Origin of the sequence: Microbacterium sp. PA5 (assembly GCF_049860775.1) — a bacterium.
Classification (GTDB): Bacteria; Actinomycetota; Actinomycetes; order Actinomycetales; family Microbacteriaceae; genus Microbacterium.
The window spans coordinates 1,699,065-2,602,647 of the sequence record NZ_CP187567.1; the positions used below are offsets into that span (position 1 = coordinate 1,699,065).

The window sequence follows — 903,583 nt, forward strand, 5'->3', positions numbered from 1 at the left end:
GCGCCGGGCGCGCGTCCACGGGGGCCCGGACCCTCGCTGACGGCGCCGCCACGCTCACCGAGGGCGCCGCATCGGCCGCCGCAGGTGCCGGCCGGCTGAGCGCCGGCGCCGGATCGGCGGCCGCCGGGGCCGACCGCCTCGCCGCGGGCGCCGCCTCCGCGGCATCCGGCGCGGTGCGGGTGCGCAGCGGCGCGGCCGACATCGCCGCGGGCGCGGGCAAGGTGTCCGACGGCGCCTCGGCCGCGGCCGCGGGCGCCGCCCGCGTCAGCGGTGGCGCGACCCAGCTCGCGGCGGGAGCGGGCACGCTCTCCGCCGGCGCGGTGCGCGCCGCCGCCGGGGCCGAGAGCCTCGCCGCCGGCGCCGCCGCTGCGGTCGCGGGAGCGGAGACGCTCGCGCAGAAGACCGCAGCGCTCGCCACCGGGGTGGTCGGAGCCGACACCTACGCCCGCGGTGTCTACAGCGGCGCGAGCGACTTCGCCGCCCTGCTGTCGAGCACGGTGACCGCCGACGTGCAGACCCTCGCGGGCTCGCAGACCGCGATCTCCGGCCTCGCCGACGGTGCGGCCGGCAACGCGCAGACCCTTGCGGACGCGCTGGCGGGACTCGCGCAGTCCGACCCCTCGCTCGAGCCGCTCGCACAGCTCGCCGCCGGCCTCGACCAGCAGGTCGATGCGCTGGGCGCACCCGCGAAGAGCGCTCCCGCGCTCGCTCACGGACTCATGCAGGCCTCCGGCGGTGCCGCACAGGTCAAGGCGGGCGTGAGCGCGCTCATCAACGGCGACTCCTCCCGCGGATGGCCCGGGACCGTCGCTCTGGCCGACGCGGACCGCGGCGCTCCCGCACTCGCACAGGGAGCCGCCGACCTGGCCGAGGGCGTGTCCGCGCTGAGCACCGGCGCACGCGCGCTCTCCGACGGCACGAAGGAGCTCTCGGGCGGAGCGGCGGCGCTCGCCGCCGGGACGACCACCCTCGCCGACGGCGCCGGCGACCTCGCGAGCGGGACCCGCAGCCTCGCGGGCGGCGCGGGCGCGCTCGCGGACGGCAGCGATACGCTCGCCGGCGGCGCCGCCTCGCTGGCGGACGGCACCCGCACCCTCTCCGCGGGCGCCGGCAGCCTGGCCTCGGGCACGCGCACGCTGGCCGAAGGCGCGACCTCGCTGAGTGCGGGAACCTCCGCCCTGAGCGCGGGGGCGACGCGTCTCTCGACAGGCGCATCGGAACTGGCAGACGGCACGGTCGCCCTGTCGGAGGGTGCGTCGTCCCTCGCCGACGGCGTCTCCCGCCTCTCCTCCGGCGCAGCCGCCGTGGCCGACGGATCAACCCAGCTGGCAGACGGCTCGGGTGAGCTCGCGACAGGCAGCGCCTCCCTCGCCGACGGCAACGGTCAGATCGCCGCGGGCACCGGGGAGCTCGCCTCGGCGACCACCGGCGCTGCACCGACGCTGATGCCCTGGCTCCTCGGCGTCCTCCTGGCGGCGCTCATCGCCGCCGGTTTCTGGATCGGTCACCGGATCGCACACCGCGGTCGGGTCGCCGCGCTCGCGACGGCGTGATCCGCCCCTAGAGGCAGACCCCCGCAACAGCGAAGGCCCCGACCGTGAGGTCGGGGCCTTCGTCCGGTGGATCGAGGCTCAGGCCTCGCTCATCACCGTCACTTCCTTCTGACCGCGGGCGGCGAGGGCCGCCGCACGGGCTGCGAGACGGCGCGCCTGCTCGGCCTGACCGGCGTCCAGCGTCTCCTGGTCGACCGGGAAGCTCTCGACGCGGTTCACGCCGTTGTACTTCTCGATGTACGCGTCGAGCTCCGGACCGCTCGTCCACGACGTGATGAGGCAGTAGCGCGGCGAGTCGCCGTAGTGCGTGGCGGCGTGCCACAGGCGCTGCGTGTCGATGATGAGCTGCGCGCCGGCCGGGAGGGCGATGCGCGTCTCCTCGCTCGGATCGGTGCGGTTCTCACGCAGGACGAAGAAGCTGTCCTTGTCGTCGGTGAGGTTGAAGAAGCTGCGGACCACCCAGCCCGTGCCGTCGGGGTTGAGGCGGTTGTTGTCGTCCTGGTGCAGGTTGTACAGGCAGTCGGCGTACGTGTTCGGCTGGAGCTCGATGATGCGGCAGCGGCCGACGTTCGCGCCGGGCTCGAGGGCGCGCTCGGTGAGCGTCGGCGCGATCGCAGTCTGCGAGTCGATCCACACGCCGTCCTTGTCGGTGCGCGGCGGCTTGTGGTTCCAGAAGCCGTTGCACTCGATCTCGCCCTTGGCCGAGGCCAGCGGCGCGAAGCGCGTGTCACCCGAGGACTTCCAGTCGACGTACTCGACGTCGAGCCACTCCTTGGGGTCGATCTGCTTGTTGTAGCGGTCGAGGACGACGTATCCCGTCTCCTCCAGAGCAGCGCTCTTGATGTAACCCATGACGAATCATGCCCTTTCCGCGGACCAGCGAAGTTTTTACAGGTCCGACTTAGGCAAGCCTACAGAGGCGATCTGAGCGGCCGATTAGACTCGTCGGGGGTTCCGAGGAGCGATACGGAGAACATGAGCACTGCCACGAATGTCGATGCGACCGCCGTCAACACGATCGGCTGGCTCTCGGCATCCGACACCACCATCGTCGTGCCCGTGTACCAGCGCCAGTACCGGTGGGACATCGGCGGGTGCGAGCAGCTGCTGGGCGACATCCGCGCCGTCGCCGACACCGACGACGGGCACACCCACTTCATCGGCTCCATCCTCTCCACGGCCTCGACCGCCGATGCCGAGGATGCCCATCTCGTGCTCATCGACGGTCAGCAGCGCATCACGACCCTGATGCTGCTGGTCGCCGCCCTGCACCACACCCTGGCCGCCTCCGACCCGGAGCTCGCGGCGGAGCTCGCCCGCGTGCTCGTGCGCGCCGACGACCCGGCCCGCACGAAGCTCCGGCCGCACCGCGCCTGGGCGGACGTGTTCGAGAGCGTGGTGCTCGACCGGCGGTCGGCGGGTGACGAGACCCGCGAGTCGCGGTTCGACGACAACTACGCGTTCTTCCGCAGTCAGATCCGCCCCGACGAGGCCGCGCACATCTGGCGGGGTCTGCAGAAGCTCGAGCACGTCTCGATCACGCTCGGCGGCGAGGCGAACGCGCAGCAGATCTTCGAGAGCCTGAACTCCACGGGCGAGCCGCTGCGCGACCACGAGCTCATCCACAACTACGTGCTGATGGGGCTCTCGCACGCCGAGCAGACCGAGATCGAGAACGAGTACTGGCTGCCGATCGAGCAGAACACCGGCGAGCAGATCGGCTCGTTCTGGCGGCACTACCTCGTGATGCTGACAGGTCGGGAGGTGACCGTCGTCGGGGAGCGGGGCGTCTACGACGCCTTCCGGCACGAGTTCCCCCGGCTCGGGATCGAGACGCTGCGCGCGCACGCCGCGCAGTGGCGCGAGCTGTCGGAGATCTACCGCACGCTGCTGGACCCGGCGCGCACGCCCGACCCCGCGATCGGCCGGCAGATCGCCTACCTCAACACCTTCGGCCGCGGCATGTATCCCCTCGTCATGCGCCTGTACCGCGATCACCTGCACGGGGCGCTGGGCGTCGACGAGCTCATCGCCTCCCTCGAGCACCTGCAGTCCCTCCTCCTGCGCCGCAAGGTGGTGGGCCTGCCCAACGACCGCCTCGTCGCACGCCTGTGCCGCGCTGCCGACGAGGGGCGTGACGCGCTCGTCCTGGCCATCGCCCGCATCACCCCGTCGGACGAGCGCGCGCGAGTGGGCCTGAAGTACGGCGACCTCCCCCACGCGTCCTACGTGCTCGGGCGCCTCGCGGGGGTGGATGCGCACGACGGCCTCGATCTCGAGCACGTCGTGCCGCTCGCTCCCGGCGACGACTGGAGCGGCGACGGAGTCCGCCGCTGGGCGGAGTACTCCGACGACGAGCAGAACGCCCACCGCGCGCTCGCACAGACGCTCGGCAACCTCACGCTGCTGGAGGCCGAACTGGCGGACCGCGCCTTCGACGCCCCGTTCCCCGCGAAGCGGCCGATCTACGCCGAGAGCGCCATCGTCCCCACCCGGGAGCTGGCCGACGCCCAGGCCTGGGGAACGGCGGACATCGCCGCACGCACCGAGCGGCTCACGGCACGGTTCGTCGAGGTGTGGGAGCGCCCCGCCGTCGTGGGCATCGACGACGACAACCTCACCCCCATCCTCGACGCCAAGAAGCGGCGCGGCTGGCCGAGAGGATGGCAGCGCGAGTTCGACTACGTCGAGTTCCGCGGCGAGCACTGGGAGGTCAAGGACGTCCGCTACCTCTTCAACCGCGTGTTCAAGCGCCTGTGGGCAGACTCGCGCCAGAGCGTGATCGACTTCAGCGCACGCCGCGGCGGGCCGCTGTATCCCGCGATGGCGTGGAACGGGCAGTGGGACGAGATCGCCGAGGGCCAGTACCTCTACATGGGCTGGGACTCGAAGTACATGATGACCGCCGTGCAGGGCGTGCTCGACGAAGCCGGCTGGGCATCCGAGGTGTTCCTCAAGTACTCCTACATCGGCGACGCGATGTCCTGACGCTCGCGCCGCGAAACGCCGGGTCCCCGAGGGGCACCGACCGCAATGCAAAACCCCCGCCTGAGCGGGGGTTTTCCTTGCTGGGGTACCTGGACTCGAACCAAGAACAACTGAACCAGAATCAGCCGTGTTGCCAATTACACCATACCCCAAGGGCTTTACGACCGGAGTCGCACCGAGGATCGAGTCTACCTGACGCGGAGGGCCTCTCCAAACCAGCCGGGCTCCGGGCGTGGCGCGCCTGCCCGCGCCGCGGACTCAGGCGAGTCGCTCGCGCAGGGCGTCCAGGCGGCGGAGGGATTCGGCACGACCGAGGAGCTCCATCGACTCGAACAGCGGCGGCGACACCCGCCGGCCGCTGACCGCGACACGGAGCGGACCGTAGGCGACGCGCGGCTTCAATCCCAGGCCGTCGATCAGGGCGGCCGACAGCGCGTCCTGCACGGAGGCCGCCGTGAACGACTCCTCCGGCAGCGCCTCGAGTGCGGCGACCGAGGCCGTGAGCACCTCGCCGGCGTTCGCGGGGAGGCTCTTGAGCGCGTCCTCGTCGTACACGACCTCATCGCGGAAGAGGAAGCCGAGGAGCCCCGGGGCCTCCCCCAGCAGCTGCATGCGCTCCTGCACGAGCGGCGCGGCGGCATCCAGGATCTGCTGCTGCTGCGCCGTCGGCGGCTCGGAAACCAGCCCGGCGGCGGCGAGGTACGGCACCAGACGGGCGGCGAAGTCGCCGGGCTCGAGCATCCGGATGTGGTCGCCGTTGATCGACTCGGCCTTCTTCTGGTCGAAGCGGGCCGGGTTCGGGTTGACGTCGGCGATGTCGAAGGCGGCGATGAACTCGTCGAGCGAGAACACGTCGCGGTCGGCCGCGATCGACCAGCCGAGAAGGGCGAGGTAGTTCAGCAGTCCCTCGTGGATGAAGCCCTTCTCGCGCTGCAGGAAGAGATCGGCCTGCGGGTCGCGCTTGGAGAGCTTCTTGTTGCCGGTCTCGCCGAGCACGAGCGGCATGTGGCCGAAGCGCGGCACGAACGGCGTGACGCCGGCGTCGATGAGCGCCGCGTAGAGGGCGAGCTGGCGCGCGGTGGACGGCATCAGGTCCTCGCCGCGGATGACGTGCGTGATGCCCATGAGGGCGTCGTCGACCGGGTTGGTGAAGGTGTACAGCGCCTGACCGCCCGCGCGCACGACCACGAAGTCGGGGAACGAGCCGGCGGGGAAGGTCACTTCGCCGCGGATCAGGTCGACATAGGTGAGGTCGTGGTCCGGAACGCGCAGACGCCAGGCAGGCTCGCGTCCCTCCGCGCGGAACGCCGCCTTCTCCTCGTCGGTCAGGTGCCGGTCGTGGTTGTCGTAGCCGAGCTGCGTGGCGCGACCGTTCGCCGTGTTGCGGGCGTCGATCTCCTCGGCGGTCGAGTAGGACTCGTAGACCGCTCCGCTGTCGATCAGGCGCTGCAGCACGTCCGCGTAGATGTCCGAGCGCTGCGACTGCCGGTACGGCCCGTGCGGTCCGCCCTTCTCCACACCCTCGTCCCAGTCGATCTTCAGCCAGGTGAGCGCATCGACCAGCTGGCGATAGCTCTCCTCGCTGTCCCGCGCGGCGTCGGTGTCCTCCACGCGGAAGATCAGCTTGCCGCCCGTGTGGCGGGCGTACGCCCAATTGTAGAGCGCCGTGCGGACCATGCCGACGTGCGGCAGACCCGTCGGCGACGGGCAGAACCGGACGCGGACGTCGGTTCCGGAGGCGGTGGTGGTGCGGGGATCGATCGCGGCAGACATCCTGCCCAGTCTAGTTCGCGGCGGCGGTCGACTTCGTGGCGGCGGCCGTCTCCTTCGTGGCGGCGGCCGTCGACTCGGCGACGGCGCGCTCGAGCATCGCGAGCACAGCGGCCACGGCAGGGATCCGCTCGGCGCCGCGCGCGGTCACCAGGTGGATGGCCCGCTCCTCCCCGCGCGGCAGGCGGCGGGTGACCACCCCCGGCAGCACGGGGAACGATGCGACGCCCAGCGACGGGAGCATCGCCACCCCGATCCCCTGGGCGACCAGGCCCTCCACCGCCACGACGTTGTCGGTCTCGAAACCGATGCGCGGGGTGAACCCGGCGCGCTCGCAGAGCTCCAGGAGGTGGCCGCGGCACCGCGGACATCCCGCGATCCAGTTCTCGTCGGCCAGAGCGGCCGCATCGACGACCGCTCCCCCGGCGGCGGGGTGACCGGCGGGGAGCACGACGAGCAGATCGTCCCGCCCCACCCGGCGGACGGCGAGACCGCGGGCGCTCTCGCGATGGGGGTCGGCGCGGTCGCCGGGGTAGGCGAAGGTGAGCGCGATGTCCGCGCGGTCCTCGCGGACGGCGGCGACCGCCTCGGGCGGCTCGGCCTCGACATAGGTGACCGTGATCCCGGGCTCGGCCTCCGCGATCCGCGCGAGCACCCGGGGCAGGATCGTCGGCGTGGCGGACGGGAACCCGACCAGCCGCACCGTTGCGGCGCGCAGGCCGCGCAGCGCGGCGAGCTCCCCCGCGGCCGCATCGAGCGCGGTCGTCACCGCCGGCGCGTGGCGGGCGAGGACGCGGCCCGCCTGCGTCAGGCGCACGCGCCTGCCGACCCGCTCCACGATCGGGAGCCCGAGGCGGGCCTCGAGGCGGCGCACCTGCTGGCTGATGGCGGGCTGGCTGTATCCGAGGAGCTTCGCTGCGCCTGTCAGCGACCCCGCGTCGGCCACCGCCTTGGCGATGCGCACTGCGTGGATGTCGAAGTCGGCTGCGTCGTCGGTCACCGAGACACATAACCATTCCTCATGTGAATGATGCAATACCTGCCGTAGACGAATGAGTGCTCGCCCGCGAAAGTGGATGCCATGCCCGCCACCCTGCTCGGCACCACCCCGTCCGCCTCGGCCGCCCTTCGCGCCGAGTTCACCGACGGCGCGGGCTATCTGGCTGCGTGCACCGCGGGACTGCCCATGGTCTCGACCCGGGCGGCGGTCGCCGCCGACCTCGTCCGGTGGCCCGACCTCGGGAGGTACACGCGCGCCGCCGAGGCGAGCCGGTCGTACGCGGCGCGGCTGCTCGGAGTGGCGGCGGAACGCGTCGCGATCGGATCGCAGACCTCGGTCATGGCCGGCCTGCTCGCCGCGTCGCTCCCCGACGGGGCCGAGGTGCTCTGCGCGGCCGACGAGTTCTCCTCGATCGTGCTGCCGTTCATGCACGCCGGCCGAGGGATCACCGTGCGCACCGCCCCGCTGTCCGACCTGGCGGACGCCGTCGGGCCGAAGACGGATCTGGTCGTCTTCTCGCTCGTGCAGTCCGCCTGCGGGACCGTCGCCGACGGAGCGGCGATCGCCGCCGCGGCCCGGGCGCACGGTGCGCGCACGCTCTGCGACGTCACGCAGGCCGCGGGATGGATGCCGGTGGCCGGCGAGCTCTTCGACGCCGTCGTCTGCCACGCCTACAAGTGGCTCTGCGCCCCGCGCGGCGTGGCGTTCCTCGCGATCTCGGCGGAGTACGCACAGACCGTCCGGCCGATCCACGCGGGCTGGTATGCAGGCCATGACCCGTGGGCATCGTGCTACGGCGGAAACGCTGTGCTCGCGGAGGACGCGCGGCGCTTCGACGTGTCCCCCGCGTGGCAGGCGTTCCTCGGTGCGGAGCCCGCACTCCGGGCCTTCGCCGACGCGCACATGCCGGCGATCGCGTCGCACACGACGGCCCTCGCCGCCGCCTTCCGTGAGCGCTGCGACCGTCCCGCCGCGCCGTCGGCCCGCCCGAGCGCGATCGTGAGCTGGCCGGACGCCGACGGAGACGATCTCGCGCGACTGACGGCCGCCGGGATCGCGGCCTCGGGCCGAAACGGCCGTGCCCGCCTCGCCTTCCACATCTTCAACGACGAGGACGACGTCGATCGCGCGGCCCGCGCTCTCGGCCGCTGACGGCCGGTCAGCGCCGGGCGAACGGCGACAGCACCGTCACCGCGACGACGATCGCGAGCGCCGTCAGCGCCAGGCCGCCGTAGCCGATCCAGCTCAGCACCACGCCGGCGAGCACCGCGCCCGCAGCGGCGCTGAGCGTCATGATCGTGTCGCTGAGCCCCTGGCGGCGAGGTCGGCGCGCCGTCTCGGTGCTCTCGGTGAGCAGGGCCGCGCCGGCGACCGTCGCCGCGCTCCAGCCGAGGCCGAGGAGGAGCAGCGCCACGAGCACGGCCCACTGATCCTCCGGCGACACGGCCGCGACGACGAGCGCGGCGGCGAGGAGCGCCTGACCGAGCAGGATCACCCGGATGCGCCCGGTCCGGTCGGCGAGGAAGCCGAACACCGGAGAGAGGCCGTACATGCCGAAGACGTGGAGCGCGATGGTGACCCCGACGACGAGCGTCACCTCTCCGGGGGCGAGATGGGCGAGGTGCACCGGGGTCATGGCCATGACGGAGGCCATCACCACGTGCGAGCCCGTCACCGCGAAAACGGCGTACCGGGCGACGCGCGGGCGGTCGACGTCGATCAGGGTCCCCGCCGCCGCTCCGCCGCCCCGCGCCACCCGCTGCGCCGTGAGGAGCGGGTCGGGCCGGAGCGCGACGACGTAGAGCACGAACGCGCACAGCTGCGCCACGATCGAGAACGCGTACGCACCCGTCAGCGGAGGCATCCCGATCGCCTGCCCGACCGCCTCTCCGGGGGTCAGGAGCAACGGGCCGACCACGCCTCCGACCGTGGTCGCCCACACGACCGTGCCGAGGTCGCGCGCCCGCCGCGTGGTCGGGGCGAGGTCGGTCGCGGCGAAGCGCGACTGCAGGTTGCCCGCGTTGCCGGCGCCGATGAGGATCACGCCGAGCAGCAGCAGCGGGAACACGCGCGCCGCGGCGGCGGCGATGACCACCGCGATTCCGACGAGCGCGAACAGGTTCCCGAGGGTGAGGGCGCGACGGCGGCCGGTGCGTGCCGCCAGACGCGCGAGCGGGATCGCGCACAGCGCGGCGCCGAGCGTCACCGAGGCGGTCGCGAGTCCCGACAGCGAGGCCTGCCCCGAGATGTCCGCGGCCAGGAGCGCACCGAGGGACACCGTGGCGCCGAAGGCGATGCCGCCGAGCACCTGTCCGGCCGCGAGCACGCGGACCGTCCGGCGCTGGATGGCGGCGACGTCGTCGGGCGAGAGCGCGACGAGCTCGTCGGTCCGCGCCTCAGGCATCGCGCGCAGTGTTGCGCAGCACGCCGATGCCCGTGATCTCGACCTCGACGGTGTCGCCGGCGACGAACGGCCCGATGCCGGCGGGTGTGCCGGTGAGGATCACGTCGCCCGGAAGGAGCGTGAAGGCCGCCGACGCGTAGGCGACGATGTCGGCGACGGAGTGGACCATGTCGCTGATCGGGCCGTCCTGACGCACCTCGCCGTTGACGCGCGAGACGATCCTCGCCCCGCCGTCGAGGTCGAACTCGGTCTCGATGACCGGGCCGAGCGGGCAGAACGTGTCGAAGCCCTTCGCCCGCGACCACTGCCCGTCGGAGCGCTGCAGGTCGCGCGCGGTGACGTCGTTGGCCACCGTGTAGCCGAAGACGTACTCGTCGGCCTTCTCCGCGGAAACGTCCTTCGCGACCCGGCCGATGACGACGGCGAGCTCTCCCTCGAAGTCGGTGCGCTCGGACTGGCGGGGACGCACGATGACATCGCCCGGCCCGATCACGGACGTGTTGGGCTTGAGGAACAGCAGCGGCTCGGCCGGTGCCTCGCCCCCCATCTCCGCGGCGTGGTCGCGATAGTTCTTGCCTACGCAGACGACCTTGGAGCGAGGGATCACGGGGGCAAGCAGCACGGCGTCGGCGAGCGGCACCCGCTCTCCCGTCGTGTCGAACCCGGCGAACAGCGGATCACCGGCGAGCACCACGAGGTCCGCGCCGTCGACGATCCCGAAGCGGATGACCTCGTCGTGACGGAAGCGCGCGACCTTCATCGGGCGGACTCGGCGTCGTCGAGGCGGAGGAGCCAGCCGTGCGTGTCCTCTGCCCGGCCGTACTGGATGTCGGTGAGGTGCTGACGCAGCTCCAGCGCGAGCGAGCCCACGGGCTGCGTGTCCTCGAAGCCCTGGGCCTTCAGCGTCCCGATCGGGGCGACGACGGCGGCGGTGCCGCACGCGAAGACCTCGACGATGTCGCCGGAGGCGACGCCGTCGCGCCACTCCTGCAGCGACACGCTCCGCTGCTCCACGGTGTGCCCGCGGTCACGCGCCAGCTGCAGGAGAGAGTCGCGGGTGATCCCCTCGAGGATCGAGTCCGACTGCGGGGTGACGATGGTGCCGTCCTTGTAGACGAACACGATGTTCATGCCGCCGAGCTCCTCGACGTTGCCGTCCTGATCGAGGAAGACCACCTGGTCGCAGCCCTGCTCGTACGCCTGGGCCTGCGGCAGGAGGCTGGCCGCGTAGTTGCCGCCGGTCTTGGCGGCTCCCGTACCGCCCTTGCCGGCGCGCGAGTAGTCCTCGCTCAGCCAGATCGACACCGGCTTGGCGCCGCCCTTGAAGTACGCGGCGACGGGGCTGGCGATGAGGTAGTAGGCGACCTTGGCGGCCGGTCGCACGCCGAGGAAGGCCTCTTTGGCGAACATGAACGGACGCAGGTAGAGGCTCTGGTCCGCGCCGGAGGGCACCCAGTCGCCGTCGACGGCGATGAGCTCGCGGATCGACTGGATGAAGTACTCGACCGGAAGCTCCGGAAGGGCCAGCCGGCGCGCGCTGCGCTGGAGTCGGGCGCCGTTCTGGTCGGGCCGGAAGGTGTGGATCGAGCCGTCGGCGTGACGATAGGCCTTGATGCCCTCGAAGATCTCCTGGCCGTAGTGGAGCACGGCGGCTGCCGGGTCGAGCGAGATCGGGCCGTACGGCTGCACGCGCGGCCGGTGCCAGCCGCCTCGCGCCGACCAGCAGATGTCGACCATGTGGTCGGTGAAGGTCGTGCCGAAGACCGGATCGCGCAGGAGCTCCTCGCGCTCGGCGGCCGACTTGGCGGCGAGGTTGCGGGTGACGGCGAACGCCAGCGGGGCGGTCGTGGTCTCGGGGTCGATGAGGGTCATGATCTGTCCTGTTCCATGCGCGGCGTCGACGGATGCGGGGCGCGACTCCAGGTTACGCCTGGAGTCGTGCGACGATCGCGTCGCCGATCTGCGCGGTCGTGCGGGCGGTGGCGCCCCGCGCGGCGATGTCCTCCTCGACCGCGCGGGTGACGCGCCGGGCCTGGTCGCCGAGCCCGAGGTGATCGAGCAGCAGCGCCGTGGAGAGGATGGCCGCCGTGGGGTCGGCCTTCTGCTGGCCTGCGATGTCCGGCGCCGAGCCGTGCACGGGCTCGAACATCGAGGGGAACGCGCCGTCGGGGTTGATGTTCCCCGATGCGGCGAGACCGATGCCTCCGGTGACGGCGCCGGCCAAGTCGGTGAGGATGTCGCCGAAGAGGTTGTCGGTGACGATCACGTCGAAGCGGCCCGGGTTCGTGACCAGGAAGATCGTCGCCGCGTCGACGTGCAGATAGTCTACGGCGACGTCGGGGTGCTCCGATGCCACGGCATCGACGATCCGCTTCCACATCCCGCCCGCATGGACGAGGACGTTGGTCTTGTGCACGAGGGTGAGCCTGCCGCGGCGGCGCTGCGCCTGGGAGAAGGCGAACCGGACGACGCGCTCGATGCCGTAGGCGGTGTTGACGCTCGTCTCGTTGGCGACCTCGTGAGGGGTGCCGGTGCGGATCGAGCCGCCGTTGCCGACGTACGGGCCCTCGGTGCCCTCTCGCACCACCACGAAGTCGATGTCGCCCGGGGCGCTCAGCGGCCCGGGGACACCCGGGTACAGCTTCGACGGCCGCAGGTTGACGTAGTGGTCCAGCGCGAAGCGGAGCTTCAGCAGGAGACCGCGCTCGATGTTCGCGTGCGCGAGACGCGGGTCGCCCGGCACCCCGCCGACCGCGCCGAGCAGGATCGCATCGTGACCCGCGATGGCCGCCAGGTCTTCGTCGGTCAGCGTGTCGCCGGTCTCGAGGTAGCGAGCGGCGCCGAGCGAGAACCGTGTCTTCTCGAAGGCGATCCCCGCCGTGGCCGTGACGGCATCGAGCACCTTCTCCGCCTCGGCGATGACCTCGGGGCCGATCCCGTCGCCCGGGATCACGGCCAGGCGGTAGGTCCGATCGGTGGTCGCGCGCGACATTGCTCTCCTCGTGCTGGGCGATCCCGCCGGGAGGCGCTCAGTGCAGGGCCGGCGCGGTGCGGGTGCCTCCCAGCGTAGTGGCCGCGATCACCGCCGCGACGCCGACGAGCACGGCCCCGATCACGGCGGTGATGCCGACGCCCGCGTCGAAGGCGTGCGCCGCGGCGAGACGCAGCGCCTCGCCGGTGGCCGGATCGAGCGTCGCCGAGGCGGCCACGGCGCCCGCGAGGGTCTCGCGGGCCGCGGCGGCCGCCGCCGCGTCCACGCCGGCGGGGATCACGATGCCCGCACGGTAGGCGGCCGTCAGGATCCCGCCGAGGACAGCGGTGCCGAGCACGGCGCCGAGCTCATAGGCCGTCTCGGACACCGCGCTGGCGGCGCCCGCCTTGGCGGGCGGTGCGCTCGCGAGGATGAGGTCGTTGGAGACGGTCTCCGCCGCACCGATGCCGACGCCGAGGAGGGTGAAGGCGCCGACGAGCATCCCCAGCGCGCCGTCGCCCACGGCGATCGGCACCAGCAGGTAGGCGGTGACGGAGAATCCCAGCGCCACCGGCACCACGATCCGCGGCGCGGCACGGCGGGCGACCGGCACGACGAGCAGCCCGGCCACGATCATCGCCAGCATCCCGGGCACGAGCGCGAGGCCCGCCTGCATCGGCGCGAGTCCCACGATCAGCTGCAGGTGCTGGGCGACGAAGTAGAGAAAGCCCACGAGTGCGATCACGCTGAGGAGGTTCACCAGCAGCGCACCGCTGAAGGTCCCCCGCGCGAAGAGGCGCATGTCGAGCATCGGCGCCGGAGCGGCGAGCTGACGCCGGACGAACAGCACGCCGAACGCCGCTCCGAGCGCGGTGAGCCCCACCGGCAGCCAGCCCGGCCCGTGCACCGCGAGCTCCTTGATCGCGTAGACGACCGGGACCATCGTCAGCATCGAGTAGGCGATGCTCAGCGGATCGATGCGGCCCGGGTCGGGGTCGCGGCTCTCGGGGACGAGGATCGGCGCGAGGATCAGCAGCGGCACGAGCACGGGCACCGACATCAGGAAGACCGAGCCCCAGGCGAAGTGCTCGAGCAGGATCCCGCCGACGATCGGCCCGAGGGCGGCGCCGGCGGAGAACATCGACGCCCAGACGGCGATCGCGAGGCGCCGCTGGTCGCGGTGGGTGAAGATGCTGCGCAGCAGCGAGAGCGTCGACGGCATGAGCATCGCGCCGAACACGCCCATCCCCGCCCGGGCGGCGATCAGCAGCGCGGCCGACGGCGCGAACGCGGCGAGGACCGAGACCGCCGCGAAGCCGACCGCCCCGATGAGGAGCATCCGTCGCCGGCCGAACCGGTCGCCGAGCGTGCCCATGGTGACCAGCAGCCCGGCGAGCACGAGGGGGTACGCGTCGATGATCCACAGCTGCTGGGTGCTCGTGGGGGCCAGATCGAGGGCGATGTCGGGCAGGGCGAAGCTCAGCACGGTGTTGTCGACCGAGACGAGCAGCACGGGGAGCATGAGGACGACCAGGGCCGCCCAGCCGCGCCAGCCGACCCGTCGTCCCGCCGCGTCGGCCAGGGTGATCTCTTCTGTCAGTGTCATTTTCTATACCGTCCAGCCGGTATAGTATCAGGTCACGTCCTGTCGCGTCGATACGATCGGAACCATGAGCCGCCCGCCCCGCGCCCGAGAGAGCGTCCTCGACGCCTTCGAGGCGCTCCTCATCGCCGAGGGCGAGCGCGCGGCCACGATGGATGCCACCGCGCGCGCCGCCGGAGTCTCCAAGGGCGGTCTCCTCTATCACTACGCCTCGAAGGAGGCACTGGAGTCCGCGCTGCTGGAGCGCATGGAGGCGCTCGTCCGCGACGACGTCGAGGAGATGCGGGCCGATCCCGCGGGCCTCGTCGCGGCGTTCGTGCGGACGTCGGTGATGAACGACTCCCCCGTCGACCGCGCGCTCATCGCCGGGTCGAAGCTGGCGCAGGGCGGCAGCGTCGACGCCGCCCACGCGCTCCGGCGCGTCCGCCAGCAGTGGGAGGACGCGCTGCGGCCGCACACCCGCGACGAGACCGCGCTCCAGCTCGTGCTGCTCGTCAGCGACGGCCTCTACTTCAACAACAGCCTCGACCAGGGCGCGGTCCCCGGCCCGGTCCCCCAGGGCGCCGACATGGACGCCCTCATCGCACTCGTCGAACGCGCGACACGCGCCTGACGCACGCGCCGGCGGCACGCCGGCGGGGGTCAGGACTCGGTGATCTCGATCTGCCGGAAGAGGTCGGCGTGGATCGCCGAGCGCACCTCGTCGAGGAGCTCGTCGGCCACGGGCGAGTCGACCGTGAGCACCGAGAGCGCCTGGCCGCCCGCCTGCGTGCGCGCGATCTGCATCCCCGCGATGTTGATGCCCGCCTCGCCGAACTTCTGGCCGTACACGGCCACGATGCCCGGGCGATCGGTGTAGAGCATCACGATGTGATGCTTCTCGATCGGCAGCTCGAGCGCGTAGCCGTTGATGCCGACGAGCTTCTCGGTCTGCTTCGTGCCCGTCAGCGTGCCCGAAACCGACAGCTGCGACCCGTCGGAGAGCGCACCGCGCAGCGTGATGACGTTGCGGTACTCCTCGGACTGGTCGTCGACGAGCAGGCGCGCCTCGATGCCGCGCTGCTCGGCGAGCAGCGGCGCGTTGACGTACGAGACCGTCTCGCTGACGACGTTCGTGAAGACGCCCTTGAGCGCGGCGAGCTTGAGCACCTTCACGTCGTACTGGCTGAGCTCGCCGTGCACCTCGACGTCGAGGCTGGTGAGGGGCGAGTGCGCGAGCGCGGAGAAGATCTGGCCGAGCTTCTCGACGAGCGGGATGCCCGGGCGCACGTAGGGGTCGATGATGCCGCCGGCGACGTTCACCGCGTCGGGCACGAGCTCTCCGCCCAGGGCGAGTCGCACCGACTTGGCGACCGAGACGCCGGCCTTCTCCTGCGCCTCATCGGTCGAGGCGCCCAGGTGCGGGGTGACGAGCACGTTCGGGAGTTCCAGCAGCGGGAAGGCCGGCCCGTCCTGCGCCGGCGGCTCCGAGCTGAAGACGTCGAGGCCGGCGCCGGCGATCTCACCGGTCGTCAGGGCGGCGTGCAGCGCGACCTCGTCGATGAGGCCGCCGCGGGCGACGTTGACCACGTACGCCGACGGCTTCATGCGACGGAACTGGTCGGTGGAGATCATCCCGGTGGTCTCGGGTGTCTTGGGCATGTGGATCGTGACGAAGTCGCTCTGCTCGAGGAGCTCGTCGAGGGTGAGCAGCTGCACGCCGAGCTGCTGGGCGCGTGCGCTTGTGACATAGGGGTCGTACGCGACGACGTTCATGCCGAAGGCCTGGAGGCGGGCGGCGATCAGCGCGCCGATCCGGCCGAGGCCGATGATGCCGAGCGTCTTCTCGAACAGCTCGACGCCGGTGTAGGCGCTGCGCTTCCACTGTCCGGCCGACAGCGACGCGTGCGCCGCGGGGATGCGGCGGGCAAGGCCGAGGATGTGCGCGACGGTGAGCTCGGCCGCCGAGATGATGTTCGACGTCGGGGCGTTCACCACCATGACACCGGCGGTGGTCGCGGCCTTGATGTCGACGTTGTCGAGGCCGACGCCCGCGCGGGCGATGACCTTCAGCACCGGAGCGGCCGCGATGGCTTCGGCGTCCATCTTCGTCGCCGAGCGGATGAGCACCGCGTGCGCGTCGGCCAGCGCCGGAAGGAGCGCTGCGCGGTCTGCACCGTCGACGTGGCGGATCTCGAAGTCCGGGCCGAGGGCGTCGATCGTGGCGGGTGAGAGTTCTTCGGCGATGAGCACGACGGGCTTGGACACGCTGGGCAACCTTCAGGGGCGTCGCGGGAGCGAGGAGCGGTGATGGAATGCCTCGCCGCACACCGTCGGGGCGTGGCCTGACCAGCCTAGCGCTCGCGGCGGGGGGCCACCGACCGCATGACGTCAGCTTCCGAGGAGCGTTCCCCCGCTGGACAGCGCATAGGCCACCACGTTGAGCCAGAAGACGGCCACGAGCGCGATCCCGGCGAGCAGCAGCAGGGCGAACTCCCCCACTCGGCGCCGCATCCCCAGCGCCAGCGCACCGGCGAAGACGAGGATCGGGAACACGGCGGCGAACAACAGGAGTCCCCACCCCAGCCCGTTGAGGCCGAGCGGTCCCGACGCCTGCTGGACCAGGAAGGAGACCGCGTTCCACACCGCGTAGGCGTAGAACAGGCCGAAGGCCCCCGCGACGGTGGCGACGAGCCACGTCGGCATCGCTCGGGAGGCAGAAGCGGAGGAGGCGCTCATTGTCCGACCACTCCGATCATGATGAACGGCCAGGGCACGAGGAGCACCGCGCCGGCGGCGAGCCACGCGAACCGGTGCCACGTCGGACGACCCCGCGTGAGCAGGAGGGTCGTCGAGAACCAGAGGAACGGAGCGAGCACGGCGAGCCAGAAGGCGGGTACGTAGGCGACGGGGCTCACCAGCAGGGCCGGAGCGATGACCTGGAGGCGCAGGCCGCCGATGATCCAGCCGATCGTGTAGAGCAGGTACACCCCGCCCAGGATGCCGAGGGCGACCAGCGCGACGTTCCCGATCTGCGCCGCGTCGGCCTGGGCGTCGTCGGCGGCGGCCTCTTCGGGTCGGACGACCTCGCTGCTCCCCCGGCCCACGGCGGTGTAGCCGTCGGGGAGCACCGGGGCGGCGGGGTCGGGTGCGACGCGCTCCGGCGCGCGCCGGGCGGTTCCCACGTCGAGCGTCGGGTCCTCGTCGCCCTCCCAGGAGAGGGCATCGTCGTCGCGGCTCACGCCTTCAGCGTACCGGGCGTGTCCGCGGCCGCGACGGCTGCCGCAGCGGCACGCACCGCGGCGCCGACCACCGCGAGATCGGTGATGTCGTGACCGTCGGCTCCGCCTCCGGGCCCGGACGGCGCACCTGCCCCGCCCACCGCGCGCGCCGAGAGGTGCACCGCGTCGACGCCGCACGCGACGAGAGCGCCGATGTCGGCGGGGCGCACGCCGCCACCGGCCATGATCTCGATCCCGTCCGACGCGGCGACCAGTGAGGCGAGCGCCGCCACGCCGTCGACCGAGCGCGCGGCACCGCCGGAGGTGAGAACGCGGTCCACGCCGGCCCCGCGGAGGTCGCTCAGCACGGCCAGCGGATCATCTGCCGCATCGATCGCCCGATGGAAGACGAGCGCGGCCTCGCCGGCCGCCTCGCGCCAGCGTGCCAGCGCGGACGCATCGGCGCGCCCTCCCGGCGTGAGCGCCCCGACGACCACGCCGCCCGCCCCGCGGGAGACGCACGCGCGGATGTCGGCGGCGACCAGTCCGATCTCCTCGTCCGAGTACACGAAGCCGCCGCCGCGCGGTCGCACGAGGACGTTCACCGCCGCGGGGTCCACCGCCTCCAGCACCGCCTCGAGGAGTCCGAGCGACGGGGTGAGACCCCCGACGGCCAGCGCCTGGCAGAGCTCCAGCCGGGTGGCACCGGACGCCAGGGCGCCGCGCGCCCCGGCCACGTCCTGAACGGCGATCTCGACGGCGACGGAGCGGCTCATGCTCCCACGATAGTGAAGGCGAAGAGCCCGACCCCTCGTAGGGGCCGGGCTCTCCTGGCTTGCGTGAAGCCGGCTCGGCGGGTGCGCCGAGTGCCTGATGCGCGCCGTCGTCGCGACGCGCCGTCCGTCAGCGGGCGGCCGAGCCCTCGACGTAGTCGGCGTCCTGCTGCTTCCACGCGAACAGCGCGCGCAGCTCCTTGCCGACCGCCTCGATCGGGTGCGCGGCGCCCTTGGCGCGGAGCTCCTGGAACTCGGGCGCCCCGGCGTCCTGGTCGGAGATGAAGCGCTCCGCGAAGGCCCCCGACTGGATGTCGGCCAGCACGCCCTGCATGTTCTCCTTGACGTGGGGATCGATCACGCGGGGACCCGACACGTAGTCGCCGTACTCGGCGGTGTCGGACACCGACCAGCGCTGCTTGGCGATGCCGCCCTCCCACATGAGGTCGACGATGAGCTTGAGCTCGTGCAGCACCTCGAAGTAGGCGATCTGCGGCTGGTAGCCCGCCTCGGTGAGGGTCTCGAAGCCGTACTGGACCAGCTGCGAGACGCCGCCGCACAGCACCGCCTGCTCGCCGAACAGATCGGTCTCGGTCTCCTCCGTGAAGGTGGTCTTGATGACGCCCGCGCGGGTGCCGCCGATCGCCTTCGCGTACGAGAGGGCCGTCTGCCAGGCCGTGCCCGACGCGTCCTTCTCGACGGCGATGATGTCGGGGATGCCGCGGCCGGCGACGAACTCGCGGCGCACGGTGTGGCCGGGAGCCTTGGGCGCGACGAGGATCACGTCGACGCCGTCGGGGGTCTCGATGTAGCCGAAGCGGACGTTGAAGCCGTGCGCGAAGGCGAGGGTCTTGCCGGCGGTGAGGTTCGGCGCGATGCTCTCGCTGAAGATCCCCCGCTGGTGCTGATCGGGCGCGAGGATCATGATGAGGTCGGCCCACTGGGTCGCGTCGGCGACGGACTTGACCTCGAAGCCCTCCTCCTGCGCCTTCGGCGCGGACTTCGAGCCCTCCTTCAGGGCGATGGCGACCTCGACACCGGAGTCGCGGAGGTTCAGCGCGTGCGCGTGGCCCTGCGAGCCGTAGCCGACGATGGCCACCTTCTTGCCCTGGATGATCGAGAGGTCGGCGTCCGAGTCGTAGAAGATCTCAGCCATGGATTCTTTCTCCTTGATAGGTCGGTCGTTGCGTTTCGTCTCGCTTCGCCCGCTCAACGACCGGTGAGCGCGAAGCGAAAGGGTCTAGCCGCGTAGGACGCGCTCGGTGATGGACTTGCCGCCGCGGCCGATGGCGAGGAGACCGGACTGGGCCAGCTCCTTGATGCCGAACGGCTCGAGCGCGCGCAGGATCGCCTCGATCTTGCCGCGATCGCCGGTGACCTCGACCACCAGGGCATCGGTCGCGTAGTCGACGATCGACGCGCGGAAGAGGTTCACCACCTCGATCACGTTCGACCGGGTCTGATTGTCGGCGCGCACCTTGATGAGCATGTGCTCGCGCTGCACCGACGCGCTCGGGTCGAGCTCGACGATCTTGATGACGTTGATGAGCTTGTTCAGCTGCTTGGTCACCTGCTCCAGCGGCAGCTCCTCGACGTCGACGACCACCGTGATGCGGGACAGGCCCGGCACTTCGGTGACGCCCACCGCGAGCGACTCGATGTTGAAGCCGCGGCGCGCGAACAGGCCGGCGACGCGCGTGAGCAGACCCGGCTTGTTCTCCACGAGGAGACTCAGGACATGACGACTCATCTCAGGCCTCCTCGTCGAACTTCGGCGCGTGATCGCGGGCGTACTGGATGTAGCTGTTGCTCACGCCCTGCGGGACCATCGGCCACACCATGGCGTCGGCGCTGACGACGAAGTCGATGACCACGGGGCGGTCGTTCGTCTCCAGCGCCGTGCGGATCGCGGCGTCCACGTCCTCTTCCTTCTCCACGCGCAGCGCCATGCAGCCGTAGGCCTCGGCGAGCTTGACGAAGTCGGGGATGCGGATGGTGTCGTGCCCCGTGTTGAGGTCGGTGTTGGAGTAGCGCCCGTTGTAGAACAGGGTCTGCCACTGCCGCACCATGCCCAGCGACGAGTTGTTGATGATCGCGACCTTGATCGGGATGTTGTTGATGACGCAGGTGGCGAGCTCCTGATTGGTCATCTGGAAGCAGCCGTCGCCGTCGATCGCCCACACCACCCGGTCGGGTTCGGCGACCTTCGCGCCCATCGCGGCGGGGACCGAGTAGCCCATCGTGCCGGCGCCGCCCGAGTTCAGCCAGGCGTTGGGACGCTCGTACTTGATGAACTGCGCCGCCCACATCTGGTGCTGTCCGACCCCGGCGGCGTAGACGCCCTCCGGGCCGGTGAGCTCGCCGATGCGGGAGATCACGTACTGGGGCGACAGCAGTCCGTCGGTGGGCTGGGCGTAGCCGAGCGGGAACTCGTCGCGGAGTCCGTCGAGGAACGCCCACCAGTCCGTGATGTCGGGCCGCGCGCCGCCGGTGACCGCCTGGAACGCGGCGCCGAGGTCGACGAGCACGTCGCGCAGGTCGCCCACGATCGGGACGTCGGCGCTGCGGATCTTGGAGATCTCCGCGGGGTCGATGTCGACGTGCACCACCTTGGCGTTCGGCGCGAACAGCGCCGCCTTGCCGGTCACCCGATCGTCGAACCGCGCGCCGAGCGACACCAGGAGGTCGGCCTCCTGCAGGGCCAGCACCGCGGGCACGGTGCCGTGCATGCCCGGCATGCCCAGGTGCTGGGCGTGGGAGTCGGGGAAGGCGCCGCGTGCCATGAGCGTCGTCACGACGGGCGCCCCGGTCGCCTCGGCCAGCGCCAGCAGCTCGGCCGACGCCTGGGAGCGGATGACGCCGCCGCCGACGTAAAGCACGGGCTTGCTCGCGCCCGCCAGCAGCTGGGCTGCGGCCTGGATCTGCTTGCCGTGGGCCTTGGTCACGGGCCGGTAGCCGGGGAGGTCGATCTTCGGCGGCCAGACGAAGGGCGCTTCGGCCTGCTGCGCGTCCTTCGTGATGTCCACGAGGACCGGGCCCGGGCGCCCCGTGCCGGCGATCTCATAGGCCGCCGCGATGGCGCCCGGGATGTCGGCGGCGTCCTTGACCAGGAACGAGTGCTTCGTGATCGGCATCGTGATGCCCACGATGTCCGCCTCCTGGAACGCGTCCGTTCCCATGAGGTTCGAGAAGACCTGTCCGGTGATGCAGACGATCGGCACGGAGTCCATGTACGCGTCGGCGATCGCCGTCACCAGGTTGGTGGCACCGGGGCCGCTCGTGGCGATCGCGACGCCCACCTTGTTCGATGCGGCGGCATAGCCCTCGGCCGCATGACCGGCGCCCTGCTCGTGGCGCACCAGCACGTGACGCAGCGCCGAGGAGTCCATGAGCGGGTCGTAGACGGGGAGGATCGCGCCGCCGGGAAGACCGAAGACGTCGGTCACCCCCAGCAGCTCGAGCGAACGGACGACGGCCTCTGCTCCCGTCAGCACGGGGGCGGAGGATCCGCGGGCGGGCGGCCGGGGAACGGCCGCAGATGTGTCGGATGACATGAGTGGACCTCGAATGGTGGAGATGACGCAGTCGGGAAGGCCTCAGCCTGTCGTCGCGCCCTCCGCAGCGGAGCGCACGAGCTTCGAGTACTTGGCCAGGACGCCACGGGTATAGCGCGGAGGAAGGGGCTCCCAGCCGTCCCGGCGGGAGCTCAGCTCAGCCTCGTCGACGAGTAGGTCGAGAGTGCGAGCCGCGATATCGACCCGTATCAGATCACCATCGCGCACGAAGGCGATGGGACCAGCGTCCACCGCTTCGGGTGCTATGTGGCCGATGCACAGGCCGGTTGTGCCGCCTGAGAATCTGCCGTCCGTCAAGAGTAGTACATCTTTTCCGAGCCCCGCGCCCTTGATGGCGGCGGTGATGGCGAGCATCTCGCGCATGCCGGGTCCGCCCTTGGGGCCCTCGTAGCGGATGACCACGACGTCGCCCGCGACGATCTCTCCGGCTTCGAGGGCGTCCATCGCGGCGCGCTCGCGCTCGAACACGCGGGCCGGGCCCTCGAACACCGCGGCGTCGAAGCCGGCCGTCTTCACGACCGCGCCCTCGGGCGCCATGGTGCCGTGGAGGATCGTGATGCCGCCCGTTGCGTGGATCGGATCGTCGAACGTGTGGATGACGGTGCCGTCGATCGGGTCGGGATCGAGTTCGGCGAGGTTCTCGGCGAGCGTTTTGCCGGTCACGGTGAGCGCGTCGCCGTGGAGCAGGCCCTCGTCGAGCATCGCCTTCATGATGACCGGGATCCCGCCGTGACGGTCGACGTCGTTCATGACGTACTTGCCGAACGGCTTCATGTCGGCCACGTGCGGCACCTTGTCGCCGATGCGGTTGAAGTCGTGGAGGCTGAGCTCGACCTCGGCCTCGCGTGCGATCGCGAGGAGGTGGAGCACGACGTTGGTGGAGCCGCCGAGGGCCATCGCCAGCGCGATCGCGTTCTCGAAGGCCTCCTTCGTGAGGATGTCGCGGGTCGTGATGCCCTGGCGCAGCAGGTTCACGACCGCCTCGCCGGAGCGGTGGGCGTAGTAGTCGCGGCGGCGGTCGGCCGACGGCGGCGCCGCCGATCCGGGCAGGCTGAGCCCGAGGGCCTCGGCGACGGAGGCCATCGTGTTCGCGGTGTACATGCCGCCGCAGGCACCCTCGCCGGGCGCGATGGCGCACTCGATCCGCTTGAGGTCGGCCTCGCTCATCTTGCCGGCCAGGCATGCCCCGACCGCCTCGAAGGAGTCGATGATGGTGACGTCCTTCTCGGTGCCGTCGGACAGCTTGACCCAGCCGGGAGCGATCGATCCGGCGTAGAGGAAGACGCTCGACAGGTCCAGCCGCGCCGAGGCCATGAGCATGCCGGGGATCGACTTGTCGCAGCCGGCCAGGAGCACCGATCCGTCGAGGCGCTCGGCCATGATCACCGTCTCGACGGAGTCGGCGATCACTTCGCGCGAGACGAGCGAGAAGTGCATGCCCTCGTGCCCCATCGAGATGCCGTCGGAGACCGAGATCGTGCCGAACTGGAGCGGGTACCCGCCGCCGGCGTGGACGCCTTCCTTGGCGCCCTGCGCGAGCCGGTCGAGGCTCAGGTTGCACGGGGTGATCTCGTTCCAGCTCGAGGCGATGCCGATCTGGGGCTTGTCCCAGTCCTCGTCGCCCATGCCGACGGCGCGCAGCATGCCGCGGGAGGTCGTCGCCTCGATGCCGTCGGTGACGACGCGGCTCCGGGGTTTGATGTCGATGGTGTTGTCGGGCGAAGGCATTCTCGAAGTCTATTCCCGCGCGGCCGCGCGTCGGCGCGCCAGTCCGAGCAGCACGGCGGCCAGTTCGGCCTCGTCGGCCACCCGCATCGTCGCAGCCGTCTCGCCCGCGCCGACGCGGATCCCGACGTCGCCCGGGCCGAGGCTGCGCAGGGCGTCCTCGTCGGTCACGTCGTCGCCCGCGAACAGGACGCCGGTCGCCTCGGTGAGCGCGCGCAGGCGCGCGACGGCGGAGTCCTTCCCCTCGTCGCGGAAGGCGTACTCGGTGATCGAATGACCGACGCGGCGACGCCAGCGCGGCGCACGGGCGGCGACCAGCGCGTCCACGCGCTCGTGCACCTCCCCGGCGCGGCCGGGATCTGCGAGGCGCGTGTGCACCCCGAACCCGAACTCCTTGCGCTCGATCCATGCGCCCTCGACCTCGCCGGCGACGTCCTCGGCGGCCGCACGGAGCTCGTCGCGCAGCGCGATGTCGGCGGCGTCGGAGTCGCGGCGGTCGGCGGCGACCGCACCGGACGGATCCCACCACTGCGCCCCGTGGGACGCCGCCAGCAGGATCGGCGACCGGTCGTCGTGCTCGGCGATCACGCGGAGGTCGTCGAGCGTGCGGCCCGAGACGAAGGCGACCGTCGTCCGCGGCGCCGCGACGAGCGCGGCGACCGCTTCGGCGGCTGCGGGGACCATGCGGGCGGTCATGGGCTCATCGACCAGCGGAGCGAGCGTCCCGTCGAAGTCGAGCGCCACCAGCAGCCGCGGCGTGAGCGCCAGCTCGTCGATGCTCACGCGCGACCCTCCCGCACGGCGCGCAGGTCGCCGAGGAACCGGGCCGACCACGCCGCCACGTCGTTGTCGCGGACGCGACGTCGCAGCGCGCGCATGCGGCGACGACGCTCCTCGGCGGGCATCTCGATGGCGGTCATGACGGCGTCCTTGAGCCCTTCGATGTCGTGGGGGTTCACGCGGACCGCCTGCGTCAGCTCGTCCGCGGCGCCCGCGAACTCGCTCAGCACGAGCACGCCGCCGCCGTCGACGCGACTGGCCACGTACTCCTTCGCGACGAGGTTCATGCCGTCGCGAAGCGCCGTGACCAGCATGACGTCGGCCGCGAGGTAGAGCGCCACCATCTCCTCGCGAGGGTAGGAGTGATGGAGGTAGCGCACCGCGGTGAACCCCATGGTGTCGTGGTCGCCGTTGATGCGCCCCACCGCGAGCTCGATCTCGTCGCGCAGCTGCATGTAGGCCGCGACCCGCTCGCGGCTGGGGCTCGCCACCTGCACGAGCGTCGCGTCGCCGGCGCCGAGGCGCTCCTCGTCGAACAGCTCGCCGACCGCCTTCAGCCGGTGACGGATCCCCTTGGTGTAGTCGAGGCGGTCCACGCCGAGCAGCACGGCGCCGGGGTTGCCGAGCTCCTCTCGGATCTCCGCCGCGCGCGCCTGGATCTCGGGCCTGCGGGCGAGCTCCTCGTAGGAAGCGGTGTCGATCGAGATCGGATACGCCTTGGCGACCGCGGTGCGATGTCCCCCGTCGGTGGGCACGCGGATCGATCCCGCCCGGGTCTCGTAGCCGAAACGGCGACGCACGGCGCGCGCGAAGTTCCCGGCGTCGGCGACGCGCTGGAAGCCGATGACGTCCGCGCCGAGAAGGCCGTCGAGCACCTGGGTGCGCCACGGCAGCTGCGAGAAGATCCCGTATGCGGGGAACGGAATGTGGTGGAAGTAGCCGATGACGAGGTCCGGCCGCAGCTCACGGAGCATCCGGGGCACGAGCTGCAGCTGGTAGTCGTGCACCCACACCGTCGCCCCGTCGCCCGCGGCCGCCGCGGCCGCCTCGGCGAATCGGCGATTGACCCGCACGTACGCCTCCCACCAGGTCCGGTGGTACGTGGGCGCCGCGATGACGTCGTGGTAGAGCGGCCAGATGGTGTCGTTCGAGAACCCCTCGTAGTACTGGGCGATGTCCTCGGCCGACAGCGCGACCGGCACCAGGTGCACGCCGTCGAACTCGAACGGCTCGATCTCGAGACCCGGCTGCCCGGCCCAGCCCACCCACGCACCGCCGGTGCTGCGCACCACGGGCTCGAGCGCGGTCACGAGCCCGCCCGGAGACCGGCGCCACGGGTCCGCGTCGTCGTCTCCGCGATCGACGGGGAGACGGTTGGCGACGACCACGAAATCGGCAGCTGCGGACACAGGGTTCCTTTCGGGGGGCGTATAGCCAGGCTAACAACCGCCTGGCAACCCCCTGCCGGTGCTTGTCACGCCCGGTAGCGTGGTGCTATGCGCAAGTACCTGTTCGGAACCGGCATCATCTCCGCCGTCACCGGTGGCCTCACCCTGCTGCGTTCTGCGCGCGACGACGCGCCCTTCAACTGGCGCACCGCGCTGGCGTGGCTCAGCTGGGCGATCACCTTCGCCCTCGCCATCGGGACGATCGTCGACACGTACCGCGCGTCGCGCGGCGGACTCATCGCCCCGGACTCGCCGGTGGCCGGCGACGAGAAGGACCTCCTGCGGCGACGCGTGCGCGGCCGCTGAGCATCAGCGCGGGAGGGCGTCGCCCGTCAGCGCGCGCAGGTGCAGCGGTCGGCGGCGGCGACGCCCGCGAGAGCCTCGTCGACGTGCAGTCCGCAGCCCTGCCACGTCGTCTTGCCGCAGTTCTGGCACCGTACCGGTGAGCACACGATCTGGATTCCTCTCGTCCACGAAGGCGCGACTGCGCGTGGGACCAGGGTAACGCGACCGCGCGCCGCGAGGGCGCGCCGCGTCAGCGGACGAGGATGAGCGCCTCGCCCTGACCGCCGCCGCCGCACAGACCGACGGCCGCCGTGCCCGACCCGCGCCGGACGAGCTCGTGCACCGCATGCACGACCAGCCGGCACCCGCTCGCGCCGATCGGGTGCCCCAGGGCGATACCGCCGCCGTCGGGATTGACCACGTCGTCCGACAGGCCCAGCTCGGCCTGGGAGCGGGCGACGACGGCGCCGAAGGCCTCGTTGATCTCGACGAGGTCGAGGTCCTCCACTCCGATGCCCTGCTTGTGCAGGGCCCGCTCGATCGCACGCGCCGGCTGCGCGTGCAGCGAGTTGTCCGGCCCCGCCACCTGTCCCGACGCCCCGATCACGGCCAGCACCGGCCAGCCGTTCTCATCTGCGTGAGCGCGATGCGTGATGACGACGGCGGCCGCGCCGTCGGAGATCTGCGACGAGTTGCCCGCGGTGATGGTCCCGTCGGCGCTGAACGCCGGTCGGAGCGCGGCCAGCGCGGCCATCGTCGTCCCCGGCCGGACTCCCTCGTCGGCGGACACGGTGAGCGGGTCGCCCCGTCGCTGCGGGACGACCACCGGCACGAGTTCGGCACGGAACCGTCCCTCGGCCTGCGCCGCCGCCGCGCGCTGGTGCGACCGCACGGCCACGGCGTCCTGCGCCTCGCGCGTCACCTCGAAGCGCGGATTGAGCCGCTCGGTCGACGCGCCCATGCTCTCGTGGTCGTAGGCGTCGGTCAGACCGTCGAACGCCATGTGGTCGAGCACCTCGACCGAGCCGTACGTCCAGCCGTCGCGCGATCCCATGAGCAGGTGCGGCGCCCGGGTCATCGACTCCATGCCGCCGGCGACCACCACCGCGGCGTCGCCCAGCGCGACCATCCTGGCCGCGTCGATGATCGCCGTCAGCCCGGACAGGCACACCTTGTTCACGGCGGAGGCGGGCACGTCCCACCCGATGCCCGCCGCGAGGGCGGCCTGACGCGCGGGGTTCTGTCCCGACCCCGCCGGCAGCACCTGGCCGAGCACGACCGCGTCCACTGCGCCGGCCGGGATGCCCCCGCGGTCGAGGGCGCCCGCGATCGCGAACCCGCCGAGCTGGGGCGCGGTGAACGAGGCGAGCTGCCCCTTGAGTCGGCCCTGCGGCGTGCGCGCGGCGGCGACGATGACGACGTCGTCTCTGCTCATGAGGCGTTCTCCTCCTCGATGCGGACGATGAGCGGTGGGTCGGTGGCGGAGACGACGTCGGCGACGCTCACGCCGGGCGCCGTCTCGACGAGCACGAGTCCTTCGTCGGTGACGTCGATGACGGCGAGGTCGGTGATGATGCGGTCGACCACGCCCCGCCCGGTCAGCGGCAGCGTGCAGGCCTCGACGATCTTGGGCGATCCGTCACGGGCGACGTGCTCCATCAGCACGATCACCCGTGCGGCGCCGTGGACGAGGTCCATCGCCCCGCCCGGGCCCTTCACCATCTTGCCCGGGATCATCCAGTTGGCGAGGTCTCCCCCGGCCGACACCTGCATCGCCCCGAGGATCGCGGCATCGATCTTGCCGCCCCGGATCATCCCGAAGCTGAGCGCCGAGTCGAAGAAGGACGCGCCCGGGCGCACCGTCACCGTCTCCTTCCCCGCGTTGATGAGATCGGGGTCGACCTCGGACTCGACCGGATAGGGACCCACTCCCAGGATGCCGTTCTCGGACTGGAGGACGACCGTCACCCCCTCGGGCACGTGGTTCGGCACGAGCGTGGGCAGACCGATCCCGAGGTTCACCGAAGATCCGTCTGCGAGCTCGCGAGCGGCACGGGCCGCCATCTCCTCCCGGGTGCGCGCCATGTCAGGCCCCCTCTCCCGGCCGCGGCTCGCGGACGGTGCGACGTTCGATGCGCTTCTCGATCCCCGTGCCCACGGCGACGATGCGGTGCACGTAGACCCCGGGCAGGTGCACGCGATCCGGGTCGATCGCCCCCGCGGGCAGGAGCTCCTCGACCTGCGCGACGCAGATGCGTCCGGCCATGGCGGCGAGCGGATTGAAGTTGCGCGCGGCGCGGCGGAAGACGAGATTGCCGTGCGTGTCGCCGGCGGCGGCGTGGACGAGCGCGAAGTCCGTGACGATCGCCTCCTCGAGGACGTAGTCGCGCACCTCGCCGTCCTGCTCGAAGGCGCGCACGTCCTTCGGCGGGGACGCCACGGCGACACCGCCGGCGCCGTCGTACCGGCGGGGCAGGCCGCCCTCGGCCACCTGCGTGCCGATGCCCGTCTGCGTGTAGAACCCGGCGATCCCCGAGCCCCCGGCGCGCAGCTTCTCCGCCAGGGTGCCCTGCGGGGTGAGCTCCAGCTCGAGCTCGCCGGAGAGGAACTGCCGTTCGAACTCGCGGTTCTCCCCGACGTACGACGACGTCATCCGCGCGATGCGCCGGTCGGCCAGCAGGATGCCGAGCCCCCAGTCGTCCACGCCGCAGTTGTTGCTGACGATGCGCAGGTCGCGGGTGCCCTGCCGGTGCAGCGCCTCGATCAGCACCATGGGGTTGCCGGACAGCCCGAAGCCGCCGACCGCGATCGACGCGCCGTCGGGGATGTCGGCGACCGCCTCCGCCGCCGTGGGCCAGGTCTTGTCGATCACGTGCACTCCTTCGTCCGCGCTCCCTCCATCGTCGGTCCCCGGGCGCGTCCGCGCACCCTGTTGTTTGCCATGTGGATGCGCGTCGACGTATTGTCCACATCATGGACGGCATCGACGCGGAGACCTCCGGTTCGCGCGCCGCCGGCCCGACCGTGCCGGGCACGCAGTCGGTCGCCCGGGCCGCCGTCCTGCTGCGTCTGGTGACACAGGCGGGCGACGACGGCGCCACCGTCGCCGATCTGGCCCGGCGCGCGGAGCTCACCCGCCCGACGGCGCACCGGCTGCTGGCCGCGCTCGGACGCGAGGGACTCCTCGACCAGGACGAGGTCACCGGGCGCTGGCTGCCGGGACCCGAGCTCTACCTCATGGGGACCGTCGCGGCGACGCGGTACGACATCACCGCGATCGCGCGCGACATCGTGCGCTCGCTCGCCGTCCGCACCGAGGAGAGCGCGTTCCTCTCGGTGCGCCGGGGAGACGAGACCGTCTGCCTCATCCGCGAGGAGGGCAGCTTCCCGATCCGCTCGTTCGTGCTGTCCGAGGGCGTGCGCTTCCCCCTGGGCGTCGCGAGCGCCGGGCTGGCGATCCTCGCGTTCCTGCCCTCCCACGATGTGGACGCCTACTTCGAGCGGCATCCCGATCTCGCGTCCCGCTGGGGCGCCGCCCACGGGGAGCAGCGGCTGCGCGCGCGGCTGCGCGAGACGCACAGCACGGGCTATGCGGTCAATCCGGGCCTCATCGTGGAGGGAAGCTACGGGTTGGGTGCCGCCGTGTTCACGCGGGCGGGTCACCCGCAGTGGGCGCTGAGCCTCACCGGTGTCGAGTTCCGGTTCGGGCCCGAGCGGCAAGCGGAGCTCGGGCGGACGCTGCTGGCCCATGCGCACCAGCTGACCACGCGCATCGCTGCCAGCGCGCGCTGAGTCCGCGCGCCCCTAGCGCGCGGTCCACCCGCCGTCCATCGTGTAGCTCGCCCCCGTCACCATGCCGGCGCCGTCCGACGCCAGCCACGCGGCGAGCGAGGCCACCTCGCCCGGTTCGATGAGACGCTTGATCGACGATTCGGTCAGCATGATCCGCTCCACGACCTCGCCCGGCGCGATCCCGTGCACGGCCGCCTGATCCGCGATCTGCTTCTCGACCAGCGGTGTGCGCACGTAGGCAGGGTTGATGCAGTTGCTGGTCACCCCGTGGGGGCCGCCCTCGAGCGCGGTCGTCTTCGACAGGCCCTCCAGCGCGTGCTTGGCCGCCACGTAGGCCGACTTGAAGGGGCTCGCGCGCAGCCCGTGGGCGCTGGAGATGTTGATGATGCGCCCACGCCCCCGCGCGTACATCCCGGGGAGGGCGGCCCGGATGAGGAGGAACGGGGCCTCGACCATGAGCCGGTGCATGAACCGCCACCGCTCGGGATCGAACTCGTGGATGGGGGCGACGGTCTGCACCCCGGCGTTGTTCACGAGGATGTCGACGTCGAGGGAGAGGTCATCGAGGCGGCTGGTCGCCGAGAGGTCGACGATCCATGCCTCACCGCCGATCTCGTCCGCCGCCGCGCGGGTCGTCGGCTCGTGGACGTCGGCGATCGTCACCCGTGCGCCGCGTGCGGCGAACTCCCGCGCGCAGGCCAGGCCGATACCACTGGCACCTCCGGTCACCAGCGCGTGCCGGCCCGCGAACTCCGCCTCTGGCATCCAGGCCCTCCCTCTCTCCGCACCCACGGTCGATGCCCATCGTCCGCGGTCCGGCGCCCCGCGTCAATCCCATTGCATACACACGGTATATACTTTTGGTATGCATTACTCCGATGACCTGATCCGGCTGCTCATGGGCGCCCACGCCCTGACGCGCATCGCTTCGCTGGAGACACGGAGCGAGGCGCCGTCGGCGCAGTGGCGCACGCTCGCCCTCCTGCGCGATCACGGCCCGCAGCGGCTGGGCGATCTCGCGACCCTCAGTCGCGTCACGCAGCCGGGCATGACGCGCCTCACCGCCCAGATGGTCGATGCCGGGCTGATCTCCCGATCCGCGGATCCCACCGACTCGCGCGCGAGCATCCTGTCGCTGACCGCCGCGGGGGCCGTCGCGCTCGAGGAGTGGCTGACCCTGCTCGCCGACACGCTCGCCCCGCGCTTCGCCCATCTCGACGACGACGACCTCGCCGCGCTCCGGCGCGCGGCCGACATCCTGGCCGCGGTCGCCGCGCCGGTGGAGCCGGCACGATGACGGGGGCGCGTGCCACGAGCAGCGTCTGGCGCCAGCCCGCCCAGGTGTGGGCGGTCGCGTTCGCCAGCGTGGTGGCGTTCATGGGCATCGGGCTGGTCGATCCGATCCTCCCCGCCATCGCCGAGTCGCTGGCGGCGAGTCCGGTCGAGACCGAGCTCCTCTTCACGAGCTATCTGGTCGTCACCGGCCTCGCCATGCTCGTGACGAGCTGGGTCTCGAGCCGCATCGGCGCAAAGGCGACCATGCTGGCCGGTCTCGGCCTCATCGTCGTGTTCGCGCTCCTGTGCGCCCTCTCGGGCTCGGTCGACGCCGTCATCGGCTTCCGCGCGGGATGGGGCCTCGGCAACGCGCTGTTCATCTCGACCGCGCTGGCCACGATCGTCGGCGCGGCCTCGGGCGGAAGCGCGGCGGCGATCGTGCTGTACGAGGCGGCCCTCGGGCTCGGCATCGCGATCGGGCCGCTGCTCGGCGGCTTCCTCGGCGAGATCAGCTGGCGCGGGCCTTTCTTCGGCGTCGTGGCCCTCATGGCGATCGCCTTCGTCGCGGTGCTGGTGCTCCTGCGCAGCCCGGACCGGGCTCGCACGCCGATCCCCCTCGCGGCGCCGCTGCGCGCCCTGCGCGTGCCCTCGCTGGCCGTGCTGGCCGCTGCCGCCCTCTTCTACAACATCGGCTTCTTCGTGCTGCTGGCGTTCTCGCCGTTCCCGCTCGGCTTCGGTGCGATGGGCATCGGGCTGACCTTCTTCGGATGGGGCGTCGCGCTCGCGATCACCAGCGTGTGGATCGCCCCGCTCCTGCTGCGCCGGCTCGCACGGACGACCGCCATGCTCATCGTCCTGCCCCTGCTCGCCGCCGATCTCCTGGCCGCCGCGCTGATGGTCGAGGAGCCCGCCGGCCTGGTCGTCTGCATCGTCGTGGGCGGGCTGCTGCTCGGCCTCATGAACACGATCCTCACGGAGTCGGTGATGGAGGCGACAGACCTGCCGCGCTCCGTCGCGAGCTCCGCGTACTCGGCCGTGCGCTTCCTCGGCGGCGCGGCAGCACCGCCCGTCGCGGCGCTGCTGTGGCACGCGTTCGGCGCCGCCGTGCCGTTCGTCTTCGCCGCGGCCTCGGTGCTGGTGTCGGCCGCCGTCCTCGCCCTCGGGCGGAGGGCGCTCTCCCGCATCGACGCGCGCGAGGCGGATGCCGGCGATGAGGCCGCAGCGGTCCTCGTCGGCGACGCGGTGTGAGGAGTCGGCCAAGCCACGACTCCGCGGTCGGTGGCAGGGCGCCGACGCGTCAGGGGATGGGCCAGCTGAGGCCCTTGACCGAGACGTCCGTCAACGTGACCCCGGACACTTCGCTCAACATCTGCAGGCGGAGCCGATGGTTGGTGCTGCCGAGGCTGGCGACGGTCGAAACCTGACCTGACGTCGAGCCCGACGTGCCGATGACTTCGATCGTGCCGAGCGACAGGACGTTGGCGGTATCGGTGTTGTACTTCACGAAACGGAACTTGGCGATTTGGCCGGCGCCGAGTCCCTCGATGACGAAGTGGGCCGAGACGGATACGAGACTCGTCCCCTTCTCGACCGACAGGGTGTCCGGATCCGGGCGCACCCAGGTCCAGTCGGAGGTGGGGAAGTTCTGAGTCGTGCCATAGTCCTGCTCGATGTAGCTGGGCATTTCTTCTCCGATGGGTTGAGGAATCGAGTCGGGATAGGGGGCGGCGCGCACGATCTGCTCGGGATCGATTCGATTGCCCCCCGGCGAGGGGACGTGACGACTGAACCCGCCCTGATACATCTCGAGATGCAGGTGGACAGGCCAACTGCCCCCCGTCTGACCCATGGTGCCGAGCACCTGGCCAGCCACAACCTGGTCGCCGACGCCGACGACCGGCGTCGACTCCAGGTGCGCGTACAAGGTGTAGTAGTCACCCGCGTGAGCAATGACCGCGCAGAATCCGAGATAGTCGATCCATTCGCTCCGGATGACTTCGCCCGCCGCCATCGAGTACACCGGGGAGTCGGTGTACCCGACCCGCTGCATGTCCAGCGCGCGGTGCAGACCGTCGGGCTCGTACGGGTAGTTGCCGTTGCCTTCCCAGTCCTGGGTGTACGTGATCGGACCATCGAGAGGCTTCACCCAGGCCGGAGCATCGGCCCTCGCGACGAGCGGGACGAGCCCTTCGCCTGCCAAGTACACGAGCGACCCCAGGGCGCCGCCGATCATGACTTGCCTACGTGTCAGCATCCACCGGGGTTCTGCATCGTATCCGTCAGCGCACATGCAGCGACGCTAGCGCACGCTTGTCGCTGAGGGCACGTCCCGTCCCGAAAAAAGCGCCCCCACGCACTCGCGGGCTGTCGCTCACCACGTCCCTCCGCACGAGCAGAAGGCCCCGGTCACTGGCGAGAGTGACCGGGGCCTTCTGTGGTGCACCCCCTGGGACTCGAACCCAGAACCCACTGATTAAGAGTCAGTTGCTCTGCCGATTGAGCTAGAGGTGCAGGCTGTTCGCTGCGAGGCGAACCGAGGGTCAACGTTATCATCCCGATGCCGTCTCCCGCCAATCGAGGCGACCACCCCGCGTATCCTGGAGCACGTGACCACCCCCGCCGCCACGCCCTCCTGGAACGCGCCGTTCGACGGGGATCTCTCGGGCGATCTCGCGCTGGCGCTGCGGCTGGCCGACGCGGCGGACGCGGTGGCCATGGCGCGGTTCGACGCATCCGACCTCGAGGTCCGCACGAAGGCCGACGCGACCCACGTGACGGAGGCGGACCTCGCCACCGAGAGAGCGATCCGCACGATCCTCGCCGAAGAGCGCCCCGAGGACAGCATCCTGGGCGAGGAGTTCGGCACCGGAGGAGCCAGCGACCGCCGGTGGGTGATCGACCCGATCGACGGCACCGCCAACTACCTCAAGGGCATCCCCCTGTGGACGACGCTGATCGCCCTCGCGATCGACGGTGTGCCGCGGGTGGGCGTCGCCAGCCAGCCCGCGATCGGACGGCGCTGGTGGGCGGCAGCCGGCATGGGCGCGTGGACGAACAGCGCGTCCGGTGCGCCTCGCCGCCTGCGCGTGTCGACGGTCTCCGACGTGGGCGCCGCGAGCATCAGCTTCCAGAGCATCGGCCAGTGGGAGGGCGCGGGGCGCATAGACGCACTCCTGCGGGTGAGTCGTGCGGTCTGGCGCGACCGCGGGTACGGCGACGCCTGGCCGTACATGCTGCTCGCGGAGGGACGGCTGGAGTTCGTCGCGGAGTTCGACGTCAAGGAGTACGACATCGCCGCGCTCGTTCCCATCGTGACCGAGGCCGGCGGCCGGTTCACCGACATCGACGGCGTCGACACCATCTCGACGCGGTCGTCGCTGGCCACGAACGGCGTCCTGCACGACGAGTTCCTCTCCCTCATCCACGCTGCTCGCTGAACCGGAGCCCCCGCCGCATGATCGCTCGCGTCCCCTCTCGCCTCGCCCTCACCGTGCTCCTGGCCGCGGGCATCGCGGTCGCGGCCTCCGCGTGCGCGCCGTCCCCGGCGCCCGCGCCGACGATGCCGGGCGACGGAGGCACGACGGAGACCGTCGCACCCGTCGACCCGAGCGCCTCCCCCGGCCCGGAGGAGACGGGGAACGCGGTCGACCCCGCGACCGTGACGTGCGAGAACCTCATCGGCCCCGATCTGGTCACCGAGCTCACCGACCAGGGGTGGACCGCGAGGAAGGACCCGTTCGTCATCGGCGACACCGAGCTCCCCGACGGGACGGCGTGCACGTGGGGCGACTTCGACAACACGACCGGCGACGACCTGCTGCTGTTCGGCTGGTCCCCCATCACCGCGGAGGAGGCCGCCACCGTGCAGACCTCGCTGGAGGCGGAGGGGTGGATCGCCGAGGACGGATCCGAGGGGCTGTACGTCACCGAGGACCCGGCACAGGCGATCGCCGTCGACGAGGACGGCTACGGCATGACGTACCTGTTCGGGGACGGCTGGGTCATGGTGTCCGACACCAAGCAGGGACTCATCCTGATCGAGCGCCCCGGCGCATAGCCGGCTCGTCTCCCGCGGTCCTCTGCCCGGCCGGGCAGCGATGCCGGGCGGTGATGGTCGCGCGGCGGCCTCCGAAGTAGAGTCGGGGCGGAAGCGTCGGAGGGCGCGAGGAGCCGAGCGCGGAGGGCACCGATGGCACACGTCGACACGATCGTGGTCGGAGCGGGCGTCGCCGGACTCACCGCCGCCGGACTCCTCACCGACGCGGGGCGCCGCGTCGTGGTCCTGGAGGCACGCGATCGCGTCGGAGGACGCGTCTGGAGCGATGACGACGGGGGCGTCGTCACCGACCGCGGCGCGTCCTGGATCCACGGCATCACCGACAGCCCCGTCGCCGCCGCTGCTTCGGCCTTCGGCATGCGGATGGTCGAGTTCACCGTCGGCGGCTACCAGCCCGACAGCCGGCCGATCGCCTACTACGGGCCCGACGGGCGCCGGCTGTCGGATGCCGACGCGCAGCAGCACATCGATGACATCCACGCGGTCGACGCCGCGCTGGTCGAGATCATCGAGGCGTCGGCTGCCGACGCCTCGTACCGCGACGTCACGGAGCGCGCCCTCGCGGCGCAGGAGTGGGAACCCGACCGCGCCCAGCGCGTGCGGGAGTACCTCGAGCACCGCAGCGAGGAGCAGTACGGCGCCTGGATCGAGGACCTGGCCGCCCACGGCCTCGACGACGACGCGATCGACGGGGACGAGGTCGTCTTCCCGGAGGGGTACGCCCGACTCCCGGAGGGACTCGCCCGCGGTCTCGACGTACGGCTCGGGCACCTCGTCACGCGGGTGGCCTGGTCGGCCGACGGCGTGACCGTGCACGTGGGCGACGAGGCGTTCACGGCCGACACGGCGGTCGTCACCGTCCCCGTGGGCGTGCTGCAGTCCGGCGCCTTCGAGATCGAGCCTCCGCTTCCTCCCGAGGTGGCCGCGCCGCTGTCGCGTCTGCGGATGAACGCCTTCGAGAAGGTCTTCCTGCGCTTCCCCACCCGGTTCTGGGACGAGGGCGTCTACGCGATCCGGCAGCAGGGACCGGAGAGCCGGTGGTGGCACTCCTGGTACGACCTGACCCCGCTGCACGGCGTCCCCACACTCCTCACCTTCGCCGCCGGTCCCGCCGCCGTGCAGACCCGCGACTGGACCGACCGGGAGATCGTCGACGCGGTCCTGGCCCAGCTGCACCGCCTGTACGGCGAGCGGGTCGAGCAGCCGACGCACGTGACCGTGACCGACTGGCAGGACGACCCGTTCAGCCACGGCTCCTACGCCTACATGACGGTCGGTTCCACGACGGACGACCACGATGCGCTCGCCATGCCCGTCGGCGGCGTCCTCCATCTCGCCGGCGAGGCGACCTGGACCGAGGACCCCGCCACGGTCACCGCGGCGATGATGTCGGGTCACCGCGCCGCCTCGCGGATCCTGCAGCGCGACGTCGCCATCGATCGGGCCTGGCTGAGGGACTGACCCCGCGCGGCGCCCGCCGGGCGGACTACATCTCGGGTCCGCGCCGTCTCGCCGCCCGCTCCCTCTCCCGGTCTCGCAGGCACGCCACCACCTGGGTGCCGATCCGCCGGCCCCATCGCGCGTAGGTCCGGGCGGTGAGATCGTTCGCCGCGTCGAGGGCGATCATCGGCGTGCCCGAGGCGGCGCAGATCCGCCGCGTCTCGGCGTCCAGCAGCCGGGCGTGGCGCCCGGTCAGGCGACGCGCGAACGGCGAGAGGGTGCGGGTCAGCTGCATGCTGGCGGTGCTCGTGACGACGATCGATGCGGAACTGCCGACCGTCAGGGTGAGCAGCGTCGAGGTGTTGTACAGGCGCGATCTCTCGCGAGCGGCGGCGGACCCGTCCTCGGGGCGGTCCCACAGCTCGCCGTCGATGATGATCCACGCGATGACGATGGCGATCGAGGCGATCGAGGCGGCGCCCAGACGCCAGCCCGACAGGGATGCCGCCAGCAGCCACACCGTCGGCTCGATGGTCGCGACCGCGCCGGTGGCCAGCGCGGCGACGAGGGCCGACTTGAGCCCCGCGGCGAGGAGCCACGGCCGGTTCGCGAGCACCATGCCCAGGAGAACCCGACCCCGCCCGCTCAGACCCGGGAGCGTCACCCGCTCCTCGTGCGGCGGCGAGGACCCCGCCATGTCGGTGACGAGTCCGCGCACCGTGCGACGTGCGCGGGAGCGGACGCGGAGGCCTCCCAGAGCGGGCAGCGACAGCACGGCGGCTTTGCGTCGCGTGTCGAGCGCCGCGACGAGGTAGCGCCCGTCGTCGTCGCGGAGCGGGAGCTCCGTCACACCGATCACGAGGTCCCACTGATGGGCCAGGGCCCGCGCCCGCAGCCGCGCCAAGGCGATGTCGACATCCTCGGAGCCCAGCGTGAAGGGCTCGCTCACGAACTCGACCTCCCACACCTCGACGCTCGCCTCCGCGGACGGGGTGAGGTCCGTCATGCGGCGCGCCACGTCGGTGGGCGATGCGGGATCGGCCACCAGTCCTACCCGGATCGGCTCCATGCCCGCACCGTACACCCCGCCTTCGGGCCGGACGACGGCCGTCACGACGAAGGGCCCGGGATCCGCGTGGCGACGCGGCTCTCGGGCCCTTCTTCGTGTGACAGCGGCATCGTGGAGATGGGGGGAATCGAACCCCCGTCCATCGCTGAAAAGCGGCGTCTTCTCCGGGCGCAGTCTGTGTAAGTCGTTCTGCTCGGCCCCAACCCTTGGTCACAGACACCCGAGTTGACGAGCCCAGTCCGGGAGAAGTCCCACGCGACGTCCGGACGCCGTCGCGCAGCAAGATCCCTTAGATGACGCCAGGGAACGTGACGGGATCAGTCACGCACTGACGGACTCGGGCTCGCTGCTCAGGCAGCGAGGGCGAAGTCGGACTGCTTCTTTTCGGCAGTTATTGTTTCGCAGAGATCGTTAACGAGATAACCCTGCATCCTCGGCCCGCTTCCCGCAGCAACGCAGGCGATGTCGAAACCGATCATCCCCGAGGCGCCGTTGAGGCAGAGGCCACTGTCACACTGTGGAGTTGTCATCCCTCACGGGAATCGAGTTCCCGGATGCGTGCACCCGAGCATTACAGCTTACAACACATGCCCACCTCCCACCATTCCACGTAGAGTCGCGGCATGAGCGAAGTCATCATCACCGTCCGCGGCGAGAACGAGGCGCGCGTCGCCCCCGAGCGCGCGGTCGCGCACGTCTCCGTCACCGCCGACGGTCCCGAGCGGGGCGCCGTGGTGGAGCGGATCGCCGCGCTGGCGACTCCCGTCCGCGACGACCTCGCGGCCCGCAAGGCCGCCGGGGCGCTGACGGACTGGTCCAGCCAGCGCGTCTCGGTCTGGTCGGAACGGCCCTGGAACAACGAAGGCCGCCAGCTCGCCCTCGTCCATCACGCCTCGGTCGAGCTGACCGCCACCTTCACCGACTTCATGGTGCTCTCGGACTGGCTGAACGGGCTCGCCGAGCGCGACGGCCTGCAGGTCGGCGCCGTCGAGTGGCTCCTCTCCCCCGAGACCCGGTCCCGCGTGGAGCGCGACGTGGCCACGGCGGCGGTCGCGGTGGCCGTCGACCGCGCCACGGCCTACGCGGGCGCCCTCGGGCTGACGGCGGTGACGCCGCTGGAGATCGCCGACCTGGGGCTGCTTACCGGCGGGCAGGAGGGCGCGCCGTCGCCGAGGATGTTCGCGAAGGCGGCGATGGACTCCGCGGGAGCTCCGGCGGTGGACTTCCAGCCCGACGACATCGTGGTCTCCGCCGCGGTCGAGGCCCGCTTCCGCGCTGCCTGACGGTCGTGGCCGCAGGCGTCAGTCGCCGAGTCGGTTGCGCGTGCGCATCGCCCGCTCGGCTTCGCGCTTGTCCTCGCGCTCGCGGATCGTCTGGCGCTTCTCGTACTCGCGCTTTCCCTTCGCGACCGCGATCTCGACCTTGGCACGACCGTCGCTGAAGTAGAGCTTGAGCGGCACCAGCGTGTAGCCGCCGGCGCTAACCGCGTGAGAGAGCTTGATGATCTCGTCCTTGTGGAGGAGCAGCTTCCGGGTGCGCTTGGCCGAATGGTTCGTCCAGTGGCCCTGCGAGTACTCGGGGATGTTCACGGCGTCGAGGTAGGCCTGACCGCCGTCGATGTACGCGTAGCCGTCGCTGAGGTTCGCCCGTCCCTGACGCAGCGACTTCACCTCGGTGCCGGTGAGCACCAGGCCCGCCTCGTACGTCTTCTCGATGGCGTACTCGTGGTGCGCGCGACGGTTGGTCGCGATGACCTTCTCCCCGCGTTCCCTGGGCATGATGACTCCTCGTGGTTCGCCGTCCGGACGGGTCGAGGGGACGGCAGCCGTCCAGCCTACCTCAGGCGCGGAGCCACCGTCGGATCGCGAACCCGGCCGACGCCGCCGCCAGGACCAGCCCGATGACGATGAGCGCCGGGATCACGACCGCAGCGTCCCTCATGCCCACCCAGGAGGTGATGAAGTCCACACGGTCACGCAGGTAGCCGTTCACGCCGAACTGGATGCCGGCGACGATGGCGATGCTCGCCAGTACCGATCCGATGAGCGCCGCGAACATGCCCTCGAGGATGAAGGGGGTCTGGATGAACCGGTTCGACGCGCCCACGAGTCGCATGATCCCCAGCTCCCGTCGCCGCGCGAACGCCGAGAGGCGGATCGTGGTGGCGATGAGGAGCACGGCGGCGATGAGCATCAGCACGGCGATGCCGACCGCGATGTAGGTGGCGACGGTGAGCGCGGAGAACAGCGGATCCAGGTACTGCATCTGGTTCTGCACGCCGTCGACGCCCGCCATGCTGCGGAACGCCTCTTCGATCACGTCCGCGCGCGTGGGGTCGACGAGGTTGATCCGGAAGGCCTCGTTCATCTGATCCTCGGTCACGAACTCGGCGTAGTCCTCGCCGTAGAGGTCGAGCACCGCCTGGTACGCCTCTTCCCGCGACTCGAAGTCGTAGTCGCTGACCACCGACTGCAGCGCGGGACTGTCGAGCTTCTCCTGCACGGCGAGGATCTGATCGTCGCTGGCCACCCCGTCGGTGCAGTTCGGTCCCGACGAGATGGAGCTGCACAGGAACACCGCCACCTGCGCGCGATCGACCCAGAAGTCGTGCATCTTGGCGATCTGCATCTGCATGAGCATCGCGGCGCCGACGAAGGTGAGCGAGACGAAGGTGACGAGGATGACCGAGATCACCATCGACGCGTTGCGACGGAGCCCCAGGAGCGCCTCGCCCAGGATCAGGCCGATTCTCACGAGGTCGGCCCCACTTCGTCGTCGTCCTCGTCGGCCAGGCCCAGGCGGTCGGCGGCGCCGAGCCCACCGAGTCCGAGCTCCTGCAGGTCGACCGCGGGCGCGGCGATCTGGATGGGCCGGGTCGAGGGCTCCGGCTCCGCCGGGGCGGGTGGTGTCGTCACCTCGGGCGTCACCGGCGCCTTATCGGCGGCAGGAGACGCCGCCACCGCCGCGGCCGCCGCGGAGGCCGCCGCCGCAGCAGCCGCTGCCGCCGCCGATGCGGGCTGGGCGGCGATCTCCCGCTGCAGCTGGAGCACCGCCGTGAGCGCCGCCGTGGCCGCCGCGCCCCTCTCCTCCTGCGGCGCGAGACTCGGGATTGCGGAGGTGTCGCCGTAACCGCCGTGGCGGTCGTCGCGCACCAGCACGCCGCCGCGCAGCTCGATCACGCGCCGCTGCATCTCGTTCACGAATCCGGCCTCGTGGGTGGCCATCACCACCGTCGTACCGCCGGCGTTGATGCGGCTGAGTAGCTGCATGATGTCGACCGAGGTCGCGGGGTCGAGGTTTCCGGTCGGCTCGTCGGCGAGGAGGATCTGCGGGCGGTTGACGAGCGCGCGGGCGATGGCCACGCGCTGCTGCTCACCGCCGGAGAGCTCATGCGGCAGCCGCTTGTCCTTGCCCTCGAGGCCGACGAGCGCCAGCACCTCGGGGACCGCCTGCTGGATGAACGCGCGCGACGAGCCGATGACCTGCAGTGTGAAGGCGACGTTCTGGAACACGGTCTTCCCCGGCAGCAGCCGGAAGTCCTGGAAGACCGACCCGATGTGGCGCCGGAAGTACGGCACCTTGCGCGTGGACAGCGTCCGCAGGTCGCGGCCGAGCACGACCACGCGGCCGTCGCTCGGGCTGTCCTCCCGCAGGATCAGGCGCAGGCACGACGACTTGCCGGAGCCGGAGGCGCCGACGAGGAACACGAATTCTCCGCGCTGCACCTCGAAGCCGACGTCGTGCAGCGCCGGCTTGCTCGTCCCGCGGTAGCGCTTGGTGACGTTCTCGAACCGGATCATGACCCGTCGAGCCTAAGCGCGGCCGTTGCGGATGCCGGACGCGACACCCGCAACGCGTCAGGAAGGCTCGAGCACGCCGCGCACGATCGAGTCGCCGGAGTGCGCCTCGTCGCCGTCGTCGGGCTCCTGGGAGATGTCGACGACGCGGAACACCGCGGTGTCCACGTCGGCGGGGATCTCGAAGGTGCCGCTCCGGCCGTCGAGCACGCCGAGGCTCACGAGGTCGCTGCCGTCCTCGGTCAGCAGCCACACCTCACGGTGGCCGTCGGCGGGGACGTCGGCGTCGAGCTCGACCACGACCCGCTCGGCTCCGGTCGGCTCGCGCTCGAGCGCCGCCGATCCCGAGGCTCCGGGGTGCGAGGGGAACGCGTCGAGCACGGCGGTGGCCACATCTACGGGCCGCGGCACGACGAGGAGGGCGACGATCAGCACGACGGCGGCGGCGCCCACCAGCCCCGAGACGAGCAGGGCGGGGCGCAGGCGCCCCCGGCGCCGGCCGCGTGCGACGCGGTGGGCGCGACGCGGCGAGGAGCCCTCGATCGACGGGTTCTGCGCGGCAGGGGAAGCCGGCACCGAATCGGGCGACGGAGCGGAGTCCGGCGCGGGGGCCGAGTCCGGCGCGGCGTCGTCGCGGATCTCCGCCGCGATGGCGTCCCACACCCGCGGGGCGGGAGACACCATCTCCGAGACGGGGGCGCGCCGCGCCGTCTGCACCGTGCGCTCCAGCGCGGCGAGCTCGTCGCGGCACACGCTGCAGTCCCGCAGGTGCTCGGCCTGCGCGGCGTCGAGCGCGAGCTCGCCGAGGGCGACCATGGCCAGGTCGTCGGGGTCAGTGTGCGACATGGCTGCCCTCCAATCTCGTTCTCATGCGCTGCAGACTTCGTCTCAGGTGACTCTTCACGGTACCCAGTGGCATCCCGAGTCTCTCGGCGATCTGGGTGTGGGTCAGGTCGTCGTAGAAGGCCAGCCGGATGACGACCTGGGCGTCCGGCTCCAGTCTGTCGATCTCGTGGGCGACCATCACCGCCTCGGTGGGATCGGCGGCCTCCTGCACCGCAGGCTCGACGCTGCCCTTCAGCGCGTCGATGACCCGGTGCTCCTTGGCACGGGCCCGGTGCGCGTCGGCGATGCGGCGACGGGCGATCGCGACCAGCCACGTGGCCAGCGACGCCTTGGACGGATCGAAGCCGGCCCGGGATCGCCACGCCGACACGAAGGTCCACTGCGTGACGTCCTCCGCCTCGCTCACATCGCCCAACGACCGCAGCGCGATCGTGTACACCAGTCGCGACCAACGGTCGTAGACCGCCTTGAGCACCGCCTCGTCCGCCTGCGCGAACGCCAGATCGAGGTGCCTCTCCTCCGCGTCGTCGATGACGCACTCCTCTCCGAGCTGCGGGATCGCGATGGTCATCGGACTCACCCCGCCGGGTGGGCGACCGCGACCACATTGTCACTGTACGACCTCGTGGCCTCGTCGAACGACCCGCCGCACGTGATGATGACGAGCGCCGGTTCGCCGGTCCGCGCGAAGAACTCGTCGACGGGGAGCTTCGCCCGCGGGATGTAGTCCACGGTGGCCACCACGAACCGCGAGGTCTCGCCCTCGGCGTCGCGCACCGTGATCTCGTCGCCCGCTTCGAGCTCGCGCAGCCGCGCGAGCGGGCCGATGCCCCGCACGCGCGAGTCCACGTGCGCCGCGACCACCGCCGACCCCTCCGGCGCTCCGGGAACCGGGCCGTAGCGGTACCAGCCCGCCACCGCCGGGTTCTCCGGGATCTCCATCGAGCCGTCGCGCTGCACCCCCACGGGGTCCACCGGGAGAGTCGCGTCGATCGCGGGGATGGCGATCCGCACGGGCTCCGGATCGGGAGCCGCCACCGGGGGCGGCGTCGCCTTCGTCACCGGCACGTCGACGACGGCCGTCGGGGCCGGCGCCGCGGTGGCGGGGGGCGTGGCGCGCTCCCCCTCGGCCATCCCGTCTCCGGGAGCCGAGGGGGAGCACGCGGTCAGCAGCGACGCGGTCACGACGGCCCAGACGGCGGCCGCCACGGATGTGCCGCGCCGCATCATCAGCTGCGCTGCGCGGCGACGCGACGGACGACGAGGACCGAGGCGAGACCGAGGAGCAGGAGGCCGCCGGCCACCACGCCGATCGGCGCCCACGATCCGCGGTCCTCCGCAGCGAGACCGGCTGAGCCGGTGTTCACGCCGTCGGGGTCGGAGTGCAGGCCCTCGACGGTCTGCACGGCGAGGGCGAGGTTCTCGTCCTCGGCGCTGCCCCACGCGTACACGATCGTGAGCGTGCCGTCGGCGATCTCCACGTCTGTCGGTCCGAGCACCGGGTCGGTCGTTCCCGCCAGCGCGACCGCGGCCGACACGGTGCCGGCGGCGAGGTCGAGCGTCGCCTCGTCGGGGTTCTCCAGCCCCTCGACGACGGCGTCGCCACCCGCGAGGATGTCGACGGCGGGGGCGGCCGCCACGTGACGGACGGTCAGTCGTCCCTCGCCGGCGGCGGTCTCGGAGGTGTCGTTCGTGAAGAGCGTCGCCGTGGGCTCGCCGGCGTCGGTGAGGTGCGCGGCCGCGGTGTACGACATGCCGCCCTCGAGCGTGAGGCTGACCGGTCCCAGCACCGGGTCGGAGTCGTCGGCGGCGTCCGTGGCCGTCAGGGCGACGTCGTAGTCGCCGGCCGGGAGCTCGAGGGGTCCGGCGAGGTCCCCGGGCTGGAAGTCGTCGAGAGTGAGATCCCCGTTGACATAGACGTCGACGGGGGTGTCGGGGATGCCGTGCAGCACCGACAGGGTGGCGTCTTCAGAGGTCGCGGCGTTCGCCGGTCCCGCGACGGTGACCGCCGCGAGCCCCGCGATGGCGAGGCCGACCAAGATCCTGGATCGCATGTCGTTCTCCTTCCGTGCGGCGCGCGTATCGCGCCGTCATGGAGGTATTCGCACGAATGCGCGCAGGCGGATGCAGCGGTGGGGAGAACTTTTCCGGGGTGGTCCGGCAGCGCGACTCAGTCGTCGTCTTTGCGCTTGCGCCAGCGGATGCCGGCCGCGATGAGGCCGTCGAGGTCGCCGTCGAAGACCGAGGCGGGGTTGCCGACCTCGTAGCCGGTGCGGAGGTCCTTGACGAGCTGCTGGCCGTAGAGGAAGTACGAGCGCATCTGGTCGCCCCAGCTGGCGGTGATCACACCGGCCAGCTCCTTCTTCTTGGCGGCCTCCTCTTCCTTCTGCAGAAGCATGAGGCGCGTCTGGAGCACCCGCATCGCGGCGGCGCGGTTCTGGATCTGGCTCTTCTCGTTCTGCATCGAGACGACGATCCCCGTCGGGATGTGCGTGATGCGGACCGCCGAGTCGGTGGTGTTGACCGACTGGCCGCCGGGCCCCGAGGAGCGGAAGACGTCGACGCGGATGTCGCCTTCGGGGACCTCCACCTCCTGGGCCTCCTCCATGACGGGGATGACCTCGACGGCGGCGAAGCTCGTCTGCCGCTTGTCGGCCGAGCCGAACGGGCTGATGCGGGCGAGACGGTGCGTGCCGGCCTCGACCGACAGCGTGCCGTAGGCGTAGGGGGCGTCGACCTCGAAGGTGGCCGACTTGATGCCGGCGCCCTCCGCGTACGACGTGTCCATGACCTTCACGGGGTACTTGTGGCGCTCGGCCCAGCGCAGGTACATGCGCAGGAGCATGTCGGCGAAGTCGGTGGCGTCGTCGCCGCCGGCGCCGGAGCGGATCGTGACGACGGCGGAGCGCGCGTCGTACTCGCCGTCGAGGAGGGTCTGCACCTCGAGCTGCCCGATGGCATCCTGGAGGTTGGCGAGCTCGGTGCGCGCCTCGGCGGCGGAGTCCTCGTCCTCCATCTCGTTGGCGAGCTCGATGAGCACCTCGAGGTCGTCGAGCCGCTGCCCGATGTCGTTCACGCGCTTGAGCTCCGACTGACGGTGGCTGAGCGCGCTCGTCACCTTCTGCGCCTTCTCGGGGTCGTCCCACAGGTCGGGGGCGCCGGCCTCGTCGGAGAGTCGCTCGATCTCCGTGCGGAGGCCGTCGACGTCGACCACCGCCTGGATGTCGGCGAAGGTGGAGCGGAGGGCCTGGATGTCGGCGGACAGATCGAGTTCGAGCATGGCACCCCCAGACTAACGTGGAAGGGTGACCCCCGATGCCTCCTCCGCGCCCGCCGAGGAGCCGATCGGGCGGATCCTGTGGCGGCTCGCCCCCATGATCTACGGGCCGACGGTCCTCTTCGCCCTCGGCGAGGGCGCCGTCATCCCGCTCCTGCCCGTGCTGGCCTCCGCCCTCGGCGCCGACGTCCCGACCGCCGCGCTCGTGGCGGCCGCGCTCGTCGTCGGGCAGCTCTGCGGCAACCTGCCCGCCGGCTGGGCGGTCGCCCGGATCGGCGAGCGCGTCACCATGGCGATCGGCGGCGGGGTCGCCCTCGCCGGCACCGCCGGACTCGTCTGGGCGCCGAGCCTCGGCGTGCTCGCGGCCTCCGTCTTCGTCATCGGGCTGAGCGCCGCGGCCTTCGGGCTGGCGCGGCACTCGTTCATGACCACGCGAGTGCCTCTCGCCTTCCGCGCGCGGTCGCTGTCGCTGCTGGGCGGCACGTTCCGACTCGGCATGTTCGTCGGTCCGTTCGTCGCCGCCGCACTCATCGGACTGTTCGGGGACCCGCACGCCACGATCTGGTTCTTCGGGTTGTGTCTCGTCGCCGCCGTGCTGCTCGTGCTCCTGGGTCCCGATCCCGAGGTCGAGGCGGCGGTCGCCACGACGCGCGCCGCCGGCCGCCGCGGCCGCGATGGCTCCGGCGAGGACGTGGAGGACACCGGCGAGGCCGTCACCGGATCGGTGCCCACGCGTCGCGATCCCGGCACCGGCGTCATCCGCACGATGTGGCGCCACCGCGGGGTGCTGGCGCGCCTCGGCGTCGCCGCCGCGTCGCTGTCGGCCGTGCGCTCGGCCCGACAGGTCGTGCTGCCGCTGTGGGGTGTGTCGATCGGGCTCGACGCACAGACCATCGCCCTCGTCGTCGGCGTGTCGGGGGCCATTGATTTCGCCCTGTTCTATGCGAGCGGGCAGGTGATGGACCGGTTCGGGCGCCTGTGGGCGGCTCTTCCCGCCATGCTCCTCATGGGGCTCGGATTCGTCGCGCTGTCGTTCACGCACGACGGCGATCAGGCGGCCATGTGGTTCGCCCTCTTCGCCGCGGTGCTCGGTGTCGGCAACGGCCTGTCGAGCGGCATCCTGCTGACGCTCGGCGCCGACGCCGCCCCCCAGTCCGACCCGGCCGCCTTCCTCGGCTCGTGGCGAACGCTGACGGATGCCGGTGGGGCCATCGCCCCGCTGATGGTGTCGGCCGTCGCCGCCGCCTTCTCGCTGTCGATCGCGACGGGGCTGATGGGCGCGGTCGGACTGCTGGGCGCCGCCGCGTTCGCACGGTGGGTGCCGCGGTTCGTGCCACGTCGGTGAGCAGCGGCGGTCAGCCGAGCGCGGTGCGCGTCGTGGCGGTCGCATCGATGGTGACGCCGTCGGGCACGAAGAGGCTCAACACCGGCGGGCGCCATCGCAGCCTCACCGTCACGCGCGCGGAGGTGCCGTCCGGCGCGGACGCCGAGACGAGCTCCACTCCCCCGAACTCGTTGAGCAGTGCGGCGGCCTGACGTCGCACCTCCGCGTCGGTCAGCCGAGCGGCGGCGGTGCCGTCTACCACTTCGACCTCGAATCCGTCCGCTCCCGCCAGCGCCGCCGCATCGGCCGCGGCGTCCGCGCGCTTGTGCGCGAGATAGAGGCTCGTGGCGTCGGCGCAGACGAGGATGAGCGCCAGCGCGAGGACCGCGAAGCCGATGGTGAGAAGCATCGCCGTGCCGCTGTCGTCGGTGGCCCCCGCCGACCTCGGCTTCGCCGCTCTCGACCGCGCGGACGGGACGTTCACTGCCCGCCCCATCCGCGTGACACCCGCTGCACTCCAGTGGCCTCCACGGTCACCCTCGCGCGATCCTCGAGGTCGAGGACGGCGGGCACGAGCGGGAGCGCGACGTCGACCGTCACCGTCACGCGGATGAGAGCGCCCGCCGCAGGACACGGCGTCACGGGTTCACAGCGCACATCCACGTCGACCGACTCCGCCTCCCAGCCGTTCTGGGTGATGAGGCTCCCGAGGATGTCGTCGATGCGTCCCTCTGCCTCCGCATCGTCGTTGGCCGTCGCGATGGCGCGCGCCACATGCCGTGACGCGCCGTCAGCCGCCATCGCCCCGCTCTGGATCTGTCCGAGGGCAATCACCAGGTAGACGAGCGGCACCAGGAGCACCAGCCCGACGAGGAGGAACTCGATCGCTGCGGAACCGTCATCGTCACTCCAGACTCTCGAGCGGTGCACGTGCCGTCACCTCCCATCCCTCGGGTATCCCGAAGAGTCCGATGATCGGAAGGCGGGTGGTGACGCGGACCTCCACGACAGCGGTGTCTCCGCGGCCCACCAGGCGCGCCGTCGCAGAGTCGACGAATCCGTCGCCGACGGCACGCTCGAGGATCGCGCGTGCACGTGCGGCTCCTTCGGCGGTCTCGACGTCGGCGAGCGCGGCGAAGTACGCGCCCTCGACCGCGGCATCCTGCGTGAGGTTTCGCAGATAGACCGCCAGCGCGAGCTGAACCACCCCCAGCGTCAGCGCTGTGAGCACGATGCTCACGAGCAGGAACTCGACAGCGCTCGAACCGCGGTCGTCTCTCAGCAGACCGCGCACCAGTGGTTCAGAACCCCGACACGCGACTGATCGCCTGCTCGAACAGCTGCGCGAGCGCCGGTCCCGCCAGAGCCCAGATCGCGACGACGAGCCCCGCCGTCATGAGCGTCACGAGCACCCAGCCCGGCACGTCGCCGCGCTCGTCGTCCCTCAGCCTCCCCCATGCGTTCCGACACTTCTGACTGACATCGAGCTGTTTCACGCCATCTCCTTCTTCCTGTGAACGTCTTCTGGCCGGTTGTCGCCGGTGGTCCGGTACGGCGCCATCACTGCACTCCCAGCCGCAGCATGACGACCCCGGGGAACACGGCGAACAGGACCGACAGCGGCAGCAGGAGGAATACGAGCGGCAGGAGCATCGCGATCTCCTTGCGCCCCGCGAGTTCGATCAATGCGCGTTTCGCGTCGTCGCGAGCGTCGATCGCCTGATCCTGGAGCACCTGCGCGAGAGGCGCGCCGCGGTCGATCGCCGCGACCAGGTGGTCGACGGCGCGACTGAGGGACGCGACATCCAGACGCTGGGCGACCGCGCGCAGCGCGTCGGCGAGGCTCGAGCCGGTCCCCGTGTCGAGAACGGCACGGCGCAGCTCGCGGGTGAGTTCTCCGGTACCCACCTCGCCCACCCGGTGGAGGGCATCGCGAAGCCCTTCACCCGCGGACAGACAGAGGGAGAGGAACTCCAGCACCGTCGGCAGCTCCTCTTCGATCCGCGCCTTGCGCCGTGCCGCCGCGCGCCCGAGTCGCGAGTCATAGCCGACGGCCGCGCCGACTCCGAGCAACGGAGCGAGAAGTGCAGCCCCGGCACCGCCGCCATTCGCCACCGCGGCGACGACCGCGACCACCGCGCCGCCCACGACCCCGGCGATCGTCCACCCCAACTGGCGCGCCCGGAACGACACCGCGCTCAGCGGCGAGCCGGCCTGCGCGAGACGTCGCGCCAGCCCATCCGTGCCCCGCGCGAGCAACGCGGCCATGCGTGCCCGAAGACCGGCACCGGGCGGCATCGCCGCCACCGGCGTGAGTCCGCGCGGGTCGCCGATGTCCCGCAGGTAGGGAGCGATCCGTTGCACGAGCGACGACGCACCCCAGCGCGGGACGCGGGAGACCGTCAGGAGCAGGCCCGCGGCGAGTGCGCCGCCCAGCACGATGGCCGTCGCCAGCTCGCTGAGCCCGGTCATCCGAACCACCGCTGAGGCTCCGGCAGCCGCCCGAGCCTCATCATCAGCCGATAGGCGACGACCGACACACCCGCACCGCCGAGGATGAGAATCACGCCTTCGACGGAGGCGTAGGCGCGCGCGCCCTCGGGCCGCGTCGCGAGGAGCGCCAGCACGACCCACGGTGCCACGACGCCGAGGACGGCGGCTCCGCGAATCCACGACTGACGGGCTTCGACCTCACCGCGAAGCGCCGCATCGGCCCGCACCGATGCCGCCAGGGAGCGCAGGACTGTCGTGAGCTCGGTCCCGCCGACCTGCCGCGCCATGCGCAGCGTCTCGATGATCCTGTCTCCGACGGGATCGCCGATGGCGGCCTTGGCTCGCAGTGCGGCCGAATCGAAGTGCCCCGAGGCGGACAGATCGGCGGCGAACTGGACGAATGCGGGCCGCAGCGCGGGCGGTCCCGACGACGCGAGGGCGGCGACGGAGTCCGGCAGCGGCATCCCCGCACGTACGGACGCGACGAGCAGTTCGCACACGTCCGGCCACAGGACCCGGCGCGACCGTCGCAGCCGCCGGGCGCGGGCACGCAACCACGCGAACGGCGCCATCACCCCGGCCGTTCCCGCGAGGACGGCCAGCACGACCACCCCGGTGCCCAGCCATCCGATCGCGGCAGCCGTCGCGCCGGTCGCCGTGGACACGACCGGCAGCCGAGCCGACGGGGCATGGGCGAACCCTGCGGCGTCAAGAAGCCGTCGGAGGCGGCCGTCGGAGGACTCCGCCGGCCGACCTTCTTCGACCGGCCACAGCCACGGGGCCAGCGAGAGGAGGATGCCGGCCGCGAGGAGCCCTCCGAGGACGACGATCACTGCAGCCCGCCTCGGTACAGCGTGCGCGTCGCGACGCTGCCGGCGGCGAGCTCCCCGGTGACCTCGACCACCTCGGCCACGACGCGCCGGCCGTCGTGCCGTCGTCCGCAGTGCACGACCAGATCCACCGCAGCGGCGATGGCGGGAAGAACGAAGTCCGACGTGATGTTGCGGCCGGCCAGGAGCGGCAGCGCGGCGAGCTTCCGCAGCGCTTCGGACGCGGAGCTGGCGTGGATCGTGGCCGCACCCGGCACGCCGGTGTTGAGCGCCAGGAGGAGGTCCAGGGCCTCCGCGTCGCGCACCTCGCCGATCACCAGCCGATCGGGTCGCATGCGGAGCGCCTCTTTCACGAGACGGCGGAGCGTGACCTCTCCTGTCCCCTCGAGACTCGGCTGGCGCCCCTGCAGCGCCACGACATCCGCAGCCCGCACCGCGAGTTCGAACGTCTCCTCGACGGTGACGATGCGCTGATGCGCGGGGCATGTCCCGATGAGCGCCGCCAGCAACGTCGTCTTGCCGGCGTGGGTGGCGCCCGACACGAGCACGCTGCGACCGTCACCCATCGCCGTCGCCAGCAAGTCCGCAACTGTCGCGGGGAGCGCCCCGCCGTCGACCAGATCATCCAGCGTTCGACGATGCGGCACGAACTTGCGGATGTTGACGGCCCAGTGGCGCCGCGTGATGTCGGGGATGACGACGTGGAGCCGCGAGCCGTCCGGCAGCGACGCGTCGACGAACGGCTGCGAGAGGTCGACGCGGCGACCGGTCGCGTGGAGCATCCGCTCGACGAGGTCGCGGACGGCGGTGTCGGTCAGCGCGACGGCGACATGCTGGGTGCGGCCGTCGCGGGCGCAGAACACCCGGTCGGGAGCATTGATCCAGATCTCCTCGACCGTCGGGTCGTCGAGGAGCGCCTGCAGCGGCCCGTACCCCGACACGCGCGCGAGCACATCGCGCACGAGCGCGCCCTCGTCCTCGACGAGCGCCGCACCACGCGCGAGGGCGTAGTCGTTGTGGGTGCGCACCTCGACGGCGGCGATCTGCGCCGCCCGCTCGGGATGCAGTGACGGATCGGTCTGCTCAGCGCGCAACCGGTCCCGCACTCTCTCGGCCACCGTCCGCGTAACGGCATCGACGGCATCGAGAGAGAGGTGCATGGCTGGCATCCTGCCCGTCTCCGGCCACGACCCGCCGGAGTTCTCCACAGCCCGAATGCGAGCCCGCACGCCCGTGATCGTCTGCGCGACCGTCGTGGTCGGGCGGTGCTCCGGTCGGCCACATTACGATCGCCGGGTGGTTCGGTCAGACCCTCGACGCCGCCCGGAGCCGCCGAACTGCGCGACATGCCAGCGACGGGCGCACTGCATCTGGTCGCCGGTCAAGTTGCGCATGGACAGACGGCGAACCCGTCGACCTCGCTCGACAAGCACCTCGCGAGCCTCACGGGGCTGCTTACTCGGTCTCACCCGTCGCCTTCTGCACCTCGCGGAAGCGATCAGTCGGCGGGAGTGAGAACAGTTCCTTCGCGGCCGCGTCCGGCGAGGTCGACGCCAGCGACCGGGCTACTTCGTCGCGACCCAGACCCCATAGGGTTCGGACCGCTTGCGAAAGTTCTTCTTGCGCTGCTTCGGTGCCGGTCTCGTCAAAGAGAACTTCGCCCTGCCCGACGACGGCGTCATCGAAGGGCAAGACGGCCGTGATCGATAGTGCTTGCCAGGCCGGGTCGAAAGCGTCGTCGTGAACGAGCGGAACCAGATAGGCCCGCCCGACCTCCATGCGAGCTGCCTCGGCGAAGACGAGCAAGCGATCTTCCCCTGCGCTGACGACCCACGCGTTTGGAGAGAGCGTGATCTCACCCGCGGGTGCCAGGCCACGCGGTCCGACCCAGACCGTGTCGACAACCTCGAGGGTTACGTAGCGAAGCTCCAACCCCTCGCCAGCTTGCTCCTCGTCGCGCGTCAACTCCCCGCGCGACTCTCCGGTGACGCGCACGACGACCACAGTGTCGGCGTAGCTCACCCAGTCGGTGAGTGTCTCAGACGGAAGAGCATCCAAGCCTTCCGACATCACTGTCTCGTATCCCGCCAAGGACGAGACCGCCGGGGTTGCGCTTGCAGTACTCAGCCCGGCCGGAACAACCGCACACCCGGTCAGCGCAAGAGCGATCACGGTGGTGGTGACTATGGAGGTGATCCTTGAGTGAGCGTTCAATTCAGTAGGTGTCCTTCAGCTGCGTGACGATGTTCAGGCCGAGGGAACGATTCTCTTCGTCGAAGGGAGTCCTCAAGCACCCGATCTTGCCCGCGCCGCGCGCGAGCTCATGCTCACGCCTGTTCAGAAGGTGTGGCGAGTCACGGTTCGCGGATCAGACTCTCGATCTCACTGATGGTGAGGGTTCGCTTCGTGATGGAGTTGAAGAAGCCTTCCGAAGTCTTCTCGAAGACGCCGTAACCGTCGGCCGCGACCACGAAGTAGTTCGGCTCTGCGGGATGGCGGAGCATGAAGAGGTACTCCTCGCCGGTCACGAGTCGGACCGGTTCCTCGGAGACGTACTGGACGGTCGTCGCACGGCGTTCCATTTCCGACTTCGCGGCGATGCCGTTCTTCTCGGTGCTGTCCGCGAAGTCGGACTCGAACACTTGCTGCAGCGTCACTGTGCCGCCAGGAACGAAGAGTCGGTCGCCAGTCGGGGCCTCGCCTTTCAGGACGCTGCTGGTTTCGACCGTCACGCCTGTTTTGGGTGTGCCACCCTTGGCGAAATCGAATGTGGCCATCGCATCGATGGCGGTGACGCGCGCGACAAGCACGACGTCCGCGTCCCTGACGACCTCGCCCGCGTCGGACACATCGAACGACCACGATCCTTGAACGGTCGCCATCTCCGCATCGGGAGCGAACGTTTCCTGTGTGGTCGGCGATTCGGCCGCTGGCCCGATCGAGGAAGTGGGTTCGGAGGTCGCCTGAACGGTCGCGGCACATCCCGCGAGCACGATGCTCGCGCCCAGTACGGCGAGGAAAGTAAATGAAGCTCGCATCGGATACTCCCTAGTACTTTGCAACCAGGACCGCGTTCTCCGCAGCCGTAAGTCCTGTCGCAGTCCAGCCCGACCTGAACTGGTACATGACCCGAGGCTTGTTGGCGGGGGTGACGAGATCACGTAGCCCGTAGCCGTGCAGCATCTCGTGCAGGACCACGAGCTTGCGCTTAGAGGTGCTCATCGGGTCAAGCATCGCGTCGTTCATCCGCACCTCGGCGTAGCGCCAGTTGTACCAATCCATCGGGATCGGCGCCAGCTTCATGTCGTCCTCGCCGTTTCGGTTCGAATCCTTCAACCACACATTGGGAGAACTTGCCTGGCATCCTGCCGGTCCCCGGCCACGACCCGCCGGAGTTTTCCACAGCCCGAATGCGAGCCCGGACGCCCGTGGTCCCGCTAGATTCGCCTCGGCGGACGTCGTTCCGCGGAAGGAGCGGGTGCGATGCTCAGCATCCCCGAGGCACTCGAGGCGCAAGCCGATGCGGCGATCCACAAGACCGAGGCGGTGCGCTCCCCCGGCCGCTTCCTCGTGTCGGGCATGCTGGCCGGCGCCTACATCGGCATCGGCGTCGTCCTCATGGTCGCGACCGCCGGCCCGCTCATCGAGGCGGGCACCGGACTCGGCAAGCTCGTCAGCGGACTCGTCTTCGGCGTCGCGCTGACCCTCGTCGTGTTCGCCGGCGGCGACCTGGCCACCTCGGCGATGATGGTGCTCCCCCAGGGCGCGCTCATGCGGGCGATCCGCCCCTGGCCTGCGGCCGGCACCCTCCTCGCGACGGTCGCGGCGAACCTCGTCGGGGCCTTGGTGTTCGCGGCGCTCATCGTCGCCTCGGGTGTGCTGCACAGCAACGCGCCGGCGGGCGCGATGCTCCAGGACATGCTGACGGCGAAGGCCCACGAGGCGCCGCTGGAGCTCTTCGTCCGCGGCATCCTCTGCAACCTGCTCGTCTGCCTCGCGGTGTGGATGGCGTCGCGCGTCGCCTCGGACGTGGCCAAGATCCTCCTCATCTTCGCGGCGATCCTCGCCTTCATCAGCTCGGGCTTCGAACACGTCGTCGCGAACATGACCACCTACGGCATCGGCCTCTTCGGCGGCTACGCGGATGCCACGTGGTCGCTGTTCGCCGCCAACGTGCTCTGGGTGGGGCTCGGCAACCTCGTCGGCGGCGGACTGTTCGTCGGCGTCGCCTACTGGATCATCGGGGGCTCGCCGCGCCGCGATCGCGCCGGCGCCGAGTCCCCCGCAACGGCACGCCTGCACGCCTGACGCACCCGGCGGATTCGCAGGCCCGGCACGTCACGCGCAGCCGGTGCCCGTCGGTAGAATGAGCACCCTGCGGGAGTGGTGGAATGGCAGACACGCAGGATTTAGGTTCCTGTGCCGAAAGGCGTGTGGGTTCAAGTCCCACCTTCCGCACGGCCGACGGTCCTGAGACCTGCACTTCCTTTCACAGCACCGCGGAATAGGCCGCCGACCGACGCACGACCGACGGGACCCCTGTGCACTCCATCGCCCTCATCCCCTGGCTCGACCCGACCACGATCATCGAGGCGGCCGGCCCCTGGGCACTGCTCGTGGTCTGCTTCATCGTGTTCGCCGAGACCGGCCTGCTCGTGGGCTTCCTGCTGCCCGGCGACACCCTGCTGATCATCTCGGGCCTGCTGACGCACACGAACGAGATCTTCGGCGTCAACATCTGGGTCGTCTCGCTCCTCATCGCCCTGGCCGCCTTCCTCGGCGGCGAGGTCGGCTACTTCATCGGCCACAAGGGCGGGCCGGCGGTGTTCGAGCGCAAGGAATCGGGACTCTTCAGCAAGAAGAACGTCGAGCGGACGAACATGTTCTTCGAGCGCTACGGCGGCCTGACCGTCATCCTCGCCCGGTTCGTGCCCATCGTCCGCACGTTCGCCCCCGTCGCCGCGGGCGTCGGTCACATGCCGTGGAAGCGCTACAGCCTCTACAACTTCATCGGCGCCATGATCTGGGGCTTCGGGCTCACCATGGTCGGCTTCCTCGTCGGGTACATCCCGTGGGTGGCGCACCTCGTCACCGAGTACATCGACGTCATCCTCCTCGTCGCAGTCGGCGGAACGGCGCTGTTCACGCTCTGGCACTACTTCAGCGAGCGCCGCAAGGTGCGCAAGGAGGCCGAGGCCGGCGGCGACGTCGTGATCGACGCGGAAGAGGCAGAGGAACTCGTCCTCGACCCCGAGGTGTTCGAGCGCGAGCCCGACCTCGGCGGGCACGGCGAGACCGAGCCGCCGCGCGTCTGACGCGACCCGCGACGCCTGGAGGCACCCCTGCGTGTCAGGAGGCCTTGCTGGCCTTCTTCGCCGGCTTCTTGTCGGAGGCCGAGGCCTTCTTCGCGCCGCCGGACTTCTTCGTGGGCTTCTCGGCCTTCGACGACGACGCGCTGCTCTCGCCGCGCGCAGCGCGGCTGCGCTCGACGCTGGCGCGAAGGGCCGCCATCAGGTCGATGACCTCGCCGCCGGAGTCCGCCTCCTCCGAGGCGCCGAACGTCTCGGAGGTGTCGAGCGCGTCGCCCTTCTCGAGCTTGGCGTCGATGAGGGTCCGCAGCTCCTGCTGGTACTCGTCGGTGAACGCGGTCGGGTCGAAGTCGCTCGAGAAGCTCTCGACGAGCGACGCGGACAGCTCCAGCTCCTTCGCGGAGATCTTCACCGGCTCGTCGAGGCCGGCGAACGAGGCCTCGCGCACCTCGTCGGCCCACAGCAGCGTCTGCAGCACGAGCACGTCGCCGCGCACGCGGAGCGCGGCCAGTCGCGTCTTCTGCCGCAGCGAGAAGCGGACGATGGCCGTGCGATCGGTCTGCTCGAGAGTCTTCCGCAGCAGGACGTAGGCCTTCGGCGACTTCGAGTCGGGCTCGAGGTAGTAGGCCCGGTCGAGGGTGAGGAGGTCGATCTGATCGGACGGCACGAACTCCACGACGTCGATCTCGCGACTGCGCTCGGCGGGCAGCGACGCGATTTCGTCCTTGGTCAGCACCACCGTCCGCTCGCCGTCGTCGTACGCCTTGTCGATGTCGGCGAAGGGCACGACCTCGCCGTCGATCTCGCAGATCCGCTGGTACCGGATGCGGCCGCCGTCAGCCGCGTGCACCTGGTGCAGGGGCACGTCGTGGTCCTCGGTGGCGGAGTACACCTTCACCGGCACGTTCACGAGGCCGAACGTCAGGGCGCCCTTCCAGATGGATCTCATTCCCCCAGTACACACCGCGCGCGGCCTCCCCTGCCAGGGGTTGCACATTAGCCTTGCGGCATGGCATCCGCAGCGCAGACGGTCGAGATCGGCGGTCGGCGGCTGCGCGTGAGCAATCTCGACAAGGTGCTCTATCCCGCCACGGGCACCACCAAGGGCGAGGTGATCGACTACTACGTGCGCATCGCGCCGCACCTTCTGCCGGTGCTCGCCGGTCGGCCCGTGACCCGCAAGCGCTGGCCCGAGGGCGTCGATCAGCCGCCCTTCTTCGCCAAGGCGCTGGAACAGGGGGCGCCCGGTTGGCTCCGACGGCACCCGATCGAGCACTCCTCGGGCGCGAAGGAGTACCCGGTCGTCGAGGAGACGGCGGCCCTCGCCTACCTCGCACAGGTGGCGAGCCTGGAACTCCACGTGCCGCAGTGGCGTTTCGATCGCACCGGCGACCGCCTGCCGCCCGATCGCGTGGTGCTCGACCTGGACCCTGGCCCGGGCGTCGGCCTGGTGGAGTGCGCCGAGGTCGCCCGCTGGTGCCGGCTCGTGCTGAGCGACCTCGGGATGGATCCCGTGCCGGTGACCAGCGGCAGCAAGGGAATCCATCTGTACGCGCGACTGGAGGGATCCCGCTCCAGCGACGAGATCTCCGCCTTCGCCAAGGAGCTCGCGCGCGCGCTGGAGGCCGACCACCCCGACCTCGTCGTCAGTCAGATGAGCAAGAGCGCGCGTCCGGGCAAGGTCTTCCTCGACTGGAGCCAGAACAACGGGTCGAAGACGACGATCTCGCCCTACTCGCTGCGTGGCCGCGACGAGCCGACGGTCGCCGCGCCGCGCACCTGGGAGGAGCTCGACGACCCGGATCTGCGACAGCTCCGCTTCGACGAGGTGCTCGCTCGCGCGGCGGAGATCGCCGCCGGGGCCGTCGATCCGCTCGCCGCACTGGTGCCCCATCGCGTGCCCGCGCTCGATCCCTATCTGGCCAAGCGGTCCGCCGACCGCACACCGGAGCCCATGCCCAGTGCTCCGCCCGCGCTGCTCGGGGCGGGCGACTCGCCCCGGTTCGTCATCCAGGAGCACCACGCGACCCGGCTGCACCATGACCTGCGGCTGGAGCGCGAGGGCGTGCTCGTCAGCTGGGCGGTGCCCCGCGGCGTTCCCGACTCCCCCGACACCAACCACCTGGCCGTCATGACCGAGCCCCACCCGCTCGAGTACCTGACCTTCCACGGCGAGATCCCCCGCGGCGAGTACGGCGCCGGGACGATGACCATCTGGGACACCGGCACCTACGAGCTGGAGAAGTGGCGCGACGACGAGCTGATCTTCACGCTCGTCGGCGCTCCGGGCGGTCCGCTCGGCAGCGTCCGCCTCGCCCTCATCCGCACGTCCGGCGACGGCGAGAAGTCCCAGTGGCTGCTGCACCGGATGAAGGATCCCGCCTCCCGCGCCCCGGCCGGACGGCACCGCCCGGGGCGTGCCCACGCTGCGGCGCCCGCCGCATCCACCGGCGACGCGCCGATGCTCGCCACCCTCTCCACCCCGGGGCAGGCCACGGCCGCCGCCCGGCGCTGGGCCGAACGCAGCGGCGAGGTCTGGGCGGAGTTCAAGTGGGACGGCGTGCGCGCGATCGGCACGTGGGACGGCGACCGGCTGCGGCTGCGTGCACGCAGCGGCACCGACATCACGGCCCGCTACCCCGAGCTCACCGACCTCGATGCCGGACTCGGCAGCGAGCCGTGCGTGATCGACGGCGAGATCGTCGCCCTCGACAGCGCCGGCAGGCCCAACTTCACCCGCCTGCAGAACCGCATGCATCTGACCAAGCCGCACGAGATCCAGCGGGAGACCGCGCGCACCCCGGTCGCCTACTTCCTCTTCGATCTGCTCGCCCACGGCGGTACCGATGCTTCGGCGCTCCCGCTGACCGACCGCCGCGCACTCCTCGAACAGGTGGCCGCCGACGCGGTGGACACGATCGCGGTCCCGCCCGTGTCGCACGACGTCGACGCCGCCCTGGCCACCGCGCGCGAGCTCGCGCTGGAGGGCATCGTCGTCAAGGACCCGCGCTCTCGCTACCGCCGCGGGGTGCGGAGCGAGGAATGGCTGAAGGTCAAGCTCACGCAGACGCAGGAGGTCGTCATCGGCGGCATCCGCCCGGGCAAGGGCGGCCGGACCGGTCAGATCGGCTCCCTGCTGCTCGGCATCCCGGGCGACGACGGCCTGTCGTATGTGGGGCGGGTCGGCTCGGGGTTCAGCGAGGCCACGCTCGCCCGCCTGGAAGACCTCCTCACCCCGCTGCGGACCGATGTGAACCCGTTCGTCGGGGTGCCGGCCGCAGACGCGTCGGATGCGCTGTGGGTGCGGCCCGAGACCGTCGGCGAGGTGGAGTTCGCCGAGTTCACCCCCGGCGGCACGCTGCGACACGCACGGTGGCGGGGGCTGCGCTCCGACGTCGCCCCGGGCGACGTCACGCGCTGACGCAGGGTCAGTGCGCGTGGTGCTCGACGTGCCCGTCGGGTTCGAACTGGAAGGTCGAGTGCTCGACGTCGAAGTGCTCCGACAGACACGACTGGAGGCTCGAGAGAAGCTCCGGGGCGCGCCCGTCGGCGAGCACGGCTGCTTCGACCACGACGTGCGCGGTGAAGACCGGCGCGCCGCGGGTGAGCTGCCAGACGTGGACGTCGTGGACCGCCGTCACCCCCGGCTTGCTCAGCAGGTGCGCACGGATCTCCTGCACCTGCGTCCCCTCCGGCACGGACTCGGCGAGCACGGAGACGACCTCCCGCAGCAGCGCGATCGCGCGGGGGACGATCATCGCGGCGATCAGGAGCGAGGCGATCGCGTCGGCCGGGAGCCAGCCCGTCGTCACGATGACGACTGCGGCGACGATCACCGCGACCGAACCCAGCAGGTCGCCCAGGACCTCCAGGTAGGCCCCCCGCACGTTGATGCTGCGCTTCTGCGCGCTGGAGAGCAGCCACATCGCGACGGCATTGGCGAGGAGGCCGACCACCGCCACGACCAGCATGAGGCCGCCCGCGACCTCCGCGTCGGCGGGCTCCGCGAGGCGGCGGACGCCCTCGAACGCGATGGCCGTCGCCAGGACGAGGAGGATGATCGCGTTGATCAGGGCCCCGAAGACCTCCGCGCGCTGATAGCCGTAGGTGCGCCGATCGTTCGCCGGTCGCGCTGCGACGGCACTCGCGACCAGGGCAATGATCAGTCCCGACGCGTCGGTGAGCATGTGGGCGGAGTCGGCCAGGAGCGCGAGCGATCCCGACAGGAGCGCACCGACCACCTGCACGAGGAAGACCACGCCGGTGAGTCCGAGCGAGATCGTCAGGAGGCGGCGGTTGCTCGCTCCTCGAAGCCCCGTGCCAGGCGCGTGATCGTGCATGCCACCAGGCTAGAGCCGCCCCCGGCACGCGGCGGCGCGGAACGCCTAGACGGGAATGAGAACGGTTATAGGTCGCGCAGGAGCGGCGCCAGCGCCACGAAGGCTCGGGCCCGGTGCGACTGCGCGTTCTTCTCCTCGGGCGACAGCTCGGCCGCTGTGCGCTCCGGACCGGTCTGGTCGTCGGGGATGAAGATCGGGTCATAGCCGAAGCCGCCGCCGCCGGCGGCTGCGGTCGCGAGGCGGCCCGGCCAGATGCCCTCGACGACGTGCTCCGCCCCCTCCGGTGTCACGAGCGCGATGACCGAGGTGAAGTGGGCGGTGCGGCGCGGATCGGCGATGTCGGCCAGCTGATCGAGGAGGAGCTCGACGTTGGCGGCGGCGTCCTTGCGGTGCCCCGCCCAGTACGCCGAGAAGGCCCCCGGCGCCCCGCCGAGGGCGTCGACGCAGATGCCCGAGTCATCGGCGAGGGCGGCCAGGCCCGTGTGCGCCGCTGCCGCCCGGGCCTTGATGAGCGCGTTCTCGGCGAACGTCACGCCGTCCTCGACCGGTTCGGGACCGTCGTAGGCGACGACCTCCAGGTCGGGACGGGTCGCTGCGACGATGTGACCGAACTCCTCCACCTTGTGGGGGTTGTGGGTGGCCAGGACGACGCGCGGCACGTCACGCCTCCGCGACGTCGCTCGCCAGCGCGCTGGACTGGAGGTCGCGCAGCGACGCGCAGCCTGCGAGCCCGAGCTCGAGGAGCGCGTCGAGCTCGCGCTTGTCGAACGGCGCGCCCTCGGCGGTGCCCTGCACCTCGACGAACAGGCCGCGCCCGGTGACGACGAGGTTCATGTCGGTCTCGGCGCGCACGTCCTCGACGTAGGCGAGGTCGAGCATGGGGGCGCCGTCGATGATGCCCACCGACACCGCCGCGACCGAGTCGACCAGCACCTGCGCCTTCTTGGCCACGAGACCCTTCGCGCGACCCCACTCGACGGCGTCGGCCAGCGCCACATACGCCCCCGTGATCGCCGCGGTCCGCGTGCCGCCGTCGGCCTGCAGCACATCGCAGTCGATGACGATCGTGTTCTCGCCCAGCGCCTTGGTGTCGACCACGGCGCGCAGGGACCGCCCGATCAGCCGGGAGATCTCGTGCGTGCGGCCGCCGATGCGCCCCTTGACCGACTCGCGGTCGTTGCGCGAGTTGGTCGCCCGCGGGAGCATCGCGTACTCGGCGGTGACCCAGCCCTTGCCCTTGCCGGTGAGCCAGCGGGGCACGCCGCCGGTGAAGGACGCGGTGCACAGCACCTTCGTGTCGCCGAACGAGACCAGCGCGGACCCCTCGGCGTGGGCGCTCCAGCCGCGTTCGATGACGACCGGTCGCAGCTGGTCGGTGGTGCGGCCGTCGGCGCGGACGATGTCGGTCATGGGGTCCCCTTCGGAAGGTCGATGGCGCCGGTCTGCACGAGGCGGACGCTCGAGACGCCGCGCCCCATCAGCCGGTGGGCGAGGCTCAGGAACTCATCGGCGGAGTCGCCGGTGGCTTCGTACACGTGGGTGGCGGTGGCATCGGGTCCGGCGAGGAGGTCGCGCGACACCAGCTGGCGGTACACGTCCTTCGCGGTCTCGGTGTCGCTCGAGACGAGCGACACGTCCGGTCCCATGACGTAGCTGATCGCGCCCTCGAGGAACGGGTAGTGGGTGCAGCCCAGCACGAGGGTGTCGACGCCGGCATGACGCAGCGGCGCCAGGTAGTCCTCGGCCACCGCGAGCACGTCGGGCGAGTCGGTGACACCCGCCTCGACGAACTCCACGAAGCGCGGGCAGGCCTGCGCGAAGACGGTCAGGTTCTCGTTCACCCCGAGCATGTCCTGGTAGACCCCCGAGCCGACGGTCCCGGCGGTCCCGATGACCCCCACCCGCCCGTTGCGCGTGGTCGACATCGCGGTGCGCACCGCGGGCCCGATCACCTCGACGACGGGCACGTCGTAGCGCTCGCGCGCGTCGCGGAGCATGGCAGCCGACGCGGTGTTGCAGGCGATGACGAGCATCTTCACGCCCTGATCCACGAGCGTGTCGAGCACCTCGAGCGCATAGCGGCGGACGTCGGCGATGGGCTTGGGGCCGTACGGCGAGTGAGCGGTGTCGCCGATGTAGAGCACGGATTCCCGGGGCAGCAGCTGCGAGACCGCGCGCGCCACCGTGAGTCCCCCGACGCCTGAATCGAAGATCCCGATCGGCGCGTCATTCACGATCCCAGCCTACCCGGCGCAGCCGGGCCGGATGCCGGCGGCGCGTCGATAGAGTGACCGCATGAGCGTCGCGCCGAGCGAGTCCCCGCACCCCTCTCCGAACCACTCCCCGAGCACCGCCCTCCTCACCGACCGGTACGAGCTGACCATGCTCGACGCCGCGCTGCGCGACGGCACCGCGGCGCGGCACTGCGTGTTCGAGCTGTTCGCGCGCCGGCTCCCCGGTGCGCGCCGCTTCGGCGTCGTCGCGGGCACGGGGCGCCTCCTAGCCGCCCTGCAGGACTTCCGCTTCGGCGAGGACGAGCTGCGCTTCCTGCGCGACGAGCGCGTCGTGAGCGCCGAGACCCTCGCCTTCCTGGAGTCGTACCGCTTCTCCGGCTCGATCACCGGCTATGCCGAGGGCGAACTGTACTTCCCGGGCTCCCCCATCCTCACGATCGAGGGGTCCTTCGCCGAATCGGTCGTGCTCGAGACGCTCGCCCTCAGCGTGCTCAACCACGACTCCGCCGTCGCCAACGCCGCCGCCCGCATGAGCATCGCCGCCGGCGACCGGCCGCTCGCGGAGATGGGCTCCCGCCGCGCGGCCGAGCAGTCCGCCGTGGCCGCCGCGCGCGCCGCCTACATCACCGGTTTCGGCGCGACGAGCAACCTCGAGGCGGGCCGCCGCTGGGGCATCCCGACGATGGGCACCGCCGCGCACGCCTGGACGCTGCTGCACGACAGCGAGGAGGCGGCCTTCCGCAGCCAGATCGAGGCGCTCGGCACCGACACCACCCTCCTGATCGACACCTACGACATCCGCGAAGGCGTCGCCGCGGCCATCCGCGTCGCCGGCACGTCACTCGGCGGTGTCCGCATCGACTCGGGCGACCTCCCGACGGTGGCGGCCGAGGTGCGCGCCCAGCTCGACGAGCTCGGGGCCACGTCGACGCGGATCACCGTCACCAGCGACCTCGACGAGTTCGCGATCGCGGCGCTCGCGGCGTCTCCCGTGGACGCGTACGGCGTGGGCACCTCCGTCGTCACCGGCTCGGGCGCACCCACGGCCGGGATGGTCTACAAGCTGGTCGCGCGTCAGGCCGCCGACGGCTCCTGGGTGGGGGTCGCGAAGAACTCCACCGACAAGGGCTCCCGCGGCGGACGCAAGGCCGCCTTCCGCGAGCTCGAGCGCGGGAAGGCGGTCACCGAGCTCGTGACCGTCTCGGACGGGTTCGAACCGGTGCCCACACCCGCCGACCACCCCGACGCACGGGCGCTGCAGGTGCTGCTGGTCGATCACGGCGACACGGATGCCGCTCATCTCGGCCCGGAGGGCGTCGCCGCTGCCCGGGCGCACCACCTGCGGGTACGCGAGGAACTGCCGGTGCGGGCGCTCGCGCTCAGCCGCTCTGATCCCGCCCTGCCGACGGTCTTCCGCGACGTGGAGTGACGCTCAGCCCATCAGGGACTCGTAGATCTCCTTGCACGTCGGGCACACGGGGAACTTCTCGGGATCCCTCCCCGGCGTCCACTTCTTGCCGCACAGCGCACGGACCGGCTTGCCCGTGAGCGCCGACTCGAGGATCTTCTCCTTCTTGACGTAATGGGAGAAGCGCTCGTGGTCGCCCGGCTCGACGTTCTCCTCGCGGATGAGCTCTTCGAGCTCGCGATCGAGGGTGGCGAGGCCTCCCTGGTCGGGACTGTCCAGTGGCGTGCTCATGGACAGCGAGTCTACTGGCGCACGGTCGCCGGCGGACGGTTCACGCCGATTCGACGAACTCCATCAGTCGCCCGCCGCGGCGCTCGAAGAACCAGCCGCCCAGGAGCACCCCGGCCGTCAGGACCGAGGCGCCGATCGCCAGCCCGCCCCAGAACGCCGACCATGCGGCCTCGTCGTCACCGCCGAGCGTGAGCCAGCCCCACCACAGGGCGGGGGCGCTCACGACGAGCGTGCCGACGAGCACGGCGCCCTGGGCCAGCGCTCCCCCGGTGCGCTGCGGCTGCTGGAAAGGCCCGTCGCCCGGGCGCGAGGCCGGGTAGGGGGCGAGCACCGACGAGAGCGAGGAGAGGCCGAGGCCCGAGAGGAACAGGCTGGCGCAGACGCCCACCATCGCGGGAAGCAGTGCCCACCGGCCGTGCATGCCGACGGTCACGGGGACGGCGATCGCCAGCAGCGGCACCGCGATCAGGGTCACCGGCACGAGCCGGCCCAGACGGTCCGCCGCACCGCGGACCGCTGAGGCGACATGCATCCACAGCGCCGTCGAGTCGTAGGCGAGGTCGTTGTGCGCGAGCCAGCCGAAGAAGAGCGCGATGAAGGGTGCCGGCAGCAGCGCGGCGAGCGACAGGGGCACCCCGACCACGACCAGCGGCACCATCGTGAGGATCGCGGAGATCGGGACGACGAGGAAGTTCATGATGTAGCGCGGGTCGCGGAGCCAGTAGATGAGGCTCCGGGCAGCGATCGCGCCGGACGGGGTGCCGGGGGTCACCGCGAACCATCCGAGCCCGCGCTGGGCGCGGGAGCTCAGCGGTCGCTCGGTCGTGGTGAGGAGCCAGTGGACCAGAGCCCACCACGTCGCAGCGAGCAGCAGGACGGTCCCGACGGCGACCAGCGCGGGCAGGAGCGCCGCATCGTCGAGAGCCCGCCACGGGAGCGCCCACGCGGCCCCGACGGGGGTGACCGCGAGGATGTCGACCGCTTCGGTGAGCTGGGTGGGGACGCGGCCCCGCCACTGCAGCGACGCCAGGAAGACGACGACCGGCACGACGACCACGAGCAGCCCCACCAGGAGCAGTCCGGTGAGCTCCCGGGAACGGCGGTGGCGGAGCACGCGTGCCGCGAGCGCGGCGGCCACCTTGCCCCCCAGCACGCAGGTCAGGATGCCGAGGACGACCGAGATCACGCCGACTGCCGGGGCGGCCCCGTGCGCGCCCCACAGCGCGACGAGTGCGACGCCGAGGGCCATCAGGGAGAGGACGGGCACGCTCGCCACGCTCGCCAGGAGCACCGAGCCGGCCAGAGCCGTCGGAGAGACGCCGAAGACCGCGAACCGCCGGGGATCGAGCGGATCCTCCGGCCCGCCGAGGAGCGGGGTGACGAAAAACCCGACCGTGACGCCCGCGCCGCCGACGATCGTCACCGTCTGCGCCACCTCGTCCGGCGCGTCCCGCAGCCGGAGAAGACCCCAGACGACGGCGCCCAGTCCCACCACGAGCGCGGCGAGGACGGCGACCGACCGCGTCACCTGACGGGCATCGCCGCGGAGCGCACCGACGAGGAGAGCGAGCCTCAGCCGGAGAACGTGTGCAGCCACTCGAGGCCCTCCACGTCGCTCAGTCCGCCCGCCAGCTCGATGAACCTCTGCTCGAGCGTCAGCTCGCCGCGGACCTCCTCGACAGTGCCCTCGGCGAGCACCTGTCCGGCCACGACGACGGCCACGCCCGAGCACACGCGCTCGACCAGATCCATGCCGTGGGAGGAGAGGACGACCGTTCCCCCGTGGGCGACGTACGCCTTCAGGATGTCGAGGATGATCGCGCTGGAGACGGGGTCGACGGCTTCGAACGGCTCGTCGAGCACCAGCACTCGCGGCGAGTGGATCATCGCGCCCGCGAGCATGACCTTCTTGGTCATTCCCGCGGAGTAGTCGGCGACGGTGCGCCCCAGATCGCCGGCGAGATCGAACGCACGGGCGAGGTCGGCGGCGCGGCTCTCGACGACTGCCGGCGCCAATCCTCGCAGCACCCCGTAGTAGTGCAGGAGCTGCCGACCGGTGAGCCGGTCGAACGTGCGCAGCCGGTCGGGGAGGATGCCCATCATGCGCTTCGCGCGAGTCGGCTCGGCGGCGAGGTCGAGGCCGGCGATCTCGATCGTGCCGCGGTCGGGACGCAGCAGCCCCGCGATCATCGAGAGGGTCGTCGTCTTGCCGGCGCCGTTCGGGCCGACCACGCCGTAGAAGGTCCCCGCCGGGATGGACAGGTCGATCGCATCGACCGCACGGGTCTCGCCGAACGACTTGGCCACACCGCGCAGCCGCACGGCGGGGACGTCGGTCTCCGTGACGTCCTCCGACCCGGAAGCGACGTCGGCCAGGACCGTCTGCCCGGGCGAGGGCTTCTCGCCGCCCGTTCCGACGTCGGCGACATCGAGGGGGTCGGCGACGACCTCCGCGGTCTCGGTGAGCGCCGGATCGACGGGCGACGCGACGTCGACCGGTTCGGAGGCACCAGCCGCCGAGGTCTCCGGCTCGGGCTCCGTCGGCTCGGGCTCCGTAGGCTCAGGCTCGACGGGCTCGGCGAGCTCTTCCTCGGGTTCGGGTTCGGGTTCGGGCTCAGGCTCCGGCTCCGGCTCCGGCTCAGGCTCAGGCTCAGGCTCAGGCTCGACGATCCCCGAGGCTGCTTCCTCGGCCTCGTCGATCTCCGGCGCTGCCGCCTCGGGCTCGACGATCTCGGGCGCTGCCGCTTCGGGTGCGGCCACCTCGGCCTGCGGAACGTCGGCCTCGGGCTCGGCCGGCGCGACCGGACCTGCAGGGGTCCTCGGCGACTTCCGTGCGGGCGTCCTCTTCTTCTTCGGCGTCGGTCGGGCCACGGGCGCCGCAACCTCGTCAACCGTCGCGGAGGCGTCCGGCTCCGGCGCGGGCGGCACCCCGGCCGGTCGCTCGATCGACGCCTCGTCGCGGTACTGCGCGGCCACGGCGGCAGCCGACACCTGCGGCTTCGGCGGCGTGGCCGGCGGCTGCTCCGTCGCGGAGTCGTCGACGGCGGCCCTCTTGGGCCGAGGGGCGGCCTTCGTCCCCGATGCCGAGGACGTCGCCCGCGCCGACGATGATCGCGCCGGAGTGGGGCGCGGCGGGCGGGGCGGGCGGGGCGATGCAGCGGGTGCGGGAACCGTGCTCTCCGCCGCCTCGGCCGCAGAGATCCCCGGAAGCGGAGGGGCGGCCGAAGAGGAGTCCGTGATGTCCAAAGGATCTTCCTGCGACGGCGAGAGGGAGGCTGTCACCCGACCAACCTAGCAAGACCTCGCCGGGAGTCCGCCGGGTGCGTCACGGTGCGCCACGGAGCGCCGCAGGTCACGAAAGGGCAACGAGCCGCGGGCATTCTGCGGGTTCCCAGGCGTCTTCGGTAGCATCGGATGCGGCACGAAGGCGTGTCTCTTTGTCTAACAGACAGTGAACACCTTCAGGAGCATCATCGTGACTCTTCAGATCGTCATCCTCGCAGCGGGCATGGGCTCGCGGCTCGGGCGCAGCCTGCCCAAGCCGCTCACCGAGCTCGCCGACGGTCGCACGATCATGCAGCAGCAGCACGACAACATCCGCGCCGCCTTCGGGCGCGATGCGCGCATCATGACCGTCGTCGGCTACCGCGCCGAGACGATCGTCGAGGCGTTCCCCGAGGTCGACTACGTCTACAACGACCGCTACGACCAGACCAACACGTCCAAGAGCCTGCTGCGCGCCCTCAAGGCGACGGGCAAGGGCGGCGTGCTGTGGATGAACGGCGACGTCGTCTTCGACCCGCGGGTGCTCGGACGCGCCATCGCGCACATCGAGCGCGGCCAGTCCTTCGTCACCGTGAACACGGCGAAGGTGAGCGACGAAGAGGTCAAGTACACCGTCACGCCCGAGGGATACATCGACGAGCTCTCCAAGGTGGTCGTCGGCGGGATCGGCGAGGCGGTCGGCATCAACTTCATCTCCGCGGAGGACAAGCGCACGCTCATCGCGCACCTCGGCCACGTCGACGACCAGGACTACTTCGAGCGCGGTCTCGAGAAGGCCATCGCCGAGAACGGCCTGCGCATCGAGCCGCTCGACATCTCCGACCTCTACGCGGTGGAGGTCGACTTCGCCGAAGACCTCGAGCGCGCCAATCAGTTCGTCTGACCTCGCGCCCCGGGCTCGGCGGCGCGCCCGCGGCCATCAGCACTCGCCCAGCGAGTGCTCCTACGATCGTGGCTGATATGGCCGAGGTCCCCCGCATCCACTCCCTGCCTCCCGACGCGCCGTGGGCCGGCGGCATCCCACCCGAGGGATCGCCGGAGCATCCGCGCGTGATCCGCATGCTCGACCGGGTCCTCGCCGTCCAGCGACCGGTCGTGGTGGCCCACCTGCGCAGCATCCGGCTGCGCCACCCCGGCGCCGACACCGCGCAGGTCGTGCGGATGCTCGAGCGGCGCTACCTCGCCGCCGTCACCACCGGAGGCGCCGCCGTCGGGGCGACCGCCGTGGTCCCCGGCATCGGCACCGGGATGACCCTCGCCCTGAGCGGCGTCGAGACGGTCGGCTTCCTCGACGCGACGGCGCTGTTCGCCCAGTCCCTGGCAGAACTCCACGGCATCCGCGTCGAGAACCCCGACCGCGCGCGCGCCCTCGTCCTCACCCTGATGCTCGGATCCGAAGGCGTCGACCTCGTGTCGCAGTGGGCTCGGCAGGCGTCCGGCAAGGGCGCCCCGCGGGAGAAGTACTGGGGTGAGCTCATCACGAAGTCTCTCCCCCGCGCCGCCGTCGGCCCGCTCGTCGACCGTCTCAAGACGGCGTTCGTCCATCAGTTCGCGGCCAAGGGCGGTGCCTCGATCCTCGGCAAGGCGCTGCCGTTCGGCATCGGCGCAGCCGTCGGCGGCACCGGCAACCACCTGCTCGGCCGCCGCGTGCTCGCCAACTCCCGGCGCGCTTTCGGAGCGCCGCCGCTCACCTACCCGGTCGAGCTCGAGCCCAAGCCCGGGGCCGTCCGCGTGGAGCACTCGCTGGTGCGCGCCGCCCGGCGCGCCGGCGGCGCGGTCGCGGGCGCCGGCAGGAGCGTCACCGACGCGGTGGGCCGTGCCGCCTCCGCTCCGCGCGCTGCGCTGACCCGACGCACGGACGCGGCCCCGACGGCCGACCCGGACGACCTCGGCGACGACTGACCCCCCTGACAGCGGCGCCGCCCGGGCGGTAGCCTCCGGGCGGGACCATTCGACGGTCCCGGACCTGGGCGAGACCACTGTGCGGGCAGGAGGGGATCGTGACGTCGTCGGAGCGGGACGGGCGGCCGGCGCTGCCGCGCGAGTTCGGGGTGTCGGGCACGGTGCCCGCGGTGGACGGGACGGAGCCGGCACCTCCCGGGCCGCCTCCGGCGTTCCCGCTGCCGGGGATGCCGTCGACGGTGTCCCTGGTGACGGACTCGGTGATCACCCGCCCGCTGGCGGAGCGCATGGCGGGCTCCGGCGACGGCGAGCGCATCGGCATCGTCCTGGAGGTGCGCAGCGACGGCGGGCTCGCGACCGACGAGGCGATGTCGCAGCTGCGGGTGCTGATCACCCTCACGGCTCCCGACGCCCCCGTGTGGGAGACCCGGTCGTACGTCCTGGCGGCCCTCACCCGCGAGGAGATCCTCGAGCTCGTCGAGCGCGACGCCGCGGCGGTCGACGGGGGTCGCGCGCCCTCACGGCACTCCCAGCGCAACGCGCCGCGCCGGTTCATCTCCCGCATCTGGCCGAACTTCGAGGTCCGCGCGACGATCCACCGCTCCGCTCTCACGGTGAAGGCCGATGCGGCGGTGCGATCCTTCGAGGCGACGGGCGCCGGGATCGTCTGGGCCGTGCTCGACACCGGCGTCGACGCGCGCCATCCGCACTTCCAGACCTACGACACCCTGGACCTGCCCGGCCGGCTCGCCCACCGGAGCTTCGTGGCGGGCAGTGACCGCCCTCTGGCCGACGAGAACGGTCACGGCACGCACGTCGCGGGCATCATCGCCGGCGGGAGGACGGCGACCGCGCGCAAGCCGATCGTCGCGGCCACCTGGTACCGCACGCCCGACGGCGGCGCCGGCGTCGAGCGCGTCGAGCTGGAGCGCATCAGCGGGATGGCGCCGCAGACGAAGATCCTGTCGCTGCAGGTGCTGCGGGAAGACCGCACCGGGGACGTGGCGGCGCTGCTCGAAGCGCTCGAATACGTCCAAGAGCTCAATCGCGGCGGTCGTGAGCTCAACGTCCACGGGGTGAACCTGTCGCTGGGCTATCCGTTCGACCCGTCCTGGTTCGGCACCGGGCTCTCCCCCGTGTGCCGCGAGGTCGACCGCCTCGTCGCGATGGGCGTGTGCGTCGTCGCGTCGGCAGGCAACACGGGCTACGGCGCAGCGCGCGACACGGCCGGGCGCGAGATGCGGCTCGGCTTCGGCATGACGATCAACGACCCGGGGAACGCCGCACGGGCCATCACCGTCGGATCGACCTCCCTCAAGCCGTATCAGACCGGCGTCTCGTACTTCTCGTCCAAGGGACCCACCGGCGACGGGCGGTCCAAGCCCGATCTGGTCGCCCCCGGCGAGCGCGTCGTCAGCGCCGGCGCCGGATCGATGCTCGCCCGGGCGCGGGAGCACGTGAAGGACGCCGGATACGTGGAGGATTCCGGGACGTCGATGTCGGCACCGCATGTATCAGGAGTGGCGGCCGCGTTCCTCTCTGTCCACAAGGAGTTCGTCGGCAGACCCGACGACGTCAAGCGCATCCTCATGGATTCCGCCGGCGACCTCGGCCGCGAGCGGACCTTCCAGGGCGCGGGGATCGTCGATGCCATGCGGGCGATCCAGTCCGTGTGAGGAGCGAGGAGGACGCGATGAAGCTTCCGTACGCCGAGGTGCGGATCGACGGGAAGGGCGCCTGGGTGGAGCCCGACGACGTGGACGGCGCCTCCGATCTGCTCGCCACCCACGCCGCGACCGATGTGCTGATCCTCTGCCACGGCTGGAACAACACCCCCGGCGACGCCCGTGCACTGTACGAGCGGCTCGTGACGTCGATCGTCGCGGTGCGGGACGCCGTGCCCGGGAGTCGCCGCCGGCAGTTCGCCGTGGTCGGTGCGATCTGGCCGTCCATCCAGTGGGCACCGCCGGAGAACTCCGGCGCGGGCGCGGGGGCGGACGGCCCCGCGGAGGCCCTCCGATCCGAGATCGAGACCATGGTGACAGGTGCCGCCGCGCGTCGGAGGCTGCTGGCGCTCGTGGACCGGCTGGAGCACGACCCGGACGCGGCGGTGCAGTTCGTCGAGGTGCTGCGGACCACCCTGCCCCGCTCGACGAAGGGCGAGGACGCCGCGGCGTTCCGGATCTTCCGCAGCGCGCCGGCCCTGGAGGTGATCGAGGCCGTGCGCGGCGGCGCCGACGAGACCGCACCCGCCGCCGTCGGCGGAGCGGCCGTGCTGGACCTCGCGGCACCGCCCGAGCCGGTGGGCGGCGGCGCAGGGCTCTTCTCCTCGCTGATCGACGCTGCGCGCAACGCGCTCAACATCGCCACGTATTACACGATGAAGGAGCGCGCCGGAGTCGTGGGGAGGAAGGGGATCGCACGGCTGCTCGAGCGCCTCCACGCGGATCATCCGCAGGCGCGCCTGCATCTCGTGGGTCACTCCTTCGGGGGCCGCGCGGTGACGGCGGCCGCCGACGCCGCGAGGGCTCCGGTGTCGTCGCTCACGCTTCTGCAGGCGGCGTTCAGCCACTTCGGGATGGCGCGGAACTGGGACGGGGCGGGGACCGACGGGCTGTTCGCCGGCGCGCCGGCCAAGGTGGAGGGCCCCATCCTCGTCACGTTCACGCGCAACGACACCGCGGTCGGTCTGGCCTACGCGATCGCCTCGCGCCTCGCCCGTCAGATCGGCGCCGCCATCGGCGACGAGAACGATCCGTACGGCGGAATCGGACGAAACGGCGCGCTGAAGACGCCGGCGTCCCTCCCGCCCGGGAAGCTGCGCGCCGTCGGCGGCGCCTACGACTTCCCGCCGGGACGGGTCGCCTCCCTCAACGCCGACTCCTACATCACCGGGCATTCCGACGTCACCGGCCGACAGGTCGCGTACGCGCTGCTGCGCGCCGTGGACGCCCCCGGCTGAGCGCGGGACGGTGGAGGGCTGCGGCGCTCAGGTGAGACGCTGGCTCCTCCCCAGGTCGCTCTGCGTCGCCGCCATCCACCGCGGACCGGCGCCGAGGGTCGTACGCGCCCTCGGGCGTCGGACGCCGTACCTACGGTGGGGGCCATGCTGCACCTCCGGGAACCCGATCCGACGCCGGCCTACCGCGTCCCGTGGCGGGTCGAACGCCCCAACGAGACCCACCCGCTCATCGTGAACGACGGGGACGCGCCGGTCGACTTCGTGCGGGTCTTCCGCTCAGACGGGACGACCGAGCAGTGGGGCCGGCTGCACCCGGGGGAGACGATCGATCTCTGTCTCTGCGACACCGATCTCGATGCGGTCGTCGTGACCGTGTGCTGGTTCCGATCCGGTACGGGAGTGGAGTACGCGTGGCGATTCGTCATGTGACCCGGCGCTGGCCGCGACGCCTCGAACGGAGGACAATGGCGGCATGGGACTGTTCCAGCAGCGACCGGAAGAGCCGTCCGAGTGGGCAGGGCTTCCCGCCGAGCCGTGGGAGCCGCGGGAGCCCACCGAGATGCTCGCCGAGCGCACGGCGGCCTTCGAGCTGCCGCTGTTCGGCGACGCGCCGCCGCGCGAGACGATCGCCTACACGATCCACACCGCTGAGCCCGCGTCGCAGGCGACGGGCGGCGATCACGTCGACGGGGACGACGCCGACTGAGTCGCGGCGCTCAGCCGATGGACTCGCGCCGCCGCAGCTCCCGGCGGAAATCGGCCTCGGAGTACGGGGTCAGGTCCTCCGGCAGGTCGGCCGCACCGAGTCCGGCGACGAACTCCTCCGGCCGGACGTCGAGCGCCGTGGCGAGCTGGATCAGCACGTAGAGCGTGGGGTTGCCCTGGCCGTTCTCGATCCGCGCGAGGTGCGACACATCGAGGTCGGCACGCTCGGCCAGCGTCTTCCGGCTGATGGTCTGTCGGTCCCGCAGCGCGCGCACGAGCTGGCCCACATGGGCGGATGCTCTCGAGCGGGGTTCAGCCATGCCTACAGCCTGCGGGCGGCGTGCGCGATGTCAGGGGGCTTTCATGAGTGGGCTTTCCTGCCTATGCTGTGCCTCGCGGCGGAGTGAAGCTCCGCGCGGCGCCTCGACGCGGGCATGGCTCCGCACCGCGCGGCGCGCTCGACATGACCCGGGGGCGGCAATACGCTCGCGTCATGGACAGCACGCTGGCGTGCCTCGTCGACTGGATGCCGCGCCAGCGCTGGTACACGTCGAAGGGCCACTCCCCTCGCCTGCGCCTCCTCGGGGCGCTCGACCTCACCTCGCCCGACCCTTCGGCGCGCGTGCGGGTCCTCGTCGTCGCGGACGACGCCGTGGTCCCGGTGGTGGTCTACCAGGTCCCGGTGGTCCTGCGCGCGGGCGCGCCCACCGGCGCGGCGCTGATCGGCCGCACCCCCGACGGGCTCGCGCTCGTCGACGGACCGCACGACCCCGCCTTCACGACCGCGCTGCTGGCGGAGGTGTCGGACCACGCCGCGGCGGCGTCGGGGATGACCGCGCGCGTGCTCTCGGGAGAGCAGTCCAACACCTCGATCATCTTCGAAGGCGCGGGGGCGCCCGTCATCTGCAAGGTGTTCCGGCAGCTGAATCCCGGGGTCAATCCCGACATCGAGCTCCAGACGGCGCTGACCGACGGGGGCTCTCAGCACGTGCCGCGTGCGATCGGCCAGCTGGCCGCCTCGTGGACGGACCCGGCCGAGCCCGGACGGGAGACCACCGGATCGCTCGCCTTCGCGCAGGAGTTCCTGCCCGGGGTCGAAGACGCCTGGCGGGTGGCGCTGCGCGCCGCGGCCGCCGCCGAGTCCTTCACGTCCGCCGCGCACGCGCTGGGGGCCGCCACCGCCGACGTCCACCTCTCCCTCGCACGCCTGCTGCCGACGGCGGCCGCCGACGACGACGCCCGTGCGGCGGTGACACTCGCGTGGCAGCGCCGCCTGGACATCGCCATCGCCGAGGTGCCGCCGCTGGCGCGGCATCGCGATGCGGTGTCCGCCGTCTACGAGCGCGCGCTCCGCACGCGGTGGCAGCCCCTGCAGCGCATCCACGGGGATCTCCATCTGGGACAGGTCCTGCACGCACCCGCCCGCGGCTGGGTGCTGGTCGACTTCGAGGGCGAACCCATGCGCCCGATCTCCGAGCGACGGCGGCCCGATTCGGTCCTGCGCGATCTGGCCGGCATGCTCCGCTCCTTCGACTACGTGGCCGGCTCGCTCGGTCGTGACGGAGCGACCGCCCCGCCGGCGTGGGCGCCCGACGCGCGCCGCGCCTTCCTGGGCGGGTACGAGGGCCGGACCGGACACCCCGCCACCGGTCCGCTGCTGGACGCGTTCGAGCTCGACAAGGCCGTCTACGAGGCGATCTACGAGAGCCGCAACCGCCCCGACTGGCTGGCGATCCCGCTCGCCGCGATCGACCGCCTCGTCGGCACGGGCTAGCGCGTCCGGCATACGTCCAGCGGCGTAGTCGATACCCTGGGTCCAATGTCCAGTCCTTCGCCTCGGGTCGACGGCCGAATCCCGAGCCTCGACGGTCTTCGCGGTCTCGCCGCGACGATCGTGCTGCTGCACCACTGGCTCCTCATCGCCCGGCCGCTGCTCGAGGGGTCGCTGAGCTGGGCGATCATCTCCCAGTCGCCCGTGAAGCTGCTCACCGCGGGCAACGAGGCGGTGCTGGTCTTCTTCGTGCTCTCCGGGCTGGTCGTCGTGCTCCCGGTGTTCCGTCCCGGGTTCTCCTGGATGGGCTTCCTCTCGGCCCGCATCGTCCGCCTGTACGGCCCGGTCATCGCCGCCCTCGCTCTGAGCGCCCTGCTGATCGTCCTCGTCCCGCGAGACCGCTCGACGATGCCCCCGGGATCGTGGATGGCGGAGACCCACGCCGACACCGTGACCTGGCAGGCCTTCCTGTCGCAGGCCTCCCTGGTCCCCCGCCAGTACTCGCTCAACAACCCGCTGTGGTCGCTGCACTGGGAGCTCCTGTACTCGATCCTTCTCCCGTTCGCCACGGCCCTCGCGCTGCTGGTCCGCCGCTGGGCGCTCACGGCGGTCATCGTCTGCTGCGTTCTCAGCCTGATCGGTCGCGTGTTCGAGCAGAGCGAACTGCTCTACTTCCCGATCTTCCTCATGGGCACGATCATGGCCGCGCGGATGCCGGATCTCCTCGCCTGGGTCGAGCGGCCCCGCGCCCGATGGTTCATGCCCGCGTTCGCGACCGCGAGCGTGCTCATGCTCATCGCCAGCTGGCTCGCGCGCCCGATCGCGCCGAGCGGGAGCGAGCTGAGCCACGTGCTCTGGGCCCTCGCCGCGCCGGGGGCCGCCGGCATCGTCGTCGTGAGCCTCGCCTGGGCGCCCGCCATCCGCTTCTTCTCGACGCGCGTGCTGCAGTGGCTCGGCAAGATCTCGTTCAGCCTGTACCTCGTGCACGTGCCCGTGCTCGCCACCCTCGCGTTCGCGCTGGGCTCGGACCAGTGGCCGCTCGTCGGACTCATCGGCATCCCGCTGAGCTTCCTCGTCGCCTGGGTGTTCTATCAGGCGGTCGAAGCTAGAATCCATCAGGCTGCACGCCGCGTGCACCGAGCCGTCGCAGCCCGCGCGCATCGGCGTGCCGGCGAGATCGCGCCCTGAACGCCTCCGAACGAGAGCCCCACACCGTCATGCCCATCCGTCTGCCCTCCGCCGCGCGCTCCCTCCCTTCGCGCGCGCGCCGGATCGTCGCCGCCGAGCAGATCGCGGCGGCGCGGATGCTTCCGCTGCGACCGCGGACCGTCGTCTACGAGTCGTTCGCCGGCAACGGCGCCCTGTGCAATCCCGAGGCCATCTTCCGCGCACTCCTGGCCGACCCGGAGTTCGCCGATCTGGAGCACGTGTGGGCGATCAGCGAGCCGGGTGCGGCGGCGGCGCTGAAGCGCGAGTTCCGCGGCGTCAGGAATGTGCGCGTGGTCCGTCGCGGCGGCGCCGCGTACTGGCGCGCCGTGTCGACGGCGGGATACCTCGTCAACAACGCGACCTTCCCGCCCGCGTTCGGCAAGCGCACCGGTCAGGTCTACCTCAACACGTGGCACGGCACCCCCCTCAAGCTGATGGGCTTCGACATGCCCGGCGGTGCGATGGAGTCCGCCAACACGCTGCGGAACCTGCTCGCCGCCGACTACCTGCTGGCCGCCAATCCCTTCATGACCGAGGTCATGTACGAGGGCGCCTATCAGCTGCGCAACGTCTACCGCGGCGAGATCATCGAAGAGGGCTACCCGCGCATCGACCGCCAGCGGCTGAGCGACGCGGACGCGGCGCGGCTGCGGGCCGAACTCGCCGGATCCGTCGAGGCCGCACTCGACGGCCGGCGCCTGGTGCTGTTCGCGCCCACCTGGCGCGGCTCGTCCTTCCAGTCCCCCGATGCCGACCTCGCCCACCTCGCCTCCCAGGCTCAGCGCCTGCAGGAGGAGATCGGCCCCGACGCGGTCGTGCTCGTCAAGACCCACCAGGTCGTCCACGGCCTCGCGCGCCGCATCCCGGCGCTGGCGCGCCTGCTCGTGCCGAACACGATCCCCACCAACGCGCTCCTGGGCCTGGCCGACGCGCTCGTCACCGACTACTCGTCGATCTTCTTCGACTACCTCGCGACGGGGCGCCCCATCGGCTTCCTCGTTCCCGACGGCGACGCCTACGCCGCCGAGCGCGGCACCTACGTGCCCCTGGACGAGCTTCCCGGCCCGGTGCGCACCGACCCGGCGGCGCTCGGACGCGACCTCGCCGCTCTGCTCGCTCCCGGCGCCGAGCAGCACCCGCAGTACGCGACGTGGGCGGAACGGTTCACCCCCTACGAGGACGGTCACGCCACCGAGCGCGTCGTGGACGTCGTGTTCCGCGGCCGGACCGAGGGGCGTCGCGTGCGCCGGCCCGCGCGCGACGGCCGGGTCCGCCTGCTGTTCTACCTCGGCGGCATCCGCATGAACGGCATCACGACCTCGGCGGTCAACCTGCTGAACTCCCTGGATCCCGAGCGGTACGACGTCACCGCGCTCATGGCCCTCCCCCGCGGCGAGACCACCCGTCGCAATCAGCAGCGCCTGAACCCCGGCATCCGGCAGGTCTTCCGCATCGGCGGGATGAACGGCCTCAAGATCCGGCAGGTGCTGCGTCGCGTCGCCGACGTCAGCACCGATCCCCTGCGCGCGCACCGCCGCCTGGGTCACCGGACCCTCTGGCACGACGAGTGGACGCGCATCTTCGGATCGGCCAAGTTCGACTGGGTCGCCGACTTCAGCGGGTACAGCCCGTTCTGGGCCCACCTCATGCTGCATTCGCCCCGCGCGGTGCGGGCGATCTGGCTGCACAACGAGATGGCCGCCGACCGGGAGCGCACCGTCGCGGGACGCCAGCCCTTCCGCCACTCGCTCGGCCGGGTGTTCGCGATGTACCGGGCGTACGACCAGCTCGTCTCGGTGTCGCCCGCGCTCACCGAGCTCAACCGGGTGGAACTGGCGGCCTATGCCCCCGCCGACCGCTTCCGCACCCTGCGCAACCTGCCCGACGCGGTGAACGCGTCCGCGGCCGCCGCGCCGCCGGCGGACGCAGACATCGACGTCGATCCGGACGAGCCGTGGCGCGTGGCCCTGCGCGCGCCGGGTGCTCGCCGTTTCGTCACGGTCGGCCGTCTCTCCACCGAGAAGAACCACGCCCGCCTCGTCCGCGCCTTCGCACAGGTGCACGCCGACGCACCCGACACGCAGCTGTTCATCGTCGGCGGCGGTCCCCTGGCCGCCGCGCTGCGCGAACAGGTGGCCGCCGCGGGGCTCGAGGAGAGCGTCTTCCTGACGGGCCCGCAGGCGGACCCGATCTCGATCATGCGCGCGAGCGACTGCTTCGTCCTCTCCAGCGACTACGAGGGGCAGCCGATGGTGCTCATCGAAGCCGCGCAGCTCGGCCTGCCCATCGTCTCCACGGCGTTCGGCTCCGCCGAGGGCGCCCTGCCCGGCGATGCCATGCTCATCGTCGAGCGCGACGACGCCGCGCTGGCGGAGGGCATGCGCGCGTTCCTCGGGGGCGGCGTGCCCCCGACGACACTGGACGTCGCCGAGTACACCGCCGAGGTGCTCGCCCAGTTCGACGTGCTGGTCCCCGATCCGGAATGATCGACGGCATGACCCGTGACGCCGCCGTCCCTCCCGCCGGAGCGGGCGTCACCTTCGTCATGCCGGTGCTGAACGAGGCCGACTACCTCGAGCGCGCGGTGCAGACGGTGCTCGCACAGGAGTTCGACGGCCCGGCGGAGATCGTGCTCGCGCTCGGCCCGTCGACCGACGGGACCACCGAGGTCGCCGAGCGGCTGGCTGCCGCCGATCCCCGCATCCGGCTCGTGCACAATCCCGAGGCCGACATCCCCGTCGGGCTGAACCTCGCGATCGCGGCGGGCTCCTATCCGACCATCGTCCGCGTCGACGCCCACTCCGAGCTCGCGCCGGGCTATACGGCCCGGGCGCTGGCCACCCTCGCGCTGGTGCGCGCCGCCAACGTGGGAGGCGTCATGCGGGCGCGGGGCCGCACGCCCTTCCAGCGCGCGGTCGCCTTCGCCTACAACTCGCCGATCGGCCTCGGCGGCGGCGCCTACCACAGCGGCGGCGCGGCCGGAGAAGCGGAGTCGGCGTATCTCGGCGTGATGCGGCGTGCGGTCGTCGCGGAGGTCGGCGGGTTCGACGAGTCGATCCGCCGCGGCGAGGACTGGGAGCTGAACCTGCGGATCCGCAACGCCGGCTACCGCGTGTGGTTCGAGCCGGCGCTCGCCGTCACCTACTGGCCGCGCGAGAGCTGGGTGCGCCTCGTGCGCCAGTTCCGGGCGACCGGGACGTGGCGGGGCGAGCTGGTGCGCCGCTTCGGCCGGCGCAACTCCGTGCGCTTCTTCGCGCCGCCCCTGCTCGTGCTGCTTCTCGTAGTGGCCCTCGGCGTCGCCGTCGCCCAGCTGACGAAGGTCCTGCCGGCAGCCTGGTCGCTCCTGGCCGCCGTCGTGTATGCACCGCTCGGGGCCTACGTGCTCCTCATCGCGGCGGTGTCGCTCTTCGGTCGCGGCCCGGACGGGCGCGCCTCCTGGCATGAACGCCTGTGGCGCCTGGCCGTGATCCCGTCGATGCACGTGGCCTGGGGCCTCGGATTCCTCGTCGGCCTCGCCCGCGGGGCGCGCGACACGGTCGACACGTCGCGCCTGGCACGCAACACCCCGCTTCCCTGAGCGCGGCTGCGCGGGCCTCGGCGCACCTCCCCGGGGCGGCCGGAGCGCGCGTCAGCGGTCGATGAACCCCTGATCGAGGATCCGCGCCACGACGCGCTCGGCGGCCCCGCCGTCGTCGCGCGCGTTGAAGCGCGCCCGCCATGCGGCGTACCGATCGGCGTGACGGGCGGTGAGCGTGTCGTCGGCCAGGGCCTCCTCCAGCTCGGCCTGCGTGCTCACCAGCGGACCCGGCGCCGTCGCAGCCAGGTCGAAGTAGAAGCCGCGCAGCTCGCCGCGGTAATGCGCGAGGTCGGGGACGAAGAAGTAGACCGGCCGCCCCGTCACGGTGAAGTCGAACATGACCGACGAGTAGTCGGTGATGAGGGCGTCCGCGGCGAGCAGGAGTCGGGCCACGTCGGGGTAGGCGGTGACGTCGACGACCCGTGTCCCGCGGGCGTCGGCGCCGGGAAGCAGAGTGCGCGAGTGCCCTCGCACGAGCACTACGGCACCCGCGGCGGCCGCCAGCCGGTCCAGGTCGAGGAAGTCGACGATCCGCTCGCGGTCGTCGCGCCAGGTCGGCGCATAGAGGAGGACGCGCTCGTCGGCGCCGATCCCGAGCTCGCGCCGCACGGCCGATCCGTCTCCCGTCACCAGGACGTCGTTGCGCGGATACCCCTCGACCCAGACCGGGCGGCGACGGAAGGCGTATGCGGCGCGGAGGATGGCGGCGCCGTAGCCGTTCTGGGCGAGCAGCACGTTCCACCGACGCGACTCGCGCAGCACGGCGAGGATCCGGCGGGGGTCGAACCCGCGGCGATGAAGGGCGAGTCGCTTGAGAGGCGTGCCGTGCCAGGTCTGCAGGACGACCTGCCCCGGACGACGCGCGAAACGGCGACGCAGCCAGTCGTTGACGACGAGCAGCCGCGCCGCGCCGCGCGCCCGCCACCACTCCGGGCTGCCCTCGACCACCGGCACTGCCCCCTCGGGCACCTGCACCGAGAGGTCGACGACGCTCCAGTACCGCACCACATCGGGCGCCGCGCGTGCCAGCTCGCGATCGATCGCGAGCGGGTTGCAGCTCGCGTTCCGGCCGTAGAAGCTCTCGAAGAACACGGCGTTCTCCAGGCCCTGCGGTCGCGTCGCGTAGCGGCGCTCCAATGCGTCCTGCCCCTCGCCGGAGTCGTAGGCGGGATCCACGGGCGGTCCCACCACGAGCGCGCCGTCCCCCAGCTGCGCACGGAGGGTGCCGAGCTGGGTCAGCGGGATCTCCGCCTCGACCGGCTGCGGGCCGCCCCCGTCGGCGGGGGTGACGCCCACCTCGTACACGCCGGTGGGCAGCGGCAGGGCGGGACCCGACCAGCGCGACGCCCGGAGCGGGAGCACCGCACGCCAGGTCGTGCCGCGTCCGGTGAGGGCTGCCTCCACGCGCGCACGCGGACCGATCAGCTCCACGGCACGCGGCCTCGCGCCGGTGCCGCGCAGCTCCAGCACGGGTCCCTCGTCGAAACGGGCACGGATCATCGTCTGACTCCCTCCAGCCGCCGGCGGATGACCGCGTAGACGCGTGCCGTGTTCCGGCCGTCGCGGTGGGCGTGCACGCGCGCGTCGAGGGCGACCGCCCGCGCGACGCGAGCCGATCGCTCGGGCCCGGCCGGGATCACCTCGGCCAGCTGCGCCGCCGCCTCGGTCCAGGTGCGCGCCTGCGTGCCCTCCGTGACGTCGTCGTATCGTCCGTAGAACCCGCGCTCGACGGCGTAGTCCTCGGCATCGGGCGCGAGGAACACGACCGGAAGCGGCACCAGCGAGGCATCGAACACCAGCGACGAGTAGTCGGTGACGAGCACGTCCATCCCCGGAAGCAGCGGGGTGACGTCGGGCACGAGATCGCTGCCGAACAGCCGCACGCGCTCCCCCGCACCCGCCGTGTAGTCGCCGGCACCCAGCGGATGGGAGCGGATCAGCAGCACCGCATCGGTCGCCTCGAGCATCGCATGGAGCGCCCGCCAGTCGGCGGCGTCGGGGACGGCCGGGTCGGGGTCGCCGTCACGCCATGTGGGGGCGTAGAGCACATAGGCGCGGTCGTCCGCGCCGGCCGGAGCGCCGACGAGCTGCGCGATGCTCGCCCGGGCGCTGTCGCGGCGTTGCGTCGCGGAGCCGGTCGAGAGGACGTCGACCCGCGGCTCACCGGTCACCGGCACCCGCTCGTCGTCGAGCGCGAAGGCCGACTCGAGTCGTCCCCGCACCAGATGCGACGCGGCGGGGAGCACGGCGATCCGCCGCTGCGTGGCGCGGTAGAGCGCAGCCACCAGCGGCGTCAGGAAGGGCAGCGGCGCACGCACGGTCGCCGGGGAGTCGAGGCCGATGCGCTTGAGCGGGATCCCATGCCACAGCTGGACCACGAGGGCTCCGCCCGTCGCGTACCGGTCGACGTCGCCGAACCCGTGGGTCACCACGACGACGCGCGCCCGCGCGGTCGCCCAGAAGCCGCGGAGCGTTCCGCGCCGCACCGTGGGGATGCCCATGTCCGCGGCCTGAGCGTCCTGGGCCGCGTCAGCGGTCAGCCAGACACCCCGCTGGCCTTCCGCCGCGGCGTGGCGCCAGAGGGCGAGCGCGCCGTCGGCGATGCCGACCGCGCTGCCGAAGACCCAGCCGTCGCGCGTGCGGGGGATCACCCACGTCACGACGCGACCCGCGAGGTACAGCGGTATCCGCAGGAGCTTGGCGGCGTTTCCCGCGCCGAATGAGAAGGACGCCACCCCGCGAGCCTATCGCGGGGCGGCGTCCTTCTCGTGGGGACGCGGGGGCGCGTCAGGGGGTGAGCTCGCCGAGAGTGACGTCGACGGATGCGGTCTGGCCGTCCCGCTCGTAGACCACGGTGGCGGTCGCCCCCGCGGCGAGGGCGCGCACCTGCGCGGTCAGGTCGGTCGCGTCGGTGATCGGCAGGCCGTTGAACGAGGTCACCACGTCGCCGGCGCGCAGGCCCGCCTCGGCGGCGGCGCCCCCGGCGGTCACCTCGCTGATGTAGGCGCCTGCGGTGGTCGCGTCCTCCTGCGAGGCGGCGTCGCCGACCATCGCACCGAGGAGGCCGTGGGTGGCCTCGCCGTTCTCGATCAGCTCGTCCGTGATGCGTTCGACGACGTTCGAGGGGATCGAGAAGCCGACCCCGATGGAGCCCGCCTGGCTCGAGCTGGAGCCACCGGTCGAGGCGATCGCCACGTTGATGCCGATGAGCCTGCCCTCCTCGTCGACGAGCGCGCCTCCCGAGTTCCCGGGGTTGATGGCAGCGTCGGTCTGGATCACCGCGATCGAGATCGAGCTGGTGGCCGTGGACTGCTGGTCGCCCTGACCGAAGTCGAACTGGAACGGCGACTGGCCGCCGCCCTGCTGCTGGTCCTCGTCCTCACCGTCGGGCGCTGCCGACGACGCGATCTGGATCGAGCGGTTCAGGGCGCTCACGATGCCGGTCGTCACCGTGTTCGACAGCCCCAGCGGGGCGCCGACGGCCACGGTCTGATCGCCCACGTTGAGGTCGCTCGAGTCGGCGAACTCGATGGGCGTCAGGCCCGACGCGTCCTCGAGCTTGATGACGGCCAGGTCGTAGGTGGGATCGGTGCCGACGACGGTGGCCTGGTACACCTTGCCGTCCGACGTGGTCACCGTGATGTCCGCGCTCCCGGTCGCGCCGTCGAGGGTGACGACGTGCGTGTTGGTCACGACGTAGCCGTCGCTGGTGAGCACGACCCCCGAACCGGTGCCGCCCGACGACGAGGAGGTGGCCGAGATCGTCACGACGCTGGGGAGCACCTTCGCGGCGATGGCCGTCGTCTGATTGACGGAGTCCGTGTTGTTGACCGTGACGGTCGACGGCCCGGCGGTGACGACGCTCGAGCCGGACGCGCCGAACAGCGACGCTCCGGCGGCCGAGCCGCCCAGGCCGGCGGCGCCGCCCACGAGGGCTGCGGCCACCATGATCGCGACGATCTTGCCGGCGCCGACGCGGCCCTGGTCGGCTTCGGCCGTGTGCGCACCGGTCGAGGCGGCCGGGCCGCCGGTGACGTGCGCGCCCTGCGGCTGGAGGGGCGCGGTGGGCTGGGTGTGGAAGGCGGACCCGTACGACGGGCCCTGCGGTGCGGGGGCGGCCGCCGGCAGCGGCGGGCGCGGCGGCAGGGACTGCTGCTGCGGCGCGGCGACGGCCTCGGACGCTGCAGGGACCTCGGGCGCGGCGGTGGGCGCCGCGGCAGCGGCAGGAGCCTCGGGCGCTGCGGGGGCCGAGGTCTCCGCGGGGGCGACGGACTCACCGGCGGCGGACTCGGCGGGGGTGGAGTCGTTCTCGTGGGATGACGTGGTGCTCATGGCGATTCCTTCTTTCCGGACGACTTCAGCATGACCCCGGAGTCTGTGCGTTTCTTATGGCCACACCCCGATGAGCCTATGCGTGTAGCGTGATCGCGATGCGACACATCCCCGGGGCCTGGTCACGCGCGGCGCGCGGCGCCGGCCTGCTGGCCCCCGACGGCACCGCCGTGGCCACGATCTTCGCCGAGATGAGTGCGCTCGCCGTGTCGACCGGAGCGATCAACCTCGGCCAGGGATTCCCCGACGAGGACGGGCCCGCCGTCGTGCTCGAGACCGCACGCGAGGCGATCGCGGCGGGGGCGAACCAGTACCCGCCCGGGCGGGGCATCCCCGATCTGCGCGCCGCCATCGCCGAGCACCAGGAGCGGTTCTACGGGATGGTCCTCGACCCCGAGCGCGAGGTGCTGGTGACCGCCGGGGCCACCGAGGCCCTCGCGGCGACGCTCCTCGCCCTGATCGACGGCCCCGAGGACGAGGTCGTCGTCTTCGAGCCGTACTACGACGCGTATGCGGCCTGCGTCGCGCTCGCCGGGGCCCGGCTCGTCGCGGTGCCGCTGCGCCGACCCGACTTCCAGCCCGATCTCGACGACCTGCGGCGCGCCGTCGGACCGCGCACGCGCCTCATCCTCGTCAACGATCCGCACAACCCGACGGGGGCGGTCTTCGCCCCGGAGGTGCTCGACGAGGTCGTCCGGCTCGCGGAGCGACACGATGCGGTGATCGTGACCGACGAGGTGTACGAGCATCTCGTCTTCGACGGCGCCCATACGCCGATCGCGGCGCGCGAGGACGCGCGCTCGCGCACCCTGACCATCTCGTCCGGCGGAAAGACCTTCTCGGCCACGGGATGGAAGATCGGCTGGGTCAGCGGCCCCGCCGACCTCGTCGACGCCGTCCTGGCGGTGAAGCAGTGGCTGACCTACGTCAACGGCGGCCCCTTCCAGCCGGCGATCGCGGTGGGCCTGCGCCTGGGCGACGAGTTCTTCCGGGACATGGCCGCGGCCATGCGTGCGAAGCACGACCTCCTGGGCGCGGGGCTGCGCACCGCCGGCTTCGACGTGATCCCGCCGCGCGGCGGCTACTTCACCGTCGCCGACTCGTCCCGGGTGTGCGACCGCCTCGGAGTGGCCGACGCCGACGCCCTGTGCCGCATCCTCCCCGAGCGCGCGGGGGTCGCGGCGATCCCTCTCACCGCGTTCGTCACGGCCGAGCACCGCGCCGAGTACGCCACGCTCGTGCGGTTCGCCGCCTGCAAGCGCGTCGACGTGATCGAGGAGGCCTCCGGCCGCCTGGCGGCGCTGGCCGGCTGACGTCAGTCGCGGGGCTCCACGCGGAAGCGGCGCAGCCGGAGTGCGGGGTTGACGCGTCGCACCCGCTCGACGGTCGCGGTGTCGACGTAGGCGACGGCGACGTCCTGGGCCGTTCCCACGCCGGCGATCTCCACGCCCTGGGGATCCACGACGAGCGACGCCCCCACCCCCAGCGGCGGCGGGTGGTCGGCGGCGGCGACGAAGAACGTGTTCTCGATCGCCCGCGCGTGCAGGAGCGTGCGCCAGTGGTGCTCCTTCAGCGGCCCGCGCACCCACTCCGCCGCCACCAGCACCGCGTGCGCCCCGGCGTCGGCGAGGATGCGCGCGACCTCGGGGAACCGCAGGTCGTAGCAGGTCATGAGCGCGAACCGCACCTCCCCCACCTCGAACGTCTGCGGCGCGGCGATCTGCCCGGGCTCGACCCAGTCCGACTCCCGCTGTCCGAACGCGTCGTACAGGTGCAGCTTGCGGTAGGTCGCCAGAACCCCTGTGCCGTCCACCGCGACGACCGTGTTGCGCACGCGACCGCCCTCCCCGGGGGATCGCGTGCCGCGCTCCAGCAGTCCGGCGACCACCGTGATGTCGTGCCGTCGGGCGAGCTCGACGAGCGCCGCGACGAAGGGCCCGTCGATCTCCTGGGCGTGCTCGCTCAGCGTGTCGTCGAACGGGTCGACGAAGTAGGACGAGTACTCGGGGAACAGCACGACGCGCGCTCCGCGAGCGACCGCCCGCTCGGTCAGCGCGGCGATGGTGACGAGGTTGGCCGTCTCGTCGGCCGCGGGGGCGAACTGCGCCACCGCGACTCCCACGGCCTCCGCGCTCATCGGGAGCCGCCCCGCCGGCCGCGCATCGCCGCGGGCAGTGCGAGCCACAGCAGGGCGATCACCACCGCCAGCACCGCCGCCGCGATCCACGCCGCGGTCTCCCCCACCACGATGTCGAACACGAACGCGACCACGCCGACCGTGAGAGCCGACACGGTCACCAGGGCGGTGAGCAGTGCGGCATGCCCGTAGGCGACCGTCAGCGGCTTCTCCCCGCGGCGGAACAGGCGCCGGTGCAGGGCGACCGGGGCGAGCGCGATGATCGCGCTCAGCGCGGCGAGCACGACGAGCACGAGATAGAACACGCGCTGCCCGCCCGAGAGGTCGGCGAACGCCGGCTGGAAGGCCAGCGCCAGCAGGAAGCCGGTGAGGATCTGTGTGCCGGTCTGGAGCACGCGCAGCTCCTGCAGCACCTCGTTCCAGTTGCGGTCCGCGCGTTCGTTGCGGGTCTCATCGCGGCCGTCGCCCGGGCGGGCGTCGGTACGGGTCTCGGAGCGCGACGCGTCCGCAGTTGCAGCCATGCTCACATCCTCGCCGCTGGCCGGCACGCACGGCAACCGCCCGCCACCCGGATTCGCCCCCTCCCCGAACCCGTGCTAGGCTTTCTTCTTGTGCCGCGGGGTGGAGCAGCTCGGTAGCTCGCTGGGCTCATAACCCAGAGGTCGCAGGTTCAAATCCTGTCCCCGCAACGAGAGAAGGCCCGGAATCCTCGAGATTCCGGGCCTTCCGCCTGTCCGGGCATCCCTCGCTGCGTCCTCACTCGGCGGGAGAAGGCCTCGTGAGCGCCTCCGCCATGTCGCCCAGGAAGCGCACCACGGCGCGCAGCTCCTCGTCGCCGTAGTCGTCCATCGCGGCCGTCATCCGCCGTATCCGCTCCCCGAAGTGGCGGGCGAACTCGGACCTGGCGCTCTCCGAGAGCACGACGATGCGCGCCCTCCGATCGTGAGGGTGCGGCCGGCGCTCCAGGTGGCCGCTCTCGGTCAGCCGGTCCAGCAGCTTGGTGGTCGACGCGGTCGAGATCGCCAGGTGCGTCGCGATGTCATGGGGCGACACGTAGCGCCCCCGCCGCTCGCGGACGATGAGCATCCGCAGCGCGGCGAGATCGCTCGCGTTCATGTCCATCTCGCCGCGCATGCCCGTGTTCATGCGATCCACGGCGTCGGAGAAGGCGCGCACGGCGTGCAGCGCATCCCTCACGAGACCCTCGCGGGCGGTCTCGGGAACCCAGCCCCGCTCCACCGTGTGGACACCTCCTCTGCGAGTAGGTAGTATCGCTGAAAATCGCTAGATAAACTAGCAATAGGAGGCAGAATGTCCCCCGTCGACCTCGTCGTCCTGCTTGATGACGATGGCCGCGAGATCGGTACGGCACCCAAATCGAGTGTGCACGGCACCGACACCGCCCTTCATCTCGCGTTCTCGTGCCACGTGTACAACACGCGCGGCGAGACCCTCGTGACCCGCCGCGCCCTCGACAAGGGCACCTGGCCCGGGGTGTGGAGCAACTCGTTCTGCGGCCACCCGCGGCCCGCCGAACCGGTCCTCGCGGCCGTCCACCGCCGGGCGGAGCACGAGCTCGGGATCACGCTGCGCGACGTGCGCCTCGCCCTCCCTCTCTTCCGCTACCGCGCGGTCGATGCGAACGGGATGGTCGAGCATGAGGTCTGCCCCGTCTACCTGGCGGTCACCGATGACGAGCCGGAACTGAACCCGCGGGAGGTCGCCGAGGCTCGCTGGGTCGATCCCGCCGAGCTCGCGGCAGGACTGCGCGCCACGCCCTGGGCGTTCAGCCCGTGGCTGGTGCTGCAGGCCGAGCAGCTGGACGTCCTCTCGAACGAACAGGAGCGGAGAGCCTCGTGATCGAGCTCTCCGACGCGCATCGCGCCCGCGTCGACGCCGCCATCGACCGGGCGCTGGCCCGGCTCACCGCGCGCTGCGCACCTCACGGCGACGGCGCGCAGGCCCTCGCCGCCGCCGTCAGCGCCTCCGCAGCCGACGGCAAGCGGCTGCGTCCGGCCCTCGTCGTCGCCTCCTTCACCGCCTTCGGGGGCGACACGGCCGCCACGCCGGCGCTGTGGGATGTCGCCGCGGCGTTCGAGATCCTCCACACCGCCCTGCTCGTCCACGACGACCTCATCGACCGAGACGTCGAACGGCGGGGCATCCTCAACGTCGCCGGCCGCTTCCGCGAACGCGCACACGCCTACGGGGCGGACGACCGCGGAACGGCCACCGTAGCCGACGCGGCCGCCGTGCTCGCGGGCGACCTGCTCCTCTTCGAGGCCACCCGGCTGGTGGCCACCGCGGCGCTCACCGACGACGAGCGCGACCAGCTGTTCGCGGTGCTCGACGAGGCGATCCTCGTCTCGGCGGTCGGCGAGCTCGCCGACGCGGAGCACGCCGCGCGCGCCGACCTCCCCGACGCCCACGCCCTGCTCACGGCCGCCCACGACAAGACGGCGGTGTACTCGTTCCGCGCGCCGCTGCGCGCCGGCGCGGTGCTCGCCGGCGCCACCTCGCACGCGGCGCTCTCCGATGCCGCCGCCGCGCTGGGGCTCGCCTTCCAGCTCGTCGACGACCTCATCGGCACCTTCGGATCCCGCCGCCAGGCGGGACGCGACCCGGGTGCTGATCTCCGCGAGGCCAAGCGCACGCCGCTCATCGCGCTGGCCCGGCAGACCGACGCCTGGCCGCGCGTGAGCGACGCGCTCGCGGTGGCCCACACCGGTCCCATCGCCGTCCGGCGCGCGCAGCGCGAGATCGAGGCGAGCGGCGCGCGGGTCGGGCTCGAGGAGCTCGTCCACGACAACCTGCGCCGAGCCCGCGCCCACGCGAGCTCCGCCGAGCTCCCCCCGCAGGCGGTCGTCCTGCTGGCGGCCCTGGCCGACGCCATCGAGAGACGGATCCCGTGACCGGCGGCGCGCTCTACGACCGCTGCGCGAGCGACGCCGCCGCCGCGGTCATCGCGACCTACTCGACCTCGTTCTCCCTCGCCACCCGCCTGCTCGGCGCGCGCGTGCGCCCGCGCGTGCGCGAGGTCTACGCCCTGGTCCGCCTCGCCGACGAGATCGTCGACGGCGCAGCGGAGGCTGCGGGGGTGCCCACCGCCGAGCAGCGCGCCCTGCTCGACGCCCTCGAGGACGAGACCCTGGCCGCGATCGGGCGAGGGTTCAGCACGAACCTCGTCGTCCACGCCTTCGCGCTCACCGCGGCGCGCTGCGGCATCGGCGAGGATCTCGTGCGGCCGTTCTTCGCCTCCATGCGCACCGACCTCGACCTCTCCCGTCACGACGCGGCATCCCACGACGCGTACGTCTACGGCTCGGCGGAGGTGGTGGGGCTCATGTGCCTGCAGGTCTTCGTCAACGCCGGCCGCGCCGCTCCCGTCGCGCCCGCGCCGCATCTCGTCGAGGGCGCCCGGCGCCTGGGAGCCGCATTCCAGGACATCAACTTCCTGCGCGACCTCGCCGACGACTCGGCACGCCTCGGACGCGACTACCTCGCGATGGGCGACGCGAGCGACCGGGCGGGGGTGCTCGCGCGCATCCAGGCCGACCTCGACGCGGCGGCGGTCGTCATCCCCGAACTGCCGGCGGACTGCCGTCGCGCCGTCACGACGGCGCACGGCCTGTTCGCCGAGCTCACGCGGCGACTGCGCGACGACGACGGCGACGCGCGCGTCAGCGTGCCGGCGCCCGTCAAGGCGGCGATCGCCGCGCGGGCCATCGCCGGACGACCTCCCAGGAAGGCTGACGCATGACCGCACGCACGGCGACCATCATCGGCGGCGGCATCGCGGGGCTCGCGACCGCCGCGCTCCTGGCCGACGACGGCTGGGAGGTGACGCTCTTCGAGGCCCGCGACGACCTGGGCGGCCGCGCCGGGTCCTGGGCGCGGGACGGCTTCCGCTTCGACACCGGGCCCAGCTGGTATCTCATGCCCGAGGTCTTCGAGCACTTCTTCGCCCTGCTCGGCACGTCGGCGGCGGCCGAGCTCGACCTCGTCGAACTGACTCCCGCCTACCGCGTGTACGCCGAGCCCACGGGTGACGGGCCCGGCGAGCGGGTCGACGTCACCTCCGGGCGGGACGCCGTGCGTTCGCTCTTCGAGGAGCGCGAGCCCGGCTCGGGTCCCCGCCTCGACGCCTACCTGGACTCCGCCGGCGACGCCTACGACCTCGCGGTCTCCCGCTTCCTCTACGACACCTACGCGTCCACCGAGGGGCTGCGCGATCGCCGCGTCGTCTCCCAGCTCCCCCGCCTCCTCCCCCTCCTGACGCGGCCGCTGGCCGGGCATGTGGCGAAGTTCTTCCAGGAGCCGGTGCTGCGGCAGATCCTCGGGTACCCCGCGGTGTTCCTCGGCGCGTCGCCGTTCGAGGCCCCGAGCCTGTACCACCTCATGAGCCACCTGGATCTCGACGACGGGGTGCTCTATCCCCGCGGCGGCTTCTCCGAGCTGATCGCCGCCGTCGAACGGCTCGCCCGCGGGCGGGGGGTCCGGATCCTGACGGGCTCGCCGGTGCGGGAGATCCTCGTCGACGGCAGCACGGCGACCGGCGTGCGCCTCGAGGACGGAACCGAGCACCGGTCCGATGTCGTGGTCTCCGGCGCCGATCTGCACCACACCGAGACGACCATGCTCCCGCCTCGGCTCCAGTCCTACCCCGATCGCTGGTGGGCGTCGCGCACCCCGGCGCCGGGTGCGCTCCTGCTGCTCCTCGGCGTCGACGGCGAACTGCCCGAACTGGCCCACCACACGCTGCTGTTCGCCCGCGACTGGGAGAAGAACTTCGGCGACATCTTCGGCGACCGCACGCGCATCCCCGATCCCGCATCGCTCTACGTGTGCCGCCCGTCGGCCACCGACGAGACCGTCGCTCCCCCCGGCTCGGAGAATCTCTTCGTGCTCGTGCCCATCCCGGCCGACCCCGGTCTCGGGCACGGCGGGACCGACGGGGGCGGCGACCCCGAGGTCGAGCGGGTGGCAGACCGCGTGATCGACCAGATCTCGCGATGGGCCGGGATCCCCGACCTCGCCTCCCGCATCCGCGTCCGCCGGACGATCATGCCCGCCGACTTCGCCGACGACCTCGGCATCTGGCGGGGTACGTCCCTGGGACTGGCCCACACGCTGCGGCAGAGCGCCGTGTTCCGGCCCCGGAACGTCTCGAAGAAGGTCGAGGGGCTGCTCTACACCGGCGCGTCCGTCCTTCCCGGGATCGGCCTGCCGATGTGCCTCATCTCGGCCGAGCTCGTGGTCAAGCGGCTGCGCGGCGACCGGGGCGCGGGACGGCTCCCCGTGCCGGTCGAGGCGGAGCGCTGAGGTGCCCGGCCTGTATCTCCTGTGCCTCGTGGTGTCGGCGGCCGGACTGGTCGCGCTCGATGCGCGGTTCCGTCTCGCGTTCTGGTGGACCCCGGGGCGCACCGCTGCCGCCGTCGCCCTCGGCACCGCCTTCTTCCTCGCCTGGGATGCCGTGGGGATCGCGACCGGGGTGTTCGTGAAGGGAGACAGCCCGGTGCTCCTGGGCGTGGATCTGGCCCCGCACCTTCCTCTCGAGGAGCCCGTCTTCCTCGCCTTCCTCTGCTACCTCGCCCTGCTCGTGTTCGCCGCCGTGCGGCGTCGGCAGGATCGGGCCGCAAGGGAGGACCGGTGACCTACGCGCTCATCGTGCTCCCGTTCGCCCTGGTGACGGCCGCAGTGACCCTCTCGACGCTCCGCAGGCCCCGCTTCGGCCGGCGCATGGCCGCATCGGGCATCGCCGCCGCCGTGCTCGTCGTGCTGACGGCCGTGTTCGACAACGCGATGATCGCCGCGGGGCTGTTCACCTACCCCGAGGAGCTCATCAGCGGCGTGCGGATCGGGCTCGCCCCCGTCGAGGACTTCGCGTATCCCGTGTGCGCGGCCTTCCTCGTCCCCGCCGTGCACGCGCTCCTCACGCCTCGGTGCGCGCCGGCGGCACCCGCCGGAAGAGAGCGGCGGGCGGCGGCATGACGGGCACCGTCCGGCAGCTCCTGCTCGCCTCGCGCCCTGTCAGCTGGGTCAACACGGCCTACCCCTTCGCCGCCGCGTACCTGCTCACGGTCCGCGAGGTCGACGCCGTGCTCGTGGTGGGCACGCTCTTCTTCCTCGTGCCCTACAACCTCGCGATGTACGGGATCAACGACGTCTTCGACTACGAGTCCGATCTCCGCAACCCCCGCAAGGGCGGCGCGCACGGATCGGTGCTGGACCGCCGCTTCCACCGCACGACGCTCTGGGCCTCCGCGCTCTCGTGCCTTCCGTTCGTCGTGTACCTCGTGGCCGTCGGCTCACCGGCGTCCTGGGGCGTGCTCGCGGTGAGCCTCTTCTTCGTGGTGTTCTACTCCGCTCCGCCGCTGCGCCTGAAGGAGCGGCCCTTCGCCGACTCCGTGACCAGCAGCATCCACTTCTTCTCGCCCGCGGTGTACGGGCTGGTGCTCGCCTCGGCCACCTGGACATGGCCGCTCCTCGCAGTGATCGGGGCGTTCGCCCTGTGGGGCGTCGCCTCGCACGCCTTCGGCGCGGTGCAGGACATCGTCGCCGACCGCGAGGCGGGCATCGCCTCCATCGCGACCGCGCTCGGCGCGCGGACGACGGTGCGTCTCGCCCTCGCGTGCTACGCGCTGTCCGGTCTCGCGATGCTCGGCAGCGCGTGGCCGGGACCGCTGGCGGCCGTGCTCGTGCTCCCGTACCTGGCCGCCGTGTGGCCCTACCGGAGCCTGGCCGACGAGGAGTGCACCGCAGCGACGACCGGCTGGCGACGGTTCCTGTGGATCAACCAGCTCACGGGCTTCGCCGTGACGCTGCTCCTCATCTGGTGGTGGTTCCTGACGGGGTGACCCGCCAGAGGGCGGGCCACCCGGTCGGAGGTCGATCGGCGCTCAGTCGCCGCTCAGGGCGATGAGCTTCTCCACAGCGGCGGTCAGCTTGTCGTCGGCGACGGCGAAGGCGGCGAGATCGCCCGCCTTCAGCGCCGCGTCGCGCTCGAGCATCGCCTGCTGCGCCTCGCGGAGCGCGGTCTGGATGGCGACGTCCGTGCCCTCGCCGGGATCGGTCGGCTCCTCGCCCGGCGTGCCGCTGGGCGTCGGCGTCGGGGTGACGTCGCCGTCTCCGGTGCTGGCTCCCGAGTCGCCCTCGAAGATCGCGTCGAGCGCCTCCTGCAGCGTGTCCTCGAAGGCGACCTCGTCACCGAAGGCGACCAGGATCTTCCGCAGCGCCGGCAGCTGGGTGCCGCTGGAGGCCTGCACGAACACCGGCTGGACGTAGAGCAGGCCGCCGCCGACCGGGAGGGTCAGCAGGTTTCCGTTGAGCACCTCGGACTGCCCCTGCTTGAGCAGGTTGATCTGCGAGGAGATCTCCTGGTCCGAGTTGAACGTGTTCTGCACCTGGCCGGGACCCGGCACGCTCACGTCGGCGCTGATCTCCAGCATCCGCAGCTTGCCGTAGCCCTCGCCCTTGACGCCCTTGGTGGAGCCGGCGTTCGCATCGACGGCCAGATACCCCATGAGGACGTTCCGCGACCCTTCGCCCTCGGAGGCGGGGATGAACGACGTGAACATGGAGTACGTCGGCTCGTCCTGCCCCGGCATCTGCATCGTCAGGTAGTACGGGGGCTGGAGCACCTCGGTGCGCGAGACGGGGTCGTTGGGCGTCTTCCAGGCGTTGTCGCGCGCGTAGAACGATGCCGCGTCATCGACGTGGTAGGTGCCGAGCATGGCCCGCTGGACCTTGAAGAGGTCGCTCGGGTAGCGGACGTGGCTCATCAGGTCGGCGGACATCTCCGACACCGGCTTCAGCGTGCTCGGGTAGACCTTCTGCCACGCCTGCAGCAGCGGGTCGGTCTCGTCCCAGGCGTACAGGGTGACCGAGCCGTCGTAGGCGTCGACGGTGGCCTTCACCGAGTTGCGGATGTAGTTGACGTCGTCGAGCGCGACCCGCGCCGCGTTGGTGGTGGTGTCGCTGATCGCCTGGCGGAGGCTCACGATCGACGAGTACGGGTAGTTGGCGCTCAGGGTGTATCCGTCGACGATCCAGACGATGCGGCCGTCCACGATCGACGGGTACGGGTCGTTGTCGAGCTCGAGGTAGGGCGCCGCCTTCTGCACGCGGTCGACGGGGTTGCGGTCGTAGAGGATCTGCGACTCCTCGTTGACGGCATCCGAGAAGAGGATGTCGGTCGACTGGAACTTGAGTGCGTAGATCAGGCGGTTGAAGATGCCGCCGATGGTCGGCCCGCCGTCACCGGTGAACGTCGTCTTGGTCTGGGCGGCGCCCTCGTCGGTGCCGCGCGGGTAGTCGAGCTCGATGTCCTCGGTGCCCTCGGGGGCGCCGACGATCGAGTATGTGGGCGAGGACTCGCCGAAGTAGATCCGCGGCTCGTACTCCTCCTGCGACGACAGGACGCCCGAGGTGGGGATGCCGCGCTCGAGGAAGACGGGGTTGCCGTCGGCGGTGCGGTCGTTGCCCTTGGCGGCGACCATGCCGTAGCCGTGGGTGTACACGAGAGTCGTGTTGTACCAGGACGCGGCCTGACCGAGCTGACCGAGGTTGAGCTCGCGGACGGCCATGACGGTGTCCTGGGACTCGCCGTCGATCTCGTAGCGGTCGACGTCGAGGGCTTCGGAGAACTGGTAGTACGAGCGGTACTGCTCGAGCTGGCGCACCGTGGGCGGGATGATCGCGGGGTCCATGATCCGGATGGACGAGGTCGTCTCGGCGTCCTCGCGCAGCTGACCGGACTCCACCGTGGTCACCGCGTCGTAGCCGATCTTCTCCAGCCCGTCGATGCCGTACGCCTTCTTCGTGGCGTCGATGTTGCGCTGGTAGTACGTGCTCTCCAGGCGCTCCTGGTTCGGGATCACCTGGAACTGGTTGACGAACCACGGGTAGGCGACGCCGACGACCAGCGACGAGACGATCAGCAGTCCCGTCGCGATCAGCGGGAAGCGCCAGCGGCCGATGATCGCCGTCACGAAGAACAGCGCCGCGACGATCGCCGCGACGATCGACAGGATCGCCAGCCCGGGGATGATCGCGTGCACGTCGGTGTAGCCGGCGCCGGTGATCCGCTCGCCCTCGGACAGCAGCGTCTTGTAGCGGTCGAGCCAGAGGCTCACGGCCTGCACCGCGAGGTAGAGCCCCGCGAGGACGGCGAGCTGGATGCGCGCCGACTTGGAGATCCGCAGCTCCCGCTGTCCCACGCGGACGGCGCCGTAGAGGTAGGCGACCACGGCCGAGACGGCCAGGCACACCAGCAGCACCGCTGAGGCGAAGCCGAGCAGCGACGTGTAGAACGGCAGCTCGAACAGGTAGAAGCTCGTGTCCAGCCCGAACTGGGGGTCGGCGTCACCGGTGGCGACGCGGTTCATCCACAGCCACACGGTCTCCCACTGGGCCGACGCGGCGAAGCCGGCGAAGAAGCCGAAGAAGACGGGGATGCCCCACATGGCGAGCCGGCGCAGCGGCTCGACGACCTCCTGATAGTGGTCGAGCTGAGACGTGAGTCGCGCGTAGACGGGCCGGAGGCGGTAGGCCAGCTGGATCGCGATGAAGACGGGCACCGCCATCGCGGCGAAGCCGACCAGGAACATGACCACGCGCGCCGTCCACTGCGTGACCAGCACGCCGTCGAAGCCCAGCTGCTCGTACCAGAGCCAGTCGGCGAACAGGCTCGCGAACGTGAAGAAGGCCACCACCAGGGCGGCGATCACCGCCAGGGTGATGCCGATGGCGCGACGGAGCGGGTTGGGCGTGGCCTGGTTCGGCGCTGAGGTCGTGGTCACCCCTCCATCCTAGGCGCGCCCTTTCTGGGTGGACGCCGTGGAGATTCCTCGATCTCTCCCAGGAACGACCCGTCGACCGGCCCGGTTCACTCGCAGCCGGGCAGGGCGTCCAGATCGCCGCCGTCGCGCAGCGTCTCGAGCACCGTGAGCGCGTCGTCGAGCGTCGCCACGGAGAACACGCGCAGCCCTGACGGAACGTGCCCCACGACCTCGTCGCAGTTGCTCTCGGGCGCGAGGAAGTAGTCCGCCCCGGCGTCGACGGCGCCGTAGAGCTTCTGCCGGATGCCGCCGATCGGTCCCACGGTGCCGGCCGAGTCGATCGTCCCGGTGCCCGCGATGTCCTCGCCGCCGTTGAGTTCCCCCTCGCTGAGGGTGTCGATGATGCCCAGCGCGAACATCATGCCCGCACTCGGGCCGCCGACGTTGTCGAGCTGGATGGTGACGTCGATCGGGAAGACGTAGTCGTGGAGCGTGGTCACGCCGATGAGCCAGAGCGTCTGACCATCGACGTCGGCCTGGCGCGGCGTCACCTCGACCGTCTCCTCGCGTCCGTTCCGCTCGATGACCAGGGAGACCGGCGATCCGCCGCCCTCGTTGATGACCGCGCGCAGCGCCTCGGTGTCGGCGATGTCGACGCCGCCGGCCTGCCGGATGATGTCATCGGGTTCGAGGATCCCCTGCGCCGCCGAGTCCTCCGTCAGCGCATAGACGCGCACCATCGGCTGCACGTCGTAGCCGAGCTCGGTCAGCGCGGCGGCGGTGGCCTCCTTCTGGGAGTCCACCATCATGGCGGCGCTCTGCTCGTTGCGCTCCTCGGTGGTCTGATCGGGCGGGAAGACGTCCTCGATCGGCAGCACGGCGCGCGAGGGATCGAACCAGGCCATGGCCAGCTCGAACCACGACGGCGTGCGGTCGCGGTTGCCGACCACCTGCACCGTCAGGAGGTCCAGCGACCCCGCCGTCGGGAACGTCTCGGCGCCCGACACGGAGATCAGGGGCACCTCGGCACCGTCGGCGTCCTTCGCCGTGCCGAGCGTGTTGAACACCGGGCCGGGCTGCTGCACGACGAACGACGTCGGCAGGACCGTCAGCGCCAGCAGCGCGAGCAGCGCGACGGTGAGGGCCCAGATGCCGGCGACCGTCGAGCGCGGCAGTCGTCGACGGGGAGCGGGCACGACGTCGTCGCGCTCATCGAACAGTGCCACGTCAGACCTTCCTGGCCGGACGTTCGCGGCCGGCGTACACGAGACGCCCTCGAGCCGGACGGGCGTCGAACACGTGCGACTAGCGTAGAACGCGATGTCATCATCCTGCTGAAAGGCGCCTGACATGACCGACGACGACCGACCCGATCCCGACGACTTCGCCGAGCTGCTGCGCAACCTCCTCGGCGGCCAGGGCGGTTTCCCGAGCGGACCGGGCGGCATCGATCCCGCCCAGTTCGAGCAGCTGCGCGGCCTCGGTCTGGACCCGGCGATGATGCAGCAGGTCATCCGACAGCTCCAGGGCGCGTTCGCCGCCGGCGGCGACGGGGGGATCGACTGGGCCGCTGCGCGCACGCAGGCCCTCCACCTGGCCAACAAGGACGGTCTGGGCATCTCGAGCGGCGACCGGCAGGACTTCGATCACGCCTTCGCGCTGGCCACCCTGTGGCTGAGCGAGGCGACGACCATCTCGGAACTGGCCACCGCGCCGCGCGCTCTGACGCGAGGACAGTGGGTGGAAGCGACGCTGCCCGTCTGGCAGGAGCTCGCCGAGCCGGTGGCGACCTCCATCGCCGACGCGATGACCGAGGCCATCGGCACGCAGCTCCCCGAGGAGATGAAGGACATGGCCGCCGGCGCCGGGCGGCTCATGCGCACGGTGGGCGGCTCGCTGTTCGCCGCGCAGCTGGGCGCCGTGGTCGGCGCCCTCTCGCAGGAGGTCGTGTCCGGCGGCGACGTCGGGATCCCGCTCCTGCCCGACGGCGAGGCGGCGATCCTGCCGCAGAACTTCGCCGACTTCGGGCGCGACCTCGAGATCGACGACGAGCAGCTCGCTCTCTACCTGGCCACGCGCGAGCTCGCCCACGCGCGCCTGTTCCGCCACGCCAAATGGCTGCGACTGCATGTGATCTCGCAGGTCACGGAGTTCGCGCGGGGCCTGCACGTCGACACCGACGCGCTCGAGGAGCTCGCCTCGCGGTTCGACCCGTCCTCGCCCGAGGAGCTGCGCCAGGCCCTCGAGTCCGGAGCACTGCTGCCCGCACGATCCGAGGCCCAGACGGCGGCCCTGACGCGCCTCGAGAACCTGCTCGCGACCATCGAGGGCTGGGTCGACGTCGTGACCGCGGACGCCACCGAGCGGCTTCCCGCCGCCGACCGCATCGCCGAGGCGGTCCGGCGCCGCCGGGCCGTGGGCGGTCCCGCGGAGCGGGCCATGGGCTCGCTCGTCGGCCTCGAACTGCGTCCGCGCCGACTGCGCGAGGCGGCCGCGATGTGGCGCGCGGTGACCGACGCGGTGGGCACGGCCGGGCGCGACGGACTGTGGGACTATCCCGACCTCATGCCCTCGGCCGAGGACATCGACGACCCGGCCGCGCTCATCGCGCGGCTGCAGGCGGCCGCGCGCGGAGACGCGCCCGAGCGCGACGCCATGGACGACGCCCTCGACGCCCTGCTGGCCGCGGCAGCCGACGGATCCGAGGGGCTCTCCCCCGACTCCCCCGCCGGACCGGAAGGCGACGCGCAGACGGACGACGGAACGGACGCGCCGGAGGACCCCCGCCCGGTCTGAGCGTGGGCCGCCGCTGCGGCTCCTCCCCACGACCGCCGGTCCCGCCCGGTCTCCGCCTGCTGTGGACAGTCGGCCCGGCGGGTTCGGGCGACCCGCAGAATCGGGCCATGCTGCGGCTCGCCCCCTCTCACGTGCCCCTGTGGCGCACGCCGACCTCGGTGCAGTTCGGCGCCGACGCCGTCGCGCGGATCGACGACGTCACGCCGTGGCAGGAGCGGCTGATCGATGCGCTCCAGTCGGGGGTGCCCGATGCGATGGTGGGGCGTCTCGCGGCCGGGTTGGGCGCCGCCCCCCGCGACGTGGAGCGGTTCCTCGACGACATCCGTCCGGCTCTCATCTCCCGGGCCGAGGCCGGTCCCGATGTGGTGCTGGAGCTGCCGCCGGACTTCGACCGGCTCGAGGCCGCGACGCTCGAGGAGGCGCTGCGCGACGCGGGAGTGCGCGTCGCGGCCGTCCGTCGCTGGCCGACCGACGACCACCGCCTTCCCGTCGCCGTCGTCGCCCACCGGCTGGTGGACCCCCGGCGGGCCGCGCAGCTCGCCTCGGCCGACGTCACCCACCTGCCCATCGAGCTGTCGGGCGACCGCGTCGACATCGGACCGCTCGTCGTCCCCGGCCGCACCGGCTGCCTCGCCTGCCTGCATGCCCACCGGCGGGAGGCGGACGCGGGATGGCCGCTGCTGGCCGCACAGCTGCTGGCGAGACCGCCGCTGCCCACCGAGCCCGCGCTCCTGCTCGAAGCGGCGCTCCTGGCCGCCCGTCTGCTGCGCACTCCGGCGCAGACGTCGTCGATGTCCGTGTCGGTCAGCGCCGCGAGCGCCCGGCGGAGGTGGCGCGCCCATCGGCCGCACGCACGGTGCCTGTGCCGATCTCCTGAAGGAACCGCGACCGCTGACGCTCTCGGTGACCGCTCGTCTGCGACCACGACAGCGACAGCGTACGCGCGGCCCGCGTGACCCCCACGTAGGCCAGTCTCCGCTCCTCGTCGATCTCCGTGAAGCTCGTGGCGTACGAGATCGGCAGAAGCCCTTCGGACATGCCGGCCAGGTGCACGTGGTCCCACTCGAGCCCCTTGGCGGCGTGGAGCGTCGCCAGCGTCACGGTGCGCAGCGCGAGCTCGTGCTGGTCCTTCGCGCGGGCCAGCAGGGTGTCGGTGAAGCGGCGGAGGGTCATGTCGGCGGGGGCGTCCTCGGCCAGCCGCAGCAGAGCGGCGCGCGCCTCCCACGCCTCCCGCAGCGCGCCGCCCGCCGGCGGCGGCTCATCGGTGAGGCCGAGGGAGCGCAGCACATCGCGGACGGCGGCGACGAAGCCGCTGTCGGTGGGTGCGACGGACGCGCCGCGGAGGGCGAGGAGCGCCTGGCGGACCTCGGGGAGATCGAAGAACCGCGTGCCGCCGAGCACCGTCGCGGGGATCCCGCGCGCGGCGAGAGCCGACAGCAGTGCCGCGGACTGCGCATTGGCGCGATACAGCACGGCGATGTCGCTCGGATCGGCCCCGGCCGACAGCTGCGCGGCGATCCGGCCGGCGATCCCCTGCGCCTCCGTCGCGTCGTCGGCGTACGCCGTGACGACCGGAGTCTCGCCGCGCGCGGCGTCCGAGTGGAGATGGAGTGCGCCCGGCCTGCCGCGCATGAGCTCGTTGGCCACGTCGAGGATCGCCGGATCCGAGCGGTAGTTGCGCTCCAGCCTCACGACCTTCGCGTCGGCGTAGCGCTCCTCGAAGCCGAGCAGGAAGCGCGGATCGGCGCCGGCGAAGGAGTACACGGTCTGGCTGGCGTCGCCGACCACGCACAGGTCGCGGCGGTCGCCGAGCCAGAGCTCGAGCAGCCGGTTCTGCAGCGGCGACACGTCCTGGAACTCGTCCACCGTGAAGTGCCGGTACTGCTCGCGCACCTGCGCGGCCACCCGCGGCTCGGATTCGAGCATGCCCGCGCAGGCCAGCAGCACGTCCTCGAAGTCGAGCTGGCGCCGCTCGTCCTTGATCTTCTCGTACGCCCGCTGGAGGTCGGCCATCGCCTGCACGTCCACGCGCCCGATCGCATCGGGGCGGTCTCGCGCCGCCTGCTCGATGGAGCGCATCGTGACCTTGCGCCATTCGATCCGGGCGGCCACATCGCGCAGGGTCGCGCCGTCCAGGTGGAGCCCGAGCGCGTCGGCGGCCTGCCCCAGCACCCGGACCTTGCCGGAGAGGATGGTGGGCGCCGTGTCGCCGGCGACCTGCGGCCAGAAGTGGTTCAGCTGGGCCAGTGCGGCGGCGTGGAACGTCCGCGCCGCGACGCCCTCGACTCCCAGCGCGCGCAGCCGGCCGCGCATCTCGCCCGCGGCCTTCGCGGTGAACGTGACCGCCATGACGCGCGTGGGCGAGTAGGCCCCCGTGTCGACGCCGTGCGCGATGCGGTGCGTGATCACCCGCGTCTTCCCCGTCCCCGCGCCCGCCAGCACGCAGACCGGGCCCCGCAGGACGGACGCGGCCTCCCGCTGCGCCTCGTCGAGGGCGTCGAGGGGGTCGCGGACGTCGAGAGGGTCGCCGCTCACGCCTCGACCCAGTCGCGGATGAGCCGGTGGGCGATCGACGCGCGTCCGGGGAGGCGGACCTCGCCCTCGCCGGCGAAGGCGGCGACGAGTTCGGCCCGGGTGAACCACCTGACGTCGACGATCTCCTCGCCGTCGGGGCGCGCACGGTCCGGGTCGGCGGCGACGGCGTGGAAGCCGAGCATGAGCGAGCGCGGGTACGGCCAGGACTGAGAGCCCCGGTACCGCAGGTCGGTGAGGTGCACGCCCGCCTCCTCCTCGATCTCCCGCAGTATCGCCGATTCGAGGGACTCCCCCGCCTCGACGAACCCCGCGAAGGTCGAGTACATGTTGCGCTCCGCCCACATGGCGTTCTTGCCGAGCAGCAGGCGTTCGCCGGGCTCGTCGGTGACCGCGACGATCACCGCCGGATCGGTGCGCGGGAAGTGCTCGCGTCCGCACACCGTGCACGAGCGCGCCCAGCCGCCCGATCGCAGCGTGGTCGTCCCGCCGCAGCGAGGGCAGTAGGCGGAGTCGATCAGCCAGCGGCCGAGAGCGAGCGCGCCGACGAAGAGGGCGGCCTGCTCTGCGGGGAGGTCGCCGCCGACGACGCGCAGCGAGCCCCACGTCGACGCGGCGACCGGTGCGTCCGCCTCGGCGTCGACGGCCGCGACGAGCACCGCCGTGCCGTCGGTCGTGCGGCCGAGGAAGGCCCAGACGGCTCCGGCACCGACCTCGGCGGGGGCGGACAAGGCGAGCGTCCCGTCCTCGGACAGGGGCGCGGTGTCGCCGCGCACGACGAGGACCCGGGTGTCGGAGCGGCCCCGGAGGCGCTCGACGATCCCCGGCTCGGCGCGCTCGTCGGCCGCGCGGTCGAAGCTCGCGCGTGCCAGCGGGGGCAGCTTCGGGGCGTCCGTCGGCGTCATCGAGGACCTCTCTTGCGGGCGTGGCGCGAAGGCACCGGGACGTGCCCCGCCTACCCTGGGGGGCATGGCACGCTCACCTCTCACTCTAGCCGCGTCGGTGACGGCCGCCCTTCCTCGCGCGGGAGTCGTGGGCGTCGCCTCGTTGACCGAAGGCGCCGCCGGACGCTACGACAGCGCCCTCGCCGCGCTCGACGACGGCCGCCGCGTGGTGGTCCGCGTGCCCGTCGACGCCGACGCCGACCGCGACCTGCGCGCCGAGGCTCGCGCCCTCGCCGCTCTCACCGCCGGCGTGCGGGCGGTGGTGCCGTTCACTGCTCCCGTCGTCCTCGGCGACACGGTCCTCGGCGGCAGCGCCGTCGTCGTGCAGACCTGGCTGCCGGGATACCGGGTCGATGCGGCGCAGGTCCCTCCCGGACCGGGCGTGGCGACCGCGCTCGGCGCCGCGATCGCGACCGTCCACGACCTGCCGGCCTCCGTCGTCCGCGACGCCGGGCTCCCGGTGCTCGACGCGACCCGAGTGCGCGCCGAGGCCGAGCGACTGCTCGATCGCGCCGAGGCCACCGGCCTTCTCCCCTTCGGCCTGCTGCGCCGCTGGAGCGCGGCGATCGCCGCCGACGCGCTCTGGCACTTCGAGACGACGGTGATCCTCGGCGGCGTCGACCCCGCCTCGTTCCTCTTCGAGGACGACGCCGAGGGCGCCCCCACGATCACGGGTCTGCTTCACTGGGGCGGACTCGCCGTCGGCGACCCCGCCGTCGACCTGCGCTGGCTCGCCTCCGGACCCGATGCCCGCGTCGACGTGCTCGACGCCTACGCCGAGGCGTCGCACCGCGCCGTCGACGGCGCCCTGTGGGAGCGGGCGCGCCTCCACGCCGAGCTGGAGTTCGCATCGTGGCTCGTGCACGGGCACGCCGAAGGCGCGGACGGCGTCGTCGCCGACGCGGTCGCGCTGCTCGACGCCCTCGACGAGAGCGTGCGCGATGCGCCGCCCCTCGCGCAGGAGGCCGTCACCGTCGACGACGCCATCGCCGCGTTCGGACGGGTGCCCGAGGCCGCGGCCGTGGACACCTCGATGCAGACCGACACCTACGACGCCGAGGCGCTCGGGGAGTACACGAGCGATCACCCGGCCGAGGCGGCGACGAGCGGCACCGGCGTCACGGAGGAGGAGACCGCTCCGATCGAGCTGTCCGAGTGGTCGCCGCACCTCCCCCCGGAGCACGCCGACGCCGACGACCCCGACCAGGCGGCGCGCAACGCGCTCCGGCGCTGGACCGAGACGGCCTGACCGCAGCACACCGGCGCGCGCAGGCGCGGCGGCGTCAGCCTCGGAGAACGAGGTCGTCGGCGACGTAGTACAGGACGACGTCGATGCTCTCCAGCGGCGTCCCGTGCTTGCGGTGGTACGCCTGCCGGTACAGCTCGAGCTGCAGCATCCGCTCCTCCCGCTCCGCGGCGGTGCGGGGCGGGCGTCCCGTCTTCCAGTCGACGATCTCGATCCGCCCCTCGCGCTCGTACACGGCGTCGAGCTTGCAGATCACGATGTGGGGGCGGCCGTCCGGCAGCAGGTCGTCGGCGGTGAAGTCGATCTCGGTCTCGACGGCGATCGGCTGCAGGCCGGCCCATTCCGAGGCGAGGAAGCGCTCCTTCAGCGCGGCGAGCGCTGCGGTGTCCGCGCCCGCCATCGCGACCGACTCGTCCTCCTGCTCCCACAGGCCGTCGTCGTCGGAGGCGCCCGCGCCGCTGATCCCCGAGCGCTGCTCGACCCACGCGTGGAAGAGCGTGCCCAGCCGCGTCTGCCGATAGGGCCTCTCCGGCAGCGGGCGCGCCGCAGCCGCGGCGGCAGCGGCGTAATCCCCCGCGAACTCCTTGAACCGCGACGCCGGGATCCGCGTCGGCGCGACCGGCGCCGGGCCCGACCGCCGCGCCTCCCGCTCCGCCAGGAGCAGTGCCAGATCGCGCGACGGTTCGGCCGGGGGCCGCCGGGCGGCCGCGCGCACGGCGGCGGCGGCCTCCTCGACCCGTCTCCGACGCTCCCCCAGCGGATCGAGCGGCCACGACAGGAGGCGACGCTCATCGAGGTACGGATCCTCACCCGGGTCGCCGTCGGCATCGAGAACGAGGTCGAGCGCGGCCGCGATCTCGCGGAGGAACGGGCTGGCCGCCCTCGGCGCGCGCGTACCGGACCACGCGGCACCGGTCAGGAGCAGATGATCGCGGGCGCGCGTGACGGCCACGTACGCGAGCCGGCGCTCCTCCTCGAGGCGGCGCTCCTCCAGCGCCTGCTTGAAGGCCAGGAGCTCGTCACGGAGATCCTGCTGGGTGGGAGCGTCGTCGGCTCCCCACCGCAGACGCGGCAGCCAGTCGCGGTCGCCGCGGAACGGATACGGGAGCACGCCGAAGCGCAGCCAGCCGAGACCGTCCCGCGCCTTGGCCGGCAGTTCCTCCTCGACGGCGCGGACGACGGCCACGGCGTCCCACTCCAGACCCTTGGATCCGTGGATCGTCAGGAGCTGCACGACGTCGTCCTCGGGCGGCTCGGTGCGGGGCGCGAACTCGTCCAGTCGTTCGGCGCGGTCCAGCCACGCGAGCAGCGCGGAGAGGGATCCGGAGTCGTCGGTGGCGAGGAAGCCCTGCAGCTCGTCCACGAACGCACGCAGCTGATCGCCGGCGATGCGCGCCGGACCGCGCGACTCGTTCGCGGCCAGCTCGATGTCCAGCCGGAGCTCGATCTCGATCAGTCGCACCAGATCGGGCACCGGGATGCCCACCGCGCGTCGGAGGCCCGCGAACACGGCGGCGGCCTCGCGGAGCCGGGCGCGGCCGGCGTCGCTGAACCCCGTCAGCCAGCCGTGGTCGGCCGGCTGACGAAGCACGAAGTCGAGGGCGTCGACGAGCGAGGCGGACTCGTCGCCCGCGCGGCGCATGCGGTCGGCGACGTTCGCGTCGAGCTGCTGCAGGGCGGTGTCGTGACGAGCGATCCGCCGCGCGAGGGCCGCCAGCGCGCGAAGATCGGCGAGACCGATCGCCCATCGCGGCCCCGACAGGAGCCGGATGAGCGCGGATCCCGCGGTGGGATCGCTGATGACCCGCAGCGCCGAGACCACGTCGACGACCTCGGGCGTGGACAGCAGGCCCCCGAGCCCCAGGATGCGGTGCGGGATGCCGCGGCGCGCGAGAGCGTCGGCGAAGCGCACCATGTGCTTCTTCGCACGGAACAGCACCGCACCGGTGGTCCCCCGTCCCTCGGCGGCACGCTCGGTGCGCACGCGCGCGAACCACTCGGCGACGCGCTCCGCCTCGCCGTCGGCGTCGGTGTCGTAGCCGACGTCGACCCGGCCCCGCGGCGCCTGCGGGCGGGCCCGCAGCTCGCCCACCGTGACCTGCGACCGCGTCGCCAGCGGCTCGAGCACCGCGTTCGCGGCGGCCAGGACCGACTCGCTGTTGCGCCAGCTCGTCAGCAGCGCGAAGGTCTCGCTGTCGCCCGCCGGAGCGAACGCCGCCGCGAATCCGCCCAGGTTGCCCGCGCTCGCGCCCCGCCATCCGTAGATCGACTGATGCGGATCGCCCACCGCCATGACCGCCGTCCCCGCGAACACCTCGGCCAGCAGGTCGCTCTGAACCACCGACGTGTCCTGGTACTCGTCCAGGAGGACGACGCGGTAGCGGCTGCGCAGCTCCCCGGCCACCGACGGATGGCCGCGGACGATCTCGAGCGCTCCGGCGACCTGGTCGGAGAAGTCGATCACGCCGCGCCGCCGCTTCTGCTCGGCGTACTCGCGGGCGAGCGAGGTGAGGACGCCGAGGCCGTCGATCGCCGCGAGCGCCTTGTTCACGTCGGCGTAGACGCCCTGGCCCTGCCGGCGGGAGGGCCGCTCCCGCACCTGCGCGAGGGTCTCCGGGAAGGCGGCGAGCAGGTCGAGGTCCACCAGGTTGTCGGCGGCATCGCGAGCGATCCGCAGGGCGGCGTCGATGATCGTCGAGGGCCGGTACTCGATGCCCTCCAGACGCGGGTCGTCCGCATCGTGCACGACCCGGCGCATGAGCAGCCACGCCGCCGACTCGCTCAGCACCACGGCCTCGGCGTCGCGGCCCACGCGGACGGCGTTCTCGCGCACGATCGCGTCGGCGAAGCTGTTGTACGTGGCGACCGTCGGGCGGTGGAGCATCGCGTCGGCGGGGGCCTCGGCGGCGGGAGCCCCTGCCGCCAGGGCGTCCAGCGCGGCGCGGCGCGCACTCTCCGGCGCGCCCGCCTGCTCCATCCGGGCGAAGACGTCGAGGGCACCGGCTGCATGCAGCTCGGCGAGGCGGGGAAGCAGCCCGCGCTGCTCGAACTCCGCCAGCCGCTGGAGCCTGCGCTGGATGCGCTCGGCCAGCTCACCCGCCGCCTTGCGGGTGAAGGTGAGGCCGAGCACCTCCTCCCGCCGCACCAGACCGTTCGCGACCAGCCAGACCACGCGCCCGGCCATGGTCTCGGTCTTCCCGCTGCCCGCGCCGGCGACCACCAGCGCGGGCGCCAGCGGTGCGGCGATGACCGCGGCCTGCTCCTCGGTGGGCGGGAACTGTCCCAGGGCGGCGGCGACCGCATAAGGCGAGAGGAGCGCGCGGGTGCCGTCGGTCACGTGGAGCTCACCGCCCCGACCGTGTGGATCCGGCAGAGGCCGTGCGTGTGGTCGTCCCGGCAGTGCGCCTCGTAGGGGGCGAGGAACTCGCGCCCGCCCATCACCTGCACCGCCTGCTGGATGCGGGTCAGGAACGCGCCGCGCGTCTCGTCGTCGAAGGGCTGCTGCGCGGGCGTCGCATAGGGCGCGTTGCGCGTCTGCCGGAGGACCAGGAGCTTGGCGCCTCCCGCGGGCAGTCCCGCCGCGGCGGGGATCGCCCCCCGCTCGTGGGCGAGCTGGTACGCGCTCAGCTGGGGGTTGCCGGTGGCCGCCGCCGTCCCGGTGGCCTGGGAGCGGCCGGTCTTGAGGTCCACGATCACGACCGTGCCCTCGGCGGTGAGCTCCACGCGGTCGACCGTGCCGCTGATGACGGCGGGAAGGCCGGCGCCCTCGACGGGGACCTCGAGCTCGAAGTGCGGCTCCGCGCTCAGCAGGCGCGTTCCGGCGGCCTGCACGTCGCGCAGGTAGCGTCCGAGGCGCGACACGAGGTCGCGGGCTCGCACGCGCTCGGCGCGCTCGATCCAGGCCGCCTCGAACTCCAGCTCGCCCCACCGCTCCTCCACGGTCGCCCAGAGGGCCTCCTCGTCGGCGCCCTCCGCATGCTCGAGCGCGGCGTGGATCAGGGTGCCCAGGCCCGCCGTCACGGTGCCGGAGTCACCGCCCAGGTCGCCGATCACCCAGTTCAGCTGGCACTCGTCGATCGACTCGAGCTTGGACGGCGAGACGCGGGCCTGTTCGGTGCCGAGGTCGTAGAGCGGCGTGTCGGTCGACACCGGCGCGATCCCGTACCAGTGCTCGGGTGGCGCCCCCGCCACTCCCGCGGCCGCCAGCAGCGCCAGCTGCTCGGCAGCCTCCTGCCGCACGGGCGGCGGGACGCGGTCGGCGGTGAGGCTGCGGCGATGCTGTGCGACGAGACCGCGCAGCGACAGCGGGTGCTCGGCCGACCGCGGGGCCGGCTGGGCCGGCGGCAGGAGCTCGAACAGCACGCTCGGACCGGTGTCGTCGTCGTCGACCGCCGTGACGACGACGCGGCTGCGTGCCCGCGAGACCGCCCGCGCGAACAGCCGCAGTTCGTCGTGGAGCACCGCGCGGCGCCGATCGACGGTCGCCGGATCCACGCCTTCGTCGAGTCCGAGCCGCCAGGTCTCCAGGAGGCTCCCGCGCACCCGCAGGTTCGGCCAGACGCCGTCCTGCACGCCGGCGACCACCACGGTGTCGAACTCGGCGCCGAGAGCGCCGGCCGGCGTCATCACGCGGACCGCGTCGTGCGGCACGGGGGCGCTCAAGCGGTCCTCGGCGACGTCCGAGTCCAGGACGCCGCGGACGAACGCGAGCGCCGACGTGCCGTCCTCGCGCTCACCGTGCCGCTTGGCCGCCTGGAAGAGCGCCACGACCGCGTCGAGATCCCTGCCTGCCTGGTCGGCGAGCGGGCCATGGCCGCGCGCGGCCTCCTGCCATGCGCGCTCGCGTCCCGAGCGCTCCCACGCGGTCCACAGCAGCTCGTGCGCCGTCGCACCCTCCGCGAGCTGGCTGCGCAGCGCCTCGAGCGTCTGGGCCACCCGCGCCGCGCGGCGTCCCTCACGGGTGTCGAGCAGCTCGAAGTCGAGCGGATGCCGCATCGCCGACAGCAGGAGCTCCCGCGCCGGGGAATCGTCGGGATCCTCGCGACGGAGTGCGGCGTGACGCAGCGCGGTGCGCAGGCGACGAAGCTCCACCGTGTCCATCCCGGCCCCGCGCAGCGCCTCGACGACCGCGTCCGCCTCCCACTGCCGCGGATCCTCCGCGGCGAGCTCGACCATCCGCAGCAGGTCGCGCACGGCGGCCGACGAGGCCAGCGTGCGCGTCGGCCCGGTCGCCCCGGTGGGCACCTCGCGCGCCGCGAGCTCGTCCTCGAGCGCCGCGACCTGCCGCGCGTCGTGGGCGATGACGGCGCACTGGGCCCACGGGATGCCGTCGTGCACGTGCCGCTCGCGCAGCAGGCGGGCGATCGTGTCGTACTCCTCGCCGGCCGACCGGAGCGCGTGCACGCGCACCGATCCGTCCGGATCGGCCCCGCTCGGCCGCCGTCTATGGGACACGACGCCACCGGCCCCGATGCGCGAGGTCACCTCGGCGACGAGGTCGAGCTGCGACGGTGTGCCGCGGTGCGAGCCGGTGAGCACGTGCACCTCGCCCGCCGAGGCCAGGCGGGCGAAGTTCTCGGGGGAAGCCCCCCGGAAGGCGCCGGAGCCCACATCGGGGTCGCCGAACGCGAGCACCGCGACGCCGCGGGCGCGCAGCGCCTCCAGCAGCTCGACTCCGCCGCTCGTGAGCTCCTGCGCGTCGTCGACCAGCACCACGCGCAGCGAGGCCAGCGGACCCAGCTCGCGCGCACCCTCGGGGAGCGCCCGCAGCAGCGAGACCGCCTCGCGCACCAGCCCGGCCGCGTCGCGGTGCGCACCGCGCATCCGCGCACGGACGTCGTGGTACTCCCGGGCGAAGGAGGCCATCGACGCCCACACCTCCACGCCCTCGCGCTCGGCGCGCGTCGCGAGCATCGGCGGGTCGATGCCGAGCGTGGTCATCTCCGCCAGGAAGGCGCGCACCTCCGCGCGGAAGCCCCGGGCGGCGCGGACATCGGCCGGGAGCCACGCCGGCCATCGCGACGCCCCCTCCGCCTCGTCCTCCGCGTCGCCGGCCAGCAGATCCTGGATGATGCCGTCCTCGTCCGGACCCGTGAGGAGCTGAGGCGGATCGGCGTCGGCGCTCACGCGGACGCTGCGCACGACCTGGAACGCCAGAGCGGCCACCGACTTCGCCAGCGGGCCCGCGGTCGCCACCCCCACGGCCAGCGCGAGCTCGTCGCGCAGCGCCGTCGCCGCGGGCCGCGTCGGCGTGAGGACGACCAGCTCCTCGGGCGACAGTCCGCCGCCGATCAGCGCCGCCACCCTCGCGAGGATGACCGAGCTCTTGCCCGATCCGGCAGCGCCGACCACGACGCCCGAGGCGTCCGCCGGCAGCGCGATCACCGTGCGCTGGGCGTCGTCGGAGACCAGAGCGGGAGACGGCGGCATACGCTCCACGCTAGCCGCCGCGCCCGACACCCGAGGGTGTCGTAGAGTCGGAGTGGCGCGCGAGATCGCACGCCGGAAAGGCAGTCACCCGTGGAGATCCGCATCGGCCTCGCGAACAGCCCCCGCGAGCTCAGCTTCGAATCCGAAGAGGCGGCCGACGCCGTCAAGAAGGCCGTCACCGACGCTCTCGAGTCCGGCACCGGCCACCTGTCCTTCACCGACGCGAAGGGCAACTCCTACGTCGTCCCCACCGCCGCGATCACCTTCGTCGAGGTCGGCACCGACCACTCGCGCCGCGTCGGCTTCGTCGCCTGACATGCAGATCATCATCGCGCTGGTGTTCGGCGCCGGCGTGGGCGGGCTGCTGCACTACCTGCAGCCCGGGCGGGACGTGCGCGGTGCGGCGCTCGCACCCGTCGTCGGCGCGTTCGCCGGTGCGTTCGTGTGGATGGTGCTGACCTGGCTCGGCGTCACCACGCTGAGCCCCTGGCTGTGGCTCGTCTCGTTCGCGGCCCCGCTGGTCGTCGTCCCGGTCCTTCTCGTCGTGCTGACGCGTCTGCGCGCCTCGCACGATGCGCGCGAGCGCGTGCGTCTCGGCATCGCCTGACGCAACCCGCGCGACGCCCTCACCGAGCCGACACGCCGCGTGCGAGCCGACACGGTACGACGCGCACCGAGCTTGTCGGCTCGCGCGGATCTTGTCGGCCCGGCACCGTACCGCCGGCACCGTGCAAGCCGGACGGCGCGGGATCAGGCGTCGAGGCCCATGGCGGCCATGCGACGCGAGTGCGCGCCGAGCAGCTCGGTGAACACCGGCTCCACGCGCTTCTCCTCGGCGGCGTCGAGGGACTGCGGGCGCAGCGCGCCGCGCGCGATCAGCAGCGTGTCGCCGACCAGCCGCCGGCCCCACAGCGCCAGCAGCGACCGCCATTCGGCGTCGGCGGCGATGGCGTCGGTGACGATCCCGACAAGTGCATCCCGCTCGTCATCGCGGTCCAGGATGCCGGCGACGCGCCGTCCGGTCGCCCCGTAGCTGGCGGACAGCGCCCGGTAGAAGTCGTCGAGCATGCCCGCGGTGATGTGCACCGACAGCATCGTCTCCAGCGGGCGGGCGCCGTGCGTGGCGCGACGGAACGCGTCGAGGGGCTCCCGGAAGGGCAGCATGAGGTCGAGCGGATCCTGACCGCGCTCGCGGATCAGGTCGAGCAGCGCGCGGTGCTTGAGGAGCGCCGATCCGGCGGCGAGGGTGAGCGACTCCTTCTGCGTCAGGTCGGGCGTCGGGGCGATGAGCTCGCTCAGCGTCTCGAAGTAGCCGAGCTGCAGATACGCCGCCTGCCCGAGGAAGGTGTCGACCTCGGGCGCGAGCTCCTCGAAGTCCACGCGCGACACGTCGCCGTGATCGCCCCGGGAGCGCACCTTCAGCGTGCGCTCGGGAGCGCGTCCGCGTTGCCAGAACCACCTCACCACGGGTACAGCCTAGGGCGCCCCGCCGCGGCGCGCGGGGACGCCTCGCGAGGCCTCGCGGGGGCGCTGGGCTAGGCTGGGTGCGTCCCGGCGTCGGATCGGGACCCCGCGCCTGTGGCTGAGTGAAGGGCGTGGACCTCATCACCCGGCGGCTTCTCACCGCCAGACAGGCATGGAAACGTGACGACTTTCGCGGACCTCGGAGTCGATCAGGACATCGTCGACGCCCTCACCACCAAGGGCATCGTGGACGCGTTCCCGATCCAGGAGCAGACGATCCCCCTCGGACTGCCCGGTCAGGACATCATCGGTCAGGCCAAGACGGGCACCGGCAAGACCTTCGGCTTCGGCATCCCCGTCGTCCAGCGTCTCGGACTCGACCCCGCGCCCGGGGTCAAGGCCCTCATCGTCGTGCCCACGCGCGAGCTCGCCGTCCAGGTCTACGAGGACATGGACATGCTCACCTCCAACCGCTCGACGAGCGTCGTCGCCATCTACGGCGGCAAGGCGTACGAGGGCCAGATCGATCAGCTCAAGGCGGGCGCGCAGATCGTCGTCGGAACCCCCGGGCGCCTCATCGATCTGAACAACCAGCGCCTCCTCGACCTGTCGAACGCGACCGAGGTCGTCCTCGACGAGGCCGACAAGATGCTCGACCTCGGCTTCCTGCCCGACATCGAGAAGATCTTCACCAAGGTCGCGCAGGTCCGCCACACCCAGCTGTTCTCGGCCACCATGCCCGGGCCCATCGTCGCGCTCGCGCGACGGTTCATGTCCAACCCCATCCACATCCGCGCCACCGACCCGGACGAGGGCCTCACCCAGGCCAACATCCGCCACCTCGTGTACCGCGCGCACTCGCTGGACAAGGACGAGGTCATCGCCCGCATCCTGCAGGCCGAGGGCCGCGGCAAGACCGTGGTGTTCACCCGCACCAAGCGCGCGGCGCAGCGCCTCGTCGACGAGCTGAACGATCGCGGATTCAACGCGGGCGCGGTGCACGGCGACATGAGCCAGGAGTCGCGCGAGCGCTCGATGGCGGCGTTCAAGGCCGGCAAGAAGGACATCCTGATCGCCACCGACGTGGCCGCCCGCGGCATCGACGTCGACGACGTCACGCACGTCATCAACCACACCATCCCCGACGACGAGAAGACGTACCTCCACCGCGCGGGCCGCACCGGTCGCGCCGGCAAGACCGGCATCGCGGTCACCTTCGTCGACTGGGAGGACCTGCACAAGTGGGCCCTCATCAACCGGGCGCTGGAGTTCGGTCAGCCCGAGCCCGTCGAGACCTACTCCTCGAGTCCTCACCTGTTCGAGGACCTCGACATCCCCGCCGGCACGCGCGGGCGCATCACGACCGCTCCGCGGACGCAGACTGTGCGCACCCAGCAGCCGGCGCGCGCGGCCGACGCCGCCGCCGGCGACACGACCGAGGGCGGCAGCCGTCGCCGTCGCCGTCGCCGCACCGCGTCCGGCGAGGGTCGCGTCGGCGCGACGTTCACCGAGGGTGCCGCCGACACCGGCGCCGGCGCGGGCTCGACCGACGGCGGCAGCGACCGCTCGGCCGACGGCGCCGGCACCCACGACGGTGCCGGCAAGGAGCACCACGACGGCAAGCCCGCCCCGGCGCGCCGCCGTCGGCGTCGTCGCGGCGGCTCCGGCTCAGGCGTCCCCGTCGCCGGCGCCTGACTCCGGCTCGGTCGACGGCGTCCGTCGCCGATCGTCCTTGACCGCTCGCGGCGGGTACACCCATGTGACCATCACCACGGAGATGATCATGAGCAGGAACCACGAGCCGAGCTTCGACGGCGACACGGGCTGCCAGCCGTCCAGCTGGTCGGGGTAGAGCCACGCCCCGGCGCCGGTGCCGATGTTCTCCGCGAGGTAGATGAACAGCGCCACCCCGGCGAAGGCCGCCAGCACCGGGATCCGGATCACCCGGCGCCAGACCCGCGCGTGCATGATCGTCGGCAGCCACAGCGCGATCACCGCCGCGAACAGGAGCACGCGCGCGTCCCACCAGAAGTGGTGCGTGAAGAAGTTGGCGTACACGGCGATCGCGACCACGGTCGTCGCCCAGACGGGCGGATAGCGACGGAAACCCAGGTCGAACAGCCGGTGCACCCGCACGAGGTAGGAGCCCACGGCGGCGTACATGAACCCGCTGAACAGCGGCACTCCCCCGATGCGCAGGATGCCGTCGGCGGCATACGTCCACGACCCGGCGTCGGTCTTGAACACCTCCATGGCGGTGCCGGCGATGTGGAAGAGCACTATCACCCACAGCTCGCGCCCCGTCTCGAGGCGGAAGGACACCATCGCGACCTGGATGAGGACCGCCGCGACGGTGAGGGCGTCGTTGGGCGCGACCGCGGCGTCGTCGGGCCACCAGACGCGCACCACGACGATCACCACGAGCAGGCTCGCACCGAACACGCACGCCCAGGCCTGCTTGACGACGAAGACGGCGAACTCCACGAGGCCCGCGCGCAGCCCGCGCGCCGGTGCCCGCGCGAGCAGCCGGTGCGCGGCAGCGTCGAGGCGGCGCTCGAGCGGGGTCGGCTGCTGCATCCTCCGACCGTAGCCGCCGCGCCGCCTCTGCGTCGCCGGCGTCAGGGGTAGACGGGGGCGCTCCCGCTTCCGAGCGCGATGAGCCGGGCCACCATGTCGTCGGCGGTCGTGTTCTCGCCGGGCAGGTTCGGCTTGCCGAGTCCGTGGTAGTCGCTCGAGCCGGTGATGAGCAGATCTCGCCGCTCGACCAGGGTCCGCAGGCGGGACAGCGCGGGCTCCTGGTTCTCCCGGTGCCCCAGCTCGTACCCGGCCAGTCCCGCGGCCAGCATCTGATCGGTGAGGCGTGCCGGCAGCAGCCCCGCGCGGCCGGCGGGATGCGCGACGACCGCGACGCCGCCCGCCGCCGTGACGGCGGCGACAGCGGTGACGGGGTCGGGGGCGTAGAGGGCGATGTAGTAGTCGCTGGCCGGGTGGAGGATCCCGGCGAACGCCTCACCGCGGTCGCGCACGAATCCCTTGGCCACGAGCGCGTCGGCGATGTGGGGTCGCCCCACGGTCGCCCCGGTGGCGGTCTGGGCGACGATGTCGTCCCAGTGCAGGTCGTAATCGCGCGAGATGCGGTCCGCCATGCTGCGGGCACGGCTGAGGCGCGAGTCGCGGATCCGGTCGGTGAGGGCGCGCAGCACCGCGTCGTCCGGATCGAACAGGTAGGCGAGCACGTGCACGCTCCGCCACTCGTGGCGCGCCGAGAGCTCCATCCCCGGGATGAAGGTCATGCCGAGCGACGTCGCCGCCTCGGCCGCCTCCGCCCACCCGGCCGTGGTGTCGTGATCGGTGAGGGCCACCGTGCGGAGCCCATGGCGGTGCGCAGCGGCCATGACCTTGGCCGGGGGCTCCGTGCCGTCGGAGTGGTCGGAGTGCAGGTGGAGGTCGCTCGGGCCGACGAACCGCCGACCGTCCGATCCCCGTCCCGGGACCCGGCGCTGAACGTCCGACGGCATCCTCCGAGCGTACCGCGATGCCGCGAACTCTCAGCCTGCTGACATAGAGTCGGCGGCGTGCTGCGGTTGCTCGGGATCCTCGTGACGGTGGTGTTCGCGATCGCGGCGGCACTCGTCACCTGGCCCCAGTTCTTCCGCCTCGAGCGCACCTTCCCCCTGGCCCAGATCGTCTCGCTGCGCGGCGCCCTCGCCCTCGCCTTCGGACTGATCGCCCTGCTCGCGCTGCTGCTCTGCATGGCCCGCACCGCCCGTGCCTTCGCCGCCTCGCTGCTGGCGATCGCCCTGGTCGCCGGCGGCGCGAACGCCGCGATCCTCCTCTCGCGCGGCACGGGATCGTCCGCCCTGCCCGAGCGCACCGAGCAGTCCCTGCGCGTCATGACCTGGAACACCGCGGGCGCCGCCGCCGACCCGGCGGTCATCGCGCGCACCGCCGTCGCGATGCAGGCCGACATCGTCGCCCTCCCCGAGACGACGATCGAGACCGGCGAGGAGGTCGCCGTCGCGATGCGCGAGATGGGCCACCCGATGTGGGCCCATCACGAGGACTTCGGCGAGCGAGAGGACTACCCCGACTGGGACGCCAACTCCACCACTCTCCTCATCTCGCCGGATCTCGGCGACTACGCCGTGGTGGAGTCGACCTCGGCCGGCACCACCAACACGTCGGCGGTGCCGAGCGTGGTCGCGATGCCCATCGACGGCACGGGCCCGATCGTGGTCGCCGTGCACGCCGTCGCGCCGCGGCAGGACGCGATGGCCGCGTGGCGCGCCGATCTGCAGTGGATCGCCGACCAGTGCGCCGCGGACGACGTCATCCTCGCCGGGGACTTCAACGCGACCGTCGACCACATGGACCGCCTGGGCGTCGACGGCGGGACGATCGGGCGCTGCCGCGACGCCGCGAGCGCGACCGGAAGCGGTGCGGTCGGCACCTGGTCGGCGACGTGGCCGCCTCTTCTGGGGACGCCGATCGATCATGTGATGGCCACCGAGGCATGGACCCCGGCGGCGTCGGTCGTGCTCACCACCCTCGATGACGCGGGCAGCGACCACCGGCCGCTCATCGTCCAGTACGAGCGCGCCGAGCGCTGACCGCCGGCCCTCGGGTCACGTGCTCGGGGCGGGAGCGGCCGTGAAGTGCGAGACTGGATCACATGAGCACGAGCGACAGCGACACCATCGCCGACACCCCCTCGGACGCGGCAACCGCCGAGCCCCAGCAGGCCGCCGAGCCCCAGCCGACCGCCGAGCCTCAGCCGACCGCTGAGCCTCAGGAGAACGCCAACCGCAAGCAGCCGTTCCCGCAGGGCTTCCTCGACACCATCTCGACCGGCTGGGCCGAGCGCCCGAGCACCACACCGGTCGAGCGCGCGCAGGCGCCGTACGCCGCCGCGCGCCGCCGCGCGGTCTCCGCCGAGTTCCCGGGGCGACGCCTCGTGATCCCCGCGGGCTCCCTCAAGCAGCGCTCCAACGACACGGACTACCCGTTCCGCGCGCACTCGGCGTTCGCCCACCTCACCGGCTGGGCCGCCGACGCCGTCCCCGATTCGATCCTCGTGTTCGACCCGACCGACGACGGGCACGACGCCACGGTGTACCTCCGCGAGCGCGCCGACCGGACGACGGCGGAGTTCTACGCCGATGCGTCGGTGGGCGAGTTCTGGATCGGCCCCCGCCCCGCGCTGGAAGGCGTGGCGAGCGATCTCGGCATCGCGACCGCGCACCTCGACGACTTCGCGGCCCATGACGACGACGTCGTGCTCGACGAGGACGCCGAGCTCGCCCGCTTCGTCTCCGAGCTCCGGCTCGTCAAGGACGCGTACGAGATCGAGCAGATGCGCCTCGCCGTCGACGTCACCGCACGGGGCTTCGACGACATCGTCGCCGACCTCCCGCGGATCATCGCCACGCCGCGCGGCGAGCGCGCGGTGGAAGGCGTCTTCCACCACCGCGCCCGCGTGGAGGGGAACGGCGAGGGCTACGACACGATCGCCGCCTCCGGGCCGCACGCGTGCTACCTGCACTGGACGCGCAACGACGGCCCTGTCGTCCCGGGCGACCTCATCCTCATCGACGCCGGGGTCGAGGTCGACAGCCTGTACACGGCCGACATCACGCGCACGCTGCCGGTGTCGGGCACCTTCACGCCGATCCAGCGCACGATCTACGAGACGGTCCGCGAGGCGGCCGACGCCGCGTTCGCCGCCGCGCGCCCCGGGGTCACCTTCCGGTCCGTGCACGAGGCGGCGATGAAGGTCATCGCCGCGCGCGTCGCCGAGTGGGGGCTGCTCCCGGTCAGCGCCGAGGAGGCGCTGGATGCGACCTCCGGCGGACAGCACCGGCGCTACATGGTGCACGGCACCAGCCACCACCTGGGCATCGACGTCCACGACTGCGCCCAGGCGCGGCGCGAGATGTACTACGACGGTCTGCTGGAACCCGGCATGGTCTTCACGATCGAGCCCGGTCTGTACTTCCAGATCGACGATCTGACGGTGCCCGAGGAGTACCGCGGCATCGGCGTGCGCATCGAGGACGACATCCTCATGACCGAGGACGGGCCGGTCAACCTCTCCGCAGGGATCCCCCGCACCGCCGACGACGTCGAGGCGTGGATCGCCCGGCTGACCGCGTGAGCTACACCGCGCCGGCAGCCTTCACGACCCGCCCGCAGCTGGAGGGCTCGCACGGCTTCGCCGCCTCGACGCACTGGCTCGCCACCGGTGCCGCTCAGGCCGTCCTCGAGCGCGGCGGGAACGCGTTCGACGCCGTCGTGGCCGGCGGGTTCGTCCTGCACGTGGTGGAGCCGCACCTGAACGGTCCCGGCGGCGACCTCGTCGGGATCTTCCAGGCGGCCGGGGCGCCGGATCCGATCGTCCTCATGGGTCAGGGTCCCGCTCCCGCCGGGGCGACGATCGAGCACTTCCGCGCAGAGGGCCTGGATCTCGTCCCGGGCGCGGGGGGCCTCGCCGCGGCGATCCCCGCGGCCGTCGACGCCTGGCTGCTGCTGCTGCGCGACCACGGCACGCTCGAGGTCGGCGACGTCCTCGCCGCCGCGAGCGGGTACGCCCGCGAGGGCCATCCCCTGCTCCCGGCGGCCGCCGCGACGATCGGACGCGTCGCGGACCTGTTCCGCCGGCACTGGCCGACGTCGGCGGACCTGTGGCTGCCAGGCGGCGAGGTTCCCCGCGCCGGCGACATCGTGCGCAACCCCGCGTACGCCGAGGTGCTCGAGACGCTGATCGCCGCGGGTACGGCCGGGCAGACGCGCGAGGAGCGCATCGACGCCGCCCGGGCGGCCTGGCGACGGACCCTGCACGACGCCGTCGACTTCCTCGCCGTCCCCCACCGCCACTCCTCCGGGACGGACCACGCCGCGGTGCTGACGGCCGGCGACGTGGACGGCTTCTCGGCAGGCTACGAGGACGCCGTGACCGCGACCTTCCGCGGCTTCACCGTCGCGAAGTCCGATGCGTGGGGACAGGGCCCCGCCCTGCTGCAGGCGCTGCGCATCCTCGAGCCGCTTCCGGATGAGCTCCTCGACCCGTCCACCGAGGAGGGCGCGCACACCGTCGTCGAGACCCTGAAGCTCGTGCTGGCCGACCGCGACGCGCACTTCGGCGACGGCGTCGACACCGCGCCCCTGCTCGCCGACGCCTACATCGCCGAGCGACGGGCGCTCCTCGGTGCGACGGCCTCGCGCGAGTGGCGGCCCGGATCCCCCGCGGGCGCCGCACCCCACCGCCCGCCGCTGCGTGAGGAGCAGGGCCGCACCGCCGGCACCGGCGAGCCGACCGTCGCGGTCTCGGGGCGCACCCGCGGCGACACCTGCCACATCGACGTCGTCGACCGCTGGGGCAACATCGTCGCCGTGACGCCCTCGGGCGGCTGGCTGCAGTCCTCGCCCACCGTCCCCGGACTCGGATTCTGCCTGGGCACGCGGCTGCAGATGTGCTGGCTCGATCCTGCCTCCCCCTCCGCGCTGCGGCCCGGCGCGCGCCCGCGCACGACCCTCACCCCGACGCTCGTCCTCCGCGACGGGGCGGCGGTGATGGCGCTCGGCACGCCCGGCGGCGATCAGCAGGACCAATGGCAGCTTCCGATGCTGCTGCGCATGCTCGTCGGCGGCTACACCGCGCAGCAGGCGATCGACGCGCCGACCCTCCACACGACCGCGATGATCGACTCGTTCTGGCCGCGCACGTGGAATCCGGCGGGCGTGGTCGCGGAGGACCGGCTCGGCGACGGCGTGCTCGACGGCCTCGCCGCGCGCGGGCACGACGTCGTCCGCGCGGGCGACTGGTCGCTCGGCCGGCTCTCCGCCGTCGGCATCGACGAGGTCCGCGGCGTGCTGTGGGCGGCCGCGAACGCGCGCGGGATGTCGGGGTACGCGGCCGGCCGCTGAGCGCGGCGCGCGCTCACGCGGAGGACAGCCGCCGGCCGAGCCAGGCGACGACGGGCGCCGCGAGGCGGGCGCCGACCTCCGCGGCCGGCCGCTTGGCGCCGGCGACCTCGAAGGAATGACCGCCGCCGTCGATCCAGAACACCTCGGCGTCGCGGCACGAGGCCACCACCTCGTCGAACTGCGTGAGGGGCTGGATGAACGGGTCCTTGGAGCCCTCGACGAACAGCTGAGGCGCGGCGATCGCCGGAAGGTGCGCCGCCCGCACCTTCAGCGGATCGCCGGGCGGATGCAGCGGGTAGCCGAGGTAGACGAGCGCCGACGGATCGATGCGGCCCTCGGACGCGGCCATCGACGCCATGCGGCCGCCGTACGACTTGCCGGCGGCGACGGCGGGGATCCCCGGCAGCTGCCGGCCGGTCTCGGCGAGGACGGCCTCCCACGTCGCGGCCGCGTGCGCTGCGGGACCGGGCATCCGCCGACCGGCCTCCACGTAGGGGAAGTTGAACCGCAGGCACGCGACCCCCGCCTCGCGCAGCGCGTCGGCGAAGCCCGCGAGGAACGGATGATCCATCCCCGCACCCGCACCGTGGGCGAGGGCGACGACCGCCGTCGGCGAGGCGGGGGCGCTCCACGCGATCGTGACCGTCGTCGCCCCGGCGGGGAGGGCGACGGGGATCGTGCTCACGCGACCGGGTTCGCCGGAGGAGCGGGGTTCTCGCCGGGTTCGCCGGGATGCGCCGACGGCCCGGGCTCGGGGTGGGGCGCGGGAGCCGGGGCCGGATCGATGCGCTCTCCGTACTGCGGCGGGACGGAGGGATCCACGGCCGGCGCGGGCGGCGCGGCCACCGCCGCGGGGGCGCCGAGGATCTCGCGCGCGCGGCGCAGCGACCGCGGCAGGACCGTGACCTCGTAGTGGTCGGCGATGAGCTGCGTGATCGACGTGTAGTCGCGACGACGACGGAGCACCGAGTAGGTGATGATGCTCATCAGCATGCCGATCGCGATGCCGACCAGCATGACGCCGACGAAGAGCTGGATCGCCGCGTTGGGGGTGCCCAGCACGAAGATCGCCGAGAACAGCAAGCCGAGCAGGATGCCGTTGATGGCCCCCTGACGCGCCGCGGCGGCGTAGCCGAGGCGACCGGTGACCGTCTCGACGGAGCGGAGCCCTCGGCCCACGATCGCGATGTCCTTCGCGGGGATCTCGGCGGCGATGAGGCGCGAGACGCTCTTCTGCGCGCCCTCGTACGAGGGGTACTCGGCGATGGTCTCGCCGTGCTCCTGGGGGGTCCCGCCCATCATGCTCACGCGGTCCATCTTGTCACGGCGGGCTCGGAAAGGCCCGAGTGCGACAGACCGGCCGCGCACGGGCGCCCCGCGGACACGCGCACTACGCTGGTCAGGTGAGTACGCAGCGGGTTTTCGTCGCGCGCCTGGTCGGGTGCGCCGTCTTCGACCCCGCCGGCGACCGGCTCGGCAAGGTCCGGGATGTCGTCGTCATCTTCCGAAAAGACGATCCGCCCCGCGTCGTCGGCCTGGTCGTCGAGATCCCCGGGCGTCGGCACGTGTTCCTCTCGATCGGGCGCGTGACCTCGATCGCCACCGGGCAGGTCATCACGACGGGTCTCATCAACGTGCGCCGCTTCCAGCAGCGCGGGGGCGAGGTGCGGGTCATGGCCGAGCTCCTCGGCCGCCGCGTGTACCTGCGCGACGGGTCGGGACCGGCGGTCATCGAGGATGCCGCGATCGAACGCAACCGCCTGGGCGAGTGGGACATCGGGCAGCTCTTCCTGCGCCGCCCCAAGACCAGCGCCTCGCCGTTCGCGAAGGGCCCGACCACGTTCGCGCAGTGGAGCGACGTCCGCGAGGACTCCACGCCGGGCGAGGCGCAGTCCGCCGAGCAGCTGGTCGCCAGCTACTCCGAGCTCAAGCCCGCCGACCTGGCCAACACCCTGCTCGACCTTCCCGAGGAGCGTCTCCTGGAGGTCGCCGAGGAGCTCCCCGACGACCGCCTCGCCGACGCGCTCGAGGAGATGCCCGAGGAGGAGCAGGTCCACATCCTCGAGGCCCTGGGCGACGAGCGCGCCGCCGACATCCTCGACCAGATGGAGCCCGACGACGCCGCGGACGTGCTGGCCCAGCTTCCCGAGCAGCAGCGCGAGGAGCTCCTCGAGCTCATGGAGCCCGAGGAGGCCGAGGACGTCCGCGAGCTCCTGAAGTACGGCTCCGACACCGCCGGCGGTCTCATGACGAGCGAGCCGATCGTGCTGTCGGCCGACGCGACGGTCGCCGAGGCGCTCGCCCTCATCCGGCGCCACGAGCTGCATCCCGCGCTGGCCGCCGCCGTCTTCGTCACGCTGCCGCCGTACGAGACGCCGACGGGACGGCTGCTGGGCACCGTGCACTTCCAGCGGATGCTGCGCTATCCCCCGCACGAGCGGCTCGGCGCGATCATCGACGACGCGGTCGACGCCGTGCCGGTGACCGGTTCGGCCGCCGAGGTCGCGCGGCTGCTGGCCAGCTACAACCTCGTCTCCCTTCCGGTGGTCGACGCCGCGCACCGTCTGGTGGGCGTGGTCAGCGTCGACGACGTGCTCGACTACCTGCTGCCCGAGGACTGGCGCTCCCATGACGGCGACGCCGCTCCCGCACCCGCGACGGCGCGAGGGAGGCGATGATGGCCCGCACCCCCCGCCAGACCACTCCGCTGGACGCCCCGCTCGGACGCACGACCCGGCGCGCCCCGCAGCCGTCGCGCGACCGCTTCGGCCGCTTCACCGAGTGGATCGCCCGCGCCATGGGCACGCCGATGTTCCTCCTCATCCTGTCGCTGTTCTGCATCGGCTGGATCTCGTGGAACACGCTGATGCCGGTCTGGCTCCGCTTCGACTCGCAGGAGTACGGATTCACCGTCCTCACCCTTGTGCTCTCCCTGCAGGCCTCCTACGCGGCCCCGCTCATCCTTCTCGCCCAGAACCGCCAGGACGACCGCGACCGCGTGCAGATCGAGCAGGACCGTCAGCGGGCCGAGCGCAATCTCGCCGACACGGAGTACCTGGCCCGCGAGGTCGTCGCGCTGCGGATGAGCATCACCGATCTCACGGGCGAGCTCGTGACCAAGGACGCACTGCGGCAGGAGCTCGCCCGGCTGATCGAGCAGCTCGACGCGCGCGAGACCGCCCCGACCGACGACGCGCGACCGTGAGCGCGGACTCCCCCGCCGACGAGGTGCGGCGGGCGGTCTCGGCCGTCATGGATCCCGAGCTGCGCCTGCCGATCGGCGAGCTGGACATGGTGCGCGAGGTGGTCGTGACCGGTGACGTCGCCGAGGTGGCGATCGCCCTGACGATCGTCGGATGTCCGGCCGCCGACCGGATCGAACGCGAGGTGCGCGCCGCCGCGGCGGGCGTCGCCGGCATCGGGCGGGTGGACGTCGCGGTGGGCGTCATGTCGCCCGCCGAGCGCGCCGCGCTCACCGAACGGCTGCGCGGCGGCCGGCGCCGGATGCCGTTCGGGCCCGAATCGCTCACCCGGGTCATCGCCGTCACCAGCGGCAAAGGGGGCGTGGGCAAGTCCACGGTCACGGCGAACCTCGCCGTCGCCCTGGCCGGGCGCGGACTGGCCGTCGGGCTGATCGACGCGGACGTCCACGGCTTCTCGATACCGGCGCTGCTCGGACTCGTCGGCCGCGACGGACTCCCGCCCCAGCCGACCCGGGTCGACGACCTGATGCTGCCGCCGGTCGCCTACGGCGTCAAGGCGATCTCGATCGGGATGTTCCTCCCCCGGGGCGAGCGCGGCGGCGGGGCCGTCGCGTGGCGAGGACCGATGCTCCACCGCACCATCCAGCAGTTCCTCACCGACGTGTACTTCGGCGACCTCGACGTGCTGCTCATCGACATGCCCCCGGGCACGGGCGATGTGGCGATCTCGGTGGGTCAGACCCTCCCCCACGCGGAGGTCGTCGTGGTCACCACCCCGCAGACCGCCGCCGCCGACGTGGCGATCCGCAGTGCGCTCGTCGCACGCCAGACCGGTCAGAAGGTGGTCGGCGTCATCGAGAACATGGCCGCGATGACCCTGCCCGACGGCACCGTCCTCGAGCTGTTCGGTGCGGGCGGGGGCGCTGCCGTCGCCCAGGCGCTGAGCACCGACGAGGACGTGCCGCTGCTCGGATCGATCCCCCTCGACGCGCAGGTGCGCGTGGGCGGCGACACGGGCGCGCCGATCGTGGTCTCGCACCCGGACGATCCCGCCGCCCGGGCGATCCTGTCGGTCGCCGAACGGCTCGTCGCGCGGCCTCGCGGACTCGCCGGCCGCGCGCTGCCCGTCACCCCCCGCTGATCAGGTGGCCTCGGAGTCGAACGGCACCGGGGCGTCGGGATCGCGACCCGGCCGGGGATCGGAGTCGGCGAGCGTGCCCGTCGGGGACGGCGCGACAGCGGGCGCGGCGACGACGGCAGGGGCGATCGCCGAGGCCCGGGACGGCGGTGAGGGGGTGTCGTCGAGGAGCGCGTCGCGGATGATCCGACGCGGGTCGTACTGCCGCGGGTCGAGCTTGCGCCACTCGATGTCGTCGAAGTCCTCGCCCATCTCGTCCTTGACGCGGGAGCGCGCCCCGTTGAGCCAGTCGCGGGCACGCACGGTGAACTTGGCGAGCAGCTCCGCGTAGCGGGGAAGCTTCTCCGGGCCGAGCAGGAGCGCCGCCACCACGAGGATGATGACGATCTTCTCCATGTCGATGCCGAAGAACATGGCTCAAGGTTACCCGTGCGCCTCGGCCGTCACGGCGCCCTCGCGGCCTACTCTGGCAGAGGAGGTCCAGGCGATGCGTGACAACGAGGCGGCCCGCGAACACGAGGCTTTGCGCCGGTACGCGGATGAGGCGACGATCGAGCCGGAGGCGATCGCCCGCGCGCGCGCTCACGCCCTCGAGCTGGGCGCGGACCCGGTGAGTGCGCCGGTGGGAGCGCAGTGCGCCGTCATCGCGGCGGCGACCGCGGCGCTCAACATCGTCGAGATCGGCACCGGCGGCGGCGTGTCTGGGCTGTGGCTGCTGCGCGGCTCGCCGCGCGCCACGCTCACCACCATCGACATCGAGCCCGAGCATCTCGCCGCCGCGCGCAGCGCGTTCGCCGACGCCAAGGTGCCGCCCGCGCGCGCCCGCTTCATCTCGGGCCGCGCCGCCGACGTGCTGCCGCGGATGAACGAGGCGTCCTACGACATCGTGCTCGTCGACGCCGACGCCGAGGGCGTCATCGAGTACGTCGAGCACGGCCTGCGGCTCGTGCGCGCCGGCGGCACGGTGCTGGTCCCCCGGGTGCTGGCCGGGGGCGCCGTCGCGGATCCGGTCAAGCGCGACGCGATCACGAGCGCCTACCGCTCGCTGATCCAGGAGACGCAGTCCTCGCCGGCGGTGCTCGGCGCACTGTCGATCGTGGGCGAGGGCCTGCTGCAGCTGACCACCACGGCGACCGACGGCCGCTGAGCCCGCCGCGCCGCGGACCGAGCGGAGACGACGAGAGGCCGGTCCGAAGACCGGCCTCTCGTCTGTCGTGAGGTCAGGCGGCGCCGACGACCTCGCCCAGAACGCTGTGGAGTTCCTTGGCCTCGTCGTCGTTCACCGATACGACCAGACGTCCGCCGCCTTCGAGAGGCACGCGCACGATGATCAGGCGTCCCTCCTTCACGGCCTCCATCGGTCCGTCACCGGTTCGCGGCTTCATGGCTGCCATTGCGGCTCCTTTTCGTTGACTACCTGTCAAGTTTACCCGTCCGCGCGGAGAGCGCGTTCCCAGGGCCGAGGAATCGTCCGCAGAACGTCGACGCGTGCGCTCAGGGGATCTGGAAGTAGGTGCTCGCGAGGGCGAACATGTTGTAGATCCACCACCACTGGCCGACGAGGCACGCGGCGAGCACGCCGAACCGCCACGGCATCGAGCGCGGGACCGCGAACGCCCCCAACAGCGGCGACAACGGCACGAGGAGGCGGAAGATGCTCGACTGCGGGAAGAACACCGCGAGCAGGTACAGGAGGTAGGACGCGGACCACAGCCGGATCTCCGCCCCCAGCCGCTTCACCGGCGGGGCGAACAGCAGGAGCGCCGCCGTCGCGGCCACGCCGAGCGCGAGCGCGACGTAGCCCCACGCCTCGGGAAGCCCCCACAGGCGGAACCAGATCGCGGCAGCCTGCACGAAGCCGTCGAACGGCACGAACGCCCCGTCCTCCCCCGTCCACGAGCGCCGCCAGCTGAGCTCGGTCTCGAGATATCCCGAGGGGTCGCCGGTGACGGCGCCGGCGATCAGCTGCCAGGAGAACCCGACGGCCGCCGCCAGGAGGCCCGTCGCCACGATGTGGACGATCTCGCGCCCGCCCAGCGCGTCGCGGTCCCGGCGCAGCCAGCGCCAGATCCCGTAGAGCGCCAGGAAGAGCGAGAAGGCGAGCACCCCGGGGCGGGTGTAGCCCATGAGCGGGATGAGCGCGTACAGCCAGCCGAAGCGGCGCTGCTGCACGCACCGCAGCGCGAGGAACAGCCAGAGGAGGAACAGCGACTCGGCGTAGCCGATCTGGAAGAGGGCCGCCAGCGGACCGTTCGCGAAGAGCACCACCGCCCACATCGCCGCGGTCGCGCCGATGCGTCCGCGGAGCAGGGCGAACAGCACGAGCGCGGCGAGGTACCCCGCCACGAGCGACACCACGAGGGCGCCGCGCGAGTAGTCGCCGAGGCCGACCACTTTCGCCAGCGCCGGGTACAGCGGCATGAACGCCCACTGGTTGGTGGTGACGTTCCCGGCGTCGTCGCGCGGCAGCTCGGTCGGATAGCCGACGCCCGCGATGAACGAGTACCACTCGGCATCCCACCCCATGACGAACGAGCCGACGGTGGCCTGGTCGCCGAACCGCGACCCGGGTCCGGAGAGTTCCGCCGCCACGAAGAGCATGGCCGTGGTCACCGCGCGCGCTAGGAGGTACACCACGGCGACCCGCGCAGCGACGGGCAGCCGGCGCCAGCGCGCGTGCGCGGCCGCCCCCGCCGATCCCCCTCGCCGCCCGCGCCGGGGCGGGCCGGCGGCGTCGCCCGCGCTCAGGGCGCCGTCAGCCACGCCCGCAGTCCCCGCTCGACGTCCTCGATCTGGGCGACGGGCACGCGCTCCTCGTCGTGGTGGGCCAGGTGCGGATCGCCCGGCCCGTAGTTGACGGCGGGCACCCCGAGCTGCGAGAACCGCGCGACGTCGGTCCAGCCGTACTTGGGGCGCGGCTCGGCGCCGACCGCGGCGAGGAACTCCTGCGCGAGCGGCGCGTCCAGCCCGGGGCGGGCGCCCGGGGCGACGTCCACGATCTCCACGTCGAAGCCTGCGAAGACGTCGCGCACGTGGGCCGCGGCCTCCTCGCCGCTGCGCTTGGGCGCGAAGCGGTAGTTCACCTCGACCTCGCACAGATCGGGGATGACGTTGCCGGCGATGCCGCCGCGGATGCCGACCGCGTTCAGCCCCTCGCGGTACACCAGGCCGTCGACCTCCAGATCGCGCGTGCGGTACTCCGCCAGCCGGGCGAGGATCGGCGCCGCCTTGTGGATCGCGTTCTCCCCGATCCAGGAGCGCGCACTGTGGGCGCGCACGCCGCGGGTGCGGACGACCGCGCGGAGGGTTCCGTTGCATCCGCCCTCCACGTGTCCGTTGGAGGGCTCCCCGAGGATCGCGAAGTCGGCCTGGAACAGGTCGGGCCGGGTCTCCACGAGGCGGGTCAGCGCGTTGCGGTCGGAGTCGACCTCCTCGTGGTCGTACCAGATCCACGTCAGATCGACACGCGGCGCGACGAGCTCGGCGGCGAGCTTGAGCTGCACCGCGACCCCGGCCTTCATGTCGACGGTGCCGCGCCCCCACAGGTACGCCTCGCCGTCGATCTCCATGTCCCGCGTGGGGAGATTGGCGTTGATCGGGACCGTGTCGATGTGCCCGGCGATGGCGACCCGCTGAGCGCGTCCGAGCCGGGTGCGGGCGATGATGGTGTCGCCGTCGCGCTCGACGTGCAGGTGCGCGTACGCGCTGATCGCCGCGTGGATCGCGTCGGCCAGGGTGGTCTCGTCGTCGGAGACGCTCGGGATGTCGCAGATGGCCCGGGTGAGCTCGAGCGCGGACACGGTCAGATCCAGCGTGGGCATGACGACGAGTCTACTGAGGCGTCGGGGCCCACTAGCCTGGAGGGATGAGCGATCAGCGTCGGGTGTGGGGTGTCGGTCTGGCCACGGTGAGCGCCGATGGGACGGTCCTCGACACCTGGTTCCCCGAGCCCGCACTCGGCTCCGCGCCCGCGGACGCCGACACGGAAGCCCTGGCAGGCGCCGCCGGTCCCGACGAGCGGCGGGCGGTGACCGTCGAGGTCGTCCTGATCGAGGCCGATCTCGACGAGGAGCCCGCCGGCACCTCCGACGCCTACCTGCGCCTGCACGCGCTCTCGCACCGCCTGGTCGCGCCGAACGACGTGAACCTCACCGGCATCTTCGCCCACCTGCCCACCGTCGCCTGGACCAACGCGGGCCCGGTGCACCCCGATGAGCTCACCCGCCTGCGCCCGCAGCTCCAGCGCGCCGGGATCCAGGTGCAGAGCCTCGACAAGTTCCCGCGCCTGCTCGACTACGTCGTGCCCTCGGGGGTGCGCATCGCCGACGCCTCGCGCGTCCGCCTGGGCGCCCACCTGGCGGCCGGCACCACGGTGATGCACGAGGGCTTCGTCAACTTCAACGCGGGCACGCTCGGAACCTCGATGGTCGAGGGGCGGATCTCGCAGGGCGTCGTCGTCGGAGACGGCAGCGACATCGGCGGCGGGGCCTCCATCATGGGCACGCTGTCGGGCGGCGGCAGCCACCGCGTCTCGATCGGGCGGCGCACCCTGCTGGGCGCCAACGCCGGCATCGGGATCTCGCTCGGCGACGACTGCGTCGTCGAGGCCGGCCTGTACGTCACGGCCGGGTCCAAGATCGTGCTCGCCGACGAGCCGCCGCGCGCCGACGGATCCCGGCCGACGGTCAAGGGCGCCGAGCTGTCCGGTCGCGACGGCATCCTGTTCCGCCGGAACTCCCTGACCGGCGCCGTGGAGGCCGTCCGCCGCGCCGGCGCGGGCGTCACCCTCAACGACGCGCTCCACGCCTGAGAGCGCGGCCTCAGCCGCGCAGCACGGCGGCCCGCGCCTCCCGGTGCTCGTCGGCGGTGATCACCCCGCGCGCCAGCAGTCCGTCGAGCTCGGCGAGGCGCTCCTCGATGGAGCGCGGCGCCGTCGCAGGCTCGTCGGAGCCCCGGAGCACGTCGCTGCGGAGCACCTTCGCCGCGACCGCCGCATCCACGGTGAACGGATCGGTCCCGGCGTCGCGCAGGATCCGGTACTTGCGGATGCCGACGACGGCGCTGAAGATCGCCGCCCCGATGAAGAGCACGACGAAGAGGCCGATGAAGCCCCCCATGCCGGTGGCGGCACCCATCGTGGTGGGATCGATCACGGGGTCGTCGACGAGACCGGCGGTGCGCATACGGTCAGCGTAGAGCCCGGCGACGGGCTCGTCGAGATGCGGTGAGCCGTCAGTCGCGGATTCGCACCGAGAGGCAGGTGACGCAGCCCTCGAGCTTCTCGAACTCGCTCACCGGCACGGTCACCACCTCGAGGCCGCGTTCCCGGTAGACCGCCGCGGTCCTCGGCGCGTCGTCCGACATCAGCACCGTGGCGTCGTCGAGCACCACCACGGCGGTGCCGTGCTCCTCGGGGATGCCGAGGAAGACGGGGAAGAGCGACGGATCGTCGACCAGCGGCGCGAAGCCGACCACGGTGCCGTCGGGGAGCGCGGTGACCCCCGACTTCAGGTGCAGCACGCGGGTCACCGGGATCTCCACCACGTCCCAGCCGCGGGGCTCGAGCAGTGCGCGCAGCTGTGCGATGCCCGCCGCGTTGGTGCGCGAGGAGGCACCGACGTACACCGTGCGCCCGACCTTCAGCACGTCGCCGCCGTCGAGGGTGCCCGGCTCCTCGATGCTCTCCACCGCGAGCCCGGTCGCCCGGGCCGCCGCGGCGGCGGTCGTCGCCTCTCCGCGCCGGCTCTCCGCGCCCGCCCGGCAGAGCACCACCAGGTCGCCGAAGACGATGAGCGCGTCCTCGACGAACACGCCGTCCGCCTGGGCGTCGTCCGGCTCGATCTCCACGACGTCCCACCCGCGCCCGCGGAAGACGTCGACGTATCCCCGCCATTGGCGCACGGCCAGCTCGGGGTCGACGGGCACCCGCTCGAGGTGGGTGAGCTCGCCGTCGGCGAGTCGCGGGGACGGGCGGCGGACGAGGAGTCGAGGCATCCCTCGACCCTAGCGCCAGGAGGATCCCGGCGCGGGCGCGCGTCAGACGGTGCCGGGGTAGTCGCGCTCCGCCGCACCCGTGTACAGCTGCTGCGGACGACCGATCTTGGTCTGCGGGTCGAGCTGCATCTCGCGCCAGTGGGCGAGCCAGCCGGGAAGTCGGCCGATCGCGAACAGCGGCGTGAACATGCGCGTGGGGAAGCCCATCGCCTTGTAGATCACGCCGGTGTAGAAGTCGACGTTGGGGTAGAGCCGTCGCTCCTTGAAGTAGTCGTCGTTGAGGGCGATGTCCTCGAGCTCCTTGGCGAGGTCGAGGAGCGGGTCGTGCACGCCCAGCTCTGCGAGGACCTCGTCGGCGGACTCCTTGACGAGCTTCGCGCGGGGATCGTAGTTCTTGTAGACGCGGTGCCCGAAGCCCATCAGCTTGACACCGTCCTCCTTGTTCTTCACCCGCTCCACGAAGCGCTGCACCGTCTCGCCCGAGTCGCGGATGCGGGCGAGCATGTCCAGCACGGCCTCGTTGGCGCCGCCGTGGAGCGGGCCGTAGAGCGCGTTGATCCCCGCGGAGATCGACGAGAACTGGTTCGCGCCGGTCGAGCCCACCAGGCGGACCGTCGAGGTCGAGGCGTTCTGCTCGTGATCCTCGTGGAGGATGAGCAGCCGCTCCAGCGCGCGCGAGGTCACCGGGTTCACCTCGTAGAGCTCCGCGAGGACGCCGAAGTTCAGCTTGAGGAAGTTGTCGACGAAGCTCAGCGAGTTGTCGGGGTACAGGAAGGCCTGGCCGATGCTCTTCTTGTGCGCGTAGGCCGCGATCACCGGGAGCTTGGCGAGCAGGCGGATCGTGTTGAGCTCGACGTGGTCGGGGTTGTTGGGGTCGGACTGCCCCTCGTAGTAGGTCGAGAGGGCCGCGGTGGCCGCCGACAGCATCGACATCGGGTGGGCCGTGTGGGGCAGCGCGGAGAAGAAGCGCTTCAGGTCCTCGTGCAGCAGCGTGTGGCGGCGGATCTTGTCGTCCCACTCGGCGAGCTGATCGGCCGTCGGCAGGTCTCCGTAGAGCAGCAGCCACGCCACCTCGAGGTAGGTGCTGTTCGTGGCGAGCTGCTCGATCGGATAGCCGCGGTAGCGCAGGATGCCGGCGTCACCGTCGATGTAGGTGATCGCGGACTTCGTCGCCGCGGTGTTGACGAAGCCGTAGTCCAGCGCCGTGTGGCCGGTCTGCTTCGTGAAGGTCGAGAAGTCGACGGCGGGAGTGCCCTCGGTTCCGGTGAGGATCGGCAGCTGCGCCGTCCGCTCTCCGACGGTGACAGTGGCCTGCTGGGGGGTTCCCGACTCGCTCACGAAGCCTCCTTGCGGTCGATCTGGGCGTCTTTACAGCCTAGTGGGCCCGGCGGCCTACTCCGATCGGAGCCAAAGGATCACGGCATCCATAGGAGGAAATCTACGACGAGCTCGAGGCGTCCAGGCGTGCCGCCGCCGCGGCGATGCGCTCATCGGTGGCCGTCAGCGAGAAGCGGACGTGCTGCGGGAAATGTGTCCCGTAGAAGTGGCCGGGGCCGGCGAGGATGCCGATGGCGGCGAGCCTCTCCATCGACGCCCAGGCGTCCTCGCCCGCCGTCGCCCAGAGGTAGAGGCCGCCCTCGCTGTGGTCGATGCGGAATCCGGCCCGCTCCAGGGCGGGCTTCAGGAGGTCCCGGCGGGCGCGGTAGCGCTCGCGCTGGGCGACGACGTGCGCGTCGTCGCCGAGCGCCGCCGTCATCGCCGCCTGCACGGGGGCGGGGAGCATGAGGCCGAGGTGCTTGCGCGCGGTCAGGAGGCCGGCGACCAGGGCGGCGTCGCCCGCGAGGAAGGCGGCGCGGTAGCCGGCGAGATTCGACTGCTTGCTCAGCGAGTAGACGGACAGGAGCGAGGAGACATCGCCTCCGGTCACGCGCGGGTCGAGGACGCTCGGCACGGGCTGCTCCGCCCACGGGCCCTCCCAGCCGAGCTCGGCGTAGCACTCGTCGGACGCCAGCACGGCGCCGAGCTCGCGCGCCCGCGCCACCGCGGCGCGCAGCTCGTCGACGTCGAGGACCCTGCCGTCGGGGTTGCCCGGCGTGTTGATCCAGATCAGACGGGCGCCCTGGGGCCACTCGGCGGGATCGTCGGCCGCGACCGGCGTCGCGCCCACGAGCGTGGCCCCGACCTCGTACGTCGGATACGCGGCCCGCGGATGCACGACCACGTCGCTCGCTCCCAGGCCCAGCAGCAGGGGCAGCAGCGCCACCAGCTCCTTCGAGCCGACGGTGGGGAGCACCTGGTCCACGTCGAGGCCAGAGACGCCCCGGCGCCGGGCGTACCAGTCCACGATCGCCTGGCGCAGCGCCGCCGTTCCGACCGTCTGCGGGTACGCGTGCGCGTCGGTCGCCGTGCGCAGCGCGGTGGCGACCACGTCAGGGGTGGGGTCGACGGGCGACCCGATCGACAGGTCGACGATCCCCTCGGGGTGTGTGCGCGCCGTCGCGGCGAAGGGCGCGACGGCGTCCCAGGGGTAGTCGTCGAGGTCGTGGACCGTCATCCGTGCGACTGCGGGGGAAGCGCCGCGATCAGCGGGTGGTCCTTGGCGATGACGCCGATCTTGGCGGCGCCGCCGGGAGAGCCGATGTCGTCGAAGAAGTCGACGTTGGCGGCGTAGTAGTCCTGCCACTCCTCCGGCAGGTCGTCCTCGTAGTAGATCGCCTCGACGGGGCACACGGGCTCGCAGGCGCCGCAGTCCACGCACTCGTCGGGGTGGATGTACAGCGAGCGCTCACCCTCGTAGATGCAGTCGACGGGACACTCGTCGATGCACGCACGGTCCTTCACGTCCACACAGGGCAAGGCGATCACATATGTCACGCCTTCGAGTCTAGTTCGTCACTCCGCGTGCGGACCGCCGCGCGCCGCGCTGGGCCAGGCGACGATCAGGGCGACGAGGATCGGCACCGCGATCGTCCAGACGACGCCGGTCGAGAACGCGCCCTCGGCGGGCGCGGGCACCACCACCGAGCCCCCGGGGCCGCGACCCGAGAACAGCAGCGTCGTCGCCATGGCGCCGAGTCCGGTCGCCAGCGCGGCCCACCGGTCCCCCGTCAGCAGCCGCACGGCGAGGACGATGGCGCCCGCGCCGACGACGGCGACCAGCAGGCCCACCGGGAACCAGCCCCACAGGGCGGACTGCGCGATGGTGCCGGCCACGCCGAAGACGGCACCGATGATCAGCGCGACGAGCCAGGTGCCCACCCGCGAAAGCGTCATTCCCACCGCGTCAGTCTAGGCGCCGCGTCATGCCGCGAGGCCCCACAGGCGCAGGAGGGCCGCCACGACGGCGGCGGCGATGACGACGACGAGGAAGGGCGCGCGGAGCAGGAGCAGCCCCGCGGCGACGAGGACCGCGGGCACGCGCGCGTCGACCACGATCTGCTGCCCCGCCCCGAACGTCTGGACGGCGACCAGCGCGGCCAGCAGCGCCACCGTCAGCAGATCGGTGATGCGCGACGGGACGGGCGCTTCGAACCAGCGCGGCGGGATCAGGTAGCCGATCCCCTTCAGTGCGACGCAGACGATCGAGGCGATCAGCACCGCATTCCACATCGTCATGCCGGCACCTCGAAGGTTGGCCGCGCACCGAGCCAGTTCGTCCATCCGACGAGCACCGCGACGAGCGCGGCGACGAGGACGGGGATGCCCGGCATCAGCGCGGGGGTGAGGACCGTCGCCACGACGGCGGCGGCCACCCCGACGGCGACCGCCTGCCTCCGCCGCAGCCGCGGCCACAGGAGCGCGAGGAAGGCCGCGGCGGCCGCCGCATCCAGCCCGTAGGCGCGCGGATCCCCCAGGACGTCGCCGAGGAGCGCGCCGGCGAGGGTGGAGAGGTTCCACCCCAGCCAGATGCCGATCCCGGTGACCCAGAAGCCGACGCGGCGAGCGCGCGGCGTCTCCTGGGCGAGGGCGACCGCCGTCGACTCGTCGATCGTGAACTGCGCCGCGGCGGCACGCCGCCAGGGGCCGGCGCCGACGACCGGCGACATCCGCAGGCCGTAGGCGACGTTGCGCACCCCCAGCAGGCCGGCCGACGCGATGGCCGCCGGCGCGGCGGCGAGGCCGCCCGCGCCGAGGACGCCCACGAAGGCGAACTGCGAACCGCCGGTGAACATCAGCAGGCTCAGCACGCACGTCTGCCAGACGTCGAGTCCGGAAGCCACCGAGAGCGCGCCGAAGGAGACGCCGTAGGCGCTGGTGGCCAGCGCCACGCCGACGCCGTCCCGCCAGGCCCGGCGCGACGCCGCCTCCTCGGCGAGGGCCGTGCGGCGGCTGCCTTCCGGCTGCTCTGGTGAACGCATGATCAGAATGATGAACGATGACTGACTGTTCGTCAAACTGACCGACTGTTTGTCATACTGAACTCATGGACACCCTCGGACCTCGCATCGCGCAGACGCTGCGGCGCGAGCGCGAGCGGGCCGGGCTGGCGCTCTCGGAGCTCGCCCGGCGCGCCGGCGTCTCCAAGGCCACCGTCTCGCAGCTCGAATCCGGCAGCGGCAATCCCAGCGTCGAGACCCTGTGGGCGATCGCGACCGCGCTCGAGGTGCCGTTCTCGGTCTTCGTCGAAGAGCGTCGCGACGGGCCGCAGCTCATCCGCGCCGCCGATCGGTCCGGCATCCGCTCCGCCGAGTCGCCGTACGAGGCGCTGCTGCTCGCCGCCGGTGCGCCCCACGCGCGCAGCGACCTGTACCTGCTGCGCGCCGAGCCGGGCGAGCCCCGGCGTTCACTGCCCCACTCGGCGGGGACCACCGAGCATGTCGTCCTGGTCACCGGGCGCGCCCTCGTCGGGCCGGCAGACGGCGCCTTCACGCTGGATCCGGGCGACTACCTCCGCTACCCCGGAGACGAGCCGCACGTCTTCGAGGCGCTCGAGGAGGGCACCTCGGCCGTCCTGGTGTCCGAGGTCCGGTGACCCGGTACCCTGCCAGCATGAGCAGGATCGAGCGCATGGCCTTTGCCGCGGTCTACCCGCTGTACGTCCAGAAGGCGGAACGGAAGGGGCGCACGAAGGCCGAGGTCGACGAGATCATCGAGTGGCTCACCGGGTTCGGCCCGGCGGACCTGCAGCGTCACCTGGACGCCCAGACGACTTTCCCGGCATTCTTCGACGACGCCGACCTCAACCCCGACGCCTCGCTCATCACCGGGGTGATCTGCGGCGTGCGCGTCGAGGAGATCGACGACCCGTTCATGCGGAAGGTCCGCTATCTCGACAAGCTCGTCGACGAGCTGGCCCGCGGCAAGGCGATGGAGAAGATCCTCCGTCACTGAGCCGCACGCCTCGCGCGTGTCCGGGCGGACTCAGGCGTTGGCGTCCTGGCGCTTCAGGCGAGCCGTGGCGCGGCCGCGCTCGGTCGCGTCGAGCACGACCTTGCGGATGCGCACCTTCTCGGGCGTCACCTCGACGCATTCGTCGTCGCGGGCGAACTCCAGCGACTCCTCCAGCGACAGGGTGCGCGGCGGCGTCATCGACTCGAACGAGTCCGAGGTCGAGGAGCGCATGTTGGTGAGCTTCTTCTCCTTGGTGATGTTCACGTCCATGTCGTCGGCGCGCGAGTTCTCGCCGATCACCATGCCCTCGTAGACCTCTTCGGTGGGCTGCACGAAGAACGACATGCGCTCCTGGAGCGCGATGATCGCGAACGGCGTGACCACGCCGGAGCGGTCGGCCACGATCGAGCCGTTCTGGCGCGTGGAGATGTGACCCGCCCACGGCTCGTAGCCGTGCGAGATGGCGTTGGCGATGCCGGTGCCGCGGGTGGTCGTGAGGAACTCGGTGCGGAAGCCGATGAGGCCGCGCGAGGGCACGACGAACTCCATGCGCACCCAGCCGGTGCCGTGGTTGGTCATCGTCTCCATGCGGCCCTTGCGGGCGGCCAGCAGCTGCGTGATCGCGCCCAGGTACTCCTCCGGCGCGTCGATCGTCAGGTGCTCGAACGGCTCGTAGGTCTTGCCGTCGACCTTCTTGGTGACCACCTGGGGCTTGCCGACCGTGAGCTCGAAGCCCTCGCGGCGCATGTTCTCGACCAGGATGGCGAGGGCGAGCTCGCCGCGGCCCTGGACCTCCCACGCATCGGGGCGCCCGATGTCGACGACCTTCAGCGACACGTTGCCGATGAGCTCGCGGTCCAGACGGTCCTTGACCATGCGGGCGGTCAGCTTGTGGCCCTTGACCTTGCCGACCAGCGGCGAGGTGTTGGTGCCGATCGTCATCGAGATGGCCGGGTCGTCGACCGTGATGGCCGGGAGCGGACGGACGTCCTCCGGGTCGGCGATCGTCTCGCCGATGGTGATCTCCTCGATGCCGGCGATGGCGACGATGTCGCCGGGGCCGGCCGACTCGGCCGGGTAGCGCTCGAGCGCCCGGGTCTTCAGCAGCTCCGTGATGCGGGCGTTGCTGTGGGTGCCGTCATGGCGCACCCAGGCGACGGTCTGGCCCTTCTTGAGCGTGCCGTTGAACACGCGCAGCAGCGCGAGCCGGCCGAGGAACGGCGAGGAGTCGAGGTTCGTCACCCACGCCTGCAGCGGAGCCTCGTCGTCGTACGACGGTGCGGGCACGTGCTCGAGGATCGCGCCGAACAGCGGCTCGAGGTCGTCGTTGTCGGGCAGCGAGCCGTTGTCGGGACGGGTGAGCGACGCGGCGCCCGCGCGCCCGGACGCGTAGACCACCGGCACGTCGAGGAGCGCGTCGACATCGAGGTCGGGCACGTCGTCGACGAGGTCGGAGGCGAGTCCGAGGAGCAGATCGTGCGCCTCCTCCTCCACCTCGGCGATCCGGGCGTCGGGACGGTCGGTCTTGTTGACGAGCAGGATGACGGGCAGCTTCGCCTCGAGCGCCTTGCGCAGCACGAAGCGGGTCTGCGGCAGCGGACCCTCGCTGGCGTCGACGAGCAGCACGACGCCGTCGACCATCGACAGCCCGCGCTCCACCTCGCCGCCGAAGTCGGCGTGGCCCGGGGTGTCGATGACGTTGATGGTCACGGGCACGTCGGTGTGGACGCCGTTGTAGGTGATCGCCGTGTTCTTGGCGAGGATCGTGATGCCCTTCTCACGCTCCAGGTCGTTGGAGTCCATCGCCCGCTCCTCGACGTGCGCGTGCTCGCCGAAGGAGCCCGTCTGACGGAGCATCGCGTCGACCAGCGTCGTCTTTCCGTGGTCGACGTGCGCGACGATCGCGACGTTGCGGAGGTCGGGACGAAGGGCGCGCGCCATGAGATTCCTAAAAGAAGAAGGGGATGCACCCGGAGTCGGGTGCATCCCATTCTACAAGCCGTCGGCCGCGTGCGCGGCCTCGGGGGTTCCTCAGCTCGCCGGGCGGTACTTCTCCTGGGTCGCCAGGAGGGCGGCGCGGGCCTCGCGGCGCTCACGCTGCTCGGTCGGGTCGGGCACCGGAACCGCCGCGATGAGGCGCTGCGTGTACGGATCCTTCGGGTTGCGGAGGATCTGCTCCTTCGAGCCCTGCTCGACGATCTTCCCGTGCTGCATCACCGCGATGCGGTCGGCGAGCAGGTCGACGACGGCGAGGTCGTGCGTGACGAACAGCGTCGCGAACTGCTTCTCCTTCTGGATGTTCTGCAGGAGCTCCAGCACACGCGCCTGCACGGAGACGTCGAGGGCGCTGGTCGGCTCGTCGGCGACGAGGACCTCGGGGTCGAGCGCGAGAGCGCGCGCGATGCCGATGCGCTGGCGCTGACCGCCGGAGAGCTCGTGGGGATAGCGGTTGCGGAAGTCGCGCGGGAGTTCGACCATGTCGAGCAGCTCCTCGACGCGCTTGCCGATCTTGCCGCGCTCCCACTCGGCGAGCTCGAGAGGCTCGCCGATCGAGACGCCCACGGGCCACCGCGGGTTCAGCGACGACCCCGGGTCCTGGAACACGATGCCGAGCTTGCGGCGGACGGCGCGCAGCTGCTTGGCGTCCACGCCCACCATCTCCTGACCGGCCACGCGCAGGGTGCCCTCGGAGATCGGGACGAGACCCACGATCGCGCGGGCGATGGTCGTCTTGCCGGAGCCGGATTCGCCCACGAGGCCCAGGACCTCGCCGGGCTGGATCTTCAGCGACGCGGCCTCGACGGCCTTGAACGCCGGCACGCGCCCGCGCTTGGGGTACTCGATCGAGACGTTGTCGAGGAAGAGCGCCGCCGTCGCGTCCTCGCTGATGCGGTCCTCCTCGGGAGTCGCCTCACCGAGACCGAGGTGCGGGACGGAGGCCATGAGCGCCCGCGTGTAGGGGTGCTGCGCGTTCTCGAAGATCTGCGCGACCGGACCGTGCTCGACGACGTCGCCGTCCTTCATCACCATGACGTCGTCGGCCATGTCGGCGACGACACCCATGTCGTGGGTGATGAGGATGATGGCCGAGTCGAGCTTCTGGTGGAGGTTGCGGAGGAGATCGAGGATCTCCGCCTGCACCGTGACGTCGAGCGCCGTCGTCGGCTCATCGGCGATGAGCACGCGCGGGTCGAGCGCGATCGACTGCGCGATCATGGCGCGCTGCCGCTGACCGCCCGACAGCTGATGCGGGTAGGAGTTGTGCGCCTTCTCGGGGTCGGGCATCTCGACGAGGCCGAGCAGTTCGATCGCGCGGTTCTTCGCCTGCTTGCGCGTCATGCCCGGACGGTGCGTCTGCAGCGTCTCGGCGATCTGGAACCCGATCGTGTAGACGGGGTTGAGCGCCGTCATCGGCTCCTGGAAGATCGCCGCGATGCCTTCGCCGCGCACCTTCCGCAGCTGCTCGGGCGACGTGCCGATGAGCTCGTGACCGGCGAGTCGGGCACTGCCCGTCACGCGCGCGTTCTTGGGCAGCAGCCCCATGATCGCCATGGAGCTCGTGCTCTTGCCGGACCCGGACTCGCCGACGATCGCGAGCACCTTGCCGGGGTGCAGGTCGTAGGTGACGTGCTTGGCGGCGGCGGCCCACTTCGATCCGACCCAGAACTCGACGTTGAGATCCTTGACGGCCAGCGCGGGTCCGTCGTACTTCGCGCCCGGCACGTAGGTGCGCAGGGAATTGCGGCCGTGCTCGATCGAGCCGGTCTCGGGATTCACGTTGTTCGTCTGGGGATCCTTCGCCGCGGTCATCGCTGTGCCTCCCGTGTCAGGATGGGCAGATGCCCCACCCGGTTGTCTTCCGTCCGCGCGGCGGCGTGATCCTCGCCGTCCTCGCCATCGCCCTGTGCCTGGCGATCCTGATCTCCATCGTCGTGACCGACGGTGTCGCGGGCCTGCTCGCGTGGAGCTGGCCCGTGATCGCCGTCGGCTGGCTCGCGTGGCTCCTGTACGTCCGTCCGAGCGTCACGCTCACCGACGGCTTCGTCGAGATCCGCAATCCGCTCCGCACGCATCGCGTGCCGTGGGGCGACATCCTCGACGTCGAGTCGCGCTACGCGCTCAGCATCACCACGACCGATCGTCGGGTGATCCGCGCGTGGGCCGCTCCGGCGCCCGGCGCACGCCAGGCCCTGGGGACCCGCCGCGCCGATGTCGCGCGCGCTCCCGGCGACGGCGAGACGCGCCGCCCGTCGGACGCCGAGGGCACCCACTCGGGCGATGCGACCGCACTCGTGATCCGCGCGCTCGAGCAGCACCGTCGCACCGGCGGCGCGAGCCTGCCCGGCGGCACCGTGTCGACGTGGGCCGTGCTGCCCCTGGCGGTCACCGCGGTGCTGCTGATCGCCGCGGTGGTCAGCCTGTCGCAGGCGATCGCTCACGGCTGATCGCCCCGCTCACGGGCGGCGGCGTTCGGATCGTCCGAGGCCACGCCCTCCGGGTCGCTCGCGCTCGTCGGGCCGTCGACGAAGATCGGCGCCTGGGCCGACGGGATCGCGGCGACGGCACGGGCGGCCTTGCGCTTGCTGACCTTCGACTGCTGGCGCGGGTCGAACGCATCCCGCAGGCCGTCGCCGATGAAGTTGATGCACAGCGCCAGGATGATGATGAAGAAGCCGGGCCACCAGAAGAGCCAGGGACGCGTGCGGAACGCCTCGCGGTACTCGGAGATGATCTGGCCGAGGGAGACGTCCGGGTAGCTGATGCCGAAGCCGATGAAGGCGAGGGCCGCCTCCGTCAGCACGGCCGCACTCATCAGCAGCGTCGTGTTCACGATGATGATGCCGACGGCGTTGGGCAGGATGTGGCGGAAGATCACGCGGCCGCTCGACGCGCCGGCGACGCGTGCGGCGTCGACGAACTCGCGCTCGCGCAGGGCGAGGAACTCGCCGCGCACCAGTCGCGCGAGGCCTGTCCAGCTGAGGATGCCCAGGAAGAGACCGAAGACGATGGCACTGGAGCCGCCCAGCAGCTTTCCGATGATCGAACCGATGACGATGATCGGGATGATGATCACGACGTCGGTGAAGCGCATGATCACCGCGTCGACCCAGCCGCGGTAGAAGCCCGACAGGGCGCCGAGGAGCACGCCGAGGACGAGCGACACGATCCCGACGATGAACATGACCGTGATCGACTGCTGGGTGCCGCGCATGACCTGCGCGAACACGTCCTTGCCGAGCGTGTCCTGCCCGAACGGGTGCTCGCCGATCGTCAGCGTGAAGATGTTGAGGGTCGGCATTCCGCCGTTGACGACCGGGTACGTCGTGAACCAGTCGAGCGGCCACCAGCCGGGGATGCGGAAGCCGTTCACCTGGAGCGCGCCGTCCGGACCCGCCTCGAGGCTGCCGGTGCCGCCGACGACGGTGCCGACCGACGTGAACGCCAGCAGGATCGTCAGGACGAGGACGACGAGGGCGACCATCGCGCCCTTGTGGCGGAAGAACCTGCGGCGGACGAGCTGGCCCTGACTGAGACCGGCGAGGGCCTTCTGCTCGAGGGACTGCTCCGACCCGCGGTCCTGCGGGGCGTCGGTGGGAAGTGGTGTGGTCGACATGTCAGCTCACCCGGATCCGGGGGTCGAGTGCGGAGTACAGCAGGTCCGCGATGAGGTTGAAGATGACGGCGAGGACGCCGGTGACGAGGAAGAAGCCCATGACGAGGTTCACGTCACCGTGCCCGAGGCCGTCGACGAACAGGGAACCCATGCCCTTCCACGCGAAGATCGTCTCGGTGATGACGGCACCGCCGATCAGGGCGCCGATGTCGAAGGCGATGATCGTGGCGATCGGGATGAGGGCGTTGCGCATCGCGTGGCGGACGATGACCGTCCGCTCGCTCAGGCCCTTGGCACGCGCCGTGCGGACGTAGTCCTGGTTCATGACCTCGAGCAGGCTCGAGCGCGCGTACCGCGTGTAGGCGGCGATCGACACGAGGGACAGGGCGATGGTCGGCAGCAGCAGGTGCGTGAAGCCGTCCATGATCTGGAACCACATGTCCCCGGACAGGTTGGGGGTCTGCGAGCCGATCGTGGCGATCGCGCCCGACTGCGGGATCTTCCGCAGGTAGTCCTCGTACACGAGCATCGTGCGGTCCACCACCATCGTGAAGAAGGTGATGAAGCTCACGATCGCCGCCGTGCGGGCGGCCTCCTTCTTGCCGTCGCCGCCGACGACGAAGCCGACGCCGATGCCGAGGGCGATCGCCACGAGGTACATGAGGATGAGCATCCAGCCCTGCGGCACGAAGAAGAACAGGTACTGGATCGGGAAGTACACGGCGACCCAGATCGCCACGACGATGAGCGCGGCGTAGAGCGTCCGGCGGTTGGCGAGACCCGTCGAGATCGCGGTGACGCCGACGGCTGCGCCGACGCCGGTGAGGATCACGCCGACGATGCCGATCGACGGCGAGGCGAACCAGTCCGTGATCTGCAGGAACGCGAGCAGGAGGACGGTGACGAGGAACGCCGAGCCGAAGGTGATGAGGCGCTTCCTTGCGCCTCCCCCGAGGATGCTCATGAAGACGAACCCGGCGACCAGGCCGCTGACGATCATCACCGTGATCGGGATGTCGGGATCGGCGAGGAACTGGTTGAACTGGATGGCGCCGAACTCCTTGAGGAGCACCGCGATCCAGAAGATCGGGAGCGAGTACACGATGAAGGTCATGAAGGTGACCGTGTAGTCGAAGCCGCTGTACTGACGCAGCGCCGTCAGGATGCCGATCGTGAGACCGACGATGATCGCGATGATCGTCGCGGCGGTGACGAGCTGGATCGTCGAGTTCGCCGCGTTGGCCACAGCGGCGGTGACGGGCTGGTCGCTGCGGCTGAAGGCGACGCCGAGGTCGCACTGGCCGATGAGGCACTTCGATGCGCCGCCGAGCCACAGGAAGTAGCGGACGATGACCGGAGAGTTGAGGTTGAGCTTCTCGATCCGCAGAGCGATCTGCTCTTCACGGTTCGGGGCGTTGCTGCCGCGCAGTTCGCGGAGCGGATCGGACCCGATCGACGTCAGGGTGTAGACGATGAACGAGGCGACGAGGAGGACCAGCAAGATGGCGCCGAGCCGACGCAGGATGAAGGTCAGCACGTGCAGCCTCTCAGGTGGGTGGCTGAGGACATGGGTATTTCCATTCGCAACGAGGCGGGTAAGCCTCAAAAGTACTACGCGTCGGCGCCGAGGACAGGACGGAGGAGACGGCGGGCCGACACGACTGTGGGTGCCGAGGGGTCACCTCGGCACCCACAGTCAAGAGTCAGAGCGAAGGCTCCGGGTGGGAGGCGCTGGCCGCCCACCCGGAGCTTCGGATCACTCCGATGCCGCGCCGGCCGGCGCCCACTCCCAGAAGTTCCAGAAGTAGTCGGGGCTCAGCGGCATGATCTTCACACCGGTGACGCGGTCGCTCGAGACGAGCAGGCCCGGGAACTGGTACAGCGGGATCGAGGCGGCGTCCGCCCAGATGCCGGTCTCAGCCGTCTTGAGCAGCTCCGTCTGAGCGTCGGCGTCCGACGTCGTGTTGAGCGTGCGCAGCGCCTCCGAGGTCTCCTCGTTGCAGAAGCCGTTGTAGTTTCCGCCCTTGGCCATCGGGTCGTCGTAGCAGGCGTAGATCTGGTCCGAGCCACCCACGGCGAGCGAGGTCTGCGACCAGGCGAAGATCGTCGCGTCGTGCGGGTTGATCGGCTCCTGCGACGGGTCGGTGAAGACCCAGTTCGGCTCGCTCTCGTCGACGAGCTTGAAGCCCGCCTTCGCTGCCGAAGCGGCGATGAGCTCGTACTCCTGACCACGACGGACGTTGCCCTCGGGGTACCAGAAGCCGACCTCGACCTCACCGGTCACGCCGGCCTCGGCCAGGAGCGCCTTGGCGCCCTCGATGTCGACCTCGGCGTAGTCGGCGGAGCCGTTGGCCTCGGACAGGATCGGGTAGCGGACCGTGTCGGACGCGCTCACCAGGTGCGTGTTGCGGACGGTGGCGTCCGGGTTCAGCGGCTTGATGATCTTGTCGACGATCTCCTGACGCGGGATGGTCTTCAGGAACGCCTGGCGAACCTTGAGGGCCTTCTCCTCGTCACCGCCGTAGGTGGCGGGGTCGAACGGACCGCCGTTGTTGAACGTCAGGTCGACGTGCTCGTGCGAGGCCTGGACACCGGTCTGCACCTCAGCGGTCTCGATGCCGTTGGCGAGCTCGAGGATGTCCGACGTCGGCTGACCCGTCCAGATGTCGAGCTCACCCGACTGGAGGGCCTGCAGCGCCGTGGTCGAGTCGGCGATCGCGCGGATCGTGATCTTCTCGTACTGCGGCGACTCGCCCCACGTGAACAGCGGGTTGGCGACGAGGGTGGTGTACTCGTCCTCCTTGGTGTCCAGCAGGTTGTACTGACCGGCGGTCAGGAACGCCGCGGGGCTCTCCGGCATCTCGGTGTAGACGTAGTCGTCGTTCCACGCCGTCGCGAGGGCGGTGAGGACCTCGGTGTCGCCGTCGGTGATCGCCGCGATGACCTTCTCCTTGGCACCCTCGGCGAAGGTCTTCGCCGCGTCGGTGTACTTGGTGAAGTCGTCGTCCGACTCGGAGGACTTGTAGGTGTCCCAGGCGGCCTGGACGTCGGCGTACTCGTCCGGGTAGGCGAGCGCGTAGGTGCCGTGCGCCGAGACGGTCAGCGGCTGGATGAGCTCCCAGTCCACGTAGGGCTCGTCGTACTTGAGCGTGATCTCCTTGTCGCCGGTCTCCGGCGTCTCGGTGATCAGCGCGTAGCCCGTCGTGGCGGCCGGAGCCCAGCCACCCTCGACGTTGCCCGAGAGCGCGGCCCAGGCCATCAGCATGTCGGCCTCGTCGATCGGGACACCGTCGGACCAGACCGCGTCAGCGGTGATCTTGTAGTTGACCGTCAGCGGGTCGTCGCTCGTCTTGTCGTACGTACCGAAGTCCGTGTTGCGGACCCACTCCGGCGTGTTGTCGTAGTAGCCCCACGACGACGCCGAATCGGTGATGTACTTCACGTTCGAGTTGGCGGTGTTGTTGCCCGCGCTGCTGCTCGAGTTGAAGGCCATGAAGCCCTCGTTGTAGGCAACGAAGATCTCGGTGCCTTCCTGAACGTCCGACTGGTACGGGTTGCCGCAGCCGGAGAGCACGAGTGCCCCCACTGCCAGGACACCCACGCCCGCCGCAAGACGTGCGATCTTCACATTTCCTCCTGTGCAAAGGTGATGCGCCCAGCCTGAAACAGCCCTGGGCACGGATACGACACACCATAAGCACGGGGCCCGGCACCGGACAAACCGACTCGGGGAACCGTTACAGATCCTTTACTGAAATCAACATGCCTGTGACAATCTGACAACGTGACCGACACACACGCCGCGATATCGCCCAGTTCTGCTCACGCACGCGCGCGATTGTGGTGGGAGATCGCGCTCGTGCTGGCGCTGTCGGTCGGCCGCTCGGCGCTGTACTCCGTGCTCTCGCTGATCCAGGCGCTGACGCGGGAAGAGGCGCTCGGCGACCAGTCGACCTCCCTCAACCCCGGCGCCGACGCCCAGCAGTTCTGGGACGTGCTCTACCAGTTCCTCTCGCAGTTCTTCGCACTCGTGCCGGTGGCGCTGGCGATCTACTTCCTCTGGGAGCCGGGCCGCTCGGCGTTCCGGCGGATCGGCCTCGACTTCCGGATGTTCGGCCGCGACGCCGGGGCCGGCGTGCTGCTCGTGGCGGTCATCGGCATTCCGGGCCTGGCGCTCTACGCCGGCGGACGCGCCCTCGGCATCACGGTGCAGGTCGACGCCTCGCCCCTCGATCCCTCGTGGTGGACGATCCCCCTGCTGCTGCTCGCGGCGCTGCGCGCGGGTCTGACGGAGGAGGTCGTCTTCCTGGGCTACCTCTTCGATCGCCTCCGCCGCCTCGGCTGGAGCACGTGGACGATCATCCTGTCCACCGCGGCGCTGCGCGGCGCCTACCACGCCTATCAGGGCTTCGGTGCGATCGTGGGCAACATCGCGATGGGCGTCGTCTTCGGCTGGGTGTACCACCGCTGGGGCCGCGTCATGCCGCTCGTGATCGCCCACGTGCTCATCGACATCGTCGCCTTCGTCGGCTATCCCCTGGCCGCCGCCTGGTGGCCCGCCCTGTTCTGACCTCGTCGCCTCGCGGAAACACGACGAGACGACGAGGTCGGACGGTCAGGCGAAGGCCTCCACCGGGGGGCACGCGCAGACGAGGTTGCGGTCGCCGAAGGCGTTGTCGATGCGGCGCACGGGCGGCCAGTACTTCGTGCGCACGAGGCTGCGCACCGGATAGACGGCCTCTTCGCGGGTGTAGGCATGATCCCACGCGGTCGCGACGACCGCCTCCGCGGTGTGCGGGGCGTTCACCAGCGGGTTGTCGGATGCCGGCCACTCCCCCGCCTCGACGCGGGCGGCCTCGGCGCGGATGGCGACCATGGCCTCGACGAACCGGTCGAGCTCGCCGATGTCCTCGGACTCCGTCGGCTCCACCATGAGGGTGCCCGCGACCGGGAACGACATCGTCGGAGCATGGAACCCGTAGTCGATGAGGCGCTTGGCGACGTCGTCGACGGTGATCCCCGTCTGCTCCTTGAGCGGACGCAGATCGAGGATGCACTCGTGGGCGACGAGGCCTCCCTCGCCCGCGTACAGGACCGGGTAGTGGTCCTGCAGGCGATGCGCGACGTAGTTCGCCGCGAGCACCGCGGCCCCCGTCGCCTCGCGGAGACCCTGTGCTCCCATCATCCGGACGTACGCCCACGAGATCGGGAGGATCGAGGCCGACCCGTAGGGCGCCGCGGAGACGGGACCGCCGTCGAACACGAAGCCGCCGGCATGCTCGGCGCGCTGGGCGAGCGGGTGCGACGGCAGGTACGGCGCGAGGTGCGCCTTGGCCGCCACCGGACCGACGCCCGGGCCGCCCCCGCCGTGCGGGATCGCGAACGTCTTGTGGAGGTTGAGGTGCGACACGTCGCCGCCGAGGTCGCCGAAGCGGGCGAAGCCGAGGAGGGCGTTGAGGTTCGCGCCGTCGACGTAGACCTGTCCGCCCGCGGCGTGGACGGCCGCGGTGATGTCGAGGACGTCGTGCTCGTAGACGCCGTGCGTGGACGGGTAGGTGATCATGAGCGCGGCGAGCGCGTCGGCGTGGGCCGTCACCTTCTCCCGCAGATCGCCCAGGTCGACGTTCCCGGCCTCGTCGCACGCGACGACGACCACCTTCATCCCGGCGAGGACGGCCGAGGCCGCATTGGTGCCGTGGGCGGAGGACGGGATGAGGCAGACGTCGCGGTGCGTGTCGCCGTTGGCGTGGTGGTAGCCCCGGATCGCGAGCAGACCCGCCAGCTCCCCCTGCGAGCCCGCGTTGGGCTGCAGCGACACCGCGTCGTAGCCGGTGACCTCGGCCAGCCACGACTCGAGCTGCTCGATCATCACGAGGTAGCCGGCGACGTCCTCGGCGGGCGCGAACGGATGCACCCGGGCGAACTCGGGCCACGAGACGGCCGCCATCTCGGTGGCCGCGTTCAGCTTCATCGTGCACGATCCGAGCGGGATCATGCCCCGGTCCAGCGCGTAGTCGCGGTCGGCGAGCTGCTTCAGGTAGCGCATCATCGCCGTCTCGGAGCGGTGCGTGTGGAAGACCGGGTGCGTGAGGAACTCGTCCTCGCGCACCAGCGAGGCGGGCGCCTGGTCGGCGAACGAGCCGGACACGAACGCGAAGGCGCGCGACTCCGGCCCGCCGAACACCTGGGCGAGCGCATGCAGCTCGGAGACGGTGGTGGTCTCGTCGACCGAGATGCCCACCGAGTCGGCGTCGCGGAACCAGAGCTGGAGCCCGCGGTCGCGCGCCGCATCGACGATCGCCTCGGCGTTGCCCGGCGTGCGCACGACGATCGTGTCGAAGAAGTGCTCGTGGAGCACCTCGCCGCCGGCGTCGACGATCCAGTCGCGCAGGAGCGCCGCGTGTCCGGCGACGGTGCGGGCGATCTGCGCGAGACCGTCCGGACCGTGGTACACCGCATACATCGACGCCATCACGGCGAGCAGGACCTGCGCGGTGCAGATGTTGCTCGTCGCCTTCTCCCGGCGGATGTGCTGCTCGCGCGTCTGCAGGCTGAGGCGGTACGCCGGATGGCCGACCGCGTCCTGCGAGACGCCGACGAGGCGCCCGGGGAGCTGACGCTCGAGTCCGGCCCGCACCGCGAGATAGCCGGCGTGGGGGCCGCCGAAGCCCATCGGCACGCCGAAGCGCTGCGTCGTGCCGACCGCGATGTCCGCGCCGAGCGACCCGGGCGAGCGCAGCAGCGTGAGCGCGAGGAGGTCCGCGGCGACGACCACGAGCCCGCCCTGGGCCTGCACGGCGGCGATGGCCTCGGAGGGGTCCCAGACCCGTCCCGTCGCGCCCGGGTACTGGATGAAGGCGCCGAAGGCGTCGACGGGCTCAGGGGCGCCATCGGCCGGCGACGGGTCGAAAGCGGTCTCTCGCACCTCGATGCCGAGGGCGGCGGCACGGTGGGTGATCAGCGCCTTGGTCTGCGGCAGGGCGTCGGCGTCCACGAGGAACACCTGGGAGCGGCTCCGCGAGGCGCGCCGGGCGACGAGCATGCCCTCCACGACCGCGGTCGACTCGTCGAGCATCGACGCACCGGCCGTCTGGAGACCGGTGAGGTCGGTCACCATCGTCTGGAAGTTGATGAGCGCTTCGAGCCGGCCCTGGGAGATCTCCGGCTGGTAGGGCGTGTACGCCGTGTACCAGGAGGGGTTCTCGAGCACGTTCCGGGCGATCACCGACGGCGTCAGCGTGTCGTAGTAGCCGAGCCCGATGAAGGAGCGCGCGACGCGGTTCTGGGATGCGAGGTTGCGCAGCTCCGCGAGGGTCTCCGCCTCCGATGCCGCAGGCGGGATCACGGAGGCGTCGCCCAGCGGCGTCGCGTGGATGGAGGCGGGGACGGCGCGCTCGACCAGCGACTCCACGCTGTCGAATCCCAGGACGCCCAGCATCCGCTCCTGCGCCGGGGCGTCCGTGCCGATGTGCCGGCGGGTGAAGGGAACGGTCACGCCTCGCCGCCCGTGAGTGCGACGTAGGCGGCGCGGTCGAGCAGACCGTCGACGTCGGCGGGCGAGACCCGCAGGCGCACGAGCCACCCGGCGAACGCGTCGGCGTTCACGAGCGACGGGTCGGCCACGACGTCCTCGTTCACCTCGAGGACCTCACCGGTCAGCGGCGCGTAGAGCTCCCCCACCGACTTGGTGGACTCGATCTCGCCGCACACCTCCCCCGCCGTCACGGCGGAGCCGACGGCCGGGAGGTCGACGTAGACGACGTCGCCGAGCTTGTCGGCCGCGTAGTCGGTGATGCCGACGGTCGCCACGTCGCCGTCCAGGGCGATCCACTCGTGCTCGTCGGTGTAGCTGAGGCTGTTCAGGTCGGTCACTTCGTCCTCCGGTAGAAAGGCAGTTCGGTCACGGTTGCGGGGATGCGGGTGCCGCGCACGTCGAGGGCGAGCTCGGTGCCCGCGGTCGCATGCGTGGGAGCGACGAGGGCCATCGCGATCGGATGCCCGAGGGTGGGGCTGAGGGCGCCGCTGGTCACCGTTCCGACCGTGGCGCCGTCCGCGTCCACGACGGCGTAGCCGGCACGGCCGGCGCGTCGGCCGTCGGAGACGAGGCCGACCAGCACGGGCGCGTCCGTCGCGACGACCGACTCGAGCGCGGCCTTGCCGACGAACTCCGCCTTGTCGACGGCGACCACACGGCCGAGACCGACCTGGACCGGGAGCAACTCGAGCGACAGCTCGTGCCCGTAGAGCGGCATACCCGCCTCGAGCCGCAGCGTGTCGCGCGCGGCCAGGCCCGCGGGGACCAGCCCGTGCGGCGCTCCGGCCTCCGTCAGCGCATCCCACAGCTCCTCGGCGCGCGACGGCTCGATGTAGAGCTCGAACCCGTCCTCGCCGGTGTAGCCGGTGCGCGCGATGAGCACGCGAGCACCGCGGAACGACCCCTCGGCCGACGCGTAGTACGGCAGATCCTCGAGCGGCCTCGTGCGCGCAGCGAGCCCCGCCGTCTGCTCCAGGATCGTCCGGGCCGACGGCCCCTGGACGGCGATCAGCGCGTACTCGTCGGTCACGTCGGTCACCGTGCCGTCGAACCCGGCGCTGCGCGCCCGGAGGGCCTCGGCGACCGGGGCGCGGTTGCCGGCGTTGGCGACGACGAAGAAGCTGTCCTCGGCGAGACGGTAGACGATCAGGTCGTCGACGATGCCGCCGGACTCGGCCAGCAGCAGGCTGTACTTGGCCTTCCCCACCGGCAGGGTCGACAGGCGCCCCGCCAGCGCGTGATCGAGCAGGGCGCCGGCGCCCGGGCCGTCGACGGCGAACTCCGCCATGTGCGAGATGTCGAACAGCCCCGCGGCGGAGCGCACGGCGTGGTGCTCCGCCAGGTCGGAGCTGTAGCGCACGGGCATCGACCAGCCGCCGAAGTCGGTGAACGACGCGCCGAGGGCGCGATGACGATCGGCGAGGGCGGTCTCGCGCGGCGGGGCTGATTCGCACGGAAGGGCTGGGTCGGTCATGAGTTCTCCCGGGCTCGGGCGGGCGGACACCGGGGACCCGGCGTCCGTGAACTCCCCCTCTGTCATTGGCCTGAGAGTTTCACCGGCCGGCGCGCGGAGCACGATCGACGGTTTTCACCTTCGGCACGGACGCCGACGCGAGGTCGAAGCCCGTTTTCCAGAGCGGCCGGGACGCGAGCGGTACGCGGACCTGAGAGATTGGCGGGGAGGCTTGCTCCTTCGGTGCCCGGGCGGTGCCGCCCGGAGCTCTCCCGCACACGTCATGCGGCCTGTCTTCAGTTGCACGGCCAGCATAGCGCGGCCTGCGCGGCGGTCCGGTCAGGCGGTGCACCGTCCGGGCTCCACAGCCGGATCCGACGCCTCGCGGCCGTCGAGGGCCGGCCGCAGCTCCGTCGTCGTCATAGCGTATCCGCGCCCCTCTCCGTCGGCGCCGCGTGCGAAGACGACGCCGACGACCCGGCCGTCGCCGTCGAGCAGCGGGCCCCCCGAGTTCCCCGGCCGCACATCGGCATCGAGCGCGTAGATGTCGCGGGGGGTGGTGGAGCGGTCGTAGATGTCGGGGACCGGCACCTCGGCGACCGACAGCACCGCGGCCGCCGTGCTCGTGAAGGGACCGCCCAGCGGGTATCCCTGGACCGCGGCCCGCGTGCCCGGCGCCGCCGGGTCGGCGATCTCGAGCGGCGCCGCATCGAGGCCGGGGACGGCGATGAGGGCGAGGTCGTCGACGGGGTCAACGTAGATGAGCCGCCCCTCCTGCACGCGCCCGCCGGGCAGCTCCACCACGGGAGCGGACACCCCCGCCACGACATGGGCGTTGGTCACGACGATGCCGTCGGCGGCCACGAACCCGGACCCCGTCATCGAGACGCCGCAGGCGTAGGCGGTGCCGCTGATGCGGGCCACCGAGGCGGAGGCCGCCTGCAGGTCGGGGTCGTCGAGCGCGATGGGCGGCTCGGTGGGCGCGACGACGGTGCCGATGACGTCGCCGAGCCGCGGCAGGGTGTCCGTCATCACCATCCCCCGCACCTGCGAGAGCGCGTCGTCCAGCGGCGCGGGGGTCAGCCGGTCGAGCACGTCCAGCACGCGGGAGGAGGCGACGGCGGGAGAGAGCACGGGGATGCCCGAGGACATCACCCCGGCCGCGACCATCACGAGCACGAGCCCCGTCGCGACGGTGGCGACCACTCCGCCCAGGAAGCGCTCCACGCCGCGGAGGGGCGTGCGGTCGACGCCGCGGCGGATCAGCGCGCCGACACCGGCGCCCAGGGCCGTGACGACGATCACGATGCCGATGACCAGGGCGGCGAGCGCGGCGCTTCGCCACATGCCGATCGGCACGACGGCCGAGACGGCGGGCGTCGCGAGCGGGACGAGCCACAGGGCGATGAACGCCCCGGCCACCATCCCGACGATGGTGCCGAGGCTCGCGAAGAACCCGCGGGCGAGACCGGTCACGAAGGCGGCGAGCAGCGCGACCACGGCGACGATGTCGACGATGAGCATGGGGGTCCTCCTGACGGGCCACGCTACCGGCCCCGGGCTCGGCATCCGCTGAATGCCCGGCGCGCGCCGTTTGCCTTCGGGTCGCAGGGACTATAAGATCGTCCCCGAGGTTATAGTCACCATGACAAGAACAAGCGCATCACCCGCCGACGACACGATCCGCGTCGCGGTGTCGACCGTCATCTTCAGCCTGCGGCGGCACCCGGACGAGGATCGCGCGCGCGTCGTGCTGCCCCTGGTCAAGCGCACCCGCGACCCGCACGAAGGGCAGTGGGCGCTTCCCGGCGGGTGGCTCGGGACCGACGAGAACCTCGAGGCGGCCGCCTCGCGGACGCTCGCCGAGACGACCACCCTGGCCCCGAGCTACCTCGAGCAGCTCTACGCGTTCGGCGACGTGGACCGCTCCCCCACGCGCGTCGTGTCCATCGTGTACTGGGCCCTCGTGCGCGAGGACGTCTCGCTGAGCTCGGAGCAGCACAACGTGGCGTGGTTCGACGCGGGAGCGCTGCCCTCGCTCGCCTTCGACCACGACCACATCGTCGACTACGCCCTCTGGCGGCTGCGCAACAAGGTCGGCTACAGCCGCATCGCCCACGGCCTCCTCCCCGCCGAGTTCACGCTCGCCGAGCTCCGCGAGGTGTACGAGGCGATCCTCGGGCGTCGCCTGGATCCCGCCAACTTCCGCCGTCAGGTCGAGAACTCCGACACCCTCATCCCCACCGACGACTTCCGCACGGGCAGCCACCGCCCCGCGCGGCTCTACCGCTACAACCACGACGTCGAGCTGGCCGACCGCGGCCCACTCCCCCAGCACTGACTGCGAAGGACAGATCATGGCAGCCTCGATCCTCACCCTCTCCCCGCGGCCCGAACAGCCGCTCCCGAAGGACCCCAGCGTCGACCACGAGATCCAGGCGATCGTCTCGGGCCGGATCGTCGCGGAGACCTGCAACACCGACCTGGCCGCCGCACCGTGGACGTTCGACACGCGCCCCGGGTACGGACCGGGCTCGTCGATGGGAGATGTCATCCCGACCGGCGCCCCGCGGCAGGGCGAGCTGCCCGAGGAGTACCGCACCGCCTCCGAGTCCGAGCTCGCCGAGCGCATCCGCGCCGCCAAGGCGACCCTCGGCGACCGCGTCGTCATCCTCGGGCACTTCTATCAGCGCGAGGAGGTCGTGACCCACGCGGACTACGTCGGCGACTCCTTCCAGCTCGCCAACGCCGCCCTGGCGCACCCCGAAGCGGAGGCGATCGTCTTCTGCGGCGTGCACTTCATGGCCGAGACCGCCGACCTGCTGTCGCGGCCCGAGCAGGCCGTGATCCTGCCGAACCTGGCGGCCGGCTGCTCCATGGCCGACATGGCGGACATCGACCAGGTCGAGGAGTGCTGGGAGCAGCTCGCCGACGTCTACGGCGACCTCGACGTCCCCGACGCCGAGGGGCTCCTGCCGGTGATCCCGGTGACGTACATGAACTCGTCCGCGGCCATCAAGGGCTTCGTCGGGCGTCACCACGGGATCGTCTGCACGTCTTCGAACGCGCGCACCGTGCTGGAGTGGGCCTTCGCCCGTGGACGGCGCGTGCTCTTCTTCCCCGATCAGCATCTCGGCCGCAACACCGCCAAGGCGATGGGCGTGCCCCTCGAGCAGATGCCCATGTGGAACCCCCGCCGCCCGCTGGGCGGTTCCACCGAGGCGCAGCTCGACGACGCGCGCGTCATCCTCTGGCACGGGTTCTGCTCCGTGCACCGGCGGTTCACCGTCGACCAGATCGCGGCGGCGCGCGCCGAGCACCCCGATGTGCGCGTCATCGTCCACCCGGAGTGCCCCATGGACGTCGTGGACGCCGCCGACGCGGCCGGGTCGACGGACTTCATCCGCAAGGCCATCCAGGCCGCGACCGAGCCGACGACCTTCGCGATCGGCACCGAGATCAACCTGGTGCAGCGGCTGGCCGCCGAGCACCCTCAGCACGAGATCTTCTGCCTCGACCCGGTCGTCTGCCCGTGCTCGACGATGTATCGCATCCACCCCGGCTACCTCGCCTGGGTGCTCGAGGGCCTCGTCGCCGGCGAGGTGCGCAACCGCATCTCGGTGACCGACGACGTCGCCGAACCGGCGCGGGTCGCGCTGGAGCGCATGCTGGCGGCGAAGCCGTGAGCGGCCGCGCACCGGCGGTCGACGTCGTCGTGGTCGGCTCGGGCATCGCGGGGCTGACCGCTGCCCTCCACGCCCACGCCGACGGGTGCCGGGTCACGGTGGTGACCAAGGGCGCGCTGAGCGACTCCAACACGCGCTACGCGCAGGGCGGGATCGCCGGAGTGACGTCGGCCGACGACAGCGTCGCCGACCATGCGCGCGACACGCTCGTGGCGGGGGCGGGACTCGCCGACGCCGCCGCGGTGGACGTGCTCGTCTCCGAGGGCCCCGCCCGTCTCGCGGAGCTGATCGAGCGGGGCGTCGCGTTCGACCGGACCGCGGACGGCGCGCTGGTGCGAGGTCTCGAGGCGGCGCACTCCGCGCCGCGGATCCTGCACGCCGGCGGGGACGCGACGGGCGCGGCCATCGAGGAGGCCCTGGTCGCCGCCCTCCGTCGCGCGTCCCGCGACGGCCGCCTGCAGATCCTGGAGCACGCCTTCCTCCTCGACCTCGCGCGGGAGCACGATGCGATCCGCGGCGTCGAGGTGCTCGTGGACGCTGACCGCCGGGTGCTCCCCGCCCGGGCCGTCGTCCTGGCCACCGGCGGTGCGGGCCAGCTGTACGCCCACACGACCAACCCCGCCGTCGCCACCGGCGACGGGATCGCCGCCGCGCTGCGGGCCGGCGTCGCGGTGAGCGACCTCGAGTTCGTGCAGTTCCATCCGACCGTGCTTCCGTCGGCGGCCGGCCACGGGGCGTTCCTCGTGTCCGAGGCGGTGCGGGGCGAAGGGGCGGTGCTCCGTGACGCCCACGGCAGCCGGTTCATGCTCGACGTCCACCCCGACGCGGAGCTGGCCCCCCGCGACGTGGTGGCGCGCGCGATCGCCGAGACCATGTCGGCGCAGGGCGGGCGGCCCGTCGTGCTCGACGCGACCGGTCTCCGCGACTCCGGTGCCGAGACCGCCTCCTTCCTCGCGCGACGATTCCCGACGATCGACGCCGCGATGCGCGCGCGGGGCCTGGACTGGGCGCGCGTCCCGGTCCCGGTCACGCCGGCGGCGCACTACCTGATGGGCGGCATCGACACCGATCTGCACGGGCGCACGAGCCTGCGCGGCCTCTACGCGGTGGGCGAGACCGCGCGCACCGGCGTGCACGGCGCGAACCGGCTGGCGTCGAACTCGCTGCTGGAGGGCGTCGTGTTCGGCGCACGGGCCGGCGACGCGCTCCGTGACGACGTCGCGTCCGGGACGTGGCCCGCCGGCGGCGGGACGTCCGACGCGACCCCCCTCGCGGAGGTGGCCGCGTCGGCGCCGGCGTTCGACCGGCGAGCGCTGCAGGAGCTGCTGTGGCGTGACGCGGGGCTGGTGCGCGACGCCGACGGGCTCCGCCGCGCGGCGTCCGTTCTGGCGGGCTGGACCGCGCAGCAGCGGGAACCTCGGACCGTCGCCGAGTGCGAGGACCGGAATCTCCTCCTGGTCGCTCAGCATCTCGTGGCGGCCGCGCTGGCGCGGCGTGGGTCTGTCGGTGCGCACTTCCGCTCCGACGCACCGTCGAGCCGAGCGTCCGCACCCCGCGGCGCCGATCGCGACACCCGGCAGCAGAGCCGCCGCAGTGCGCCGCGACGCGCACCCGAGCCCGCCCGAAAGGTCCCCGCCTGATGCTGACGCCGGCACACATCGATCGCATCGTCGCTGCGGCCCTCGAGGAGGACGCACCCTGGGGCGACCTCACCAGCGAGTACCTCATCCCGGCAGAGGCGACCGCGCAGGCCGATCTCGTCGCGCGGGAGCCGGGGGTGTTCAGCGGCGGCGCGGTCTTCGCGGGCGCCTTCCGCCTCACCGATCCCCGCATCGAGGTCGAGCTGCTCGTCGACGACGGCGCCGTCTTCGCCGCCGGCGACGCCCTGGCGACGGTGGCCGGACCCGCGCGCGGCGTGCTCACCGCGGAGCGCGTCGGTCTGAACTTCGCACAGCGGATGAGCGGCATCGCCACCCTGACGCGCCGCTACGTCGACGAGGTCTCCCACACCGGCGCGCGCATCGCGGACACCCGCAAGACCACTCCCGGCCTCCGTGCGTTCGAGCGCCACGCCGTCCGCAGCGGCGGCGGGCACAACCACCGCTTCTCGCTCTCGGACGCCGTGATGGCGAAGGACAACCACCTCGCGGTCCTCACGGCGACCGGCCCCGACGGATCCGTCTCGATCACGGATGCGCTGCGCGCGGCCGTCGCGCGGCTGCCGCACACGGTGCACCTCGAGGTGGAGGTCGACCGGCTGGACCAGATCGACCCCGTGCTCGCCGCCGGACCCGGGACGATCATGCTCGACAACTTCTCGCTCGACGACCTGCGCACCGGCGTCGCGCGCATCGCGGGCCGCGCCACCGTCGAGGCGTCGGGCGGTGTCTCGCTGGAGGGCGTCCGCGCCATCGCCGAGACGGGCGTCGACGTCATCTCGGTCGGCGCGCTCACCCACTCGGCGCCCGCGCTGGACCTCGGCCTGGACGTGCGGGTGACCGTGCCGGACGGCGACTGACGTGCTCTACCTCGATCATGCGGCGACCGCCCCCGTGCGCCCCGAGGTGCTCGAGGCGATGCTCCCCTACCTGCGCGACCGGTTCGGCAACCCGTCGAGCCATCACACGGTCGGCGAGGCGGCCGCGCATGCCCTCGACGACGCGCGGCGGCGGGTCGCCTCGGTGCTCGCGATGCGTCCGGGCGACGTCGTGTTCACCTCGGGCGGCACCGAGGCGAACAACCTCGCTCTGAAGGGGCTCTCCATCGGGGCGTCGCAGCGCTCGGGCACGCCGGTGCACCTGGTCACCACGGCGATCGAGCACGAGTCGATCCTCGCCGCCTGCGAGTACCTGGAGCGCGTGCACCGGTTCGCCGTGACGCGACTGCCGGTGTCCTCGACGGGGCGGATCGATGCCGACCACCTCCGCGACGCGCTGCACACGCGGCCGGGCGGCGCGCCGACGGCGCTGGTGAGCGTCGGCTACGCGAACAACGAGGTGGGGACCGTGCAGGACGTGGCGGGCCTGGCAGCGGTCTGCCGCGAGGCCCGCGTGCCGCTGCACCTCGACGCCGTGCAGGCCGCCGGCTGGCTGCCCCTGGCCGGCACCGGCGCCGACGCCCTGTCGATCGCCGGCCACAAGATCGGCGCCGCCCCCGGAGTCGGCGTGCTGGCCGTGCGCAGCCGGCTTCCCCTGGAGCCGCTGCTGCACGGCGGCGGACAGGAGCGCGAGCGACGCAGCGGGACCGAGAACGTCGCCGGCGCCGTGGGGTTCGCGGTCGCGCTGGAGCGCGCCGAGGCCGAGCGCGTCGACACGGCCGCGCGCACCGCGGCGCGACGCGACGCGTTCATCGCCCGCGTGCTGTCGCTCGTGCCCTCCGCCCGCCTCACCGGCGACCCGGTGGAACGTCTCCCGGGCACCGCGAGCTTCACCTTCGCGGGCGTCTCCGGCGAAGCGGTGCTCCTGGAGCTCGAACGGCGCGGCATCGTGTCCTCGAGCGGCTCCGCGTGCGCGGCGGGCAGCGACGAGCCCTCGCATGTGCTGCTCGCCCTCGGCATCGCTCCCGAGGTCGCCCAGACCGCGGTGCGCTTCACCTTCGGCCACGGCGGCGACCTCGACCTCCTGCCCGTCGCCGACGCGGTCGCCGACGCCGTCGCGGCGGTACGATCGGGCGGGTGAGCCTGCCCGCCGTCACCGTCATCGTCCCCGGCCGCGACGTCGCCGCCTACGCCGCCCAGGCCCTGGACTCGCTCCGCGCGCAGACGTTCCCCGACTGGCGTGCGATCCTCGTCGACGACGGCTCGACCGATGCCACGACGACGATCTTCGAGGCGGCCGCCGCCGGCGACTCACGATTCACCGTGATCCGTCACGACGCCCCGAGGGGCCTGGGGGCCGCCCGCAACGCCGCCCTCGACCTCGTCGACACGCCGTTCGTCGGCTTCCTCGACGCCGACGACGAGCTCACCCCCTCGGCGCTGGAGCGACTCGTGGGGACGCTGTCGGCCTCGGGCAGCGATCTGGTGGTCGGCGCATACGTGCGCCTGCGTCCGGAGACGGGACCGGGCGACACGGTCGTCTACTCCCCGGGAGTCGTGCAGCCTTGGGTGGCCGCGGCCACCGACCCCGCCCGCCGGGGCACGACGCTGGCCGCCCACCCGGAGGTGTCGGGGAACATCGTCGCCTGGTCGAAGGTGAGCCGGGTCGAGTTCTGGCGCCGTCACGGAATCCGCTTCCCGGAGGGGAAGCTCTACGAGGACCAGATCGTCGCCCAGCGGATGTACACCCTCGCGCGCGCGATCGACGTCGTCCCCGATGTCGTCGTGCTGTGGCGGGAGCGCGCGGACGGTTCGTCGATCACCCAGCACAAGGACGCGGTCGCCGTGCTCCTGGACTACCTCAATGCACTCCGCGGCGGACTCGCGGTGCTCGATGCGGCCTCGCAGCACGCGGCGGCGCGCGCGCGGGTGCGCCTGATCCTCGACATGGACACCCCGCCGCTGATCCGGATCGCGCAGGACCACCCCGACGACGCCTACCGCCGCGCACTCGGGGCGTTCGTCCGCGACTTCGCCGGCCGGGCCGACGAGGCCGGCCTCGTGCTCGACCCCGCCGCCGCCCCGCTGCTGGCCGCCGCGCGCCTGTGGTGAGCCCTCGGTCGGGCATCCAGACGGCCGGCGGAGAGGGCGCGGCCTGCTTCCCTCGTCAGCCGAGCGGCGTCCACTCCGACTCCGCGCGCGGAGGTTCGGTCACGACCACCATGGGCGCCGGCGTGTCGGACGGCGCCTGATCGGCGCGCCGGTCGGCGTGGTCCGCGGGCGGCGTCGCGGCATCGATGCCCTCGATGCGGGCCGCGGCCATCTGCTCGGCGGCCAGCTCCGCATACAGTCCCCCGCCGGCGAGGAGCTCGGCGTGCGTGCCGGACTCGACGATCCGCCCGGCATCGACCACGTGGATCACGTCGGCGCCCACCACCGTCGACAGCCGGTGCGCGATCGACAGCGTCGTGCGCCCGCGGGCGACGTTGTCGAGGGCCTCCTGCACGACGCGCTCGGAGACCGTGTCGAGCGCCGAGGTCGCCTCGTCCAGCAGCAGGATGGGCGGATCCTTCAGCAGCACCCGCGCGATCGCGATGCGCTGCTTCTCGCCGCCCGACAGGCGGTACCCCCGCTCGCCCACGACCGTGTCGTAGCCGCGTTCGAATCCGGCGATGATGTGGTGGATGTTGGCCGCGGCGCACGCGGCCTCCAGTTCCGCGTCGGTGGCGTCGGGCTTCGCGTACCGCAGGTTCTCCCGGATCGTCGCGTGGAACAGGTAGGTCTCCTGCGACACGATCCCGATGTGGTCGACGATCGACTCCTGTGTGAGCCGCCGCACGTCAGCACCGGCGAACAGCACGGCTCCCTCGGTGGCCTCGTACAGCCGGGGCGCGAGGTACAGCACGGTGGTCTTGCCCGCGCCCGACGGTCCGACGAATGCCACGTGACGTCCGGGCTCGGCCACGAAGCTCACGCCGTCGAGCGTCGCGCGGGTGTCGCCGGCGGCATCGGGATAGCGGAAGACGACGTCGCGGAACTCGATCCGCCCGATCGGTCCGGGCGCCGCCGAGACGGGGATCGCGTCCGGCGCGTCGACGATGGCCGGACGCAGATCGAGGTACTCGAAGATGCGCGCGAAGAGGGCGCGCGAGGTCTGCAGGTCGAGGGCGACGCGCATGAGGCCCATGAGCGGCTGGAGCAGCCGCGCCTGGACGGTCGTGAAGGCCACCACCGTGCCGGCCGTGATGAGCCCGGCCTCGCCCGCCAGGAGGTACCCGGCGACCAGGTAGATCACGGCGGGAACGGAGGCCATGAGCACCTGGACGACGGCGAAGAACCCCTGACCGCTCATCGCTCGGCGCACCTGGAGCTGGACCTGATTGCGGTTCTCCTCCTGGTAGCGGGCCGACTCCGAGCGCTGACGGTTGAACGCCTTCGAGAGGAGGATGCCCGACACCGAGAGCGTCTCCTGCGTGATCGAGGTGAGCTCGGACAGCGACTCCTGGGTCTGTCCCGCGATCCTGGCGCGCACCTGTCCGACGCGGCGCTGCACGATCACCAGCACCGGCATCAGCACGACCGCGATGATCGTCAGCCGCCAGTCGATGAGGATCATCGCCACGAGCGCGGAGATCACCGTGACGGCGTTTCCGAGGATGCTCGTCACGGTGTTCGTCAGCACGCCCGAGACCCCGCCCACGTCGTTCTGGAGCCGCGACTGGATGACGCCGGTCTTGGTCCGCGTGAAGAATCCGAGCTCCATCGACTGCAGGTGCTCGAACAGCTGCACGCGGAGATCGCCGGTCACCTTGTTGCCGACCGTGGCGGTCAGCCAGGTCTGGACCACGCCGATGCCGGCGGAGAGCAGGAACAGGCCGATCATCAGCAGCACCAGCACGAGCAGGAGCGGAAGATCGGGACCGGACCCGTCCACGGGGAAGAGCGCGTCGTCGAAGATCCGCTGGACGATCAGGGGCGGGATGACCCCGACCGCCGCGCCGACCACCACCAGGATCCCGGTGACGACGATGCGCGCCGTGTACGGGCGGAAGAGCGCGACCACGCGGCCGCGGAGGTCGCGGATCTGCGGGGCGTCGGCGTTGAGCCTGCGCTGAGCGTCCTCGTCGACGCCGCGGAAGCCGCGGGGCCCGCCCATGCCGCCCATGCTCATCCGTTCACTCTAATGAGCGCGGAGGACACCGGGGCCGGCCCGGGCCCCGGCAACGGGCGCTCAGCCGAGCGAGGTGACGAGGTTGATGACCGTCGCCAGGATCACCGCGCCGAACAGGTAGGCCAGCAGCGTCTGCGCGATGACGATGCGGCGGATCTCCCCCCGCGTCACGTTCGTGTCGGCGACCTGGTAGGTCATCCCGAGTCCGAGCGAGAAGTAGGCGAAGTCGGTGTACGCCGGCGGCTCCGCCTGGTTGAAGTCGATGCCGCCCTCCGGCTCGCCGTAGTACTCCCGCGCGTACCGGAGGAGGTAGTCGACCTGGATGAGCGCCCACGAGGCGGCCACCGCGACGACCGCGACCCCGGCGAGCACGAAGGCGGTCACCTCGTCGGCGTCGCGCGTCTGGACGAGCACGACGACGACGGCGCCGAGGCTCGCGACGCTGCCGAGCACCGCCACGACCCGCGCCACCCGTCTGCCGGGATCCTCGATCAGGGCGTGGGCGCGGGTCTGCGCGGCATCCATCCGCCACACCACGGCCAGCACCCAGGCCACGTCGATCGCCGCGAGGAGCGCCCATCCGGCCAGCAGCCCCGCCGCCAGCCCGAGCGCCTCCGTCACGGCCACGGCGCCGACGACGCCCGCGATCACGGCGACCGCTTCTCGCAGCGGTGCACGGGTATGGTGGAGGGCTCCCATGAGCGCTATCGTTCCACGGATCGGGAATGCCGTGTCGGCTCCCCGGGTTACCGTCGTCAGGCGCCCCCTTCGCGTGGGCGCTTCTGCTTTCCCACCACTTCATCCGCCGAGGAGACCCATGACGTCTGCGACGACGACCCGCACCGCCGCCCCCCTGCTGGCTCCCCGCGAGAGCCGCATCGTGTGGCTGCTGCTGGCGGCCGCCTTCGTCGCGATCCTCAACGAGACGACGATGGGCGTGGCGATCCCGCACCTGATCGACGACCTCGGCATCACGGCGCTGGCCGCACAGTGGCTGACCACCGCGTTCATGCTGACGATGGCGGTCGTCATCCCGATCACCGGCTTCCTGCTGCGCCGCTTCACGACGCGGCAGGTGTTCATCACCGCGATGAGCCTCTTCTCCCTCGGAACGCTGATCGCCCTCCTCGCCCCGGGGTTCGGCGTGCTGCTCGTGGCGCGCGTCGTGCAGGCGATGGGCACCGCGATCATGATGCCCCTGCTGATGACGACGCTCATGACGATCGTCCCGGCCCACTCGCGCGGCCGCATGATGGGCCGCGTCTCCATCGTGATGTCCCTGGCGCCGGCCATCGGTCCCACGCTGTCGGGCGTGCTGCTGGAGACCCTCAGCTGGCGCTGGATCTTCGGCATCGTGCTGCCGATCGCCCTCGTCGCGCTCGCGATGGGCGCCCGGTGGATCCAGAACCTCGGTGAGACCACCCACGCGCCGATCGACGTGCTCTCCATCGTGCTGTCCGCGTTCGGCTTCGGCGGCATCGTCTACGGGCTCAGCCAGATCGGCGGGGCGGCCGCGCACGGCGGCACGGCCGCCGAGACGGCCGCCCAGAACTCGTCGACCCTCGCGCTGGTCGTCTCGTTCGTCGTCGGGATCATCGCCCTCGGCCTGTTCCTGTGGCGGCAGGTGCTGCTGCAGCGCGCCGACGACGCGCTCCTCGACCTCCGCGTGTTCCGCGACCGCAACTTCTCCCTCGCGATCGGACAGATGGCCCTGCTGTCGCTGGCGTTCTTCGGGACGATCACGGTGCTGCCGCTGTACATGCAGCGCGCGCTCGAGTACAACGCCCTCGAGACGGGCCTGGCGGTGCTCCCCGGGTCGCTCCTCATGGGCGTCGCGGGACCGTTCATCGGCCGCGTCTACGACGCGCGCGGCACGCGGGTGCTGCTGGTGCCCGGCGCGATCCTCGCCGTAGCGGTGCTGTGGCTGTTCGCGCTGACGTTCACCGCCACCACGCCGATCTGGTTCATCGTGATCGCGCAGACGATCCTGTCGCTCGGTCTCGCGCTCTCGTTCACTCCGCTGTTCACGGCCTCGCTGGGGTCGCTCCAGCCGCGGTTCTACGCCTACGGCTCGGCAGTGCTGGGCACGGTGCAGCAGGTCGCCGGCGCGGCAGGGATCGCTGTCATGATCACCGTCATGTCGGCGGTCTCGGTCTCGGCCCAGGAGTCGGGCGTCGTCGAGACGGCAGCCGAGGCCCAGGGGGCGCACGCCGCCTTCCTGCTCGCGGCGATCGTGTCCCTGCCCCTCCTCATCGGCGCCCTCCTCATCCGCAAGCCCGAGGACGCGCCGGGCGGCGCAGAGGGTGCGCCCGTCGGTCACTGACACAGACGGGTCGTCGACGCCCGTCGCGCACCGACCTTCGCGACGTATCTGAGGTGGCATGACGGGCCTCCTGCGAGTAAGCCGGTATCACCGCATTCTCCAGGAGGCCCCCATGCTCATCCGCACGCCCGATCCCGAGACGGCAGACGGCGTCGTCGCCGACTTCTACCGCAGCGATCTCGACGACGACGGATTCGTGTTCAGCCATACCCGCGCGATGGCGGTGAACCCGGAAGCGCTGGCCGCGTTCGAGACCCTCGTGCACGCCATCGTCCCCTCGATCGGGGTGCGCACGTACGAGCTCGTGACGCTGGCCGCGGCGGGCGCCCTCCGCTCGCCCCACTGCCTGCTCGCGCACGGACGCAAGGCGCTGCGGACGGGTGCGCTCGACGAGGATCAGCTGGAGGGCGTGGCGTACGAGGGCGACCACCCCGAGCTCAGCGACGCCGACCGCGCGGTCATGCGCTTCGCCCGACGCGTGTCGACGGAGCCGACCGCCATGACCGACGCGGATGCCCAGGAGCTGCGCGACGCCGGATTCGACGACCGGCAGATCGTCGACATCACGCTCGCCGCCGCGGCGCGGAACTACTTCAGTCGCACCCTCCAGGCCCTCGCCGTGCCGGTCGAGACCGACCTCGTGGGGCTGAGTCCACGGCTGCGCGACGCGCTGCTGTCGCCCACGCGCGGATGACGCGCCCGCGCCGCGGGGCGCGCAGCGTCAGCGTCAGCGTCCGTCGAGCGCGGTAGCGAGCGCGCCCGACTCCTGAGCGATCGTCGCTTCCGGCACGAGGTCGGACGCACCCGCGGTCAGGGTGTCCGTCCACGCCTGGAGGATCGACGCCGCGTCGCCCGAATCGACGAGCTCCGCCTGAAGGCGCTCGAGCTCCGCCGCGTACAGTGCCTGGAACCGGTCGGACGCGAGGAAGCGCTCAGCGAGGATGTTGGATCCGCCGCCGCGGCCGGGTCCGCCCACGTCCGCGGCCGTCTGCGCGTCCCCGTCACCCTCGGCCGGCGGCTCGCGCAGCTGGTCCCCCTGCTCGCCGCGACCACCACCGCCGTCGCCCGGGACCTGACCCATCCCTCCTCCGCCGGGACTCGCGCCGAACGCGAGGTTGAGGTCCCAGGTGACGACGGTCATCAGTCCGGTGTCGGGATCGTAGGAGAGGTACGAGTTGTTGCCCGGCCCGTCGATGTCGTCGAAGTTGTCGACGAGCTCCTGGAAGGCCAGATAGGTCGCGAAGGCGTCCACGTCGAGGTGCGCGCCGAGCTCGGCCGCGAAGGTCGCGTCGGAGGCCTCGTTGATCCACTCCAGAAAGTCGATGAGCGGAGTCAGGTCGTCCTCCCCCGCCTCCTGGTCGAACACGTCCTCGTATGCGGACGCCTCCTGGCCGCGGTAGCTGTAGTCACCACCCGCCTCCGCCTTGTAGAGCAGCACGTCGCCGAGCTCCCGCTCGGCCCACTCGTCGCCCGGGTTCTCGATCACGAGACGCAGGGTCTCGGCCGACCCGTCGACGCTGAACCTCGTCGCGATGGCCGCCTCCGACGCCAGCCCCGTCTGCGCGAGGAGGTCGAGCGCCAGCGCCTCGTTGAGCGAGGTCTCCGAGCTGTTGCCGCGCACCACGAGCTCGGTCGTGCCGTCGAGGCTCTGCCCATCGACGAACTTGTCGAGGCGGATGATCCACGGGAGATCCTGCGGGTGCTGCGAACTGAGCGCGGCGTCGGCGCCGGTCGAGAGTGCCCGCAGCGAGGAGTTGCCCTTGAGCTTGAGCCCGACGTCGTCGAACGTCTGGCCGTCGATCGTGACCGCCGCCGTGATCCAGATCTTCTCGCCCGTCGACAGATACGTCTCGATCAGGTCGTCGTAGTCGGCGTCGTCGTACGACACGGAGACGGAGTGGACGGTGGTCGAATCCCAGAGTTCCGATGCGGCCGCGTCGGACGTGGCCGGGGCGTCAGAGCCCGACGACGCGTCCACCCCATCGTCTCCGGCGGCGCATCCGGTGAGGATGAGGGCCGTCAGGCCGACGAGAACACTGACGCGGGCGATACGAGGGGCTGCCATTCCCCCAGATCAGCCGACGCGCCTATGCGTCAGCCCGCATGCGGATATGACCGCCGTACGAACGAGGCGGCGCGTGCCGACCGCGTCAGCTGCAGCAGCCGCCGCCGCAGCAGGAGGCGCCCTCGGAGACGACCTCGATGAGGTTCTTCTCGTCGGCAACGGGCTGCAGCTGCGGGGTGGGGAGATTCGAGGTGGCCATACCGCCATCCTACGACGTGCCGCCGGGACGGGACCCGTGCCGGCGCCGTGTCTGTCAACCCCCTCGGATCCAGCGCGGGCCGCGCCTAGCGTGAGGCCATGGCAACTCTCACCGGTAAGAAGATCGCGTTCCTGGCCACCGACGGATTCGAGGACAGCGAGCTGACCTCTCCCTGGCAGGCGGTGACGGAGGCCGGCGGATCGCCGGTCATGATCGCTCCGGCGTCGGACCCCATCACCGGCAAGAACGGGCACGAGCAGCCGGTCGATGCCACCTCGGGTGACGTCGACGCGTCGGACTTCGACGCGCTGGTGCTCCCGGGCGGGGTCGTGAACGCCGACCACCTCCGACTCGACGAAGCCGCCGTCCGCTTCACGCGGGACTTCTTCGCCCAGCACAAGCCCGTCGCGGCGATCTGCCATGCCGCGTGGATCCTCGCCGAGGCCGAGGTGCTCGACGGACGCACGCTCACCAGCTACCCGAGCCTGCGCACGGACCTCACCAACGCCGGCGCGACCTGGGTAGACGAGGAGGTCGTCGTCGACGAGGGCCTCGTCTCGAGCCGCACCCCCGACGACCTTCCCGCCTTCAACGCGAAGCTCGTCGAGGAGATCTCCGAGGGCAAGCACGACGGTCAGACCACCTGACGTGAGCGGTCGGCCGTTCGGGTTCTCAGTCCGGGCGACCGAACTCCGCCGCGTGCTTCTCGACCTCCACCGCGACGTCTTCGGCAGTCCGGCCCGTGACATCGATGACGCGGTGCGTGTCGACCCACGGCGCCATCGCGCGCCCGGCCACGTCGGCCCAGCTCGGCTCCGGGAGATGCACGAAGCCCCGCTGTCGATCGCGCAGCCGCGACGCGTGGCCCTCGGAATCGGTCATCGTCAGCACCACCCAGCACAACGGCGCACCCGCTGAGGCCGCAGCTCTGCGCCACGTGTCACGGGCGGGCTCGCTGTCGTTGACGGCATCGACGACGACGCTGCTGCCCGCCCGCAGGTTGAGTTCCGCCAGGGCGCCGACGGCTTCATACGCGGCGACACCGGTCTCCCATCCGCGCGGGAGGCCTGCCGCGAGCAGGGCGTCCTCCACCGTGTCGATCGACAGCCGCACTGCTCCGAGTCGTGCGCCCACGAGATCGGCGGCGGTCGTCTTGCCCACTCCGGGCAACCCGGAGATCACGATGAGCATCGGTCGCGTCGTTGGTGAGCGGAACTCCACCGGGTTGCGTCACGGATAGGCATCTGCCTCGCCGCCGTCGACCATCGGGACAGCGACGAACCGGGGAGGCGGATCCGACGCCAAGCGGCCGTAGGTATCGACATCGACCCGCTGTCCGTCGAGGAGGAACTTCGCGCGCTCCGTCCCTTCCTTGACGAAACCCGCATGTCGGGCGATCGCACCGGACGCGGGGTTGTTGACACGATGACCCAGTTCGAGGCGTTGCAGTCCGCGCACCGCCAGCGCCCACTCCGCGACGGTAGCGGCGGCACGAGACATCCAGCCACGACCTCGCGCGGCATCCGACATCCAGTACCAGAACCATCCGTTGCGGTTCGCTTCGTCGACGGTCACGCAGACGAGGCCGACAAGCGTGTCGCCTGCCGCCACAGCCCACGCCTCATGCGGGGAGTCGGCTGCAATCAGGCGGGCAACGTAGTGCTCAGCTTCCACCACAGTCGACACCTCACCTTGGCGCACCATGTCCGCGTTCGACTCGAACGCGTCGAAGACAGCGCAAGCATCAGTCGGCCGAAGCCGCCGGAGTACGACGGACGGCTCGCTCACGCCACCCTGAGCGGGGTGATGGATGCGCCCGGGTGAATCGGGGGAATCCTGTCAGTGAGAGTCAACGATCTCCACCTCCTTGGCCCCGCTTCGGTCGACGCGAAGCAGATCCGCCACTGGTCATTGATCCTGATGCTCTTGCCGACCCGGTCACCCTTCAGCGCTCAACGCTAGTTGTTGAACCGGAACTCCACGACGTCGCCGTCCTGCATGACGTAGTCCTTGCCCTCCAGGCGCGCCTTGCCCTTGGCGCGGGCCTCGACCACCGACCCGGTCGCGACGAGGTCGTCGAACGAGATGACCTCCGCCTTGATGAAGCCCTTCTCGAAGTCGGTGTGGATGACGCCCGCGGCCTGCGGCGCCTTCCAGCCCTTGCCGATGGTCCAGGCGCGCGCCTCCTTCGGCCCGGCGGTGAGGTAGGTCTGCAGTCCGAGGGTGTCGAACCCGATCCGCGCGAGCTGATCGAGCCCCGACTCCTCCTGGCCGGTCGACGCCAGCAGTTCGGCGGCGTCCTCCGGGTCGAGGTCGATGAGCTCGGACTCGATCTTCGCGTCGAGGAACACCGCCTTCGCGGGCGCGACGAGCGCAGCCAGCTCGGCGGTGCGGGCGGCGTCGGTGAGGACGGCCTCGTCGACGTTGAAGACGAAGATGAAGGGCTTGGCGGTCAGGAGGCCGAGCTCCTTGATGGGTGCCAGGTCGATCTTCGACGCCGACAGCAGCTCACCGCGCTGGAGCGCCTCCTGCGCCTGCTGCGCGGTCTCCAGGACGACGGGGTCGAGCTTCTTGCCGCGCACCTCCTTCTCGTAGCGGGAGATGGCCCGCTCGAGCGTCTCGAGGTCGGCGAGCTGCAGTTCGGCGTTGATCGTCTCCATGTCGGAGGCGGGATCGACCTTGCCGTCGACGTGGACGACGTCGCCGTCGGCGAATCCGCGGACGACCTGGGCGATGGCGTCGGCCTCGCGGATGTTGGCGAGGAACTTGTTGCCGAGACCCTCGCCCTCGCTCGCGCCGCGGACGATGCCCGCGATGTCGACGAACGAGACGGCCGCGGGGAGGATCCGCTCGGAGTGGAAGATCTCGGCCAGCGTGTTCAGGCGCGGATCCGGGAGGTTCACGACGCCGACGTTGGGCTCGATCGTCGCGAACGGGTAGTTCGCCGCGAGCACCTGGTTCTTGGTCAGCGCATTGAAGAGCGTCGACTTGCCGACGTTGGGGAGACCGACGATTCCGATGGTAAGAGCCACGGGAGGTCAGTCTACGTGGCCGGAGAGTCTCCCTCCGGCGACCCCTCGCGGGCGGCCCCGCTGTGGAGTGATGCGACCCGCGCCGATCACGACGGCGGGCCCGAGGGGTCGACGCGCCAGTGCTGCAGCACGTGCCCCGACTCCTCCCACACGCGCGTCCCGAGGAGCTTCAGCGCCACCGGCGGTCGCTCGTCGAACAGATGCACGCCTCGCCCGCCGATGAGCGGGAACGTCACGAGCATGAGCTCGTCGACGAGCTGGGCGTGCATGAGGTCGTTCCACAGCAGTCGTCCCGCGATGACGACGATGCCGCGTCCCTCCTCCGCCTTGAGCGCCCGCACGACGTCACGGCTCTCGGCGAGTCGCACGATGCGGGTGTTCGGCGCGTCCTCGACATCCGACGGCTGCAGCGTGTCGGAGACGACGACCTTGTCGATGTCGAAGAACCGCTCGGCGAAGCGGCGCCGGATCTCGGTGGCCTCCGGGTTCCCGCGCACGCTCGACCAGTAGTCCACCTGACCGCGGAAGGAGCGTCTGCCCGCGAGGAGCAGGATGTCGGCGTCGTCCACCAGATCGGTGTTGTGGAAATCGAAGGTGTCTGACCCGTGATAGTCGGGATGCCAGTGCTCGAACAGGGATCCGATGTCGTGGGCGTCGTCCTCGTAGACGCCGTCGATCGTCGCGAAGTTGCAGACGGTCAGAGTGCGCACGTCACGGCCCCTCTGCGCGGTAGGCGCGGGTCACGTACGGCAGCGGGACGCGGACGTCACCGACCGCGCCGATCTCGTCGAACAGCTCGCCGATCTCGCGCTCGATGCGCGCGCGCTCCGAGGCGCCGGCGGTGATGACGTAGCTGCGCGAGCGCACCATCGCCGTCAGCGTCTCCCGCGTGACCGCACGCTCCCAGGACCATCGGCGCTCCTCGAGCCGCTCGAACGGCGGGCCGACGGGTGGGTCGCCGGCCGCGAGGAGCGTCTCGGCGTGGCTTCCGCGCATGGCCGCCGTGAGACGTGCGACCCACGGCACCGTCTCGTCACGGATGTTCCAGACGAGACCGAGCACGCCTCCGGGCCGCAGCACGCGCGCGACCTCTCTGCTGCCGGCTGCGGGGTCGACCCAGTGCCAGGCCTGCCCCAGCACGACGGCGTCGACCGAGGCGTCGGGCAGCGGCAGCGCCTCCGCGGACCCGACGAAGGTGGGCACGTCGGGAATCGCGGCGTGGAGGGTCGCGAGCATGTCGGCGTCGGGATCGATCGCGACCGTCTCCGCGCCGAGGTCGCGCAGCGTGCGCGTGAGCTTGCCGGTGCCCGCCCCGACGTCGGCCACGCGCGGCGGCGCGGCACCGGATGCCGGTGCGAGGAGCCAGGACACGGCCTCGGCGGGGTATCCCGGCCTTCCGGCCTCGTAGATCCCGGCGACCTGACCGAAGGACGTGGAGAGCTTCTGCGCGTTCACCATGACCCGACCATACGCCCGCGCCCGGCGCGCCTCCACGGCGACGAGGCCTCGCCGGGCGAATGTGGGTGCGTGCCCCTGGACTTCACCGCGATCGACTTCGAGACGGCGAACTCCTCGAGCGCGTCCGCGTGCGCCGTGGGCCTTGCCCGCGTGCGCGGCGGGCGCGTCGTCGCCACGGCCGGCTGGCTGATCCGGCCCCCGGCCGGCCACGACCGCTTCTTCGAGATCAACATGGGGATCCACGGCATCCGCCCCGAGGACGTCGTCGGCGCCGCCGACTGGTCGACGCAGCTGGCCGACCTCGTCGCCTTCGCCGGCGACGACATCCTCGTCGCCCACAACGCGGGTTTCGACATGACGGTGCTCCGGCGGGCATGCGAGGTCACCGGCGACGCCTACCCGGCCTACCGCTACCTCTGCAGCCTCCAGGTGGCGCGCAAGACCTACGAGCTCGACTCCTACCGGCTCCCCGTCGTGGCCGCCGCCGCGGGTCACCTCGACTTCGCCCACCACGATGCGGCTGCCGACGCCCTGGCCTGCGCGCACATCGTCATCGACGCCGCGGCCCGCAACGGCGTCCAGGACGCCGTGGAGCTCGCGATGCTGCTGGGACTGCGGATCCCGCAGATCCCGCTCCCCGCTGAGACTCCCGTCCCGCAGCGCCCGGTCCCGCAGCACCCCGTGCAGGCCGGCGCCGCCGTCGCCTGACGGGGCGCCTCCGGGCCGATGTCGGGGGTGTGCGGCATCCTTCCCCCATGGATGTCGTCTTCGTCACCGCGACCGCGGTCGTCTGCCTGCTGGCCGGACTCCTCGCGGGATGGTTCGCCGGCGCGGCCCGTGCCGCCGAGCGCGCCGCCTCCGCACGCGCCGCGCTGGGGGCGCGCCTTGCCGCAGCCGAGGCGGAGCGGGGCGCGCTGACCGCCCAGCTCGATCAGCAGCGCTCCCTCACCCGCGAGATGGCCGCGCAGGCTCGCGCCGACCAGGCGGCCCGAGACGAACGGGAGCGGCGCGAGCAGCAGGTGCTGCGCGCGCTGACGCCCGTCCAGGAGTCGCTGCAGAGCATGCAGCTCAAGGTCGACGAGCTCGAGCGCGACCGTCGCCTGCAGTACGGCGCGATCGCCGAGCAGCTGCGCCGCGCGCACGAGGAGAGCGAGACCCTGCGCAGCACGACGGAATCGCTGGCGGGGGCGTTGCGGTCCAACTCGGCCCGCGGCGTGTGGGGCGAGACGCAGCTGCGGCGCATCGTCGAGTCCGCGGGGCTGACGCGCTACGTGGACTTCGACACGCAGTCCTCGATCCTGACCGAGGCCGGGGCCGGTCGACCCGACCTCGTCGTGCGCCTCCCCGGCGACAAGGCTCTCGCCGTCGATGCGAAGGTGCCCCTCGACGCCTACCTCGAAGCCAGCGCGATCCCCGTGACCGCCACCGGGGAGGAGGGGGCTCGTCGCAAGACGCTGCTGGAGCGCCACGTCAAGGCGGTGAGGGCGCACGTCGACGCGCTGGCGAAGAAGTCGTACTGGGCGGGACTGCCCTCGAGCCCCGAGTTCGTCGTCTGCTTCATCCCGAGCGAGTCGCTGCTTGCGGCGGCGCTCGAGGAGGACCCGTCGCTGCTGGACTACGCGTTCGGGCGACGAGTCGCCCTCGCCTCGCCGGTCAACCTGTGGGCGGTGCTGAAGACCGTGGCGTACACGTGGACGCAGCAAGACGTCTCCGACGAGGCCCGCACGCTGTTCGACCTCGGCAACGAGCTCTACCACCGCCTGGGCGGACTGGCCCGCCACACCGACGACCTGCGGCGAGCGATCGAGCGCACCGTCGCCAGCTACAACCGCTTCGCGGGCGCCCTCGAATCACGCGTGCTCGTCAGCGCACGGCGGTTCCCGGGCATCGACGAGACCAAGCTCGACGCCGTCGCGGCACCGCAGCCGATCGAGGCCGCTCCGCGCCCGCTGACCGCGGCCGAACTGATCGCTCCCGAACTCGGCGCCGACGTGGGCGATCTGCGGGACCGCCTCTGACGCGCAGGGATCAGCCGCCGGGGAGCAGGCTCATGGCGCTGACGACCGCGACCGAGACGGCCACGAACGCGCCGATCATCCACCAGGCGCTCACCTGATGCCCCTCGGGGGCGCGGCGGCGCAGCAGCACGTCGGGACGGCGAGCGGGGTCGAGGGGAACCGCGATCTGACCGGTCTTCGGACTGTTGGTTGCTGCGGACATCGATGACTCCAAGCTGTGTGGACGGCGACGTGTCGCCGGTGACACCGCGGTCCATTCTGCCAGACGCGGTCACACCCGAGAGGTGTCGCCACGCGCGGGACCGTCTCGATCAGGTCACGGGCGTGCGCAGCGGACGATCACAGCCACTTCGACGTCAGGTGCTCCGAGGAGATCCGGCGGAGCGTTCCCGAGGCGCCCCGCAGCACCACCGACTCCGTGTAGATGAAGTCGCCGTCGCGACGGACCCCCGCCACCAGCTCGCCGTTGGTGACGCCGGTCGCCACGAAGATGGTGTTCTTGCCCCGGACCATCTCATCGGCCTCGTAGACGTGGTCGTCGAGCTTCAGTCCCGCATCGATCCCGCGCTGCTTCTCGTCGTCGTCGCGCGGCCAGAGCCTTCCCTGGATGTGTCCGCCGAGCGCCTTGATCGCGCAGGCGGTCACGATGCCCTCGGGGCTGCCCCCGATGCCGATGCACATGTCGGTACGGGCATTGTGGCGTGCCGCGTTGATGCCGCCGGCGACGTCGCCGTCGCTCATGAGCCGCGTTCCGGCGCCGGCCTCGCGGATCTCCTCGATGAGCCGTGCGTGGCGCGGGCGGTTCAGCACGGACACCACCATCTCGTCGACCGGCTTGCCGAGCGCCTTCGCCAGGCGGTGCACGTTCTCGGCGACGGGCAGGCGGATGTCGACGACGCCGACGCCGGCCGGTCCGGTGACGATCTTGTCCATGTAGAAGACAGAGGAGGCGTCCAGCATCGCGCCCCGGTCGGCGACGGCGAGCACGGACAGCGCGTTGTTGCGTCCTTCGGCGGTGAGCGTCGTGCCGTCGATCGGGTCGACCGCGATGTCGCACTGCGGACCACGACCTGTTCCCACGTGCTCCCCGTTGAAGAGCATCGGCGCGTTGTCCTTCTCGCCCTCCCCGATCACGATGACGCCGTCGAAGTTGACGGTGGAGAGGAAGGCGCGCATGGCGTCGACCGCGGCACCGTCGGCGAGCTCCTTCTGCCCCCGCCCGATGAACGGCACGGAGCGGATCGCGGCCGCCTCGGTGGCCCGGACGAGCTCGAGGGCCAGGTTGCGGTCGGGATGCAGCGGGCTCATATCCGCGGTCAGACTCACCATGGCGTCAGACTACGCGCCTCACGTACCCGCCGTGAGGACTTTCGCCCTGATTCGCACGAAGGAATCGCGTTTCTTTCCGCCCGGGCACAGACAGCCGGAGCGGGCCGTTTTCCCGGTCGGCCACCACGCGGCGTGCGCCCCGCTTCGCTAGGCTGACCGTTGGAATCACCGCCGCACAGACACATCGCTAGGAGCTGTCATGCCCGTCGCCACCCCTGAGCAATACGCAGAGATGCTGGACCGCGCGAAGGCCGGTGGATTCGCCTACCCGGCGATCAACGCCGCCAGCTCCCAGTCGGTCAACGCCGTCCTCCAGGGCCTCACCGAGGCCGGTTCGGACGGCATCCTCCAGGTCACCACGGGTGGCGCCGACTACTTCGCCGGCCACACCGTGAAGGCCCGCGCCACCGGCGCCCTCGCCTTCGCCGCCTACGTCCACGAGGTGGCCAAGAGCTACCCGATCACCGTCGCGCTGCACACCGACCACTGCCCCAAGCCGGCGCTGGAGGACTTCCTCCTCCCCCTCATCGCCGAGTCGGAGAAGGTCGTCGCCGCGGGCGGTCGGCCGATCTTCCAGTCGCACATGTGGGACGGCTCCGCCGTTCCCCTCGACGAGAACATCGAGATCGCCAAGGAGCTCCTGCCCCGCCTGAAGGCCATCAACGCGATCCTCGAGGTCGAGATCGGCGTCGTCGGCGGCGAGGAGGACGGCGTCAAGCACGAGGGGTCCAACGAGGCCCTCTACACGACCACGGCCGACGTCGCCAAGGCCGTCGAGGCGCTCGGCCTCGGCGAGCAGGGCCGCTGGATCGCCGCCCTCACCTTCGGCAACGTGCACGGCGTGTACAAGCCGGGCAACGTGAAGCTGCGGCCCGAGCTGCTCGGCGAGATCCAGGAGGGCATCGCCGCCCGGTTCGGCACCGGACCGAAGCCGCTCGACCTCGTGTTCCACGGCGGCTCCGGCTCGACCGACGAGGAGATCGCCCTGGCCGTCGCCAACGGCGTCGTCAAGATGAACATCGACACCGACACCCAGTACGCGTTCACGCGCTCGGTCGCCGGCTTCATGTTCAAGAACTACGACGGCGTCCTGAAGGTCGACGGCGAGGTCGGCAACAAGAAGGCCTACGACCCGCGCGCCTGGGGCAAGGTCGCCGAGACGGCCATGGCGGCCCGTGTCGTCGAGGCCACCCAGCAGCTCGGCTCGTACGGCAAGTCGACCTCCTGATCGCACCTCGCGCCCACGCGGATGCCGCGACCCGCTCCCAGGGTCGCGGCATCCGTCGTTCCGGCGCCGGACGATCAGCGGGCGCCCGGGAGGAGGCCCGGCCGCTCACTGAGCGCTCGGGAGGGCGATCAGTAGGAGGCGCCGAGCAGCAGGTCGCGCGGGTAGAGCAGCTTGGCGACGCCGTCGACCTTGACGCCGAGGTGAAGGTGCGGACCGGTGGAGCATCCCGTCGAGCCGACCTCGCCGATCTTCTGGCCGGCCTTGACGGTCTGCCCGTTCTTCACCGAGAAGGCGCTGAGGTGCGCGTAGGTGAGGACGAACTCCGTGCCGTCGATGGTGGTCTTCACCAGCACTTGCTTCTGACGCGTGTTGTTCGGCGCCCAGGACGGGCAGCCCGAGGTGATCCAGATCTCCTGGACGGTCACGGTGCCGCCGCGCATCGCGTACACGGGCGTCCCCGTTCTGGCGGCGAAGTCGTCGCCGGAGTGGCCCGAGTACGTCGTCATCGTCGCCGAGGGCCGGATGGGGAAGGCCCAGCCGTACTTCCCCGGAACGCCCGAGCCTGCCGCGCTCGCGTCCGAGTAGGCGGGAAGCTTCTTTCCGGTCCAGGTCGACAGTCCGTCCACCTCGACCAGCCGCAGCTGGCCGTTGTCGTCGAGGGTGAGCCCCGCGACCGCGTAACCGTTCGTCCCGGAGCCCCATGCGGCTCGCCCGTCCCTGGTCGAGTAGACCGCGAGCGCACCGTCCTCGCGCAGGAGCAGGACGGGTGCTGCGGTGCCCGTGGTCCTGGTCGTCCGCAGCGGCGTGCCGCTCCGGCTGAGGACCACGTTCCCATCGCCCTGCACGGTGAAGCGGTAGGTGCCGTTGGGTGAGGCGATGTAGGTCCCCGCGCGCATCGGGATACCGGGGCGCAGGACGTTGCCGAGCGACCACGAGGCGGTCCGCTTGACCGACGTGCGGGTGACGGTGAGGTAGCCGCTCTTGGTGGCGGTGACCGTCACGGTCACCGCCCTGCCTGCGGCCCATTCCGGAACCCGCCAGGTGGAGGAGGTCGCGCCCGCGACCACGGCCCCGTCGACCCGCCACTGGTAGCCGAGATTCGGAGTCGGGCTCCACGTCCCGATGACCGCGGTGAGCGTGCGCCCGGCTGCCACACTGCCGCTCACGGTGGGCGTGGGGGCACTCGTGAAGGCCCATTTCACATCGACGGTCGCGCTGGTGCGCGACACCGACGTGTACCCCGATTTCGATCCGCCGATCCGCACCGACACCTCGTGACCGGCGTCGGCGGCGACGAGCTTGTAGGTCTTGGCGGTCGCGCCGGGGATCGAGGCTCCATCCCGGAGCCACTGGTATCGCAGCGTGACCGGCGACGGACCCCAGGTGCCCGGCGACGCGGTGAGCGTGGAGCCGACAGCGGGGGTCCCGCTCAGCGCCACGCGCGACGGAACGGTCAGCACGCGCGGAACCGTGACCGCGGCGCTCGAGCGGGTGACGCTCGTGTATCCCGTCTTCACGCCCTTGAGCCGGACCGAGACGGCCTTTCCGGCGTCGGCGCTCGTGAGCTTGTACGACGCCGCGGTGGCGCCTGCGATGGCGCTTCCGGCCCGGTACCACTGGTACGTGAGAGCCACCGGCGACGGACCCCACGCCTCGTGGGTCGCCGTCACCGTGCGGCCGACGGCCACCGTGCCGGTGATGACGGGAGCGGGAGACGCCGTGAACGCACGGAGGATCGTCCGACCCGAACTGGTGGCGCTGGTCGTCACGTAGCCGGTGCGCGACGCGGTGACCCGCACCGACAGCACCTGGTCCGCGTCGGCGGCGGTGGCGACGTAGGTCGCCGACGTGGCCCCGGCGATCGCGCTCCCGCCGCGCAGCCACTGGTAGCGGAACGTCGACGGCGTGGGCGACCAGGTCCCGCGCACGGCGGTGAGAGTGCGGCCCACCGTCGTGGTGCCCGAGACGGTCGGTGTGCCGACCGTGGTGAAGCGCTTGCTCGGGGCCGGGGTCGGAGTCGGGGTCGGCGTCGGCGTCGCGACCGCGGTGGCGGTGGGCGTGGGCGTCTGCGCACCGGCCGGGAGCATGTGCGAGGCAGCGCTCGCGGGCAGCACCGTCAGGGCGCCGGCGGCGATCAGCGCGAGGCCGGCGAAGGTCGCGAGGGCGCGACGAGGGAGGGCACGTGAAATCACAGGCTCCCTCCCGGGGGGTGTCGGGGCGTACGCCGAGGCGCAGCGTCACCGTATCAGACGACCGGGTGGATGCAGCAGGGGCGTGCGGAGTGGCGCGCAGGACTCCGGTCCGCGGCCGTGCCCCGTCATCCGCTGCGCAGCACGCCCTCGATCACTGCGGGGTCGCTCATGAGCGGCACGCTCAGACAGATGCTGACGACGATGAAGGAGACGACCGCACCGACCAGGGCGATCCACCACGACAGCCGGCCGCGCATGATCGCGCGCCACGACAGCAGGGCGGTGACGATCCACCCGACGGCGAAGAGGACGGCAGCCGTGGTGCCCCAGGCGCGGCCCTCTGCGACAGCGGTGAAATCGGCGTCGATCCCCGCCATCCGCATCCACAGCTCGGCGAAGGCGGCGTAGTCGATGAGCTGCGGGATCGTCGTGACGACGGTGAAGAGACCGTAGGCCAGGAGCGCGATCGTCACGAAGCGGTCGCGCCGTCGCGGGTTCGCCGCCGCGGCCGCGGCCTCGGGAGCAGGGGTCGACGCGACCGACGGGGGCGGCACGGCCACCGGCAGAACCTGGGCGTCGCCCGCCGGGACCGCACCCTGCGGCCCTCCGGAGCGGCGGATGATCTCCTGCTGCTCCTCGGGCGTCGCGTACTCGCCGTACTGCGGCGCCGGGCGCGGGGTGTCGGTCACGTGCGGTCCTGTCCGGCCGCCGCGGGCCCTCCCGCCGCCCTCCCGCCGAGCGCCCGCTCGTCGCGGCGTCCACTGGAGTCCTGGCGCAGCTCCTTCGGGAGGGAGAACAGCAGATCCTCCTCCGCGGTGCGCACCTCCTCGACGTCGCGGTAGCCGGCGCCGGCGAGCTCGGAGAGGACCTCTCGCACGAGGACCTCGGGCACCGAGGCGCCGGAGGTCACACCGACGGTCTCGACGTCGTCGAGCCACTCCTGCTGGATCTCGTGGGCGTAGTCCACGCGGTACGCGGCCTTCGCCCCGTACTCGAGCGCGACCTCGACGAGGCGCACGCTGTTGGAGGAGTTCGCCGATCCGACGACGATCACCAGATCGGCGTCCTTGGCGACCTTCTTGATCGCGACCTGACGGTTCTGGGTGGCGTAGCAGATGTCGTCCGAGGGCGGGTCCTGCAGGTTCGGGAACCGCTCGCGGAGGCGGCGCACCGTCTCCATGGTCTCGTCGACCGAGAGCGTCGTCTGCGAGAGCCACACGACCTTGTCGGGATCCTTGACGACGACCGTGGCCGCCTCGTCGGGCGAGTTGACGACGGTGACGTGGTCGGGCGCCTCGCCGGCGGTGCCCTCGACCTCCTCGTGGCCCTCGTGGCCGATCAGGAGGATCTCGTAGTCGCTGCGGGCGAAGCGCACCGCCTCGCGGTGCACCTTCGTGACCAGCGGGCACGTCGCGTCGATGGCGTGCAGTCCCCGGTCGGCCGCGGCCGACACGACGGCGGGCGAGACCCCGTGCGCACTGAAGACGACGTTCGCGCCGGGCGGCACCTCGTCGACCTCCTCGACGAAGACGGCCCCCTGGGCCTCGAGCTCGGTCACGACATGGATGTTGTGCACGATCTGCTTGCGCACGTACACCGGCGCCCCGTAGCGCTCCAGCGCCTTCTCGACGGCGATGACGGCCCGGTCGACACCGGCGCAGTAGCCGCGCGGCGCGGCCAGCAGCACCCGCTTCTGTCCGGAGACCGGGTTATCCTGGAGCCGCCCTCGCGGCCCCGGTACGCGGGGCAGGGGCAGCTGGACGACGGATGTGCTCACACCCCGAGTCTACGAGGCGCAGCATGACAGTGGCCTGAGCGGCGGGATCGTGCCGGGCCGACCGATCCGCGACGCCGCACGGCGGCCGGGGCGCATCACCCGGGGCGCAGCGCAGGAGGAGGACACGTGACGTCGTTCGAGACGGTGGAGGGCCAGACGCCGCCGCCCGACTCCGTGCATCCCCGGGAGTCCTCCCCGCAGGCCCCGACCTCCGTCTCGCGGCTGAACGAGACCATCCGCGATTTCGTGCAGCGGTGGAACTCGGTGTGGGTCGAGGGCGAGGTCACCTCGTGGAACGTGCGCGGCGGGCACGTCTTCGGACGTCTGAAGGACGCCGCGAGCGATGCGGCCATCTCGTTCCGGCTGTGGTCGTCCACCCTCCAGCGGCTGCCGGAGAAGATCGCCGTCGGCGACCGGGTCGTGGCCTGCGTCAAGCCCGACTACTTCGTCAAGAGCGGCGACTTCACGTTCACCGTGTCGTCGATGCGTCACACCGGACTGGGCGACCATCTCGAGCGGCTGGAGCGCCTCCGCTCCCAGCTGCGCGCCGAGGGGCTCTTCGACCCGGCGCGCAAGCGTCCGATCCCGTTCCTCCCGCACGTCGTCGGCCTCATCACGGGCGAGCGCAGCGACGCCGAGAAGGACGTGCACCGCAACGCGGAGCTGCGCTGGCCGCAGGTGCGCTTCCGGACGATCCATGCCGCCGTGCAGGGCGACCGGTGCGTCCCCGAGACGATCGCCGCCCTCTCGGCGCTCGACGCCGATCCCGAGGTCGACGTGATCGTGATCGCACGCGGCGGGGGCGACCCGCAGACCCTCCTCGGGTTCAGCGACGAGCGCCTCCTGCGCGCCGTGGCGGCCGCGGCCACGCCCGTCGTCTCGGCGATCGGCCACGAGAACGACCACCCGCTCCTCGACGACGTCGCCGATCTGCGCGCCTCGACCCCCACCGACGCGGCGAAGAAGGTCGTGCCCGATGTCGCCGAGCAGCGCGCCCTGGTGCAGCAGCTGCGCAGCCGCGCCCGAAGCCGGCTCACCCAGCGCCTCGGCCACGACATCGCCCAGCTGGAGCAGCTGCGCTCGCGTCCCGTGCTCCGCGATCCCGAGTCGCTGCTGACCGGGCGGGCGCAGGAGGTGTGGACCCTGCAGTCGCGGGGACGCGACATCGTCCGCCGGCGGATGGACGCCGCCGCCACGGCCACCGCCGAGCTCCGCGCCGCGCTCCGGGCCCTCTCCCCCGGCGCGACGCTCGCCCGCGGGTACGCGATCGCGCACGTCGGCGAGGGCGTCATCGTGCGCGACGCCTCCCAGGCGCCCGCGGGGACAGACGTGGTCGTGACCGTCGCCCGGGGCTCGTTCCTCGCGCGCTCGGACGGCGAGCTGGCTGCGGACCCGGGCACGGCGGCCGCCGAGGCCGGGGGCACGTCCGCCGAGGACCGTAGGATGGAACCATGACGAGTGACGGCACCGCCGACATCGCCGGCCTGTCCTTCGAGCAGGCCCGCGACGAGCTCGTCCGCGTCGTCGCCGAGCTCGAGCAGGGTGCGCCCACCCTCGAGGACTCCCTCACGCTGTGGACCCGCGGCGAGGCCCTCGCCGCCCGCTGCGAGGAGTGGCTGCTCGGAGCCAAGCGCCGGCTCGACGCCGCCCGCTCGGTCGACGCGGAGTCGTGATGGCCTCCGGTCCTCGGATCGTCGCCGAGCTGGGTCGCCCCGAGACTCCCGACGAGACGGCAGCCCGTAAGGCGGAATCCTCCCGCGTCTACCGCTCGAGTCAGACGTTCCGCAACCTCATCGCCGCCCTCATCGCCACCGTCGCGGTGGTCGCGGTCGTCTACTTCGGCGTGCCGCGCGGCACGCCCCCGCAGCAGCCGCCGGTGGACGTCTCGGCGGCCGCCGCCGAGGTGTCCGCATCGCTGGGCCGCACCGTGATCGTGCCGGAGACCCCCGGATCGTGGCGGGCCAACGCCGCCCGGGTCGAGGACGGCGCGTGGACGGTCGTGTACGCGCCCCGGACCGGGTTCGTGCGGATCGCGCAGGGATTCGACGCGCCGGACACCTGGACGTCGACGCTCCTCGGCGGATTCGCTCCGACCGGGGCGACCAGCGTCGACGGGATCGAGTGGGACGTCTACGACCTACCCGGCGACGACGGCATCCGCTACGCGCTGACCACCGACGCCGGTCCCGACACGATCGTCGTCTACGGCTCGATGTCCGCCGAGACCGCCGAGACGGCGGCTTCCGGGCTCACCGCACAGATCCGCGCCCTGCGAGAGGAGACACCGTGACCGACGCACGCCCCACCCCGACGACCGTCTGGAACGAGATGCGACGCGGCAACGCGCGCTTCGTCGCGGGTGAGCCCCGCCACCCGCGACAGGACGTCGAGCGACGCCATGAGCTGGAGAGCGCCCAGAAGCCGCGCGCCGTCCTCTTCGGCTGCTCCGACTCCCGCCTGGCCGCCGAGATCATCTTCGACAAGGGCCTCGGCGATCTGTTCGTCGTCCGCAACGCCGGCCAGGTGGTCTCGGACTCGGCGATCGCCAGCATCGAGTACGCCGTGGCGGTGCTCGACGTGTCGCTGATCATCGTGCTCGCGCACGACCAGTGCGGCGCGGTGCGCGCGGCGATCGACTCCACCGCCCTGGACGCGCCCGAACTGCCTCCGCACATCTGGCGCCTCATCGCGAAGATCGTGCCCGCCGTCAAGCGCGTGCTGCGCACCGACCCGGACGCGACGCCCGAGTCGGTGGACGCCGAGGCCGTCGGCGCCGAGCACCTCCGGGGCACGGTGGACGAGCTGCTGGCCTCGTCCCGCCTCATCGCCGACGCGGTGGCCGAGGGCCGTCTCGCCATCGTCGGCGCGAACTACCGGCTCGGCGAGGGCACCGCCGTGCCGCAGGTCAGCGTCGGCATCGACGCCTGAGCGCACATCAGACACCCACCAGGAAACGAGGACGTGACCGACATGACAGAGACCGACTACCGCATCGAGCACGACACGATGGGTGAAGTCCGCGTGCCCAGGGACGCGCTGTACGCGGCGCAGACCCAGCGCGCGGTCGAGAACTTCCCGATCTCGGGCACCGGCCTGGAGTCGACGCAGATCGCGGCCCTCGCCCGGATCAAGAAGGCCGCCGCGCTCGCCAACAAGGAGCTCGGCACCCTCGACGCCGCGATCGCCGAGGCCATCGCCTGGGCCGCCGACGAGGTCGTCACCGGCCGGTACGACGCGCAGTTCCCGGTGGACACCTACCAGACCGGGTCGGGCACGTCCTCGAACATGAACATGAACGAGGTGCTGGCCACCCTGGCGACCCGGCACCTCGGCTCCCCCGTCCACCCCAACGACCACGTCAACGCATCGCAGTCGTCCAACGACGTGTTCCCGACGTCCGTGCACATCGCGGTCACCCAGGCGCTCATCGACGACCTGATCCCGGCGCTGGACCACCTCGCGGTGGCGCTGGAGGCCAAGGCCGAGCTGTGGAAGGACGCCGTCAAGTCGGGGCGCACCCACCTGATGGACGCGACGCCGGTGACCCTCGGCCAGGAGTTCGGCGGGTACGCGCGTCAGATCCGCCTGGGCATCGAGCGCGTGCAGGCGGTGCTCCCGCGTGTGGGCGAGGTGCCCCTGGGCGGCACCGCGGTCGGCACGGGCATCAACACGCCCCTGGGCTTCCCGCAGAAGGTGATCGCCCTGCTGCAGGCGGAGACGGAGCTGCCGATCACCGAGGCGAAGGACCATTTCGAGGCGCAGGCCAACCGCGACGGCCTCGTCGAGGCCTCCGGCGCGCTGCGGACCATCGCGGTGTCGCTGACCAAGATCAACAACGACATCCGCTGGATGGGCTCCGGGCCCAACACCGGCCTGGGAGAGCTCCACATCCCCGACCTGCAGCCGGGCTCGTCGATCATGCCCGGCAAGGTCAACCCGGTGGTGCCGGAGGCCACGCTCATGGTGTGCGCGCGGGTGATCGGCAACGACGCCACCGTGGCGTGGGCGGGCGCGTCGGGCTCGTTCGAGCTCAACGTCGCGATCCCCGTCATGGGGACCGCGCTGCTCGAGTCGATCCGCCTGCTCTCCAACGCGATGCGGGTGCTCGCCGACAAGACCATCGACGGCCTCGAGGCCAACCTCGACCGGGCTGCCGCATACGCGGGGATGTCGCCCTCGATCGTGACGCCCCTCAACAAGCTGATCGGCTACGAGGCGGCGGCGAAGATCGCCAAGCACTCCGTCGCCAAGGGCATCACGGTGCGCGAGGCCGTCATCGATCTCGGGTACGTCGAGCGCGGCGAGCTGACCGAGGCGCAGCTCGACGAGAAACTCGACCCCCTGTCGATGACCCACGCGGGTTGATAATCGGAGAGTGAACCGCGCGACATCCGTGCACTCCCGGCGCACACGAACTCTGGGGCTCCTCGTCGCCGTCGTGGCGGCCGGCTTCGCGCTGGCCGCGCTCGGTGTCGTCCTCGTGCACGTCGTCACCGAGCAGCCCCTGCCCTGGGCGACCATCCCCGTTTACACGACGCTGACCCTGGCCACCCTCGTGGTCGTGGGCGTCGTGGGATGGACCATCCTCCCGTCGGCTCCCGCGGAGCGGGTGGCCAACGACCAGGAGGAGACGGCGTACGAGGCCCAGCGGAGACTGCTCGACGACGTGCGCCATGAGCTCAAGACGCCGATCACGATCGTGCGCGGCCACCTCGAGGTGATGGACCCCAACGATCCGTCCGACGCTGCGGCGATCCGCGACCTCGGCATGGCGGAGCTGGACCGGATGACGCGCCTCATCGGCGACATCGATCTGCTGGCGGCCGTGGAGACCGACAAGTTCACGATGTCCGAGGTCGATCTGGGTCTGCTGACCCAGCGCGTCGGCGAGCTGGTGACGGTGATCCCCGACCATGCGTGGAGCGTCGAGCAGGCTGCGGACACCGTGATCCGCGGTGACGGCGACCGCCTGCTCCAGGCGTGGCTGCAGCTGGCCGACAACGCGGCGAAGTACACGCCCGCCGGCAGCGCGATCGAGGTCGGCAGCGCCGTGCACGCCGGCGGCGTGCAGCTGTGGGTGCGCGATCACGGTCCGGGGATCGCCCCGGCGATGCGGCACCGCATCTTCCGGCGCTTCGACCGGGGCACCGGCAAGCGGTCGGTCGGCGGCTCCGGGCTCGGGCTGGCCATCGTCGACGCGATCGCCAAGGCGCATCGCGGCCACTGCACGATCGCCGACACCGCCGGCGGCGGCGCGACGTTCACCCTCGAGATCCCCTTCGGCACGAAGGCCACCGTCCCCTCGCCGGTCCGCGCCGGCGACGTCCTGATGCAACGAGAGGCCACCGGATGACACGTATCCTCGTCGTCGACGACGAACCCCACATCGTCTCGCTGGTGACGCGCAGTCTCCACGCCGACGGCTACGAGACCGTCGTCGCCGAGGACGGCGCGGAGGCGCTGGAGCGCGCTCTCGAACCGGACATCGCGCTGGTCGTGCTGGACGTGGGACTGCCGTCGATGGACGGGTTCGAGGTGCTCCGTCACCTGCGGGCGCGCGGCAGCGCGATCCCCGTCATCATGCTCACCGCCCGCAGCGGCACCAGCGACACGATCGAGGGACTCGACGCCGGCGCGAGCGACTACGTCGCGAAGCCCTTCGCGGTCGCGGAGCTGCTCGCGAGGGTCCGCTCCCGCCTGCGCGAGTCCGCGACCGCGCCGGTGCTGCTCACCCGCGGGGATGTGACCCTCGACGTGCTCGCGCGCCGCGTCACCGTCGCCGATCGCGAGGTGGACCTCTCCGCACGGGAGTTCGCCCTCGCCGAGCAGTTCCTCCGCCACCCCGGCGAGGTCCTCACGCGCGAGGTGCTGCTGAGCCGGGTGTGGGGCATGGACTTCGATCCGGGCTCGAACGTCGTCGACGTGTACGTCCGCTACCTGCGGGCGAAGCTCGGCCCCGACAACATCGCCACCGTCCGTGGCGAGGGCTATCGCTGGGACTGAGGCGTGCCGCTCCCCGATCGCGACACGCTGGTCGCCTACCCGGCCGGCGACGTGTCCTCCACCGGCACGGTGCTCCACGTCGAGCGCCTCGCCGACGGCCGCTCCGCGGTGGTGCTCGATCGCACCGCCCTCCACCCCGTGGACACCGCGTGGCCCGATCAGCCCGCCGACCGCGCCGCCCTGCGCTGGGGTGACGACGAGCGCGTCGTGCAGGACGGCGTGACCGGCGGCATCCACCAGGGCGTCCTGCACCTCGGCGCCGACCTCCCGGTGCGAAACGGCACCGAGGGGTGGACGTTCGTGGTCGCCCACGTGATCGAGGGCGCACCGCCCGCCGTCGGGACGACCGTCGAGGTCGAGGTCGACGCCGCGTACCGGCGCTCCCTCTCGGCGGGGCACACCGGCTGCCACCTGGCATCCCTCGCCCTCGACGCCGCCCTCGCTGCGGCCTGGTCCAAGCCGGTCGCGCTCGACGCACTCGGCCACCCCGCCTTCGATCAGCTCGCCATCCAGCGCTCGCAGATCGTTCCGGACGGGTCACTCGACACCTACCGCGTGGGCAGATCGCTGCGCCGCAAGGGTTTCGATCCCGCCGCCCTCGACGATCCCGGCGCCGTCGCCGAGCGGGCGAACGCCCTGCTGACGACGTGGGTCACGGCGGGCGGCGACGTGCGGATCGAGCGCACCGACGACGCGCTGTCCGCCCGGCGCCGCTGGGTGTGCGCGCTGCCCGACGGCCCGGTCTCGATCCCGTGCGGCGGGACCCACGTGGAGTCGCTCTCCGCGCTCGGGAGCGTCACCGTCGCCCTGACGACGCGTCCGGTGGACGGCGGCCTCGAACTCGAGATGCGCACGCAGGTCACGCCGGCCCGCTGACACGAGCGCTCACCGCCCCGCGCCGCCGACCCGCCGGTTCGCCGTCGAGAGCACGGATGGTGCCCGCGCTCTCGACGGCGAGGACGGTCGTCTCGCGCCGCGGGGATCTGGGAGCGGTCAGCTCAGCTCGCCCTGCTCCAGCAGGTCGGTGACCAGCGCGGCGATCGCCGAGCGCTCCGAGCGGACCAGGGTGACGTGGCCGAACAGGTCGTGCCCCTTGAGCGTCTCGATCACGCTCGCGACGCCGTCGTGCCGCCCGACGCGCAGGTTGTCGCGCTGCCCCACGTCGTGGGTGAGCACGACGCGCGAATTCTGCCCCATGCGGCTCAGCACCGTCAGCAGCACGTTGCGCTCGAGGGACTGGGCCTCGTCGACGATCACGAACGCGTCGTGGAGCGAGCGGCCGCGGATGTGGGTGAGCGGCATCACCTCGAGCATGCCGCGCTCGACGACCTCCTCCAGCACGTTGCCCGAGACCACGGAGCCGAGCGTGTCGAAGACCGCCTGGCCCCACGGGTTCATCTTCTCGGCCTGATCGCCGGGCAGATATCCGAGCTCCTGCCCGCCGACGGCGAACAGCGGACGGAAGACGATGATCTTCTTCTGCTGCTGGCGCTCGAGCACCGACTCGAGGCCGGCGCACAGTGCGAGCGCGGACTTGCCCGTCCCGGCCCGGCCGCCGAGCGAGACGATGCCCACCTCGGGGTCGAGGAGGAGGTCGATGGCGATGCGCTGCTCGGCGGAGCGGCCGTGGAGCCCGAAGACGTCGCGGTCGCCGCGCACCAGACGGTACTCGCCGTCGCCGGTCACCCGGCCGAGCGCCGAGCCGCGCTCCGAGTGGATCACGAGGCCGGTGTTCACGGGAAGGCCGCGGACGTCCTCGCTGAGTGCGACCTCGGTCTCGTAGAGGTCGCTGACCTCGTCGCCGGAGATGTCGATCGAGGCGATGCCGGTCCATCCCGAGTCCACCGCCTGCTCGGCGAGGTACTCCTCGGCGTGCAGGCCGAGCGAGGCCGCCTTGACGCGCATGGGAAGGTCCTTGGAGACCACCGTGACCTCGTGGCCCTCCTGCGCCAGATGCATGGCCACGGAGAGGATGCGGGTGTCGTTGTCGCCGAGTCGCATGCCGGCGGGAAGGACCGAGGGGTCCGTGTTGGTGAGCTCGACGCGCAGCGTGCCGCCGTCTCCGACGGCGACCGGGAAGTCCAGCCGCCCGTGCTCGACGCGCAGTTCGTCGAGGTGACGCAGCGCCTGGCGGGCGAAGTAGCCGATCTCGGGATCGTTGCGCTTGCCCTCGAGCTCGGTGATCACGACCACCGGGACGACCACCGAATGCTCGGCGAATCGGAAGAACGCCCTCGGATCGCTCAGCAGCACCGACGTGTCCAGGATGTATGTGCGCAGATCCTGACCTGCGGCGGTGTCCTCGCCGGTGCTGATGCGGCGCTGCTGCTCTGGTGCTCGTGTGGTCACAACCCACTCCCGCCCCGGGTGATGATCACCCGGCAGTTACGAGTCGACCAGGGGCCACGAGTCAGTGGATGGCCGACTCGAACGGGCGCCTTGCCCGATGTGATGACGGTACGTCGCGCGGCCCCGGCGCGACGCATGCGACACGCCCTCGCCAGATGTCCGGCACGTTAACTCTCGACGGCGGGCGCCGGGACGACGAGGCGATGGCTGGACACCTCCGCGAGCGCGTCGCCGAACAGCTGCAGGCTGTCGGCGGCGGTGCCGGCGTGGGCGCTCACGCGGATCGTGCCGCCCCGGGCAGTGGCGGTCACCCCGTGGTTGGCCAGGGCCGCGGCCAGCGCGCCCGCGTCCTGGGGATCGGGCGACAGCGCGACGATGCCCGCGTGGGAGTCGCGGGGAGTGAGCACGGGCATGCCGTAGCGGTCCGCGAGCGCCATCATGTGCCGGGCCCGGTCCCGCACCGCCTCGGCGATGCGGCCCACCCCGACGTCGCGGATCTCGCGGACGGCGGTCGCCAGTCGCGCCGCGGCGAGCGCGTCGATCCCCGACACGGCGAACGCCGCGGCGCCGGGCGCCGGGGCGGGCACGCCGGGTGCGCCGATCTCGCCGTCCATGCCGGCGAAGCCCGACAGCACGGGCTCGATCCGCTCCCGTGCACGGGGGGTGAAGCGCGCGAAGCCCGTGCCGCGACCGGCGCGGAGCCACTTGTAGCCGTTCCCGCAGACGACGTCAGCGGCTGCGTAGTCGGCGTCGACCACCCCGAAGCCCTGGATCGCGTCGACGATCAGCAGACGATCGCCGATCACGTCCCGGAGTGCCGCGAGGTCGGCGACGAAGCCGGTGCGGTAGTCCACGAGGCTCACCGCCACCGCGGTCACGTCGTCGTCGAGCGCGTCGCGGACGGCCTCGGGCGTCACGAACGTGCCGGGAGCAGGCAGGTCGCGCACGCGGAGGCGGCCGAGCGCGTCCTGCGCGCGCCGTGCGGTCACCGGAAGGGCGGGGAACTCCGCGGCGGAGACCAGCACCTCGCCGCTCAGGCCGAACATCGCGTGCATGAGGCCGTAGGAGGTCGACGGCTGAAGGGTGACCTCGTCGGGTGCCGACCCGAGCAGCTCGGCGAGCAGGGCGCGCGCCTCGTCCGCGCGCTCGGCGACGAGGCCGATGCCCGAGCGGCGCCCCGCGCCGAGGAGCTCCGCGTCGGCGGCCGACTCGGCCTGGACGGCCGGCGACAGCGGCCCGAACGCCGCCCAGTCGAGGTATCCGGGTTCCTCGTCGAAGCTCTCGAGATACGACTCCAGCTCGATCACCCCTCCAGTCTGGCACGGCCCGTCCGGTGCCGCCGCGCCCGGCACGGCACGGCCGCGGCCGGGACGGCGACCGATCAGCCGCCGAAGCGCCGGTCGCGCGTCGCGTAGTCGCGGATCGCCCGCAGGAAGTCCACCTCGCGCAGGTCGGGTCCGAGCGCCTCCACGAAGTAGAACTCCGAATGAGCCGACTGCCAGAGCAGGAAGTCGCTCAGACGCTGTTCGCCGGACGTGCGGATGACGAGGTCGGGGTCGGCCTGCCCGCCCGTGTACAGGTGCTCGCCGATCTGCTCCGGCGTGAGGCTGGCCGCCAGCTCCTCCAGCGAGCCGCCGCGCTCCTGGTGCTTGGCGATGATGCGGCGCACCGCGTCGACGATCTCGCCGCGTCCGCCGTAGGCGACGGCGAGGTTCACGTGCAGCCCGGTGTTTCCGGCCGTCCGCTCCTCCGCCGTCCGCAGGGCGCGCGCCAGGTCGGCCGGGAGGAGGTCTGCCCGGCCGACGTGCTGCACGCGCCACTGGGGCTCGTGGGAGATCGCATCGGCGAGTTCGGCGATGATCTCGATGAGGTCGGCGAGCTCGCGCGAGTCGCGCTTGGTCAGGTTGTCGGTGGACAGCAGGTACAGCGACACGACGCGGATGCCGAGGTCGTCGCACCAGCGCAGGAACTCGCGCATCTTGGCGGCGCCGGCGCGGTGGCCGTGCGCCACGGTCGGGAATCCGGCCTGCCGCGCCCACCGCCGGTTGCCGTCGATCATCATCGCGATGTGATGCGGCACGACCTGTGCGTCGAGCTGACGCTTCAGCCGGGAGCTGTACAGCCGATAGAGCAGCCCCCTGCCCTCCGCCGTGCCTTTCGCCGTCACGCGTCTACGCTACCGCCCGACGGCGTGAGCCGTATGTGCGGCGCGGCATACCGCGCGGCGTAGGCTCGGAGCGTGACCGCCTCCCACGAGGGCGCAGAGATGCCCCAGCTTCCCCTGATCGACGCGGCCGCGGCGAGCGGTCACGTCGAGTTGAAGCCCTCCTGGCGCGGCTGGATCCACGCGGCGACCTTCCCCGTGGCGATCGCCGCGGGCGTCGTGCTCATCGTGCTCGCCGACGGCGCCGCCGCGAAGTGGGCGAGCGCCGTCTTCATGGCCACCTCGCTCCTGCTGTTCGGCAACTCGGCGCTGTACCACCGCTTCAACTGGGGCCCGCGCACGCGGGCGGTCCTCAAGCGCATCGACCACGCGAACATCCTGCTGCTGATCGCCGGCACCTACACGCCCATCGCGGTGCTCGCGCTCACGCCCGACAAGGGGATGCTGCTGCTGATCCTGGTGTGGTCGGGCGCGCTGCTCGGCATCCTCTTCCGCGTCTTCTGGATCAACGCGCCCCGCTGGCTCTACGTGGCGCTCTACCTGCTCCTCGGGTGGGCGGCGGTCATGTACATGATCGACCTCTTCCAGGCGAACGTGGCCATGATGTTCCTCGTGATCGTCGGCGGACTCCTCTACACCGGCGGCGCGATCGTGTACGGGCTGAAGCGGCCCAATCCGTGGCCCGGGCACTTCGGCTTCCACGAGATCTTCCACGTGTGCACGGTCCTGGCCTTCCTGTGCCACTGGACCGCGTGCCTGCTGATCGCGCTGCGACCCTTCAGCCCTTCGCTGGGCCTTCCGGGCTGACGTCGTCGCCCTCGTCGGCGGCGCGTGCGGCGGCCTCCTCGGCGTCGAGCTGCTCGGCGATCTCCGCACGGTAGCGGCCCCGGCGGATGCGGCGGATCATGTCGATGAGCAGCAGGACGACGGCGATGGCGATCACGGCGATCGCGATGAAGCCCGCCACGCCGGGAGTGACGTCGGAGGGGTTCACGGTCGGCGACGGAGACGGGACGAAGGGGGTGTTCGTCGCGATCCACGTGAACGGCTGCATGTGTCCTCGATCCGCGCGCAGAGCGCATAGCCTGGAAGTCCAGCCTAGAACGCCACGGAAGCCCAGATGACCTCCCCTGCCACGCCCGCCCTCCTCGAGGACCGCTACGGTCGCACCCCCACGCGCACCCGGCGCGTGTGGTGGATCGTGGCGGGCGTCCTGGCGGCCGCGCTCATCGGCTATCTCGCCTGGTCGACCGTGGCGCGGACCATGGATGCCGTGGACGTCGACACGACGGGGTTCCACTCCGTCGACGCGCACGGCATCACGATCGACTTCCAGGTCACCCTGCGTCCCGGCGAGCCGGTCGCCTGCGCGCTCGAGGCGCAGGACACCGAGCACGGCGTGGTCGGCTGGCGCGTGGTCGAGTACGCCGCCGACGACGCGCACACGCGCCGCTTCAGCGAGACGATCCCCACGGTGGCGCCGGCGACGACGGGTTTGGTGACCTCCTGCTGGATCCCGTAGTCTGATCCGACACACTCTGCGCCCCGGCACGTACGCCGGGGCGTTCGGTTTACGACCCGCTGACCCCAAGGAGACGACGTGTCCAGCGACAGCACCGTGACCTTTCTCACGCAGGACGCCTACGACCGGCTCGCCGCCGAGCTCGAGCACCTCTCGACGACGGGTCGCGAAGAGATCGCCAAGCGCATCGAAGCCGCCCGCGAAGAGGGCGACCTCAAGGAGAACGGCGGCTACCACGCGGCCAAGGACGAGCAGGGCAAGCAGGAGGCCCGCATCCGGACGCTCCAGCAGCTGCTGAAGGACGCCAAGGTCGGCGAGGCGCCCGAGTCGGACGGCACCGTGCAGCCGGGCACCGTCGTGACGGCGCTCGTGGCCGGTGGCGAAGAGGTGTTCCTCCTGGGCAACCGCGAGATCGCGGCGAACTCCGAGCTCGACGTCTACAGCGAGGCCTCTCCGCTGGGTGCGGCCATCCTGGGGCTGCGCGAGGGTGCGAAGACCTCCTACACCGCGCCGAACGGGCGTGAGATCTCGGTCGAGATCGTCAAGGTCGAGACCTACGCCGGCCAGTAGGAGCGTTCGCCGGCGCCTCAGTCGGGCATGACGAGGGGCTCGAAGCCCGCGCCCTGCAGGATCTCGATCACGTGGGCCCGATGGTCCTCGCCGCGCGTCTCGACGCTCAGCTGAAGGATGACCTCGCTGATCTGGAGCCCCTGGCCGTGCCGGGTGTGGAGCACCTCGATCACGTTGGCCCCCGCGATCGAGAGCAGCTCCGAGACGCGGGCGAGCTGGCCCGGGCGGTCGGGAAGCGGGATCTGGAGGGTCATGTAGCGCCCGGACGCGGCCAGTCCGTGGGCCACGACGCGCTGCAGGAGCAGCGGGTCGATGTTGCCCCCCGACAGGACGGCCACGGTCGGGCCGTGCGCGGCCACCTCGCCCGCGAGGATCGCCGCGACGCCCACCGCTCCGGCGGGCTCGACGACCTGCTTCGCCCGCTCGAGGAGCACCAGCAGCGCCCGCGCGATGTCGTCGTCGGTGACCGTGACCACTTCGTCGACGAGGTCGCGGATGATCTCGAAGGGCACCGCGCCCGGCCGCGCGACGGCGATCCCGTCGGCGATCGTCGGTGTCGTGGCCACCGTCAGCGGCTCCCCCGCGGCCAGCGACGACGGATAGGCCGCGGAGTTGGCCGCCTGCACGCCGATCACGCGCACGGTGCGCCCGTCGGCCGCCGCGCGGGCCTTGACGGCCGCGGCGACGCCGGCGATCAGCCCGCCGCCGCCGATCCCCAGCACGATCGTCTCGACGTCGGGCACGTCGTCGTAGATCTCGAGGCCGACCGTCCCCTGGCCGATGATCACGTCGCGGTGGTCGAAGGGGTGGATGAGGACGGCTCCGGTGCGCTCGGCGAACTCCGCCGCGAGCCGCAGCGGCGTCTCCACCGTGTCGCCCTCCAGGACGACATCGGCGCCGTAGCCGCGGGTGGCGAGGAGCTTGGGCACGGGGACTCCGAGCGGCATGAAGATCGTGGCGGGGATGCCGAGCTTCTGGGCCGCCCGGGCCACGCCTTGCGCGTGGTTGCCCGCCGAGGCGGCGACGACGCCACGGGAGCGCTCCTCGTCGGTCAGTCGTGACATCCGGTAGGCGGCGCCGCGGATCTTGAACGAGCCGGTGCGCTGCAGGTTCTCCATCTTCAGGTGGACCGGGGTGCCGAGCACCTCGCTGAGATGCTCCGACACGTCCATCGGGGTGCGCACGGCGACGCCGGTGAGGAACGCGGCGGCGTCCTCGAACTCGGCGAGGGTCGGATGGGTGGTGTGGGCGACGTCGGTCACGCGGGCCTCTTCCTCGTGCGCGGCACGGTGCTCCAGATGAGATCGCCGGGGTCGGGTCTGCCGCCGGTCTCCCATTGCCTTCTCGACAGGTACAGCGCCGCCACGTTCACAAAGGCCGCGAGCGGCACCGCGAACAGCGCGCCCGGGATGCCGGCGATCATCGCACCGCCGGCCACCACGAGCACGACGGCCAAGGGGTGGACCTTCACGGCGGCGCCCATCATCAGCGGCTGGAGGACGTGGCCCTCCAGCTGCTGGACGCCGAGGACGACGAGCAGCATCCACAGCGCGATCCACGGGCCGTTGTAGACCAGCGCGAGGAACACCGCGAGCGCGCCGGTCACGACGGCGCCGACGAACGGGATGAACGAGCCGAGGAAGACGAGCACCGCGACCGGGATCGCCAGCGGGACGCCGAGGAGGAAGGCGCCGAGACCGATCCCGATCGCATCGATCGTCGCGACGAACATCTGGGTCCGGGCGTAGGTCACGACGGTCACCCAGCCGGTGCGGCCGGCTCCGTCGACCGCCTCGCGAGCGCGCGACGGGAAGAGGCGCACCACCCACCGCCAGATGCCGCCGCCGTCGGCGAGCGTGCACAGCAGGATGAACAGCGTCAGCAGCGCCCCCGTGGCGACGTGGCCGACCGTCGAGCCGATGACGAGGGCACCCGACCACAGCAGCTCGGCCTGCTGCTGCAGGAACGTCCACGCCTGCGCCAGGAGGTCGTCGATCTGGGTGGCTGTGAGATGCAGCGGTCCGTCGATGAGGTACTGGCGCAGCTGGGCGACCGACTCGACCGTCCGCGCCCGCACCGACGGCCACTCGCGCGTGATCTGCCAGATGGCCAGGTACAGCAGCCCCGTGATGATCGCGAGCGTGCCCAGCACGCTGACGACGAGCGCGAGCCAGCGCGGCACGCGGTGACGGAGCATGAAGGTGAAGGCGGGCCACACGAGAGCGGTGAGCAGCAGCGCGATCAGCAGCGGGATGACCAGGAGCTTCAGCTGGATGACGATCCAGATGAAGACCGCGATGGCGCCGGCGATGACCAGGAACCGCCACGAGTACGCCGTCGCGAGACGCAGTCCGCGCGGGATCGACTCCCCGATCTCGGTCGAGACCGTCCGGGATCGGATCGTGTCGAGGAAGGATCCGCGAGGCTTCGGATCGGTCATCCCGTCAGTCTACGACCCGCCATATGTCGCTGAGGGCACGCGGAGGCACCCGAGGCGGAACGGATCGGACGGTCAGAACTGGATGCGCGGCGGCTCGGCGATCGCGGCGCCGTCGACCACCTCGAAGAACTCGCGCTCCGAGAAGCCGAGGTTCCGGGCGAAGAGGTTGTTGGGGAACACCTTGATCTTCGTGTTCAGCTCGCGGACCCCGCCGTTGTAGAAGCGCCGCGAGGCCTGGATCTTGTCCTCGGTGTCGACGACCGCCTGCTGCAGCTGGAGGAAGTTCTGGCTCGCCTGCAGCTGCGGGTAGGCCTCGGCGACGGCGAACAGCGACTTCAGCGCCTGCTGCATGTGCCCCTCCGCCACGCCGGCATCGACGGGGGTGCTCGCCGTCAGGGTCTCCGCTCGCGCCCGCGTGACGTTCTCGAAGACCGCCTTCTCGTGCGCGGCGTAGCCCTTGACCGCCTCGATGAGGTTCGGCAGGAGGTCGGCGCGCCGCTTCAGCTGCACCGTGATGTCGCTCCACGCCTCGTCGACCCGCACGTTGAGGGCGACCAGGGAGTTGTACGTCGCCCACAGGTAGATCCCGACGATGACGGCGAGACCGACGACGATCAGAACGGGGATCAGGATTTCCATATGGCTCCCATCAGGTGTGTGCTCATCCTATCCGGGCCCGCTCCTCCCGCGGACGCGGCCCCCGGGCTCTCCCAGCCGTTACCCACCGAGCACGCGGTCGAGGTACGCGTTGGCGAAGCGGCGCTGCGGGTCGAGGCGATCGCGGAGCGCGACGAAGTCGTCGAACCGCGGATACGACGCGCGGAGGCTCTGCGCGTCCTGCGTGTGCATCTTCCCCCAGTGCGGACGACCGCCGTGGGTGCGCATGACCCCTTCGACGGCCGCGAAGTACGCGGTCGGATCGGCGCGCCAGTACCGGTGCACGGCGAGGTACCCGCTCGCGCGGCCGTGCGCCGTCGAGAGCCAGAGGTCGTCGGCCGCGGCGACGCGCACCTCGACGGGGAACTCGATCCGCCAGTCGTTCTCGTCGATCACCCGCTGCAGGTCGCGGAAAGCGTCTGCCAGGCGCTCCACCGGCACCGCGTACTCCATCTCGCGGAACCGCACACCGCGGGCGGTCGCGAAGACGCGGTGCGAGGCGTCCGAGAACGACCTGTCCCCCCAGACCCTGGCCGACAGCCGGTTGATCGACGGGATGGATGCGGGCACTCCCCTGCCGACCGAGCAGACCGCCTGGTGCAGGGCGTTGCCGACGAGCAGGTCGTCGACCCACCTCGTCAACGGCCGCAGCGGCGCGGTCGGGACGTCGACGGGCAGGCGCGTGTTGGTCTTGGTGAGCGCGACGTCGGTGTGCGGGAACCAGTAGAACTCGAAGTGGTCAGCCTCGGCCGTGCGCGCATCGAGGCCGGCGAGCACCTCTTCCAGCGGCTCGGGGCGCTCCACCGCCTGCAGCACGAAGGCGGGCACGCACTGCAGCGTCACGTCGACGAGGATGCCGAGGGCGCCGAGCCCGAGCGCCACCGCGGGAAGCAGGTCGGCGTTCTCGTCCTCGTCGACGGTGAGGAGGTCGCCGTCTGCCGTGACAAGCGTGGCGGCGACCACCTGCGTCGCGATGCCGCCGAATCGCGCACCCGTCCCGTGCGTCCCGGTGGAGATGGCCCCCGCGATCGACTGCCGGTCGATGTCGCCGAGGTTCTCCATCGCGAGGCCGTACGGCGCCAGGAGGGCGGGGATCTGATGCAGGCGGGTGCCGGCCAGCAGGCGCACCCGCGCCCGCTCCCGATCGACGGAGACGAGACCGCGTAGATCGGAGAGCTCCAGCAGCACGCCGGGGGCCACAGCGATCCCGGTGAAGCTGTGACCCGCCCCGACCGCCTTGACCCCGAGGCCCCGGGCCGCGGCGGCGGCCACCGAACGGCGCACCGCGGCCACCGTCGGCGGATACTCCACCCGCTGGGGGCGCACGCGCTCGGTGCGCGACCAGTTCTGCCAGACGCCGCCGGGTCGTGTCACAGGAAGCTCTTCCCCTCGCCTCGGTAGGTGACCGCCTCGCCGACCAGGTCGGCGCCGCGGGTCAGGTGGTAGCGGTCCACGCGCTCGGCGAGCTCGCCGCTCTTGGCGTGGCGGAACCACACCCGGTCGCCCACCCGCAGCGAGCGGGCCGCCTCGCCCTGGAGCGGGGTCTGCACCTCGCCGGCGCCCTCCCGTCCGAGCGTGTGCAGCCCTGCGGGCCACACCGGCAGAGGCTGTCGGGATGCGACGGGTGGGCCGGACGCGATCCAGCCTCCGCCCAGGACCGTGGCGATGTCGGCCGTGGGCTTGCGGACGACCTCGAGGGCGAAGGCCGCGGCGGGGGCCGGGGTGAAGGCGCGGTAGCCGTCGAAGAGGTGACCGGCCAGCAGCCCGCTGCCGGCGGTGGTCTCGGTGACGGCCTGATCGGCGGCGGTGATCTCGAGCGATCCGGTGCCGCCGCCGTTGACGAACTCGAGCGGCGCGATCTGCCGGAGGGCGGCGACGATCGCGCCCCGGCGGTCGACGAGCTCCTGGCGGCTGCGCCCCTGCATCCAGCGGATCACGGCATCGCCGGAGCCCGTCGCATCGGGCTGGCCGGCGATCTGCGCCTCGTACATCATGAGGCCGACCAGCCGGAAGCCCGGACGCGCGGCGATCCCGCGTGCCAGGCGCGCGACCTCGGCGGCGTCGTGGACGGGAGAGCGCCGTACGCCGATGTGACCGAGCACGGGCGCTCGCCACGAGGCGTCGGCGTCGATGGCCACCCGCAGCACCGGTCGCGTCGCGGGCGGCGCCGCCGCGTCCACGGCGTCGAGCTGGGCGAGATCGTCGACCATCAGCGTGATCCGCGCGGCCGCCGCCTCATCGGCGGCGAGCTGGGCCAGCGCCGCTCGGTCGACGGAGGGATAGCCGAGGACGACGTCGTCGTGGGTCTCGGCGAGCCACAGCGCTTCGGGCAGCGTGAAGGCGAGGATGCCGCGGTACCCCGCGAGCGCCAGGGTGGCATCGAGCACCTCCCGGACGCGGATGGACTTGCTCGCCACCCGGATCGGCACACCACTGGAGCGCACCACGAGGTCCAGCGCGTTGTAGCGGAGGGCGTCGAGGTCGATGCTGGCCACCGGTCCCGACAGCGACGACACCGCCTCGGTGCGCGCCCGCCAGTAGGCGGCGGCGTCTGTCCAGGGCTCGGCCGCCACGGGGGTCGGGCTCAGCAGATCGAGGCTCATGAGGCTCCTTCGCAGCGCAGATCCCCAGCCTAGGGCGAGAGCGAAGGCGAGACCGAGTGTTCCGCCCGATGAGACTCCGGTCCGACCCTGTGCGCGCTGACGGTGGGCGCCGGCGTCCTGGTACCCCCGCTGGGACTCGAACCCAGACTGAAGCGATTTTAAGTCGCCTGCCTCTGCCATTGGGCTACGGGGGCGTGGGCCATCGGCCCCGCCCCACGATAGCCGGGACTCAGCCGGCGGCGGGCTCCTTGGCGGGCGCCTTCTTCGCTGCGGGCTTCTTGGCGGCCGGCTTCTTGGCGGCCGGCTCCTTCTCGGCGACGACGCTCTTCGGGTCGATCGGCGCGGACGCGGGAGCCTCGGTCACGGCCGGACGCGGACGCGCGGCGAACTCCTCGAAGACGTAGCGGGGGTTCTGCACCGTCTGCAGCGACACGTTGTCGCGGTTCAGCCAGAAGTTGTGCCACCAGTCGCCGACGACGCGCCACTTGCGCTCCCACGAGGGCATCGCCAGGCCGTGGTACCCGCGGTGGGCCACCCAGGCGACGAAGCCCTTGAGGGCGATGCGGCCGGACTGGAAGACGCCGTTGTAGAGGCCGAGGCCGGCGACGGCGCCGAGGTTGTGGTGGATGTACTCGCGGGGCACCTCGCCGCGCAGCACGGCGACGAGGTTCTTCGCGAGAAGCTTGGCCTGACGCACCGCGTGCTGCGCGTTGGGCACGCAGTAGCCGCCCACGCCCTTGCCGGTGAGGTCGGGCACCGCGGCGACGTCGCCGGCGGCCCACGCGCCGTCGATGATCTCGTCGGCCGTTCCGACGCGCAGGTCGGGACGGGTCTGGATGCGGCCGCGCTCCTCGACGAGCAGGTCGCTGCCGCGCACCACGGTCGGGTTGGCCATGACGCCGGCGGTCCAGATGATGAGGTCGGTCGGGATGACCTCGCCGGTGGACAGCTCGACGTTGCCGTCGACCGCGCCGGTCAACTGGGTCTCGAGGTGCACGTTGGCACCGCGCTTGGCGAGGTCCTTCAGCACCCACTCGCTCGTCTTCAGCGAGACCTCGGGCATGATGCGTCCCATGGCCTCGATGAGGTGGAAGTGGGTGTCCTCGAAGCGCAGCTGCGGGTAGTCCTTCAGCAGCGACGACGCAAGCGCGCGCGTCTCGGCGAACACCTCGATGCCGGCGAAGCCGCCGCCGACGACCACCACGGTGAGGAGGCGATCGCGCTCGGGTCCGGGCGGCAGGTTCGCGGCCCGGTCGAAGTTCGTGAGGATGCGGTCACGGATCGCGACGGCCTCCTCGATCGTCTTCAGGCCGATCGCGTTGTCGGCGATCCCCGGGATCGGGAAGGTGCGCGAGACTGCGCCGGCGGTGACGACGATCTGGTCGTAGGACTCGGTCCACGGCTCCCCCACGCTGGGCGTGATGGTCGCGGTGCGGGTGGCGTGGTCGATGCCGGTGACCTTGGCGGTGACGACGCGCGTCTTCTTGAGGTGACGACGGAGCCCCACGATGACGTGACGCGCCTCGATCTCGCCCGCGGCGACCTCGGGGAGGAACGGCTGGTACGTCATGTACGGCAGCGGGTCGACGATCGTGACCTCGGCCTCGCCCTTGCGGAGGTGCTTCTCGAGCTTCCACGCGGTGTAGAAGCCGGCGTAGCCGCCGCCGACGATGAGGATCTTGGGCACAGCCTTCGCCTCGGGACGGAGGGCAGGGCTGGTCTCAGTGCTGGTCACAGGAAGGAGAGCTCCTTGAATCAACGGCTCGGCACGCGCGAGGTGCGCGCCGATCTAACTCGCCGGGCAGCAGCAGTGACGCCGAGCCCCACCAGTATAGCGGCCAGCGTCGCACCCGAGAGCGGGACCGTGCCGTAGAGGAGGGTCTCGGCGCTGGGAAGAAGCGGCGAGCCGGGGCGCGTGGCGGCGTCCGGTGCGGGCAGCGGCTCGATGTCCACGGGCTCGACGGTGGGCTGCGGCAGCGGCGTCGCCTCGGCGCGGCGGTGCAGCCGGATCCACTCCGAGAGGCTCCCCATCGGGTTCTCGTCGACACGGGGGACGCGCGCCGAGACGGCCGCCGCCGCATCGATCAGCCCGCGCCCGTAGAGCTCGGGCTTGGCACGCGAGTCGGGCGTGGACCGCGCCGTCGAGATGATGCGGTTGATCACGTTGTCGGCGTCGAGGTCCGGGTGCGCCGCGCGCACGAGTGCGGCGACGCCCGCCACGATGGGCGCGGCGCCGCTCGTGCCGTTCCACACCATGATCTGCCCGTCGGCCGACACGCCCAGCAGCTCCTCGCTGGGCGCCATGACGCCGATGGAGATGCCCTGGGTCGAGGCCTCCACGCTGGCCTTGCCCTCGCGGTCCACGCCGCCGACGGTCAGGACTCCGGGGATGGTGGCCGGCGCACCGACCTCGTCGGTGCCGCTGCCGCGGTTGCCGGCCGCGACGACGACCACGACGTCGTGCTGGAAGGCGTAGAGGAACGCGGCATCCCACGACACGTCCCACTCGAGGGTGTTCGTCGTGAACGAGAGGTTGATGACGTCGGCGCCGTTGTCGACCGCCCAGCGGATGGCGTCGGCGACCTGATCGACGAACGGCACGGCGGAGGATGCGCCGAAGCCCACCGACAGCGACAGCAGCCTGGCCGCCGGGGCGACGCCGAGCATGCCGGCGCCGTCGCCGGTCCCCCGCGACGCGGCCAGGGAGCCGACCCAGCTGCCGTGGTTGAAGTCGACCGCCCCGACCGGCGTGCGGCCGTCGGAGGAGCCTCTGCCGGAGAAGTCGGCGCCCCCGACGACTGCGCCGTCGAACTCGGCCGGCCCCTCCCCGATGCCCGTGTCGATCACGGCGATCGTCACGCCCGCGCCGCGCGTGGTCTCCCAGGCGTCGCGGATGCCGTAGTCGTCGAGCCAGTACTGCGCCGACTGGATCGGGTCGGCTTCCTCCTCGGCGACGGGCGTCTCGTCCGGCGCCGCGGCTGCGCCGGTCGCTCCGACGAGGACCAGCGCGAAGGCGGCGGCCGCCGCGGCGAACCGCGCCCTCATCCGGCCACCCGCGGCGAGACGCACGTGCACACCGACGGCGACCAGTCGCCGCGCGCGAGCGCGAGGTCGCCGATGGGATTGACCCCGGCGCCCGCCGCCAGCGAGTGGGCGGCGAGCGCGTGCAGGCACTTCACGCGGGTGGGCATCCCGCCGGCGGAGATGCCCTCGATCTCCGGCACGTCGCCGTAGTGGGCGCGATCGGCGAGGTAGGCGCGGTGGGCGGCGGCGTACGCCGTGGCGACGTCCTCGTCCTCGGACAGCAGTTCGGACAGCTCGCGCATCACCTGCGTGGCCTCGAGCGCGCTCATGGCCGCGGTCGCCCCGGGGTGGGTGAGGTAGTAGAACGTGGGGAACGGGGTGCCGTCGGGCAGGCGCGGCTCGGTGGCGACGACGGTCGGGTTGCCGCACGCGCAGCGCGCCGCGATGCCCACGACGCCGCGCATGGGACGGCCGAGCTGCTCGCGCATCGTGTCGAGGTCGGCGTCGGTTGCGGGTGTCAGCGGCACCCCTCCAGGGTACCGGCAGTCATCTGGACGCCCGCCGACGGGCCCGCGCGCTAGTCGGCGCTCGTGGCGGTGCGGGAGACGCCGGCGCCGGCGACCGAGCGCAGCAGCTGCGACATCCAGTCGTTGCGCGTCTCCTGGACCTCGTCGCTGACGGCGGACTGCTCCGGCGGGATCGCGCTGTCGGGAAGGTCGTCGTCGACGAGGTACACCACCTCGCCCGGCTTGACGTAGTACAGCCGCTCCCGGGCCTGCGAGGTGATGTAGGCGGGGTCGGCCCAGCGCTCGCGCTCCGCCTCCAGGGCGGCGACCTCGTCCTTGCCGAGGGCGACGGACCGCTCCAGCGCGGCGATCTGCTGCCGCTGCTCGAGGTAGATCCCGACGCTCGGCACGAGCACGAACGCAGCCAGCACCACCAGTCCGAGCATGATGCCCGTGAAGGCCGACAGCCGCACGCCGCCGACCCAGTCGCGCACGTCCACCCGGCGGGGCGGGCGGGCACGAGAAGAGGGAGCCGGCGCAGTGCGTCCGGCTCCCTCTCTCGTCATGTCCTCAGCCTACGCGCGGGGCGCGCGAGGGCCGGGCAGGCACTCCGCGTGTGCTCAGCCCTTGAAGCGCGGGAACGCGCCGCGACCGGCGAAGACCGCGGCGTCGCCGAGCTCCTCCTCGATGCGCAGGAGCTGGTTGTACTTCGCGACGCGCTCGCTGCGGGCCGGCGCGCCGGTCTTGATCTGGCCGGCGTTGACGGCGACCGCGAGGTCGGCGATCGTCGTGTCCTCGGTCTCACCGGAACGGTGCGACAGCATCGAGCGGTAGCCGTTCTGGGTCGCGAGGGAGATCGCGTCGAGCGTCTCGGACAGCGTGCCGATCTGGTTCACCTTGACCAGGAGGGCGTTGCCCACGCTGAGGTCGATGCCCTTCTGCAGGCGGACCGGGTTGGTCACGAAGAGGTCGTCGCCGACGAGCTGGACCTTCGAGCCGAGCGCGTCGGTGAGGTTCTTCCAGGCGTCCCAGTCGTCCTCGGCCAGCGCGTCCTCGATCGTGACGATCGGGTAGTTGGCGACGAGGTCGGCGAAGTACTCGGTCAGCTGGTCGGCCGACCAGGCCTTGCCCTCGACGGTGTAGACGCCGTTGTCGAAGAACTCGGTGGCGGCGACGTCGAGGCCCACGGCGATGTCCTTGCCGGGCGCGAAGCCGGCCTTCTCGATCGCCTTCATGAGGAAGTCCAGACCTTCGCGGTTGCTGGGGAGGTCGGGCGCGAAGCCGCCCTCGTCGCCGAGGCCCGTCGCGAAGCCGGCGGCCTTCAGCTCGCCCTTGAGGACGTGGTAGACCTCGGTGCCCCACCGCAGCGACTCGGCGTAGGTGTCGGCGCCGATCGGGGCCAGGAAGTACTCCTGGAAGTCGATGCCGTTGTCGGCGTGCTCGCCGCCGTTGATGACGTTGAACAGCGGGACGGGGAGGACGTGTGCGTTCGGTCCGCCGATGTAGCGGAACAGCGGCAGGTCCGCGCTGTCGGCGGCGGCCTTCGCGACGGCCAGCGATACGCCGAGGATGGCGTTGGCGCCGGTGCGCGACTTGTTCTCGGTGCCGTCGGTCTCGATGAGGATCTCGTCGACGATGCGCTGCTCGCTGGCCTCGACGCCCTCGATGGCGGGGCCGAGCTCGTCGATGACGGCGGCGACGGCCTTCAGCACGCCCTTGCCGCTGTACCGGCTCTTGTCGCCGTCGCGCAGCTCGTACGCCTCGAACGCGCCGGTGGATGCGCCGGAGGGGACGGCCGCGCGCTGGACGATGCCGTCGTCGAGCAGCACCTCCACCTCGACGGTCGGGTTGCCACGCGAATCCAGGATCTCGCGTGCGCCTACAGCCTCGATCAGTGCCACAGGGGACTCCTTGCTTGTGGAGGATGGATCTCGGAGCGTCGTCGGTCCGTCCCCGAGTCTAGTGATGCCCGGAGGGGTGCCACAGTGGGGCGCACCGGATCAAAGCGCGCTCACGCTTCGCCGGGTCGCACCACGAGGGCGATCGCGACCCCGTCCCACCCCTTCGCATCGAGGGTCTGCAGGGCCGTGGCCTCGAAGCGCGGGTCCTCGCCCAGCAGCGCGAGTCCCTTCCGGGTGCCGATCACCTGCGAGGAGGTCGTGCCGGCGTCGGCCACGGCGCCGCCCCGTCCGACGTTGTCGACGACGACGACGGTGCCGACGCGCCCGAGCCGCGCCGCCCAGTCGAGGTAGAGGGCGTTGGACTCCTTGTCGGCGTCGATGAAGACGAGGTCGAACGGCTCCTCGCCGGCGAGGGTGGGAAGGACGTGCTCGCCCCGCCCGATCCGGATGTCGACCCTGCCGCCGACTCCCGCGCGGTCGATGCTGGCGCGCGCCACGGCGGCGTTGTCGGGCTCGGCTTCGATGGTCACCACGCGGCCGTCCTCGGGGACGGCGCGCGCGAGCCAGATCGTGGAGTAGCCCCCGAGCGTGCCGATCTCCAGCACCCGCCGGGCGCCGCTCATCCGCGCGAGCAGGTGGAGGAGCTTGCCGTTGACCGGCGCCACCTCGATGTCGGGCATCCCCGCGGCGCGCTGGGCCTCGACGGCGGCCTCGAGGTCGGGGTCGGGGCCCACGAGGGTGTCGGCGAAGTAGCGGTCGACGGCGCGCCAGGTCTCGGGCGTCGGATCGTGTGCGGTCATGCCCCCAGCGTCGCCACCCGCGTGGGATCCGTCAAGGCGCCGTGTCCGCTCGCCGCCGGCACGGGCTTGCGCGCCGGTGGCGGCTCAGCCGAGCGGCTTCACCTCGAGCGCGTCGCGCGGCTGACCGGCCGCGACCGCGGCGAACGAGGTGTACCCGTCGGCCGTGGCGCGCTCCAGCAGCGCCTTGAGGTTCTTGGTGCGCTGCTCGAGCCGGACCCGGGCGCCCTCGGCCACCAGCGCCGCCTTCAGGGCCACCAGCTCGGCGACCGGGACGTCGCGGTCGTGGACGAGCACCACGGCGCCCGCCCGCTCACCCTCGCCCAGGGCGACGAGGTCGACCAGACGTTCGAAGCCGATCGAGAATCCGACAGCCGGCACGTCCTGGCCGAGGAAGCGGCCGATCATCCCGTCGTAGCGCCCGCCGCCGCCGAGCGAGTACGTGACGGACGGGTGGGCGAGCTCGAAGATGGTCCCGGTGTAGTAGCCCATCCCGCGCACGAGGAACGGGTCGAAGCGCAGGGGCACCCCGCCCGCCGCGGGGCGGGCTGCGGCGACCGCGTCGCCGATGCCGACGAGGAGGGCGACCAGGTCGTCGGCGATCCCTTCGGGGAGCGCCCCGCGGATCTGCGCCGCGCCGAAGGGCTCGTCCTCGGCGGCGTCCGGGCGACCGAGGAACTCCTCGAACGCGTCGACCGCGGCCGCCGTCGCGCCGCGCGCGCGGAGTTCGTCGGCGACGCCGGCGGGGCCGATCTTGTCGAGCTTGTCGATCGTGATGAGGACCCCGGGGCGCTCCTGCGGGGAGAAGCCGAAGGCGTCGAGCATCCCGTCGAGCACGCGGCGGTCGTTGATGCGGACCGTTCCGCCCTCGAGCCCGAGGGCGTCGAGGGTGTCGAGGCTCGCGACGAGGAGCTCGGCCTCCGCGCGGGCCGACGGGTCGCCGATGATGTCGATGTCGCACTGGACGAACTGGCGGTAACGACCCTTCTGCGGCCGCTCCGCGCGCCACACCGGAGCGATCTGGATCGCCCGGAACACCGAGGGGAGCTCGGACCGGTGGCTGGCGTAGAACCGCGCGAGCGGCACCGTGAGGTCGTAGCGCAGGCCGAGGTCCGACAGCGCCGCGGGGTCGTCGGCGGCGGCCCGGATGGCCTCGGCATCCATCCCGCGCTTGAGGACGCTGAAGGAGAGCTTCTCGTTGTCGCCGCCGATGCCCGCGTGCAGGCGCGCGTACTCCTCGACGACCGGCGTCTCGATCTCGTCGAACCCGTGCGCGCGGTAGCGGTCGCGGATGACGGCGAGCACGCGCTCGCGGCGGGCCTTGTCGGCGGGGAGGAAGTCGCGCATGCCGCGCGGCGGGTTCACGGATGCCACAGGTCTAGTTTCCCAGATCCGTCTCGGCCGCCCGCCCCGCGGCGGACGACGGCGCCGCTTCGGCACCACGGATGTCGTCCTCGAGCCGGCGCAGCCGCTCGCGCAGCGCCCGCTCCGCGTCCCATCCCCGTGCGCGCGCCGTGGCGACGAGGGACAGCAGCGCGTCGCCGAGATCCTCCTCACTCGCCGGCCCGCCGACGCTCTCGCTCGGCGCGGGCAGCGCCGGCACGGCGGCGGCGCGGGAGAGCAGCTTCTGGGCCAGCGCCAGCGACGGCATGTGCGGGGAGACGCCGTCGAGGACGCTCGTGCGGGTGCGCTTCTCGGCCGCCTTGGCGGCGTTCCAGTGGACGAGGACCTCCTCGGGGGTCGTCGCGACCGCGTCGGCGAAGACGTGCGGATGCCGGCGGACCATCTTGTCGGTGAGGCCGCGGGCGACGTCGTCGATGTCGAACGGCTCCTCCCCCGCCTCGGCCGCGACGGCCGCGTGGAACAGCACCTGCCACAGGAGGTCGCCGAGCTCCTCGCGGAGGTCGGCGCGCGACCCCGCCTCGACGGCGTCGATGAGCTCGGCCGACTCCTCGACGAGGTAGGGCACCAGATCGCGGTGGGTGATGCGCGCGCTCCACACGCAGTGCTCGCGCACCGCCCGCATCGCCTCGGCGGCGGCACGGAGCGGGTCGTCGGAGCGCGGGAGGCGGTCGCGCCCGGCGGTGCCGGCCGGGGTCAGACCGCCGGGATCAGGAGACGTCGGTGATGCCATGCCCGCCACGATACGAGCATCGCGGCCAGAACGAGCGAGAGGAGCGAACCGGCCAGCACGCCGAGGGTCGCCTGGTCGCGGACCGCGGCGTCGCCGGCGAACGACAGCTCGGCCAGCAGCAGCGACACGGTGAAGCCGATGCCGCCCAGCGCACCGGCCGCGAGGAGGTCGCCGATCTCGAGCCGCGGCGCCCCCGGCAGGTGCGCCACGCGCTGGGCGATCCATCCCGCCACGGTGATCCCGACGATCTTGCCGAGCGGCAGCGCGGCGGTCACGGCCCAGAACGCCGGCGACAGGGCTCCCGGCGACACCTGCGGGATGGCCACGAGGGCCGCCGACAGGGCGAACACCGGCAGCACGACGGCGTTGACCCAGGGCTCGAGGGCGTGGCGCGCGCGCAGCGCGGGCTGCTGCGCCATCACCAGTCCGAGGGCGACGCCGGCGATGGTGGCGTGCACACCGGAGGTCAGGACGCACCACCACACGAGGACGGCGACGATCACGAGCGCGACGATGAGGATCGGGCGCGTGGAAGTGTCGAGCGCGCGGCTGAGCAGCCGGAACGCGACGAGCCCCACCGCGGCGAACGCGAGCAGCAGGAGGTTGACGTCGCTGGTGAAGAGGACCGCGATGAAGACGATGCCGACGATGTCGTCGAGGATCGCGAGTGCGAGCAGGAAGACGCGCAGCGCCGAGGGCAGGCCCTTGCCGAAGACCGCGAGCACGCCGAGCGCGAAGGCGATGTCGGTGGCGGTGGGGATCGGCCAGCCGCGGGCGCCCTCGGTCCCGCCTGCGATCAGCAGATAGACGGCGATCGGCACGAGCACGCCGCCGGCGGCGGCGATGGCCGGCTGGAGGGCCGTGCGCGCCGAGTTCAGACGGCCGCTGGTGAGCTCGAACTGCAGCTCGACCGCGGCGATGAAGAAGAAGACGGCGAGCAGACCGTCGGAGATCCAGTGGCCGACGGACAGATGGACGATCCCGGGGATGCCGAGGTAGGTGGCCTTCGCCGCCTGGGCGCCGTCTGCCCAGGGAGAGTTCGCGAGGGCGAGGCCGAGGACGGCGGCCAGCAGCAGGAGGACGGCAGGGAAGCGGGCGGAGCGCAGCAAGGCCACAGGGCCTCCTTCAGGGTCGGTGAGCACGACGCCGACCAGACTTCCCGGCACACCTTCCTCCAGCGTAACGCGTGACGAGCACGAAACGTGGGGCCATTACCGTGGAGTCATGCGTGAACTCACCCGGACCGAAGCGATCGATCTCGTCGGACGCGGCGAGGCCGAGCAGGAGCTGCCCGAGCGGATGCGCGCCGACGTCCGCCTGCTCGGCGGCATCCTCGGCCAGGTGCTGCGCGAGAGCGGCTCGCCGGGCCTCTTCGACGACGTCGAGCGACTGCGCACCGCGACGATCGCCGCCTACACGGACGAGTCGCCGGAGGCCTTCGAGCGGGCAGCCGCGATCGCCGAGTCCTTCTCGGTCGACCGCGCCGACGAGGTCGCGCGCGCGTTCACCGTGTACTTCCACCTCGTGAACCTCGCCGAGGAGCACCAGCGGGTCCGCGTGCTCAAGGAGCGCGACGGCCGTCCCGAGAAGGAGGACGTCACCGACTCCGTCGCCGCCGCCTTCGTGCGGCTGGCCGGCGAGGTGGGCGACGACACGGCGCTCGACCGGCTGCAGAACCTGCGCTTCCACCCCGTGTTCACCGCGCACCCCACCGAGGCGCGCCGTCGCGCGGTGTCGTCCAGCATCCGCCGCCTGGCCGCTCTCCTCGTCGAGCACGATGCCGCCCTGCGCGGCGGCGCCGACGAGCGCCGCGCCGAGCGACGCATGATCGAGGAGGTCGACACGCTGTGGCGGACCGCGCCGCTGCGGGCCGAGAAGCCGACCCCCGTCGACGAGGTCCGCGCGATCATGGCGGTCTTCGACGAGACGCTCTACACGGCCGTCCCCCACGTCTACCGGCGCGTCGACGACGCCCTGCAGGGACCGGGCGCCGGCAACCGCGCCCCGGTCGTCCGCCCGTTCGTGCGGCTGGGCACCTGGGTCGGCGGCGACCGCGACGGCAACCCGTTCGTCACGGCGTCGGTCACGAAGAAGGCGGCGGCCATCGCGGCCGAGCACATCCTCCTGGGCCTGGAGCGCACCGCCGACCGCGTCGCCCGCACCCTCACGCTGGCCGCCGACACCACTCCTCCGAGCGCCGCGCTCCAGGCGCTGCTGCAGCGCCTGACAGCCGCCGACGAGGAGGGCGGCGCGGACGCGGTCAAGCGCGCCACCGGCGAGCCGCACAAGCGCGCGATGCTCCTCATCACCCGGCGGATCTCCGCCACGCGGCGCCGCGACGCCGACCTGGCGTACCGCGATCCCGAGCATCTGCTCGCCGACCTGCGGACGGTCCAGGACTCGCTCGTGGCCGCCCGGGCGGCCCGGCAGGCGTACGGCCACCTGCAGCAGCTGCTGTGGCAGGTCGAGACCTTCGGCTTCCACCTCGCCGAGCTCGAGGTGCGCCAGCACTCCGCGGTCCACGCCAAGGTGCTCGCGGAGTGCGAGGCGGGCGGCGCCCTCAGCACGCAGGCCGAGGAGGTGCTCGAGGTCTTCCGCACCATCGCCCAGGTGCAGCAGCGCTACGGCCCGCGGGCAGCGGGCCGCTACATCGTCTCCTTCACCCAGTCCGCCCAGGACCTGGCAAACGTGCACCGGCTGGCGCGGTACGCCGTGGGCTCCAGCGGCATCCCCCCGGTGCTCGACGTCATCCCGCTGTTCGAGACGTTCGCCGACCTCCAGGCGGCGCGTCGCATCATGGCGGAGGTCGTCGAGCAGCCCGAGTTCGCGGCGCGGCTGGAGGCCACCGGGCGCCGCCTCGAGGTGATGCTCGGCTACTCCGACTCCTCGAAGGACGTCGGTCCGGTCGCGGCGAACCTCGCCCTCTACGAAGCGCAGGCGGAGATCGCCGCCTGGGCCCAGGAGTCCGGCATCCGTCTCACGCTCTTCCACGGGCGCGGCGGAGCGCTCGGACGCGGCGGCGGCCCGGCGAACTCCGCGATCCTGGCGCAGCCGCCGCACTCGGTCGACGGTCGGTTCAAGCTCACCGAGCAGGGCGAGGTCATCTTCGCCCGCTACGGCGACCCGGCCATCGCGATGCGCCACATCGATCAGGTCGCCGCCGCGGTGCTGCTGGCCTCGGCGCCCTCGATCGAGCGGCGCAACGAAGAGGCGGCGGCCCGCTTCGCCGAGGTCGCCGCGACGATGGACAGGGCCTCGCGCGAGCGCTTCTTCTCGCTCGTCAAGGCGCCCGGCTTCGCGCCGTGGTTCGCGACGGTCACCCCGATGGAGGAGATCGGGCTGCTCGCCCTCGGGTCCCGTCCGGCGCGCCGCGGCCTGTCGGTGGAGTCGCTCGAGGACCTGCGCGCCATCCCCTGGGTGTTCGCGTGGTCGCAGGCGCGCATCAACCTGGCCGGCTGGTTCGGCCTCGGCACCGCCCTGGAGGCCGTCGGCGACGTCGAGCTGCTGCGCCGCGCCTACGAGGAATGGCCGCTGCTGCGCACCGTGATCGACAACGTCGGCATGAGCCTGGCCAAGGCCGACACGCGCATCGCCCGCCGCTACCTCGCTCTCGGCGATCGGGACGACCTCGCCGAGCTCGTGATGCACGAGATGGAGCTGACCCGCGACTGGGTCGTCCGCATCACCGGAGGCGACGAGCTGCTCGCCAACCGTCCCGTGCTCCAGCGCGCGGTCAAGATGCGCGACCCGTACGTCGATGCGCTCTCGCTGCTGCAGCTGCGCGCGCTGCGCGTGCTGCGGTCGCAGGAGACGGCCGCGCCGGAGTGGCAGCGGCTGCTGCTGCTGTCGGTCTCGGGGGTCGCTGCCGGGCTTCAGAACACCGGCTGAGCGTCAGCCGTCGACGCGGCGGTCGCCGGCGTGGCGGGCCAGCGACGAGCCGTATCGCTCGGTCAGCTGCACCATCAGGTCGGGGGTGGCCCGGTCCAGGCCGAACACGTAGCCCGGGAAGTCCAGATCGTGCTGGAGCGCCCAGATCTCGTCGTGCCGGTCGGGCGGCAGCATCTGGGCGGGATCGCCCACGGCGACCCAGCCGATCGGGACGACCGACTCGGGCGGCAGCACCGTGCGCAGGTGGACGACCGCGTTGATGCGCACCTCGCTGTGCGTTCCGATGCGGGCGCCGTTGAAGACGCGCGTGCCGGTGGCGAGGAACACCTCGTCCTCGACCGTCGCCCCCGAGATGCTGGCCATGGGGCCCACCAGCACGTGCGAGCCGATGTGGACCGGGTGGGAGGCGCTCGCGCGGATCAGCGCGTTCTCCATGACGATCACGTGCTCGCCGAGGGTCACCGGACCTCCCTCGGCGGTGAGGACGGCACCGTGGAGCACCTGGCAGCCCGCCCCGATGGTCACATCCCCCGAGACCACGGCGGTGGCCGCCACGACGGCGTCGGGATGGATGCGGGGCTGCGCCCCGAGGTGCTCGAATCGCATGTCGCCAGCGTATGCCGCCGGCGCCATGTCCGTCGAGGCGTCCCCGCCGCGCCGGTAGGGTGAGGGTTCGCCCTCTCCCCCAGCCGGAAAGCTCTCCCGTGACCTCGACGCCGCAGCGCACGACGACGACGGTGTCGGCCCTCACCCTCGCCGGGTTCGTCGTCGGCTCCATGGTCGGCGCTGGCGTGTTCTCGCTGCCGGGGCGCTTCGCCGCCGAGACCGGCGTCACCGGAGCGCTCATCGCCTGGGGCATCGCGGGCGGCGGGATGCTGATGCTGGCCCTCGTCTTCCAGCACCTCGCCCTGCGACGACCCGACCTCGACGCGGGCGTGTACTCCTACGCGCGCGCCGGCTTCGGCCGCTATGCCGGCTTCTTCTCCGCGTTCGGGTACTGGGCGAGCGCGTGCGCGGGGAACGTCTTCTACTGGGTCTTCATCATGTCGACCCTCGGCGCCGTCTTCCCCGCCCTGGGCGCGGGCGACACGGTGCTCGCCGTGGGCGTCTCGTCCGCCGGCCTCTGGCTGTTCTACGCGCTCGTGCGCAGCGGCGCGCGGGAGGCCGCCGCGATCAACCGGATCGTGAGCGTCGCCAAGGTGCTCCCGATCGTCGTCTTCGTTTTCCTGTGCCTGTTCGCCTTCGATCCGCAGGTCTTCGCCGGAAACCTCACCGGCGGCGCCGGCGCCCCGGTCCTCTACGAGCAGGTGCGCGCCACTCTCCTCGTCACCGTCTTCGCCTTCATCGGAGTGGAAGGCGCCAGCGCCTACTCCCGTCACGCGCGGCGGCGGTCCGACGTCGGCCGGGCCACGGTCTTCGGCTTCCTGTCGGTGCTCGCGATCTTCCTCTCGGTGACGATCGTCTCGTACGGCATCCTCCCCCGCGAGGAGATCGCCGCCCTGCGCCAGCCCTCGATGGCGGGGGTCCTGGAGGCCGTCGTCGGCGGATGGGGCGCGGTGTTCATCGGCGCCGCGCTGGTCGTCGCCGTCCTCGGGGCGTACCTGTCGTGGACGCTGATGGCCGCGGAGGTGCTGCTCGTGGCCGCGCGCTCCGGCGACCTGCCGCAGGTGTTCGCCCGCACGAACGCGAAGGACGTGCCGGTCGGCGCGCTCACGCTGTCGACCGTGCTGGTGCAGGTGCTGCTGATCGTGGTGCTGTTCGCCGCCGACGCCTTCGACGTCGCACTGAACCTCACGAGCGCGCTCGCCCTCATCCCCTACTTCCTCACCGCGGGGTTCGCGCTGAAGCTCGCGCTGGCCGACCCCGAGCGGCGGTCGCGCGCGCGCCGTGCCGGCACCCTCGTCGTCGCGGTGCTGGCGACCGCCTACACCGGCTTCCTCCTGTACGCCGCCGGCGCGGAGTACACGCTGCTGTCGCTGCTGATCATCGTGCCGGCCACGGTGCTGTATGCGGCCGCGCGGCGTTCGCGAGGGGAACGGGTCTTCTCCCCCGCCGAGTGGGTGCTGTTCGCCGTCGCGGCGGCCGGGGCGATCGCTGCCGCGACGCTCATCGCGACCGGCGTGCTCGTGATCTGACCGGCGTGCTCGTGAGCTGAGCAGCGATCGAGAGCGATGCCGACGGCGTGCTCACGGTGCGGGCGCCCGATCAGTACGCCGCGCAGCTCTCGTCCGCGGGCACGACGGTCACCTCGACGCCGGTCGCGCCGGTGAGGCCGTCTCGACCGAGCGCGCGGTAGGCGAGGCGGACGGCGTCGGCCCGCCCGGGGCGGGCGGGGTCGATCAGGGCGTAGCCGACCTCGACGTGGCGCTCGGTGCCGGCCGGTATCGCGTGCTCCGGGGCCGCCGTGTCGAACCCGCGGGCCGTGCCGGTGAGGGTGCCGACCAGGGGACGCGTCCGCCAGCCGACGACCTCCAGGTTGTCGCCCTCGACGAGCTCCACACCGACGAGCTCCGCGTCGACCGTCGCGGTGACGAACGTCGTGCCGATCGTGACGCGCGGATCGCCCGCGGTGACGGGCGTGCAGATGCCGTCGCCCGCCTGCTGCGCCGACACGGGCCGCAGCGCCGCGCACCCCGACGCCGCACAGCCGAGGACGGCGAGCGCGGTGAGGACGGCGGGAACCCGGAGTCGACGGCGCATGTGCCGACCCTAGCGAATCCGATGGCGGCGAAGCCGCTCATCCCTGAAGGGCCGCGTCCGCCTCGCTGCTGTCCGGCACCGGCAGCGGGAACAGCTGGTCGAGCAGCTGCCGGGTCCATGCGATGAGGTCGGCATCGGCGAGCGGCTCACCGCCCGCGCTCGGCAGCGGCACGATCATCGCCTCGCCGCCGGAGAGGATCTTCGCCTTCGGGTGGAGGCGTTGCAGCCGCACGCGCAGCGAGTCCGGCAGGCGCGCGGGGGCGACGCGGAGGTTCGGCCCCATGGCGACGACGTCGGTCAGGCCCGACTGGGCGGCGCGGCGGCGCAGACGGGCGACCTCGAACAGTCCGTCCACCTCGGGCGGCGTCGCCCCGTAGCGGTCGCGGAGCTCGTCGGCGACCAGGTCGATCGCGTCGGCGGCCGCGGTGACCGATGCCGCCGCCGACAGCTTCTGATACGCCTCGAGCCGCAGCCGCTCGCTGTCGATGTAGGACTCGGGGATGCGCGCGTCGACCGGCAGCTCCAGCCGCAGCTCGGCCGGTCCCTCGGTCTCCTCGCCCCGGAAGGTCGCCACCGCCTCGCCGATCATCCGCAGGTAGAGGTCGAAGCCGACGCCCGCGATGTGACCGGCCTGCTCGGCCCCGAGAAGGTTGCCCGCTCCCCGCAGCTCCAGGTCCTTCAGTGCCACCTGCATGCCCGAGCCCAGGTCGTTGTTGACGGCGATCGTCTCGAGGCGGTCGGCGGCCGTCTCGCTGAGCGGCTTCATCTCGTCGTAGAGGAAGTAGGCGTACGCGCGCTCGCGTCCGCGCCCCACCCGGCCGCGGAGCTGGTGGAGCTGACTGAGCCCGTACTTGTCGGCGCGGTCGATGATGATCGTGTTGGCGTTGGAGATGTCGAGACCGGTCTCGATGATCGTCGTCGAGACGAGGACGTCCGCGCGGCGCTCCCAGAAGTCGTCGACGACCTGCTCGAGCGCGTGCTCCCCCATCTGCCCGTGCGCGACCGCGATGCGGGCCTCGGGGACGAGCTCGGCCAGATGCGCCGCCACGCGCTGGATGGACTGCACGCGGTTGTGGACGTAGAAGACCTGGCCCTCGCGCAGCAGCTCGCGGCGGATCGCCGCGGCCACCTGCTTGTCGCCGCGCGGTCCCACGTAGGTGAGGATCGGATGGCGATCCTCGGGCGGGGTCTGCAGCGTGGACATCTCGCGGATCCCCGTGACCGCCATCTCGAGCGTGCGCGGGATGGGCGTCGCACTCATCGCGAGGATGTCCACGTTCGTCTTGAGCTTCTTCAGCTGGTCCTTGTGCTCGACCCCGAAGCGCTGCTCCTCGTCGATGATCATGAGCCCGAGATCCTTGAAGATCACCTTCTCGGTGAGGATGCGGTGGGTGCCGATGACCATGTCCACCGTGCCGTCGGCGAGCCCCGCGATCGTCTCGCGCGCCTGCTTGTCGGTCTGGAAGCGCGACAGCGGACGCACCTTGACGGGGAAGCCGGCGAAGCGCTCGGTGAACGTCTCGAGGTGCTGCTTGACGAGCAGGGTGGTCGGCACGAGCATGGCGACCTGCTTGCCGTCCTGGATCGCCTTGAACGCGGCCCGCACCGCGACCTCGGTCTTGCCGAACCCGACGTCGCCGCTGAGCAGGCGATCCATCGGGATCGGCCGCTCCATGTCGGCTTTGATCTCATCGATGGTCTGCAGCTGGTCGAGGGTCTCGGCGAAGGGGAACGCCTCCTCCAGCTCGCGCTGCCACGGCGTGTCGGGTCCGAACGCGTAGCCCTTCGCCGCCATGCGCGCCGAATAGAGCTTGACGAGCTCCACCGCGATGTCGCGCACCGCCTTGCGCGCCTTGCCCTTGGCGGCCGCCCAGTCGCTGCCGCCCATCTTGGAGAGCGTGGGGGCTTCGCCGCCGACGTACCGCGACAGCTGGTCGAGCTGATCGGTCGGCACGAAGAGCTTGTCGCCGGGGAAGCCGCGCTTGGACGGCGCGTACTCGAGCACGAGGTACTCCCGCTGGGTCTTCACGGCGTTGCGCCCGCCGGTGGAGACCTCGCGCTGCACCAGCTCGACGAAGCGCCCGATGCCGTGCGTGGTGTGCACGACCACGTCGCCGGGCTTGAGCTGGAGGGGGTCCACGACATTGCGCCGGCGGGACGCGAGCTTCTTGACCACGCGCGAGTCGGCGCCGATCGTGCGGCCGTAGAACTCGCTCTCGGTCAGCACGGCCAGTCGCGCGCCGGCGTCCTGGAACCCGGCCTCGAGCGTCGCCACGACCGCGGTCGCCATGCCCGCCGGGGGCGCGTCGGCGAGGTCCTGGGCCGTGCGCGCCGGCACGCCGCGCTCGGCCAGCACGTCACGGGCCCGGTCGACGAGTCCCGTGCCGCCCGAGGCGATCACCACGCGCCAGCCGTCGGCCACGAGCTGGGCGACATGACCGGTCGCCCCCTCGACGTTGCCGTGGAACGAGGGCACCGGCGCGGCGGTCACCCGCACGGCGCCGGAGGACTCGACGAGGCCCTCCGCCTCGGCATCCGCATCGCCCGAGTCGAACCCGCTCAGAGTCCACCACACGCCCCCGCGCTCGCGGGCGGCCTCGCGCAGGGCAGGGAGGGTGAGGAAGTCGCCCGCACCGAGGTCCACGGGCGTGTCGGCGCCCGCCGTGGCCGCGCTCCACGCGGCTTCGAGGAACTCCTGGTTCGTCTCGCCGAGCGTGATGGCGCGCGTGACGGAGCGCTCCGGATCGAGGAGGGCCGCGGCCGTTCCCCGCGGAAGGTAGTCCATGAGCGGGACCACGGCGTCGGCGACGACCGGGAGCAGGGACTCCATGCCCTCGGTGGGGATCCCCTCGCTCATCTTCTCGAGCATCCCGCGAAGGCCCGGGAAGCGGTCGCGCAGCGCCGCGGCGCGCTCGCGCACGCCCGCGGTCAGCAGCAGCTCACGGCTGGGGATGAGGGTGACCGATGCGACATCGCCCGGGAGCGAGCGCTGGTCGGCCACCGAGAACGCGCGGATCTGCTCCACCTCGTCGCCGAAGAACTCGACCCGCAGCGGGTGATCGGCCACCGGGGGGAAGACGTCGAGGATGCCGCCGCGGACCGCGAACTCGCCTCGGCGCGACACCATGTCGACGCGCTGATACGCGAGCTCGACGAGGCGCCGCACGACGTCGTCCCGCTCGTGCCCGCGCTCGCCCGCGACCAGCTCGATCGCGCCGGCATCGGTGAGTCCCGAGGCGATCGGCTGCAGGGCCGCACGGACGGAGGCCACGACGATCAGGGGCGCCGACCCGTCCCACGCGTGGGCCCGGCGGAGCACCTCCAGCCGCCGTCCCACCGTCTCGGGACTCGGGCTCAGCCTTTCGTGCGGCAGGGTCTCCCACGCCGGGAAGTGCAGCACCGTCGCGTCGGGGAGCAGGCACTCCAGCGCGGCGCCCACGCTCTCGGCGCGGCGCCCGGTCGGGGCCATCACGAGCATCGCGGGAGGCGAGCCCGCCTCCGCCGCGGTCGCACGGGCCGAGACCAGGGCGGCGAGCAGCGGCGCGTCGAGACCGGTGACGAGGGAGAAGTCGGTGTCGGTGCGGCTCCCGCGGAGCACCTCGGCGAACGGCTCCGACTGCACGAGGGCGCGCACGATCCCGGCGACTGTCATCCCTCCAGTCTAGGGCGGACCCCCGACACGCCGACCGGTCGGGCGCACGACACCCGGCATCCGCTCCGCGTTCACTCGCGCGTCACGCGGCCTGCCTAACGTGGCGTCCTCCCGCACCCGCGGGGCAGGATCGAGAGGCGCGGACCATGGGCGGTGTGACGACGCACCGGCGGACGACGATGGAGACCGCCACCGGCGTCCGCGTGGTCCTCGAGCCGGCCGCCGAGGCCATCGCCTTCCTGGGGGCCGATCTGCCGCTGCAGCGGATCGCGGTGACCGAGGTCACCCTCCGTCCCGGGGAGCTGCTCGTCGAGGTCGAGCTCGCCACGGTGTGCGAGCGGGATCTGCGCACGGCCCTGGGCGAGCGGCCCGCCTCCGCCGCGCAGGTGCTCGGGCACGAGCAGGTGGGTCGCATCGTCGCGTGCGGGCCCGGATCGCCCGCGACCACCGTCGACGGCGTGCCGCTCAGCCTCGGCGACCGCATCGTCTGGGCGGCGACCGTCGACTGCGGCGCGTGCGAGATGTGCCGGGACGGCATCCCCGAGGCATGCCTCGACCAGCGCCGCTACGGCCATGAGCGCGTGCGCCGCGGCTGGGAGCTGTCGGGCGGGCTCGCGACCCACGTGCACCTGGTCGCGGGCACGGCGGTCGTGCGGGCGCGCGACTGGATCCCGGCCGAGGTGTTCGCCCCCGCCGCGTGTGCGACCGCCATCGCCGCAGCGGCTCTCGACGCCGCCGAGCAGGTGCGACCCCTCTCCGGCGAGACGGTGCTCGTGTCGGGTTGCGACGCGGTCGGGCTGACCGCGGTCGCGATGGCCGCGGCGCGCGGCGCGCGCGTCCTGGCGGTCGACCCCGATCCGCATCGCCGCACCCCGGCGCCCGCGTTCGGGGCGGAGTCGACCCATCGGCCGGGACGCGCCCCGGCGGGCTACCGGGTCGCGCTGGAGTTCGGGGGCTCGCCCGAGGCGGTGACCGACGCCGTCGCGGGCGCCGGTCCCGGGGCGGTGCTCGTCCTCGCCGAGAGCGCGGAGGGGGCATCCGGCGCGGTGCCGGCCGCGACGCTGGTGGAGCGCGGGCTCACGGTCCGGGGCGTGCGCGGATACCGTCCGGAGCACCTGCTCGATGCCGTCCGGTTCCTCGAGCGCGCCGACCACGGCCTGTTCTCGGGGCTGATCGGACGCACGGTGCCGTTCTCCGACGCGGTCGCGGCGCTGACCTCGCCGGTCGCGCGCGGCGCCCTCATCGCCGTGCGCCCCTGAGCCGCCGGGGAGGCTGAGCGCCCGGCCCCGGACGGCACCCCCGACCCGGCCGCGGCGCGATCAGGCGCGCGGGGCGTGCCAGCGCTGCTGTGCGGCGAGCAGACCCTCGTCCACCAGCAGCTCGACGGCGTCGGCGGCGTCGCCGATGAGGCTCGGCAGGGCGGCGCGCTCGGTCGACGAGAACGGATCGAGCACCCAGTCCGCCGGATCCTGACGCCCGGGCGGACGGCCGATCCCCACGCGCACGCGGGGGAAGTCCGCCGTCCCCAGCGCCTTCGCGACGTCGCGCACCCCGTTGTGGCCGCCGTGGCCGCCGCCGACCTTGAGCTTGACCGTGTCGAAGGGGATGTCGAGCTCGTCGTGGACGATGACCACCCGCTCGGGGGGCACGTCGTAGAAGCGGGCCAGCGACGAGACCGGGCCGCCCGACACGTTCATGAAGGAGTTCGGCGTCGCCAGGACGAGCCTCGGTCCCCCGGGACGCAGCCACGACTCGGCAGCGCGCGCATTGGCCTTGTGCGCCCGCAGCGTCTCCGAGCGACGCGCCGCGAGCTCGGCGACGACCATCTGCCCGACGTTGTGCCGGGTCGCCTCGTATCGGGGGCCGGGGTTGCCCAGTCCGACGACCAGCCAGCTCTCTGCCATGGGGGTCCCTTCCGACGACGACGCCCGCCGCCACCAGTATCGGCGGCGACGGGCGTCGTGGGGTACGGTCACTCGGCCTCTTCGGCCGCCTCCGCCTGCTCCTCGGCGACGGCCTCGTCGGCCGCCTCGATCTCGTCGGCCTCGGCGATCGTCGCCGCCGGCACCGCGATGGCGACCACGAGGGTCTCGGGGTCGGTGACGAGGGTCGCGCCCTTGGGCAGCGTCAGGTCGGCCGCGGTGATGTGCGTGCCGTCCTCGAGACCCTCGACGTCGACGACGACGTGCTCGGGGATGTGGGTGGCCTCGACCTCGAGCGACACGGTCGCGTTGTCGAGGTTGACGATGGTGCCCGGGAAGGGCTCGCCCTCGACGAGCACGGGGATGTCGACCTGGACCTTCTCGCCCTTCTTCACGACGAGGAGGTCGATGTGCTCGATGATCTGGTGCACCGGGTCCTTCTGGACGTCCTTGACCAGCGTGAGCTGCTCCTTGCCGTCGAGCTGGAGCTCGAGGACGACGTTGGCGCGGCGCACGAGCAGCGCGACCTGGTGGCCGGGCAGCGCGACGTGCACCGGGGTGCTGCCGTGGCCGTAGATGACGGCGGGGATCTTGCCGGCGGCGCGGAGGCGGCGGGCGAAGCCCTTGCCGAAGTTCTCGCGGGTCTCGGCGATGACCTTGGTGTCGGTCTCAGTCGACATGGTGATTCTCCTTGCGGGCCGCATCTCTGTGCGCGGGCCCTGGTCTGGGGTCTGGTGGATTCGACTCGAACGCCCGCGCGTGAGGAAAGCCACAGGACAGCCGCCAGGCAGAATCTCTGAGCCGATTCACCGCGTCGATCACGGATGCCGGAGCATCCCTCGCCGAAGTACGTCCCGAGTCTACCAGCGCCCCCGCTACGATGGTGACGCGCCCGCACCGACCTGCGCCGACCGAGGAGGACCCATGGACTACGGCTGGATGTCGCACGCTCTCCTGTGGCTGATCGGCCTGATGTCGGTCGGCGCCACCCTCGGCGCCCTCGGCGCCCTGTGGTCGCTCGGGCGCGCGGGCTACCGCAAGGACTGAGCGTCCCGCACCGCCGCGATCCGGCGGACCACCGACTCGAGGTCGGCGTCGTTGGCCACCCGCGCCCCCGCTTCGTCGGTCGCGAGCGGCTCGAGGGTCGCGAGCTGGGAGTCCAGCAGCGTCGCCGGCATGAAGTGGTCCCGCCGCGACACGCGTTGGCGCAGCTGGGTCTGCGGCACGACGAGCTCGACGAACCAGGCGTCCGCCGTCGTGGCGCGGATGCGGTCGCGGTACGCGCGCCGCAGCGCCGAGCAGGCGACGACCACCGGCGCCTCTCGCGACAGCACGAGGGCGACCGCGTCGAGCCACGGCGCCCGGTCCTCGTCGTCCAGCGGCTTTCCCGAGGCCATCTTCGCGACGTTGCTGCGCGGATGGAGATCGTCGCCGTCGACGAACCGCGCGCCCAGCCTCGCCGCCAGAGCGGCCCCGACCAGCGACTTGCCCGAGCCGCTCGGCCCCATGACCACGATCCTGCTCACACCCGCTCCTCCATGGCCGCGGTCCGCACCCGCGGCCCCGCCCGGACTCGCGCCGGGGAACCGTCGGTTCAGACACTACGCGCGACGACGTGCCCGACGCGTCACGCGGCGACGCCACACGCCGGGGCGGACTACGCTGGGAGGTGATTCCCTCCCCCGTTTCTCCGAGGAGTTCTCTGTGTCAGAAGCCGTCGCGGTCCCGCCTGCAGCCAACATCGGAGTCGTGGGGCTCGCCGTCATGGGGTCCAACCTCGCCCGCAACCTCGCATCCCGCGAGGGCAACACCGTGGCCGTCTTCAACCGCAGCAGGTCCAAGACCGACGAGCTGATCGCGGAGCACCCCGAGGCCGAGTTCGTCCCGGCCTTCTCGTACGAGGAGTTCGCCGCGTCGCTGCAGAAGCCGCGGACGGCGATCATCATGGTCAAGGCCGGCGGCCCGACCGATGCGGTCATCGCGTCGCTCATGGACGTCTTCGAGCCGGGCGACATCATCATCGACGGCGGGAACTCCCTGTTCACCGACACGATCCGTCGCGAGCGGACGGTGCGCGAGCGCGGTTTCAACTTCGTCGGCATGGGCGTCTCCGGCGGCGAGGAGGGCGCGCTGAACGGCCCCTCGCTCATGCCGGGCGGACCGGACGAGGCGTGGGTCACGCTCGGCCCGATCCTCACGTCGATCGCCGCGGTGGCCGAGGGCGAGCCCTGCGTCACCCACGTCGGCCACGACGGCGCGGGGCACTTCGTCAAGATGGTGCACAACGGCATCGAGTACGCCGACATGCAGCTGATCGCCGAGGCGTACGACCTGATCCGCCGCGGCACCGGCAAGTCGCCCGCCGAGATCGCCGACATCTTCGCCGAGTGGAACCGCGGCGAGCTCGAGTCCTACCTGATCGAGATCACCGCCGAAGTGCTGCGCCAGACCGACGCCGCCACCGGCCGCCCGCTGGTGGACGTGATCGTCGACGAGGCCGGGGCCAAGGGCACCGGCGCCTGGACCGTGCAGACCGCCCTCGACCTGGGCGTGCCGGTCTCCGGCATCGCCGAGGCGACGTTCGCCCGCTCGCTGTCGAGCCACCGCGAGCAGCGCGATGTGGCCGGAGGGCTTCCCGGCCCTTCCTCCGAGGACTTCACCGTGGCCGATGCGGACGCGTTCGTCGAGCAGGTCCGCCTCGCCCTGTACGCGTCGAAGATCGTCGCCTACTCGCAGGGCTTCGACGAGATCCGCGCCGGCGCCGCCCAGTACGGCTGGAACATCGACCTCGGTGCGATCAGCAAGATCTGGCGCGGCGGCTGCATCATCCGCGCGCAGTTCCTGAACCGCATCGCCGACGCCTACGACGCGGCGCCGGAGCTCCCGGTCCTGCTGACGGCCCCGTACTTCGTGGAGGCTCTGGGGCGCGCGCAGGACGCGTGGCGCGAGATCGTCCAGGTCGCCGCCGGCGCGGGGATCCCGGCCCCCGCCTTCTCGTCGTCCCTCGCCTACTACGACGGGCTGCGGGCCGAGCGCCTCCCCGCCGCACTGATCCAGGGTCAGCGCGACTTCTTCGGAGCCCACACCTACCGCCGCACCGACAAGGCCGGAACCTTCCACACCCTGTGGTCGGGCGACCGGACCGAGGTCGAGGCCGAGGACACCCACTGACCGCGGTCGTGGCGGCGCCGGCCGAGGAGTCCACTGCGCTGCGCGTGCATCGCGCGGCGGCGCGCGTCGTGCTCGCCATCCTCTCCGGGCTGTACCTGTGGGCGGTGGCGTGGATGACGCTGCGGGCCCGTCCCTACGGCTCCGACATCGCGGCCGCCCTGGACCGGCTGCTCGCCTGGTTCGCCCAGCGCGAGTCGACGGCCTGGATCACGTTCGACCGCGTCGAGTTCGGCGCCAACGTGGCGATGTTCGTGCCCCTCGGCATCTTCGCGGTGCTGTGGTTCGGGGTGCGCGGCTGGTGGACCGCTCCCGTGCTGGGGCTGCTGGCCAGCGGCGCGATCGAGTTCGCTCAGGCGCTGTTCCTCGATGCGCGCGTCGCCGATGTCCGCGACCTGGTCGCGAACACCCTCGGCGCCGTGATCGGGATGCTGCTCATGCTCCTCCTCGCGTTCCTGCTCTCGCCCTCCCGGCCCCGGAGGTGAGGACGTCGCCGCACGTCAGCGGGTGATGTCGCGGATCGTCCCCTTGTCCAGTCGCAGTCGGCGCCCCGCGCGGCGCGCCACCGCGGAGTCGTGGGTGACGACGACGAGCGTCAGCCCCTCCGCGTTGAGCTGCTCGAGCACCGCGAGGATGTCGTCGCGCATCGACTCGTCGAGATTGCCCGTCGGCTCGTCGGCGAGCAGCACCCGTGGTCGCTTGGCGATGGCGCGGGCGATGGCCACGCGCTGCTGCTGACCGCCGGAGAGCTCCCCCGGTCGATGGTCGGCGCGCTCGGCGAGCCCGACGCGCTCCAGAGCGTCGGCCACCAGTGCCGCCCGCTCGGAGCGGTCGAGCCCGAGCGGCTCGAGGCCCATGTCGACGTTCTCCGCTGCCGTGAGGGTGGGGATGAGGTTGAACGCCTGGAAGACGAAGCCGATCTCCCGGGCCCTCACGTGCTCGAGGTCGGTCGCCGAGGCCGTGGCGAGGTCGGTCTCGCCGATCATCACGTGTCCGGCGCTCGGGGTGTCGAGTGCCCCGAGCAGCTGCAGCAGCGTCGACTTCCCGCCGCCGGTCGGCCCCTGGATCGTGACGAACTCGCCGGACGCGATCTCGAGATCCACTCCCGTGAGGGCCTGCACCACGCGACCCTTCTGCGCGTAGGTCTTCACCACGCCGGCCAGCCGGTAGGCTGCCGCCTCCGGCGTGGCGGCGGGGTCGGCGGGGCTCTGGTCGATGAGGGTCATGTCGTCGTCTCCTGGATCGGATGGGTGGGATGGGCGTAGGAGGGCGCAGCCGTCGTCAGGCGACCGCGCGGAGTGCTTCGGCGGGGCTCAGGCGCGCGGCGCGCCATCCGCCGAAGGCGCCGGCCACGAGGCCGCCGGCGACTGCCAGCAGGAGCGCGAGCAGGATGATGCCCACCGACAGCGGCGCACTCAGGACGATGTCGGCGGAGGTCTGGCCGAGCTGGGCGCCGAACGCGCCCATGCCGCCCATGCCGCCGGGCCCGCCCTGTCCGAGGGCGTCCTCGGCCGCGGGTGCCGAGGAGATCGTGGGAGAGATCAGATTGACGGCTACCACGCCGGCGAGCCCCAGCACGATGCCGACGGCCCCGCCGATGAGCGCCTGGACCACCGACTCGCCGGCGACCTGCCCGACCACGCGCCGGTTGGACCATCCGATGGCCTTCAGGGTGCCGATCTCGCGCGTGCGCCGTGAGATGCCGGACATGGTCAGCAGGATCGCGAGGGCCACGGCGACGGCGAGCACGATGACCGACAGCCATGTGCCGAGGCTCGTGATGAGCGAGGAGGCGCTCGACAGCGACCCGGACACGTCGGCGGCGAGGTCGGACTGCGAGCTGACGGTCGCCTCCGGCAGCGCCTCCTCGAGCGCGGCTTGGACGGTCGCGATCTGGTCGCTGGAGGCCGCCTGCACGTAGACCGTCGAGACGACGTCCCCCGCGCCCGAGAGGTCCTGGGCGACGTCGAGCGGGATGTACACGTTCGCCGCGGTGTCGGCCTCGGAGGAGGTGGACGCGACGATGCCGACGATCTCGAAGGCGGTGCCTCCGACGTCGGTGGTGTCGCCGACGGCGAGATCGGCGCTCGTCGCGTACGAGGCGTCGAGGACGGCGACGTCCGCACCGGCGTCGGCGTCGGTCAGCGCGCGACCCTCGGTGACCTCGACGGCCGACAGCGGCCCCACGGCGGTGTCGGCGGCCTCGACCCCCAGGACGGTGAACGAGTCGACGGTGAAGGATCCGCCCCCGAATCCGCCCATGCCGCCCTCGCCGTCCTCGGGCATGGGCTGTGCCTGGCCGGCGTCCGCTCCGCCCTCCGTCGCGGCGTCCGGCCGCTGGGGCAGCTCGCCGTCGAAGGTCGTGTTGGTGAGGCTGAGCGCGCCGGAGGCCGCGGCCACACCGTCGATGCCGGTCACCGTGTCGAGGGTCGCGGCGTCGATGGTGCCGCGGAGGAAATCGGTCATGAGACGCGACTGGCTGAGGCTCGTCGTCCCGTCGTCGGAGGTCGTGCCCTCGTCGTCGTCGAAGTCGAACTGCGGACCGCCGCGACCGCCCTCGCCCGGCTCGGCCTGCGCGCCCGAGACCGTGAGGTCGGTGCCGACGCCGTAGACGGATTCGAGCGCCTGGGCCTGGGCGTCGCGCACGCCCGCCGACAGCGCGTTGACGACGATGACGAGCGCGATGGCGATGGCGAGGCCGGTCGCGACGATGGTGGTCTGCTTCTTGCGCCCGGACAGCTCACGGCGCAGGTACGTCCAGTACATGGGTCTCCTTCTCGACGGCCGGTCGGGCCGCACCGGCATCGACATCCGGCATCCCGACGCTAGGGAGCGTGATTCTGCGCGCGGTCTGCGGGAGGTATGGGGACGCTATGAGCGAGGGGGCGACGACGCCCCCGCTTTCACAGAGGACGCATAGGTCTTCCCATAGGAACCGCATAGCCGGAGGGACACAATGGGAGCCATGACCGCACCCGCCGCCGCACCCGCCCTCCGCCGCCCCGACGGCTCACCCCTGCGCGTGCTCGTCGTCGACGACGAGCAGATGCTCACCGATCTGCTCTCCATGGCGCTGCGGATGGAGGGCTGGGAGGTGCGGACCGCGGGCTCGGGGTACGACGCCCTGACGGCCACGCGCGAGTTCGACCCCGATGCGCTCGTGCTGGACATCATGATGCCCGACCTCGACGGCATGTCCGTGCTCCAGCGCCTCCGCCACGGGGGCAACGATGTGCCGGTGCTGTTCCTCACCGCGAAGGACGCGGTCGCCGACCGCGTCGCGGGGCTGACCGCCGGCGGCGACGACTACGTCACGAAGCCTTTCAGCCTCGAGGAGGTGGTCGCACGCCTGCGCGGACTCATGCGCCGCGCCGGCAGCGCGACCGCCGGCGGCGCCGACCCGATCCTGCGCGTGGGCGACCTGACCCTGAACGAGGACTCGCACGAGGTCGAGCGCGGCGAGGCGCAGATCGAGCTGACGGCCACCGAGTTCGAGCTGCTCCGCTTCCTGATGCGCAACCAGCGCCGCGTGGTCTCCAAGGCGCAGATCCTCGACCGCGTGTGGAACTACGACTTCGGGGGCCGCTCGAGCGTCGTGGAGCTCTACATCTCGTACCTGCGGAAGAAGATCGACGCGGGCCGTGAGCCCCTGATCCACACCGTCCGCGGCGTGGGCTACATGATCAAAGCCCCGCAGTGATGACCGACGCCCCCACCACGCTCCCCCGGCACCGCTGGAGCCTGCAGACGCGGCTCATCGTGGCCGTCGTGTCGCTCGTGGCGCTGATCCTCCTCGCGATCGGCTTCGCCACGGGCACGATCCTGCGCTCGATCATGGTGGAGAACCTCGACGCGCAGGTGACCTCGGCGGCGGAGCGCATGCACCTGGCGCCCACCGGCAGTGCGGCGGAGATCCTCAACGAGGGCCGCCAGGAGGTCGGCACGCTGCTCATCGTCAGCAACCTGTCGGGAACGACGGGCGCATACGTCAGCGACGACGAGGTGGCCGTCGCGCTCTCGGACGATGACGTGCGCGGCGTCCTCACGAGCTTCCAGTCGGTGGACCGCCTCGGCTGGGGCGACGCCACGGTCGCCGGCGCCGGCGACTACCGCATCCGGGTGCAGGGCACGGTGTCGGGCGGGTACATCGCCGTCGGGATGCCGACCTCGGAGCTGGCCTCGACGGTCGCGCAGATCCTGACGACGGTGACCCTGCTCACCCTCGGAGGCCTGCTCGTGCTCGCCGCCGTCATCGCGGTCGTGATCCAGCAGGCGCTGAAGCCCCTGCGGGTCGTCGCGGACACCGCGGCGCGCGTCGCCTCGCAGCCCCTGGACTCCGGCGACGTCAGCATCACCGAGCGGGTGCCGGCCGCCGAGGCCGACGCCTCCGACGAGATCGGCCGCGTGGGGGCGGCGCTGAACACCCTGCTCGACCACGTCGACACGTCGCTGTCGGCGCGGCAGCGCAACGAGGAGCGGATGCGCGCCTTCGTCGCCGACGCGAGTCACGAGCTCCGCACCCCGCTCGCCGCCATCCGCGGGTACTCCGAGCTGTCCCTTCGATCGCTGCAGCGCCCCCACGACACCGATGACCAGCGTCAGGCGGCCGCGCAGCAGTCCGAGCAGGGGCTGGAGCGCATCCAGGCCGCCTCGCTGCGGATGACCACGCTCGTCGAGGACCTGCTGCTGCTGGCGCGGCTGGACGAGGGCAAGGAGCTCGTCTACGGCGCGGTGGACCTCACGCGCATCGCGATCGACGCCGCCGCCGACGCCCAGGTCGCGGGGCCCGACCACACCTGGCGGGTCGACGTGTCCGAGGAGCCCGTGGTCGTCGCCGGCGACGGAGCGCGGCTGCATCAGGTCGCGGCGAACCTGCTCGCCAACGCGCGCGTGCACACCCCGGCGGGTACGCAGGTGACGGCGTCGGTGTCGCTCGACGGCGGCGACGCGGTGCTGCGCGTGCACGACGACGGCCCCGGCGTCGACCCGGCGGTCGCCGACGAGCTGTTCGAGCGCTTCGCCCGCGCCGACTCGTCCCGCGCGCGTCAGACCGGCGGCACCGGACTCGGCCTGTCGATCGTGAAGGCGATCGTCGCGGCCCACCACGGCACGATCACCGTCGACAGCCGGCCGGGGTCGACCACGTTCGAGGTCCGTCTCCCGGCCCGCCCGGCCGATCCCGCCTGAGGAGCGGCCGACGGTCGCGCTCAGTAGCCGGAGAAGGCGTCGGTGGTGATCGACCGGGCCTTGTCCAGCGCCGGCGCGAGCTCGGCGATCAGTCCCGGAGGGCCCGAGATGTAGGCGTGGCGCGTGGCGATGTCGGGGACGACCTGCAGGAGCCCCTCGGCGTCCAGCCGCACGCCGCGCGCCCAGCGCCAGTGCGCGGGCATCGCGTCGGGCTGGTCGCGCGTGAAGACGATGACGGGGATGCCGGAGTCCTCCAGCTCGGAGCGGAAGGCGAGCTCCTCGCTCCCCGATGCCACGTAGACGAACACCACGTCACGGTCCTCGCGGGCCAGACGCAGATGCCGCAGCTGCGAGACGAACGGCGTGACTCCGATGCCGGCCGCGACCATGAGGACGGGGCTGGAGGGCTTCGCGGGGAGCACGAAGTCGCCCCAGACTCCGGTGACCGGCAGCGACTGCCCGGGCTCGACGAGGGCGAGCGCCTTCTTGTAGGTCGACTGCGACCCTTCGCGGAGCGCGATGCGGACCGTCGGCAGCTCTTCGGGCGCCGAGACGATGCTGAACTCGCGCCGCGTCCCGCGGGCGTCGGGCTTGGGGTGGGCGACCTCCAGCTCCAGGTACTGTCCGGCCGCGAACCGGAAGCCCCGCCGGGCGCGGAACACGAGTTCGCGCACGGTCGGCGTGAGGGCGACACGCTCGACGAGGGTGAGGCGCACGGCGGAGCGGAACGCGAAGGCGAAGGCGAGGAGGTTGCCGACGAGGAGTGCGCGCTCCTGTCCCAGGCTCACCTCTCCGAGGTCGATCGGCCATCCGGCCAGCACCCCCACCACGGCGGCGACCGCGAACTGCTGCCACCGTCGCGGCGGCAGCGTGAGCGGCTCGGACAGCATGAAGGCACCGAGGAAGAGGAACGGCGAGGACCACAGCAGCTGCCAGAACACCGTGCCCGCATCGAAGTCGAGTCCCGCGCTCTGGTACTGGCTGACCGTGCGGGCGAAGCCGACGACGACGGCGATCACGAGGAAGACGAGGATCACGCGCACCTTCTCGGTGCGCAGCAGCACGACGAGCCCAGCGAGGATGACCGGTGCGGCGAGGTAGGGCGAACCGACCCACCACGCGGAGGATCCGAGGTCGGGGAGCCAGACGCTCAGCACGGTCAGGAAGGTCGCGCCGACGGCGGCGGGGTTGAAGACGTGCCGGCCCTGCCAGGCGAGCAGGTACTTCGAGGCGGAGGCGACGATCCCGGCGATCGCCAGGCCGACGAGACCGAGCGGCTCCAGGGTGGGGCGGAGCACGAACAGCAGGATGAGCGCGGTGATGAGCGTCGACTCCCAGCGCCACGCCTTGCCGAGCACCCGGTGGGCCACCGCGTCGGTTCCCGCGCAGGCGGCGCCGAGCACGGCCCAGGCGGCCAGCAGCTCCACCGCGGTGGGCGCCAGCACGCCGAAGAAGGAGAGCACGACGGCGATGGCGGCCAGCGCGACGAGCGAGAGGACGACGAGCCGGTACATCGACACGCGGCCGACGACGCCGTAGAGACGCGTCCACAGGGCGGTGAGGGAGGAGATCACGTGAACAACTCTGCCTTACAGTCGGGCGACCACTCCACGCGGCCGTCGGTGGTCATCCGGACCCAGTGGACGCCCCAGCGGTGGGCGAGTTCGGGCCCGCCCTCGAAGAACAGGGCCGTGGCGACGGCGTCGGCGGTCATCGCGTCGGCGGCCAGGGCCCAGGTCGCCGAGACGGTGCGCACCGGCTGCCCGGTGCGGGCGTCGAGGACGTGGTGCAGTCCGTCGCCCCACGCGCGCCGATTGATCGCCGAGGCGCAGAGGGCGGCGTCGGTGACCTCCCAGACCCCGATCGCCCGACGCGGATCGTAGGGGTGCTCGAGGCCGACCCGCTCGGGCCCGCCGCGCACGGCGAGGTCGCCGCTGGCGTCGACGACCACTCGGCCGTCGACCCACGGGGCGATCTCGGCGAGCACGCGATCGACGAGGCGTCCCTTCCCGAGCGCGCCCACATCGATCATCGCCGGCGACGACAGGCCGAGTCGTCCGCCGGACCATTCGAGACGGCTGGTCCAGTCCCCCGGCGCCGGGCGCGCGCCGTGGTCGATGAAGCCGTAGCCGGGGTCGTATCCGCGCCCAGCCAGCGCGTCGCCCACGAGCGGGTTGACCGCACCGGCGGTGGCGGCCGACAGCTCCGCATAGGCATCGAGCATCGCGGCCGCGTCGGGCGGCGTGGGGACGGCGCCGCCGCCCCGTGCCAGCGTCGTCACGAGCGAATCCTCGCGGAAGCGGGACCAGTCGCGGTCGAAGGCGTCGATGAGATCCCTCACCGACTCACGGATCGCCGCGGGAAGCGGCGTCGCCGTCTGGATCTCCCACGCAGTGCCGATCGCGGAGAAGCTCCACCGCGTGTCGGCGCCCGCGGTCATCAGGCGGCCGCTTCGGCCTTGATCGCGTCGATCGCCTCGTTGAAGCCGCCGCTGGTGAGGGAGGAGCCCGCCACGCGGGAGACCGAGATCTCGTCGATGTCCTTGCCGACCACGGCGTCCTGGATGCCGCCGATGAACTGCGACTGGTACTGCTCGGACTCGCTCTTGGTGGGGTTGCCCGTCACCTCGACGGCCGTGATGATGTCGTCGGCGAGCGTGACGGTGACGCTGATGGTCTCCACCGACTCGGGGGTCGCATACGATCCGTCGGCCGTGTAGGTGCCGTCGGTGTAGGCGGCGGACCCGCTCGACGAGCCGGTGTCGGTCGTGTCGGCAGCCTGGTCGGTGCTCGAGGCGCCGCTGCCGGCGTCGGTGTTCGCGGACGTGGTCCCGGCGCAGCCGGCGAGCACGGCGATGCCCAGAACGGACGCCGCGGCGGCGCCGACGCGCAGCTGGCGGGGAACGGCGGTGGTGCGGATCATGACTGGTCCTCCTTCTGTCGTGCCCCACCGCATCCGGTGTGTCCGGCCGATCCGGCGGATCCGGGGGCATGGACAACGCTAGCGGCGCCGACACAGCAGGGAGCTTCGTGGAGGCTATGCGTTTGCAGTGAGCCGGGATGCGTCAGAACGGCGGTTCAGGACGGTGCCCCGGCGGCGATGCCGGCGGCCCAGGCCGGCGGGCTGCGTCGGGACCGGTGCCCGGGTCGAGGCCGCTGCCGGAGTCGGTGGTGAGGCCGGGGTCCGGGTCGGGAACGAAGACGAGGGTGCGCGCAGGCCGGTCGGGGTAGTGCCTGCCGGTGGGGCTGGTCCAGTGGAGGATCCCGTCGGGGGTCTGTCTCACCCGCCAGGCGGAGTGGTGTTTCAGGGTGTGGTGCCGTCGGCAGAGGTGGGCGAGGTTGCCGAGCTCGGTGGGTCCGTCGTGTTCGCGGGCGGTGGTGTGGTCGATGTCGCAGCGCCGGGTCGGGATCCGGCAGCCCGGGAACCGGCAGTGCTCGTCCCGCACCCGTAGCGCCCGCTTCAGCTGATCGGACGGCCGGTACCGGTCCACCGCGAGCACGCTCCCCGTGACGGGGTGGGTGAGCACCCGGTCCCACCCGGTAGCGGTGCCCGCCAGCCGCAATGCCGTAGCTGTGTCGATCGGGGCGTGGCCGGTCAGTTCCGCCGGCGCGTCACCGGCGCCGACGGCCGTGAGGACGGGCAGGGTGACCTGCACGTGCGCGACGATCGCGTGCGTCTCGGGGTTCGACGCGTTCGAGACCTCGGGCGTCGCGTGCCCGGTCAGCAGGAGATCCGCGAACACGTCGGCACGGACCTCATCGATCCCGCGGATGTCGTGCACCGTGGGCTCATCCAGCAACATCGCCTCGACGGCCGCATCATCACCTGCACCACGGCGCCCGTCGATGACCCGCCGCGCGTATCGGTCGAGGCGGTCGCGGATCCCGTGCGCCAGATGCGCCGGCAGCGTCGCGATGAGTTCCGCCATGCCGTCGTCGAGGTCGCGCACCCACACCGACCGCCCCTTCGCCGCCACGGCGTGCCGCTCCGCGAACGGCAGCGGATGCAGTCGCGCTGCGAGCAGCCGCACCGCCGGCCGAAGTCGTCCGGGCGTCTCCCGCCGGGCCACCTGCAGCGCGCCCTCTTCGTACTCCGCGCGGGCCTCGTCGTCGTCGATCGGCAGTCCCGCCTCGACGATCACCCGCACGTGCGCCCCCGAGACGTCCCCGGCAGCGAGAGCGGCCCACGCCGCGGGGAACCGCTCCGTCAGCACCACCGCGTTCGACAGCTGCCGCTGCACCGTCCGATCCGACACCCGCAGCGCGACGCCGAGCTGCGCCGCCATCGACCGCAGCGGCACATCCCGCACCTCCGACGGTCCCGGCGGATCGTCCTGCGCCCGCACCACTTCCACGGCCCGCGCCAGAACCGCCGCCTCGCGGGCCTGCAGCGCCGCCATCCCGCGTCGGATCTCGACGAGCTCCTCGACCACCGCATCCACCCCGAACGTCGCCGGGCGGAGCGCAGCGGTGTTCGTCATGCCTCCATCCTTCCCGGAGGCACCGACACCGACACCGACAAAGCCCCGGTCAGGGCCGCTTCCTGTGGACAACCCCGACGTCACCCCACCTGGGGAGGAAACGCCACCTCCCGGACGCCAGGGAGACGACCGTCACGCGGTGCGTCGACGCAGCGCCTTCAGCCCCTCGACGGCCACGAAGATCACGACGGACAGGACGACGGGAGCGATCCAGCCGGTCACGCTCAACGGGCTCGATCCGAACAGGCCGTTCATGAACGGCACATAGGTGTAGACGAGCTGCAGGGCGATCAGCGCCGCAGCCGACCACCATACGACGGGGTTGCCGCGCAGCACGTCGACCGTGAAGCTCGAGCGCCCGAGGAAGCGGCAGTTGAGCAGGTAGGCGAGCTGCCCGAGCGCGAGCATCGCCACCGCCTGGGTGCGTGCGACCTCGACGGGGGCGCCTCCGACCGTGGCGAGCCAGAACACCGCGAGGGTCGCACCACCGATGAGGAGCGACACGATGAGCACGAATCCGAGCTCGCGCGCGTTGATGAGCGTGCCGCCGGCTGCTCGCGGCGGGCGATCCATGATGCCCTTCTCCGCCGGCTCGTAGGCGAGCGCGAGCGACAGGGTCACCGCGGTCACCATGTTGACCCACAGCACCTGGACCGGGGTGAGCGGCAGCGTGAGCCCGAACACGATCGCGACGAGGATCACGAGCGACTGCGCGCCGTTGGTCGGCAGCAGGAAGACCACCGACTTGCGCAGATTGTCGTAGATGCGCCGCCCCTCGCGGATGGCGCTGCGGATCGTGGCGAAGTTGTCGTCGGCCAGGACGATCTCCGCCGCCTCCTTCGTCGCCTCCGTGCCCTTGATGCCCATCGCCACGCCGACGTCGGCGCGCGTCAGCGCGGGGGCGTCGTTCACCCCGTCGCCGGTCATCGCGACGACTTCGCCGTGCGCCTGCAGCGCCCGGACGATGCGGATCTTGTGCTCGGGGCTCGTGCGCGCGTAGACGTCGACGTCGCGGGCGACGGCCTTCAGCTGCTCCTGGCTCATCGCCTCCAGCTCGGCGCCGGTGAGCACGTGCACGTCGTCGCCGGAGGCGAGCCCCATCTCCCGGCTGATCGCGAGGGCCGTCCCCGCGTGGTCGCCCGTGATCATCTTCACCCGGATGCCGGCGCGGTGGCAGTCGGCGATCGCGGTGATCGCCTCGGGGCGCGGCGGGTCGAGGATCCCCCAGAGCCCGAGGAACTCGAGGTCCACCAGGTCGTCGATGTCCAGCCGGTCCGAGCGGGTGGGCGTGCGGGCGGCCGCGAGCACCCGGAGCCCCTCGCCGCTGAGCTCGTCGATCGCGCTCTCCCAGAAGACGCGGTCGAGCGGTTCGCTGCCGCCCGTGCCCCGCTGGGTGAGCGAGCGATCGAGGAGCCGGTCCGGGGCCCCCTTGACGAGGATCGCCCGGGCGCCGTCGGCGGACTCGTTGAGGGTCGCCATGAACTTGTTCGCCGAGTCGAACGGGACGACGCCGATGCGGCGCGGTCGGGACTCCGGTCGCACGCCACCCTTCATCGCGACGACCTTCAGCGCGCCCTCGGTCGGCTCCCCCACCAGCGTCCAGCCCGATCCGTCCTCCGCGCGGACGATGTGGGCGTCGTTGCACAGGTCGGCGACGGCCAGGAGCGCGCGCACGTCGCCCCCGAGCGCGCCCGCCTGGGCCGTGCCCGCGTCCTCTCCGCCGGCTAGCCCGTCGCCGCCCTCGGGGATGATCGCACCGTCGGGGTCGTAGCCGAGTCCCGCTGCGGAGTACCGCCCGACGGGGGTGATCAGCCGCCGCACGGTCATCTCGTTCCGGGTGAGCGTGCCCGTCTTGTCGGAGCACACCGTGGTCACCGACCCGAGCGCCTCGACGGCGGGGAGCTTGCGGGTGATCGCGTTGCGGCGCGCCATCTGCTGCACGCCGATCGCGAGGGTGATGGTGACAAGAGCGGGCAGGCCCTCGGGGATCGCCGCGACCGCGAAGCCGATCGTCGCCGAGACGAGCTCGCCCACGGGCATGCGGTGGACGAAGCGCCCGATGAGCATCATGAGCACCGCCATCCCGAGGATGACGAGGGTGAGCACCTTGCCGAACTGTGCGAGCTGCTTCGTCAGCGGCGTCTGGAGCGACCCCGCCTCGCCGACCAGCGTCTGGATGCGGCCGATCTCGGTCGACGCGCCGGTGGCCGTGACGATCCCGCGGCCCTGCCCGGCGGACACGATCGTGCCCGAGAACGCCATCGACGCACGGTCCCCGACGCCGGCGTCCTCGGCGACCGGCGAGGTCGCCTTCGACGACGGCACGGATTCGCCGGTGAGCGCCGCCTCCTCGATGCGCAGCTGATGGGTCTCGATGAGGCGGACGTCGGCGGGCACCTTGTCTCCGGGCGCGAGTCGCACGACGTCGCCGGGGACGAGGTCGGCGGCCGCGATCGTCGCCCAGCGACCGTCCCTGCGCGCCTGGGCGTCGGAGGAGAGCATGCCGCGGATGCCGGCCAGCGCCTTCTCGGCGCGTCCCTCTTGAAGGAAGCCGATGACGGCGTTGATGATCGCGACCGCCATGATGACCCAGAAGTCGAGCCAGTCGGCCATGATCGCCTTGATCGCCGCCGCTCCCAGCAGGATGTAGATCAGCGTGTCGTTGAAGTGACCGAGGAACCGCAGCCACGCCGGCGTGCGCGCGGGCTCCGGGAGCACGTTGTGGCCGGCGACCGCGAGCCGGGCGGCCGCGTCGTCGGCGGTGAGGCCGCCGGCGTCGGTGCGCAGCTGTGCCGCCACGTCGTCCACGCTGCGCGCGAAGGGGCGCGCGACGTCCAGATCGGCCTCGGTGAGCGGTGAGACCATCTCGGAACTCCTACGCGGCGCCGTCGAACATGCTCGTGACCGAGCCGTCCTCGAAGACCTCCTTGATCGCGCGGGCCAGCAGCGGCGCGATCGGGAGGATGGTGAGGCCGGGGAAGATCTTCTCGGGCGGCAGCGGCACCGTGTCGGTCACCACGACCTCGTCGATGGCCGGATCCTGCAGGCGCGTGCTCGCGGGGTCGCTGAAGATGGCGTGGGTGGCGGCGACGATGACGCGCTCGGCACCGTCGTTCTTCAGCGCCTGCGCGGCCTTGACGATCGTGCCGCCGGTGTCGATCATGTCGTCGACGAGCAGGCACACCCGCCCCGCCACGTTGCCGACGATGTCGTTGACCGTGACCTGATTGGCCACGTTCGGATCGCGGCGCTTGTGGATGATCGCCAGCGGTGCGTCGAGGCTGTCGGACCATGTGTCGGCCACGCGCACGCGTCCGGTGTCGGGAGACACGACCGTGAGCTTCGCGCGGTCCTCCGGCGACAGGCTCTTCTCGAAGTAGTCGAGCAGCACCGGCTTGGCGAACAGGTGGTCGACGGGTCCGTCGAAGAAGCCCTGGATCTGGGCGGCATGCAGATCCACGCTCATCACGCGGTCGGCGCCGGCGGTCTTGAGGAGGTCCGCGACGAGCCGGGCGCTGATCGGCTCGCGCCCGCGCCCCTTCTTGTCCTGCCGCGAGTAGGGGTAGTACGGCGCGACCACCGAGATGCGCTTGGCCGACGCGCGCTTGGCCGCGTCGAGCATGATGAGCAGCTCCATGAGCCACTCGTTGACCGGCGGGCCGAAGGACTGGATGAGGAAGATGTCGCAGCCGCGGATCGACACCTCGAACCGCGTGAGGATCTCGCCCGAGGCGAAGGTGCGGTGCTCGGTCGGGACCAGCGACGAGCCGAGCTCGTCGGCGACCTGCTGCGCGAGCTCGGGGTGAGAGCTGCCCGCCGCGACGACGAGCCGCTTCTTCGTCTTGACGACGAGTCCGGGGGCGATGTCGTCCCGCTCGATCTCAGTCGCCTTCTTCTTGCGCGCCATCGTCCGCTTCCTGTGCGGACCGTGCACGTGCGGCGGCTGCTGCCGCCGCGGTGCCCGGTCGGTGGTTCTCGACCCACCCCTCGACGTTGCGCTGAGGGGTCACGCTCAAAGCCAGCGCTCCGGCGGGGACGTCCTTGCGGATGACCGCGCCGGCGCCGGTCTTGGCGCCATCTCCGATCCTAACGGGCGCGACGAACACGTTGTGCGAGCCCGAGTGGACCTCGTCGCCGATCTCGGTGCGGTGCTTGGTCAGGTCGTCGTAGTTGGCGGTGATCGCGCCGGCGCCGAGGTTGACGCCGCGACCGATCGTGGTGTCCCCGATGTAGGACAGGTGCGGGACCTTGCTGCCCTCGCCGATCGTGGAGTTCTTCGTCTCCACGAACGTGCCGATCTTGCCGTGCGCGGCCAGCTGCGTGCCGGGACGGAGATAGGCGAAGGGACCGACGGTGGCGCCCGCGCCGATGACGGCCAGCGTCGCATCGGTCCGTCGGACGACCGCACCCTCCCCCACTTCGCAATCCTCGAGCGTCGTGTCGGGTCCGACGACCGCCCCCGAGGCGATCGCCGTCGCGCGCAGGATGTGCGTGTTCGGCAGCACCGTGACGTCGGGGGCGAGGGTGGCGGTGACGTCGATCCAGGTGGTGGCCGGGTCCTGCACCGTCACTCCGGCGAGCTGCCAGCGCCGGACCGTGCGTGCGTTCAGCAGGCGCCCCGCCTCGGCCAGCTGCGCCCGATCGTTCACGCCCAGCGTCAGCGACACGTCGGCGACGACGGAGGCCGCGACGCCCCGGCCGTCGGCGCGCAGCAGTCCGATCACATCGGTGAGGTACTTCTCGCCCTGCGCGTTGTCGGTGCCGACCCGCGAGAGCTGCGTGCGCAGCTCCGCGGCCCGGAAGACGTACACGCCCGCGTTGATCTCGCGGACGGCGGCCTCGTCGGAGGTGGCGTCCTTCTGCTCGGCGATGCGGGCGACGGCGTCCGCCTCGTCGCGGATGATGCGTCCGTATCCGGTGGGGTCGTCGACCAGGGCGCTCATGAGCGTCGCCGCCGCGGCCCCGGCGCGGTGCTCGCGCACGAACGCGGTGAGGGTGTCGGCGTCGAGGAGCGGCACGTCGCCGCTCAGCACGAGGACATCGCCCTCGAAGCCGGGCAGGTGCTCCAGCGCGATCTCGACCGCGCGACCGGTTCCGGGGACCTCGTCCTGATCGACGACGACGACCTCCGGCGAGACGCCGAGCACGGCGTCTGCCACCTGATCGCGCTCGTGCCGCACGACGACGAGGACATGGGCCGGGGCGAGGTCGCGCGCGGTGTCGAGCACGTGCCCCACGAGCGGGCGCCCGCCGATGCGGTGGAGGACCTTCGGCAGGGAGGAGCGCATGCGCGTACCCTGCCCGGCCGCGAGGATCACCACGGCCAGAGCGGGATCGAGAGTGTTCTGCGTCATGCTCCGCCGCCAGGACTCGAACCTGGACCTCACAGCTCCAAAGGCTGTCGTGCTGCCATTACACCACGGCGGACCACGGCCACCCGGGTCCGCACGTGGTGCCCACGTGGTCCGCCGGAGCGGGGCCGCACGTCAAGTCTGCCACGGGCGACCCCGCTCGCCCGGGCGCGGGAGCGGGGTCGCCGAGCCCGCCGCCTACTTCGTCACGCGCACCGTCAGATCGGCGCTCGTGGTCGTCCCGGCGGCGTTCACGAACTCGACGCGGTAGACGTGGGTCCCCTTGGCGGCCGCGGTCACGGCGAGCGACGCCTGCTGGGCCGCGGGGGTGCGCGCGGTCAGCGCGCCCTCCTTCACGAGCGCGCCGTCCTGGAAGAACCGGAACGAGGTCGCGTTGGTCCCCCACCACATGTTCGCCGTCACGGTGTAGCGGCCGTCGCCGTCGTGGTTGTCGTGGCTGAGCACCGGCTTGCCCGGGGCGGCGGCGGTGACGCTCACCGTGATGGGGGCGAGGGTCGTCTCCCCCTGCGTGTTGGACAGCACCGCGCTGTACCGGTAGGTGCCGTTCGCGCGCCCGGAGACGGGCACCGCGGCGTACTGCGCCGCTGTCCCGCGGGCCGTGAGCGGCACGGTCGCGAGGAGGGCGCCGTTCTCGTACAGCCGCAGCGACGAGGCGTTCTGCCCCCACCACAGGTTCATCTTCACCGTGTAGTCGCCGTCGAGGAGGCCGGTGTCCCAGCCGTTGTCGTGCGAGAGCACTCCCCGCGCCGGAGCCGCGGTGGCCTCGTCGGCGTCGCGGCGCACGAGCCGGGCAGCGGCGTCGTCGAGCGCGGCCCGCGCCGCCGCGACGGCCGTCGCGGTCGGCCAGTCCGCAGCCGCGACGACACGCGCACGCGCGACGGCGTCGGGCAGCGAGGCGGACGACCAGGCGGTGTAGTCCGCGAGGTCGAGGGCGGCGAGGTCGTCGGCCCGCGCCGCGAGAGCGCCCGTGTCGATCCGCTCGCCGGCGCGGGTGAGGCGGATCTCGTCGATCGTGCCCCACGCGCCCGCCGACAGGGAGAACGACGCCGACACCGTCAGGACCCCGTCGGCGCCCACGGCGACCAGCGGAGTGGTCGCGGTGCGCCACGCCTGCCAGCCGGCCAGCTCGAGGGGTGCCGAGACCGTTCCCGCCGCGCTCGTCGCCCGCAGGGTGGCGGTGTCGGCAGGGCTCTCGCCGTCGCCCTGGACCGTCGCGGAGAGCGTGTACGTGCCCGGTGCCACGCCCGAGATCCGCTGCGTGACCGCGAACGCGTACGCCGTGTCGAGCCAGAAGCTCACAGCACGGCCGCCCGCGGCGGCGTCGGCCGTCGCGCCGATGCCGGCGCCGCTGCCGGTAACGCTCCACATCGAGACGTCCGTGGATTCGAACCCGGGGTTCGCGACCCACTGCCGCGGCGTCACGGTCACCGTCGCCGCGGCGGCGAGGCCGGCCTCGGTCGTGCCCGGGATCTCGTAACGCCCCGATCCCGCGATCGCGTCGACGGCCGCGGACCACTCGACGTCCTGGTCGGCGCGGACGCCGTTCCAGCGCCGCACCTGCACCGTCGCCGGGAGCGCGATCGGGGATCCCTCGACGACCGTCAGCGTCACCGGCAGCACGGTCGGTGCGGGCTCCTCGCCCACGAGCTCCAGCGCGGCCCAGGCGGCCTCCAGCGCCGCGAGGGCGGCGTCGACCTTGGCCTGCGACGGCGCCGCGGACCCCAGGACGACGTCCGCGATCTCGAGGGCCGCATCGAGCGCGACGAGCGAGTCCGCCGTCACCGCCTCCCGGTCGAGAGCCTCCGAGCGATCGACGAGGTCCGCCAGAGCCGACGTGTCGGCCCCGGCCGCCTCGCGCGTGAGGACGACGTCGTCGATGGTCCCCCAGGCGCCGGCCGGCAGCGTGGCCGAGATCGTCACCGTCGCCGTGCCGCCCGTCGCGACGGCGACCGCCTCGGTGACCGGCGTCGACCAGTTGCGCCAGCCGTTCAGCTCGAACGGCGCGGAGGCCTCCGCCCCGCCTGCGGCAGCGAGGGTGATCCGCACGTCGCTCGACGCGTTCTCGCCGTCGCCCTGCAGCGAGGCCGACGCCGTGTACGAGCCGGCGGGAAGGCCGGTGACGCGCTGCGTCAGCGTGTAGCTGAAGGCGGAGCCGGAGTAGAAGTGGGCCGACCGCGTCCCCGACCGGGGATCGTCGGTCGCCCGCAGCGTCAGAGCGGTGCCGGTGCGCGTCCACATCGAGACGTCCGCCTCCTCGAAGCCGGGGTTGCGCAGGAGGTTGACGGCGGTCACCGTGACGGTCGCCGTGGTGGTGCGACCGGACGCCGTCTCGCCCGCGATCCGGTACACGCCGGGACCGGAGATGTACTCGGCCGCGGCGGACCACGTGACCGCCTCCGCCTCGGTGGTGTCGTCGTTGTAGGTGATCGTCACGGTCGCCGGGAGCGCGATGTCCGCGCCGTCGGCGACGGTGAGCGCCGGCTGCTCGACCGCGATCACCTCGCGCGGGGCGATCGCTCCGGTGCGCGCGTAGGAGAACACGCGGAGGGACTCCAGCGGCGTGCCGTCGAAGGCGAAGAGCGCCTGGTTGTCCCACGCCGAGCCGCCGTACCACTCGCCCGCGTCGTCGGGGTCGTACTCGGCGGCGTAGCTCGACGCCCATCCCGACCCGTCGCGCTCCCAGAGCGCCCGGTTCTGGGCGAGCTCCGACGGCGGTCCCACCGGCAGCCAGGCGGGCTCCCAGTAGAAGACGCCGATGCCCGCCTCGCCGACGTCGGCAACGGCCTGGACGACGTCGCGGACGGCCGCGGCCTGCCCCTGCACGCTGATCGGGTACTGGGTGGCCTCGGACGCGAGATCGATCGTGTTGCCGTGTCCGTCGCCGTCCTCGAGGGTCGACGCCCAGCTGGTCTCGGCGACCATGACCTTCTTCCCGTACGTGTCGGCGACGTGCGAGAGCACGGCGGTGAGATTGCCGAGCGAGCCGTGCCAGTACGGGTAGTACGACGACGCGAACACGTCGTAGTCCACCCCGGCGGCGTCGAGGTTCGCCGCGTAGCCGGCGTACCGGCCCGAGGTCTCGGGATTCGTGAAGTGCAGGGCGACGAGTGCGTCGGGGAAGACGCTGCGCACCGCGGCCGAGCCGGCGGCGAAGATCTGCGTCATGCCCGTCCACCCGGTGACCCCGGCGACGCCGTTGTTGGTCTCGTTGCCGACCTGGACCATCTCCACGTCGACTCCGGCCGCGGCGAACTCCTCGAGTGCCGCCGTCGTGTACTCCTCCACGGCGACGGCCTTCTCGGCGACGCTCAGCGCGGCCCAGGCCTTCGGCGCCTTCTGCTTGGCCGGATCGGCCCAGAAGTCCGAGTAGTGGAAGTCCACCAGCACGCTGAGCCCGGCGGCCGTCGCGCGTTCGCCGATCTCCACCGCGCGCGCGACGTCCACGTCGCCGCCGCCGTAGCCGTTGCCCTCGGCGTCGAACGGGTCGTTCCACACCCGCACCCGGACGTCGGTGATGCCATGGTCGGCGAGGACCTCGAAGAGGTCGGCGGGCTCCCCCGCCTCGTCGCGGAACACGACCCCCGACTCCTCCAGTGAGAGGACCGAGGAGACGTCGACGCCGCTGCGGAAGCCGTCGGGCAGGTTCTCGACCTTCTGGACGACGATGCCCGCCTCGACGGGGCCGTCGTCGGCCCGGGCGGCGGGCGCGCTCAGCAGGGCGGTGCCGACGGCCACGACGGCGGAGACGGCGACGATGCGCCGGCGGGCGTCGCGAGCGGGGCGGGGGCGGGGGTGCGACATGACAGAGATCTCCTTCGATCCAGGTGCGCATCGCGGCGCGCGCGACGGGCATCACCCTACTGTTACCGGTCACAGTCTCCCCGGCGACTCCGACGCCGGAAAGGGCTCTCCCGCATTCGTTACCGAACTGAGACCGGTAACAGGGCCACCGATCCCGGTCGGCCGGCGCACGACGCCGCACGCCCGCGAGCGAACCGCGATAATGACGGAGTGACCCCCGAGCACGACGAGGTCGACCGCATCGTCGACGCGTGGATGACCCAGCGTCCCGATCTCGACTTCTCCCCGCTGGAGGTGCTGTCGCGCGTCGACCGCCTCTCCCGCCACCTCGACCGCGCGCGGCGCGAGGCCTTCCGGCGCAGCGAGCTCGAGCCCTGGGAGTGGGACGTGCTCTCCGCGCTGCGCCGCGCGGGAGAGCCCTTCCAGCTCAGTCCCAAGCAGCTGCTGCAGCAGACGCTCGTCTCCAGCGGAACGATGACCAACCGCATCGACCGCCTCGTCGGCCGCCGCCTCGTGCGGCGCGAGGCCGACCCCGCCGATGGCAGGAGCGTGCTCGTCACCCTCACCGACGACGGCCGCACCCGTGTCGACGCGGCCATCACCCGCCTCGTCGACGCCGAGGCCCTGCTGCTGGCGATGCTCTCCCGCAACGACCGCGAGCGGCTCGCGGGGCTCCTGCGCAAGCTCAGCCTCGGCTTCGACGCCTCGCGCTGACGCTCAGCAGCCCAGCTTCCAGCGGCGCGGGGAACGCCGGCGACTCACGACTCCAGCTGCTCCGACAGCTCCAGCCATCGCTCCTCGAGCGCCGCGATCTCCTCGTCGACGGCGCCGATCGCCCGCATCTTCTCGCCGATGCCCACGTAGTCCGACTGGTCGTGATCGGCGAGCGCCGTGCGATCGGCGTCGACCTGCGCGGTGAGCTTCGACAGCCGACGCTCGAGCGCCTGCAGCTCCTTCTGCGCGGACCGGCGGTCGGCCCCCGCCAGTTCGGGTGCCGCCGGCGCGGCGGTCCCGCGGGGGGTGGCCGCCGCCGCGGCCGGGATGCCGTCGGGCACGCCGCCCGCCTGCTGCGCGCGCCGCAGCCGCACGTACTCGTCGATGCCGCCGGGGAGGTGGCGCAGGTGCCCGTTCATCACGGCGTACTGCTGGTCGGTGACGCGCTCCATGAAGTAGCGGTCGTGACTGACCACCAGCAGCGTGCCCGCCCAGGCGTCCAGGAGCTCCTCGATCGCGGCCAGCATGTCGGTGTCGAGGTCGTTCGTGGGCTCGTCGAGGATGAGGACATTGGGCTGATCGAGGAGGATCAGGAGGAGCTGCAGGCGGCGCTTCTGCCCGCCCGAGAGGTCCTTCACCGGCGTCGAGAGCTGCGCCGACGAGAAGCCCATGCGCTCCAGGAGCTGACCGGGGGTGAGCTCCTGCGCCTTGGATCCCGTGCCGAACTCGTAGGTGGTGCGCAGCCGTCCGACGACGACGCGCACGGGCTCGTCGAGGTGGGGGTCGAGCTCGTCCATCCGCTGGGTGAGTGTGGCCACGCGCACCGTCTTGCCGCGCTTGACGCGACCGCTCGTCGGCTCGACGGTCCCGGCGACCAGCCCCAGGAGCGTCGATTTGCCGGCGCCGTTGACGCCGAGGATGCCGGTCCGCTCCCCCGGGGCGATCCGCCACTCCACGTCGCGCAGCACCTCCCTGGTCCCGCCCGTGTCGGTGGGATACGTCACTCCCGCGTCGAGGAGGTCCACCACGTCCTTGCCGAGCCGGGCGACGGCCAGCGACTGGAGCGAGACGCGGTCCCGCAGCTCGGGGACGTCGGCAATCAGCGCGTTGGCCGCGTCGATGCGGAACTTCGGCTTCGCGGTGCGCGCCGGCGCGCCGCGGCGCAGCCAGGCGAGCTCCTTGCGGGCGAGGTTCTGGCGGCGCGCCTCGATCGAGGCCGCCTGACGGTCGCGCTCCACCCGCTGGAGGATGTAGGCCGCGTAGCCGCCCTCGAACGGGTCGACGATGCGGTCGTGCACCTCCCACGTGCGCGTGCAGACCTCGTCGAGGAACCAACGGTCGTGCGTGACGACGAGCAGCGCACCGGCGCTCGGCGACCAGCGGCGCTTCAGGTGCTCGGCCAGCCATGCGACGGCCTCGACGTCGAGGTGGTTGGTCGGCTCGTCGAGCGCGAGCACGTCCCAGTCGCCGGCCAGGAGGGCCGCCAGCGCCACGCGGCGGCGCTGGCCGCCGGAGAGGCCGGCGAGCGTCCCGTGCCAGTCGAGGTCTCCGACGAGGCCCGAGATGACGTCGCGGACCGCAGCATCGCCCGCCCACTCGTGCTCCGGCCGGTCGCCGACGACGGCCTCGGCCACCGTGAGGTCATCGGAGAGCACGTCGGCCTGATCCAGCATGCCGATCCGCACGCCTCCGCGCACGGTGACGCGACCGGAGTCCGGTTCGCGCCGACCGGCCAGCATCGCCATGAGGCTCGACTTTCCGTCGCCGTTGCGGCCGACGATGCCGATGCGGTCGCCCTCGTCGACCCCCAGCGAGACGCCGTCGAAGACGACCTTGGTGGGGTATTCGAGATGGAGGGCCTCGGCCCCGAGAAGATGTGCCATGTCGCCTTCCAGGCTAGGCGGTGCCGAGCCTCCCCCGCGCCGCACGGCTCCCGGGCGACCGCCCTCGTCGCCCGGACCGGAGGTGCGTCAGTACCAGAAGCCGAGGCTCGGCGCCTGCGTGCCGGCGAACAGGCGGGTGACCCGGGACGGGTCGTCGGTGTGCAGGCGCCCCGCTCGGGCCAGGGTGGACGGCGAGACGCCGCCGAGGAGGATCGCCGACAGCTCCGCCACGCCGAGACGGACGCGGAGAGGGTCGTCACCCGCCGCGCCCGCGTCGAGCACGCGTGCCGTGCCGTCCGGCTCCGTCCGAAGGACCACCGGACCCGCGGCGATCCCGAGCGGATCGTCGATCTCCAGCACGATCTCGTCGGCCACGGCGTAGCGTCGCGCCCCGAGTGCCGCTGCGGGGTCGAGCACCCGCACGTACTGGTGGTCGCGCACGGTGATGGTCGCCGCGCGCTGGTCGGCGATCATCCACCACAGCGGCTCGTCCACCGACAGCTCCCCCGCACGGATGGTGCCGATGAGGTCCATCGAGAGGAAGAACCGCCAGAGCCCGGAGTAGGCGGCGTCGGTGGCCGCCAGGAGCAGGTCGAGGTCGATCGTGGACGCGGCGAAGTCGTCGTGGTTCTCGGCGACGCGGTAGAGCGCGAGGCCCTCCACGGCGCCCGCGGGCGAGCGGTACTGCACGACGCGGAGGGCCTCCGCCTTCTCGGCGTCCGGTCGCGTGCCGAAGAAGCGGTCCCAATGACCGCCCGGCATGTCGATCTCGCCCGGCGTCGCGGCCCGCACGCGGTCGTGGAGGGCCTCGGCGAGCGCGCGTCCCTCCTCGCGGGTGACGAAGTCGATGCGGCCCGCCTCGGGGGCGTCCGGCCCGCGCCAGCCGGCCCGGCGCACGTCGATCCGCCAGTGCGCGGCCGACGCCGCCGGTGCGAACCCGAAGCGGCCGTAGATGCCCGACTCGCTGACGGTGAGGACCGCGACGGCGAAGCCGGCCGCCGCCGCCGTCCGCAGCTCGCCCGCCATGAGGGTCCGCAGGAGACCGCGACGGCGGTGGGTCGGGGCGACGGTGACGGAGCTGATCGCGCAGGCGGTCGCCGCGCCGCCGGGCACGGTCAGCCGGGTCCCCCACGAGGCGAAGGTGGCGACGGGCACCTCGGGGTGCGGCGCATCCGCGTCGAAGACGCCGAGCTTGCGCCGGTAGGCGCCCCGGTCGAAGAAGGCCTGGCGCTGGGTGTCGTTGCGCTCCCCGTCGAGGAACCCGCGGGATACCGCGTCGAGCCAGGCGTCGACCTCCGCGCGCGACGCGTCGTCGACACGGCGCACGTCCAGGCGCTGCGCGGCGAGCTGCGCGCTCAGCTCGGCGTCGAGGGGGGCGTCGTGGAAGGAGGTGTCGAGGTCGGTCACGGGGCTCTCCGCTCAGTCGATCGTGAGGATGCGCGCGCCGGCGACGGGGCCGTGCGCCGCGGTCGCCGCATGTCCGCGGTCGCCGAGGCTGCGCGCGAGGTCGGCGGCCGACCGCTCGTCGGACGCCAGGAAGGCGACGGTGGGACCAGACCCCGACACGAGACCGGCGAGTGCTCCGAGACCCACGCCCTCGTCCAGGAGCGCGCCGAGCTCGGGGCGGCGGCGCACCGCCACCTCCTGCAGGTCGTTGCGCGTGGCCGCCGCCAGCGCCGTCGGGTCTGCTCCGCGCAGCGCGTGCAGCACCGCCGGGTCGACGGCGGGCACGCCCCGCGCCGGCGCGATGTCGGCTTCGGCGCGCAGCGCATCCAGTCCCGCGTACGCCTCGGGAGTGGACAGCCCCTCCACGTGGGTGACGAAGACCCAGTCGAAGCGCCCGCGCACGAGGGCGGGCGCGAGCTCGTCGCCGCGGCCGGTGCCCACGGCCGTGCCGCCGCGGAGGGCGAACGGGACATCGGCGCCCAGCTGGGCACCCAGCGCATGGAGCTCGGCCGTCGACAGCCGCCCGTCGAGCAGCTCGTTCACCGCCACGAGCGCGGCGGCGGCATCGGCCGACCCGCCGCCCATGCCGCCGGCGACGGGGACGCCCTTGTGCACCTCCAGGTGCACGCCGCCGTCCCAGCCGAGCTCGCGCGCCACCAGGCGGGCGGCACGCACGGCGAGGTTGCGGTCGTCGAGCGGCACGCCGCTGACGTCGACGTCGCCCGTGACCGCGATGGTGAAGTCGTCGGAGATCGTCGCCCACACGTCCTCGTGCATCGAGACGGCCTGATAGACGGACGCGACGTCGTGGTAGCCGTCGGGCTGCACCTGGCCGACCTCGAAGAAGACGTTGACCTTGCCCGGTGCACGCACGTGCACCCGGCGCTCGGAGACGCGGCTGAGGCTCACTCGGTCGGCGCCCACAGGGTGTCGATGCCGGCGGCGATCACGTCGATGCGCTCGAGCTCCTCGGCGTCGAAGGCGGGACCGTCCAGCGCGGCGAGGTTCTCGTCGAGCTGCTCGGGACGCGAGGCGCCGATGAGCGCGGAGGCGACGACGCCGTCGCGCAGCACCCACTGCAGGGCCATCTGCGCGAGGGTCTGGCCGCGCTCGCGGGCGATGACGTCGAGCGAGCGCAGCGCCGCCAGCGCGCTGTCGGTCAGGCGGTCGCCGGCCAGCGACGATCGCTGCTGGGAGCGCTCGGAGGTGCCGTCGCCGAGGTAGCGACTGGTGAGCAGGCCCTGGGCGAGCGGGACGAAGGCGATCGCGCCCATCCCCTCCTGAGCGAGGAGGCCCGTGAGACCGTCCTCGATCCAGCGGTCCAGGATCGAGTACGACGGCTGGTGGATCACGAGGGGCGTGCCCAGCGACCGGGCGATCGCCGCCGCCTCCGCCGTCTGGGTCGGGCTGTAGGACGAGATGCCCGCGTAGAGCGCCTTGCCCTGGCGGACGAGCGTGTCCAGCGCACCGATGGTCTCCTCCAGCGGCGTCACCGGGTCGAAGCGGTGGGAGTAGAAGATGTCGACGTAGTCCACGCTCATGCGGGTCAGGGACTGCTCGGCGCTGGCCAGCAGGTACTTGCGGGACCCCCACTGCCCGTAGGGCCCGTCCCACATGTCGTAGCCGGCCTTGGACGAGATGATGAGCTCGTCGCGGTACGGCGCGAAGTCCTCGCGCATCATGCGGCCGAAGTTCGTCTCCGCGGAGCCGTACGGCGGGCCGTAGTTGTTGGCGAGGTCGAAGTGCGTGATGCCCCGGTCGAAGGCGTGGCGCAGCAGCGCGCGCTGACCGTCGAACGGGAAGTTGTCGCCGAAGTTCCACCACAGCCCGAGCGAGATCGGCGGCAGGTACAGACCGCTGGATCCCACCTGCCGGTACGCGGTGGACGAGTAGCGGTCGGCGGCCGCGGCGTAGGGACGGTGGAGGTCTCCGCCACGGGACGGCGGGAAGCGGTTGTCGGTCACTCACCCAGGCTAGCGACCCGCTCCCACCCCGACCACGGTGAACGCGAAACGTCGGCGACACACAGTCCGTCTAGGTTGGTCACGACCGCATCTCCGATGCGGGCGAGAGAGGAGCACATGACGGCTCTGCAGGCGCTGCCTCCCCACCCCCATCCGTGGTCGACGCTTCTGGCGCGCGGCGACGTCGTCTTCGACGACGGCGTGTTCCGGCTCCGCCACGTCGACACGACACCCGCCCAGGCACTCGAGGCCGACCTGCTCCTGGTCGCGGACGCCCTCGACGCCGCCGGCATCGCCACGACGCTGATCCGTCACGGGCGCACCTCTCCCGCGCTCGTGGTCGACGCCGACGAGCGGGGCGCCGTGCTCGGTGCGCTGCGCGCCCTCGGCGAGCGCGAACCGCTCTACGCCAAGCCCGCCGGCGCGGCGCTCGCGCTGGCTGCCGATCTCGGTACGACGACGTCGGCGGCCGCCGACGGCGCCCGATCCATCCGGCTGTTCCGGCCGCGCATCAGCGGCACCGGTTCGCTCCGCTACGACAGGGAGTGCGGCTTCGCGCTCGAGTTCTGGCGGCGCGACGGCGACCTCGTGCACGCTCCCCGGGCGAACGCGCTGACGCGCCGCGTGTTCCCCGCCGACGATCTGCGACCGGCGACGACGCACCGCTACGGACGGTCGTGGCGGACGCTCGACGGCATGTTCGACCCCCAGCCGGACGAGGTCGTCGACGAGATCGACCTCGTGTTCTCGTGGGTCGACGGTTCGTCCAGCGAGTTCCAGCGGCAGCGGGCCGCGCAGATGGCGGGATACGTCGTCGGCGAGGGCGACGAGAGCGCGGCGCGCTACCGTCACGTCGACGAGCTGCGGTACGCCCTGCGGAGCGTCCACATGTACGCCCCGTGGGTGCGGCGCATCTTCATCGCGACCGATTCCCCGCGCCCGGCGTGGCTGGCCGATGATCCCCGCGTCACGCTCGTGCGCAGCGAGGAGTTCTTCGCCGACCCCTCGGTGCTGCCCACCCACAACTCGCACGCGATCGAGGCGCAGCTGCACCGGATCGACGGTCTCGCCGAGCACTTCCTGTATTCCAACGACGACATGTTCTTCGCGCGCCCCGTCGACCCCGAGCTGTTCTTCACCGCCGGCGGCGTGTCCAAGTTCGTCGAGTGCCCGATCCGGATCGGCACGGGAGAGCCGATGCCCCACCGCAGCGGCCACGACAACGCCCTGCGCGTCAACCGGGCGCTGCTGCACGAGCGCTTCGGCCGCACCATCCTGCGCGATCTCGAGCACTGCGCGACGCCGCTGCGACGCAGCGTGCTGAGCGAGCTCGAACGCGAGTTCCCCGACGACTTCGCCCGCACCGCGGCGTCGCGCTTCCGCTCGGCGACGGACATCTCCGTCACCAACAGCCTGTACCACTACTACGCGCTGATGACGGGCCGTGCCGTCGTGTCGACGGAGGCTCGCGTGCGCTACGTGCAGTCGACGCTCGCGACGTCGCTGCGTCAGATGCGGCGGCTCGAGAAGCGGCGCGACGTGGACATGTTCTGCCTCAATGACGGCGGATCCTCCGAGGTGCCCGAGGAGCTGCGCATCCGCACGGTGCGCGACACGCTCAAGCGGATGTTCCCGGTCCGCGCGCCGTGGGAGCGGCCCGCGGAGCAGGTCAGCGCTTCATCGGTCGGTGCTGCACAGGTCGGTGCAGCACAGGTCAGTGCAGGACCGGCACCGGACGAGTCGGCGGAGCGGATCGGCGCGCCACACTGACGCCCGTGACCCCGGCCTCGGCCAGCAGTTCGCGTGCGCGCCCCGGATCGGTGTACTCGACGGGGACCGGAACGTCAACGGGAACGACGGCGTGGACGATCGTGTCGTCGTACACGTGCACGAGGTTGAACGCCTGGGCGCCGTCCTGCGGCCGCGTCCCGCCGACCGGGACGGTGAGATCCTGCGCGTAGCAGGTGGACGAGGCGACCGACACGGGGATGCCGGCGAACGTCCCGAACGTCGAGTAGTGAAGGTGCCCGGCGATGATGGCGCGCACGTCGGTCCCCCGCAGCACGTCGGCGAGGCGGCGCTGGTCGCGCAGCTCGACGCTGGCGGCCAGGGCCAGGACGCTCGGCACCGGCGGGTGGTGCATGGCGAGGACCGTGCCCAGGGGCGCGGGAGTCACCAGGACCCCGGCGAGCCACGAGAGCTGCTCGTCGGTGACCTCGCCGTAATGGTGGCCGGGCACGCTCGTGTCGAGGGTGACGATGCGAAGGCCGTCGAACTCGTCGACCCTGTCGACGGGGCGTTGATCGTCGCCGTGCTCGTCCCACAGCTCCGCCCGGAACGCGGCGCGCTCGTCGTGGTTGCCCATCACCCAGACGACCTCGGCGCCCAGGCGCTGCGCGAACGGCTCGACCCGCTCACGGAGGTCGGCGTAGGCGCGCCGCTCACCCAGGTCGACGAGGTCGCCGGTGAACACGATCACGTCGGGGCGGACCCCGGAGGCCTCGATCCCGTCCAGTGCCCGGCTCAGCCGTTCGCTGCCGTCGATCGCGTCGAAAAGGAGTGGCGCACCCGCGCGCAGGTGCGTGTCGCTGAGGTGCAGAAGAACCCGTTCGGGAGCCGGGTACTCGGCGTTTGGCATGCGCCAGATGTTACAGGCATGTTTCGTAACGTCGCGAGAACGCGCGCGGAACGTCAGATAACGTGCGCGCGCGAGATGGCGACGAAGTCGTCGATCGTCAGATCTTCGCCGCGCGCGGTCGGGGCCACTCCGGCGGCCTCGAGGACGGCCGAGGCCTCGGCGGCCGTCCCGCCCAGAACGCCCGCCAGAGCCTGGCGGAGCATCTTGCGGCGCTGCTGGAATGCGGCGTCCACGATCCGGAAAGTCCGTCGCCGCTCGCCCTCGTCGCCGCGGGGCTGCGGGTCGCGGTCGAAGGCGACGAGGACGCTGTCGACGTTGGGGACGGGCCAGAACACCTGACGCGAGACGGTGCCGGCGAGCCGCCACGTCCCGTACCAGGCCGCCTTCACGCTCGGCGCACCGTAGGTCTTCGACCCCGAGGGGGCGGCGAGGCGCTCGCCGACCTCGGCCTGGACCATGACGACGCCGCGCCGGATGCCGGCGAAGGTCTCCATGAAGTGGAGCAGCACGGGCACGCTGACGTTGTACGGCAGATTCGCCACGAGGACGTCGGGTTCGCCGGGCAGCTCCGTGATGCGCAGCGCGTCGGCGGCGATGACCGACAGCGCCCCGTCGGGGACGCCGTGCGCGGCCGCCGTCTGCGCCAGGCGCGCGGCGAGACGGTGGTCGATCTCGACGGCGGTGACGGGTGCGCCGGTCTCGAGGATCGCGAGCGTCAGCGACCCCAGACCCGGACCGACCTCGACGACGTGGTCATCGGCGGTCACGCGGGCGACGTGCACGATCTTGCGGACCGTGTTCGCGTCGACCACGAAGTTCTGGCCGAGCTTCTTCGTCGGCGTCACGTCGAGATCGGCGGCGAGCGCGCGGATCTCCGCGGCCCCGAGCAGTGTGACGACCATCCCCCCAGCCTAGGGCGCGCTCCCGCCGAGCCGACACGCTCCGCGCGAACCGACAGGCTGCGCCCGCACGCGGGATGTCGGTTCGGCACAAGCGTGTCGGCTCGCCGGTGACAGCGGGCTCAGGCCGCAGCGGCGGCGGCGCGTGCGGCGCCGGGCAGCGCGTCGATCACGCGCGAGAGCACGTCCTCGTCATGGGCCGCGGTCACGAACCACGCCTCGAACGCGGAGGGCGGCAGGCTCACGCCGGCATCGAGCATGGCGTGGAAGAACCGCGCGTACGCGGCGGCGTCCTGGCGCTGCGCCGTCGCGTAATCGGGCACGCCCGCCTCGATCGTCGCGCCGAAGAACACGCTGAACAGGGTCCCGGCGCGCTGGACCACGTGCGGCACGCCGGCGGCCGAGAGCGCGTCGGCCACAGCGCCCGAGAGCGTGTCGGCGGCCGCGGCCAGCGCCGCGTACACCGCGTCGTCGGCCAGGCGCAGCGTCGCCAGTCCCGCCGCCACCGCCACGGGATTCCCGCTGAGCGTGCCGGCCTGGTAGACGGGCCCCAGGGGGGCGAGCAGATCCATGAGATCGGCGCGGCCGGCGACCGCGGCCACGGGCAGGCCGCCCCCGATCACCTTGCCGAACGTCACCAGGTCGGCGGCCACCGGCTCGCCCGCGTCGCGCAGGACCTGGGCGTATCCGCCCGCCGCGGCGCGGAACCCGGTGAGCACCTCGTCGCTGATGAGCAGGGCGCCCTCGCGGTGCGCCAGATCGCGCAGCGCCGCGGTGAACCCGGGCGCCGGAGGGACGACCCCCATGTTGGCCGCGGCCGCCTCGGTGATGACGGCGGCGATGCGGCCGGGGTGCGCCGCGAACGCCTGCTCGAGCGCGCCGAGGTCGTTGTAGGGCACCACGAGGGTCTGCGCGGCGACCGCCTCGGGCACGCCGGCCGAGCCCGGGAGGGCGAAGGTGGCAAGACCCGACCCGGCGGCGGCGAGGAGCCCGTCGGAGTGGCCGTGGTAGTGGCCGGCGAACTTCACGAGGAGATCGCGCCCGGTCGCGCCCCGCGCGAGACGGATGGCGGTCATGGTGGCCTCGGTCCCCGTGGAGACCAGACGCACCTTCTCGACGCCGGGCACGCGCGCGGCGATCAGCTCGGCGAGCTCCGCCTCGGCCGGGGTCGGCGCACCGAAGGACAGTCCGCGGCGCGCGGCGGCCACCACCGCCTCCACGACCTCCGGGTGCGCGTGGCCGAGAAGGGCGGGGCCCCAGCTGGCGACGAGGTCGACGTAGCGCCGACCGTCGGCGTCGGTGACGTACGCACCGGCGGCCGACGTCAGGAACCGCGGCGTCCCGCCGACCGAGCCGTACGCGCGGACAGGCGAGTCGACGCCCCCCGGGATGACGCGCTGCGCGCGCGCGAACAGCTCCTCGTTGCCGGTCACGCCGACTCCTCCCCGCCGCGCAGTCGCTGCGCGACCTCGATGGCCCAGTAGGTCAGGATGGTCTCGGCGCCCGCGCGGCGGATGCCGATGAGCGTCTCGGCGATGGCGCGGTCGCGGTCGATGAGTCCCGCGGCGGCGGCGTGCTCGACCAGCGCGTACTCGCCCGACACCTGGTAGGCCCAGACCGGCACCGGGGAGACCTCGGCGACGCGCGCGAGGACGTCGAGGTAGGGGCCGGCCGGCTTCACCATCACGATGTCCGCGCCCTCGTCGGCGTCCACCAGCGCCTCCTGCACGCCCTCGCGGCCGTTGGCGGCGTCGAGCTGATAGGTGCGGCGGTCTCCGTCGAGGGTGGACTCCACGGCGTCGCGGAACGGTCCGTAGAACGCCGAGGCGTACTTGGCGGCGTACGCGAGGAGCGCGACATCCGTGCGTCCGGCCGCGTCGAGGGCGGCGCGGACCGCGGCCACCTGGCCGTCCATCATCCCCGAGAGCCCGAGGATGTCGGCGCCTGCGGCGGCCTGGGCGACGGCCATACGGCCGTAGACCTCGAGCGTCGCGTCGTTGTCGACGGAGCCGTCGGCGGCGAGCAGGCCGCAGTGGCCGTGATCGGTGAACTCGTCGAGGCAGAGGTCGGCCTGCACGGTGAGGCGCCCTGCGGCGGCCCGGGCGGCGACGGCGATCGCGCGGTTGAGGATGCCGTCCTGCGCGGTCGCGCCCGACCCGACGGCGTCGCGGTGCTCGGGCACGCCGAACAGCATGACGCCGCCCAGCCCCGCCGCCGCGGCCGCCTCGACGACCGCCGGCAGCCCGTCCAGCGGGTGCTGGGCGACACCGGGCATGCTCGCGATCGGCTGCGGCGCGTCGATGCCCTCCTTCACGAACACCGGGAGCACGAGCCGGCGCGGCGTCAGGTCGTGCTCGGCGACGAGGCGTCGCAGGGCAGGGGTGGCGCGCAGGCGGCGCAGGCGCCGCTCGGGGAACGCGGTCATGGGGTGGTCTCCGTTCGTGCGGAAGCGAGAGGGATGCGGGAGTCGTCGAGCTCGGCGACGAGGGCGTCGACGCTCTGGGTGCGGGCGGTGTGCCCGACGGTGAAGCCGATCTTCGCGGCGTCGCGCGTCGTCCCCGGGCCGATCGACGCGACGAGCGTGGAGGCGGGCGGGATGCCGATCTGGCGCCGGAGCTCGCGCGCCACGCTGAGCGAGGTGAGGAGGATGACGTCGACCTCCCCCGATCCGATCCGGTCGCGGACCTCGGGGGCGAGGTCGACCCCGACCGTCCGGTAGCCGATGCAGACGTCGACGCTGAAGCCGCGGAGCTCCAGCTCGTCCGAGACGACGGAGGTCGCGAGATCCGAGCGCAGCACGAGACAGCGTCCCGTCGCACGCGGATCGCGGCCGGCGCACCACTGGGCCGTCAGTGCGGCCGCCGACGACTGCCCGGCCGGCACGAACGCCACCTCGCTTCCGGCGTCGGCGACCGCGCGCGCGGTCGCCGATCCCACGGCGGCGATCTGCGTGGTCGCCGGCACCGTCACACCGTGGCGGGCGAGCTGCTCGACCGCGGCGGCGCTCGTGACGAACAGCCAGGCGTACTCACCGGCGGCCAGTGCCGCGAACGCGCGGTCCCGCGCGGTCAGGTCGCGCGGGGCTGCCGAGGCGATGACGGGCGCCACGATCCCCTCCGCGCCGCGCCGCTCGAGGTCTGCGCGCACCCGCGCGCCCCAGGCGCCGCCGCGCGGGATGAGCACGGACGCACCGCGAAGTCCCCCGCTCCCCGCTGCACCGCTCGCCGTCACCGCGCCGACCCCGTGAGGTCGGCGAGCTCGCCCGCGCCGGCGTCCAGGAGCTCGGCCACCACGTCGGCGGCGGCCGTATCGCGCCCCGCGGCATCGGCGAGCGTCGCGGCGGGCACCTCCCGGGCCACGCGCACCGACCGCGCGCCGTCCAGCGCGTACACCTCCGCCACGAGGGCGACACCACCGGCCGCCGCGTCGGCGGCGTCGCCGAGGGCGAGGGCGCTGATCCCGACCGGGGCCGCGCATCCCGCCTCGAGCCGGCGCAGCACGTCGCGCTCCCAGAGACTGGTCAGCGTCGAGGAGCCGTCTCCGATGACGCCGACGGCTGCGGCGAGCTCGGCGTCGGCGGCGCGCACCTCGACGGCCAGCGCGCCCTGGCCCGCCGAGGTCGGCCATGCGCCGAGGTCGAACGTGTCGGTGATCTCGTCGGTGCGCCCGAGTCGTGACAGTCCCGCCTCGGCGAGCACGGTCGCGTCGTACTCGCCCTCGTGGACCTTGCGCAGACGCGTGTCGACGTTGCCGCGGATGCCGCGCACGACGAGGTCGGGGCGATGCCGGAGCAGCTGCGCGACGCGGCGGGGCGACCCGCTGCCGACGACGGCCCCGTGCGGGAGGGTCTGCAGGGTGAGCCCGTCCCGCGCGCACAGGACGTCGCGCTGGACCTCCCGGGGAGGCACGGCCGCGATCACCAGTCCCGGGACGGCACCCGTGGGCAGGTCCTTCATCGAGTGCACGACGAGGTCGCACTCCCCGCGCAGGAGCGCCTCCCGGAGGGCGGCGACGAACACGCCGGTCCCGCCGAGCTGGGCGAGCGGGCCGGTGAGCACGTCACCGGCGGTGGTGATCGGGACGAGCTCGACCTCGCGGCCGGTGGCGGCGCGCAGCGCGTCGGCGACCTGCCCGGACTGGGTGGTCGCCAGCGCGCTCGCGCGTGTGCCCAGCCGGAGGGCGGGAGCAGTCGTGGTCGTCGTCACGGGGCGATCCCGGCGAGCGCCGGCTGGAATCCGAGCCGCTTGTTCTCGCAGCAGCCCGGGCGGCACACGTCGTACCAGGGACCCAGATCGGTCACGTGGGGCCGCTCGTCCGGCGCGGTGCCCCGCAGGCGCTCCTCCATGAGGTCGACCAGCCCCGCGACGTAGGCGGGGTGGGTGCCCGGCGTCGCCGTGCGCAGCGCGACGAGACCGAGCTCATCGGCCGTCTCGAGCGCTTCGGTGTCGAGGTCCCACAGCACCTCCATATGATCGCTCACGAAGCCGAGCGGCACGATCAGCACCGCGCGTCGGCCACGACCGGGAAGCTCCTGGAGCGCGTCGTTGATGTCCGGCTCCAGCCACGGCACCTGCGGCGGGCCGGAGCGGCTCTGGTACACGAGCTGCCAGGCGCTGCCGATCCCCAGCTGCGCCATGATCTGCTCGGCGACGGCGAGGTGCTGGGCGACGTAGGCGCCTCCGGGGCCGAACTCCCGCTCGGGCGGTCCCGACCGGTCCGCATCGGAGTCGGGGATCGAATGGGTCGAGAACAGCACCTCGACCTCGCGCTCGAGGTCGGTGATCCCGCGCTCGGCCAGCTCGGCGACCGCCGCGCGGATCCCGTCGACGAACGGTGCGACGAACCCGGGGTGATCGAAGAACTGACGCACCTTGTCGATCTCGACGCGGCCCGCGAGCCCCGTCGCCTCGACGGCGTCGGCGAGGTCCTCGCGGTACTGGCGGCACGAGGAGTACGACGAGTACGCGCTCGTCGCGATCGCGAGCAGGCGGGTGCGCCCCGCGTCGGCGGCGTCCTGGAGGGCGTCGGCGACGTAGGGCATCCAGTTCCGGTTGCCCCAGTAGACGGGAAGGTCCAGCCCGCGCGCGGCGAGCTCCGCGTCGAGAGCCGCCTTCAGCTCCCTGTTGTGGTCGTTGATGGGCGACACGCCGCCGAAGTGACGGTAGTGGTGCGCGACCTCCTCGAGGCGCTCGTCGGGGATCCCGCGGCCGGCGGTGACGTTGCGCAGGAAGGGGATGACGTCGTCCTGCCCCTCCGGGCCGCCGAAGCCGAGCAGCAGCACGCCGTCGTAGGCGACCGGCGTGGTCGCGTGGGCGTCGCCGGCGCAGGTCGCGGGCGTCGCCGCCGGGACGCGGCAGCCCTCGCCGAGGGCGGGCGCGGAGCTCGCACGCGGCGGCTTGGGCCGGAAGCCCTCCGGGACGGACCGTCCGATGTTCTCGGCCATCAGCCCAGCACCTCCGCGAGCTCGGAGGTCGCCACGCGGCGACCCGTGTAGAAGGGCACCTCTTCGCGCACGTGGCGGCGGGCGTCGGTGGCCCGCAGGTCGCGCATGAGGTCGACGAGGCTCAGCAGCTCGTCGCTCTCCAGCGGCAGCAGCCACTCGTAGTCGCTGAGCGCGAAGGTCGAGACGGTGTTGGCCACCACGTCGGTGAAGCGCGCCCCCTTCCTCCCGTGCTCGGCCAGCATCGCGGCGCGCTCGTCCTCGGGGAGCAGGTACCACTCGTAGCTGCGCACGAACGGGTACAGGCAGAGCCATTCCCGCGCCGCCTCGCCGCGGAGGTATCCGGGCACATGCCGCTTGTTGAACTCCGCCTCGCGGTGCACCCCCATGGCGCTCCACTCGCACCCGAACCCGGCGAGGACATCGGTGCGCCGGAGGGCCCGCAGGGCCTTCTGGAGGGCTGCCGCGTCGTCGCCGTGGAGCCAGACCATGAGGTCGGCGTCGGCGCGCATGCCCGTGACGTCGTAGATCCCCCGCAGGGTCACTCCGGCATCGGCGAGCGCGGCGATCTCGCTGTCGAGCGCGGCGATCGCCGCGGCGTCGGGAGCGCCGGCGCGCGGGCGGGGCGCGGTCAGCACGGCGAACAGGGTGTAGCCGACGAGGTTCTCCTCGGTCATGCGGTCCTCCGGTCGTTCGAGGTCGGTGGGGTGTTCGGGGTGAGCGTCGCGGCGGCCGCGAGGGGGTCCGGCACCGCCGGGGTGCCGGGTCCGATCGGCGAGGGCCCCCGCAGTTCGGCGACGAGGGCCCGCGCGAGCTCCCGGGCGTGCGGCACGACGGACGCCAGCCCCGTGCCTGCGGCGGCGGCGCCCGCCAGCAGCACGCCGTCGGCGGCGAGGGCGGCGCGGCGGGCGGGATCGACGGGCGGGGCGGCGACGGCGTCCGGCCACGCCTGCTCGACGACGGCGACGACGTCGGCCGGGTCGAGCGCGACGCCGGCGAGCACGTCGAGCTCGCGGACGACGTCGGCGGCGGTGCCGAGGCGCGACGCCCCGTCGCGGGCCGAGAAGCGCACGATGTGGTGTCCGGGCGGCACGGCCTGGGCCACCCACTCCCACTTCGACGTCACGTGGGTGAGAGCCTTGGCCTGCGCAGGAACATCGGCGGCCGCGATGACGCCGGATCCGACGGGTGCGTCATCGAGCGCCGGTGCACGGACGAGGGCCGCCGCGACCCGCACGACGGGCGGCGCCGCCGCCGGCGTCGCGAGCAGGCTCCGTGCGGCCGCGGTTCCCGTGGCGAGCACCACGCGCCGCGCGCGGAGCGTGGCGTCGCCGGCCGCGACCGACACCCGTCCCTGCTCCCTCGCGATCTGCCGCACACGCACCCCGGTGCGGATGTCGGCGCCCTGTGCCGTCGCGGCGCGATGCAGCTCCTCGGCCAGGCGCCACATCCCGCCCTCGATGCCGCCGACGGCCGCTCCGGCGCGCTCGGGGGCCGCGAGCGAGGCCGCCGCCGCGGTGAGCGATCCGAGGTCGCAGAAGGCGCGCCACAGCGCCGGATGCAGCCGCGAGAGGCGGACCTCGGCCGCCGGCACCGAGTACACGCTGCGGCAGAGCGGATCGACGAGCCGGTGCAGGAGCGCCGGTCCGGACCGCTCGGCGACGAGGTCGGCCAGGGAGGGCTCGGCGGGCTCCCGCCCGCCCGACGGCATCTCCGCCTCCGCGGCGGCGCGGCCCGCGCCGGCCTCGCCGAGGATCCGCACGACGTCGTCGGCGAGAGGGTCGGCGGGGATGCCGAGCACCGTCCGGCGCGGCAGCGGGGCGCGGAGCACGCCGTGGTCGCCGACGGCGGCGAGGTGGGCTCCCCCGGCCGTGGGGGCCACGATGCGCAGGCCCAGACCCGCGTCGGCGATGAGGTCGGCCACGCCCGTGGTGCGCGTGGCGAAGGATTCCGCGCCGATGTCGATCGCGACGCCGCCGAGGTCGGCGCGGCGGAGCATGCCGCCGGTGCGGTCGCCCTCTTCGAGCACCACCACATCGAGCCCCGCACGCGCGGCGTCGTGCGCGACCGCCAGGCCGCCGATGCCGGCGCCCACGACGACGAGGTCCACGGTCACGGCATCCGCCAGTCGTGCACCGCCCGCACGACGTCGCCGATGGCGTCGGGGTCGGCGTCCATCGGCACGCCGTGGCCGAGGTTGAACACGTGCGCGCGGGCCGCGGATCCTGCCTCGAGCACTCGGTGCACCGCCGCCGTGCGCACCGGCTCGGGCGCGAACAGGAGGGCCGGGTCGAGGTTCCCCTGCACGGTGAGATCGCGGCCGACGCGGCGCCGGGCCTCGTCCAGCGGCACCCGGTAGTCCACGCCGATCGCGTCGATGTCGAGCGAGGCCATGTCGGCCAGCAGCTCCCCGGTGCCCACGCCGAAGTGGATCAGCGGGATGCGGTCGATGCCCGCGCCCTCGGCGACCGCGGGGAGCGGAAGCTCGCGCACCGCCCGCAGTGCGGCAGCCGAGGCGGGGAGCACCGACGCGCGGTAGACGTCCGGGGCCAGCGCCCCGGCCCAGGAGTCGAACAGCTGCGCGGCGCTCGCCCCGGCCGAGACCTGGAGCGCGAGGAACTGGCCGGTGACCTCGGCGAGCCAGCCGGTGAGGGCGCGCCACGCCGAGGGGTCGTCGTGGATGAGGCGCCGGGCGGCGAGGTGATCCTTCGACGGTCCGCCCTCGACGAGGTAGGCCGCCAGCGTGAAGGGGGCGCCTGCGAACCCGATGAGCGGCAGCGGCTCGCCGCGCGCCTCGGACTCCTCGGCGAGCATCGCGGTCGTGCGGCCCACGGCGTCCGCGATCGCCTCGCCGCGTTCGCGCACGAGGGCGGGGTCGATCTCGACGGCTGCGGCGATGTCGGCGGCGGTGCGCAGCGGCCGGGAGAAGACCGGGCCGCGCCCCGCGGCGATCTCGACGTCGATGCCGATGAGGGCCAGCGGGACGACGATGTCGCTGAAGAAGATGGCCGCGTCCACGCCGTGGCGGCGCACCGGCTGCATCGTGATCTCGCTCGCGAGGGCCGGGTCCAGGCACGCCTCGATCATCGTGCCGCGGCTGCGGAGCGCGCGGTACTCGGGCAGCGAGCGCCCGGCCTGGCGCATGAACCACACCGGCGTCACCGCAGGGCGGTCGCCGCGCAGCGCGCGCAGCAGACGCGACGAGGCGGTGTCGTGAGCGGTCAGCGGATGGGACGAGGCGGCGCCGGAGACGGCGACCCCCGCGTCAGGGGCTTCGGGTGCAGGGATGATGCGGCTCCTCGATCGAGTTAATCGTTATACTAACCCTGTTCGCCGAGCGTCCTCGGCCCGCCGCCCCGATCGGAACCCCACGTGCTCGTCTGCCTCACCGCGCATCAGCGCACCACCCCGCTCGAGTCCCTGGAGCGCCTGGCGGGGATGGGCGACGAGGTCGCCGTGCGGCTGAAGGACGCCCACGACGAGATCCGCGGCGCGGTCGTGCTCTCCACGTGCAACCGATTCGAGGCCTACTTCGACCTCGACGACGCCTCCCCCGTGCCCGCGATGGACGCCGCCATGGAGCAGTTGTCCGGACTGGCCGACCTGCCGTTTCGCACCGTGCGGGACACCGTCGACTTCGCGCAGGGGCACCGGGTCGCCCAGCACCTGTTCTCGGTCGCCGCGGGGCTGGACTCGGTCGCCGTCGGCGAGGACGAGATCGCCGGCCAGGTGAGGCGCGCCCTCGACGCGGCCCGCCGCGACGGTCTCACCACCGCGCCGCTCGAGCAGCTGTTCCAGCGGGCCACCGAGGCCTCTCGCGCCGTCCGCAACAGCACGCGCCTCGGCGAATCGGGGCGCTCGCTCGTCCGGCTCGCGGTCGAGCTCGCCGGCTCCCGGCTCGACGGCTGGGAGGACGCGCGCGTGCTCCTGGTCGGCACCGGCCGCTACGCGGCCGCGTCGCTCGCCGCGCTGCGCGACGTGGGGGCGCGCGACATCCGCGTGCACTCGAGGTCCGGACGCAGGAAGTTCGCGCACCGCGAGCACCTCACGGTGGTGCCGGCCGAGGACTACGCCGCCGAGGCCGCAGCCGCCGACGTCGTCGTCACCTGCACCACCACCTCGCACGAGTTCGCACTCACCGCCGACGACCACGCCGTCGCACGCGCCGGCATCCGCTCCCCGCAGGTCATCGTGGACCTCGGCATGCCGCGCAACGTCGATCCGGGCGTCCGGGCGCTCCCCGGCGTCGAGCTCCTCGACCTCGAGACCATCCGCGTGCATGCGCCGATCGACGAGAGCGCGACCATCGACCACGCGCGCGAGATCGTGCAGGCCGCCGCTTCCCGCCATGCCGCCGCCCACCGCGTCCACGGGGTCTCCCCCGCCGTCGTCGCCCTGCGCGAGCACGTGCGGGGCGTGCTGGAGGAGGAGATCGCCCGCGGCGTCGGCGCCGAGACCGAGGCCGCGCTCCGCCACTTCTCCGGCGTCCTCCTCCACGGCCTCATCGCGCGCGGCCATTCGCTGGCGGCGGGCGGGCACGGGACGGAGTGGGCCGACGCGGTCGAGACGGTCCTCCCGCCGCGGGCCGGTTCCGCGGTCGCCTCGGACAGCTCCGATGCGCCCGACGTGCGGGTGAACTCGTGACCGAGCCGCGCGGAGTGACCCTGAAGGACATCGCGCTGCGCGCGGGGGTCTCCACCGCGGCGACGAGCCAGGCGCTCAACGATCGCGGCAGCATGCGTCCCGAGACACGGGAGCGGATCAAGGCGATCGCCGCCGAGCTCGGCTATCGGCCCAACAAGCATGCCGCCGCCCTCCGCAGCGGCCGGACGATGTCGGTCGGCTTCGTGATGGCCGACAGCTCGCTCGACGACGGACGCCGCGCCCTCCAGCGCGCCCGTCAGCTGGCCTCGCTCGTGCGCTCCTCCGCCGAGCACGGCTTCACCGTCACGGTCCTCCCCGACTCCCGTCCCGATCTCCTGCCCGGCGCGCAGATCGACGTGCTCTACTTCCCCGACCCCGCCGACGACCGCGCCATCCTGCGCGAGGCGGCGAGCCGCGGCGTCCCCGTCGTCGCGACCGACCTGTACATCGCCGGCGCGCCCGGGCTGAGCGTGCGCACCGGGTACGACGCCGCCGTCCGCGCCGGCTTGACGCACCTCGAGGCGACGGGGGCGGAGCGGATCGGTTTCCTCGTCGACGAGAGCGAGGTGCCGCGCGATCAGATCGGCGAGAGCGCCTACCTCGCCTGGACCGCGGTGCGCGGCCGCACCCCGCTGGTGGCGCGGGTCGACGCCGGTCGCCGGCGCCTCGCCCGCGAGGTGCGCGACCTCCTCGACCGCGGAGCCGACGCGATCTTCGCCTTCTGCGAGGACGGTCCGGAGATCTACCTGCAGCTCGAGGCCACGTCGCTCGTGATCCCCCGCGATGTCCAGCTCGTCGCGCTGTGCACCACCGAGGCGGGAAGCGGCGAGTGCGCCCTCAACGAGCGCCTCGGCGTCACGCGGGCGTGCGTGCACCCCGAGCTGGCGGCCGAGGCGATGTTCACCGCCCTCGGCGGCCCGCTCCCGGCCGACGGACCCGCGGTCGTCGACCTGCCGTGGGAGCTCATCAGCGGCGCGACCACGCGCTGACGCGCGCCCCGCCCCGCGCCCCTCCCGCGCTCGCGCCCGCTCAGTCGAACGAGCCGTAGACCTCGAGGGTGTTCGCCGCCAGCTGCGCGCTCAGCTCGTCGACGTCCAGACCCAGCTCGGCGGCGAGGAAGCGCACGGTCACGGGGATGAGGTACGGCGCGTTCGGGCGGCCACGGTGGGGGGCCGGGGTGAGGAACGGCGCGTCGGTCTCGACGAGGATGCGCTCCCGCGGCGTGACCGCGAGCGCGTCGCGCAGGTTCTGCGCGTTCTTGAACGTGACGTTCCCCGCGAAGCTCAGCCAGTAGCCGCGATCGGCGGCGATCCGAGCCATCTCGGCGTCGCCCGAGAAGCAGTGGAACACCGTGCGCTCGGGGGCGCCGACGCGTTCGAGGGTCTCCAGCACGGCCTCGTGCGCGTCGCGATCGTGGATCTGCATCGCGATGCCGTGCTTCTTCGCGAGCGCGATGTGCGCCTCGAAGCTCTCGTGCTGCGCGGGAAGGCCCTCGGCGTCGGTCCGGAAGAAGTCCAGCCCCGTCTCGCCGATCGCCCGCACGCGCGGCTGGGCGGCCAGCTCGTCGATGACCGCGATGGCGTCGCCGAGCGCGCCGGCGGCCGCGTAGGCGGGGGCCTCGTTGGGATGGATCGCCACCGCCGCGAGCACGCGGGGATGGGAGGCGGCCGCCCAGGCCGACCACCGGCTGGAGTCGATGTCGCCGCCGGCCTGCACGACGCCGGCGACGCCCACCTCGGCCGCGCGCGCCAGCTGCTCGTCGAGCGACAGTCCGACGCCGTCCTCGATCTCCAGGTGGGTGTGGTTGTCGTAGACGGGGACCGCGAGCGGCTCGGGGGCGTCGGGATAGGTGACGTCCCGGGTGCCCTTCTCGCGGGTCCGGACGTACTGCGAGGGATCGGTGGCATCCTTCACGGCATGTCCCGCTTTCGGTCGTTCACGGCGCTGTCGACGCGCATGTTTCGGGACATGTCCTGCGGAAATCGGGACATGCGGTGTCGATTTCGGGACATGCGCCGATCAGGCCTGCTCGATGCGCGGGAACAGCGGGGCGAGGCCGTTGACACTGGTGCCCGGGCGCAGCACGCCCCACGCGCCGGCGTCGCGCAGCGGCTGGTCCTGCAGGCGGCCGAGCGACTCGGCCGCGCCCAGGGCGATCCAGAGCTTCTCGGTGGCCACCGGCATGATGGGCGACAGCAGCACCGCGAGCGCGCGCAGGGCCTCCGCGGCCGTGTACAGCACGGTGCCCAGCCGCTCCCGCTGCGTCTCGTCCTTGGCGAGGGCCCACGGCTCGTTCTCGGTGATGTACCCGTTCGCGGCGTCGACGATCGTCCAGATGGCCGCGATCGCCTCGTCGGGACGGAAGCGCTCCATCGCCGCGTCGGCCTCGGCGGCTGCCGAGGCGACCGTGTCCCGGATCGCCCGGTCGCGCTCGTCGCCCGCGGCCGCCGGCGGCACCACGCCCTCGAAGTAGCGCTCGATCATCGCCGTCGTGCGCGAGGCGAGGTTGCCGAAGCCGTTGGCGAGCTCGGCCTGGTAGCGCGCCGAGAGGTCCTCCCACGAGAACGAGCCGTCCTGGCCGAAGGCGATCGCCGAGAGGAAGTAGAACCGGTACGCGTCGGAGCCGAAGACATCGGTGATCTCGGTCGGCGCGATGCCGGTGAGCTTGGACTTCGACATCTTCTCGCCGCCGACCAGCAGCCAGCCGTGGGCGAACACGCCCCGCGGCACGTCGAGCCCGGCGGCCATCAGCATGGCGGGCCAGATCACGGCGTGGAAGCGCAGGATGTCCTTGCCGACGACGTGGTAGGCCGGCCAGCGCCGGGCGAACTGCTCCGGGTCGGTGCCGTAGCCGACGGCGGTCGCGTAGTTCAGGAGCGCGTCGACCCACACGTAGATGACGTGGCTGTCGTCCCACGGCACCCGGATGCCCCAGTCGAAGGCGGAGCGCGAGATCGAGAGGTCCTTCAGGCCGCTCTTGACGAACGAGATCACCTCGTTGCGCGCCGACTCGGGGCGGACGAAGTCGGGCACGCTCCGGTAGAGCTCCAGCAGCCGGTCGCCGAACTCGCTGAGCTTGAAGAAGTAGTTCTTCTCCTGCAGGAGCTCCAGCGGCTTGGAATGGATCGCGCAGACCTTGAGGCCCTCGAACGCTCCGGTGCCGTCGACGATCTCGGCCTCGGGCTTGAACTCCTCGCACCCCACGCAGTACAGCGCCTCGTACTCCCCGGCGTAGATGTAGCCGCGATCGAACAGGGCCTGCACGAACTGCTGCACCCGCTCCTCGTGGCGGGGCTGGGTCGTGCGGATGAAGTCGTCGTTGGCGACGTCGAGGGTCTTCAGGAGCGGGAACCACGACTCCTCGACGAGCTTGTCGACCCACTCCTGCGGCGTCACGCCGTTGGCCGCGGCCGCACGGAGCATCTTCTGGCCGTGCTCGTCGGTGCCGGTCAGCATCCAGGTGTCGTCCCCGGCCTGCCGGTGCCAGCGCGCGAGCGTGTCCACGGCCACCGAGGTGTACCCGTGGCCGATGTGCGGAAGATCGCTCGGGTAGTAGATCGGGGTCGTGATGTAGAAGGAACGGCCGTTGCTCACCCGAGGATTCTAGTTGGGCGGGACCGGCCGTTCTTCGCGTGTGACGCTCAGGCGGTCTCGCGGACCACCAGCGAGGTGGGCAGCACCACGGACTCGCGCGGACGTCCCGCGATGACGTCGAGCACCATGTCGACCATCGTGTGGGAGATGTCGGTCCACGGCTGGCGCACGGTGGTCAGGGGCGGGTCGTGGATCTCGGCCAGGCCGGAGTCGTCGAAGCCGGCGACGGCGATGTCCTCGGGAACCCGCTTGCCGGCGCGGCGCAGGGCGGCGATGGCTCCCACGGCCATGACGTCGGAGGCGGCGAACACCGCGTCGATGTCGGGCGCGCGCTCGAGGAGCCGCGTCATCGCGGCGTCGCCGCTGGACTGCTCGTAGCTGCCCTGCTCGACGAGGTCCGGATCGAACGCGTCCCCCATCTCCTCCTGGAAGCCGACGAGGCGGAACCGGCCGCCGGGGGTGTCGTTGGGGCCGGTGATGAGGGCGATGCGGCGGTGCCCGCGGCCGCGCAGGTAGCGGGTCATCTCGCGCGCGGAGGCGACCTCGTCGACGGAGACGTGCGGCACGGCCTCGGCGGCCAGCGGGATGCCGGCGCACACCGTGGGGACCCCGGCCGCGACCAGGGAGGCCAGCAGCGAGTCGGACTCGTGCGAGGACACCAGGAGCACGCCGTCGACGTGGCCGGCGCGCACGTACTGCTCGACGGTGGCCTGCTCCTCGGGCGTGCCGGCGATGAGCAGCACGAGGGTCATCGACCGGGCGGCGAGCGCCTCGGTGGCTCCGCGCAGGAGCAGCGCGTAGGTGGAATCGGCGAACAGCAGGTGCTGGGGCTCGGTGAGGAGGAACGCCAGGGAGTTCGCCCGGCCGGTGGCCAGGCTCCGGGCGGCGTGGTTCGCGGTGTAGCCGGTCTCGAGGATCGCGGCATCCACCGCGGCGCGGGCCTCGGGCGACACCCAGTGCCCGCCGTTGATCACGCGCGACACGGTGCCGTGCGAGACCCCGGCGACGGCCGCGACGTCGCGGATCGTCGGCTTGCGGGGGTGATCTGCAGCAGCCATCACCGGTGACTCTACCGCCTGGCACCCTCGCGTCCGCGCGCGTTCTGGGACCGGTCACAGTTCGGTAACGAAGGGCGGTCGGGCACGAGGGGCCGACGTACACTGATCGGGAGGCTGTGACCGGTCACAGCCAGGACATCCGGACAACGAGGACCCGACGCCATGAGCTCCACGCCTTCGCCCGCCACCGCGTGGCCCGCGATCTCCGGCATCGCCTATGGCGGCGACTACACGCCGGAGCAGTGGCCGCGCGAGGTGTGGGACGAGGACGTCGCCCTCATGCGCGAGGCCGGCGTCAATCTCGTGAGCATCGGCATCTTCGCGTGGGGGCTGCTCGAGACCGCCGAGGGCGAGTTCGACTTCTCGTGGCTCGACGACGTGATCGAGCTGCTGCACGCCAACGGCATCGCCGTCGACCTCGGCACCCCCACCGCCTCTCCCCCGGCGTGGTTCTTCGCCGACCACCCCGAAGCCCGCGCCGTCACCCGCGACGGCGTGCCGCTCGGGTTCGGCGCGCGCGGCATGGCCTCGCACTCGGCGCCGGCCTACCGCGAGGCCGCGGTCCGCATCGCGACCGAGCTCGCCCGCCGCTACGGCTCCCACCCCGCCGTCGTCCTCTGGCACGTCCACAACGAGTACGGCGTTCCGGTCGGCGAGGACTACTCCCCCCACGCCGTCCGTGCGTGGCGCGAGTGGCTGCGCGCACGCTACGGCAGCCTCGACGCGCTCAACGCCGCCTGGGGCACCGCGTTCTGGGGCCAGCATTACGGCGACTGGGAGCACATCGGCGCGCCCGCCACAGCGCCGTCGGTCATCAACCCCGCGCAGCGACTCGACTTCGCGCGCTTCACCGATCACCAGCTCCGCGCGTGCTTCATCGCCGAGCGCGACGCGATCCGCGCCCACAGCGACCGCCCCATCACCACCAACTTCATGGCCAACCAGCACCATGGCTGCGACCTGTGGGCCTGGGCGCGCGAGGTCGACGTCGTCTCCGACGACCACTACCTGTGGGCCGCCGACGACGAGGGCGAGATCGGCCTGGCCATCGCGGCCGACCTGACGCGCTCGGTGGGACGAGGCGCGCCGTGGATCCTGATGGAGCACTCGACCTCGGCGGTCAACTGGCAGCCCCGCAACGTCGCCAAGCGCCCCGGCGAGATGGCGCGCAACTCGCTGTCGCACTTCGGGCGCGGCGCCGACGGCATCCTCTTCTTCCAGTGGCGGGCCTCGCGCTCGGGCGCCGAGAAGTTCCACTCGGCGATGCTCCCCCACGCCGGCACGTCGTCCCGCGTGTGGCGGGAGGTCGTCGACCTCGGCGCCAAGCTGCAGCGGCTCGACGAGGTGCGCGGCAGCCGCGTGCACGCCGACGTCGCGATCCTCTGGGACTTCGAGTCCTTCTGGGCGCAGGACCTCGAGTGGCGCCCGTCCGAGGACGTCAGCCACGACGAGCGCATCCGCGCCTTCTACGAGAAGCTGTGGCGCGACGGGATCACCGTGGACTTCGCGCTCCCGGGCCACGACCTGTCGGGCTACAAGCTCGTGCTCGCCCCCGCGCAGTACATGCTGAGCGCGGCGGATGCGGGCAACCTCGACGCCTACGTCGCCGCGGGCGGCACGCTCGTGGTCTCGTTCTTCTCGGCGGTGGTCGACGAGAACGACGCCGTGCACCCCGGGGGCTTCGCCGCGCCGCTCGAGCCGGTGCTCGGCGTGCGCGTCGAGGAGCACCTGCCCCTGCGGACCGGACACGTCGCCGCGATCGAGTTCGACGGCACGCCCTACCCGGCCGACACGTGGCAGGAGGATCTCGTGCCGACCACCGCCGATGTGCGGGCGATCTTCACCGACGGTCCGGCCGCCGGTCGTGCCGCCGTCACGCGCAACGCCCACGGCGCGGGTGCCGGCTGGTACCTCGGCACCCGCCCCGACAGCGCCGGGCTCGCGGCCGTCCTCGAGGCCGCCTACGCCGACGCGGGGATCGCTCCGGCCGGCCTGCCCGCCGGGGTGGAGTCGATCCGCCGGCGCTCCGACGAGGCCGAATACCTCGTCGCCATCAACCACGGAACGGATGCCGTTTCGTTGCACACTTCGGGCTTCGACCTGCTGACACAGGAGGAAGCACGAGGCATGCTGGTGCTGAACGCGGGAGACGTCGCCGTCCTCCGCACGCAGCGCACAGCCGAAGGGGGTGGTCGATGACCGACCGCACTCCTGCGGGCCTTCCCGCGAATCCGCACTGAGAGACACACACCTGCCTCGGCCACCGGCCGCGGCATCCCACCATCGGTCGTGACGAGGCGACTTCACCGAGGCCGCGCCGGATCGACCACCCTTTGGAAGGACAATCCATGCGCAAGATGGGTATCGGCATCGCCGCCCTCGCCGCCACCGGCCTCCTGCTGGCCGGCTGCAGCAGCACCCCGCCGGCGACCACCCCCACCGAGACCGAAGAGGCGATCGACGCGAGCGGCGTGACCCTCACGGTCTGGACCGACGAGAACCGCAAGCCCGCCATCGAGGCGGCCGCGGCGACCTTCGAGGAGGAGACCGGCGGCAAGATCGAGCTCGTCCAGAAGAACTTCGAGGACATCCGCACCGACTTCACCAACCAGGTGCCCACCGGCGAAGGCCCCGACATCACGATCGGCGCCCACGACTGGCTGGGCAGCCTCGTCCAGGCCGGTGTCGTCTCGCCCGTCGACCTGACCGACACCGCGAGCAGCTTCGCGCCGGTCTCCCTCGACGCGTTCACCTACGACGGCCAGCTGTACGCCCTGCCGTACTCGCTCGAGACCATCGCGCTCATCCAGAACACCGAGCTCGTCGGCGACGACGCGCCCGCCACCTGGGACGACGCCATCGCCGCGGCCGACGCCGCCGGCGCCGAGCGTCCGATCGTGATCAACACCGGCGGCCAGACCGGTGACGCGTACACGATGTACGGCTTCCAGACCTCCTTCGGCGCCCCGGTGTTCGTCAGCGACGCCGACGGCTACACGACCGAGGTCGGCATGGGCGGCGAGGCCGGCACGGCCTTCGCCGAGTGGCTCGGCGCCAACGGCGAGAAGGGCACGGGCGACATCTCGACGACGATCGACTACGACACCAACAACGAGCTGTTCGCCAGCGGCGAGGCCGCCTACACCGTCCAGGGCCCCTGGGCGATCGAGGCTCTCACCGCCGACGGCGTCGAGATCAAGGTCAACCCGATCCCCTCGGCCGGTGGCGAGACCGCGTCGCCGTTCGTCGGCGTGCAGGGCTTCTACGTGAGCTCGCAGAGCGAGAACGCCCTGGTCGCCCAGGAGTTCCTCACGAAGTACCTCGCCACCTACGACGCCCAGAAGGCGCTGTACGAGGCCGACCCGCGCATCCCCGCGTGGAACGACCTCGCCACCGAGGTGTCCTCCGACCCGGTGATCGCCGGCTTCGTGGCCTCGTCGCAGAACGGCGTCCCGATGCCCAACATCCCCGAGATGGGCTCGGTCTGGGACCTCTGGAACGCCGCTCAGGTGCAGATCATCAAGGGCGCCGACCCGGCGTCCACGTGGGACAAGATGATCACCGACCTGCAGGCGCTGATCGGCTGATCGGCTGATGCCGCCGGGGGCGGACGGACGGGCCTCCGCCCGTCCGTCCCCGGCCCTTGCCCGCACCCCCTCGAAGGAGATGCACATGTCGGTTCCGCAGGACACCGCCCCGGCGCAGGCCGCGCCCCCGAGCAAGGCCCCGCCGGCTGCCGCGCCGAGCGAGCCGCACGGCCGACGCTGGAACGGCGTGGGCTGGGGCTTCCTCGTGAAGCTCGTCATCATGGCGATCGTCAACGCGTTCGGCCTGCTGGGCATCTTCGCCGCCGCGCAGGCGCAGTCCTGGATCATCTTCGGCGCCGCGGTCCTGCTGCTGGCCGCCGCCGACATCGTCTACTTCACCAAGCGCGCCCTGCCCCTGAAGTACCTCCTGCCGGGGCTCGGCTTCCTCCTGGTCTTCCAGGTCTTCATCTTCGGCTACACCGCCTACATCGCCTTTACCAACTACGGCGCCGGACACGTCGGCTCGCAGGAGCAGGCCGTGCAGGCCGCCCTCAGCCAGGGCGAGCGCCGCGTCGAGGGCTCGCCCACCTTCCCCCTCGCCGTCGTCGAACAGGGCGGCACGCTCGGGTTCGCGATCGTCGAGGAGGGCGAGATCAAGGCGGGGTCGGCCGAGAGCCCGCTCGCCGTGGTCGGCACCACCACCGCCGCGGGCGCCCCTGCCGAGGTCCCCGGGTGGACGATCGTCCCCCGCAACGACATCATCAGCGACCAGGCCCTCCAGAAGGAGGTCATCGCCCTGCGCGTGCCGGTGTCCGACGACCCGAACGCGGGATCGATCCGCACCAACGACGGCAGCTCGGGATCGATCTACCAGTCCACCCTGCAGTGGGACGCCGAGAGCCAGACGATCACCGACACGTCGTCGGGCACCGTCTACCGGGCGACCGCCTCGGGCAACTTCGCCTCCGACGACGGGGTGACCCTCCCGACCGGGTGGACCGTCCACGTCGGATTCGACAACTTCGTCCGCCTCTTCACCGACCCCGCCATGATCTCGCCGCTGGCGACCGTGACCCTGTGGACCTTCGCCTGGGCGATCCTGTCGGTCGTCGTCCCGTTCGCGATGGGACTCGTCTTCGCGATCATCTTCAACGACGAGCGGATCAAGGGGCGCAAGATCCTGCGGACCCTCTTCATCCTCCCCTACGCCTTCCCGGCGTTCATGTCCGCGCTGCTGTTCCGGGGCATGTTCAACGCCGAGTTCGGCGTGATCAACGAGTTCTTCTTCGGCGGGACGAACATCGACTGGCTGGGCGATCCCTGGCTCGCGAGATTCGCGGTGCTGTTCGTGAACGTCTGGCTGACCTATCCGTACTACTTCCTCGTGTGCACGGGCGCCATTCAGGCGCTGCCCTCGGACGCGCTCGAGGCGGCCTCCATCGACGGCGCCGGCCGGTTCCGCCAGCTCCGCTCGATCATCCTGCCGCTCGTGCTCGTGGCCACCGCGCCGCTGCTGATCTCGTCGTTCGCCTTCAGCTTCAACAACTTCACGATCATCTACATGTTCAACAACGGCGGCCCCGCGATACCGGGCGCGCCCTACGCCCTCGGCTCGACCGACATCCTCATCTCCGCGATCTGGGACATCTCCGGCGTCTCGGGCGGCAAGGCGGACTACGGTCTGGCCAGCGCACTGTCGATCCTGGTGTTCATCGTCGTCGGACTCATCTCCGCCCTGGCCTTCCGCCAGACCAAGAAGCTCGAGGAGTACCAGTGATGTCCGCTCCGAACGACACCCGCACCGAGGCCGCCCAGGCCCGGGCCGCCCGCTCCTCCGTCACGCTCGACGCCGGCCGCCGCAGCGCCGTCCGCCGGCGCTGGCTCATCGAGGTGGGCTGGAAGTACCTGGTCGCCGCCGTCATCCTCTTCTACGCGATCTTCCCGCTCGTGTACGTGCTGTCGGCGTCCTTCAACCCGGGCGGCAGCCTGGCGGCCAGCAATGCGCTGTTCTCGGTGTTCGACGTGGGCAACTACGCCGCCCTCGGCGGCACGCGGTACTGGACCTGGTACGGCAACACCCTCCAGGTCGGGATCGCCGCGGCCGTCGGCGCCGTCCTCATGGGGGCCGCCGCCGCCTACGCCTTCTCGCGCTTCCGCTTCCGCGGGCGCCGCATGGGGCTCACGGCCCTGCTCATCATCCAGATGTTCCCGCAGGCGCTCGCCTTCGTGGCCATCTTCCTGATGCTGCTCGCCCTCGGCGAGGTCTTCCCCGCGCTCGGACTCAACTCGAAGATCGCCCTCATCTGCGTCTACCTCGGCGGCGCCCTCGGCGTGAACACGTTCCTCATGTACGGGTTCTTCAACACGATCCCGATGGAGCTCGACGAGTCGGCGAAGATCGACGGCGCCACCCACGCGCAGATCTTCTGGACGATCATCATGCCGCTGGTGACGCCGATCCTCGCCGTGGTGGCGCTGCTGGCGTTCATCGCGTCGTTCGGGGACTACATCATCTCGAAGATCGTGCTGGTGTCGGAGGACAACTGGACGCTCGCGGTCGGCATGTTCCAGTGGGTGTCGAACCAGCTCTCCAGCAACTGGGGACTGTTCGCGGCCGGAGCGATCCTCGCGGCGATCCCCGTGCTCGCGCTCTTCCTCGGCCTGCAGCGCTACATCATCGGCGGGCTGACCGCCGGGTCGGTCAAGGGCTGAGCGGGCGGGGAGGGCTGCAGCGGCACCCGCTCGCGCGGGGACGCCTGCGGTCCTCCCCGGTCGCGCGGTCAGCGGGCGGCGAGGGCCGCCTGGTAGAGGTCGCGCGAGCTGCGCCCGGTCTGACCGGCAACCTCCGAGGCAGCTTCGCGCAGGCGGACCCCGTCAGCCACGAGCGCGAGAACCTGCGCGACGGCGTCCTCCTCCGACACGGCGCGGGCGGGCGCACCGCCCACGACCACCACGATCTCGCCGCGCACGCCGTCGGCGGCCCACGTCGCGAGCTCTGCCAGCCCGCCGCGCACGACCTCCTCGTGCAGCTTGGTCAGCTCCCGGCAGACGGCCGCCGGGCGGTCGGGCCCGAAGGCGACAGCCATGTCGGCGAGCGTCGCGGCCAGCCGGGAGGGCGCCTCGAAGAAGACCATCGTGCGCGGCTCGGATGCCAGCGCCGCCAGGGCGGAGCGCCGCTCCCCCGGCTTGCGGGCCGGGAAGCCCTCGAACGTGAAGCGGTCGGTCGGGAGCCCGGCGACGGCGAGCGCGGTCACGACCGCCGAGGGACCGGGGATCACCGTGACCGCGACGCCCTGATCGACCGCGGCGGCCACCAGCGCGTAGCCGGGGTCGCTGACGGTGGGCATGCCGGCGTCGCTCAGCACCAGCAGGTCCTCGGTCGCCGCCCGCGCCACCAGATCGCCGGCGCGCTGCTTCTCGTTGTGGTCGTGCAGGGCGAGCAGCCGCGGCCGGTTGGCCACACCCAGCGCCTGGAGGAGCCGCTGCGTGGTGCGGGTGTCCTCGGACGCGATCACCGTGGCCGCCTCGAGGGCCGACACCAGTCGCGGCGAGGCGTCCTGGAGATTTCCGATCGGCGTCGCAGCGAGGATGATCACCGCCCCAGCATAGGCTGGTGCCCGTGACGAAGTCGGCCGAGCCCCTGCTCCCTGCCGAGCCCGCGTCGGTGACCGAGCGGTGGCAGGCGAGGCTGTCGTCGCAGCCGCGGCTCCAGCGCCTCTACGGCTGGGCGGTGCCGGCGGCGATCACCCTCCTGGCGCTCGTGCTGCGGGTGTGGAACCTCGGCCATCCGCACGTGCTCGTCTTCGACGAGACCTACTACGTCAAGGACGCGTGGAGCCAGTGGATCCTCGGCTACGCGGGGTCCTGGCCCGAGGGCGCGAACGAGCAGTTCGTCGCCGGTCAGACCGACGTGTTCACCACCGATCCGAGCTTCGTCGTCCACCCCCCGCTGGGAAAGCTCCTCATCGGCGTCGGCATGTGGGTGTTCGGCCTGGAGTCCTCGTTCGGCTGGCGCATCTCGGCCGCCCTCTTCGGCACCGGATGCGTGCTGCTGCTCTACCTGCTCGCCAAGAGCATGACCGGCTCGATCGTCTTCGCCGGCACCGCCTCGTTCCTGCTCGCGATCGACGGACTCGGCATCGTCATGAGCCGCGTCTCGCTGCTGGACATCTTCCTCACCTTCTTCACGATCCTCGCGTTCTGGTTCGTCGTCCTCGACCGCAACCGCCACCTGGACCGCCTCGCCGCGCGCGTGGCCGCCGCGGCGGCCGGCGATCGCGGACCCGACTGGGGCCCCCTCCTCTGGAATCGCCCGTGGGTGATCGCCGCGGGAGCCGCCGCGGGAGCCGCCACCGCAGTCAAGTGGTCGGGCGTGTGGGTGCTCGCCGCCATCGGCCTCTACCTGGTGGTGACCGACGCGCTGGAGCGCCGGCGGCTGGGCGTCGGCTTCTGGCCCGTCGACGCGGTCCGGCAGGGTGCGGCGTCGTTCGTGCTGCTCGTGCCGGTGGCGTTCGTGGTCTACCTGGCGTCGTGGACCGGATGGCTCACCACCGACGGCGGCTACGACCGGCACTCCGCCGACGCCGAACCCGCGTCCGGGCTGTTCGGCTGGGTTCCCCTCGCACTCCAGAGCCTGTGGCGCTACCACCAGACGATCTACGACGCGATGACCCGGATCACCGCCGAGCACAGCTACGAGAGTCCCGCCTGGCAGTGGCCGCTGCTGTGGCGGCCGACCTCGATGCACGCCGCATCGACGATCGACGGGCAGGACGGCTGCACGGGCGGGGCCAACGGCTGCCTCGAGATCCTCTACAGCATGCCCAATCCGCTGCTGTGGTACGCCTCGATCGCCGCCGCCGTCTACCTCGTCTACCGCTTCACGCTCGATCGCGACTGGCGGCACGCGCTCGTGCTGGTGGGCATCGGCGCCACCTGGCTGCCGTGGCTCCTCTTCGACCGCACGGTGTTCCAGTTCTACACGATCGTCATCTGGCCCTTCCTGCTCCTGGCGCTGACCTTCGCGCTGCGCGACATCGCGGGCGGCGAGGACGCCGACCGCCATCGCCGGCTCGCCGGGCGGCGTACCGTGGCCGTCTTCCTGATCGTGGTCGTGGCGCTGTCGGCGTTCTGGTACCCGCTGTGGTCGGCGATGCAGGTGCCCTACGACTTCTACCGCCTCCACAACTGGCTGCAGGGCTGGGTGTGAGCCTGCTCCCGCCGGCGGCACTCGGGCGCGCCGCGCCCTCCCTTTAGGCTGGTCTCGTGTTCACCTATGCCGTCGCCAGCGACCCCGCCGTCGCCGGCTTCGCCATGGTGTCGGACCGGTTCCTCGCAGTGCTGGCCGCGGACGCCGACGACGCCGTCGCCCTGCGACTGTGGAGCACCCTCGGCGAAGCGTCCACCGGCGCCGGCGACGCCGGCACGACCATCTCGTCGGTGCTGTCCGCCCTCGCCGCGGACGGCATCGCCGCCGTGCCCGACTTCGCCCTGGTCGAACTCGTCGACGCCCCCACCCGGGCCGTGGCCCTCGCCGTGCGGGGCGGCGCGCAGATCCTCCTGGCGGGCGGCGACGTGCGCACCGGCGACCCCGCGACGGCGTGGACGGAGAGCACCGCCCAGGAGGTCACCGGCCTCACGCTGCAGCTGGGCCCGTCGCGCGCACTGCTGGGCAGTCTGCCCCTCGGTCGCGGGGTGGTCCGCGCCGACCGCCTCGACTGGGGCCCGGGCGGCGACCGCGCGCCGGCCCCGGCCGATGCGACGCCGGCCGCCGCGCCCGCGGCGGCGACCCGCCGCGGCTCGGCCCGTCGTGCCCCGACCGAGCCGCAGGCCCCCGCCGAACCGCCGGTGACGGCTCAGCCGCCGGCGGGGACCGTCCGCCGCGAGCGGCTCGCCGAGGTGATCGACGACCGCACCGAGCTCAGCCGTGCGCATCGTCGGGCCGCTCGGCCGGTGCTGCGGATGGGGAGCGACCGGGTGCTCGAGCTGGACCTCCCGGTCGTGTTCGGCAGGTCGCCGCGCCCGGCGGCCCACCCGGGCGCACGGCTGGTCTCGCTGCCCTCGCCGCGGCGGGAGATCTCCGGCGCGCACCTCGAGGTCCGCCTCGACGGCGATGCGCTCGTGGCCCGCGACCTCGACTCCACCAACGGCACGATCGTGCGCAAGCCGGACGGATCGATGCAGCTGCTGCGGCACGGCGCTTCGGCCCGCCTCACCCGCGGGGCCTCCCTCGACCTCGGAGACGGCAACATCGCGATCTTCGACGTCGCCGACGGCGCGAGGGGCTGAGATGGCGACCCGCCTGCCGTCCGCGCCACCCGTCCTCGGCGGCTTCACCTACGTCCGGCCGCTCGGGACGGGTGGATTCGCGGACGTGTTCCTGTTCGAGCAGAACCTGCCGCGGCGCCCGGTGGCGGTCAAGGTGCTCCTCAAGGACATCGTCGACGAGGGTCTGCTGCGCATGTTCAACGCCGAGGCCGACGTCATGGCGCGGCTGAGCTCCCACCCCTCGATCCTGACCGTGTACGAGGCGAGCATCTCGGCCGACGGGCGCCCGTACCTCGTCATGGAGTACTGCCCCACCTCGCTGACCACCCGCTACCGGCGGGAGGCCATCCCGGTGGCCGAGGTGCTGCAGCTGAGCATCAAGATCGCGTCGGCTCTCGAGACCGCGCACCGATCGGGCCTGCTGCATCGCGACATCAAGCCGTCGAACATCCTGGTGACCACCTTCGGCGCCCCCGTGCTGAGCGACTTCGGGATCGCCGCGGCCGTGAGCGGACGCACCGGCGCCGACGAGGTCTTCGCCATGTCCGTGCCGTGGAGCGCACCGGAGATCGTCGACGAGCGCATCCCGGGATCGATCGCCGCAGAGGTGTGGAGCCTCGGGGCCACGGTCTACTCGCTGCTGGCGGGGCGCAGCCCGTTCGAGCGCGCCGGGAGCGGTCAGAACACGCGCGAGCAGCTGAAGACCCGCATCCGCCGTGCGGTGTACACGCCGGTCGGACGGGCAGACGTCCCGCCGCGCCTGGAGGCGACGCTGGCGCGCGCCATGAGCAAGGACCCCGCCCAGCGCCACGCGTCGGCGGCCGAGTTCGCCTACGACCTGCAGCTCGTCCAGCACGAGATGGGGCTGGCGCACACGCCGATGGACGTGGCCGTCGACGAGTGGGCGACCGCCGGCGCCGCGATCGACTTCGCCGACGATCGCCAGCGCGGGCCGGTGCGACCGAGCGTCGCGTACCCCTCCCGCCGCGCCGGCCGGGCCGCACCCGCTCCGACGCGGCGCGCGCCAGACGACGGAACCGTGCTCGCGGGAGCCGAACCCGCCCGGCGCCCCCGCACGGCGCTGCGGATCGGCCTGTGGGCGGGGGCGGCGGTCGTCGCGGTGTCCGCGATCGTGACCGTCGTCGCCCTGGTCGCGGGGGGAGGCTGACATGGCCGAGCCCGGGCGCCGCCGGAGGCCCCGCACGAGCACCCTCGTCGGCGCGGCCGCCGTCGTGGTCGTGGCCGGCCTGGTCACGACGCTGGCCGTGATCTGGCCGGGATTCGACGCGCGGGAGACGCCGCTGGACGACGGCACGCTCTGGGCGGTGCAGACGGGCGCCGGCGACGCCTACGCGCGCGTGAACCTCGAGCTGGGCGAGCTGGACACGGTCAAGACCGCCGAGAACGCGAGTTCGCTGGCTCAGACGAGCGACCGGCTGTTCGTCTTCGCCGACAGCGACACCCAGTTCGCCGACGTCAGCATGGCCACTCCCCCCGACCTGACCGCGACCACGACCGACGCCTTCACACGCGCGCCGGCGGGGACGGTCGAGGTGGCGGCGGCGGGCGACTTCCTCGCCTTCCGCACCGACGCCGGCGGGGTGTCGGTGGGCACCCTCTCGGGCGGCGGCGACGCGATGCCCATCGACCCCTATGCCGACGTGCAGGTGGAAGAGGGCCAGGAGCGCCCGCGGTTCGCCGCCGCCGCGGTGGCCGTCGACGCCGACGGGGTCGTCTACCTCTACTCCGCCGCCGAAGGGCGCGTCGTGCGCGCCGACGGCAGGACCGGTCGCATCGTCGGCGACGATGCCGTCGCCTCGGCCCCTGCGGACGCGCAGCTGACGGCCGTCGGCGGACGCTGGGCGCTGCTGGACGAGGCGACCGGCGCCGTGCGGGTGCAGGGGCGCGAGGAGGCCATCGCGACCGACGCGACCGTGGGCGCCGTGCTCCAGCGCAGCGCCGCCGCGGCGGGCGACCTCTACCTCGCCGACTCCGGCGGCCTCGTGCGCGTCTCCTTCGACGCCGGCACCGCCGAGCGCGTCGTCGCCGAGGACCTCGGCACCCCCGCGGCGCCGCTGACGCAGGACGGCACGACGTACGCCGCATGGCTGCGCGACGGCGAGGGGGGCGGCACCCTGTGGACCACCGAGGCTCCGACGCTGAACCCGCTCGACTACGGCGCGGCCGCCCTCGGAGAGCAGGTCGACCCGACGTTCCTCACCGACGGCACCCGGGTGGCCCTCAACGAGCGGAGCTCGGGCTGGGTCTGGACGGTGCCCGCGGGCGCTCTGATCGCGTCGTCGCAGCAGTGGGCGCTCGAGGAGAGCTCGGAGGCGGCGCCCGACGAGGACACCGTCGCCGATCGCGTGATCGATCCCAAGCCGCCGGTCGCCGTCGACGACGCGTTCGGAGTCCGTGCCGGGGCGGTCGCGCTGCTGCCCGTGCTGCTCAACGACCACGACCCGAACGAGGACGTGCTGAGCGTCGACGTGGCGTCGATCTCCGGGCTGGATCCGGCGTTCGGCACCGTCTCGATCTCCGGCGCCGAGCAGACGCTGGTCGTGGACGTCTCCCCCGACGCGACCGGCTCGGCGACGTTCCGCTACCGGGTGACCGACGGCACGACCGCGGACGGCCTGCTCTCCGGTGAGGCCACCGTCACCCTCACGGTCGTCCCCGACGACGTCAACCGTCCGCCGGCGCCGTGCGATCCCGACGACTGCCTCGCCGAACGGCCACGACCCACCGTCGCACCCGGCGGCACCGTCACCGTCGATGCGCTGTACGGGTGGGTCGATCCCGACGGCGACCCGATCTACCTGGCGTCGGTCGTCAACGAGAGCGGGATCGGCACCGCCGCCGGCCAGCCCGACGGCACCGTCACCTACCAGCACCCCGATGCCCAGGCGACCGAGGCCGTGGACGTCGGTCTCGCCCTCACGGTGTCCGACGCGCGCGGCGGGACGACACGCCGCGGCATGACCGTCGCCGTCACCCCGGCCCCGCGCCTGACGGCGGACTCGTTCGCCCTGGTGGGTGTGGCGGGCACGCCGCTGTCCATCGACGTCGACGCCCATGTGAGCGGCACCACCGGGATCCCGCTGCTGACCGGAGCGGTCGTCCTCGACGAGAGCGCGGCGACCGTGTCGGCGAACTCCGCCGACCTCAGCATGGAGTTCAGCGCCGATGCACCCGGCTCCTATCTCGTGCAGTACACGGTGCGCGACGACCGCGGCGAGGAGACGGCGACGGTCCGCGTGACCATGCGCGACCCCGCGGAGACCATCATCTCCACCCCGCCGCTGACCGCGTTCGTCCGACCCAACGAGGACGCCACCGTCGACGTCTTCCCGGCCGTCTCCAACCCCGCCGGGCTCGTGCTGCTGCTGAGCGACCTGCTCCCCGAGAGCGCGCCGCAGGCCACGCTCAGCGTCGACCTCGTGGGGCAGAGCATGATCCGCGTGAGCGGTTCGACCGACGACGGCTCCCCCGGCGTCCTGGGCGTCGTCCGCTACACGGTCTCGGACGGATCGGGAGCGGCCGCGGCGACCGCCGAGGGCGAGCTGACCGTGATCCTCCTCGACTCGCCGCAGAGCGATCCGCCGATCGCGGTCGACGACGCGGTCACCGTCCGCGCCGGCGCGCAGATCGACATCCCCGTGCTCGACAACGACAGCGCGCCGGCCGGTGCGCTCTTCTCCGTGGACCCGTCGGAGATCGTCAACGAGAGCGGGGCGGGGCTGGCCTTCGCGACGGGGCGCCTCGTGCGCTACCTGGCGCCCGCCGAGCCCGGCACCTACAGCATCGGCTACACCATCTTCCGCCTCGGCTTCCCGGACGCCGTCGACTCCGCGCGCGTCATCGTGACCGTGGTCGGCGACGAGGCGAACCGCGCACCGCTGCCCCGGGTGCTCGAAGGACGGGTGCTCAGCGGGGAGTCGGTGCGCATCCCGTTCGACCGCTTCGGCGTCGACCCCGACGGCGATGCCGTCGCGCTGGATCGCATCCTGACCCAGCCCGCCCAGGGCGGCACGGCGACGATCTCGGCCGAGGGCGACGCCATCGTCTACACCAGCCCCGACCGCTTCAGCGGGCAGGACTCGTTCACCTACCAGGTGCGCGACGCCGAGGGAGCTCTAGGCCAGGCCGAGGTGCGGGTGGGCGTCCTCGCCGCGGAGTCGGATCCCAGCCCGGTGACCTTCAGCGACTACCTCCAGATCCAGGTCGGCGCCGGCAGCGAGGCCAACGTGCGTCCGGCCGACAACGACGTCGACCCGGCGGGTGGGGCGCTGACGCTCGAGTCGGTCGTGCCGAACGCGCCGGAGGGCTCCGAGGAGTACGAGGCGCTCTCCGCGCTCCTGGGCGAGGTCGCCGACGGCCAGGTCACGGTGCGCGCCGGCGAGACGCCGGGCACGTCGTCCTACGTGTACACGGTGCGCAATCCGACCGGCGACACCGCGATGGGCCTGATCGTGGTCAAGGCCGTGCCGATGCCGGTGCCGGACTATCCGGTCGTCACCGACACCACGCTGACCGTCGAGACGCGCGAGGCCTTCCCTGCGGGCATCGACGTGCTCAGCGGGAAGGTCGCGTGGAACACCGGCGACCCCGGGCGACTGACCCTCTCGCTGTGGGGCACGCACCCCGGCATCGAGGTCGACGGCACCCGCATCCGCGGCGAGATCCCCGCGCAGTCGCTCCTCATCCCGTTCCGGGTCAGCGGCACCTCCTTCGACGGCACCGAGGTCGTCTCCTACGGCTTCCTGCGCGTCCCCGGCGATCAGGACGTGCGGCTCTCGCTGCGCGCCGACGCCTCCCAGCTGGATGTCCGGGAGAACGAGTCGCGCGATCTCGACCTCGCGGATGCCGTCGCGGTGCCCGCGGGACGCGCGCTGGAGATCGACGGCGGCGGCGTCCGCGCCGGCGGGGCGCGGGCCAACGCGCGGTGCGAGCTCGTCTCGGGCACCACCATCCGCTACACGGCCGGGGCCGACGCCCCCTGGACCGACACGTGCGTCGTCCCGGTCCGCCTCGACGTGCAGGACGACTACACGTTCCTCACCCTCCGGGTCGTCATCGAGGCCGAGGATCCCGAGCCGATCCTGCGCAGTGCCTCGATCACCGTCGGTCCGGGCCAGACCCAGGACTACGACCTCACCACCATGGTGGGCTGGGCGGGTCGCGAGGACTGGGACAGCCTGCAGTTCGCGGACGCCTATCGCGGCGATCAGTTCACCGTGAGCCGGTCGGGCGCCACGCTGACCGTCACCGCCGACGACGCCGCCCGCCCCGGCCGCGAGGAGGCCGTGTCGGTCTCGCTGAGCAGCCACCCCGACGCCGTCGGCGCCGCGCTGAACCTGACCGTCGGGCCCGCGCCCTCCCAGCTCCCCAAGGGCGGAACGGCCAGCCAGCGCTGTTCGCAGTCGGGCGGGAACTCGTCGTGCACCATCACGGTGATCGGCACCCCGGGAGAGATCAACCCGCTGCCCGGCACGCCGCTCGCCCTCGTGTCGGTGAGCTCCCCCGCCAACTGCGCCGGCGTGACCTTCACCAAGGCCGGTGCGACGGCCGTCCGGGCCTCGTGGTCGGCCGATGCCCCGGGCGCGGCCGACTGCACCGGATCCTTCGTCGTGGCCGATGCACAGGGGCGGTCCTCGGCCGGCGATCGCAACGGCACGGTGCTGCTCGACCTGCAGGGCCTGCCGGCGGCCCCCACCCGTCTGGAGTGGATCGGATTCTCCGCGAACAGCGTCACGCTGCGGGTGATCGCCGACACGAGCTCCTACCCCTCGGTCGACGGCTTCCGGATCACCGCGGGCGGCCGGGTGGTCGCCACGTGCGACGCGTCGGGCGCGTGCCCCGAGATCCCCGCCGAAGCGGGCGAGCCGGTGACCTACCAGGCTCGTGCGTACAGCTCGGTCGGAGAGTCCCGGGGCGCCGTGCAGGTGTCGGCGTGGGCCTACGCCGCACCGGCCGCCCCCACCGGCGCCATCGTCGAGCCCGTGCCCAGCGGGACGGCCGGCGGCGTGGCCACGATCACGGTCACCGGCATCGACTCGTCCACCGGCACGGTCACCCTCTCGGGCGGGGCCGGCGGCGAGGTCACGCTGCCGGTGCGGGGATCGAGTGTGACCTTCCGCGACTACAACGTGGGCTCCAACACACCGACGTCCCTCACCGCGACGCCGATGACCCGCTTCGAGCTGCCGCCCATCCCCGGCGGCTCGCAGGCGGGAGCCGCCTACTCGTTCCGCGCCAACGGCATCGGCGCGCCGTCGCTGACGCTCGACGTGACCGCATCGCGCAGCGCCAACCCGGGGACCGTCACCGCGACCGCGACGGCGACCCCCAACGGCGTCGGCGACCGCATCCTCGTCGGATTCGCGATCGACGGCGCGACCTGCACGCCGGAACTGGTGGTGGCCGCAGGCGGCGGCACGGTCAGCCGCACGTTCGACAACCGCGAGCTCTGGCGGGAGAGCACCGTGACCGCCTGCGCTGTGACGGAGCGGAGCGGGCAGGGCTTCGGACGCACCGAGAAGTCCGGATCGGCCACGCCGACCGAGGGCATCCCCGCCCCGGGCGCCTCGTCGTACTCGATCTCGCAGACCAGCGAGTACCTCTGGGACACGGTCAACGGACCCGACCACTCGGACTCCGCGCTCTATCGCGTCTTCTACAGCAAGAACGGCGGACCGAAGACGGACGACTTCGCGAGCCTCTTCCCGTCCGATCAGCTCGGCCAGCACCCGGGGACGATCCAGGCCTTCTCGTGCGTGCGCTTCAACACCTCGCGCTGCGGCGACCCCGTCACGGTGACCCCCGCCGCCGGGGCGGAGTACACCGCGCGCGTCTCGTTCCCCGCCGAGCAGTGCCGCAGCGAGGACACGTCGGCACCGGCCCCGACCGTCACCGCCAATCCCGGCGACTACAGCGTCTCGACCACGTCGAGCACCGATGATGCCGGGGGCGTGACGTGGACATGGACCGTCACCTGGCAGAACCGGCTCGCGTCCTTCGGCACCGTGACGCAATCGCTCACGTGCGCACCGCCCGAACCCGAGCCCGAGCCCGAGCCCGAGCCGACGCCCGAGCCGACCCCCTGACCTCCCCCGACACCGATCCCCCCGATCCCCTTTGAGAGGACCCCGATGACCGTCACCGCGGAGCAGACCGCCTGGTTCCAGGAGACCTTCAGCACGCTCGTCGACAACGTCGAGCAGGTCGTCCTGGGCAAGCGGCATGTGATCGAACTGGCCTTCACCGCGATGCTGTCCGAGGGCCATCTGCTCCTGGAGGACGTGCCCGGGACGGGCAAGACCTCGCTCGCCCGCGCGATGGGCCAGACGGTGCAGGGCACGAGCAGTCGCATCCAGTTCACCCCCGACCTGCTCCCCGGCGATGTGACCGGCATCACGGTCTACGACCAGCGCAGCGGGCAGTTCGACTTCCACCAGGGGCCGGTCTTCGCCAACATCGTGCTCGCCGACGAGATCAACCGCGCCTCGCCCAAGACCCAGTCGGCTCTGCTGGAGGTGATGGAGGAGGGTCAGGTCACCGTCGACGGCGTGACCCGGCGCGTGGGCGTGCCCTTCCTCGTGGTGGCGACGCAGAACCCCGTCGAGCAGGCCGGCACCTATCGCCTGCCGGAGGCTCAGCTGGACCGCTTCATGATGCGGACGAGCCTGGGCTACCCCGACCACGCCTCGACCGTGCGGATCCTCGAGGGAAGCGCCGCCGCCCGCCGCGAGGTCGCCCCGGCCATCAGCCCTCAGGGAGTGATCGACATGGCCGACATCGCGGGTGCGGTCTACGTGAACCCCCTGGTGCTGGACTACATCGCCCGGATCGTCGAGGCCACGCGCCTGGCGGCGCAGGTGCGCATGGGCGTGAGCGTCCGCGGCGCGCTCGCCCTCACCAAGGCCGCCAAGACCTGGGCCGTCGCGCACGGGCGCGGCTACGTGACCCCCGACGACGTGAAGTCGCTCGCCGAATCCGTGCTCGCCCACCGCCTGATCCTCGATCCCGAGGCGGAGTTCGACGGGGTGACCGCCGAAGCGGTCATCGGCCAGGTGCTGCTGGACACGGTGCCGCCCAGCCAGAGAGAGGTCGTGTGAGCTCGAACACCGAGTCGCGTCTGACGCGTACCTCCGCGGCGACGGGGGGTACCGGCTATTCGCGCACCCGCTATTCGACCGCCAGCTCGTCGACCGCGCTGGCACTGCGCGGTCTGCGCTGGTGGCGCCGCATGCAGGTCGGTGCGGCGGCGACCTGGGAATGGGTGTCGGGGACGCTGTCGGTGGCGGGGTGGATGCTGGTGGCCACCGCCGCCCTCGGGCTCGGCCTCGGGCTGGGCTTCGGGTGGATCGAGTTCGTCGTCGCCGGCCTCATCGCCGGGGTGCTCGTGCTGCTCTCGGTGCCGTTCCTCTTCAGCGCCCGCTCCTACGACGTGGACCTCGCGCTCGGGCACGACCGGGTCGTCGCGGGGACGCAGGTGGCCGGTACCCTCACGGTGACCAATGTCGGGCGCGGCATCGCGCTCCCCGGGCGCATCGACATCCCCGTGGGCGAGGGACTGGTCGACGTCTACATCCCGCTGCTGCGCCGTGAGCACCAGCACGTCGAGCGCGTCGTGGTGCCCACCCACCGGCGCGGGATCATCCAGGTCGGGCCGGCCCGCACCGTGCGCGGCGACCCCCTGGGCATCCTGTCCCGCGAGGCGACCTGGGCCGACATGCACACGCTGTGGGTGCACCCGGTGACGACCGCGCTGCGCAGCACGAGCGCCGGCTTCATCCGCGATCTCGAGGGCAGCGCGTCGCGCACCGTGGTCGACTCCGACATCTCCTTCCACGCGATCCGCGAGTACGTCCCCGGCGACGCGCAGCGCCAGGTCCACTGGAAGTCGACGGCCAAGACCGGCACCCTCATGGTGCGCCAGTACGAGGAGACCCGCCGCTCGCGCATGGTCGTCGCCCTGGCCGTGTCGGAGTCGGAGTACGCCTCCGACGACGAGTTCGAGCTCGCCGTCAGCGCCGCCGCGTCGATCGGCGTGCGCGGGATCCGGGACGGTCGCGACGTCGACGTGGTCATCGGCGGCGAGGTGCCGGAGTTCGTCCGCGCCTCGGCCCGCACGATCCGGGAGCTCGCCACCGTGAGCGCGCGGACCCTGCTCGACGAGCTGAGCGGCGTCGAGCGGCACGCGCGGGCGAGCGCTCTCGGCGAGGTCACCTCGCTCGCCGCCGAGACGCACCCCGACGCCTCCATCGCCTTCATCGTGTGCGGCTCGACGCAGACGGCCCGGTCGTTGCAGACCGCCGCCCTCGCCTTCCCCTCGGACGTGGGGGTCGTCGCCGTCATCTGCAACCCCGAGGCCGAGCCGGGCTTCCGGCGCCTCGGGTCCGTCTCGGTCATGTCGATCGGCCTCCTCGACGATCTCCGTCAGCTCCTGGGCCGGGGGGCGCAGTCATGAGCGCGGCCGGAGCGCCCCCGATGAGCCGTCGCTCGCGCCGGCAGTCCTTCCGCGTCGACCGCCCTTCCGCGCGGCTGCTCGTGGTCAGCGCCGTGCTGCTGGACCTCCTGTTCGTCGTGGGCGCCGTGGCCGCCTGGCCGATCTACCGCGCGCCCGCTTTCGTGATGGTCGTCGCGATCGCCCTGGCATCGGCGCACGTGATCGCCTGGGCCGGCGTGCGGTGGCGGCTGTCCGGGTGGTGGCTGGCCCTCCTCACCTTCGGCGTCTACGTCGTGCTCGGCCTTCCCGTCGTGGCCCCGGCGATGCTGACGGGAGGCGGCGATCAGGCCCTGCGCGGACTCGTCGGCGTGATCACCGCGCCCGTCACCGGCTGGAAGGACCTGCTCACCCTCGACCTGCCGCTGGGCACCTACCAGACGACGCTGGCGCCGGTCTTCCTCATCTGGCTCTCGGTGCCCGTCGCCGCCCTGTCCCTCGCCTGGCGTGCACGCCGCCTGTGGGTGCTCGCCCCTCTGCTCGGCCTCCTGCTCCCGATCTTCGGAGTGCTCTTCGGGGCCGCCGCGCTGAGCGATCCGCTGGCGTGGGGTCCGCTGATGATCCCGGGACCGATCGAGATGGCGGTCGGCGCCGCGGCCGTGCTCCTCGCGCTGGCCTACGTGGTCTGGCGCACCCTCGACGATCGACGGCGGTCGCTGCGCGCCGCCGAAGCGGCCACCGGCATCCGCACGACGGGGCGCAGCGGATCCGCGGTCGCCGGCCGGATCGCCATCTCCGCGGCCATGGTCACCATCGCCGTCGCCGCGGGGGCGATCGCCGCGCCCCTGGCGGTGGCCGGTCAGCCGCGCGACGTGCTGCGCGAGCGGATCGACCCCCGCCTCGAGATCCAGGCCCAGCTGTCGCCCCTGGCGCAGTACCGGAGCTTCTTCGCCGACGACCGGTACGACGAGGTGCTGTTCTCCATCGCCACGGACGCCGACCGCGTGCGGCTCGCGACGCTCTCGTACTACGACGGCCGCCTCGCGCGCGTCCTGGATCCGTCGGTGGACGGCTCCGACCAGACGACGGCCTTCGTCCGGGTGCCCTCGTCGCTGCCCGCGCCCGGCGGCACGGTGCCCGCGACCGCCGATGTGACGATCGCCGCCTACGACGACGTGTGGATGCCCACCGTGGGCTCACTCACCGGCATCCAGTTCCGCGGGGAGTCCTCGTCGGCGCTCGCCGACGGCTTCTTCTACAGCCCGTCCGCCCAGACCGGCGTGGTCCTGGGCGGCACCGCTCTGACGACGGGCCTCGGCTACCGGCAGGAGGCCGCCGTCCCGACCTCCCTCCCCGCCGTCGCAGACCTCGTCCCCGGCCGCACCAGCCCGCAGCTGCTTCCTGCCACGGTGCCCGAGAGCCTGACCGACTGGATCCGCGCGCAGGAGGCGCCCGGCGGCGGCGAAGGGCTCGCCCTGCTGATCGAGCGGCTCCGGGCCCGCGGATTCCTCAGTCACGCGCTCTCGATCGACGCCGAGAGACCGCCGCTGTGGCGCGCGGAGCTCGGCGACTACACGTTCGAGCCCAGTCGCGCCGGACACTCCACGGATCGCATCGACGCCATGTTCACCGCGCTCCTGCAGCGCGAGACCGATGTCGGCGGCGAGGACGACGCCCTGCTCGTGGCGGCCGTCGGCGACGACGAGCAGTTCTCGGTGGCGGCGGCCATGATCGCCGATCAGCTGGGGTTCGCCGTGCGGATCGTGCTCGGCGCCCGGTTGACCGGCGACGAGCTCCCCCGCTGCGAGGACGGCGGGTGCCGCGGCGGCGACGTCTCGGCGTGGATCGAGGTGCAGGACGCGTCGGGCGTGTGGGTCCCCGTCGACGTGACGCCTCAGCACGAGAACGCGATGTCGCCGGACGTTCTCGAGGTCCGCGACCCCGAGGTGCCGACGGAGGTGCACCCGGAGGGCGCCGAGCAGGTGCTCCCGGGCGATGCCGACCCCGCCGACAACGGCGAGCGCAGTGACGACCCGCTGCCGGAGTCGGTGGACTGGGCGGCGATCTGGGCGGCCGCGCGCATCGGCGCGATCACGCTGTCGGCGCTTCTGCTGGTGACCGGCCCGTTCCTCCTCGTGCTGCTGCTGAAGGCGGTCCGTCGCCGGTCGCGCCGCTCCGCGCCCGATCCGGTCGGCCGTGTCACCGGAGGATGGGACGAGTACGTGGATGCGGCCGTCGACAGCGGCCTCCCCGCACCGGGGACGCGCACGCGCCAGGAGGTGGCGGACCTCCACGGCGCGGGGGACCACGGCAGTCGCGCGACCCTCCTCGCGACGTGGGCGGATCGATCGGTGTTCGACGCCGAGCCGACCACGAGCGCCGATTCCGACCGCTTCTGGGAGATCGTGGAGGCCGAGCGCTCCCGCCTGCTCGCCGAACGCGGCTGGTGGGCGCGGCTGCGGGCGCGCCTCTCGCTGCGCTCGCTGACGCGGCGGACGCGGACGTGAGCGGGGGGCGCGGCCCGGACGGCGGCGGGAGCGGACCGAGGGATACGGAACCGGATGTGACGATGAGGAAGGCGTGGTGACGGATCAGATGACGGATGCGTTCGGCATGATCGCGGCAGTCCAGCTGGTGGGAGGCCTGGGCGTCTACGTGTGGACGTCGCTGGCGCTGATGGCGGTGTTCCGCAAGGCCGGCGCCGCGCCCTGGAAGGCGTGGGTGCCGGTGTGGAACGCATGGACGCTGTTCGAGTGCGCCGGCATGCGCGGCTGGTGGGCGGCCGTCCTCGCCGGCGGCGCGATCGTCTTAGGCGCCGCGGCGGCGATCGTGGCCGGAGCGCTGGGAGCGGCGGCGGTCGGCGCGTCCTTCGGCGGCGACCCCGCCGATGCCCAGGCGGCGATGGTCGCCGCGGTGCTCGTCCCCGCGCTGCTGGGCCTGGTGGTCGTGGTCCCGGCGGTGGTGCTGCACGTGCGCATGGTGCGGGGCCTCGGCCGCCGCTTCGGGCTGGGGACCGGGTACGCGGTCCTCGGCGTGCTGCTGTTCCCCGTCTGGGCGAGCATCGTCGGCTGGGGCTCCGCGCGCTGGCTCCCCGGCCCCGCTGCCGACCCGGCGCCGGTCGCACCGGCCGAGGCCGCACCCGCCTCGCCGATCGTCCCCGCCCTGGCCGACTTCTCCGCGCGCACGGGCACCGCACCGGGGTTCAGTCACACCCCGGTCTTCGGCGCGCCGTCCGCGCCGTCGGCGTCGGCCGCATCCGCCGCGCCCGGCTTCGCGTCCGGTCCCCCGCCCGCCTTCGGTGCACCCGCGCGTCCGGCCGCCAACCCCTGGGCTCCCCCCACCGGTGTCCCCGCTCCGCCGGAGCCGGCGTCGTCCTTCATCGCCGCGCCGTCGTCGGCGCCGGCCGCCGCGGGACCGGCCGCCGCACGACCGGCCGCCGCGATCCCGGCGCACCCGTCCGACATCGAGGACCGCACGGTGCTCGCCGGCCGCCGGCTTCCCGGATGGTCGCTGGTGCTCCCCGACGGACGCGCGATCGCCCTGACCGCCGACGCCGTGGTCCTCGGCCGCAACCCCGCCGCACCGCCGCGCGCGCCGCACGCGCAGCTGGTCGCCGTCGACGACGTCACCCGCACGGTCTCCAAGACCCACGCCCTGCTCACCCTGACCGCGACGGGATGGGTCGTCACCGACCTCGACTCCACCAACGGGGTCTCCCTGGGCGCCGTCGCCGATGCCGGCACCGAGGTCACCGGCTCCGCGCCGGTGTCCGGGCCGTTCTTCCTCGGCGACGCGCCGCTCGAGCTGAGGGCCGACGGATGACCCTTCCGGCGCGCAGCGGCCGTCCGCCCCGAGAGCCCCGCACCACGTGGGGGGCCCACACCGACACCGGACGACGCCGGACGGTCAACGAAGACGCCTACCTCGCCGAGATGCCCGTGTTCGTGGTCGCCGACGGCATGGGCGGCCATGACGCCGGCGACCGGGCCAGCGCCGCCGTCGTCGAGGTGTTCCGCTCCCTGCTCGGGCGCGGCGAGCTGACGTTCGACGACGTCACCCGCGCCGTCGACGCCGCCCACAGCGCGGTCTCCTCCATCGCGGCGAGCACGCAGCGCGGAGCCGGCTCCACCGTGGCCGCGCTCCTCGCCATCCACCACGAGGCGGAGCTGCGATGGCTGGTCGTGAACATCGGCGACTCCCGCGTGTACCGGCTGCGCGGCGACCGGCTCGAGCAGGTCACCGTCGATCACTCGGTCGTCCAGGAGATGGTCGACGCGGGGCGGCTGGACCGCGCCGACATGGCGACGTTCCCCGGGCGCAACGTCATCACCCGCGCCGTGGGCGAGGAGCGCAGCGCCGCCGACTACTGGCTGCTGCCCGTCGTCACGGGCGAGCGGATCCTGCTGTGCTCGGACGGCCTGCCCGCCGAGCTCAGCGACGAGGCGCTGCGCGCGGGACTGACCCTCGGCGGCGCGCCCGCGCAGACGGCCCGGGCGCTGGTGGCGCAGGCGGTGACCCTCGGCGGCCGCGACAACATCACGGCCGTGGTCGTCGACACCGTCTCCGGCGGGGTGAGCGCGATCGGCGAGGACATCACCGGAGGATTGTCTCTGTCGGCCGAATCGACCACGATCGAAGTGGCGACGGTACGCAGTCGACGCACGAGGGCACGACGGGGCTGAGGCGGAAGGGCGACATGATCGACGACGAACGGACCGAACTCCGACGGGACAGGATCCCGGTGGAGGAGGCGACGCGAGCCGTCGACCGGTCGCTCGACCTGCGGCGACCGGCGGCGGACGACGCGGCCCCCGCAGCCCCCGAGGCTCCCGTGGCCACGGCGGCCGCGGGCCGCGTCGCGCGCGTTCCCGGCACGACCGCGGACGACGCGGCGTACGGCATCCGCCGCAGCGCGTCGAGCGCCCCGGTGACCCGGTCCACGGCGGCCGAGCCCGCGGTCCGGCGGCGCGAGGCGGCGCCCCGGCGGGCGCGGACGGGCCTCGCGCTCGTGATCGCCGTCGCCGCGTTCGCCCTGGTGCTCGCGGCCGCGGCCGTCGTCCTCGTGCTGCTGGTGGTCTCGTGAGCGGTGCCGTCGAGGCAGGCGTCGCCGCAGAGGTGACCGATCTGCAGATCGAGTTCTGCGGCGAGTGGTTCTCCCCCGAGCGTCCCGGGCCGTTCACGATCGGGCGCGAGGGCGACCTCGTGGTCGACGAGAACCAGTACCTGCACCGACGCCTGCTGGCCTTCACGCACGAGGGCGGGCTCTGGTGGCTCGCCAACGTCGGCCAGTCGATCGGGGTCAGCCTGTCGACCGGCGACGGCGTCTACCAGGCCGTCCTCGGGCCCGGCGCCAAGGTGCCCCTCGTCTTCCCGCGGCTCGTCCTGCTGTTCACCGCCGGCCCGTTCACCTACGAGCTCGCGGTGCACTGCGCGCAGGCCGCGTTCCACTCGGCGCCCATCGTGGCCGATGTCGACGACCCGCACCACATGACGATCGGGAGCGTCTCGCTGACCCCCAGCCAGCGGCTGCTGGTGATCGCGCTGTGCGAGCCGCTGCTGCGCGACGGTCTCGTCGGGCAGAGCCAGCTGCCGACCTCGGCGCAGGCCGCCGCCCGTCTCGGCTGGCCGCTCACGACCTTCAACCGCAAGCTCGACGCCGTCTGCGACAAGCTCGACCGGGAGGGCGTCCCGGGCCTGCGCGGCGGCGTCGGCAAGCTCGCGACCAACCGGCGCGCGCGACTGGTCGAGCACGCCGTCCTCTCCCGGCTCGTCACGCCCCAGGACCTCGCCCTCCTCGACGCGCCGTCCTGACCCTCGGCGGCCTACGATGGAAGGCCATGCCTGCGCCCGTCATCACCTATCCGCCCGAGCTGCCCGTCAGCGCGGCGCGGGACGAGATCGCGCAGGCGATCGCGGAGCATCAGGTCGTCATCGTCGCCGGCGCGACCGGCTCGGGAAAGACCACGCAGCTGCCGAAGATCTGCCTGGAGCTCGGCCGGCGCAGCATCGCGCACACCCAGCCCCGCCGCCTCGCGGCCCGCACGATCGCCGAGCGCATCGCCCAGGAGCTGAGCGTGCCCCTCGGCGGCCTCGTCGGCTACAAGGTCCGCTTCACCGACCAGGTCTCCGCCGACACGCAGATCGCACTGCTCACCGACGGCATCCTCCTCAACGAGATCCATCGCGACCGGCTCCTGCGCCGCTACGACACGATCATCATCGACGAGGCCCACGAGCGCTCGCTCAACATCGACTTCCTGCTGGGCTACCTCACCCGCATCCTGCCGGAGCGCCCCGATCTCAAGGTCGTCATCACCTCCGCGACGATCGACCCCGAGAGCTTCGCGCGCCATTTCTCGCGCCCCGGCGCCGGTGACGGCGAGGAGCGCATCCCCGCCCCCGTCATCGAGGTCTCGGGTCGCACGTACCCCGTGGAGATCCGCTACCGCCCGCCGGCCGGGATCGCCGACACGGGCGAGGACGCGCCGCGGGCCGACGGGCGCGCGCCGGGGCCGGACGACGGCGACGACATCGACGCGCTCCTCGCGGCGCTGCGCGAGCTCGACCGGGAGCCCGACGGCGATGTGCTGGTCTTCCTCCCGGGCGAGGCGGAGATCCGCGACGCGACGGATGCCGTCCGCGGCATGTACGCCCGCGATGCGCGCCCGACCGAGGTGCTCCCCCTCTTCGGGCGGCTGTCGGCGGCCGAGCAGCACCGCGTCTTCGAGCCGTCGACGGTGCCCGGGGTGCGCCGGCGCGTCGTCCTGGCCACGAACGTGGCCGAGACGAGCCTCACCGTTCCCGGCATCCGCTACGTCGTCGACGCCGGCACGGCGCGCATCTCGCGCTACAGCGCCCGCTCCAAGATCCAGCGGCTCCCGATCGAGGCGATCTCGCAGGCCTCCGCCCTGCAGCGCTCCGGGCGGGCGGGGCGCACCTCGCCCGGCATCGCGATCCGCCTGTACGCGCAGGAGGACTTCGAGGGACGCCCCGAGTACACCGAGCCGGAGATCCTCCGCACCTCGCTGGCGTCGGTGATCCTGCAGATGCTGGCGCTCGGGTTCGGCGACATCACCGCCTTCCCGTTCCTCACTCCGCCCGACTCCCGCGGCGTCAAGGCCGCCATCGAGCTGCTGACCGAGCTGCGCGCGGTCGCGCCGGCGGGACGCCCGTCCCGCGGCGAGCAGCCCCAGTGGCGCCTCACGAGGATCGGCCGCGAGATCGCCCGCCTTCCCATCGACCCCCGCCTGGCGCGCATGCTCATCGAGGCCGAGCGGCTGCACGTCACCCGGGATCTGCTGGCGATCGTGGCGGGCCTGTCGATCCAGGACGTCCGCGAACGGCCGTCGGCAGACGACGGTGCGCGCCGCGAGGAGGCCGACCGGCTGCACGCGCGGTTCGTGGACCCCACCAGCGACTTCCTCACACTGCTCAACCTGTGGAACCACCTCCAGGACCAGCAGCGCGAGCTCGGCTCGAGCGCCTTCCGGCGACTGTGCCGCAGCGAGTACCTGAACTACGTGCGCGTGCGCGAGTGGTTCGACGTGCACCGGCAGCTGCGCACGCTGATGCGGCCCACCCGCGGCGCGCAGCCGACCGGTGGACAGAGCGCCGCACCGGGCGCCGAGACGGCGGCGGCCGACCCCGATGCCGTGCACCGCGCGATCCTGTCGGGTCTGCTGTCCCACATCGGCATCCTCGACACACGCTCGCTGAAGACGTCCCCGGCCGACAAGAAGCGCCGTCCGCTCGCGGAGTACCGGGGAGCCCGAGGGGCGAAGTTCTCGATCTTCCCGGGCTCCGGACTCCACGGCTCCCGCCGGGGCAGCGCGTCGCCCGACGCGGTCGTGGCGGCCGAGCTCGTGGAGACCTCGCGGCTGTTCGCGCGCACCGTGGCCGTCATCGATCCCGCCTGGGCCGAGGAGCTCGCCGGCGACCTCGCGCACCGCACCCTCAGCGACCCGCACTGGTCGAAGGACGCCGGAGCGGCGGTGGCGACCGAGAAGGTGACCCTCTTCGGCGTGGAGATCATCCCGCGGCGCAGGGTGCAGCTGGCCCGCACCGACCGGCCGCTCGCCCGCGAGCTCTTCCTGCGTCACGCCCTCGTCGAGGGCGAGTGGAACAGTCAGCACCTCGACAAGCGCCTCACCGCGTTCGAGCGGCGGAACCTCGAGCTGCGCCGGCGGCTCGAGAAGCTCGAGGAGCGCGAGCGCCGCCGCGACATCCTCGTCGGCGACGAGGCGGTCTACGCGTTCTACGCGGCGCGCATCCCGGCCGACGTGTTCGACGCGCGATCCTTCGAGGCCTGGTGGCGCACCGAGTCCGAGCGCACTCCGCGCCTGCTCGACATGAGCGAGGCCGATCTGCTCGACGACGCCTCCCGCGCGGACGAGCAGGACTTCCCCGCCCGCTGGCGCCAGCGCGACCAGGTGCTCTCGCTCGCGTACCGCTTCGAGCCGGGTGCGCCCGATGACGGGGTGAGCGTGGTCATCCCCCTCGCCCTCCTCGCCCAGCTGTCGCCCGACGGTTTCGACTGGCAGGTGCCGGGCATGCGCGACGAGCTCATCGCCGCGCTTCTGCGCGCCCTGCCCAAATCGATCCGCCGCCACGTCGTTCCCGCCGCGGACTGGGCCGCGAAGCTCGGCGCGGAGATCGCCGCAGACGGTCCGGAGTCCCACGACGGCGTCCCCGCGCAGACGCTGCGTGCGGCGCTGGCGTCCCGGATCCAGCGTGTCGCCAATCAGCCCGTGTCGCCGGACGACTTCGATCTCGAGCGCGTGCCCGCGCATCTCACCGTGTCGTTCCGCGCCGTCGACGAGCGCGGACGCGCACTGGGCGCGTCCCGCGATCTCGGCGAGCTCCAGCAGCGTCTGGCCGGCCGTGCCCGCACGGCGGTCGCCCGGTCGCTGAACGCTCGTCCGGGACCGGCGGCCGTGGCCGGTGCCGCGGCGCCCGCCACGGGGGTGACCATCGCGGAGCGCACCGGACTCGTGACGTGGGATCTCGACGCGCTGCCCGAGGTCGTCGACACCCGGGTCGCCGGCGGTGTCGTCCGCGGCTATCCGGCGCTGGTCGACGAGAAGGACGCGGTCGCGATCCGCATCGAGGCGACCGCCGAGCGCGCGGCGCGCCTCACCCACGCGGGCGTCCGCCGGCTGCTCCTGCTGGCCGTGCCGTCGCCCTCCGCGTACGTCCTCGAACACCTGACGGCCGCGGAGAAGCTCGCCCTGGCCACCTCGCCGTACCCGTCGGCCAAGGCCCTCATCGAGGACGCCCGGCTGGCGGTCGCCGACGCGGTGATCGCGCGCACCTCTCCGGTCGTCCGCACGCGCGCGCAGTTCGACGCCGTCCGCGACGCGTTCTCGGCGGTCGTCGTGGACGAGCTGTTCGCGGCGGTGTCGCTCGTCGCGCGCATCCTCACGCGCCTGCGCGACGTCGAGCGCGCGGTGCGGGCGCAGAACTCGATGACGCTGCTCGGCGCTCTCGGCGACGTCAAGGCGCAGGTCGCCGGTCTCGTCTTCCCCGGATTCGTCTCGCGGATCGGCCTGACACGGCTGGCCCACCTCCCGCGGTACCTCGAGGCCGCCGGCGAGCGCGTGTCGGGACTGGCCGACAACCCCGGCCGCGATCGCCAGCGCATGACCGAGTACGAGCGCGTCGCCGCCGCCTTCGCCGAGGCGGGCGGGACGATCCCGCTCCCCGCCGACGCCCCGCCCGCGCTCGTCCGCGCCCGGTGGCTCCTCGAGGAGTTCCGCGTGAGCCTCTACGCCCAGCGGCTGGGGACCGCCGAACCCGTCTCGCCCCAGCGCATCGCCAAGGCCCTCGCCGGTCGGGAGTAGTCTCCGCGACGTCTCCCGCCGTCTCCCCGCGGCACGCCCGGCGGGTAGCGTGGAGCACATGGCTCAGGCGATCACCTACACGCGATTCGGAGGGCCGGAGGTCCTCGCACTCACCGACGTCGAGGTCGGCGACCCCGGGGCGGGCGAGCTCGCGATCCGCGTCGAGGCGGCCGGCGTCAACCCGCTGGACCACAAGCTGCGCTCGGGTGCCCGCGCCTCGGGCGAGATCACCGCACCGCGGCGCGTCGGGAGCGACGCCGCCGGGATCGTGACCTCCGTCGGCGCCGACGTCGAGGGCTTCCGCCCGGGCGACGCCGTCGTGGTGGCCGGCGCCACCGGCGCCTACGCGACCGATCTCGTGGTGGCCGCCCGCCAGGTCTGGCTCCGGCCTCCGGCGGTCTCGGCGCCCGTGGGCGCGGCCCTGGGCATCCCCGCCGGCACCGCCTACCAGACGCTGCGCTCGCTCGCCGTCGGCGCGGGCGACACGCTGCTGGTCCACGGCGGATCCGGCGCCGTCGGTCAGGCCGTCATCCAGTTCGCCACCCTGTGGGGCGCGACGGTGCTGGCCACCACGAGCGATCGCCGTGCCGCCCGCGTGCGCGCGCTCGGAGCGACGCCGCTGTCCTACGCCGAGGGTCTCGAGGAGCGGATTCGCGCGGCCGCGCCGCAGGGCGTGACGGCCGCGATCGACATCGCCGGCACCGACGAGGCCCTCGCCGCGTCGCTGGCGCTGGTCTCCGACCGCAGCCGCATCGCGACGCTCGTGCGGGGCAAGGACGCCGACGGGCTCGGGATCCGGGGATTCATGGGCGGAAGCCCGCGGCCGCTCAGCGCCGGCGAGCTGGCATGGCGGGCCGAGGCGATCGCGGTGACGCTGCCGCTGATCGCCGCCGGTGCCTTCTCGGTCGAGCTCGGTCCGTCGTTCGCGCTCCGCGACGCCGCCGACGCGCATCGGCAGGTGGAGGCGGGGGTCGACGGCAAGGTCGTGCTGCTGCCGTAGCCGGCGCCCGGCTCACGGCTCAGGCGCCGGCTGACAGACCGCCGATGACGCCCGAGACGATCATGTACAGGCCGATGGCGCCCACCACGATCCAGATCGTGATGCGCGCCGTCGACGGCCCCTGCGGGGCCGGATCCCCGGGCCGGAACGAGTCGTCCCGGCCCGAGGAATCGCGTCCGAAGAGGTTCATCAGTGACCGGCTCGACGCTTGTTGTAGACGTCGAACGCGACCGCCAGCAGGAGCACGAGGCCCTTGACGGCCTGCTGCCACTCGATGCCGATGCCCATGATCGACATTCCGTTGTTGAGCACGCCGATGATGAGACCACCGATGATGGCGCCGCCGATGGTGCCGACGCCGCCCTGCACCGCGGCACCGCCGATGAAGGCCGCCGAGATCGCCTCGAGCTCGAAGCCGTCACCGGCCTTCGGGCCGGCGAGGTTTAGACGAGCGGTGAAGATGAGCCCGGCCAGCGCGGCCAGCACGCCCATGTTGACGAAGAGCCAGAAGTCGACGCGACGTGTCTTGATGCCCGACAGCTCCGCGGCGTGACGGTTGCCGCCGATGGCGTAGATGTGGCGGCCGAACACGGTGCGGTTCATGACGATGCCGTAGACGAGCACCAGCACGGCGAGCACGATCAGCGTGACCGGGATGCCCTTGTACGAGGCGAGCGCCCAGGTGAACCAGCCGATGACGACGGCGATGAGCGCGAGCTTGGCGACGAACCACAGGAACGGGTCGACGTCCTGCTCGTACTTCTGCCGCGCCGAGCGGGTGCGCACCTGCTGCACGATGAGGGCCACGATCGCCACGGCGCCGATGACGAGCGTGAACAGGTCGATGTCGGACTCGCCGAACAGGCCGGAGAGGAACCCGTTGCCCAGTGCCCGGTACTCGGTGGGGAAGGAGCCGATGTTCTTGTTGCCGAGGACCACCAGCGCGAGGCCTCGGAAGATGAGCATGCCGGCGAGCGTCACGATGAACGCCGGGATGCCCACATAGGCGACCCAGAAGCCCTGCCACGCGCCGACGAGGGCGCCGATGAACAGCGACAGCACGATCGCGAGCCACCAGGGCAGCCCCCAGTGCACCGCGAAGACGCCCGAGACCGCCCCGATGAATGCGGCGACCGAACCGACCGAGAGGTCGATGTGGCCGGCGATGATGATCATCACCATGCCGATCGCGAGCACGAGGATGTAGCCGTTCTGCACGACCAGGTTCGAGATGTTCTGCGGGCGGAGCAGGATGCCGTTGGTCAGGATCGCGAAGAGCGCCACCACCGCGATGAGGGCGATGAAGATGCCGTTCTTGCCGAGATCGGACAGGACGGTCGTGAACCACCGGGTGAACTTGTTCTCGGGCGGGTTGACCAGCCCGCCGGCGGCGGTGTCGGGGGAAAGGGTGTCGTTGGACATGTGCGGTTCTCCTGCCCTCAGCGGGGCTTCTCCATGGTCATGAGCTTGAGGACGTTCTCGGGGGTCGCGTCGCCGATCGGCAGCTCGCCGGTGATCCGCCCCTCCGAGAGCGCGTACACGCGGTCGGAGATGCCGAGGAGCTCGGGCAGCTCCGACGAGATGACGATGACGCCCTTGCCCTCCGCGGCGAGCTTGTTGATGATCGTGTAGATCTCGTACTTGGCCCCGACGTCGATGCCGCGCGTGGGCTCGTCGAGGATGAGCACCTCGGGGTCGGAGTAGATCCACTTCGACAGGACGACCTTCTGCTGGTTCCCGCCCGAGAGCTTCCCCGTGGGCACCAGCACGTTGGGCGCCTTGATGTTCATGCTGCGGCGGTAGCCGTTGGCGACCTTGTACTCCTCGTTGTCGTCGACGAGGCCGCCCCTCTCGAGCTTCTTCAGCGACGCCATCGAGATGTTGCGCTTGATGTCCTCGATGAGGTTCAGGCCGTAGGTCTTGCGATCCTCGGTGGCGTACGCGATGCCGTTCTCGATCGCTTCGGCGACCGTGCGGGTCTTGATCTCGCGGCCGCGGAGGAACACCTTGCCGGAGATGCGGGTGCCGTAGCTGTGGCCGAACAGGCTCATCGCGAACTCGGTGCGGCCCGCGCCCATGAGGCCGGCGATGCCGACGATCTCGCCGGCGCGGACGTTGATCGACACGTTGTCGACGACCACGCGGCTCGGGTCCTGCGGGTGGTGGGCCGTCCAGTCCTCGACGCGCAGCAGCTCCTCGCCGATCTGCGGCTCGTGGTCGGGGTAGCGGTGCTCGAGGTCGCGGCCGACCATGTCCTTGATGATCCGGTCCTCGGTGACGTCGGCCTTGGCGATCGTCTCGATCGTCTTGCCGTCGCGGATGACCGTCACCGTGTCGGCGACCTTCTTGATCTCGTTCAGCTTGTGGCTGATGATGATCGACGTGATCCCCTGCTCGCGCAGGCTCAGGATCAGGTCGAGCAGGTGGTCGGAGTCCTCGTCGTTGAGCGCGGCGGTCGGCTCGTCGAGGATGAGGAGCTTGACCTCCTTCGACAGCGCCTTCGCGATCTCGACGAGCTGCTGCTTGCCGACTCCGATCTGGTTGACGCTGGTCGTCGGGTTCTCCTTGAGGCCGACGCGCTTGAGGAGCGCGGCCGCCTCGTAGTTCGTCTTGTTCCAGTCGATGAGACCGCCGGCGCCCTTGCGCTCGTTGTTGAGGAAGATGTTCTCCGCGATCGACAGGTACGGGCTGAGCGCCAGCTCCTGATGGATGATGACGATGCCGCGCGCCTCGCTGTCGCGAAGGTTCTTGAACTCGACGACCTCGTCCGCATAGCGGATCTCGCCGTCGTAGCTGCCGTGGGGGTACACACCAGACAGCACCTTCATGAGCGTCGACTTGCCTGCGCCGTTCTCGCCGCAGATGGCGTGGATCTCGCCGCGCTCGACGCTGAAGTTGACGTTCGACAGGGCTTTCACGCCCGGGAACGTCTTGGTGATGCCACGCATCTCGAGGATGGTTTCGCTCACGATCTCCGACTTCCTTGTGGGGATTAGGGGGGAGGCTACCGGATGGCGGCGGTGGCGGGAGGGATTCCCGCCACCGCCGCGACGCGGATCGGACTCAGAGCCCGAGCTCCTCCGCCGTCCAGTATCCGGTGTCGACGAGCGCCGACTCCACGTTGTCCTTCACGACCTGCACGGGTGCCAGCAGGTACGAGGGGACGACCTTGACGTCGTTGTCGTACGTCTCGGTGTCGTTGACCTCGGGCTCCTCGCCGTTCAGCGCGGCGACCGCCATGTCGGCGGCGACCTTGGCCAGCTCACGCGTGTCCTTGAAGATCGTCGCGTACTGCTCGCCGGAGAGGATCGCCTTGACCGAGTCGACCTCGGCGTCCTGGCCGGAGATGATCGGCCACTCGTCGCCCACGGAGTAGCCCGCGTCGGTCAGAGCGGAGATGATGCCGCGCGAGATGCCGTCGTAGGGCGACAGCACCGCGTCGACCTGCGAGCCGTCCGAGTAGTTCGCCGTGAGGATGTCCTCCATGCGGCTCTGGGCGGTCTCGCCGTCCCAGCGCAGCGTCGCGGCCTGCTCGATCGTGGTCTGACCCGACTTCACGACGAGCGTGCCGTCGTCGATGAGGGGCTGCAGCACGTCCATGGCGCCATCCCAGAAGAAGAACGCGTTGTTGTCGTCGAGCGACCCGGCGAACAGCTCGATGTTGAACGGACCCGCGGGGGCGTCGGCCTTGGCCGTGCCGTCGAGCTCGGTGAGGCCCAGCCCGTTGAGGACGGTCCACGCCTGCTGCTGTCCGACGAGGAAGTTGTCGAAGGTCGCGTAGTAGTCGACGTTCTCGGTGCCCTTGATGAGGCGGTCGTAGGCGATGACCGGGATCTCGCTGTCGGCGGCCGTCTGCAGCACCTCGGAGAGCGTCGTGCCGTCGATCGAGGCCACGATGAGCGCCTCGGCACCCTTGGTGATCATGTTCTCGATCTGGGACACCTGCGTGGGGATGTCGTCCTCGGCGTACTGCAGGTCGACGGTGTAGCCCTGGCCCTCGAGGGCCGCCTTGACGGCGTCGCCGTCCTGGATCCAGCGCTCGGAGCTCTTGGTCGGCATCGCGACGCCGATCAGGCCGCCGTCGCCGCTGCCCTCGCCGCCGTCGGTGCTGCCCGGCGTCGTGTTGCCGGCGCACGAGGTGAGCAGGAGCGCGCCCGCGGCGACCGTGGCCAGCATGATCTTCTTGATCTTCACTGTGGTTCCTTTCCCCTGGACATCTCTGTCATGGGTTCTTGGTGTTCTTGGTGTTCAGTTGTGACCGCTTTGTCGCATCGGGGAACGCCCCTCGCGGCTACCGGCGGTCGTCGGTGGTCTGTCCGTACACGTTCTGGTAGCGGTGGTACAGGGCGTCGATGGACTCCTGCGGGATCGGGATCAGCTCGCCGCCCTGCCGGGCCACGTGCACCGTGCGCGCGACGTCCTCGAGCATGACCGCGGCCTTCACGGCGTCCTTCGCGGTCGCCCCGATGGTGAACGGCCCGTGGTTCTGCATGAGCACGGCGCGGCTGCGGTGGCCGGTGAGGGTCTCCACGATCCCGCGGCCGATCGAATCGTCGCCGATGATCGCGAACGGGCCGACGGGGATGGGTCCGCCGAACTCGTCGGCCATCGCGGTGATGACGCAGGGGATCTCCTCGCCGCGCGCCGCCCATGCCACCGCGTAGGTCGAGTGCGTGTGCACGACTCCGCCCACCTCGGGCATGTTCCGGTAGACGTAGGCGTGCGCCGCGGTGTCGCTGGAGGGCGCCCGCTCGCTGCCGGGAGTGCCGGGGATGACGTTGCCGTCGAGGTCGCAGAGGATCATGTTCTCGGGTGCGAGATCGTCGTACGAGACGCCGGAGGGCTTGATGACGAACAGGTCGGCGCCGGGCACGCGACCCGACACGTTGCCGCCGGTCCAGACCACCAGGCCGTAGCGGACGAGCTCGGCGTGCAGTGCCGCCACCTCGGCGCGCACACGGGCGATCGCCACCTCGGTCTTGACGCCGTTGACGTACCGGTCAGCGTCCCTCGTTGACACCACTGTGCAGACTCCCTTGTCCCGCGTCGATTCGCGTGGATGATGTGACGGTTCATGTGACCGTTCACATTGCGACACTATAGCCATGACCCGGTCCGGTGTGTCAACTCCGGAGATGTCTCGGCTTCGTAACGGCGCCTACAGGCGCGGTGCGCGACCCGTCGAGGAGCGCACGAGGAGCTCGGGGATGATGGCCGGGATCGCGCGATCGGTGCCTCCCCCGAGCAGCAGATCGACGCACCGCCGGCCGAGCTCGGCGAAGTCCTGGCGCACCGTCGTCAGCGGCGGCCAGAAGTGCGACGACTCGGGGATGTCGTCGAAGCCGACGATGCTGATGTCGCGCGGGCAGTCCAGCCCCTCGTCGCGGATCGCGTGCAGCAGGCCGAGCGCCATCTGGTCGTTGGACGAGAAGATCGCGGTGAAGTCGCGGAAGCGGAGCAGCTCGCGGCCCGCGTAGTAGCCGAACTCCGCCGTCCAGTCGCCGAGGATCGGTGCGGTGGTCGGGATGTCCCACGCGCTCATCTCCTCGAGGAATCCGCGCATGCGCGCCTCGGCCTCGATCCAGTCCTGCGGCCCGGCCAGGTGGTAGATCGAGCGGTGGCCGAGCTCGATGAGGTGGCGCGTGGCCAGGCGGGCACCGGCGATCTGGTCGACGCTGAGGGTGTGGTCGGGGTCGAGGTCCGTCGACTGCAGCGTCACGTACGGGATGTCCAGCGGCTGCGCGGACAGCGCCCGGATCACCCGGACCTGCGGCGCGATGACGACGAGCCCCTCGATCGACTGCGCCATGAGGTGCGACAGCCCGTCGGGGATCGCCTGGGCGTCGGCGGCGTCGATGTTGGCGGTGGACACCCAGTAGCCGCGCGCCCGCGCCGCCGCTTCGATCGCCGCGATCGACGAGGCCGGACCGTACTGCGTGGCCGAGGCGGCCAGGATGCCGATCGTGCGCGAGCGGCTGGTGACGAGCGCCCGCGCCGCGCGGTTGGGGCTGTACGAGATCTCCGCCATGACCGCGAGGACCCGGTCGCGCGTCTCGGGGCGGATGCTCGGGTGATCGTTGAGGACGCGGGACACCGTCTGGTGGGAGACCCCCGCCAGACGCGCGACATCGCGGATGCTGGGCCTGCGTCCGCCGGCGTCGTCGCTCATGGCATCTCCGAGTTCTCGATGTGCACGGTCACACCGATTGAGGCCATTATGCACGGAAATCCGCCGGAGCACCCGATCGGAATGTGACAGTCACACTAATCCCGCGCCCGGGGCATGTGACAAGGGCTCCCCCTGTCACACGACCGCATCCCGGGCCGCGGGCCCGCCGCCCGTCCTATGCTGTGCCCATGGCCGACCTGTCCCGACACCTCCCGCTCAGCAACCGGCCGTCGCAGGACGAGTCGGGAGTCACCGCCGACCGCCGCGAGGCTCTCGCGGTCGTCGTGCGGCAGGCCCACGACCTGACGGCCGGCACGCAGGCTCCCCCGGCCGAGGCGGCCGCGCGCTTCCTCGCGGAGTCCCGGCTCGACCGGGAGTTCGCCGGACGCCCCCTCCCCGAGGTCGCCGACGCGGTCGCCGCCGGCGCTCCCCGCGGGATCCGCGCCCTCGCCGACGCGGTGCGCGCGCTGCTGAGCCTCGCCGCGGACCGTCCGGTCGACCTCGATCCGGTCACGACCGGCTCGGTCGCCCTCTACGCCGTCGGCCGAGCGCCCTTCGACCGCCGCGCGGTCGTCGGCGGCTGCACCCTGCGGGCGACCGACGCCGGGTGGGAGTTCGGCCGCGGTCCCGAGCGCGCCGCCCCCGCGCGGCAGATCCTGGACTTCGCCCTCGGGCTCGCCGACGTGCCGCCGCCGCTCACGACGCGGCGATGAGCTCGCGGTAGAACCCGATCCCGCGCAGCCAGACGGCCACGCGGATCCGCTCGTCGTGGGAGTGGAGCGCGTCGCGCTCGCTGCGGGTGAGGTGGAACGGCGTGAAGCGGTAGACGTGATCGCTGATCTCGGTGAACCACCGGCTGTCGCTGGCGCCCAGCTGTATGTAAGGCGTCGTCAGGATGTCGTCGCCGAGCGCCGACGCCACCGCCGTCGCGATCCGCCGCCAGGCCGCACCGCGCCACGGCGACACGGGCGACGGGTCGGATCCGTGCCGCACCTCGATCTCGAGCTCCGGGTCGGCGACCACCTGTCGCACGCGCTCGGCGGCCGAGGCCACGGTGTCGCCGGTGAGCAGGCGGATGTTGATCGCGGCGCGCGCCGTGGTCGCGAGGACGTTCTCACCCGGGGCACCCGACAGCTCGGTGGCCACCGCGGTCGTGCGGACCATGGCGTTCATCTCCGGCCCGAGCCGCGGGAACACCCGCGCGAGCAGCGGACCGGTGAGGCCGAGGTTGCCGAACACCCAGCGCAGCGGCTGCGGCGCGTGCGGCGCCACGGTCGCGAACAGCGCCCGCACGGGCGGCGCGATCCGGGGTGGGAAGGGGCGGCGGTGGATGCGGTCGATGGCGCGCGCGAGGCGCGCCGTCGCGGGAAGGGCCGGCGGGGTGGAGGCGTGCCCGCCGCCCTCGCGGGCGGTCAGCAGCAGCGTCATGACGCCGCGCTCGGCGACTCCGACCATGGCGGTGGGCACCTCGACGCCCGGGATGACGCCGTCGACCACCGCGCCGCCTTCGTCGATCACGAGGCCGGGCCGCACGCCGCGCTCCCGCAGGGCGGCCACGATCGCGCGGGCCCCTCCCCCGGCGGTCTCCTCGTTGTGACCGAAGGCGAGGTAGACGTCGCGCGCCGGCCGGCGCCCCTCGGCGACGAGCCGCTCCACGGCCTCGAGGATCGCCACGAGCGATCCCTTGTCGTCGATGGCGCCGCGGGCATGGATCTCGGCGGCCTCGCCCTCGCCCACGAGCTCGGCTCCGAACGGGTCGTGCCGCCACTCGCCCGCGACGACGGGCACGACGTCCAGGTGGGCCATGAGCACCGTCGGGCCCTCCGACGCCGTCGCCGTCGCGCCCGGCCAGCGGTACAGGAGCGAGTGGCCCGCGATCACCTCGCGCTCGAGCACGGCGTGGAGCCCGGGGTAGAGGCGCGGCAGGGCGGCGAGGAACAGGTCGAACGGCACCGGATCGACGAGCGCCTCGTCGGCGTGGGAGACGGTCGGGATCCGCAGCAGCTCGCGGAAGCGCTCCACGGCATCCCGGGAGGCGCGATCGAGGTGGTCGATGGTCACCCACCGAGCCTAGGGCGCGACGCCGGCGGCTGACGCGCGGTCGCCGGGTCGATAGGCTCGACCCATGACCGGACTTCGCTGGGGAATCCTCGCCACGGGCGGCATCGCGCACGCCTTCACCCGCGACCTGCGGACGGCGGGACGGACGGTCGCGGCCGTCGGCTCGCGCCGCCCCGAGGCTGCGCAGGCCTTCGCCGACGAGTACGGCATCCCCCGGGCGCACTCCTCCTACGAGGCGCTCGTGGGCGATCCCGATGTCGACATCGTCTATGTGGCGACCCCGCACAGCCGCCACTTCGAGGACGCCGCGCTCGCCCTCCAGGCGGGCAAGCACGTGCTGATCGAGAAGCCGGTCACGCTCGACGCGGACGAGGCGCAGGCCCTCCAGGACATCGCCGCCGACGCCGGGCTGCTCGCCATGGAGGCGATGTGGACCCGCTACCTGCCGCACATGGTGCGCATCCGCGAGATCGTCGCCGCCGGCACGCTCGGCGAGGTGCGCACCGTCTTCGCCGACCACACGCAGCGGATCTCCGCCGATCCGCAGCACCGTCTGAACGCGCTCGCCCTCGGCGGCGGGGCGCTGCTGGACCTCGGCGTGTACCCGATGTCGTTCATCTGGGACGTGCTCGGGGAGCCGACCGGCATCCGCGCCCTCGGCCGGCTCGCCGACACGGGCGCCGACAGCGAGGTCGCCGCCTCGATGGTCCACGCCGGCGGCGCGGTCTCCTCGTTCGTCACCTCGTCGCGCGGCGCGGGGCCGAACACCGCGAGCATCGTCGGCGCGGACGCCCGCATCGACATCGACCGCGTCTGGTACACCCCGACGGCCTTCCGCGTGGTGACGCCCGACGGCGACGTCCTCGAGGAGTACCGCTCCGAGGTCGACGGACGCGGGATGCAGTACCAGGCGCTGTACGCCGAGAAGCTGCTCGCCGAGGGCCGCACCGACAGCGACCTGCTGCCCTTCGCCGAGAGCGTCGCGATCATGGCCGCGCTCGACGAGATCCGCGCGCAGGTGGGCGTCGTCTACCCGGACAAGGACTGACCCGGCGGGCGACTCCGGGCCCAGGCACGCCCAGGAGGTCCAGGCCACGCCCAGGAGGTCCAGGCCACGCCCAGCAGGTCCAGGCCACGCCCAGCAGGTCCAGGCCACGCCCAGCAGGTCCGGGGCACGCCCAGGAGGTACAGTGTCGTTCGTGGTACGCCGGAACACGCCACCCGGTTCGCAGTCGTCGCTCCGGGAAGCCAACAGGACTCGCGTCGTCGAGTCCCTCAAGAGGCATGGGCGCCTGACGCAGATCGAGCTCGCCGGCAGCACCGGGCTCTCGCCGGCGACGGTGTCCAACATCGTCAAGGAGCTCACCGCCGCCGGAGTGCTCCACACCTCGTTCACCTCCCGCAGCGGCCGCCGGGCGACCCTCGTCGCGCTCGCCCGCCGGGTGGGCCTCGTCGCCGGCGCCCACTTCAGCACCCGGCAGCTGCACATCGCGATCGCCGACGCCACGCGCACGACCGTCGCCGAGACCGTCGTCCCGCTGGCACCCGGTCACCGCCACGACGCCGAGCTCGATCGGCTGACCCTGCTGCTGGGCGACATGGTGGAATCCCTCGGCGGCTCGCTCGGCGATCTGCTCGCCGTGGGCGTGGCCCTGCCCGCCCCGATCGACCCCCGCACCGGGATGGTGTCCACACCGGGGCTGCTCCCCGGATGGGAGGGCGTGGACGTCGCCGCGAGCCTGTCGGCCCGCATCGGCCGCCCGGTGTTCGTCGACAGCGAGGCGAACCTCGGCGGCCTCGCCGAGGCCCGCGAGGCCAGCGGCCGCGGCGCGAGCTCGTCGGTGTTCGTGCGCGTCGGCCACACCATCAGCGCCGGGCTCGTCGTCGACGGCGACCTGTTCCGCGGCGTGAGCGGCAAGACGGGGCAGATCGGCCACGTGACGATCGACGAGAACGGCCCCGTCTGCCGCTGCAGCAACCGCGGCTGCCTCGAGATGTACGCGGCGGCGCCCGCGCTGCTGGCGCTGTTCCCCGAGAGCGAGGGGATGCAGCGCCTGGCCGACCTGCTGGCCGCCTCCGACGCGGGCGTCGGCGCGGCGCACCGAGTGATCGCCGATGCCGGCCGCCACATCGGGATCGCTGTCGCGAGCCTGTGCAATCTCTTCGATCCCGAGGTCATCATCGTGGGGGGCGAGCTCGCCCAGGCGGGCGAGATCCTGCTCGCGCCGATGCGGCACGCCCTCGCGCGCTCGGCGCTGCCGGCGACGGGCGGGCTGCCGGAGATCGTCGCCTCGTCGTTCGGCGAATGGGGCGAGACGCGGGGCGCCATCGCGATGGCACTCGATCACGTGAGCGTCGACGCCGACGTCACCGCGCGTCTGGCCTGACCCGGGCACCATCCCATCCGAGGAGACCCCTTCGTGCAGCGTCGCACCCCTCTCTCCGCCGCAGCCTCCGTGCTCGCGGGCCTCCTCGCGATCGCCGCGGCCGGCTGCGCGCCCGTCGGCGGCGCGCCGGAGATCGCGCTGCTGCTCCCCGACAAGAAGACGGCGCGGTACGAGACGTTCGACCGTCCGATCTTCGAGGAGCGCGTCGCCGCGCGGGGAGACTACGACGTCCTCTACGCGAACGCGGATCAGGACGCCGCCAAGCAGCAGCAGCAGGCGGAGTCCGCGCTCGCCGCGGGCGTGAAGGTGCTCGTCCTCGATCCCGTCGACGCGAAGGCGGCCGCCACGATCGTCGGAGCCGCCACCGCGCAGGGCGTGCCCGTCGTGGCCTACGACCGCCTGGTCGACGGCGGAGGGCTCGCCTACTACATCTCCTTCGACAACGTGCGCGTCGGCGAGCTGCAGGCCGAGGCGCTCGCGCAGGCGCTCGCCGCCGACGGCGCACCCGACGGCGGCGTCCTCATGGTCAACGGGTCGCCCACCGACAGCAACGCGGCGCTGTTCCGCGAGGGCGCCCGCCGCGTGCTGGCCGAGCGCGGGGTGACGGTGCTGGCCGAGTACTCGACGCCGGACTGGAGCCCCGACAAGGCGCAGGACTGGGTCGCCGGCCAGATCAGCCAGTACGGCGAGAGGATCTCGGCCGTCTATGCGGCCAACGACGGGACCGCCAGCGGCGCGATCGCGGCGCTGCGCGCGGCCGACGTGCAGCCTCTCCCGATCGTGACCGGTCAGGACGCCGAGCTCACCGCGATCCAGCGCATCCTCACGGGCGATCAGTACATGACGGTCTACAAGGCGCTCCGCCCGCAGGCCGAGCGCGCCGCCGACGTCGCGGTCGACCTCGTCGAGGGACGCGAGGTCACCGGCGAGCTCGAGGTCGACGGCACGCCGGCGACTCTGCTGGTGCCCGTCGCCGTCACCGTCGACGACATCGTGTCGACGGTGATTGCGGACGGCTTCTGGACTGTCGAAGATATCTGTACTCCCGCGTACGCAGCCGCGTGCACGGCCGCCGGCATCCGTGAGGACGAGACCCCGTGACGACCCCCGCCCCGCTCCGGACGGGTCGATCCCGCGAGCGCGTGCTGACGATGCGCGGCGTCGGCAAGCGCTTCGGCGCCGTGCGCGCGCTCACCGACGTGGACTTCTGGGTGAACGAGGGCGAGGTGGTCGCCCTCATCGGCGACAACGGCGCCGGCAAGTCGACGCTCGTCAAGGTGCTGGCCGGCGTCCACGCGCCCGACGCGGGCACGATCGAGTTCGAGGGCGAGGCGGTCGAGATCGCCAGCCCCGCCGACGCGCAGGAGCTCGGCATCGCCACCGTGTTCCAGGACCTGGCGCTCTGCGACAACCTCGACGTCGTCGCCAATCTCTGGCTCGGGCGCGAGCTGACGATCGACGGCGCCCTCGACGAGGTGGGCATGGAGCAGCGCACGTGGACGCTGCTCCGCGAGCTCGCGGCGAAGATCCCCTCCGTCCGCACGCCGGTGGCGGCGCTCTCGGGCGGGCAGCGACAGACGGTCGCCATCGCGCGCTCGCTCATCGGCCAGCCGCGCGTCGTCATCCTCGACGAGCCCACGGCGGCGCTCGGGGTCGCCCAGACCGCCGAGGTGCTGAACCTCATCGAGCGCCTCCGCGAGCGCGGGCACGGGGTCGTGCTCATCAGTCACAACATGGCCGACGTCCTGGCGGTCGCCGACCGCGTCGCCGTCCTGCGGCTCGGGCGCAACAACGGCGAGTTCACCGCCGCCGAGGTCACCAGCGAGACGCTCATCGCCGCGATCACCGGTGCCATCGACGTCTCCCGGCGCGCGGGCGCCGCCCCGCCGCCCCCCGAACGCCCGGGCAGTCCGCAGAGCCCGATCATCCCGCTGTCGGACCGCCGCCGCCGTCCGGGGAAGACCTCGTGAGCGCAGGCGACGAACCGCGTCCCGCGCTGCGCGCGCGCCTGGAGTCGTTCGGCACGCGCATCCGGGGAGGCGACCTCGGGGCGCTGCCGGTGATCGCCGGGCTCGCGGTGATCTGGGGCGTGTTCCAGACGCTCAACCCCGTGTTCCTCTCGAGCACCAACCTCGTGAACCTGACGATGCAGTGCGCCTCGATCGGCACGATCGCCCTCGGGATCGTCGTCGTGCTGCTGCTCGGCGAGATCGACCTCTCGGTCGGCTCGGTCTCGGGCATGGCCGCCGCGATCCTCGCCGTGGCCTTCGTGCAGGCCGAGTGGCCGCTGGTGCTGGCGCTGCTGGCCGCCGTCGCCTCCGGCGCGGCGGTGGGACTGCTCTACGGACTCCTCTACACCCGCTTCGGCCTGCCGAGCTTCGTGATCACCCTCGCCGGGCTGCTCGGCGTCCTCGGCGTGCAGCTGTGGGTGCTCGGGGAGACCGGATCGATCAACCTGCCGTTCGACTCGTGGATCGTCCAGTTCGCGCAGCAGATGTTCCTCCCGCCGTGGCTGTCCTATGTGCTCGTGGTCGCCTCGGTCTCCGCGTACGCCTGGTCCGCCCGCCGTCGCGCGGTGCGGCGCGCCGCGGCGAACCTCGACAGCCGGAGCACGTGGGAGATCGTCACGCGCAGCGCCGTGACGCTCGTCCTCCTCCTCGGCGCCGCGTGGTACCTGAACCTCTCGCGGGGCGTCGGGGTCATGTTCGTCTTCTTCGTGGCGCTCGTCGTCGCCGTGCACCTCGTCCTCTCCCGCACCCGCTGGGGCAGGGCCGTCTACGCGGTCGGCGGATCGGTGGAGGCGGCGCGCCGGGCCGGCATCCGGGTGGAGCGGATCTACCTGTCGGTCTTCGTCCTGTGCGCCACCCTGGCCGCCGTCGGCGGGGTCCTCGCCGCCGGGCGCCTTGCGGCCGCCAATCAGAGCACCGGGACCGGCGACACGAACCTCAACGCCATCGCGGCGGCGGTGATCGGCGGCGTCTCGCTCTTCGGCGGTCGCGGGACCGCCTTCGCGGCGCTCCTGGGGGTCATCGTCATCCAGTCGATCAGCTCCGGGCTGACCCTGCTGAACCTCGACTCCTCCGTGCGGTTCGTGGTGACGGGGGTCGTCCTCGTGCTCGCGGTCATCGTCGACTCCCTGTCGCGGCGCACGCGCGCGGCCGCCGGCCGCGGCTGAATCGCGCCCCTCGTCGCCGCATTCTGAGTTCACCACGCAAACGATGCGAGACCGATATCTCTTCTTTATGTTCATGTCTTGACTCCAAGAGGTGAACTCATCAGGATCATCACCAGGTGGTGCGACGACGCGCCTCCCTCGGCTCGCGATTTCGATGTGGAAAGGCGAATGATGAAGAAGTCCGCTCTCCTGGCGGCCGCTGCGCTCAGCAGCGCCGTCCTCCTCCTGGCCGGCTGTGCCGGCGGAGGCACCCCGACGCCCACCTCGACCGACGGCGAACCCGCGCCGGAAGCCGGGCGCGCGTGCGTCATCCTCCCCGACGCGGCCTCGTCGCCGCGGTGGGAGAACTTCGACCGGAAGTACCTGCAGGAGGGTCTGGAGGGGGCCGGCTTCGAGGTCGACATCCAGAACGCGCAGGGCGACGTGTCCAAGTACGCGACGATCGCCGACCAGCAGCTCACCCAGGGCTGCGGCGTCATGCTGCTCGTCGACTACAACGGCGCCGCGGAGGGCGTGGCGACCAAGGCGAAGGGCCAGGGCATCCCGGTCATCGCCTACGACCGTCCGTTCGCCGGCGCCGACTACTACGTGTCCTTCGACAACGTCGAGGTCGGCCGCCTCGAGGGCCAGACCGTCCTCGACGGGCTGAAGGCCGCCGGCAAGGACCCGGCCACGGCGCAGGTGTTCTACATGGGCGGCGACCCCACCGACGGCAACGCGGCGATGTTCCGCGAGGGCGCGGTGGAGGTCATGGAGGCCGCGGGCATCACGGCGGTCGCCGAGCCCACCGGCGTGTGGGACGGCGCGAAGTCGCAGACCAACTTCGAGCAGGCCCTGACGGCCAACGACGGCAAGGTCGACGGCGTCTGGGCCGCCAACGACACCAACGCCGACGGCGTCATCAAGGTCCTGCAGGACAAGGGCCTGGAGGGCGTCGCGGTCTCCGGTCAGGATGCGAACCTCGAGGGGCTCCGCAACATCCTCACCGGCTGGCAGACGGCCACGGTGTACAAGCCGGTCAAGCTCGAGGCCGACAAGGCCGTCGAGGTGGCCACGGCACTCCTCAAGGGCGAGACCGTCGCCGCCGACCAGAAGCTCGAGGACGGCACCCCGTACATCGCGGTGGCTCCCCAGCTCGTCGGACCGGAGCAGGTGAAGGACGTCGTCGCCGCCGGTGACGCGTCGGCCGCCGAGATCTGCACCGGCGACATCGACGGTGTGAGCCTCGCCGACAAGTGCGCGGAGTTCGGCGTCGAGTGACACCCGCCTCGGGGGGCGTCGCGTCTTCGCGGGCGCGACGCCTCCCGTCACGTATCCCATGACATCGCAAGGAAGCGGGACATGACAGAACCGATCATCAGACTGCGCGGAGTGAAGAAGGCCTTCGGCCCCGTAAGCGTGCTCAAGGGGGTGGACCTCGTCGTCATGCCGGGCAAGGTCACCGCGCTCGTCGGCGACAACGGCGCCGGCAAGTCCACCCTCATCAAGGGACTGGCGGGCGTGCAGCCCTACGACGACGGAGAGGTGCTCTTCGACGGCGAGCCGGTGACGCTGCACACGCCCCGGGACGCGGCCGGACTCGGCATCGAGGTCGTCTACCAGGACCTCGCCCTCTGCGACAACCTGGACATCGTGCAGAACATGTTCCTCGGGCGCGAGGAGCTCTCCGGGGGCACGTTCGACGAGGGCCGCATGGAGCGCGACGCGTCCGACACGCTGCGCTCGCTGTCGGTGCGGACGGTCAAGTCGGTGCGTCAGAAGGTGTCCTCCCTCTCGGGCGGCCAGCGCCAGACGGTCGCGATCGCGCGCGCCGTGCTCAAGCGGGCACGCGTCGTGATCCTCGACGAGCCGACCGCCGCTCTCGGCGTCGCCCAGACCGAGCAGGTGCTCAACCTCGTCCGGCGGCTGAGCGACCAGGGCGTCGCCGTCGTGCTCATCAGCCACAACCTCACCGATGTGTTCGCCGTCGCCGACGACATCGCCGTGCTGTACCTCGGCCAGATGGTGGCCCAGGTGCGCACGGCGGAGACGACCCGGGACGAGATCGTCGGCTACATCACCGGCACCAAGGTGCCCGCCGGCGTCGACCTGATCGGCACCAGCACCATCGCCATCGGAGGAGACGCATGACCACGACCGAGCGCACCGCGGCGGCTCCCGACCCCGTCGCGAGCGACCTGATCGGCAGCGGCGTCGAGGGCGGCCTCAGCGACCAGCTGAGCGCCTGGTGGCAGCGCGTGCGGGGCGGAGAGATGGGCGCGCTCCCCGCGATCGCGGGGCTCGTCTTCCTGGCGATCCTCTTCGGGTCGCTGAGCCCCTTCTTCCTCACCCCGATCAACTTCGCCAACCTCATGAACCAGTCCGCGGCGCTCGTCGTGCTCGGCATGGCGCTTGTCTTCGTCCTGCTGCTGGGAGAGATCGACCTGTCCGCCGGCGTCACCGGCGGCGTGTCGATGGCGGCGTTCGTCGTCCTGAACGTCAAGGGCGGGATCCCGTGGCCGCTCGCCCTCGCGGCGGGCTTCGCGGTCGGCATCGCCACCGGCGCCCTGATCGGCTTCCTGGTGGCGCGGGTGGGCATCCCCTCGTTCGTCGTCACCCTGGGCCTCTTCCTCGGCTATCAGGGGCTCGCACTCCTCATCATCGGCGCGGGCGGCCTGTATCCGATCAACGCCCCCGAGGTCATCGCGCTGCAGAACGGCCGGCTGCCGGTCTGGGGCGGGTGGGTGATGCTCGCCGTCATGCTGCTCATCTCCGGGGCGACGTCGTTCTGGGACCGGCGGCGCCGCACGCGCGCCGGCGTGCCCAACCGTGCGATCTCGCTCGTGTGGATCAAGCTCGCGGTGATCGCCGTCCTCGGCGGCGCGGCGGTCGCGATCCTGAACCTCAACCGCTCGCAGTCGGTCATCCCCATCGAGGGCGTGCCGATCATCGTGCCGGTGGTGCTCGCCATCCTCTGGATCGGCACCTTCGTGCTCGATCGCACCCGTTTCGGACGCTACGTGTACGCGATCGGCGGCAATGCCGAGGCGGCACGGCGCTCGGGCATCAAGGTGCGGTGGATCAAGTGGTGGTGCTTCGTGATCTGCTCCGGCCTCGCGGTCGTGGCGGGACTGTTCGCGCAGGCGCGCATCGGGTCGGTCGACGGTGCCGCCGGGCGCGACATCGTCCTCTCGGGTGTCGCGGCCGCGGTCGTGGGCGGCGTGAGCCTGTTCGGCGGCCGCGGACGCCTCGTCCACGCCGCGATCGGCGCACTCGTGATCGCCGTGATCATCAACGGGCTGGCGCTCCTGCGCCTGGAGGCCGGGATCAACCTGCTGGTGACCGGCGGCGTCCTGATCCTCGCCGCGACCGTCGACGCCCTGTCGCGCGTGCGCAGCGGCGGGGCGCGGGCCTAGCTGCGGCCGGGCCCGTCCTGCTGCGAACGGCGGCGGGCGAGCTCGGCGCGGAGGCGGTCCTCCTCGATCTCCCGCTCGAGGTCGGCGAGCTGCTGCTCGGTCGAGCGCTCCTCGCGGCGCACCGTCGGCGGGGCGGGCGGCGCCGACGCCCAGGGCGCGAACTGCGGCGCGCGCGGCGCCGCCTGCCGCTCCGGCCACTCGCGCCCCAGGGCGAACCAGAGGATCGAGCCGATCAGCGGCATGAGGATCACGAGGATCAGCCAGACCGGCTTGGGCAGGTGCTTCACCTGGCTCTGGTCGCGCAGGATGATGTCCACGATCGCGAGCACCATCACGGTCACGACGAGCAGCGACACGAGGAACGGCATGTCGGGAGTCTAGGAGGCCGCCGCGGTCCGCCGCATCCCCGATCCGCGCCTCGGCCGCGTCGCCGATCGCGCGATCCCCCGGTCCGCCGTGGAGCCTGACACACTGGTGCCATGCCCGATCCGCAGAACCGCGTCGCCGTCTACCTCGACTTCGACAACATCGTCATGAGCTGGTACGACCGTGTGCACGGCCGCAACTCGTTCGCCCGCGACCGGCAGAAGATCGCCGAGAACTCCGCCGAGCCCGAGGTCGCCCAGCGCCTCAAGGACGCCACGATCGACGTCGGGGCGGTCATCGACTATGCGGCGTCGTTCGGCACGCTGGTGCTCACGCGCGCATACGCGGACTGGTCCTCGCCCGTCAACGCCGAGTACCGCTCGCAGCTCGTGGCGCGCGCCGTCGACCTCGTGCAGCTGTTCCCGGCCGCGGCGTACGCGAAGAACGGCGCCGACATCCGCCTCGCCGTCGACACGGTGGAGGACATGTTCCGCCTGCCCGACCTCACCCACGTCGTCATCGTGGCCGGCGACAGCGACTACGTGCCGCTCGCCCAGCGGTGCAAGCGGCTCGGCCGCGTGGTCGTCGGCGTCGGCGTGGCCGGATCGACGGCGAAGTCCCTCGCGGCGGCGTGCGACCAGTTCGACGCGTACGACACGCTGCCGGGCGTCCAGGCGCCGGAGCCGGCGAAGAAGCCCGAGTCGGCGCCGGCATCGCGCCGCAAGCGCGTCGCCGCCGATCCGACCGCGGAGCTGCTGGCGAGGGCGCTGCGCCTGGAGCAGGAGCGCACCGACGAGGACTGGGTGCATCTGTCGGCGGTGAAGAACCTCATCAAGCGGATGGATCCGTCCTTCAGCGAGAAGGGCCTGGGCCATCGGTCCTTCTCGGACTTCGTGAAGGCCCATCCGGCCGTCGCAGAGCTCGACGAGTCGACCAACATCGTGCGCGTGCGCCTGGTCGGCGACCGCTGACCGGTCGGCGCCGGGCCCGATCAGCCCGCGCGGAGGGTCAGCGGCGCGTGCTCCACAGGGCCCACGCCACGAGGACGGGCTGGAACAGCAGCCGGCCGTACCGTGCGGCATCGCTGTCGAGACCGAATCCGTCGCGCTTCCCGAGCGCCTGGGCGATGTTGCCGGGGAAGACGGCGACGAAGAACGCGGCGAGCAGGGCGCCGATGCGCCGGCGCTCGCGCGGCAGGGCGACCAGCGCCGCGCCGAGCATGATCTCGACCGCACCCGACGCCACGACGACACCGTCCTTGTCGATGGGGAGCACCTCGGTGACGAGGTCGGGGACCTGCGCCTGGAACTCCCGGCGCGCCCAGAACAGGTGGCTGACGCCGGCGAACACCATCGAGGCTGCGAGCAGCCACCGCGCGAGAGTCCTCATGCCCCGAGCGTAGCCCGCGCCTCCGGATGCGAGGCGCGTCGGTAGGCTGGTGACGTGAGCGATGGGGCGCAGTCTGCGATCGTGCGGATGCCGGACGGCACCGTCAAGCAGGTGGGACCGCTCACCGGCACGCGGGTGTGGACCGTCCCCGGCCGGGCGCATCGGCCCCTGGCTGCGCCGCGCGACGACCCGCGCCGACTGGCTCCCGGCGAGGAGCGCCGGCTGTGCGCCTTCTGCACCGACCGCTACCTGGAGACGACGCCGGAGAAGGCGCGGCTGGTCGGCCCGGACTTCCGCGAGCTGCGCCGGGTGCCTGCGGACGAGGTCGACGACACCGTCGCCGAGTTCCGGCGGTTCGGGAACCTCTTCGAGATCGTCTCGGCGGAGTACTGGCGCGAGAACCACGGGTTCCGCCAGCCCGCGTCGATCATCGAATGGGCCCGGGACTACCTGTCCAACCCGGTGGGTCGCGCTCATCTCGAGAAGTTGGCCGCGATCCGCGCCGCCGCGTCGGGCACGATCTCGTCGCTCGAAGAGGCGACGCTCGATCTGCTGGGCGGGTCGCACGATGTGATCGTCGCGCGTCGCCACGTGGCCGACGGGGCGGAGCGCGACGACGAGCTCGTCTCGTCGGGCGCGCTGACCCCCGACGAGCATGGCGCGTACGTCGCCTTCACGGTCGCCGCGCTGGCCGACATCCAGGCCGCTCAGCCGCACGCCGCGTACGTGTCGGTCTTCCAGAACTGGCTGCGCCCCGCGGGCGCCTCGTTCGAGCATCTGCACAAGCAGCTCGTCGCCATCGACGAGCACGGTCCGCAGACCGACCGCGAGCTGCGGATGCTCGCGGGCGACCACCTGCTGTACCAGCACCGCATCATCGATCTGTCGGTCGACGAGGGCCTGGTCGTGGCCGCGAACGACGGCGCGGTGGCCGTCGCCGGCGTCGGCCACCGCTACCCCGCGTTCGAGGTGTTCTCCACCGCGCGGGAGAACCTGCCGCAGGATCACTCCCCCGCCGGCGTCCGCGCCGTGTCCGACCTCGTGCACGCCCTCCACGCGGTCACCGGTGTGCATGTGCCCACCAATGAGGAGTGGCACTACCGCCCGCCCGAGGCGCCGTGGCCGATGCCCTGGCGCGTGGTGCTGAAGTGGCGGATCTCCAATCCGGCGGGGTTCGAAGGCGGCACGAAGGTGTACGTCAACACGATCGACCCGTGGGAGCTGCGCCGCCGCGCCGTCGCCGACCTCCAGGAGCTCCGCCGTCGGGGGGTGATCGCTCCGGGAATCCGCGTGGGCGACGAGGTGACCGCCGACGACACGAGGCTGCGCTACTCCGAGGGGATCGATTCCGAGTGACATTCCCATACGAGCAGCTGCGGCGCCGTCCCGACGTCGAGGCCCCGGGGCTCGTCGCCGCCGATGCCGCCGACCGCCTGCTCCTCGACGAGTCGGCCGACGCGCGGGCGGACCTCGACGCCGCGGCAGCGGGCGCTGCGGGCGGCCTCGTGGTGATCGGCGACGCGTACGGTGCGCTCACCCTCGGGGCGATCCATGCGGGCGCCCGGGGAGTGCGGGTCCACCAGGACGCCGTCACCGGCGAGGAGGCCCTGGCGGCGAATGCCGGCGCCCTCGGAATGCGGCCGGACTTCGCATCGATGCCGCTGACGGCCCCGCTGGTCGAAGGCGCCCGAGTGGTCCTCCTCCGCCTGCCGCGGTCGCTCGACGCGCTGCGCGATGTCGCGGGCCTGATCGCCGCGCACGCCTCGCCGGACGTCGTCGTCTATGCCGGTGGCCGCATCAAGCACATGTCGACGGCGATGAACGACGTGCTCCGGACGCATTTCTCGTCGCTCGACATCACCCACGCGCGGCAGAAGTCGCGCGTGCTCGTCGCGCGCAGCCCGCGCGACGGGCGTGATCCGGAGCCTGCGGCGAGCGTCGTCGACGGCATGCAGGTCCGCGCCTTCGGCGGCGCGTTCGCCGGCGCGCGCCTCGACATCGGGACGCGCCTGCTGCTCGCCCACCTTCCCGTCTCGTTCCCGCCGGGCGCGGGCACCCGCGAGGATCCTCTGCTCGACCTCGCATGCGGCACGGGGGTGATCGCCGCCCACCTGGCGCTGCACCATCTGGGACTGCACGTGGTCGCCTCCGACCAGTCGGCGGTCGCCGTGGCGTCGGCGCTCGAGACGATGGCCGCCAATGGCGTCGCCGATCGCGTCGAGGTCGTCCGCGACGACGCCCTGCGGTCCCGGGCGGACGCCTCGGCGTCGTTCATCGCGCTGAACCCGCCCTTCCACAGCGGCGCCGCGGTGTCGGACCGGGTCGCCCCGCGGCTCTTCGCCGATGCGGCGCGCGTGCTGCGCCCCGGCGGAGAGCTCTGGGCCGTGTGGAACTCGCCGCTGGGCTACCGGCCGACGCTGGAGCGTCTCGTGGGGCCGACACGTCAGGTCGCCCGCGACGCCAAGTTCACCGTCACCGTGTCGACCCGGCGCTGACCCCGGGATTCCGCGGCCGGCGGTCGCTCAGAAGGGCGCTCCGAGATCCGTCCCGGCGTCAGGCTCCGCGTCGGGGACGAACACCAGCGTCCGCGCGGGCCGGTCGGGGTACTGTCTGCCGGTGGGGCTGGTCCAGTGGAAGACCCCGTCGGGGGTCTGTCTCACCCGCCAGGCGGAGTGGTGCTTCAGGGTGTGATGCCGGCGGCACAGGTGCGCGAGGTTGCCGAGTTCGGTGGGTCCGTCGTGTTCTCGCGCGGTGGTGTGATCGATGTCGCACCTTCGCACCGGGATCCGGCAGCCGGGGAACCGGCAATGCTCATCCCGCACCCGCAGCGCCCGCTTCAACTGGTCGCTCGGCCGGTACCGGTCCACCGCGAGCACGGTTCCGGTGACGGGGTGGGTGAGCACCCGGTCCCATCCCGACGCGGTGCCCGCCAGCCGCAGCGCCGTCGCGGTGTCGATGGGCGCGCGGCCGGTGAGCTCCGCCGGGGTGGTGTCCGCACCGAGCACGGTGAGTACCGGGACGCTGATCTGCACGTGCGCGACGATCGCGTCCGTCTCGGGGGTCGACGCGTTCGAGACCTCGGGCGTCGCGTGCCCGGTCAGCAGCAGGTCCGCGAACACGTCGGCACGGACCTCATCGATCCGGCGGCAGTCCTGCGCGATCGACGTATCCAGCAGCGTCGCGGCACCCGCCTCTGCGCTTCCTGCACCACCGCGCGCGTCGATCACGCGCCGGGCGTACCGGTCGAGGCGGTCGCGGATCCCGTGGGCGAGGTGCGCCGGCAGGGTCGCGATCAGCTCCGCCATCCCGTCGTCGAGGTCGCGCACCCACACCGACCGCCCCTTCGCCGCCACGGCGTGCCGCTCCGCGAACGGTACCGGATGCAGTCGCGCCGCGAGCAGCCGGGCGGCGGGCTTGACCCTCGCGGGCGTCTCGCGCCGGGCGACGTCGAGCACCACGGCTTCGTACGCCGCGCGAGCCTCGTCGTCCTCGATCGCCAGCCCCGACGTGACGATGACGCGCGCGTGCCCTGGAGAGACCTCCCCCGCAGCCAGCGCCGCCCACGTCGCCCCGAACCGCCCCGTGAACACCAGCGCATCGGAGAGGTCGCGCTGCACGGTGCGGTCCGACACCCGCAGCGCGGCGCCGATCTGCGCCGCCATCGACCGCATCGGAATGTCCCGCACCTCCGACGGACCCGCCACGTCGTCCTGCGCGCGGACGATCCCCGCGGCACGCGTCAGCACCGCTGCCCGTCGTGCCTGCAGCGCGGACAGTCCCCGCTGGATCTCCACCAGCTCGTCGACCACCGCGTCCACGTCGGAGGCGATCCCGGCGGTGATCGTGGCGGTGTCCGTCATGCCCCGATTCTTCCCGGAGCCCCCGACACCCGACCCCGAGAATCCCCGGTCAGCGGGGTTTCCTGTGGATAACCCCTGATCGCTGTCTTCTGGGGAGGAGAAGGCGACGCGCCGCGCCGACGTCGACGCCCGCCCCGATCCCGATCACACCGCGGGAAGCCGCGGCACCGACGCGAGCAGGCGCCGCGTGTACGGGTGAGCGGGCGCCGTCAGCACCGATCTCGTGGCGCCCTCTTCGACGATCCGCCCCGCCTCGAGCACCGCCATGCGCTCGCACAGCGCCGAGACGATGGTGAGGTCGTGCGACACCAGCAGGAAGCCGATGCCCTGCTCCCGCGCGAGCCGCTGGAGCAGCTCGATCACGGTCATGCGGACGGAGGTGTCCAGTGCGCTGACCGGCTCGTCGGCCAGCAGCAGGCGCGGGCGGGGGGCCAGGGCGCGTGCGATGGCGATGCGCTGTCGCTGGCCTCCGGAGAACGCGTCGGGATAGCGGTCCGCCGCATCGGGGGCAAGTCCCACCGCCGCCAGCAGCTCCGCGACCCGCGCGCGGTGATCGCCCTCGATCTGCAGCGAGCGCAGCGGCTCCGCGATGGAGCGGCCGACCGTCATCCGCGGATCGAGCGAGGAGAACGGGTCCTGATACACCGGCTGCACCGCTCGCCGGAACCGACGCATGCTCCGGCGGTCGCGCACATCGAGCCGGTCGCCGTCGAAGCGGACCTCACCGGCGGTGGGGAGCGACAGACCCAGCAGCAGGCGCAGCAGGGTGGTCTTGCCCGCCCCCGACTCGCCCACCAGCCCGAGGCTCGCCCCCGGGCCGACCGCGAGGGACACATCGGCGAGCACAGGGCGGGAGCGGCCGTAGCCGAATCCCACCCCCTCGGCCGCCAGGAGCGGCGTGATGTCGGTCATGCGTCCGTCCCCTCCCCCGGTGCAGGAAGGAACTCGTCGAGGCGGCGCGACGCGGCGACCAGCTGCGCGCTGTAGGGGTCGGCGGGCGCGCCCAGGATCTGCGCGGTGGCGCCGAGCTCGACCTGGCGACCGTCCTTCATGACGAGCACCCGATCGGCGATCCCGGCGAGCACCGGGAGGTCGTGACTGATGAACAGCAGGGACATGCCCCGGTCCGTCACCTCCCGCTGCAGCAGCTCCAGGATGCCGGCCTGCACGGTCACGTCGAGCGCCGTGGTCGGCTCGTCGGCGATCAGCAGCCGAGGATCGGCGGCCAGGGCGAGCGCGATCGCCACGCGCTGGCGCTGACCTCCCGAGATCTCGTGGATGTAGGAGCGGGCGATGCGCTCGGGCTCGGCCAGCTGCACCTCCGCGAGCGCGTCGAGCACCGCGCGCCGCAGTTCGTCGCCACGGAGTCCGCGATGATGGCGCAGCGGCCACTCCAGCTGCCGGCCGATGCGCATCAGCGGGTCCAGCGAGGCCAGGGGCTCCTGGAACACGGCGCTGACGACCGCCCCTCGCACGCCGTCCAGGCGTCGTGCGGGCGCACCGACCACCTCGACGGCGCCGCCGGGCGCGGCGATCCGCGCCGACCCGCCCGCGACCAGCGGATAGGGCAGCAGGCCCAGCACCGCGAGCGCCGTCAGAGACTTGCCCGATCCGGATTCCCCGATGATCCCCAGTCGCTCGCCCGGCGCGAGGGTCACGTCCACCCCGTGGACGAGCGCGCGCGGTTCCGGACCGCCGACGCGCACGGACAGCCCCGCGAGCTCGAGCATCGCCGGCACGGTCTCGGCGCTCATCGGATGCTCCTGGTCGTGGGGTCGGCGACGTCGCGGAGTCCGTCGGCGAGCAAATTCACGCCGATGATGAGGGCCACCAGCAGGATCCCGGGCAGCACCGCCGCGGTCGGCGCGACGAGCACGGTGCTCTGCGCCTCCTGCAGCATCCGCCCCCACGACGCATTCGGCGGGGGCGAACCGAGACCCAGGTACGACAGCGACGCCTCGGCGCCGACCGCTCCCCCGAACTGGAGCGCGAGCGGCACGATGAGGGTGGGCCAGACGTTGCGGAGCACGTGATGCCGGATCACGCCGAGCGTCCCCGTGCCCGACGTGCGCGAGGCCGTGACGAAGTCCTGCGCGAGCACCCGCGTGGCCGTCACCCGCGTCAGGCGCGCGATCACCGCCGCTCCCGCGAGGCCGATCGCGAGGATGGCGGACTCCAGCGACGCCCCGCGCCACGCGACGATGAGCATGGCGAGGAGGAGCGTCGGGAACGCGATCGCGATGTCGAGCAGACTCGAGACGGCGTCGTCGACCCACCGGCGGGCGACGGCGGCCAGCAGCCCCAGCGAGATCCCGACCACGGCGGCGATCGCGACCGAGCCGAAGCCGACCGCGAGCGCGAGCCGCGCGCCGATCATCAGCTGGGTGAACAGGTCGCGACCGAGACGGTCGGTGCCGGCCCAGTGCTCGGCCGACGGCGGCTGCAGGCGTCCGCCCTCGGTGTCGTCGAACGCGTACGGCGTCCAGAAGACCGACAGGATCCCGACCGCCGCGATGAGTCCGAACAGCACAGCGCCGACGGCGAGATTGACCGACCGGCGACGCCGCGGGCGGGCCGGCGGCGGCGTGGTCGCGGGCAGGGTGACGGCGGTCATGCGCGGGCCCTCGTCCGCCGGTTGCCCGACAGGCTGTCCCGCAGCCGGGGGTCGATGATGCGCTGGGCGATGTCGGCGGCGAAGCCCAGGAGCAGCACGAGAGCGGTGGAGAACAGCAGCACGCCCTGCACGCTGGGGAAGTCCTGCTCCTTGATGCCGACCAGCAGCATGTCGCCGAGACCCGGCAGCGCGAAGACCCGCTCGATGATCACCGCGCCGACGAAGGTGGTCGACAGCTGGATGGCGAGGATCGAGATGAGCGGCACGACGCCGTTGCGGACGCCGTGACGGCGCAGCGCCGCGCCGAAGCTCTGCCCCGTGGCGCGCGCGGCGCGGAGGTACTGCTGTCCGAGGATGTCGAGCGTCGCGCTGCGCACATACCGGGCGAGGTCGCTCCCGGCGACCAGCGCGATCGTCAGCACGGGGAGGGCGAGCGCGTACAGCGCCGCTCCCGGGTCCTCCCAGTCGGTGCGCGGGAACCCGCCGGCCGGGAACAGGCGCCAGCCGAGGGAGAGCACCGACACGAGCAGGATGCCGACCCAGAACACCGGGATCGCGCCGCCCAGCTGCGCCGCGGCCGAGAACGCGGTGCCGTACCACGTGCGGGCCTTCCAGGCGGCGAAGAAGCCGACCGGGACCGCGATCAGCACCGACAGCGCGAAGGAGATGAGCGTCAGCGGCAGCGTGACGTTGAGCCGGCGGACGATCTCGTCGCCGACGGAGAGCCGGTTGGTGAAGGACTGCCCGAGGTCGAACGAGAGCAGCTGCCCGACGTACTCGGCGAACTGCACGGGGATCGGACGGTCCACCCCGAGCCGGGCGGCGGCCGCAGCGATCTCGGCGTCGGTGGCCCCCACCGAGATGAGCGCGAAGACGGGGTTGCCGAGCACCCGGAGTACGACGAACAGGATCGTCACCGCCAGCGCGAACGCCAGCAGCAGCAATCCTGTCCGTCGTATCAGGTAGCGGGTGATCGCTCCGACCTTTCCGGGATTACGCCTTCGCGATGTCGTACACGTAGAACAGCGAGTTGAGGCCGTTCTGCGGCACCCCCGTCACACCGTCCGCGGCGATGCGCAGCTGCGGGTTGAGGTAGAGCCACACGCTGGCCGCGTCATCGGAGATCTGCTGGTTCGCCTTCTTGATGAGCTCGGCCTGCTCCTCCACGGTAGCGGCCGCCTCGGACTCCTTCAGCCACGTCTGCACGTCGGCGTTGTCGTAGCCCCAGTAGAAGTCCGGGTTGCCGTAGAAGTTGATGTCGCGATCGTTGACGTGACCCTGGAGGGTCGCCTGGAAGTCGGTGTCGGTGTACACCTTCTGGTACCACTCGTCGTCGGTGATGATGTTGATCTCCACCGTGATGCCGACCTTCGCGAGCTCGGACTTCACGAATTCCGCCACCGTCGAGTGCACGCCGGAATCGGGGGTGTCGAGGGTGAAGGTGAACCCGTCCGCGTAGCCGGCCTCGGCGAGCAGCTGCTCGGACAGCGACGGGTCGTAGGGGTTGTTGTCCGCGAGGTCGAGGTACCAGGGCTCAGACGGCGGGACCATGGAGCCGATCAGCTCGCCGCGGCCGTCCCAGATCGCGTCGAGCAGCTTCTGACGGTCGATCGCGGAGTACACGGCCTTCCGCACCTCCACCGAGTCGAACGGCGCGGTGCGGTCGTTGAACGCCAGGAGCTCCTTGGTGGTCGAGGTGCCCTCGATGATCTGGAAGCCCGCCGCCTCGAACTCGGCGAGGCTGTCGGGGTTGGACTGGCTGGTGACCAGGTCGACGGCGTTGGTGAGCAGCGCGTTGTTCAGCGCCGTCGGGTCGGCGTAGTACTGGTAGACGACGCCGCCGTTGGCGGGCGCCTCGCCCCAGTAGTCGTCGTTGACCTCGAGGGTGATGGAGTCGCCCTTTCGGTAGTCCGCCAGTGCGTAGGGGCCGGTGCCGTCGGCCGTGGTGGTGAGGTCGCCCGCTTCGGAGTTCACGATCCACACGTAGCCGAGGTTGTACGTGAAGCTGATCGACGGCTGCGAGAGCGTGACCTCGACGGTCTTCTCGTCCAGCGCCTCGACGGCGTCGATGACGCTCAGCTGATTCTTGCGGGCCGCGATGGAGTCCTCGCCGATGAAGCGCTCGAGGCTGTACTTCACGTCGTCGGCGGTGAGCGCCTTGCCGGAGTGGAACGTGGCGTCCTGCAGCGTGAAGGTGTACACGAGGCCGTCGTCCGACACCTCGGTCTCGGCGGCCAGGAGCGGCTCGACCTCGGCGTCGTCAGTGATCTTGAACAGGCCCTCGTAGACGTTGCCGGTGAAGACCTCGGTGACGCCCGATGACCCGCCGAAGATCTGGTCGAGGTTCGTCGGCTCGTTCTGGGAGCCCACGACGATCTCGGCGGCGGGGTCGGCCGATGCCGAGGCGCCCGCGCCGGAGGTGCCGGCCGCGCAGCCGGCGAGGACGAGGGCCCCGGCGGCGGCCGCGGCCGCGGCGGTCAGGAGGCGGGACAGGCGGCGTGAAGTCACGTCAGTTCCTTTGCTGTGGATGATCGTCGGCCGGGTGCGGGGCCGACGGGAGGGGGGAAGCAGGTCAGAGCGAGAAGCCGTCGGCGAACCGCACGCGGCGCTCGCCGGCCCGCACCGGGAACGGCAGGCGGTTCTGCAGCGGAGGCAGCGGGCAGTTCATCTGATTCGAGAAGCCGCACGGCGGCACCGTCGCCCGGTTGAAGTCGACCGTCACGGGGATGCTGTCGCCCGCCGTCAGTCCGGCCGCCGCGGCCGGATGGTCGAGGAAGAGGAAGCGCCCGGCGCCGTAGGACTCGGCGCCGTTGGTCCGGTCGCCGAACACGAGCTGCAATTTGGCCGTCCCGCCGTAGACCGTGTCGAACGCGGCGAGCCGGTACTCGGTGCCGTCGACGTCGAACACCAGATCGCCCGAGACCGGGAGCGTGCGCGTCGCGCCGGCGTCCTTGATGTGCTCGAAGGGGACCACGCGGTCCTCGTCGACGAGCTCGAAGCGCCCCTCGATGACCCAGGCGGGGTCGTAGTCGTACCGCTCGATGTCTTCGAAGGCGAGGTTCGCGGGCGAGTCCTCTCGCCAGATCCGGTAGCCCTCCTGGGGAAGGCCCGTCTCGAGGTCGGTGCGCTGCAGGCGCGTGAACAGCGCCGACGCGGGGTGTCCGTCGCGGGCCGTCTCCTCCGCCACCGGCTCGGCCCCGGCGGGCGACCAGTGGGTGAGCACGAGCGCGAGCGCACCCTGCGGGGCGGTCACCGTGCGCCGACGGGCGTCGGCCCACTCGAGGTAGGACTTCTCTTCGGACTCGATCGCGCGCAGACTCACCATGACAGGCAATCAAACGCCTGTGCGTCCGAGAAATTCCGTTGCAGACTGTTTCGCCTGAATAGATCTGCGCCCGCACCGGCGAGCGCCCCTCCGTCGTGGCGGCCGCCGCTCAACGACGTCGCGTCGCCCACAGCGCCCACGCGACGAGCACGGGCTGCAGGAACAGGCGCGCCAGTCGGCGTGCGTCCGTGTCGAGCCCCGGCGCCGAGGTGCCCTGACGCCATTGGTGGACGTTGCCGGGGAACACGGCCACGAAGAACGCGGCGATCGCGGTGCCGATCCGGGCGCGCTCGGCGGGCAGCAGCACCAGCGCGGCGCCGAGCGCCACCTCGACCACACCCGAGACGACGACGATCGTGTCCTTGTCCGTGCGCAGCACGCGGGTCGCCCAGTCCGGCACCGCGATGCGGAACCCCCGGCGCAGCGTCGTCAGGTGGGCGGCCCCCGCCGCGATGAGCAGGGCGGCGAGCGCGGCACGGGCGATCATGCGGATCATGCGGGCCACGCTACCCGGCGCGCGGGTCGTCACTTGCCGCCGGGAGGCCCGATGAGCAGGAGGACGGCGAACAGCGCGGTCACCGCGAGCGCGATGAGGAGCACCAGCACCCACGGGCGACGGAGGAACCACTGGAGGGGCGTGTCGTACCAGCGGCGGTCGGCGGCCTCGGCGGCGGGCGACGTGCGCCAGAGTCCGCCGAGCAGGCCGCGGCGGTGGAGCAGGATCTCGGCGGGGATGGTCGCATACGGGACCACCGCCGACGCGATGGCGAGCGCCGTCGGGCCCGGGCGCCAGCGGTTGTTCAGCGCGACGAGCACGGCGGTGGCTCCGTACGACAGGAAGACGAACCCGTGGATGCCGCCGGCGACGGTCACCGCGAGGCTCCAGCCGAGGGCGGCACGCAGGATGAGGGCCGTGATGAGGAGGGTCCAGGTGAGGGCCTCGGCGACGGCGAGGATGCGGAAGGCGGAGGCAGGGGTGCGGAACACGCCTTCAGCTTACCTGAAGGAAGGGGACGACCCTGTGAGCTGCCCGTGCGGTCGGCGGCGCCTCAGACGATTCCGGCGCGGATGCCGTCGAGCGACTCGGCCACCTTGGGCAGGCGCTGGGAGAGCACGCCGTCGAGCTCGAACAGCCTGTCCCGCGCCTCCTGCAGCACGCGGGCACCCTTCGGGGTCACGTTGAGATCGCTGGCCGCACCGGCGTGAGCCGTCGCGTCCTCCACGAGCCCGTCGTCGACCAGGGTCCGCACCGCGGTGTGCGCCGACTGCACGGTGATGTGCGAACGGCGGGCGAGCTCGGAGAACGAGATGCCCGGCTCCGCGTAGATGTGGCCGAGCAGCCCGAACTTGCGCGTCGTGATCCCGAGATCGCGCAGGATCGCCGCGAGCTGCCCCTCCCACATCGCCGACACCGCGAGCAGCGCGATGACGGGGCTGAATCGAGGCTTGTCGTCGGTCATAGGCACCATGCTAACGACGCGCACGGCGTGTCGGAGGCCCCGCGTACCGTGACTTGCGAGAGAAGGAGACTCCCATGGACTGGAAGATCGAGCTCATCTTCGTCCCGGTCACCGATGTGGACCGCGCGAAGGACTTCTACGTCGGGATCGGCTTCCATGCCGACCACGATCAGCGGCCATCGCCCGACATCCGGTTCGTGCAGCTGACCCCACCGGGATCGGCGTGCTCGATCGCGATCGGCGAGGGACTGGGCATCGACCTCGAGCCGGGGCGCCAGAACACGATCCAGGTCGTCGTCCCCGACGCCGATGCCGCCCTCGCGCAGCTCCAGGCGGCGGGAGTGACGGCACGGGGCGTCGAAGAGCTGGACTGGGGCCGCTTCGTGACGTTCGACGATCCCGACGGGAACACGTGGACCCTCCAGCAGCTGCCGGTGTGGTCATGACGACGCCGGACGCCGAGGAGTTCACGCAGCTCCTTCCGCTCGAGTTCCACGCGATGGCGGGCGTCGAGGACTGGCGGGTGCTCTACTGGGGTGCCCACGCGTTCTACGCCACCGGCTCGTTCGCCGAGGCAGCGGAGTTCGTCGCCGCGATCGCGGCGGCCGCCGCGGAGGTCGGGCACGACCCCGACGTCGACGTGCGACCCGAGGGCGTCACGATCCGTGCCTTCAGCCGTCGTGACGGAGCACTGAGCCGCAAGGACGGCGAGCTCGCCGCCGCGATCAGCGTCGCGGCCCACAGTATGGGCCTGCGTCCCGACCCGAGCAGACTGCAGGTGGTCGGGATCGCCGTGGCGCAGGACGCCGGCGTCGACACACGCCCGTTCTGGGAGGCGGCGTTCGGAACCTACGAGCGCAACGGCGCCGAAGACCTCACCGATCCGCTCCGGCGGGGACCGCACCTGTGGTTCCACGAGATCTCTCCGCCGCGGCCGGGCCGCGGGCGCACGCACATCGACGTGTCGGTCCCCGCGGAGGAGGTCGAGGCCCGGGTCCAGGCGGCGGTCGCCGCCGGCGGCCGCATCGTCGACGACTCGCAGGCGCCCAAGTGGTACACGATGGCGTCGCCGGACAACCACGGCGTCGACATCGCGGGGTGGGCCGACTCGATGGCGTGAGCCCGACTCAGCCGGCCGGGACGAGCGTGCAGTTCTGGAGGAAGGGCTCCGTCCACTCGGCGGTCAGACCCCCGTAGACGCTCAGCCGCGTGAACTCGTACAGCTCGGCCTCTCCGCCCGGCAGCAGGTGCAGGACGCGCACGCGTCCCGGCGAGTCCTCCACGAGGCGCCACATGTCGCCGTCCACCCACAACCCCGACGACAGGACCGCGTCGGCGGTCGGGCCGACCAGGTCGTCGACCGTCGTCGTGCTGGCGAGGCCCTCAGCGGTGACCGTCGCGGATCCGCACGTCACCGCGCCGGAGCCGCCCGGCGGTTCCGGAACCGTCGCTGGGACCGGGCGCTCGGGGTCGATGCGGACGTCGTCGGTGCCGAACACCTCTGACGCGGACGCGTGCCCGACGTCGATGACCGTGCGCTCCCCGACGGGATCGTCGAGTTCGACGGTCAGTTCGAACACCGCAGGCTCCAGCGGGAGGCACAGGGCCTCCACCCGCCGCTCACGATACGACAGCGCCACGGTCACCTCCACGGTGTCGGCGGTCTCCGTCACCGCCCACACTTCGTAGTCCTCCGCGCGCGGTGCGCAGCGGTGCGTCTCGACGGTGACCGTCAGCTCGGCGGACCGCGGGTCGACGATCGGCGCCACCTCGAACGCCACCGCTTCTCCGTCCGGCACGTCGCGCCAGAGCGCGCAGCGTCCCGTCAGGAGCGTGCGCTCCCCCACCGCATCCGCCGCGAAGATCCGCGCGAATGTCACATCCGCGCTCGACTCGTCCGCCGTCTTCGCCGGCGCCAGCAGCAGCAGTTCCCCGCCCGCCTGGGAGCCTACGACCCACTCGGCCGCGTGCGACGCGATCCCCGGTGCGGCCTCTCGCAGGATCCGTGCATGTTCGGCGTCGAGCTCGGACGCCCTGACGTCGGCGACGAGGGCGTCGCCGTCGACGACGACCTCGCCGCAGCGGTAGTCGCCGAGCGGCTGCCAGGTCGGGGTCGGCTGCACGCCCACAACGTCCGCGTCGGGACGGGACGCGACGGCCCCGGCGACCCCCGCGACGATGCAGGCGACAGCGGCCAGGGCGGTCGCCGCCGGCAGCCATCTCCGTGGGAGTCCGCGGCCCCGGGCGCGGCCGGGCGGCCTTGACGCTCCGGATGCACGGGTCTGCGCGTGCGCCGCGGGCACGACACCTGACGAGGGCGATGCGAACTCATCCGTCAGCCGCCGACGCACGCGGTCCACGGCGGCGGCGTCGAAGTCGTCGCTCCCGACCTCATCCAGAACGTGACGCAGATCCACGGCTCTCCTCCTTCGCCTCGCCGGCCGCCTGCGCGGCGCCGAGCAGTCGTCGCACACGATGCAGTCGCGACCGCACGGTGCCCACCGGGACGCCGAGCACGTCGGCGAGTTCTTCGTACGTCAGCCCTGCCCACGCGTAGAGCTGCAGCGTTTCGCGGTCGCTCGCCGAGAGCGCCTGCAGCGCGGGGGCGAGCGAACGCACCGCCACGGACGCATCCGTGCGTGCGTCGGCGGCATCGATCCCGCCCTCGTCATGTGCGTGCGCGTCGCGGGTCGCTGAGACGATCGACCGCCAGTGCGCCGCCTCGACGGCGCGGTGTCGGCGGATGAGCCGCACCGCGATGCCGAGGAGCCAGGGCTTCGCGGACTCCGTCTCAGCATCGAACGACGCCCGCCGCCGGAACGCCGTCAGGAAGGTCTCGCTCACGATGTCCTCGGCCGCATCTGCGCCGGCCCGGCGCGAGACGAACGCCCCGATCACCCGAGCATGACGGTCGAACAGCGCGGCGAACTCCGCGGGCGCGGCGAGGGAACGCCGGATGATCTCGCCGTCGCTGGTCACGATCAGTATTGGCGGATCTGACGTGTTCGGTTCACGAGGTCAGGATGACACGTCCGCCGGCGCGTGAGCGGCAGGGAACAGCACGCGCAGCGAGAACCAACGGTCGTCGGTGATCACCGAGACGGTGCCGCCGTACGCCAGCGCGGCGGTCTCGATGTTGCGGAGCCCGTAGCCGTGGCCCTGTCCGCGCTGTCGCGTCACGATACGGTCGCCGTCTCGCAGCACCACGCCGTCGAAAGTGTTCTCCACCCTCACCATCGTGAAGTCGTCCTGGGCGAAGACCGCGAGCCGGATCATCCGCTGCTCCGGCACTGCGAGCGTGGAGGCGCCGTCGATGGCATTGTCCAGGGCGTTCCCGACGAGCGAAGTGAGCTCCAGCGGCCGCATGAAGGCGAGCAGGCGGCCGTCCGCGACCACCGAGACCTCGATCCCCCACTCCCGGGCGCGAGCGATCTTGGCCGTGACGATCGCGTCGAGCACGTGACTGCCCGTGCGCACCACCGCCCCATACCGGTCGATCGACTCCTCCAGGTCATCGATCATCCGCGCACGCGTCGAGGCGTCTTGCTCGGACCGGATCGCGTCGAGGTGGTGCTTCATGTCGTGGTGCTTGCGGTTGACCTCGTCGATGGAGCGACGAGTGATCTCGTACTGGTCGTGCTGGCTGCGCAGGAGCTGGGCCATGGCCTCCGCGTCGCGGCGCGCCACCGCCTCGTTGTGCACGCGCAGCTGCACGTGGAGCGCGATGTAGCCGCACAGGTCGACGAGCGTGCGGATGTAGAGGATCTCGGTTCCGAAGCGACCGCTGAAAGGAGTGTCGGTCGTCACGAAGCTGAGATTGGAGATGCCGAACGTCGCCACCGCGATCGCGACCGCCCCCGCAAGCTGCGTGCCGCCGACGTCGAAGCGCGCCTGGCGGGTGAACTGCCGATGCTCGGCGACGGCCACCCCCACGAAGATCGTTCCGTACACGAGGAGCGCGCCGACGGTCTGGACGTACGGGTCGATGAGCCCGGCGTAGAACCTGTCGATCTGCCAGAAGCCCGATGCGGCGAGCTCGGCCAGTACGAACGCGCGCGTGACGACGAAGCCCGCGCCCCGCGCCGAGGCGTCGATGCCGGTGAAGACGAGCGCGTACATCGTGGCCGCAGCCAGCAGCATGCCCGGGATCCACCACTCCAGCGGCAGGGTGCCCGCCCACAGCTGCACGGCCAGAAGAGCCGCCAGACCGCCGAGCGCGATCCCGGCGGTGGCAGGCGCCCGGAAGCGGCGACGCGCGATGACGATGTAGACGGCGCAGGCACCCCATTCGGCGATGGCGGTCAGGTAGCGCGGGATCTCGGCGAGGACGGGCCCGTCGACGTCGTTCACGCCGAGATCCCGCGCGAGCCGATGTGCTCCGCCAGCGCGGCCAGGAACTCCCTCTTCCGGGGCCGGCTGATCGGCAGGCGCCCGCCCCCGCGGATCCGGCAATCGCTGCCCTCGATTCCCGTGACGTGCCGGAGATTCACCAGCAGCCCGCTGTGGCAGCGCATGAAGCCGCAGTCGGCGAGCTCGGCCTCCATCGCCTTGACCGTGGTGGCGATGCTGAACGTCGTGTCCAACGTATGGAGGTCGATGCGGTGACGTACCGACTCGATGTAGCGGATGTCGTCGACGCCGATGCGATGGTGGGCGCCGTCGGTGGCGGTGAACAGCAGCTCGCGCCGCGGGCGCCGGCGGATACGCGTCAGCACGCGTGTCATCTCCTGCTCGAACGACGCGTACGAGACGGGCTTCAGGAGATAGCTCAGCGCGTCGACCTCGTAGCCGCTGACCGCATAGTGCGGAGAGCTCGTCACGAAGACCATGATGACCTCCGAGTCGACCTCGCGGATCCGGCGCGCAGCCGTCATCCCGTCGACCCTCGGCATCTGCACGTCGAAGAACAGCACGTCCCAGTCGGGCCGGTAGTCGGCGATGACGTCGGCACCGTCGTGGAAGGCGCCGACGTGGAACTTCTCCCCGTGCGCCCGTTGGAAACGGTCGAGGTGCGACAGGAGGCGCTCGATGGCACCCGCGTCGTCCTCGACGATCCCGATGCGGATCACTCCGCCACCTCCGACTCTCTCAGCTGAACCCCACGACTCTGCGCGCCACGTGGTACGCGAATCGCGTGGCGCTGCGCCCCGCCTGCCCGGGGAGGTTGCTCACCGCGCCCAGCAGGGTGCGCCGCATCCGCGTGTAGAGCCACGGGTTCTCGGCCCGGACCTCGCGCCAGAACCGGTCGCGCTCCCGCAGGTGAGCGGGTGACCCACCGCGGGCAAGCGTAGCGCTGGTGACCGCGCAGACGCCCTCGACGTGGTGGAGGAGCGCCCGTTGCAGCTGGATCGGCACGTCGCCGCTCGCGACCTCCGCCTGGGCCGGGAGGGTCGCGAGCGCCAGACGATTCACACGCAGCTGCTGGTCGACGCGGCGAAGCATCACCTCGGGCGCCACAGACTGGCCCGCCCGTCCCACGAAGTAGCGGTAGAGCGGCACGGGAAGGTAGCGCATGCGGCGCACGTGGCGCAGCGGCGTCATCACGAACAGGTTGTCGACGTAGAAGGTGTGCTCGGGAAGGCGCAGTCCGCAGTCGCGCAGCAGCTGCGTGCGGTAGACGATCGCGTGCATCATCAGCACCTGGCGGCGGGAGAAGCGATCGGTCTCGGCCCAGGTGAACACCCGGTCCACAGGGAAGACCGAATCGAAGCGCGCCACGCGCGGGGTCTTGTCGAGCCGTTCGTGCACGAAGTCGGTGAACACGGCGTCCACGTCGGTGCCCGCGGCCTCTCCCTCGGCCAGTGCCCTCACGAGCACCCGCAGGGCATCGAGGTCCAGCCAGTCGTCGGCATCGAGCACCTTGAGGAACGTGCCTGTCGCGGCGCCGATCCCCGTGTTGATCGCGCCGCCGTGGCCGCGATTGACCTGGTGGATGACACGCAGCCGGTCCGGGGCCTGCGCGGCCCAGGCGTGGGCGACCTCCCCCGTCCGGTCGGTCGAGCCGTCGTCGACGACGATGACCTCCACCCCGTCGATCGCGGTCAGCCCGCTCAGCGCCCGTCCGAGGTAGGCGGCCGCGTTGTACGCGGGCACGACGACGCTCAGCAGGGGCACGCCTCCCACCTTGGCCGAAGGCGCGCTCATCGCCCGGCCCCTTCGGCCGTGCTTTCCGCGACCTCGACCGAGACCGGCACCTGGCGGAAGATGACCTTGAAGATCGGGTAGAAGACCCAGAACGAGATCGCCGAGTTGATGATCATGGTGAGGACGTCGGCGGTCACCGCTCCACTGCTGCCCCAGCCGAGGGTCACCATGAAGAAGTCGTAGATCGCGGCCTTGTAGAAGCCCTGGGCCGCGGCCGCCAGGAAGGTGATCGCCACATAGGCGACGGTGTACCAGAGCGCGGCGACCCACACCGAGGTGTTGGACTTGAAGGTGATGTTGCGCTGGAGGAAGAAGTTGATGATCTGCGCGATGAGGAGCGTGATCTGGACCGCGAGGAAGTAGGCAAGCCCGCCACCGCCCTCCGGCAGCGCTCCGGCCGCGTAGTCGAACATGTAGTACTGGCTGCCGTCGACGTTCGAACCGACCGGGAGAACCTGGAAGCCGACGTCGGTCAGACCGGTGAACGTCGCGAACCCCCAGCGGAACAGCGGCATGAGCGCCAGCTGCAGCACCGTGACGCCGTTGGAGAGCACGAAGAACATGAGGAACTTCGACAGCTCGGGGCGGCTCGTCTGGAACCCGATCCACCACTTCTTGATCGCGGCGAACATCATGCACTCCTGTTCATGGCTGCGGCGTCGAACGCCTTCTGGGTGGCCCGCTCGGCACGCCGGCCTGCGAGGAACGCGACCAGGACACGGCCGAGGCCACGGATGGACTGGCCGTTGACCAGGGTGAGGACCGCGGCGGTGAGCCGCCGCGTGGCGAGCCCCCCGCTCATCTTGGAGATCACGCGGAACGGGCCGTTGAGGAGGAACAGGACGTTGAGGTCGGGCGCCCCGGCGCGCTCCGCCGCACGCCGACGCCGGTCAAGGATGCCGTACGCGATGCGGGCGAGCGCGCTGCGCGCGCCGGCCATGCGGTCCATCGGGTCGTTCTCCCCCAGCGGTCCCGGGGCCCAGTCGCGCGGCGGAATCGGTCTGCCCAGCAGCTCGGCGAATGCGGCGTCGGCGTCGGTGGCCGCGGCGCCGCCCGCCGGAGCGTCCCGCGGCGCGAGCGAGACCCCGCCCCGCGACACGACCGCGCTCAGCCGCTGATCGCCGACGTGGGCGCCGACGATCACGTCGTACTCCCCCGCCTCCACGAGCCACGATCCGGACGTGACGTCGAAGAAGCGGAAGGTGCGCGGTCCGAACGGGAGGCTCACGCGCTCCGCGCCGCCCGGCTCCAGCCGCACCTTGGCGTACGCCTTGAGCTCGCGCACCGGACGGAGCACGCCGCCGGCGCCGGCGCGTCCGACGTACAGCTGCACGACGTCGGCGCCCGCGCGCGACCCGGTATTGGTCACGGTCACGTACGCGCCCGCGTCGTCGACCTCGAAGTCGCTGTACGCGAACGACGTGTAGCCGAGTCCGTATCCGAAGGGGAACGCGACCGGCACTCCGGCGGTCTCGTAGTGCCGGTAGCCGACGAACGGGCCCTCGCGGTACTCGGCGGTGCGGTCGGTGCTCGGGAAGCGGGACGCGGTGGGCGTGTCGGACAGCACGAACGGCATGGTCTCGGCCAGCCGGCCACCCGGCTCGACGGCGCCGGTCAGGACGTCGGCGATGGCCTCGGCGCCGGCCTGGCCGCCCAGGTAAGCGTGGATCAGCGCGGTGGCGTCGGCGGCCCACGGCGTCTCCACCACGCCGCCGGCGCTCAGCACCACCACGACCTTCGAGGTGACGGTGCGGATCGCCCGCAGCAGCCGCACCTGCTCCTCGGGCAGAGCTAGCGACGAGCGGTCGAGACCTTCGGACTCGGCGATCTCGGGCAGGCCCAGCGCCAGCACGACGACATCCGCGCGGGCCGCGAGCGCCACGGCCTCGCTGTGGAGCGCCAGGTCGGCGCGTCCGTCGCGGCGGAAGCCCTCGGCCACCCCCACGAGGTCTACGGGCGCCGCGGCCAGTGCCTCGGCGAGCGTCGGCACGCGTGTCGCATTGACCAGCGACGACCCGGCCCCCTGGTAGCGCGGGACGGTGGCGAAGGCTCCGATGAGCGCAACGGCGGTGCCGTCCGCCAGCGGCAGCAGGTCGTCCTCGTTGCGCAGCAGCACCGCGGACTCCGCAGCCGCCCGGCGCGCCAGCGCATGGTGGGCCTCAAGGTCGGCGACACCCCGGGGCCCCGCCGTCACTCGCCGTACGAGCTCCACCAGCTCCGTCACGCGGGCGTCGAGGTCGGCGAGCGACAGCGTCCCCGCCTCGACCGCGGCCACGATCTCCCGCGCCGAGTCGAAACCCGGCGACGGCATCTCCAGCGTGCCCCCGGCGGCGACGGCCGCGACCGCGTCGTTGCCACCTCCCCAGTCGGAGATGACGGCTCCGTCGAATCCCCATTCCCGACGGAGGATGTCGATGAGCAGATGTGCGTTCTCGTGGGCGTAGACGCCGTTGACGAGGTTGTAGGACGACATGATCGCCCACGGGGCGGCCTCGCGGACGACGATCTCGAACGCCGTGAGATAGATCTCGCGCAGGGTACGCTCATCGACCACCGAGTCGCTGACCATCCGGCGCAGCTCCTGGCTGTTCACGGCGAAGTGCTTGGGCGTCGCGGCGACGCCCTCGGACTGGATGCCGCGGACGTACGCGGCGGCCAGGCGCCCGGACAGCTCCGGATCCTCCGAGAAGTACTCGAAGCTGCGCCCGCCCAGCGGGCTCCGCTTGATGTTGAGCCCGGGTCCCAGCAGCACCCCGACGCCCTGCGCGGACGCCTCGCGTCCGAGCGCGGCGCCGATCTCCTCGGCGAGGGCGTCGTCCCAGCTGCACGCCACGGTCGCCGCCGTGGGGAAGCAGGTCGCCGGTTCCGAGCCGTTGATGCCGAGGTGGTCGGCCGAGCCGACCTGCTTGCGCACGCCGTGCGGTCCATCGGCGAGCCAGACGGCCGGGAGGCCGACGCGTGCGATCGCGCGGGTCTGCCAGGTGTTGGCCCCGCTCAGCAGCGCGGCCTTCTCCAGCAGGCTCAAGCCGGCCACGAGCGTGGAGGTGTCTTTCACGGGAGGTCTTTCGTCGGAGAGGTGGGCAGGAGTGGCCGCCGGGCCGGCGAGCAGACGTCCGGCCCGGCGACCACGTTCATGCGGTGACGGTGCTGCGGTGACGACGCACGCGCAGGATGACCATCACGAGCGCCGCGGCGATCAGCAGACCGATCACCGAGGTGATCACGATCTGCCAGACGACCCACGCCGGCGGCGTGTACTCGACCGTCGCGCCGGGCGCGAGGCCGTCCATCGCGTTGGAGTTCGCGACGGTGAACAGAATGTTGTGCGTCGCGGTGCGGATGTCGGTCACCGCCTTGGCCGAGCTGCTGTCGTTGAACGACTTCGACGGCTGGAAGGTGAGCATCAGATCCGTGCCCGCGTCGATGCCCTCATTGGGGTTCATGTACGGGTACAGGTTGAAGTCGGAGATCGCGAAGCCCTCGAAGCCCCACTCGCCGCGCAGCACCGTGTCCATGAGAGCCACGGAGCCACCCGCCCAGGTGGCGCCGATGCGGTTGAACGAGCTCATGATGCCCGCTGCGCCGATCGACGTCTGCGCGACGGTCCCCTGGTCGTCGGACAGGTACGTGACGTCCATCGAGATGTTCTTGACGCCGATCTCGAAGGGCTTCAGATAGATCTCCCGGATCGTCTGCTCGGTCGCCCACGTCGCGATGCCGTTGTTGACCCGGTTGGTCTCCTGCTCGTTCATCGCGAAGTGCTTGATCATCGTGTAGACGCCCTTGGTGCCCACGCCGTTGGCGACCGCCGTCAGGAGCGCGCCGGAGAGCACCGGATCCTCGGAGTAGTACTCGAAGTTGCGACCGGCGAACGGGGAGCGGTGGAGGTTCACCGCCGGGGCGTACCAGCCGTTGACGTTCTTGAAGATCGCCTCGTTGCCGAGCATCACGCCCATCGCCGTGCCGAGCTCCACGTCCCACGTCTGGGCGATGAGCACCTCGGACGGGTAGGCCGTGCCGTTGATCTCGGAGTTGATGAACGAAGAGAACCCGGCGGGCCCGTCCGGCTCCAGCGTCTGCGGCTTGCCGATCGATCCGATCGCCGCGGTCTGGTAGGCGCCGTTGAGCAGCATCGCCGACATGTCGCCGACACTCAGCGAGTCCAGCAGCTCGTCCCACTTCGGGTCGTCCTTGGCGAGGCCTCGCATGTCGATCAGCGAGAGCTCCGACGCGGCGCCGGTCGTGGGCATCTCCCCCTCGAACGCGGCGGCGGCACCCTCGTGATCCCAGGCGCCGAACCCGGCCGCCACGGCCTCGTCGGCGACGAGCAGCTCGCCCTCCGGCGCGGTCGGGAAGGTGCCGGCGAAGTCGGCGCGCGACATCACGGGGATCTTCCCCGCCTCGCCCTGAGTGGTGAACTGCGCCGACACGTCGTCGAACTGGTTCGTGACCGCCGCCAGGTCGGACGCACGGTGCTGGTCGCCCGCGTAGACCACGTCGGCGTCGACCGTGTAGGTGAACGGCTCGGTGCCGGCGGCGACCGTGTGGGAGTCGGTCCGGACGCTCAGCGCGTAGTCGCCCGCCTCCAGCACGTACGCACGCTCGCCGAGGTGGTCGTAGGAGGCCATGTCCTCCACCGCGATCTCGACGGTCACCGACTCGGACGCGCCCGGCTCGATGACCCCGGTCTTCGCGAAGTCGCCGAGCACGACCGCCGACTTCTCGATGCCGCCCGGCGTGTAGGGCGCCGAGTAGTACAGCTGCACGACGTCACGACCGGCGACGTCACCCGTGTTGGTCACGTCGACCGTCACGGCGATCGTGCCGTCGGTGGCCCCCGCCTCGGTGCCGGTGATCCGCCACGCGAAGTCGGTGTAGCTGAGGCCGTAGCCGAACGGGTACACGACGGCGTCGTCGTAGTCGATGAAGCCCTCCGCTGCCGCCGTCTCGTAGTACCGGTAGCCGTAGTAGATGCCCTCGGCGTAGTTGACGAACGGGGCCTCGTCGGTGACGGTCGCGTTCGACGTGGCGCTCTCGGTCACGGGCACCGGGTAGGACGGCGACACGTTGTCGTAGAGGAAGTGGCCGAAGTTCGCGAAGGTCGGGTCCGCCGTGAAGTCGGCTGCCCACAGATCGACGGTGTGGCCGGACGGGTTGACGTCACCGCTCAGGATGCGACCGAGCGCGTTGAGCGCGGTCGCGCCCGGCGAACCGGCTAGCAGGATCGCGTCGACCTCGGCATCGTCCTGGAGATCGCCGAGCTCGACGGTCGTCGACGCGTTGACCACGACCACGACGGTCTCGAAGTTGTCCTGAGCGAGGGCGATCATGTCGCGCTCGTCCTTGTTCAGCTCGAGCTGGTGCTGGCCCGGCTCGGCGTTCTCGTCCCACCCGGTCATGTCACGGGTCAGGTCGCCGCCTTCGCCGCCGGGACGGCCGATGAACACCACCGCGGCGTCGGCGAACTGCGCGAACGTCGACTCCTGAGCCTCGTAGCCGGCCACCGGCATCTCGCCGATGTCGTACGTGGAGATCTCCGGCTTGTCCATCTCGATGTAGCCGCGCGGGTTCTCGGCGGCGAAGGCCTCGATCGACGCGTACACGGCGTCGTTGATCTCGAACCCGGCGTTCTCGAGCCCGAGGCGCGCGTTGACGGCGGAGTTGGTGTCGACCGAGCCCGATCCCGACCCGCCGTAGACGGGGTCGGCGGCGGCGCGGCCGAACATCGTCACCTTCGCGCCGGCATTCAGGGGCAGCGCGGCAGCGTCGTTCTTGGCGAGGACGATGCCGCCCGCGCCGATCTCCTCGACGAGCTCGAGCGACGCGGCGTCGACCTCGTCGATGTCGGCGTAGTCGGCCTCGTAGTACTCGGTCTCCCAATCCGCCGACTCCTCGGAGTTGGTGAACGTGTACGTGCCCGACCCCAGCTGAGAGGCGACCCATCCGGTCGCGACGTTCAGGCCGACGTTCGCGACGACCGTGACGATCGTCACGAGCGCGATCGCGGGGATCCAGATCGCCAGGTACTTCTTGTTGGACATCCGTGCCTTGGCGGCCGGCGCGCCCGGGGAGGGTCGTGCGTTCACGGCTCTTCTCCTTCAGTGGTGTAACGCGGGGTGGGGAAAGCGGGGGCGGGAGTCAGGGGCGCGCCGCGCGCGCCGCCCTTCCGCGAGCAGGGTGCGCCGCCCGCCCGATTTCGGGTTCGGACGGGCGGCGCGGAGAGGTCAGCCGGTGACCTCGGAGATGTTCCCGTCCTGGTCGATCTGCCAGGTCTGGCCGGTCGCGGCCGACTCGGCCTCGATGACGTACTTGCCGCCGTCGATGTTGACGGTACCGGTCACGCGCTCGGCGGCCTCGGACTTCACGAACGGCATCACGAGCAGGCCGTACTTCTCGGTGGGCTGCTGGACGTCGCCGGCGAGCATGACCTGCTTCCAGCTGGGGTCCTCGGCGAGCGCGTCGACCACGGCCTGGCGCGCCGCCTGCAGGTCGGCGGCCACGTCCACGTCGGCGACCTCGGTCTGGGAGCCGTTGTCGGCGGGGGTGGTCGAGCACGCGGTCAGGCCGAAGGCACCGGTCGCGAAGATCAGGGTGGCGAGCGTGGCCGCGCGCATCTTGTTGGTGTTCATCTCTGCTCCTTTAGGGGGTCGGGCCGCGAGGTTCCGGGGCCCGGGTCTGTGTTCTGCGACGGCATCCTGGGACGCCGTCCCCGGTCGAGGCCGGCAGAAACGTTCTCTGCCGGCCTCGAGCGGGTCGGTCGGCGACTACTCGGAGATCACTCCCGCGTAGTTCAGGCCGAAGCCGTAGTCGTACGCGTTGCCGTTCGCGTCGGTGTAGGGCGTCATGTCCTTCGCGACGTCCTCCAGCTGCGCCTCGACGGTGTCCATGTCGGCGGGGAACTGGATCGGCAGACGACCCTGCGGCTCGTAGAGGCCGAGGGCGACCTGCAGCAGGGCCTTGTCACTCGTGCCGAAGCCGACGAGGATCGCGTCCGAGTCGGCCTCGAACTCAGCCGGGATCGTCGCGTTGGACGCCTTCAGGACGGTGATGACCGGGATGTCCTCGCCGGACGCCTTGACAGCGTCGACCGCGCGCTCGAAGGCGTCGAGATCGGCCTCGTTCAGCACGTGGGAGGTGTTCCCGTAGTACGACCGGTTCTCCTTCGTGCCGTCCTCGAGGATGTCACCGCTGATGGAGGTCTTCCGGACGTTCTCGCCATCGGCCGTGTAGGGCCGGTACTGCAGCGAGAGCGGGTAGAACTCCTTCGACTCGGAGTCACGGCCGGCGTTGGTGAACGTGCCGCCGTTGTCGGGGCTGTTCATCCCGACGAGCACCAGGTCCACATCGCTCAGGTCGGGGGCGGTGTAGCTCGTCACCACGCCGTCGTCGTCCATCACGACCTCGTCGGTGAGCACGGTGCCGAAGTACTCCTCGGCGACCTCGAGGTCCAGTCCCGCGTATTCGGTGTAGGTGGCCGGCCCGAAGGCGCCCGCGATCCCGATGTTGTACGAGCGGGGGATGTAGACCGTCTTGTCCTCCCAGTCGGCCGCCTCGGCCGCCGACACCGTCTCGCCGTCGTTCTTGAGCATGACGACGGAGTCGAGCTGGGCGGCATAGCCCGCGGCGACCTTGTCCTCGCTGGCGAGGACGGCCTTGGAGGCTTCGAGGTCCACGAACGCGTTCTCGTACAGACCCGGGTTGAACATCAGCGTGAGGATGCGCGCCGCGGACTCGCGGAAGCGCGTCTCGGCGTCGACCTCCTGGTCGCCCGCCTCGAACTGCTCCTGCCACAGCTCGGCGGCCTCGAGGATGTGGGTGGCGTCGTTCACGCCGCCGAACATGTCGTGGCCGGTGCCCAGCACCTTCACATAGCGTTCTGCGGGCGTCAGGTCCTCCGCGCCCCACGCCATCGCGATGAAGGCATCGGGGTCGGTGGCGCCGGTCATGACGCCCCAGTCGGTGACCACGACACCGTCGTAGCCGTTCTCGTCGCGGAGGATCGACATGCGGCCCGAGTCGTACGCGGTGCCGGTGCGGTCCTCGAACAGCGGCTCGCCGTCGGCGTCGAGTGCGATCGAGTACGCCGTCATCACCGCGGCCGAGTCGAGCGAACCGAGGAAGGCCTCCGTGTGCTCGGCGAGGTTGTCGCCCGGGTACACGCCGTACTTGCCGGCTTCGGTGTGCGACTCGCGGCCGCCTTCGCCCGGTCCGTCGCCGGCCCAGTGCTTGATCATCGCGTTGACCGACTCGGGGCCCCACGCGTCTTCGCCACCGCTGCCCTGGAAGCCGTCGACGTACGCGGCGGCGAGCTCGGCGTTCTGCGCGGCGTCCTCGCCGAAGGTGCCGGCCACGCGCAGCCAGCGCGGCTCGGTGGCGAGATCGATCTGCGGGCTCAGCGCCGTGGCGATGCCGAGGGCGCGGTACTCCGCTGAGGCCATCTCGCCGAACGTGCGGGTGTGCTCGACGTCGAACGTCGCAGCGAGGCCGAGGCTGGACGGCCAGCGCGAGATGTCCTCGCCGTCGGCGTTGTAGCCGCCGCTCCCGGCGGTCGAGCGCGGGTCCGAGCTGAAGTTCACGGGCACGTACGGGGTGTCGGCTGTCGCCAGGGTCTCCACGAACGCCTGCATCTCGTTGACCCACGGCACAGTGTCTTCGACGTTGCTGCCCGCGGCGTTGAGGACGTTGCGGAGGTTCGACTCCTCCAGGTACGTCTTCTGCGGGTCGGTCAGACCGTCGGCGGGCGAACGCTCGTGCGAGCTCACCAGCATGAGACCGGCGATCTGCTCGATCGACATGTCCTGGGCCAGGTCGGCGGCGCGCTCCTTCGAGTCCAGGCGCCAGTCCTCCCACGTGTCGAGTTCGCCGTTGGCGTTCATGTCCTTGAATGCGAGCGTGTCGTCGCCGTCGGCGACCTCGAGCAGCTCGATCGGTCCGTCAGCGGAGTACGACAGCGTCTTGCCGCCGTTGGGGTTCTCGACGACCACGAAGTCCGTGGTCCCGTCCGTGACCTCGCGGGTCGTGTAGGAAGCCGGCTCGGAATCTCCGAACGTGCATCCGGTCAGAGTGATCGCAAGTCCGATCCCGGTGATCGCTGCGATTCCCTTTCTTGGCAGGGCCCTCATTGGCCTATCCCTTTCGTCATCGACGTTCACCCGCCACGCGTCATGCGGGAGGGTGCTGGCCCCGCCTCTGGGGCCACACCGCCGTGGTCCGTCGCGACTGTGCGTCTGCTCGTGCAGGGGGACGGGGTGGTGCTGAATCGACGTTTTCACGCAGGGGTGGACGGCCCGGGGGCAGACGCACGAATGGTCGTTTCCGTCGCACGATCTGTCGCCGGCGACCCGATCGGGCGGGCTTCCGTGACCGTTCCGTGATCCGCGAGCCGGGGTGATGCCGTCGTGCCCATAGGCTCGGAGACATGGTGGAGCAGCATCAGGGACACATCAGTCCCGACAGCCAATGGTCGACGTACGAAGCGAACGTGCAGTCGTACCGAGGCCTGTCGATGTCGGCCCAGTCCCTCTACCTCGCCGTCGGCGCGATCCTGCTCGGCGTGGGCGACAGGCTGCCGTTCTTCACGGTGCTGATCCTGGCCATGGTGACGACCTGGTACGTGTTCTTCCCCGTGATCTTCGCCCGGTGCGCGATCGTCGACTTCCACAAATTCGACCTGGGATCGCGGTTCGACCGCGACGGCAACCCGCGGGAGTCGACCGACGACTCACGCCTGTCGGAGCGCGCATACGCGAACCTCTGGCGCGGTCGCGGGCTGCGCGCGCGGGTCGCGTCGCACATCGACATGCCCGCGGGACAGCGCTTCCGCACGATGCGCCAGACGCGGCTGAAGCTCGACCTGTTCATCCCGATCAGCGTCACGATCGTCTGGCTCGTCTTCGCCGCGTACATCCTTCTCTCGGCGTAGCCGCGGCTGATACGACCTGGTCCTGCTCACGAGCGCCACCCGTACGCCCGGTTCCGACCACAACGAGGGGCGCGCCGGCGAGCCCGTGCCGTAGCGCCTTTCGTTGCGGCACGCAATGCGACGGTCTCTCCCCTCCTTGCACAGCCGCGAGCGGGAGAGGAGTGTGAAAGGAAGCCGGGCGTGGTGTTTCACGGAGCCTTCGAGCAGCTGCATGCCCCCGCGTGCAAGCCGACCCGATAGTCGACGTCCAGGAAAGAGGTCCCGATGGGACGTTTTGATTACGACACGCTCGCCAAAGTCGAGGTCGAGGATCGCGCCCTCGCACACGTTCAGCTTGTCGTGGGCAACAAGCTGCGCCGTGTCGAACCGTTCTACTTCACATGGCGGGAAGACCCGAGCACGGGCGAAGGCCGCCGATCCGTGTGGCTCCATCCGGCCGCCACCCTGAGGTACGACTTCTTCGGCAGCCGCACGCCGGCATTGAATCGCGACTGGCTCGAAGCCCTCGCGCTGACGGCGAACTCCCCCAACGGACTCCACCTCATCCCCGAACCGGCGGGCCCGGTCCCCTCGGACGCGGACGTCGATACATCCCTCGAGCCCTGAGCGAGAGCGTCACCACACCCCATCTGCCACGATCGCCGCACTCGACACGATGTCACCGTCGTCGCCCGGGCGATGAGCGAACGTGCGCAGCACGTGGGGGAAGACGCAGGAGCCCCCGGCGAGTCGCGCATGTGCAGCGACCTGCCGGGGGCTCCCCGTATCAGTGAGGTGGTACTACTGACCAGGAGTTCTAGAAGTCCCAGTCCTCGTCTTCCGTCGCGACGGCCTTGCCGATGACGTACGACGAACCCGACCCGCTGAAGAAGTCGTGGTTCACCCTGCGTGCGCGCAGGAGCACGTCTCCCCCGGAAAGACGCGGGTTATCAGGGGGCGACGGAGGATAACGCAGGGCGTCCGGGAAGGGCAGGTGTGGGCAAAACGTGGGCAGACGACGCGCGCAGCCTGTTCACCCAGTGAGCCGTCAGCGGATCGTGCGCCTGCCCATCGAGGGACGCGGCCGCCCGGTGGAGCAGCTGGTCGTAGCGGGCGGCGCCCACGCCGAGCTCGTGGTAGATCGCCTCGTCTTTCGCGGCGGTGTGGCTCGGCCATGCCGCCTCGAAGTCGAGCAGCTCCTCGATCGACGGGCGCGGCCGCCGTGCTCCCCCAGTGCGCATGGCGACGAGTCTGCCCGGGGCCACCGACTCGTCAGAAGCGGCTGAGCAGGTCCGCCTTCTTCGCCGCGAACTCGTCCTCGGTGAGGATCCCCGCGTCGCGGAGGCTCGCGAGCTGCTGCAGCTGCGCGGTCACGTCGACGACCGGGGCGGCAGGTGCTGGCGCGGCGGGTGCCGGCGCGGGTGTGGCCTGCGACGGGTGCGAACCCATGATGAGGCTCGTGAGCGTCGACTTCACGATCTCGGCCTCCTTGTGCGAGACGCGGAAGTCGACCGTGTTCCCCGTGGTGATCACGGAGACGAGAGAGTTCATCATCCCGTCGCGCTTCGTCGTGACCGACGACATCGACTTCACCGGGATCATCTCCGTGCCTGCCTTGCCGTTCTTCACGCCGGTGGCGAGCATCGACAGCCCGCCCGTCAGGACGCCGGCAGTCACCTTCGCGCCGGAGACGCCACGGTCCAGGCGCCACTCGATCCGGTCAGGGTAGATCTCGACCTTCGCGTTCTTCCCCGCGATGTGCGACGTGAACTGGTACAGCGGTGTGTCAGCCATGACTTCTCCCCAGAAGTGTGTGTGCCGCCGAGCGTAGCGCAGCGCCCGCACGGATCACACCGCAGGAGACCGTACGCGACCGCGTGACGCGCAAAACGCCCCGCCACGCCTCCCAGTGAGGGAACGGCATGGCGGGGCGGCCTGCAAGGCGTGAGGGTGGGCGACGTCGGAGGTCGCGTCGTACGATGGATGCTCTCGGCCGGAGAAGGGGACTCTCGGGTCAGTGGGGACGAACAGGCGATACGCCGACGCGGTCGACGCGCGCATGAACGACCGCGTCCTGCAGACCGTCGCTCGCGGGGCGAACCTGCAGACGCTCACCCCGCTCGAGCTGCGCCTCGACGAGAAGCCCCTCACGATCGACCCGAGGCCACGCCGGCGCGTGAAGGCGTGGGTACGGTTCGGAGACACTCCCGTCCAGGTCGACGCGGTCGCCGCACGGTGGACCGCGGACGCCGTCGGGATCGTGTTCACCATCGACGGGCACGAGCACCGGTGCTGGGTGTGGTCCTCGGCTGTCGAGGAGAGGGCTGAGCGGTAGCGAGGCAGACGCGCTCAGATGAGCCTTGGCGCCGCGGTTCGGGATCGTCAACAGCAGGGTCATCGCATGGTTGACTCGCGTGGCGACCGGAGTGAGAGTAGAGCGTTCGAGACCGGAGGAAACTGCAATGGGTCGGTTCAACTACAACGGGCACGCCAAGGTCGAGATCGAGGATCGCGCTCTCGCGCATCTCCAGGTCGTCATAGGCAACAAGCTGAGGCGCGGAGAGCCGTTCTACTTCAGCTGGCGTGAGGAGCCGAGCACGGGCGAAGGTCGCCGGTCCGTCTGGGTCCACCCGCACGCCAACTTGACGTTCCAGTTCTTCGGCAGCCGGTCTCCCTCGCTCAATCGTGACTGGATCGAAGCGCTCGCCCTCACCGCGAACTCCGCCGGCGGACTCCACCTCGTCCCCGAGCCCGCAACGCCCGCCACCACCGACGCGGACCCCGGAATCCACCTCGAGACCTGAACGATTCGCGTCCGCAAACCCCCACCCCCACGGAGATCACATGCCCTACCGCGATCGCGCCCAGGTCGAATCCTGGCTCACGGGCTTCTGGGACACACACAGTCTGTTCGCCGAGGAAGTCAGCGTCGTCGACGACAGCTTCCGTCCCCGGCACCAACAGCGGCATCGTCGTCGTCACCCTCGCCCGCTCCGGCGGCGTAGCCTTCCTCAGCGTGACACTCGTCAACGACCGACCCGTGTGGATGGTCACGCTTGAACCGCGCACCGAAGAAGTCCGCCTCGACCGGGCTGGCATCGCGAACCTCGCCGGCGAGATCGGAGCACTTGGGCTCCTCTGCGAATACCTGCAGACGCGCACCGACGACGCGATCCGACACGCCTGAGTCCTGCCCCGCTCGCTGAGCACATCGAAGCGCAGTATGTGGACCCCGGAAACAAATCTGGTGGAAGCGTGCCGGTTCGGTTATGTTCACGGTTACGGGTACCAGTTCCCCCAACAGCGACATCCCCCAGTCGCGCGGTCCCGATCGAGCCCTCACCACGTTCCGTGAGAGGGCTCGAACCGTGCGCGCGAGGTCGATCCAGTGAGCGCCGATATGCCAGCTGCTAGTGGCTCTCCTGTTCAGCCGAGGTGTCATGAGCGGGTGTGACGGGTCGCTCTGCGTGGGGCAATGCCTGCTCGCGTTCGTCGATGAGGGATTGTCCGGAGATGAGTCCGGGGAGGCCTCGCCCGTGGGCGGTAGCGATGGTCGCGCTGACCGCGACGAGGGCGAACATGCTGGACGCTGCATCCGCGGGCGCGGGTAGCAGTTGGAGCAACCCGTAGCCGCCGATCCCACCCAAGAACCGCAGCAGCCGCGCCAGAAGCGGCCGGAGCGAGCTGCCGGAGTATCTGAGCATGACGGCGATATCGCCGATCGAGCGACCCGAGATGAGTAAGACGATCAGGAAGAGGGCGACGGCTGCAACTCCTCCAGTCAGAGAGCCGAACCGCCCGTCGGCAACAGCCGCGGCGTCGCCAGCGACATAGAGAAGGTACGACTGCACCCCCGTAGCCACCGCGCCCCCGATGAGGGTGAGCGCCACCCAGTCGCAGAGCATAGCCAGCAGGCGCCGTCCCTTCGTCACCGGGTGCGGTCGCTGATTCACGGGGCGTGCACCGCCGCGGAACCGAGACGGCACGGCCAGCGCCAGGATCGAGCCCAACGCCGCGCCCGTGGTGTTGGTGAGCATGTCGTCGACATCGAACACTCGGTACGCGCACGGGTATAGGCCCCACACGCCGGTCAACTGCGTCGTCTCGATCAGCGCCGACAACAACAGCCCCGCGACGCCCGCAACGACCACCCCGCGGCCTCCGAGGATGCGCAAGAAGAAGCCCAGCGGAACGAACAACAGCACGTTCAGCGCGAGCTGCAGGACCGCAGTATCGGTCAGGGCGTGCAACGGGCTGCCCGCGGCGCGCGCCCACGCCCCGCTGATGTCGTCCACAAACTCGAACAGGTTCGTGTTCGTGCCCACGCACACGATGTTCGTCGGATCGGGTAACGGCAGCAGTGTGTACGTCCAGATTGCCCAGCCGTACACGAGCGCCGCGGCCCATACCAGCGTGCGACGCAACCCCACCCGTCCACGTCTGCGATAGCTCACGGCAACGAACGGGACCAGCAGCACTACACCAGCCACCCCAGCAGGACGGCAATCCCGCCCAGCAAGACCTGCTCTGACATCACAGACCGATCCTGCCACCGATGGCGCCTCCGAGCAGCGTGCCAGGGCGCTCGTGTCCGACTTCGGCCCTCGACCGTGCGCCCCCGCCGGGTCAGCTACGGGACGTACTGGTACGGGGTTGTGGGGGTGGGCGTCGTCCAGTAGTTGCCTGTGTTGGGGTTGTATGCGCTCCCCACCGCGCTCGTCCGGTAATTGCCGGAACCGCAGTCGTACTCGACCTTGACGATGAGTCTCACCAGAGACTTCGTGTTATATGTCATCCCGACCGTCGCGCACGATGCGGTGCTGCGCTGCAGCGTGGCGGCGCCCCCCAAGTATCCCGTCGGTGAGGTGCTGCCGTTGGCTTTCTCGACCTGTGAACCGCCGATCGGCGTGCCGCTCGAGTCGACCGTGTACGCGCGAACGTGATGGCCATTGCCGAAGCTCACCCAGCTTGAGTACGTCGTCGCGACGGCGGCACCCACGGGGATGCCGACCAGGAAGCCGCCGAGGAGACACCCTGCGATGAGAAGCCGGGAGCGGATGGATCGGCGCGCGGGGGGCGAGAAGACCTCACTCATCAGTGGACTCGACCGTCGCGGGCAGAATCGGATACTCGCCGATCTGGGTGACGCCGTCGGTGAGGTATACGGGGATGGTCAGCACCCCGTGCGACTGATCAGCCACCTCGTTGGGATCGAGATCAGCCGGTGGCTGAAGAACCTCAGCCAGATCTTTCGCGTAGTAGTAACCGATCTGCCCGTTCGTGGCGATCGCCTCGACAAGGTCAGGGAGCGGCTCGGTCGGGCCGGCGTCGTAACCGTATGTCAGACCCGCGTCGTTCGTGCCGTGGCTGCCCGGCTGAACGCCACGCGCGGGAGCGGGTGTCTCGTATGCGCGTGGCGCGAAAGCGTCGGCGACGTGAACCTCCTGGTCGCCTGCAGGGCGCTCGGCCTCCGGCGACGCAGTGATGGCGTTGACTGCCAATGCGCCCACGATGAAGCCTGCGACGACGGCCGCACCCGCAGTGATTAGTAGCTTCCGCATGGGACGACCTCCTCGGCCAGCTAACAGGCGGACTTGACGACATAATCGCACGAAGAGGACCCAAGCCGCTATCACCGCCGACGGATCCGAAGCTGTTCGAGCTCGAGGACCTCGAGTGACGGACGGCGCGGCGCGACACTACACACAACAACGAAGAGCCCCGGCTCGCCACCCGCGAAGGTGAGCGAGCCGTCATCGACGCGATACCGACACCCGCGACACCAGCCGCCCCGCGAGCGAGGCCCGCGTCGATCGTGTCGCCGCTGGACGTGTTGATGATGAGACGGCCGCTGCTGTTGATCTCGACGGACTGGATCGTCCGGCCGATGAGGGCCATCGAGTCGCCGAACTCTTCCTCGGTGCCGTTGTAGCCGGCCTCCGAAGCGAACTCGCACGCCGACTTCCCGGCCGGGCCGCGGGAACCGTCGACCGAGCGGAGCCGCGTGACGAACGACCCGGACTTGACGATGACCTCCTCCGGGTCGCCCTCCACCCGGAACTGCGGGAGGACGCCGACGTTGGACGAGACGAGGGCCGACAGCCCGACGCCCGACGCAGCCTCGAAGACGTCGAGGGGGTTCGTGAGCGCGAGGTCGTCGACGGCGTAGACGTCGAACGTCGCCCCGGTGACGAGCTGCTGCGTGGTCGGGTTGTAGGCGACGTTCAGGTCGAAGAAGTCGGCCATCAGCCCACCGCCTCAGCACCGCGCTTCGGGACCGAGCCGAGGCCGATCTTCGTCAGCCAGGCGTTCACGGAGGAGATCGCCATGATGCGCGTCAGCACGCCAGCGACGACCGTGATCGACGCGATGACACCGGCGAGCCAGGCGACCCATGACCCGGGAAGGATCTTGGCGAGCTCGGCGAGCACCTGGGGAGCGATGAGCACGAACGCCGCCCAGACCGAGAGCGCCGCCGTGAGGACCTGCACGATGGTCCGGAGGACGCGCTGCGGCTTGAACCAGATCTCCTGCGGAGCGGTGGGAGTGGCGTCGTTGGGGATGCTCATGATGAACCTGCTTTCGGTGTGGTGGGTTCGGTGTCCTCGAGCGGCAGCCCGAGAAGGTGCCCGAGGCCGAGGCGCTCGAGGATGGGGGCGGGCAGCATGGGGAGATCGCCTGCGCGGCCGCGGAGGTCCCAGAGCCACAGCTGCGTCTCGCGTGCCCTCACCGCGTGGTGCATCTCGCTCGACTCCGCCTTGACGGTCGCGAGCTCGTCTCGGATCGGCTTGACCTTCTGCTCGACCCGCTCGTCGATGTACTTCGCGATCTGCGACGCGTCGTCGAATCGGGCGTTGAGCGCGGCCTGCTGCGCTTCCGTCTCGGCGACGGATGTTTCGCCTCTCTTGCCGCGGAGCCCGAGCCACGCCGCGATGACGATCGCCGCAGAGGAGAAGATGATGCTTCCCCAACCGAGGAGGGGATCCATCACGCCCTCCCCTCGGTGGCGCGTTGCGTCGCGTCGCGTCGGCGCCTCCACTCGCGGGTGAGCCAGAAGACCCGCCACACGACGACAGTGGCGAGCCCGGAAGAGGTGCCGGCCACGATGCCTCGAGCGGGGTACTCCCCCGCGGCGGCGACCATGAGCAGCACTCCGTAGGTTGCGAGGATGAAGCCAAGACCGCACTTCGAGACGAGCTCGAGCACCCACAGCGCGGGGAAGGACACCCCGAGCAGGCAACCTGCCGCGAAGACGAGCACGGCCAGCGCTCCGACGTACGAGGCGGTGTCGTTGAAGACGAGCGCGAAGGTAGGCATGCCGCCGTGGATGCCACGGAACGCCCCGATGATCATCAGGATGTCGATCACGGGGAGCAGGTAGCGCTTCACGTCCCGCGCGATCTCTCCTTCGTCGGCGGGGATCGCATCCGGGTGCCAGATCGAAGCCCGCCACAGCGCCCGGACGCCCCTCATCGGAGGAACTTCCGCGCCACCCAGACCTCACGTCCGCCGACCGTGACCCGCGCCCACTTCGCCGATGACGTGGAGCCGTCGACGCCGAGGATGGTGACGACCGTGCCGTGCGGGAGTGCGCCGAGGATCTTGCCCGTCACGGTGCTGGGACGGCTCCGGTAGCGGAGGTCGCTCCCCGGCGTGTGAACTCGCGCCTTCTGGGTGACGAGACGCGACGCGAGGATGTACGCCACAGCATCGGAGTACTTCACCCGGAGGAACCCGCCGACGGCCGATCCGACCGTGACGACCCGGGTGTCCTTCGGGAGGTTCTTCAGACCAGGTGCGTCCTTCGCGGGCGCGGCGAACAGGCGGGTCGCACGCGTCGTGACACGCGCGATGCGCGGGTCGGGAATCGTCAGGGTGTCGCGGATCAACGGGGCGGGGTCGAGGTAGACCGCTCCGGCGACCTTCCGGTACGCGGCCTCGGGGTGAGTCGAGACGACCAGGTGCAGGTGTGGGCCGTTCCACAGCGAACCGCCGTAGCCGGGGTTCTGCGGGTAGTCCGTCCACGCGAGGCGCCCGATGATCTCGCCCTTGCGGACGCGATCGCCGACCTTCGGCAGGTGCGTGGTCTTGGCGAGGTGGCAGTACGCGAAGTACAGCAGGCCCCACCGGAGGACCACCACCCACGCCATCGTCGTCGTGCGGACGACTCGGACCACCTTCCCGACGCGGAGCGCGGGGACGTCGCCGGTGGTGGCGATGTCGATCCCGATGTGCCGGAACCGGACGATCGTGTACGCCCAGCCGAACGCCCAGAAGGCGAGCGACACCGGGGCGGTGAAGAACTGGCGCAGCAGCGTGTTCATGGATGCCTCCTCAGGCGTCAGGTGGTCGGCGGCGGGGTGACGAGCGACCCGTAGAGGCGCGCCATTGTGACGGGCTTGAATGCCATGATCCGGTCTCCTCTCACACGCCGACGGCGAGCCATTGCACGTTGGTGGATGAACCGCCGCCCGCTTCACCGGTCGCGCGGGTCTGAATGCGGAACCCGGTCGATGTGATCAGGGTCGGGAAGGCGAAGTACCAGATGCTCGTCGCCTGGACGAGAACGAGCGGGGTGCTTGTGAACCCGGTGAGGGTCACGTCAACTTGTCCGTTCGGTGCTCCGCTGACGGCGACGGTGCCGCGCTGGATCTTCGTGACGGCACCGTTCTCCAGCCCGAGGTTGGCGCGCGCCGTGGGCGCGTCGCCTGCGCTGGTACCGCCCCGCGCGACGGGCAGCTGACCGGAGGTGAGCTTGCTGGTGTCGTGGTTCGGGATGCGGTCGACGTGGAACGCGCCGGACACGATCTTCGCGGCGTCGAGGTCGGGGATGCGGGCGAGAGCCAACACGCCCGACGTGATCTTCGACGTGTCGAGGTTCGGGATGTCGGCGGCGACGAGCGCGAGGAGCGCCTTGAACACGGCCGGCCAGTAGGTGCGCCGGTCGGTGAGGTTGCCGGGTGCGATCGTCACAGCGGACGCCGCGACGGCGATGTTCGCGAGCGGGAACTCGTAGATCCCGCTGTCGGTCTGGGTGAGGGTGGGCGCGGCCGGTGACGCGGCCGGGGTGCCCTTCTTCACGACCAGGCGGACGTCGTTGACGGACCCGTACTCGAGCCGGAGGACGACGGTGTCGATGCGCGCCTGCGCGGACCCCGCGTCGACCGCGAGGGTTTCCTGCGCGTTGCTCGAGTAGAAGTGTCCACGGACGTAGGCGGTGCCGGCAGCGACCTTCACATTCAGGCCGGACGAGTCCGCGGAGACGGTGAGGCCGCTGATGACCGCGGACGGGAACACCTGCTTGAACATGGCCGAGAACTCGGCGTCGGTCGTTGACCCGTTGACGAACGGGTATGAACGCTGCGTCATGATGCCTCCTCAGGCATGGAAGCGAGAGCCCTGTGGGGCTTCGGAGGTGAAGGGCGGGTCAGTAGTTCGTGATACCCGTGGTGACTTCGACCAGCCCTGACGGTGCGGTCGTCGTCTCAGAGTCGAACAGCAGTTCACCGAACAGGACGTCGCCGGGGCGGAGGGTGATGGTGCTCGCGAAGCTGGGCAGCAGAAGCCACAGTTCGAAGTTGAACTCGGCGGTGTACTTCGTGAACCACCGGAGGGTGGTCGCGCCGTAGTTCCACACCTGCAGGCCGACAGCCCCGGTGCCCGCTCCTCGCTGCGTGAAGTGCGCGCGGCCACTGGCTCGGCTCAGCACCCCGTAGTTCGATCCACCGAAGTAGTCGAAGAGGACGTGCGCGCCACCCGATGCACCGCCGCCGTTGACCCGCGCCACGCGGATGTACCGGCTACCGGTCGGATAGTACGTGCGCGGCGACTGCGGCAGGACCCCGACCGTGTTGCGTTCCAGGTTCGAGATCCGGGCGTCGTGGCTTGTGAGCTCTGAGTCGACACCGGACTCCCAGTCCGTCGCGACGTCGTCACCGATCGTCACGCCGACGAACACGCCCTCCGTGCGAACGGCGATAGCGGCCGCGTTCACCCGGGCCGGCACCTCGACGTCGCCGATGACCGCCGTGACCCAGTCACCGACGGACCACGACACCCCGTAGGTGCCGGCAATGTCCTCAGACGGGACGATCTTCAGCGCGCCGATGGTGATGCCACCCTCGGCGATCGCCGCGTCCCCCGCCTCCTGCAGCTCGGTCGTCTCGTTCGTCTGTCGCTGATCGATGAACCGCTCGATGCGCCGACCCCACACCGCACGCGCAGTGGCACTCTCCCGGGTGATGATCTTCCGGGTGGCACCCTCGCCCTGCCCTGCGACGATGACGTCCGTGACCGTCGGCGCGGCGATGCCGTTCTCGATCGAGTCCAGCTGCTGGTTGTCCAGGTCGAGGCGGATGTCGAGTGTCCGGTCGACGCAGACGCCGGTCACGAAACGCAGCTGCGCGTCATCCTGCCGGATGTCGAACCACAAGTCCGAGCCGATGCTGATCTGCTGCAGCAGCTCGAGCAGGTTCTGGAACCGCGGCGACTGGGTGATCGAGCCACCCACCCCAGTGTTCGTCCCCATGACGAGGCCAGCTTTGCGGCGTGCGACGGGGGCGGCGGGGCCGATGTTGGCGTTGACGTACGCGTGCAGCAGCGTCTCGCGGGCGCCCGAGCGGACGTCGTTCGACACGTTCTGTGTTGCCGGGTTCACGTTCGACGGCTGCGGGTACGCGAGCGCGTCCTCCGCGGCGGTGAGGTCGGAGATCCCGGAGATCACCCATTCACCTTCGAGGGTCTCCGTGTCGACACGTTTCACGGCGGCGGTCATTGGCCCGGAGAGGATGACCCCTCCGGGGCCGGTGACGATGATGCCGGCGCCCTCCTGCGCGAGCTCGGTCGCGAGGGTGTACTCCTGCCCGTCGACGGATGCGGGGAGCGTGACCTGCCATGCGCCGACGCCGCGGAAGCGTGGGACGAACAGGGCACCGGGGAGATAGTCCTCGTCGATCTGTCCGATGCGAGACAGGTCCGCGGCCCTCACTTCGACGGTCAGGTCACGGACGTCCATTCACATCACCAGCTTCCGCTTCACCTTGAAGAAGCCCGTCACGGCCGCACCGGATGCGAGGTCATCCATCTGGATGACCGCTTCGGTGCTGCCCTTCGGGACGAATGGGAACTTGGGTGCCGGGCCGAGGTCCGCGTACCGGTTCGCGCCGAGCTGGTCGAGTATGGTCCACCCGAGGGGCCCGCGCTCGATGGTGACGATCTCGCCAGCGATCAGCGGCGTCTCGAACGTGAACCCGACACCGCCGAGCAGAACGCTCGTCGGACCACCGGGGCCACTGATCCGCCACGAGACGGGCGACGGGGCGTCGCCCGGGTTCTCGACCGTGACCGCCCCGAACGTGGACGACTTCCCCACGTGGAGCTCGGCGAGGTCGGGCAGCAGTCCGACGGGGACCGGTTCCGCGCCGATGGGCCCGATGGTGACGGGCACGTCAGACACCCAGTACGGGTCCGGGCATCGGACTGACAGCACCCATCGCAGGTGCGAGTCACCCCACCCTGCGACCGGGTTGTCCGCCCCGCCGACCCGGTAGAACCCGAGCCGCCACACTTCGCCGGTCGTGTACCGGGCGACGAGCTGCGGGTCCGCTTCGTAGTCGATGATCCGGGCGAGCTCGTTCGCGAGCGTGTTGATCTCGTCCTGCGAGGCACCGAGGATCACGATCGGCCATTCGGCGTCACGCATCCCAACCCGGTGGGAGCGGACCCGCCCGCCCGCGACCGGCGACTCCTGCCATTCGAAGAGATCCGGTGGGAGGCCGAGCCCGGTCACACCGGGTTCGAACACGTAAGGTGTCGTGTTGCCGCCTCGGGTGGCGAGCGGAATGGTGCCCGCAGTCGACTCGATCGAGAACTCGATCACGCCGTCACCTCCGACAGTTCGCTGCGCATCCGCACGAAACCACGCTTGGATGCGAGTCGCTGCGCCGCCCGGTCAACCTGCACCGCCAGCGGTGTCCCCCGCTCGGGGGTGAGCTCGGCGCGCAGGATGAACGTCTCCCCCCGGCCCGAACCGGACAGGCCCTCCTCGAGGGCACGGTTCATCAACCCGGTGTCCACGACCGACTCGGGGCGTCCCGCCTCGGCGAGGACCGCGAGAGTCCCGCCCGCACGGGGCATGATCGTCGCGCCGGCCGCGAGCATCGGGATCGTAGGAAGCGACAGCCCCCACGTCTGACCGCCCACGATGGGCACCCAATCGGGGATCGTGACGCTGATCCCGTTGACCGCGCGGATTGCACTGTTGACGAGACCGATGATCCCGTTCAGGGGAGCCTTCACGACACCGAGGACACCCTTGAAGGCGTTCTCAATGAACCCGCGGACACCGTCGAAGATGTCTCGGAACGCGCGCCCGACAGACTCGACGGCGTTGAGGATGCCGTCCCAGATGCCGCCGAAGAAGTCGCTGATCCCGGACCAGAGACCGTTCCACCAGTTGCTGATGGAACGGCCGACGGAGACGAGTCCGTTCCACAGCGTGGTGAAGTAGTTCGTGACACCGTTGACGATCCCGTTCCACACGTCGGAGATCCACTTGCCGATGCTGGACCAGAGACCGTTCCACCAGTTGCTGATGCGGACACCCATGGTGAAAAGCCACACGATGAACGCAGTCCACAGGGTGGTAACCCAGGCGGTGAATCCGTCCCAGACGCCCTTGATCCAGGCGCCCACGGCGTTCCAGGTTGAACCCCACCAGGACACGAACCCGTCGATGACGGTCTCCAACCAGCCCATGAACCCGCCCCACACGTCGGTCACCCAGGCGACAACGGCATCCCAGTTCATGATGAGCAGGACGAGCGCGGCGATGAGCGCGAGGATGCCGAGGATAATCCACGTGATCGGGTTGGCGAGGAGGGCGGTGTTCATCGCCCACGTCGCGACGGTGACGCCGACGAACGCGACGGCGAGGAACCCGAGCGCACCGATGAGGATCGGCATGACGGCCTCGTTTTCGGAGATCCAGCCGACGAATCCCTGCAGCATCCCGACGACGCCCTCGATCGCGGGCATGAGCGACTCGACGGCCGCGCCGGCGAGGTTCTCCCACGAGTTGTTGAGCTTGTTCAGGTTCCCCTCGAGCGTGCCACCAGCGGCCTCCGCCATCCCGCCATAGGTCGACTCGAGCGAATCGAGGATGACCTTCTGCGCGCCGGCAGTATCGCCAGCCTTCGTCATCGCCTTGATCTGCTCCTGCTGCTGCTCGGTGAGGCTGATGCCCATGCGGCGCAGCTTGCCGGCGGCGGTAGCCGGATCGGCGAGAGCCTTCCCGAGACCTTCGGCGACGCCCGACGCGTCCTTGCCGGTGGCGGCGAGGTCGTTGACGCTGGCGACAGCCTTCTTGTAGTTCTCCTCCGAGATGTCGCCGAACTTGAGGATGCTGTTCCCCGCGGCCTGCAGGTCCTCCTCGGAGATCCCGGACAGCTGCGACAGGGACAGGGTGTAGTCCTCGATCTGCGACGTCGCCATCGCAAACCCGGTGTTCTTGATCAGCACGTCCGTCTGGGCGCTGACCTTCTCCCCGAACTTCAGCTCCTCGACACCTGTCGTGAAGACCTTGACGACGCCGGCCGTGATCGCGGCCGCGCCGACAGCCATCGCTGCCTTCGCGCCCGCGGACCACTTCTTGCCGGACTGCTTGCCGGCGTTCTCCATCTCAGAGCCGCCGACGGACTTCACGACCTGGTCGGTGATGCCCTCAACCGAGGGGACCAGCCTCACCCACGCTGTTGCGAGCTCGACGCCGTCTGCCACGACTGGTCTCCTTCCGCTTCGAGTCCCACCAGTCGTTGAACTTGCTGATCGGGATCGGCATCGAACCGAGCTTGCGCGCCGCGGTCTTCTCCCACGGCCGCTGCAGCCGCTTCGGCTTGGGTGCGTTCTTCTTCCCGGACCGCTGCCAGTTCGCGTGCTGCAGGACGTCGTAGATCGTCGCGAGCAGCTGGTCCGTGACGGGCCAGTGGACGACGCCCTGCACGGACTCGCATGTCGCGGTCCCGGGCGTCTTCTGCCACCTCATGACCAGCACCCACAAGTCACGCCACGAGAGCGTGGACCCGAGTTCGTCGAGCGAACGACCCGCGTTGAGCAGGTCGAACTCGATGGCCTCTGCGTGCAGCTCGATCAGTCGGCAGAGGCTGAGGATTCCCCCACCGTGATGCTCGACGCCTCCTGCCAGCCCTCGAAGATCGCTTGCACCTGGTCGTCGGAGACGAGCTTGTACACGCCGGGCGCGTATGTCTCGAGGAGCTCACGCTGGATGGCGGAGAGCGCGGCGGTCTGCTCGGGCGAGGGCTTGTCGCCGGCATCGATGACGGTCTTCAGCTCGACACCGATCTGCGTCATCCGCTCACGGATGTCGGCGTTGAGGTACTGCATCTTCGGGACGGTGAACGACTCGCCGGTGGGCAAGTCGAACGTCCACTTGTTCTGGTCGATGGACGCCTTCGACTCGGGCACCTTGAACGACATGGGGAACCTCCGGTTGGTGGGGAACGGTGGGAAAAGCCGAGGGCGGGTCTGGTTCCCCTCAGACCCGCCCTCTGGCGTGCACGGTGTCAGGCGCTGACGATGCCGTCGTCCGTGTAAATGTAGATGTTCTTGCCGGCCGCGTCGGGGTAGGTCGACAGGGTGACGGGCAGCTTGATCGCGGAGGACGCGAGGAGCGCGATCTCGCCGCGCTCGGTGACCTGGCCGTGGGGCACGAAGACGAGGGCGCGACGGGTGCCGTCCTTGATCTTGAAGTACCAGGCCTTCACGGGCCGGGACTCGCCGGCGATCGCGGCGCGGATCTGCTTGCCGTGTCCGCTGGTCGCCGCCTCGACGGACACGTTGCTCGCGCCCATGTAGTTCGTGAGCGCACCCTCGGAGAGCTCGAGGTGCGACCAGGCGATGGTGCCCTCAAACTCGGACAGCACCTTCCGGATCACCTTGAGCGACCAGTCCTTGATGGACTCGGTGGTCTCCGAAGGGGTGATCGTGACGCCCTCCTCGTCGACGTAGCCGGAATCGGTGAGTCCGGTGAAGACGAAGTCGTCGATCTGATCGGGGATGACGTCGGTCTCGGGTCCGGTGAGGATCGCTCCGGTGGTCGCCTGGTCGGGCGCGCCGACGAAGACGTTCTTGCTTGACACGGTCATGCGTGGTGCCCCTTTCGGGCGTAGCGAAGCGGCGCCCGGTCGGACGCTCGCGGGGTTGGGGAACTAGACCGCCGTGCGGCGGAGGTCTGCGGAGACGGTGGCCCGGTACCGGAACCGGTCGGGCACGGTCGGGAGGGGCAGGTTCGCGGGGAGCGACAGGACTCGCACCCCGTAGCAGGTGATCCCGCCGAGGGTGCCGGTACGCCCGGCGGACTGCAGAGCGGCGACGGCGTGCGCGGTGATGCGTTCCGCGCGGGTCTCGGAAGTCGCGAACCCTTCGATGAACAGGGTGGGGGTGTCGGTGACGAGATCGCGTTCGGTGCCACCTGTGACGGTGACGCGGATGAACTCGGCGGGCTGCGGGTTCGGAATGCGTGTCCCGGCGTGGAGCCCGTCGAAGATGTCGGGCATCCGCGAGTTGAGCTCGTCGACGAGCGCAACTTCGGAGTCGGCGGGAACGAGGAGTTCGGCCACGGTCACCTCCCGGCGTCGATCGCGTTCGTGAGCGTCCCGTTTTCGGCTTCGGCCTGCATCGCTTCGACGGTCGCTGTGGTGACGAACGCGACGGCGCGGTCACGGTTCTTCGTGACGCGGACCTCGTGGCCGGGCCCGGCGGCAGCAGCGATCCGTTCGGCGCGTGCCTCGAGGTCGGAGGAGATCTGCGAGGACTGCAGCAGGTTGGCGATCGCGTTCGAGTTCAGTTCGATGCGGACACTCCGGACGGTCTTCGGCATCATCCCTCCCAGCGGGTGAGGCGCAACGCTGTGTGGCTCGTGAGCGGGCTGGGACCGGGTTGACGCATCACGCCCCCGGTGACCTGGAACAGGCCGCCCAGGAGGCGCACACGGTCCGTCGCGACCACATCTGCTGTGTAGGGTCCGCGGATCGTGTACTCGACGGCGGAACCGTCGCGGTTCGTCTCGTCTTCGATGGTGGAGCCGGCGTCGACCGCCCACCCGTGGAGGGTGGTCTCGGTCGCGTTGACCCAGTCGCGGGTTTCGTTGCCGCGGCCGTCGTCGACGAGCGGCGCCCGGACGACCACGATCGAGTGGCGGGCGACGGCACCGGTGATCACGGGAGCCGTCCGATCTGGTACGCGGCGAGGCGCCGGGCGGGGGCGGAGCCGTCGTCGATGCCGCCGCCTGCGCGCGCGAAGGTGACGGACACACTGCCGGCCTGTTCGCGCGCGTACCCGAGGGAGGTGCCCAGTGCGGTCGCGGCGAGCTCGAGCGTGAGCGTCTCGATGTTCGCGGGGACCTCCTCGAACCCGGCGGTGTACTTGACGGTCACGTAACGGCCGCACAGGCTCGTCCATCCCGTGTCGGGGTTGAACTCGATCGCGGCAACCTGGTCCTCGGTCCAGACCGTGCCGTCGGCGGTGACCTCGTCGATCGACTGGATCTGCATGGCGGGGAGCCACACGTGCTCGACGAACGGGCCGCGCTGGTGGTGGGTGAGCTGCTTGCGGGGGGCGATGTGCCACCGGCAGAAGTCGCGGATGTCCTGCGTGGCGGCGTTGAGCTCGGACGGCAGGTACGGGTGGGTGGTGGTGGTGATCGCGCCCTGCGAGCGCTGCTCCATGAGCGTCGGGGACGCGAACGGGTCTTCAGCTTCGATGGGCACGATCACCACCTCCTGGTCACTCGGATGCGTCCGGGTCGGACGCCGCCTCGACCGCCGGGGCGGTGGGCTTCTTGGTGGCCGGCTTGACGGCCTTGTTCCGGGGGGCGCGCTCCTTGTTGGGGGGCGTGTCCGCTTTCTCGGCGGGGGCTCGGAACGGGTAGTTCTTGTCGTCGTCGTTCACCTGCACGGTGTGCGGGGTGCCGTCGATCATGATCTCGACCTGCCTGATTCCCATGGGGGTCTCCTTCGGTGCGTGGGGAACGGGGGTCGGGGCGACCAGGCGGAGGTCCTGGCCGCCCCGATTGATCACGGTGCGGCCGTGATCGTGGTCTTCACGAAGCCGACGGGACGACGCACGGCGAGCGCGATGCGCTCCTCCGCACGGATCGTGACGAGGTTCGACGTGAAGTCGGAGGCGTGCGAGTTGGTCGACTCGACGCGGACGCCACCCTTGCGGTACACGGTCGCCGACTGGCCGAACGCGCCGACCAGGACCGTGCCCGTGGCGATCGCCGGGGTGATGACGGTCTTGAGACCCCACACGTTGGGCTGCTCGGACAGGCCGCCGTTGCCGTAGGCGCCGGAGAAGAACCCGCCACCGTAGTACTGGCCGTTGACGTCCTTCGCCAGTCGCAGCGACTGGTAGTCGGACGGGTGGATGACCAGACCGTCGGCGTCGAGACCGGAGCCGGTGGAGACCTTCGTGATGGCACGGAAGATCGTGTCGGCGACGGTGTCGTTCGAAGCGAGAGTGCCGCGCGCTTCGGTCTGCACGCCCGAGCGGTTCAGGATGCCGAGAATGGTCGAGCCGGTGCCCGGGCCGTTCAGCAGCTGCGCCTCTTCGAACTTCGCGAGTTCGTAGAGCAGGCGGTTGTTGATCTCGGAGACGACGAAGTCGAGGTCTTCGACCATCTCGTCCGAGATCTTGATCCAGCCGGCGATCTTCTTGAGCGCGTCGGTGACGGCCGTGGGGTCGGCGACGTGGAGCTGCGGCTTCGCGCCCGCCTCAGCGACGGTCGTGAACGCGCCCTCGAGCGCACCCTCGACGAAGTAGCTGATCGCGTTGCCCGAGAGGGTTCCCGTGCCGAGGAGGTCGGCGACGACCAGGCGCGGGCGCACGGCCTGCACGATGGTGCGGTCGACCTCGGTGAGCGCCGGGGCGAAGACGGAACCGATCACGTGCGTGTCGGTCGCGGCCTTGAACTCGGGGGCGGCCACGGAGGCACCCTTCTCGCCGCGCTTCTCGCGCAGCGCCTGACCGGCGTGCTTCACGAAGTGCTCACCGAGCGACTTCGCGATCTCGCCGATGGCTTCGACCTTGTCGACCGGGATGTCGAGGCCGGAGATCCGGTCCATCATCGCGCTCGACTTCTCCGACCGCTCGATCTTGCCCTTGAGCTCGATCGCCTCGGCGGACTTCGCCTCGAGGTCGGTGATCTCGTCGTCGGTGAGTTCGCGGCCGGACGCCTTCGCGCCGTCCACGATGGCCTGACACTGCTTCTGCAGTGCGGCCAGCTGATCCTTGAGGTTCACGATGTGACCCCTTCCTGCTTCCTCAGAAGCTCTGGATGTACTGGTTGACTGCCAGTGCTCGGGCGGACGGGCTGACGCTGACGTCCTCGGACTTGACGCGGACCGCGCCCTCGTCCTTGACGTCGGCTTGACCGGCGGCCTTCTCCTGGTCTTCGCCTGCCGCGAGCTGCGACAGGACGTCTTCGAGCGGCTTCACGACGCCGGTCTTCACCGCGTCGAGCACACCGCGGAGGTTGTCCTCGTTCTTGGCCGAGAGGACCCGGCCGGCCTTGACGCCGTCGAGGAGCGCGTCGACCGTCGACTTCACGGCGATGATCTCGGTCTCCTGGTTCGCGCCAACGGTGACGACGGACACCTCGTAGAGCTCGAGCTCGCGGAGCTCGTAGAACTCTTCGCCGTCCTTCGTGACCCAGGCGCCCTCGATCACGTCGTACGCGAACGACATCTGATTGAGGCGACCTGCCTTCATCGCCCTGTGCGTCGACGAGCCCTTGGCGGTCTCGAGGTCGATGTACCCGTGGACCCAGAGGCCGTGGTCGTCCTCTTTGGCGTCGACGTGCCCGATGTTGAAGTCGGGGTCGTCCATGCGGTGGCCGAAGAGGAGCGGGATGAGTGCGTCCTTCGAGGCCCACCGTTCGAGGGTCCCCTTGAACGCGCCGGGGATGACGACGTCACCGTACGAGTCCTTGTTGCCGAACACGCTCGCGTAGGCCTGGAACTCGCCCTCCTCGAGGCCGGCTGCTTCGCCCAGCTTCACCTGGACAAGCTGCTTGATCTTCACAGCGGCTCCTTTCAGCCGAAGGTCACTTCGACGTCGCAGGTACATCCCGCGACTCCATCTGCGCCGAGTACCGGATCGCCCGGCCACTTGGCTCCGTTCGAGAACACGTCGTCGATGCCGACGGTTTCGCCGTCCATCGATGCGTGGTCGGGGCGGGGGTTCGCCGAGGTGACGATCCACGTCTTCTGGGCGCCGCCGTTCTGCCGCCCGGCCTCGACCGTCGCGAACGTCGCGAAGGTCGTGACCAGGGTGGCGGCGGTCTGAGTGGACCGCTCCCCCTCGGCGAGGTCGAACACGTGAGCGGGGCCATCCGCGGCGTCTGGGCCGTCGCCATCGAGAATCGCGACAAGCTGATCGCGGGTCGTCGAGTTGATCGCGCCGGCGCGGGACTTCGCGACATCCCGGAGGAAGGCCTCCGTCCGTGCGACGTCGTAGTCGTCCGCGGCGAAGCCCACCGACTCGAGCACGTCGCCCGCGACCTTCGCGGTTACGGTGAGCGCGACGGCGAAGAGATCGTCGGAAAGCTCCGAGTCCCATCGCTCCGCGTCCCACCAACCGGGGGACGCTTTGGCGCCCAGCGCGGACAGGACCGTCTTCCGCTGCCTCTTGAAGAAGGAACGGACGACCTCTTCGGTCTTCTGCTCGTACGTCGCTGGGGGCTGCGCCTTGAGGCGGAGCTTCGTGCCCGCGGCGGGCAGCACCTTGAGTTCGATCTCGCCACGTGAGTTCTGGTTCTGGGTGCCGGAGTCACGGGGTGACGCCTGACCGCCGGTGAGCACGTTGAGCGGTACGACGAGCTCGTCGGCCCCGTCGATCGCGGGCAGGTTGCGGAGCGCGCGGACCTCGTTACGGGTCATCCACGGTGCACCGGCCGACGTCGACAGGATCGCCGCCTGCTCTTCGAAGTCGCCCTGCAGCTTCTCCTCGATGTTGAACTCGACGTACGCACCTTCCGTGCGTGCGATGCGCGGCACCAGGAACGTGTTGATGCGGTCCTCGATGCGGGCGAGTTGCGGTCCGAGAGTCTCGGAGTACAACATCTTCCGGAACTCCTTGGTGTTCGAGAAGTTCGCGTTGTCGAGGATGCCGACCATCACCGGGTTGACGTGGTAGACCGCGGCGACGGTGGACAGGGCGATCTTGGAGACCTCGGCCCACTCCTCTTCGCGGGCGTTGAACCCGAGGCGGCTGAGCGTCATCCCGTCCTCGAGGATCGGTGTGCCGCCGGCGCGCTCACCGTCCATGCCGGTCCAGCGTGCTTTCCAGTCGTCGGCGAACCGCTTGCGGGCGGTGTCGGACCAGGGGGTGTCCTTGGGGCGGGTGATGACGGTGCCGACTCGGCCACCTCGCTGCCAAATCTGCTCCCGGTAGGACCACGCCTGTACCTGCTCGGCCAGGATGTGCTTCAGGGTCTCAACCGGTGACGTGCCGTGCTTCGGGCGGCCCGGGTTCCACCCGTGGAACACGAGCAGGTCGTCCGCGGACACCTCCGTGCGCTGCCCTGACGGGTTCGCGATCACGTACTTGCTGGCGGCGAAGAACGTGCCACCCTTCTGCTCGACCACCCATGACGGCGGGATCGGCTGCAGGAACCAGCCCGACGGTGCGTCGACATCCTCCCCGACTAGCCAGTACGCGACGTCGTAGAGCCCGAGGTCGGAGGCGAGCGTCTCGAGTATCTCGAACATCGTCATCGTCGGGTTCGGGCGCGCGAACAGCAGCGCAAGCGGGTCATCGCGGAGACGGGTGCGGTCCGTGTCCGAGGTGCGCGCGTACGCCTTCAGCCCGAGGTGAGCGATGTTCCGCGCCACGAACGACAGCACGATCCGAAGATGCGGCTGCGTCCGATACAGCTCCTCAGGAGTCATCCCGAGGATCATCGACCGGAAGGTGGGGCCGAGCCACTCGACCGTGACCCGGTCGTTGCGCCCGAACAGCGTGTCGAAAAGTCCCACGCCAGCCCCTCTCGTTCAGTCGAGCACGAGAAGTCCCGTGTGCTCGTAGGCCGACTGGAAGGTCGGCGCAGGTTCGGAAAGCAGTAGACCAACGGCGGCGATCGCGGCCATCAGCGGGGCGGCGTCCTCGGGCGACGACTTCCGGTCGATCACCCAGCCGCCACCATCGAACGTCTTGATCTGCGCGGTCAGAGCCGCGAGGGTCAGCGCCGGCTGCGCACCGTGCGACATCCGGACACGTGCGCGACGGTCCTCGTCGGACTCGCCCTTCACGGCTTCGTCGAGCGCCGCGGCGCGGACCAGGTCGTAGAACTGACCGTGCCACGCGGCGAGCTCGGAGCCCTCCCACGCGTGCACGTCGACGCCGGCACGCTCGAACTCGTCCCACATCGACGACACCGGCGCCCCGCGCCGCTGGAACGCGACATGCTCCGGGGCGACCTTCCGCTCCGGGGACAACAGCCACGGCAGCACCCAGTCAGCGCCAGGCACCCGGGCCACGTTCTCCACACGGATGCGGCCCTCGGTGTCCCAGAAGGCCATCGCCACGTACACGAGCGACCGGTTCATCGTCATGTCGAGCCCGTAGCAGGCGGGCCGGCTCCGGTCACGGGTCACCCCGCGCGCCGCCCGCGCCGCCTTCAGGTCCGCCGCGCCCTCCCACGCCCCGTTCGGGAACGGGCCAGCACCGGCCATGTTCACGAACTGGCACAGCACCTCAGTGCGGAACTCCCACTCCGGGTCCGTGGCGGCCGCGTTCGCGATCGCCCGCTCATCCAGGTCGGTGTACCCCATCGACGGGTTCGCCTGCGCCCACCCGTCACGGTCCCACTTGCCCCGCAGCGGCCCATCCTCACGACCATCGGTCGTCCCGGCGGACCACTCGAACAAGCCGATCGAGTCGAGTTCGATGTCAGCGGCGATCTCGTCGGGCACGTCGTCGAGGCCCTGCCCAGTGATGTTCGCGAGCGCGACCGCCCGCACATGCCGGAGCACGACCGACGACAGGTCGCCCGCGTTCGACACACCCCACACCTGAGCACGCCGGCGAGCGAGAGTCGTCTTCGACGTCGCCGACCATGCCCGCCAGTCCTGATGCTCACGGAGCTCGTCGAAGATGACGAGGTCACCACGGAACCCGCGACCACCGCGACGGTTCGCGGTCGCGATCTTGAACCGCTCACCCCCGTCGAGGAGGAGAAGCTCGGAACCTTTCCCGGCCTTCACGTCCGCGATCTCGTTCGACAGTTCGGGGATAGCCTCCGCGACCGCGACCGCTTCCTCCCACGCCGCCTTTGCGTGCTCGGTCGTCGCGTGCGTCTCGAGGACCATGCGCGCCGAGTCCTGGAACAGGCGCCACAGGATCAGAACCGTGAGGAGCGTCGACTTCCCGTTCTGACGGGCGACGAGCAGCAGCACGGTCCGGAACCGGAACACACACCCCGGACCCTCGAGGAGTTCGAGCGCGTGGACCAGCAGCCACCGCTGCCACTCCAACGACCGCGGCAACAGGCCCAGGTAGTCGGTGTCGTCACCGCGGAGACGGTTCGCGTCCAGCTCCTCGAGCCGGTCACGCATCCAGTCCCAGAACTCGATGACCTCGAACCCGAGCGACGTCTCCGGCGTCAGGTCACGCTTCGGCGGGGTGAAAACCCGCGGTGTCTGACACCCGAGGACCCTACGCTTGGCGCTTCGAGGGGCGCTCGAACTGGGTGACGTTGCCGGGCTTCGACGCTGCGCCTTCGCTCGGGTTCCGCTCATCGTCACCCTCCGGCTTCGGCGCGTTCTTCAGCGACCGCAACTCCCGCTGCAGGCGAACCAGCGGCGTCCCGCCGAGGTCGTTCAACACCCGCGACAGCTTCGCGTGAGCGCTCAGCGCCTTCGCGTCGTCACGCTCATGCCGGTACCGGTCCAGGTCCTCCGCGATCGACTTCGCCTGCGCGACCGACGCCGCGTCAGACGGGACCAACCACTTCATGTGCTCGAGCGCATCCGCGACAGCGTCGCGGATCGTCGTCGGGATCTCCGCGTCACAAGCATCACGCTTAGCCGCCGCGACCACATCAGCCTCCGCACGCTTCCGCGCTCGGTACTTCCGTGCCCGCTCCGCAGCCTCAGCCCGTTTCTCGTCCTCCGACTTCGGCATGCTCTCCTCACAGTGCTCGTGACGCGTACGCGTGATCGTGTGACAGTCACTCCCCCGATGGGGGAAAAACCTGCCGGTGGAGGTGCCTCGGGGTAGGGATGGTGGAGATCCGAACGCCCCTACCCCCTGCGTTCTATTTGCCTGACGTCCGGAAGCCCTGCAACGTGTTCCGGATCCCTTCGGGGGTTCGACCTCCGGACGTCAGGTCAGTCGGTTGCCTCGGGCTTGTCGGGCTGCCACTTCGCGGTGCGGGCGGTGAGCTTGTAGTGGCCGCCGTCTGCGGCCAGGGTGTCCTGCTCGGCGGGGACGTGGTAGGTCTTCCCGTCGAGGGGGCCGCCCTTGAGGGTGAGCTTGCGCATGGGTCAGAACTCCTCGCTGGTGTCGCCGATGCCTGCGGGCATCTCTGCTGTGCCGTGGATGCGGTTGCATCGGCTATGTGTGGGGAGCGCGTTCCGTCTGTCGAGCGCGAGGTGCGGATGCGTCTTCCGCGACTTCGGGTGATGGAGCTCGAACGATGCTGGCTCGTTCGGTGGGCCGTCCCAGTCGATGGTCGCTTGGTGGCAGAGAGCGCACGGTGCGTTCCGCGGCTTCCAGACTGCCTTCAGCTCGGCACGCATCTCTCGGTACTGACGGGACTGGATGACACCGTTGGGCATCGTCTTCTCCCTGTGTTGCGTGCTCGCGTGACCGTGCCGGGCTCTATATAGCCCGGCGCAGTCATTCGGTCCGTGCCCGGCATGGTCCGGCACGGTTGGGAGGGGTTACCCGCGGTGCTGTTTCCTTGATTTTCCGGGGTTGTTGACTATGCCGGAGAGTCGGGGCACAGTCGGGCGACCGCGCCGGACTGTGCCGGGCACGGTCAGGCGGCGCGTTGGAGGAGGGTCGCGAGTTCGTCGATTTTCGCCTCGAGCTGCTTGATGTGGCCGACGGTTGCGGCTTCTTTTTCGGCGTCGTGGGTGGCGACTTTTTCGACGATCCAGGACGCGAGGGTGGCGGTGACGACACCGAGGAGTGCGATGCCTCCGAGCATGAGTCCGACGGCGATGAGGCGTCCTTGCGCGGTGATGGGTGAGAGGTCGCCGTAGCCGACGGTGGTGATGGTGACGAATGCCCACCAGATCGCGTCCCAGAAGGTTTGGATGTTGGAGGTGGTGCCGCGTTCGCTGTCGAGGACGGCGAGCGCGGCGACGAAGACGAGGAGGGTGGCGGCGGTGGAGACGTACATGACGATGCGGCCGCGTATCGCGTTCCCTGCGGTGCGTTCGAGGACGCTGAGGAGGGTGACGAGTCGGAGGATGCGGAGGGGTCGCAGCATGGGGAGGATGACGATCGCGAGGTCGAGCAGGTGGGTGTAGAACCACCGCCACCGTTTGTTGTGTGGGACGAGGATGAGGTTCGCGATGTAGTCGATGAGGAACAGTCCCCAGGTGAACCAGAGGATGGTTTCGGCGATGGTGTTCGCGGTGCCGGTGAGGTTCCCGATGACTTGCCACGCGTACGCGGTGAGGAACAGTACGGATGCGACGATGAGGGGCCACTCGGTGGCCCGCTGCCAGCGGCCCTGATTCATGTGCCTGATGCTAGTTGGTGGTGTGGCCGGCCCGGGCGTCAGATTGCCTCGCGGGCCGGCCACACCCTCTGAGTCCACGACCGCACCAGCACGACGGGTCAGGCCTCGCGCGACGTTGCCCTACACGTGGGTGCGCCCCGCGTTGGGGGTGCGGGGCGTGGGGTGCAGGTGTCGCTACTTTGAAGGTAAGGGGTGACAGTACCTGGCCGTCAAACACGGTCGGGATGCGGCGTGTCGCTAGGCTTCGGTGCCATGGTCTGGGAACCCTGGGATGCAACTGAAGACGAGCTGGTTGAGCTGCGAACCGTGCGAGAGGTGCTCCCCGTCTCGTTGCGTGCTGGGCTGCATCTCTGGTTACGGACCGCACTGGCAGATTACGGGTCTTCGCGAACATCCGAGAGCCTTGTTGCGAGGATCCAGTCCGCGTTGAGGATGACGCTCACGTTCGGTCCCGCGCTGGACACTGACGACTTGATCGACGAGGTCGAGGAGGACTACGGCGAACAGGGTCTCATGCGTCTGGTCGACTTCGCGGTTGCCCGGTATCAGGGTGTCGGTCCGACCCGGCAGGCGCCGCCGGAGGTGAGGACGTTGCAGTGGCATCTCGACGCGAACTCGTCTGCGGTCACCGTTGTAGTCAGAGACGGGTTGTTCCGTCTCGCACGTCGCCTTCCTGAAGGTGTAGAAGAAGCGGCGCAGGCCGCGGTGAACGCCGGTTCGGGGAGTGCGGGTGAGCATCTCGCACGGGCGTTGCACGCCGGTCGCGGACTGACACCTGATCCGAGTGCCGCGATGTCGGAGGCGATCAAGGCGGTGGAGGCCGCGGCGGGCCCGGTGGTGTTGCCGAATGAGAAGCGTGCACCGCAGTTGGGCAAGATCGTTGCCGCGTTGAAGGACAAGTCGGGATGGGGGCTGCGGTTCCGTCAGCGTGATGGTGGGCATCCGGACCACCGCGCGGTGTTGGTCGGGATGCTTGAGACATTGGTGTTCGCGCAGACGGATCGGCACACGGGGCGGGCGCCGACGGTTGAGGAGGCGCAGTCTCACGTGTTGTTGGCGTCGACGTTGGTGGAGTGGTTCTCGTCGGGCACGGTTGTGATGCGGCTCGCCGACTGATTTTCCTGTTGTTAATACATACGGATGTGTGTATAATGAGGGTACAACAACAGAGAGGAGGACGGATGAAGCCCAAACAGGTTCGCGAACTGATCGCAACCATCGGGGCTGTGGTTGCCGGCGTAATCACCGCAGTAGCCGCCCTGATCATAGCGATCAAGTCGTGACCGAGACGGGGCCGGAAGTAGCGTTAATACCTCCGGCCCCACCCTCAGGGTCTCATCCCAACCAGCATGAAGACAACGAACTATGCGGGCGCCGCGATGATGGCGCTGGTCGCAATCCTCGCGTTCGTCGGCGTGACACCAGTGATCGTGGGGCTGCTCGCGTTGAGCTCGGCCGCGGTGGTGCTGTCAGGCCAGTTCGCTCGGGGTGGTGTGCGGTGATCGAGTACTTGTCGCGCGCGCAGCTCGCCGAGCGCATCGGTGTGGCTGTCGGTACGCTCTCGAGATACAAGCTGCCGGAGCCGGACGCGATGATCGGCACCACTCGCGGGTGGCTGCCTGAGACCGTTGATGCGTGGAACGCTGGCCGTCCCGGTTCAGGAAACTGGCGGTAGATCGTGGAGTGGGTTATCAGCCTCGCCGCTCTCGTCGTGTCCGTCGCAGCGCTGGGGCACACGCTGTACACAGGACCCGTGTTGTTCGTGGACACGGCCACTGTGCGGCAGGTGACCGAAGATGGTGAGGAACACGTACGCGGGATCCTTCTCACCGTCTTCAACGTCGGTCGGTCGTCCCTTCCAGTGCGCAGCGTTGGGGTCGGCCCGAAGGGCAGGGACTCGATGTACGTGGCTCGGCCTGGTACGCAGATCCCCGGTGGCGCGTCCGGCGACGTGAATCCCGCATTTCCCCTGACGGTCGGAGCGGGTGAAGCCGTCGTCGTGTTCTTGACAATGGAAATCGAGGATCATTCGTTCTTGAAGATCGAGTACATGTCGCGAGGGCTTCTGCTTCGCCCGAAGCGGAAGTGGTGGACGATGGCGATCGAGCCCGGGATGCGTCCGACGCTCAGCTCCTAACCGGTCGATTCGAGATCCAGCGCCGCGACCCATGCGACGGCCATGGTTGCGACCTGAACCAACTCGGTTCGGAGCGCGGTGCGGTCGATGGGCCGAGACTCCACCGTGGCGTCGTTGAACTCCTTCGCCACCTCGCCGACCTCTTCGGCCAGGATCAGGTAGCGCTCGGTCGACAGTGCGGGCCATGACTCCATCGAGTGGTCACGGTGCTTGGCGTGAGCCCGGACCCGCTCATCGACGATCTCGCCCGCCACTTCGACGGTGGAACCTGCCAGGCAATCGGCATCGATCTCAGCCATTGCTCTCCTCCTGTACAGCCGATCCGTTCGTGAGCGTGAAGCGGTGCCCGAGATGTTCACACTCGGCGAGATCGACGTTCCACCCGATGAGCGCTGACGGATGCGATGCGGCTTCCTGTCGGCGGTTCTCGCGAAGCACGCCGAACTTCACCCGACCCTTGATGAGCACCATTGACGTGGCCGCACTGAGTGCCTCCTGGAAGACGCGAGTGTCGGTGTGCGCGGGCATGAGCACGATCACGCGCGTCCCGGAGGCTCCGAGCGATGCGGCGTACTTCACCCACGCGTCACGGGCTTCGCCGTAGGGCGGGTTCACATAGATCGAGTCCGCCCAACCCCACGGCTGCGCGAGGCCATCGTCCTCGGCGGTATAGAACCGCGTCGCCCCCGTCGGGTTGTCAGGCTCGGTGCACGGATCGAGTGTGATCGTGCCACCGAGCGCGGCGCGCACGGGCTCGAGAACGTATGCCGGCGTCAACTGGCGCTGCATGATGTGGTTCGCGGCCCGTCGACGAAGCGCGTTTGTCGAACCGGTCAGTCGTGTTGACGGGCATCAGCTCTGCTCCTGTTCGGTGGGTTTGTACGTCTGGTTCACTGCTGTTCTCCTTGCTGTTCCCGGCGGAGCCGGTACTGGTGGGTGGGCCAGTTGTTCATCCGTTCCACCCACCAGGCGACGAGGATGCTCTCGTCGACGACGCGGCGCCCGTCATGCCACTGCATCGGCATCCCGGCCCGCCGCCACCGTTTGATGGTGCGGACGGAACGGCGGACTCGTTTCGCTGCCTGCCGGTACGTCAACTGCTGGTTCATGGGTCACCTCCTCGGTGGGGTCGTAGCGGGTGAGGCACACGGTGCATTGCACGGTCCGGTGGATGGTCCCGGTGCGGTCGGGTGCCCATTCGGCGCGGACCGCGTGTTCCCCACACACCCGGCATCTGGTCGGTGACGTGCGGAGCCTCGCCGGGGTGATCCGGTACTTCGCGAGGAGCCGGCCGATCAACGTGAACAGGGTCACGTCGAGGCCGTGGTCGTCGATGACGGTCAGGTCCAGCTGTGCGATGCGGTCCTCATGGTGGATGAGCCACGCGGTGATGGTGTGTGCCGCGTCGCCCGCCTCATGCCACTGCACGGACGCTGTGAGCCTGGTGGTGAGGGCGTGGGGCGCTGGGGTGATGTGCCAGCCGATGACGGCCCCGTAGGCGGTCAGCGCCGCCCACAGGTCGTCGGCGTCCTGCATGGGTTCGATGCGGAGCGGGAGGGCAGGGTCTCGGGTTCCGTCGACGCGGGTGCGGTCGTAGTCGGTGGCGGCGAGGGGGATCATGCTGTCGCGGAGGTGCGCGATGATGACCGGGACCTGGGAGAGCTTCCACGCGTACTCGCTCATGCCTCTCCTCCAAGAGCAGCGCGGAGAGCGGCCTTCGCCCAGTGGAATGCGTCGAACGGCAAGTTGTCGGCTTCGACGTACTTGACCAGTTCGGTCGCGTACTTCGCGAGCACGGCAATCTGGTCGTCGGTGATGGTGGGTGGAGCGGAAACCACCGAGGCTTCGACGAGTTCGAGGACGGCTAGCATCATCGCCGCACCCTTCTCCCCCTCGCCTCGACGCACGTAGTCGATCGCCCCGTTGACGAGATGCTTCACCCCGTGGATGCGGTCGTGGTCAGCGTCATAACCCTTCTCGGGCTGACGCGCGCGCTCGGCGTGAACCCGGCGTGCCCACTCGTCGATCGAGGGCGTGACCACCACCGAACGACGACCCGCGTCGAACGCGATGTCGAACACGGAGCGCACGTCATGCCGGTCGGTCGGCTGATAGTCCGGCCCGTCACGGTAGACGCCCCAAGCGGCCTCGCGCGCGTCTTGGTCTGTGGGTAGAGGGCCGGACATCGGCACTGTCGCAGCTCGGCCATCACGACGGGAGCATCCGAACTTGTGGTCTCCCGTGCGCCCACATTCGAGGCACTTAGCGGGTAGAGGGGAAGTCACGACGACACCCCCTCGGGCTGCAGCCACACGAGATGACCTTCCAGGCCAGAGTTTGCGAGCGCCTCCGTCCCGGCGTACATGCGATCAGCGATGTCAGCCGCCTCGCGAAGCCCTGCGACTCGTGCGTCCTCGCTGGGTGGTGCGGACACCCGAGAAGCCAGAGCGGCGGCGGCGCGGTCAAGCAGATCGGCTGCTTCCTCCCACCCGTCAATGAGTTCCTGATCCCACTCGCCGTCCTCGTAGTCGCGGAGGCGAATCGCGTGATCGTTAAGTTCTCGAATCAGCGCTCGGGCTTCTTCTTCTGATGGGGTAGTCATCGCCGGGCCTGCTTCCGTCGGATGAGTCCCGCACCGGCCGCGACGGCGATGATCCCGGCGATGGTGAGGGGGTTGGTCATGATTCCTCCTGGGTGGTGTGGCAGGTGCAGCCCTTCCGGACCGCGCAGCCGTACGGGGTCCAGCAGCACGACCTCGAGCAGCGCGACGTCGACTGCTTCGGTACGGTCGGCGGGGTGTACACGGACACGAATGGGCGGGTCATGCTGCGTCCGCCTGTTCGGCCCGGTACGCGTCGGCCTCGTCAGCGGCGGCCGTGATCTCCGCGGCGAGCTCACGCGCCTCAGCGGGAGTGATCGTCTGTGTTGCGGCGAAGATCGAGCCGATGACGGCGACGGTCACGTTGCCGAGGTCGTCCGCTTCGGCTCGGGCGATGACACGGGTGGTGTTGCGGGTGATGGGCATGCTGGTTCTCCGTTCAGAAAGGGCAGAGGGCGGGGGCCGGTTCAGGGTCGGTGAGAGGTGGGAGGGTGGTGGGGATGCGGGCGCCGCACCGGTGCTCAGGCAGCAGCACCACCCCGTTCGGGATGGGGCGTGCCCACAGACAGGCGAGATGCCGACGCCCAGCCCGGTCCACGTGATGCCGGTACAGAGGGCGGCCTGTCAGCCGGCAGGCGATGGCGAGGTCGAGGGTGAGCGGGGTGGGGTCGACCTTCACCGGCCCCATGTAGCAGCGGAGCTGGTCGTCCCAGTCGTAGGCGAGGACACGCACCTGGCAGACACCGCACCGGTTCACTGGTCGCCCCCGTCGACGAAGTCCGTGATGCGGGCGATGAAGTGGTGGACGGCGCTCCGCTTCCCGGGTTCCGTGCGGACACGGCCCGTTTCGATCAGTGTCTGCAGTGCCGTGTCGATCTGCGCGTGCCCGGCGCCCCCGTTCGTCGCGTCGCGGACGAGGCGACGAACCTCGTTCTTCGTGGCGCCCGGGTTCAGATCGAGGACGCTGATCACGGTCCCGGTGACCTTCATGTACCGTTCCGACGTCCGCGACTTGCCTGCGTCGAACGTGAGCCGGCGGGTGGTGTCGTCGTAGTCGAGGCGCCCCTCGTCGACCTCCACGTCGCGGCCGGTGGCGCGGAAGAACCGTGACCCGGCACGGTCGCGGGTGAGCAACCATCGGACGTCAGCCCAGTCGTCGAGACGGGTGGCACCGCGGGCCCGCTCCGACCCGGTCTCATGCTCTGCACGACCGGTGTGGGTGGGGAGGATGAGCTCGGAGACCCCGGCGCGTTCCTTGATGATGTCGAGGGTGTCGAGGAACACACCGACTTCGGTGTTGTCGTTCTCGGACGCCCCGGACCCGGTGAACGCGCGCGCGAACGGGTCGACAACCCACACCCGGATGTGATTCTCGGCGAGCCACCGGACCGCCCAGTCCTCAGCGCGCGGGGTGGTGAGGGGGAGGCGGAAGCCGCGCAGGTTGAGGACGGTGACGTTCGCAGGTGCGGCGATCCCGGTTTCGCGGAGCCACCGCCGGTACATGCGCTCGTCGACCTCGTAGTTCCACAGCGCCACCCGCCCCGGTGCGTCCGCGACAGTGAACGTGTCGAGGAAGTCGTCACCGTCCGCGAGGCACCGGGCCAGGTTGTTGACGAGGGTGGTCTTCCCCGTCTTGAACTGGGCGGTGAGGAGCACGTTCGACCCGGTCGGGATGACCTGGTCGACCGTGTACGAAACGGGCTCGTCAGGCTGCTGCAGGTCCTCCTCGAGGGTCCGGTACCAGACGGGTTCACGGAAGTGCGCGGCGGCCTCTTCATCGGCGAGGAGCCGGGTCGCTTCACGGCGCGCCCGTTGGCGTTCCAGTTCCTGCGCGAGCAGCTGCTGCCGGAGGGTGTCAACGTCATCACCGACCGGGGCAGCCTCCTCCTCCGCGGTGGGTGCAGGGTGGACCTCGGTGGTTCGGGACCATTCGCCGTTGTCGTACTGAACCTGCTTCTCCACCGTCTGTGCGGGTGTGCGGTCGATGAGGCCGTGGAACGGGTCCACGCACGGGTCGACCTGCTCAACCGTGTGCACGTGCGCGAGCGCGCCCCGCAGCGACCGGTCCCACTCCGCCTCACCCTCACCGGGGCCCCGCTCCCCCGACACCGACTTCAGGAACGCGTCCCGCAACTGGTGGAGCGCCGCGGGCACCCCTATGTGTCCTTCGATGCCGAGGCGGACGAGACGCTCCGTGCCGAGCAGCATGAGCTCGTGACGGGCGCCGTGCCCGGTCGCGGTGAAGTCGACGAGGCGACGGTCGACGGCACGCTTCACGTCACGGCACGGTTCACCGTCGTTGAACAGTGCGATCGCCGCGTTCGCCGCCGCCGTGTTCAACGGGGTCCGCGCCTCACGTGTGTCCTGACGGCCGCGCGTCAGACCCTGCACCCACTTCGCGGGCAGCGGGGGCAGTTCATCGACCGTGGGGATCGTGCCGATGTGGGTGAGGCCGTCGTCGGCGATCCATTTGTACGTGTGCCCCGTGTCGGGGTGGATCGACGGCCACACGATCGCGTACCTGTGAGCGAACCGGATCACCTCGATCCCGGGGCCGACCTCGTTCGGCCATTCGAGCCCTTCGGGGATCGTGTACAGGCGGATGCCGGACACCCCGTCGTCGCGGGACGTGGTGCGCCAGGTAGCGGGAAGCCGCCCCCACGCGTGTTCCGTGTTGACGAGGGTGGCCGCGCCGGGCTTCCCCGGGTATGCGTCGATGTCGATGCCGATGACGTTCTCGGGGAGGCGGAGGGCGACGTTCCCGTGCGCGTGGTCTTCCATCCACGTCCACACGTCCGGGCCGCCCGGCCACTCCCCCGCACGCCCAGTGAACCCGGAAGGGACGGGCTTCTTCTGACGGGGCGGGAGCGGGAGAACACCACGCCACCCGGCGTCAATGTAGGCGCGTGCGGCGGCCCCGTAGACGGGCTGCTCGGGGGTCTGGGCAGGCATCACGCGGCCACCCCCGAGACCGCTAGAGTGCGACCATGACTCAGGAAATCGACAAAGCCAGCACTTCTGCCATCGGACTCACAGATGAGCAGATCGACCAGACCGCAAAGAACGTCATTGAGCTCATGGATGAGGTGTCCCGTCTCCCCGACGACATGCCGATCTCCCAAGCTCTCGCTTCCTTCTTCGTGATCCATGTCGACCACGAAGGCAAGGTCGAACCCGAGCAGAACGCGACGAACTACCACCTCCTGCGAGCCGTAATGCAGCTCGAGGTGCGCGTCCTGAAGCTGGAACGGAAGCTGCGCGCGGCGGGTGACCCCGACCTGACGTGACAGGGCAGGGCGAGTCGTCAGGGACGACGTTGCTGGTGTTGTGCTGGCCATGTGCCCGGGCGGGGAGTCGAACCCCACCTGCGACCATCCGGGCGGTGAGCGCGAACGCTCAGCGGGTGGTCAGGCTCCGCGGAGCGCTGCGATGATCGCCGGGTCGAGACCCGTGACCTGCTGGATCTGCGCGTCGTCGAGGCCGAGGCCGATCAGCTTCTGCGCCTTCGCCGCCGGGGTCTCCTCCGAAGGGGCAGCTGCGGGAGGCGTGGCGACCGGGGCGGGCGCCACGTCGGGGGTGTCGCCCAGGAGGCGGTCGACGGCCGAGGCCTTCGCGACCGTGTACTGGAACTCCTTCGGTGGGCTGAACGCCTTGTTCTTCTGCTCACCGTCGCCCGTGTAGGTCGCGGTGAAGGTGTCGCCGACGGCCGGCTTGCCCCCGTCACGCACCGCAGTACGGAACGCCTGGATGTGCTGACCCCACGACTTGATGTAGATCGTGCGGACACCGTCGTCTTCGGCATCCTCGCGCTGGCCGGTCTGGACGCTGATGAGGATCTGCTCCTGGGGACTTCCGTCGTCCCAGGTCTGCAGCGACCCGTCCTTCGGGTCTGTCCGCTGCCGGATGTCGATGCTCGTGATCTTCCCGGTGACGCTGTCACCGATGGTCGCGAACTTGGCGGTCTTCGCGCCTCCGCTGAGGAGGTCGTCGAGAGTGGACATAGGTTTCTCCTTGGTGTGTCCGTTGATGGGTGGGCCCTACGCCACGAGTGAGGCGAGGGAGCTGATGTGCGCCGGGGCGTCCGCGAAGCGGGCGCAGTCGTAGCAGCGGTCCGCGCGAGGCAGCCCGGCGATCCACACGTCGACCGCGGCGGGATCGACCGTGCGGAGCATGTTGATCTGGTCGACGATCTGGTTCGCGCGGCCGAGGGTCTGCTGGGCGGCGGCAGGGTCGAAGTGGTCCTCCCACCAGACCGCCTGCGCGAGGGACACGGCGTTGCGGGGCAGGTAGCAGATCGCCACCTTCTTCACGTCGTGGCCGGCGTTGCGGAACCCGAGCCCGTAGAGGTTGATCTGCCGGTAGTAGACCGGCGAGGGGCCACGCTTCGCCGCCGTGATGGTGGTGGGGCCGACGACCTTCCAGTCAACGACCGTCCCCTCCTGCACGTCGAACAGGTCAGACGAACCCCATACTTCGGCGTCCCCGACCCACCCGACCATCACCGGCGTCTCAACCAGCCAACGGTCACCTGCGGCCTCGAAGATCTCGGCGGCCTGCGCGTGCACGCTCGTACCGATGAACGGCAGCCAGTCGGCGTCGCGCTTCTGCTGCCAGCCGGCGAGTTTCGCGGCGAGGCAGTGGTCGCAGTCGGTGCCGAGCTCGGACGGTCCGATGGTCTTCTGCAACGACCGAGGCTGGTTCGTGATGCCGTCCTTCAGGGTGGCGATCGCCGCATGCTGGGTGCTCATCGTGAGATCCGCCGGTACTTCGCGGCGAGGGTGCCCTCGTGCATGCTGCTGACGTTGCCCACAGCACTCGGGTTCAACGGGTGCGCCTCCGTGCGAACACGGAACCGGGTCTCGCGCTTGCGCAGCCACTCCTCGTGCTCGTCCGCGTTGCCGCCCCAAGCGTTGAAGAGGCGCATCGCCCGCTCCCGCCGAGTGCTGCTGATCTTGCTGTCCGTCGGCAGAGCCTCGACGACCTCGATGACACGGCCTGCATCGCGGTTGTCTTTCGTCGCGAATCGATCGCCCACCTGAACCGGGCGGGTGGCGTCGCTCACTTGATCACCACGGACGGCGTGTTGTCGACGTAGAACTTGTCGAGCTCGACAGCCGCGACATGCGCCTTCAGCGACGCCGTGTCGATCGCGGGCTTGTACAGCTCGGGGTGCTGCGCGACCGGGTACGCCTCCGCGACAGCCTTCGCGTCGAGCCGCCGCCCGGCACGGACCTGGACGGTGTACGCGCCCGCCCGGTGAGTGCCGATGCCCTGCTCGCGGATCTGGTCGTCGATGGTGTCGAGCTGCACCTGGATGTACTCCTGGTCGAGCTTCAGCGCCACACGCCGCTCGACGAGCTCCTCGAGGGTGACGGGTTCACGGCGGATCGGGGTGATCGGGGCGCCGGGTGCTTCGTGTGCGGACATGGGTTAGTTCTCCTTGCTGGTGAGTAGTGCGGTGAGGTCGCGGACGGTCATGAACACGACCTGTTCCGCGGGGTTTGTAGTGCCGCGACGCTTCGCGACAACGAGGCCGACGGCAGCCCCGTCGTTGAGTCGCTCGTTGTTGGCTTCGTTCAGCCAGGCGCCGACCTCGAAGCGGCCGGAGTAGTTCTTGCACTCGATGACGACGCGGCGCCCATCCGGGGTTCGGACCCCGCCGATGTCGCCCTTGTCGGCAGCACCGGTCTTCACCCGACGGTCGATGCGGTCGTCGACGACGTCGGCGAGGTGGTCGGCAATGAGCCGCTCGAACGATGCCCCGGCCTTCTTGGCGGTGGCACGCGACCGGGTCATCGAGTCACCTCGTCGATAGCGGCGAGACGGCGGCGGGTGTCCGCGGCGATGCGCAGCGCACCGATGATGGCGAGGATGATCGCGACCGGCCACCACTGGATGCCGTCCTCGAGGTCGAGGGCGAGCAGCAGGAGTGCTGCTGCGACCCATCCCCACCCGTTCACCGGGTGGCCTTGCGGGAGCGTGCGATGAGCCCGGCACCGAGGGCAGTGAGGGTGATCGCGGCGATGGTGGCAGGCCAGGCGAGGAACTCGCCGCCCGTCTCCGCGAGCCGCGGGACGGGCACCGTGGGCGCTTCGGTGTACTGCGGGGTGGGTCCGACCTCACCGGTCGGCTCGATGGTGGGCACCGGGACCGGCGGCATCGGAAGGATGGGACCGGTCGGCGTGTGAGTGGGTGTCGGCCGCGGGGTCGCTGTGGGGGTGCCGGTGGGTGTGGGACGCGGCGTCTCGCTCGCCGAGGGGGTCGGCGTGGGTGTGGCCGTCACCGTCGGTGTGGGGGTGGGTTCGGGTGCGCATCCGCGGCCGACGGGCGTCTGCCCGCCTTCCCCGTGGTGCTCGTTGAACATCGACATCTGCACCCACGCGACGCACACGGTGGCCGGGTCGAGGCCGAGCGCCGACCACGGGAGGAAGCTCGTGCCGATGTAGACGCCGGACGGCTGGTTGTTCAACGCCTCGAAGTGAATGCCGTACCCGGCACCGTCGAGGGTGCGCATGTTGACGTGTCCACCGTCGGGGAACGTGACCCCCACGGGGAGGGTGATGCCGTCCTCGGCGACCGTGTACGGGGTGGGATCATCGGACCCGCCAGCGTGGGCGGGCGCTCCGAGGAGCGTGACAGCGAACGCCGTGGCGAAGCCGGCACAGACGAGGGTGCGGAGGTTCATGACTGGTCCTTTGTGGCGATCCGGGAACGGGAGACCCACTCGTCGACGTCGGTGAGCGCGTAGACGACGGTCTTCGGGGTCGGCTTGAAGTACGCGGGGCCCTGCCCCTTCTTCCGCAGCTCCTGCAGGTTCACGACTGTGATCCCAGGAACGCGGGCGGCGACCTCGGCCGGGGCGAGCCAGATGGGCTCAGCCTTCGGCCGGATCGGGGTGACGCGAGCGGTGGCGGTCACGACGCCACCGCCTCGTCGCGGAGACTCTTGGCAACGACCCCTGCCATGTCGACGCCGAGCCAACGGCAGACAGCCGCGAGTTCGACGATGTTGAACGGGCGCTCTCCGTTGAGTCGGCGACCGGCGGTGTGGGGTGCGATACCGATGACGGCGGCCATGTCGGACGCGGTGCGCTTCTGGCGAGCGAGTTCGGCCCGGATCTCCCCTGCGATCCGCTCCGATGCGTGCTTCGCTGCCACTTCCCCCTGTGCATGAAGTTCCATGCGGATAAGGATGCATGGATGTTCATGCGATGTCAACCATGCCATGCATCTTGACGAGAATTCATGCAATAGGGCAGAATCGCTGATCGTGGACAACGACTACCCCCAGCGGTTCTCTGACGCGCTCATCTCCGAGATCAAGGCCGAGATGGGTCGGCGCGACCTCATGAGCTCCCGCGCTCTCGGGCGCCTCATCGGCAAGTCATCGCAATACATGTCGGACCGTCTCGACGGCGGCAACTCAAAGACAGGCAAGCGCGTCACCTTGACGATCACCGACGTCATGCTGATCGCCAACGCCCTCGAGATCGACGCCACTGACCTCATCGACCGGGCCGAGCGCTACGCGTCTGGTGCGGAGAATGTCGTGCGCGGACGGTTCGGTGTCGGAAGGTCCCCGGAGGATCTACCTGCCGCCGCACGCACGACCGACCCGGAGTCGGGAGAGGACCAAGACTGATGCACCGAGATGCGATGCTGATAGACATGCTCGCCGCACTCGGTGTCACGGTTCAGTACACGGACCTGCACCCCGGCCGAGACGGCGAGTACATCCACGCGCTCCGCCTCGTCCGTCTCCGCAGTGGAATGAGTGAGCGCCTCCACCGCTCCGTCCTCGCGCACGAGACCGCTCACGCAGTGTTCGGAGACGAGCCCTCCATGTTCGGCCCAGCGAACGCCAAGCAGGAGCGGCGCGCTGACGAGTGGGCGGCGCTGCGACTGATCGACCACGACGCGTACGCGCGAGCCGAGTTCATTCACCACGGGCACGCGGGCGCGATTGCGCATGACCTCGGCGTCGTGCGCAGCATCGTCGAGGCATACCACCGCGTCCTGCTTCGCATCGGAGACACGGTCTATGTCGAGCCCAAGATGGGCGCCGGCCAGTGGACCCACCGCGAAGACGTTGCCTGATGGCGGGGACCATCTCGAAGTACGCCACCGCGGCCGGACCCCGCTACCGCGTCCGCTACCGGAAGCCGGACAAGTCGCAGACGGACAAGCGGGGCTTCAAGACGAAGCGTGAGGCCGAGCTCTTCCTCGCGTCCGTCACTGTGTCGAAGTCCCGGGGCGAGTACATCGACCCCACCGAGGGGCGCCGCACGATCGGGATGCTGGCTGAACAGTGGCAGACGGGGAAGCTCCCGTCGCTGAAGCCGTCTTCGCGTGAGGCAATGCTGTCGTCCTGGCGTACCCACGTGGAACCGAAGTGGGCGTCCCGTGCGGTCGCAGGCATCCGCCCCTCGGAGATCTCCGACTGGGTGGGCGAGCTCTCCGGCCGCCGGAAACCCCAGACGGTGCGCCGCGCCGTGTTCGTGCTGTCGCAGATCCTCGCGATCGCCGAACGGGACAACGTCATCCCACGCAACCCGGTGAAGGGTGTCGCGCTTCCCGCGAAGAAGCGGAAGACCGCGCGCTACCTGACGCACGCGCAGGTGGAGCTCGTCGCGACGTCGTCGCAGCACCCCGACTTCGTCCGCTTCCTCGCATACTCCGGCCTCCGGTGGGGTGAGGCGGTCGGCCTGCAGGTCGGCGACATGAACATGCTCCGCCGCCGTGTCGCCGTCGAGCGGAACGCGGTCCTCGTGCGCGGCGTCTACGAGATCGGCACCCCGAAATCAGGTGAGCGACGAGAGGTGCCGATGCCGGTGTTTCTCGTTCCGCAGCTCGCTCGAGCGTGTGAGGGGAAGCCTCGCGACGGGTACGTGTTCGGCGACGGTGCGCAGCCGCTCCCCTACCCGAACGCCGGCTCAGGCTGGTTCGTCGGCGCAGTCCGTCGTGCGCAAGCGATCGACGAGACGCTCCCCGAGATCACGCCGCACGACCTCCGCCACACCGCGGCATCCCTCGCGATCCAGGCCGGCGCGCACGTGAAGGCCGTGCAGCGGATGCTCGGCCACGCGTCGGCAGCGATGACCCTCGACGTCTACGCAGACCTGTTCGACGACGACCTCGACATCGTCGCGACGGCGATGAGCGAGGCACGCGCCGCGGCCGTCTCGTAGCGCTAACGTAGGAACACGGCGAGGCCCGGATCTCTACTCCGAACCCCGCCGTGTCCATCACTGCTTACTTACCGGTGCGCTTGGTGGGCTTCTCCACGACGGTCGTCCGCGGGTTGCGGGCGGCCGTCGTCTTCTTGACGAAGCGTCCGGTGATCGCGCTGCGCGCGTGTCCCTTCGAGGCCATGTCTTCACCTCCCTTCGAATGAAATGTGGGCAAAACGTGGGCAAGCCCCCGATGAGAGGCTCGCGAGGAGCACTCCGCATCGGGGGCTTGCGATCGAAGCCCGCCCACGTTTTAGGCATCGATCAGGCATTTTAGAAGTCCCAGTCCTCGTCTTCGGTCGCGACGGCCTTGCCGATGACGTACGACGAGCCCGACCCGCTGAAGAAGTCGTGGTTCTCGTCGGCGTTCGGCGAGAGGGCCGAAAGGATCGCGGGGTTCACGTTGGTGACACTCGAGGGGAACATCGGCTCGTAGCCGAGGTTCATGAGCGCCTTGTTCGCGTTGTAGTGCAGGAACTTCTTGACGTCCTCGGTGAGGCCGACGCCGTCGTAGAGGTCCTGCGTGTACTGCACCTCGTTGTCGTAGAGCTCGTACAGGAGCGAGAACGTGTAGTCCTTGATCTCGTCGCGCTCCGCGGGCGTCAGCTTTTCGAGACCCTTCTGGAACTTGTAGCCGATGTAGTAGCCGTGCACGGCCTCGTCACGGATGATGAGGCGGATGATGTCGGCCGTGTTCGTCAGCTTGGCCTTGCTCGACCAGTACAGCGGCAGGTAGAACCCCGAGTAGAACAGGAACGACTCGAGCAGGGTCGAGGCGACCTTGCGCTTGAGCGGCTCGTCGCCACGGTAGTAGTCCATGACGATCTGCGCCTTGCGCTGCAGGTTCGGGTTCTCGACCGACCAGCGGAACGCGTCGTCGATCTCGGGCGTCGAGCACAGCGTCGAGAAGATCGACGAGTAGCTCTTGGCGTGCACCGACTCCATGAACGCGATGTTCGTGTAGACGGCCTCCTCGTGCGGGGTGATCGCATCGGGGATGAGCGAGACGGCGCCGACGGTGCCCTGGATCGTGTCGAGCAGGGTGAGGCCGGTGAACACCCGCATCGTGAGCGTCTGCTCCTCGGGGGTGAGCGTGTTCCACGACTGGATGTCGTTGGACAGCGGCACCTTCTCGGGCAGCCAGAAGTTGTTCACGAGACGGTTCCAGACCTCGAGGTCCTTCTCGTCCTGGATGCGGTTCCAGTTGATCGCCTGCACGTGGTCGACGAGCTTCAGCGGTTCGGGGGTCATGGTCGTTCCTTGGGAATCGGTCGTTGAGCGAGCGAGCCGCGGCTCAGAGCATGCAGGAGACGCACTCGGACATGTCGGTGCCCTCGAGCGCCAGCTGACGCAGGCGGATGTAGTAGATCGTCTTGATGCCCTTGCGCCAGGCGTAGATCTGCGCGCGGTTGATGTCGCGCGTGGTGGCGGTGTCCTTGAAGAACAGCGTCAGCGACAGTCCCTGGTCCACGTGCTGCGTCGCCGCGGCGTACGTGTCGATGACCTTCTCGTAGCCGATCTCGTACGCGTCCTCGTAGTACTCGAGGTTGTCGTTCGTCATGAACGGCGCCGGGTAGTAGACGCGGCCGATCTTGCCTTCCTTGCGGATCTCGATCTTCGACGCGATCGGGTGGATCGAGCTCGTCGAGTTGTTGATGTACGAGATCGAGCCGGTCGGCGGCACGGCCTGGAGGTTCTGGTTGTAGATGCCGTGCTCCTGGATCGACGCCTTCAGCGCCGTCCAGTCCGCCTGCGTCGGGATGTGGATGCCGGCGAACAGCTCCTTGACCTTCTCGGTCTGCGGCACCCACTCCTGCTCGATGTACTTGTCGAAGAACTCCCCCGACGCGTAGGTCGAGTCGGCGAAGCCGTCGAAGGTGGTCTTCCGCTCGATCGCGATGTTGTTCGAGGCGCGCAGCGCGTGGAACAGCACCGTGTAGAAGTAGATGTTCGTGAAGTCCAGGCCCTCTTCCGAGCCGTAGCGGACGTGCTCGCGGGCGAGGTAGCCGTGCAGGTTCATCTGGCCCAGGCCGATGGCGTGCGAGCGGTCGTTGCCGTCCTCGATCGAGCGGACCGAGCGGATGTGGCTCTGGTCGCTGACCGCGGTGAGGGCGCGGATGCTCGTCTCCACCGTGCCCGCGAGGTCCTTGCCGTCCATCGCGAGGGCGATGTTCATCGAGCCCAGGTTGCAGGAGATGTCCTTGCCGATCTGGCCGTACGAGAGGTCCTCGTTGTAGGTGGTCGGCGTGTTGACCTGGAGGATCTCCGAGCACAGGTTCGACATGTTGATCCGGCCCTTGATGGGGTTCGCCCGGTTCACCGTGTCCTCGAACATGATGTACGGGTAGCCCGACTCGAACTGGATCTCGGCGATCGTCTGGAAGAAGTCGCGCGCCTTGATCTTCGTCTTCTTGATGCGGGCGTCGTCGACCATCTCGCGGTACTTCTCGGTGACCGAGATGTCGCCGAAGGGCACGCCGTAGACCTTCTCGACGTCGTACGGCGAGAACAGGTACATGTCCTCGTCGTTCTTGGCGAGCTCGAACGTGATGTCGGGCACGACGACGCCGAGCGACAGCGTCTTGATGCGGATCTTCTCGTCGGCGTTCTCGCGCTTGGTGTCGAGGAACTTCATGATGTCGGGGTGGTGCGCCGAGAGGTAGACGGCACCGGCGCCCTGACGCGCACCGAGCTGGTTGGCGTAGCTGAAGCTGTCTTCGAGGAGCTTCATGACGGGGATGATGCCGCTGGACTGGTTCTCGATCTGCTTGATCGGGGCGCCCGCCTCGCGGATGTTCGAGAGCAGGAGCGCCACGCCGCCGCCGCGCTTGGACAGCTGCAGGGCGGAGTTGATGCCGCGGGCGATCGACTCCATGTTGTCCTCGATGCGCAGCAGGAAGCACGAGACGAGCTCGCCGCGCTGGGCCTTGCCGGTGTTGAGGAACGTCGGGGTGGCCGGCTGGAAGCGGCCGGAGATGATCTCGTCGACGAGCTGCTCGGCGAGGGTCTCGTCGCCGTCGGCGAGGCCGAGGGCGGTCATGACGACACGGTCCTCGAAGCGCTCGAGGTAGCGCTTCCCGTCGAAGGTCTTGAGCGTGTAGCTCGTGTAGTACTTGAAGGCGCCGAGGAAGGTCTCGAAGCGGAACTTCGCGCCGTAGGCGCGGTCGTTCAGACGCTGGATGAAGTCGAACGAGTACTTCTCGAGGACGGCGCCCTCGTAGTATTCCTTCTCGACCAGGTAGTCCAGGCGCTCCTTGAGGGAGTGGAAGAACACCGTGTTCTGGTTGACGTGCTGCAGGAAGTACTCCCGCGCGGCGCGCTTGTCGGCGTCGAACTGGATCTTGCCGTCCGCTCCGTAGAGGTTCAGCATCGCGTTCAGCGCGTGGTAGTCGAGTCCCTCGAACCGCTCATCGGTCTTGAAGGTCGTGTCGGTCACTGCAGCTTCCACCATCGTTCCAATCCGTCGGTCACCCGATCGACGTCGTCCTGCGTGCCGAACAGTTCCAGCTTGTACAGGTGCGGCACGTGGCACTTGCGGCTGATGATGTCCCCGGCGGCGCAGAAGGCGTCGCCGAAGTTGGTGTTTCCTGCGGAGATGACTCCGCGGAGCAGGGACCGGTTGGCCTCGTCGTTGAGGAAGCGGATGACCTGCTTGGGGACCGCGCCCTTCTCCTCGCCGCGCCCCTGGCCCCCGCCGTAGGTGGGTGTCACGAGCACGAACGGCTCGTCCACCACCAGGGCGGGGTCGGAGGCGTGGAGCGGAAGGCGGAGCGCCGGCATCCCGAGCTTCTCGATGAAACGCGCCGTGTTGCCCGACACGCTCGAGAAGTAGACGAGCAGCGGTGCGTCGGTTGCGGTCAGCATCTCAGCGCACCCCGCTCTCTCTCGGATTACGCGAGCCGGGAGGCCAGCTCGTCGATCTTGTCGGGACGGAATCCCGACCAGTGGTCCTCGTCGGTGACGACGACCGGGGCCTGCAGGTAGCCGAGCGACTTGACGTGCTCGAGCGCCGCCGGGTCCTCCGACAGGTCGAGGATCTGGTAGTCGATGCCCTTCGAGTCCAGCGCCCGGTAGGTCGCATTGCACTGAACGCAGGACGGCTTCGTGTAGACCGTGATCGCCATGGTGATCCGCCTTTCCCCTCTCAAAAACCTGGTGTGTGTCGGCGGTGCCTCCGCCGGGAGTCCAATACTACATATGGGTACGGACATTGGGGGCAACCACAAGGGATAGTAGTTACATCCGTGTAGTTTTCCACCGCTCTCCCCTGATACAACACAGGTTGTCCACCGTTTCATCCACAGCCGGCACCCCGATTCCGAACCTGGAAAATCCCTGAATCACGGGCATTTCCTCCGGCCGTCCGGAAACTGTCCACAGGGCCGACGCTACGACCGCCCTCCGACACGCGATCGCCCTGTGGAAACGACGGTCCGGCGTGTCGCGGCGTGTCGCGCGGATGGGTAGCGTGGTGGGGTGGCCGGCTACCGGGATCTTCTTCGCACCCCCGGGGTCGCGCGCATCATCGCGGCACAGCTGACCGCGCGGTTCCCCAACGGCATGACGAGTCTGGCGATCCTGCTGCACGTCGAACGGCAGACCGGGTCGTACGGGGCGGCGGGCCTCGTCCTCGCGGCGGCGTCGATCGGCCAGGCGGTGGCCGGACCGGTCACCAGCCGCTGGATGGGCGCGTGGGGCATGCGGCGCGTGCTGACCCTGACCACGGCGGTCTGCGCGGCCGCGATCCTCGTCCTGGCGCTCGTGCCGATGCACCTCGTGGGCTACATGGTCTTCGGCCTGATCGCCGGGCTCTCGACGCCGCCGGTCCAGTCCGCGGTGCGCACGATCTACCCGAAGATCGTGAACTCCCGCCAGCTGACGCCGCTGTTCTCGCTCGACGCGAGCCTCCAGGAGATCATCTGGATCCTCGCGCCGGTGCTCATCACGATCGTCGCGACACAGGCGGGCACCGTTCCGGGCCTCCTCATGATCGTGGCGATCCTCGTGGGCGGGGGCGCGTGGTTCATCCTCTCGCCCGAAGTGGGGCGGGTGCGCATCCCGCGCAGCCGGCGCGCTTTCGGGAAGGTGCTCGGCAAGCCCGTGGTGCTGCTGGCCACGGTCACCGGCTTCCTCCTCATCGGCGCGTGCGCCGCGGTCGAGGCCGGCGTCGTGGCGACCTTCGGTCACGGCGGGCTCGAAGCGGGGCTCGTGCTCGCCATCTTCTCGGTCGGCAGCCTCGCCGGCGGCCTGTCCTTCGGCCACATCCCGATCGGCCCCTGGGCCATGGCACGGCGGCTCACCGTCGTCGCCGTGGGACTCATCGCCAGCGTCTTCCTGCTGTCGTCGTTCTGGGGCCTCAGCGCCTCGCTGTTCGTCGCGGGCATCGGCATCGCGCCCGCCCTCGCCGTCATGTTCGCCATGACGAGCGCGAGCGTGAAGTTCAGCGAGACCGCCGAGGCCTACGGCTGGATCGGGACCGGCCAGCTCATCGGCGCGGCCGCCGGGTCGGCCGTGGCGGGGTTCCTCATCGACGGCGTCGGCTACGTCGGCGCCTACTGGGCTGCGGCCGCCTTCGCGATCGTCGGGGCGATCGTCGCCGCGACGTGCGTGCGCGGCTTCCCCGATCTCCGCGGCCGCGACGTGAGCCCGATCCCCGACACCGAGCCCGTCCCGGTCATCACCTGACCCGTCGCCGCGGACGCGTCCGGTCCTAGGCTGGGCGCATGCCCGCTGCCCTCACCCTGCCCCGCCTCGCCTGGGGCTCGCCCGACGCCCCGCGGCACGCGCTGCTGATCCACGGCCTCGGCTCCAGCGGCGCCCTCATGTGGCGCTTCGGGACCGCGCTCGCGGACGCCGGCTGGTACGCGACGGCGGTCGACCTCCGCGGGCACGGCACCGCGCCCCGCGCGCTGGACTACACGATCGGCGCGTACGCCGCCGACGTGCACGGCACCGCGCCGCAGCGGCGCGACGGCGGGAGCGGCTGGGACCTCGTGATCGGGCACTCCCTCGGGGGTGCCGCAGCGACCGTCGCGAGCGCGCAGGACCCGGCCTGGACCCGGCGGCTCGTGCTGGTCGATCCGGGCATCCATCTCGTCGACGCCGATCGCGAGGCGGTCACGGCCAGCCAGGAGCAGGCCTTCGCCGACACTTCGCAGGCGGCGGTGCGCGCCGAGCACCCGCACTGGCACCCGCAGGACATCGAGCTCAAGTCGCTCGCCGCCCAGCAGGCGAGCCGATGGGCCGTCGAGCAGACCGGGGCGCAGAACACGCCGTGGGACGTCCGGGACGACGCGGCGCGGCTGACCGTGCCCACCCACGTGCTGGGCGCCGACCCGGCCGTGTACTCGCTGTTCACCGGTGAGCTCGCTGCGCAGGTGCGCCGCAACCCGGTCGTCACGATGTCGGTCGTCGCGGGCGCGGGCCACTCACCGCACCGCGACGCCCCCGAGGAGACGATCCGCCAGCTGTTCGCCGCGCTCGGCTGACGGGCCCTCGGCTGACGACCCCTCGGCGGACGCCGGGCGGGATCAGGCGATGCGCGCCAAGAGCGCGAGGACGGCGAGCGCATAGGCGTCCTCGGGCTGCGGGTGCTCGAACCGGTGCAGCTCCTCGGCCGATCCCTGATCGCGGCGCAGCGCGATCTCGACCACGTGCGTGTCGGCGAGACGGTGGAGCGAGCGGAAGGCGCCGCGGAGCAGCTCGCGCAGCTGATCCTCACGGGGCAGCCACAGCGCGTCCTCGAGGGCGACGGAGTCCAGCGCCCACTCGGTGGTGCCGTTGAACGCGAGGATCGTGCCGGTCGGGTAGGACCGCGGCTCGATGGTCATCTCGCTCACGGTGAAGACGTCGGCCTCGAACTCGGGCTCGTCCAGCTGGAAGCGGTCCCCCGAGGCCGGATGCCAGACGAGGCCCGCGTCGCGCAGAGCCAGGGCGAGGTCGGTCGAGATCATGCGACCATCCTCTCCCGCGCGCGACGGAGGCGGGGCCGTGCTCCCTCCGCGGGAGCAGAATGGAACGGTGACGACGTTCGACCCCACCGACCTCCTGCCCGACGATCTCCTGGAGCGCATCCGCTCCCGCGCCGCGTCCGTCGACGCGGGCAACGTCTTCCCCGACGCCGACCTCGCCGAGCTGCGGACCACCGGGTACCTCGCGGCACTGGTGCCCGCAGACCTCGGCGGGGCGGGACTGGGCCTGGCCGAGGTGTCCGTCCTCCAGCAGCGGCTGGCGACGGCGGCGCCGGCGACGGCCCTGGCGATCAACATGCACCTCGTGTGGACCGGGGTCGCGAAGGTGCTCGCCGACCGCGGGATCGACACGCTCCGCTTCGTGCAGGAAGGCGCGGCCGCGGGCGAGGTCTTCGCCTTCGGCATCAGCGAGGCCGGCAACGACCTCGTGCTGTTCGGGAGCGACACCGTCGCCGAACCGCTGCCCGACGGCGGGTACGCGTTCACCGGCACGAAGATCTTCACCTCGCTCGCGCCGGTGTGGACCCAGCTCGGCCTGCACGGCCTCGACACGACGAGCCCCGACGGCCCGCAGATGGTCTACGCCTTCGTCCCCCGCACCGAGGCCGTCGTGACCCGCGACGACTGGGACACCGTCGGCATGCGCGGCACGCAGTCCCGCACCACCGAGCTCCACGGCGCGGTGGCCGCACCGGACCGGGTCGTGCGGCGCATCGCGCCGGGGCCGCAGCCCGATCCGCTCGTCTTCGGGATCTTCAGCGTGTTCGAGCTGCTGCTGGCCTCGGTCTACACGGGTATCGCCCGGCGGGCGCTCGACCTCGCGGTCGAGGCGGCGAAGTCGCGCACGTCCAAGCGGACGGGCCGGTCATACGCCCAGGACCCCGACATCCGCTGGCGCATCGCCGACATGGCCCTCGCCTACGACGCCCTGCTCCCCCAGATCGAGTCCCTGAGCCGCGACGTCGACGAGCGCGCCGACCACGGCGGGCTCTGGTTCGCCAAGCTCAGCGGCGTCAAGCACCGCGCGGTGACGACCGCCAAGCAGGTCGTCGACGAGGCGATGCTGGTGGCCGGCGGGTCGTCCTACTTCACGCGCAACGAGCTCAGCCGGCTCTACCGCGACGTGCTGGCCGGGATGTTCCACCCGTCCGACCCGGAGTCGGCGCACAGCACGGTCGCCGGCGCCTGGCTCGGTCCGCTGGAGGCCTGAGCGCCGCGGCGTCAGCGCCCCTCGAAGTCGTACGCCTTCAGCAGCTCGGCGACGGCCTGCTCGCGCTCCGCTCCCCCGCTCTCGAACATGTGGGCGACGTGGGTGCGCAGGTGATTCTCGATGAGGAGCTTGTCGAGCGACGCGAGGGCCTTCTGGATGGCACGCGACTGGCCGATGATGTCCATGCAGTAGTCCTCGTTCTCGATCATCCGGGCGAGGCCGCGGATCTGGCCCTCGAGGATGCTCGTGCGGTGCAGGGCGCGCTTCTGGATGTCATCGATCACGCCGCCAGAATACGCCGCGCGCGGGGGTGCGGTTCCGGCGGCAGTCCCGCGCGCCGTCGTTCCCGCGGCGGCCGTGCGCGTGCGAACATAGCGGGATGGTCCGCACCCCGACGTCGCTGCTGAGCCCTGCAGACCAGGAGCGGCGCCGCGGCCTGCGGATCATGAAGGGCGTGGCCCTCGGAGCGCTCGTGTTCATGGCGGTGCTCTTCGTCGTCGCGTTCGCGCTCGAGGACCGGTACCCGTGGCTGTCGTACGTCCGCGCCGCCGCCGAGGGCGGGATGGTCGGCGCCCTGGCGGACTGGTTCGCCGTCACGGCCCTGTTCCGCCACCCCCTCGGGATCCCGATCCCGCACACCGCGATCATCCCGCGCCGCAAGGACGAGATCGGCCGGAGCCTCGGCGAGTTCGTCGAGACCAACTTCCTCGACGGCGACGTCGTGCGCGAGAAGCTGCAGTCGACCGCCATCGCCGCCAAGGCCGGCGACTGGCTGCGGGTGCCGGACAACGCCGAGCGCGTCGCCGCCGAGGGTGCGGCGATGGCCACCGGGATCCTCCGGGCGCTCAGCGACGACGAGGTGCAGGACCTCATCGGAGACCTCGCGCGCGAGCATCTGCTGAGCCCCGAGTGGGGGCCGACGGTCGGGGCCTGGCTCGACCGCGTCGTCGACGCCGACGCCCACCGCGGCGCCGTCGACCTCGCCTTCGACAGCATCGCCCTGTGGCTCGAGACGGGGCGCGAGTCCTTCACGGGCCTGGTCTCCCGCCGGCTGCCCTCCTGGGTCCCCTCGGTCGCCATGCGTCTGGTCGACGACACCGTGTACAACGAGGCCGTGAAGTTCGTCGCCGCGGTGCAGGCCGATCCCGCCCACCCGGCTCGGGCGGCCATCGACCGCTACCTCGCGCGGCTGGCCGACAACCTGCAGCACGACCCCGAGACGATCGGGCGCCTGGAGGATGCCAAGAGCGCCGTCTTCGACAGCCCGCGCGTGCGTCAGCTCGCCGCAGAGGCGTGGAACACCGCCAAGGCGGGCCTGCTGCGCGCCCTCGAGGACCCGGCGAGCGGGCTGCGCCGCCGCGCCACCGAGGCGCTCGCCGAGATCGGCGGGCGGCTGTCGGCCGACCCCGCGCTGCAGCAGCGCGTCGACGACCGCATCACCGACGCCGCCGTCTTCCTGGTGGGCCGTTACCGTCACGACATCGCCTCGATCATCACCGACACGGTCGAGAAGTGGGACCCGGCGGAGACGACCGAGAAGATCGAGCTCATGGTCGGCCGCGACCTGCAGTACATCCGCCTCAACGGCACCGTCGTCGGCGCCCTGGCCGGAGTGGCGATCTTCGCGATCGCCCACGCCTTCCTCGGCTGAGCACCGGCTCGTCACGTCGCCCCCGCCGCGGCCCCGGGGTAGCCTGAAACCGTGGCAGACGCGACCGAGCTCCTGTTCACCTACGGCACGCTGCAGTTCGCCGAGGTGCAGCTCGACACGTTCGGGCGCGTGGTCGCCGGCGACTCCGACGTCCTGCCCGGGTACACCATCGACTACGCCGAGATCGAGGACGCGCGCGTCGTCGACGTCTCGGGCCTGTCGGTGCACCCCGTCCTCCGCGCGACGGGGAACCCCGTCGACAAAGTCATGGGAAAGGTGCTGCACATCACTTCCGAAGAACTCGACGCCGCCGACGAGTACGAGGTGTCGCTCTATCGCCGCACCTCCGTCACTCTGGCGAGCGGACGCACGGCCTGGGTCTACGTCGGCTGATGACGAACGCACCAGACACCACGCTTCCCACCGACCCGCTGTGGCCGCGTGCCGGTCACTGGCCGGCCTGGGAGGGCTCCTCCGACGCGGTCCTCGTCGGCGCGCCCGCCTTCCGCACCTCGCTGTCTCCGACGGGCGCGCACGCGACGCCGACCGCCGTCCGTGCGGCGCTGCGGCGATTCAGCCCCACCCTGGTCGGTCCGCCTGCGCTCGACCTCACCGACATCCTCCGCATCGCCGACGCCGGCGACGTCGACGATCCCGACGGGCCCGAGGGCGAGGAGCGCCTGCGCGCCCGCGTGCGCGAGCTCGCCTCCGCGGCGCTGGTCGTCACCCTCGGCGGCGACAACTCGGTGACCTACGCCGCGGCCCAGGGCGCGAAGGCGACCGGGCTCATCACGATCGACGCGCACTTCGACCTGCGCGACGGGATCTCCAACGGCTCGCCCGTGCGCCGCCTCATCGAGGACGGACTCGATCCGCGGCGCATCGTGCAGATCGGCATCGCGGACTTCGCGAACTCCGCCGCCTACGCCCATCGCGCCGCCGAACTCGGGATCACGGTCGTCACCCTCGACGAGCTCAGCCGCCGCGGGATGGACGACGTCGTCGCACAGGCGCTGGAGATCGCGGGCGCCGGCGACGGCGCGGTCATCCACCTCGACGTCGACGTGGACGTCTGCGACCGGTCGGTCGCCCCGGCCTGCCCCTCCTCGCTTCCCGGCGGCCTGGCCGCGTGGGAGCTGCGCGCCCTGGTGCGCGCGCTGACCGTCGACCCGCGCGTGCGCTCGGCCGACATCGTCGAGGTGGACGCCGAGGCCGACGCGCCCGACGGGCGGACCGTGCGGCTGGCGGCCCTGTGCGTCCTGGAGATGCTGACGGGACTGGCCGGACGCGCCGTGGGCCGGCAGAGCGGTCCCGCGCCCACGGTCGACGCGCCGCGCGCGTCCGACGCGGCGAGCGACGCGGACGACGCACATGGTCACGACGCCTCCGAGAGCACGAGCGACGCGGACGACGCGCCTTCCGGCGGTGCGCCCGGATCGGAGTGGGCGCCGCCGGACGATTCCGAGCCGGAGCCGTGGCCCGCGGGGCCGGCACCGCTCGATCAGGCGGGGCAGGAAGACGAGGACCGTTCCGAGGAGGAGCATCGGTGATCACCCTGGCGCTCGTGCGGCACGCCAAGAGCGACTGGGGCGACCCCGGACTGGACGACCACGACCGTCCGCTCAACGATCGCGGACGTCGTGACGCGCCGGTGCTCGCGGCGCGCCTGGCGCAGACCGGCTTCCGGCCCGAGGCCCTCCTCACCTCCACGGCGCTGCGGGCCCGGACGACCGCCGGCTTCTTCGCGGAGGCGCTCGGCGTGCCCGCTCAGGAGCGCCCGGAGCTGTACGGCGCGCCGGCGCGCACGCTCCTGTCCGCCGCCGCCACCAGCGGCGCACGGCAGGTGATGGTCGTCGCGCACGATCCCGGGATGTCGGTGCTCGCCGACGCGCTGTCGAACGGCGACATCGGCGCGATGCCGACCTGCGCCGTGGCCGTGTTCACCTGGGACACCGACGACTGGGATGTCGCCACCTCCGTCGACCCGGCGTCGTGGTCCTTCGACAGCCCCCGCTGACCCGTCCCGGCCCGTCGGCCGGCAGCCGGCTCTAGCGGATCCTCTCGCCGTCCCGATACACCTCGCGCACGAGCGGGACCCCGGGGCGGTAGGCCAGGTGCACGCGCGTCGGCGCGCCGAGCACGACGAGGTCCGCACGCGCACCGGCGCCCAGGCGTCCGACGTCGTCCCGGCGGAGAGCCCGTGCTCCCCCGGCGGTGGCCGCCCACACCGCCTCGGCGGGCGTCATCCCCATCTCGCGGACGGCGAGGGCGATCATCAGCGGCATCGAGCTCGTGAAGCTCGACCCGGGATTGCAGTCGCTGGCGAGGGCGACCGTGACGCCGGCATCGATCAGCCGCCGCGCGTCCGGGTACGGATGACGGGTGGAGAACTCCACACCGGGCAGGAGCGTCGCGACCGTGTCGGAACCGGCGAGAGCCGCCACGTCGGCATCCGTCAGGTACGTGCAGTGGTCGACGGAGGCCGCGGCGTGCGCGACGGCCAGCGCGGCCCCCGCGCCTTCGCCGAGCTGGTTGCCGTGCAGCCGGGCGGGAAGTCCGGCCGCCGCCCCCGCGGCGAGGATGCGCTCGGTCTCGGCCGGGGTGAAGGCCCCGGTCTCGCAGAACACGTCGATCCACCGCACGAAGGGGCGGACCGCGTCGAGCATGGGCCCGCACACGAGGTCGACGTAGGCCTCGCGGTCCTCCGCGAACTCGGGCGGGACGACGTGCGCCCCGAGGAAGGTGACCTCCTCGGTCACCTCCGCCGCCAAGCGCGCGCTCCGTGCCTCGCCGTCGACGGTGAGGTCGTAGCCGGTCTTCACCTCGAAGGTCGTCGTCCCCTGGTCATGGAGCTCGGCGACGAAGCCCGCCAGCCTCGCGCGCAGGACGTCCTCGTCGGCGGCACGGGTCGCCGCCACGGTGCGCCGTATGCCGCCTGCCGCATACGGCGTCCCCGTCATCCGCGCCTCGAACTCGTCGGCCCGGTCGCCGCCGAAGACGAGGTGGGTGTGGCTGTCGACGAACCCCGGGATGACCGCGGCCCCGGCCAGGTCGACGACCTCGGGCCGGGCGTCCGACGAGGCCGCCTCGAGGGCCGACGCGGGGCCGGCCCAGACGATCCGACCGCCGTCGATCAGCAGTGCGGCGTCCGCGATCGTGCCGAGCGCGTCGGAGGGGTCGTCACCGAGGCCCACGACGTTCGTCGTCAGCTCGCCGATCCCGGTCAGCAGCAGCGCGCTCACAGCATCGGCACTTTCAGCCCGCGCTCCCGGGCGACCTCTGCGGCCCGCTCGTAGCCGGCGTCGACGTGCCTCATCACACCCGTGCCGGGATCGTTCGTCAGCACCCGCTCGATCTTCTCGGCGGCGAGCTCCGTGCCGTCGGCGACGATCACCTGCCCCGCGTGGATCGAGCGGCCGATGCCGACGCCGCCGCCGTGGTGGATCGAGACCCACGACGCACCCGACGCGGTGTTGAGCAGGGCGTTCAGCAGCGGCCAGTCGGCGATCGCGTCCGAGCCGTCGGCCATCGCCTCCGTCTCTCGGTAGGGCGAGGCGACCGAGCCGGCGTCGAGGTGATCGCGGCCGATGACGATGGGGCCCGACAGCTCGCCGGAGGCGACCATCTCGTTGAACCTGAGCCCGGCGAGATGGCGCTCCTTGTAGCCGAGCCAGCAGATCCGCGCCGGCAGTCCCTCGAAGTGGACGGTGCGACCGGCCTTGTCGAGCCAGCGACGCAGCGGCGCATCGTCGGGGAACAGCTCGGCGACGGCGCGGTCCGTCTTCGCGATGTCCTCCGGATCGCCCGACAGGGCCACCCAGCGGAACGGCCCGCGGCCCTCGGCGAACAGCGGACGGATGTAGGCGGGCACGAATCCCGGGAAGGCGAACGCCCGTTCGCATCCGCCGAGCTCTGCCTCGCGGCGGATCGAGTTGCCGTAGTCGAAGACCGCCGCTCCGGCGTCCTGGAAGCCCACCATCGCCGCCACCTGACGCGCCATCGACGACCGGGCGCGGTCGGTGAAGCCCTCGGGATCGCGCAGCGCCTCGCTCCGCCACTGCGCGAAGGGGATCTCGCTCGGCAGATACGCGAGCGGATCGTGCGCACTCGTCTGGTCGGTGACGATGTCGATGTCGATCGTGCCGGCGTGCTGACGTCGCAGCAGCTCGGGGAAGACGTCGGCGGCATTCCCGACGACGCCGACGCTGAGCGGCCGGCCGGCGGCCTTGGCCGCCAGCGCCCGTTCCACCGCGGCGTCGAGGTCGGTGGTGTACTCGTCGAGGTAGCCGTGCTCCACCCGGCGCGCGAGCCGCGACTCGTCGACGTCCACGACGATGACCGCTCCGTCGTTGAGGGTGACCGCCAGCGGCTGGGCGCCGCCCATTCCCCCCGCTCCCCCGGTCAGGGTGAGCGTGCCTGCGAGCGACTCCCTCCCGAGCGATCGGGCCACGGCCGCGAACGTCTCGTACGTGCCCTGGAGGATCCCCTGGGTGCCGATGTAGATCCACGATCCGGCCGTCATCTGCCCGTACATCGTCAGGCCGAGCTGCTCGAGCCTGCGGAACTCCGGCCAGGTCGCCCAGTCACCGACGAGGTTGGAGTTCGCGATCAGCACCCGCGGAGCCCACTCGTGCGTGCGGAACACGCCGACGGGCTTGCCCGACTGCACGAGCAGGGTCTCATCCGGCTCGAGCTCGTCGAGCGTGCGCACGATCGCGTCGAACGCCTCCCACGACCGGGCGGCCCGGCCGGTGCCGCCGTAGACCACGAGGTCCTCGGGGTGCTCGGCGACCTCGGGGTCGAGGTTGTTCATCAGCATCCGCTTGGCCGCCTCGGCGCCCCAGCTCTTGGCGGTGAGGTCGGCGCCGCGCGCAGCGCGGACCGGGCCCCGCGCGTTCGCAACTCCGGAATCTTCGGCACCATGCGACGACATCATGTGTTCCTCCTCGGTTTCAGGCCGGGTCTTCCGGAGTCGTGAACGCCGGATCGCTGGCAGCGACGGCGGTGCGGGCGATCTCCCCCGCGAGCACGAGCCCGGTGACAGCCTCGAGCTCGGGCGACACGACGCGGTCGGGCCCGGGGCCCGCGACCGATCGGCGCACCAGGGCGCGCACCGCGCCCGTCACCGGGCCCGGCTGCAGCGGGGCGCGCAGGTCGAGGGCGCGGCAGCCGGTGATCACCTCGATCGCCAGCACCCGCGCGAGCCCGTCGATGCCGCGGCGCAGCTTGCGCGCCGCCGACCAGCCCATCGACACGTGGTCCTCCTGCATCGCCGACGACGGGATCGAGTCGACCGACGCGGGGACCGCGAGGCGCTTGAGCTCCGACACGATGCCGGCCGCCGCGTACTGCGCGATCATGAGGCCGGAGTCGACGCCCACCTCGTCGGCGAGGAACGGCGGCAGCCCGTGGCTGCGCGAGCGGTCGAGGGCACGGTCGGTGCGGCGCTCCGAGATCGACGCCACGTCGGCGACCGCGATGGCGAGGAAGTCGAGCACGTAGGCGACCGGGGCGCCGTGGAAGTTGCCGTTGGACTCGACCCGTCCGTCTTCGGTGATCACGGGGTTGTCCACGACGGATGCCAGTTCGCGGCCCGCGATGGCGCGCGCATGATCGATCGTGTCGCGCGCGGCGCCGTGCACCTGGGGCGAGCACCGCAGCGAGTAGGCGTCCTGGACGCGCGTGCAGACGGCGGGGTCGCGGTGGCTGGCGACGATCGGCGACCCCGCGAGGAACGCCCGCAGGTTCGCCGCCGACGCGGCCTGGCCGAGCTGGGGTCGCAGCGCCATGAGGTCGGCGGCGAAGACGGCGTCGGTGCCGAGCTGGGACTCGATCGACAGCGCGGCCGCCGCGTCGGCGGTGACCAGGAGCGCGTCGAGGTCGTGGAGGGCGAGGGCGAGCATGCCCAGCATGCCGTCGGTGCCGTTGATGAGCGCGAGCCCCTCCTTCTCCTCCAGCAGGAGCGGGGCGATGCCGGCGGCGGCGAGCGCGTCGGCGGCGGGGACGGGATCGGGGAGGCCGGGGAGGCGCACCTCGCCCTCGCCGAGGGCCGCCAGCGCGACGTGCGAGAGCGGTGCCAGGTCGCCCGAGCAGCCGAGCGAGCCGTACTCGCGCACGATCGGGGTGATGCCCTCGTCGAGCATCTGCGCGTACGTCTCGACGACCACGGGCCGGACGCCGGTGTGCCCGGAGGCGAGCGTCTGGAGCCGCAGGAGCATGAGGGCGCGCACGACCTCGCGCTCCACTTCTGCTCCGGTGCCCGCCGCGTGGGAGCGGATGAGGCTCGCCTGCAGCTGCCGGCGGCGCTCGGGGGCGATGAACGTCGTCGCGAGCGCGCCGAAGCCGGTGGAGATGCCGTAGTGGGGCTCGGGGTCGTCCGCGAGACGTTCGACGAGCGCCCGGCTGCGCGCGACGCGGTCGAGGGCCTCGGGCGCGAGGCGCACGCGGGCGTCGTGCCGCGCGACCGCGACGACCTCGTCGATCGTGAGCGGCCGCGCCCCCACCGTGACGGCGGGGAGGGCATCTGTGCGGGCGACGGTGGGGACAGCGGAGGCCATGACCCGATTCCACTCGCCTCCAGAGCCGATCACCAGCGACTTCTGTCATCCTGTGTCTGTGATCCCAGACAGTTCCGACCGCCCGCAGGTGCCGGCCGCAGACCAGACGCTGCGCGTGCTGTCTTTCCTCGCCCGCCAGCGCGGCCCCGTCGCCGCCCGGACCATCGCGGAGCAGCTGGCGATCCCCCGGTCCACGATCTACCACCTGCTGGGCGCCATGGCGCGGCACGGGTTCGTCGTGCACCTCGAGCCCGACCGTCGGTGGGGGCTCGGAACCGCCGCCTTCGAACTGGCCGGCGGCTACACCCGGCAGGAGCCGCTCGCGCGGCTCGGACGTCCGCTCGTGGCCGCTCTCGCCGACCGCACCGGCGAGAGCGCCCATCTGGCGGTGATGACCGGACGCGACGTGCTGTACATCGTCGAGGAGCGCGCGCCGCGTCGCCCCGCCCTCGTCACCGACGTCGGCGTGCGCCTTCCCGCCCATCTGACCGCCACCGGGCGCGCGATGCTCGCGCATCTTCCCCGCGAGCAGGTGCGCGCGCTCTATCCCGATGCCGCGGCGTTCTCGGACCGCACCGGCCGGGGGCCGGGACGGCCGAGCGAGCTTCGCGACCTGCTGCGCGGCAGCCGGGAGCGCGGCTACGCCACCGAGGACGGCGAGGTGACGATCGGCCTGCGCTCGGTGGGTGCTCCCGTGCTCGACCACACCGGCTGGCCCGCGGCGGCGATCGCCGTCACCTGGCCCGACGATGCCGACCGGGACGCGGATCAGCTCGCCGCGCTGGCCGGTGAGGCGGCGCGCGAGCTGTCGCGTCGGATCGGCCGGCGGTGATCGACCCGCCGCACGGGCGACGGGTGCGGGATCAGCGGACGATGAGGCGCGGCTCCACGAGCACGTGCGCGCGGCCGGGGGTGGGGCTGCGCAGCGACACGGCGCCGGCATCCCCCATGAGGAGGTCGAGCGCCCCCGTCGCGACGCGCTCCGGCAGCTGCTCGACGCTCGACAGCCCCAGCGCCTCGGCGGCGGGGGTGTTGTCGAAACCGACGATCGGCAGCGAGGGGCACCCGGCGGCGACCGCGGCGAGGTGGGCGCCGACGGCCAGCGAGTCGCTGACGCAGACCAGTGCGTCGATCGTCTGCGACGCCAGCGCCTCGGAGACCACGCCGCGCGCCCGCGCGACGTTCTCCTCGCAGACGAGGCGCACGGCCTCCGCCCCCGCCGGAAGGCTCTCCCGCCAGCCGCGCTCGCGGTCGTCCCCGGTCCCCGATCCTTCGGGCCACCCCAGGAACGCCACCCGGGGCCCGGCGGTCGCGAGCGCGTGACGCGTGGCGGCCGCGGTCCCGGCTGCGCCGTCGACGTCGACCCACAGATGGGCGGGATCGGCGACGTCGTCGACTCCCCACGGGCGACCGAACGAGACGAAGGGCACGCCCCGCTCGATCAGCCAGGTCGTGCGCGGATCGCCGTGGAAGGTGCCCGTGATGACCACGCCGTCGATGTCGCCGCCGTCGCGGAGGTCGGCCATCTTCCGGATCTCCTCCTCGGGCGAGCGCGCGGCATACAGCGTCACGCGCAGCCCCCGCTCGCCCGCGTGCTCCGTGAGGGCGTGGACGAAGCGGTCCAGGACGACCCCCGAGATGCCGCCGGCATAGGGATCGAGGTGGATGCCGATCGTCGAGCTTCGGCGCGTCCGCAGCCGGCGCGCCGAGGCGTGCGGCGCGTAGCCCAGGCGCTGGATGGCCGCCTGCACGCGCTCGCGCGTCTGCTCGCGCACGATCGCGGGCGAATTGAGGACGTTGCTGACCGTCTGCCGGGACACTCCGGCGGCGAGGGCGACGTCCTCGATGGTGGCGGGCCTGTTCATCGTCTCCTGGTCGTCGTCGGTCGGAGGAGGGCGGTCGTCCGCGGTCTGGACGGACGGTCTTGACGGAGGGGGCGACGACGCCTTATCTTGTCAAGCATTCCACAATTTGAACGATCAAAGAAGTGCGCTGGCACGAATATGAACGTTCAAGCCGTGTAACCCTGTGAGGGTTCCACACCGTTTCGAAGGAGATGCGATGAAGCGACACACAGCACGGACGCTGCTCGCGACGGGAGGGCTCGCGGTCGTCGCCGCGCTGACCCTCACCGGCTGCGGCCAGGGATTCAGCGAGACCCCCGACCCGTCGGGATCGGCGGGGGGCGACGCCGGCAGCCTGACGTCGTCCGACGACGCCCTGACGATCATGATCGGCTCCAGCGGCGACGCTGAGACCAAGGCCGTGCAGGATGCGGTGGCCGCCTGGTCGGCGGAGTCCGGCGTCGACGCGGAGGTCGTCGCGGCGACCAACCTCAGCGAGCAGCTCGCGCAGGGCTTCGCGGCCGGCTCCCCGCCGGACCTGTTCTACCAGTCCACCGACCAGCTGGCGGCCTACGCCGACAACGGATCGCTGCAGCCCTACGGCGACCTCCTGCCCAATAAGGACGACTTCTACGAGTCGCTCGTGGCCAACTTCACCTACGACGGCACCTTCTACTGCGCGCCGAAGGACTTCTCGACGCTGCAGCTGATCATCAACCAGGGCCTGTGGGAGGAGGCGGGCCTCACCGAGGCGGACATCCCGACCACCTGGGAGGAGCTCGCCTCCGTCGCCGAGAAGCTCACGACCGGCGACACCACCGGCCTCGTCTTCGGCGGCGAGTACGCGCGCATCGGAGCGTTCATGGCCCAGGCCGGCGGGCGCCTCGTCTCCGAGGACGGCACCACCGCCGAGGCCAACAGCGACGCGAACGTCGAGGCGCTCGGCTACGTGCAGGAGCACCTGAAGGACGGCACGTTCGCCTACGCGGCGGATGTGGGCGCCGGCTGGGGCGGCGAGGCGTTCGGCAAGGAGCTCGGCGCGATGACGATCGAGGGCAACTGGATCACCGGCGCCCTCGGCGACTACCCCGATGTCGAGCCGCTCGTCGTGGAGCTGCCGGCCGGCCCCGCCGGTCAGGGCACGCTGCAGTTCACCAACTGCTGGGGCATGGCCGCCGACAGCCCGAACCAGCAGGCCGCCCTCGAGCTCGTCGAGTACCTGACGAGCGCCGAGCAGCAGCTGGCGTTCTCCGAGGCCTTCGGCCCCATGCCGTCGGTGCAGTCCGCCGCCGACCAGTGGAAGGCCGACAACCCCGGCCTCGTCGCCTTCCTCGACGGCTCGGCGTACGCACAGGGCGTCCCCACGAACAAGGGGTCGGCCGACGTCGTCACCGACTTCAACGCCCAGCTCGGCTCGCTGAAGACGGGTGACCCCAAGGCCATCCTCGACTCGGTGCAGTCGAACCTCGAGGCCATCGTCGGCTGACGGACATGACCGCGCCCGTCACGCCGGCCGCGGCATCCACCCGTCCGGCCTCCACTCGGTCGCCCCGCTCCGGCGGGACGCACCGGGGGGAGGCCGGCGCGGGCTGGCTGTTCGTCTCGCCCGTCATCCTCATCCTCGGCACGTTCCTGTTCGTGCCGGTGCTCATGGCCCTCTGGGTCAGCTTCTCCGACTGGTCGGGGCGCGGCAGCCCCCTCTCCTCGAACGTCTCGTTCGTCGGTCTCGACAACTACGCGACGATCACCACCGGCGGTCTCGCGACGCGCGACTTCGGCACGGCGCTGCGCAACAACGCCTGGTACGTGCTGCTCGTCGTGCCGCTGCAGACCGCGCTCGCCCTCTTCCTCGCGGTGCTCGTCAGCCGCCGCATGCTCCGTGCACGCGGCTTCTTCCGCACCGCCTTCTACTTCCCCTCGGTGACGAGCTCGGTCGCGATCACAGTGCTGTGGCTCTTCCTGTTCTCGTTCGCCGGGCCCGTCAACGGGATCATCGCCTGGTTCGGCGGCGAGGGACCGAACTGGTTCCGCGAGCCGACCGGGCTCGTGCACCTGGCGCTCGGCGCGTTCGGCATCACCAGCGGCCCCGACGCCCTGACCCAGAACACCGCACTCGGCCTGTCGTGGTGGGACTGGCTCGCCGGCCCCTCCGTCGCGATGTTCGCGCTCATGCTGATGGCGGTGTTCACGACGAGCGGCACGTTCATGCTGCTGTTCATCGCGGCGCTGCAGAACGTCGGCTACGAGCTGACCGAGGCGGCGATGATGGACGGCGCGAGCGCGTGGCAGCGGTTCTGGCGGATCACCCTCCCCCAGCTGCGACCGACGATCTTCACCGTCGTGACCCTGGGGCTCATCGGCTGCTGGCAGGTGTTCGACCAGATCTACACCGGGACCAAGGGCGACCCCGCCAAGACGACGATGACACCGGCGTATCTGTCCTACACGGCCGCGTTCCGCGAGAACGACTGGGGCGTGGGTGCGGCGATCGCCTTCATCCTCTTCCTCATCATCATCACGTTCACGCTCTTCCAGCGGTGGGTGCTGCGGGACCGTCCGGTCTCGCGCCGTCGCATCCGCGCCTACCAGAGCGCCACCTACCGGAAGGGGGCCACCGCGTGACCGACACCACCCTCGCGCGCGCCACGACGCCTCCCGCCGAACCGGCCCCCGCACCGTCGCGGCGCCGGCGTCGCTTCACCCTGCGAAGCGCAGCCGGTCAGGTCCTGCTCTACGCGATGATCGTCCTGCTCGCGGTCGTCTACATCTACCCGTTCCTCGTGCAGGTGGCGACCTCGTTCAAGACCGAGCAGGAGGCGGCGTCCAACCCGATCTCGCTGCTGCCGCAGACGTTCTCGATCGCCGCGTACGAGCGCCTGTTCCTCAACAGCGACTTCCCGCTGTGGTTCGCCAACTCCGCGGTCGTGACGATCCTCGTGACCCTCGGGCGCGTCTTCTTCGTCTCGCTCGCCGGCTACGCCCTCGCCCGGCTGCACTTCCGGGGTCGCGGATTCGTCTTCGCGATGGTGGTGGGCGTCATGGCGGTGCCGGCGGTCGTCCTGCTCATCCCGAAGTTCCTCGTGCTCAACCAGATCGGCATCTACGACTCCTACACGGGCATGGTGCTGCCGCTGCTGGTCGACGCCGCGGGCGTGTTCATCATGAAGAACTTCTTCGAGTCGATCCCGGCCTCGGTCGAGGAGCAGGCGCGCATCGACGGAGCCGGCACGTTCCGCGTCTTCTGGTCGATCGTCCTGCCGATGGCGCGGCCCGCGCTCGTGACGATCATCATCCTGTCCTTCCAGGGATCGTGGAACGAGCTCAGCCACTTCATCGTGGCGACCCAGTCGCCCGAGCTCACCACCCTGACCAAGGGCGTGGCCTCGCTCGCATCGGGACAGCTCAGTCAGGGCACGCAGTACCCGCTGAAGCTCGCGGCGGCGGCGATCATGACGATCCCGGTCGCGGTCCTCTTCTTCATCTTCCAGAAACGCATCATGAACACCAGCGAAGGAGCAGTGAAGGGATGACGGACGGACTCCAGCCGTTCCTGTCGGATCGGGTGGTGGCGCTCAGCGCCCCCACGCAGACGTGGTCGGGAGCGGACGGCGACATGGGCGCCGCGCCGATCGACGGCGTCTACCACGGCGACACGAGGTTCATCCGCGGGGTGGAGCTCCGCTACCTCGACGCGGAGGGGCTCGAGGTGCGGCCGGAATGGGTGCGCGCGAGCGTCCCGGCCGCGACCGAGGTGCGCTTCGACGCGCTGCTGCGGGGCGTCGACGACCGGTGGCCCGATCCGAAGGTCCGGCTGGAGCGCGTGCGCCGGGTCGCCGACGGCACGGTCTCCGAGACGCTGACCGTGCGCTCCCACCTCGACGCGCCGCTGCGGCTGGCACTGCGCGTCGCCGTGACCCCCGACTTCTCCCCTCTGCAGGAGGTCAAGGCGGGGGCGCCCGCGCCCGGCGGGTGGACCGCCGACACCGACGCGCCGGGCGCGGTGGTCGTGCGCCGCGGCGCGGCGGACCTCACGCTGACGGCCCCGGACGGCGAGGTCACCGTCGCGGCGGACGACCTGCGCGTCGCGTGGACGCTCGAGGTGCCCGCACGCGGCGTCGCCGAGGTCGCGTGGACGGTCGCGCTGCACGACCCGTCGCTGGTCGTGCGCGGCGTCGCCGACCCGGCGCCGTGGAGCGTGCCGCCCGCACCCGCATCCGCCGACCCGCGCCTCGGCCGGTGGCTGACCCAGGCCCTCGGCGACCTGGAGGCCCTGCGCCTGGCACTCCCGGACCACCCGGACGACGTCTTCTACGCCGCCGGGGCCCCGTGGTTCTTCACCCTCTTCGGGCGCGACTCCCTCTGGGCCGCGCGCCTCATGCTGCCCGTCGACCGCTCGATCGCGGCGTCCACGCTCCGCGTCCTCGCGCGCCTCCAGGGAACCGCGACGACGCCCGCGACGGCCGAGCAGCCCGGCAAGATCATGCACGAGCTGCGGTCGGACACCCTCTCGATGCCCGGCGAGGGGATCGAGCTCCCGCCGCTGTACTACGGCACGGTCGATGCGACCCCGCTGTGGGTGTGTCTCCTGGCCGATGCGGCGCGGCTCGGCATGCCGGACGGCGAGGTGGAGGAGCTGCTCCCTGCGCTGGAGCGCGCGCTGGCGTGGATCGTCGAGAGCGCCGGCGAGGACGGATTCCTGGATTACGTCGACGAGACGGGCCACGGCCTGTCGAACCAGGGCTGGAAGGACTCGGGCGACTCGATCCAGTGGCGCGACGGCCGGCTCGCCGACGGCCCGATCGCCCTCAGCGAGGTCCAGGGCTACGCCTACGAGGCCGCTCTCGGCGGCGCCGACCTGCTCGACCGCTTCGGGCGCGCGGGCGGCGAGGCGCTGCGCGCGTGGGCCGCGGGCCTGAAACGCCGCTTCGCCGAGCGGTTCTGGGTCACCACCCCCGAGGGCCGCTACCCGGCCATCGCCCTCGACCGGGACGGCCGCGCCGTCGACACCCTCACCTCGAACGCGGGGCACCTGCTCGGCACCGGAATCCTGGAGCCCGCGGAAGAGCAGGCGATCGCCGCGCTCATGGTGGCTCCCCCGATGTCGTCGGGGTTCGGCCTGCGGACCCTGTCGACCGGCGCCGCGGGCTACTGGCCGCTCAGCTACCACGGCGGCAGTGTCTGGACGCACGACACCGCCATCGTCGCGCGCGGCATGGCGCTGGCGGGTCGCACGACCGAGGCGCGCGCGCTCGTGACGGGACTGCTCGCGGCGGCCGAGGCGTTCGACTACCGGGTGCCCGAGCTGCACGCGGGCGACGCGGCATCCGAGGTGCGCGCTCCCGCGCCGTATCCGGCGGCGTGTCGCCCGCAGGCGTGGTCGGCCGCCGCCGCCGTCACCGCGTGGCAGATTCTGCGCGGCTGAGGCCGTGCCGTTTCGTCTCGGTCGCTCCGCTCCCTCGCTCGACGACCGGACCGCCCGCGGACCCCGGTCGTTGAGCGAGCGCAGCGAGACGAAACGCTCAGTCCACGCGTGCGACGGTCCCGCCGGTCAGCCGCACCAGCTCGTCGAACGTGAGCGGGAAGACGGTGTGCGGCGTGCCGCCGGCGGCCCAGATCTCCGGGAAGGCGGCGAGCGCCTCGTCGACGACGGTGGGAAGCGGCGAGGGATGACCGGTGGGCGCCACGCCGCCGATCGCCTGACCGGTGGCCTCGCGGACCTGATCGACCGTCGCGCGCACGATCCCGCCTCGCCCCAGCCGCTCGGCGAGCGCGGCGGTGTCGACGCGGTGCGCGCCGCTGGTCATCACGAGAAGCGGGGCGCCGTCGGACCAGAACACCAGACTGTTCGCGATGGCGCCGACCTCCACGCCGAGTGCGGCGGCAGCCAGCGCCGCCGTCGAGGCGGCGTCCGGGAGCACCACGATCTCCCCGTCGATCCCCGCGGCGCGGAGAGCGTCGTGGACCAGGCGGCTGCGCGGGTGGAGCTCGGCGGGCGTCGTCATGCCGTCAGCCTAGAGCGAACGCTGGACGCTTCGCCCCGAGGGGGTGGAGACTGAGTCCGACCCCACCGAAGGAATCCGCACGTATGGCCGCACGCCCCTCCATCGCCTCCCGCATCCGCGCCATGGGCCAGAACCGCATCGGCGCGCTCCTGCTCCTGCTGGCGACCGTGGCGGCGATCGTCTGGGCCAACGTCTCCCACGGGTCCTACGAGACGCTGTGGGAGACCCACCTCAGCATCGGGGTCAACGACCTCCGGCTCGACTTCACCCTGCACGCGCTCGTGAACGACGCGCTCATGGCGATCTTCTTCTTCACGGTCGGGCTCGAGGTGCGGCGGGAGTTCGCGATCGGCGAGCTGACCAGCTGGTCGCGCGCCATGGTGCCCGTCCTCGCCTCGATCGCCGGGCTCGCCCTCCCCGCGCTCCTCTTCGTCCTCATCGCCGCCCCCTCCGGCCACGCCGACGCGTGGGGCGTGGTGATCTCCACCGACACGGCCTTCCTCGTCGGCGCCCTGGCGCTCGTCGGCCCGCGCATCCCTGGGCGCCTGCGGATCTTCCTGCTGGCCCTCGCCGTCGTCGACGACATCGGCGCCTTGACGATCATCGCGCTCGTCTACACCGACACCTTCACCCCGATGCCGCTCATCGTCGCCGCGATCGGACTCGCGGGCGTGTACGCGACCCGGTACCTCCGCAGCGGCCGTGGGCCGGTGTATGCGACGCTCGCGATCATCGTCTGGCTCTCCTTCCTCGCCTCCGGGGTGCACCCGACCCTCGCGGGGGTGGCCATCGCCCTCCTGGTCCCCGTCTACCGCCCGAACCGCCGCGACGTCGAGCACGCGCTCGAGCTGGCCCGGACCTTCCGCCAGTCGCCCAACACCGAGTACGCCCGCGCCGCCGCCAACAGCCTCCGCGAGTCCATCTCGATCAACGAGCGCCTCCAGTCGGCGTACGCGCCGTATGTGGCCTACGTGATCCTGCCGCTGTTCGCCCTCGCCAACGCCGGCGTCGTGGTGAACGGCGAGATCCTCGCCGCGGCCGCCCGGTCTCCGCTCACGTGGGGCATCGTGGTGGGCCTGGTCGCCGGGAAGTTCCTCGGCATCTTCGGCTCCACCGCCCTCCTCAAGCGGTTGCGCCTCGGCGAGTTCGGCCCGGGGCTCACCCTCGACCGCATCGCCGGCGGCGCCGCGCTCAGCGGCATCGGCTTCACGATCTCGCTGTTCATCATCGACCTCGCGATCGACGACGAAGCGGCGCAGAACGAGGCCCGCGTCGGCGTGCTCGCCGCCTCCGTCCTCGCCTTCGTCCTCGCGACGATCATCTTCCGGATCTCGGACGCCGTCCGCGGCGACATCGAGACGGGGCAGACCCTCGCCCGCCCGGTCGATCCGCGGCGCGACCACGTGTGGGGTCCGATCGACGCGCCGTACACGATCGTCGAGTACGGCGACTTCCAGTGCGAGTTCTGCCTGAAGGCGTCGGGGTCGATCCAGGAGGTCATCCGCGAGCTCGACGGCGACCTGCGCTACGTCTGGCGTCACGCGCCGCTCACGACCCAGCACCCGAACGCGCTCGCGGGCGCCGAGGCCGCCGAGGCGGCGTCGCTGCAGGGCAAGTTCTTCGAGTTCGAGCGCGGCCTGTTCGCCGACCAGGAGCACCAGCTGCCCTCGGACATCGTGCGGCTCGCGGCGTCGCTCGGGCTCGACGTCGAGAAGTTCGAGCGCGACCTCGAGTCGGCCGAGGTGACCGGACGCGTGCGCGACGACATGCTCGACGCAGAGGCGATGCACATCACCTCCGTGCCCACCTTCTTCGTCAACGGCCGCCGGCACGTCGGCCCGTACGACGCGCAGTCGCTCATCCGCGCGCTGCAGTCGCCGGCCGACGACGCAGCGGCATCCGCCGGCCCGGCCCCGGTGGCCGTCACGATCGCGTCGCGCCCGCCGGACGGCACTGCCGGCACCGCGGCAGGTCCCGGCACCGCCGCCCCCTCGACCACCCCGCCCGCGACGGAGGACACGTGAGCGCCGACGAGACCATCTCCCCCACCCTGACCGACGATCAGTGGGCCCGCCTGACCGCGATCGGCACGACGGAGGAGGTCGCCGAGGGCGACTACGTCTTCCGCTCCGGCGACAGCGACTACGACCTCATCGTCGTCGAGGAGGGCGAGATCGAGATCGTCCGCGACGCGCTGAAGTGGGTCGATGAGGTCGTCATCTCACGCATGGGTCCCCGCACCTTCGCGGGCGAGCTCGGGCTCCTCAACGGCCAGGGCGCGTTCCTGTCGGCGCGGGCCACCGGCCCCGGGCGCGTGCGTCGCATCACGCGCGCCGAGCTGCGCCGGCTCATGAACGAGGACGACGACCTGTGCGACCTCATCCTCCACGCGCTGTGGGCACGCCGGGAGTCGCTGCGCAACGGCCCCGCCGCGATGACCCTCAAGTTCGTCGGCTTCAGCTCCTCGAGCGACTTCCTGGCCCTGAGGCGATTCGCGGAGCGGCTCGACCTCGTGCACGTGGCCGTCGCGGTGCCGCCCGACGGCATCGAGTACCTCGTCGGCCACAGCATCCCCGAGGACAACCTGCCCCTCGCCTTCATCCAGGGCGAGCCGATGCCCCGTGCCACGCCCGGCGCCGTGGCCGAACGGCTGGGGCTCAGCTACCAGGCCAACGCCGACGAGGTCGTCGATCTCGTGGTCGTCGGCGGCGGCCCCGCAGGCCTCGCGGCGGCCATCTACGGCGCGTCGGAAGGCCTCAGCACCGTGCTGCTGGACGCCGTCGCCCCCGGCGGCCAGGCGGCGGCGACCTCGCGCATCGAGAACTTCCTCGGCTTCCCCTTCGGGGTCAGCGGCGGCGACCTCATCGGCCAGGCCACCCTCCAGGCGCTGAAGTTCGGGGTCCGGGTCTACGCACCGTGCGAGGCCGTCTCACTCGCCACCGTCGACGGCGGCTCCGAGCTGGACATCACACTCGCCGACGGCCGCATCATCCGCGCCCGCGCCGCCGTCATCACCTCCGGCGCCGCCTACCGCCGCCTGGCGCTGGACCGCTGGAGCGACTTCGAGCGCGCCGGCATCTACTACGCCGCCACTCCGCTCGAACTGCGGCAGGTCACCGGGGCGCCGGTGGTCGTCGTCGGCGGGGCGAACTCCGCCGGGCAGGCCGCCCTGTATCTCGCGGCCAACGGCAGCCCCGTCGACCTCGTCGTGCGCGGCACCGATCTGAGCGCCCGGATGTCCTCGTACCTCGTCGACCGGCTCGTCGAGGATCCGCGCGTGCGCATCCACCGCGGCTCGAACGTCGTGGGCCTCGGCGGCGACGCCGAGCTGGAGAGCGTCCGCATCGACAGCGTGGGCGAGGTCGATGCCCGCGGCCTGTTCTGCTTCATCGGAGCCGATCCCGCCACCTCGTGGGTGCCCACGCTCGACCGCGACACCGAGGGGTTCATCCGCACCGGCACCGACGTCGGCCTGCAGTCGCTCGAGCGGTGGCAGCACCTCGGCCGCGAGCCGCTGCCGTTCGAGACGTCGATCCCCCGGGTCTTCGCCGCGGGCGACGTCCGCCGCGGCTCGATGAAGCGCGTCGCCGCCGCCGTCGGCGAGGGCTCCAGCGCCGTCGCCTCGGTCCACCGCGCCCTCGCCGGCTGAGCCGGTGGGCACCCGTCCCCCATCCGAACCGGAGGATCCCCGATGACCGACCTCGCCGCGAGTTTCAACCCGGCCGCCGCCCCCTCGGGCACCGGCTGCGACGAGTGCGACGCCGTCGACGGCTGGTGGGTGCACCTGCGCCGCTGCGCGGCGTGCGGCCACATCGGCTGCTGCGACAGCTCGCCCGCCAAGCACGCCACCGCGCACTACCACCGGACCGGCCACCGCGTCATGCAGAGCTTCGAGCCGGGTGAGGACTGGTTCTGGGACTTCGAGGCCGGCGAGATGGTCGAGGGCCCCGAACTCGCCCCGCCCACCAGCCACCCCGACACCCAGCCCGCCCCCGGCCCGCGCGGCCGCGTGCCCCTGGACTGGCGCGACCACATCGGCTGACCGCCCGGCGGCCGCGTCGGTCGGTCCGGCCGCTCCCCGTGGCAACGGCAGGGCCGACCGACCGAGCCGGGGCCGAGACGGCGCCCAGCCGCTGTTCAGCCTGCTTTTGCCCCGCGGCGCCCGGCCACCGCACCCCGGAGCGCCGCCAGCACCACCTCCGGCCGCCACATGATGTCCTCCGCGATGAGCCGCAGCACGAGGAACCCCTGCGCGGCGGCAGCAGCATCCCGGCGCCGGTCGTTGCGCTGCTCCGCCCAGCCCGCATGGAACTGCGCGCTGTCGCACTCCACGATGAGCCAGCCGTCGACGAGGAAGTCCACCCGCCCCACGCCGACGATGACGACCTGCGGCTCGTACCGACATCCCAGACCTCGCAGCATCAGTCGCACGAGGGTCTCCGGACCCGACTCGGCCCGGGCATCGAGGAGCCTCCGGAGCCGCCGATACCGGCGCGGAAGCCCGGCGAACAGCTCGTCCAGGTCATCGACGGCCACGAGCCCGAGGTGCAGTGCGGAGTCGAGCGTCGCGATGGCAGCCCGGGGGTCCTGGCAGGTGACGGCGTCGTGGAGCGCATCGAGCAGCTCCACGCTGAGAGCGCGTGGATGCGGCGTGCGGTGCAGCCGTCGGCGATGCACTCGCGCGCCGGCCGGCCGCGCGGGGAGCCTCGCAGCCGTCGGGGACACGTGCACATGCACCATGGAGCGGTCGCGGACGAACACCCCGCGCCGCCGCAGCTCGGACACGCACGTGAGCCGCCCGCGCAGCTGTCCGGCCGCGACGCACTCCTCCGGTGTGCCGACCGGGCAGTACGCCCCCTGACGCAGCCTGATCAGCGCACCCGCCGCGACCGCCGCGGCGACACCGCGCCATGACAGTCCCTCCGCTCGCAGGTCGGACGTGCGGAGGAACCGCGGAGAGGAAGCATCGCGGATGGTCGACGTCGTCATCCGGCGACCGTGCCGCGTTCATCGACCGGTCGTCGCCCGCTCCGCCCACGCCGTGGCGGGCCCGGTGAACTCGCGACCTGGGGAGGAGCCGGTGCCGACGGTGGCAGGAGCAGGCCCGATGTACCCCACGGCCCCTGCCAGCCGCCGAAACCGGCGGTCGGGCCTGCTTTTGCCACGCGCCGCGGGCGGGCCGCCGCGTGACGACCGGGCGCCGCTGGGGCAGAATGGACGCGGATGCCGCAAAGCCGCGGCGTCTGCAGCGCAGAGCCCACAAGGCCGGCCGAAAGAGGACGCGATGACGCACACCCCCTTGCCCGAATTCACCCACGAGCGCGTGGAGGTGATCACCGGCAGGCGGAGCGGCCTCGTCATCACCGTCGCGCTGCACTCGTCGGTCCTCGGCTCCGCCCTCGGCGGCGCGCGGCTGTGGACCTACCCTCACTGGTCCGACGCGGTCGCCGACGCCCTCCGCCTCTCCGCGGCGATGACGCTGAAGAACGCGACGGCGGGGCTGGATGCTGGCGGCGGCAAGTCCGTCCTCTGCCTTCCGCCCGGGACCGTCCTGGATGCCGATCGCCGACGCGCCGCCTTCCTCGACCTCGGCGACGCCGTCGCGTCCTTCGACGGCCTGTACCGCACGGCCGAGGACGTCGGGTCGACCACCGAGGACATGCTGGTCGTCAGCGAGCGCACCTCGCACGTCGTCGGCCTCCCCGACGCCGTGGGCGGCTCGGGCGAGCCGGCAGGGCCCACGAGCCTCGGTGTGTACGAGTCGGTGCGCGCGACCCTGGAGCGGGTGACCGGCAGCGCCGAGGTCACCGGCCGCCGGATCACCATCTCGGGCCTCGGGCAGGTCGGGAGCCGCCTCGCGGTGCGGCTGTCGACCGAGGGCGCGGTCCTCACGGTGACCGATGTCGATCCCGCCAAGCGCCACCTCGCGCTCGAGCTCGGGGCGACGTGGGTGGAGCCGGGCGAGGAGCACCGGGTGCCGGCGGATGTCTTCGTGCCGGCCGGCATCGGGGGGCTGCTCACCGATGAGGTCATCGACGCCCTCGCCGCCGCCGCCGTCTGCGGACCGGCGAACAATCCCCTCGCCGACCACTCCGGCGCCGACCGGCTGGCCGCGCGCGGCATCCTGTACGCGCCGGACTTCGTCGTCAACGCGGGCGGGGTGATCTATCTCGACTCGGAGGCCAAGCGCCTCTCCGGCCGCGAGGAGACGATGACCCGGGTGGCGGCCATCGGTGACACGCTGCGCCGCCTCTACGACGATGCCGAGGCGCAGGGCATCACGCCGCTGGCGGCGGCCGAGGAGCTCGCCGCGTCACGGCTGGCGGCCGGCGCACGGGTTCCGGTCTGAGCGGCCCGGAGACGACGGAACGCCCCTCACGAGGAGGGGCGTTGCGTCTGTTTCGGTGGACCTGAGGGGATTCGAACCCCTGACCTCTTCATTGCGAACGAAGCGCGCTACCAACTGCGCCACAGGCCCGAGAACCTCGAAGAGCCTATCACGGGCGAGACCCCTCGCTCGCACGGCGACAATGGATGGATGCTCCTCTCCGGCCCGCTCTCCTCGCTGCGCAATGTCCGACTCGCCGCCTCCGACGGCACCATCGCCGCGGTGGACCTGCAGCTCGCCGACGGCGTGATCACGGCCGTGACGCCGACCGGTGCGGCGGCGGATGGGGCGGGGGCAGACGGCGCGTCGCGCGACGGCGGTGGCCTGCTCGCCCTCCCCGGTCTCGTCAACGCCCACGCGCACGTGGACAAGTCGTGGTGGGGTCTGCCGTGGGAGTCCTACGGCGGCGAGGGCGGCACGGATGGGCGCATCCGCCACGAGCGCGCACGCCGCGATGCCCTCGGCATCCCGAGCGTCGGGATCACCTCCCGCGTGCTGGCCGAGCTGGTCCGCCACGGCACGACCGCGATCCGCACCCACGTGGACGTCGACCTCGGCCTCGGACTGCGCGGGATCGACGCCGTCCGCGAGGCGGCCACCGCCTACGGGAATGCCGTGCGCGTCGAGATCGTCGCCTTCCCGCAGGACGGGGTGCTGCGCCGTCCGGGCGTCCTGGATCTTCTCGCCGACGCCGCCCGCGCGGGCGTCGAGCACATCGGAGGACTCGATCCCGCCTCGATCGACCGCGACCCGGTGGGACAGCTCGACGGGCTCTTCGCGATCGCCGCGGAGCACGGGACCGGCGTCGACATCCACCTGCACGATCCCGCCGAACTCGGCGCCTTCCAGATCGAGCTCATCATCGACCGCACGGCGCGGCTGGGCCTGCGGGGCCGGGTGAACGTCGCCCACGGCTTCGCCCTCGCGCAGGTGGCGCCGACGCATCGCCGCGATCTGCTGCAGGCGATGGCCGAGCTCGACATCACGATGACGACGGTGGCGCCGCTGCGGCTGCCGCAGCTCCCCCTGACGGAGCTCGATGCGGCGGGGGTGCGCTTCGCGTTCGGCACCGACGGGATCCGCGACCTGTGGAGCCCCTACGGCACCGGCGACCTGCTCGGGATCGCGTGGCAGTACGCGCGGGCGTCGAGCGTCGTGCGCGACGAGGACCTGCGCCGCGTGGTCGAGATCGCCACCGGCGCATCGGGCGCGTTCGTGGGACTCCCCGTGAACGCCCTCCGGGCCGGCGACCGCGCCGACATCGTGCTGGTCGACGCGGAGAACCCGATGGACGCGCTGGTGCGCACTCCGCCGCGCGCGCTCGTGATCGGCGGCGGCCGCGTGCTGTCCGAGGGCTGACGCCGGGAACACGCCCGACCGGGGAACCCCGACCGCAGCAGGCCGACTACTGGCCGACGGCGCGCCGTGCGAGCAGCGAGCGGACGTGCTCCTCGATCGCGGCGTCGTCGACGTAGCCCATCCGGGCGAAGTCGGGAGCCTCGGCCGCGGGTGCACGGCGGGCGGTGTCGATCGACGGCGGAGCCGCGCGCTCGGCGCGCTCCCGGATCGTCTCCTCGACCGCGGCCTGACGCAGCGCCTCCTGCGCGGCGGCCGCGTCGAGGAGCGCGGCGGCCCGCGAGCCGGCCGAGGCAGTCAACGGACGGGGCAGCTCCCTTGGGGTCCACGCGGCGCGATCCGAGGCGAGCGAGACGTCGGGCACCGAGGCCGGCGCGGACGCCGCCTGCCGGGCCGTCTGGCCCGAGACGGCGCGGCGCACGGCGGCCCGCTGCACCGTGGACATGCGGTGGAGCATGGCCGCAGCGAGGACGGCGACGAGGCCACCCGCGACGAGCGGGGCCGGGGATCCGGAGCGGGCGAGGTCGATGGCGCCCCATGTCGCCAGCGCAAGCGCGGCGAGGGCGATGACCGTGGTCGACAGGCGCGCGCGACGCCGTGCGCGGGCACGGCGGGCGGCGGGATCCTCGGCGGCGATCGCGGCGTCGGCGAGGGCGCGCTCGCGGGCGGCGAGCGCACGCTGGCGGGCGACGGCGGCCTCCGCAGCGGCGCGCGCCTGCGCGGCCTCGTGCTCGGCGCGGGCGGTCTCGCGAGCCAGCTCCTCCTGCTCCGCCTGCGCGCGGCGGGCGAGCTTCTGCTGAGCGAGCGCCGTGCGCGCCGTGAGCTCCAGCCGCACCTCGTCGGGGGTCTCGCTGGTCTGCGCGAGCACCCGGAGGGCCTGATTCAGCCGCACGGCGTTGCGCTCGGCGGCGTTGTAGCGGTGGCGTCCCTGCCACGACGGCAGCAGGTAGACGAGCCAGAGGAGCACGGCGACGAGAACGATCACCCCGCCGCCCAGTACCTGCCCGTCCATGGGGTCAACGGTAGGTGCCGCAGGCCGGGATCGCCCGGCACCGGCGGGCGTGTCTCAGGTTCGACCTCAGGTTGAAGTCTCGGCCGGCGCGCGCGGCGCGATCGGTCAGTGCGCGATGCGGTCACGCGGCGGGATGGTGGCCGCGTCGGCGGGCGCGCGCCCGGTGAGCCAGCGGGTGAGCACACCCTCGGGCACGTCCTCGCGGACGAGGGCGAAGCAGTAGTGGTCGCGCCAGTCGCCGTCGATGTGGATGTACCGGCGCCGCAGGCCCTCGTAGCGGAAGCCGAGCTTCTCGACGACGCGCAGACTCGCCACGTTCTCGGGTCGGATGCAGATCTCCATGCGGTGCAGCCGCAGCTCATGGAAGCAGAGGTCGGTCGCGAGCGCCACGCTGGTGGGAGTGATGCCGCGACCGGCGAACCGCTCGCTCACCCAGTACCCGATGGTCGCCGACGAGAGCGAGCCTCGCGAGACGCCCCAGACGTTGAGCTGTCCCGCGATCTCGCCGTCGTACTCCATGACCAGCGGCACGCCGGCGCCGTCGCGGTACTGCTGCAGCAGTCGCCGCACGCCCAGCCGCATGTCGAAGGACACCGGACCGTCGGGGCTCGTCGCCTCCCAGGGCCGCAGCCACGAGCGGTTGGAGAGGAGCTCGGACTGCAGCACGCGCGCGTCGCGCTGACGCACGAGGCGGATCGAGATCGGGCCGTGTGCGCGCGGCATCGTCAGGTCCATCTCACCCCCCTCGCCTGGCGGCGTCAGAGATTGGCCGCGAACTCCTTCAGCCAGGGGCGCAGGTCGGGTCCGAGGTCCTCGCGGTCCGCGGCCAGCTGCACGATGGCCTTGATGTAGTCCAGCCTATCTCCGGTGTCGTACCGGCGACCACGGAAGACCACGCCCAGCACGCCCTCGGTCAGTGCGAGCTCCTGCAGCGCGTCGGTCAGCTGGATCTCGCCGCCCTTGCCCGGCTGGGTGCGATCGAGGATGTCGAACACGTTCGCGTTCAGCACGTATCGACCGATCACCGCGTAGTTGGAGGGCGCGTCCTCCTTCGGGGGCTTCTCGACGAGACCGGTCACCCGCACGATGTCGGGGTCGTCGGTGGCCTCGACGGCGGCCGCGCCGTACATGTGGATGTGGTCGGGGTCGACCTCCATCAGCGCGATGACGGTGAGGCCGGTGCGCTCGTTGGCCGCGATCATGGTCGTCAGGAGGGCGTCGCGCTCGTCGATGAGGTCGTCGCCGAGGAGCACGGCGAACGTCGAGTCGCCCACGTGCGCGCGGGCGCGCAGCACCGCGTGGCCGAGTCCGCGCGGCTCGCCCTGGCGGACGTAGTGGATGTCGGCCAGGTCGCTGGACTCCTTGACCCGCAGCAGCCGATGCAGGTCGCCCTTGTTGGTGAGGTTGGTCTCGAGCTCCGGAACGGCGTCGAAGTGATTCGAGATGTTGTTCTTGTTGCGGCCGAGGATGACCAGGATGTCGTCGATGCCGGCTCCCACCGCCTCCTCGACGACGTACTGGATGGCCGGCTTGTCGACGACCGGGAGCATCTCCTTGGGCATGGCCTTGGTGGCGGGGAGGAATCGGGTTCCGAGTCCGGCCGCAGGGATCACTGCCTTTATCCGAGAGGTCATGGGTCCCACCCTACTGACCGACCGGGACGCCTCGGTGCCGCCGGCCGCCGCGCGAAACCGAAGACCGGATCGTTCTCGGCGATCTCCCTCCCGCAGCCGCCTACAATCGGAGCATGACCGGGGCGACCGACAACGCGAAGCGCGCACTGCGCGCGGAGCTGCGCGAACGTCGGCAGCAGCGCTCCGAGGCGTCGCTCGAGGCGGACGCCCGCGGCGTGAAGGCCCAGCTCGATCGGCTCGTCGCCGACCATGCTGCCTCCTCGATCTCCTGCTTCCTGTCGGCGCCCACCGAGCCCGGCACCCACGACTTCATCGTCGACGCGGTCCGTCGCGGCATCCGCGTGCTCCTTCCGATCACGCGCTCGGACGGGCTGCTGGACTGGGCGGTCGCCGACGAGACCGGCGACATGGTCGAGGGGCTGTTCGGCACACCGGAGCCGGTCGGAGAAGTGCTGAGCCCGTCCGCCGTCGACGACGTCGATCTGCTGGTCATCCCGGCGGCCGCCGTCGACCGCACGGGGATGCGGCTGGGATGGGGCCGGGGCTACTTCGACAAGACCCTCGGCTCGATGGAGCACTGCCCGCCCGTCTACGCCGTCATCTTCGACTCCGAACTCGTCGACGAGGTCCCGAGCGAGCTGCACGATCAGCCCGTGACGGGCGTCGTCACCCCCACCCAGACCGTCGTCCTCGCGTCATCCCGACGCTGAGAGCGACGCCTTCCCTGCGAGGATCACATGCCCACCTACGCCTACGCCTGCAAGCAGTGCGGCCACCGTTTCGACATCGTCCAGTCCTTCTCGGACGCCGCGCTGACCGAGTGCCCCGAGTGCGGCGGCACGCTCCGCAAGCAGTTCGGCACGGTCGGGGTGACCTTCAACGGCTCGGGGTTCTACCGCACCGACTCGCGCGCCGGCGGTGGCGCGGGCGGCTCGACTGCGACATCATCGAAGTCCGAGGCGACGTCCTCGCCCGCAGCCGCGGGTTCGTGAGCCGGCCCCCCGGCGGAGACAGGAGCATCCGATGATCAAGGGCTTCAAAGACTTCATCATGCGCGGCAACGTCATCGACCTCGCCGTCGCCGTCGTGATCGGCGCGGCGTTCACCGCGATCGTCAACGCGTTCGTGACCGGACTCATCAACCCGCTCATCGGCGTGATCTTCCAGGTCGGCGACCTCAGCGGTTGGGTCTGGGAGGTGCCCACTCTGACCGGCGGCGTCTCCACCTTCGGCCTCGGCACGATCGTCGGAGCACTCATCAACTTCGTGGCGGTCGCCGCTATCGTCTACTTCGTCTTCGTCCTGCCGATGAACACGTTCAAAGAGCGCGCGGCGGCCAAGGCCGGTGTCGCGGAGCCCGAGGGCGAGAAGCTGCCGACCGAGCAGGAGCTCCTCGTGCAGATCCGCGACCTGCTGCAGAAGCAGGACACCCCGCCGCCGACGGCGCGCTGAGCGCTCGCCACGGCGCGCTGAGCGCTCGCCACGGCGCCGGCGCCGACGACTCGAACTCAGTAGTGCGGCGGGACGTCCCGGCGCAGGCGCTCGTCGTTCGGACCGGATGACGCGGTGTCCGCCGCCGGTGCGGTCTCGTCGACGACGGGCAGCTCCGGCGCGGCGTCGGTCCCGGGCGCGGGCGTCAGCTGCGCGCGGCGCGAGCCGGCGACCCGCACGATGCGCTGGCGTTCACTCCCCGACATCGAGGGGCTGGGTCTCCGTGTCGGCCGTGGGCGTCTCCGGCTCGACGCCGAGGATCGCGGCGATCCGCCCGGCGACGCCGGCGGGGTCGCTGTAGAGGTCGAACGCGTGCACCCGCACGTAGTGCCATCCCAGGCGGCGGAGGGTCTGCGGGCCGAGCCGCAGGGACTCGCGCAGCGACTCCCCCGTGGTCTCGGGGTCGCTGACGGCCACGACGGCCTTGCCGTGGTGCTGGGCGACGAGCGGGAGAAGGCCCCGGTAGTCGACGTCGACGGCGATGCCGAGGCGGCGCAGATGCTGGGCGAGGATGAGGGTGAGCGGGTCGGCGAGGTCCTCGAGCCGGGCCTCGCGGGCGCGGGCGGCGATGCCGTTCAGGATCGACATGAGGGTCGCGGCGCCCGACTCCAGGCGCCCCTCGTCGAAGGACGACGGGCGGATGGACGACACGATCACCATCGAGCGGCGGGCGCGGGTCATGCCGACGGTCAGCAGCCGCTCGCCGTCGGGGCCCGACAGCTCGCCGAAGTCGCTCAGCACGCGGCCGTGCTTTGTGAGGCCGAAGCCGAGGGAGAAGACGACGCGGTCGCGGCTCTCGGCCACCGACTCGTCCAGGCTCAGCACGGCGAAGGGCTCCGCGGTCTCGCGTCCGACGAAGTCGGCCACGTCGCTGCGGCCCGCGAACGCCGAGGCGACGGCCGCACGCACGCGCTCCGCGTGCCGCGGGGAGGCGGTGACGACCATCAGGGACTCCGACGGCCGGTTCACCGCGTGCTCGACCACGAGGGTGACGACGCGGGCCACCTCGGCGTCGGGGCTCTCGACGGCGCCGGTCTCGGGATCGGGGGTCCCCGTGCCGCCCTCGACGTAGTCGACGCTCAGGCTCCCGCGGCCGAGGTAGGAGCCGGCCCACGGCAGCGAGACGAGCTCTCCGCCGTAGAACGCGTCGTTGACGAGCTCGGCGAGGTCCTCGCCGCCGGCGCGATAGCTGCGCGTGAGCGTCTCGACGGGCACCAGCTCCGCCAGCCGCTCGAAGACACTCGTGTCGTCGAACGGGAGCTCGTCGCCGTCGAGGTCGTCGGAACGGCCGGCGGCGATCTGGAACGGCGTGGGCTTCTGGGTGACGGGGTCTCCGAAGAGCACCACCTGTCGCGCCCGGCGCAGGGCGGGGGCGACCTCGGCGAGGCAGACGGCCGCGGCGTCGGCGACGATCACGACGTCGAACTCGGGACGGTCGGGAATGGCCGGCACGTCGTAGGGCGAGGCGATCCAGACCGGCGCCAGCGTGCGCAGGAGCGTGGGGGCGGCGGCGACCAGCTCGGCGGCCGTCGCGGTGCCGGCCCGCAGCGCGGCCTTCAGCGCGGTGGCCTCCTGCGCCTCGTCGACGATGGCGATCTTCCAGCGCGTGGCGAGCTCGGCGGCCAGGAGCGGTCCGGCGAACGAGGCGTGGGCCTCGTCGACCAGCCGGAAGTCGCGCTCGAGGCGGTCCACCACCGAGGTGTTGGCGCCCAGGAGGGCGCGGTCCGAGCGCAGCATCGCTTCGAGCGCCGACTGCCACCAGGTGAACTCGAACTCGGCGGCGACGTCCTCCTCGGGGACGTGACGCACCGACAGCTCCGTCAGCAGCCCCTCGAGGCCGAGCTCGGCGAGCTGGTCGCGCAGCGTCGCGCGCTCCACGAGGTTGTCGAACACGTCCGACTCCGCCGCCAGGCCCGACAGCGTCCGCAGCAGCTGCGGGATCGGGAGCGAGGCGAGCGGCTCGGAGCGGCCGAGGGCGGCGTCGAGCGTCGCGAGATCGGCGTTGACGCGCTGCCAGGCGGTGGCGACGTCGTCCAGTCCGAGCGGGATCTCGGGCGTGACGCCCGCGTCGACCAGCCGCTGCCACTGCGTGCGCTGCTGCTGCACGCGCACGAGCGACTCGTGCATGTCGCCGATGTGCATGCCGGGCCGCACGTACTCGCGCGACAGGCGGCGCAGGCGCCGGCGGTTGGCGCTGGACATCGTCGGGGCGTCGCGCCGGTTGCCGTGCGCCTGGATCAGCTCGCCCAGCGGGCGCTCGAACACGGTGACGCTGAACCGGTCGAGCGACGCGCGGATCCCCTGCAGGAGCCGCACGTACGCGCCCATCTCGGCGATCGTGCCGAACGGGCGCATGCGCGTCTGGGCGATCAGCTCGTAGCCGCGCTCGAGGATGCCGGGGACATCGACGCGGTGCAGCCGCCCCGCCAGCGTGTGCGCGGAGCGGGCGGCCTCGGTCGTCGCGAACGACACCCCGTACCAGGGCGAGTCGTTCGGGCCGAAGCGGAACTCGCCCAGCCGGGCGGCGTCGGCGAGGGCGGCGGCGGCCTCGGCGCGGCGCGTCGACAGCCGCTGCAGCGTGGTCAGGTCGAAGCGGGTGGTCGCCGAGGGCTGCGGGGAGCGGGCCGCGATCACGGCGAGGGTGCGCAGCGCCTCGAGCGGGGACACCCCCAGGTTCGCGTGCCGCTGCGTGAGCGCCCCGCGGTAGTCCCGCAGCACCGTGCGCAGTCGCACGAGGGCATCGTCGACGTCGGCCATCTTGGGTGCGACCGCCTTCTCATTGCGGGCGATCGCGCGGATGAGGTCGCGGTGCAGATGGCGCGGGGTGACGGCCAGCCCCGGGAGCCCGATGCCGGCCAGCCGGTGGCGTACGCCGTCGAGGGTGGAGCGGCGGGTGCTCACCACGAGCACCCGCTTGCCCGCGCGGACCAGCTCGCCGACGGCGTTGATGACCGTCTGGGTGCCACCGGTGCCGGGGAGGGTGTGGACGGCGAGGGACTGGCCGGCGACGATCCGCGCGAGCACGGCCTCCTGCTCGGCGTCGGCGTCCAGCAGCAGGCGGTCCGACGCGGGCGACCGGTCGTCGGCGCCGACGAGCGGCGGCAGGGCGCGCACCAGCGACAGCGACTCCCGTTCGGCGTCGTGCCCGGCGAGGGCGTCGAGGACGGGGTGGTCCAGGCGCGCGGCATCGCGCTCGAGGTCGGACGCGACATCGGCGAACGTCGAGACGATGAGCCTCGGGAGCACCGTGAAGGTGGGGATGTGCGCGGTCAGCGCCCGGAGGTGGTCGATCACGGGCTGCGGCTTGAACACGCCGTCGTCGTGAGCGAGTGCGGCGAGCGCGCGGCCGTCGACGGCGATGCCGAAGTGCGTACGCGCCGCCGCGACCAGCTCGGGGTTGATGCCGAACTCGCCGTGGAGCTTGAGATCGAAGTCGGTGTGGTGGCGGCGGATCGCGAGCGGCCGCAGCAGCACCGGCGCGGTGTAGGCGACGCCTCCGATGCGCCACGACGCGATGCCGACCGCGAGGTGGACAGTGTCCAGTCCGCGCGCCGTGCGCAGCTCCACGTCCTTGGCGGCGATGCGCTCGGCGGCCAGCCGCGCCGTGCGCAGGGCCACCTCGTCGCGGAACAGGTTCGACAGCAGGGTGGAGCGGCCCGTGATGAACTGGGGCAGGCTCCCGGGGTGGGCCTTGGTGATGTCGATGCCCGCGTCGCCGTCGTCGCTGTAGTGGAGCAGGGTCGAGCGGCCCCCCAGCTGCGCGGCCTCCTCGCGGAGCCGGTTGCGAGCGGGGTCGGCGACGTGCGCCACCTCGACGCCGGGCTCCGCCACCTGGAGCGTCCCGGGGGTCGCGGAGGTCACCGTATCCTCGTGCTCGGTGTCTTCTGCACCTCGCACGGCGCCACCATCTCCTCGCCACACACGAGTCACCTTAGGCACCGCGCCCGGTCGTTCCCTGTATCCGCCGCCGAGTTTCGCGGGATCGACGGGCTCCGCCGGCCCCGCGGCTCCTCCCCACCCCGCCGCAGGCCGGTCGCGTCTCCCCAGACGGCGCCGGGATCCCGCCGCCCTGCCGGCGACCACCATCATGGAGCCATGACCTCCGCAGCGTTCCACGTGCATCCCACTCCTCTCGGACCGGTCCTCCTCGTCGTCACCGACCGGGGACTCGTGAGCCTCGACGTGCTCGACGGTCCGCACGACGATGCGCTCGAGCGCGTGAGCCTGGCCCTTCGGACGGTGCCCGAACAGGACGCGGCAGCCGCTGCGGAGATCGCGGCACAGCTCGACGCCTACTTCGCCGGCACCCGCACCCGCTTCGACCTGCCCCTGGACTGGCGGCTCGTCCAGGGATTCGTCCGCGACGCCCTCGAGGCCGTGTGCGAGATCCCCTACGGCGAGACCGCGTCCTACGGCGAGGTCGCGATCGCCGCGGGCTCCCCCGGCGCGCATCGGGCGGTGGGCTCGGCGTGCGCGCGCACGCCCGTCTCGATCATCGTGCCGGCGCACCGCGTCGTGCGCTCCGACGGATCGATCGGCGAGTACGGCGGCCGACCGGAGCACAAGCGCTTCCTCCTCGACCTGGAAAGCCGGGTGGCACGGGCACGGGCCGAGGAGGGGAACGCCGGCGCGTAGGCCGCCGGCACCGGGACGGCCCCGGCTCCGCGGTCATCCGCGAGGCCGGGGCCGTCCCATGGAGAGGGTCCGTCAGACCCGATCCGTCAGTGCGAGGTCGCCTTCTCGGCGCCGTGACCGGTCAGGGAGCGGACCTCCATCTCGGCCGCCTTCACCGGGTCCTCGCTGCGCCGCGAGGTGACCGATCCGAGCCAGCCCAGGAAGAAGCCGAGCGGGATCGAGACGATGCCCGGGTTGTTGAGCGGCCAGATGGCGGTGCCGACGTTCTTGAACACGCTGGTCTCCGTGCCCCAGAACACCGGCGAGAGCACGATGAGGATGATCGCGGCGGCGAGACCGCCGTACATGCTCCACACCGCGCCGCGCGTCGTGAACCGGCGCCAGAACAGCGAGTACAGGATGGTCGGGAGGTTGGCGGACGCGGCCACGGCGAACGCGAGCGCCACCAGGAACGCCACATTCTGCCCCTGCACGCCGATGCCGCCCAGGATGGCCAGCACGCCGATCACGATCACCGTGCGCCGGGCCACCTTGACCTCGCCGTCGGGCGGGACGTTCCCCTTCTTCACGACGTTGGCGTAGATGTCGTGCGCGAACGACGCCGCCGCCGTGATGGTGAGTCCCGCCACGACCGCGAGGATCGTCGCGAAGGCCACCGCGGAGATGAAGCCGAGGAGGATCGGGCCGCCGAGCTCGAGCGCCAGCAGCGGCGCCGCGGAGTTGACCCCGCCGGGGGCGGCGGCGATCCGCTCGGGACCGACGAGAGCGCCCGCGCCGTAGCCGAGCACCAGCGTCAGCAGGTAGAACAGGCCGATCAGCCAGATCGCCCAGACCACCGACCGCCGCGCCTCCTTGGCCGTCGGGACCGTGTAGAAGCGCATCAGCACGTGGGGAAGGCCCGCCGTGCCGAGCACCAGGGCGATCGCCAGCGAGATGAAGTCCCACGGGTTCTTGCCGTACTGCAGCCCCGGTCCGAGGATAGCCTCGCCCTGGGGAGACGCGGCGACGGCCGCCTCGAGCAGCGTGTTGAGGTTGAACCCGTTGATGGCGAGCACCCAGATGGTCATGACGATCGCGCCGCCGATGAGGAGGAACGCCTTCACGATCTGCACCCAGGTCGTGCCCTTCATGCCGCCGACCAGCACGTAGACGATCATGAGCAGGCCGACGACGGCCACGACGATCGACTGGCCCAGCTGCTCGGTGATACCCAGCAGCAGCGACACGAGACCGCCGGCACCGGCCATCTGCGCCAGCAGGTAGAAGAAGCAGACGGCCAGCGTGGTGATGGCCGCCGCCATGCGCACCGGAGCCTGCTTGAGCCGGAACGACAGCACGTCGGCCATCGTGAACTTCCCGGTGTTGCGCATGAGCTCGGCGACCAGCAGCAGGGCGACCAGCCACGCCACGAGGAAGCCGATCGAGTAGAGGAACCCGTCGTAGCCGTTGATGGCGATGGCTCCGCAGATGCCGAGGAACGACGCCGCGGACAGGTAGTCGCCCGCGATCGCGAACCCGTTCTGCGGGCCGGTAAACGAGCGCCCGGCGGCGTAGTAGTCGGCGGCCGTCTTGTTGTTGCGGCTCGCACGGATGACGATGAACAGCGTCACCGCCACGAACGCACCGAAGATCGAGATGTTCAGGATCGGATTGTTGTCGACCGTGGTCCCGGCGGCCTCGATCGCCGCCCCCACCTGCTCCCACCACGGTCCCTGCGCCTGCCGGGCGGTCATGCGCCGGCCTCCCGGCTCTCGAGGTCGGCACGGATCTCCGCCGACACGGGGTCGAGCCGGTGATTGGCGTACCAGACGTACCACATCGTGATGCCGAAGGTGGTGACGAACTGACCGAGACCCATGAGCAGGCCGATCGTGATGTCACCCGTGACCCGCGTCGACATGAACTCCGTCGCGAACGACGACAGGAGCACGTAGGCGAAGTACCAGACGAGGAAGACGATCGTCAGCGGCCAGACGAAGCTGCGGTGCCGCTTCTTGAGCTCTCGGAAGGTCGGGGAGTCCTCGACGGCGACGTAGTCGATCGTCCCTGCCGGTGTGGGGGGCGGTGATGCGGATGGTGCGGACATGCGATGGCTCCTATCCTTCTGAGCCGTCGTCATCGACGGCTGCTGCGCCGGTCTCCGGTGACCGCCGCGGTGGTATCGTCGACCCTACGAAAACGGATGACGCAGCCGTCACCCCCGGAAGTAGGTACACCGCGATGGCACTGTCCGGCCTCGCCTCCGACGCCGACCTGATGGCGCATGCCATCGGCGACCTCGCCACCCGCACCGGCCTTCCCGTCGCCTTCGGCGGCTACGAGCGCGAGGAGGCCGTCGAGGTCACCTCCGTCGTCGGCAACCGCACCGCGCACCTGGCGGGCCTCGTCGTGCGGGCCAGCCGCGGGCTCGGCGGGCGCGCGATGGTCGAGAAGCGCCCGCGCCTGGCGCTGGACTACAAGACGTCGCGCCACATCACGCACGACTACGACCGGGTGATCCTCGGCGAGGGGATCTCGACGCTGTTCGCGGTGCCGGTGCTCGTCTCGGGCGTGACACGGGGCATCCTCTACTGCGGCTCGTGGAACCAGCTGCCGTTCGGCGAGAACGTGGCCCGCAACGCGGTGGCCGTCGCCAACGACCTCGCCACCGAGCTGCGCGTCCGCGAAGAGGTGCAGCGCCGGCTGTCTCAGCTCCCGCAGCCCGAGTCGGCTCCGCTGATCGCCCCCGCGGCGCGGGAGCAGCTGCGCGAGTCCTACGCCGAGCTGCGCTCGATCGCCGCGGAGATCACCGACGCGGGGCTGCGCGAGCGCATCGCGGGCCTGGAGAGCCGACTGGCCGCCCTGTCCCGCGAGGACGCCGACCCGCACGACCACCTGGACGTGCGGCTGTCGCCCCGCGAGACCGACGTGCTGGCGTGCGCGGCGCTGGGTGCCACCAACAGCGAGATCGCGGCCACGCTGCAGCTGCGCGAGGGGACGGTCAAGTCCTACCTGCAGTCGGCGATGTCCAAGCTCGACGCCTCCACCCGTCATGCGGCGGTCGCCAAGGCGCGGCGCGCCGGCATCCTGCCCTGAGCGGCCACGACGGACCGACCGGCCACGACGGACGCCCGCGGCATCGCCTCGACTCCCGAGGTGTCGCGCACCGGCGGCGCTGACTAGGCTCGGTCCATGGCTCGCAGAATCGTGCATCAGCTCGTCGACGATCTCGACGGCACCGTCCTGGAGGTCGGCGCCGGGGAGACGGTGCTCTTCTCGCTCGACGGCGTCGCGTACGAGATCGACCTCACCGATGAGAACGCGGCCGCGCTGCGCGACGCGTTCGCGCCCTACATCGCGGCGGCGCGATCGGTCTCCGCTCGCACGGGGGCATCGCGCGCGAGCACCGGCACCCGCTCCGCGGCCGCGCGCGGCGGCACCCGCACCCAGCGCCGCGCAGGCCAGCGCGACTACGGCCCGGTGCGGGAGTGGGCGGCGAAGAACGGATACACGCTCTCCGAGCGCGGGCGTGTGCCGGCCGCCGTGCTCGAGGCGTTCGACGCCGCGCACTGACCGCACGCCTGTCAAGGCCCTCGGCGTCGTGACACGCGCGCCGTAGCGTCGGCGCATGACAGCGCTCACCGCCCTCGCCCTGAACTGCACCCTCAAGCCGTCGCCCGCCGATTCGAGCACCGATCTGCTGCTCTCCCAGGTGATGACCGAGCTCGGCACCCACGACGTCACCGGGACGACGGTGCGGGTGGTGGACTTCGACGTGCGGCCCGGCGTCGAGACGGACATGGGCGACGGAGACGAGTGGCCGAAGATCCGCGAGCTCGTCCTGGCCGCGGACATCGTCGTGATCGGCACGCCGATCTGGATGGGCCACATGTCGAGCATCGCCCAGCGGGTGCTCGAGCGGCTGGACGCCGAGCTCTCCGAGACCGACGAGCAGGGTCGCCCCATCCTCTTCGACAAGGTCGCCGCCGTGGCCGTGGTCGGCAACGAGGACGGCGCGCACCACGCCACCGCGGAGCTCTATCAGGGGCTCGTCGACGTCGGCTTCACGGTCGCAGCCCAGGCCGCGACGTACTGGAACGGCGAGGCGATGCAGACGGTCGACTATCGCGAGCTCGACGAGACGCCCGAGGCCGTGGCCAATGCGACGGAGATCCTCGCGCGGACGAGCGCGCACCTGGCGCGCGCGCTCCGCGCGCAGCCGTACCCGGCCGCCGACTGAGGCGGCTCGCCTCAGCTCTCGGTGCCCGGGTCGGGGGCGTTGGCGACGAACACATGGACCTCGTCGCCGACGACCGCGAACCGCACCGCCGTGACGTCGCCGAGCGCGGCCCGCGCGGTGGCGGACAGGTCGCTGTCGACGGTCGACACGTCGATCACCGCTTCGAAGCCCGGCGCCGAGCACGCGCCGCGCGTGCCGCGCGAGTCGAACTCGTCATTCCTGTCGGGCTGCAGCTCGACGAGGATGCACCGGCCCTGCTCGTAGTCCAGTGCGCCGGTCGACACGTGCATCCCCAGGAAGTCCTCGTAGCGCTGCGCCTCCGACTCGGGACTGAAGAAGACGGTGTTGGGCGGCGCATCGATGGGATGCAGGATCGCGTAGGGCTGCTCCGGGAGCGCCGCGACCCAGAGCGTGATCGGGACGGTCACCGCGACGACGCCCACCGCGGTGAGCGCGCAGGCGGCGACGACGGTGCGCCAGGCACGCCGCCGCGGCGGCGGCGCGGTCGTGCCGTCGCTCCCGTCCGAGGGCAGCGCCTCGCCGGGCGCTGCGGCGGGCGCGTCGGCCGGAGACCCCGCCGCGGCGCTCGTGCGCGGCGCGTCGGGAGTCGTGGCGGCGGTCGTCGGCTCGGGCGCGGGGACTCCCGGCGGCGGATCGAGCACCCGACCTCTGACGCGCACGCGCTCCTCCAGCGCACGCAGGCGCGTCACGGCGTGGTGGTCCGCGGTGATGTCGGCGTCCGGCCCGTAGGCGCGACGCCGGAGCGCGGTGAGCTCGTCGTCGAGACTGTCCCCCATGGCTCCACTCTGCCACGGCGCCCACCCGCGGTCACCGGGGTCGTCGCGATCCCGCGCGGCCCGCGCCGACGCCGCGCGCCGCTCCCCCACCGCGTTTCGCATTTCGGCTCAGCGCGCTTCGGCTGCGGGCCTCGCGGCTCCATAATGAAAGGGGTGCCGCATGGGCACCCGTCGAGTCGAGTGAGGTGGCATGCCGTACCGCGATCAGGCGACGGTCGAGGGCTGGGTGGACGAGTTCCGCCAGCAGGAGAACCTCGAGACCGCCGTGTCCGTCCTCGAGAAGGACTTCACCGCCGGTCCCGACTCCGGACTGGTCGTGGTCTCTCTGCGAACCGCCTCCACCGTCACCTACATCCAGCCCGTGGTGCGCGACGGCGTTCCCACGTGGGTGGTGACCTTCGAGCCGCGCCACGATGGCTTCGATCTCGACAGCGACGGTGTCGCCGCCCTGTCGCACGACCTCGGCACGCTCGCCCGGCTCTGCGAGTTCCTCCAGCGGAAGACCGACGAGATCCTCGCGTCCCGCTGAGGGGTCCGACCGCCCGAGCGGTCAGAGGTAGGGAGCGACCGCTCCCGCGGTGAGTGCCAGTCCTCCCGCGACGACACCGCTGACGACGGCGGCACGACGGAGCGTGCGGGTGACCCGGCGCGTCCGCGCGTCGGGCGGAGGCGTCGTCGGCACCGACAGGACGGCGCGCTGGGCCTCCTTCAGGGTGTCGTAGCGGCCCACGGGCGTCGAACGCCCGTCGAACGCGAGGAAGGAGCCGTCGCGCCACTGCTCGACGTAGCCGAGGAACTCGCCGGCGCGGGAGGCGACGTGGAAGCCGGACTCCACGTGCGCCCACGTGGCGCGGGCGGGGACGAGTTCGAGGACCGGGGCGCTCATGCCACCCGCCTCAGGTCCGCGACCGGCTGCGACGCGGTCGCCTCGGCGGCCAGGTCGACGAAGACGCCCGCCGAGGACGTGGCGGCCTGGGCCATCTCCTCGAGGTAGCGGCGGTCGATGGGCTCGGTGCGGCCGAGCTCGAAGCGCAGCGGGATCGCCGCCTGCAGCCAGATCGTGGTGCGGGCTTCGGAGTCCTCCGCCTTGTTCCACGAGACCGTGAAGCTCTCGGAGCGGCGCAGCTTGGTGGCCGCGACGACCTTGAGGTGCGCGAGCACGCGGTCCGGGATCTCGATCGGCTCGGTGCTGTTGCCGTAGTAGAGGTAACCCATCGTGTGACTCCCTTTCAAGCGAACTAACTTGCCTGAAAGGTTACTCACAAAAAAAGTAGTTAGTCAAGCAAGATACTTCACGGCCTGTATTGTGTATCTTCGAGAGGTATCGGACATCGGAGGTGACCATGACTGACATCGAGCTCGACGAGAGCGTCGGCGCCGTGCTCGCCGCCTACCATCGCTTCCGCGACGCCGACTCCGCCATGGCGCTGCGCATCCGCTCGGAGACGGGGATGAGCGACAACGAGATCGCGATCATCCGCTACCTGCTCCGTGAGCGCTCGGACGAGCACGAGGTGATGCCCAGTCAGATCTCACGCCATCTCGGCATCAGCTCGGCGTCGACCACGGCGCTCATCGACCGCCTGGAACGTGCCGGCATGGTCGAGCGCGTCAGTCACCCGACCGACCGGCGAAGCATCCTCGTCGCAGCCACCGACCTGGCCGCCGAGCGGATCGCAAGCACCCACGACGCCTTCGAACAGCGCCTCCTCGACCTCACGTCGAACCTCGGCGACGTCGAGCGGCACGATGTCATCGCCTATCTGACGGCGCTGGCCGAGGCCGCCGACGCCACGGCCACCGGTCCGCGCCGCTGACGACGCGGCGGTCGGCTGACGCCGGTCAGGCGTCGATCTCGTCGACGGCCTCGCGCAGCGCGTCGAGGAACCGGACGATCGTCTCGCGGTCCTCCGCACTGATCGAGCGCACGACGTCCATCATGCGACCGTGCATCGAGGACAGGGTGTGACGGATCTCCTCCTCGGCGAGTTCGCTCGAGGTGATGATGACGCTCCGCCGGTCATCGGGATTGGGCATGCGGGTGATGTGGCCGCTCTTGGCGAGCCGGTCCAGCAGCGCCGTGGTCGACGCGGACGTGATGCCGAGGTAACGGCTGAGGCTCACCGGCGTCACGGGCTCGTCGCGCCGCCGCGCGCGCGCCAGGTAGCGCAGGACCAGCAGCTCGTTCTCGCCCATGTCCATCGCCTGCTGCGTGCGCCGGCGCATCGCCACCTCGGCGGCGCGATAGGAGCGCATCGCCTCCAGCACCGCCGTGCTGCGCGCGCCGTCCGCCTCGTCGTACCAATACGACGCGGTGCTCTCTGTCCCCCCGGTCACGATCATCCATTCTCCCCCATGGACAGCGGGAGGGCGGGATTGCCGCGAAGGCAGACCCCGCCCGCACCCACCTCAGGCCACGTCGCCCCGCCACGAGCCGGTCTCGCCGCCGCGGGACTCGATGAACGACTTGAACTCCCCGAGCTCCTTCTTGACGGCGTGGTCGTCCATGCCGAGCACGGCGCCGAGCTTCTCGCGCAGGCCCTCCGGGTTCCAGTCGAGCTGCACCGTGACGCGCGTGGTCGTGTCGCTGAGCCGGTGGAAGGTGACCACGCCCGCGTGGTCGACCTCGCCGTCGACGCTGTTCCAGGCGACGCGCTCGTCGGGGTGCTGCTCGGTGATCTTGGTGAGGAACTCCCGCTGGACGCCGCCGATGGTGACGACCCAGCGGTTGGTGACGTCGTCGATCTGGGTGACCGTGTCGACGAAGCTCAGGAACTGCGGGAACTCCTCGAGCTGCGTCCACTGGTTGTATGCCGTCGTGACGGGAACCTCGACGTCGATGCTCTGGGTGATGTTCGCCATGCGGATGACTCCTCTCGTGCCGCCGGCCGGTCGACCGACGGGATAACGAGTCTTCGGGAACGGCCGGATTCGCGAATCCCCATTGACATCGGCGAACGCTTGTGTCGAGGAGGCGAGCGGCGGCGCCGGTACGGCGATCACAGCCGTCGATCCGATGTCAACCCCCTACCCGCATCTTTACGACCGGCTTTATTTTCGATGCAATGGATACGTGTGTGTGTAGGTGGCTGTAGGTGGCGGAACGATGGCGACTTCGCACAGCGGGACCGGATGCCGTGGAGGAGACCTGGCAGACGGTCGTGCCGTCGTCGCGGCTGCATCGCGTCGATCCGCAGCGCTTCGCATTCGACTGGACGTCGTCGACGCTCGAGGGGATGACGGTCGTCGCCTACGACCTGGAGGCGTCGGTGCGCGCGGCCGTCGACGCGGTCGACCAGGTGATGGTGTGCCGGGTCCTGACCGCTGACGGCGGCGCGTGGGACGAGCACGGCCCGCTGGACACCCGCCATCCGTGGGTGAGCGCGGGACGTCCGATCCGCGCGCGCTGGGACGGCCGCGCCCGCGTGCACGCGCTGGTCTTCGACCGGCGCCTGGTCGAGCTGTCGGCCCGTCGCATCAGCGGCGACGACTCGCTGTGGCTGGGTCCGTGGGATGCGCGCCCGGTGAGCGACGCCGCCGCGCGCCACTGGCAGCGCACGTACCGCTACATCGCCGAGATGCTCCTCGCCGACGACGAGGGTCCCGGGAGCCTCGCCGAGGCGGAGCTGCGGCGCCACGCGGTCCACGCGACGCTGACCACCTACTCCCCCGCCTTCCTGGAGCGCTCGGCGCGGTCCGCGCAGCGTCGCGCGGCCCCCGCCACGGTGCGCCGGGCGATGGCCTTCATCGAGGAGCACGCGCACGAGCCCATCACCGTGGACGACGTCGCCCTCGCCGCCGGGATCTCCACGCGAGGCCTGCAGTACGCCTTCCGGCGCGCGGTGGACACGACGCCCACGGAGTGGCTGCGCCGTGCCCGCCTGTCGGGGGCGCACCGGAGCCTCTCGGACCCCGAGGGCGGAACCGTCGCCGAGATCGCCCGTCGCTGGGGCTTCGAGCACCCCTCGCGCTTCGCCGCCCACTACCGCGCGGCATACGGCGTGAACCCCGCGCAGACGCTGCGCGCGCACCGATGAGCCGCCCGGTTCGCCGGGGGGACCTCCCCTTCGCTGCACGGACATCGGTGGAGCGGGGGGTCGAAGCGCGGTCATCGTGGTCTGGGAGCGGACATATGGGCAGACTGGTATACGACGGCGCCGTGCGCTTCGTCATCGACGACCGCACACTCGCGCATCTCCAGGTGGTGATCGGCGACAAGCTGCGGCGACGGGAGCCGTTCACCTTCACCTGGGCCAATCCGCTCGACGACGGCGGCGGGCGCACGTCCGTGTGGATGTCGCCCGCATCGAGCCTGGCGTTCACCTTCGACCGTCACCGCCCGCAGCGCCTCAACCGCGCGTGGCTCGATGCGCTGTCGGCCGCCACGCATTCGCCGGCGGGCCTCTCGGCGATCCCCGAGCCGGAGCCGGAGGACGACCGCCCATGAGCGTGGATCCGGTCGAGGCGACGGTCGAGCAGATCGCCCGCCGCGTGCAGGACCTCGGCGCCACCGTCGGCGCCGTCGAATCCCTGACCAGCGGTGCGGTCGCCAGCGCGCTCGGCCGCGGCAGCGACGCCGCCGGGTGGTTCCGCGGCGCCGTCGTCGCCTACCAGATGTCCACGAAGGAAGCGGTGCTGGGCGTGGCACCGGGCACCGACCCGGCCACGCCGGACTGCGCCGCGCAGCTCGCCACGGGGGGACGGACCCTCCTCGGCGTCGACGTCTGCGTCTCGGTCACCGGCGTCGGGGGACCCGACCCCGAAGGCAGCCACCCCGCGGGCGAGGTGCACCTCGGGATCGCCACCGCGGCCGGCGTCGAGACCGCCTCACACCGCTTCGACGGCGATCCGGCCGACGTGGTCGAGCAGAGCGTGAGGGCCGCCGTCGAGGCGATCCGCAGCGCGCTCGACGGGTCGGCCACCGGCGCGACCGAGCGCCCCGCGGACGGCATCCGCATCGAGCCGATGCGCGTGGCCGACGCGGGCGAGGTGCTCACCGTGCAGCGCGCCGCCTTCGTCAGCGAGGCGCAGATCTACGGCGCCGCCGACACGGCGCCCCTGACCCAGACCCTCGAGCAGCTGGAAGCGGACATCTCCGGCGGTCAGGGGTGGGTCGCACGCCGGCACGGCCGGCTCGTGGGTGCGCTCAGCTGCCGGGAGGCGGACGACGTGCTGCTGATCGGCCGGATCGCCATCGCGCCGGACATGCAGGGCGAGGGAATCGGCCGCCGCCTGCTCGCACGGGCCGAAGCAGCCAGCACGGCCGCCGAGGCGGAGCTGTTCACCGGGAGCCTCAGCGAGGCGAACCTGCGCCTGTACCGCAGCTGCGGCTACGTCGAGACGGAGCGGATCGACCAGGGCGACGGCACGGCGCAGGTGTTCCTACGCAAGCAGCTGCGCTGACCTGCGAGTACCCGGCGCGCGCTCACCACGCGCCGGGTGCCACGCCCTCGCGGAGGAAGCGCCCGACGATGCCGTACAGCCTGTCGGTCTCGTGCGGGATCAGCGTCTCGAAGAACGCGAACGCGTGGATCATCCCCGGCGCGACGACCAGGCTCACGGGCGCACCGGCCGCCCGGGCCCGCGCGACGTACTCCTCGGCCTCCGAGCGCAGCGGGTCGTATTCGGCCGCGATCACGAGCGTCTCGGGCATGTCGGCCGCGTACGGCCCGGACAGCGGCGACGCGGCGCGCCTGTCGGCGTCCGCCGGGAAGTAGTGGTCGAAGTACCACGCGACCCGCTCCGCCGTCAGCAGGTGACCCGTCCCGAGCTCGCGCAGGCTCGCGCCGCTCATCGTGTAGTCCAGGCTGGGGTAGAGCAGCACCTGGCGCCGGATGGGCGAGATCCACTCGCCCGCGGCGACGCGCATCGCGATCGATGCCACCTTGGCGGCGCCGCCGGAATCGGCCATCGCGTGCACGTGCCCGGTCGTCGGGATCCCGTCGATTCCTTCCGGGAGCGCGCGCAGCACCGCGTAGACGTCGGTCAGCCCCGCCGGGAACGGCGCCTCGGGTGCTCGCCGGTAGTCCACCGACACGACCACCATCCCGGTCGCGGCCGCGGTCCGCCGCGCGGAGAAGTCGTACACGTCGAGGTCGCCGGCGAGATGGCCGCCGCCGTGGACGAACAGGACGACGTCGCGCTCCTCGTCGGGCACGGGTACGTAGCGTCGCACGGGCACCCCGGCGATGACCGCGTCATCCACCCGTGCCACGTCGACCGGGGCCGCCGCGAACCCGGCGAGCGCGGCCAGCGCGGCGCGCGCCGATTCCGGGGTCGCCACGACGCCCGCGCGGGCTGCCTCCTCGGCACGCGGGTTGAGCTCATCGAGATGGGCGCGCAGAGTCGGGTGGAGGGGCATGCCTGGATGCTAGCGCCGACGCGGCCCTCCCCCTCCGCCCGGCTCGGCCGAACCGCTCCGTCAGGGCTGGAGGACGACCTTGATGCAGCCGTCGGCCTTCTTCTGGAAGAGGTCGTAGTGCGCCGCGGCGTCCGCGAGATGCGGGCGATGGGTGACGAGGTCCTCGGTGCCGAGCGGATCGTCGTCCGCCTCGACGAGCGGCATCAGCATGTCGGTCCAGCGCTTCACGTTGCACTGCCCCATCCGCAGGGTCACCTGCTTGTCGAACAGGGTCTTCATGGGCATCGGGTCGGCCTCGCCCGCGTACACGCCGCTGATGGAGACCGTTCCGCCGCGTCGCACCATGTCGATCGCGCTCATGAGCGCCGCCGTCCGGTCGAGACCCGCCGTCTCCATGAGAGGCTGCGCGATCGCGCCGGGGAGCGATCCGATCGCATGGTGGGCGGCTGCGACCACGGGGTTGCCGTGCGCCTCCATCCCGACGGCGTCGACCACCGCATCGGCGCCGCGGCCGGCGGTCGCGTCACGGATCGCATCCACGGCGTGCTCATCGCCGACCGACCGGATCCCGTGACGCTCCGCGAGGGCGCGCCGCTCGGGCACCGGGTCGACGCCGATCACGTCGTAGCCGTGGTGACGGCCGATGCGGGCGGCGAACTGCCCCACCGGTCCCAGCCCGACCACGGCGAGAGTCCCGCCCTCGGGCACGTGCGCGTAGTTCACGCCCTGCCAGGCCGTCGGAAGGATGTCGCTCAGGAACAGGTAGCGGTCGTCGGGGAGATCGTCGCCGACCGGGATGGTGTTGTAGTCGGCGAGGGGCACGCGCAGGTACTCTGCCTGGCCGCCCGGGACCTGCCCGTACAGCTTCGTGAACCCGAACAGCGATGCGCCCGAGCCGTACTCGGTCACCTGCGTCGTCTCGCACTGGGACTGGAGTCCCCGCTCGCACATGAAGCACTCGCCGCAGGCGATGTTGAACGGGATGACGACGCGCTGCCCCACCCGGAGGGTGTGCACGTCGCTGCCGACCTCCTCGACGACGCCCATCGTCTCGTGCCCGAGGATGTCGCCCCGGTCCAGGTAGGCGCCGAACAGCTCGTACAGGTGGAGGTCGGATCCGCAGATCGCGGTGGAGGTGACGCGGATGATCGCATCGGTGGTCTTCTGGAGGCGCGCATCGGGGACCTCGAGCACCTCGACCTTGCGGCGCCCCTGCCAGGTCAGGGCCTTCATGCGCTGCCCACGGGGGGAATGCCGGCGGCGGGATCGGACGCGTCGCCCGGAAGCTCGGTCCGCAGGTCCTGCGGCGTCGCCTCCGCCTCGGAGTCGTCGCCGGGTCGCTCGTCGCCGAGGTCCTCGGGGGCGAGGTCGCCCTGACCGTCCTCGCCCAGTTCGGCGTCGACGGGATCGGCGCCCTGCGTCTCGGGCTGGAAGGCGTCGTCGGGGAGGTCGGCGGAGGGGATGTCCGCACTGCCGGCGGGGAGATCGGAGTCGGTGGTCATGCGGCCCACCCTCCTCGGCGCCGGTGCGCGCGGCGAGGGGGTTGCCCCGCGGCGGCGCACGGGCTACGGGACCGCGCCGCCGGACGGCCGTCCGCGGGAGCGTATCCCTCAGTCCGCGCGCACCACCTCGGCGAAGACCGGCCGGTGGTCGGTGGACGCTCCCGGCACCTCCAGGGTCGCCGCGTAGGACGCGCGCCGGTCCGGAGCGACCATGATGTGGTCGATCGCCCCTCCCCACCGGGGGGACACCGACGTCGGCCACGACGGCGCCAGGCCCTCGACCGTCGCGCACCCCCCGAGGCGCCCGCCCGGCATGTTCCGGACGCTCGCGTTGAAGTCGCCGAGCGCGATGACGTCGTCGGCCGCGCACTGCTCGGCCACCCAGTCGAGGCCGTCGGTCCACATCCGGCTGCCCCAGCTGAGCGAGATCCGCATCACGTGGACGGCGACGATGCGCGGCAGGGCGGCATCGGGGTCGTCGGGAGCGAGCACGATGCCGGTTCCGCCGTCGTCGGCGTCGACGACGCGGTACGGGCCGAGGCGATCGGCGACGAGGACGACGATCGCGATCCCGGGCTGTCCGAGCAGCTGGTAGCCGTCGGGAACGCCGCCGGCGGTGGCCTGCTCCATCGTGAGCTCGGGGAACACGGCGACGTCGGCGGCCGTGTCGCGCACCAGCCGGGCGCGTGCGGCCGCGTCGACGTCTCCGTGCCGCACGTTCCATGCGAGCACGCGGATCGCGTCTTTGCCGGCCGCGACCGGGAGCTGTGCGACCGTGCGGGTCGGCGCGACGATCACGACGTGCACCACGAGCGCGACGGCGAGCACCGTCACGAGCGCGCCGCCCCCGATCAGGAAGGTCCGCCGCCGGATCCCGGCCGCCCAGGCGAACAGGAGGGTCGCGAGCGCCAGCGCCGTGAGCACCGCGAGCACCACCCGAGGAAGCGCGAGCGCACCCGCGAACAGGCCCCATCGCGACCCGACGCCCAGCACGAGGCCGCCGAGGTAGGCGATCGAAGCGACCCCGACCAGCGCCAGCGCGACGGCGAACACGCCGCCGAGCAGGGTGCGCAGCCGCGCAGCGGATGTGGTCATGGGCGCCGTCCCTTCGGGAGGAAGGTGCCCCGTCGCACGAGCAGGAATGCCCGGAGCGTATCGCACGGGCCCGAGGTCGTGCGAGCACGGACCGGGACGCGGCGCGGTCAGCCGATCTCCTCCAGCGTGAGGTCCAGCATGCGCACCACGTACGACGCCTCCTCGCTCGTGAGGGTGAGCGGCGGCTTGATCTTGAGGACGTTCTGGCGCTCCGACGTGGGCTGCACGATGACGCCGCGCTCCCGCATGCGCTCGCACACCGCGGCCGTCTGCCACACCGCGGGGGTCAGCGCCTCGTGGTCGGTGACGAGCTCGACCCCCTGATAGAGCCCGGTGCCGTGGAGCGCGCCGATGAGCGGATGACGGTCGGCGAGCGCCTCCAGGTCGCGCCGCAGCTGGTCGCCGACGACGCGGGCGTTGTCGACCAGCGCTTCGTCCTCGAGCACGTCCAGCACGGCGAGCGCGGCCGCGCACGAGGCCGGAGCGCCGCCGGCGGAGGAGAAGAACTGCCCCTCGCGCCCGAGCGCGTCGGCGATCTCGCGACGGGTGATCACGGCGCCGACGGGGTAGGCGTTGCCGAGGGCCTTGGCCGTCACGACGATGTCGGGCACGGCGCCCTGATCGAGGAAGCCCCAGAAGGATCGCCCGAGTCGGCCGAGCCCCACCTGCACTTCGTCGGCGATCGCGAGCCCGCCGATCTCCCGCACCGCCTCGTAGGCCCCGGCGACGTAGCCCGCGGGCGGGATCACTCCCCCGCCGTTGCCGTGGACCGGTTCGGCGATGTACGCGGCGGGCGGGCGGCCCGCGTCCACGAGCCCCTGCAGCTGCGCGCGGAGGTCGCGGAGGTACGCCTCCCCGGCGGCGGGCCCGCGATGCACCCCGCGGAGGGGGTGGGGGGCGTCGGCGATGTGCACCCAGTCGGGGCGGGAGTCCAGCGCGTGCGGGTTGTCGAAGGCCGAGGTCGACACCGCGTCCGCCGCGTAGGTCCAGCCGTGATAGCCCTCCCGCACCGCGACGACGTCGCGTCGTCCGGTGGCGATCATGGCGAGCCGCAGCGCGAGGTCGACCGCCTCGGTGCCGCTGTTGACGAGCAGGACGGTGTCGAAGTCGCCAGACGGGATGGTCGCCAGCAGACGCTCGCTGAGCTGCGCGATCTGCGGATACAGGAACCGCGAGTTGGTGTTGAGAGTGTCCAGCTGCCGCGCCACGGCGGCCGTGAGCCGGGGATGGGCGTGGCCGATGCTCGACACGTTGTTGACCATGTCGAGGTGGGGACGTCCGGTCGAGTCGATCAGGTGGCTGCGCCAGCCGCGGACCATGAGGGGCGGCTGCGCGTAGTAGTGCTCCTGGGCGGCGGCGAACACGCGCGCCTTCCGCTCCCCCTCGGCGCGCGCGGTCGGCGACGGTGTCAGGGCGGGAAGGCCGAGAAGCGCCGCGGGGTCGTGGGTGAGGCGCCGCCAGCCGGTGGCCCACGGCTCGGCAGCCCACTCCGGCGGCTGGGGCGCGGCCGCCGGGCTCCACACGACACGCAAGCGCCCGGCGGTGCGCCCGAGCGCCTCGCCGGCGGAGACCCGGCCGGCGGAGACGCCGGGGGCGACGCCGTGCACCCGCACCGCCGTGCCCGCGAACCTCAGCACGAGAGCGTCGGGCGCGACCTCGGTGACCTCTGAGTCACTGGGAGCGCGGACGATCGTGCCGGGCGGCAGATCGACGGCCACACCCAGCGGCACATTCGACGGCGGCGCGTCGCCGAGCGGCTGCGCCCGGGTCAGGTCGGGTCTGCCGTGCGGCAGCGCGACTGCGCCGGAAGGGCTGCGATGCGCGGCGATCAGGCGCTCTCTGGCCCCGTCTCCGTCCCGCCAGACGCCGCCCGCCATGAGCGGGCTCTCGGGCGCGAGGTCGATCATGACGGCCGCGGCATCGATCATCGGCGTGAACGGCCCGGCCGGCGGCGGTGCGGCGTCGTGGCCCAGCAGACCCGCGATCGTCGCGGCGGCCAGGTCGATGTCGACCGACACCGCGGTCTCGAACACGCCGAGCTCCTCGGCGAGCCGCTCCTGCACGTAGTCGTTGTCGGCGTCGAGGGCGCCCTGATGCATGCCGCTGACCACGAGCACGCACCCGCGCAGCACGACCAGCGGCCACAGCGCCGCGACCTCGTCCGGTGTCAGCGGCACGATCTCGGCGTACGCCTGGACGGCGCTCAGGGCGAGCGCGGCGTCGCCGTCCGCACGGGTGAGCAGCCCCGACGCCGTGACCGCGATCTCGGCCACCCGCCAGCCGAGCGCGAGGTCGCCGAAATCGATCACCGCGAGCCGGTCGTCGGCGGTGCGCACCACGTTGTCGGGCGTCAGGTCGCCGTGGATCGGGGCGACCGGCAGGCCGCTCGCGACCGCCTGCACGCGCTCCCACGCCGTCTCGGCCGCGCGGCGCAGGCGTTCCGCCAGCGCCGTGTCGGTCACGGACGGCAGCAGCTCGTCGATGACGGCGCGACTGCGGCGCATGTCCCACTGGAGGTGCCGGTCGAGGCCCGGATGGGCGAAGTCGACGAGCGCCGCATCGAGACGCGCGCCGAGGGCGCCGAGGCGCCGCGCATCGTGGTGGCCGAGCCGCACCGCGTCGGCCAGGGGGGCGCCCTCGACGAAGGTGAGCAGCCGTGCGCGGTACGCGGCGGCAGGGGTGTCGAGCGGCTGGAGCATCGCACCGTCGACCCCCGGCACCGGCTCGGGGGCGAGCACACCGTGCGCGGCGAGGTGCTGGAGCCCGCGGGTCTGCGCCTCGATCTCCTCGGCCCGGAAGACGGGGTTGTCGACCTTGAGCAGGTGGCGCCGACCGTCCGCACCCGCGAGCAGGAAGTTGCGGTCCTGGTTGCTGCCGAGCTCCGAGACCGAGGCGTCGAGGCCGAACCGCTCCCGCGCGAACACGGGGATGCCGTCGGCGCCGACGTCGGGGCGGCTCATCCCGTACGACGAGGGGCTGTCGGACACGCGGGGACCTCTCTTTCGCAGGCAGCCGGCTGCGCGCCGCCCGCCGGGTGGGGCGTGCGGCCGTGCTGACGTCGATCATGGCACGGCGCGCGCCGGCACCGACGTCCGGGGGACGACGGTGCTCCGGTCGCGTGTCAGCGGACGCGGGCGGTGGTCTTCGAGGCCTTCGTCACCGTCGCGTAGCCGGACTTCTTCCCCGTGACCTTCACCGTGATCTTCTTGCCCCGCAGCGACGACGACAGGCTCAGCGTCGAGGTCGTCGCTTTGCTGATGGCCTTCCCATTCGCGTACCACCGGTACGTGAACGTCGTCCCCTTCGTCCACGCACCCGGCTTCGCCGTCAGCTTCTTGCCGACCGCGACCGTCCCGCTGATCGACGGCTTCCCAGCCGTCATCACCTTCGCCGTCGCCGAGGACGTCACCGACCGGGAGGCGTACCCCTTCTTCGACCCCGTCACCTTCACCGAGATCTTCTTGCCCGCCTGCGCCTTCGTCAGCGTGAACGTCGACCCGGTCGCCTTCGAGATGGCGACGCCGTTCGCGTACCAGCGGTAGGAGAAGGACGTCCCGCGGGACCACGTGCCGCGCTTCACCGCGAGCGTGCTCCCCACGGCGACCGTCCCCGAGACGGCCGGCTTCGCCGCCACCAGCGTCCCCGCGGCGACCTTGTCGTCCATGGTCCAGCCGGTGCTCTCCCATGTGTCGTAGGAGTCGGGCGTCTCGGCCGGACGGGTGCGGCCGAAGACGGACACGCTGATCCGCTTGCCGAGCTGCGATGCGGTGAGGGTGAGCTTCGAGCTCGCCGCTCCGTCGATCGGCACGTCGTCCGCCCGCCACTGGAAACGCACCGTCGTGCCGGCATCCCAGGATCCGCGGGCTGCGGTGAGCGTCTTGCCGACTGCCGGCGTGCCCGTGATCCTCGGGTAGATGAGGACGCCGTCGGCGTAGTCGAAGTCCTGGTCCACGCCGGTGCGCTGCTCGTGGTCGGCGAGCGTCAGGACGGTGGCCGACTGCGCACTGGGCTTCTGCGACCAGTACACCGCGCGACGGCACGACCACAGCCACTCGTCGCCCACCTCGTACTCGCCGCAGCCGCCCTCGCCGCCGAACGCGATCGTGTAGTCGTCGGCCGGGAGACCGGCGAGCGTGTACGAGCCGTCGGCATCCACCTCGAAGTCGCACGCGTTGGCGTCGGTGGTCCGGCCGACCGCGCAGACGGCCGCGATCGCGCTCGGTCCGCCGGAGAGATAGGTGGTGGACACCGTGCCGCTGATCGAGGCGCCGGTCGCCAGTGTGGCGACGAGTCCGGTGCGCGTGTGGCCTCCGGCGAGGGAGATCGTCGCAGCCGCGTCACGGTCGGGCTTGTCGTCCCACCACTCGGGCAGGTAGTTCTGACCCTCGCCCGGGGCGAAGGAGATCGTGTAGTCGTCGGACGGAAGGCCCGGGAAGGAGAAGCCGCCCGAGGCGTTCGTGAGGGTGCTCGTGACATAGCCCCAGCCCCACGACATCTCCGCGTACAGCTCGGCACGAACGCCGGCGATCGGCGCAGCGCCCTCGTCGCGCACCGTGCCCGAGATCGACGCGGTGTCGGCCGCCGATGCCGCGACCGCCGATCCCGAAACGATCAGCGAGGCCAGTGCGACCGCCGCCACCGTGATGACCGTGGACTTCGCGCGCGCGAGTGCGTTCATTGCTTCCCCCAGAAGCGGCCGCGCTCCCCAGCAGCGCGCGACAACAGGCTCACGCTATCGGCTGGTCGCGCGCGCCGACAAGCACGGATCCTCGGCCCGCGGCGGTCGTGCGGCGCGGCCGGTCGCCGCGCGTGGCTAGGGTCGAGGGATGCAGGAACTGACCTCTCTCACCACTCTCGTGTCGGCCATGTGGTTGTCGGTGGCGATCCTCGCCGGCGGGCTGGCCCGCACCCGCAACCGCTCACCCTGGGTCTGGTTCCTCCTGACCGCTTTCCTCGGCCCGATCGCCGCCTTCCTGCTGGTGGTCTGGCCCCCTCTCCCCGCCCGCCCCTGAGCCCCGCCTGGCCCGGCGCTCGGCGAATGTGGCGCATCTGGGGGCTTCCCGCGTGATGTGACCCCCATTTGCGCCACATTCGTGCGCCCGGATCGAGCCGTCACGGGGATGCTGCGGTCGAGGAGGCATTCATGAGATGCTCTTGTGAACCGGATTGGGCCCTTGAATGAGGAAACGTGTGCGATGGTGAACCCGCTCCTCCCCACGCTGATCGACGTCGTGTGGGCCGGCGTGCTCACGGCCCACGTGTTGCTCGCTGGCGTTGCGCTGATCGTACTGGTCGCACGTCGACGAACGGAGGGACTCTGGGGCTCGATCTTGCTGATCACACTCGTTCCCGTGGCCGGCCCTGTCGTATGGCTGGCAAGCCTTCGTGCCATCGGCGCCCGCAGCCCGATGAAAGTGGCGCAGAAGCGGGTCTCCTCGCGCGGTTGACCCTCAGTCGCGCCACATTCGCACGGCGGAGACGGGCGCGAGCCCGTCAGGGGGCGGGGGCCAGGTTCTCACGGGCCCAGGCGCCGAGCTGGTCGAGCACGGGAAGCAGGCGACGGCCGGCGTCGGTGAGTTCGTACGCCACCGCGATCGGGGGGCCGGCGTCGACCGCGCGCTCGGCGAGTCCGGCCGCGGTCAGCTCCGCCAGGCGATCCGACAGCACCGTGTCGCTGATGCCGGACACGGCGCGTCGCAGACCGACGAACGTCGTGGCGCCCGCGCCCAGCGACGACAGAATCATGCCGTTCCACCGCTTGCCCAGCACCGAGAAGGCGAGCGTCACCGCGGCATCGCACTCAGCGTGCTCACCATTCGTCGTCGACTCGGGCATGACCCCAGATTACCCGTGCTAGAGTCTCGCTAGTCGCTCTGTTTTTCTTAGCGACTCGGATTTCTTGATTGGAGTGTCATGTCGCTGTTCCGCCTGGATGCCAGCATCCTCCCCGCGTCGAGCGCCAGCCGTTCGCTCGCCGACCTCGTCGAGCAGGAGTGGGTCGCCGCCCACCCCGACTCGACCGTGACGCGTCGCGACCTCGGCGCCGACCCGGTCCCCGCGACCGCCTGGGCGGACGTCGTCACCGCGAAGTTCGCCGCGGAGGCCGACCGCACCGACCGTCAGCGCGAGGCGCTGAGCCTCGCGACGACGTTCGCCGACGAGCTCATCGCCGCCGACGCGCTGCTGTTCGCCGTGCCGCTCTACAACTACGGCGTCTCGCAGCACTTCAAGGCATGGTTCGACCTGGCCTACACCGACCCGCGCATCGACCCGCAGGGAACGGCGCTGCGCGGCAAGCCCGCCACTCTCGTCACCGTGCTCGGCGGCAACTACGCACCCGGCACCCCGAAGGAAGGCTGGGACCACTCGACCGGATGGCTCCGCCGCGTGCTCGAGGACGTCTGGGGCCTCGACCTGCGCGTCGTCGAGCGCCCGTTCACCCTCGTCGGCGTGAACCCGGCGCTCGATGCCTTCGCGGATGCCGCCGCCGCACTGAAGGCCAAGGCCGAGGTCGAAGCCGTCGCCTACGGCCGCGAGCTCGCCGCCACGAAGGGCGAGTCGGCCGCCTGACGCCAGCCGGGGCGGCGGTCTTTCACGGCCGCCGCCCGGGGCGGGCGGGAGGGCGACGGGGTACGTTCCCGGCGTGGGGTTCTCCGGGTATGGGCTGGCCGTCGGGCTCGCCGTGCTGGCGCCCAGCCTGCTGCTGATCCGGCTCCCGCCGCGCCCGCCTCTTCCCGCCGTGCACGTGCCGGTCGCCCTGACGTGGCTCGAACGCGCCGGCCAGGCCGCCTGCCTCGTCGTGCCCGCGATTACCGCGCCCGGCACCGTCGCCGCAGGCTGGCTGATTCCCCTCACCATCGCGCTGGCCGCCTACTACGCGCTCTGGGTGCGCTACCTGCTCACGGGCCGGCCGCTGACAGCGCTCTACGGATCGCTGTGGACCGTGCCCGTCCCGATGGCGATCCTGCCGGTGATCGTCTTCTTCAGCGCCGCGGGGTGGCTCGGCAACCCCTGGATCGCCGCCTCGGCCGCCGCGCTGGCCGCGGGGCACATCCCCGCCGCGCTCATCGTCGCCCGGGCGGTCGCGCCGGGGAGAGGCGAGACTGTGTGAGCTGTGGTGCCCCTGGAGGGACTCGAACCCCCAACCGTTTCCTTAGGACGGAACTGCTCTTCCATTGAGCTACAGAGGCTGGCTCCCCGAGTCTATCGGGCGTCGGCGGCGAGGATCTCGGCGTTGAGCGCCGCCTGCCACTCCCTCAGCTGCCACATCGGGTGATGCGGCGCGGCGTTGGAGCACAGCACCACCCCCCACACGCCGTGCGCGAGCGCCGTCCGCACCCCGTGCTCGGCGAGCGCGCGGCCGATCCCGCCCTCCTCGAAGTCGCCGTGGAGCGGCGTGTAGCCGACCCATCCTTCGCCGACGATCGCCGGCACCTGCTGCCAGCGCGCCCACCGCGCGATGGCGATAGTGCGCGAGGCGATCTCGCGCAGCATCACGTGCTCGTAGGGCGGATAGTGCTCGACCAGCCACGCGTCCCACTTCTGCGGGTCGACCCAGTCGTACCCGTAGACCATCTGGTCGGTGATGACGGTCGCCCGGAACTTCCAGTCCGCCGCACGCCCGTACGCGTCGACAGGCGGTGCGTCGTCACGCAGGAGCGCACGCAGCTCCGCGTTCGGGAACCCCTCGCTCCCCTCCGAGCGGATGTCGATCCGCTGCTGCAGCGCGTCGAGCACCCCGTAGCTGTACACGTGGAACTGCGCGGCGCCGAGCCCGTCGGGGAGGCTGTGCATGTCGAGGTGCGGCGGCTTGCCGTAGCTGGCGGTCACCAACAGGTCGGGATGCCGCTCCCGCAGCCACCGGACCTCGTCCGCTCCCCCGTCCTCGAGCGCCGGCAGGATCGAGAAGTCCACCTCGTTGTGCAGCTCGACGAGGGCGATGCGCGCGCGGTGTCCCTCGGCCGTGAGCCACTCGATCATCCGGTCCCACGCCCGAGCGAGCAGTCGGTAGCGCTGCTCCAGCGGGACGGCGTCGATCGCCTCGAACCACCGCGGCGACGCGGCGAACGCCGGCGACTGCTGGTACTCCCAGCTGGCGAGGATCACCACGATCCCGTGGCGGGCGGCGGCCTCGAACAGCTCGCGCAGTCTGGCGCGCACGTCGATCGTGTACCCGCCGGGGGTGTCGTACCAGCGGGTGCGCTGACCGTAGAAGCCGCCACCGGGCGACGCCCCGAGGCCTTCGATCTCGAGCGCACCGGCGAGGTCGTCGAGCCCCAGCCCGCCGAACAGCAGCAGCGGCGCGGCGCAGATCCGGATGGCGTTGTAGCCGAGGCTCGCCGCATCGGCCACGGCCGTATCGATGTCCTCGTACGGCTGACCGGGACCGGCCTGCGTGTACCAGGAGAAGTCCCACAGCGTGATCGTCAGTCGCGGCGGCAGGTGCGCGGGCACCGGCCCGGTGAGGGGCCGTTCGTCACGCTCGATCGTCCCGGAGCCCAGATAGCGGTCAGCCACGGGTTCCATCCTCTCCGATCGAGGCGAGCACACCGCCCGGCGGCGCCGGCTCGTACGCGCGCCCGGCGACGGCCAGGCGCTCCAGCTCCGCCGCGGCGGCCGCGCGCACCGACGCGGTGCCGACATCGAACAGGGTGAGCTCGGGCACGGAGGTGGCGAAGTAGTCGACCTCGTCGCGGGCTGCACGCAGCTCCGCCGCGCGGGCATCGAGCGCCGCCCACTCCGCCTCGGCTGCGGCACGCTCCCCCAGGTGCACGAGGGCCACCCCGCGCCAGTAGGTCGACGCGTCGGCGGCACGGGGCGCGACGGCGAGAGGCGTCGGTGCGACGGCGGCCCGCCACGCCGCGCGTGCCCCGTCGAGGTCTCCGGCGGCGGCGCGCGCGTGCCCGAGCAGCACCCACCGCTGCACGGGACGCTCGGCGGGATGCCTTCCCTCGCCCAGCGACCGGGGCGGCACGAGGCCCGCCTCCAGCAGGGCGGCGGCTTCGGCGGGGCAATCGACGAGCATTGCCTCGGCGCGCCGGCAGGCGGCGCGGTCGAACGCGGCGATCACCCGCCCTTCGCCGCCTTCGAACGGGCGGAAGCGCCGCGTGGTGAGCAGCTGCCACGCCTCGTCGACGCGTCCGACGTCGAGCAGGAGGTCCGCGTGGCGCACGGCGAGGTCGTCGCGCCGGTCGAGCAGCTCCGGATGCCGCTCGAGCAGCGCCAGCCGCTCCCGGGCGTCGAGCCCACGCCGGACCGCGAGCACATCCCGCTCGACCACGAGTCGAGCGTCGGCGCGCAGCTCCAGCGCGCGGGCGAGGGCGGCGTCGGCGGCGTCCTCCTCATGCGCGGCGACGACGAGGGCGATCGCGAGGTTCCGCCACACGACCGGATCGGTCGATCCCGCCTCGGCGGCGGCGCCGAGCCGCACGAGGGCGTCGCGGGTGCGACCGGCGTCGAGCAGCCACATGCCGAGGAGGCCGGCGGCGACGGCATCCGCATCGTCGGCGGCGACGGCCGCGACGAGGGCGTCGTACTGGTCGAGCCCGGCAGGGAAGGCCAGCTCCGTCGGCGTCGCCGCGGCGGCACGGCGCTCGGCGGCGGCCTCGGCGGCACGGCCGGAACGATCGAGCCACGCGGCCCGCAGGTACCCGCGGATCGGCCCCGCCAGCCCCGCGGCAGGCGTGGCGTCGCTCACGACGTCGGTGGCCGCGAGAGCTTCGGCGTACGCCCCGGCGCGGGCGAGCTCGGCCCCCACCTCGAGCGGCATCTTCGCGTCGAGCGCGAGGGCCTCCCCACGGAGCGCGCGGAGAGCGGGATCGAGGGGATCCGCCTCCGCGAGCGCGTCGAGCATCCGCGCCGCCTCGGCGGGCGAGCCCTGCCGGGCGAGCGCCAGTGCCTCCAGGCGCCGTGCCTCCGGGATCGGACCCGCCGCACGCGCGAGGCGCCGCGCCGCGTCCGCCCGACCGGCCCGCAGCGCCAGCCGCGCGCGACCGAGTGCGGCCGACGGTGCGAACGCCGCGTTCCACGACGCCTTCGCGAACCAGCGGTCGGCACCCTCGTCGTCACCCAGGCGCTCGGCGACCAGCGCACGCAGGTAGACCGCCTCGCCGTCGCGCGGGTTGAGGTTGCGGCGCGTCAGGCGCTCGATCGCGACGTCGAGCACGGCCGCGGCGTCGGCGTACTCGCCGCGGTGCAGGTGCCACGCCCCGAGCGCGGTCGCCGCGCGCGTGTCGGCGGGGTCGCGGCGGAGGGTCTCGCGCAGGTACGGCTCGGCCGACCGCGACGGATGACGGTACTGCAGCAGGTGCACGGCGGTTGCGTAGAGCTCGTCGGCCGAAGCGATCTCCTCGGGCGCGTCGGGCGCGGTGGCAAGCCACGGCTCGGCGAACGCCGCCTCCCCCGCGCGCGAGCGCCAGATCACGAGGGGCTCGCCGGCATCCTCGACAGACACCTCCAGGCCGGGCGTCTCGGGATCGATCCCGACGACGCCCGCGAACGGCCGATCGGGGCCGAGGTCGACCGTCCAGCGCGTCAGCTCCTCGCCGTCGCACCGCACGGCGACCGCGACACCGGCGCGGACACGCGTGGCGAGCGCCGTCACCCGCGTGCCACCCTCCGCGGCCGTGATGCCGACAGCTGCGTCGGTCGTGGCCTGGCGCACGGGCCCGGTCGCATGGATCGGGAACCAGAACTGGGAGAACCGCTTCGTCTCGCCCGGGAGCAGCCAGCTGAAGTCGGGCTGGTTGTCGGTGTAGACGCCGGCCATCAGCTCGACGTACGGCCCGTCGCCGTCAGTGAGCTGGTCGTCCCAGGCGCGTCCGATCTCGCCGTCGCCCCACGTCCACTGCTTCTTGCCCGGCGAGATCGCGCGATCGGCCCAGTGCACGAATCCCGCATCGGCGGCGTGGTCGTATCCGCCGAAGAAGTCGTCGTCGGTGTCGGTGATCATGTACGAGGTCGGCACCGGGATGTTGCTGTAGATGTCGATGCGATCCGCATCGGCGCGGCCCGGCTGGGCGGCGAGCGCCGGATAGTCCACGCCGTAATACGGCCGGTCGGCGCGGGGGAAGGCGGTGATGGCGCGGCGCGCGTGGTCGGCGACGTAGGCGACGTCGTCGGGGAAGAACGACTGGTACTGCTCGTGCACCCTCGCGGCGACGTTCGCCCACCACAGGAACGTCTGCGGCACGTCGGTGCGGTTGTGGAGCTCGGCCTCCAGCTCGATCACCGACGAGCCCGGACGCAGCCGCACCCCGTGGAGGCCGCGCATCCGCTGCAGCGGATCGAGGTCGCTGTGCCACACGACGACGGCGCCGTCGTCCTCGCGCGCGATGCGGGAGTCGACCGGCAGGAACGTCGCCGGCCGGTGGTGCTGCGGCCAGTTGAACTCGACGCCGCCCGAGATCCAGGGCCCGGCGAGCCCGACGAGCGCGGGCTTGATCACGTTGTTGCGGTAGAAGAAGTCGTAACCGGCGACCTTGTCGTAGCCGATGTGGATCCGCCCGCCGATCTCGGGAAGCAGCACGAGCCGCACGTACGCGTTCTCGAGGTGGATCGCCTGCCACTGCCGCGGCGCCTTCTCGTGCGAGACGGCGTCGATCATCGGGAGCGGGTACACCCGGCCGCTGGAGCCCTGGTACACACGACGGTCGAGGAACAGCGGATACGGGTCGGGCTCCCCCGGCTCGTACGTGTCGATCCACAGCGGCTCGCTCCAGCACGCGACACCCCCGGCCTCGAGGATCGCGGCCTGATCGGCGGGGGCGTCGGGCAGCTCGATGCGGCTCGGAGTCACGTCGTCGGGGATCACCTGGCAAAACTATGGGGTGCGGCGCGCCGGCGGAATGGGCGATCCCCCACCGCACCTGGACGATCCGATGGTGACGTGACGGGGTCATCGTGTGACAGAATCCCGGCATGGATGCGACGGAGAGTCCAGGCGCCCCCGGGGCCTCGGCAGCGGCGACGGAGCGCGCCGACGGGTTCGACCGGCAGCGGCTGAGCGTCGTCCCGCGTCCTGCGGTGGAAGCCGCTCTCGCGCGCCCCGTCACCCGCCGCATGCTCGTGACCGACGCCGGGTACTTCCCGCACGCGGACCACCACGGCCGGCACCGTCCCGACGGCGTCGCCGAGACGATCGTCATCGTCTGCGTCGCCGGCGGCGGATGGGTGGAGGCCGCCGGCATCCGCACCACGGTCGGGTCGTCGATGGCGATCGTCATCCCGGGCGGCACGCCCCACTCCTACGGCGCCTCGGCCGAGGACCCCTGGACGATCTGGTGGTGCCACGTGCGCGGCACCGACGTGCCCGAACTGCTGGAGGCCACCGGCATCCGACCCGACCGGGTGACCCTGTCGCTGCGGGCCGTGGAGAGGGTGACGGCCCTCCTCGACGAGATCTCGGTCTCGCTCGCCCGCGACACCACGCCGGTGCGGCTGCTGGCGACGTCGGGCATGGCGTGGCGGCTGCTCACCCAGCTCGCCGTGGATCGGGTGATCCCCAGCGAGGGCGCCCCTGTCGAACGGGCGATGCGCTACCTCGAGGAGCGCGTCGACGGGCATGTGCAGGTGCCGGAGCTGGCCGCGATGGTGGGGGTGTCGCCGTCGCACCTGGCGGCCCTGTTCCGGGAGGCCACCGGCGGCGGCGTGCTCGCCCACCACAACGCGCTCAAGATGGCGCGGGCCCGGGAACTGCTCGACACGACGACCCTCGCCGTCGCCGAGATCGGGCGCCGGATCGGCCTGGACGATCCGTTCTACTTCTCGCGCCAGTTCCGCCGGACCCACGGCATGAGCCCCCGCGCCTACCGCGAGACCCGCAAGGGCTGACCGCCGGGCGTGCCGGCGCGGCCGCCGGCGCAACGGCTTCCGCCCGCTTCGCGTGGCGAAAGCAGGGCGGATCGACCCGAATCCGGCCCCACAGCCGCCGTGCGTCGTCTCAGCCTGCTTTTGCCACGGACAGCACGACACAGGGCGGCCGGCCGGGTCAGCCCTTCGTCGCCCCGGCGGTCAGGTCGGCGCGCCAGAACCGCTGCAGCCCCGTCATCAGGGCGACCAGCAGCAGCGCCGACACGGCGGAGCCGGTGACCACCAGCGAGTAGAACATCGGGTCGCGCTGGGTCTGCCCGTTCCACAGCGTGAGCCCGAGGGTCACCGGGAAGGTCGAGGTGTCGTTGAGCATCACGAGCGGCAGCAGGTAGTTGTTCCAGATGGTGACGAACTGGAAGAGGAAGATCGTCACGAGCGCGGGCATCATCATGCGGCTGGCCATCGACGCGAAGATCCGCAGGTCGCCGGCGCCGTCGAGCCGGGCCGCCTCGATCACCTCGTCGGGCACGCTCGCATTGGCATGGATGCGGGCGAGGTACACGCCGAACGGGCTCACCATGCTCGGCAGCAGCACGGCCCAGTAGGTGCCCGTGAGTCCGACGGTGTTCAGCAGGAAGTAGAGCGGCAGGGCGATGACGGTGGCCGGCACGAGGACCCCGCCGAGGATGACGGAGAACAGCAGCTCCCGCCCCCGGAACGGGAACTTCGCGATCGCGTAGCCGCACGCGGCGGAGATCACCATGGCGACGAAGGCCCCGACGCCGGAGTACAGCACGCTGTTGAGCACCCACCGGGTGAACGAGCCGCCGTCCTGGGTGAAGAGGGCGACCAGGTTCTCCCACGCCCGCGGGGTGTCGGAGAACCACAGGCCGAACGTGCCGAACAGGTCGGCCGGCGACTTGGTGGCGGCGATCAGCACCCACACGAGCGGCAGCAGGAAGTACACCGCCGCGACCAGCAGGGCGACGTTGATCGCGATGGAGCTCACCGTCCCGGCGGCATGCGGGGCGGGACGCCGTCGCCTTCCCGACGCCGGGGGCACGGTGAGGGCACGGGTGGCGCCTGTGGGGGCACCGGCGTCGACGGTCACCATGCGCGGCTCCCCTTCCGGTTGACGAGGCGGAGGAACCCGAACGAGAACGCGAAGCCGAGCAGGGCGACGATGACGGCCATCGCGGCGGCGAGGTTCGGGTTCCCCTGCGCGAACGCCTGGTTGTAGGCGGCGAGGTTCGGCGTGTAGGTCGAGCTGATCGCCGTCGTGAGCGGTCGCAGCACGAGCGGCTCGACGAACAGCTGCAGGGTGCCGATGATCGTGAAGACGGTCACGAGGATGATCGAGGGTCTCACGAGCGGCAGCTTGATGTGCCAGATGGTGGCCCAGCCCGAGGCGCCGTCTACGCGGGCGGCCTCGTACAGCTCGGACGGGATGGCGTTCAGCGCCGCCATGAGGATCACCATGTTGTATCCGGCGAATCCCCACAGCGCGATGTTCGCGATGGAGAAGAGCACGTTGCCGCTCGAGAGCGGATCGAATTCGATGCCGGCCGCACTCAGCAGCTGGAGCACCGGGCTCGTGGCGGGGACGTAGAGGAATCCCCACAGCAGCGTCGCGACGACGCCGGGAACGCCGTACGGCGAGAAGAAGACGACCCGGAAGAAGCGGGGGGCGAGAGCGCGCCCGGAGTCGAGGAGGAGCGCCAGCCCGAGGGCGGTCAGCACCATCAGCGGCACGAGGATCGCCGAGAAGCTCACGAGCCTGCCGAGGCTCTCGACGAAGGACGGGTCCGAGAGGGCGCGCACGTAGTTGTCGATGAAGACGAACGTGGTCTCGGGGGCGCCGTAGCCGAGGCCGGAGCTGCGCGTGGTGAACATGCTCTGCACCAGCGCGTACACGATCGGCGCCACGAAGAAGGCGACGAACATGATCGCGAACGGCAGGATGAGCACCCACACCGCGCCGGGGAGCCGGCGGCGGGGGCGGGTGGCGAGGGCGGAGCTCACGGATCTTCTCCCGGGTGGCGAGGGGGTGGGCCGGCGCGGGCGGGCCCACCCCCTCGGGTGTCAGTCGGCGACGGAGATGCCGCGCTCGGTGAGGGCGGCGACCATGTCGGCCTGGGTCTCGGCGTACGCGTCGACGAGCGGGGTTCCGCCGTCGACGGCGGCCTTGACGTTGTCGGTCAGGCTGGCGAACAGCGTCGAGGACAGCGGCGGCCAGGCCCACGAGGTGTCGACGGCCTTGTCCGACTCTGCGAAGACATCCCAGATGTCCTGTCCGCCGTAGAACTCGAACACCTCGGGGGCGTCCTGCAGCGACGCGATCGCGGCGGTGTCCACGATCGAGGGCCAGCCGGCGCCGATCTCGGTCAGGATGCTGACGCTGTCGGTGTTGGAGTTGAGCCACACGGCGAACTCGGCCGCGGCCTCGGGGTTCTTCGAGCCCTTCAGCACCGCGTTGGCCGAGCCTCCCGCCCACGTGGCCGACACGTTCTCGCCCGCGTTCCACTGCGGCAGCTCGCCGACAGCCCAGGAGCCGCTCGTCTCGGGAGCCGTGCCGCGGAGGATGGCATCGGCCCACGAGCCCGAGATCCACGACAGGATGTCGCCGTTCTGCAGGTCGGCGTTCCACTCGCTGGAGAAGTCGGCCTCGACCTTGACGAGGTCCTCGTCGATGAGCTTCTGCCAGAACTCGGCGACCTTCGCGGTCTCGTCGCCGTCGATCGACACCGACCAGGCGTCGTCCTCGGCGACGAACCAGTTGGCGCCGCCCTGCTGGGCCAGGCCGATCATCCAGGGAGCCTGGTTGAAGGCGAACGCGGTGATGTAGCGGTCCGGGTCCGACGCGCGGACGACCTTGGCGGCCTCGTAGAACTCGTCCCAGGTCTCGGGGTACTCGATGCCGAGCTCCTCGAAGATGTCGGCACGGTAGAACTGGCCGAGCGGACCCGACGCCTGCGGGATGGAGTAGACCTTGTCGCCGAACACCCCGGTCTGCCACTGCCAGGGGACGAAGAGGTCCTCCGAGTCGGCGACGTAGGGGGTGATGTCTTCGAGGGCGTCGTTGATGAGGAAGTCGGGGATCGCGTCATAGCCGAGCTGCACGACGTCCGCGGGATTCCCGGCCTGGACCGCCGACAGCATCGTCGCGTAGCCGCCGTCGGGTCCGGCGGTGATCGTCTCGAGCGTGACGTGGATGTCGTCGTGCGCGTCGTTGAAGGCGTCGACGGCGCGGTCGATGTTGGGCACCCACGACTGGAAGGTGATCTCGACCGGCTCACCGTCGGAGGGCTCCTCGGGCGAGGTGCCGGCGGCGCAGCCGGCGAGCGCGATGGCAGCCACGGCGCCGATCGCGAGGGCCGCCACTCGGGTGCGGCGGCGTGCGGAAATGGACATACATGCTCCCTTGCAATGCAGGCGATCAGGCCTCGTCTGGATGGTGCGGACTGACACTATGCGGGCACGGCATGCCGGGAACATAGTCGAACAACGGGATCACCTGGACGATTCTACGGATCCGGCATTGACCCGGCCGGCGCGTCTTGCGGCGGCCGCCGCTCGCCCTCGGCCCGCGTCGCTACGGCGTGCGGCGCCGGCCGCGCCGCCAGAGCAGCACGCCGGCCGCACCACCCTGGACCATCACGATCGCGCTGATGGTCGCGGCGATGGCACCGGCGGACTGGTCGGCCGCGGTCAGCAGGTCGAACCCGGCGTGCCACACCAGGACGGGCACGATGCTGCCGCCGGCTCGAAGGGTCATCCACGACAGCAGGAGCGAGCCGCACAGCAGCGCGATCGCCCAGCCGATCGCGCCCGCGCCCATGGCGGTGTAGGTCGGGTTGAACAGGAACGCCGGCGCGTGCCACGCGATCCACACCGCACCGACGAGAAGCGCCGCCCGGAGCGGGGACAGCCGCTCCGAGAGCGCGGGGAACAGCCAGCCTCGCCAGCCCGCCTCTTCGCCGACCCCGAACGTCAGAAGCCACACCAGCACGACGAGAGGCCACGCCAGCCCGGGGAGCTTCGAGGTCACGCCGAACGCCGCCGGGTCCGGCCACGTGCCGGTCGTGATCACCTGGGCGGCCCATCCGGCCGCGAGGTACAGCGCGAGCATGACCGCGGCCTCGAGAAGGCGAGGGCCGACGCCGCGCACCGCGAACGTGCGACGCCCCCAGGCCGACAGACCCGGCCCGCCGCCCGACCAGGCCGAGGCCGCGAGGGCGCCGCACAGCGGTCCCGCCGAGGCGGCGAAGAACGTCCACGGCATCCGGTCGAGTCCGGTGGACATCGCCTGCGCCGCCAGCGGCAGCCACAGCGCCCAGGTCACGCCGAACGCGATCACCAGGAAGACCGCGATGCCGCCGCGCCGCACGCGCGGCGAACGCGACGAGGCCGGCGAGACGCTCATAGGGCGAAGTCAACTCCTCCTCGCGCAGCGGGGTCCGCGGCATGGACCGGGAGAAAGCACCGAGCCCTCCGGGGCCGCGGGTTAGGCTCGCGATGATGAGCCGACACGTCCACGCCTCCGTCGCGAGCCGCGGCATCCGTGCGCTCGTCGCGGTCGCGGCGGCGCTCGCGCTGGCCGGGTGCGCGATGGGTCCGGCCCCGCGGGCGACGCCGGACGGGACGCCGGCCGGGACCCCGGCCGGGACGCCGGAGGGGGCCCCGGCTCCTTCCTCCTCCGCCGTGCTCATCGCGTCGCCGCCGGTCGCCGGCGCCCCCGACTACCAGCTGGGCGGTGCGTACGAGCCGGCCACCGAGGTCCAGATCGTCGCGCGCGACCGCACCGACCCGCCCGTCGGGCGGCTGTACTCGATCTGCTACGTCAACGCGTTCCAGACGCAGCCGGGCGAGGCGGCAGACTGGCCGGCCGACCTGCTCCTGCGCGACGCCGCGGGCGAGTTCGTGGTCGATCCCGACTGGCCCGACGAGGTGATCGTCGACACCCGGGACGCCGAGGCCGTGGCCGCCGTGGTGTCCCCGTGGATCGAGGGGTGCGCGCGCGACGGCTTCGACGCGGTGGAGTTCGACAACCTGGACACCTACACGCGCACCGACGGCGCGCTCTCGCGCGAGGACAACCTGGCCGTCGCCGGACTCCTCGTCCGGGCGGCTCACCGCGCGGGGCTCGCCGCGGGTCAGAAGAACGCGGCCGAGGATGCCGCCCTGCTGCGCTCCGAGGCGGCCTTCGACTTCGCGGTCACGGAGGAGTGCGCCGCCTACGACGAGTGCTCCGCCTACACCGACGTGTACGGCGACGCGGTCATCGGCATCGAGTACACCGACAATCTGCCGGCGCCCTTCGCGGAGGTCTGCGCGAGCCCGGAGCGTCCGGCGTCCCTCGTCCTGCGCGATCGCGACCTGACGGTACCCGGCGACCCCGCGTACGTCTTCGAGCTCTGCCACTGAGCCGCTCGGCGACGCGGCACCAAGACGACGTCCCCGACGGCCGGGTGGCCGCGGGGACGTCGTCGGGGGTGCTGGAGCGGGATCTGCAGGGGGTCAGACGCTCAGGGGATCAGCGACCCGGGCTCTCACCACAGCCAGGTCTTGTCGCCGACGAGCGCACGCCAGGGGCGGGCGAGGCTCAGGCGCTGGGTCGGCACCGCGAAGAACGCGATCGCCATGACGCCCATGTCGATGATGTGGCTGTCGATGAGGGGGTTGGTCGCACCGGTCAGTGTCAGGGGGAACTCGGCCAGGTACATGAGGAAGAGCATCGCGACGCCGGCGATGGCACCGATGCGCACGCCGATCCCGGTGAGGAGCGTGACGCCGACCCCGAGCAGACCGAGCATGAACAGCCAGTCCACCAGCGGCACGCCGGCCAGCGCCGTGAACAGGCCCGCGAGCGGGCTCTCCGCGGTCGCGTTGCTGAGGAACCCGGTGGTCGGGCTGCCGCCGTTGATCCACGCGCGCTCGGCGGGGGTGACGAAGCCGAGGCCGAACACCTTGTCGAGGAAGGCCCAGAGGAAGTAGAAGCCCATCAGCATCCGCGTGACCGCGATGGCGATCGGCAGTGCGCGGGTCGTGGGGACCGGGGTTTCGGTGGCACCGCCGTGCGGGACGGGGGTGGCGGTGGGGACGGCCATGATCGGGACCTTTCGTGTTCTCCTGCTCCGGTGGATCCGGGGCGATGACCTCAGTTTCCGTCCGTCTGGGAGGACCCTGGGAAAAGTCGGTGCGCGGCCGACATGTGGTCTGACCACAATCCCTTTTGCACGGTCGATCATCTACAAGCGGCACCGAAAACCTCCGGATCCGGTGTGAGTCGGGCCGCATGGTGTGTCAGCGTTTGCGATCCGCCGCGATTCTCGGCATCGTGGCCGGTCCGCAGCAATCCACGGAAGGAGAGCACCATGCTCACACTCACCGAGAACGCCACCATTGCCGTGAAGTCCCTCACGGAGCAGATCCCCACCACGACCGGAGGCCTCCGCATCAGCGAGGCCGTGGCCCCGGACCAGGGCTACGCCTTGAATCTGGCCAGCGCCCCCGAGTCCGACGACACCGTCGTCGAGAACGACGGCGCGCGGGTGTTCGTGGACCCGGTCGCCACCGTCGCCCTCGACAACCGGGTGCTCGACGCCCGCGTCAGCGAGGACGGCGCGGTCGGTTTCGCGCTCGCCGAGCAGCGCTGAGCGCGCACAACTCGCACGACTTCCGGTGGCCCTCGATCCTCATGGATCGGGGGCCATCGTGTGTGTGCTGCGAGGGCACTCCGTCGTCGCGGCCGCTCGCCGGCTCCCCTCCCGCCGGCGAGCTGCCGGGCCCTCGCCTCGGGAAGAGTGGCGCGAGTCGAGCGACGCCGATGCGCGCGAGGTCGACCTCGTGGCGGGACAGGAGATAAGCCTCTCGCCCAGCGCCTCATGGCCGTCCCGACGGCGACCGCGCGGATCGGCATCAGCGGAAGTCGCGCGAGCGGTGCTGCACGCCGACTTTGAGATCTTCGAACGCATCGGCGAGGAGGTTCGTCACACCCTCCGGCGAGCGCTCCAGCATGCCGCGGGCGATGAGCGCCGGAGAGTCCCGGAGCACGCGCCGGTACTTGTTCCAGACGCCCAGCGAGCAGATGACGTTGACGAGGCCGTGCTCGTCCTCGAGGTTCACGAAGGTGATCCCGGATGCCGTCGCCGGCCGCTGCCGGTGGGTCACGAGCCCGGCGACCTCGATCCGCCGCCCGGTCTCGTGATCGCGGAGCTCGCGCGAGGTGAGCACCCCGCGCGCATCGAGCTGCGCTCGGTAGTGGGTGAGCGGATGGTCGTCGGTCGAGATGCCCGTGGCCCACAGATCGGCGGCGAGGATGTCGTAGCTGGTCTGGTCGGGGAACAGCGGCGGCTGCACCGAGATGAGCGTGCCCTCGAGGAACTCGGGGCGGTTCTGAGCGGCGTCCCCCGCCAGCCAGATGCCCTCGCGCCGCGACACCCCGAGGCTCTCGAACGCCCCGGCTGTCGCGAGGGCTTCGAGGTGGGCCTCGGTGGCGCCGGTGCGACGGACGAGGTCGCGGAGGTCGCGGAACGGGCCGCCGCGATCGCGCTCCGCCACGATGCGGTCTGCCAGCGGCTTCCCGATGCCCGTCACCGCGGCCAGACCGAGCCGCACGGCGAAGGCGCCGTCGCGGCGGTGGGCGGCGTCCGCCACGGGCGCGGTGGGGTCGAAGTCGGGCACCGGCGGCTGGATCCGGTCGGTGCACGACGCGAGCCCGGTGGGTGGAGCCGGTGCGGGCTGCTCCTCGGCGGTCCGACGGACCGGGGGCGGGGCCTCCACCGACTCAAGGACGGCTTCGGTCTCCGAGGCGTGGATGTCGGGGCGGCGGACGGTCACCCCGTGCCGCCGGGCGTCGGCGGTGAGTGAGGCGGGCGAGTAGAAGCCCATCGGCTGCGCGCGCAGCAGGGCCGCCAGGAACGCGGCCGGATAGTGCAGCTTCAGCCAGGACGACGCGTAGACGAGCAGGCCGAACGACAGCGAGTGGCTCTCGGCGAAGCCGAAGTTCGCGAACGCCTGGATCTTCGCGTACAGATCGTCGGCGACCTGGCCGACCAGGCCGTGCCGGGCCATGCCCTCGTAGAGCTTGCGCTTGAGCGACTCGATCCGCTCGATCCCGCGCTTGGAGCCCATCGCGCGGCGAAGGAGGTCGGCATCCTCCCCCGACAGGTCGCCCACGGCCATGCCCATCTGCATGAGCTGCTCCTGGAACACCGGGATGCCGAGGGTGCGCTCGAGCACGGGCTCGAGCTTCGGGTGCACGTAGGTGACCTTCTCGTGTCCGAGCTTGCGGCGCACGTACGGGTGCACGGCGCCGCCCTGGATGGGCCCGGGCCGGATGAGGGCGATCTCGATCACGAGGTCGTAGAAGCGCCGCGGCTGCAGCCGCGGAAGGAGCCCCATCTGCGCGCGCGATTCGACCTGGAAGACCCCGATCGAATCGGCCCGGCAGAGCATGTCGTAGACGGCGGCCTCCTCCTTCGGGATCGTCGCCAGCTCCCACCGCTCCCCCGTCGCCTCGTCGATGAGATCGAAGCCGTACTGCAGCGCCGCCAGCATCCCGAGGCCCAGCAGGTCGAACTTCACGAGCCCCATCCAGGCCGCGTCGTCCTTGTCCCACTGGATGACGGTGCGGTTCTCCATGCGCGCGTGCTCGATGGGGACGACCTCGCCGACGGGCCGGTCGGTGAGCACCATGCCGCCGGAGTGGATGCCGAGGTGCCGCGGCGCCTTCAGCAGCTCGCCCGCATAGGCGAGCACCCGATCGGGGATGTCGTGGTCGGCGGTCTCGAACTGACCGTCCCACCGCTCGATCTGCTTCGACCAGGCGTCCTGCTGGCCCGGCGAGTGACCGAGCGCGCGCGCCATGTCGCGGACCGCGTTCTTGGGCCGGTACTGGATGACGTTCGCGACCTGCGCGGCGCGGTCGCGGCCGTAGGTGGCGTACACCCACTGGATGATCTCCTCGCGCCGATCGGAGTCGAAGTCGACGTCGATGTCGGGCTCCTCGTCGCGCAGCGCCGAGAGGAACCGCTCGAACGGGAGCCGGTAGAAGATCGAGTCGATCGCCGTGATCCCGAGCAGATAGCAGACGGCGCTGTTGGCGGCCGATCCGCGGCCCTGGCAGAGGATGCCGCGGCGGCGCGCCTCCTGGACGATGCCGTGGACGATGAGGAAGTACCCCGGGAAGTCCTTCTGCTCGATGACGCCGAGCTCCTTCTCGATGCGTGCCCGCCCGTCGTCGTCGAGGTCGGGATAGAACCGCGGCACCGCGTCCCACACGAGGTGGCGCAGCCAGCTCATGGGGGTGTGACCCTCGGGCACCGGCAGCTTCGGCAGCGCGGGCTTGGCCCGCCGGAGCGGGAAGGCGAGCTCGTCGGCGAGGGCGACCGTGCGGCTGACGGCGCCGGGGTACCGCCGGAACCGGCGCTGCATCTCGGCCCCCGACCGCAGGTGCGCGCCGGCGTGGGAGGGCAGCCACCCGTCGAGCTCGTCGAGGCCGCGCCCGGCGCGCACCGCGGCGACGGCCGCTGCGAGGGGCATGCGCTCGGGCACGGCGTAGTGGACGTTGTTGGTCGCCAGCAGCGGCAGGCCGCGGTCCCGGGCGAGGGCCGCGAGCGCGTCGTTGTCGCGGGTGTCGGTGGGGTTGCCGTGGTCGATGAGCTCGACCTCGACCGCGTCGGGCCCGAACAGCGCGACCAGCCGGTCGAGCTCGTCGCCCGCGGCCCCCGGTCCCCCGCCGGCGAGGGCCCGGCGGACGGCGCCCTTGCGGCACCCCGTGAGGATCGACCAGTGTCCCCGGCCGCGCTCGGCCAGGTCGGCGAGGTCGTAGTGGGGACGCCCCTTCTCCGCACCGGCCAGCTGGGCGTGCGTGATGGCGGCCGCCAGCCGGTGGTAGCCCTCCTCTCCCCGGGCCAGGACCAGCAGGTGCGTGCCCTCGGGATCGGGAAGGCCGGTGCGCGGCGACGCGGGCGCGGAACGCGGCGCCGATGCGGGCGGCACCCCGAGCAGCCCCGCTCCCGGCGGGCCCGCCGTCTCGCCGAGCGACAGCTCCGCGCCGAAGACGGTCTTCACCTGCAGGTGCTCGGCCGCCTCGGCGAAGCGCACGATGCCGTAGAAGCCGTCGTGGTCGCTGATCGCGAGGGCGTGCAGACCGAGCCGCTCGGCCTCTTCGGCGAGCTCGGCAGGCGAGGAGGCGCCGTCGAGGAACGAGAACGACGAGTGCGCGTGCAGCTCGGCGTACGGCACGGGATCGTCGGGACGCACGATGGGAGTCGGCTCGTACGGCCCGCGCTTGCGCGAGAACGCGGGACCGTCGCCGCCGTCGGGCTCGGGACGCCCGCTCAGCACCCGCTCCATCTCCGACCAGGTGACCGACGGGTTGTTGAAGCCCATCAGTCGTACCGCCCCTCGGCATGCCAGACCCCCGCCTCGCACACCAGCAGCCACGCCGTCTGGTGCACGTCGACCACCTGGAAGCGGTGCGCGTGGCGTGCTCTCACGGCATCCCACGCCCGCTCCACGACCGGCCAGGGCCCTGCCCACGTCTGCACCGGCCGCGTCGTCCCCGCTGCCACCAGGGCCGCCGGCGCCGCCGTCGGCTCGCCCCGCGCATCGACGGCCACCATGTCGCCGTCGCCGTCGACCACCGCCACCGGCACCGGCTCGGCGAAGACCGTGGACGGCAGCGGATCGGGGATGCTCCCCGGCCACGGCCGTGCACGGTCGGCGGGCACCACGCGGTCGCCCCACGGCACGAGCACCTGCCGCTCCTGCAGCCACCTGCCGCCTCCGACGACCGGTGTGACCACCCCTCGATGGCCCAGCATGGCCTGCACGCGCGAGAGGGCGTGATGCACCTTCTCGTCGGGCCCGCCGCCGAAGAGGGCCCGCGCGTGGTGGGCTGCGGCATCCACCCGCTCCGGTTCGAGCCGCACATGGGCGACGGCGCTGCGCAGGGTCTGCTCGGCCAGCTGCCAGCGCACCCGGTCGACGACCCCCGACGCGTCGAACGCTCCCGGATGCAGCCAGACCCGGGAGCTGCGCTCGCCCCTCTCCCCGGTGACCACGACCCGCAGCTCGGTGCAGACGAGGTCGACGGCGCCGAGTCCCGTGATGAACTCGTCGGCGGCGACGCGCACACCGAACGCGACCTGCTCGGCGAGCTCCAGCGGCGGTTCGAAGGCGACCTCCCGGTGCAGTTCGGGCGGCGGGGTGCGCGGCGTCACCGGACGGGAGTCCGCCCCTGCTGTGAGCGCGTGCAGCCGCGCCCCGCGGGCGCCGAACCGTTCGATCAGCCGTTCCACCGGGAGCGCGGCGACCTGCCCCAGGGTCTGCACCCCCAGCCGCGCGAACAGGTCGACGATGTCGTGCTCGAGCACCGTCACCGGCAGGGGCGCGAGAAAGGCCGCCGACTCCCCCGCCGGCACCAGACGGATCGGCTGGTCCGTGCGCGTGCCCGAACGAGCTGCCTGCTCGGCCGTGAAGGGGCCGTCGGCGACGCCCGCCCGCACGTCGTCGATGCCCGCGTCGCCCAGGATGCCGGTGAGCACCGTCGCCGCGGCCGCCTCGCCCCCGTAGTAGCGGGCCGGTCCTCTCGCCTTCAGTGCGCACAGCCCCGGCTGCAGCAGCTGGACCCCCGGTGCGACGTCCTCGAGCTGCGCGATCAGCGGGGCGAACACCCGCTGATCGCGCACCGGATCGGCGTCGGCCACCACGAGGTGCGGGCAGCGCGCCTGCGCGTCCCGCCGCCGCTGACCGCGCCGCACCCCCTCGGCCCGCGCGGCGGCGGAGCAGGCGACCACCATGCCCTTCGCGAAGATCGCGATCGGCAGGGCCGCATCGGGCGGGTCGGTGCCGTCGCGGGTGAGGGCGACGATCGGCCAGTCCGGGACCCACACGACGAGGCTGCGCACCGGCGCGCCGCCGGTCTCGGCGACGGCGGGCGCCCCCCGCGCCGGCATCAGCTCACCGCCCGCATCGGCGGCGCCTGCTCGCGCACGATCCTCTCGACGGGGGCGATGGTGCCGTCCGGCGCCGGCAGCATCATCCGATTGCTGCGGGGCACCGGGAAGCGCCGGCTCGACACGGTGACGGTGAGCTCCCGCCCCGACAGGATGCCGTATCCGTCGCCGAGGCCCGACCATTCGGGGCTGTCGACGTCGATCATCGCCTCGGTCTGCGGCCAGGGTCCCTGCACGAGGAGCACCGATCCGCGCTCGCGCATCCGCGCCGCGAGCCGGCCGATGTCGGCGTCCTTCGCCCGCGACGGCGGCCGCACGGCCACCACCGGCAGCACCTCGGCGATGGTCGCCGTCACCGCGAGCCACCGGGGCCCGGGATCGGGGATCAGTACGAGGCGCGACAGATCGACACCGATGCGCTCGGCCGCCTCGACGCCGAAACCGGGCACACCCACGACCCCGCACCACGACCCCGCCTGAGAGGGCTGCGCCAGGAGCGCGAACAGCAGCGACATCGACCGCCCGAGCGAGTACGCCGCTCCCGGACGGAGTCCCCGCCCCGGGAGGAGCTCGCCGATCGCAGGGTGGACGGGCAGCACCGGGGCATCGAGACGACGGCCCTGCACCCGCTCGAGCTGGGCGCGCAGCCGCTGCACCTCCTGCACCGCAGCCGCATCCCGCACGATCGTCCTCACCTCGACAGGCTAGAACATTTGTTCTAGCTCCTCAATCCGTCGAGATCGAAGATACGGACGACCACCGACATCCCGTCGGCGGCGCTGGTCAGGCGGCGAGCGCCAGATACGGCTCCCAGACCGGGTCGGTGCGCTCGGTGCCGCGGACCGTCCACTGCGCCCCCCGAGGCGGCTGCGGGATCCACTTGAGCTCCCAGCCCATCTCCTGCGGGGTGCGGTCGCCCTTCATGTTGTTGCACCGCAGGCAGCAGGCCACGAGATTCTCCCACGAGTCCGCGCCTCCGCGTGACCGCGGCAGCACGTGGTCGATCGTCGTGGCGCCCTTGCTGCAGTACGCGCAGCGGTGGGCATCCCGGCGCAGGACCCCCCGTCTGGTCACCGGCACGCGGCGCCCTCCGGGCACCCGGACGTAGCGGGTCAGCAGGATCACGGCCGGGCGGTCGTACGCGCCTCTCGCTCCCCAGACCGGATCGTTGTCGACGTGCTCGACGACGGTGGCCTTGTCGTTCATCACGAGCACGAGGGCTCGCTTGAACGAGACGACGGCCAGGGGTTCGTATCCTGCGTTCAGCACCAGAGTGCGCATTCGGTGTCCTCTCGAACTGCCGTGACGGCTTCAGCGGTTGTTCGGTTGCGACGCCGCCCGGGCGAAGAGGGTGCGAGCACGAAAAAAGGCGCTGTCGAAAGACAGCGCCTTTGATCCACGACCGAGGTCGCGGCAGTCGTGCACACGATGCCGAAGGACATAGCGACCGGAGTCATACCGGTCTGTGGCATTCATGGATCGAATGCGGGGTACTACGTCCATCTGCTCCCCCTGGGCTCGTGCGAGCGTCGGGATCAGGCTAATACACCGCGCGCAGGGCGAGGCGCAACGTGATGCGATCGTCGCCGCGTGTCGGAGGTGCGTCGAGGACGCGGGGGATCAGCTGGCGTTGGCCTGCAGCCACGACTCGGCGTTGACGTAGCCGCCGTTGAGCCGGATCTCGAGGTGCAGATGCGTGCCGAAGGCACGACCCGTGTCGCTGACCTGCCCGATGAGCTGACCCGCCGAGACGGTCTGGCCGACCGAGACGCGACGGCTGCCGTAGAGCATGTGGGCGTAGAGCGAGGTGACGCTCTTGCCGCCGATGTTGTGCGCGATCTTGACGTACACGCCCCAGCCCGGGCCGCTCTCGCTCGAGGCGACGACGACGCCGTCGGCGATCGCGTAGATGGGAGCGCCCCGGCCGACCATGTAGTCGGTGCCCTTGTGGCCGGCGTACGGGGTGCCGAAGTTGTTGAACGAGGTGAGCGGGCGGACCACGTCGCCTGCTGCGGCGATCGTGGCGGGGACGGCCATGCTCACCGACGACGACGAGGAGTACGAGGAGGACTGCGCGGCCAGGCGCGCGGCCAGGGCGGCCTTGGCGGCCTCCTCCTGCTTCTTCTTCTCGATCTCCTCGGGCGTGGTGGCCGAGTAGCCGCCGCGCTTGAGGGCCGCGGGCGTAGCCTCGGAGGCGATGACGAGCGACTGGGCGTTCTCGGCGGCGACCTGCTGGATCGTGACGGCCTCGTCGGTCACACCGCGAGCGGCGGCGAAGGCGGGGATCGCGACGGTGGCGACCATTCCGGCCACGGCGGTGACGGTCAGGAAGCTGCGCACCGGGTGCGCGGTGCGGTGGCGCGCGCGACGGGTGGCCACGGCCGGGCTCTTCGCCGCGGTGCGGCGGGCGAGCATCCGGCGCGAACGACCGCTCCGCGCGGCGTCGATCGCCTGGGCAGGGGTCGTCTCGGAGTCGGGTGCTTCCTTCGACGAATCGAACTGTTCAGCCAAACTTTCCTCCCGGCCTCCGCTTACCCAGGCCGGGTGAGACGCGTCCGTCGGCAGTGTTCGTCGTACTGTGTCGGGCACAGATGTACGGGCTTCATCCACGCGAACGACGGACCGTAGAGGCTTTCCGCGTGGAGGTCCTGTGGCGGGCTTCTCGCCGTCGGACTCTTGCACGCTACCGGAAAGTAACGAATAAGTCACGCAAGGACCCTGTCTGTCAGGACCCTCCCCGGTGATGCTCAGGCTTGCGGGCGTGCCTCGACGAGGAAGATGTGCGACGCGACCTCGACCGGGAGCTCCAGTCCGTCGTCCTGTCCGTCCATCTGCACGAGCACGTATCCCTCGCTGAAACGGAACTGCCCGGAGGCGCCGGGCACGACCCCGGCGGCGCGCAGCTGGTCCAGCAGCTCCGGGTCGACCTGCACCGGCTCCGCGAGCCGGCGGACGGTGCCGGCGATGGGCCCGCCCTCGGTGTTCAGGGCGCGGACGAGGCCGACGACGCCGTCGTGGAAGGTGTGGGCGGGGACGTCGCCGAGCTGGTCGAGCCCCGGGATCGGGTTGCCGTACGGCGATTCGGTGGGGTGGCCGAGCAGCTCGATGAGGCGCCGCTCGACGAGCTCGCTCATGACGTGCTCCCACCGGCAGGCCTCTTCGTGGACGTAGGCCCAGTCCAGGCCGATCACGTCGCTGAGCAGCCGCTCCGCGAGACGGTGCTTGCGCATGACGTCGACGGCCTTCTGCCGGCCGGCGTCGGTCAGCTCCAGCGAGCGGTCCTCGGAGACGACCACGAGACCGTCGCGCTCCATGCGGCCGACCGTCTGGGAGACCGTCGGGCCCGAGTGACCGAGACGCTCCGAGATGCGGGCACGCAGAGGCGTGATGTCCTCCTCCTCGAGCTCGAGGATCGTGCGCAGGTACATCTCGGTGGTGTCGATCAGATCGGTCATGCAAGGCCTCGTCGCGCGGGTTCTGGGGTGGCCTTCCAGCCTATCCGTTTGTGACGGCCGGTGGCCGGGCGCCGGCAGCCGCCGACCATAGAATCGGTCCATGGCCCACGTCACGCTCCCCCGCGAGATCCTGCCCACCGACGGACGCTTCGGCTGCGGCCCGTCCAAGATCCGCGCGGAGCAGCTCGCCTCGCTCGCCGGCCCCGGGTCGGTGCTGATGGGGACCTCCCACCGGCAGTCGCCGGTGAAGAGCCTCGTCGGCCAGGTGCGGATGGGGCTGTCCGACCTCCTGCGCCTTCCCGACGGCTACGAGATCATCCTCGGCAACGGCGGCTCGACGGCCTTCTGGGACGCTGCGGCGTTCGGGCTCATCGAGTCGCGCGCCCAGAACCTCGTCTTCGGCGAGTTCGGCGGGAAGTTCGCCGGTTCCGCTTCGGCGCCCTGGCTGGAGGCCCCCGACGTGCGCAAGGCCGAGCCGGGGACGCGCGTCGCCGCCGAGGCCGTGCCGGGCGTGGACGTGTACGCGTGGCCGCACAACGAGACCTCGACCGGCGTCGCCGCCCCGGTGACCCGCGTCCGCGGCGACGAGGGCGCCCTCACCGTCATCGATGCCACGAGCGCCGCCGGCGGCATCAACTTCTCGGTGTCCGAGAGCGACGTCTACTACTTCGCACCGCAGAAGAACCTCGGCTCCGACGGCGGCCTGTGGTTCGCGGCGGTCTCGCCGGCCGCCATCGAGCGGATCGAGCGGGTCGCCGCCTCGGGCCGCTACATCCCCGAGTTCCTGAGCCTCAAGAACGCCCTCGACAACTCGCGGCTCAACCAGACGCTCAACACGCCGGCGGTCGCCACGCTGCACCTGCTCGACAAGCAGCTCGAGTGGATCAACGGCAACGGCGGCCTGGGCTGGGCCGCCGCCCGCACCGCCGAGTCGTCGGGTGCGCTCTACGCGTGGGCCGAGCAGGCGCCGTACGCGACGCCGTTCGTGGCCGACCCCGCCGACCGCTCGCCGGTGGTCGTCACCATCGACTTCGACGACACGGTGGATGCCGCGGCCGTCGCGGCGAGCCTGCGCGGCAACGGCGTGGTCGACACCGAGCCGTACCGCAAGCTCGGCCGCAATCAGCTGCGCATCGCGACGTTCGTGTCGATTGAGCCCGACGACGTGCGCCAGCTGATCAAGTGCATCGAGTACACGATCGACGGCCTCAGGGGCTGATCGCCGGCCGGGCCTGGCGGAGGTCCGCGCCCCGGGCTCTTGCGAGGGGGCGGCCTCACGGTCCCCGAACCCGCCGGGCCTCCTCCCCAGGCGGCTCCGCGGCGTGGTTATCCACAGGAAATGGCTCTGACCTGGCCTTCCCTTCCTCGGATGTCGGAAGCCCCGAGCAGGATCGGCCGTATGACAGGCATCAGCGCGAGCGATCCCGACGTCGCTCCGCCCCGGGTCGACGCGCTGCTGGATGCGCTGGCGGACGCGGAGCGGACGATCGCCGCCGCACAGGCCCGCAAGATCCTGCTGCTCGCGGAAGCGGTCGAGATGGCGCGGGCGCAGGCAGAGGCGGATGGCGCGGCGTCGTCACGCGATGCAGACATCCCGATGAGGTCGATGGCCGCGCAGATCGGCGCCTCGCTGCGTCACCCCGACCGATCGGTGCAACGCGAGCTGTCCGACGCTTTCGAGATCGTGACCAGGTTCCCGGCGACGCTCACCGCTCTGGCCGACGGGTCCATCTCCCGCGCACATCTGGAGGTCGTCGTGGACGCCGGAACCCGGATCGACGACGATCAGGTCCGGCGGGAGTACGAGGATGCCGCGCTCGCGATCGCTCGCCGGGAGGCGCCCGGGCGATTGCGGCCCGCGGCGAAGCTCCTCGCGAGCAGGCTCCACCCGGTCCCGCTCAACGAGCGGCACGCGGTCGCTGCGAAAGGCCGCTCGGTGTGGGTGCGTGACCTCGACGACGGCATGGCGGAACTCATCGCGACGCTGCCGGCGGCGATCGCGCACGGGATCAAGAACCGGCTCGACCAGATCGCCCGCCAGGCCATCGATGCCCGCGGCACCGTCGAGGCATCGCCGCTCGACGAGCCCACCCCGATCGACAGCCGGTCGGCGGGCGAGGTCCGCACCGACGTCCTCACCGACCTGCTCCTCACCGGGCACGCCTCACCCGAGGTCACGAACGGCTCGCTCCCCGAGCGCGAGGCGATCGTCGCGCAGGTGCAAATCACGGTCCCCGTGCTCACGCTCCTGGGCGCCGGCACCGCACCCGCGGAGCTCGTCGGCCACTCCCCGATCGACACCGCCACCGCGCTCCGGCTCGCGGGGACGGCGACGGGATGGGACCGGGTCCTCACCCACCCGATCACCGGATCCGTCGTCGCGGTCGACCGGTACCGGCCGTCGGATCAGCTGAGACGGTTCCTGCGAGTCCGAGACGAGCACTGCCGCTTCCCCGGCTGCCGGATGCCCACCGCCCGCTGCGACGTCGACCACACCATCGCGAGGGCGCACGACGGACCCACCGAGCTCGGCAATCTCGCCCACCTGTGCCGACGCCATCACACGCTGAAGCACCACTCCGCGTGGCGGGTCCGGCAATCACCGGACGGCGTCCTCCACTGGACGAGCCCCACCGGCCGCGTCTATCCCGACCGGCCGGCGCGCACGCTGTTCTTCACGACCGGCGACCCTTCAACCGGCGATGTGACGGAGCGCGCGCCGTTCTGACGGTCAGCCGTCGGGCGACCCCTCGACAGGCTCGGGGACCGCCCCTCGACAGGCTCGGGGGCCGGGGAACGGCTCGGAGACCGCGACCGCGGGCTAGTCGGCGAGCGGCGACGGCCGCGGATCGAGCACCGCGGAGACGATCGCCTCGATCGCGAACTCCGAGGCCCGGGCGAGATCGACGTCGGTCGGATCGAGGAGCCACTGCACCTGCAGACCGTCCATGGCGGCGAGGATGCCGGCAGCGGCATATGCGATCGTGTCGGGCTCGGTGACGCCGCGCTGCGCGCAGATCAGACGGAAAGCGGCCGTCGCCTCGGCGCGCAGCGTCCGGTAGCGGCCCTCGAAATACTCCCGCCCCGGGTGACCGTCGGTGACGGACTCGGCCGAGAGCACCGCGTAGGCCTGCACGATGCCGGCACGGCGCGCGTTGAGGAACGCGGTGCGCACGAGGTGGCGGAAGAACTCGACCCCGTCGGGAATGTGCTGGCCCTCGATGTCGGCGACATCGGTCTGGTCGCGATGCTCCAGCACCTCCAGGAGGAGCTGATCCTTCGAGCCGAAGTGGTGGAGGATCCCGGCGTGGGTCATGCCCACCTGATCGGCGATGTCCTGCAGCGTGCCGCCCGCGAAGCCCTTCGCGCCGAAGATGTCGACGGCGGCGTCGAGGATGTCCCGACGGCGCGCGATCGTCTCGGGCCGCGATCGCGGCTGACGTCGTCCGTCGACCATGTGTCGCCCTTCCCTCCGATGCCGGATCAGAGTCTACGCAGGTCGATTCCGCAACGATCCCGCATCATGAGTTGCTTACTTACTTACTTGATTGTAAGTTAACTCCCGCAATCACACTCAGTGCCGAGTTGCTCGTTCGAGAGTCCACCCGGCGCCGGGGATCCACTCACGAAGGAGAAGCAATGAGGCTCAAGACCTCCCTCGCCGCCGTCGGCCTCGCCGCGGCCCTGGTGCTGACCGGCTGCGCCGGTGGCACGGGCGAAACCACCGATCCGGCAGGATCGGGTGCCGCCCTCACGATCGCCAAGCCCGACGGCGCGATCACCACCGAGTCCAACAACCCCTACCTCGGCGACTCGTCCGCCTCGAAGTACGGCTACGGCAAGGTCATCTTCGAGTCGCTCGCGCTCGTCAACCCGACCGGCGACCTCGGCACGACGCCGTGGCTGGCCGAGGAGGTCACCTGGAACGAGGACTTCACCCAGCTGACGGCGAAGGCCCGCAGCGGCGTGAAGTGGAGCGACGGCGAGGACTTCACCGCCGAGGACATCGCGTTCTCGTTCAACCAGGTGCTCGACGGCAAGCTCAACGACACCAACGCGCTCGATCTGAAGAGCGTGGCCGTCGACGGCGACACCGTCACGATCGACTTCAACAGCTCGAAGTTCACGCAGCAGGCACGCGTGCTGCACTTCCAGATCGTGCCCGAGCACATCTGGGCCGACATCGCCGACCCCAACACCGACCCGCTCACGGGCGAGGGCCAGGCCGTCGGCACGGGCCCGTACGTGCTCGACTCGTGGACCACCGAGTCGGTCACCCTCGCCGCGAACCCCGAGTACTGGGGCGGCGAGCTGGCGGTGCCCGAGCTGCACTACGTCTCCTACGGCGACAACGCCGCCCTCACCACCGCGCTGGCCACCGGCGAGGCGGACTGGGCGCAGGCGTTCATCCCGCAGATCCAGGACGCCTACCTGTCCGCCGACGACGCCAACCAGTTCCTCGTCTCGCCGACCGCCGGCGCCGGCACGCTCTTCCTGAACCTCCAGAAGAAGCCGTTCAACGACGTCGCCCTCCGCCAGGCGCTGGCGTGGACGATCGACCGCCAGGCCTACGTCGACATCGCCCGCGAAGGCGCAAGCTCGCCGGTCTGGAGCGTCACCGGCCTCGGTGAGGTGCTCGACAGCGAGATCCTGCCCGAGTACCAGGGCCAGGACTACTCGGTCGACGTCGAGAAGGCGAAGTCGATCCTCGAGGACGCCGGCTACACCTGGAAGGACGAGAAGCTCATCGACCCCGACGGCGAGGCCGTCTCGTTCTCGATCTCGGTCCCGGCCGGGTGGAGCGACTGGAACACCGAGCAGGCCCTCATCGCCGAAGAGCTCAAGGAAGGCCTCGGCATCGACGTGAAGGTCGACCAGCCGGACTGGGGCGGCTGGGACGCCGCCCGCCAGGAGGGCACGTTCGACGCGATCATCCACTGGCTCGAGGACACCGGCAACGCGTACGGCATGTACACCTCGACGATGGACCCCAAGTGGATCGTGGACGGCAAGGCCGCGTTCAACTTCGGCCGCTTCGACGACCCGGCCGTGACCGAGGCGCTCAACACGTACGCCAACGCGTCGTCCGACGAGGACCGTCAGGCCGCCCTCGCCGTCATGCAGAAGGCGTTCGTCGAGAACGTGCCGGCGATCCCGCTCGGCTCGCACCCGCTGCTGGGTGAGTTCAACACCCGCAACTACGTCGGATGGCCTTCGGAGGACGACCAGTACGCGTCGGCCGACCCGACCCAGCCCGCCGTCGTGCAGGTGCTGACGAAGCTGACCCCGGCCGAGTGAGCCCGTCCCCGGTGGAGCGGATGCGCACTCCGCGTCCGCTCCACCGGGGCGCGCACCCGAACGAAAGCGAGCACGCTCCGATGAGCGAACCCCTCCTCACCGTCCGCGACTTCTCCGTCGTCTACGACGTCGACCCGCCCGTCGCCGCGGTCAAGAACGTCACCCTCCAACTCCAGCGCGGCGAGATCCTCGGCCTCGCCGGCGAGAGCGGCTGCGGCAAGACGACGCTGGCCTACGGCGTGCAGCGCCTGCTGAAGGCCCCCGCCGTCATCACGAGCGGCTCCGTCGTCTTCCACGACGCCTCCGGCGACGACATCGACGTCAACGCCCTCGACGCCGAGCAGATGCTCGCGTTCCGCTGGGACAAGATCTCCATGGTCTTCCAGGGCGCGATGAACGCGCTCAATCCGGTCGCCACCATCGGCTCCCAGCTCGAGGACGTGTTCATCGTGCACCGTCCCGAGCTGACGCGGTCCCAGCGCCGCGAGGCCGTCGTCGAGCTCCTCGAGATCGTGAAGGTCGGCGGGCAGCGCTACCGCTCCTTCCCGCACGAGCTGTCCGGCGGCATGCGACAGCGCGTCATGATCGCCATGGCCCTCGCCCTGCGGCCCCAGCTGATGGTGATGGACGAGCCGACCACCGCGCTCGACGTGCTCGTGCAGCGCGAGATCCTCCGTCAGATCTCCCAGCTGCGGCGCGAATTCGGCTTCTCGGTGATCTTCATCACCCACGATCTGCCCCTGCTGCTCGAGATCAGCGACCGCATCGCGATCATGCGCGAGGGCGAGATCGTCGAGCTCGACACCGCGGAGCGCATCTGGTCGAACCCGCAGAACGAGTACACGAGGACGCTTCTCTCCTCGTTCCCCCGCCTCACCGGCGAGCGGGGGGTGGTGGTCCGATGACGCTCCTCGAATTCGACCACGTGTCCAAGATCTACTCCGTCCGCGGCGCCGGCCAGATCAAGGCGCTCGACGACGTGAGCTTCACCCTCGAGTCGGGCCAGACGATCGGCCTGGTCGGCCAGTCCGGAAGCGGCAAGTCGACGATCGCGAAGATCCTCACCCAGCTGGAGGTGCCCTCCAGCGGAGAGGTGCGGCTGGACGGTGCGCCGATCCCCCGCCGCGGCGCGGGCCTGCGCTCGTACCGGCAGCAGCTGCGCATGGTGTTCCAGGACCCCTTCGCCTCCCTCAACCCGTACCACTCCATCCGCTACCACGTGGAGCGCCCGCTGCGGCTGGACGACGTCGTGCCGGCGTCCGAGACCGAGGCGGAGGTGCGCCGCCTGCTCGAGCGCGTGCGCCTCGACGCCGATGCGGTCATCGACCGCCGCCCGCACGAGCTGTCCGGCGGTCAGCGTCAGCGCGTCGCGATCGCGCGCGCCCTCGCCTCGCGGCCGCGGCTGCTCATCGCGGACGAGCCCGTCTCGATGCTCGACGTCTCGCTGCGCCTGGGGGTGCTGAACCTCCTGGCCGACCTCCAGCGCGAAGAGGGACTGGGCGTCCTCTACATCACCCACGACCTCGCGACGGCGCGGCACTTCAGCGACGAGATCATGGTGCTCAACCAGGGTCGCGTCGTCGAGCGCGGCCCCGCCGACGACGTCATCCTCCGCCCGCAGGACCCGTACACGCAGGAACTGCGCGCCGCATCGCCCGACCCCGAGAAGCACTTCGCCGCGGCATCCGGGTCGGGACGCACCGAGACCCTGGGAGGTTCCCTGTGACCGCCGTCGAACCCCAGCTCCCTCCGGAGTCGCTGACGCGCACCCCCGACCCGCTCGAGGTCGGGACGACCGCCACCGTGGCCGAGAAGGGCCACTCGCGGATCCCCTGGCGCTTCCTCGGCGGACGCGCCGCGTTCTACCTGTTCACCCTGTGGGCCGCGATCACGATCAACTTCTTCCTGCCGCGCCTGATGAAGGGCGACGCCGTCGACCAGTACCTGGCGCGCAACCGGAACGTGAGCCCCGAGGCCGCGGAGGCGCTGCGGGCACTGCTCGGACTCGACTCCGACAAGAGCCTGCTCCAGCAGTACATCGACTACTGGGGCCTGCTGCTGCGCGGCGACCTCGGCGTCTCGCTGCTGCACGGCCTGCGCCCCGTCACCGAGGTGATCGCGGGGGCGCTCCCCTGGACGATCGGACTCGTGGGGTTCGCCACGATCATGTCGTTCGTGATCGGCACCCTCGGCGGCGCGATCGTCGGATGGCGCCGCGGCAGCAGGCTCGACGGGCTCATCCCGCTCACCACCTTCCTCAGCACGATCCCCTACTTCTGGCTGGGGCTCCTCGCGATCGCCGTCTTCTCGGTGAACCTCAAGTGGTTCCCGATCGGCAAGGCGTACGGCGTCGGCGTGCAGCCGGAGTGGTCGGCCGAGTTCATCGGCGAGGTGATCCACCACGGCACGCTTCCGGCGGTCACGATCATCATCGCCTCGCTCGGCGGATGGATGCTGGGCATGCGCAACATGATGCTCACCGTCCTCGACGAGGACTACATCACCGTCGCGCAGGCCAAGGGCATGCCGAACCGGCGGGTGCTGTGGCGCTACGCCGCGCGCAACGCGGTGCTGCCCCAGATCCAGAGCTTCGCCCTGTCGATCGGCTTCATCGTCGGCGGCACGATCGTCATGGAGATGGTCTTCAGCTACCCGGGCGTCGGAAAGCTCCTGCTCGACGCCACCAACGCGAAGGACTTCGCGCTCATGCAGGGCGTCTTCCTCGTGATCACCCTGTCGGTCCTCGTCGCCAACATCCTCGCCGATGTCGCGTACGCGTTCCTCGACCCCCGCACCCGCCAGACGGAGGCCTGAGCATGACCACCACAGCCCGTATCGCGACCGCGCGCCCCGAGGCGACCTGGCGCACCCGGTTCGGCGCGGCGTTCGCGATGTTCCGCAACCGCAAGTCGATCGCGGGCCTGTCGATCCTCGGCTTCTTCGTGCTGGTCGCGATCTTCGCCGACGTGCTCGCGCCCTACTCTCCCACCAAGGTCGACAACACTGCGCGCTTCCAGCCGCCCTCCGCCGCCCACTGGCTCGGGACGACCCACATCGGCGAGGACGTGCTGAGCCAGGTGATCCACGGCACGCGCGGCGTGCTGGTGGTCGGCTTCCTCGCTGCCGTCATCGCGACGATCATCGCGATCGTCGTGGGCGTGATCTCCGGCTACCTGACCGGCTGGCGCAGCGAGGCCCTGTCGGCGCTGACGAACGTCTTCCTCGTGATCCCCGGGATCCCGCTCATCATCATCGTCGCCTCGACCTTCGAGGATCCGCCCCTCATCCTCATCGCCGGCGTGCTCGGCATCATCGGCTGGGCCTGGGGTGCGCGGGTGCTGCGGGCGCAGACGATGTCGCTGCGCAACCGCGACTTCATCCAGGCCGCGCGCGCCAACGGCGAGCCGCTGCGCCGGATCATCGCGGTCGAGATGCTCCCCAACCTCATGGCCCTCATTGCGGCGAGCTTCGTCGGCACGGTGACTGCCGCGATCCTGGGACTCACGACGCTCTCGTACATCGGCGTCATCCCCGTCGACACCTACAACTGGGGGACGATCCTGAACTGGGCCAGCGCCCAGGGCGCGTTCCGGCAGAACCAGTGGTGGTGGTACCTGCCCCCGGGCCTGTGCATCGCCGCCATCGGCGTCGCCCTCTCGCTCATCAACTTCGGCATCGACGAATACGTCAACCCGCGCCTGCGCTCCGCCGGTGAGCGCGCCCGCGCGATGAAGAAGAAGGGGCTCGACGTCAACGACGCCGTCACCGTCGTGCGCCCCGCCGCCGCCGTTCCGCCGCTCTCCCCGACCACCAAGGACTCTCCCGCATGACCACCGTCGACCTGTCGACCTCCCCCTACCTCGACCCGAACCTGCCCGTCGACGACCGCGTCGCCGACCTCCTCGGCCGCATGACGCTGCCCGAGAAGGTGGGGCAGATGCTCCAGCTGGACGCCCGCGAGGACCTCGACGAGGCGGTCCTCGGACGCCACGCCGGATCGATCCTCCACACCTCCCCCGAGAAGGTGCTGCAGGCCGCGCGCCTGACCGCCCAGACGCGGCTGCGGATCCCGCTGCTGGTGGCCGAGGACTGCATCCACGGGCACTCGTTCTGGGAGGGCGCGACGATCTTCCCCACCCAGCTCGGCATGGCGGCGACATGGGACACCGACCTCGTCGAGCAGGTGGCCCGCGCGACCGCCGCCGAGGTGGCCGCCACCGGCATCCACTGGACCTTCTCGCCGGTGCTGTGCATCGCACGCGACCTGCGCTGGGGCCGGGTGAACGAGACCTTCGGCGAGGACCCCTTCCTCATCGGCGAGCTCGCCTCGGCGATGGTGCGCGGGTATCAGGGCGGCGGACTGGACGACCCGGACGCGATCCTCGCCACGGCCAAGCACTTCGCGGGATACTCCGAGACCCAGGGCGGGCGCGACGCGAGCGAGGCCGACATCTCGCACCGCAAGCTCCGCTCGTGGTTCCTCCCGCCGTTCGAGCGCGTCGCGCGCGAAGGCTGCCGCACGTTCATGCTGGGCTACCAGACCACCGACGGCGTGCCGATCACAATCAACGACTGGCTCCTCAGCGACGTCCTGCGCGGCGAGTGGGGCTACACCGGCACGCTCATCACCGACTGGGACAACATCGGCCGCATGGTCTGGGAGCAGAAGGTGCAGCCCGACTACGCGCACGCGGCCGCGGCCGCCGTCAAGGCCGGCAACGACATGGTCATGACCACGCCGAAGTTCTTCGAGGGCGCGCTCGACGCGGTCGCCTCCGGCATGCTCGACGAGTCCGACATCGACCGCGCCGTCGCCCGCATCCTCAGCCTCAAGTTCCGCTTCGGCCTGTTCGAGAACCCTCGCCTGCCCGACACGGCGCGGATCGGCTCGGTGATCGCCCAGCGCGCCCACACCGACCTGAACCTCGAGGTCGCCCGCCGCTCGCTCGTGCTGCTGCGCAACGACGGCACGCTGCCGCTGGAGCCCGCCGCCGCGCCCCGGCGGATCGCGGTCGTCGGACCGCTCGCCGACGACGCGCAGACCCAGCTCGGCGACTGGGCCGGCTCGTCCGGCCAGGTCGACTGGATGCCCGACGGCCACCCGCGCGCGCAGATCACGACGGTGCTCGACGGCCTGCGCGACCTCGTCCCCGCCGACTGGAGCGTCGAGTTCACCGAGGGCGCCGGCATCCTGGACCTCTCCGACGACCCCACCGGCGTGTTCCCCGACGGCCAGCCGCGGCCGCCGATCGTCGTGCCGCGCGAGCCGGACGCCGCCGAGATCGCCGACGCCGTCGCCGTCGCGGAGCGCTCCGACGTCGTCGTCGCGGTCGTCGGCGACCGCATCGAGCTGGTCGGCGAGGGACGCTCGACGGCCACCCTCGAACTGGTCGGCGGACAGCGGGCGCTCCTGGAGGCCCTGGCGGCGACCGGCACACCGCTGGTCGTGGTGCTCCTCGCCTCCAAGCCCCTCGTCCTGCCCGAGGCCGTGCGCGAGGCGTCGCTCGTCTGGGTCGCCAACCCCGGCATGCAGGGCGGCCGCGCGATCGCCGAACTCATCCTCGGCCGGATCGAGCCGCAGGGGCGGCTCCCGATCTCGTTCGCACGTCACGCGGGGCAGCAGCCCACGTACTACAACCAGATCCGCGGCCAGCACGGCGACCGCTACGCGGACCTCACCCAGAGCCCCGCGCACGCGTTCGGCGAGGGACTGTCCTACTCGACGGTCGAGTACGGCGAGGTGGAGATCCTCACGCCCGCCGTGGACGTCGGCGACACCGTCCGTGCCCGTGTGACGCTGCGCAACACCGGAGCGCGCGCGGCGCACGAGGTGGTGCAGGTGTACGTGCGCGACCAGGTCACGTCGGTGAGCTGGGCCGACAAGGAGCTCAAGGCGTACCGGCACGTCGACCTCGCCGCCGGCGAGACGGCGGTCGTCGAGGTGACCGTTCCCGCCGCGGACTGCACGATCGTCGACGCCGCGGGTCGCCGCATCGTCGAGCCCGGCGCGTTCGAGCTGCTCATCGGGCCGTCGTCGCGCGACGAGGTGCTCCAGCCGGCGGCGTTCGAGATCCGCTGAGCCGTCGGCCGGGCACCGCGTCTCGTCTCGGTCGCTCCGCTCCCTCGCTCGACGACCGGATACGTCACCGGTCGTCGAGCGAGCGCAGCGAGACGAAACGCAGCGTCTCACCGGTCGTCGAGCGAGCGCAGCGAGACGAAACGCAGCGTCTCACCGGTCGTCGAGCGAGCGCAGCGAGACGAAACGCATCGTCTCACCGGTCGTTGAGCGAGCGCAGCGAGACGAAACGCAGCGTCGCACCGGTCGTTGAGCGAGCGCAGCGAGACGAAACGCAGCGTCTCACCGGTCGTTGAGCGAGCGCAGCGAGACGAAACGCAGCGTCTCACCGGTCGTTGAGCGAGCGCAGCGAGACGAAACGCAGCGTCAGTCCTCGTCGTCGTCCGGCTCGGAGTCGTCGCCGGAGTCATCCAGCTCGTCGATGTCGACGCCGTCGACGTCGCCGGAGTGGAGGATCGGCGAGCCGTCGTCGTCGAAGTCGGCCGCGTCGAGGTCGTCCAGATCATCCTCGCCGTCGAGCTCATCGTCGTCGTCGTCGAGGTCGTCGTCCTCCCCCTCGACATCTCCGCCCTCGGCCTCGGCCAGCGCGGCCTGAGCGGCCTGGTAGTCGGCAAGACGCTCCGCCCACGGCACCCAGTCCGGCGCGAGCAGGGCGCCCTCGCCGGGCAGCAGCTCGACCTCCAGCACGGTGGGCTCGGCATCCTCGACGACGGCCACGCTCACCGTCCAGAACCAGTTCGGATAGCCCGCGAGGCGGTTGTAGAAGCGCAGCGAGACGACGCCGCCCTCCTCCAGGGTGTAGCCGGCGGGCTCACCGACCGTCGCCGCCGGAGTGATCTCGAGCAGCGCGGCGCGCGCGAGGTCATGGGCGGTCAGCAGCCGGTCGTCGACCGACTCAGGCGTCGAGGTCATCAGCCACCTTGCGGAGGATCGCCGCGACCTTCTTGCCGTGGGCGCCGCTGGGGTAGCGACCGTGGCGGAGGTCGCCGCCGATGGTGTCGAGCACCTTCACCAGGTCCTCGATGACGACGGCCATGTCGTCGGCCTTCATGCGGTTGCGCTTGGAGAGGCTGACGGGCGCGTCCAGCACGCGCACGGCCAGCGCCTGAAGGCCCTTGCGGCCGTCGGCGACGCCGAAGTCCACACGGGTGCCGGCCTTGAGGGACTCCGTGCCGGCGGGGAGCGCCGTCGCGTGCAGGAAGACGTCCTGGCCGTCATCGGTGGTGATGAAGCCGAACCCCTTCTCCTCGTCGTAGAACCTGACCTTGCCGGTGGGCATCTCAACCTCGCTGGGTACTGCCGGGCCCGGGACGCGCACGTCTCCGGGCAGGATGGAAGAGGGGCCACAGGGCCCCGTACCCAGCCTACGCCACGGCGGTCAGCCGCTAGGCTGAGTCCGATGACTACACCTGCCTCCGGTGACGACCTCCCGGTCCGTCGCATCGACCGCATCCTCGCGATCATGTCGCTGGGGCTCCTGGTGCTGTCGCTGCTGTGCTTCGTCGCGATCATCATCGGCTCGGCCGTCAAAGCCGACTTCAGCGGCGGGGTCTGGCCCACGGTGGGCGTCGTCGTCTACATCGCGCCGATCCTCGCCTTCGCCCTGCTGCTGGCGGTGCTCATCATGACGTTCGTCCGAAGGGCTCGTGCCGGCAAGGGGCGCTGACGTGGCTGCTCCCGACGCGCGGACCCTGGCGACCCACCTCGCCACGCTCGACGACGCCGCGCTGCGAGAGCTCCTGTCCGCCCGGCGGGTCGCGCCGACCGCCGGCTGGTCGGACTACTTCGACGCCGCCGACGCGCTGCTGGACACCGCATCGATCGTGCGCGGAGCAGCCGTTCTCCCCCGTCGAGCGGCCGATGCGCTCGAGAGCGCGGTCTCGCAGGGGACCGCCGTGCCCGCCGGATCCGAACGCGACCTGCTGGTCGCCCACGCGTTCGTCACGCCGGACGGCATCCCGTATGCCGCGGTCACCGCCGCGTGGGGCTCGGTGCCCACCACCCGCGCGGAGCCGCCGTCGCCCGGTCCCGCAGAGGACGCGGCCCACGCCGCCGAGCGGGCCTTCGCCGCATCCACCTCGCTCGCCGACGTGCTGCAGTCCGCGATCGCCGCTCCGCTGTCGCGCATCGGGTCGGGTGCCCTGGGCGCCGCCGAGCGCCGCCGACTGATCGAGGAGGGCGCGATCGACGCCCCCGAGGTCGCCGACGATCTCATCGCGATCGCCGCCGCCGCCGGACTCGTCACCGACGTCGACCGCCAGTGGCTCGTGACGCCGCTGGGCGACCAGTGGCTGGGAGACCGCACCGTCACGCGGTGGCACGACGTCGCCCGACGCCTGCGCGACGCGCTCCCCGCAGCGCTGCGCCCGGCCGACGGCGGCTGGATCGCGCTCGACCAGTGGCGGGCCGCGTACCCGTTCGACCCGTCGTGGCCGGCCCGGGCCGATCATCTCCGCCGCCTCCTGTGGCGATGGGCGATGATCGGCGGCGACGGCGCCAGCCCCGAGTGGGCGACAGGTCTCGCCCGCGGCGAGGACGCCGACGAGGCGGCCCTGCAGGCGCTGCTGCCGGCCGAAGTCGATCGCGTCTTCCTCCAGAACGACCTCACCGCCATCTCGCCCGGCCCGCTCGATCCGCAGCTCGACCGGCGGCTGCGCACGATGGCCCACCGCGAGTCCCGCGCGCAGGCGTCCACCTACCGGTTCACCGCCGACACCCTCACCGCCGCGCTGACCGCCGGAGAGAGCGCCGAATCGCTGCGCAGCTTCCTCCGCGACCTCTCGCTCACGGGTCTGCCGCAGCCGCTGGAGTACGAGATCGAGCGCAGCGCCCGGCGGCACGGGAGCGTGCGCGTCGGTCCCGACTGGTCCGGGCGCACACGGGTGACGGCGGACGATCCCGCGCTGCTGCAGTCGATCGCCGTCGATCAGGCGCTGCGCCCGCTGGGTCTGCATCCCGAGGACGGCGCCCTCCTCACCCGCAGCGGACCCGACACCGCCTTCTGGATGCTCGCCGACGCCCGCTACCCGGTGACCGCCGTCGACGCGGACGGCGAGGTGCGCGCGCTCGACCGCCTGCGGCTCGCGCCCCGCGAGGAGCCCGCCGCGCCGGCCGACGCCTCGGCGCCGCTGCGCGCCCGCCTGCGCGCGGCCCACGCGTCCGACGCCGACTCGGCGTGGCTCGGGCGCGAGCTCGAGCAGGCGGTACGCGCCCACACGGTGCTCGTGATCGTCGTCCGGATGCCCGACGGCAGTGAGCGCGAGATCACGATGGAGGCCACCGGGCTCGGCGGCGGGCGCCTGCGCGGCCGCGACCGCGTCGCCGACGTCGAGCGCACCCTCCCCGTCTCGAGCATCGCCAGCGTGCGCCCGGCGTAACCGGCGCGCCCGCCCGCACCCGCACGGTCGGATGGCAGTCGTCGCCGCCTCGGGGCAGTCGGATGGCAGTCGTTGCCGCCTCGACGGCCGGGACCCGACGACGACTGCCATCGATCCGGCGCGGAGCCTCCTCCCCCAGCGGCTCCTGCCGGGCGGCTGTCCACCATGTGGAGTGAGAGCGGGCCATCGCGGGCGCGAGGACGTCAGGGTAAGCAGATGCCGTCGCCGCCCGCCCCGCTGCCACCGGAGCTCGGCCGCACGTTCCACTACGGCGAGGCCCGCGCCCGCGGAGCCTCACCGCGCCGGCTGCGCGCCGGCGACCTCGCCGCGCCCCATCGCGGGGTCCGTGTGCGCGTCGCCGAGGTCGGCCGAGAACCGGACGACACCGATCGCGCCTCACGGATCGGGCACGCCGTCCGGCGGCGCGCCGAGGCGTACGACGTCGTCAGACATCCCGACGCCTTCTTCGTCGGGCGGACGGCACTCGCGCTCTACGCGCTTCCCCTCGAGCGTCTGCCGGGCGAGCAGCTGAGCGGCGACCTGCTCCTCTCCGGCGGCGCAGCGCTCGACGTCGGCGTCTTCGCACCGCAGCGAGCACCCCGGGCGCGCGGCGTGCGCGGCGTCCAGGTCCGCCCTGCCCTCGCCACCCTCCGCAGCGTCGGCGGGTTCCCCGTCACGAGCCCCGCATCGACCTGGGCCCTCCTGGCCGGCGAGCTCGATGCAACCGGTCTCACACGACTCGGCGATGCGCTCGTCCGCATCCCGCGCGACGAGCGCGGCCGCCTGCTCCCGGATCATCGACTCGCGACCATGGAACAGCTCCGCGCCGCCGCCGACGTCCCGCGCCGCCGCGGCAGGCCTGCGCTGTACGCGGCCCTCGCGCAGATCCGGGTGGGGAGCGCGTCGCCCCTCGAGACGAACTGGCGTCTCGCGGCCGACGCCGAGGGCATGCCGGAGTTCGCCCTCGACGTCGAGATCAGGGACGCGCGCGGCGCCCTGCTCGGCATCGCGGACGCCGCCCATCACGGCTACCGCGTGGCGGTCGAGATCGAGGGCGATCACCACCGCACCGACCGCGCGCAGTGGTCGCGAGACATCGAGAAGCACGCGGCGTACGTCGCGGCGGGGTGGGAGCCGGTGCGGCTCACCGCCGCGCACATCCGCTCCGGTCGCGCGACGATCCTGCTCGGCGATGCCCTGCGCCGCCGCGGCTGGATCGGCTGATCGGTCCCGCCACCTCCCCTCCGCGCCGCTCCGTGCCCAGCCGGATGACCGCGATACGGATGGCAGTCGTCGCCGCCACGCGCTGGAGGGATGGCAGTCGTCGCCGCCACGCGCTGGAAGGTTGACAGTCGTCGCCGCCACGCGCTGGAGGGATGGCAGTCGTTGCCGCTTCGACGGCCGGGACGCGACGACGACTGCCACCGACCCGCACACACCCGACGACGACTGCCACCGACCCGGGCGGACGCACCCGACGACGACTGCCACCAACCCGCACACACCCGACGACGACTGCCACCAACCCGCACACACCCGACGACGACTGCCATCGATCCGGGCGCACCCGACGACGACTGCCATCGAGCCGCCGGGACGCGACGACGACTGCCACCGATCCGGACGCACCCGACGACGACTGCCATCGATCCGCACGGACCCGACGACGACTGCCACCGATCCGGGCGGACGCACCCGACGACGGCCGACGGACGGGCGGCGGGCGGCCGCATGCGCCCCCGGCGGCCATCCGCCGGTAGACTGGCACGTTATGGCTGACGGCCCCCTCATCGTGCAGAGCGACCGGACCGTGCTCCTGGAAGTCGCCCACCCGGCGGCCGAGGACGCACGGCACGAACTCGCCATCTTCGCCGAGCTCGAGCGCGCACCCGAGCACATCCACACCTACCGGATCACGCGGCTGGGCCTGTGGAACGCGCGCGCGGCCGGACACGGCGCCGACGACATGCTCGCCACCCTCGAGCGCTGGTCGCGCTTCCCCGTGCCGCCCTCGGTGTCGATCGACATCCGCGAGACGGTCGGCCGCTACGGCCGCCTGGTGATCGAGCGGGGCGAGGACGGCGAGCTCCTCCTCCGCTCCACCGACGTCGCCGTGCTGGCGGAGGTGTCGAAGAACAAGCGCATCCAGCCGCTGCTCATCGGTCACCCCGAACCCCATGTCTTCGTCATCGACGCCTGGGCCCGCGGACACATCAAGCAGGAGCTGCTGAAGATCGGCTGGCCGGCGGAGGACCACGCCGGCTACACGCCGGGGACGCCCCACGAGATCGACCTCCACGAGGACGGCTGGACGCTGCGCCCGTACCAGCGCAAGGCCGTCGACATCTTCAGCGAGGGCGGGTCGGGCGTCGTGGTCCTCCCGTGCGGTGCCGGGAAGACCCTCGTCGGAGCGGCCGCCATGGCCGAGACGAAGACGACGACCCTCATCCTGGTGACCAACACGGTGAGCGCGCGGCAGTGGCGCGACGAGCTCCTCAAGCGCACGAGCCTCACGCCCGACGAGATCGGCGAGTACTCGGGCCAGGCCAAGGAGGTCAAGCCGGTCACCATCGCGACGTACCAGATCCTCACCGCCAAGCGGAAGGGCGAGTACGCCCACCTCGCCCTGCTCGACGCCCTGGACTGGGGCCTCATCGTGTACGACGAGGTGCACCTGCTGCCGGCGCCCGTGTTCAAGCTGACCGCCGACCTGCAGGCGCGGCGCCGCCTGGGCCTGACCGCCACGCTCGTCCGCGAGGACGGCCGGGAGGGCGACGTGTTCAGCCTGATCGGGCCCAAGCGCTTCGACGCGCCCTGGAAGGAGATCGAGGCCCAGGGCTTCATCTCCCCCGCCATCTGCTACGAGGTGCGGGTGGACCTCCCGGCATCGGATCGCCTCGAGTACGCGGCCGCCGCCGACGACGAGCGCTACCGCCTGGCCGCCACCGCCCACGCCAAGATCGGCGTGGTGCGCGACTTGGTCGAGAAGCACCGCGGCGAGCAGATCCTGGTGATCGGCCAGTACCTCGACCAGATCGACGTGCTGGCGCAGGCCCTGGACGCACCGCAGATCACCGGCGCCACCCCGGTCGACGAGCGCGAGGAGCTGTACGGCGGCTTCCGCGAGGGCCGCATCCCGGTGCTCGTCGTCTCGAAGGTCGCCAACTTCTCGATCGACCTCCCCGAGGCGTCGGTGGCGATCCAGGTGTCCGGCTCGTTCGGCTCTCGTCAGGAAGAGGCTCAGCGTCTGGGCCGGCTCCTGCGTCCGAAGACCAGCGGCCACACGGCGAGCTTCTACACCCTGATCGCCCGCGACACGGTGGACCAGGACTTCGCCCAGAACCGTCAGCGGTTCCTGGCCGAGCAGGGGTACAGCTACACGATCCTGGACGCCGAAGGGCTCTCCGCCGCCTGATCCCCGGCCGCCGCCTGATCCCCGGCCGCCGCCTGATCCCCGGCCGCCGCCTGATCCCCGGCCGCCTGATCCCCGGCCGGGCCCTGGGCGGACGGCTCGTAGGCCGGGACGGCCGGTGCGGGAGACCCGGCCCACGCGGGGGCGACCGGCGGGACGGGAACGGGGGCCGGCGTGACGATGACCGTGCGGCCGAGGCCCGAGCGCCGGAACATCCACTCCACGACCGCGACGTAGGCGCCGATGAGCAGCGTCGAGAAGACGAGGCTCATCCACCCCGGCGACTGGGCATTCACGTCCGAGAGGCCGGCCAGCGCCAGGAGGAACGCGAGCAGGTTGTTGACGACGTGGAGCGCGATCGCCGCCTCGAGCCCGCCCGTGCGCCACGTGAGCCAGCCGGCGGCGATGGCGAAGACGCCGACGCCCACCTGCCCGACCGGGTCGTAGAGGTGACCGAGCACGAACAGCGGCACGGGGAGCAGGATCGCGAACGCCGGATGCCGCAGCCACCGCCCCACGGCCTGCATGAGGTAGCCGCGGAACACGTACTCCTCGGCCGCCGCCTGGAGGGGCACGAGCAGAAGGAGCACGACGAGCGTGGTCCACAGCGCCGGGTTGTCCGCGGGGGCGACCACGCCCGACCCGTCGGTGACCCCTTCCGCGCCGCCGGGGAGGAGGAAGGAGAGGCCGCTGAGCACGACCGCGAGGACGACCGCGGCGCCGGTGGTCCGCAGCAGCCAGCCCCAGCGCAGGCGCCCCGCCGCCGACGAGATGAAGCCCAGCTTCCCGCCCTGCACGATGAGCGACGCCAGCACGTAGGAGGGCAGCAGGAAGACGATGCTCAGGAGCAGCACCGCCACCAGCACCGGGTCGGTGAGGTCGAAGAAGACCTGGGGGCCGCCCGCCAGCGAGAGGAAGCGCTCCGCCATCGACGCGTCGGCGAAGGCCAGCAGACCGACGGCGACTCCGAGCACGATCGTCAGGACGAGGTAGAACGCGGCGGCGAGGAGCCCCGTCACCAGCGGCGTCCACCAGCCGCGGCGGCGGCGTGCGAACCCGAGCCGGTGGAAGGCGAGCCCTCCCACGATGGCGTCGACGGGGAGGGGCTTCGGCATCGAGGTCGGCGCGGGAGGCGGCGTCATGATTCCATCATGCCCGCCCTCGCGCGTTCGGGCTCAGCGGACCGCGGCGACGGTGGCGCCGATCGCGACCCCCAGGCACGAGAAGTAGACCGCCCCGGCGAACAGCGCGTGGAAGACGACCGCCTTCGGCATCCGCCCTCGGAAGACCGCGCCGATCGCGCCGCCGTAGTCGCGGCCGAACCCCTCGGAGCGTCCGGACATCCCGCGCCAGCGCCGCCGGAGCAGGGCGTCGCCGAGAGTGTTGCCGATCGTCAGCAGCACGACGGCGAGCCATGCCCAGCCGATCGCGCCGGTCACGGCGAACACGACCCAGACGACCCCGGCGGATCCGTTGGCGACCACGTGGCCGGCGATCGATGCCGCCGATCGTCGCCCGTGTCGCCACCAGGCGACGAGCAGGATGACCCCGGCGATCGCCTGGATCGCGAACAGCGCAGTGACGACGTGGACCATGGCCGGGATGTTACTACTTCTGTAGTGCATTCACTAGACCTATAGTGAATTCATGGCCGACACCCGACGACGCGCGCTCGACGCCGCCGTGACGCTCGTCGGCACCGGAGGCATGCGCGCCCTCACCCACGCGCGGGTCGACGCCGAAGCCGGCCTTCCCGCCGGCTCCACGTCGAACTGGTTCCGCACCCGCGCCGCCCTCGTCGCGGGACTCGTGGACTGGATCGCAGAGGCCGAGCTCGCGGATCTGTCCGGCACGGTGAGCGCCCCCGGCGGCGGCGACGCCCCGCTCGACGCCGACGGCTTCGTCTCGGCGCTGACGGCGATGATCGAGCGGCAGACCGAGCAGCATCCGCTGCGCACGCGGGCGCGCCTGACGCTCTTCCTCGATGCGGCGCCGGAGGTGCAGACCCCGCTCCACGCGCAGCGCCGCGTGTTCGCGCGCTGGATGCGCGAGCGCGCCGAGGAGCTCGGGATGCCCGATCCCGACGCCGCCGCGCGGACGCTGCTGGCCTGCGGCAACGGACTCGTCATGCACCGCCTCACCGTCGATCCCGGCGCCCCCGTGCGCCCGGTCGTCGAGCGGGCGGTGCGCGGGTGCCTGAGGGGCTGATCGGCCCCCGCCGCCGCATTTCCCGCATCCGCACAAGATCGGATGCCAAGATGGGCGTATGAACGCTGCGCGCATTCTCGTCGTCGACGACGAACCGAACATCCGGGACCTGCTCGTCACGAGCCTGCGGTTCGCCGGCTTCCAGGTCCGTGCCGTCGCCAACGGCGCTCAGACCATCTCGGCGGTCCTCGAGGAAGAACCCGACCTGATCATCCTCGACGTCATGCTGCCCGACATGAACGGCTTCAGCGTCACCAAGCGGCTGCGCGGGGCCGGGTACACGGCGCCGATCCTCTTCCTCACCGCGAAGGACGAGACCGAGGACAAGATCGAGGGGCTCAACGCCGGCGGCGACGACTACGTCACCAAGCCGTTCAGCCTCGACGAGATCGTCGCACGGATCCAGGCGATCCTCCGCCGCACCATGCAGGCCGACGAGGAGTCGACCATCAAGGCCGGCGAGCTCACCATGGACCAGGACACGCACGACGTCCTCGTCGGCGACGTGTCGATCGACCTGTCCCCCACCGAGTTCAAGCTCCTGCGCTACCTCATGCTCAACCCCAACCGAGTGCTCAGCAAGGCGCAGATCCTCGACCACGTGTGGGAGTACGACTTCAACGGCGACGCCGGCATCGTCGAGAGCTACATCTCGTACCTGCGGCGCAAGATCGACCCGTACTCGTCCGAGCCGCTGATCCAGACCAAGCGCGGCTTCGGCTACATGCTCAAGACCGGCAAGACCACGTAGTCCGCGCGCGATCGCGCGTCCGAGGGGGTCCGACCTGAGCGGCACCAGCACCAAGACCGACCGCCTCACCGCGTGGTGGCGCGGCACGAGCCTGCGCGCCAAGGTGACGGGGGTCACGGTCGCCGTCCTCGCGATCGGGCTGATCTCGGCGGGCGTGGGCACGATGGTCTTCCTCCGCAACTCCCAGCTCGCCTCGCTCGACGACTACCTCCGCCAGCTGGCGCCGACCGACGTCGCGAGCACGGTCTTCGATGTCGAGGTGTACGACGGCGTGCCGATGTTCATCGCCAAGGAGACGCCCGGCACGCAGTACTTCGTGGCCGTGTACGGACCCGACGGCGCCCTCAAGGCCACGGCGGGAGACAACGGCCCCGAGCCCGACTTCCCCGAGATGTTCACGCTCGAGGACACGCTGACCAAGGGCACCGAGCCGTTCGAGCTGACCACGGTCGACGGGAGCGGGAAGTTCCACGCGAGCGTCGACTTCCTTCCGCCGCTGGAGGGCGTACGGCTCAACTACACGCAGATGGTCGCGATCCCGCTGTCGAGCGTCAACCAGACCGTCGCCAACTACATCGGCATCTACACGATCCTGGCGATCCTCACGATCCTCGCCGGCGCCCTCGCCACCCGCAGCGCGGTCACGCTGGCCTTCCGCGGCCTCGGGCAGGTCGAGGACACCGCCATGTCGATCGCGGCGGGTGACTTCAGCCAGCGGATGGGCGACATCACCCCGGGGACCGAGGTCGGGCGCCTGAAGACCGCGATCAACGCGATGCTCGACCGGATCGACCACGCGCTCGCCCAGCGCGACGCGTCGGTGCGCCAGATGCGGCGCTTCATTGGCGACGCCAGCCACGAGCTGCGCACGCCCCTGGTCACCGTGCGCGGGTACGCCGAGCTCTACCGCATGGGCGCCATCTCGGGCGACGAGCAGACGGCGCAGTCGATGGAGCGGATCGAGAAGGAGGCGGTGCGCATGGGCGCCCTCGTCGAGGACCTCCTCGCGCTCGCGCGCCTCGACGAGCGACGCGACATCGTGATTCTGGACGTCGACCTGCGCCCGATCGCACGCGACGCCGTGCTCGACGCGCGCGTGACCTCGCCCGACCGGACCGTCACGATGATCGACGAGACCGTGGTGATCGCGACGGTGCGCGAGGAGCCGCCGCGCGAAGAGCCCGTGCGCGGCAAGGACACCGTCATCCGCGGACGCCGCTCGGGCGCCAGCCTCGCCGACGCCACGCGCTCGATCCTCCGCCGCCGCCCCCGCGGCGCCGCCGCAGAGGGCGGGGCCGAGACGCAGCGCACCGTGCCGGCGTCGTCCGACGCGCCGGCCGCACCGCCGGAGACGACGACCTCGCCCGCTCGCCACGTCGTGGACCCGATCGTGCTCGGCGACGAGAACCGGGTGCGTCAGGTGGTCGCCAACCTGCTCGCGAACGCGCGCCGCTACACGCCCGCCGGCAGCCCCATCGAGGTCGCCGTCGGTGTGGACGAGCGCTCGGGCATGGGCTGGATCGCCGTCATCGACCACGGCGAGGGCATCCCCGAGATGATCCGCGACAAGATCTTCCAGCGCTTCTGGCGCGCCGACACCTCGCGCACCCGCGAGACCGGCGGTTCGGGGCTCGGCCTGTCGATCGTCGCGTCGATCGTCGAGGCCCTGCACGGGTCGATCGAGGTGACCGAGACCGCCGGCGGCGGTGCGACGTTCCGCGTCTCGTTCCCGCTGGCCAAAGCACGGCCGGTGGAGGATCACCTGCTCATCGAGACGCAGCCCCTCCCGCGGCTGCGCGAGAGCTGACGCCTCCTCCCCAGCGCGGGGATCCGCTCGGTGGCGCACGGCGGCGCGGATGCCGGGCACGCACCCCCGCGCGGATGCGTAGCGTGGCGGCATCCACAGAGAAGGAGCCTCACATGGCCGTATTCAGCGTCGACTCCGACGCGGTGATGTCCGCCACCTCCGCCGTCCGCGCCACCGGCGACCGACTGCAGACCGACACCGCAGCGATGATGGTGCAGCTCACGCAGCTGCAGGGATCGTGGACCGGTTCGGCCTCGGTGGCCTTCCAGGCGGTGATCGAGCGCTGGCGCACCGCGCAGCGGGAGGTGGAAGCGGCGCTGGCAGACATCAGCGGAGCGCTCGGCCACGTCGCGCTGCAGTACGCGGAGACCGAGATGGCCGCCGTGGGCGTGTTCCGCTAGCGGCAGCAGCGCGCAAGCAAGAAGGGCCCCTCCGAAGAGGGGCCCTTCTCGTCAGTGCCTGTTAGGCGTGGATCAGAAGTCCATGCCGCCGGTCGGGTCGCCGGCCGGGGCCGACACCTTCTCGGGCTTGTCGGCGACGACGGCCTCGGTGGTGAGGAAGAGGCCCGCGATGGACGCCGCGTTCTGCAGCGCCGAGCGCGTCACCTTCACCGGGTCGTTGATGCCGGCAGCCAGCATGTCGACGTACTCGCCGGTCGCGGCGTTGAGGCCCTGGCCCGCGGGGAGCTCGGCGACCTTGTTCGCGACGACACCCGGCTCGAGGCCGGCGTTCAGGGCGATCTGCTTCAGCGGCGCCTCGATGGCGACCTTGACGATGTTCGCACCGGTCGCCTCGTCGCCCGTGAGCTCGAGACCGGCGAACGCCTTCTTGCCGGCCTGGATGAGGGCCACGCCACCACCGGGGACGATGCCCTCCTCGACGGCCGCCTTCGCGTTGCGGACGGCGTCCTCGATGCGGTGCTTGCGCTCCTTGAGCTCGACCTCGGTGGCCGCGCCCGCCTTGATGACGGCCACGCCGCCGGCGAGCTTGGCGAGGCGCTCCTGGAGCTTCTCGCGGTCGTAGTCGCTGTCGGTGTTGTCGATCTCGCGCTTGATCTGGGTCACGCGACCCTCGATCTGCGCCGAGTCGCCGGCACCCTCGACGATCGTGGTCTCGTCCTTGGTGACGATGACCTTGCGGGCACGACCGAGCAGGTCGAGCGTCGCGTTCTCGAGCTTGAGGCCGACCTCCTCGGTGACGACCTGGCCGCCGGTGAGGATCGCGATGTCCTGCAGCTGCGCCTTGCGGCGGTCGCCGAAGCCGGGGGCCTTGACGGCGACCGACTTGAAGATGCCGCGGATCTTGTTCAGCACGAGGGTCGCGAGGGCCTCACCCTCGACGTCCTCGGCGATGATGACGAGCTCCTTGCCGTCCTGGATCACCTTGTCGACGATCGGCAGGAGGTCCTTGATGTTGGAGATCTTCTGGTTCGCGATGAGGATGTACGGGTCCTCGAAGACCGCCTCCTGGCGCTCCGGGTCCGTGACGAAGTAGGGGTTGATGTAGCCCTTGTCGAAGCGCATGCCCTCGGTGAGCTCGAGCTCGGTGCCGAAGGTCTGCGACTCCTCGACGGTGACGACGCCCTCCTTGCCGACCTTGTCGATCGCCTCGGCGATGAGCTCGCCGATCTCGGGGTCGCCGGCGGAGATGGATGCCGTGGCGGCGATCTCCTCCTTGGTCTCGACCTCCTTGGCGTCTTCGAGCAGCTGGGCGGTGATGGCGGCGACGGCCTTCTCGATGCCCTTCTTGAGCGAGATGGGGTCGGCGCCGGCGGCGACGTTGCGCAGGCCCTCGCGCACGAGCGCCTGGGCGAGGACGGTGGCGGTGGTGGTGCCGTCACCCGCGACGTCGTCGGTCTTCTTGGCGACCTCCTTGACGAGCTCCGCGCCGATCTTCTCGTACGGGTCGTCCAGCTCGATCTCCTTGGCGATCGAGACGCCGTCGTTGGTGATCGTGGGGGCGCCCCACTTCTTCTCGAGCACGACGTTGCGACCGCGGGGGCCGAGCGTCACCTTGACGGCGTCGGCCAGGATGTTGAGGCCGCGCTCGAGACCACGGCGGGCCTCCTCGTCGAAAGCGATGATCTTTGCCATGTGTGTGTCGTCCCTCCCGGACGTAGGCGATGTCTTTAGCACTCAACGAGAGCGAGTGCTAAATCATTCTGGCACTCGACCATGGCGAGTGCAAGCCGCCGAGCCGGGCCGCGCCCGGGGTCTAGAGGACGACCTTCACCGATCCGCGTTCCGGGACGAGCTCCACCCAGGTGTTACCCGGAGCCAGCGTCACCACCGCCCCGTCGAGGTCCTTCAGCACGATCGGGGTGTCGCGACTCTTCTTCGACCACGTGACGCGGATCGTGCGGCCGTTCGCCGAGACCGTGCCCTTGCCGGTGCCGATGAGCCGCGTGCGCGGAACGGTGCCGTAGTCGACGGGAACAGTCAGCGTCACCACGTTGCTCGCCCGCAGCTGTCCGCCCTCGGCGGAGCGGTCCTTCACGCCGTCCTGCCACCGGAGGTACCGCTGGGACTCGCCGTTCCAGCGCCAGGTGCGCTCGGACTGGGACGAGAAGACGATGTCGAGCCCCCGCGTCTTCCGGCCGTTCGCGCCGGCGGACGATGCCGCTGCGCTCTCCGCATACGCGAACTGCGCTGTGGGCGGATCGATCTTCTTGTAGGCGGCGCGCAGCTCCTGTGCCCGCACGACCACGTTGTGCGGCGCGCGCTTCGCAGACGATCGGAACATGTACCGGTCGTCCTTGCCGCCGTGGATGGACGTGTGGAGATCGGTCGCACGGATCATGTCGACGAACTTCCGCTTGCCGCCGGAGAAGGCGATGATCCCGCCGAGGGGCCCCACGATCTCCGGGTCCATGGGCCGGATGCTGCGGATCGGACCGATCTCCTTCGGCACATCCGAGAACCAGACGGCGACGTACCGCGTGATGCCGCCTTCGACGAGCTCCTCGAACACGATGTCCGTGTGCTCGAGCCCCCACTGCGGGCGCGCGTCCCAGTGGTTGTCGATCTTCGCGGCGAGCGCCGGGCCGGTGATCTCGGCCAGCGGCACCTCGGTCCCCCGCAGCGGCGATGCGCCGGTCGTGGGCGTGGGCGTCGGAGTCGGGGTCGGCGTGGGTGTCGGCGTGGCGGTGGCGGACGGCGTCGGGGACGGCGCGGCCTCGGTCTGAGGCGTGCAGCCGACCAGCGCCGCCGCCGCGAGCGAGAGCGCGGCGAGGGCGGCTGCGGGGCGTGGGGGAAGGTTCACCCGGGCAGGATAGCCGAGCGAGATGACGTCACGCCGTCACGACGCGGACCGACTCGGCCTGCGGGCCCTTCTGCCCGGTGCCGACGGTGAACTCCACCGTCTGGCCCTCTTCGAGCACGCGGAAGCCCGACATGTCGATGTTGGAGTAGTGGACGAACACATCCTGGCCGTCGACGACCGTGATGAAGCCGAAGCCCTTTTCGGCGTTGAACCATTTGACGGTGCCCTGCGTCATGTTTTCTTTCCCGTCATGCGAATCTCGTGAAGCGGTGGAACGTGGCAATGCTAACGACGCGCCCGGCAGCCGATCCGCCGTTCGCGCAACTGTTGACACGGCTGAACCGAAGTCTTCACACGCAGGAAACACGCGCCCGTCCGCGGGCGGAGGAGGTCAGTCCGAGGCGCCCGCGGCGCGGTCCAGTCCGAGGACGATGACGAGCTGCTTCAGTCCCTCGCCGTCCTCGTACGCCTCGCTGAACTCGATGTCCGCGCCGCCGATCGCCTGCGCGAGCCCGCGCGCGGCGCCCTCGTCGTCGGCGGCGGCGTAGAAGACCGTGGTCCGGTCGAAGTCCTGGGAGCCGGCATCGCCGACGGTGACGTCGTTGGCCGACCAGCCGGCGGCGATGACGTCGGCGCTGACGCTCGCTCCCAGCTCCGAATCCGTCGTGGCGTTGAGGATGAGGATCGTGTACGACGTGTCGACCACCGGCTGCGCGGTCGGCCCCGCCGTCGGCATGACGGCGCCGGTGGGTGCCGCGCCGAAGCGACCGCCCGCCCAGAGGGTCCCGACGATGCCCAGTCCGATCAGCACGACGGTGGCCACGGCCGCCCACAGGAAGATGCGCCCGCGTCGCATCCGCGGCTGCTCGGCGCGGTGGGCGCCCACTCGGCGGGCGTCGCGCTCCGTGGCGGACGTGATCTCGTCGAATCGGTCCGACGGGGGCGTCGGAAGGGAGCTCGGCATCCCCGAATTCTATCGGCCGGTCCCGGACGCCGCCGTCGCGGGCGCCGTGCGCGCTTCGCGCATCCGACGCAGCCGGTGGACGAGCATCGGGTCGTACGCGAGGGCGTCCGCGTCGTCGACGAGGCGTCCCAGCAGCTGGTAGTACCGCGCGGGGGTGAGTGCGAGCTCGGCGCGTACCGCCTCCTCCTTCGCCGCCCCGTGCCGACCCCAGCGCGCCTCGAAGTCCAGGAGGACGCGGTCGCGATCGGAGAGGGGCACGCGTCCAGGGTAGGTCGCCCGATCCCTCCTCCCCGGCAGCGCCACTCGCGTCTGCCGAACCGGAACACCAGCGGCCCATCTCGGGTTGAATGGAGTGGACGTGTTGAATGGAGTGGACGTAAGGAGCCGTGATGACCTACAGCGTGAACAAGACCGACGAGCAGTGGCGCGAGGAGCTGACCCCGGAGCAGTATGCGGTGCTCCGCCAGGCCGGGACCGAGCGCGCCTGGACCGGCGAGCTGCTCGACGAGAGCCGCGCCGGCCTCTACACCTGTGCCGCGTGCGGAGCGGAGCTGTTCCAGAGCGGGACGAAGTTCGACTCCCACTGCGGCTGGCCGAGCTTCTACGAGTCGGTGCGCCCCGAGGCGGTCGAGCTCATCGAGGACCGCTCCCATGGCATGGTCCGCACCGAGGTGCGCTGCGCCACCTGCGGATCGCACCTGGGCCACGTCTTCCCCGACGGCTTCGGCACCCCGACGGGCGACCGGTACTGCATGAACTCGCTGTCGCTGTCGTTCAGCCCCGAGAAGTGACCGGCGCCCTGGAGGCCGTGCGCGCGCGACGGTCGTGGTCCAAGGTGACCGAGACGGCACCGACGCGCGCGGAGCTCCTGGTGCTCGTGTCGGCCGCGGGACGGGTGGCCGACCACTCGTCGCTACGGCCGTGGCGGCTCATCGAGCTGCGCGGCGACGACCGCGCGCGGCTGGGCGCGGCCATCGCCGAGGCGCAGGGCGACGACGAGCCCTCCGCGAAGCCGCTGCGCGCGCCGCTGCTGATCGCGGTCGTCGCGAGCTACCGGCCGAGCGAGAAGGTGCCGCGCTGGGAGCAGGAGGCGGTCGCCTCGGGCGTCGCGCACGTGCTGAGCCTGCTGCTGGACGAGGCGGGCTGGGGCGTCATCTGGCGCACCGGTGGGTACACCCGCTCGCAGGCGGTGGCACGCATGCACGGGCTCGGCGAGGACGAGGAGCTGCTGGGCTGGCTGTACGTCGGCGGCAAGCCTGCGGGCGCCCGTCCGGGACGACGCAAGATCGTCGATGCGCGCACGAAGCTGCACCGCCTGCCGGCCGCCGCGGACCCGGCATCCACGGAGCCCGGCGAGGAGAAGCCCGCGGCGACGGTCGGCAAGAAGGCGAAGAAGAAGGCGCGCAAGCGGGCGAAGAAGGCCGGGAAGAAGGCGCGCAAGGCCGAGAGGAAGGCGCGCGCTCAGGACTGACGGCGCCGGCGCCACGGCACGGCGGCGACCACGACCGAGGCGAGCGCGACCACCACGGTGATGAGCTCGACGATCCACCCCGGGCCCGCCGACGCGGGCCATGCCACATCGATCACGAGCGCGGTCAGCAGCTGTCCCGCGACGGCGCCGAGTCCGAGCAGCAGCACTCCCGTGTGCACGACGATGGCCGCCGACAGGAAGATGTAGAACACGCCCATGGCGCCGCCGGCGTACAGCCACGGCTCGGGCGGGAGGGCATCCGGGGCGCCGCCGACCACCGTGCTCACCACCGCTGCGGCCACCAGCAGCACGGTGCCGCCGATGAAGTTCACGAGCGTCGCGGTGAGGGGTGTGCCGACGCGCTGACGCAGGCGGCCGTTGGTCGCCTGCTGCCACGCGATCCCCACGCCGGCGATGAGCGGCAGCACGAGCATCCACAGCGGCACGCGCTCGAGCACCCCGCCCTGCAGCGACACCGCCACCGCCACGAGCGCGAGCGCCCCGCCCAGCACACGGGGCACGGTGACGGCCACCACGCCGGCGGGGCCGTAGCCGATGCGGTCGAGCACCAGCCCGTTGAGGGTCTGCCCCGCCACCACGCCGACGGTGAACAGCGAGACGCCGATCACCGCCACCGCGAGGCCCTGCGTGGCGACGGTGAGCGCGCCAGCGACCCCGCCCAGCAGCATCCACCACGGGATCGTCCGCTCGCGCATTCCCGCGCGCAGCGCCCGCACGCCGCGCCGCCCGCTCGGCAGGATCAGCGACAGGACGATCAGGATCAGCAGCCCCGAGCCGAAGGAGATCGCCGCCGCGACGAGTCCATCGCTCAGGCGCAGGCCGAGCTCGCCGTTGATCCGCGCCTGGGCGGTGGTCATCATCCCGATCAGGACGGCGCCCGAGAGCGCCAGCCAGGCCGGCATCCGCCTCTGTTCCGGTGTGGAGCTCACCGCACGAGCCTAGGCGAGGTCGTGCCCGGGCGAGGTCGGGGCGCCGCCGCACAACGAGAAAGAGCCTCGGCTCGCTCACCCCCCGATGCGCGAGCCGAGGCTCTTCTCGTTGCTGTGCACAGCACGAATTCCCGTGCTTCGGCTACTCCGTCCCCCCAGTTCGGGAGCGCCTGCGCGTTCGATTCACAGTATCCGGCGCCGGCGCCGCCGACGCCCATTCCGGCCGATCTGAGCTTTTCCTTGCACAATGCTGAGGTTCGCCGGCGGGCGCGCCGACGCATCGGGGTTCGGACGCGCCGGGAGGGAACGCGACGGGACTAGTGCGTGGCGATCCACACCGTCGCCTCGGCCGGCACGACGGGTCCGCTCGCGTCCGCGCTGGCGAGCACGATGCCGCCGGCACCGGCCGCCAGTGCATCGGGCAGCCGGTAGTCGGCCTCGCCGAAGTTGGTCACGACGTGCCAGCCGCCGGGGCGGACGAAGTGGAGCACGTCATCGCGGCCGGTCTCGATCCATTCCAGCTGCTCGGGTCCCTGCAGGCGGCGGCGGAGGTGCAGCGCGCGGCGATACAGCGACAGCGTGGATGCCGGGTCGCCCTCCTGGCGCTGCACGGCGAACTCGCCGAACCACTCCGGCTGCGGCAGGTGCGACCCGTCGTCGCCGAACCCGAAGGCGGGCGCGTCCGGGCGCCACGGGAGCGGCACGCGGCACCCGTCACGGCCGATCTCGGCGCCCTGCGTGCGGAAGTACGTCGGGTCCTGCCGCTGCGCCGGAGCGATCTCCGACACCTCCGGCAGGCCGAGCTCCTCACCCTGGTACAGATACGCCGACCCCGGGAGTCCCAGGACGAACAGCGTCGCCGCCGTCGCGCGACGGTGGCCGCGCTCGGCGTCGACCTCGTCGCGGCGGCCGCCGTCCAGCAGCCACTGCGCGGCGCGCCTGGTCGGCACGAGCCCGGCATCCTCCGCCCCGCTCAGGCCGTAGCGGGTGGCGTGGCGCACCACGTCGTGGTTCGACAGCACCCACGTGCTCGACGACGACGAGCCGTGCGTGCGCGCGAGGTTGTCCGTCACGATGCGACGGAACTCGGGCCCGTGGAACGCCGCCTCGAGCAGGTCGAAGTTGAACGCCTGACCGAGGCTCTCGGGACGCGCGTACAGGTGGATGCGGGAGGGATCGACCCAGGCCTCGGCGACGGCGGTGCGCGGCGGGTCGTAGGAGTTGAAGACCTCCCGCCACTGCGCGTAGATCTCGTGCACGTCGTCGCGGTCGAGGAGCGGGTGGCTGCCGTCGCGCGGGAGGAGGTCGAGCTCGGCGCGCGAGGGAAGCGGCTCGGTGAGGTCCTTGGACAGCATGTGGGCCACATCGATGCGGAACCCGTCGACACCGCGGTCGGCCCAGAACCGCAGCGTGGTGACGAAGTCCTCGCGCACCTCGGGGTGATCCCAGTTCAGGTCGGGCTGCTCGCGGGCGAAGTTGTGCAGGTACCACTGACCGTCGTCGACCCGCTCCCACGCCGGACCGCCGAACGTCGACAGCCAGTCGGTCGGCGGCTCGGCGCCGCCGGGGCCCGTGCCCTCGCGGAAGATGTACCGCTCGCGTGCCGCGGATCCGCGCCCCGCGGCCAGCGCCTCCTGGAACCAGGCGTGCTGATCGGAGGTGTGGTTGGGGACGATGTCGACCACGACCTTGATCCCCCGTTCGTGCAGCGCCGCCAGCATCGCGTCGAAGTCCGCGAGCGTTCCGAGCCGCGGATCGACGTCACGGTAGTCGGCGACGTCGTACCCGCCGTCGGCGAGCGCCGACGGGTAGAACGGGCTGAGCCACACCGCGTCGATGCCCAGGCTCGCGAGGTAGCCGATCCGCGACGTGATGCCGGGCAGGTCGCCGATGCCGTCGGCGTCGGCATCGGCGAAGCTGCGCGGATAGATCTGGTAGACCGCGGCCTGCCGCCACCACGGCGGGGTCTCGTCGTGCGCCGCCGCGTCGAGGTCGGGGCGGAGGTCGGAGTCGAGGTCGAGAGGGGTGGTCACTGCGCGGTGCCTTTCCGAGGTGAGGGTGGGGTGAGGGATGTCGTGCCGGGCGGGGCGGTCAGCCCTTGACGGCGCCCTGGGTGACGCCCTCCATCACCCATCGCTGGGTGAAGAGGTACGCGATCAGGGCCGGGGCCATCGCCATGAGGTACGACGCGAACGACACGTTGTAGTTGTTGCTGAACTGCGTCTGGAACAGGTTCTGCCGCACCGGCAGGGTCTGGAGGGCGGGGTCGGAGATGATCAGCGACGGCATCATGAAGTCGTTCCACGCGTAGAGGAAGGCGAAGATGCCGACCGTCGCGCTCATCGGCGCCAGCAGCGGGAAGATCAGCCGCCAGAAGGTCTGCCAGGTGCTCGCCCCGTCGATGCGGGCGCTCTCCTCGAGCTCGATCGGGATCGACCGCAGGAACGCCGTGAACAGCAGCACGCTGAAGCTCAGCTGGAACATCGTGGCGAGGATGATCACGCCGAACGGGTTGTCGAGCCCGACCCGGCCCGTGAGCTGGATCTGCGGGAGCGCGACGACGGGGAACGGGATGAACATCGCCGCCAGCAGGTAGAAGAACGAGTAGCGGAAGAGGCGCCGCTCCCAGTTGCGGACGATGGCGTACGACGCGAAGGCGGCGAGGACGATCGTGGCGGCCACCGTGCCGGCGGTGACCAGGAACGAGATCGCCGCGCCGACGGGGAACTTGGTGAGCGTCCACGCCTGGACGAAGCCGTCGATGCTGAACGGCGCGGGCAGCGAGAACGCGTTGCCGTCGACGGCCTGTGCGCTCGTCTTGAAGGCCATGGAGATCGTGACGTAGAGCGGCAGCAGCACCGTGACGGCGCACAGCATCAGGACGATCGTCGCCGACCAGTTCACGCGCTCCATGCGGGGCGTCCCCCGGCGGCGGCGCGGCGGATCCACGGCGACGTCGGCCTCTTCGAAGGCCAGGGCCGGCTGGCTGGTGGAAGTGGTCATGAGAGCTGGTTCCTTCCGCGCGTGAGCGAGAGTTGGAGCACGGAGATCACGACGGCCACGATGAAGAAGATCGTCGCGTTGGCCATCTGGTAGGCGTAGTCGCCGCCGTTGAAGCCCGCGATGATCGTCATCGCGATGCTGCGGGTCGCCGTTCCCGGTCCCCCGTTGGTGAGGCCGACGATGATGTCGTAGGCGTTGAGGAAGCCCTTGAACCCGAGGATCACGTTGATCACGACATAGCCGGCGACGAGCGGCAGCGTGATGCGCAGCAGCTGCTGGCGCTTGTTCGCCCCGTCGAGGTCGGCCGCCTCGTACACGTCGCCGGGCACCGAGAGGAGGCCGGCGATGTAGATGAGGAGGGTGCCCGGGATCGCCTGCCAGGCGGTGACGATCACGATGGCGATCCATGCCAGATCGGCGTTGGCGAGCAGGCTCGTCTCCAGCCACGGCACTCCCACCGCCGAGCCGAGCGCGGGCACGGAGTTGGAGAAGAGGAAGTTGAAGACGTAGGCGATGATGATGCCCGAGATCACCATGGGGATCACGAACACGGTGCGCAGGCCCGTCTTGAACCGGATGCGCGCGGTCAGCGCGACCGCCAGCAGGAACGCGATCACGTTGACCACGATCACCGTGGCGATCGAGAAGCCGAACGTGAACAGGTAGCTCTGCAGGATCGCCGGGTCGCTGAACAGCGCGATGTAGTTGGTGAATCCGATGAAGTTCCAGTCGCCGATGCCGATGGAATCGGTGAAGCTGAAGAAGATCCCGATCACCCCCGGCACCGTGATGGCGAGCGTGAACAGCACCAGGCTCGGCAGCAGGAACAGGTAGTAGATCGGCTCCACCCGCCGCTTCTTGTGAGCGAGGTCGCGGGGTCCGCGCCCCGCCCCTCCGGTGACGATCGTGCGGGTGGTGGTCATCTCGAGGTCTCCTTCGACTCTTCGGAAGACGGCACGGGCTGACGGAACGCGAGACGCGACCAGTCCCGGTCCATCGTGCGGAGGATCGACGACGGCGCGTCGCCGAGCACCATGGCCTGTGCGTAGTTGAAGACGGGGATCGTCTTGGGCACGAGCACCGACGGCCCCTGGTAGACCTTGCCGTCGGCGTAGTACTCCTGCATGCCGGCCACCCGCGAGTCGTCGGGCGGGGCGGCGTCGGCGAGCGGCGAGAAGCCCAGCTGCGAGGCGTTGTACGCGTCGATCACCTCCGGCTGATAGAGGTACTCGAGGAAGTCGCGGGCCGCCTCCTTGTGCCGCGACGCCTCGGGGATCATCGCGGCGAGGTCCATGTTCACCCGCACCGCGAGGTCTCCCGCGTCGTCGGTCATCGGAAGCGGGAACGTGCCCAGCTCCAGGTCGGGATCGATCTTCGCGATCTCCGCGAAGGCCCACGGCCCCTGGAGGTACATCGCCGCCTCGCCGCGGGCGAAGGCCAGGTTCCCGTCGCCGTAGGCGCGGCTGGCCGCGTCGTCGTTGACGTACTCGCCGGCGAGTTCGAGCATGCGCTCCATCGGCTCGGTGAAGTCCTTCTCGAACGAGACCTCGGATGTCGCCCCGACGTCGGCGCCCTCGGCCGCCAGCCGGTCGAAGAACTCCAGGACCGGGAGCGAGCCGCCCACGGCGTAGTCGTACCAGCCCTGGGCGACGGTCCAGTCGTCCTTGAACGTCGCGTAGAACGGGGTGATGCCGGCGTCCTGCAGCGCGGTGCAGACCTCGATGAGCTCATCCCAGGTGGTGGGCACCTCGAGCCCCTGCTCCTCGAAGATCTGCGGGTTGTAGATGACCGACGCCGCCATGACCGAGTAGGGCAGCGCGCTCACCGTGCCCTCGCACGAGCCGTACTGGTCCATCAGCGGCTGGAGGTCCTCGCGCACGCTCCCCGCCGCGTCGGTCCCGGAGAGATCGCTGAGTGCGCAGCGCTGCACGAACCGCGCGACCTCGTAGTTGTAGTTGGCGAGCATGATGTCGGGCGGGTTGCCGCGCACGAAGCTCGCGGAGACGACGTCGACGCCCGAGGTGTCCATCTCGACGGTGACGCGATCCTGCGACGCGTTGTAGTCGGCGACGGTCGCGGTCATGAAGTCGAGCGCCTCGCGCTTGCTGAAGGTGAAGCGGATCGTCTCGCGCCCGTCGCTCGAGCAGCCCGCGAGCATTCCGCCCGCGAGCACGAGCAGCGCCCCGGTGGCCAGCAGCCGGATCCTCCTGTGGTGTGCCATCGACATCCTCGTCTCTCACCGCATCGTCGCGGATATATGGTCGCCTATTAGATTTACTCGTCAAATCAATGTCTGCACGGCAGTATTGCAGCAGCAGAAAGTGAAGGTCAAGACCCTTGTCCACTCCCCTCGGAACCACGGCGACCCGCCCGGCGAGCCTCGACGCCGTGCTTCGGCACGCGTGGCAGGCGCGCGAGTTCACGGCTTCCGAGGTGATGGCGGCCACCGGGCTCACCCGGTCGACGGCGATCGAGGCGATGGACACCCTGGCCGAGATGGGGCTGCTCGAAGAGCTCCCCAACGCGCGCCTGGCGGGCGACTACCGCAAGGGACGCCCCGCCCGGCGCTTCGCGCTCAGGGCGGATGCCGCCGTGCTCCTCGGCGTGGACGCCGGACACGCCCGCATCACGGCGACCGTCACCGACCTGCGCTCGCGCGCGCTCGCCTCCCACGAGACCGCACATGAGATCGACAGCGAGGGGCCCGATGCGCGGCGCGGCGCCGTGCTCGCGACGATCGACGAGGCGCTCGCGCGGGCGGGCCGCACCCGCGGGGACGTCCTGGCCGTGGCCGTCGGGGTCCCGGCCCCGGTGGATGCCGCGGGGCGCTCGCCCCGGCACCCGCACAGGTTCTGGGAGCGGATGAACCCCGGACTGGCCGAGGCGCTCGATTGGGCGCCCCTCGTCCGCATCGACAACGACGCGTCACTGGCCGCCGTCGCCGAGGGGGCCGTGGGCGCGGCCACCGGGTGCACCGACTACATCACGCTGCTCGCGGGTGACCGCCTGGGCGCCGGCGTCGTCGTGGACGGTCACCTCCTGCGGGGCTCGCACGGCGGCGTGGGCGAGATGGTCGCGTTCGACCACGTCGAGGGCGTCGGATCGGCGCACGGCCTCGGCGCCATGGCGGCCACGTGGGCCCGCGCAGCCGTCGACGAGGGGCGGCTCTCCCCCGACGGCGCGCTCGCCGGACTCTCCAGCGACGACCTCGACGGCCGCCGGGTGCTGGAGGCGGCCGCCGCCGGCGACCCGGACGCGCGCGAGATCGCTGCGCGCGTGGGAGGAGCGCTCGCCCGGATCGTCAGCGTGCTCGGCAGCATGTTCGACCCGCAGCGCGTGGTGGTGTCCGGGGCCATCGCGGCCGGCATCGACGACGTCGTGCGCGCGGCGCGGCTGGCCCTCCCCACCGACCTGCACCTGCCCGCGCCCGAGCTGGTCGTCTCGACGCTGGGCGCGGACGTCGTCGTCACCGGGGCCGTCTGGGCCGCTGCCGACGCGGCGCGGACGGCCGCTCTCGACGTATGGGCGTCCCGCCGCGCCGGCTGACGCGCCTCGGGGCGGCAGTCGCTCACGGCGTCGGGCAGGCGCCGCGCTCCCCGACGATTTCGCACCCGGTCGTCACGCCTGTGCTCCGGCAGACTTCTCCTGCGCTCCCGCAGACCCTTCCGGCGGCGTGGACGAGGCATGGTGGACAGGGTGCCTGCGCTCGAGCGCGGCTCCGATCGCTGGTGGCGGCCGCCGCCGGAAACGCCGAGACCGGCCGGCGTCTCCGTGTCGAGGTCCTGGCGGCTCCGCTGCCGCAGATGCGCTTCTCGGTGCCGTCATCCGGCGTGCGCTGAGCCGTGAGGACTTCGCGTTCGCCGTCGCGCTAGAACTCGGTCGTCGTGGGGACGAGCACCCACAGCACGATGTAGACCGGGATCGTTACCGAGGCGATGAGCACCGCGGACAGCCGGACAGCGAGCGGCGGGAGGCCGAGCTGGCGAGCGAGGCCACCGCACACGCCGGCGATGAGTCTGTCCTTCGTTGCTCTGCGCATGGCGCTACCTCGGCTTCCGGGCCCCGACGCCCCCACACGGCTCACGGTACTAGGAGCGCGGGAGTTTCGCTCCTGCGAGCGCACACCACGGTCGCACGGGCATGACGAGGGTTCGGTGCCGGCTACAGGACTTGAACCTGCAACCCCCGTATTACAAGTACGGTGCGCTACCAATTGCGCCAAGCCGGCGAGGACGCCCCAGTCTATCCGGGCGGTGGGATCGCTTACGGCGTGGGGCTGGGCGACGACGAGGGGGCGGGCGACTCGGTCGACTCCGCCTCCTGCGAGCGGTAGAACGCGTCGCTCGCGCTGGTCATGACGAACTGCGAGAACTCGGCGGGGTCCCCGAGGGCGCCCACGTAGGCCTGGCCGTTGACGAGCACCATGGGGATGCCGGTGAGGGCGAGCCCGTCGGTCTCGGGGATGTCGGTGACGGCGCGCTCGGTGGCGTCCTTCACCCAGGTCGAGAAGTCGCCCGACTCGATGCAGGTGCGCACGCGCTTGGGGTCGTCGGCGCCGGAGGCGATCGCGAGGTCGGCGAGCTCGGCGTCGGTGTAGCCGTCCGAGTCGACGGCGGGCTGGCGCGAGAGCAGCTCGTTGTTGAAGTTGAAGAAGTCGTCGGGCGAATAGGTCGCCATGCAGGCGGCCGCTCCTGCTGCGCGCAGCGAGTACTTGGTGCCGTTGGACTTGGCCGCCATCATCGACACCGGGTGGTAGGTGAGCGTCGCCGCCCCCTGCTCGACCCACGCCGAGAGCTGCTGTACGTTGGCGAGCTGCCATTCGCGCGCGCCGGGCGACAGGTAGTCCACGTAGACGCGGATCTCGACGGGAGGCACGGCGTCGGCCGTGGCATCCGGCGTCGGCGTGGGCGTCTCGGTGTCCTCGGCGACCGGGGTGGGGCTCGTGTCGACGCCGACCTGCGCCTCGGGGTCTCCCCCGACCACGCCGGCGACCGACGAGATGGCGAAGCCGTCGGCGGTCGCGTTCAGCGGCTCCAGCTGCGGGCGCCCGGCCGTGGCCGAGATGGTCCACGCGACGACGGCGGTCACGGCCACGCCGGCCACCACGACGCCCGCGACCAGCGCGGAGCGGCGGGCCAGGCGGGCGCGCGACTGCTGCACACGCACCTGCTGCGCCTTCTCGCGCACCGCCTCTCGGCGGTCGATCGAGGCCAGCTCGGGGCGGGAGTCGTCGGTGGACATGGAACCTCTTGTGAAAACGAGTGCGGCGGCATGATGAAGCCGCCCGGTCGCACGGGATTGCGACCAGATCGATGGTAGTCAGACACCCTGGGAAAACCCCAGACACGGTTTGCCCGCGAATGCGCTTTCACACTTCTGGGGACCGGGTCCGCGTGCGATACTTGACCTGCGTCCTCCCGGGACGTGCGGGCCAAGCCCCCGCTCATTCCATTCACTACGGATCGTCCGGCACGTACCTGCCGGTGAAGGAGAAGAACAAATGGCGTCCGTCACCTTTGACAACGCAACCCGCCTCTACCCCGGCGGAACCCGCCCCGCGGTCGACAAGCTGAACCTGGAGGTCGCCGACGGCGAGTTCCTCGTCCTGGTCGGTCCGTCCGGTTGCGGAAAGTCCACCTCGCTGCGCATGCTGGCCGGCCTCGAAGAGGTCAACTCGGGCCGCATCCTCATCGGCGACCGCGATGTCACCGACATCCCGCCGAAGGACCGCGACATCGCGATGGTGTTCCAGAACTACGCGCTGTACCCGCACATGACGGTCGCCGAGAACATGGGCTTCGCCCTGAAGATCGCCGGCGTCGGCAAGGAAGAGCGCGCCAAGCGCGTCGAGGAGGCAGCGAAGCTCCTCGACCTCGAGCAGTACCTCACGCGCAAGCCGAAGGCGCTCTCGGGTGGTCAGCGTCAGCGCGTCGCGATGGGTCGCGCCATCGTGCGTCAGCCCCAGGTGTTCCTCATGGACGAGCCGCTGTCGAACCTCGACGCCAAGCTCCGCGTCCAGACGCGCACCCAGATCGCGTCGCTCCAGCGCCGCCTCGGCGTCACCACGGTCTACGTCACGCACGACCAGACTGAGGCCCTCACGATGGGCGACCGCATCGCGGTGCTCAAGGACGGCCTCCTCCAGCAGGTCGGCACGCCGCGCGACCTGTACGAGAAGCCGAACAACGTGTTCGTCGCCGGCTTCATCGGCTCGCCCGCCATGAACCTGTTCCCGGCGGACCTCGCCGAGGGCGGCGTCAGCTTCGGCACCGCCGTCGTGGGCGTCGAGGCCGACACGCTCGGCAAGGCGCACGGCTCGCAGGTCACGATCGGCGTGCGTCCCGAGGACATCGTCGTGAACCCGGCCGACGGCAAGGGCCTCACGGTCGACGTCGACCTCGTCGAGGAGCTCGGCGCCGACGGCTACCTCTACGGCCACACCGAGATCAACGGCAAGCGCGCCGACCTGGTCGCGCGCGTCGACGGTCGTCGTCACCCGAACGCGGGCGAGAAGGTCGTGCTGGCGCCGGTCGCCGGTCACGTGCACGTCTTCGACCTCGAGTCCGGCGAGCGCCTGACCGACAAGGCCATCGCCTCGGCCTGATCGACAAGCAAGCCAAGCGACGCGGCGCGGCGGGTCATCGACCCCCGCGCCGCGCCGTATGTCAGCACCGGAGGGGAACACCGTGGTGGAGTCTCTGACCATCACCGCCAGCAGCGTCGACGCCGGCCTGCTGTCGCTGCCGTGGTCCACCCCGCTCGAGGAGTGGACGAGCGACACGATCGTCTCGCTCCCCAAGGGCATCTCCCGCCACCTGGTGCGTTTCGCGAGCCTGTCGGGACGGGTCGTCGCCGTCAAGGAGACCACGGCGGAGATGGCGCGCCGCGAGTACGAGATGCTCGGCGCCCTCGCCCGCCTCGACGTCCCCTGCGTCGACCGGTTCGCCGTCATCGACGGCCGGCGCACCCCGAAGGGCGAGCCGCTTCCGGCCGCGCTCGTGACGGCGCACCTGCGCTTCTCGCTCCCCTACCGGGCCCTCTTCACCCAGGTGCTCCGGCCCGACACCGCCGGGCGCCTGGTCGACGCGCTGGCGGTGCTGCTGGTGCGCCTGCACAACATCGGCTTCTTCTGGGGCGACGTGTCGCTCTCGAACACGCTCTTCCGACGGGATGCCGGCGAGTTCGCCGCCTACCTCGTCGACGCCGAGACCGGCGAGCTCCACGAGCGCGGACTCACCCGCGGACAGCGGGAGCACGATCTCGACGTGGCGCGCACGAACATCGCCGGCGAGCTGATGGACCTCGAAGCCGGCGGCCGGCTGGAGCGCGGCATCGACGCCGTCGCGATCGCCGACCGCATCATGTCGTCGTACTGGTCGCTGTGGGGGGCCCTGAACGATCAGGAGACGTTCTCGGCGAACGAGTCCTGGCGCCTCACGGAGCGCGTGCAGCGCCTGAACGAGCTGGGCTTCGACATCGGCGAGATGTCGATCCAGTCGGCACCCGACGGCACGCGCGTCACGATCCAGCCGAAGGTCGTCGACGCCGGGCACCACCAGCGCCGCCTGCTGCGACTCACCGGCCTCGACGTCGAGGAGAACCAGGCCCGCCGCCTGCTCAACGACATGGACGAGTTCAGCGCCCGCGTCTCACGCCTGGGGTCGGACGAGGAGATGGTCGCCCACGAGTGGCTCACGCGCGTGTTCGAGCCCGTGATCAAGGCCATCCCGTACGACCTGCGCGCCAAGCTGGAGCCGGCCGAGGTGTTCCACCAGGTGCTCGAACACCGCTGGTACATGTCGCAGGCCCGCGGCACGTCGGTGCCGATCGCCGAGACCGTGTCGTCGTACATCGACGACGTGCTCAGCCACCGCCGCGACGAGGCGACCGTTATGGGCCCGCCCACCGAGACGACGGCGCTGCCGGTCCTCACCGGCGCGATCGAGCTCGACTCGGACGAGGACGACGCCGTGGACTGGCGCGACCTCGTCTGAGTCGGCTCCCGGGTCTCAGTACCCGACGGTGAAGCGCTCGCGCGAGTGCTTCGGGTTCTCGATCTCGTCGAGCACGGCGACCGCCAGGTCGGCGCCGGAGATGAACGACTCCCCCGCCTCGTCGGTCACGATGACGTCGCCGCCGTCGCGGTAGACGCCGGTGCGCTCACCGGGCGCCCACGCACCGAAGCCGCCCGCCGGGTGGATGAAGAACCAGTCGCGGCCGGACTGCTCGGCCTGCAGGTCCTCGAGGATGCCGATGGCCTCGAGGGCCTCGGGCTTGAACTCCTCGGGGAAGCCGCTGTCGACCACGCGCGGGCCGCCGGGGGCGACCAGGCTGCCGCCGGCGCCGCCGATGACGCCGACGCGCACGTCGTCGGGGAGGACGGAGAGCAGCGCCTCGATGTTGGGGCGCACCTGCCCGAGCATGTCGCCGCGCGGGGCGATCGCCGACACGACGACGTCGGCGCCGGTGAGCTCGTTGGCGAGAGCGGGGACGTCGAGCAGGGTGCCCTCGACGTAGGTGGCGCCCTCGACGCGCTCCGAGGGGAGCGTGCGGGCGATCGACAGCACGGTGTGACCGCGCTGGACGGCCTCGGCGACGATGTGGCGGCCGGCGTAGCCGGTGCCTCCGAGAACGGCGATGGTGGCCATGGTGTTCCTTTCGAAGAGGGTCACCGGGTCCAATCGCCGCGCGCAGCGATTCATTCCCAGGAATCCAGATCACCCGCGCAAGGGACGTGCGAGCGCGGGACGGGTCAGGGCCGCGGCGGGAGGACGAGCGACTTCACCGCCGGCGGACGCCCGTCGGCGATGGGGGCCAGGGCGCCGTCGACGAGGCGCTCGAAGGGCAGCGGCGCGGGCGCGACGACATCCCACCGGCCGGCACGCGCGGCGACCAGCCGGGCCGCGTCGTCGAGGTCGGTCTCGCGCACCATCGCGTTCGTGCCGACGAGGGTGATCTCGCGGACCGTCACGCGGCCGAGGTCCACCGGGGCCGGCGCCTTCGCGATGCCGACGGCGACGATGGTGGTGCCCATGGGGACGATCTCGATCGCGAGGTCCAGGCCGCGCTGCGACCCGGTCACCTCGAAGAAGACGGGGAGCTCCTCCCCCCAGGCGGCGACGAGCTCGTCGGCGGTGGTCGCCGTGGCACCGACGACGGTGAGCGCCGCACCGAGCTCCGCGGCGAGGCGGAGCCGCCCGGGATCGAGGTCGACCGCCACGACGCGCGCACCGAGGTCGACGAGCACGTGGATGAGGAACGCGCCGATTCCCCCGACGCCCTGGACGACGGCGACGTCGCCGGATCGCACTCCCGAGCGGCGCGCCGCGTGCACGGCGATCGACATCGGCTGGACGAGCGCCGCCTCGTGCTCGTCGATGCCGAGGGCGCCCGCATCGACGCAGCTGGCCGCCGGGGCGGTCACGTAGCGCGCCAGCGCACCGTCGCGATGGAGGCCGACCGCCGCGTAGCGACGGCAGACGTTCGAACGGCCGATGCGGCACAGGTCGCACTCGCCGCACGGGCCGGCACCGCACGATGCCGCCAGCCGGCCGATCCAGGCCGGGTCGACGCCGTCGCCGACGGCCACGACGCGACCGGCGAACTCGTGCCCCATCGTCAGCGGCCCGAGGTGCCCGGTGACGGGGTGGCGAACCTCGATCGGCAGGAGCTTCGGGCCGTTCCCCCACTCGGCGGCATCCGTCCCGCAGACACCCACCGCGGTGACCTCCAGGAGCAGCTCGCCGGGGCCGGGTGACGGCGTCGGCACCTCCTCGACGCGCAGATCCCGGCCACCGTGCAGCACGGCCGCGCGCATGGTCGCCGGGATCGCGGCGGTCATCGGCTCAGTCCTGCAGGCCGTCGGTGACAGCGGCGTTCTCGGGCTGCAGGTCGAGCCCGGCCCCGCGCGCGACGGTCAGCAGGAGCGTCGCGAAGTCGAGCTCGGTGTTGCCGGCACCGACCTCCTGCGCGACGATCTGGCGCGTCGCCGAGGCGATGGGCATCGGCGCGCCCAGCCGGTAGGCGGCGTCCAGTCCCAGGTCGAAGTCCTTCTGCAGGAGCGGCATCGTGAACGTCGCCGTGAAGTCGAGGTTCACGAAGGCCGGCGTCTTGTAGCCGGTGAACACGGATCCCATCACGGAGTCGTTGAGGAACGACAGGAACGCCTCGCGGGACACGCCGCCCTTCTGGGCGAGCACCGTGATCTCGGCCAGCGACTGGGTGACGACGCCCAGGAACACGTTGTGCGCGATCTTCACGAGACGCGCCACCTCGCCCTCGCCGACGTACGTCACGCCCCGGCCGAACACCTGGAGCACGGGCTCGACCTCGTCGAACACGTCGCGGGGACCGGAGACGGCGACGGTGAGCTTGCCCGCCGCGATCACGGCCGGGTTGCCGGAGACGGGCGTCGCGAGGAACGCGGTGCCGCGCTCGGTGGCCGCGGCGCGCACCTTCTCGCTCGTGGCCACCGACACCGTCGACACGTCGGCGACGATCCGCGGTGCGGTGTCGCCGGTGAGCAGGCCGTCCGGACCGAGCAGCACCGCCTCGAGGTCCTTGTCGGCCGAGACCATGCTGAACACGAGGTCGCGGCCGGCGAGATCCACGGGACGCGCCACGTGGCTGGCTCCCGCGTCGACCAGCGGCTGCACCTTCGACGCCGTCCGGTTGTAGACGGCGACGTCGTAGCCGGCGTCGAGGAGGCGCTGGATGAGCTGTGCTCCCATGCGTCCCGCACCGATCCAACCGATGGTGGGCAGGGTGTCGGACATGTGGTGTTTCCTTTTCTCTCGGTATCGGGTGCGCGAGCCGTCGTAGGGATTCTCGCGCTAGACGAGCAGCGTCAGCGGGTTCTGGATGCGATCGGTGAAGGCGGCGAGCCACTGCGCGGCGAGCGCGCCGTCGAGGACGCGGTGGTCGGCCGACAGCGTCACCGTCATGACCGTCGCCGCGGTCAGTTCGCCGTCCGAGCCGACGACGGGCCGGCGCTCGGCCGCTCCCACGGCGAGGATGCCGGCGTGCGGCGGGTTGATGATCGCGGAGAAGCGCGACGTGCCGTACATGCCGAGATTCGACACGGCGAACGAGCCGCCCTCCAGCTCGTGCTGCTTGAGACGTCCCGCACGGGCGCGCTCGGCGACGTCGCGGACCGTGCGGTTCACGCCGCTCAGCGAGAGCGCCTCGACCCCGCGGACGACCGGCGTCACGAGTCCCCCGGGGATCGAGACGGCCACACCGATGTCGACGCTCGCGAAGCGCCGCGTCGCCTCGTCGGTCCAGATCGCGTTGGCCTCGGGAACGTCGAGCATCGCCGCGGCGACGGCCTTCAGGACGAAGTCGTTGACAGAGATCTTCGACTCGGCCTTCTCGTTGATGCGCGTGCGCAGCTCGAGGACCTCGTCGACGATGCAGTCCGCCGACAGGAAGAAGTGCGGCACGGTGACGGTGCTCTCGGTGAGCCGTCGCGCGATCGCTCGACGCATCCCGGTGTGCGGCACGTCCGTGTACGGTGCGGGCTCCCCGGTGGCAGGGACCGGCGCCGCCGTCGTCGCGGCGGGCGCCGTCGCGGGTGCGGGTGCGGTTGCGGTTGCGGATGCGGGCAGATCGTCGAGGTCGCGCCGCACGATGCGGCCGTGGGGTCCCGACCCCTTCAGGCCGGTGAGGTCGAGGCCGCGCTCGCGGGCCAGCTTGCGCACGAGCGGACTGGCGAACTGGCGGGAACCGTGCTCCGCCGGGGTCTCGACGGCAGCGGCCGGCGCCGCCTCGGGAGTCGCGGGAGCCTCCGGTGGCACGGGCGCCGGAGCCGGGGCGAGCAGACCGTCCTCCGACGACTCCGTCGCGGGTTGATCCCCCGCTCCGGCGGCGGTCGTCGCCGGCTCGGTCGCGTCCGGCTCTGTGGTCTTCGGCTCTGTGGTCTTGGGCTCTGTGGTCTTCGGCTCTGTGGTCTTGGGCTCCGGGCCGGCGTCCGCGACGCCCGCCTCGGCGAGCGCATCCTCGGCGGACTGGCCCTCGCCTGCCAGCACGAGGATCGGCGATCCGACGGCGGCCGCCGCGCCGGCGTCGACGAGCACGGCGGCGACGATCCCCGCCTCCTCCGCCTCGTACTCCACGACCGCCTTCTCGGTCTCGATCTCGACGATCTCCTGGCCGACCTCGACGCGGTCGCCTACGGCGACCAGCCACGCCTGTACCGCCGCCTCGGTGGCACCGGCGGCCAGCGCGGGCATGCGCACGACGGCGGCCATCAGCGTCCGCCTCCGTTCGTCCGCACCCGCTCGAGGCCCTCGGCCACTTCCTCCGTGCGGGCGATGGCCGCGCGCTCGAGCACCTTGGAGATGCTGGGGCTGGCCTCGCCTCCGGTGACCCGCTCGATCGGCTGATCGAGCCAGTCGAACAGCCGCCGCTGAAGCTCGTCGGCCAGCCACGCACCGTACGAGGTGCCGCGCGCGCCCTGCTCGACGATGAGGACGGCGCCGGTCTTGCGCACGCTCGCCTCGATCGTCTCCCAGTCGAGCGACGCGCGGTCGAGCCAGCGCAGGTCGATGACCTCGGCGTCGACGCCGGTGCGCTCCACGGCCTCCAGGGTGTGACCCACCATCGAGAGGTAGGTGAGCACGGTCACCGTCGAGCCCTCGCGGCGCACGGCGGCCCGCCCCGGCGGGATCACGTAGTCCAGATCACCGTCGGGCACCCGGTCGGCGGTTCCGTACAGGTCGACGTGCTCGATCACCAGCACGGGATCCTCGAGAGCGAGCGCCGCGTTCAGGAGGCCGATGTAATCGGCCGCCGTCGAGGGTGCCACGATCCGCCATCCCGCGGAGGTCGCGAAGATCCCGGCGGGATCCATGAGGTGCTGCGACCCGTAGCCCGACCCCATGGCGACCTTGGTGCGCAGCACGAGCGGAACGGTGTTGTTGTCGCCGAACATGTGCCGGGCCTTGCCGACCTGGTTGAACACCTGGTCGGCGGCGACCCACATGAAGTCGGGGTACATGAACTCCACGACGGGACGGAACCGGCCGTCGAGCGCCATCCCGCCGGCCAGTCCGAAGAAGCCGTTCTCGCTGATGGGCGTGCCGATCACGCGGTCGGGACCGAAGGCCGCGAGCAGCCCCTTGGTGGCGCCGTTCGTGCCTCCGGCGAGGCGATGGACGTCCTCCCCCATCACGACGATCCGTGGATCGGCGGCCATCCGGCGCTCCATCGCGGCGGCGACGGCGTCGACGAACTTGACGTCGGTCCAGCCGCCGGTGTGGTCGGCGGGCTCGGCAGCGGTGAGGGCGTCGAGCTCGCTCGCGTCACCGCGGATGCCGGTGTCGACCACCGCCGGGTCGGGCCACAGCGCGGGGACGATGCGGCGACGGCCGGCGTTGTCGGGGTCGTCCTCGGTGAGGGCGCCCACGGCCGCCGCCATCGCCTCGCGTGCCTGTGCGCGCAGAGCCGCCGCCTCGTCGGGGCCGAGCACCGAGAGCTTCGCGAGCTCCTTCTCGAGGCGCGCGATGGGGTCGCGCGCCTTCCAGCTCTTCTCCTCGTCCTTGGTGCGGTACCCGAAGGCGCTCCCCGGATACGGCCCGTTCTGGTGGAAGAAGCGGTACACCTCGGCCTCGATGATCGCCGGCCCTTCACCGGAGCGCATGCGCTCCAGCGCCTCCTGGGTCGCCAGGTGCACGGCGAGGGGGTCCATGCCGTCTACGCGCCACGAGGGGATCCCGAAGCCCTGACCGCGGACCGAGAAGCGCGGGTCGGCGGTCGCCTCCTCGGCACGGGTGGAGACCGCGTAGAGGTTGTTCTCGATGAAGTACATGACGGGCAGGCGCCACGCGGCGGCGAGGTTCATCGATTCCAGCACGGAGCCGATCTGGCTCGCGCCGTCGCCGAAGTAGTTGATCGAGACGTCCGTCGTCCCCGCGTGCTTCTGCGCCCAGGCGTTGCCGGCGGCCAGCGGGGCGCCGCCGCCGACGATCGCGTTCGTGCCGAGCGCCCCCGCCTCCAGCCACTGCAGGTGCATCGATCCGCCCCGCCCGCCCGAGAAGCCCTGGGCGAGCCCGAGGATCTCGGCGAGGGTCCGCTGCAGGAGCGCCTGCATCTCGGCGTCGACGAGATGGGCGGGATCCAGGCGGCCGCCCGAGACGTGCCCGATCGCCTTGGCGAGGAACTGGTGATGGCCGCGGTGCGAGCCGTTGACGGCATCGGTCGAGCGGAGCGTCACGATCGAGCCGACCGCGCCGCCCTCCTGGCCGATGCTGGAGTGCGCCGGTCCGTGCACGAGTCCGGCACCGGCGAGATCGAGCACGCTCTCCTCGAAGGCGCGGATGAGGTGGAGCTGGCCGAGCATGGTCGTCAGCAGGACGGGATCCGCGGCCTTCCAGTCGGCTGCCGTCGTGCTCAGCTCGATCCAGGGAACGTCGGTCGAGAGGGTGCGTCGTCGCGGCATGTTCGTCTCCATCGATGTCATGCGGTGTGATCACGGTAGAGGACAATTGCATCCAATATCAAGACCCGCATCCCTTCCAGAGTCGATTCGGGTTGATTCGCGGCGGCAAGTGGATACAATCGGGGCAATCACATCGGAGTGACGAGAGGAGCCGACATGCCGATCCCCGGAATGCGCGGAACCGACCACATCGGCTTCACGGTGCCCGACCTCGACGAGGCGGAGCGGTTCCTCGTGGACGTGCTCGGGGCGGTCCGCGTGTACACGCTCGGCGCGAAGCGGTCCGACGACGACTTCATGGCGGTGCAGCTGGGCGTCCACCCCCGCACCGCCATCACCGAGATCCGCTTCTACCGACTCGGCAACGGCAGCAACCTCGAGGTGTTCCACTACGACAGCGCCGACGGGCAGGCGCCACTCCCCCGCAACAGCGACATCGGCGGCCACCACCTCGCGCTGTACGTGGACGACATGGACGCGGCCGTCGCCTACCTCCGCACCCACGACGTGGACGTGATGGGCGAGCCGGTGGTGAGCGCCGGCGCCTCTGCCGGACAGCGCTGGCTCTACTTCCGCAGCCCCTGGGGCATGCAGTTCGAGCTCGTCTCGTTCCCGGACGGCAAGGCGTACGAGGCGGATGCCGACACGCTGCTGTGGCACCCCGCGGATCCGGCGAAGTGATCGGCGACCGGTCAGAGTGAATCCATGAGCCAGATCGACATCACCCGCACCCGCGACGGCGACGCCGGGGCGCGGATCGCCGAGGGCATCCGCAGCCGCATCATCGGGGGCGCCTACCCGCCCGGCACCCGCATCCGTCAGGAGGACGTGGCCGCCGAGTACGGCGCGAGCCGCGTCCCGGTGCGCGAGGCGATCCGGCAGCTGGAGTACGAGGGCCTCGTCACCGTCGTCGCCAACTCCGGCGCGTGGGTGTCGCGGCTGACTCTCGCCGAGTGCGAGGAGGTGTACCAGATGCGCGAGCGGCTGGAGCCTCTGCTCCTGCGGTACTCCGCCCCGCAGCTGGATCCCGCCGCGCTGGAGCATCTCGCCGATCTCGCCCAGCGCATCAGCGAGGCCGGCGACGACACCGAGGCGTTCCTGCAGCTGGACCGCGAGTTCCATCTGGCCAGCTACGCCGCCGCACGCACCTCGCAGCTGGATCCGCTCATCCGCAAGCTCTGGAACACGACGGCGCCCTACCGGCGCGCGTACGTCTCGTCGTGGGACCGCGACTCGCGCCGCATCGCCTACGAGGAGCACCACCTGATGGTGGCCGCGCTCAAGGACGGCGACCTCGAGGAGGCCGAGCGCGTGCTCGGCGGACACATCCGTCGCACACGACGTCAGCTCGCCCGCACGCCGCACATCTTCGACCACACGCACGACGTCTGATCCGCAGACCGCCCCTCAGAAAGGCCCGCCATGCCCATCGCCTCCATCAACCCCGCCACCGGCGAGACGATCGCCCGGTTCGAGGAGCACGACGACGCCGAGATCGACGCCCGGATCGCGGCGGCCGCCGCGGCGCACCGCACCCTGCGCGGCACCGGGTTCGCGCAGCGCCGGGAGTGGATGCACGCGGCCGCCGACGTGCTCGATGCCGACGTCGACACGGCGGCCGAGATGATCACCGCCGAGATGGGCAAGCCCCTCGCACAGGCCCGCGCCGAGGTCGCGAAATCGGCGAAGGCGATGCGGTTCTACGCCGACCGCGCCGAGGAGTTCCTGTCGGGATGGACGCTCGACGACCCGTCCGCCGTCGGCGCGTCGCGCGCGCACACGGTCTACCAGCCGCTCGGCGTGGTCCTCGCGGTGATGCCGTGGAACTACCCCATCTGGCAGGTCATCCGCTTCGCCGCGCCCGCGCTCATGGCCGGGAACACCGGCCTCCTCAAGCACGCGTCGAACGTGCCGCAGGCCGCGCTCTACCTCGACACGCTGTTCGAGCGGGGCGGGTTCCCGGAGGGCTCGTTCCGCTCGCTCCTGATCCCCGCCGCCAAGGTCGAGGGCGTGCTCCGCGACCCGCGCGTGGTCGCCGCGACCCTCACCGGCTCCGAGCCCGCCGGGCGGTCGGTGGCCGCCATCGCCGGATCGGAGGTCAAGCACGTCGTGCTCGAGCTCGGCGGATCCGACCCCTTCCTGGTGATGCCGTCGGCCGACCTCGACCGCGCCGTGGCGACCGCGGTGACGTCGCGGACGACCAACAACGGTCAGGCCTGCATCAACGCGAAGCGGTTCATCGTCCACGCCGACGTGCACGACGCGTTCGTGGAGAAGTTCGCCGCCGCCATGTCGGCACTGCGCGTGGGCGACCCGATGGCCGACGGCACCGACATCGGCCCGCTCGCGACCAGGTCGGGCCGTGAGGACCTCGTCGAGCTGGTCGACGACGCCGTCGCCGGCGGCGCGACAGCGGTCGTGGGCGGGAGCGTCCCCGACGGCGACGGCTGGTTCTACCCGCCGACGGTTCTCACCGGCCTGACCCCGCAGATGCGCCTGTACCGCGAGGAGGCGTTCGGACCCGTCGCCTCCGTCTATCGTGCCGCGGATGCCGAGGACGCACTGCGGATCGCCAACGACACCACCTTCGGGCTGAGCTCGGCCGTGTGGACGGAAGACGCCGACGAGGAGGAGCGACTGGTCGCCGGCCTCGACGCGGGCGCCGTCTTCGTCAACGGCATGTCGATCTCCTACCCGGAGCTGCCGTTCGGCGGCATCAAGGACTCCGGCGTGGGTCGCGAGCTGTCGGCGGAGGGCATCCGCGAGTTCTGCAACCTCAAGTCGGTCTGGAAGGCGTGATCCCCCCGGTCGTCGAGCGAGCGCACCTCCGGTCGGTGAGCGAGCGCACCTCCGGTCGTTGAGCGAGCGCAGCGAGACGAAACGCCACCCCGCCCCGTTTCGTCTCGGTCGCTGCGCTCCCTCGCTCAACGACCGACACCCCCACCGGACCGCGACACGCCCGGTGGTTGAGCGAGCGCAGCCCCGGTCGTTGAGCGAGCGCAGCGAGACGAAACGCCACCCCGCCCCGTTTCGTCTCGGTCGCTGCGCTCCCTCGCTCAGGCGTGCGGGACGGGGTCGTTCGCGTTCCGGTCCCGCACGAACCAGATCGCGCGCACCTCGACGTCGCCCTCGTTCCAGAACCGGTGGGGCAGCGCCGAGTCGAACACGATCGAGTCGCCCGGGACGAGCGTCGTCGCCTCGCCGCGCACCTCGACGCTCAGCCGCCCCGCGATGATCACCCCGTACTCGCGGCCCTGATGGACGATGTGCTCGGCGGGCGCCTCCGTGCCGGGGGCGTAGACGACCTCGAGGAACTCGGCGTCGGCCTCGCCGCGCGCCGTGAGCCTGCTCCACCGCGGGCCGGAGCTCAGCTTGATCGAGGGATGCTGATCGGCGCGCTGGACGATGCCGCTCGCCTCCAGGTCTCCGCCCTCGCCCGAGCCTGATCCGCCGCTGTCGGACGTCGCCGCTGCCCGGACCGGCGGACCCTGCGGGTCGAGGATCTCGTGCATCTGGACGCCCAGCTCGGCGGCGACCGCGTAGAGCGCCGGCACGCTGAAGGACCCGATCCCGCGCTCGACCTGCGAGACGTGGCTCGCCGAGACGCCGATCCGGCGGGCGAGCTCGCGCACGGTCAGGCCCGCACCGGCGCGCAGCTCCCGCACGCGCTCCCCTACGGTGTTCCAGGGCGTCTCGAGCTCGGTCATGCGCTCGCCTCCTCGTTCAGCCTGCGCTGCGACGGTGCAGCCGGCCCATCACGTCGAGCACGTCGACGGCGTTGCGGATGTCGACGGGTGCGTCGGCATCGGTCCGGCGGGTCGACCCGACGATGTACCAGACACCCTCGGCGACCTCGTCTGTGTGGTTGAAGTAGTAGTGGGGCCGCTGGGCGTCGAAGCACAGCGAGTCGCCGGGCCGCAGGACGAAGGTGTCGAACTCGAGCTTGAGCGTCAGCTCGCCGCGCACGATGTAGCCGTGTTCGACGCCGACGTGCCGCATGTGCGTCTCGTCGATCGAGCTGGCCGCGCCGGGCTGATAGGTGGCGAGCACGGCGTCCATGCCCTCGTCGCCGCCGACCGCCAGACTGCGCCACGTGACACCGTTCTGCATGACGATCTCGGGCGCCGCCGAGAACGGCTGCACGGGGTCGGGCCGCATGCGGGGCCGGGCGGGCGCAGCGACCGGCGGGTGATGACCGAGCACGTCGTCGACCGAGAGGCCGAGGCAACTGACGATGGCGTACAGCGTGCTCACCGAGGGCTGCACCTTGCCGGTCTCGACCTGCGACAGCAGGCTCGGCGAGATGGCCGCCTCGGCGGCGGTGGCGCGCAGGCTGAGGCCCCGCGCGGTGCGTGCCGCACGGATGCGGTCACCGAGCTCTCCGGTCATGAGCCTCCCTTCGCGAGACCGACCCTACTCCTGGCTGTGCCGTCAGACTGAACACCACGACGTCTCGTGACGAGGTCAGTACGGATTCGCGACGAACAGCTCCTGGGCGGGGAAGCGGGTGAGCACTTCGATGCCGTAGTCGGTCACCACGACCTCCTCTTCGATCCGCGCCGCGGACGATCCGTCGGAGGCGGGGCAGTAGGTCTCCATCGCGAACACCATTCCGGCCTTCAGCTCCACCGGGTCGGCCATGGAGTTCAGGCGGGAGATGATGGGGCGCTCGTGCAGGCCGAGGCCGAGCCCGTGGGCGAACTGCAGCCCGAAGGCGGCCAGCTCGTTCTCGAAGCCGAAGTCCTCGGCCTTCGGGAGCACGGCGGCGACCTGGTCGCTGCCGACACCCGGCCGGATCGCATCGAGCGCGGCGTCCATCCATTCCCGCGCCTGCTTGTACGCGTCGTGCTGGCTGGGCGTCGCCCATCCGACACCGAAGGTGCGGTAGTAGCAGGTGCGATAGCCGTTGTAGGAGTGGATGACGTCGAAGAACGCCTGATCCCCGGGCCGGATGATGCGGTCGGTGAAGTTGTGGGGATGCGGGTTGCACCGCTCCCCCGAGATCGCGTTGATGGCCTCGACCTGGTCGCTGCCGTACTCGTACAGACGCGCGTTGGCGAGGGCGACGATCTCGTTCTCGCGCACGCCCGGACGCAGGGCGTCGGCGATGTCCTGGTAGACGCCGTCCACCATCGCCGCCGCCTGGTTCAGCAGCATGATCTCGTCCCGGTTCTTGATCACCCGCGCATCGAGCATGTGCTGCTGGGCGTCGGCGATCCGGATGCCGCGGCGCTGCAGCTCGAACAGGAACGGCGGCTCGATGATGTCGATGCCGACGGGCGCATCCTTCAGCCCCGCCGCCGCCAGCAGCGACTCGATCTCGTCGATCGCCGTCTTCATGAGGTCGGCGCCGCCCTCGGGCGCGACGGCGCCCTTGAACCCCAGGAAGCCCGCGCGGTAGTTCTCGTCGGGCACCCAGTCGGAGTAGAGCTTGTGGTGGCGCACCGCCGACCCGAAGTCCCAGAGGATCGGCTCGTGGCCGCGCATGAGCAGCGCGTAGCGGATCATCTTGTCGCCGAGGGCGCCGCCGATCCAGGTCTGGGTCGTGTAGCGGATGTTGTAGAAGTCGAAGAGCAGGAAGGCCCCGCACTCGCTCGCCTCCAGCGCCGCCTGAGCGCGGCCGAGGCGGTACGAGCGCAGCCGGTCGAAGTCGACGCGGTGCTCGTAGTCGACGCCCATGATGCCGGGCGAGCCGAGGGGACGGACGCCGGCCGGCCGGTCGACGGGCCGCTCGAAGCGGCGCTGGCCGTGGCCGTGTCCGTGGTGGGCGCTCACGCGTCCTCCGCCGGTGCGGCGGCGACCACGTGGAACTCGAAGCGCAGCCGCGCGTCGGTGGCCAGGCGCACCACCTGCACCGTCGTGCTCGTGGGGATGTGCCCGCCGAACCACGCGGCCTGGTGCGCGTTGACGACGTCCTGGTCGGCCTCGACGTCGGCGAAGAAGCGGATCATGTTGACGACGTCCTGGCGGCCGCAGCCCGCCGCCGCCAGCGCCTGATCGAGGTGGTCGAAGGCGTTGCGGACCTGTCCCGCCGCATCGGTGGGCATCGCGTCGAACACCTCGGCCACGTGAGGGTGGTCGTGGTAGACGGGAGCGCCGGTCACGCCGCTGATGAAGACGAGCCGCGCCGGGGAGACCACGCGGATCGCGGGCACGAACGGGCTCACGATGCCGGCGTCGAAGCCCTCGTGGTGGATCACGTCGGCCTGGCCGACCCGACGCGGCGGGGGGATCTGACTCATCTGCTTCTCCTGTCGGTGATGTCCGTCACCGGACGCTGGTCGTGGATCGGTGGGTGATCCGCCCGCCGAGGACGGTCAGGTCGCTCCGGATGTCGCGGAGCTCCTCGTCGGCGCAGGTCAGCGGATCGCGGGTCGGCACGCACAGGTCGGCGTCGTAGCCGGGCACCAGGCGACCGCGATGGCCCTGCTCGCCCGTGAACCAGGCGGCATCCCTCGTGTACGCCGCGATCGCGTCCCAGCGGTCCATGCGGTGAGCGGGATCGCGGCGGCCCCGGCCGTCGAGCGTGTCGCCGGTCACGAGCCACCAGATCGACGCCCACGGCGAGAACCAGTTGGCCCGGGTGGCGTCGGTGCCCGCCCCGATGACGATGCCGAGCTCCCGCATCGTGCCGATCGGCGGGGCCTGCGCGGTCGGGGTCTCGCCCCACGCGTCGGCGTAGTCGCTCCCCTTGAGGATCAGCCGGTTCTGCACGAGCACGCCCGCCCCGAGCCGCGCCAGCCGCTCGAGGTTGCCCCGGCTCGCCTCGTCGGCGTGCACGATCGACCAGCCGCGACCGGCGACCAGCCCGGTCTCGGCCTCGACGCGCTCCCACGCATCGAGGATCCGCCCGAGCGTCGCGTCGAGCACGGCGTGCACGCTCATGCGCCAGCCGCGACGTGCGCAGAGGCGGACGATGTCCACGAGCTCTTCGGCGGCGTCGTCGGGCATCGCGAACGGGTCGAGCCCCTCCATGTCGTGGCAGCCGAGGTGCGGGATCTCGCCGACGCCGACGATCCGCAGCATCCCGTCGCCGGAATCGGGCTGCACGAGGGTCGTGAGCGCATCGATGTCGGCGACCTCGCCCCCGCGGGTCCAGGCCGAGACGAACAGGCGCGCCCGGATCCCGAGGTCGCCCGTCCGCCAGACCGCGGAGATCGGGTCGTAGTCGCGCGGGGTCATCAGCAGCCCGCCGCCGTCGACGACGCCCGTCAGTCCGTGCCGGGCGAACTCGGCGGCCATCTCCCGGACGCCCTCCTGCGCCTGTGCGGCCTCGGCGCCCAGCGACAGTCCGATCGGCACGGCGAAGGCCCCCACGCCGCGGATCCGTCCGGTGAGCGCACCGTCTTCGTCCCGCTCCAGCACGCCGCGCGGCGGGTCGGCGACGGCGTCGGCGAATCCCGTGGCGCGCAGCCCCGCGGCGTTGAGGATGCCGAGGTCGTACAGCTCCTGCAGGTACACGGGGTGATCGGGCGCGACGGCGTCGAGCTCGGCGCGGTCGGGCGCGCGTCCCTCCGCGAACTGCGAGCGGTGCCATCCGCCGACGACGGAGATCCAGGCGCCCGGCGGAAGGGCCTCGGCGGCCTCGGCGATCGACGCGAGCGCGCCCTCGACCGAGCGCACCGACTCCCAGTGCAGCGAGCGGGACCACGAGTTGGCGCCGCGGACCGCGTGGATGTGGGAGTCGTTGAGGCCCGGGATCACGCGACGACCGTCGAGGTCGATGACCTCCGCGGCCAGGTCGGCGTAGGGCGCGAGCTGCTGATCGGTGCCGACGGCGACGACGCGACCGGCGGCGATGGCGATCGACTCGACCTCGGCCGGAGCCTGGTCGGGGTCGGCGAAGGTGGTGATGCGGCCGCCGCGCAGCACGAGGTCGACGAGCGGCAGGGCGCCCGTCAGACGGGGCGCGCGGGGATCGGCGGGCATTCGGGCTCCGGTCAGATGCTCAGGTGGCGCTCGAGGAGCACGTCGTCGGCGCGCAGCTCCGCCGGGGTGCCCGACCAGGCGATCGTGCCGGAGTCGTCGATCACGATGACGCGCTCGGCGATGTCGAGGGCGAGGTCCACGTTCTGCTCGGCGATGAGGATCGACAGTCCCGACGCGCGAAGCCCTTCCAGGCGGTCCTGGATGACATCCAGGACACTCGGGGCCAGGCCCTCGCTGGGCTCGTCCATGATGAGCAGCGACGGGTTGGTCATGAGGGCCCGCCCGATCGCGAGCATCTGCTGCTCGCCACCCGAGAGCGACCGCGCCATCGAGCCGGAGCGCTCGGCGAGCCGGGGGAAGAAGTCGAACACGCGCTCCACGGTCCACGGCTCGGAAGCGGCGGCGCGCCGGGCCCGCGGGACCACGGTGAGGTTCTCCAGCGTCGTGAGCGAGCCGAAGACGCGACGGCCCTGCGGCACGAGCGCGATCCCGGCGCGGGCGATCCGGTGCACGGGAAGCTTGGTGAGCTCGGCCCCGTCGAAGACGATCGATCCGGCCGTCACCGTCGGCGGACGCAGCCCGCAGATCGCGCGGACGAGCGTCGTCTTGCCCATGCCGTTGCGACCGAGGAGGGCGACGCTCTGCGCGTCGCCGATCTCGAAGTCGACGCCGTGGAGCACCTGCGCCGTCGCGTAGCCGACGTGCAGGCCGGTGACTGTGAGGCTCACTTCTTGTCCCGCCTTCCGAGGTAGATCTCTTTCACGGTGGGGTGCTCGCGCACCTCGGCCGGCGTGCCGGTGACGACGTGGTGGCCGTTCTCCATGCACATCACGCGGTCGGTCAGCCCGAGCGCCAGGGACATGTCGTGCTCGATGAGGAGGATCGGCAGCGTCCGCGGCAGCGCCTCCACCAGCTCGCGCAGCGTCGTGCGCTCCACCGCCGACAGACCCGCGGCGGGCTCGTCGAGAAGGAGGATGCGGGGATCGGTCACGAGCGCCATCGCGATCTCCAGCTGCCGCTGCTCGCCGTGGGACAGGTCGGCGACCGTGTCGTCGCGGCGGTCGACGAGGTCGACGGAGTCCAGCATCTCGAGCGCGCGCGTGGTGACGTCGTCGCGCAGGCCCTGGGTGCGCCAGAACACCCGCGCCTGCGGCGAGCCGCCGCGCGCGGCGACGCGGACGTTGTCGAGGACGGTCATCTCGCGGAACAGGTTCGAGACCTGGAAGGTGCGCCCGACGCCCAGGCGCGCGCGGCGGGAGGCGTCGACCCGGGTCACGTCGCGGCCGAACAGCTCGATCGCGCCGGCCGTCGGCGGGACGTCGCCGGCGATCATCTTGAACAGCGTGGTCTTGCCCGCGCCGTTGGGACCGATGACCCCCATCCGCTCGCCGGGAGCGAGCGTCAGCGAGATGTCGTCGACGGCCTGGACGCCGCCGTAGCGCTTGCCCAGTCCCGTCACGGTGAGCGCGGGGGCGGTGGCCCCGGATCCGTGAGGACCCGGGGCCATCGCCGGTGCCGATGCGATCACTCGAGCCCCTGGAAGCTCTGCGAGTACGTCGGCTGCGCGAGGGCCTCTTCGGGCGTGCGGCCCAGCCACTGGTCGACGTCCTCGAAGGTCGCGATCGGCGTGTTGTAGAAGTTGCCGTCGTCGCCGGCGACCACCTCTCGCACGTACACCGGTCCCACCATGTTGTTGTAGTCGTCCCACGAGACGCGTCCGAAGATGCTGTCCTCGAAGGTGTACTCGGTGATGGCACTGACGAGCTCCTCACCGGTGACCAGTCCCTTCTCCTCGAGCACGGAGGCCACCAGCGACGCCGTCATGTAGCCGCCGGCCACGTAGGCGCCGGGGACCTTGCCGTCGGCGAACTCCTTGTAGGCCTCGATGAACTTGGCGACCGCGTCGCTGTCGCGTCCCTCGGACCAGTAGCTGATCGACTTCACGCCGACCACCTGGTCGCCCATGGCGCGCAGGGTGCCCTGGTCGAGCGAGCAGCAGTTCATGAGCAGCTTGCTCGAGTCCAGCCCCAGGCCCTGGTAGGCGTTGAGGAAGTTCGGACCCGGGGCGCCACCGGCGGTGGCGACGTAGACGACGTCGGCACCGGCGGCCTGGATCTGCGACACGTACGTCGAGAAGTCGGTCGTCGTGTTCGGGAACCAGATCTGCTCGACGACCTCGCCGCCGTTCTGGGTGAAGCCCTGCACGAAGCCGGCGCACGACTCCCAGCCGAACGCGTAGTCGGCGCAGAGGGTGACGGCGGTGTCGAAGCCGCCCTCGGTGGCCGCCCACTCGCCGCCGGGGTAGTTCGCCTGCGAGCCGCCCATGGAGCCGGTGCGGACCGTCAGGTCGTTGGCGTTGCGCTGGGTCAGGTCGTCGGAGGCGGCGACGGGGTGCAGGTTCGGGACGCCGACGCTCGCGGCGTACTCGGCGACGGCCAGGGCCGTGTTGGCGATGAGGGGGCCGACGACCACGTCGACCTCGTCCTGCTCGACGAGCTTGCGCGCCTTGGTGAGGGACGTCTCGGGGTTGCCGGCGTCGTCCTCCACGATCGTCTCGATGCTGACGCCGTTGACCTCGGTGCCGTTGAGGTCCCAGTAGAGGTTCCAGCCGTCCACCATCTCCTGACCGGCGACGGCGAAGTTGCCGGTCGTCGGCGAGATGTAACCGACCTTGAGGGTGCCGCCGGCCTCGCCGCTCGATCCCGAGGTGGGCGCGGGCTCGGCCGCTCCCGGAGGGGCACAGGCGGTGAGGGCGAGGGCGGTCGCCGCCGCCAGGCCGGCGACGGCGAGCGCCGATCGGCGACCGCGTGTCTTCATTGACGTCATTGCAGGTCCTTTCCTTGGTGCTGTTCGGTGGGGTGAGGGTCGGAGTCTCCCGGCGGCGAGGCCGCACGTCGGGCGCGCAGGCGGCGGAACAGCTTGCGCGTGCTGCCGGCGATGCCGGCGCGGGCGAAGAGGATCACGAGGATGAAGATGAGGCCGAGGACGGTCGGCCAGCGGTCGACGTGGCTCGACAGGACGTTCTCGACGAGGACGACCACCGCGGCGCCGATCAGCGGTCCGAGCAGCGTGCCGACGCCGCCGAGGATCACCATGACGATGAGGTGCACCGAGCGGTCGACGCCGGCAGACGAGGGGCTCACGAAGTGCGTGTGCCACACCGCCAGCAGTCCGGCCAGCCCCGCGACGCTCCCCGAGATCATGAACGCGCCGAGCTTGTAGGAGCGCACGCTGTAGCCGAGGCTCCGCATTCGGCTCTCGCTGTCGCGGATGCCGCGCAGGCTCGCGCCGAACGGGGAGTTGCCGACGACGTACAGCAGCGCGGTGGCGGCCACGAAGGCGGCCAGGACGACGTAGTAGTAGATCCAGTACGACGCCATCCACTCCGGTCGCTGGATGCCCGAGATCCCGTTCTCCCCGCCGGTCACCGACGACAGACGGAACGCGAGCCCGTAGATCAGCATGCCCACCGCGAGGGTGACCATGAGGAAGTAGATGCCGCTCGTGCGCATCGACAGGAGCCCGTAGATGAGGGAGACGAACACCGTCATCCCGAGGGCGAAGAGCACCTGCATGCCCGGATCGAACCCCTCGCGCGACGCCCAGCCCGCGCCGTAGGCGGAGGCGGCGGCGATGCCCGCGTGCCCGAGCGAGACCATCCCGCCGTTGCCGGCGAGGAAGTTCACGCTCGCCGCGAGGGTGGCCGAGATGAGGATCGTGGACACGAGCGAGACGACGAAGCCGGAGGCGCCGAGGTAGGGAAGGGCGATCGCGGCCACGAGCAGGGCTCCGAGGAGCCCGAGGTTCATGAGCTGGACGCGGTCGCGGCGCGGGGCGCCGAAGGTGCGGACGGTGCGGGTCTCGACGATGCGGTTGCTCATCAGGCAGCCTTTCCGAACAGGCCCGTCGGGCGGAACACGAGGACGAGGGCCATCGGCAGGAAGATCGTGAAGTAGGCCAGCTCGGGGATCCAGGCCTTCGCGAACGCGTCGATCAGGCCGATGAGCACGCTGCCGACCGCGGCGCCCGGGACGCTCCCCAGGCCGCCGATGATGATCACGACGAGGGCGTAGAGCAGCACCTCGTTCTGCACGCCGGGAAGGATGCTCTGCATCCCCGCGCCGATCGTGCCGCCGATCGCGGCGAGGCCGGCGCCGACGACGAACATGCCGGTGAACACCCACCGGATGTTCACCCCCATCGCGCCGATGATCTCGCGGTCATCGACGCCGGCCCGCACCACCGCTCCCACGCGGGTGCGGGTCTGGACGAGGGCCAGCGCGACGCCGATCGCGATCGCGAGGCCGATGACGAAGATCCGGTACCAGGGGTAGGCGAAGTCGCCGAGGACGAACGCCCCCGGGATGCGGACGGCGTTGGGGAGGTTCTGCGGGTCACCGCCGAAGAAGGCGAGGCAGAGGTCCGCGATCACGAACGAGACGCCGATCGTCAGCAGCACCTCGGGCATCTCCTGGCCGCGGACGAAGCGCAGCAGCACCACCTCGACGAGGAACGCCGTCAGGCCGACCGCCACCATGGCCGCGATCACGGCGACCAGGAGGTTGCCGGTGAGCGTCGCGATCACGACGCCGATGTAGCCGCCGAGCATGTAGAACGCGCCGTGCGCCATGTTGACGATGCGCATCAGTCCGAACACGAGCGTGAGACCGCTCGCCAGGAGGAACAGGAGTGCGCCGAAGCTCAGTCCGTTCAGGACCTGCTGGGCGAGGAATACGGGTTCGAACACCGATCTGTCAGACCTTCCACATCGTCGGGGAGCTGCCTGGGTGGGACCCAGTGAAGCAAGGAGTGAACACCCTGTCAAGTGTTACTGCACATCAATCAAGTAACAGTGCACAGGCGCGGGCGGGCAGGCACCGGGGCCCGGGGCGCGCGGCGGGAACGCGGCCGGAGTGCTGCCCGACCGCGTACCGCGCACGGGGTCCCGCCGCCGGAGGACGGCGCGTCTCAGACGATCTCGCCGCGCCCCTCGGGCGTGTTGAGGTGCGACTGGGAGTCGCGGATCTTGGAGAGCGGGCCGTTGACCGTGAAGTAGCGGCCACCGCCTGCCACCAGCAGCTCCTCGGCGGGGAACTTGGTGATGACCTCGCAGCCGTCGGCGGTGACGACGACCTCCTCCTCGATACGGGCCGCGCCCCAGCCGTCGGCGGCGGGCCAGTACGTCTCGAGGGCGAAGACCATGCCCTCCTCGAGCACCTCGGGGTGATCCAGCGAGGTCAGCCGGGAGAAGATCGGCTTCTCCCAGATCGAGAGTCCCACCCCGTGGCCGTACTGGAGGGCGAAGGCCGCCTCCTCGTCGGGGAAGCCGAACTCCTGCGCCGTCGGCCACAGCTCCACGATGTCGGCCGTCGTGGCCCCGGGCCGGACGGCCGCGATCGCGCGGTCCATGTACTCGCGGCAGCGCGTGTACGCGTCACGCTGGGCGGGACTGGCCGAACCCACCGCGAAGGTGCGGTAGTAGCAGGTGCGGTACCCGTTGAACGAGTGCAGGATGTCGAAGAAGGCGGGGTCGCCCGGCCGCACCGCGCGGTCGGAGTAGACGTGCGGGTGCGGCGCGCAGCGCTCTCCCGAGATGGCGTTCACTCCCTCGACGTACTCGGACCCCTGGTCGTAAAGCGACTTCGCCACGAGCCCGACGCACTGGTTCTCGCGCACACCGGGGCGGAGGAACTCGTACAGCTCGTCGTAGGCGGCGTCCACCATCGACGCCGCGGTGGTGAGCAGCGTGATCTCGTCCGCCGTCTTGATGCGCCGCGCCTCCATGAACACCTGCTGGCCGTCGACGACGTCGATGCCCTCGCGCTGCAGCGCGAACAGGATGGGGAGCTCGACCACGTCGACGCCGAGCGGCTCGTTCGCCAGGCCGAAGCGCTCGAGCTCGCGCTTGATCTTGCGCGCCACCTCCTCGGCGATGCCCGCGTCGGGCGGGAAGGCTCCGCGCAGCGTCGAGATGCCGGCGCGCGCCCCGGACTCCAGCCGCGGCCGCGTCGCACCGTGGTGCGGCGCGTGCGGGTCCGCGTCGGCCTCCATGTGCGTCTCGTGCAGCCACGGGTTGAGCAGCGCGTGATGCTTGGCGGCCGAGCCGAAATCCCACACGATCGGGTCGGTCTTGCGGGTCACCAGGCAGAAGCGGATGAGCTTGTCCATCGCCCAGGTGCCGATGTGGGTGGCCGAGGCGTAGCGGATGTTCGAGAAGTCGAACGCGAGCACGGCTCCGAGCGAGGATCGCTCCAGCTCGGCGTGCAGGCGCGCCAGGCGCTCGTCGCGCAGGCGCTCGAAGTCGACGCGCGCCTCCCAGTCGACGCCCATCGTCCCTCGTGTGGCGATGCTCATGGTCTTCTCCCTGTCTCGGTGTGCTCGATGGTGCGCGCGGCCGTGGTCAGCTGATGCGCCAGCCGCGGTCGACGTTGAGGCTGTGCGCGGAGACGCCTCGGTTGAACAGCAGGAACTTCACGGCGTCGACGACGTCGGCCATGGTGGCCAGCGCCCCGCCGGGGGTGCGGCCCTCGTATCCGCTCAGCACGCCTTCGGGCTTGGCCGACCAGAACGGGCTGTCGCCGATGATGCCGGGGTGGAGCGCGTTGACGCGGATGGGCGCGAGCTCGTGGGCGAGCGTGTTCATGAGCCCGTCGACGCCCCCGTTGATCGTCGACACGGTGGTCGAACCGGGGTACGGCGCGTCCTTCGCCCGCCCGCCGAACAGCACGATGCCGGTCGCGACGGTGGGCTCCAGCCGATCCAGGAGCGTGTGGATCGTCTCGGTGTAGCCGATCAGCTTGAGCGTGACCAGGCGGCGCGCGCGAGCGATGTCGTACTCCCGCAGCGTGTTGGCGTCGCGCTCGATCGCAGCGAGGACCAGCCCGTCCAGGCGTCCGACGCCGGCCAGCTGCGCCGCGATGCCCTCGGGCTCCGAGACGTCGAGCGCGATGCCGGTGGCGCCCTCGCCCACGCTCGCGGCCACCTCCTCCGCGCTCTCCCGGCTGCGGCTCGTGAGGATCACGCGGTCGCCGCCGGCGACCAGGTCCTTCGCGAGTTCGAGCCCGATCCCCGAGGATCCTCCGGCGATGAGTATGGTCCGTGCGCTCACATCTCCTCCTCGAGACGTTCTTCCAGGTACTGCCAGTCGCGTACGAAGCGGTACGCGTGTCGCGGGGGCATCTGCGGCGACTGGGTCTCCAGCCACTGCACCTCGGCGCCGGTCGCCTCGAACGAGTGGACGCAGCCCACGCCCGCCCAGGCGATGTCGCCGGCCTTCAGCAGGAACTCCTGCCCGTCGAAGCTCGCGCGCACCTCGCCCTCGGTGATGAGGTAGGCCTCCTCGAGCGGGTGGTCGTGGGGACCGGCCTTGCCGTCGGGCGCGTAGCGCACCATGAACAGCGTGCCGAGCGTCGCGCCCAGGTCGGAGTCGACCATCATCTTCAGCGTGATGCCGCTGTAGACCAGCAGAGCGGTGCGCATGCTCGCCGACACGGCCAGGAGCTCCTGGGACTGGCGGCCCGGGTTCATGTGCTCGGTGGTGATGTTGCCGAACGAGCGCGTCCTCGGATCGCGCGTGTCGATCCGGATCGGCTCGCGCTCGGCGATCTCGGGCACCCGGTAGGTGTCCGAGCCGTAGCGGGAGCGCGCGGGCGGGGTGAACAGGTCGGCCCACGACGCCGCGGCGTCGCCGGCGGCGCGCCAGGCGTGCGGGACGCCGATCGGGATGACCCCGTAATCGCCCGCGACCAGGTGGACGGTCGCCTCGGGGGTGGCCAGGACCACCTCGCCCTCCAGGATGTGGAAGCTCTCCTCGAAGGAGTGCACGTGGGTGTCGGTGCGACCGCCCGGCTCCAGGCGCGAGATGCCGAAGTCCGTGTGGGCCGCCCCGTCGTCCTCGCCGACCCCGCGCCAGCGCGTCATCCCGACGGCGCCGGGCGCGAGCGGCCCCGGATCGAGGTACTCGGCCTCCGCTGCGTGACGGACCACGAACCTGGCCATGCGCTGCCTCCCTGGGGATCCGACCCGGCCGCGCCGCGTCGCGGGGCCGGGGAGACACCACCGTCTCGCGGTGTTCAGTCTCACTAAACCCTATGTAAACGACACGACCCTCGGCTTGTCAAGCGGACGACGCGGACGAGAGCGCCGCACCCGCCCCGGCCATCCGAAATCGGGGGGAAACGGACTCTTCCGAAACGAGCGCCGATGCGGCATGCTGTTGGCCATCCGGCGTTTGACCCGACTGTACAAGCGCTGAACAATCTGTTTGCGGACACTGCTGATCAAAGGAGATGGCGATGTCAGACGTCCCTGCCCCCACGGCCTCCCCCGCCCCCGCACCGCACGCCGGACAGCCGGTGCTGTTCCGCGGCGGCATCGTGCTCACGATGGACGACGCCCACACCGTGCTGCCGCGCGGCGACGTGCTCGTCCGGGACGGCGTCATCGCAGAGGTGGGCGTGAACGTCGACGCCCCCGACGACGCGCTCGTCATCGACGCCTCGGGCGGCATCGTCATGCCGGGCATGGTCGACACGCACCGGCACATGTGGCAGACCGCGATGCGGGCCTACGGCGCCGACTGGACGCTCACGCAGTACTTCGTCTGGTACTACCTGCAGCACGGCGCGAAGTTCCGCCCCCAGGACTACGCCGCCGGCAACCTCATCTCCGCTCTCGATGCGATCGAGTCCGGCGTGACGACCAGCGTGGACTGGTCCCATGGCCTGCGCACCGTGGAGCACGGCGAAGCGGCCTTCGACGCCCTCGTCTCCTCGCCCGGCCGGTTCGTCTTCGCCTACGGCAACATCCACCAGTCGCCCTGGGAGTGGACCGCCGATCCCGCCATCCAACGGCTTCTCGTCGCCTCGCGCGACGACTCCCGCATGTTCGGCACCCAGATCGCCTTCGACGTGCCCAACCAGGACGAGCAGTTCCCCGAGCTGGCCGCCTACCGCGTGGCCAAGGAGCTCGGTCTGCGCGTGACGACCCATGCGGGCGTCTGGGGCGCCACCAATGACTGGGGGATCCGCAACGCCTACCGCGCCGGTGTCATGGAGGAGGGGTTCACATACGTCCACGCGGCCTCGCTGTCCGAGGAGAGCTACCAGATGATCGCCGCCACCGGCGGCAACGTCTCGCTGGCGACCGAGTCCGAGGACACCTGCGGGCAGGGGTACCCGCCCATCCACCAGCTGCGCCGTCACGGCATCCCCACCTCGCTCTCCGTCGACACGAGCGTGTGGTTCAGCGCCGACCTGTTCTCGGCCATGCGGGCCACCGTCAACGCCGACCGCGCGCTCGAGCACTTCCACGCCCACCGCCGCGAGCCGGCCGAGACCGTGACCCACGTGAAGCTGCGGGCCGAGGACGTCGTGCACATGGCCACGCGGGGCGGGGCGCAGGCCATCGGGGAGGACTCCCGGATCGGCTCGCTGGAGGTCGGCAAGCTCGGCGACGTGATCCTCCTCAAGAACGAGGACTCCCCCACCTGGGCACCGCTCATCAACCCCTGGGGCCAGATCGTGTACCAGGCGCAGCGCGGCGACGTGCACACCGTGCTCGTGGGCGGCGAGGCGGTGAAGTGGAACGGCAAGGTCATCGCCGGCGACCTCCGCGGCGTGCGCGCGAAGCTGGACGACACCGTCGGCTACCTCGAGCGCGAGGTCGGCGACGACTGGATCGCCGGGCAGCACCCCGACATCCCCGAGACCGAGGTGCTCACCAACCCGTACCAGTACAAGAAGTGAGCGCCGCGGGCTCCGATCCGTCCGGCGGACGGGTCCTCCGGTATCCGGCGCCGGTCTACCCGGGGATCTCCGACAGCGTGCGCGTGCGCGCGGGCGAGCTCCTCTTCGTATCCGGGGTCGTGGGCCTCGAGGACGACGGATCGGCGCCGGCGTCGTTCGAGCGGGCGGTGGCGCTCGCCTACGCGGGGCTTCGCCGGGCCCTCGCCGCAGCCGGTGCATCGCCGGAGGACATCGTGCGCGTCGGCGTCTACATCGCCGGTCTCGACGAGCGGAAGCTCGCCGTCTGGCGTTCGGTCCGCGACCGCATCATGGGTGGCGACGACCTTCCCGCCAGCACGCTCCTCGGGGTGTCGTGGCTGGTCGGGGGCGCAGCGATCGAGATCGACGCCGTGGCCGCGGTCTGACCCCTTCCCTCATCCCGAGCCGACACGCTTTGCGCGAGCCGACACGCTGCGCACCGCACGCAGCGTGTCGGCTCGCGCGCATCGTGTCGGCTCGGCGAGGTGGGTGAGCGTGAGCGGCGGGCCTACTCCTGCGCGGCGCGGAGGGTGGACACCTGGTAGAGCGCGACCGACGCGGCGATGCCGGCGTTGAGCGACTCGGTGGCCGTCGAGATCGGGATCGAGACGATCTGGTCGCAGTTCTCGGTCACCAGGCGCGAGAGTCCCTTGCCCTCCGAGCCGACGACGATCACGACCGGACGGTCGGCCAGCTCGAGCGCGGGGAGCGACACGTCGCCGTCGCCCGCGAGCCCCAGGACGAACACGCCCTGCTTCTTGAACTCCTTGAGCGTCGTCGTCAGGTTGGGGGCGACGGCCACGGGGATGCGCGCCGCCGCGCCGGCACTCGTCTTCCACGCCGCGGAGTTCACGCTCGCCGACCGCCGCTGCGGCACGATGACGCCCTGCCCGCCGAAAGCCGCGGTCGAGCGGATGATCGCGCCGAGGTTGCGCGGGTCGGTGACGCCGTCCAGCGCCACCAGCAGCGGCAGCTGGCCGCGGTCGATGATCTCCTCGAGCAGGTCCTGCGGGTGCGCGTACTCGTAGGGCGGCACCTTCAGGGCGACGCCCTGGTGCACGCCGTCGAACCCGGCCATGCGGTCGAGTTCGGGACGCGTCACCTCGAGCACGGGGATGCCGCGCTGGGTCGCGGTGGCGAGCATCTCCTTGACGCGGTCGTCCATCTCCACGCGCTGGGCGATGTAGAAGGCGGTCGCGGGGATGCGCGCGCGCAGCGCCTCGAGCACCGAGTTGCGGCCGGTGACCACCTCGGTGTCCTCGTCCTTCTTCGCGCGGCCGCCGGAGGTCGACGTGCGCGCCTTGCCGGGCGCGCCCTTGCCGCCCGCCGCGGCGTACCGCTCGGCCGCGGCCTTGCGCTTGCCGGCCGGGTGCCAGGCGCGGTCCTCGGCCTTGGGGGTCGGGCCGCGACCCTCGAGCGAGCGCCGGTTCTTGCCGCCGGTGCCCTTCGTGGGTCCCTTCTTCTTGCCCTTGCCTGCGGAGGGGTTGCCGGGCTTAGCCATCGTTCAGACTCCAATGGGTCCCGTCGGGACCGTCTTCGAGGGCGATGCCGGCCGCCGCGATCGCATCGCGGATGCGGTCGGCTGCCGCCCAGTCCTTGCTCTCGCGCGCCTGGGCGCGCTGGGTGATCATCGTCTGCACCAGGGCGTCGAGCGCCGCGGTCTCGGCGCCGCCGCCGGCGGTGCGCCACTGCGGATCGCTCGGGTTCAGCCCCAGGATGCCCGTCATGCGGCCGACCTCGACGGCGGCGGTCGCCGCGGCGGCGTGGTCGCCCGCGTCGAGGGCCGTGTTGCCGGCTCGCACGCGCTCGTGCACCACGGCGAGCGCCTGCGGCACGCCCAGGTCGTCGTCCAGCGCCGCGGCGAACTCGTCCGGCAGGTCGGCGGCGGTCATCCGGCCCTTCAGCCCGAGGGCACGGGTCGCGCGCTGCTGGAAGGTGCGGATGCGGTCGAGCGCCGCCTCGGCCTCGTCGAAGGAGGTCGGCGAGATGTCGAGGCTGGAGCGGTAGTGCGCAGCGGCGAGGGCGTAGCGGACGACCAGCGGATCGTGGTCGCGGAGCACGTCGTCGGCGAGAAGGAAGTTGCCGAGGGACTTCGACATCTTCTGGTCGCCGACGGTGACGAGGCCGTTGTGCACCCAGTAGCGCGCGAACGCATCGCCCGCGGCCGTCGACTGGGCCAGCTCGTTCTCGTGGTGCGGGAAGCGGAGGTCGAGACCGCCGCCGTGGATGTCGAACTCGGCGCCGAGGTACCGCCTGCTCATGGCGGAGCACTCGATGTGCCAGCCGGGGCGGCCCGCGCCCCAGGGCGAGTCCCACACGGCCGACGCGGGCTCGTCCGCCTTCGCGCCCTTCCACAGCGCGAAGTCGCGCGGATCCCGCTTGCCGCGGGGATCGGCGTCGGCGGCGGGCTCCATGGCGTCGATCGACTGGTGCGTGAGCGCGCCGTACGTGGGCCACGACCGCACATCGAAGTACACGTCGCCGCTCGCCCCGGCCCCCGAGCTCCCCGAGGGGTACGCATGGCCGGCCTCGATCAGGCGCTCGATCAGCTCGATCATCTGCGGGATGGACGCCGTCGCGCGCGGCTCGTAGGTGGGGGGAAGGATGCCGACCGCGGCATACGCCCGCGTGAACTCGCGCTCCATGCGGTACGCCAGCGCCCACCACGGCTCCGCGTCGGTCGCGTTGAGCAGCACCTTGTCGTCGATGTCGGTCACGTTGCGCACGAACGTGACCCGCCCGAAGCGGTAGGTCAGCCAGCGGCGCAGGAGGTCGAAGCTCAGCGCGGCGCGGACGTGACCGATGTGGGGACCGGACTGCACGGTCGGGCCGCAGACGTAGAGGGTGACGTTCGACGGATCGAGCGGCGCGAAGTCGCGCAGCGCCTGAGCCTGGGAGTCGTAGAGGCGGACCGTCACCGCACCAGCCTACCGGCGCGCGCCCTGTAGAACTGTAGGGTGCTCGCCGTCCTCGCCGTCCTCGCCGCCGCCGTGCTGTTCGGCACGACCGGCACCTCGCAGGCGCTCGGCCCGGAGGGCACCACGCCGCTGTCGATCGGGGTGATGCGCCTGGTCGTGGGCGGCACCGTCCTCGCCGCGATCGGCTTCACGCTCGCGCGGCGCCGCATCCGCCGGCATCCGAATCCGCTCCCCACCCGTCGCGCGATCGCGCTCATGGCCGTGACGGGCGTCTGCCTCGCCGCCTACCAGCCGCTGTTCTTCCTCGGGACGGCCCGCGGCGGCGTCGCCGTGGGCACCGTGATCGCGCTCGGGTCGGCGCCCGTGATCGCCGGCCTGCTGGAGTGGGCGCTCACGCGCCGCCTGCCCTCGGCGACCTGGATGGTCGCGACGGTCCTCGCCACGGCCGGCGTCGTGGTCCTCGGTGTCGGGGGCGCGGCGGGCGGAGCGGGCGGCACCGACCCGCTCGGCCTCGTCGGCTCGGTCGGCGCCGGCGCCTCGTTCGCCGTGTTCGCGAACGCTCAGCGGCGGCTGATGGACGCGGGATGGGACCCGTTCACAGTCGCCGGGGCGATGGGCGCGTGGTCGGCGGGGGTGGCGGTGCTGGCTCTGCCGTTCGTCGACGTCTCGTGGGTGCTCGATCCCGCCGGCCTCGTGATGACGCTCTGGCTCGGCATCGCGACGATCGCCGTCGCCTACACGCTCTTCACCTGGGGACTGGAGCGGCTGACGGCTGCGACGGCAGCCACGCTCACCCTGGCCGAGCCGCTGACGGCGAGCATCCTGGGCATCGCGGTGCTCGGCGAACGGCTGAGCGGACTCGCCGTCGCGGGCCTCGGCATCCTCGCCACCGGTCTCGTGCTGCTCGCCTGGGGCTCCCGCCGCCCCCGCGACCCGGCGCCGTACACCCTCGAGGGCTGAGCGGGAAACGCCGGCGAAACCTGGCCCTGGCATCCTGACGACCGTGACCCTCCGCATCATCGTCGACGACCTCTCCGGCACGCAGACCCTGCGACTGATCGCCGCGCACCTCGCGGGCATGCACGAGCTGACCCCGGCGTGCAGCGTCCACGCCCTCGACGCGGGCGCCCTCGCCGATCCGGCCGTCACCGTGTGGTCGGCCTGGCAGGGCGAGGACCTGGTGGGGATCGGCGCGCTGAAGCAGCTCGACGACGAGCGCGGGGAGCTCAAATCGATGCGCGTCGACGACCGGTTCCGCGGCACCGGGGCGGGGCGGGCGCTCCTCCTTCACATCGTCGCGGAGGCGCGGGCCCGCGGCATCCGCTCGCTCTGGCTCGAGACCGGCGCCGAGGCCGCGTTCGTCCCCGCTCGCCGGCTGTACGCGAGCGAGGGGTTCACGGAGTGCGGACCCTTCGGCGACTACCGGCACGACCCGCTGTCGGTGTTCATGACCCGGTCGCTCTGAAGCGCTCCGTCGGAACCGGTTCAGACCGCGACGACGAGCGCGACGGCGAAGGCGGCCACGCCCTCGCCGGTCCCGGTGAAGCCCAGCCCGTCGGTCGTGGTGGCCGACACGGAGACGGGCGCCCCGAGGGCGTCCGACAGCACGCGCTCGGCCTCGAGCCGGCGCGCGGCGAAGCGCGGGCGACGCGCCTGCACCTGCACCGACACGTTGCCGATGGCGAAGCCCGCCTCGGCGAGGATCGCCCGGGTGCGGGTGAGGAAGGCCGCCGCGTGGGCTCCCGCGTACTCGGGGTGGTCGGTGCCGAAGTGCAGGCCGATGTCCCCCAGTCCCGCCGCCGCCAGGAGCGCGTCGACGATGGCGTGCGCGACAGCGTCGCCGTCGGAGTGACCGTGCAGCGCCGTCTCCCCCGGCCATTCCAGGCCGGCCAGCCACAGCGAGCCCCCGCCGCCGAACGCGTGCACATCTGTGCCGATGCCCACGCGCGGAAGCGCCGGGCGGGGGGCCAGGGAAGCGGTCGACGGGGCGATCGGCGCGACGGCGGCGCGGGCGCGCTCGAGGTCTGCCGCGGTCGTGATCTTGAAGGCCCGCTCGTCGCCGGGCACCGTGGTGACCGCGTGGCCGGCGGCCTGGACGAGGGCCGCATCGTCGGTGTGCTCCTGATCGGCCTCGGCGAGCGCGGCCAGCAGCACGTCGCGGCGGAAGCCCTGCGGCGTCTGCGCGGCGGCCAGCACCGACCGGTCGACGGCCTCGACGACCGCCTCGCCGTCGACGCGCTTCACCGTGTCGACGACCGGCAGGACGGGGAGCACCGCCTCCCTCCCCTCTTCGAGCGCGGCGATCACGCGCTCGAACACCGCCGGCGGCGTCAGCGCCCGCGCCGCGTCGTGCACGAGGATGTACTCGACGTCGGGCCACACCGCCGCGAGCCCGGCGGCGACCGACTGCTGCCGGGTGGCGCCGCCGGAGACGACCGTGACGAGGTCCCGCCGCTCGCCCGCCGATTCCACGACCTCGGTGAGCGCATCGCCGCGCCGGTCGCCGGGGACCACCAGCACCACCTGCGCCGCGGGCGCGGCGAAGACGCCGTGGAGCGCATGCCGGAGCACGGTGTGGGCGTCGATCCCGACGAAAGCCTTGGGCGCGTCGGCGCCGAGCCGGGTGCCCGACCCGGCGGCGACGACGACGATCGCGGTACGCGGGCGGGCGATCGGCGAAGACGGCGCGGTCATGGGTTCGACACTACCGACCGCTCCCGCGGTGGGAGGCGAAGACCCGAGGAGCTCCGCCGGCGAAGATGGAGCGCGTCAGCTCGCGAGGACGTCGTCGAGGACGGCGGACGCCTTCTCTTCCTCGGTCTTGAGCGCGAGCGCGATCTCGGACACGAGGATCTGGCGCGCCTTGGCCAGCATGCGCTTCTCACCGGCGGACAGGCCGCGGTCCTGATCGCGGCGCCACAGGTCGCGCACGACCTCGCTCACCTTGATCACGTCGCCCGATGCGAGCTTCTCGAGGTTCGCCTTGTACCGGCGCGACCAGTTCGTGGGCTCCTCGGTGAAGGGCGCGCGCAGCACGTCGAAGACGCGCTCCAAGCCGTCCTTGCCGATCACGTCGCGAACGCCGACCAGGTCGACGTTCTCCGCCGGGACCTCGATGATGAGGTCTCCCTGCGTGACGTTGAGCTTCAGGTATTTCTTGGTCTCGCCCTTGATGATCCGGTCCTTGACCTCGATGATCGTCGCGGCGCCGTGGTGCGGATAGACGACCGTCTCGCCAACCTCAAAAAGCATGCAGTTATGTCCTTTCGGCAACCTCAAGGATACCACAGCGCAGATAGGGTAAGGTTCGCCGCCTGACCGCTCCCACCGGCTTCAGTCTGCACGAAACCGCCTCTAGGATGGTGGCGTACGCCCCGTCGCACCACCCGCATCATCCCAGGAGGATCCGTGATCTCGCGCCGCCTCGCGCCCCTTGCCCTCGGAGCCGCCGTCCTGCTCGGTGCGACCGGGTGCTCGATGGTCTCGCCGCAGGCCACGACGATCCCCTACTCGCCGTCGGACGGCGTCAACGTCCCGGCCTCGGGACCCCTGCAGGTGCGCAACGCCATGGTGATCGCCAACGAGGACGGCACGCTGGGCAACCTCATCGGCGCCATCGTCAACGACACCGACAGCGCGGAGACCCTGAACGTCGGGATCGCCGGTCGTGTCGCGACCGTCCAGGTGCCGGCGCGCAGCGTCGTGAGCCTCGGCGTCGACGGCGCCCAGCCCCTCTTCATCGACGCCCTCGGCGCCGCGCCGGGCGACAACGTCGAGATCGCCTTCCAGTCGGGCGACGGCACGGGCGTCGAGGTGGCCGTCCCGGTCCTCGACGGCACCCTTCCGCAGTACGCGGAGTTCGTGCCGGCGGCCGTGCCCGCCGGGGACTGAGCGCTCTCAGCCCTCGAAGCGGTATCCGAGGCCGCGCACCGTCAGCAGCATCGTCGGCTCGCTCGGGTTCTGCTCGATGCGCGAGCGGATCCGCTTGATGTGCACGTCGAGCGTCTTCGTGTCGCCGAAGTAGTCGCTCCCCCAGACGCGGTCGATGAGCTGGCCCCTCGTCAGCACCCGTCCGGTGTTGCGCATGAGCACCTCGAGCAGCTCGAACTCCTTGAGCGGCATGGGGATCACCGTGCCGTCGACCGCGACGGTGTGCCGGTCGATGTCGATCCGCACGCGGCCGCCCTCGACCACGCGCTCGTCCATGTCGAGCTCCGGCCCCTCCGCGCGGCGGAGCACCGCCCGCATCCGGGCCAGCAGCTCGCGCGAGGAATAGGGCTTGGTCACGTAGTCGTCGGCGCCCAGCTCCAGTCCCACGACGATGTCGACCTCGGAGTCCTTGGCGGTCAGCATGATGACGGGGACCTGCGAGGTCGTGCGGATCACGCGGCACACCTCGGTGCCCGGCATCCCCGGCAGCATGAGGTCCAGCAGGACGATGTCGGCGCCGCGTGCGGTGAACGCGTCGAGCGCCGTCGGGCCGTCCTCGGCGATCTCCACCTCGAACCCCTCGCGTCGCAGCAGATACGCCAGCGGGTCGGCCAGGTCGGGCTCGTCCTCGACGATCAGCACCCGGGTCATCTCTTGTCTCCCTTCACCCGCGCAGCGTCGCGGGTGGCTTTCTTCTTCTTCTTCTTCGAGGCGCGCTTGCGCTTGCCGTCGTCGTGGGGCGCGGCCACGGCGGCCAGGCGCACGGTGAACGTCGAGCCCCGACCGGGCCGCGACCACAGCTCTACCTCGCCGCCGTGCCGCTGCACCGCGTGCTTGACGATCGACAGTCCCAGCCCCGTGCCGCCGGTGCGGCGGGAGCGGGCCTGGTCGGCGCGGTAGAAGCGCTCGAACACACGGGCCTGCTCGCCCTCGGGGATGCCGATGCCGCGGTCGGTGACGGCGATCTCGACGGCCCCGTCGACGACTTTGACCCCCACGCCCACGGTGGATCCGGACGGGGAGTACGCGACGGCGTTGGCGACGAGGTTGGCGATCGCCTCGGTGAGCACCTGCACGTCGCCGCGCACCCAGGCGCCGCGCACCCCGCCGCGCACGATGGTGATCTGCGCCGCGTCGGCCGCGATGGTCTGCGACTCGATCGCGGCGGTCAGCACCTCGTCGATGGACACGTCGCGCAGCTCGGTGAGGTCGTCGGCCGCCTGCAGCCGGGACAGGTTCATGATGCGGGACGTCAGCTGGCCGAGCCGCGACGCCTCCGCGCCCAGCCGCCCGGCGAAGTGCCGCACCTGATCGGGGTCGTCGGCGGCGGACTCGATCGCCTCCGCCAGGAGCGTCACCGCCCCCACCGGCGTCTTCAGCTCGTGGCTCGTGTTGGCCACGAAGTCGCGGCGCATCTCCTCCACGCGCTCGCGCTCCGTGATGTCGCGGATCACGACGAGCGTCAGGCGCGCGCTGATGCTGCTCGCACGGGCGGTGACCGAGCGCAGCTCCACGCCGCGGCGCAGTCGCAGGGTCTCGGCCTCGGGGCGGGCGGTCGAGCGCGCGGAGCGCACCAGGTCGCGCAACTCGTCGGAGGACAGTAGCTCGCCCTCCACCATCCCGAACAGCTCGGCCGGGGCGGAGGCGGCGACGATGTGCAGGGACGAGTCGACGACGACGGCCACCTCGTCCATCCCCTGCAGCACGGCGCGCGTGCCGTCGGGCAGGTCGGACGACGCCTGCAGGCGGGCCGCGTCACGCGCGCGCAGGGCCACCAGCAGCAGCGCCGCCAGGGCGCACCCGATGAGGGTGCCCACGCCGAGCGCGATCAGCGCCAGCTGCGTCGAGTCCATGACCCCAGCGTAGAGTCGCAGGGACCACGCGAAATGCCTCCCGCCCGCGCTGGCGGGTCGCTCTCGCGCAGTGTTCACCGACGCGGCACCGTCCGTTAACCTTCGGAGGGGATGATCGCCGCGTCGCCGGCTCGGCATCGTGCCGCGCCCGCGAAGAGAGAGGTTTCCGCTGATGCGCGAAGTGTTCCACCAGTCGCTCGAAGACGTGCAGGCACGTCTGGTCGAGATCTCCGAACTCGTGACGGTCGCCGTCGACAAGGCCACCCGCGCGTTCGGCACGAGCGACGTCGCCCTGGCCGAGGAGGTCATCGAGGACGACCAGGTGATCGACGACAAGGCGATCGAGCTGGACGAGCTGGCCATCGAGATCCTCGCGCGCCAGCAGCCTGTGGCCCGCGACCTCCGCATCGTCGTCGCCGCGCTGCGGGTCAGCGCGTCGCTGGAGCGGATGGGTGACATCGCCGAGCACATCGCGCAGCTCACGCGCATGCGCTTCCCCGAGCGCGCCATCCCGAAGGGCCTCAAGAGCACCTTCATCAAGATGGGCGAGCTCGATGTCGAGGTGGCGCGCACGCTCACCGAGGTGCTGCGCACCGAGGACCTCTCGCTCGTCGAGAAGCTCCGCTCCCTCGAGGAGGAGCTCGACGACCTGCACCTCGCGATCTTCGAGAAGGTGCTCGGTGAGACCTGGAAGGGCGAGGCGGCGGCGACCGTCGACGCCACCCTCGCGAGCCGCTACCACGAGCGCTTCGCCGACCACGCCGTCTCGGTCGCCAAGAAGGTCGCCTACCTCGCGACCGGCGACTGGACCCCCGACACGAACGCGATCTCGATCATCGTCACCGGCGAGTGAGCCGGGCGTTTCGTCTCGCTGCGCTCGCTCAACGACCGGAAGCCATCACCGCCCGTCGAGCCTCCGCTCGTCGACCCCCGGTCGTTGAGCCCCCGGTCGTTGAGCGAGGAGCGCAGCGACGAGACGAAACGCCGTCAGCGCCCCCCGGTCGTTGAGCGAGGAGCGCAGCGACGAGACGAGACGCCGTCAGCGCTCCCCGGTCGTTGAGCGAGGAGCGCAGCGACGAGACGAAACGCCGTGGCTGAGCGCTACTTCTTCCCCTGCGCCGCGACGGCGGCGGCACCGGCGGCGGCGGCCTCGGGGTCGAGGTACTCGCCCGGTCCGAGCGGGCGCAGGTCCTCGCCCAGCTTGTAGACGAGCGGGATGCCGGTGGGGATGTTGAGCTCCGCGATGTCGGCGTCGCTGATGCCGTCGAGGTGCTTCACCAGGCCGCGCAGCGAGTTGCCGTGCGCGGTCACGAGGACGGTCTTCCCCGCCTGCAGGTCGGGGACGATCGCGCTGTCCCAGTACGGGAGCAGGCGGTCGATGACGATCTTCAGCGACTCGGTGCGGGGGACGTCGCCGTCGATCCCGGCGTAGCGCGGGTCGTTGACCTGGCTGTACGGGCTGTCGTCGTCGAGGTCCGGCGGCGGCACGTCGAACGAGCGGCGCCACAGCATGAACTGCTCGTTGCCGAACTCCTCGAGGGTCTCGGCCTTGTCCTTGCCCTGCAGCGCACCGTAGTGGCGCTCGTTGAGGCGCCACGAGCGCTGGACCGGGATCCAGAGGCGGTCCGCGGCGTCGAGGGCGATGTTCGCGGTCTGGATGGCGCGCGACAGCAGCGACGTGTGCAGCACGTCGGGAAGGAGCCCGGCCTCCTTGAGGAGCTCGCCGCCGCGCTGGGCCTCGGCCTTGCCCTGGTCGGTGAGGCGGACATCCACCCAACCGGTGAACTGGTTCGTCTTGTTCCACTCGCTCTGCCCGTGGCGGAGGAGGATCAGCGTGTACGGCGCGGTCATGGCGCCAGTCTATCGGCCGGGGCACTGCCATCATGGGGGGATGACGCCGGAGAAAGTGCCCGGCAGAGTGGTCGGGCAGATCACGCGCGGCACGACCAACACGAACCGGCTGAGACGGGTCGATCGCTGGATCGCACGGCACCCGGCCCTGCGCCGCGCGACCGACCCGCTGGTGGTCGACCTCGGCTACGGTGCGAGCGGCGTCACCGCCTTCGAGCTCGAGGCGCGGCTGCGGCGAGCGCGTGCCGACGTCGAAGTGCTCGGACTGGAGATCGACCCGTCCCGTGTGGCCCGCGCGCAGGCGCAGCTGGCGGAGATCCGTGCCGGTCGCGGGCAGTTCGCGCCCGACGCGCGGGTGTCCTTCGCCCGCGGCGGGTTCGAGGTGCCGGTGGCCGATGGCCGGCGCGCGGCGGTCATCCGCGCCTTCAACGTGCTGCGGCAGTACGACGAGTCCGACGTCGCCGACGCGTGGCAGCGGATGTCGGCACGGCTGCACCCGGACGGCATCCTCGTCGAGGGGACCTGCGACGAGCTCGGCCGGATCTGCACGTGGGTGGAGGTCGGGGCCGACGGCGCGCCGCGCTCGCTCATCATCTCGCTGCGGCTGCGGGACCTGGACTCCCCCGCCGTCGCCGCCGAGCGCCTGCCGAAGGCGCTCATCCACCGGAACGTCCCCGGGGAACCGGTGCATGCGTTCCTCGCGGCGCTGGAGCTCGAGTGGACGCGCGCCGTCGCGGCCTCCGCGTTCGGGCCCGCTCAGCGCTGGCGGGCCGCCCTCACCGCCCTGGACGCGGCGGGCTGGCCGGTCGCCTTCGCGGCTGGCGCCCGCTCACGGTGGCGCCTCGGCGAGGTCACCGTGCCGTGGAGGACCGTGGCGCCGCACGCCTGAGAGCGTCGCTCAGACGCGCGGGAGCGCCGCCCGGGCGTCGGCGGACGGCATTCCCGCCGCCGTCATGAGGTCCACCGCGAGGGGGCGCAGAGCGCCGACGAGGTTCTGATCCAGGCTCTGCCGCCCCGCGGCGAGGGTCGCGGGGTCCAGGCGCGCGGCGACCGCGCGCACCGCCTCCCGCGCCGCCGGCTCGAAGGAGATGTCGTCGAGCGAGTCGCCGATGAGCCGGGCTCCGGCGGCGAGCTCGCCGAGGAGATCCGCGGCGACCGGGCGCGGGCGGCTGTCGTCGCACACGTACACGACGCGGCGGCCGATCACCCGCAGATTGCGCACCGCGAGATCGATGTGCACCCGCACACGGTCCTGGCGCTCCAGCTCGAACCGCTGCCGGCGCAGGAACGGCGAGATGCGGGCGATGGCACGGCCCGACTCCAGCGACGCCTGCCACCGATCCACGAGGGGCTGCAGCGCACGGGCCTTCTGCAGACCGCGCTCGGCGCGCATCCGGTCGCCGCGCCGCAGCGCCTGCACGAGCGTCAGCACGGCGCCGTCGAACGCGGCGAGGAGCGCGTGCCCGTCGCGCGTGACGGCGCGGACGGGATTGCGGGGCACGAGCGCGGTGACCAGCAGCGCGGCGATGCCGCCGACGACGCCGTCGACCAGGCGCAGGAAGGGGACGCTCGCAGGGATCACCATGACGATCGCCGACTGGATGGCCGCGGCGATCGCGAAGCCCGGCTGTGGCGAGAGGAAGCGGGCGACGGCCAGGCTGGCGGCGAGCGTGATCGCCAGCTGCCACCACCCCACTCCGGCGACGAGCAGGATGAGCTCGGCGATGAGGATGCCCACGACCATCCCCACCACGGTCTCCAGCACGCGACGGGGGCGCGCGTCGCGCACGAGTCCGAGGCTCGAGATCGTCACCGTCGCCGCCAGCAGCGGCGCCGCGCGACCGAGCACGAAGTGCGCGAACGCGTAGGCGGCGGTGGCGGCCAGCACGATCTGCAGGATCGGCGTCGACGACTCCCGCAGCCGATCGAGCCCGGCGCGCAGGTCGGCGCGCGCCCTTCCGCCGGCCGGGACCGGCGCGGTCTGCAAATCGCTCACCGGCGCCTACCGCCGGCGCGACAGGCGCGGCATCCGCGGGACGGATGCCGTGCGCCCCGCGTCGGGCGGCACGATCTGCTCCTGGGCGGCGGTGATCTCCCCACCGTCGACCGCGACGGTCAGGGCGGCGTCGACGGGGGTCGTCCGCCGCACGAGGGCCAGCGCGATCGGACCCTCCTCGTAGTGGCGGGCGGCGGAGGTCAGGACGCCCACCACCTCGCCGTCGGCGCGGACCTCGGCACCGGGCTCGGGGAGGACCGCGTCGCTGCCGTCGAGCTGGAGCGAGACGAGCCGGCGCGGCGGGTGCCCCAGGTTGTGGACCTTCGCGACGGTCTCCTGGCCGCGGTAGCAGCCCTTGGAGAGGTGGACGGCGGTGCGCAGCCAGTCCACCTCGTGCGGCAGGGTGCGCCCGTCGGCCTCGGCGCCGGCGCGCGGTCGCCAGGCCGCGATCCGCAGGGCCTCCGCCGCGAGCGTCCCGGCGACGGAGCGCTCACCGCGGACCGCCTCGGCCGCCAGCTGCTCGGCGACCGCGACCGGCACCACCGCCTCCGCCCAGTCGCGGGAGGCTGCGGGGTGAGGATCGACCGCGGCGTAGCCCCAGCCGCCGGCGGCGACGGCCGGCCACGGGTCGCGCCAGACCACGGCGGAGGCGATGTCCGCCACCGCCGCTGCCGTGCCGCCGATCACGACGTGCTCGGCGGAGACGTCCTGCGGGTCGACGCGCAGGCGGAAGCGCATCCGGGTGAGCCAGGCGAGCAGCCCCTCGGCATCCGTCCGGTCGGCGATCAGCCAGGTGCGGACACCGTCGTCGACGACGGCCGCCGCGTGCTCCACGTGACCCTGCGGGTCCAGGACCAGCAGCTCGGTGCTCACCCCGGCCGGCAGAGCGGCGAGCGCCTGCGAGGTCAGCGAGTCGAGCCAGCTCAGCCGGTCCTCGCCCGAGACGGTGAGCACGGCCCGGTCGGCACGGGGCACGATGGCCTCGCCCTGCTCCAGAGCGCGCTGCTCCCGGAGCGGGCTGCCCACGTGCAGCAGCACGTCGCCGTCGAAGACGGCGGCCGGCACGTCGTGGAACGGCGAGGTCATCAGTCGGCCCGCGCGAGTCGTGCGGAGGCGTGGGCGGCCAGTCCGCCCCCGAGGGCGGCGATGTCCCACGCCCACAGGAGGTGGCCGTCGACCAGGCCGTACATGCGCGTGGCGGCGGCGTAGTCCTTCGCGCTGGCGGGACGGACGACGGCGTCGGTGGCGAGGTCGATGCGCGGTCCCTGCACCTGTCCGACGTAGAGCTCGCTCACCCCGTCGGAGTGGATGATCGCGACCTCGAGATCGAAGCCGCCGGAGGCGTTGCGCAGGCGCTCCACATCGTCGGCGGACCGTGCCGAGAGGCGCGCCTCGATCGCCGGGAGCAGGGCCGGGCCCGCGTCCATGTCGCCGGCCGGACGCGCCAGGCGCCAGAACCCCTGCTCGGCGACCAGCGGCGTGCGGGCGCCGTCGTCACCCAGGAACCAGGCATTCGCCGCGTAGTTCACGTAGTCGCCGCCGTCGTGGCTGAAGCTCACGCGGTGCGCGAACTCGCCCGAGTAGTGCCGGTCGCCGCTGTCGTAGTCGATGACGCCGGTGCCCTCCCAGACCCCGAGCAGCCACGAGAGCGGAACAATGTCCGCCGGGAGGTCCGTGGGCAGATCGATCACGGGTTCAGCGCTGGCCGCGGTACAGGTTCTTGAGCACGACGGCCGAGACGAACACGATCGCGACCGACGCGAGGCCGAGCAGTCCGACGAAGAACAGTTCGAGTGCGACGAGGTCCATGGGCCCTACTCTACGCCGAGAAGAGGGTCGCCAGGCCCAGGCCGACGCCGATGAATCCCATCACCAGCAGCCCGCCGATCACGCTCAGGGCGACCCGCTGGATGAACCCCTGCGACCGACCCGACCACAGCTGCACGGCGAAGGCGACCGGGACGATGAGCCCCATCCCGACGCCCATCCACGCCGCACGCCAGTCCTCGGGGGCGAGGATCCCGACGAGCACGGCCGCCACGGCGGCCAGCACCCAGACGACGATGACGCCGGTCATCGAGCGGCGAGGGGCGATCTCCGGAGCGGTCACCCCTCCATTGTGGCGCACGCGCGTCGTCCGCGTCCCGGGCCCCGGCGACCGGTGGAGGGCGGGCGCCTCTCGGGCAGCGCGCCGAGAGGCGTGTCGGGTGGTTCTAAGATGGGGGCACGGTTCCGGCATCCGGACCGGGAAGGACCCTCTTGGCTCAGCTTCTCGTCTTGAGCTCCGCACCTTCCTCCACACCGGGAGGCGGAGCGGTCCTTCCCGCGCTCGAGCTCCTGAGCCACCGGGTGCGCCAGATCCCCGCCGAGCCCGCTCAGCTGGTCAACGCCCCGAGCGCCGACGTCATCTTCGTCGACGCGCGCGTGGACCTGGTGGGGGCGAAGTCGCTCTGCAAGATCCTCAACACCACCGGCCTCGACGCGCCGCTCGTGCTCGTGGTCACCGAGGGCGGCCTCACCGCCGTCTCCACCGACTGGGGCATCGACGACGTCATCCTGGTCGGCGCCGGTCCCGCCGAGGTCGACGCCCGCATCCGCCTCGCGATCGGCCGGATGACGAAGGACCCCGTCTCCACCCGCATCCAGACCTCGGGCGTCACGATCGACGAGTCGTCGTACTCCGCGAAGGTCCACGGCAAGCCGCTGGACCTCACGTACAAGGAGTTCCAGCTCCTCCACTTCTTCGCGACCCATCCGTCGCGCGTCTTCACCCGCGAGCAGCTGCTGAGCGAGGTGTGGGGCTACGACTACTTCGGCGGCACCCGCACCGTCGACGTGCACGTGAGGCGCCTGCGGGCCAAGCTCGGCGACATGGAGCAGCTCATCGGCACGGTCCGCAACGTCGGCTACCGCTTCAACGTCTACGAAGAGGACCAGATCGCCTCGCCCCGCGAGCGCTCGGAGGCCTGATCGGTTAACGCGTCGGTCACGTCGCCCTGCAATGATGAGGGGATGATCGACACCGCGGTGACCGACTCCGGCCTGGGCGACGCCGACGACGACGACTTCGACGCCGTCGAGCTCGCCGACTCCCAGCTGCCCGACCACCGGTACCTCGATCGCGAGCTCAGCTGGCTCGCCTTCAACCAGCGCGTGCTGGAGCTGGCCGAGGATCCCACCCTGCCGGTGCTCGAGCGGGCCAACTTCCTCGCGATCTTCGCGAGCAACCTCGACGAGTTCTTCATGGTGCGCGTCGCGGGGCTCAAGCGCCGCATCATGACCGGTCTCGCGATCCCCACCAACGTCGGCCGTGCGCCGCAGGAGGTGCTGGGCGACATCTCCGCCGACGCGCACGCCCTGCAGCTGCGCCACGCCGCGGTCTGGCAGGACCTCGTCAAGCCCGCCCTCGCGGAGGGCGGCATCGAGGTGGTCACCTGGGACGACCTCTCCGAGTCCGACCGCGAGAACCTGTACGGGTACTTCCAGAACCAGGTGTTCCCGGTGCTCATGCCGCTCGCCGTGGATCCCGCCCACCCCTTCCCCTACATCTCCGGCCTGTCGCTGAATCTCGCGATCCGCATCCGCAACGCCCGCACGGGCCGGCAGGAGTTCGCCCGCCTCAAGGTGCCGCCGATGCTCCCCCGCTTCGTGGAGGTGCCCCGCCCGGACACCTCGCGCACCGACGCTCCCTCGCGGTACCTGCCGCTCGAGGAGCTCATCTCCAACAACCTCGGCGACCTCTTCCCGGGCATGGAGGTGCTCGAGCACCACGCCTTCCGCCTCACGCGCAACGAAGACGTCGTGATCGAGGAGGACGAGACGGAGAACCTCATCCAGGCCCTGGAGGCCGAGCTCCTGCGCCGACGGTTCGGGCCTCCCATCCGGCTGGAGGTCACCGAGTCGATGGACGACGTGACCCTCGACCTGCTGCTGAACGAGCTCGACATCACCGCGCAGGAGGTCTACCGCCTGCCGGGACCGCTCGACCTCCGCGGCCTGTTCGACCTCGGCCGCATCGACCGGCCGGAGCTGCGCTACCCGGCGCACGTGCCGACGACGGCCGCGGCGTTCCAGCCCGCGGAGCAGAACGGGCGCGCCGACCTGTTCGCCGCCATCCGCAAGGGCGACGTCCTCGTGCACCACCCGTACGAGTCGTTCAACACGAGCGTGGTGGCCTTCCTCGAGCAGGCCGCGCGCGACCCGCACGTGCTGGCCATCAAGCAGACGCTGTACCGCACGTCGGGCGACAGCCCCATCGTCGAGGCGCTCATCGACGCCGCCGAGAACGGCAAGCAGGTGCTCGCCCTCGTCGAGGTGAAGGCCCGCTTCGACGAGGCGGCGAACATCGTCTGGGCGCGCAAGCTCGAGAAGGCGGGCGTGCACGTCGTCTACGGCCTCGTGGGGCTCAAGACCCACTGCAAGCTGCTCCACGTCATCCGCGAGGAAGACGGCATGCTCCGCAGCTACAGCCACATCGGCACGGGCAACTACAACCCGAAGACCAGCCGGCTCTACGAGGACTTCGGCCTGTTCACCTCCGACGAGCAGGTGGGCAGGGACCTCACCCGTCTGTTCAACGAGCTGTCCGGCTACGCGATCGAGAAGAAGTTCAAGCGGCTCCTCGTCGCCCCTCTGCACCTGCGCAAGGGCCTGCTGCGCCACATCGACAAGGAACGGCGCCACGCGCAGGACGGCAAGCCCGCGCACATCCGCATCAAGGTCAACTCGATGGTCGACGAGCAGATCATCGACGCGCTGTACCGCGCCAGCCAGGCGGGCGTGCGCGTCGACGTCTGGGTGCGGGGCATCTGCTCCCTGCGCACCGACCTGGAGGGCGTGAGCGACAACATCACCGTGCGCTCGATCCTCGGGCGCTACCTCGAGCACTCGCGCATCTTCGCGTTCGCGAACGACGGCGACCCGCAGGTGTACATCGGCAGCGCCGACATGATGCACCGCAACCTCGACCGCCGCGTGGAGGCGCTCGTGCGCGTCGTCGCACCGGCGCACGTCAAGGAGCTCGTCGACCTGTTCGACCTCGCCATGTCCGAGGGGACGAGCTCCTGGCACCTCGGCGCCGAGGGGGTCTGGACGCGCCACAGCACCGACGCCGACGGCGCGCCGCTCATCGACCTGCAGGAGAGGACGATGACGCAGATCCAACGGCGCCGTCGCGCGAGGGCGGTGCGATGACCGACACCGCGGTGTACGCCGCGGGCGGGGTCGTCTGGCGCGTGGTCGACGGCAAGCTCAAGGTGCTCGTGATCCACCGCACGGCGTACGCCGACGTCACCCTGCCCAAGGGCAAGGTCGACCCGGGCGAGACCCTCGCCGAGACGGCCGCGCGCGAGATCTTCGAGGAGACCGGCATCCGCGTGCGCCTGGGCATCCCCGTCGGCGTCTCCCGCTACCGGATGCCGAGCAAGCGTCAGAAGATCGTCCACTACTGGGCGGCCGAGGCCACCGACGACGCCATCCGCGCGTCGAGGTTCGTGCCGAACAAGGAGATCGCCGCGATCGAGTGGATGAGTCCCAAGCGGGCTCTGAAGCACCTCAGCTATCCGGTCGACATCGAGATCCTCGAGAACTTCCTCACCTTCGTCGGCGACGGCATCCTCTCGACCTTCCCGATCATCGTCCTGCGCCACGCCAAGGCCACCCCCCGCGAGGAGTGGACCGGCGCCGACGCGGCGCGCCCGCTGACCGCCCGGGGCGCGAAGCAGGCCAACGCGCTCGTGGGGCCGCTGCGCACCTTCGGGGCCCGCAAGATCGTCACGAGCGACGCGGTCCGCTGCGTGACCACCGTCACCCCGCTCGCCGCCGCGCTCGGCAAGGAGATGGAGCGCACGCCGCTCATCGGCCAGGACGCCTGGGAGGACGGGACCTCCGACGTGCGCGCCGTCGTCGGCAAGCGCGTGCGCGCGCGCAAGCCCGCCGTGCTGTGCAGCCACGGCCCCGTGCTGCCGGACATCATGAGCGAGCTCGCCCTCGCGACCGGCACGCTGCGCGGGTCGTACCTCGGCAGCGCATCGGCGCTGGAGGTGGCGGCTTTCTCGGTCGTGCACCTGTCGGCGACCAATCCCGGCTCGGGCATCGTCGCGATCGAGACGCACGAGCCCAAGGTCTGACCGGCGCTCCCGGGCTGCGCCCGGAGACCGGGGGATCCCGCGGTTCTCCGCGCCGCACCGGCACTGTTCACCTTCCGTTTACCGACACAGCGCACTCTCTTAAGAGTCGATGTCTACCGTCACGGTCGTGCCCTGCACCAGGGCCGCACCCTGACACCCGAAGGATCTCACAGTGAAGCTCAACCGCATCGCCCAGCTGGGCGCTGTCGCCGCCATCGCGGCTCTCGCACTCACCGGCTGCGCCGCCAACGAGGGGACTCCCGGCACCGGTTCGACCTCCGACCCCGCCGGAGAAGCGCCCACGCTGTCCGGTGAGCTCGCCGGCGCCGGCTCGTCCGCGCAGGATGTCGCCGTCCAGGCCTGGGCCGCCGGCTTCCAGACCACCAACGAGCGCGCCACCGTCACCTACGACCCGTCCGGTTCGGGTGCGGGTCGCGAGTCGTTCCAGGCCGGCGCCGTCGGCTTCGCCGGCTCGGACCGTGCCTTCACCACCGAGGAGATCGCCGCCGGACCGTTCAGCGCGTGCGCTCCCGACACCGACATCATCCAGATCCCGTCGTACATCTCGCCGATCGCCGTCATCTTCACGCTCGACGGCATCGACACGCTGAACATGGACGCCGCCACCGTCGCGGGCATCTTCGCCGGCACGATCACCAACTGGAACGACCCGGCCATCGCCGCGACCAACGAGGGCGTCGAGCTGCCCGACCTGGCCATCACGCCGGTCCACCGCGCCGACGACTCGGGCACGACCGAGAACTTCACCGACTACCTCTACCAGGCCGCTCCGGACGTCTGGACCTGGGAGCCCGACGGCGTGTGGCCGCTCGACAGCGGCGAGGCCGCGCCCCAGACCTCGGGCGTCGTGGCCGCGGTGCAGGGCGGCAACGGTGCGATCGGCTACGCGGACGCCTCGCGTGCCGCCGACTTCGGCACGGTCGCGGTGCAGATCGGCGACGAGTTCGTCCCGTTCTCGCCGGAGGCCGCCGCCGCCGTCGTCGACGCGTCGCCGCTCGAGGAGGGCCGGACCGAGGGCGACCTCGCCATCGCGCTGGACCGCACGCCGGACTCCGCCGCCTACCCGATCGTGCTCGTCAGCTACATGATCGCCTGCGAGCAGTACACCGACGCCTCGGCCGCGCCGCTGGTGAAGGGCTTCCTCGAGTACGTCATCAGCCCCGAGGGCCAGGACGCCGCGGCCTCCGCCGCCGGCAGCGCCCCCATCAGCGACGCGCAGCGCACCGCGATGCAGTCCGCGCTGGACCTGATCGTCACCGAGTGACCCTGAACGTGCACGGCCCGGCGCACTCCGCCGGGCCGTGCACGCGTCATCAATACCGAGGAGACTGGAGATCATGACGACCACCACGAGCCGGGCGTCGGCCGCACCGGCCAAGCAGCGCCCGGGCGACCGCTGGTTCTCGGGCACGGCGCTGGCGGCCGGGACGATGATCCTCGTCACGCTCGCCGCCGTCGCGATCTTCCTGATCGTCCAGTCCATCCCCGGCCTGACGGCCACATCCGCCACGGCGTCGATCCTCACGTCCGACTTCTGGGACTACGTGTGGCCGCTCGCCTTCGGCACGATCTGGGCGTCGATCCTCGCCCTCGTCATGGCGGTCCCCCTGTCGGTGGCGGTCGCCCTCTTCATCTCGCACTACGCGCCCCGCCGCCTGGCACAGGGGCTCGGCTACATCGTCGATCTCCTGGCCGCTGTCCCCTCGGTCGTGTTCGGCCTCTGGGGCATCCTCGTCCTCGCTCCGGCGGTGCAGCCGGTGTACGCGTGGCTCAACGTCAACGCCGGGTGGTTCCCCCTGTTCGCGGGCACCGTCTCCGGCACCGGCCGCACGATCTTCACCGCCGCGATCGTCCTGGCCGTCATGGTCGTGCCGATCATCACCGCGATCTGTCGAGAGATCTTCCTCCAGACCCCGGTGCTCCACGAAGAGGCCGCCCTCGCCCTCGGCGCCACCCGCTGGGAGATGGTGAGGATGGCCGTGTTCCCGTTCGGGCGCTCGGGCATCGTCTCGGCGTCGATGCTCGGCCTCGGACGCGCGCTCGGGGAGACCATGGCCGTGGCCATGGTGCTCTCGGTCGCGAACATCGTCACGTTCCGTCTCTTCACCGCGGAGAACCCCGGGACGATCCCGGCGAACATCGCGCTCACCTTCCCTGAGGCGTACGGCACCAACATCAACGTGCTCATCGCCACCGGCCTGATCCTCTTCGTCGTGACGTTCGCCGTCAACGCGGTGGCCCGCTGGATCGTCAGCCGCCGCAAGGAATTCTCGGGAGCCAACTGATGTCCGCCGTCTCCGCTCCGCCCCAGGGACCGACGATCGTCTCCGCCTCGCGGCCCACCCGCTCGCTCACGAGCGGGCACCTCCCCCGCTGGACCCCGTGGGCGCTCCTCGCCGGCACGGCGGGCCTGAGCGCGCTGCTGTTCGGCGTGCTGTCGCTCGCCTCCGACGGCGAGTTCGCCGTCGCCGGATGGGCCGTCGTCACGGGAGTCGTCTACCTCGTTCTGATCACGGTCGTCTCGAGCCTCGTCGAGGGCCGTCGGCGCGGTGTCGACCGGCTGGTGACCGGCGTCGTCACCGTCGCGTTCCTGATCGCGATGATCCCGCTCGTGTCGGTCGCCTGGACCGTCGTCGTCAACGGCGTGGCGGGCGTCTCGGCGGACTTCTACTCCATGTCGATGCGCAACGTCGTCGGCGAGGGCGGCGGCGCCCTGCACGCGATCGTCGGGACGCTGCTCATCACGCTCGCCGCGGCGGTCATCTCGATCCCGATCGGCCTGTTCACCGCGATCTACCTGATCGAGTACGGCGAGGGGAAGCGCCTGGCGCGCGGCATCACCTTCCTCGTCGACGTGATGACGGGCATCCCCTCGATCGTCGCGGGCCTGTTCGCGTACGCGGTCTTCGCGCTCTTCTTCGGCCCGGGCATCCGGCTGGGCATCATGGGCTCGGTCGCCCTCGCCGTGCTGATGATCCCTGTCGTCGTGCGCTCCAGCGAGGAGATGCTGCGGCTCGTGCCCAACGAGCTGCGCGAGGCCTCCTATGCGCTCGGCGTGCCCAAATGGCTCACCATCGTCAAGGTCGTGCTGCCGACCTCGATCGCCGGGATCACGACGGGCATCATGCTCTCTATCTCCCGCGTGATCGGCGAGACGGCACCGCTGCTGCTGACGGCCGGCGTCACCGCCTCGATGAACTACAACCTGTTCGAGGGCCGCATGATGAGCCTTCCGGTCTTCGCCTACGCGCAGTTCATGAACCAGGGCATCCCCGCGCAGGCGTACGTCGACCGCGCCTGGGCCGCCGCCCTCACCCTCATCCTGATCGTCATGGTGCTGAACCTCCTCGCGCGACTGATCGCGCGGGTTTTCGCCCCCAAGTTCGGCCGCTGACCGGCATCCGCTCCTTCCAGAAAGAACCCGACGTGTCCAAGAGCATCGAAGTCAACGACCTCAACGTCTACTACAGCGATTTCCTCGCCGTCGAAGGCGTGTCCCTCGAGATCCAGCCGCGCAGCGTGACCGCGTTCATCGGCCCCTCCGGCTGCGGCAAGTCCACGTTCCTGCGCACCCTCAACCGCATGCACGAGGTCATCCCCGGTGCGCGCGTCGAGGGCGAGGTCCTCCTCGACGGCGACGACCTGTACGGCCCCGGCGTCGACCCGGTGCTGGTGCGCCGGCAGGTGGGCATGGTCTTCCAGCGCCCCAACCCGTTCCCGACGATGAGCATCAAGGAGAACGTGCTGGCGGGCGTCAAGCTCAACAACAAGAAGCTCTCCAAGGGCGACGCCGACGCGCTCGTCGAGCAGTCGCTGCGCGGCGCCAACCTCTGGAACGAGGTGAAGGACCGCCTCGAGAAGCCCGGCTCCGGCCTGTCGGGCGGTCAGCAGCAGCGTCTGTGCATCGCGCGCGCGATCGCCGTGTCTCCGGACGTGCTCCTCATGGACGAGCCGTGCTCGGCCCTGGATCCGATCTCGACCTTCGCGATCGAGGAGCTCATCCAGGAGCTCAAGAAGGAGTACACGATCGTCATCGTGACCCACAACATGCAGCAGGCGAGCCGCGTCTCCGACAAGACGGCGTTCTTCAACATCGCCGGCACCGGCAAACCCGGCAAGCTCATCGAGTACGACGAGACGGGCACCATCTTCACCACCCCGTCGGTCCAGGCCACCGAGGACTACGTCTCCGGCCGCTTCGGCTGATCAGCCACGCCCACCACCACGGTTGTCCCACTTACGGTGGCCGTTGTCCCGATCTCAGCGGACCCTGTCCCATTTCCGGCTGCTTCCGCCTCGGCGAAGCGACCGGAAGTGGGACATCGTCGTTCCGGCGGGGCTCAGTCGCGCGGGCTCAGCAGGTAGGCGTTGAGGGAGGCGGTGAGCTCGGCATCGTGCGGGAGCGCCGCGCCGTCGACGGCGATGACGGGAGCGGCCAGGCGGACGCTCGACACGAGCCACGCCGCATCGGCCGACGCCAGGTCCGCGGCCGGGACCGTCTCGTAGGCGGTGGCGAACCCGCGGGCCTCCAGGTGCTCGAACAGGCTCAGCTGGGTCGTGCCGTGCAGGATGCCGCCGTTGGGGGCGGGCGTGACGAACGTGTCGCCCCGGCGCAGGATGAGCGAGGCCGTCGGCGCCTCCAGCACGAAGCCGTCGGACGAGACGAACACCGCATCGTCGGCGCCGCGGCGCTTGGCCTCGCGGATGGCGGCCATGTTCACCGCGTACGACAGCGTCTTGGCCCCCAGCAGCAGCCACGGCGCACGGGCGGGCACATCGATGTCGTAGCCCCGGTCGAGCGTCACGACGCGGATGCCGTCGGTGCGGGCCGCAGTGAAGTCCGCCGCCGAGGCGACCGTCACCCACGCGGTCGGTGCCGGGCCGTGCTCCACGCCGCGGCTGAGGATCAGCTTGATGACCGCCTCGCCCGAGCCGGCGTGCGCGGCGGCTCGCGCCACAGCCTCTCGCCACTGCCCGACGTGGGGCGCCGGAAGGTCGCACAGCCGGGCGGAGTGCGCGAGACGGTCGAGGTGGGCCTCGACCTCCTGCGCGTGCCCGTCGACGACACCGATCGACTCGAAGATGCCGTCGCCGCGCTGCGTGCTGAGCTCGCCCACGGTCAGCGCCGGCGCCGACGGGTCGATCTCCGCGAACGTCGGCGAGAAGTCGGTGTCGGCGGCATCCGCGTCGACAGGGGTGATCATGAGGGCGTATCGCCAGGCCATGGCTAGAGCCTAGGCCGGGTGCGGGGAACGGGTGCGAGGCCGGACGCGTGGCGAAAGCAGGGCGGATCGACCCCGGCCCGTCCCGCAGGGGTAGATCGCATCGATCGACCCTGCTTTCGGCACGGGAATAGGTCGGCGCGAGGTCCGGTTACACTGGTACAGCCGGGCCGCAGTAACCCCGGGCTCCATCTTTTGCCGCTTCGAGCGGCACCGCGCCGAGAGGCGTTCTGCGGCCCGGCATCTTCATGCCCACCGCGAGCCCCGACCGGCGCACGTGCCGCGCGGCTCCGCGGGTCAGGTGAGCGAGTCCCGGCGCCACAGGGCGGCAGCGGCGGACAGGTCCTCGGCGTAGGTCGTCAGCCGCAGCGCGCGGGTCGTGAACGCGGTCGCCCGCTCGGGCTCGGTGCGGTCGTGGTCGTCGGCGAGGTCGGCGGCGCCCGCCGCCTCCACGCGGCAGAACGACGCCGCCCGCTCCAGCGCGACGGCGAAGTCGCCGCTGAACACCCCGCGCAGGATGGAGTCGCTGAGCGAGACCAGCTCGTCCGGTCCGGCCGGGGTCGGCGCACCGGCCACCACATGATCGGCGGTCGCCAGGCGCACCCGGCCCCGCTCGTACAGCAGCGCCGCGGATCGGGCGTCGTCGTGGACCATCAGCTGCAGCAGGTAGAGCCGCCACAGGGTGCCGGGCAGCGACTTCGCGGGCGCCCGCGACCAGAGCTCCGCGATCGTGTCGATCCCGTGCTCGTCGGTGAAGGCGATCAGACGGTCGACGACCGCATCGGCCGGCTCTTCCCGCACCCGCGACAGGAGGGCCACCGCCGTGGCGTGCGCCACGCGCGACACCTCCGCGGGGTCCTCGGCGCTGAAGAGTCGGTCGAACAGCTCGGCGGGTCGCCGAACGGGCTTGTGGAAGGCGCGGGGGTCGTCGGACATCGCCTTCCAGGCTACCCGCGTGAGATCACGCCTCGGCCGGGACGATCGCCACGATGGGATCGGTGGTCGGCGCCCCGTCGGGGGAACCGCCCTCCTGCTCGACCGTCACGGCCACGCCGTCGCCGGTCTGGATCTCGCCCGCGAGGAGGGCCGTCGCCTCACCGTCGGCCGAGTCGAAGGTGCCTGCGGAGACGGGCGTGCCGTCGCGCAGGAACCACATCTCGAACGTCCGGTCGGCCTCGATCTCGGGAAGCCCGGAGGCGACGATCACCGCTTCGCCCAGGGACGGCGACCAGTGGAGCGTCGCCTCGCCGCCGCCGCTGAGCTCGCTCGTGGCCTCCTGCGCGTCGGGCGCCGCCTCGATCTGGGCGAGCGTGGCGACCGCGGGAGGCGTGCGGAGGGCGTCGGTGACCGCGCCCACACCCCAGCCGATGCCGACGAGGAGGGCGATCGAGGCGACGAGGGCGAACATGCCGCGCGTCCACGTGCGGCGCTGGATGGCCTGGACGATCTCGGTCGGCGGAGCTGCCGCACGCAGGGCGGCCTCTTCGGGTGCGGCCTTCTCGGGGATGGGCGGCGTCGCCGGCGCGTCCGCCTCGTCGGCCGGCGCGTCCACCTCGGCGTACTGCGGGAGGGCGACGGTGTCGTCGGCGGGGACGGCGGCGCGCGGGAGGGCGACGGTGTCGTCAGCGGGGGCGGCGGCGCGAGGGAGGGCGACGGTGTCGTCCGCGAGGACGGCGGCCCGAGGGAGGGCGACGGTGTCGTCCGCGGCGGAGTCGTCGGCGGCCCGGTCGTCCGCGGGGGCCGAAGCCTCCACCGGCGACTCGGCATCGGCACGGATCAGGCGGAGCAGCTGCGAGCGCATCGCCAGCGGGGGCGCCACCGGGGCGACCGACTCGCCGAGGGTGGCGGCCGTCTCGAGGTCGGCGTCGACGATCCCCTGCCATTCGGGGTGCTCGCGCAGAGCCTCCTGGAAGGCGGCCTCGTCGTCGGGGGACAGTGCGCCGAGGGCGCGGCCTGCCGACAGGTCGGCGAAGTCCTGGATGTTCATACGGTCACCCCCATCTCGGTGCGCAGGCGCGACAGGCCGTCGCGCATTCGGGTCTTGATCGTTCCGAGCGGAGTCCCGCTCATGGCAGCGATCTCGCTCTGAGAGTAGCCGCCGAAGTAGGCGAGGGTCAGTGCTTCCCGCTGCAGCTCAGGCAGGGCCTGCAGCGCCCGGGCCACGCGCCGACTCTCGATGCGCAGCTCGACCTGTTCCTCCACTCCGGCGGCCGCGGTGTTCAGCTCCCGCATGCCGGCGCGCACGTCCCGTTCCCCGGCCGCTTGCGCGGACCGGACCCGGTCGACGGCCCGTCGGTGTGCGATCGTGAGAACCCACGACCTCCCTTGTCCTCTATTCGGAGCGAACGAGCCAGCGGATTGCCACACTTCGAGGAAGACCTCCTGCAGTACTTCCTCGCTCTGCGCGCGGTCCACGAGCACGCGCAGGATCAGGCCGAACACGCGGGAGGAGAGCATGTCGTAGAGGCTGCCGAAGGCGCTCTCGTCACGGTCGGCGATGCGCATGAGCAGCTCCGCCACGCGATCGGCGCTCTCGCCGTCCTCGCGCACTTCCACCCCGTCGATGACCATCTCGACAAGCATGCACCATCTCCTCGATCAACTCCGAACCCTTGCTCATCCGAACGTGAATGAGTAGACCTCGACTCCGGCGGGCACCTCGAGCGTGATGACGCCCTCGCGGGCATCGCCGGGCTCCAGCACCGCGTAGGAGCGCGGGGTGCCGCCCACGTCGATCGTGGAGGTCTCCCCGTCGACATCGGCGGTGATGGTTCCCTCGCCCGCCGCCACGATGCGGACCTCGGACGCGCGGTACGTCAGGCGCACCCGGGCCTCGTCGCCGGTCGGGGTCACGAACTGGGTCTGCACGTTCCATCCGCCGTCGAGCGCGAAGGTGTCCGGCGCCTGGTCGGCCGGGAACGCGAAGGTGTCCTCGCCCTGGCCGTACGCGTCGGGACCGGCGAAGTTGCGGTCCTTCGACGAGCCGAGGAACGTCTCGGGCGTCGTCGATCCGACGTCCGGCGTCGTGTCGTCCACATCGGTCGCGGCCGGGAGCGAGACGCCCGGGTCGGCGTCTTCGAGCAGCTCGCGGATCATCTTCTCGGTCGCCGCGTAGTTCCCCTCACCGAACGAGATGTGGCGCACGGTGCCCGACGCATCGATCAGGTAGTGGGCCGGCCAGTAGCGGTTGCGGTAGTTCGTCCACGTCGACAGGTTGTTGTCGAGCGCGACCGGGTACGTGATCCCGAAGTCGCGGGCGCCGGCCTCGACGTTCGCGGCGTCCTTCTCGAACGCGTACTCGGGCGAGTGGATGCCGATGACCTGCAGCCCCGCATCGCGGTAGGCCTCATCCCACGCGACGACGTGCGGAATCGAGCGCTGGCAGTTGATGCAGGAGTAGGCCCAGAAGTCGATGAGCACGACCTCGCCGCGGAGCTCGGCGAGGTCGATGCCCTCGCCGCCGGGCGTGTTCAGCCACTTCTCGATGCCCTTGATCGACGGCGCCGTGCCGCACGACTCCAGCTCGTCGGCGCCGTTCGTGCACTTGTCGAGGTCGCGGTTCTCGTCGTTCACGAGACCGCCGAGCCCCAGCGCCTCCGCGGCCTGCTCGTTGTCGGTCAGGTCGCGCTGCAGCTGCGCGGTGTAGTCGGGCAGCAGCCGCTGCAGCGCCTGCGGCACGTTGAAGACCAGGCCGACGGCGAGCGCCAGCATCGCGACGCCCGCGGCGATCCGGAGGCCCCGCTCGCGCTTGCGGAAGGCGCGGATCCGCTCGACCAGTCCCCGACCGGCCAGCGCGAACACCAGCAGCGGGATCGCGACGCCGATCGCGAAGGATGCCGTGAGCAGCACCGTGTCGGCGCCGATGCGCCCGGTCGCGCCGGCGACGATGATGGCGGCGAGCACCGGACCCGCGCACGGGACGAAGACGGCGCCCAGCGCGAGGCCCACCCCGAATCCGCTCCCCCGGTTCTGCACCTCGCGGCGCGGCAGCCACTGGAACGGCTTCTCGAGGATCTGCTCGAACCGAGGGATGAGAAGGCCGACGCCGATCACCACCAGCACCGCGATCCCGACCCAGCGGATGATGTCCTGCGGCAGGTTCAGCAGACCGAGGATCAGCGAGCCGACGAGCGTGACGAGCGTGAAGCTCACCACGAGGCCCAGGATCACGAGATACGGGCGGCTGCGGCGCGCCGGGAGCGGACCGTCGTCGGCCGAGGCGCCGTCGCCCTTGTCGAACCGGGCGGACTGCGCGCCGCCCGTGAGGAAGATGACCGGGAGCACGGGCAGGATGCACGGCGAGATGCCCGTGATCAGTCCCCCCAGCAGGCCGATGATGATCAGATCCATGTTCTCCCTCTTTCGTCGGGAGTCATTCGTGGGCGAGCGCGCATCGGATTGATTCCGACGGTGTTCGCAGTTCTTCCCATCCGATCTCGACAGGGCTCCGAAGAACCCCTGAAGCCGCCAGAGGAGGCGGCCCTGAGAAACGGAGAAAAGCCATGCTCAGCACCAAGAAGACCACCGCAGCCCTCGCCCTCACCTTCGCCGCGGCGTTCGCGCTGGCCGGTTGTTCCATGGGCGGAACCACCGCAGAGGAGTCCACGGCTCCGGAGCCCTCGATGAGCGAGAGCGCCCCCGCCATGGAGAACGACCCCGCCGCCAACCTCGTGGGCCCCGGCTGCGCCGACTACGCCGAGGCCGTTCCGGACGGTGCCGGCTCGGTTCAGGGCATGTCGCAGGACCCGGTCGCCGTCGCGGCGTCCAACAACCCGCTCCTGACGACGCTCGTCTCGGCCGTCAGCGGCCAGCTGAACCCCGACGTCAACCTCGTCGACACCCTCAACGGTGACGAGTTCACCGTCTTCGCGCCGGTCGACGACGCCTTCGCCAAGATCGACGCCGACACCATCGAGGTCCTCAAGACCGACAGCGACCTGCTGAGCTCGATCCTCACCTACCACGTCGTCCCCGGCCAGATCGAGCCCGCCGACATCGCCGGCATGCACACCACGGTCAACGGCGCCGACGTCGAGGTCACCGGCTCGGGCGACGCGCTCATGGTCAACGACGCCAGCGTCATCTGCGGTGGCGTGCAGACCGCCAACGCGACCGTCTACCTCATCGACACGGTGCTGATGCCGCCGACCGAGTGATCCCGCTTCCCGTTCCGGTATCGGGGATTTTCGGACGGTGAGCACGACGGCACCCGCTGGAGCGCAGAGCTTCGGCGGGTGCCGTTCGTGTGCGGTGAGGTCGGTAGGCTGGATCCCGAGGGCCTCTAGCTCAGTCGGTAGAGCATCGGACTTTTAATCCGCGGGTCGTGGGTTCGAGCCCCACGGGGCCCACCTGTCAGACACGAGATCACGTCGTAGTGTCGTATTCGCGGCTCGCCGTTCGTTGCATCGGTAGGCGGTTCGAAACGGATCGCTGCGACCGACGCGCCATGCGGCGGCCGCCATCTCGACAAGAGGAGACGACAGTGCCGAACTACCTGATCGCGTTCAACGACGAGTGGGTTCCGCCGCAGACCGCCGAGCAGCTCCAGAGCAAGAGCCAGGCGTCGATGGCGGTGCTCGAGGAGATGAAGCAGGCGGGAGTGTTCGTCTTCGCCGACGGCGGCATCGACGCGTCGACGGCACTGTTCAGCGTGGAGCTGGCCGACGGCGAGCCGGTGTTCACCGACGGCCCGTACACCGAGACGAAGGAGCACCTCGGCGGGTTCACCGTGATCGACGTGCCCACCGACGACGACGCACGCCACTGGGCCGGGCGCCTGGCGGCCTCCCTCGACTGGCCGCAGGAGGTGCATCGCTTCCCGAGCGGCGTGGTGGAGATCATCGACCGGCAGACCCCCGAGGCCGGGTGACCGCTTCTCCCGCCTCACACGGGATCACCCGCGCGCACCGCGAGGAGTGGGCGCGGGTGGTGGCGGGTCTTGCCCGTCGCTTCGGCGACCTGGAGCTCGCCGAAGACGCTGCAGCCGACGCGTTCGTCGCCGCCGTCGAGCTCTGGCCACGCGACGGCGTGCCGCCGAACCCGGGAGCCTGGCTCACCACCACCGCCACTCGCAAGGCGATCGATCGAGTGCGGCGGGAGTCTCAGCGCGGTCGCAAGCACGACGAGGCGCAGATGCTGGTCGATGACGACCCTCCCCCACCGATCGGCGCCGTGGACGACGACCGGCTCCGACTGCTGTTCATCTGCTGCCACCCCGCGCTGAAGATGTCGGCGCGGGTCGCCCTGACACTGCGGATGGTCGGCGGACTCACGGTCGCCGAGATCGCCCGGGCGTTCTTCGTGCCGACGACCACGATGGCCCGGCGCATCACCCGCGCCAAACGCACTCTCGCCACCGCGCGCGTCCCGTTCCGGATGCCGTCGGCGGACGACGTGCGGGAGCGGCTGGCGGGCGTGCTCGCCGTGGTCTTCCTGATCTTCAACGAGGGCTACCTGTCGACCTCCGGTGACGACGCGATGAGGGTCGAGCTGAGCGAGGAGGCGATCCGCCTGGCGCGCCTGCTGCGAGAGCTCCTCCCTGAAGAGGGCGAGGTCGCGGGGCTCCTCGCACTGACGCTGCTCATCGACGCGCGCCGCGCTGCGCGCGTGTCGCCCGACGGCCAACTGGTGACCCTTGCCGAGCAGGACCGCAGCCTCTGGAGTCGGGAGCGCATCGCCGAGGGGCACGCGATCGTGCACGAGCGGATCGCCGCGGTCGCCGACGGCTCCGCCTCGCCCGGTCGCTACCAGCTGCTGGCGGCGATCAACGCCGTGCACACCGATGCCGCCTCGGCCGGAGAGACCGACTGGCGGCAGGTCGTCGCCCTGTACGACAGGCTGCTCACCGTCGATGCCTCGCCGATCGTCAGACTGAACCGCGCCGTCGCGGCGGCCGAACTCCACGGGGCCGCCGAGGCCCTGGAGGAGGTCACGCGACTCGCCGACGTGCTGTCGGGCTACCACGCCTTCCACGCCGCACGGGCCGATCTGCTGCGCCGTATCGACCGCGTCGACGACGCACGGCGAGCCTACGACCGCGCCATCGCCCTCGCCGGCAATCCCGCCGAACGCGCCTACCTCTCGCGTCGCAGCGACGACCTCCCCGGTTGAGGACGGACGGGCGAGAGCACGGTCGCCGTTCCTCCGGGTGAGGATGGATGTGTGGATTCTGCTGCAGCACGCTTCATCGACCACACGCTGCGGTCCGAGGCGTCGGAGTGGCGCACGTGGGCGGACGGCGATGCGTCCGTCGGTGGACTGTCGGTGTACGGCGCCTCGATCGGTGCGATCCGAGGCACTGTTCGAGATGCGCTGCGTCGGCATCGGGATCTTCCGCACGACGACATCACGGCGCTTGCGTCGGAACTGTGGGCGGTTCCGGTTTTCGAGCGCCGCCTAGCGGCGATCGTGCTGCTGCAGAGTGAGATCGGCGCCCTGACCGGGAACGACCTCACCCGCATCGAGGGGTTCCTCCGCGACGCGCGGATCCCACAGCTCATCGAGCCGCTCACTCTCGATGTCGTCCAGCCTCTGCTTCGCCGGCTGACGGGACCGGAGGCCGACCGAGCGCACCGCATCGTCACTCGATGGGCGGCGTCGAGTGTCGACGGACTGCGCGCCGCCGCCGCACTGCTGTGAGCCCGCGCGGTGCGACCTCCCCCGCATAGCGGTGGCACCCAGGGCGGAGTACGGTTCGAGCATCGACCGCGGGAGACGCAGATGTCCGATGTCCTCAGCCCCAGCAACCCTCTCGAGCCCGTGCCAGGAGTGGCCTCATTCCGCGACGACTCGCCGTCGGCGATCGCGAGCCGCGCCGCGCAGTACCTCGGCATGTCGGCGTATGCGTTCGGCGGCGATGATCTCGCTCTTGCGATGCAGGAGGATGCGGATGCGCTGGGCGTCCCCCACGTGGGTCCCGCGCCGCCGCAACTGGAGGAGTGGTTCGAGGAGAATCGCCTCGATGACCTGACGGATCAGGCTTTGCGGCACCATGCGGGCACGTCCTGGGATGGCGGGTTCGATCCCGATGCGGCAGCGGCGCTCTGGGAGGAGCTCAATGCCACCCATCTCCCCACCACACTCCTCGCGCTGCTCAATTACGCGCAACGCAGCGACCAGCGCCTCGAGTCCGTCGCAGCGGCCGGCAGCCTCGCCATCGTCACCGAACGGCAGACGAGCGCACCACCGGAGACCCTGCTCCTCGGCCTCGAGTCCGCCGATCCACTCACCCGTGGCGTCGCCGCGGCGCTCGCGGGCTGGGAGACTGCGGGCCCGTCGTCGTCCGGCGACACAGCACGCGAGCGAATCGTCGGGCCGACGAGCGTTCCCATCCATGGCACCTGGGGATTGGTGACAGACACCGGCTGGCACAAGCCGCATTCGCCTCTTCACGACCATCTCCGTTCGTCGGTCACCCCGAACCTCTACTCCGACGACACGTACTTCGTCTGGAGCGGGGAGTACTCGGAGCAGGGACGCGCGGACGGCGCCCGCGACCTCGCCCTCTGGCGCGACCTCGTCTCCGATGCCGGCTGGCTCGACACCGTCTACGCGCACAGCCACGGCGGAAACGTCGCGCTCAGCTCGCTCGCCGACGGCAACCAGATCAAGATGCTGGTGCTCCTTCACACCCCCGCGATCCATCGCTCCGACGAGGAATGGGCGACGATCCGCGGCAACGTCGGCGGAGTGATCACGATGCGAACACGCATGGACCTCGTCGTGCTCGGTGATTCGCTCCGGCACTTCGAGAATCGGTTGAAGTTCAATCCGCGCAAGCTGCCTCACTTCCCGGTGGTCGGTCACTGGGCACACAAGGATGCCTGGCTGTCGCACGCCCACTACGTCACCGTGGACAACTGGATCACCGAAGACCTCGCCGATATCGTGAGGACTCGCTACGCCCTCATCGGGCGGAGTTGACCCCCGGGCACCCTTGCGCCTACCCGGATCCTCGGAGAGCCTGAGGACATGTGGGATCGCGAATCAGCCGCCGCCGCCGCTCGGGAGTGGATGGACCGCTACATCCACGCGTGGACGACCAACGACCCGGACGACGTCCGCTCGCTGTTCACGCCGGACGCGGAGTACCGTGACGGTCCGTCGACACCGCCCTGGGTCGGTCACGACGCCATCCTGGCGGGGTGGCTCGGTCAGAAGGACGATCCCGGCACCTGGAGCTTCGACTACGAGCTCACCGCGGTGGACGGGGATGTCGCCGTGATCCGAGGCCGGACGGAGTACCCGACCGCGACGGAGAAGAACCACATCTACGACAACCTCATGGTGATCCGACTGGACGCCGACGGGCGAGCGCAGTCGTTCACCGATTGGTGGGTGACGCCCGACGCCGGGACGGACGGCTGAGATCGGGCGAAGGGCGCAAAGAAAAAGCCCCGACTGCTACCACACAGCCGGGGCGAGACGAATGAGAAGTCCGCCTATCCCGATCATCGTATCGCGCCCACCTGGGAGGTGCCTGCGGGCAGCCTCGCCCCGCGTGACGCGGTCGTCGCATCAGCCCCCGACGGTCGAGACGAGCACGCCGCTGTCGGTCGGCAGCACGCGCCAGACATTGCCCGCGCCCTCGACCCGCAGCCCGCCGTCGCCCACGATCAGCGCGGTGCGCTCGTCGATGCCGAGTGCGCCGGTGACGAGGCCGGCCTCGGCGGCGGCGATCACGCGGGAGAGCACGCCGCGCTGGGCGACGTGGACCTCGATCGTCACGTCGACGAGGCCGATGCCCGCGTCGAGCTCGAGCTCCTCGCCGGGCTCGGCGGCGTCCTCCGGCGACACGACGACGCCCCCGATGCGGGTCCCGCTCCCGAGCGAACGCTCCCCCGCGATCATCGCGCCCGCCGAGACGCCGAGATAGGGGACGCCGGCGGCGACGTGTCGGCGGATCCGATCGAACACCGGCTCGAGCCCCGCGCGCACCGTCTCGACGTTGCCGCCGCCCACCGCGATGCCGTCGACGTCGTCGACCGCGTCCTGCGCGATCGGCTCTCCGGCGCGGCCGGCGGTCAGCTTCAGGTCGATGGCGGCACCGCCGCCGGCCACGACGAGCAGCTCGCCGAGCGCTGCCGCCTTCTCCTCGGCCTCGGGGTGGAGTGAGATCACGGCGATGCGCGCCCGCTCGCGGCCGGCGGCCTCGGCCCGCCTCGCGGCTTCCCTGACGAATGAGGCGTGGAGCGGAGCGTCGGCGCTCGTCGTCGCGCCTCCGCCGATGAGGTGGATGCTCATGCGGCACCGGCTCCGTGGCGAGGGGTGTTCGAGGTCATCCCCAGAGGCTAGCCGGTCGCCGGCCGAGGCGCGGACCCGGTCGGCGGCAGCGCGGCGAGCGCGGTCGCCGCGACGGCGCGGACCTGTTCGCGAGTACCGCCGTCGCGCGCCATCCCGGACATCCCGCGCATGACGGCGACGATGTAGGCCGCGAGGGCGGCCGTATCCGTGGACGCGGGCAGATCGCCCTCGCTGACGCCTCGATCGAGCCGTTGACGGATCTTGTCCTGCACCACCTCGCGCTGGGATGCGAGGCGGGGCTCGGTGAGCAGCAAGCAGCCCGGCGGCGTCGAGGCATCGGTGTGCGCGCGGGCCGTGTCGTCCAAGAGGCGCGCGATCGACGCCCGCGTATCGGAGAGCTGAGCAGCGGCATCGACTCCGTCGCACGTGCGGGCGAAGTAGACGCCCGCCGCTTCCTCGAAGAGCGCCTGCTTGTCGCCGAACGCCGCATACAGGCTGGGCGGGTTCACCCCCGTCGCCTCCGTCAGCTCGGCGATCGACGTCCGATCGAATCCTCGGCGCCAGAACAGCTCGACCGCGGTCGCCAACGCGGCATCGCGATCGAAGCTCCGCGGTCGTCCGGCCATGTGCCGAGCCTAACATTAGTGATCGCTACAGAACTCTGTTACGGTCGACGAATAGATAGTGATCGCTACAGAAAGGCTCTCCTGTGAACGTCGAAGGTCGGAACATCCTCATCACCGGCGCGAACCGCGGCATCGGCGCGGCATTCGTCGAAGAGGCGAAACGGCGCGGAGCGGCGAAGATCTACGCGGCCGCGCGTGACGTGGACAGCATCGCCGCCGCCGGTGTCGAGCGCCTCCGGATCGATGTCACCGACCCGCAGCAGATCGCCGCAGCCGTCGAGGCGGCCGGCGACGTGCACATCCTGGTCAACAACGCCGGCATCTCCACGAGCACGCCGCTGGTGACGGGAGACGAAGAGAGCATCCGCCGCGAGATGGACACCAACTTCTTCGGCCCTCTGCGCATGACCCGCGCCTTCGCACCCGTGCTCGCCCGTGGCGGCGGCGGCGCGATCGTCAACGTGATCTCCGCGCTGTCGTGGTTCACGACCCCGATGTCCGGCGCGTACGCCGCGTCGAAGGCGGCGGCCTGGGCCCTGACCGACAGCACCCGCCTCGAGCTGACCGCCCAGGGCACGCACGTGGTGGCCGTGCACATGGGACTGGTGGACACCGACATGTCCAGCGGCTTCAACGGTCCGAAGGTCGCGCCTCTCGCGGTCGCACACGCCGCTCTGGGCGCCGTCGAGTCGGGCACGCAGGAAGTGCTGGCCGACGACTGGTCGATCTTCGTCAAGTCCGGACTGACTCTCGCCCCGGCCGAGCGCTACGAACAGATCCTGGGAGCGCTGCGCGGCTGACGGCATCGACCACGTCGGGCCGCCCGCCGCTCAGCGCACCGCGGTCTCCGTCGCGCGCTCCTGGCTGCTCGCCGCGCGCGCACGGGAGCGCGCGACGATCCGGCCGCGGATGGCGAAGGCGAGCACCACGGCCAGCACGACGTAGAGGCCGACGCTGATCGGGCTGTGCACGAGGATCGAGAAGTCGCCGTTCGCGCTCATCGCGGCATCCCGCAGGCTCGTCTCCGCCAGCGGCCCGAGGACCATGCCGATGATGAGCGGCGCGAGCGGGAAGTCCAGCGCCCGCAGCAGGAAGCCGACGACGCCGATGCCCAGCAGGATCAGCAGATCGACGAGCGACCCCGACGTGGCGTAGATGCCGAGTGCGCAGAAGACGGTGATGCCCGCGAAGAGGTAGGGGCGCGGGATGAGCAGGAGCTTGGCCCACAGCATCGCGAACGGCAGGTTCAGGATCAGCAGCACCACCATGGCGATGAAGAAGCTCGCCAGCAGCGACCACACGAGGTCGGGGGCGCGGTCGAACAGGAGCGGTCCCGGCTGCAGCCCGTACTGCCGGAACGCGGCGAGCATGATGGCGGCCGTGGCCGAGACCGGCAGTCCGAGCGCGAGGAGCGCGCCCATGGCCATGCCCGTGGTCGAGTTGCCCGCGGCCTCGGGTGCGGCCAGCCCGCGGATGGCTCCCGTGCCGAACTGCGGGTGCGGGCGACGCGCGTCGAGCCGCTTCTCGAGGCCGTAGGCGAGGAAGGTGGGGATCTCCGAGCCGCCCGCGGGGATCACGCCGAACGGCAGGCCGATCGCGGTGCCCCGCAGCCACGCGGGGGTCGCCTCGCGGAGGTCCTTGCGGCTGAGCCACGGGCGCCCGGTGGGGCGGAGCATCTTCTTGTCGGAGGTGTGGCGCTCGAGGCAGGCCACGTAGATGACCTCGCCGAGGGCCAGGATGCCGACGGTCACGGTGACCAGCGACACCCCGTCGAACAGGTACGGCGAGTCCATCGTGAAGCGCGGAGCGCCCGAGACGCCGTCGACGCCGATCACGGCGATGCCGAGGCCGATGAAGAGGGCCGTGAGCCCCTTCAGCGCGTTGTCGGTGACCACCGACGACGTCGCCGCGAAGGCGAAGACGGCGAGCGCGAAGAACTCGGCGGGGCCGAAGCGGCTCGAGAAGTCGGCCAGCGCCGGCGCGAGGAACACCAGCACGATGCAGGCGACGAACCCGCCGATGAAGGCGCCGATGGCGGCGGTCGCGAGAGCCTGAGCCGCCCGTCCGTTGAGGGCCATCTTGTGCCCCTCGAAGGTGGAGGCGATCGCCGAGGCCTGCCCCGGCGTGTTCATGAGGATGCCCATCGTCGAGTCGCCGAACAGGCCGCCGAAGTACACGCCGGCGAACATGATGAACGCGGCCGTCGGGTCGAGCGAGAACGTGATGGGGAGCAGGAGCGCCACCGCCATCGAGGAGCCGAGTCCCGGCAGCACGCCGACCGCGGTGCCCAGCACGCAGCCGATCAGCACCCACATGAGGTTGATCGGCGTGAACGCGCCGAGGAACCCCTCACCGAGCATCTGCAGTGCGTCCATGTCAGAAACCTCCGAGGATGCCCGACGGCAGCGGCAGGCCGAGGACCATGTCGAAGCCGATGTAGGCGAGGGAACTCATCGTCAGTCCGACGACGAGGCTGGCCAGTGGCTTGGTGGAGCCGAAGCCGCGGGCGACGCACCAGAACAGCAGGCCCGCCGCGATGACCCATCCGAGCACGTCGAGCAGGAGCGCGAAGGCTAAGAACGAGCCGATGATCCACAGGAACGAGCGCACGTCGATCCGCACCGCACGCGGCTCGGCGGGCGCCTCCTCACCCGCTTCGGCGGCGAGGAGCTCGGCGACGTGCGGGTCGGGCAGGCTGCGCACCTCACGGATGCCCGACACCGCCAGCGCCACCGCGAACGCGTAGAGACCCGCCGTGATGATGGCCGGGAAGAACTGCGGCCCGGGGAAGTCGGCCGAGCTCGGCACGCGCATCGTGAAGATGCCGACCAGGAGATACGTGGCGAAGGCGGCCACGACGACCGGCATCGTGAGCGCCTTGGCCAGCGCGGCGATGCCAGGGCGCGAGACGATGCGCAGGCGGTCGCCGAGGACAGCGGATGCCGATGTGGGGTTGGGGGGGAAGGTCACAGGCCCATCTCCTCGTACAGGGTGCGGATGCGGCTCTCCTCGTCGTCGAGGAAGTCCGCGAGCTCGTCACCGGTGATGACGCGCTCGGTCCAGCGGTAGCGATCGATGGCATCGCGCCACTGCGGCGTCTCGACGCTGTCGACGACGAGCCGGGTGAGGCTGTCCTCCTCCGACGCGCTGAGTCCCGCGGGCGCCGCCACCATGCGCCAGTTGGTGAGGGTGACGTCGTAGCCCTGATCGACCGCCGTGGGGATGTCGATGCCGTCGACGGGGTCCTGAGCGACGAACGCGAGGGCGCGCAGGCGTCCGGCCTCGATCTGGTCGATGTTGTCGGGGTACCCGCCCGCCGCGGCCTTCGCGGTGCCGTTGAGCAGGGCCTGGATGGCCTCGCCGCCGCCGTCGGACGAGATGTACGTGGTCTCCAGCGGGTCGATCCCCGCGGCCAGGGCGAGGTCGGTCACGACGAGCTGGTCGAACGATCCGCCGCCCGTCCACGGCAGGGCCTTCGGATCGTCGCGCCACGCCGCCACGAGGTCGTCGAGCGTCTCGTACGGGGAATCGGCGGGCACGACGATGACGTCGTACTCCTCGACGATGACCGCCAGCGGGGTGACGTCGTCCAGGGTCGCCGCGGAGTCGAACTGGATGGTGGCGGCGAGCAGCCCCGTGCCGCCGACGAGCAGGTTGTTCGGCTGGCCGCTCAGCACCGAGACGTTGCCCAGCGCGATCGTGCCGCCCGCTCCCGGCATGTTCACCACCTGCACGTTGTTGACGAGGCCGTTCGCCTTCTGCGCCTGCTGGAGCTCGCGCGCCACCCCGTCCCAGCCGCCGCCGGCGGCCGCGGGGGCGATGATCGTCATCGACGCGCTGATGTCCTGCCCGGACGCGGCCGAGCTGATCGAGCCGAACACAGCGACACCGACGGCGGCCGCGGCGATCGCGCCGCCGAGGGCGCGGCCGATCAGTCGTGCGGGCCCGGATCTGGGGGGAAGGGGCTGCGGTGTCATCTCTGCTCCATTCGCGCGGACATCGTCGTCGCCGCGGGATCGACCTAGGATGGCACCGCCGGTCCGAGGTGCGGCGGCGCGGGCGAATTGTTCTCTTAAACGCCGTCAGCAGACCGGCGGTGCGTCTCGACGGGGAGTGTGATGACCATGGCGATGCGGCCGAGCCCGCGGGCGATCCGCCTGGCGATGATCCTCCTCCCCTCGGTCGTGACCCTCGCGGCGCTGGCCGCGACGGTCATGGTGGCCCTCTGGCTGCAGGAGAAGAGCATCCGCGACGCCACCGCCGAGCGGGTGCAGGAGGTCGCGTCCAGCCTCGCGGCGCTGCCGCAGGTGCGCGCCACCCTCGCCTCGACCGTCGACGCGGGCACCCCGGGCGACCTCGCCGACGCCGCGGATCTCGCCACGGCGACGGAGACCCTGCAGCCCATCGCCGACCTCGTCGCCCAGGCCGCGGGCGTGTACTACGCCGTGATCACCGACGACGAGGGCGTGCGCATCACGCATCCGCTCGCCTCCGAGCGCGGCGTCCAGGTCTCGACCACGAACGAGTCCGTGCTCGCGGGCACGCCGTTCCTCGGAACGGAGACGGGTCCGTCCGGCCGCTCGCTGCGCGCGAAGGTGCCGGTGCGCGGTGCCGACGGCGACGTCGTCGGGATGGTCGCGGTGGGCGTGCTCGAATCCGACATCGAATCGGAGCGCATGGAGGCGCTCACCGGCCTCCTCCCCTGGGCGGCCGGCGCCCTCGTCGTCGCGACGATCGCGAGCTCGCTGCTGACCGCCGCCGTCGAGCGACGTTTCCGCCGGCTCGACGGACTGGCCGCCGAGCACGCGCAGATGCAGCGCACGACCGCCGCACTGCAGGAGCAGGCCCACGAGTTCCACACCCGGCTGCACGTCGTGCACGGGCTGGTCACCCACGGGGAGCCCCGCGCCGCGCTGGACTACATCGAAGACGTCGTCGCCGTGAGCGACGCGACGCCGCCCGATGGCCGCGGCGGCGCCGGGGACGGCGTTCCGGGAACCGCGCTGCGGGAAGCCGCGATGCACGCCGTGCGTGCCGATCTCCTCGAGCGCGGCGCGCTCGCCGAGTTCGACGTCGAGCCCGGCGTCCACGTCGACGACGACGTCGTCTCGATCCTCACCAACCTCAGCCGCAACGCCGGCGAGGCGGGCGCCACGCGCGTGCGCTGCACGCTCCGGCAGTCCGGCGACCGGCTGTACGGCGTCGTGGAGGACGACGGCCCGGGCGTCGATCGGCACGTCGCCGCGCGGATCTTCACCCGGGGGCTGTCGTCCAAGGCGGACACCGGGGGACGCGGACGCGGGATCGGGCTGGACCTGGTGCGCCGCCTCGTCACCTCCCGCGACGGCTCGGTCGAGGTGGGCGCGTCGACGCTCGGCGGCGCGCGGTTCTCCTTCGAGCTGGAGGTGCGCCCGTGAGCGCGCCCATCCGCGTGCTGGTCGTGGACGACGACCGCGGCGCACGCGCGCTGCACGCCGGGTTCGTCGCCGCGACGCCCGGCTTCGTCGTCACCGGGACCGCGGCGACCGGCGCGGAGGCGCTCTCGCTCGCGACCGCCGCCGATCTCGTGCTGCTCGACATGCGGCTGCCCGACATCAGCGGCGTCGAGGTGATCCACCGCCTGCGCACGATGGGCGAGGGCGAGCCGGACGTCCTCGTGATCAGCTCCTCGCGAGACCAGACCACCGTCCGGCAGGCCATGGCGGGGCGGGTGGTGGGGTACCTCATCAAGCCGTTCACGCGAGCCGCGCTGCAGGAGCGGCTCGTGCACTACGCCGCCACGCGCGCCGAGCGGCCGGAGACGCCGCGCGACGTGCCCCTCGGGCAGGGTGAGATCGACCGGCTGTTCACCGGCGGCATCCGCACCGCCCGGCGCTCGCCCGCGGCGCTGCCGAAGGGGCTCGCCCCGACGACCCTCGAACGCGTGGTCGCGGCGCTGGACCCCGTCATCGCCCGGACGGCCGCGCAGGTCGCGACGGAGTGCGGACTCTCGTCGGCGACCGCGCACCGCTACCTCACCCATCTCGTCGAGACCGGCGCGATCGACATCGCCCACCGCTACGGACGCCGAGGGCGGCCGCAGGTCCTGTACCGGCTGACCCCGGACACCGCTCCGTCCGGCCCCGGCGAGGCACCGGGCGCTCGCTAGGCTTGCTACATGATCGTGTCCTGGCGTGCCCGCGCCGCAGGGATCGTCGCGATCGTCGCCCTGCTGATCGGTGCGGCGCTCGTCGTGCTCGGAGCCCCCGCAGACACCTCGGCATCCGTCGGGTGGTTCGCGTACCAGCCGTTGGCGGCGCAGGCGTTCTTCCCCCAGGGCGGCATCTCGCTCTCGCTCACGAGCCTGGCGGGCATCCTGCTGGGAGCCGCCGGGCTGACCGTCCTCGCGTTCTCGACGGGCCGATGGGTCCGGCGACGCCGCGAGGCGACGCAGCCATACGCCCGTCGGCGCATCAGGACCGCCTGGTGGGGCGTCGCCGCGGTGGTCGTGGTCGGCGCGATCCTCACGTTCACGGGGTGGCCCGCTCCGCAGCCGCTCTTCTCTCTCGATGACTCGTACATCGCCTTCGCCGACGGCTGGTCGCCCGCCTCCGCCGACGGCTTGCTCCTCGGCGGCTTCCTCCTCGCACCCGTCGCGCTCATCGGCCTCCTCCTCGTGCTGGGCGCGCTCGCGATCTCGGCCTTCCTGATGGGCCTCACGCGCACACCGCCCCCGACGGCTACGCCCTCGACGTGATGACAGTCGTTGTCGGGTCCGGCCCGCCGAGGCGGCAACGACTGTCAGCAGACCACGCAACGGCTCACACGGATGACAGTCGTTGTCGTATCCCGTCGGTCGAAGCGGCAACGAGTGTCAGCGCACCCGCCCGCGCGAGCCCACGACGCGGCCCCGCCCCGCGCCGCGGAGCACGTCCTGACGGAGGGGCGATCTGGCAAGGGGGGTGAACTCCCGGTCGAAAGGTGATCAGGTGTCGTAGGTGAACACCACTCCGACCTCTTCCACCGACGCCGACGCCTCCGCCGACGCCGAGACCGCGACCCCGCCGACGGACGCACGGCGCGCCGCCGTGGTCTACAACCCCGTCAAGATCGACCTGGACGCCGTGCGAGCGGCCGTCGCCGCCGAGCAGGAGGCGGCGGGATGGGCGGAGACGCTCTGGTTCGAGACCAGCATCGAGGACCCCGGCGGCGGCGCGACCGCCGACGCTCTCGCGGAGGACGTGGACATGATCATCGTCGCCGGCGGCGACGGCACCGTGCGCGCGGTGGCCGAGGCCCTCGCCGACCACGACGTCCCGCTCGCACTGCTCCCCTCCGGCACCGGCAACCTGCTGGCCCGCAACCTGAAGCTCACCCTCGACGACCTCACGCACTCGCTGAACTCCGCCTTCACGGGGCAGGACCGCCGCATCGACCTCGGACGGATCGAGATCCGCCGCGAGAACGGCGACACCGACCGTCACGCCTACCTCGTCATGGCGGGGCTCGGCCTCGACGCGAAGATGCTCGCCCACACCGACGACGAGCTGAAGGCGAAGATCGGCTGGCTGGCGTACGTGAAGGCCATCGTCCTCGCGCTCCGCGACAAGAACCAGCTCCGCATCCGCTACAAGCTCGACGACGAGCGCACGCGCTCCCTGCGCGCGCACACCGTCATCATGGGCAACTGCGGTGCCCTGCAGGCGAACATCCTGCTGCTCCCCGACGCCGCCGTCGACGACGGCGAGCTCGACATCCTGCTCCTGCGCCCCGAGGGCGTCGTGAGCTGGGCGCAGATCGTGACGAAGATCATCTGGGAGAACGGCGTGCTCAGCCGCACACGGCTCGGCCGTCGGCTGCGCACCAACGAGGTGCGGGCGCTGAACTACATCAAGGGCCGGCGCTTCACCATGCTCGCCAACCGCCCCGAGCTGATCCAGCTCGACGGCGACGAGTTCGGGCAGACGACCGCGATCCGCACCTGGGTCGACCCGGGCGCGTTGACGGTGCGCGTTCCCGCGGAGGACTGACGCGCCCCGGCCGCGGGACCCTGCACGATCGGAACGCGTTGGCAAGCCCCGTGCCAGCGAGCGCCGGCGGGTGTCTGATCGGAGTCCACGACGAGAGGACCCCCGATGGCTGACGGAACCGAGCAGGAGGACGTCGCCTCACCCGACGCCTCTGCACCTCAGCGCAACGACGCCCCCGACAAGCCCGCGCCCGATCCCGAGGGCGTGCTGCCCGAGACGACGGACGACGAGGGCATGCCGCTGGACAACCCGTCCGGCTGACGATCGAACCACGACCTGGAGGTCACCCATGAACGAGGAACACCACGGCTCGAACGACGCCGATCACACCGACGCGCACGCGGACAGCGCGGCAGCGGCTGGCTCGGAATCGCCCGAAGAAGGCCAGGCGGCCGAGGATGCCGCGGCGGACGCGGTCGACGGGCACGACGACGCGTAGCCCTCGCCGTTCTGAGCGCTGAGCCCTGCTCACCCCGTCATTCGTGTTCGGGGAGGACGGGCGCCGACCAGCCGGGATCACGGCCCAGCTGCGCCGCGCGCGCGAGTGACGCCGCGCCGAAGCGGTCGCGCACCGCGTCGGCGACCGTGTCGAGCCGCGCGCTCTCGCCCCAGTCGATCCGGAGCTCCTGGGGCACGTCCTCGCCGCGCACGAGCTGGCCTAGCGAGATTCCGATCAGGGTGATGCCGCGGGACTCGATCTCGGGCCGCGCCGTGGCGAGGAGCCCGCGCGCCGCCGCCAGCAGCACGGCCGTGCGGTCGGAGGCGAGCCGCAGGCTCCGGGACCGCGTGGCCTTGGTGAAGTCGCCGAACCGCAGCCGCAGCACGACCGTGCGGCAGCCGCGGCCACCGTCGCGGAGCCTGCGCGCCAGCCTGTCGACGATCTGGCTGAGGATGACGTCGAGCTCCTCCGCCGTGCGCGGCCCGGTTCCGAGCGCGCGCTGCGAGCCGATCGAGCCGCGGCGGGTCGTGGTGATCACGGGGCGCGGGTCGAGGAGCCGCGCCATCGCGTGCACGTGGGCGCCGGCGGCGCGTCCGAGCAGTCGCTCGGCGGCAGAGGCCTCGAGCTCGGCGAGCTGGCCGACGGTGCGGATGCCGTGCCGGTGCAGCTTCTCCGCCGTCACCTTTCCGACGCCCCACAGCCGCTCCACCGGGAGCGGCAGCAGGAACTCCTCTTCGCGGTCGGGCTCGACGATCAGCAGACCGTCGGGCTTGCTCACCGCGCTCGCGACCTTGGCGAGGAACTTCGTTCGCGCGACGCCCACCGAGATGGGCAGCCCGACCTCGCGGCGCACGCGCTCGCGGAGGCGCACCGCGACCTGTTCGGGGGTGCCGGCCAGCCGCCGGAGCCCGCCGACCTCGAGGAAGGCCTCGTCGATCGACAGGCCCTCCACGAGCGGGGTGGTGTCGCGGAAGATCCCGAAGACCGCTCGGCTCGCGGCGGTGTAGGCCTCCATGCGCGGCGGGACGATCACGGCATCGGGACAGAGCTCCCGCGCCTGCCGGCCGCCCATCGCGGTCCTCACCCCGCGCGCCTTCGCCTCGTAGCTCGCGGCGAGCACGACGCCGCCGCCGACGATGACCGGGCGTCCGCGCAGCGCGGGCGCATCGCGCTGCTCGACCGACGCGTAGAAGGCGTCGAGGTCGGCGTGCAGCACCGTCGCCTCGCCGCGCATGCGCCCTCCCGCCGATCCGCCGCGGATCGTCCGGCCCGCCGATCCCTCGAGGGGATCGTCCCATGCGCCCCCGACACGGGACTGCCGGGCGGATCAGGCGGCCGCAGCCTCCTCCCGCACCCGCCGCACAAGCTCCGCGACGCCGCCGGACCACGGGGCGCCGTGGCCGGGGAGCACCCAGCTCGCCTCCAGGTCGGCCACGACCGCGAGCGAGGCCAGCGCCTGGACCGGATCGTCGGTGAACGGCGCCGGCTGCGGGCCGACGCGGCCGGTGAGCACATGGCGCGTGGTCAGCGCGTCGCCGACGAAGAGGGCCCCGACCGACGCGGCGTGCACGGCGACGCTCCCCGGCGAGTGCCCCGGGAGCGGGATCACCCGGGGCCCGCCGGGCAGATCGAGCACCTGCTCGCCCGCGAGCTCGACGACCTCGGTGAGGTGGTGGGTGCGCGCACCGCCCTTGCGGAGCGAGTAGCCCAGGAAGCCGAGCGTCGGCGCGATCCGCATCTTCGGCCACGGCGTGGCCGGCGGCTTCTCGCCGCGCGCGCGGCCGGCGTCGCCTTCGTGGACGTACACGGGGATGCCGTGCTCGCGGCGCAGCCGCTCGGCGAAGCCCACGTGGTCGCTGTCGCCGTGGGTCAGGATCACGCCGCGCACGTCGGCCGGCGTGCGGCCCACGGTGGCGAGCTCGGCACGCAGGTCGGCCCACATGCCCGGAAGGCCGGCGTCGACGAGCGTGACGCCGTCGGCGGTGACGATCGCATACGCGGCGACGATGTCGTTGCCGATGCGGTGAAGGCCGGGTGCGAGCTGCATGTTCCCCTCCGAAGGGTGCGTGATGACGATAGCTAAAGTATATAGCTATCATGGCTAGGGTCAATAGCTATACTGATCGTGGATCGAGAGGAGCGCCATGCCCACCCCCGCGCGCACATCCGTCGGAGAGATCGTCTCGGCCGGCTCCCGCATCCTCGACGACGCGGGCCTGCCGGGCCTCACCATGCAGGCCGTCGCGGCGCGGGTCGGGGTGCGCCCACCCTCGCTCTACAAGCGCGTGCGCGACCGCGATGAGCTGCTGCGCCTGATCGCCGACGACACCGCGCGCGAGCTCGGAACGCGTCTGGACGCCGCCACGACTGCGGTGGGCCCGTCAGCCGCCGCCTCGGACCGGCTCGTGCAGCTGGCGCACGCCCTGCGCACCTTCGCCCACGCGAGCCCCGAGCGCTACCGCCTGCTCTTCACGCCGCCCACCGCCGCCCACCGTCCCGACCCCGACGCGCAGGCGCGCTCGGTGCGCGCCCTCCTGGACACGACCGCGCAGCTGGTCGGTCCGGGCGACGCGCTGTCGGCCGCCCGCACCGTGACCGCATGGGCGACCGGCTTCATCAGCATGGAGTTCGCCGGCGCGTTCCAACTGGGCGGTGATGTCGACGAGGCGTTCTCGTACGGCATCAGGCGGATCGCCGCGGCTCTGGCCGCCGACGGCGCCGCCTGAGCCCGCGGTCCCGCGCATGGCCGGATGTCAGCGGGCGGTCACGCCGTCCAGTCGCTCCTGGAGCACCGCCAGCCCCGCGTGCACCGTGGCCGCCGCTTCGGGATCGAGCAGCTCGGCCAGCACCTCGTTCCGCGCGACGGTCGCGTCCCGCAGCGAGGCGGCACCGAGCGCGGTGAGCGCGATGTACGACGAGCGCCCGTCGGTCGGATGCGGGCGCCGCTCGACCAGCCCCGCCCGCTCCAGACGGTCGACGAGTTTGCTGGCCGCCCCCACGGTGATCCCGATCTCGGCGCTGACGTCTAGGACCCGCCCGGTCTCGCCGTGGCGGTCGATGATCGTCAGCGCGTGATGCTGCGCCGCGCTCACGTGGCCGCGCTCCCGCAGCGCGCCGTCGACGGCGTTCCAGAGCCCGACCTCGTAGCGGATGAGCGTCTCGAAGAAGTCCATGACGCGTGCAACGGGGCGTTCGGGAAGTATGTTCCGCGGAATGCAGAGCCTCGCCTCATCGCTGCCCGACGATGGCGGCTTCACCGGATCGGCGTGACGGTGCGCGTGGCCGAATCCCAGCGCCGCAGCGCCGCACCCGTGCCCGCACGTTCCGGTCCGAGAAGGCGCAGCGCGTCATCCAGGGCATCCAGCCGCACGCGGCGCGCGAGCGTCACGTGGGGCGTCCAGTCGCCGGGCGCGGTGTGCGGCGCGTCGACGCCGGGCGGGACGGCCGCATGGACCGCCTCGTGCAGACGGCGGAGCTCCTCGGTCGGCATCACGCGACGCGCGAGGACGCCCCGATCACCGTGCCGGAACACGAGCGGCTCGGCGAGGGTCAGGGCCACGGGAAGCAGGGCGAGGGCTTCGCCGAACGCGACCGGTGCGAGCGCCGGCCGCACGAGCAGCGTCACGTGGGGCCTGTTGCTCGGGGCCGTATGGGCGGCGAGGCTCGAGTGGCCCGCTGCCCGCAGCCTCTCCCAATCGGCGCGGACGGCCGCCTCGGAGGCGTCGTCGAGCAGCAGCTCGATGCTGACGACGTCGCTCACCGGCACCTCGTGAGCGCGGTCACCGGTCCGCCGGGAGCACCTCGGCCAGGAGATCCTCCACGTGGGCCCGGATCTCGTCGCGCACCCGGCGCACGCCGTCGAGATCGAGCCCGGCCGGGTCGGCGAGGTCCCAGTCGAGGTAGCGCTTGCCCGGGTACACGGGGCAGGCGTCGCCGCATCCCATGGTGACGACGGCGTCGGCCGCGCGCACGATGTCGTCGGTCAACGGCTTCGGATACGCCTCGGTGACGTCGATGCCGATCTCGGCGAGCACCTCGACCACCTGCGGGAGGATGCCGTCACCCGAGGGCTGCGAGCCCGCCGAGCGCACGTGCACGCGCCCCCCGGACAGGTGGTCGGTGAGCGCCGCGGCCATCTGCGATCGTCCGGAGTTGTGCACGCAGAGGTACAGGATCTCCGGCACCGTCTTCACGATGAGCCCGCGGGACTGCGCCAGCGCGGTGAGACGATCGCGCGCGAACCGCTCCGCGAGGCTCGTGAGGTGCGCGGTGACGGTGGCCGTCCGTCCGAGCGCCGTGTAGGACTCGAAGACGACGCGCTCCACCGTCTCGGGGCCGACGATCCCCTCGAACCGATCGGCGAGCCTCTCGGCGGCGCGCAGGAGCACCGCCTCGGGCGCCAGGAGGCCGCCCTGCCCCGACGACGCGGTCATCCCCGCGCACCCTCGCCGACGAGCTCGCCGATCAGGCGCTCGACGCGCCCGCGGATCTCGTCGCGGATCGGTCGCACCGCGTCGATGCCCTGGCCGGCCGGGTCGTCGAGCTCCCAGTCCTCGTAGCGCTTGCCGGGGAAGATCGGGCAGGCGTCGCCGCAGCCCATGGTGATCACGACGTCGGACTCCTTCACGGCGTCGACCGTGAGGATCTTCGGGGTCTGGCCGGCGATGTCGACGCCGACCTCCGCCATCGCCTCCACGGCGACGGGGTTGATCTGGTCCTTCGGCTCGGATCCCGCCGAGAGCACCTCGACGCGGTCCCCGGCGAGGCTGCGGAGGAAGCCCGCGGCCATCTGGGAGCGGCCGGCGTTGTGCACGCAGACGAAGAGGACGGTGGGGGTGCTGCTCATCGGGTTCTCGCTTTCGTTTCTCAAAGCATAGACCCTGATCTATGTGTTCGCAGGTGAATCCTCGGTGAACGCGGAGGCCGGGAGCAGCTCGTCGAGGAGCGCGCGCACCCGCTCGGCGATGTCGTCGCGGATGACGCGCACCTGCGGCAGCGGCAGGCCCGCCGGGTCGTCCAGGTCCCAGTCGAGGTAGCGGCGGCCGGGATACACCGGGCACGCGTCGCCGCAGCCCATCGTGACCACGACGTCGGCCGCCCGCACCGCTTCGTCGGTCAGCGGCTTGGGGAACTCCCCCGCCAACGGCACCCCGATCTCGTCGAGCGCCGCGACGATGTGCGCCCGCACCTCTCCGCGCGGCGCCGATCCGGCCGTCCGCACGCGCACGCGGTCTCCGGCGAGCTGGCGCAGGATCCCGGCCGCGAGCTGGGAGCGACCCGCGTTCTCCACGCAGACGAAGAGCACCTCGGGCACCTCCGGCGTCGGGCGGCGCGCGCGGCTGAGCGCGTCCAGCCGCGCGGTCGCGAACGACGCCACGCGGGAGGTCAGCAGCGCGGTCGTCCCGCCGTCGGCCAGGAGCTCAGCGGCGGCGGCGACGTTCTCGCGCACGGTCTCGACGCTGAGGACGCCGCGGAACCGCACCGACAGGTCGTGCACCACGCGCTCCAGATCCGGATCGCGTCGCGCGTCGGGAGAAGGGACGGACAGCAGCGCGGCCACGCGATCCGCCTGGTCGGGCGCGAGCGAGTACCAGGCGTGACGCCCTTCGGGATGGCGCTCCACCATGCCCTCCTCGCGCAGGGTCCGCATGTGGTGACTCACGGTCGGCTGGCGCAGCCCGAGCTCGTCGGCGAGCTCGCCCACCCGCACGCGTCCCGACGGCGACCGGGCGATGAGCGCGAGGATGCGGGCGCGCGTGGGATCGGCCAGCACGGTGACCGTCCGCTCCGCCGCATCCATAGACGGGAGTCTATCGGCCCTACGGATCCTCCCGGCCGTTGCGGGTGCTCCGCCGCTCGACGAGAACGGTGTCGCGCCACCGGCCGGCATGCGGTCCGCGCACCGATGTCGCGATCGCCTCCCGGCGACCGACCACCCGGAAGCCCGCCGCCTCGTGCAGGCGCAGGCTGGCGGCGTTCTCGGGGAAGATGCTCGACTGGATCGTCCATACGCCGGCCTCCGCCGCCGCCCCGATGAGCGCGTCGAGCAGGATCCGGCCGATCCCCCGGCCGCGCGAGGCGCGCGCGACGTAGACGGAGTGCTCGACGACGCCCCGGTAGGCCGCGCGGGCCGAGACGGCCGAGGCGGCGGCCCACCCGACGACGGCCCCCGCCTCGTCGACGGCGACCAGCCGCAGGTCCGCCCGCTTGCCGGCGTCGAAGTCCTCCCACGCCGGCGTCGCCGCCTCGAAGGTCGCCTCGCCGTCCTCGATCCCCTCGGCGTAGATGCGCTCGACCTGCGGCCAGTCGGCGGGCTCGAGCCGGCGGGTGGCGATCACGAGCAGCAGCCCACGGCCGACGGACCCGAGCCGGTCGAGCACACCCCCGTCGCCGGCAGCACGAGCTCCACCTGCGACGCCGATGCGAGATCTCCCCCGATCCACGCGGTCACCGACCTCACCTGCTCGTAGCCGGTCGCCAGCAGGAACGTCGGCGCGCGGCCGTAGGACTTCATCCCGACGATGAAGAAGCCCGGCTCGGGGTGGGTGAGCTCGCGGAAGCCGTGGGGCTCGACGGTGCCGCACGAGTGCACGTTCGGGTCGATGAGCGGCGCGAGCCGCACCGGGGCCTCGACGATCGGATCCAGTTCGAGACGCATCTCGCGCAGCGCGGCGAGGTCGGGGCGGAAGCCGGTGGCGTTGACGATCACGTCGGTCTCGTGCGTCGCCGCCTCCCCCCGGCGACGGCCGACGAGCACCGCGGCGCCGTCGCCGCCGCGACGGGCGCGGAGGATCTCGAATCCGTCGAGCACCGCGACGCGACCGGCGGCCACGGCGTCCTCCACACGACCGCCGAGCCGCGCGCGGTCGGCCAGCTCGTCGTCGGGCGAAGAGGTCACGCGGGCGGCGCGGGAGTTGCGGATCAGCCAGGTCACCGACGTGTCGGGCTCCTCCTCCGCCAGCTGCGCCAGCGCCAGCAGCGTGTTCGCCGCGGAGTGCCCCGCCCCGACCACGGTCGTCCGCCGGCCGGCGAAGCGGCTGCGGTCGCGACCGAGCACATCGGGCAGCGCCGGCGTCACCGCATCGGCGATCTCGCCCATCCCCCGCAGCGGCAGGCCGTCGGAGGACAGCGAGTTGGGCGTCCGATAGGTTCCGGAAGCGTCGATGACGGAGCGTGCCGAGAGCTGATCGTCGCCGTCGTCGCCGGGGACGTCGCCGACGATCCGCACCGCGAACGGCACGCCGTCGCGGCGGCGCGACCGCGTGCGATCCATGCCCTCCCGGGTGACGCCGGTCACGGTGACGCCGGTGCGCACGTGCGGGGCGATCGCGTCGAGCGCGGCCAGCGGCTCGAGGTAGCGGGCCACCAGCTCGGCGCCCGTCGGCGCGCGCTCCGGGTCGGGGAGGGTCCAGCCGGTGGCCTCGAGCAGCCGTCGCGCGACGGGATCGACGAGGTGCTTCCAGGGCGAGAAGAGACGGGTGTGCCCCCACTCGCGCACGTTCGCCGCGACGACCGGACCGGCCTCGAGCACGACGAAGGGGATGCCGCGGTCGGCGAGCTGCGCCGCGGCCGCCAGTCCGATCGGGCCTGCGCCGATCACGACGACGGGGAGGGCGGTGAGGCGCTCGTCCACGCGAGGGCGAGGGGTGATGTCCAGCAGGGTCATGGCTACTCCATCGATGGATGTCGATATCTCGGAGACCGAGTCTGCACCCGTGTATCGATGGATGTCAATATCGAGTATTGTCGATGCATGCAGACTCTCGAGGTCACCGACGTCACCGCGGCATGCTGTGCGCCGCTCACCCGCGAGCCGCTCTCCGCGGCCGACGCCGACGCGCTCGCGCACACCATGAAGGCACTGGCCGACCCGACCCGGCTCCGGCTGCTGTCGATCGTCGCCGCCTCCGACGGGGCCGAGGCCTGCGTGTGCGACCTCATCGACCCGGTCGGCCTCAGCCAGCCCACCGTGTCGCATCACCTGCGCATCCTCATGGAGGCCGGCTTCCTCTCGCGCAGCAAGCGCGGGACGTGGGCGTACTACTCGCTCGTCCCCGGCGCGCTCGACCGCGTCTCGCAGGTCCTCGTCGCGCCGTGACCGTCGCACCCGCGCGCGAGCTCCTGGCAGAGTTCCTCGGCAGCGCGCTCCTCGCCGCCACCGTCCTCGGCTCCGGCATCGCCGCGGCCCGCCTCTCCCCCGCCGACACCGGACTGCAGCTCCTCGAGAACGCGTTCGCGACCGCGCTGGGGCTGGCCGTCCTCATCCTCGTCTTCCAGCCGGTCTCGGGCGCCCACTTCAACCCGGTCGTGACGCTCGCCGACTGCGCCCAGGGGCACCGGCCCTGGCGCGACGCGGCGCGCTACCTCCCGGCGCAGATCGCGGGCTGCATCGCCGGCGCCGCGCTGGCGAACGTCATGTTCGACCTGCCCGCCGTCACCTGGAGCGGCACCGCGCGGATCACCCCGGGAGCCCTCGCCGCCGAGGTGGTCGCCACCGCCGGCCTCATCCTCGTGATCTTCGCCCTCGCCCGCACGGGACGGGGCCACCTCGCCGCCCCGGCTGTGGGTGCCTACATCGGCGCCGCGTACTGGTTCACGTCCTCGACGAGCTTCGCCAACCCGGCGATCACGATCGGCCGGATGTTCTCCGACACCTTCGCCGGCATCTCACCCGCGTCGGCGCCGTGGTTCGTCCTCGCGCAGCTCGTCGGCGGGGCGATCGGTCTCGCCGTCGCGGTGGCCCTGTTCCCCCGGCGCCCGGTGGCGGCGCCGGCCGATGCGGTGGCAAAAGCAGGGTGAATCGACACCCCCGGCCGGTATCGGGCCCGGGACAGCCGACCCATCCTGCTGTTGCCACGCGAACCCTCGGCCGCGCCCGCGCGAACCCGTCCGGTCAGCGCACGCGGCGCCGATAGGCCAGCACCGCGAGGGCGTAGGCCACGACCAGGATGACGCCGCACCACGCGAGCGCCACCCACAGCGACGCTCCGGGGGCGCCGCCGGTGAGCAGGGCGCGGATCGCGTCGACGATGGCGGTCACGGGCTGGTTCTCCGCGAACCAGCGGACGGGACCGGGCATCGTGCCGGTCGGCACGAAGGCCGAGCTGATGAACGGCAGGAAGATGAGCGGATAGCTGAAGGCGCTGGCCCCGTCGACGGTCTTCGCCGACAGACCCGCGATCACGGCGATCCACGTGAGCGCCAGGGTGAACAGCACGAGGATCCCCGCCACCGCGAGCCACGCCCCCACGCTCGCGGGAGACCGGAACCCCATGACCAGCGCCACCCCCACCACGATGGCGAGCGACACGATGTTGGCCACGACCGAGGTGAGCACGTGCGCCCACAGGACGCTCGAGCGGGCGATCGGCATCGATTGGAAGCGCTCCACGATCCCGCCCTGCAGATCGAGGAACAGCCGGTACGACGTGTACGCGACGCCCGAGGCGATCGTGATGAGCAGGATGCCGGGGAGCAGGTAGTCGATGTAGGCGGTGTCGCCGGTGTCGATCGCGCCCCCGAAGACGTAGACGAACAGCAGCATGAACGCGATCGGCATGACCGCGGTCGTGATGATCGTGTCGGGGCTGCGCAGGATGTGGCGGAGCGACCGGCCGGTGAGGACGGCGGTGTCGCCGAGGACGTGCGTGGTCATGACGGCTCCTTCGAGGGAGGTTCTGCGGGGGACGTGTCGCCCACGATGGAGAGGAAGACCTCCTCGAGGGTGGGCTGCTTCTCGACGTACTCGACGGTCGCCGCCGGGAGCAGGGCCTTCAGCTCGGCGAGCGTGCCGTCCGCGATGATGCGTCCCTGGTGGAGGATCGCGATGCGGTCGGCGAGCTGTTCGGCCTCGTCGAGGTACTGGGTGGTGAGCAGGACGGTGGTGCCGCCCGCGGCGAGCTCCTTCACCGCCTGCCAGACCTCGAGCCGGGCCTGCGGGTCGAGCCCCGTGGTCGGCTCGTCGAGGAAGATCACCGGCGGATCGCCGATGAGGCTCATCGCGATGTCGAGCCGGCGGCGCATGCCTCCGGAGTAGGTGCCGGCCCGGCGGTCGCCGGCGTCCGTCAGCGAGAAGCGGGCGAGCAGGTCGTCGGCGATCGCGCCGGGACCCGGCAGGTGGCGAAGCCGCGCGACGAGCATGAGATTCTCCCTCCCGGTGAGGATCTCGTCGACGGCGGCGAACTGGCCGGTGAGGCTGATCGACTCGCGGACCTCGGCCGCCTGGGCCCCGACGTCGAACCCGTGGACGGCGGCCGTGCCCGCGTCGGCGGCCAGGAGGGTCGACAGGATGCGGACGAGCGTCGTCTTGCCCGCGCCGTTGGATCCGAGCAGTGCGAAGACGCTTCCCGGGGCGATGTCGAGGTCGACGCCTCGCAGCACCTCCAGGTCTCCGAAGGACTTCCGCACGCCCGAGACGCGGATGGCGGAGGCGGTGGCGACGGCACTCATGACGGGTCCTCCTTCGCCGCCTTCTCGACGGCCTCGACGAAGCGGGCGCGCTCCTTGTCGATCCACTGCCGTCCGCCGTACGCCTGGGCGAACGTCTCGGCGAAGTCGACGGGGTCGTCGCCGACGATGTCGCGGACGGGCGTCCCGTCGAGCGCGGCGCGCTCCCACAGGTCGGCGCCGTCGACGTACATGCGCACGATGGTGTCGCCGTCGACGGTGCCGCCGTAGTACATCAGGTAGCGCTGGAACGCCTCGGCGGCCCCGCGATACGGCGCGGGGAGTGCCTCGATGCGCGCCTTGGCTGCGCGGTACTGCTTCTTCTGCTCGAGCGGTCCGACGATCAGCTCGATCCATTTCGCGGTCATGATCGGTTTCCTCCGTGCTGGTGGAGCTGGTCGAGTCGTTCGGTGAGGAAGCTCCAGGTCCTCCAGAACTCGCCGAGGTAGGCGCGGCCCTCGTCGTTGAGCGAGTAGACCTTGCGGGGCGGCCCCTTCTCCGAGGGCACCTTCTCGATGTCCACGAGTCCGCGCTGCTCGATGCGGACGAGGAGCGCGTAGATCGTCCCCTCGGCGATGTCGGTGAAGCCCTGCTCGCGCAGCGAGGCCGTGATCTCGTACCCGTATGCGGGACGCCCCGCGAGGATGGCGAGGACGATGCCCTCCAGGACGCCTTTCAGCATCTCGGTCGCCTGCTTGCCCATCGCGCCTCCGTCTCGGTCGTGGTCGGTCAGTATCTAGCGACACTGACTACCGCTAGATAGTAACGCTGAATACCGGTAGATAGCAACACTGAATACCGACCGCACTCGAGATCGGGAGTCGGGGGCGTGCGGGCGCGCCGGCGCGCTCAGTCGTCGAGCTGCAGCCGATATCCCATGCCGGCCTCGGTGAGGAGGTAGCGCGGGTGGGCGGGGTCGCGCTCGAGCTTGCGACGCAGCTGCGAGATGTAGAGGCGGAGGTAGCCGGTGTCAGTGACGTGCTCGGATCCCCAGATCGTCGTGAGGATCGTCTGTCGGGTCACCAGGCGCCCCGGATTGCGCAGGAGGATCTCCAGCAGCTGCCACTCCGTGGGGGTGAGCCGGATCCGCTCGGTGCGGCCGTCGGCGCTGCGCGTCACGCTCCGCGCGGGCAGGTCGACCGACACGTCGCCGAGCTCGACCACCGGGTCGGGCTCCTGCTGCGGCGCCCGCCGGGTGAGCGCGCGGATGCGGGCCAGCAGCTCGTCGATCGAGAACGGCTTCGTGACGTAGTCGTCGGCGCCCGCGTCGAGCGCGTCGACCTTGTCGCCCGACCCGGTGCGCCCCGACACGACGAGGATCGGCGCGTCGGACCAGCCGCGGATGGCGTGGATCACGTCGATGCCGTCCAGCGCCGGCATGCCGAGGTCGAGCAGGTAGATGTCGGGGCGGTGGTCGACCGCCGCTGCGATGGCCTGCGTGCCGTCGGCGGCCGTGACGACGTCGTATCCCTGAGCGGAGAGCGTGATCCGCAGCGCCCGCACGATCTGCGGGTCGTCGTCGGCGATGAGGATCCTCACTCCGGAGCCTCCTCGGGACTCGCCTGCCCGGCGGCCGGCAGTGCGATGACCATCGTGAGCCCTCCCCCGGGTGTGTCCTCCGGCGTGAGCGTACCGCCCATCCCCTCCACGAACCCCTTCGACAGGGCCAGTCCGAGCCCGAGCCCCGTCGTGTTGTCGGTGTCGCCGAGGCGCTGGAAGGGCACGAAGATGTCGTCCCGGCGGTCGGCGGGCACCCCGGCGCCGTGATCGACGATCCGCAGCTCGACCATGTCGCCGAACGCGCTCGAGGCGATCCGCACCCGCGCGCCGTCCGGCGAGTGCCGCACCGCGTTGGCGAGCAGGTTGACCACCGCCCGCTGGAGGAGCACCGGATCGGCGCGCATCGGCGGCGCAGCCAGCGCCAGATCCACGGTCGCCGGGCCGAGGCCCAGCTCGTCGAGGGCGGGCAGGACGACGTCGGCGGCGTCGACCGTCGAGACCGAGATCGCCAGCGCTCCGGCCTGCAGACGGCTGACGTCGAGCAGGTCGGTGACGAGCGCGGCGAGCGTGGCGAGGCTCTCGTCGGCCGTGGCGAGCAGCTCGGCGCGGTCGTCCTCGCTGAGGGGGCCGTCGAGCGGGGCGCTGCGGAGCCCGCCGACGGCGGCGGTCGCCGCGGCGAGGGGCCGGCGCAGATCGTGACTGAGTGCGGACAGGAGCGCGCTGCGCACCCGATCGGAGGCGGCGAGCGGCTCCAGGCCGCTGGCGACCTCGGCGAGGTCGCGGTGGGCGAGCGCGGCGTCCAGCTGCGCGACGATGACGGCCAGCAGCCGGCGCTCCGAGGCGGGCAGGTCGGCCCCGTGGAGTTCGAGCACGGCCCGCTCGCCGATCGGCACCGGCGTGTGTCGACCGTCGGGGAGCGGCTCCCCGCTCGTGGCGAGCACGACGTCGCCCGCGACGAGCCGCACGCCGGCGAGGCCGAACGCCTCGCGGGCGCGCTCCACCAGGGCCTCCACGGCGCCCGAGCCGCGCAGGACGCTGCCGGACACCGTCTGCAGCAGCTCCGACTCCGCCGCCGCCCGGCGCGCGGCGCGGGTCTTGCGGGCGGCACGGTCGACTACGAAGCTCACGAGGATCGCGATCGTCACGTAGAGCCCCAGCGCGAGCAGATGCAGCGGCTCCTGCACCGTGATCGTGAACAGCGGCTCGACGAAGAAGTAGTCCAGCGTGATGCCGCTGAGCACCGCCGCCCACAGGGCCGGCCAGATCCCGCCCACGAGCGCGACGACGACGACGAGCAGCTGATAGCTGAGCACATCGCTCGTGATCGACTCGGTGCTGCGGAACGAGACCAGCAGCCACGTCAGGAGCGGGCCCCCCACCATCGCGAGCGCGAACCCCGCGAGTCGGCGGCGTGCACTCAGCGCGCCGCCCAGCCGCGGCAGCGCGAATCTCCCGCCGGCGGCGGAGTGGGTGACGATGTGCACGTCGATGTCGCCGGACTCGCGGATGACGGTGGCGCCGATCCCTGGGCCGGTCAGCAGCGCCGCGAGCCTGCTGCGTCTGCTCACGCCGAGCACGAGCTGGGTCGCATCGACCGAGCGGGCGAACTCGACGAGCGCGCGCGGGACGTCCTCCCCCACCACCTGGTGGAACGTGCCGCCGAGCTTCTCGACGAGGGCGCGCTGCTCGGCGAGCGCCGCCGGGTGCGCGGCGCGCAGGCCGTCCTGGCTGGTCACGTGCACCGCGAGCAGCTGCCCGCCCGCCGAGCGCGCCGCGATCCGGGCGCCGCGGCGCAGGAGCGTCTCGCCCTCCGGTCCGCCCGTCAGCGTGACGACCACCCGCTCGCGGGCCTCCCACCGGCGCTCGATGCCATGCTCGGCGCGGTAGTCCTTGAGCGCCTGGTCCACCTCGTCGGCCAGCCACAGCAGGGCGAGCTCCCGCAGCGCCGTCAGGTTGCCGAGACGGAAGTAGTTCGACAGGGCCGCGTCGACGCGCTCCGCGGGATAGACGAGCCCGCCCGCGAGCCGGTCGCGCAGCGCCTGCGGCGCCAGGTCGACGACCTCCACCTGGTCGGCCGCCCGCAGCACCTCGTCCGGAACCGTCTCGCGCTGCGGCGCTCCGGTGATCTGCTCCACGACGTCGTTGAGCGACTCGATGTGCTGGATGTTGACGGTCGAGATGACGTCGATCCCTGCGTCCAGCAGCTCCCGCACGTCCTGCCAGCGCTTCTCGTGGCGCGAGCCCGGAGCGTTGGTGTGGGCGAGCTCGTCGACGAGCGCGACATCGGGGCGGCGGGCGAGCACGGCGTCGAGGTCCATCTCGGTCAGCTCGACGTCGCGGTGACGGACGGACCGGCGCGGCACGGCTTCGAGCCCCCGCGTCATCCGCAGCGTGGCGGCGCGGCCGTGGGTCTCGACGACGGCGACGACGACGTCCGCGCCCTCGTTCTGCAGGCGCGCGCCCTCCTCGAGCATCGCGTAGGTCTTCCCGACACCCGGAGCGGCCCCGAGGAGGACGCGCAGCCGTCCGCGTCCGCTCATGCTCACCCTTCCCGCCGGTCCATCGCCAGGTTCAGCTCGACCACGTCGACGACCGGCTCTCCAAGGTAGCCAAGGTCCCGGCCCTGCGTGTGCCGCGCCACGAGCTGCTGCACGTCGGCGGGCGTCCAGCCGCGCGCGGCGGCGACGCGGTCGATCTGGATCCGAGCGTAGGCCGGGGAGATGTGCGGGTCGAGGCCCGATGCGGAGGCCGTGAGCGCATCGGCGGGCACCTCGGACGGGGCGACGCCGTTCAGCGCCGCCACCTCCGCCCGCCGCTGCGTGATGGCCGCCGCCAGATCGTCGCTCTCCGGCCCGAGGTTGGACCCGGACGACGCGGCGCCGTCGTAGCCGTCTCCGGCCGCCGACGGCCGCGGCTGGAAGTACTCCGGCAGCGGCGCGCCGTCGGCATCGGCGAAACTCTGCCCGACGAGCGCGGAGCCGACGACGGCGCCGCTGTCGTCGCGCAGCAGCGAGCCGGCCGCCTGGCCGGGCAGCGCCAGCTGTCCGATCGCCGTGACGAGCGCCGTGTAGCCGATGCCGAGCACGATCGTGAAGACGGCCATCGCCCGGATCGCGACCCAGGCGGTGCGTCCGGTGGCGCGGGAGGAAGTGTTCATCGCAGGACTCCTGGAGAGAGGGGATTCGGAGGCGTGGGGTCGGAGGTGGGGTTCAGAAGCCGGGCAGCAGGCGCACGACGAGGTCGATGAGCCAGATGCCGACGAAGGGGGCGACGACGCCGCCGAGTCCGTAGACGAGGAGGTTCCGCCCGAGGATCCGCGACGCGTTCATCGGCCGGTAGCGGACGCCCCGGAGGGCGAGCGGGATGAGGATGACGATGATGATCGCGTTGAAGACGATCGCCGACAGCACCGCGGACGCCGGCGAGTGCAGCCCCATGATGTTCAGGGCCGCCAGCCCCGGGAACACGCCCATGAACATGGCCGGGATGATCGCGAAGTACTTCGCGATGTCGTTGGCGATCGAGAAGGTGGTGAGGGCGCCCCGCGTGATCAGCAGCTGCTTGCCGATCCGCACGATGTCGATCAGCTTCGTCGGATCGGAGTCGAGGTCGACCATGTTTCCGGCCTCCTTCGCCGCCGACGTCCCGGAGTTCATCGCCACGCCGACGTCGGCCTGCGCGAGCGCGGGCGCGTCGTTGGTCCCGTCACCGGTCATGGCGACGAGGTTCCCGCCCTCCTGCTCGCGGCGGATGTAGGCGAGCTTGTCCTCGGGCGTCGCCTCGGCGAGCACGTCGTCGACGCCCGCCTCCCGCGCGATGGCCGCCGCCGTCAGCGGGTTGTCGCCGGTCACCATCACCGTGCGGATGCCCATGGCGCGAAGCTCCGAGAACCGCTCCGTGAGTCCCTCCTTGACGACGTCCTTCAGGTGCACCACGCCGAGCACGCCGGCCGCATCGGGGCCGATCGCGGCGACCACGAGCGGCGTGCCGCCGGACTGGGCGATGCGGTCGGTCTCCCCCGCGAGCTCGGTCCGCTGGGCGTCGCCGGGGGCGTGGCCCGCGTCGGCGAGCCAGGCCGCCACGGCGCTCGCGGCGCCCTTCCGGATGCGCGTGCCGTCGGGCAGGTCGAGGCCGCTCATCCGCGTCTGCGCGGTGAAGGGCACGATCTCGCCCCGCACCTCGTCTCCCGATCCCAGCGCTCCGGCGCTCATCCCCAGGCGCGCGGCGAGCTCGACGATCGAGCTGCCCTCGGGGGTCGGGTCCGCCGACGAGGCCAGGGCGGCGGCGCGCACGAGGTCGCGTTCGGCGACGCCCGCGAGGGGGACGAACTCCGAGGCGCGCCGGTTGCCGTAGGTGATGGTGCCGGTCTTGTCCAGGAGCAGCGTGGTCACGTCGCCGGCCGCCTCGACGGCGCGCCCCGACATCGCGAGGACGTTCCGCTGCACGAGCCGGTCCATGCCGGCGATGCCGATCGCCGAGAGGAGCGCTCCGATGGTCGTCGGGATGAGGCAGACGAGCAGGGCCACCAGCACCGGGATGCTCACCGGGGCGGCCGCGTACGACGCGATCGGGTTGAGGACGAGCGCGACGACGACGAACACGATCGACAGGCTCGCCAGCAGGATGCTCAGGGCGATCTCGTTGGGCGTCTTCTGACGCGCGGCGCCCTCGACGAGGGCGATCATCCGGTCGACGAAGGTCTCGCCGGGCTTCGAGGTGATCCGCACCACGATGCGGTCGGAGAGCACCCGGGTGCCGCCGGTGACGGCGCTGCGGTCGCCGCCGGACTCGCGGATCACGGGCGCGGACTCGCCCGTGATCGCCGACTCGTCGACCGAGGCGATGCCCCACACGACGTCGCCGTCGCCCGGGATGAGCTCGCCGGCCGACACGACCACGACGTCTCCGACGCGCAGCTCCGCCGACGACACGTCCGCAGCCGTCGCCGTCGCGGCCGACGGATCGGCGGCGGGGTCGTACCCCGCGACCCGATGCGCCACCGTGCTCGTCCGGGTGGCGCGCAGCGTGTCGGCCTGGGCTTTGCCGCGCCCCTCGGCCACGGACTCCGCGACGTTCGCGAAGAAGACGGTGAGCCAGAGCCAGGCCGCGATGATCGCGGCGAACGGCACCGGCACCTCGGCGCCGCCCGACGACGAGGGTCCGCCGAGGAACGGCTCGGCGATCGCGATGGCCGTCGTCAGCGCCGCGCCCACCCACACGAGGAACATGACGGGGTTGCGCCACTGGGCGCGGGGGTCGAGCTTGCGGACGGCGCCCGGGAGGGCGGCGGGGATCGCGGCGAGCAGCCGTCCGCGGCCGGCGGCGGCGGGCCGCACGTCGGCGGATTCGGTCAGTGAGGACATGGTTCAGATCAGCCCTTCCGCCAGGGGACCCAGCGCGAGAACGGGGAAATAGGTCAGTGCGGTCACGATGAGGATCGTGCCGACCAGGAGCCCGACGAACAGCGGGCGGTGGGTGGGGAGCGTGCCGGAGGTCTCGGGCACGGCATCCTGCGCGGCCAGCGATCCCGCCAGCGCGAGGACGAGCGCGATCGGCACGAATCGACCGAGGAGCATGGCGACTCCGAGCGCGGTGTTGAGCCACGGCGTGTTGGCCGTGAGCCCCGCGAAGGCCGAGCCGTTGTTGTTCGCGGCCGACGTGAAGGCGTACAGCACCTCGGACAGTCCGTGGACCCCGGGGTTCCAGATCGACGTCGTGGTGACGTCGTCGCGGACGCCGGGCAGGGCGAAGCTCAGCGCGGTGCCGAGCAGCACGAGCACGGGCGTGACGAGGATGTAGAGGCTCGCGAGCTTGATCTCGCGCGGCCCGATCTTCTTGCCGAGGTACTCCGGGGTGCGACCGACCAGCAGTCCCGCGATGAAGACGGCGATGACGGCGAACACGAGGATGCCGTACAGACCGGAGCCGACGCCGCCGGGGGCGAGCTCGCCGAGCATCATGTTGAGCATCGGCATCATCCCGCCGAGCGCCGTGAACGAGTCGTGCATCGCGTTGACCGCCCCGGTGGAGGTCAGCGTGCTCGTCGAGGCGAACAGCGTGGAGCCCACGATTCCGAAGCGGGTCTCCTTGCCCTCCATCGCCGCTCCGGCAAGGCTCGGCGCCGTCCCCGATCCGGCCAGCTCGAACGCGGTCAGCGCGGCGAAGGAGGCGACGAAGAGCACCGCCATCGCGGCCAGGATGGCCCGGCCCTGCCGCCGATCGCCGATCATCGCGCCGAAGGTGCGCGGCAGCGAGAAGGGGATCAGCAGCATCAGCACGATCTCGAACAGGCTCGTCCATGCCGTGGGGTTCTCGAACGGGTGGGCGGAGTTGGCGTTGAAGAAGCCGCCGCCGTTGGTGCCGAGGAGCTTGATCGCCTCCTGCGAGGCGACCGGCCCGCCGGGGAGGGCCTGCGTGCCCCCGCTGACGGTCGTGATCTCGGTGAACCCGGCGAGATTCTGGATGACACCGCCCGCGAGGAGGACGACGGCGGCCACCACCGCGAGGGGAGCCAGGATGCGGAAGGTCCCGCGCACGAGGTCGACCCAGAAGTTGCCGATGGTGCCGCTGCGGCGTGCCGCGATGCCCCGCACGAGCGCGACCGCCACCGCCATGCCGACGGCGGCCGAGACGAAGTTCTGCACCGCCAGCGCCCCCGCCTGGGCGGCGTAGCCGAGGGTCTGCTCCGGCGAGTACGACTGCCAGTTGGTGTTGGTGACGAAGGAGATCGCGGTGTTGAACGCGAGGTGCTCGCTGGGTGCCCCGAGGCCGAGCGCGTAGGGCAGCCAGGGCTGGAGGCGCTGGATCGCGTAGACGAGGACCACACCGACGGCGGAGAACACGAGCACCGAGCGCAGGTACGCCGGCCACGACTGGGCGGCGCGGGGGTCGACCCCGATCACCCGGTAGAGACCGCGCTCGGCGGCGGCGTCCCGGGACGAGGTGTAGACCCACGCCATGTAGTCGCCCAGCGGGCGGTGGGCGAGAGCGAGGACCAGGGCGACGGTGAGCAGGGCGCCGCCGGCGAACACCCACTCCATCAGAACCGCTCCGGCGTCAGGAGGGCGATGACGAGGTAGGCGACGGCGGCGACGCCGAGGACGACGGCGAGCGCTTCGAAGACGATCACAGCTTCTCGACCGCCTTGCCGATGAGGCCGACGATGACGAAGAGGGCGAGCGCGCCTGCGAGGAAGGCGATGTCGAGCACGGAGGATCCGATCGATGGGTGACGGACCGCGAAGTCCGGGCGCCGGGATGACGCAACACCCGATCCCACACCCGGCGGCCGCGCGATCCCCCGGTCCTCACGGAATCCATACGGCTTCGCGCACTTCCCTCACGAAGCCCCTACGCCGGCGGTCGCCTCGGCCGCGGGCGGGGAGCGCCGTCAGCCGCCGAGCGCCCCGACGACCGCGCCGGCGACGCCGCCCGCGATCACGACCGCCCACGCCGGCACCCGGGCGGGCCCCAGCAGCACGAAGGCGGCGATCGCGCCCGCCAGCGATGCCGGACCGGTGATCGCGGCGACGAAGACCGGGTCGTAGAGAGCGGCGGCGAGGATGCCGACGACCGCCGCGCTCGCGCCGCGGACGAGCGCCGCGGTCCAGGTGCGACGGCGCAGGACGTTCCAGAACGGGAGCACGCCCACCAGCAGCAGGAACCCCGGGAGGAACAGCGCCAGGGTCGCGATCGCGGCGCCGGCGACCCCGCCGGGACCGGCGGAGGCCAGCGCCCCGAGGTAGGCGGCGAAGGTGAAGAGCGGACCGGGGACGGCCTGGGCCGCCGCGTATCCCGTCAGGAACTGATCGGCACCGACCCAGCCCGACTGCACGACCGACGCGTCCAGCAGCGGCAGCACGACATGGCCGCCGCCGAAGACGAGGGCACCGGCGCGGTAGAAGGCATCGGCCAGCGCGATCGTGCCGTCGCCGGTGACGCCGGCGAGCACCGGAAGCCCGATCAGGAGCACCGCGAACACCGTGAGGCCGGCCACGCCGACCGCCGCCGGCACGGGGAAGCGCAGCCCCGGAGACGAGGGCGCCGCTCCCCGCGACCAGAGCAGGCCGGCGAGGGCGCCGAGAACGATCGCCGCGATCTGGCTCCACGGCCCGCCGACGACGAGCACGACGGCCGCGGCCGCGGCCGCGATGAGCGCGCGGTTCCGATCGGGCGCGAGCGTGCGCGCCATCCCCCACACCGCGTGCGCGACGACCGCCACGGCGACGACGAGAAGCCCGCGGATCGCTCCCTCGGCCGCGGCTCCGGCGAGGAGGCCCGTTCCCGCGGCGGCGGCGAGCATCAGGAGGCTCGACGGCAGGGTGAAGCCGACGAAGGCGAGCAGCGCGCCGGGGGCGCCGGCGCGCAGCAGACCCACGGCGAAGCCGACCTGGCTCGAAGCGGGCCCCGGCAGGAACTGGCACAGGGCCACCAGTTCCCCGTACTCCTCCTCGGAGAGCCACCGGCGCCGCTCGACGAACTCCGCCCGGAAGTAGCCGAGGTGGGCGACCGGTCCCCCGAAGGAGGTCACGCCGAGGCGCAGGAAGACGAGGAAGACGGCCAGGGCGCGCGGCATGCCGGCAGGTCTCCCGCGGGCGGAGGGCCGGGCGGCATCGCTCATCCGGCACCGTCCGGCGCAGCGGCCCGGCGGCGCCCCGACAGCGCTGCCGCCCGGGCGCGCAGTCCGGCCGCGGACGGCACGTCGCTCGCGCTCCAGGCGGCGACGGCGACGATCACGGCGACCACGGCGAGCAGCGTGAGGAGACCGGTGAGGCCGCCGAGCACCGCGTCGGCGATGGCGTCGAGCGCCGGCGCGGCATCTCCCGACGCTCCGCGGAGCAGCCGGCGCGCGATGCCGACCGCCGCGAGGGTCAGGAGCAGGGATGCCGCGGCACCGGCGGCCGCCAGCGACACTGCGCGCACCCGGCGCCGCGCGAGGAGCACGCCGCCTGCCAGGAGCGCGAGCGCCAGCCACGGGAGCCAGGCCCCCACGGCCACGGCGACGGCGTAGGCGGTGCGGGCGAGGACGACCGAATCGGCCTGCCCCAGCGGCACGACCAGGGACACCTCCGGGATCACCGCGGCGACGCGGAGCCCCTCGTCGAGCAGCGCCTGCCGCGCGGCGCCGACGACCGGCCCCAGGTGCAGCTCGAGCACGCTGTCTTCGCTGATCCCCACGACCCCCGATCCGTCCCAGGTCAGCAGGGCGGTGCCGCGGTCGTGGGTGGTCCGCAGCACGGTCGTCCAGGTGCTCGCGAAGGCGTCGGACTCCACGACCCGCGTGACGGTCCGTTCGATGAGCGCCTGCACGGCGGCCACGGCGGAGCTCTCCAGCAGCGGCAGGGCGGCCGCGGCGCGCGGCGGGAGGTCGAGGGTGGCCAGTCCTCCGAAGAGGTCTCCCACGAGTCCGTCCACGTCGATGCGGGATTCGATCGCCGCCGTCGTCCGCTCGATGACGAGCCCCTGCACCGCGGGGTCGTCGGCCAGGGGCGCGAGCGCCTCGACGAAGCGGTCGGTGTCGACGAGCGCCACCCGCACCCAGGCGCCGACGGCGGCCACGGGCGTCAGCACGACGCCCACGACGATCAGCGCGACAGCCAGCGACCGCCGCACGGGCTATCGCCTCACACGCCGTAGGTGGTGATGAGCGTGGTGAGCTGCTGCCAGAACCACGCGAACCACGCGAGGGAGACGATGATGACGAGCGCGATCGATCCCAGCCAGACCCAGAGGGCGGTCAGGCCCGAGCCGGTCTCGCGACGCAGGACGACCGTGCGACCGATGATGTACACGCCGATCGAGATGACGAGGGCGAAGAACGCCCAGCCCCAGTGGAACGGACGGGCCACGCCGCGCTTCTTGAGCTCGCGCCAGTCGAGCCAGGCGAACACGATCGACGCGGCGATCGTCACGTAGGTGAGCACCGAGACGAGCATCGTCCGGCCGAACCAGTCGACCATCGCGGCGACGGTCTCGGGATCCGCGCCGCTGCCGCGGTACTCGACCGCGACAATCGCGCGCAGGTAGTCCGACCAGTCGATGAGGAACAGGGACAGGACCGGGAGCGTGGACGCCACGATGCAGAGGTAGATCCACAGCGTGTTCGTGTTGACGCCGGGCGCGGACGGGCCCGCGGCGACCGGCGGCGCCGCCTGCGGCCAGGTCGGCGCGGCGGGGTAGGCGGGCGCGGCGGCGTAGGCCGGGGCCCCGGTGTACGCGGGGGCGGCGGCGGGTGCCGCAGGGGGCGTCGGGGCGTACTCGCCGTAGCGGGGCTGCGGCGGGGTGGGAGCGGCCTCCGGCGCCGCCGGGGCGTCGGCCTCGGGAGCAGGAGCGTGCGCGGGCTCCGGGGCGGCAGCGGGCCCCGCGGCGGCAGCCTCAGCCGCAGGAGCGGGAGCGGGCTCCGCGGCGGGCGCGGGCTCCGCGGCGGGCGCGGGCTCGGTGGGCAGCGGCGCGGTGTGCTCGGTCCACTGCGCGCCGTCCCACCAGCGCGTGCGGGTGGGATCGGTCGGGTCGGCGTACCAGCCGGCGGGGGTGCTCATCGGTTGCTCTCCTGGAGTTCGGCGCCCGCGTGGGCGAGTTCGGCGAGGGCCGCGTCGCTCGAGGCGGGCGCCACCCCCGCGACGAGGTCGGTCAAGATGCGGACGTGACGGCCGTGGTCGATGGCGTCCAGAGCCGACGCGCGCACGCAGTAATCGGTGGCGATGCCGACGACGTCGACGTCGACGACGCCGTGGGAGGTCAGCAGATCGCCGACCGTCTCCCCCGCGTCGGTGACCCCTTCGAACAGCGAGTAGGCGGGCTTGCCCTGCCCCTTCTTGACGTGGTGGGTGACCGCCGCGGTGTCCAGCTCCGGGTCGTACTCGGCGCCGGGAGTGCCGGCCACGCAGTGCACGGGCCAGGTGTCGACGAAGTCCGGCTCGCCCGCGGCGAAGTGGCCGCCGTTGTCGCCGTCGGCGTCGTGCCAGTCGCGGGAGGCGACGATCAGGGCGTAGTCCGCGGCATGCGCGGCGAGGTGGGCGGTGATCCCGGCGGCCACGGCGTCGCCGCCTGCCACCCCGAGCGCTCCGCCCTCGGTGAAGTCGTTCTGCACGTCGACGATGAACAGGGCTCTGGTCATATGTCGAGCGTAGCCGGGTCGCCCCCGTTCACAACTCCGGAGGTTCGCGCCGACTCGCTCGCCGAGTCCGGCGTGTCGGGCCTCGGGGCGTCGGATCTCCGGAGTTGCGAACGTCACCACCCTGACTCGGCCCCCAGGCTCGGCGCCCCAGACTCGGCGCCCCTAGGCTGGCACCCATGCTCGCCGCCTCGCTCGCCTTCCTCGGCGCGCTCGTCTACGGCTCCGCGGACTTCCTCGGCGGCCTCGCCGCCCGGCGCCTGCGGCCGCTCCTGGTGACGTCGGTGGCCGCGGTGTCGGGACTCCTCGTGCTCACGCTGGCCTCCCCGCTGCTGGGCGGCGTCTGGCGCGTCGAGGACGTGCTCTGGGGTGCGGCATCGGGCCTCACCGGCGCGATCGCGATCGGGCTGCTCTACGCCTGTCTCGCCCTCGGCCCGATGAGCGTGCTCTCCCCCGTCACGGCGGTCGTCTCGGCCGTCGCGCCGATGCTGTGGGGCCTCCTCATCGACGGCGAGCGCCTGGGAGCCGCGGGCTACGCCGGCCTGGCGCTGGCCGTGGTCGCGATCGTGCTGGTGGCCTTCCTCCCCGGCGAGCGCATTACCCGGCCGTCGCTGCGGGGCCTGCTGATGGCGGTCGGCTCGGGCCTCGCCATCGGCGCCTTCCTCATCCTCATCGACCGCACGGGCGAGGACAGCGGGGTGGTCCCGCTCATCGTCAACCGCGGCGTGGCGGCGATCATCACCGGCGCGATCACGCTGGCGCTCGTGATCGCCGCCGTCCGGCGGGGCCGGACGGTGCGGGCCGCGCTCTCGGCGACGGGGATGCCGGTGGCGCCGACGCCGTCGGGCCGGGCCGACCTCGAACACGCCGGCGACCGCCCGACCGCCCCGACAGCCTCGGCCGCGACGCTCACGGCGGACGCGACAGCCGAGGGCGACGATGCCCCGTGGGGCCGCGCATGGGCGCTGGCGGCGCTGTGCGGCGTCGTCGACGCGACGGCCAACGTGCTGCTGGTGCTGGCGCTGCGCTCGGGAGGCGACCTCGCCGTCGTCTCGGCGCTCACCGCGCTCTACCCGGCGGGCACGGTACTCCTGGCGGCGGTCGTGCTCCGGGAGCACATCGCGCGGATCCAGTGGGCCGGCCTTGCTCTCGCCCTCGCGGCGGGCGCTCTGCTCGCGCTCGCGTGACCGGCTCCCCGGCCGAGGGGCCTCAGCCGCGCACGAAGAGCAGGACCCAGGACACCACGAGGGCCACGACGCCCAGGGCGAGCGCGGCCGCGGCCGCCCAGGCCACGGCACGCAGACCCGGAGGTCGGCGACTGAGCCGCATCCGGTCCCGCCACCCGTAGCGGTACCAGATGCCGATGCGGTCGACGCCCTCCAGCGCCCCGGCATCGTGATCGCCCACCCGGGCGCCGTTCGCATCGCCGTCCGCGTCGTACCAGCGCACGAAGGTGCCCGCGTCCTCGTGGTCCACGAGCCCCTCCGCCGGCAGCCAGGTGCCGTCGGCGACCCAGATGACGACCGCGGCGACGCCGAGCACCAGCGCCCCGATGAATCCGAGCCACGTGAAGATCTCGATCACCGCGTCGAGCGCGTCCACCCGGCCTCCTGGAGCCTTCCGCCCGGCGATCGGGACCGACCGCCGACCCTACGACGAAGGCCCGCCGAGCGACGGGCCTTACTGGTCGAGCCACCTAAGGGAATCGAACCCTTGACCTATTCATTACGAGTGAATCGCTCTGCCGTCTGAGCTAAGGTGGCGCGTGCGCTGCTCGCGCATGCACGATCAACGATCTTACAGGGTCGGCGGGGGTGCCGCGAACCGCGCGAACGCGACCGCGGTGTCGGCGTGTTACAGCCGGATTCGGCGAGGGGACGTCGTCCACGTACGGTCGTCAAGGCACCGCGACGAGGCGAGCGCGGTCCCGATCGCGTTCGACGCCCCGTGCTCTCACGGAGCGTCCGCGGTGCCCCGATCCACAAGGAGCACCACCATGCCGAAGAAGTTCCTCCGAGCGGCCGCCCTGGCCCTCCCCCTCGCCCTGCTGCTGAGCGCCTGCGCCGGCACCGCCCCCGAGCCGGGCGCCTCCAGCGCCGCGCCCGAGTCGACCGGGCCCGTGAAGATCGGCGTCGTCGGCGCCGGCGACGCGTACTGGACGACGTACAAGGAGGCCGCAGCCGCCGAGGGCATCGAGATCGAGCTCGTCGACTTCAGCGAGTACACGCAGCCCAACCCCGCCCTGTCCGCCGGGGAACTGGACCTCAACCAGTTCCAGCACGTGATCTACCTCGCCACCTACAACGTGAACGCCTCCGACGACCTCGTGCCGGTCGGCGCCACGGCGATCTACCCGCTCGGGCTGTACTCGACGAAGTACGCCTCCGTGGGCGACATCCCCGCCGGTGAGACGGTCGCCGTCCCCAACGACGAGTCGAACCAGGCCCGCGGCCTCCTCGTCCTGCAGTCCGCCGGTCTTGTGGAGCTGCAGGACGGCGGCTCGCCGTTCTCGACGGTCGCCGACGTGCTGGACACCTCCAAGGTCAAGGTCGAGGCGCTCGACGCGGCCTTCACCGCCACCTCGCTCCCGGACGTCGCCGCGGCGATCATCAACAACGACTTCGTCGAGGACGCGGGGCTGACCTTCGCCGACGCGATCGCCACCGACGACCCGTCCGACCCGAACGCCCTGCCGTACGTCAACATCTTCGCCGCCCGCGCCGAGGATGCGGAGAACCCGACGTACCAGAAGCTCGTCGAGATCTACCAGAACACCCAGGAGGTGCTGGACGGCGTGCAGGAGGCCTCGGGGAACACCGCGGTGCTCGTCAAGACGCCGGTGGCCGATCTCCTCACCTCGCTCCACGAGGTCGAGGACGACATCCGCGCCAACCAGTAATCCGCCTCGCGTGCGCGGCCCGTTCGATCGAGCGGGCCGCGCACGCATGTCACGGAGGTGACCCATGCCACTGATCCGCCTCTCCGGCGTGACCAAGTCCTTCCCTGCGACGAGCAAGGGCGGTGAGCAGATCGTCGCGGTGGACGACGTCTCGATCGACGTCGCCGCCGGCTCCATCACCGGCATCATCGGATACTCCGGTGCCGGAAAGTCCACCGTCCTGCGGCTGGTCAACGCCCTGGAGCTCCCCACCCGCGGCACCGTGGAGATCGACGGCCGCGACATCACCCGCCTCCGCGAACGCGACCTGCGGGCGCTGCGCAGCGACATCGGCATGATCTTCCAGCAGTTCAACCTGTTCGACTCGCGCACCGTCGCCGGCAACATCGCCTACCCCCTGGAGGTCGCCGGCCGGCCGCGCGGCGAGATCGCGGCGCGCGTGACGGAGCTGCTGCGGTTCGTCGGGCTCGCCGACAAGGCCAAGGCCTACCCCGAGCAGCTCTCCGGAGGGCAGAAGCAGCGGGTCGGGATCGCCCGCGCCCTCGCGACGAGCCCCCGCATCCTGCTGGCCGACGAGGCCACGAGCGCGCTCGACCCCGACACCACGCAGGAGGTGCTCGCGCTCCTGCGCCGCGTCAACGCCGAGCTCGGCGTGACGATCCTCGTCATCACCCACGAGATGGACGTCATCCGCTCCCTCGCCGATCGCGTGGTGGTGATGGAGGCCGGCCGCGTCATCGAGGACGGCGCCGTCTTCGACATCCTCTCCGCCCCGCAGCATCCCGCGACCCGCCGCTTCGTCGCGAGCATCATCGACGAGGTGCCCGCCGGCGAGAAGCTGCAGGCGCTGCGCGCGCGTCATCCGGGGCGCATCGTCACCTTCCGCCTCCGCGACGGTGACGGCTCGCAGGCGGACGTGTTCGCCGCCCTCGCCGGTCACGACGTCCGCTTCGAGCTCATCCACGGCGGGATCAACGACATCGGCGGCCGCGTGTTCGGCCACCTCACGCTGTCGCTCACCGGAGAGGCGGACGCCGTGGAGCGCGCGATCGTCGCAGCCCGGGCGCACGCACCGCTCATCGAGGAGGAGATCCGTGGATAGGCTCATCGACCTGCTTCCCGAGCTGCTGGACGCGACGTACGAGACGCTCTACATCGTCACGTTCTCGCTGATCCTCGGCGGCCTGCTCGGGCTCCTCCTCGGAACGCTGCTCTACGCGTCCCGCCCCGGGAGCCTGTTCCCCAACCGGCCGGTGTTCGCCGTGCTCAACGTGATCGTGAACTTCTTCCGACCGATCCCGTTCGTCATCCTGCTCGCGGCGGTTCAGCCGCTCGCGCGCGGGGTCGGCATCCCGGGCATCGGTGCGAACTTCGGCGTCTTCGCGATCACGATCGCCTCGCTCTTCGCGATCAGCCGCATCGTGGAGCAGAACCTGCTGACCGTCCGCCCGGGCGTCATCGAGGCGGCCCGCGCGGCCGGGGCGAGCCGGGCGCGGATCCTCTTCCGCCTGGTTCCCCGCGAGGCGCTGGGGCCGCTCGTGCTCGGCTACACCTTCATCGTCGTCGCCCTCGTCGACATGACGGCGATCGCCGGTGCGGTCGCGGCCGGCGGCCTGGGCGAGTTCGCGATCGTCTACGGGTTCAAGCAGTTCAACCCGTGGGTGACCTGGGCGGCGGTGCTCGTGATCATCGTCATCGTGCAGGCCGTGCAGTTCCTCGGCAACGGCCTGGCCCGGCGCATCCTGCGACGCTGATCCGCGCGCTCACCCGCAGCGCAGCCCGTCCTCCGGAACGGTCCCGTCGATCAGGTAGGCGACCACCGCGTCGTCGACGCAGGCGTTGCCCTTGTTGAAGCCGGTGTGCCCCTCGCCCACCCGGGTGACGAGCACCCCCGACGACAGCTGCTCGGCGAGGGACTCCGACCACGAGTACGGGGTGGCGGGGTCGTTGGTGGTGCCGACCACGACGATCGGGGCGGCGCCCTCGGCGACGATGGGCTCGCGGACGCCGGTGGGCTCCGCCGGCCACACCGCGCAGACGTCGACGCCCTGCCAGTAGGGGGCGATCGTCGGCGCCTTCTCGGCGATGGTCGCCTCCGCCGCGGCCTGGTCGGCCTCGTCGGTGTCGAGCGGGTAGTCCATGCAGTTGTACGCGCGGAACGCCTCGGTGGAGTTGTCCTCGTACGTGCCGTCGGGGGTGCGCCCGTAGTAGAAGTCGGCGAGCAGGAAGGCGGTGTCGGGGTTGCCGGAGAGGGCGTCGTCGAGGGCCGCCGTGAGGTAGGTCCAGCTCTCCTGCGCGTAGAGCGCCGCGATGATGCCGGTCAGCAGGGCGTCGGCGCCGAGCTCGCGCCCGTCGGAGGCGGGGAGGGGGCTGCGGTCGACACTCGCCAGCAGCGTGCCGAGGTCGGCCATGGCCTCGTCGACCGAGCCGGAGAACGGGCAGTCGTCGCCGTCCAGGCAGTCGGCCATGTAGGCACGCAGCGCCGATTCGAATCCGATCGCCTGCGTGGTGCCGACGTCCAGGCCGGGGATCGACGGGTCGATCGCCCCGTCGAGCACGAGCCGTCCGACCTTCGCCGGGAACAGCTTCGCGTAGGTCGCCCCGAGGAAGGTGCCGTAGGAGTAGCCGAGATAGTTGAGCTGCGCGTCGCCCAGCACGGCGCGCAGCAGGTCGAGGTCGCGCGCGGCGTTGTCGGTGGTGATGTACGGGAGGATGCCGTCGCTCCCGTCGACGCACGCCTGCACGAACTCGTCGTTGCGCTCGGTGAGCTCGGCCTCCCAGCCCGCACTGCCGCGGGGGTCGGCGGGGATGTCGAAGAGGTAGGCGTCCATCGCCCGCGGATCGAGGCACGTCACCGCCGTCGAGCGTCCGACCCCGCGCGGGTCGAAGCCGATGACGTCGTACGCGGCGGCCAGCTCCTCGCCCACGGCGAACTGGGCGCTTTCGGCGATCAGGTCGTATCCGCTCGCCCCGGGACCACCGGGGTTGGTGAGCAGCGACCCGCGTGCGCTGTCGTCTGCGGCACGGCGGATGACCGCCAGCTCGATCTCGCCGGCCTCCGGGTCGGCCCAGTCCAGCGGCGCGGTCACCGTCGTGCAGTCGTAGTCGCCGGAATCCGCCCCCTCGCACCTCTCCCACGCGAGGCTCTGCCCGTAGAAGTCCTCGAAGCCGGCGGGCACGTCATCGAGGTTCGGGCTCTGCGAGGGCGCCGTGGCGTCGGGGGTCTTCGGATCCCACAGGATGCCGCACGCGCTCAGAGCCAGCGCTGCGGCGAGGACGGCGGCGACGACGGCGACGAGACGACGGGGACGGTTGTTCACGGGGTCCTTCCGCTGGCGACGGTGATCAGCATGCTCTCGAGGGCCAGCGCCGGTGCGGCGTTGCCTTCGAGGTTCGTGCGGGTGACAGAGATCTGGTCGAGCACGGTCAGGGTGCGCTCCGGGCTCCATGCCGCGGCGAGCGCGGCGAGCTCGTCGGACAGCTCCCGGTTGATGAGCCCGTCGGCGCGGCCGAACTGGAGCATGAGGGTGTCGCGGTACATCGACTCGAGGTCGGTGAGCACGCGGTCGATGCCATCGCGCAGGCTCCGCGTGGCGCGCCGCTTCTGATCCTCCTCGAGCGCCCCCAGCTGGCCGCGGACGGCGGGCGGGACCGCCGCTCCGGCCGGGATGCCGAGCGTGCGCAGCAGGGACTCGCGCTCGGCGTCGTCGCGTTCGGCCGTCAGCGACTTGGCGTCGTCGGTGGCCAGCTGCACGATGCGCGCGGCGACCTCGACCGCGTCGTTGACGCCCCGCACCCGCAGGACCGCCCGCAGCGTCTCGTCGCGCCGGGCGCGCGCGGCCTCGTCGGTGGCCAGGCGCTGCGCCATGCCGATGTGGCGCTGGGCGAGCCGGGCCGACTGCTCGGCGATGGCGGGGTCCACTCCCGTCCGCTGGACGATGAGGCGGGCGACGTCGTCGACGTCGGGCTCGCGCAGGCGCAGGGTGCGCACCCGCGACCGGATCGTCGGCAGCAGGTCGGCGTCGCTCGGGGCGCACAGCACCCACACCGTGCGCTCGGGCGGCTCTTCGAGCGCCTTCAGCAGGACGTTGCTCGTGCGCTCGACCATGCGGTCGGCGTCCTCCATGACGATCACGCGGTAGCGACCGAGCGACGGGGCGAAGTAGGAGCGCTCGACGAGGGCGCGCGCGTCCTTGATGGAGATGATGACCCCCTCCGTGCGGAGGGCGGCGAGATCGGGGTGCGTTCCGGCCAGCACCTGCCGCATCGCGTTCTCGTCGCCCGGTTCGGCGATGAGCGCCGCCGCGAAGGCGTAGGCGAGGGTCGAGCGCCCGGATCCGGGCGGGCCGGTGATGAGCCACGCGTGCGCCAGCTGCGCCGGATCGGAGGCGGCTGCCTGCAGCTGCGCGACCGCGTCGTCCTGCCCCCAGACCTCGCCCCACGGCACCTGACCCAGCGGGGACGTCGACGCGGCGGTCGCGGGGGCGTCGGAGGCCGTCGTCATGCCGACCAGCCTACGGTGTGGCGCCGACCTCGTCCTGCGACCGGTGGCGTCCGCTCAGGCGAGGACGGCGGCCACGCGATCGCGCACCGCGGCTGCCAGTTCGCCCACGTCGCGCGTGGCGTCGAGGACGAGGAACCGCTCGGGCTCCGCGGCGGCCAGCGCGAGGTAGGCCGCCCGCACGCGGGCGTGGAAGTCGGATCGCTCCGCCTCCAGCCGGTCGAACGGCTTGTCGTCGGCGTCGAGGCGGTGGCGGGCGGCGGCCGGATCGATGTCGAGCAGCACCGTGAGGCGGGGCAGCGCGCCGTCGGCAGCCCACAGCGACAGGTCGCGGATCTCGTCGGCGTCGAGCACGCGGCCCGCGCCCTGGTAGGCCACGGACGAGTCGAGGTAGCGATCCTGGATCACGATCTCGCCCCGGGCGAGGGCGGGCTGCACGAGCGTCGCGACGTGGTGCGCACGGTCGGCGGCGTAGAGCAGCGCCTCGGCGCGCGGCGCGATGTCACCGCGGTGGTGCAGCACGATGTCGCGGATCAGGACGCCGACCTCGGTGCCGCCGGGCTCCCGGGTGCGCACGACGGTGCGACCCTGGCCGCGCAGCCACTCCTCCAGCAGGGCGGCCTGGGTCGTCTTCCCCGACCCGTCACCGCCCTCGAACGTGATCCACAGACCCTGGTCGTGAGCGGGCAGCTCGGCGGGGGCGGATGCCGGGCCGTCCGCGGTCACTTCTTCTTCGCCGGAGTCTTGCGCGCGGTCGTGGTGCGCCGCGTCGTGCGCTTGGGGGCGGGCCCCTTCGCACGCTTCTCCGCGAGCATCTGCACCGCGATCTCGTAGGTGATGTCGTCGGGCGTCTGACCGCGCGGGATGGTGACGTTCGTCGTGCCGTCGGTGACGTACGCGCCGAAGCGGCCGTCCTTGATGCGGATCGGCTTCTCGCTCACGGGGTCGGCCTCGAACTCCTTGAGGGAGGTCGCGGCGCGGTTCGCGTACTTCGGCAGCGCGTAGATCTCCAGCGCCTGATCGAGCGTGATGTCGAAGATGAGCTCCTCGCTGCCGATGCTGCGCGAGTCGGTGCCCTTCTTGATGTACGGGCCGTAGGGCCCGTTCTGAGCGGTGATGTCGACGCCGGTCTCGGGGTCCTGCCCGACGACGCGCGGCAGGCCGAACAGCTTCAGCGCGGTCTCGAGGTCGATCGTCTCGGGCGACATGCTCTTGAACAGCGAGGCACGGCGGGGCTTGGGCGCGGTGTCCTTCTTCGCCCCGCGCTTCTTCGGGGCATCCTCGACCGGCGCCTCCCCTTCGGGGAGCACCTCCTCGAGGTACGGGCCGAACCGGCCGTCCTTGACCACGATGTCCCGCCCGTTCTCGGGGTTCTGCCCGAGAACGCGGTCGCCGCCGACGGGAGCGTCGATGAGCTCGCGCGCCTTCTCGGGCGTCAGCTCATCGGGCGCGAGGTCGTCGGGGACGTTGATGCGGCGCGGGCTCTCCTCGTCGCCGGGCACTTCGAGGTAGGGCCCATAGCGCCCGAAGCGCAGGACCGCGACGTCGCCGATCGGGGTCGAGTTGATCTCCCGCGCGTCGATGTCGCCGAGGTTGTCGACGACGTTGCGCAGTCCCACGTGGTCGTCGGCGCCGAAGTAGAACTTGTGCAGCCAGGTGGCCCTGTCCTGCTCGCCGCGGGCGATCGCGTCGAGGTCGTCCTCGAGTGCGGCGGTGAAGTCGTAGTCGACGAGGTCGGAGAAGTGCTGCTCGAGCAGACGCACGATGCTGAACGCGAGCCAGCTGGGCACGAGGGCCTGCCCCCGCTTGCTGACGTAGCCGCGGTTGAGGATCACGTCGATGATGCTCGCGAAGGTCGACGGACGGCCGATGCCCTTCTCCTCGAGCGCCTTGACGAGCGAGGCCTCCGTGTAGCGGGGCTTGGGACTGGTCGCGTGGCCCTTCGCCTCGACGTCGCGCAGGCTCAGCACGTCTCCCACCGCGAGCGGCGGGAGCGCCTGGTCGTCAGCCTTGTCGGAGTCGCTCCGCTTCTCGTCGCGGCCCTCCTCGTAGGCGTCGAGGAACCCCTTGAAGGTGTAGACGGTGCCGGACGCCGTGAACGCGGCGACCTGGGAGCCGGCGGCGACCTCGAGGGTCACCGTGGTCGTCTCGTACTTCGCGTCGGCCATCTGGCTGGCGATCGTGCGCTTCCAGATCAGGTCGTAGAGGCGCAGTTCGTCGCGGTCGAGACCCGACGACACCGATGCGGGCGTGCGGAAGTCCTCACCGGACGGGCGGATCGCCTCGTGCGCTTCCTGGGCGTTCTTGCTGTTGTTGCGGTAGCTCCGGGGGTTCGCCGGCACCGCCTTGTCGCCGTAGAGGGCCACCGCCTGCGCACGCGCCGCCGTGACGGCCTGCGTCGACAGCGCCGTCGAGTCGGTGCGCATGTAGGTGATGTACCCCTTCTCGTAGAGCCGCTGCGCGACGCCCATGGCGTGCTTGGCGCTCATCGAGAGCTTGCGTCCCGCCTCCTGCTGGAGGGTCGAGGTCGTGAAGGGGGGCTTGGGGCTGCGCGTGCCGGGCTTGGCCTCGACGGCGGTGACGGTGGCGGTGCCGGCGGCCTCGATCGCGCTCGCGAGTTCGCGCACCTGCGCCTCGGTGAGCACGACGACGGCCTTCTTCAGCTCACCGCGGTCGTCGAAGTCGGTGCCGCGCGCCAAGGGCGCGCCGTCGAGCCGCGCGAGACGGGTCGCGAACGCCTCCGAGGCGGCCTTGGCCGCGAGAGCCTCGACGTCCCAGTACGAGGCGGAGACGAAGGCCATGCGCTCGCGCTCGCGGTCGACGACCAGGCGGGTGGCCGCCGACTGCACGCGTCCGGCGGAGGTGCCCTGGCCGACCTTGCGGCGCGTGACGTCGGAGACGTCCCAGCCGTACAGGCGGTCGAGGATGCGGCGGGTCTCCTGCGCGTCGACGAGCGCGAGGTCGAGTTCGCGGGTGTTGTCGACGGCGGCGCGGATCGCGTCGCGGGTGATCTCGTGGAACACCATGCGCTTGACCGGCACCTTGGGCTTCAGGGCCTCGAGAAGGTGCCACGCGATGGCTTCGCCCTCGCGGTCCTCATCGGTGGCGAGCAGCAGTTCGTCGGCGGTCTTGAGGGCGCGCTTGAGCTCGGCGACGGTCTTCTTGCCGCGATCGCTCTCGACATAAAGAGGAGTGAAGTCGTTCTCGATGTCGATCGAGTACTTCCCCACCGAGGTCTTCTTGAGCTCCGCGGGGATGTCCTTCTTGTCGGCGAGGTCGCGGATGTGACCGACCGAGCTGAGCACCTCGTAGCCGTCGCCCAGGTATCCCTGGATCGACTTCATCTTGGTCGGGGACTCGACGATGACGAGCTTCTTCCCCGTCTCGCCCTTGCCCGCCCCGCTCCGGGCTCCGCCCGTGCTCCGCGTGCCCTTGCTGCCTTCAGCCACTGGCGTCCTTTCTTCGTTGCACACCATACACACCGGGAGAGGGTGCAATCGCTGGGAGCCCGGTCCGCCCGCCTCCGGGAGGGCGATGTTCTCTCAGGGCGCAGGACCGGCCCGGGCAACCGCCCTCGCCCGGAACGGTCCGACCGCCGCGCCGACGACGACGGTGGCGACGACCCCGTCCACGACACAGTCCTCCACGCTTGCGCCAGCCCATGCGGCCACGTCGGCGGCCCGCGGGCACGGTGCGCCGCCGATCGCTCCGGTCGCCGCGTCGGCGGCCGCCAGCGCTGCGGCGTCGGCGACCGCGGCGAGACGGACCGCGCGCACCGAGGCCGCCCCCGCGGCCGCGCATCCGACGGCCAGGGTCGCCGTGACGGCGAGCGCCCCGATGACCAGCGCGACGCCCGCCATCAGAGCCCGCCCGCCAGGGCGCACCCCGTCGCCCGGAGGGGCGGGAGCGGAAGCGGCACCGCCTGCGCGACCGTCGCGTCGACGCACGCGAACTCGCCGTCGGAGCGGATGGCGACGCTCACCCCCTCGACGAGCGCCGCGACTGCCGCGCGCACGCGGTCGTCGCCCTCTCCCCGCGCCGCCAGCCGCGCCCCCTGCGCGGCGGCCTGCTCGAGCCGCACCTGCCGGCCTGCGGCGGCGAGGGTGGTCACCGCGAGCAGCACGACCAGGACGACGGCGGGTACGACGACGGCGAACTCCGCCGCCACCGATCCCCGGTCATCTCGGTGGAGGGGCCCATCGTGCCGAGGGCTCATTCGACCGTGAGCGCGCGGCGGACGAGATCGGTGAGGATCCCGCGCACCTCGTCGCTGCGCATGATGACGACCAGCAGCCCGGCGAAGGCGACGGCCGCCATCGTGGCGATCGCGTACTCGGCCGTCGCGGCGCCCGTGTCGTCGCGGAACAGCCGGGCAGCCCGGCGCGCGGTCAGCCGCGGCAGGTGCGGCGACCGTGCGAGGGAGCGGGCGGGCAGGTGAGGGATCATGTGTTTCCTTTCAGGACGGGACGGCGGCACGGGCAGGAAGAGGCAGGGGAAGAGCGGAGGAATACGGATCAGAAGCCGATGGACGACGACGTGAGGACCGACAGCAGCATGGGCGCGACGCCGAGCAGCAGGAAGGCGGGCAAGGTGCAGGCGCCGAGCGGAAGCAGCAGCCGGCCGCCGAGCCGCGCGGCGCGCAGCCGGCCCTCGGTCCGCGCAGCGAGGCGCCGGTCTTCCGCCTCGGCGCGGAGCAGTTCGACGGCCGGCGCACCCGAGCCGCGCGAAAGCGCGATCGTGTCGGCGGTGGCCTCCGACGCGGAGGGGCATCCTGCCGCCGTGACCACGTCGAGCGCGCGGTCGATCGAGACGCCGCCGCTGAGCGCGATCGACAGCAGCTCGTGCTCCCAGCCGGCGATGCCCGGCGGCGGCTGAGCCCGGCGCACGAGCGCGGCGGTCCAGCGGCGGGCCCCGACCATGAGGCCGGCACCGAGCGCCGCGCAGACCAGTCCGACCGGATGGAGCAGCGTGCTCGCCACGTCGAAGCCGAACGCGACCACCAGCACGACGCCCAGTGCCGGAAGCCAGCCGATCAGGCGGGCGGTCGTCGCGGGTTCGGCCAGGGCGACCGCCACATCGGCCCGCGCCTGCTCCGCGTCGCGCAGCGCGTCGGCGATCGCGCGCAGGCTCGGCGCGAGCGGGGCCCCCACCGTGGTGGCGACCCGCCACGCCACGGCGACCTCCCGCCAGGTCCCCCCACGGCGATCGAGCTCGCCGGGGATCGCTGCCGCATCGTGCGCGGCGCCGGCGAGCCCCTGCTCACCGCCGGCGACGTGGTGCCACGCGCGGGCCGGGGTCAGTCCGGCCTGCAGCAGCACGGCGAGGCGGTGCACGCTGATCGCCGCGGTCATCGCGTCCGACGCGGCGGGTTCGGATGGGCGGCGCCGCCTCATGGGAGCTCCTCGACGCCCAGGCGCCCATCGTCGGCGATCAGCCGCCCGAGGCCCGCCACGCGCCGGCGTCCGTCGCGTCCGCGTTCGACGTGGACGATGGCGCCGATGGCGCTCACTGCCTGCCGCGCGACGGCGCGATCGCTCATCCCGGCCAGCGCCCCGAGCGCCTCCAGCCGGGCCGGCACGTCGGCGATCCCGCTGGCGTGCAGCGTCCCGGCGCCGCCGTCGTGGCCGGTGTTCAGGGCCGTGAGCAGCTCGCGCACCTCCTCGCCGCGGCACTCCCCGACCACCAGCCGGTCGGGTCGCATCCGCAGCGCCTCCCGGACCAGGCGCGCGAGACCGACGGCGCCGGCTCCTTCGAGGTTGGCCTGCCGGGCTTCGAGACTCACGTGGTGCGGATGCTCGATGCGCAGCTCGGCCACGTCCTCGATGGTGATGATGCGCTCGCCGGCGGGGACGAGGCCGAGGAGCGCGGCGAGCAGGGTCGTCTTGCCCGCACCCGTGGCGCCCGTGACGAGGATGTTCGCCCGACCGGACACCAGTCCCGCCAGGCGTTCGGCGCCGGCGGCGTCGACCATGCCCCGCCGCCCCAGGTCGTCGAGACTCAGGCGCTCCGCGGCGGGCAGCCGGATCGAGATCGCCGCGCCGCCCCGGGCGACCGGCGGCAGGACGGCGTGCACGCGAGCGCCCTGCTCCCAGCGCACGTCGACGAGCGGCGTCAGGTCGTCGAGGTGGCGGCCGCCGATCCCGACGAGGGCCACCGCGAGCTCGCGCACCGCCTGGGCGTCCGCCTGCCATCCGGCGACGCGTTCGGCGCCCCGCCCGCGGTCGACGAACAGCCCGCCGGAGCCGTTGACGAAGACGTCGGTGACGTCGGGGTCGGACAGATGCGGCAGGAGCGATGCCACTGCCGGATGGTCGGGCACCGCGCGTCGCCGCGTGGAGGATCCGCGCCGACGCGACGCCGGGGAAGGCTCGGTGACGACGAGCTCCCCCGGCGACCGCGGGCCGGGCGGAACGGCGACGTCACCGCGCGGTCGGACGACGAAGGCTTCGGGCATGGCATGACCGTAGGCGGCGCCACACCTGCCGATCGCGGTGTTCCGGAGGCCGGTGGACGGCCGGACGAAGCCCCGTGCTGGGGAGGAGCCCCGGAGATGGAGAGGGGCGGCATCCTTTGGGGGGAAGGATGCCGCCCGGAACGACGTTCGCTACGGGGGATCGCGACACGTCGTTGCGCCAGAATCTGAGTTCGGCCGGGTCCGAGCATACGCAACGGCTCCGCGACCGCAAAACACCGTCGGCGCGTGGCGAACTGATATATCGGTCCGCATGGATCACCCACTATCGGCGGTAGTGTGCGGATTTGGGACCCGGCTAGATTGACCGGAATCGTCACGGAGCCCGCCGTCGTCCCGTGAGCACAAGCCGCAAAGGAGCGCGCATGAGCAGCCAGATCGACCACCTGCTGACCGAGGACCGCCGGTTCCCGCCGAGCGAGGAGTTCGCCAAGAATGCCGTCGCGACTGCCGATCTCTACCGCGAAGCAGAGGCCGACCGCGAGGCGTTCTGGGCGGAGCAGGCGCGGGCGCTCCACTGGCACACCCCGTTCTCACAGGTGCTGGACTGGTCCAACCCCCCGTTCGCACAGTGGTTCGCCGACGGCGAGCTGAACGTCGCGTACAACTGCCTCGACCGTCACGTGGAGGCGGGCGACGGCGACCGCATCGCCCTGCTGTGGGAGGGCGAGCCGGGCGACGAGCGACGCATCAGCTACGCCGAGCTCACCGAGGAGGTCAAGCGGGTCGCCAACGTCCTCGGCGAGCTGGGCGTGGGACAGGGCGACCGCGTCGCGATCTACATGCCGATGATCCCCGAGGCCATCGCCGCGATGCTCGCCGTCGCCCGCGTCGGCGCGATCCACTCCGTGATCTTCGGCGGATTCTCGGCCGACAGCCTGCGCACCCGGATCGACGACGCGGGCGCGAAGCTCGTCATCACCGCGGACGGCGGTTACCGCAAGGGCCGGGTTTCCCCTCTGAAGCCGGCCGTCGATCAGGCCCTCGCCGATCGCGGCGCGGGGCCGCAGGGCACGGTCGAGCACGTGCTGGTGGTCAAGCGCACCGGCGACGAGGTGCCGTGGGACGCCGACCGCGACCTGTGGTGGCACGATGTCGTGCCCGCCGCGTCCCCCGAGCACGAGGCGCAGCCCTTCCCCGCCGAGAACCCGCTGTTCATCCTGTACACCTCCGGAACGACCGGGAAGCCCAAGGGCATCCTCCACACCTCCGGCGGGTACCTCACGCAGGCGACCTTCACCAACAAGGTGGTCCACGACCTGCACCCCGAGACCGACGTGTTCTGGTGCACCGCCGACATCGGCTGGATCACGGGGCACTCGTACGTCGCCTACGGGCCGCTCGCCAACGGCGCCACCCAGGTGCTCTACGAGGGCACGCCCGACACGCCCCACCCCGGACGCTGGTGGGAGCTCGTCGAGAAGTACGGGGTCACCGTCCTCTACACCGCCCCGACGGCGATCCGTTCCTTCATGAAGCTCGGCCGGGCCATCCCGCAGCAGTTCGACCTCTCCTCCCTGCGCCTGCTGGGATCGGTGGGCGAGCCCATCAACCCCGAGGCGTGGATGTGGTACCGCAAGATCATCGGCGGCAAGACGGCTCCCATCGTCGACACGTGGTGGCAGACGGAGACCGGCGCGATCATGGTGTCCGCCCTGCCGGGGGTCACCGAGACCAAGCCCGGGTCGGCCCAGGTGCCGCTTCCCGGCATCTCGATCGACGTCGTCGACGACAACGGCGAGCACGTCGGCAACGGCAACGGCGGACTCCTGGTCATCACCAAGCCGTGGCCCAGCATGCTCCGCGGCATCTGGGGAGACCCGGAGCGCTTCCGCGAGACCTACTGGGAGAAGTTCGAGAAGCAGGGCTACTACTTCGCCGGCGACGGCGCACGCCTGGACGACGACGGCGACGTCTGGTTCCTCGGACGCGTCGACGACGTGATGAACGTGTCGGGCCATCGTCTGTCGACGACCGAGATCGAGTCGGCCCTCGTCGGGAACGAGGCCGTCGCCGAAGCGGCGGTGGTGGGCGCGACGGACGAGACGACGGGCCAGGCCGTGGTGGCCTTCGTCATCATCAAGCAGTCCTACCTCGACGCCCACTCCCCCGAGGGCCTCGCCGGTGCGCTGCGGTCATGGGTCGGCGAGCAGATCGGGCCGATCGCGAGGCCGCGCGACGTGTACATCGTCGGCGAGCTGCCCAAGACGCGGTCCGGCAAGATCATGCGCCGGCTGCTGCGCGACGTCGCCGAGGGGCGCGAGGTCGGCGATACGACGACCCTGGCCGACACCGCCGTGATGTCGGTGATCTCCGCCCAGGTGAAGTAGCGCCGGGCTCGCCGCCGCAGGCGTGTCCCACTTTCGGTTGCTCAGCAGTTAGCGAAGCGACCGAAAGTGGGACATGCCCCGCAGGAAGTGGGACATGCCCCGCAGGAAGTGGGACGAGCGGGGTCAGGCGAGGGCGAAGACGACCTCGACCTCGACGGGGCTGTCGAGGGGCAGGACCGTCACGCCGACGGCGGAGCGCGCGTGGACGCCCGCCTCGCCGAAGACCTGGCCGAGCAGTTCGCTCGCGCCGTTGACGACGACCGGCTGCCCGGTGAACTCGGGGACGGACGCCACGAAGCCGGTGACCTTGACGACCCGGGACAGATTGTCCACACCGCCCGCAGCGGCCGCAGCGGCGGCGATGGCGTTGAGCGCGCACTGGCGGGCGTAGGCCTGCGCGTCGGCGGGCGGCACGAGCCCGTGACCGTCACCGACCTTGCCGGTGGCCGGGAGGACGCCCGAGACCATCGGGAGCTGACCCGCCGTGTAGACGAGCCCGCCGTGCACCGTCGCCGGCACGTAGGCGGCGACCGGCGGGACGACCGGGGGGAGCTCGATGCCGAGCTCGGCCAGACGCTGCGAGACGCTCATCACGCCCCCTCGAACTGCTGCGCGGCCTGAGCGGCCGCGCCGAGCCCTGCGTTGGCGGCGCCGCCGCCGGCGGGACGCTTGAAGTAGGCGACGAGGCCGCCCTCGGGACCGGGCACGACCTGCACGAGTTCCCACCCCTGCTTGCCCCAGTTGTTGAGGATCGCGGCGGTGTTGTGGATCAGCAGCGGCGTGGTGAGGTACTCCCACGTGGTCATCGGGTGCTCCCTTGCGACGGCGCGGATAGGCGCGGCATGCGGGCCCTACCGAGGGTTCCCCCAGGTAATTCCCTTACGATCAAGCCTATGCCCCAATCGAAACGGACAGCCACCGGCGTGCTCGGCGGCCTTCTGGGCCTCATCGGTCTGAGCACCGTGGCCGGCGTGCTGATCACCGCCACCGTGACCCCCGCCATCGCCGTGTCCGGATATGCGGCCTCGAGCGCCATCACCATGTTCGACAAGATGCCGAGCTATCTCGAGCCCGCGTCGCTCATGCTGCCGACGCGCATCTACAAGAAGAACGCCGACGGCAAGAACGTGCTCATGGCGCAGTTCTACGACCAGAACCGCATCCCGGTCACGTACGACCAGGTCAACCCGGTGATGTACGACGCGATCCTCTCCAGCGAGGACAAGAACTTCTACACGCACGGCGGCGTGGACCTCATGGGCACCCTGAAGGCCCTGGCGGGCAACGCCTCGGGCAGCAGCACGCGAGGCGGCTCGACGATCACGCAGCAGTACGTGAAGAACGTCCTCCAGCAGAACTGCGAGTTCGACGCCGCGAGCGAGGAGGAGGTGCGGGCCTGCTTCCTCCAGACCACGGTCAACGAGGGCGCCGAGGGCTACCAGCGCAAGCTCCAGGAGATGCGCTACGCGATCCAGCTCGAGAAGGAGTACGAGAAGAACGACATCCTCCTCGGCTACCTGAACATCTCGTCCTTCGGCGGGACCGTGTACGGCATCGGCGCTGCGGCGCAGTACTACTTCAGCACCACCGCGGCCAAGCTCACCATCGCTCAGGCGGCCACGATCGCCGGCATGGTGCAGGAGCCGAACACCTTCCGCATCGACAAGCCCAAGGGCACCTGGACCGACAAGGCCGGCAACGCCCGCAACGGCGAGGCCGACGGCTACGCCGACACCCTCAAGCGCCGCGACTACGTGCTCGGCCGCATGCTCGCCGACGGCAAGATCACGCGGGCGGAGTACGACGAGGCGAAGGCCTCGCCGATCGAGCCGAAGATCAGCCAGCGCAAGCAGGGCTGCAGCCAGGCCAAGGGCGCGCAGTTCTTCTGCGAGTACGTGGTGTCGATCATCCGCACCGATCCCGCCTTCGGCGAGTCGAAGGAGGAGCGCGCCGCCGCACTGCGCCGCGGTGGCCTGAAGGTCTACACGACGCTCGACTACGACCTGCAGAAGGCCGCCAACGACGCGATCGACATCGTGCCGGCGAGCGTGGACTACATGGACCTCGGCGCCTCCGGCGTGCAAGTGGAGGTGGGCACCGGGCGTGTGCTGTCGATGGTGCAGAACCGTCCGTACAGCACGAAGACCGACGACCCCTCGACCACCCAGGTCAACTACAACGTCCGCAAGCAGAACGGCGGCGGCAGCGGCCACTCGGCCGGATCGACCTACAAGGTCTTCAGCCTCGTCAACTGGCTGCAGGAAGGGCATTCCGTCAACGAGATGCTCAATGGCCGCACGGGCCTGAAGAAGGTGAACACCTGCGACGGTGCGACCCGCGACCAGTACGCCGACAACTCGGGTCAGACCAACCACATCGGAAACTTCGAGAACAACTCCGGCTACACGGGCTCCGTCTACCGGTTCACGAAGGACTCGCTGAACTCCGGCTTCCTGGCCATGGCGGAGAAGATCTCGGTGTGCAGCACCAACCAGGTCGCCATGCAGATGGGCGTCATGCGCGGTGACGGCACTCCCCTCGACGAGGTGCCCGAAGGCTCCGGCCTCTCGGCCAACGTTCCCTACAACGTCCTCGGAGACGCCAACGTGGCGCCGATCGACATGGCGCAGGCGTACGCCGCGATCGCGTCGAACGGCATCCTCTGCGAGTCGAAGGTGATCGACCGCGTGCTCAACGCCGACGGCAGCGACCATGCGATCCCCGACACCAAGTGCGAGCGCGTCCTCAGCGAGGCCGTCGCCTCCACCGCCGCCTACACGCTCGAGGGCGTCATGAAGGCCGACGGCACCGGCTCGGGCGCGCGCACCTACGACGGCACGCCCATCTTCGGCAAGACCGGTATCCACCAGTTCCTCCACACCTGGATGGACGGATCGAGCTCCGAGGTCACCACGGTGGTCTGGGTCGGCAACGCCAACGCCAAGAAGAAGAACGGCGAATGGGTCAACACCCGACTCGACAACTACTACGAGTCGGGCTACCGCCTCTCGCGCATCCGCAACGGCATCTGGCCCGAGATGCAGCGCGCGGCCAACGCCAAGTACGGCGGCGACGACTTCCCGAGCCCCGACGAGGAGCTCACCAAGCAGGTGTACGTCACCCTCCCGAGCGTCATCGGCATGAGCATCGACGAGGCGACCTCGACCCTGCGGTCCGCGGGCTTCTCGGTGACGGTGGCGGACGCCATCGACGCGACCGAGAAGGCAGGCACGATCGTCGAGCAGAGCCCGGGCGCCGGCCGCGTGGCCGGGGGGACCAGCGTCACGATCACCCCCAGCAACGGCGAGGGCGTGGCCGTCCCGTCGGTGGGCGGAACGCCCGATGACGCCGAGAACGCGCTGCGGGCCGCCGGGTTCGGCCGGATCGACCGCGAGTGCACGCAGCAGGAGGGCGCCCCGCCGCAGGGCGTCGTCACCGGCACCGATCCGGCCGCCGGAACGATGGTCGGCCGCAACACGCAGATCACGATCCAGTACCAGGCCGCCAACTGCGGCGGTCCCGGGAACGGCAACGGCAACGACGGGAACGACGACTGAGCGCCCGCACGCCGCTTCGCACCGCCCTCATGGCTCCTCTCGGAGTCATGGGGGCGGTCGGCGTCGGCTCGGCGATCTGGGGCATCGGGATCGAGCGGTACCTGTTCACGGTCCGCCGTCACGACCTCGCCGTGCTCCCGCCCGGCAGCGCGCCACTGACCGTCCTCCACCTCTCCGACGCCCATATGGCGCCGTGGCAGCACCGCAAACAGCGTTGGATCGCCGAGATCGCCGAGCAGACGCAGCCCGACCTCGTCGTGAACACCGGCGACAACCTCGGACATGCCGACGGGCTCGACGGCATCCGCGCGGCCTTCGCGCCCCTGCGCGGGATCCCGGGATTCTTCGTGCACGGGTCCAACGACGTCGTCGGTCCGACGGCGCGCAACCCGCTCCACTACTTCTCCGGTCCGTCGGGCCACAAGCGTCGCGCCGAGCGGCTCGACACCCCCGCCATGGACGCCTACTTCGCCGATGAGCTCGGCTGGACCGATCTGGACAACACCGCCGCGCGGCTGACCGTCGGCGGCCTCACGATCGACGGCTTCGGCGTGGACGACGCCCATCGCGACTGGGACGAGCTCGACGCCGCGGCCGGGGCCCTTCAGCGGGTCCGCCGCGGGCGCTGGTGGCAGGTCCCCCGGGAGGCGGGGCTCACCCTGGGCGTCACCCACGCCCCCTACCGTCGCGTGCTCGACCGCTTCACAGATCTCGGCGCCGACATGCTGATCGCCGGGCACACCCACGGCGGCCAGGTCCGCGTCCCGTTCTCCCCGAACGCCCTGGTCGCCAACTGCGACATCCCCCTCGACCAGGCGCGCGGCCTCAGCACCTGGCATCACGGGAGCCGCTCGGTGCCCCTCAACGTCAGCGCCGGGCTCGGCCACTCCATCTACGCGCCGGTGCGCTTCGGGTGCCGCCCCGAGGTCTCGGTGCTGCGACTGCTGCCCATCACGCGTCCCGATTCGGTGTGAGCGCCGGAACGGGGTAGACTCGGAGGGTTGCCACGGGGTGTGGCGCAGCTTGGTAGCGCGCGTCGTTCGGGACGACGAGGCCGCAGGTTCAAATCCTGTCACCCCGACTGCACGAGGCTCCGCCTTTGATTTCGATCACGGGCGGAGCCTTTCGCATAACCGCCGATACGGAGTACGCGCCATGACCACGCCCCGCCTCGTCGCCTTCGACCTCGACGACACGCTCGCCCCCTCCAAGAGCGCCATCTCGCCGCGCATGGGCGAGCTGCTGCTCGCCCTCGCCGAGCGGGTCGAGGTCGCGATCATCTCCGGCGGACAGCTGCTGCAGTTCCAGTCCCAGGTCGTCGACCGGCTGCCGGCGACCGAGGCCGAGGTCCTGGGACGGTTCCACCTGCTTCCCACGTGCGGAACGCAGTACTACCGCCTCGAGGCCGACGGCGTCCGCACCGTCTACGCGCACGCCCTCACCGACGACGAGAAGCAGCGCGCCCTCGCCGCGGTCGAAGAGGAGGCGCGCCGCCTGGGCGTCTGGGAGTCGGAGACCTGGGGCGACATCCTGGAGGACCGCGGCTCGCAGATCACCTTCTCGGCACTCGGCCAGACCGCACCGGTCGACGCGAAGACCGCCTGGGATCCGACCGGGGCGAAGAAGAACGCCCTCCGCGACGCCGTGGCCGCGCGCATCCCCGACCTCGAGGTCCGCTCGGGCGGCTCCACCTCGGTCGACATCACCCGCCGCGGCATCGACAAGGCCTACGGCATGACGCGCCTCGCGGAGCAGACCGGCATCCCCCTCGACGACATGCTCTTCGTCGGGGACCGCCTCGACGAGCACGGGAACGACTACCCGGTGCTCGCGATGGGCGTCGCCTGCCACGCGGTGACCGGCTGGGAGGACACGGTCGACTACCTCGAGGCGCTCATCCCGACGCTTCCGTCGCGCTGAGCCTCCGCCCCCGCAGCGCTAGGCCTTCACGCGCGTCGGCGCCCGCCGCGGCGCGGGCGCCAGGACGGGGGTGAGACGCTGCAGCTGCGTGACGTGACGAGGCTCCAGCTCCGCGAGCGACGAGACGCCCAGGAGGGTCATCGTGCGCTCGATCTCGGAGCGGAGGATCGCGATCGTGCGGTCGACCCCGCGCCGTCCGCCCGCCATCAGGCCGTAGAGGTACGCGCGGCCGATGAGCGTGAACTTGGCGCCGAGGGCGACCGACGCCACGATGTCGGCACCGTTCATGATGCCCGTGTCGATCATGACGGTGGCGTCCTTGCCGACCTCGCGCACGACCTTCGGCAGCAGGTGGAAGGGGATCGGCGCACGGTCGAGCTGGCGCCCGCCGTGATTGGACAGCACGATGCCGTCGACGCCGAGGTCCACGAGCCGCTTCGAGTCCGGCACGTTCTGCACACCCTTGACGACGATCCTGCCGGGCCACATCTCGCGGATCACCGCGAGATCGTCGTAGCTGATGGTCGGGTCCATCGCGGCGTTGAGGAGCTCCCCCACCGTCCCGCCGGTGGTCGTGAACGAGGCGAACTCGAGCTTGGGCGTCGTGAGGAAATCGATCCACCACCAGGGGCGCGGGATGGCGTTGACGATCGTGCCGACCGTGAGCTGCGGTGGGATGGAGAAGCCGTTCCGCTTGTCGCGCAGGCGGGCGCCGGCGATCGGCGTGTCGACCGTGAACATGAGCGTGTCGAACCCGGCGTCCGCGGCGCGCTTCACGAGCCCGTACGAGAGCTCGCGCTCCCGCATGACGTAGAGCTGGAACCAGTTGCGTCCGTGCGGGTTGGCGGCCCGGACGTTCTCGATCGAGGTGGTGCCGAGCGTGGAGAGCGTGAACGGGATGCCGGCTGCGGCAGCCGCGGATGCGCCGGCCACCTCCCCTTCGGTCTGCATGAGGCGGGTGAAGCCCGTGGGGGCGATGCCGAACGGGAGCGCGGAGGGCCCGCCGAGGATCTCGACCGACGTGTCCACGTGCTCGGCGGGACGCAGGATGTCGGGGTGGAACTCGATGTCCTCGAACGCCTGCCGTGCCCGGGCGAGGGACAGCTCGCCCTCCGCGGCGCCGTCGGTGTAGTCGAACGCCGCCTTGGGCGTGCGCCGCTTCGCGATCGCGCGCAGGTCGGCGATCGTCAGCGCCGCGTCCAGGCGCCGCTTCGTGCCGTCGAGCTCGGGCTTCTTGAACTGCATGAGCTCCAGGAGCTCGGAGATCTTGGGCAGCTGCCGCTGGACCATGGTGGTGTCTCGTCTCTCTCGTGTCGCCCCGCGGGGCTCCGGCGCCCGGTCAGAGGCTGTGCGCGGGTGCCGGGAGGCCGGCGTCGGCGTAGTAGCCCGTGATGTGGGCGCGCAGGACCTCCCGGGCGCGCTCGGCGTCGCCCGCCTCGATCGCGTGGACGACCTCGGCGTGTTCGTGCCGGAGACGGGAGGCGGTGCCCTGCCAGTCGGGGATGCGCTCTGCCCCGGCCCGGATGTAGCTCTCGATGGTGGTGCGCAGCCCCGCCATGGTGGCGGCCACCACGATGTTGCCCGCCGCGTCGGTGAGCCGCAGATGGAACTGGGTGTCCAGCGCCAGGAACTCCTCGGCGGTGAGCCCCTCGGCCGTCATCGCTTCGAGAGTCGCCCGCGCCGGGCCGAGATCGGGCTCGGCCTGCGCAGCGAGGTGCCCGACCGCCCACTCCTCGAGCAGGAGCCGCGTCTCGTACACGTCGGGGATCGGGAAGCCCTGCGCCGCCACCTGCAGGCGCAGGAACTGCGCCAGGCCGCCGTGGGGCGTCGCCGTCACGATCGCGCCGGAGGTGGGACCCGAGCCGGTGGCGGTGCGGATGAGGCCCATCACCTCGAGCACGCGCAGCGCCTCCCGCACGCTCGACCGTCCCACCCCCAGCGTCGTGGCGAGCTCGCGTTCGGGCTGAAGCCGGTCGCCGGGTCCGAGCCTGCCTTCGAGCAGGTCGGACTCGATCTTCTCGAGCACGACGCGCCAGGCGCGTGCCGGTGTGGAGTCGCTCATGGTTCCCTTCCGTGGTCTGGTCACACTACCGTCTGTGGTCTGGCCGCGCCAGGATTGCGCTGAAACGTTACAAGACCGAGCGCGACAACGGGCGAGCGGGACGCCGGGTCAGCTGAGGCGCCCGCCGGACTCGCGGAGGTAGCACTCGGCGCACATCGACTCGTACGTGACACGGTCGGCGCTCAGCTGGTCGATCGCGACCTGATCGCCGTCGAAGACGAACCGCCCGCCCACGAGCCGCGCGTTGAACAGCGCCTTCCGTCCGCAGCGGCAGATGGTCTTCAGCTCCTCCAGACTGTGCGCGAGCTCCATGAGGCGCGCGGAGCCCGGGAAGGCGCGGGTCTGGAAGTCCGTGCGGATGCCGTAGGCGAGCACGGGGATGCGGTCCTCGACCACGATCCGCAGGAGGTCGTCGACCTGCGCCGCCGTCAGGAACTGCGCCTCGTCGATCATGAGGCACGCCACGTCGTACCGCGCTCCCGTGGCGCTGGACTCGGGGATCAGGGCCTCTTGCTCGGCCACGCGACGCACGCGGTCACGGTGTTCGGCGAACAGCGAGCGCAGGTCGTCGCCCGGGGCGATGAGGAAGTCCACGAGCCGCTCCACACCCAGACGACTGGAGATGCGGTCGGCGCCCTTGGTGTCGATCTCGGGCTTGGCCAGCAGCACGTGCTGACCGCGCTCCTCGTAGTTGAAGGCTGCCTGCAGCAGCGCGGTGGACTTCCCGGAGTTCATCGCGCCGTAGCGGAAGTAGAGCTTCGCCACTGATCAGGGGTTGATCTTCAGTGCCGCGGCGGTGGTGCGCAGGGACTCCTCCGCCACCTCGGGCCGCGTGTTCAGGGTGTCGCCGTAGCTCGGGATGAGTTCGCGCAGCGCGGGCTCCCACCCGGGCATCCGGTCGGGGAAGCAGGTCCTCAGGAGCCCCAGCATGATGGACGCGGCGGTCGAGGCACCCGGCGAGGCACCCAGCAGGCCGGCGATGGAGCCGTCGGCGGAGCTGACGACCTCCGTGCCGAACTGCAGCACGCCGCCCTTCTCGGGATCCTTCTTCATGACCTGCGCACGCTGGCCGGCCTGCAGGAGCTCCCAGTCCTCGTCCTTCGCCGTGGGCATGAACGTCCGCAGCGAGTCCACCTTCTTCTTGTGGTTCTTCAGCAGCTCGCTCACCAGGTAGCCGATGAGGCCGGGGTTGTCGATGGCGACCTTGATCATCGGCCACAGGTTCCCCGGACGCACCTGCGCGACGATGTCGGTGATGCGGCCGTTCTTCAGGAACTTCGGGCTGAACGTCGCGAACGGGCCGAACAGGAGCGACGCCTCGCCGTCGACCACCCGGGTGTCCAGGTGCGGCACCGACATGGGCGGCGCCCCGACGGAGGCCTGGGAGTACACCTTCGCCTTGTGCTGGGCGACGATGGCCGGGTTGCTGGTCTTCAGCCACTGGCCGCCGATGGGGAAGACGCCGTAGCCCTTGATCTCGGGGATGCCCGAGCGCTGCAGGAGCTTGATCGCCCACCCTCCCGCGCCCACGAACACGAATCGGGCGTTGAGGCTGCCGGGCGTCTTGCCGAGGGAGTTCCGGTACGACACCTTCCAGGTGCCGTCCTTCTGGCGGCTGAGGTTGCGGACCTCGCGGTTGGTGACCACCTCGACGCCCTGCTCCTCGAGGTGGGCGAACAGCTGCCGGGTGAGGGCGCCGAAGTCCACGTCGGTGCCGGCGGGTACCCGGGTCGCGGCGAAGGGCTCGCCCTTGCGTCGCTTCTGCATGAGCAGCGGTGCCCACTGGTTGATGACGCGCGAATCCTCGGAGTACTCGATCCCCGCGAACAGCGGCTGGGTCCGCAGCGCCTCGTAGCGCTTCTTCAGGTACGCGACGTCCTTCTCGCCGCGCACGAAGGTCATGTGCGGGGTGGCGTTGATGAACGTCGACGGCTCATCCAGCACGCCCCGCTCGATGAGCGAGGTCCACAGCTGACGGCTCTGCTGGAACTGCTCGTTGATCGCGACCGCCTTGGCCGGGTCGACCGAGCCGTCGGGGCCCTCGGGCATGTAGTTCAGCTCGCACAGGGCGGCGTGGCCGGTGCCCGCGTTGTTCCAGGCGTTGGACGACTCCTGAGCGACCTCCGACAGCCGTTCGCAGACGACGATCTTCCACTCCGGCTGCAGCTGCTTCAGCAGGGTTCCGAGGGTGGCGCTCATGATGCCACCGCCGATCAGGACGACATCGACTGGTTCACTCACGATGTCCCAGTCTAGGCCCGGTTTTCCCCGGCCCCGACGGCGGGCCGCCACGGCATCCGGAAAGGAGCGGCGTTCTTTCGCCCACGGCAACCGCCGTCCGCGGCGAGGCGACGCGGTCTCAGACGGCGGCGGTCAGGCGCGCCGCGACGAGCTCGGCGATCTGCACGGCGTTCAGCGCCGCTCCCTTGCGCAGGTTGTCGTTGCTGACGAACAGCACGAGGCCCTTGCCCTCGGGCGCCGACTGGTCTTCGCGGATGCGGCCGACGTAGCTCGGGTCGTTGCCGGCGGCCTGGAGCGGGGTCGGCACCTCCTCGAGTGCGACTCCGGGAGCCGACGCCAGGATCTCCCGTGCGCGGTCGGGCGTGATGTCGTGGGCGAACTCGGCGTGGATCGAGAGCGAGTGACCCGTGAAGACCGGGACGCGCACACAGGTGCCGGCGACGCGGAGGCCCGGCAGCTCGAGGATCTTGCGGCTCTCGTTGCGGAGCTTCTTCTCCTCGTCGGTCTCGTTCAGACCGTCGTCGACCAGGTTGCCGGCCAGCGGGATCACATCGAACGCGATCGGCGCCACGTACTTCTCCGGCTGGGGGAAGTCCACCGCACCGCCGTCGTGGACGAGGTCGAGCGTGCGGCCCTGGGCCAGGACGCCCTCGACCTGCCCGAGAAGCTCCTGCGCACCCGCGAGGCCGGAGCCCGACACCGCCTGGTAGGTGCTCACGACGAGACGCTCGAGTCCGGCTTCGCGGTGGAGCGGCGCCAGCACCGGCATCGCGGCCATGGTGGTGCAGTTCGGGTTGGCGATGATGCCCTTGGGCAGATCCTCGATCGCGTGCGGGTTGACCTCGCTGACCACGAGCGGCACGTCGGGGTCCATCCGCCAGGCGCTGGAGTTGTCGATGACGACGGCGCCGGCCTCCGCGAACCGCGGCGCGTGCGCGCGCGAGCCGGTGGCGCCGGCGCTGAAGAGCGCGATGTCGATCCCGGACGGATCGGCGGTCGCGACGTCCTCGACGACGATCGTCTCGCCGCCGAACTCCACCGCCGTCCCGGCGCTGCGGGCCGTCGCGAACAGCCGCAGCTCGCGGATCGGGAACGAGCGCTCGGCGAGGATCTCGCGCATGACCGTCCCGACCTGGCCGGTGGCGCCGACGACGGCGACGGAGAGTCCGGATTCGGAGATGCGGGTCATGGTGGATCCTTGCGACGAGTACGGCGATGCGGGTGAGGTGCCCGAGCGGGCGTGTCGCCGATTCTACCGGCCGCCCGACGGGCCGGACGCCCGCGCGCGATCAGCGCCAGCTGCCCAGCTTCTCGGGATTGCGCATCATCCAGATGTCCGTGACGCGGTCGCCGTCCGTGGCGAACGAGACGACCGCCGACACCTCGCCGTCGAGCCGGATGAGGAGGCCGTCCCCGTCGCCGTGGACGACGTGCTCGTACGTGGCCGCCGGGAGCTTGCGGGCAAGGCCCAGCAGGAACCGGGCCACGTCGTCCGCGCCGCGCACCGGTCGCCGGGCCGCCGACACGATCCCGCCGCCGTCGGAGCGCAGCACCACATCGGGGTCGAGGATGCCCACGAGCGCCTCGAGCGAGCCGGAGCCCGCCGCCTCGGCGAAGGCCGCCACGAGTGCCGAGTGACGCTCGGGCGGAACACCGGCACCACGGCGCTGCCCCACATGGCGGCGGGCGGACGTCGCGAGCTGGCGGCAGGCGGCCGGCGTGCGGCCCACGACCTCGGCGATCTCGGCGAACGACAGGGCGAAGACGTCGTGGAGCACGAAGGCCACCCGCTCGGCGGGCGTGAGGGTCTCGAGCACGAGCAGCAGCGCCGTCGAGACGCTGTCGGCGCGCTCGACCGCCTCGGACGGATCGTCCGCGGGCGACGCGTACGCCGGCACCGGCTCCGGGAGCCACTCGCCCACGTACCGCTCGCGGCGCGCGCGCGCCGAGCCGAGCATGTCGAGGCAGATCCGTCCCGTCACGCGCATCAGCCATGCACCGGGCGAGCGGATGGCGTCGCGCTCCGCGTCGTCGAGGCGCAGCCACCGCGTGTACGCCTCCTGTACGGCGTCCTCGGCATCCGCCCTCGTGCCGAGCATGCGCAGCGCCGCGGCCACGAGTGTCGGCCGCTCGGCCAGCAGGGTGCTCTCCACGCCCACCTCCCCGGACCCGCCGGGGCGGCCGGGTCCACCTCACATTCTGGCCTGCTGCGTCGTCGATGAAGCGACCGATCAGAGAGAGGACACCCCATGAGGATCGCCGTCGCAGGAGGAACCGGAACCGTCGGACGCGAGATCGTCGCCGCCGTGCGGGCCCGCGGACACGAGGCCGTCGTGATGGCCCGGTCGACGGGCGTCGACCTCGGCACCGGGCAGGGGCTCGACGCGGCGTTGGCGGGCGCGGACGCCGTGATCGACGCGTCGAGCATCGGCACCATGAGCGCCGAGGAGTCGAGGGCGTTCTTCCGCACGGCCTCCGAGACGCTGCTCGCCGGGGCCGCGCGCGCCGGCGTCGGGCACGCCGTGCTCCTGTCCATCGTGGGGATCGACCGGAATCCGCACGGCTACTACGCGGGCAAGGTCGCGCAGGAGGCGGTCTGGACGCAGAGCCCCGTGCCGTCGACGATCGTGCGGGCGACGCAGTTCCACGAGTTCGCGGGCCAGGTGTCCGGGCAGGCGAGACTCGGGCCGATCCAGCTGGCTCCGCACGCCCGCACCCAGCCGATCGCGGCGGCCGAGGTGGCCGCCCACCTCGCGGGGCTGGTCGAGGCGCCCGCGGCGGGTCGGGCGACCGACATCGCGGGCCCCCGCGAGGAGGACCTGGCCGACATGATCCGCGCGTGGGTGCGCCATCAGGGGCGGCGCGGGCCAGTCATCGCCGTGAGCCTGCCGGGAGCGCAGATGCGCGGCATGCGCGCCGGGCTCGCGCTCCCCGGCCCCGACGCGCTGCGCCTCGGTCCGACCTTCGCCGACTGGCTCGCCGACCGCGGCTGAGGCGGTGCGGCGAGACGGCCGCGCAACCGGTCGTTGAGCGAGGAGCACAGCGACGAGACGAAACGGGAACGACGTTTCGACTCGCTGCGCTCGCTCAACGACCGACGAGACGGGCGCGCCACCGGGCGTTGAGCGAGGAGCACAGCGACGAGACGAAACGGGAACGACGTTTCGACTCGCTGCGCTCGCTCAACGACCGACGAGACGGGCGCGCCACCGGTCGTTGAGCGAGGAGCGCAGCGACGAGACGAAACGGGAACGACGTTTCGACTCGCTGCGCTCGCTCAACGAGCGAGGAGACGGCCGCGCCACCGGTCGGTGAGCGAGGAGCGCAGCGACGAGACGAAACGGGGGCGACGTTTCGACTCGCTGCGCTCGCTCAACGACCGACGAGACGCTCGCTCAACGACCGAGGAGACGGCGCGCGACGGCGGGGCGGTCCTCAGCGGCCGGAGCCGGCGTAGACGACAGCCTCGGTGTCGCCGTCGAGGCCGTAGGCGGTGTGCACCACGCGCGCCGCGTCGGCCAGCTCGTCGCCGCGGACGACGACCGAGATGCGGATCTCTGAGGTCGAGATCATCTCGATGTTGACGCCCGCCGTCGACAGCGCCTCGAACAGCGTCGCAGAGACGCCCGAGTGCGCGCGCATGCCCGCCCCGACGACCGACAGCTTGCCGATCTGGTCGTCGTGCACGAGGCTCTCGAACCCGACCTGCTGCTGCTCGGCGGCCAGCGCCCGCAGCGCCGCCGAAGCGTCGGCCTTGGGCAGCGTGAACGAGATGTCGGTGCGGCCGGTCGCGGCGGCGGAGACGTTCTGGACGATCATGTCGACGTTCGCTCCGCTGCGCGCCACGATCTTGAAGATCTCCGCGGCCTTGCCGGGGACGTCGGGCACGCCGATGACGGTGATCTTGGCCTGGCTGAGGTCGGTCGCGACACCGGCGACGATCGGCTCTTCCACTTCTCCTCCTTCGACCCCCTCGGGAACCGTCATCCCGGGTCCGAGCACGAACGTGCCGACCCCCGAGCTGAACGTCGAGCGGGCATGGATCAAGACGCCGTGGCGGCGAGCGTACTCCACCGCACGGATGTACAGGACTTTGGCGCCGTTGGCGGCGAGCTCGAGCATCTCCTCGGCGCCGACGGTGCTGAGCTTGCGGGCGTTGGGGACCACGCGCGGGTCGGCAGTGAAGATGCCGTCGACGTCGCTGTAGATCTCGCACACGTCGGCGCCGAGCGCGGCCGCCAGGGCGACCGCCGTGGTGTCGGACCCGCCGCGGCCGAGCGTGGTGATGTCACGGGTGTCGCGGTTGAAGCCCTGGAATCCGGCGACGATCACGATGGCGCCCTCGTCGAGCGCTTCGCGCACGCGGACGGGCGTGACGTCCACGATGCGCGCCGCACCGTGGTGGGCGGTGGTGATCATCCCGGCCTGGCTGCCGGTGAGCGAGCGCGCCTCGAAGCCCATGGAGTGGATGGCCATCGCCAGCAGCGCCATGGAGATCCGCTCCCCCGACGACAGCAGCATGTCGAGCTCGCGCGGCGCCGGGATCGGGGCGACCGCGTGGGCGAGATCGAGGAGCTCGTCGGTCGTGTCGCCCATCGCACTGACGGCGACCACGACGTCGTGTCCGGCGCGACGCGCGTCGACGATCCGCTTCGCGACGCGCTTGATGCTCTCGGCGTCGGCGACCGACGACCCGCCGTACTTCTGGACGATCAGCGCCACTGCACAACACTCCCGGGAGAAGGCCGGCCACCCGGGCCGGCGGGCCGCTACCGGCCCCGACCTCTCATCTTAGAGACGCGCGGATGCCGCTCGAGCCATGTGACGCAGGTCCGCGAGCGCGTACCGTGGACCCATGAGCGCTCACGTCGAAGCCATCTGGAACCGCGCCCTCGACCTCGCCTCGCCGGCCGAGGCGAGCCGACCCGGCGATGTCGCCCTGCTCACCGTGCTGACCTTCCATGGGCTCGTGACCAACGGCGGGCTCCTCAACGCCGTCGAGCTCCATGCGTACGACGACGTCTACCCGAGCGACGCCGTCGTCGAGGCGTACCGGTTCCTCGGACTCGAGGACGCGGCCGCCGCGATCGACAACGCGGTGCTCGAGCAGCGCGACCTGGTCGTGCGCGGCGACGACGATGACGACGTCGCGGATGCCGCGGAGCGCATCGACGCCACGTACACCCTCGACGACGACGACATCGAAGCCGCCCTCGCGGTGGCCGTGCGCAACGACCCCGACGACTTCGCCCCCGTCGACTAGGTCGCGCCGGTCAGGCGATCGGAAGGTCGGTCGCGGGCGCGGGGCGACGACGCAGCCGCCCGCCGGTCGCGGCGAGCCAGCAGCCGAGGATCACCAGCGGGAAGCCGACGAGCAGGCCCGGCGACAGCGCCTCGCCGAGCACGATCACGCCCAGCAGCACGGCGACGACCGGGTTCACGTAGGTGAACAGCGGCGCGCGCACCGGGCCCACCTCGCGGATGAGCGCGAAGAAACCGAGGAAGGCGACCGCGGTGCACAGGATGCCGAGCGCGACGAGCGCCACGGTGGAGCGGACGGTCGGCACCTCGTGCTGGGTGAGCAGCCCGAAGGGCAGATAGGCGAGGCCGATGAACAGGAGCGAGAGCGTGATGGTCCCGAGCGAGGGCACGTCGCGGAGCTTGGTCGCGATGAGGAACGGGGCGATGGCGTAGAGCAGGGCCACCAGCAGCACCTGTCCGACTGCGAGCAGAGCCGCGTCGGCATCGGCCACCGCCAGTCCGGGACCCAGGACGATCACGGCGACGCCGGCGAACCCCATGCCGAGCCCGACCGTCCGCGCCGGGGACAGCACGCCGCGATCGCCGCGCAGGAGCGAGATGAGCGCGGCGAACAGCGGCACGGTCGCCACCAGCAGCCCGGTGAGTCCCGACGGCAGGGTCTGTTCGGCGTGCCCGAGCAGCAGGAACGGTCCCGCCATCTCGATCGCGCCGAACGCGAGCACCCACGGCCAGACGCGCAGGGCGGGGCGCAGCGCGCCGCGGTGAAGGGCCAGGGGAAGGAGGATCGCGGCGCCGAGGAGCGTGCGTCCGGCGACGATCGCGGCGGGCGAGAAGGAGTCGACCGCCTCCTTGATGAACAGGTACGGGATGCCCCACAGCACGGCCATCGCCCCGTAGAGGAGCCAGCCGCGCGTCGAGACGGACGGGCCGCCCATCAGACGCTGCGACGACCCTCGAAGGCGCGCCCGAGGGTGACCTCGTCGGCGTACTCGAGATCGCCGCCGACGGGGAGCCCGGAGGCCAGCCGCGTGACCCGGATCTCGAGCGTGTGCAGCAGACGGCTGAGGTAGGTCGACGTCGCCTCGCCCTCGAGGTTGGGATTGGTGGCGAGGATCACCTCCTGCACCGTGCCGTCGGCGAGGCGCTGCATGAGCTGGGTGATCCGCAGATCGTCCGGGCCGATGCCGGCGATCGGGCTGATGGCGCCGCCGAGCACGTGGTAGAGCCCGCGGAACTCCCGCGTGCGCTCGATGGCCGAGACGTCCTTCGCGTCCTCGACGACGCAGATGAGCGTGGGGTCGCGACGCGGGTCGCGGCAGATGCCGCAGCGCTCCTGCTCGGACACGTTGCCGCAGATCTCGCAGAACCGCACCCGCTCGCGCAGCTCGCCCAGGAGCTGCGACAGGCGCGACACGTCGAACGTGGGCGTCTGGAGGATGTGGAACGCGATGCGCTGCGCCGACTTCGGGCCGATGCCGGGAAGGCGGCCGAACTCGTCGATGAGGTCCTGGACGATGCCGTCGTACATGGTCAGCTGAACCTCGTGGGCGGTGTGTAGGGCTCTTCACGGACGAAGGTGGCGCCGAGCATCTGGCGGACCACCGCCTCGCCCACCCGCTCGATGCCGTTCGGCCGGGGTGCTCGCGCCGGCGCCGGGCGGTCCACGGCGACGGGGGCGCGGGGCGGGATCGGCGCGTCCGCAGCCACGGGCGGCGGAAGCTCCTCCTCCTCTTCGGCCGTCATGGGCGCGTCGGCATCGGCGAGGACGTCTCCGGCGTGGGTGAGGGTGAGCGTGCGCACCGGCGCCGACGCCGCCTCTTCGGGCTCGTCGTCGACGGCGAGCGGGGCACTGGACGCCTCACCACCGGGGATCGGCGCCACGGCCCACTCGGTGACGGGCGCCGGCGCGGCGGACGCGCGGGACGGAGCGGGGGCCGACGACGCGCCGGAGCGCGGTGCCGGTCCGGCCGAGGGAGCGGGAGGGTCCTGACGCGCGGAGGGAGCCGGAGGCACGCGGGAGGAGGGAGACGCTGACGCACCCTCCGCATCTGCATCACCGGACGACGCGCCGCCGCCGGCGGCTGCCGGGGCGGCCGGCTCGTGACGGGCCACGTACTTCACCCGGACGCCGAGGATCTGGATGATCGCGCCGCGGAGGTCTTCGCTGGGGCCCTTGCCGGCGGCCAGCTTCTTGAACGACGCGACGTCGGATGCGCTCGGGAAGGCCAGCGTGAGGACGTCGTCGACGAACGCGACCGGACGCGCGGCCGAGGCGAGCATCCACGAGGAGCGGCTGACCGGCTCGAGGGCCGCGAGGATGCGTTCCCAAGCCCCGGTGACGTCGTCGAGGGTCAGCGGACCGGAGGGCACCGGCGGGGCCGGCGCTTCGGCGGCGGGAGCGGGTGCGGCGGGTGCGGCGGGTGCGGCGGCAGGAGCGGCCGCGACGGGAGCAGGTGCGGGAGCCTGAGCCGCCGGAGTCGGCGACGGCGCGGCCGGAGGCTCCGCCGCAGCAGGAGCGGCGGCGGGAGCGGGTGCGGCGGGAGCGGTGGCAGGAACGGCCGCGGCGGGAGCGGTGGCAGGAACGGCCGCGACCAGCGGCGCCGGCGCTCCGCTGGCGAGCACGCGCGCCACGAGGAGCTCGAGCTGGAGCCGCGGCGATGTGGCACCCGACATGTCGTCGAGCGCCGTCACGACGATGTCGGCGACCCGCGAGAGCCGGTCGGTGCCGAAGGCCGACGCCTGCACGCCCATGCGGTCGAGCTCGTCGGCCGGCACGCCGCGCAGCACCGCGGAGGCGCCCGCACCGGTGGCCGACACGATGATCAGGTCGCGCAGCCGCTCGAGGAGATCGTCGACGAAGCGGCGCGGATCCTGGCCCGTCTGCACGACACGGTCCACGGCGGCGAAGGCGGCGCCGGCGTCGTGCCGGGCGAACGCCTCGACGACCTCGTCGAGCAGCTCGGCGTGCGTGTAGCCGAGCAGCGCCACCGCCCGCTCGTACCCGACGACGCCGTCGTCGGAACCGGCGATGAGCTGGTCGAGCAGCGACAGCGTGTCGCGCGGCGAGCCTCCGCCGGCACGGACGACGAGCGGGAGCACGCCCGGCTCGACCGAGACGTTCTCGGCGGTGCAGAGCTGCTCGACGTACTCGAGCATGGCTGCGGGCGCGACGAGACGGAAGGGGTAGTGGTGCGTGCGCGAGCGAATCGTGCCGATGACCTTCTCGGGCTCGGTGGTGGCGAAGATGAACTTCACGTGCTCGGGCGGCTCCTCGACGAGCTTGAGGAGCGCGTTGAAGCCCTGCGCGGTGACCATGTGGGCCTCATCGAGGATGAAGATCTTGAAGCGGTCGCGCGCCGGGGCGAACACGGCGCGCTCGCGCAGGTCGCGCGCGTCGTCGACGCCGTTGTGCGAGGCCGCATCGATCTCGACGACGTCGAGCGACCCGCCGCCGCCGCGGCTGAGCTCGACGCAGCTGTCGCACGTGCCGCACGGGGTGTCGGTGGGTCCCGCCGCGCAGTTCAGGCACCGGGCGAGGATGCGCGCCGACGTCGTCTTGCCGCAGCCGCGCGGGCCCGAGAACAGATAGGCATGCCCCACCCGATCGCCGCGCAGGGCCGTCATGAGGGGCTCGGTGACCTGCGACTGCCCGATCATCTCGCCGAAGGACTCGGGCCGGTAGCGGCGATACAGGGCGGTGGTCACCAGAACAGACTACGGCGTACCGGGGACATCGTGCCGGGCGCGCATCCCGGCGCCCTGCCGCGGGAAGAACGTCGTCCCCGGCGACGTTGAGCACTGTCATGGAACCCGCACCCGTCGACGTCGTCGTGATCGGCGCGGGCCAGGCGGGACTGTCGGCCGCCTACCATCTGCGGCGCCGCGGGTTCGTGCCCGTCGACGCTCCCGGCGACGACGACGACCCGACCGGCACCTTCGTCGTGCTCGACGCCGACGCCGCTCCCGGCGGCGCCTGGCAGCACCGGTGGGCGTCGCTGCGGATGGCGACCGTCAACGGCATCCACGAGCTCCCGGGCCACCCCGTGCCCGCCGCGGACCCGTCCGCCGCCAGCCGCGACGTCCTCCCCGCCTACTTCGCCGACTACGAGCAGCGGTTCGAGCTGCGCGTCCGGCGACCGGTCACCGTCTCCGCGGTGCGCCGCGCCGACGACGACCCGGACGGCGACCTCGTCGTCGAGACCGATCGCGGCCGCTGGCGGGCGCGCTGGGTGATCAACGCCACCGGCACCTGGCGGCGCCCGTTCTGGCCGCACTACCCAGGTCAGGAGCGCTTCGCGGGGCGGCAGCTCCACGTCCACGACTACGTGTCGGCGGAGGAGTTCGCCGGTGAGCGCGTGGTGATCGTGGGCGCGGGCATCTCGGCGATCCAGCTCCTGGACGAGATCTCGCGCGTCGCCGACACGTTCTGGGTGACGCGGCGAGAGGTCGACTGGGATGCCGGCGACTTCGACACGGCCGCGCGCATCGCCGCGATCGCCGGGGTCGAGGAGCGCGTGCGCCGCGGCCTGCCTCCGGGGAGCGTCATCTCGGTCACGGGTCAGCACTGGACGCCGTGGGCGCGGGCGGCGCGGGACCGCGGCGTGCTGGTGCGGCATCCCATGTTCACCGCCGTCGAGGAGCACGGCGTGCGCATGCCCGACGGCTCGTTCGAGCCCGCGGACGTCATCCTGTGGGCGACGGGCTTCCGCGCCGACATCGCCCACCTCGCCCCGCTGGGGCTGCGCACCGCCGCCGGGGGCATCCGGGTCGCCGACGGACGCGCCATCGACGAGCCGCGGCTCTTCCTGATCGGCTACGGCCCGTCCCAGTCCACCGTCGGCGCGAACCGTGCCGGCCGCGCCGCCGTGCGGGCGATCATGACCGACATCGCCCGCCGCCCCGCCGAGCGCGCGCCCGAGGAGGCGGACGTCGGCGCGGCGTGATCAGGTGTCGACGCCGAGGTTGCCGTGCTCGGACTGGACGGGCGACGAGGCGGTGATCACCGGGATGGCCGACGTGTTGGTGGAGATCGGCACGGAGGCCGAGATCATCGACCCGTCCTCGCGGAGCTGATCGCTGATGTCGCCGAGGGTCGGGCGACCCGACAGCACGGGTCCCTGACCGTCGAGCGGCACGACGACCGTGCCGCCGCCCTCGACGGCGTAGCCGATGCCGCGCACCTCGAATCCCACCGACTCGCCGGGGCCCGCGACCACGGTGAGCGCGTCGGCGGTGACCGTGATCTTCAGCTCGGTGCCGTGCCAGTGCAGCGTGTACGAGAGCGAGGGCCAGTCGGCCGGCAGGCGCGGGTCGAACGACAGGTCGCCGAAGTGGTCGCGCATGCCGCCGAAGCCGGCCACCAGCGCCGTCCACACCCCGCCGGCCGAGGCGACGTGCACACCGTCGGCCGCGTTGTGGTGGAGGTCGCCGAGGTCGACGAAGATCGACTCGCGGAAGTACTCCAGCGCGAGGTCCTGGTAGCCCACTTCGGCCGCCAGGATCGACTGCACCACTGCCGACAGCGTCGAGTCGCCCGTGGTCAGCGGGTCGTAGTACTGGAAGTCGGCGAGCTTCTCCTCGGCGGTGAAGTGGTTGCCCTGCAGGTACAGCGCCAGCACCACGTCGGCCTGCTTGAGCACCTGGTAGCGGTAGATCACCAGCGGGTGGAAGTGCAGCAGCAGCGGACGCTGCTCGGGCGGGGTGTTCTCGAGATCCCACACCTCGCGCTCGAGGAAGACGGCGTCCTGCGGGTGGATGCCCAGCGCCTCGCTGTACGGGATGTGCATCGCCTCGGCGGCGTGCTCCCACGCGTCGGGCTCGCCGGGCTCCAGGCGCAGGCGGTCGACCATGAGGGCGTACTGCTCGGGCTCGTACTCTGCCATCTCGCGCACCGCGCGCGCCGCGAAGCGCAGGTTGTAGCGCGCCATCACGTTGGTGAAGAGGTTGTCGTTGACCACCGTCGTGTACTCGTCGGGACCGGTCACGCCGTGGATGTGGAACACCTCCGGCTCACCGTCCTCGTTGAAGCGCCAGAAGCCGAGCGTCGTCCACAGCCGCGCGGTCTCGACCGCGATGTCCACGCCCTCGCGGTGGAGGAACTCCTCGTCGCCCGTCGCCCGCACGTACTTGCCGAGCGCGAAGCTCACGTCGGCGTTGATGTGGTACTGCGCGGTGCCGGCGGCGTAGTACGCCGAGGCCTCCTCGCCGTTGATCGTCCGCCACGGGAACAGCGCCCCGGCCTCGTTGAGCTGACCGGCGCGCTTGCGGGCCGATGGGAGCATCAGGTAGCGCATCCGCAGCGCGTTGCGCGCCCACAGCGGCGTCGTGTAGATGAGGAACGGGAGCACGTAGATCTCGGTGTCCCAGAAGTAGTGGCCGCTGTAGCCGGAGCCCGACACGCCCTTGGCGGGCACGCCCTGGCCGTCGGCGCGCGCGGCCGCCTGGGCGAGCTGCCACAGGCACCAGCGGGTGGCCTGCTGGAGGTCGTCCCGGCCCTCGATGACGACGTCGGAGCGCTGCCAGAACGCGGTGCACCAGGCGGCCTGGCGCTCGAACTGCGCGGCCACCCCCTCGGCGGCGACCCGGTCGAGGGTGCGCCGGCCGCGGTCGACGAGCTCCCGGGCGGGGACCCCGCGGGAGGTGTGGTAGCTCACGAGCTTGGTGACCGTCACCGGCACCCCCGCCTTGGCCTGCACCCGGAAGACGTTCTTCGCGATGTCGGGTTCGGCGAGCGTGCGGGCCGAGTACTCGTTCTCGGTCTCGACCACGTGGTCGGCCACGACCGCGATCGTCATGCCCGACTCGGTCACGCGGTAGGCCAGCGCGGCGCGCGCGCCGTCCTGCCAGAACTCCTGCGGCTGCAGCACGCGCTCGTGGATCTTCTCCGCCTTGCGCGGGTCGAAGCCGGCCTTCGCGCCCGCGCCGCCCGGGCGCCCGCCGCTGTAGACGTCCTGACCGTCCTGGCGGTTGATCATCTGGCAGCTCACCGTGACCGGGGCGTCGGCGTTGAGCACCGTCACCGTGACGCTCATGACGGCGAGGTGCTTCTCCTCGAACGAGACCATGCGGTCGAAGTCGATGACGACGTCCTTGCCGCTGGGGGTGGTCCAGCGCACGTGCCGCGTGAGCACTCCCGTGCGGAAGTCGAAGGCGCGCTCGTACTCGCGCACGTCGGCCACGTCGAACGACAGCGGCTCGTCGTCGACGTAGACGCGCATGACTTTGGCGTCGGGGGCGTTGATGATCGTCTGTCCGACCTCGGCGAAGCCGTAGGCCTGCTCGGCGTGACGGATCGGGAAGATCTCGTGGAAGCCGTTGACGAAGGTCCCGTGCTCGTGCGCGTGGCGCCCCTCGGGGTGGTTGCCGCGCAGGCCGAGGTAGCCGTTCCCCTGTGCGAACAGGGTCTCGGTGACCCCGACGTCCTCGAGCGAGAAGCTGCGCTCGACGAGACGCCACGGGTCGACGGGGAAGCGATCGCGATCGATCATGGAGCTCCTCTGGTCTGGAGGTCGACGACGGACGGGATGTACGGGTGTGTTCAGGGGAGGAAGGCGGACAGGTCGTCCACGACGACGTGCGCGCCCGACGCGAGCAGGATGTCGGCGCCGACGCCGCGATCGACGCCGACCACGAGGGCGAAGCCCGCCGCGGCGGCGGACTGGACGCCCGAGTGCGCATCCTCGACGGCGGCGCTGCGCGCCGGGTCGACGCCCAGCATCCGGGCGCCCTCGGCGAACACGTCGGGCGCCGGCTTGGAGGGCAGCCCCTCCCGCTCGGCGATGACGCCGTCCATCACGACCTCGAACCGGTCGCGGATGCCGGCGGCGCGCAGCACCTCGTCGGCGTTCTTCGAGCTCGACACCACCGCCACCGGCACGCCGGCGTCCCGGAGCCGGTCCACGAGCGCGATCGAGCCCGGGTAGGGAGCGATGCCCTCGCTGCGCAGGATGCGGGAGAAGACCTCGTTCTTGCGATTGCCGATGCCGCACACGGTGTCGGCGGTGGGCGGGTCGGACGGGTCGCCCCACGGCACCTCGACGTCGCGGGAGCGCAGCAGGCTCGCGACGCCGTCGTAGCGCTTCTTCCCGTCGAGGTACTCGAAGTAGTCGCGCTCGGTGTACGGAGGCGTGATGCCCCAGTCCGCGAAGAGCTCCGTGAACATCGTCTGCCACGCGTGCATGTGCACCTCGGCCGTCGGCGTCAGCACTCCGTCGAGGTCGAAGAGCACGCCGTCGTACGAGGTCAGATCGGGGAGCTGAGCGGCTGTCACCCGTTCAGCGTAGTCGCGACCCGAGACCGGCGGGAGACCGAGCGGCAGAGTCAGCTCCGCGACACGATCGAGAGGGTCTGCCGGGCGATCTCGAGCTCCTCGTTGGTGGGCACCACCAGCACCGTCACCGCCGAGTCGTCCGTCGAGATCGTGCGCGGCCCGCGGCTGCGCGTCTCGTTGCGCACCGGGTCGATCCGCACCCCGAGGAAGCCGAGCGTCTCCAGGGCCGCCGCGCGCACCAGCGGCGAGTTCTCGCCCACGCCGGCGGTGAACGAGATGACGTCCACGCCGCCCATCTGGGCGATGTAGGCGCCGATGTACGCGCGCAGCCGGTGGACGTAGACGTCGAAGGCCAGCATCGCCGCGCCGTTGCCGGCTTCGCGGCGATCCTCGATGTCGCGCATGTCCGAGACGCCGGCCAGACCCAGCACACCGCTGCGCTTATTGAGGAACGCGTCCAGCTCGCTGGGACTCATCTCCTCCCGCCGGGCCAGGACGAGGAGCACGGACGGGTCGATGTCGCCGGACCTCGTGCCCATGACGAGGCCCTCGAGCGGCGTGAGACCCATCGAGGTCTCCACCGAGTGCCCGCCGTCGACGGCCGTGATGGAGGCGCCGTTGCCGAGGTGGAGCACGATCTGCTTGAGCTCGCGCAGCGGCCGCCCGACGAAGTCCGCGGCGGCCCGGCTGACGAACTTGTGGCTGGTGCCGTGGAAGCCGTAGCGGCGGATGCGGTGCTTGCGCGCGATGTCGCGGTCGATGGCGTACGTGTAGGCGGCCGGCGGCAGGGTCTGGTGGAAGGCGGTGTCGAACACGGCGACGTGCGAGAGGTCGGGGAACGCCTCGCGTGCCGCGCGGATGCCCTGGACGGCCCCCGGGTTGTGCAGCGGGGCGAGCACCGACAGCTCGTCGATGTTGATCTCGACGAGGTCGTCGATGAGCGTCGGCTGGAAGAACCGCGCACCGCCCTGGACCACGCGGTGCCCGATCGCCACCGGGGGCTCGTCGGCGAGGGAGGGCCCGTCGGCGGCGAAGGCGTCGAGCATGACGGCGAACCCGGCGGCGTGGTCGGGGATCGGAAGCTCCCGCGAGCTCTCGGAGTCGCCGTCCGGCCCCATCACCTTGTGGCGTGCGGCGCCGGTCTCCTCGCCGATCCGCTCCACGAGACCCGAGGCCAGCGCGCGCTCCGTCTCGACGTCGAGCAGCTGGTACTTGAACGACGACGAGCCGCTGTTGATGACGAGGACGACGGTCATGCCCGTGCTCCCTGGTTCTGGCTCTGCGGCGCGTCCTGGCTCTGGGCCTGGATGGCGGTGATGGCGATGGTGTTGACGATGTCCTCGACGAGGGCTCCGCGCGACAGGTCGTTGATCGGTCGGTTCAGTCCCTGCAGCACCGGCCCCATCGCGACCGCCCCGGCGGAGCGCTGCACCGCCTTGTAGGTGTTGTTGCCGGTGTTCAGATCGGGGAACACGAACACCGTCGCGCGGCCGGCGACCTCGGAGTCGGGCATCTTGGCCTTGGCGACGGCGGCGTCGGCGGCCGCGTCGTACTGGATGGGACCCTCGACCAGCAGCTGCGGCGCCCGCTCGCGGACGAGCGCGGTCGCCGCGCGCACCTTGTCGACATCGGCGCCCGATCCCGACTCCCCCGTCGAGTACGACAGCATCGCGATCCGCGGCTCGATGCCGAACTGCTGGGCCGTCGCCGCCGACGAGACGGCGATGTCGGCCAGCTGCTCGCTGGAGGGGTCGGGGATCACGGCGCAGTCGCCGTAGACCAGCACGCGGTCGGCGAGCGCCATGAGGAAGACGCTCGAGACGACCGAGACGCCCGGCTTCGTCTTGATGATCTCGAACGCCGGCCGGATCGTGTGGGCCGTCGTGTGCGCGGCGCCCGAGACCATGCCGTCCGCCAGACCGAGGTGCACCATCATCGTGCCGAAGTACGACACGTCGGTGATCGTGTCGGCCGCCTTCTCGTAGGTCACGCCCTTGTGCTTGCGGAGCTCGGCGTACTCCCGCGCGAACCGGTCGACGGTCGCGGGGTCGAACGGGCTGAGCACGTGGGCGGCGCTGATGTCGAGGCCCAGCTCGACCGCCCGACCGCGCACCTCCGCCTCGTCTCCGAGGATCGTGAGGTCGGCGATCCCGCGCGCCAGCACGGTCGCCGCCGCGCGCAGCACCCGGTCGTCGCCGCCCTCGGGGAGCACGATGCGCTTGCGCGAGGAGCGCGCGGTCTCCAGCAGCTGGTACTCGAACATCAGCGGCGTGACGACGTGGGAGGTCGTCAGCCCGAGCGAGGTGGTGAGCTCCTCCGTGTCGACGTTGCGCTCGAACAGCGCCAGGGCGGTGTCGTACCGGCGCTGAGAGCCCGCGGCCAGGCGCCCGCGGGTGCCCATGACGCGCACCGCGGTGTCGTAGGTGTCGAGGTCGGTCTGGATGATCGGCAGCGACGAGTCGAGCCCCACCATCAGCCGCTCGACCGCGTCGGGCAGCGGGAACGGGCCGTTGAGGATGATGCCCGAGATCGACGGGAAGGTGCCGGACGAGTTGGCCAGCAGCAGCCCCAGGAGCACCTCGGTGCGGTCCGCCGGCACGATGACGATGGCGCCCTCGCGCAGCCGCGGGAGGATGTTGTTGAGCGACATGCCCGCCACCACCACGTCGATCACCTCGCGCGTGAGCAGGTCCTCGTCGCCGCGCAGCAGCCGGCCCTCCAGGCTCAGCATGACGTCGCGCACGGCGGGCGCCACAAGGTAGAGGTCCTCGGGGATGGACCATACGCCGACCTCCGCTTCGCGGTGCCCGTCGGCGGCGGGGGTGTCGGCGACGACGTCGCGGATGGCGGCATTGATGGCGTCGAGCTTGTCGGGGTCGGCACGGTTGGTGATGACGGCGAACAGCTCGGCGCGGTGGGTGCGCACCTCGGTGACGGCCAGCTCGGTCACCTGCGCCAGCTGCTCGGGGGTGCGCGCGATGCTCACGCCGAGGCGGTCGCCCTCCCCGGCGCGGCCGTTGAGGACGAGCAGCACCGGAGCGCCGAGGTTCGCCGCGATGCGCGCGTTGTAGCCGAGCTCCGACGTCGAGCCCACGTCGGTGAAGTCGCTGCCGACGACGACGACGGCGTCGCACTTGGCCTCGACGGCCTTGTAGCGCTCGACGATCTTCGACAGCGCGGCGTCGGCGTCGCGGCGGACGTCGTCGTAGGTGACGCCGATGCACTCGTCGTACTTCAGCTCCACGCCGACGTGGTCCAGCAGCATCTCGAGCACGTAGTCGCGCTCGACCGTGGAGCGCGCGATGGCGCGGAAGACGCCCACCTTCGGCGAGACCCGCGTCAGCGCGTCGATCACTCCCAGCACGATCGTGGACTTGCCCGACAGGCCTTCGGTCGACGTGATGTAGATGCTCTTCGCCACCCGTTCAGCCTAGGCTCCGCACCCTCGAGGGGGCCACGGATGCACCGGGAGAAACCCTCCGCCACCCCGGAAGCCGGACGGGGCGGCGATGCGGGCGTCACGGGAAAAGTAAGACTCTCCGCGAACCCGGCAGAGCCTGGTTACCCTTGCTACGTTTCCGTCCTGGGGGAGTTGGCCTGGATGCCGTCTCGCGGAGAGCTCCTGCAAGTTTACCCGACGTCCAGCCGGCGCCGCGCCGCACCGGGTTAGCATCGAGGAACGCATCGCCGCGGCGAAGGGGGACGCATGCCCGACGACCAGATCCAGACGCTCCGAGACCAGGTGGGGGCGGAGGACTTCGCCCGCGAGACGGCGGCGATCGCCGACTCGATCACCCGGGTGATCGACGGCAAGCCCGATGCGGTGCGGGCGGCTCTGGTGTGTCTGCTCGCCGAGGGCCATCTGCTCATCGAGGACGTGCCCGGAGTCGGGAAGACGATGCTCGCGCGGGCCCTGGCGGCCACGGTCGACGCGACCGTCCGGCGCATCCAGTTCACGCCCGACCTGCTCCCCGGCGACGTCACGGGGGTGAGCGTCTACAACCCGGTGGACCGCGTCTTCGAGTTCAAGCCGGGCGCCGTGTTCGCCCACATCGTCATCGCGGACGAGATCAACCGCTCCTCGCCGAAGACCCAGTCGGCGCTGCTGGAGGCGATGGAGGAGCACCAGGTCACCGTCGACGGCGTCAGCCGCGCCCTCCCCGACCCGTTCCTCGTGGTCGCCACTCAGAACCCGCTGGAGATGGAGGGCACCTACGCCCTGCCGGAGGCCCAGCGCGACCGCTTCATGATGCGCGTGTCGATGGGCTATCCCGATGCGGCGTCCGAGGCGCTCATGCTCCGCCAGCGCGACACGCTCAATCCGCTCGACGACCTCCGCCCGGTGGTCGGCTCCGACCGTGTGCGCCAGCTCATCGCGTGGGCCCGCAGCGTGCACGTCTCCCCCGCCGTCGAGGAGTACGCGGTGGGCCTGGCCCGCGCGACGCGCGCCCACCCGGACGTGCGCCTCGGCGCGAGCCCCCGCGCAACCCTGCAGCTCGTGCGCGCCGCGAAGGTGTGGGCGGCGCTCGACGGCCGCGAGTTCGTCATCCCCGACGACGTGGCGACCCTTCTCGAGCCGGTCTTCGCGCACCGGATGATCGCCGCCCGCGGCACGAGCGCCACGCGCGGACGCACATCCTCCGACGCCATCGCCGCAGTGCTGCGCACGATCGCGGACTCGGTGCGGGTCCCGCTGGCCACCCGCTGAGGATCGCGGTGGATCGCTGGCCGCTCACGCTCCGGGGCACCGGTGCCGTCGTCCTGGGCGTCGTGTGCTTCATCCTCGCGCACGAGTTCGTCGTGCCGGAGCTGATCTACGTGAGCGTGCTGCTGCTGGTCGTCGTCGCCGCGAGCGTCGTCACGCTGTCGGTGATGCGCCGCAGCGAGATCGTGCGCCGCTCGTTCACTCCCGACGTCGCCACGGTGGGGCAGGAGGTGTCCGTCCGCGCCCAGGTGCAGATCCGCTCGCCGCTGCCGGTCGCGCAGGGGCGCTGGCGCGAGGCGCTGCCGCCCGGGATGACCGGCGATGCTGCCGGCACGTTCCCCGCGACCGCCTCGGGAGTCCGTCTGGGCGCCCGGGCGATCGACCTCCGCTATGCGCTCACGCCGGCCCGGCGCGGCATCCACCCGGTCGGACCGCTGACGGTCATCTCGACCGACCCGTTCGGCTTCGCACGGCGACGCAGCACCGTCGGCGACGTGTCGCTGCTCACCGTGGCCCCGCAGGTCGTGGAGCTGAGCGCGCTGACCGATCTGCCCGGCGAGGCCGGTGGCAGCATGCACTCCACGACCAACCAGCTCGGTCAGGGCGCCGACAACCTGATCCCCCGCCACTACGTCCCCGGCGACTCGATGCGGCGCATCCACTGGCGCGCCAGCGCGCACCGCGACGAGCTGATGGTGCGTCAGGAGGAGCAGGAGACCACGCCCGAGGCGGTGGTCGTGCTCGACCGCGCATCGACCCGGTGGGCCGACGAGGCCCTGCGCGCGCCCGGGCAGGACCCGGGCTTCGAGGCGGCCGTGACCGCGTGCGTGTCGGTCGCGGCTCGGCTCGTGCGCGAGGGCTACCGCGTGACCGTGATCGATGTGGACGGCGTGGAGCTCGCCGAGCCCATCGAGGGCGGCGACGCGTCCGGCGTCGATCGCCTGGTGACCTCCTTCGCATCGGTCACCGCTCACCGGCGCGCGGGCGACCTCGCCCCGCTGGTCCGCCTGTTCGCGGGGGTGCAGACCGGCCCGCTGGTCGTGGTCACCGGCCGGTTCGAGGACGCGGACGCCGATGCGCTCGCCGCGCTCCCCCACCACAGCTCGCTTCCGGTGCTGCTGACGGTGGCGCCCATCCACGACGCCGCCGATCGGGCCGAGAACACCGGATGGCGGGTCGCGGCGATCCCGCCCGGCGCCGACCTCGCCGCGGTGTGGAGCGCCACGGCCGACCGGGGAGGCCGACGTGTCGCTCGCTGAGACCCGCGCCGGGCGCCCGGCGACGGCCCGGCCGCTGCGCCGCGGCGACCGCCGGCTGTCGATCATGCTGTGGCTCGGCCTGTGCGCCGCCATCGCGCCGCTGCTGGGCGTGGTGTCGCCCGGCCCGTGGCTTCTCGGCGCGCTGGCGATGTCGGCCGGGCTGCTCGCCGTCGGCGCCACCATGCGGCGCCTGCGGGTGCCCGCGGTCGGCGTGACCCTGGCCGAGGTCGTGGTGTGGGCGGGGGCGGTGACGGCTGTCTTCTTCGCGCGCGACGCGTTCCTCGGCCTCATCCCCACCCCGGACGTCGTCGATGCGGTCACCACCGCCATCCAGCAGGCCTCGGCCGAGATCCTGCTGGGCGTCGCGCCCATGGAGGCCTCCGCAGCCCTCAGCTTCGTCATCGTCGCGGCGATCGGGGCGCTCACGATCGCGCTCGACCACGTCGTGCTGACCGCGCGTATGCCGCTGCTGGCATCCATCGCCCTGGTCGCCGTCTGGCTGATCCCGGCGATCGCGGTGCCGAGCGGCATGAACGTCCTCGGCTTCGCGATCCTCGCCGCCGCGGTCCTGGCCCTGATCCGCGCCGAGACGCGGACGCGCGAGGCGCCCGAGCCGGGAAGCTCCGCCGGGGTGACCGCCGTCGCAGCGACGATCGGGGTCGTCACCGTCGTGGCGACCCTGATCAGCGCGCCCGCGCTGCCGGCGCCGATCGCGGCGGGCTCGGGCAGCGGAGCCCTCGCGACGATCGATCCGACGCTCGACCTCGGCAACGACCTGCGCCGGCGCGGCGACGTCGCCGTGCTCACCGTCCGCACCGACGGACCCACTCTCCCCTACCTGCGGGTGGCGACCCTCTCGGAGTTCGACGGCGAGATCTGGCGACCCGACCGGGTGCGGTCGGTGTCGCTGTGGGACGAGGGGATGGAGCCGGTGGTCGTCGACGAGGGCATCCGCGTCACGCAGTACCGCACCAACATCGCCATCTCCAACCTGTCCTCGTCCTACCTCCCCGTCTCCTACCCGGCCGTCTCGGTCGACGGTCTCGAGGGACTGTGGCGGACGGTCCCCTACAGCCGCACGGTGCTGAGCGGTCAGGCCAGCACCCAGGGGCAGCGCTACGAGGTCGTCTCGCAGGTGCCGCGGCCGACGCTCGAGCAGATCCGCGCCGCCGAGGCGGATGCCGACGGGCTGAACGTCGACGTGCGCGGCCTGCCCGACTCCACGCCCGCCCGGGTGGCCGAGCTCGCCGAGCAGGTCACCGCCGACGCCCGGACCGACTACGACCGGCTCACCGCCCTCCAGGACTGGTTCCGCGGCCCCGATTTCACCTACTCGCTGCGCGCTCCCGTGCTCGAAGGCTTCGACGGCACGGGATCGGATGCCGTGGCCGCGTTCCTGGAGGTGAGGGAGGGCTACTGCATCCACTTCGCCGGCGCCTTCGCCCTCATGGCGCGCGCCCTCGACATGCCCTCGCGCATCGTGGTCGGCTTCCTGCCCGGCACCTACACCGGGGACACCGAGGACGGGCAGCGGGTGGCCGAGGTGACCACCGGCCAGCTCCACGCCTGGCCCGAGGTGCACTTCGAGGGCGTCGGCTGGGTGCCCTTCGAGCCGACCAAGAGCCTCGGCAACGAGACGCGCTTCCTGCCGGCCAGCGAGGCGGGTCAGGACGACGGAGGCGAGGACATCTCCGGCCCGACGCCGACCACGACCCCCACGTCGACGGCCTCGGCGGCGCCGAACGAGCGGCCGGACGACGGGCCGACCGACGCCGCGGGCTCGACGCTCCGCCTGGTCGATCTGCGGCCGTACCTGCTGACGGTCGGCGGCGTGATCCTCGTGGGCGTGCTGCCGCTCGTCCTGCGCACCCTGCGCCGCCGCAGTCTCGGCCGCCGGGCCGCCGAGGGCGACGCGGGCGCCGCGTGGCGGATGCTCCAGGAGGCGGCCATCGATCTGGGCGTGACGGCGCCGGCCGCCGAATCGCCCCGGGCGTTCGGTGCCCGGCTGGTCGCATCGCACCTCGCCCCGGCAGAGGAGGTCTCGCGCCTGGTGGCCGGCATCGAGCGTGCCAGCTACTCCCGCGACGGCCTCGGACCGGCCGCGCTGGCGGACGATGCCGAGGCGGCGCGCGCCGCGATGCTGGCCGCCGCGACGCCGGCAGCGCGTGCGATGGCCGTGCTCCTCCCGCGCTCGCTCGTCGTGCGGCCGGGTTCCGCCTTCGCCGGCTCGGCGCCGGTCGTCTCCGACTGAGTCGCATACGACGGCGTCCCCGCGGCGGGACTCGCGCGGGGCGGGCGTTCCGCAGGACACCCGCCCCCGCGGTCCGCTCAGCGGTGGCGGTAGGACTGACCGGCCTGGCCGAACACCTGCATCCGATCGGCGACGATGCGCTGCATCGCCTCGCGACCGGGCTTGCCGTAGAGGGCCGGGTCGACGCCGATGCCGTCGGCGTCGAGATAGGTGCGCACGGCGGCGCTGTGCGCCATGTGCGAGTCCATGCCCTGGTTGATCTTGCGGATGCCGAGCTTCGTCGAGCGCGCCTTCTCGGTCTCGGGGACGCCCCAGGACTCGGGGAGCCTGCCGCCGTGCGCGTTGATCGTCTCGCGGAGGTCGGCGGGAAGCGACGACGAGCCGTGCATCACGAGGTGCGTGTCGGGGATCCGCGAGGCGATCTCCTCGATGAGGTCCATGCGCAGCACGGTGCCGTCGGGCGGGCTCGTGAACTTGTAGGCGCCGTGCGAGGTGCCGATCGCCACGGCGAGCGCGTCGACGCCGGTCTGGGCGACGAAGCGCTCGGCCTCGTCGGGATCGGCGAGGATGATGGCCTTGCTGCTGGCGCCGCCGTCCTCGGAACCGCCGATCGTGCCGAGCTCGCCCTCCACCGAGACGCCGCGGGCATGGGCGTACTCGACCACGCGGCGCGTCACCTCGACGTTCTCCTCGAACGTGGCGGGGGTCACGTGGTCGCGCATGCTCCCGTCGATCATCACGCTCGTGAAGCCGGCGCCGATCGCCCGGACGCAGTCGTCGTACGAGGCGCCGTGATCGAGGTGGAGCACCACGGGGACGTCCGGGTAGTTGCCGATGAGGCCGACGAGCGCCTGCCAGAACAGCTCGTCGCGACCGTGGACGGAAGCCCCCGCGATCGTCTGCACGATGACCGGGGAGTCGGTGGACGCCGCGGCGTCGAGCACCGCCTCGGCCTGTGCGAGATCGGTCACGTTGAAGGCTCCGACACCGTAGCTTCCTGCGCGTGCGGCATCCAGCGCCGCCCTGAGAGTGATGAGAGCCAAGAGCCCGTCCTCCGTTCCTCCTGCCCGTCTGCAGCGACGGGCGACAATTTCTGACAACGGTAGACAGACTAGGTGGCGGGTGTTAGTTTGTCCATCGATGGACAGAGATTGTCCGCAGAGTCGAGGAAGACGAGGAGTGAGGATGCGCGACGAGCTGCTGCTGGGCATCGACCTGGGCACGTCGTCGATCAAGGCGAACGCGATCGACCGTCACGGCCGCTCCCTCGGGATCGGCGTGGCACCCACGCCCTTCGCCGCCGGCGCCTTCGGGGTCGAGATGTCCACCGACGCGCTGTTCGCCGCCATCCGCGCCGCCATCGAGGACCTCGGCGTCCTCGCCACCCGCATCGCCGCCGTGGGCGTGGCGAGCATGGGCGAGACCGGGACCGCCATCTACGCCGACGGTCCGAGCGACCTCCCCCTCGTGGCCTGGCACGACGAGCGCGGCGGCGAGATCGTCGACGAACTGCTCGCCGAGTTCGGCGAGGCCGAGATCCATCGCCGCACCGGCCGCCAGGCGCGCAGCGTCACGAGCATCGCCAAGCTCGGCTGGCTCGCCCGCAACGGCTACGACGCACGGGGCACCTGGACCGGCGTGGCCGGGCTGACGGTGTGGCGTCTGACGGGCGCCCTCGCACAGGAGCAGTCCCTCGCCGCCACCAGCGGCGCCTACGACCCCACCCGCGGCGAGTACGACCGCGAGATCCTCGCCCACGTCGGGCTCGACTCCCTCGTCTGGGCTCCCGCGCGCATCGCGGGAACGGCGCTGGGGCACGTCTCGGCCGAGGGCGCCGCGTGGAGCGGCCTGCCCGCCGGCATCCCCGTCACGATCGCCGGTCACGATCACCCGGTGGGCGTCATCGGCGCGGGCGGCGACCGCAGCGAGGTGATCGATTCCATGGGCACCGGCGAGCCGCTGGTCGTGTCGTGGACCGCGGCGCCCGATCTGCCCCATCCGGCCTGGCCGGGACAGCTCGGCGACCTGACCGTGACCGCCTGGCCGGGCACGCCCCGTCACATGCTCCTGTGGGAGACGCTGCGTCCCGGGCTCGCCACGCGCCACCTGCAGCGGGCGCTGCGCGTCAAGCGCGACGACATCGAGTTCCGCGCCATCCGGGTGGAGGCCGAGCCGCTGAGCCTCGAGACGCTCGTCGCCATGCAGGACGGCCGGATCCCCGCCGAGGTGCTGGAGCTGCCGGCCGAGGAGGCCTGGGCGGCGACGCTCGAGGGCTACGCCTCCGCCTCCGCCGACGCCGAGGCGCGCCTGCGCGAGCTCAGCGGGGTGTCGGGCCCCACCCTCCTCATCGGCGGCGGGCTGCGCAGCCGGCGCTGGGTCGAGGCGAAGCTCCGCCGCGCACGGCACCCGCTGGCGATGGCGTCCGAACGCGAGGCGGTCTCGCGCGGCGCGGGCCTGCTGGCGGGGGTGGCGGCAGGATGGTGGACACCGGAGCAGTATCCGCCCGCCGACACCGTCCCGCTGTCGACCGTCGTCCCCACGTCAGATCCCGAGTCTCAGGGCGCCCTGCGCCGTGGTTGAGAGAGGAGCCCCGCTCTATGCGTACGTCATCGCCGTCTGGGTGGTCATCATGAGCGCCCCCACCGACGCCGGGACGCCGCGAGGCCTGCGCCGCCCCGCGCGGCTGGTCGACCTCGCCGAGCACGCGGGCGTGTCGACCAAGACGGTCTCGCGCGTCCTCAACGGCGAGGCGTACGTGGCGCCGGCGATGCGGGCGAAGGTCATGGCGGCCGTGGACGAGCTGGCCTACGTGGGAGACGCCGCCGCCACGGGGCTGCGCACCAAGCGCTCCGGCTTCATCGGCCTCATCATCCCCGACGTGCGCAACGGCTTCTTCGCGCTGCTGACCCGCGCGATCGAGGAGCGGCTGGCCCCGACCTCCCCCACGCTCCTGCTCGGCGACTCCGACGAGGAGGCGGATCAGGAGGAGCGCTACCTGCGCACGTTCCGCCAGCAGCGCGTCGACGGGCTCATCGTGCTGCCCAGCGGGGCGCCGAGCCTTCCCGACGCCGTCTCCGAGATCCCCACCGTGATCGTCGATCGCACGGTGCCCTCGGTGCGCAAGAGCGCCGACCACGTGCTCGCGGGCAATCGCCGCGCCGCCGAGCGCCTGGTCGGCCACCTCGTGGCCCACCACGGCCTCTCGCAGGTCGCGCTGCTCGCGGGAAACACCGCCGTCTCGAACGTGCGGGACCGCCAGAGCGGCTACACCCGCGTGATGAACGCCGCCGGGCTGGACCTGCACGTGAGCGCCGGGCACACGACCCCCGACGACGCCGCCGCGGGCGCGCTCGAGCTCTTCTCGACGCTGACGCCGCCGTTCGGCGTGTTCACCACCAACAACCGCATGTTCTGGGGGGCGATGGCGGCCATCGCCCGTCTGGGGCTCCACATCCCGCGCGACGTCCTGGTGACCACGATCGACTCGATCGGGGAGGCGACCGTGACGGGCCTGAAGCCGACGCAGGGCGTCATCCCGGTCCAGACCGTCGCGGCGAAGGCGATGAAGCTCCTGTCCGAGCGCACGGAGGACCCGACCCTGCCGCCGCGCAACGTCAGCGTCGACATCGACATCGAGTTCGGCACGACCTGCGGCTGCATCCCGCTCACGCGGGCGCCGCTGATGATGGGGCCGCTCGCGGGCCCGTGACACTCCCGTCGGCGACGGACGGGTCAGCTGACCGCAGTGTGCCAGCAAAGCGAACACTGCGGCCAGCCGCGTCGCACCAGAGAACGAATCACACACTCGAAGGAGAGACATGACCACGATCATCAGGAAGCGGACCGCGGGAGCGGCCGCTGCGACGGCGACAATCCTAGCGCTGGCCCTCGCCGGCTGCGCGGGCGCCGGCGAGCCCACCGGCTCGGAGCCGGGCGCCTCGGAGCCCGGTGCCGGCGGAGGCGGCAAGATCGCGTTCGTCATCAAGCCGCTGGACAACACCTACTTCGGCGCCATGGCCGAAGGCGCCCAGGCCGCCGCCGACGAGGCGGGCGTGGAGCTGACCGTCGTCGCCGCCGAGAACGTCACCGACGACTCCGGGCAGGCCTCGAAGCTGAACGCCCTCGTCACCGCCGGGTACGACTGCTACGTCGTCAACCCGACGAGCCAGACGAACCTCCTCACCGGTCTCGTGCCGGTGTCCGAGGCGGGGACGCCCATCGTCAACCTCGACCTGCCCATCGATCTGGACGCCGCCGCCGACGCGGGCGTCGACGTCACGACGTACGTGGGTACGAACAACGAGACCGCGGGCGCCGCGGGCGGCGAGGCCATGCTCGGCCTGGTCGACGAGGGCTCGCAGGTGGCGCTCATCGGCGGTCTCGTCGCCGACCCGGGCAACATCGCGCGCCTGGCCGGCTTCGAGAAGGCCGTCGAGGGCAAGCTGGAGATCACCCAGACGGTCGCCGCGGACTTCGACAAGGCGAAGGCCAAGAGCGCGGCCGCGACGATCCTCATCGCGAACCCCGACATCAAGGGCTTCTTCACCCCGTCGGGCGACATGGCGATGGGCATCCAGCAGGCCGTCGAGGAGGCCGGCAAGACCGGCGAGGTCGCCGTCGTCGGCATCGACGGCACGAAGGACCAGCTCGCCGACATCGTCGCCGGGGGCCAGCCGGCCGCCATCGAGCAGTTCCCGTACCTGATGGGCGTCCAGTCGGTGCAGGCGTGCGTGGCCGCGATGGGCGGAGCGGACATCCCCGACAACGTGGAGACCCCGGTCCTCATCGTCGACAAGGACAACGCGCAGGCGGCCCTCGACGCCTTCCCGGCACCGCCGGAGGGCTTCGACGTGCCCAACCCGTTCGAGTAAGCCGACCCCGGTGGGGGTGGACGGTCCGGCCCGAGCGGCCGACCCGTCCACCCCCGACCACCCGAGACCAGAGACGGGGATCCTCACCCATGACAACCCAGACACCCACCCGCACCCGCCCGAGCGTGGACGAGGCGGCCCAGGCCGTCCGCCGCAGCCTGACGTCGGAAGAGACGTGGATGAAGCTCGCGGCACCGGTCGCGCTCATCGTGCTCGCCGTCGTGCTCGGCTCGATCAACCCGAGATTCTTGTCATGGCCGAGCATCACGAGCATGCTCGCGGACGCCACCATCCCGATCGTGCTGGCTCTCGGCGCCACCTTCGCCGTGACCCTCGCGGGGATCGACCTGTCGCTGGCGGCCACGGTCGCCCTCGGCAGCGTCACCCTCGCGACGGCCTACCAGTCGGGGCTTCCGCTGATCGCATGCTGCGGGATCGCCCTGCTGACCGGCCTGGCCGTCGGCGCGATCAACGGCACGTTCATCGGCTGGGTCAGGATTCCCGACTTCATCGTCACTCTGGGCACGCTCAGCGTGGTGATGGGGCTGAGCCTCATCATCTCGCAGGGCAAGCCCGTGCAGATCCCCGAGCGTGCGCTCACCGCCATCAGCACCGCGAACATCGGCGGCATCCGCATCAACTTCCTCATCGCGATCGCGATCGCCGTCGTGCTGCACGTCGTGCTGTTCCGCACGAGGTTCGGCACCCACCTGCTCGCCGTCGGCGACAACCCCGATGCGGCGAAGGCGATGGGACTCAAAGTGCCGCGCATCAAGCTCGCCGGCTACATGATCTGCGGCGGCATGGCGGGCGTGGGCGCGATCATGCTCACCTCGTACATCGGCTCCAGCCAGCCCGCCACCAACACCGACTACCTGCTGAAGGCCATCGCGGCGGTCGTGCTCGGCGGAGTGAGCCTGTTCGGCGGACGGGCCACCATCTACGGACCGGTGATCGGGGCGATCCTCCTCACCTTCCTGCAGTCCGGCCTCACGCTGCTCGGCGTGAGCGCCTTCTACTCGCCGCTGATGATCGGCATCGTCGTCATCGCCGCGGCCACACTCATGAGGGGGCGGAAGTGACCGACAAGATCGTCGTCGAGAACATCCACAAGTCGTTCGGCAACGTCGACGCGCTCAAGGGCGCGTCGCTGACCATCAAGGCGGGCGAGATCACCGCCATCGTCGGCGACAACGGCGCCGGCAAGTCGACGCTCGTCAAATGCCTCACGGGCCTGTACACGCCCGACGAGGGAGAGATCCGCATCGACGGCGAGCCGGTGCGCTTCTCGTCGCCGCGCGACGCACGCGACAAGGGCATCGAGACCGTCTATCAAGACCTCGCCCTCAGCGATCAGCTGAGCGTCTGGCAGAACATGTACATGGACCGGGAGCTGGTCGCCGGCGTCCCGGGATTCCGGTTCCTCCGGCGCGGCGAGATGAAGCGGCGCGCCGCCGAGCTCGTCGCCGACCTCGCCGTCAACGTGCCGGGCGTCGGCCGGTCGGTGAAGCGGCTGTCGGGCGGACAGCGGCAGGCGGTCGCGATCGCCCGCGGGGTCATGTGGGCGAAGAACATGATCATCCTCGACGAGCCGACCGCCGCGCTCGGCCTCAACGAGACCGCGCAGGTCGAGGCGCTCATCCGCCGCGTCGTCGAAGGCGGCAAGACGGTGCTGGTCGTGTCGCACAACTTCGAGCAGGTCAAGCGGCTCTCGCAGCAGGTGTGGGTCATGCGCGGGGGCCGCGTCGTGGGCGGCACCCGCACCGAGGAGGTGACCGGCGAGCAGCTGGTCGGCATGGTCACAGGCGCGGTGCGCACCGTCTGAGACCGGCAGCGGAAAGCGAAGAGCGCCACCCCGAGTCGGGGGTGGCGCTCTTCATCTGTGGCGGAAGTGACAGGATTTGAACCTGCGATACGGGAGAACCGTATACATGGATTCCAGCCATGCTCCTTAGGCCGCTCGGACACACTTCCAAGGATCGATCCTACCAGGATGCGATCCCGGCGCCGTCACGGGGCCGGGCCGTCAGTAGTCGCCGGCCGCGTCCTCGGCATTGACGATCGCCCGCGTCGACGACAGCCCCAGGCGCGTGGCACCCGCCGCGAGCATGGCTTCGGCCTCCGCGCGGCTGCGCACGCCTCCGGACGCCTTGACCTCGAGACGGTCGCCGACCGTCTGCTTCATGAGCGTCACCGCGTGCACCGACGCCCCGCCGGCGGGGTGGAAGCCCGTGGAGGTCTTGACGAAGTCGGCGCCCGCCGCCTCGGCGGCGCGGCACACGGCGACGATCGCCTCGTCGGAGAGCGCCGCCGACTCGATGATCACCTTCAGCACCGTGGGGGCGGGCACGGCCTCGCGCACGGCGCGGATGTCGGCCTCGACGGCGTCGAAGGCGCCCGCCACGGCGGCTCCCACGTCGATCACCATGTCGATCTCGTCGGCGCCCTGGTCGACGGCGAGCGCCGCCTCCGCCGCCTTGATCGACGAATGGTGCTTGCCGCTCGGGAACCCGACGACCGCGGTGAGCAGCAGCCCCTCGGGCACATCGACCGGAAGGGCCGAGGGCGAGAGGCACACGCTGTATGCGCCGAGCTCGGCCGCTTCGGCGACGACGGCCGCGACATCCGCCGGGGTCGCCTCGGGCTTGAGAAGGGTGTGGTCGACGAAGCGCGCCAGATCCTGCGTGGTCATCTGATCTCCTGGGTGTCTCGGGATGCCGTCGGAAGACGTCATCGGGCGACGGCCGCGGCGCGGCTGTCGAGGAAGCGGTTCAGGATCAGGGCCAGCACGAGGATCACGCCGGTGGCGATCATCTGGACGAACGAGCCGATCCCGAGCAGGTTGAAGAGGTTCTTCAGCACCGACAGCAGCAGCACGGCGATGAAGGTGCCGCCGACGCCGCCACGGCCTCCGAAGAGGCTCGTGCCGCCGAGCACCACCGCCGCGATCGCGTCGAGCTCCGCGCCCTGGAACGCGGTCGGCTGGCCGATCGTGAGCCGGCTGGTGAGGAGGATGCCCGCCAGCGCGGCCGTCAGCCCCGAGAAGCCGAAGACGGAGGCCTTGATCCACTTCACCGGCACGCCCGACAGCCGCGCGGCCTCCTCGTTGCTGCCGACCGCGTAGACGTACTCGCCGAACGTCGTGTAGCGGAGGATCAGCCCCGTGATGATGGTCACGGCGATGAAGATGACACCCGTGAGCGGAAGGATGCCGAGGTAGCCGCCGCCGATGATGGTGAACGCCTCGGGGAGGTTCGACCCCGCCGGCCGCCCGTCGGTGAGCGTGTAGGACCACCCGCGGACGGCGGTGAGGCCCGCGAGCGTGACGATGAACGCCGGCAGCCGGATCCATGCGGAGACCGCACCCATCAGCAGGCCGACGGCCACGCCGACCGCCAGCGCGGCGAGGATCGCGAAGGCGATGGGCACGGACCCGTCGAGGAGGACGGCGACGATCATGCCGCTCAGGGCGGCGACGGAGCCGACGGCCAGATCGATGCCCGACGTCAGGATGACCAGCGTCATGCCGATCGCGATGATCCCGGTGAGGCTCGACTGCTGCAGCAGGTTGGCGAGGTTCCGGGTCGTCAGGAACTCGGGGCTGAGGAGGGCCGCGATCGCGCAGATCACGACGAAGACGATGAGCAGATTGCCCTTGATCAGCCACATCGATCCGCGCTGGCGCCACGTCGGGCGCGCCGCGAGGGCCTGCGTCGAGAGGGTGGGCGGTTCGACCGCCGCGGTCGTCGGGGAGTCGTTCATGATGCCTTTCCGCTGATGATCGCGTGGCTGATGTGTTGTTCGGAGTCGATGAGCGGGTCGAACTCGCCCACCTTGCGTCCCTCGTGGAGGACCACGATGCGGTCGGCGTTCGCCATGAGCTCGTTGAGCTCGCTCGAGGCGACGAGCACGGCGGCTCCCCCCTCGGCGAGCAGGCGCACCTGGCGGTACAGGTCCGCCTTCGCGCCGATGTCGAGACCGCGGGTCGGCTCGTCGAGAAGGAGGATGCGCGTGTCGCGGGCGAGCCACTTCGCGAGCACCACCTTCTGCTGGTTGCCGCCGGACAGGAGGCGGACCTCCTGGTGCGGACTGGCCGCCTTGACGGAGAGCTGCTTGAGGATTGGCCCGGTGCGGCGCTGCTCGCGCTCGCGCGGGAAGAGCGCCGGGCCGCCGCGGAGCGCCGCGAGACCGGCGTTGCGGGCGACCGAGAGGCCGAGCAGGAGCCCCTGGGTCTTGCGGCTCTCGGGCACGAGTCCGAAGCGGTGCCGCACGGCGTCGCGGACCGAGCCGATCCTCACCGCACGGCCGAAGACGCGCAGCTGCATCTGCGCCTTCTGCGCTCCGAAGACCGAGGCCAGCAGCGTGGTGCGCCCCGCGCCCCCGAGGCCGGCGAGTCCGAGGATCTCGCCCGCGCGCACGGACACGTCGCGGACGTCCAGCACGCGCGGGATGGTGACGCGATCGATCTCCAGGGCGAACTCGCCGTCGAGCGTGCGCCGCTCGCGGTGCTCGGTGAGCTCGCTCTTCTTGTCGCCGATCATGTCGGAGATCCAGCGCTCGGGGTCGGTGCCCGCCACGGGGTACTTCGCCGCGTTGACGCCGTCGCGGAGCACCGTGATCCGCGATCCGATCGCCTCGATCTCGTCGAGGCGGTGCGAGATGTAGATGACGGCGCGCCCGTCGGCGACGAGTCGCCGGATCACCTCGTACACCTTCTCGACGTCGGCCTCCCCGAGGGTCGCGGTCGGCTCGTCCATGACGATGATGCGCGCGTCGGTCGTGAGAGCCCGTGCGATCGCCGTGAGCTGCTGGTCGGCGATGGGGAGGTCGGCCACCCGCGCGTCCGGCGAGAAGGTGGCGCCCACCCGGTCGAGGTACTCCCGGGCCGCCTGGCGGCGCTCCCTGCGGTGGACCACACCGCCGGTGCTCGGCGAGTGGCCGAGGAACAGGTTCTGCGCGACGGTCAGGTCGGCGAAGAGGTCGAGCTCCTGGTAGATGACCGAGATGCCCGCCTTGATGCCGTCGAGCGGATGGGAGAACTGCACGGGCTCGCCGTCGATGCGGATCTCTCCGGAGTCCGGGATGTAGCTGCCGGCGAGGATCTTCATGAGCGTCGACTTGCCCGCGCCGTTCTCGCCCAGCAGGCAGTGCACCTCCCCCGCGTAGACGTCGAGGTCGACGGAGGCGAGGGCGACCGTGCCCGGGAAGGTCTTGCGGATGCCCCGCATCTGCAGCAGGGGCGGCGGGGCCTCGGAAGTCGTCATCGGTTCTTCTCCTCGAGCAGGTAGGTGGCGGTCGCCTCGTCGGTGACCAGCACGGAGCAGTAGTTGTTGGCGACCACGGCGAGCGCGACGGCCCGCTTGGCGGCGCCGCTGATGACAGCGATCGCCGCATCGGATCGGCGGAGGTCGTCGAGGGTGAGACCCAGGGTGCGCTCGTCGAGCTCGTGGTCGACGATGTGGCCGTCGGAGTCCACGAACCGCCCGACGACGTCGCCCACGGCACCCTTCTCGGCGAGCTCCCGCATCCGTGCCGGGGCGAGGTATCCGCTCGTGACGAGCACGGACGCGGGCGTCACGGGACCGGCGCTGAAGACGAGCGCCGACGCGGCACGCGCCCTGTCGAGGATCGGCGCCACCATGCGGTCCGCCTCGATCGCCCGTCGCGTCGAGGCGTGCTCGAGGATCGCGGGGCTCGGGAGCAGGGTGACCACACCCCCGGCCTTCTGTGCGATCGTGGTCGCCGTCGCCGACGCCATGCCGACACGGCGGTTCACGGTCACGCCGCCGTTGATCTGCACCACCTCGATGCCGCTCGCCCATCCGTCCGGCAGCGCCGCGGCCACCTGCTGGAGCGTGCGCCCCCAGCTGATGCCCAGGGTGCGGGGCACGGGCCGCAGCGACGCGAGGTACTCCCCCGCCGCCGCGGCGACGCGCTCCGACTGCTCGCCCTCGTCGGCGAGGGCGGGAACGACGATCGCGTCGCGCAGCCCGTACTCCTCGCGCAGCAGGCGCTCGAGCGGCAGCCGGCGCGCCCGCGGGTGGGCGATCTCGATGCGGACGATCCCCGTCTCCTTCGCGTAGGCGAGGAGCCGGCCGACCTTCCAGCGGTTGATTCCCAGCAGGGCGGCGGCCTCGGCCTGGCTCTTGCCGTCCTGGTAGCACAGCTCCGCCGCGCGCACGGCGAGGGTGTCGTCGGTGCTCATCGGGTCGCCACCGTCCCGCGGCCCGCTGCCGCGTCGGCGAGGCCGGCGCTGATCCCCGCGACCAGCGAGGTCGCCTCGAGGTAGCGCTCGTAGGCGGCACGCAGCGGGGCGACGGCGTCCGCCCGGGGTTCGATGAGCGTGTACGCGGGGGCGAACCTCGCGGCCACATCGGCGACCCGCTCGCCGGTCACCGCGGCGACGCCGAGGATGCCCAGTGCGCGGGTGGTCAGGTTCTCGCCGTCGATCAGCCCGACGGGTCGTCCGAGCGTGTCCGCCGTCGTCTGCATCCACAGCCGGTTGTGGCGGATCCCGCCGGTCACGTACACGTTCGCGGTGTCGACGCCGACGGCTTCGAACGACTCGAGCACCTGCCGGGTGCCGAAGGTCACGGCCTCGACCGTCGCCCGGTAGATGTGCTCCGGGGTGGTGCCCAGCGACAGGCCGAGCATGGCACCGCGCAGCTGCGGGTCGCGCAGCGGCGTGCGGTTGCCCATGAAGTGGTCGAGCACGAGCAGCCCGTGCGAGGCGGGCGCCACGGCCTCGGCCCGGGCGATCAGGTCGCCGATCCGGTGTCGCGTCACGCCGAGGATCCGCTCGGACAGCCACGAGAGCGCCGCGCCGGCGGAGATCTGTCCGCCCTCCACGAGCCACCGCCCTTCGGTGAGGGCGCCCGGATACGGGCCCCAGATCGTGGGCGAGAAGACGGGCGCATCGAGCTCGGCGATGAAGGCGTTGGAGGTGCCCGCGACGACCGCCACGGGCTCCCCGGGCAGTCCCGCCATCGAGACCAGCGCGAGGTGCGCGTCGATGCCGCCGGCGAACACCGCTGCGCCGCGCGCGATCCCGAGTTCCGCGGCCGCCGCCGCCGACAGCTCGCCGGCGATCGCTCCGGTGCGACGGATGTCCGCCGGCAGCTTGTCGGCGAGATCCTCGATGCCGAGGGCGGCGTACAGGTCGACCGGGAGCACCCCGACGCGGTGGTCGTAGTTCCACTTGCAGGTCGCGTTCATCCGCGAGCCGACCCACTCGCCGGTGAGCCGCAGCGTCAGGTAGTCGACGGACTCTCCGATGCGGGCGGCCCGCCGGTACACCTCGGGCTCGTGACGTGCCAGCCACATGGCCTTCGGGATGAGCCACTCGGCGCTGTCGGAGCCGCCCGAGAACGCGAGCGCCGGATGATCGATCCTCGCCGTCTCGGCGGATTCGGCGACGGCACGGCTGTCCATCCAGAGGATCGCGGGGCGGAGGGCCTCGCCGTGCTCGTCGAGCACGACGACGGAGGATGCCGTCGTCGCGACGCCGACCGCGTCGATCTCGGTGACGTCGGCATCCGCGAGCGCGCGGCGGGCCGCCTGCACGGCGGAGCGCCACCAGTCGTTCGGATTCTGCTCTGCCCAGCCGGGGCGCGGATAGCTCGTCACGTACGCCGCCGAAGCGTCGCCGAGGCGCCGCCCGGCCGCGTCGAACACGCCCGCCCGCGCACCCTCGGTGCCGATGTCGATCGCGAGGAAGAACCCCATCGTTCCCGCCTTCTCTCAGTCCTGGTTCGGCAGAAACAGTACCTTCGAGCTGAAGATGGAGCGCTCGCCCAGCTGCTTCATCGTCTCGGGCAGGGCGTCGAGACCGAGCTCGTGGGTGATCATGAACTCCCACCGGAGGCGGCCGTCCGCCAGCGCCGCCGCCGACTCGACCCACTCGCGTCCCGGGAACGGCGCGGAGAAGGAGTTCCAGCTGCCGTGGAGCGACGCCTCCCGGCGCAGGAAGTGACTGAAGGTGCCCTTGTCCAGTTCGACCGGCGAATGCGGGATGCCGATGAACACCGCTTCGCCGTGGCGGGCGGTGAGCGTCGTGGCGAGCGCGACGGTGGCGGGGACGCCCGCCGACTCGATCACGACGTCGAAGCCGAGGCCGGCGTGCGCGCGGGCCTGCTCGTCGTCGTTGGCGGTGAGGTCGGCGCCGGCCTCGACGGCCATCGCGGCCTTCTCGGCGCTCACGTCGACCGCGAGCACCTCGCGGGCGCCGAGGAGTTTCGCCCACTGCACGGCGAACAGGCCGATCGGTCCCGCCCCGATGACGGCGACGCGGGAGCCTTCGGTCAGACCCGTGCGGTAGATGGCGTGGAGGGCGATGGCCGAGGGATCCATCATCGCGGCGGCTCGAGGGTCGACGCCCTCGGGCATGACGAACGCGTTGCCGGCATTGACGGAGACGTACTGCGCGTAGGCGCCGTCCTGACGACTGCCGAAGTAGCCGTAGTTCTCGCAGAGCGAGAAGTGGCCCTCGCGGCAGCTGTCGCACTCGTAGCACGGGATGAGCGGCGGCACGGTGACCAGCTGCCCCACCTCGAGTCCCGCGACCTCCGCGCCGACCTCGACGATGTGGCCGGAGAACTCATGGCCGCACACGATCGGGTGATAGTAGGCGCCCGAGAAGTTCATCCGCGGGATGTCGGAGCCGCAGACACCGCACGCGGCCACCTTCACGAGCACGTCTCCGGCGCCGATCTCCGGGACGGGGATCCGCTCGACCCGGATGTCTCCGGGGGCGTGCATCACTGCGGCGGTCATGGTGTCGGACATGGGTCTCCTCCGTGATTCCTGCGCGTCTTCCCGCGCGGTTCCCGCGAGCGACGCGGGCGGTCTCTCCGCCCGCGTCGCCGCGGGGGCGATCGTGTTGCTGGGGTCGTGCTTACTTCGCCTGCGCGAACAGGGTGCTGCCGACGAGGTCTGCGGCGTTGGCCGCGGTGACCAGCTCGGTGCCGGCGTCGATCTCGGCGTCGACAGACTCGCCCGCGGCCACAGCGAGGGCCGTCTCGGCGGCCGTCGCGCCCAGGGCGATGGGATCGTTCAGCGCGGTCGCGACGTACTGGTCGCCGTCGGCGATCGCCTGCACCGCCTCCATGAGGCCGTCGACGCCCGCGACCAGCACGTCGGTGCGCCCGTTCTCGGCGAGCACCTGCAGCGCGCCGAGAGCCATGTCGTCGTTGTGGGCGTAGACCGCGCGCACGTCGGTGTTCGACTGCAGAAGGTCCTGCATGGCCGTCACCGCGTTGGAGCGGATGTACTCGGCGTACGGGCCCTCGACGATCGTGACCGCCTCGTCGCCCTCGAAGGCGTTGTGGAAGCCCTCCGAGCGGTCCATGGCGACCGTGCCGCCGGCGTCGCCCTGGATCTCGATGATCTTGCCGCCCTCGTCGCCGAGCGCCTCCTTGAGCGCCTCGCCGACGAGCTCGCCCATGGCGACGTTGTCGCGTCCGACGTGCGCGGCGGCGCCGTCGGCGGGACGGTCGACGGTGACGACGGGGATGCCCGCGGCCTTCGCGGACGCCAGGCTCGGCGCGATGCCCTGCGGATCGACCGGGTTGATGAGAAGGACGTCCACCCCGCGGGTGATGAGGTCCTCGATGTCGTTGTTCTGCTTGGTGATGTCGCCGTTCGCGTCGACGTACTCGAGCGACGCGCCTCCCGCCTCCGCCGCCTGCTCGACGCCCTCGCCCAGTTCGACGTAGAACGGGGACTGCTGCGTGGCCTGGCTGAAGCCGACGACGATGTCGCCCGAATCGCCGGGAGCGCTGGCGTCACCGCCGGGCGTGGTGCTCACCGAGCACGCGCTCAGCGCGAGTGCGAGCGTCGCCAGTCCGGCGACGGCGATAGGTGCCTTCTTCATGGAATCTGAACCTCCTTGGTCAGTGGTGCCGGACCCGACGCTAGAGAGTCGCGGACGATGATCTCAACTTCTGAGCAGTCGTTTGCTCATATGAGCAGACAGATGCGCACGGCGTGCGCATCTGAGCATTCCGGCGGCCGACGCCCCGCGAGCGCCCGGTACGGAGCCGGCGCCGTCGCGGGGCCCGGCCGTCAGACGTCGAGCGGGAACTCGCGGCGGTCGTCCCAGGGCTCGGTCCACCCGAGACGGGTGAAGAGCGTGTCGAGCACGATGCCCGTGAAACCCCAGACGAGGTGCGCGGCGGCCCCTGCCGGCGCCGGCAGCAGGAACGCCGGGCCGCGCCACTCCCGGCCGTCGCGTCGCACGACCGTGACTCCCCGGTTCGCCGGATCCAGCAGGTCGGCCACCGGGGCGCGGAAGACGTCGGCCGACTCGGCCACGTCGACCACGCGCACGGGAGAGGGCTGACGCCACCACGCCAGGACGGGGGTGACGAGATGGCGGGAGTAGTCGAGCGGGATCTCGGCGAGCGTGCCGAGCACATCGACGCCCGCCGGGTCGAGGCCGGTCTCCTCGCGGGCCTCGCGCAGCGCAGCCGCCACGGGACCCTCGTCGCCGTCGTCGACCCGCCCGCCCGGGAACGCCACCTGTCCGGGGTGGGAGCGGAGTGTGGCCGCACGAGAGAGCAGGAGCACGTCGAGGTCGCGCGAGACGACCTCCGCCGTCGCGGCCCGGTCGCTCGGGAGGGCATCGAGCACACCGAACAGGATCAGGACCGCGGCGGCGCGGGAGCCGGGCTCCACCGGCGGGATGTCACGGGCGAAGACGGACCCTCCGGCGGCGGCGAGCGCGGCGAGCTGCGCGCGCGCACCGGCGTCGGCACCGGCGTCCGCACCGGCGTCGGCTGAGCCGTGCGCAGACGACGACAGGGGTTCGGTGGTCACCCGTCCAGGCTACGCGGCGCCGAGGACCCCGGCTCCGTCGCGGCGCCGCCTGGGGCGGCGTCGCGGCCTACGATCGAACGGTGACCGCTTCCTCCCTGCTTCTCGTCGCGAACGCCGCCGACGGCACCATCAGCACCTTCCGCTTCGAGGACGGCCGCCTCGAGCGGCTGACCGTGACCGAGGGGGTGACGGGCTGCTCGACCTTCGCGATCGACCCCCGGCGCGACCTCGTCTACGCGGCCGTGAAGGGGGCCGAGCCCGGGCAGCCGGCGGGCATCCTGACCCTGGCGCTCGACCGGGCGACCGGCGAGCTCACGCCGCGCACGCGCCTCGACCTGCCCGAGGGCGGCATGAACTACCTTGCTCTCACCCGCAGCGGCACCGGACTGCTCGGCGCCTCGTACGGCGGCGGCTACGGCATCACCAGCGAGGTCGCCGACGGTGTCGTGGGGGCGCCCGTGTCCACGATCCACTACCCGAACCTGCACTCCGTGCTGCCGAGCGCCGACGGTCGTTTCGCGTACTTCGTGTCGCTGGGCGCCGACCTCGTGGCGCAGTACGCACTGGGGCCCGACCTCGTCCTCACGCCCCTCGACGAGCCCACGACCGCGGCACCGGACGGCAGCGGGCCGCGTCATCTGGTGCTGAACGAGGCGCAGGATGCGGTGTACGTCATCACCGAGTTCTCGGGTGACGTGCTCCACTACGCGCGCGACACCGGCACCGGGCTGCTCACCCTGCGCGGCGCCGCCTCCTTCGTGGATCCCACCAAGGGGCTCGGGCACAGCGTGTTCGGCGCGGACCCGCTCGCCGAGCACTACATCTGGGGCGCCGACCTCCATCCCGCCGGCGGGCACCTGTGGGCGTCGGAGCGCACCGAGAGCACCCTGGGCGCCCTCGCGGTGGCGCCCGACGGGTCGCTCACGCCCCCCGAGGCCTTCACCGTCACCGAGACCCAGCCCCGGGGGTTCGCGACGAGCCCCGACGGCGCCTACCTCGTCGCGGCGGGCGAGAAGTCGACCACGGTGTCGCTCTACGCCGTCGACGGCGCCGAGCTCACCCTTCTGCAGCGGGCCGAGACCGGGCGCGGCGCCAACTGGCTGCGCTTCGTCTGACACTTGCGCCATATCCCTCACAGGGATATCTATATATCTCAGAGATATATAGATCGGAGGCGTCGTGCCGTTTGTCATCCTCGGCCTGCTGCTGGCCGGACCGCTGTCGCTGTACGACCTGCACAAGCGGTTCACGGCGGGCATCTCGCTGTTCTACAGCGCCAGCTACGGGAGCCTGCAGCGCAGCCTGACCCAGCTGGTCGCCGACGGCGCCGTGACCGTCTCCGACGACCCCGCCAGCGCGCGGCGACGGAAGCTCCACACGATCACTCCCGCCGGCCGCGCGCAGTGGCGCGACTGGATGCTGGCCCCCCTCCCCGGCGGCGCCGACGCCGAGACGATCCTCCTGGCGAAGGTCTTCCTCCTCGGGCGCCTGGACGACCCGGCCGACCGGCGCCGGGTGCTCGCGGCCGCGCAGGAGCAGGCCGCCGCCACCCTGGCCGAGCTCGACGCGGTGCGCCGCGAGCTCGACGCGCAGTCGCCGACGCTGCCGGAGGAGCATCGCGCCGTGTTCGCCTACCAGCGCGCCGTGCTGGAGTACGGACTGCGGACCGCACGACTCGCCGCCGACTGGATCGCCGAGCTCGACGGGAGCACGCGATGAGCGCCGCGGACGGCCCGCGGCCGCCCCGGGGCGCCGGATCCCGCCGGCCGTGGTTCCTCGCGGCCACGGCGGCGGCGACGGCCGTGACCGTCGTCTTCGCGACCGTCGGCGACGGCGTCGAGGTTCCGGGCGCCACGGGACTGCGCGCACTCGTCGTGGACGTCGGCCACACCGCGGTGTGGGCGCTCCTGGCCGGCGCCTTCGCGATCGCCGCGGCGCGCGGCCGATGGACGCCGCCGTCGAATCGTCTCGCCCTGGCCGCCGCGGTGGTCTACGCGGTGTTCCTCGTCGCGGTGTTCGTGTGGCGGTGACCCGATGGCGATGATCGCGGCGGCCGTGGCGGTCGCACTGCTGTCCGCACTGGCGGCGCTGCAGATCTGCGTCGCCGCGGGGGCCCCGTGGGGGCGGCTCGTCTGGGGCGGGGCGCACCGGGTGCTGCCGGCGCGGCTGCGGATCGGAAGTGCGGTGTCGGTCCTCCTCTACGCCGCGTTCGCGTGGCTGCTGCTCGCGCGCGCGGGCGTCCTGCCCGGCTCCGACCTGCCGCTCGTGACCGCCGCGACGTGGGTGCTGTTCGCCTACTTCACCGTCGGCATCCTGATGAACCTGGTCTCGCGGAGCGTTCCCGAGCGCCTCGCGATGACCCCCGTCTGCGTCGTGCTCGCCGCGGCGACGCTGCTCGTCGCGCTGGATTGAGCGCGGATCGAGTCAGCGCAGGAGATCGTCGAATTCGCCCAGGGGCACCCCGATGCGCTCCGCGGCGGCGCGGAGGGTGGGATCGTCGGTGATCAGGACATCGGCCTGCAGCGTCGCCACGGCGAGGTACTCGGCCTGTCGCGTGTCGTCCGCATCGAGCCGCCCGGCGATCCGCCACGCGGTCGCCCGGGAGACGCGGTCACCCAGGAGGCGGATCTTCAGGGTCGCGACGCCGTCGAGCAGGCGACGTCCCTCCGCGTCGGCGAGACGGCCGGCGCGCACGCCGCGATACAGGCTCTCCAGCGCGTCGGTGCGCAGGACCGCCGGGCCGACAAGCGTGTGCGGCGGGGACGGCGCCCGGCCGCCCGAGACCAGGCGCAGCGCGATGGCGGAATCGATGGCGAAGCGCGTCATGGCCGCAAGTCTGACATCGGGCCCCGACATCCTCGTTCCATTTCCTTACATCATGTAACTATGAGGTAGGGTACGCATATGCCCGACCCTCTCCTCCTCGACCGCCTCCTGCTGGTGTCCCACCTGTTCCAGCAGGACATGGCACGGGAGTACGACGGCACCCCCCTGTCCGAAGCGCGCATGGCGGTGCTGTGGACCGTGCACCACGCCGGCCCGGTCACGCAGCAGGCGATCGCCGAGAGCCTCGCCCTCACTCCCCGGACGATCAGCGCCCACGTCGACGCCCTCGAGACCTCGGGACACCTCCGGCGCACGGCGCATCCGGGCGACCGCCGCGCCCATCTGGTCGCCCTCGCCCCCGACGGCGCCGCGCTCATGGAGCGCACCGTCGTCCGCCACGCCGACCTCAGCGCGCAGCTTCGCGCCGCCGTCGCCCCCGCCGACCGCGACGCCCTGGAACGCGGGCTCGACGCGGTGGCCGCTCGGCTCGCCGAGCTGATCGCCGACGAAGCGGCCGGCGCCGCGGCACGGAGCACGCGATGACGGAGGTCGACCGCACCCCCGCACCCACGATGCGACCGTCCCGCCGCGCGCGTGCGGCCTCCTGGGCACGCCGGGCGCTGCACATGGAGCGGGGGATCTATGCCGCGATCGGCCGGGCGCTCGCACGACGCCCCGCCCTGCCGCCCGGGGCGAGCGGCTTCCGCTACGACGCGCCCGTCCGGACGATCCTCGTCGTCTTCATCGTGCTGTCGGCCGTCGAGATCCCCATCATCGATCTCATCGTCCACCCCTGGCCCCCGGTGCGTATCGGTCTGCTCGTACTGGGGATCTGGGGCCTGACATGGATGATCGGGCTCCTCTGCGCCTACCGGATGCGCCCGCACACCGTGGGACCGGGCGGCATCCGAGTGCGCGAGGGGCTGGAGATCGACATCGACCTCCCCTGGGACGTCATCGCGTCCGTCGCCCGCGCTCCCCGCACCGATCAGCCGAAGTCGCCGCGCATCGACGGCCCGGAGGGCGCCCGCGTGCTGTCGCTGCGGATGCAGGACGCCACCAGTGTCGAGATCGCGCTCGAGCAGCCCACGACGGTGCGCCTCCCCGGGCTCGCGCCGCGGGGAGGCGATCAGACCGTGTCGACGGTGCGTCTGTGGGTCGACGACACCGACGGCTTCCTGCAGGCGGTGCGCCGCCACATCCCGTGACGGCGCGGCCGCCTCGTCAGTTGAGCGCGCGCGTCGACGCGGGGATCGCGCCGTCGGCGTAGAGCTCCTTCGCGACGTCCTGCAGCGCCGTGAGCGCGACCCGCTGCGTCATCGGGCCGTAGGAGATCCGGGCCACGCCCAGGGCCTCGTACTCCGCCGCCGTCAGCGCGCCGGGCAGGCCGATGACCGACACCTTGCGCTCGCCGATGCCCTCGACGAGCTGGCGGGTGACATCGGCGTCGAGGATGCCCGGCACGAACACGACGTCGGCGCCCGCGCCGAGGTAGGCGCGGCCGCGCTCGATGGCATCGGCGATGGAGTCCGCCACCGGGCGGTCGCCCCCGCGGACGAACGCATCGGTGCGCGCGTTGAGCGCGAAGGGCACGCCCTCGGCCTCACCCGCGCGGACGATGGCCTCGACGGCGGCGACCGACTCGGCGAGCGGCTTCAGCCGGTCCTCGACGTTCGCCCCCACCGCGCCGACGCCGATGGCGCGACGGACGGTCTCGCCGGGGTCGCCGAAGCCGGCGTCGAGATCGGCGGTGACGGGAAGGTCGCCGGCGACCTCGACGATGCGGCCGACCATGTCGAGCACGAGGTCGAGCGGGATGTTCTCGCCGTCGGCGTAGCCGAAGGTCGCGGCGATGGAGTGCCCGGCGGTCGCGATGGCCCGCGTCTCGGACAGCTCGATGATCGCCTTCGCCGAGACGACGTCCCACACGTTGACGACGCGCAGGATCTCGGGGGCGGCGTGGAGGGCGGACAGGGTCTGGGCACGCTGGCTGGTCGTGGTCATACGTCCACGCTACTCACGCCGCGCGCGCCCGGGGTCGCCGGATCCGGATCGCCGTCGATCGCCGTCCGACCTCGCGCGCGAGGCGCGACCGCGGCGCGGCAGCGGATCAGGCTGCGTTCACTCCGCGCGGCGGAACACGCTGCGCAGCACGAAGTAGACGATGACCGCCACGACGGCGACCGCGAGCAGCTTGAACGCGAAGGCGATCAGGCTGAACAGCACGTTCACCAGCACCCAGGCGATGACGACCGCGACGACGACTCCGACGATGGTCCAGACGGTCCCCTTGTTCATGGGTCCAGCGTAGGCGAGGCGGCACGATGCCGCCGCACCGCCGCCGATGCGGGTGCGCCCCATGCGGAGCCTCCTCCCCAGCGGGGCCCGCGCAGTGGTTGTCCACAGGAAGCGCCGCTGATCGGGGATTTCGGTGCCCGGGCGTCGGAGCCTCTCGCGATGATGGAGGGATGAACAGCACCTCGACGACGGCCCGGAGCGTCGTGTCCGGCGATGCGTCCGGCGACGTGTCCGTGACGCGCATCGAGTCGCTGCTCGAAGGCCTCGCGGAAGCCGGGCGCCAGGCGGCGGCCGCGCACGCCCGGCACCTCGCACTGCTGGCCGAGGCGCTGGAGGTGGCCGACGCGCAGGCCGACGCCGGTGCGCCCGCCGCCGTGCGGGACATCCCCCTGCGCTCGCTGGCGGCGCAGATCGGGGCGACGCTGCGGGTGTCGGACCGCACGGTGCAGCGGCAGCTGTCGGAGGCATGGGCGGTCTCGACGCGGTTCGCGGCGTCCCTGAGCGCCCTGGCGTCGGGTGACATCACCCGGGCGCACGTGCGGGTCATCGTCGATGCCGGGTCGCCGATCGACGACGACGAGGCCCGCGGGGCATACGAGGCCGCGGCGCTGGAGATCGCGCGGCGCGAGACACCGGGCCGGCTGCGACCGGCGGCGCGGCTGCTCGCGGGACGGTTGCACCCGATGCCTCTGGACGAACGTCATCGGGTCGCCGCGGCGGGGCGAGACGTGTGGGTGCGCGACCTCGACGACGGGATGGCGGAGATCATCGCCGTCCTCCCGACTGCGATCGCGCACGCGATCCGCGACCGGCTCGATCAGTACGCCCGGCGTCAGATCTCCCACCGGGAGGTCGTGGACGGCGAGGTCGACCCGGTCGCCGGGGCGGAGCCGGTCTGCCGCGACCTCCGGGGCGTCGGCGAGGTGCGGGCGGACGTGTTCGCCGACCTGCTCCTCACCGGTCATGCCACCGCGCAGATCAGCGACGCGTCGATCCCCGAGGGCGAGGCGATCGTCGCCCGCGTGCAGGTGACGGTGCCCGTGCTCACGGTGCTCGGGGCGGACACGGCGCCCGCTGAACTGGTCGGCCACGCGCCGATCGACACCGCGACGGCGCGCCGGCTCGCGGCGGGCGCTCCGGGCTGGGACCGCGTCCTCACCCATCCCGTCACCGGGACCGTCCTCGCCGTCGATCGGTACCGCCCGAGCGACCAGCTGAAGCGGGCACTGCAGGTGAGGGATGAGCACTGCCGGTTCCCCGGCTGCCGGATGCCGACCCGCCGCTGCGACATCGACCACACCATCGCCCGGGAACACGACGGACCCACCGAGCTCGGGAATCTCGCGCACCTGTGCCGCCGGCACCACACGCTGAAGCACCACTCGGCGTGGCGGGTGAGACAGACGCCCGACGGGGTGCTGCACTGGACCACGCCCACCGGGCGCATCCATGTCGATCGGCCCGCGCGGACGCTCACGTTCACGCCCGTGGACGACGCCGAACCGCCGCCGCCGTTCTAGCCCCGACCACCGCGGCCGGCTCACCCATCCGGCACCCATCCGGGTTTCCATCCGGGTCGCCCATCCGGGTCCGCCCGGCGGCGGACGCACCGCAGCGCGCCAGTACGCTGGATGGTCGTGGCATCCCCTTCGCACCGCATCGGCATCGTCGTCACCGACTCCTACCCGGCGGAGGATCCCGACCACGACACCCCCCTGCTCCTCAGCGCGCTGCAGGCGCGCGGGGTGGCCGCCGCGCCGGTCGTGTGGCACGGCGACGACGACCTGACGGGCTTCGACCTCCTCGTGATCCGCTCACCGTGGGACTACCCCGAGCGCGCCGCCGACTTCGCCGCGTGGCTGGACCGCGCGGACGCGGCGACGCGCGTGCTCAACCCGCCGCCGGTCGTGCGGTGGAACCTCGACAAGCACTACCTGCGCGACCTCGCCGGCGCCGGCATCGCCGTCGTGCCGACGGAGTACGCGCGCACGGACGGCGACATCCGCCGCGCCTTGGCCGCGCACGGCACCGGGCAGGTGGTCGTGAAGCCCGCCGTCTCGGCCGGGGCGCGCGACACGGGGCTGTTCGACGCGGCCGACCCCGCAGCTCGCGCGCTCGCCCAGCGGATCGTCGCGGCCGGCGGGGTCGCCATGATCCAGCCCGAGGTCCCCGAGCTGAGCGCCGGCGCCGAGAAGGCGCTCTACGCGATCGGCGGCCGCTTCACGCACGCGATCGCGAAGGGCGCTCTGCTGGCGCCCGGCGGTGGGCTCATCGGCGGCGTGTACGTCGAGCACCCCGAACCCGTCGAGGCGACCCCCGCCGAGCGCGCCTTCGCCGACGACGTGCTTCGCGCGGTGGCGGAGGTGACCGCCCACGACGTGCCCCTGTACGCCCGGATCGACACGGTGGATTCCGCCGAGCACGGTCTCGTCGTGCTCGAGGTCGAGCTGGTCGAGCCGGCCCTCAACCTGCATGTCGCACCGCACGTCACCGGCGTCGTGGCGGACGCCATCGCCCGCGCCGCCGGCTGACCGCGCCGGACTCCCCCACTCAGGAAGGATCCGTCCTCCGGCGGCGGACATGCCGGAGCCGTCTTCCGTCCGCGGTCGCCGTCGCCGTCGCTGTCGCCGTCGCCGTCGCCGTCGCCAGCGGGGCTCAGTCGAGGAAGGCGGCGGGATCGAACTCCTCGATGGGGATGATCCGCACGCGCGGCAGCCGCGCGTCGAACGCGTGCGCGTCGTACTCGAGGTCGAAGAACTCGACCCCCGGGATCGACGCGAACTCAGCGCTGCGGAACTCCTGGAACCCGATGACGCCCACGCGGCGTCCCGGGCCCGCGAGAGCCGTGACGCCTTCGACGAAGTCGCGGTCGTGGCTGACGAGGACGACGTCGGCGTCGCGCTCCGCGAGAGCCGCGAGGGTGCGCTGGATGGCCAGGTCGACGACCTTCGCGTCGGACGGGCCCGACAGCGGCACCGGGCGGTAGCCGAGCGCGAGCAGGGCCTGCACGAAGGACATGGGCAGGTGCTCGGTGGCGTTCAGGAAGAAGAGGCCCTTGGCCGGCTGCTCCCAGCGGTCGGCGACGAACGCGAGCAGCCGATCCCAGCGCGGGCGCTCGTCGGGCTGCGGCCGGCGACCGAGGATGGAGCCCCCGAGGGTCGCGTCGATGTTCTCGCCGTCGACGAGGACCCAGGTATTGCGTGCGGCCACTGACTCTCCCGACGTTGGTGGGACCGGTGCTCCGTACCGTAGCAGGGCGGTCGCCGGTCAGCGCGCCCGGGCCGGCGCTGCGCCGGACGCGCGCGCAGTGCCAGACAGGCGAGGGCGGTCGCCGGTCAGCGCACCCGGGCCGGGGCTGCGCCGGACGCGCGCGCAGCCGCCCGGTCGTGGCGTGCGTTGACGACGCCCAGCGCGAGGACCAGCGCGGCCGCCCCGAGCGGGAGCGCCATGGCGGCCTGGGCGGACGTCGCCTCGGCGAGCGCACCGGTCACTCCCGCCGCGATCGCCTGGGCGAGGGTGAGCGCCGACGCCAGCAGGGTCATGACCGTCGCCGATCGGCCCGCGGGACTGCGCTCGCCGGCGAGGCTGAACAGCGTCACCAGCGTCGGTCCGACGCCCAGTCCCATGAGCGAGAGCGCGACGATGACCGCGACGAGGTCGCCCGCCAGGGCATAGGCGGCCGACGCGGCGACCAGCACGGCGCCGAACGCGAGCCACCGCCAGCGCAGGGCGAAGCGCGCCGGCAGCAGCATGACGGTGAGGGCGAGTGCGGCCGACCCGATGCCCATCAGCCCGTAGAGCAGTCCCGCCGCCTCGCCGTCTCCGGTCGACTGCGCGAACGCGGTGAGCGAGGTGAGGGTGGAGCCGAAGAACAGCCCCACGCCGAACGTCGCGGCGACGAGGACGAGCACCGGACGCGACAGCACATCGCGCACCGGCGCCCGGGCCGGTGCGGTCTCGGCATCGCGGTCGGCCATGACGGCCGTCGGATGCAGGGCGAAGGCGGTGACGAACGCGAAGCTGAGCGCGGCGGCGACCGCGATCGGCGCCCAGGGGGCGAGGAAGGCGGCCAGCAGCCCCACGAGGACCGGCCCGATCACGAACGCGGTCTCGTCCGCGGCGGACTCGTAGGACATCACGCGCGAGAGCGTGCGCTCTCGGCGGTCGCCCCCGATGCGGTGACGGGCGATCGCGACCAGACGCGTGCGCGACAGCGCGGCGGCCTGCGGTGCGGTGAGACCGATGAGTGCCCCCGCGGCGAGGACCACCGGCTCGGGCATGCCGGCGAGGACGACCAGCGGGAACAGCGCCAGCAGGATCCCGTTGGCGAGCCCGACCGGCACGAGCACCCGCCGCTGTCCGCGGCGGTCGACGAGATCGCCGATGACGGGCCCGGCGACGACGACGCCCACGCCCACGGCGGCGGAGGTGAGGCCCGCCAGCGCCACCGAGCCGCGCGCCGATGCGACGAGCGTGAGGACGCCCACGACCATCATCGCGAAGGGCAGCCGCGCCACGAACGCGACGGGGAAGTAGCCCCAGCCGGTGTGCGCGATGAGAGAGCGGTCGTCGGTGATCGACGTCATGCAGAGGCCTCCGGAACAGTCAGCTCGTTGTCACGTGCCGCCTTGCTCCGAAAGCAGGTAGATGCACCATGCCCAGCGCCGATCGGCGCGGACGAAACTCCAGTCTAGCGCGGGTTCCCGCCCTCGACCTGGGAGCGCTCGTATCGTGCTCCCCCGTCGTGTTATCGTGCACGGGCGCGCGGACCCCTCGCCGCGCGCGGATCTGGGGACCTTCATGGGATCATCGCGCCTCGCGCGTCGCGGACAGGCCGTCCTGGGCCTCGTCCTCGCGCTGCTCCTCGCGCTCCCGACCGCGGCGGCCGCCGAGCCGGCACCGGAGGAATGGACGGCATCGATCTCGGGCACGGTCGTGACCGCGGACGGCGCGCCCGTCGAAGGCGGAACGGTCGCCGTGTTCAGCCCGGGAGACGCCCCGTACGCGGGAAGGGCGAGCACAGACGCACTCGGGCGCTATCGGATCGACGGACTGCACTCGGGTGCGTACACCGTCCATTTCACCCCGCGCTGGCGCGTGGACCTGCCCCAGTGGTGGACAGGGCTCCCCGGGGGCGCCGTCGATCAGCAGGACGCCGTCGCACTGACCCTCGGGACCGGCCAGCAGGTGCAGGGCATCGACGCCGCCCTCGCGCGCGGAGGCTCGATCAGTGGCGAGATCGCGAAGAGCGACGGGACGCCGGCCGACTACCCGTGGGCCGCCGCCTACCGCCAGGTCGTCCGGGACGGGCACCTCGTGTGGTCACGCGAAGCCACGTCGACCGAGAGGCCGTACCTGCTCGACGGTCTTCCCCCCGGCGACTACGCGCTCGTGTTCGGCACGACGGACACGTCATCGAGCACGCCGTCGGTCTACGAGTTCTGGGAGGACGCCGCCACCCTGTCCGGCGCCCGCCTGCACACCGTCGTGTCGTCCGAGAGCACGCGCATCGATGCGAGGCTCTCGTCGGGCGCCACCCTCTCGGGCGTGGTCTCGTCGCCCTCGGGCGCGCACGCGTCCTCGGGCTACGTGGTGCTCGAGCGGCAGTGGCGGTCCGGTGACGAGCCGACCGACAACGAGCTCCGCAACCGCTACGGCTCGCGGGGCGACAGCGTGGACGGCGCCGGCAGATTCGAGATCACCGGCATCCCGGCAGGCACGTACCGGCTCTACGCGCGCAGCGGATCGGCGTCGGCGTGGTGGCCCGATTCGCCGTCGCCCGCGGGCGGCAGGACGATCACGGTCACGCACGGGGCGGTCATCGAGGGATACGAGGTCTCGATCGCCTCGACCATGCTCGCCGGGACGGGCACCGTCGCCGGCACGCTCCGCGCCGGCTCCGTCGTCAGCGCACTCCCGGAGAAGTGGCCGGCCGCGGCGACGCTGTCGTACCAGTGGATGGCCGACGAAGAGCCGATCGCCGGCGCGAACGATTCGAGTCTGCGGCTGAGCAACGCGCAGGCGGGTCGGCGGATCTCGGTCGCCGTCACCGCCACCCGCACCGACTACTACCCCGTCACGGCGGTGCTCCACCCGGAGGTGGACCTGCCGGTCGTCGGCGTGATCCCCGCACCGGACCCGCGCGTCAGCGGCACCCCCGTCGTCGGACGGATGCTGACGGCCATCCGCGGCAAGGACATCCCGGGGGTCTCCTACCGCTACCAGTGGCTGGCGAACGGCACGGCGATCCGCGGAGCGACCGAGAAGTACTTCCTGACGACGCCGGCACAGGCGGGCAAGCGGATCTCCGTCCGCGTGGCCTGGCAGGCGAGCGGCATGACGACCGTGGTGAAGAAGTCGGCGACGACGGCGCCGCTGCTGCGTGACCTCGTTGCCCGTGCCGTGCTGATCGAGGGGAACGCCGCCGTCGGCCACCGCCTCACCCTCCGGCGCAGCAGCTGGGGCGCCGGCGTCGCGTACACCTACCGCTGGTACGCCGACGGCGCGCCGATCCGTGGGGCGACAGGCACGACTTTCACTCCGACGAAGGCCCAGGTCGGCAAACGGATCACCGCGACGATGACGGGGCGCAAGCCCGGCTACACGACCAAGACCGTGACCGCGCCCGCCACGCGCCGCGTGCTCGCCCGCCTGCGCGTCTGAGCCGCGCGGAAGGGCGTCGCGCGCTCGCCCGGTCCCCGCGGCGTCAGCGCCTGCGGGGGCGGGATCCGATGCCCGCGAGCAGCGCGTGCAGCAGCGCAGGCACCGACAGCGCCATCACCACGGTGCCGAAGACGACGTCCTGCGCGCGCAGCGCGATGCCGCCCACCAGCAGCGCCCCGAACAGCACGGCCGACACCAGACGGCGGAGCATCCGCTCCAGCCGCGCCAGACGCCGCTCCACCGAGGGGCTCTGGACGGCCAGCCGCCCCTCTTCGAGCCGGGTCAGCACGTCGTCGAGCCGCCCCGGCAGCCGGACGAGACCGCCGGCGGTGGAGACCGTCCGGGCGGCGATGTCCCGCACGAGACCGCGGCTCTCCTCACTCAGCAGGCGCTGGGCGTAGGGCTCGACGGCGTCCCAGATGTTGAAGGACGGATCGAGGGAGCTGCACAGGCCGGAGGTCAGCGACATCGCGCGGATGATGAGGAGGAAGTCCTCGGGGAACTGGAACGGCAGCGCGCGCACCACTTCGCCGAACTCCTGCGCGAACGCGCGGAACTCCCGCGGATCGACCTCCTGCAGCTCGGCGAAGCCCATCCCGCCGAAGCGCGCGAACAGCTGCGTGAGGGCGCGCTCCAGCTCCGCGGTGTCGGCGGTGGGCAGGAGCACGCCGATCTCCTGGATGCCGGCGACGAGGCCGTGCCCGTCGCGGGCCGCGACGGCGATGACCACCCGGCGCAGTCCGCGGCGCAGCCCCTCGGGCACCTGGCCCATCATGCCGAAGTCGATGAACGTGAACCGCCAGGTGCGACCCTCCGCATCCGCGGCGTACGGGGTGACGAAGATGTTGCCGGGGTGCGGATCGGCGTGGAAGAAGCCGTCGCCGAACAGCTGGTCGAACATGACGGCGGCGAACTCCGCGGCGACCTCGGCCGGGTCGATCCCCGCCGCGCGGAGCGCATCGGCGTCGTTGACCTTGATGGCGGTGACATCGGCGAGGGTCAGCACCCGCCGGGTGGTCCGCTCCCACACGATCTCCGGCGCGCCCACACGGGCACCGGACGCGATGTTGGCGGCGAACCGCTCCGCGTTGGCGGCCTCGTGGACGTAGTCGATCTCGTCGGTGCTCGTCGCGGCGAACTCCTCCACGAGGGCCGGCATGTCCACCCGGTCCGAGACGATCCGCACCCGGCTCAGCCAGTCGGCCACACGGCGCAGGGCGGACAGGTCGATCGCCACGATCTCGTCGATGCCGGGGCGCTGCACCTTCACGACGACCTCGTCGAAGCCGGCCAGCGCGGCGTCCTCCGCCGCGAGGCGGGCGCGGTGCGCCTGACCGAGCGACGCGGCTGCCACGGGCGTCTCGTCGAACGCCGCGAACGCGCGTTCGAGCGGCACGCCCAGCTCGGCCTCGGCGAGCGCGCGGATGTCGGCGAACCCGACGGGCGGGACCTCGTCCTGCAGCTGCTCGAGCTCGCGGGTGACCTCGGGCGGGAGCACGTCGAGCCGCGACGAGAGGAACTGGCCGACCTTGATCATGAGCCCCCCGAGATCGACGGCGAGCGCGCGGAAGCGCCGCGCCGTCGCCTGCAGGCGGCGGGTGCGGGTGCGGTCGGCGATCGAGCGCAGGCCGACGCGCGGCAGGGCGAGCTCGTACCACCAGGTCTGCGCGATGGCGCGCGCGGCGAAGCGGAGGATGCGGCGGTAGCGGGCGCGCCCGCTCCCGCGCATCCGCTCAGGCCTGGGCAAGGATCGCGTAGAGCTTGCGCCGGGCGTCGTCGATGATCTCGACGGCCTCCTGGATCTGCTCGGGCGTCCCGGTGCGTCCGACCTGCATCGCCGCCTGGGCGAGGTTCGCGCCGGCCTTGGGGAGTGCGCCGTGGCGGTGACGCCCGCTGCCGGCCTCGGCCGGGGACTCCCCCGACTCGGCGGCCGCCCACGGGCGGTCGGTGTGCTCGGACTCGGCGCGGCCCGCCTCGGTGAGCGAGTAGGTCTTGCGGCCTGCCGACTCCTCGACCTCGATCATGCCCTCGTCGGTGAGCAGCTGGAGCGTGGGGTACACCGAGCCCGGGCTCGGCTTCCACGAGCCGCCGCTGCGCTCCTCGATCTGCTGGATGATCTGGTAGCCGTGCATGGGCTGCTCGGCAAGCAGCGACAGGATCGCCGCGCGCACGTCGCCGCGGCCGACGCGCGTGCCGACCTTCTGCCCGAAGGCCTGCCCGAAGCCCTGGCCGAACGTCTGCTCGAAGCCCTTCTTGAGCTCGCCGAGGGTGTCCCAGAGCTCCTGCGGCACGGCGCCGCTCAGTCCCTGGCTCCCGAACCCCTTGCTCCCGAACCCCTGGCCGCCGAAGCCCTGCGAGGGAAAGCGTCCGCCGAATGCGTCATTCATGTCGTCCTCCAACGATATATCGAGCGATACCCGACGATACATCGACCGATCGTCGCGGACCAGGCCCCGGAACGCGCTCACAGCCAACCCGAAGGATCCTCGGGACCAATCCGCGTTCCCCGCGCGTTGTCCCCGATGACCTGAGAAACTGAGTCGAGCAACGAAGGAGTCACCATGACTGACGACGGCATCATCACCCGCACCCCCGGCACCGAGACGGCGGTCCTCGCCGGCGGCTGCTTCTGGGGCATGGAAGACCTCATCCGCCGCCAGCCCGGCGTGCTGACCACCCGTGTCGGCTACACCGGCGGGCAGAACGACCACGCGACGTACCGGCACCACCCCGGTCACGCCGAGGCGGTCGAGATCGTCTTCGACCCGTCGAAGACGTCGTATCGCGACATCCTGGCCTTCTTCTTCCAGATCCACGACCCCTCCACGCTGAACCGTCAGGGCAACGACATCGGCACGAGCTACCGCTCGGCGATCTTCCCGCTCTCCCCGGAGCAGGAGCACGTGGCTCGCGAGACCATCGCCGACGTCGACGCGTCGGGTCTGTGGCCGGCGCCGGCCGTCACCACGATCGAGCCCGAGGGCCCGTTCTGGGAGGCCGAGCCCGAGCACCAGGACTACCTCATCAAGCACCCGGGCGGCTACACCTGCCACTTCCCGCGCGCCGGGTGGGTGCTCCCCGCCCGCGACGCGGAGGCATCCGCGCCGACCGCATGACGGACGCATCGGGCGCCCGCCCCGCGCGCCGACTGTGGGTCTTCGCCCCCGTCGGCGCCGCGGCGGCGCTCGTCGCGCTGCTGCCGTGGCTCCTGACGGGCGGGCGGATGCCGGTGCAGAACCTGTGGTCGGAGATCCCCGCCGACGTCCCGTTCGTCCTGCTGCCCATCCACCCGTACACCGCGATCCTCGCCGCGGCGATGCTGCTCGTGGGCGGGGCCGTCGCGGGGATCGCCGGCCGGGCGCTCGGTGCACCGCGCACCCGATGGGCGACGCTGCTGCTCCTCGGCGGGCTCCTCCTCGTGCAGGGCGCCGCGGTCCTCCAGAGCGCGCTCACCACGCGGGCGACCCTTCCGGATCGCCGCGACGCGGACCTGTACATCACGGCGCTGACCGTCGGCACCGTGCTGGCCCTGCTCGCCGCCGCGGGCGTCCTCGTGCTCGTGGCGCGCGCGCCGCGTGCCGGCGCCGTCGTCGGGCTGTCGGTCGGCGCGGTCGCCGCCGGCACGTGGCTGGCCGCGGTGATCGTCCCCTTCGGCTCCGTGTCGCAGGAGGTGCCCGCCCTCCTGCCGCTGGTCCAGTGGGTGGCCCCCGTGCTGGCGGGTGCGGCGATCGCCTGGGCGGGCATCCGCAGCGTCGGGCGCGTCGTCGCGGCGCTCACCGCCGTCCTCGTCGTGTGGATCGGCCCCGCCGTGCTCACGGGCGTCGGCTACGCGGTCGGCAGCCGCGTGATGTGGAACGACCCCGCGGGCATGATCGACGGCGCGATCCACGTCTTCGGCCTGGCGCTGCTCACGCCCGAGCTCGCCTGGCGTCCCCTCGCCGCGTGCGTCGTCACGGCAGCGATCGGCCTCGGCATCCGCGCCGTCGTGCACCGGCGGAGCCGACGGGGCTCATCCGGCGAAGAACTCCGACGCGACGCGTGAGAGAGCGAGCAGGTCGGCGGTGCCGGCCAGCTCGCGTGCGGAGTGCATCGACAGGATCGGGATGCCGACGTCGACCGTCCGCACCCCCAGCCGCGTCGCGGTGAGCGGCCCGATCGTCGAGCCGCACGGGACCGCGTTGTTCGAGACGAACTCCTGGCTGCGCACCCCGGCCGCGGCGCACCACGCGTGCCACGCCGCTGCTCCCGCGCCGTCGGTCGCGTAGCGCTGGTTGGCGTTGATCTTGAGGATGGGGCCCGATCCGAGCACCGGCTGGACGACGGGATCGTGCTTGTCCGGATAGTTGGGGTGCACGGAGTGCCCCACGTCGCTCGACACGCACCACGACGCTGCGAGGGCGCGCAGCTGCTCCTCGCGGGTGGCGCCCAGGCCGGTGTGGACGCGCTCGAGCACGTCGGCCAGAAACGGCCCCGAAGCCCCGGAACGGGTCGCCGACCCCACCTCCTCGTGGTCGAAGACGGCGAGCACGGCGATGTGGTCGCCGTCGCCCGACGACACCTCCCCCCACCTCTCCAGGGCGACGAGGCCCGCGTGCACCGACGCCAGGTCGTCGAGGCGTCCGCTCGCGAAGAAGACGTCGTCCTTGCCGAAGACCGCCCCTCGTGCGGCGTCGGCCGTCACCACGTCGTAGCCGCGGATCCGCGCGGGATCCACGCCCGCCCCCGTCGCGAGCTCGCCCAGCAGGTCGGCTGACTCGGGTGCGCCCAGTCCCCAGACCGGCTGCGTCTGGGTCTGCTTGTGCAGAGAGAGGTGGTCGTTGGCCTCGCGGTCGAGGTGGATGGCGAGCTGCGGCAGACGCAGCAGCGGACCGGTGGCGGCCAGGACCGCCGTGCCGTCGTCGAGCACCAGGCGCCCCGCGAGACGCAGCTCGCGGTCGAGCCAGGAGTTCAGCAGCGGGCCGCCGTAGATCTCGACGCCGGCCTGCAGCCATCCTGCACGCCCAGTCGTCGGCCGCGGCTTGAGCTTGAACGCCGGGGAGTCGCTGTGCGCGCCGAAGATGCGGAAGCCGGTGTCGGCGGTCGCCGAGCCGGGGACGGCCCACGCGATCACGGCGCCGTCGCGGACGACGAGACCGCGGTCGCCGGCGCGCACCGTCCAGGACTCGAGCTCGTCCCGCGGGGCGAAGCCCGCGTCGGTCAGCCGCCGGGCCACCTCGGCGGCGGCGTGGAAGCTCGACGGCGACGCCGCGACGAAGTCGGCGAGATCGGCGGCGTGGGCGAGGGCCTCGGGGGTGGCGGGCACGGTTCTCCTCGGTGATCGGGGGCGCCTCCCAGCGTAGTCAGCCCCGCGCGCCGGATCGCCTGTCAACCCCCTCGCCCGCACCGCCCGCCGCGCGCATCCTCGGGAGTCCGCCGACGCCCGTCGGCAGTCAGAGGAGGAGCATCATGGTCACCCTGCCCAGCATGCCCGGCGAGACGCCGCCCCCGGCCCCCGGCGAGCCGTCGCCGCCGAACCCCGCCGAGCCCCTCGCGCCCCACCCGGAGGAGCCGTTCGCCCCGTCGCCGCCGGAGCCGTCGCCGATGCCCAGCGACCGCTGAGCCCAGCGGCGCAGCCATCGTCCCCGCCGCCGCCCGCGCCACCACCCACGTCGTCGCCCAGGTCGACACCCGCGTCGTCGCCCACGTACCGGCGGCGTGGGTAGGGTTGCGGCATGGCCCGCCACACCGACCCCGACGAAGCGCGCGCCGTCGAGACGCTCGGCGCCGCGGTGCGCGAGGCGCGGCGGCGCCTGGGGCTGAGCGTCCAGGCGCTGTCCGACAAGGCCGGGGTGAGCTTCGGTCTCGTGAGCCAGCTCGAGCGCGGCATGGGCAACCCGTCGCTGCAGTCGATCCATCGCCTTGCCGGCGCCCTGGGCGTCCCCGCCGGCCAGCTGCTCGACGAACCGGTCGGCGAGCTGGCCGTCGTCTCTGCCTCCCAGCGCCATGTGATGCCGCCCGCCGCCGACGTCCCCCTCTCCGCACAGGCCACGCGCGAGCTCCTGACCCCCCGGGGCGAGTCGATGCTCCAGCTCATCCGCTCGACCCTCCCGCCCGGGTTCAGCAACGAGCCGCATCCGTTCCGGCACATCGGCACCGAGACGGTGACCGTGGAACGGGGCGTGCTCATCGTCGCGCAGGGCGAGCGCCGGGTCGAGCTGCACGCCGGCGACACCGTGACCTACGGCTGCTCGGAGGCCCACTGGTGGGCGAACGGCCACGACGACGTGACCGTCGTCCTGGGCGCCGTCACTCCGTTCGAGCGCTGACCCGCTCGGCCAGATCGCGGCCGCGCAGCGCCACCAGGCGCGACAGCTCGGCCAGCGGGTCCCCGTGGTCGTCGACGCGCAGGTCGACGCTGCGGTGGCGGAGGGGATCGTCCGCACGACCCGCGCTCGGCTCGCCGCGACGCTCCGGGCGCGCCGCCGCGGCCACGAGCACCGCTGCGCTCTGCCGCCCTCGGGCGTCTCCCCCGGCGCGCTCACCGGCGAAGAGCGCCGACACGAGGACCTGCGCGAACAGCGCCGCGCTCGCGGGGTCGGCCGGGTCGATCTCCGGCATCCCGGCGAGATCCTCGACCATCGCGGAGAGCACCTCCGGGCCGGTCAGGAAGTTCCCGGCCACCACCGCATCCGCGGCGACGATGTCGCCCGCCCAGTCCGTGATGTCCCGGCCGGAGCGGGCCGCTCCCGGTCCCGCCACGGACAGGGCGGCCACCTGGCGCAGCTCGGCCCGGTCGTCCCACGCGGGAACGGCGTCGACCGCCTCGGCCGCGCTCGCCCCGGCCGCGAGTTCGCCCAGCAGCAGGCCGCGGAGGGAGCGGTTGGTCCACGCCTGGCTGGCGACCACGCCCACGCCGGGGCGGATCGCAAGCACGGCGTTCCCGGCGGCGAGCGACCTGCTGGCGGTGGCCGCGCCGACCAGTCCGGAACGGGCGTCACGGGCCAGGACGGTGTACGTCATGCGTCTCCTCTTCGGCGGGTCCGGCTGCGCGCCTCACGTGCATGGCATCGGGACGCGGACGATTGTGAAGATTCTGTTTCGAGATGACCCTGGGCTTGTCTCGCCTCTCATGGTCGCACATACTGATCGAATCATCATCTAAATGATGGCCCGAATCCAGCACGAGAGGCATCTCATGTCCCAGCGCACCGCCTTCGGAGCGACGGCCCTCGTCGCCGCTCTCGTCCTCGCCGGCTGCTCCGCCGGGGAGAGCGTCGATATCGACGGCCCCAGCGAGTCGACCGGGGGCCAGACGCTCGTGGCCGCGATCGGCGGCGAGCCCGACCAGCTCGATCCGCAGAAGACGAGCTCGTACTTCTCGTTCGAGGTGCTCGAGAACGTCTTCGACACGCTCGTCGAACCCGACGAGAACCTCGAGATGCAGCCCGCCCTCGCCGAGAGCTGGGAGGTCAGCGACGACCAGCTGACCTGGACCTTCACCCTCCGCAGCGGGGTGACCTTCCACGACGGGTCGGAGTTCACCAGCGAGGACGTGGTCTACTCCTACGAGCGCATCATCGACGAGCAGCTCTCCAACGCCTGGAAGTTCAGCTCGGTCACCGACGTGTCGGCGCCCGACGACACCACCGTGGTGATCACGGTGGCCCAGCCCACGCCCAACCTGCTGTCCAACCTCGGCGGCTTCAAGGGGATGGCGATCGTCGAGCAGGGCAACGTCGAGTCGGGCGACATCACGACCGCCCCGGTGGGCACCGGGCCCTTCTCGGTGGCGGAGTACACCGCCGGCGACCACATCACCCTCGCCGCCAACCCGGACTACTGGGGCGGCGCGCCGGAGCTCGGCGGCGTCGAGTACCGCTTCATCTCGGAGCCCGCGACCGCCCTGGCGGCCCTGAAGGCCGGCGACATCGACTGGACCGACGTCGTGCCGGCCCAGCAGGTCGGCGAGCTGGAAGGCGACGACGCGCTGACCCTCGGCGTGACCCCGTCCAGCGACTACTGGTACCTCGCCCTCAACGAGGCGAAGGAGCCGTGGAACGATGTGCGGGTGCGTCAGGCGATCGCCTACGCCATCGACCGGGACGCCATCGTGCAGGCCGTCAGCTACGGGACGGCCGCGCAGAACCAGCTGGCGATCCCGGAGCAGAGCTTCTGGTACACGCCCTACGACGAGTACTCGACCGACCTCGACCGCGCCCGGGCGCTGCTCGACGAGGCGGGGTTCACCGGTGGCACCCTCGACATGCTCGCCACGAGCGACTACCCCGAGACGGTCACGGCGGCGCAGATCATCGCCGCGAACCTCGAACCGCTCGGCATCTCGGTGGAGATCCGCCAGCCCGACTTCTCGACGTGGCTCGACGAGCAGAACAGCGGCAACTTCGACATGCTGATGATGGGATGGCTCGGCAACATCGATCCGGACGACTTCTACTACTCGCAGCATCACACCGACGGCACGAGCAACGCGCAGAAGTACTCCAACGCCGAGGTCGACGAGCTGCTCGACGCTGCCCGCGTGGAGACCGACCAGGACACCCGCAAGGATCTGTACGGTCAGGCGGCGACCATCATCGCCGACGAGGCCAGCTACATCTACCTCTACAACCCGTCGGTGATCCAGGTGTGGTCGCCCGCGGTCTCGGGATACGAGACGCGCGCCGACCGGGCGATCCGCTTCCGCGAGACCGCGCTGGCCGACTGACCCTTCCGACGAGAGCAGACCACGCATGAGGATCCAGCCCGCACGCATCGCGCGGTTCCTCGGCGTGCGTCTGCTCTCGTCGGCGATCGTCCTGTTCGGCGTGCTGGTCGTCGTGTTCGCGCTCATCCAGCTCGTCCCCGGCGATCCCGTCCGCCTCGCCCTGGGCACCCGCTACACCCCCGAGGCCTACGAGGCGCTGCGGGCGGCCTCGGGTCTGGACCGGCCGCTGTGGGAGCAGTTCCTCGGCTACCTCGGGAGCGCCGTGACCGGCGACCTGGGAGTGAGCTTCCGCAACGGCCAGCCGGTGACGACCACGCTGTTCGAGCGACTGCCCGCCACCGTGTCGCTGGCCGTGGTCGGCCTGGTCATCGCGCTCGTCATCGCGATCCCCGCCGGCATCTGGTCCGCCCTCCGCGAGGGACGTGCGAGCGACCTCATCGTGAGGCTCACCAGCCAGTTCGGCGTCTCGATCCCGGACTTCTGGCTCGGGATGCTGCTCATCTCGCTGTTCTCCGTGACCCTCGGGTGGCTGCCCGCCAGCGGCTACGCGCCCCTCGCGGAGGACCCGGCACGATGGCTCCGGCAGGTGACGCTGCCGGCGCTGACGGTGGGACTGGTCGCGGGTGCGATCATGACGCGCTACATCCGCGCGGCCGTCATCGACGTGGCCTCCTCGGGCTACGTGCGCACGGCGGTGTCCAAGGGACTCCCGCCGCGCGTGGTCACGTTCCGCCACATCGTGCGCGGGGCTCTCGTGCCCGTCCTCACGATCGCCGGGATCCAGCTCGCGACGATCCTCGGCGGCGTCGTCGTCGTGGAGGTCGTCTTCGCGTGGCCGGGCCTGGGTCGTCTCGTGTACGAGGCGGTGGCCGCGCGCGACTACCCCCTCATCCAGGGCGCCGTCCTGCTGGTCGCCGTCATGTTCATCGTCGTGAACCTCGTCGTCGACGCGCTCTACGCCGTCGCCGATCCGAGGATCCGGGTCTCGTGAGGTGCCCATGACCGTGGATCAGACCCCCGTCCCCGTCGCCGCGGATCCCCCGCGCGGACGGATGTCGACGTGGCGGCTGCTGCTGTCCAACCCGATCTCCGTCGTCAGCGGCTCCGTCCTGGTGCTCATCGTCGCCGCCTCGATCCTCGCGCCCTGGATCGCGCCGTACGGCATCAACGAGATCGACGTCGCCGGCGCCCTCGCGCCGCCGAGCGCGGCGCACTGGTTCGGAACCGACGAGCTCGGACGGGACGTGCTCTCCCGCGTGCTCGTCGCCGGATCGACGTCGCTGTCGATCGCGGCGGTCGCCGTCCTGTTCGCCCTCGTCGTCGGCGTCTCGGTCGGTGCGGTGGCCGGCTACCGCGGCGGATGGGTGGATGCGGCGCTGATGCGCGTCGTCGACGTGATGTTCGCGTTCCCCGTGCTGCTGCTGGCCCTCGCGATCGTGGCGATCTTCCAGCCCGGCCAGGTGACGACCATGATCGCCATCGGAGTCGTCTACACGCCGATCTTCGCGCGTGTCGCCCGCGCGAGCGCCCTCTCGGTGCGCACCTCGCCCTTCGTGCAGGTGTCGCAGACGATGGGGACCCCGGCCGGCTGGATCCTGTTCCGCCACGTGCTGCCGAACATCTCCGGCCCACTCGTGGTGCAGACCTCGCTGTCGCTCGCGTTCGCGATCCTGTCCGAGGCGGCGCTGTCCTTCCTGGGGCTCGGCATCCAGCCTCCCGCGCCCTCGTGGGGCGGCATGCTGTTCACGGCTCAGGGCTTCCTCACGCAGGCATGGTGGATGAGCGTCTTCCCCGGAGCGGCGATCTTCGTCACGGCGCTCGCGTTCAACCTGGTGGGCGACGGCCTGCGCGACATCCTCGATCCGCGTCAGCGCACCCTGATCGAGGCGAGGAGGATCCGATGACGCTGCTGACGGTGCGCGACCTGCGGGTCGCCGTCGGGCCCCGGGAGATCGTCCACGGCGTCGACCTCGCCGTGGAGCGCGAGCAGACGCTCGGCATCGTGGGCGAGTCGGGGTCGGGCAAGACCCTGACCGTGCTCGCCGCGACGGGACTGCTCGACGTCCCCGGCGCGCGGGTCTCGGGAGCGAGCCTCCTCGGTCCCGGTGCGCGCGACGAGAGTGCCGCGGCGCTGGACCTGGTGACGGCGTCCGCGGCGCAGCGGCGCCGCGTGCACGGGAGCCGCGTCGGCTTCGTCTTCCAGGACCCGTCGACCTCGCTGAACCCGTACCTCACGGTCGGGCGGCAGATCACCGAATCCCTCGAGACCCATCGCCGGCTCGGGCGGCACGCGGCACGCCTGCGCGCCATCGAGCTGCTCGAGGCGGTCGGGCTCCCCGATCCGGGCGAGCGCGTGGACGCGTACCCGCACCAGTTCTCCGGCGGCCAGCGTCAGCGGGCGATGATCGCGATCGCGCTGTCCTGCGACCCGGATCTGCTCGTCGCGGACGAGCCGACGACCGCGCTGGACGTCACGACGCAGGCGCAGATCCTGTCGCTCGTGCGCGACCTCCAGCGCGAGCGCGGCACCGCCGTCGTGTGGATCAGCCACGACCTGGGCGTCGTCGGGCAGGTGGCCGACGACGTGCTCGTGCTGCGCGACGGGCGCGCCGTCGAGCAGGGACCCATCGGCGCACTCTACGCCGCACCCGCCCACGCCTACACCCGGGAGCTCCTCGAGGCACGTCCCCGGATCGTGGCGGGAGCGGGGCCCCGCCCCCGGCCCGACGCGCCGCCGCTGCTCGCCGTCGAGGGCCTGGACGTGCAGTTCACGATCGGCACCCCGACCGGCCGGCGCACCGTCCACGCCGTCGACGACGTGTCCTTCACCGTCCGGCGGGGCACCACCCTGGCGCTGGTCGGCGAGTCGGGTTCGGGCAAGTCCACGATCGCCAACGCGCTCACCGGTCTCGTCCCCCCGCACCGCGGCGCTGCGACCCTCGGCGGGTCGGACCTGCTGCGGGCGCGGCGGCGCGACCGGCGCCGGATCGCGATGGTGTTCCAGGACCCGTTCGCCTCGCTCGATCCGCGCCGCAGCGTGGGCGACGCCATCGCGGAGCCGCTGCGCGTCCATCGTCTGGGCGGCGCGGGTGCCGCGGCCCGGGCGCGGCGCGTGGCCGAGCTCCTGGACCTGGTCGACCTTCCGGAGGCGTTCGCCGGGCGCTTCCCGCACGAGCTGTCCGGCGGGCAGCGGCAGCGCGTGTCGATCGCCCGTGCTCTCGCGCTCGAACCGGAGCTGATCATCCTCGACGAGGCGACGGCCTCCCTGGACGTGTCCGTGCAGGCGCGCGTGCTGGGGCTGCTGCGCCGGCTGCAGGACGAGCAGCACCTCACCTACCTCTTCATCGCCCACGACCTGGCCATCGTCCAGCAGATGAGCCACGACGTCGTCGTGCTCCAGAATGGCCGCGTCGTCGAGGCCGCGCCGGCCGCGGAGCTGTTCGCGTCGCCCCGCGATCCGTACACCGTCCGGCTGCTGGAGGCCGTGCCGCCCGAGCTTCCGCGCGCGGCGCGCTGAGCCGGCCGGCCGGACTCAGCCGGCGAGGGTGCGCAGCGCCTCGTCGATCGGCACGTCGCCGCTGTTGAAGGTGATGGTCCGGCGCGAGGTCGCAGGCTCGGCGATGGCTGCGGCGATCACGGCGGCGACGTCGGCGCGGGCGACCGAGGCGGGCTCGGCGGCCCGCACGTCGATGCGGCCGGTCGGCGGGTCGAGAGTCAGCGCGGAGGGCGCGAGGATCGTCCAGTCCAGCGAGCTCGCGCGCAGGTGCGCGTCGGCCGCCGTCTTGGCCTCGGCGTAGGCGAAGAAGGGATCGTCCGGCGAGACGCCGTGGCCTTCGCCGGCGCCGAAGTAGGAGACCATCACGTACCGGCCCACCCCGACGGCGGCCGCCGCGTCGATCGAGCGGATGGCGGCGTCGCGGTCCACGGCGTACGTGCGCGCGGGATCGCCCCCGCCCGCGCCGGCCGACCACACGACCGCGTCGTTGCCGCTCACGAGGTTGGCGAGCTGATCCGTGTCGAGCGACTCGACGTCGGCGACCAGCGGCGTCGCGCCGGTGCCGGCGACATCCGCCTCGTGCTCCGGATTGCGGATCACCGCGGTGACGTCGTGGCCCGCAGCCACGAGGAGCGGCTCGAGGAGCAGCGCCACCTTCCCGTGTCCGCCGATGAGCAGGATTCTCGCCATGGTGGTTCCTTCCGTCGTGTCGAGCCTACGTCGCACGCGTTCCGGCCGGGCGGCTCGCACCGGCGGGAGGGTCACCACCCCATCGAACCCGGGACCCCTTTGAACGGTCCGGCGACCCACGACGTGACCCAGCCGCCGTAGAACCCGCCCGGCTGGGGCTCCACGGTCTCACCGTCGACGGTGCACCGGTCCATGCCGCCGGCGTACACCGCCACGCGGCCGACCAGGTCGCCGTAGCCTCCGCTCGGGTCGGGGTAGCCCCAGGCGGCGCGCTCGCGCACCTGGTCGCCCCCGACGACGTCGAAGTAGGCCGCCTGCCCCTTGAACTCGCACCAGGACGACCCCGCGGCCGGCCTCAGCGCCCCGGGGGCGAACGCGCTCTCGGGCAGGTAGTACACCGGCGGGTGACTCGTCTCGAGCACCCGCACGACGTCGGTCGTGTCGACGATGACGACGCCGCCCAGCTCGATGGTCACCCGCGAGGAGATCCGCTCCGCACGCGGCGGCCTCGGGTAGTCCCACACGGACTCCTGGTCGTCGCGGACGGGATCGGGAACGGGGCGTCGCATGTCCTTCACTGTACGTCGGCGCAGCGCCCCCAGGGCCGGGATGACCGGGGCCGGGATGCCGGGGGCTGCAGGGGCCGGATGACAGGGGCCGGAGCCCGCAGGGTCCGGTTCCCGCGGATCCCCGGCCGCGGTCGCCCTCACACCTCGGAGGCGAACGCCCGGAGCACCTCCGCACCGGCGCGGGCGAACACCGGGATCCGCTCGATCGGCGTCTCCACGCGCACCCGGCGCGCGCCGTCGTGCGTCGCGCCGGACCAGACGTCCACCCACGAGCCCTCGGGCAGCCAGACCTCGACCGACGTCGCCCCCGGCTCCAGCACCGGGGCCACCAGCAGATCGGCGCCGAGCATCCACTGCGCCCCGGTGTCCCACGCCTGCGGATCGTCGAAGAAGAGGGGCCGCATGAGGGGTCGGTCCGTGGCGATCGTCTCGCGTGCGGCGGCTTCGAGGTACGGGACGAGCCGCTCCCGGAGGTGGGTGAACGACCGGACGAGCGGCAGCACCCGCTCGTCGCCGGTGCGCTCGGCGATGTTCCACGGCGTCCGGTCGCGCGAGGGCGTGCGGTGGTGGTTGAACTCCGAGTGGTACTGCATGATCGGCACGAAGGTCGAGGCCTGGAAGGCCCGGATGTAGAGCTCGGCGTCCGGGATCTCCCCCGAGAAGCCCGCGATGTCCCATCCCCAGTAGACGATCCCGCTCGCGGCGGCCGACAGGCCCGCGTTCATCGACCACGCGAAGGCCTCCCACGTGGAGTTCTCATCGCCCGCCCAGAAGGCGCCGTGCGCCTGCGAGCCGGTGAATCCCGCGCGACTGAAGGTGACCGGCGCCTTGCCCGCCGAACGCAGCAGCCGGCCGTACGCGTCGGCGTACGCGACCGGGAAGGTGTTGTTCTTCTCGTCGCCGCCGCGCCCGTCGAGATACACGAGCTCGGCACCCCACGCGTGCTCCCCGCCGTCGGTCTTGAAGCCGTCGACGCCGATCTCCTCGACGAGGTAGCGGCGTTTCTCGGTCCACCAGTCGGCGGCCCGCGCATCGGTGAGGTCGGGCATGAGCGACAGCGGGAACCACCAGCCCCGGTTGCGGTACGGCCGGAGCGCGCCGCGGGCGTCGGGCTCCCGGATGAGCACGTCCTCGGCGATCGCGGCGCGCGCGTCGGCCGACAGCTGTCCGGACGGATGCGGACGCATCTTCAGCAGCGGGATCTGCCACAGGTGCAGCCGGATGTCCCGTCGGTGCAGCTCGTCGGCCATCCCCTTCGGGTCGGGCCAGGCCCCCTCGGCGGGGAAGGTGAAGTCGCCGAGCCGGTGCGGGGCGCCGTCGTGCGACACCTCGTACCGGGCGTCCCGGAAGGCGGTGAAGGTGGACTCGTCGCTCCACGCCTCGATCACGACCGATCCGACGGGGATGTCGTGGGCTGCGTGCAGGTCCATCTGACGCATCACCTCGGTCTGCGTGTTCCACTCGTTGCCGCTGGCCCACAGCCGGAAGACCCAGCCCGGAAGCTCCTCGGCGCGGCCGACGCGGTCGAGGAACGCCCCGAGCACCTCGGTGGGGGTGCCGTCGAACAGGCGCAGGTCCAGGACGCCGTCCGGGCCCGCCTCGGCCTCCACCTCGATCCGGTCCGCGTGGGTGCGGCCGAGGTCGAACCACACGCGCCGCGTGGTGTCCACGTGGAAGCCCCATCCTTCGCCGCCCACGACGTGGGCGAACGGCATGGGGAGGTAGGTCTTGCGCTCCGCGCCCTGGCTCTTGTACTGCTCGAACACCACCGAGTCGAGCACGGCTCCCGTGTGATCGAGCGTGTCGAAGCGCTCCCCGAACCCGGTGACGTGCTCGCCGGGTGCGAGGGGCAGCGCGAAGCGCACCCGCCACGCGCGCTCCCCGTCGTGGAACCGCTGCACCGATCCGGCCAGCGCGCGGGCGCGACCGTGCTCGATGAGCGCCTCCGGCGCGTCCTCCCAGGTCGCGGCACGGAACGCGAACGTCCTCGACCGCTCGGTGCGCCCCTGACCGGACACCGCGGTGAACCGGTAGCGGTAGGTGCCGCCGGAGCGCAGCACCGGGGTGGTCGCCTGCCAGCCGCCGACCGCGCGCGCACGCCGGCTCTGCGCCGAGGCGAGGTGGCCACCGTCGGTGAGACGGCCCCGCGAGGTGGTCGCGACGGGCTCGAGCGTCAGCTCGACGCTCTCGCCGGCGCCTCCGGCGTCGGGGAGCCATTCGAGGACGCAGGTCACCGCGGTGACGGCGCCGTCGGCCCGCACCCCGAGGGTGGCGGTCCGGCCCGCCTCGGGCGTCACCGGGTGGCGCTGCTCGGTGTCGACGGAGTACGGATGGCCGGAGCCGGCGGGACGGTGGCGGATCATCGGGGGTCCTTCAGCGAGTCGGGGGTGAAGCGGCCCAGGGCCAGGCCCAGGCGCAGGAGCATCGCGTGGCTCCACAGCAGCGGGGTCGCCGCGGTGCCCCAGCGGTCGATCCACTCCTGACGCATGCCCGGGGCGATGAGGTGGTCGGCGACCTGCTCGGGCAGGTCGAGGTCGGGGGTCGCGGTGGAGGCGGCCCAGTCGAAGAGGGCCTCGGCGGCGGCGCGGTCGCCGGCGGCGAGGTGGGCCAGACCGAGGAAGCAGCTCAGGAGCGGCCACTGGCCGCCGCCGAAGAAGGTGTCGCCGAGGAAGCGGTGGACGCCTCCGTCGACGTTCAGGTGCGCGTCGAGCACCGCGATCGTCCGCGCGCCGAGCACGGAGCGGGCCTCGACGAAGCCGAGCGGGGCGACGGCGGCCGCCAGGCTCCCGTCGACGGCGGTGCTCCCGAGCCATTTGCGGAGGTGGCCGTCGAGCACTCCCTCGGCGGCGACGAGGGAGCGGATGCCGTCGACGGCCGCCGCCGCACGCTCCGCGCGCCCGGGGTCGAGCAGGGGCGCGACGGCCTCCAGCCCGGCTCCGACGCAGGCGAGGGTGGACACGTGCACGTGGGTCGCGTGCTCCTCCCACCAGTCGTAGCAGGGGCGCTCCCACGAGGCGACGAGGTAGTCGACCGTCAGCTCGACGGCGGCGCGCCAGCGATGCACGTCACCGCCGTGCCGATCGCGGTGGGCGACGAGCGCCCAGAGCCAGGTGCCGTAGCCGTCCAGCTGGAAGTCCCACCACTCGTCGGACCCGTCGCCCCCGTCGAAGGTGTAGCGGGCGGGCAGCATCCGCTCGGCGGCCGGCGGACGGCCCGCAGCCGACTCGGCGACGATCCAGCGGATGAGGTCGGCCCGATCCTCGAGGACGCGGGCGCACCAGTCGAAGAAGCGCTCTGCCGAGGCCGCCTCGCCCGCCGCCGAGGCGGCGTCGGCGATGAACGCGCCGTCGCGGAACCAGCAGTAGCCGCGATAGGCCGAGAACGTCGGACTCGCCGGGTAGGCCCCCTCGGGAGTCTGCAGCGCGGTGATGAGCCGGATGCTGTGGGCGGCGAGCGCGGCCGTCGGAGCGGCGGTACGGGTGTCGGGCACGGGGGTTCCTCTGTCTCGAGAAGGCGGGCGGGACCGCGGGGCGGCGAGGACGTGCGGCGGGCGGGAGCCTCCCCGCCCGCCGCACGCGCGGGCTACGGCAGCAGGCCGTCGACCTCGGTCGCCAGGGCGGGGATCGCGTCGGCGACCGTGGCGCGACCGGCCGCGATCTCGCCGAGCGCGTTGCCCACGGCGTCCTGGATCTGGGTCGCGTTGGCGCCCAGCTGCGGCGCGTCGGCGACGTGCTCGAGGGAGTCGAACACGGCGATCCGGTTGGCCGGCGGCGTCTGCTCCAGGTAGGGCGCGAGGAGAGACTCGTCGCTGATCGCGGGAAGCTCCCACCCGGCGTTCAGGCGCACGTCGACCATCTCCTGCGAGCTGGTCAGGAACTGCGCCCACTTCTGCGCAGCCTCCTGGTGCTCCGCGGACTGCGAGACGACGACCGCGTTGGAGAACGTGGCGCTCGCCTTCTGCGCGTCACCCGGCTCGACGGCGATGTCCCACTCGAACGGCAGGTCGCCGACGAGGCTGATCATCCAGATGCCCGTGTGCCACATGGCGAGCTTCCCGTCCTTGAACAGGTTGGTGTCGAAGTCGGGCGTGCCCGCACCGTCGGCGGCGGTCGGCATGACCGTGCCCGACTTGCCGGTGAGCCACTCGGCGGCGGCCTTGCCGGCGTCGGAGTCGAAGCCCGCCGACCCGTCGTCTCCGAGGAAGCTGCCGCCGGCCTGCTGCACGGCCTTGTAGTACTCGTAGTACGAGATCGGCTGGTAGTCGCCCCAGACGCCGGCCCCGGCATCGGTGAGCTTCTCGGCGGCCGCCTTCTCGTCGGCCCACGTCCAGTCGGAGGTGGGGTAGTCCACGCCCGCCGCGTCGAACAGCTCCTTGTTGTAGAACAGCACGACGTTGGAGAACGACGACGGGAGGCCGTACTGTGTCCCGTCGACGGCGTAGGTGTCGAGCACTCCCTGGCGGTAGAGCGACGTGTCGACGGCGTCGAGCGGCGCCAGCACGCCCGAGGCCTGGATGTTGGCGAAGGCGCCCGCGTCGACGTCGAACACGTCGGCCTGGGTGCCGGCGGCGAGGTCGGTCTGCAGCTGCGTGAAGTAGTTGGCGTAGTCGGTCGTCGTGACGTCGACGGTGATGCCGGGGTTGGCATCCTCGAAGGCGTCGACGATCGTCTGGAGGTTCTCCTCGTTGCCGCCGTTGGAGATGAAGTTGGCGTAGGTGATGGTGACGTCCTCGTCGGTGGCGGCCGGGTCCGGCGATGCCGACGAGGAGCACCCCGCGAGGGCGAGGACCGCCGCCGCGGCGACGACGCCGACGACGGGCTTGCGGATGCTGTTCATGATGGGTGCGATCTCCTTTGATTCGGGTGGTGCAGGTGGTGCAGTGGTGACGGGCTACTTCAGTCCGGCACCGGCGACGCCCTGGACGATGTACTTCTGGGCGAAGACGTAGAGGGCGAACATCGGGATGATGCTGATCACCGAGCCGGCCATGAGCACGTCCCACTGCGTGGAGTACTGGCCCTGGAGGCTCGTGAGGGCGACCGGGAGGGTCTGCATCAGCGGCTCGCGGAGGATGATCAGCGGCCACAGGAAGCTGTTCCACGTGTTGAGGAACGCGAAGACGGCGAGGGTCGCCAGGGCGGGGCGGATGAGCGGCAGGATGATCTGCACGAAGATCCGGAGGTGTCCTGCCCCGTCGAGGGTCGCCGCCTGGTCGAGGTCGTAGGGCACGCTCGCGATCGCCTGGCGCAGCAGGAACACCCCGAAGGCGGTCGCGATCGTCGGCAGGATCGCCCCGGCGTAGGTGTTGATGAGGCCGAGCGCCTTCATCTCGGCGAACAGCGGGACGATGAGCACCTGGAACGGGATCATCATCGTCGCGAGGTACAGCACGAACAGGGCCCCGCGGCCGGGGAACGGCATCCGCGCGAACACGTAGGCGGCCATCGCGCTGGTCAGCAGCTGCAGGAGCGTGCTCGCCACGGCGATCAGCAGCGAGTTGGCGATCACGCGACCGAACGGCACGCGCGAGAACAGCTCGACGTACGGCGAGAGCGACGGGTCGTCGGGGATGAGCTGCGGCGTCGTCGTGAGCGTGGCCCCGGGGGTGATCGAGGTGACGACCGTCCACACGAACGGGAACACCATCACGAGGGCGCCGACGATGAGGACGGCGTACAGCGCGAGGCGCGGGAGCGGCCTAGTCATAGTTCACCCACCGCTTCTGCCCGGAGAACTGCACGAGGGTGACGATCATGATCACGAAGAAGAGGAGCCACGACAGCGCCGAGGCCATGCCCGCCTGGCCGTAGCGGAAGGTCAGGTCGTAGACCTGCTGCACGACCACCTGGCTCGAGTTGTTCGGCCCGCCCCCGGTCATCACGTACACCTGGTCGAACACCTGGAAGCCGTTGATGAGCGAGAGCACGATCACGAAGAAGGTCGACGGCGACAGCATCGGCAGGGTCACGCTCACCAGACGCCGCCACCAGCCGGCGCCGTCGAGCTGGGCGGCCTCGTACAGGTCGGGGTTGATCGACTGGAGCCCGGCGAGCAGGATCACCATGACGAAGCCGAGGTCCTTCCAGGCCGAGGCGAGAATGATCGACGGCATCGACCACGCCGGGTCGGCCCACCAGCCGGGGCCTTCGATCCCGAACCAGGCGAGCACGTTGTTGACGACGCCGTTGCTCGGGCTGAGGAGCCACCGCCAGACGAGGGCGACGACGACCCAGCTGGTGATCACCGGCAGGAAGTACATGCCGCGCAGCGCCGCCCGGCCCTTCAGCCGCGCGTTGAGCGCGAGGGCGAGCGCCAGGCCGCCCACGTAGACGATCGGCAGGTAGCCGACGATGTACATGACGGTGTGCAGGAAGGCGTCGCGGGTCGCGGGGTCGGTGAGCAGGTGCGCGTAGTTGTCGAGTCCCACCCACTGCATCGGGCCGATGAGGTTCCAGGAGTGCAGGCTCGTCCACGCCGCGCTGATCATCGGGCCGATCACGAAGGCCAGGAGCGGGATGAGGCTCGGCAGGAGGAAGGCCGCGACCGTCAGCGCGTACCGCACGCGGCGGCGGCCGGGCATGCCCCGCCGGCTCGCGGGCGAGGACGCGGGCGGCGAGGCGAGCGCCGCCCGGGCGGGAGCGGTCGTGGTCATGGCCGGTGCTCCATCGCCGCCACCAGGCGCTCGCGCACGAGCCGGCCCTGGTCGCCGGCGACGCCCTGCGCGTCGAACGGGGTCGCCAGCACCAGCGCGGCGGCACCCTGCGCCCAGCGGTCGTCGTCCCAGCGCTCCACCTCGACCGTCACGCCGCGCTTGCCCGGGACGAGCGCGCTGCGGAGGGCGGCGTCGAACGCGTCCTGCCAGTGGCTCCACGCCTGCACCCCCTCGCCGAGGAGCACGACGACCTCCGGATCGAGGAGATTGACCGCTCCCGCCATCGCGCGGCCCAGCTGGTGGCCCGCGTGGGCGAAGATCTCGCGCGCCTCGGCATTGCCGGCGTCCGCGAGCGAGCGCAGCTCGTCGACGCCCTCGTCGGGGCCGATGAGCCGGATCGAGCGCGCGTCGTTCACCAGGGCGCCCTGACCGATGATCGCCTCCAGGCAGCCGCGGTTGCCGCACTGGCAGAGCGGCCCGTCCTCGCGCACCGGGACGTGTCCGAAGTCGCCCGCTCCGCCCGAGCGACCGCGCACGATCACCCCGTCGGCGATGAGTCCGGCGCCGACGCCGTTGCCGACGGTGACCACGAGCACGTTCCGGAACCGGCGCCCCTGGCCGAACAGCTGCTCGGCGGCGCTCAGCGCGTTGACGTTGTTCTCCACGACGACCGGGAGGTGCAGCGCGCGGCGCAGCTGCTCGCCGAGGGGAACCTGCACCCAGCCCAGCTGGGTCGAGTCAACGACGCCGATCCCCTGCTGGGCCACGGTTCCGGGAAGGCCGACGCCGATCCCCAGCACCCGCGCGGATCCGCTCTGCTCGATGAAGCGGCGGACCGTGTCGATGAGGTGGGAGGCGGCCAGCGGCGAGACCGCGTCGAACGGCTGCACGTCGGCGCGGCGCACCACGCCGTCGATGCCGACCTCGACGAAGGCCACGTGGTCGGGGGCGACTTTCACGCCGATCGCCGCGAGGTCGTGCGAGACGAGGCCGAGGAGGCGCGCGGGGCGCCCGCCGCTGCTGGCGGCCTCCTGCTCCTCGATCAGCCCGTCGGCCAGGAGATCGCGGGTGAGCTGGGTGACGAGGGCGGGAGAGACCTCCAGCGCCCGGGCCAGGTCGGCGCGGGAGGCGCTGCCGTGCGCTCCCAGGTGCGCCAGGATCGCGGTGCGATTGACGTCGGTCTGGCTTCGCGCTGCCGCCACGGTGAACTCCTTTGTTTACAACTGAATAAACAGTAGAAGTAAGTCCGGGACGACGTCAATACTCGGTTTCGGCTGGAGGGCCGAGGAGACTCCGGCGGGCGTCGGCGGGTGGGGGCGGAACTCAGCGCAGGCCGGCGACGGGCACGCCGAGCCAGCTGCCGAGATCGAGGATCTCCGCACGGACCATCTCGGTCTCCTCGTCGTCCCACGGCACGAGCTCGTGGACGGCGTTCACCACGAGGGTCTCCCGCTTCTTGTCGAGCTGGGCGTCGAGCTGCCCGATGAAGCGGTCGCCGACGAGGATCGGGTGGGCGAAGTAGCCGAACTTGCGCTGCGCCGCCGGCTTGAACTGCTCGAGGATGTAGTCGAACTCGAACAGCTCGCGGAGCCGCGGGCGATCGAACAGGAACCTGTCGTAGGGGTTCAGGATGGCGACACGGCCGCCGGGGTCCTCGTCGAGCGCCGCCAGCGCGGCGGGATCGACCCGCCACGTCCAGGAGCTCCCCTCGACCCGCGCGGGCTCCCCCGCCGTCCCCACCGGCGTCCAGGGCGACTTCTGCTTCGCGAGGCCCGCCGCCTGCAGCCGCCGCGCCTCGAGCACGCGCTCGGCCTCCTCGTAGTCGAGCACCGGCAGATCAGCCGGGTACACGCGCTCGCCGATGTCCCACACCCGCTGACGGCCCTCGCGTCCGACGATCCCCACCTCGCCGAGATAGGAGAGCAGGTCGAGCATCCGCGGCACCTGGTTGGAGCCGTACCAGCCGGCCTCGTCCTTATGCGCCACCTGGCTGGTGTCGGAGATCTGGGACGCCGGCATCGGCCCCTCGGCGCGCAGGCGCGCCAGCACGTCGGCGCGGAACGCGGCGTTGGCGGCCATCCACGCGCTCGCCTGCGCCCGGAACACGCGTCCCCGCATCCGGGCGACCATCGCCGGCATGAGGCTCGCGGCGTGGAAGTGGCCGTCGAACTCGAACAGCAGCCGGTCCTGCTCGACCGCCTTGCGCAGCTGACCCGGCTCGTACGACCAGCCGATGCGACTCCACGGCACCGTCTGCTCGGCGGGTGCGATCGTCGCCGTCGGGTCGATCTTGATCGAGCCGAGCTGCTCGGCGACCTCCACCACGTCGCCGGGTCGCTGCGCGTCGAGCAGCTGCGCGCGCACGACCAGGCGGCGGGCGTCGTCTCGGGAGAGCTCGTGCATGTCATGACAGTAGCGAGGAGCGCCGACCTCGGATCGACGACACTCGTTGCCGCCTCGCCGAGAGGTGATGGCACTCGTTGCCGCCTCGCTGCCCGGGAGCCGACGACGACTGCCCACTGTCCGCGGGGTCCACGCTCGCATCGGGCCGAGGGCGACGAGCGCCGCCGATGCCGGCCGGATTCCGCGCGAGAGGGCGGTGCCCGTGTGACAGGCCTCGCCGCATCCGTCCGGCTCGCCCCAGGGGTTCCGGGGTTACGGCTGCCCACCGCTCGGGTGCGCCGCGCGTCCCCGCCTCCCCGCGCCCGGGTGGCGCTACCGTCGGGTCATGACCGTCCGCAAGCCCGCGCAGACCCGGCGCGCCCGTGCCGCGCGGCGGCGCGCGAAGCGGGTGGCGGCCTCGGGGAGCGACCTGACGGATGCCGAGTGGTTCGCCATCCTCGACGCGTGGGCGCGCTGCGCCTACTGCGGCGCCGACGGCGTGGCCCTGCAGCGGGACTGCGTGCTCCCGATCTCGCGCGGCGGCCGGTACACGCTCGAGAACGTCGTCCCCGCCTGCCGCTCCTGCAACGCCAGCAAGAGCAACGAGGAGGTCACCGTGTGGATGCGGCGCCGCCGGCTGGACGAGCCCGCCTTCCTCGTCGCCTGGTACGGGATCGTCGCCGGGCTGCGGACTCCTCCCCGGGCATCGGCCGACGAGGAAGCCGGCGCTAGCGTGATCCCGTGAGCACCACGCCCCGCTGCCCCTCCTGCCGCCGCTTCCTGACGCTCGACACCCTCCGCTGCCCCACGTGCCGCACCGACGTCGGCTACCAGGTGATCGACCGCGCCTTCCACCCCCTCCGCGACGACCGCATCGTCATCGACGGGGTCACCTGGTACGCGTGCTCGCAGCGCGAGTGGGGATGCAACTGGCTCGTGCGCGAGGACGCGCCCGCCGGGCGCTGCATCTCGTGCCGCCTGACGCGCACCCGTCCGCCGTCCGACGACACGATCGCGCTCGAGAAGCTCGCCACCACCGAGGAGGCCAAGCGCCGCCTCCTCCTCCAGCTGGCCGATCTGGGGCTGCCCATCGTGCCGTGGGACGTCGAGCCCGGCGGACTCGGCTTCGACCTGCTCTCCAGCCGTTCCGACGGACGCCGCGTGATCATCGGCCACGCCGGCGGGATCATCACGATCGACCTCGCCGAGAGTCTCGACGACGTCCGCGAGGCGCTCCGCGTGCGCCTCGGCGAGCCGTACCGCACGATGCTCGGCCACCTGCGCCACGAAGTCGGGCACTACTTCCAGAACGTGCTCATCACCGACGAGGCGACGTGGGCGCGGTGCCGCGCGCTGTTCGGCGACGAGCGCGAGAGCTATCGCGACGCGATCTCGCGCCACTACGCCACCGGAGCGCCCGAGGGGTGGCGCGACTCCTACATCTCCGAGTACGCCACGATGCACGCCTGGGAGGACTTCGCCGAGACCTTCGCCCACTATCTGCACATCTGCGGCACGCTGCAGACCGCCGCGGCCATCGGCATCCACCTCGACGCCGCGGCCACCGACCTGCGCGACGTCGACGTGGTGCCGCGCGAGTCGTACCGCGACGAATCCGTCGGGCGCCTCCTCAGCGACTGGGACTGGATGTCGCAGGCGTTCAACCGGATCAACCGCTCGATGGGACTGGGCGACCTGTACCCGTTCACCATCTCGGCCCCCGTGCAGGACAAGCTGGCCTTCGTGCACGAGCTGATCACCCGCGCGCCGCTGACCACGGCGGAGCAGGTCGCGCTGGCGCTGCCGGATCCCTCGGACGAGCGGAGCTGATCCGGGCGCCCGGGCCGCCCGCGCCGATCAGACGTCGGGCCGGCCGTAGGCCTCGAGCCAGCGCAGCCACACCTCGCTGACGGTGGGGTAGGGCGGGACCGCGTGCCACAGGCGCGCGATCGGCACCTCGCCGACGATCGCGACGGTCGCCGCGTGCAGGAGCTCCGCGACGTCGGGGCCGACGAAGGTCGCCCCCACGAGCACGCCACGCTCCTCGTCGACGACCGCGCGGGCGGTCCCCTCGTATCCCCGCGCGTAGGTGCTCGCCCCGGCGACCCAGGACAGGTCGTAGTCGAGCACGCGCACCGCGATCCCCTCGGCACGCGCCTGCGCCTCGGTGAGGCCCACCGCGGCCGCCTCCGGCTCGGTGAACACGACCTGCGGCACGGCGCGGTGGTCGGCGGTGGCGGCGTGCGCGCCCCACTCGCCGTCGTCGACCGCACCGCCGGTCGCGCGCGCCGCGATGACGTCGCCCGCCGCGCGCGCCTGGTACTTGCCCTGGTGGGTGAGCAGCACGCGGTGGTTCACGTCGCCGACGGCGTACAGCCAGTCCGAGCCGCGGACGCGCAGCGTGTCGTCGACGTCGAGCCAGTCACCGGGCTCGAGGCCGACGGCCTCCAGCCCGATGTCCTGCGTGCGGGGCACGCGGCCGGTCGCGACCAGTCCCTCGGCGGCGCGGACGGCCGACCCGTCGGCCAGCGTCACGACGACCGTGCCGTCGGGCTCCCGGTCGACCCGAGCGATCTCGGCGCCGATGCGCACGTCGACACCGGACGCGCGCAGCCCACCGGCGACGCGCTCCCCGACGAAGGGCTCCATGCCGCGCAGGAGGGCGGACCGCGCGAGCACGGTCACGTGCGTGCCGAAGGAGGCATAGGCGGTGGCCATCTCGCATGCGACGACCCCGCCGCCGAGCACGACGAGCGACGCCGGCACCTCGCGGGCGCCGGTGGCCTCGCGGCTCGTCCACAGCTGCGCGTCGGCGAGGCCGGGCACGTCGGGCAGCAGCGAGGCGGACCCGGTGCACACCGCGACCGCGTGGCGGGCGCGCAGCACCCGGTCGCCGACGGCGACCTGCCGCTCGCCGACGATGCGCCCGTGGCCGCGGACGAGGTCGATGCCGGCGCCGTCGAGCCACGACACCTGGCCCCTGTCGTCCCACTCGTGCACGATCTCGTCGCGCCGGCGGAGCACGGCCGCCACGTCGACGCCGCCGGTGACGGCCTCCGCCGCGCCGGGCGCGTCGCGCGCGGCCCGGAGCGCCGCGCCCGCGCGCAGCAGCGCCTTGGACGGCATGCACGCCCAGTACGAGCACTCCCCGCCGACGAGCTCGCTCTCGACGATCACGGCGCGCAGCCCGCGCTGCACCGCACGGTCGGCCACATTCTCGCCGACGGGGCCGGCTCCGATCACGATGAGGTCGTAGTCGTCCATGGTCCACGCATACCGGAAGTGTGACGCTCTGTGCCAGCCCCTTCGACGATGTCGGAGGAGTGTGATTGGGTGAGGGGCACGCGATCCGGAGGCGACATGTCGATAGAGTTCCGCGCCGTCACGAAGCGATTCCCCGACGGCACCACAGCCGTCGACGACTTCAGCCTGCTCATCCCGGCGCACAAGACGACGGTGTTCGTCGGCTCCTCGGGATGCGGCAAGACCACGCTGCTGCGCATGATCAACCGGCTGATCGAGCCGACCGAGGGCGACATCACGATCGACGGCGAGAGCATCCGCGGCCGCGACCCCGTGCAGCTGCGCCGGGGCATCGGCTACGTGCTGCAGAACTCGGGCCTGCTCCCCCACTTCACTGTCGCCGACAACGTCGCGACCGTGCCGGTGCTCACCGGCACGCCGCGCAAGCAGGCGCGCCAGCGCGCCCTGGAGCTCCTCGACATCGTCGGCCTCGACCGGCGCCTCGCCGACCGCTATCCGCGGCAGCTCTCCGGCGGCCAGCAGCAGCGCGTGGGCGTCGCGCGCGGGCTCGCGGCCGACCCCAACATCCTCCTCATGGACGAGCCGTTCGGCGCCGTCGACCCGATCGTCCGCAAGGAGCTGCAGGCCGAGACCCGCCGGCTCCAGCGCGACCTCGACAAGACCGTCGTGTTCGTCACGCACGACATCGACGAGGCGTTCCTGCTCGGAGACCAGGTCGTCATCCTCGAGAAGGGCGCCAAGATCGCGCAGGTCGGCACCCCCGACGAGATCATCGAGAACCCGGCGAGCGACTTCGTCGCCGAGTTCGTCGGGGTCGATCGCGGCACGCGGGCGCTGCGCGCCAAGCAGACACCGCGGGGCACCGTCCTCGTCGACGACGCGGGCCGCACCCAGGGCGTGCTCTTGTCCGGCGAGCCGGCCCCGTCCGCTCCCGGGGACCGCGCGTGAACTGGGTCATCGACAACCTCGACCTCATCTGGGGGCTGACGCTCGAGCATCTGCGCCAGAGCATCATCCCGATCGTGCTCTCGTTCGTCATCGCCCTGCCGATCGGCTGGGCCGCCTGGCGCTACACCCCTTTCCGCGGAGCGGCGCTCACGACGATCGGCCTCCTCTACACGATCCCCTCGCTCGGCCTCTTCGGTCTGCTGGGGGCCTTCGGCATCCCGTTCCTGTCCGAGGTCAACCTGATCATCGCCCTCACCGTCTACGGCGTGGCCATCATGACCCGCTCGGTCGCCGACGGCCTCGACTCCATCGACCCGGCCGTCCGCGCGTCGGCCGTGGCGGTCGGGTACGGACCGTGGCGGCGGTTCTGGGCCGTCGACTTCCCGCTGTCGGGCCCCGTGCTGCTGGCGGGCCTGCGGGTCACGGCGACCTCGACGATCTCGCTGGCCACCGTCGGCATCCTCATCGGCGTCCAGAACCTCGGCTACCTGTTCACGAACGGCTACCAGCGGCGGATCGTCGAAGAGGTGCTCTCGGGCGTCGTGGCCGTCGTCGTGATCGCGCTCGTGATCGACCTCGCCCTCGTCCTGCTCGGCCGGGTGCTGATGCCGTGGCTGCCGCGGCGCCGTGAGAGCCGCGCCGTGACGCGCCGGGTGCTGGCGGAGGCGACGGCGTGAATCTGTTCTTCGACGCGTTCGCGTGGATCTTCTCTCCCGACCGGCTGAGCGGGTCGTCGGTGCCGCTGCCCCTGGCCATCTGGCAGCACCTGGCCTTCACCTTCGGATCCGTCGCGATCGCCGCGCTCATCGCCATCCCGCTCGGATGGCTCATCGGCCACACAGGCCGCGGCCGCGAGATCGCCGTCGCCGTGTCGGGGGCCGCGCGCGCGCTGCCGTCGCTGGGTCTGCTGCTGCTCCTCATCCTCATCATCGGCGTCGTCCACAAGACCGAGGCGGCCGTCATCTCGTTCGTGCTGCTGGCGATCCCGTCGATCCTCGCGGGCGCGTACGCCGGCTTCGAGGCCATCGACCGGGCCGTGATCGACGCCGGGCGCGCGGTCGGCATGACACCCTGGCAGGTGCTCTGGAAGATCGAGGTGCCCCTCGGCCTGCCGCTGCTGATCGGCGGCCTGCGTTCGGCGACCCTCCAGGTCGTCGCGACGGTCACGATCGCCGCCTACGCAGGGCTCGGCGGCCTCGGCTTCTACTTCCTGCAGGGCATCCAGCTCAACCGCTTCGACCAGGTCCTCGGCGCCTCGCTCATCGTGGTCGCCCTCGCCCTCTTCCTCGACGGACTGTTCGCCCTGCTGCAGCGTCTCGTCGTCCCGCGCGGCGTCGCCGGTCGCGCGAGCGCCGAAGGCCGCACCCCGTCTCTCAGGCCCCACAAGACGGCTGACGCGACCGGCTCCACCGTCTGATCCGCACCGCTTCCCGTCCCGCACCGCACACACCGCACATCACGAAAGGTCTGCACCATGACCCGCATCCGCACCCGCCTCACCGCGACCCTCGGGCTCGCGACCGTCGCTGCGCTGGCTCTCGCCGGCTGCGCCACCTCCGACCCGCTCGGCGGCGACAGCTCGAGCGCTCCGCCGGCCTCCGGCGACACCTCGACCATCGTCGTCGGCTCCCAGGCGTACTACTCGAACGAGATCATCGCCGAGATCTACGCCCAGGCGCTCGAGAACGCCGGCTTCACGGTGGAGCGCAAGTTCCAGCTCGGCCAGCGCGACATCTACATCCCGTCGCTCGAGGACGGCAGCGTGCAGCTCATCCCCGAGTACACCGGCAACCTGCTGCAGTTCTTCGACGAGGCCACCACGGCCACCGCGTCGGAGGACGTGTACGCCGCCCTCGCCGACGCCCTGCCCGACGGGCTGACCGTGCTCGACCAGTCGTCGGCGACCGACCAGGACTCGTACAACGTCACGGCCGAGTTCGCCGCCGAGAACGACCTCACCGAGATCGGCGATCTCGCCGGCATCGCGAACCTCACCCTCGGTGGGGCTCCGGAGCTCGAGGAGCGTCCGTACGGCCCGAAGGGTCTGAAGTCGGTCTACGGCGTCGACGTCGCCTTCTCGGCCACGGCCGACACCACCGTCGACGAGCTCGTCGCCGGCAACATCCAGGTCGCGAACGTCTACAGCGCCGACCCGCGCATCCAGACCAACGACCTCGTCACCCTGGCCGACCCCGAGGGCCTGTTCCTCGCGTCGAACGTGGTGCCGCTGGTGAGCGAGTCGATCGCGGAGGAGATCGCCGACGTGATCAACCCGATCAGCGCCGCTCTCACCCCCGAGGGCCTCGTGGCGCTGAACGTCGAGTCGACCGAGGACAAGCGCTCCTCCGCCGACATCGCGACCGACTGGCTGGCGGCCAACGGTCTCGACTGACACCCGTCACGCGAACGCCCCCGGGATCCGTTCCCGGGGGCGTTCGCCGTTGCGCTGCGGTGCGCCGCCGCGGCCGGGGCCCGCCGCGGCGGAGGGTGCCCGGTCGTTGAGCGAGGAGCGCAGCGACGAGACGAAACGCCCCCGTCCACAACTCCGGAAAATCACCCCCCAACCGCGGTCGACCGGCCTCTCACAGCCCGCTGGGCGGGAATGTTCCGGATTTGCGAACCAAGGACCGGGCCGCAGGGACCCGCAGAGGCACCCGGTCGTTGAGCGAGGAGCGCAGCGACGAGTCGAAACGCACCCGTCCACAACTCCGGAAGATCGCCCCCCAACCGCGGTCGACCGGCCTCTCACAGCCCGCTGGGCGGGAACCTTCCGGAGTTGCGAACCAGGACCGGGCCGGGAGGGACCCGCGGAGGGCGCCCGGTCGTTGAGCGAGAAGCGCAGCGACGAGACGAAACGCACCCGCTCCGGACCGGACGCGGCGAGACGTCTCGTCGCGCAACGACCGCGAGCGGGTCAGAACGCGCGCAGCGTGGCGTGAAGGCCGCCCTCGACGTGATCGCGGCGGAGGATGCCGCGGCGGCGCAGCACTGGCACGAGCTCGTCGAGCGTGCGGTGGATCGTCACCGGGTGCAGGTCGCCCCACAGCAGGACGCCGTCGTTGCCCCACTCGCCGAGCTCCTCGACGAGGTCGGCGAACTCCTCCGCGGTGCCGACGAATCCCGAGCGATCCGAGATCCGGCCCAGCCGCGCCAGCGATGCCAGGTGCGCACGGAGCGGGGTCGTCGCGACATCGCGGTCGCCGGTGAGGCGCCGGATGCTGCCCTGCGACACATGCTCGCCGAAGATGGACGGATCGAGCGGAGCGTCGAGGTCGAGCCCGGTGAGATCGGTCTCGAGGTCGCTCGACTGGCGCTGCGCGATGAGGGTCAGCGCCCGGTCGTCGGGGTTCGCGGCGGCGGCGACTAGGCGGTCGGCCTCTTCCGCGCTCGACACGATGGTCGGCTGGATCGCGAACATGATGGTGATGTCCTCGGGGCGCCGCCCGCGCTCGACGGCGGCGGCGTGGATGCGCGCGCGGTACTCCCGCACGCTCTTCTCGGTGAGCGGCGCGAGCGCCAGCTGGATGTCGGAGTTCGCCCCGGCGAACGCGAGTCCGCGCCCGGAACCGCCCGGGGAGGCGATCACCGGCTCGCCGTGCTCGAAGGGCACGGCGTTGAGCGGCCCGTCGAAGGCAAAGTACTCGCCGCGGTGGCGGACGGCATCCAGCTTGGTCCCGTCGGCGTAGACGCCCGAGACGGGATCGGCCACGAGCGCGCCGTCTCCCCAGCTGCGCCACAGCGCACGGATGCCGGCGAGCCACTCCTCGGCGCGGTCGTACGCGGCGTCGTGCCCGAGCTGCGGAGCGTCGCTGAAGTGGCGGGCGCTTCCCGTGTCGGTGACGACGTTCAGCCCGAGCCGGTGGCCGCTCAGGTGCTGCAGGGTCGAGAACTGACGGGCGGCCGTGTACGGCAGGGTGGCGGCGGGGTTGACGGTCGGGATGACCCCCAGGTGGGTCGTCGCCTGGAACAGGTAGGGCGCGAGCAGCAGCGGGTCGAGCTTGGGCCCGCCGAAGGCGTGCCGCACGCGCGTGTCGATCGTCGCGGGTGAGCCGAGCGACGGCGCGTCCTCGATGAGGACGAAGTCGAACCCCGCCTGCTCCAGCTCCCGCGCCGACTGCTGGTAGAGCTCGGGCGAGGTCCAGCGCCAGTCCCAGTCGAGGTAGGGATGGCCCCACCCGTGCGGCCCGAAGCCCCGCGCCAGGAACCAGCCGAAGTGCTGGGGGACGCTCACGCCGGCACCTGCCACGCCACCGAAGCCGGGATCACCGGCGCCGCCCCGGCGGCCAGTGCCCGGTCGAGGTCCTCGAGGAGGTCGTCGACGTCCTCGATGCCGATGGACACCCGCAGGGTCCCGGGATGCACGCCCAGGGCCCGGCGCTCCTGCTCGGTCAGCTGCACGTGGCTCGTCGACGCCGGGTGCAGTACGAGCGAGCGCACGTCGCCGAGGTGCGTCATGTGCGTGAACACGTCGAGGGACTCGACGAGGCGGCGGGCGTCGTCGGCGCCGCCCGCGACGGTGAAGGTGAACACCGAGCCGAAGCCGTCCGGCAGCAGCTCGGCCGCGAGGGCGTGGTCGGGATGCCCGGGCAGGCCCGCGTAGTCGACCGAGGCGACGGCGGGGTGCGCGGCGAGCCAGCGTGCCACGGCGAGCGCGTTGGCGGACTGCCGCTCCACCCGCAGGCTGAGGGTCTCGATGCCCTGGCCGATGAGGAAGGCGTTGAGGGGCGACGGGGTCGGGCCCAGTCGCGGACTCACGCTCTCGCGCGCATACGCGATCCGGGCGTCGCCGCCGACGCGGTCGGCGATGCTCGGCGCTCCGTTCCGGCCGGGGGCGACCAGATGCGGGAACTTCTCACCCGAGACCGCGGGATCGAACCGGCCGCTGTCGATGATCGCACCGCCGATGACGGCACCCTGCCCGGAGAGGAACTTGCTCGCGGAGTGGACGACGACATCGGCGCCGTGCTCGATGGGGCGCAGCAGATAGGGCGTCGCGAACGTGTTGTCGACGACGAGGGGGATGCCGTGGGATCGGGCGACCGCCGAGACGGCGGCGATGTCGAGGATGCGGTTGGCGGCGTTGGAGATCGACTCGGCGAACAGGGCCTTCGTGGTCGGGCGGATCGCCGCCTCCCAGGCCGCGGGGTCGCCGATGTCGTCCACGAAGTCGGCGTCGATCCCGAACCGGGAGAGGTTGTCGAGGATGAGCCCGCGGGAGCCCTCGTAGATGTGGTTCGAGACGACGATGTGGTCGCCGGCGGCGGCGAGGCTCAGCAGTGCCACGGAGGTCGCCGCCTGGCCGCTGGCCAGCAGCAGCGCCTGCGAGCCGCCCTCCAGCGCGGCCAGTGCGCCCTCGACCGCCTCGACGGTGGGGTTGCCGATCCGGGTGTAGGCGTAGCCCTCGCCCGACCCGAAGTGGGCGGCCGCGTCGCCGTACTCGTCGAAGCTGAATCCGGCGGTCAGGTAGATCGGCGTCGCGCGCGGGGACGATCCGCCGACACGGCCGCGCTCGTGCACCTGCCGCGTCGTGAATCCCTTGCCTGCCATGGCCGTCCCTTCCTCGCCGACTGCCATCTTGCGACGGGGAGGCGCGCGGCACCTACTCGCGGTGTCGCCGTGTTACGGCGCGCGGGCAGGCGCGGGGGCGGCTCACGCGCCGGCGGCCGACGCGGCATCCCACCGGTCGAGCGCCCGCTGTGCGAGGAAGGTCACCCACTTCGACGGCTCCCCCGGCGGCACGTCGTGCGTGATCCAGGTCTCGCCGCCGAACAGCCAGCCCTGCAGCCACCGGCCGTCCTCGCCCCGCGCGGCCCGCAGCCGCTCGACGGCCTCGCTCGCGCGCGGGTCGGGCGGCGTGCCGTCGTGCAGCGCGGCCTCGGTGACGTGGTCGACGGCCTTGAGCAGGGTGAACGGCGCCCGGTAGGGATGGACGATGAGGTCGGCCCACGGACCGACCCGCTCGCCCGTGGACAGCCGGTACCGGAGCCGCCGGGTGAGCAGGTACTCCTCGCCGCTGTGCCGGGCCTCTCGGACGCTCGTGTCGCCGGTGAGCTTCTCGTAGGCGAGGAGGCCGCGCACGGCGTTGATGGTCGAGTGGAACGACGAATGGACCGACCCCTCGACCCACTCGCAGTCCCAGCCCCCGTCCGAGACGATGTGCGCCGGGAACCACGCCGCGAGCTGCGACATGTCCTCGCCGAGCCAGGCGCCGTTGGCGAGCGTCATCGCGTTGATGCACACGTCGACCTCGCCGTCCCAGTAGGGGAGGTCGTCGTACTCCCAGCGGCTGTTGCGGCGGAGCTTCTCGCCCGTGCCGGCGAGCACCGCCGGGTCGAGCCCCCATTCGCGCAGGCTCGTCAGGGTCCAGGTGGTGGCGGTGTAGGGCTGCTCGTCCTGTGGAGGCTGCTCGGTCATCTCCGCCGGGAAGAACGCGCCGCCGGCCCACTGGCCGTCGGCGTCCTGATGCGACAGCAGGGCGGCACCGTCGCCCTCGACCGCGATGCGGGCACGGGTCTGCTGCCACACCTCCTCGGGCTCGCCGAGCAGGTCGCGCTGCACCTGCCAGCGCAGCGTGGGGTCGGAATCCAGCAGCCAGTCCGTCACGTCGCGGTCCACCATGAGCACAAACTACGCCGCCGGTCCGACATCGCGGCGTCCGCGACGCCGGAGATCCGCGGCGGAAGGCCGGACGTCAGCCGCGGAAGTCGTCGGGGTCGACGTCGTCGAGGAAGCGCTGGAACTCCTCGACCTCCTGCTCCTCGCTGCCCTCGACGATCGTGCCGGGCACCCCCGCCTCCTCGAGCACGTCGTCCGCGACGAACACCGGCGCGCCGGTCCGCGACGCGAGCGCCACCGCATCGGAGGGCCGCGCGTCGACGACGTGCACCCCCGAGGGGGCGCGCAGAGTCACCTCGGCGTAGAACGTGCCCTCCTCGATGCGGGTGATGTCCACCCGTTCGACGGCCGCGTCGGCGGCGTCCAGCAGCGAGCGCATGAGGTCGTGGGCGAGCGGGCGGGGCGCCTGGGCCCCCTCCACCGCGATGAGGATGGAGGTCGCCTCCTGCGCGCCGATCCAGATCGGCAGGACCCGGCCGTCTCCGTCGGCGTCGTCCTGCGGCGTCAGCAGGATGACGTGCTGTCCCGCTCCGTCGAGGGCCACCCCCGCCACGCGCACCTGGACCATCCGCGGCCTCCGATCGCTCCCCGCCATCGTAGGCAGACGGGCGCCGCGCCGTCAGCCCCGGGAACGGCCGGCAGTGGCCGCTGCTCAGCCGTGGGCGAGCTCCGCCAGTGCCGCGCCGCTCAGCCGCTGCGTCGTCCACTCGTCCTGCGGCTCCGCTCCGATCGAGCGGTAGAACGCGATCGACGGCGCGTTCCAGTCGAGCACCGTCCACTCGAAGCGGCTGTAGTCGCGGGCGACGCAGACGGCGGCGAGCGCCCGCATGAGCGCCTTCCCGTAGCCGCTGCCGCGCCGGGCCTCGTCGACGTAGAGGTCCTCGAGCCAGATCCCATGACGACCGGTCCACGTCGAGTACGTCACGAACCAGATCGCGATCCCCACGATCTCGCCCTGACGCTCGACGACGTGCGCGAAGACGCGCGGCTCGGCGCCGAACAGGCTCGCGGCGAGCGCCTCCGCGGTGTTCTCGACGGCATCCGGCTCGCGCTCGTACACCGCCAGGGCGTGGATGAGGGCGAGGATGCCGTCCTCGTCGCCCGGCCGCGCCGCGCGGAGGACGGCGCCGTCGGGGAGGATCGTCGAGCTGTCCGGTGAGGTCACGATCGCGAGCGTACCCGGCGGCAGGGCGGGCGACGCAACCGGGTGCACGCGATCCCGGGCGGACATGACCCGGGTGCACGTGATCCGGGGTGGACGTAACCTGGGGTGCATGGGAGGCACGCTCGGGTTCGACGAGGTGTGGCGGCCGTCTGCGGCCGAGGCGCACGCCGTGTGGGATGCGGAGAAGATCATCCCCGCCCCCGCGCCCATCCCCGGGGACGGACCGGGCGTCATCACCGATGGCCGCATCGTCATCGAGACGGGTCTGAGACCCGCGCGGGACTGAGCGCTCAGCCGCGGGCGAGCACCTCGCCGTGCGGCATGAGCAGCCAGCCGTCCTCGCTCGCCGCCCACTCCCGCCATGCCTCGCTGATGCGCTCCAGTGCCGCCCGGTCGGCGATGCCCAGCCGCAGCACGTTGTCGGCGAAGGACGAGTGGAGCGCCCGGTCGGCCCACGCCCCGCCCCACCACGCGCGCGCCTCCGCGGATTCGAAGAGCCAGATCGACGCGGACGAGCGCACCTCGGCGAAGCCCGCCGCGCGGGCCCACGCCTTCAGCTGGCGTCCCGCCGCCGGGTCGCCGCTCGTGCCGCGGTGCGCGGCGAGGTACACCTCGCGCCACTCGTCCAGCCCCGGCACCCGCGGCCACCAGATCGTGCCCTCGTAGTCCACGTCGCGTACCGCCACGACGCCCCCGGGCGCCACGACCCGGCGGAACTCCCGCAGCGCGTCGACGGGGCGCGTGAGGTGCTGCAGCACCTGATGCGCGTGCACGACGTCCCACGCGCCGTTCTCCGACGACAGGGCGTACGCGTCGTCGACGGCGTAGGACAGGTTCTCGATGCCGAGGGCCACGCGATCGGCCTCGGCGTGGGCGACGACGTCGGCCGACGCGTCGATGGCGCGCACCCGACCGGGCGCGACGATCGCCGCCAGATCGGTGCTGATCGTGCCGGGCCCGGCGCCCACGTCGAGCACCGTCATCCCCGGCCGAAGCTCCGGCAGGAGGTAGGCGGCGGAGTTGCCCGCGGTGCGCTGGCGATGTACGCGCAGCACGCTCTCGTGGTGCCCGTGGGTGTAGTCGTCGGCCATGCCCCCATCATGGCCGACGACGCGCACGCCTCAGCGCCGTGTGACGATCTCGCGCCTCACTGGTCTGTAGGTCACTGGTCGACGGGCGTCCACTCCGACACGGCGTCGAGGTCGGCGACCTCTTCGGCCGTGAGGTCGATCCGTGCACCGTCGAGCAGGTCGGCGACCTGCTCGACCTTCGACGCCGAGGCGATCGGCGCGGCGACGGCGGGCTTGGCGCGCAGCCACGCGAGGGCGGTCGCGGCGATGGAGACGTCGTGGGCCCGGCCGATCCGCTCGAGGACCTCGATGATCTGCAGTCCCTGCGGCGTCGCGTAGGCAGCGGCGGCGCCGGCGCGCGGCGAGGTGGCTCCCTCGGCGTCGGTCGACCGGTACTTGCCGGTGAGGAAGCCCTTGGCGAGCGCGAAGTACGGGATGAGGCTGAGGCCGAGCTCCTGCGCCGCCGGGACGATGTCGCTCTCGATCTCGCGGTGGACCAGGTTGTAGTGGGGCTGGACGGCGACCGGCTCGGCGACCCCCAGCTCGCGGGCGATGCGCACCCATTCGCGGATGCGGTCGGCCGAGTAGTTCGAGACCGCGGTGTAGCGCACGAGTCCGTCGGTCACGAGCTGCCCGAAGGCGGCGACGGTCTCCTCCAGGGGCGTGTCGGCGTCGTCGAAGTGCGCCCAGTACAGGTCGATGGTGTCGACGCCGAGGCGGCCGAGCGACGCCTCCGCGGCCGCGCGGACGTTCGCCGCCGACAGTCCGCGGAAGTCCGGGTGCTGGCTCACCTTCGTGGCGACGGTGACGTCCTCGCCCGCGCGCAGGCCGCGCGCGGCCAGCCACTCCCCGATGATCGTCTCGCTCTCGCCGCCGCGGTGGCCGTCGACCCACGCGCTGTACGAGTCGGCCGTGTCGACGAAGTCGCCGCCACCCGCGCGGAAGGCGTCGAGCACCGCGAACGAGGTGTCGCGATCCGCGGTCCATCCGAACACGTTGCCGCCGAGGGCGAGGGGGAAGACGTCCAGGTCACTGTTTCCGATGCGAGTCATGCTCGGGACAATACGCGGAGCCGCTCCGCTATTCCGCCCCCGCCGTCATCCGGCGACGCCGGCTCCGCACGGCGGCACTCGATGCATTCGCCGGAATAGACCCCGTCGGCGTATCGTTGCCGACGTCATGCGCAGCTTCGGAACACTCTCCTTCGGCCACTACGGTCCGCTCGGCGGCGGGCGCGAACTCACCGCCGGCGACTCGATGAAGCAGGCGATCGACCTCGCGCAGGGCATGGACGACCTCGGCGTCAACGGCATCTCCTTCCGCGTGCACCACTTCGCCCGGCAGCAGGCCTCGCCCATGCCGCTCCTGGCCGCCATCGCCGCGACCACCGAGCGCATCGAGATGGGCACCGGTGTGATCGACATGCGCTACGAGAACCCGCTCTACCTGGCCGAGGAGGCCGCCGCGGTCGACCTGATCTCCGACGGGCGCCTTGCGCTCGGCATCAGCCGCGGCTCACCCGAGACGGTCGTCCGCGGCTACGAGGCGTTCGGCTACACCGGGTCGGAAGACCCGCGGGGCGCCGACATGGCGCGTGAGAAGTTCGACCTGTTCCTGCGCGCGATCGACGGCGAGCCGCTCGCCGAGCGCGATGCGAACAGCCCGTTCGGCGGCGGCACCGGACGCCAGCGCATCGAACCGCACTCCGAGGGGCTGCGCTCCCGCATCTGGTGGGGCGCCGGCACCCGCGAGACCGCCGAGTGGGCGGGCCGCATCGGCGTGAACCTCATGTCGTCGACCCTCGTCACCGAGGCCGACGGGCGCCCGTTCGACCTTCTCCAGGCCGAGCAGCTCGACCTGTTCCGCGCCGCGTGGAAGGAGGCCGGGCACCCCGGCACGCCGCGCACTTCGGTGAGCCGCTCCATCTTCCCCATCACCACGGCGCAGGACGAGCTGTACTTCGGCCACTCCTCGGAGAGCGACGGCATCGGCTACATCGACGGGTTCCGGTCGACGTTCGGCAAGACGTACGCCGCCGCGCCGGACATCCTCGTCGAGCAGCTGAAGCAGGATGCGGCGGTGATGTCGGCCGACACCCTCATGCTGACGATCCCCTCGCAGCTGGGCGTCGAGTTCAACCTGCACATCGTCGAGTCCTTCGCCCGGCACGTCGCGCCGGCTCTCGGCTGGGTGAGCACCCGCGCCTGACGCCGCTGTCGGCGACCGGCACTCCCCCGGTCGTTGAGCGAGCGCAGCGAGACGAAACGCCCCACCCCGCCACCCGGCACCGTTTCGTCTCGTCGCTGCGCTCCTCGCTCAACGACCGGCACTCCCCCGGTCGTTGAGCGAGCGCAGCGAGACGAAACGCCCCACCCCGGCACTCCCCCGGTCGTCGAGCGAGCGCAGCGAGACGAAACGCCCCACCCCACCCGGCGGCGGTCAGGCGGGGCGCAGCACCCCGTCGTGGATCTCCAGCACCCGATCGGCGCGCGCCAGGACCGACGGGTCGTGGGTCGACAGCAGCACCGCCAGCCCGTCGTCGTGGGCGATCGAGGAGATGAGGTCGATCATCTGCGCCGCGGTGTGCGAGTCCAGCTGCCCCGTCGGCTCGTCGGCGAGCAGGATGCGCGGCGAGCCGGCCAGGGCGCGCGCGATTCCCACGCGCTGCTGCTGACCGCCCGACAGCTCCCCCGGACGCTGCTTCGCGTGCGCGGCGAGACCGACACGCTCCAGCAGACGCCCGACGCGCGCCGCGCGCTCGCCGGCGTCCACGCCGCGGATGCGCAGCGGCAGTTCGACGTTCTCCTCGGCGGAGAGGGCGCTGATCAGCCCGAACGACTGGAAGACGTAGCCGAGGTCGTCGCGGCGCACCCGGTCGACGGCGCTCTCGGGCGCCGAGGTCACCTCGACATCGCCGATCCGCACGGTGCCGGTCGTCGCCGGCTGGATGCCGCCGAGCACGTGCAGCAGCGTCGTCTTGCCGGCCCCCGACGGCCCCACCAGCACCACGAACTCGCCGGGCGACAGGGTCAGCGAGGCGTCGGCGAGCGCGTGCACGTCGCCGGCGGGTGTCGCGTGGACCACGGAGAGGTCGTGCGCCTCGAGCAGGATGTCACTCATCGGGATGCTCCTCCGTCCGTCGGCGCAGACTCCGCCGGGTCTGCGGCTCCGCCCCCTCGACACGGTCGGGTTCCGGGGCGGCAGGCTCCGACCCCTCGACATTTTCCGAGACCCGGGCGGCCGCTCCCGGGCGGGAGTCGCCCGACCACACGCCGACGTGGTCGGGGTTGAGCTCCAGCCGCACGCGGTCGCGCAGATCGAGCTGGGTCATGTAGTCGGTCGGCAGCTGCATCCGGCCGACCTTGTCGAGCACGACGAACTCCTGCGCGATCGTGTGCTCCCGGCCCTCGTCGTCGGTGTGGGTCGAGCGCAGCACCTCGGTCGCGGTGCGGCCGTCGCGGATCTGCACCGTGCGGCGCACGTGCTCCGAGACCGCCGGGTCGTGGGTGACGATGAGCGCCGTCGTGCCGAGCTCGCGGTTGACGGTCTCGAAGGTCGACAGCACGTCCGCGGTCGCGTGCTCGTCGAGGTCTCCCGTGGGCTCGTCGGCCAGCAGGACCCGCGGGTCGTTGGCGAGGGCGACGGCGATCGCGACGCGCTGCTGCTGGCCGCCCGACAGTTCCGCGGGGCGTCGGGCGGCCACATCGGCGACCCCGGTGAGCTCGAGGAGCTCTGCGGCGCGGGCGGGGTTCGAGCGGTCTCCGCCGATCGCGCGGGCGAGCTGCACGTTCTCCTCGGCGGACAGGTACGGCAGGAGGTTGCGGGCCGTCTGCTGCCACACGAACCCGACGACCTCGCGCCGGTAGTCGACGCGCTGCCGCGGCGTCAGCGCCGTCAGGTCCCGCCCGGCGACGGTCGCCTTGCCGGCCGTGGGGGTGTCGAGCGCCGACAGGATCGACAGGAGCGTCGACTTTCCCGAGCCCGAGGCGCCCACGAGCGCCACCAGCCCGCCCCGCTCGACCGTGAGGTCGAGGCCCTGCAGGGCCTGCACCTCGATGTCGGCGACGGCGAAGATGCGCACCAGGCCTTCGCAGACGATGTCGGGATCGGTCATCAGTCCTCCTCCGTTCGGAGCACGGTCGCGATCGAAGTCGTCCGCGCGCTGAGCACGCCCGCGATCACCGCGAGCGCCAGCGCGACGACCACGACGGCGATGAGGGCCCCGCTCAGCGCGGGGTCGACGGTCAGCGACGGCTGGGCGCCGCCGCCGGTGAAGGGTCGCAGGTCGATCGACGCGACGACCAGGAGCGGCAGCACCGCGCCGAGCACGATGCCGCCGACGAGGGCGGTGATACCGAGCGGCGCGAACTCCCAGGCGACGATGCCGCGGCCGCGACCGCGGTCGAGACCCATCGTCCGCAGGAGCGCGATGACCCGCGAGCGCGCGTCGCGCGAGACGCCGGCCACGAGCAGGAGCGCGATGACCGACAGCAGCGCCGCGACGCCCAGCGCACCGAAGAGGACGACGCGCAGCGCCGTGACGGCGGGCGAGGCCTGGATCTCCGCCGTCGAGTCGGCGAGGATGCGCACCGTGTGGGTCTGGCCCACCGCCTCACTCAGCGCGGCGGCGACCGCCCGGGGGTCGGCGCCGTCGTCGAGGTCGACGAGCACGATGCGCGGGTGGAATCCGAAGCCCGTGAGGGCGGTGTAGTCGTCGACGTCGAGGACGACGAAGTCGCTCGTGCCCGCGACGCCCAGGAGCATCGGCAGCGTTCCCGCCACGCGCGCCGGCCGGTCCTGCACGGTCACGTCCGTCGTCCCCACCTCGGTGGCGATGGTCGAGGAGACGAGGACGTCCAGCGGGTCCGCCCCGGGGGTCACCGACGCGGGGAACGCGCCGACGAATCCCTCCTGGATGCCGGCGGTGCGCGCGGTGTCGGTGACGAAGGCGAGCACGCTGTCGCGTCCGTCCGATCCCGCCACGGTGAGGAAGTCGCCGCGGAGCAGGCCGCTCGCATCGGTCACCCCGTCCACCGCGCGGAGCCGCTCGATCGTCCCCTCGTCGAAGTACGGTCCCGCCAGTCGCACGTCGGCGCCGACGTCGCGCTGCGCGGCGACCACCGCACCGCGGTCGACGGTGGCCAGGACGACCGAGGAGAACACGGCGATCGCGACGGCGACCACCATCGCCAGCACGGCCGTCGTCCCGGCGGACGGATCGCGGAGGTTCCGGGCCGCGCCCACGAGGCCGACGACGCCCCGCCCCCGTCGCGAGGCGGCGAGCGCCGCGGCCAGCGGCACGGGGTGCAGGCGCACCACGATGAGCGCCAGGGCGACGGTGGCCAGCAGCGGCGCGGCGATCACGAGCGGATCGATCGTCGTGGTGTCCTCGCCGATGCCGCGCACGAGCAGCTGGACGACCGCCGCGGCGGCGACGATCACCACGAGGAGCTCGGCCACCCGCGTCCACCGGCCGCGCGCGGGCGCGTCGAGGTCGGAGCGGCCCCGGGCGAGCAGGCCCGGGCGCAGCGTCGCGGCCAGAGCGACGCCCGGCGCGAGCCCGACGATGCCGGCGACGAGGGTCGGCAGCGGTCCGGCGTCGTACGGGGTGAGGAGCACCCCGGCGGCGGCCCCCGCGATCGCGGCCGGCGCCCCCAGCAGGAGGCCCTCCCCGAACAGCAGGCGGCGCAGCCGCGCGAGCGGCGCTCCCCGGGCCGACAGCAGCGCCAGGTCGGCACGCCGACGCCGGACGATCAGGGCGGCCGCGAGCACGATGAGCGCGACGCTGACGGCGAGCGGGCCGACCGCCGCGACCGCGAGGATCGCGCTGGCCGATCCCGCGCGCGCGAGCGCCGTCGAGAGCACCGCGACGAGGTCGGTGGACAGCCGCGTGCGCAGCTGACCGTCGTCGTCGAGAGGCAGGGACGCCGTGGTGGCGCCGCGCACCGCCGACAGCAGGTCCGACGGGTCCACCCCGCGGGCGCCGTCGGCGTCGACGGGATACCAGAGGCTAAGCTGGGTGCGTCCGAACCGCTCGCTCTGGACGATGGTCACCCAGGTCGCCGGCGTCACCCACGCCGCGCTCGTGGCCGTCGGACGCCGGTTGCCGTCGTCGTAGACGGACGCCGTGAGTCCGGTGATCAGATGCAGCCACCGGTCCGCGTCCGGATCGATCGCCTCCGCGATCCCCGACAGGACGAAGGGCGCGCGGACCTCGCCGACCGGCCACCCCATCGTCTCGGCCGCCGCGGCCGTCAGGAGGATCGGGATGCCGCCCGATCCCGACCAGTCGCCCGGCCACTCCCCGTCGACGACGCGCAGGTGGGCGCCCGCGGCGGGTTCCGAGATGAGCTGGACGAACGGGAGCGGCAGGTCGGCCGACAGCCCGGACGGGTCGGCGGCGGCGCCGGCCATCAGGTACTCGGCGAACTCGGCCGGCGCGGTCAGCTCCGTCAGCACGGGGTCGAAGTCGCGCCGCGCCGTCTCGAGGTGCCCGGCGAGCGCGCCGAAGAGCTCGGGCGCGCCCGGGTCCCATCCCTCGGTGAGCGCGGCGTCGGGCGCCGGCCCGAACGCGGGGACGTTGATGGTCGAGCCCGTCAGGTCGCGCGAGGTCGCGGCCACCCCGCCGATCTGGTGCGAGACCTCCGCGCGCACCACGCCCACGAGCGCGCGGGGCGCGGCGGCGATCACGAAAGCGGCGAGCACCGTGAGCGCGACGATCACGACCGCCGCGCTGCGCGGGGTCGCGAAGCGGCGGCGGGTGAGGGCGAACAGCCCCGCCGAGCGTGTCATCGCGTGCTCCTCATCGGTCGGCCGCTCATTCGTCCTCCCGCAGGGCGGGGGCGAGCGTGCGCGGGACGCGGACCGAGGCGCTCACCACGGCGCACACGAGCGCGATCGCGCCCACCGCGACGGCGAGCTCCGCCGCCGGCCACACGAGCGGGACGGGGTAGGCGTCCGGCACCGTGCCGTAGGCGGCGCGCACCAGCGTCGGCACCACGAGCCAGGCCGTCGCGATGCCCGCGGCCACGCCGCCGAGCACGCCCAGCGCGAGCGCGAACAGGTCCTCCGCCGTCCGGGTGGCGGCGGCGCGGCGGCGGCCGAGACCCATCACCGCGAGCAGGGCGAGCTCCCGGGTGTCGGCACGGGAGCGCGTTCTGCGCAGGGCGAGCACCACGACGGCGAGCACCAGTCCCCCCGCGGCGGCGAGGCCGAAGCCCCAGGCCGTGGCGGCCGCCGCCTCGCCCTGCCGCGGGTCGGCGACGAGCACGGTGGCGCCGGGGTTCGCGTCGGCGATCGCCCCGGCGACGGCATCCGGCGCGTCGGCCCGCGCCCAGAGCTGGTTGGGGACGATGGGGGTGGCCGCGAGGAGCCGCAGCGTCCCGAGGTCGGCGAGGAGGCCCTGCCCCGCGGGCGTGCCGGGAAGGATCGGGACGACCGCCGCCACGACGACGTCGGCCTCGAAGTCCGGGCCGTCGAACTCCAGGGCGATGGTGTCGCCGGGGGCGAGGCTCAGGTCGTCGGCCAGCGCCGAGGTGATCACGATCGGCGCCGCGGCGGGGACGCCGGGCGCGATGACGCTCGTCACCAGTCCGTCCCCGGTGCTGTCGAAGGCCGGCGCGAACACGATGCCGCCGGCGATCTCGACGCTTCCGGCGGTGCCGGGCGCGGGCGACATCGTCGAGAGGTCGAGGGGTTCGCCGCCGCTCACGACGTCCGAGAGCACGACCGTGCCCTCCGCGCCCCACCACGCGGGCCAGACCTCGATCGCCAGGAGCGACCAGGTCTGCTCGCCGGGGAGCGGGATGCGTTCGCGGATGCGGGGGTCGGTCACCGGCGGCACGAACTCCTCCCCACCCTCACCGCCAGAGCCCGCGTCGCCGTTGACGAAACCGTACGTGAAGGTCGTCCCCGCGTCGGAGCGGAAGGTCAGCTGGACGTTGACCAGCAGCGGCTCCGGCTGGAACTGCTCGCCGTCCACTCCAATCGGCGGCGGCGGGGGCGCCGTCACGACCAGCTCGAGGTCGTCGCCGGCGAGCGGGATGCCGGCGTCCGGGAGCCGGATGGCCTCGCCGATGGCGGCGGGGTCGATCGTCCCGCCGCCGTCGAGCAGGACGTCGCCGACCGCACCGCCGTCGATGGCGACCACCGGGATGCGCGCGCCCGGGCCGATGGCCGTGAATCCGCGTGCCGCGGCGGTGGCGCGGGCACCGGCCTCCGTCGCGGTGACGGCGATGTCGGCGGCAGACCGGGTCTCGGGGATCGTCGTCACCCGCACATCGGCGCCGACGCGCAGCGCCTCGGGCGCGTCGCCGAGCGCACGGGTGGTGCCGAGGTAGGCGCCGGCGACGGTCGCGGTGCCGACGGCGAAGGCGACGACCGTGATGGGCAGCGCATGGCGGCCGGGACGTCGTGAGGCCAGGCGCAGCGGCGTGATCGGCTGCACGCCACGGGTGGCGGCGAGCGCTGCGGCGATCCCGCGCGCCACCGGGGTCGCCACGAGCACGGCGAGCAGGGCGGCCAGGGCCAGCACGAGCGCCGGCGCGATCGCGACGAGGGGGTCCAGGATCGCGGTGCCGTCGCCGCGGACGACGACGGGCGACCCCGACTGCGCGAACTGCCAGGCCGCCAGGCCGGTGACCACCGCCAGGACCACCGCCACGGCCGCCGCGGCGGCCAGCTGCGCGCGTCCGGGGCGGCGGTCGGCTGTGCGCGCCGTCACGACGACGGCGACGAGCGTGGCGGCCAGTGCGACGCCCGCGGCGCCGACGGCGGCGAAGAGGAGGCCCGGATGCGGGAGCCCTGCGAGGTGGGCGACGGCGAGGACGACGCCGGCTCCGGCGAGCGATCCCGCGGAGGAGACGGCGGCCGTCTCGGCGCCGCTCAGCGCGGCCAGGCTACGGGCGCGTGCGCCGCGGGCACGCAGCAGCAGCGACTCGCCCGACCGGGCACGCACGGGTTCGAGGGCGACCGCGCCGACGACCACGACGGTGAGCAGGCCGAGGAACCCGATCGCGACGGCGGTCGGTCCGCGCCGGGCCTGCAGGCCGTCGGCGATCGAGCCCAGCGTCGCAGGGAGGCCGCCGGCCACCTGCACGCGGGCACCGACCGCCTCGCGCGCTTCGGACGGCAGCTCGCGGAGCGCGCCGATCAGCGAGACGACGTCGTCGCCGGTCACCCGTGCGGGATCCGGGGTGATCGTGACGACGCCCTCGGACTCGGTGACGGTGACCGCCGGCGCGCCGTGCGCCGCAAGGGTCTGCCGGACGGCATCCGCGAGCCCGTCGTCGCCCCCGTCGGCGACGCTCACCACGGCCTGCCCGCGCAGCCCGTCCGCCGCCCCGAGGGCGGCGCGCACGTCCTGCGCCTCGACGGCGCGGAGGGCGACCGCCATGCCGACGATCAGTCCCGCGGCGACCCCGGTGACAATCAGGAGGGTCACCAGCGCGGGAAGCGCGGCCCGTGCCCGGGCGAGCGCGAAACGGCGGCCGCCGATCACTCCGCGCTCCCGTCCGTCACATCTGCACCCTAACGGACCCGCGCTCCGCGGCCCGGCGACGACCCCGGGCGCGCGGCGCGGGTCGGCGGCCGTGACGCATGCACGAGGGCCGCGCCCGGCTCCCGGTGCGCGGCCCTCGGCGACGACGGATCAGGCGGCAGCGCGACGCGCGCGGCGCAGGAGCGCCAGCCCGACGACGAGCGCCATCACGCCGCCGACGACCGGCAGCGCGGAGCCCGTGAGGTCGCCGCCGGTGACGGCGAGGCCCTCGTCGGTCACCGCGATCTCCGTCCAGGCGAGGATCGTGCCGTCCGCGTCGGTGATCACCAGGCGGTGGTCGCCGGCCGGCACGGAGCTCGGGATCCGCACCGTGATCGCGCCGTCCGCACCGACCACGGCCGCGCCGAGGTCGGTCGGCTCGGAGAACAGCCACACGTGCACCGTGGCGCCGGCCAGCGCGGGGTCGAGCTGCACGCGGATCGTGCCGCCCGGGCGCACCTGCGACGGCGCCTCGATCGTGCCGCGGTTCTCGTCGGTCAGGTCGGCCTCGTCCGGCGCGGTCGGTGTCGGGGCGAGGGTGGGCGTGGCGGTCGCGGTCGGCGTCGGCGTCGCGGTCGGCGTCGGCGTCGCGGTCGGCGTCGGCGTCGCGGTCGGCGTCGGCGTCGGCGTCGGCTCGGCGTCCGTCGTGCACGGCAGCGTTCCGCCCCGCAGCGAGAAGCCGTCGGTGTCGGCGTCGTCGGCGTAGAACGTCTGCGCCGACCCGCCCACGCACGACGACCCGATCGCGAAGCCCTCGTTCGCCACGTTCGCCATCCCCGCGGGACGGGCGTAGACGTTCGTCGGCACGAAGGCGCCGCTGCCGTCGATCTCGTACGTGGCGGTGCGTCCCTCGCACGCCTCGTCGCAGACGACCCACAGCACGCCGCGGTCGAACTGCACATCGGCGACGAGCGCGAACGGCGTCTCGATCGCGGCGACGCGGGCGAAGGAGCCGTCGGCGCTGAGCGCGTAGGCGTACACGGCAGCGGTCCCCTCGACGCCGACGAAGAAGAGCCCGTTCCCGTGCCCGGCGTACGTCGCCGGATCGTACGCCGCGCCGGTGCGCTGATCGACGAACCCCTCCGACACGAGCCGGCTGTCGGGGATCCACGTGATGCCCTCCAGTCCGGCGTTCGCGCCGAGGCCCGGGAAGTCGGAGGCCAGGTTCCACTCGGCCGCGGCCACCAGCTCCGATCCGGTGGAGACGTCGTCGAACCGGAGCACGGCGGGACGGCTGACCGAGCTCTGGTCGTTGTCGCGCTCGCTCGAGACATAGACGCTGTCGCCGACGACCGTCACGCCTTCGGCGTCGACCGTGCCGGCACCGCCGGGGTAGCGGAGCTTCTTCCCGTCCGCCCAGCCCGCCGCGGGAAGCCACTTCTGGCCGTTCTCCTGCAGGCGGTAGAGCAGGCCGTTGCCGTTCTCGACCGCCCAGAGCGCGTCGCCGGCCGCGTCGAGGCCGCTGAGGTCGCCCGAGAAGGTGCCGTCGTCGTCGAGCGCGCGCACGTCCGCACCGCCCGGCCAGGCCGTCACGACGACCTCGCCCTCGCACTGGTTCGCCTCGCCCTTCGTGGCTCCGGCGGTCTCGGCGAACACCCCGGTGGCATCGGGGCACCGGCCCCAGGTGGTCCCGGCGTGCGCCGTCCACGAGGTCGCGTCCCGCACGGTGGAGCCGTCGACGTCGAAGAGGCTCACGGCATCGGCCGAGCCGAGCCCGAACCCGAAGTCCGCCTCTTCGAGCACGAGGCGGCCCTTCGCCGCGATCTCCGTCCCCGCCGGCACGGTGTAGCGGTGGCCGGTCGTGTCGGAGTCGGTCACGACGAGACCGCCGATGTCGATCACCGCGTCGCTCAGGTTGACGAGTTCGATCCAGTCGCCGGGCGTGCCGCCGCTGGACTCGACCTCGTTGATCTTCACGGGCAGCGCGCAGTCGTTCGGCGCGCCCTTGGTCGTGACCGTCGTCTCGCGCATCTCGCCGGTGCCGTCGGGGCAGCGTCCGTAGCTCGTCGCGGCGTGCACGGTCCAGGCGAACGAGGCGACCGGGCTCACACCGTCGGGGGCGAAGAGCCGCACCATGTCGGCACCGCCGAGCCCGAAGTCGAACCCGGGCGAATGGGCGGTCAGCTGGTCGACGAGGAGGAGGCCGTGCGCGGGCACGACCGATCCCGCGGGGAGGTCGTAGCGCTTGGCGTCGTCGTTGTCGCGCAGGATGTACCCGCCGAGGTCGACGTCGGCGTCGCTCGTGTTGGCGAACTCGACCCAGTCCGTGTCATCGCCGTTGGACTCGACCTCGTTGACCACGATCACGCCGGCGGCTGGGTCGTCGGTCGGGGTGGCGGTGGGCGTCGGGAGGGGCGCGCAGTCGTTGGCGGCGCCGCGGGTCGACGCGGCCGTCGTGACGAACTCCCCGGTGCCGTCGGGGCAGCGCCCGTAGGTCGTCGTCGCGTGCTGCGTCCACGTGTGGGAGTCCACGAGCGTCGCACCGTCGGCCAGGTACAGCCGCGCCGCGTCGGCCATGCCCAGACCGAACGTGAGCTCCGGCTCGGTGAAGACGAAGAACTCCCCCGGGGCGAGCTCGGTGCCGGCGGGCACGGCATCGGTGCGCGTGTCGTCGTCGTCCTTGACGATCCAGCCCGAGACGTCCACGGGGGCGGACGAGGTGTTGAGCAGCTCGATCCAGTCGGTGGTGTCCCCGTTGGACTCGATCTCGTTGATGACGACCCCGGAGTCGGCGGCGACGGCGGGCAGCGCCGCCAGCGGCGCGACCAGCAGTCCGGCGCCGAGGGCGACGGCGAGCGCGCCGGAGATCCGGGCTCGGACGGCATCCGCGGCGCCGGACGGGCGGTGGCGCAGGCCGATGGCGCGCAGAAGTGTGGCGCGCAGGGGTGTGGCGCGCAGGGATGTGGCGCGCAGGGATGTGGAAGGCATCTCACTCCAGGGTTCGGTCGGGTGCGGGACGGCGCCCACGGCGCCGCGCGGCGACGGTGCGGCGTGGTGCGACGGCACGCTCGCGATCGTCGCGTCCCCCGGCGAACACTCGGCGAACAGGGGGCGAACGCGAGCGGTCCGCCCGCCGTCATCCGCTCGAACCCGCCTTCCGGGGGACCGGAGAAAAGCGACGGCGAAACCTCTTCCCTTCCGCGGATTCACCGTGAATAATGAGTGGTATGACCACAGGGCGCCCCATCGGCTACAGCGCGATCTCCAGCTACTCCCGCGTCGAGCTGCTGCACCTCATCCAGGAGCGGCCGCAGCGCACGATCTCCGAGCTCGTGGATGCCACGGGCCTGCATCCCAACACCGTGCGCGAGCACCTGCAGCGCCTGATCGACGACGGATACGTCGTCGCGCTGCCCGAACTGCGCACCACCCGCGGCCGCCCGCGCGTGCTCTACAGCGTCGCCGACGGCGCCCACGCCTCCAGCCCCGTGCAGAAGCGCAAGGTGAAGGCGGCCGCCGAGCGCGGCGACCTCATGCGCCGGGTGCTGCCGGGGGCCCCGCCCGAGCTCGACACCGAGGCGCTGCACCAGGTGGACGCCCTCATCGACGACCTCATCGACGCCGGCTTCGACCCGCTGGTGGACGAGCGCGACCTCACCGTCGACCTCACCCCGTGCGCGCAGGCGGAGGCGCAGGCCGCCCACCGCGAGGTGCTCTGCAGCGTCCACCTGGGGCTCATGCAGAGCGTGCTCAGCGAAGCCGGCGGACCGCTGTCGGTCGACGGGATGCGCTCGTCGTGCGACCCGCGGCAGTGCGTCGTACAGCTCATCCACGCCTCCGCCGCGGGCTGATCGCGGGTCCTCTCTTTTTCACGGCGCCCGGGGTCACCGCCTGAAAGTGACCTGTGTACCTTCAGTCATCAGGAAGACCCCGGCACGGGAGGGACTCGCATGGACTTTCTGGATCCGCTGCTGCTTGCTCGGTGGCAGTTCGGCCTCACGACGCTGTACCACTTCATCTTCGTCCCGCTGACGCTGGGCATGTCGCTGTTCGTGGCAATCTTCCAGACCGCGTGGTTCCGGACGGCGAACGTGAAGTGGCTGCACCTGACGCGGTTCTTCGGGAAGATCTTCCTGATCAACTTCGCGATGGGCATCGTCACCGGCATCGTGCAGGAGTTCCAGTTCGGCATGAACTGGTCCTCCTACAGCCGTTTCGTCGGCGACGTGTTCGGCGCACCGCTGGCCTTCGAGGGCCTCATGGCGTTCTTCTTCGAGGCGACGTTCATCGGCCTGTGGATCTTCGGCTGGAACCGCCTCCCCCGCGGCATCCACCTCGCCACCATCTGGATCACGGTGTTCGGCACCTGGCTGTCGGCCTACTTCATCCTCGCGGCGAACGCCTTCATGCAGAACCCGGTGGGATACCAGATGTCCGCCGAGGGGCACCGCGCCGAGATGGCGGACTTCCTCGCCGTGCTCACCAACCCCGTCGCCCTCACGCAGTTCCCGCACACGATCCTCTCGGCGCTGATGTTCTCCGCCGGGGTCATGGTGGCCGCCGCGGCGTGGCACCTGTCGCGCCATCAGCACGACGAGATGATGCGCCCCGCCCTGAAGCTCGGGCTGTGGGCCGTGGTCGTCTCCTTCGCGGGCGTCGTGCTGTCGGGCGACCAGCTGGGCCTCGTGATGGTCGAGACGCAGCCCATGAAGATGGCGGCTGCCGAGGCGATGTTCAACTCCGCGTGCGGTGCGGACGCCTCGTTCTCGCTCTTCTCGATCGGCACCCCCGACGGCACCGGGGAGATCTGGTCGCTGCGCGTGCCGTACCTGCTGGCGTTCCTGTCCACGCACGACATCAACGGCTGCGTCGAGGGGATCAACGATCTGAACCTCCTCTACACGAACGAGCTGTTCCCGCAGTTCGCCGACCAGGTCGACGGCAACTTCGCCCCGATCCTGTGGGTCACCTACTGGTCGTTCCGCTGGATGATGGGCTTCGGCGGCATCGCCGCCCTGATCGCGGTCGCCGGGCTGTGGGTCACGCGGCGCAAGGCCACGCGGCCGGTCGCGCCCTGGATGTGGCGGATCGCCGTCTGGCAGGCGCCGCTGGCGCTGCTCGGCATCCTCGTCGGCTGGGTGTTCACCGAGATGGGCCGCCAGCCGTGGATCGTGTTCGGGCTGATGCTCACCGAGGACGGCGTCTCGCCGAGCGTCCCGGGGTGGAGCGTGCTCGTCTCGCTGATCGCCTTCACGCTGATCTACCTCATCCTCGCCGTCGTGGAGTTCGGCCTGATCGTCAAGACGGTCAAGGCCGGGCCCGACCCCCTGCCCGGACCCGACGACCCGCAGCCCTCGGAGCTGTCGGTCGAAGAGACGCCCACGACGGTCTACTAGGAGCACGCCATGGATCTCGCCTACCTCTGGTTCTTCATCGTCGGAGTGCTCTTCGTCGGCTACTTCGTGCTCGACGGATTCGACTTCGGCGTCGGCATGTCCCTTCCGTTCCTCGGCAAGGACGAGGTCTCCCGCCGCCAGGTGATCAACACGATCGGCCCGGTGTGGGACCTCAACGAGACGTGGGTCATCGTCGCGGGGGCGTGCCTGTTCGCCGCCTTCCCCGAGTGGTACGCCACGCTGTTCAGCGGCTTCTATCTCGCGCTGCTGCTCATCCTGCTGGCCCTCATCGCCCGCGGCGTGTCGTTCGAGTACCGGCACCAGCGCGACGATCCGGCGTGGAAGCGCCGCTTCGACTGGATGATCACGATCGGGTCCGCCGTCCCGGCGCTGCTGTGGGGCGTGGCCGTCGGCAACATCGTGCAGGGCGTGCCTCTGGACGCGGACCACGAGTTCACCGGATCCCTGCTGACGCTCCTGAACCCCTACGGGCTCTGGGTCGGGGCGACCACCCTCCTGCTCTTCTTCCTGCACGGCGTGTACTTCGTCGGCCTGAAGACCGACGGACGCGTGCACCACGACGCACAGGCGCTCGGCAAGAAGCTGGCCATCCCCACCGTCCTCTTCGCCGCCGGCACCGTCGTGTGGACCACCGTCATCGCCGCCGGGCGGGACGCCCCGCTCCTGTGGGCCGTCGTCGCCTGCGGCGCGGTCGCCGCCGTGGCGCTGCTCGTCTCGGTCTACTTCAACTGGGTGGACCGCGACGGCCGGGCCTTCGCCGCCGGCGCCGTGACGATCGTCTTCGCGGTGCTCACGCTCTGGCTCGCGCTGTTCCCGTTCGTCATGCCGTCGTCCACCGACGTCGACAACAGCCTGACGATCTCCAACGCGTCCAGCACGGAGCTCACGCTCCAGATCATGAGCTGGGCGGCGCTCATCTTCCTGCCGATGGTCCTGCTCTACCAGGGCTGGACCTACTGGATCTTCCGCAAGCGCGTCACCCGGGCCGTCATCGAGAAGGCCGACGCGACGGCGCACTGACCGGCACGCGTCCGCTCCGCCCCGTGGGGGCCGAGCGGACGCGTCGTCCCGGGTAAGGCAGGATCGAAGCATGGCACCGACGGACGACGCCCCCGCACGCACGCGGACCCGGCCCGTCGACCCCCGCCTGCTGCGCTACGCGTCGGCGTCCCGCGGCTTCTTCGTCGTGATCGCGGTGCTCGGCCTGGCGCAGACCCTCGTCGTGGTCGGGTTCGCCTGGCTGCTCACGCGCGCGATCACGCAGGCGATCGACGGCGTCCCCCTCGCCGGGCCGCTGGGCGAGACGCTCGGCTGGCTCGCCGCGATCATCGCCGTCCGCGCGGTGCTGCTGTGGGCGCGCGACACGGTGTCGGCGCGCGCGGCCGCCCGCGTGCAGGGCCAGCTGCGCGCGCACCTGGTCGCCGCCGTCGGTGCGCTCGGCCCCGGGTGGCTCGCCGCGCAGAACAGCGCGCGGCTCGCCGTGACGGCGGGCCGCGGGCTCGAGGCGCTCGACGCCTACTTCTCGCGCTACCTGCCGCAGCTCGTGCAGACCGCCATCGCGACGCCCATCATCCTGGCGGTCATGTGGTGGCAGGACTGGATCTCTGGGCTGACCGTCCTGCTCACCCTTCCCCTCATCCCGCTGTTCATGGTCCTGATCGGCCTCGCGACCCGCGCCGTCCAGCAGCGGCAGTGGCAGACGCTCGGCCGGCTCGCGGCGCGGTTCGCCGACACCGTGCGCGGACTGTCGACCCTCAAGGTGTTCGGACGCCAGCACCGGGCGGTCGCCTCGATCGGCACCGTCACCGACACCTACCGCCGCGAGACGATGCGGGTGCTGCGCGTCTCGTTCCTGTCGGGGTTCGCGCTGGAGCTGCTGGCGTCGATCGCCGTCGCGATCGTCGCGGTCTCGATCGGCTTCCGCCTGATGGACGGATCGATGCTGCTGGTGGTCGGCCTGTTCGTCCTGCTGCTCGCGCCCGAGGCCTACCTGCCGCTGCGCCAGGTCGGCGTGCAGTTCCACGCCGCGGCCGAGGGGGTGGCGGCCACCGACGACGTGTTCGCCGTGCTCGACGCGGCGCGCGCGGCCGACGCGGCCCGCGCAGGCGCAGGCGAGGGCGCTCCCGCGCAGCTCGACGGGCACGCGGCCTCGCACCGCGCACCGTCCGCACAGCACCTCTCCGCACAGGACCTCTCAGCGCAGGACCTCTCGGGGCGGGGCCTCACAGTGCGGGACCTGTCGGTCCGCGGCCTCCCCGCGGTCACCTTCACCGCCCTCCCGGGCACGGTCACCCTGATCGAGGGTCCGAGCGGTGCGGGGAAGTCGAGCGTCCTGGCGGCGCTGCGCGGCGCGGCCCCGTACTCCGGCCAGATCGCCGTCGGCGGCACGGATGCGGCGCGGCTGCACACCTCTGCGTGGCTCGCGTGGGCCGGCCAGCAGCCGGGGCTCATCGCCGGCACGGTCGCCGACAACGTGACCCTGGGGGATCCCGCCGGCGAGCGCGCGCCCGAGCTGATCGCGCGCGCGCTCGAGCTGGCAGGCGCGGGCGGCATCCCCGCCGACCTCGTCCTCGGCGTGCAGGGCGCGGGGCTCTCCGGCGGACAGGCGCAGCGGGTCGCGGTCGCCCGCGCGTTCCATCGGCACCTGCGGGGGCTGGCCCCCGTCATCGCCCTCGACGAGCCCAGCGCGGCCCTCGACGCCGACACCGAGGCCGCGCTCTGGCACGCGGTCCGGCGCCTCGCCGACGCGGGGGCCGCGGTGCTCCTCGTCTCGCACCGCACGAGCGCCCGGGCGATCGCCGACCAGATCGTGACGCTCGCGCCCGCGGCCGCGGAGGTCACGGCATGACGAGCGCGGCCGAGATCCTCCGCGGCGCGATGCCGCCCGCCCGCCGCTTCTGGCCGGGGGCCGCGTCCGGCTTCGCGTCGGAGGCGTCCGCGGTCGCGCTGCTCGCCGTCAGCTCGTGGCTGATCGTGCGGGCCAGCGAGCAGCCGCTGCTCATGTACCTCTCGGCGGCGGTGGTCGGGGTGCGCCTGTTCGCCCTCACCCGCGCCGCGTTCCGCTACACCGAGCGCCTGGCAAGCCACGACGCGGCCCTGCGCCAGCTGGCCACGACCCGCACCGACCTCGTCCGGCGGATCGTGCCGCTGGCCCCCGACGGGCTCGGACGCACCGGCCGCGGATCGGTCCTGGGCGCCCTCGTCGACGACGTCGACGAGCTCCAGAACCTTCCGCTGCGGGTCGTGCTGCCGCTCGTGTCGTCGACGGCGGTCGCCCTCGGCGCGGTCGTCCTCGTCGGCGTGATCTGGTGGCCGGCCGCCCTCGTGCTGCTCGCGTGCCTGGCGGTCGCCGCGGTCGCCGCGATCGCGTGGGGCTGGGCGAGCGGCTCACGGGCCGAGCGGACCATCGCCCCGCTGCGCGCCGAGCTCGCCGACGCGGTGCTCGATCACCTCGGGAGCCTCGACGTCCTGATCGCCTACGGGGCCGAGGGATCGAGCCGCGCGCGCATCTCGGCCGCCGACGCGCGCCTGCGCCGCGCGGTGGCCCGACGCGCCGCCGCGCAGGCCGGCACGGCGGCGGTGGTCTCCCTCCTGGCCGGCGCGGCCTCGCTGCTGGCGGTCGTCGTCGCGGCGCCCTCGGTGGCGGACGGCGCCCTGCCCGGCCCGTCGTTCGCGGTGGCGGTGCTGGTCCCCCTCGCCGTCTTCGAGGTGTTCGCCGCCGTGCCCCTCGCCGCCGCGTCGTGGCGGCAGGTCCGCGCGGCCGCGGCGCGCATCGCGACCGCGCTGCCGGCCACCGTCCCCGCGGAGCTGCCGGCCGAGACGCCGGCCACCGGCGTCGCCCCCGGGCTCGGCGCCGGGATCTCGCTCCGGGGCGTCGACGCGCGCTGGCCGGGAGCGGCGGAGCCCTCGCTGCGCGGGATCGACCTGGACGTCGCGCCCGGGGAGCGGCTGCTCGTCGTGGGATCCAGCGGCGCCGGCAAGACCACCCTCGCCCACGTGCTGGTCCGTTTCCTGGAGCACCGCGGCACGTTCACGATCGGCGGAGCCGACGTGCGGGAGATCGCCCCCGACGACCTGCGGCTGACGGTCGGCCTGTGCGAGCAGAACCCGATGCTGTTCGACGAGGACATCCGCCAGAACCTGCTGTTCGCCCGCGACACCGCGACAGACGACGAGCTGACCGACGTGCTGGAGCGGGTGGGCCTCGGCTCGTGGCTGCGGGAGCGGGGCGGTCTCGGCGCCCGGGTGGGCGAGCGCGGCGCGCTGGTCTCGGGCGGTCAGGCCCAGCGCATCGCCCTGGCGCGGGCGCTCCTGCGCGGCTTCGACGTGCTCGTCCTCGACGAGCCGACCGCGGGGGTCGACCCCGCCGCGAGCGACGCCCTGCTCACCGACCTGCTCTCCGTGGCCGGGTCGGAGCGGGCCGCCGGCGCGGACCGGGCCGTCGTGCTCATCTCGCACGTCACGGTTCCCGCGGGTCTCGTCGACCGCACCGTGCGCCTGGCCGACGGACGCATCGTCTCCTGAGTGAGGTCAGAGGCTCATCGCGAAGGCCTGCGCGCCGTGATGCGACGGCAGCGGCGTGAAGCCGAGGCGCGTGTAGAACGCGAGAGCGCCGGTGTTGGCGGACGACGCGACGAGGTGCAGGCTCGGCACGCCGCGCTCGCGCAGCGCGTCCGCCAGCGTCTCGATCAGACGGCGCCCCCACCCCTGTCCCTGGATCTCGGGCAGCAGGTCGATGTGGAGGTGGGCGGGATGCGCGTCGCCGTAGGGCTCGGCTCCGGCGCGCCGGCCGTAGGCGTAGATCAGCGTGCCGTCCTGACGCGTCCGCTCGCTCTCGGGCAGAGGCCAGCGCGCGGCGAAGCGCGGCCACCACTGCGTCGCGAACCAGTCCTCGAACGCCCGCGTGTCCGGGGTCCCGACGACGTAGCCGAGCGGGGTCCCCTCGTCGCTCTCCACGACGAAGGCGAGGTCGGGATGCCGGGCGACGTACGGGAGGACGAAGACCTCGCCCCACAGGTCGTCGTCTTCGAAGATCCCCGTCCCGTCGGCGCCGGCGTCGGCGGTGCGCAGACAGATCTCGGACAGGGCGGGCTCGTCGCCGGGGCGGAAGGGACGGATCTGGGTCACGCTCCGAGTCTAGGGAGCGGGTGCCGCCGCCTCCGGCTGCGCGGTCGGCGTCGTCTGGGATGCCTCGGGTGTCTGGGGTGCCTCGGACGTCTGAGCGTCCTGCGTCGTCGGGGCGGCCTCGGCCGCGGCCGTCATGCGGTTGGCCATCCCCCGGAAGATGAAGCCGTGGAACGGCAGCACCGCGAGCCAGTACAGCCGGCCCGCGAGCCCCCGCGGGAAGAACACGGCCCGCTGCCGGTAGACCGCACCGCCGCCCGCGCCCGGTTCCGCCGGATCGCAGGCGAGGTCGAGCCAGGCCAGCCCCGGCACGCGCATCTCGGCGCGCAGGCGCAGCAGGCGCCCCGGATCGACCTTCTCGACCCGCCAGAAGTCGATCGCGTCGCCGACCGCCACGCGTCCGCGGCTGCGGCGCCCGCGCGCGAGGCCGACTCCGCCGACGAGACGGTCCATCCATCCCCGGATCGCCCACAGCACGGGCGAGGAGTACCACCCGCTCTCGCCGCCGATCGCGGAGATCACCGCCCAGAGCCGCTCCGGAGACGCGGTCGTGCGCGCCGTGCGCACGTCGGTGTACACGGTGCGCCCCGCCCACTCCGGGTCGCTCGGCAGCGGATCGGACGGGACGCCCGACACCGCGGCGTCCTGCCAGCTCGTCTCCACCGCGTCGGCCTCCACGCGGCCGAGCGCCAGCCGCACCGCCTCGCGGTAGCCGGTGAGCCCGTCCGCGGGCGGCGGGATCAGCCGGTCGACGTCGTGGTCGTTCATGACGCAGTCGTGCACGAGAGAGGCGATGAGCGGACGTGCGATCGAGCGCGGCACCGGCGTCACGACATTCACCCAGTGCGAGGCGAGCCCCGGCGTGAGCACCGGCAGCGGCGCGATCGGCCGCTGCGGAAGCCCCGCCTCCACCGCGTAGCCGTTCATCATCTGGCCGTAGCGGAGCACGTCGGGTCCGCCGATGTCGACGGTGCGGTTGACGTCCGGCGCCACCCGTGCGGCCCCCAGCAGGTAGTGCATGACGTCTCGCACGGCGATCGGCTGGATGTGGTTGCGCACCCAGCGCGGCGCCGGCATGTAGGGCAGCACCTCGGTGAGGTGGCGGATCATCTCGAACGAGGCCGAGCCCGACCCGATCACGACCCCCGCCTGCAGTACGAGCGTCGGCACGCCGCTGCGGAGGAACTGCTCGCCGACCTCCACCCGGGAGCGCAGGTGCGGACTCAGCTCCACGCCGTCGGGGTGGAGCCCGCCGAGGTAGACGATCCGGCCGACGGAGGCCGAGGCCGCCGCGGCCGCGACGGTGCGCGCTGCGGCGAGGTCGCTCTCCTCGAATCCCTTCCCCTGGCCCATCGAGTGGATGAGGTAGAACAGCACGTCGACGTCGGGCACGGCCTCGGCGACGGCGGCCTCGTCGTCCGCGGAGCCGGCCACCACCTCGACGTCGTCGCCCCACGAGAAGGCGGGGAGTCGCCCGGGGTGGCGCACCAGCACGCGCACCCGGTAGCCGGCGGCCAGCAGGCGCGGCACGAGCCGGCCGCCCAGATAGCCGGTGGCCCCGAGCACCAGCGCGCGCGGGGCGGAGCCGTCGGCGCGCGGGAGGGCGCGCAGCACCTCCTCGCGCCCGGTCGGAGTCGACAGGCCCGCGTGATCCTCACCCATGCGGGCACCTTACGCGCTCCGGCGCCGCACCCCCTACCCCCTTGCGTCCAGGCGTTCTGGCGTCCAGGGGGATCGGCGTCGCGCGGTCAGCGGCGGCCGATGCCGAACACGCCGCGGATGACGGAGTTCAGGATCGTCTGCGTCGTCTTGGAGTTGAGCACCTGCTCCAGCGGCGACGTCTGCTTCGCGCGCGTCGTGCGCGTGCGCGTCGAGCCGCCGGTGGCCTTGATGAGGCGGTCGTACTCCTTCTGACGCTCGCGCTCCGCCGCGGCGTCGGCCTTGGCGATCGCGGCCTGCTGCTTCGCGAACTCGGCGTCGGCCTTGGCCTTCTCGACGGCCGCCCGCTCCGCGGCATCCTGCTCGGCGGCCGCGTTCATCTTGGCCGTGAGGATCTCGCGCGCCGACTCGCGGTCGATGGCGGTGCCGTACTTCGCCAGCAGCGGCGACGCGTGCACGGCGCGCTCGATGTCCGGGTCGGGCGTGGGCGACATGAGGCCCTGCGGCGCGCGCAGCCGCGTCCAGGCGACCGGCGTCGGCGCCCCCTTCTCGCTCATCACCGTCACGATCGCCTCGCCGGTGCCGAGCTCCTGCAGCGTGCGCTCGAGGTCGTACCCGCTCTTGGGGTAGGTGCCGACGGTCGCGCGGAGCGCCTTGGCGTCGTCGGGGGTGAAGGCGCGGAGGGCGTGCTGCACGCGCGATCCCAGCTGCGCCAGCACGTCGCCGGGCACGTCCTTCGGCGTCTGGGTCACGAAGAACACGCCGACGCCCTTGGAGCGGATGAGCCGCACGGTCTGCGTGATCGCCGCGAGAAAGTCCTTCGAGGCGTCCCGGAACAGCAGGTGCGCCTCGTCGAAGAAGAAGACGAGCTTCGGCTTGTCGAGGTCGCCCACCTCGGGGAGGATCTCGAACAGCTCCGCGAGGAGGTACATCAGGAACGTCGAGAAGAGCGCCGGCTTGTCGGCGACGCCGGGGACCTCGAGCAGCGAGATGACGCCGCGCCCGTCGGCGGCCGTGCGCAGGAAGTCCGCGACGTCGAACTCGGGCTCGCCGAAGAACACGTCGGCGCCGTCGTCGGCGAAGGTGATCAGCTCGCGGAGGATCACGCCCGCCGTCGCCGCCGACAGCCCGCCGAGCTCCTTCAGCTCGGCCTTGCCGTCCTCGCTCGTCAGGTACGACAGCACCGCCCGCAGGTCGGCGAGGTCCACGAGCGCGAGCCCGTTGGCGTCGGCGTAGTGGAAGACGAGGCCGAGGCTCGACTCCTGCGTGGCGTTGAGGCCCAGCACCTTGCTGAGCAGGAGGGGCCCGAAGCCCGACACCGTCGCGCGGACCGGCACGCCCTTGCCGACGCCGCCGAGGGCGAAGTACTCGGTGGCCGAGGCCGCCGGCGCCCAGTCCTGCCCGATCGCGCTGGTGCGCGCGAGCAGCTTCTCGTTCGGCGTGCCCGGCGTCGCGACGCCCGACAGGTCGCCCTTGATGTCGGCGGCGAAGACCGGCACGCCCTTGGCCGCGAGCTGCTCGGCGAGGCCCTGCAGCGTGCGCGTCTTGCCGGTGCCGGTGGCGCCGGCGACCAGGCCGTGCCGGTTCATCATGGCGAGCGGGATGCGGATCTGCGCGGTCGGCACCGGGTCGGTGTTCACGAGCGCGCCGAGGTCGAGGGTCGGCCCGTCGAACGTGTAGCCCGTCACGACGGCGGCGACCTCGTCGGCATCCAGCGGCCCGTCCGACGGCGCCGGCTCGGCGGTGGGCTCCGTCGCGGACGGTGCTCCCGCGGTCGGCGGCTCGACCGCGGCGGCCGTCGAGGGAGCCTCCTCCTTCGCGGCGGCGGCGTCGGGCGCCGGCGCATCGTCCCGGCCCGCCTTCGCCGCCTCGGCCTTCGCCGCCGCGAGCGCGGCCTTGGCCTGGGCGAGCTTCAGCGCCGCCTCGGCGGCGTCGGCTTCGGCCTGCAGGCGGGCGAGCTCGGCGGCGGCGGCATCCTCGGGCGCGGTCATGCGCTCAGCCTAGCGAGCGCTCCCTCGCCAGCGGCAGGGTGAACGCCGCGGCGACGACCAGCGCCGCACCCGTGCCCACGAGCACTCCGCCGAGGGTGTCGCTCAGCCAGTGCGCGTGCACCTGCGTGCGGCTGAATGCCATGAGCGCCGCCCACGCCGCGCCGACCAGCGCCACCCACACGCGCGGGAAGATGATCGTCACGGCGACGGCGATCGTGGCGGCATTGGCGGTGTGACCGGACGGGAAGGACCCGTGGTCGGAGATCACGAGCATGTCCTCCGGGCGCACCCTGCCGAAGATCGTCTTCAGCAGCTGCACGAACGCCGCGCTCAGCCCGGAGGCCGCAAGGAAGTACAGGCCCGATCGCCACCTGCGCGCCGCGACCAGCGCGAGGCACCCGCCGAGGGGCACCACGTATGTGGCGAACCAGCCGCCGCCCAGGAAGTCGAGGGTGTACGACAGGTGGCTGAGACCGGGGAGCACCGAGCCCACGGTCGTGTTCCACCAGGTGTCGATGTCGACGTCGGTCCCGAGCGCCACGGCGATGCCGAGCACGATGGCGGCCGTCATCAGGACGAGTCCGACGACGAGGCGCTGGAGGCCCCAGGTGATCTCGACATCTGTGACGCGCATCGCCCCAGCGTAGCCGCGGCCGGGCCCGTGTCCGCGCCCGGCGCCGCACGGCGTCGCTCGTGTCGGGTCAGGGGGCGAGACGCTCCACGGTCCGGGGACGCACGATCAGCCAGAGCGAGGCCAGGCCGATCACGGCGCAGCCGACCATGACCGAGGCCATCGTGGTGGCCGTGATCCCGGCGTCCTTCGCGATCCAGCCCACGAGCGGCGAGATGATCCCGGCCACGCCGAAGTTCGTCGCGCCGACGATCGACTGCGCCGTGCCCGCCGCGTTCCCGTGCCGGTCGAGGGCGAGCACCTGCACGCAGGGGAAGGTGAAGCCGCACGCGGTCATGAAGAAGAACAGCGGCACGACGGTTCCCCACAGACCCAGCCCGAGCTGATCGGTGATGATGATCGACGCGCCGGCGACGACGAGCACCGCCGTCGACCAGGCCAGCACCCACTGCGGACCGAAGCGCGCGGCCAGCCGCGACGCCGCCTGCACCCCGAGCACGACGCCCAGGGAGTTGGCGGCGAAGAGCAGTCCGTACTGCTGCGCGTCGAACCCGTAGGACTCCTGGAACAGGAACGACGAGGCCGACAGGTACGAGAACAGGCCCGAGAAGCTCATGCCGCCGATGATCAGCACGCCGATGAACACGCGATCGCCGAAGACGCTCCGGTAGCGCTGCCAGACCGTGGTGGCCCCCCGCTCCCGGCGACGTGCCGGCGGCAGTGTCTCGGGGATGAAGATGATGGCCGAGACCAGCATCACGGCGCCGTAGATCGCGAGGACTCCGAAGACGCCGCGCCACGACGTGACGAGCAGCAGACCCGAGCCCACGAGCGGCGCGAGCACGGGGGCGACGCCCGAGACCAGCGCCAGCCGGGACAGCATGACCACGAGGCGGCGCCCGCCGAACAGGTCGCGCACGATCGCCGCGGCGACCACACCGCCCGCGGCGGCTCCGGCCCCCATGAGGACGCGGGCGACCGAGAGCAGCTCGAGGGTGGGCGCGAAGGCGGCCGCCGCGCTGGCGAGCACGTGGAGCGCGGTCACCGCGAGCAGCGGCAGGCGGCGCCCGACCTTGTCGCTGAGGGGCCCGACGATCAGCTGGCCGAGGGCGAAGCCGATCATCGTGCCGGTCAGGGTCAGCTGGATCGCCGCGTCGGTGGTCTGGAAGTCCTCGCGCAGCACCGGGAAGGCGGGCAGGTAGAGGTCGATCGTGAAGGGCCCCAGAGCGGTGAGCGCCCCGAGCAGGATGACGTACAGCACACGCCGCGGCGTGGAGATCCGATCGCCCGGATGCAGGACGATCGGCGCCGTGGCCGGATGGGCGCCCAGGGTGCGGATCGCGCCGGTCGCGGCGGGGCGGGCGGCGGGCGGGAGCGGGATGGAGGCGGTGTCGCGCACGGGATCCTTGGGGAGCGAGAACGGGAAGACGGAGAGAGGAATGACCGGCGAACGGGCGCGGAACGGAACAATTCCTGCGCAGGGAAGGGCCGAATCGATTCGACGACCTCTCGATCTTAGCGCTTTCCCAGCCTGCGGGCTCATGCCGGTGCATAGGATTGACGCGTCCGTGTGCCTCGCGCCGGACCATCCGCCGTCCCCGAGCCGAGATCACCGCACATGACCCCGACTGCCCCCTCCGGTAAGCGCGCGAGCGGCAACCCCGCCACGCAGGCTTCGCTGAACCAGACCGCCAAGCAGCAGCGCGAGCAGCAGAAGCAGGCCAAGCTCGCCGAGTACCAGCGGCAGCTCGAGAAGCGCCGGCGCAGCAAGGTGCTGTGGTGGGTGGTCGGATCGACCGCGGGGCTGGCGGTCATCGCACTCATCGCCGCCTCGATCATCTTCACGCCCCGCCCGGTCACCCTCGAGCGGGGCGACGGCGACGGCTCCGGGATCTCCGGCGTCGAGACCTTCAGCAACTCGGCCACGCACGTCGAGGGCGAGGTCACCTACGCGCAGACTCCCCCGGCCGGCGGCGACCACAACCCCGTCTGGCTGAACTGCGGCGTCTACTCCGAGCCGGTTCCGAACGTCAACGCGGTCCACTCCCTCGAGCACGGCGCCGTGTGGATCACCTACGACCCCGAGCGGGTGGACGACGCGGGCGTCGCGGCGCTGCGCGAGCAGCTGCCCTCCAGCTACGTCATCCTCTCGCCCTACCCCGGTCTCCCCGCACCGATCGTCGCGAGCGCCTGGAACGCCCAGCTCCAGGTCGAGTCGGCCGACGACGAGCGCATCGGCGAGTTCCTCGGCGCGTACTGGCGCAGCACGAGCGCACCCGAGCCCAACGCGGCCTGCACCGGCGCGCTCGACGCGCCCGGCAAGCAGTCCTGAGGCCCCGCGCGCACATGACCGACGACGCGCCGGAGACGGCGGCGGCCCGCACCCTCCCGCCGTGGTGGGCGGTCCTGCTGGTCGCACTCGCCATCGCCGGCACGGCGTTCGCCATCGGCCGCTTCTCGACGTTCGACATCGCCCCGGTCACTCCCGGCGACACCTCGGCCGAGGCGGGCTTCGCGCGCGACATGCAGGTCCACCACTCGCAGGCGATCGACATGGCGATGACCATCTACCGCTCGACCGACGACGGCGACCTGCGCGCCCTCGCCTACGACATCGCCACGGGGCAGGCCGAGCAGAAGGGCGTGATGTACGGCTGGCTCGTCCAGTGGGGACTCCCCCAGGCGGGCGGGCCGACGATGCAGTGGATGTCGGCCTCCGAGGCGGGACACGCGCACGGCGGGTCCTCGTCGGCGCCCCTGTCCGAGCAGGAGGCGCGCGAGGCGATGGGCATGGCCAGCGAGGCGGAGCTCGACGAGCTCGGCGCGGCGACCGGCCGTCAGGCGGACTGCCTGTTCCTGGAGCTGATGATCCGCCACCACGAGGGCGCGATCCCGATGGCCGAGGCGATCCTCGAACTCGGCACCGAGCCGCAGGTGCTGGCCGTGGCCGAGCGGATGAAGAACGCGCAGCAGTTCGAGATCGACGCGATGACCTCGATGCAGCAGCGCCTCGGCTGCAGCGGCTGACCCCGGCTCCCGCCGCCGAGCTCCCGGACAGACGAAGATCGGGGCCGCTCCCCCCGGTGCGGCCCCGATCCCGTACGACGCGCGGGGCGTCAGCCCTTCGTCGACCCGGCGAGGAGCCCGCGGACGAAGAACCGCTGCAGCGACAGGAACACGATCAGCGGCACGATCAGCGCGATGAACGCGCCGGCGGTGAGCAGATACCAGTCCTGGCCGCGGCTGCCGGTCATCTCGGCGAGCAGCTTCGTGATCGGCGCCACGTTGCCGTCGGCGAAGATCAGCGCCACGAGCAGGTCGTTCCAGACCCACAGGAACTGGAAGATCGCCACCGAGGCGATGGCCGGCGCGGTCAGCGGCAGGATGATCCGGAAGAAGATCTGTCCGTGACCGGCGCCGTCGACCCGCGCCGCCTCGATGACCTCGCCCGGGATCTCCGAGACGAAGTTGTGGAGCAGGTAGATCACCAGCGGAAGGCCGAAGATCGTGTGCGCGATCCACACCTGGGCGTATCCGGCGGAGCCAAAGGGCGTGACGACCGGGAACCCGAGGATCTCGCCCTGTGCGAAGAACTGCAGCACGGGGATGAGCGCCATCTGGATCGGCACGATCTGCAGCGCGAACACGCCGATGAACAGGATGTTCTTCCCGCGGAAGTCCATCCATGCGAACGCGTACGCGGCCAGCAGCGCGATCGAGATCGGCAGCACCGTGGCCGGCAGGGTGATCGCGAACGAGTTCACGAACGCCCCGGCCATGTTCAGCTGGCTGTTGCCGGTCTGGAGCGCCGTCGCGTAGTTGTCGAGCGTGAAGCCCCAGTTCTCGAAGATCGTCCACCAGCCGGTGGTGTTGATGAACTCACGAGGACGGAACGAGGTGAGGAAGAGGCCGAACGTCGGCACGGTCCACACGGCGGCGATGATCAGCGCCGCCGCGGTCGCCCACGGCGAGCTCAGGCGCTTTTTCGTGCCGGAGAACATCTTCTTCTCGCCGCGCTTGACGCGGCGTGCCGTCTGGTCGTCGACCGACAGGGCTGCGGGTGCGACGGTCATCAGCGGATCTCCCTCTGCTTCTTGAGCTGCACGGCGTTGTAGATGACGATCGGCAGCACCAGCACGAACAGGATCAGCGCGAACGCCGCGGAGCGACCCTGTTCGAAGCTGCGGAACTGGGTGTACATCTCGTTCGCGAGGACCGAGGTGCTGTTGGCACCGGCGGTCATGGTGCGGACGATGTCGAACACCTTCAGCGAGCCGATCGAGATCGTCGTCAGGACGACGATGAGGGCGGGGCGGATACCGGGTACCACGACGTTGATGAACCGCTGCCAGGCGTTCGTGCCGTCGAGCTCTGCCGCCTCCAGCTGCTCCCCCGGGACGCCCTTGATGGCGGCCGAGAGGACCACCATCGCGAAACCGGTCTGGATCCAGATGAAGACCACGATCAGCCAGAACGTGTTCCACGGATCGTCGGCGAGGAAGTTGTACGGGTCGCCGCCGAACCAGACGATCACCTGGTTCAGGAAGCCGATCTGGTTCTGCCCCTCGGGACGGGCGGTGTACATGAAGCGCCAGATGATCGACGCGCCGACGAACGAGATCGCCATCGGCATGAACACGAGGATCTTGTAGTACTTCTCCCCGCGGGTCTTGTCGATGAAGTACGCGTACGCGAGACCCGCGATCGTCGAGATCACCGGGGCGATCAGCACCCAGAGGATCGTGTTCACGATGACCCGCACGTTCTGGGGCTGCGTGAAGATCCACTCGAAGTTCGCGAAGCCGACGAAATCCGTGCCGGTCCTGTTCATGAAGGCCTGGAAGATCGTCTGGATCGTCGGGATGACGAGTCCGACGGTCAGCAGCGCCAGCGCCGGCGTCAGGAACCCGACCAGCTGGAAGATCGACCCGGCTCCCCCCTTGGAGCGCTGATCGAGGAAGAACAGGACGAGACCCAGGACCGCGGCGGTGGCCGCGGCGATGGTCCACGAGTCCATGACGAGAAGGACGAGCGCAGGTCCGACGACGCAGGCGATCAGTCGGATGATCGTGTACGTGCGGCCCGCGCGCGGCGCGATCTCGATGAAGAAGAGGATGAGCGCCACCACCGCCAGGAAGACGCCGACGATGACGACGATCTCCAGCCACGGGTTGAGGGTGGACAGCCACCGGAAGAAATCTTGAATGGTCATGGGAGCCTTTCGAGTGCGACATCGGACTCGGTGGCGGCGCGACGCGCCGCGGGAGAGGAGAGTGGGACCGCCCCGTGCCGGGACGGCCCCACTCGGCGTCAGATCACTCGGACGGCCAGCCGGACTCGATCTGCTGGAGAACGCTGTCGGTGTCCGACCCGTTCACCCAGTCGACCATGCCCTTGAAGAACGTGCCCGAACCGACCGCACCCGGCATGAGGTCGGACGCGTCGAAGCGGAACGTGGTCGTGTCGGCCTGCAGGATCTCGATGGCCGCCTTCAGGATGTTGCTGGAGGCCTTGGAGGCGTCCAGACCCTTGTTGGCGCTGATGACACCGCCGAGGCCGACGCGGGAGTTCGCCCATTCGGGGCTGGAGAGGTACTCCTGCACCTTCTGGGTCGACTCGGAGTCGTCGAAGGCGGCGACGATCTCGCCACCACCGGTGACGACCGCGCCGTCGCTGGCTCCGCCGGCCTCGAACGGCGGCATCAGGAAGGCCCAGATGTCGCCGTCCTCGGCGACCTCGCCGCCCGCGTCGCTCACGAAGCCGTCGTAGAACGAGGCCTGGTGGTGCAGCGCGCAGTCACCGTCGACGAGCGCCTGTGCCGGGTCGCCGAAGGGCGTCGTCACGATCGTGTCGGTGCCGCCGAACCCGGCGTTCACGTAGTCGGGGTTCAGCGCGATCTTGCCGAACTCGTCGAAGGCCGACTTGATGGCCGGGTCGGTGAACGGCGTCTCGTTCGCGATCCACGCGTCGTAGACGTCGGTGCCGGACTGGCGCAGGACGAGGTCCTCGATCCAGTCGGTGCCCGGCCAGCCGGTCGCCGCGTCCGAGCCGAAGCCGATGCACCACGGCGGCTGATCCGTGTCGGCCTGGATCTGCGCGGTCAGGTCGAGCAGTCCCTGCCAGTCGGTCGGGACCTCGTAGCCGTTGTCCGCGAAGAACGACGGCGAGTACCAGATCCAGCCCTTGACGCTGGCCATGAGCGGCGCGCCGTAGAGCGTGCCGTCGACGGTGGCGTAGTTGGCCCAGTCCTCGGACCAGCCCGACTCGACGTTGGCCTTCACGGCGTCGGGTGCTTCCTTCAGGTAGCCCAGGTTCGCGATGTCGGCCATCAGGCCCGGCTGCGGGAAGATCGCGATGTCAGGGGCGCTGCCACCCTGAGCGCGGACGGCGATCTGCGCCTCGAACTCCTTCGACGACTCGTACTCGATGTCGATGCCCGAGGACTCCTCGAAGTCCGCCCAGGACTGCTCGAGCAGTTCGGCCTCGGTGTCGGCGATCGTGCCGTAGACGGTCACGACATTGTCGTCGGCGCCCCCCGAGTTGTTGTCCCCGCCGTTGCCGGCGCCCGGGCCGCCGCTGCAGCCTGCGAGAGCGATACCGGCGACGCCGATGACGGCGAGCGGTGCGAGTAGACGTCGCTGTGCCATCCCCATGTGATTCCTCCTCATTGAGTGCCCGGAACGCTCCGGGTGCACGCGGGTTCCCCGATAGGGAACCGCTTCCAGGCCAGGCTAGGGGAACGGTCGGCGAACTCACAACATCACCCACATCACAACCCGATAACGGCGCGGATCCGCGTAATACCGCGCGAGCACCCCGCGACGCAACCGGTTCCACAAAATCGCGCCGATCGGATAGAGTTCCCCCGTTCCGACTCGAAGGGGAGTTCATGGCCGGCATCGCTGACGTCGCCGCACGGGCGGGCGTCTCGAAGGCGACCGCCAGCCGGGCGCTGACCGGCAGCGGGTACGTCTCGGACGCGACGCGCCAGCGCGTCCGCGCGGCCGCCGACGAGCTCGGCTACGTCCCGTCGACCAGTGCCGTGAGTCTGGCCACCGGGCGCACGCAGAACGTCGGGGTGGTCATGCCCTACGTGAACAGGTGGTTCTTCGCGGAGGTGCTGGAGGGCATCCAGCAGGCGCTCCTGGAGCAGGGCATGGACCTCACCCTCTACGACGCGAAGCCCGGAACGCCGGGTCGAGAGCGCATCTTCGGCGACTTCCTCGCGCGCAAGCGGTTCGACGGACTGATCGCGGTCGGACTGGAGCCCCAGAACCACGAACTGGAGCAGCTGCTCCAGATCGGCCGGCCGATCGTCAGCGTGGTGGGCGGCGGCGAGGATGCGAGCCTCATCGCGATCGACGACGACTACGCCGCCCGGCGCGCCACCGAGCATCTCCTGGGCCTCGGCCACACCGCCATCGCGTTCCTCGGCGGGGGCATCGGTCCCCACTGGGCCCACGTCGATCGCCAGCGGCTGTCCGGCTACGAGAGCGCCATGGCGGAGGCAGGCATCGCCGACCGGATCCGCCACGTGCGCTCCGACGTGTCGCTGCCCGGCGGCTACGAGTCCGCGGTCGACCTGCTGGGCGACCCCCGGCGCCGCCCCACGGCGATCGTCGCGGTCTGCGACGAGGTGGCCGTCGGCGCCATCATCGCGGCGCGGCGCCTCGGCATCCATGTTCCGGGCGACCTCAGCGTCGTCGGCATCGACGACCATGAGTACGCCGAGATGTTCTCGCTGACCACGCTCCAGCAGGTGCCCCGCGAGCAGGGGCGGGCGGCGGTCGAGATGCTGCTTGCGCACATCGCCGACCCCGAGCGGCCGGTGGCGAACGTGCGCATGCACGCGCGCCTGATCGTGCGGAGCACCACCTCGGCCGTGGACGCGCAGAGCTCGGCGGTCCTCGACGCGGACCTGATCCGCGACTCCGCCCCCGACTGAGCACGCAGAAGGCCCCCGGGACGAACCCGGGGGCCTTCGATTCGCGTGAGCGAGATTACTTCAGGGTCACCGAAGCGCCGGCCTCTTCCAGAGCGGCCTTGGCCTTCTCGGCGGTCTCCTTGTTGGCGCCCTCGAGGACGGCCTTGGGAGCACCGTCGACGACGGCCTTGGCCTCGCCGAGGCCGAGCGAGGTGAGCTCGCGGACGACCTTGATGACCTGGATCTTCTTGTCGCCGGCGGCCTCGAGGACGACGTCGAACGAGTCCTTCTCCTCCTCGGCGGCGGCGTCGCCGGCACCACCGGCGGGGGCGCCGGCAGCGGCGACCGCGACCGGGGCGGCGGCGGTGACGTCGAAGGTCTCCTCGAACGCCTTGACGAACTCGCTGAGCTCGATGAGCGTGAGCTCCTTGAACGCGTCGAGCAGCTCCTCAGTGCTGAGCTTTGCCATGATGATTCTCCTTGATTGGGGTTGTGCTATGCCGAAGCCCGGATTCAGGCCGCGGACTCCTGCTTCTCGCGCAGCGCGTCGACCGTGCGAACGGCCTTCGACGGGAGCGCGTTGAAGACGTAGGCCGCCTTGGTCAGCGAGGCCTTCATCGCACCGGCGAGCTTCGCCAGCAGGACTTCACGGCTCTCGAGATCGGCGAGCTTGTTCACCTCGGCGGCGGTCAGGGCGGCACCGTCGAAGTAGCCGCCCTTGATCACCAGCAGAGGGTGTGCCTTGGCGAAGGCACGCAGACCCTTGGCGACGGCGACAGGGTCACCGTGCACGAAGGCGATGGCGGACGGGCCCTTGAGCTCGTCGTCCAGTCCTTCGACCCCCGCGTTGCGCGCGGCGATCTTGGTCAGCGTGTTCTTCACCACGGCGTATTCCGCGTCCTGACGAATGCTGTTGCGCAGCTCCTTGAGCTGGGCAACCGTCAGACCGCGGTACTCGGTGAGCAGAACGGCGGTCGAGCCCTCGAAGTTCTTCGTGAGCTCGGCGACCGATGCTTCCTTCTGCGCCATGGCCACTCCTTGTGTGTACGTGACGCTCCACGGTGGCGGAGCGTGGGCCTCGACGCGCCGAGGTCGATCGGCATCCACACATGACAAAAGCTCCGGCGCAAGCGCACGGAGCTCGGATCGGTTTCCCGGAAGTTCTGTGTACCTGCGCGGGTCCCTGCAGTGCAGAGCTTCGTCGGCTGTTCCCTCGCGGGCGCAGCCGAGACCAGCGGTCTTTGGCTTGCCTCCACTCTACGCCATCCCGCCGCCCCTCCCAAATCCCGCACGACGCTCCTTCCGTCGACCCCACCCGATCCCGTCCACCCCACCCGCTAGAGCCCGGCGAGAAGGGGCCGGCTCGGCAGCAAGCGGTGGGCTCGACGCGGGAGCGGGATGCCGAAGGCGGACAGCCGTACCGCAAGCGCCTCGGGCGTCCGCACATCGCGCATGCCGCCGCGGACGACGCGGTACCCGGTGACGCCCCGGATCCAGTCCTCGCGGCGCTTCTCCTCCCGCACCGCCTGCTCCGGGGTGCGCCCGCCGAGCAGCGCGGGGTCGGTGTACTTCGCCTCCCCGTCGCACTCGTGGAAGGCGCGCGCCCCGGGCAGCTCGATGTCCACCCAGTACGCGGACCCGGGCGACGCCCCCGGGACCCGCACCTGGAGAGGCGGCCGCTCGAAGCCGAGACGGACGATCTGCAGCAGCGAGAGCGACTCCAGCGTCGACTGGGCGCGACCGTCGGCGACGGCGACGATGTCGCGGGCTTGCCGGATGCCGCGCACGCCCGCCGCGTCGACCCGAGCGGCGAGCGCGTGACGCAGACGCTCCGCCCGCTCGTGGTCGAAGTCGCGCGGATCCCCGCCCTCGCGCGCGAGGGCCGCGTTGGCCGCCACGAGGGCGACCTCCGGACTCGCCAGTCGCGCGAGGTCGTACACGGTCCGCTCGATCGACGTGCACAGGACGCCCGCCACCGAGACCACCTCGCCGGGGGCGAGCGCGCCCTCGTGCCGGAAGACGTCGGGCGCGCTCCGCCGATCGCCCTCCCCCACGATCACGTGTACGCGCCGCGGCGCGGGGCAGGCGAGCGGGATGCCGTGGAGCACCAGAGCCGAGGAGAGACCGAAGACGGTGGTGCCCGGCGCCCGGGCGGCAGCGTCGACGGCGAGGACATGCGCCAGGTGACGGGACTCGCCCCACAGCTGGGTCCAGAGCTCGCCGGCGATGTACGCCCCGCGGCGCACGCGGTGCAGCCCTCCGGATTCGCATGCGGCGCGGATGCCGCGCGGCGTCCACCCCCGTGCGATGAGATGCTCCGTCGTGCGGAGGGCCGCCCGCAGTTCCCCCTCGTCCGCTCCGCGCATCGTCCCAGCGTGGTCGCGGCGCCCGCGCATCCGCGCTCGTTCGGCTCCGCCGTCAGCCCGCGCCGCACTCCCACCGCCTGGGGAGGAGCCGCCGCGCCGGGTCCGCCGCGTCGGCAGCCGGCCGGGAAGCCTGCCGACCCCACCCCATCCCGCCGACCCCACCCCCTGCGGCGCGGCACGAGAGGGCGGGGTCGGCGCGACAGGGTGGGGTCGGCGGGAGAGGGTGGGGTCGGCGGGAGAGGGCGGGATCGCGGAGCGCGAGGGGGTGTCGTGCGGGCCGAGGTCGGATCCGCGGGTTAGCCTCGAAGACATGACTCCGGAGGCCATTGCACGCGTCGCGCCGGCGCTGGCATCCCGGATCATCGCGGACTCGCGAGACCGTGTCGCGTGGATGCGCGCCCGCTCACGAGGGATCACGGCCACCGATGTCGCGCAGCTCACGAGCGGCAACGCCATCGCGCGCGCCGCCGACGCGAAGCTGTCGGGCGGCTCGAGCTTCTCGGGCAACGCCTACACCGCCCACGGCCGCCGCCGCGAGCCCGAGATCGCGGCGTGGGTCGCGGCGACGCATGCGATCCAGCCGTCGTCGGCGCTGTTCCACGCCGAGATCGAGAAGCGCCATCTCGCCACACCGGACGGCATCTCCGTCGACGCGTCGGGCCGGGTGACCCTCTGCGAGATCAAGACCACCAACAAGACGTGGCGGTCGATCCCCCGCACCTATCTGCGCCAGGTCTGGTGGCAGCAGCACGTGCTCGGCGCCGAGCGGACGCTCGTGGTGTGGGAGGAGCACTCCGACTTCGTGCCGGTGGGCGACGAGCCCCGCTGCGCGTGGGTCGATCGCGACGAGCGGGAGATCCGGCTGCTCGTGGGCCTCGCGACCGAGCTGATCGACGAGCTGTACCGCCGCACCACCCTGCGCCGCGCGCAGGTCCCGGCCGCACCGCCCGCACCCGCGCGACCGCGCGAGCCCTTCCGCGCGCTCGCCCTCGCCGACTGAGCGATCCTCCGCGCCCCCGCCGCAGCTTCGCGCGCGGGGAATAGTTGACGCGCGTCAACGATTGGACATATAGTTGACCGATCTCAACCGTTGACCTATATCAACTAACTGTCGCAAGGAACCGCATGTCCACTCCCTCGTCCGACGCCGTCGAGAAACCGCGCATGACGCACCGCCAGGTGCTCGAAGCGCTCTCCGGCCTCCTCCTCGGCATGTTCGTGTCGATGCTCGCATCGACCGTCGTGTCCACCTCGCTGCCCGTCATCATCCACGACCTCGACGGCAACCAGGTCGCCTTCACCTGGGTCGTCACGGCCACCCTGCTGACCACGGCGATCTCGACGCCGATCTGGGGCAAGCTCGCCGACCTCACCAACCGCAAGGTGCTCTACCAGCTCGCGATCCTCATCTTCGTGCTCGCGACCGCCGCCGCCGGCTTCTCGCAGAACCCGGAGATGCTGATCGCCTTCCGCGCCGTCCAGGGCATCGGCGCCGGCGGACTCGCCGCACTCAGCCAGGTGCTCATGGCCGACATCATCAGCCCGCGCGAGCGCGGCCGCTACATGGGCCTGTTCGGCGCCGTCATGGCCGTCGCCACCATCGGCGGACCGCTCCTCGGCGGCGTCATCACCGACGCCTGGGGCTGGCGCTGGAACTTCTTCGTCGCCCTCCCCGTCGCCATCATCGCGCTGATCCTGGTGCAGCAGACCCTCCACGTCCCCGCCCGGCCGAAGAAGAAGACCTCGATCGACTACCTCGGCATCGTGCTCCTCTCGGCGGCCGTCTCGCTCCTGCTCGTCTGGGTCACCCTCGCCGGCGACTCGTTCGAGTGGTGGAGCCTGGAGACCGTGCTCATGGTCGGCGGCGCGGTCCTCGGCGCCGTGCTGTTCGTCCTCGTCGAGCTGCGCTCGCGCGAGCCGCTCGTGCCGCTGTCGCTGTTCCGCAACCGCACCTTCACGCTGTCGGTGATCGCGTCGATCGCCACCGGCATCGCGATGTTCGGCGCGTCGGTGTTCCTCAGCCAGTACATGCAGCTCGCCCGGGGAGCGACCCCCACCGAGGCGGGTGTCATGACGATCCCCATGATCGGCGGGCTGCTCGTCGCCTCGATCGGCGTCGGCGCCCTCATCACGCGGTTCGGCAAGTGGAAGGCCTTCCTGGTCCTCGGTGCGGTGTTCCTCATCGCGGGCTCGGTGCTGCTGTCGACCATCCACTACGACACCGACTTCACGCTCGTCTCGATCTACATGTTCCTGCTCGGCGCCGGCGTCGGCATGACGATGCAGAACCTCGTGCTCGTCGTGCAGAACACGACGGAGCCGACGCAGATCGGCGTCGCGAGCTCCGGTGTGACGTTCTTCCGCAGCCTCGGCGGCACCATCGGCGTCTCGGTCATGGGAGCGGCGCTCGCCACCCGCGTGACCGAGCTCGTCGGCGAGCGCACCGACGACATCACCGCCGCCCTGGCCACCCTCGGCACCGAGGCGCAGACCTGGGCCGCCCAGCTGCAGTCGGGCACGCTCCCCCAGGTCTCGGCGATGCCCGAAGCACTGCGGATCGTGTTCGAGGACATCTACGCCAACGGGATCTCGCACTCCTTCCTCATCGCCGTGCCGTTCGCGGTGCTGAGCCTCCTGGCGATCGTGTTCCTCCCGAACAAGCCGCTGACGACGATGACGACCACCGAGCGCCTGCAGGCCGGCGAGGCCGACCTCGCGACCGTGTCGGTCCCCGCCGCCATGGGGACCCTCACCGCGACCGGCTCGGTCCCGACGGTGGATGCCGCGGGAGTCGCCTCCGGCGCGGCCGACGCCGGACGCGAGCACGCGGGCCCGAAGGACTAAGGTCGATCCGATGTCGTCCACCGAGTCCCGAGAGGCGCGCACCGAGGCGGTGCGCGCCCTCGAGGCGCAGTTCAGCGAGCTGATCAACCACTTCCGCCGGATCATCACCGAGAACGCCCATCGGGTCAGCCCCGGGATGCTCCCCGGCGCCTACAAGGTGTTCACGACGATCGTCCGGCGCGAGTCGGTGACGCAGTCGGCGCTGGCGGAGGATCTGCTCGTCGACAAGGGCCAGCTGTCGCGCACGGTGCGCGAGCTCGAGACGCTCGGGCTCGTCGAGCGCTCGCCCGATCCGCGCGACGGCCGCTCCAGCCTCCTCTCTCCGACCGCGCTCGGCCTCGAGCGGCTGCAGGCCGCCCGGCTGCCCCAGGAGGACCTGCTGCTGCGCAACCTCGAGGAGTGGGACGAAGAGGACATCCGCAACCTCACCCGGCTGCTGCACGCGCTGACGAGCGGCGCGCGTCCCTGACGAGGGCGCTGCCGGACCGCGCTCAGCTCTCCTGGTGGCTGAACGCCGCGTCGAAGGAGGCCGCCGGGGCGCGCCACAGGAGCGACCGGACGAAGCCGACGGCCTCGGCGGCGCCGTGCAGGCGGTCCATGCCGGCGTCCTCCCACTCGATCGAGATGGGGCCGGCGTAGCCGATCGCGTCGAGCGCGCGGAACGCGTCCTCCCAGGGCACGTCGCCGTGCCCGGTGGAGACGAAGTCCCACCCGCGCCGCGGATCGCCCCAGGGGAGGTGGGAGCCGAGGATCCCCGCCCGGCCGGTCGTGGGACGCAGCCGGGTGTCCTTGCAGTCCACGTGGTAGATGCGGTCGGCGAAGTCGACGATGAACGCGACGGGGTCGATCCCCTGCCACATCATGTGCGAGGGGTCCCAGTTGAACCCGAAGGCCTCGCGATGCCCGATCGCCTCGAGCGCCGCCCGTGAGGTCCAGTAGTCGTACGCGATCTCGCCCGGGTGCACCTCGTGCGCGAATCGCACCCCCTCGGCGTCGAACACGTCGAGGATGGGGTTCCACCGCGCCGCGAAGTCCTCATAGCCCGCCTCGATCACCGCGGACGGAACCGGCGGGAACATCGCCACGTACGGCCAGATCGACGACCCCGTGAAGCCCACGACGGTGTCGACGCCGAGCTTTCGGGCCACCCGCGCCGCCCGCTTCATGTCCTCGGCTGCGCGTCGCCGGACCCCCTCGGCGTCGCCGTCGCCCCATACGTACTCGCGGAGGATCGCCCGGTGACGGAAGTCGATCGGCGCATCGCAGACCGCCTGGCCGGCGAGGTGGTTCGAGATCGCGAACACGCGCAGCCCGTGCCGGTCGAGGATCTCGAGGCGCGACCGCGCGTAGGCGTCGTCCTCATCCGCTCGGCGGAGGTCGAGATGATCGCCGGACGCCGCGATCTCCAGGCCGTCGTACCCCCATTCGGCGGCGAGCCGTGCGACCTCCTCGAACGGGAGGTCGGCCCACTGCCCGGTGAACAGGGTGACCGGATGCTCAGCCATGATGCTCCTTCGCGTCATGTGCTCGAAGATACGCGAGCGAGTCGGCCGCGAGGGCGTCCTGCGACACGGCGAGCGGACGCCACACCGACGCGGCCACCGCGATCGTGGCGTTCTCCCCGGTGAAGCTCTCCAGGCCCAGCACCCCGTCGTAGCCGGCGTCGTCGAGCGCGCCGAGGATCCCGGGCCAGTCCGTGTGGTCCTCGCCGACCGTCCCGCGGTCGCTGCCGCACACCTGGACGTGTGCGATCGCGGCACCGGCGCGGCGGATGGCGTCCTGCGGCCGCTTCTCCTCGATGTTCAGGTGGTAGGTGTCCAGCGCGAGGCCGAGTCCGTCGCCGAGGAGCGGGCCGAGCGCGGCCATCGCCTGGTCGACGGTGTTGAGCAGGCTCGTCTCGTAGCGGTTGAGCGGTTCGACCGCGAGCCGGATCCCGAGGTCCGCCGCCTGGTCCGCCAGCGGCCGGAGATTGTCCCGCAGCTCCGCCTCGACCGCCGCGCGCTCGGCGGCATCCATCCGCCACGTGACCCCGGTGGGCGCGTAGAAGGGACCCGCCACGCGGGTCGCCCCGATCGTCGAGGCGGCGCGCAGGCACGTCCGCAGGTACTCGGTCGTCGCCGCCACGTCGCCCGCGCGGGCGACGAGCGAGCGGCCCGGCCCCATCGCGCCCACGACGACGGGCTCCAGGTCGAGCTCGTGGAGGAGGTCGCGCGCCCGCGCCGCATCCCAGTCGCCCGGGCTCTCCAGCGGGAGCTCGATCGCCTCGAAGCCGAGCGCGGCGGCCTTGCGGGCCAGCGCCGGCAGGGTGTCGTCGGTGAGCGGCGATGTCCACACCCATGTGTTGACGCCGATCCTGCGGGTCATGTCTTCCTCACCTCGAAGGGATGTCGCGTTTCGTCTCGCCCGCGGCTCGCTCAACGACCGGCGGGATGTCGGCCCGCGGCCGTTGAGCGAGCGCAGCGAGACGAAACGCCGCGACGTGCCCGTTACGGGATCTGCCGCTGCTGCCAGACCTCGGGGAAGCCCGGCAGGTTCTCGCCGCCGAACTTCGCGTAGTGGCCGTCGGGCATGCCCTCGTTGGCCGCCAGGTACTGGTCGAGCTCATCGACCGTGATGGGGCTCTGCGGGAGCACCCACTCCTTGGGGATCTCCTCGCCGGCGAAGATCTTCTGCGCCGCCAGCAGCGGGGTCCGCCACTGGAAGTTCGAGTAGACGGGGGCGAGCCCGGTCAGGCCCGTCTCCTTCCACTTGCGCAGGAAGCTCATCTCGTCCTCGCCGGTCATCACCGGGTAGTCGACGCCGGCGTCCTCGAAGGCCTCGATCGCCGCGACGGCGCCGTCGCCGGCGTCCATCCAGATGCCCTTCACGTCGCCCTTGGCGAGCTCGTCGCTGATGATGCTCTTGATCTCGGCGGGATCGGCGCCCGTGAAGTAGTCCACCGCGTCGATGCCCGCCTCGGTGAACAGCTTCTCGGCGGCGGCCCAGCGCTGCTCGAGCACGTCGACGCCCGGAAGGATCCGCAGACCCACGACCTTGTCGCCCGGCTCCAGGTTCTCGATGAGGAACTCGGCCGTGTCGATGCCCCACGCGAAGCCGCCGATCGGGTGGATGAAGGTCACGGGGCAGTCGGTCTGCACGCCGCGGTCGAACACGATGACCGGCTTTCCGGTCTCGCACGCCCGTTCGACCGCCGGAGTCATCGCCGCCGTGCTGTTGGGCGAGATGAGGAAGACGTCGCAGCCGCCCTCGGCGATGAAGTAGTCGATGTCGGCGATCTGGGTGTCGTCGGAGTCCTGCGCGTCGCGGGTCTCCATCTCGCTGATCACGCCTTCCTCCTGGAGCACCTTCAACTGCTGGTTCATGGTGATCCAGCCGGTCTGGCGCCACGGGTTGGAGATCGAGGCGTTGGCGAAGCACGCCTTCTTGGCGCCTTCGCTCGCGTACCCCGACGTGTCGACCATCTCGGCGTTGATGTACTGCAGGTAGGGCTCGTCGGCGGGCCCCTCCGGAGCGACGCCGCGCTGGGCGTCCTGCGTGTCGAAGACCTCCTGGTCGAACCATTCGTTGGCAGACGCCGACTCGCTGGGGGCGGGGTCGGTCGCGGCCGGTGGGGCCACATTCGGATCGGTGGTGCACCCGGCCAAGGCGAACACCCCGATCATCGCCACGGCAGCGGTGGCGATCGTCGTCGATCGTCGCATTGCTAGTCTCCTCTGGTTTCAGCTCTGGTTTCTGGGACACCCTCGGAGGCGAGGGCAGATGGTGCGGACGTGCGAGCCGTCGCGTGCGCGGGCACGTCGGGCTCCTTCCCCGGATCGGGGGAAGCGGAGGGGGGGCGCGCCCCGGCGGCGAGCCCGGAAGACGACGCCGGAGTAGGCCACGGCGGCGATGATGATGACGCCCTGGACCGCGTCGCGCAGCGACGACGGGACGCCGGAGATGTTGAGGACGAGGAACAGCGCCTCGAGCACGAACGCGCCCGCCACGGCGGCGACGATCCAGCCGCGCCCTCCGCCGAGGACGACGCCGCCGAGGACGACCGCCGTGATCGCGATGAACTCGTACCCGCGGCCGACCGACGGGTGGACGCCGGCATAGCCGACCAGCAGGACGCCCGAGACCGTGGCCGACACCGACGAGATCACGAACGCGCGCGTCGTGACCCACCAGGAGCGGGCACCCGCGTAGCGCGCCGCGCGCGCGTTGTCGCCGAGAGCGATCAGCACCTTGCCATAGGGGCGCGTGGTGAGCCAGATGCCGAGCGCGAGCCAGCCCGCGAGGATCAGGACGGACCACGGCAGGAAGTCGATGACCGGGAGATCGCGGAGACCGCCGCGGCCGATCTGGCGGAAGCTGTCGGCGGGGTTGCCGGTCGCGGCGCCGCCGGTCCACCACATGACCCCGCCGAGCAGCGCGAGCATCATGCCGAGCGTGACGATGAACGACGGCACCTGGAGCAGCGTCGTCAGGAGCCCGTTGACCAGCCCGATCAGCACGCCGAACACCAGCATGAGCAGCAGCACCGGCACCGTGCGGGAGTCGTCCTGGCCGACGAGGTTCCCGGCGATGATGACCTGCGCGGTGATGAGCGACCCCTGCGAGAGGTCGAACTCGCCGGCGATGATCACGAAGTACTGCCCGATCGCGATGATGGCCACCGGGGCCACCCGCTGGATGTAGCGCATGAACTGACCCGGCTCGGCGAACGACGGGTTCAGGATCGCGACCGTGACGAGGAGCACGACCAGCAGCAGGAACACGGCGCCGCGCGGGCTGACGAGGGTGCGGAGGGCGTTCATCGGCTTCCCCCTTCGGCGTCGGCGGCCGGATCGAGCGCGGCCGAGGCGGCCGCCATGGCGGGCGCGGCGGCGATGGCCGCCGCATCCCCGCCGGTGCGGGTGCCTCCCGGCCCGAATCGCGAGCGGCGGCGCACGACGGCGCGGCGGCTGTACACGGCGACCGCGGCGACGATCACGACGCCGCGGACGACGTCCTTCAGGAAGGGGTTCACCTGCATCACGCTCATCACGTTGTCCAGTACGGCGAAGATCGCGACGCCGCCGATGGTGCCCCACACGGAGCCCCGGCCGCCGAGGAGGAGCGTGCCGCCCAGGACGACCGCCGCGATCGACAGCAGCGCGTATCCGCCCTGCTGACCGACCGTGGGACTGCCGACGCCCAGCCGGCTGGCGAGCAGGAGGCCCGCGAGCCCGGCGAACAGCGAGCACATGACGTGCGCGGCGACGAGGGGCGGCCGGGTGCGCACACCGGAGAGGCGGGCGACCTCGGGGTCGCCGCCGACCGCGAACAGATGCGCGCCCGTTCGGGTGCGGTCCAAAAGGAACCACACCGCGACGGCGAGCGCGAGCATGATCAGCGTCGACAGCGGGACCGGGCCGAGCCCGACGGCGCCGATGAGCTGGAAGTCCCACGGCACCGATCCGGCGCTGCCCTGGAAGTTGGTGTTGAGCACGCCCTGGAGGATGAGCCCGACGCCCAGGGTCGCGATGAAGCCGTTGACCTTCAGCACCGTGACGATGAGCCCGTTCGCGAGCCCGATCCCCGCGCAGACGAGGAGCGTGAAGGCGACCGCCCACGGGATGTTGGCGGGGTTGCCCGCCATCGTGGTCGCGGCGAGCAGGCTCGACAGGCTCATGACGTACGTCACCGACAGGTCGAGCGATGCGCCGAGCACCACGAGGGTCTGCCCGATCGCGACGAGCCCCAGCACGCTCATGCCCGTGAGGATGTCGCGGATGTTGCCGGGGCTGAAGAAGCTCCGTCCCACGGTGGCGACCAGCACGGCGCCCACGGCGATCGTCAGCAGCAGGATGCCGAGGACGATGACGGTCGAGTCGATGCGCAGGCGCTTCATCGCTGCTCCTCCCCCGTGCTCGCGCGCGGGTCGCTGCTCACACGCGGGTCGGCGACGACGGCGCCGGCGCTCTCCCGCGTGCCCGTCGCCGCCGCGAGCACCTCGTGCTCGGCGGAGCCGGCGGGAAGCTCTGCGGCGAGCTCCCCGTCCCGCATCACCACGATGCGGTCGCTCATCCCGATCACCTCCGGCAGCTCGCTCGAGACCATCAGCACCGCCTTGCCCTCGGCGGCGAGCTGCCGCATGAGCTGGTAGACGGCGACCTTTGCCCCCACGTCGATGCCGCGCGTCGGCTCATCGAACAGCACGATCCGCGGATCGGTGACGAGCCACTTGGCGAGCACGACCTTCTGCTGGTTGCCGCCGGAGAGGAAGCGCACCTCCTGCTCCACGCCCCGCGAGCTGATCTCGAGCGCGCTGAGGATGCCGGGGATCTCGCGGCGCGCAGCCCGGGTCCGGCCGGCGAAGACGCTCCGGACGACCAGGAGCGCGTTGTCGATGACCGACTGCCCGAGCGCCAGGCCCTGGGCCTTGCGGTCCTCGGTCACCAGCGCCAGTCCCGCCCGCACGGCGTCGCGGCCGTGGCGGAAGCGCACCGGCGCTCCCGCCACCCGCACGGTCCCCCGCGAGAACGGGTGGATGCCGAAGACGCCCTCGACGAGCTCGGTGCGCCCGGAGCCCTGCAGCCCCGCCACGCCCACGATCTCGCCCGCGTGGAGGGAGAGGTCCACCCCGTCGACGAACTCGTTGCCGCACCCGTCGAGTTCCAGCAGCGCGTCACCGCGGACGGTGCCCTCCACCGGCGCGGGGAAGTAGGACTGGATGGGGCGGCCGACCATGCGGCGCACGAGCTCGTCGGGGGTGAGATCGGACGTGGCGTCGGTGGAGACCAGCGCGCCGTCCTTGAGGATCGTGATCCGGTCGCAGAGATCGAAGATCTCCTTCAGCCGGTGCGAGACGTAGACCACCGCCACGCCGCGTGCGGTGAGGCGGCGCACGATGGCGTAGAGGAGCTCGACCTCGTGGTCGCTGAGGGCGGCCGTCGGCTCGTCCATCGAGATCAGGCGGGCGTCGAACGAGAGCGCCTTGACGATCTCGACGATCTGCTGCTCCGCGACCGTGAGCGACCCCACGCGCGCATTCGGGTCGATGAACCCGACGCCGAGGTCGTCGAGCAGCGCCCGCGTGCGCGCGATCATCCCGCCGCGGTCGACGAAACCCGCCCGCCGCGGCTCGCGGCCGAGGAACACGTTCTGCGCGACGGTGCGCTCGGGAAGCAGCGTGAACTCCTGGAACACCGTCACCAGGCCGGCGTCCATCGCCTGACGCGGGTGGCTGTAGGCGACGTCGGCGCCCTCGAACTCGACGGTGCCGCGGTCGGCCGGGTGCACGCCGGCGAGGATCTTCATGAACGTGGACTTGCCGGCGCCGTTCTCGCCGACGAGGCCGTGCACCTCGCCCCGGCGCACGTCGAGGTCGATGCCCGAGAGCACCTCCACACCGAAGAAGGACTTGCCGACGCCGCGCGCGCGGAGCACGACGCCGTCATCGGCGCCTCCGCCTCGCGGCGCGTCGGTGAGAGCGGTGTCGGTCACGCGGGCACCTCGATCCAGCTGTCGGCGGCGGCGGATGCCAGGACCGCATCGGTGAGCACGGCGGCGCGCAGGCCGTCGGCGAAGGTGGGGAGCCCCTCGGGGGCGCCGCCGCGGATGGCCGCATACGCGTCGATGACGAAGGCGTCGAAGGCGTCCTGGTACCCCATGGGGTGCCCGGCGGGCACGCGCTGGATCCGCGCGGCATCGGCGCTGGCGGTCGCGGGATCACGCAGGAGCAGCTGCGACGAGATGCGGTCGCCGATCCACAGCTCCTCGGGGCGCTCCTGCTCGAAGCGCACGCTGCGCCGCGCGCCGTGGAGCTCGAGGGTGAGCGCATTCTTCCGTCCGGCGGCCATCTGGCTGATGAGGGCCGTGCCCACCGCGCCCGAGGCGAGGTCGAACATGACGGCGGCGATGTCCTCGTTGCGGACGACCCGGTCGTCGCCGCGACGGTCGTACACGCGGCGGGTGCGCGCCGAGACGCGGGTGACCCGCTGGCCCGACACGAACTCGATGAGGTCGAACAGGTGGGAGCCGATGTCGGCGAACGCGCGCGACGGTCCCCCGGCGTCGCCGTCCGCCCGCCAGTCGTCGTCCGAGGGCAGCAGCATCCAGTCCTGGAGGTACGCGGCGTCGACGGTGAGGACTGCGCCGATCTCTCCCTGCGCGACCCGGGCGCGGGCTTCGCGGATCATCGGGTGATAGCGGTAGACGAAGGGCACGGCGCCCACGAGGCCGCGCTCCTGCGCGAGCGCGACGAGCGCGCGAGCGTCGTCCACGGAGGTCGCCAGCGGCTTCTCGCACACCACGTGAACCCCTGCGAGCAGCGCCGCGCGGGCGAGACCCGCGTGCGTCGTGTTGGGGGTGCAGACGTGGACGACGTCGATGTCGCCGTCTGCCAGCAGCGCGGCGGCATCCGATCCCGCGCGGCGGTAGCCGAGATCGCGCGCCGCGGCGGCGCCCCCCGCGGCGGTCGAGGTCGCCACTCCGACGAGGTCGGCGCCGGCAGCGCGGGCGGCCGCGGTGTGCACGCGGGCCATGAACCCGCCGCCCAGCAGCCCCGTGCGTATCGTCCCGACGCCGATGTCGGTGACTTCCGTAGTCATGTCGAGGAGTCTGACACGGCGCAGGCAACTTTTGCTAGTGCTTCGTCAAAAGTTATCCGGTCGATATCGAAAGTCGTGCCTGTGCCGACAGAGGTCCCTGTGCTTTACTGTCGCCATGGTCGACGCCGTCCGCGCCGCCGGTGCGCCCGTTCCCGGTGCAGGAGAACTCTTCCAGATCCTGCGAGACGGCCGCGCGCGCACGAAAGCAGAGCTCGCGACGCTCACGGGCCTCGCCCGCTCCACGGTGTCGAGTCGCATCGACACCCTGCTCGCCGCAGGACTGCTCCGCCCCGCGGGAGAAGCGGCATCCACCGGCGGCCGCCCGCCGGCGCGGGTCGCCTTCAACCCCGCCGCGGGCGCGGTGCTCGCCGCCGATCTCGGCGCCACCCACGCCACCATCGCCGTCGCCGACCTCTCCGGGCGGATGCTCGCCTCCCGGACGCACGCACTCGACATCAGCTCCGGCCCCGAAGCCGTGCTCGACGCGGTGACCCGTGAGGGCGCCGCGCTGCTGTCCGCGCAGGGCATCGGAGACGGACTCCTCGTCGGGGTCGGCATCGGCGTCCCCGGCCCCGTCGAGCACTCGACGGGGATGCCGACCAACCCCCCGATCATGCCGGGGTGGGATCGCTTCGACGTGCCCGCCTACGTCCGGCGGACGTTCGAGGTGCCGGTGCTGGTCGACAACGACGTGAACATCCTCGCGCTCGGCGAGCAGTCGCTCAGCTGGTCGGGCGTCGACGACCTCATCTTCGTGAAGGTCGCCACCGGCATCGGCGCCGGCATCATCTCCGGCGGCGTGCTCCAGCGCGGCGCACAGGGCTCGGCCGGCGACATCGGCCACGTCCAGGTGCCCTACAGCCACGACTCGCCCCGCACCGCCGGCGACGAGCGCGACCTGGAGGCCATCGCGAGCGGACCGGCGATCGCCGCTGTTCTGCGCGCACGCGGCGTGGAGGCGCGGGACAGCGCGGATGTGATGCGTCTCGTCCGCGCCGGCAACGCCGAGGCGATCGCCGCCACGCGCCAGGCGGGGCGGGAGGTGGGCGAGGTGCTCTCCACCGTGGTCAACCTGCTGAATCCGTCGATCATCGTGATCGGAGGGAGCATCGCCCGCGCCGGCGAGCACCTCCTGGCAGGCGTGCGCGAGGTCGTCTACCGCCGGTCGATCCCGCTGGCGACCCAGCATCTCGGCATCGTCCAGTCCCAGGCCGGCGAGACGGCGGGCGTCCGCGGCGCCGCCATCATGGTCACCCAGCACGTCCTCTCCCCCGCCCACGTCGAGGCTCTCGCGGCGCGCTGACCCCCTCGCCGTGCCGCCGGCGGACCGGTCCCGGCGATCCTGCGGCAGCCGGTAGCACCGGCGTAACACGCCTGAGACAATCGCGCGGTTGACTGACTGCACCAGCAACGAGTGCTGCCGATGAAGACATGCGCGCGGAAGGAGCGTCCCATGAAGTTCCGTCCCCTGCGTAGCGCCCCGCATCCGGCGTCGGGCACCGCCGAGGTGGCTGCGCCGCCCGAGACGATGCGCGCGGTCGTGTTCGACGCCCCCGGCGGACCGGAGGCGCTCCACGAGGCCACCCTCCCCGTCCCCGCTCCGGTGATGAGCGAGCTGCTGGTGCGCGTGGTCGCCGCCGGCACCAACCCCATCGACGCCAAGACCCGCGGAGGCCGCGGCGTCTTCGGCGCGATCGACCGCCACCCGAGCACGCTCGGATTCGACTTCAGCGGCGTCGTGGTGTCCTCGCCGCACGAGGCGCACCCGCTCCCGCCCGGCACCGAGGTGTTCGGGATGGTCCCCTTCCCCCGTTCCGGCGGCAGCTACGCCGAGTACGTCGTCGTGCCGTCGCTGTCGGTGGCGCGGAAGCCCGCCGCCCTGTCCCACGTGGAGGCGGCCGGGGTCCCCCTCGCCGCACTCACCGCGTGGGGGCTCGTCGTCGAGACCGCCCACGCGCACGAAGGCCAGCGCGTCCTCATCCACGCGGGATCCGGCGGCGTCGGTCACTTCGCCGTGCAGCTGGCCGCCTACTTCGGCGCCCACGTGACCGCCACCGGCTCGGACCGCAACCTGCCGTGGCTGCGCGAGCTCGGAGCCGCCGTGGTGATCGACTACGCGACGACCCGCTTCGAGGACGTCGTCGGCGAAGTGGACGTCGTCATCGACCTCGTCGGCAACGCCCACGACGACACCGGCTCGCGGTCGCTGTCGGTGCTGCGGCGCGGCGGCCTGTACATCATGGTGCCCACGGGCGCGTGGCCCGGGTACGCCGAGGCCGCCGACGCGGCCGGCGTGCGGGCGACGTCGTACAAGGTCGTCCCCGACGGCGGGGTGCTGTCCACGCTGGCCCGCCTCCTGGACTCGGGCGCCGTGCAGGTCTACGTCGACCGCGTGTTCGACCTGACGGAGGCCGCCGAGGCCCACGCCGAGCTCGAGCGGGGTCACTCGCGCGGCAAGATCGTGCTGCGGGTGGGCGACGCCTGACGCGGGCTTCCGCCTGGTCCCGTCCGCGGCATCCGTGGCTGGAATCCCGTCCGCGGCATCCGTGGCCGGAACGGTGGCAGACGCAGGGCCGACCGCCGCGTCGGGCCCTGCAGCCGGCCCTCGCCCGCGATCCAGCCTGCTTTCGCCCCCGCGTCAGCCGGTGAGCACGCGCCGCCCCTCGGCCACGACCTCGTCGGCGACGGCATCGAGGAGGGCCGACCGCAGGTTCCACTGCTGCCAGTGCAGCGGCACGTCCACCGGAGGCGCGCCGAGGCGGACGAGCTCCCCGGACGCGAGCGCCGCCGCGGACTGGAAGCCCGGCAGCAGGCCCCACCCGAACCCCATCGCCACGGCGACGGCGAAGTCGTGCGAGGCCGGCACATAGTGGCGCGGCCCGGTGTCGCCCGCGACGCCCCGCGCTTCGAGCCACTGCCGCTGCAGGTCGTCGCGACGGTCGAAGTCCACGCGCGGCGCGACCGCCAGGGCCTCCGCCGTCGGGCCCTCGGGCAGTCGCCGCGCGACGAACTCGGGGGTGGCGACCGCCTCGTAGCGCATCGTGCCGAGGGCGACCACGCGGCATCCCGCGACCGGCTGGGAGCGCGAGGTCACCGCCCCCATCACCGTGCCGGCCTCCAGCAGCGCCGCCGTGAAGTCCTGATCGTCGCGGTGGAGGTCGAAGACGACGGCACGCGACGCGGACAGGCGCGCGAGCGGCGCGAGGAACCACGTCGCCAGGGAGTCCGCGTTGACCGCCAGCGGGATCGTGACCTGCGCCCGCTCGGCACCGAGTTCCGCGAGTGCGTCGTGCTCGAGGAGCGCGAGCTGGCGCGCGTACCGGACCACCGCGTGCGCCGCCTCGGTCGGGCGGACGGGCTTGGCGCGCACCAGGAGCACCCGGCCGGTCTGCTCCTCCAGGGACCGGATGCGCTGGCTGACCGCCGACGGCGTGATGTGGAGGCGCCGGGCGGCCGCGTCGAGGCTCCCCTCGTCGATGACGGTCGCGAGGGTGCGCGCGAGCTCGGCGGACAGCTGCATTAGCTCAGCTTACGCACCGCAAGGATCGTGAACTGGATTTCAGATGTGCACCGTCGTAGCGTCGTCGACGTGATCCCCTCCTTCCTCGCCGGCATCGGCCTCGGACTGTCGCTCATCGTGGCGATCGGCGCGCAGAACCTCTTCGTGCTGCGCCAGGGCATCCGGCGCGAGCATGCTCTCGCCGTCGCGGCGGTGTGCGCCGTCTCCGATGCCGTCCTCATCGTGGTGGGCGTCTCGGGGCTCGGCCTGATCCTCCACACCGTGCCCTGGCTGGTCGACGTCGTCCGGTGGGCCGGGTTCGCCTTCCTCCTCGTCTACGGACTGCTCGCCGCGCGGCGCGCGCTCCGCCCCACCGGGCAGGCGCTGCGGGTCGACGGTGCGGCAGCGCCCGCGCCCTCCACTCCCCGCGGCGGCACCGCGACCGCCACCCGCCTCGCACCGGTGCTGCTGACGTGCCTCGCCCTCACCTGGCTCAACCCCCACGTGTACCTCGACACGGTGTTCCTCCTCGGATCGGTCGCCAGCACGCACGGCGAGACCCGCTGGTGGTTCGCCGCCGGGGCGAGCCTGGCGAGCCTGCTGTGGTTCTTCGGACTCGCCCTCGGCGCCCGCTACCTCGGCCGCTGGCTGGCGACCCCGCGCGCCTGGCGCATCCTCGACGGGATCATCGCCGTCGTCATGATCGTGATCGCGGTCAGCCTCGTCTGGCCCTGACGGAGAGCATCCGGCACGAGCGCCGGCCGTCGCGCTCAGACGCCGTCGATCTGCTCCCGCCGCGCGAGGACCAGGGCCCGGACGGTGTCGTCCGGCAGCGGGTCGGCGGGATCGAACCGGATGGTGCCCTTCGCATGGTCGACGCCCGACAGCAGCGGGGCCACCGCGACGATGGCCGCGGGACTGAACGGATACACGCCGATGTGGGACTTCGCCCGCATCACCGACAGCAGGGGCTTGCCGCGGTAGGTGAGCGCGGGCATACCGTAGCCCTTCCCCTGCGCGGCGTTCGGGACGACCTCCCGGGCGACGTCGTAGACGTGGCCGATCACCGCGGCATCCGGAGCCTCGAGTCCCGCCAGGTAGTCATCGATCGTGTGCAGCGTCGCCATGCCCGCATCCTCCCACGCGGGCCCGCGCGCCGACGTGGGCAGGTGCCAGGATAAGTCCATGAGACGGGTCCATGTGATCGTCGACGGCTCGGTCCAGGGCGTCGGCTACCGCTACACGATGCGGATGGTCGCGCGCGAGGCGGGCGTGACCGGCTGGGTGCGCAACCGCCGCGACGGCACGGTCGAAGCCGAGGTCGAAGGCTCCGGCAGCCAGGTCGACGAGGTGCTCGCGTGGATGGCGGAGGGCCCGCCGGGATCATCCGTGACGAGCGCCCGGGTCACCGAGCTCGACGCGACGACGTCCGAGTCGTCCTTCGAGGTGCGCGCCGACGGCTGACCGGCGATCGACGGGGCGATCACTCCGGTGAACGCCACAGGGGCCCCACCCGAAGGTGGAGCCCCTGTGCGTACGGGTTGCCCCTGAGCCTGTCGAAGGGTCAGGCGAGCGAGTTGACGTCCAGCGGGATGCCGGGGCCGAACGTGGTCGACACGGCGCCCTTCTGGATGTAGCGGCCCTTCGAGCTCGACGGCTTCAGGCGCACGATCTCCTCGAGAGCGGCCTTGAAGTTCTCGTCCAGCTGCTCGGCCGTGAACGAGGCCTTGCCGACGACGAAGTGCACGTTGGCGTGCTTGTCGACGCGGAACTCGATCTTGCCGCCCTTGATCTCCTCCACGGCCTTGGCCGGGTTGGGGGTCACGGTGCCGGTCTTCGGGTTCGGCATGAGGCCGCGGGGACCGAGCACCTTGCCGAGGCGACCGACCTGGCCCATGAGTTCGGGCGTGGAGACGGCCGAGTCGAACGCGGTCCAGCCGGCCGCGACCTTCTCGATGAGCTCGGCGCCGCCGACCTCGTCCGCACCCGCGGCGATGGCGGCCTCGGCCGCGGCACCGGTGGCGAACACGATGACGCGGGCGGTCTTGCCCGTGCCGTGCGGCAGGATGACCGTGCCGCGGACCATCTGGTCGGCCTTGCGCGGGTCGACCGCGAGCTTGAGGGCGACCTCGACGGTGGAGTCGAACTTCTTCGAACCCGTCTCCTTGGCGAGCTTCACTGCCTCGGTGGACGTGTAGAACGAGTCGCGGTCGATCTTGGCCGCGGCTGCTTCGTAAACCTTGGACTTAGCCATGTGCGTCTTCCCCTCAGTCCTCAACCGTGATGCCCATGGAGCGGGCGGTGCCGGCGATGATCTTCGAGGCGGCCTCGAGGTCGTTCGCGTTCAGGTCGGGCTGCTTCGTCTCGGCGATCTGGCGAACCTGATCCTTGGTGAGCTTCGCGACCTTGGTCGTGTGCGGGGTCGGCGAGCCCTTGGCCACGCCGGCCGCCTTCTTGATGAGCTCCGCCGCCGGCGGGGTCTTCAGGATGAACGTGAAGCTGCGGTCCTCGTAGACGGTGATCTCCACGGGGATGACGTTGCCGCGCTGCGACTCGGTCGCCGCGTTGTACGCCTTGCAGAACTCCATGATGTTGACGCCATGCTGACCGAGCGCGGGGCCGATCGGCGGCGCCGGGTTGGCGGCACCGGCGTTGATCTGGAGCTTGATCAGGCCGGTCACCTTCTTCTTCGGTGCCATTCTCTTTCCTTCTGTCGAGCGCCGGCGAGCGGGTGCTCAGCAGGCGCGCTTCCACGTATCAGGCGATTCCTGACGGTGGTGGGTTCGGTGCGCGACACGCGCGCAACCGCTCAAGTCTACCGGATGGCGCTGCCCGCCGGGGCACGCCGTTTCGTCTCGGTCGCTGCGCTCCCTCGCTCAACGCCCGGGAGTGGCCACCCGGTCGTTGAGCGAGCGCAGCGAGTCGAAACGCCGCCTCAGAGCTTGGTGACCTGGTCGAACGACAGCTCGACCGGGGTCTCGCGCTCGAAGAGCGAGACGAGGACGGTGAGCTTGCCGCTCTCCGGCTTGATCTCGCTGATCGTGCCGGGAAGACCCGCGAACGAGCCCTCCTTGATCGTGATGGTCTCGCCGACCTCGAAGTCGACCTCGGCCGGGATCGAGCGGGCCTGCGTGGCCTGGCCCTTGGCGCCGGAGCCCTTGGCGGGTGCGACGTCCTTGACCTCGACGAGGGACTTCAGCATGTTGAAGGCCTCTTCGAAGCGCAGCGGCGTGGGGTTGTGGGCGTTGCCGACGAAGCCGGTGACGCCGGGCGTGTGACGCACGACGGACCAGGTGTCCTCGTTGAGCTCCATGCGCACGAGCACGTAGCCGGGGATCCGGACGCGCGTGACCATCTTGCGCTGACCGTTCTTGATCTCGACGACGTCCTCCATCGGGACCTCGATCTGGTAGATGTCCTCTTCGACCTCGAGCGTCGACTTGCGCTGCTCGATGTTGGCCTTCACCTTGCGCTCGAATCCGGCGTAGGAGTGGATGACGTACCACTTGCCCGGGAGGCTGCGCAGCTCGGCGCGGTAGGCCTCGTAGGGGTCCTGGTCCTCGTCGGACTCGGACTCGTCCTCGGCGTCCACGTCGGCGGTCTCGTCGTCGTCGTCGCCGAGCTCGGGACCGTCGTACGGTGCGACCTCTTCGGCAGCCTGGGCGGCGGCCTCGGCCTGCTCCTCGGCGAGGGAGTCGGTGAGGACCTCGGCGGCGGCCTCCGCCTCGTCGGCGTGGTCGATCTCGAGTGCGTCGTTCACGATGGCGTCTGCCTCCGGGTCGTCGATGTCGATGTCGTCGAGGTCGGCGTCGGCGTCCTCGACCAGCACGTCCTCGTCGTCCACCACGTGGACGGCGACGTGCTCGGCGGCCTCGACGGAGCGCTCCTGGTCGGCGAGGTAGTTGCCCTCCTGGGCCTCGTCGTCCTCGCTGGACTGCTCTGCGGCGGTCGCCCAGTCGGCGTCGTCGGCGTACTTCTCAGACAATTGCGTTCTCTTCCATTGGATGGTCGGTGGCCGTCATCCGCGGCGCGTGGGGGCGAGCGGGATCCCGCTCAGCTCGGCACGCCGAAGACGACCTGCACGACCCAGGTGAACAGCAGGTCGAGGCCGTAGACGAGCGCCATCATGACCACGACGAAGCCCAGCACGACCGCCGTGAACTTCCCGAGCTCCTGCCGCGTCGGTGTGACGACCTTGCGGAGCTCGGCGAAGACCTGACGGATGAAGAGGGCGATGCGCTGGAAGAAGTTGAGCTTCTTCTCGCGGGATGCGCCGCCGACCGCGACGATCTCGCCGTTCGCCTCATCCTGGACCATGTACCCACCTGTATGAATTGCGTCGTGCCAGCTCGGTGCTGGCGCGTGTGTCAGCGCGAGCGCTGACGCGCAGGGCGGACAGGAATCGAACCTGCAACCTGCGGTTTTGGAGACCGCTGCTCTGCCAATTGAGCTACCGCCCTAGACGTCCCGTCCGGTCTGGACCGGGCGTTCCCTCTGGTGCATCCGGAGCCTGACGGACCCGGTGCCCCACCCTTCCACCGTAACCACATCGGGGCGGATTCCGTCCCGCGGGCATGGCGAAAGAATGCAGACAACTGCGTCGTCAAGTGTACGGCATCCGCAGCCGGCCGCGAACCGGGCGGCGGTCTCAGTACTGCTGGATGCCGTAGCGGTCGGGCTCTTCGCCGCGCAGGAACCGGCGTCCCGACACCGTCGTGGGCACGATCCGCACATAGTTGTACTTGAGCGTGGGGATCCACGGCTTCAGGGGCAGCTCGTCGGCGGCGCGCACCTCGTCGGAGGTCTCCAGCCGCTGCGCGTGGCCGCGGACGATGACGCTCCACGCGTCGGCGGCGGTGTGGTCGTCGACCTCGAAGAGCACCTCGTCGTTGACCGTCAGCTCGGTGAGCTTGCTGCCCTCCGCGGTGCGGAAGACGACCGAGCGGCCGTCGAGGGTGTAGTTCACCGGGAAGATGTCGAGGACGTCGCCCGCATGGGTCACGAGACGTCCGAGCTCATGGCCGGCGAGCCGCGTGAAGCACTCCTCGTCGGTCAGGTACGTGATCACCGCACTCTTGTCGTCCATGGCACCATGTTCCTCCTCATCGCCGGGGCGCGCACCCTTTCGGGCCGGGAGAATCCGCACCGTCCGCGAGCCCGCCCCCACGCGCCGAGCCCACCCCGTCCAGACGCTCCGGACGGGGTGGGCTCGGCGATAGGGGGTGGGCTCGACGAGAGTCGGCTCAGGCGACGCGGATGAGCTTCTTGTTGACGAACTCGTCGGCGGCGAGCAGGCCCATCTCGCGGCCGGTCCCGCTGCGCTTGACGCCGCCGAACGGCAGTGCGGGCTCATCGGCCAGCACGACGTTGACGTAGACCATCCCGGCCTCGATCTTGTCGGCGATCCGCTCGGCCTGCTCCGCGTCGGTCGTGAAGACGTACGAGCCGAGGCCGAACGGCGTCGCGTTGGCGACCTCGATCGCCTCCTCCTCGCCCGAGACCCGGTAGACGACGCCCACGGGGCCGAAGAACTCCTCGCGGTAGGCGTCCATCTCCGGGGTCACCCCGGTGAGGACGGTGCCCGGGTAGAAGGCGCCGTCGCGCGTTCCGCCGGTCACGAGGGTGGCGCCCGCCGCCACGGCGGCATCGACCTGCGCGGCGAGCCGCTCGGCGGCCGCCAGCGACGACAGGGGCCCGAGCACGGTGTCCTCGGCGAACGGGTCGCCCACGCTCGCCGCCGCCATCGCCGCGGTGAACTTCTCGAGGAACGCGTCGTAGAGGTCGTCGCCGACGATGAAGCGCTTGGCCGCGTTGCAGGACTGGCCCGTGTTGTCCAGGCGCGCGTCGACGGCGGCCTGCACGGCCGCGTCGAGGTCGTCGGTGGACAGCAGGATGAACGGGTCCGAGCCGCCGAGCTCCAGGGCCACCTTCTTGAGGTGGCGACCGGCGATCTCGGCCACGGCGGCACCCGCGCGCTCCGACCCGGTCACCGAGACGCCCTGCACGCGGCGGTCCGCGATCACGGCGGCCGCCTGGTCGTTGGTGAGTCGCACGTCCGCGTAGGCGCCCTCCGGGAAGCCGGCGTCGGCGTACATCTGCGCGATGGCCGCCGCCGACTCGGGGCACTGCGGGGCGTGCTTGAGCAGGATGGTGTTGCCGAGCGCCAGGTTGGGCGCCGCGAAGCGGGCCACCTGGTAGTAGGGGAAGTTCCACGGCATGATCCCCAGCAGCACCCCGAGCGGCGCCTTGCGGATCACCGCGGTGCCGTCGCCGTCGATGTCCAGCGGCACGTCCGCGGTGATCTTGTCGATGTGGTCGGCGTAGTACTCGGTGATGTCGGCGGCGAAGTCGACCTCGCCCTCGGCGGCGGCCAGCGGCTTGCCCATCTCGCGCACGATGATCGCGGCCAGCTCGTCGCGACGCTCGCGGTGCAGGCGCGCCACGGCGCGCAGGAGCTCCGCACGCTCGGCCGGAGACGAGGTGCGCCCCCAGCTGCGGTAGGCGGCGTCCGCGGCGGCGATCGCCGCGTCGACCTCGGCGGCGGTGGCCGTCGGGTAGGTCGCCAGGGTCTCGCCGGTGGCCGGGTTCACGACCGCATAGTCACTCATGGTGCTCCCTCACTCCCGTCAGTCGACGGGGATCAGCGTGTACTTGGTGGACAGGTATTCGTGGATGCCCTCGAGGCCGCCCTCGCGGCCGACGCCCGACTGCTTGACGCCGCCGAAGGGCGCCGCGGCGTTGGAGACGACGCCCACGTTCAGCCCCATCATGCCGGTCTCGAGGCGATCGATCATCCGGTGCCCGCGGGCGAGGTCCTGCGTGAAGACGTAGGAGACGAGACCGTACTCGGTGTCGTTGGCCAGGCGCACGGCCTCGTCCTCGTCGGTGAACGTGGCGATGGCCAGCACGGGTCCGAAGATCTCCTCGCGGAGGATGGCGCTTCCCGGCGCTACCCCGGCGACCACCGTCGGCTCGTAGAACGTGCCGGCGCTGAGCGCCTCGTCCGCGGGCTTGCGGCCGCCGGCCAGGACGGTCGCGCCGCGCGAGACGGCGTCGGCGACGAGCTCCTCGGCCTTGGCCACGGCCTTATCGTCGATGAGGGGGCCGATCTGCACGCCGTTCTCGGTGCCGCGCCCGATGCTCATCGCCGACACGCGCTCGGTGACACGCCGGGCGAACTCGTCGGCGACCGCCTCGTGGACGATGAACCGGTTGGCGGCGGTGCAGGCCTGGCCGATGTTGCGGAACTTCGCCGCCATCGCGCCGTCCACCGCCTTGTCGAGATCGGCGTCGTCGAACACGACGAACGGCGCGTTGCCGCCGAGCTCCATCGACACCCGCAGCACGCCCTCGGCGGCCTGCGCGATGAGCTTGCGCCCGACCTCGGTCGACCCGGTGAACGACAGCTTCCGCAGCCGCGGGTCGGAGATCACGGGAGCCGAGGTGGAGCTCGACCGCGTCGTGGTGAAGACGTTCACGACGCCGTCGGGAAGCCCCGCCTCGACGAGGAGCTTCACGAAGTACAGCGTCGTCAGCGGCGTGAGCTCGGGCGGCTTGATGACGACCGTGCAGCCGGCGGCGAGCGCCGGCGCGATCTTCCGCGTCGCCATCGCGAAGGGGAAGTTCCACGGGGTGATGAAGAACGACGGTCCCACCGGGCGCTGCGAGACGACCATGCGACCCGTGCCCTCGGGGTTCAGGCCGTACCGGCCGGCGATGCGCACCGCCTCCTCGCTGAACCACCGCAGGAACTCCCCGCCGTACACGACCTCGCCGCGCGCCTCCGCGAGGGGCTTGCCCATCTCGAGGGTCATCAGCAGCGCGAGATCCTCCTTGTGCACCTGCACGAGGTCGAACGCGCGGCGCAGGATGTCGCTGCGGGTGCGGGGCGGCGTGGCCGCCCACGCCTCCTGCGCGGCGACCGCGGCGTCGAGCGCGCGCACGGCGTCCTCCGGGGACGCGTCGGCGATCTCGAGCAGGGTGTCGCCGGTGGCGGGATCCTTCACCGGGAAGGTCGCCCCGGTGTCGACCCATTCTCCGCCGATGAACAGGCCGGTGGGCACCTCTGCGAGCAGTGCCTGCTCCGTGTCGCGGGTCATCGTGCCGCCTTCCTCATCGCCCGCGCGCTCGGCGGGGCATCGATCGACAGGGTCTCGCCGCGGAAGAACGCGGGACGCCTCACGGACTGCCAGACCATCACGATCACGCCGATGACGATGATCAGCATGCCGAGGATGAACACGATCCCGATCCCGCCGATGTTCGACCCTGAACCGTATGCCGGGTCCATCGAGTCGATCAGCGTCGTGAAGAAGAGCACGGCGAGGATGAGGCCGCCCACGAGCGGGAACAGGAACGTGAAGAACACGTTCCGCACCGAGTCGAACCACTGCTTGCGGAAGTACCAGACGCAGGCGAACGCGGTGATCCCGTAGTAGAAGCAGATCATCATGCCGAGGGTGAGGATCGTGTCCCACAGCGTGTCCTCGCTCACCACGCGCATCACCGCGTAGAAGACGGATGCCACGACGGCCGACACGATCGTCGCGTAGCCCGGCGTGAAGAACCGCGGGCTGACCCGGGCGAACGCCGGCGGCAGGGCCCCGTAGTGCCCCATCGACAGGAGCGTGCGGGCCGGGCCGACGAAGGTCGACTGCAGCGACGACGCCGAGCTCGTCAGCACGGCGAGCGAGACGAGGAAGGCGAGCGGGCCGAGCACGGGGTCTGACAGGAAGAAGAACACGTTGGACTGGATGTCCTCGTTGCCGAGGCCCAGCTCTCCCGTGCCGACACCGGCGAACATGATCATCGCGACGGCGAGCAGCAGGTACAGCGAGACGATGGTGAGGACGGTGACGGTCGCCGCCCGGCCCGGGGTCTTCTCGGGATCCTTGGTCTCCTCGTTCATCGTGAGGGTGACGTCCCATCCCCAGAAGATGAAGATCGACAGCGACAGGCCGGCCGCGAACGCGCTGAAGGACGACACCGCGAACGGGTTGAACCACTCGAGCGAGAACGGCGTGTAGTCGAAGCCGCCCCCGCCCACCGCCTGCGCGATGGCGGCGACGGCGAAGACGACGAGCACCAGCACCTGGAAGGTCACCAGCACGTACTGGAGCTTCTGGGTGGTCTGCATGTCGCGGTACGAGATGTATGTCGCACCCAGCATGAACAGCAGGCACACGCCGATGTTGATCCACAGCTCGAACGCGAGGTCGGCGATGCCGGGGTTCCCGGTCACCTGCGAGATGAGCAGGAACAGGAACTCCACCGCGACGCCGGCGAGGTTGGAGAGCACCAGGATCGTCGCGACGATCAGTCCCCAGCCCGCCATCCAGCCCACCCACGGCCCGAACGCGCGCGCGGCCCAGGTGAAGGACGTGCCGGCGTCCGGCATCCGGTTGTTGAGCTCGCGGTAGCCGAACGCCACCAGCAGCATCGGGATGAAGCCGACCAGGATGATCGCCGGGATCTGGGCGCCGACCACCGATGCGGTCGGACCGACGGCGGCCGTGAAGGTGTAGGCCGGGGCGATGCAGGAGATGCCGATGACGACGGCGCCGAGCAGGCCGATGGTCCCCGCGCTCAGGCCCTTCTTGGAGATGCCGCCGTCGGGCGCGCTGCCCGTGACCGAGGGGGCGTTCTGGCTCATGATCCGGCCTCTTCCTTGTGACGGGTGCGCGGGACGACGATGACCGGCACGGGGACTTCGTGGAGCATCTTGGCGGCCGTGGAGCCCAGGAACAGGCGCCGCGGCTGGGCGAGGCGGCTGGATCCGGCGAGGAGGACCTCGCCCGGCTGCCAGTCCAGGTGGGCGACGGCATCCTCGATGCTCTCCCCCTCGGCGACGACGACCTCGGCCTGCAGGCCCTCCGGCAGGCGCGTCTTCGCCGCCGCGAGCACCTCGTCGACCTGGGTGGACCCCGCCAGGCGGATCGCCCCGGTGTCGGCGGTGGGCGGGAGGTCGACCGTGAGCAGCGACAGCAGCCGGACCGGCACGCCGGTGGCGGCCACGAGCGACTGCGCGTCGTCCATGAGGGCGTCGGCACCGGGGCGGGTGCCCACGGCCACCGTCAGCCGGGTGATCCCGGTCTCGGGCGCGATCTTGCGGGCGCCGCGGGGCACGAGGACCACGGGCACGTCGGAGGAGTGCAGGAGCTCGGTCGTCGTGGTGCCCAGGCGGTGGCGTCCGCGGCTGGCGCCGTCGGCGGCGCCGACGACGATGTACGCGGCGGCGAGCTCGTGGGCGACCTCGATGAGGCCCTCGGCGAAGGACTCCGCCGAGCGGACGTGGGCGTGCGCGACGACGTCGGCGGGGATCCGGTCGATGGCCTCGGCGATCCACCGCTGGGCCTGCTCGCGCAGGAGGCGGTCGTAGGAGGCGTCGGGCGGCGTGATGACGCTGCGTCCTTCGCCGGGCAGGATCACCACGACGTCGAGCACGGCGTCGACGGCGTAGGCGAGTCGGGCGGCGAACGCGACGGCGTCCCGCCCCGTCTTGGTGGCGGTGTAGCCCACGACGATGTGGCCGGTCATGTGAGGTCTCCTCCTCGGTCGGTGCGCGAGCGCAGCCCTCGGTCGTCGAGCGAGCGCAGCCCTCGGTCGTCGAGCGAGCGCAGCCCTCGGTCGTTGAGCGAGCGCAGCCCTCGGTCGTTGAGCGAGCGCAGCGAGACGAAACGGCTCATGCCCGCAGCTCCTCGATGATCTGGTCGGCGGCGAGGCGCCCCATGCGGATGGCGCCGTCCACGTGCTGGTACCCCGCGCCGGCGAGGTCGCTGCACGCGAAGCGGATCGGGCCCACGGGCGTGCGCAGGTCCGCTCCGTAACGGTGGAGCCCGCCCATGTCGAAGCTCGCCGCGTACGCACCGCGGGTCCACTCCTCCGAGCCCCAGTCGCTCTCGTAGTACACGATCGGGTTCTTCGCCTCGGGTCCGTAGTAGTGCGAGAGCGACTCCAGGATGCGCTCCTTGCGCTCCTCGGCGCTGAGCGTGAAGAGGTCGTCGGCGTTCTGGTCCGACACGAAGCCGACCAGCGTCCCGCGCTCGTCACCGTGGTTCGTGTTGTCGTAGGCCTCGTGCGACAGCTCGTAGGGGCTGAACGCGGTGCCCGACAAGCCCTGCTCCCGCCAGAACGGGCGGTCGTAGACGGCGTGCACCTTGATGACGAACCCCATCGAGATGTGCTGGTGCATCTGGTGCTGACGGCGCGGCAGCGGCGGGTCGAACGAGATGCGGGGGTAGAGCACGGGCGCGAGGGCGAGGATCACCTGCCGGGCGTGGACGGTCATGCCGTCGGCGGTCACCGTGACCGGAGACTGCGACCCCGAGCCCGCGGACGGCTCGGACCAGGCGATGGAGCGCACCGGCTGCCCCAGGAACACGTCGGCCCCCAGTCGCTCGGCCAGCAGCAGCGGAACCTGCTGCAGACCGCCGACGACGCGCTTGTCGAGGATGAAGTCCGCGTCGACGAGGTGGGAGTAGGAGCCTGCCGACGCCGCCATGAGCAGCGACTGGAGCAGCGAGAACGTGTGGGTCGGCTTGGTCAGCATCGCCGACCCGGTCGCGAAGGCGAGGTTGCGCACGGCCTCGTCGTCGTCGGTCTGGGCGCGCAGCCACGCGTCCCACGAGACCCGGTCCCACTCCGCCGCCTTCTCGTGCGCCCACGGGCGATCGGGGTCGATCTCGGCGACCATCGCGTCGAGACGCTCGGTGATCTCCGCGATCGCCCGCTCGGTCTCGGGCGACACGGGGAACATCTCGCCCGTGAACCGTCGCGCCTGGCCGTCCGGACCGACGTAGACGCTGTCGCCCTCGCGGTAGCGCGAGTACGTCTCGAGGCCGAGCTCGGCGACCGTCTCGATCAGGGCGTCCTGATCCGGCGACACCCACTGGCCGCCGATCTCCAGCATCGCGCCGTCGATCTCGTCGGTCCACAGCCGCCCTCCGACGCGGTCGCGCGCCTCGAGGACCGCCACGGACAGCCCCGCCTTCTTCAGCTGGTTCGCCGCGGTCAGGCCGGCGGCGCCGGCCCCCACGATCACGACGTCTCGGGTGATCTCGCTCATCGGGTACTCCTTCGTCTTCGATCGGCTTGGGAACATCCCGGCTCCGGGTTCGTCCCGTGGGGGCAAGAGCGGGGGCCCCCGAGCCCCGATTGCCCCCACGGGACGAACCCTGCGCCTCTCCCCATAGGTCGTCTGCCGGCGTCGTCTCGTTCGCTCGAGAGGGGTTGGGTCAGTGCGCGGCGAGGGCGTCGGCGACGACGTCGAGCCCCTCGTTCAGCAGGTCGTCGGGAATGCTGAGCGGCGGCAGGAAGCGGATCACGTTGCCGTACGTGCCGCAGGTGAGGACGATGACGCCCTCGGCGATGGCCGCCTTCGCCACGGCCGCCGTCAGCGCCGCATCCGGCTCCCGCGTCTCGGGGCGGACGAACTCGGCCGCGATCATCGCGCCGTGCCCGCGGACCTCGCCGATGCGCGGGTCGCTCTGCTGCAGAGACTCGAGGCGGGCGCGGAGGATCCCCCCGATCTCACGCGCCCGCTCGAGCAGTCCGTCGTTCTCGAAGGCGTCGATCGCCGCGAGCGCCGCCGCACAGGCGACGGGGTTTCCGCCGTAGGTGCCGCCGAGGCCGCCCGCGTGCGCGGCGTCCATGATCTCGGCGCGGCCGGTGACCGCGGCCAGCGGCATCCCGCCGGCGATGCCCTTGGCCGTGGTGACGAGGTCGGGGACGATCCCGAACAGCTCACTGGCGAACATGGCGCCGGTGCGCGCGAAGCCCGACTGCACCTCGTCGGCGATGAAGACCACGCCGTTCGCGCGGCACCAGTCCACGAGCGCGGGGAGGAACCCGTCGGCGGGGACGATGAAGCCGCCCTCGCCCTGGATCGGCTCGATGATCACGGCGGCGAGGTTGTCGGCGCCGATCTGCTTCTCCATGATCGAGATCGCCTTGGCCGCCGCCGCCGCGCCGGTCAGGCCGTCGCGGTACGGGTACGACATGGGCGCCCGGTAGATCTCGGAGGCGAAGGGCCCGAAGCCGCTCTTGTAGGGCATCGACTTGGCGGTGAGACCCATCGTCAGGTTGGTGCGGCCGTGGTAGCCGTGGTCGAAGGCGACGACCGCCGGGCGACCGGTGAACTTGCGGGCGATCTTCACCGCGTTCTCGACGGCCTCGGCCCCGGAGTTGAACAGTGCCGACTTCTTCGCGTGGTCGCCGGGAGTCAGGCGGTTCAGAGCCTCGGCCACCGCGACGTAGGACTCGTAGGGCGAGATCATGAAGCACGTGTGGGTGAACTGGGCGGCCTGCGCGGCGATCGCCTGGGCGACCTTCGGGTGCGCGTTGCCGACAGTCGTCACGGCGATGCCCGATCCGAGGTCGATGAGCGAGTTGCCGTCGGCGTCGACGACGACGCCTCCGCCCGCGGCCACCGCTTCGACGGGGACCGTGTGGCCGACGCCCGCGGCGACGGCGGCGGCCTTGCGCGCGAGCAGCTCCTGAGAGCGCGGACCGGGGATCGGCGTGACCAGGCGGCGCTCCTGCGGGAGGGAGGGGCCGCCGAGCGGGAGGGCGTCGAGTTCGGCGAGGGTCATGCCGGTGAGCGTACGACGCGGACACCACGGTCCACAGCCGCCGCGGTGTACATTCTGACCAGACCTGCGTACATCGCGTACACCGACCCGAGGATGCCATGATCCAGCCGACCCTGCGCGCCCTGCTGTCGCGGCGGGAGCTGCAGCTGCGGCTGGAGAGCGACGACGCCGCCCTCGCCCCCGACGCGCTCGACGCGCCGCTGCGGTGGGTGCACAGCTCCGACCTCCTCGATCCGACGCCGTTCCTCGCCGAGGAGCTGCTGCTGCTGACGACGGGCACGCAGTTCGCCCCGGACGCCGGTGCCGACGTGTTCACCGGCTACGTCACGCGGCTGCGCACGCGCGGCGTGCGCGGGCTCGGCTTCGGGACCGAGGTCGCCCGCGACGGCATCCCGCCCCTGCTGTCCGAGGCCTGCGCGGCCGCCGGCATGCCGCTGTTCGAGGTCCCCTACCGCACGCCGTTCATCGCGTTGGCCCGCGCCAACGCAGAGGCGATCGCGGCGCAGGCCTACGCGCGGCGCACCTGGGCGCTCGATGCGCAGCGCGCCATCTCGCTCGCGGCGCTGCGGCCCGACGGCCTCGGGGCCACCGTGGCCGAGCTCGCCCGGCAGCTCGGCACGTGGGTGGGCATGTTCGACGCCGCCGGCGTGCTGACCCAGCGTCATCCGATCGACGGCATCGGCGAGCAGGTGCTCTCCCACCTCACGGCGGAGGTCGGATCGGTGCTGCGGCGCGGCGTCCGTGCGGGATCGACGCTCGACGTCGACGGTGCGCGGTTCACGCTGCAGACGCTCGGCCGCGGCGGACACCTCCGCGGGGCGATCGTCATCGCCGGCGGCGACCTCGACCTCGAGGGACGCGGGGTCGTCACTTCGGTGATCGCGATGGCGGGACTCGCCCTCGAGCAGAACGTCGGACTCGGGAAGGCGCGCGGCGCGCTCCGCGCCGGACTCGTGCACAGCCTGCTCACGGGCGATCCGACGCTCGCGCGCCGGGTCTCGCGTGAGCTGTGGGGCGCCCTGCCGTCCGCTCCGATCGTGGTCGCCGTCGCGGAGGTCTCGCACGCGCGCGCCGATGCGGCCGTCGACTGGCTCGAGCTCGCCGTCACCGAGAACCGCGGCACCCTGTTCCACGGCCGGGGTCCGGACGGGCTGGTGGTCGTGGTCGCCGCCGAGCGCCGAGCCGTGCTCGACGAGTTCGCAGAGCTCTTCGAGGCCGCGGTGGGCGTCTCCGATCCCGTCGGCTACGCGGGGTTCGCCGACGCCCACGCCCAGGCGGTGACCGCCCAGCGGCGGTCCGCCCCGGGACGCGCGGCGGACTTCGCCGAGGTCGCCGCCGGCGGCATCCTCGGCCAGCTCGACACGGTCGAGGCGCGCGCCCTCGCCGAGTCCCGGTTGGCTCCGCTGCGCGAGCACGACCGCACCCAGGGCACGCAGCTGCTCCGGACCGTCCGCACCTGGCTGGAGCAGGACGCCCGGATCGACGCGGCCGCCGAGGCGCTCGGCATCCATCGGCACACGGTCCGCGCCCGCGTCGCCCAGGCCCAGGCGCTGCTGGGCGTCGACCTTACGTCGTTCCCCGCCCGCGCCGAGCTGTGGGCCGCGCTGGTGACCGCCGACCGCTGAGCCCCGCGCCGCTCCTTCCCGCGAGCGCTTCCCTCGCGAGCCGACACGCCCCGTGCGAGCCGACACACCCCGTGCCGCACGCAGCGTGTCGGCTCGGTGAAATCGTGTCGGCTCGGCGGATGCACTCCTCCGCGACCGCTGCAGGTCAGGACGCCGGGGAGTGCCCCTCGAGGAACTCGTACAGATCGGTCGTGTCGACGCCGGGGAAGGCGCCCGTCGGGAGGGTCGCCAGCAGCGTCCGCGGCGTCCGCACGTTCGGCCACGCCTGATCGCGCCATACGCTCTCCAGCTCGGCGGGCGCGCGGCGGCAGCAGACCTCCACGGCATGCCGCGACACGCCGCGGTTGGACGTCTCACGACCGATGAACCACTTCGTGTCGTCGAAGCGCACCCCGACGCTCACCGAATGCGCGCCCTCGCTCGAGGCCTCTACCCGCGCGGTGCACCAGTAGGTGCCGTTCCCGGTGTCGGTGTACTGGTAGTACGGGTTGAACTTGTCGGGGATGTCGAAGACGACGCGGCTCGTCCACCGGCGGCAGCACAGCTGACCCTCGATCGCGCCGAGCCGGTCGGCCGGGAAGTTCACGTCGTCGTTCTCGTACGCCTTCGTGATGGTCCCCGACTCGTGGACCTTCAGGAAGTGCACCGGGATGCCCAGGTGCGGCGTCGCGAGATTCGTGAACCGGTGCGCGGCCGTCTCGTACGACACCGAGTAGGCGTCGCGGAGGTCCTCGATCGAGATCGCGCGGCGCGCCTTGGCGTCCTGCAGGAACGGCACGGCGTCGGCCTCGGGGATGAGGAGCGCGCCGGTGAGGTAGTTCGTCTCGACGCGCTGGCGCAGGAACTCGGCGTACGACCGCGGCTCGCTGTGCCCGAGGATCCGGCTCGACAGCGCCTGCAGCACGGCGGTGCGGGAGTCCCCCTTCGCCGGCACGGTGCTCGAGAGGTAGAGCCGGCCGTTCTTGAGGTCGGCGACGCTGCGCACCGACGGCGGGAGGTCGGGCACGTAGTGGAGGGAGAACCCCAGGTGGGCGGCGATGTCGGAGGCGCTCCGCTGCGTGAGGGGCCCGCCCGGATGATCGACGGCGTCGAGGATGCCGCGGGCCTGAGCCTCGAGGTCGGCGAAGTAGTTGTCCTGGCGGCGCATGAGGTGGCGTAGTTCGACGTTCGCCCGTCGCGCCTCCTCCGGCGTCGCGGAGCGCTCGTCGTGGAGACGTTCGATCTCGCCCTGGAGTGCGAGCAGCGCGCGCAGGGCGTCGTCCGGCACGGCCTTGCCGATGCGGAAGGGCGAGATGCCGAGCGACTGGAACGTCTGGCCCTTCATGGCGCGCTCGAGGGCGATCTCCATCGTCGACCGCTCGTCGAGGGTCTCGGCCTCCAGCAGCGCGTCGATCGTGGTGCCGAGGGCGCGGGCGATCGCCTGCAGGAGCGTGAGCTTGGGCTCGCGCTTGCCGGTCTCGATCATCGACAGCTGGCTGGGCGCGCGGTCGACGGCGGCAGCGAGCTCTTCGAGGGTGAGCCCCTGCGCCGTCCGCAGCTGCCGGATACGGCGCCCGATGGTCAGCGCATCGGCGCCGCCTGCGGGTTCGTCGATCACGTCGTTGTCGATCATGCGGGCGAGTGTGCCACACGAGCGACCTCGATGCATCACATTTGCAGAAATTCCGCCGAACTTCACACGTCGAATGGTCGTATCGGCCGTGATTATTCACCCAGAGTGGATGCCACGACCACCCGGGCACCGTCGCCCGGCATCCGACGAAGGAGACACCATGACGATCCACTCCACCCCCGGACGACCCGCACTGCGTGCCGGAGACCAGGTCGAGACGGCCGCCGAGCTCCAGGAGCAGTGGGCCACCGACCCCCGCTGGGACGGTATCGAGCGCACCTACACGGCCGAGGACGTCATCCGGCTGCGCGGCTCGGTCCGCGAGGAGAACACGCTCGCCCGCCGCGGCGCGGAGAACCTCTGGAACCTCCTCCAGACCGAGGACTACATCCGGGCGCTCGGCGCGTACACCGGCGGTCAGGCGGTCCAGCAGGTGCGGGCCGGCCTGAAGGCGATCTACCTCTCGGGCTGGCAGGTCGCCGCCGACGGGAACCTCGCCGGTCAGACCTACCCCGACCAGAGCCTCTACCCCGCCAACTCGGTGCCGTCCGTGGTGCGCCGCATCAACAACGCGCTGCTGCGGCAGGACCAGATCGAGCACGCGGAGGCCTACGACGGGGAGGGCGAGATCACCCGCGACTGGCTGGCGCCCATCGTCGCAGATGCCGAGGCCGGCTTCGGCGGCCCCCTGAACGCGTACGAGCTCGCGCACTCGCTCATCCAGGCCGGTGCCGCGGGCATCCACTGGGAGGACCAGCTCGCGAGCGAGAAGAAGTGCGGCCACCTCGGCGGCAAGGTGCTCGTGCCCACCCAGCAGCACATCCGCACGCTGAATGCGGCGCGACTGGCCGCCGATGTGGCGGGCGTCCCCACCGTCATCATCGCCCGCACCGACGCCCTGGCGGCCGACCTGCTCACGAGCGACGTCGACCCGCGTGACCAGGAGTTCACCACCGGCGAGCGCACGAGCGAGGGCTTCTACCGCGTGCGCCCCGGACTGGAGTCGGTCATCAGCCGCGGCCTCGCCTTCGCGCCGTACGCCGACCTCATCTGGGTCGAGACCGGCGAGCCCGACATCGAACTGGCACGGGAGTTCGCCGCGGCCATCCACGAGAAGTTTCCCGGCAAGCTGCTCGCCTACAACTGCTCGCCGAGCTTCAACTGGAAGCGCCACCTCGACGACGCGCAGATCGCCTCGTTCCAGCAGGACCTCGCCGACCTCGGCTACGCCTTCCAGTTCATCACGCTGGCCGGCTTCCACGCCCTGAACCACTCGATGTTCGACCTGGCCTCCGGCTACGCCGAGCGCGCCATGAGCGCCTACGTCGAGCTGCAGGAGGCGGAGTTCGCCGCCGAGGCCCGCGGCTACACCGCGACCAAGCACCAGCGCGAGGCCGGCACCGGCTACTTCGACGTCGTCTCGACGGCGCTGAACCCCGACAGCGCCACCCTCGCGCTCGTCGGGTCGACCGAGGCCGCGCAGTTCCACTGATCCGCCGCCGTTTCGTCTCCTCGCTCCGCATGACCCCCCGGTCGTCGAGCGAGCGCAGCGAGACGAACGCACCACCGCCAACGGCACCGACACCACCACCGACACAGAAGGACAGGGCCATGACTCCCACCGCCACGGGCACCGAGCCCACCACGCCGACGACCACCTCTCCCGCGCCCGCCGCCGGACCCCGCATCGACGTGACCGGGCCGATGCGCCCGCGCTACGACGAGATCCTCACCACCGAGGCGCTCGCCTTCGTCACCGAGCTCCATCACCGGTTCTCGGGGCGGCGCCACGACCGCCTCGCCGACCGCATGCGCCGCCGGTTCGAGATCGGGAACGGCCACGACCCGCAGTTCCGCAGCGACACCGCGCACATCCGCGACGACGCCACCTGGCGGGTGGCGGGCCCCGGGCCCGGCCTGGAGGACCGACGCGTCGAGATCACCGGGCCGACCGACCCGAAGATGACTATCAACGCGCTGAACTCCGGCGCACGGGTGTGGCTCGCCGACCAGGAGGACGCGACGAGCCCGACCTGGGCGAACGTCATCGAGGGGCAGCTGTCGCTGTTCGACGCGATCCGCGGACAGCTGCGCTACACCTCGCCGGAGGGCAAGGAGTACGCGGTCACCGCCGAGCGCACCCCCACGATCGTGATGCGCCCCCGCGGCTGGCACCTCGTCGAGAAGCACCTGCGGTACACCGACCGCACGGGGCGCGCGCTGGCTGCCTCGGGATCGCTCGTCGACTACGGGCTGTACTTCTTCCACAACGCGCAGGCGCTCATCGCGAACGGCGTCGGGCCCTACTTCTACCTGCCCAAGCTCGAGTCCGCCGAAGAGGCCAAGCTGTGGGACGACGTCTTCACCTTCAGCGAGGAGTACATCGGCATCCCGCACGGCACGATCCGCGCGACCGTGCTGATCGAGACGCTGCCGGCCGCGTTCGAGATGGAGGAGATCCTCTTCGAGCTGCGCGATCACATCGCGGGATTGAACGCCGGGCGGTGGGACTACATCTTCTCGATGATCAAGAACTACCGCGGTCGCGGTGCCCGGTTCGTGCTGCCCGACCGCAGCCAGGTCACGATGACCGTGCCTTTCATGCGGGCGTACACCGAGCTGCTCGTGCAGACCTGCCACAAGCGGGGCGCCTTCGCCATCGGCGGCATGAGCGCCTTCATCCCGAACCGGCGCGACCCCGAGATCACCGCGCAGGCGTTCGAGAAGGTGACCGCCGACAAGCGGCGCGAGGCGGGCGACGGATTCGACGGCACCTGGGTCGCCCATCCCGACCTGATCCCGGTCGCGCAGGCGGAGTTCGACGCGGTCCTCGGCGACCGGCCGAACCAGGTGGACCGCCTGCGCCCCGAGGTCGCCGTGACGGCGTCGCAGCTCATCGACGTGCACATCGGCCTGCCGATCACCGCGGCGGGGGTGAAGGGGAACGTCTCGGTCGCGATCCGCTACATCGAGGCGTGGCTCCGCGGCCTGGGCGCGGTCGCGATCGACAACCTGATGGAGGATGCGGCGACGGCCGAGATCAGCCGCAGCCAGGTGTGGCAGTGGATCCACCAGGACCGGGTCACCGACGACGGCACCGCCATCACGGCGGCGTACATCGAGACGCTCATCGACGAGGTGCTGGCGTCGGCGGAGCGCCGCAGCGGCGACCGGTTCGACGACGCCGCCGAGGTGTTCCGCGAGGTCGCACTGGGGCAGGACTTCCCCGCGTTCCTCACGATCCCCGCCTACCACCGGTACCTGTCCGAGGACTGAGCCGGCACCGCCCGCCCACGATTCCCGGCACCCCCGACGGAGAGGGTGCCGGGGATCGTGTGCGCGGGATGTCGATCCCTTCCGCGGCCGTTCGACGTGTTCACGTAACGTCGCTCACGACGGAAAGGAAACGACGATGCGCTATCTCATGCTGGTCCTCACCGACCCCGACCTCGCCGAGGCCGAAGAGACACCGATCACGATCGAGGAATGGGCGGGCGAGACCTATGGCACCGGCCGCGCCGTCGAGGGCGATCGCCTGCGGCCGGCAGCCGAGGCCAAGACGATCCGCCGCCGCCGGGGCGAGGTGATCGTCAGCGACGGCCCCTTCGCCGAGGCGTACGAGCTCATCGGCGGCTTCGACGTCCTCGAGTGCGAGAGCCTCGACGAGGCGATCGAGCTCGCCTCCCGTCACCCCATGGCCGCAGGCGGCGTGATCCAGCTCCACCCCGCCTGGCCCCTGGACCTCTGACGCTCCTCCGGCGCCGATCATCCGGCACCTGCGGGTGACCGCGGGGAGCGCGTCCCGGCTACGCTCGTAGCGTGACCGAACGCGCTCCCCTGCCCCGCACTCCCCGCGTCTCCGCGAAGCTCAGCGCCATCGCCGAGTCGGCGACCCTCAAGGTCGACGCCAAGGCCAAGGCCCTGCAGGCCGCGGGGCGCCCCGTGATCTCCTACGCCGCCGGCGAGCCCGACTTCGCGACCCCGCAGTTCATCGTCGACGCCGCCGCCGAGGCGCTGCACGACCCCGCCAACTTCCGCTACACCCCCGCCGCCGGTCTGCCGGTGCTGCGCGAGGCCATCGCCGCCAAGACGCTGCGCGACTCGGGCCTCGAGGTCTCCGCCGCCCAGGTGATCGTCACCAACGGCGGCAAGCAGGCCGTCTACCAGGCGTTCCAGGCCGTCGTGAACCCGGGTGACGAAGTGCTGCTGCCCGCCCCGTACTGGACCACCTACCCCGAGGCGATCGCGCTGGCCGACGGCGTGCCGGTGGAGGTGTTCGCGGGTGCCGACCAGGACTACAAGGTGACCGTCGAGCAGCTGGAGGCGGCGCGCACCGAGCGCACCACCGTGCTCGTGTTCGTGTCGCCCTCCAACCCGACGGGATCGGTCTACACGCCCGAGGAGACCCGCGCCATCGGCCAGTGGGCCCTCGAGCACGGCATCTGGGTGATCAGCGACGAGATCTACCAGAACCTCGTGTACGAGGGCGCCCGAGCGGTGTCGATCGTCGAGGCCGTCCCCGAGCTCGCCGGCCAGACGATCCTCGTCAACGGCGTCGCGAAGACCTACGCGATGACCGGATGGCGTGTGGGCTGGATGGTGGGACCGGCGGCCGCGATCAAGGTCGCCGGCAACCTCCAGTCGCACCTCAGCTCCAACGTCAACAACGTGGCCCAGCGCGCGGCCCTGGCCGCCCTCACCGGCCCCCAGACGGAGGCCGAGGAGATGCGCCAGGCGTTCGACCGGCGCCGCCGCCTCATCGTCTCGGAGCTCGCGAAGATCCCTGGCGTCACCGTGCCGAACCCGCTCGGCGCCTTCTACGTGTACCCGGACGTGCGCGGACTGCTGGGACGCGACTGGCACGGCACGACCGTCTCGACGTCGCTCGAGCTCGCCGACCTCATCCTCGAGCAGGCCGAGGTCGCGGTCGTGCCCGGTGAGGCGTTCGGCCCGAGCGGCTACCTGCGCCTGTCGTACGCGCTCGGCGACGACGCGCTCCTGGAGGGCGTGCAGCGCCTGCAGAAGCTCTTCGGCTGAGAGGTCGCGCGCCCCACGGCGCCGCGCCCCGGCCGTGTCGTTTCGCCGGGGTGCGGGTCAGATCTCGACGCCGACGAGCACGGGTTCGGGCTGGAGCATGAGCCCGAACTCGGACTGCACCCGGCCGCGGATGAAGCGGGCCAGCTCGGCGAGCTCTCCCGCGGTCGCGCCGCCGCGGTTGGTCAGCGCGAGAGCGTGCTTGGTCGACAGTCCCGCGCGTGATCGCGGGAGCGAGAACCCCTTGCGCAGCCCCGCGTGCTCGATGAGCCAGGCGGCGCTGACCTTGACGTCCGGCTCGTGCGCGACCGGCGCCGGCACGATCCCGTCGAAGACGTCGAGCGGGATCACCGTCACGGGGTCGAGGTCGACCGAGACCGGCCATCGCGGGCACGCGGCGGGCAGCGTCCGGGCGAAGGCCGCGGTGACGATCGCGTTCTGGAAGAACGAGCCCGCGCTGTAGGTGTCGGGGTCGGCGTCGTCGAGCACCATGCCTTTGCGGGCGCGTGTGGCGAGCACGGTGTCGCGCAGCCACGCGAGCGAGGCCGACGCCGAGGCATCGAGCCCGAGGGAGTGACGCAGCTGGGCACCCCGCACGGGGATCTCGCCATGGCCTGCCTCGGCGAGCTCGAGGGTGATCGAGAGGATCACGGCGTCACGTCGCGCGACCGCGCCGTAGTGGGCCTTGAGCACGGACGTGCGGAAGCCGAGCTCGAGCTCGGCGGCCGGCACGACAGACACGTCGCCGGTCGCATGGTCGAGGAGCTCGACCTCGACGAGGGTCTGGATGAGCTCCTGGCCGTACGCTCCGATGTTCTGCACGGGGGCCGCCCCGGCGGTGCCCGGGATGCCCGACATCGCCTCGATGCCCTGCAGCCCCTCGGCGACGGTGAAGGCGACGAGCTCGTCCCAGCCGTGCCCGGCTTCGGCCCGGACGCGCGCGAACCCCTGGCGGGGCGACGGGAGGCGCTCGAGGCCCTCGGTCCGCACGACGACGACCGTGCCGTCGAACGGCTCGTCCCCGACGAGCAGGTTCGATCCGCCGCCGACCACGAGCCACGGCTCGCCGGTCGCCCAGACGTCGCGCAGCTCCGCGACGAGCTCGTCGCGGGTGCGCGCCTCGACCATCCGGCGGGGGGCCGCGCCGGTGCGCAGCGTGGTGAGCTGCGACAGCGGCAGCGGTGTGATCTCGGTCATCAGGCGTCCGCGCGCACGCGGACCTGCGCCTTGCCCAGGACGACGGTGTCGCCGTGCGAGACGGTGAGGTCGACGCGCAGGGAGGCGTCGTCGATCGCGCCGACCTTGGCCACGACGGTCAGCTCCGCGCCGTCTTCGGCGTCGACGACGACCGGACGGGTGAAGCGCACGCCGTACTCGAGGATGCGCCCGCTGTCTCCGAGCCACTCGACGATCGTCTCGACCGCCAGCCCCATGGTGAGCATGCCGTGCGCCAGGACGCCGGGAAGGCCGACGCGCTCGGCGACGTCGTCGCGGTAGTGGATCGGGTTGAAGTCGCCCGAGGCCCCGGCGTACCGCACGAGCGATTCGCGCGTCAGGTGGACGGTGCGCTCGGCGACGACCGTGCCGACCTCGATGGCGGCCGCCGTGCGGTCGTCCGCATTCGCCGAAGAGCTCATTCCTCGCCTCCGATCAGCAGCACCGACACGGCGGTGACCACGTGGGATCCGCCGGCGTCGGTGATCTCGGCTTCGCTGGTGACCATGGCCCCCTTGCCGAAAGGTCGCACGCCGGTCACCTGCAGCCGCGCGGTCAGCTCGTCGCCCGCGACGATGGGACGCGTGTAGCGGAACCGCTGCTCGGCGTGCACGGTGCGCTCGAGCGCGATCCCGGAGTCGGGCTCGCTCAGGAGCTGCTGGAGCGTCAGGTCCTGGATCACCATCGCGAAGGTGGGCGGCGCGACCACGTCGGAGTAGCCGAGCCGCTGCGCGGCGGCGGGGTCGGTGTGCTGCGGGTCGGTGGCGAACACGGCGCGCGCGAACTCGCGCACCTTCTCGCGGCCGACGAGGTACGGCGGAGTCGGCGGGAAGTCTCGACCGACGAGCTCAGGGTTCACGGACACCGTGCAATCCTACCGAGGCCACCCGCGGCGACGGGGCGGGGCGACCGGACAAAGCCCGGTGCACACGCGGTGCGAGCCGTCACCGCGCCGAGCGGGCACGCCAGGCGCGGACGCTCAGCTGCACCGCGATGAAGGCGAGGAAGCCGGCGAAGAGGATGTTCGACGTGAGCGGGTCGAGGAGGGTCGCCAGCCACGCACCGAGCGCGGTCGTCGTGCACGCCGCCACCCCGATGAGCGCGGCCGCCACGAGGTCGACGTTGCGGCGACGCAGGTTGCCGAGCGTGCCCGACACCGCGGTCGGGATCATCATCAGCAGCGACGTGCCCTTGGCGACGAGGTCGCTCGTGCCGAACAGGAACATGAGCGCGGGCACCACGATCACGCCGCCGCCGACGCCCAGGAGCCCGGCCATGATGCCGGTGAACACCCCGAGGCCGCCGAGGCCGAGGCCGGTGAGCACGGTGAGCTCCAGCTCGGCGTCGCGGGACGGCACGACGATGAACAGCATGACGATGACGACCAGGAGGAAGCCGATGAACCCCCAGCGGAGCGCGTTCTGCGGGAGACGCGCCAGCAGCCAGGTGCCGAGCTGGGCCCCGACCACCGCTCCCACGGCGAGGATCAGCGCCGGGATCCACGCGACCGAGCCGTGCACGGCGTAGGACACGACGCCGACGGACGCCGTCGGCACGATCGCGGCCAGCGACGTGCCGGCGGCGAGGCGCTGGTCGAAGTGGAGGAAGAGGAGCAGCAGCGGCACGATGACGGTGCCGCCGCCCACGCCGAACAGACCCGACAGGAGTCCGGCGAGCAGGCCGATGCCCAGGCAGGCGACGACGTAGCGCGGACCGCGCGCGGCGTCCCGCGCCGTCACGCCGCGGGCTCCGGCTCCTGAGGCTCGACCGCGGCGGGCTCTTCGGCCGCCGCCTTCTCGAACTGCGAGCGGTACAGGCGCCAGTACGCTCCCTGGGCGGCGATCAGCTCGTCGTGGCTGCCCTTCTCGACGATGTCGCCGTGCTCCATCACGAGGATGAGGTCGGCGTCGCGGATGGTCGAGAGCCGGTGGGCGATCACGAACGACGTGCGTCCCTCGCGCAGTGCCGACATCGCATGCTGCAGGAGCAGCTCGGTGCGGGTGTCGACCGAGCTCGTCGCCTCGTCGAGGATGAGGACGGCGGGCTGCGCCACGAAGGCGCGCGCGATCGTGATGAGCTGCTTCTCGCCTGCCGAGACGTTCGCGGCGTCCTCGTCGAGGACGGTGTCGTAGCCGTCGGGGAGGGAGTGGACGAAGCGGTCCACCCGGGTCGCGACGGCGGCGTCGACGATCTCGTCGTCGGTGGCGCCCTCGTTGCCGTAGCGGATGTTCTCGCGGATCGTTCCGGCGAACAGCCACGGATCCTGCAGCACCATGCCGGTGCGCGAGCGGACGTCGTCGCGCGCGAGCTCGGCGATGTCCTGGCCGTCGAGCAGGATCCGTCCGCCGTCGAGCTCGTAGAAGCGCATCAGCAGGTTCACCAGGGTGGTCTTGCCCGCCCCTGTCGGTCCCACGATCGCGACGGTCTGCCCCGGCTCCACCCGGAATGACAGGTCGCGGATGAGCGGCTTGTCGGGCGAGTACGAGAACGCCACGTGCTCGAACTCGATGACGCCCCGCCCGTCGACGATGGCGGACGCGTCGGCGTCGTCCGCCTCCTGCTCCGGCTCATCGAGCAGCTCGAAGACCCGCTCCGCCGAGGCGGTGCCGGACTGCACGACGGCGGCCATGCCGCCGAGCTCGGACAGCGGCTGGGTGAACTGCTGCGAGTACTGGATGAAGGCCTGGACGTCGCCGAGACGCAGCTGACCCGATGCCACCATGAGCCCGCCGAGCACGGCGATGCCGACATAGGTGAGGCTGCCGATGAACATCATCGACGGCATCATGAGGCCCGAGAGGAACTGCGCCTTGAACGAGGCCTGGTACAGCTCCTCGTTCTCGTCCTGGAACTTCTCGCGCGAGTCCTCCTCACGACCGTAGACGCGCACGAGGGCGTGGCCGGAGAAGGACTCCTCGACGCGGGCGTTCAGGCGCCCCACCTTCTGCCACTGGGTGGCGAACGCCTTCTGGGAGCGCGGGCCGATCACGCCGAAGACCACGGCCATGAGCGGCAGCGCGATCAGCGCGACGATCGCGAGCTGCCACGAGATGGAGAACATCATGACGAGCACGCCGACGACGGTGAGGATGTTCGTCACGGCCGTCGACAGCGCCTGCTGCATCGTCTGCGTGATGTTGTCGATGTCGTTGGTGACGCGCGAGATGAGCTCGCCGCGCTGCACGCGGTCGAAGTACGCGAGCGGCAGGCGGTTGATCTTCGCCTCGACCTCTTCGCGCAGGCGCCACATCGACCGCACCATGATCACGTTGATCACGTAACCCTGGAGCCAGGTCAGCACCGCCGAGACGACGTAGATCGCGAGGACGGCGACGACCACCCAGCGCAGCTGATCGAAGTCGACGCCCGCGCCGACCCGGAAGTCCTGCATGGCCGCGACCATGTTGGCTTGATCGGTCTGCCCGGACGAGCGGAGCGCGGCGACGACCTCGGCCTGCGTCGCGCCGGCCGGGAAGAACTCGGCGAGCGACCTCGACATCACGCCCTCGAAGATGAGGTTCGTGGCCTCGCCGAGCACCTTCGGCGCGATGACGGCGAGCACGACGCCGATCGCCCCCATGATCGACACGAAGACGAAGGCCCACTTGTGCGGGCCGAGCAGCCCGATCATCCGGGCGAAGCTCTTGCCGAAGTCGGCGGCCTTGCCCGGCGCGACCGAGTCCCAGTCTCCGGAGTTCAGTCGCGCCTGCTCGGCGCGCTCCAGGTCGAGGCGCTCCTCCTCGGTCATGGTCTTCTCATCCGACCCCGTGCCGCTCATGCGTCCACCCCCAGCTGCGACTCGACGATCTCGCGGTACGTGTCGTTGCCCGCCAGCAGCTCGTCGTGCGTGCCGAGGCCGACCACCCGGCCGTCGTCGAGGACGACGATGCGGTCGGCGCCGGTCACGGTCGAGATCCGCTGGGCGACGACGATCTTCGTCACCCCGGGCAGCGCGCGCCAGAGCGCCTGCCTGAGCCTGGCGTCGGTGGAGACGTCGAGGGCCGAGAACGAGTCGTCGAAGACGAGGATGTCGGGCTGATGCACGATGGCGCGGGCGATGGCGAGCCGCTGCCGCTGACCGCCGGAGACGTTGGTGCCGCCCTGCGAGATGCGGGCGTCGAGGCCGCCCTCCATCTCCTCGACGAAGTCCTTGCCCTGTGCGATCTCGAGAGCGGCCCACAGCTCCTCGTCAGTGGCGTCCTCGCGCCCGAACCGCAGGTTCGAGGCGACCGTGCCGGTGAAGAGGAAGGCCCGCTGCGGGACGTAGCCGATGCCGCGCCACAGGAGGTCGAGATCGGCGTCGCGCACGTCGACTCCCGCGACGCGCACGCTGCCGCCGGTGACGTCGAACAGCCGCGGGATCAGCGACACGAGAGTGGTCTTGCCCGATCCGGTGGAGCCGACGATCGCCAGGGTCTCGCCCGGCTCGGCACGGAAGCTCAGTCCCTCGAGCACCGGCGACTCCGCGCCCGGATAGGTGAAGGACACGTCGTCGAACTCGACCGTTCCCGGCGCCGGGAACACCGACACCGGCTGGGCCGGCCGCGTCAGCTGGTCGTCGGAGTCGAGCACCTCGCCGATCCGGTCCGCCGAGACCGCCGCACGCGGGATCATGATCGTCATGAACGTCGCCATCAGCACGCCCATGAGGATCTGGCCGACGTACTGCATGAAGGCGAACAGCGTGCCGATCTGCACGTTGCCCTGATCGACCTGGATGCCGCCGAACCAGATCACGCCGACGACGGTGACGTTCAGCACCAGCATGGCGAGGGGGAACATCAGCACGAACAGCGAGCCGACCTTGCGGCCGACGATCATGATGTCGGTGTTGGCGACGCGGAAGCGCTCCTCCTCGATGCGCTCGCGGACGAACGCGCGCACGACGCGCACGCCGGTGAGCTGCTCGCGCATGATCCGGTTCACGGCGTCGAGCTTCTGCTGGTACTGCCGGAACAGCGGGACCATGCGGCTGATGATGAGACCCGCCACCACGAGCAGCACGGGCACGGCGACGCCGATGAGCCAGCTCAGTCCGACATCCTGCTGGAGCGCCATGATGATGCCGCCCACCGCAAGCAGCGGGGCGGTCACGAGCATGGTCGCCCCCATCATGGCGAGCATCTGGACCTGCTGGACGTCGTTGGTGTTGCGGGTGATCAGGGTGCCCGCGCCGAAGCGGGAGACCTCGCGCTCCGAGAAGCCGCTGACCTTCTGGTAGACGTCGCGGCGGATGTCGCGGCCCGCGCTCATCGCCGCACGTGCGGCGAAGTAGGTGGCGATGACGGAGGCGACGATCTGACCGAGCGCCACCCCGAGCATGAGCATGCCGTGCGACCAGATGTAGGCGGTGTCGCCGGCGGCGACGCCGTTGTCGATGATGTCGGCGTTCAGCCGAGGGAGGTACAGCGAGGCCATCGCCGACGCGAACTGGAAGACCAGCACTCCCGTCAGCCACCACTTGTACTTCGTCAGGTAGCGCACCAAGAGCTTGCCGAGCATGCAGGACCTCCGAAGTCGGACAGCGGCGAACGGTTCATGCTAACGCCGGCCCCCGACGTCGCTCCGGCCCGTGGGCGGGCGTTCGCTGACAGCGCGACGCGAGGCGGGTCGCGTGGCCGCCCCGTCTAGACTCGGCGCGTGACGAACGACCCGCGCCGCCCCGCACGACCGCGCCGCGAATGGCAGCGCTGGCAGATCTTCGCGATCGCCGTCGCGATCGTCGCGATCGTCGGCGGTGTGTGGAGCGTCGCCTCCGGCGGCGGCCCGACCCCGACGCCGGGACCCACGCGCACGCTGATCATCGACCCGACGCCCTGACGACGCCGCGGTCTCGTCGGCCGGCCGCGAACGCGACCGACGCGGCCTTCTCGTCTCCCCGGATCAGGCGACGCGGGCGGCCACGGCCGCGCGCGTCCAGGTGCCGTCGTAGACGCGGCGATGCGGCGCCGGGGCGTGTGCCGAGCCCGGGCACACGACCGAGACGCGGAACACCTCCGACGTCCGCTCGCCGAACCAGGCCGCCTCGCGGTCGACCTGCTCGCGCACGCGCGCGGTCAGCAGTTCGTGGTTGTCGTGGTCCGGGCAGCGGAAGACTGCCGGCACCAGAATGACGTCGCTCATCGAATCCCCCCAGTGATCGATGCACGGGACCCCCATCCCGTCCCCTCAGGAATATCAGTCCCCGGGCCCCGGCGGCAAGTGCGAGCAGTTTCGCGAGCCGACACGAAAGCGCCGAGCCCACACGCTGCGAGCGCACGAACCGTGTCGGTTCGGCTGCAGCGTGTGGGCTCGGCGGTTGCTCAGTTCCCGGTCAGAACGTGGCGGTGTCCGGGTCGGCGCCCACGCGCAGGCCACGGTCGAGCGCATCGATCGCCGCCATCTCGTCGGCGGTCAGCTCGAAGCCGAAGACATCGATGTTCTCCGCGATGCGCTCGCGGGTCGACGACTTGGGGAAAACGATGATGCCGTGCTGCAGGTGCCAGCGGATGACGACCTGCGCCGGCGTCGCGCCGTGCGCCGACGCGGCAGCCTGCACCGCCTGCTCGCCGAAGAGGTCGTACTTGCCCTGCCCGAGCGGGCCCCAGGCCTCGGTGCGGATGCCGTGACCCTCGCCGAACGCCCGCAGCTCCCGCTGGGCGAACGCCGGGTGGAGCTCGATCTGGTTCACGGCCGGCACGGTGTCTGTCTCGGCGAGCAGGCGCTCCAGGTGCGGGCGGTGGAAGTTGGAGACGCCGATCGAGCGCGTGAGGCCCTCGCCGCGCAGCTCCTCGAGGGTCTGCCACGACGCCACGTAGCGGTCGAGATCGGGACGCGGCCAGTGGATCAGGTAGAGGTCGACGTGATCGAGGCCCAGCGTCTCGAGGCTCGTCGCCAGCGCGGCGCGCGTCGAGTCGGTGCCCTGCTCCGAGTTCCAGAGCTTGGTCGTCACGAACAGCTCGTCGCGCGGGATCCCGCTGGCGGCGATGGCGCGGCCCACGCCCTCCTCGTTGCGGTAGACCGCCGCAGTGTCGATGTGGCGGTACCCGGCCTCGAGGGCGTCGCTGACGATGCGCTCCGTCTCGCCGGGGTCGACCTTGAAGACGCCGAAGCCGAGCTGAGGGATCGTGTGGCCGTCGTTGAGGGTGATGTCGGGAATGCTCATCCCCCCAGCCTGACACCTTCTGGGGGCGTCGGCATCACGGGACGGCGCGCGGTGCGCGGCGGGATCAGTGGCCTGGGGCCTTTCCGCCTCCCCCCGGATCGCGGTCGGCCCCAGGCCGTGGGCGTCAGCCGAACAAGAGGACGCCTGAATAGGGAGACGGCGATTCCCCGCTTTCATCACGCGGAATGAGAGGTCTCTCATCAGATCTAGCGAACGCGTCGCCGTCTCGCCGGTGCTCGCGCGCGACAGAGCCCTCTCGAGGCCGTGAGGCCGAGAGGGCTCCGGCGGGTACGTCGCGCGGAGCTGGGGACTCCAAGGACACGGGGGGAGTGTCATCTGCGATGAAGTGAACCCGCACGGCCAGGCTAGGGCAGCAGGTGGTCTCGCGCCCGCCCTTGCAGCCTCGGGCGTGTCGCCGTAGGTGGGTCGTATGGCCGTCGGCGCATATCAAGCTCGGCGGGCCCCGTCAACGCCCTCGGCGGGCGAGCGGTACCCGCATACGTTCTCCTGGTGTAGCGTGAGCGGCCCTCTGGGTGGAAAAAGGGTCCGGTTGGCCACCGTGTGCCCGCCTCGCTCGCGCGGTGGCCCCGACGGGTTGGGGGACATCGTCGGGGCCATCGGTGGGGGCTCTGTCACACCCCCGCGCCGTACCGCTCCCCCACGGGGACCTCGACCGGCAGGACGTTGCCGGCCGGCGCCAGCGGACACGCCCACGCGGGGTCGTACGCGCACGACGGGTTGTAGGCGAAGTTGAAGTCGAGCACGATGCGGCCGGCGCCGTCCATGCCGACGCCCGCATCCGTCTCCTCCGTCGCCAGCGCGGGCCCCAGGTCGGCTCCCTTGATCGTGTCCACGAGGTAGCGCCCGCCGCCGTACGTGCCCCCCGGCCGGCCGGCGAGCCGGTCGCGCACCGGGATGAACAGGCCCCCGCCGTACGACGTCAGCCGCCAGACGTCGAGCGGACCGGCGCCGGGCACCTCCACGCGCGCGACCCGCTCGAAGGTCACGACGCCGTCGGTGCCGGACGTGAACGCGAACGTCTCGGGCTCCGCCTCGCGGAGCGGCAGCTCGAATCGCCAGGCCGGATCGTACGGTGCGACCGGCAATTCTCTGAAGTGCTCGCGGTCGGCGGGGAGCAGCGGCGTCGCCGGGTGCCGCGCCATGAGCTCGTCGCGACCACGACGCCAGATCCGGTGCCCCGCGGCGGGATCTGCCGTCGCGCGCACGCGCGCGTACAGGTCGAAGACCCGGCGGCGCCAGTCGGCGACCTCGCGCGCGGACCGTGCTGCCGGGGGAAGCGGGGAGGGGAGGTCGGTCATCGCACCAGCGTAGGCGCCGCGCAGCCTCGTGGCGGGGCCGTCGCAGCGCGGGCGGTCCTGTGCCATGCTGTGCCCCAGCAGCACCGAAGGAGGCCGCTGGTGGAACTGGACGTCGCCGGAGTCGCACAGGCCTCGCACACGGGGACGCTGCCGCCGCGCGACGGCGTGTCCCTGGCGCTCCGGGCAGCCTACGACCACGCCCTCGCCCACCGAGAGGGCGCCGTCGCCGACTACATCCCCGTCCTCGCCGAGGCGGATCCCGAGGCGTTCGGCCTCAGCCTGGTCGATGTCACCGGCTCCGTGCACGACATCGGCGACAGCCGCGTCGAGTTCTCGATCCAGTCGATCTCCAAGGCCTTCGTCTACGCGCTCCTCTGCGACGCCGTCGGCCACGAGCAGGCGCTGGCGACCGTCGGCGTGAACAACACGGGCCTCCCGTTCAACTCCGTGGTGGCGATCGAGCTGAACGACGGACATCCGATGAACCCGATGGTCAACGCCGGCGCGCTCGCCACGACCGCGCTCATCCCCGGAGACTCGCCCGACGAGCGGTGGGAGACCATCCACCGGGGCCTGTCGGCCTTCGCCGGCCGCACGCTCGACGTGGATGAGGTCGTGTTCTCCTCGGAGTCCGCGACCAACCAGCGCAATCGCGCCATCGCCCGCCTGCTGGAGAGCTACGGGCGCATCCGCCACGATCCCGACGGCGTCGTGGAGGTCTACACCAGGCAGTGCGCGCTGCTCGTGGACGCCCACGACCTGGCCGTCATGGGTGCGACCCTCGCCGACGGGGGCGTCAACCCGGTCACCGGCGAGCGCGTGGTCGGCGCCGAGGTCGCCCGCGACACCCTCGCCGTCCTCGCCGCGAGCGGACTCTACGAGAGATCCGGGGAGTGGCTGTTCGAGATCGGCCTCCCCGGCAAGTCCGGTGTGGCGGGAGGGCTCGTCACGATCGCCCCGGGCAAGGGCGCCGTCGGCTCGTACGCACCGCGCCTGGACACCGCCGGCAACAGCGTCCGCGGCCAGATCGCCGCAGCCCACCTGTCGCGCACCCTGGGGCTGAACGTCTTCGCCTCCACCCCGCGCACCGCTCCACCCGTTCCGGAGGTCGCCCCATGACCGACACCCGCACCCCGGAGGACACCGGCATCCGCGCGTCGTGGACGCCGATGGTGGGCCTCTTCCTCGCACAGGTGCTCATGTCGTTCAACGTGTCCGCGCTGCCCGTGTCGCTCGGCGGCATGGTGGACGACTTCGGCGTGCCGCCCACCGACGTCAGCACCGCCATCGTCACGTACGGACTCGTCGTCGCCGCTCTGGTCATGGTCGGCGCGAAGATCGGCCAGCGGGTCGGATGGGTGCTCGTCTTCCGCATCGTGGTCGTCGTCTTCGCCGCGTCGGCGCTGACGATGATCCTCGCCCCGGGGGTGGGATGGGTGATCTTCGCCCAGGCGCTCGCGGGCGCCGCCGCCGCCATCATCGTGCCGTCGCTCGTCGCGCTGATCGCAGAGAACTACCGCGGCCCGCAGCAGGCGACCGCCATCGGCGCGCTCGGATCCGCCCGGGCGATCGCCGGCGTGACGGCGTTCCTCGTCGGCGGCACGCTGGCCACCCTCGTCGGCTGGCGTCCCGTGTTCGGCATCGTGCTCGTGCTCGCTCTCGCCGTGCTCGGATTCAGCTCGCGGCTGAGGTCGGCCCCGGGCAACCCCGCTGTGAAGATCGACGTCGCGGCCGCTCTCCTCATCGGGGCCGGCATCGTCAGCCTGACGCTCGGCGTCAACAACCTCAACCGATGGGGGCTCCTGCACGCGCGCCCCGATGCGCCGTTCGACATCGTCGGCCTCTCCCCCGCTCCGGTCCTCGTGATCGTCGGCGTTCTCTTCGTCCAGTCGTTCTTCCTCTGGACGCGCCGGCGGACGCGCGCAGGCAAGGTCCCCCTGGTGTCGCTGACCGTGTTCGGCTCCAGCCAGGAGCGCGCCGCGATCTACGCGATGTTCACGGTCGTCGCGCTCGAGGCGGCCCTGAACTTCACGGTCCCGCTCTACATCCAGATCGTCCAGGGGCGCACCCCGTTCGACACGTCGCTGGCCATGCTGCCGTTCAACCTGACCGTGTTCGTCACGGCGACCCTGGTCGTCCGCTTCTACGGCCGGTTCAGCCCTCGCACCATCGGCGTCTTCTCCTTCTCGCTCACCACCGTCGCCCTCATCTGGCTGGCGTTCGTCGTGACGAACAACTGGGAGACCCTGCCGACGATCCTGGGGCTCATCGTCTTCGGCGTCGGACAGGGGGCGCTGGTCACCCTCGTCTTCAACGTGCTCGTCACCGCGTCGCCGAAGGAGCTCGCCGGCGACGTCGGATCCGTGCGCGGCACCACCCAGAACCTGGCGTCGGCCGTCGGCACGGCCGTGGCCGGCGCGCTGCTGGTCGGCATCCTCACCACCAACGTCGCCGCGGCGACAGCGGCGCACCCGGAGCTGCCCGACGAGCTCGTCGCGCAGGTCGACCTCGACCGCACCAACTTCGTGAGCAACGACCGGCTCCGAGAGGTGCTGGCGGAGACCGACGCGACACCGGCCCAGGTCGACGCCGCCGTGGCGCTCAACGAGTCCGCACGCCTGGGCGCGCTCCGACTCGGGCTCCTGATCCTCGCCGGGGTGAGCGCGGTCGCGATCTTCCCCGCCAGCCGCCTTCCCTCCTATCGGCGCGAGGAGCTGCCCGCGTCGGTCGCGAGCGGCGCGGACGACGGATAGCGCCGTGGAGCGGAGAGCCCCGGAGAACCGCCGCGGTCGACGACCTGCGTGGCCAGGTCGAGTCGCCCCGGAAGGTGGTCGACGCCGCGAGATGGCACCGTCTATGGTGGGGCCAACATGACCGGGAAGCCGCATAGCCAGGACATGGCTGACGACGATGTGCACCCGTTCCGGGGAGGCGACCTCTTCTGGTTCGTCACACTCGCGTGGGCAGCGCTCGTGTGTGCGGTCCTCGCCCTGATGAACAGCCCCGGAACGTACATCGCGCCGGGGTTCGAAGGCTTCCTCTTCACGGCCATCGCGGTCGTGTCGCTCCTCATCACCTGGGCAGCGGCGCCCATCGCGTGGCTTCTGGGTCGGGCGCTGCGGCGAGTGCGGCCGATCGGTCTGCACGTGGTGGTGTTCGGGGTGGTCGCGTTCATCATCGGGGCGATTCTCGGCGCCGTGGCGTCGTCGTCCGCGCGGACCTCAGGCGAGGAGGCGTCGATCGTCGTGGGCGCCGTCTGCGCGGCGTGCGCCATCCTCGGGCGCTCAGGTGCGTTCGTCGCTCGCTGGGCCGCCGGACACCGCAGGCGGACCCGTTCGACGGCTCGGTGAGAGAGCAGCCCACGGACGGGTGCCCTCCGGTGGTCGTGGTGCGATGATGTGGCGGTGACTTCAGACGCATCCCCTGTGGAGAAGAGCGCTCTCGCAAGCTTTCTCCGGGCACGGCGTGCGGCCTTGACACCGCAGGCCGTCGGGCTGCCGGTCGACGCGAACAGGCGCGTGCGCGGTCTGCGGCGCGAAGAGGTGGCTCGCCTTGCGGGCATCAGCGCCGAATACTATCGGCGCCTCGAGCAGGGCAGCGGGCATCAGATGTCGTTGCAGGTCTGCAATTCGCTGGCGCGGGCGCTGCGCTTGGACCGGGCGGGGATGGCCTACCTGCAGCGGTTGGCGCTGCCGGACTCTGAGGCCCGGTACGAGGTTCATCAGGGCGAAGAGCCACCGCCGGATCTCGTCGAGATGATCACGCACTGGGACCATACGGCGGCGTACATCATCGACCGCAACCAGGACATCCTGGTCGTGAACGATCTGATCAGGGCTGTCGCCCCTGGATACGTCGAGGTGGGCAACAACCTCGCGCTGATGCAGTTCGAGGCGCCCCCGGAGCTGCGCGAGCTGCCGTCGTGGCTGGACGGTGCGCGCACGACGGTATCTCGCGTGCGCTACTACGGGAACCCGTCGGACGCCCGGTGGCAGCAGATCATCGCCCTGCTGCTCGAGGACGACGACTTCCGACGGATGTGGCGGGAACATGAGGCGCTGCCGCTGACCTCGGGCGTCGCGCCGAACTACTTCCCCGCGCACGGCTGGGTCGAGATGAAGTGGCAGATCCTCGAGGCGCACGCGGGGCTGTACACGGTCGTCTGCTACGGGATTCCGGGAAGCGTGGGCGAACGGGCGCTCGTCGAGCTGCGCGCGGCGCTCCTCGACGGCACCGCGCAGCTGCCCACCCCCGGCGCATCGACCCCCACCTCGAACAGTCGTCTCGCGCAGTACCGCGGATCGGGGCGTCGAGGTCTTGGCGAAGACGGTGATCGTGGCGACGGTGAGCACCCGCGCGCGACGGACTGACCCAGCGCAGTGACGTGTACTCGCAGGGCCACGACACCGCGGGGCGCCGGGTTCTAGCGTGACGGGCATCCACCGTTCAGAAGGGATGCCCCGCAATGACCTCCCCCACCATCGTTCTCGTCCACGGAGCCTTCGCCGACGCGGCGAGCTTCGCACCCGTGACCCGGATGCTGCTCGACCGCGGCTTCCGGGTGGTCGTTCCGGCCGTGCCGAACCGCAGCCTGCTGGGCGACTCGGCCTACATCCGCTCCGTCGTCGAAGAGATCGACGGGCCGGTGCTCCTGGCCGGCCACAGCTACGGGGGTGCTGTGATCACCGTGGCCGGCGCTGCTGAGAACGTCGTCGGCCTCGTCTACATCTCGGGATACGCCCTCGACGAGGGTGAGAGCCTGGGGCAGCTGCAGGGCGGCTTCCCCGACTCCGACCTGGCATCCAACCTCATCTACACCCCGTTCCCGATCGAGGGGGCCGAGCCCGGAACCGACGTGTCGGTGAACGTCGACGCGTTCCCCGACATCTTCGCCGCCGGGGTCGATCGCGACGTCGCAGAAGTCCTCGCCGTGTCGCAGCGGCCTCTCGCCGCGCTCGCGTTCGGAGAGCCGGCGCCCGTCGCCGCCTGGAAGACGAAGCCGGGCTGGGGAATCGTGTCCAGCGCGGACCGCACGATCAACCCCGATGTCGAACGATTCGGCTATCAGCGAGCCGGCCTCCGCGGGGTCATCGAGATCGACGCCCCGCACCTCGTGATGCGATCGCACCCCGCCGAGGTCACGGCCGTGATCACCGACGCGATCGCCGAGCTCGGCTGACCACTCACCTCTCACTCCCCACCACTCCCCCGTGACGCCGAGGGAGACCTCGGGCGGCACAAGAAAGGCAAGACCATGGCATACATCACCACCAGCGACGGCGCCGAGATCTACTTCAAGGACTGGGGCGACCGCGACGCGCAGCCCATCATGTTCCACCACGGGTGGCCCCTGTCCTCGGACGACTGGGACGCCCAGATGCTCTACTTCCTCGGCAAGGGCTACCGCGTGATCGCGAGTGACCGTCGGGGGCACGGCCGGTCCTCGCAGATCGGCACCGGTCACGACATGGACCACTACGCGAGCGACGCCTCGGCCGTCGTGGAACATCTCGACCTTCACGACGCGATCCACATCGGCCACTCCACGGGCGGCGGCCAGGTCGCTCGGTACGTGGCCAAGTTCGGGCAGCCGCAGGGGCGCGTGGCCAAGGCCGTCCTGGTCTCCGCCGTCCCACCGCTGATGGTGCAGACCGACGCCAACCCCCAGGGCACCCCGATCTCCGTCTTCGACGGTTTCCGCAGTGCCCTCGCCGCCAACCGCGCCGAGTTCTTCCAGGCCGTGGCCTCCGGCCCGTTCTACGGCTTCAACCGCGACGGTGCGACCCTGTCGGAGCCCGTCGTCGCGAACTGGTGGCGACAGGGCATGACGGGCAGCGCGCTCGCCCACTACGAGGGCATCAAGGCGTTCTCCGAGACCGACCAGACCGAGGACCTGAGGGCGATCACGGTCCCCGTGCTCGTGCTCCAGGGAGACGACGACCAGGTCGTGCCCTATGAGGACGCGGCGCTCAAGCAGCACAAGCTGCTCAGCAACTCGACCCTCAAGATCTACGAGGGCTTCCCCCACGGGATGCTGACCACCCACGCCGACGTCATCAACCCCGACATCCTGGCCTTCATCCAGCAATAGATTCACCGGGCTGCGGCCGAGCCGCAGCCCGGTGAATCACGTTCGACGGGTGATCATCGACCCGAATCCGGCCATCGGCGAACCTGATCGCCAGAGAAACAGCAAAGGGCCCTCTCCACCGCGTGATTGCGCGGAAGTGAGGGCCTTCATCTGTAGCAGGAGCGGGGCTTGAACCCGCGACCTCACGATTATGAGTCGTGCGCTCTGACCAGCTGAGCTACCCTGCCGCGTTCTACCCGAAGGTGTCGTGCGAGCCCCGAGTCAGGATTGAACTGACGACCCCTTCCTTACCATGGAAGTGCTCTGCCACTGAGCTATCGGGGCGTGCTGCCCGCGTGCGGGCAACCAGAACAGAATACCAGAGCACCGGCATCCGTCCGAACCGGCGTCACCCTTCGGTGTGCTGCTCCATCCAGGCGATGGGGTCGGTGTGCGTCGTGCCGTCGAGCAGCACTTCGAAGTGGAGGTGGGGACCGGTCGCCTTGCCGGTCTGGCCCACGCGACCGAGCACGTCGCCGACCGAGACGGTGTCGCCCTGCGACACCTGGAGCGAGCCGTACTGCATGTGCGCGTACCGCGTGGAGACGAGGCGCCCGTCGATGACGTGGTCCACCACGACCGTCACGCCGTAGTCGCCGCCGGCCTCGGTGGCGATGCGCACGGTGCCGTCGGCGATGACGTGCACCTCCGCGCCGGTGCCCGGGGTGAGGTCGACACCGCGGTGCGGGGAGGAGAACTTCGACAGGTAGGTCTGCGAGCCGTAGGCCGCCGAGATCGGCACGCCGACGGGGAACGGCCACTGGATGGCTGCGCTTGGGTCGCTGACCCAGGTGCCCGCGAACTGCGTCACGCCCGAGTCCGCGGCGATGTCGGCCATGGAGGCGACGTCGAACTCCGACGAGCGCTCGAGCGTGCTGTCGACGTCGGTCGAGGAGACGTAGGCCTGGATGTTCTCGGTCGCCGCGGGTGCCGGGGCGACGGCGGCGATGTCTGCCCCGACTCCGGCAGCCGAGATCGCCGATGCCGGGAGCGTCGTGCCGACGGCGAGGAGGCCGACGATCGACATCACGCCGAGCGAGAACGAGGTCGCGGCGACGCGCTTGAACGAGACGCGGCGCCGGCGCCGGACGACATGGGCGACGGCCACGGGGGCCTCGGCGACCGGGTCGGTCTGGATCGGCGTCTGGCCCGTGAACGAGAGAAGGCGCGCAGCGCGCTCGAACTCGTCCACGATGCAGGGGTCGGCGTGAGCGGCCACGAAGCTCAGCGGCAGGGCGGCAGCGGCGTTCGCGTCGATCAACGTGGAAACGCCGGGGTTCGCGTGTGCGCGGTCCCGGCGTCGGAGGGGGGCGGTGGCGGCCGTCGCTTCGGCGACGACGGTCTGGGCCAGAGAGGGAATCGGCCCGTTGGCGGGCTCGGTGTGCTGCGGGGCGACGAGGGGAGCCTCGTCCGACGCCGCGGCGCTGTCGACGACGGGCGCCTCGATCGCCGCCGCGGGGGTCTGCTGCTCGCGCAGGCGGCGCAGCTCGGCACGCGTCATCACCGCCGGGGCGGCGGGCGCGGTGGCACGACTGGAGCGACGCGTGGGTACGGCGTCGGCCAGAGGGGCGTCGAAAGTCAAAAGTGCAGGCTCTCGGTCGGGCGCGTCGGGTGCGCGGTAGTTCGGGGGGCTTGGATCGGGCTTGGATCGATCGTCACCCTTCGGGCATAAAAGGTAACGATCGGGTAAACACTATCGCGGTCCGCCTGAGAATGCCATGGACGGTCACTGATATACCGCGGCGCAGATGCGGTCGAACAGCGGCTCGCCCGCGGCGATCGTCATCTCCCGACCGGGCGCGTCGCCCGGGACTCCCCCGAGCCGCCCGCCGGCCTCGAGCACGAGGAGTCCCCCGGCGGCGTGGTCCCACGGGTGCAGCCCGCGCTCGAAGTAGCCGTCGAGACGCGCGGCGGCGACGAACGCCAGGTCGAGCGACGCAGCGCCCGCGCGGCGGATGTCGCGCGCGAGCGGCATCACGCGGCGCAGTCGGGCGAAGTCGCCCTCATGGGTGGCCGGGTCGTATCCGAAACCCGTCGCGACGAGAGCTCCCGCCGGTCCCGGAGCACCCACCCGCAGGCGCTGCTCACCGAGCCATGCGCCGCCGCCGCGCGTGGCATGGAACAGTTCGCCGGTGACCGGATTGAACACGACCCCCACCAGCTGGCGCCAACGCGTCGCGACCGGCTCGCCGGAGACGGCGGCGATGCTGACCGCGTAGTGCGGGATGCCGTAGAGGTAGTTGACGGTGCCGTCGATCGGGTCGACGACCCAGGTGATGCCGGTGGTGCCGCCCTCGGCGCCGCCCTCCTCGCCGAGGAAGCCGTCGTGCGGTCGTGCCTCCGACAGGCGCGCGCGGATGAGGTCCTCGACCTCGCGATCGGCCTCGGTCACGACGTCGGCGAGTGTGGACTTCGTCGCGGCGACCGAGACGCCCTCGCTGCGGCGTCGGCGAGCGAGCTCCCCCGCCTCCCGGGCGATGCCGACGGCGAGCGCGAGGAGCTCCGCCAGGTCGATCGATCCGTTCGTCTCATCGGCTGCCGAGGAATCCACCATGCACTCCACGCTACGCCGATACCGTGGACGCCATGAGTCACTCCGCGTCGCAGCCGTCCGGGTCCGCAGGCTCCGCCTCGCACGATGTCGTCATCGTCGGCGGGGGCCACAACGCGCTGGTGGCCGCCGCCTACCTCGCCCGCGCAGGTCGGCGGGTGGTCGTGCTCGAGCGGCAGGACCACCTCGGCGGCGCGGCGGTGTCGGAGCGGCCGTGGGACGGCGTCGACGCCCGGCTGTCGCGCTACTCCTACCTCGTGAGCCTGCTGCCCGCGCAGATCGTCGACGATCTGGATCTGCGCCTCGACCTCCGCCGGCGACGCTACTCCTCGTACACACCCGACCCGGCGGATCCGCGGCGCGGCATCCTCGTCGACAACGGCGACGCGCTCGCCACTGCAGCGAGCTTCCTCCGGGCCACCGGCGACGCCCACGAGGCGGAGCGGTTCGCCGCGTTCTCCGACCGGCTGCTCCCGATGGCGGCCGCGCTCTTCCCGACGGTGACGGCCCCGCTGCGCCGCGCGAAGGAGGCCCGGACGCTGTTCGGCGACGATGGGCTCTGGAGCGCGATCACCGAGCAGCCGCTCGGGACGCTCCTGCGCGAGAGCCTCGCGTCGGACCTCGCCCGCGGCATCGCGCTGACCGACGGGCTCATCGGCACCTTCGCCTCGGCCGACGACGCGTCGCTGCGTCAGAACCGCTGCTTCCTGTACCACGTGATCGGCGGCGGCACCGGCGACTGGGATGTGCCCGCCGGAGGGATGGGCACCGTCACCGCCGCCCTCGAACGCGCGGCACGGGCCGCGGGCGCCGAGCTGCGCACCGGTGCCGATGTGGTCGCGGTCTCGCCGGACGGCGAGGTGACGCTCGCCGACGGCGGCTCGGTGCACGGCCGGCTCGTGCTGAGCGGCGTGGGCCCGGCGGTGCTCGACCGGCTCCTGCGCGACGCCGGAGCCGATGCCGGCGGGGACGCCGCGACGCCGGCGCCGGCACCCGCCCCCGCCCCCGAGGGCGCGCAGATCAAGGTGAACATGCTGCTGCGCCGGCTGCCGCGGCTGCGCGACTCCGCCGTGGCTGCCGAGGCGGCGTTCGCCGGCACGTTCCACATCAACGAGACGATGACCCAGCTCGACGCCGCGCACGCGGCCGCCGAGGCGGGCGCCCTCCCCTCGCCGCTGCCGGCCGAGATCTACTGCCACTCCCTCACCGACCCGTCGATCCTGGGCGACGAGCTGCAGCGAAGCGGAGCGCAGACCCTCACCCTGTTCGGGCTGCAGGTGCCGCACCGGCTGATGACCGGCGCCGACCCCGATGCCCAGCGCGACGCCCTGCTGGCGGCGGCGCAGAGCTCGCTGGACGCGGTGCTGGCCGAGCCGATCGCCGACTGCCTGTTCGAGGCGCCGGACGGGAGCCCCTGCGTCGAGGCCCGGACCACCTCCGACCTCGAGGGCGAGCTGGGCATGATCGGCGGTGACATCTTCCACGGTCCGCTGGACTGGCCGTGGGCATCCGACGACGAGCCGCTCGAGACGCCCGGGGAGCGCTGGGGCGTCGCGACCGCGCACGAGCGCGTGCTGCTGTGCGGCGCGGGCGCCCGCCGCGGCGGTGCCGTGAGCGGCATCGGCGGGCACAACGCGGCGATGGCCGCCCTGGAGCTCCTCGGCCACTGAGCGCGCGACCCTCGACGACGAACGAGGCCGCCCGGAGATCGGGCGGCCTCGTTGGTCAGACGGTCACGGCTGCTGCGGCGGCGGAGGCGGCGGCGGGTAGCCCTGGTAGCCGGGGCCCGTCGGCGGCGCCATCGGCTGCGGCGGGACGCCGTCGCCGGCGGGAGGTACGGGCGGCACCGGAGCCGCCGGAGGGGTCGCCGGGGCGACAGGGACGACGGGAGCGGCGTAGGCCTGCGGGTAGGTGGGCTGGCCCGTGTAGTAGGCGTTCCAGTCGGGCGATCCGTCGGGCATCGCCGGCAGCGGCGTCGCTCCGTCGGCGTAGGTCGGCCACTGCTGCACCGGAGGCGGTGCGTACGCGGACGCGGCGGGACGCTCCTTCTTCGGCGCGAACAGGGCGTTGACGAGGGGCACGAGCGCGGTCCCCACGGCGGCGAGGATGGCGAGGGCGACGACCACGCGCCAGTAGAACGGCCGGAACACGACGTACTCCTCGATCATGATCGGGAGGACGAGCATGACCGCGAGGATCACGACGAGGCCGATCGTGACGTAGGTGACGATCGCGGTGAACGTGGTGCGGTGACGGTCGTGCGCCTTCGAGAAGAGGCGGATGTGCAGCAGAGCGCCCTGCAGGATGAGGACGATGAGCAGGAATTTCATGAATCGCTCGATGCCGCTGCCGAAGTAGTCCTCGGATTCCGGCATCCAGATGAGGAAGGCGCCGATCAGGAGGATCACGACCCAGGTCACCATGCTGGCCAGGGCGAACCAGGCCGGCCGGCGCGAGGCGAGGTTGGCCTCGAGGATCGCGACGCCGGCGAAGGCGGCCAGGAGCAGGATCGTCAGGAACGCCTTCGCGATCATGCCGTTGGCGTCGCCCACGAGCACCCAGACGACGCAGACGACCGCTGCGGCGATGAGGGCGCCGATGGCGACCCAGATGGAAGCGCGCAGGACCCTGTTGGAATTCGGATGCGTGATCGGTTCGCTCACCGCTGTTCCCTCCGTCGAGACCGCAACTCCCCTCATCCTCGCACGACCGGCCCGAGCGCCGTCGAGGTACGGACGCCGCCTGGCTACGATGAGCGGCAATCCGACCGAGAGGACACCTCCGTGTACGCACTCAGCTCCAACCCGATCGATCCGGGCGCCATCGCCGGCCTCGGCATCGGCGTGATGATCATCGGCCTCGTGATCTACCTGGCACTGCTGGCCCTGATGATCTGGATCGGCTATCTCATCACCCGCACGGCGGTGAAGAACGGGGTCATCCTCGCCCTCCGGGAGACGGGCCAGCAGCTGCCCCCGCGCGGCTACGCTCCCCCGGCGCCGCCCCAGACCTGGCAGCAGTGACCTGAGCGGCGGCGCGCTCCGTCGCCGCGCGGGCGCCTAGACTCGCGGGCGCCTAGACTCGCGCTCGAGATGACGTTTCAGGTGCCCCGCATGGACGAGCGCGAGTCGCGCGCGTGGCTCGCCCTCGTCTGGACGGCGGAGCTGCTTCCGGCGGCGCTCGACGCGCAGCTGCAGGCGGACGCCGGAATGACCCACTTCGAGTTCATGGTGCTGAGCACGCTCCAGCAGGCGCACGGCGGAACGCTTCGCACGAAGGAGCTCGCCGCTGCCGTGAACGCGACGATGCCGCGCCTGTCGCGCGTGGTCGGCAAGCTCGCCGAGCGCGATCTCGTCGAGCGCGTGGCGGGTGCGGACGATGCACGGGTCGTCAACGTCAGGCTCACGACGGCCGGTCGCCGCGAGCTCGTCCGTGCGGTGCCGAGTCACATCGAGCTCGTCAGGCAGCTGGTGATCGACCGGCTCTCCCGCGACCAGCTCGACGCCCTCGCGGAGGCGCTGGAGCCGCTCGTCGAGAGCCTGGATCCGCAGAGCCGGCGAGGCATCCTCTCCGACCGCACGCCGTCCACCTGACGACGTCGGCGGCCTGTCGCGCTCAGCGGGCGAGCACGTCCTCGACAGCGGCGCCGGGCAGACCGATCGTCACCTGCGTGCCCCACGGGTCGGACACCACGATGTCGCGACCGGTGTCGGCGAACGGCAGGCGGTGGTGGGTCAGGCGCGCGGCGAGCGCGTCGAGGTCGTCGCGCGTCGGCACGGTGATCGCGACGTCGCCGAGGCCGAGGGCGGCGGCGCGGGGGCCGGCGCCGGCGCTGTTCCATGTGTTCATCGCGACGTGGTGGTGGTAGCCGCCCGCCGACGCGAAGAGCGCTCCGGGGAAGGAGCCGACGGTCGTCTCGAACCCGAGGGCGTCGATGTAGAAGGCGCGCGCCGCCCCGATGTCGCCGACCTGCAGGTGGACGTGGCCGACCTTGCCGTGCGCGGCCGTGACGCTGCTGACCGCGTCGTCGGTGAGGTGCGCCTTCAGGTACTCGTTCGGGTCGAGGAAGAGCGTCGACATCTGCAGCTCGCCGCCCGAGTATCGCCACTGCTCGCGGGGACGGTCGGTGTAGAGCTCGATGCCGTTGCCCTCGGGGTCGGTGAAGTAGAAGGCCTCGCTCACGAGGTGGTCGCTCGAGCCGGCGAAGCGGCTCCGCGGATCCTGCGCGGCGCGGAGCACCGTCGCCGCCAGCGACGGCGCGTCGTCGAAGAGGAACGCGGTGTGGAAGAGCCCCGCCTGGCGCGGATCGACGGCAGGCAGCCCCGGCGTGCCGATCAGCCGCACCATGGGCGTCGCGCCGCGACCGAGCACGCGGTGGACCTCGCCGCCGCGCGCGCGCTCCTCGAGCGGCTGGAGCGCGAGCGCGTCGGCGTAGTAGGTCGACATCAGCTCGAGATCGCCGACGCGCAGGGTCACCGCGTCCATGCCCGTCGCCGCGTTGAGGACGCGGTCGGGGGCGGCGCCGGTCGCGGACGGCGTGGGCGACGGGGTGGGCGACGGGACGAGGCTCGGGATGTTCGACATGGGGTCCTCCGGACGGGAGTCAATCAGTTGTAGCTACAACTTGATGCCGCCGCGCGGTATTCCCGACGCCGATCCCGATCAGCCCTTCAGCGACCCCTGCAGCAGCGCCGACACGAACTGGCGCTGGAACACGAGGAACACGATGAGCGTCGGCGTCAGGATGAGGAGGGATCCGGCGCACAGGAGCGGGATGTCGGTGCCCCACTGCCCCTGGAAGGCGCCGAGCGCGCCGGCCATCGTCCGCTGCGTGGGATCGCTGACGAGCACCACGGCGAGGAGGAACTGGTTCCACGTCCAGAGGAAGAGGAGGATCGCGAGCGAGCTGATCGCCGGCGTCGACAGCGGCACGTGGATCCGCCAGAACAGCTGCCACGTCGTGGCGCCGTCCACCCGCGCCGCCTCCGACAGCTCGGTCGGCATGTTGACGAAGTGCGCGCGCATCCACACCACGGCGAAGGGCATGAACAGTCCGATGAGCGGGAGGATGAGCGCCCACCGGGTGTTGAGGAGTCCCATGTCGCGGATCTGGTAGTACAGCGGGACGATGATGCCCTCGAGGGGAAGGGTGAGCCCCAGCAGGAAGACGATGAAGACGACGCGTCCGCCCGCGGGGCGCAGGTGCCCGAGCGCGAAGCCCGCCAGGGTGGCGATGAGGATCGCGACCGGGACGACGGCGAGCTCGATGAGCACGCTCGACCAGAGCAGCTCCAGCATCCGCGCCGATTGGAACGCGATCGCGAAGTTCTCCCAGTGCGGGGTCTCGGGCCAGGTGAGCCCCGGCGGATAGGTCCCCTGCGGGTGCAGAGCGGTGATGAAGAGGCTGATGAAGGGGACGATCGTGATCGCCATGAGGATGACGAGCAGGATGGTGCCGAGCCAGCGCTCCCGCGCGGCGACGATCATGATTCCTTCCCGCGCAGCAGGCGCTGCAGCGGCAGCACGACCAGCAGGACGAGCGCCATGAGGGTGAGGGCGAGGGCGGAAGCCGTGCCGATCTCACGGTCGAAGAACGCGAGGTAGTAGACCTGCAGGCCGGGGACCAGCGTGCTGTTGCCCGGTCCGCCCTGCGTCGAGATGTAGATGATGTCGAAGCTCGCGAGCGCGGCGATCACGGTGATGATGACGCAGACCGCCAGCTCCTGACGGACGCCCGGCAGCGTGATCGAGACGAACTCGCGCACGGGACCCGCGCCGTCGATGCGCGCGGCCTCGTAGAGGCTCTGATCGATCTTCGACATTCCGGCCAGCAGCAGGATGAGACACAGCCCCACCGCGACCCACGCGCCGATGACGCCGACAGCCGGGAGGGCGGTGTCGAAGTCGCCGAGCCACGCGCGGGCCAGTCCGCCGAGGCCCACCGCGCGCAGCAGCTGGTTGACCATGCCGTTGGAGGCGAACTGCCACGTCCACATGATTCCGGCGGCCACCAGCGGGATCACCTGCGGGAGGAACAGCACCGTCCGCGCGACCCCGGCGAGGCGGCTGGTCGCGATGCCCCGGATGACGTTCGCCGCGAACAGCGCCAGCAGCACCGGGACGATGCTGAAGTAGATGATGAGCTCGAACGCGTTGAGGATCGACCCGACGAGCTTGGGGTTGGTGAACACCTCGATGTAGTTGTCGAAGCCCGCCCAGGTGGCGGGCTGGATCCCGTTCCAGTCGTAGAGCGAGTACTGCGCCGTCAGCGCGATGGGGCGCAGGACGAAGACGCCGTAGAAGATCGCCGCCGGCAGCACCAGCAGGTAGATCGGCAGCGAGCGCCAGAGTCGGCGCGCCCGCCCGTGGCGGCGCCGCGGGACGGTCGAGGGGACGGAAGGTGAGGGTGCTGCGCCGACGTCGGTCGACGCAGCACCCTCGTGGACACGGCTCATCGGGGTCAGCCGCCGACCTCTGCCTGGTAGTCGGCCTCGACTGCCGTCAGCATGCCTTGCGCGTCCTGCTGCCCGGCGACGAGCTGCTGGATGTTCGGCGTCCAGCTCTGCGCGTAGATCGAGCCGGTCGCGTTCGCGAGGAAGTCCATCGCGCCGTTGACCTCGTTGACCTGCGTGCCGGCCGCCAGGGTCGCGGCGGTCACCGAGTCAGCGGCGACCTCCGGCATGAACGCGTCGGCCGGGCCCATCGGGTGCGATCCGCCGACCTCGACGGTGATGGTGCGCGCCTTCTCGTCGGTGGCGACCCAGTTGAGGAAGAACGCGGCGCAGTCGGGGTGCTCCGCGCCCGCGGCGATGCCGTAGGTGAGCGGTGCCGACATGGCGCCGAACTGCGTCCCGCCCTCTTCGAGCGGAGGCATGAGGAAGAAGCCGGCCTTGCCCGCCATCTGCGAGTCGAGGTTGCCCGACTCCCAGTCGCCGTTGAAGATCAGGAGGCTCTCACCGCCGATGAACCGGCTCATCATCTGAGAGTAATCCAGCGAGTTCACGTCGTCCGCGAAGTAGCCGGCCTCGACCCACCGCTGCAGGTGCTCAGCGGCCGCCAGGTTCTCGGCGGTGTCGATCGTGGCGCCCTCGGTGTGGAAGATCCAGTCGTTGATCGGCGCCGTCGGTCCGTACGAGGCCATGAGGGCCTGCAGCGGGAACAGCAGACCGCCGGTGGCGCCGCCGTTGAACTGCGCGATCGGCGTGATGCCGGCCTCCTTCGCCGCCGCGAGCACGGCGTCGAGCTCGTCGATCGTCTTCGGCGCCTCGGTCATGCCGATCTCTGCGGCGAGCTCCTTGTTGTAGAAGACGCCCGTCATGGAGAAATTCAGGCCCATGGCCCACAGCGGCCCGCTGCCTCGGCGGCCCTCCTCGTCCACGCGCAGCTGCGCGAGCTGCGACTCGGGCCAGTCGACCCAGCCGAACTGCTCGGCGTAGGGGTCGAGGTCCAGCAGCAGACCGCCCGAGGCGAGCTCGGACATCTGCGGCAGGCGCATGAGGTCCGGCGGGTCGTCCTGCAGCACACGCGGGGCGTTCTGCGTGAGCACGGCGAACTGGTCCTCACGCACATCGAACGTCACGTTCGGGTACTGCGCCGTGAACTCATCGAAGAGCTCCTTCGGCAGCGCGAAGCCCGTCTCGATGTAGGCGCTGAGGACGACGTCCTCTTCGCCGCACGTCGCCTCGGCACCGCCGGCCGGTGCCGACGAGGTCGGAGAGGTGGTGCCGCTGCCGGGAGGGGCGCACGCGGTCAGCGCGAGGGCGGCCACCGCGAGCAGGGCCCCCGCGGCCGTGGTGGACCTGTGGGTACGTGATTGAGACACCAATGTCTCCCTTCGTCGAAGGACGGCGGGTCCGCGGTGTGCATCCGCGGTGCTAAATCGACTTAGCACCCTCATCATGAGGGATGCCGGGCATCGTGTCAACGACTGTTCCGGTCACGATCCGGCGGAGGGCGTCCACGATCCGCGTGGCGCGCCGGTCGTCACCCGCCTCCATCCGGTTGGTCAGGAACGCGAAGCCGATCCCGGCGGCGGGGTCGGCGAACGCGACCTGACCGCCGGCACCGTCATGACCGAACCCCGTGGGCGTCACGTACCGGCGCGCGGCGCTGTCGAGCTGGAACCCCGCTCCCCATCGCGGCCACGGCGGCGGCGTGGGGAAGAAAGGCTCTCCCTCGGACCGCACGGCCGTCGCCTGCCGGACGGTCTCCTCCGAGAGGAGTGGCCCGTGTCCTGCCGACGCCTCCGAGAACGTCGACGACCAGATCGTCGCGAGCGCGCGCGCGGAGGCGATGCCGCCCGCACCCGGCACCTCGGCGACCTGCACCGCGGGATCGTTGAACCCCTCGCCGTCCGCGACGGCGCCCACGTCGGACCCGACCTCATCCCGGGCGTGGCCCCTCGGGCCGACGAGCTCGCGCGGCAGCGCACCGCCGAGGGTCATCGCGATCCCCGGCCAGTCGGTGCCGCCCGCGGCACGGGCCTCCGCCTCCTGAAGGGCGGTCAGCGCCACCAGCGACGGCCCGACGGCCATCCGGGCGACCCTCGGCAAGTGGGCGGGGGGCAGGCCGATCCAGCACTCCGCACCGGCGGGCTCGGCCACGTAGCGCCGGAACGCCTCCCCCGCGCTCAGTCCCGTCACCCGGCGGACGACCTCGCCGATCAGCCAGCCGTGGGTGATCGGATGGTACGCATATGCCGTTCCGGGCGGCCACAGCGACTCCTGGCGCGCCAGCTGAGCGACGATGCGGTCCCAGTCGGCCAGGGCGCCCCGAGGGATCGGCTCACGCGGAGCCGGGAGTCCCGCCCGATGCGACAGCAGGTCGGCGACCCTCGTGCCGCCCTTGCCCGCCTCGCCGAACTCCGGCCAGTACGTCGTCACGAGCGCGTCGTAGTCGAGCTTCCCCGCCTGCACCAGGCGCGCGGCGAGGATCGACATCAGCCCCTTGCTGCACGAGAAGATGACGCTGAGCGTGTCCCGCTCCCAGCGCCTCCCCGTCCGCGCGTCGGCCACGCCGCCCCACAGATCGACCACCGGCCGACCCCGACGGACGATCGCGAGGGCCGCGCCCATGTCCGGCTCTCCGTCGAACGCCTCACGGAAGGCCGCGGCCACCGGCTCGAACCCGGCCGACACCGTGCCCTCCACCGCGACGCTCACGCGTGCACCTCGGCGCCGGCGGGGAGGGCGGCGACGAGCTGGAGCGCGCCGCGATCGGCATCCCATCGCACCGGGATCGGATCGCTGATCCGTCCGGCGAACGCGTCTCCGCGGCCGTTCTCGAACGCGAGGAGCACGGGCGAGCCGGACCGGTCGTGGACGATGCGGCCGGCGTACAGCGCATCGTCGACCAGCAGCGTCGCCGCCGCGGGATCGAACGGTCCCGTCTGCGCGGCGACCGGGAGCTGCCAGACGCCGCCGCGCCCGCCGGCGCGGCCTCCCGCGAGCGCAGGCCCGTCGCAGGAGAAGAGGAGCAGGTCGTTCCCCTCTACGGCGACAAGCTGCGGCACCTCCAGGTGCGCGAACCCTGCTCCGGGAGCGCTCAGCGGAGGGCGCACCTCCCAGTGATCGAGATCCGGCGAGACCGCATGCCCGATGACTCCGCGATCGTCGCCGTCGCCGGTCTTCGCCCGCGCCGTGATCAGCATGTGCCATCCCTCCCCGTGGGGATCGGCGAACACCCACGGGTCCCGCCACGCCTCCTCGCGCCAGGTGCCGTCGGGGAGCGTCTCATACCAGCGGGGGTCGGCGGTCACCACCGGCACGCGGGCGGCCTGCCAGTGGTGGAGATCACGCGAGGTCGCGACGCCGACGGTCTCGATGTTGGCGGCGGACGCGTCGCTCGGGAACCGGGAGCCGGTGTAGAACATGCGCCAGACCCCGTCGGGGCCGGGGACCACGCAGCCGGTCCAGACCGCCGTCTGGTCGAACTCGCCCGGTGCGCCCGGCGTCAGCACCGGGCCGAGATCCTGCCAGCTGCGCAGGTCCGACGACACGGCATGGCCGATCCGCGCGTTGCGATGGCGCAGCCGCTCGTCGCCGAGCGAGGTGGGAGCGTGGAGATAGAAGAGGTGGTACCTCTGCCCGTCGTCGGCGATCCAGAAGTCCCACACCCAGTGGTCGTCTCGTGCGAACGTCATCGTGTCGTTCCTTGCCCGGCGACGGAATGAGCACTGCACGCCGTCACCCCGTAGAGTCGCGAGTGCAGCAGCCATCGACGGCATGCGCAGTATCCCCGCTAAATGGGTTTAGCTAGCATGGTTCCGCCTGCCGTGCGGGATGTCAAGCGACAGCCCCCGCGCCCCGGGCGTGCAGCGTGAAGAGGAGGGTTCGTGTCCAGCAAGCGTGCGACGCTCGCCGACGTGGCTCGCCTGGCGGGGCTCTCGCCCACGTCGGCATCGATGATCCTCAACGGACGCCCCAACACGCGGCTGTCGCAGGACGCCCACGATCGTGTGTTCGCCGCCGCCGAGGCTCTCGGCTATCGTCCCAACGTCGCCGCGCGGGGCCTGCGCACCGACAAGACCCTGACGATCGCGTTCATCTCGGACGTCGTGGCCACCACCCGCTTCGCGAGCGGTCTGATCCGCGGCGCGCTCGCTGCCGCCGAGCAGGCCAACCACGTGATGCTGGTGCTCGAGACCGGCGGCGATCCGGCGCGGGAGAGCGAGGCCGTCGAGGCGGTGCTCGACCGCCAGGTCGACGGCATCATCTTCGCGAGCATGCGGGCCAGGGAGTTCTTCGTGCCCGACCTGCCCGCCTCCACCGGCGTCGTCATGCTGAACGCGACCAACACGAAACATGCCGCGACGGTCCTTCCCGACGAGCACGGCGGCGGACGGCGCGCCGTCGAGCTGCTCGCCGAGCGCGGTCACCGCGCGATCGCGCTCCTCGGCCAGAACGACGACGTCGAGCGTGACCTCTTCCGCTCCGCGACCGTCGCGCGGCGCGTCGCGGGGATCCGCGAGGGGATGGCCGCGCACGGACTGTCGTTCCTGGAAGAGGTGTCCATCTGGCTGTGGGAGCCCGACGAGGGCTACCACGCGACCACCGAGCTCCTGGCCCGGCGACCGGACATCGGCGCACTGCTGTGCATGAACGACCGACTCGCCTTCGGGGCCTACCAGGCGATCCTCGAGTCGGGACGCTCCATCCCCGACGACATCTCGATCGTCTCGTTCGACAACGACGAGCTCGCCGCCTACCTTCGCCCCGGGCTCACCACCGTCGCCCTGCCGCACGAGGCCATGGGGCGCCGCGCGGTCGAGATCCTGCTCTCCTCCGAGCCGCACGGCGAGACTCTCATCGAGATGCCCGCCGTCATCCGCTCCTCCATCGCCTGACCGGACGGGTCATCCGGCACGCAGGGCCGGGCGGCTGTAGAGAGTCGCGTCCACGACGGTCCGCTCGCCGAGCGGCTCGGTCAGCGTCACGGTGAAGGGGGTCGGCGGATTCGTGGGGCACGAGTGCGCCCCACCCTCCGGCCGCACACCCAGAACGATCTCGATCCGCTCGTCCCCCTCGTCGAGCCGGACGATCTCGATGCGCCCGTCGGCATCCCGCCCGGAGTTGCACGCCTGCTCCGTGACGAGAAGGTGCACCTCTCGCGACGCCGGATCGAGCGGCCGGCCGGGATCGAGCGCGATCAGCGGCACGCCCAGGTCGCCGAGATCGATCGTCAGGGCGCACGGGCCGAGGGAGGTCACGAGCCAGCCGGCGACGTTCGTCGCCTCGACCCACGACACCGTGACCTGCTCATGGTCGGCTGCGGGAGCATCGGGGGCATCGTCGGGCTCGACGGGGCGGAGGAGCGTCACCTCGCGATCCGAGGTGCCGACGACGAACCAGGCGGACGGGTCCTCGAGCACGAGCGGTGTGCCGTCGTCGAAGACCGCGCCCGCGAGCGCTTCCGCTGCTGCGCCGGCGAGTTCCTCGACGGGCGTGCGCGCGGCGAGCGCCTCGACCGAAACGGGCGTCCCGCCGCACAGGTAGGACGGTCGAGCATCCGCGCCGGGGGCGTTCCGTGTCGCGCTTCCCGGGTCGGCGCCCAGGGCATCCTCCGGAGGGGCGGCGCTCGCGCACCCGGCGAGACCGACCATCGCGGCCGCGACGAGGACGAGCAGCGCCCGCGCTCCGCGTGAGGTCATGGCCCCTCCTCCTGTCACCATCTCTGCACGGTGAGTGTCAGCGACGCCCGCACCGTCTCGCAGTGGACGGGGACGGCGGATCATGAGGACTCGATCTCCGACCTGCCCCCTACGCGACGACCAACTCGGCGGCCCATGGGGGGTCTGCTCCCGGGCGGGAGACGGTGACTGCAGCGGCCCGGGCGCTCTCGGCGAGCATCGCGTGCACGTCGGCCGGAGTCACGGACGTGAGCCTGCGCCGCGCATCGGTCCCGAAGCCTCGGGCGAGCAGGAAGGCGATGATCGTGCCCATGAAGGTGTCGCCCGCTCCCACCGTGTCGACGACGGTCACCGGCGATCCGACGACGTGCCGCACACCGTCTGCCATGATCGCGTCGGCGCCGTCTGCGCCGCGGGTCACGACGACGATGGCCGGACCGTTGCGTTGCCACCTCGTCGCCACCTCGATCGCCGCGTCAGCGGGGTACAGCCAGCGAAGGTCTTCGTCGCTCACCTTGACCACGTCTGCGAGAGCCACGAGGTCTTCGACGCGGGCGAGATGATCTGCGGGGTCGCCGAGCAGGGCGGGGCGCACGTTCGGGTCATAGGTGATGAGCGCGGTCGGGCGCGCGGCCCGCACGGCCGCCAGCACTCGGTCGGCGCCGGGGGCGAGCAGCGCAGCCACCGAACCGACGTGAACGACGGCGGCGTCACCGACGTCGAGGTGGTCGGGGTCCCACACCATGTCGAATGTGTACGTCGCGGAGCCCGAGGAATCCAGCGACGCGACGGCCGTCGATGTGCGGTCACGGACGGATGGCGACACGCTCACGTGCGAACCGGCCAGCCATGCGCGCACTGAGGCGCCCGCCTCGTCCGCACCCACGCAGGTGAGGAGGGTCACTTTCACGCCTTGGCGCCCGAGGGTCACCGCCACGTTCGCCGCACTGCCCCCGGGAGTCACCCTCGCCGATCCGTCGGCCCCGTGAACGACATCCACGAGCGCTTCTCCGATGACGGCGACGCGACTCATCGTTCTTCGGGTCCGCGTGCGCCGACCGCGAGTTCGCGCACGCGGAGGTCGGCGAAGACGGCGGATCCACCGTGGGAGTACAGCCGGATGCCGCTGTCCCCGCTCAGGGGGAAGACGCGATGCGAATGCACCACGGTTGCGTCGCCGACGAACAGTTCGACGCTGGTGCGGTCGACCAGCAGCCGCACGGCGAGCTTCCCCGAGCCGGCATCCAGCGCGGCCTGGGACTCCCCACCCGTGGGGTTGATCGTCGGTCGCCGATTGACGTAGGTGAACGGTCCCTTCAGGTACGCTCCCGCGGCGACGTGGCGACCGCCCTCGGGGGCACGGCACACCTCGAAGCCGATGTTCTCCGGCGGCGCCGAGGTGTCCCAGCGCAGCTCGCACGAGAGCTCGTAGGCATGCGAGCGCACCGCGAGGTCGTGTGTGCCGGCCACCGTGACGTCGCCCAGCCGGTGTGTGCGCGTGGCGTAGTCGCGAAGTGCTGCGGTCGGAGACGAGGCGAGGGCGTAGCCGGAGGTCGTGCGCACGAGCCGCAGGTCGCGCACGATCATGTCGTCGCCGTTGTAGCCGTCGGTGACCAGAGTGGGCGCGTTGTGCGGGTAGTCCCAGAAGTTCGCCCAACCGATGACGTGGCGCAGCCGTGGGTCCTCGGCACCGGACCTCGAGTGGTGCGGGTAGGTCACAGCGCCGTAGAAGTCGAAGCCGTGGTCGAGCCACCGCGGCTCGTGCTCATCGGGAGTGAAGGAGCTGCCGTCGAAGGATCCGGCCCAGTAGGCGTAGGTCGCCGGGAGCCCCCGGAACTTGGCGTTGCCGCTCAGCCCGAGGACCCAGTGGTCGGAGCCGTCGTCGGCGGTCATAGAGAAGATGTCAGGGCACTCGAGCAGTCCGAGGTCGGTGCGAACGAACTCCCCCACCCGCGTCCAGCTCCTCAGGTTCGACGAGACGTAGAACCCGATGCGATCGTGCTCGGCGTTGGCCATGAACCAGCGGGCGCGCTCGGCATCCCAGATGACCTTGGGATCACGGAAGTCGTACACGCCGGGATTGGGAAGCACCGGAGCATCACCTCCCGGCCGGAACGATCGTCCGCCGTCGGTGGAGTACCAGAGGTACTGCGCCTGCACCCCGTTCGGGCCCTGCGTCACGAGAGCGATGATCGCGCGGCGGCCATAGCCCGCCGTTCCCTCCGTGTCGACCACCAAGCTCCCCGACCAGCAGTCACCGTTGCCGTTGCTGAACTTGGGGATCGCGACCCCTCGGTCACGGAAGGTCACATGGTCGGTCGTGGTTGCACGACGCCAGGACGTGCCCGCGCCGCCACGCAGGTAGTCGGCGTTGTAGAGGTAGTAGTAGTGATACTCGCCGTCGACGAAGATCGGCCGTTGCGGGTCGTTCTTCCAGTTGTCCGGAACGCTGAAGTGGTACTCGGGTCGCATGGATGCCGCCGGTCTTCTTGTCGTGGAGTGTTCGGGTGCGGTCGCCGCAGCAGCGGGCGCCGTCGCCGCCAGCGCCCCCGCGGCGGCCGAGAGCGTCGCAGCGGTGAACAGTGAGCGGCGGGAGAGTTCAGGACTGGTCATGGTTGCTCCATTGCGATCGGTGCTGTGGTCGGGCTCAGCGGTGGACGTCGGCCGCGCGCATGCGCCACGCGCGAACGGTTCCCGTTGCGCCGCCGGTCGTGACGGCGATACCGGCGGCATCCGCTCGCGTCGGATAGATCCGCGCGGCCAGCGGCACTCCCCCCGCGAACATCTCGAGGGCGGAGTGGTCGATCAGCAGCCGCACGTGGAGGCGGTCGCCGTCGAGCGGCACGTCGCCGGAGAGCGCGGCGACGTCCACCGTCGGGTCGATGCTCGATCGGCTGCGGTCGAGGCTCAGCCGCGCCGCGCGCTCGTCCGTGCGCTCGATCCGGTACACGGTGCGCTCCTGGCCGTCGGCCGTCGCGCGCACGACGATCTCGACAGTCGCGCCGGGACGCAGCTCGACATCGAGCTCGAGGTCGACCTGGTCTCCCTCGAATCGCGCGCCGTCTGCCGCACCGTCGAAGAGCAGCGCGTCGCGCAGCGACGCCACCTCTTCGACAGGCGCCTGGCGCAGCGAGCCGTCGGCGGCAAGGGTCGCGGCTCTCGGCAGCGACATCACGCCCGACCACCCGGCCGCGATGCTCGCGGCATCCTCGCGTCCCTCCTGCATCCAGCCGAAGACGATCCGTCGGCCGTCGGCGTCAGACATCGACTGCGGCGCATAGAAGAACCTGCCCCCGAGGTCGAGTCGGTGCAGCCGATCGGGCACGTACCGGTCGCCCTCGTAGTGTCCGGTCCAGTACAGGGGGTGGTGCGTGACACCCTCGTCCCAGGCCGAGAACACGAGGATGTCGCTACGGGCTTCGCCGTCCTCCATGCGGAACAGGTCGACGCACTCCCACATCGTTCCGGTCCAGTCCGGCGCCGTGCGCGGGCGGTCGTCGCTGTCACCGACCACGAGGGGGCCGAGGTATCGCCACTCGCGCAGGTCGGCCGACTCGTACAGCAGTGCTGTTCCGCCTCGTCCGCGGATGCCGGAGCCGATGATCTGCCGCCACGAGCCGTCTTCCCGCCACACGCAGTGGTCGCGGAACGCGACGATGTCGAGGTCGGCGGGCGGAGCGGGGATCACAGGGTTTCCCGGGTGCTTGGTCCACGTCACGAGGTCGTCACTGCCGGTCGCGATACACGGCAGCTCATGCTCTCCGTGTCGTCCGGAATAGACGATCGTCGGAACATCGCCGTCATCGACGAGCACACCCGACCAGCAGCCGTCGACATCCGGACCGTCGCTGGGGGCCAGGGCTATCGGCAGATCACGCCACCGCACGAGATCTGTGCTGACTGCGTGTCCCCAGTGGATGCGGTCGTGCACGGGCGCGAGCGGATTGAACTGGTAGAAGAGGTGATACTCGTCGCCGCGGCGGGTGAGGCCGTTGGGGTCGTTGAGCCAGCCCGCCGGCGCGGTGAAATGAAACCGCGGCCGATGGGAATCTGCGGCGGCGCGCTCGAGAAGCGCCGCCTCGACGAGGGGCTGGTGCGTGGTGTCGCCGGTCATGCGGCTGCGTTCTCCTGATCGGTGGGGGCGAGGTCGACGGCGGTGCCCGGGGCATCCGACGGCGGCGCGTACGCGTGGCAGCGCACCCAGTGCTCGGGCTGATCGCTGACGCGATGGAACACGGCGCGCTCGGACGAGCAGGCCGTCTCGTCGCGGCCGGCGAAAGGGCAGGAGTCGGGGGTGAGCACTTGGCGGCGCAGCGCCGCCCGTTCCGCGGGGTCGAACGTTCCCCGCCGACGCGGATCGGGCACGGCGGAGATCAGCAGCTTGGTGTACGGGTGGGCGGGACGAGCCAGCAGCGTCATCGCGTCTCCGCCTTCGACGAACTCCCCCGCGAACATCACGACGATGCGGTCGGCGAGGTAGCGGGCCGAGGCGAGGTCGTGCGTGATGTACAGCATCGAGATGCCCTGCTGCTCGCAGAGGGTCCGCATGAGGTTCAGCACACCGATGCGTACGGACACGTCCAGCATCGACGTGGGTTCGTCGGCGAGGATGAGCCGCGGGTTGACGGCGAGCGCTCGCGCGATGGCGATCCGCTGACGCTGGCCTCCCGACAGCTCGTGCGGATAGCGGTCGAGCAGTTCCGCCGGCAGGTCCACTTTCGCCATCAGCCGCCGTTGCGCCTCCTCGATGGCGTCACGACCGACGGCGGCGTCGTGCAGGCGCAACGGCCGCTCGAGGAAGTGCCTCACCCGATGCACCGGGTTCAGCGAGCCGAACGGATCCTGGAAGATCATCTGCACGGCCGACCGGTAGTCGCGGCTGGCCCGGCGGGGTTCGGTGCGCAGGATGTCGCGACCTTCGAACAGGAACGTACCGGCCGAGGGCTGCTCCAACCGCGCGAGGCATCGGGCGAGGGTGGATTTTCCGCTCCCCGATTCGCCGACGAGTGCCACGACCTCTCCGTGGGCGATGTCGAGATCGACTCCGCCCAGCGCGCGCACGCGCCCTCGCGAGAACATCCCTCCGATGGAGAACGTCTTCTCCAGCCCGCGGATGGAGAGGACGGGCGTCTGCTGCGGGCTCATCGGGCCACCTCCGTCAGGGGCGATTGATCGTCGATCGGCGCGACCCAGTGGTCGGCCGCGATGGGAACGAGGTCGGGGATTCGGGGGAACCTGATCCCCTCGCCCAGCCCGGCGAGCCGCGCACGCGGACCGGTCATGGGCGGGAACGCGTTCATCAACGCCTGTGTATAGGGATGCCGCGGCTCGTCGAACAGGGCAAGCGCGGGCGCGGTCTCCACGAACCGACCCGCGTACATCACCGCCATCCGGTCGGACAGCTCGACCATGAGCGACATGTCGTGTGTGATGAAGAGGATCGCGAACCCGAGCTCGCGCTGCAGGTCACGGATCTGCGCCATGATCTCCTGCTGAACCACCACGTCCAGTGCCGTGGTGGGCTCGTCCATGATGAGCAGCGGGGGACGGAGGGCGGTGGCCATTCCGATGACCACGCGCTGGCGCATCCCCCCGGAAAGCTGATGCGGGTAGGCCCGCAGGCGGTCGCGAGGGATGCCGACGAGGTCGAGCAGCTCCGCCGCTCGCGCGAGGGCCGTCTTCCTGGAGGCGCCCTCGTGCGTCGTGTAGATGTCTGCGATCTGGTCGCCGATGGTCATGACCGGGTTGAGGGAGTTCATGGCGCTCTGGAACACCATCGCGACCTGGCGCCAGCGGAACGCGCGCAGCGCGTCGACACCGAGGGAGAGCACGTCAGTGCCGCGGAAGCGAATGGAACCTCCCGCGATCACTGCCGGATCTCGCAGCAGCCGCAGGATCGCGTTCGCGATGGTGGATTTGCCGCATCCCGACTCCCCCGCCAGCCCGAACACCTCGCCTTCGTCGAGGGTGAAGCTGACGCGATCGACCGCCCGCACCGTTCGGGCGTCGGTCACGTATTCGACCGAGAGGTCCTCGATCTCCAGGAGCGGCGTGCTCATCGGTCTCTCTCCTCGCTCGCGACCGGGGTAGGGTCGGCTGCCGTGACGCGGCGGCGGGGTCGCCGCAGCCTGGGATTCGTGGTCTCGTCGACGCCGTAGTTGACGAGGGCGAGCGCGAACGCGACGAGCGCGATCGACACTCCGGGCGGCACGAAGATCCACCAGGACCCGGTCAGCAGGGCGCCGTCGTTGCTCGCCCAGTAGAGGTTGGTTCCCCAGCTGACCGTGCTGATGTCGCCGAGGCCGAGGAACTCCAGCCCCGCCTGGGCGCCGATGCCGAAGATGATGCACGCCAGGAGCGTGCTCATCACGATCGACGCCATGTTGGGGAGCATCTCGCGGAACATGATGCGCAGGGGATTTTCGCCCGTCACCTGCGCTGCGGCGACGAAGTCCTTGCCGCGGATCGAGAGCGCCTGCGCCCGCAGCACGCGGGCCGAGCCCGCCCAACCGGTGATGACCAGTACCAGGATCACCGTGCCGAGACCCGGAGGGAGGAATGCCGCGAGGATCACCAGCAGCGGCAGACCCGGAAGCAGCAGGAAGACATTGGTGACCAGCGACAGCAGGTTGTCGACCGTGCGACCGAGATAGGCCGACGCGAGCCCCACCAGCAAGCCGACGAAAGTCGCCAGGATGCCGACGACGAAACCGACGAACAGCGAGGAGCGCGCGCCCCAGATGTTCAGCGCGAGCACGTCCTGGCCCTTCGACGTCGTGCCCAGCAGGTGATCCGCGGACGGCGGCTGCGCGCCGAGCCCCTGGATGACGGTCGGGTCGCCGGGAGAGATCACCGGGGCCAGGAGGGCCACTGCGGCGAACACGGCCAGGATGATCAGGCCGGCGACGGCCTTGCCGCTGCCGAGCAGACCGCGCAGCAGTCCGTCACGCCCGCGCGGACGCCGACGTGCGGGCGAGGTGGAGGTGAGCCCGCGGTCGAGCTCGGCCATGGCGTTCGGTTCTTGTGCGAGAGCCATCGTCACGCTCCGATCAGCTGACGCGCACGCGCGGGTCGAGACGCACGTACACGATGTCCACGAGGAAGTTGGCGATCAGCACGGCGGTGGTGATCGTGAGGAAGAGGCCCTGCATCAACGGGTAGTCGAGGTTCTGGACCGCGGAGAGGAGCTGGTACCCGACGCCCGGATACGCGAAGACCACTTCGGTGAGCAGCGCGCCGCCCACGATGAACCCGAGTGACATGCCGAAGGCGGTCACCGACGGGAGCAGGGCGTTGCGGGCCGCGTACCGCATCATGATGCGCCCAGGGCGCAGGCCCTTGGCCTCGGCCATGACGATGTAGTCCTCGGCATTGGTGGCGATCATCGTGTTGCGCATCCCCAGCATCCATCCGCCGATCGAGACCAGGACGATCGATGCGGCGGGCAGCACGAGGTGGTAGGCGACATCACCGATGAAGGCGAGCGAGAACTCCGGGGTGGAGCCGACAGAGAACGCGTGGCGCAGCGGGAACCAGCCGAGCGTGACGCCGAACAGCCACAGCAGCCCCATGGCCAACCAGAAGTAGGGGAACGAGCCGATGAAGATCAGCACCGGCGGCAGGGCGGAGTCGAGGACGCCGCCGCGACGCCACGCAGCGAGGATGCCCAGCAGGTTGCCGATCACCACGGCGATGATCAGCGAGACGAGCCCGAGCAGTACGGTCCAGCCGATCTGGCCGGCGATCACCTCGGTGACCGGCGTGGGAAAGCGGGAGATCGAGAATCCCATGTCGCCGCCGAGGATCTGCCCGAGGTAGCGGAAATACTGTTCCCACAGCGGCGCATCATCGAGACCGAACGAGCGCCGGAGCGCCTCGATCTGCTCCGGGCGGATCGCGCCCTGCAGTCGGGCGACCATGCGCGAGACCGGATCGCCGGGCATCAGCCGAGGAAGCATGAAGTTGAGGGTGATCGAGACCCAGAAGGCGGCCAGGTAGAAGCCGAGCCTCCGAAGGATGTATCCCATGGTGTGTCTCCACGGAGACCGGCGCGCCGCCCGCTCAGGCGGAGCGGCGCACCGGCCGTCCGGTCGTCAGCCCTTGACGGGCTCGAGGGTGGTGAGGATGAGGACGGCGCTGCGGGCCCGCACCGCCCCGAGGGAGGCGTACGGGTCGTCCTCGTCGGGCCAGCCGGTGAAGCGCAGCGTGCTGGCGGCACCGAACTCGGGTCCGGGGAAGAGTGCCACCACCGGCGCCTCCTCGGCGAACTGCGCCTGCAGCTGGTTCATGATCGACCGCTGCTGCGCCTCATCGGAGGTCGCCGCGAACTCGGCCAGCAGCGCATCGGCCTCAGCGCTGCCGTAGCGGTGGTAGTTCTCGAACGTCTGCTCGCCCGTGGGCTTGACCGTCTCGGTCGACATCACCCCGCGATAGAACTGGTACGGGGTCGGGGCGTTGTTGCTCCACACGATGCCCGACTCGAACGTGCCGTTCTCATAGCTCGACACCACCTCTGCCCAGTCGCGGGCTGCGACGTTGACCGTCACCCCGAGATCGGCGAGGTTCTGCGAGATGACGTTTCCGACCGACACCCAGTCGCTCGAGGTCGAGCCCACGGAGAAATCGAACTCGAACGGGCTGCCGTCGGGCAGCACGCGCGTGCCGTCTGCGCCGAGAGTGATGCCGGCGGCGTCCAGCAGCTTGGCCGCGCCGTCGAGATCGCGCTTCGTCCACGTGCACGAGTCGACGACCTCCTGGTCGCGCCAGCTGTCGTAGGCACCGGAGAGACCGGTGCAGTCCGCGGGCACCGTGTAGCCCTGCATGCCGATCGAGGTCACCTGATCGCGGTCGACGGCCATCGACAGCGCCTTGCGCACGTTCGGGTCGTCGAAGGGCGCCTGCGTGGTGTTGAACTGCCAGCTGACCATCGACCCGGTCGTGGGGAACCAGTAGAACCGGTGCTCCGGGTCTTTGGCGACGAAGGCCTGCTCGATGTTCGGGATGAACTGCGGCGACCAGTCGACGTCTCCGTTGGCGGCGGCGAGGTTCGCACCGTCGTTGCCGGCGAAGGCCAGCATCCGCACGCCCTCGATCTTCTGCTTCTCGGGCTGCCAGTAATGCGGGTTCTTCAGGAGGTCGAACGACTGCGCCTGGAAGTTCGTGACCTCCGTGTAGGGGCCCGTGCCGACCGGCTCGGGGTTGGTCTCCTTGGCCGGGTCGTCGAACTCGCTCCAGATGTGCGCGGGCGCGATGATCTGCTGCCCGACATCGAGTAGCGCGGGCGAGAACGGCTCGCTGAAGTCGAACTCCACCGTCTGCGGGTCGACGGCGGTGACCGTGTCGATGTAGTCGAAGCCGCCACGGATCTCGCGCTGCAGGTCGAAGCTGACGACCACGTCTTCGGCCTCGAACGGTTCACCGTCGGACCAGCTGACGTCGTCGCGCAGATGGAACGTGATGCCCGTCCCGTCGTCGGCGACCTCCCACTCCGTCGCCAGCCACGGCGTCGTGGTGCCGTCGGCGGGGTTGAAGACGAGCATCGATTCGTAGATCGCCACCTGCGTCATGGGGAAGTCGGGGTTGGAGAAGGGATTGAAGTTGCGGTCGAACGTGCCCATGTCTTCGCGTGGGATCGTCAGCAGCTGCGAGCCGTCGAGTCCGGATGCCTCGGGGGACGTGGTCCCCCCGCACCCGGTGAGCGCAAGCGCTACCGCCAGCGCGCCGGCGGCGAGTACCGCCGCGCGGCCTCTGTGAAGTGTCATGATGGTGCTGTTCCTTTCTTCTTCGTCGAAGGCGAAGGGTGTGCTCGTCCCCAGATGTCCAGTCAGACGGACGAGCGTTCCAGGAGCGGGCAGTCGACCGTCACGATGCTCGTGTCGGTCGACTGGCCCGCTGTGATCGCGGCGAGGATGTCCACGCCTCGGGCGCCCATCTCATCGAAGGGCAGTGCAACCGTCGTCAGACTCGGTCTCAGGTAGGCCGCGATGAGCTCCTGATTGTCGAATCCGATGACGGCGACATCGTGGGGGATGCGCAGTCCGCGCTCCTTGATGGCGTCGTAGGCGCCCATGGCCATGCGGTCGTTGGCGCAGAAGATCGCCGTGGGCGGGTCGGCGAGGTCGAGCAGTGCATCGACAGCCGTGAATCCGCCGTCGGCCGTGGCGTGACCGGAGATCTCCAGCACGTCGTCGATGTCGATGCCGGCGCTGCGAAGCGCGTCGTGATAGCCATGGCGGCGGCCGACGGCGGCCGGGATGTCCGGATCGAGATTCACGAAGCCGATGCGACGGTGGCCCGCAGCCAGCAGTCGCTCCGTCGCGCGACGCCCTCCGGTGCGCTCATCGGGCACCACCGCGGGGTAACGTCCCTCGGCGTCGTAGCAGTTGACGAGCACGGTGGGCACTTCGCGTGCGATCTCCGGAACGGTGACCGCGCGGTGCCACGTCGCCGCGTAGATCAGACCTTCTACCCGTTGCTCCAGGAAGCGCTCGATAGCCGCGGCCTCGGCTTCGGCATCCGACTCGGTCGAGGCGATCAGCAGATACTTGTGATCCAGAAGGGCGCGGTCCTGGGCGCCCTTGATGATCTCCACCGCGAACGGCGCAGTGACGATCTCGGTGACCAGGCCGTACCAGTCGCTGCGCTGCTGAGCCAGGGCGCGGGCCCCGGCGTTGGGGCGGTAGCCGAGCTGCGCGGCGGCATCGAGCACGCGATCGCGGGTGTCGTCGGAGAGGGCCACAGAACGACGGTTGTTGAGGACGAACGAGACCGCCGACCGGGAGACGCCGGCGAGATCGGCGACGTCCTTCATCGTGACGGCCCGCTGCTTTCCCACCATGGTGAACCTCTCCGTTGAGGCGACTAACTCGCGTTAGCACCTGTTGCGATCGATGCTAACGCGAGTTAGACGAGTCGTCAACCGCCGACCCGCGTCGGCACCGTCGGGCGGTTGCCGCCACATCGTGCGCTCAGATGCCGGCAGGCCACCGAGGCCACCGGGGTGGAGACACCGTCAGCGGCGAGCTCCCGGGGCAGCCGGAACGCGGTGAAGGGCATGCGCCGGTAGGACAGCGCTCTGCAACGCCGCCACGACCGGAGCGAGCTCGGGCGTATCCGCAGCATCCGCAAGCACGCGCTCGAGCGTCTCGTCGTGCACCGGCCTGGCCCTCTCGTACAGCTCCTGCCCTTTCGCAGTGAGCTCGGTATAGATCCCCCGGCGGTCGTCTGCGCAGAGAATGCGGGTCAGCAGTCCGCGATCTTCCAGCCGCGTGACGAGGCGGGTCGTCGCGCTGGGGCTCAGCGCGGCAGCGCGCGCGAGCTGCTGCATCCGCATATGCCAGCCGTCCTGCCGGCTCAGCGCGTCCAGCACGGTGAACTCGACGACCGAGAGCTCGACCTCGCCGCCCAGCGCCCTCTCCAGCTGCGCCTCGATCAATCCATGCAGGGCCGCGAGCGTGCGCCAACCCTGCGCTCGCACCTCAACAGCGTCGTCGCCGATGCCCATGTGACACTCCCGAAAGTTAGTTGCTTGCGCAGATTGATTGCGTATGCAAAGATCTTCCTTGCTTGTGCATTATCCCGCGCTTGCAACTACCTTACCGTCTTACGAGGAGATCGTCATGCCCTTGGGTCTCGTGGCGCTGGCTATCGGCGCTTTCGGCATCGGACTCACGGAGTTCGTCATCATGGGGCTGCTGCCCGAGGTCGCCGCCGATTTCCGCGTCTCCGAGGCAGCCGCCGGATGGCTGATCTCCGGCTATGCCCTCGCCGTGGTCGTCGGGGCCCTGGTGCTCACCGCGGCGACCACCCGACTGCCCCGGAAGCCCGTCCTTCTCGGTCTCGTCGTGCTGTTCATCGCGGGGAACGTGCTCACCGCGATCGCCGAGGACTACAGCCTCGCGATGATCGGCCGCATCCTCGCCGCGCTGTGCCACGGCGCCTTCTTCGGCATCGGTTCCGTCGTTGCCGCCAGCCTGGTCGCGCCGGAGAGGAAGGCTGGCGCCATCGCGATCATGTTCACCGGTCTCACCGCGGCGAACGTGCTCGGCGTGCCGTTCGGAACCTTCCTCGGCCAGCAGCTCGGGTGGCGGGCAACGTTCTGGGCGATCTCCGTCATCGGCGTCCTCGCATTCATCGGCATCGCCGCCCTCGTGCCCGTCCTGCGCAGCCCGGAGGAGCGGATCAGCATCCGCGGCGAGCTACAGGCGTTCCGCTCCGGCCAGGTCTGGCTCTCGCTGCTGGTGACCGTCCTCGCCTACGGCGGCATGTTCGGCGCGTTCACCTATATCGCCTACACCCTCACCGAGGTCTCCGGCTTCGCCAGCACCACCGTGCCCTGGCTGCTCGTCTTGTTCGGCGCCGGCCTCGTGGTCGGCAACTGGCTCGGAGGCAGACTGGCCGACCGCTCCATCGACGGCACCCTGGTCGTTTTCATCGCCGCGCTCGTCGTGATCCTCGCCCTCTTCGGCCTGCTCGCCGGATCCCCGATCGCCACCATCGTCGCCCTGTTCCTCATGGGCGGATTCGGATTCGGAACCGTCCCGGGCCTTCAGAGCCGCATCATGAACTACGCAGGGACCGCACCCACACTCGCCTCCGGCGCCAACATCGGCGCGTTCAACGTCGGCAACGCCCTCGGCGCCTGGGCCGGCGGCGTCGGCATCGCCGCCGGACTCGGGTACACCTCCCCCATCTGGATCGGCGCGACGATCACCGCCGTAGCCCTCGTCGTCATGATCATCGCCGCCGCAGCCGCGCGCGGCTCCCACGCGAGCACCGCGATGTCCGCAGACGGCGCCGGCGGACCTTCCGCACGCGCGACCGCGACCGCGACGACCCACTGACAGCCCCACCGCTCGCCGACCGAAGGAGTCGCCTCATGCCCACCACCATCAGCAAGCTCTCCACTGCCGACGCCGATCACCTCCTCGACGTCGCCCGACGCGCTGCCGAGGAAGCCGGCGCCACGGTGAGCATCACGGTTCTCGATGCCGGCGGCCACCTGCTCGCCTTCCGCCGCGACGACAACGCCGTGCTCATTTCCGGAGAGACCAGCACCCGCAAGGCCTACACCGCACTCCAGCTCGACGCCGCCACCGCGGACGTCGTGGACGCAGTGAAGCCGGACGGGCCCTTCCACTCCCTGCAGACCGCGCTCGATCGGCCCCTGCTGTTCATCGCCGGCGGGGTACCACTGCGCCGCGACGGTCACCTCATCGGTGCGATCGGGGTAGGCGGCGGCGCACCCGTCGACGACCACCGGATCGCGACAGCAGCCGCCGCGACGCTGCAGCCGCAGTGAGCGCACGCCGGAAGCGACCATGAACCATGGCTCGGGCGATCGCGGTACGTAGGCGCGTCACAGGGCGCCGATACGGCTCCACGCGCACGAGACGAGACGAAAGAAGAGGATCGCGGTTTTCACCGCGATCCTCTTCTTTATCCCAGCTGTTCGAACTCGTCGTCCGAGGACGTCGAACAAGTCATGGTGGCGAGTGAGGGATTCGAACCCCCGAATGCAATGCAGTCTGATTTACAGTCAGATCCCTTTGGCCGCTTGGGTAACTCGCCAGGTGCGCATCCGCCCGGCTTTTGCAGTCGACCGGAGGCGCGATCAACCATATTACCCGTACGCGAGCGGTGCCGAGAACCACCCTCAGGCGGCGACGAGGACGCGCTCCACGAAGGACTCGACGCGATGGCGGGTGCCGTCGATGCGGCGATCGACGCTGGCGCGCATCTCGCTCGGCGCCAGGGGCGCGGCGAGGCGGACGTTCTCGTGGCAGGACAGGTCGGCGCAGACGTACGTGCCGACGCTGTCGCCGCGGGCGCCGGCGTCCCCCGCACGCCGTGCGGTGAACAGGGCCACCTGATCGCCCGGCTGCATCGTGTGGCACAGGTTGCACATCGCCGGTCTCCCCCGGCCCGAGCCGTCGGTGGCGCGCAGGACCACGCCGGTCGGCTCCCCGTCGATCTCGGCGACGACGTACCCGCGACTGCGGGTGCGCGGATCGCGCCAGGCCAGGAAGTCGAGGTGGTCCCAGTCCACGAGGAGGAAGTCCACCGGCAGGGCGATCCGTTCGAGCTCGTCGGGCGCGGCGTTCACGAGAACCGCGCGCACCTGTTCCTCGGTGAGCGGCTGCATGCCCCCAGTCTACGAACCCGTCACCGACACCGGCTCCGTGACGATCAGCCGCCCGTCCCGCCATCCGACCGGCATCGGGTCGGTGATCCCGCCGACGAACCGCCCGTCGTCGCCGACGTTGCGGAAGGCGAACAGCAGCCAGCGGCCGTCGTCGCGGCGGCGCAGCAGTCGTCCGACGTAGAGATCCTCGCCCGTCAGGCGCGTGGCGCTGTCGACGTCGAACGGACCGAGCACGCTGTCGGCGGCGATGGCCCACGTGCCCCCGCGCTCGTCGCGCCGCGACGGCATCGAGTGCTCGGCCAGGCACGAGAAGATGAGGACCGGACGGCCGTCCACGACGGCGACCTGGGTGACCTCGAGCTGGCCGAAGCCGTTCTCGCTGGGCGCGCTCACCGGCTCGCGCAGCTCCCACCTGCGGAGGTCCGGCGACCACGCGTGGCCGACGACGCCGCGCCCGTCGACGGGCCCCTGCGGCGCGCGCGCCGTGACGTACATGTGCCAGCCGTCGCCGTCCGGATCGGGGAACACCCACGGGTCGCGGAAGGCCTCGTCGTGCCAGGCCCCGCTGTCGATCGTCTCGTACCAGGGGGCCGCCGCTTCGAGCACCGGCGCGGAGCCTTTGCGCCAGGTGAGGAGGTCGTCCGAGGTCGCGTAGCCGATGCGCTGGATGTTCTTGCCGTGGCCGGCGAGCGACGACCCCGTATAGAAGGTGTACCAGGTGCCGTCCGGATGCCGGACGGTGGAGCCCGTCCAGGTGGCGAGGTCGTCGAAGGCCGGCGCGTCGCCGCGGACGAGGGCGTCGTCCACCCGGGCCCAGTCGGTCAGGTCGTCCGAGACGGCGTGGCCGATCGATGCCCGGTAGTGGCGGGCATCCGGATCGTGGAGCGCACGCGACGCGTAGAGGAAGAAGAGGTGGTAGCGGTCGCCGTCGTCGGCGAACCAGAAGTCCCACACCCAGGAGTCGGGAAGGTCGAACAAGAGGATTCCTTACAGGAGGTCGAGGATGCGGCGGGAGGGGACGACCGCGGCGGTCATCCCTTCACCCCGCTCGCGGCGATGGAGCTCACGAACGCGCGCTGGAAGACGAGGAAGACGACGAGCACGGGGATCGTGATCAACGAGGTGTACGCCATCACCTCGCCCCAGGCGGTGTTGAGCTGGAAGAAGTACTGCATGCCGACCATCACCGGGCGCAGGCTCTCCTTCTGCACGACCATCAGGGGCCAGAGGTACTGGTTCCAGGCGGGCAGGAAGGTGAGGATCGCCACGGTGGCGAACGCCGGACCCGACAGCGGCACGATGATGCGGCGGTAGATGGCGAACCAGCTCGCGCCGTCGATGCGGGCCGCCTCGTCGAGCGACTTCGGAATGGTGGAGAAGTACTGCGTGAACAGGAAGATCGAGAACGCGTTCGCGATGAACGGCACGATCTGCACCTCGTACGTGTTCAGCCAGCCGAAGTCGTACTTGAGCACACCGCCCTCGAAGACGAGCGTCGGCAGCTGCGCGACCCAGTAGACCATCGGCACCGCGATCGTCTCGAACGGGACGATGAGGGTCGCGATGATGACCGCGAGCACGACGACGCGTCCCCGCCAGGCGAGCCGGGAGAGGGCGAAACCGGCCATCGAGTTGACGACGAGCCCGAGCCCTACGGTGAGCACCGTGACGAGGATCGAGTTGAACATGAACTGCGCGACGGGCACCCGGTCGAAGACGCCGAAGTAGTTGTCGAGGCTGATGTCCCCGACGGGCAGGAACGCCATCGGCGAGTCGATGTCCTGCAGGATCTGCGCGTCGGGCTTGAGGCTCGAGACGAACATGAACACGAGCGGGAAGAGGAAGACCAGCGCCAGCAGCGACATCGCGACGTAGGTGGCCACGGTGCCCCAGCGGCGGGAGGTGGCCGCGGAGCGGGGCTTCTTCGGATCGACCCGCTGCGTGCGGGCGGGCGGGGTGACGGTGGCGGTCATCAGTCCTTCTCCCGGGTGAGGCGGCGCTGGATGAGCGCGATGATGAGCACGGCGACGAAGAAGATGAGCGAGATGGCGGCGGCGTAGCCGATCTCCTGCTGCTCGTACCCCTTGCGCACGGCATGGAAGACGATCGTCGAGGTGGCCCCCTGCGGACCGCCCTGGGTCATGACGTCGATCTGCACGAACAGGCCGAGCGCGGCGATCGTGATTGTCACGAGCACGAACACCATCGTCGGGCGAAGCCCCGGCCAGGTGACGTTGGTGAACTGGCGCCACGGGCTCGCGCCGTCCATGCGCGCCGCCTCGTACAGCTCCTCGGGGATCGTCTGCAGTCCGGACAGCCAGATGATCATGTGGAACCCGACCGCCTGCCAGATCGACATGACGATGATGGCGCCGAGGGCGGTCGACGGGTCGTTGAGCCAGTCGGTTCCCCGCCACTGGCCGAAGGTGACCGCGTCGATCATCGAGTTGATGAGGCCGTCGTCCTGGTAGAGGAACTTCCACAGGATCGAGACCACGACGATCGAGGTGACCACCGGGATGAAGTACACGACCCGGAAGAACGTCGTGCCCCGCAGCCGGCGGTTGACGAGGACGGCCAGTGCGAGACCGAGACCGGCCTGCACCGGGACGACGACGAGCGCGAACAGGGCCGTGTTGCCGATCGACTGCACGAACACAGGGTCGGCGGTGAAGGCGCGGATGAAGTTGTCCACCCCGACGAAGCGCGGCGGGTTGGGCGAGATGAGGCGCGCGTTGGTGAACGAGAGCGTGAAGGCGAGGATCACCGGGATGATCAGGAACAGGAGCAGGAGGATCGCCGCGGGGGCGACCATCCCGAACCCGGCCCAGGTCTGGCGACCCCGGCTGGAGCGGAAGCGACGGAAGGAGCGCCGAGGGGTCTCGGCCGCCGCCGTCGGAGGAGAGACGGTCATGGAGATGGCCTTTCAGTGGCAGGTCCAGGGGGCGGAGGGGACGCCGCACGGTGGTGCGGGCGCCCCCTCCGCACCGATCACTGGAAGCCGTACCCGTCGTTGGACGCGATGTTGGCGTCGATGTCGGCGACGGCCTGGTCGAGGGTGCCCTTCACATCGGCGCCGCTCATGATGTTCTTCGCCGCCGTCTCGAAGGTGGTCGAGATCACCGCGTAGGCGGGGGTCTCGGGCCGCAGCACCGCGTACTTCTGCGAGAGCTCCACGAAGGGCCGCAGCACGCCGTCGTCACCGAAGTACTTGGACGCCTGGGCGGCCTCCTCGGTGGCGGGGATGACGATCTGCTTGTCGGCGAACTCGGTGATGTACTCGTCGTTGAAGCTGAACTCCAGGTAGTCGCGCGCGCCCTCGGCGTCGTTGCAGCTGGAGGAGATGGCCCACTGCCACGAACCGCCGCCGATCTTCGGCCCGGTGCCGAGGTCCGGCGGGGGGAGGATCAGCAGGTCGTCGCCGATCGCTTCGACCGATGCGAGGGCGTTCCACACTCCCGTGTAGCTGAGGGCGACCTCGTCGTCGACGAACTCCTGGTTGCCGACGGTTCCCGAGTTGCTGGCGTAGCCCTCGGCGAACAGGTTCTGGAACCATGTCCCCCACGCGACCGCGGCGTCGCCGTTGAGCGCACCGTCGGCCGAGAGCATGGTGTCGCGGTCGATCAGGTCGCCGCCGAAGCTCTGCAGGAACGGGGAGTACGCGTACGGCCACCACTCGCCGGTGTCCTCGGCGCCGATGTCGATCGGGGTGTCGTAGCCGGCGTCCTTGAGGGTGGCCAGCGCCGCGTCGAACTCGTCCGCGGTCCAGGGCTGGTCGGTGGTCGGGATGCGGATGCCGTTCTCGTCGAGCACCGACTTGCGGGCGAAGATCGACAGCGCGGCATCCCAGTAGCCGGCCGAGTAGATCTCGCCGTCCCACATGCCCACGGCTGTGGGCAGCAGCTTGTCGGTGATCTCGCTGGAGATGCCGAGCGGCTGCAGGTACTCCGCCCACGCCCAGTTCGGCATGATCGGACCGTCGAGGTCGAGGAGGCAGGGGAGGTCGCCCGAGGCGGCGGCGGCGACGATCGCGTCGTTGTAGGCCCCCTGCGGGAACGACTCGTGCACGACCTCGTACTGGTCCTGCGAGGCGTTGTAGTCGGAGATGATCCGCTCGTAGACCTCGAGCTCGGCGGCGTTGCCGGCCGAGTGGGTCCACATCGTCAGCTGGGTGCGACCGTCCTCACCGGTGGTGGTCCCCTGGCCGGCCTGGCCGCAGCCGGTCAGTGCGAGGACTGTCACCAGCCCCGCGGCGACGAAGAGGGGCGACGTTCTGCGCGTCATTGTGGTTTCCTATTCCTGGTGCCCGACGCCCACGTCGGTCACCTGATCGGGGGCCGCCGAGCGCGGCCCTTCGGTTGTGTGTGAAGCCCGTCGTCGGTCTCGTTTGGCGACTTGCGCCGGCGGCGGGCCCACCGAGTCCCGCCGGATGACGGGACACTCCATTCGGTGCGGGGCGTCCTCATCCCCCTCCGCGCGGACGCCGAGCGCGACCTCCATCGCCCAGCGACCCATCTCGTAGTGGGGCAGGGCGATGGTGGTGAGAGGTGGATCCAGTTCCGCGGCGACGAGCTGCTGGTCGTCGTAGCCGACGACGGAGAGGTCGCGCGGAATGTCGAGTCCGCGGCGATGGGCGGCGGTGTAGACGCCGATCGCCATGCGGTCGTTGAAGCAGAAGATCCCGGTCGGGCGCTGAGCCTCCGGAAGGTCGAGCAGACGGTCGGCGGCCTCGCGCCCGCCCTGCGCCGACGTCTCGCCGCGCACGTGCAGGGCCGGGTCGACATCGATGCCGGCCTCGGCGAGGGCGGCGAGATAGCCCTCGTGGCGCAGCCGCGACGCGATCGGCTCGGGGTCGCTCGTGTCGAGGTAGGCGATGCGCGTGTGACCGGCCGCGATCAGCTCGCGTACCGCGGCCTCTCCGCCCGCGCGGTCGTCGGGGACGACGCTGCGGAATCCGCCGGCCGCCGGATAGCAGTCGAGCATCACGGTGCCGGCGGGAAGACCTGCCGGCGCTGTGGCGGCGCGGTGCCACATCGCCGCGTACAGCACCGCGTCGACCTGCTGGGCGGTCATCGCGCGCACGGCCTCGGCTTCGACCTCGGCGTCGCCTCCGGTGTCGACGAGCATCACCATGTGGGCGTTCTCGCGGGCGGCGTCCTGCGCCCCGGCGAGCATGCGGCCGGCGAAGGGGGTCGTCGCGATCTGATCGGAGATGAGGCCGACGATCCGGGTGCGCTGGGTGCGAAGCCCCCGGGCGACCGCGCTGGCCGAGTAGCCCACGGCGTCGGCGGCCTCCCGCACACGCTGCCGGGTCTCCTCGGAGATGCGCGACTGGGCGTTGTTGAGCACGAGCGAGACGGTCGTGACCGAGACGCCCGCGGCGGCGGCGACGTCGAAGATCCGTGCCCGGCCCATTTCCCACCTCACATCCTCGTGCTGCGACTTCGGTGCTGAAGTCGGGTGATAAAACGATTTATCGGGATGCTAGAGCACACCCGGCCACCTCGTCAACACCCGCCGACCAGGAAGCTCGCGGGTACAATCGGCGCATGGCTGACTCTTCGTTCGACATCGTCTCCAAGATCGACCGCCAGGAGGCGGACAACGCGCTCAACCAGGCCCGCAAGGAGATCGAGCAGCGCTACGACTTCAAGGGGACCGGGGCGTCGATCGAGTGGAGCGGAGAGGCGATCCTCATCAAGGCGAACAGCGAGGACCGTGCGAAGGCCGTGCTCGACGTGTTCCAGTCCAAGCTCATCAAGCGGGGCATCTCGCTGAAGTCGCTGGAGTCGGGAGACCCCGTCGTCAGCGGCAAGGAGTACCGGCTCACGTCGACGCTGAAGGAAGGCATCTCGCAGGAGAACGCCAAGAAGATCGGGAAGATCATCCGCGACGAGGGCCCGAAGTCGGTGAAGTCGCAGATCCAGGGCGACGAGCTGCGGGTCCAGTCCAAGTCGAGGGATGACCTCCAGGAGGTGCAGCGCCTGCTGAAGGCGGCCGACCTCGACGTCGATCTGCAGTTCGTGAACTACCGCTAGCGCGGAAGACAGCAACAGGTCAACCCCGTCTCGTCAGACGGGACGCCGACATACTCTGGGGAATCAGTCTGGGGAGACCCCGGAGAGGGCGGATGCGCAGAGCGAACAGCAGAATCGTCGGTTGGTGTGTGGTCGGAGCGCTCGTCTGCGCGCTCCTTCCCGCGCAGGCGGCACAGGGCGAGACGACGACCCCTGCCCCGGCACCGACGACGGAGGCCACCGCGTCCGCGGACGATCCCCACGCGTCCGCGGAGGATGCCACCGGATCAGCGGACGATCCCGCCGCCTCTCCGACCCCCACCCCCTCCGCCGTGCCGACGGCGGGACCGGACAGCACGCCCGCGCCGGCTCCGTCCCCTTCGCCGACGGAGACCGAGGCCGGCCACGACGACGAGGACGCGGAGCACGCCGAGCACGAGCACGACGGTCCCACCATGCCCCTCACCCGCGAGCTCCCCAACGGATCGCTGCCCTCGCTGGCCGGTGAGAGCACGGTGGCGACGCAGTCGCGGCTCGCCGCCTCGTACGGGCCTCAGCCCGTCTTCCGCTTCCCGTTCGCGCCGGGCAAGCGCTGGGGCATCAGCGGTTCGCACGCCGACAGCGACGGCATCCATCGCGGCGCGATCGACTTCGCCCCGCTGAGCTCATCGGACAAGCGCGTGCTCGCCATCGCGTCGGGCCGCGTCTATCGCGTCTCGTGCGCGAACGGCTGGTTCCTGGGCATCGACCACGGCGGCGGCTGGATGTCCGAGTACTACCACCTGCGGGAGGCGAAGTCCTCGCTGATCGGCAAGTGGGTCGAGGCGGGCACCTCCCTCGGGCTTGCCGGGCAGACGCTCCCCTGCGGCGGCACGCCCGGCAGCAGCGCTCACGTGCACCTGTCGATCCTCAACACCGCGGTGAGCGTGCCCTCCGGCAAGCGGCAGTACATCCCCGTGACGGGGATCCAGTACGACCGGTTCCTCTACAGCGACTCGAGCGGCTACTACAACGGCGTGTGGCGGGACTTCGCCGGGCGCACGGTGCTGACATCGCGCGGCGTGACCTGCTGCCTGACGGCGTCCAGCCGCGTGGGACCGTCGAGCCCCAAGGCCGTCCTGCCCGACGCGAACGGCAACGGGATCGACGACCGCACCGAGATCCTCCCGTGGGACACCGACCTCGACAGCGACGGGCGGCCCGAGCTCATCGGCTTCGGCAGCTCCGGCGTGCTCGTCTCGGACAACCGTGGCAATCGGTTCGCCGCGGACGTGCGCGCGCTCTCCTCGTTCACCTCGGGGGCGTGGACGGTGTCCAAGACCCCGCGCATGGTCATGGATGCCAACGGCGACGGCAGGCCCGACGTCGTGGGATTCTCCAGCAGCGGCGTCTACGTCGCGCTCGGCAACGGGAGCGGCGGCTTCGGCGCTCCCCGCAAGTGGGTGAACGGGTTCGGCACATCGACGGGCTGGAGCGTGACCCGGCACCCGCGCACGCTCGCGGACGTGAACGGCGACGGCCGCCCCGAGATCGTCGGCTTCTCCGCGGCGGGCGTCGCCGTCGCGGTCAACAACGGCTCGTCGTTCAGCGCGGGCAAGATCTGGCTGCGGGGCTTCGGTTCCAACGCGTCGGTGGGCGGATGGAACACCACCCAGCAGGTGCGCTACGTCATGGACGTCAACGGGGACCGCCGCGCCGACATCGTCGGGTTCGGCGACAGCGGCGTGCACGTCGCGCTCAGCACCGGCAACGGCTTCAGCACTCCGACGCGCTGGACGACGGCCTTCGGCACGAGCCGCGGCTGGAGCGCCGCCTCCACGCCCCGCTACCTGGAGGACATGAACGCCGACGGGCGCCCCGACATCGTCGGCTTCGGTCCGCAGGGCGTGTTCGTCGCCCTGAACACCGGCTCGGGCTTCGCCACGGCACGGAAGTGGACCTCGAGCTTCGGGAGCGGATCCTCGGGCGGCTGGCGGGTGAACCGCGACCCGCGCACGCTCGCCGACATCACCGGCGACGGGCGCCCCGACATCGTGGGCTTCCGCGTGGACGGCGTCTACGTCGCCCGCAACACCGGCTCCTCCTTCGCCAAGGCGGTGCGCTGGACCACCGACTTCGGTTCGCGCGAGTGGACGCTCGGGCTCATGCCGCGCGCCGTGGTCGATGTGAACAACGACGGACGCGCTGACATCGTCGGCTTCGCCCGCCATGGCGTGCACGTCGCACTCAACGACGGGAGCCGGTTCCGGGCGGCCGCGCACTGGAGCCTCGACTACGGGTGGGGCATCTCCTCCGGGGACTGGCACATCCGCACCAAACCTCGAGGCATCAGCGCGGGCTGAGGCGGGGGCGACGGCTGAGCGCGCCCAGCAGAAGCCAGCGTTCGAGCGCGTCGTAGGCCCGGTCCCGCGGCTCCGGCGCCGACAGGAACACGTCGTGGATGGCGCCGGGGATGCGGGCCACGGTCACGCGCTGCCCGATCCGCATCGCGGCACGGGCGATCTCGTCTACGTCGAGCACCGAGTCGGTGGCGGTCATGGCCTCCGCCCACTGCACCGGGGAGGTCCATCCGCCGGAGAGGAGCACGAGCGTCGGGCAGCCGACGTCGATGCCGGAGGCGACCGTGGCATGACCGGCGATGATCGCCGCCAGCCAGCCCGGATGCGTGGGGAACCCGCGCTCCGGGCGCCAGGTCTCATGACCGACGGGAAGGGTGCCGAGCTCGCGCTGCGCGCGCGTGTAGAAGCCGAGATCGACCTCGGGATGGCGTCCGAGCGGATCGACGCGCGCGGCCGCGCGCACGAGCGGCGCGATCGCCTGCCGTCCGAAGGAGCCGAGCTGCAGCTCCAGCCAGGGGCTGTTCAGGACGAGGGCGGATGCGGTCCGGGGATGCCGCGCCGCCCAGAGACTCAGCGTGAGCCCTCCGGTCGAGTGCCCGAGCAGCACGAGCCGGCGCGGACGCGGCCCGCGGATCGCGTCGACCGCCGCGCCGATGTCGGCGTCGTAGTCCGACAGCGAGGCGATGTAGCCCGGCGTCTGCCCCGGACGGAGGCTCCGCCCGTACTTCCGCAGGTCGAGCGCGTAGAAGCGGGCGCCGCGCTCGTTCCAGAACCGGGCGAGGCCGGTCTGGAAGAAGTAGTCCGACCAGCCGTGGACGTAGAGCACGTCGACGTCCCGCAGCGGGCCGGTCAGCGCCTCCCAGCCGGACGGCAGGCTCCGCACGAGCGTCGCGACGATCTCGCCCTCGGCGTCGGAGCCCAGCGGCAGAGTGCGCTGCCGGAACGGCTCCCCCAGCACATCGGGGACCCAGTCGTCAGCCATGCCGTCAGCCTAGCCGCGGGATCCGTGCCGCCGCGGGGTGCGCGCGCCTCGTGAGAACCCCTGCCGGTGGCCGGGCCCGGCGGTCACTCGCCGCGCGAGACCCGCACCATCTCTTCGCGGTCGACGACCTTGATGCGGGCGCGCTCCTGCGGTGCGCCGAGGGCGACCTCGTGCTCGTCGAGCCGGTGCCAGCCGTCGAGGTCGGTCCACCGCACCCCGCGCTCGGCCAGCAGCGCCGGGATCGCCTCGTCGGACGGGTCCTCGGGGTTCCACCACGATCCCTGGTCGTTGATCAGGTGACGGATGGTCTCCATCGCGTCGGACTTGGTGTGCCCGATGAGCCCCACCGGGCCGCGCTTGATCCAGCCGGTCGCGTAGACGCCCGGCACCCGCTCGTTGGAGTCCTTGCGGAGCACCTGGCCCTCGTGGTTGGGGATGACCCCGTGGCGCTTGTCGAACGGCACCCCCGCCAGCGGCGAGCCGAAGTAGCCCACGGCGCGGTACACCTGCTGCACGGGGATCTCGCGCAGCTCGCCGGTGCCCTCGACGCCGCCCTGCCCGTCCGGGCGGGTGCGCTCGTACACGATGGCGGCGGCACGTCCGGTTTCGTCGGTCTTGATCTCGATCGGCTTCGCGTAGAAGTGCAGGTGGAGGCGACGGCTCGCCTCGCCGCCGGCGTTGTTCGCGCTGGGGCGCTGACGCCACGACTGCAGCACCCGGTCGATCACCATGACCTGCTTGTTGCTGGCGATCGCCGCGCGGCTCGCGTCGTCATAGTCGAAGTCCTCGTCGTACACGACCATGTCGACGTCGCGCAGCTCGCCGAGCTCGCGCAGCTCCAGCGGGGTGAACTTGACCTGGGCGGGGCCGCGACGGCCGAACACGTGCACGTCGGTGACCTGCGACGCCTCGAGGCCGCGCTGCACGTTCTCGGGGATCTCGGTGACGAGCAGGTCCTCGGCGTGCTTGGCCAGCACGCGGGCGACGTCGAGCGCGACGTTGCCATTGCCGAGCACCGCCACCGAGCTCGCATCCAGCGGCCACTCGCGCGGGAAGTCCGGGTGGCCGTCGTACCAGCTGACGAAGTCGGCGGCGCCGTACGACCCCACGGCGTCGATGCCGGGGATGTCGAGCGCGGCGTCCTTGATCGCGCCGGTGGCGAAGATGACGGCGTGGTAGTGCTTCTGGAGGTCGTCGAGCACGAGGTCCTCGCCGAACCGGACGTTGCCGAAGATCCGGATGTCGCCGCGGTCGAGCACGTCGCGGAGCGCCGTGATGATCCCCTTGATGCGGGGGTGATCCGGCGCGACGCCGTAGCGGACGAGACCGTACGGCGCGGGCAGCTGGTCGAACAGGTCGATCGAGACGTCGAACTTGCGCTCGGCCTTCAGGAGGATGTCCGCGGCGTAGATGCCCGCAGGTCCCGCGCCGACGATGGCCAGCCTGAGCTTGGTCATGGTGTTCCTTTCCGGAGGATCCGGTCGTTGAGCGTGTCGGAGGTCTCCGCGTCCCGGCGATTTCGTGCGGGTCCCGGGCGGCTGCCGGTGCGTCGGAGGACCGTCAGTGGGAGCGGTCCACCATGACCCGCGCGAAGCGCGTGAGCGCCTCGCGCACGGGACCGGGCGGGAGCGGTTCGATGGCGGACACGGCGCGTCGCGACCACTCGGCGGCCAGCTCCCGGGTGGCCTCGGTCGCGGGGTGCTCCCGCAGCCGCGCCAGGTCGTCGTCCAGCAGCACGGGATCCGCGCCGTCGGCGATCCGGGCCACGCCGTCGTCGATGGCCGCCTTCAGCGCTTTCGACGACGGGTCGGAGCTGCGGCCGAGGAGCAGGTAGGGCATGGTCGGCACCCCTGCGCGCAGGTCGGTCCCGGGCACCTTGCCGGTCTCGTCGGGATCGGCCGAGAGGTCGATGACGTCGTCGAGGAGCTGGAAGGCGATGCCGACCCGCTCGCCGAACTCGAGCACCGGGGTCGCGTACTCCGACGGCGCATCGGAGAAGAGCACGCCCGCCTGCCCGGCGGCGGCGATGAGGGAGCCGGTCTTGTCGGCCAGCACCTGCAGGTAGAACTCGACGGGGTCGTCGCCCGCCTGCGCTCCCACCGTCTCGTGCATCTGACCGAGCACGAGCCGCTCGAACGTGTCGGCCTGCAGGCGGATCGCCCGCTCGCCGATCTGCGCCATCAGCTGGCTGGCGCGCGAGAAGAGCAGGTCGCCCGTGAGGATCGCGATGTTGTTGCCCCACACCGCGTGCGCGCTCGGCACACCCCGGCGGACATCCGCGCCGTCCATGACGTCGTCGTGGTAGAGCGAGCCGAGGTGAGTCATCTCCAGCGCGGTGGCGCCGGCGATCACGTAGTCGGTGGCGCCCTCGCCGAGCTGCGCCGTGAGCATCGAGAGCATCGGGCGGAGCCGTTTGCCTCCCGCCTCGTACAGGTAGCGGCTGGTGACGTCTGCCAGCGCATCGCCGACCTGCAGCTCTGCGGCGAGCTTCTCCTCGACCCGCGCGAGCCCGTCCTCGACGGCCGCGGCGAGGCGGCGCATCTTGGGTCCCGCGAAGATGCGCTCGGTCATGCCGAGGTGGCTCGTCAGCTGCGAGCCGGGCGCGGTGGGGCTCGGGGTCACCCTCCCAGCCTACCGGGGACCGGTCCGGGCCGGTTCCGTCCTCAGCCGTGAGACGGCTGGGGCTTCGGCGGACGCCGGGCGCGCGAGGCCGGCGTCAGCTGCTCGGCTTGCGGGCGCGGTGGAGGGCGACGATGCCGAACGAGAGGTTGCGGTATGCGACGTCCTCCCATCCGGCCTCCCGGATCCAGCCGGCGAGCGTCGGCTGGTCGGGCCAGTCCTTGATCGATTCGTTCAGGTAGTCGTAGGCGGCCGCGTTCGAGCTCACCGTTCGCGCCACCGCGGGAAGCACACGATCGTTGTAGAACCGGTAGAGCGCCCCGAAGGCCTGCGACGGCGGCTGCGAGAACTCGCAAATGACCAGGCGGCCTCCGGGCGCGGTCACGCGGAGCAGCTCGGCCAGGGCGGTGCGCGGCTCGTTGACGTTGCGCAGGCCGAAGGAGATGGTGACGGTGTCGAACTCGTCGTCGGCGAAGGGCAGCGCGGTGGCGTCGGCCTCGACGAAGGAGAGGTTGGGGATCCCCCCGTGCCGGCGGCGGCCCTCGGCGAGCATGCCCGGCGAGAAGTCGGCCGCCACGACCTCGGCCCCGCTGCGGGCCAGCGCCACCGAGCTCGCGCCGGTGCCGGCCGCGAGGTCGAGGATGCGCTGACCGGCCTTGGGAGCGATCGCCCGCGTCGTCGCCACGCGCCACAGCCGGTCGTTGCCGAGGCTCAGGATCGTGTTGCTGCGGTCGTACGCCGGGGCGACCTCGTCGAACATCCCGCTCACGCGGGCAGGGTCCTTGCCGAGGTCGGCGCGATGCGGCTGTTCGGTCACCGTTCGATCCTACGTCGCGGGGGACGCGCGCCGTCCTCGGCGGCGATGCGGAGCGGTGGCGTTTCCTCCCCAGGTGGGGTGCCGGCGGGGGTTGTCCACAGGAAGCAGCCCTGACCGGGGCTTTGTGGGTGTCGGTGTCGGTGCCTCCGGGAAGGATGGGGGCATGACGAACACCGGATCACTCGCGGCGGACCTTCGCCCCGTGGATGCGGTGGTGGATGAGCTCGTCGAGATCCGGCGCGGGATGGCGGCGCTGCAGGCCCGCGAGGCCGCGGTGCTGGCGCGGGCCGTGGAAGTGGTGCGGGCGCAGGAGGACGTGCCGGGACCGTCGGAGGTGCGGGACATTCCGCTGCGGTCGATGGCGGCGCAGCTCGGCGCCGCGCTGCGAGTGTCGGATCGGACGGTGCAGCGGCAGCTGTCCGACGCGGTGGTGCTGACGGAGCGGTTCCCCGCGACGTGGGCCGCTTTGGCGGCGGGTGAGGTCTCGGGGGCGCATGTGCGGGTGATCGTCGAGGCGGGACTGCCGATCGACGACGACGAGGCCCGCGCCGTGTTCGAGGAGTCGGCGGTCGAGATCGCCCGGCGGGAGACGCCGGGACGGTTACGGCCGGTGGTGCGGCTGCTCGCGGCGCGGTTGCATCCGGTGCCGCTGGCCGAGCGGCACGCGGAGGCGGCGCGGGGACGGGGCGTGTGGGTGCGCGACCTCGACGACGGCATGGCGGAACTGATCGCGACGCTGCCGGCGCATCTGGCGCACGGGATCCGCGACCGCCTCGACCGATACGCCCGGCGGGCGATCGACGCGCGCCGTGGGCGCGTCGGGAGCGACGAGGCGAGTGCGGCGACCGTCAGGACGACGCTGCTCGATGAGCCCGCTTCCGACCGCCGCGGGATCGATGAGATCCGTGCCGACGTCTTCGCCGACCTGCTGCTGACCGGGCACGCGACGCCCGAGGTCTCGAACGCGTCGATCCCCGAGACGGACGCGATCGTCGCGCACGTGCAGCTCACCGTGCCCGTCCTCACGGCCGTCGGCGCCGGTGACGCGCCGGCGGAGCTGACCGGCCGCGCCCCGATCGACACCGCGACCGCGCTGCGGCTGGCGGGCACCACGTCGGGATGGGACCGGGTGCTCACCCACCCCGTCGCCGGGACGGTGCTCGCGGTGGACCGGTACCGGCCGCCCGACCAGCTGAAGCGGGCGCTGCGGGTGCGAGACGAGCACTGCCGATTCCCGGGCTGCCGGATCCCGGTGCGAAGGTGCGACATCGACCACACCACCGCCAGAGAACACGACGGACCCACCGAACTCACCAACCTCGCCCACCTCTGCCGACGGCACCACACCCTCAAACACCACTCCGCCTGGCGGGTGAGACAGACACCCGACGGCATCCTGCACTGGACCAGCCCCACCGGCAGGCACTACCCCGACCGACCGGCGCGCACCCTGGTGTTCATGCCCGACGTCGGCTCGGACAGGGGCGGCGGCGTGATCGACGAGTTCCCCGCACCGTTCTGAGCAGACGACGGCGCGGCACAACACCCCGTGCTCGCTGCACGCCTCGCCGGGATCCGCCGCGCGCCCCCGCGATCAGCCCGGCACGTCCGTGATCCGTGCGCGCTCCTGCCCGCTCTGACGCGCGCCGGGCCGCCCGGCGACCGGATTAGGCTGACGATGTGAGTTCCTCGCCCGACGACAGCCCCCGGCTGCGGTCGGTGACCCGCGAGATCGACGCCATCGACGACGTGCTCGAGCTCGCGGACGCGGCGGATCCGATCGTCTGGTCGCGTCGCGGCGACATCCTGATCGGCACGGGCGGCCCCGCCGCCACGTTCCGCGGATCGGGGTCCCCCGGCGACGTGGCGCGATGGTGGCGGCAGGTCACGGAGACCGCCGAGGTCGACGACGCCGTGAACCTTCCGGGCACGGGCATGGTCGCGTTCGGCGCGCTGCCGTTCGACGCGCGCTCCTCCTCCGACGCGGTCCTCACCGTGCCGCGCCTGGTGGTGGGACGACGCGCCGGCCGCACCTGGCTCACGCACACCTCCCCCGCCGACGTCCCCGACCTCGCGTCGTCGACGTCGACGACGGCACCGACGGAGGCGACGGAGGCGACGGAGGCGACGGAGCTGACGGCACCGAAGCCGAAGCCGTACGGACCGCACTGGTCCGCGACCCTCGGTCCCGGCGCGCTGACTCCCGACGGCTACCAGGACGCCGTCCGGGCCGGACTCGATGCGATCGCCGCCGGCGAGGTCGCCAAGGTGGTGCTCGCCCGCGACCTCGCCGGCACCGTGCCTGCCGGGGCCGACCTCCGCCGCCTCGTGCGGGCGCTCGCATCGTCGTACCCCGACACCTGGACCTACGCGATCGACGGCCTCATCGGCGCGAGCCCCGAGACCCTCGTCACCGTCTCGGGCGGCACCGTGACCGCGCGGGTGCTGGCCGGCACGGCCGCGCGCGGAGCCGACGCCGACGCCGACACCGCCGCGTCGGTGGCGCTCGCCACGAGCACCAAGGACCTCGACGAGCATCAGTTCGCCGTCCAGAGCGTGCTCGGCGCCCTCCGGCCGCACACTTCCGCGCTCGTGTCGGAGGAGCAGCCGTTCATGCTGAAGCTGCCCAACGTCTGGCACCTCGCCACCGACGTCGAGGGGACGCTCGCCGGGCACGCCTCCGCGCTCGACCTCGTCTCGGCCCTCCATCCGACGGCGGCCGTCGCCGGCACGCCGACGCCTGCGGCGATCGGGATCATCGCGCGCCTCGAGCCGTTCGATCGTGGACGCTACGCCGGCCCGGTCGGCTGGATCGACGCCGACGGCGACGGCGAATGGGCGATCGCGCTGCGCTGCGCCCAGTTCCACCTGGCTGCCTCGTCGCCCGCGACGGTCCCGCTGACCGCGTATGCCGGCGCCGGCATCGTGGCGGGCAGCGATCCCGAGGCGGAGATGCTGGAGACGCGCGTGAAGTTCCGGCCCATCGTCGATGCTCTCGCCTGACCCCCTGCCGCGCAGGAACGCTCGGGCGTAGACTCCGCGCCATGTCGTTCCCGGGCGTGACGGCCTACGACGAGTTCATGGGGCGTTTCTCCGCGCCTCTCGCCGTGGCGTTCGCCGACTGGGTCGCCCTGGATCCGTGGGCGCGGGTGCTCGACGTCGGAAGCGGGCCCGGTGCCCTGACGGCCGTCATGGCGGCGCGGAACACCCCGCGCCGGGTCACCGCGATCGACCCGTCCGAGGACTTCATCGCCGCCCTCCGCGAGCGGTTGCCCGATGTCGCAGCGGTGGTCGGCACCGCCGAGGCGCTCCCGTTCCCCGTGAACTCCTTCGACGCCGCGCTCAGCGAGCTCGCGGTCCACTTCCTCACCGATGCCCCCGCCGGCATCCGCGAGATGGTGCGCGTCACACGACCCGGCGGCACCGTCGCGGCGTGCGTCTGGGACTTCGAGAACGATCGCGCGCCGCAGTCGGTGTTCCTGCGGGCGGCGCGCGAGGTCTCCGGAGCCTCCGCCCGTGACGGCAGACCCGGCACCCGGCGCGGACACCTCAAGCTGCTGCTGACCGAAGCGGGATGCCGCGACGTGGTCGGCGGCGAGCTGTCGGCGTCGGCGGCCTACGAATCGTTCGACGAGTGGTGGGATCTCCACCTGCTCGGGGTCGGCTCCGCCGCGGGCCGGCTCGATGGACTCGACGCCGCCGCGGTCGAAGAGGTCCGGCGACGCTGTCACGCCTCGCTCGGCGACGGCCCGTTCCGGGTCGAGGCCGTCGCCTGGACTGCCCGCGGCACGGTGTAGCGCCGCAGCCCGGCGCGAATGCCCCGCAGCGCGATCAGGTCGCCGCCAGCCGCGCCTTCTCGGCCTCGACGTCGAAGGTCGCGGCCGGCCACTGCGGGTCGATCTCCTCCAGCACGTCCAGCAGGAGCGCCTGCACCGCCAGCCGCGCGTACCACTTGGCGTTGGCGGGGACCACATGCCACGGCGCCTCGTCGGTGGACGTGCGGTCGAAGACCCGCTGGTAGGCGTCCATGTAGGCGGGCCACAGCTGACGCTCGTCGACGTCGCCCGGGTTGTACTTCCAGTGCTTGTCGGGACGCTCGAGGCGCTCCATCAGCCGCGCTTTCTGCTCCTCCGGGGAGATGTGGAGCATGACCTTGACGATGTGGACGCCGCCGTCGGTCAGCCGCTTCTCGAAGTCCACGATCGCCCCGTAGCGGCGCTCGATCTCATCGGGCGGGGCGAGCTCGCGCACCCGCCCGATGAGGACGTCCTCGTAGTGGGAACGGTCGAACACGCCGATGTAGCCGGCCTTCGGGACCTCCCGCTCGATGCGCCACAGGAAGTCGTGGGCGAGCTCCTCCTCGGTGGGCTTCTTGAAGGCCTTCAGATGGATGCCCTGCGGGTCGGTGGCGCCGATGACGTGACGGACGATGCCGCCCTTGCCCGCCGAGTCCATCGCCTGCAGCACCAGCAGGACCGACGCGGGCCGCTCAGCCCCGTCCGCCTCCTCCGCCACCCGGCTCTGTGCGAACAGCCGCTCCTGCAGCTCGTCGAACTGCTCCGCGCCGGTCTCGAGGTCCGCCTGGGCGTGCTTCTTCGCACCCTCGTAGCCGGGGGTGGCGTCGGGGTCGACGTCGGCCAGGCGGAATCCCTCGCCGACGCGCAGGAGCGTCGTCGGGTCGGCGGTCCAGTGATGCTGACTCTTCGCTGTCATGGACACATCATGTCGGACGGCGCCGTGCGCGTCACCGGGTGAGGGCGACCTCGATGACCTGGATGCCGGAGACCGCGCCGGTGAGCGCCTGATCCAGCGCCGTCCGGGTCTCGACGCGCTCGTACTGCGCGCCGTAGGCGGCGGCCAGCTGATCGATCCGCACCTCCTGCGGGGTGTACAGGACCCGCGTGCGCGCGGACTCCCCCGCCACCGCGGCCACCTCGAGCCCGTCGAAGATCGTGCCCCCGCCGTCGTTGCCCACGATGATCTGCACGCGCGGCGCAGTCTCGCCGACCGGCAGCAGCAGCGCGCCGACGTCGTGGAGGAGCGCGAGGTCGCCCACGAGCACGCGGGTCACTCCCGGCCGCCCGTCGCTCTGGCTGGCCAGCGCGACGCCGATGCCCGTCGCCACGGTGCCGTCGATCCCGGCGAGGCCGCGGTTGGCGTGCACCGGCACCTTCTTGCCGGGCAGCACCTCGTCCGCCACCCGCACGAGCCGCGACGCGGCGAACAGCAGCCGGTCGTGCGGCCAGGTCGCGCGCCACACCGCATCGACGAGGACGGCCCGGTCGATGGGGGCGCGGATGGCGCCGAGCTCGGCGGCGATCGCGCTCAGCCGCTCCTGCGGCACGGCGGACGCCAGCCCGTCGGCGTCGGGGGCGGGCGGGCTGAGATCCACGGCCTGCGCCCGCGACGCGCGCATCCAGGCCCCCAGCCACTCGCGATCGGCGTCGCCGGCCGCGGCGACGACCGCATCGGCGGGGATCGTGCACCCGTTGAGGTTGAGCGGCTCGCCGGGACCGCGCACCGCGATCACCTCCACCTCGGGCCGCGACAGCAGGGCGACGACCTCTCGGCTGAGCGTGGGGTGCCCGAACACGACCGCGCGCTCGACGCGGCCGCCGAGGCCGGCATCGGCGAGCAGCCGCCGGTAGCCGTGCACGAGATGACGGCCGAAGCGCGCGCCGCTGACGACCTCGGCCACCAGCGGCCATCCGCCGCGGTGGGCGAGTTCCTCCGCCGCGGGTCCGGCGTCGGCGCCCGCGACGACCACGGTGCGCGGTCCGCGCTCGAGCACGAGCGGATCGGTGTCGGGGTCGGTCGGCAGATCGGCCTCGCCGATCCCTCCGCCGCCCTGGTACAGCGCGCCGGACGGGTCGGCCTCGACGGGGTCGGCGTCCACGCGGTCCTCGGCCGGCACGGCTGGCGCGTGCTCGTCCGCGGGCGCGCCGAGCCAGGGCGGCACCGCGCCGGCGAGCGGCTCGCGGTAGGGAAGGTTCAGGTGCACGGGCCCGGCCTGGCGGGTGCCCGCTCCGAGGGCGGCGGCCATCGCGTCGTCGGCGACGCCGCGGAGCATGGCCGACTGCTCCCCCGTGCCGTCGTCGATGCTCTCGGGCACCGGCAGGTCCGCCTCGTACCGCGTGCTGAGGCTGTACATGCCCGGCTGGCGGGTGGTCTGGTTGGCGCCCACCCCGCGCAGCTCCGGCGGACGGTCGGCGGTCAGCAGCAGCAGGGGCACCCCGGCGTGGTGGGCCTCCAGGGCGGCGGGGAGGAGGTTGGCCGTCGCGGTGCCCGACGTGCACACCACCACGGCGGGCGTCCGCGTCTCGCGCCCGATGCCGAGTGCGGTGAACCCCGCCACCCGCTCGTCGATGCGCACGTGCAGGCGGATGAGCCCGCGCGCCTCCAGCTCCGCGGCCACCAGCGCGAGCGCCTGCGAACGCGAACCGGGGCTGACGATCACATGGGCGACACCGAGCTCGACCAGTCGGCCGAGCAGCGCGGCCGCGGCGTCGGTCGCCGGCGCGCGTCCCGCCGTCGGATCCGCACCCATGTCAGCTGTGGGTGCCGCGGGGGCCCGGCGTGCCGTCGACATCGCCGTCCGCGGGCGGACCCGGATGATCGGTCCCGTCCTCATGACCGGCGTCGCCCGGCTCGTCGGCCTCGGAATCGAGTGCGGCGAGCTCCTCCTCCAGGCGGCGGATGCGCTCGTCCTGGTCGCTGATGGTGCCGATGCGCCCGAGGAACTCGGGGTCGTCGTCAGGCGCGCGGAACATGATCGCGCTCGCCCGGCGCGCACGGCCGATGGCGAACCAGAGGATCCCTCCCACCACGGGGAGCAGCACGACGATGACGAGCCAGACCGGCTTGCTCACGCCGCGGTGCCGCGTGGGCGGCTGGAGCGCGCAGTCGACGATGCTGTAGACCCAGAAAGTGATCGCCAACAGCGCCAGGATGAGGTACACACGCGCCACGTCTCCATCCTAGGCTCCGGGGGGAGACCCGGCCTCCGAAGACGCTGGGTGCTCGGCGTAAGCTGGAGGCATGCGTGCGCGGTCGGCTCTGGTGTACTCGGTCCTGCGACTCGCGGCCTTCTTCGTCCCGTTCGGGATCATGATGCTGATCCCGGTCATGCGGGAGCTGTACTGGCTGTCGGCCATCTTCGCCGCCCTCATCGGGCTGAGCCTGTCGACCCTGTTCCTGCGCCGGCCGCTCGACGACCTGTCGGCCGACCTCGCGGCCCGCCGCTCCCGGCGACCGGAGGGCGCGCGGCGGCGCGAGCCCAGCGACGAGGACGTCGAGGACGCCGTCGGCGACGACAGTCCGGCGCACTGACGCCCCGCGGACACCGCGAGACGGCTGCGCGGGCGGTTCCCGCGCGTCAGCCGACGAAGGCCCAGAACAGGAACCCGGCGTAGGCGAGCGATGTCAGCGACGTGACGCTGAGCGCCACGACCAGCTCCCGCGGGTCGCGGTAGGTCCACACGATGAGCACCGCCGCCAGCGCCGGCAGCAGCCCCAGCAGCGACAGCCACGCGATCGGGTACACCAGGGCCAGCACCGCCGCGATCGCGAAGGGCACCAGGATCAGCACGGTGAACAGGATCTGCGTGGCGCGCTTGCCGATCAGCACCGACAGCGTGCGCTTGCCCGCGAGGCGGTCCTGCTCGAGGTCGCGGAGGTTGTTGGCCAGCAGCACCGCGCAGGCGAGCAGCCCCGCTGCGACAGCGCCGAACCACGCCTCATCCGGCACGGCACCCGCCTGGACGAACGTCGTACCGAGCGTGGCCACGAGCCCGAAGAAGACGAAGACGAACAGCTCGCCCAGGCCGTAGTAGCCGTACGGCCGCTTGCCGCCGGTGTAGAACCAGGCGGCGACGATGCACACGGCCCCCACGAGCAGGAGCCACCAGTGCCCGGTGCGCACGACGATCGCGATGCCCGCTGCGGCGGCGATCCCGAAGAAGGCGAGGGCGACGGCGAGGACGGCGCGCGGGCTCGCCTTGCGCGACGCGGTCAGCCGCGCCGGACCGACCCGGTGGTCGTCGGTGCCGCGGATGCCGTCGCTGTAGTCGTTGGCGAAGTTGACGCCGATCTGCAGCGCCAGGGCCACGACCAGGCACGCGAGCGCGATGACCCAGTGGAAGCGGTTGTCGATGACCCGCGCCGCACCCGTGCCGATCACGACGGGGGCGATCGCCAGCGGCAGGGTCCGCAGGCGTGCCGCGGCGATCCAGTCGCCGAGCGTCGCCGGGTCGACATGACGCGGGTCGCCGGAGGCCTGCGCCTTCTGCGGGTTGCCGCGCGGACGCTGCTTCTTCGCGCCGCCGGACTTCTTCTTACGGGTGCTCGCTGCCACGATCGATCATCCTATTGCGCCGCCGTATGGGCGCCCGTTCACACCGCGGCGCGGGCCGCCGCCGCCCGCAGCGCTGCCCGGTCCGGCTTGCCCGAGGGCAGCAGCGGGATCGCCGGCACCGGCAGGATCGCGCGCGGGCGTGCGGGGGCGCCGAGCGCCTCGCCGACGGCGGACCGCACCTCGCGCAACAGGGCGACGACGTCCGTCCCGGCGAGATCCGCCGCGGGGACGGCGATGACGGATGCCTCCCCCCACCGCTCGTCCGCCACCGCGACCACGACGGCACCGCTGAGGCCCGGGAGCGTGCGCACCAGCCGTTCGACGCGGTCCAGCGACACGTTGACGCCGCCCGAGACGATCACGTTGTCTCGGCGACCGGTGACCCGCAGCACGCCGTCGAAGGTGCCGAGGTCGCCCGTCCGGTACCACCGCCGCCCCGCGGCGTCGCGCACGAAGGCCGCCGCCGTGCGCTCCGGCTCGCCCAGGTAGCCCTCGGCCAGCACGGGTCCGGCCACCTGCACCTCGCCGTCGTCGATGCGGACCGCGACACCGTCCAGGGGCACGCCGTCGTACACGCAGCCGCCGCTCGTCTCGCTCGCCCCGTAGGTGCGGACCACCCGGACACCCGCCGCCTGCGCACGCTCGGCCAGCGGCGCCGCCAGGGCCTGCCCGCCCACCAGCACCGCCTCGAAGCGCCGCAGGCCCGTGCGGACGCCGTCGTCCTCGGCGTCGAGGAGGGTCTGCAGCTGCGCCGGCACGAGCGAGGTGTACATGGGCACGGCGGCGCCGCCGTCGCTGGAGGCCATGGCGCCCGCGGCGGCGGCGAAGGCGTGGGCGGAGAACGAGCCCGCCAGGATCGCGGGCTCCCTGCCCGAGACGAGCGCGCGCACGAGCACCTGCACGCCGGCGATGTAGCCGGCCGGGAGCGCGAGGAGCCAGGCACCCGAGCCGATCCGGTCCGCCGTGGCCAGCGCACTGGAGGTCAGCGCCGATCTGCTGAGCACGACCGACTTGGGGTGACCGGTCGACCCCGACGTCGTGACGATGACGGCCGTGCCGGAGGGCACCTCACCGGCCGGCACGCCGCCGCCGAGGGTGATCGCCGGACCGGCGCCGAGGACCGCCCCGCGCAGCCCGCGGAGCACCGCGCGAGGGTCGTCGCCCTCGACCGGCTCCGCTCTCATCGCCTGCGCCCCATCCCGCCCCGCCTCAGTAGTGGTACGGGAACGCGGACCAGTCCGGGTCGCGCTTCTCGAGGAACGAGTCCCGCCCCTCCACGGCTTCGTCGGTGCCGTAGGCCAGGCGCGTGGCCTCGCCCGCGAACACCTGCTGGCCGACGAGACCGTCGTCGACGGCGTTGAACGCGAACTTGAGCATGCGGATGGCGGTCGGGGACTTGGTGAGGATGGTCCGCGCCATCGCGAGCGCCTCCCGCTCGAGCTCCGCGTGCGGGGCGACGCGGTTCACCGCGCCCATCTCGTAGGCGCGCTGGGCGGAGTACTCCTCCGCGAGGAAGAAGACCTCGCGGGCGAACTTCTGACCGACCTGGCGGGCCATGTAGGCCGAGCCGTACCCCGCGTCGAACGAGCCCACGTCGGCATCGGTCTGCTTGAAGCGCCCGTGCTCGGCCGAGGCGATCGACAGGTCGCAGACGACGTGCAGGGAGTGCCCGCCCCCGGCCGCCCACCCCGGGATGACGGCGATGACGACCTTCGGCATGAAGCGGATGAGGCGCTGCACCTCGAGGATGTGGAGCCGTCCGGCCTGGGCGGGGTCGGTGACCGCGTCGGTCTCGGAGTACTTGTAGCCGTCCCGCCCCCGGATGCGCTGGTCCCCGCCGGAGCAGAACGCCCAGCCGCCGTCCTTGGGACTCGGACCGTTGCCGGTGAGGAGGACCACGCCGATCCGGGGATCCTGCCGCGCGAGGTCGAGCGCCCGATAGAGCTCGTCGACGGTGTGCGGGCGGAAGGCGTTGCGCACCTCGGGGCGGTCGAAGGCGATGCGCGCGACGCGGCCGTCGAGCGAGACGTGCGCCGTGATGTCGGTGTACGCGTCGCTTCCCGGCGCCGGCGCCCACTCGGCCGGATCGAACAGCTCGGAGACGGACGAAGACGCGGAGTCGGCCATGTCCCCAGCCTACGCGGAGCGTCACGCGGCGACGCGGCCGGGCCGCCACGCCCTACCCTGGACCGGTGACCCTGCAGACCCGCCTCCTCGCCCTGGCCTCGGCCACCGCCCTCGCGCTCTCCCTCGCCGCCTGCACCGCGACGACCGAGCCCGCAGAGACGCCCACCCCCACGACCGCTGCGGCGGTGACGGAGCGCGCCTGCGCGGACGACTCCGGCGTGACGCTGTCGGTCGACGCGTCGGCCCTGCCCGGAGGTTCGGCGCAGGAGTGGTGCCGCCCGGCCGACGAGCAGATCGCGGTCGCCGACCTCCTGGAGGATGCCGAAGTCACCCTCCAGGGCACCGACGAGTACCCGGACTTCATCTGCCGTGTGAACGGGCTGCCGTCCGCCGACGAGCCGCTGGGGTCGACGGAGGATCCCGAGTACGTCGAGACGTGCGCCAGCACTCCCCCCGGCTTCGGCTACTGGGCGCTGTGGGTCAAGCCCGCCGGCGGTGAGTGGGCGTACGCCGAGGAGGGCGTCGCCACGCTGCGCGCCCAGCCCGGCGAGAGCATCGGCCTGCTGTTCACCCTCGACGGTGCGCCGGCCGCGCCCACGTCGTGAGCTTCCGACCCGGACCGCTGCGAGCGGCGGCCGCACTGGCCGTCGGCTTCATCGCGGTCCGGGTCGTCTACCGGGTGCTGTTCCACGGCGCCGACGGCGCGGGGACGCTCCTGCTCGACCTGCCGGCGCTGCGGCTGCCCCCGCCCCTCGGTCACGTGGAGCTGTTCGGGCCGGTGACCTCGGGCGGGCTGTGGACGGCCGCGTCGTCGGCGCTGCCGATCGCGGGCGTCATCCTCGCCTTCGGAGTCCTCAACGCCCTCCTCGACGTGCCGCGGCTGCTGGCCCGCGGCGCGCGCACCGGCCCGCTGCGCGGTCTCGCCCGCGCGCTCTCGGTCGCGTGGGCGACGCTGCCGGCGCTCGTGGACGCGGTGCGCGCGGTCCGCTTCGCGCAGCGGCTGCGCGGCGAGCGCCCGGGGGCGCGGATCCTCGCGCCGGTGCTGGAGCGCACGATCGAGCGCGCCACGGCCGTGGCGGCGGCGCTGGAGCTGCGCGGCTACGCGGGGCGGGCCCTCGACGGGGACTGCGCGCACCCCGTCGACGTCACCGAGCTCCGGGCGGGATTCGACGGCCGCACGCGCGGCGGGAGTCGCCGAGACGGCACGGTCGTGCATGCCCCCGCCCTGGCGCTCGCCCCGGGCGAGATGGTCGTGCTCGGCGGACCGACCGGATCGGGCAAGTCCACGCTCCTGCGCGCCCTCAGCGGCCTGCACTCCCACGTCGACGGCGGCACGCTCTCGGGCGAGGTCCGCGTCGTCGGCCACGACCGCGCGACCACGCCCCCGCGCGACACGGCGCGGACGGTGGGCGTCGTCCTCCAGCACCCGCGCGAGGCGTTCGCCACCGAGCGGGTGGACGACGAGATCGGACTGAGCCTGGAGCTGCGGGCGGTCGCGCCGGTCCTGCGCGCCGCGCGCGTGCGCGAGGTCGCCGCCCGGGTAGGGATCGTCCCGCTGCTCGGGCGCCGCGTGCGCGGGCTCTCCGCCGGCGAGGCGACGCTCGTCGCGATCGCCGCCGCGATCGTGGAGCACCCCGTGCTGCTGCTGGTCGACGAGCCCCTCGCCGACCTCGACGCGGCCTCCCGGCGGCGCATCGTCAGCCTCCTCGGCGCGCTCGCGCACGAGGCGGGCATCTGCGTCGTCGTCGCCGAGCACCGCACCGACGCGCTCGCCGGCGTCGCCGACCGGGTGCTGTGGATCGACGGCGGCGAGGTCGGCGAGCGCGCGCGCACGGACAGCGGCGTGCCGCATCCGGAGCCGGGGGTGCGTCCTCGCGAGGCGGACGCGGCGGACGCAGGGGTGCTCGAGGGTGCGGGGGTGCGCGAGGGTGCAGGGGTGCTCGAGGGTGCAGGGATGCTCGAGGGTGCAGGGATGCTCGAGGGTGCGGGGGTGCGCGAGCGTCCCGTGGTGCTCGAGGGTGCAGAGGTGCTCGAGCGTCCCGTGGTGCTCGACGCGCCCGGCGTGACCGTGCGGCACGGCGACCGGCTGGCCGTCGACGGCGCCGCAGTGACGCTCCGCGCCGGCGAGCGCGTCGCCCTCCTGGGCGCGAACGGCGCCGGCAAGTCGAGCCTGCTGGCCGCGCTCGCGACCGGCACCGGCGGCGCTCCCTCCCCCGGGCGACGGGTCGCGCTCGTCCCCGACGCGTCCGACGACCTGTTCGTCCGCGAGATCGTCGGCGCGGAGTGCCGTCGCGCCGACCGGCGCGCCGGCGCGGCGCCGGGCACGACGCTCTCCCGGTTCGCTGCGCTGCTCGGCCGGGACGACGACGCGCGCACGCTGAGCACACGGCACCCGCGCGACCTCTCCGCCGGCGAGCGCCGCTGTCTCGCGATCGCTCTGCAGACCGCTCACCGCCCGGCCGCGCTCCTCGTCGACGAGCCGACGCGCGGACTCGATCCCGCCGCCCGCGACCTCGTGCAGCGCACCCTGCGGGCAGCGGCGGATGCCGGGACGGCGGTGATGTTCGCCACCCACGACACGGCCTTCGCCGCCGGCCTCGCCGACCGCGTGCTCACGATGTCGTCCGGAGCACTGACGTCCGGAGCGCTGACGTCCGGAGCGCTGACGGCGGATGCCGAGGGGCCGCTGTGGGACGATGCGGCGCCCGAGTCCCACGCCGCGGCGCAGGAAGCCGAGGCTGAGGCGCGGGATCGCCCGGTGCAGACGCGGGATCGCCCGGTGCCGGCGCACGACCGCCCGGTGCCGGCGCACGAGCCGACCGCGGCGGCGCCGACCCCCGCGGCGGTCCGGGGCCCGCGCCGACGGGGGCTGCGCGGGCGCGCGATCGCCCTCGTCGGCGCCCAGCTGGTCGCGGTCGCCGCATTCCTGTGGCCGCTCGTGGCGTCGGCCGTGCCCGCGCAGGCACAGGCGGCGGTGCCCTACATCGCGCTGTCGCTGGCGCCGCTGGCGGTCGTCCTCGTGCTCGCCGCGCTCGATGCGTCGGTGCGCTCGGCGCACACGCTCGCGCTACTGGCAGTCCTGGCCGCCGTCGGCGCGGCCGTACGGATCGCGAGCACCGGAGTCGGCGGCGTGGAGGCGCTGTTCGTGCTGCTCATCCTCGCCGGCCGCGCCTTCGGCCCGCGCTTCGGGCTGCTCCTCGGGGCAGCGGCGATCGCGCTGTCCGCGGTCATGTGGGGCGGGATCGGTCCCTGGCTGCCGTTCCAGATGTTCGCCTGCGGCTGGGTCGGGGCGGGCGCCGGCCTGCTGCCGCGGCGCGTGGGCGGTGCGGGGGAGATCGCCATGCTGTGCGCCTACGGCATCGTCTCGTCGTACCTCTTCGGCCTGGTGATGAACATGTGGTTCTGGCCGTTCGCCGTCGGCGCCGGGACGAGCATCTCGTACGTGCCGGGCGGGTCGCTCGCCGAGAATCTCGGCAACTTCCTGGTCTACTCGCTCGTCACCTCCACGGCGACCTGGGACACCCTGCGCGCCGTCACCACCGTGATCGGGCTCCTGCTCGTCGGCCGCGCGGTGCTGTCGTCGCTGCGCCGCGCGAAGCCCGTGGTCTCCCCTGTCGTCTCCTCGGTGGCCTCCCCGGTCGTCTCCTCGGCGACCTCCCCGGTGACGCGACAGGCCTTCACCCGCCGGTGACCGCCGGGTAGCGTGGCCGTCGGAGGCGCCATGCTCACCATCGGATCGATCGTCATCCGCGTCGACGACCTCGCCGCGGAGATCGCGTTCTGGACGGCCGCGCTCGACTACGTCGCCCGCGAGCCGATCGACGAGGACTTCGCCCTGCTCCACCCCGCCGCGGGACCGGGCGCCGGCCCGAACATCTCGCTCGACGCCGTGGCCGCGCCGCGCATCCTCCCGCCGCGCATCCACCTGGATCTCTACGCCGAGGACCAGTCCGCGGAGGTCGCGCGCCTGACTGCCCTCGGCGCCCGCGAGGTGCACTGGGACAAGCGGCCTGCCGATGCCGATTACGTGATCATGGAGGACCCAGAGGGCAACCGGTTCTGCGTGATCGACGCCGCCGACTGGTCGGGCTGGACGGCGCACCGTGGGAAGCTGGAGGGGTCATGAAGATCAGGAACTCCTCCGACTGGCGCGATGCCATCCCGTTCGACACCCCGCTGCGCGCGTCGGAGGCGGTTCCTGGCGAAGCGACCCGGTGTGCGACCTGCGGCCCGTCCTCCGAGGTGCGGGAGCGCGAGGAGCTCTGGGTCGTCAAGCATCGGCACCCCAACAACCCGGCGGGCTTCGTCCGTCTCTACTGCCTGGCGCATCGCCCGGTGATCGCCACCCGGCCCGAACCGGTCGCGAAGGCTCCGCGCGAGCGCCGCGCGCCACGAGCCGCCTCGTCGACCCGGGTCGCAGCTCCGACCGTCCCCGAACGGCCGGCGGTCTTCTGCCCGGACTGCTTCGTCGAGGTGCCGGCCACCGGCGTGTGCGGCATGTGCGGTCAGCGGGTGGGCTGAGCGTCAGTCGTCGGGCGCCGATGTCGAGGGCCCCGGTGACGGGCGTGAGGTCGCGCCGTCGTCGACCGGCCGTGCGCCGTCGAAGGGCGTCAGCGTGGTCCAGCCGGACTCGGCGCGTGTGAGGAACAGACGCAGCGGCTCGGCCTGCAGCATCTGATCGCCGTCGCCATAGGGCCGGGCCGAACAGGAGTCGGCCGTCGATCCCACGCGCAGGCTCGTGCCGGCACCGCCGTCCACCGTGCCCTTCTCGACCTCGGCGACGCGCACGGTGTAGGCATTGGCGTCGTAGCCGAGGATCGACATCGTGCCGTCGCGCTCGATGCCGGTCGCGACGATCACGAGGTCTGCGGCCGCCGCCCGCTGCTCGTCGGTCTCGTAGGCGACCCATGACGCGCAGGCCACTCCCTCGCCGACCAGCGGTGCGGCGCTGCATCCGGCGACGGCGCACAGCGCTCCGGCGATCAGCGCCGCGGTCAGGATCCTTCGCATTCTCCGCCTCCACGAGGACAGTGTCGCGACCACCGCCGACATCTCGAAAGAGTGCCGACGAGTTATCCACAGATCGAACAAATCTTCGAAACTCGGCTCCTCGAGGCGCGAGGATGAGGTCATGACGAACACCGGATCCGGCCTCGAGGGCCACACCGCCGCGGCGGACGCGTTCGTCACGCGCGCAGTCGAGGCGCACCGTGCGGTCGCGCGGTCGCAGGCCGCGCTGACGGCGGTGTTCGCAGAGGCGCATCACTGGGCGCGCGAACTGGCCGAGTCGTTGCCCGGCGCCTCTTCGAGAACAGGTGACCTCGAGCTGCGCGACCTGGCGGCGCAGCTCGGCGCGGCACTTCACGTGTCCGACCGCACCCTCCAGGGGCAGCTCGATGCCGCAGCCTCACTGGCGCACCTGTTCCCCGCGACGCTGGCCGCGTGGAGCGCAGGAGAGGTCAGCCGCGCACACGTCGCCGCGATCGTCGAGGCGGGTGCCCCCGTGGTCGACGATGCGGCGCGCGAATGGTTCGAGACGCGGGCGCTCGCCCTGGCTGTCGACGTGACGGCCGCGCAGCTCCGACCGGCCGCGCGGGCGCTGGCCGAGCACGCGCACCCGGAGTCACTCCACGACCGTCACGAGCGCGTCCGCAGCGGTCGCCGAGTGGTCGTGAACGATCTCGACGACGGCATGGCGCGCATCCTGGCGGATCTTCCGGCGGTGCTGGCCTACGGAATTCGGGATCGACTGACGGCGATCGCACACGAGGTCGACGCGGCCGAACGCGTGGCGGACGGACACGGCGACGATGGCGGCATGGCCGGGACCGACGAGACCGACCAGATCGACGACGACGGTGAGAACCGCTCGGGCGGAGCCGGACGCCGGACGATGGACCAGCTGCGCGCCGACGTGTTCGCCGACCTCCTGCTCGGCGGCGCTCCCACCGCCCACAACACCGCCCACGGCACCGGGCATGCCGACGCCGGCGGCGACCTGGGTCGCATCACCGCGCAGGTGCAGGTGACGGTGCCGGTGCTGACGGTCCTGGGAGCGTCTCGGGAACCCTGCCTGCTCGCGGGCTACGGTCCGATCCCTCTCTCGCAGGCGCTCGAACTCGCCGGTGCCGCGTCGGGATGGGATCGCGTGATGACGAGCCCCGTCGATGGATCGGTGCTCGCTGTCGATCGCTACCGCCCCTCCGAGCAGCTGCGCCGTTTCCTGCGGGCCCGCGACGAGCACTGCCGGTTCGTCGGGTGCCGCCAGCCGGTTCATCGCTGCGACGCCGATCACACGGTCGACCACGCGCACGGCGGCGGGACCAGCGAAGACAACCTCGCGACCCTCTGCCGTCGGCACCACCTGCTGAAGCACCGATCGCAGTGGCGTGTCGAACAGCTCGGCCGCGGGCGGCTGCGATGGCAGAGCCCCGCGGGACGGTCGTATGTGGATCGGCCCGCACCGACCGTGCGGTTCGTCGCCGACGCCGACCCGCCACCCGGTCTCCAGGACTGAGCACCGGGCCGGGCCCCGTACAGTCGAGCCATGGCCTCCAGCTCGCCCACGTACGTCTTCTCCGCTGACACCGAACGCGTCGACCGCGCGCTCGTGCACCGGTGGCTCAGCGAGGAGGCCTACTGGGCGAAGGGTCGCCCGCGCGAGAAGCACGACGCCGCGATGGACGCCTCCCGCAACTACGGCGTGTACGACAGCGACACCGGAAGACAGGTCGCGTACGCGCGCGTCGTCACGGACGGCGTGTTCTTCGCGTGGCTGTGCGACGTCTTCGTCGACGCCGAGCTGCGCGGCCAGGGCATCGGCGCGCGGCTGATCGACGGCGTGATGGCCGAACTGGACGGCCTCCGCATCCGACGGGTGCTGCTCGCCACCGCCGACGCACAGGGCGTCTACCGGCCGTTCGGGTTCGACGAGCTGTCCGGGCCGCTCGCCTGGATGATCCGCACCCGCGAGGGATAGCGCGAGGGATAGAGCGTGGATAGACCGGGACCTCAGACCGAGAAGTACTTCGCCTCGGGGTGGTGAAAGACGAACGCATCCGTCGACTGCTCCGGGTGCAGTTGCAGCTCCTCGCTGAGCTCGACGCCCATCCGCTCCGGGCGGAGCAGCTCGACGACCTTGCGACGGTCCTCCATGTCGGGGCACGCGGGATACCCGAGCGAGAAACGCGCACCGCGGTACTCCAGTTTGAAGAGACCGGCGGTGTCGGCGGGATCCTCGGCCGCGAAGCCCAGTTCCGAGCGGATCCGTGCGTGCCAGAACTCGGCGAGCGCCTCCGTCAGCTGCATCACGAGGCCGTTGAGCTCGTAGTAGTCGCGGTACCGGTCCTCGGCGAACAGTTTCGCGGTCACCTGATCGATGCGCGCCCCAGCGGTCACCAGCTGCACCGGGAGCACATCGACGGCGCCGGACTCCCGCGAGCGCACGAAGTCCGCCAGGCACAGGTGGCGATCGCGCCGCTGCCGCGGGAAGTGGAAGCGCAGCCGGTCCTCTCCCGGCGCGCCGCCGGACCCGCCGTCCGGTGCGAGCAGTCCGCGGGCGCCGATCACGCCCGCCGGGTCGTCGCCGTGGTGGAGCACGACGAGGTCATCGCCCTCCGCCACCACCGGGAAGTAGCCGTAGGCGACCGAGGCGTCGAGCATGCCCTCGGCGAGGATGCGGTCGAGCCAGTAGCGCAGCCGCGGGCGCCCCTCCGTCTCGACCAGCTGCTCGTACGAGAGCCCGTCCTCGCCGCGCCCGGGCTTCAGGCCCCACTGCCCCATGAAGGTGGCGCGCTCGTCGAGGAAGGCTGCATAGTCCGCCAGCGCGATCCCCCGCACGATCCGCGTCCCCCAGAAGGGCGGGGACGGCACGGCGTTGTCGGAGGCGACGTCCGACCGCGCCGGCATCGCCTCCGGCTCGGTGAGGGTGAGCAGCGACCCCTCGCGATGGATGCGCTTCTTCAGCGGCGGAAGGCCGACCGCGTCGGGGCTCTCGCCCCGCGCCACCCGCACGAGCGGCTCCATCAGCGCGAGGCCCTCGAACGCGTCCTTGGCGTACCGCACTTCGCCGTCGAACTGCCCTGCCAGGTCGTCCTCGACGTAGGCGCGGGTGAGCGCCGCGCCCCCGAGGAGCACCGGCCACCGGCCGGCGAGCCCCCGCGCCTGGAGTTCCTGCAGGTTCTCCTTCATGACGACCGTCGACTTCACGAGCAGCCCCGACATCCCGATCACATCGGCGTCGTGCTCCTCGGCGGCGGCGATGATGTCGGCGATCGGCTGCTTGATGCCGAGGTTGACGACGTCGTAGCCGTTGTTGGTCAGGATGATGTCGACGAGGTTCTTGCCGATGTCGTGGACGTCGCCGCGCACCGTCGCCAGGACGATCCGTCCCTTGCCCGACGCGCTCGACTTCTCCATGTGCGGCTCGAGGAGGGCGACGGCGGTCTTCATGACCTCCGCGGACTGCAGCACGAACGGCAGCTGCATCTGCCCGGCGCCGAAGCGCTCCCCCACGACCTTCATCCCCTCCAGGAGGTGGTCGTTGATGATCTGGAGCGGCGCGATCCCGTCCGCCCGGGCGAGGTCCAGGTCGGCCTCGAGGCCCTTCAGCTCCCCGTCGATGATCCGCCGCTGCAGCCGCTCGCCGACCGGGAGCGCGGCGAGCTCGGCCGCCCGCTGATCGCGCAGCGCCGCCGTGTCCACACCCGCGAACATGTCGAGCATGACCGCGAGCGGGTCGTAGGTGAGGTTGCCGTCGGCGTCGTACTCGCGCCGATCCCACACGAGGTCCAGCGCCACCCGGCGCCGGTCGTCGGGGATCGAGGCGAGCGGGACGATCTTGGCGGCGTCGATGATCCCGGAGTCCAGCCCGGCCTGCGTCGCCTCGTGGAGGAACACCGAGTTCAGCACCGACCGGGCGGCGGGGTTGAGCCCGAACGACACGTTCGACACGCCGAGGGTCGTATGGATGCCGGGGTACTTCGCGACGAGTCCGCGGATGGCCTCGATCGTCTCGATCGCGTCGCGCCGGGTCTCCTCCTGCCCGGTCGCGATCGGGAACGTGAGGCAGTCGACGATGATGTCCTCGACCCGCATGCCCCACTCGCCCACGAGCGCGTCGACGAGCCGCGACGCGATCCGCAGCTTGTCCTCGGCGGTGCGCGCCTGACCCTGCTCGTCGATCGTCAGCGCGATGACGGCCGTGCCGTGCTCCTTGACGAGCGGCATGATCCGGCCGAACCGGGACTCCGCGCCGTCGCCGTCCTCGTAGTTGACGGAGTTGACGACCGGCCGGCCGCCGATGAGCTCGAGGCCCGCCTCGATGACGGCGGGCTCGGTGGAGTCGATCACGAGGGGCAGGGTCGACGCCGAGGCGAAGCGCGAGACGACCTCGCGGATGTCGGCGACCCCGTCGCGGCCGACGTAGTCGACGCAGACGTCCAGCAGGTGCGCGCCGACGCGGATCTGGTTGCGCGCGATCTCGACGCAGTCGTCCCAGCGCCCGTCGAGCATCGCCTCCCGGAAGGCCTTCGAGCCGTTGGCATTGGTCCGCTCGCCGATCGCGAGGTACGACGCGTCCTGCTGGAACGGCACGTGCTGGTACAGCGACGCCACGCCCGGCTCCACCGTCGTCGCGCGCCCGGCGGGCGCCGGGAGCGGACGGAGACGCTCGACGACCGCGGCGAGATGCTCGGGGGTGGTGCCGCAGCAGCCGCCGACGAGTCCGATGCCGAACTCCCGCACGAACTGCTCGTGGGCGGTCGCCAGCTCGGCGGGGGTGAGCGGGTAGTACGCGCCGTCGGCCGTCAGCACCGGCAGGCCGGCGTTGGGCATGCACGCGATCGTGACGGTCGAGTGCTTCGACAGGTGCCGCAGGTGCTCGCTCATCTCCGCCGGGCCCGTCGCGCAGTTGAGGCCGATGGCGTCCACGCCGAGCGGCTCGAGCGCCGTCAGCGCCGCGCCGATCTCGGAGCCCATCAGCATCGTCCCGGTGGTCTCGACGGTGACCTCGACGAAGATCGGCAGCCGCACGCCGCGGGCGACGATGGCCTGCTTGCACCCGTTGACGGCCGCCTTGGTCTGGAGGAGATCCTGCGAGGTCTCCACGAGGAAGGCGTCGGCGCCGCCGTCGATCAGCCCCTCCGCCTGGAGCGCGAAGGTCTCCTTCAGGTGCGCGTACGACGTGTGGCCGAGCGAGGGCAGCTTGGTCCCGGGCCCCATCGAGCCGAGCACCCACCGCATCCGGCCGTCGACGGCCTCGGCCGCTTCGCACCGCTCCCGCGCGATGCGGGCGCCCGCCTCGGCGAGTTCGTGGATGCGGTCGTCGATGCCGTAGTCCGACAGGTTCGACCAGTTCGCGCCGAAGGTGTTCGTCTCGATCGCGTCGATGCCGACGGCCAGGTAATCGTCGTGGATCCGCGCGATCAGGTCGGGGCGCGAGACATTGAGGATCTCGTTGCAGCCCTCGAGCTGGCGGTAGTCCTCGAGCGTCGGCTCGTAGCGCTGGAGCATCGTCCCCATCGCCCCGTCGGCGATGACGACGCGCGACGCCAGGGCGTCCAGGAGCGCCTGCGACCGCTCCGGCCGCGGCGCCGCGTCGATGTCGAGCGGGTGGCGGAGCGGAACGGTCGAAGTCACCGGCCGATTCTCCCACGCTGGCGAGAGGCCGCGGCGTGGGAGAACCGGCCGGTGACGTCGTGTGTCGGACCGGCAGCCGGCGGCGGCAACGTGGCGGCCTGCTGCGAGGGACAGCGGGCCGGCGTCGCCGCGAGGCGGCGCACGACTTCTATCGCTCCGATGCCTCTCACCAAGCGGTCAATGCCGACAGGTCAAGGGCGAGCCGGTTGCGGGATTTCGCAAGGCGCTCGCTCAGACTCGCGACTTCCCGGCGTTGCGCGGATGATCCCCGACCAGCACTATGCAACCGAGGCAACGCAACCGCCCTCCACGCGCGACATCTGGGAGCTAATCATGACGACGCGCACTCTTGCGATGACCGCGCCCGGGACCGCCAACTCGACTATCCGGCGCCGCCTGAATGTCGCCTTGGCCAGCGTTCTGCTCGTCGCGGGCTTGCTGTTCACCCCGTCAGCGGCACAGCAGTTGGCGATCCAGAAGTGCGTGACATCCCTGGGCTACACATGGCTCACTGCGGTCGCGGGCGGGCCATTCGGTTTTACGATCGGCGGCGTGGCAGTTGCGCTCTGGGGGTGCTCATGGACGGGAAGGCATCACCATCGGACTACGGACCCCGCATGATCATCGCGGCAGTCGGCCTCGCCCTCGCGGTCGTGCTCGGCATCGCATCGCGGGACGTCGTCTGGGCGATCGGCCTCGCGACCCTGTCGATCGCGTGGGGCGTGTACGCCGTCGTGAGGCGCCGGCGCGACTCCGCGCGGCCGCCCCGGCCACCCGAGCCGCCCGAAGAAGGCGGGTGACTCAGCGTGCGCGGCGCGCCTTCAGGAACCCGTCGATCGTGTCCCAGAGGGCGATGGCGCCGATGCCGAACCCGGTGAGCACCGACAGGATGCCGTAGACCTTCGTCGCGTCGGGCGCGGGCACCACCGTGAGCCAGAAGTCCTGGTTGAGCAGAGCGTCCTGCGACAGCAGCCAGATCGCCGGCACGACGACCACGAGGTTCAGCACCGTGTTCGCGACGGCCAGACCCGCCGTCCAGCGCCGGCTGACGTACAGCACCACCTGGAACGCCGCCTCGATGGCGAGGACGAGGAGGAGCCCGCCCATCCACCAGGGCCACAGTCCGGGGTCGAGGAACGACATCCAGCGCTCGTCGACGTAGACGAGCCCCACGAGCTGATCCCAGACGAGGACAGCGGCGGCGAGCGCGAGGAACACCAGGCTCACGACCATGTCCGCGAACCGCGCGCGGGTGGCGTGGAGCTCCGGCAGATCGTCGAGCGTCCACGGGCTCGTCACGCCGTCCGCCTTCGTGCCGGCTCCCTCGGACCGCTCGATGATGAAGAACACGAGGGCCGTCCAGAACGCGAGGTGCACGACGACCGTCAGCGTGCCCCCGATGGTCGAGCCGATCACCGCGCCGAGCGGTGCACCGGCGAGCGTCTGCCCGAGCGCGATCCCGAACGCCGCGATCGGCGGCACGATCCACAGGAGCAGCTTCAGCAGCCGCCACCAGTCGAGGTAGTAGCGCGGGCCGATGAGGTGCAGCGGGCGGTCGATCATGCCGGCGGCGAGCTTGTCGGGGTCGCCGAGTGCGGTGAGCACGGCCCGCTCTGCCGTGTCCGCGGGCTCGCCCGACTCGATGCGGGCATCGAGCTGATCGGCGATCAGGCCGCGCAGCTCGGCGGCGACGTCGCCCCGCTGCGACTCCGGGATGGAGCGGGTCACCGCCTGGACGTAGCGCTCGGTGAGCGTGGCCGAGGCCGGCGGGGTACGGGTGTCGTTCATGTCAGTCCTCCTCGGGGAGTGCGTCGATCGCGACCGCGATCGCGCGGAAATCGTCGGTGAGCGCCTGGGCCAGGCGCCGCCCCTCGGCGGAGGTGCGGTAGAACTTCCTCGGCCGCGCCTCGTCGGTGTTCCACTCGCTGGTCAGGTGCCCCTGCTTCTCCAGGCGGCGCAACAGTGGGTACAGCGTGTTGGCGTCGGTGTCGAAGCCGCGCGCCTGGAGCGCTTCGAGGAGCCCGTAGCCGTACCCGGGCTCCACCAGCAGTCGCAGGCATGCCAGCACGACCGTGCCGCGGCGCAGCTCCTGCAGGTGGATCGTCTGCCCGTCGACATCGGGCATGTCCTCATCGCTCATGGCTCACACTGTACTGTGTTTCACACACTATAGTCAAGGACACAGTGCTGTGTGTACGAAGCACGCCAGGATGGGTGCATGAGCATCCCCTCGCTGACCGAGCTGCGCGACGCCGCGCACGTGGTCGCCCTCCCTCTCACCTCCCGCTTCCGCGGCGTCGATCTGCGGGAGGCCCTGCTCGTGGAGGGACCGGAGGGATGGACCGAGTTCTCCCCGTTCACCGAGTACGACGACCGCGAGGCGGCCACCTGGCTGAGCGCGGCCATCGACTTCGGCTGGCGTCCCCAGCCCGCGCCCGTGCGCGACGCCGTGCGGGTCAATGCCACGATCCCGGCCGTCGAGGCGAGACGCGTGCCGGCGGTGCTCGCCCGCTTCGAGGGATGCCGGACGGCGAAGGTGAAGGTGGCCGAGCGCGGTCAGCACCTCTCCGACGACGTCGCGCGCGTCCGCGCCGTGCGCGACGCGCTCGGGGCCGAGGGGCGCATCCGCGTGGACGCCAACGGAGGCTGGAACGTCGATGAGGCCGAGCGCGCCCTCCACGCGCTCGCCGAGTTCGACCTGGAGTACGCGGAGCAGCCCTGCGAGAGCGTCGGCGAGCTGGCCGAGCTCCGCCGGCGTCTCGCCGACTGGGACATCCCGATCGCCGCCGACGAGAGCGTCCGCAAGGCCTCCGACCCGCTCGAGGTCGCCCGCGCCGGGGCGGCGGACCTCCTCGTCGTCAAGGTGCAGCCGCTCGGCGGCATCGCCCGCGCGCGCGCCATCGTGGAGGCCGCCGGCCTCCCCGTGGTGGTCTCCAGCGCCCTCGACACGAGTGTCGGACTCTCCATGGGGGCCCTGCTCGCGGCGTCGCTGCCGGACCTCGACTACGACTGCGGCCTGGGCACCGCCGCCCTGCTCGCCGCCGACGTGACGGCCGACACCCTGCTCCCCCGGGCCGGCCGGATCGAGGCGCGTCGCGTCGAGGTCGACAAGGACCTGCTGGCGCGCCACGCGGCCGATCCGTCTCGGCGCGAGTGGTGGCTGGCCCGGCTCGAGCGGTGCCACGCGCTCCTCGCCGCGGGTGAGGACGCGGGCTAGACGCCGGGCGCCTCGACGAGCGCGACCACCAGCCGCTCCAGTCGGGCGTTGAGCAGCTCGTTGATCTCGGCCTGCGAGCGGCCTTCGAGGGTGGCCCGCGTGCAGGTGTCGTCCGACACGTCGAGCAGGAGCTGCGCCGTCTCGCCGAGGGGCAGGCGCAGGCGCAGTCCGAAGCCGTCGACGACGTGGGAGATGATGCCCTCGACGCGGTCGCGCATCGCCTCCTGCCACGCCAGGTACGCGGATGCCAGGCGCTCGTCGCGCAGCGCCTGCGTGCGGATCTCGCTGATCAGCTGCGGCTCCATGCGCTCGCCCAGCGAGGCGCCGACCACCTGACGCACGAGCCCCGACGGGTCGGCGAGCCCGGCGGGATCGAGGTCCCGCACCCGGCCGGCGACCTCCTCGAGCTTGGCCTCGGCCAGCTGGGTGATGAGGGCGAGGAAGAGCTCCTCCTTCGACTCGAAGTTCGAGTAGAAGGCGCCCCGGGTGAACCCCGCCCGCTCGCAGATCGTCTCGACGGACGCCGCGTCCATGCCGACCTCGGCGAACACCTCGTGGGCGGCGTCGAGAAGGCGCGCCCGCGTCTGCTCGCGGCGGCGGGATGCCGGACGCTCACCGATGTCGGTCATGCGTGCCTCCCACCCCGTCGTCGTCGCTTCCACTTTCTCACCTCATCCTCAGCCTTGCGGCCTCGCACGCCTCTACGATACATCTATGTATCGGATACATCGCTGTATCGATCCGTCCTGATCCGATCACCTCCGGAGCGCTCGTGTCCACACTGCTGTACTCCCTCGGCCGCTGGTCGTACCGTCACCCGTGGCGCGTCCTGGTGTCCTGGCTCCTCCTGCTCGCCGTCGTCGGCGGAACCGTCGGCGTCGGCATGGCCACCGGCTTCGTGAAGGGCACCGACAACTCGTTCTCCATCCCCGGCACCGAGGCCCAGGAGGGCATCGCACTGCTGGACCGCACCTTCCCGCAGGCCAGCGGCACCAGTGCGCAGCTGGTCGTGGTCGCGCCCGACGGCGAGCGCGTCGACGAGGCCCCGGTCGATGGCGTGATCGCCGACGCGATCGCCGACTTCGACGCACTCGACGGCGTGCTGGCCGTCACCGACCCGTTCGACGAGATGGTCGACGGACTCGTCTCCGACGACGGCCGGGCGGCCATTGTGCGCCTGCAGTTCGACGGACAGGCGACCGACGTGTCCGCAGAGACCAAGGACGCGCTCACCGCCGTCGCCGACCAGACGCGCGCCGCCCTCCCGGACGGGTCGCAGGTGGCGATCGGCGGCGACCTCTTCTCCACCTCCGTACCCGCCCTGAGCCTCATCGAGGCGGTCGGCGTGCTCATCGCCCTGTTCGTCCTCATCGTCACGTTCCGCTCGCTGGCGGTGGCGTGGTTCCCGCTCGCGAGCGCCCTCATCGGCGTCGCTCTCGCGATCGCGCTCATCTACGTCTCGACCGCGTTCGCCTCGATCTCCTCCACCACCCCGATGCTCGCGATCATGCTCGGTCTGGCGGTGGGGATCGACTATGCGCTGTTCATCGTCGCGCGCCACCAGGACCAGGTGCGCACCGGCGTCGATCCGGAGGAGTCGGCGGCCCGCGCCACCGGCACCGCCGGCTCCGCGGTCGTGTTCGCCGGCGTGACGGTGCTGATCGCGCTCATCGGGCTCGGCTTCGCGGGCATCCCGTTCCTCACCACGATGGGCATCGCCGCCGCGGTGGCCGTCGCGATCGCCGTCGTCGTGGCCCTCACGCTGACCCCCGCGCTGCTCGGGTTCGCGAAGGGCCGCGTGACGGGCTGGCCGCGGCCCTCCCGCCGCGCCTCCCGGCGAGCGGCGGCCCGTGCCGCGAAGCCCGCGCGCGGGTTCGCCGAGCGCTGGGTCACGGCCGTCACGCGGCGCCCCGTCGTCACCACGCTCGCCGTGGTCATCGGCCTGGGCGTCGTGGCGGTCCCGGCGGCCAGCCTCCACCTGGCGCTGCCGAACGCGGGCGTCCAGCCCCCTTCCAGCGAGGCGCGCCAGGCCTACGACCTCACCGCCGAGCACTTCGGGCCGGGCAGCAACGGCCCGCTCATCATGACGGGCACGATCGTCACCTCGACCGATCCGCTGGGGCTGATGGCCGACCTCAAGGCCGAGATCGAGAAGGTGCCCGGGGTCAAGGAGGTCGCCCTCGCGACCCCCAACGAGACGGCCGACACGGGACTCATCCAGATCGTCCCCGAGACCGCCCCCGACGACCCCGCCACCGCAGACCTCGTCCGCGAGCTGCGGGCGCAGCACGACCGGCTCCTCGACGAGTACGGCGTGGACCTCAAGGTCACCGGCTTCACCGCCGTCGGCATCGACATCTCGGACCGCCTCGGCGCCGCGCTCCTGCCCTTCGGCCTCTTCGTCGTCGGACTGTCGCTCATCCTCCTGATGATCGTGTTCCGCTCGATCTGGGTCCCCGTCAAGGCCGCCGCCGGCTACCTGCTCTCGGTCGCGGCCGCGTTCGGCGTGGTCGCGGCGGTGTTCGAGTGGGGCTGGTTCGCCGACCTCCTGCACGTGACGCGGACAGGCCCCGTCATCAGCTTCATGCCGATCATCCTCATGGGCGTGCTGTTCGGGCTGGCGATGGACTACGAGGTGTTCCTCGTGTCCCGCATGCGGGAGGACTTCGTCCACACCCGTCGCGCCCGCGGCGGCCGTGCCGAGCGCGCCACGGCCATCGCCGCGGTCCGGAGCGGGTTCACCGCCTCGGCGCGGGTGGTCACCGCCGCCGCGGTGATCATGTTCGCCGTGTTCGCCGCCTTCGTGCCCGAGGGCGACTCCTCCATCAAGCCGATCGCGCTCGGGCTGGCGGTCGGCATCGCCGTCGACGCCTTCCTCGTGCGGATGACGCTCGTCCCGGCCGTCATGACCCTCCTGGGCGAGCGGGCGTGGTGGATGCCGCGCTGGCTCGACCGCGTCCTGCCCCACTTCGACATCGAAGGCGAAGCCGTCGAACGCGAGCTCGCGCTGGCCCACTGGCCCGAGGACGCCGGTACCACCCCGCTCGTCGGCGAGGACCTGGCGGTGCGCGCCGCGGAGGTACGCGACGCCGGCGAGGTGACCCTCTTCTCGGGGGTCTCGTTCCGGGTGGCGCACGGTGGGACGCTGCTCGTCACCTCCCCCGACCCGCGCGCGGCACGCGCCTTCGCCCTGATGGTCGGCGGACGGCTCGCCGCGGGCGGCGCCACCCAGGTGACGGGCCGCCTCCGGGTCGCAGGCCACCTGCTGCCCGGCCGTGCGGCCTGGGTGCGCGCGCACGTGGGCGTCGCCCTGCTGGAGGGCTCGCCCGAGCCCGTGCGCGAGCTGCGGCGGGCGCTGGCCGGCGGCACGCGCCTGGTGGTCGTCGACGGCCTCGACAGCCTCACCGGCGCCGATCGCGACCAGGCGGCGGCGCTCCTGCGGGATGCGGCCGTCGCCGTGAGGGAGCGGCGCGGCGACGCCGGCTCGCCGCTCACCGTGGTCGCCACGGCCCGGCGCGACGGACCCGCGCTCGACCTCCTCGCCGATGCGCACCGCCCGACCGTGACGCCGCTCGCGCTGTCCGCCGCGCCCGTCGTGCTCCCCACCCCCGAACCGCCCTCCTCTGCACAGGTGATGTCATGACTGCTCTGCCCGCGACGACCCTCGAGCGCGCCCGGTCGCGCCGACCCGTGACCTGGGTGACGCTGCTCGGCGTCGTCCTGCTCCCCGTCGTGATCGGCGGCATCCTCATCGCCGCGCTCTACAACCCGGTCGACCGCCTCGACGGCATGCGCGCCGCCATCGTCAACAACGACGAGCCGGTCACCATCGACGATCAGTACGTCCCCCTCGGCCGGCAGCTCACCGCGGGTCTCGTGGAGGGATCGGACGACCTGGAGAGCAACCTCGACTGGACGATCTCCAACACCGACGACGCGCGGGAGGGCCTGGCCGACGGCACCTACGACGCCGTCATCACCATTCCCGAGGGCTTCTCCGCCGCGGCCACCTCGACCGCACCCGGCGGCACGCCCGAGCAGGCGACCATCTCGGTCGCCACCGCGCCCGACAGCCTCATCGTCGACGACGCCATCACCGCGCAGGTGACGCAGACGGCCGCCACGATCATGGGGCGCCAGCTCTCGGAGACCTACCTCGAGAACGTCTTCATCGGCTTCACGACCCTCGGCGACCAACTCGGCGAGGCCGCCGACGGAGCGACCCAGCTCGCCGACGGCGCCGGAGACGCCGCCGACGGCGCGGTGTCGCTGGCCGACGGGATCACCCGGCTCGCCGACGGCACCCGAGACCTCGCCTCGGGCATCCACGATCTGTCCGACGGCGCGGCCGAGCTCGGCGACGGCGCCCAGGGCGTCGCCTCGGGAGCGTCGGGCATCGCCGACGGCGCCGGCCGGATCGCCGGGGGCGTCTCCGGCGTCGCCGACGGCGCCGGCGCCCTCGGCGACGGACTCGACCAGCTCGCCGCCGCCACGCGCGACGCGCAGGGCGGTGCCACGCGGATCGCCGACGGGGTCGACGGCGGCGCCGACGAGCTGCTCGCGACCGGCATCGTGCCCGCCGAGCTCACCGACCTGGCAGCCCAGACCACCGCCACCGCCACGACGGCGGCCGGCGCAGCATCCGGCGTCGCGGGCGGCCTCAGCCAGCTCGCGGACCAGTGCGCGGCGTCCGGCGCCGATCCCTCGTTCTGCGATCAGCTGGCCGGACTCGAGGCCGCCGCCGGCGGCGCCGCGCAGGCGGCCGCGGGCACGCAGACCCTGGCCGAGTACAGCCAGGGCGGGCTCGGCCAGCTCGCCGACGCCGCCCCGCAGGAGCTCGCCGCCCAGCTGACCACGATCGCCGACTCGGTGCGAGCTCTGGGATCCGGGCTCGGGCAGATCGCCGGCGGCCTCGACGAGTCCGTCGACGGTGCCGACCAGCTCGCCACCGGCGCCGATCAGCTGGCCTCCGGGGCGAGCGGGCTCGCCGACGGCGCCGACCAGCTGTCCAGCGGCGCCTCCCAGCTGTCCTCGGGCGCGGCGGCCTTCGCCGACGGCGCCGGCACCGCCGCCTCCGGCGCCGACGAACTCGCCTCCGGGGCGGGCGACGCCGCCGGCGGAGCCGACGATCTTGCGGGCGGGGTCGAGCAGCTCGCCGACGGCACGAGCTCCCTGGCCGACGGTCTCGACCAGGCGGCGACCGCCGTCCCGTCCTACACCGACGCCGAGGCGACCGACCTGGCCTCCGTCGTCGCCGACCCGGTGGCCGCGGAGGGCATCGGCTCCTCGCTGTTCGGAGCGTCGGCCGTGCCGCTGCTCGCGACGCTCGCGCTCTGGTTCGGTGCTCTCGGATCCTTCATCGCGCTGCAGGCGGTGCCCCGGCACGCGCTGAGCTCACGGCGATCCTCCGCGGCCCTCGCGCTGCGCAACCTCGCACCCGCGGCCGGGATCGGCGCCGCGCAGGGGCTGCTGGTGGCCGGGGTCGTCCAGCTCGCCGCGGGCTACGAGTGGGGCGACTGGGCGGTGTTCGCCGTGCTCGCCGTCGTCGCCGGCGTCGCCTTCGCCGCCGTCAATCAGGCGCTCGTCGCCGTGTTCGGCGGTGCGGGCCGCTGGATCTCGGCGCTCGTGGGGGTCCTGGCCGTCGCCACCGGCGTCGTGTCGACCGTCCCCGGGGTGCTGTCCTCGGTCGCCGGCCTCATGCCGACGAGCCCCGCCTACACCGCCCTGCTGGCGGCCCTGACTCCCGCGAGCGGCGTGACCGCCGGCTTCGTCGGGCTGATCGTGTGGGCCGGCCTCGCCCTCCTCGCCACGATCGTGGCGGTCGCGCGGCGGCGGACGACCAGCGCGCGGGCGCTCCTGTCCGCCCCCGCGCTCGCCTGAGCCAGGTCCGGCACCTCCGCCGAGCCGACATCCCACGACCCAGCCGACACGATTCGCGCGCACGCGACGTGTCGGCTGGGTCGGAGCTTGTCGGCTCGCGGTGCCGGCTGCGGGGCGGACGCGGGATCAGCTCAGGCCGCTGTAGGCGTGCAGCCCCTTGAAGAACATGTTCACGATGACGAAGTTAAACAGCACCGCCGAGAATCCGACGATCGAGAGCCACGCCGAACGGCTGCCGCGCCATCCGCGGGTCGCGCGGGCGTGGATGTAGCCGGCGTAGAGCACCCAGATCACGAAGGTCCAGACCTCCTTCGTGTCGAAGCCCCAGTACCGGCCCCACGCGTCGTTGGCCCAGATCGAGCCGGCGATCAGGGTGAAGGTCCAGAAGATGAACCCGATGATCGCGAAGCGGTAGGCGAGCGACTCGAGCGCGTCGGCGCTCGGGATCGTGCGCAGGAACCGCATCCGTCCGTGCGCGGCGGGAGCATCCGCCGCGGGGGCCGCCTCCGCCGCCGAGGCGGGCCCGGCGGTCGCGAGCGAGGACGGCTGCGCGAGCCGCTCGCGCCGCTCCTGGAGCAGCTGGAGCACCGAGAGCGCGAAGGCCAGGGCGAGGAAGGCGGTGGCCAGCGAGGCGACGAACACGTGGATCACGAGCCAGACGCTCTTGAGCGGATCGGCCAGCGGCGTGACGTCGACGTGGAAGGCGAGGGCGGCGCCGCCGAGGAAGACGGCGACGAGCCCCGTGATGAACGAGCCGAGGAAGCGCAGGTCGTAGCGGAGGAGCACGGCCAGGTACACCGCGACGATGAGGAGCGTGCCGGTCAGCGCGAACTCGTAGTTGTTCGCCCACGGCACCCGCCCGGCCGCGATGCCGCGCAGCACGTCGCCGCCGAGGTGGAACAGGAACCCGAGCACGGTCAGCGAGGTGCCGATCCGCGCCCACACGTACCGCTTGCGCGCACCGAGCGGCGCCTCGAGGTCGGCCAGCGCGGCCGCCTCCTGTGCCCGCATCTCTTCGATCGCCGCTCCCGCGCCGCCGCGGCCGGACCCCCCGGTCGATGCCGTCGCGCCCACGAGCACGCGCTGCCCGGCGGACGGCTGGGCGGCGTCCTTCGCCTTGACGGCGAGGTCGCTGCGACGGGCGAGGTCGACGGCGTAGGCGATGAACGCCAGGGCGTAGATGGCGACGGCCGTCCAGACGAGCAGGAACGAGACGTCTTCGAGCGACAGACCGGAGTCGGGCATGCGGTTCAGTCTACTTTCGGGTCGGGGTCGGAAGCGGGGCCGTCGGGGACGGGTCGGTCGTCGGAGCCGAGCACGTCGGCGACCGCGACGCCGTGGGAGCGGGCGAGGTCGGCGACCGCAGCGGCGATCGCGGGGTCCTCGCCGCGTGCCAGGCCCGCGTACTCGATCCGCAGCGCGGCAGCTCCGGTCGACGTCGTCTCGGGGGTCGCCTTCACCCACAGCCGACGGCGCGGCACGAAGAGGGCGGCCAGGAGGCCGGCGAGGGCGAGGATCGCGAAGACCAGCACGAACGGCGCCCCGACGTCGCGGTGCACCGACAGCGACACGTAGCGCTTCACGGCCTCGGGCGCGCCGTCGGCGGTCGCATCCTCGAAGGTCACGGTGCCGAGGCCGTTCGGGAGGTCGACGGTGTCGCCGGGCGCGAGCTCGAGCGAGTCGACGTCGATCGCGCGACCGGTGAGCTGCTCCATGCCGCCCGTGTCGAGCGCGTAGACCGATCGCGGTGTCCCGTCGTCGATCCCCAGGTCGCCGACGTACACGTCGAGGGTGAGGACGGGGTTCAGCAGGTCACCGAAGGCCGAGGTCAGCGCGCCGCTGTGCAGCGACGCCGCACTCGGGTAGAAGAAGCCGACGAGCCCCATCTGCTCGGGGAGCCCGTCGGGCACCTTCACGACGCCGAGCGAGGTCATGTTGGCATCCTGCGGCAGGAACTCGACATCCTCACGGAAGACGATCTCGCCCGCCGCGTCGCGCACGGTGATGGTCGGGGCGTAGCCGTTGCCCATGAGGTAGATGCGGTCTCCGGCGAGCTCCAGCGGGTGGTTCACCCGCACGACGCCCGCATGGGGCTGCTGCCCGGGCTCGGTGACGGTGAGGTGGGCCGCGAAGTCGCCTGCCTGCCCCTGGCCGGCCTCGCCGAGGGCGGTGTAGGTGACGTCGAAGCGGTCGAGGGTGAGCGCGTACGGCGACAGGTTCTCGACGTCGACGAAGCGGCCCGGGTTGAAGGACGTGTAGCCGAGACCGATGGAGTTGACGAAGCTGTCGCCCTCGGCGATGACGGTCTGCCCGGTGTAGGTCAGCCCACCGCCGATGCCGACCGACAGCAGGACCCCGACGAGCGCCCCGTGGAAGACGAGGTTCCCGGTCTCTCGGAGGTACCCGCGCTCCGCCGAGACCGATGCGGTCGTCCCCGTGTCGTAGCGCTCGACCCGGTAGCCGGAGGAGCGCAGTTGCGCCTCGGCGAGCGCCACGGCATCGGCCGCGACGGCACCGGCGTCCGCGTCGCGCGGCAGCTCCACGACCGTCTCGACATGGTCGTCGAGACGCGACAGCCGCACGGGCGTGCGCGGCGGGCGCGCCTTCATCGCGTTCCAGTGGTGCTTCGTGCGCGGGATGACGCACCCGATCAGCGAGATGAACAGGAGGATGTAGATCGCCGAGAACCACACCGACGTGTACACGTCGAACAGCTGCAGCCCGTCGAGCACGGGATACAGGTCCGGGTTGTCGGTGCGCCACTGGGTGACGCCGTTCGGGTCGGCGGTCCGCTGCGGCACGATCGACCCCGGGATCGCGGCGATGGCGAGCAGCAGGAGCAGGACGAGCGCCGTCCGCATGCTGGTCAGCTGGCGCCACCCCCACCGCAGCCAGCCGACGACCCCGAGCCGCGCCGAGGCGGCACCGCGCCGTCCCGCGTCGCCCGCGTCGGCGGAGTCCGCGGAGTCCGCGTGGTCGTCGGGGCGGAGCGGGTCGGACTCGCCGGACTCGCCGCGGCCGGTGCGGGTGGCTTCAGAGCGGGAGCTGGACACTGCCGATCACCCCCGTCAGCGACGACATGACGGCGGTCCACGCGCCGGTGACCATGAGCAGACCCAGCACGATGAGGAGGACCCCTCCGACGATGTTGACGACGCGGATGTGGCGGCGGAAGAACGCGGTCGACCGAGCCGCCCAGCCGACGCCGAGCGCGATGAGCAGGAACGGGATCCCGAGCCCGAGCGAGTAGGCGACGGCGAGCACGACCGCCCGCCAGGGATCGGCCTGGGTCAGCGAGATGGACAGGATCGCCGTGTACGTCGGTCCGATGCACGGGGCCCACCCGATGCCCATCGCGACGCCCAGGAGCGGGGCCCCGATGAGCCCGAGCCCGCCGCGCACCTGCGGCTTGAGGGTGCGCTGGGCCATCCCGAACACGCCGAGGAAGACGAGCCCCATGAGGATGACCACGACGCCGAGCACCCGGGTCAGGAGATCGCCGTACTCGACGAAGAACCGGCCGACGGTGCCCGCGAGGACCCCCATCGCGACGAAGACGAGCGTGAACCCGAGGATGAACAGCAGCACCCCCAGCAGCAGCCGCCCGCGGCCGTCGCGGGCGCCGGAGCCGCGCGGTGCCGAGGCCGTCGTGGCGCCGCCGAGGAAGCCCAGGTAGCCCGGGACGAGCGGCAGCACGCACGGCGAGAGGAACGACACCAGGCCCGCCAGCAGGGCGATCGGCAGGGCGAGCCACAGCGCTCCGTCGAAGACGACGGCTCCGGGGTTCACGCGTCCTCCGCGAGCACGTCGTCGACGATCGTGCGGAGGATCGACTCGCTCTGCACCGCGCCGATGAACCGCGCCGCGACCCGTCCCTGCGTGTCGAGGACGAGCGTGATCGGCACCGCGCTGAGCGGGGTCCACGCGGCGAAGGCGAGCTTGAGGTCCGCGTCCTCGCGGGCCAGCAGCGACGGATAGGTCACGCCGTAGGTCTTCTCGAACGCCGTCGCCTGCTCCGGGCCGTCGTAGATGTTCACCCCGAGGAAGTGCGCTCCGGCATCGGCGGTCTGCCCGGACACCGACTCCAGGAGGGGAGCCTCGACACGGCACGGGCCGCAGCCGGCGTACCAGAAGTTCAGCACCAGCACGTCGCCGGCGAAGTCCTCGTCGCTCACCGTCGAGCCGTCCACGGCCGTGCCGGTGAACGTCAGCGACTCGCCCCGCTCGGACACGGGGATCTCCTGCACGCTGCCGTCGCCGCTGACGTAGCCCTGATTCGTGCCCTGCTTGTAGCCCTCGGCGATCCCGGTGGCCGTGTTGCTGCATGCGGCGAGGGTCGTCGCGAGCACGAGGGCGGCGACGGACGCGGTGAGGCGGCGGTGCCTGACGGAACGGGAGATCCTGCTCATCACACGGCCCCCACGTCGATCGCGCCGGAGGTCGTCGCCGGACTCGCGTAGGCGACCTCGCGCCAGCCCTCGCCGTCGCGCTCGAACGTCGTCACCGACGACAGCGCGCAGCGCCGCTGGCGCGGGTCGTGCCGCAGCGGCTGGCCGGCGACCGCGAGGTGCGTGATCCAGATCGGCAGCTGATGCGAGACCAGCACGACGTCGGCGTCGCCGGGCGCCGCCTCCCACGCGTCGCGCATCGCGGCGTCCATCCGTGCCACGACCTCGAGGTAGGGCTCGCCCCAGCTCGGGAGAGCCGGCGCGCGCAGGTGGTGCCAGTTGAGCGGGTTCATGAGCGCGCGCCGCATCCGTCGCCCCTCGAACACGTTCGTGGGCTCGATGATGCGCTCGTCGATCACCGGCTCGAGCCCGAACAGCTCCGCGAACGGCTCCGCGGACTCGCGGGCGCGCTGCAGCGGCGAGACCGTCAGCGACGCCACCGGGCGGCCCAGGTCGCGGACGTGCTCCGCGGCGGCCCGCGCCATGCGGCGGCCGTCATCGCTCAGCCGGAAGTTCGGGAGCCGCCCGTACAGCACGCGCTGCGGGTTGTGGACCTCGCCGTGGCGCACGAGGTGGAGGCGGTGGGCGGGCACGCCTTCAGTCTACGGCGGCGCGTTCTGTGGGCGGGCTGGGAGCGGGTCAGGCGGGGTCCGCGCGCCGGTCGCGCAGCTGGCGCACCCGCGTCACGAGGAACCACCCGACACCCGCGACCGTTCCGACGATCACCACGTACTGGAGGATGTCGGCGTAGGTCTCCACGACGTGCCAGGACTCGCCGAGGAGGAATCCCGCCAGGACGAACACGGTGTTCCAGACCGCCGATCCGGCCAGGGTCAGCAGACCGAACCGCCACATCGGCATCCGCACGACGCCCGCCGGGATCGAGATGAGGCTCCGGAAGATCGGGATCATGCGTCCGAAGAACACGGCCTTGCCGCCGTGGCGGGCGAACCAGGCCACCGTGCGGTCGATGTCCTCGACATGCAGCAGGGGAACCCGCGCGGCGAGGGACCGCAGCCGGCCGAGACCGAGCCACGCGCCGATCCCGTAGAGGAGGAACGCGCCGACGACCGATCCGGCCGTCGTCCAGGCGAGCGCCTCGACCAGGCTGAAGGAGCCGCGCGATGCCGCGAGCCCCGCCATCGGCAGGATCACCTCGCTCGGCAGCGGCGGGAACAGGTTCTCGGCCGCGATCGCGATGCCCGCGCCCGGGGCGCCGATGACGTCCATCAGGGAGACGACCGCGTCGACGAGCGTCGTGAGCCAGGATCCGTCCGATGCCGCCGCCATGCCCTCGACGGTAGAGGTCGAAGGTTTCCAGAACCTGTACGGGAGCCGTGCACCGGCGGGCGGGCCGGGCGCGCCCCGCCGCGTAGACTGGCCGATTGTGAGTGAACGCGTTCTCGTCAGCCAGCTGCAGTCCCGTGAAGACGGCGCCGTCTCGGTGTCCGGATGGGTGGAGACCGTCCGCGATCAGAAGAAGGTCCAGTTCGTCATCCTGCGCGACGAGACCGGAGCCGTGCAGCTGGTCAACCCCGCGACCCGTCCCGACCCCGAGAACCCCGCCCAGGACGCCGACGCGCTCGCGCTCACGGCGCTCATCTCGGAGTTGACCACCGGCACCTTCCTCACCGTCACCGGCGACCTCAAGCACGACGAGCGCGTCAAGCTCGGCGGCGTGGAGATCAAGATCGGCGCGCTCGAGATCGCCGCCGCCGCGCTCCCCGAGACCCCGATCGCCGCCGACAGCGGGCTCGACAAGCGCATGGACTGGCGCTTCCTCGACCTGCGTCAGCGTCGCAACAACCTCGTCTTCCGCGTGCAGACGACCCTCGAGCACGCGATGCGGTCCTACTGGATCGAGCGCGACTACATCGAGATCCATTCGCCGAAGCTCATGGCCTCGGCCTCGGAGTCCAACGCCGAGCTGTTCGAGGTGCCCTACTTCGAGGACAAGACGGCCTACCTCGCGCAGTCGCCGCAGTTCTTCAAGCAGATGGCGCAGTCGGCCGGCTTCGGCAAGATCTTCGAGATCGGCGACGTCTACCGCGCCGACCCGTCGTTCACCAGCCGTCACGCGACCGAGTTCACCTCGATCGACGCCGAGATCAGCTGGATCGACTCGCACGAGGACGTCGCGGTGATGCAGGAGGAGCTCCTGCAGACCGCGATCCAGGCGGTCAAGGACAAGCACGGCGACGAGATCAAGGAACTGTTCGACATCGACGTGGTCGTGCCCGCCGTGCCGTTCCCGCGCATCCCGCTGGCCGAGGCGCGCGAGATCGTGAAGGCGCGCGGGTACGAGATCCCCCGCACCGACGGCGACCTCGACCCCGAGGGCGAGCGGCAGATCTCGGCTCACGTCGAGGAGACGTACGGGCACCAGTTCGTGTTCATCACCGACTACCACCCCGAGATCCGCGCGTTCTACCACATGCGCGACCCCGAGACCGGGCTCACCAAGTCGTACGACCTCCTCTACAAGGGCGTCGAGATCACGACCGGCGCGCAGCGCGAGCACCGCGTGGACGTCCTCGAGGTGCAGGCGCGCGAGAAGGGGCTCGACCCCGAGCACCTCGCGTTCTACTTCGACTTCTTCCGCTACGGCGCGCCGCCGCACGGCGGGTTCGGCATGGGCCTCGCCCGCGTGCTCATGCTGCTGCTCGGTCAGGACTCCATCCGCGAGGTCACCTACCTCTTCCGCGGTCCGACACGCCTCGCTCCCTGACGTCCGCGACCCGTCAGCGGACGGTCACCGCCGGTTCACCCGACGCGCCTCCGGTGGTCACCCGGCGTCCGTAGCTTCCTCTCGTCCCCGCACGAGCAGCGCCTTCCGGCGCGCGCCCGTGCGACACCCGAGAGGAACCACATGTCCACCACCCGTGCGCGACGCCTGGGCGTCGCCCTCGCCCTGACGACCGCCGCCGCCCTCGCCCTCGCGGGCTGCGCCACCGATGCCGGCACGCCCGGCGCCGGCTCCACCGACGGCGCCGCCACCTCGGACGCCGCCACGGCGACGAGCCTCGCCGACTTCGGCACCCTCGCCGACCTGGAGGCCGCCGCGAAGGCCGAGGGTAAGCTCAACGTCATCGCCCTTCCCCGCGACTGGGCAAACTACGGCGAGATCATCGATCTGTTCACCGAGCGCTACCCCGAGATCACGGTCACCGAGCAGTCGCCCGACATCTCCAGCGCCGAGGAGATCCAGGCCGCGCAGACCAACGAGGGGCTCGACACGGCGCCCGACGTCTTCGACCTCGGACTCACGGTCGCCCTCCAGAACACCGACGTCTTCGCTCCGTACAAGGTGCAGACCTGGGACGACATCCCCGAGGCCCTGAAGGAGCCCTCCGGGCTGTTCGTCGGCGACTACGGCGGCTACATGTCGGTCGGCTACGACTCGAGCCGGTTCGACGAGCCGGCCGAGCTCACGGACCTCCTCGGCGCCGCGTACAAGGGCTCCGTCGCCATCAACGGCGATCCCACCCAGGCCGGCGCCGCCTTCGCGGCGGTGGGGCTCGCGACCGTGCAGAGCGGCGGGACCCTCGACGACTTCCAGCCCGGCATCGACTTCTTCGCCGAGCTGCAGAAGGCCGGCAACCTGCTGAAGGTCGACGTCACGACCGGCACGATCACCAGCGGCGAGACCCCGGTCGTCTTCGACTGGGACTACCTCAACGCGACCCACGCGACCACCAACCCGGCATGGAAGGTGCGCGTGTTCGACGGCACCGGGTACGCCGGGTACTACAACCAGGCCATCAACAAGGACGCGCCGAACCCTGCCGCCGCGCGCCTCTGGCAGGAGTTCCTCTACAGCGACGAGGTCCAGAACCTCTGGCTCAAGGGCGGCGCCCGCCCGGCCCGCATGGAGGCCATGACCGCGGCCGGAACGATCGACGCCGACCTCGCCGCCGCCCTGCCCACGGCCCCGGCGACGACGGTCGTGCCGACCGAGGCGCAGAGCACCGCGGCCGGCACGCTGCTCGGCGAGAAGTGGGCGTCGGCGGTCCAGTGACCTCCGACGTCCTGACGACGCCCACGAGCGTGCGCGCGGTGCGCGTGCGCTCGTGGGCGTGGCTCGGCCTCGCGCCGTTCGCCGCGTATCTCGCGCTGTTCCTCGCTCTCCCCACGATCCTCGCGATCTCCACCGGCTTCCTCGACGGCGACGGCGCGTTCACCTGGGCGAACATCACCGCCCTCGCCGACCCGGTGATCGTCACCGCCTTCGCGAACACGACGTGGCTGTCCCTGCTGACGGCCGCCATCGGCGCCGTGGTCGGCGCCCTCGTCTGCTACGCCGCGCTGGGGCTGCCGCCCACCGGCGCCGTCCGCAGCACCCTGGACGCCGCCACCGGCGTCCTCGCCCAGTTCGGCGGCGTCATGCTCGCCTTCGTGTTCATCGCCACCCTGGGCGTGCAGGGCGTGGTGACGGTCCTGCTCCGCGACGGGCTGGGCATCGACATCCAGCCGGGCGCCTGGCTCTACTCGCTCCCCGGGCTGATCCTCCCCTACGTCTACTTCCAGGTGCCGCTCATGGTGATCACCTTCCTCCCGGCGCTGTCGGCGCTGAAGCCGCAGTGGACCGAGGCGAACCTCGTGCTGGGCGGCACCCGCGCGAGCTTCTGGATGCGGGTGGGCCTTCCCGTCCTCGCGCCGTCGTTCCTCGCGAGCTTCCTGCTGCTGTTCGCCAACGCGTTCTCCTCGTACGCGACGGCCGCCGCGCTGGCCAGTCAGGGCTCCCAGATCGTCCCGCTGCAGATCCGCGCGGCGCTCACGAGCGAGACCGTCCTCGGCCGCGAGAACCTGGCCGGCGCGCTGGCGCTCGGCATGATCGTCGTGGTGGGGCTCGTCATGTGGCTCTACACGGCCATCCGCTCGCGGGCGGCACGGTGGCAGTCGTGAACGCCACGACCGCCTCCGGCAGGGCGCCGCGCGGACTCGAGCCGGCGCGCGCCACCCGCTGGGCCATCGGACTGACCGTCGGCGTCCTCTTCGCCGTCCCGCTCCTCGCGACGCTGCTGTACACGTTCCGCGACCCGCTCACGGGCGGTCTCTCGACGGCCAACTGGATCCGGGTCTTCGACCCGGGCAACACCCAGGTGCTGGCGCCGATCTGGACCGGCCTCGGCAACTCGCTGGTCCTGGCGGTCGTGACCGTCCTGATCGTCCTCATCGTGCTGCTGCCCACGATGATCCTGATCGAGCTGCGCTACCCGCGGCTGGGGGCCGCGTTCGAGTTCGTCGCCCTGCTGCCGATCTCGATCCCGGCGATCGTGCTGGTGGTCGGACTCGCCCCGATCTATCTGCAGATCGGGAGGGCACTCGGCACCGGTGCCTGGACCCTCGCCTTCGCCTACGGCATCACCGTGCTGCCCTTCGCCTACCGGTCGATCCGGGCGTCGATCGGCGCGGTCGACCTCAAGACGCTCGCCGAGGCGGCCCGCGCGCTCGGCGCGAGCTGGCTCGAGGTCATCGTGCACGTGCTGGTGCCGAACCTCCGTCAGGGCCTGCTCGCCGCCTCGCTCATCTCCGTGGCCGTCGTGCTGGGCGAGTTCACGATCGCCTCGCTGCTGAACCGCCAGGTCCTCCAGACCGCGCTGGTCGTCGCCAACAAGATCGATCCCTACGCCTCGGCGATGTTCACCCTGCTGTCCCTGCTGTTCGTCTTCCTCCTCCTCCTCGCGATCTCCCGCGCCGCACGGTCACGTACCGGAAGGACCCCCTCATGACCGCCACCGACCTGCCGCCCGCCGCCGGGACGATCCGCGCTCTGCCCCGCACCTCCGACAACCTCCTCCTGGCCGACGCCGGCGAGGGCACCCGCGTGGAGTTCCGCGGGGTCACGAAGGACTACGGCCCGACCCGCGTCCTCCACGATTTCCGTCTCGACATCGCCCCCGGGGAGTTCGTGTCGCTGCTCGGTCCCTCCGGCTGCGGCAAGACGACGGCCCTGCGCGTGCTCGCGGGGCTGGAGCCCTCCTCGGGCGGCGCGGTGCTCCTCGGCGGCCGCGACGTCTCCGGCATCCCGACCAACCGGCGCGACATCGGCATGGTGTTCCAGTCCTACTCGCTCTTCCCGCATCTGCGCGTCATCGACAACGTGGCCTTCGGGCTCCGGCGTCGCCGCGTCGCGAAGCGGGAGGCCGCCGGGCGCGCCGACGACGCGCTCGCGCTCGTGGGCCTCGACCACCTGGCGGACCGCTACCCCCATCAGCTCTCGGGCGGCCAGCAGCAGCGCGTGGCCCTGGCCCGCGCCCTGGTCACCGAGCCGCGCGTGCTCCTGCTCGACGAGCCGCTGTCGGCACTCGACGCGAAGGTCCGTGTGCAGCTGCGCGACGAGATCCGCCGCATCCAGCTCCGGCTCGGCATCACCACCGTCTTCGTGACCCACGACCAGGAGGAGGCGCTCGCCGTCTCCGACCGGATCGCCGTGATGAACGCGGGTCGCATCGAGCAGATCGGCACGCCGGAGGACCTCTACCTCCGTCCCGCCACACCCGGTGTCGCCGCGTTCGTGGGGGTCTCCAGCCTCGTGCCCGGCATCGTGCGCGGACGGGAGGTGCACGTGTGGTCGGAGCGCCTGCCGCTGCAGTCCGCGCCGGCGGACGACGGTCCCGTCGAGGTCTTCGTCCGCCCCGAGAACGTCCGGCTCGTCGCGACGGGCGGGGTCACGGCGACGGTGCAGGAGAGCACGTTCCTGGGCAGCTTCCGCCGGACGCTCGTCCGCACCGGCGACGGCACGCTCGTGACCGTCCAGCACGCGGCCGACGAGCGCGCCGACTACGACGACGTGGTGCGCATCGCGTTCACGGACACCCCCGTGGTCGTCCGACCCCGTGTCGAGGTCGATGCACCGGAGGCGCGGGGGTCGTCGAACGCGAGTAGCCGCCGCGGCGCCTAGACCTCGAAGTCGACCGCCATCCGGTCGCCGACCACGCTGCGGATGTAGGCGGCGACTTCCTGGTGGGCGGGATGGGTCTGGTAGTCGTCGAGCCCCTGCACGTCGTCGAAGTCGATGACCACCGCCACGTCGACGTTCTGGTGCGCGTAGGCGGCGTTCGGGCCCGCCGACAGGGAGCGGATCGACGGGACGACGCCCACCAGCCCGGTGAGCCGCCGCGCCACCTCCGCCGCCTGCGCCGCGCGCGTGTCGGGATCCTCCGCGGTCAGCTTCCAGGCCACGACGTGTCGGATGGTCATCGGGATCTCCCTCGTTGGTCGGTCGGTCGGGCGGGGTCAGGTCAGCGCGGCGCGCAGCCGCTCGGGCGAGACGCGCCAGTGCGCGTGGAAGGCGCCGTCGACGAGGACGACCGGGATCTTCTCCCACCACTGCGCATGGAGTGCGGGGTCGTCGAGGATGGAGAGCTCCTCGACGTCGATGCCCTCCGGCTCGGCAAGCTCCGCCACCACGGTCTCGACGATCTCCCGCGCGACGTCGCACAGATGGCAGTCGGGCTTGGTGATGATCGTCACGCGCGTCACGGTTCCATCCTCGCGCATCCTCCCCCCGGGCGGGGTCGCCGACGGGTCGGGTTTGCGTCCGGGTGGGGTGCTCTGCTTACGGTGGCTCCCCCGCGCTCGCGGGCCGAGAGAGGATGAGCCGATGTGGGATGAGTGGATGCGGTTCGGCATCACCCTGGCGATCTGCCTGATCGTCGCCGCCGTGACGGTGATCGTGGTGACCGTGGTGACCGGGAGGCTCGGCGCTCGGAAGGCGTGGGCGACCGCGCTGACCCGCCGCGCCCGGCGGCCGTTCCGCGCGCTCGCGGCGCTCCTGGCCGTCTGGGTGGCGTTCGTGCTCGCCTATCCCGCCGAGGCGCCCGCCGCCGGCGTGATCGCCCACGCGATCGGCATCGTCGCGATCGCGCTCGTCGCCTGGATGCTCGTGAGCCTGGACCTCGTGGCCACCGACGCGATGCTCGGCCGTTTCCGCATCGACGTCCCCGACAACCGCCAGGCCCGCCGCATCCGCACCCAGACGCTGATCGTCCGGCGCCTGAGCATCGCGCTCATCATCGTGGTGGCCGTCTCGGCCGTGCTCCTCACGTTCCCCGCCGTCCAGACCGTCGGCGCGAGCCTGCTGGCATCCGCGGGGATCGCCTCGATCGTCGCCGGCCTCGCCGCGCAGTCGGTGCTCGCGAACGTGTTCGCGGGCGTGCAGCTCGTCTTCAGCGACGCGCTGCGCGTCGACGACGTGGTGGTCGTGGACGGCGAATGGGGCCGGGTCGGGGAGATCACCCTCAGCTACGTCGTCGTCGACCTCTGGGATCAGCGCCGCCTGGTGCTGCCGTGCACCTATTTCACGACCCAGTCGTTCGAGAACTGGACGCGCCACGGCAGCGAGATCCTCGGCACCGTGGACCTCGACCTCGACTGGCGCGCCCCGGTCGACCGCATCCGCGCGCGTCTCGGCGAGGTGCTCGCCGATACGCCGCTGTGGGACGGGAGGACCTCCGTGGTGCAGGTCACCGACGCCACCGCCGGGTCGATCCGGGTGCGGGTGCTCGTCAGCGCCGCGGACTCGGGGCAGCTGTTCGACCTGCGCTGCCTCATCCGCGAGGAGCTCGTCACCTACCTCCGCACGACCGCGCCCACCGCGCTGCCGGCCCAGCGGGTGCTCGTCGCCGAGAACGCGGAGAAGCCGTCGCGCGCCCCGCAGTCGTCCGCGCCCGCCGAGGGCGTGTTCAGCGGCTCGCCCGAGGCCGAGGAGCGCCACCGCGCTTTCACGCAGGCGATCCCCGTCGTCACCGACCCGCACGCCTGAGCGGCGGTCCCGGAGCAGGTGGCCGCGGAACACGAAGCGCCCCTCGATCCGCGAGGATCCGGGGCGCTCGGTGTTTCGGCCGCGACTTACTTCTTGTTGCGGCGCTGGTGGCGAGTCTTGCGAAGCAGCTTGCGGTGCTTCTTCTTCGCCATGCGCTTGCGGCGCTTCTTGATGACAGAACCCACGGAAAACCTCACTACGTCAGGGGTCTAGACGCGATCGTTTCGCGTCCGGGATCAGGCAATGAGAAAAATGCCTCGTGACAGTCTAGCCGACGTCGGCAATGGGACGTTGCAGGGCAGCGGTGACCGCCGTCTCCGGCACGCGGTAGCTGCGACCGAAGCGGACGGCGGGCAGTTCGCCGGCGTGCACCAGTCGGTACACGGTCATCTTGGAGACGCGCATGAGATCGGCCACCTCCGCGACCGTCAGAAAGCGCACGTCAGACAACTCCGGCATCCCATCTCCCCAGCTCAACCCAGTAGTGCTGTGTCTTGCAGCACCGATTTTCCCAGTCGTGCTGTGCGCCCCAGCCTAGGGGGTCGGTGGGACGCGTGTAAACCTCTGTGGTCCGTGTGATGAACGGGGAGCGGGCGTCGCCGCCGAACTCCCGGGCGATCGCGACGCCGGCAGGTCTACCGGCCGGGGATGCGCTTGAGGACGTTCTCGAACGCGTGCTTGGTCGTCGCCGCGGCGCGTCCCACCAGATCGGCAGCTGCGGCGGCAGGCTCGGGGAGGGTGACGCCGGCGGTGGCGGAGGACTCCTCCTCCAGCACGAACGGCATCAGCCACTCGTCGACGGCGTCCAGCGGCGCCGGCGACAGGCTGTAGTAGCGGTGCTGGCCCTCCTCGCGCACCGAGACCAGCTCGGCCTCGCGCAGCACCTTCAGGTGCTTGGACACGGTGGGCTGGCTCACCCCGAGCTCGGCGACGATCTGCGACACGCTGGTCCCCCGGCCGTTGCCGCGCTCGCGCAGCAGCTGCAGGATGTCCCGACGAGTGCCGTCGGCGATCACGTCGAAGATGTCCGCCATGCCCTTAGGTTAGCCCGCGCGCGCGTCGGAGTACCATGACAACGATTCTTTCGGCGAGAGGGGCGCGACATGGCGGGCGAGACCGTCGTCGTACGCGCGCTGCGCCGCCTGCGACGCAGGTGGCAGGGCCTGCGGGATCTCACCACCTCGTCGCCCTCGCGGTTCGCCGTGCTGGTGTTCAGCTCGCTCATCCTGCTGTTCACCGCGCTGTTCTCGCTGCCCGCGGCCGCCGCCGACGGACGGCCGACGCCGCTCGCGGATGCGCTCTTCACGGCCGTCTCGACGATCTGCGTCACCGGCCTCGCCACCGTGGACATGGGCACCCACTGGTCACCGCTCGGGCACGTCTTCGTGTTCATCGGCGTCAACGTCGGCGCGCTCGGCGTGCTGACCCTGGCCTCGATCCTCGGCCTCGTCATCTCCAAGCGCCTGGGACTGCGCGCCAAGCTGATCGCGGCCGGCGACTCGAACCCCATGCGCGCCCACGGCGGCCCGGTCAACGAGGGGCAGACCGTGCGGCTCGGGGAGGTCGGCCAGCTGCTGTCGACCGTCGCGCTGTCGACCCTCATCATCGAGGCGGCGCTGGCCGTCCTCCTCTACCCCGCCCTGCTCATCAACGGCGTCGACCCGCTGACGGCCCTGTGGGAGGCGCCGTACTACGCCGCCATGTCGTTCACCAACACCGGCTTCGCCCCCAACGCCGAGGGCCTCACCCCGTTCGCCCAGGACTACTTCCTGCTGACGGTGCTCATGGCGGGCGTGTTCCTCGGCTCGATCGGGTTCCCCGTCATCTTCACGCTGTGGCGGCACCAGTGGCACGTGCGCCGCTGGTCGCTGCACACCAAGCTCACCCTGATCACGACGGTGGTCCTGTTCTTCGCCGGGGCGGGCGTCTTCCTGCTGCTCGAGTACGAGAACCCGGAGACGTTCGGATCGATGGACGCGTGGGACACCACCTTCCAGGCGCTCTTCCTGTCCGCCATGACGCGCTCGGGCGGCTTCTCGGTGATCGACATCAGCGAGCTCAACGGCTCGTCGCTCGTGGTCGGATCGATGCTCATGTTCGTCGGCGGCGGGTCGGCGTCGACGGCCGGCGGCATCAAGGTGACGACCCTGGCCGTCCTGGCCCTCGCCGTCTTCTCGGAGGCGAAGGGACGTCAGAGCGTCGAGGCCTTCGGTCGCCGCATCCCCAGCGACGTGCAGCGCGTGGCCCTGTCGGTCGTCGCGTGGGGAGCCACGATCGTCGCCGTGTCGACGATCACCATCGCGCAGCTGACGAAGGCGCCCGTGGAGTTCGTGCTGTTCGACGTCATCTCCGGCTTCGCCACCGTGGGCCTGTCGACCGGGCTGACCGCCGAACTCCCCGACTCCGCCTCCTACGTGCTGGCGGCCACCATGTTCATGGGTCGCGTTGGTACAGTGACCCTCGCCGCGGCCGTGGCCGCGACCAGCCGATCGCAGCACTACTCGCTGCCCGTGGAAAGGCCGATCGTTGGTTGAACAGATCCGCAATGATGCGCCGGTGCTCGTCATCGGCCTCGGCCGCTTCGGCGCCGCCTGCGCGGGCGAGCTGGACCGGCTCGACCGCGAGGTGCTCGCCATCGACGCGAACCTCGAGCTCGTGCAGAAGTGGTCCGAGCGGGTCACGCACGCCGTGCAGGCCGACGGCCGCAACATCGAGGCGCTGAAGCAGATCGGCGCGCAGGACTTCCAGGTCGCGATCGTCGCCACGGGATCCTCGATCGAGGCCTCGGTGCTCATCACCGCGAACCTCGTCGACCTCAAGGTGCCGCAGATCTGGGCGAAGGCGGTCTCGCAGTCCCACGGCAAGATCCTCGCCCGCGTCGGCGCCAACCACGTCATCTATCCCGAGCGGGAGGCCGGCGAGCGGGTCGCGCACCTGGTGAGCGGGCGCATGCTGGACTTCATCCGCTTCGACGACGACTTCGTGCTGGCCAAGATGTACCCGCCCAAGTTCATCCGCGGCGTCGGCCTCAACGAGTCCGGGGTGCGGACCAAGTACAACGTCACGGTGGTCGGCGTGAAGAGCCCCGGCAAGCCGTTCCGCTACGCCGAGGCGAACACGGTCGTCACCAACCACGACCTGATCATCGTCTCCGGCACCAACTCCGACATCGAGCGCTTCGCGGCCCTGGATCGATAGGCGAGGCCGCGCGGCGCCGTGCGGCCTCGCGATCGACGCCGGCGGTCCTAGGACCCGGCGGCGAGCTCGCGGGCGCGCGCGAGGGCGGCGTCGGTCGCCTCGGCGAACAGTCCCGCCAGGTTGGCCCCCTGGAGCACGGCGATCGCGCGCTCGGTCGTCCCCTTCGGGCTGGTCACCCGGCGACGCAGCTCCGCGGGGTCCTCGCCGGTCGCGTCGAGCAGCGCGGCGGCGCCGATGAAGGTCTGCTCGGCCATGAGGCGCGCATCGGCCTCGGAGAAGCCCTTGCCCCGGGCCGCCTCGGTGAGCTCCTCAATCAGCAGGAACACGTACGCGGGGCCGGAGCCGGAGATGGTCGAGAGCGCGTCGATGCCGTCCTCGGCCACTTCGATGACCACGCCGCAGGTCTCGAAGAGCCGGCGCACGACGGCGAGGTCGTCCGCCGACGCCGACGGCCCGGCCGCGAGGCCGGTGACCGCCTTGCCGACGACGGCGGGCGTGTTCGGCATCGACCGGATCACCGGGATGCCCTCTCCGACGATCGACTCGAAGGTGGAGATCGTGACCCCGGCGGCGAGGCTCACCAGCACCGTGCCTGGGCGCAGCACCGGCGCGATCTCCCGGAGCAGGTCGGGCACCATGAGGGGCTTCACCCCGATGAGGACGATGTCGGCGGAGGCCGCCGCGACCGTGTTCGCGTCGGGGGTGGTCTCCAGCGCCAGGCTCGTCACGCCGGGAAGGTCGCCGACGCCCGCGGCACGGGCGGCGGTGCGGTTGGTGACGGTCACCGAGGGCGCCGCGCCGGAGCGGACCAGACCCTGCAGGATCGCACCGCCCATCGAGCCGGCACCGAGGATCGCGACCGCGGGGAGAGAGTGATCAGCCATCCCGCCATCCTCTCATCCGGCGGCGCCGCGCGGGCGGCGGTCACGTGAACGACGGGCGGCGGATCAGGAGGTCGCGAGGGGGTCGTGAGAGGTCCCTGAGAGCACCGTTCGCGGCAGCGGACCGCGGGCTATAGTCGGAACCGACGGCGGCGTGGGCGCCCCGTCGCGACTGCGAAGGACCTGGTCATGACACTCCTCGACGGCATCATCTCCCGTGTGATCGACACCGACCGGCTGGCGGTCGGGATCCTCGAGCGCGAGGGCGACGACGCGGCCACGCCCGCCGAGCGGACCGTCGTGCTGATCCACGGCAACGTGTCGTCCAGCCTGTTCTGGCAGGAGTTCATGCAGGACCTGCCGGCCGACCTCCGCGTCATCGCGATCGATCTGCGCGGCTTCGGCACGAGCGAGCACGCACCGGTCGACGCGACGCGCGGGGTGCGCGACTTCAGCGACGACGTCCACGCGGCCCTGACCGCCCTCGGCATCCCCACCGCGCACCTCGTGGGCTGGTCCATGGGCGGCGGCGTCGTCATGCAGTACGCCCTCGACCACCCCGTGCTGTCGCTGACGCTGCAGGCCCCCGTCTCGCCGTACGGCTTCGGCGGCACCCGCCGTGACGGGTCGCGGCTGACCGACGACGACGCCGGCGTCGGGGGCGGCGGCGCCAACCCGGACTTCGTGCAGCGGCTCGCCGACCACGACACCACCGACGAGGCGCCGACCTCGCCGCGCAGCGTGTTCCGCTCCGGCTACGTGTCGGCCGACTACGACGGGGTCAACGAGGACCTGTGGGTGGAGTCGATGCTCACCACCTCCACCGCCGAGGGGAACTATCCCGGCGACGGCGTCGCGAGCGAGAACTGGCCCGGATTCGCGGCGGGGACCACCGGGGTGCTCAACACCATGGCGCCCCGCTACTTCGACACCTCGGGCATCGTCGAACTCCCCGTCAAGCCCCCGATCCTCTGGGTGCACGGCACGGCCGACGCGATCGTCTCCGACACGTCGTTCTACGACCTCAACCACCTCGGCGCGCTCGGCATCATCCCGGGTTGGCCCGGCGAGGAGATCGCGCCCGCCCAGGAGATGGTGTCCCAGACGCGCGACGTCCTCGACGCGTACCGCGCGGCCGGCGGCGAGGTCGCCGAGCTGGAGCTCGAGGGCGTCGGCCACGCCCCCCACCTCGAGCGCCCGGGGGCCGTGCGGCAGGCCCTGCTGGCCGTCATCGGCTACATCGGCCAGCCCGCCTTCCCGGCGCCGCCGACCGAGGCGATCATCCTGAGCTCCTCCGACTGACGCCGATCGCCCCGTCGCCGCGCCCGGCGATTTGCCACGGCTCGAACGGCGTCCGCCGATCCGTCGCGCGCCCTACGCTCGACGGCATGACCGTCGCCGTCCTCGATGCCCCCGCTATCCGAGATGCCGTCGCGGAGGTGCTGTGCGAGGAGACCGAGACCCACCGCATCCTCGACGTGACCACCCGGTGGACCGCCGACGGGCTCGCCGTGGTGCTCGTGAGCGTCTCGTTCCCGCCCGACCTGCTCTTCGGCGAGGTCGCGCTGGTGCTCCGCGAGATCGAGGAGCGCGTGCACGAGCTCGTCCCGGGCGCCGAACGCATCGCCGTCGAGCCGCGGATCGGGCTCCCGTCCCGCGAGAGCCGTCCCGCCACCGAGACGATCGTCCTCTCCTCGAGCGACTGACCGGCCGCGGTTCAGGGGTCGCGGCGCGCGAGGAAGAACGCGCGCAGCAGCGCCGCCGCCTCGTCCGCCTCCACTCCCCCGACGACCTCGGAGCGGTGCGGCAGACGGCGGTCCCGGAGCACGTCGTAGAGCGATCCCGCCGCCCCCGCCTTGTCGTCCCACGCCCCGAAGACGACCCGGCCCACGCGCGCCTGCGAGATCGCGCCGGCGCACATCAGGCACGGCTCGAGGGTGACCACCAGCGTGCAGTGCTCGAGGTTCCACGACCCGAGGGTCTCCGCCGCCGCACGCAGTGCCACCACCTCGGCGTGCGCGAGGGGATCGTGGGTGAGCTCGCGGAGGTTGCGACCCTCGCCCAGGATGGTCCCGGACACGTCGGTCACCACCGCGCCCACGGGGATGTCGCCGTGCGCGGCGGCCTCGGCGGCGAGCTCCCGGGCCCGCGCCATCGCGGCGAGGTCGGTCTCCCGAGGGGGCAGACGGGCGGGCATGCTCACGCGCCCAGCGTACGCCCGGGTAGCCTGTGATCATGCGTGTGCACGTGGCCGACCACCCTCTCATCACCCACAAGCTGACCGTCCTGCGCGACCAGCGCACCCCGTCGCCCGTGTTCCGGCAGCTGACGGAGGAGCTGGTCACCCTGCTCGCCTACGAGGCGACCCGCAGCGTGCGCGTCGAGGACGTCGACATCCAGACCCCGGTGACCTCGACCACCGGCGTGCGGATCAGCGAGCCGCGGCCTCTCGTCGTCCCCATCCTCCGTGCGGGCCTGGGCATGCTGGACGGCATGGTGAAGCTGCTGCCGACCGCCGAGGTCGGCTTCCTGGGCATGGCGCGCGATGAGGAGACGTTCCAGCCGGTCACCTACGCGGAGCGTCTCCCCGCCGACCTCAGCGACCGTCAGTGCTTCGTTCTCGACCCCATGCTCGCCACCGGCGGCTCGCTCGGCGCGGCGATCGACTTCCTCTTCGCGCGCGGCGCGCAGGACGTCACGGCGATCTGCATCCTCGGCGCCCCCGAGGGCGTCGCGGCGATCGAGAAGCAGGTCGGGGACCGCGACGTCACCCTCGTGCTCGGTGCCCTCGATGAGCGCCTCAACGAGAAGGGCTACATCGTGCCCGGTCTCGGCGACGCCGGCGACCGCCTCTACGGCACCGTCTGAGCGCGGCACGGGCTCGTCTGAGCGACCGCGGCACGGGCCCGCGGGATCAGGACGGAGCGTCGCCGGTGCGGCGGCCGTTCTCGCGCTCCCAGAACTCCAGCTGCTGCGTGAGCGCCTTGGCGAGCTCGAACACCTGCTCCGGGGGGATCCGCACGCGCTGCACGACACGGCCCGGCACGACGGTCACGGTCGTGCCGTCGGCATCGGTCGCCTCGTGCGGCGGGCGCACGAGCGAGACGAAGTCCATGACGAACACGTCGGACGTGTGCCACACGTTCGCGAAGTCCGCGTAGCTGCCGGTCACCGCCTCGGGCGGCATCTCGATCTCGAACTGGCGGGGTGCCTCGTCGGTCATGCGCCGAGTCTACGGAACCGTGGCATCCGCCAGGTGGCCGCCGTCAGGCCGCGCCGACCAGTCGCGCGAAGGCGCTCAGACGCGAGACGCCGTCGGGCGTGCGGGGCAGATCGTCGAGGAGTCCGGTGCCGTAGACGACGAAGGCGGTGTGCATCGCGCGCGAGACCGCGACGTTCAGGCGGTTCTGCAGCAGCAGGAACTCCAGGCCGCGGGGGGCGTCGCGCCCCGACGAGGCCGCCAGCGAGACGATCGCCACCGCGGCCTCCTGCCCCTGGAACCGGTCCACCGTTCCGACCGGCACATCGCCGAATCCGGCAGCGACGAGCGCCTCCTCGACGAGGAGCTGCTGGGCGTTGTACGGCGTGACGACGATCAGGTCGTCGGCGCGCAGCGGACGCGGCGGAGCTCCCTCGGCAGCCGTCCACTCCCGCCCGACGAGGTCGCGGACGATCTGGACGACGCGCTCGGCCTCCTCGGGCGACTGCGTGGCATTGCCGGTGTGGCCGAGCGGCACGGTGACCACTCCGGCAGGCACGCCGTCGATGCGCCGGCCCGCCGTGTCGGGATGGGCCTCGAGCTTGCCCGCGTACGACAGCTGCGAGACCGGCGCCGCCACCTCGGGGCGCATGCGCCGGGACTGCGCGAGGAAGTAGCCGCGGTCGGCGGCGATCACCGGCGCCCCGTCCATGATCCAGCCGAGCGCCGACGTGTCGACCGGCTCGGGATGCGTCCCCTGGCTCACCTGCGGGAGCTGCTGCGGGTCGCCGAGGAGCAGCACCCGCGACGCCGACGCCGTCACCGCGATCGTGGACGCGAGCGAGAACTGCCCCGCTTCGTCGATGACGAGCAGGTCGAGGCCGCGGCGCGCGACCCGCCCCGTGTGACTGAAGTCCCACGCGGTCCCGCCGACCACGAACCCGCCCTGCTGCTCGCCGATGTACGCGGCCATCGCGTTCTTGGCGATGGGCGTGAACGATGTGCCGCCGTCGCCGTCGCCCGCGGCCGGCGAGGACTTGGGAGCCTTCGCGACCTGGGCACGCGGCACGCCCGCCTCGACGATGCGGTCGAGCATGTTCTCGACCACCGCGTGCGACTGCGCCACCACTCCCACCCGGAACCCGTGGTCGCGCACGAGCGCCGCCACGACGTGGGACCCCACGTAGGTCTTGCCCGTTCCGGGCGGTCCCTGGACGGCCAGGTAGCTGCGGTCGAGGTCGAGCAGGGACGCGGTGATGTCGGCGACGTCGGAGCCCCGGCCGCGCGCGAGCGCACCCGTGCGGGTGCGCGGCGCCCGGCGCAGGAGCAGGTCGCCGGCCGGATCGGGCGGAAGGGCGGGCACCTCGCCCGCCGCGGCGGCGAGCACCGCATCGGCCCACTCGTCGATCGCCGCCTGCTGACTGCCCGCCTGCGGCGGGGCGGCGGGGGTGAGGGCGACCGGAAGGTCGCGCCAGGTCATGCCCTGCACCGACGTCTCCTCGACGACCGCGCCGTCCTCGAGCACCTCCACCACCTTCACGGTGCGCGCGGCGTGGATCCAGCGGGGGTTGGTCTCCACCGGGAACGGGGCGGGGATCTCGTAGACGGCGAACGGCGAGCCGTCGACACTCAGGCGCGTGCCCGGCGCGAGCTCGCCGCGCAGCTCGACCACGCGTCGCTGGACGCGCGCGCCCTCGGGCAGGTGCCAGTCGGTCACCACCCGGCAGCGGTCCGCGTCGACGACCATGACGTCGCGGGTGTCCTCCCACACCGAGACCGGTTCGCGCAGGCGCAGGAAGTGGGTCGCCCAGAAAGTCTTGACCTCGCGCGGGTAGTAGTCGATCGCGGCCGCCCCGAGCCGCAGCGCCTCGCCCACGGCCACCGCCTCGTCGCCGGCGGTCGAGACGCCGCTGTCGGGGACGGCTGCCGCCAGGCGCGAGAGCGCCTCGGCGCGAGGCGACGGCTCGTACGCGAACTCCGCGGCCTCCGCATCGATCGAGGGCCGCAGGTTCGCCTCGCGCGCCCGGTCGACGAGCCAGTCGCGCAGCTTCAGGGTGGAGACGCAGTCGTAGCGGTTGTAGTCGGCGAGGTCGTCCAGGACCGCCGCGGCGGCGTCGTCCTGACCGGCGTCGGCGTAGGCGCGCGCCTCCACGTAGCGCACGATCGAGTCGTCGCCGCGCTGCACGTCGCTCGTGCGGACATCGGCTCCCATGTAGAGCGGCTCGAGCTTCTTGATCGAGTAGGAGCGCGACCCCACCCGCAGGGCCCGCCGCACGATCGGGTAGAGGTCGACGAAGACCCCTTCGCGCAGGAGCCGGTCGACCGCCCCTTCGCCCACGCCGTGCCGCGCGGCCATCGCCAGCAGGTGCGTGGGCTCGTACGGCGCGTAGTGGTAGATGTGCATGCCCGGATGCGCGCGCCGCCGCAGCTCCACGAACGCCAGGAAGTCCTGGAGGGCGGCCTTCTCCTCGGCGAACGTGTGCGCCCACAGCGGGGTGTAGCGGCTGGCCGTGTCGACCCAGCCGAAGAGGTAGTCGATCCCCCACTGCGCCGCCGCTCCGGGAGCGGGCGTCTCGGTGTACAGCGGGTCGCCTTCGAAGTCGAAGAAGAGATCGCCGTGGTCGGGTCGGGGAAGCGCGCCCAGCGCCTTCGGGAACACCACCTCGAACGTCGGGACCGGCGGCTGCGGTGTCGCGGGCGGCGACGCGGCGTCGGCGGGCGCCGCGGGCGTGGCCTCGACCCCGCCGGCGGGACTCGTCAGCTGCAGCCGCGCCTGCGTGCGGAGGTTGGCGAAGGTGTCGCCCGACATGCGGGGCGGGGCCTCGACGGCCGCCGCGAGGTCGTCGATCGTACGGATGCCGACGGCGCGCAGGCGGTCGCGCTGCACCGGACGGATGCCTGCCACGAGCAGGAGGTCGCGCTGGGCGACGACGTCGAGGTCGCACGTGGCGCAGCGGCCGCACGCGACGACCCGCAGCGCGCCGCGGTCGTCGCCCCAGGCGATCGGCGCGCCGGCCGCCCCCGCGGCCAGGTCGCGGTCGGCGATCAGCGCGCGCAGGCGCGCCCGGCGGAGCGAGAAGACGGGCAGCAGGTCGCGCACCTCGTGCGCGGAGATCGATCCGTCGCCGAGGAGCAGCTCGACGCGCCCCGAGCGCGGCACGCCGAGCCGGTCGAGCTGGTCGACGTAGGCCGCCAGCTGCATGAGCGCGGTGACGCGGGCGTGCCGGGCGAGCTTGGTGTCCTGGACCAGCCACGGGGCGCCCGGCAGCGTCGTGTCGCGCACGAGGAAGTCGGCGAACCCGACGAACTCGTCGGTGGCGAAGGCCGCCTGGTAGACGACGGCCGCGTCGGGATCGGCGAGCGCCTCGATCGTCCGCGCCACCGCCGATGCCAGCGCCCCGGCATCCGACGACCGCGCCGCGGCGATCTCGACGACGCGACCCGGGAACGCGGCGCGGTACTCGTCGAGCACCCGCAGCTCGTGCTGCGTGCCGAGGCGACCCGCGCGCTCGAGGGTGGCGTCCTCGGGGTCGTCGACGGCGGCGACCCGTCCGAGCTTCGCGTCGATCGCGCGCAGCCACGCGAACTCGCATTCGGCGGCGGCCTTGAGGTCGCTCGCGCTCCAGACGATCCGGCCCTCGTCTTCGATGTATCGCATGTCACCCTTCCGTCTCCGACCCTAACGGCGCCCGCCGACACCGGCGGCGAGCGCTCGGGGCGTGCGGAACCCGGCTGCTCCCGTGCCCTGTCGCACCGCGGATGCCAGACTGGTCCCGTGAGCCAGTCCCTGCCGTTCGAGAGCGCCTACCGCCACGGCTACGCGCGCGTGGCCGCCTGCACCATCCCCGTCGCGATCGCCGACCCCGTCGCCAACGCCGACGCGGTGCTGGCCGCCGCACAGGAGTGCCACGACGACGCGGTGGCGGTGGCCGTCTTCCCCGAGCTGTGCCTCACCGGCTACGCGATCGACGACCTCGTCCTGCAGGACGCCGTCCTCGACGCCGTGCGGATCGCCGTCGAGCGCATCGCCGAGGCCTCGACCGGGCTCCGCCCGCTGCTGGTGATCGGCGCTCCGCTGCGGATCGGCTCGCGCCTCTACAACTGCGCCGTCGCGATCCACCGCGGCCGGGTGCTCGGCGTCGCCCCGAAGTCGTACCTGCCGACCTACCGCGAGTTCTACGAGCACCGCTGGTACGCCCAGGGGACCGACGCACCCGACACCGTCACCCTCGCCGGCGCCGAGGTCCCCGTCGGCACCGACCTGCTCTTCGAGGCGACCGACGTCCCGGGCCTCGTGGTCCACGCCGAGGTGTGCGAGGACTTCTGGGTGCCGATCCCGCCGTCCTCCTCCGCCGCGCTGGCCGGCGCCACGGTGCTCCTGAACCTCTCCGGCAGCCCCATCACGATCGCGCGCGCCGAGGACCGCCGCATCCTCGCGCAGTCGCAGTCCCTCCGGTGCCTGGCCGCCTACGTCTATGCCGCCGCCGGGCAGGGCGAGTCGACCAACGACGTGTCGTGGGACGGCCAGACGATGGTCTACGAGGGCGGCACGCTGCTCGCCGAGACCGAGCGCTTCCCCGACGGACCGCGCCGCGCCGTCGCCGACGTCGACCTCGACCGCCTGCGCCAGGACCGCCTGCGCCAGGGCACGTTCGACGACAACCGCGTCGAGCGGTGGACGGGCGGGCAGCGGATCGCCTTCACCGTCGACCCGCCGGCGTCCGACATCGGCCTCCGCCGCCCGGTCGATCGGTTCCCCTTCGTGCCCGACGACCCGGCGCGCCTGGACCTCGACTGCTACGAGGCCTTCAACATCCAGGTCTCCGGGCTCGAGCAGCGCATGCGCGCCATCGGCTCGCCGCGTCCCGTCATCGGCGTCTCGGGAGGACTCGACTCGACGCACGCGCTCCTGGTCGTCGCCCGCGCGATGGACCGCATGGGGCGCCCCCGCAGCGACATCCTCGCGTACACGATGCCCGGCTTCGCCACGAGCGACCACACGAAGTCCAATGCGATCGCGCTGGCCGAGGCGATCGGCGCCCGCATCGAGACGATCGACATCCGCCCGATGGCCACCGAGATCCTGAAGGGGATCGGACACCCGTTCGCGGGCGGCGAGCCCGTCTACGACGTCACGTTCGAGAACGTGCAGGCCGGCGCCCGCACCGATTTCCTGTTCCGGCTCGCCAACCAGCACGGGGGGTTCGTGGTCGGCACCTCCGACCTCTCGGAGCTCGCCCTGGGGTGGGCGACCTACGGCGTCGGCGACCACATGAGCCACTACGCCGTCAACGCCGGAGTCCCGAAGACGCTCATCCAGCACCTCATCCGCTGGGTGATCGCCCACTCCGCCGACGACGAGACGGGCACCTCGCTCAGCGACGAGGCCAAGCGGGTGCTGCAGTCGGTGCTCGACACCGAGATCAGCCCCGAGCTCGTGCCGGCGGGTCAGGACGGCAAGGTCCAGTCCACCGAGGACACCATCGGCCCCTACGCGCTCCACGACTTCGCGCTCTTCCACGTGCTCCGCTACGGCTTCCGGCCGTCGAAGATCGCGTTCCTCGCCGAGCGCGCCTGGGCCGACGCCCAGTCCGGCGCGTGGCCCCCCGGCTTCCCGGCGGAGGAGCGCTACGCGTACGACCTCGACACGGTGGCGCGGTGGCTGCGGGTGTTCCTGAGCCGGTACTTCGGGTTCGCCCAGTTCAAGCGCTCCGCGATCCCGAACGGCCCCAAGGTGACGGCGGCGGGCTCGCTGTCGCCCCGCGGCGACTGGCGTGCGCCGTCCGACGGCAATGCCGCGGTCTGGCTCGCCGATCTCGACGCGGCGCTCGCCGACGCGGGGCTCGCCGACGCGGGGCCGGGCGCGCCGGGCGCCTAGGCGCGGCCTCAGCCGGCGGGGAGGATGCCGGACGCGATCGTGATCACCCAGCCGTCGCGCGAGGCGTCCACGAGCGCGTACTTCATGTTCCGGTCGGGGATCCACCCCTTGAGGCGTCCGGCGTCCAGGCGCACGTGCTCGGGAGCCACGCGGACGCCGCGGCCGTCGGCCTCGAGCACCGCCTGCACGCGCGTCCAGTGCTGGAGGAGGTCGGGGATGTTGTTCTCGTCGAACAGCCGCGAGTGCTTCTGCATCTGCTTGATGTCGGCCCGCTCCGGGTTGAGGTCGCGGATGTCGATGCCCACCGGCAGGCCGGGGTCGCAGATGGCCACCGCCGTGGCGGCGCGATAGCTCGCCGTCACGATCGCGATGGGCAGCTCCGCCCCGTCGCGGGAGGCGATGAGCCGGGTGTGGTAGCCGAAGCCCCGGGGCGCCTCGCGCTCGATCCTGACGTCCGTCGTGGCGCAGCCGAGCTTGGCGGCGATGAGTTCCTTGGCGATGAGACGGCGGCGGTCGTGCACGGTCGTTCCGGGATCCCACCCGAGCCGTGCCGAGATCCCCGTGGGGGTGTCCAGCGGAACCGTGTTCAGAGACATGTCTCTCCCTCGCCGTGCGTCGACGTCTCCATCTTGGCTCACCGGCGGCTCGGCCGACCATCCCCTCCGTCGTGAGAAACCCGCCCCACGCGCACGATCGGACGGCAGCAGATGTCGGCGCGTGGATGCCGAGGCGACCACGACTGCCGCCTTCCGGGCCCACAGGGCAGGATGGAGCATATGCAGCGTCGAGCGACGGTCGTCGGCAGCGGTCCTCACGGGCTTGTCGCCGCGGTCACCCTCGCCCGCGCCGGCTACGCGGTGCGCGTGCTCGAAGCGGCCGACGCGCCCGGCGGCGGAGCCCGATCGGCCGAGCTCACCCTTCCCGGCTTCCGTCACGACGTGGCCTCGGCCGTCCATCCGGCCACGCTCGCCTCCCCCTGGTTCCGGGCCTTCGGGATCGCCGACCGCGTCGAGTGGATCGTGCCCGAGGCCTCGTTCGCGCATCCCCTCGACGACGCGCCGGCGGCGATCGCGTGGCGCAGCCTCGAGCGCACCGCCGACGGTCTCGGCGCGGACGGACCGCGGTGGCGCCGCCTGTTCGAGCCCTTGCGCGATCACCTCGCCGACGTGGTCGAGGTCACGAGCGACACCCTCCTGCGGGTGCCGCGCCATCCGCTGGCACTGGCGCGCTTCGGTGCCCGGGCCGCGGGCCTGGGCACCCCGTCGGCGAACGCCCTGCTGCGCACCGAGGCCGGGCGGGCGCTGTGGGCCGGCGTCGCCGCGCACGCTCCCTCGCGCATGCCGTCGCTCGCCGGCGCCGGGGCGGGGGCGCTGCTGGCCGCCCACGCGCACGCGCCGCACGGGTGGCCGCTCCCCCGGGGCGGCGCCCAGGCCATCACCGACGCGCTGCTGGCAGACCTCGCCGCCCACGGCGGATCCGTCGAGTGCGGCGTCCGTGTGGACGATCTCGGCGCGCTCGACGTCGGCGATCCGCGCCGCAGCGACCTGCTGTTCCTCGCGGGATCGCCGAGGCTCATCGAGACGCTGCCCGATGTGCCGCCGCGCTACCTGCGCGCCGTGCGCCGCTTCCGCTACGGGCCGGGCGTGGCGAAGGTCGACGCGGCGCTGGACGGTCCGATCCCGTGGCGCGACGAGGCGCTGGCCGCGGTGCCGACCGTCCACGTCGGAGGCTCCGCACACGAGATCCGCACCGCGGAGTCCCAGGTGCTGTCCGGGCGGATGCCGTCGCGACCCTACGTCCTCCTGACCCAGCCCTCGGTCGTCGACGACACCCGTGCCCCAGCGGGGGCGGCGGTGCTGTGGGCGTACGTGCACGTGCCCGCCGGCAGCGACCTCGATCCGACGGAGGCCGTGCTGGATCAGCTGGAGCGCTTCGCGCCGGGCGTGCGGGACCGCATGCTCGCGATCCGTTCGACCTCCGCCGCCCGGCTCGCCGTGCAGAACCCCGCCGCGATCGGCGGCGACGGGCTGGGCGGAGCGCTGACCGTCCGGAACCTGCTGCGTCGCCCCGTGGTCTCGGGCACCCCGTGGCGGACGCCGGTGCGCGGGGTGTATCTCGCGTCGTCCGCGACGCCGCCCGGGCCGAGCGTCAACGGCATGGCCGGCTGGCACGCGGCGCGCACCGCCATCGGGGATGCCGGCGGCGGGCGACCTGGGCTGAGCGACCTGTTCCCCGGGGGCGACGCGCCCGAGGCGTGAACGGCGACCTGCCCCGCACGGTCTGGGCCGCCTCGTCCGGGTCCCCTAGTCTGGGGAGGTCCGCCGCCGCACCGCGGAGGGCTACCGACGACGAGGAGTGCCATGTCCACCCCCACCGACCCCGCCGGCTCCGACGAGACGCGCGAGCCCGTCCCCGCGTCCCCCGACGCACCCGCGTCGCCTGACGCACCCGCGTCCTCCGACGCGCCCACGGCCGCGTACCCCGACCTTCCCGCGTCCCCCGACGCGCCCACCGAGCGCGTCCCGGCCCCGGAGAGCGTCCCGGCCGGCGCCGCGCCGGTCCCGCCGGCCCCGGTCGACGGCCAGCCCGCGACGCCCGCGTACGCCCCGGCTCCCGAGGTGCCCTACGGGCAGCCCGCCTACGGCGCCGCGACGCCGCCCGCCGGCACCGACACGCGTCCCAAGACCCTGGCCTGGATCTCGCTCGGACTCGCCGTGCTCGGCGCGATCCTCGCCTGCGTCGGCTTCCTGCCGGTGCCGTGGGTCGGACTCATCTCGGTGATCGTCGGCGGCCTCCTGCTGCTGGTCGCCTTCGTGCTGTCGATCGTCGCGCTCGCCGGCCGCAAGCACGGCGGCAAGCCGGTGGGCGTCATCGCGCTCGTGCTCTCGGTGCTCGGCGGCGGGCTCTGGGCGATCGCCCTGTTCACGAGCATCGCGTTCACCGCGTTCCTCACCACCTCCTCCGACGGTTCCGCGGAGTCGCCGGCACCGGCCCCGAGCATCAGCACCGCCCCGTCCGAGGACGGCACCGACGGCGGCGAAGAGGTCGCGGGCGAGTACGACGAGGCCGCCTTCCTCGCCGAGGCGCGCCCGGCGATGCTCGCCGTCTTCCAGGAGGTGGAGCCGTCGGTCACCGAGGATCTCGTGAACCAGATGTTCCCCGACGACGCTCTCATCGCCGCGGGCCAGAGCATGCTGCTGCTCGGCGAGGACGGACGCGATCAGATGATCGAGTCCCTGACCACCGGCGGCACCTTCGACGACGACACGGCCGGCCGGTTCGTCGACGCGATCTACGACGCCGCCAGCAAGCACCTGCAGGAGTAGTCACCGCCTCGCAGACAGCACGATGCCCCCGGATCGCTCCGGGGGCATCGTGCTCTGCGGGGGGTCAGTTCGACGGCGCCGAGGCCACCGAGGCCGGCGAGGCGGGGGTCACCGGCGACGCGGGCGTCACGGGCGAGGCCACCGACACCGGCGAGGCCGGGGTCACCGGCGAGGCGGGCGTGGCGGGCGAGGCCGGAGTGACGGGCGAGGCAGGGGTCACCGGCGAGGGCGAGGTGACCGGCGACGGCGACGTGGTGGGGCTCGGCGCGGTCGGCGCCGTGGCGGGGGTCGCGGGGGTGACCGCGGTGGGGGTCGCGGCCGAGACGACCGTCACCGACGTGTCGCTGACGCTCAGCGTCACCGCGGCGCGGTCGAGGACCGAGCCGTTCTTGCCGGTGATCGCGCCGCCGGGTACGACGGTGCCGTCCGTCGTGCGCAGGTCCATCGCCGAGGCCATCGCCGTCGCGCCGCCGGCCACCAGGCCGAGTCCGACCGCACCGGTCACACCGTAGGCGATCCACTTCTTCTTCATATCGAGTCCTCCTCTGGTGTCCCTCGACCCGGTGCCGGGGGAATGCGATCGCCTGATCGCATGACATCCACTGTGTCGCCCGCCGCTAAGGCGCCTCGAAGCCGGGCATGAGAGGGCTCTTATGGTCGGGAGCCGCCGCCCGCTCGGCCCCGTCGAGCAGCTGCGCCGCACGCCCGGGGTCCCCGGCCGACGCGGCGCCGAGGGCGTGACCGAGCAGATGCACGGCGGTGAGCGCCCGCGTCCGCGCGTCGGCGCCCCAGCGCTCGAAGGCGAGCCCGGCGAGCGCGCGGACCACCGCTGAACCGTCGCCGGGGCCGTCCTGGCCGCCCGGGCCGCCGCGACGCTCCGTCAGCAGCGCGCTCGCGACCGCGTGCCCGAGGAAGGCGGCCGCGTCCTCGCCGGGCTCGCCGCGGCCCGCGGTGTCGACGTCGATGAGACCGCTCACGGCGCCGTCCACGAGGAAGAGCTGCCCGATGTGGAGGTCGCCGTGGATCGTCGCCGGCGGGGTCGGGGCCGAGGCGAGGGACTGCGCGATGCGCGCGCCGATCCCGCGCAGCCGCTCCGCGTCGGGCAGGAGAAGCTCCAGCCGGCACAGGTACCAGGGCAGGCGCTGGGCGAGCGAGGTGCGCGCCGGCCAGGCGAGGGGGATGCGCGCCAGTCGGCGGCGCAGGTCGTCGACGGCGTCGAGGAGGTGCACGGGATGCCACGTGGCCTCGGTCGCCGGTGCGCCCGTGGCGGCGTCGAGCACGAGCAGTCCCTCCGGGGACCAGCCCCGCACCGCCGGAACGGGGAGCCCGCCGGCCCGCAGGGCGTCGTGGGCGGTGACGACGCGCTCGATCCGGCTGGGCCGGACGACCTTCACCCAGGACGACCCGCCCTCCGTCGGCACGCGGAGCACCGCACGTCGGCCGGGCCGGTACCCGACGAGCTCGGGCGTCGCGGTCGCGGCGATCCCGAGGCGCGACAGGAGCACCGCGGCGGCGTCGCCGAACGCCGCGGGCGCCAGCGCGGGAAGGTGCGGGTCGGCGGGGTGCAGCCAGACGCGGGCCACGCCGTCGAGCGCGAGACCGGTCTCGCGCACCACCGGCAGCAGCGAGGTGTCGAGATACGCGACGCTGTCGGCGGGCAGCCCCTGCGCGGAGGCGGCCTCGGGGGTGAGGGTCGCCCCCGTCACCGACCCCGCGCCGAGAGGCTCACGGGAGAAGACCCGGACGGCCGAGACGGGCACATCCAGCGCCTCCGCCAGCAGGGTCGCCTCGTCACCGGCGGTCGCCGGGACGGGTGCGGCGGCCGTGGCATCCATCCCCCGATTCCAGCACGGGAGCGGGAAGAACGGGATGAGACATCTCTTAGGGTCGCACGGGTGCCCCGCGCGCTCGCGATACTGGAGGCGTGAGCACTCCGCCCCCCGCACCCGATCGGCGCCTGCGCATGTCGGTGCGCACCCGCATCGTGGCGGTCATCACGCTCGTCGCGGCGATCGGGCTCATCTCGGTGGGCGCGACGGTGTACCTCGTCGAGCGGGCCGTGTCGCTGGAGGCCATCGAGGACCGGCTGCAGGACAACCTCGACTCGGCCCGGTTCATCGTGGGTGAAGGTCCCGACGACACCGGCACGTGGCCCTCCGCCGACGAGGCGCTGCGCGCGGTCGTGCAGCGCATGAGCCCCGACGACAACACGGGAGCGCTCGGCATCGTCGACGGCCGGGCGGTGCTGCGCTCGGGCGTCGACCTCGATCTCGATCTCACCAGCGCTCCGGGCTTCGTCGCCCACGTCTCATCCGAGGTCACCGGCGCCGACCCCGTGATCGGCACGTACGCCGAGGAGGGCGTCGTCTGGCGCTACCTCGCGGCCCCCATCGCGGTGGTGGGCGGAGACGCCGCGACCGGAGCAGAGGTCATCTTCACGATGGCCTACGACGTCTCCGCCGAGCTCGGTGAGATCAACGGCACCGCGCAGGCCTATCTCGTGGCGGCGGGGATCGCGCTCCTCGTCATCGCCGTGGTCGCGACGATCGTCTCCACCCGCCTGCTGCGACCGCTGCGGCGCATGCGCGAGACCGCCGAGCGGGTCTCGGCCCAGTCCCTCGGCGAGCGCCTCCCGGTGCAGGGGCGCGACGACGTGTCGGAGCTCGCCAGCACGATGAACGACATGCTGGACCGTCTCGACGGCGCGCTCGACTCGCAGCGGCAGCTGCTCAGCGACGTGGGCCACGAGCTGAAGACCCCGATCACCATCGTGCGCGGCAACCTCGAGGTGATGGACGCCGACGACCCCGACGACGTGCGCGAGACGCAGGCGCTCGCGATCGACGAGCTCGAGCGGATGGACCGCCTCGTGCAGGACCTGTCCGCCGCAGCCGCGCTCCACGGGCCCTCCCCCGTGACGACCGCGCGGGTCGACGCGGGCGAGCTCGTGCAGCAGATCGTGCGCAAGGCGCAGGGCATCGAAGGAGCCGAGGTCGACGCCGGCCCCATCGCCGACGTCGTCGCGCGGGTGGATCCTGGCCGGATCACCCAGGCGATGCTGCAGCTCTCGCAGAACGGCGTCACCCACGGCCGCGGGCGCATCGAGATCGGCAGCCGCGTGGTGGACGACACCCTCGAGCTGTGGGTGCGCGACCACGGCCCCGGGGTGCCCGACGCCGATAAGGCGGTCGTCTTCGACAGGTTCCACCGCGGCAGCACGGCGCACGCCGGCAGCGGGCTGGGGCTGAACATCGTGCAGGTCATCGCCCGTGCGCACGGCGGCTCGGTCCGCGTCGACGACGCCCCGGGCGGTGGGGCGCTGTTCGTGATCTCGCTGCCGCTCGCCGAGACCCCGCAGCCCGATGACCTCGTCATCCCGCCGCGGCCCCCGCTGCCGCCCCTGCCCGAGCCGCGACCGACCACGCTGACGACGACGGGCGGAGGCGCCTGATGGCATCCATCCTCATCGCCGAGGACGAGGCGCGGATCTCGGGCTTCATCGAGAAGGGGCTGCGCTCGGCGGGCTTCGCCACCCGGGTGGCGGCCACCGGACCGCTCGCGCTGGAGCTCGCGCAGTCCGACGAGTTCGACCTCATGGTCCTCGACGTGAACCTCCCCGGCATGGACGGCTTCGCGGTCCTCGAGCATCTGCGCGGCGGCGGATCGCGGATGCCGGTGATCATGCTCACCGCACGCGTCGAGCTCCATGACACGGTCGCCGGTCTCGAGGGAGGCGCCGACGACTACCTCGGCAAGCCGTTCCGCTTCGACGAGCTGCTGGCCCGCATCCGCCTGCGCATGCGCCGCGACGACGACACCGGCAGCCTCGCCGCGCTGTCGCATCGCGACCTCACCCTCGACGTGCGCACCCGCGAGGCGCGGCTGGACGGGCGACGGGTCGAGCTCTCGTCGCGCGAGTTCGCTCTGGCCGAGGAGTTCGTGCGCAACGCCGGCCAGGTGCTCAGCCGGGAGCAGCTGCTGAGCAGGGTGTGGGGGTACGACTTCGACCCCGGGTCCAACGTCGCCGACGTGTACGTCGGGTACCTGCGGCAGAAGCTCGGGTCCGACCGCATCGAGACGGTGCGCGGCGCGGGATACCGCCTGGTCTGAGGCCGCCGGGCTACTGGCGGATCGTGCTGGGCCCGTCGGGGGTCGTCTCGACGACGACCTGCGCGGGAAGCTGCTCCTTCATGGCCTCGACGTGGCTGATGACGCCGACGGTCCGCCCGCCGGCGCGCAGCTCGTCGAGCGTGCGCATCGCCAGGTCGAGGGTCTCCGGGTCGAGCGAGCCGAATCCCTCGTCGACGAAGAGGGTGTCGAGCCGCAGGCCGCCGGCCCGGTTGGTGACGACCTCCGCAAGGCCCAGCGCGAGGGCGAGCGATGCGAGGAAGGTCTCCCCTCCCGACAGCGACTGCGGTGAGCGCAGGCGACCGGTGTGGGCGTCGAGCACGTCGATCCCCAGTCCCGACGCGCGACCGTGCGACGCCTTCGCGTCGGAGTGGTGCAGGGTGTAGCGCCCCGACGACATCTCGGTGAGGCGCAGGTTGGCCGCGGCGACGATCTCCTCCAGCTCGGCGGCGAGGACGAAGGTCTCGAGGTCCATCTTCATCGTGTTGGGGGCGCGGCCGGCGACCGAGTCCGCCAGCCGGGTGATGACCGCGGCGTCGTCGGCGACGGCGGCGACGGCGGCGTACGCGTCGTCGACGCGCTGGAGCAGATCGCGCAGCCGGTCGGCGGCGGCGCGGGCGTCGGTCTCGGCGGCGATGGCCGCGGCGTGCGACGACGCCGCCACCTCCCGTACCGCGCGGGCGGCGTCGAGATCCACCTCGGGCGCGTCGAGGGTGGCCAGCTCCAGCTCCAGCAGGCGCGCACGGACCGCGCCCAGGGCCTGTCCGTGCGCGACGACGCGCTCGTCGATCGCCTCCTGCTCGGCGGAGTCGAGCAGTGCTGCGGCGACCGCGCCGAGGTCGGCGAAGTCGGACGCCGCGATCCGCGCGTCGCGATCGGCGGCGGCCGCAGCGGCGGCCCGGTCGCGCTCGGCGAGCTCCTCCAGGGTGCGGCGGCGCTCGCGCGCGAGGTCGCGGCGGGCGCGTCCGGCGGCGATGCGGTCGGCGACCGAGGCGTGGTCGCCGCGGGCGGCGTCGACCTGGGCGCGGAGGGCGGCCAGGGTCGCCCGCTCGGCCGCGACGCGCTGGGTGTCGGTGCTCACGCGCGCGGCCAGGCTCTCGCGCTCCTTCGCCGCGAGGGCGGCCAGCTCATCGAGTTCGGCGCGCTGCGCCTCGAGCGACACCACTGCGCGCTCCGCCGCGGCGGCGGCCGTCACCTCGGCCTCGGCCTCCTCGAGCCGCGCGGCGAGGTCACCGGGCTCGCCTCCTGCCGCGCGTGCGGCGACGGCGGCCAGCGCGTCGCGGAGCTCACGGGCGACCGCGCCGGCACGGCGCTCGGCCTCCGCCTCCCGGTCGCGGAGCGCTTCGGCCGCGGCGAGATCCTCGTCGGTCACCGGGTCCGGCGCCGCGTCGGCGGGGCGCGGGTGGGACGTCGATCCGCAGACGGCGCACGGTTCGCCGTCGACGAGTCCCGCCGCCAGCTCGCCCGCGTGACCGGCGAGCCGGCGCTGCAGGAGGGTCGTCACCGCCGCGGTCGCTGCGGCCGACGCCGCGTTGGCCCGGACGTACGCCGCTTCCGCCTCGTCGGCCTGCGGCGACAGCGTCGCGAACTCGCGCGCGGCGGCGAGCCGGTCGGCGACGGCGTCCCTCTCGGCGACGAGGTCGGACCGGCGCACGGCCTGGGCCCGGGCGGCCACGAGGGCGGAGTCGATCCGCTCCCTCTCGGCGGGGACGAGCGCCTGCTGCGCGTCGAGCTCGGCCAGCTGCGCCGTGCCGTCCGCGACGGCGCGCTCCACGGCGGCGAGTGCGCGCTCCCCCTCGTGCAGGTCCGTCTCGGCCGACGCGGCGGCCGACCACAGCGCCAGGTCGCCGGTAAGCCCGTCGATCACCGCCGCGAGGTCGTCGTCGTCACGGCCGCCCGCGGCGCTCCATGCCCGCCCGGTCTCGTCGGCGGCCTTCGCCGCGTCCGCCCGCTCCGCCTCGGTGCGGTGCGCGGCCTCCACGGGGGCGCGGAGCGCCTCGGCGGCGCGCGCCCGCGCCAGGCGCGCCCTCTCCTCGTCGATGCGGGGCGCCTCGGCCTCCCGCGCGGTCAGCTCCTCCCTCGCCGCGGCGAGCTGCGCGAGCCGCTCCGCCTGCGCGGTCGCCTCGGCCAGGGCCGCCTCGGACTCGGTGAGGGCCGCCTGGGCCCGGGCGCGATCGTGCACTCGGGTGTCGAGACGGTACTGGGCGCGCTGGAGCGCGGTCGACGCCTCGGCGCGGCGACCGGTGAGGTCGACGGCGCGCTCCTCGTCGCCGCCGAGGGCGTGCTGGTCGATGAGCTGCTCGGCGACCTCGAGCAGGGTGCGGGCGTGCTCGCCCGCCGTGTCCACGGCCTTCTGCGCGTCCCGACGGCGCATCTCGAGCTCGTCGCGGTAGCTCTCGAAGCGCCGCGTGCCGAACAGCGTCCGCAGGAGCGTCTGACGCTCGCCGGCGGTGGCGAGCAGGAAGCGCGAGAACCGGTTCTGCGCGAGGAGGATCACCTGCTGGAACTGCTGGGCGTTGAGCCCCAGGATCTCGTCGAGCAGCAGGCCGACCTCTCGCGGCTTTGCCGCCTGCCCGACCCAGACGTCGCCGACGAGCTCTTCCAGCTCCGCCCGTGGGGGCTCGGTCGTCATCCCCCCGCCGCGCTTGGCGGGGCGATCGTACTCGGGCGCGCGGGTGACGCGCAGGCGCCGGTCGCCCGCGGTGAACTCCAGGCGCACCTCGGTCGGGTCGCCGAGGAAGCTGTGGTCGGAGCGCAACCGCCGCTCACCGCCCTCGTAGCGCGGCACGGTGCCGTAGAGGGCGAAGCTCACCCCGTCGAGGATGCTCGACTTGCCCGCTCCGGTGCGCCCCGAGATGAGGAAGACCCCGTCGCCGTCGAACGCGTCGAAGTCGACGCTCTGATGCTCGCGGAACGGTCCGAAGCCCGTCACGTCGAGGCGGTGCAGCTTCACGCCGACGCCTCCACGCGCACCCGCTCGGCCAGGACGTCGTCGATGAGCTCCTGCTCGCGCTCGGTCGGGCCCGCGCCCTCTCGCACGTGCTGCAGGAAGGCGGTGACCAGCTCGCGGTCGCTCCGCGCCGAGCGGACCCGCTCGACATAGGTGCGGGCGCTCGCCTCGGCGGTGCGGGCGGGCGTGTGCACCACCTTCGCGCAGAACGGGAACCGCGCCTGCAGCCGGCGCAGCGGGTCGCGCTGCGGGAGGTCGTCGGTGTACTCCGCGCAGACCCAGGCCTGCTCGTCGTCGGCGAAGCGCGTGTCGGCGAGCAGCTCGTCGAGCGGGCCGGTGAGCGTGACGACCCGCCGCGGGATCGGAAGGGCGACCCAGGTGACCTCGGCCAGCCCGTCGGCGTCGAGATCGACGAGCCACGAGCCGCGCGGCTTGTGGCCCTCGCCGAAGCTGTAGTGCAGGGGCGCCCCCGCGTACCGGATGTGCGGGGCGAGCTGCTGGCGGCCGTGGATGTGGCCGAGCGCGACGTAGTCGACCCCGTCGAAGGCGGCGAGGGGGACGACGTCGAGTCCGCCCTGCTGGATGTCGCGCTCGAGCAGCGGCGTGGGCTCGACTCCCGCGGCGAAGCAGTGCGCGACGGCCACCGACCGCGCTCCCGGCGCCTGCCGGGAGGCCAGGTCCGCGCGGACGAGGTCCATGGCGTGGGAGAGCGCCGCCTCCTGCGTGCGGATGCCGGGCCAGACGTGCCGCAGCAGAGCCGGCTCGAGGAACGGGATGCCGTAGATGTGCACCGGCCCGTGCGCGTCGTCGATCGTGATGGGCGTGCCGACGGCCAGCGGGTCGGTGAGCACGTGAATGCCGTCGCGCAGCAGCGCCGCCTGGAAGCCGAGCCGCGCCGCCGAGTCGTGGTTGCCGCTCGTGACGACGACGCGGGCGCCGCTCTCGCGGATGCCCCGCAGCGTGTCGGACAGCAGGGTGTAGCAGTCGGCGGCCGGGGCGGCGGAGTCGAACACGTCGCCCGCGACGACCACCACGTCGACCGCGTGCTCGCGGACCTGGGCGATCAGCGCGTCGAGCACGCCGCGCAGCGCATCGAGCGTGGAGTGACCGTGGAAGGTCCGCCCGATGTGCCAGTCGGAGGTGTGCAGGATGCGCATGATCCCACGGTAGAAGTCACCCCCGACATCGTGGTCGAGGCCCGCCGTCGCGCACCGGACTGCCCTCCCGCCGCGCGGCGGACGGTCCGGTCACGACGCCGCGCGCGCCGCCTTCTTCTGCTCCTGGAAGGCCCGCAGCGCCTCGTACCTGTCGGCCGAGCGCGCCTGCCGCTTGGCCGCCTCCTCCTCGCGGTTCTTCGGGGGCGCCGGAGAGACGAGATCGTCGAGCAGGTGCCGGGTGGCATGGGCGATCTCGTCGACGGCGCGGTCGAACGCGGCCTGGTTCGCCTTGGCGGGCTTGGTCATCCCGCTGATCTTGCGCACGAACTGCAGCGCGGCGTCACGGCACTCGTCATCGGTCGCAGCGGGCTCGAAGTTGTGGAGCGGAACGATGTTGCGGCACATGCCCCCACGGTACGACGGTGCGGACGCGGGCGACAGTGCCCGCCGATACGCTCGAGGGATGGGTGACGGGGATCCGCTGGAGAGCATCGCCGACGCCGTCGACACCGCGATCGACGAGCTCACGGGCGTGCCCACCGACGACGGCGACATCGAGCGCTTCACGGCGGCCGGCATGACCCTCCTCGCCGAGGCGCGCGGCGCGGAGGACGCGGCGGCCACGTTCGTGCTGCTGCACGGCATCGGAATGGGGCGGAAGGTGTTCGCCGATCTGGCGCGCCGGCTCCATCCTCACGGGCGCGTGATCGCGATCGACCAGCCCGGCTACGGCGAGGCGCCCGAGCCCCCGCGCACGCCGACCATCGAGCGCAGCGCCGACCTGATCGGCGCCTACCTGCGGAAGATCGACCGCGGTCCGGTCGTGCTCATCGGCCACTCCATGGGCACGCAGGTCGCCGCCGAGGTCGCGGTGCGCCATCCCGCCACCGTCTCCCACCTGGTGCTGGTGGCGCCGACCGTCGACCGGCACCACCGGACGGCGGGGGCGCAGCTGGGCCGCCTGGCCGTCGACCTCCTCGACGAGAGCCCGAAGGTGCTGCTGCTGGGCGCGCGCGAGTACGTCCGCGCCGGGCCGCACCTCGGCCGCAAGGTGCGGGCGATGCTCACGCACCGGCCCGAGGAGTCCTACCCGCGCGTCGCCGCTCCCACCCTGGTCGTCCGGGGCGGCCGGGACCGCGTCTCGACGCGGGAGTGGTGCGACGAGGTCACCCGCGCGATCCCCGGGGCGCTCGGCGTCGAGATCCCGGGCCACGGGCACGAGACGCTCATCCGCGATGCGGGCCCCGCCGCCGAGGAGATCCTCCGCTTCCTCCGCTGAACGGCGTCGCGACTCGGGATCAGGAGCCTGCGATGTCGCGCGCCAGCGCCGTGACCTCGTCGTCGGCCACCGTGATGCCGACGTCGGACAGCCGCCGGCGCAGCGACTTCTCGACGATCTCGAGGCTCTCGCCGCCGACGTCCGCGCGCACCTGCTGCACGACCCCGCCGAGACGCTGCATGTCGGTCGCGGCGTTCTGCGCCAGAGCGGGGCCGTCCTGTGTGGCCTCGCCCGGCGCGCCCGCGGCCGCGCGGGCCTCGTCGTCCTCGTGCGCGTCGGGCTCGTGTGCGACGGCACCGCCGACGCCGGCATCGCCGCGCTGCTCGAGGTCCGCGTCCTTGGCCGAGTCGGGGTAGTTGGCGCCCGGCTCGTCGAACTCGTTGCGCGTGCCGCTCATCGATCGGCCTGCTCGTCGGTGAGGAGGTCGGGATCGAGGCCCTGCTGGATCTCGGCGCTCTCGACGTACGGGTCCGAGGCCCGGCTGTCGCCGTCGGGCAGATCGCCGTCGGGGGCGGGGGCCGCGGGGGTCGTCGACGTCTCCTCGTCGGGAGCCTCCTCCTGCACGGCCGCCAGGGCGTCGGCGCCGGACTCGGCGTCGACGGGTCCGGTGCTGCTCCAGCCGCCGGCCGGCTCGGCGTCGACGATGTCGTCGGGTACGTCTCGGGTCATGACTCCTCCTGGTGTCTGCCGCGTGGGCTTCCCGAGCGAGGATCCGCTCCGGGTCATCCCATGCTGCGACGCGCAGCGGACCACCGGCGAGGGGATTGACGGCTCCCCGGGTCGGCGGTAGGCGCGGTAGCGGAGGAGGGCGGTCAGCCTCGTCGGGCCAGCACGGCGGCGCGGTCGGGGTGCGCCGCGAACCAGTCGGCCGCGTACCAGCACACCGGCTGGACGACGCGGTCGCCCCTGGTCTCGAGCTCGGCGACGGCCCGGTCGACGACCTCGGCGGCGAATCCCTTCCCTCGATAGGTCGGCACCGTGTAGACCCGCGTCATGGCGAGGGTCGTGCCGTCGTCCCGGTAATCGATGACGCTCACGAGGTCGTCGCCGCGGTGCAGGGTGTAGCGCGACGCATCCGTCTCGTTCGCGAAGCGGAGTTCGGTCATGACTCCACGCTACGCCCGTCCGCCGACAGGGCGGCGAGCCACGCGTCGACCTCCCGCTGCCCGCGCAGGCGCACGATCGGCATGCCCACCGCGAGCCGCTCCTCCATGCGCTCACGCATCACCGGATGGTTGGTCCACGCCCAGCGCACGATGTTCTCCTCGGGCGCCCACCGCAGCCACGACGAGACCCGTTCGCGATTGCCGTGCCAGAGCTCCTCTCGCCGCAGGCCCCGGCGCAGCGTGCGGCCGACGACCCGGCGCATGACGAGCCCACGCGGATGGTCCAGCCACACGACGGCGTCGGCGCCGCCCGGGGTCCCCGGGTCGAGCAGGCCGTCCAGGCGTGAGGTCCAGTTGCCCTCGACGACCCAGCCCTCCGGGTGGGCGGCGACGAACGCCCGCACGATCGCGCGGGCCTCCTCGAGGTCGCGGTAGGTCCATCCCTCGGCCCAGAACACGGCGTCGAGCTCCAGCAGCGGAAGAGCCCTCGCGCGTGCCACGGCCCGTGCCAGCCGGGACTTGCCCGACCCCGAGGTGCCCACGATGCGCAGCCGGGTCGGGGTGTCGTCGGTCATCACTGAGCAATCTGTCACATTGCGTCATCTTGTGGCGAGGACATCCGGGCGGTTTGACACATCCGGACACGCTTCGTCATAATCAAGCCCATGACTGACAACGCACGCATTCTGTCCGCCCGGGAGGCGAACGGATCTGCCGGCATCATGATGCCGCGCGTTGCCATGTGTTGCCGAATGTGTTGATCACCGCGACGTCGTCACCGACACGGTGACTCCCGCCGGGTGCTTCCGCCTCCGCCCTGTTCTCCGGTCTGATCCAGGCCATCGCAGGTCTCATCCAGGACGCGGCTCCACCCCACGAGCGTCGGCCCACCGCCCACGATGCGGCGCCGATCCGCTCGCACACCGGCCGCCGAGGCCGATCGCAGCACGCCGAACCCGTTCCAGGCACATCGCCCGGGTTCCTCTCGAAGGACATCTCCCATGTCGAACACCGCTCTTCTGACCCAGCCCGCCGCCCGTCACCTCCGCGCCGTCGAGGACATCGCGCCCGCCGCCCCGCCGGCCGCCCGCCCCGTTCCGGCCGGCACCGCACCGCGCGGCTTCGCGCTCTACGTCGGCATCGACGAGGTCAAGGCCGCCGCCGACGGCGTCTCGCTCTCGACGCTGGTCGAGGCGCTGCGGCGCACGCTGTCCGAGCTCGCTCCCCACGCCGAGACCTACGCCACGGTGGCCCTCGCGCCGGCCGGAGCCGGCGGCCGCGACGTCGACGTCGTGCGCCTCGCGCTCCACGAGCCGAGCGCGATCGCCCGCACCAAGCAGGACCAGCCCGAGGACGACCACGTCCCGGGCGGCGTGACGATCGACATCTCGCGCCGTCGCGTCCACATCGACGGCGAGGCCGCCGCGCTCACCTTCAAGGAGTTCGAGCTGCTGCAGTACCTCGTGCTGCGCGAGGGCCGCACGATCGAGCGCACCGAGCTCGTGGCGTCGCTGTGGAACCACGCCGACGGCGAGGAGGCTCCCGGCGAGCGCACGATCGACGTGCACGTGCGACGGCTCCGCTCCAAGCTCGGCCGCTACGAGGACATCGTGCGCACGGTGCGGGGCATCGGCTACCGCTTCGACCGCCACGCCGACGTCGTGATCCGGTACGGCCACGGCACCCCGTCGCCCGACCGCTTCTGAGTCCGTCCCCGCCGCGATGTCGGTGGCCGTCACGTACAGTGACGGCATGACGACGGTCGCGCACGGGCCCAGCGCGCAGGGTTCCAGGGCGCAGGGTTCCACGGCGCAGGGTTCCAGGGCGCCGGGTCCCAGGGCGCCGGAGCCCCGCGCGGACCAGGCGCGCGCTTGGCACGAGCGCCCACTCGAGACCGAGTTCCGGCCGGCGACGCCGATCGACGCCGGTCGCGCGGTCGCCTTCCAGCAGCGCGGCGCCCACGACCCGTCCCAGACCACCGCCGGCGGCGTCATCTGGCGCGCCAGCCGCACGCCCGAGGGCGTCGCGACGCTGGCGATCCGCGCCACCCGGCACGGCGTGCGCGCCGCCGCGTGGGGCCCCGGCCGTGCGTGGGCGCTCGATCAGCTGCCCCGGCTCTGCGGCGCCGACGACGACCCCGCCGGCTTCGACGGCTCCCCCCACCCGCTCATCGCCGAGACGCATCGCCGGCATCCGACGCTCCGCCTGGGCCGCACCGACCTCGTCTTCGACGCCCTCGCCAGCGCGATCTTCGAGC

858 protein-coding genes, 17 tRNA genes, 2 other RNA genes, 2 pseudogenes and 1 riboswitch (2 of these 880 only partly in view) are annotated in these 903,583 nt (G+C 71.7%); of the genes and pseudogenes, 336 read left to right on the forward strand and 543 right to left on the reverse strand.

Going from position 1 to position 903,583, the window contains the following annotated elements; all coding sequences use genetic code 11:
* On the forward strand, positions 1-1,553 hold the 3' portion of the coding sequence (locus tag ACPWUT_RS07965) for a hypothetical protein (RefSeq protein ID WP_425836331.1). It extends 289 nt beyond the left edge of the window; the window shows 1,553 of its 1,842 coding nt (coding positions 290-1,842); its start codon lies beyond the left edge, outside the window; it ends in the stop codon at positions 1,551-1,553.
* 78 nt (positions 1,554-1,631) lie between these two features.
* On the opposite strand, the gene ACPWUT_RS07970 is transcribed toward ACPWUT_RS07965, so the two are convergent.
* Positions 1,632-2,405, reverse strand: a complete 774-nt coding sequence (locus ACPWUT_RS07970; RefSeq protein WP_284527438.1) for a hypothetical protein — start codon at positions 2,403-2,405, stop codon at positions 1,632-1,634.
* A gap of 123 nt (positions 2,406-2,528) precedes the next feature.
* On the opposite strand from ACPWUT_RS07970, the gene ACPWUT_RS07975 reads away from it, so the two are divergent.
* Positions 2,529-4,541: a DUF262 domain-containing protein gene (locus ACPWUT_RS07975; protein ID WP_425836335.1), complete on the forward strand. Its 2,013-nt coding sequence runs from the start codon at positions 2,529-2,531 to the stop codon at positions 4,539-4,541.
* Positions 4,542-4,621: 80 nt separating this feature from the next.
* On the opposite strand, the gene ACPWUT_RS07980 is transcribed toward ACPWUT_RS07975, so the two are convergent.
* From ACPWUT_RS07980 to ACPWUT_RS07990, 3 genes are all read right to left on the reverse strand, one after another.
* Positions 4,622-4,693, reverse strand: a tRNA-Gln gene (locus ACPWUT_RS07980).
* Between the two features lie 106 nt (positions 4,694-4,799).
* Positions 4,800-6,314: a glutamate--tRNA ligase gene (gene gltX / locus ACPWUT_RS07985; RefSeq protein ID WP_425836338.1), complete on the reverse strand. Its 1,515-nt coding sequence runs from the start codon at positions 6,312-6,314 to the stop codon at positions 4,800-4,802.
* Positions 6,315-6,324: 10 nt separating this feature from the next.
* Positions 6,325-7,311, reverse strand: coding sequence for a LysR family transcriptional regulator (locus tag ACPWUT_RS07990; protein ID WP_425836341.1), 987 nt, complete (start codon positions 7,309-7,311; stop codon positions 6,325-6,327).
* An 81-nt stretch (positions 7,312-7,392) separates the two neighbouring features.
* Here ACPWUT_RS07990 and ACPWUT_RS07995 point away from each other — a divergent pair, with 81 nt between their 5' ends.
* Complete coding sequence (locus ACPWUT_RS07995; protein WP_425836344.1) at positions 7,393-8,463, forward strand: aminotransferase class V-fold PLP-dependent enzyme; 1,071 nt, start codon at positions 7,393-7,395, stop codon at positions 8,461-8,463.
* A 7-nt stretch (positions 8,464-8,470) separates the two neighbouring features.
* Here the strand turns inward: ACPWUT_RS07995 and ACPWUT_RS08000 are convergent, their stop codons facing one another.
* The 5 genes from ACPWUT_RS08000 to ACPWUT_RS08020 are packed head-to-tail and all read right to left on the reverse strand — an operon-like array spanning position 8,471 to position 14,292.
* The gene (locus ACPWUT_RS08000) at positions 8,471-9,715 is read right to left on the reverse strand and encodes an MFS transporter (RefSeq protein WP_284527443.1); all 1,245 of its coding nucleotides are present in this window, start codon (positions 9,713-9,715) and stop codon (positions 8,471-8,473) included.
* Positions 9,708-10,475, reverse strand: coding sequence for a fumarylacetoacetate hydrolase family protein (locus tag ACPWUT_RS08005; protein WP_284527444.1), 768 nt, complete (start codon positions 10,473-10,475; stop codon positions 9,708-9,710). The genes ACPWUT_RS08000 and ACPWUT_RS08005 overlap by 8 nt, the downstream gene beginning before the upstream one ends.
* A complete protein-coding gene (locus ACPWUT_RS08010; protein WP_284527445.1) occupies positions 10,472-11,587 on the reverse strand; it encodes a branched-chain amino acid aminotransferase in 1,116 nt (371 codons plus the stop codon). The genes ACPWUT_RS08005 and ACPWUT_RS08010 overlap by 4 nt, the downstream gene beginning before the upstream one ends.
* A gap of 52 nt (positions 11,588-11,639) precedes the next feature.
* On the reverse strand, positions 11,640-12,707 hold the full coding sequence (locus tag ACPWUT_RS08015) for a 3-isopropylmalate dehydrogenase (RefSeq protein ID WP_284527446.1): 1,068 nt from the start codon (positions 12,705-12,707) through the stop codon (positions 11,640-11,642).
* Positions 12,708-12,744: 37 nt separating this feature from the next.
* Positions 12,745-14,292 carry an MFS transporter gene (locus tag ACPWUT_RS08020; RefSeq protein WP_425836350.1) on the reverse strand — a complete coding sequence of 516 codons (1,548 nt, stop codon included), beginning with the start codon at positions 14,290-14,292 and terminating at the stop codon, positions 12,745-12,747.
* A gap of 64 nt (positions 14,293-14,356) precedes the next feature.
* Between ACPWUT_RS08020 and ACPWUT_RS08025 the strand changes: the two genes are divergently transcribed.
* The gene (locus tag ACPWUT_RS08025) at positions 14,357-14,902 is read left to right on the forward strand and encodes a TetR/AcrR family transcriptional regulator (protein WP_284527448.1); all 546 of its coding nucleotides are present in this window, start codon (positions 14,357-14,359) and stop codon (positions 14,900-14,902) included.
* A 29-nt stretch (positions 14,903-14,931) separates the two neighbouring features.
* On the opposite strand, the gene serA is transcribed toward ACPWUT_RS08025, so the two are convergent.
* The 10 genes from serA to ACPWUT_RS08075 form a co-directional block, all read right to left on the reverse strand.
* Positions 14,932-16,536: a phosphoglycerate dehydrogenase gene (gene serA, locus ACPWUT_RS08030; protein ID WP_284527449.1), complete on the reverse strand. Its 1,605-nt coding sequence runs from the start codon at positions 16,534-16,536 to the stop codon at positions 14,932-14,934.
* Positions 16,537-16,659: 123 nt separating this feature from the next.
* Positions 16,660-17,007, reverse strand: a complete 348-nt coding sequence (locus tag ACPWUT_RS08035) for a bacitracin resistance protein (RefSeq protein WP_425836355.1) — start codon at positions 17,005-17,007, stop codon at positions 16,660-16,662.
* Positions 17,004-17,510, reverse strand: coding sequence for a DNA polymerase III subunit gamma/tau (locus tag ACPWUT_RS08040; protein ID WP_425836358.1), 507 nt, complete (start codon positions 17,508-17,510; stop codon positions 17,004-17,006). Before ACPWUT_RS08040 ends, ACPWUT_RS08035 begins: the two co-directional genes overlap by 4 nt.
* Complete coding sequence (locus tag ACPWUT_RS08045; protein ID WP_425836361.1) at positions 17,507-18,265, reverse strand: copper homeostasis protein CutC; 759 nt, start codon at positions 18,263-18,265, stop codon at positions 17,507-17,509. The genes ACPWUT_RS08040 and ACPWUT_RS08045 overlap by 4 nt, the downstream gene beginning before the upstream one ends.
* A 127-nt stretch (positions 18,266-18,392) precedes the next feature.
* Positions 18,393-19,418 (reverse strand): ketol-acid reductoisomerase, encoded by a 1,026-nt coding sequence (gene ilvC / locus ACPWUT_RS08050; protein ID WP_284527453.1) that lies wholly within the window; start codon positions 19,416-19,418, stop codon positions 18,393-18,395.
* Positions 19,419-19,502: 84 nt separating this feature from the next.
* Positions 19,503-20,012, reverse strand: coding sequence for an acetolactate synthase small subunit (ilvN, locus tag ACPWUT_RS08055; protein WP_284527454.1), 510 nt, complete (start codon positions 20,010-20,012; stop codon positions 19,503-19,505).
* A gap of 1 nt (position 20,013) precedes the next feature.
* Complete coding sequence (locus ACPWUT_RS08060; RefSeq protein WP_284527455.1) at positions 20,014-21,816, reverse strand: acetolactate synthase large subunit; 1,803 nt, start codon at positions 21,814-21,816, stop codon at positions 20,014-20,016.
* Positions 21,817-21,858: 42 nt separating this feature from the next.
* Positions 21,859-23,565, reverse strand: coding sequence for a dihydroxy-acid dehydratase (ilvD, locus tag ACPWUT_RS08065; RefSeq protein ID WP_425836366.1), 1,707 nt, complete (start codon positions 23,563-23,565; stop codon positions 21,859-21,861).
* A gap of 9 nt (positions 23,566-23,574) precedes the next feature.
* Entirely contained in the window at positions 23,575-24,345 is a 771-nt protein-coding gene (gene otsB / locus ACPWUT_RS08070; protein WP_284527457.1) for a trehalose-phosphatase, read from the reverse strand.
* Complete coding sequence (locus ACPWUT_RS08075; protein WP_425836370.1) at positions 24,342-25,751, reverse strand: alpha,alpha-trehalose-phosphate synthase (UDP-forming); 1,410 nt, start codon at positions 25,749-25,751, stop codon at positions 24,342-24,344. The genes otsB and ACPWUT_RS08075 overlap by 4 nt, the downstream gene beginning before the upstream one ends.
* Before the next feature lie 87 nt (positions 25,752-25,838).
* On the opposite strand from ACPWUT_RS08075, the gene ACPWUT_RS08080 reads away from it, so the two are divergent.
* Positions 25,839-26,096 carry a hypothetical protein gene (locus ACPWUT_RS08080; RefSeq protein WP_284527459.1) on the forward strand — a complete coding sequence of 86 codons (258 nt, stop codon included), beginning with the start codon at positions 25,839-25,841 and terminating at the stop codon, positions 26,094-26,096.
* Positions 26,097-26,325: 229 nt separating this feature from the next.
* Here ACPWUT_RS08080 and ACPWUT_RS08085 read toward each other — a convergent pair whose 3' ends face one another.
* The 3 genes from ACPWUT_RS08085 to ACPWUT_RS08095 are packed head-to-tail and all read right to left on the reverse strand — an operon-like array spanning position 26,326 to position 28,947.
* Positions 26,326-27,510 carry an acetyl-CoA C-acetyltransferase gene (locus ACPWUT_RS08085; RefSeq protein ID WP_425836373.1) on the reverse strand — a complete coding sequence of 395 codons (1,185 nt, stop codon included), beginning with the start codon at positions 27,508-27,510 and terminating at the stop codon, positions 26,326-26,328.
* Positions 27,507-28,160: a CoA transferase subunit B gene (locus tag ACPWUT_RS08090; protein ID WP_425836376.1), complete on the reverse strand. Its 654-nt coding sequence runs from the start codon at positions 28,158-28,160 to the stop codon at positions 27,507-27,509. The genes ACPWUT_RS08085 and ACPWUT_RS08090 overlap by 4 nt, the downstream gene beginning before the upstream one ends.
* A gap of 1 nt (position 28,161) precedes the next feature.
* Positions 28,162-28,947 (reverse strand): CoA transferase subunit A, encoded by a 786-nt coding sequence (locus ACPWUT_RS08095; RefSeq protein ID WP_284527462.1) that lies wholly within the window; start codon positions 28,945-28,947, stop codon positions 28,162-28,164.
* A gap of 101 nt (positions 28,948-29,048) precedes the next feature.
* On the opposite strand from ACPWUT_RS08095, the gene ACPWUT_RS08100 reads away from it, so the two are divergent.
* On the forward strand, positions 29,049-29,867 hold the full coding sequence (locus ACPWUT_RS08100; protein ID WP_425836381.1) for an IclR family transcriptional regulator: 819 nt from the start codon (positions 29,049-29,051) through the stop codon (positions 29,865-29,867).
* A gap of 12 nt (positions 29,868-29,879) precedes the next feature.
* Here ACPWUT_RS08100 and ACPWUT_RS08105 read toward each other — a convergent pair whose 3' ends face one another.
* Positions 29,880-30,632 (reverse strand): 3-hydroxybutyrate dehydrogenase, encoded by a 753-nt coding sequence (locus ACPWUT_RS08105; protein WP_425836384.1) that lies wholly within the window; start codon positions 30,630-30,632, stop codon positions 29,880-29,882.
* Positions 30,633-30,732: 100 nt separating this feature from the next.
* Here ACPWUT_RS08105 and ACPWUT_RS08110 point away from each other — a divergent pair, with 100 nt between their 5' ends.
* Both ACPWUT_RS08110 and ACPWUT_RS08115 read left to right on the forward strand, forming a co-directional pair.
* Positions 30,733-31,164: a MarR family winged helix-turn-helix transcriptional regulator gene (locus tag ACPWUT_RS08110; RefSeq protein WP_284527465.1), complete on the forward strand. Its 432-nt coding sequence runs from the start codon at positions 30,733-30,735 to the stop codon at positions 31,162-31,164.
* Positions 31,161-32,390, forward strand: coding sequence for an MFS transporter (locus ACPWUT_RS08115; RefSeq protein WP_425836388.1), 1,230 nt, complete (start codon positions 31,161-31,163; stop codon positions 32,388-32,390). The genes ACPWUT_RS08110 and ACPWUT_RS08115 overlap by 4 nt, the downstream gene beginning before the upstream one ends.
* Before the next feature lie 49 nt (positions 32,391-32,439).
* Here the strand turns inward: ACPWUT_RS08115 and ACPWUT_RS08120 are convergent, their stop codons facing one another.
* Positions 32,440-33,375, reverse strand: coding sequence for a M23 family metallopeptidase (locus ACPWUT_RS08120; RefSeq protein ID WP_425836391.1), 936 nt, complete (start codon positions 33,373-33,375; stop codon positions 32,440-32,442).
* Between the two features lie 202 nt (positions 33,376-33,577).
* A tRNA-Lys gene (locus ACPWUT_RS08125) sits at positions 33,578-33,653 on the reverse strand.
* A gap of 95 nt (positions 33,654-33,748) precedes the next feature.
* On the opposite strand from ACPWUT_RS08125, the gene ACPWUT_RS08130 reads away from it, so the two are divergent.
* The 3 genes from ACPWUT_RS08130 (at position 33,749) to ACPWUT_RS08140 (ending at position 36,660) form a co-directional block, all read left to right on the forward strand.
* Complete coding sequence (locus ACPWUT_RS08130; protein WP_284527467.1) at positions 33,749-34,579, forward strand: inositol monophosphatase family protein; 831 nt, start codon at positions 33,749-33,751, stop codon at positions 34,577-34,579.
* Between the two features lie 17 nt (positions 34,580-34,596).
* Positions 34,597-35,199, forward strand: coding sequence for a hypothetical protein (locus ACPWUT_RS08135; protein ID WP_425836395.1), 603 nt, complete (start codon positions 34,597-34,599; stop codon positions 35,197-35,199).
* Positions 35,200-35,331: 132 nt separating this feature from the next.
* Complete coding sequence (locus ACPWUT_RS08140; protein WP_425836398.1) at positions 35,332-36,660, forward strand: flavin monoamine oxidase family protein; 1,329 nt, start codon at positions 35,332-35,334, stop codon at positions 36,658-36,660.
* Between the two features lie 25 nt (positions 36,661-36,685).
* Here ACPWUT_RS08140 and ACPWUT_RS08145 read toward each other — a convergent pair whose 3' ends face one another.
* Positions 36,686-37,708, reverse strand: a complete 1,023-nt coding sequence (locus ACPWUT_RS08145) for a hypothetical protein (protein ID WP_425836401.1) — start codon at positions 37,706-37,708, stop codon at positions 36,686-36,688.
* A 109-nt stretch (positions 37,709-37,817) separates the two neighbouring features.
* Positions 37,818-38,191, reverse strand: a transfer-messenger RNA (tmRNA) gene (ssrA, locus tag ACPWUT_RS08150).
* A 140-nt stretch (positions 38,192-38,331) separates the two neighbouring features.
* On the opposite strand from ssrA, the gene ACPWUT_RS08155 reads away from it, so the two are divergent.
* A complete protein-coding gene (locus ACPWUT_RS08155; RefSeq protein WP_284527471.1) occupies positions 38,332-38,991 on the forward strand; it encodes an SIMPL domain-containing protein in 660 nt (219 codons plus the stop codon).
* 18 nt (positions 38,992-39,009) lie between these two features.
* Here the strand turns inward: ACPWUT_RS08155 and smpB are convergent, their stop codons facing one another.
* From smpB to prfB, 8 genes are all read right to left on the reverse strand, one after another.
* Positions 39,010-39,486 (reverse strand): SsrA-binding protein SmpB, encoded by a 477-nt coding sequence (gene smpB, locus ACPWUT_RS08160; protein WP_284527472.1) that lies wholly within the window; start codon positions 39,484-39,486, stop codon positions 39,010-39,012.
* A 61-nt stretch (positions 39,487-39,547) separates the two neighbouring features.
* Positions 39,548-40,462, reverse strand: a complete 915-nt coding sequence (ftsX, locus tag ACPWUT_RS08165; RefSeq protein ID WP_284527473.1) for a permease-like cell division protein FtsX — start codon at positions 40,460-40,462, stop codon at positions 39,548-39,550.
* The gene (gene ftsE, locus ACPWUT_RS08170) at positions 40,459-41,508 is read right to left on the reverse strand and encodes a cell division ATP-binding protein FtsE (protein WP_425836406.1); all 1,050 of its coding nucleotides are present in this window, start codon (positions 41,506-41,508) and stop codon (positions 40,459-40,461) included. The genes ftsX and ftsE overlap by 4 nt, the downstream gene beginning before the upstream one ends.
* A gap of 57 nt (positions 41,509-41,565) precedes the next feature.
* Complete coding sequence (locus tag ACPWUT_RS08175; protein ID WP_425836409.1) at positions 41,566-42,351, reverse strand: anti-sigma factor; 786 nt, start codon at positions 42,349-42,351, stop codon at positions 41,566-41,568.
* Entirely contained in the window at positions 42,338-42,922 is a 585-nt protein-coding gene (locus ACPWUT_RS08180) for an RNA polymerase sigma factor (RefSeq protein WP_284527476.1), read from the reverse strand. Before ACPWUT_RS08180 ends, ACPWUT_RS08175 begins: the two co-directional genes overlap by 14 nt.
* A 5-nt stretch (positions 42,923-42,927) precedes the next feature.
* On the reverse strand, positions 42,928-43,560 hold the full coding sequence (locus ACPWUT_RS08185; protein WP_284527477.1) for a class F sortase: 633 nt from the start codon (positions 43,558-43,560) through the stop codon (positions 42,928-42,930).
* Between the two features lie 20 nt (positions 43,561-43,580).
* Positions 43,581-44,405 (reverse strand): DUF4397 domain-containing protein, encoded by an 825-nt coding sequence (locus ACPWUT_RS08190; protein WP_284527478.1) that lies wholly within the window; start codon positions 44,403-44,405, stop codon positions 43,581-43,583.
* Positions 44,406-44,521: 116 nt separating this feature from the next.
* The gene (gene prfB / locus ACPWUT_RS08195) at positions 44,522-45,631 is read right to left on the reverse strand and encodes a peptide chain release factor 2 (RefSeq protein ID WP_284527479.1); all 1,110 of its coding nucleotides are present in this window, start codon (positions 45,629-45,631) and stop codon (positions 44,522-44,524) included.
* Between the two features lie 94 nt (positions 45,632-45,725).
* Here prfB and ACPWUT_RS08200 point away from each other — a divergent pair, with 94 nt between their 5' ends.
* Positions 45,726-46,973 (forward strand): MFS transporter, encoded by a 1,248-nt coding sequence (locus ACPWUT_RS08200; protein WP_425842222.1) that lies wholly within the window; start codon positions 45,726-45,728, stop codon positions 46,971-46,973.
* A gap of 10 nt (positions 46,974-46,983) precedes the next feature.
* Here the strand turns inward: ACPWUT_RS08200 and ACPWUT_RS08205 are convergent, their stop codons facing one another.
* The 10 genes from ACPWUT_RS08205 to ACPWUT_RS08250 all read right to left on the reverse strand — a co-directional run bounded on the left by ACPWUT_RS08205 (position 46,984) and on the right by ACPWUT_RS08250 (position 53,578).
* A complete protein-coding gene (locus tag ACPWUT_RS08205; protein ID WP_425836415.1) occupies positions 46,984-47,436 on the reverse strand; it encodes a pilus assembly protein TadG-related protein in 453 nt (150 codons plus the stop codon).
* Positions 47,433-47,882 (reverse strand): TadE family protein, encoded by a 450-nt coding sequence (locus tag ACPWUT_RS08210; protein WP_425836418.1) that lies wholly within the window; start codon positions 47,880-47,882, stop codon positions 47,433-47,435. The genes ACPWUT_RS08205 and ACPWUT_RS08210 overlap by 4 nt, the downstream gene beginning before the upstream one ends.
* Positions 47,857-48,246, reverse strand: a complete 390-nt coding sequence (locus ACPWUT_RS08215; protein WP_425836421.1) for a TadE/TadG family type IV pilus assembly protein — start codon at positions 48,244-48,246, stop codon at positions 47,857-47,859. Before ACPWUT_RS08215 ends, ACPWUT_RS08210 begins: the two co-directional genes overlap by 26 nt.
* 7 nt (positions 48,247-48,253) lie before the next feature.
* A complete protein-coding gene (locus tag ACPWUT_RS08220; protein WP_425836424.1) occupies positions 48,254-48,448 on the reverse strand; it encodes a hypothetical protein in 195 nt (64 codons plus the stop codon).
* A 64-nt stretch (positions 48,449-48,512) separates the two neighbouring features.
* Positions 48,513-49,424, reverse strand: coding sequence for a type II secretion system F family protein (locus ACPWUT_RS08225; RefSeq protein ID WP_425836427.1), 912 nt, complete (start codon positions 49,422-49,424; stop codon positions 48,513-48,515).
* Positions 49,421-50,278 (reverse strand): type II secretion system F family protein, encoded by an 858-nt coding sequence (locus tag ACPWUT_RS08230; protein ID WP_425836430.1) that lies wholly within the window; start codon positions 50,276-50,278, stop codon positions 49,421-49,423. Before ACPWUT_RS08230 ends, ACPWUT_RS08225 begins: the two co-directional genes overlap by 4 nt.
* Positions 50,275-51,435 carry a CpaF family protein gene (locus tag ACPWUT_RS08235; protein ID WP_425836433.1) on the reverse strand — a complete coding sequence of 387 codons (1,161 nt, stop codon included), beginning with the start codon at positions 51,433-51,435 and terminating at the stop codon, positions 50,275-50,277. Before ACPWUT_RS08235 ends, ACPWUT_RS08230 begins: the two co-directional genes overlap by 4 nt.
* 295 nt (positions 51,436-51,730) lie before the next feature.
* Complete coding sequence (locus ACPWUT_RS08240) at positions 51,731-52,297, reverse strand: hypothetical protein (protein WP_425836436.1); 567 nt, start codon at positions 52,295-52,297, stop codon at positions 51,731-51,733.
* Positions 52,298-52,629: 332 nt separating this feature from the next.
* A complete protein-coding gene (locus ACPWUT_RS08245) occupies positions 52,630-53,313 on the reverse strand; it encodes a hypothetical protein (protein WP_284527498.1) in 684 nt (227 codons plus the stop codon).
* Between the two features lie 10 nt (positions 53,314-53,323).
* Complete coding sequence (locus tag ACPWUT_RS08250; protein WP_284527499.1) at positions 53,324-53,578, reverse strand: hypothetical protein; 255 nt, start codon at positions 53,576-53,578, stop codon at positions 53,324-53,326.
* Positions 53,579-53,758: 180 nt separating this feature from the next.
* Between ACPWUT_RS08250 and ACPWUT_RS08255 the strand changes: the two genes are divergently transcribed.
* From ACPWUT_RS08255 to ACPWUT_RS08265, 3 genes are all read left to right on the forward strand, one after another.
* Positions 53,759-54,583: a formate/nitrite transporter family protein gene (locus ACPWUT_RS08255; protein WP_425836440.1), complete on the forward strand. Its 825-nt coding sequence runs from the start codon at positions 53,759-53,761 to the stop codon at positions 54,581-54,583.
* A 69-nt stretch (positions 54,584-54,652) separates the two neighbouring features.
* Positions 54,653-54,733: transfer RNA gene (locus tag ACPWUT_RS08260), tRNA-Leu, on the forward strand.
* An 83-nt stretch (positions 54,734-54,816) separates the two neighbouring features.
* Complete coding sequence (locus ACPWUT_RS08265) at positions 54,817-55,590, forward strand: DedA family protein (protein WP_284527501.1); 774 nt, start codon at positions 54,817-54,819, stop codon at positions 55,588-55,590.
* Between the two features lie 34 nt (positions 55,591-55,624).
* On the opposite strand, the gene ACPWUT_RS08270 is transcribed toward ACPWUT_RS08265, so the two are convergent.
* Positions 55,625-56,533: a Ku protein gene (locus ACPWUT_RS08270; protein WP_425836444.1), complete on the reverse strand. Its 909-nt coding sequence runs from the start codon at positions 56,531-56,533 to the stop codon at positions 55,625-55,627.
* A gap of 60 nt (positions 56,534-56,593) precedes the next feature.
* Here ACPWUT_RS08270 and ACPWUT_RS08275 point away from each other — a divergent pair, with 60 nt between their 5' ends.
* Entirely contained in the window at positions 56,594-59,005 is a 2,412-nt protein-coding gene (locus tag ACPWUT_RS08275; protein WP_425836447.1) for an ATP-dependent DNA ligase, read from the forward strand.
* A 7-nt stretch (positions 59,006-59,012) separates the two neighbouring features.
* Here ACPWUT_RS08275 and ACPWUT_RS08280 read toward each other — a convergent pair whose 3' ends face one another.
* The 4 genes from ACPWUT_RS08280 to murI form a co-directional block, all read right to left on the reverse strand.
* On the reverse strand, positions 59,013-59,924 hold the full coding sequence (locus tag ACPWUT_RS08280; protein WP_284527504.1) for a cation diffusion facilitator family transporter: 912 nt from the start codon (positions 59,922-59,924) through the stop codon (positions 59,013-59,015).
* Between the two features lie 65 nt (positions 59,925-59,989).
* On the reverse strand, positions 59,990-60,583 hold the full coding sequence (gene rdgB / locus ACPWUT_RS08285; protein WP_284527505.1) for an RdgB/HAM1 family non-canonical purine NTP pyrophosphatase: 594 nt from the start codon (positions 60,581-60,583) through the stop codon (positions 59,990-59,992).
* Position 60,584: 1 nt separating this feature from the next.
* Entirely contained in the window at positions 60,585-61,334 is a 750-nt protein-coding gene (rph, locus tag ACPWUT_RS08290) for a ribonuclease PH (RefSeq protein ID WP_284527506.1), read from the reverse strand.
* Positions 61,331-62,158 carry a glutamate racemase gene (gene murI / locus ACPWUT_RS08295; protein ID WP_284527507.1) on the reverse strand — a complete coding sequence of 276 codons (828 nt, stop codon included), beginning with the start codon at positions 62,156-62,158 and terminating at the stop codon, positions 61,331-61,333. Before murI ends, rph begins: the two co-directional genes overlap by 4 nt.
* Before the next feature lie 61 nt (positions 62,159-62,219).
* Here murI and ACPWUT_RS08300 point away from each other — a divergent pair, with 61 nt between their 5' ends.
* Positions 62,220-63,587, forward strand: coding sequence for a nicotinate phosphoribosyltransferase (locus ACPWUT_RS08300; RefSeq protein ID WP_425836454.1), 1,368 nt, complete (start codon positions 62,220-62,222; stop codon positions 63,585-63,587).
* A 3-nt stretch (positions 63,588-63,590) separates the two neighbouring features.
* Here the strand turns inward: ACPWUT_RS08300 and ACPWUT_RS08305 are convergent, their stop codons facing one another.
* From ACPWUT_RS08305 to ACPWUT_RS08315, 3 genes are read right to left on the reverse strand one after another with little or no spacing between them, the layout of a single operon-like run.
* The gene (locus ACPWUT_RS08305; RefSeq protein ID WP_284527509.1) at positions 63,591-63,857 is read right to left on the reverse strand and encodes a DUF3039 domain-containing protein; all 267 of its coding nucleotides are present in this window, start codon (positions 63,855-63,857) and stop codon (positions 63,591-63,593) included.
* A 40-nt stretch (positions 63,858-63,897) separates the two neighbouring features.
* Complete coding sequence (locus tag ACPWUT_RS08310) at positions 63,898-65,454, reverse strand: hypothetical protein (RefSeq protein WP_425836458.1); 1,557 nt, start codon at positions 65,452-65,454, stop codon at positions 63,898-63,900.
* Positions 65,430-66,833, reverse strand: a complete 1,404-nt coding sequence (locus tag ACPWUT_RS08315) for an ABC transporter ATP-binding protein (protein ID WP_425836461.1) — start codon at positions 66,831-66,833, stop codon at positions 65,430-65,432. The genes ACPWUT_RS08310 and ACPWUT_RS08315 overlap by 25 nt, the downstream gene beginning before the upstream one ends.
* A 499-nt stretch (positions 66,834-67,332) precedes the next feature.
* Here ACPWUT_RS08315 and ACPWUT_RS08320 point away from each other — a divergent pair, with 499 nt between their 5' ends.
* From ACPWUT_RS08320 to ACPWUT_RS08345, 6 genes are all read left to right on the forward strand, one after another.
* Positions 67,333-68,025: an NTP transferase domain-containing protein gene (locus ACPWUT_RS08320; RefSeq protein ID WP_425836464.1), complete on the forward strand. Its 693-nt coding sequence runs from the start codon at positions 67,333-67,335 to the stop codon at positions 68,023-68,025.
* A gap of 77 nt (positions 68,026-68,102) precedes the next feature.
* Complete coding sequence (locus ACPWUT_RS08325; protein WP_284527513.1) at positions 68,103-69,044, forward strand: hypothetical protein; 942 nt, start codon at positions 68,103-68,105, stop codon at positions 69,042-69,044.
* 98 nt (positions 69,045-69,142) lie between these two features.
* Entirely contained in the window at positions 69,143-70,720 is a 1,578-nt protein-coding gene (locus ACPWUT_RS08330; protein ID WP_284527514.1) for a S8 family peptidase, read from the forward strand.
* Positions 70,721-70,737: 17 nt separating this feature from the next.
* Entirely contained in the window at positions 70,738-72,006 is a 1,269-nt protein-coding gene (locus ACPWUT_RS08335; RefSeq protein ID WP_425836469.1) for an alpha/beta fold hydrolase, read from the forward strand.
* A gap of 144 nt (positions 72,007-72,150) precedes the next feature.
* On the forward strand, positions 72,151-72,435 hold the full coding sequence (locus ACPWUT_RS08340) for a hypothetical protein (RefSeq protein WP_284527516.1): 285 nt from the start codon (positions 72,151-72,153) through the stop codon (positions 72,433-72,435).
* Positions 72,436-72,478: 43 nt separating this feature from the next.
* The gene (locus tag ACPWUT_RS08345) at positions 72,479-72,712 is read left to right on the forward strand and encodes a hypothetical protein (protein WP_425836472.1); all 234 of its coding nucleotides are present in this window, start codon (positions 72,479-72,481) and stop codon (positions 72,710-72,712) included.
* A 10-nt stretch (positions 72,713-72,722) separates the two neighbouring features.
* On the opposite strand, the gene ACPWUT_RS08350 is transcribed toward ACPWUT_RS08345, so the two are convergent.
* Positions 72,723-73,031 carry a helix-turn-helix domain-containing protein gene (locus tag ACPWUT_RS08350; protein ID WP_284527518.1) on the reverse strand — a complete coding sequence of 103 codons (309 nt, stop codon included), beginning with the start codon at positions 73,029-73,031 and terminating at the stop codon, positions 72,723-72,725.
* 173 nt (positions 73,032-73,204) lie between these two features.
* On the opposite strand from ACPWUT_RS08350, the gene ACPWUT_RS08355 reads away from it, so the two are divergent.
* Genes ACPWUT_RS08355 through ACPWUT_RS08370 form a run of 4 tightly spaced genes read left to right on the forward strand, consistent with a single transcriptional unit; the run spans position 73,205 to position 79,268 of the window.
* Positions 73,205-74,485: a maltokinase N-terminal cap-like domain-containing protein gene (locus tag ACPWUT_RS08355; protein WP_425836476.1), complete on the forward strand. Its 1,281-nt coding sequence runs from the start codon at positions 73,205-73,207 to the stop codon at positions 74,483-74,485.
* A gap of 45 nt (positions 74,486-74,530) precedes the next feature.
* Complete coding sequence (locus ACPWUT_RS08360; RefSeq protein ID WP_284527520.1) at positions 74,531-75,670, forward strand: acyltransferase family protein; 1,140 nt, start codon at positions 74,531-74,533, stop codon at positions 75,668-75,670.
* A gap of 29 nt (positions 75,671-75,699) precedes the next feature.
* Positions 75,700-78,177: a CDP-glycerol glycerophosphotransferase family protein gene (locus tag ACPWUT_RS08365; protein WP_425836480.1), complete on the forward strand. Its 2,478-nt coding sequence runs from the start codon at positions 75,700-75,702 to the stop codon at positions 78,175-78,177.
* Between the two features lie 8 nt (positions 78,178-78,185).
* A complete protein-coding gene (locus ACPWUT_RS08370; protein ID WP_425836483.1) occupies positions 78,186-79,268 on the forward strand; it encodes a glycosyltransferase family 2 protein in 1,083 nt (360 codons plus the stop codon).
* Between the two features lie 51 nt (positions 79,269-79,319).
* On the opposite strand, the gene ACPWUT_RS08375 is transcribed toward ACPWUT_RS08370, so the two are convergent.
* From ACPWUT_RS08375 to ACPWUT_RS08385, 3 genes are read right to left on the reverse strand one after another with little or no spacing between them, the layout of a single operon-like run.
* Positions 79,320-80,768 carry a CDP-glycerol glycerophosphotransferase family protein gene (locus tag ACPWUT_RS08375; RefSeq protein ID WP_284527523.1) on the reverse strand — a complete coding sequence of 483 codons (1,449 nt, stop codon included), beginning with the start codon at positions 80,766-80,768 and terminating at the stop codon, positions 79,320-79,322.
* A complete protein-coding gene (locus ACPWUT_RS08380; RefSeq protein WP_425836487.1) occupies positions 80,765-82,003 on the reverse strand; it encodes a CDP-glycerol glycerophosphotransferase family protein in 1,239 nt (412 codons plus the stop codon). The genes ACPWUT_RS08375 and ACPWUT_RS08380 overlap by 4 nt, the downstream gene beginning before the upstream one ends.
* 52 nt (positions 82,004-82,055) lie before the next feature.
* A complete protein-coding gene (locus ACPWUT_RS08385; RefSeq protein WP_284527525.1) occupies positions 82,056-83,600 on the reverse strand; it encodes a S1C family serine protease in 1,545 nt (514 codons plus the stop codon).
* Positions 83,601-83,698: 98 nt separating this feature from the next.
* Between ACPWUT_RS08385 and ACPWUT_RS08390 the strand changes: the two genes are divergently transcribed.
* Positions 83,699-84,913, forward strand: a complete 1,215-nt coding sequence (locus ACPWUT_RS08390; protein ID WP_284527526.1) for an aminotransferase class I/II-fold pyridoxal phosphate-dependent enzyme — start codon at positions 83,699-83,701, stop codon at positions 84,911-84,913.
* A 2-nt stretch (positions 84,914-84,915) separates the two neighbouring features.
* On the opposite strand, the gene ACPWUT_RS08395 is transcribed toward ACPWUT_RS08390, so the two are convergent.
* Both ACPWUT_RS08395 and ACPWUT_RS08400 read right to left on the reverse strand, forming a co-directional pair.
* On the reverse strand, positions 84,916-85,737 hold the full coding sequence (locus tag ACPWUT_RS08395; RefSeq protein WP_284527527.1) for a carbon-nitrogen hydrolase family protein: 822 nt from the start codon (positions 85,735-85,737) through the stop codon (positions 84,916-84,918).
* The gene (locus tag ACPWUT_RS08400; RefSeq protein WP_284527528.1) at positions 85,734-86,258 is read right to left on the reverse strand and encodes a DUF6328 family protein; all 525 of its coding nucleotides are present in this window, start codon (positions 86,256-86,258) and stop codon (positions 85,734-85,736) included. The genes ACPWUT_RS08395 and ACPWUT_RS08400 overlap by 4 nt, the downstream gene beginning before the upstream one ends.
* Before the next feature lie 94 nt (positions 86,259-86,352).
* Here ACPWUT_RS08400 and ACPWUT_RS08405 point away from each other — a divergent pair.
* Positions 86,353-86,426, forward strand: a tRNA-Met gene (locus ACPWUT_RS08405).
* Positions 86,427-86,493: 67 nt separating this feature from the next.
* On the opposite strand, the gene ACPWUT_RS08410 is transcribed toward ACPWUT_RS08405, so the two are convergent.
* Complete coding sequence (locus ACPWUT_RS08410; RefSeq protein WP_425836494.1) at positions 86,494-86,976, reverse strand: MarR family winged helix-turn-helix transcriptional regulator; 483 nt, start codon at positions 86,974-86,976, stop codon at positions 86,494-86,496.
* Positions 86,977-87,048: 72 nt separating this feature from the next.
* Between ACPWUT_RS08410 and idi the strand changes: the two genes are divergently transcribed.
* The 7 genes from idi to ACPWUT_RS08445 are packed head-to-tail and all read left to right on the forward strand — an operon-like array spanning position 87,049 to position 92,594.
* Positions 87,049-87,597 carry an isopentenyl-diphosphate Delta-isomerase gene (idi, locus tag ACPWUT_RS08415; RefSeq protein WP_284527530.1) on the forward strand — a complete coding sequence of 183 codons (549 nt, stop codon included), beginning with the start codon at positions 87,049-87,051 and terminating at the stop codon, positions 87,595-87,597.
* Positions 87,594-88,649 carry a polyprenyl synthetase family protein gene (locus ACPWUT_RS08420; RefSeq protein ID WP_284527531.1) on the forward strand — a complete coding sequence of 352 codons (1,056 nt, stop codon included), beginning with the start codon at positions 87,594-87,596 and terminating at the stop codon, positions 88,647-88,649. Before idi ends, ACPWUT_RS08420 begins: the two co-directional genes overlap by 4 nt.
* On the forward strand, positions 88,646-89,497 hold the full coding sequence (locus ACPWUT_RS08425) for a phytoene/squalene synthase family protein (RefSeq protein ID WP_284527532.1): 852 nt from the start codon (positions 88,646-88,648) through the stop codon (positions 89,495-89,497). The genes ACPWUT_RS08420 and ACPWUT_RS08425 overlap by 4 nt, the downstream gene beginning before the upstream one ends.
* Complete coding sequence (gene crtI / locus ACPWUT_RS08430) at positions 89,494-91,059, forward strand: phytoene desaturase family protein (protein WP_284527533.1); 1,566 nt, start codon at positions 89,494-89,496, stop codon at positions 91,057-91,059. Before ACPWUT_RS08425 ends, crtI begins: the two co-directional genes overlap by 4 nt.
* A 1-nt stretch (position 91,060) precedes the next feature.
* Complete coding sequence (locus tag ACPWUT_RS08435; protein ID WP_284527534.1) at positions 91,061-91,390, forward strand: lycopene cyclase domain-containing protein; 330 nt, start codon at positions 91,061-91,063, stop codon at positions 91,388-91,390.
* Positions 91,387-91,728 (forward strand): lycopene cyclase domain-containing protein, encoded by a 342-nt coding sequence (locus ACPWUT_RS08440; protein ID WP_425836501.1) that lies wholly within the window; start codon positions 91,387-91,389, stop codon positions 91,726-91,728. Before ACPWUT_RS08435 ends, ACPWUT_RS08440 begins: the two co-directional genes overlap by 4 nt.
* A complete protein-coding gene (locus tag ACPWUT_RS08445) occupies positions 91,725-92,594 on the forward strand; it encodes a prenyltransferase (protein ID WP_425836504.1) in 870 nt (289 codons plus the stop codon). Before ACPWUT_RS08440 ends, ACPWUT_RS08445 begins: the two co-directional genes overlap by 4 nt.
* A 42-nt stretch (positions 92,595-92,636) precedes the next feature.
* Here the strand turns inward: ACPWUT_RS08445 and ACPWUT_RS08450 are convergent, their stop codons facing one another.
* The gene (locus ACPWUT_RS08450; RefSeq protein WP_284527537.1) at positions 92,637-95,537 is read right to left on the reverse strand and encodes a UPF0182 family protein; all 2,901 of its coding nucleotides are present in this window, start codon (positions 95,535-95,537) and stop codon (positions 92,637-92,639) included.
* An 86-nt stretch (positions 95,538-95,623) separates the two neighbouring features.
* Entirely contained in the window at positions 95,624-96,742 is a 1,119-nt protein-coding gene (locus ACPWUT_RS08455) for a YlbL family protein (RefSeq protein ID WP_425836507.1), read from the reverse strand.
* 124 nt (positions 96,743-96,866) lie between these two features.
* On the opposite strand from ACPWUT_RS08455, the gene ACPWUT_RS08460 reads away from it, so the two are divergent.
* Complete coding sequence (locus ACPWUT_RS08460; protein ID WP_284527539.1) at positions 96,867-98,312, forward strand: zinc-dependent metalloprotease; 1,446 nt, start codon at positions 96,867-96,869, stop codon at positions 98,310-98,312.
* Positions 98,313-99,116: 804 nt separating this feature from the next.
* Here ACPWUT_RS08460 and ACPWUT_RS08465 read toward each other — a convergent pair.
* Together ACPWUT_RS08465 and nudC are read right to left on the reverse strand one after the other, a co-directional pair.
* On the reverse strand, positions 99,117-100,847 hold the full coding sequence (locus ACPWUT_RS08465) for an ATP-dependent helicase (protein WP_425836511.1): 1,731 nt from the start codon (positions 100,845-100,847) through the stop codon (positions 99,117-99,119).
* Entirely contained in the window at positions 100,844-101,749 is a 906-nt protein-coding gene (gene nudC / locus ACPWUT_RS08470) for an NAD(+) diphosphatase (protein ID WP_425836514.1), read from the reverse strand. The genes ACPWUT_RS08465 and nudC overlap by 4 nt, the downstream gene beginning before the upstream one ends.
* Before the next feature lie 64 nt (positions 101,750-101,813).
* Between nudC and ACPWUT_RS08475 the strand changes: the two genes are divergently transcribed.
* The gene (locus ACPWUT_RS08475) at positions 101,814-103,037 is read left to right on the forward strand and encodes a phosphotransferase (RefSeq protein WP_425836517.1); all 1,224 of its coding nucleotides are present in this window, start codon (positions 101,814-101,816) and stop codon (positions 103,035-103,037) included.
* 34 nt (positions 103,038-103,071) lie between these two features.
* Here the strand turns inward: ACPWUT_RS08475 and ACPWUT_RS08480 are convergent, their stop codons facing one another.
* Complete coding sequence (locus ACPWUT_RS08480) at positions 103,072-106,371, reverse strand: ATP-dependent DNA helicase (RefSeq protein ID WP_425836520.1); 3,300 nt, start codon at positions 106,369-106,371, stop codon at positions 103,072-103,074.
* Entirely contained in the window at positions 106,368-109,463 is a 3,096-nt protein-coding gene (locus ACPWUT_RS08485) for an ATP-dependent helicase (protein ID WP_425836523.1), read from the reverse strand. Before ACPWUT_RS08485 ends, ACPWUT_RS08480 begins: the two co-directional genes overlap by 4 nt.
* A gap of 90 nt (positions 109,464-109,553) precedes the next feature.
* Between ACPWUT_RS08485 and ACPWUT_RS08490 the strand changes: the two genes are divergently transcribed.
* On the forward strand, positions 109,554-109,778 hold the full coding sequence (locus ACPWUT_RS08490; protein ID WP_284527545.1) for a DUF3107 domain-containing protein: 225 nt from the start codon (positions 109,554-109,556) through the stop codon (positions 109,776-109,778).
* A gap of 1 nt (position 109,779) precedes the next feature.
* A complete protein-coding gene (locus ACPWUT_RS08495; RefSeq protein ID WP_284527546.1) occupies positions 109,780-110,070 on the forward strand; it encodes a hypothetical protein in 291 nt (96 codons plus the stop codon).
* A gap of 143 nt (positions 110,071-110,213) precedes the next feature.
* On the opposite strand, the gene ACPWUT_RS08500 is transcribed toward ACPWUT_RS08495, so the two are convergent.
* Positions 110,214-110,930 carry a ferritin-like fold-containing protein gene (locus ACPWUT_RS08500; RefSeq protein WP_284527547.1) on the reverse strand — a complete coding sequence of 239 codons (717 nt, stop codon included), beginning with the start codon at positions 110,928-110,930 and terminating at the stop codon, positions 110,214-110,216.
* A 177-nt stretch (positions 110,931-111,107) separates the two neighbouring features.
* Here ACPWUT_RS08500 and ACPWUT_RS08505 point away from each other — a divergent pair, with 177 nt between their 5' ends.
* Entirely contained in the window at positions 111,108-112,622 is a 1,515-nt protein-coding gene (locus tag ACPWUT_RS08505; protein ID WP_284527548.1) for a DEAD/DEAH box helicase, read from the forward strand.
* Here the strand turns inward: ACPWUT_RS08505 and ACPWUT_RS08510 are convergent.
* Together ACPWUT_RS08510 and ACPWUT_RS08515 are read right to left on the reverse strand one after the other, a co-directional pair.
* Positions 112,596-113,504, reverse strand: a complete 909-nt coding sequence (locus tag ACPWUT_RS08510; protein ID WP_425836528.1) for a DUF817 domain-containing protein — start codon at positions 113,502-113,504, stop codon at positions 112,596-112,598. The genes ACPWUT_RS08505 and ACPWUT_RS08510 overlap by 27 nt on opposite strands.
* 41 nt (positions 113,505-113,545) lie before the next feature.
* Positions 113,546-114,445, reverse strand: coding sequence for a PHP domain-containing protein (locus tag ACPWUT_RS08515; RefSeq protein WP_425836531.1), 900 nt, complete (start codon positions 114,443-114,445; stop codon positions 113,546-113,548).
* A 57-nt stretch (positions 114,446-114,502) separates the two neighbouring features.
* Between ACPWUT_RS08515 and ACPWUT_RS08520 the strand changes: the two genes are divergently transcribed.
* From ACPWUT_RS08520 to ACPWUT_RS08530, 3 genes are all read left to right on the forward strand, one after another.
* The gene (locus ACPWUT_RS08520; RefSeq protein ID WP_425836533.1) at positions 114,503-115,537 is read left to right on the forward strand and encodes an endonuclease/exonuclease/phosphatase family protein; all 1,035 of its coding nucleotides are present in this window, start codon (positions 114,503-114,505) and stop codon (positions 115,535-115,537) included.
* 62 nt (positions 115,538-115,599) lie between these two features.
* Entirely contained in the window at positions 115,600-117,081 is a 1,482-nt protein-coding gene (locus ACPWUT_RS08525; protein ID WP_425836535.1) for an aminopeptidase P family protein, read from the forward strand.
* Positions 117,078-118,850, forward strand: coding sequence for a gamma-glutamyltransferase family protein (locus ACPWUT_RS08530; protein ID WP_425836537.1), 1,773 nt, complete (start codon positions 117,078-117,080; stop codon positions 118,848-118,850). The genes ACPWUT_RS08525 and ACPWUT_RS08530 overlap by 4 nt, the downstream gene beginning before the upstream one ends.
* Positions 118,851-118,863: 13 nt before the next feature.
* On the opposite strand, the gene ACPWUT_RS08535 is transcribed toward ACPWUT_RS08530, so the two are convergent.
* Positions 118,864-119,526: an alpha/beta family hydrolase gene (locus ACPWUT_RS08535; RefSeq protein WP_425842224.1), complete on the reverse strand. Its 663-nt coding sequence runs from the start codon at positions 119,524-119,526 to the stop codon at positions 118,864-118,866.
* A gap of 5 nt (positions 119,527-119,531) precedes the next feature.
* Positions 119,532-120,152: a general stress protein gene (locus ACPWUT_RS08540; RefSeq protein WP_425842226.1), complete on the reverse strand. Its 621-nt coding sequence runs from the start codon at positions 120,150-120,152 to the stop codon at positions 119,532-119,534.
* 101 nt (positions 120,153-120,253) lie between these two features.
* On the opposite strand from ACPWUT_RS08540, the gene ACPWUT_RS08545 reads away from it, so the two are divergent.
* The 3 genes from ACPWUT_RS08545 to ACPWUT_RS08555 are packed head-to-tail and all read left to right on the forward strand — an operon-like array spanning position 120,254 to position 123,194.
* Positions 120,254-121,528, forward strand: coding sequence for a magnesium transporter MgtE N-terminal domain-containing protein (locus ACPWUT_RS08545; RefSeq protein ID WP_284527554.1), 1,275 nt, complete (start codon positions 120,254-120,256; stop codon positions 121,526-121,528).
* Complete coding sequence (locus ACPWUT_RS08550) at positions 121,528-122,055, forward strand: DUF1003 domain-containing protein (protein WP_284527555.1); 528 nt, start codon at positions 121,528-121,530, stop codon at positions 122,053-122,055. The genes ACPWUT_RS08545 and ACPWUT_RS08550 overlap by 1 nt, the downstream gene beginning before the upstream one ends.
* Complete coding sequence (locus ACPWUT_RS08555; RefSeq protein ID WP_425836542.1) at positions 122,052-123,194, forward strand: Mrp/NBP35 family ATP-binding protein; 1,143 nt, start codon at positions 122,052-122,054, stop codon at positions 123,192-123,194. Before ACPWUT_RS08550 ends, ACPWUT_RS08555 begins: the two co-directional genes overlap by 4 nt.
* Here ACPWUT_RS08555 and ACPWUT_RS08560 read toward each other — a convergent pair whose 3' ends face one another.
* Positions 123,195-123,605 (reverse strand): Sec-independent protein translocase TatB, encoded by a 411-nt coding sequence (locus ACPWUT_RS08560; protein WP_284527557.1) that lies wholly within the window; start codon positions 123,603-123,605, stop codon positions 123,195-123,197. It lies immediately after the preceding gene.
* A 73-nt stretch (positions 123,606-123,678) separates the two neighbouring features.
* On the opposite strand from ACPWUT_RS08560, the gene ACPWUT_RS08565 reads away from it, so the two are divergent.
* Positions 123,679-124,338, forward strand: coding sequence for an O-methyltransferase (locus ACPWUT_RS08565; RefSeq protein WP_284527558.1), 660 nt, complete (start codon positions 123,679-123,681; stop codon positions 124,336-124,338).
* A 73-nt stretch (positions 124,339-124,411) separates the two neighbouring features.
* On the opposite strand, the gene ACPWUT_RS08570 is transcribed toward ACPWUT_RS08565, so the two are convergent.
* The 3 genes from ACPWUT_RS08570 to dapE form a co-directional block, all read right to left on the reverse strand.
* Positions 124,412-124,585, reverse strand: coding sequence for a DUF3117 domain-containing protein (locus tag ACPWUT_RS08570; RefSeq protein ID WP_082406089.1), 174 nt, complete (start codon positions 124,583-124,585; stop codon positions 124,412-124,414).
* 100 nt (positions 124,586-124,685) lie between these two features.
* Positions 124,686-125,954: a hypothetical protein gene (locus ACPWUT_RS08575; RefSeq protein ID WP_425836547.1), complete on the reverse strand. Its 1,269-nt coding sequence runs from the start codon at positions 125,952-125,954 to the stop codon at positions 124,686-124,688.
* The gene (gene dapE, locus ACPWUT_RS08580; RefSeq protein ID WP_425836550.1) at positions 125,936-127,012 is read right to left on the reverse strand and encodes a succinyl-diaminopimelate desuccinylase; all 1,077 of its coding nucleotides are present in this window, start codon (positions 127,010-127,012) and stop codon (positions 125,936-125,938) included. Before dapE ends, ACPWUT_RS08575 begins: the two co-directional genes overlap by 19 nt.
* 44 nt (positions 127,013-127,056) lie before the next feature.
* On the opposite strand from dapE, the gene dapD reads away from it, so the two are divergent.
* Complete coding sequence (dapD, locus tag ACPWUT_RS08585) at positions 127,057-128,001, forward strand: 2,3,4,5-tetrahydropyridine-2,6-dicarboxylate N-succinyltransferase (protein ID WP_284527560.1); 945 nt, start codon at positions 127,057-127,059, stop codon at positions 127,999-128,001.
* Between the two features lie 10 nt (positions 128,002-128,011).
* On the opposite strand, the gene ACPWUT_RS08590 is transcribed toward dapD, so the two are convergent.
* The 8 genes from ACPWUT_RS08590 to ACPWUT_RS08625 all read right to left on the reverse strand — a co-directional run bounded on the left by ACPWUT_RS08590 (position 128,012) and on the right by ACPWUT_RS08625 (position 133,543).
* Positions 128,012-128,374 carry an SHOCT domain-containing protein gene (locus ACPWUT_RS08590; protein WP_284527561.1) on the reverse strand — a complete coding sequence of 121 codons (363 nt, stop codon included), beginning with the start codon at positions 128,372-128,374 and terminating at the stop codon, positions 128,012-128,014.
* A gap of 49 nt (positions 128,375-128,423) precedes the next feature.
* The gene (ddaH, locus tag ACPWUT_RS08595; RefSeq protein ID WP_425836555.1) at positions 128,424-129,185 is read right to left on the reverse strand and encodes a dimethylargininase; all 762 of its coding nucleotides are present in this window, start codon (positions 129,183-129,185) and stop codon (positions 128,424-128,426) included.
* Positions 129,186-129,227: 42 nt separating this feature from the next.
* Positions 129,228-130,523: a citrate synthase gene (locus ACPWUT_RS08600; RefSeq protein WP_284527563.1), complete on the reverse strand. Its 1,296-nt coding sequence runs from the start codon at positions 130,521-130,523 to the stop codon at positions 129,228-129,230.
* 100 nt (positions 130,524-130,623) lie between these two features.
* Entirely contained in the window at positions 130,624-131,739 is a 1,116-nt protein-coding gene (gene dapC / locus ACPWUT_RS08605; protein WP_425836559.1) for a succinyldiaminopimelate transaminase, read from the reverse strand.
* The gene (gene fdxA / locus ACPWUT_RS08610; protein ID WP_284527565.1) at positions 131,736-132,059 is read right to left on the reverse strand and encodes a ferredoxin; all 324 of its coding nucleotides are present in this window, start codon (positions 132,057-132,059) and stop codon (positions 131,736-131,738) included. Before fdxA ends, dapC begins: the two co-directional genes overlap by 4 nt.
* An 18-nt stretch (positions 132,060-132,077) precedes the next feature.
* A complete protein-coding gene (locus tag ACPWUT_RS08615) occupies positions 132,078-132,458 on the reverse strand; it encodes a DUF6113 family protein (RefSeq protein ID WP_425842228.1) in 381 nt (126 codons plus the stop codon).
* 27 nt (positions 132,459-132,485) lie between these two features.
* Positions 132,486-132,800 (reverse strand): AzlD domain-containing protein, encoded by a 315-nt coding sequence (locus ACPWUT_RS08620; RefSeq protein WP_425836563.1) that lies wholly within the window; start codon positions 132,798-132,800, stop codon positions 132,486-132,488.
* A complete protein-coding gene (locus ACPWUT_RS08625; protein WP_425836566.1) occupies positions 132,797-133,543 on the reverse strand; it encodes an AzlC family ABC transporter permease in 747 nt (248 codons plus the stop codon). Before ACPWUT_RS08625 ends, ACPWUT_RS08620 begins: the two co-directional genes overlap by 4 nt.
* Before the next feature lie 65 nt (positions 133,544-133,608).
* On the opposite strand from ACPWUT_RS08625, the gene ACPWUT_RS08630 reads away from it, so the two are divergent.
* Both ACPWUT_RS08630 and ACPWUT_RS08635 read left to right on the forward strand, forming a co-directional pair.
* A complete protein-coding gene (locus tag ACPWUT_RS08630; RefSeq protein ID WP_284527568.1) occupies positions 133,609-134,157 on the forward strand; it encodes a helix-turn-helix domain-containing protein in 549 nt (182 codons plus the stop codon).
* A gap of 17 nt (positions 134,158-134,174) precedes the next feature.
* Positions 134,175-134,516: a DUF2200 domain-containing protein gene (locus ACPWUT_RS08635; protein WP_284527569.1), complete on the forward strand. Its 342-nt coding sequence runs from the start codon at positions 134,175-134,177 to the stop codon at positions 134,514-134,516.
* Positions 134,517-134,546: 30 nt separating this feature from the next.
* Here the strand turns inward: ACPWUT_RS08635 and typA are convergent, their stop codons facing one another.
* Both typA and ACPWUT_RS08645 read right to left on the reverse strand, forming a co-directional pair.
* A complete protein-coding gene (gene typA, locus ACPWUT_RS08640; RefSeq protein ID WP_284527570.1) occupies positions 134,547-136,457 on the reverse strand; it encodes a translational GTPase TypA in 1,911 nt (636 codons plus the stop codon).
* Positions 136,458-136,547: 90 nt separating this feature from the next.
* Positions 136,548-138,326 carry an ABC transporter ATP-binding protein gene (locus ACPWUT_RS08645; protein WP_284527571.1) on the reverse strand — a complete coding sequence of 593 codons (1,779 nt, stop codon included), beginning with the start codon at positions 138,324-138,326 and terminating at the stop codon, positions 136,548-136,550.
* 29 nt (positions 138,327-138,355) lie between these two features.
* Between ACPWUT_RS08645 and ACPWUT_RS08650 the strand changes: the two genes are divergently transcribed.
* On the forward strand, positions 138,356-138,961 hold the full coding sequence (locus ACPWUT_RS08650) for a PH domain-containing protein (RefSeq protein WP_425836572.1): 606 nt from the start codon (positions 138,356-138,358) through the stop codon (positions 138,959-138,961).
* Here the strand turns inward: ACPWUT_RS08650 and ACPWUT_RS08655 are convergent.
* From ACPWUT_RS08655 to ACPWUT_RS08665, 3 genes are all read right to left on the reverse strand, one after another.
* A complete protein-coding gene (locus ACPWUT_RS08655; RefSeq protein WP_284527573.1) occupies positions 138,952-140,130 on the reverse strand; it encodes an ABC transporter permease in 1,179 nt (392 codons plus the stop codon). The genes ACPWUT_RS08650 and ACPWUT_RS08655 overlap by 10 nt on opposite strands.
* Before the next feature lies 1 nt (position 140,131).
* Entirely contained in the window at positions 140,132-141,667 is a 1,536-nt protein-coding gene (locus ACPWUT_RS08660) for an ABC transporter permease (RefSeq protein ID WP_284527574.1), read from the reverse strand.
* A 219-nt stretch (positions 141,668-141,886) separates the two neighbouring features.
* Positions 141,887-143,758, reverse strand: a complete 1,872-nt coding sequence (locus ACPWUT_RS08665) for an ABC transporter family substrate-binding protein (RefSeq protein WP_284527575.1) — start codon at positions 143,756-143,758, stop codon at positions 141,887-141,889.
* A gap of 156 nt (positions 143,759-143,914) precedes the next feature.
* On the opposite strand from ACPWUT_RS08665, the gene ACPWUT_RS08670 reads away from it, so the two are divergent.
* Positions 143,915-144,700, forward strand: a complete 786-nt coding sequence (locus tag ACPWUT_RS08670) for a CPBP family intramembrane glutamic endopeptidase (RefSeq protein ID WP_425836577.1) — start codon at positions 143,915-143,917, stop codon at positions 144,698-144,700.
* Between the two features lie 45 nt (positions 144,701-144,745).
* On the opposite strand, the gene gcvP is transcribed toward ACPWUT_RS08670, so the two are convergent.
* The 4 genes from gcvP to ACPWUT_RS08690 form a co-directional block, all read right to left on the reverse strand.
* Positions 144,746-147,568 carry an aminomethyl-transferring glycine dehydrogenase gene (gene gcvP / locus ACPWUT_RS08675; RefSeq protein ID WP_425842230.1) on the reverse strand — a complete coding sequence of 941 codons (2,823 nt, stop codon included), beginning with the start codon at positions 147,566-147,568 and terminating at the stop codon, positions 144,746-144,748.
* 53 nt (positions 147,569-147,621) lie between these two features.
* Positions 147,622-148,002, reverse strand: coding sequence for a glycine cleavage system protein GcvH (gcvH, locus tag ACPWUT_RS08680; protein WP_284527578.1), 381 nt, complete (start codon positions 148,000-148,002; stop codon positions 147,622-147,624).
* Positions 147,999-149,138 (reverse strand): glycine cleavage system aminomethyltransferase GcvT, encoded by a 1,140-nt coding sequence (gene gcvT / locus ACPWUT_RS08685; RefSeq protein ID WP_425836580.1) that lies wholly within the window; start codon positions 149,136-149,138, stop codon positions 147,999-148,001. The genes gcvH and gcvT overlap by 4 nt, the downstream gene beginning before the upstream one ends.
* A gap of 168 nt (positions 149,139-149,306) precedes the next feature.
* Positions 149,307-149,402, reverse strand: a riboswitch (glycine riboswitch).
* A 54-nt stretch (positions 149,403-149,456) separates the two neighbouring features.
* Positions 149,457-150,641, reverse strand: coding sequence for a MarP family serine protease (locus tag ACPWUT_RS08690; protein ID WP_425836583.1), 1,185 nt, complete (start codon positions 150,639-150,641; stop codon positions 149,457-149,459).
* Between the two features lie 121 nt (positions 150,642-150,762).
* Between ACPWUT_RS08690 and ACPWUT_RS08695 the strand changes: the two genes are divergently transcribed.
* The 6 genes from ACPWUT_RS08695 to ACPWUT_RS08720 are packed head-to-tail and all read left to right on the forward strand — an operon-like array spanning position 150,763 to position 157,451.
* The gene (locus ACPWUT_RS08695) at positions 150,763-151,458 is read left to right on the forward strand and encodes an NUDIX hydrolase (protein ID WP_425836586.1); all 696 of its coding nucleotides are present in this window, start codon (positions 150,763-150,765) and stop codon (positions 151,456-151,458) included.
* Positions 151,459-151,474: 16 nt separating this feature from the next.
* On the forward strand, positions 151,475-152,803 hold the full coding sequence (gene nadA, locus ACPWUT_RS08700; RefSeq protein WP_425836589.1) for a quinolinate synthase NadA: 1,329 nt from the start codon (positions 151,475-151,477) through the stop codon (positions 152,801-152,803).
* Entirely contained in the window at positions 152,800-154,443 is a 1,644-nt protein-coding gene (gene nadB, locus ACPWUT_RS08705; protein WP_425836592.1) for an L-aspartate oxidase, read from the forward strand. The genes nadA and nadB overlap by 4 nt, the downstream gene beginning before the upstream one ends.
* On the forward strand, positions 154,443-155,321 hold the full coding sequence (gene nadC, locus ACPWUT_RS08710; protein WP_425836595.1) for a carboxylating nicotinate-nucleotide diphosphorylase: 879 nt from the start codon (positions 154,443-154,445) through the stop codon (positions 155,319-155,321). Before nadB ends, nadC begins: the two co-directional genes overlap by 1 nt.
* Before the next feature lies 1 nt (position 155,322).
* Complete coding sequence (locus ACPWUT_RS08715) at positions 155,323-156,480, forward strand: cysteine desulfurase family protein (RefSeq protein ID WP_425836598.1); 1,158 nt, start codon at positions 155,323-155,325, stop codon at positions 156,478-156,480.
* Positions 156,477-157,451 (forward strand): glycosyltransferase family 2 protein, encoded by a 975-nt coding sequence (locus tag ACPWUT_RS08720; RefSeq protein WP_425836601.1) that lies wholly within the window; start codon positions 156,477-156,479, stop codon positions 157,449-157,451. Before ACPWUT_RS08715 ends, ACPWUT_RS08720 begins: the two co-directional genes overlap by 4 nt.
* A gap of 55 nt (positions 157,452-157,506) precedes the next feature.
* Here the strand turns inward: ACPWUT_RS08720 and ACPWUT_RS08725 are convergent, their stop codons facing one another.
* Together ACPWUT_RS08725 and ACPWUT_RS08730 are read right to left on the reverse strand one after the other, a co-directional pair.
* Entirely contained in the window at positions 157,507-159,504 is a 1,998-nt protein-coding gene (locus ACPWUT_RS08725) for an ABC transporter ATP-binding protein (RefSeq protein ID WP_425842232.1), read from the reverse strand.
* 66 nt (positions 159,505-159,570) lie between these two features.
* Positions 159,571-160,209, reverse strand: coding sequence for a DUF1345 domain-containing protein (locus ACPWUT_RS08730; RefSeq protein WP_284527587.1), 639 nt, complete (start codon positions 160,207-160,209; stop codon positions 159,571-159,573).
* Between the two features lie 118 nt (positions 160,210-160,327).
* On the opposite strand from ACPWUT_RS08730, the gene ACPWUT_RS08735 reads away from it, so the two are divergent.
* Positions 160,328-161,833, forward strand: a complete 1,506-nt coding sequence (locus ACPWUT_RS08735) for an MDR family MFS transporter (RefSeq protein ID WP_284527588.1) — start codon at positions 160,328-160,330, stop codon at positions 161,831-161,833.
* A gap of 112 nt (positions 161,834-161,945) precedes the next feature.
* A complete protein-coding gene (locus tag ACPWUT_RS08740) occupies positions 161,946-162,527 on the forward strand; it encodes a carboxymuconolactone decarboxylase family protein (protein WP_284527589.1) in 582 nt (193 codons plus the stop codon).
* Between the two features lie 33 nt (positions 162,528-162,560).
* On the opposite strand, the gene ACPWUT_RS08745 is transcribed toward ACPWUT_RS08740, so the two are convergent.
* Positions 162,561-163,898, reverse strand: a complete 1,338-nt coding sequence (locus tag ACPWUT_RS08745; protein ID WP_425836606.1) for a CotH kinase family protein — start codon at positions 163,896-163,898, stop codon at positions 162,561-162,563.
* Positions 163,899-164,195: 297 nt separating this feature from the next.
* Here ACPWUT_RS08745 and ACPWUT_RS08750 point away from each other — a divergent pair, with 297 nt between their 5' ends.
* Positions 164,196-164,744, forward strand: coding sequence for a type 1 glutamine amidotransferase domain-containing protein (locus ACPWUT_RS08750; RefSeq protein WP_284527591.1), 549 nt, complete (start codon positions 164,196-164,198; stop codon positions 164,742-164,744).
* Between the two features lie 25 nt (positions 164,745-164,769).
* Here ACPWUT_RS08750 and ACPWUT_RS08755 read toward each other — a convergent pair whose 3' ends face one another.
* The 6 genes and pseudogenes from ACPWUT_RS08755 to ACPWUT_RS08780 form a co-directional block, all read right to left on the reverse strand.
* Positions 164,770-165,288 (reverse strand): AAA family ATPase, encoded by a 519-nt coding sequence (locus ACPWUT_RS08755; RefSeq protein ID WP_425836610.1) that lies wholly within the window; start codon positions 165,286-165,288, stop codon positions 164,770-164,772.
* Between the two features lie 39 nt (positions 165,289-165,327).
* Positions 165,328-165,885, reverse strand: a complete 558-nt coding sequence (locus ACPWUT_RS08760; RefSeq protein ID WP_425836613.1) for a GNAT family N-acetyltransferase — start codon at positions 165,883-165,885, stop codon at positions 165,328-165,330.
* 51 nt (positions 165,886-165,936) lie between these two features.
* Positions 165,937-166,049 (reverse strand): annotated as a pseudogene (locus tag ACPWUT_RS08765) (type II toxin-antitoxin system RelE/ParE family toxin); the annotation flags it as partial.
* Between the two features lie 6 nt (positions 166,050-166,055).
* On the reverse strand, positions 166,056-167,129 hold the full coding sequence (gene ychF, locus ACPWUT_RS08770; RefSeq protein ID WP_284527598.1) for a redox-regulated ATPase YchF: 1,074 nt from the start codon (positions 167,127-167,129) through the stop codon (positions 166,056-166,058).
* Between the two features lie 86 nt (positions 167,130-167,215).
* On the reverse strand, positions 167,216-167,839 hold the full coding sequence (locus tag ACPWUT_RS08775; protein WP_425836618.1) for a dihydrofolate reductase family protein: 624 nt from the start codon (positions 167,837-167,839) through the stop codon (positions 167,216-167,218).
* A gap of 1 nt (position 167,840) precedes the next feature.
* Positions 167,841-168,587, reverse strand: a complete 747-nt coding sequence (locus ACPWUT_RS08780) for a methyltransferase domain-containing protein (RefSeq protein WP_425836621.1) — start codon at positions 168,585-168,587, stop codon at positions 167,841-167,843.
* 69 nt (positions 168,588-168,656) lie between these two features.
* Here ACPWUT_RS08780 and ACPWUT_RS08785 point away from each other — a divergent pair, with 69 nt between their 5' ends.
* On the forward strand, positions 168,657-169,295 hold the full coding sequence (locus ACPWUT_RS08785) for an exonuclease domain-containing protein (RefSeq protein ID WP_284527601.1): 639 nt from the start codon (positions 168,657-168,659) through the stop codon (positions 169,293-169,295).
* 47 nt (positions 169,296-169,342) lie between these two features.
* Positions 169,343-170,605 carry a DNA recombination protein RmuC gene (locus ACPWUT_RS08790; protein ID WP_284527602.1) on the forward strand — a complete coding sequence of 421 codons (1,263 nt, stop codon included), beginning with the start codon at positions 169,343-169,345 and terminating at the stop codon, positions 170,603-170,605.
* 10 nt (positions 170,606-170,615) lie between these two features.
* Here ACPWUT_RS08790 and ACPWUT_RS08795 read toward each other — a convergent pair whose 3' ends face one another.
* Both ACPWUT_RS08795 and glpX read right to left on the reverse strand, forming a co-directional pair.
* Positions 170,616-170,807 carry a UDP-N-acetylmuramyl pentapeptide phosphotransferase gene (locus tag ACPWUT_RS08795; RefSeq protein WP_284527603.1) on the reverse strand — a complete coding sequence of 64 codons (192 nt, stop codon included), beginning with the start codon at positions 170,805-170,807 and terminating at the stop codon, positions 170,616-170,618.
* Between the two features lie 137 nt (positions 170,808-170,944).
* The gene (gene glpX / locus ACPWUT_RS08800) at positions 170,945-171,934 is read right to left on the reverse strand and encodes a class II fructose-bisphosphatase (RefSeq protein WP_284527604.1); all 990 of its coding nucleotides are present in this window, start codon (positions 171,932-171,934) and stop codon (positions 170,945-170,947) included.
* Positions 171,935-172,133: 199 nt separating this feature from the next.
* On the opposite strand from glpX, the gene fbaA reads away from it, so the two are divergent.
* Positions 172,134-173,162: a class II fructose-bisphosphate aldolase gene (gene fbaA, locus ACPWUT_RS08805; protein ID WP_284527605.1), complete on the forward strand. Its 1,029-nt coding sequence runs from the start codon at positions 172,134-172,136 to the stop codon at positions 173,160-173,162.
* 128 nt (positions 173,163-173,290) lie between these two features.
* On the opposite strand, the gene ACPWUT_RS08810 is transcribed toward fbaA, so the two are convergent.
* The 3 genes from ACPWUT_RS08810 to ACPWUT_RS08820 form a co-directional block, all read right to left on the reverse strand.
* Positions 173,291-175,354: a peptidoglycan DD-metalloendopeptidase family protein gene (locus ACPWUT_RS08810; RefSeq protein WP_425836626.1), complete on the reverse strand. Its 2,064-nt coding sequence runs from the start codon at positions 175,352-175,354 to the stop codon at positions 173,291-173,293.
* Positions 175,355-175,479: 125 nt separating this feature from the next.
* On the reverse strand, positions 175,480-176,043 hold the full coding sequence (locus tag ACPWUT_RS08815; RefSeq protein WP_425836629.1) for a DUF6264 family protein: 564 nt from the start codon (positions 176,041-176,043) through the stop codon (positions 175,480-175,482).
* Complete coding sequence (locus ACPWUT_RS08820; protein WP_425842234.1) at positions 176,040-177,104, reverse strand: 4-hydroxy-3-methylbut-2-enyl diphosphate reductase; 1,065 nt, start codon at positions 177,102-177,104, stop codon at positions 176,040-176,042. The genes ACPWUT_RS08815 and ACPWUT_RS08820 overlap by 4 nt, the downstream gene beginning before the upstream one ends.
* 153 nt (positions 177,105-177,257) lie before the next feature.
* Between ACPWUT_RS08820 and xseA the strand changes: the two genes are divergently transcribed.
* The 8 genes from xseA to ACPWUT_RS08860 are packed head-to-tail and all read left to right on the forward strand — an operon-like array spanning position 177,258 to position 184,010.
* Positions 177,258-178,586 carry an exodeoxyribonuclease VII large subunit gene (xseA, locus tag ACPWUT_RS08825; RefSeq protein ID WP_425836632.1) on the forward strand — a complete coding sequence of 443 codons (1,329 nt, stop codon included), beginning with the start codon at positions 177,258-177,260 and terminating at the stop codon, positions 178,584-178,586.
* Positions 178,583-178,804 (forward strand): exodeoxyribonuclease VII small subunit, encoded by a 222-nt coding sequence (locus tag ACPWUT_RS08830; RefSeq protein WP_284527610.1) that lies wholly within the window; start codon positions 178,583-178,585, stop codon positions 178,802-178,804. The genes xseA and ACPWUT_RS08830 overlap by 4 nt, the downstream gene beginning before the upstream one ends.
* Positions 178,804-179,421, forward strand: a complete 618-nt coding sequence (locus ACPWUT_RS08835; protein WP_425836635.1) for a DUF4245 family protein — start codon at positions 178,804-178,806, stop codon at positions 179,419-179,421. Before ACPWUT_RS08830 ends, ACPWUT_RS08835 begins: the two co-directional genes overlap by 1 nt.
* A 38-nt stretch (positions 179,422-179,459) precedes the next feature.
* Positions 179,460-180,059, forward strand: coding sequence for a carbonic anhydrase (locus ACPWUT_RS08840; RefSeq protein ID WP_284528017.1), 600 nt, complete (start codon positions 179,460-179,462; stop codon positions 180,057-180,059).
* A gap of 42 nt (positions 180,060-180,101) precedes the next feature.
* Positions 180,102-181,496, forward strand: coding sequence for a class II fumarate hydratase (locus ACPWUT_RS08845; RefSeq protein WP_425842237.1), 1,395 nt, complete (start codon positions 180,102-180,104; stop codon positions 181,494-181,496).
* A 10-nt stretch (positions 181,497-181,506) separates the two neighbouring features.
* Positions 181,507-182,484, forward strand: a complete 978-nt coding sequence (locus ACPWUT_RS08850) for a sensor histidine kinase (RefSeq protein ID WP_284527612.1) — start codon at positions 181,507-181,509, stop codon at positions 182,482-182,484.
* Positions 182,481-183,134 carry a response regulator transcription factor gene (locus ACPWUT_RS08855; protein WP_284527613.1) on the forward strand — a complete coding sequence of 218 codons (654 nt, stop codon included), beginning with the start codon at positions 182,481-182,483 and terminating at the stop codon, positions 183,132-183,134. Before ACPWUT_RS08850 ends, ACPWUT_RS08855 begins: the two co-directional genes overlap by 4 nt.
* A gap of 3 nt (positions 183,135-183,137) precedes the next feature.
* Entirely contained in the window at positions 183,138-184,010 is an 873-nt protein-coding gene (locus tag ACPWUT_RS08860; protein WP_425836639.1) for a metal-dependent hydrolase, read from the forward strand.
* Positions 184,011-184,127: 117 nt separating this feature from the next.
* Here the strand turns inward: ACPWUT_RS08860 and ACPWUT_RS08865 are convergent, their stop codons facing one another.
* The 3 genes from ACPWUT_RS08865 to ACPWUT_RS08875 form a co-directional block, all read right to left on the reverse strand.
* Complete coding sequence (locus ACPWUT_RS08865) at positions 184,128-185,483, reverse strand: PhoH family protein (RefSeq protein WP_425836642.1); 1,356 nt, start codon at positions 185,481-185,483, stop codon at positions 184,128-184,130.
* 167 nt (positions 185,484-185,650) lie between these two features.
* Positions 185,651-186,790 (reverse strand): aminotransferase class V-fold PLP-dependent enzyme, encoded by a 1,140-nt coding sequence (locus ACPWUT_RS08870; RefSeq protein WP_425836645.1) that lies wholly within the window; start codon positions 186,788-186,790, stop codon positions 185,651-185,653.
* 74 nt (positions 186,791-186,864) lie between these two features.
* The gene (locus tag ACPWUT_RS08875; protein WP_284527616.1) at positions 186,865-187,650 is read right to left on the reverse strand and encodes an isoprenyl transferase; all 786 of its coding nucleotides are present in this window, start codon (positions 187,648-187,650) and stop codon (positions 186,865-186,867) included.
* Positions 187,651-187,749: 99 nt separating this feature from the next.
* Here ACPWUT_RS08875 and trhA point away from each other — a divergent pair, with 99 nt between their 5' ends.
* Complete coding sequence (gene trhA / locus ACPWUT_RS08880; RefSeq protein ID WP_284528020.1) at positions 187,750-188,454, forward strand: PAQR family membrane homeostasis protein TrhA; 705 nt, start codon at positions 187,750-187,752, stop codon at positions 188,452-188,454.
* On the opposite strand, the gene ACPWUT_RS08885 is transcribed toward trhA, so the two are convergent.
* Complete coding sequence (locus tag ACPWUT_RS08885; protein ID WP_284527617.1) at positions 188,426-188,701, reverse strand: hypothetical protein; 276 nt, start codon at positions 188,699-188,701, stop codon at positions 188,426-188,428. The genes trhA and ACPWUT_RS08885 overlap by 29 nt on opposite strands.
* Before the next feature lie 66 nt (positions 188,702-188,767).
* Between ACPWUT_RS08885 and ACPWUT_RS08890 the strand changes: the two genes are divergently transcribed.
* Both ACPWUT_RS08890 and greA read left to right on the forward strand, forming a co-directional pair.
* Positions 188,768-189,169: a DUF4307 domain-containing protein gene (locus ACPWUT_RS08890; RefSeq protein WP_284527618.1), complete on the forward strand. Its 402-nt coding sequence runs from the start codon at positions 188,768-188,770 to the stop codon at positions 189,167-189,169.
* Between the two features lie 78 nt (positions 189,170-189,247).
* The gene (greA, locus tag ACPWUT_RS08895) at positions 189,248-189,739 is read left to right on the forward strand and encodes a transcription elongation factor GreA (protein ID WP_284527619.1); all 492 of its coding nucleotides are present in this window, start codon (positions 189,248-189,250) and stop codon (positions 189,737-189,739) included.
* Between the two features lie 17 nt (positions 189,740-189,756).
* Here the strand turns inward: greA and ilvA are convergent, their stop codons facing one another.
* From ilvA to ACPWUT_RS08970, 15 genes are all read right to left on the reverse strand, one after another.
* Positions 189,757-191,001 carry a threonine ammonia-lyase gene (gene ilvA / locus ACPWUT_RS08900; RefSeq protein WP_425836650.1) on the reverse strand — a complete coding sequence of 415 codons (1,245 nt, stop codon included), beginning with the start codon at positions 190,999-191,001 and terminating at the stop codon, positions 189,757-189,759.
* Entirely contained in the window at positions 190,998-192,179 is a 1,182-nt protein-coding gene (locus ACPWUT_RS08905) for an AI-2E family transporter (protein ID WP_284527621.1), read from the reverse strand. Before ACPWUT_RS08905 ends, ilvA begins: the two co-directional genes overlap by 4 nt.
* A 72-nt stretch (positions 192,180-192,251) precedes the next feature.
* Positions 192,252-192,818, reverse strand: a complete 567-nt coding sequence (locus ACPWUT_RS08910) for a LemA family protein (protein ID WP_284527622.1) — start codon at positions 192,816-192,818, stop codon at positions 192,252-192,254.
* A gap of 78 nt (positions 192,819-192,896) precedes the next feature.
* Positions 192,897-194,210, reverse strand: coding sequence for a D-arabinono-1,4-lactone oxidase (locus ACPWUT_RS08915; RefSeq protein ID WP_284527623.1), 1,314 nt, complete (start codon positions 194,208-194,210; stop codon positions 192,897-192,899).
* A complete protein-coding gene (locus ACPWUT_RS08920) occupies positions 194,207-195,439 on the reverse strand; it encodes an alanine racemase (RefSeq protein ID WP_284527624.1) in 1,233 nt (410 codons plus the stop codon). Before ACPWUT_RS08920 ends, ACPWUT_RS08915 begins: the two co-directional genes overlap by 4 nt.
* A gap of 118 nt (positions 195,440-195,557) precedes the next feature.
* Positions 195,558-195,633, reverse strand: a tRNA-Leu gene (locus ACPWUT_RS08925).
* Between the two features lie 35 nt (positions 195,634-195,668).
* Entirely contained in the window at positions 195,669-197,126 is a 1,458-nt protein-coding gene (locus ACPWUT_RS08930) for an NAD(P)/FAD-dependent oxidoreductase (RefSeq protein WP_284528021.1), read from the reverse strand.
* A gap of 68 nt (positions 197,127-197,194) precedes the next feature.
* Positions 197,195-198,484, reverse strand: coding sequence for a S8 family serine peptidase (locus ACPWUT_RS08935; RefSeq protein ID WP_284527625.1), 1,290 nt, complete (start codon positions 198,482-198,484; stop codon positions 197,195-197,197).
* A complete protein-coding gene (locus tag ACPWUT_RS08940) occupies positions 198,481-198,951 on the reverse strand; it encodes a DUF501 domain-containing protein (RefSeq protein ID WP_284528022.1) in 471 nt (156 codons plus the stop codon). Before ACPWUT_RS08940 ends, ACPWUT_RS08935 begins: the two co-directional genes overlap by 4 nt.
* Positions 198,952-199,040: 89 nt before the next feature.
* The gene (locus tag ACPWUT_RS08945) at positions 199,041-199,535 is read right to left on the reverse strand and encodes an FtsB family cell division protein (protein ID WP_284527626.1); all 495 of its coding nucleotides are present in this window, start codon (positions 199,533-199,535) and stop codon (positions 199,041-199,043) included.
* 54 nt (positions 199,536-199,589) lie between these two features.
* Positions 199,590-200,870: a phosphopyruvate hydratase gene (eno, locus tag ACPWUT_RS08950; protein WP_284527627.1), complete on the reverse strand. Its 1,281-nt coding sequence runs from the start codon at positions 200,868-200,870 to the stop codon at positions 199,590-199,592.
* Between the two features lie 110 nt (positions 200,871-200,980).
* Positions 200,981-201,670 carry an O-methyltransferase gene (locus ACPWUT_RS08955; protein WP_284527628.1) on the reverse strand — a complete coding sequence of 230 codons (690 nt, stop codon included), beginning with the start codon at positions 201,668-201,670 and terminating at the stop codon, positions 200,981-200,983.
* An 84-nt stretch (positions 201,671-201,754) separates the two neighbouring features.
* Entirely contained in the window at positions 201,755-203,014 is a 1,260-nt protein-coding gene (locus ACPWUT_RS08960; RefSeq protein WP_425842240.1) for a histidine--tRNA ligase, read from the reverse strand.
* A gap of 31 nt (positions 203,015-203,045) precedes the next feature.
* The gene (locus ACPWUT_RS08965) at positions 203,046-203,801 is read right to left on the reverse strand and encodes a MazG family protein (protein WP_425836659.1); all 756 of its coding nucleotides are present in this window, start codon (positions 203,799-203,801) and stop codon (positions 203,046-203,048) included.
* Positions 203,765-204,916: a Na+/H+ antiporter NhaA gene (locus tag ACPWUT_RS08970; protein WP_284527629.1), complete on the reverse strand. Its 1,152-nt coding sequence runs from the start codon at positions 204,914-204,916 to the stop codon at positions 203,765-203,767. The genes ACPWUT_RS08965 and ACPWUT_RS08970 overlap by 37 nt, the downstream gene beginning before the upstream one ends.
* Before the next feature lie 109 nt (positions 204,917-205,025).
* Here ACPWUT_RS08970 and ACPWUT_RS08975 point away from each other — a divergent pair, with 109 nt between their 5' ends.
* On the forward strand, positions 205,026-207,689 hold the full coding sequence (locus tag ACPWUT_RS08975) for a phosphoenolpyruvate carboxylase (protein WP_425836663.1): 2,664 nt from the start codon (positions 205,026-205,028) through the stop codon (positions 207,687-207,689).
* 3 nt (positions 207,690-207,692) lie between these two features.
* Here the strand turns inward: ACPWUT_RS08975 and ACPWUT_RS08980 are convergent, their stop codons facing one another.
* Positions 207,693-208,295 carry a gamma carbonic anhydrase family protein gene (locus ACPWUT_RS08980; RefSeq protein ID WP_284527631.1) on the reverse strand — a complete coding sequence of 201 codons (603 nt, stop codon included), beginning with the start codon at positions 208,293-208,295 and terminating at the stop codon, positions 207,693-207,695.
* 98 nt (positions 208,296-208,393) lie between these two features.
* Between ACPWUT_RS08980 and ACPWUT_RS08985 the strand changes: the two genes are divergently transcribed.
* Positions 208,394-209,824 (forward strand): basic amino acid/polyamine antiporter, encoded by a 1,431-nt coding sequence (locus ACPWUT_RS08985; protein WP_284527632.1) that lies wholly within the window; start codon positions 208,394-208,396, stop codon positions 209,822-209,824.
* A gap of 70 nt (positions 209,825-209,894) precedes the next feature.
* Here ACPWUT_RS08985 and ACPWUT_RS08990 read toward each other — a convergent pair whose 3' ends face one another.
* Both ACPWUT_RS08990 and mfd read right to left on the reverse strand, forming a co-directional pair.
* Positions 209,895-210,389 carry a hypothetical protein gene (locus ACPWUT_RS08990; protein WP_425836667.1) on the reverse strand — a complete coding sequence of 165 codons (495 nt, stop codon included), beginning with the start codon at positions 210,387-210,389 and terminating at the stop codon, positions 209,895-209,897.
* Positions 210,390-210,426: 37 nt separating this feature from the next.
* The gene (gene mfd, locus ACPWUT_RS08995; protein ID WP_425836670.1) at positions 210,427-214,041 is read right to left on the reverse strand and encodes a transcription-repair coupling factor; all 3,615 of its coding nucleotides are present in this window, start codon (positions 214,039-214,041) and stop codon (positions 210,427-210,429) included.
* Between the two features lie 146 nt (positions 214,042-214,187).
* Between mfd and ACPWUT_RS09000 the strand changes: the two genes are divergently transcribed.
* Complete coding sequence (locus ACPWUT_RS09000; protein WP_284527635.1) at positions 214,188-215,300, forward strand: alcohol dehydrogenase catalytic domain-containing protein; 1,113 nt, start codon at positions 214,188-214,190, stop codon at positions 215,298-215,300.
* Between the two features lie 60 nt (positions 215,301-215,360).
* On the opposite strand, the gene pth is transcribed toward ACPWUT_RS09000, so the two are convergent.
* Both pth and ACPWUT_RS09010 read right to left on the reverse strand, forming a co-directional pair.
* Positions 215,361-215,945, reverse strand: a complete 585-nt coding sequence (gene pth, locus ACPWUT_RS09005) for an aminoacyl-tRNA hydrolase (protein ID WP_284527636.1) — start codon at positions 215,943-215,945, stop codon at positions 215,361-215,363.
* A gap of 68 nt (positions 215,946-216,013) precedes the next feature.
* Positions 216,014-216,643 (reverse strand): 50S ribosomal protein L25/general stress protein Ctc, encoded by a 630-nt coding sequence (locus tag ACPWUT_RS09010; RefSeq protein ID WP_284527637.1) that lies wholly within the window; start codon positions 216,641-216,643, stop codon positions 216,014-216,016.
* Between the two features lie 244 nt (positions 216,644-216,887).
* Here ACPWUT_RS09010 and ACPWUT_RS09015 point away from each other — a divergent pair, with 244 nt between their 5' ends.
* Entirely contained in the window at positions 216,888-217,010 is a 123-nt protein-coding gene (locus tag ACPWUT_RS09015) for a hypothetical protein (RefSeq protein WP_284527638.1), read from the forward strand.
* Here the strand turns inward: ACPWUT_RS09015 and ACPWUT_RS09020 are convergent.
* Positions 216,995-217,471 (reverse strand): gluconokinase, encoded by a 477-nt coding sequence (locus ACPWUT_RS09020; RefSeq protein ID WP_425842242.1) that lies wholly within the window; start codon positions 217,469-217,471, stop codon positions 216,995-216,997. The genes ACPWUT_RS09015 and ACPWUT_RS09020 overlap by 16 nt on opposite strands.
* Before the next feature lie 196 nt (positions 217,472-217,667).
* On the opposite strand from ACPWUT_RS09020, the gene gndA reads away from it, so the two are divergent.
* Positions 217,668-219,134, forward strand: a complete 1,467-nt coding sequence (gndA, locus tag ACPWUT_RS09025; RefSeq protein ID WP_425836675.1) for an NADP-dependent phosphogluconate dehydrogenase — start codon at positions 217,668-217,670, stop codon at positions 219,132-219,134.
* Between the two features lie 8 nt (positions 219,135-219,142).
* Entirely contained in the window at positions 219,143-219,616 is a 474-nt protein-coding gene (locus ACPWUT_RS09030; RefSeq protein ID WP_284527640.1) for a VanZ family protein, read from the forward strand.
* Between the two features lie 15 nt (positions 219,617-219,631).
* Here ACPWUT_RS09030 and ACPWUT_RS09035 read toward each other — a convergent pair whose 3' ends face one another.
* Together ACPWUT_RS09035 and ACPWUT_RS09040 are read right to left on the reverse strand one after the other, a co-directional pair.
* Entirely contained in the window at positions 219,632-220,357 is a 726-nt protein-coding gene (locus ACPWUT_RS09035) for an ABC transporter ATP-binding protein (RefSeq protein WP_284527641.1), read from the reverse strand.
* Positions 220,358-220,412: 55 nt separating this feature from the next.
* Positions 220,413-221,897: an ABC transporter permease gene (locus ACPWUT_RS09040; RefSeq protein ID WP_425836680.1), complete on the reverse strand. Its 1,485-nt coding sequence runs from the start codon at positions 221,895-221,897 to the stop codon at positions 220,413-220,415.
* Between the two features lie 199 nt (positions 221,898-222,096).
* On the opposite strand from ACPWUT_RS09040, the gene ACPWUT_RS09045 reads away from it, so the two are divergent.
* Together ACPWUT_RS09045 and ACPWUT_RS09050 are read left to right on the forward strand one after the other, a co-directional pair.
* On the forward strand, positions 222,097-222,831 hold the full coding sequence (locus ACPWUT_RS09045; RefSeq protein ID WP_284527643.1) for a response regulator transcription factor: 735 nt from the start codon (positions 222,097-222,099) through the stop codon (positions 222,829-222,831).
* Entirely contained in the window at positions 222,831-224,318 is a 1,488-nt protein-coding gene (locus tag ACPWUT_RS09050; protein ID WP_425836683.1) for a sensor histidine kinase, read from the forward strand. Before ACPWUT_RS09045 ends, ACPWUT_RS09050 begins: the two co-directional genes overlap by 1 nt.
* Positions 224,319-224,338: 20 nt before the next feature.
* Here the strand turns inward: ACPWUT_RS09050 and ACPWUT_RS09055 are convergent, their stop codons facing one another.
* The 9 genes from ACPWUT_RS09055 to ACPWUT_RS09095 form a co-directional block, all read right to left on the reverse strand.
* The gene (locus ACPWUT_RS09055; RefSeq protein ID WP_284527645.1) at positions 224,339-225,892 is read right to left on the reverse strand and encodes an FAD-dependent oxidoreductase; all 1,554 of its coding nucleotides are present in this window, start codon (positions 225,890-225,892) and stop codon (positions 224,339-224,341) included.
* The gene (locus ACPWUT_RS09060) at positions 225,889-226,758 is read right to left on the reverse strand and encodes an FAD:protein FMN transferase (RefSeq protein ID WP_425836686.1); all 870 of its coding nucleotides are present in this window, start codon (positions 226,756-226,758) and stop codon (positions 225,889-225,891) included. Before ACPWUT_RS09060 ends, ACPWUT_RS09055 begins: the two co-directional genes overlap by 4 nt.
* Positions 226,758-227,240 carry an FMN-binding protein gene (locus ACPWUT_RS09065; protein ID WP_425836689.1) on the reverse strand — a complete coding sequence of 161 codons (483 nt, stop codon included), beginning with the start codon at positions 227,238-227,240 and terminating at the stop codon, positions 226,758-226,760. Before ACPWUT_RS09065 ends, ACPWUT_RS09060 begins: the two co-directional genes overlap by 1 nt.
* A 142-nt stretch (positions 227,241-227,382) precedes the next feature.
* The gene (locus tag ACPWUT_RS09070) at positions 227,383-228,798 is read right to left on the reverse strand and encodes a DUF222 domain-containing protein (RefSeq protein WP_425836692.1); all 1,416 of its coding nucleotides are present in this window, start codon (positions 228,796-228,798) and stop codon (positions 227,383-227,385) included.
* A gap of 132 nt (positions 228,799-228,930) precedes the next feature.
* The gene (locus tag ACPWUT_RS09075) at positions 228,931-231,663 is read right to left on the reverse strand and encodes a cation-translocating P-type ATPase (RefSeq protein WP_425836695.1); all 2,733 of its coding nucleotides are present in this window, start codon (positions 231,661-231,663) and stop codon (positions 228,931-228,933) included.
* Between the two features lie 10 nt (positions 231,664-231,673).
* On the reverse strand, positions 231,674-232,705 hold the full coding sequence (locus ACPWUT_RS09080; protein WP_284527651.1) for a ribose-phosphate diphosphokinase: 1,032 nt from the start codon (positions 232,703-232,705) through the stop codon (positions 231,674-231,676).
* On the reverse strand, positions 232,680-234,152 hold the full coding sequence (glmU, locus tag ACPWUT_RS09085) for a bifunctional UDP-N-acetylglucosamine diphosphorylase/glucosamine-1-phosphate N-acetyltransferase GlmU (RefSeq protein ID WP_284527652.1): 1,473 nt from the start codon (positions 234,150-234,152) through the stop codon (positions 232,680-232,682). The genes ACPWUT_RS09080 and glmU overlap by 26 nt, the downstream gene beginning before the upstream one ends.
* 1 nt (position 234,153) lies before the next feature.
* Positions 234,154-234,225, reverse strand: a tRNA-Gln gene (locus ACPWUT_RS09090).
* 122 nt (positions 234,226-234,347) lie between these two features.
* The gene (locus tag ACPWUT_RS09095; protein ID WP_425836699.1) at positions 234,348-237,971 is read right to left on the reverse strand and encodes a glycosyl hydrolase 53 family protein; all 3,624 of its coding nucleotides are present in this window, start codon (positions 237,969-237,971) and stop codon (positions 234,348-234,350) included.
* 210 nt (positions 237,972-238,181) lie between these two features.
* Between ACPWUT_RS09095 and ACPWUT_RS09100 the strand changes: the two genes are divergently transcribed.
* Complete coding sequence (locus ACPWUT_RS09100; RefSeq protein ID WP_284527654.1) at positions 238,182-238,685, forward strand: MarR family winged helix-turn-helix transcriptional regulator; 504 nt, start codon at positions 238,182-238,184, stop codon at positions 238,683-238,685.
* A gap of 44 nt (positions 238,686-238,729) precedes the next feature.
* Here the strand turns inward: ACPWUT_RS09100 and ACPWUT_RS09105 are convergent, their stop codons facing one another.
* From ACPWUT_RS09105 to ACPWUT_RS09120, 4 genes are all read right to left on the reverse strand, one after another.
* Positions 238,730-240,568 carry an ABC-F family ATP-binding cassette domain-containing protein gene (locus ACPWUT_RS09105; RefSeq protein ID WP_425836702.1) on the reverse strand — a complete coding sequence of 613 codons (1,839 nt, stop codon included), beginning with the start codon at positions 240,566-240,568 and terminating at the stop codon, positions 238,730-238,732.
* An 87-nt stretch (positions 240,569-240,655) separates the two neighbouring features.
* Positions 240,656-241,975: a GNAT family N-acetyltransferase gene (locus ACPWUT_RS09110; RefSeq protein WP_425836705.1), complete on the reverse strand. Its 1,320-nt coding sequence runs from the start codon at positions 241,973-241,975 to the stop codon at positions 240,656-240,658.
* A 12-nt stretch (positions 241,976-241,987) separates the two neighbouring features.
* Positions 241,988-242,923, reverse strand: a complete 936-nt coding sequence (locus ACPWUT_RS09115) for a 4-(cytidine 5'-diphospho)-2-C-methyl-D-erythritol kinase (protein ID WP_425836708.1) — start codon at positions 242,921-242,923, stop codon at positions 241,988-241,990.
* On the reverse strand, positions 242,920-243,978 hold the full coding sequence (locus tag ACPWUT_RS09120) for an aldo/keto reductase (RefSeq protein WP_284527657.1): 1,059 nt from the start codon (positions 243,976-243,978) through the stop codon (positions 242,920-242,922). The genes ACPWUT_RS09115 and ACPWUT_RS09120 overlap by 4 nt, the downstream gene beginning before the upstream one ends.
* A 117-nt stretch (positions 243,979-244,095) precedes the next feature.
* On the opposite strand from ACPWUT_RS09120, the gene ACPWUT_RS09125 reads away from it, so the two are divergent.
* Positions 244,096-245,748, forward strand: a complete 1,653-nt coding sequence (locus ACPWUT_RS09125) for a stealth conserved region 3 domain-containing protein (RefSeq protein ID WP_425836711.1) — start codon at positions 244,096-244,098, stop codon at positions 245,746-245,748.
* Here ACPWUT_RS09125 and ACPWUT_RS09130 read toward each other — a convergent pair.
* The 10 genes from ACPWUT_RS09130 to hemE form a co-directional block, all read right to left on the reverse strand.
* Positions 245,693-246,616 carry a phosphodiesterase gene (locus ACPWUT_RS09130; protein WP_425836714.1) on the reverse strand — a complete coding sequence of 308 codons (924 nt, stop codon included), beginning with the start codon at positions 246,614-246,616 and terminating at the stop codon, positions 245,693-245,695. The two genes, ACPWUT_RS09125 and ACPWUT_RS09130, sit on opposite strands and share 56 nt — an antisense overlap.
* Before the next feature lie 53 nt (positions 246,617-246,669).
* Entirely contained in the window at positions 246,670-247,518 is an 849-nt protein-coding gene (gene rsmA / locus ACPWUT_RS09135) for a 16S rRNA (adenine(1518)-N(6)/adenine(1519)-N(6))-dimethyltransferase RsmA (protein ID WP_284527660.1), read from the reverse strand.
* 119 nt (positions 247,519-247,637) lie between these two features.
* Positions 247,638-248,948, reverse strand: coding sequence for a glutamate-1-semialdehyde 2,1-aminomutase (hemL, locus tag ACPWUT_RS09140; protein ID WP_425836717.1), 1,311 nt, complete (start codon positions 248,946-248,948; stop codon positions 247,638-247,640).
* On the reverse strand, positions 248,945-249,940 hold the full coding sequence (hemB, locus tag ACPWUT_RS09145) for a porphobilinogen synthase (protein WP_425836720.1): 996 nt from the start codon (positions 249,938-249,940) through the stop codon (positions 248,945-248,947). The genes hemL and hemB overlap by 4 nt, the downstream gene beginning before the upstream one ends.
* Positions 249,937-250,698, reverse strand: a complete 762-nt coding sequence (locus tag ACPWUT_RS09150) for a uroporphyrinogen-III synthase (RefSeq protein ID WP_284527663.1) — start codon at positions 250,696-250,698, stop codon at positions 249,937-249,939. Before ACPWUT_RS09150 ends, hemB begins: the two co-directional genes overlap by 4 nt.
* Before the next feature lie 44 nt (positions 250,699-250,742).
* Positions 250,743-251,720, reverse strand: a complete 978-nt coding sequence (gene hemC, locus ACPWUT_RS09155; protein ID WP_425836724.1) for a hydroxymethylbilane synthase — start codon at positions 251,718-251,720, stop codon at positions 250,743-250,745.
* Positions 251,717-252,961 carry a ferrochelatase gene (locus tag ACPWUT_RS09160; protein WP_425842244.1) on the reverse strand — a complete coding sequence of 415 codons (1,245 nt, stop codon included), beginning with the start codon at positions 252,959-252,961 and terminating at the stop codon, positions 251,717-251,719. Before ACPWUT_RS09160 ends, hemC begins: the two co-directional genes overlap by 4 nt.
* A complete protein-coding gene (gene hemQ, locus ACPWUT_RS09165; protein WP_284527665.1) occupies positions 252,958-253,632 on the reverse strand; it encodes a hydrogen peroxide-dependent heme synthase in 675 nt (224 codons plus the stop codon). Before hemQ ends, ACPWUT_RS09160 begins: the two co-directional genes overlap by 4 nt.
* Entirely contained in the window at positions 253,629-255,071 is a 1,443-nt protein-coding gene (locus ACPWUT_RS09170; protein ID WP_425836728.1) for a protoporphyrinogen/coproporphyrinogen oxidase, read from the reverse strand. The genes hemQ and ACPWUT_RS09170 overlap by 4 nt, the downstream gene beginning before the upstream one ends.
* A complete protein-coding gene (hemE, locus tag ACPWUT_RS09175; RefSeq protein WP_425836731.1) occupies positions 255,068-256,108 on the reverse strand; it encodes a uroporphyrinogen decarboxylase in 1,041 nt (346 codons plus the stop codon). The genes ACPWUT_RS09170 and hemE overlap by 4 nt, the downstream gene beginning before the upstream one ends.
* 219 nt (positions 256,109-256,327) lie before the next feature.
* Between hemE and ACPWUT_RS09180 the strand changes: the two genes are divergently transcribed.
* Complete coding sequence (locus tag ACPWUT_RS09180; RefSeq protein WP_284527667.1) at positions 256,328-257,599, forward strand: glutamyl-tRNA reductase; 1,272 nt, start codon at positions 256,328-256,330, stop codon at positions 257,597-257,599.
* Positions 257,596-258,588, forward strand: a complete 993-nt coding sequence (locus tag ACPWUT_RS09185) for a LacI family DNA-binding transcriptional regulator (RefSeq protein WP_425836735.1) — start codon at positions 257,596-257,598, stop codon at positions 258,586-258,588. The genes ACPWUT_RS09180 and ACPWUT_RS09185 overlap by 4 nt, the downstream gene beginning before the upstream one ends.
* 40 nt (positions 258,589-258,628) lie before the next feature.
* On the opposite strand, the gene ACPWUT_RS09190 is transcribed toward ACPWUT_RS09185, so the two are convergent.
* The 3 genes from ACPWUT_RS09190 to ACPWUT_RS09200 form a co-directional block, all read right to left on the reverse strand.
* A complete protein-coding gene (locus ACPWUT_RS09190) occupies positions 258,629-259,513 on the reverse strand; it encodes a TatD family hydrolase (RefSeq protein WP_425836738.1) in 885 nt (294 codons plus the stop codon).
* A gap of 105 nt (positions 259,514-259,618) precedes the next feature.
* Positions 259,619-261,193 (reverse strand): methionine--tRNA ligase, encoded by a 1,575-nt coding sequence (metG, locus tag ACPWUT_RS09195; protein WP_425836741.1) that lies wholly within the window; start codon positions 261,191-261,193, stop codon positions 259,619-259,621.
* A 47-nt stretch (positions 261,194-261,240) separates the two neighbouring features.
* A complete protein-coding gene (locus tag ACPWUT_RS09200; RefSeq protein WP_425836744.1) occupies positions 261,241-262,251 on the reverse strand; it encodes a LacI family DNA-binding transcriptional regulator in 1,011 nt (336 codons plus the stop codon).
* Between the two features lie 162 nt (positions 262,252-262,413).
* On the opposite strand from ACPWUT_RS09200, the gene ACPWUT_RS09205 reads away from it, so the two are divergent.
* From ACPWUT_RS09205 to ACPWUT_RS09220, 4 genes are all read left to right on the forward strand, one after another.
* The gene (locus ACPWUT_RS09205) at positions 262,414-264,450 is read left to right on the forward strand and encodes a beta-galactosidase (protein ID WP_425836746.1); all 2,037 of its coding nucleotides are present in this window, start codon (positions 262,414-262,416) and stop codon (positions 264,448-264,450) included.
* A 149-nt stretch (positions 264,451-264,599) separates the two neighbouring features.
* Positions 264,600-265,838 carry a sugar ABC transporter substrate-binding protein gene (locus ACPWUT_RS09210; RefSeq protein WP_284527673.1) on the forward strand — a complete coding sequence of 413 codons (1,239 nt, stop codon included), beginning with the start codon at positions 264,600-264,602 and terminating at the stop codon, positions 265,836-265,838.
* 85 nt (positions 265,839-265,923) lie between these two features.
* On the forward strand, positions 265,924-267,555 hold the full coding sequence (locus ACPWUT_RS09215; protein ID WP_425836750.1) for an ABC transporter permease subunit: 1,632 nt from the start codon (positions 265,924-265,926) through the stop codon (positions 267,553-267,555).
* Complete coding sequence (locus tag ACPWUT_RS09220) at positions 267,555-268,490, forward strand: sugar ABC transporter permease (RefSeq protein ID WP_284527675.1); 936 nt, start codon at positions 267,555-267,557, stop codon at positions 268,488-268,490. The genes ACPWUT_RS09215 and ACPWUT_RS09220 overlap by 1 nt, the downstream gene beginning before the upstream one ends.
* Positions 268,491-268,558: 68 nt before the next feature.
* Here the strand turns inward: ACPWUT_RS09220 and rsmI are convergent, their stop codons facing one another.
* On the reverse strand, positions 268,559-269,374 hold the full coding sequence (gene rsmI, locus ACPWUT_RS09225) for a 16S rRNA (cytidine(1402)-2'-O)-methyltransferase (RefSeq protein WP_284527676.1): 816 nt from the start codon (positions 269,372-269,374) through the stop codon (positions 268,559-268,561).
* A 23-nt stretch (positions 269,375-269,397) separates the two neighbouring features.
* Between rsmI and ACPWUT_RS09230 the strand changes: the two genes are divergently transcribed.
* The 13 genes from ACPWUT_RS09230 to ACPWUT_RS09290 all read left to right on the forward strand — a co-directional run bounded on the left by ACPWUT_RS09230 (position 269,398) and on the right by ACPWUT_RS09290 (position 292,332).
* A complete protein-coding gene (locus ACPWUT_RS09230) occupies positions 269,398-270,987 on the forward strand; it encodes a dolichyl-phosphate-mannose--protein mannosyltransferase (RefSeq protein WP_425836754.1) in 1,590 nt (529 codons plus the stop codon).
* Between the two features lie 56 nt (positions 270,988-271,043).
* Entirely contained in the window at positions 271,044-272,066 is a 1,023-nt protein-coding gene (locus tag ACPWUT_RS09235; protein WP_425836757.1) for an FHA domain-containing protein, read from the forward strand.
* A gap of 1 nt (position 272,067) precedes the next feature.
* On the forward strand, positions 272,068-273,213 hold the full coding sequence (locus ACPWUT_RS09240; RefSeq protein ID WP_425836760.1) for a serine/threonine-protein kinase: 1,146 nt from the start codon (positions 272,068-272,070) through the stop codon (positions 273,211-273,213).
* A gap of 1 nt (position 273,214) precedes the next feature.
* Complete coding sequence (locus tag ACPWUT_RS09245; protein ID WP_425836762.1) at positions 273,215-279,151, forward strand: Ig-like domain-containing protein; 5,937 nt, start codon at positions 273,215-273,217, stop codon at positions 279,149-279,151.
* Between the two features lie 45 nt (positions 279,152-279,196).
* A complete protein-coding gene (locus ACPWUT_RS09250) occupies positions 279,197-280,162 on the forward strand; it encodes an AAA family ATPase (RefSeq protein WP_284527681.1) in 966 nt (321 codons plus the stop codon).
* Complete coding sequence (locus ACPWUT_RS09255) at positions 280,159-281,517, forward strand: DUF58 domain-containing protein (protein WP_284527682.1); 1,359 nt, start codon at positions 280,159-280,161, stop codon at positions 281,515-281,517. Before ACPWUT_RS09250 ends, ACPWUT_RS09255 begins: the two co-directional genes overlap by 4 nt.
* Positions 281,518-281,537: 20 nt before the next feature.
* Complete coding sequence (locus ACPWUT_RS09260) at positions 281,538-284,000, forward strand: transglutaminase domain-containing protein (RefSeq protein WP_425836767.1); 2,463 nt, start codon at positions 281,538-281,540, stop codon at positions 283,998-284,000.
* A gap of 76 nt (positions 284,001-284,076) precedes the next feature.
* The gene (locus ACPWUT_RS09265) at positions 284,077-285,315 is read left to right on the forward strand and encodes a DUF5684 domain-containing protein (protein ID WP_284527684.1); all 1,239 of its coding nucleotides are present in this window, start codon (positions 284,077-284,079) and stop codon (positions 285,313-285,315) included.
* The gene (locus ACPWUT_RS09270) at positions 285,312-286,175 is read left to right on the forward strand and encodes a PP2C family protein-serine/threonine phosphatase (RefSeq protein ID WP_284527685.1); all 864 of its coding nucleotides are present in this window, start codon (positions 285,312-285,314) and stop codon (positions 286,173-286,175) included. The genes ACPWUT_RS09265 and ACPWUT_RS09270 overlap by 4 nt, the downstream gene beginning before the upstream one ends.
* Before the next feature lie 14 nt (positions 286,176-286,189).
* Entirely contained in the window at positions 286,190-286,576 is a 387-nt protein-coding gene (locus tag ACPWUT_RS09275) for a hypothetical protein (RefSeq protein ID WP_425836771.1), read from the forward strand.
* Complete coding sequence (locus ACPWUT_RS09280) at positions 286,573-287,304, forward strand: hypothetical protein (RefSeq protein ID WP_284527687.1); 732 nt, start codon at positions 286,573-286,575, stop codon at positions 287,302-287,304. Before ACPWUT_RS09275 ends, ACPWUT_RS09280 begins: the two co-directional genes overlap by 4 nt.
* 26 nt (positions 287,305-287,330) lie before the next feature.
* Positions 287,331-291,332, forward strand: coding sequence for an ATP-dependent RNA helicase HrpA (gene hrpA, locus ACPWUT_RS09285; protein ID WP_425836774.1), 4,002 nt, complete (start codon positions 287,331-287,333; stop codon positions 291,330-291,332).
* A gap of 58 nt (positions 291,333-291,390) precedes the next feature.
* Positions 291,391-292,332, forward strand: coding sequence for a quinone oxidoreductase family protein (locus tag ACPWUT_RS09290; protein WP_284527689.1), 942 nt, complete (start codon positions 291,391-291,393; stop codon positions 292,330-292,332).
* A 19-nt stretch (positions 292,333-292,351) separates the two neighbouring features.
* On the opposite strand, the gene ACPWUT_RS09295 is transcribed toward ACPWUT_RS09290, so the two are convergent.
* From ACPWUT_RS09295 to ACPWUT_RS09320, 6 genes are all read right to left on the reverse strand, one after another.
* Positions 292,352-292,522 carry a hypothetical protein gene (locus tag ACPWUT_RS09295; protein WP_425836779.1) on the reverse strand — a complete coding sequence of 57 codons (171 nt, stop codon included), beginning with the start codon at positions 292,520-292,522 and terminating at the stop codon, positions 292,352-292,354.
* Positions 292,522-293,754 carry a multiple monosaccharide ABC transporter permease gene (gene mmsB / locus ACPWUT_RS09300; RefSeq protein WP_425836782.1) on the reverse strand — a complete coding sequence of 411 codons (1,233 nt, stop codon included), beginning with the start codon at positions 293,752-293,754 and terminating at the stop codon, positions 292,522-292,524. The genes ACPWUT_RS09295 and mmsB overlap by 1 nt, the downstream gene beginning before the upstream one ends.
* A 17-nt stretch (positions 293,755-293,771) precedes the next feature.
* On the reverse strand, positions 293,772-295,301 hold the full coding sequence (mmsA, locus tag ACPWUT_RS09305; protein ID WP_284527692.1) for a multiple monosaccharide ABC transporter ATP-binding protein: 1,530 nt from the start codon (positions 295,299-295,301) through the stop codon (positions 293,772-293,774).
* Positions 295,302-295,395: 94 nt separating this feature from the next.
* Positions 295,396-296,508, reverse strand: a complete 1,113-nt coding sequence (gene chvE / locus ACPWUT_RS09310) for a multiple monosaccharide ABC transporter substrate-binding protein (RefSeq protein WP_425842246.1) — start codon at positions 296,506-296,508, stop codon at positions 295,396-295,398.
* A gap of 115 nt (positions 296,509-296,623) precedes the next feature.
* Positions 296,624-297,352, reverse strand: coding sequence for an L-ribulose-5-phosphate 4-epimerase (locus ACPWUT_RS09315; RefSeq protein WP_425836786.1), 729 nt, complete (start codon positions 297,350-297,352; stop codon positions 296,624-296,626).
* 138 nt (positions 297,353-297,490) lie between these two features.
* Positions 297,491-298,501, reverse strand: coding sequence for a LacI family DNA-binding transcriptional regulator (locus ACPWUT_RS09320; RefSeq protein ID WP_425836789.1), 1,011 nt, complete (start codon positions 298,499-298,501; stop codon positions 297,491-297,493).
* A gap of 188 nt (positions 298,502-298,689) precedes the next feature.
* Between ACPWUT_RS09320 and ACPWUT_RS09325 the strand changes: the two genes are divergently transcribed.
* Positions 298,690-299,214, forward strand: coding sequence for a hypothetical protein (locus tag ACPWUT_RS09325; protein ID WP_425836792.1), 525 nt, complete (start codon positions 298,690-298,692; stop codon positions 299,212-299,214).
* Here the strand turns inward: ACPWUT_RS09325 and ACPWUT_RS09330 are convergent.
* Positions 299,198-300,562 (reverse strand): M20/M25/M40 family metallo-hydrolase, encoded by a 1,365-nt coding sequence (locus ACPWUT_RS09330; protein WP_425836795.1) that lies wholly within the window; start codon positions 300,560-300,562, stop codon positions 299,198-299,200. The genes ACPWUT_RS09325 and ACPWUT_RS09330 overlap by 17 nt on opposite strands.
* Before the next feature lie 64 nt (positions 300,563-300,626).
* Here ACPWUT_RS09330 and ACPWUT_RS09335 point away from each other — a divergent pair, with 64 nt between their 5' ends.
* The 8 genes from ACPWUT_RS09335 (at position 300,627) to ACPWUT_RS09370 (ending at position 309,519) form a co-directional block, all read left to right on the forward strand.
* Positions 300,627-301,610, forward strand: a complete 984-nt coding sequence (locus ACPWUT_RS09335) for a Gfo/Idh/MocA family protein (RefSeq protein ID WP_425836798.1) — start codon at positions 300,627-300,629, stop codon at positions 301,608-301,610.
* Between the two features lie 151 nt (positions 301,611-301,761).
* Positions 301,762-302,949: an ROK family transcriptional regulator gene (locus ACPWUT_RS09340; RefSeq protein ID WP_284527698.1), complete on the forward strand. Its 1,188-nt coding sequence runs from the start codon at positions 301,762-301,764 to the stop codon at positions 302,947-302,949.
* 33 nt (positions 302,950-302,982) lie between these two features.
* Positions 302,983-304,050 (forward strand): sugar ABC transporter substrate-binding protein, encoded by a 1,068-nt coding sequence (locus tag ACPWUT_RS09345; RefSeq protein ID WP_425836802.1) that lies wholly within the window; start codon positions 302,983-302,985, stop codon positions 304,048-304,050.
* A 50-nt stretch (positions 304,051-304,100) separates the two neighbouring features.
* The gene (locus ACPWUT_RS09350) at positions 304,101-304,919 is read left to right on the forward strand and encodes an ATP-binding cassette domain-containing protein (RefSeq protein ID WP_284528030.1); all 819 of its coding nucleotides are present in this window, start codon (positions 304,101-304,103) and stop codon (positions 304,917-304,919) included.
* Positions 304,916-306,124: a sugar ABC transporter permease gene (locus tag ACPWUT_RS09355; protein WP_425836805.1), complete on the forward strand. Its 1,209-nt coding sequence runs from the start codon at positions 304,916-304,918 to the stop codon at positions 306,122-306,124. The genes ACPWUT_RS09350 and ACPWUT_RS09355 overlap by 4 nt, the downstream gene beginning before the upstream one ends.
* Before the next feature lie 171 nt (positions 306,125-306,295).
* A complete protein-coding gene (locus ACPWUT_RS09360) occupies positions 306,296-307,384 on the forward strand; it encodes a sugar ABC transporter substrate-binding protein (protein WP_425836808.1) in 1,089 nt (362 codons plus the stop codon).
* 81 nt (positions 307,385-307,465) lie between these two features.
* On the forward strand, positions 307,466-308,254 hold the full coding sequence (locus ACPWUT_RS09365) for an ATP-binding cassette domain-containing protein (RefSeq protein ID WP_425836811.1): 789 nt from the start codon (positions 307,466-307,468) through the stop codon (positions 308,252-308,254).
* On the forward strand, positions 308,251-309,519 hold the full coding sequence (locus tag ACPWUT_RS09370; RefSeq protein ID WP_425836814.1) for a sugar ABC transporter permease: 1,269 nt from the start codon (positions 308,251-308,253) through the stop codon (positions 309,517-309,519). Before ACPWUT_RS09365 ends, ACPWUT_RS09370 begins: the two co-directional genes overlap by 4 nt.
* Here ACPWUT_RS09370 and ACPWUT_RS09375 read toward each other — a convergent pair.
* Positions 309,516-309,887 (reverse strand): PLD nuclease N-terminal domain-containing protein, encoded by a 372-nt coding sequence (locus tag ACPWUT_RS09375; protein ID WP_425836817.1) that lies wholly within the window; start codon positions 309,885-309,887, stop codon positions 309,516-309,518. The two genes, ACPWUT_RS09370 and ACPWUT_RS09375, sit on opposite strands and share 4 nt — an antisense overlap.
* Before the next feature lie 111 nt (positions 309,888-309,998).
* On the opposite strand from ACPWUT_RS09375, the gene ACPWUT_RS09380 reads away from it, so the two are divergent.
* Positions 309,999-310,856 (forward strand): NYN domain-containing protein, encoded by an 858-nt coding sequence (locus ACPWUT_RS09380; RefSeq protein WP_425836820.1) that lies wholly within the window; start codon positions 309,999-310,001, stop codon positions 310,854-310,856.
* A 37-nt stretch (positions 310,857-310,893) separates the two neighbouring features.
* Here the strand turns inward: ACPWUT_RS09380 and ACPWUT_RS09385 are convergent, their stop codons facing one another.
* Entirely contained in the window at positions 310,894-311,274 is a 381-nt protein-coding gene (locus tag ACPWUT_RS09385) for a DoxX family protein (RefSeq protein ID WP_425836823.1), read from the reverse strand.
* Positions 311,275-311,328: 54 nt separating this feature from the next.
* Between ACPWUT_RS09385 and ACPWUT_RS09390 the strand changes: the two genes are divergently transcribed.
* Together ACPWUT_RS09390 and ACPWUT_RS09395 are read left to right on the forward strand one after the other, a co-directional pair.
* A complete protein-coding gene (locus ACPWUT_RS09390) occupies positions 311,329-312,630 on the forward strand; it encodes a DUF4921 family protein (RefSeq protein WP_425836826.1) in 1,302 nt (433 codons plus the stop codon).
* A complete protein-coding gene (locus ACPWUT_RS09395) occupies positions 312,627-313,769 on the forward strand; it encodes a class I SAM-dependent methyltransferase (RefSeq protein WP_425836829.1) in 1,143 nt (380 codons plus the stop codon). Before ACPWUT_RS09390 ends, ACPWUT_RS09395 begins: the two co-directional genes overlap by 4 nt.
* A 27-nt stretch (positions 313,770-313,796) precedes the next feature.
* Here ACPWUT_RS09395 and ACPWUT_RS09400 read toward each other — a convergent pair whose 3' ends face one another.
* From ACPWUT_RS09400 to ACPWUT_RS09445, 10 genes are all read right to left on the reverse strand, one after another.
* Positions 313,797-315,134, reverse strand: coding sequence for a DUF222 domain-containing protein (locus ACPWUT_RS09400; protein ID WP_425836832.1), 1,338 nt, complete (start codon positions 315,132-315,134; stop codon positions 313,797-313,799).
* 144 nt (positions 315,135-315,278) lie between these two features.
* The gene (locus tag ACPWUT_RS09405; protein ID WP_425836835.1) at positions 315,279-316,046 is read right to left on the reverse strand and encodes an ABC transporter ATP-binding protein; all 768 of its coding nucleotides are present in this window, start codon (positions 316,044-316,046) and stop codon (positions 315,279-315,281) included.
* Positions 316,043-316,888, reverse strand: a complete 846-nt coding sequence (locus ACPWUT_RS09410) for an ATP-binding cassette domain-containing protein (protein ID WP_425836838.1) — start codon at positions 316,886-316,888, stop codon at positions 316,043-316,045. Before ACPWUT_RS09410 ends, ACPWUT_RS09405 begins: the two co-directional genes overlap by 4 nt.
* Entirely contained in the window at positions 316,885-317,748 is an 864-nt protein-coding gene (locus tag ACPWUT_RS09415; RefSeq protein WP_425836841.1) for an ABC transporter permease, read from the reverse strand. Before ACPWUT_RS09415 ends, ACPWUT_RS09410 begins: the two co-directional genes overlap by 4 nt.
* Positions 317,745-318,722, reverse strand: a complete 978-nt coding sequence (locus ACPWUT_RS09420) for an ABC transporter permease (protein ID WP_425842249.1) — start codon at positions 318,720-318,722, stop codon at positions 317,745-317,747. The genes ACPWUT_RS09415 and ACPWUT_RS09420 overlap by 4 nt, the downstream gene beginning before the upstream one ends.
* A 19-nt stretch (positions 318,723-318,741) precedes the next feature.
* Positions 318,742-320,256: an ABC transporter substrate-binding protein gene (locus tag ACPWUT_RS09425; protein ID WP_425836844.1), complete on the reverse strand. Its 1,515-nt coding sequence runs from the start codon at positions 320,254-320,256 to the stop codon at positions 318,742-318,744.
* Positions 320,257-320,320: 64 nt separating this feature from the next.
* On the reverse strand, positions 320,321-321,073 hold the full coding sequence (locus ACPWUT_RS09430; RefSeq protein ID WP_425836847.1) for a DUF1684 domain-containing protein: 753 nt from the start codon (positions 321,071-321,073) through the stop codon (positions 320,321-320,323).
* Positions 321,074-321,182: 109 nt separating this feature from the next.
* Entirely contained in the window at positions 321,183-321,569 is a 387-nt protein-coding gene (locus ACPWUT_RS09435; RefSeq protein ID WP_425836850.1) for a DoxX family protein, read from the reverse strand.
* A gap of 29 nt (positions 321,570-321,598) precedes the next feature.
* On the reverse strand, positions 321,599-322,060 hold the full coding sequence (locus ACPWUT_RS09440) for a DUF3817 domain-containing protein (RefSeq protein ID WP_425836853.1): 462 nt from the start codon (positions 322,058-322,060) through the stop codon (positions 321,599-321,601).
* 62 nt (positions 322,061-322,122) lie between these two features.
* A complete protein-coding gene (locus ACPWUT_RS09445; protein WP_425836856.1) occupies positions 322,123-322,533 on the reverse strand; it encodes a MarR family winged helix-turn-helix transcriptional regulator in 411 nt (136 codons plus the stop codon).
* A 74-nt stretch (positions 322,534-322,607) separates the two neighbouring features.
* Here ACPWUT_RS09445 and ACPWUT_RS09450 point away from each other — a divergent pair, with 74 nt between their 5' ends.
* On the forward strand, positions 322,608-322,979 hold the full coding sequence (locus tag ACPWUT_RS09450) for a VOC family protein (RefSeq protein WP_425836859.1): 372 nt from the start codon (positions 322,608-322,610) through the stop codon (positions 322,977-322,979).
* Positions 322,976-323,653 carry a VOC family protein gene (locus ACPWUT_RS09455; RefSeq protein WP_425836862.1) on the forward strand — a complete coding sequence of 226 codons (678 nt, stop codon included), beginning with the start codon at positions 322,976-322,978 and terminating at the stop codon, positions 323,651-323,653. Before ACPWUT_RS09450 ends, ACPWUT_RS09455 begins: the two co-directional genes overlap by 4 nt.
* A gap of 7 nt (positions 323,654-323,660) precedes the next feature.
* Here ACPWUT_RS09455 and ACPWUT_RS09460 read toward each other — a convergent pair whose 3' ends face one another.
* The 10 genes from ACPWUT_RS09460 to ACPWUT_RS09505 all read right to left on the reverse strand — a co-directional run bounded on the left by ACPWUT_RS09460 (position 323,661) and on the right by ACPWUT_RS09505 (position 337,661).
* The gene (locus ACPWUT_RS09460; protein WP_425836865.1) at positions 323,661-324,950 is read right to left on the reverse strand and encodes a hypothetical protein; all 1,290 of its coding nucleotides are present in this window, start codon (positions 324,948-324,950) and stop codon (positions 323,661-323,663) included.
* The gene (locus ACPWUT_RS09465) at positions 324,925-325,512 is read right to left on the reverse strand and encodes an RNA polymerase sigma factor (protein WP_284527701.1); all 588 of its coding nucleotides are present in this window, start codon (positions 325,510-325,512) and stop codon (positions 324,925-324,927) included. The genes ACPWUT_RS09460 and ACPWUT_RS09465 overlap by 26 nt, the downstream gene beginning before the upstream one ends.
* 39 nt (positions 325,513-325,551) lie before the next feature.
* On the reverse strand, positions 325,552-326,883 hold the full coding sequence (locus ACPWUT_RS09470; protein WP_425836869.1) for a GHKL domain-containing protein: 1,332 nt from the start codon (positions 326,881-326,883) through the stop codon (positions 325,552-325,554).
* Positions 326,880-327,602, reverse strand: a complete 723-nt coding sequence (locus tag ACPWUT_RS09475; RefSeq protein WP_425836872.1) for a LytR/AlgR family response regulator transcription factor — start codon at positions 327,600-327,602, stop codon at positions 326,880-326,882. Before ACPWUT_RS09475 ends, ACPWUT_RS09470 begins: the two co-directional genes overlap by 4 nt.
* Before the next feature lie 19 nt (positions 327,603-327,621).
* Positions 327,622-328,677, reverse strand: a complete 1,056-nt coding sequence (locus tag ACPWUT_RS09480; protein WP_425836875.1) for a glycosyltransferase family 2 protein — start codon at positions 328,675-328,677, stop codon at positions 327,622-327,624.
* Entirely contained in the window at positions 328,674-329,309 is a 636-nt protein-coding gene (locus ACPWUT_RS09485) for a hypothetical protein (RefSeq protein ID WP_425836878.1), read from the reverse strand. The genes ACPWUT_RS09480 and ACPWUT_RS09485 overlap by 4 nt, the downstream gene beginning before the upstream one ends.
* Entirely contained in the window at positions 329,309-331,732 is a 2,424-nt protein-coding gene (locus ACPWUT_RS09490) for a glycoside hydrolase family 3 C-terminal domain-containing protein (protein ID WP_425836881.1), read from the reverse strand. The genes ACPWUT_RS09485 and ACPWUT_RS09490 overlap by 1 nt, the downstream gene beginning before the upstream one ends.
* Positions 331,733-331,808: 76 nt before the next feature.
* Positions 331,809-334,763, reverse strand: coding sequence for a glycoside hydrolase family 3 C-terminal domain-containing protein (locus tag ACPWUT_RS09495; RefSeq protein ID WP_425836884.1), 2,955 nt, complete (start codon positions 334,761-334,763; stop codon positions 331,809-331,811).
* Positions 334,764-334,901: 138 nt separating this feature from the next.
* The gene (locus ACPWUT_RS09500) at positions 334,902-335,306 is read right to left on the reverse strand and encodes a hypothetical protein (RefSeq protein WP_425836887.1); all 405 of its coding nucleotides are present in this window, start codon (positions 335,304-335,306) and stop codon (positions 334,902-334,904) included.
* Between the two features lie 135 nt (positions 335,307-335,441).
* Positions 335,442-337,661, reverse strand: a complete 2,220-nt coding sequence (locus tag ACPWUT_RS09505) for a glycoside hydrolase family 3 N-terminal domain-containing protein (RefSeq protein WP_425836890.1) — start codon at positions 337,659-337,661, stop codon at positions 335,442-335,444.
* A gap of 434 nt (positions 337,662-338,095) precedes the next feature.
* Here ACPWUT_RS09505 and ACPWUT_RS09510 point away from each other — a divergent pair, with 434 nt between their 5' ends.
* Both ACPWUT_RS09510 and ACPWUT_RS09515 read left to right on the forward strand, forming a co-directional pair.
* A complete protein-coding gene (locus ACPWUT_RS09510) occupies positions 338,096-338,599 on the forward strand; it encodes a hypothetical protein (protein WP_425836893.1) in 504 nt (167 codons plus the stop codon).
* 264 nt (positions 338,600-338,863) lie between these two features.
* Positions 338,864-339,205: an ATP-dependent DNA ligase gene (locus tag ACPWUT_RS09515; RefSeq protein ID WP_284527702.1), complete on the forward strand. Its 342-nt coding sequence runs from the start codon at positions 338,864-338,866 to the stop codon at positions 339,203-339,205.
* A gap of 323 nt (positions 339,206-339,528) precedes the next feature.
* Here the strand turns inward: ACPWUT_RS09515 and ACPWUT_RS09520 are convergent, their stop codons facing one another.
* Positions 339,529-339,819 carry a DUF3263 domain-containing protein gene (locus tag ACPWUT_RS09520; RefSeq protein ID WP_425836896.1) on the reverse strand — a complete coding sequence of 97 codons (291 nt, stop codon included), beginning with the start codon at positions 339,817-339,819 and terminating at the stop codon, positions 339,529-339,531.
* A gap of 31 nt (positions 339,820-339,850) precedes the next feature.
* Complete coding sequence (locus tag ACPWUT_RS09525) at positions 339,851-340,372, reverse strand: SHOCT domain-containing protein (protein WP_425836899.1); 522 nt, start codon at positions 340,370-340,372, stop codon at positions 339,851-339,853.
* A 265-nt stretch (positions 340,373-340,637) separates the two neighbouring features.
* Between ACPWUT_RS09525 and ACPWUT_RS09530 the strand changes: the two genes are divergently transcribed.
* The 3 genes from ACPWUT_RS09530 to ACPWUT_RS09540 all read left to right on the forward strand — a co-directional run bounded on the left by ACPWUT_RS09530 (position 340,638) and on the right by ACPWUT_RS09540 (position 341,765).
* Positions 340,638-340,913 (forward strand): hypothetical protein, encoded by a 276-nt coding sequence (locus ACPWUT_RS09530; RefSeq protein ID WP_425836902.1) that lies wholly within the window; start codon positions 340,638-340,640, stop codon positions 340,911-340,913.
* 127 nt (positions 340,914-341,040) lie between these two features.
* Positions 341,041-341,382 (forward strand): ATP-dependent DNA ligase, encoded by a 342-nt coding sequence (locus ACPWUT_RS09535; protein ID WP_425836905.1) that lies wholly within the window; start codon positions 341,041-341,043, stop codon positions 341,380-341,382.
* Between the two features lie 212 nt (positions 341,383-341,594).
* On the forward strand, positions 341,595-341,765 hold the full coding sequence (locus ACPWUT_RS09540) for a hypothetical protein (protein ID WP_425836908.1): 171 nt from the start codon (positions 341,595-341,597) through the stop codon (positions 341,763-341,765).
* Positions 341,766-341,988: 223 nt separating this feature from the next.
* On the opposite strand, the gene ACPWUT_RS09545 is transcribed toward ACPWUT_RS09540, so the two are convergent.
* The 26 genes from ACPWUT_RS09545 to ACPWUT_RS09670 all read right to left on the reverse strand — a co-directional run bounded on the left by ACPWUT_RS09545 (position 341,989) and on the right by ACPWUT_RS09670 (position 363,347).
* Entirely contained in the window at positions 341,989-343,056 is a 1,068-nt protein-coding gene (locus ACPWUT_RS09545) for a VanZ family protein (RefSeq protein ID WP_425836910.1), read from the reverse strand.
* A gap of 152 nt (positions 343,057-343,208) precedes the next feature.
* Complete coding sequence (locus ACPWUT_RS09550; protein WP_425836913.1) at positions 343,209-343,673, reverse strand: hypothetical protein; 465 nt, start codon at positions 343,671-343,673, stop codon at positions 343,209-343,211.
* Positions 343,666-344,139, reverse strand: coding sequence for a hypothetical protein (locus ACPWUT_RS09555; RefSeq protein ID WP_425836916.1), 474 nt, complete (start codon positions 344,137-344,139; stop codon positions 343,666-343,668). Before ACPWUT_RS09555 ends, ACPWUT_RS09550 begins: the two co-directional genes overlap by 8 nt.
* A 684-nt stretch (positions 344,140-344,823) precedes the next feature.
* Positions 344,824-345,147: a hypothetical protein gene (locus ACPWUT_RS09560; protein WP_425836919.1), complete on the reverse strand. Its 324-nt coding sequence runs from the start codon at positions 345,145-345,147 to the stop codon at positions 344,824-344,826.
* The gene (locus ACPWUT_RS09565; protein ID WP_425836922.1) at positions 345,144-345,566 is read right to left on the reverse strand and encodes a hypothetical protein; all 423 of its coding nucleotides are present in this window, start codon (positions 345,564-345,566) and stop codon (positions 345,144-345,146) included. Before ACPWUT_RS09565 ends, ACPWUT_RS09560 begins: the two co-directional genes overlap by 4 nt.
* Positions 345,566-346,051 carry a hypothetical protein gene (locus ACPWUT_RS09570; RefSeq protein WP_425836925.1) on the reverse strand — a complete coding sequence of 162 codons (486 nt, stop codon included), beginning with the start codon at positions 346,049-346,051 and terminating at the stop codon, positions 345,566-345,568. The genes ACPWUT_RS09565 and ACPWUT_RS09570 overlap by 1 nt, the downstream gene beginning before the upstream one ends.
* Complete coding sequence (locus ACPWUT_RS09575; RefSeq protein ID WP_425836928.1) at positions 346,048-346,902, reverse strand: SH3 domain-containing protein; 855 nt, start codon at positions 346,900-346,902, stop codon at positions 346,048-346,050. The genes ACPWUT_RS09570 and ACPWUT_RS09575 overlap by 4 nt, the downstream gene beginning before the upstream one ends.
* Positions 346,903-347,002: 100 nt before the next feature.
* On the reverse strand, positions 347,003-347,947 hold the full coding sequence (locus ACPWUT_RS09580) for a hypothetical protein (protein ID WP_425836931.1): 945 nt from the start codon (positions 347,945-347,947) through the stop codon (positions 347,003-347,005).
* 58 nt (positions 347,948-348,005) lie between these two features.
* On the reverse strand, positions 348,006-349,592 hold the full coding sequence (locus ACPWUT_RS09585) for a Gp37-like protein (protein ID WP_425836934.1): 1,587 nt from the start codon (positions 349,590-349,592) through the stop codon (positions 348,006-348,008).
* Positions 349,593-350,456 carry a hypothetical protein gene (locus ACPWUT_RS09590; protein ID WP_425836937.1) on the reverse strand — a complete coding sequence of 288 codons (864 nt, stop codon included), beginning with the start codon at positions 350,454-350,456 and terminating at the stop codon, positions 349,593-349,595.
* Entirely contained in the window at positions 350,453-352,354 is a 1,902-nt protein-coding gene (locus ACPWUT_RS09595) for a hypothetical protein (RefSeq protein ID WP_425836940.1), read from the reverse strand. Before ACPWUT_RS09595 ends, ACPWUT_RS09590 begins: the two co-directional genes overlap by 4 nt.
* Entirely contained in the window at positions 352,299-352,619 is a 321-nt protein-coding gene (locus ACPWUT_RS09600) for a hypothetical protein (protein ID WP_425836943.1), read from the reverse strand. The genes ACPWUT_RS09595 and ACPWUT_RS09600 overlap by 56 nt, the downstream gene beginning before the upstream one ends.
* A 104-nt stretch (positions 352,620-352,723) precedes the next feature.
* Positions 352,724-353,071, reverse strand: coding sequence for a hypothetical protein (locus ACPWUT_RS09605; RefSeq protein ID WP_425836946.1), 348 nt, complete (start codon positions 353,069-353,071; stop codon positions 352,724-352,726).
* Positions 353,072-353,157: 86 nt separating this feature from the next.
* Positions 353,158-353,739 (reverse strand): hypothetical protein, encoded by a 582-nt coding sequence (locus ACPWUT_RS09610; RefSeq protein ID WP_425836949.1) that lies wholly within the window; start codon positions 353,737-353,739, stop codon positions 353,158-353,160.
* A 63-nt stretch (positions 353,740-353,802) separates the two neighbouring features.
* Complete coding sequence (locus ACPWUT_RS09615) at positions 353,803-354,213, reverse strand: hypothetical protein (protein ID WP_425836952.1); 411 nt, start codon at positions 354,211-354,213, stop codon at positions 353,803-353,805.
* A gap of 2 nt (positions 354,214-354,215) precedes the next feature.
* Positions 354,216-354,473, reverse strand: coding sequence for a hypothetical protein (locus tag ACPWUT_RS09620; protein WP_425836955.1), 258 nt, complete (start codon positions 354,471-354,473; stop codon positions 354,216-354,218).
* Positions 354,473-354,814, reverse strand: a complete 342-nt coding sequence (locus ACPWUT_RS09625; protein ID WP_425836958.1) for a hypothetical protein — start codon at positions 354,812-354,814, stop codon at positions 354,473-354,475. Before ACPWUT_RS09625 ends, ACPWUT_RS09620 begins: the two co-directional genes overlap by 1 nt.
* Positions 354,811-355,362, reverse strand: coding sequence for a hypothetical protein (locus tag ACPWUT_RS09630; protein WP_425836961.1), 552 nt, complete (start codon positions 355,360-355,362; stop codon positions 354,811-354,813). Before ACPWUT_RS09630 ends, ACPWUT_RS09625 begins: the two co-directional genes overlap by 4 nt.
* Before the next feature lie 16 nt (positions 355,363-355,378).
* Positions 355,379-355,597, reverse strand: coding sequence for a hypothetical protein (locus ACPWUT_RS09635; protein WP_425836964.1), 219 nt, complete (start codon positions 355,595-355,597; stop codon positions 355,379-355,381).
* Positions 355,598-355,668: 71 nt separating this feature from the next.
* Positions 355,669-356,895, reverse strand: a complete 1,227-nt coding sequence (locus tag ACPWUT_RS09640; protein WP_425836967.1) for a phage major capsid protein — start codon at positions 356,893-356,895, stop codon at positions 355,669-355,671.
* A 22-nt stretch (positions 356,896-356,917) separates the two neighbouring features.
* Complete coding sequence (locus ACPWUT_RS09645; protein WP_425836970.1) at positions 356,918-357,676, reverse strand: HK97 family phage prohead protease; 759 nt, start codon at positions 357,674-357,676, stop codon at positions 356,918-356,920.
* 11 nt (positions 357,677-357,687) lie between these two features.
* A complete protein-coding gene (locus ACPWUT_RS09650; protein WP_425836973.1) occupies positions 357,688-359,631 on the reverse strand; it encodes a phage portal protein in 1,944 nt (647 codons plus the stop codon).
* Between the two features lie 15 nt (positions 359,632-359,646).
* A complete protein-coding gene (locus ACPWUT_RS09655; RefSeq protein ID WP_425836976.1) occupies positions 359,647-361,209 on the reverse strand; it encodes a hypothetical protein in 1,563 nt (520 codons plus the stop codon).
* A 100-nt stretch (positions 361,210-361,309) separates the two neighbouring features.
* Positions 361,310-361,777 carry a terminase small subunit gene (locus ACPWUT_RS09660; protein WP_425836979.1) on the reverse strand — a complete coding sequence of 156 codons (468 nt, stop codon included), beginning with the start codon at positions 361,775-361,777 and terminating at the stop codon, positions 361,310-361,312.
* Between the two features lie 206 nt (positions 361,778-361,983).
* Positions 361,984-362,136 carry a hypothetical protein gene (locus ACPWUT_RS09665; RefSeq protein WP_425836982.1) on the reverse strand — a complete coding sequence of 51 codons (153 nt, stop codon included), beginning with the start codon at positions 362,134-362,136 and terminating at the stop codon, positions 361,984-361,986.
* Between the two features lie 500 nt (positions 362,137-362,636).
* Positions 362,637-363,347 (reverse strand): potassium channel family protein, encoded by a 711-nt coding sequence (locus ACPWUT_RS09670; RefSeq protein WP_425836985.1) that lies wholly within the window; start codon positions 363,345-363,347, stop codon positions 362,637-362,639.
* A 432-nt stretch (positions 363,348-363,779) separates the two neighbouring features.
* On the opposite strand from ACPWUT_RS09670, the gene ACPWUT_RS09675 reads away from it, so the two are divergent.
* The 3 genes from ACPWUT_RS09675 to ACPWUT_RS09685 all read left to right on the forward strand — a co-directional run bounded on the left by ACPWUT_RS09675 (position 363,780) and on the right by ACPWUT_RS09685 (position 365,484).
* A complete protein-coding gene (locus ACPWUT_RS09675; RefSeq protein ID WP_425836988.1) occupies positions 363,780-364,463 on the forward strand; it encodes a hypothetical protein in 684 nt (227 codons plus the stop codon).
* Between the two features lie 233 nt (positions 364,464-364,696).
* On the forward strand, positions 364,697-364,849 hold the full coding sequence (locus ACPWUT_RS09680) for a hypothetical protein (RefSeq protein ID WP_425836991.1): 153 nt from the start codon (positions 364,697-364,699) through the stop codon (positions 364,847-364,849).
* A gap of 176 nt (positions 364,850-365,025) precedes the next feature.
* Entirely contained in the window at positions 365,026-365,484 is a 459-nt protein-coding gene (locus tag ACPWUT_RS09685) for a hypothetical protein (RefSeq protein WP_425836994.1), read from the forward strand.
* Here ACPWUT_RS09685 and ACPWUT_RS09690 read toward each other — a convergent pair.
* The 9 genes from ACPWUT_RS09690 to ACPWUT_RS09730 form a co-directional block, all read right to left on the reverse strand.
* Positions 365,481-365,783 carry a hypothetical protein gene (locus ACPWUT_RS09690; RefSeq protein WP_425836997.1) on the reverse strand — a complete coding sequence of 101 codons (303 nt, stop codon included), beginning with the start codon at positions 365,781-365,783 and terminating at the stop codon, positions 365,481-365,483. The genes ACPWUT_RS09685 and ACPWUT_RS09690 overlap by 4 nt on opposite strands.
* Positions 365,776-366,321, reverse strand: a complete 546-nt coding sequence (locus tag ACPWUT_RS09695; protein WP_425842251.1) for a DNA N-6-adenine-methyltransferase — start codon at positions 366,319-366,321, stop codon at positions 365,776-365,778. Before ACPWUT_RS09695 ends, ACPWUT_RS09690 begins: the two co-directional genes overlap by 8 nt.
* A gap of 53 nt (positions 366,322-366,374) precedes the next feature.
* Positions 366,375-366,503: a hypothetical protein gene (locus ACPWUT_RS09700; protein ID WP_425837000.1), complete on the reverse strand. Its 129-nt coding sequence runs from the start codon at positions 366,501-366,503 to the stop codon at positions 366,375-366,377.
* Positions 366,490-367,167: a hypothetical protein gene (locus ACPWUT_RS09705; protein ID WP_425837003.1), complete on the reverse strand. Its 678-nt coding sequence runs from the start codon at positions 367,165-367,167 to the stop codon at positions 366,490-366,492. The genes ACPWUT_RS09700 and ACPWUT_RS09705 overlap by 14 nt, the downstream gene beginning before the upstream one ends.
* Positions 367,164-367,565, reverse strand: coding sequence for a hypothetical protein (locus ACPWUT_RS09710; protein ID WP_425837006.1), 402 nt, complete (start codon positions 367,563-367,565; stop codon positions 367,164-367,166). The genes ACPWUT_RS09705 and ACPWUT_RS09710 overlap by 4 nt, the downstream gene beginning before the upstream one ends.
* A 200-nt stretch (positions 367,566-367,765) precedes the next feature.
* Entirely contained in the window at positions 367,766-368,086 is a 321-nt protein-coding gene (locus tag ACPWUT_RS09715) for a hypothetical protein (protein WP_425837009.1), read from the reverse strand.
* Between the two features lie 219 nt (positions 368,087-368,305).
* Positions 368,306-368,509: a hypothetical protein gene (locus tag ACPWUT_RS09720; protein WP_425837012.1), complete on the reverse strand. Its 204-nt coding sequence runs from the start codon at positions 368,507-368,509 to the stop codon at positions 368,306-368,308.
* A 13-nt stretch (positions 368,510-368,522) separates the two neighbouring features.
* Positions 368,523-368,816 carry a hypothetical protein gene (locus ACPWUT_RS09725; RefSeq protein ID WP_425837015.1) on the reverse strand — a complete coding sequence of 98 codons (294 nt, stop codon included), beginning with the start codon at positions 368,814-368,816 and terminating at the stop codon, positions 368,523-368,525.
* 20 nt (positions 368,817-368,836) lie between these two features.
* Entirely contained in the window at positions 368,837-371,035 is a 2,199-nt protein-coding gene (locus ACPWUT_RS09730; RefSeq protein WP_425837018.1) for an AAA family ATPase, read from the reverse strand.
* A 35-nt stretch (positions 371,036-371,070) separates the two neighbouring features.
* On the opposite strand from ACPWUT_RS09730, the gene ACPWUT_RS09735 reads away from it, so the two are divergent.
* The gene (locus ACPWUT_RS09735) at positions 371,071-371,370 is read left to right on the forward strand and encodes a hypothetical protein (RefSeq protein WP_425837021.1); all 300 of its coding nucleotides are present in this window, start codon (positions 371,071-371,073) and stop codon (positions 371,368-371,370) included.
* Positions 371,371-371,490: 120 nt separating this feature from the next.
* On the opposite strand, the gene ACPWUT_RS09740 is transcribed toward ACPWUT_RS09735, so the two are convergent.
* Genes ACPWUT_RS09740 through ACPWUT_RS09780 form a run of 9 tightly spaced genes read right to left on the reverse strand, consistent with a single transcriptional unit; the run spans position 371,491 to position 375,264 of the window.
* Positions 371,491-372,084 (reverse strand): hypothetical protein, encoded by a 594-nt coding sequence (locus ACPWUT_RS09740; protein WP_425837024.1) that lies wholly within the window; start codon positions 372,082-372,084, stop codon positions 371,491-371,493.
* A gap of 36 nt (positions 372,085-372,120) precedes the next feature.
* The gene (locus ACPWUT_RS09745) at positions 372,121-372,831 is read right to left on the reverse strand and encodes a hypothetical protein (RefSeq protein WP_425837027.1); all 711 of its coding nucleotides are present in this window, start codon (positions 372,829-372,831) and stop codon (positions 372,121-372,123) included.
* On the reverse strand, positions 372,828-373,145 hold the full coding sequence (locus ACPWUT_RS09750; RefSeq protein ID WP_425837035.1) for a hypothetical protein: 318 nt from the start codon (positions 373,143-373,145) through the stop codon (positions 372,828-372,830). The genes ACPWUT_RS09745 and ACPWUT_RS09750 overlap by 4 nt, the downstream gene beginning before the upstream one ends.
* On the reverse strand, positions 373,142-373,510 hold the full coding sequence (locus ACPWUT_RS09755) for a hypothetical protein (protein WP_425837038.1): 369 nt from the start codon (positions 373,508-373,510) through the stop codon (positions 373,142-373,144). The genes ACPWUT_RS09750 and ACPWUT_RS09755 overlap by 4 nt, the downstream gene beginning before the upstream one ends.
* 3 nt (positions 373,511-373,513) lie before the next feature.
* Positions 373,514-373,879 (reverse strand): putative PDDEXK endonuclease, encoded by a 366-nt coding sequence (locus tag ACPWUT_RS09760; RefSeq protein ID WP_425837041.1) that lies wholly within the window; start codon positions 373,877-373,879, stop codon positions 373,514-373,516.
* On the reverse strand, positions 373,876-374,043 hold the full coding sequence (locus tag ACPWUT_RS09765) for a hypothetical protein (RefSeq protein ID WP_425837044.1): 168 nt from the start codon (positions 374,041-374,043) through the stop codon (positions 373,876-373,878). The genes ACPWUT_RS09760 and ACPWUT_RS09765 overlap by 4 nt, the downstream gene beginning before the upstream one ends.
* On the reverse strand, positions 374,040-374,768 hold the full coding sequence (locus ACPWUT_RS09770; protein WP_425837047.1) for a hypothetical protein: 729 nt from the start codon (positions 374,766-374,768) through the stop codon (positions 374,040-374,042). Before ACPWUT_RS09770 ends, ACPWUT_RS09765 begins: the two co-directional genes overlap by 4 nt.
* Positions 374,765-375,001, reverse strand: coding sequence for a helix-turn-helix transcriptional regulator (locus ACPWUT_RS09775; protein ID WP_425837050.1), 237 nt, complete (start codon positions 374,999-375,001; stop codon positions 374,765-374,767). The genes ACPWUT_RS09770 and ACPWUT_RS09775 overlap by 4 nt, the downstream gene beginning before the upstream one ends.
* The gene (locus tag ACPWUT_RS09780) at positions 374,998-375,264 is read right to left on the reverse strand and encodes a hypothetical protein (RefSeq protein ID WP_425837053.1); all 267 of its coding nucleotides are present in this window, start codon (positions 375,262-375,264) and stop codon (positions 374,998-375,000) included. The genes ACPWUT_RS09775 and ACPWUT_RS09780 overlap by 4 nt, the downstream gene beginning before the upstream one ends.
* Before the next feature lie 43 nt (positions 375,265-375,307).
* Between ACPWUT_RS09780 and ACPWUT_RS09785 the strand changes: the two genes are divergently transcribed.
* From ACPWUT_RS09785 to ACPWUT_RS09795, 3 genes are read left to right on the forward strand one after another with little or no spacing between them, the layout of a single operon-like run.
* Positions 375,308-375,724 carry a hypothetical protein gene (locus tag ACPWUT_RS09785; RefSeq protein ID WP_425837056.1) on the forward strand — a complete coding sequence of 139 codons (417 nt, stop codon included), beginning with the start codon at positions 375,308-375,310 and terminating at the stop codon, positions 375,722-375,724.
* A gap of 26 nt (positions 375,725-375,750) precedes the next feature.
* Complete coding sequence (locus ACPWUT_RS09790) at positions 375,751-376,179, forward strand: ImmA/IrrE family metallo-endopeptidase (RefSeq protein WP_425837059.1); 429 nt, start codon at positions 375,751-375,753, stop codon at positions 376,177-376,179.
* Positions 376,179-377,270, forward strand: a complete 1,092-nt coding sequence (locus tag ACPWUT_RS09795) for a tyrosine-type recombinase/integrase (RefSeq protein WP_425837062.1) — start codon at positions 376,179-376,181, stop codon at positions 377,268-377,270. Before ACPWUT_RS09790 ends, ACPWUT_RS09795 begins: the two co-directional genes overlap by 1 nt.
* Positions 377,271-377,585: 315 nt before the next feature.
* Here ACPWUT_RS09795 and nrdF read toward each other — a convergent pair whose 3' ends face one another.
* The 4 genes from nrdF to nrdH are packed head-to-tail and all read right to left on the reverse strand — an operon-like array spanning position 377,586 to position 381,436.
* Positions 377,586-378,563 (reverse strand): class 1b ribonucleoside-diphosphate reductase subunit beta, encoded by a 978-nt coding sequence (gene nrdF, locus ACPWUT_RS09800; protein WP_284527703.1) that lies wholly within the window; start codon positions 378,561-378,563, stop codon positions 377,586-377,588.
* 43 nt (positions 378,564-378,606) lie between these two features.
* Positions 378,607-380,763, reverse strand: coding sequence for a class 1b ribonucleoside-diphosphate reductase subunit alpha (gene nrdE, locus ACPWUT_RS09805; protein ID WP_284527704.1), 2,157 nt, complete (start codon positions 380,761-380,763; stop codon positions 378,607-378,609).
* Positions 380,745-381,176: a class Ib ribonucleoside-diphosphate reductase assembly flavoprotein NrdI gene (gene nrdI / locus ACPWUT_RS09810; protein ID WP_425837067.1), complete on the reverse strand. Its 432-nt coding sequence runs from the start codon at positions 381,174-381,176 to the stop codon at positions 380,745-380,747. The genes nrdE and nrdI overlap by 19 nt, the downstream gene beginning before the upstream one ends.
* 26 nt (positions 381,177-381,202) lie before the next feature.
* Complete coding sequence (gene nrdH / locus ACPWUT_RS09815) at positions 381,203-381,436, reverse strand: glutaredoxin-like protein NrdH (protein WP_284527706.1); 234 nt, start codon at positions 381,434-381,436, stop codon at positions 381,203-381,205.
* A gap of 352 nt (positions 381,437-381,788) precedes the next feature.
* On the opposite strand from nrdH, the gene ACPWUT_RS09820 reads away from it, so the two are divergent.
* On the forward strand, positions 381,789-382,997 hold the full coding sequence (locus tag ACPWUT_RS09820) for an MFS transporter (RefSeq protein ID WP_284527707.1): 1,209 nt from the start codon (positions 381,789-381,791) through the stop codon (positions 382,995-382,997).
* Positions 382,998-383,035: 38 nt separating this feature from the next.
* Positions 383,036-383,800: an alpha/beta fold hydrolase gene (locus ACPWUT_RS09825; protein WP_425837072.1), complete on the forward strand. Its 765-nt coding sequence runs from the start codon at positions 383,036-383,038 to the stop codon at positions 383,798-383,800.
* A 42-nt stretch (positions 383,801-383,842) separates the two neighbouring features.
* On the opposite strand, the gene ACPWUT_RS09830 is transcribed toward ACPWUT_RS09825, so the two are convergent.
* Positions 383,843-384,265 (reverse strand): pilus assembly protein CpaE, encoded by a 423-nt coding sequence (locus ACPWUT_RS09830; RefSeq protein ID WP_284527709.1) that lies wholly within the window; start codon positions 384,263-384,265, stop codon positions 383,843-383,845.
* A gap of 67 nt (positions 384,266-384,332) precedes the next feature.
* Between ACPWUT_RS09830 and ACPWUT_RS09835 the strand changes: the two genes are divergently transcribed.
* Positions 384,333-385,493, forward strand: a complete 1,161-nt coding sequence (locus ACPWUT_RS09835) for an acyl-CoA dehydrogenase family protein (RefSeq protein WP_284527710.1) — start codon at positions 384,333-384,335, stop codon at positions 385,491-385,493.
* Between the two features lie 11 nt (positions 385,494-385,504).
* Here the strand turns inward: ACPWUT_RS09835 and ACPWUT_RS09840 are convergent, their stop codons facing one another.
* Positions 385,505-385,777 (reverse strand): metal-sensitive transcriptional regulator, encoded by a 273-nt coding sequence (locus ACPWUT_RS09840; RefSeq protein WP_284527711.1) that lies wholly within the window; start codon positions 385,775-385,777, stop codon positions 385,505-385,507.
* A 95-nt stretch (positions 385,778-385,872) separates the two neighbouring features.
* Here ACPWUT_RS09840 and ACPWUT_RS09845 point away from each other — a divergent pair, with 95 nt between their 5' ends.
* From ACPWUT_RS09845 to ACPWUT_RS09860, 4 genes and pseudogenes are all read left to right on the forward strand, one after another.
* Entirely contained in the window at positions 385,873-387,144 is a 1,272-nt protein-coding gene (locus tag ACPWUT_RS09845; RefSeq protein ID WP_284527712.1) for a DUF445 domain-containing protein, read from the forward strand.
* Between the two features lie 51 nt (positions 387,145-387,195).
* Entirely contained in the window at positions 387,196-387,537 is a 342-nt protein-coding gene (locus tag ACPWUT_RS09850) for a gamma-glutamylcyclotransferase family protein (protein WP_284527713.1), read from the forward strand.
* Positions 387,537-388,433, forward strand: a pseudogene (locus ACPWUT_RS09855) (agmatinase family protein); the annotation flags it as partial. The gene ACPWUT_RS09850 and the pseudogene ACPWUT_RS09855, both read left to right, overlap by 1 nt.
* Positions 388,434-388,690: 257 nt before the next feature.
* Complete coding sequence (locus ACPWUT_RS09860) at positions 388,691-389,161, forward strand: SixA phosphatase family protein (protein WP_425837079.1); 471 nt, start codon at positions 388,691-388,693, stop codon at positions 389,159-389,161.
* A 31-nt stretch (positions 389,162-389,192) separates the two neighbouring features.
* Here the strand turns inward: ACPWUT_RS09860 and hutI are convergent, their stop codons facing one another.
* Genes hutI through hutH form a run of 3 tightly spaced genes read right to left on the reverse strand, consistent with a single transcriptional unit; the run spans position 389,193 to position 393,701 of the window.
* Entirely contained in the window at positions 389,193-390,386 is a 1,194-nt protein-coding gene (hutI, locus tag ACPWUT_RS09865; RefSeq protein WP_425837082.1) for an imidazolonepropionase, read from the reverse strand.
* Positions 390,383-392,077: a urocanate hydratase gene (hutU, locus tag ACPWUT_RS09870; protein WP_425842253.1), complete on the reverse strand. Its 1,695-nt coding sequence runs from the start codon at positions 392,075-392,077 to the stop codon at positions 390,383-390,385. The genes hutI and hutU overlap by 4 nt, the downstream gene beginning before the upstream one ends.
* 19 nt (positions 392,078-392,096) lie before the next feature.
* Positions 392,097-393,701 (reverse strand): histidine ammonia-lyase, encoded by a 1,605-nt coding sequence (gene hutH, locus ACPWUT_RS09875; protein ID WP_425837085.1) that lies wholly within the window; start codon positions 393,699-393,701, stop codon positions 392,097-392,099.
* Between the two features lie 52 nt (positions 393,702-393,753).
* Here hutH and ACPWUT_RS09880 point away from each other — a divergent pair, with 52 nt between their 5' ends.
* Positions 393,754-394,533, forward strand: coding sequence for an IclR family transcriptional regulator (locus ACPWUT_RS09880; RefSeq protein WP_284527718.1), 780 nt, complete (start codon positions 393,754-393,756; stop codon positions 394,531-394,533).
* A 31-nt stretch (positions 394,534-394,564) separates the two neighbouring features.
* On the opposite strand, the gene ACPWUT_RS09885 is transcribed toward ACPWUT_RS09880, so the two are convergent.
* Positions 394,565-395,566, reverse strand: coding sequence for a LacI family DNA-binding transcriptional regulator (locus tag ACPWUT_RS09885; protein WP_284527719.1), 1,002 nt, complete (start codon positions 395,564-395,566; stop codon positions 394,565-394,567).
* A 196-nt stretch (positions 395,567-395,762) separates the two neighbouring features.
* On the opposite strand from ACPWUT_RS09885, the gene ACPWUT_RS09890 reads away from it, so the two are divergent.
* From ACPWUT_RS09890 to ACPWUT_RS09905, 4 genes are read left to right on the forward strand one after another with little or no spacing between them, the layout of a single operon-like run.
* Positions 395,763-397,031, forward strand: a complete 1,269-nt coding sequence (locus tag ACPWUT_RS09890; protein WP_425837090.1) for a sugar ABC transporter substrate-binding protein — start codon at positions 395,763-395,765, stop codon at positions 397,029-397,031.
* A 5-nt stretch (positions 397,032-397,036) separates the two neighbouring features.
* On the forward strand, positions 397,037-398,167 hold the full coding sequence (locus tag ACPWUT_RS09895) for a carbohydrate ABC transporter permease (RefSeq protein WP_425837093.1): 1,131 nt from the start codon (positions 397,037-397,039) through the stop codon (positions 398,165-398,167).
* A complete protein-coding gene (locus ACPWUT_RS09900) occupies positions 398,164-399,075 on the forward strand; it encodes a carbohydrate ABC transporter permease (RefSeq protein WP_425837096.1) in 912 nt (303 codons plus the stop codon). The genes ACPWUT_RS09895 and ACPWUT_RS09900 overlap by 4 nt, the downstream gene beginning before the upstream one ends.
* Entirely contained in the window at positions 399,072-400,967 is a 1,896-nt protein-coding gene (locus tag ACPWUT_RS09905) for a glycogen debranching N-terminal domain-containing protein (protein ID WP_425837099.1), read from the forward strand. The genes ACPWUT_RS09900 and ACPWUT_RS09905 overlap by 4 nt, the downstream gene beginning before the upstream one ends.
* Before the next feature lie 97 nt (positions 400,968-401,064).
* Here the strand turns inward: ACPWUT_RS09905 and ACPWUT_RS09910 are convergent, their stop codons facing one another.
* Positions 401,065-401,547: a YbaK/EbsC family protein gene (locus ACPWUT_RS09910; RefSeq protein WP_425837102.1), complete on the reverse strand. Its 483-nt coding sequence runs from the start codon at positions 401,545-401,547 to the stop codon at positions 401,065-401,067.
* Between the two features lie 83 nt (positions 401,548-401,630).
* Between ACPWUT_RS09910 and nhaA the strand changes: the two genes are divergently transcribed.
* The 3 genes from nhaA to ACPWUT_RS09925 are packed head-to-tail and all read left to right on the forward strand — an operon-like array spanning position 401,631 to position 405,589.
* Positions 401,631-403,571 (forward strand): Na+/H+ antiporter NhaA, encoded by a 1,941-nt coding sequence (nhaA, locus tag ACPWUT_RS09915; protein ID WP_425837105.1) that lies wholly within the window; start codon positions 401,631-401,633, stop codon positions 403,569-403,571.
* Entirely contained in the window at positions 403,568-405,196 is a 1,629-nt protein-coding gene (locus ACPWUT_RS09920; protein WP_284527726.1) for an FAD-dependent oxidoreductase, read from the forward strand. The genes nhaA and ACPWUT_RS09920 overlap by 4 nt, the downstream gene beginning before the upstream one ends.
* 42 nt (positions 405,197-405,238) lie before the next feature.
* Positions 405,239-405,589: a UBP-type zinc finger domain-containing protein gene (locus ACPWUT_RS09925; RefSeq protein ID WP_284527727.1), complete on the forward strand. Its 351-nt coding sequence runs from the start codon at positions 405,239-405,241 to the stop codon at positions 405,587-405,589.
* 95 nt (positions 405,590-405,684) lie between these two features.
* On the opposite strand, the gene ACPWUT_RS09930 is transcribed toward ACPWUT_RS09925, so the two are convergent.
* Positions 405,685-406,536 (reverse strand): DUF559 domain-containing protein, encoded by an 852-nt coding sequence (locus ACPWUT_RS09930; protein WP_425837110.1) that lies wholly within the window; start codon positions 406,534-406,536, stop codon positions 405,685-405,687.
* A 295-nt stretch (positions 406,537-406,831) separates the two neighbouring features.
* On the opposite strand from ACPWUT_RS09930, the gene ACPWUT_RS09935 reads away from it, so the two are divergent.
* Entirely contained in the window at positions 406,832-407,896 is a 1,065-nt protein-coding gene (locus tag ACPWUT_RS09935; RefSeq protein WP_425837113.1) for a Glu/Leu/Phe/Val dehydrogenase dimerization domain-containing protein, read from the forward strand.
* 56 nt (positions 407,897-407,952) lie between these two features.
* Here ACPWUT_RS09935 and ACPWUT_RS09940 read toward each other — a convergent pair.
* A tRNA-Ala gene (locus ACPWUT_RS09940) sits at positions 407,953-408,025 on the reverse strand.
* Between the two features lie 60 nt (positions 408,026-408,085).
* Between ACPWUT_RS09940 and ACPWUT_RS09945 the strand changes: the two genes are divergently transcribed.
* Positions 408,086-409,294, forward strand: a complete 1,209-nt coding sequence (locus ACPWUT_RS09945) for an amidohydrolase family protein (protein ID WP_425837116.1) — start codon at positions 408,086-408,088, stop codon at positions 409,292-409,294.
* Positions 409,295-409,340: 46 nt separating this feature from the next.
* On the opposite strand, the gene ACPWUT_RS09950 is transcribed toward ACPWUT_RS09945, so the two are convergent.
* From ACPWUT_RS09950 to galU, 3 genes are all read right to left on the reverse strand, one after another.
* Complete coding sequence (locus ACPWUT_RS09950) at positions 409,341-410,303, reverse strand: large exoprotein (RefSeq protein ID WP_425837119.1); 963 nt, start codon at positions 410,301-410,303, stop codon at positions 409,341-409,343.
* A 105-nt stretch (positions 410,304-410,408) separates the two neighbouring features.
* The gene (locus ACPWUT_RS09955) at positions 410,409-411,038 is read right to left on the reverse strand and encodes a GNAT family N-acetyltransferase (protein ID WP_284527732.1); all 630 of its coding nucleotides are present in this window, start codon (positions 411,036-411,038) and stop codon (positions 410,409-410,411) included.
* 23 nt (positions 411,039-411,061) lie between these two features.
* A complete protein-coding gene (gene galU, locus ACPWUT_RS09960) occupies positions 411,062-411,937 on the reverse strand; it encodes a UTP--glucose-1-phosphate uridylyltransferase GalU (protein WP_284527733.1) in 876 nt (291 codons plus the stop codon).
* A 113-nt stretch (positions 411,938-412,050) separates the two neighbouring features.
* Here galU and ACPWUT_RS09965 point away from each other — a divergent pair, with 113 nt between their 5' ends.
* From ACPWUT_RS09965 to mscL, 3 genes are read left to right on the forward strand one after another with little or no spacing between them, the layout of a single operon-like run.
* A complete protein-coding gene (locus ACPWUT_RS09965) occupies positions 412,051-412,647 on the forward strand; it encodes a 5-formyltetrahydrofolate cyclo-ligase (protein ID WP_425837124.1) in 597 nt (198 codons plus the stop codon).
* Between the two features lie 27 nt (positions 412,648-412,674).
* Complete coding sequence (locus ACPWUT_RS09970; RefSeq protein ID WP_425837127.1) at positions 412,675-412,929, forward strand: FmdB family zinc ribbon protein; 255 nt, start codon at positions 412,675-412,677, stop codon at positions 412,927-412,929.
* 31 nt (positions 412,930-412,960) lie between these two features.
* Positions 412,961-413,389, forward strand: coding sequence for a large conductance mechanosensitive channel protein MscL (gene mscL / locus ACPWUT_RS09975; RefSeq protein WP_425837130.1), 429 nt, complete (start codon positions 412,961-412,963; stop codon positions 413,387-413,389).
* Between the two features lie 56 nt (positions 413,390-413,445).
* On the opposite strand, the gene ACPWUT_RS09980 is transcribed toward mscL, so the two are convergent.
* Together ACPWUT_RS09980 and ACPWUT_RS09985 are read right to left on the reverse strand one after the other, a co-directional pair.
* Entirely contained in the window at positions 413,446-413,634 is a 189-nt protein-coding gene (locus ACPWUT_RS09980; RefSeq protein ID WP_284527737.1) for a hypothetical protein, read from the reverse strand.
* Positions 413,621-417,289 (reverse strand): AAA family ATPase, encoded by a 3,669-nt coding sequence (locus ACPWUT_RS09985; protein ID WP_425837135.1) that lies wholly within the window; start codon positions 417,287-417,289, stop codon positions 413,621-413,623. Before ACPWUT_RS09985 ends, ACPWUT_RS09980 begins: the two co-directional genes overlap by 14 nt.
* A gap of 234 nt (positions 417,290-417,523) precedes the next feature.
* Between ACPWUT_RS09985 and ACPWUT_RS09990 the strand changes: the two genes are divergently transcribed.
* Positions 417,524-418,063: a methylated-DNA--[protein]-cysteine S-methyltransferase gene (locus ACPWUT_RS09990; protein ID WP_425837138.1), complete on the forward strand. Its 540-nt coding sequence runs from the start codon at positions 417,524-417,526 to the stop codon at positions 418,061-418,063.
* Between the two features lie 86 nt (positions 418,064-418,149).
* On the opposite strand, the gene ACPWUT_RS09995 is transcribed toward ACPWUT_RS09990, so the two are convergent.
* Both ACPWUT_RS09995 and ACPWUT_RS10000 read right to left on the reverse strand, forming a co-directional pair.
* A complete protein-coding gene (locus tag ACPWUT_RS09995; protein ID WP_284527740.1) occupies positions 418,150-419,796 on the reverse strand; it encodes a solute symporter family protein in 1,647 nt (548 codons plus the stop codon).
* The gene (locus ACPWUT_RS10000; protein ID WP_284527741.1) at positions 419,793-420,149 is read right to left on the reverse strand and encodes a DUF485 domain-containing protein; all 357 of its coding nucleotides are present in this window, start codon (positions 420,147-420,149) and stop codon (positions 419,793-419,795) included. Before ACPWUT_RS10000 ends, ACPWUT_RS09995 begins: the two co-directional genes overlap by 4 nt.
* Positions 420,150-420,283: 134 nt before the next feature.
* Between ACPWUT_RS10000 and ACPWUT_RS10005 the strand changes: the two genes are divergently transcribed.
* The 3 genes from ACPWUT_RS10005 (at position 420,284) to ACPWUT_RS10015 (ending at position 422,282) form a co-directional block, all read left to right on the forward strand.
* Positions 420,284-421,138: a LuxR C-terminal-related transcriptional regulator gene (locus ACPWUT_RS10005; protein WP_284527742.1), complete on the forward strand. Its 855-nt coding sequence runs from the start codon at positions 420,284-420,286 to the stop codon at positions 421,136-421,138.
* A gap of 96 nt (positions 421,139-421,234) precedes the next feature.
* On the forward strand, positions 421,235-421,615 hold the full coding sequence (locus ACPWUT_RS10010; RefSeq protein ID WP_425837142.1) for a histone-like nucleoid-structuring protein Lsr2: 381 nt from the start codon (positions 421,235-421,237) through the stop codon (positions 421,613-421,615).
* A gap of 55 nt (positions 421,616-421,670) precedes the next feature.
* Positions 421,671-422,282, forward strand: coding sequence for a flavodoxin family protein (locus tag ACPWUT_RS10015; protein ID WP_284527744.1), 612 nt, complete (start codon positions 421,671-421,673; stop codon positions 422,280-422,282).
* Positions 422,283-422,293: 11 nt separating this feature from the next.
* On the opposite strand, the gene ACPWUT_RS10020 is transcribed toward ACPWUT_RS10015, so the two are convergent.
* Positions 422,294-423,079, reverse strand: a complete 786-nt coding sequence (locus ACPWUT_RS10020; protein ID WP_284527745.1) for a hypothetical protein — start codon at positions 423,077-423,079, stop codon at positions 422,294-422,296.
* A gap of 190 nt (positions 423,080-423,269) precedes the next feature.
* Here ACPWUT_RS10020 and ACPWUT_RS10025 point away from each other — a divergent pair, with 190 nt between their 5' ends.
* Complete coding sequence (locus ACPWUT_RS10025) at positions 423,270-423,608, forward strand: protein-L-isoaspartate carboxylmethyltransferase (protein WP_425837147.1); 339 nt, start codon at positions 423,270-423,272, stop codon at positions 423,606-423,608.
* 21 nt (positions 423,609-423,629) lie between these two features.
* On the opposite strand, the gene ACPWUT_RS10030 is transcribed toward ACPWUT_RS10025, so the two are convergent.
* Positions 423,630-423,965, reverse strand: coding sequence for a peptide ABC transporter permease (locus ACPWUT_RS10030; RefSeq protein ID WP_425837150.1), 336 nt, complete (start codon positions 423,963-423,965; stop codon positions 423,630-423,632).
* Positions 423,962-424,294: a hypothetical protein gene (locus tag ACPWUT_RS10035; RefSeq protein ID WP_284527748.1), complete on the reverse strand. Its 333-nt coding sequence runs from the start codon at positions 424,292-424,294 to the stop codon at positions 423,962-423,964. Before ACPWUT_RS10035 ends, ACPWUT_RS10030 begins: the two co-directional genes overlap by 4 nt.
* 128 nt (positions 424,295-424,422) lie before the next feature.
* Here ACPWUT_RS10035 and ACPWUT_RS10040 point away from each other — a divergent pair, with 128 nt between their 5' ends.
* The gene (locus ACPWUT_RS10040) at positions 424,423-424,896 is read left to right on the forward strand and encodes a MarR family transcriptional regulator (protein WP_425837153.1); all 474 of its coding nucleotides are present in this window, start codon (positions 424,423-424,425) and stop codon (positions 424,894-424,896) included.
* A 25-nt stretch (positions 424,897-424,921) separates the two neighbouring features.
* Here ACPWUT_RS10040 and ACPWUT_RS10045 read toward each other — a convergent pair whose 3' ends face one another.
* Positions 424,922-425,416 (reverse strand): MarR family winged helix-turn-helix transcriptional regulator, encoded by a 495-nt coding sequence (locus ACPWUT_RS10045; protein WP_284527750.1) that lies wholly within the window; start codon positions 425,414-425,416, stop codon positions 424,922-424,924.
* Between the two features lie 72 nt (positions 425,417-425,488).
* A complete protein-coding gene (locus tag ACPWUT_RS10050) occupies positions 425,489-425,941 on the reverse strand; it encodes an SRPBCC family protein (RefSeq protein ID WP_425837156.1) in 453 nt (150 codons plus the stop codon).
* Positions 425,942-426,174: 233 nt separating this feature from the next.
* Here ACPWUT_RS10050 and ACPWUT_RS10055 point away from each other — a divergent pair, with 233 nt between their 5' ends.
* The 3 genes from ACPWUT_RS10055 (at position 426,175) to ACPWUT_RS10065 (ending at position 428,482) form a co-directional block, all read left to right on the forward strand.
* Positions 426,175-427,116: a helix-turn-helix transcriptional regulator gene (locus ACPWUT_RS10055; RefSeq protein WP_425837159.1), complete on the forward strand. Its 942-nt coding sequence runs from the start codon at positions 426,175-426,177 to the stop codon at positions 427,114-427,116.
* Between the two features lie 95 nt (positions 427,117-427,211).
* Complete coding sequence (locus ACPWUT_RS10060) at positions 427,212-427,526, forward strand: ATP-dependent DNA ligase (protein ID WP_284527753.1); 315 nt, start codon at positions 427,212-427,214, stop codon at positions 427,524-427,526.
* Entirely contained in the window at positions 427,523-428,482 is a 960-nt protein-coding gene (locus ACPWUT_RS10065) for a nicotinamide-nucleotide amidohydrolase family protein (protein WP_425837162.1), read from the forward strand. The genes ACPWUT_RS10060 and ACPWUT_RS10065 overlap by 4 nt, the downstream gene beginning before the upstream one ends.
* Before the next feature lie 22 nt (positions 428,483-428,504).
* Here the strand turns inward: ACPWUT_RS10065 and ACPWUT_RS10070 are convergent, their stop codons facing one another.
* The 6 genes from ACPWUT_RS10070 to ACPWUT_RS10095 all read right to left on the reverse strand — a co-directional run bounded on the left by ACPWUT_RS10070 (position 428,505) and on the right by ACPWUT_RS10095 (position 436,715).
* A complete protein-coding gene (locus tag ACPWUT_RS10070) occupies positions 428,505-429,440 on the reverse strand; it encodes an alpha/beta hydrolase (protein ID WP_425837165.1) in 936 nt (311 codons plus the stop codon).
* A 60-nt stretch (positions 429,441-429,500) separates the two neighbouring features.
* A complete protein-coding gene (locus tag ACPWUT_RS10075; protein WP_425837168.1) occupies positions 429,501-430,673 on the reverse strand; it encodes an alcohol dehydrogenase catalytic domain-containing protein in 1,173 nt (390 codons plus the stop codon).
* Positions 430,670-430,942 carry a hypothetical protein gene (locus tag ACPWUT_RS10080; protein ID WP_425837170.1) on the reverse strand — a complete coding sequence of 91 codons (273 nt, stop codon included), beginning with the start codon at positions 430,940-430,942 and terminating at the stop codon, positions 430,670-430,672. Before ACPWUT_RS10080 ends, ACPWUT_RS10075 begins: the two co-directional genes overlap by 4 nt.
* Before the next feature lie 108 nt (positions 430,943-431,050).
* Positions 431,051-432,037: an endonuclease/exonuclease/phosphatase family protein gene (locus ACPWUT_RS10085; RefSeq protein WP_425837173.1), complete on the reverse strand. Its 987-nt coding sequence runs from the start codon at positions 432,035-432,037 to the stop codon at positions 431,051-431,053.
* 107 nt (positions 432,038-432,144) lie between these two features.
* Positions 432,145-435,024: an aminotransferase gene (locus ACPWUT_RS10090; protein WP_425837176.1), complete on the reverse strand. Its 2,880-nt coding sequence runs from the start codon at positions 435,022-435,024 to the stop codon at positions 432,145-432,147.
* 134 nt (positions 435,025-435,158) lie between these two features.
* On the reverse strand, positions 435,159-436,715 hold the full coding sequence (locus ACPWUT_RS10095; RefSeq protein ID WP_425837179.1) for a carboxypeptidase regulatory-like domain-containing protein: 1,557 nt from the start codon (positions 436,713-436,715) through the stop codon (positions 435,159-435,161).
* A gap of 148 nt (positions 436,716-436,863) precedes the next feature.
* Between ACPWUT_RS10095 and ACPWUT_RS10100 the strand changes: the two genes are divergently transcribed.
* Both ACPWUT_RS10100 and ACPWUT_RS10105 read left to right on the forward strand, forming a co-directional pair.
* Positions 436,864-437,049 carry a hypothetical protein gene (locus ACPWUT_RS10100; RefSeq protein WP_284527757.1) on the forward strand — a complete coding sequence of 62 codons (186 nt, stop codon included), beginning with the start codon at positions 436,864-436,866 and terminating at the stop codon, positions 437,047-437,049.
* A 183-nt stretch (positions 437,050-437,232) separates the two neighbouring features.
* Positions 437,233-437,484: a hypothetical protein gene (locus ACPWUT_RS10105; RefSeq protein WP_425837182.1), complete on the forward strand. Its 252-nt coding sequence runs from the start codon at positions 437,233-437,235 to the stop codon at positions 437,482-437,484.
* 46 nt (positions 437,485-437,530) lie between these two features.
* Here ACPWUT_RS10105 and ACPWUT_RS10110 read toward each other — a convergent pair whose 3' ends face one another.
* The gene (locus ACPWUT_RS10110; protein ID WP_425837185.1) at positions 437,531-437,872 is read right to left on the reverse strand and encodes a winged helix-turn-helix transcriptional regulator; all 342 of its coding nucleotides are present in this window, start codon (positions 437,870-437,872) and stop codon (positions 437,531-437,533) included.
* 78 nt (positions 437,873-437,950) lie between these two features.
* On the opposite strand from ACPWUT_RS10110, the gene ACPWUT_RS10115 reads away from it, so the two are divergent.
* Together ACPWUT_RS10115 and ACPWUT_RS10120 are read left to right on the forward strand one after the other, a co-directional pair.
* Positions 437,951-438,607: an FMN-dependent NADH-azoreductase gene (locus ACPWUT_RS10115; RefSeq protein WP_425837188.1), complete on the forward strand. Its 657-nt coding sequence runs from the start codon at positions 437,951-437,953 to the stop codon at positions 438,605-438,607.
* Between the two features lie 73 nt (positions 438,608-438,680).
* The gene (locus ACPWUT_RS10120) at positions 438,681-439,148 is read left to right on the forward strand and encodes a hypothetical protein (RefSeq protein WP_425837191.1); all 468 of its coding nucleotides are present in this window, start codon (positions 438,681-438,683) and stop codon (positions 439,146-439,148) included.
* 4 nt (positions 439,149-439,152) lie between these two features.
* Here ACPWUT_RS10120 and ACPWUT_RS10125 read toward each other — a convergent pair.
* The 3 genes from ACPWUT_RS10125 to ACPWUT_RS10135 all read right to left on the reverse strand — a co-directional run bounded on the left by ACPWUT_RS10125 (position 439,153) and on the right by ACPWUT_RS10135 (position 443,849).
* Positions 439,153-439,227, reverse strand: a tRNA-Arg gene (locus ACPWUT_RS10125).
* A 13-nt stretch (positions 439,228-439,240) separates the two neighbouring features.
* On the reverse strand, positions 439,241-440,554 hold the full coding sequence (locus tag ACPWUT_RS10130) for a cellulase-like family protein (protein ID WP_425837194.1): 1,314 nt from the start codon (positions 440,552-440,554) through the stop codon (positions 439,241-439,243).
* A complete protein-coding gene (locus ACPWUT_RS10135; protein ID WP_425837197.1) occupies positions 440,547-443,849 on the reverse strand; it encodes a DUF5107 domain-containing protein in 3,303 nt (1,100 codons plus the stop codon). The genes ACPWUT_RS10130 and ACPWUT_RS10135 overlap by 8 nt, the downstream gene beginning before the upstream one ends.
* A gap of 107 nt (positions 443,850-443,956) precedes the next feature.
* Here ACPWUT_RS10135 and ACPWUT_RS10140 point away from each other — a divergent pair, with 107 nt between their 5' ends.
* On the forward strand, positions 443,957-444,868 hold the full coding sequence (locus ACPWUT_RS10140) for an AraC family transcriptional regulator (RefSeq protein WP_284527764.1): 912 nt from the start codon (positions 443,957-443,959) through the stop codon (positions 444,866-444,868).
* 157 nt (positions 444,869-445,025) lie between these two features.
* On the opposite strand, the gene ACPWUT_RS10145 is transcribed toward ACPWUT_RS10140, so the two are convergent.
* The 4 genes from ACPWUT_RS10145 to ACPWUT_RS10160 form a co-directional block, all read right to left on the reverse strand.
* Positions 445,026-445,961 (reverse strand): carbohydrate ABC transporter permease, encoded by a 936-nt coding sequence (locus tag ACPWUT_RS10145; protein ID WP_425837201.1) that lies wholly within the window; start codon positions 445,959-445,961, stop codon positions 445,026-445,028.
* Positions 445,955-446,869, reverse strand: a complete 915-nt coding sequence (locus ACPWUT_RS10150) for a carbohydrate ABC transporter permease (RefSeq protein ID WP_425837204.1) — start codon at positions 446,867-446,869, stop codon at positions 445,955-445,957. The genes ACPWUT_RS10145 and ACPWUT_RS10150 overlap by 7 nt, the downstream gene beginning before the upstream one ends.
* Positions 446,870-446,929: 60 nt before the next feature.
* Positions 446,930-448,258, reverse strand: a complete 1,329-nt coding sequence (locus ACPWUT_RS10155) for an ABC transporter substrate-binding protein (RefSeq protein WP_425837207.1) — start codon at positions 448,256-448,258, stop codon at positions 446,930-446,932.
* A 181-nt stretch (positions 448,259-448,439) separates the two neighbouring features.
* A complete protein-coding gene (locus ACPWUT_RS10160; RefSeq protein ID WP_425837210.1) occupies positions 448,440-449,270 on the reverse strand; it encodes a CPBP family intramembrane glutamic endopeptidase in 831 nt (276 codons plus the stop codon).
* A 95-nt stretch (positions 449,271-449,365) separates the two neighbouring features.
* Here ACPWUT_RS10160 and ACPWUT_RS10165 point away from each other — a divergent pair, with 95 nt between their 5' ends.
* The gene (locus ACPWUT_RS10165) at positions 449,366-450,271 is read left to right on the forward strand and encodes an endo alpha-1,4 polygalactosaminidase (protein WP_425837213.1); all 906 of its coding nucleotides are present in this window, start codon (positions 449,366-449,368) and stop codon (positions 450,269-450,271) included.
* Between the two features lie 125 nt (positions 450,272-450,396).
* Here the strand turns inward: ACPWUT_RS10165 and ACPWUT_RS10170 are convergent, their stop codons facing one another.
* Positions 450,397-450,954 carry a hypothetical protein gene (locus ACPWUT_RS10170; RefSeq protein ID WP_425837216.1) on the reverse strand — a complete coding sequence of 186 codons (558 nt, stop codon included), beginning with the start codon at positions 450,952-450,954 and terminating at the stop codon, positions 450,397-450,399.
* Positions 450,955-451,221: 267 nt separating this feature from the next.
* On the opposite strand from ACPWUT_RS10170, the gene ACPWUT_RS10175 reads away from it, so the two are divergent.
* Complete coding sequence (locus ACPWUT_RS10175; RefSeq protein ID WP_284527772.1) at positions 451,222-451,503, forward strand: HesB/IscA family protein; 282 nt, start codon at positions 451,222-451,224, stop codon at positions 451,501-451,503.
* Between the two features lie 262 nt (positions 451,504-451,765).
* Here the strand turns inward: ACPWUT_RS10175 and ACPWUT_RS10180 are convergent, their stop codons facing one another.
* The 6 genes from ACPWUT_RS10180 to ACPWUT_RS10205 all read right to left on the reverse strand — a co-directional run bounded on the left by ACPWUT_RS10180 (position 451,766) and on the right by ACPWUT_RS10205 (position 460,265).
* Positions 451,766-455,242, reverse strand: a complete 3,477-nt coding sequence (locus tag ACPWUT_RS10180; protein WP_425837219.1) for an error-prone DNA polymerase — start codon at positions 455,240-455,242, stop codon at positions 451,766-451,768.
* Positions 455,242-456,810 carry a DNA polymerase Y family protein gene (locus tag ACPWUT_RS10185; protein WP_425837222.1) on the reverse strand — a complete coding sequence of 523 codons (1,569 nt, stop codon included), beginning with the start codon at positions 456,808-456,810 and terminating at the stop codon, positions 455,242-455,244. Before ACPWUT_RS10185 ends, ACPWUT_RS10180 begins: the two co-directional genes overlap by 1 nt.
* A complete protein-coding gene (locus ACPWUT_RS10190) occupies positions 456,810-457,493 on the reverse strand; it encodes a hypothetical protein (protein WP_342395259.1) in 684 nt (227 codons plus the stop codon). The genes ACPWUT_RS10185 and ACPWUT_RS10190 overlap by 1 nt, the downstream gene beginning before the upstream one ends.
* Positions 457,494-457,593: 100 nt before the next feature.
* Complete coding sequence (locus ACPWUT_RS10195) at positions 457,594-458,091, reverse strand: HNH endonuclease (protein ID WP_284527776.1); 498 nt, start codon at positions 458,089-458,091, stop codon at positions 457,594-457,596.
* 339 nt (positions 458,092-458,430) lie between these two features.
* Positions 458,431-459,321: a M23 family metallopeptidase gene (locus ACPWUT_RS10200; RefSeq protein WP_284527777.1), complete on the reverse strand. Its 891-nt coding sequence runs from the start codon at positions 459,319-459,321 to the stop codon at positions 458,431-458,433.
* Between the two features lie 236 nt (positions 459,322-459,557).
* Positions 459,558-460,265 carry a metal-dependent transcriptional regulator gene (locus ACPWUT_RS10205; RefSeq protein ID WP_284527778.1) on the reverse strand — a complete coding sequence of 236 codons (708 nt, stop codon included), beginning with the start codon at positions 460,263-460,265 and terminating at the stop codon, positions 459,558-459,560.
* A 100-nt stretch (positions 460,266-460,365) separates the two neighbouring features.
* Between ACPWUT_RS10205 and serC the strand changes: the two genes are divergently transcribed.
* Positions 460,366-461,484, forward strand: coding sequence for a phosphoserine transaminase (gene serC / locus ACPWUT_RS10210; RefSeq protein ID WP_284527779.1), 1,119 nt, complete (start codon positions 460,366-460,368; stop codon positions 461,482-461,484).
* Positions 461,485-461,664: 180 nt separating this feature from the next.
* Positions 461,665-462,993 (forward strand): DUF222 domain-containing protein, encoded by a 1,329-nt coding sequence (locus tag ACPWUT_RS10215; protein WP_425837228.1) that lies wholly within the window; start codon positions 461,665-461,667, stop codon positions 462,991-462,993.
* Between the two features lie 93 nt (positions 462,994-463,086).
* On the opposite strand, the gene ACPWUT_RS10220 is transcribed toward ACPWUT_RS10215, so the two are convergent.
* Positions 463,087-463,722 (reverse strand): TetR/AcrR family transcriptional regulator, encoded by a 636-nt coding sequence (locus ACPWUT_RS10220; protein ID WP_284527781.1) that lies wholly within the window; start codon positions 463,720-463,722, stop codon positions 463,087-463,089.
* 182 nt (positions 463,723-463,904) lie between these two features.
* On the opposite strand from ACPWUT_RS10220, the gene ACPWUT_RS10225 reads away from it, so the two are divergent.
* From ACPWUT_RS10225 to ACPWUT_RS10250, 6 genes are all read left to right on the forward strand, one after another.
* Positions 463,905-465,563 (forward strand): ABC transporter substrate-binding protein, encoded by a 1,659-nt coding sequence (locus ACPWUT_RS10225; protein WP_425837232.1) that lies wholly within the window; start codon positions 463,905-463,907, stop codon positions 465,561-465,563.
* Positions 465,564-465,643: 80 nt separating this feature from the next.
* Positions 465,644-466,468, forward strand: coding sequence for an ABC transporter ATP-binding protein (locus ACPWUT_RS10230; RefSeq protein WP_284527783.1), 825 nt, complete (start codon positions 465,644-465,646; stop codon positions 466,466-466,468).
* Positions 466,465-467,289: an ABC transporter ATP-binding protein gene (locus ACPWUT_RS10235; RefSeq protein ID WP_284527784.1), complete on the forward strand. Its 825-nt coding sequence runs from the start codon at positions 466,465-466,467 to the stop codon at positions 467,287-467,289. The genes ACPWUT_RS10230 and ACPWUT_RS10235 overlap by 4 nt, the downstream gene beginning before the upstream one ends.
* Positions 467,286-468,377, forward strand: coding sequence for an ABC transporter permease (locus ACPWUT_RS10240; RefSeq protein WP_284527785.1), 1,092 nt, complete (start codon positions 467,286-467,288; stop codon positions 468,375-468,377). The genes ACPWUT_RS10235 and ACPWUT_RS10240 overlap by 4 nt, the downstream gene beginning before the upstream one ends.
* Positions 468,378-468,379: 2 nt before the next feature.
* On the forward strand, positions 468,380-469,393 hold the full coding sequence (locus ACPWUT_RS10245) for an ABC transporter permease (RefSeq protein WP_284527786.1): 1,014 nt from the start codon (positions 468,380-468,382) through the stop codon (positions 469,391-469,393).
* The gene (locus ACPWUT_RS10250; RefSeq protein ID WP_425837238.1) at positions 469,390-471,642 is read left to right on the forward strand and encodes a glycoside hydrolase family 3 N-terminal domain-containing protein; all 2,253 of its coding nucleotides are present in this window, start codon (positions 469,390-469,392) and stop codon (positions 471,640-471,642) included. Before ACPWUT_RS10245 ends, ACPWUT_RS10250 begins: the two co-directional genes overlap by 4 nt.
* Positions 471,643-472,005: 363 nt before the next feature.
* Here ACPWUT_RS10250 and ACPWUT_RS10255 read toward each other — a convergent pair whose 3' ends face one another.
* Both ACPWUT_RS10255 and ACPWUT_RS10260 read right to left on the reverse strand, forming a co-directional pair.
* On the reverse strand, positions 472,006-472,551 hold the full coding sequence (locus tag ACPWUT_RS10255; protein ID WP_425837241.1) for a DUF3027 domain-containing protein: 546 nt from the start codon (positions 472,549-472,551) through the stop codon (positions 472,006-472,008).
* Entirely contained in the window at positions 472,535-472,918 is a 384-nt protein-coding gene (locus tag ACPWUT_RS10260) for a cold-shock protein (RefSeq protein ID WP_284527789.1), read from the reverse strand. The genes ACPWUT_RS10255 and ACPWUT_RS10260 overlap by 17 nt, the downstream gene beginning before the upstream one ends.
* Positions 472,919-473,038: 120 nt before the next feature.
* On the opposite strand from ACPWUT_RS10260, the gene ACPWUT_RS10265 reads away from it, so the two are divergent.
* The 4 genes from ACPWUT_RS10265 to ACPWUT_RS10280 all read left to right on the forward strand — a co-directional run bounded on the left by ACPWUT_RS10265 (position 473,039) and on the right by ACPWUT_RS10280 (position 478,431).
* Complete coding sequence (locus ACPWUT_RS10265; protein WP_284527790.1) at positions 473,039-473,305, forward strand: multidrug ABC transporter ATPase; 267 nt, start codon at positions 473,039-473,041, stop codon at positions 473,303-473,305.
* Position 473,306: 1 nt separating this feature from the next.
* Complete coding sequence (locus tag ACPWUT_RS10270; RefSeq protein ID WP_425837246.1) at positions 473,307-475,016, forward strand: helicase-associated domain-containing protein; 1,710 nt, start codon at positions 473,307-473,309, stop codon at positions 475,014-475,016.
* A 216-nt stretch (positions 475,017-475,232) separates the two neighbouring features.
* On the forward strand, positions 475,233-476,240 hold the full coding sequence (locus ACPWUT_RS10275) for a hypothetical protein (protein WP_425837249.1): 1,008 nt from the start codon (positions 475,233-475,235) through the stop codon (positions 476,238-476,240).
* A 547-nt stretch (positions 476,241-476,787) separates the two neighbouring features.
* Positions 476,788-478,431: a DNA repair helicase XPB gene (locus ACPWUT_RS10280; RefSeq protein ID WP_284527793.1), complete on the forward strand. Its 1,644-nt coding sequence runs from the start codon at positions 476,788-476,790 to the stop codon at positions 478,429-478,431.
* Here the strand turns inward: ACPWUT_RS10280 and ACPWUT_RS10285 are convergent.
* Positions 478,392-479,570 (reverse strand): CPBP family intramembrane glutamic endopeptidase, encoded by a 1,179-nt coding sequence (locus tag ACPWUT_RS10285; RefSeq protein ID WP_425837252.1) that lies wholly within the window; start codon positions 479,568-479,570, stop codon positions 478,392-478,394. The two genes, ACPWUT_RS10280 and ACPWUT_RS10285, sit on opposite strands and share 40 nt — an antisense overlap.
* A gap of 33 nt (positions 479,571-479,603) precedes the next feature.
* Entirely contained in the window at positions 479,604-480,023 is a 420-nt protein-coding gene (locus ACPWUT_RS10290) for a hypothetical protein (RefSeq protein WP_284527795.1), read from the reverse strand.
* Positions 480,024-480,075: 52 nt separating this feature from the next.
* Between ACPWUT_RS10290 and ACPWUT_RS10295 the strand changes: the two genes are divergently transcribed.
* The 4 genes from ACPWUT_RS10295 (at position 480,076) to ACPWUT_RS10310 (ending at position 483,595) form a co-directional block, all read left to right on the forward strand.
* Complete coding sequence (locus tag ACPWUT_RS10295; RefSeq protein ID WP_284527796.1) at positions 480,076-480,636, forward strand: TetR/AcrR family transcriptional regulator; 561 nt, start codon at positions 480,076-480,078, stop codon at positions 480,634-480,636.
* Positions 480,637-480,694: 58 nt separating this feature from the next.
* Positions 480,695-481,387, forward strand: a complete 693-nt coding sequence (locus tag ACPWUT_RS10300; protein WP_284527797.1) for a response regulator transcription factor — start codon at positions 480,695-480,697, stop codon at positions 481,385-481,387.
* Positions 481,388-481,550: 163 nt separating this feature from the next.
* Complete coding sequence (locus ACPWUT_RS10305; protein WP_425842256.1) at positions 481,551-483,194, forward strand: sensor histidine kinase; 1,644 nt, start codon at positions 481,551-481,553, stop codon at positions 483,192-483,194.
* A 113-nt stretch (positions 483,195-483,307) separates the two neighbouring features.
* A complete protein-coding gene (locus tag ACPWUT_RS10310) occupies positions 483,308-483,595 on the forward strand; it encodes a WXG100 family type VII secretion target (protein ID WP_425837258.1) in 288 nt (95 codons plus the stop codon).
* A gap of 72 nt (positions 483,596-483,667) precedes the next feature.
* On the opposite strand, the gene groL is transcribed toward ACPWUT_RS10310, so the two are convergent.
* The 5 genes from groL to ACPWUT_RS10335 form a co-directional block, all read right to left on the reverse strand.
* Positions 483,668-485,287, reverse strand: coding sequence for a chaperonin GroEL (gene groL / locus ACPWUT_RS10315; RefSeq protein WP_284527799.1), 1,620 nt, complete (start codon positions 485,285-485,287; stop codon positions 483,668-483,670).
* 121 nt (positions 485,288-485,408) lie between these two features.
* Positions 485,409-486,455, reverse strand: a complete 1,047-nt coding sequence (locus tag ACPWUT_RS10320; RefSeq protein ID WP_284527800.1) for a DUF3048 domain-containing protein — start codon at positions 486,453-486,455, stop codon at positions 485,409-485,411.
* 28 nt (positions 486,456-486,483) lie between these two features.
* Positions 486,484-486,690 (reverse strand): cold-shock protein, encoded by a 207-nt coding sequence (locus ACPWUT_RS10325; protein WP_144808649.1) that lies wholly within the window; start codon positions 486,688-486,690, stop codon positions 486,484-486,486.
* A 156-nt stretch (positions 486,691-486,846) separates the two neighbouring features.
* A complete protein-coding gene (locus ACPWUT_RS10330; protein ID WP_284527801.1) occupies positions 486,847-487,419 on the reverse strand; it encodes a LytR C-terminal domain-containing protein in 573 nt (190 codons plus the stop codon).
* Between the two features lie 9 nt (positions 487,420-487,428).
* Positions 487,429-487,677, reverse strand: coding sequence for a DUF3263 domain-containing protein (locus ACPWUT_RS10335; protein WP_284527802.1), 249 nt, complete (start codon positions 487,675-487,677; stop codon positions 487,429-487,431).
* A 131-nt stretch (positions 487,678-487,808) separates the two neighbouring features.
* Between ACPWUT_RS10335 and msrB the strand changes: the two genes are divergently transcribed.
* Both msrB and ACPWUT_RS10345 read left to right on the forward strand, forming a co-directional pair.
* On the forward strand, positions 487,809-488,210 hold the full coding sequence (gene msrB / locus ACPWUT_RS10340; protein WP_284527803.1) for a peptide-methionine (R)-S-oxide reductase MsrB: 402 nt from the start codon (positions 487,809-487,811) through the stop codon (positions 488,208-488,210).
* Positions 488,207-488,890, forward strand: coding sequence for a nitroreductase family protein (locus ACPWUT_RS10345; RefSeq protein ID WP_425837265.1), 684 nt, complete (start codon positions 488,207-488,209; stop codon positions 488,888-488,890). Before msrB ends, ACPWUT_RS10345 begins: the two co-directional genes overlap by 4 nt.
* On the opposite strand, the gene ACPWUT_RS10350 is transcribed toward ACPWUT_RS10345, so the two are convergent.
* From ACPWUT_RS10350 to ACPWUT_RS10370, 5 genes are all read right to left on the reverse strand, one after another.
* Positions 488,881-489,813: a DMT family transporter gene (locus tag ACPWUT_RS10350; RefSeq protein ID WP_425842258.1), complete on the reverse strand. Its 933-nt coding sequence runs from the start codon at positions 489,811-489,813 to the stop codon at positions 488,881-488,883. The genes ACPWUT_RS10345 and ACPWUT_RS10350 overlap by 10 nt on opposite strands.
* Positions 489,814-490,157: 344 nt before the next feature.
* Complete coding sequence (locus ACPWUT_RS10355; protein ID WP_425837268.1) at positions 490,158-491,873, reverse strand: glycoside hydrolase family 13 protein; 1,716 nt, start codon at positions 491,871-491,873, stop codon at positions 490,158-490,160.
* A gap of 58 nt (positions 491,874-491,931) precedes the next feature.
* Positions 491,932-492,753 (reverse strand): carbohydrate ABC transporter permease, encoded by an 822-nt coding sequence (locus tag ACPWUT_RS10360; RefSeq protein ID WP_284528035.1) that lies wholly within the window; start codon positions 492,751-492,753, stop codon positions 491,932-491,934.
* Between the two features lie 86 nt (positions 492,754-492,839).
* On the reverse strand, positions 492,840-493,766 hold the full coding sequence (locus ACPWUT_RS10365) for a carbohydrate ABC transporter permease (RefSeq protein ID WP_284527805.1): 927 nt from the start codon (positions 493,764-493,766) through the stop codon (positions 492,840-492,842).
* Positions 493,763-495,070: an ABC transporter substrate-binding protein gene (locus ACPWUT_RS10370; protein WP_425837273.1), complete on the reverse strand. Its 1,308-nt coding sequence runs from the start codon at positions 495,068-495,070 to the stop codon at positions 493,763-493,765. Before ACPWUT_RS10370 ends, ACPWUT_RS10365 begins: the two co-directional genes overlap by 4 nt.
* A gap of 110 nt (positions 495,071-495,180) precedes the next feature.
* Between ACPWUT_RS10370 and ACPWUT_RS10375 the strand changes: the two genes are divergently transcribed.
* Positions 495,181-496,389 carry an ROK family protein gene (locus ACPWUT_RS10375; protein WP_425837276.1) on the forward strand — a complete coding sequence of 403 codons (1,209 nt, stop codon included), beginning with the start codon at positions 495,181-495,183 and terminating at the stop codon, positions 496,387-496,389.
* Positions 496,390-496,711: 322 nt separating this feature from the next.
* Here the strand turns inward: ACPWUT_RS10375 and ACPWUT_RS10380 are convergent, their stop codons facing one another.
* From ACPWUT_RS10380 to ACPWUT_RS10390, 3 genes are all read right to left on the reverse strand, one after another.
* Positions 496,712-496,882 carry a PspC domain-containing protein gene (locus tag ACPWUT_RS10380; protein WP_425837279.1) on the reverse strand — a complete coding sequence of 57 codons (171 nt, stop codon included), beginning with the start codon at positions 496,880-496,882 and terminating at the stop codon, positions 496,712-496,714.
* Positions 496,883-496,998: 116 nt separating this feature from the next.
* Positions 496,999-497,071: transfer RNA gene (locus ACPWUT_RS10385), tRNA-Thr, on the reverse strand.
* A 35-nt stretch (positions 497,072-497,106) separates the two neighbouring features.
* On the reverse strand, positions 497,107-498,084 hold the full coding sequence (locus tag ACPWUT_RS10390; protein ID WP_284527844.1) for a thioredoxin domain-containing protein: 978 nt from the start codon (positions 498,082-498,084) through the stop codon (positions 497,107-497,109).
* Positions 498,085-498,343: 259 nt separating this feature from the next.
* On the opposite strand from ACPWUT_RS10390, the gene ACPWUT_RS10395 reads away from it, so the two are divergent.
* Complete coding sequence (locus ACPWUT_RS10395) at positions 498,344-499,447, forward strand: ABC transporter ATP-binding protein (protein WP_284527845.1); 1,104 nt, start codon at positions 498,344-498,346, stop codon at positions 499,445-499,447.
* A gap of 82 nt (positions 499,448-499,529) precedes the next feature.
* The gene (locus ACPWUT_RS10400; RefSeq protein WP_425837283.1) at positions 499,530-500,837 is read left to right on the forward strand and encodes a DUF4032 domain-containing protein; all 1,308 of its coding nucleotides are present in this window, start codon (positions 499,530-499,532) and stop codon (positions 500,835-500,837) included.
* Between the two features lie 15 nt (positions 500,838-500,852).
* Here ACPWUT_RS10400 and ACPWUT_RS10405 read toward each other — a convergent pair whose 3' ends face one another.
* From ACPWUT_RS10405 to ACPWUT_RS10425, 5 genes are all read right to left on the reverse strand, one after another.
* The gene (locus ACPWUT_RS10405) at positions 500,853-501,491 is read right to left on the reverse strand and encodes an NAD(P)-dependent oxidoreductase (RefSeq protein WP_284527847.1); all 639 of its coding nucleotides are present in this window, start codon (positions 501,489-501,491) and stop codon (positions 500,853-500,855) included.
* A gap of 104 nt (positions 501,492-501,595) precedes the next feature.
* Positions 501,596-502,684, reverse strand: coding sequence for a zinc-dependent alcohol dehydrogenase (locus tag ACPWUT_RS10410; RefSeq protein ID WP_425837286.1), 1,089 nt, complete (start codon positions 502,682-502,684; stop codon positions 501,596-501,598).
* A gap of 4 nt (positions 502,685-502,688) precedes the next feature.
* Positions 502,689-503,618 (reverse strand): NAD(P)-dependent oxidoreductase, encoded by a 930-nt coding sequence (locus ACPWUT_RS10415; RefSeq protein WP_425837289.1) that lies wholly within the window; start codon positions 503,616-503,618, stop codon positions 502,689-502,691.
* A gap of 57 nt (positions 503,619-503,675) precedes the next feature.
* Positions 503,676-505,091: a 2-oxo acid dehydrogenase subunit E2 gene (locus tag ACPWUT_RS10420; RefSeq protein ID WP_425837292.1), complete on the reverse strand. Its 1,416-nt coding sequence runs from the start codon at positions 505,089-505,091 to the stop codon at positions 503,676-503,678.
* A complete protein-coding gene (locus ACPWUT_RS10425) occupies positions 505,091-507,280 on the reverse strand; it encodes an alpha-ketoacid dehydrogenase subunit alpha/beta (protein ID WP_284527851.1) in 2,190 nt (729 codons plus the stop codon). Before ACPWUT_RS10425 ends, ACPWUT_RS10420 begins: the two co-directional genes overlap by 1 nt.
* 156 nt (positions 507,281-507,436) lie before the next feature.
* Here ACPWUT_RS10425 and ACPWUT_RS10430 point away from each other — a divergent pair, with 156 nt between their 5' ends.
* Genes ACPWUT_RS10430 through ACPWUT_RS10440 form a run of 3 tightly spaced genes read left to right on the forward strand, consistent with a single transcriptional unit; the run spans position 507,437 to position 510,079 of the window.
* Positions 507,437-507,961: a VOC family protein gene (locus ACPWUT_RS10430; RefSeq protein WP_425837296.1), complete on the forward strand. Its 525-nt coding sequence runs from the start codon at positions 507,437-507,439 to the stop codon at positions 507,959-507,961.
* 24 nt (positions 507,962-507,985) lie between these two features.
* The gene (locus ACPWUT_RS10435; protein ID WP_425837299.1) at positions 507,986-508,672 is read left to right on the forward strand and encodes a GntR family transcriptional regulator; all 687 of its coding nucleotides are present in this window, start codon (positions 507,986-507,988) and stop codon (positions 508,670-508,672) included.
* Positions 508,673-508,702: 30 nt separating this feature from the next.
* On the forward strand, positions 508,703-510,079 hold the full coding sequence (locus tag ACPWUT_RS10440; RefSeq protein WP_425837302.1) for an NADP-dependent succinic semialdehyde dehydrogenase: 1,377 nt from the start codon (positions 508,703-508,705) through the stop codon (positions 510,077-510,079).
* A 257-nt stretch (positions 510,080-510,336) separates the two neighbouring features.
* Here the strand turns inward: ACPWUT_RS10440 and ACPWUT_RS10445 are convergent, their stop codons facing one another.
* The 13 genes from ACPWUT_RS10445 to ACPWUT_RS10505 all read right to left on the reverse strand — a co-directional run bounded on the left by ACPWUT_RS10445 (position 510,337) and on the right by ACPWUT_RS10505 (position 523,207).
* Positions 510,337-510,987 carry a helix-turn-helix domain-containing protein gene (locus ACPWUT_RS10445; RefSeq protein ID WP_425837305.1) on the reverse strand — a complete coding sequence of 217 codons (651 nt, stop codon included), beginning with the start codon at positions 510,985-510,987 and terminating at the stop codon, positions 510,337-510,339.
* 16 nt (positions 510,988-511,003) lie between these two features.
* Entirely contained in the window at positions 511,004-511,669 is a 666-nt protein-coding gene (locus tag ACPWUT_RS10450; protein WP_284527856.1) for a cupin domain-containing protein, read from the reverse strand.
* A 75-nt stretch (positions 511,670-511,744) separates the two neighbouring features.
* On the reverse strand, positions 511,745-513,055 hold the full coding sequence (locus ACPWUT_RS10455) for a M24 family metallopeptidase (protein WP_425837309.1): 1,311 nt from the start codon (positions 513,053-513,055) through the stop codon (positions 511,745-511,747).
* Entirely contained in the window at positions 513,052-513,522 is a 471-nt protein-coding gene (locus ACPWUT_RS10460; RefSeq protein WP_425837312.1) for a RidA family protein, read from the reverse strand. Before ACPWUT_RS10460 ends, ACPWUT_RS10455 begins: the two co-directional genes overlap by 4 nt.
* A gap of 25 nt (positions 513,523-513,547) precedes the next feature.
* Positions 513,548-515,209 (reverse strand): amidohydrolase, encoded by a 1,662-nt coding sequence (locus tag ACPWUT_RS10465; protein WP_425837315.1) that lies wholly within the window; start codon positions 515,207-515,209, stop codon positions 513,548-513,550.
* An 11-nt stretch (positions 515,210-515,220) separates the two neighbouring features.
* Positions 515,221-515,937 carry an ABC transporter ATP-binding protein gene (locus ACPWUT_RS10470; protein WP_284527860.1) on the reverse strand — a complete coding sequence of 239 codons (717 nt, stop codon included), beginning with the start codon at positions 515,935-515,937 and terminating at the stop codon, positions 515,221-515,223.
* Complete coding sequence (locus ACPWUT_RS10475; protein WP_284527861.1) at positions 515,934-516,716, reverse strand: ABC transporter ATP-binding protein; 783 nt, start codon at positions 516,714-516,716, stop codon at positions 515,934-515,936. Before ACPWUT_RS10475 ends, ACPWUT_RS10470 begins: the two co-directional genes overlap by 4 nt.
* A 17-nt stretch (positions 516,717-516,733) precedes the next feature.
* Positions 516,734-518,035 (reverse strand): ABC transporter substrate-binding protein, encoded by a 1,302-nt coding sequence (locus ACPWUT_RS10480; RefSeq protein WP_425837320.1) that lies wholly within the window; start codon positions 518,033-518,035, stop codon positions 516,734-516,736.
* Positions 518,032-519,090, reverse strand: a complete 1,059-nt coding sequence (locus ACPWUT_RS10485; protein WP_425837323.1) for a branched-chain amino acid ABC transporter permease — start codon at positions 519,088-519,090, stop codon at positions 518,032-518,034. The genes ACPWUT_RS10480 and ACPWUT_RS10485 overlap by 4 nt, the downstream gene beginning before the upstream one ends.
* Positions 519,090-519,956: a branched-chain amino acid ABC transporter permease gene (locus ACPWUT_RS10490; protein WP_284527864.1), complete on the reverse strand. Its 867-nt coding sequence runs from the start codon at positions 519,954-519,956 to the stop codon at positions 519,090-519,092. The genes ACPWUT_RS10485 and ACPWUT_RS10490 overlap by 1 nt, the downstream gene beginning before the upstream one ends.
* A gap of 221 nt (positions 519,957-520,177) precedes the next feature.
* Entirely contained in the window at positions 520,178-521,563 is a 1,386-nt protein-coding gene (locus ACPWUT_RS10495) for a M24 family metallopeptidase (RefSeq protein ID WP_284527865.1), read from the reverse strand.
* A 46-nt stretch (positions 521,564-521,609) separates the two neighbouring features.
* Complete coding sequence (locus tag ACPWUT_RS10500) at positions 521,610-522,317, reverse strand: SDR family NAD(P)-dependent oxidoreductase (protein ID WP_284527866.1); 708 nt, start codon at positions 522,315-522,317, stop codon at positions 521,610-521,612.
* A complete protein-coding gene (locus ACPWUT_RS10505) occupies positions 522,314-523,207 on the reverse strand; it encodes a cupin domain-containing protein (RefSeq protein ID WP_425837329.1) in 894 nt (297 codons plus the stop codon). Before ACPWUT_RS10505 ends, ACPWUT_RS10500 begins: the two co-directional genes overlap by 4 nt.
* A 296-nt stretch (positions 523,208-523,503) precedes the next feature.
* On the opposite strand from ACPWUT_RS10505, the gene ACPWUT_RS10510 reads away from it, so the two are divergent.
* On the forward strand, positions 523,504-524,955 hold the full coding sequence (locus ACPWUT_RS10510) for an amidohydrolase family protein (protein WP_425837332.1): 1,452 nt from the start codon (positions 523,504-523,506) through the stop codon (positions 524,953-524,955).
* Complete coding sequence (locus ACPWUT_RS10515; RefSeq protein WP_425837335.1) at positions 524,952-525,359, forward strand: RidA family protein; 408 nt, start codon at positions 524,952-524,954, stop codon at positions 525,357-525,359. The genes ACPWUT_RS10510 and ACPWUT_RS10515 overlap by 4 nt, the downstream gene beginning before the upstream one ends.
* 122 nt (positions 525,360-525,481) lie before the next feature.
* Here ACPWUT_RS10515 and rlmB read toward each other — a convergent pair whose 3' ends face one another.
* Positions 525,482-526,474 (reverse strand): 23S rRNA (guanosine(2251)-2'-O)-methyltransferase RlmB, encoded by a 993-nt coding sequence (gene rlmB, locus ACPWUT_RS10520; protein ID WP_284527870.1) that lies wholly within the window; start codon positions 526,472-526,474, stop codon positions 525,482-525,484.
* A complete protein-coding gene (gene cysS, locus ACPWUT_RS10525; protein ID WP_425837339.1) occupies positions 526,467-527,891 on the reverse strand; it encodes a cysteine--tRNA ligase in 1,425 nt (474 codons plus the stop codon). Before cysS ends, rlmB begins: the two co-directional genes overlap by 8 nt.
* A gap of 39 nt (positions 527,892-527,930) precedes the next feature.
* On the opposite strand from cysS, the gene ACPWUT_RS10530 reads away from it, so the two are divergent.
* Both ACPWUT_RS10530 and ACPWUT_RS10535 read left to right on the forward strand, forming a co-directional pair.
* On the forward strand, positions 527,931-528,851 hold the full coding sequence (locus ACPWUT_RS10530) for a DMT family transporter (protein WP_425837342.1): 921 nt from the start codon (positions 527,931-527,933) through the stop codon (positions 528,849-528,851).
* 43 nt (positions 528,852-528,894) lie between these two features.
* On the forward strand, positions 528,895-529,356 hold the full coding sequence (locus ACPWUT_RS10535) for a GNAT family N-acetyltransferase (RefSeq protein ID WP_284527873.1): 462 nt from the start codon (positions 528,895-528,897) through the stop codon (positions 529,354-529,356).
* A 20-nt stretch (positions 529,357-529,376) separates the two neighbouring features.
* Here ACPWUT_RS10535 and ispD read toward each other — a convergent pair whose 3' ends face one another.
* Complete coding sequence (gene ispD, locus ACPWUT_RS10540) at positions 529,377-530,585, reverse strand: 2-C-methyl-D-erythritol 4-phosphate cytidylyltransferase (RefSeq protein ID WP_425837346.1); 1,209 nt, start codon at positions 530,583-530,585, stop codon at positions 529,377-529,379.
* Between the two features lie 75 nt (positions 530,586-530,660).
* Entirely contained in the window at positions 530,661-531,143 is a 483-nt protein-coding gene (locus ACPWUT_RS10545; RefSeq protein ID WP_284527875.1) for a CarD family transcriptional regulator, read from the reverse strand.
* 156 nt (positions 531,144-531,299) lie between these two features.
* On the opposite strand from ACPWUT_RS10545, the gene ACPWUT_RS10550 reads away from it, so the two are divergent.
* Complete coding sequence (locus tag ACPWUT_RS10550; protein ID WP_284527876.1) at positions 531,300-531,782, forward strand: DNA modification methylase; 483 nt, start codon at positions 531,300-531,302, stop codon at positions 531,780-531,782.
* Positions 531,783-531,788: 6 nt separating this feature from the next.
* On the opposite strand, the gene ACPWUT_RS10555 is transcribed toward ACPWUT_RS10550, so the two are convergent.
* Both ACPWUT_RS10555 and ACPWUT_RS10560 read right to left on the reverse strand, forming a co-directional pair.
* Positions 531,789-532,472 carry a response regulator transcription factor gene (locus ACPWUT_RS10555; RefSeq protein WP_284527877.1) on the reverse strand — a complete coding sequence of 228 codons (684 nt, stop codon included), beginning with the start codon at positions 532,470-532,472 and terminating at the stop codon, positions 531,789-531,791.
* Positions 532,469-533,674 (reverse strand): sensor histidine kinase, encoded by a 1,206-nt coding sequence (locus ACPWUT_RS10560; protein ID WP_284527878.1) that lies wholly within the window; start codon positions 533,672-533,674, stop codon positions 532,469-532,471. Before ACPWUT_RS10560 ends, ACPWUT_RS10555 begins: the two co-directional genes overlap by 4 nt.
* Positions 533,675-533,846: 172 nt before the next feature.
* Between ACPWUT_RS10560 and phoU the strand changes: the two genes are divergently transcribed.
* Complete coding sequence (phoU, locus tag ACPWUT_RS10565) at positions 533,847-534,527, forward strand: phosphate signaling complex protein PhoU (RefSeq protein ID WP_284527879.1); 681 nt, start codon at positions 533,847-533,849, stop codon at positions 534,525-534,527.
* Positions 534,528-534,775: 248 nt separating this feature from the next.
* Here the strand turns inward: phoU and ACPWUT_RS10570 are convergent, their stop codons facing one another.
* Complete coding sequence (locus ACPWUT_RS10570; RefSeq protein ID WP_284527880.1) at positions 534,776-535,525, reverse strand: phosphoglyceromutase; 750 nt, start codon at positions 535,523-535,525, stop codon at positions 534,776-534,778.
* Positions 535,526-535,565: 40 nt separating this feature from the next.
* Between ACPWUT_RS10570 and ACPWUT_RS10575 the strand changes: the two genes are divergently transcribed.
* On the forward strand, positions 535,566-536,414 hold the full coding sequence (locus ACPWUT_RS10575) for a class I SAM-dependent methyltransferase (RefSeq protein WP_425837353.1): 849 nt from the start codon (positions 535,566-535,568) through the stop codon (positions 536,412-536,414).
* A gap of 9 nt (positions 536,415-536,423) precedes the next feature.
* On the opposite strand, the gene ACPWUT_RS10580 is transcribed toward ACPWUT_RS10575, so the two are convergent.
* The 4 genes from ACPWUT_RS10580 to ACPWUT_RS10595 form a co-directional block, all read right to left on the reverse strand.
* On the reverse strand, positions 536,424-537,521 hold the full coding sequence (locus tag ACPWUT_RS10580) for an FUSC family protein (protein WP_425837356.1): 1,098 nt from the start codon (positions 537,519-537,521) through the stop codon (positions 536,424-536,426).
* 6 nt (positions 537,522-537,527) lie between these two features.
* The gene (locus ACPWUT_RS10585) at positions 537,528-538,607 is read right to left on the reverse strand and encodes a YgfZ/GcvT domain-containing protein (protein WP_425837359.1); all 1,080 of its coding nucleotides are present in this window, start codon (positions 538,605-538,607) and stop codon (positions 537,528-537,530) included.
* Complete coding sequence (locus ACPWUT_RS10590) at positions 538,607-539,212, reverse strand: FABP family protein (protein ID WP_284527884.1); 606 nt, start codon at positions 539,210-539,212, stop codon at positions 538,607-538,609. The genes ACPWUT_RS10585 and ACPWUT_RS10590 overlap by 1 nt, the downstream gene beginning before the upstream one ends.
* 128 nt (positions 539,213-539,340) lie before the next feature.
* Positions 539,341-539,631: a hypothetical protein gene (locus tag ACPWUT_RS10595; protein WP_284527885.1), complete on the reverse strand. Its 291-nt coding sequence runs from the start codon at positions 539,629-539,631 to the stop codon at positions 539,341-539,343.
* 149 nt (positions 539,632-539,780) lie between these two features.
* Here ACPWUT_RS10595 and ACPWUT_RS10600 point away from each other — a divergent pair, with 149 nt between their 5' ends.
* The 7 genes from ACPWUT_RS10600 to pstB all read left to right on the forward strand — a co-directional run bounded on the left by ACPWUT_RS10600 (position 539,781) and on the right by pstB (position 547,876).
* Positions 539,781-540,491, forward strand: a complete 711-nt coding sequence (locus ACPWUT_RS10600; protein ID WP_284527886.1) for a response regulator transcription factor — start codon at positions 539,781-539,783, stop codon at positions 540,489-540,491.
* 42 nt (positions 540,492-540,533) lie between these two features.
* On the forward strand, positions 540,534-542,714 hold the full coding sequence (locus ACPWUT_RS10605) for an RNA degradosome polyphosphate kinase (RefSeq protein ID WP_284527887.1): 2,181 nt from the start codon (positions 540,534-540,536) through the stop codon (positions 542,712-542,714).
* Complete coding sequence (locus tag ACPWUT_RS10610; RefSeq protein WP_425837364.1) at positions 542,711-543,649, forward strand: NUDIX hydrolase; 939 nt, start codon at positions 542,711-542,713, stop codon at positions 543,647-543,649. Before ACPWUT_RS10605 ends, ACPWUT_RS10610 begins: the two co-directional genes overlap by 4 nt.
* Positions 543,650-543,821: 172 nt before the next feature.
* Complete coding sequence (locus ACPWUT_RS10615) at positions 543,822-544,934, forward strand: phosphate ABC transporter substrate-binding protein PstS (RefSeq protein WP_284527889.1); 1,113 nt, start codon at positions 543,822-543,824, stop codon at positions 544,932-544,934.
* A 73-nt stretch (positions 544,935-545,007) separates the two neighbouring features.
* On the forward strand, positions 545,008-545,955 hold the full coding sequence (pstC, locus tag ACPWUT_RS10620) for a phosphate ABC transporter permease subunit PstC (protein ID WP_284527890.1): 948 nt from the start codon (positions 545,008-545,010) through the stop codon (positions 545,953-545,955).
* Complete coding sequence (pstA, locus tag ACPWUT_RS10625; protein WP_284527891.1) at positions 545,955-547,064, forward strand: phosphate ABC transporter permease PstA; 1,110 nt, start codon at positions 545,955-545,957, stop codon at positions 547,062-547,064. Before pstC ends, pstA begins: the two co-directional genes overlap by 1 nt.
* A gap of 32 nt (positions 547,065-547,096) precedes the next feature.
* Entirely contained in the window at positions 547,097-547,876 is a 780-nt protein-coding gene (pstB, locus tag ACPWUT_RS10630; protein ID WP_284527892.1) for a phosphate ABC transporter ATP-binding protein PstB, read from the forward strand.
* 134 nt (positions 547,877-548,010) lie between these two features.
* On the opposite strand, the gene ACPWUT_RS10635 is transcribed toward pstB, so the two are convergent.
* The 5 genes from ACPWUT_RS10635 to ACPWUT_RS10655 form a co-directional block, all read right to left on the reverse strand.
* Positions 548,011-548,895, reverse strand: coding sequence for an aminodeoxychorismate lyase (locus ACPWUT_RS10635; protein ID WP_425837369.1), 885 nt, complete (start codon positions 548,893-548,895; stop codon positions 548,011-548,013).
* Between the two features lie 294 nt (positions 548,896-549,189).
* Positions 549,190-549,828 (reverse strand): DNA-directed RNA polymerase subunit beta, encoded by a 639-nt coding sequence (locus ACPWUT_RS10640; protein ID WP_284527894.1) that lies wholly within the window; start codon positions 549,826-549,828, stop codon positions 549,190-549,192.
* 25 nt (positions 549,829-549,853) lie between these two features.
* On the reverse strand, positions 549,854-550,879 hold the full coding sequence (locus ACPWUT_RS10645) for an anti-sigma factor domain-containing protein (protein WP_425837372.1): 1,026 nt from the start codon (positions 550,877-550,879) through the stop codon (positions 549,854-549,856).
* A complete protein-coding gene (gene sigK, locus ACPWUT_RS10650) occupies positions 550,876-551,475 on the reverse strand; it encodes an ECF RNA polymerase sigma factor SigK (protein WP_284527896.1) in 600 nt (199 codons plus the stop codon). Before sigK ends, ACPWUT_RS10645 begins: the two co-directional genes overlap by 4 nt.
* A gap of 33 nt (positions 551,476-551,508) precedes the next feature.
* Entirely contained in the window at positions 551,509-553,242 is a 1,734-nt protein-coding gene (locus ACPWUT_RS10655) for a cytochrome c biogenesis protein DipZ (RefSeq protein WP_425837376.1), read from the reverse strand.
* Positions 553,243-553,394: 152 nt separating this feature from the next.
* On the opposite strand from ACPWUT_RS10655, the gene ACPWUT_RS10660 reads away from it, so the two are divergent.
* The 7 genes from ACPWUT_RS10660 (at position 553,395) to ACPWUT_RS10690 (ending at position 558,258) form a co-directional block, all read left to right on the forward strand.
* On the forward strand, positions 553,395-554,048 hold the full coding sequence (locus ACPWUT_RS10660; protein ID WP_284527898.1) for a fasciclin domain-containing protein: 654 nt from the start codon (positions 553,395-553,397) through the stop codon (positions 554,046-554,048).
* Positions 554,049-554,167: 119 nt separating this feature from the next.
* Positions 554,168-554,240, forward strand: a tRNA-Lys gene (locus ACPWUT_RS10665).
* A 134-nt stretch (positions 554,241-554,374) separates the two neighbouring features.
* Positions 554,375-554,761: a YciI family protein gene (locus ACPWUT_RS10670; protein ID WP_284527899.1), complete on the forward strand. Its 387-nt coding sequence runs from the start codon at positions 554,375-554,377 to the stop codon at positions 554,759-554,761.
* Positions 554,758-556,002, forward strand: a complete 1,245-nt coding sequence (locus ACPWUT_RS10675; protein WP_425837382.1) for an RNA polymerase sigma factor — start codon at positions 554,758-554,760, stop codon at positions 556,000-556,002. The genes ACPWUT_RS10670 and ACPWUT_RS10675 overlap by 4 nt, the downstream gene beginning before the upstream one ends.
* Positions 556,003-556,053: 51 nt before the next feature.
* A complete protein-coding gene (locus ACPWUT_RS10680) occupies positions 556,054-556,530 on the forward strand; it encodes a DNA alkylation repair protein (RefSeq protein ID WP_284527901.1) in 477 nt (158 codons plus the stop codon).
* A gap of 192 nt (positions 556,531-556,722) precedes the next feature.
* On the forward strand, positions 556,723-557,814 hold the full coding sequence (locus ACPWUT_RS10685) for a hypothetical protein (RefSeq protein WP_425837386.1): 1,092 nt from the start codon (positions 556,723-556,725) through the stop codon (positions 557,812-557,814).
* Positions 557,815-557,862: 48 nt separating this feature from the next.
* The gene (locus tag ACPWUT_RS10690; RefSeq protein ID WP_284527903.1) at positions 557,863-558,258 is read left to right on the forward strand and encodes a nuclear transport factor 2 family protein; all 396 of its coding nucleotides are present in this window, start codon (positions 557,863-557,865) and stop codon (positions 558,256-558,258) included.
* A gap of 150 nt (positions 558,259-558,408) precedes the next feature.
* Here ACPWUT_RS10690 and ACPWUT_RS10695 read toward each other — a convergent pair whose 3' ends face one another.
* Both ACPWUT_RS10695 and ACPWUT_RS10700 read right to left on the reverse strand, forming a co-directional pair.
* Positions 558,409-559,134 (reverse strand): Type 1 glutamine amidotransferase-like domain-containing protein, encoded by a 726-nt coding sequence (locus tag ACPWUT_RS10695; protein ID WP_425837389.1) that lies wholly within the window; start codon positions 559,132-559,134, stop codon positions 558,409-558,411.
* Positions 559,135-559,181: 47 nt separating this feature from the next.
* Positions 559,182-559,760, reverse strand: coding sequence for a TetR/AcrR family transcriptional regulator (locus ACPWUT_RS10700; RefSeq protein WP_284527905.1), 579 nt, complete (start codon positions 559,758-559,760; stop codon positions 559,182-559,184).
* An 83-nt stretch (positions 559,761-559,843) separates the two neighbouring features.
* Here ACPWUT_RS10700 and ACPWUT_RS10705 point away from each other — a divergent pair, with 83 nt between their 5' ends.
* A complete protein-coding gene (locus ACPWUT_RS10705; protein ID WP_425837393.1) occupies positions 559,844-560,560 on the forward strand; it encodes an SDR family oxidoreductase in 717 nt (238 codons plus the stop codon).
* Positions 560,561-560,590: 30 nt separating this feature from the next.
* On the opposite strand, the gene ACPWUT_RS10710 is transcribed toward ACPWUT_RS10705, so the two are convergent.
* From ACPWUT_RS10710 to ACPWUT_RS10720, 3 genes are read right to left on the reverse strand one after another with little or no spacing between them, the layout of a single operon-like run.
* Positions 560,591-562,135 carry a tripartite tricarboxylate transporter permease gene (locus ACPWUT_RS10710; protein ID WP_284527907.1) on the reverse strand — a complete coding sequence of 515 codons (1,545 nt, stop codon included), beginning with the start codon at positions 562,133-562,135 and terminating at the stop codon, positions 560,591-560,593.
* 1 nt (position 562,136) lies between these two features.
* Entirely contained in the window at positions 562,137-562,730 is a 594-nt protein-coding gene (locus ACPWUT_RS10715; protein WP_425837396.1) for a tripartite tricarboxylate transporter TctB family protein, read from the reverse strand.
* Positions 562,727-563,737 carry a tripartite tricarboxylate transporter substrate binding protein gene (locus ACPWUT_RS10720; protein ID WP_425837399.1) on the reverse strand — a complete coding sequence of 337 codons (1,011 nt, stop codon included), beginning with the start codon at positions 563,735-563,737 and terminating at the stop codon, positions 562,727-562,729. The genes ACPWUT_RS10715 and ACPWUT_RS10720 overlap by 4 nt, the downstream gene beginning before the upstream one ends.
* 141 nt (positions 563,738-563,878) lie before the next feature.
* On the opposite strand from ACPWUT_RS10720, the gene ACPWUT_RS10725 reads away from it, so the two are divergent.
* The 6 genes from ACPWUT_RS10725 (at position 563,879) to ACPWUT_RS10750 (ending at position 568,208) form a co-directional block, all read left to right on the forward strand.
* Positions 563,879-565,177 (forward strand): ATP-binding protein, encoded by a 1,299-nt coding sequence (locus ACPWUT_RS10725; protein WP_425837402.1) that lies wholly within the window; start codon positions 563,879-563,881, stop codon positions 565,175-565,177.
* Entirely contained in the window at positions 565,174-565,908 is a 735-nt protein-coding gene (locus ACPWUT_RS10730; protein ID WP_425837405.1) for a response regulator, read from the forward strand. Before ACPWUT_RS10725 ends, ACPWUT_RS10730 begins: the two co-directional genes overlap by 4 nt.
* 9 nt (positions 565,909-565,917) lie before the next feature.
* A complete protein-coding gene (locus ACPWUT_RS10735; RefSeq protein ID WP_425837408.1) occupies positions 565,918-566,496 on the forward strand; it encodes a hypothetical protein in 579 nt (192 codons plus the stop codon).
* Positions 566,497-566,737: 241 nt separating this feature from the next.
* Positions 566,738-567,769 carry a diacylglycerol/lipid kinase family protein gene (locus ACPWUT_RS10740; RefSeq protein ID WP_425837411.1) on the forward strand — a complete coding sequence of 344 codons (1,032 nt, stop codon included), beginning with the start codon at positions 566,738-566,740 and terminating at the stop codon, positions 567,767-567,769.
* Positions 567,770-567,874: 105 nt separating this feature from the next.
* Positions 567,875-568,030 (forward strand): hypothetical protein, encoded by a 156-nt coding sequence (locus tag ACPWUT_RS10745; RefSeq protein ID WP_284527913.1) that lies wholly within the window; start codon positions 567,875-567,877, stop codon positions 568,028-568,030.
* Between the two features lie 28 nt (positions 568,031-568,058).
* On the forward strand, positions 568,059-568,208 hold the full coding sequence (locus ACPWUT_RS10750) for a hypothetical protein (RefSeq protein ID WP_284527914.1): 150 nt from the start codon (positions 568,059-568,061) through the stop codon (positions 568,206-568,208).
* 37 nt (positions 568,209-568,245) lie between these two features.
* Here the strand turns inward: ACPWUT_RS10750 and dinB are convergent, their stop codons facing one another.
* Positions 568,246-569,442, reverse strand: a complete 1,197-nt coding sequence (dinB, locus tag ACPWUT_RS10755; protein WP_425837415.1) for a DNA polymerase IV — start codon at positions 569,440-569,442, stop codon at positions 568,246-568,248.
* Between the two features lie 93 nt (positions 569,443-569,535).
* Positions 569,536-570,255, reverse strand: coding sequence for an MBL fold metallo-hydrolase (locus tag ACPWUT_RS10760; protein ID WP_425837418.1), 720 nt, complete (start codon positions 570,253-570,255; stop codon positions 569,536-569,538).
* Positions 570,256-570,352: 97 nt separating this feature from the next.
* On the opposite strand from ACPWUT_RS10760, the gene ACPWUT_RS10765 reads away from it, so the two are divergent.
* Positions 570,353-570,934, forward strand: a complete 582-nt coding sequence (locus ACPWUT_RS10765; protein WP_425837421.1) for a TetR/AcrR family transcriptional regulator — start codon at positions 570,353-570,355, stop codon at positions 570,932-570,934.
* A 27-nt stretch (positions 570,935-570,961) separates the two neighbouring features.
* Here the strand turns inward: ACPWUT_RS10765 and ACPWUT_RS10770 are convergent, their stop codons facing one another.
* The 7 genes from ACPWUT_RS10770 to ACPWUT_RS10800 all read right to left on the reverse strand — a co-directional run bounded on the left by ACPWUT_RS10770 (position 570,962) and on the right by ACPWUT_RS10800 (position 575,874).
* Positions 570,962-571,381 (reverse strand): MarR family winged helix-turn-helix transcriptional regulator, encoded by a 420-nt coding sequence (locus ACPWUT_RS10770; protein WP_425837424.1) that lies wholly within the window; start codon positions 571,379-571,381, stop codon positions 570,962-570,964.
* 80 nt (positions 571,382-571,461) lie between these two features.
* Positions 571,462-571,968 carry a 2'-5' RNA ligase family protein gene (locus ACPWUT_RS10775; RefSeq protein ID WP_425837427.1) on the reverse strand — a complete coding sequence of 169 codons (507 nt, stop codon included), beginning with the start codon at positions 571,966-571,968 and terminating at the stop codon, positions 571,462-571,464.
* Positions 571,969-571,987: 19 nt separating this feature from the next.
* Positions 571,988-572,641 (reverse strand): arsenate reductase ArsC, encoded by a 654-nt coding sequence (locus ACPWUT_RS10780; protein WP_284527920.1) that lies wholly within the window; start codon positions 572,639-572,641, stop codon positions 571,988-571,990.
* Positions 572,638-573,054 (reverse strand): arsenate reductase ArsC, encoded by a 417-nt coding sequence (locus ACPWUT_RS10785; protein ID WP_284527921.1) that lies wholly within the window; start codon positions 573,052-573,054, stop codon positions 572,638-572,640. Before ACPWUT_RS10785 ends, ACPWUT_RS10780 begins: the two co-directional genes overlap by 4 nt.
* Before the next feature lie 39 nt (positions 573,055-573,093).
* A complete protein-coding gene (locus ACPWUT_RS10790) occupies positions 573,094-574,008 on the reverse strand; it encodes a metalloregulator ArsR/SmtB family transcription factor (RefSeq protein WP_284527922.1) in 915 nt (304 codons plus the stop codon).
* A 19-nt stretch (positions 574,009-574,027) separates the two neighbouring features.
* Positions 574,028-574,546 carry a GNAT family N-acetyltransferase gene (locus ACPWUT_RS10795; protein ID WP_425837432.1) on the reverse strand — a complete coding sequence of 173 codons (519 nt, stop codon included), beginning with the start codon at positions 574,544-574,546 and terminating at the stop codon, positions 574,028-574,030.
* Entirely contained in the window at positions 574,543-575,874 is a 1,332-nt protein-coding gene (locus tag ACPWUT_RS10800; protein WP_425837435.1) for an FAD-dependent oxidoreductase, read from the reverse strand. The genes ACPWUT_RS10795 and ACPWUT_RS10800 overlap by 4 nt, the downstream gene beginning before the upstream one ends.
* An 87-nt stretch (positions 575,875-575,961) precedes the next feature.
* Here ACPWUT_RS10800 and ACPWUT_RS10805 point away from each other — a divergent pair, with 87 nt between their 5' ends.
* A complete protein-coding gene (locus tag ACPWUT_RS10805; protein WP_284527925.1) occupies positions 575,962-576,306 on the forward strand; it encodes an ArsR/SmtB family transcription factor in 345 nt (114 codons plus the stop codon).
* Positions 576,303-577,007, forward strand: a complete 705-nt coding sequence (locus tag ACPWUT_RS10810; protein WP_425837439.1) for an MIP/aquaporin family protein — start codon at positions 576,303-576,305, stop codon at positions 577,005-577,007. Before ACPWUT_RS10805 ends, ACPWUT_RS10810 begins: the two co-directional genes overlap by 4 nt.
* 94 nt (positions 577,008-577,101) lie before the next feature.
* On the opposite strand, the gene ACPWUT_RS10815 is transcribed toward ACPWUT_RS10810, so the two are convergent.
* The 15 genes from ACPWUT_RS10815 to ACPWUT_RS10885 all read right to left on the reverse strand — a co-directional run bounded on the left by ACPWUT_RS10815 (position 577,102) and on the right by ACPWUT_RS10885 (position 591,269).
* A complete protein-coding gene (locus tag ACPWUT_RS10815; protein WP_284527927.1) occupies positions 577,102-577,863 on the reverse strand; it encodes an ABC transporter permease in 762 nt (253 codons plus the stop codon).
* Positions 577,860-578,657 carry an ABC transporter ATP-binding protein gene (locus tag ACPWUT_RS10820; RefSeq protein WP_284527928.1) on the reverse strand — a complete coding sequence of 266 codons (798 nt, stop codon included), beginning with the start codon at positions 578,655-578,657 and terminating at the stop codon, positions 577,860-577,862. Before ACPWUT_RS10820 ends, ACPWUT_RS10815 begins: the two co-directional genes overlap by 4 nt.
* Positions 578,654-579,022 carry a DUF1048 domain-containing protein gene (locus ACPWUT_RS10825; protein WP_284527929.1) on the reverse strand — a complete coding sequence of 123 codons (369 nt, stop codon included), beginning with the start codon at positions 579,020-579,022 and terminating at the stop codon, positions 578,654-578,656. Before ACPWUT_RS10825 ends, ACPWUT_RS10820 begins: the two co-directional genes overlap by 4 nt.
* The gene (locus ACPWUT_RS10830) at positions 579,019-579,357 is read right to left on the reverse strand and encodes a PadR family transcriptional regulator (protein WP_284527930.1); all 339 of its coding nucleotides are present in this window, start codon (positions 579,355-579,357) and stop codon (positions 579,019-579,021) included. Before ACPWUT_RS10830 ends, ACPWUT_RS10825 begins: the two co-directional genes overlap by 4 nt.
* 146 nt (positions 579,358-579,503) lie before the next feature.
* The gene (locus ACPWUT_RS10835; protein ID WP_425837445.1) at positions 579,504-580,193 is read right to left on the reverse strand and encodes a response regulator; all 690 of its coding nucleotides are present in this window, start codon (positions 580,191-580,193) and stop codon (positions 579,504-579,506) included.
* Entirely contained in the window at positions 580,190-582,694 is a 2,505-nt protein-coding gene (locus tag ACPWUT_RS10840; protein ID WP_425837448.1) for a DUF4118 domain-containing protein, read from the reverse strand. The genes ACPWUT_RS10835 and ACPWUT_RS10840 overlap by 4 nt, the downstream gene beginning before the upstream one ends.
* A 2-nt stretch (positions 582,695-582,696) precedes the next feature.
* Positions 582,697-583,311 (reverse strand): K(+)-transporting ATPase subunit C, encoded by a 615-nt coding sequence (gene kdpC / locus ACPWUT_RS10845; protein WP_425837451.1) that lies wholly within the window; start codon positions 583,309-583,311, stop codon positions 582,697-582,699.
* A 52-nt stretch (positions 583,312-583,363) separates the two neighbouring features.
* Positions 583,364-585,517: a potassium-transporting ATPase subunit KdpB gene (kdpB, locus tag ACPWUT_RS10850; RefSeq protein WP_425837454.1), complete on the reverse strand. Its 2,154-nt coding sequence runs from the start codon at positions 585,515-585,517 to the stop codon at positions 583,364-583,366.
* A 3-nt stretch (positions 585,518-585,520) separates the two neighbouring features.
* The gene (gene kdpA / locus ACPWUT_RS10855) at positions 585,521-587,194 is read right to left on the reverse strand and encodes a potassium-transporting ATPase subunit KdpA (protein WP_425837457.1); all 1,674 of its coding nucleotides are present in this window, start codon (positions 587,192-587,194) and stop codon (positions 585,521-585,523) included.
* Positions 587,194-587,283: a potassium-transporting ATPase subunit F gene (locus ACPWUT_RS10860; protein ID WP_284527936.1), complete on the reverse strand. Its 90-nt coding sequence runs from the start codon at positions 587,281-587,283 to the stop codon at positions 587,194-587,196. The genes kdpA and ACPWUT_RS10860 overlap by 1 nt, the downstream gene beginning before the upstream one ends.
* Positions 587,280-587,432, reverse strand: a complete 153-nt coding sequence (locus tag ACPWUT_RS10865; RefSeq protein WP_284527937.1) for a hypothetical protein — start codon at positions 587,430-587,432, stop codon at positions 587,280-587,282. Before ACPWUT_RS10865 ends, ACPWUT_RS10860 begins: the two co-directional genes overlap by 4 nt.
* A gap of 111 nt (positions 587,433-587,543) precedes the next feature.
* Positions 587,544-588,773, reverse strand: a complete 1,230-nt coding sequence (gene chrA / locus ACPWUT_RS10870; protein WP_425837462.1) for a chromate efflux transporter — start codon at positions 588,771-588,773, stop codon at positions 587,544-587,546.
* Positions 588,770-589,765, reverse strand: coding sequence for a hypothetical protein (locus tag ACPWUT_RS10875; protein WP_425837465.1), 996 nt, complete (start codon positions 589,763-589,765; stop codon positions 588,770-588,772). The genes chrA and ACPWUT_RS10875 overlap by 4 nt, the downstream gene beginning before the upstream one ends.
* A gap of 11 nt (positions 589,766-589,776) precedes the next feature.
* Positions 589,777-590,691, reverse strand: a complete 915-nt coding sequence (locus tag ACPWUT_RS10880; RefSeq protein WP_425837468.1) for a DUF2510 domain-containing protein — start codon at positions 590,689-590,691, stop codon at positions 589,777-589,779.
* The gene (locus tag ACPWUT_RS10885; RefSeq protein ID WP_284527941.1) at positions 590,688-591,269 is read right to left on the reverse strand and encodes an isochorismatase family protein; all 582 of its coding nucleotides are present in this window, start codon (positions 591,267-591,269) and stop codon (positions 590,688-590,690) included. Before ACPWUT_RS10885 ends, ACPWUT_RS10880 begins: the two co-directional genes overlap by 4 nt.
* Positions 591,270-591,445: 176 nt before the next feature.
* Between ACPWUT_RS10885 and ACPWUT_RS10890 the strand changes: the two genes are divergently transcribed.
* Entirely contained in the window at positions 591,446-592,453 is a 1,008-nt protein-coding gene (locus ACPWUT_RS10890; RefSeq protein ID WP_425837472.1) for an EamA family transporter, read from the forward strand.
* A gap of 22 nt (positions 592,454-592,475) precedes the next feature.
* Here ACPWUT_RS10890 and ACPWUT_RS10895 read toward each other — a convergent pair whose 3' ends face one another.
* Positions 592,476-592,868 (reverse strand): hypothetical protein, encoded by a 393-nt coding sequence (locus tag ACPWUT_RS10895; RefSeq protein ID WP_284527943.1) that lies wholly within the window; start codon positions 592,866-592,868, stop codon positions 592,476-592,478.
* Positions 592,869-592,956: 88 nt separating this feature from the next.
* A tRNA-Thr gene (locus ACPWUT_RS10900) sits at positions 592,957-593,029 on the reverse strand.
* 233 nt (positions 593,030-593,262) lie between these two features.
* Between ACPWUT_RS10900 and ACPWUT_RS10905 the strand changes: the two genes are divergently transcribed.
* From ACPWUT_RS10905 to ACPWUT_RS10915, 3 genes are all read left to right on the forward strand, one after another.
* Positions 593,263-594,165: a MetQ/NlpA family ABC transporter substrate-binding protein gene (locus tag ACPWUT_RS10905; protein WP_425837475.1), complete on the forward strand. Its 903-nt coding sequence runs from the start codon at positions 593,263-593,265 to the stop codon at positions 594,163-594,165.
* Positions 594,166-594,229: 64 nt separating this feature from the next.
* Positions 594,230-595,267: a methionine ABC transporter ATP-binding protein gene (locus ACPWUT_RS10910; RefSeq protein ID WP_425837478.1), complete on the forward strand. Its 1,038-nt coding sequence runs from the start codon at positions 594,230-594,232 to the stop codon at positions 595,265-595,267.
* Complete coding sequence (locus ACPWUT_RS10915; RefSeq protein WP_284527946.1) at positions 595,260-595,919, forward strand: methionine ABC transporter permease; 660 nt, start codon at positions 595,260-595,262, stop codon at positions 595,917-595,919. The genes ACPWUT_RS10910 and ACPWUT_RS10915 overlap by 8 nt, the downstream gene beginning before the upstream one ends.
* A gap of 9 nt (positions 595,920-595,928) precedes the next feature.
* Here the strand turns inward: ACPWUT_RS10915 and ACPWUT_RS10920 are convergent, their stop codons facing one another.
* The 9 genes from ACPWUT_RS10920 to ACPWUT_RS10960 form a co-directional block, all read right to left on the reverse strand.
* The gene (locus tag ACPWUT_RS10920) at positions 595,929-597,485 is read right to left on the reverse strand and encodes an alpha/beta hydrolase (RefSeq protein WP_425837482.1); all 1,557 of its coding nucleotides are present in this window, start codon (positions 597,483-597,485) and stop codon (positions 595,929-595,931) included.
* Complete coding sequence (locus tag ACPWUT_RS10925) at positions 597,482-598,669, reverse strand: DNA polymerase III subunit delta' (protein ID WP_425837485.1); 1,188 nt, start codon at positions 598,667-598,669, stop codon at positions 597,482-597,484. The genes ACPWUT_RS10920 and ACPWUT_RS10925 overlap by 4 nt, the downstream gene beginning before the upstream one ends.
* Positions 598,670-598,723: 54 nt before the next feature.
* Positions 598,724-599,392, reverse strand: coding sequence for a dTMP kinase (tmk, locus tag ACPWUT_RS10930; RefSeq protein WP_425837488.1), 669 nt, complete (start codon positions 599,390-599,392; stop codon positions 598,724-598,726).
* The gene (topA, locus tag ACPWUT_RS10935; protein WP_425842261.1) at positions 599,389-602,031 is read right to left on the reverse strand and encodes a type I DNA topoisomerase; all 2,643 of its coding nucleotides are present in this window, start codon (positions 602,029-602,031) and stop codon (positions 599,389-599,391) included. Before topA ends, tmk begins: the two co-directional genes overlap by 4 nt.
* Before the next feature lie 177 nt (positions 602,032-602,208).
* Positions 602,209-602,526 (reverse strand): helicase, encoded by a 318-nt coding sequence (locus ACPWUT_RS10940; RefSeq protein ID WP_425837491.1) that lies wholly within the window; start codon positions 602,524-602,526, stop codon positions 602,209-602,211.
* A complete protein-coding gene (locus ACPWUT_RS10945) occupies positions 602,526-602,834 on the reverse strand; it encodes a TadE family type IV pilus minor pilin (RefSeq protein ID WP_284527952.1) in 309 nt (102 codons plus the stop codon). The genes ACPWUT_RS10940 and ACPWUT_RS10945 overlap by 1 nt, the downstream gene beginning before the upstream one ends.
* 44 nt (positions 602,835-602,878) lie before the next feature.
* The gene (locus ACPWUT_RS10950) at positions 602,879-603,112 is read right to left on the reverse strand and encodes a DUF4244 domain-containing protein (protein ID WP_284527953.1); all 234 of its coding nucleotides are present in this window, start codon (positions 603,110-603,112) and stop codon (positions 602,879-602,881) included.
* Positions 603,113-603,180: 68 nt separating this feature from the next.
* Entirely contained in the window at positions 603,181-604,059 is an 879-nt protein-coding gene (locus ACPWUT_RS10955) for a type II secretion system F family protein (RefSeq protein WP_425837495.1), read from the reverse strand.
* Positions 604,056-605,120, reverse strand: coding sequence for a TadA family conjugal transfer-associated ATPase (locus ACPWUT_RS10960; protein WP_425837498.1), 1,065 nt, complete (start codon positions 605,118-605,120; stop codon positions 604,056-604,058). Before ACPWUT_RS10960 ends, ACPWUT_RS10955 begins: the two co-directional genes overlap by 4 nt.
* A gap of 383 nt (positions 605,121-605,503) precedes the next feature.
* On the opposite strand from ACPWUT_RS10960, the gene acs reads away from it, so the two are divergent.
* Positions 605,504-607,468 carry an acetate--CoA ligase gene (gene acs / locus ACPWUT_RS10965; RefSeq protein WP_284527956.1) on the forward strand — a complete coding sequence of 655 codons (1,965 nt, stop codon included), beginning with the start codon at positions 605,504-605,506 and terminating at the stop codon, positions 607,466-607,468.
* A 123-nt stretch (positions 607,469-607,591) separates the two neighbouring features.
* On the opposite strand, the gene ACPWUT_RS10970 is transcribed toward acs, so the two are convergent.
* Together ACPWUT_RS10970 and ACPWUT_RS10975 are read right to left on the reverse strand one after the other, a co-directional pair.
* The gene (locus ACPWUT_RS10970; protein ID WP_284527957.1) at positions 607,592-608,059 is read right to left on the reverse strand and encodes a RidA family protein; all 468 of its coding nucleotides are present in this window, start codon (positions 608,057-608,059) and stop codon (positions 607,592-607,594) included.
* Complete coding sequence (locus ACPWUT_RS10975) at positions 608,059-608,274, reverse strand: hypothetical protein (RefSeq protein ID WP_284527958.1); 216 nt, start codon at positions 608,272-608,274, stop codon at positions 608,059-608,061. Before ACPWUT_RS10975 ends, ACPWUT_RS10970 begins: the two co-directional genes overlap by 1 nt.
* A gap of 87 nt (positions 608,275-608,361) precedes the next feature.
* On the opposite strand from ACPWUT_RS10975, the gene ACPWUT_RS10980 reads away from it, so the two are divergent.
* The 4 genes from ACPWUT_RS10980 to ACPWUT_RS10995 all read left to right on the forward strand — a co-directional run bounded on the left by ACPWUT_RS10980 (position 608,362) and on the right by ACPWUT_RS10995 (position 612,945).
* A complete protein-coding gene (locus tag ACPWUT_RS10980; RefSeq protein ID WP_425837503.1) occupies positions 608,362-611,025 on the forward strand; it encodes a transglycosylase domain-containing protein in 2,664 nt (887 codons plus the stop codon).
* A gap of 29 nt (positions 611,026-611,054) precedes the next feature.
* Positions 611,055-611,999, forward strand: coding sequence for a metallophosphoesterase (locus ACPWUT_RS10985; RefSeq protein ID WP_284527960.1), 945 nt, complete (start codon positions 611,055-611,057; stop codon positions 611,997-611,999).
* A gap of 33 nt (positions 612,000-612,032) precedes the next feature.
* Positions 612,033-612,106 (forward strand) — tRNA-Pro (locus ACPWUT_RS10990).
* 74 nt (positions 612,107-612,180) lie between these two features.
* Positions 612,181-612,945 (forward strand): HAD-IIB family hydrolase, encoded by a 765-nt coding sequence (locus ACPWUT_RS10995; protein WP_284527961.1) that lies wholly within the window; start codon positions 612,181-612,183, stop codon positions 612,943-612,945.
* An 18-nt stretch (positions 612,946-612,963) separates the two neighbouring features.
* Here the strand turns inward: ACPWUT_RS10995 and ACPWUT_RS11000 are convergent, their stop codons facing one another.
* The 6 genes from ACPWUT_RS11000 to sigJ all read right to left on the reverse strand — a co-directional run bounded on the left by ACPWUT_RS11000 (position 612,964) and on the right by sigJ (position 619,401).
* Entirely contained in the window at positions 612,964-614,235 is a 1,272-nt protein-coding gene (locus ACPWUT_RS11000) for an alpha-hydroxy acid oxidase (protein WP_284527962.1), read from the reverse strand.
* Positions 614,236-614,284: 49 nt separating this feature from the next.
* On the reverse strand, positions 614,285-615,007 hold the full coding sequence (locus tag ACPWUT_RS11005) for a FadR/GntR family transcriptional regulator (protein ID WP_284527963.1): 723 nt from the start codon (positions 615,005-615,007) through the stop codon (positions 614,285-614,287).
* Positions 615,008-615,115: 108 nt separating this feature from the next.
* The gene (locus ACPWUT_RS11010; protein ID WP_425837509.1) at positions 615,116-615,772 is read right to left on the reverse strand and encodes a thymidine kinase; all 657 of its coding nucleotides are present in this window, start codon (positions 615,770-615,772) and stop codon (positions 615,116-615,118) included.
* Between the two features lie 3 nt (positions 615,773-615,775).
* The gene (locus ACPWUT_RS11015; protein ID WP_425837512.1) at positions 615,776-617,248 is read right to left on the reverse strand and encodes a malate:quinone oxidoreductase; all 1,473 of its coding nucleotides are present in this window, start codon (positions 617,246-617,248) and stop codon (positions 615,776-615,778) included.
* Positions 617,249-617,366: 118 nt separating this feature from the next.
* Positions 617,367-618,437, reverse strand: coding sequence for an aspartate-semialdehyde dehydrogenase (locus ACPWUT_RS11020; RefSeq protein WP_425837515.1), 1,071 nt, complete (start codon positions 618,435-618,437; stop codon positions 617,367-617,369).
* Positions 618,438-618,537: 100 nt separating this feature from the next.
* A complete protein-coding gene (gene sigJ, locus ACPWUT_RS11025) occupies positions 618,538-619,401 on the reverse strand; it encodes an RNA polymerase sigma factor SigJ (protein ID WP_425837518.1) in 864 nt (287 codons plus the stop codon).
* 96 nt (positions 619,402-619,497) lie between these two features.
* Between sigJ and ACPWUT_RS11030 the strand changes: the two genes are divergently transcribed.
* A complete protein-coding gene (locus ACPWUT_RS11030; protein WP_284527969.1) occupies positions 619,498-620,241 on the forward strand; it encodes an SDR family oxidoreductase in 744 nt (247 codons plus the stop codon).
* Between the two features lie 442 nt (positions 620,242-620,683).
* Here ACPWUT_RS11030 and ACPWUT_RS11035 read toward each other — a convergent pair whose 3' ends face one another.
* Complete coding sequence (locus tag ACPWUT_RS11035) at positions 620,684-621,970, reverse strand: aspartate kinase (protein ID WP_284527970.1); 1,287 nt, start codon at positions 621,968-621,970, stop codon at positions 620,684-620,686.
* Between the two features lie 133 nt (positions 621,971-622,103).
* Here ACPWUT_RS11035 and ACPWUT_RS11040 point away from each other — a divergent pair, with 133 nt between their 5' ends.
* A complete protein-coding gene (locus tag ACPWUT_RS11040; RefSeq protein WP_284527971.1) occupies positions 622,104-622,511 on the forward strand; it encodes a DMP19 family protein in 408 nt (135 codons plus the stop codon).
* A gap of 10 nt (positions 622,512-622,521) precedes the next feature.
* Here the strand turns inward: ACPWUT_RS11040 and ACPWUT_RS11045 are convergent, their stop codons facing one another.
* Genes ACPWUT_RS11045 through ACPWUT_RS11055 form a run of 3 tightly spaced genes read right to left on the reverse strand, consistent with a single transcriptional unit; the run spans position 622,522 to position 626,215 of the window.
* The gene (locus tag ACPWUT_RS11045) at positions 622,522-623,445 is read right to left on the reverse strand and encodes a DMT family transporter (RefSeq protein ID WP_425837528.1); all 924 of its coding nucleotides are present in this window, start codon (positions 623,443-623,445) and stop codon (positions 622,522-622,524) included.
* A complete protein-coding gene (recR, locus tag ACPWUT_RS11050) occupies positions 623,445-624,038 on the reverse strand; it encodes a recombination mediator RecR (RefSeq protein ID WP_425837531.1) in 594 nt (197 codons plus the stop codon). The genes ACPWUT_RS11045 and recR overlap by 1 nt, the downstream gene beginning before the upstream one ends.
* A 2-nt stretch (positions 624,039-624,040) precedes the next feature.
* Complete coding sequence (locus ACPWUT_RS11055; protein ID WP_425837534.1) at positions 624,041-626,215, reverse strand: DNA polymerase III subunit gamma and tau; 2,175 nt, start codon at positions 626,213-626,215, stop codon at positions 624,041-624,043.
* Positions 626,216-626,313: 98 nt separating this feature from the next.
* Between ACPWUT_RS11055 and ACPWUT_RS11060 the strand changes: the two genes are divergently transcribed.
* Positions 626,314-627,453, forward strand: coding sequence for an NAD(P)-binding domain-containing protein (locus ACPWUT_RS11060; RefSeq protein WP_425837537.1), 1,140 nt, complete (start codon positions 626,314-626,316; stop codon positions 627,451-627,453).
* Here the strand turns inward: ACPWUT_RS11060 and ACPWUT_RS11065 are convergent, their stop codons facing one another.
* The 5 genes from ACPWUT_RS11065 to ffs all read right to left on the reverse strand — a co-directional run bounded on the left by ACPWUT_RS11065 (position 627,454) and on the right by ffs (position 634,402).
* The gene (locus ACPWUT_RS11065) at positions 627,454-629,997 is read right to left on the reverse strand and encodes a glycoside hydrolase family 65 protein (RefSeq protein WP_284527976.1); all 2,544 of its coding nucleotides are present in this window, start codon (positions 629,995-629,997) and stop codon (positions 627,454-627,456) included.
* Between the two features lie 50 nt (positions 629,998-630,047).
* The gene (locus ACPWUT_RS11070) at positions 630,048-630,779 is read right to left on the reverse strand and encodes an HAD family hydrolase (RefSeq protein ID WP_425837541.1); all 732 of its coding nucleotides are present in this window, start codon (positions 630,777-630,779) and stop codon (positions 630,048-630,050) included.
* A 50-nt stretch (positions 630,780-630,829) separates the two neighbouring features.
* Positions 630,830-632,035, reverse strand: a complete 1,206-nt coding sequence (locus ACPWUT_RS11075; protein WP_425837544.1) for an acetate/propionate family kinase — start codon at positions 632,033-632,035, stop codon at positions 630,830-630,832.
* A complete protein-coding gene (gene pta, locus ACPWUT_RS11080; RefSeq protein ID WP_284527979.1) occupies positions 632,032-634,200 on the reverse strand; it encodes a phosphate acetyltransferase in 2,169 nt (722 codons plus the stop codon). The genes ACPWUT_RS11075 and pta overlap by 4 nt, the downstream gene beginning before the upstream one ends.
* 107 nt (positions 634,201-634,307) lie before the next feature.
* Positions 634,308-634,402, reverse strand: an RNA gene (gene ffs / locus ACPWUT_RS11085) — signal recognition particle sRNA small type.
* Between the two features lie 83 nt (positions 634,403-634,485).
* On the opposite strand from ffs, the gene ACPWUT_RS11090 reads away from it, so the two are divergent.
* Genes ACPWUT_RS11090 through ACPWUT_RS11100 form a run of 3 tightly spaced genes read left to right on the forward strand, consistent with a single transcriptional unit; the run spans position 634,486 to position 638,994 of the window.
* Entirely contained in the window at positions 634,486-635,487 is a 1,002-nt protein-coding gene (locus tag ACPWUT_RS11090; RefSeq protein WP_284527980.1) for an AAA family ATPase, read from the forward strand.
* 8 nt (positions 635,488-635,495) lie between these two features.
* A complete protein-coding gene (locus ACPWUT_RS11095) occupies positions 635,496-636,743 on the forward strand; it encodes a DUF58 domain-containing protein (RefSeq protein ID WP_425837548.1) in 1,248 nt (415 codons plus the stop codon).
* Complete coding sequence (locus ACPWUT_RS11100; protein ID WP_425837551.1) at positions 636,730-638,994, forward strand: transglutaminaseTgpA domain-containing protein; 2,265 nt, start codon at positions 636,730-636,732, stop codon at positions 638,992-638,994. The genes ACPWUT_RS11095 and ACPWUT_RS11100 overlap by 14 nt, the downstream gene beginning before the upstream one ends.
* A 77-nt stretch (positions 638,995-639,071) precedes the next feature.
* On the opposite strand, the gene ACPWUT_RS11105 is transcribed toward ACPWUT_RS11100, so the two are convergent.
* Complete coding sequence (locus ACPWUT_RS11105; RefSeq protein WP_425837554.1) at positions 639,072-640,094, reverse strand: ketose-bisphosphate aldolase; 1,023 nt, start codon at positions 640,092-640,094, stop codon at positions 639,072-639,074.
* 85 nt (positions 640,095-640,179) lie between these two features.
* Between ACPWUT_RS11105 and ACPWUT_RS11110 the strand changes: the two genes are divergently transcribed.
* The 5 genes from ACPWUT_RS11110 to ACPWUT_RS11130 all read left to right on the forward strand — a co-directional run bounded on the left by ACPWUT_RS11110 (position 640,180) and on the right by ACPWUT_RS11130 (position 645,690).
* Complete coding sequence (locus ACPWUT_RS11110; RefSeq protein ID WP_284527985.1) at positions 640,180-641,574, forward strand: FGGY family carbohydrate kinase; 1,395 nt, start codon at positions 640,180-640,182, stop codon at positions 641,572-641,574.
* 49 nt (positions 641,575-641,623) lie between these two features.
* A complete protein-coding gene (locus ACPWUT_RS11115; RefSeq protein WP_425837557.1) occupies positions 641,624-642,703 on the forward strand; it encodes a LacI family DNA-binding transcriptional regulator in 1,080 nt (359 codons plus the stop codon).
* 109 nt (positions 642,704-642,812) lie between these two features.
* Positions 642,813-643,865 (forward strand): substrate-binding domain-containing protein, encoded by a 1,053-nt coding sequence (locus ACPWUT_RS11120; protein WP_284527987.1) that lies wholly within the window; start codon positions 642,813-642,815, stop codon positions 643,863-643,865.
* An 89-nt stretch (positions 643,866-643,954) separates the two neighbouring features.
* Positions 643,955-644,947, forward strand: a complete 993-nt coding sequence (locus ACPWUT_RS11125) for an ABC transporter permease (RefSeq protein ID WP_284527988.1) — start codon at positions 643,955-643,957, stop codon at positions 644,945-644,947.
* On the forward strand, positions 644,944-645,690 hold the full coding sequence (locus ACPWUT_RS11130) for an ATP-binding cassette domain-containing protein (protein WP_284527990.1): 747 nt from the start codon (positions 644,944-644,946) through the stop codon (positions 645,688-645,690). Before ACPWUT_RS11125 ends, ACPWUT_RS11130 begins: the two co-directional genes overlap by 4 nt.
* A 58-nt stretch (positions 645,691-645,748) precedes the next feature.
* Here ACPWUT_RS11130 and ACPWUT_RS11135 read toward each other — a convergent pair.
* From ACPWUT_RS11135 to ACPWUT_RS11175, 9 genes are all read right to left on the reverse strand, one after another.
* A tRNA-Ser gene (locus tag ACPWUT_RS11135) sits at positions 645,749-645,839 on the reverse strand.
* A gap of 52 nt (positions 645,840-645,891) precedes the next feature.
* A complete protein-coding gene (gene deoC / locus ACPWUT_RS11140; protein ID WP_284527991.1) occupies positions 645,892-646,557 on the reverse strand; it encodes a deoxyribose-phosphate aldolase in 666 nt (221 codons plus the stop codon).
* 38 nt (positions 646,558-646,595) lie between these two features.
* Entirely contained in the window at positions 646,596-647,627 is a 1,032-nt protein-coding gene (locus ACPWUT_RS11145; protein ID WP_425837563.1) for an ABC transporter permease, read from the reverse strand.
* Complete coding sequence (locus tag ACPWUT_RS11150) at positions 647,624-649,129, reverse strand: sugar ABC transporter ATP-binding protein (protein ID WP_425837566.1); 1,506 nt, start codon at positions 649,127-649,129, stop codon at positions 647,624-647,626. Before ACPWUT_RS11150 ends, ACPWUT_RS11145 begins: the two co-directional genes overlap by 4 nt.
* Positions 649,126-650,070 carry a sugar-binding transcriptional regulator gene (locus ACPWUT_RS11155; protein WP_425837569.1) on the reverse strand — a complete coding sequence of 315 codons (945 nt, stop codon included), beginning with the start codon at positions 650,068-650,070 and terminating at the stop codon, positions 649,126-649,128. The genes ACPWUT_RS11150 and ACPWUT_RS11155 overlap by 4 nt, the downstream gene beginning before the upstream one ends.
* Positions 650,067-651,590 carry an FGGY-family carbohydrate kinase gene (locus ACPWUT_RS11160; RefSeq protein WP_284530546.1) on the reverse strand — a complete coding sequence of 508 codons (1,524 nt, stop codon included), beginning with the start codon at positions 651,588-651,590 and terminating at the stop codon, positions 650,067-650,069. Before ACPWUT_RS11160 ends, ACPWUT_RS11155 begins: the two co-directional genes overlap by 4 nt.
* Positions 651,591-651,605: 15 nt before the next feature.
* Positions 651,606-652,649, reverse strand: a complete 1,044-nt coding sequence (locus ACPWUT_RS11165) for a galactitol-1-phosphate 5-dehydrogenase (protein WP_284530547.1) — start codon at positions 652,647-652,649, stop codon at positions 651,606-651,608.
* A gap of 109 nt (positions 652,650-652,758) precedes the next feature.
* Complete coding sequence (locus ACPWUT_RS11170; protein ID WP_284530549.1) at positions 652,759-653,736, reverse strand: substrate-binding domain-containing protein; 978 nt, start codon at positions 653,734-653,736, stop codon at positions 652,759-652,761.
* A 191-nt stretch (positions 653,737-653,927) separates the two neighbouring features.
* A complete protein-coding gene (locus tag ACPWUT_RS11175; RefSeq protein ID WP_425842263.1) occupies positions 653,928-654,665 on the reverse strand; it encodes an NUDIX hydrolase in 738 nt (245 codons plus the stop codon).
* A 95-nt stretch (positions 654,666-654,760) separates the two neighbouring features.
* Here ACPWUT_RS11175 and ACPWUT_RS11180 point away from each other — a divergent pair, with 95 nt between their 5' ends.
* The 4 genes from ACPWUT_RS11180 to ACPWUT_RS11195 all read left to right on the forward strand — a co-directional run bounded on the left by ACPWUT_RS11180 (position 654,761) and on the right by ACPWUT_RS11195 (position 657,092).
* Positions 654,761-655,795: a lactonase family protein gene (locus tag ACPWUT_RS11180; protein WP_425837574.1), complete on the forward strand. Its 1,035-nt coding sequence runs from the start codon at positions 654,761-654,763 to the stop codon at positions 655,793-655,795.
* A gap of 64 nt (positions 655,796-655,859) precedes the next feature.
* The gene (locus ACPWUT_RS11185) at positions 655,860-656,399 is read left to right on the forward strand and encodes a PadR family transcriptional regulator (RefSeq protein WP_284530552.1); all 540 of its coding nucleotides are present in this window, start codon (positions 655,860-655,862) and stop codon (positions 656,397-656,399) included.
* Positions 656,396-656,710, forward strand: a complete 315-nt coding sequence (locus ACPWUT_RS11190; RefSeq protein WP_425837577.1) for a hypothetical protein — start codon at positions 656,396-656,398, stop codon at positions 656,708-656,710. Before ACPWUT_RS11185 ends, ACPWUT_RS11190 begins: the two co-directional genes overlap by 4 nt.
* A gap of 4 nt (positions 656,711-656,714) precedes the next feature.
* Positions 656,715-657,092, forward strand: a complete 378-nt coding sequence (locus ACPWUT_RS11195) for a hypothetical protein (protein ID WP_425837580.1) — start codon at positions 656,715-656,717, stop codon at positions 657,090-657,092.
* A 12-nt stretch (positions 657,093-657,104) separates the two neighbouring features.
* Here the strand turns inward: ACPWUT_RS11195 and ACPWUT_RS11200 are convergent, their stop codons facing one another.
* Positions 657,105-657,506, reverse strand: a complete 402-nt coding sequence (locus tag ACPWUT_RS11200; protein WP_425837583.1) for a hypothetical protein — start codon at positions 657,504-657,506, stop codon at positions 657,105-657,107.
* A gap of 78 nt (positions 657,507-657,584) precedes the next feature.
* Here ACPWUT_RS11200 and ACPWUT_RS11205 point away from each other — a divergent pair, with 78 nt between their 5' ends.
* A complete protein-coding gene (locus ACPWUT_RS11205) occupies positions 657,585-658,049 on the forward strand; it encodes a MarR family winged helix-turn-helix transcriptional regulator (protein WP_425837586.1) in 465 nt (154 codons plus the stop codon).
* Positions 658,046-658,714, forward strand: coding sequence for a hypothetical protein (locus tag ACPWUT_RS11210; protein WP_425837589.1), 669 nt, complete (start codon positions 658,046-658,048; stop codon positions 658,712-658,714). Before ACPWUT_RS11205 ends, ACPWUT_RS11210 begins: the two co-directional genes overlap by 4 nt.
* A gap of 16 nt (positions 658,715-658,730) precedes the next feature.
* On the opposite strand, the gene ACPWUT_RS11215 is transcribed toward ACPWUT_RS11210, so the two are convergent.
* A complete protein-coding gene (locus ACPWUT_RS11215) occupies positions 658,731-659,510 on the reverse strand; it encodes an isocitrate lyase/PEP mutase family protein (RefSeq protein ID WP_425837592.1) in 780 nt (259 codons plus the stop codon).
* Positions 659,511-659,627: 117 nt separating this feature from the next.
* On the reverse strand, positions 659,628-659,804 hold the full coding sequence (locus ACPWUT_RS11220) for a hypothetical protein (RefSeq protein ID WP_284530564.1): 177 nt from the start codon (positions 659,802-659,804) through the stop codon (positions 659,628-659,630).
* Between the two features lie 170 nt (positions 659,805-659,974).
* On the opposite strand from ACPWUT_RS11220, the gene ACPWUT_RS11225 reads away from it, so the two are divergent.
* Both ACPWUT_RS11225 and ACPWUT_RS11230 read left to right on the forward strand, forming a co-directional pair.
* A complete protein-coding gene (locus ACPWUT_RS11225) occupies positions 659,975-661,324 on the forward strand; it encodes a DUF222 domain-containing protein (RefSeq protein ID WP_425837595.1) in 1,350 nt (449 codons plus the stop codon).
* 111 nt (positions 661,325-661,435) lie between these two features.
* A complete protein-coding gene (locus ACPWUT_RS11230) occupies positions 661,436-662,335 on the forward strand; it encodes an ATP-grasp domain-containing protein (RefSeq protein WP_425837598.1) in 900 nt (299 codons plus the stop codon).
* Between the two features lie 124 nt (positions 662,336-662,459).
* Here the strand turns inward: ACPWUT_RS11230 and ACPWUT_RS11235 are convergent, their stop codons facing one another.
* Together ACPWUT_RS11235 and ACPWUT_RS11240 are read right to left on the reverse strand one after the other, a co-directional pair.
* Positions 662,460-663,014: an NYN domain-containing protein gene (locus ACPWUT_RS11235; protein WP_425837601.1), complete on the reverse strand. Its 555-nt coding sequence runs from the start codon at positions 663,012-663,014 to the stop codon at positions 662,460-662,462.
* 125 nt (positions 663,015-663,139) lie between these two features.
* Positions 663,140-664,390, reverse strand: coding sequence for an MFS transporter (locus ACPWUT_RS11240; RefSeq protein ID WP_425837604.1), 1,251 nt, complete (start codon positions 664,388-664,390; stop codon positions 663,140-663,142).
* 214 nt (positions 664,391-664,604) lie between these two features.
* On the opposite strand from ACPWUT_RS11240, the gene ACPWUT_RS11245 reads away from it, so the two are divergent.
* Positions 664,605-666,467 carry a carboxypeptidase regulatory-like domain-containing protein gene (locus ACPWUT_RS11245; RefSeq protein WP_425837607.1) on the forward strand — a complete coding sequence of 621 codons (1,863 nt, stop codon included), beginning with the start codon at positions 664,605-664,607 and terminating at the stop codon, positions 666,465-666,467.
* 43 nt (positions 666,468-666,510) lie between these two features.
* Here the strand turns inward: ACPWUT_RS11245 and ACPWUT_RS11250 are convergent, their stop codons facing one another.
* A complete protein-coding gene (locus tag ACPWUT_RS11250) occupies positions 666,511-668,196 on the reverse strand; it encodes an ABC1 kinase family protein (protein ID WP_284530570.1) in 1,686 nt (561 codons plus the stop codon).
* Positions 668,197-668,200: 4 nt separating this feature from the next.
* Complete coding sequence (locus ACPWUT_RS11255; RefSeq protein ID WP_284530572.1) at positions 668,201-668,854, reverse strand: PadR family transcriptional regulator; 654 nt, start codon at positions 668,852-668,854, stop codon at positions 668,201-668,203.
* Positions 668,855-669,028: 174 nt separating this feature from the next.
* On the opposite strand from ACPWUT_RS11255, the gene msrA reads away from it, so the two are divergent.
* Together msrA and ACPWUT_RS11265 are read left to right on the forward strand one after the other, a co-directional pair.
* Positions 669,029-669,583: a peptide-methionine (S)-S-oxide reductase MsrA gene (msrA, locus tag ACPWUT_RS11260; RefSeq protein ID WP_284530574.1), complete on the forward strand. Its 555-nt coding sequence runs from the start codon at positions 669,029-669,031 to the stop codon at positions 669,581-669,583.
* Positions 669,580-670,509, forward strand: a complete 930-nt coding sequence (locus ACPWUT_RS11265; protein ID WP_425837611.1) for a hypothetical protein — start codon at positions 669,580-669,582, stop codon at positions 670,507-670,509. The genes msrA and ACPWUT_RS11265 overlap by 4 nt, the downstream gene beginning before the upstream one ends.
* Here ACPWUT_RS11265 and ACPWUT_RS11270 read toward each other — a convergent pair.
* Positions 670,477-671,769 (reverse strand): M18 family aminopeptidase, encoded by a 1,293-nt coding sequence (locus ACPWUT_RS11270; RefSeq protein WP_284530579.1) that lies wholly within the window; start codon positions 671,767-671,769, stop codon positions 670,477-670,479. The two genes, ACPWUT_RS11265 and ACPWUT_RS11270, sit on opposite strands and share 33 nt — an antisense overlap.
* Positions 671,770-671,912: 143 nt before the next feature.
* Here ACPWUT_RS11270 and ACPWUT_RS11275 point away from each other — a divergent pair, with 143 nt between their 5' ends.
* Positions 671,913-672,065, forward strand: coding sequence for a hypothetical protein (locus tag ACPWUT_RS11275; protein ID WP_284530581.1), 153 nt, complete (start codon positions 671,913-671,915; stop codon positions 672,063-672,065).
* A 113-nt stretch (positions 672,066-672,178) separates the two neighbouring features.
* Positions 672,179-672,772, forward strand: a complete 594-nt coding sequence (locus ACPWUT_RS11280) for a helix-turn-helix domain-containing protein (RefSeq protein ID WP_284530584.1) — start codon at positions 672,179-672,181, stop codon at positions 672,770-672,772.
* Here the strand turns inward: ACPWUT_RS11280 and ACPWUT_RS11285 are convergent.
* A complete protein-coding gene (locus ACPWUT_RS11285; protein WP_425837616.1) occupies positions 672,753-673,466 on the reverse strand; it encodes a DUF1028 domain-containing protein in 714 nt (237 codons plus the stop codon). The two genes, ACPWUT_RS11280 and ACPWUT_RS11285, sit on opposite strands and share 20 nt — an antisense overlap.
* Before the next feature lie 175 nt (positions 673,467-673,641).
* Between ACPWUT_RS11285 and ACPWUT_RS11290 the strand changes: the two genes are divergently transcribed.
* From ACPWUT_RS11290 to ACPWUT_RS11305, 4 genes are read left to right on the forward strand one after another with little or no spacing between them, the layout of a single operon-like run.
* Positions 673,642-675,171 (forward strand): ABC transporter substrate-binding protein, encoded by a 1,530-nt coding sequence (locus ACPWUT_RS11290; RefSeq protein WP_425837619.1) that lies wholly within the window; start codon positions 673,642-673,644, stop codon positions 675,169-675,171.
* Positions 675,172-675,196: 25 nt separating this feature from the next.
* Positions 675,197-676,162, forward strand: coding sequence for an ABC transporter permease (locus ACPWUT_RS11295; protein WP_284530589.1), 966 nt, complete (start codon positions 675,197-675,199; stop codon positions 676,160-676,162).
* 7 nt (positions 676,163-676,169) lie between these two features.
* Positions 676,170-677,075 carry an ABC transporter permease gene (locus ACPWUT_RS11300; RefSeq protein WP_284530591.1) on the forward strand — a complete coding sequence of 302 codons (906 nt, stop codon included), beginning with the start codon at positions 676,170-676,172 and terminating at the stop codon, positions 677,073-677,075.
* Entirely contained in the window at positions 677,072-678,688 is a 1,617-nt protein-coding gene (locus ACPWUT_RS11305) for a dipeptide ABC transporter ATP-binding protein (protein WP_425837624.1), read from the forward strand. The genes ACPWUT_RS11300 and ACPWUT_RS11305 overlap by 4 nt, the downstream gene beginning before the upstream one ends.
* Before the next feature lie 15 nt (positions 678,689-678,703).
* On the opposite strand, the gene ACPWUT_RS11310 is transcribed toward ACPWUT_RS11305, so the two are convergent.
* From ACPWUT_RS11310 to ACPWUT_RS11350, 9 genes are all read right to left on the reverse strand, one after another.
* A complete protein-coding gene (locus tag ACPWUT_RS11310; RefSeq protein ID WP_425837627.1) occupies positions 678,704-679,357 on the reverse strand; it encodes an SDR family oxidoreductase in 654 nt (217 codons plus the stop codon).
* A 71-nt stretch (positions 679,358-679,428) separates the two neighbouring features.
* Positions 679,429-679,926 carry a DUF427 domain-containing protein gene (locus tag ACPWUT_RS11315; RefSeq protein ID WP_284530595.1) on the reverse strand — a complete coding sequence of 166 codons (498 nt, stop codon included), beginning with the start codon at positions 679,924-679,926 and terminating at the stop codon, positions 679,429-679,431.
* Between the two features lie 137 nt (positions 679,927-680,063).
* Entirely contained in the window at positions 680,064-682,289 is a 2,226-nt protein-coding gene (locus tag ACPWUT_RS11320) for a TIM-barrel domain-containing protein (protein WP_425837631.1), read from the reverse strand.
* Positions 682,286-683,416 carry a glycoside hydrolase family 15 protein gene (locus ACPWUT_RS11325; protein WP_425837634.1) on the reverse strand — a complete coding sequence of 377 codons (1,131 nt, stop codon included), beginning with the start codon at positions 683,414-683,416 and terminating at the stop codon, positions 682,286-682,288. Before ACPWUT_RS11325 ends, ACPWUT_RS11320 begins: the two co-directional genes overlap by 4 nt.
* Positions 683,417-683,508: 92 nt before the next feature.
* Positions 683,509-684,762: an ABC transporter substrate-binding protein gene (locus tag ACPWUT_RS11330; protein ID WP_425837637.1), complete on the reverse strand. Its 1,254-nt coding sequence runs from the start codon at positions 684,760-684,762 to the stop codon at positions 683,509-683,511.
* Between the two features lie 54 nt (positions 684,763-684,816).
* The gene (locus ACPWUT_RS11335) at positions 684,817-685,632 is read right to left on the reverse strand and encodes a carbohydrate ABC transporter permease (protein ID WP_284530601.1); all 816 of its coding nucleotides are present in this window, start codon (positions 685,630-685,632) and stop codon (positions 684,817-684,819) included.
* Positions 685,625-686,578: a carbohydrate ABC transporter permease gene (locus tag ACPWUT_RS11340; RefSeq protein WP_425837641.1), complete on the reverse strand. Its 954-nt coding sequence runs from the start codon at positions 686,576-686,578 to the stop codon at positions 685,625-685,627. Before ACPWUT_RS11340 ends, ACPWUT_RS11335 begins: the two co-directional genes overlap by 8 nt.
* Positions 686,575-687,780 carry an ROK family protein gene (locus tag ACPWUT_RS11345; protein WP_425837644.1) on the reverse strand — a complete coding sequence of 402 codons (1,206 nt, stop codon included), beginning with the start codon at positions 687,778-687,780 and terminating at the stop codon, positions 686,575-686,577. Before ACPWUT_RS11345 ends, ACPWUT_RS11340 begins: the two co-directional genes overlap by 4 nt.
* 121 nt (positions 687,781-687,901) lie before the next feature.
* Positions 687,902-688,981 (reverse strand): DNA glycosylase AlkZ-like family protein, encoded by a 1,080-nt coding sequence (locus ACPWUT_RS11350; RefSeq protein WP_284530607.1) that lies wholly within the window; start codon positions 688,979-688,981, stop codon positions 687,902-687,904.
* Positions 688,982-689,306: 325 nt separating this feature from the next.
* Here ACPWUT_RS11350 and ACPWUT_RS11355 point away from each other — a divergent pair, with 325 nt between their 5' ends.
* Together ACPWUT_RS11355 and ACPWUT_RS11360 are read left to right on the forward strand one after the other, a co-directional pair.
* Positions 689,307-689,705, forward strand: a complete 399-nt coding sequence (locus ACPWUT_RS11355) for an HNH endonuclease (protein ID WP_284530609.1) — start codon at positions 689,307-689,309, stop codon at positions 689,703-689,705.
* Positions 689,702-690,790 carry a zinc-binding metallopeptidase family protein gene (locus ACPWUT_RS11360; RefSeq protein WP_425837648.1) on the forward strand — a complete coding sequence of 363 codons (1,089 nt, stop codon included), beginning with the start codon at positions 689,702-689,704 and terminating at the stop codon, positions 690,788-690,790. The genes ACPWUT_RS11355 and ACPWUT_RS11360 overlap by 4 nt, the downstream gene beginning before the upstream one ends.
* A 27-nt stretch (positions 690,791-690,817) precedes the next feature.
* On the opposite strand, the gene ACPWUT_RS11365 is transcribed toward ACPWUT_RS11360, so the two are convergent.
* Entirely contained in the window at positions 690,818-692,224 is a 1,407-nt protein-coding gene (locus ACPWUT_RS11365; RefSeq protein ID WP_425837651.1) for a dihydrolipoyl dehydrogenase family protein, read from the reverse strand.
* Positions 692,225-692,320: 96 nt separating this feature from the next.
* Here ACPWUT_RS11365 and ACPWUT_RS11370 point away from each other — a divergent pair, with 96 nt between their 5' ends.
* Genes ACPWUT_RS11370 through ACPWUT_RS11385 form a run of 4 tightly spaced genes read left to right on the forward strand, consistent with a single transcriptional unit; the run spans position 692,321 to position 695,564 of the window.
* Positions 692,321-693,172: an ABC transporter ATP-binding protein gene (locus tag ACPWUT_RS11370; RefSeq protein ID WP_425837654.1), complete on the forward strand. Its 852-nt coding sequence runs from the start codon at positions 692,321-692,323 to the stop codon at positions 693,170-693,172.
* Positions 693,169-693,849 (forward strand): ABC transporter permease, encoded by a 681-nt coding sequence (locus ACPWUT_RS11375; protein WP_425837657.1) that lies wholly within the window; start codon positions 693,169-693,171, stop codon positions 693,847-693,849. The genes ACPWUT_RS11370 and ACPWUT_RS11375 overlap by 4 nt, the downstream gene beginning before the upstream one ends.
* Positions 693,846-694,589 (forward strand): ABC transporter permease, encoded by a 744-nt coding sequence (locus ACPWUT_RS11380; RefSeq protein WP_425837660.1) that lies wholly within the window; start codon positions 693,846-693,848, stop codon positions 694,587-694,589. Before ACPWUT_RS11375 ends, ACPWUT_RS11380 begins: the two co-directional genes overlap by 4 nt.
* Before the next feature lie 57 nt (positions 694,590-694,646).
* Positions 694,647-695,564, forward strand: coding sequence for an ABC transporter substrate-binding protein (locus ACPWUT_RS11385; protein ID WP_284530620.1), 918 nt, complete (start codon positions 694,647-694,649; stop codon positions 695,562-695,564).
* Positions 695,565-696,086: 522 nt separating this feature from the next.
* On the opposite strand, the gene ACPWUT_RS11390 is transcribed toward ACPWUT_RS11385, so the two are convergent.
* From ACPWUT_RS11390 to ACPWUT_RS11410, 5 genes are all read right to left on the reverse strand, one after another.
* On the reverse strand, positions 696,087-697,403 hold the full coding sequence (locus ACPWUT_RS11390) for an LLM class flavin-dependent oxidoreductase (RefSeq protein ID WP_425837664.1): 1,317 nt from the start codon (positions 697,401-697,403) through the stop codon (positions 696,087-696,089).
* Entirely contained in the window at positions 697,400-698,719 is a 1,320-nt protein-coding gene (locus ACPWUT_RS11395) for an O-acetylhomoserine aminocarboxypropyltransferase/cysteine synthase family protein (protein ID WP_425837667.1), read from the reverse strand. The genes ACPWUT_RS11390 and ACPWUT_RS11395 overlap by 4 nt, the downstream gene beginning before the upstream one ends.
* 102 nt (positions 698,720-698,821) lie before the next feature.
* Positions 698,822-699,790: a squalene cyclase gene (locus ACPWUT_RS11400; RefSeq protein ID WP_284530624.1), complete on the reverse strand. Its 969-nt coding sequence runs from the start codon at positions 699,788-699,790 to the stop codon at positions 698,822-698,824.
* Between the two features lie 73 nt (positions 699,791-699,863).
* Positions 699,864-700,355, reverse strand: a complete 492-nt coding sequence (locus ACPWUT_RS11405; protein WP_284530625.1) for a bifunctional nuclease family protein — start codon at positions 700,353-700,355, stop codon at positions 699,864-699,866.
* An 84-nt stretch (positions 700,356-700,439) separates the two neighbouring features.
* Positions 700,440-700,952 carry a GNAT family N-acetyltransferase gene (locus ACPWUT_RS11410; RefSeq protein ID WP_425837672.1) on the reverse strand — a complete coding sequence of 171 codons (513 nt, stop codon included), beginning with the start codon at positions 700,950-700,952 and terminating at the stop codon, positions 700,440-700,442.
* A gap of 109 nt (positions 700,953-701,061) precedes the next feature.
* Between ACPWUT_RS11410 and ACPWUT_RS11415 the strand changes: the two genes are divergently transcribed.
* Positions 701,062-701,238, forward strand: coding sequence for a hypothetical protein (locus tag ACPWUT_RS11415; RefSeq protein ID WP_284530627.1), 177 nt, complete (start codon positions 701,062-701,064; stop codon positions 701,236-701,238).
* Between the two features lie 4 nt (positions 701,239-701,242).
* On the opposite strand, the gene ACPWUT_RS11420 is transcribed toward ACPWUT_RS11415, so the two are convergent.
* Together ACPWUT_RS11420 and ACPWUT_RS11425 are read right to left on the reverse strand one after the other, a co-directional pair.
* Entirely contained in the window at positions 701,243-702,043 is an 801-nt protein-coding gene (locus ACPWUT_RS11420) for a class I SAM-dependent methyltransferase (protein WP_425837676.1), read from the reverse strand.
* A 71-nt stretch (positions 702,044-702,114) separates the two neighbouring features.
* Positions 702,115-703,074, reverse strand: a complete 960-nt coding sequence (locus ACPWUT_RS11425) for an aldo/keto reductase (protein WP_284530631.1) — start codon at positions 703,072-703,074, stop codon at positions 702,115-702,117.
* A gap of 127 nt (positions 703,075-703,201) precedes the next feature.
* On the opposite strand from ACPWUT_RS11425, the gene ACPWUT_RS11430 reads away from it, so the two are divergent.
* On the forward strand, positions 703,202-704,230 hold the full coding sequence (locus ACPWUT_RS11430) for an LLM class flavin-dependent oxidoreductase (protein WP_425837680.1): 1,029 nt from the start codon (positions 703,202-703,204) through the stop codon (positions 704,228-704,230).
* Positions 704,231-704,461: 231 nt separating this feature from the next.
* On the opposite strand, the gene ACPWUT_RS11435 is transcribed toward ACPWUT_RS11430, so the two are convergent.
* The 5 genes from ACPWUT_RS11435 to ACPWUT_RS11455 form a co-directional block, all read right to left on the reverse strand.
* On the reverse strand, positions 704,462-705,142 hold the full coding sequence (locus ACPWUT_RS11435) for an ABC transporter ATP-binding protein (protein ID WP_425837683.1): 681 nt from the start codon (positions 705,140-705,142) through the stop codon (positions 704,462-704,464).
* Positions 705,135-706,136, reverse strand: coding sequence for an ABC transporter ATP-binding protein (locus ACPWUT_RS11440; RefSeq protein WP_425837686.1), 1,002 nt, complete (start codon positions 706,134-706,136; stop codon positions 705,135-705,137). The genes ACPWUT_RS11435 and ACPWUT_RS11440 overlap by 8 nt, the downstream gene beginning before the upstream one ends.
* Positions 706,136-708,814: an FtsX-like permease family protein gene (locus ACPWUT_RS11445; protein WP_425837689.1), complete on the reverse strand. Its 2,679-nt coding sequence runs from the start codon at positions 708,812-708,814 to the stop codon at positions 706,136-706,138. Before ACPWUT_RS11445 ends, ACPWUT_RS11440 begins: the two co-directional genes overlap by 1 nt.
* Positions 708,815-708,839: 25 nt before the next feature.
* Positions 708,840-711,521 carry a hypothetical protein gene (locus ACPWUT_RS11450; protein WP_425837692.1) on the reverse strand — a complete coding sequence of 894 codons (2,682 nt, stop codon included), beginning with the start codon at positions 711,519-711,521 and terminating at the stop codon, positions 708,840-708,842.
* A 150-nt stretch (positions 711,522-711,671) separates the two neighbouring features.
* A complete protein-coding gene (locus ACPWUT_RS11455; protein WP_425837695.1) occupies positions 711,672-714,488 on the reverse strand; it encodes a lamin tail domain-containing protein in 2,817 nt (938 codons plus the stop codon).
* Positions 714,489-714,727: 239 nt separating this feature from the next.
* Between ACPWUT_RS11455 and ACPWUT_RS11460 the strand changes: the two genes are divergently transcribed.
* The 5 genes from ACPWUT_RS11460 (at position 714,728) to cydC (ending at position 721,441) form a co-directional block, all read left to right on the forward strand.
* The gene (locus tag ACPWUT_RS11460; RefSeq protein WP_284530652.1) at positions 714,728-715,351 is read left to right on the forward strand and encodes a helix-turn-helix transcriptional regulator; all 624 of its coding nucleotides are present in this window, start codon (positions 714,728-714,730) and stop codon (positions 715,349-715,351) included.
* A gap of 99 nt (positions 715,352-715,450) precedes the next feature.
* Entirely contained in the window at positions 715,451-716,896 is a 1,446-nt protein-coding gene (locus tag ACPWUT_RS11465) for a cytochrome ubiquinol oxidase subunit I (protein WP_425837700.1), read from the forward strand.
* Between the two features lie 9 nt (positions 716,897-716,905).
* Positions 716,906-717,937, forward strand: coding sequence for a cytochrome d ubiquinol oxidase subunit II (gene cydB / locus ACPWUT_RS11470; protein WP_284530654.1), 1,032 nt, complete (start codon positions 716,906-716,908; stop codon positions 717,935-717,937).
* Positions 717,938-718,007: 70 nt separating this feature from the next.
* Positions 718,008-719,765 carry a thiol reductant ABC exporter subunit CydD gene (gene cydD, locus ACPWUT_RS11475; RefSeq protein WP_425837703.1) on the forward strand — a complete coding sequence of 586 codons (1,758 nt, stop codon included), beginning with the start codon at positions 718,008-718,010 and terminating at the stop codon, positions 719,763-719,765.
* Positions 719,762-721,441, forward strand: a complete 1,680-nt coding sequence (cydC, locus tag ACPWUT_RS11480) for a thiol reductant ABC exporter subunit CydC (protein WP_425837706.1) — start codon at positions 719,762-719,764, stop codon at positions 721,439-721,441. Before cydD ends, cydC begins: the two co-directional genes overlap by 4 nt.
* Before the next feature lie 6 nt (positions 721,442-721,447).
* Here the strand turns inward: cydC and ACPWUT_RS11485 are convergent, their stop codons facing one another.
* The 5 genes from ACPWUT_RS11485 to ACPWUT_RS11505 all read right to left on the reverse strand — a co-directional run bounded on the left by ACPWUT_RS11485 (position 721,448) and on the right by ACPWUT_RS11505 (position 727,721).
* Positions 721,448-722,044, reverse strand: coding sequence for a GNAT family N-acetyltransferase (locus tag ACPWUT_RS11485; protein WP_284529955.1), 597 nt, complete (start codon positions 722,042-722,044; stop codon positions 721,448-721,450).
* 9 nt (positions 722,045-722,053) lie between these two features.
* Entirely contained in the window at positions 722,054-723,703 is a 1,650-nt protein-coding gene (locus tag ACPWUT_RS11490; RefSeq protein ID WP_284529956.1) for an SDR family oxidoreductase, read from the reverse strand.
* Positions 723,704-723,789: 86 nt separating this feature from the next.
* The gene (locus ACPWUT_RS11495; RefSeq protein ID WP_425837711.1) at positions 723,790-725,691 is read right to left on the reverse strand and encodes a helicase HerA-like domain-containing protein; all 1,902 of its coding nucleotides are present in this window, start codon (positions 725,689-725,691) and stop codon (positions 723,790-723,792) included.
* 4 nt (positions 725,692-725,695) lie between these two features.
* Positions 725,696-726,325, reverse strand: a complete 630-nt coding sequence (locus tag ACPWUT_RS11500; RefSeq protein ID WP_425837714.1) for a phosphatase PAP2 family protein — start codon at positions 726,323-726,325, stop codon at positions 725,696-725,698.
* 67 nt (positions 726,326-726,392) lie between these two features.
* Complete coding sequence (locus ACPWUT_RS11505; protein WP_284529961.1) at positions 726,393-727,721, reverse strand: multidrug effflux MFS transporter; 1,329 nt, start codon at positions 727,719-727,721, stop codon at positions 726,393-726,395.
* A gap of 219 nt (positions 727,722-727,940) precedes the next feature.
* On the opposite strand from ACPWUT_RS11505, the gene ACPWUT_RS11510 reads away from it, so the two are divergent.
* Both ACPWUT_RS11510 and ACPWUT_RS11515 read left to right on the forward strand, forming a co-directional pair.
* A complete protein-coding gene (locus tag ACPWUT_RS11510) occupies positions 727,941-728,654 on the forward strand; it encodes a DUF3105 domain-containing protein (RefSeq protein WP_284529962.1) in 714 nt (237 codons plus the stop codon).
* Between the two features lie 14 nt (positions 728,655-728,668).
* The gene (locus ACPWUT_RS11515; RefSeq protein ID WP_425837718.1) at positions 728,669-729,349 is read left to right on the forward strand and encodes a DUF305 domain-containing protein; all 681 of its coding nucleotides are present in this window, start codon (positions 728,669-728,671) and stop codon (positions 729,347-729,349) included.
* A gap of 89 nt (positions 729,350-729,438) precedes the next feature.
* On the opposite strand, the gene ACPWUT_RS11520 is transcribed toward ACPWUT_RS11515, so the two are convergent.
* The 3 genes from ACPWUT_RS11520 to ACPWUT_RS11530 all read right to left on the reverse strand — a co-directional run bounded on the left by ACPWUT_RS11520 (position 729,439) and on the right by ACPWUT_RS11530 (position 732,975).
* Positions 729,439-730,323, reverse strand: coding sequence for a carbohydrate ABC transporter permease (locus tag ACPWUT_RS11520; protein ID WP_425842266.1), 885 nt, complete (start codon positions 730,321-730,323; stop codon positions 729,439-729,441).
* Between the two features lie 71 nt (positions 730,324-730,394).
* Positions 730,395-731,534, reverse strand: coding sequence for a carbohydrate ABC transporter permease (locus tag ACPWUT_RS11525; protein ID WP_284529965.1), 1,140 nt, complete (start codon positions 731,532-731,534; stop codon positions 730,395-730,397).
* Between the two features lie 103 nt (positions 731,535-731,637).
* The gene (locus ACPWUT_RS11530; protein WP_284529966.1) at positions 731,638-732,975 is read right to left on the reverse strand and encodes an ABC transporter substrate-binding protein; all 1,338 of its coding nucleotides are present in this window, start codon (positions 732,973-732,975) and stop codon (positions 731,638-731,640) included.
* A 236-nt stretch (positions 732,976-733,211) separates the two neighbouring features.
* Here ACPWUT_RS11530 and ACPWUT_RS11535 point away from each other — a divergent pair, with 236 nt between their 5' ends.
* Positions 733,212-734,267, forward strand: coding sequence for a LacI family DNA-binding transcriptional regulator (locus ACPWUT_RS11535; protein ID WP_425837723.1), 1,056 nt, complete (start codon positions 733,212-733,214; stop codon positions 734,265-734,267).
* 55 nt (positions 734,268-734,322) lie between these two features.
* Here ACPWUT_RS11535 and rplL read toward each other — a convergent pair whose 3' ends face one another.
* The 3 genes from rplL to ACPWUT_RS11550 form a co-directional block, all read right to left on the reverse strand.
* Positions 734,323-734,715 (reverse strand): 50S ribosomal protein L7/L12, encoded by a 393-nt coding sequence (gene rplL, locus ACPWUT_RS11540; protein ID WP_067162486.1) that lies wholly within the window; start codon positions 734,713-734,715, stop codon positions 734,323-734,325.
* A 44-nt stretch (positions 734,716-734,759) separates the two neighbouring features.
* Complete coding sequence (gene rplJ, locus ACPWUT_RS11545; protein ID WP_284529970.1) at positions 734,760-735,275, reverse strand: 50S ribosomal protein L10; 516 nt, start codon at positions 735,273-735,275, stop codon at positions 734,760-734,762.
* 308 nt (positions 735,276-735,583) lie between these two features.
* Positions 735,584-736,612, reverse strand: a complete 1,029-nt coding sequence (locus tag ACPWUT_RS11550; RefSeq protein ID WP_425837727.1) for a hypothetical protein — start codon at positions 736,610-736,612, stop codon at positions 735,584-735,586.
* Positions 736,613-736,922: 310 nt separating this feature from the next.
* On the opposite strand from ACPWUT_RS11550, the gene ACPWUT_RS11555 reads away from it, so the two are divergent.
* From ACPWUT_RS11555 to ACPWUT_RS11565, 3 genes are all read left to right on the forward strand, one after another.
* Complete coding sequence (locus tag ACPWUT_RS11555) at positions 736,923-737,612, forward strand: YqaJ viral recombinase family protein (RefSeq protein ID WP_284529972.1); 690 nt, start codon at positions 736,923-736,925, stop codon at positions 737,610-737,612.
* Positions 737,613-737,776: 164 nt separating this feature from the next.
* Entirely contained in the window at positions 737,777-739,456 is a 1,680-nt protein-coding gene (locus ACPWUT_RS11560) for an MDR family MFS transporter (RefSeq protein ID WP_425837731.1), read from the forward strand.
* A 10-nt stretch (positions 739,457-739,466) separates the two neighbouring features.
* Positions 739,467-739,925: a MarR family winged helix-turn-helix transcriptional regulator gene (locus tag ACPWUT_RS11565; RefSeq protein ID WP_284529974.1), complete on the forward strand. Its 459-nt coding sequence runs from the start codon at positions 739,467-739,469 to the stop codon at positions 739,923-739,925.
* Between the two features lie 22 nt (positions 739,926-739,947).
* On the opposite strand, the gene ACPWUT_RS11570 is transcribed toward ACPWUT_RS11565, so the two are convergent.
* From ACPWUT_RS11570 to ACPWUT_RS11600, 7 genes are all read right to left on the reverse strand, one after another.
* Positions 739,948-740,961 (reverse strand): sugar phosphate isomerase/epimerase family protein, encoded by a 1,014-nt coding sequence (locus ACPWUT_RS11570; protein WP_425837734.1) that lies wholly within the window; start codon positions 740,959-740,961, stop codon positions 739,948-739,950.
* A complete protein-coding gene (locus ACPWUT_RS11575; protein WP_425837737.1) occupies positions 740,954-741,820 on the reverse strand; it encodes a sugar phosphate isomerase/epimerase family protein in 867 nt (288 codons plus the stop codon). Before ACPWUT_RS11575 ends, ACPWUT_RS11570 begins: the two co-directional genes overlap by 8 nt.
* Before the next feature lie 122 nt (positions 741,821-741,942).
* Complete coding sequence (locus ACPWUT_RS11580; RefSeq protein WP_425837740.1) at positions 741,943-743,157, reverse strand: substrate-binding domain-containing protein; 1,215 nt, start codon at positions 743,155-743,157, stop codon at positions 741,943-741,945.
* An 18-nt stretch (positions 743,158-743,175) separates the two neighbouring features.
* Positions 743,176-744,255, reverse strand: coding sequence for an ABC transporter permease (locus ACPWUT_RS11585; protein ID WP_425837743.1), 1,080 nt, complete (start codon positions 744,253-744,255; stop codon positions 743,176-743,178).
* Positions 744,252-745,331, reverse strand: coding sequence for an ABC transporter permease (locus ACPWUT_RS11590; RefSeq protein ID WP_425837746.1), 1,080 nt, complete (start codon positions 745,329-745,331; stop codon positions 744,252-744,254). The genes ACPWUT_RS11585 and ACPWUT_RS11590 overlap by 4 nt, the downstream gene beginning before the upstream one ends.
* Positions 745,328-746,926: a sugar ABC transporter ATP-binding protein gene (locus ACPWUT_RS11595; RefSeq protein ID WP_425837749.1), complete on the reverse strand. Its 1,599-nt coding sequence runs from the start codon at positions 746,924-746,926 to the stop codon at positions 745,328-745,330. The genes ACPWUT_RS11590 and ACPWUT_RS11595 overlap by 4 nt, the downstream gene beginning before the upstream one ends.
* Positions 746,923-748,032: a Gfo/Idh/MocA family protein gene (locus ACPWUT_RS11600; RefSeq protein WP_425837752.1), complete on the reverse strand. Its 1,110-nt coding sequence runs from the start codon at positions 748,030-748,032 to the stop codon at positions 746,923-746,925. The genes ACPWUT_RS11595 and ACPWUT_RS11600 overlap by 4 nt, the downstream gene beginning before the upstream one ends.
* A gap of 115 nt (positions 748,033-748,147) precedes the next feature.
* On the opposite strand from ACPWUT_RS11600, the gene ACPWUT_RS11605 reads away from it, so the two are divergent.
* Positions 748,148-749,335 carry an ROK family protein gene (locus ACPWUT_RS11605; RefSeq protein ID WP_425837755.1) on the forward strand — a complete coding sequence of 396 codons (1,188 nt, stop codon included), beginning with the start codon at positions 748,148-748,150 and terminating at the stop codon, positions 749,333-749,335.
* A 150-nt stretch (positions 749,336-749,485) separates the two neighbouring features.
* A complete protein-coding gene (locus tag ACPWUT_RS11610) occupies positions 749,486-750,517 on the forward strand; it encodes an NADP-dependent oxidoreductase (protein ID WP_284529984.1) in 1,032 nt (343 codons plus the stop codon).
* Between the two features lie 153 nt (positions 750,518-750,670).
* On the opposite strand, the gene ACPWUT_RS11615 is transcribed toward ACPWUT_RS11610, so the two are convergent.
* Positions 750,671-751,552, reverse strand: coding sequence for a LysR family transcriptional regulator ArgP (locus tag ACPWUT_RS11615; RefSeq protein WP_284529985.1), 882 nt, complete (start codon positions 751,550-751,552; stop codon positions 750,671-750,673).
* A gap of 72 nt (positions 751,553-751,624) precedes the next feature.
* Here ACPWUT_RS11615 and ACPWUT_RS11620 point away from each other — a divergent pair, with 72 nt between their 5' ends.
* Positions 751,625-752,266 (forward strand): LysE/ArgO family amino acid transporter, encoded by a 642-nt coding sequence (locus tag ACPWUT_RS11620; RefSeq protein WP_425842269.1) that lies wholly within the window; start codon positions 751,625-751,627, stop codon positions 752,264-752,266.
* A gap of 35 nt (positions 752,267-752,301) precedes the next feature.
* Here the strand turns inward: ACPWUT_RS11620 and ACPWUT_RS11625 are convergent, their stop codons facing one another.
* Positions 752,302-752,658 carry an iron chaperone gene (locus ACPWUT_RS11625; protein WP_425837759.1) on the reverse strand — a complete coding sequence of 119 codons (357 nt, stop codon included), beginning with the start codon at positions 752,656-752,658 and terminating at the stop codon, positions 752,302-752,304.
* A gap of 58 nt (positions 752,659-752,716) precedes the next feature.
* Between ACPWUT_RS11625 and ACPWUT_RS11630 the strand changes: the two genes are divergently transcribed.
* Positions 752,717-752,995, forward strand: a complete 279-nt coding sequence (locus ACPWUT_RS11630) for an acylphosphatase (protein ID WP_284529987.1) — start codon at positions 752,717-752,719, stop codon at positions 752,993-752,995.
* Positions 752,996-753,095: 100 nt separating this feature from the next.
* On the opposite strand, the gene rplA is transcribed toward ACPWUT_RS11630, so the two are convergent.
* The 13 genes from rplA to gabT all read right to left on the reverse strand — a co-directional run bounded on the left by rplA (position 753,096) and on the right by gabT (position 765,120).
* Positions 753,096-753,785, reverse strand: coding sequence for a 50S ribosomal protein L1 (gene rplA / locus ACPWUT_RS11635; protein WP_284529988.1), 690 nt, complete (start codon positions 753,783-753,785; stop codon positions 753,096-753,098).
* A gap of 13 nt (positions 753,786-753,798) precedes the next feature.
* Positions 753,799-754,230 carry a 50S ribosomal protein L11 gene (gene rplK, locus ACPWUT_RS11640; protein ID WP_284529989.1) on the reverse strand — a complete coding sequence of 144 codons (432 nt, stop codon included), beginning with the start codon at positions 754,228-754,230 and terminating at the stop codon, positions 753,799-753,801.
* Between the two features lie 236 nt (positions 754,231-754,466).
* Positions 754,467-755,516 (reverse strand): transcription termination/antitermination protein NusG, encoded by a 1,050-nt coding sequence (gene nusG / locus ACPWUT_RS11645; RefSeq protein WP_425837764.1) that lies wholly within the window; start codon positions 755,514-755,516, stop codon positions 754,467-754,469.
* Between the two features lie 68 nt (positions 755,517-755,584).
* On the reverse strand, positions 755,585-755,848 hold the full coding sequence (gene secE, locus ACPWUT_RS11650; protein WP_284529991.1) for a preprotein translocase subunit SecE: 264 nt from the start codon (positions 755,846-755,848) through the stop codon (positions 755,585-755,587).
* 70 nt (positions 755,849-755,918) lie between these two features.
* Positions 755,919-755,991 (reverse strand) — tRNA-Trp (locus ACPWUT_RS11655).
* A gap of 188 nt (positions 755,992-756,179) precedes the next feature.
* The gene (locus ACPWUT_RS11660) at positions 756,180-756,617 is read right to left on the reverse strand and encodes a pyridoxamine 5'-phosphate oxidase family protein (RefSeq protein ID WP_284529992.1); all 438 of its coding nucleotides are present in this window, start codon (positions 756,615-756,617) and stop codon (positions 756,180-756,182) included.
* A 157-nt stretch (positions 756,618-756,774) separates the two neighbouring features.
* A complete protein-coding gene (locus tag ACPWUT_RS11665; protein WP_425837769.1) occupies positions 756,775-758,139 on the reverse strand; it encodes an NAD-dependent succinate-semialdehyde dehydrogenase in 1,365 nt (454 codons plus the stop codon).
* A gap of 18 nt (positions 758,140-758,157) precedes the next feature.
* On the reverse strand, positions 758,158-759,630 hold the full coding sequence (locus ACPWUT_RS11670) for an NAD-dependent succinate-semialdehyde dehydrogenase (protein WP_284529995.1): 1,473 nt from the start codon (positions 759,628-759,630) through the stop codon (positions 758,158-758,160).
* Positions 759,627-761,183 carry an APC family permease gene (locus ACPWUT_RS11675; protein ID WP_284529996.1) on the reverse strand — a complete coding sequence of 519 codons (1,557 nt, stop codon included), beginning with the start codon at positions 761,181-761,183 and terminating at the stop codon, positions 759,627-759,629. Before ACPWUT_RS11675 ends, ACPWUT_RS11670 begins: the two co-directional genes overlap by 4 nt.
* The gene (locus ACPWUT_RS11680) at positions 761,180-762,067 is read right to left on the reverse strand and encodes a universal stress protein (protein ID WP_284529997.1); all 888 of its coding nucleotides are present in this window, start codon (positions 762,065-762,067) and stop codon (positions 761,180-761,182) included. The genes ACPWUT_RS11675 and ACPWUT_RS11680 overlap by 4 nt, the downstream gene beginning before the upstream one ends.
* Positions 762,064-762,216 (reverse strand): hypothetical protein, encoded by a 153-nt coding sequence (locus ACPWUT_RS11685; protein WP_284529998.1) that lies wholly within the window; start codon positions 762,214-762,216, stop codon positions 762,064-762,066. The genes ACPWUT_RS11680 and ACPWUT_RS11685 overlap by 4 nt, the downstream gene beginning before the upstream one ends.
* Positions 762,213-763,595 (reverse strand): flavin monoamine oxidase family protein, encoded by a 1,383-nt coding sequence (locus ACPWUT_RS11690; RefSeq protein ID WP_425837775.1) that lies wholly within the window; start codon positions 763,593-763,595, stop codon positions 762,213-762,215. The genes ACPWUT_RS11685 and ACPWUT_RS11690 overlap by 4 nt, the downstream gene beginning before the upstream one ends.
* Positions 763,596-763,764: 169 nt before the next feature.
* Entirely contained in the window at positions 763,765-765,120 is a 1,356-nt protein-coding gene (gabT, locus tag ACPWUT_RS11695) for a 4-aminobutyrate--2-oxoglutarate transaminase (protein ID WP_425837778.1), read from the reverse strand.
* Between the two features lie 98 nt (positions 765,121-765,218).
* Here gabT and ACPWUT_RS11700 point away from each other — a divergent pair, with 98 nt between their 5' ends.
* Positions 765,219-766,745 (forward strand): helix-turn-helix domain-containing protein, encoded by a 1,527-nt coding sequence (locus ACPWUT_RS11700; RefSeq protein ID WP_425837781.1) that lies wholly within the window; start codon positions 765,219-765,221, stop codon positions 766,743-766,745.
* Between the two features lie 145 nt (positions 766,746-766,890).
* On the opposite strand, the gene ACPWUT_RS11705 is transcribed toward ACPWUT_RS11700, so the two are convergent.
* Positions 766,891-768,357, reverse strand: coding sequence for a helix-turn-helix domain-containing protein (locus ACPWUT_RS11705; protein WP_284530002.1), 1,467 nt, complete (start codon positions 768,355-768,357; stop codon positions 766,891-766,893).
* Between the two features lie 160 nt (positions 768,358-768,517).
* Here ACPWUT_RS11705 and aceA point away from each other — a divergent pair, with 160 nt between their 5' ends.
* The 4 genes from aceA (at position 768,518) to ACPWUT_RS11725 (ending at position 773,394) form a co-directional block, all read left to right on the forward strand.
* Complete coding sequence (gene aceA / locus ACPWUT_RS11710) at positions 768,518-769,849, forward strand: isocitrate lyase (protein ID WP_284530004.1); 1,332 nt, start codon at positions 768,518-768,520, stop codon at positions 769,847-769,849.
* 119 nt (positions 769,850-769,968) lie between these two features.
* Positions 769,969-771,633 (forward strand): malate synthase A, encoded by a 1,665-nt coding sequence (aceB, locus tag ACPWUT_RS11715; RefSeq protein ID WP_425837785.1) that lies wholly within the window; start codon positions 769,969-769,971, stop codon positions 771,631-771,633.
* Between the two features lie 136 nt (positions 771,634-771,769).
* The gene (locus ACPWUT_RS11720; protein WP_284530007.1) at positions 771,770-772,105 is read left to right on the forward strand and encodes a YciI family protein; all 336 of its coding nucleotides are present in this window, start codon (positions 771,770-771,772) and stop codon (positions 772,103-772,105) included.
* A gap of 71 nt (positions 772,106-772,176) precedes the next feature.
* The gene (locus ACPWUT_RS11725) at positions 772,177-773,394 is read left to right on the forward strand and encodes a pyridoxal phosphate-dependent aminotransferase (protein ID WP_284530009.1); all 1,218 of its coding nucleotides are present in this window, start codon (positions 772,177-772,179) and stop codon (positions 773,392-773,394) included.
* 57 nt (positions 773,395-773,451) lie between these two features.
* Here the strand turns inward: ACPWUT_RS11725 and ACPWUT_RS11730 are convergent, their stop codons facing one another.
* The 6 genes from ACPWUT_RS11730 to ACPWUT_RS11755 form a co-directional block, all read right to left on the reverse strand.
* A complete protein-coding gene (locus tag ACPWUT_RS11730) occupies positions 773,452-774,588 on the reverse strand; it encodes a UDP-N-acetylmuramate dehydrogenase (protein ID WP_425837790.1) in 1,137 nt (378 codons plus the stop codon).
* Positions 774,588-775,028: a MaoC/PaaZ C-terminal domain-containing protein gene (locus ACPWUT_RS11735; protein WP_284530012.1), complete on the reverse strand. Its 441-nt coding sequence runs from the start codon at positions 775,026-775,028 to the stop codon at positions 774,588-774,590. Before ACPWUT_RS11735 ends, ACPWUT_RS11730 begins: the two co-directional genes overlap by 1 nt.
* A complete protein-coding gene (locus tag ACPWUT_RS11740) occupies positions 775,025-775,471 on the reverse strand; it encodes an FAS1-like dehydratase domain-containing protein (RefSeq protein ID WP_284530014.1) in 447 nt (148 codons plus the stop codon). The genes ACPWUT_RS11735 and ACPWUT_RS11740 overlap by 4 nt, the downstream gene beginning before the upstream one ends.
* A 79-nt stretch (positions 775,472-775,550) precedes the next feature.
* Positions 775,551-776,345 (reverse strand): sulfite exporter TauE/SafE family protein, encoded by a 795-nt coding sequence (locus tag ACPWUT_RS11745; RefSeq protein WP_425837794.1) that lies wholly within the window; start codon positions 776,343-776,345, stop codon positions 775,551-775,553.
* The gene (locus ACPWUT_RS11750) at positions 776,342-778,354 is read right to left on the reverse strand and encodes an ABC transporter ATP-binding protein (RefSeq protein WP_425837797.1); all 2,013 of its coding nucleotides are present in this window, start codon (positions 778,352-778,354) and stop codon (positions 776,342-776,344) included. Before ACPWUT_RS11750 ends, ACPWUT_RS11745 begins: the two co-directional genes overlap by 4 nt.
* A 26-nt stretch (positions 778,355-778,380) precedes the next feature.
* Complete coding sequence (locus ACPWUT_RS11755; RefSeq protein WP_425837801.1) at positions 778,381-780,108, reverse strand: ABC transporter ATP-binding protein; 1,728 nt, start codon at positions 780,106-780,108, stop codon at positions 778,381-778,383.
* A 138-nt stretch (positions 780,109-780,246) separates the two neighbouring features.
* Here ACPWUT_RS11755 and ACPWUT_RS11760 point away from each other — a divergent pair, with 138 nt between their 5' ends.
* The gene (locus ACPWUT_RS11760; protein WP_284530019.1) at positions 780,247-780,426 is read left to right on the forward strand and encodes a hypothetical protein; all 180 of its coding nucleotides are present in this window, start codon (positions 780,247-780,249) and stop codon (positions 780,424-780,426) included.
* A 63-nt stretch (positions 780,427-780,489) separates the two neighbouring features.
* On the opposite strand, the gene ACPWUT_RS11765 is transcribed toward ACPWUT_RS11760, so the two are convergent.
* From ACPWUT_RS11765 to ACPWUT_RS11775, 3 genes are all read right to left on the reverse strand, one after another.
* Positions 780,490-780,729 carry a hypothetical protein gene (locus ACPWUT_RS11765; protein WP_284530020.1) on the reverse strand — a complete coding sequence of 80 codons (240 nt, stop codon included), beginning with the start codon at positions 780,727-780,729 and terminating at the stop codon, positions 780,490-780,492.
* A gap of 190 nt (positions 780,730-780,919) precedes the next feature.
* Complete coding sequence (locus tag ACPWUT_RS11770) at positions 780,920-781,750, reverse strand: aldo/keto reductase (RefSeq protein WP_425837806.1); 831 nt, start codon at positions 781,748-781,750, stop codon at positions 780,920-780,922.
* A 632-nt stretch (positions 781,751-782,382) separates the two neighbouring features.
* Entirely contained in the window at positions 782,383-783,069 is a 687-nt protein-coding gene (locus ACPWUT_RS11775; protein ID WP_425837809.1) for a DUF1684 domain-containing protein, read from the reverse strand.
* A 96-nt stretch (positions 783,070-783,165) separates the two neighbouring features.
* Here ACPWUT_RS11775 and glsA point away from each other — a divergent pair, with 96 nt between their 5' ends.
* The 6 genes from glsA (at position 783,166) to ACPWUT_RS11805 (ending at position 789,160) form a co-directional block, all read left to right on the forward strand.
* Positions 783,166-784,188 (forward strand): glutaminase A, encoded by a 1,023-nt coding sequence (gene glsA, locus ACPWUT_RS11780; RefSeq protein ID WP_425842272.1) that lies wholly within the window; start codon positions 783,166-783,168, stop codon positions 784,186-784,188.
* A complete protein-coding gene (locus ACPWUT_RS11785) occupies positions 784,185-785,822 on the forward strand; it encodes an MFS transporter (protein ID WP_425837812.1) in 1,638 nt (545 codons plus the stop codon). The genes glsA and ACPWUT_RS11785 overlap by 4 nt, the downstream gene beginning before the upstream one ends.
* A 117-nt stretch (positions 785,823-785,939) precedes the next feature.
* Positions 785,940-786,419 (forward strand): hypothetical protein, encoded by a 480-nt coding sequence (locus tag ACPWUT_RS11790; protein WP_425837815.1) that lies wholly within the window; start codon positions 785,940-785,942, stop codon positions 786,417-786,419.
* A 75-nt stretch (positions 786,420-786,494) separates the two neighbouring features.
* Positions 786,495-787,439 (forward strand): helix-turn-helix transcriptional regulator, encoded by a 945-nt coding sequence (locus ACPWUT_RS11795; protein WP_425837818.1) that lies wholly within the window; start codon positions 786,495-786,497, stop codon positions 787,437-787,439.
* A 95-nt stretch (positions 787,440-787,534) separates the two neighbouring features.
* On the forward strand, positions 787,535-788,248 hold the full coding sequence (locus ACPWUT_RS11800; protein ID WP_425837821.1) for an alpha/beta fold hydrolase: 714 nt from the start codon (positions 787,535-787,537) through the stop codon (positions 788,246-788,248).
* 75 nt (positions 788,249-788,323) lie between these two features.
* Entirely contained in the window at positions 788,324-789,160 is an 837-nt protein-coding gene (locus ACPWUT_RS11805; RefSeq protein ID WP_425837824.1) for an alpha/beta fold hydrolase, read from the forward strand.
* A 153-nt stretch (positions 789,161-789,313) separates the two neighbouring features.
* On the opposite strand, the gene ACPWUT_RS11810 is transcribed toward ACPWUT_RS11805, so the two are convergent.
* From ACPWUT_RS11810 to ACPWUT_RS11825, 4 genes are all read right to left on the reverse strand, one after another.
* Positions 789,314-789,387, reverse strand: a tRNA-Met gene (locus ACPWUT_RS11810).
* Between the two features lie 25 nt (positions 789,388-789,412).
* Positions 789,413-789,484 (reverse strand) — tRNA-Thr (locus ACPWUT_RS11815).
* A gap of 64 nt (positions 789,485-789,548) precedes the next feature.
* The gene (locus ACPWUT_RS11820; protein ID WP_425837827.1) at positions 789,549-790,781 is read right to left on the reverse strand and encodes a M23 family metallopeptidase; all 1,233 of its coding nucleotides are present in this window, start codon (positions 790,779-790,781) and stop codon (positions 789,549-789,551) included.
* 144 nt (positions 790,782-790,925) lie between these two features.
* Complete coding sequence (locus ACPWUT_RS11825) at positions 790,926-791,753, reverse strand: inositol monophosphatase family protein (RefSeq protein ID WP_284530034.1); 828 nt, start codon at positions 791,751-791,753, stop codon at positions 790,926-790,928.
* 32 nt (positions 791,754-791,785) lie between these two features.
* On the opposite strand from ACPWUT_RS11825, the gene ACPWUT_RS11830 reads away from it, so the two are divergent.
* A complete protein-coding gene (locus ACPWUT_RS11830) occupies positions 791,786-793,420 on the forward strand; it encodes a phytoene desaturase family protein (protein WP_425837830.1) in 1,635 nt (544 codons plus the stop codon).
* Positions 793,421-793,483: 63 nt separating this feature from the next.
* Here ACPWUT_RS11830 and ACPWUT_RS11835 read toward each other — a convergent pair whose 3' ends face one another.
* Positions 793,484-794,413, reverse strand: coding sequence for a hypothetical protein (locus ACPWUT_RS11835; RefSeq protein ID WP_425837833.1), 930 nt, complete (start codon positions 794,411-794,413; stop codon positions 793,484-793,486).
* A gap of 120 nt (positions 794,414-794,533) precedes the next feature.
* Here ACPWUT_RS11835 and ACPWUT_RS11840 point away from each other — a divergent pair, with 120 nt between their 5' ends.
* Both ACPWUT_RS11840 and ACPWUT_RS11845 read left to right on the forward strand, forming a co-directional pair.
* The gene (locus tag ACPWUT_RS11840) at positions 794,534-794,773 is read left to right on the forward strand and encodes a hypothetical protein (protein ID WP_284530037.1); all 240 of its coding nucleotides are present in this window, start codon (positions 794,534-794,536) and stop codon (positions 794,771-794,773) included.
* 69 nt (positions 794,774-794,842) lie between these two features.
* The gene (locus tag ACPWUT_RS11845) at positions 794,843-795,343 is read left to right on the forward strand and encodes a MarR family winged helix-turn-helix transcriptional regulator (protein ID WP_425837836.1); all 501 of its coding nucleotides are present in this window, start codon (positions 794,843-794,845) and stop codon (positions 795,341-795,343) included.
* Between the two features lie 22 nt (positions 795,344-795,365).
* Here the strand turns inward: ACPWUT_RS11845 and ACPWUT_RS11850 are convergent, their stop codons facing one another.
* From ACPWUT_RS11850 to ACPWUT_RS11875, 6 genes are all read right to left on the reverse strand, one after another.
* A complete protein-coding gene (locus ACPWUT_RS11850) occupies positions 795,366-796,334 on the reverse strand; it encodes a VOC family protein (RefSeq protein WP_425837839.1) in 969 nt (322 codons plus the stop codon).
* Between the two features lie 78 nt (positions 796,335-796,412).
* Complete coding sequence (locus ACPWUT_RS11855; protein WP_425837842.1) at positions 796,413-797,237, reverse strand: carbohydrate ABC transporter permease; 825 nt, start codon at positions 797,235-797,237, stop codon at positions 796,413-796,415.
* Positions 797,234-798,205 (reverse strand): carbohydrate ABC transporter permease, encoded by a 972-nt coding sequence (locus tag ACPWUT_RS11860; protein ID WP_284530041.1) that lies wholly within the window; start codon positions 798,203-798,205, stop codon positions 797,234-797,236. The genes ACPWUT_RS11855 and ACPWUT_RS11860 overlap by 4 nt, the downstream gene beginning before the upstream one ends.
* A 5-nt stretch (positions 798,206-798,210) precedes the next feature.
* Positions 798,211-799,572 carry an ABC transporter substrate-binding protein gene (locus tag ACPWUT_RS11865; RefSeq protein ID WP_425837845.1) on the reverse strand — a complete coding sequence of 454 codons (1,362 nt, stop codon included), beginning with the start codon at positions 799,570-799,572 and terminating at the stop codon, positions 798,211-798,213.
* Positions 799,573-799,624: 52 nt separating this feature from the next.
* Positions 799,625-800,911 carry a serine hydrolase domain-containing protein gene (locus ACPWUT_RS11870; RefSeq protein ID WP_425837847.1) on the reverse strand — a complete coding sequence of 429 codons (1,287 nt, stop codon included), beginning with the start codon at positions 800,909-800,911 and terminating at the stop codon, positions 799,625-799,627.
* Entirely contained in the window at positions 800,908-801,891 is a 984-nt protein-coding gene (locus tag ACPWUT_RS11875) for a glycosyl hydrolase family 32 (RefSeq protein ID WP_425837850.1), read from the reverse strand. The genes ACPWUT_RS11870 and ACPWUT_RS11875 overlap by 4 nt, the downstream gene beginning before the upstream one ends.
* 192 nt (positions 801,892-802,083) lie before the next feature.
* Between ACPWUT_RS11875 and ACPWUT_RS11880 the strand changes: the two genes are divergently transcribed.
* On the forward strand, positions 802,084-803,094 hold the full coding sequence (locus ACPWUT_RS11880; RefSeq protein WP_284530046.1) for a LacI family DNA-binding transcriptional regulator: 1,011 nt from the start codon (positions 802,084-802,086) through the stop codon (positions 803,092-803,094).
* 9 nt (positions 803,095-803,103) lie between these two features.
* Here the strand turns inward: ACPWUT_RS11880 and ACPWUT_RS11885 are convergent, their stop codons facing one another.
* From ACPWUT_RS11885 to ACPWUT_RS11935, 11 genes are all read right to left on the reverse strand, one after another.
* Entirely contained in the window at positions 803,104-803,898 is a 795-nt protein-coding gene (locus tag ACPWUT_RS11885; RefSeq protein WP_425837854.1) for a hypothetical protein, read from the reverse strand.
* Between the two features lie 109 nt (positions 803,899-804,007).
* Positions 804,008-804,910, reverse strand: a complete 903-nt coding sequence (locus ACPWUT_RS11890) for a carbohydrate kinase family protein (RefSeq protein ID WP_425837857.1) — start codon at positions 804,908-804,910, stop codon at positions 804,008-804,010.
* Positions 804,907-806,490 (reverse strand): glycoside hydrolase family 32 protein, encoded by a 1,584-nt coding sequence (locus ACPWUT_RS11895; RefSeq protein ID WP_425837860.1) that lies wholly within the window; start codon positions 806,488-806,490, stop codon positions 804,907-804,909. The genes ACPWUT_RS11890 and ACPWUT_RS11895 overlap by 4 nt, the downstream gene beginning before the upstream one ends.
* Positions 806,491-806,524: 34 nt before the next feature.
* The gene (locus ACPWUT_RS11900) at positions 806,525-807,991 is read right to left on the reverse strand and encodes a glycoside hydrolase family 32 protein (protein ID WP_425837863.1); all 1,467 of its coding nucleotides are present in this window, start codon (positions 807,989-807,991) and stop codon (positions 806,525-806,527) included.
* Positions 807,988-809,022: an oligopeptide/dipeptide ABC transporter ATP-binding protein gene (locus ACPWUT_RS11905; protein WP_425837866.1), complete on the reverse strand. Its 1,035-nt coding sequence runs from the start codon at positions 809,020-809,022 to the stop codon at positions 807,988-807,990. The genes ACPWUT_RS11900 and ACPWUT_RS11905 overlap by 4 nt, the downstream gene beginning before the upstream one ends.
* The gene (locus ACPWUT_RS11910; RefSeq protein WP_284530056.1) at positions 809,019-809,936 is read right to left on the reverse strand and encodes an ABC transporter ATP-binding protein; all 918 of its coding nucleotides are present in this window, start codon (positions 809,934-809,936) and stop codon (positions 809,019-809,021) included. The genes ACPWUT_RS11905 and ACPWUT_RS11910 overlap by 4 nt, the downstream gene beginning before the upstream one ends.
* Positions 809,933-810,886 (reverse strand): ABC transporter permease, encoded by a 954-nt coding sequence (locus tag ACPWUT_RS11915; RefSeq protein ID WP_425837870.1) that lies wholly within the window; start codon positions 810,884-810,886, stop codon positions 809,933-809,935. The genes ACPWUT_RS11910 and ACPWUT_RS11915 overlap by 4 nt, the downstream gene beginning before the upstream one ends.
* Positions 810,887-810,926: 40 nt before the next feature.
* A complete protein-coding gene (locus tag ACPWUT_RS11920; RefSeq protein ID WP_425837873.1) occupies positions 810,927-811,904 on the reverse strand; it encodes an ABC transporter permease in 978 nt (325 codons plus the stop codon).
* A 66-nt stretch (positions 811,905-811,970) separates the two neighbouring features.
* On the reverse strand, positions 811,971-813,638 hold the full coding sequence (locus ACPWUT_RS11925) for an ABC transporter substrate-binding protein (RefSeq protein WP_284530061.1): 1,668 nt from the start codon (positions 813,636-813,638) through the stop codon (positions 811,971-811,973).
* A gap of 62 nt (positions 813,639-813,700) precedes the next feature.
* The gene (locus tag ACPWUT_RS11930) at positions 813,701-814,714 is read right to left on the reverse strand and encodes a LacI family DNA-binding transcriptional regulator (protein ID WP_284530062.1); all 1,014 of its coding nucleotides are present in this window, start codon (positions 814,712-814,714) and stop codon (positions 813,701-813,703) included.
* A gap of 174 nt (positions 814,715-814,888) precedes the next feature.
* Entirely contained in the window at positions 814,889-815,380 is a 492-nt protein-coding gene (locus ACPWUT_RS11935) for a MarR family winged helix-turn-helix transcriptional regulator (protein ID WP_284530063.1), read from the reverse strand.
* A 115-nt stretch (positions 815,381-815,495) separates the two neighbouring features.
* Here ACPWUT_RS11935 and ACPWUT_RS11940 point away from each other — a divergent pair, with 115 nt between their 5' ends.
* Both ACPWUT_RS11940 and ACPWUT_RS11945 read left to right on the forward strand, forming a co-directional pair.
* Positions 815,496-816,719: an MFS transporter gene (locus tag ACPWUT_RS11940; protein ID WP_425837878.1), complete on the forward strand. Its 1,224-nt coding sequence runs from the start codon at positions 815,496-815,498 to the stop codon at positions 816,717-816,719.
* A gap of 35 nt (positions 816,720-816,754) precedes the next feature.
* Positions 816,755-817,177, forward strand: a complete 423-nt coding sequence (locus ACPWUT_RS11945) for a GlcG/HbpS family heme-binding protein (protein WP_284530065.1) — start codon at positions 816,755-816,757, stop codon at positions 817,175-817,177.
* Positions 817,178-817,361: 184 nt separating this feature from the next.
* On the opposite strand, the gene ACPWUT_RS11950 is transcribed toward ACPWUT_RS11945, so the two are convergent.
* From ACPWUT_RS11950 to ACPWUT_RS11980, 7 genes are all read right to left on the reverse strand, one after another.
* Positions 817,362-817,446 (reverse strand) — tRNA-Tyr (locus ACPWUT_RS11950).
* Between the two features lie 85 nt (positions 817,447-817,531).
* Positions 817,532-818,020 (reverse strand): FBP domain-containing protein, encoded by a 489-nt coding sequence (locus ACPWUT_RS11955; RefSeq protein ID WP_284530066.1) that lies wholly within the window; start codon positions 818,018-818,020, stop codon positions 817,532-817,534.
* 9 nt (positions 818,021-818,029) lie between these two features.
* Complete coding sequence (locus tag ACPWUT_RS11960; protein ID WP_425837883.1) at positions 818,030-818,998, reverse strand: glycosyl hydrolase family 32; 969 nt, start codon at positions 818,996-818,998, stop codon at positions 818,030-818,032.
* 53 nt (positions 818,999-819,051) lie between these two features.
* Complete coding sequence (locus ACPWUT_RS11965; RefSeq protein WP_284530068.1) at positions 819,052-819,993, reverse strand: carbohydrate ABC transporter permease; 942 nt, start codon at positions 819,991-819,993, stop codon at positions 819,052-819,054.
* Positions 819,993-820,934, reverse strand: a complete 942-nt coding sequence (locus tag ACPWUT_RS11970; protein WP_284530069.1) for a carbohydrate ABC transporter permease — start codon at positions 820,932-820,934, stop codon at positions 819,993-819,995. Before ACPWUT_RS11970 ends, ACPWUT_RS11965 begins: the two co-directional genes overlap by 1 nt.
* A gap of 77 nt (positions 820,935-821,011) precedes the next feature.
* Entirely contained in the window at positions 821,012-822,304 is a 1,293-nt protein-coding gene (locus tag ACPWUT_RS11975) for a sugar ABC transporter substrate-binding protein (RefSeq protein ID WP_425837888.1), read from the reverse strand.
* Positions 822,305-822,313: 9 nt separating this feature from the next.
* Positions 822,314-823,435 carry a LacI family DNA-binding transcriptional regulator gene (locus ACPWUT_RS11980; protein ID WP_425837891.1) on the reverse strand — a complete coding sequence of 374 codons (1,122 nt, stop codon included), beginning with the start codon at positions 823,433-823,435 and terminating at the stop codon, positions 822,314-822,316.
* 134 nt (positions 823,436-823,569) lie between these two features.
* Here ACPWUT_RS11980 and ACPWUT_RS11985 point away from each other — a divergent pair, with 134 nt between their 5' ends.
* Positions 823,570-824,058 (forward strand): YajQ family cyclic di-GMP-binding protein, encoded by a 489-nt coding sequence (locus ACPWUT_RS11985; RefSeq protein WP_284530074.1) that lies wholly within the window; start codon positions 823,570-823,572, stop codon positions 824,056-824,058.
* Positions 824,059-824,186: 128 nt separating this feature from the next.
* Positions 824,187-826,379, forward strand: coding sequence for an FG-GAP-like repeat-containing protein (locus tag ACPWUT_RS11990; protein ID WP_425837894.1), 2,193 nt, complete (start codon positions 824,187-824,189; stop codon positions 826,377-826,379).
* On the opposite strand, the gene ACPWUT_RS11995 is transcribed toward ACPWUT_RS11990, so the two are convergent.
* From ACPWUT_RS11995 to ubiE, 4 genes are all read right to left on the reverse strand, one after another.
* A complete protein-coding gene (locus ACPWUT_RS11995) occupies positions 826,366-827,358 on the reverse strand; it encodes an alpha/beta hydrolase (RefSeq protein WP_425837897.1) in 993 nt (330 codons plus the stop codon). The two genes, ACPWUT_RS11990 and ACPWUT_RS11995, sit on opposite strands and share 14 nt — an antisense overlap.
* 83 nt (positions 827,359-827,441) lie before the next feature.
* A complete protein-coding gene (locus ACPWUT_RS12000; protein WP_425837900.1) occupies positions 827,442-828,815 on the reverse strand; it encodes an FAD-dependent oxidoreductase in 1,374 nt (457 codons plus the stop codon).
* A gap of 103 nt (positions 828,816-828,918) precedes the next feature.
* Entirely contained in the window at positions 828,919-829,980 is a 1,062-nt protein-coding gene (locus ACPWUT_RS12005) for a polyprenyl synthetase family protein (protein WP_284530082.1), read from the reverse strand.
* Between the two features lie 94 nt (positions 829,981-830,074).
* Positions 830,075-830,794, reverse strand: coding sequence for a bifunctional demethylmenaquinone methyltransferase/2-methoxy-6-polyprenyl-1,4-benzoquinol methylase UbiE (gene ubiE / locus ACPWUT_RS12010; RefSeq protein WP_425837903.1), 720 nt, complete (start codon positions 830,792-830,794; stop codon positions 830,075-830,077).
* A gap of 163 nt (positions 830,795-830,957) precedes the next feature.
* On the opposite strand from ubiE, the gene ACPWUT_RS12015 reads away from it, so the two are divergent.
* The 3 genes from ACPWUT_RS12015 (at position 830,958) to ACPWUT_RS12025 (ending at position 834,591) form a co-directional block, all read left to right on the forward strand.
* A complete protein-coding gene (locus tag ACPWUT_RS12015) occupies positions 830,958-832,316 on the forward strand; it encodes a DUF222 domain-containing protein (protein ID WP_425837906.1) in 1,359 nt (452 codons plus the stop codon).
* A gap of 158 nt (positions 832,317-832,474) precedes the next feature.
* On the forward strand, positions 832,475-833,797 hold the full coding sequence (locus tag ACPWUT_RS12020) for an isochorismate synthase (RefSeq protein ID WP_425837909.1): 1,323 nt from the start codon (positions 832,475-832,477) through the stop codon (positions 833,795-833,797).
* 41 nt (positions 833,798-833,838) lie between these two features.
* Complete coding sequence (locus ACPWUT_RS12025) at positions 833,839-834,591, forward strand: class I SAM-dependent methyltransferase (RefSeq protein ID WP_284530088.1); 753 nt, start codon at positions 833,839-833,841, stop codon at positions 834,589-834,591.
* A 34-nt stretch (positions 834,592-834,625) separates the two neighbouring features.
* Here the strand turns inward: ACPWUT_RS12025 and ACPWUT_RS12030 are convergent, their stop codons facing one another.
* Genes ACPWUT_RS12030 through ACPWUT_RS12040 form a run of 3 tightly spaced genes read right to left on the reverse strand, consistent with a single transcriptional unit; the run spans position 834,626 to position 837,762 of the window.
* A complete protein-coding gene (locus tag ACPWUT_RS12030) occupies positions 834,626-835,507 on the reverse strand; it encodes a PPK2 family polyphosphate kinase (protein WP_425837913.1) in 882 nt (293 codons plus the stop codon).
* 31 nt (positions 835,508-835,538) lie between these two features.
* Complete coding sequence (gene menD, locus ACPWUT_RS12035) at positions 835,539-837,341, reverse strand: 2-succinyl-5-enolpyruvyl-6-hydroxy-3-cyclohexene-1-carboxylic-acid synthase (protein ID WP_425837916.1); 1,803 nt, start codon at positions 837,339-837,341, stop codon at positions 835,539-835,541.
* 1 nt (position 837,342) lies between these two features.
* The gene (locus ACPWUT_RS12040; RefSeq protein WP_284530093.1) at positions 837,343-837,762 is read right to left on the reverse strand and encodes a PLDc N-terminal domain-containing protein; all 420 of its coding nucleotides are present in this window, start codon (positions 837,760-837,762) and stop codon (positions 837,343-837,345) included.
* A 70-nt stretch (positions 837,763-837,832) separates the two neighbouring features.
* On the opposite strand from ACPWUT_RS12040, the gene ACPWUT_RS12045 reads away from it, so the two are divergent.
* A complete protein-coding gene (locus ACPWUT_RS12045; protein ID WP_284530094.1) occupies positions 837,833-838,123 on the forward strand; it encodes a DUF4229 domain-containing protein in 291 nt (96 codons plus the stop codon).
* A 46-nt stretch (positions 838,124-838,169) separates the two neighbouring features.
* On the opposite strand, the gene ACPWUT_RS12050 is transcribed toward ACPWUT_RS12045, so the two are convergent.
* From ACPWUT_RS12050 to ACPWUT_RS12060, 3 genes are read right to left on the reverse strand one after another with little or no spacing between them, the layout of a single operon-like run.
* Complete coding sequence (locus ACPWUT_RS12050; protein WP_284530095.1) at positions 838,170-839,147, reverse strand: 1,4-dihydroxy-2-naphthoate polyprenyltransferase; 978 nt, start codon at positions 839,145-839,147, stop codon at positions 838,170-838,172.
* 38 nt (positions 839,148-839,185) lie between these two features.
* Positions 839,186-840,331 (reverse strand): AMP-binding protein, encoded by a 1,146-nt coding sequence (locus ACPWUT_RS12055; protein ID WP_425837921.1) that lies wholly within the window; start codon positions 840,329-840,331, stop codon positions 839,186-839,188.
* Positions 840,332-840,356: 25 nt separating this feature from the next.
* Positions 840,357-841,274, reverse strand: a complete 918-nt coding sequence (locus tag ACPWUT_RS12060) for a 1,4-dihydroxy-2-naphthoyl-CoA synthase (RefSeq protein ID WP_425837924.1) — start codon at positions 841,272-841,274, stop codon at positions 840,357-840,359.
* 65 nt (positions 841,275-841,339) lie between these two features.
* Here ACPWUT_RS12060 and ACPWUT_RS12065 point away from each other — a divergent pair, with 65 nt between their 5' ends.
* The 4 genes from ACPWUT_RS12065 to ACPWUT_RS12080 are packed head-to-tail and all read left to right on the forward strand — an operon-like array spanning position 841,340 to position 845,795.
* Positions 841,340-841,879: a hypothetical protein gene (locus ACPWUT_RS12065; protein ID WP_425837927.1), complete on the forward strand. Its 540-nt coding sequence runs from the start codon at positions 841,340-841,342 to the stop codon at positions 841,877-841,879.
* Positions 841,876-844,965: an ATP-binding cassette domain-containing protein gene (locus tag ACPWUT_RS12070; protein ID WP_425837930.1), complete on the forward strand. Its 3,090-nt coding sequence runs from the start codon at positions 841,876-841,878 to the stop codon at positions 844,963-844,965. Before ACPWUT_RS12065 ends, ACPWUT_RS12070 begins: the two co-directional genes overlap by 4 nt.
* 30 nt (positions 844,966-844,995) lie before the next feature.
* Positions 844,996-845,400: a VOC family protein gene (locus ACPWUT_RS12075; protein WP_425837933.1), complete on the forward strand. Its 405-nt coding sequence runs from the start codon at positions 844,996-844,998 to the stop codon at positions 845,398-845,400.
* Positions 845,397-845,795, forward strand: a complete 399-nt coding sequence (locus ACPWUT_RS12080; protein ID WP_425837936.1) for a glucose-6-phosphate dehydrogenase — start codon at positions 845,397-845,399, stop codon at positions 845,793-845,795. The genes ACPWUT_RS12075 and ACPWUT_RS12080 overlap by 4 nt, the downstream gene beginning before the upstream one ends.
* 3 nt (positions 845,796-845,798) lie before the next feature.
* Here ACPWUT_RS12080 and ACPWUT_RS12085 read toward each other — a convergent pair whose 3' ends face one another.
* Entirely contained in the window at positions 845,799-846,284 is a 486-nt protein-coding gene (locus ACPWUT_RS12085; RefSeq protein WP_425837939.1) for a hypothetical protein, read from the reverse strand.
* Between the two features lie 121 nt (positions 846,285-846,405).
* On the opposite strand from ACPWUT_RS12085, the gene ACPWUT_RS12090 reads away from it, so the two are divergent.
* Positions 846,406-847,791, forward strand: a complete 1,386-nt coding sequence (locus tag ACPWUT_RS12090; protein ID WP_425837942.1) for a DUF222 domain-containing protein — start codon at positions 846,406-846,408, stop codon at positions 847,789-847,791.
* Between the two features lie 30 nt (positions 847,792-847,821).
* Positions 847,822-848,253: a GNAT family N-acetyltransferase gene (locus tag ACPWUT_RS12095; protein WP_284530104.1), complete on the forward strand. Its 432-nt coding sequence runs from the start codon at positions 847,822-847,824 to the stop codon at positions 848,251-848,253.
* 32 nt (positions 848,254-848,285) lie between these two features.
* Here the strand turns inward: ACPWUT_RS12095 and metH are convergent, their stop codons facing one another.
* On the reverse strand, positions 848,286-851,912 hold the full coding sequence (gene metH, locus ACPWUT_RS12100; protein ID WP_284530105.1) for a methionine synthase: 3,627 nt from the start codon (positions 851,910-851,912) through the stop codon (positions 848,286-848,288).
* A 617-nt stretch (positions 851,913-852,529) separates the two neighbouring features.
* Between metH and ACPWUT_RS12105 the strand changes: the two genes are divergently transcribed.
* Positions 852,530-852,712, forward strand: coding sequence for a hypothetical protein (locus ACPWUT_RS12105; protein WP_284530107.1), 183 nt, complete (start codon positions 852,530-852,532; stop codon positions 852,710-852,712).
* Between the two features lies 1 nt (position 852,713).
* Here ACPWUT_RS12105 and ACPWUT_RS12110 read toward each other — a convergent pair whose 3' ends face one another.
* Together ACPWUT_RS12110 and ACPWUT_RS12115 are read right to left on the reverse strand one after the other, a co-directional pair.
* Positions 852,714-853,700, reverse strand: a complete 987-nt coding sequence (locus ACPWUT_RS12110) for a permease prefix domain 1-containing protein (protein ID WP_425837947.1) — start codon at positions 853,698-853,700, stop codon at positions 852,714-852,716.
* Position 853,701: 1 nt separating this feature from the next.
* Positions 853,702-854,052, reverse strand: a complete 351-nt coding sequence (locus ACPWUT_RS12115; RefSeq protein WP_284530111.1) for a PadR family transcriptional regulator — start codon at positions 854,050-854,052, stop codon at positions 853,702-853,704.
* A gap of 78 nt (positions 854,053-854,130) precedes the next feature.
* Between ACPWUT_RS12115 and ACPWUT_RS12120 the strand changes: the two genes are divergently transcribed.
* Positions 854,131-855,129 carry an o-succinylbenzoate synthase gene (locus tag ACPWUT_RS12120; RefSeq protein WP_425837950.1) on the forward strand — a complete coding sequence of 333 codons (999 nt, stop codon included), beginning with the start codon at positions 854,131-854,133 and terminating at the stop codon, positions 855,127-855,129.
* Here the strand turns inward: ACPWUT_RS12120 and ACPWUT_RS12125 are convergent.
* A complete protein-coding gene (locus ACPWUT_RS12125; RefSeq protein ID WP_425837953.1) occupies positions 855,126-855,758 on the reverse strand; it encodes a TetR/AcrR family transcriptional regulator in 633 nt (210 codons plus the stop codon). The genes ACPWUT_RS12120 and ACPWUT_RS12125 overlap by 4 nt on opposite strands.
* A gap of 143 nt (positions 855,759-855,901) precedes the next feature.
* Between ACPWUT_RS12125 and ACPWUT_RS12130 the strand changes: the two genes are divergently transcribed.
* Both ACPWUT_RS12130 and ACPWUT_RS12135 read left to right on the forward strand, forming a co-directional pair.
* Positions 855,902-858,772: an MMPL family transporter gene (locus tag ACPWUT_RS12130; protein WP_425837956.1), complete on the forward strand. Its 2,871-nt coding sequence runs from the start codon at positions 855,902-855,904 to the stop codon at positions 858,770-858,772.
* Positions 858,769-861,009: a YhgE/Pip domain-containing protein gene (locus tag ACPWUT_RS12135; protein ID WP_425837959.1), complete on the forward strand. Its 2,241-nt coding sequence runs from the start codon at positions 858,769-858,771 to the stop codon at positions 861,007-861,009. The genes ACPWUT_RS12130 and ACPWUT_RS12135 overlap by 4 nt, the downstream gene beginning before the upstream one ends.
* 126 nt (positions 861,010-861,135) lie before the next feature.
* Here the strand turns inward: ACPWUT_RS12135 and ccsB are convergent, their stop codons facing one another.
* The 6 genes from ccsB to ACPWUT_RS12165 are packed head-to-tail and all read right to left on the reverse strand — an operon-like array spanning position 861,136 to position 866,747.
* Positions 861,136-862,254, reverse strand: coding sequence for a c-type cytochrome biogenesis protein CcsB (gene ccsB / locus ACPWUT_RS12140; protein ID WP_425837962.1), 1,119 nt, complete (start codon positions 862,252-862,254; stop codon positions 861,136-861,138).
* Between the two features lie 5 nt (positions 862,255-862,259).
* Complete coding sequence (gene resB / locus ACPWUT_RS12145) at positions 862,260-864,062, reverse strand: cytochrome c biogenesis protein ResB (protein WP_425837965.1); 1,803 nt, start codon at positions 864,060-864,062, stop codon at positions 862,260-862,262.
* Positions 864,043-864,798, reverse strand: coding sequence for a cytochrome c biogenesis CcdA family protein (locus tag ACPWUT_RS12150; protein WP_425837968.1), 756 nt, complete (start codon positions 864,796-864,798; stop codon positions 864,043-864,045). Before ACPWUT_RS12150 ends, resB begins: the two co-directional genes overlap by 20 nt.
* Entirely contained in the window at positions 864,795-865,418 is a 624-nt protein-coding gene (locus ACPWUT_RS12155; RefSeq protein ID WP_284530121.1) for a TlpA family protein disulfide reductase, read from the reverse strand. The genes ACPWUT_RS12150 and ACPWUT_RS12155 overlap by 4 nt, the downstream gene beginning before the upstream one ends.
* On the reverse strand, positions 865,418-866,050 hold the full coding sequence (locus ACPWUT_RS12160) for a histidine phosphatase family protein (RefSeq protein WP_284530122.1): 633 nt from the start codon (positions 866,048-866,050) through the stop codon (positions 865,418-865,420). Before ACPWUT_RS12160 ends, ACPWUT_RS12155 begins: the two co-directional genes overlap by 1 nt.
* 46 nt (positions 866,051-866,096) lie before the next feature.
* On the reverse strand, positions 866,097-866,747 hold the full coding sequence (locus tag ACPWUT_RS12165; RefSeq protein ID WP_284530123.1) for a DedA family protein: 651 nt from the start codon (positions 866,745-866,747) through the stop codon (positions 866,097-866,099).
* Between the two features lie 97 nt (positions 866,748-866,844).
* On the opposite strand from ACPWUT_RS12165, the gene aspS reads away from it, so the two are divergent.
* From aspS to ACPWUT_RS12190, 5 genes are all read left to right on the forward strand, one after another.
* The gene (gene aspS, locus ACPWUT_RS12170; protein WP_425837973.1) at positions 866,845-868,185 is read left to right on the forward strand and encodes an aspartate--tRNA(Asn) ligase; all 1,341 of its coding nucleotides are present in this window, start codon (positions 866,845-866,847) and stop codon (positions 868,183-868,185) included.
* Between the two features lie 141 nt (positions 868,186-868,326).
* Positions 868,327-869,475 (forward strand): ABC transporter substrate-binding protein, encoded by a 1,149-nt coding sequence (locus ACPWUT_RS12175; protein ID WP_284530125.1) that lies wholly within the window; start codon positions 868,327-868,329, stop codon positions 869,473-869,475.
* Complete coding sequence (locus ACPWUT_RS12180; protein WP_425837977.1) at positions 869,472-870,362, forward strand: ABC transporter permease; 891 nt, start codon at positions 869,472-869,474, stop codon at positions 870,360-870,362. Before ACPWUT_RS12175 ends, ACPWUT_RS12180 begins: the two co-directional genes overlap by 4 nt.
* Positions 870,359-871,189: an ABC transporter permease gene (locus tag ACPWUT_RS12185; RefSeq protein WP_425837980.1), complete on the forward strand. Its 831-nt coding sequence runs from the start codon at positions 870,359-870,361 to the stop codon at positions 871,187-871,189. Before ACPWUT_RS12180 ends, ACPWUT_RS12185 begins: the two co-directional genes overlap by 4 nt.
* Positions 871,186-872,361 (forward strand): ABC transporter ATP-binding protein, encoded by a 1,176-nt coding sequence (locus tag ACPWUT_RS12190; protein ID WP_425837983.1) that lies wholly within the window; start codon positions 871,186-871,188, stop codon positions 872,359-872,361. Before ACPWUT_RS12185 ends, ACPWUT_RS12190 begins: the two co-directional genes overlap by 4 nt.
* Here ACPWUT_RS12190 and ACPWUT_RS12195 read toward each other — a convergent pair.
* Both ACPWUT_RS12195 and ACPWUT_RS12200 read right to left on the reverse strand, forming a co-directional pair.
* Positions 872,358-872,660, reverse strand: coding sequence for a Dabb family protein (locus ACPWUT_RS12195; RefSeq protein ID WP_284530132.1), 303 nt, complete (start codon positions 872,658-872,660; stop codon positions 872,358-872,360). The two genes, ACPWUT_RS12190 and ACPWUT_RS12195, sit on opposite strands and share 4 nt — an antisense overlap.
* Positions 872,661-872,696: 36 nt before the next feature.
* The gene (locus ACPWUT_RS12200; RefSeq protein ID WP_425837986.1) at positions 872,697-872,942 is read right to left on the reverse strand and encodes a glutaredoxin family protein; all 246 of its coding nucleotides are present in this window, start codon (positions 872,940-872,942) and stop codon (positions 872,697-872,699) included.
* Positions 872,943-873,063: 121 nt separating this feature from the next.
* Between ACPWUT_RS12200 and ACPWUT_RS12205 the strand changes: the two genes are divergently transcribed.
* Positions 873,064-874,224, forward strand: a complete 1,161-nt coding sequence (locus ACPWUT_RS12205) for a mechanosensitive ion channel family protein (RefSeq protein ID WP_425837989.1) — start codon at positions 873,064-873,066, stop codon at positions 874,222-874,224.
* An 86-nt stretch (positions 874,225-874,310) separates the two neighbouring features.
* Here ACPWUT_RS12205 and ACPWUT_RS12210 read toward each other — a convergent pair whose 3' ends face one another.
* From ACPWUT_RS12210 to ACPWUT_RS12220, 3 genes are all read right to left on the reverse strand, one after another.
* Positions 874,311-874,409, reverse strand: a complete 99-nt coding sequence (locus ACPWUT_RS12210) for a 30S ribosomal protein bS22 (protein WP_003792170.1) — start codon at positions 874,407-874,409, stop codon at positions 874,311-874,313.
* 82 nt (positions 874,410-874,491) lie between these two features.
* On the reverse strand, positions 874,492-874,683 hold the full coding sequence (locus tag ACPWUT_RS12215; protein WP_144806169.1) for a helix-turn-helix domain-containing protein: 192 nt from the start codon (positions 874,681-874,683) through the stop codon (positions 874,492-874,494).
* 176 nt (positions 874,684-874,859) lie between these two features.
* Complete coding sequence (locus ACPWUT_RS12220) at positions 874,860-875,258, reverse strand: ArsR/SmtB family transcription factor (protein WP_284530144.1); 399 nt, start codon at positions 875,256-875,258, stop codon at positions 874,860-874,862.
* A 69-nt stretch (positions 875,259-875,327) separates the two neighbouring features.
* Here ACPWUT_RS12220 and ACPWUT_RS12225 point away from each other — a divergent pair, with 69 nt between their 5' ends.
* Together ACPWUT_RS12225 and ACPWUT_RS12230 are read left to right on the forward strand one after the other, a co-directional pair.
* Positions 875,328-876,758, forward strand: a complete 1,431-nt coding sequence (locus ACPWUT_RS12225) for a TrkH family potassium uptake protein (protein WP_284530146.1) — start codon at positions 875,328-875,330, stop codon at positions 876,756-876,758.
* Positions 876,751-877,422, forward strand: coding sequence for a potassium channel family protein (locus tag ACPWUT_RS12230; protein ID WP_284530147.1), 672 nt, complete (start codon positions 876,751-876,753; stop codon positions 877,420-877,422). Before ACPWUT_RS12225 ends, ACPWUT_RS12230 begins: the two co-directional genes overlap by 8 nt.
* A gap of 47 nt (positions 877,423-877,469) precedes the next feature.
* On the opposite strand, the gene proC is transcribed toward ACPWUT_RS12230, so the two are convergent.
* The gene (gene proC / locus ACPWUT_RS12235) at positions 877,470-878,306 is read right to left on the reverse strand and encodes a pyrroline-5-carboxylate reductase (RefSeq protein WP_284530148.1); all 837 of its coding nucleotides are present in this window, start codon (positions 878,304-878,306) and stop codon (positions 877,470-877,472) included.
* Between the two features lie 186 nt (positions 878,307-878,492).
* Here proC and ACPWUT_RS12240 point away from each other — a divergent pair, with 186 nt between their 5' ends.
* Both ACPWUT_RS12240 and ACPWUT_RS12245 read left to right on the forward strand, forming a co-directional pair.
* Entirely contained in the window at positions 878,493-879,605 is a 1,113-nt protein-coding gene (locus ACPWUT_RS12240) for an alpha/beta fold hydrolase (protein WP_425837999.1), read from the forward strand.
* An 86-nt stretch (positions 879,606-879,691) separates the two neighbouring features.
* Positions 879,692-880,009, forward strand: coding sequence for a hypothetical protein (locus ACPWUT_RS12245; protein WP_284530150.1), 318 nt, complete (start codon positions 879,692-879,694; stop codon positions 880,007-880,009).
* Positions 880,010-880,020: 11 nt separating this feature from the next.
* Here the strand turns inward: ACPWUT_RS12245 and ACPWUT_RS12250 are convergent, their stop codons facing one another.
* Entirely contained in the window at positions 880,021-880,500 is a 480-nt protein-coding gene (locus ACPWUT_RS12250; RefSeq protein WP_425842275.1) for a nucleoside deaminase, read from the reverse strand.
* Between the two features lie 38 nt (positions 880,501-880,538).
* Between ACPWUT_RS12250 and upp the strand changes: the two genes are divergently transcribed.
* Positions 880,539-881,171, forward strand: coding sequence for a uracil phosphoribosyltransferase (gene upp, locus ACPWUT_RS12255; RefSeq protein WP_284530151.1), 633 nt, complete (start codon positions 880,539-880,541; stop codon positions 881,169-881,171).
* Positions 881,172-881,217: 46 nt separating this feature from the next.
* On the opposite strand, the gene ACPWUT_RS12260 is transcribed toward upp, so the two are convergent.
* Both ACPWUT_RS12260 and ACPWUT_RS12265 read right to left on the reverse strand, forming a co-directional pair.
* Positions 881,218-881,526 carry a DUF3467 domain-containing protein gene (locus ACPWUT_RS12260; RefSeq protein WP_284530152.1) on the reverse strand — a complete coding sequence of 103 codons (309 nt, stop codon included), beginning with the start codon at positions 881,524-881,526 and terminating at the stop codon, positions 881,218-881,220.
* Between the two features lie 43 nt (positions 881,527-881,569).
* Positions 881,570-885,160 (reverse strand): TM0106 family RecB-like putative nuclease, encoded by a 3,591-nt coding sequence (locus ACPWUT_RS12265; protein WP_284530153.1) that lies wholly within the window; start codon positions 885,158-885,160, stop codon positions 881,570-881,572.
* A 117-nt stretch (positions 885,161-885,277) separates the two neighbouring features.
* Here ACPWUT_RS12265 and ACPWUT_RS12270 point away from each other — a divergent pair, with 117 nt between their 5' ends.
* Positions 885,278-887,380, forward strand: coding sequence for an NAD(+) synthase (locus ACPWUT_RS12270; protein ID WP_425838004.1), 2,103 nt, complete (start codon positions 885,278-885,280; stop codon positions 887,378-887,380).
* 8 nt (positions 887,381-887,388) lie between these two features.
* Here ACPWUT_RS12270 and ACPWUT_RS12275 read toward each other — a convergent pair whose 3' ends face one another.
* Positions 887,389-887,976, reverse strand: coding sequence for a hypothetical protein (locus ACPWUT_RS12275; protein ID WP_284530156.1), 588 nt, complete (start codon positions 887,974-887,976; stop codon positions 887,389-887,391).
* Between the two features lie 180 nt (positions 887,977-888,156).
* On the opposite strand from ACPWUT_RS12275, the gene ACPWUT_RS12280 reads away from it, so the two are divergent.
* Together ACPWUT_RS12280 and ACPWUT_RS12285 are read left to right on the forward strand one after the other, a co-directional pair.
* Positions 888,157-889,638, forward strand: a complete 1,482-nt coding sequence (locus tag ACPWUT_RS12280) for a phytoene desaturase family protein (protein WP_425838007.1) — start codon at positions 888,157-888,159, stop codon at positions 889,636-889,638.
* Between the two features lie 102 nt (positions 889,639-889,740).
* Positions 889,741-890,706, forward strand: a complete 966-nt coding sequence (locus ACPWUT_RS12285) for a hypothetical protein (RefSeq protein ID WP_425838010.1) — start codon at positions 889,741-889,743, stop codon at positions 890,704-890,706.
* Between the two features lie 64 nt (positions 890,707-890,770).
* Here ACPWUT_RS12285 and ACPWUT_RS12290 read toward each other — a convergent pair whose 3' ends face one another.
* Both ACPWUT_RS12290 and ACPWUT_RS12295 read right to left on the reverse strand, forming a co-directional pair.
* Positions 890,771-891,238: a hypothetical protein gene (locus ACPWUT_RS12290; protein WP_284530159.1), complete on the reverse strand. Its 468-nt coding sequence runs from the start codon at positions 891,236-891,238 to the stop codon at positions 890,771-890,773.
* A gap of 85 nt (positions 891,239-891,323) precedes the next feature.
* Positions 891,324-892,541 (reverse strand): phosphotransferase, encoded by a 1,218-nt coding sequence (locus tag ACPWUT_RS12295; RefSeq protein ID WP_425838013.1) that lies wholly within the window; start codon positions 892,539-892,541, stop codon positions 891,324-891,326.
* Between the two features lie 89 nt (positions 892,542-892,630).
* Between ACPWUT_RS12295 and ACPWUT_RS12300 the strand changes: the two genes are divergently transcribed.
* Both ACPWUT_RS12300 and ACPWUT_RS12305 read left to right on the forward strand, forming a co-directional pair.
* A complete protein-coding gene (locus tag ACPWUT_RS12300) occupies positions 892,631-894,157 on the forward strand; it encodes a sensor histidine kinase (protein WP_425838016.1) in 1,527 nt (508 codons plus the stop codon).
* A complete protein-coding gene (locus tag ACPWUT_RS12305) occupies positions 894,157-894,816 on the forward strand; it encodes a response regulator transcription factor (RefSeq protein ID WP_425838019.1) in 660 nt (219 codons plus the stop codon). The genes ACPWUT_RS12300 and ACPWUT_RS12305 overlap by 1 nt, the downstream gene beginning before the upstream one ends.
* 10 nt (positions 894,817-894,826) lie before the next feature.
* Here ACPWUT_RS12305 and ACPWUT_RS12310 read toward each other — a convergent pair whose 3' ends face one another.
* The 3 genes from ACPWUT_RS12310 to ACPWUT_RS12320 form a co-directional block, all read right to left on the reverse strand.
* On the reverse strand, positions 894,827-897,787 hold the full coding sequence (locus ACPWUT_RS12310; protein WP_425838022.1) for an AAA family ATPase: 2,961 nt from the start codon (positions 897,785-897,787) through the stop codon (positions 894,827-894,829).
* Positions 897,784-898,941 (reverse strand): exonuclease SbcCD subunit D, encoded by a 1,158-nt coding sequence (locus ACPWUT_RS12315; protein WP_425838025.1) that lies wholly within the window; start codon positions 898,939-898,941, stop codon positions 897,784-897,786. The genes ACPWUT_RS12310 and ACPWUT_RS12315 overlap by 4 nt, the downstream gene beginning before the upstream one ends.
* A 90-nt stretch (positions 898,942-899,031) precedes the next feature.
* Positions 899,032-899,346 (reverse strand): DUF2277 domain-containing protein, encoded by a 315-nt coding sequence (locus ACPWUT_RS12320; protein WP_284528176.1) that lies wholly within the window; start codon positions 899,344-899,346, stop codon positions 899,032-899,034.
* A 58-nt stretch (positions 899,347-899,404) separates the two neighbouring features.
* On the opposite strand from ACPWUT_RS12320, the gene ACPWUT_RS12325 reads away from it, so the two are divergent.
* Positions 899,405-900,220 carry an alpha/beta fold hydrolase gene (locus ACPWUT_RS12325; RefSeq protein ID WP_425838029.1) on the forward strand — a complete coding sequence of 272 codons (816 nt, stop codon included), beginning with the start codon at positions 899,405-899,407 and terminating at the stop codon, positions 900,218-900,220.
* A gap of 19 nt (positions 900,221-900,239) precedes the next feature.
* Here ACPWUT_RS12325 and ACPWUT_RS12330 read toward each other — a convergent pair whose 3' ends face one another.
* From ACPWUT_RS12330 to ACPWUT_RS12345, 4 genes are all read right to left on the reverse strand, one after another.
* Positions 900,240-900,617 (reverse strand): hypothetical protein, encoded by a 378-nt coding sequence (locus tag ACPWUT_RS12330; RefSeq protein WP_284528174.1) that lies wholly within the window; start codon positions 900,615-900,617, stop codon positions 900,240-900,242.
* Complete coding sequence (locus ACPWUT_RS12335) at positions 900,614-900,889, reverse strand: hypothetical protein (RefSeq protein ID WP_425838032.1); 276 nt, start codon at positions 900,887-900,889, stop codon at positions 900,614-900,616. Before ACPWUT_RS12335 ends, ACPWUT_RS12330 begins: the two co-directional genes overlap by 4 nt.
* A gap of 143 nt (positions 900,890-901,032) precedes the next feature.
* Positions 901,033-901,326 carry a GNAT family N-acetyltransferase gene (locus ACPWUT_RS12340; protein ID WP_284528172.1) on the reverse strand — a complete coding sequence of 98 codons (294 nt, stop codon included), beginning with the start codon at positions 901,324-901,326 and terminating at the stop codon, positions 901,033-901,035.
* Positions 901,323-901,901: a toxin gene (locus ACPWUT_RS12345; RefSeq protein ID WP_425838036.1), complete on the reverse strand. Its 579-nt coding sequence runs from the start codon at positions 901,899-901,901 to the stop codon at positions 901,323-901,325. Before ACPWUT_RS12345 ends, ACPWUT_RS12340 begins: the two co-directional genes overlap by 4 nt.
* A gap of 426 nt (positions 901,902-902,327) precedes the next feature.
* Here ACPWUT_RS12345 and ACPWUT_RS12350 point away from each other — a divergent pair, with 426 nt between their 5' ends.
* Together ACPWUT_RS12350 and ACPWUT_RS12355 are read left to right on the forward strand one after the other, a co-directional pair.
* Positions 902,328-903,032 carry a winged helix-turn-helix domain-containing protein gene (locus ACPWUT_RS12350; RefSeq protein ID WP_284528170.1) on the forward strand — a complete coding sequence of 235 codons (705 nt, stop codon included), beginning with the start codon at positions 902,328-902,330 and terminating at the stop codon, positions 903,030-903,032.
* Positions 903,033-903,078: 46 nt separating this feature from the next.
* Positions 903,079-903,583: the 5' end (the start) of a DNA-3-methyladenine glycosylase family protein gene (locus tag ACPWUT_RS12355; RefSeq protein WP_425838040.1), read on the forward strand. Its footprint extends 530 nt past the window's final position; the window shows 505 of its 1,035 coding nt (coding positions 1-505); it begins with the start codon at positions 903,079-903,081; its stop codon lies off the right edge, out of view.

Bases quoted from the DNA above. Each gene is read 5' to 3' on its own strand.
- ACPWUT_RS07970 (WP_284527438.1), bottom strand. From the start codon at position 2,405: ATGGGTTACATCAAGAGCGCTGCTCTGGAGGAGACGGGATACGTCGTC.
- ACPWUT_RS07975 (WP_425836335.1), top strand. From the start codon at position 2,529: ATGAGCACTGCCACGAATGTCGATGCGACCGCCGTCAACACGATCGGC.
- gltX (WP_425836338.1), bottom strand. From the start codon at position 6,314: ATGTCTGCCGCGATCGATCCCCGCACCACCACCGCCTCCGGAACCGAC.
- ACPWUT_RS07995 (WP_425836344.1), top strand. From the start codon at position 7,393: ATGCCCGCCACCCTGCTCGGCACCACCCCGTCCGCCTCGGCCGCCCTT.
- ACPWUT_RS08000 (WP_284527443.1), bottom strand. From the start codon at position 9,715: ATGCCTGAGGCGCGGACCGACGAGCTCGTCGCGCTCTCGCCCGACGAC.
- ACPWUT_RS08005 (WP_284527444.1), bottom strand. From the start codon at position 10,475: ATGAAGGTCGCGCGCTTCCGTCACGACGAGGTCATCCGCTTCGGGATC.
- ACPWUT_RS08010 (WP_284527445.1), bottom strand. From the start codon at position 11,587: ATGACCCTCATCGACCCCGAGACCACGACCGCCCCGCTGGCGTTCGCC.
- ACPWUT_RS08015 (WP_284527446.1), bottom strand. From the start codon at position 12,707: ATGTCGCGCGCGACCACCGATCGGACCTACCGCCTGGCCGTGATCCCG.
- ACPWUT_RS08020 (WP_425836350.1), bottom strand. From the start codon at position 14,292: ATGACACTGACAGAAGAGATCACCCTGGCCGACGCGGCGGGACGACGG.
- ACPWUT_RS08025 (WP_284527448.1), top strand. From the start codon at position 14,357: ATGAGCCGCCCGCCCCGCGCCCGAGAGAGCGTCCTCGACGCCTTCGAG.
- ACPWUT_RS08035 (WP_425836355.1), bottom strand. From the start codon at position 17,007: ATGAGCGCCTCCTCCGCTTCTGCCTCCCGAGCGATGCCGACGTGGCTC.
- ACPWUT_RS08045 (WP_425836361.1), bottom strand. From the start codon at position 18,265: ATGAGCCGCTCCGTCGCCGTCGAGATCGCCGTTCAGGACGTGGCCGGG.
- ilvC (WP_284527453.1), bottom strand. From the start codon at position 19,418: ATGGCTGAGATCTTCTACGACTCGGACGCCGACCTCTCGATCATCCAG.
- ilvN (WP_284527454.1), bottom strand. From the start codon at position 20,012: ATGAGTCGTCATGTCCTGAGTCTCCTCGTGGAGAACAAGCCGGGTCTG.
- ACPWUT_RS08060 (WP_284527455.1), bottom strand. From the start codon at position 21,816: ATGTCATCCGACACATCTGCGGCCGTTCCCCGGCCGCCCGCCCGCGGA.
- ilvD (WP_425836366.1), bottom strand. From the start codon at position 23,565: ATGCCTTCGCCCGACAACACCATCGACATCAAACCCCGGAGCCGCGTC.
- ACPWUT_RS08080 (WP_284527459.1), top strand. From the start codon at position 25,839: ATGCGCAAGTACCTGTTCGGAACCGGCATCATCTCCGCCGTCACCGGT.
- ACPWUT_RS08085 (WP_425836373.1), bottom strand. From the start codon at position 27,510: ATGAGCAGAGACGACGTCGTCATCGTCGCCGCCGCGCGCACGCCGCAG.
- ACPWUT_RS08090 (WP_425836376.1), bottom strand. From the start codon at position 28,160: ATGGCGCGCACCCGGGAGGAGATGGCGGCCCGTGCCGCTCGCGAGCTC.
- ACPWUT_RS08100 (WP_425836381.1), top strand. From the start codon at position 29,049: ATGGACGGCATCGACGCGGAGACCTCCGGTTCGCGCGCCGCCGGCCCG.
- ACPWUT_RS08105 (WP_425836384.1), bottom strand. From the start codon at position 30,632: ATGCCAGAGGCGGAGTTCGCGGGCCGGCACGCGCTGGTGACCGGAGGT.
- ACPWUT_RS08110 (WP_284527465.1), top strand. From the start codon at position 30,733: ATGCATTACTCCGATGACCTGATCCGGCTGCTCATGGGCGCCCACGCC.
- ACPWUT_RS08115 (WP_425836388.1), top strand. From the start codon at position 31,161: ATGACGGGGGCGCGTGCCACGAGCAGCGTCTGGCGCCAGCCCGCCCAG.
- ACPWUT_RS08120 (WP_425836391.1), bottom strand. From the start codon at position 33,375: ATGATCGGCGGCGCCCTGGGGTCGCTCGTGTACTTGGCAGGCGAAGGG.
- ACPWUT_RS08135 (WP_425836395.1), top strand. From the start codon at position 34,597: ATGATCGCTCGCGTCCCCTCTCGCCTCGCCCTCACCGTGCTCCTGGCC.
- ACPWUT_RS08140 (WP_425836398.1), top strand. From the start codon at position 35,332: ATGGCACACGTCGACACGATCGTGGTCGGAGCGGGCGTCGCCGGACTC.
- ACPWUT_RS08145 (WP_425836401.1), bottom strand. From the start codon at position 37,708: ATGGAGCCGATCCGGGTAGGACTGGTGGCCGATCCCGCATCGCCCACC.
- ACPWUT_RS08155 (WP_284527471.1), top strand. From the start codon at position 38,332: ATGAGCGAAGTCATCATCACCGTCCGCGGCGAGAACGAGGCGCGCGTC.
- smpB (WP_284527472.1), bottom strand. From the start codon at position 39,486: ATGCCCAGGGAACGCGGGGAGAAGGTCATCGCGACCAACCGTCGCGCG.
- ftsE (WP_425836406.1), bottom strand. From the start codon at position 41,508: ATGATCCGGTTCGAGAACGTCACCAAGCGCTACCGCGGGACGAGCAAG.
- ACPWUT_RS08175 (WP_425836409.1), bottom strand. From the start codon at position 42,351: ATGTCGCACACTGACCCCGACGACCTGGCCATGGTCGCCCTCGGCGAG.
- ACPWUT_RS08180 (WP_284527476.1), bottom strand. From the start codon at position 42,922: ATGACCATCGCGATCCCGCAGCTCGGAGAGGAGTGCGTCATCGACGAC.
- ACPWUT_RS08190 (WP_284527478.1), bottom strand. From the start codon at position 44,405: ATGCGATCCAGGATCTTGGTCGGCCTCGCCATCGCGGGGCTCGCGGCG.
- prfB (WP_284527479.1), bottom strand. From the start codon at position 45,631: ATGCTCGAACTCGATCTGTCCGCCGACATCCAGGCCCTCCGCTCCACC.
- ACPWUT_RS08200 (WP_425842222.1), top strand. From the start codon at position 45,726: ATGATCTACGGGCCGACGGTCCTCTTCGCCCTCGGCGAGGGCGCCGTC.
- ACPWUT_RS08225 (WP_425836427.1), bottom strand. From the start codon at position 49,424: ATGACCGGGCTCAGCGAGCTGGCGACGGCCATCGTGCTGGGCGGCGCA.
- ACPWUT_RS08235 (WP_425836433.1), bottom strand. From the start codon at position 51,435: ATGCACCTCTCTCTCGATGCCGTCGATGCCGTTACGCGGACGGTGGCC.
- ACPWUT_RS08245 (WP_284527498.1), bottom strand. From the start codon at position 53,313: ATGCGAGCTTCATTTACTTTCCTCGCCGTACTGGGCGCGAGCATCGTG.
- ACPWUT_RS08250 (WP_284527499.1), bottom strand. From the start codon at position 53,578: ATGAAGCTGGCGCCGATCCCGATGGATTGGTACAACTGGCGCTACGCC.
- ACPWUT_RS08255 (WP_425836440.1), top strand. From the start codon at position 53,759: ATGCTCAGCATCCCCGAGGCACTCGAGGCGCAAGCCGATGCGGCGATC.
- ACPWUT_RS08270 (WP_425836444.1), bottom strand. From the start codon at position 56,533: ATGAGATCCATCTGGAAGGGCGCCCTGACGTTCGGCCTCGTGAACGTG.
- ACPWUT_RS08275 (WP_425836447.1), top strand. From the start codon at position 56,594: ATGGCATCCGCAGCGCAGACGGTCGAGATCGGCGGTCGGCGGCTGCGC.
- ACPWUT_RS08280 (WP_284527504.1), bottom strand. From the start codon at position 59,924: ATGCACGATCACGCGCCTGGCACGGGGCTTCGAGGAGCGAGCAACCGC.
- rph (WP_284527506.1), bottom strand. From the start codon at position 61,334: ATGACCGACATCGTCCGCGCCGACGGCCGCACCACCGACCAGCTGCGA.
- ACPWUT_RS08300 (WP_425836454.1), top strand. From the start codon at position 62,220: ATGAGCGTCGCGCCGAGCGAGTCCCCGCACCCCTCTCCGAACCACTCC.
- ACPWUT_RS08305 (WP_284527509.1), bottom strand. From the start codon at position 63,857: ATGAGCACGCCACTGGACAGTCCCGACCAGGGAGGCCTCGCCACCCTC.
- ACPWUT_RS08325 (WP_284527513.1), top strand. From the start codon at position 68,103: ATGGCCGAGGTCCCCCGCATCCACTCCCTGCCTCCCGACGCGCCGTGG.
- ACPWUT_RS08335 (WP_425836469.1), top strand. From the start codon at position 70,738: ATGAAGCTTCCGTACGCCGAGGTGCGGATCGACGGGAAGGGCGCCTGG.
- ACPWUT_RS08340 (WP_284527516.1), top strand. From the start codon at position 72,151: ATGCTGCACCTCCGGGAACCCGATCCGACGCCGGCCTACCGCGTCCCG.
- ACPWUT_RS08345 (WP_425836472.1), top strand. From the start codon at position 72,479: ATGGGACTGTTCCAGCAGCGACCGGAAGAGCCGTCCGAGTGGGCAGGG.
- ACPWUT_RS08350 (WP_284527518.1), bottom strand. From the start codon at position 73,031: ATGGCTGAACCCCGCTCGAGAGCATCCGCCCATGTGGGCCAGCTCGTG.
- ACPWUT_RS08355 (WP_425836476.1), top strand. From the start codon at position 73,205: ATGGACAGCACGCTGGCGTGCCTCGTCGACTGGATGCCGCGCCAGCGC.
- ACPWUT_RS08360 (WP_284527520.1), top strand. From the start codon at position 74,531: ATGTCCAGTCCTTCGCCTCGGGTCGACGGCCGAATCCCGAGCCTCGAC.
- ACPWUT_RS08365 (WP_425836480.1), top strand. From the start codon at position 75,700: ATGCCCATCCGTCTGCCCTCCGCCGCGCGCTCCCTCCCTTCGCGCGCG.
- ACPWUT_RS08370 (WP_425836483.1), top strand. From the start codon at position 78,186: ATGACCCGTGACGCCGCCGTCCCTCCCGCCGGAGCGGGCGTCACCTTC.
- ACPWUT_RS08375 (WP_284527523.1), bottom strand. From the start codon at position 80,768: ATGATCCGTGCCCGTTTCGACGAGGGACCCGTGCTGGAGCTGCGCGGC.
- ACPWUT_RS08385 (WP_284527525.1), bottom strand. From the start codon at position 83,600: ATGAGCACCACGTCATCCCACGAGAACGACTCCACCCCCGCCGAGTCC.
- ACPWUT_RS08390 (WP_284527526.1), top strand. From the start codon at position 83,699: ATGCGACACATCCCCGGGGCCTGGTCACGCGCGGCGCGCGGCGCCGGC.
- ACPWUT_RS08395 (WP_284527527.1), bottom strand. From the start codon at position 85,737: ATGAGCGCGGAGGCCGTGGGAGTCGCGGTGGCGCAGTTCGCCCCCGCG.
- ACPWUT_RS08400 (WP_284527528.1), bottom strand. From the start codon at position 86,258: ATGGCTGCAACTGCGGACGCGTCGCGCTCCGAGACCCGTACCGACGCC.
- idi (WP_284527530.1), top strand. From the start codon at position 87,049: ATGTCCCCCGTCGACCTCGTCGTCCTGCTTGATGACGATGGCCGCGAG.
- crtI (WP_284527533.1), top strand. From the start codon at position 89,494: ATGACCGCACGCACGGCGACCATCATCGGCGGCGGCATCGCGGGGCTC.
- ACPWUT_RS08445 (WP_425836504.1), top strand. From the start codon at position 91,725: ATGACGGGCACCGTCCGGCAGCTCCTGCTCGCCTCGCGCCCTGTCAGC.
- ACPWUT_RS08460 (WP_284527539.1), top strand. From the start codon at position 96,867: ATGACCGACGACGACCGACCCGATCCCGACGACTTCGCCGAGCTGCTG.
- nudC (WP_425836514.1), bottom strand. From the start codon at position 101,749: ATGACGCCGACGGACGCCCCGAAGCTGCCCCCGCTGGCACGCGCGAGC.
- ACPWUT_RS08475 (WP_425836517.1), top strand. From the start codon at position 101,814: ATGGCACGCTCACCTCTCACTCTAGCCGCGTCGGTGACGGCCGCCCTT.
- ACPWUT_RS08485 (WP_425836523.1), bottom strand. From the start codon at position 109,463: ATGCCGCCGTCTCCCGCTCTGGTCTCCGACGACGCCCAGCGCACGGTG.
- ACPWUT_RS08495 (WP_284527546.1), top strand. From the start codon at position 109,780: ATGCAGATCATCATCGCGCTGGTGTTCGGCGCCGGCGTGGGCGGGCTG.
- ACPWUT_RS08510 (WP_425836528.1), bottom strand. From the start codon at position 113,504: ATGCAGCAGCCGACCCCGCTCGAGCGCCGCCTCGACGCTGCCGCGCAC.
- ACPWUT_RS08515 (WP_425836531.1), bottom strand. From the start codon at position 114,445: ATGCCGTCGGACGTTCAGCGCCGGGTCCCGGGACGGGGATCGGACGGT.
- ACPWUT_RS08525 (WP_425836535.1), top strand. From the start codon at position 115,600: ATGAGCACGAGCGACAGCGACACCATCGCCGACACCCCCTCGGACGCG.
- ACPWUT_RS08540 (WP_425842226.1), bottom strand. From the start codon at position 120,152: ATGATGGGCGGGACCCCCCAGGAGCACGGCGAGACCATCGCCGAGTAC.
- ACPWUT_RS08550 (WP_284527555.1), top strand. From the start codon at position 121,528: ATGGCCCGCACCCCCCGCCAGACCACTCCGCTGGACGCCCCGCTCGGA.
- ACPWUT_RS08560 (WP_284527557.1), bottom strand. From the start codon at position 123,605: ATGTTCTTCGGCATCGACATGGAGAAGATCGTCATCATCCTCGTGGTG.
- ACPWUT_RS08565 (WP_284527558.1), top strand. From the start codon at position 123,679: ATGCGTGACAACGAGGCGGCCCGCGAACACGAGGCTTTGCGCCGGTAC.
- ACPWUT_RS08570 (WP_082406089.1), bottom strand. From the start codon at position 124,585: ATGGCAGCCATGAAGCCGCGAACCGGTGACGGACCGATGGAGGCCGTG.
- dapE (WP_425836550.1), bottom strand. From the start codon at position 127,012: ATGCCCACGCTGGATCTGACCGTGTCCGCGCTCGAGCTCACCCGGGCC.
- dapD (WP_284527560.1), top strand. From the start codon at position 127,057: ATGAGCGATCAGCGTCGGGTGTGGGGTGTCGGTCTGGCCACGGTGAGC.
- ACPWUT_RS08590 (WP_284527561.1), bottom strand. From the start codon at position 128,374: ATGCGCACCGCCGGTCTCGTCGACGACCCCGTGATCGATCCCACCACG.
- ddaH (WP_425836555.1), bottom strand. From the start codon at position 129,185: ATGCCTCGACTCCTCGTCCGCCGCCCGTCCCCGCGACTCGCCGACGGC.
- dapC (WP_425836559.1), bottom strand. From the start codon at position 131,739: ATGACGGTCCACGACCTCGACGACTACCCCTGGGACGCCGTCGCGCCC.
- ACPWUT_RS08615 (WP_425842228.1), bottom strand. From the start codon at position 132,458: ATGACGCTTTCGCGGGTGGGCACCTGGCTCGTCGCGCTGATCATCGGT.
- ACPWUT_RS08620 (WP_425836563.1), bottom strand. From the start codon at position 132,800: ATGACGATGTGGAATGCGGTGCTGATCGCCTCGATCGTCTGCGTCGCA.
- ACPWUT_RS08625 (WP_425836566.1), bottom strand. From the start codon at position 133,543: ATGCGTTCACCAGAGCAGCCGGAAGGCAGCCGCCGCACGGCCCTCGCC.
- ACPWUT_RS08630 (WP_284527568.1), top strand. From the start codon at position 133,609: ATGGACACCCTCGGACCTCGCATCGCGCAGACGCTGCGGCGCGAGCGC.
- ACPWUT_RS08635 (WP_284527569.1), top strand. From the start codon at position 134,175: ATGAGCAGGATCGAGCGCATGGCCTTTGCCGCGGTCTACCCGCTGTAC.
- typA (WP_284527570.1), bottom strand. From the start codon at position 136,457: ATGGCGCGCGCCCTTCGTCCCGACCTCCGCAACGTCGCGATCGTCGCG.
- ACPWUT_RS08645 (WP_284527571.1), bottom strand. From the start codon at position 138,326: ATGACCGCGGCGAAGGATCCCCAGACGAACAACGTGAATCCCGAGACC.
- ACPWUT_RS08650 (WP_425836572.1), top strand. From the start codon at position 138,356: ATGCCCCACCCGGTTGTCTTCCGTCCGCGCGGCGGCGTGATCCTCGCC.
- ACPWUT_RS08655 (WP_284527573.1), bottom strand. From the start codon at position 140,130: ATGTCGACCACACCACTTCCCACCGACGCCCCGCAGGACCGCGGGTCG.
- gcvP (WP_425842230.1), bottom strand. From the start codon at position 147,568: ATGCTGGGCGTCCTGGGATTCGACAGCGTGGAGTCGCTGGTCGAGCGC.
- gcvT (WP_425836580.1), bottom strand. From the start codon at position 149,138: ATGACCGACCCAGCCCTTCCGTGCGAATCAGCCCCGCCGCGCGAGACC.
- ACPWUT_RS08690 (WP_425836583.1), bottom strand. From the start codon at position 150,641: ATGCTCATCGTCGACATCGTCGCCGTGGTCGCGCTGCTCGCCGCCTTC.
- ACPWUT_RS08695 (WP_425836586.1), top strand. From the start codon at position 150,763: ATGACAAGAACAAGCGCATCACCCGCCGACGACACGATCCGCGTCGCG.
- nadA (WP_425836589.1), top strand. From the start codon at position 151,475: ATGGCAGCCTCGATCCTCACCCTCTCCCCGCGGCCCGAACAGCCGCTC.
- nadC (WP_425836595.1), top strand. From the start codon at position 154,443: ATGCTGACGCCGGCACACATCGATCGCATCGTCGCTGCGGCCCTCGAG.
- ACPWUT_RS08725 (WP_425842232.1), bottom strand. From the start codon at position 159,504: ATGGGCGGCATGGGCGGGCCCCGCGGCTTCCGCGGCGTCGACGAGGAC.
- ACPWUT_RS08730 (WP_284527587.1), bottom strand. From the start codon at position 160,209: ATGGGAGCCCTCCACCATACCCGTGCACCGCTGCGAGAAGCGGTCGCC.
- ACPWUT_RS08735 (WP_284527588.1), top strand. From the start codon at position 160,328: ATGACGTCTGCGACGACGACCCGCACCGCCGCCCCCCTGCTGGCTCCC.
- ACPWUT_RS08740 (WP_284527589.1), top strand. From the start codon at position 161,946: ATGCTCATCCGCACGCCCGATCCCGAGACGGCAGACGGCGTCGTCGCC.
- ACPWUT_RS08745 (WP_425836606.1), bottom strand. From the start codon at position 163,898: ATGGCAGCCCCTCGTATCGCCCGCGTCAGTGTTCTCGTCGGCCTGACG.
- ACPWUT_RS08750 (WP_284527591.1), top strand. From the start codon at position 164,196: ATGGCAACTCTCACCGGTAAGAAGATCGCGTTCCTGGCCACCGACGGA.
- ACPWUT_RS08755 (WP_425836610.1), bottom strand. From the start codon at position 165,288: ATGCTCATCGTGATCTCCGGGTTGCCCGGAGTGGGCAAGACGACCGCC.
- ACPWUT_RS08780 (WP_425836621.1), bottom strand. From the start codon at position 168,587: ATGGTGAACGCGCAGAAGCTCTCCACGTCCTTCGGTCAGGTCGCCGGG.
- ACPWUT_RS08790 (WP_284527602.1), top strand. From the start codon at position 169,343: ATGGATGTCGTCTTCGTCACCGCGACCGCGGTCGTCTGCCTGCTGGCC.
- ACPWUT_RS08795 (WP_284527603.1), bottom strand. From the start codon at position 170,807: ATGTCCGCAGCAACCAACAGTCCGAAGACCGGTCAGATCGCGGTTCCC.
- glpX (WP_284527604.1), bottom strand. From the start codon at position 171,934: ATGGTGAGTCTGACCGCGGATATGAGCCCGCTGCATCCCGACCGCAAC.
- fbaA (WP_284527605.1), top strand. From the start codon at position 172,134: ATGCCCGTCGCCACCCCTGAGCAATACGCAGAGATGCTGGACCGCGCG.
- ACPWUT_RS08830 (WP_284527610.1), top strand. From the start codon at position 178,583: ATGACGAGTGACGGCACCGCCGACATCGCCGGCCTGTCCTTCGAGCAG.
- ACPWUT_RS08835 (WP_425836635.1), top strand. From the start codon at position 178,804: ATGGCCTCCGGTCCTCGGATCGTCGCCGAGCTGGGTCGCCCCGAGACT.
- ACPWUT_RS08840 (WP_284528017.1), top strand. From the start codon at position 179,460: ATGCGACGCGGCAACGCGCGCTTCGTCGCGGGTGAGCCCCGCCACCCG.
- ACPWUT_RS08845 (WP_425842237.1), top strand. From the start codon at position 180,102: ATGACAGAGACCGACTACCGCATCGAGCACGACACGATGGGTGAAGTC.
- ACPWUT_RS08855 (WP_284527613.1), top strand. From the start codon at position 182,481: ATGACACGTATCCTCGTCGTCGACGACGAACCCCACATCGTCTCGCTG.
- trhA (WP_284528020.1), top strand. From the start codon at position 187,750: ATGCCCCAGCTTCCCCTGATCGACGCGGCCGCGGCGAGCGGTCACGTC.
- ACPWUT_RS08885 (WP_284527617.1), bottom strand. From the start codon at position 188,701: ATGCAGCCGTTCACGTGGATCGCGACGAACACCCCCTTCGTCCCGTCT.
- ACPWUT_RS08890 (WP_284527618.1), top strand. From the start codon at position 188,768: ATGACCTCCCCTGCCACGCCCGCCCTCCTCGAGGACCGCTACGGTCGC.
- ACPWUT_RS08905 (WP_284527621.1), bottom strand. From the start codon at position 192,179: ATGACCGATCCGAAGCCTCGCGGATCCTTCCTCGACACGATCCGATCC.
- ACPWUT_RS08910 (WP_284527622.1), bottom strand. From the start codon at position 192,818: ATGGAAATCCTGATCCCCGTTCTGATCGTCGTCGGTCTCGCCGTCATC.
- ACPWUT_RS08920 (WP_284527624.1), bottom strand. From the start codon at position 195,439: ATGAGCCTCGATCTGCTGAGCCCGACCCCCGTGGCGGCCGAGCCCTGG.
- ACPWUT_RS08935 (WP_284527625.1), bottom strand. From the start codon at position 198,484: ATGAGGGCGCGGTTCGCCGCGGCGGCCGCCGCCTTCGCGCTGGTCCTC.
- ACPWUT_RS08940 (WP_284528022.1), bottom strand. From the start codon at position 198,951: ATGCGCGAGCAGCTCGGCCGTCCCATGCGCGGCGTCGTGGGCATCGCG.
- ACPWUT_RS08945 (WP_284527626.1), bottom strand. From the start codon at position 199,535: ATGACGAGAGAGGGAGCCGGACGCACTGCGCCGGCTCCCTCTTCTCGT.
- ACPWUT_RS08955 (WP_284527628.1), bottom strand. From the start codon at position 201,670: ATGACCGCACACGATCCGACGCCCGAGACCTGGCGCGCCGTCGACCGC.
- ACPWUT_RS08960 (WP_425842240.1), bottom strand. From the start codon at position 203,014: ATGCGCGACTTCCTCCCCGCCGACAAGGCCCGCCGCGAGCGCGTGCTC.
- ACPWUT_RS08965 (WP_425836659.1), bottom strand. From the start codon at position 203,801: ATGGCATCACCGACGTCTCCTGATCCCGGCGGTCTGACCCCGGCCGGC.
- ACPWUT_RS08975 (WP_425836663.1), top strand. From the start codon at position 205,026: ATGCGTGAACTCACCCGGACCGAAGCGATCGATCTCGTCGGACGCGGC.
- ACPWUT_RS08980 (WP_284527631.1), bottom strand. From the start codon at position 208,295: ATGCGATTCGAGCACCTCGGGGCGCAGCCCCGCATCCATCCCGACGCC.
- ACPWUT_RS08990 (WP_425836667.1), bottom strand. From the start codon at position 210,389: ATGCGCCGTCGACTCCGGGTTCCCGCCGTCCTCACCGCGCTCGCCGTC.
- mfd (WP_425836670.1), bottom strand. From the start codon at position 214,041: ATGACAGTCGCCGGGATCGTGCGCGCCCTCGTGCAGTCGGAGCCGTTC.
- ACPWUT_RS09000 (WP_284527635.1), top strand. From the start codon at position 214,188: ATGGGCGGTGTGACGACGCACCGGCGGACGACGATGGAGACCGCCACC.
- pth (WP_284527636.1), bottom strand. From the start codon at position 215,945: ATGGCAGAGAGCTGGCTGGTCGTCGGACTGGGCAACCCCGGCCCCCGA.
- ACPWUT_RS09010 (WP_284527637.1), bottom strand. From the start codon at position 216,643: ATGTCGACTGAGACCGACACCAAGGTCATCGCCGAGACCCGCGAGAAC.
- ACPWUT_RS09015 (WP_284527638.1), top strand. From the start codon at position 216,888: ATGGACTACGGCTGGATGTCGCACGCTCTCCTGTGGCTGATCGGCCTG.
- ACPWUT_RS09020 (WP_425842242.1), bottom strand. From the start codon at position 217,471: ATGGGGCCGAGCGGCTCGGGCAAGTCGCTGGTCGGGGCCGCTCTGGCG.
- ACPWUT_RS09035 (WP_284527641.1), bottom strand. From the start codon at position 220,357: ATGACCCTCATCGACCAGAGCCCCGCCGACCCCGCCGCCACGCCGGAG.
- ACPWUT_RS09040 (WP_425836680.1), bottom strand. From the start codon at position 221,897: ATGTACTGGACGTACCTGCGCCGTGAGCTGTCCGGGCGCAAGAAGCAG.
- ACPWUT_RS09045 (WP_284527643.1), top strand. From the start codon at position 222,097: ATGACCGCACCCGCCGCCGCACCCGCCCTCCGCCGCCCCGACGGCTCA.
- ACPWUT_RS09050 (WP_425836683.1), top strand. From the start codon at position 222,831: ATGACCGACGCCCCCACCACGCTCCCCCGGCACCGCTGGAGCCTGCAG.
- ACPWUT_RS09060 (WP_425836686.1), bottom strand. From the start codon at position 226,758: ATGACCGCGGGCGCCGACACGCGGTGGAGCTTCTCCGCGATCGGCACT.
- ACPWUT_RS09065 (WP_425836689.1), bottom strand. From the start codon at position 227,240: ATGATCCGCACCACCGCCGTTCCCCGCCAGCTGCGCGTCGGCGCCGCC.
- ACPWUT_RS09070 (WP_425836692.1), bottom strand. From the start codon at position 228,798: ATGACGAACACCGCTGCGCTCCGCCCGGCGACGTTCGGGGTGGATGCG.
- ACPWUT_RS09075 (WP_425836695.1), bottom strand. From the start codon at position 231,663: ATGGTCTCACCGCTCACCGAGGCCGATCTGGACGTCGCGCGCCCCTTC.
- ACPWUT_RS09080 (WP_284527651.1), bottom strand. From the start codon at position 232,705: ATGGCGCGCAAGAAGAAGGCGACTGAGATCGAGCGGGACGACATCGCC.
- glmU (WP_284527652.1), bottom strand. From the start codon at position 234,152: ATGACGCAGAACACTCTCGATCCCGCTCTGGCCGTGGTGATCCTCGCG.
- ACPWUT_RS09095 (WP_425836699.1), bottom strand. From the start codon at position 237,971: ATGTCGCACCCCCGCCCCCGCCCCGCTCGCGACGCCCGCCGGCGCATC.
- ACPWUT_RS09105 (WP_425836702.1), bottom strand. From the start codon at position 240,568: ATGGCACATCTTCTCGGGGCCGAGGCCCTCCATCTCGAATACCCCACC.
- ACPWUT_RS09125 (WP_425836711.1), top strand. From the start codon at position 244,096: ATGACGGCTCTGCAGGCGCTGCCTCCCCACCCCCATCCGTGGTCGACG.
- ACPWUT_RS09130 (WP_425836714.1), bottom strand. From the start codon at position 246,616: ATGCCAAACGCCGAGTACCCGGCTCCCGAACGGGTTCTTCTGCACCTC.
- rsmA (WP_284527660.1), bottom strand. From the start codon at position 247,518: ATGGTCGTCACACTGCTCGGGGCCGCGGAGATCCGCGCGCTCGCCGCC.
- hemB (WP_425836720.1), bottom strand. From the start codon at position 249,940: ATGACCGCGTTCCCCGAGCGGCGCCTGCGCCGCCTGCGCGCCACCCCT.
- hemQ (WP_284527665.1), bottom strand. From the start codon at position 253,632: ATGACCGAGGAGAACCTCGTCGGCTACACCCTGTTCGCCGTGCTGACC.
- ACPWUT_RS09200 (WP_425836744.1), bottom strand. From the start codon at position 262,251: ATGGCTGCTGCAGATCACCCCCGCAAGCCGACGATCCGCGACGTCGCG.
- ACPWUT_RS09205 (WP_425836746.1), top strand. From the start codon at position 262,414: ATGAGCTCCACGCCTTCGCCCGCCACCGCGTGGCCCGCGATCTCCGGC.
- ACPWUT_RS09210 (WP_284527673.1), top strand. From the start codon at position 264,600: ATGCGCAAGATGGGTATCGGCATCGCCGCCCTCGCCGCCACCGGCCTC.
- ACPWUT_RS09215 (WP_425836750.1), top strand. From the start codon at position 265,924: ATGTCGGTTCCGCAGGACACCGCCCCGGCGCAGGCCGCGCCCCCGAGC.
- ACPWUT_RS09220 (WP_284527675.1), top strand. From the start codon at position 267,555: ATGTCCGCTCCGAACGACACCCGCACCGAGGCCGCCCAGGCCCGGGCC.
- ACPWUT_RS09240 (WP_425836760.1), top strand. From the start codon at position 272,068: ATGGCGACCCGCCTGCCGTCCGCGCCACCCGTCCTCGGCGGCTTCACC.
- ACPWUT_RS09245 (WP_425836762.1), top strand. From the start codon at position 273,215: ATGGCCGAGCCCGGGCGCCGCCGGAGGCCCCGCACGAGCACCCTCGTC.
- ACPWUT_RS09250 (WP_284527681.1), top strand. From the start codon at position 279,197: ATGACCGTCACCGCGGAGCAGACCGCCTGGTTCCAGGAGACCTTCAGC.
- ACPWUT_RS09260 (WP_425836767.1), top strand. From the start codon at position 281,538: ATGAGCCGTCGCTCGCGCCGGCAGTCCTTCCGCGTCGACCGCCCTTCC.
- ACPWUT_RS09270 (WP_284527685.1), top strand. From the start codon at position 285,312: ATGACCCTTCCGGCGCGCAGCGGCCGTCCGCCCCGAGAGCCCCGCACC.
- ACPWUT_RS09275 (WP_425836771.1), top strand. From the start codon at position 286,190: ATGATCGACGACGAACGGACCGAACTCCGACGGGACAGGATCCCGGTG.
- hrpA (WP_425836774.1), top strand. From the start codon at position 287,331: ATGCCTGCGCCCGTCATCACCTATCCGCCCGAGCTGCCCGTCAGCGCG.
- ACPWUT_RS09290 (WP_284527689.1), top strand. From the start codon at position 291,391: ATGGCTCAGGCGATCACCTACACGCGATTCGGAGGGCCGGAGGTCCTC.
- ACPWUT_RS09295 (WP_425836779.1), bottom strand. From the start codon at position 292,522: ATGAACCTCTTCGGACGCGATTCCTCGGGCCGGGACGACTCGTTCCGG.
- mmsB (WP_425836782.1), bottom strand. From the start codon at position 293,754: ATGTCCAACGACACCCTTTCCCCCGACACCGCCGCCGGCGGGCTGGTC.
- chvE (WP_425842246.1), bottom strand. From the start codon at position 296,508: ATGCTGGCCACGGTCGCCGCGGGCGCGCTCCTGCTCACCTCGTGCGCC.
- ACPWUT_RS09320 (WP_425836789.1), bottom strand. From the start codon at position 298,501: ATGAGCGACGACGCCGGCGGACGCAGGCCCAGCATCCGCGATGTCGCG.
- ACPWUT_RS09325 (WP_425836792.1), top strand. From the start codon at position 298,690: ATGGCCGACCTGTCCCGACACCTCCCGCTCAGCAACCGGCCGTCGCAG.
- ACPWUT_RS09335 (WP_425836798.1), top strand. From the start codon at position 300,627: ATGACCGGACTTCGCTGGGGAATCCTCGCCACGGGCGGCATCGCGCAC.
- ACPWUT_RS09350 (WP_284528030.1), top strand. From the start codon at position 304,101: ATGCGCGGCGTCGGCAAGCGCTTCGGCGCCGTGCGCGCGCTCACCGAC.
- ACPWUT_RS09360 (WP_425836808.1), top strand. From the start codon at position 306,296: ATGAAGAAGTCCGCTCTCCTGGCGGCCGCTGCGCTCAGCAGCGCCGTC.
- ACPWUT_RS09365 (WP_425836811.1), top strand. From the start codon at position 307,466: ATGACAGAACCGATCATCAGACTGCGCGGAGTGAAGAAGGCCTTCGGC.
- ACPWUT_RS09370 (WP_425836814.1), top strand. From the start codon at position 308,251: ATGACCACGACCGAGCGCACCGCGGCGGCTCCCGACCCCGTCGCGAGC.
- ACPWUT_RS09375 (WP_425836817.1), bottom strand. From the start codon at position 309,887: ATGCCGTTCCTCGTGTCGCTGCTCGTCGTGACCGTGATGGTGCTCGCG.
- ACPWUT_RS09380 (WP_425836820.1), top strand. From the start codon at position 309,999: ATGCCCGATCCGCAGAACCGCGTCGCCGTCTACCTCGACTTCGACAAC.
- ACPWUT_RS09385 (WP_425836823.1), bottom strand. From the start codon at position 311,274: ATGAGGACTCTCGCGCGGTGGCTGCTCGCAGCCTCGATGGTGTTCGCC.
- ACPWUT_RS09400 (WP_425836832.1), bottom strand. From the start codon at position 315,134: ATGACGGACACCGCCACGATCACCGCCGGGATCGCCTCCGACGTGGAC.
- ACPWUT_RS09405 (WP_425836835.1), bottom strand. From the start codon at position 316,046: ATGACCGACATCACGCCGCTCCTGGCGGCCGAGGGGGTGGGATTCGGC.
- ACPWUT_RS09410 (WP_425836838.1), bottom strand. From the start codon at position 316,888: ATGAGCGCCGAGACCGTGCCGGCGATGCTCGAGCTCGCGGGGCTGTCC.
- ACPWUT_RS09415 (WP_425836841.1), bottom strand. From the start codon at position 317,748: ATGACCGCCGTCACCCTGCCCGCGACCACGCCGCCGCCGGCCCGCCCG.
- ACPWUT_RS09430 (WP_425836847.1), bottom strand. From the start codon at position 321,073: ATGGTGAGTCTGCGCGCGATCGAGTCCGAAGAGAAGTCCTACCTCGAG.
- ACPWUT_RS09435 (WP_425836850.1), bottom strand. From the start codon at position 321,569: ATGATCCGCATGATCGCCCGTGCCGCGCTCGCCGCCCTGCTCATCGCG.
- ACPWUT_RS09445 (WP_425836856.1), bottom strand. From the start codon at position 322,533: ATGACCGACGACAAGCCTCGATTCAGCCCCGTCATCGCGCTGCTCGCG.
- ACPWUT_RS09450 (WP_425836859.1), top strand. From the start codon at position 322,608: ATGGACTGGAAGATCGAGCTCATCTTCGTCCCGGTCACCGATGTGGAC.
- ACPWUT_RS09455 (WP_425836862.1), top strand. From the start codon at position 322,976: ATGACGACGCCGGACGCCGAGGAGTTCACGCAGCTCCTTCCGCTCGAG.
- ACPWUT_RS09480 (WP_425836875.1), bottom strand. From the start codon at position 328,677: ATGAGCGCGCCTTCGGCCAAGGTGGGAGGCGTGCCCCTGCTGAGCGTC.
- ACPWUT_RS09485 (WP_425836878.1), bottom strand. From the start codon at position 329,309: ATGTTCGCCGCGATCAAGAAGTGGTGGATCGGGTTCCAGACGAGCCGC.
- ACPWUT_RS09500 (WP_425836887.1), bottom strand. From the start codon at position 335,306: ATGAACACCAACAAGATGCGCGCGGCCACGCTCGCCACCCTGATCTTC.
- ACPWUT_RS09510 (WP_425836893.1), top strand. From the start codon at position 338,096: ATGGTGGAGCAGCATCAGGGACACATCAGTCCCGACAGCCAATGGTCG.
- ACPWUT_RS09515 (WP_284527702.1), top strand. From the start codon at position 338,864: ATGGGACGTTTTGATTACGACACGCTCGCCAAAGTCGAGGTCGAGGAT.
- ACPWUT_RS09520 (WP_425836896.1), bottom strand. From the start codon at position 339,819: ATGCGCACTGGGGGAGCACGGCGGCCGCGCCCGTCGATCGAGGAGCTG.
- ACPWUT_RS09525 (WP_425836899.1), bottom strand. From the start codon at position 340,372: ATGGCTGACACACCGCTGTACCAGTTCACGTCGCACATCGCGGGGAAG.
- ACPWUT_RS09530 (WP_425836902.1), top strand. From the start codon at position 340,638: ATGAACGACCGCGTCCTGCAGACCGTCGCTCGCGGGGCGAACCTGCAG.
- ACPWUT_RS09535 (WP_425836905.1), top strand. From the start codon at position 341,041: ATGGGTCGGTTCAACTACAACGGGCACGCCAAGGTCGAGATCGAGGAT.
- ACPWUT_RS09550 (WP_425836913.1), bottom strand. From the start codon at position 343,673: ATGAGTGAGGTCTTCTCGCCCCCCGCGCGCCGATCCATCCGCTCCCGG.
- ACPWUT_RS09555 (WP_425836916.1), bottom strand. From the start codon at position 344,139: ATGCGGAAGCTACTAATCACTGCGGGTGCGGCCGTCGTCGCAGGCTTC.
- ACPWUT_RS09560 (WP_425836919.1), bottom strand. From the start codon at position 345,147: ATGAGCATCCCCAACGACGCCACTCCCACCGCTCCGCAGGAGATCTGG.
- ACPWUT_RS09565 (WP_425836922.1), bottom strand. From the start codon at position 345,566: ATGGATCCCCTCCTCGGTTGGGGAAGCATCATCTTCTCCTCTGCGGCG.
- ACPWUT_RS09570 (WP_425836925.1), bottom strand. From the start codon at position 346,051: ATGAGGGGCGTCCGGGCGCTGTGGCGGGCTTCGATCTGGCACCCGGAT.
- ACPWUT_RS09575 (WP_425836928.1), bottom strand. From the start codon at position 346,902: ATGAACACGCTGCTGCGCCAGTTCTTCACCGCCCCGGTGTCGCTCGCC.
- ACPWUT_RS09580 (WP_425836931.1), bottom strand. From the start codon at position 347,947: ATGACGCAGCGTTCATACCCGTTCGTCAACGGGTCAACGACCGACGCC.
- ACPWUT_RS09585 (WP_425836934.1), bottom strand. From the start codon at position 349,592: ATGGACGTCCGTGACCTGACCGTCGAAGTGAGGGCCGCGGACCTGTCT.
- ACPWUT_RS09600 (WP_425836943.1), bottom strand. From the start codon at position 352,619: ATGAGGTGGCAGAAGACGCCCGGGACCGCGACATGCGAGTCCGTGCAG.
- ACPWUT_RS09605 (WP_425836946.1), bottom strand. From the start codon at position 353,071: ATGTCGTTCAAGGTGCCCGAGTCGAAGGCGTCCATCGACCAGAACAAG.
- ACPWUT_RS09610 (WP_425836949.1), bottom strand. From the start codon at position 353,739: ATGACCGTGTCAAGCAAGAACGTCTTCGTCGGCGCGCCCGACCAGGCG.
- ACPWUT_RS09620 (WP_425836955.1), bottom strand. From the start codon at position 354,473: ATGCCGAAGACCGTCCGGAGTGTCCGCATCGAACTGAACTCGAACGCG.
- ACPWUT_RS09635 (WP_425836964.1), bottom strand. From the start codon at position 355,597: ATGGGAATCAGGCAGGTCGAGATCATGATCGACGGCACCCCGCACACC.
- ACPWUT_RS09655 (WP_425836976.1), bottom strand. From the start codon at position 361,209: ATGCGTGACCGGCTCGAGGAGCTGGACGCGAACCGTCTCCGCGGTGAC.
- ACPWUT_RS09660 (WP_425836979.1), bottom strand. From the start codon at position 361,777: ATGCCGAAGTCGGAGGACGAGAAACGGGCTGAGGCTGCGGAGCGGGCA.
- ACPWUT_RS09665 (WP_425836982.1), bottom strand. From the start codon at position 362,136: ATGCGCAAGCTCACCCTCAAGGGCGGCCCCCTCGACGGGAAGACCTAC.
- ACPWUT_RS09670 (WP_425836985.1), bottom strand. From the start codon at position 363,347: ATGAATCAGGGCCGCTGGCAGCGGGCCACCGAGTGGCCCCTCATCGTC.
- ACPWUT_RS09675 (WP_425836988.1), top strand. From the start codon at position 363,780: ATGACGCTCACGTTCGGTCCCGCGCTGGACACTGACGACTTGATCGAC.
- ACPWUT_RS09680 (WP_425836991.1), top strand. From the start codon at position 364,697: ATGAAGACAACGAACTATGCGGGCGCCGCGATGATGGCGCTGGTCGCA.
- ACPWUT_RS09690 (WP_425836997.1), bottom strand. From the start codon at position 365,783: ATGGCTGAGATCGATGCCGATTGCCTGGCAGGTTCCACCGTCGAAGTG.
- ACPWUT_RS09700 (WP_425837000.1), bottom strand. From the start codon at position 366,503: ATGCAGTGGCATGACGGGCGCCGCGTCGTCGACGAGAGCATCCTCGTC.
- ACPWUT_RS09705 (WP_425837003.1), bottom strand. From the start codon at position 367,167: ATGAGCGAGTACGCGTGGAAGCTCTCCCAGGTCCCGGTCATCATCGCG.
- ACPWUT_RS09715 (WP_425837009.1), bottom strand. From the start codon at position 368,086: ATGACTACCCCATCAGAAGAAGAAGCCCGAGCGCTGATTCGAGAACTT.
- ACPWUT_RS09720 (WP_425837012.1), bottom strand. From the start codon at position 368,509: ATGCCCATCACCCGCAACACCACCCGTGTCATCGCCCGAGCCGAAGCG.
- ACPWUT_RS09730 (WP_425837018.1), bottom strand. From the start codon at position 371,035: ATGCCTGCCCAGACCCCCGAGCAGCCCGTCTACGGGGCCGCCGCACGC.
- ACPWUT_RS09735 (WP_425837021.1), top strand. From the start codon at position 371,071: ATGACTCAGGAAATCGACAAAGCCAGCACTTCTGCCATCGGACTCACA.
- ACPWUT_RS09740 (WP_425837024.1), bottom strand. From the start codon at position 372,084: ATGTCCACTCTCGACGACCTCCTCAGCGGAGGCGCGAAGACCGCCAAG.
- ACPWUT_RS09745 (WP_425837027.1), bottom strand. From the start codon at position 372,831: ATGAGCACCCAGCATGCGGCGATCGCCACCCTGAAGGACGGCATCACG.
- ACPWUT_RS09755 (WP_425837038.1), bottom strand. From the start codon at position 373,510: ATGTCCGCACACGAAGCACCCGGCGCCCCGATCACCCCGATCCGCCGT.
- ACPWUT_RS09760 (WP_425837041.1), bottom strand. From the start codon at position 373,879: ATGACCCGGTCGCGTGCCACCGCCAAGAAGGCCGGGGCATCGTTCGAG.
- ACPWUT_RS09770 (WP_425837047.1), bottom strand. From the start codon at position 374,768: ATGAACCTCCGCACCCTCGTCTGTGCCGGCTTCGCCACGGCGTTCGCT.
- ACPWUT_RS09780 (WP_425837053.1), bottom strand. From the start codon at position 375,264: ATGGAACTTCATGCACAGGGGGAAGTGGCAGCGAAGCACGCATCGGAG.
- ACPWUT_RS09785 (WP_425837056.1), top strand. From the start codon at position 375,308: ATGCATCTTGACGAGAATTCATGCAATAGGGCAGAATCGCTGATCGTG.
- ACPWUT_RS09790 (WP_425837059.1), top strand. From the start codon at position 375,751: ATGCTCGCCGCACTCGGTGTCACGGTTCAGTACACGGACCTGCACCCC.
- ACPWUT_RS09795 (WP_425837062.1), top strand. From the start codon at position 376,179: ATGGCGGGGACCATCTCGAAGTACGCCACCGCGGCCGGACCCCGCTAC.
- nrdF (WP_284527703.1), bottom strand. From the start codon at position 378,563: ATGACCCCCGAACCGCTGAAGCTCGTCGACCACGTGCAGGCGATCAAC.
- nrdE (WP_284527704.1), bottom strand. From the start codon at position 380,763: ATGGTGGAAGCTGCAGTGACCGACACGACCTTCAAGACCGATGAGCGG.
- nrdI (WP_425837067.1), bottom strand. From the start codon at position 381,176: ATGCTGACCGCAACCGACGCACCGCTGCTCGTCTACTTCTCGAGCGTG.
- nrdH (WP_284527706.1), bottom strand. From the start codon at position 381,436: ATGGCGATCACGGTCTACACGAAGCCGTCCTGCGTTCAGTGCAATGCG.
- ACPWUT_RS09825 (WP_425837072.1), top strand. From the start codon at position 383,036: ATGCCCGCTGCCCTCACCCTGCCCCGCCTCGCCTGGGGCTCGCCCGAC.
- ACPWUT_RS09830 (WP_284527709.1), bottom strand. From the start codon at position 384,265: ATGATCTCGACCGACCTCGCCCTGGCTCTGCGCGACGCGGGCCTCGTC.
- ACPWUT_RS09845 (WP_284527712.1), top strand. From the start codon at position 385,873: ATGGTCCGCACCCCGACGTCGCTGCTGAGCCCTGCAGACCAGGAGCGG.
- hutU (WP_425842253.1), bottom strand. From the start codon at position 392,077: ATGTCGTCGCATGGTGCCGAAGATTCCGGAGTTGCGAACGCGCGGGGC.
- hutH (WP_425837085.1), bottom strand. From the start codon at position 393,701: ATGGCCTCCGCTGTCCCCACCGTCGCCCGCACAGATGCCCTCCCCGCC.
- ACPWUT_RS09885 (WP_284527719.1), bottom strand. From the start codon at position 395,566: ATGAACAGGCCCGCCACCATCGAGGACGTCGCCCTCGCCGCCGGAGTG.
- ACPWUT_RS09890 (WP_425837090.1), top strand. From the start codon at position 395,763: ATGAAGCGACACACAGCACGGACGCTGCTCGCGACGGGAGGGCTCGCG.
- ACPWUT_RS09895 (WP_425837093.1), top strand. From the start codon at position 397,037: ATGACCGCGCCCGTCACGCCGGCCGCGGCATCCACCCGTCCGGCCTCC.
- ACPWUT_RS09905 (WP_425837099.1), top strand. From the start codon at position 399,072: ATGACGGACGGACTCCAGCCGTTCCTGTCGGATCGGGTGGTGGCGCTC.
- ACPWUT_RS09910 (WP_425837102.1), bottom strand. From the start codon at position 401,547: ATGACGACGCCCGCCGAGCTCCACCCGCGCAGCCGCCTGGTCCACGAC.
- nhaA (WP_425837105.1), top strand. From the start codon at position 401,631: ATGGCCGCACGCCCCTCCATCGCCTCCCGCATCCGCGCCATGGGCCAG.
- ACPWUT_RS09925 (WP_284527727.1), top strand. From the start codon at position 405,239: ATGACCGACCTCGCCGCGAGTTTCAACCCGGCCGCCGCCCCCTCGGGC.
- ACPWUT_RS09930 (WP_425837110.1), bottom strand. From the start codon at position 406,536: ATGACGACGTCGACCATCCGCGATGCTTCCTCTCCGCGGTTCCTCCGC.
- ACPWUT_RS09935 (WP_425837113.1), top strand. From the start codon at position 406,832: ATGACGCACACCCCCTTGCCCGAATTCACCCACGAGCGCGTGGAGGTG.
- ACPWUT_RS09945 (WP_425837116.1), top strand. From the start codon at position 408,086: ATGCTCCTCTCCGGCCCGCTCTCCTCGCTGCGCAATGTCCGACTCGCC.
- ACPWUT_RS09950 (WP_425837119.1), bottom strand. From the start codon at position 410,303: ATGGACGGGCAGGTACTGGGCGGCGGGGTGATCGTTCTCGTCGCCGTG.
- ACPWUT_RS09955 (WP_284527732.1), bottom strand. From the start codon at position 411,038: ATGGACCTGACGATGCCGCGCGCACACGGCCCGATCTCGATCCGCCTC.
- galU (WP_284527733.1), bottom strand. From the start codon at position 411,937: ATGACCTCTCGGATAAAGGCAGTGATCCCTGCGGCCGGACTCGGAACC.
- ACPWUT_RS09965 (WP_425837124.1), top strand. From the start codon at position 412,051: ATGACCGGGGCGACCGACAACGCGAAGCGCGCACTGCGCGCGGAGCTG.
- ACPWUT_RS09970 (WP_425837127.1), top strand. From the start codon at position 412,675: ATGCCCACCTACGCCTACGCCTGCAAGCAGTGCGGCCACCGTTTCGAC.
- mscL (WP_425837130.1), top strand. From the start codon at position 412,961: ATGATCAAGGGCTTCAAAGACTTCATCATGCGCGGCAACGTCATCGAC.
- ACPWUT_RS09980 (WP_284527737.1), bottom strand. From the start codon at position 413,634: ATGTCGGGGAGTGAACGCCAGCGCATCGTGCGGGTCGCCGGCTCGCGC.
- ACPWUT_RS09990 (WP_425837138.1), top strand. From the start codon at position 417,524: ATGACCTCCGCAGCGTTCCACGTGCATCCCACTCCTCTCGGACCGGTC.
- ACPWUT_RS09995 (WP_284527740.1), bottom strand. From the start codon at position 419,796: ATGACCGCCCGGCAGGCGCAGGGACCGTGGTGGGAGCAGGTGGGGGCG.
- ACPWUT_RS10000 (WP_284527741.1), bottom strand. From the start codon at position 420,149: ATGTCCGCACCATCCGCATCACCGCCCCCCACACCGGCAGGGACGATC.
- ACPWUT_RS10005 (WP_284527742.1), top strand. From the start codon at position 420,284: ATGGCACTGTCCGGCCTCGCCTCCGACGCCGACCTGATGGCGCATGCC.
- ACPWUT_RS10010 (WP_425837142.1), top strand. From the start codon at position 421,235: ATGGCTCGCAGAATCGTGCATCAGCTCGTCGACGATCTCGACGGCACC.
- ACPWUT_RS10015 (WP_284527744.1), top strand. From the start codon at position 421,671: ATGACAGCGCTCACCGCCCTCGCCCTGAACTGCACCCTCAAGCCGTCG.
- ACPWUT_RS10020 (WP_284527745.1), bottom strand. From the start codon at position 423,079: ATGGGGGACAGTCTCGACGACGAGCTCACCGCGCTCCGGCGTCGCGCC.
- ACPWUT_RS10025 (WP_425837147.1), top strand. From the start codon at position 423,270: ATGCCGTACCGCGATCAGGCGACGGTCGAGGGCTGGGTGGACGAGTTC.
- ACPWUT_RS10030 (WP_425837150.1), bottom strand. From the start codon at position 423,965: ATGAGCGCCCCGGTCCTCGAACTCGTCCCCGCCCGCGCCACGTGGGCG.
- ACPWUT_RS10035 (WP_284527748.1), bottom strand. From the start codon at position 424,294: ATGGGTTACCTCTACTACGGCAACAGCACCGAGCCGATCGAGATCCCG.
- ACPWUT_RS10040 (WP_425837153.1), top strand. From the start codon at position 424,423: ATGACTGACATCGAGCTCGACGAGAGCGTCGGCGCCGTGCTCGCCGCC.
- ACPWUT_RS10050 (WP_425837156.1), bottom strand. From the start codon at position 425,941: ATGGCGAACATCACCCAGAGCATCGACGTCGAGGTTCCCGTCACGACG.
- ACPWUT_RS10060 (WP_284527753.1), top strand. From the start codon at position 427,212: ATGGGCAGACTGGTATACGACGGCGCCGTGCGCTTCGTCATCGACGAC.
- ACPWUT_RS10065 (WP_425837162.1), top strand. From the start codon at position 427,523: ATGAGCGTGGATCCGGTCGAGGCGACGGTCGAGCAGATCGCCCGCCGC.
- ACPWUT_RS10070 (WP_425837165.1), bottom strand. From the start codon at position 429,440: ATGCCCCTCCACCCGACTCTGCGCGCCCATCTCGATGAGCTCAACCCG.
- ACPWUT_RS10075 (WP_425837168.1), bottom strand. From the start codon at position 430,673: ATGAAGGCCCTGACCTGGCAGGGGCGCCGCAAGGTCGAGGTGCTCGAG.
- ACPWUT_RS10080 (WP_425837170.1), bottom strand. From the start codon at position 430,942: ATGACCACCGACTCCGATCTCCCCGCCGGCAGTGCGGACATCCCCTCC.
- ACPWUT_RS10085 (WP_425837173.1), bottom strand. From the start codon at position 432,037: ATGACCACATCCGCTGCGCGGCTGCGCACCCTGCTCGGCGGCGTGTTC.
- ACPWUT_RS10095 (WP_425837179.1), bottom strand. From the start codon at position 436,715: ATGAACGCACTCGCGCGCGCGAAGTCCACGGTCATCACGGTGGCGGCG.
- ACPWUT_RS10100 (WP_284527757.1), top strand. From the start codon at position 436,864: ATGCAGGAACTGACCTCTCTCACCACTCTCGTGTCGGCCATGTGGTTG.
- ACPWUT_RS10105 (WP_425837182.1), top strand. From the start codon at position 437,233: ATGGTGAACCCGCTCCTCCCCACGCTGATCGACGTCGTGTGGGCCGGC.
- ACPWUT_RS10110 (WP_425837185.1), bottom strand. From the start codon at position 437,872: ATGCCCGAGTCGACGACGAATGGTGAGCACGCTGAGTGCGATGCCGCG.
- ACPWUT_RS10115 (WP_425837188.1), top strand. From the start codon at position 437,951: ATGTCGCTGTTCCGCCTGGATGCCAGCATCCTCCCCGCGTCGAGCGCC.
- ACPWUT_RS10140 (WP_284527764.1), top strand. From the start codon at position 443,957: ATGGATGCGACGGAGAGTCCAGGCGCCCCCGGGGCCTCGGCAGCGGCG.
- ACPWUT_RS10145 (WP_425837201.1), bottom strand. From the start codon at position 445,961: ATGGTGACCGTCGACGCCGGTGCCCCCACAGGCGCCACCCGTGCCCTC.
- ACPWUT_RS10155 (WP_425837207.1), bottom strand. From the start codon at position 448,258: ATGTCCATTTCCGCACGCCGCCGCACCCGAGTGGCGGCCCTCGCGATC.
- ACPWUT_RS10160 (WP_425837210.1), bottom strand. From the start codon at position 449,270: ATGAGCGTCTCGCCGGCCTCGTCGCGTTCGCCGCGCGTGCGGCGCGGC.
- ACPWUT_RS10165 (WP_425837213.1), top strand. From the start codon at position 449,366: ATGAGCCGACACGTCCACGCCTCCGTCGCGAGCCGCGGCATCCGTGCG.
- ACPWUT_RS10170 (WP_425837216.1), bottom strand. From the start codon at position 450,954: ATGGCCGTCCCCACCGCCACCCCCGTCCCGCACGGCGGTGCCACCGAA.
- ACPWUT_RS10175 (WP_284527772.1), top strand. From the start codon at position 451,222: ATGCTCACACTCACCGAGAACGCCACCATTGCCGTGAAGTCCCTCACG.
- ACPWUT_RS10180 (WP_425837219.1), bottom strand. From the start codon at position 455,242: ATGGGCTTCAACAACCCGTCGGTCACCTGGTCGGAGATGGAGCGGGTG.
- ACPWUT_RS10185 (WP_425837222.1), bottom strand. From the start codon at position 456,810: ATGCCGGCGCGGGGGGCGCCCGCCGTCGCCGAGACCGGCGGCGCGCCG.
- ACPWUT_RS10195 (WP_284527776.1), bottom strand. From the start codon at position 458,091: ATGCGCACTCTGGTGCTGAACGCAGGATACGAACCCCTGGCCGTCGTC.
- ACPWUT_RS10205 (WP_284527778.1), bottom strand. From the start codon at position 460,265: ATGACCGATCTGATCGACACCACCGAGATGTACCTGCGCACGATCCTC.
- serC (WP_284527779.1), top strand. From the start codon at position 460,366: ATGGCCCACGTCACGCTCCCCCGCGAGATCCTGCCCACCGACGGACGC.
- ACPWUT_RS10215 (WP_425837228.1), top strand. From the start codon at position 461,665: ATGACAGGCATCAGCGCGAGCGATCCCGACGTCGCTCCGCCCCGGGTC.
- ACPWUT_RS10220 (WP_284527781.1), bottom strand. From the start codon at position 463,722: ATGGTCGACGGACGACGTCAGCCGCGATCGCGGCCCGAGACGATCGCG.
- ACPWUT_RS10225 (WP_425837232.1), top strand. From the start codon at position 463,905: ATGAGGCTCAAGACCTCCCTCGCCGCCGTCGGCCTCGCCGCGGCCCTG.
- ACPWUT_RS10230 (WP_284527783.1), top strand. From the start codon at position 465,644: ATGAGCGAACCCCTCCTCACCGTCCGCGACTTCTCCGTCGTCTACGAC.
- ACPWUT_RS10235 (WP_284527784.1), top strand. From the start codon at position 466,465: ATGACGCTCCTCGAATTCGACCACGTGTCCAAGATCTACTCCGTCCGC.
- ACPWUT_RS10245 (WP_284527786.1), top strand. From the start codon at position 468,380: ATGACCACCACAGCCCGTATCGCGACCGCGCGCCCCGAGGCGACCTGG.
- ACPWUT_RS10250 (WP_425837238.1), top strand. From the start codon at position 469,390: ATGACCACCGTCGACCTGTCGACCTCCCCCTACCTCGACCCGAACCTG.
- ACPWUT_RS10255 (WP_425837241.1), bottom strand. From the start codon at position 472,551: ATGACCTCGACGCCTGAGTCGGTCGACGACCGGCTGCTGACCGCCCAT.
- ACPWUT_RS10260 (WP_284527789.1), bottom strand. From the start codon at position 472,918: ATGCCCACCGGCAAGGTCAGGTTCTACGACGAGGAGAAGGGGTTCGGC.
- ACPWUT_RS10265 (WP_284527790.1), top strand. From the start codon at position 473,039: ATGACTACACCTGCCTCCGGTGACGACCTCCCGGTCCGTCGCATCGAC.
- ACPWUT_RS10275 (WP_425837249.1), top strand. From the start codon at position 475,233: ATGCCGTCGCCGCCCGCCCCGCTGCCACCGGAGCTCGGCCGCACGTTC.
- ACPWUT_RS10280 (WP_284527793.1), top strand. From the start codon at position 476,788: ATGGCTGACGGCCCCCTCATCGTGCAGAGCGACCGGACCGTGCTCCTG.
- ACPWUT_RS10285 (WP_425837252.1), bottom strand. From the start codon at position 479,570: ATGACGCCGCCTCCCGCGCCGACCTCGATGCCGAAGCCCCTCCCCGTC.
- ACPWUT_RS10290 (WP_284527795.1), bottom strand. From the start codon at position 480,023: ATGGTCCACGTCGTCACTGCGCTGTTCGCGATCCAGGCGATCGCCGGG.
- ACPWUT_RS10295 (WP_284527796.1), top strand. From the start codon at position 480,076: ATGGCCGACACCCGACGACGCGCGCTCGACGCCGCCGTGACGCTCGTC.
- ACPWUT_RS10300 (WP_284527797.1), top strand. From the start codon at position 480,695: ATGAACGCTGCGCGCATTCTCGTCGTCGACGACGAACCGAACATCCGG.
- ACPWUT_RS10305 (WP_425842256.1), top strand. From the start codon at position 481,551: ATGGTCTTCCTCCGCAACTCCCAGCTCGCCTCGCTCGACGACTACCTC.
- ACPWUT_RS10310 (WP_425837258.1), top strand. From the start codon at position 483,308: ATGGCCGTATTCAGCGTCGACTCCGACGCGGTGATGTCCGCCACCTCC.
- groL (WP_284527799.1), bottom strand. From the start codon at position 485,287: ATGGCAAAGATCATCGCTTTCGACGAGGAGGCCCGCCGTGGTCTCGAG.
- ACPWUT_RS10325 (WP_144808649.1), bottom strand. From the start codon at position 486,690: ATGACGCAGGGCACCGTCAAATGGTTCAACGCCGAAAAGGGCTTCGGC.
- ACPWUT_RS10330 (WP_284527801.1), bottom strand. From the start codon at position 487,419: ATGCCGAGCTCCCTTCCGACGCCCCCGTCGGACCGATTCGACGAGATC.
- msrB (WP_284527803.1), top strand. From the start codon at position 487,809: ATGACCTACAGCGTGAACAAGACCGACGAGCAGTGGCGCGAGGAGCTG.
- ACPWUT_RS10350 (WP_425842258.1), bottom strand. From the start codon at position 489,813: ATGCCGGCCTGGCTGGCGCTCTCGGGCGCCGTCCTGATCGGGATGATG.
- ACPWUT_RS10360 (WP_284528035.1), bottom strand. From the start codon at position 492,753: ATGGAGCGCGTGAACTGGTCGGCGACGATCGTCCTGATGCTGTGCGCC.
- ACPWUT_RS10365 (WP_284527805.1), bottom strand. From the start codon at position 493,766: ATGACCACCACCCGCACGATCGTCACCGGAGGGGCGGGGCGCGGACCC.
- ACPWUT_RS10370 (WP_425837273.1), bottom strand. From the start codon at position 495,070: ATGTCGATGGCACACCACAGGAGGATCCGGCTGCTGGCCACCGGGGCG.
- ACPWUT_RS10380 (WP_425837279.1), bottom strand. From the start codon at position 496,882: ATGCGCAGAGCAACGAAGGACAGACTCATCGCCGGCGTGTGCGGTGGC.
- ACPWUT_RS10390 (WP_284527844.1), bottom strand. From the start codon at position 498,084: ATGTCCACCGACGACTCCCGCCCCGAGCTGGCCTCGATCGACCGCCGA.
- ACPWUT_RS10395 (WP_284527845.1), top strand. From the start codon at position 498,344: ATGGCGTCCGTCACCTTTGACAACGCAACCCGCCTCTACCCCGGCGGA.
- ACPWUT_RS10405 (WP_284527847.1), bottom strand. From the start codon at position 501,491: ATGGCCACCATCGCCGTTCTCGGAGGCACCGGCTACGCCGGCCGCCAC.
- ACPWUT_RS10410 (WP_425837286.1), bottom strand. From the start codon at position 502,684: ATGACCGCCGCGATCCCGGCGACCATGCGCGCGGCCGTGCTGCACGGT.
- ACPWUT_RS10415 (WP_425837289.1), bottom strand. From the start codon at position 503,618: ATGTCCGACACCCTGCCCACCATCGGTTGGATCGGTGCGGGACGCATG.
- ACPWUT_RS10420 (WP_425837292.1), bottom strand. From the start codon at position 505,091: ATGGCCGCCGTCGTGCGCATGCCCGCGCTGGCCGCCGGTGCCACCGAG.
- ACPWUT_RS10425 (WP_284527851.1), bottom strand. From the start codon at position 507,280: ATGCCGCGACGACGCACCCTCTCGACCGACGTTCCCTGGATCGAGCTG.
- ACPWUT_RS10430 (WP_425837296.1), top strand. From the start codon at position 507,437: ATGCCGATCCCCGGAATGCGCGGAACCGACCACATCGGCTTCACGGTG.
- ACPWUT_RS10435 (WP_425837299.1), top strand. From the start codon at position 507,986: ATGAGCCAGATCGACATCACCCGCACCCGCGACGGCGACGCCGGGGCG.
- ACPWUT_RS10440 (WP_425837302.1), top strand. From the start codon at position 508,703: ATGCCCATCGCCTCCATCAACCCCGCCACCGGCGAGACGATCGCCCGG.
- ACPWUT_RS10445 (WP_425837305.1), bottom strand. From the start codon at position 510,987: ATGACCGAGCTCGAGACGCCCTGGAACACCGTAGGGGAGCGCGTGCGG.
- ACPWUT_RS10450 (WP_284527856.1), bottom strand. From the start codon at position 511,669: ATGACCGGAGAGCTCGGTGACCGCATCCGTGCGGCACGCACCGCGCGG.
- ACPWUT_RS10460 (WP_425837312.1), bottom strand. From the start codon at position 513,522: ATGAGTCAGATCCCCCCGCCGCGTCGGGTCGGCCAGGCCGACGTGATC.
- ACPWUT_RS10465 (WP_425837315.1), bottom strand. From the start codon at position 515,209: ATGCCCGCCGATCCCCGCGCGCCCCGTCTGACGGGCGCCCTGCCGCTC.
- ACPWUT_RS10475 (WP_284527861.1), bottom strand. From the start codon at position 516,716: ATGGCCCCGGGTCCTCACGGATCCGGGGCCACCGCCCCCGCGCTCACC.
- ACPWUT_RS10480 (WP_425837320.1), bottom strand. From the start codon at position 518,035: ATGACGTCAATGAAGACACGCGGTCGCCGATCGGCGCTCGCCGTCGCC.
- ACPWUT_RS10485 (WP_425837323.1), bottom strand. From the start codon at position 519,090: ATGAGCAACCGCATCGTCGAGACCCGCACCGTCCGCACCTTCGGCGCC.
- ACPWUT_RS10495 (WP_284527865.1), bottom strand. From the start codon at position 521,563: ATGAGCATCGCCACACGAGGGACGATGGGCGTCGACTGGGAGGCGCGC.
- ACPWUT_RS10505 (WP_425837329.1), bottom strand. From the start codon at position 523,207: ATGGCCAGGTTCGTGGTCCGTCACGCAGCGGAGGCCGAGTACCTCGAT.
- ACPWUT_RS10510 (WP_425837332.1), top strand. From the start codon at position 523,504: ATGTCAGACGTCCCTGCCCCCACGGCCTCCCCCGCCCCCGCACCGCAC.
- rlmB (WP_284527870.1), bottom strand. From the start codon at position 526,474: ATGGCTAAGCCCGGCAACCCCTCCGCAGGCAAGGGCAAGAAGAAGGGA.
- ispD (WP_425837346.1), bottom strand. From the start codon at position 530,585: ATGACCGCGCCGTCTTCGCCGATCGCCCGCCCGCGTACCGCGATCGTC.
- ACPWUT_RS10545 (WP_284527875.1), bottom strand. From the start codon at position 531,143: ATGCTTTTTGAGGTTGGCGAGACGGTCGTCTATCCGCACCACGGCGCC.
- ACPWUT_RS10555 (WP_284527877.1), bottom strand. From the start codon at position 532,472: ATGACCCGGGTGCTGATCGTCGAGGACGAGCCCGACCTGGCCGACCCG.
- ACPWUT_RS10560 (WP_284527878.1), bottom strand. From the start codon at position 533,674: ATGGACTCGACGCAGCTGGCGCTGATCGCGCTCGGCGTGGGCACCCTC.
- phoU (WP_284527879.1), top strand. From the start codon at position 533,847: ATGCGCGAAGTGTTCCACCAGTCGCTCGAAGACGTGCAGGCACGTCTG.
- ACPWUT_RS10570 (WP_284527880.1), bottom strand. From the start codon at position 535,525: ATGACCGCGCCGTACACGCTGATCCTCCTCCGCCACGGGCAGAGCGAG.
- ACPWUT_RS10575 (WP_425837353.1), top strand. From the start codon at position 535,566: ATGACGCCGGAGAAAGTGCCCGGCAGAGTGGTCGGGCAGATCACGCGC.
- ACPWUT_RS10585 (WP_425837359.1), bottom strand. From the start codon at position 538,607: ATGACCTCGCCGTTCCACGACGTGCCGGCCGCCGTCTTCGACGGCGAC.
- ACPWUT_RS10605 (WP_284527887.1), top strand. From the start codon at position 540,534: ATGATCGACACCGCGGTGACCGACTCCGGCCTGGGCGACGCCGACGAC.
- ACPWUT_RS10610 (WP_425837364.1), top strand. From the start codon at position 542,711: ATGACCGACACCGCGGTGTACGCCGCGGGCGGGGTCGTCTGGCGCGTG.
- pstC (WP_284527890.1), top strand. From the start codon at position 545,008: ATGACGACCACCACGAGCCGGGCGTCGGCCGCACCGGCCAAGCAGCGC.
- pstA (WP_284527891.1), top strand. From the start codon at position 545,955: ATGTCCGCCGTCTCCGCTCCGCCCCAGGGACCGACGATCGTCTCCGCC.
- ACPWUT_RS10635 (WP_425837369.1), bottom strand. From the start codon at position 548,895: ATGGCCTGGCGATACGCCCTCATGATCACCCCTGTCGACGCGGATGCC.
- ACPWUT_RS10640 (WP_284527894.1), bottom strand. From the start codon at position 549,828: ATGTCCGACGACCCCCGCGCCTTCCACAAGCCCGTTCGGCGACCCGCC.
- ACPWUT_RS10645 (WP_425837372.1), bottom strand. From the start codon at position 550,879: ATGAACATCCAGGACTTCGCCGACCTGTCGGCAGGCCGCGCCCTCGGC.
- sigK (WP_284527896.1), bottom strand. From the start codon at position 551,475: ATGCTTGTCGAGATGGTCATCGACGGGGTGGAAGTGCGCGAGGACGGC.
- ACPWUT_RS10655 (WP_425837376.1), bottom strand. From the start codon at position 553,242: ATGGATCTGATCATCATCGGCCTGCTGGGGGGACTGATCACGGGCATC.
- ACPWUT_RS10660 (WP_284527898.1), top strand. From the start codon at position 553,395: ATGCTCAGCACCAAGAAGACCACCGCAGCCCTCGCCCTCACCTTCGCC.
- ACPWUT_RS10685 (WP_425837386.1), top strand. From the start codon at position 556,723: ATGTCGGCGTATGCGTTCGGCGGCGATGATCTCGCTCTTGCGATGCAG.
- ACPWUT_RS10690 (WP_284527903.1), top strand. From the start codon at position 557,863: ATGTGGGATCGCGAATCAGCCGCCGCCGCCGCTCGGGAGTGGATGGAC.
- ACPWUT_RS10695 (WP_425837389.1), bottom strand. From the start codon at position 559,134: ATGAGCATCCACCTCATCGGCGGAGGCGCGACGACGAGCGCCGACGCT.
- ACPWUT_RS10700 (WP_284527905.1), bottom strand. From the start codon at position 559,760: ATGGCCGGACGACCGCGGAGCTTCGATCGCGATGCCGCGTTGGCGACC.
- ACPWUT_RS10710 (WP_284527907.1), bottom strand. From the start codon at position 562,135: ATGGACGCACTGCAGATGCTCGGTGAGGGGTTCCTCGGCGCGTTCACG.
- ACPWUT_RS10720 (WP_425837399.1), bottom strand. From the start codon at position 563,737: ATGACACCGCAGCCCCTTCCCCCCAGATCCGGGCCCGCACGACTGATC.
- ACPWUT_RS10725 (WP_425837402.1), top strand. From the start codon at position 563,879: ATGACCATGGCGATGCGGCCGAGCCCGCGGGCGATCCGCCTGGCGATG.
- ACPWUT_RS10735 (WP_425837408.1), top strand. From the start codon at position 565,918: ATGATCGTGTCCTGGCGTGCCCGCGCCGCAGGGATCGTCGCGATCGTC.
- ACPWUT_RS10745 (WP_284527913.1), top strand. From the start codon at position 567,875: ATGGCTGACGGAACCGAGCAGGAGGACGTCGCCTCACCCGACGCCTCT.
- ACPWUT_RS10750 (WP_284527914.1), top strand. From the start codon at position 568,059: ATGAACGAGGAACACCACGGCTCGAACGACGCCGATCACACCGACGCG.
- dinB (WP_425837415.1), bottom strand. From the start codon at position 569,442: ATGCGCGGCGAGGCGACGGTGCTGCACGCCGACCTCGACGCCTTCTAC.
- ACPWUT_RS10760 (WP_425837418.1), bottom strand. From the start codon at position 570,255: ATGCAGCTCGCACCCGGCCTTCACCGCATCGGCAACGACATCGTCGCC.
- ACPWUT_RS10765 (WP_425837421.1), top strand. From the start codon at position 570,353: ATGCCCACCCCCGCGCGCACATCCGTCGGAGAGATCGTCTCGGCCGGC.
- ACPWUT_RS10770 (WP_425837424.1), bottom strand. From the start codon at position 571,381: ATGGACTTCTTCGAGACGCTCATCCGCTACGAGGTCGGGCTCTGGAAC.
- ACPWUT_RS10780 (WP_284527920.1), bottom strand. From the start codon at position 572,641: ATGACCGCGTCGTCGGGGCAGGGCGGCCTCCTGGCGCCCGAGGCGGTG.
- ACPWUT_RS10785 (WP_284527921.1), bottom strand. From the start codon at position 573,054: ATGAGCAGCACCCCCACCGTCCTCTTCGTCTGCGTGCACAACGCCGGC.
- ACPWUT_RS10790 (WP_284527922.1), bottom strand. From the start codon at position 574,008: ATGGATGCGGCGGAGCGGACGGTCACCGTGCTGGCCGATCCCACGCGC.
- ACPWUT_RS10800 (WP_425837435.1), bottom strand. From the start codon at position 575,874: ATGACCCTGCTGGACATCACCCCTCGCCCTCGCGTGGACGAGCGCCTC.
- ACPWUT_RS10805 (WP_284527925.1), top strand. From the start codon at position 575,962: ATGCAGACTCTCGAGGTCACCGACGTCACCGCGGCATGCTGTGCGCCG.
- ACPWUT_RS10815 (WP_284527927.1), bottom strand. From the start codon at position 577,863: ATGACCACGCACGTCCTCGGCGACACCGCCGTCCTCACCGGCCGGTCG.
- ACPWUT_RS10820 (WP_284527928.1), bottom strand. From the start codon at position 578,657: ATGAGTGCCGTCGCCACCGCCTCCGCCATCCGCGTCTCGGGCGTGCGG.
- ACPWUT_RS10825 (WP_284527929.1), bottom strand. From the start codon at position 579,022: ATGACCGCGAAATGGATCGAGCTGATCGTCGGACCGCTCGAGCAGAAG.
- ACPWUT_RS10830 (WP_284527930.1), bottom strand. From the start codon at position 579,357: ATGGGCAAGCAGGCGACCGAGATGCTGAAAGGCGTCCTGGAGGGCATC.
- ACPWUT_RS10840 (WP_425837448.1), bottom strand. From the start codon at position 582,694: ATGAGCGGACGCGGACGGCTGCGCGTCCTCCTCGGGGCCGCTCCGGGT.
- kdpC (WP_425837451.1), bottom strand. From the start codon at position 583,311: ATGAACACTTCCTCCCGCGCCACCGGACGCACCGCCTGGGTCGCGATC.
- kdpB (WP_425837454.1), bottom strand. From the start codon at position 585,517: ATGTCCTCACTGACCGAATCCGCCGACGTGCGGCCCGCCGCCGCCGGC.
- kdpA (WP_425837457.1), bottom strand. From the start codon at position 587,194: ATGGAGTGGGTGTTCGCCGGCGGCGCCCTGCTCACCGTCGCCCTGGTC.
- chrA (WP_425837462.1), bottom strand. From the start codon at position 588,773: ATGAGCGATGCCGCCCGGCCCTCCGCCCGCGGGAGACCTGCCGGCATG.
- ACPWUT_RS10880 (WP_425837468.1), bottom strand. From the start codon at position 590,691: ATGAGCACCCCCGCCGGCTGGTACGCCGACCCGACCGATCCCACCCGC.
- ACPWUT_RS10885 (WP_284527941.1), bottom strand. From the start codon at position 591,269: ATGACCAGAGCCCTGTTCATCGTCGACGTGCAGAACGACTTCACCGAG.
- ACPWUT_RS10890 (WP_425837472.1), top strand. From the start codon at position 591,446: ATGCTCGCCGCCTCGCTCGCCTTCCTCGGCGCGCTCGTCTACGGCTCC.
- ACPWUT_RS10905 (WP_425837475.1), top strand. From the start codon at position 593,263: ATGCCGAAGAAGTTCCTCCGAGCGGCCGCCCTGGCCCTCCCCCTCGCC.
- ACPWUT_RS10910 (WP_425837478.1), top strand. From the start codon at position 594,230: ATGCCACTGATCCGCCTCTCCGGCGTGACCAAGTCCTTCCCTGCGACG.
- ACPWUT_RS10925 (WP_425837485.1), bottom strand. From the start codon at position 598,669: ATGACGACGGCCTCCGACGCCCCCGCGACCGCCGCGTCGACGTCCCCG.
- ACPWUT_RS10940 (WP_425837491.1), bottom strand. From the start codon at position 602,526: ATGGCGGGCGTCGCGCTGGTCATCGGGGCGCTCGCCGTCACGGCGACC.
- ACPWUT_RS10950 (WP_284527953.1), bottom strand. From the start codon at position 603,112: ATGATCCCTCACCTGCCCGCCCGCTCCCTCGCACGGTCGCCGCACCTG.
- ACPWUT_RS10955 (WP_425837495.1), bottom strand. From the start codon at position 604,059: ATGAGGCGGCGCCGCCCATCCGAACCCGCCGCGTCGGACGCGATGACC.
- ACPWUT_RS10960 (WP_425837498.1), bottom strand. From the start codon at position 605,120: ATGCCCGAAGCCTTCGTCGTCCGACCGCGCGGTGACGTCGCCGTTCCG.
- acs (WP_284527956.1), top strand. From the start codon at position 605,504: ATGAGCAGCCAGATCGACCACCTGCTGACCGAGGACCGCCGGTTCCCG.
- ACPWUT_RS10970 (WP_284527957.1), bottom strand. From the start codon at position 608,059: ATGAGCGTCTCGCAGCGTCTGGCCGAGCTCGGCATCGAGCTCCCCCCG.
- ACPWUT_RS10975 (WP_284527958.1), bottom strand. From the start codon at position 608,274: ATGACCACGTGGGAGTACCTCACCACGCCGCTGCTGATCCACAACACC.
- ACPWUT_RS10980 (WP_425837503.1), top strand. From the start codon at position 608,362: ATGCCCCAATCGAAACGGACAGCCACCGGCGTGCTCGGCGGCCTTCTG.
- ACPWUT_RS10985 (WP_284527960.1), top strand. From the start codon at position 611,055: ATGGCTCCTCTCGGAGTCATGGGGGCGGTCGGCGTCGGCTCGGCGATC.
- ACPWUT_RS10995 (WP_284527961.1), top strand. From the start codon at position 612,181: ATGACCACGCCCCGCCTCGTCGCCTTCGACCTCGACGACACGCTCGCC.
- ACPWUT_RS11000 (WP_284527962.1), bottom strand. From the start codon at position 614,235: ATGGTCCAGCGGCAGCTGCCCAAGATCTCCGAGCTCCTGGAGCTCATG.
- ACPWUT_RS11005 (WP_284527963.1), bottom strand. From the start codon at position 615,007: ATGAGCGACTCCACACCGGCACGCGCCTGGCGCGTCGTGCTCGAGAAG.
- ACPWUT_RS11020 (WP_425837515.1), bottom strand. From the start codon at position 618,437: ATGACCCGCATCTCCGAATCCGGACTCTCCGTCGCCGTCGTCGGCGCC.
- ACPWUT_RS11030 (WP_284527969.1), top strand. From the start codon at position 619,498: ATGAGGATCGCCGTCGCAGGAGGAACCGGAACCGTCGGACGCGAGATC.
- ACPWUT_RS11040 (WP_284527971.1), top strand. From the start codon at position 622,104: ATGAGCGCTCACGTCGAAGCCATCTGGAACCGCGCCCTCGACCTCGCC.
- ACPWUT_RS11045 (WP_425837528.1), bottom strand. From the start codon at position 623,445: ATGGGCGGCCCGTCCGTCTCGACGCGCGGCTGGCTCCTCTACGGGGCG.
- recR (WP_425837531.1), bottom strand. From the start codon at position 624,038: ATGTACGACGGCATCGTCCAGGACCTCATCGACGAGTTCGGCCGCCTT.
- ACPWUT_RS11060 (WP_425837537.1), top strand. From the start codon at position 626,314: ATGGAACCCGCACCCGTCGACGTCGTCGTGATCGGCGCGGGCCAGGCG.
- ACPWUT_RS11065 (WP_284527976.1), bottom strand. From the start codon at position 629,997: ATGATCGATCGCGATCGCTTCCCCGTCGACCCGTGGCGTCTCGTCGAG.
- ACPWUT_RS11075 (WP_425837544.1), bottom strand. From the start codon at position 632,035: ATGACCGTCGTCCTCGTCATCAACAGCGGCTCGTCGTCGTTCAAGTAC.
- ACPWUT_RS11090 (WP_284527980.1), top strand. From the start codon at position 634,486: ATGCCCGACGACCAGATCCAGACGCTCCGAGACCAGGTGGGGGCGGAG.
- ACPWUT_RS11110 (WP_284527985.1), top strand. From the start codon at position 640,180: ATGCGCGACGAGCTGCTGCTGGGCATCGACCTGGGCACGTCGTCGATC.
- ACPWUT_RS11115 (WP_425837557.1), top strand. From the start codon at position 641,624: ATGAGCGCCCCCACCGACGCCGGGACGCCGCGAGGCCTGCGCCGCCCC.
- ACPWUT_RS11120 (WP_284527987.1), top strand. From the start codon at position 642,813: ATGACCACGATCATCAGGAAGCGGACCGCGGGAGCGGCCGCTGCGACG.
- ACPWUT_RS11125 (WP_284527988.1), top strand. From the start codon at position 643,955: ATGACAACCCAGACACCCACCCGCACCCGCCCGAGCGTGGACGAGGCG.
- deoC (WP_284527991.1), bottom strand. From the start codon at position 646,557: ATGACCACGCAGGATCTGGCGCGCTTCGTCGACCACACCCTTCTCAAG.
- ACPWUT_RS11145 (WP_425837563.1), bottom strand. From the start codon at position 647,627: ATGAACGACTCCCCGACGACCGCGGCGGTCGAACCGCCCACCCTCTCG.
- ACPWUT_RS11150 (WP_425837566.1), bottom strand. From the start codon at position 649,129: ATGACGACTTCCGAGGCCCCGCCGCCCCTGCTGCAGATGCGGGGCATC.
- ACPWUT_RS11155 (WP_425837569.1), bottom strand. From the start codon at position 650,070: ATGAGCACCGACGACACCCTCGCCGTGCGCGCGGCGGAGCTGTGCTAC.
- ACPWUT_RS11160 (WP_284530546.1), bottom strand. From the start codon at position 651,590: ATGGGGTTCTTCCTCGCGATCGACATCGGCACCGAGGGTGCGCGGGCG.
- ACPWUT_RS11165 (WP_284530547.1), bottom strand. From the start codon at position 652,649: ATGTCCGACACCATGACCGCCGCAGTGATGCACGCCCCCGGAGACATC.
- ACPWUT_RS11170 (WP_284530549.1), bottom strand. From the start codon at position 653,736: ATGAAGAAGGCACCTATCGCCGTCGCCGGACTGGCGACGCTCGCACTC.
- ACPWUT_RS11190 (WP_425837577.1), top strand. From the start codon at position 656,396: ATGAGCGCCGCGGACGGCCCGCGGCCGCCCCGGGGCGCCGGATCCCGC.
- ACPWUT_RS11195 (WP_425837580.1), top strand. From the start codon at position 656,715: ATGGCGATGATCGCGGCGGCCGTGGCGGTCGCACTGCTGTCCGCACTG.
- ACPWUT_RS11200 (WP_425837583.1), bottom strand. From the start codon at position 657,506: ATGACGCGCTTCGCCATCGATTCCGCCATCGCGCTGCGCCTGGTCTCG.
- ACPWUT_RS11205 (WP_425837586.1), top strand. From the start codon at position 657,585: ATGCCCGACCCTCTCCTCCTCGACCGCCTCCTGCTGGTGTCCCACCTG.
- ACPWUT_RS11210 (WP_425837589.1), top strand. From the start codon at position 658,046: ATGACGGAGGTCGACCGCACCCCCGCACCCACGATGCGACCGTCCCGC.
- ACPWUT_RS11215 (WP_425837592.1), bottom strand. From the start codon at position 659,510: ATGACCACGACCAGCCAGCGTGCCCAGACCCTGTCCGCCCTCCACGCC.
- ACPWUT_RS11220 (WP_284530564.1), bottom strand. From the start codon at position 659,804: ATGAACAAGGGGACCGTCTGGACCATCGTCGGAGTCGTCGTCGCGGTC.
- ACPWUT_RS11225 (WP_425837595.1), top strand. From the start codon at position 659,975: ATGAACAGCACCTCGACGACGGCCCGGAGCGTCGTGTCCGGCGATGCG.
- ACPWUT_RS11230 (WP_425837598.1), top strand. From the start codon at position 661,436: ATGGTCGTGGCATCCCCTTCGCACCGCATCGGCATCGTCGTCACCGAC.
- ACPWUT_RS11240 (WP_425837604.1), bottom strand. From the start codon at position 664,390: ATGACGTCGATCACCGACGACCGCTCTCTCATCGCGCACACCGGCTGG.
- ACPWUT_RS11245 (WP_425837607.1), top strand. From the start codon at position 664,605: ATGGGATCATCGCGCCTCGCGCGTCGCGGACAGGCCGTCCTGGGCCTC.
- ACPWUT_RS11250 (WP_284530570.1), bottom strand. From the start codon at position 668,196: ATGCGCGGGAGCGGGCGCGCCCGCTACCGCCGCATCCTCCGCTTCGCC.
- ACPWUT_RS11255 (WP_284530572.1), bottom strand. From the start codon at position 668,854: ATGAATGACGCATTCGGCGGACGCTTTCCCTCGCAGGGCTTCGGCGGC.
- msrA (WP_284530574.1), top strand. From the start codon at position 669,029: ATGACTGACGACGGCATCATCACCCGCACCCCCGGCACCGAGACGGCG.
- ACPWUT_RS11265 (WP_425837611.1), top strand. From the start codon at position 669,580: ATGACGGACGCATCGGGCGCCCGCCCCGCGCGCCGACTGTGGGTCTTC.
- ACPWUT_RS11275 (WP_284530581.1), top strand. From the start codon at position 671,913: ATGGTCACCCTGCCCAGCATGCCCGGCGAGACGCCGCCCCCGGCCCCC.
- ACPWUT_RS11280 (WP_284530584.1), top strand. From the start codon at position 672,179: ATGGCCCGCCACACCGACCCCGACGAAGCGCGCGCCGTCGAGACGCTC.
- ACPWUT_RS11285 (WP_425837616.1), bottom strand. From the start codon at position 673,466: ATGACGTACACCGTCCTGGCCCGTGACGCCCGTTCCGGACTGGTCGGC.
- ACPWUT_RS11290 (WP_425837619.1), top strand. From the start codon at position 673,642: ATGTCCCAGCGCACCGCCTTCGGAGCGACGGCCCTCGTCGCCGCTCTC.
- ACPWUT_RS11295 (WP_284530589.1), top strand. From the start codon at position 675,197: ATGAGGATCCAGCCCGCACGCATCGCGCGGTTCCTCGGCGTGCGTCTG.
- ACPWUT_RS11300 (WP_284530591.1), top strand. From the start codon at position 676,170: ATGACCGTGGATCAGACCCCCGTCCCCGTCGCCGCGGATCCCCCGCGC.
- ACPWUT_RS11305 (WP_425837624.1), top strand. From the start codon at position 677,072: ATGACGCTGCTGACGGTGCGCGACCTGCGGGTCGCCGTCGGGCCCCGG.
- ACPWUT_RS11310 (WP_425837627.1), bottom strand. From the start codon at position 679,357: ATGGCGAGAATCCTGCTCATCGGCGGACACGGGAAGGTGGCGCTGCTC.
- ACPWUT_RS11315 (WP_284530595.1), bottom strand. From the start codon at position 679,926: ATGCGACGCCCCGTTCCCGATCCCGTCCGCGACGACCAGGAGTCCGTG.
- ACPWUT_RS11320 (WP_425837631.1), bottom strand. From the start codon at position 682,289: ATGATCCGCCACCGTCCCGCCGGCTCCGGCCATCCGTACTCCGTCGAC.
- ACPWUT_RS11330 (WP_425837637.1), bottom strand. From the start codon at position 684,762: ATGAACAGCATCCGCAAGCCCGTCGTCGGCGTCGTCGCCGCGGCGGCG.
- ACPWUT_RS11335 (WP_284530601.1), bottom strand. From the start codon at position 685,632: ATGACTAGGCCGCTCCCGCGCCTCGCGCTGTACGCCGTCCTCATCGTC.
- ACPWUT_RS11340 (WP_425837641.1), bottom strand. From the start codon at position 686,578: ATGACCACGACCGCTCCCGCCCGGGCGGCGCTCGCCTCGCCGCCCGCG.
- ACPWUT_RS11350 (WP_284530607.1), bottom strand. From the start codon at position 688,981: ATGCACGAGCTCTCCCGAGACGACGCCCGCCGCCTGGTCGTGCGCGCG.
- ACPWUT_RS11355 (WP_284530609.1), top strand. From the start codon at position 689,307: ATGACCGTCCGCAAGCCCGCGCAGACCCGGCGCGCCCGTGCCGCGCGG.
- ACPWUT_RS11365 (WP_425837651.1), bottom strand. From the start codon at position 692,224: ATGGACGACTACGACCTCATCGTGATCGGAGCCGGCCCCGTCGGCGAG.
- ACPWUT_RS11370 (WP_425837654.1), top strand. From the start codon at position 692,321: ATGTCGATAGAGTTCCGCGCCGTCACGAAGCGATTCCCCGACGGCACC.
- ACPWUT_RS11385 (WP_284530620.1), top strand. From the start codon at position 694,647: ATGACCCGCATCCGCACCCGCCTCACCGCGACCCTCGGGCTCGCGACC.
- ACPWUT_RS11395 (WP_425837667.1), bottom strand. From the start codon at position 698,719: ATGGCAGGCAAGGGATTCACGACGCGGCAGGTGCACGAGCGCGGCCGT.
- ACPWUT_RS11400 (WP_284530624.1), bottom strand. From the start codon at position 699,790: ATGGTGGACCGCGACGTGACGGACTGGCTGCTGGATTCCGACCCCACG.
- ACPWUT_RS11405 (WP_284530625.1), bottom strand. From the start codon at position 700,355: ATGGTCCAGGTGCGCGTGGCGGGGGTGGCCCTCGACGGAGCGGGACAG.
- ACPWUT_RS11415 (WP_284530627.1), top strand. From the start codon at position 701,062: ATGGGAGGCACGCTCGGGTTCGACGAGGTGTGGCGGCCGTCTGCGGCC.
- ACPWUT_RS11420 (WP_425837676.1), bottom strand. From the start codon at position 702,043: ATGGCCGACGACTACACCCACGGGCACCACGAGAGCGTGCTGCGCGTA.
- ACPWUT_RS11425 (WP_284530631.1), bottom strand. From the start codon at position 703,074: ATGACTCGCATCGGAAACAGTGACCTGGACGTCTTCCCCCTCGCCCTC.
- ACPWUT_RS11430 (WP_425837680.1), top strand. From the start codon at position 703,202: ATGCGCAGCTTCGGAACACTCTCCTTCGGCCACTACGGTCCGCTCGGC.
- ACPWUT_RS11435 (WP_425837683.1), bottom strand. From the start codon at position 705,142: ATGAGTGACATCCTGCTCGAGGCGCACGACCTCTCCGTGGTCCACGCG.
- ACPWUT_RS11440 (WP_425837686.1), bottom strand. From the start codon at position 706,136: ATGACCGATCCCGACATCGTCTGCGAAGGCCTGGTGCGCATCTTCGCC.
- ACPWUT_RS11445 (WP_425837689.1), bottom strand. From the start codon at position 708,814: ATGACACGCTCGGCGGGGCTGTTCGCCCTCACCCGCCGCCGCTTCGCG.
- ACPWUT_RS11455 (WP_425837695.1), bottom strand. From the start codon at position 714,488: ATGCCTTCCACATCCCTGCGCGCCACATCCCTGCGCGCCACACCCCTG.
- ACPWUT_RS11460 (WP_284530652.1), top strand. From the start codon at position 714,728: ATGACCACAGGGCGCCCCATCGGCTACAGCGCGATCTCCAGCTACTCC.
- ACPWUT_RS11465 (WP_425837700.1), top strand. From the start codon at position 715,451: ATGGACTTTCTGGATCCGCTGCTGCTTGCTCGGTGGCAGTTCGGCCTC.
- cydB (WP_284530654.1), top strand. From the start codon at position 716,906: ATGGATCTCGCCTACCTCTGGTTCTTCATCGTCGGAGTGCTCTTCGTC.
- cydD (WP_425837703.1), top strand. From the start codon at position 718,008: ATGGCACCGACGGACGACGCCCCCGCACGCACGCGGACCCGGCCCGTC.
- cydC (WP_425837706.1), top strand. From the start codon at position 719,762: ATGACGAGCGCGGCCGAGATCCTCCGCGGCGCGATGCCGCCCGCCCGC.
- ACPWUT_RS11490 (WP_284529956.1), bottom strand. From the start codon at position 723,703: ATGGGTGAGGATCACGCGGGCCTGTCGACTCCGACCGGGCGCGAGGAG.
- ACPWUT_RS11495 (WP_425837711.1), bottom strand. From the start codon at position 725,691: ATGACCGCGCCCGAGGATGCCGCCGCCGCCGAGCTCGCCCGCCTGCAG.
- ACPWUT_RS11500 (WP_425837714.1), bottom strand. From the start codon at position 726,325: ATGCGCGTCACAGATGTCGAGATCACCTGGGGCCTCCAGCGCCTCGTC.
- ACPWUT_RS11510 (WP_284529962.1), top strand. From the start codon at position 727,941: ATGACCCCGACTGCCCCCTCCGGTAAGCGCGCGAGCGGCAACCCCGCC.
- ACPWUT_RS11515 (WP_425837718.1), top strand. From the start codon at position 728,669: ATGACCGACGACGCGCCGGAGACGGCGGCGGCCCGCACCCTCCCGCCG.
- ACPWUT_RS11520 (WP_425842266.1), bottom strand. From the start codon at position 730,323: ATGTTCTCCGGCACGAAAAAGCGCCTGAGCTCGCCGTGGGCGACCGCG.
- ACPWUT_RS11525 (WP_284529965.1), bottom strand. From the start codon at position 731,534: ATGACCATTCAAGATTTCTTCCGGTGGCTGTCCACCCTCAACCCGTGG.
- ACPWUT_RS11530 (WP_284529966.1), bottom strand. From the start codon at position 732,975: ATGGGGATGGCACAGCGACGTCTACTCGCACCGCTCGCCGTCATCGGC.
- ACPWUT_RS11535 (WP_425837723.1), top strand. From the start codon at position 733,212: ATGGCCGGCATCGCTGACGTCGCCGCACGGGCGGGCGTCTCGAAGGCG.
- rplL (WP_067162486.1), bottom strand. From the start codon at position 734,715: ATGGCAAAGCTCAGCACTGAGGAGCTGCTCGACGCGTTCAAGGAGCTC.
- rplJ (WP_284529970.1), bottom strand. From the start codon at position 735,275: ATGGCGCAGAAGGAAGCATCGGTCGCCGAGCTCACGAAGAACTTCGAG.
- ACPWUT_RS11550 (WP_425837727.1), bottom strand. From the start codon at position 736,612: ATGCGCGGAGCGGACGAGGGGGAACTGCGGGCGGCCCTCCGCACGACG.
- ACPWUT_RS11555 (WP_284529972.1), top strand. From the start codon at position 736,923: ATGACTCCGGAGGCCATTGCACGCGTCGCGCCGGCGCTGGCATCCCGG.
- ACPWUT_RS11560 (WP_425837731.1), top strand. From the start codon at position 737,777: ATGACGCACCGCCAGGTGCTCGAAGCGCTCTCCGGCCTCCTCCTCGGC.
- ACPWUT_RS11565 (WP_284529974.1), top strand. From the start codon at position 739,467: ATGTCGTCCACCGAGTCCCGAGAGGCGCGCACCGAGGCGGTGCGCGCC.
- ACPWUT_RS11570 (WP_425837734.1), bottom strand. From the start codon at position 740,961: ATGGCTGAGCATCCGGTCACCCTGTTCACCGGGCAGTGGGCCGACCTC.
- ACPWUT_RS11575 (WP_425837737.1), bottom strand. From the start codon at position 741,820: ATGACCCGCAGGATCGGCGTCAACACATGGGTGTGGACATCGCCGCTC.
- ACPWUT_RS11580 (WP_425837740.1), bottom strand. From the start codon at position 743,157: ATGCGACGATCGACGACGATCGCCACCGCTGCCGTGGCGATGATCGGG.
- ACPWUT_RS11585 (WP_425837743.1), bottom strand. From the start codon at position 744,255: ATGAACGCCCTCCGCACCCTCGTCAGCCCGCGCGGCGCCGTGTTCCTG.
- ACPWUT_RS11590 (WP_425837746.1), bottom strand. From the start codon at position 745,331: ATGAAGCGCCTGCGCATCGACTCGACCGTCATCGTCCTCGGCATCCTG.
- ACPWUT_RS11600 (WP_425837752.1), bottom strand. From the start codon at position 748,032: ATGACTACGGAAGTCACCGACATCGGCGTCGGGACGATACGCACGGGG.
- ACPWUT_RS11605 (WP_425837755.1), top strand. From the start codon at position 748,148: ATGGTCGACGCCGTCCGCGCCGCCGGTGCGCCCGTTCCCGGTGCAGGA.
- ACPWUT_RS11610 (WP_284529984.1), top strand. From the start codon at position 749,486: ATGAAGTTCCGTCCCCTGCGTAGCGCCCCGCATCCGGCGTCGGGCACC.
- ACPWUT_RS11615 (WP_284529985.1), bottom strand. From the start codon at position 751,552: ATGCAGCTGTCCGCCGAGCTCGCGCGCACCCTCGCGACCGTCATCGAC.
- ACPWUT_RS11625 (WP_425837759.1), bottom strand. From the start codon at position 752,658: ATGGCGACGCTGCACACGATCGATGACTACCTGGCGGGACTCGAGGCT.
- ACPWUT_RS11630 (WP_284529987.1), top strand. From the start codon at position 752,717: ATGAGACGGGTCCATGTGATCGTCGACGGCTCGGTCCAGGGCGTCGGC.
- rplA (WP_284529988.1), bottom strand. From the start codon at position 753,785: ATGGCTAAGTCCAAGGTTTACGAAGCAGCCGCGGCCAAGATCGACCGC.
- rplK (WP_284529989.1), bottom strand. From the start codon at position 754,230: ATGGCACCGAAGAAGAAGGTGACCGGCCTGATCAAGCTCCAGATCAAC.
- secE (WP_284529991.1), bottom strand. From the start codon at position 755,848: ATGGTCCAGGATGAGGCGAACGGCGAGATCGTCGCGGTCGGCGGCGCA.
- ACPWUT_RS11660 (WP_284529992.1), bottom strand. From the start codon at position 756,617: ATGGACGACAAGAGTGCGGTGATCACGTACCTGACCGACGAGGAGTGC.
- ACPWUT_RS11665 (WP_425837769.1), bottom strand. From the start codon at position 758,139: ATGAGTGACTATGCGGTCGTGAACCCGGCCACCGGCGAGACCCTGGCG.
- ACPWUT_RS11670 (WP_284529995.1), bottom strand. From the start codon at position 759,630: ATGACCCGCGACACGGAGCAGGCACTGCTCGCAGAGGTGCCCACCGGC.
- ACPWUT_RS11675 (WP_284529996.1), bottom strand. From the start codon at position 761,183: ATGAGCCAGAACGCCCCCTCGGTCACGGGCAGCGCGCCCGACGGCGGC.
- ACPWUT_RS11680 (WP_284529997.1), bottom strand. From the start codon at position 762,067: ATGACCGGCCACATCGTCGTGGGCTACACCGCCACCAAGACGGGGCGG.
- ACPWUT_RS11685 (WP_284529998.1), bottom strand. From the start codon at position 762,216: ATGAGCCGTTTCGTCTCGCTGCGCTCGCTCAACGACCGAGGGCTGCGC.
- ACPWUT_RS11690 (WP_425837775.1), bottom strand. From the start codon at position 763,595: ATGAGCGAGATCACCCGAGACGTCGTGATCGTGGGGGCCGGCGCCGCC.
- gabT (WP_425837778.1), bottom strand. From the start codon at position 765,120: ATGACCCTCGCCGAACTCGACGCCCTCCCGCTCGGCGGCCCCTCCCTC.
- ACPWUT_RS11700 (WP_425837781.1), top strand. From the start codon at position 765,219: ATGATCCAGCCGACCCTGCGCGCCCTGCTGTCGCGGCGGGAGCTGCAG.
- ACPWUT_RS11705 (WP_284530002.1), bottom strand. From the start codon at position 768,357: ATGATCGACAACGACGTGATCGACGAACCCGCAGGCGGCGCCGATGCG.
- aceA (WP_284530004.1), top strand. From the start codon at position 768,518: ATGACGATCCACTCCACCCCCGGACGACCCGCACTGCGTGCCGGAGAC.
- aceB (WP_425837785.1), top strand. From the start codon at position 769,969: ATGACTCCCACCGCCACGGGCACCGAGCCCACCACGCCGACGACCACC.
- ACPWUT_RS11720 (WP_284530007.1), top strand. From the start codon at position 771,770: ATGCGCTATCTCATGCTGGTCCTCACCGACCCCGACCTCGCCGAGGCC.
- ACPWUT_RS11730 (WP_425837790.1), bottom strand. From the start codon at position 774,588: ATGACCGAGATCACACCGCTGCCGCTGTCGCAGCTCACCACGCTGCGC.
- ACPWUT_RS11735 (WP_284530012.1), bottom strand. From the start codon at position 775,028: ATGAGCTCTTCGGCGAATGCGGACGACCGCACGGCGGCCGCCATCGAG.
- ACPWUT_RS11750 (WP_425837797.1), bottom strand. From the start codon at position 778,354: ATGACCGAGGAGGAGCGCCTCGACCTGGAGCGCGCCGAGCAGGCGCGA.
- ACPWUT_RS11755 (WP_425837801.1), bottom strand. From the start codon at position 780,108: ATGCTCGGCAAGCTCTTGGTGCGCTACCTGACGAAGTACAAGTGGTGG.
- ACPWUT_RS11765 (WP_284530020.1), bottom strand. From the start codon at position 780,729: ATGAGCGACGTCATTCTGGTGCCGGCAGTCTTCCGCTGCCCGGACCAC.
- ACPWUT_RS11770 (WP_425837806.1), bottom strand. From the start codon at position 781,750: ATGAGCATTCCCGACATCACCCTCAACGACGGCCACACGATCCCTCAG.
- ACPWUT_RS11775 (WP_425837809.1), bottom strand. From the start codon at position 783,069: ATGACCGACCTCCCCTCCCCGCTTCCCCCGGCAGCACGGTCCGCGCGC.
- ACPWUT_RS11785 (WP_425837812.1), top strand. From the start codon at position 784,185: ATGACCGACACCCGCACCCCGGAGGACACCGGCATCCGCGCGTCGTGG.
- ACPWUT_RS11790 (WP_425837815.1), top strand. From the start codon at position 785,940: ATGACCGGGAAGCCGCATAGCCAGGACATGGCTGACGACGATGTGCAC.
- ACPWUT_RS11800 (WP_425837821.1), top strand. From the start codon at position 787,535: ATGACCTCCCCCACCATCGTTCTCGTCCACGGAGCCTTCGCCGACGCG.
- ACPWUT_RS11805 (WP_425837824.1), top strand. From the start codon at position 788,324: ATGGCATACATCACCACCAGCGACGGCGCCGAGATCTACTTCAAGGAC.
- ACPWUT_RS11825 (WP_284530034.1), bottom strand. From the start codon at position 791,753: ATGGTGGATTCCTCGGCAGCCGATGAGACGAACGGATCGATCGACCTG.
- ACPWUT_RS11830 (WP_425837830.1), top strand. From the start codon at position 791,786: ATGAGTCACTCCGCGTCGCAGCCGTCCGGGTCCGCAGGCTCCGCCTCG.
- ACPWUT_RS11845 (WP_425837836.1), top strand. From the start codon at position 794,843: ATGACGTTTCAGGTGCCCCGCATGGACGAGCGCGAGTCGCGCGCGTGG.
- ACPWUT_RS11850 (WP_425837839.1), bottom strand. From the start codon at position 796,334: ATGTCGAACATCCCGAGCCTCGTCCCGTCGCCCACCCCGTCGCCCACG.
- ACPWUT_RS11855 (WP_425837842.1), bottom strand. From the start codon at position 797,237: ATGATCGTCGCCGCGCGGGAGCGCTGGCTCGGCACCATCCTGCTCGTC.
- ACPWUT_RS11860 (WP_284530041.1), bottom strand. From the start codon at position 798,205: ATGAGCCGTGTCCACGAGGGTGCTGCGTCGACCGACGTCGGCGCAGCA.
- ACPWUT_RS11875 (WP_425837850.1), bottom strand. From the start codon at position 801,891: ATGACGTTCGCACGAGACGACCACTGGGTGTGGGACTTCTGGATCGCC.
- ACPWUT_RS11885 (WP_425837854.1), bottom strand. From the start codon at position 803,898: ATGACCTCACGCGGAGCGCGGGCGCTGCTCGTCCTCGTCGCGGCCGCG.
- ACPWUT_RS11890 (WP_425837857.1), bottom strand. From the start codon at position 804,910: ATGAGTCGCGTCGCCGTCATCGGAGAAGCGCTCGTGGATGTCGTTCAC.
- ACPWUT_RS11895 (WP_425837860.1), bottom strand. From the start codon at position 806,490: ATGACCAGTCCTGAACTCTCCCGCCGCTCACTGTTCACCGCTGCGACG.
- ACPWUT_RS11900 (WP_425837863.1), bottom strand. From the start codon at position 807,991: ATGACCGGCGACACCACGCACCAGCCCCTCGTCGAGGCGGCGCTTCTC.
- ACPWUT_RS11905 (WP_425837866.1), bottom strand. From the start codon at position 809,022: ATGAGCCCGCAGCAGACGCCCGTCCTCTCCATCCGCGGGCTGGAGAAG.
- ACPWUT_RS11910 (WP_284530056.1), bottom strand. From the start codon at position 809,936: ATGAGCACGCCGCTCCTGGAGATCGAGGACCTCTCGGTCGAATACGTG.
- ACPWUT_RS11915 (WP_425837870.1), bottom strand. From the start codon at position 810,886: ATGGCCGAGCTCGACCGCGGGCTCACCTCCACCTCGCCCGCACGTCGG.
- ACPWUT_RS11920 (WP_425837873.1), bottom strand. From the start codon at position 811,904: ATGGGATACATCCTTCGGAGGCTCGGCTTCTACCTGGCCGCCTTCTGG.
- ACPWUT_RS11925 (WP_284530061.1), bottom strand. From the start codon at position 813,638: ATGACACTTCACAGAGGCCGCGCGGCGGTACTCGCCGCCGGCGCGCTG.
- ACPWUT_RS11930 (WP_284530062.1), bottom strand. From the start codon at position 814,714: ATGGTGGGAAAGCAGCGGGCCGTCACGATGAAGGACGTCGCCGATCTC.
- ACPWUT_RS11935 (WP_284530063.1), bottom strand. From the start codon at position 815,380: ATGGGCATCGGCGACGACGCTGTTGAGGTGCGAGCGCAGGGTTGGCGC.
- ACPWUT_RS11940 (WP_425837878.1), top strand. From the start codon at position 815,496: ATGCCCTTGGGTCTCGTGGCGCTGGCTATCGGCGCTTTCGGCATCGGA.
- ACPWUT_RS11945 (WP_284530065.1), top strand. From the start codon at position 816,755: ATGCCCACCACCATCAGCAAGCTCTCCACTGCCGACGCCGATCACCTC.
- ACPWUT_RS11955 (WP_284530066.1), bottom strand. From the start codon at position 818,020: ATGCAGCCGCTCACCGAGGAACAGGTGCGCGCGGTTCTCGTGAACGCC.
- ACPWUT_RS11965 (WP_284530068.1), bottom strand. From the start codon at position 819,993: ATGACCGCCACCGTCACCCCGCCCGCCCGCACGCAGCGGGTCGATCCG.
- ACPWUT_RS11970 (WP_284530069.1), bottom strand. From the start codon at position 820,934: ATGACCGTCTCTCCTCCGACGGCGGCGGCCGAGACCCCTCGGCGCTCC.
- ACPWUT_RS11975 (WP_425837888.1), bottom strand. From the start codon at position 822,304: ATGACGCGCAGAACGTCGCCCCTCTTCGTCGCCGCGGGGCTGGTGACA.
- ACPWUT_RS11980 (WP_425837891.1), bottom strand. From the start codon at position 823,435: ATGGGCCGGGCACGGATCTTCGACGTCGCCGCCGCCGCGGGCGTCTCG.
- ACPWUT_RS11985 (WP_284530074.1), top strand. From the start codon at position 823,570: ATGGCTGACTCTTCGTTCGACATCGTCTCCAAGATCGACCGCCAGGAG.
- ACPWUT_RS11995 (WP_425837897.1), bottom strand. From the start codon at position 827,358: ATGGCTGACGACTGGGTCCCCGATGTGCTGGGGGAGCCGTTCCGGCAG.
- ACPWUT_RS12000 (WP_425837900.1), bottom strand. From the start codon at position 828,815: ATGACCAAGCTCAGGCTGGCCATCGTCGGCGCGGGACCTGCGGGCATC.
- ACPWUT_RS12015 (WP_425837906.1), top strand. From the start codon at position 830,958: ATGACGAACACCGGATCACTCGCGGCGGACCTTCGCCCCGTGGATGCG.
- ACPWUT_RS12025 (WP_284530088.1), top strand. From the start codon at position 833,839: ATGTCGTTCCCGGGCGTGACGGCCTACGACGAGTTCATGGGGCGTTTC.
- ACPWUT_RS12030 (WP_425837913.1), bottom strand. From the start codon at position 835,507: ATGACAGCGAAGAGTCAGCATCACTGGACCGCCGACCCGACGACGCTC.
- menD (WP_425837916.1), bottom strand. From the start codon at position 837,341: ATGGGTGCGGATCCGACGGCGGGACGCGCGCCGGCGACCGACGCCGCG.
- ACPWUT_RS12045 (WP_284530094.1), top strand. From the start codon at position 837,833: ATGCGTGCGCGGTCGGCTCTGGTGTACTCGGTCCTGCGACTCGCGGCC.
- ACPWUT_RS12055 (WP_425837921.1), bottom strand. From the start codon at position 840,331: ATGAGAGCGGAGCCGGTCGAGGGCGACGACCCTCGCGCGGTGCTCCGC.
- ACPWUT_RS12060 (WP_425837924.1), bottom strand. From the start codon at position 841,274: ATGGCCGACTCCGCGTCTTCGTCCGTCTCCGAGCTGTTCGATCCGGCC.
- ACPWUT_RS12075 (WP_425837933.1), top strand. From the start codon at position 844,996: ATGCTCACCATCGGATCGATCGTCATCCGCGTCGACGACCTCGCCGCG.
- ACPWUT_RS12080 (WP_425837936.1), top strand. From the start codon at position 845,397: ATGAAGATCAGGAACTCCTCCGACTGGCGCGATGCCATCCCGTTCGAC.
- ACPWUT_RS12085 (WP_425837939.1), bottom strand. From the start codon at position 846,284: ATGCGAAGGATCCTGACCGCGGCGCTGATCGCCGGAGCGCTGTGCGCC.
- ACPWUT_RS12090 (WP_425837942.1), top strand. From the start codon at position 846,406: ATGACGAACACCGGATCCGGCCTCGAGGGCCACACCGCCGCGGCGGAC.
- ACPWUT_RS12095 (WP_284530104.1), top strand. From the start codon at position 847,822: ATGGCCTCCAGCTCGCCCACGTACGTCTTCTCCGCTGACACCGAACGC.
- ACPWUT_RS12105 (WP_284530107.1), top strand. From the start codon at position 852,530: ATGATCATCGCGGCAGTCGGCCTCGCCCTCGCGGTCGTGCTCGGCATC.
- ACPWUT_RS12110 (WP_425837947.1), bottom strand. From the start codon at position 853,700: ATGAACGACACCCGTACCCCGCCGGCCTCGGCCACGCTCACCGAGCGC.
- ACPWUT_RS12115 (WP_284530111.1), bottom strand. From the start codon at position 854,052: ATGAGCGATGAGGACATGCCCGATGTCGACGGGCAGACGATCCACCTG.
- ACPWUT_RS12120 (WP_425837950.1), top strand. From the start codon at position 854,131: ATGAGCATCCCCTCGCTGACCGAGCTGCGCGACGCCGCGCACGTGGTC.
- ACPWUT_RS12125 (WP_425837953.1), bottom strand. From the start codon at position 855,758: ATGACCGACATCGGTGAGCGTCCGGCATCCCGCCGCCGCGAGCAGACG.
- ACPWUT_RS12135 (WP_425837959.1), top strand. From the start codon at position 858,769: ATGACTGCTCTGCCCGCGACGACCCTCGAGCGCGCCCGGTCGCGCCGA.
- ccsB (WP_425837962.1), bottom strand. From the start codon at position 862,254: ATGCCCGACTCCGGTCTGTCGCTCGAAGACGTCTCGTTCCTGCTCGTC.
- ACPWUT_RS12155 (WP_284530121.1), bottom strand. From the start codon at position 865,418: ATGAGCAGGATCTCCCGTTCCGTCAGGCACCGCCGCCTCACCGCGTCC.
- ACPWUT_RS12165 (WP_284530123.1), bottom strand. From the start codon at position 866,747: ATGGCGGCGGCATCGGACGGATCCTGGCTCACGACGCTCGTCGACGCG.
- ACPWUT_RS12175 (WP_284530125.1), top strand. From the start codon at position 868,327: ATGTCCACCACCCGTGCGCGACGCCTGGGCGTCGCCCTCGCCCTGACG.
- ACPWUT_RS12190 (WP_425837983.1), top strand. From the start codon at position 871,186: ATGACCGCCACCGACCTGCCGCCCGCCGCCGGGACGATCCGCGCTCTG.
- ACPWUT_RS12195 (WP_284530132.1), bottom strand. From the start codon at position 872,660: ATGACCATCCGACACGTCGTGGCCTGGAAGCTGACCGCGGAGGATCCC.
- ACPWUT_RS12205 (WP_425837989.1), top strand. From the start codon at position 873,064: ATGTGGGATGAGTGGATGCGGTTCGGCATCACCCTGGCGATCTGCCTG.
- ACPWUT_RS12215 (WP_144806169.1), bottom strand. From the start codon at position 874,683: ATGCCGGAGTTGTCTGACGTGCGCTTTCTGACGGTCGCGGAGGTGGCC.
- ACPWUT_RS12220 (WP_284530144.1), bottom strand. From the start codon at position 875,258: ATGGCGGACATCTTCGACGTGATCGCCGACGGCACTCGTCGGGACATC.
- ACPWUT_RS12225 (WP_284530146.1), top strand. From the start codon at position 875,328: ATGGCGGGCGAGACCGTCGTCGTACGCGCGCTGCGCCGCCTGCGACGC.
- proC (WP_284530148.1), bottom strand. From the start codon at position 878,306: ATGGCTGATCACTCTCTCCCCGCGGTCGCGATCCTCGGTGCCGGCTCG.
- ACPWUT_RS12240 (WP_425837999.1), top strand. From the start codon at position 878,493: ATGACACTCCTCGACGGCATCATCTCCCGTGTGATCGACACCGACCGG.
- ACPWUT_RS12245 (WP_284530150.1), top strand. From the start codon at position 879,692: ATGACCGTCGCCGTCCTCGATGCCCCCGCTATCCGAGATGCCGTCGCG.
- ACPWUT_RS12250 (WP_425842275.1), bottom strand. From the start codon at position 880,500: ATGCCCGCCCGTCTGCCCCCTCGGGAGACCGACCTCGCCGCGATGGCG.
- upp (WP_284530151.1), top strand. From the start codon at position 880,539: ATGCGTGTGCACGTGGCCGACCACCCTCTCATCACCCACAAGCTGACC.
- ACPWUT_RS12260 (WP_284530152.1), bottom strand. From the start codon at position 881,526: ATGACCGACGAGGCACCCCGCCAGTTCGAGATCGAGATGCCGCCCGAG.
- ACPWUT_RS12265 (WP_284530153.1), bottom strand. From the start codon at position 885,160: ATGCGATACATCGAAGACGAGGGCCGGATCGTCTGGAGCGCGAGCGAC.
- ACPWUT_RS12275 (WP_284530156.1), bottom strand. From the start codon at position 887,976: ATGTCTCTGAACACGGTTCCGCTGGACACCCCCACGGGGATCTCGGCA.
- ACPWUT_RS12280 (WP_425838007.1), top strand. From the start codon at position 888,157: ATGCAGCGTCGAGCGACGGTCGTCGGCAGCGGTCCTCACGGGCTTGTC.
- ACPWUT_RS12285 (WP_425838010.1), top strand. From the start codon at position 889,741: ATGTCCACCCCCACCGACCCCGCCGGCTCCGACGAGACGCGCGAGCCC.
- ACPWUT_RS12290 (WP_284530159.1), bottom strand. From the start codon at position 891,238: ATGAAGAAGAAGTGGATCGCCTACGGTGTGACCGGTGCGGTCGGACTC.
- ACPWUT_RS12295 (WP_425838013.1), bottom strand. From the start codon at position 892,541: ATGGATGCCACGGCCGCCGCACCCGTCCCGGCGACCGCCGGTGACGAG.
- ACPWUT_RS12305 (WP_425838019.1), top strand. From the start codon at position 894,157: ATGGCATCCATCCTCATCGCCGAGGACGAGGCGCGGATCTCGGGCTTC.
- ACPWUT_RS12315 (WP_425838025.1), bottom strand. From the start codon at position 898,941: ATGCGCATCCTGCACACCTCCGACTGGCACATCGGGCGGACCTTCCAC.
- ACPWUT_RS12320 (WP_284528176.1), bottom strand. From the start codon at position 899,346: ATGTGCCGCAACATCGTTCCGCTCCACAACTTCGAGCCCGCTGCGACC.
- ACPWUT_RS12325 (WP_425838029.1), top strand. From the start codon at position 899,405: ATGGGTGACGGGGATCCGCTGGAGAGCATCGCCGACGCCGTCGACACC.
- ACPWUT_RS12330 (WP_284528174.1), bottom strand. From the start codon at position 900,617: ATGAGCGGCACGCGCAACGAGTTCGACGAGCCGGGCGCCAACTACCCC.
- ACPWUT_RS12335 (WP_425838032.1), bottom strand. From the start codon at position 900,889: ATGACCCGAGACGTACCCGACGACATCGTCGACGCCGAGCCGGCCGGC.
- ACPWUT_RS12340 (WP_284528172.1), bottom strand. From the start codon at position 901,326: ATGACCGAACTCCGCTTCGCGAACGAGACGGATGCGTCGCGCTACACC.
- ACPWUT_RS12345 (WP_425838036.1), bottom strand. From the start codon at position 901,901: ATGACCGACGACACCCCGACCCGGCTGCGCATCGTGGGCACCTCGGGG.
- ACPWUT_RS12350 (WP_284528170.1), top strand. From the start codon at position 902,328: ATGTCGAACACCGCTCTTCTGACCCAGCCCGCCGCCCGTCACCTCCGC.